The 922,746-nt window shown below is 41.8% G+C and carries 764 protein-coding genes, 18 tRNA genes, 14 rRNA genes, 10 pseudogenes and 1 riboswitch (1 of these 807 running past the window's edge); of the genes and pseudogenes, 450 read left to right on the top strand and 356 right to left on the bottom strand.

Features of this window, described 5'->3' with window-relative positions:
- Positions 1-222 precede the first annotated feature (222 nt).
- The gene (locus tag GUY17_RS20550; protein WP_162024193.1) at positions 223-858 is read left to right on the top strand and encodes a TetR/AcrR family transcriptional regulator; all 636 of its coding nucleotides are present in this window, start codon (positions 223-225) and stop codon (positions 856-858) included.
- 113 nt (positions 859-971) lie between these two features.
- Here the strand turns inward: GUY17_RS20550 and GUY17_RS21315 are convergent.
- Positions 972-1,451, bottom strand: a pseudogene (locus GUY17_RS21315) (type II secretion system protein); the annotation flags it as partial.
- 340 nt (positions 1,452-1,791) lie between these two features.
- On the opposite strand from GUY17_RS21315, the gene mog reads away from it, so the two are divergent.
- From mog to GUY17_RS20530, 3 genes are all read left to right on the top strand, one after another.
- On the top strand, positions 1,792-2,325 hold the full coding sequence (gene mog, locus GUY17_RS20540; protein ID WP_011639389.1) for a molybdopterin adenylyltransferase: 534 nt from the start codon (positions 1,792-1,794) through the stop codon (positions 2,323-2,325).
- Positions 2,326-2,517: 192 nt separating this feature from the next.
- Positions 2,518-3,540, top strand: coding sequence for a hypothetical protein (locus GUY17_RS20535; protein WP_162024192.1), 1,023 nt, complete (start codon positions 2,518-2,520; stop codon positions 3,538-3,540).
- Complete coding sequence (locus tag GUY17_RS20530; protein ID WP_162024191.1) at positions 3,540-3,905, top strand: hypothetical protein; 366 nt, start codon at positions 3,540-3,542, stop codon at positions 3,903-3,905. The genes GUY17_RS20535 and GUY17_RS20530 overlap by 1 nt, the downstream gene beginning before the upstream one ends.
- A 360-nt stretch (positions 3,906-4,265) precedes the next feature.
- On the opposite strand, the gene GUY17_RS20525 is transcribed toward GUY17_RS20530, so the two are convergent.
- The 4 genes from GUY17_RS20525 to GUY17_RS20510 all read right to left on the bottom strand — a co-directional run bounded on the left by GUY17_RS20525 (position 4,266) and on the right by GUY17_RS20510 (position 8,110).
- On the bottom strand, positions 4,266-4,490 hold the full coding sequence (locus tag GUY17_RS20525) for a hypothetical protein (protein WP_101088644.1): 225 nt from the start codon (positions 4,488-4,490) through the stop codon (positions 4,266-4,268).
- 151 nt (positions 4,491-4,641) lie between these two features.
- Positions 4,642-5,775: an ABC transporter permease gene (locus tag GUY17_RS20520; protein ID WP_101088643.1), complete on the bottom strand. Its 1,134-nt coding sequence runs from the start codon at positions 5,773-5,775 to the stop codon at positions 4,642-4,644.
- Positions 5,775-6,509, bottom strand: a complete 735-nt coding sequence (locus GUY17_RS20515; RefSeq protein ID WP_101088642.1) for an ATP-binding cassette domain-containing protein — start codon at positions 6,507-6,509, stop codon at positions 5,775-5,777. The genes GUY17_RS20520 and GUY17_RS20515 overlap by 1 nt, the downstream gene beginning before the upstream one ends.
- 2 nt (positions 6,510-6,511) lie before the next feature.
- A complete protein-coding gene (locus GUY17_RS20510) occupies positions 6,512-8,110 on the bottom strand; it encodes an alpha/beta hydrolase (protein ID WP_162024190.1) in 1,599 nt (532 codons plus the stop codon).
- A gap of 94 nt (positions 8,111-8,204) precedes the next feature.
- Here GUY17_RS20510 and GUY17_RS20505 point away from each other — a divergent pair, with 94 nt between their 5' ends.
- The 7 genes from GUY17_RS20505 to GUY17_RS20475 all read left to right on the top strand — a co-directional run bounded on the left by GUY17_RS20505 (position 8,205) and on the right by GUY17_RS20475 (position 14,899).
- A complete protein-coding gene (locus GUY17_RS20505; RefSeq protein WP_011639383.1) occupies positions 8,205-8,582 on the top strand; it encodes a GntR family transcriptional regulator in 378 nt (125 codons plus the stop codon).
- Between the two features lie 45 nt (positions 8,583-8,627).
- Positions 8,628-9,497: an ABC transporter ATP-binding protein gene (locus GUY17_RS20500; RefSeq protein ID WP_162024189.1), complete on the top strand. Its 870-nt coding sequence runs from the start codon at positions 8,628-8,630 to the stop codon at positions 9,495-9,497.
- The gene (locus tag GUY17_RS20495; RefSeq protein ID WP_162024188.1) at positions 9,494-10,786 is read left to right on the top strand and encodes an ABC transporter permease; all 1,293 of its coding nucleotides are present in this window, start codon (positions 9,494-9,496) and stop codon (positions 10,784-10,786) included. Before GUY17_RS20500 ends, GUY17_RS20495 begins: the two co-directional genes overlap by 4 nt.
- Positions 10,787-10,912: 126 nt before the next feature.
- Positions 10,913-12,706, top strand: a complete 1,794-nt coding sequence (locus GUY17_RS20490; RefSeq protein ID WP_162024187.1) for a long-chain fatty acid--CoA ligase — start codon at positions 10,913-10,915, stop codon at positions 12,704-12,706.
- Between the two features lie 126 nt (positions 12,707-12,832).
- On the top strand, positions 12,833-13,783 hold the full coding sequence (locus GUY17_RS20485; RefSeq protein WP_162024186.1) for a hypothetical protein: 951 nt from the start codon (positions 12,833-12,835) through the stop codon (positions 13,781-13,783).
- Complete coding sequence (locus GUY17_RS20480) at positions 13,780-14,298, top strand: hypothetical protein (RefSeq protein WP_162024185.1); 519 nt, start codon at positions 13,780-13,782, stop codon at positions 14,296-14,298. The genes GUY17_RS20485 and GUY17_RS20480 overlap by 4 nt, the downstream gene beginning before the upstream one ends.
- A 169-nt stretch (positions 14,299-14,467) precedes the next feature.
- On the top strand, positions 14,468-14,899 hold the full coding sequence (locus GUY17_RS20475) for a thioesterase family protein (RefSeq protein WP_162024432.1): 432 nt from the start codon (positions 14,468-14,470) through the stop codon (positions 14,897-14,899).
- Here GUY17_RS20475 and GUY17_RS20470 read toward each other — a convergent pair.
- Complete coding sequence (locus tag GUY17_RS20470; protein WP_162024184.1) at positions 14,896-15,153, bottom strand: GNAT family N-acetyltransferase; 258 nt, start codon at positions 15,151-15,153, stop codon at positions 14,896-14,898. The two genes, GUY17_RS20475 and GUY17_RS20470, sit on opposite strands and share 4 nt — an antisense overlap.
- Positions 15,154-15,219: 66 nt before the next feature.
- On the bottom strand, positions 15,220-15,642 hold the full coding sequence (locus GUY17_RS20465; protein ID WP_011639375.1) for a thioesterase family protein: 423 nt from the start codon (positions 15,640-15,642) through the stop codon (positions 15,220-15,222).
- Positions 15,643-15,780: 138 nt separating this feature from the next.
- Here GUY17_RS20465 and GUY17_RS20460 point away from each other — a divergent pair, with 138 nt between their 5' ends.
- Positions 15,781-16,806: a hypothetical protein gene (locus GUY17_RS20460; protein WP_162024183.1), complete on the top strand. Its 1,026-nt coding sequence runs from the start codon at positions 15,781-15,783 to the stop codon at positions 16,804-16,806.
- Between the two features lie 66 nt (positions 16,807-16,872).
- On the opposite strand, the gene mtnC is transcribed toward GUY17_RS20460, so the two are convergent.
- Complete coding sequence (mtnC, locus tag GUY17_RS20455) at positions 16,873-17,553, bottom strand: acireductone synthase (protein ID WP_162024182.1); 681 nt, start codon at positions 17,551-17,553, stop codon at positions 16,873-16,875.
- Between the two features lie 212 nt (positions 17,554-17,765).
- Between mtnC and GUY17_RS20450 the strand changes: the two genes are divergently transcribed.
- Positions 17,766-18,971, top strand: a complete 1,206-nt coding sequence (locus tag GUY17_RS20450) for an alpha/beta hydrolase-fold protein (RefSeq protein ID WP_101088631.1) — start codon at positions 17,766-17,768, stop codon at positions 18,969-18,971.
- A gap of 142 nt (positions 18,972-19,113) precedes the next feature.
- Here the strand turns inward: GUY17_RS20450 and GUY17_RS20445 are convergent, their stop codons facing one another.
- Complete coding sequence (locus tag GUY17_RS20445; protein WP_162024181.1) at positions 19,114-20,985, bottom strand: DUF885 family protein; 1,872 nt, start codon at positions 20,983-20,985, stop codon at positions 19,114-19,116.
- A gap of 181 nt (positions 20,986-21,166) precedes the next feature.
- Here GUY17_RS20445 and GUY17_RS20440 point away from each other — a divergent pair, with 181 nt between their 5' ends.
- The 3 genes from GUY17_RS20440 to GUY17_RS20430 all read left to right on the top strand — a co-directional run bounded on the left by GUY17_RS20440 (position 21,167) and on the right by GUY17_RS20430 (position 22,805).
- Complete coding sequence (locus GUY17_RS20440; protein ID WP_162024180.1) at positions 21,167-21,406, top strand: YdcH family protein; 240 nt, start codon at positions 21,167-21,169, stop codon at positions 21,404-21,406.
- Positions 21,407-21,999: 593 nt separating this feature from the next.
- On the top strand, positions 22,000-22,284 hold the full coding sequence (locus GUY17_RS20435) for a hypothetical protein (protein ID WP_243638288.1): 285 nt from the start codon (positions 22,000-22,002) through the stop codon (positions 22,282-22,284).
- Positions 22,285-22,421: 137 nt separating this feature from the next.
- Positions 22,422-22,805 (top strand): hypothetical protein, encoded by a 384-nt coding sequence (locus GUY17_RS20430; protein WP_162024179.1) that lies wholly within the window; start codon positions 22,422-22,424, stop codon positions 22,803-22,805.
- A gap of 112 nt (positions 22,806-22,917) precedes the next feature.
- On the opposite strand, the gene GUY17_RS20425 is transcribed toward GUY17_RS20430, so the two are convergent.
- The 3 genes from GUY17_RS20425 to hutI form a co-directional block, all read right to left on the bottom strand.
- Complete coding sequence (locus GUY17_RS20425) at positions 22,918-24,579, bottom strand: amidohydrolase (RefSeq protein ID WP_162024178.1); 1,662 nt, start codon at positions 24,577-24,579, stop codon at positions 22,918-22,920.
- A 180-nt stretch (positions 24,580-24,759) separates the two neighbouring features.
- Complete coding sequence (locus tag GUY17_RS20420) at positions 24,760-25,500, bottom strand: haloacid dehalogenase type II (RefSeq protein WP_208062946.1); 741 nt, start codon at positions 25,498-25,500, stop codon at positions 24,760-24,762.
- A gap of 378 nt (positions 25,501-25,878) precedes the next feature.
- Positions 25,879-27,111, bottom strand: coding sequence for an imidazolonepropionase (gene hutI, locus GUY17_RS20415; protein ID WP_162024176.1), 1,233 nt, complete (start codon positions 27,109-27,111; stop codon positions 25,879-25,881).
- Between the two features lie 133 nt (positions 27,112-27,244).
- On the opposite strand from hutI, the gene hutC reads away from it, so the two are divergent.
- From hutC to GUY17_RS20390, 5 genes are all read left to right on the top strand, one after another.
- Positions 27,245-27,952, top strand: a complete 708-nt coding sequence (gene hutC, locus GUY17_RS20410) for a histidine utilization repressor (protein ID WP_162024175.1) — start codon at positions 27,245-27,247, stop codon at positions 27,950-27,952.
- Between the two features lie 95 nt (positions 27,953-28,047).
- Complete coding sequence (hutU, locus tag GUY17_RS20405; protein ID WP_162024174.1) at positions 28,048-29,718, top strand: urocanate hydratase; 1,671 nt, start codon at positions 28,048-28,050, stop codon at positions 29,716-29,718.
- A gap of 3 nt (positions 29,719-29,721) precedes the next feature.
- Positions 29,722-31,260, top strand: coding sequence for a histidine ammonia-lyase (gene hutH, locus GUY17_RS20400; protein WP_162024173.1), 1,539 nt, complete (start codon positions 29,722-29,724; stop codon positions 31,258-31,260).
- A 345-nt stretch (positions 31,261-31,605) separates the two neighbouring features.
- Entirely contained in the window at positions 31,606-32,874 is a 1,269-nt protein-coding gene (locus GUY17_RS20395) for a mechanosensitive ion channel family protein (protein WP_101088621.1), read from the top strand.
- An 81-nt stretch (positions 32,875-32,955) separates the two neighbouring features.
- The gene (locus GUY17_RS20390; protein WP_162024172.1) at positions 32,956-34,380 is read left to right on the top strand and encodes an alpha/beta fold hydrolase; all 1,425 of its coding nucleotides are present in this window, start codon (positions 32,956-32,958) and stop codon (positions 34,378-34,380) included.
- 98 nt (positions 34,381-34,478) lie between these two features.
- On the opposite strand, the gene GUY17_RS20385 is transcribed toward GUY17_RS20390, so the two are convergent.
- The 5 genes from GUY17_RS20385 to GUY17_RS20365 form a co-directional block, all read right to left on the bottom strand.
- The gene (locus GUY17_RS20385; protein WP_101088619.1) at positions 34,479-35,033 is read right to left on the bottom strand and encodes a lysophospholipid acyltransferase family protein; all 555 of its coding nucleotides are present in this window, start codon (positions 35,031-35,033) and stop codon (positions 34,479-34,481) included.
- Between the two features lie 361 nt (positions 35,034-35,394).
- Positions 35,395-35,862: a DUF2489 domain-containing protein gene (locus GUY17_RS20380; RefSeq protein WP_101088618.1), complete on the bottom strand. Its 468-nt coding sequence runs from the start codon at positions 35,860-35,862 to the stop codon at positions 35,395-35,397.
- A 95-nt stretch (positions 35,863-35,957) separates the two neighbouring features.
- The gene (gene yihI, locus GUY17_RS20375; RefSeq protein ID WP_162024171.1) at positions 35,958-36,506 is read right to left on the bottom strand and encodes a Der GTPase-activating protein YihI; all 549 of its coding nucleotides are present in this window, start codon (positions 36,504-36,506) and stop codon (positions 35,958-35,960) included.
- A 55-nt stretch (positions 36,507-36,561) separates the two neighbouring features.
- Positions 36,562-37,224, bottom strand: coding sequence for a methyltransferase domain-containing protein (locus tag GUY17_RS20370; protein ID WP_101088616.1), 663 nt, complete (start codon positions 37,222-37,224; stop codon positions 36,562-36,564).
- Positions 37,225-38,065: 841 nt separating this feature from the next.
- Positions 38,066-38,689 (bottom strand): cytochrome c, encoded by a 624-nt coding sequence (locus GUY17_RS20365; RefSeq protein WP_101088615.1) that lies wholly within the window; start codon positions 38,687-38,689, stop codon positions 38,066-38,068.
- A gap of 264 nt (positions 38,690-38,953) precedes the next feature.
- On the opposite strand from GUY17_RS20365, the gene yihA reads away from it, so the two are divergent.
- Positions 38,954-39,628 (top strand): ribosome biogenesis GTP-binding protein YihA/YsxC, encoded by a 675-nt coding sequence (gene yihA / locus GUY17_RS20360; RefSeq protein WP_162024170.1) that lies wholly within the window; start codon positions 38,954-38,956, stop codon positions 39,626-39,628.
- 721 nt (positions 39,629-40,349) lie between these two features.
- On the opposite strand, the gene polA is transcribed toward yihA, so the two are convergent.
- Positions 40,350-43,106, bottom strand: a complete 2,757-nt coding sequence (gene polA / locus GUY17_RS20355) for a DNA polymerase I (RefSeq protein ID WP_162024169.1) — start codon at positions 43,104-43,106, stop codon at positions 40,350-40,352.
- Between the two features lie 530 nt (positions 43,107-43,636).
- Here polA and elbB point away from each other — a divergent pair.
- The gene (gene elbB / locus GUY17_RS20350) at positions 43,637-44,290 is read left to right on the top strand and encodes an isoprenoid biosynthesis glyoxalase ElbB (RefSeq protein ID WP_101088612.1); all 654 of its coding nucleotides are present in this window, start codon (positions 43,637-43,639) and stop codon (positions 44,288-44,290) included.
- An 81-nt stretch (positions 44,291-44,371) separates the two neighbouring features.
- Here elbB and glpG read toward each other — a convergent pair whose 3' ends face one another.
- The 5 genes from glpG to GUY17_RS20325 form a co-directional block, all read right to left on the bottom strand.
- Entirely contained in the window at positions 44,372-45,223 is an 852-nt protein-coding gene (glpG, locus tag GUY17_RS20345; RefSeq protein ID WP_162024168.1) for a rhomboid family intramembrane serine protease GlpG, read from the bottom strand.
- On the bottom strand, positions 45,220-45,528 hold the full coding sequence (gene glpE, locus GUY17_RS20340) for a thiosulfate sulfurtransferase GlpE (protein WP_123778174.1): 309 nt from the start codon (positions 45,526-45,528) through the stop codon (positions 45,220-45,222). The genes glpG and glpE overlap by 4 nt, the downstream gene beginning before the upstream one ends.
- A gap of 125 nt (positions 45,529-45,653) precedes the next feature.
- The gene (tdh, locus tag GUY17_RS20335) at positions 45,654-46,679 is read right to left on the bottom strand and encodes an L-threonine 3-dehydrogenase (RefSeq protein ID WP_101088609.1); all 1,026 of its coding nucleotides are present in this window, start codon (positions 46,677-46,679) and stop codon (positions 45,654-45,656) included.
- A gap of 103 nt (positions 46,680-46,782) precedes the next feature.
- Entirely contained in the window at positions 46,783-47,976 is a 1,194-nt protein-coding gene (locus GUY17_RS20330) for a glycine C-acetyltransferase (protein WP_162024167.1), read from the bottom strand.
- Positions 47,977-48,304: 328 nt separating this feature from the next.
- Positions 48,305-48,967, bottom strand: a complete 663-nt coding sequence (locus GUY17_RS20325; RefSeq protein WP_059747035.1) for a TetR/AcrR family transcriptional regulator — start codon at positions 48,965-48,967, stop codon at positions 48,305-48,307.
- A 117-nt stretch (positions 48,968-49,084) separates the two neighbouring features.
- On the opposite strand from GUY17_RS20325, the gene waaA reads away from it, so the two are divergent.
- Positions 49,085-50,347, top strand: coding sequence for a lipid IV(A) 3-deoxy-D-manno-octulosonic acid transferase (gene waaA / locus GUY17_RS20320; RefSeq protein ID WP_162024166.1), 1,263 nt, complete (start codon positions 49,085-49,087; stop codon positions 50,345-50,347).
- Positions 50,348-50,437: 90 nt separating this feature from the next.
- Here the strand turns inward: waaA and GUY17_RS20315 are convergent, their stop codons facing one another.
- Positions 50,438-51,166, bottom strand: coding sequence for a 3-deoxy-D-manno-octulosonic acid kinase (locus GUY17_RS20315; RefSeq protein WP_162024165.1), 729 nt, complete (start codon positions 51,164-51,166; stop codon positions 50,438-50,440).
- Positions 51,167-51,276: 110 nt separating this feature from the next.
- Between GUY17_RS20315 and GUY17_RS20310 the strand changes: the two genes are divergently transcribed.
- Complete coding sequence (locus GUY17_RS20310; protein WP_162024164.1) at positions 51,277-52,308, top strand: glycosyltransferase family 9 protein; 1,032 nt, start codon at positions 51,277-51,279, stop codon at positions 52,306-52,308.
- A 42-nt stretch (positions 52,309-52,350) separates the two neighbouring features.
- Here GUY17_RS20310 and GUY17_RS20305 read toward each other — a convergent pair whose 3' ends face one another.
- Positions 52,351-53,199 (bottom strand): glycosyltransferase, encoded by an 849-nt coding sequence (locus tag GUY17_RS20305; RefSeq protein WP_162024163.1) that lies wholly within the window; start codon positions 53,197-53,199, stop codon positions 52,351-52,353.
- A gap of 41 nt (positions 53,200-53,240) precedes the next feature.
- A complete protein-coding gene (locus GUY17_RS20300) occupies positions 53,241-54,356 on the bottom strand; it encodes a glycosyltransferase family 9 protein (protein WP_162024162.1) in 1,116 nt (371 codons plus the stop codon).
- A 218-nt stretch (positions 54,357-54,574) separates the two neighbouring features.
- On the opposite strand from GUY17_RS20300, the gene GUY17_RS20295 reads away from it, so the two are divergent.
- Complete coding sequence (locus GUY17_RS20295; RefSeq protein ID WP_162024161.1) at positions 54,575-55,633, top strand: CDP-glycerol glycerophosphotransferase family protein; 1,059 nt, start codon at positions 54,575-54,577, stop codon at positions 55,631-55,633.
- Positions 55,634-55,641: 8 nt separating this feature from the next.
- On the top strand, positions 55,642-56,034 hold the full coding sequence (locus tag GUY17_RS20290; protein WP_011639339.1) for an adenylyltransferase/cytidyltransferase family protein: 393 nt from the start codon (positions 55,642-55,644) through the stop codon (positions 56,032-56,034).
- A 99-nt stretch (positions 56,035-56,133) separates the two neighbouring features.
- On the opposite strand, the gene rfaD is transcribed toward GUY17_RS20290, so the two are convergent.
- Positions 56,134-57,087, bottom strand: coding sequence for an ADP-glyceromanno-heptose 6-epimerase (gene rfaD, locus GUY17_RS20285; protein ID WP_162024160.1), 954 nt, complete (start codon positions 57,085-57,087; stop codon positions 56,134-56,136).
- A gap of 56 nt (positions 57,088-57,143) precedes the next feature.
- A complete protein-coding gene (locus tag GUY17_RS20280; RefSeq protein WP_162024159.1) occupies positions 57,144-58,145 on the bottom strand; it encodes a glycosyltransferase family 9 protein in 1,002 nt (333 codons plus the stop codon).
- A 503-nt stretch (positions 58,146-58,648) separates the two neighbouring features.
- Between GUY17_RS20280 and GUY17_RS20275 the strand changes: the two genes are divergently transcribed.
- Entirely contained in the window at positions 58,649-59,410 is a 762-nt protein-coding gene (locus GUY17_RS20275; RefSeq protein WP_162024158.1) for a glycosyltransferase family 25 protein, read from the top strand.
- Positions 59,411-59,711: 301 nt separating this feature from the next.
- Here the strand turns inward: GUY17_RS20275 and GUY17_RS20270 are convergent, their stop codons facing one another.
- The 4 genes from GUY17_RS20270 to GUY17_RS20255 all read right to left on the bottom strand — a co-directional run bounded on the left by GUY17_RS20270 (position 59,712) and on the right by GUY17_RS20255 (position 63,776).
- On the bottom strand, positions 59,712-61,853 hold the full coding sequence (locus GUY17_RS20270) for a YjbH domain-containing protein (protein ID WP_162024431.1): 2,142 nt from the start codon (positions 61,851-61,853) through the stop codon (positions 59,712-59,714).
- A 50-nt stretch (positions 61,854-61,903) separates the two neighbouring features.
- Entirely contained in the window at positions 61,904-62,686 is a 783-nt protein-coding gene (locus tag GUY17_RS20265; RefSeq protein ID WP_162024157.1) for a capsule biosynthesis GfcC family protein, read from the bottom strand.
- Complete coding sequence (locus GUY17_RS20260; protein WP_162024156.1) at positions 62,683-63,399, bottom strand: YjbF family lipoprotein; 717 nt, start codon at positions 63,397-63,399, stop codon at positions 62,683-62,685. Before GUY17_RS20260 ends, GUY17_RS20265 begins: the two co-directional genes overlap by 4 nt.
- A gap of 86 nt (positions 63,400-63,485) precedes the next feature.
- Positions 63,486-63,776, bottom strand: coding sequence for a hypothetical protein (locus GUY17_RS20255; RefSeq protein ID WP_162024155.1), 291 nt, complete (start codon positions 63,774-63,776; stop codon positions 63,486-63,488).
- A gap of 234 nt (positions 63,777-64,010) precedes the next feature.
- Between GUY17_RS20255 and coaD the strand changes: the two genes are divergently transcribed.
- Both coaD and GUY17_RS20245 read left to right on the top strand, forming a co-directional pair.
- Positions 64,011-64,517 carry a pantetheine-phosphate adenylyltransferase gene (gene coaD, locus GUY17_RS20250; protein ID WP_101088596.1) on the top strand — a complete coding sequence of 169 codons (507 nt, stop codon included), beginning with the start codon at positions 64,011-64,013 and terminating at the stop codon, positions 64,515-64,517.
- A gap of 58 nt (positions 64,518-64,575) precedes the next feature.
- Positions 64,576-66,030, top strand: coding sequence for a capsule assembly Wzi family protein (locus tag GUY17_RS20245; RefSeq protein ID WP_254439945.1), 1,455 nt, complete (start codon positions 64,576-64,578; stop codon positions 66,028-66,030).
- Between the two features lie 105 nt (positions 66,031-66,135).
- Here the strand turns inward: GUY17_RS20245 and mutM are convergent, their stop codons facing one another.
- The 8 genes from mutM to GUY17_RS20205 form a co-directional block, all read right to left on the bottom strand.
- Positions 66,136-66,951, bottom strand: coding sequence for a bifunctional DNA-formamidopyrimidine glycosylase/DNA-(apurinic or apyrimidinic site) lyase (gene mutM, locus GUY17_RS20240; protein WP_101088594.1), 816 nt, complete (start codon positions 66,949-66,951; stop codon positions 66,136-66,138).
- 9 nt (positions 66,952-66,960) lie between these two features.
- Positions 66,961-67,419, bottom strand: coding sequence for a hypothetical protein (locus GUY17_RS20235; RefSeq protein WP_162024153.1), 459 nt, complete (start codon positions 67,417-67,419; stop codon positions 66,961-66,963).
- Positions 67,420-67,525: 106 nt separating this feature from the next.
- The gene (moaA, locus tag GUY17_RS20230; RefSeq protein ID WP_162024152.1) at positions 67,526-68,512 is read right to left on the bottom strand and encodes a GTP 3',8-cyclase MoaA; all 987 of its coding nucleotides are present in this window, start codon (positions 68,510-68,512) and stop codon (positions 67,526-67,528) included.
- Positions 68,513-68,520: 8 nt separating this feature from the next.
- Positions 68,521-70,338 (bottom strand): bifunctional molybdopterin-guanine dinucleotide biosynthesis adaptor protein MobB/molybdopterin molybdotransferase MoeA, encoded by a 1,818-nt coding sequence (locus tag GUY17_RS20225; protein WP_162024151.1) that lies wholly within the window; start codon positions 70,336-70,338, stop codon positions 68,521-68,523.
- Positions 70,339-70,355: 17 nt separating this feature from the next.
- Positions 70,356-70,946 (bottom strand): molybdenum cofactor guanylyltransferase MobA, encoded by a 591-nt coding sequence (gene mobA, locus GUY17_RS20220; RefSeq protein ID WP_162024150.1) that lies wholly within the window; start codon positions 70,944-70,946, stop codon positions 70,356-70,358.
- Entirely contained in the window at positions 70,930-71,679 is a 750-nt protein-coding gene (locus tag GUY17_RS20215) for an energy-coupling factor ABC transporter ATP-binding protein (RefSeq protein WP_101088590.1), read from the bottom strand. The genes mobA and GUY17_RS20215 overlap by 17 nt, the downstream gene beginning before the upstream one ends.
- A gap of 1 nt (position 71,680) precedes the next feature.
- Positions 71,681-72,388 (bottom strand): ABC transporter permease, encoded by a 708-nt coding sequence (locus GUY17_RS20210; RefSeq protein WP_101088589.1) that lies wholly within the window; start codon positions 72,386-72,388, stop codon positions 71,681-71,683.
- Positions 72,385-73,209, bottom strand: a complete 825-nt coding sequence (locus GUY17_RS20205) for a substrate-binding domain-containing protein (protein ID WP_162024149.1) — start codon at positions 73,207-73,209, stop codon at positions 72,385-72,387. Before GUY17_RS20205 ends, GUY17_RS20210 begins: the two co-directional genes overlap by 4 nt.
- A gap of 293 nt (positions 73,210-73,502) precedes the next feature.
- Here GUY17_RS20205 and GUY17_RS20200 point away from each other — a divergent pair, with 293 nt between their 5' ends.
- Together GUY17_RS20200 and GUY17_RS20195 are read left to right on the top strand one after the other, a co-directional pair.
- Positions 73,503-74,891 (top strand): sigma-54 dependent transcriptional regulator, encoded by a 1,389-nt coding sequence (locus GUY17_RS20200; protein ID WP_162024148.1) that lies wholly within the window; start codon positions 73,503-73,505, stop codon positions 74,889-74,891.
- A 56-nt stretch (positions 74,892-74,947) separates the two neighbouring features.
- Positions 74,948-77,038, top strand: coding sequence for a HAMP domain-containing sensor histidine kinase (locus tag GUY17_RS20195; protein ID WP_162024430.1), 2,091 nt, complete (start codon positions 74,948-74,950; stop codon positions 77,036-77,038).
- Between the two features lie 714 nt (positions 77,039-77,752).
- Here GUY17_RS20195 and GUY17_RS20190 read toward each other — a convergent pair.
- Complete coding sequence (locus tag GUY17_RS20190) at positions 77,753-78,433, bottom strand: 7-cyano-7-deazaguanine/7-aminomethyl-7-deazaguanine transporter (protein ID WP_162024147.1); 681 nt, start codon at positions 78,431-78,433, stop codon at positions 77,753-77,755.
- Between the two features lie 306 nt (positions 78,434-78,739).
- A complete protein-coding gene (locus GUY17_RS20185) occupies positions 78,740-80,122 on the bottom strand; it encodes an isochorismate synthase MenF (RefSeq protein ID WP_162024146.1) in 1,383 nt (460 codons plus the stop codon).
- Between the two features lie 318 nt (positions 80,123-80,440).
- Here GUY17_RS20185 and GUY17_RS20180 point away from each other — a divergent pair, with 318 nt between their 5' ends.
- Complete coding sequence (locus tag GUY17_RS20180) at positions 80,441-81,634, top strand: HD-GYP domain-containing protein (protein WP_101088584.1); 1,194 nt, start codon at positions 80,441-80,443, stop codon at positions 81,632-81,634.
- 28 nt (positions 81,635-81,662) lie between these two features.
- Here the strand turns inward: GUY17_RS20180 and GUY17_RS20175 are convergent, their stop codons facing one another.
- The 4 genes from GUY17_RS20175 to GUY17_RS20160 are packed head-to-tail and all read right to left on the bottom strand — an operon-like array spanning position 81,663 to position 85,940.
- Positions 81,663-82,094, bottom strand: a complete 432-nt coding sequence (locus tag GUY17_RS20175; RefSeq protein ID WP_101088583.1) for a group 1 truncated hemoglobin — start codon at positions 82,092-82,094, stop codon at positions 81,663-81,665.
- Positions 82,094-82,936 carry a DUF3034 family protein gene (locus GUY17_RS20170; protein WP_162024145.1) on the bottom strand — a complete coding sequence of 281 codons (843 nt, stop codon included), beginning with the start codon at positions 82,934-82,936 and terminating at the stop codon, positions 82,094-82,096. The genes GUY17_RS20175 and GUY17_RS20170 overlap by 1 nt, the downstream gene beginning before the upstream one ends.
- 15 nt (positions 82,937-82,951) lie before the next feature.
- Positions 82,952-85,267, bottom strand: coding sequence for a bifunctional diguanylate cyclase/phosphodiesterase (locus GUY17_RS20165; RefSeq protein ID WP_162024144.1), 2,316 nt, complete (start codon positions 85,265-85,267; stop codon positions 82,952-82,954).
- Between the two features lies 1 nt (position 85,268).
- Positions 85,269-85,940, bottom strand: a complete 672-nt coding sequence (locus tag GUY17_RS20160) for a methylamine utilization protein (RefSeq protein ID WP_162024143.1) — start codon at positions 85,938-85,940, stop codon at positions 85,269-85,271.
- 154 nt (positions 85,941-86,094) lie between these two features.
- Between GUY17_RS20160 and GUY17_RS20155 the strand changes: the two genes are divergently transcribed.
- From GUY17_RS20155 to ccoG, 3 genes are all read left to right on the top strand, one after another.
- Positions 86,095-86,733 carry a paraquat-inducible protein A gene (locus tag GUY17_RS20155; protein ID WP_162024142.1) on the top strand — a complete coding sequence of 213 codons (639 nt, stop codon included), beginning with the start codon at positions 86,095-86,097 and terminating at the stop codon, positions 86,731-86,733.
- Between the two features lie 176 nt (positions 86,734-86,909).
- Positions 86,910-88,352, top strand: a complete 1,443-nt coding sequence (locus tag GUY17_RS20150) for a sigma-54-dependent Fis family transcriptional regulator (protein ID WP_162024141.1) — start codon at positions 86,910-86,912, stop codon at positions 88,350-88,352.
- Positions 88,353-88,524: 172 nt separating this feature from the next.
- Entirely contained in the window at positions 88,525-89,988 is a 1,464-nt protein-coding gene (gene ccoG / locus GUY17_RS20145) for a cytochrome c oxidase accessory protein CcoG (protein WP_162024140.1), read from the top strand.
- A 148-nt stretch (positions 89,989-90,136) separates the two neighbouring features.
- Here the strand turns inward: ccoG and GUY17_RS20140 are convergent, their stop codons facing one another.
- Positions 90,137-90,649, bottom strand: a complete 513-nt coding sequence (locus GUY17_RS20140) for a malate synthase (RefSeq protein WP_254439840.1) — start codon at positions 90,647-90,649, stop codon at positions 90,137-90,139.
- 153 nt (positions 90,650-90,802) lie between these two features.
- On the opposite strand from GUY17_RS20140, the gene GUY17_RS20135 reads away from it, so the two are divergent.
- Positions 90,803-92,338 carry a DUF3612 domain-containing protein gene (locus GUY17_RS20135; protein WP_101088576.1) on the top strand — a complete coding sequence of 512 codons (1,536 nt, stop codon included), beginning with the start codon at positions 90,803-90,805 and terminating at the stop codon, positions 92,336-92,338.
- Between the two features lie 76 nt (positions 92,339-92,414).
- Here the strand turns inward: GUY17_RS20135 and GUY17_RS20130 are convergent, their stop codons facing one another.
- From GUY17_RS20130 to GUY17_RS20105, 6 genes are all read right to left on the bottom strand, one after another.
- Positions 92,415-93,755, bottom strand: a complete 1,341-nt coding sequence (locus GUY17_RS20130) for a HAMP domain-containing sensor histidine kinase (protein ID WP_162024138.1) — start codon at positions 93,753-93,755, stop codon at positions 92,415-92,417.
- Positions 93,719-94,396: a response regulator transcription factor gene (locus tag GUY17_RS20125; RefSeq protein ID WP_162024137.1), complete on the bottom strand. Its 678-nt coding sequence runs from the start codon at positions 94,394-94,396 to the stop codon at positions 93,719-93,721. The genes GUY17_RS20130 and GUY17_RS20125 overlap by 37 nt, the downstream gene beginning before the upstream one ends.
- A 43-nt stretch (positions 94,397-94,439) precedes the next feature.
- Entirely contained in the window at positions 94,440-95,198 is a 759-nt protein-coding gene (locus tag GUY17_RS20120; protein ID WP_162024136.1) for a hypothetical protein, read from the bottom strand.
- A 25-nt stretch (positions 95,199-95,223) separates the two neighbouring features.
- A complete protein-coding gene (locus GUY17_RS20115; RefSeq protein WP_162024135.1) occupies positions 95,224-96,033 on the bottom strand; it encodes a hypothetical protein in 810 nt (269 codons plus the stop codon).
- 275 nt (positions 96,034-96,308) lie between these two features.
- Complete coding sequence (locus GUY17_RS20110; protein ID WP_162024134.1) at positions 96,309-96,941, bottom strand: type 1 glutamine amidotransferase; 633 nt, start codon at positions 96,939-96,941, stop codon at positions 96,309-96,311.
- Complete coding sequence (locus GUY17_RS20105) at positions 96,938-97,795, bottom strand: hypothetical protein (RefSeq protein ID WP_162024133.1); 858 nt, start codon at positions 97,793-97,795, stop codon at positions 96,938-96,940. The genes GUY17_RS20110 and GUY17_RS20105 overlap by 4 nt, the downstream gene beginning before the upstream one ends.
- Positions 97,796-98,126: 331 nt before the next feature.
- Here GUY17_RS20105 and GUY17_RS20100 point away from each other — a divergent pair, with 331 nt between their 5' ends.
- The 5 genes from GUY17_RS20100 to GUY17_RS20080 all read left to right on the top strand — a co-directional run bounded on the left by GUY17_RS20100 (position 98,127) and on the right by GUY17_RS20080 (position 104,343).
- Complete coding sequence (locus GUY17_RS20100) at positions 98,127-99,647, top strand: flavocytochrome c (RefSeq protein WP_162024132.1); 1,521 nt, start codon at positions 98,127-98,129, stop codon at positions 99,645-99,647.
- 28 nt (positions 99,648-99,675) lie between these two features.
- Positions 99,676-100,029, top strand: a complete 354-nt coding sequence (locus tag GUY17_RS20095) for a cytochrome c3 family protein (RefSeq protein ID WP_011639305.1) — start codon at positions 99,676-99,678, stop codon at positions 100,027-100,029.
- A 308-nt stretch (positions 100,030-100,337) separates the two neighbouring features.
- The gene (locus tag GUY17_RS20090) at positions 100,338-101,582 is read left to right on the top strand and encodes a hypothetical protein (RefSeq protein WP_162024131.1); all 1,245 of its coding nucleotides are present in this window, start codon (positions 100,338-100,340) and stop codon (positions 101,580-101,582) included.
- Between the two features lie 40 nt (positions 101,583-101,622).
- Positions 101,623-102,750, top strand: coding sequence for a hypothetical protein (locus GUY17_RS20085; RefSeq protein WP_162024130.1), 1,128 nt, complete (start codon positions 101,623-101,625; stop codon positions 102,748-102,750).
- 291 nt (positions 102,751-103,041) lie between these two features.
- Positions 103,042-104,343 carry an anaerobic C4-dicarboxylate transporter gene (locus GUY17_RS20080; protein ID WP_162024129.1) on the top strand — a complete coding sequence of 434 codons (1,302 nt, stop codon included), beginning with the start codon at positions 103,042-103,044 and terminating at the stop codon, positions 104,341-104,343.
- A gap of 84 nt (positions 104,344-104,427) precedes the next feature.
- On the opposite strand, the gene GUY17_RS20075 is transcribed toward GUY17_RS20080, so the two are convergent.
- The gene (locus GUY17_RS20075) at positions 104,428-105,294 is read right to left on the bottom strand and encodes a LysR family transcriptional regulator (protein ID WP_162024128.1); all 867 of its coding nucleotides are present in this window, start codon (positions 105,292-105,294) and stop codon (positions 104,428-104,430) included.
- 121 nt (positions 105,295-105,415) lie between these two features.
- On the opposite strand from GUY17_RS20075, the gene GUY17_RS20070 reads away from it, so the two are divergent.
- Complete coding sequence (locus tag GUY17_RS20070; protein WP_162024127.1) at positions 105,416-106,048, top strand: TetR/AcrR family transcriptional regulator; 633 nt, start codon at positions 105,416-105,418, stop codon at positions 106,046-106,048.
- 60 nt (positions 106,049-106,108) lie between these two features.
- Here the strand turns inward: GUY17_RS20070 and gorA are convergent, their stop codons facing one another.
- From gorA to GUY17_RS20055, 3 genes are all read right to left on the bottom strand, one after another.
- A complete protein-coding gene (gene gorA / locus GUY17_RS20065; RefSeq protein WP_162024126.1) occupies positions 106,109-107,464 on the bottom strand; it encodes a glutathione-disulfide reductase in 1,356 nt (451 codons plus the stop codon).
- A 76-nt stretch (positions 107,465-107,540) separates the two neighbouring features.
- The gene (locus tag GUY17_RS20060; protein WP_162024125.1) at positions 107,541-108,083 is read right to left on the bottom strand and encodes a hypothetical protein; all 543 of its coding nucleotides are present in this window, start codon (positions 108,081-108,083) and stop codon (positions 107,541-107,543) included.
- Positions 108,084-108,162: 79 nt separating this feature from the next.
- A complete protein-coding gene (locus GUY17_RS20055; RefSeq protein ID WP_254439839.1) occupies positions 108,163-108,927 on the bottom strand; it encodes a hypothetical protein in 765 nt (254 codons plus the stop codon).
- A gap of 368 nt (positions 108,928-109,295) precedes the next feature.
- Here GUY17_RS20055 and prlC point away from each other — a divergent pair, with 368 nt between their 5' ends.
- The 4 genes from prlC (at position 109,296) to GUY17_RS20035 (ending at position 113,280) form a co-directional block, all read left to right on the top strand.
- Positions 109,296-111,335, top strand: coding sequence for an oligopeptidase A (prlC, locus tag GUY17_RS20050; RefSeq protein WP_162024123.1), 2,040 nt, complete (start codon positions 109,296-109,298; stop codon positions 111,333-111,335).
- A 281-nt stretch (positions 111,336-111,616) separates the two neighbouring features.
- Entirely contained in the window at positions 111,617-112,192 is a 576-nt protein-coding gene (locus GUY17_RS20045; RefSeq protein ID WP_242445215.1) for a DUF2975 domain-containing protein, read from the top strand.
- Positions 112,192-112,401 (top strand): helix-turn-helix transcriptional regulator, encoded by a 210-nt coding sequence (locus GUY17_RS20040; protein WP_011639279.1) that lies wholly within the window; start codon positions 112,192-112,194, stop codon positions 112,399-112,401. Before GUY17_RS20045 ends, GUY17_RS20040 begins: the two co-directional genes overlap by 1 nt.
- Positions 112,402-112,416: 15 nt before the next feature.
- A complete protein-coding gene (locus tag GUY17_RS20035; protein WP_162024122.1) occupies positions 112,417-113,280 on the top strand; it encodes an alpha/beta hydrolase in 864 nt (287 codons plus the stop codon).
- Between the two features lie 63 nt (positions 113,281-113,343).
- On the opposite strand, the gene GUY17_RS20030 is transcribed toward GUY17_RS20035, so the two are convergent.
- The 4 genes from GUY17_RS20030 to ribB form a co-directional block, all read right to left on the bottom strand.
- Entirely contained in the window at positions 113,344-113,730 is a 387-nt protein-coding gene (locus GUY17_RS20030; protein WP_162024121.1) for a VOC family protein, read from the bottom strand.
- A 103-nt stretch (positions 113,731-113,833) separates the two neighbouring features.
- Complete coding sequence (locus GUY17_RS20025) at positions 113,834-114,208, bottom strand: DUF3703 domain-containing protein (RefSeq protein WP_162024120.1); 375 nt, start codon at positions 114,206-114,208, stop codon at positions 113,834-113,836.
- 23 nt (positions 114,209-114,231) lie between these two features.
- Positions 114,232-114,474: a hypothetical protein gene (locus GUY17_RS20020; RefSeq protein ID WP_162024119.1), complete on the bottom strand. Its 243-nt coding sequence runs from the start codon at positions 114,472-114,474 to the stop codon at positions 114,232-114,234.
- A gap of 358 nt (positions 114,475-114,832) precedes the next feature.
- Positions 114,833-115,489 carry a 3,4-dihydroxy-2-butanone-4-phosphate synthase gene (ribB, locus tag GUY17_RS20015; protein ID WP_011639277.1) on the bottom strand — a complete coding sequence of 219 codons (657 nt, stop codon included), beginning with the start codon at positions 115,487-115,489 and terminating at the stop codon, positions 114,833-114,835.
- 94 nt (positions 115,490-115,583) lie between these two features.
- A riboswitch (FMN riboswitch) is annotated at positions 115,584-115,753 on the bottom strand.
- 275 nt (positions 115,754-116,028) lie between these two features.
- Between ribB and GUY17_RS20010 the strand changes: the two genes are divergently transcribed.
- Both GUY17_RS20010 and GUY17_RS20005 read left to right on the top strand, forming a co-directional pair.
- Entirely contained in the window at positions 116,029-116,559 is a 531-nt protein-coding gene (locus GUY17_RS20010; RefSeq protein WP_101088556.1) for a thioesterase family protein, read from the top strand.
- A 97-nt stretch (positions 116,560-116,656) separates the two neighbouring features.
- Positions 116,657-117,343 carry a DNA-3-methyladenine glycosylase I gene (locus GUY17_RS20005; protein WP_162024118.1) on the top strand — a complete coding sequence of 229 codons (687 nt, stop codon included), beginning with the start codon at positions 116,657-116,659 and terminating at the stop codon, positions 117,341-117,343.
- A 17-nt stretch (positions 117,344-117,360) separates the two neighbouring features.
- On the opposite strand, the gene GUY17_RS20000 is transcribed toward GUY17_RS20005, so the two are convergent.
- A complete protein-coding gene (locus GUY17_RS20000) occupies positions 117,361-117,978 on the bottom strand; it encodes a TetR/AcrR family transcriptional regulator (protein ID WP_162024117.1) in 618 nt (205 codons plus the stop codon).
- A gap of 96 nt (positions 117,979-118,074) precedes the next feature.
- Between GUY17_RS20000 and GUY17_RS19995 the strand changes: the two genes are divergently transcribed.
- The 6 genes and pseudogenes from GUY17_RS19995 to GUY17_RS19970 all read left to right on the top strand — a co-directional run bounded on the left by GUY17_RS19995 (position 118,075) and on the right by GUY17_RS19970 (position 127,236).
- Positions 118,075-119,184 (top strand): MBL fold metallo-hydrolase, encoded by a 1,110-nt coding sequence (locus tag GUY17_RS19995; protein WP_101088553.1) that lies wholly within the window; start codon positions 118,075-118,077, stop codon positions 119,182-119,184.
- 327 nt (positions 119,185-119,511) lie between these two features.
- Entirely contained in the window at positions 119,512-120,660 is a 1,149-nt protein-coding gene (locus GUY17_RS19990) for an efflux RND transporter periplasmic adaptor subunit (RefSeq protein ID WP_101088552.1), read from the top strand.
- 9 nt (positions 120,661-120,669) lie between these two features.
- Positions 120,670-123,825: an efflux RND transporter permease subunit gene (locus GUY17_RS19985; protein ID WP_101088551.1), complete on the top strand. Its 3,156-nt coding sequence runs from the start codon at positions 120,670-120,672 to the stop codon at positions 123,823-123,825.
- Positions 123,826-124,243: 418 nt separating this feature from the next.
- A complete protein-coding gene (locus tag GUY17_RS19980; RefSeq protein WP_162024116.1) occupies positions 124,244-124,783 on the top strand; it encodes a hypothetical protein in 540 nt (179 codons plus the stop codon).
- Between the two features lie 379 nt (positions 124,784-125,162).
- Positions 125,163-125,783, top strand: a pseudogene (locus tag GUY17_RS21245) (lytic transglycosylase domain-containing protein); the annotation flags it as partial.
- Between the two features lie 16 nt (positions 125,784-125,799).
- Positions 125,800-127,236, top strand: coding sequence for a M28 family peptidase (locus GUY17_RS19970; RefSeq protein ID WP_162024114.1), 1,437 nt, complete (start codon positions 125,800-125,802; stop codon positions 127,234-127,236).
- Positions 127,237-127,386: 150 nt separating this feature from the next.
- On the opposite strand, the gene GUY17_RS19965 is transcribed toward GUY17_RS19970, so the two are convergent.
- Positions 127,387-128,232, bottom strand: coding sequence for a 23S rRNA (adenine(2030)-N(6))-methyltransferase RlmJ (locus tag GUY17_RS19965; RefSeq protein WP_162024113.1), 846 nt, complete (start codon positions 128,230-128,232; stop codon positions 127,387-127,389).
- A gap of 130 nt (positions 128,233-128,362) precedes the next feature.
- On the opposite strand from GUY17_RS19965, the gene GUY17_RS19960 reads away from it, so the two are divergent.
- The 3 genes from GUY17_RS19960 to GUY17_RS19950 all read left to right on the top strand — a co-directional run bounded on the left by GUY17_RS19960 (position 128,363) and on the right by GUY17_RS19950 (position 130,784).
- The gene (locus GUY17_RS19960; RefSeq protein WP_162024429.1) at positions 128,363-129,139 is read left to right on the top strand and encodes a class I SAM-dependent methyltransferase; all 777 of its coding nucleotides are present in this window, start codon (positions 128,363-128,365) and stop codon (positions 129,137-129,139) included.
- Positions 129,140-129,150: 11 nt separating this feature from the next.
- Positions 129,151-130,059: an aromatic amino acid DMT transporter YddG gene (gene yddG / locus GUY17_RS19955; RefSeq protein WP_101088547.1), complete on the top strand. Its 909-nt coding sequence runs from the start codon at positions 129,151-129,153 to the stop codon at positions 130,057-130,059.
- A gap of 176 nt (positions 130,060-130,235) precedes the next feature.
- On the top strand, positions 130,236-130,784 hold the full coding sequence (locus tag GUY17_RS19950) for an HPP family protein (RefSeq protein ID WP_101088546.1): 549 nt from the start codon (positions 130,236-130,238) through the stop codon (positions 130,782-130,784).
- A 184-nt stretch (positions 130,785-130,968) separates the two neighbouring features.
- Here GUY17_RS19950 and GUY17_RS19945 read toward each other — a convergent pair whose 3' ends face one another.
- Complete coding sequence (locus GUY17_RS19945) at positions 130,969-132,177, bottom strand: MFS transporter (RefSeq protein WP_162024112.1); 1,209 nt, start codon at positions 132,175-132,177, stop codon at positions 130,969-130,971.
- Between the two features lie 103 nt (positions 132,178-132,280).
- Here GUY17_RS19945 and GUY17_RS19940 point away from each other — a divergent pair, with 103 nt between their 5' ends.
- Positions 132,281-133,069: a helix-turn-helix domain-containing protein gene (locus GUY17_RS19940; protein ID WP_162024111.1), complete on the top strand. Its 789-nt coding sequence runs from the start codon at positions 132,281-132,283 to the stop codon at positions 133,067-133,069.
- A gap of 359 nt (positions 133,070-133,428) precedes the next feature.
- Positions 133,429-134,832: a methyl-accepting chemotaxis protein gene (locus tag GUY17_RS19935; protein WP_162024110.1), complete on the top strand. Its 1,404-nt coding sequence runs from the start codon at positions 133,429-133,431 to the stop codon at positions 134,830-134,832.
- A 302-nt stretch (positions 134,833-135,134) separates the two neighbouring features.
- On the opposite strand, the gene GUY17_RS19930 is transcribed toward GUY17_RS19935, so the two are convergent.
- Positions 135,135-137,270 (bottom strand): TonB-dependent siderophore receptor, encoded by a 2,136-nt coding sequence (locus GUY17_RS19930; protein WP_162024109.1) that lies wholly within the window; start codon positions 137,268-137,270, stop codon positions 135,135-135,137.
- An 889-nt stretch (positions 137,271-138,159) separates the two neighbouring features.
- On the opposite strand from GUY17_RS19930, the gene GUY17_RS19925 reads away from it, so the two are divergent.
- The 3 genes from GUY17_RS19925 to GUY17_RS19915 all read left to right on the top strand — a co-directional run bounded on the left by GUY17_RS19925 (position 138,160) and on the right by GUY17_RS19915 (position 143,741).
- Positions 138,160-139,839, top strand: coding sequence for a glucan biosynthesis protein G (locus GUY17_RS19925; protein WP_101088541.1), 1,680 nt, complete (start codon positions 138,160-138,162; stop codon positions 139,837-139,839).
- Between the two features lie 11 nt (positions 139,840-139,850).
- Entirely contained in the window at positions 139,851-142,034 is a 2,184-nt protein-coding gene (mdoH, locus tag GUY17_RS19920; RefSeq protein ID WP_162024428.1) for a glucans biosynthesis glucosyltransferase MdoH, read from the top strand.
- A 273-nt stretch (positions 142,035-142,307) separates the two neighbouring features.
- Positions 142,308-143,741 (top strand): MFS transporter, encoded by a 1,434-nt coding sequence (locus GUY17_RS19915; RefSeq protein WP_162024108.1) that lies wholly within the window; start codon positions 142,308-142,310, stop codon positions 143,739-143,741.
- A 19-nt stretch (positions 143,742-143,760) separates the two neighbouring features.
- Here the strand turns inward: GUY17_RS19915 and GUY17_RS19910 are convergent, their stop codons facing one another.
- Positions 143,761-144,546 (bottom strand): sulfotransferase family protein, encoded by a 786-nt coding sequence (locus GUY17_RS19910; RefSeq protein ID WP_162024107.1) that lies wholly within the window; start codon positions 144,544-144,546, stop codon positions 143,761-143,763.
- A 233-nt stretch (positions 144,547-144,779) separates the two neighbouring features.
- Between GUY17_RS19910 and GUY17_RS19905 the strand changes: the two genes are divergently transcribed.
- The 4 genes from GUY17_RS19905 (at position 144,780) to GUY17_RS19890 (ending at position 150,663) form a co-directional block, all read left to right on the top strand.
- A complete protein-coding gene (locus GUY17_RS19905; RefSeq protein ID WP_162024106.1) occupies positions 144,780-145,886 on the top strand; it encodes a Fic family protein in 1,107 nt (368 codons plus the stop codon).
- A 115-nt stretch (positions 145,887-146,001) separates the two neighbouring features.
- Positions 146,002-149,157, top strand: coding sequence for a DUF3427 domain-containing protein (locus GUY17_RS19900; RefSeq protein WP_162024105.1), 3,156 nt, complete (start codon positions 146,002-146,004; stop codon positions 149,155-149,157).
- A 305-nt stretch (positions 149,158-149,462) separates the two neighbouring features.
- Positions 149,463-150,197 carry a hypothetical protein gene (locus tag GUY17_RS19895; RefSeq protein WP_162024104.1) on the top strand — a complete coding sequence of 245 codons (735 nt, stop codon included), beginning with the start codon at positions 149,463-149,465 and terminating at the stop codon, positions 150,195-150,197.
- Positions 150,187-150,663 carry a hypothetical protein gene (locus tag GUY17_RS19890; protein ID WP_162024103.1) on the top strand — a complete coding sequence of 159 codons (477 nt, stop codon included), beginning with the start codon at positions 150,187-150,189 and terminating at the stop codon, positions 150,661-150,663. The genes GUY17_RS19895 and GUY17_RS19890 overlap by 11 nt, the downstream gene beginning before the upstream one ends.
- A gap of 412 nt (positions 150,664-151,075) precedes the next feature.
- Here the strand turns inward: GUY17_RS19890 and GUY17_RS19885 are convergent, their stop codons facing one another.
- The 3 genes from GUY17_RS19885 to GUY17_RS19875 form a co-directional block, all read right to left on the bottom strand.
- Positions 151,076-152,392, bottom strand: coding sequence for an anaerobic C4-dicarboxylate transporter (locus GUY17_RS19885; RefSeq protein WP_011639250.1), 1,317 nt, complete (start codon positions 152,390-152,392; stop codon positions 151,076-151,078).
- Between the two features lie 221 nt (positions 152,393-152,613).
- Entirely contained in the window at positions 152,614-153,822 is a 1,209-nt protein-coding gene (locus GUY17_RS19880; RefSeq protein WP_162024102.1) for a winged helix-turn-helix domain-containing protein, read from the bottom strand.
- 330 nt (positions 153,823-154,152) lie between these two features.
- Positions 154,153-155,016, bottom strand: coding sequence for a YicC/YloC family endoribonuclease (locus GUY17_RS19875; protein WP_162024101.1), 864 nt, complete (start codon positions 155,014-155,016; stop codon positions 154,153-154,155).
- A 177-nt stretch (positions 155,017-155,193) separates the two neighbouring features.
- Between GUY17_RS19875 and rph the strand changes: the two genes are divergently transcribed.
- Together rph and pyrE are read left to right on the top strand one after the other, a co-directional pair.
- Positions 155,194-155,907 carry a ribonuclease PH gene (gene rph / locus GUY17_RS19870; RefSeq protein ID WP_011639245.1) on the top strand — a complete coding sequence of 238 codons (714 nt, stop codon included), beginning with the start codon at positions 155,194-155,196 and terminating at the stop codon, positions 155,905-155,907.
- Positions 155,908-155,979: 72 nt separating this feature from the next.
- Entirely contained in the window at positions 155,980-156,621 is a 642-nt protein-coding gene (gene pyrE, locus GUY17_RS19865; RefSeq protein WP_101088525.1) for an orotate phosphoribosyltransferase, read from the top strand.
- Between the two features lie 84 nt (positions 156,622-156,705).
- On the opposite strand, the gene folE is transcribed toward pyrE, so the two are convergent.
- The 6 genes from folE to coaBC all read right to left on the bottom strand — a co-directional run bounded on the left by folE (position 156,706) and on the right by coaBC (position 164,178).
- A complete protein-coding gene (folE, locus tag GUY17_RS19860; RefSeq protein ID WP_101088524.1) occupies positions 156,706-157,356 on the bottom strand; it encodes a GTP cyclohydrolase I FolE in 651 nt (216 codons plus the stop codon).
- 178 nt (positions 157,357-157,534) lie between these two features.
- Positions 157,535-159,484 carry a S9 family peptidase gene (locus GUY17_RS19855; RefSeq protein WP_162024100.1) on the bottom strand — a complete coding sequence of 650 codons (1,950 nt, stop codon included), beginning with the start codon at positions 159,482-159,484 and terminating at the stop codon, positions 157,535-157,537.
- A gap of 292 nt (positions 159,485-159,776) precedes the next feature.
- Positions 159,777-161,729: a S9 family peptidase gene (locus GUY17_RS19850; protein WP_254439944.1), complete on the bottom strand. Its 1,953-nt coding sequence runs from the start codon at positions 161,727-161,729 to the stop codon at positions 159,777-159,779.
- Positions 161,730-161,897: 168 nt separating this feature from the next.
- Entirely contained in the window at positions 161,898-162,491 is a 594-nt protein-coding gene (gene slmA, locus GUY17_RS19845; RefSeq protein ID WP_011639240.1) for a nucleoid occlusion factor SlmA, read from the bottom strand.
- Positions 162,492-162,526: 35 nt separating this feature from the next.
- Positions 162,527-162,985 (bottom strand): dUTP diphosphatase, encoded by a 459-nt coding sequence (gene dut / locus GUY17_RS19840; protein ID WP_162024098.1) that lies wholly within the window; start codon positions 162,983-162,985, stop codon positions 162,527-162,529.
- The gene (coaBC, locus tag GUY17_RS19835) at positions 162,982-164,178 is read right to left on the bottom strand and encodes a bifunctional phosphopantothenoylcysteine decarboxylase/phosphopantothenate--cysteine ligase CoaBC (RefSeq protein WP_162024427.1); all 1,197 of its coding nucleotides are present in this window, start codon (positions 164,176-164,178) and stop codon (positions 162,982-162,984) included. Before coaBC ends, dut begins: the two co-directional genes overlap by 4 nt.
- A gap of 235 nt (positions 164,179-164,413) precedes the next feature.
- On the opposite strand from coaBC, the gene radC reads away from it, so the two are divergent.
- The 4 genes from radC to argA all read left to right on the top strand — a co-directional run bounded on the left by radC (position 164,414) and on the right by argA (position 167,427).
- Complete coding sequence (radC, locus tag GUY17_RS19830; RefSeq protein WP_101088520.1) at positions 164,414-165,091, top strand: DNA repair protein RadC; 678 nt, start codon at positions 164,414-164,416, stop codon at positions 165,089-165,091.
- Positions 165,092-165,212: 121 nt separating this feature from the next.
- On the top strand, positions 165,213-165,449 hold the full coding sequence (gene rpmB / locus GUY17_RS19825; RefSeq protein WP_011639236.1) for a 50S ribosomal protein L28: 237 nt from the start codon (positions 165,213-165,215) through the stop codon (positions 165,447-165,449).
- A 6-nt stretch (positions 165,450-165,455) separates the two neighbouring features.
- Complete coding sequence (gene rpmG / locus GUY17_RS19820) at positions 165,456-165,629, top strand: 50S ribosomal protein L33 (RefSeq protein ID WP_011494790.1); 174 nt, start codon at positions 165,456-165,458, stop codon at positions 165,627-165,629.
- A gap of 478 nt (positions 165,630-166,107) precedes the next feature.
- Complete coding sequence (argA, locus tag GUY17_RS19815; protein ID WP_011639235.1) at positions 166,108-167,427, top strand: amino-acid N-acetyltransferase; 1,320 nt, start codon at positions 166,108-166,110, stop codon at positions 167,425-167,427.
- A gap of 114 nt (positions 167,428-167,541) precedes the next feature.
- Here argA and rarD read toward each other — a convergent pair whose 3' ends face one another.
- Together rarD and GUY17_RS19805 are read right to left on the bottom strand one after the other, a co-directional pair.
- Positions 167,542-168,450: an EamA family transporter RarD gene (rarD, locus tag GUY17_RS19810; RefSeq protein ID WP_101088519.1), complete on the bottom strand. Its 909-nt coding sequence runs from the start codon at positions 168,448-168,450 to the stop codon at positions 167,542-167,544.
- Between the two features lie 125 nt (positions 168,451-168,575).
- Positions 168,576-169,040, bottom strand: coding sequence for a thioesterase family protein (locus tag GUY17_RS19805; protein WP_162024097.1), 465 nt, complete (start codon positions 169,038-169,040; stop codon positions 168,576-168,578).
- A gap of 200 nt (positions 169,041-169,240) precedes the next feature.
- Here GUY17_RS19805 and recQ point away from each other — a divergent pair, with 200 nt between their 5' ends.
- Positions 169,241-171,088 carry a DNA helicase RecQ gene (gene recQ / locus GUY17_RS19800; protein WP_162024426.1) on the top strand — a complete coding sequence of 616 codons (1,848 nt, stop codon included), beginning with the start codon at positions 169,241-169,243 and terminating at the stop codon, positions 171,086-171,088.
- Positions 171,089-171,092: 4 nt separating this feature from the next.
- Here recQ and GUY17_RS19795 read toward each other — a convergent pair whose 3' ends face one another.
- A complete protein-coding gene (locus GUY17_RS19795) occupies positions 171,093-172,940 on the bottom strand; it encodes a hypothetical protein (RefSeq protein WP_162024096.1) in 1,848 nt (615 codons plus the stop codon).
- A gap of 521 nt (positions 172,941-173,461) precedes the next feature.
- Here GUY17_RS19795 and leuA point away from each other — a divergent pair.
- The 6 genes from leuA (at position 173,462) to glpK (ending at position 181,690) form a co-directional block, all read left to right on the top strand.
- The gene (gene leuA / locus GUY17_RS19790) at positions 173,462-175,030 is read left to right on the top strand and encodes a 2-isopropylmalate synthase (protein WP_162024095.1); all 1,569 of its coding nucleotides are present in this window, start codon (positions 173,462-173,464) and stop codon (positions 175,028-175,030) included.
- Positions 175,027-176,121: a 3-isopropylmalate dehydrogenase gene (gene leuB, locus GUY17_RS19785; protein ID WP_162024094.1), complete on the top strand. Its 1,095-nt coding sequence runs from the start codon at positions 175,027-175,029 to the stop codon at positions 176,119-176,121. The genes leuA and leuB overlap by 4 nt, the downstream gene beginning before the upstream one ends.
- Entirely contained in the window at positions 176,121-177,533 is a 1,413-nt protein-coding gene (gene leuC, locus GUY17_RS19780) for a 3-isopropylmalate dehydratase large subunit (protein WP_162024093.1), read from the top strand. Before leuB ends, leuC begins: the two co-directional genes overlap by 1 nt.
- A 19-nt stretch (positions 177,534-177,552) precedes the next feature.
- Complete coding sequence (gene leuD / locus GUY17_RS19775) at positions 177,553-178,158, top strand: 3-isopropylmalate dehydratase small subunit (RefSeq protein ID WP_162024092.1); 606 nt, start codon at positions 177,553-177,555, stop codon at positions 178,156-178,158.
- A gap of 480 nt (positions 178,159-178,638) precedes the next feature.
- Complete coding sequence (locus tag GUY17_RS19770) at positions 178,639-179,991, top strand: outer membrane protein transport protein (RefSeq protein WP_162024091.1); 1,353 nt, start codon at positions 178,639-178,641, stop codon at positions 179,989-179,991.
- A 202-nt stretch (positions 179,992-180,193) separates the two neighbouring features.
- Positions 180,194-181,690 (top strand): glycerol kinase GlpK, encoded by a 1,497-nt coding sequence (gene glpK / locus GUY17_RS19765; protein WP_101088511.1) that lies wholly within the window; start codon positions 180,194-180,196, stop codon positions 181,688-181,690.
- Positions 181,691-181,702: 12 nt separating this feature from the next.
- Here the strand turns inward: glpK and GUY17_RS19760 are convergent, their stop codons facing one another.
- The gene (locus tag GUY17_RS19760) at positions 181,703-182,023 is read right to left on the bottom strand and encodes a hypothetical protein (protein WP_101088510.1); all 321 of its coding nucleotides are present in this window, start codon (positions 182,021-182,023) and stop codon (positions 181,703-181,705) included.
- Positions 182,024-183,177: 1,154 nt separating this feature from the next.
- On the opposite strand from GUY17_RS19760, the gene mraZ reads away from it, so the two are divergent.
- The 15 genes from mraZ (at position 183,178) to lpxC (ending at position 200,196) form a co-directional block, all read left to right on the top strand.
- Positions 183,178-183,636, top strand: a complete 459-nt coding sequence (gene mraZ / locus GUY17_RS19755; protein ID WP_059746825.1) for a division/cell wall cluster transcriptional repressor MraZ — start codon at positions 183,178-183,180, stop codon at positions 183,634-183,636.
- Between the two features lie 25 nt (positions 183,637-183,661).
- Positions 183,662-184,603: a 16S rRNA (cytosine(1402)-N(4))-methyltransferase RsmH gene (rsmH, locus tag GUY17_RS19750; RefSeq protein WP_101088509.1), complete on the top strand. Its 942-nt coding sequence runs from the start codon at positions 183,662-183,664 to the stop codon at positions 184,601-184,603.
- A gap of 14 nt (positions 184,604-184,617) precedes the next feature.
- The gene (gene ftsL, locus GUY17_RS19745; protein WP_101088508.1) at positions 184,618-184,932 is read left to right on the top strand and encodes a cell division protein FtsL; all 315 of its coding nucleotides are present in this window, start codon (positions 184,618-184,620) and stop codon (positions 184,930-184,932) included.
- Positions 184,933-184,943: 11 nt separating this feature from the next.
- Positions 184,944-186,692: a penicillin-binding transpeptidase domain-containing protein gene (locus GUY17_RS19740; RefSeq protein WP_101088507.1), complete on the top strand. Its 1,749-nt coding sequence runs from the start codon at positions 184,944-184,946 to the stop codon at positions 186,690-186,692.
- Entirely contained in the window at positions 186,676-188,169 is a 1,494-nt protein-coding gene (gene murE / locus GUY17_RS19735) for a UDP-N-acetylmuramoyl-L-alanyl-D-glutamate--2,6-diaminopimelate ligase (RefSeq protein WP_162024425.1), read from the top strand. Before GUY17_RS19740 ends, murE begins: the two co-directional genes overlap by 17 nt.
- Positions 188,166-189,554 carry a UDP-N-acetylmuramoyl-tripeptide--D-alanyl-D-alanine ligase gene (gene murF, locus GUY17_RS19730; RefSeq protein ID WP_162024090.1) on the top strand — a complete coding sequence of 463 codons (1,389 nt, stop codon included), beginning with the start codon at positions 188,166-188,168 and terminating at the stop codon, positions 189,552-189,554. The genes murE and murF overlap by 4 nt, the downstream gene beginning before the upstream one ends.
- On the top strand, positions 189,555-190,637 hold the full coding sequence (gene mraY / locus GUY17_RS19725) for a phospho-N-acetylmuramoyl-pentapeptide-transferase (protein ID WP_011639217.1): 1,083 nt from the start codon (positions 189,555-189,557) through the stop codon (positions 190,635-190,637). It begins immediately after the preceding gene.
- 22 nt (positions 190,638-190,659) lie between these two features.
- Complete coding sequence (gene murD, locus GUY17_RS19720; protein WP_101088504.1) at positions 190,660-191,982, top strand: UDP-N-acetylmuramoyl-L-alanine--D-glutamate ligase; 1,323 nt, start codon at positions 190,660-190,662, stop codon at positions 191,980-191,982.
- Positions 191,972-193,186 (top strand): cell division protein FtsW, encoded by a 1,215-nt coding sequence (gene ftsW, locus GUY17_RS19715; protein WP_162024089.1) that lies wholly within the window; start codon positions 191,972-191,974, stop codon positions 193,184-193,186. The genes murD and ftsW overlap by 11 nt, the downstream gene beginning before the upstream one ends.
- Positions 193,186-194,289: an undecaprenyldiphospho-muramoylpentapeptide beta-N-acetylglucosaminyltransferase gene (gene murG, locus GUY17_RS19710; protein ID WP_162024088.1), complete on the top strand. Its 1,104-nt coding sequence runs from the start codon at positions 193,186-193,188 to the stop codon at positions 194,287-194,289. Before ftsW ends, murG begins: the two co-directional genes overlap by 1 nt.
- Position 194,290: 1 nt before the next feature.
- Positions 194,291-195,748: a UDP-N-acetylmuramate--L-alanine ligase gene (murC, locus tag GUY17_RS19705; RefSeq protein ID WP_101088501.1), complete on the top strand. Its 1,458-nt coding sequence runs from the start codon at positions 194,291-194,293 to the stop codon at positions 195,746-195,748.
- A gap of 121 nt (positions 195,749-195,869) precedes the next feature.
- On the top strand, positions 195,870-196,640 hold the full coding sequence (locus tag GUY17_RS19700; RefSeq protein ID WP_101088500.1) for a cell division protein FtsQ/DivIB: 771 nt from the start codon (positions 195,870-195,872) through the stop codon (positions 196,638-196,640).
- Entirely contained in the window at positions 196,637-197,872 is a 1,236-nt protein-coding gene (gene ftsA, locus GUY17_RS19695) for a cell division protein FtsA (RefSeq protein WP_101088499.1), read from the top strand. The genes GUY17_RS19700 and ftsA overlap by 4 nt, the downstream gene beginning before the upstream one ends.
- 26 nt (positions 197,873-197,898) lie before the next feature.
- Positions 197,899-199,065 (top strand): cell division protein FtsZ, encoded by a 1,167-nt coding sequence (gene ftsZ / locus GUY17_RS19690; protein ID WP_101088498.1) that lies wholly within the window; start codon positions 197,899-197,901, stop codon positions 199,063-199,065.
- Between the two features lie 210 nt (positions 199,066-199,275).
- Positions 199,276-200,196, top strand: a complete 921-nt coding sequence (gene lpxC, locus GUY17_RS19685; RefSeq protein WP_011639209.1) for a UDP-3-O-acyl-N-acetylglucosamine deacetylase — start codon at positions 199,276-199,278, stop codon at positions 200,194-200,196.
- Between the two features lie 4 nt (positions 200,197-200,200).
- Here the strand turns inward: lpxC and GUY17_RS19680 are convergent, their stop codons facing one another.
- The gene (locus GUY17_RS19680) at positions 200,201-200,653 is read right to left on the bottom strand and encodes a DUF721 domain-containing protein (RefSeq protein WP_101088497.1); all 453 of its coding nucleotides are present in this window, start codon (positions 200,651-200,653) and stop codon (positions 200,201-200,203) included.
- Positions 200,654-200,680: 27 nt separating this feature from the next.
- On the opposite strand from GUY17_RS19680, the gene GUY17_RS19675 reads away from it, so the two are divergent.
- The 14 genes from GUY17_RS19675 to rrf (GUY17_RS19610) all read left to right on the top strand — a co-directional run bounded on the left by GUY17_RS19675 (position 200,681) and on the right by rrf (GUY17_RS19610) (position 217,908).
- Positions 200,681-201,580: a M23 family metallopeptidase gene (locus GUY17_RS19675; RefSeq protein ID WP_101088496.1), complete on the top strand. Its 900-nt coding sequence runs from the start codon at positions 200,681-200,683 to the stop codon at positions 201,578-201,580.
- A 58-nt stretch (positions 201,581-201,638) separates the two neighbouring features.
- Positions 201,639-204,359 carry a preprotein translocase subunit SecA gene (secA, locus tag GUY17_RS19670; RefSeq protein WP_162024087.1) on the top strand — a complete coding sequence of 907 codons (2,721 nt, stop codon included), beginning with the start codon at positions 201,639-201,641 and terminating at the stop codon, positions 204,357-204,359.
- 651 nt (positions 204,360-205,010) lie between these two features.
- Positions 205,011-206,553, top strand: a 16S ribosomal RNA gene (locus GUY17_RS19665).
- Positions 206,554-206,640: 87 nt separating this feature from the next.
- A tRNA-Ile gene (locus tag GUY17_RS19660) sits at positions 206,641-206,717 on the top strand.
- Between the two features lie 145 nt (positions 206,718-206,862).
- Positions 206,863-206,938, top strand: a tRNA-Ala gene (locus GUY17_RS19655).
- Positions 206,939-207,286: 348 nt separating this feature from the next.
- Positions 207,287-210,191: ribosomal RNA gene (locus tag GUY17_RS19650) — 23S ribosomal RNA — on the top strand.
- Between the two features lie 202 nt (positions 210,192-210,393).
- Positions 210,394-210,509, top strand: a 5S ribosomal RNA gene (gene rrf, locus GUY17_RS19645).
- Between the two features lie 28 nt (positions 210,510-210,537).
- Positions 210,538-210,613: transfer RNA gene (locus GUY17_RS19640), tRNA-Thr, on the top strand.
- A gap of 36 nt (positions 210,614-210,649) precedes the next feature.
- Positions 210,650-210,765, top strand: a 5S ribosomal RNA gene (gene rrf / locus GUY17_RS19635).
- Between the two features lie 178 nt (positions 210,766-210,943).
- Positions 210,944-211,019 (top strand) — tRNA-Thr (locus GUY17_RS19630).
- Positions 211,020-211,055: 36 nt separating this feature from the next.
- Positions 211,056-211,171: ribosomal RNA gene (gene rrf / locus GUY17_RS19625) — 5S ribosomal RNA — on the top strand.
- A 1,658-nt stretch (positions 211,172-212,829) separates the two neighbouring features.
- Positions 212,830-214,372: ribosomal RNA gene (locus tag GUY17_RS19620) — 16S ribosomal RNA — on the top strand.
- Positions 214,373-214,749: 377 nt separating this feature from the next.
- A 23S ribosomal RNA gene (locus GUY17_RS19615) occupies positions 214,750-217,654 on the top strand.
- 138 nt (positions 217,655-217,792) lie between these two features.
- Positions 217,793-217,908, top strand: a 5S ribosomal RNA gene (rrf, locus tag GUY17_RS19610).
- The 16S, 23S and 5S rRNA genes sit together here with 4 tRNA genes alongside, the layout of an rRNA operon.
- 556 nt (positions 217,909-218,464) lie before the next feature.
- Here rrf (GUY17_RS19610) and mutT read toward each other — a convergent pair.
- From mutT to pilB, 7 genes are all read right to left on the bottom strand, one after another.
- Entirely contained in the window at positions 218,465-218,860 is a 396-nt protein-coding gene (gene mutT, locus GUY17_RS19605; protein ID WP_162024086.1) for an 8-oxo-dGTP diphosphatase MutT, read from the bottom strand.
- Positions 218,861-218,883: 23 nt separating this feature from the next.
- Positions 218,884-219,096, bottom strand: a complete 213-nt coding sequence (gene yacG / locus GUY17_RS19600) for a DNA gyrase inhibitor YacG (protein WP_162024085.1) — start codon at positions 219,094-219,096, stop codon at positions 218,884-218,886.
- A 42-nt stretch (positions 219,097-219,138) separates the two neighbouring features.
- Positions 219,139-219,873 carry a cell division protein ZapD gene (zapD, locus tag GUY17_RS19595; RefSeq protein ID WP_162024084.1) on the bottom strand — a complete coding sequence of 245 codons (735 nt, stop codon included), beginning with the start codon at positions 219,871-219,873 and terminating at the stop codon, positions 219,139-219,141.
- Complete coding sequence (gene coaE / locus GUY17_RS19590) at positions 219,866-220,495, bottom strand: dephospho-CoA kinase (RefSeq protein WP_162024083.1); 630 nt, start codon at positions 220,493-220,495, stop codon at positions 219,866-219,868. Before coaE ends, zapD begins: the two co-directional genes overlap by 8 nt.
- Entirely contained in the window at positions 220,492-221,418 is a 927-nt protein-coding gene (locus tag GUY17_RS19585) for an A24 family peptidase (RefSeq protein ID WP_162024082.1), read from the bottom strand. The genes coaE and GUY17_RS19585 overlap by 4 nt, the downstream gene beginning before the upstream one ends.
- 31 nt (positions 221,419-221,449) lie before the next feature.
- Entirely contained in the window at positions 221,450-222,709 is a 1,260-nt protein-coding gene (locus GUY17_RS19580; RefSeq protein ID WP_162024081.1) for a type II secretion system F family protein, read from the bottom strand.
- 109 nt (positions 222,710-222,818) lie between these two features.
- On the bottom strand, positions 222,819-224,525 hold the full coding sequence (pilB, locus tag GUY17_RS19575; protein ID WP_162024080.1) for a type IV-A pilus assembly ATPase PilB: 1,707 nt from the start codon (positions 224,523-224,525) through the stop codon (positions 222,819-222,821).
- Between the two features lie 197 nt (positions 224,526-224,722).
- Here pilB and GUY17_RS19570 point away from each other — a divergent pair, with 197 nt between their 5' ends.
- The gene (locus GUY17_RS19570) at positions 224,723-226,090 is read left to right on the top strand and encodes an O-antigen ligase (RefSeq protein ID WP_162024079.1); all 1,368 of its coding nucleotides are present in this window, start codon (positions 224,723-224,725) and stop codon (positions 226,088-226,090) included.
- A 470-nt stretch (positions 226,091-226,560) separates the two neighbouring features.
- On the opposite strand, the gene GUY17_RS21310 is transcribed toward GUY17_RS19570, so the two are convergent.
- The gene (locus GUY17_RS21310) at positions 226,561-226,995 is read right to left on the bottom strand and encodes a pilin (protein WP_302476619.1); all 435 of its coding nucleotides are present in this window, start codon (positions 226,993-226,995) and stop codon (positions 226,561-226,563) included.
- 1,069 nt (positions 226,996-228,064) lie between these two features.
- On the bottom strand, positions 228,065-228,943 hold the full coding sequence (gene nadC / locus GUY17_RS19560) for a carboxylating nicotinate-nucleotide diphosphorylase (RefSeq protein WP_162024078.1): 879 nt from the start codon (positions 228,941-228,943) through the stop codon (positions 228,065-228,067).
- A gap of 417 nt (positions 228,944-229,360) precedes the next feature.
- Between nadC and ampD the strand changes: the two genes are divergently transcribed.
- The 8 genes from ampD (at position 229,361) to GUY17_RS19520 (ending at position 245,878) form a co-directional block, all read left to right on the top strand.
- Complete coding sequence (gene ampD / locus GUY17_RS19555; protein ID WP_162024077.1) at positions 229,361-229,915, top strand: 1,6-anhydro-N-acetylmuramyl-L-alanine amidase AmpD; 555 nt, start codon at positions 229,361-229,363, stop codon at positions 229,913-229,915.
- Positions 229,916-230,077: 162 nt separating this feature from the next.
- Positions 230,078-230,929 carry a beta-lactamase regulator AmpE gene (gene ampE, locus GUY17_RS19550; RefSeq protein WP_162024076.1) on the top strand — a complete coding sequence of 284 codons (852 nt, stop codon included), beginning with the start codon at positions 230,078-230,080 and terminating at the stop codon, positions 230,927-230,929.
- A gap of 563 nt (positions 230,930-231,492) precedes the next feature.
- On the top strand, positions 231,493-232,245 hold the full coding sequence (pdhR, locus tag GUY17_RS19545) for a pyruvate dehydrogenase complex transcriptional repressor PdhR (RefSeq protein WP_101087720.1): 753 nt from the start codon (positions 231,493-231,495) through the stop codon (positions 232,243-232,245).
- A gap of 91 nt (positions 232,246-232,336) precedes the next feature.
- Positions 232,337-235,003 (top strand): pyruvate dehydrogenase (acetyl-transferring), homodimeric type, encoded by a 2,667-nt coding sequence (aceE, locus tag GUY17_RS19540; protein WP_101087719.1) that lies wholly within the window; start codon positions 232,337-232,339, stop codon positions 235,001-235,003.
- An 11-nt stretch (positions 235,004-235,014) separates the two neighbouring features.
- Positions 235,015-237,012: a pyruvate dehydrogenase complex dihydrolipoyllysine-residue acetyltransferase gene (gene aceF, locus GUY17_RS19535; protein ID WP_162024075.1), complete on the top strand. Its 1,998-nt coding sequence runs from the start codon at positions 235,015-235,017 to the stop codon at positions 237,010-237,012.
- A gap of 199 nt (positions 237,013-237,211) precedes the next feature.
- Positions 237,212-238,642, top strand: coding sequence for a dihydrolipoyl dehydrogenase (gene lpdA / locus GUY17_RS19530; protein WP_101087717.1), 1,431 nt, complete (start codon positions 237,212-237,214; stop codon positions 238,640-238,642).
- Between the two features lie 399 nt (positions 238,643-239,041).
- Positions 239,042-243,505 (top strand): EAL domain-containing protein, encoded by a 4,464-nt coding sequence (locus GUY17_RS19525; protein WP_162024074.1) that lies wholly within the window; start codon positions 239,042-239,044, stop codon positions 243,503-243,505.
- A gap of 108 nt (positions 243,506-243,613) precedes the next feature.
- Positions 243,614-245,878: a patatin-like phospholipase family protein gene (locus GUY17_RS19520; RefSeq protein ID WP_101087715.1), complete on the top strand. Its 2,265-nt coding sequence runs from the start codon at positions 243,614-243,616 to the stop codon at positions 245,876-245,878.
- 662 nt (positions 245,879-246,540) lie between these two features.
- Here the strand turns inward: GUY17_RS19520 and hxpB are convergent.
- Positions 246,541-247,200, bottom strand: coding sequence for a hexitol phosphatase HxpB (hxpB, locus tag GUY17_RS19515; RefSeq protein WP_162024423.1), 660 nt, complete (start codon positions 247,198-247,200; stop codon positions 246,541-246,543).
- A 402-nt stretch (positions 247,201-247,602) separates the two neighbouring features.
- Here hxpB and acnB point away from each other — a divergent pair, with 402 nt between their 5' ends.
- Both acnB and GUY17_RS19505 read left to right on the top strand, forming a co-directional pair.
- Positions 247,603-250,200: a bifunctional aconitate hydratase 2/2-methylisocitrate dehydratase gene (gene acnB, locus GUY17_RS19510; RefSeq protein WP_162024073.1), complete on the top strand. Its 2,598-nt coding sequence runs from the start codon at positions 247,603-247,605 to the stop codon at positions 250,198-250,200.
- Positions 250,201-250,568: 368 nt separating this feature from the next.
- Positions 250,569-251,710, top strand: a protein-coding gene (locus GUY17_RS19505; protein ID WP_162022578.1) for an IS3 family transposase whose coding sequence is annotated in 2 segments (ribosomal slippage) — positions 250,569-250,821 and positions 250,821-251,710 — 1,143 coding nt in all. Because the reading frame shifts where the segments join, the coding sequence is not laid out codon by codon here.
- A gap of 255 nt (positions 251,711-251,965) precedes the next feature.
- Here the strand turns inward: GUY17_RS19505 and GUY17_RS19500 are convergent.
- From GUY17_RS19500 to priA, 8 genes are all read right to left on the bottom strand, one after another.
- On the bottom strand, positions 251,966-252,913 hold the full coding sequence (locus tag GUY17_RS19500) for a hypothetical protein (protein WP_162024072.1): 948 nt from the start codon (positions 252,911-252,913) through the stop codon (positions 251,966-251,968).
- A gap of 957 nt (positions 252,914-253,870) precedes the next feature.
- Positions 253,871-254,092, bottom strand: coding sequence for a hypothetical protein (locus tag GUY17_RS19495; RefSeq protein WP_162024071.1), 222 nt, complete (start codon positions 254,090-254,092; stop codon positions 253,871-253,873).
- A 127-nt stretch (positions 254,093-254,219) separates the two neighbouring features.
- On the bottom strand, positions 254,220-254,606 hold the full coding sequence (locus tag GUY17_RS19490; protein ID WP_011639181.1) for a gamma-butyrobetaine hydroxylase-like domain-containing protein: 387 nt from the start codon (positions 254,604-254,606) through the stop codon (positions 254,220-254,222).
- 174 nt (positions 254,607-254,780) lie between these two features.
- Positions 254,781-256,106: an HslU--HslV peptidase ATPase subunit gene (gene hslU, locus GUY17_RS19485; RefSeq protein ID WP_101087709.1), complete on the bottom strand. Its 1,326-nt coding sequence runs from the start codon at positions 256,104-256,106 to the stop codon at positions 254,781-254,783.
- Positions 256,107-256,131: 25 nt separating this feature from the next.
- Positions 256,132-256,656: an ATP-dependent protease subunit HslV gene (hslV, locus tag GUY17_RS19480; RefSeq protein ID WP_101087708.1), complete on the bottom strand. Its 525-nt coding sequence runs from the start codon at positions 256,654-256,656 to the stop codon at positions 256,132-256,134.
- 170 nt (positions 256,657-256,826) lie between these two features.
- On the bottom strand, positions 256,827-257,426 hold the full coding sequence (locus tag GUY17_RS19475; RefSeq protein ID WP_101087707.1) for an SPOR domain-containing protein: 600 nt from the start codon (positions 257,424-257,426) through the stop codon (positions 256,827-256,829).
- Between the two features lie 2 nt (positions 257,427-257,428).
- On the bottom strand, positions 257,429-259,174 hold the full coding sequence (gene argS / locus GUY17_RS19470; protein WP_101087706.1) for an arginine--tRNA ligase: 1,746 nt from the start codon (positions 259,172-259,174) through the stop codon (positions 257,429-257,431).
- A gap of 182 nt (positions 259,175-259,356) precedes the next feature.
- Complete coding sequence (gene priA, locus GUY17_RS19465) at positions 259,357-261,552, bottom strand: primosomal protein N' (RefSeq protein ID WP_162024070.1); 2,196 nt, start codon at positions 261,550-261,552, stop codon at positions 259,357-259,359.
- Positions 261,553-261,634: 82 nt separating this feature from the next.
- On the opposite strand from priA, the gene GUY17_RS19460 reads away from it, so the two are divergent.
- The 34 genes from GUY17_RS19460 to GUY17_RS19295 all read left to right on the top strand — a co-directional run bounded on the left by GUY17_RS19460 (position 261,635) and on the right by GUY17_RS19295 (position 303,479).
- Positions 261,635-262,504: a FimV/HubP family polar landmark protein gene (locus GUY17_RS19460; RefSeq protein WP_162024069.1), complete on the top strand. Its 870-nt coding sequence runs from the start codon at positions 261,635-261,637 to the stop codon at positions 262,502-262,504.
- Between the two features lie 288 nt (positions 262,505-262,792).
- Positions 262,793-264,025, top strand: a complete 1,233-nt coding sequence (locus GUY17_RS19455; protein WP_162024068.1) for a FimV/HubP family polar landmark protein — start codon at positions 262,793-262,795, stop codon at positions 264,023-264,025.
- Between the two features lie 139 nt (positions 264,026-264,164).
- Positions 264,165-264,377: a 50S ribosomal protein L31 gene (gene rpmE / locus GUY17_RS19450; protein ID WP_011639173.1), complete on the top strand. Its 213-nt coding sequence runs from the start codon at positions 264,165-264,167 to the stop codon at positions 264,375-264,377.
- A gap of 434 nt (positions 264,378-264,811) precedes the next feature.
- Entirely contained in the window at positions 264,812-266,059 is a 1,248-nt protein-coding gene (locus tag GUY17_RS19445; RefSeq protein ID WP_101087702.1) for a malic enzyme-like NAD(P)-binding protein, read from the top strand.
- 205 nt (positions 266,060-266,264) lie between these two features.
- Positions 266,265-268,175: an RNase E specificity factor CsrD gene (csrD, locus tag GUY17_RS19440; protein ID WP_162024067.1), complete on the top strand. Its 1,911-nt coding sequence runs from the start codon at positions 266,265-266,267 to the stop codon at positions 268,173-268,175.
- 286 nt (positions 268,176-268,461) lie between these two features.
- Complete coding sequence (locus GUY17_RS19435) at positions 268,462-269,343, top strand: biogenesis protein MshI (RefSeq protein ID WP_242445183.1); 882 nt, start codon at positions 268,462-268,464, stop codon at positions 269,341-269,343.
- Entirely contained in the window at positions 269,340-269,960 is a 621-nt protein-coding gene (locus GUY17_RS19430) for a fimbrial assembly protein (RefSeq protein ID WP_101087699.1), read from the top strand. The genes GUY17_RS19435 and GUY17_RS19430 overlap by 4 nt, the downstream gene beginning before the upstream one ends.
- Positions 269,957-270,613, top strand: a complete 657-nt coding sequence (locus GUY17_RS19425) for an MSHA biogenesis protein MshJ (RefSeq protein WP_101087698.1) — start codon at positions 269,957-269,959, stop codon at positions 270,611-270,613. The genes GUY17_RS19430 and GUY17_RS19425 overlap by 4 nt, the downstream gene beginning before the upstream one ends.
- Before the next feature lie 4 nt (positions 270,614-270,617).
- Positions 270,618-270,920: an MSHA biogenesis protein MshK gene (locus GUY17_RS19420; RefSeq protein ID WP_162024421.1), complete on the top strand. Its 303-nt coding sequence runs from the start codon at positions 270,618-270,620 to the stop codon at positions 270,918-270,920.
- Positions 270,921-270,933: 13 nt separating this feature from the next.
- The gene (gene mshL / locus GUY17_RS19415; protein WP_162024066.1) at positions 270,934-272,616 is read left to right on the top strand and encodes a pilus (MSHA type) biogenesis protein MshL; all 1,683 of its coding nucleotides are present in this window, start codon (positions 270,934-270,936) and stop codon (positions 272,614-272,616) included.
- A gap of 69 nt (positions 272,617-272,685) precedes the next feature.
- Complete coding sequence (locus GUY17_RS19410) at positions 272,686-273,630, top strand: ExeA family protein (RefSeq protein WP_162024065.1); 945 nt, start codon at positions 272,686-272,688, stop codon at positions 273,628-273,630.
- A complete protein-coding gene (locus GUY17_RS19405; protein WP_162024064.1) occupies positions 273,627-274,919 on the top strand; it encodes a lipopolysaccharide assembly protein LapB in 1,293 nt (430 codons plus the stop codon). Before GUY17_RS19410 ends, GUY17_RS19405 begins: the two co-directional genes overlap by 4 nt.
- Positions 274,916-276,676, top strand: coding sequence for a GspE/PulE family protein (locus tag GUY17_RS19400; protein WP_162024063.1), 1,761 nt, complete (start codon positions 274,916-274,918; stop codon positions 276,674-276,676). The genes GUY17_RS19405 and GUY17_RS19400 overlap by 4 nt, the downstream gene beginning before the upstream one ends.
- 2 nt (positions 276,677-276,678) lie before the next feature.
- Positions 276,679-277,893: a type II secretion system F family protein gene (locus GUY17_RS19395; protein ID WP_101087692.1), complete on the top strand. Its 1,215-nt coding sequence runs from the start codon at positions 276,679-276,681 to the stop codon at positions 277,891-277,893.
- Between the two features lie 56 nt (positions 277,894-277,949).
- The gene (locus GUY17_RS19390; RefSeq protein WP_162024062.1) at positions 277,950-278,528 is read left to right on the top strand and encodes a hypothetical protein; all 579 of its coding nucleotides are present in this window, start codon (positions 277,950-277,952) and stop codon (positions 278,526-278,528) included.
- Positions 278,529-278,637: 109 nt separating this feature from the next.
- Entirely contained in the window at positions 278,638-279,243 is a 606-nt protein-coding gene (locus GUY17_RS19385) for a prepilin-type N-terminal cleavage/methylation domain-containing protein (RefSeq protein ID WP_162024061.1), read from the top strand.
- A gap of 65 nt (positions 279,244-279,308) precedes the next feature.
- Complete coding sequence (locus GUY17_RS19380) at positions 279,309-279,833, top strand: prepilin-type N-terminal cleavage/methylation domain-containing protein (RefSeq protein WP_162024060.1); 525 nt, start codon at positions 279,309-279,311, stop codon at positions 279,831-279,833.
- Positions 279,834-280,055: 222 nt separating this feature from the next.
- Positions 280,056-280,544: a type II secretion system protein gene (locus GUY17_RS19375; protein WP_254439943.1), complete on the top strand. Its 489-nt coding sequence runs from the start codon at positions 280,056-280,058 to the stop codon at positions 280,542-280,544.
- Complete coding sequence (locus GUY17_RS19370; RefSeq protein WP_162024058.1) at positions 280,534-281,070, top strand: prepilin-type N-terminal cleavage/methylation domain-containing protein; 537 nt, start codon at positions 280,534-280,536, stop codon at positions 281,068-281,070. The genes GUY17_RS19375 and GUY17_RS19370 overlap by 11 nt, the downstream gene beginning before the upstream one ends.
- On the top strand, positions 281,070-281,897 hold the full coding sequence (locus tag GUY17_RS19365; RefSeq protein WP_162024057.1) for a prepilin-type N-terminal cleavage/methylation domain-containing protein: 828 nt from the start codon (positions 281,070-281,072) through the stop codon (positions 281,895-281,897). The genes GUY17_RS19370 and GUY17_RS19365 overlap by 1 nt, the downstream gene beginning before the upstream one ends.
- Positions 281,887-282,342: an MSHA biogenesis protein MshP gene (locus tag GUY17_RS19360; protein ID WP_162024056.1), complete on the top strand. Its 456-nt coding sequence runs from the start codon at positions 281,887-281,889 to the stop codon at positions 282,340-282,342. Before GUY17_RS19365 ends, GUY17_RS19360 begins: the two co-directional genes overlap by 11 nt.
- Entirely contained in the window at positions 282,332-286,978 is a 4,647-nt protein-coding gene (locus GUY17_RS19355; protein ID WP_174839663.1) for a DUF6701 domain-containing protein, read from the top strand. Before GUY17_RS19360 ends, GUY17_RS19355 begins: the two co-directional genes overlap by 11 nt.
- Positions 286,979-287,170: 192 nt before the next feature.
- The gene (locus GUY17_RS19350) at positions 287,171-288,220 is read left to right on the top strand and encodes a rod shape-determining protein (protein WP_011639153.1); all 1,050 of its coding nucleotides are present in this window, start codon (positions 287,171-287,173) and stop codon (positions 288,218-288,220) included.
- A 63-nt stretch (positions 288,221-288,283) separates the two neighbouring features.
- Positions 288,284-289,240 (top strand): rod shape-determining protein MreC, encoded by a 957-nt coding sequence (gene mreC / locus GUY17_RS19345; protein WP_101087684.1) that lies wholly within the window; start codon positions 288,284-288,286, stop codon positions 289,238-289,240.
- On the top strand, positions 289,237-289,728 hold the full coding sequence (gene mreD / locus GUY17_RS19340; RefSeq protein WP_011639151.1) for a rod shape-determining protein MreD: 492 nt from the start codon (positions 289,237-289,239) through the stop codon (positions 289,726-289,728). Before mreC ends, mreD begins: the two co-directional genes overlap by 4 nt.
- A 57-nt stretch (positions 289,729-289,785) precedes the next feature.
- On the top strand, positions 289,786-290,373 hold the full coding sequence (locus GUY17_RS19335) for a nucleoside triphosphate pyrophosphatase (RefSeq protein ID WP_101087683.1): 588 nt from the start codon (positions 289,786-289,788) through the stop codon (positions 290,371-290,373).
- 81 nt (positions 290,374-290,454) lie between these two features.
- Positions 290,455-291,945: a ribonuclease G gene (rng, locus tag GUY17_RS19330; RefSeq protein ID WP_059747760.1), complete on the top strand. Its 1,491-nt coding sequence runs from the start codon at positions 290,455-290,457 to the stop codon at positions 291,943-291,945.
- Positions 291,945-296,261 carry a YhdP family protein gene (locus GUY17_RS19325; RefSeq protein WP_162024055.1) on the top strand — a complete coding sequence of 1,439 codons (4,317 nt, stop codon included), beginning with the start codon at positions 291,945-291,947 and terminating at the stop codon, positions 296,259-296,261. The genes rng and GUY17_RS19325 overlap by 1 nt, the downstream gene beginning before the upstream one ends.
- A complete protein-coding gene (locus tag GUY17_RS19320; protein ID WP_101087681.1) occupies positions 296,185-297,015 on the top strand; it encodes a carbon-nitrogen hydrolase family protein in 831 nt (276 codons plus the stop codon). Before GUY17_RS19325 ends, GUY17_RS19320 begins: the two co-directional genes overlap by 77 nt.
- A 95-nt stretch (positions 297,016-297,110) precedes the next feature.
- On the top strand, positions 297,111-298,559 hold the full coding sequence (gene tldD, locus GUY17_RS19315; protein ID WP_162024054.1) for a metalloprotease TldD: 1,449 nt from the start codon (positions 297,111-297,113) through the stop codon (positions 298,557-298,559).
- 180 nt (positions 298,560-298,739) lie between these two features.
- Positions 298,740-300,173: a TolC family protein gene (locus tag GUY17_RS19310; protein ID WP_101087679.1), complete on the top strand. Its 1,434-nt coding sequence runs from the start codon at positions 298,740-298,742 to the stop codon at positions 300,171-300,173.
- Entirely contained in the window at positions 300,163-301,152 is a 990-nt protein-coding gene (locus tag GUY17_RS19305; protein WP_162024053.1) for an HlyD family secretion protein, read from the top strand. The genes GUY17_RS19310 and GUY17_RS19305 overlap by 11 nt, the downstream gene beginning before the upstream one ends.
- A gap of 12 nt (positions 301,153-301,164) precedes the next feature.
- Positions 301,165-302,337: an ABC transporter permease gene (locus tag GUY17_RS19300; protein WP_162024052.1), complete on the top strand. Its 1,173-nt coding sequence runs from the start codon at positions 301,165-301,167 to the stop codon at positions 302,335-302,337.
- Positions 302,334-303,479: an ABC transporter permease gene (locus tag GUY17_RS19295; RefSeq protein ID WP_162024051.1), complete on the top strand. Its 1,146-nt coding sequence runs from the start codon at positions 302,334-302,336 to the stop codon at positions 303,477-303,479. Before GUY17_RS19300 ends, GUY17_RS19295 begins: the two co-directional genes overlap by 4 nt.
- 178 nt (positions 303,480-303,657) lie before the next feature.
- Here GUY17_RS19295 and GUY17_RS19290 read toward each other — a convergent pair whose 3' ends face one another.
- Positions 303,658-304,170 carry a hypothetical protein gene (locus GUY17_RS19290; RefSeq protein ID WP_101087675.1) on the bottom strand — a complete coding sequence of 171 codons (513 nt, stop codon included), beginning with the start codon at positions 304,168-304,170 and terminating at the stop codon, positions 303,658-303,660.
- Positions 304,171-304,649: 479 nt separating this feature from the next.
- Between GUY17_RS19290 and GUY17_RS19285 the strand changes: the two genes are divergently transcribed.
- Positions 304,650-305,231, top strand: a complete 582-nt coding sequence (locus GUY17_RS19285) for an aspartyl/asparaginyl beta-hydroxylase domain-containing protein (RefSeq protein WP_217351059.1) — start codon at positions 304,650-304,652, stop codon at positions 305,229-305,231.
- A gap of 38 nt (positions 305,232-305,269) precedes the next feature.
- Here GUY17_RS19285 and GUY17_RS19280 read toward each other — a convergent pair whose 3' ends face one another.
- The 4 genes from GUY17_RS19280 to yjgA form a co-directional block, all read right to left on the bottom strand.
- On the bottom strand, positions 305,270-306,160 hold the full coding sequence (locus GUY17_RS19280) for a LysR family transcriptional regulator (RefSeq protein ID WP_217351058.1): 891 nt from the start codon (positions 306,158-306,160) through the stop codon (positions 305,270-305,272).
- Between the two features lie 337 nt (positions 306,161-306,497).
- Positions 306,498-306,899, bottom strand: coding sequence for a hypothetical protein (locus GUY17_RS19275; RefSeq protein ID WP_101087673.1), 402 nt, complete (start codon positions 306,897-306,899; stop codon positions 306,498-306,500).
- Between the two features lie 291 nt (positions 306,900-307,190).
- Positions 307,191-309,671, bottom strand: coding sequence for an Ig-like domain-containing protein (locus GUY17_RS19270; RefSeq protein WP_162024050.1), 2,481 nt, complete (start codon positions 309,669-309,671; stop codon positions 307,191-307,193).
- A 46-nt stretch (positions 309,672-309,717) separates the two neighbouring features.
- Positions 309,718-310,251, bottom strand: coding sequence for a ribosome biogenesis factor YjgA (gene yjgA / locus GUY17_RS19265; RefSeq protein WP_101087732.1), 534 nt, complete (start codon positions 310,249-310,251; stop codon positions 309,718-309,720).
- Positions 310,252-310,410: 159 nt separating this feature from the next.
- On the opposite strand from yjgA, the gene pmbA reads away from it, so the two are divergent.
- Both pmbA and GUY17_RS19255 read left to right on the top strand, forming a co-directional pair.
- Complete coding sequence (pmbA, locus tag GUY17_RS19260) at positions 310,411-311,790, top strand: metalloprotease PmbA (protein WP_174839662.1); 1,380 nt, start codon at positions 310,411-310,413, stop codon at positions 311,788-311,790.
- A gap of 200 nt (positions 311,791-311,990) precedes the next feature.
- Complete coding sequence (locus tag GUY17_RS19255; protein WP_162024049.1) at positions 311,991-313,358, top strand: DUF4397 domain-containing protein; 1,368 nt, start codon at positions 311,991-311,993, stop codon at positions 313,356-313,358.
- 136 nt (positions 313,359-313,494) lie between these two features.
- On the opposite strand, the gene GUY17_RS19250 is transcribed toward GUY17_RS19255, so the two are convergent.
- Complete coding sequence (locus GUY17_RS19250; protein WP_101087669.1) at positions 313,495-314,934, bottom strand: methyl-accepting chemotaxis protein; 1,440 nt, start codon at positions 314,932-314,934, stop codon at positions 313,495-313,497.
- Positions 314,935-315,513: 579 nt separating this feature from the next.
- On the opposite strand from GUY17_RS19250, the gene exeM reads away from it, so the two are divergent.
- On the top strand, positions 315,514-318,129 hold the full coding sequence (gene exeM, locus GUY17_RS19245) for an extracellular exonuclease ExeM (RefSeq protein ID WP_162024048.1): 2,616 nt from the start codon (positions 315,514-315,516) through the stop codon (positions 318,127-318,129).
- A 76-nt stretch (positions 318,130-318,205) separates the two neighbouring features.
- Here the strand turns inward: exeM and GUY17_RS19240 are convergent, their stop codons facing one another.
- On the bottom strand, positions 318,206-319,309 hold the full coding sequence (locus GUY17_RS19240; RefSeq protein ID WP_162024047.1) for a phosphoribosylaminoimidazolesuccinocarboxamide synthase: 1,104 nt from the start codon (positions 319,307-319,309) through the stop codon (positions 318,206-318,208).
- Positions 319,310-319,516: 207 nt separating this feature from the next.
- On the opposite strand from GUY17_RS19240, the gene GUY17_RS19235 reads away from it, so the two are divergent.
- A complete protein-coding gene (locus GUY17_RS19235; RefSeq protein ID WP_162024046.1) occupies positions 319,517-320,485 on the top strand; it encodes a DMT family transporter in 969 nt (322 codons plus the stop codon).
- 14 nt (positions 320,486-320,499) lie between these two features.
- On the opposite strand, the gene GUY17_RS19230 is transcribed toward GUY17_RS19235, so the two are convergent.
- The 4 genes from GUY17_RS19230 to uvrA all read right to left on the bottom strand — a co-directional run bounded on the left by GUY17_RS19230 (position 320,500) and on the right by uvrA (position 326,875).
- Positions 320,500-320,661 (bottom strand): hypothetical protein, encoded by a 162-nt coding sequence (locus GUY17_RS19230; RefSeq protein ID WP_162024045.1) that lies wholly within the window; start codon positions 320,659-320,661, stop codon positions 320,500-320,502.
- Positions 320,662-320,844: 183 nt separating this feature from the next.
- On the bottom strand, positions 320,845-322,737 hold the full coding sequence (locus tag GUY17_RS19225; RefSeq protein WP_101084976.1) for a DEAD/DEAH box helicase: 1,893 nt from the start codon (positions 322,735-322,737) through the stop codon (positions 320,845-320,847).
- A 254-nt stretch (positions 322,738-322,991) separates the two neighbouring features.
- A complete protein-coding gene (locus GUY17_RS19220) occupies positions 322,992-323,963 on the bottom strand; it encodes a M20/M25/M40 family metallo-hydrolase (RefSeq protein ID WP_162024044.1) in 972 nt (323 codons plus the stop codon).
- 50 nt (positions 323,964-324,013) lie between these two features.
- Positions 324,014-326,875: an excinuclease ABC subunit UvrA gene (uvrA, locus tag GUY17_RS19215; RefSeq protein ID WP_162024043.1), complete on the bottom strand. Its 2,862-nt coding sequence runs from the start codon at positions 326,873-326,875 to the stop codon at positions 324,014-324,016.
- Between the two features lie 244 nt (positions 326,876-327,119).
- On the opposite strand from uvrA, the gene GUY17_RS19210 reads away from it, so the two are divergent.
- Both GUY17_RS19210 and GUY17_RS19205 read left to right on the top strand, forming a co-directional pair.
- Positions 327,120-328,487, top strand: coding sequence for an MFS transporter (locus tag GUY17_RS19210; RefSeq protein ID WP_101084979.1), 1,368 nt, complete (start codon positions 327,120-327,122; stop codon positions 328,485-328,487).
- A 65-nt stretch (positions 328,488-328,552) separates the two neighbouring features.
- Positions 328,553-329,281 carry a single-stranded DNA-binding protein gene (locus tag GUY17_RS19205; protein WP_162024042.1) on the top strand — a complete coding sequence of 243 codons (729 nt, stop codon included), beginning with the start codon at positions 328,553-328,555 and terminating at the stop codon, positions 329,279-329,281.
- Positions 329,282-329,444: 163 nt separating this feature from the next.
- Here the strand turns inward: GUY17_RS19205 and GUY17_RS19200 are convergent, their stop codons facing one another.
- Positions 329,445-330,191 carry a phosphatase gene (locus GUY17_RS19200; RefSeq protein WP_162024041.1) on the bottom strand — a complete coding sequence of 249 codons (747 nt, stop codon included), beginning with the start codon at positions 330,189-330,191 and terminating at the stop codon, positions 329,445-329,447.
- Between the two features lie 278 nt (positions 330,192-330,469).
- Between GUY17_RS19200 and GUY17_RS19195 the strand changes: the two genes are divergently transcribed.
- The 9 genes from GUY17_RS19195 (at position 330,470) to GUY17_RS19155 (ending at position 336,289) form a co-directional block, all read left to right on the top strand.
- Positions 330,470-330,688, top strand: a complete 219-nt coding sequence (locus tag GUY17_RS19195) for a DUF6500 family protein (RefSeq protein WP_162024040.1) — start codon at positions 330,470-330,472, stop codon at positions 330,686-330,688.
- 275 nt (positions 330,689-330,963) lie between these two features.
- Complete coding sequence (locus GUY17_RS19190; RefSeq protein WP_162024039.1) at positions 330,964-331,761, top strand: VacJ family lipoprotein; 798 nt, start codon at positions 330,964-330,966, stop codon at positions 331,759-331,761.
- A gap of 3 nt (positions 331,762-331,764) precedes the next feature.
- Complete coding sequence (locus GUY17_RS19185) at positions 331,765-332,166, top strand: ATP-binding protein (protein ID WP_101084984.1); 402 nt, start codon at positions 331,765-331,767, stop codon at positions 332,164-332,166.
- Between the two features lie 6 nt (positions 332,167-332,172).
- The gene (locus GUY17_RS19180) at positions 332,173-332,502 is read left to right on the top strand and encodes an STAS domain-containing protein (RefSeq protein WP_011639120.1); all 330 of its coding nucleotides are present in this window, start codon (positions 332,173-332,175) and stop codon (positions 332,500-332,502) included.
- On the top strand, positions 332,495-333,292 hold the full coding sequence (locus tag GUY17_RS19175; protein WP_101084985.1) for an ABC transporter ATP-binding protein: 798 nt from the start codon (positions 332,495-332,497) through the stop codon (positions 333,290-333,292). Before GUY17_RS19180 ends, GUY17_RS19175 begins: the two co-directional genes overlap by 8 nt.
- Positions 333,292-334,086 (top strand): ABC transporter permease, encoded by a 795-nt coding sequence (locus GUY17_RS19170; RefSeq protein ID WP_162024038.1) that lies wholly within the window; start codon positions 333,292-333,294, stop codon positions 334,084-334,086. Before GUY17_RS19175 ends, GUY17_RS19170 begins: the two co-directional genes overlap by 1 nt.
- A gap of 12 nt (positions 334,087-334,098) precedes the next feature.
- Positions 334,099-334,548, top strand: a complete 450-nt coding sequence (mlaD, locus tag GUY17_RS19165) for an outer membrane lipid asymmetry maintenance protein MlaD (protein ID WP_101084987.1) — start codon at positions 334,099-334,101, stop codon at positions 334,546-334,548.
- Positions 334,548-335,123: a phospholipid-binding protein MlaC gene (locus GUY17_RS19160; RefSeq protein WP_101084988.1), complete on the top strand. Its 576-nt coding sequence runs from the start codon at positions 334,548-334,550 to the stop codon at positions 335,121-335,123. The genes mlaD (GUY17_RS19165) and GUY17_RS19160 overlap by 1 nt, the downstream gene beginning before the upstream one ends.
- Before the next feature lie 8 nt (positions 335,124-335,131).
- Complete coding sequence (locus GUY17_RS19155) at positions 335,132-336,289, top strand: PP2C family protein-serine/threonine phosphatase (protein WP_101084989.1); 1,158 nt, start codon at positions 335,132-335,134, stop codon at positions 336,287-336,289.
- Between the two features lie 157 nt (positions 336,290-336,446).
- Here GUY17_RS19155 and hmpA read toward each other — a convergent pair whose 3' ends face one another.
- Positions 336,447-337,628, bottom strand: a complete 1,182-nt coding sequence (gene hmpA, locus GUY17_RS19150; protein ID WP_162024037.1) for an NO-inducible flavohemoprotein — start codon at positions 337,626-337,628, stop codon at positions 336,447-336,449.
- A gap of 187 nt (positions 337,629-337,815) precedes the next feature.
- On the opposite strand from hmpA, the gene norR (GUY17_RS19145) reads away from it, so the two are divergent.
- The gene (gene norR / locus GUY17_RS19145; RefSeq protein WP_162024036.1) at positions 337,816-339,396 is read left to right on the top strand and encodes a nitric oxide reductase transcriptional regulator NorR; all 1,581 of its coding nucleotides are present in this window, start codon (positions 337,816-337,818) and stop codon (positions 339,394-339,396) included.
- 190 nt (positions 339,397-339,586) lie between these two features.
- The gene (locus GUY17_RS19140) at positions 339,587-340,333 is read left to right on the top strand and encodes a DUF1499 domain-containing protein (protein ID WP_254439837.1); all 747 of its coding nucleotides are present in this window, start codon (positions 339,587-339,589) and stop codon (positions 340,331-340,333) included.
- Between the two features lie 326 nt (positions 340,334-340,659).
- Here the strand turns inward: GUY17_RS19140 and GUY17_RS19135 are convergent, their stop codons facing one another.
- The gene (locus GUY17_RS19135) at positions 340,660-341,085 is read right to left on the bottom strand and encodes a VOC family protein (protein ID WP_162024035.1); all 426 of its coding nucleotides are present in this window, start codon (positions 341,083-341,085) and stop codon (positions 340,660-340,662) included.
- A 403-nt stretch (positions 341,086-341,488) separates the two neighbouring features.
- Entirely contained in the window at positions 341,489-343,279 is a 1,791-nt protein-coding gene (locus GUY17_RS19130) for a flavocytochrome c (protein ID WP_162024034.1), read from the bottom strand.
- Between the two features lie 407 nt (positions 343,280-343,686).
- Here GUY17_RS19130 and GUY17_RS19125 point away from each other — a divergent pair, with 407 nt between their 5' ends.
- Together GUY17_RS19125 and GUY17_RS19120 are read left to right on the top strand one after the other, a co-directional pair.
- Complete coding sequence (locus GUY17_RS19125) at positions 343,687-345,651, top strand: ATP-binding protein (RefSeq protein ID WP_162024033.1); 1,965 nt, start codon at positions 343,687-343,689, stop codon at positions 345,649-345,651.
- Positions 345,652-345,654: 3 nt separating this feature from the next.
- Positions 345,655-347,034: a sigma-54 dependent transcriptional regulator gene (locus tag GUY17_RS19120; protein ID WP_162024032.1), complete on the top strand. Its 1,380-nt coding sequence runs from the start codon at positions 345,655-345,657 to the stop codon at positions 347,032-347,034.
- A gap of 156 nt (positions 347,035-347,190) precedes the next feature.
- Here the strand turns inward: GUY17_RS19120 and GUY17_RS19115 are convergent, their stop codons facing one another.
- Positions 347,191-347,985: a Crp/Fnr family transcriptional regulator gene (locus tag GUY17_RS19115; RefSeq protein ID WP_162024031.1), complete on the bottom strand. Its 795-nt coding sequence runs from the start codon at positions 347,983-347,985 to the stop codon at positions 347,191-347,193.
- A 504-nt stretch (positions 347,986-348,489) separates the two neighbouring features.
- Between GUY17_RS19115 and GUY17_RS19110 the strand changes: the two genes are divergently transcribed.
- From GUY17_RS19110 to GUY17_RS19065, 10 genes are all read left to right on the top strand, one after another.
- Positions 348,490-349,383, top strand: a complete 894-nt coding sequence (locus GUY17_RS19110) for a DmsE family decaheme c-type cytochrome (RefSeq protein ID WP_302476632.1) — start codon at positions 348,490-348,492, stop codon at positions 349,381-349,383.
- 14 nt (positions 349,384-349,397) lie between these two features.
- Positions 349,398-351,407, top strand: coding sequence for an MtrB/PioB family decaheme-associated outer membrane protein (locus tag GUY17_RS19105; RefSeq protein ID WP_162024029.1), 2,010 nt, complete (start codon positions 349,398-349,400; stop codon positions 351,405-351,407).
- Positions 351,408-351,439: 32 nt separating this feature from the next.
- A complete protein-coding gene (locus tag GUY17_RS19100) occupies positions 351,440-353,986 on the top strand; it encodes a DMSO/selenate family reductase complex A subunit (protein ID WP_162024028.1) in 2,547 nt (848 codons plus the stop codon).
- A 15-nt stretch (positions 353,987-354,001) separates the two neighbouring features.
- Complete coding sequence (locus tag GUY17_RS19095; protein WP_162024027.1) at positions 354,002-354,679, top strand: DMSO/selenate family reductase complex B subunit; 678 nt, start codon at positions 354,002-354,004, stop codon at positions 354,677-354,679.
- Positions 354,680-354,745: 66 nt separating this feature from the next.
- Positions 354,746-355,411, top strand: a complete 666-nt coding sequence (locus tag GUY17_RS19090) for a molecular chaperone (protein WP_162024026.1) — start codon at positions 354,746-354,748, stop codon at positions 355,409-355,411.
- A gap of 10 nt (positions 355,412-355,421) precedes the next feature.
- Complete coding sequence (locus GUY17_RS19085; protein ID WP_162024025.1) at positions 355,422-355,874, top strand: hypothetical protein; 453 nt, start codon at positions 355,422-355,424, stop codon at positions 355,872-355,874.
- A 270-nt stretch (positions 355,875-356,144) separates the two neighbouring features.
- Positions 356,145-357,053, top strand: a complete 909-nt coding sequence (locus tag GUY17_RS19080; protein WP_162024024.1) for a haloalkane dehalogenase — start codon at positions 356,145-356,147, stop codon at positions 357,051-357,053.
- Between the two features lie 275 nt (positions 357,054-357,328).
- Positions 357,329-357,523, top strand: coding sequence for a hypothetical protein (locus tag GUY17_RS19075; protein WP_101084999.1), 195 nt, complete (start codon positions 357,329-357,331; stop codon positions 357,521-357,523).
- A 144-nt stretch (positions 357,524-357,667) separates the two neighbouring features.
- The gene (gene dauA / locus GUY17_RS19070) at positions 357,668-359,395 is read left to right on the top strand and encodes a C4-dicarboxylic acid transporter DauA (RefSeq protein ID WP_162024023.1); all 1,728 of its coding nucleotides are present in this window, start codon (positions 357,668-357,670) and stop codon (positions 359,393-359,395) included.
- A gap of 109 nt (positions 359,396-359,504) precedes the next feature.
- Entirely contained in the window at positions 359,505-360,824 is a 1,320-nt protein-coding gene (locus tag GUY17_RS19065; protein ID WP_162022188.1) for an IS4 family transposase, read from the top strand.
- Positions 360,825-360,896: 72 nt separating this feature from the next.
- Here the strand turns inward: GUY17_RS19065 and GUY17_RS19060 are convergent, their stop codons facing one another.
- From GUY17_RS19060 to GUY17_RS19050, 3 genes are all read right to left on the bottom strand, one after another.
- Positions 360,897-361,412: a DUF6702 family protein gene (locus GUY17_RS19060; RefSeq protein ID WP_162024022.1), complete on the bottom strand. Its 516-nt coding sequence runs from the start codon at positions 361,410-361,412 to the stop codon at positions 360,897-360,899.
- Positions 361,412-363,868: a M1 family metallopeptidase gene (locus tag GUY17_RS19055; protein WP_174839661.1), complete on the bottom strand. Its 2,457-nt coding sequence runs from the start codon at positions 363,866-363,868 to the stop codon at positions 361,412-361,414. The genes GUY17_RS19060 and GUY17_RS19055 overlap by 1 nt, the downstream gene beginning before the upstream one ends.
- Before the next feature lie 174 nt (positions 363,869-364,042).
- Complete coding sequence (locus GUY17_RS19050) at positions 364,043-364,834, bottom strand: ABC transporter substrate-binding protein (protein ID WP_162024021.1); 792 nt, start codon at positions 364,832-364,834, stop codon at positions 364,043-364,045.
- Between the two features lie 195 nt (positions 364,835-365,029).
- Here GUY17_RS19050 and GUY17_RS19045 point away from each other — a divergent pair, with 195 nt between their 5' ends.
- A complete protein-coding gene (locus GUY17_RS19045; protein WP_162024020.1) occupies positions 365,030-366,043 on the top strand; it encodes an NAD(P)H-quinone oxidoreductase in 1,014 nt (337 codons plus the stop codon).
- Positions 366,044-366,421: 378 nt separating this feature from the next.
- Complete coding sequence (locus GUY17_RS19040; RefSeq protein ID WP_101085004.1) at positions 366,422-366,859, top strand: hypothetical protein; 438 nt, start codon at positions 366,422-366,424, stop codon at positions 366,857-366,859.
- Positions 366,860-366,978: 119 nt separating this feature from the next.
- Here GUY17_RS19040 and GUY17_RS19035 read toward each other — a convergent pair whose 3' ends face one another.
- The 6 genes from GUY17_RS19035 to cutA all read right to left on the bottom strand — a co-directional run bounded on the left by GUY17_RS19035 (position 366,979) and on the right by cutA (position 373,885).
- Complete coding sequence (locus tag GUY17_RS19035) at positions 366,979-367,392, bottom strand: DUF2391 family protein (RefSeq protein WP_101085005.1); 414 nt, start codon at positions 367,390-367,392, stop codon at positions 366,979-366,981.
- Positions 367,382-368,416 (bottom strand): aldose epimerase family protein, encoded by a 1,035-nt coding sequence (locus GUY17_RS19030; protein ID WP_162024019.1) that lies wholly within the window; start codon positions 368,414-368,416, stop codon positions 367,382-367,384. Before GUY17_RS19030 ends, GUY17_RS19035 begins: the two co-directional genes overlap by 11 nt.
- Positions 368,417-368,441: 25 nt before the next feature.
- Positions 368,442-369,584, bottom strand: coding sequence for a galactokinase (galK, locus tag GUY17_RS19025; protein ID WP_101085007.1), 1,143 nt, complete (start codon positions 369,582-369,584; stop codon positions 368,442-368,444).
- A 171-nt stretch (positions 369,585-369,755) separates the two neighbouring features.
- On the bottom strand, positions 369,756-371,426 hold the full coding sequence (locus tag GUY17_RS19020) for a cation:proton antiporter family protein (protein ID WP_162024018.1): 1,671 nt from the start codon (positions 371,424-371,426) through the stop codon (positions 369,756-369,758).
- Positions 371,427-371,699: 273 nt separating this feature from the next.
- Positions 371,700-373,562, bottom strand: a complete 1,863-nt coding sequence (locus GUY17_RS19015) for a protein-disulfide reductase DsbD (RefSeq protein ID WP_162024416.1) — start codon at positions 373,560-373,562, stop codon at positions 371,700-371,702.
- Complete coding sequence (gene cutA / locus GUY17_RS19010) at positions 373,559-373,885, bottom strand: divalent-cation tolerance protein CutA (RefSeq protein ID WP_162024017.1); 327 nt, start codon at positions 373,883-373,885, stop codon at positions 373,559-373,561. Before cutA ends, GUY17_RS19015 begins: the two co-directional genes overlap by 4 nt.
- Positions 373,886-374,113: 228 nt before the next feature.
- Here cutA and GUY17_RS19005 point away from each other — a divergent pair, with 228 nt between their 5' ends.
- Positions 374,114-374,764: an FxsA family protein gene (locus GUY17_RS19005; RefSeq protein WP_162024016.1), complete on the top strand. Its 651-nt coding sequence runs from the start codon at positions 374,114-374,116 to the stop codon at positions 374,762-374,764.
- A 170-nt stretch (positions 374,765-374,934) separates the two neighbouring features.
- Here GUY17_RS19005 and GUY17_RS19000 read toward each other — a convergent pair whose 3' ends face one another.
- Both GUY17_RS19000 and GUY17_RS18995 read right to left on the bottom strand, forming a co-directional pair.
- Positions 374,935-375,327: a hypothetical protein gene (locus GUY17_RS19000; protein ID WP_162024015.1), complete on the bottom strand. Its 393-nt coding sequence runs from the start codon at positions 375,325-375,327 to the stop codon at positions 374,935-374,937.
- A gap of 90 nt (positions 375,328-375,417) precedes the next feature.
- Positions 375,418-376,848: an MATE family efflux transporter gene (locus tag GUY17_RS18995; RefSeq protein WP_162024014.1), complete on the bottom strand. Its 1,431-nt coding sequence runs from the start codon at positions 376,846-376,848 to the stop codon at positions 375,418-375,420.
- A 214-nt stretch (positions 376,849-377,062) separates the two neighbouring features.
- Here GUY17_RS18995 and GUY17_RS18990 point away from each other — a divergent pair, with 214 nt between their 5' ends.
- The 8 genes from GUY17_RS18990 to GUY17_RS18955 all read left to right on the top strand — a co-directional run bounded on the left by GUY17_RS18990 (position 377,063) and on the right by GUY17_RS18955 (position 384,348).
- On the top strand, positions 377,063-377,353 hold the full coding sequence (locus tag GUY17_RS18990) for a co-chaperone GroES (RefSeq protein ID WP_011639076.1): 291 nt from the start codon (positions 377,063-377,065) through the stop codon (positions 377,351-377,353).
- A 57-nt stretch (positions 377,354-377,410) separates the two neighbouring features.
- Positions 377,411-379,048, top strand: coding sequence for a chaperonin GroEL (gene groL, locus GUY17_RS18985; RefSeq protein WP_011639075.1), 1,638 nt, complete (start codon positions 377,411-377,413; stop codon positions 379,046-379,048).
- A 216-nt stretch (positions 379,049-379,264) separates the two neighbouring features.
- Positions 379,265-380,467, top strand: a complete 1,203-nt coding sequence (locus GUY17_RS18980) for a tyrosine-type recombinase/integrase (RefSeq protein ID WP_162024013.1) — start codon at positions 379,265-379,267, stop codon at positions 380,465-380,467.
- A 252-nt stretch (positions 380,468-380,719) separates the two neighbouring features.
- Positions 380,720-381,718: a hypothetical protein gene (locus GUY17_RS18975; protein ID WP_162024012.1), complete on the top strand. Its 999-nt coding sequence runs from the start codon at positions 380,720-380,722 to the stop codon at positions 381,716-381,718.
- Between the two features lie 130 nt (positions 381,719-381,848).
- Complete coding sequence (locus tag GUY17_RS18970; RefSeq protein ID WP_123883096.1) at positions 381,849-382,046, top strand: AlpA family transcriptional regulator; 198 nt, start codon at positions 381,849-381,851, stop codon at positions 382,044-382,046.
- A 51-nt stretch (positions 382,047-382,097) separates the two neighbouring features.
- Positions 382,098-382,535 carry a helix-turn-helix domain-containing protein gene (locus tag GUY17_RS18965; protein WP_217351057.1) on the top strand — a complete coding sequence of 146 codons (438 nt, stop codon included), beginning with the start codon at positions 382,098-382,100 and terminating at the stop codon, positions 382,533-382,535.
- A complete protein-coding gene (locus GUY17_RS18960) occupies positions 382,519-383,619 on the top strand; it encodes a site-specific integrase (protein WP_217351056.1) in 1,101 nt (366 codons plus the stop codon). The genes GUY17_RS18965 and GUY17_RS18960 overlap by 17 nt, the downstream gene beginning before the upstream one ends.
- 162 nt (positions 383,620-383,781) lie before the next feature.
- The gene (locus GUY17_RS18955) at positions 383,782-384,348 is read left to right on the top strand and encodes a recombinase family protein (protein WP_162024011.1); all 567 of its coding nucleotides are present in this window, start codon (positions 383,782-383,784) and stop codon (positions 384,346-384,348) included.
- 223 nt (positions 384,349-384,571) lie between these two features.
- Here GUY17_RS18955 and GUY17_RS18950 read toward each other — a convergent pair.
- Positions 384,572-385,693: pseudogene (locus GUY17_RS18950) on the bottom strand (ISAs1 family transposase).
- A gap of 293 nt (positions 385,694-385,986) precedes the next feature.
- Between GUY17_RS18950 and GUY17_RS18945 the strand changes: the two are divergent.
- The 5 genes and pseudogenes from GUY17_RS18945 to GUY17_RS18925 all read left to right on the top strand — a co-directional run.
- Positions 385,987-387,627: a diguanylate cyclase gene (locus tag GUY17_RS18945; RefSeq protein WP_162024010.1), complete on the top strand. Its 1,641-nt coding sequence runs from the start codon at positions 385,987-385,989 to the stop codon at positions 387,625-387,627.
- A gap of 485 nt (positions 387,628-388,112) precedes the next feature.
- The gene (locus GUY17_RS18940; protein ID WP_162024009.1) at positions 388,113-389,132 is read left to right on the top strand and encodes a DUF4382 domain-containing protein; all 1,020 of its coding nucleotides are present in this window, start codon (positions 388,113-388,115) and stop codon (positions 389,130-389,132) included.
- A gap of 282 nt (positions 389,133-389,414) precedes the next feature.
- A complete protein-coding gene (locus GUY17_RS18935) occupies positions 389,415-392,129 on the top strand; it encodes an EAL domain-containing protein (RefSeq protein WP_254439836.1) in 2,715 nt (904 codons plus the stop codon).
- Positions 392,130-392,608: 479 nt separating this feature from the next.
- A pseudogene (locus GUY17_RS18930) lies at positions 392,609-392,878 on the top strand (transposase); the annotation flags it as partial.
- Between the two features lie 16 nt (positions 392,879-392,894).
- Positions 392,895-393,131: pseudogene (locus GUY17_RS18925) on the top strand (IS3 family transposase); the annotation flags it as partial.
- A 122-nt stretch (positions 393,132-393,253) separates the two neighbouring features.
- Here the strand turns inward: GUY17_RS18925 and fdxA are convergent.
- Genes fdxA through GUY17_RS18910 form a run of 3 tightly spaced genes read right to left on the bottom strand, consistent with a single transcriptional unit; the run spans position 393,254 to position 396,709 of the window.
- Positions 393,254-393,577: a ferredoxin FdxA gene (gene fdxA / locus GUY17_RS18920; RefSeq protein ID WP_123776730.1), complete on the bottom strand. Its 324-nt coding sequence runs from the start codon at positions 393,575-393,577 to the stop codon at positions 393,254-393,256.
- A 25-nt stretch (positions 393,578-393,602) separates the two neighbouring features.
- On the bottom strand, positions 393,603-394,376 hold the full coding sequence (locus GUY17_RS18915) for a ferredoxin--NADP reductase (RefSeq protein ID WP_162024008.1): 774 nt from the start codon (positions 394,374-394,376) through the stop codon (positions 393,603-393,605).
- Positions 394,377-394,390: 14 nt separating this feature from the next.
- A complete protein-coding gene (locus GUY17_RS18910; RefSeq protein WP_123776728.1) occupies positions 394,391-396,709 on the bottom strand; it encodes a molybdopterin-dependent oxidoreductase in 2,319 nt (772 codons plus the stop codon).
- A 218-nt stretch (positions 396,710-396,927) separates the two neighbouring features.
- Here GUY17_RS18910 and GUY17_RS18905 point away from each other — a divergent pair, with 218 nt between their 5' ends.
- A complete protein-coding gene (locus GUY17_RS18905) occupies positions 396,928-397,455 on the top strand; it encodes a helix-turn-helix domain-containing protein (RefSeq protein ID WP_123776727.1) in 528 nt (175 codons plus the stop codon).
- Between the two features lie 973 nt (positions 397,456-398,428).
- Here GUY17_RS18905 and GUY17_RS18900 read toward each other — a convergent pair.
- Complete coding sequence (locus GUY17_RS18900; RefSeq protein ID WP_123776726.1) at positions 398,429-399,811, bottom strand: PLP-dependent aminotransferase family protein; 1,383 nt, start codon at positions 399,809-399,811, stop codon at positions 398,429-398,431.
- A gap of 116 nt (positions 399,812-399,927) precedes the next feature.
- Here GUY17_RS18900 and GUY17_RS18895 point away from each other — a divergent pair, with 116 nt between their 5' ends.
- The 3 genes from GUY17_RS18895 (at position 399,928) to GUY17_RS18885 (ending at position 403,936) form a co-directional block, all read left to right on the top strand.
- Positions 399,928-400,542 carry an FMN-dependent NADH-azoreductase gene (locus GUY17_RS18895; RefSeq protein ID WP_162024007.1) on the top strand — a complete coding sequence of 205 codons (615 nt, stop codon included), beginning with the start codon at positions 399,928-399,930 and terminating at the stop codon, positions 400,540-400,542.
- 109 nt (positions 400,543-400,651) lie between these two features.
- Entirely contained in the window at positions 400,652-401,716 is a 1,065-nt protein-coding gene (locus tag GUY17_RS18890; RefSeq protein ID WP_123776724.1) for a TlpA disulfide reductase family protein, read from the top strand.
- Positions 401,717-401,851: 135 nt separating this feature from the next.
- On the top strand, positions 401,852-403,936 hold the full coding sequence (locus GUY17_RS18885; protein WP_162024006.1) for a protein-disulfide reductase DsbD: 2,085 nt from the start codon (positions 401,852-401,854) through the stop codon (positions 403,934-403,936).
- Between the two features lie 745 nt (positions 403,937-404,681).
- On the opposite strand, the gene GUY17_RS18880 is transcribed toward GUY17_RS18885, so the two are convergent.
- Positions 404,682-405,677, bottom strand: a complete 996-nt coding sequence (locus GUY17_RS18880; protein ID WP_162024005.1) for a DUF4382 domain-containing protein — start codon at positions 405,675-405,677, stop codon at positions 404,682-404,684.
- A gap of 665 nt (positions 405,678-406,342) precedes the next feature.
- Complete coding sequence (locus GUY17_RS18875; RefSeq protein WP_162024004.1) at positions 406,343-408,193, bottom strand: retron Ec67 family RNA-directed DNA polymerase/endonuclease; 1,851 nt, start codon at positions 408,191-408,193, stop codon at positions 406,343-406,345.
- 428 nt (positions 408,194-408,621) lie between these two features.
- Between GUY17_RS18875 and GUY17_RS18870 the strand changes: the two genes are divergently transcribed.
- From GUY17_RS18870 to GUY17_RS18860, 3 genes are all read left to right on the top strand, one after another.
- Positions 408,622-408,858: a helix-turn-helix domain-containing protein gene (locus GUY17_RS18870; RefSeq protein ID WP_162024003.1), complete on the top strand. Its 237-nt coding sequence runs from the start codon at positions 408,622-408,624 to the stop codon at positions 408,856-408,858.
- Positions 408,859-409,393: 535 nt separating this feature from the next.
- Positions 409,394-410,767 (top strand): type II toxin-antitoxin system HipA family toxin, encoded by a 1,374-nt coding sequence (locus GUY17_RS18865; protein ID WP_162024002.1) that lies wholly within the window; start codon positions 409,394-409,396, stop codon positions 410,765-410,767.
- Positions 410,764-411,381 carry a helix-turn-helix transcriptional regulator gene (locus GUY17_RS18860; RefSeq protein ID WP_162024001.1) on the top strand — a complete coding sequence of 206 codons (618 nt, stop codon included), beginning with the start codon at positions 410,764-410,766 and terminating at the stop codon, positions 411,379-411,381. Before GUY17_RS18865 ends, GUY17_RS18860 begins: the two co-directional genes overlap by 4 nt.
- A 169-nt stretch (positions 411,382-411,550) precedes the next feature.
- On the opposite strand, the gene GUY17_RS18855 is transcribed toward GUY17_RS18860, so the two are convergent.
- The gene (locus GUY17_RS18855) at positions 411,551-412,039 is read right to left on the bottom strand and encodes a TIGR00645 family protein (protein ID WP_162024000.1); all 489 of its coding nucleotides are present in this window, start codon (positions 412,037-412,039) and stop codon (positions 411,551-411,553) included.
- A 319-nt stretch (positions 412,040-412,358) separates the two neighbouring features.
- Between GUY17_RS18855 and GUY17_RS18850 the strand changes: the two genes are divergently transcribed.
- Both GUY17_RS18850 and GUY17_RS18845 read left to right on the top strand, forming a co-directional pair.
- Positions 412,359-412,760, top strand: a complete 402-nt coding sequence (locus GUY17_RS18850; RefSeq protein ID WP_174839660.1) for a hypothetical protein — start codon at positions 412,359-412,361, stop codon at positions 412,758-412,760.
- Positions 412,761-413,282: 522 nt separating this feature from the next.
- A complete protein-coding gene (locus tag GUY17_RS18845; protein ID WP_162023998.1) occupies positions 413,283-414,035 on the top strand; it encodes a class I SAM-dependent methyltransferase in 753 nt (250 codons plus the stop codon).
- A 144-nt stretch (positions 414,036-414,179) separates the two neighbouring features.
- On the opposite strand, the gene GUY17_RS18840 is transcribed toward GUY17_RS18845, so the two are convergent.
- The 5 genes from GUY17_RS18840 to GUY17_RS18820 form a co-directional block, all read right to left on the bottom strand.
- Positions 414,180-415,061, bottom strand: coding sequence for a hypothetical protein (locus tag GUY17_RS18840; protein ID WP_162023997.1), 882 nt, complete (start codon positions 415,059-415,061; stop codon positions 414,180-414,182).
- Positions 415,062-415,423: 362 nt separating this feature from the next.
- The gene (locus GUY17_RS18835; RefSeq protein WP_011639067.1) at positions 415,424-415,702 is read right to left on the bottom strand and encodes a hypothetical protein; all 279 of its coding nucleotides are present in this window, start codon (positions 415,700-415,702) and stop codon (positions 415,424-415,426) included.
- A gap of 196 nt (positions 415,703-415,898) precedes the next feature.
- The gene (locus GUY17_RS18830) at positions 415,899-417,044 is read right to left on the bottom strand and encodes an alpha/beta hydrolase (protein ID WP_162023996.1); all 1,146 of its coding nucleotides are present in this window, start codon (positions 417,042-417,044) and stop codon (positions 415,899-415,901) included.
- A 45-nt stretch (positions 417,045-417,089) separates the two neighbouring features.
- Complete coding sequence (locus GUY17_RS18825; RefSeq protein WP_254439835.1) at positions 417,090-417,863, bottom strand: SDR family oxidoreductase; 774 nt, start codon at positions 417,861-417,863, stop codon at positions 417,090-417,092.
- A gap of 85 nt (positions 417,864-417,948) precedes the next feature.
- Positions 417,949-419,415, bottom strand: a complete 1,467-nt coding sequence (locus GUY17_RS18820; protein WP_162023995.1) for an NAD(P)/FAD-dependent oxidoreductase — start codon at positions 419,413-419,415, stop codon at positions 417,949-417,951.
- A 246-nt stretch (positions 419,416-419,661) separates the two neighbouring features.
- On the opposite strand from GUY17_RS18820, the gene GUY17_RS18815 reads away from it, so the two are divergent.
- Positions 419,662-420,663 carry an AraC family transcriptional regulator gene (locus GUY17_RS18815; protein ID WP_162023994.1) on the top strand — a complete coding sequence of 334 codons (1,002 nt, stop codon included), beginning with the start codon at positions 419,662-419,664 and terminating at the stop codon, positions 420,661-420,663.
- Between the two features lie 160 nt (positions 420,664-420,823).
- Here the strand turns inward: GUY17_RS18815 and GUY17_RS18810 are convergent, their stop codons facing one another.
- Positions 420,824-421,438: an excalibur calcium-binding domain-containing protein gene (locus GUY17_RS18810; RefSeq protein ID WP_174839659.1), complete on the bottom strand. Its 615-nt coding sequence runs from the start codon at positions 421,436-421,438 to the stop codon at positions 420,824-420,826.
- A gap of 508 nt (positions 421,439-421,946) precedes the next feature.
- On the opposite strand from GUY17_RS18810, the gene GUY17_RS18805 reads away from it, so the two are divergent.
- Positions 421,947-422,459 carry a hypothetical protein gene (locus GUY17_RS18805; protein WP_162024411.1) on the top strand — a complete coding sequence of 171 codons (513 nt, stop codon included), beginning with the start codon at positions 421,947-421,949 and terminating at the stop codon, positions 422,457-422,459.
- Positions 422,460-422,491: 32 nt separating this feature from the next.
- Here GUY17_RS18805 and GUY17_RS18800 read toward each other — a convergent pair whose 3' ends face one another.
- Positions 422,492-423,385 carry a DMT family transporter gene (locus GUY17_RS18800; RefSeq protein ID WP_162023993.1) on the bottom strand — a complete coding sequence of 298 codons (894 nt, stop codon included), beginning with the start codon at positions 423,383-423,385 and terminating at the stop codon, positions 422,492-422,494.
- Between the two features lie 146 nt (positions 423,386-423,531).
- Here GUY17_RS18800 and GUY17_RS18795 point away from each other — a divergent pair, with 146 nt between their 5' ends.
- On the top strand, positions 423,532-424,023 hold the full coding sequence (locus GUY17_RS18795; protein WP_162023992.1) for a MarR family winged helix-turn-helix transcriptional regulator: 492 nt from the start codon (positions 423,532-423,534) through the stop codon (positions 424,021-424,023).
- Positions 424,024-424,106: 83 nt separating this feature from the next.
- Here the strand turns inward: GUY17_RS18795 and GUY17_RS18790 are convergent, their stop codons facing one another.
- Positions 424,107-424,358, bottom strand: a complete 252-nt coding sequence (locus GUY17_RS18790; RefSeq protein WP_101085033.1) for a DUF2999 family protein — start codon at positions 424,356-424,358, stop codon at positions 424,107-424,109.
- Positions 424,359-424,794: 436 nt separating this feature from the next.
- Here GUY17_RS18790 and GUY17_RS18785 point away from each other — a divergent pair, with 436 nt between their 5' ends.
- Both GUY17_RS18785 and GUY17_RS18780 read left to right on the top strand, forming a co-directional pair.
- The gene (locus tag GUY17_RS18785; protein WP_162023991.1) at positions 424,795-425,526 is read left to right on the top strand and encodes a hypothetical protein; all 732 of its coding nucleotides are present in this window, start codon (positions 424,795-424,797) and stop codon (positions 425,524-425,526) included.
- Between the two features lie 171 nt (positions 425,527-425,697).
- Positions 425,698-426,423, top strand: a complete 726-nt coding sequence (locus GUY17_RS18780) for an arginine N-succinyltransferase (protein WP_162023990.1) — start codon at positions 425,698-425,700, stop codon at positions 426,421-426,423.
- A 188-nt stretch (positions 426,424-426,611) separates the two neighbouring features.
- On the opposite strand, the gene GUY17_RS18775 is transcribed toward GUY17_RS18780, so the two are convergent.
- Positions 426,612-426,890, bottom strand: a complete 279-nt coding sequence (locus GUY17_RS18775) for a peptidylprolyl isomerase (protein ID WP_011639051.1) — start codon at positions 426,888-426,890, stop codon at positions 426,612-426,614.
- Between the two features lie 226 nt (positions 426,891-427,116).
- Between GUY17_RS18775 and GUY17_RS18770 the strand changes: the two genes are divergently transcribed.
- A complete protein-coding gene (locus GUY17_RS18770; protein ID WP_162023989.1) occupies positions 427,117-429,210 on the top strand; it encodes a prolyl oligopeptidase family protein in 2,094 nt (697 codons plus the stop codon).
- Between the two features lie 249 nt (positions 429,211-429,459).
- On the opposite strand, the gene GUY17_RS18765 is transcribed toward GUY17_RS18770, so the two are convergent.
- Both GUY17_RS18765 and GUY17_RS18760 read right to left on the bottom strand, forming a co-directional pair.
- A complete protein-coding gene (locus GUY17_RS18765) occupies positions 429,460-430,029 on the bottom strand; it encodes a hypothetical protein (protein ID WP_162023988.1) in 570 nt (189 codons plus the stop codon).
- A gap of 10 nt (positions 430,030-430,039) precedes the next feature.
- Positions 430,040-430,861: a cytochrome C gene (locus GUY17_RS18760; protein WP_162023987.1), complete on the bottom strand. Its 822-nt coding sequence runs from the start codon at positions 430,859-430,861 to the stop codon at positions 430,040-430,042.
- A 455-nt stretch (positions 430,862-431,316) separates the two neighbouring features.
- On the opposite strand from GUY17_RS18760, the gene GUY17_RS18755 reads away from it, so the two are divergent.
- Both GUY17_RS18755 and GUY17_RS18750 read left to right on the top strand, forming a co-directional pair.
- Entirely contained in the window at positions 431,317-432,114 is a 798-nt protein-coding gene (locus GUY17_RS18755) for a helix-turn-helix domain-containing protein (RefSeq protein ID WP_162023986.1), read from the top strand.
- Positions 432,115-432,118: 4 nt separating this feature from the next.
- Positions 432,119-432,637 carry a hypothetical protein gene (locus tag GUY17_RS18750; protein ID WP_101085040.1) on the top strand — a complete coding sequence of 173 codons (519 nt, stop codon included), beginning with the start codon at positions 432,119-432,121 and terminating at the stop codon, positions 432,635-432,637.
- Between the two features lie 67 nt (positions 432,638-432,704).
- On the opposite strand, the gene GUY17_RS18745 is transcribed toward GUY17_RS18750, so the two are convergent.
- Positions 432,705-433,334, bottom strand: coding sequence for a GPR1/FUN34/YaaH family transporter (locus tag GUY17_RS18745; RefSeq protein ID WP_162024410.1), 630 nt, complete (start codon positions 433,332-433,334; stop codon positions 432,705-432,707).
- A gap of 693 nt (positions 433,335-434,027) precedes the next feature.
- Between GUY17_RS18745 and GUY17_RS18740 the strand changes: the two genes are divergently transcribed.
- Positions 434,028-434,531 (top strand): glycine cleavage system protein R, encoded by a 504-nt coding sequence (locus GUY17_RS18740; protein ID WP_101085042.1) that lies wholly within the window; start codon positions 434,028-434,030, stop codon positions 434,529-434,531.
- Positions 434,532-434,611: 80 nt separating this feature from the next.
- Here the strand turns inward: GUY17_RS18740 and GUY17_RS18735 are convergent, their stop codons facing one another.
- The 4 genes from GUY17_RS18735 to GUY17_RS18720 all read right to left on the bottom strand — a co-directional run bounded on the left by GUY17_RS18735 (position 434,612) and on the right by GUY17_RS18720 (position 438,555).
- Positions 434,612-435,763 (bottom strand): GGDEF domain-containing protein, encoded by a 1,152-nt coding sequence (locus GUY17_RS18735; RefSeq protein WP_162023985.1) that lies wholly within the window; start codon positions 435,761-435,763, stop codon positions 434,612-434,614.
- A 219-nt stretch (positions 435,764-435,982) separates the two neighbouring features.
- Positions 435,983-436,972 carry a phosphotransferase gene (locus GUY17_RS18730; protein ID WP_162023984.1) on the bottom strand — a complete coding sequence of 330 codons (990 nt, stop codon included), beginning with the start codon at positions 436,970-436,972 and terminating at the stop codon, positions 435,983-435,985.
- An 82-nt stretch (positions 436,973-437,054) separates the two neighbouring features.
- A complete protein-coding gene (locus tag GUY17_RS18725) occupies positions 437,055-437,684 on the bottom strand; it encodes a flavin reductase family protein (RefSeq protein ID WP_162023983.1) in 630 nt (209 codons plus the stop codon).
- 127 nt (positions 437,685-437,811) lie between these two features.
- On the bottom strand, positions 437,812-438,555 hold the full coding sequence (locus GUY17_RS18720) for a sulfite exporter TauE/SafE family protein (RefSeq protein WP_162023982.1): 744 nt from the start codon (positions 438,553-438,555) through the stop codon (positions 437,812-437,814).
- A 537-nt stretch (positions 438,556-439,092) separates the two neighbouring features.
- Between GUY17_RS18720 and GUY17_RS18715 the strand changes: the two genes are divergently transcribed.
- The 4 genes from GUY17_RS18715 to GUY17_RS18700 all read left to right on the top strand — a co-directional run bounded on the left by GUY17_RS18715 (position 439,093) and on the right by GUY17_RS18700 (position 443,888).
- Positions 439,093-439,977 carry an alpha/beta fold hydrolase gene (locus GUY17_RS18715; protein WP_162023981.1) on the top strand — a complete coding sequence of 295 codons (885 nt, stop codon included), beginning with the start codon at positions 439,093-439,095 and terminating at the stop codon, positions 439,975-439,977.
- A gap of 347 nt (positions 439,978-440,324) precedes the next feature.
- Entirely contained in the window at positions 440,325-440,963 is a 639-nt protein-coding gene (locus tag GUY17_RS18710) for an OB-fold-containig protein (RefSeq protein WP_162023980.1), read from the top strand.
- A 95-nt stretch (positions 440,964-441,058) separates the two neighbouring features.
- The gene (locus GUY17_RS18705) at positions 441,059-442,822 is read left to right on the top strand and encodes a flotillin family protein (protein WP_162023979.1); all 1,764 of its coding nucleotides are present in this window, start codon (positions 441,059-441,061) and stop codon (positions 442,820-442,822) included.
- 469 nt (positions 442,823-443,291) lie between these two features.
- On the top strand, positions 443,292-443,888 hold the full coding sequence (locus tag GUY17_RS18700; RefSeq protein WP_162023978.1) for a 2-hydroxychromene-2-carboxylate isomerase: 597 nt from the start codon (positions 443,292-443,294) through the stop codon (positions 443,886-443,888).
- 221 nt (positions 443,889-444,109) lie between these two features.
- Here the strand turns inward: GUY17_RS18700 and GUY17_RS18695 are convergent, their stop codons facing one another.
- The 9 genes from GUY17_RS18695 to GUY17_RS18655 form a co-directional block, all read right to left on the bottom strand.
- A complete protein-coding gene (locus GUY17_RS18695) occupies positions 444,110-444,301 on the bottom strand; it encodes a DUF3185 family protein (RefSeq protein WP_101085056.1) in 192 nt (63 codons plus the stop codon).
- A gap of 244 nt (positions 444,302-444,545) precedes the next feature.
- The gene (locus GUY17_RS18690) at positions 444,546-444,995 is read right to left on the bottom strand and encodes a DUF1499 domain-containing protein (protein WP_162023977.1); all 450 of its coding nucleotides are present in this window, start codon (positions 444,993-444,995) and stop codon (positions 444,546-444,548) included.
- 13 nt (positions 444,996-445,008) lie between these two features.
- A complete protein-coding gene (locus GUY17_RS18685; RefSeq protein WP_162023976.1) occupies positions 445,009-445,467 on the bottom strand; it encodes a nuclear transport factor 2 family protein in 459 nt (152 codons plus the stop codon).
- Between the two features lie 370 nt (positions 445,468-445,837).
- Positions 445,838-446,185 carry a hypothetical protein gene (locus tag GUY17_RS18680; protein ID WP_162023975.1) on the bottom strand — a complete coding sequence of 116 codons (348 nt, stop codon included), beginning with the start codon at positions 446,183-446,185 and terminating at the stop codon, positions 445,838-445,840.
- Positions 446,186-446,216: 31 nt separating this feature from the next.
- The gene (locus tag GUY17_RS18675) at positions 446,217-446,681 is read right to left on the bottom strand and encodes a hypothetical protein (RefSeq protein ID WP_162023974.1); all 465 of its coding nucleotides are present in this window, start codon (positions 446,679-446,681) and stop codon (positions 446,217-446,219) included.
- A 372-nt stretch (positions 446,682-447,053) separates the two neighbouring features.
- Complete coding sequence (locus GUY17_RS18670; RefSeq protein WP_162023973.1) at positions 447,054-447,500, bottom strand: hypothetical protein; 447 nt, start codon at positions 447,498-447,500, stop codon at positions 447,054-447,056.
- A gap of 89 nt (positions 447,501-447,589) precedes the next feature.
- Entirely contained in the window at positions 447,590-447,859 is a 270-nt protein-coding gene (locus GUY17_RS18665; RefSeq protein ID WP_162023972.1) for a hypothetical protein, read from the bottom strand.
- Between the two features lie 822 nt (positions 447,860-448,681).
- Positions 448,682-448,771 (bottom strand) — tRNA-Ser (locus GUY17_RS18660).
- 200 nt (positions 448,772-448,971) lie between these two features.
- Positions 448,972-451,128, bottom strand: a complete 2,157-nt coding sequence (locus GUY17_RS18655) for a M3 family metallopeptidase (RefSeq protein ID WP_162023971.1) — start codon at positions 451,126-451,128, stop codon at positions 448,972-448,974.
- Positions 451,129-451,413: 285 nt separating this feature from the next.
- On the opposite strand from GUY17_RS18655, the gene GUY17_RS18650 reads away from it, so the two are divergent.
- The gene (locus GUY17_RS18650) at positions 451,414-451,674 is read left to right on the top strand and encodes a DUF5062 family protein (protein WP_011639029.1); all 261 of its coding nucleotides are present in this window, start codon (positions 451,414-451,416) and stop codon (positions 451,672-451,674) included.
- A gap of 168 nt (positions 451,675-451,842) precedes the next feature.
- On the opposite strand, the gene GUY17_RS18645 is transcribed toward GUY17_RS18650, so the two are convergent.
- Positions 451,843-452,532, bottom strand: a complete 690-nt coding sequence (locus GUY17_RS18645; protein ID WP_101085062.1) for a DUF3157 family protein — start codon at positions 452,530-452,532, stop codon at positions 451,843-451,845.
- Between the two features lie 287 nt (positions 452,533-452,819).
- Between GUY17_RS18645 and GUY17_RS18640 the strand changes: the two genes are divergently transcribed.
- The 3 genes from GUY17_RS18640 (at position 452,820) to GUY17_RS18630 (ending at position 457,139) form a co-directional block, all read left to right on the top strand.
- Positions 452,820-453,815, top strand: coding sequence for a DUF4382 domain-containing protein (locus tag GUY17_RS18640; protein ID WP_162023970.1), 996 nt, complete (start codon positions 452,820-452,822; stop codon positions 453,813-453,815).
- Between the two features lie 341 nt (positions 453,816-454,156).
- Positions 454,157-455,815, top strand: coding sequence for a hydroxylamine reductase (hcp, locus tag GUY17_RS18635; protein ID WP_162023969.1), 1,659 nt, complete (start codon positions 454,157-454,159; stop codon positions 455,813-455,815).
- 112 nt (positions 455,816-455,927) lie between these two features.
- Positions 455,928-457,139, top strand: a complete 1,212-nt coding sequence (locus GUY17_RS18630) for a hybrid-cluster NAD(P)-dependent oxidoreductase (RefSeq protein ID WP_162023968.1) — start codon at positions 455,928-455,930, stop codon at positions 457,137-457,139.
- 105 nt (positions 457,140-457,244) lie between these two features.
- Here GUY17_RS18630 and GUY17_RS18625 read toward each other — a convergent pair whose 3' ends face one another.
- Both GUY17_RS18625 and GUY17_RS18620 read right to left on the bottom strand, forming a co-directional pair.
- A complete protein-coding gene (locus tag GUY17_RS18625) occupies positions 457,245-459,140 on the bottom strand; it encodes a sensor domain-containing phosphodiesterase (RefSeq protein WP_162023967.1) in 1,896 nt (631 codons plus the stop codon).
- A 713-nt stretch (positions 459,141-459,853) separates the two neighbouring features.
- A complete protein-coding gene (locus GUY17_RS18620; RefSeq protein WP_162023966.1) occupies positions 459,854-460,372 on the bottom strand; it encodes a GNAT family N-acetyltransferase in 519 nt (172 codons plus the stop codon).
- A 158-nt stretch (positions 460,373-460,530) separates the two neighbouring features.
- Between GUY17_RS18620 and GUY17_RS18615 the strand changes: the two genes are divergently transcribed.
- Positions 460,531-461,871, top strand: a complete 1,341-nt coding sequence (locus GUY17_RS18615) for a M20 family metallopeptidase (RefSeq protein WP_174839658.1) — start codon at positions 460,531-460,533, stop codon at positions 461,869-461,871.
- A gap of 584 nt (positions 461,872-462,455) precedes the next feature.
- Positions 462,456-462,965 carry a peptidylprolyl isomerase gene (locus GUY17_RS18610; RefSeq protein WP_162023965.1) on the top strand — a complete coding sequence of 170 codons (510 nt, stop codon included), beginning with the start codon at positions 462,456-462,458 and terminating at the stop codon, positions 462,963-462,965.
- Positions 462,966-463,179: 214 nt separating this feature from the next.
- Here the strand turns inward: GUY17_RS18610 and GUY17_RS18605 are convergent, their stop codons facing one another.
- Positions 463,180-464,388 (bottom strand): porin, encoded by a 1,209-nt coding sequence (locus GUY17_RS18605; protein WP_162023964.1) that lies wholly within the window; start codon positions 464,386-464,388, stop codon positions 463,180-463,182.
- 369 nt (positions 464,389-464,757) lie between these two features.
- Between GUY17_RS18605 and GUY17_RS18600 the strand changes: the two genes are divergently transcribed.
- Complete coding sequence (locus GUY17_RS18600) at positions 464,758-466,230, top strand: MBL fold metallo-hydrolase RNA specificity domain-containing protein (protein ID WP_162023963.1); 1,473 nt, start codon at positions 464,758-464,760, stop codon at positions 466,228-466,230.
- 45 nt (positions 466,231-466,275) lie between these two features.
- Here GUY17_RS18600 and GUY17_RS18595 read toward each other — a convergent pair whose 3' ends face one another.
- Positions 466,276-466,611 carry a helix-turn-helix domain-containing protein gene (locus GUY17_RS18595; protein ID WP_011639018.1) on the bottom strand — a complete coding sequence of 112 codons (336 nt, stop codon included), beginning with the start codon at positions 466,609-466,611 and terminating at the stop codon, positions 466,276-466,278.
- A 105-nt stretch (positions 466,612-466,716) separates the two neighbouring features.
- On the opposite strand from GUY17_RS18595, the gene GUY17_RS18590 reads away from it, so the two are divergent.
- The 4 genes from GUY17_RS18590 (at position 466,717) to GUY17_RS18575 (ending at position 470,711) form a co-directional block, all read left to right on the top strand.
- Positions 466,717-467,484 carry an SDR family NAD(P)-dependent oxidoreductase gene (locus GUY17_RS18590; protein WP_162023962.1) on the top strand — a complete coding sequence of 256 codons (768 nt, stop codon included), beginning with the start codon at positions 466,717-466,719 and terminating at the stop codon, positions 467,482-467,484.
- Between the two features lie 208 nt (positions 467,485-467,692).
- Positions 467,693-468,217 carry a DUF3087 domain-containing protein gene (locus GUY17_RS18585; protein ID WP_162023961.1) on the top strand — a complete coding sequence of 175 codons (525 nt, stop codon included), beginning with the start codon at positions 467,693-467,695 and terminating at the stop codon, positions 468,215-468,217.
- A gap of 88 nt (positions 468,218-468,305) precedes the next feature.
- Positions 468,306-469,316 carry an LLM class flavin-dependent oxidoreductase gene (locus GUY17_RS18580; protein ID WP_162024408.1) on the top strand — a complete coding sequence of 337 codons (1,011 nt, stop codon included), beginning with the start codon at positions 468,306-468,308 and terminating at the stop codon, positions 469,314-469,316.
- 216 nt (positions 469,317-469,532) lie between these two features.
- On the top strand, positions 469,533-470,711 hold the full coding sequence (locus GUY17_RS18575; RefSeq protein WP_162023960.1) for a tetratricopeptide repeat protein: 1,179 nt from the start codon (positions 469,533-469,535) through the stop codon (positions 470,709-470,711).
- A gap of 137 nt (positions 470,712-470,848) precedes the next feature.
- Here GUY17_RS18575 and GUY17_RS18570 read toward each other — a convergent pair whose 3' ends face one another.
- Entirely contained in the window at positions 470,849-471,271 is a 423-nt protein-coding gene (locus tag GUY17_RS18570; RefSeq protein WP_101085075.1) for an organic hydroperoxide resistance protein, read from the bottom strand.
- Positions 471,272-471,593: 322 nt separating this feature from the next.
- On the opposite strand from GUY17_RS18570, the gene GUY17_RS18565 reads away from it, so the two are divergent.
- Positions 471,594-473,357: an alkaline phosphatase gene (locus GUY17_RS18565; RefSeq protein WP_162023959.1), complete on the top strand. Its 1,764-nt coding sequence runs from the start codon at positions 471,594-471,596 to the stop codon at positions 473,355-473,357.
- 136 nt (positions 473,358-473,493) lie between these two features.
- Here the strand turns inward: GUY17_RS18565 and GUY17_RS18560 are convergent, their stop codons facing one another.
- The 4 genes from GUY17_RS18560 to arfB form a co-directional block, all read right to left on the bottom strand.
- Complete coding sequence (locus GUY17_RS18560; protein ID WP_101085077.1) at positions 473,494-474,501, bottom strand: class I SAM-dependent rRNA methyltransferase; 1,008 nt, start codon at positions 474,499-474,501, stop codon at positions 473,494-473,496.
- 91 nt (positions 474,502-474,592) lie between these two features.
- Positions 474,593-474,985, bottom strand: coding sequence for a DUF3859 domain-containing protein (locus GUY17_RS18555; RefSeq protein ID WP_162023958.1), 393 nt, complete (start codon positions 474,983-474,985; stop codon positions 474,593-474,595).
- Positions 474,986-475,010: 25 nt separating this feature from the next.
- Positions 475,011-475,457: a type II 3-dehydroquinate dehydratase gene (aroQ, locus tag GUY17_RS18550; protein ID WP_011639010.1), complete on the bottom strand. Its 447-nt coding sequence runs from the start codon at positions 475,455-475,457 to the stop codon at positions 475,011-475,013.
- A 224-nt stretch (positions 475,458-475,681) separates the two neighbouring features.
- Positions 475,682-476,098 (bottom strand): alternative ribosome rescue aminoacyl-tRNA hydrolase ArfB, encoded by a 417-nt coding sequence (arfB, locus tag GUY17_RS18545; RefSeq protein ID WP_011639009.1) that lies wholly within the window; start codon positions 476,096-476,098, stop codon positions 475,682-475,684.
- 326 nt (positions 476,099-476,424) lie between these two features.
- On the opposite strand from arfB, the gene GUY17_RS18540 reads away from it, so the two are divergent.
- The 7 genes from GUY17_RS18540 (at position 476,425) to GUY17_RS18510 (ending at position 484,069) form a co-directional block, all read left to right on the top strand.
- On the top strand, positions 476,425-476,790 hold the full coding sequence (locus tag GUY17_RS18540; RefSeq protein ID WP_101085080.1) for an STAS/SEC14 domain-containing protein: 366 nt from the start codon (positions 476,425-476,427) through the stop codon (positions 476,788-476,790).
- 176 nt (positions 476,791-476,966) lie between these two features.
- The gene (locus GUY17_RS18535; RefSeq protein ID WP_101085081.1) at positions 476,967-477,143 is read left to right on the top strand and encodes a DUF3012 domain-containing protein; all 177 of its coding nucleotides are present in this window, start codon (positions 476,967-476,969) and stop codon (positions 477,141-477,143) included.
- Positions 477,144-477,163: 20 nt separating this feature from the next.
- On the top strand, positions 477,164-477,598 hold the full coding sequence (locus GUY17_RS18530; protein WP_310734199.1) for a hypothetical protein: 435 nt from the start codon (positions 477,164-477,166) through the stop codon (positions 477,596-477,598).
- A gap of 175 nt (positions 477,599-477,773) precedes the next feature.
- Positions 477,774-479,060 carry an efflux RND transporter periplasmic adaptor subunit gene (locus GUY17_RS18525; protein ID WP_254439834.1) on the top strand — a complete coding sequence of 429 codons (1,287 nt, stop codon included), beginning with the start codon at positions 477,774-477,776 and terminating at the stop codon, positions 479,058-479,060.
- Positions 479,061-479,076: 16 nt separating this feature from the next.
- Positions 479,077-482,289, top strand: a complete 3,213-nt coding sequence (locus GUY17_RS18520) for an efflux RND transporter permease subunit (protein WP_162023957.1) — start codon at positions 479,077-479,079, stop codon at positions 482,287-482,289.
- 188 nt (positions 482,290-482,477) lie between these two features.
- Entirely contained in the window at positions 482,478-482,852 is a 375-nt protein-coding gene (locus GUY17_RS18515; protein WP_101085084.1) for a BlaI/MecI/CopY family transcriptional regulator, read from the top strand.
- Entirely contained in the window at positions 482,852-484,069 is a 1,218-nt protein-coding gene (locus GUY17_RS18510; protein WP_162023956.1) for a M56 family metallopeptidase, read from the top strand. The genes GUY17_RS18515 and GUY17_RS18510 overlap by 1 nt, the downstream gene beginning before the upstream one ends.
- A 61-nt stretch (positions 484,070-484,130) precedes the next feature.
- Here GUY17_RS18510 and GUY17_RS18505 read toward each other — a convergent pair whose 3' ends face one another.
- Positions 484,131-485,339 carry a potassium/proton antiporter gene (locus GUY17_RS18505; RefSeq protein ID WP_162023955.1) on the bottom strand — a complete coding sequence of 403 codons (1,209 nt, stop codon included), beginning with the start codon at positions 485,337-485,339 and terminating at the stop codon, positions 484,131-484,133.
- A gap of 302 nt (positions 485,340-485,641) precedes the next feature.
- Between GUY17_RS18505 and GUY17_RS18500 the strand changes: the two genes are divergently transcribed.
- The 4 genes from GUY17_RS18500 (at position 485,642) to GUY17_RS18485 (ending at position 493,105) form a co-directional block, all read left to right on the top strand.
- Positions 485,642-486,016: a hypothetical protein gene (locus GUY17_RS18500; protein WP_162023954.1), complete on the top strand. Its 375-nt coding sequence runs from the start codon at positions 485,642-485,644 to the stop codon at positions 486,014-486,016.
- A gap of 217 nt (positions 486,017-486,233) precedes the next feature.
- Complete coding sequence (locus tag GUY17_RS18495) at positions 486,234-489,068, top strand: hypothetical protein (protein WP_162023953.1); 2,835 nt, start codon at positions 486,234-486,236, stop codon at positions 489,066-489,068.
- A gap of 84 nt (positions 489,069-489,152) precedes the next feature.
- Positions 489,153-491,837, top strand: coding sequence for a TonB-dependent receptor (locus GUY17_RS18490; RefSeq protein ID WP_162023952.1), 2,685 nt, complete (start codon positions 489,153-489,155; stop codon positions 491,835-491,837).
- A gap of 287 nt (positions 491,838-492,124) precedes the next feature.
- Entirely contained in the window at positions 492,125-493,105 is a 981-nt protein-coding gene (locus GUY17_RS18485) for a hypothetical protein (protein ID WP_162023951.1), read from the top strand.
- Positions 493,106-493,366: 261 nt separating this feature from the next.
- Here the strand turns inward: GUY17_RS18485 and GUY17_RS18480 are convergent, their stop codons facing one another.
- Positions 493,367-494,044 carry a hypothetical protein gene (locus tag GUY17_RS18480; RefSeq protein WP_162023950.1) on the bottom strand — a complete coding sequence of 226 codons (678 nt, stop codon included), beginning with the start codon at positions 494,042-494,044 and terminating at the stop codon, positions 493,367-493,369.
- A gap of 96 nt (positions 494,045-494,140) precedes the next feature.
- Complete coding sequence (locus GUY17_RS18475; protein WP_162023949.1) at positions 494,141-494,749, bottom strand: protein tyrosine phosphatase family protein; 609 nt, start codon at positions 494,747-494,749, stop codon at positions 494,141-494,143.
- Positions 494,750-495,235: 486 nt separating this feature from the next.
- Here GUY17_RS18475 and GUY17_RS18470 point away from each other — a divergent pair.
- Positions 495,236-495,431: pseudogene (locus tag GUY17_RS18470) on the top strand (CPXCG motif-containing cysteine-rich protein).
- A 269-nt stretch (positions 495,432-495,700) separates the two neighbouring features.
- Here GUY17_RS18470 and GUY17_RS21225 read toward each other — a convergent pair.
- Positions 495,701-495,823 (bottom strand): annotated as a pseudogene (locus GUY17_RS21225) (IS91 family transposase); the annotation flags it as partial.
- A gap of 268 nt (positions 495,824-496,091) precedes the next feature.
- Here GUY17_RS21225 and GUY17_RS18465 point away from each other — a divergent pair.
- The 4 genes from GUY17_RS18465 (at position 496,092) to GUY17_RS18450 (ending at position 499,069) form a co-directional block, all read left to right on the top strand.
- Positions 496,092-496,790, top strand: coding sequence for a hypothetical protein (locus GUY17_RS18465; protein WP_162023948.1), 699 nt, complete (start codon positions 496,092-496,094; stop codon positions 496,788-496,790).
- A 110-nt stretch (positions 496,791-496,900) separates the two neighbouring features.
- A complete protein-coding gene (locus GUY17_RS18460; RefSeq protein ID WP_162023947.1) occupies positions 496,901-497,689 on the top strand; it encodes a DUF2071 domain-containing protein in 789 nt (262 codons plus the stop codon).
- Between the two features lie 238 nt (positions 497,690-497,927).
- Entirely contained in the window at positions 497,928-498,470 is a 543-nt protein-coding gene (locus GUY17_RS18455) for a hypothetical protein (RefSeq protein WP_101085098.1), read from the top strand.
- A 188-nt stretch (positions 498,471-498,658) separates the two neighbouring features.
- Positions 498,659-499,069, top strand: a complete 411-nt coding sequence (locus GUY17_RS18450) for a hypothetical protein (protein WP_162023946.1) — start codon at positions 498,659-498,661, stop codon at positions 499,067-499,069.
- Between the two features lie 186 nt (positions 499,070-499,255).
- On the opposite strand, the gene GUY17_RS18445 is transcribed toward GUY17_RS18450, so the two are convergent.
- From GUY17_RS18445 to GUY17_RS18430, 4 genes are all read right to left on the bottom strand, one after another.
- Positions 499,256-499,690, bottom strand: coding sequence for a dCMP deaminase family protein (locus GUY17_RS18445; RefSeq protein WP_101085100.1), 435 nt, complete (start codon positions 499,688-499,690; stop codon positions 499,256-499,258).
- 225 nt (positions 499,691-499,915) lie between these two features.
- On the bottom strand, positions 499,916-501,850 hold the full coding sequence (locus tag GUY17_RS18440) for a radical SAM protein (RefSeq protein WP_162023945.1): 1,935 nt from the start codon (positions 501,848-501,850) through the stop codon (positions 499,916-499,918).
- Between the two features lie 286 nt (positions 501,851-502,136).
- On the bottom strand, positions 502,137-502,817 hold the full coding sequence (gene mtgA, locus GUY17_RS18435) for a monofunctional biosynthetic peptidoglycan transglycosylase (RefSeq protein ID WP_162023944.1): 681 nt from the start codon (positions 502,815-502,817) through the stop codon (positions 502,137-502,139).
- A 191-nt stretch (positions 502,818-503,008) separates the two neighbouring features.
- Positions 503,009-503,650, bottom strand: a complete 642-nt coding sequence (locus tag GUY17_RS18430) for a DsbA family protein (RefSeq protein ID WP_162023943.1) — start codon at positions 503,648-503,650, stop codon at positions 503,009-503,011.
- A 236-nt stretch (positions 503,651-503,886) separates the two neighbouring features.
- Between GUY17_RS18430 and GUY17_RS18425 the strand changes: the two genes are divergently transcribed.
- The 4 genes from GUY17_RS18425 (at position 503,887) to GUY17_RS18410 (ending at position 509,089) form a co-directional block, all read left to right on the top strand.
- The gene (locus GUY17_RS18425; protein ID WP_162023942.1) at positions 503,887-505,161 is read left to right on the top strand and encodes a glycerophosphodiester phosphodiesterase family protein; all 1,275 of its coding nucleotides are present in this window, start codon (positions 503,887-503,889) and stop codon (positions 505,159-505,161) included.
- A 332-nt stretch (positions 505,162-505,493) separates the two neighbouring features.
- Positions 505,494-506,447, top strand: a complete 954-nt coding sequence (locus tag GUY17_RS18420; protein WP_011638983.1) for a TAXI family TRAP transporter solute-binding subunit — start codon at positions 505,494-505,496, stop codon at positions 506,445-506,447.
- Positions 506,448-506,651: 204 nt separating this feature from the next.
- Positions 506,652-508,685 carry a TRAP transporter permease gene (locus tag GUY17_RS18415; RefSeq protein ID WP_162024405.1) on the top strand — a complete coding sequence of 678 codons (2,034 nt, stop codon included), beginning with the start codon at positions 506,652-506,654 and terminating at the stop codon, positions 508,683-508,685.
- Positions 508,685-509,089, top strand: a complete 405-nt coding sequence (locus GUY17_RS18410; protein WP_162023941.1) for a DUF1850 domain-containing protein — start codon at positions 508,685-508,687, stop codon at positions 509,087-509,089. Before GUY17_RS18415 ends, GUY17_RS18410 begins: the two co-directional genes overlap by 1 nt.
- A gap of 89 nt (positions 509,090-509,178) precedes the next feature.
- On the opposite strand, the gene GUY17_RS18405 is transcribed toward GUY17_RS18410, so the two are convergent.
- Together GUY17_RS18405 and GUY17_RS18400 are read right to left on the bottom strand one after the other, a co-directional pair.
- Positions 509,179-510,102, bottom strand: a complete 924-nt coding sequence (locus GUY17_RS18405) for a manganese-dependent inorganic pyrophosphatase (RefSeq protein WP_162023940.1) — start codon at positions 510,100-510,102, stop codon at positions 509,179-509,181.
- A gap of 379 nt (positions 510,103-510,481) precedes the next feature.
- Positions 510,482-510,943 carry a YhcH/YjgK/YiaL family protein gene (locus GUY17_RS18400; RefSeq protein ID WP_102036963.1) on the bottom strand — a complete coding sequence of 154 codons (462 nt, stop codon included), beginning with the start codon at positions 510,941-510,943 and terminating at the stop codon, positions 510,482-510,484.
- A gap of 105 nt (positions 510,944-511,048) precedes the next feature.
- Between GUY17_RS18400 and GUY17_RS18395 the strand changes: the two genes are divergently transcribed.
- The 3 genes from GUY17_RS18395 (at position 511,049) to GUY17_RS18385 (ending at position 513,988) form a co-directional block, all read left to right on the top strand.
- Positions 511,049-512,104, top strand: a complete 1,056-nt coding sequence (locus GUY17_RS18395) for an alpha/beta hydrolase (RefSeq protein ID WP_162023939.1) — start codon at positions 511,049-511,051, stop codon at positions 512,102-512,104.
- A 213-nt stretch (positions 512,105-512,317) separates the two neighbouring features.
- On the top strand, positions 512,318-512,896 hold the full coding sequence (locus GUY17_RS18390; RefSeq protein ID WP_101085107.1) for an LON peptidase substrate-binding domain-containing protein: 579 nt from the start codon (positions 512,318-512,320) through the stop codon (positions 512,894-512,896).
- Between the two features lie 111 nt (positions 512,897-513,007).
- Positions 513,008-513,988 carry a pseudouridine synthase gene (locus tag GUY17_RS18385; RefSeq protein ID WP_162023938.1) on the top strand — a complete coding sequence of 327 codons (981 nt, stop codon included), beginning with the start codon at positions 513,008-513,010 and terminating at the stop codon, positions 513,986-513,988.
- A gap of 94 nt (positions 513,989-514,082) precedes the next feature.
- Here GUY17_RS18385 and GUY17_RS18380 read toward each other — a convergent pair whose 3' ends face one another.
- The 5 genes from GUY17_RS18380 to metJ all read right to left on the bottom strand — a co-directional run bounded on the left by GUY17_RS18380 (position 514,083) and on the right by metJ (position 519,225).
- Positions 514,083-515,477 carry a tetrathionate reductase family octaheme c-type cytochrome gene (locus tag GUY17_RS18380; protein ID WP_162023937.1) on the bottom strand — a complete coding sequence of 465 codons (1,395 nt, stop codon included), beginning with the start codon at positions 515,475-515,477 and terminating at the stop codon, positions 514,083-514,085.
- Positions 515,478-515,539: 62 nt separating this feature from the next.
- The gene (locus GUY17_RS18375) at positions 515,540-517,252 is read right to left on the bottom strand and encodes a DUF3373 domain-containing protein (RefSeq protein WP_162023936.1); all 1,713 of its coding nucleotides are present in this window, start codon (positions 517,250-517,252) and stop codon (positions 515,540-515,542) included.
- A gap of 148 nt (positions 517,253-517,400) precedes the next feature.
- On the bottom strand, positions 517,401-517,730 hold the full coding sequence (locus GUY17_RS18370) for a cytochrome c (protein WP_101085111.1): 330 nt from the start codon (positions 517,728-517,730) through the stop codon (positions 517,401-517,403).
- A 364-nt stretch (positions 517,731-518,094) separates the two neighbouring features.
- Positions 518,095-518,835 (bottom strand): sulfite exporter TauE/SafE family protein, encoded by a 741-nt coding sequence (locus GUY17_RS18365; protein ID WP_101085112.1) that lies wholly within the window; start codon positions 518,833-518,835, stop codon positions 518,095-518,097.
- Positions 518,836-518,910: 75 nt separating this feature from the next.
- Positions 518,911-519,225, bottom strand: coding sequence for a met regulon transcriptional regulator MetJ (gene metJ, locus GUY17_RS18360; RefSeq protein WP_011638970.1), 315 nt, complete (start codon positions 519,223-519,225; stop codon positions 518,911-518,913).
- A 208-nt stretch (positions 519,226-519,433) separates the two neighbouring features.
- Here metJ and metB point away from each other — a divergent pair, with 208 nt between their 5' ends.
- The 3 genes from metB (at position 519,434) to GUY17_RS18345 (ending at position 523,501) form a co-directional block, all read left to right on the top strand.
- Positions 519,434-520,603, top strand: coding sequence for a cystathionine gamma-synthase (gene metB, locus GUY17_RS18355; protein ID WP_162023935.1), 1,170 nt, complete (start codon positions 519,434-519,436; stop codon positions 520,601-520,603).
- 131 nt (positions 520,604-520,734) lie between these two features.
- Positions 520,735-523,128, top strand: a complete 2,394-nt coding sequence (locus tag GUY17_RS18350; protein ID WP_162023934.1) for a bifunctional aspartate kinase/homoserine dehydrogenase II — start codon at positions 520,735-520,737, stop codon at positions 523,126-523,128.
- Between the two features lie 166 nt (positions 523,129-523,294).
- Positions 523,295-523,501, top strand: a complete 207-nt coding sequence (locus GUY17_RS18345; protein WP_162023933.1) for a hypothetical protein — start codon at positions 523,295-523,297, stop codon at positions 523,499-523,501.
- A gap of 299 nt (positions 523,502-523,800) precedes the next feature.
- Here the strand turns inward: GUY17_RS18345 and GUY17_RS18340 are convergent, their stop codons facing one another.
- The gene (locus GUY17_RS18340; protein WP_162023932.1) at positions 523,801-524,292 is read right to left on the bottom strand and encodes a DUF1097 domain-containing protein; all 492 of its coding nucleotides are present in this window, start codon (positions 524,290-524,292) and stop codon (positions 523,801-523,803) included.
- Positions 524,293-524,831: 539 nt separating this feature from the next.
- On the opposite strand from GUY17_RS18340, the gene metF reads away from it, so the two are divergent.
- From metF to GUY17_RS18300, 8 genes are all read left to right on the top strand, one after another.
- A complete protein-coding gene (gene metF, locus GUY17_RS18335) occupies positions 524,832-525,716 on the top strand; it encodes a methylenetetrahydrofolate reductase (RefSeq protein ID WP_011638965.1) in 885 nt (294 codons plus the stop codon).
- Between the two features lie 214 nt (positions 525,717-525,930).
- Entirely contained in the window at positions 525,931-526,518 is a 588-nt protein-coding gene (locus tag GUY17_RS18330) for a c-type cytochrome (RefSeq protein WP_243756329.1), read from the top strand.
- Positions 526,519-526,528: 10 nt separating this feature from the next.
- Positions 526,529-527,647, top strand: a complete 1,119-nt coding sequence (locus GUY17_RS18325; protein ID WP_254439833.1) for a c-type cytochrome — start codon at positions 526,529-526,531, stop codon at positions 527,645-527,647.
- A gap of 179 nt (positions 527,648-527,826) precedes the next feature.
- Entirely contained in the window at positions 527,827-528,123 is a 297-nt protein-coding gene (locus GUY17_RS18320; RefSeq protein WP_162023931.1) for a cysteine-rich CWC family protein, read from the top strand.
- A 66-nt stretch (positions 528,124-528,189) separates the two neighbouring features.
- The gene (locus GUY17_RS18315; protein WP_162023930.1) at positions 528,190-528,555 is read left to right on the top strand and encodes a cupin domain-containing protein; all 366 of its coding nucleotides are present in this window, start codon (positions 528,190-528,192) and stop codon (positions 528,553-528,555) included.
- Positions 528,556-528,783: 228 nt separating this feature from the next.
- On the top strand, positions 528,784-529,317 hold the full coding sequence (locus GUY17_RS18310) for an SRPBCC family protein (RefSeq protein ID WP_162023929.1): 534 nt from the start codon (positions 528,784-528,786) through the stop codon (positions 529,315-529,317).
- Between the two features lie 204 nt (positions 529,318-529,521).
- Entirely contained in the window at positions 529,522-530,886 is a 1,365-nt protein-coding gene (locus tag GUY17_RS18305; RefSeq protein ID WP_162023928.1) for a sodium:alanine symporter family protein, read from the top strand.
- Positions 530,887-531,097: 211 nt separating this feature from the next.
- A complete protein-coding gene (locus GUY17_RS18300; protein WP_254439832.1) occupies positions 531,098-531,496 on the top strand; it encodes a hypothetical protein in 399 nt (132 codons plus the stop codon).
- A 44-nt stretch (positions 531,497-531,540) separates the two neighbouring features.
- Here GUY17_RS18300 and GUY17_RS18295 read toward each other — a convergent pair whose 3' ends face one another.
- The 4 genes from GUY17_RS18295 to GUY17_RS18280 form a co-directional block, all read right to left on the bottom strand.
- Complete coding sequence (locus GUY17_RS18295) at positions 531,541-532,650, bottom strand: ABC transporter permease (RefSeq protein ID WP_101085123.1); 1,110 nt, start codon at positions 532,648-532,650, stop codon at positions 531,541-531,543.
- Positions 532,651-532,661: 11 nt separating this feature from the next.
- A complete protein-coding gene (locus GUY17_RS18290) occupies positions 532,662-533,633 on the bottom strand; it encodes an ABC transporter ATP-binding protein (protein WP_162023927.1) in 972 nt (323 codons plus the stop codon).
- A complete protein-coding gene (locus GUY17_RS18285) occupies positions 533,630-534,601 on the bottom strand; it encodes an HlyD family secretion protein (protein WP_101085125.1) in 972 nt (323 codons plus the stop codon). The genes GUY17_RS18290 and GUY17_RS18285 overlap by 4 nt, the downstream gene beginning before the upstream one ends.
- Before the next feature lie 139 nt (positions 534,602-534,740).
- Positions 534,741-536,093, bottom strand: coding sequence for a flavohemoglobin expression-modulating QEGLA motif protein (locus GUY17_RS18280; protein WP_162023926.1), 1,353 nt, complete (start codon positions 536,091-536,093; stop codon positions 534,741-534,743).
- A 233-nt stretch (positions 536,094-536,326) separates the two neighbouring features.
- Here GUY17_RS18280 and GUY17_RS18275 point away from each other — a divergent pair, with 233 nt between their 5' ends.
- Complete coding sequence (locus GUY17_RS18275; protein ID WP_101085127.1) at positions 536,327-537,304, top strand: PDC sensor domain-containing protein; 978 nt, start codon at positions 536,327-536,329, stop codon at positions 537,302-537,304.
- Positions 537,305-537,388: 84 nt separating this feature from the next.
- Here GUY17_RS18275 and GUY17_RS21120 read toward each other — a convergent pair whose 3' ends face one another.
- The 5 genes from GUY17_RS21120 to GUY17_RS18255 all read right to left on the bottom strand — a co-directional run bounded on the left by GUY17_RS21120 (position 537,389) and on the right by GUY17_RS18255 (position 540,785).
- Complete coding sequence (locus tag GUY17_RS21120) at positions 537,389-537,565, bottom strand: PA3496 family putative envelope integrity protein (RefSeq protein ID WP_011638952.1); 177 nt, start codon at positions 537,563-537,565, stop codon at positions 537,389-537,391.
- 384 nt (positions 537,566-537,949) lie between these two features.
- Positions 537,950-538,636 (bottom strand): TorF family putative porin, encoded by a 687-nt coding sequence (locus GUY17_RS18270; protein WP_059745699.1) that lies wholly within the window; start codon positions 538,634-538,636, stop codon positions 537,950-537,952.
- Between the two features lie 402 nt (positions 538,637-539,038).
- Positions 539,039-539,311, bottom strand: coding sequence for an HU family DNA-binding protein (locus GUY17_RS18265; protein ID WP_011638950.1), 273 nt, complete (start codon positions 539,309-539,311; stop codon positions 539,039-539,041).
- 155 nt (positions 539,312-539,466) lie between these two features.
- Positions 539,467-540,264 (bottom strand): response regulator, encoded by a 798-nt coding sequence (locus GUY17_RS18260; RefSeq protein WP_011638949.1) that lies wholly within the window; start codon positions 540,262-540,264, stop codon positions 539,467-539,469.
- 122 nt (positions 540,265-540,386) lie between these two features.
- The gene (locus GUY17_RS18255) at positions 540,387-540,785 is read right to left on the bottom strand and encodes a hypothetical protein (protein WP_242445080.1); all 399 of its coding nucleotides are present in this window, start codon (positions 540,783-540,785) and stop codon (positions 540,387-540,389) included.
- Between the two features lie 66 nt (positions 540,786-540,851).
- Between GUY17_RS18255 and GUY17_RS18250 the strand changes: the two genes are divergently transcribed.
- Both GUY17_RS18250 and GUY17_RS18245 read left to right on the top strand, forming a co-directional pair.
- The gene (locus tag GUY17_RS18250; protein ID WP_101085130.1) at positions 540,852-541,361 is read left to right on the top strand and encodes a DUF4240 domain-containing protein; all 510 of its coding nucleotides are present in this window, start codon (positions 540,852-540,854) and stop codon (positions 541,359-541,361) included.
- A gap of 221 nt (positions 541,362-541,582) precedes the next feature.
- Positions 541,583-542,107, top strand: coding sequence for a DUF3016 domain-containing protein (locus GUY17_RS18245; RefSeq protein WP_162023925.1), 525 nt, complete (start codon positions 541,583-541,585; stop codon positions 542,105-542,107).
- Here the strand turns inward: GUY17_RS18245 and GUY17_RS18240 are convergent.
- Complete coding sequence (locus tag GUY17_RS18240; protein WP_162023924.1) at positions 542,102-543,847, bottom strand: GGDEF domain-containing protein; 1,746 nt, start codon at positions 543,845-543,847, stop codon at positions 542,102-542,104. The two genes, GUY17_RS18245 and GUY17_RS18240, sit on opposite strands and share 6 nt — an antisense overlap.
- Positions 543,848-544,127: 280 nt before the next feature.
- A complete protein-coding gene (locus GUY17_RS18235) occupies positions 544,128-544,436 on the bottom strand; it encodes a prephenate dehydrogenase (protein WP_101085133.1) in 309 nt (102 codons plus the stop codon).
- A 52-nt stretch (positions 544,437-544,488) separates the two neighbouring features.
- Between GUY17_RS18235 and GUY17_RS18230 the strand changes: the two genes are divergently transcribed.
- Positions 544,489-545,397, top strand: coding sequence for a TraB/GumN family protein (locus GUY17_RS18230; RefSeq protein WP_101085134.1), 909 nt, complete (start codon positions 544,489-544,491; stop codon positions 545,395-545,397).
- A 91-nt stretch (positions 545,398-545,488) separates the two neighbouring features.
- Here the strand turns inward: GUY17_RS18230 and GUY17_RS18225 are convergent, their stop codons facing one another.
- The gene (locus tag GUY17_RS18225; RefSeq protein WP_162023923.1) at positions 545,489-546,262 is read right to left on the bottom strand and encodes a methyltransferase domain-containing protein; all 774 of its coding nucleotides are present in this window, start codon (positions 546,260-546,262) and stop codon (positions 545,489-545,491) included.
- Between the two features lie 268 nt (positions 546,263-546,530).
- Here GUY17_RS18225 and GUY17_RS18220 point away from each other — a divergent pair, with 268 nt between their 5' ends.
- On the top strand, positions 546,531-547,397 hold the full coding sequence (locus tag GUY17_RS18220) for a MaoC/PaaZ C-terminal domain-containing protein (RefSeq protein WP_162023922.1): 867 nt from the start codon (positions 546,531-546,533) through the stop codon (positions 547,395-547,397).
- A gap of 81 nt (positions 547,398-547,478) precedes the next feature.
- Here GUY17_RS18220 and GUY17_RS18215 read toward each other — a convergent pair whose 3' ends face one another.
- On the bottom strand, positions 547,479-549,122 hold the full coding sequence (locus GUY17_RS18215; protein ID WP_101085136.1) for a mechanosensitive ion channel family protein: 1,644 nt from the start codon (positions 549,120-549,122) through the stop codon (positions 547,479-547,481).
- 123 nt (positions 549,123-549,245) lie between these two features.
- On the opposite strand from GUY17_RS18215, the gene GUY17_RS18210 reads away from it, so the two are divergent.
- A complete protein-coding gene (locus tag GUY17_RS18210; RefSeq protein WP_101085137.1) occupies positions 549,246-549,575 on the top strand; it encodes a hypothetical protein in 330 nt (109 codons plus the stop codon).
- Between the two features lie 5 nt (positions 549,576-549,580).
- On the opposite strand, the gene GUY17_RS21305 is transcribed toward GUY17_RS18210, so the two are convergent.
- The gene (locus GUY17_RS21305; RefSeq protein WP_259395501.1) at positions 549,581-549,706 is read right to left on the bottom strand and encodes a hypothetical protein; all 126 of its coding nucleotides are present in this window, start codon (positions 549,704-549,706) and stop codon (positions 549,581-549,583) included.
- 253 nt (positions 549,707-549,959) lie between these two features.
- Here GUY17_RS21305 and GUY17_RS18205 point away from each other — a divergent pair, with 253 nt between their 5' ends.
- The 6 genes from GUY17_RS18205 (at position 549,960) to rraB (ending at position 554,637) form a co-directional block, all read left to right on the top strand.
- Positions 549,960-550,250: an ABC-type zinc uptake system zinc chaperone gene (locus tag GUY17_RS18205; protein ID WP_162023921.1), complete on the top strand. Its 291-nt coding sequence runs from the start codon at positions 549,960-549,962 to the stop codon at positions 550,248-550,250.
- Positions 550,251-550,337: 87 nt separating this feature from the next.
- The gene (locus tag GUY17_RS18200) at positions 550,338-551,534 is read left to right on the top strand and encodes a hypothetical protein (RefSeq protein WP_162023920.1); all 1,197 of its coding nucleotides are present in this window, start codon (positions 550,338-550,340) and stop codon (positions 551,532-551,534) included.
- Positions 551,518-552,423, top strand: a complete 906-nt coding sequence (locus GUY17_RS18195; protein WP_162023919.1) for a metal ABC transporter solute-binding protein, Zn/Mn family — start codon at positions 551,518-551,520, stop codon at positions 552,421-552,423. Before GUY17_RS18200 ends, GUY17_RS18195 begins: the two co-directional genes overlap by 17 nt.
- A 4-nt stretch (positions 552,424-552,427) precedes the next feature.
- Positions 552,428-553,213, top strand: coding sequence for a metal ABC transporter permease (locus GUY17_RS18190; RefSeq protein ID WP_162023918.1), 786 nt, complete (start codon positions 552,428-552,430; stop codon positions 553,211-553,213).
- Between the two features lie 162 nt (positions 553,214-553,375).
- Positions 553,376-554,110: a 1-acylglycerol-3-phosphate O-acyltransferase gene (locus GUY17_RS18185; RefSeq protein WP_101085141.1), complete on the top strand. Its 735-nt coding sequence runs from the start codon at positions 553,376-553,378 to the stop codon at positions 554,108-554,110.
- A 101-nt stretch (positions 554,111-554,211) separates the two neighbouring features.
- Positions 554,212-554,637, top strand: a complete 426-nt coding sequence (rraB, locus tag GUY17_RS18180) for a ribonuclease E inhibitor RraB (protein WP_162023917.1) — start codon at positions 554,212-554,214, stop codon at positions 554,635-554,637.
- An 83-nt stretch (positions 554,638-554,720) separates the two neighbouring features.
- On the opposite strand, the gene GUY17_RS18175 is transcribed toward rraB, so the two are convergent.
- Together GUY17_RS18175 and GUY17_RS18170 are read right to left on the bottom strand one after the other, a co-directional pair.
- On the bottom strand, positions 554,721-555,677 hold the full coding sequence (locus GUY17_RS18175) for a sensor domain-containing diguanylate cyclase (protein WP_162023916.1): 957 nt from the start codon (positions 555,675-555,677) through the stop codon (positions 554,721-554,723).
- Positions 555,678-555,692: 15 nt separating this feature from the next.
- Positions 555,693-556,688 (bottom strand): response regulator, encoded by a 996-nt coding sequence (locus GUY17_RS18170; RefSeq protein ID WP_101085144.1) that lies wholly within the window; start codon positions 556,686-556,688, stop codon positions 555,693-555,695.
- Positions 556,689-557,122: 434 nt separating this feature from the next.
- Between GUY17_RS18170 and GUY17_RS18165 the strand changes: the two genes are divergently transcribed.
- Positions 557,123-557,929: a crotonase/enoyl-CoA hydratase family protein gene (locus GUY17_RS18165; RefSeq protein ID WP_162023915.1), complete on the top strand. Its 807-nt coding sequence runs from the start codon at positions 557,123-557,125 to the stop codon at positions 557,927-557,929.
- 51 nt (positions 557,930-557,980) lie between these two features.
- On the opposite strand, the gene GUY17_RS18160 is transcribed toward GUY17_RS18165, so the two are convergent.
- Both GUY17_RS18160 and rapA read right to left on the bottom strand, forming a co-directional pair.
- The gene (locus GUY17_RS18160; RefSeq protein ID WP_254439831.1) at positions 557,981-558,856 is read right to left on the bottom strand and encodes an alpha/beta hydrolase family protein; all 876 of its coding nucleotides are present in this window, start codon (positions 558,854-558,856) and stop codon (positions 557,981-557,983) included.
- Between the two features lie 129 nt (positions 558,857-558,985).
- Complete coding sequence (rapA, locus tag GUY17_RS18155; protein ID WP_101085147.1) at positions 558,986-561,892, bottom strand: RNA polymerase-associated protein RapA; 2,907 nt, start codon at positions 561,890-561,892, stop codon at positions 558,986-558,988.
- A 331-nt stretch (positions 561,893-562,223) separates the two neighbouring features.
- Between rapA and GUY17_RS18150 the strand changes: the two genes are divergently transcribed.
- From GUY17_RS18150 to GUY17_RS18140, 3 genes are all read left to right on the top strand, one after another.
- Complete coding sequence (locus GUY17_RS18150; RefSeq protein WP_162023913.1) at positions 562,224-563,618, top strand: PhoH family protein; 1,395 nt, start codon at positions 562,224-562,226, stop codon at positions 563,616-563,618.
- A gap of 281 nt (positions 563,619-563,899) precedes the next feature.
- Positions 563,900-567,610, top strand: a complete 3,711-nt coding sequence (locus GUY17_RS18145; RefSeq protein ID WP_162023912.1) for a response regulator — start codon at positions 563,900-563,902, stop codon at positions 567,608-567,610.
- A gap of 40 nt (positions 567,611-567,650) precedes the next feature.
- On the top strand, positions 567,651-570,047 hold the full coding sequence (locus GUY17_RS18140) for a zinc-dependent metalloprotease (RefSeq protein ID WP_162023911.1): 2,397 nt from the start codon (positions 567,651-567,653) through the stop codon (positions 570,045-570,047).
- Positions 570,048-570,187: 140 nt separating this feature from the next.
- On the opposite strand, the gene GUY17_RS18135 is transcribed toward GUY17_RS18140, so the two are convergent.
- Positions 570,188-572,017, bottom strand: a complete 1,830-nt coding sequence (locus tag GUY17_RS18135) for a protein kinase (RefSeq protein ID WP_162023910.1) — start codon at positions 572,015-572,017, stop codon at positions 570,188-570,190.
- A 291-nt stretch (positions 572,018-572,308) separates the two neighbouring features.
- Here GUY17_RS18135 and GUY17_RS18130 point away from each other — a divergent pair, with 291 nt between their 5' ends.
- The 4 genes from GUY17_RS18130 to ovoA all read left to right on the top strand — a co-directional run bounded on the left by GUY17_RS18130 (position 572,309) and on the right by ovoA (position 576,926).
- On the top strand, positions 572,309-572,656 hold the full coding sequence (locus tag GUY17_RS18130) for a hypothetical protein (protein ID WP_101085154.1): 348 nt from the start codon (positions 572,309-572,311) through the stop codon (positions 572,654-572,656).
- Positions 572,657-572,754: 98 nt separating this feature from the next.
- On the top strand, positions 572,755-573,414 hold the full coding sequence (locus GUY17_RS18125) for a thiopurine S-methyltransferase (protein ID WP_162023909.1): 660 nt from the start codon (positions 572,755-572,757) through the stop codon (positions 573,412-573,414).
- 101 nt (positions 573,415-573,515) lie between these two features.
- Positions 573,516-574,649, top strand: a complete 1,134-nt coding sequence (locus tag GUY17_RS18120; protein ID WP_162023908.1) for a MalY/PatB family protein — start codon at positions 573,516-573,518, stop codon at positions 574,647-574,649.
- 114 nt (positions 574,650-574,763) lie between these two features.
- Positions 574,764-576,926: a 5-histidylcysteine sulfoxide synthase gene (gene ovoA, locus GUY17_RS18115; protein ID WP_162023907.1), complete on the top strand. Its 2,163-nt coding sequence runs from the start codon at positions 574,764-574,766 to the stop codon at positions 576,924-576,926.
- Here the strand turns inward: ovoA and GUY17_RS18110 are convergent.
- A complete protein-coding gene (locus GUY17_RS18110) occupies positions 576,898-578,031 on the bottom strand; it encodes an ADP-ribosylglycohydrolase family protein (RefSeq protein WP_162023906.1) in 1,134 nt (377 codons plus the stop codon). The genes ovoA and GUY17_RS18110 overlap by 29 nt on opposite strands.
- A 487-nt stretch (positions 578,032-578,518) precedes the next feature.
- On the opposite strand from GUY17_RS18110, the gene nhaC reads away from it, so the two are divergent.
- Positions 578,519-579,931, top strand: a complete 1,413-nt coding sequence (nhaC, locus tag GUY17_RS18105) for a Na+/H+ antiporter NhaC (RefSeq protein ID WP_174839657.1) — start codon at positions 578,519-578,521, stop codon at positions 579,929-579,931.
- Positions 579,932-580,087: 156 nt separating this feature from the next.
- On the opposite strand, the gene GUY17_RS18100 is transcribed toward nhaC, so the two are convergent.
- Together GUY17_RS18100 and GUY17_RS18095 are read right to left on the bottom strand one after the other, a co-directional pair.
- A complete protein-coding gene (locus GUY17_RS18100) occupies positions 580,088-580,282 on the bottom strand; it encodes a helix-turn-helix transcriptional regulator (RefSeq protein WP_162023905.1) in 195 nt (64 codons plus the stop codon).
- Positions 580,279-580,695: a hypothetical protein gene (locus GUY17_RS18095; protein WP_101085159.1), complete on the bottom strand. Its 417-nt coding sequence runs from the start codon at positions 580,693-580,695 to the stop codon at positions 580,279-580,281. The genes GUY17_RS18100 and GUY17_RS18095 overlap by 4 nt, the downstream gene beginning before the upstream one ends.
- 463 nt (positions 580,696-581,158) lie before the next feature.
- On the opposite strand from GUY17_RS18095, the gene GUY17_RS18090 reads away from it, so the two are divergent.
- Positions 581,159-582,133: a nucleoside hydrolase gene (locus tag GUY17_RS18090; protein ID WP_162023904.1), complete on the top strand. Its 975-nt coding sequence runs from the start codon at positions 581,159-581,161 to the stop codon at positions 582,131-582,133.
- Between the two features lie 128 nt (positions 582,134-582,261).
- Here GUY17_RS18090 and rbsK read toward each other — a convergent pair whose 3' ends face one another.
- Together rbsK and GUY17_RS18080 are read right to left on the bottom strand one after the other, a co-directional pair.
- A complete protein-coding gene (rbsK, locus tag GUY17_RS18085; protein WP_174839656.1) occupies positions 582,262-583,479 on the bottom strand; it encodes a ribokinase in 1,218 nt (405 codons plus the stop codon).
- Positions 583,480-584,095: 616 nt separating this feature from the next.
- A complete protein-coding gene (locus tag GUY17_RS18080) occupies positions 584,096-584,929 on the bottom strand; it encodes a mechanosensitive ion channel family protein (protein WP_101085162.1) in 834 nt (277 codons plus the stop codon).
- 358 nt (positions 584,930-585,287) lie between these two features.
- Here GUY17_RS18080 and GUY17_RS18075 point away from each other — a divergent pair, with 358 nt between their 5' ends.
- Entirely contained in the window at positions 585,288-586,463 is a 1,176-nt protein-coding gene (locus tag GUY17_RS18075; RefSeq protein ID WP_011638842.1) for a type III PLP-dependent enzyme, read from the top strand.
- A 62-nt stretch (positions 586,464-586,525) separates the two neighbouring features.
- On the opposite strand, the gene GUY17_RS18070 is transcribed toward GUY17_RS18075, so the two are convergent.
- Positions 586,526-586,747 carry a YdcH family protein gene (locus tag GUY17_RS18070; protein WP_162023902.1) on the bottom strand — a complete coding sequence of 74 codons (222 nt, stop codon included), beginning with the start codon at positions 586,745-586,747 and terminating at the stop codon, positions 586,526-586,528.
- Positions 586,748-587,186: 439 nt separating this feature from the next.
- On the opposite strand from GUY17_RS18070, the gene udp reads away from it, so the two are divergent.
- A complete protein-coding gene (gene udp, locus GUY17_RS18065; RefSeq protein ID WP_011638840.1) occupies positions 587,187-587,945 on the top strand; it encodes a uridine phosphorylase in 759 nt (252 codons plus the stop codon).
- 171 nt (positions 587,946-588,116) lie between these two features.
- Here udp and GUY17_RS18060 read toward each other — a convergent pair whose 3' ends face one another.
- Positions 588,117-588,869, bottom strand: a complete 753-nt coding sequence (locus GUY17_RS18060; RefSeq protein ID WP_101085164.1) for an outer membrane protein OmpK — start codon at positions 588,867-588,869, stop codon at positions 588,117-588,119.
- Between the two features lie 509 nt (positions 588,870-589,378).
- On the opposite strand from GUY17_RS18060, the gene GUY17_RS18055 reads away from it, so the two are divergent.
- The 3 genes from GUY17_RS18055 to GUY17_RS18045 all read left to right on the top strand — a co-directional run bounded on the left by GUY17_RS18055 (position 589,379) and on the right by GUY17_RS18045 (position 591,965).
- The gene (locus GUY17_RS18055) at positions 589,379-589,840 is read left to right on the top strand and encodes an NfeD family protein (protein ID WP_101085165.1); all 462 of its coding nucleotides are present in this window, start codon (positions 589,379-589,381) and stop codon (positions 589,838-589,840) included.
- A gap of 257 nt (positions 589,841-590,097) precedes the next feature.
- On the top strand, positions 590,098-591,027 hold the full coding sequence (locus tag GUY17_RS18050; RefSeq protein ID WP_101085166.1) for a slipin family protein: 930 nt from the start codon (positions 590,098-590,100) through the stop codon (positions 591,025-591,027).
- A 2-nt stretch (positions 591,028-591,029) separates the two neighbouring features.
- Positions 591,030-591,965, top strand: a complete 936-nt coding sequence (locus tag GUY17_RS18045; RefSeq protein ID WP_162024400.1) for an SPFH domain-containing protein — start codon at positions 591,030-591,032, stop codon at positions 591,963-591,965.
- 161 nt (positions 591,966-592,126) lie between these two features.
- Here the strand turns inward: GUY17_RS18045 and GUY17_RS18040 are convergent, their stop codons facing one another.
- Positions 592,127-593,005: a LysR family transcriptional regulator gene (locus GUY17_RS18040; protein ID WP_101085168.1), complete on the bottom strand. Its 879-nt coding sequence runs from the start codon at positions 593,003-593,005 to the stop codon at positions 592,127-592,129.
- Positions 593,006-593,436: 431 nt separating this feature from the next.
- Here GUY17_RS18040 and uvrD point away from each other — a divergent pair, with 431 nt between their 5' ends.
- From uvrD to GUY17_RS18020, 4 genes are all read left to right on the top strand, one after another.
- On the top strand, positions 593,437-595,620 hold the full coding sequence (gene uvrD / locus GUY17_RS18035) for a DNA helicase II (protein ID WP_011638834.1): 2,184 nt from the start codon (positions 593,437-593,439) through the stop codon (positions 595,618-595,620).
- Between the two features lie 37 nt (positions 595,621-595,657).
- Positions 595,658-596,518 carry a 4-hydroxybenzoate octaprenyltransferase gene (gene ubiA, locus GUY17_RS18030; RefSeq protein WP_162023901.1) on the top strand — a complete coding sequence of 287 codons (861 nt, stop codon included), beginning with the start codon at positions 595,658-595,660 and terminating at the stop codon, positions 596,516-596,518.
- Between the two features lie 33 nt (positions 596,519-596,551).
- A complete protein-coding gene (locus GUY17_RS18025; RefSeq protein ID WP_162023900.1) occupies positions 596,552-597,472 on the top strand; it encodes an alpha/beta hydrolase in 921 nt (306 codons plus the stop codon).
- 154 nt (positions 597,473-597,626) lie between these two features.
- Positions 597,627-598,646 (top strand): hypothetical protein, encoded by a 1,020-nt coding sequence (locus tag GUY17_RS18020; RefSeq protein WP_162023899.1) that lies wholly within the window; start codon positions 597,627-597,629, stop codon positions 598,644-598,646.
- A gap of 124 nt (positions 598,647-598,770) precedes the next feature.
- Here the strand turns inward: GUY17_RS18020 and GUY17_RS18015 are convergent, their stop codons facing one another.
- The 3 genes from GUY17_RS18015 to ubiD form a co-directional block, all read right to left on the bottom strand.
- Complete coding sequence (locus tag GUY17_RS18015) at positions 598,771-599,349, bottom strand: nucleoside triphosphate pyrophosphohydrolase family protein (RefSeq protein WP_101085172.1); 579 nt, start codon at positions 599,347-599,349, stop codon at positions 598,771-598,773.
- 128 nt (positions 599,350-599,477) lie between these two features.
- Positions 599,478-600,176, bottom strand: a complete 699-nt coding sequence (fre, locus tag GUY17_RS18010) for an NAD(P)H-flavin reductase (RefSeq protein WP_101085173.1) — start codon at positions 600,174-600,176, stop codon at positions 599,478-599,480.
- A gap of 80 nt (positions 600,177-600,256) precedes the next feature.
- Entirely contained in the window at positions 600,257-601,738 is a 1,482-nt protein-coding gene (gene ubiD, locus GUY17_RS18005) for a 4-hydroxy-3-polyprenylbenzoate decarboxylase (protein ID WP_101085174.1), read from the bottom strand.
- A 487-nt stretch (positions 601,739-602,225) separates the two neighbouring features.
- Between ubiD and GUY17_RS18000 the strand changes: the two genes are divergently transcribed.
- Complete coding sequence (locus tag GUY17_RS18000; RefSeq protein ID WP_162023898.1) at positions 602,226-602,792, top strand: hypothetical protein; 567 nt, start codon at positions 602,226-602,228, stop codon at positions 602,790-602,792.
- Here GUY17_RS18000 and GUY17_RS17995 read toward each other — a convergent pair.
- The 3 genes from GUY17_RS17995 to GUY17_RS17985 all read right to left on the bottom strand — a co-directional run bounded on the left by GUY17_RS17995 (position 602,762) and on the right by GUY17_RS17985 (position 605,967).
- Positions 602,762-604,090 (bottom strand): diguanylate cyclase, encoded by a 1,329-nt coding sequence (locus GUY17_RS17995; protein ID WP_162023897.1) that lies wholly within the window; start codon positions 604,088-604,090, stop codon positions 602,762-602,764. The two genes, GUY17_RS18000 and GUY17_RS17995, sit on opposite strands and share 31 nt — an antisense overlap.
- Positions 604,091-604,093: 3 nt before the next feature.
- Positions 604,094-605,071, bottom strand: a complete 978-nt coding sequence (locus GUY17_RS17990; RefSeq protein ID WP_157822763.1) for an ABC transporter substrate-binding protein — start codon at positions 605,069-605,071, stop codon at positions 604,094-604,096.
- A gap of 245 nt (positions 605,072-605,316) precedes the next feature.
- Positions 605,317-605,967, bottom strand: a complete 651-nt coding sequence (locus GUY17_RS17985; RefSeq protein ID WP_162023896.1) for a hypothetical protein — start codon at positions 605,965-605,967, stop codon at positions 605,317-605,319.
- Positions 605,968-606,386: 419 nt separating this feature from the next.
- Between GUY17_RS17985 and GUY17_RS17980 the strand changes: the two genes are divergently transcribed.
- Positions 606,387-608,876, top strand: a complete 2,490-nt coding sequence (locus GUY17_RS17980; protein ID WP_162023895.1) for an EAL domain-containing protein — start codon at positions 606,387-606,389, stop codon at positions 608,874-608,876.
- Between the two features lie 1,174 nt (positions 608,877-610,050).
- Here GUY17_RS17980 and GUY17_RS17975 read toward each other — a convergent pair.
- The 14 genes from GUY17_RS17975 to GUY17_RS17910 all read right to left on the bottom strand — a co-directional run bounded on the left by GUY17_RS17975 (position 610,051) and on the right by GUY17_RS17910 (position 620,819).
- Positions 610,051-610,302, bottom strand: a complete 252-nt coding sequence (locus tag GUY17_RS17975; RefSeq protein WP_101085179.1) for a transposase — start codon at positions 610,300-610,302, stop codon at positions 610,051-610,053.
- 19 nt (positions 610,303-610,321) lie between these two features.
- Positions 610,322-610,474: a hypothetical protein gene (locus GUY17_RS17970; protein ID WP_157822764.1), complete on the bottom strand. Its 153-nt coding sequence runs from the start codon at positions 610,472-610,474 to the stop codon at positions 610,322-610,324.
- A 520-nt stretch (positions 610,475-610,994) separates the two neighbouring features.
- Entirely contained in the window at positions 610,995-612,359 is a 1,365-nt protein-coding gene (mgtE, locus tag GUY17_RS17965) for a magnesium transporter (protein ID WP_162023894.1), read from the bottom strand.
- Between the two features lie 511 nt (positions 612,360-612,870).
- Positions 612,871-613,146, bottom strand: coding sequence for an HPr family phosphocarrier protein (locus tag GUY17_RS17960; protein ID WP_101085181.1), 276 nt, complete (start codon positions 613,144-613,146; stop codon positions 612,871-612,873).
- Between the two features lie 20 nt (positions 613,147-613,166).
- A complete protein-coding gene (rapZ, locus tag GUY17_RS17955) occupies positions 613,167-614,030 on the bottom strand; it encodes an RNase adapter RapZ (protein WP_011638817.1) in 864 nt (287 codons plus the stop codon).
- Complete coding sequence (gene ptsN, locus GUY17_RS17950) at positions 614,027-614,470, bottom strand: PTS IIA-like nitrogen regulatory protein PtsN (protein WP_011638816.1); 444 nt, start codon at positions 614,468-614,470, stop codon at positions 614,027-614,029. Before ptsN ends, rapZ begins: the two co-directional genes overlap by 4 nt.
- Positions 614,471-614,472: 2 nt before the next feature.
- A complete protein-coding gene (gene hpf, locus GUY17_RS17945; RefSeq protein ID WP_101085183.1) occupies positions 614,473-614,760 on the bottom strand; it encodes a ribosome hibernation promoting factor in 288 nt (95 codons plus the stop codon).
- A gap of 25 nt (positions 614,761-614,785) precedes the next feature.
- Positions 614,786-616,270: an RNA polymerase factor sigma-54 gene (locus GUY17_RS17940; RefSeq protein ID WP_059744680.1), complete on the bottom strand. Its 1,485-nt coding sequence runs from the start codon at positions 616,268-616,270 to the stop codon at positions 614,786-614,788.
- A 142-nt stretch (positions 616,271-616,412) separates the two neighbouring features.
- Positions 616,413-617,144, bottom strand: coding sequence for an LPS export ABC transporter ATP-binding protein (gene lptB, locus GUY17_RS17935; protein ID WP_011638813.1), 732 nt, complete (start codon positions 617,142-617,144; stop codon positions 616,413-616,415).
- Positions 617,141-617,722, bottom strand: coding sequence for a lipopolysaccharide transport periplasmic protein LptA (gene lptA / locus GUY17_RS17930; protein ID WP_101085184.1), 582 nt, complete (start codon positions 617,720-617,722; stop codon positions 617,141-617,143). The genes lptB and lptA overlap by 4 nt, the downstream gene beginning before the upstream one ends.
- Positions 617,709-618,269 (bottom strand): LPS export ABC transporter periplasmic protein LptC, encoded by a 561-nt coding sequence (lptC, locus tag GUY17_RS17925; RefSeq protein WP_101085185.1) that lies wholly within the window; start codon positions 618,267-618,269, stop codon positions 617,709-617,711. The genes lptA and lptC overlap by 14 nt, the downstream gene beginning before the upstream one ends.
- A complete protein-coding gene (kdsC, locus tag GUY17_RS17920) occupies positions 618,266-618,832 on the bottom strand; it encodes a 3-deoxy-manno-octulosonate-8-phosphatase KdsC (RefSeq protein ID WP_162023893.1) in 567 nt (188 codons plus the stop codon). The genes lptC and kdsC overlap by 4 nt, the downstream gene beginning before the upstream one ends.
- A gap of 2 nt (positions 618,833-618,834) precedes the next feature.
- Positions 618,835-619,812 carry a KpsF/GutQ family sugar-phosphate isomerase gene (locus tag GUY17_RS17915; protein ID WP_101085187.1) on the bottom strand — a complete coding sequence of 326 codons (978 nt, stop codon included), beginning with the start codon at positions 619,810-619,812 and terminating at the stop codon, positions 618,835-618,837.
- Positions 619,813-619,856: 44 nt separating this feature from the next.
- On the bottom strand, positions 619,857-620,819 hold the full coding sequence (locus tag GUY17_RS17910; RefSeq protein ID WP_162023892.1) for a calcium/sodium antiporter: 963 nt from the start codon (positions 620,817-620,819) through the stop codon (positions 619,857-619,859).
- 188 nt (positions 620,820-621,007) lie between these two features.
- On the opposite strand from GUY17_RS17910, the gene GUY17_RS17905 reads away from it, so the two are divergent.
- The 7 genes from GUY17_RS17905 to murA are packed head-to-tail and all read left to right on the top strand — an operon-like array spanning position 621,008 to position 625,648.
- Positions 621,008-621,832: an ATP-binding cassette domain-containing protein gene (locus tag GUY17_RS17905; protein WP_162023891.1), complete on the top strand. Its 825-nt coding sequence runs from the start codon at positions 621,008-621,010 to the stop codon at positions 621,830-621,832.
- Positions 621,819-622,604: a lipid asymmetry maintenance ABC transporter permease subunit MlaE gene (gene mlaE / locus GUY17_RS17900; protein ID WP_101085190.1), complete on the top strand. Its 786-nt coding sequence runs from the start codon at positions 621,819-621,821 to the stop codon at positions 622,602-622,604. The genes GUY17_RS17905 and mlaE overlap by 14 nt, the downstream gene beginning before the upstream one ends.
- Positions 622,605-622,645: 41 nt before the next feature.
- On the top strand, positions 622,646-623,119 hold the full coding sequence (gene mlaD / locus GUY17_RS17895) for an outer membrane lipid asymmetry maintenance protein MlaD (protein ID WP_101085191.1): 474 nt from the start codon (positions 622,646-622,648) through the stop codon (positions 623,117-623,119).
- 10 nt (positions 623,120-623,129) lie between these two features.
- Positions 623,130-623,798 carry a phospholipid-binding protein MlaC gene (locus tag GUY17_RS17890; RefSeq protein ID WP_194956034.1) on the top strand — a complete coding sequence of 223 codons (669 nt, stop codon included), beginning with the start codon at positions 623,130-623,132 and terminating at the stop codon, positions 623,796-623,798.
- A complete protein-coding gene (locus tag GUY17_RS17885; RefSeq protein WP_101085192.1) occupies positions 623,795-624,094 on the top strand; it encodes a lipid asymmetry maintenance protein MlaB in 300 nt (99 codons plus the stop codon). Before GUY17_RS17890 ends, GUY17_RS17885 begins: the two co-directional genes overlap by 4 nt.
- Positions 624,095-624,121: 27 nt before the next feature.
- Complete coding sequence (locus GUY17_RS17880) at positions 624,122-624,373, top strand: BolA family protein (RefSeq protein WP_011638802.1); 252 nt, start codon at positions 624,122-624,124, stop codon at positions 624,371-624,373.
- A 15-nt stretch (positions 624,374-624,388) separates the two neighbouring features.
- The gene (gene murA / locus GUY17_RS17875; protein WP_101085193.1) at positions 624,389-625,648 is read left to right on the top strand and encodes a UDP-N-acetylglucosamine 1-carboxyvinyltransferase; all 1,260 of its coding nucleotides are present in this window, start codon (positions 624,389-624,391) and stop codon (positions 625,646-625,648) included.
- 112 nt (positions 625,649-625,760) lie between these two features.
- On the opposite strand, the gene degS is transcribed toward murA, so the two are convergent.
- Positions 625,761-626,840, bottom strand: a complete 1,080-nt coding sequence (degS, locus tag GUY17_RS17870) for an outer membrane-stress sensor serine endopeptidase DegS (RefSeq protein ID WP_162023890.1) — start codon at positions 626,838-626,840, stop codon at positions 625,761-625,763.
- 156 nt (positions 626,841-626,996) lie between these two features.
- Positions 626,997-628,346, bottom strand: a complete 1,350-nt coding sequence (degQ, locus tag GUY17_RS17865) for a Do family serine endopeptidase DegQ (RefSeq protein ID WP_162023889.1) — start codon at positions 628,344-628,346, stop codon at positions 626,997-626,999.
- 322 nt (positions 628,347-628,668) lie between these two features.
- On the opposite strand from degQ, the gene zapE (GUY17_RS17860) reads away from it, so the two are divergent.
- The 8 genes from zapE (GUY17_RS17860) (at position 628,669) to rlmB (ending at position 636,871) form a co-directional block, all read left to right on the top strand.
- Complete coding sequence (gene zapE / locus GUY17_RS17860; RefSeq protein WP_162023888.1) at positions 628,669-629,781, top strand: cell division protein ZapE; 1,113 nt, start codon at positions 628,669-628,671, stop codon at positions 629,779-629,781.
- A gap of 263 nt (positions 629,782-630,044) precedes the next feature.
- A complete protein-coding gene (rplM, locus tag GUY17_RS17855; protein WP_011638797.1) occupies positions 630,045-630,473 on the top strand; it encodes a 50S ribosomal protein L13 in 429 nt (142 codons plus the stop codon).
- 17 nt (positions 630,474-630,490) lie between these two features.
- Positions 630,491-630,883 (top strand): 30S ribosomal protein S9, encoded by a 393-nt coding sequence (gene rpsI / locus GUY17_RS17850; protein ID WP_011494965.1) that lies wholly within the window; start codon positions 630,491-630,493, stop codon positions 630,881-630,883.
- Positions 630,884-631,275: 392 nt separating this feature from the next.
- Positions 631,276-631,464: a DUF2065 domain-containing protein gene (locus tag GUY17_RS17845; protein ID WP_011638796.1), complete on the top strand. Its 189-nt coding sequence runs from the start codon at positions 631,276-631,278 to the stop codon at positions 631,462-631,464.
- 69 nt (positions 631,465-631,533) lie between these two features.
- A complete protein-coding gene (locus tag GUY17_RS17840) occupies positions 631,534-632,829 on the top strand; it encodes an adenylosuccinate synthase (protein ID WP_101085197.1) in 1,296 nt (431 codons plus the stop codon).
- A gap of 98 nt (positions 632,830-632,927) precedes the next feature.
- Positions 632,928-633,569, top strand: a complete 642-nt coding sequence (locus GUY17_RS17835) for a tetratricopeptide repeat protein (protein ID WP_101085198.1) — start codon at positions 632,928-632,930, stop codon at positions 633,567-633,569.
- Positions 633,570-633,606: 37 nt separating this feature from the next.
- Positions 633,607-636,126, top strand: a complete 2,520-nt coding sequence (gene rnr / locus GUY17_RS17830; protein ID WP_162023887.1) for a ribonuclease R — start codon at positions 633,607-633,609, stop codon at positions 636,124-636,126.
- A gap of 4 nt (positions 636,127-636,130) precedes the next feature.
- Positions 636,131-636,871: a 23S rRNA (guanosine(2251)-2'-O)-methyltransferase RlmB gene (gene rlmB, locus GUY17_RS17825; RefSeq protein ID WP_162023886.1), complete on the top strand. Its 741-nt coding sequence runs from the start codon at positions 636,131-636,133 to the stop codon at positions 636,869-636,871.
- 216 nt (positions 636,872-637,087) lie between these two features.
- On the opposite strand, the gene GUY17_RS17820 is transcribed toward rlmB, so the two are convergent.
- Both GUY17_RS17820 and GUY17_RS17815 read right to left on the bottom strand, forming a co-directional pair.
- The gene (locus GUY17_RS17820; RefSeq protein ID WP_162023885.1) at positions 637,088-638,512 is read right to left on the bottom strand and encodes an MFS transporter; all 1,425 of its coding nucleotides are present in this window, start codon (positions 638,510-638,512) and stop codon (positions 637,088-637,090) included.
- An 81-nt stretch (positions 638,513-638,593) separates the two neighbouring features.
- Positions 638,594-639,346 (bottom strand): DUF481 domain-containing protein, encoded by a 753-nt coding sequence (locus GUY17_RS17815; protein WP_174839655.1) that lies wholly within the window; start codon positions 639,344-639,346, stop codon positions 638,594-638,596.
- A 216-nt stretch (positions 639,347-639,562) separates the two neighbouring features.
- Here GUY17_RS17815 and rpsF point away from each other — a divergent pair, with 216 nt between their 5' ends.
- From rpsF to rplI, 4 genes are read left to right on the top strand one after another with little or no spacing between them, the layout of a single operon-like run.
- Positions 639,563-639,955 carry a 30S ribosomal protein S6 gene (gene rpsF, locus GUY17_RS17810; RefSeq protein WP_011638789.1) on the top strand — a complete coding sequence of 131 codons (393 nt, stop codon included), beginning with the start codon at positions 639,563-639,565 and terminating at the stop codon, positions 639,953-639,955.
- A gap of 21 nt (positions 639,956-639,976) precedes the next feature.
- Positions 639,977-640,264 (top strand): primosomal replication protein N, encoded by a 288-nt coding sequence (gene priB / locus GUY17_RS17805; RefSeq protein ID WP_011638788.1) that lies wholly within the window; start codon positions 639,977-639,979, stop codon positions 640,262-640,264.
- Positions 640,265-640,276: 12 nt separating this feature from the next.
- The gene (gene rpsR, locus GUY17_RS17800) at positions 640,277-640,504 is read left to right on the top strand and encodes a 30S ribosomal protein S18 (protein WP_101085203.1); all 228 of its coding nucleotides are present in this window, start codon (positions 640,277-640,279) and stop codon (positions 640,502-640,504) included.
- A gap of 45 nt (positions 640,505-640,549) precedes the next feature.
- Positions 640,550-641,002 carry a 50S ribosomal protein L9 gene (gene rplI, locus GUY17_RS17795; protein ID WP_162023883.1) on the top strand — a complete coding sequence of 151 codons (453 nt, stop codon included), beginning with the start codon at positions 640,550-640,552 and terminating at the stop codon, positions 641,000-641,002.
- 916 nt (positions 641,003-641,918) lie between these two features.
- Here rplI and GUY17_RS17790 read toward each other — a convergent pair.
- Positions 641,919-644,102: pseudogene (locus GUY17_RS17790) on the bottom strand (S46 family peptidase); the annotation flags it as partial.
- Between the two features lie 130 nt (positions 644,103-644,232).
- Here GUY17_RS17790 and dnaB point away from each other — a divergent pair.
- Both dnaB and alr read left to right on the top strand, forming a co-directional pair.
- A complete protein-coding gene (gene dnaB / locus GUY17_RS17785) occupies positions 644,233-645,639 on the top strand; it encodes a replicative DNA helicase (RefSeq protein WP_101085206.1) in 1,407 nt (468 codons plus the stop codon).
- Between the two features lie 145 nt (positions 645,640-645,784).
- Complete coding sequence (gene alr / locus GUY17_RS17780; protein ID WP_101085207.1) at positions 645,785-646,903, top strand: alanine racemase; 1,119 nt, start codon at positions 645,785-645,787, stop codon at positions 646,901-646,903.
- 167 nt (positions 646,904-647,070) lie between these two features.
- Here the strand turns inward: alr and GUY17_RS17775 are convergent, their stop codons facing one another.
- The gene (locus GUY17_RS17775; protein ID WP_101085209.1) at positions 647,071-647,538 is read right to left on the bottom strand and encodes a chemotaxis protein CheX; all 468 of its coding nucleotides are present in this window, start codon (positions 647,536-647,538) and stop codon (positions 647,071-647,073) included.
- A 698-nt stretch (positions 647,539-648,236) separates the two neighbouring features.
- On the opposite strand from GUY17_RS17775, the gene GUY17_RS17770 reads away from it, so the two are divergent.
- The 5 genes from GUY17_RS17770 (at position 648,237) to GUY17_RS17750 (ending at position 652,296) form a co-directional block, all read left to right on the top strand.
- Positions 648,237-648,638, top strand: a complete 402-nt coding sequence (locus tag GUY17_RS17770) for a cupin domain-containing protein (RefSeq protein ID WP_162023881.1) — start codon at positions 648,237-648,239, stop codon at positions 648,636-648,638.
- 223 nt (positions 648,639-648,861) lie between these two features.
- Positions 648,862-649,317, top strand: coding sequence for a hypothetical protein (locus GUY17_RS17765; RefSeq protein WP_368039259.1), 456 nt, complete (start codon positions 648,862-648,864; stop codon positions 649,315-649,317).
- A gap of 508 nt (positions 649,318-649,825) precedes the next feature.
- The gene (dusA, locus tag GUY17_RS17760; protein ID WP_162023880.1) at positions 649,826-650,875 is read left to right on the top strand and encodes a tRNA dihydrouridine(20/20a) synthase DusA; all 1,050 of its coding nucleotides are present in this window, start codon (positions 649,826-649,828) and stop codon (positions 650,873-650,875) included.
- Positions 650,876-651,608: 733 nt separating this feature from the next.
- Entirely contained in the window at positions 651,609-651,914 is a 306-nt protein-coding gene (locus GUY17_RS17755) for a hypothetical protein (RefSeq protein WP_059744650.1), read from the top strand.
- 181 nt (positions 651,915-652,095) lie between these two features.
- Positions 652,096-652,296 carry a PspC domain-containing protein gene (locus GUY17_RS17750; protein WP_011638776.1) on the top strand — a complete coding sequence of 67 codons (201 nt, stop codon included), beginning with the start codon at positions 652,096-652,098 and terminating at the stop codon, positions 652,294-652,296.
- A 72-nt stretch (positions 652,297-652,368) separates the two neighbouring features.
- Here GUY17_RS17750 and GUY17_RS17745 read toward each other — a convergent pair whose 3' ends face one another.
- The gene (locus GUY17_RS17745; protein ID WP_101085214.1) at positions 652,369-653,106 is read right to left on the bottom strand and encodes an enoyl-CoA hydratase-related protein; all 738 of its coding nucleotides are present in this window, start codon (positions 653,104-653,106) and stop codon (positions 652,369-652,371) included.
- 35 nt (positions 653,107-653,141) lie between these two features.
- Between GUY17_RS17745 and GUY17_RS17740 the strand changes: the two genes are divergently transcribed.
- From GUY17_RS17740 to GUY17_RS17730, 3 genes are read left to right on the top strand one after another with little or no spacing between them, the layout of a single operon-like run.
- Complete coding sequence (locus GUY17_RS17740) at positions 653,142-653,630, top strand: copper chaperone PCu(A)C (RefSeq protein WP_162023879.1); 489 nt, start codon at positions 653,142-653,144, stop codon at positions 653,628-653,630.
- Between the two features lie 12 nt (positions 653,631-653,642).
- A complete protein-coding gene (locus GUY17_RS17735) occupies positions 653,643-654,614 on the top strand; it encodes a DUF2333 family protein (protein WP_101085216.1) in 972 nt (323 codons plus the stop codon).
- 2 nt (positions 654,615-654,616) lie between these two features.
- Positions 654,617-655,351, top strand: coding sequence for a TIGR04219 family outer membrane beta-barrel protein (locus GUY17_RS17730; RefSeq protein WP_101085217.1), 735 nt, complete (start codon positions 654,617-654,619; stop codon positions 655,349-655,351).
- 118 nt (positions 655,352-655,469) lie between these two features.
- Here GUY17_RS17730 and tolC read toward each other — a convergent pair whose 3' ends face one another.
- The gene (tolC, locus tag GUY17_RS17725) at positions 655,470-656,765 is read right to left on the bottom strand and encodes an outer membrane channel protein TolC (RefSeq protein ID WP_162023878.1); all 1,296 of its coding nucleotides are present in this window, start codon (positions 656,763-656,765) and stop codon (positions 655,470-655,472) included.
- Positions 656,766-657,190: 425 nt separating this feature from the next.
- On the opposite strand from tolC, the gene nudF reads away from it, so the two are divergent.
- The 7 genes from nudF to parC all read left to right on the top strand — a co-directional run bounded on the left by nudF (position 657,191) and on the right by parC (position 665,268).
- Positions 657,191-657,817: an ADP-ribose diphosphatase gene (nudF, locus tag GUY17_RS17720; protein ID WP_101085219.1), complete on the top strand. Its 627-nt coding sequence runs from the start codon at positions 657,191-657,193 to the stop codon at positions 657,815-657,817.
- Between the two features lie 39 nt (positions 657,818-657,856).
- The gene (locus tag GUY17_RS17715) at positions 657,857-658,294 is read left to right on the top strand and encodes a DUF1249 domain-containing protein (RefSeq protein ID WP_162023877.1); all 438 of its coding nucleotides are present in this window, start codon (positions 657,857-657,859) and stop codon (positions 658,292-658,294) included.
- 35 nt (positions 658,295-658,329) lie between these two features.
- Positions 658,330-659,169, top strand: a complete 840-nt coding sequence (gene cpdA / locus GUY17_RS17710; RefSeq protein ID WP_101085221.1) for a 3',5'-cyclic-AMP phosphodiesterase — start codon at positions 658,330-658,332, stop codon at positions 659,167-659,169.
- A gap of 64 nt (positions 659,170-659,233) precedes the next feature.
- On the top strand, positions 659,234-659,806 hold the full coding sequence (locus GUY17_RS17705; RefSeq protein WP_162023876.1) for a YqiA/YcfP family alpha/beta fold hydrolase: 573 nt from the start codon (positions 659,234-659,236) through the stop codon (positions 659,804-659,806).
- A gap of 70 nt (positions 659,807-659,876) precedes the next feature.
- Positions 659,877-661,763 carry a DNA topoisomerase IV subunit B gene (gene parE, locus GUY17_RS17700; protein WP_101085223.1) on the top strand — a complete coding sequence of 629 codons (1,887 nt, stop codon included), beginning with the start codon at positions 659,877-659,879 and terminating at the stop codon, positions 661,761-661,763.
- 108 nt (positions 661,764-661,871) lie between these two features.
- Positions 661,872-662,972 carry a sorbosone dehydrogenase family protein gene (locus GUY17_RS17695; protein WP_254439942.1) on the top strand — a complete coding sequence of 367 codons (1,101 nt, stop codon included), beginning with the start codon at positions 661,872-661,874 and terminating at the stop codon, positions 662,970-662,972.
- On the top strand, positions 662,965-665,268 hold the full coding sequence (gene parC, locus GUY17_RS17690) for a DNA topoisomerase IV subunit A (RefSeq protein WP_162023874.1): 2,304 nt from the start codon (positions 662,965-662,967) through the stop codon (positions 665,266-665,268). Before GUY17_RS17695 ends, parC begins: the two co-directional genes overlap by 8 nt.
- 93 nt (positions 665,269-665,361) lie before the next feature.
- On the opposite strand, the gene GUY17_RS17685 is transcribed toward parC, so the two are convergent.
- The 7 genes from GUY17_RS17685 to rsgA form a co-directional block, all read right to left on the bottom strand.
- The gene (locus GUY17_RS17685) at positions 665,362-665,553 is read right to left on the bottom strand and encodes a bacterioferritin-associated ferredoxin (RefSeq protein WP_011638763.1); all 192 of its coding nucleotides are present in this window, start codon (positions 665,551-665,553) and stop codon (positions 665,362-665,364) included.
- A 355-nt stretch (positions 665,554-665,908) separates the two neighbouring features.
- A complete protein-coding gene (locus tag GUY17_RS17680) occupies positions 665,909-666,862 on the bottom strand; it encodes a D-2-hydroxyacid dehydrogenase (protein ID WP_162023873.1) in 954 nt (317 codons plus the stop codon).
- 33 nt (positions 666,863-666,895) lie between these two features.
- A complete protein-coding gene (locus GUY17_RS17675) occupies positions 666,896-667,630 on the bottom strand; it encodes a glycerophosphodiester phosphodiesterase (RefSeq protein WP_162023872.1) in 735 nt (244 codons plus the stop codon).
- A 24-nt stretch (positions 667,631-667,654) separates the two neighbouring features.
- Positions 667,655-670,861 carry a mechanosensitive ion channel domain-containing protein gene (locus tag GUY17_RS17670; RefSeq protein ID WP_162024399.1) on the bottom strand — a complete coding sequence of 1,069 codons (3,207 nt, stop codon included), beginning with the start codon at positions 670,859-670,861 and terminating at the stop codon, positions 667,655-667,657.
- Positions 670,862-670,909: 48 nt separating this feature from the next.
- On the bottom strand, positions 670,910-671,782 hold the full coding sequence (locus GUY17_RS17665; RefSeq protein WP_101085229.1) for a DMT family transporter: 873 nt from the start codon (positions 671,780-671,782) through the stop codon (positions 670,910-670,912).
- Between the two features lie 5 nt (positions 671,783-671,787).
- Positions 671,788-672,654, bottom strand: a complete 867-nt coding sequence (gene asd / locus GUY17_RS17660; RefSeq protein ID WP_101085230.1) for an archaetidylserine decarboxylase — start codon at positions 672,652-672,654, stop codon at positions 671,788-671,790.
- Between the two features lie 55 nt (positions 672,655-672,709).
- On the bottom strand, positions 672,710-673,771 hold the full coding sequence (gene rsgA, locus GUY17_RS17655; protein WP_101085231.1) for a small ribosomal subunit biogenesis GTPase RsgA: 1,062 nt from the start codon (positions 673,769-673,771) through the stop codon (positions 672,710-672,712).
- Positions 673,772-673,883: 112 nt separating this feature from the next.
- Between rsgA and orn the strand changes: the two genes are divergently transcribed.
- The 25 genes from orn (at position 673,884) to GUY17_RS17530 (ending at position 698,899) form a co-directional block, all read left to right on the top strand.
- Positions 673,884-674,429 carry an oligoribonuclease gene (gene orn, locus GUY17_RS17650; protein ID WP_011638756.1) on the top strand — a complete coding sequence of 182 codons (546 nt, stop codon included), beginning with the start codon at positions 673,884-673,886 and terminating at the stop codon, positions 674,427-674,429.
- 268 nt (positions 674,430-674,697) lie between these two features.
- Positions 674,698-674,773, top strand: a tRNA-Gly gene (locus tag GUY17_RS17645).
- A 36-nt stretch (positions 674,774-674,809) separates the two neighbouring features.
- Positions 674,810-674,885 (top strand) — tRNA-Gly (locus GUY17_RS17640).
- A 93-nt stretch (positions 674,886-674,978) separates the two neighbouring features.
- A tRNA-Gly gene (locus GUY17_RS17635) sits at positions 674,979-675,054 on the top strand.
- A gap of 878 nt (positions 675,055-675,932) precedes the next feature.
- Positions 675,933-676,388, top strand: coding sequence for a hypothetical protein (locus GUY17_RS17630; RefSeq protein WP_101085232.1), 456 nt, complete (start codon positions 675,933-675,935; stop codon positions 676,386-676,388).
- A 172-nt stretch (positions 676,389-676,560) separates the two neighbouring features.
- Complete coding sequence (gene tsaE, locus GUY17_RS17625) at positions 676,561-677,019, top strand: tRNA (adenosine(37)-N6)-threonylcarbamoyltransferase complex ATPase subunit type 1 TsaE (RefSeq protein WP_101085233.1); 459 nt, start codon at positions 676,561-676,563, stop codon at positions 677,017-677,019.
- A gap of 41 nt (positions 677,020-677,060) precedes the next feature.
- Positions 677,061-678,365: an N-acetylmuramoyl-L-alanine amidase gene (locus GUY17_RS17620; protein ID WP_242445088.1), complete on the top strand. Its 1,305-nt coding sequence runs from the start codon at positions 677,061-677,063 to the stop codon at positions 678,363-678,365.
- Position 678,366: 1 nt separating this feature from the next.
- Entirely contained in the window at positions 678,367-680,229 is a 1,863-nt protein-coding gene (gene mutL / locus GUY17_RS17615) for a DNA mismatch repair endonuclease MutL (protein ID WP_162023871.1), read from the top strand.
- Between the two features lies 1 nt (position 680,230).
- The gene (miaA, locus tag GUY17_RS17610; RefSeq protein ID WP_101085236.1) at positions 680,231-681,157 is read left to right on the top strand and encodes a tRNA (adenosine(37)-N6)-dimethylallyltransferase MiaA; all 927 of its coding nucleotides are present in this window, start codon (positions 680,231-680,233) and stop codon (positions 681,155-681,157) included.
- Positions 681,158-681,240: 83 nt separating this feature from the next.
- The gene (hfq, locus tag GUY17_RS17605; protein WP_011638750.1) at positions 681,241-681,498 is read left to right on the top strand and encodes an RNA chaperone Hfq; all 258 of its coding nucleotides are present in this window, start codon (positions 681,241-681,243) and stop codon (positions 681,496-681,498) included.
- 20 nt (positions 681,499-681,518) lie between these two features.
- Complete coding sequence (hflX, locus tag GUY17_RS17600; protein WP_101085237.1) at positions 681,519-682,826, top strand: ribosome rescue GTPase HflX; 1,308 nt, start codon at positions 681,519-681,521, stop codon at positions 682,824-682,826.
- A gap of 33 nt (positions 682,827-682,859) precedes the next feature.
- Positions 682,860-684,020 carry an FtsH protease activity modulator HflK gene (hflK, locus tag GUY17_RS17595; protein ID WP_162023870.1) on the top strand — a complete coding sequence of 387 codons (1,161 nt, stop codon included), beginning with the start codon at positions 682,860-682,862 and terminating at the stop codon, positions 684,018-684,020.
- Between the two features lie 2 nt (positions 684,021-684,022).
- On the top strand, positions 684,023-684,901 hold the full coding sequence (gene hflC / locus GUY17_RS17590; protein WP_101085239.1) for a protease modulator HflC: 879 nt from the start codon (positions 684,023-684,025) through the stop codon (positions 684,899-684,901).
- A 703-nt stretch (positions 684,902-685,604) separates the two neighbouring features.
- Positions 685,605-686,195, top strand: a complete 591-nt coding sequence (petA, locus tag GUY17_RS17585; RefSeq protein WP_101085240.1) for a ubiquinol-cytochrome c reductase iron-sulfur subunit — start codon at positions 685,605-685,607, stop codon at positions 686,193-686,195.
- The gene (locus GUY17_RS17580) at positions 686,195-687,409 is read left to right on the top strand and encodes a cytochrome bc complex cytochrome b subunit (protein WP_101085241.1); all 1,215 of its coding nucleotides are present in this window, start codon (positions 686,195-686,197) and stop codon (positions 687,407-687,409) included. Before petA ends, GUY17_RS17580 begins: the two co-directional genes overlap by 1 nt.
- Positions 687,409-688,143 (top strand): cytochrome c1, encoded by a 735-nt coding sequence (locus tag GUY17_RS17575; RefSeq protein WP_101085242.1) that lies wholly within the window; start codon positions 687,409-687,411, stop codon positions 688,141-688,143. The genes GUY17_RS17580 and GUY17_RS17575 overlap by 1 nt, the downstream gene beginning before the upstream one ends.
- A gap of 95 nt (positions 688,144-688,238) precedes the next feature.
- Positions 688,239-688,868: a stringent starvation protein SspA gene (gene sspA / locus GUY17_RS17570; RefSeq protein WP_011638743.1), complete on the top strand. Its 630-nt coding sequence runs from the start codon at positions 688,239-688,241 to the stop codon at positions 688,866-688,868.
- Positions 688,868-689,338: a ClpXP protease specificity-enhancing factor gene (locus tag GUY17_RS17565; protein WP_011638742.1), complete on the top strand. Its 471-nt coding sequence runs from the start codon at positions 688,868-688,870 to the stop codon at positions 689,336-689,338. The genes sspA and GUY17_RS17565 overlap by 1 nt, the downstream gene beginning before the upstream one ends.
- A 97-nt stretch (positions 689,339-689,435) precedes the next feature.
- Positions 689,436-690,005, top strand: coding sequence for an aminodeoxychorismate/anthranilate synthase component II (locus GUY17_RS17560; protein ID WP_101085244.1), 570 nt, complete (start codon positions 689,436-689,438; stop codon positions 690,003-690,005).
- Positions 690,006-690,133: 128 nt separating this feature from the next.
- Entirely contained in the window at positions 690,134-692,623 is a 2,490-nt protein-coding gene (locus tag GUY17_RS17555; RefSeq protein WP_162023869.1) for a prolyl oligopeptidase family serine peptidase, read from the top strand.
- Between the two features lie 102 nt (positions 692,624-692,725).
- Entirely contained in the window at positions 692,726-693,868 is a 1,143-nt protein-coding gene (locus tag GUY17_RS17550; RefSeq protein ID WP_101085246.1) for an HDOD domain-containing protein, read from the top strand.
- A 337-nt stretch (positions 693,869-694,205) separates the two neighbouring features.
- Entirely contained in the window at positions 694,206-695,423 is a 1,218-nt protein-coding gene (locus GUY17_RS17545) for an aspartate aminotransferase family protein (RefSeq protein ID WP_101085247.1), read from the top strand.
- A 116-nt stretch (positions 695,424-695,539) separates the two neighbouring features.
- Positions 695,540-696,559 carry an arginine N-succinyltransferase gene (gene astA / locus GUY17_RS17540; protein ID WP_101085248.1) on the top strand — a complete coding sequence of 340 codons (1,020 nt, stop codon included), beginning with the start codon at positions 695,540-695,542 and terminating at the stop codon, positions 696,557-696,559.
- 9 nt (positions 696,560-696,568) lie between these two features.
- Positions 696,569-698,029 carry a succinylglutamate-semialdehyde dehydrogenase gene (gene astD / locus GUY17_RS17535; protein ID WP_101085249.1) on the top strand — a complete coding sequence of 487 codons (1,461 nt, stop codon included), beginning with the start codon at positions 696,569-696,571 and terminating at the stop codon, positions 698,027-698,029.
- Positions 698,030-698,098: 69 nt separating this feature from the next.
- Complete coding sequence (locus GUY17_RS17530) at positions 698,099-698,899, top strand: DUF1338 domain-containing protein (RefSeq protein ID WP_162023868.1); 801 nt, start codon at positions 698,099-698,101, stop codon at positions 698,897-698,899.
- Positions 698,900-699,003: 104 nt separating this feature from the next.
- On the opposite strand, the gene GUY17_RS17525 is transcribed toward GUY17_RS17530, so the two are convergent.
- The 4 genes from GUY17_RS17525 to crp form a co-directional block, all read right to left on the bottom strand.
- Positions 699,004-700,338 carry an ATP-binding protein gene (locus GUY17_RS17525; protein WP_162023867.1) on the bottom strand — a complete coding sequence of 445 codons (1,335 nt, stop codon included), beginning with the start codon at positions 700,336-700,338 and terminating at the stop codon, positions 699,004-699,006.
- Entirely contained in the window at positions 700,335-701,009 is a 675-nt protein-coding gene (locus GUY17_RS17520) for a response regulator transcription factor (RefSeq protein WP_101085252.1), read from the bottom strand. Before GUY17_RS17520 ends, GUY17_RS17525 begins: the two co-directional genes overlap by 4 nt.
- Positions 700,990-701,340 carry a PepSY domain-containing protein gene (locus GUY17_RS17515; protein WP_242445083.1) on the bottom strand — a complete coding sequence of 117 codons (351 nt, stop codon included), beginning with the start codon at positions 701,338-701,340 and terminating at the stop codon, positions 700,990-700,992. The genes GUY17_RS17520 and GUY17_RS17515 overlap by 20 nt, the downstream gene beginning before the upstream one ends.
- Before the next feature lie 130 nt (positions 701,341-701,470).
- Positions 701,471-702,106 carry a cAMP-activated global transcriptional regulator CRP gene (gene crp / locus GUY17_RS17510; RefSeq protein WP_101085253.1) on the bottom strand — a complete coding sequence of 212 codons (636 nt, stop codon included), beginning with the start codon at positions 702,104-702,106 and terminating at the stop codon, positions 701,471-701,473.
- A gap of 378 nt (positions 702,107-702,484) precedes the next feature.
- Between crp and GUY17_RS17505 the strand changes: the two genes are divergently transcribed.
- Positions 702,485-703,183, top strand: a complete 699-nt coding sequence (locus tag GUY17_RS17505; RefSeq protein ID WP_254439941.1) for a tetratricopeptide repeat protein — start codon at positions 702,485-702,487, stop codon at positions 703,181-703,183.
- 240 nt (positions 703,184-703,423) lie between these two features.
- On the opposite strand, the gene GUY17_RS17500 is transcribed toward GUY17_RS17505, so the two are convergent.
- The 3 genes from GUY17_RS17500 to GUY17_RS17490 all read right to left on the bottom strand — a co-directional run bounded on the left by GUY17_RS17500 (position 703,424) and on the right by GUY17_RS17490 (position 705,728).
- On the bottom strand, positions 703,424-704,320 hold the full coding sequence (locus GUY17_RS17500; RefSeq protein WP_059744602.1) for a phosphoribulokinase: 897 nt from the start codon (positions 704,318-704,320) through the stop codon (positions 703,424-703,426).
- Between the two features lie 132 nt (positions 704,321-704,452).
- Positions 704,453-704,701 carry a YheU family protein gene (locus tag GUY17_RS17495; protein ID WP_101085255.1) on the bottom strand — a complete coding sequence of 83 codons (249 nt, stop codon included), beginning with the start codon at positions 704,699-704,701 and terminating at the stop codon, positions 704,453-704,455.
- Between the two features lie 13 nt (positions 704,702-704,714).
- Positions 704,715-705,728, bottom strand: a complete 1,014-nt coding sequence (locus GUY17_RS17490; RefSeq protein ID WP_162023865.1) for a hydrolase — start codon at positions 705,726-705,728, stop codon at positions 704,715-704,717.
- A gap of 112 nt (positions 705,729-705,840) precedes the next feature.
- Here GUY17_RS17490 and GUY17_RS17485 point away from each other — a divergent pair, with 112 nt between their 5' ends.
- The gene (locus GUY17_RS17485) at positions 705,841-706,353 is read left to right on the top strand and encodes a TAT leader-containing periplasmic protein (RefSeq protein ID WP_101085257.1); all 513 of its coding nucleotides are present in this window, start codon (positions 705,841-705,843) and stop codon (positions 706,351-706,353) included.
- 23 nt (positions 706,354-706,376) lie between these two features.
- Positions 706,377-707,966, top strand: coding sequence for a GMC family oxidoreductase (locus GUY17_RS17480; RefSeq protein WP_101085258.1), 1,590 nt, complete (start codon positions 706,377-706,379; stop codon positions 707,964-707,966).
- Between the two features lie 70 nt (positions 707,967-708,036).
- Here the strand turns inward: GUY17_RS17480 and GUY17_RS17475 are convergent, their stop codons facing one another.
- Together GUY17_RS17475 and GUY17_RS17470 are read right to left on the bottom strand one after the other, a co-directional pair.
- Positions 708,037-708,528: a TIGR02444 family protein gene (locus tag GUY17_RS17475; RefSeq protein ID WP_162023864.1), complete on the bottom strand. Its 492-nt coding sequence runs from the start codon at positions 708,526-708,528 to the stop codon at positions 708,037-708,039.
- Between the two features lie 72 nt (positions 708,529-708,600).
- Complete coding sequence (locus tag GUY17_RS17470) at positions 708,601-710,511, bottom strand: ABC transporter ATP-binding protein (protein ID WP_162023863.1); 1,911 nt, start codon at positions 710,509-710,511, stop codon at positions 708,601-708,603.
- Positions 710,512-710,687: 176 nt separating this feature from the next.
- On the opposite strand from GUY17_RS17470, the gene GUY17_RS17465 reads away from it, so the two are divergent.
- Positions 710,688-710,885 carry a YheV family putative zinc ribbon protein gene (locus tag GUY17_RS17465; RefSeq protein ID WP_162023862.1) on the top strand — a complete coding sequence of 66 codons (198 nt, stop codon included), beginning with the start codon at positions 710,688-710,690 and terminating at the stop codon, positions 710,883-710,885.
- Between the two features lie 36 nt (positions 710,886-710,921).
- Here the strand turns inward: GUY17_RS17465 and GUY17_RS17460 are convergent, their stop codons facing one another.
- The 8 genes from GUY17_RS17460 to sfsA all read right to left on the bottom strand — a co-directional run bounded on the left by GUY17_RS17460 (position 710,922) and on the right by sfsA (position 718,214).
- Positions 710,922-711,440 carry a hypothetical protein gene (locus GUY17_RS17460; protein ID WP_101085262.1) on the bottom strand — a complete coding sequence of 173 codons (519 nt, stop codon included), beginning with the start codon at positions 711,438-711,440 and terminating at the stop codon, positions 710,922-710,924.
- A 491-nt stretch (positions 711,441-711,931) separates the two neighbouring features.
- The gene (panC, locus tag GUY17_RS17455; protein ID WP_162023861.1) at positions 711,932-712,786 is read right to left on the bottom strand and encodes a pantoate--beta-alanine ligase; all 855 of its coding nucleotides are present in this window, start codon (positions 712,784-712,786) and stop codon (positions 711,932-711,934) included.
- Between the two features lie 243 nt (positions 712,787-713,029).
- Positions 713,030-713,824, bottom strand: coding sequence for a 3-methyl-2-oxobutanoate hydroxymethyltransferase (gene panB, locus GUY17_RS17450; protein ID WP_101085264.1), 795 nt, complete (start codon positions 713,822-713,824; stop codon positions 713,030-713,032).
- Positions 713,825-713,892: 68 nt separating this feature from the next.
- On the bottom strand, positions 713,893-714,378 hold the full coding sequence (folK, locus tag GUY17_RS17445; RefSeq protein ID WP_162023860.1) for a 2-amino-4-hydroxy-6-hydroxymethyldihydropteridine diphosphokinase: 486 nt from the start codon (positions 714,376-714,378) through the stop codon (positions 713,893-713,895).
- A gap of 5 nt (positions 714,379-714,383) precedes the next feature.
- Positions 714,384-715,685 carry a polynucleotide adenylyltransferase PcnB gene (pcnB, locus tag GUY17_RS17440; protein WP_162024398.1) on the bottom strand — a complete coding sequence of 434 codons (1,302 nt, stop codon included), beginning with the start codon at positions 715,683-715,685 and terminating at the stop codon, positions 714,384-714,386.
- 241 nt (positions 715,686-715,926) lie between these two features.
- Positions 715,927-716,808, bottom strand: a complete 882-nt coding sequence (gene gluQRS, locus GUY17_RS17435; RefSeq protein WP_101085267.1) for a tRNA glutamyl-Q(34) synthetase GluQRS — start codon at positions 716,806-716,808, stop codon at positions 715,927-715,929.
- A gap of 139 nt (positions 716,809-716,947) precedes the next feature.
- Complete coding sequence (dksA, locus tag GUY17_RS17430; protein ID WP_011638715.1) at positions 716,948-717,391, bottom strand: RNA polymerase-binding protein DksA; 444 nt, start codon at positions 717,389-717,391, stop codon at positions 716,948-716,950.
- A gap of 118 nt (positions 717,392-717,509) precedes the next feature.
- Positions 717,510-718,214 (bottom strand): DNA/RNA nuclease SfsA, encoded by a 705-nt coding sequence (gene sfsA / locus GUY17_RS17425; protein ID WP_162023859.1) that lies wholly within the window; start codon positions 718,212-718,214, stop codon positions 717,510-717,512.
- A gap of 144 nt (positions 718,215-718,358) precedes the next feature.
- On the opposite strand from sfsA, the gene pepB reads away from it, so the two are divergent.
- Complete coding sequence (gene pepB, locus GUY17_RS17420) at positions 718,359-719,633, top strand: aminopeptidase PepB (protein WP_011638713.1); 1,275 nt, start codon at positions 718,359-718,361, stop codon at positions 719,631-719,633.
- A gap of 53 nt (positions 719,634-719,686) precedes the next feature.
- Here pepB and thpR read toward each other — a convergent pair whose 3' ends face one another.
- A complete protein-coding gene (gene thpR, locus GUY17_RS17415; protein WP_162023858.1) occupies positions 719,687-720,232 on the bottom strand; it encodes an RNA 2',3'-cyclic phosphodiesterase in 546 nt (181 codons plus the stop codon).
- Between the two features lie 208 nt (positions 720,233-720,440).
- Here thpR and GUY17_RS17410 point away from each other — a divergent pair, with 208 nt between their 5' ends.
- From GUY17_RS17410 to mrcB, 3 genes are all read left to right on the top strand, one after another.
- Positions 720,441-722,702, top strand: a complete 2,262-nt coding sequence (locus tag GUY17_RS17410; protein ID WP_101085271.1) for a bifunctional diguanylate cyclase/phosphodiesterase — start codon at positions 720,441-720,443, stop codon at positions 722,700-722,702.
- 183 nt (positions 722,703-722,885) lie between these two features.
- Entirely contained in the window at positions 722,886-725,432 is a 2,547-nt protein-coding gene (gene hrpB, locus GUY17_RS17405) for an ATP-dependent helicase HrpB (RefSeq protein WP_162024397.1), read from the top strand.
- Positions 725,433-725,500: 68 nt separating this feature from the next.
- Positions 725,501-727,801, top strand: a complete 2,301-nt coding sequence (gene mrcB, locus GUY17_RS17400; protein ID WP_162023857.1) for a penicillin-binding protein 1B — start codon at positions 725,501-725,503, stop codon at positions 727,799-727,801.
- A 141-nt stretch (positions 727,802-727,942) separates the two neighbouring features.
- On the opposite strand, the gene GUY17_RS17395 is transcribed toward mrcB, so the two are convergent.
- The 8 genes from GUY17_RS17395 to GUY17_RS17360 form a co-directional block, all read right to left on the bottom strand.
- Positions 727,943-728,752 carry an ion transporter gene (locus tag GUY17_RS17395; protein ID WP_162023856.1) on the bottom strand — a complete coding sequence of 270 codons (810 nt, stop codon included), beginning with the start codon at positions 728,750-728,752 and terminating at the stop codon, positions 727,943-727,945.
- Positions 728,753-728,881: 129 nt separating this feature from the next.
- The gene (locus tag GUY17_RS17390; protein WP_101085274.1) at positions 728,882-729,217 is read right to left on the bottom strand and encodes a hypothetical protein; all 336 of its coding nucleotides are present in this window, start codon (positions 729,215-729,217) and stop codon (positions 728,882-728,884) included.
- 23 nt (positions 729,218-729,240) lie between these two features.
- The gene (locus GUY17_RS17385; protein ID WP_162023855.1) at positions 729,241-729,894 is read right to left on the bottom strand and encodes a hypothetical protein; all 654 of its coding nucleotides are present in this window, start codon (positions 729,892-729,894) and stop codon (positions 729,241-729,243) included.
- A 6-nt stretch (positions 729,895-729,900) separates the two neighbouring features.
- Positions 729,901-730,590 carry a PspA/IM30 family protein gene (locus GUY17_RS17380; protein ID WP_162023854.1) on the bottom strand — a complete coding sequence of 230 codons (690 nt, stop codon included), beginning with the start codon at positions 730,588-730,590 and terminating at the stop codon, positions 729,901-729,903.
- Between the two features lie 10 nt (positions 730,591-730,600).
- Positions 730,601-731,014: a YjfI family protein gene (locus GUY17_RS17375; protein ID WP_101085277.1), complete on the bottom strand. Its 414-nt coding sequence runs from the start codon at positions 731,012-731,014 to the stop codon at positions 730,601-730,603.
- Positions 731,015-731,093: 79 nt separating this feature from the next.
- Positions 731,094-732,854: a polyamine aminopropyltransferase gene (locus GUY17_RS17370; protein ID WP_254439830.1), complete on the bottom strand. Its 1,761-nt coding sequence runs from the start codon at positions 732,852-732,854 to the stop codon at positions 731,094-731,096.
- A 3-nt stretch (positions 732,855-732,857) separates the two neighbouring features.
- Positions 732,858-733,757, bottom strand: a complete 900-nt coding sequence (locus GUY17_RS17365; protein ID WP_101085279.1) for a DUF350 domain-containing protein — start codon at positions 733,755-733,757, stop codon at positions 732,858-732,860.
- Positions 733,758-733,770: 13 nt separating this feature from the next.
- A complete protein-coding gene (locus GUY17_RS17360) occupies positions 733,771-734,733 on the bottom strand; it encodes a hypothetical protein (protein ID WP_162023853.1) in 963 nt (320 codons plus the stop codon).
- A 163-nt stretch (positions 734,734-734,896) separates the two neighbouring features.
- Here GUY17_RS17360 and glnE point away from each other — a divergent pair, with 163 nt between their 5' ends.
- Positions 734,897-737,746 (top strand): bifunctional [glutamate--ammonia ligase]-adenylyl-L-tyrosine phosphorylase/[glutamate--ammonia-ligase] adenylyltransferase, encoded by a 2,850-nt coding sequence (gene glnE / locus GUY17_RS17355; RefSeq protein WP_194956035.1) that lies wholly within the window; start codon positions 734,897-734,899, stop codon positions 737,744-737,746.
- 86 nt (positions 737,747-737,832) lie between these two features.
- Positions 737,833-738,816: a sensor domain-containing diguanylate cyclase gene (locus GUY17_RS17350; protein ID WP_162023852.1), complete on the top strand. Its 984-nt coding sequence runs from the start codon at positions 737,833-737,835 to the stop codon at positions 738,814-738,816.
- 241 nt (positions 738,817-739,057) lie between these two features.
- On the opposite strand, the gene GUY17_RS17345 is transcribed toward GUY17_RS17350, so the two are convergent.
- Entirely contained in the window at positions 739,058-740,011 is a 954-nt protein-coding gene (locus GUY17_RS17345; RefSeq protein WP_101085283.1) for a sodium-dependent bicarbonate transport family permease, read from the bottom strand.
- Between the two features lie 227 nt (positions 740,012-740,238).
- Between GUY17_RS17345 and GUY17_RS17340 the strand changes: the two genes are divergently transcribed.
- Positions 740,239-740,523, top strand: a complete 285-nt coding sequence (locus GUY17_RS17340) for a DUF3081 domain-containing protein (protein WP_101085284.1) — start codon at positions 740,239-740,241, stop codon at positions 740,521-740,523.
- 53 nt (positions 740,524-740,576) lie between these two features.
- Here GUY17_RS17340 and zapE (GUY17_RS17335) read toward each other — a convergent pair whose 3' ends face one another.
- The gene (gene zapE / locus GUY17_RS17335; RefSeq protein ID WP_162023851.1) at positions 740,577-741,761 is read right to left on the bottom strand and encodes a cell division protein ZapE; all 1,185 of its coding nucleotides are present in this window, start codon (positions 741,759-741,761) and stop codon (positions 740,577-740,579) included.
- A gap of 176 nt (positions 741,762-741,937) precedes the next feature.
- On the opposite strand from zapE (GUY17_RS17335), the gene GUY17_RS17330 reads away from it, so the two are divergent.
- On the top strand, positions 741,938-742,735 hold the full coding sequence (locus GUY17_RS17330; RefSeq protein WP_162023850.1) for a polymer-forming cytoskeletal protein: 798 nt from the start codon (positions 741,938-741,940) through the stop codon (positions 742,733-742,735).
- A 142-nt stretch (positions 742,736-742,877) separates the two neighbouring features.
- On the opposite strand, the gene GUY17_RS17325 is transcribed toward GUY17_RS17330, so the two are convergent.
- The 3 genes from GUY17_RS17325 to GUY17_RS17315 form a co-directional block, all read right to left on the bottom strand.
- On the bottom strand, positions 742,878-743,792 hold the full coding sequence (locus tag GUY17_RS17325; RefSeq protein WP_162024395.1) for a L,D-transpeptidase family protein: 915 nt from the start codon (positions 743,790-743,792) through the stop codon (positions 742,878-742,880).
- A 167-nt stretch (positions 743,793-743,959) separates the two neighbouring features.
- On the bottom strand, positions 743,960-745,516 hold the full coding sequence (gene norR / locus GUY17_RS17320) for a nitric oxide reductase transcriptional regulator NorR (RefSeq protein ID WP_162023849.1): 1,557 nt from the start codon (positions 745,514-745,516) through the stop codon (positions 743,960-743,962).
- Positions 745,517-745,658: 142 nt separating this feature from the next.
- The gene (locus GUY17_RS17315; RefSeq protein WP_162023848.1) at positions 745,659-747,947 is read right to left on the bottom strand and encodes a nitric-oxide reductase large subunit; all 2,289 of its coding nucleotides are present in this window, start codon (positions 747,945-747,947) and stop codon (positions 745,659-745,661) included.
- Between the two features lie 425 nt (positions 747,948-748,372).
- Here GUY17_RS17315 and slyA point away from each other — a divergent pair, with 425 nt between their 5' ends.
- The 4 genes from slyA (at position 748,373) to GUY17_RS17295 (ending at position 752,209) form a co-directional block, all read left to right on the top strand.
- Complete coding sequence (slyA, locus tag GUY17_RS17310; RefSeq protein ID WP_101085289.1) at positions 748,373-748,858, top strand: transcriptional regulator SlyA; 486 nt, start codon at positions 748,373-748,375, stop codon at positions 748,856-748,858.
- An 8-nt stretch (positions 748,859-748,866) separates the two neighbouring features.
- Positions 748,867-749,925 carry an HlyD family secretion protein gene (locus GUY17_RS17305; protein ID WP_162023847.1) on the top strand — a complete coding sequence of 353 codons (1,059 nt, stop codon included), beginning with the start codon at positions 748,867-748,869 and terminating at the stop codon, positions 749,923-749,925.
- A gap of 120 nt (positions 749,926-750,045) precedes the next feature.
- Positions 750,046-751,071, top strand: coding sequence for a DUF2955 domain-containing protein (locus GUY17_RS17300; protein WP_162023846.1), 1,026 nt, complete (start codon positions 750,046-750,048; stop codon positions 751,069-751,071).
- A 250-nt stretch (positions 751,072-751,321) separates the two neighbouring features.
- Entirely contained in the window at positions 751,322-752,209 is an 888-nt protein-coding gene (locus GUY17_RS17295; protein WP_162023845.1) for a tetratricopeptide repeat protein, read from the top strand.
- Between the two features lie 257 nt (positions 752,210-752,466).
- Here GUY17_RS17295 and GUY17_RS17290 read toward each other — a convergent pair whose 3' ends face one another.
- The 3 genes from GUY17_RS17290 to GUY17_RS17280 are packed head-to-tail and all read right to left on the bottom strand — an operon-like array spanning position 752,467 to position 753,969.
- Positions 752,467-752,682, bottom strand: a complete 216-nt coding sequence (locus GUY17_RS17290; RefSeq protein WP_162024394.1) for a TIGR02450 family Trp-rich protein — start codon at positions 752,680-752,682, stop codon at positions 752,467-752,469.
- A 44-nt stretch (positions 752,683-752,726) separates the two neighbouring features.
- Positions 752,727-753,332: an HAD family hydrolase gene (locus GUY17_RS17285; protein ID WP_162023844.1), complete on the bottom strand. Its 606-nt coding sequence runs from the start codon at positions 753,330-753,332 to the stop codon at positions 752,727-752,729.
- 25 nt (positions 753,333-753,357) lie between these two features.
- Positions 753,358-753,969 carry a CIA30 family protein gene (locus GUY17_RS17280; protein ID WP_162023843.1) on the bottom strand — a complete coding sequence of 204 codons (612 nt, stop codon included), beginning with the start codon at positions 753,967-753,969 and terminating at the stop codon, positions 753,358-753,360.
- A gap of 341 nt (positions 753,970-754,310) precedes the next feature.
- Here GUY17_RS17280 and GUY17_RS17275 point away from each other — a divergent pair, with 341 nt between their 5' ends.
- Positions 754,311-755,444: an endonuclease/exonuclease/phosphatase family protein gene (locus GUY17_RS17275; protein WP_162023842.1), complete on the top strand. Its 1,134-nt coding sequence runs from the start codon at positions 754,311-754,313 to the stop codon at positions 755,442-755,444.
- A gap of 159 nt (positions 755,445-755,603) precedes the next feature.
- On the opposite strand, the gene pepN is transcribed toward GUY17_RS17275, so the two are convergent.
- The 6 genes from pepN to GUY17_RS17245 form a co-directional block, all read right to left on the bottom strand.
- A complete protein-coding gene (gene pepN, locus GUY17_RS17270; protein ID WP_162023841.1) occupies positions 755,604-758,267 on the bottom strand; it encodes an aminopeptidase N in 2,664 nt (887 codons plus the stop codon).
- A gap of 76 nt (positions 758,268-758,343) precedes the next feature.
- The gene (gene lpoB, locus GUY17_RS17265; protein WP_174839654.1) at positions 758,344-758,937 is read right to left on the bottom strand and encodes a penicillin-binding protein activator LpoB; all 594 of its coding nucleotides are present in this window, start codon (positions 758,935-758,937) and stop codon (positions 758,344-758,346) included.
- 49 nt (positions 758,938-758,986) lie between these two features.
- A complete protein-coding gene (locus GUY17_RS17260) occupies positions 758,987-760,357 on the bottom strand; it encodes a COG3014 family protein (RefSeq protein ID WP_162023840.1) in 1,371 nt (456 codons plus the stop codon).
- Positions 760,351-760,863: a peptide deformylase gene (def, locus tag GUY17_RS17255; RefSeq protein ID WP_162023839.1), complete on the bottom strand. Its 513-nt coding sequence runs from the start codon at positions 760,861-760,863 to the stop codon at positions 760,351-760,353. The genes GUY17_RS17260 and def overlap by 7 nt, the downstream gene beginning before the upstream one ends.
- A 222-nt stretch (positions 760,864-761,085) precedes the next feature.
- Positions 761,086-761,298, bottom strand: coding sequence for a SlyX family protein (locus GUY17_RS17250; protein ID WP_011638679.1), 213 nt, complete (start codon positions 761,296-761,298; stop codon positions 761,086-761,088).
- A 35-nt stretch (positions 761,299-761,333) separates the two neighbouring features.
- Positions 761,334-762,302, bottom strand: coding sequence for a WD40 repeat domain-containing protein (locus tag GUY17_RS17245; RefSeq protein ID WP_101085299.1), 969 nt, complete (start codon positions 762,300-762,302; stop codon positions 761,334-761,336).
- Between the two features lie 168 nt (positions 762,303-762,470).
- Here GUY17_RS17245 and fkpA point away from each other — a divergent pair, with 168 nt between their 5' ends.
- Positions 762,471-763,223 carry an FKBP-type peptidyl-prolyl cis-trans isomerase gene (gene fkpA / locus GUY17_RS17240; protein ID WP_101085300.1) on the top strand — a complete coding sequence of 251 codons (753 nt, stop codon included), beginning with the start codon at positions 762,471-762,473 and terminating at the stop codon, positions 763,221-763,223.
- 274 nt (positions 763,224-763,497) lie between these two features.
- Here the strand turns inward: fkpA and GUY17_RS17235 are convergent, their stop codons facing one another.
- Entirely contained in the window at positions 763,498-764,463 is a 966-nt protein-coding gene (locus tag GUY17_RS17235) for a zinc transporter ZntB (RefSeq protein ID WP_162024393.1), read from the bottom strand.
- A gap of 200 nt (positions 764,464-764,663) precedes the next feature.
- On the opposite strand from GUY17_RS17235, the gene GUY17_RS17230 reads away from it, so the two are divergent.
- Entirely contained in the window at positions 764,664-765,035 is a 372-nt protein-coding gene (locus GUY17_RS17230; protein WP_162023838.1) for a YacL family protein, read from the top strand.
- Positions 765,036-765,120: 85 nt separating this feature from the next.
- Here GUY17_RS17230 and GUY17_RS17225 read toward each other — a convergent pair whose 3' ends face one another.
- The gene (locus GUY17_RS17225; protein WP_101085303.1) at positions 765,121-765,750 is read right to left on the bottom strand and encodes a response regulator; all 630 of its coding nucleotides are present in this window, start codon (positions 765,748-765,750) and stop codon (positions 765,121-765,123) included.
- On the bottom strand, positions 765,743-767,458 hold the full coding sequence (gene narQ, locus GUY17_RS17220; RefSeq protein WP_162023837.1) for a nitrate/nitrite two-component system sensor histidine kinase NarQ: 1,716 nt from the start codon (positions 767,456-767,458) through the stop codon (positions 765,743-765,745). The genes GUY17_RS17225 and narQ overlap by 8 nt, the downstream gene beginning before the upstream one ends.
- 283 nt (positions 767,459-767,741) lie before the next feature.
- Between narQ and nrfA the strand changes: the two genes are divergently transcribed.
- The 5 genes from nrfA to GUY17_RS17195 all read left to right on the top strand — a co-directional run bounded on the left by nrfA (position 767,742) and on the right by GUY17_RS17195 (position 772,868).
- Positions 767,742-769,133: an ammonia-forming nitrite reductase cytochrome c552 subunit gene (gene nrfA, locus GUY17_RS17215; RefSeq protein WP_174839653.1), complete on the top strand. Its 1,392-nt coding sequence runs from the start codon at positions 767,742-767,744 to the stop codon at positions 769,131-769,133.
- Positions 769,134-769,465: 332 nt separating this feature from the next.
- Positions 769,466-769,804: a P-II family nitrogen regulator gene (gene glnK, locus GUY17_RS17210; RefSeq protein ID WP_011636110.1), complete on the top strand. Its 339-nt coding sequence runs from the start codon at positions 769,466-769,468 to the stop codon at positions 769,802-769,804.
- Positions 769,805-769,814: 10 nt separating this feature from the next.
- Complete coding sequence (locus GUY17_RS17205) at positions 769,815-771,065, top strand: ammonium transporter (RefSeq protein WP_101085306.1); 1,251 nt, start codon at positions 769,815-769,817, stop codon at positions 771,063-771,065.
- 155 nt (positions 771,066-771,220) lie between these two features.
- On the top strand, positions 771,221-771,550 hold the full coding sequence (locus GUY17_RS17200) for a hypothetical protein (RefSeq protein ID WP_101085307.1): 330 nt from the start codon (positions 771,221-771,223) through the stop codon (positions 771,548-771,550).
- A gap of 97 nt (positions 771,551-771,647) precedes the next feature.
- Entirely contained in the window at positions 771,648-772,868 is a 1,221-nt protein-coding gene (locus GUY17_RS17195) for a tetratricopeptide repeat protein (RefSeq protein ID WP_162023835.1), read from the top strand.
- A 5-nt stretch (positions 772,869-772,873) separates the two neighbouring features.
- Here the strand turns inward: GUY17_RS17195 and GUY17_RS17190 are convergent, their stop codons facing one another.
- On the bottom strand, positions 772,874-773,716 hold the full coding sequence (locus GUY17_RS17190) for an ABC transporter substrate-binding protein (protein ID WP_162023834.1): 843 nt from the start codon (positions 773,714-773,716) through the stop codon (positions 772,874-772,876).
- Between the two features lie 428 nt (positions 773,717-774,144).
- Here GUY17_RS17190 and aroG point away from each other — a divergent pair, with 428 nt between their 5' ends.
- Entirely contained in the window at positions 774,145-775,200 is a 1,056-nt protein-coding gene (gene aroG, locus GUY17_RS17185; protein WP_101085310.1) for a 3-deoxy-7-phosphoheptulonate synthase AroG, read from the top strand.
- 44 nt (positions 775,201-775,244) lie between these two features.
- On the opposite strand, the gene GUY17_RS21115 is transcribed toward aroG, so the two are convergent.
- Positions 775,245-775,421, bottom strand: a complete 177-nt coding sequence (locus GUY17_RS21115) for a hypothetical protein (RefSeq protein WP_011636116.1) — start codon at positions 775,419-775,421, stop codon at positions 775,245-775,247.
- A 351-nt stretch (positions 775,422-775,772) separates the two neighbouring features.
- Between GUY17_RS21115 and GUY17_RS17180 the strand changes: the two genes are divergently transcribed.
- Both GUY17_RS17180 and GUY17_RS17175 read left to right on the top strand, forming a co-directional pair.
- On the top strand, positions 775,773-777,566 hold the full coding sequence (locus GUY17_RS17180) for an ABC transporter ATP-binding protein/permease (RefSeq protein WP_162023833.1): 1,794 nt from the start codon (positions 775,773-775,775) through the stop codon (positions 777,564-777,566).
- A 283-nt stretch (positions 777,567-777,849) separates the two neighbouring features.
- The gene (locus tag GUY17_RS17175) at positions 777,850-778,098 is read left to right on the top strand and encodes a hypothetical protein (protein ID WP_101085312.1); all 249 of its coding nucleotides are present in this window, start codon (positions 777,850-777,852) and stop codon (positions 778,096-778,098) included.
- 205 nt (positions 778,099-778,303) lie between these two features.
- Here the strand turns inward: GUY17_RS17175 and GUY17_RS17170 are convergent, their stop codons facing one another.
- The gene (locus GUY17_RS17170; RefSeq protein WP_162023832.1) at positions 778,304-778,495 is read right to left on the bottom strand and encodes a hypothetical protein; all 192 of its coding nucleotides are present in this window, start codon (positions 778,493-778,495) and stop codon (positions 778,304-778,306) included.
- Between the two features lie 149 nt (positions 778,496-778,644).
- Positions 778,645-780,132 (bottom strand): FMN-binding glutamate synthase family protein, encoded by a 1,488-nt coding sequence (locus tag GUY17_RS17165; RefSeq protein WP_162023831.1) that lies wholly within the window; start codon positions 780,130-780,132, stop codon positions 778,645-778,647.
- Between the two features lie 206 nt (positions 780,133-780,338).
- Here GUY17_RS17165 and GUY17_RS17160 point away from each other — a divergent pair, with 206 nt between their 5' ends.
- From GUY17_RS17160 to GUY17_RS17130, 7 genes are all read left to right on the top strand, one after another.
- Positions 780,339-780,956: a DUF5610 domain-containing protein gene (locus GUY17_RS17160; protein ID WP_162023830.1), complete on the top strand. Its 618-nt coding sequence runs from the start codon at positions 780,339-780,341 to the stop codon at positions 780,954-780,956.
- A 142-nt stretch (positions 780,957-781,098) separates the two neighbouring features.
- A complete protein-coding gene (locus GUY17_RS17155) occupies positions 781,099-781,848 on the top strand; it encodes a ferredoxin--NADP reductase (protein ID WP_162023829.1) in 750 nt (249 codons plus the stop codon).
- Between the two features lie 125 nt (positions 781,849-781,973).
- A protein-coding gene (locus GUY17_RS17150; protein WP_162023828.1) for an IS3-like element ISShfr8 family transposase occupies positions 781,974-783,061 on the top strand; the annotation gives its coding sequence in 2 pieces (ribosomal slippage) (positions 781,974-782,235 and positions 782,235-783,061; 1,089 coding nt in all).
- A gap of 206 nt (positions 783,062-783,267) precedes the next feature.
- Positions 783,268-784,275, top strand: coding sequence for a Fe(3+) ABC transporter substrate-binding protein (locus GUY17_RS17145; RefSeq protein ID WP_162023827.1), 1,008 nt, complete (start codon positions 783,268-783,270; stop codon positions 784,273-784,275).
- A 102-nt stretch (positions 784,276-784,377) separates the two neighbouring features.
- A complete protein-coding gene (locus tag GUY17_RS17140; RefSeq protein WP_162023826.1) occupies positions 784,378-786,009 on the top strand; it encodes an iron ABC transporter permease in 1,632 nt (543 codons plus the stop codon).
- Complete coding sequence (locus GUY17_RS17135) at positions 786,009-787,043, top strand: ABC transporter ATP-binding protein (protein ID WP_174839685.1); 1,035 nt, start codon at positions 786,009-786,011, stop codon at positions 787,041-787,043. The genes GUY17_RS17140 and GUY17_RS17135 overlap by 1 nt, the downstream gene beginning before the upstream one ends.
- A 476-nt stretch (positions 787,044-787,519) precedes the next feature.
- Positions 787,520-788,458, top strand: coding sequence for a Dyp-type peroxidase (locus GUY17_RS17130; RefSeq protein WP_101085318.1), 939 nt, complete (start codon positions 787,520-787,522; stop codon positions 788,456-788,458).
- Positions 788,459-788,520: 62 nt separating this feature from the next.
- On the opposite strand, the gene argR is transcribed toward GUY17_RS17130, so the two are convergent.
- Positions 788,521-788,991: a transcriptional regulator ArgR gene (gene argR, locus GUY17_RS17125; RefSeq protein ID WP_011636127.1), complete on the bottom strand. Its 471-nt coding sequence runs from the start codon at positions 788,989-788,991 to the stop codon at positions 788,521-788,523.
- 166 nt (positions 788,992-789,157) lie between these two features.
- A complete protein-coding gene (locus GUY17_RS17120) occupies positions 789,158-789,583 on the bottom strand; it encodes an META domain-containing protein (protein WP_101085319.1) in 426 nt (141 codons plus the stop codon).
- Positions 789,584-789,705: 122 nt separating this feature from the next.
- On the opposite strand from GUY17_RS17120, the gene GUY17_RS17115 reads away from it, so the two are divergent.
- Genes GUY17_RS17115 through GUY17_RS17105 form a run of 3 tightly spaced genes read left to right on the top strand, consistent with a single transcriptional unit; the run spans position 789,706 to position 790,881 of the window.
- Positions 789,706-789,924: a hypothetical protein gene (locus GUY17_RS17115; protein ID WP_101085320.1), complete on the top strand. Its 219-nt coding sequence runs from the start codon at positions 789,706-789,708 to the stop codon at positions 789,922-789,924.
- Positions 789,925-789,927: 3 nt separating this feature from the next.
- Positions 789,928-790,476 (top strand): GNAT family N-acetyltransferase, encoded by a 549-nt coding sequence (locus tag GUY17_RS17110; RefSeq protein ID WP_101085321.1) that lies wholly within the window; start codon positions 789,928-789,930, stop codon positions 790,474-790,476.
- 48 nt (positions 790,477-790,524) lie between these two features.
- On the top strand, positions 790,525-790,881 hold the full coding sequence (locus GUY17_RS17105) for a hypothetical protein (RefSeq protein ID WP_123777952.1): 357 nt from the start codon (positions 790,525-790,527) through the stop codon (positions 790,879-790,881).
- Between the two features lie 162 nt (positions 790,882-791,043).
- Here the strand turns inward: GUY17_RS17105 and GUY17_RS17100 are convergent, their stop codons facing one another.
- Both GUY17_RS17100 and metK read right to left on the bottom strand, forming a co-directional pair.
- Positions 791,044-791,631 (bottom strand): GNAT family N-acetyltransferase, encoded by a 588-nt coding sequence (locus GUY17_RS17100; protein ID WP_162023824.1) that lies wholly within the window; start codon positions 791,629-791,631, stop codon positions 791,044-791,046.
- 161 nt (positions 791,632-791,792) lie between these two features.
- Complete coding sequence (metK, locus tag GUY17_RS17095) at positions 791,793-792,944, bottom strand: methionine adenosyltransferase (protein ID WP_162023823.1); 1,152 nt, start codon at positions 792,942-792,944, stop codon at positions 791,793-791,795.
- Positions 792,945-793,476: 532 nt separating this feature from the next.
- On the opposite strand from metK, the gene tkt reads away from it, so the two are divergent.
- The 9 genes from tkt to GUY17_RS17050 all read left to right on the top strand — a co-directional run bounded on the left by tkt (position 793,477) and on the right by GUY17_RS17050 (position 804,961).
- Complete coding sequence (gene tkt / locus GUY17_RS17090; protein ID WP_101085325.1) at positions 793,477-795,471, top strand: transketolase; 1,995 nt, start codon at positions 793,477-793,479, stop codon at positions 795,469-795,471.
- A 189-nt stretch (positions 795,472-795,660) separates the two neighbouring features.
- Positions 795,661-796,680, top strand: a complete 1,020-nt coding sequence (epd, locus tag GUY17_RS17085) for an erythrose-4-phosphate dehydrogenase (RefSeq protein WP_101085326.1) — start codon at positions 795,661-795,663, stop codon at positions 796,678-796,680.
- A gap of 79 nt (positions 796,681-796,759) precedes the next feature.
- Positions 796,760-797,935 carry a phosphoglycerate kinase gene (locus GUY17_RS17080; protein WP_101085327.1) on the top strand — a complete coding sequence of 392 codons (1,176 nt, stop codon included), beginning with the start codon at positions 796,760-796,762 and terminating at the stop codon, positions 797,933-797,935.
- A gap of 155 nt (positions 797,936-798,090) precedes the next feature.
- Positions 798,091-799,155 carry a class II fructose-bisphosphate aldolase gene (gene fba / locus GUY17_RS17075; RefSeq protein WP_101085328.1) on the top strand — a complete coding sequence of 355 codons (1,065 nt, stop codon included), beginning with the start codon at positions 798,091-798,093 and terminating at the stop codon, positions 799,153-799,155.
- Between the two features lie 194 nt (positions 799,156-799,349).
- Positions 799,350-800,690 carry an MATE family efflux transporter gene (locus GUY17_RS17070; RefSeq protein ID WP_162023822.1) on the top strand — a complete coding sequence of 447 codons (1,341 nt, stop codon included), beginning with the start codon at positions 799,350-799,352 and terminating at the stop codon, positions 800,688-800,690.
- Positions 800,691-800,806: 116 nt separating this feature from the next.
- On the top strand, positions 800,807-801,547 hold the full coding sequence (locus GUY17_RS17065; protein ID WP_101085330.1) for a DUF481 domain-containing protein: 741 nt from the start codon (positions 800,807-800,809) through the stop codon (positions 801,545-801,547).
- 555 nt (positions 801,548-802,102) lie between these two features.
- Positions 802,103-802,849 (top strand): hypothetical protein, encoded by a 747-nt coding sequence (locus GUY17_RS17060; protein ID WP_162023821.1) that lies wholly within the window; start codon positions 802,103-802,105, stop codon positions 802,847-802,849.
- On the top strand, positions 802,842-803,429 hold the full coding sequence (locus GUY17_RS17055; RefSeq protein WP_162023820.1) for a hypothetical protein: 588 nt from the start codon (positions 802,842-802,844) through the stop codon (positions 803,427-803,429). The genes GUY17_RS17060 and GUY17_RS17055 overlap by 8 nt, the downstream gene beginning before the upstream one ends.
- Positions 803,430-803,518: 89 nt before the next feature.
- Complete coding sequence (locus GUY17_RS17050; protein ID WP_101085333.1) at positions 803,519-804,961, top strand: hypothetical protein; 1,443 nt, start codon at positions 803,519-803,521, stop codon at positions 804,959-804,961.
- Positions 804,962-805,133: 172 nt separating this feature from the next.
- Here GUY17_RS17050 and GUY17_RS17045 read toward each other — a convergent pair whose 3' ends face one another.
- The 6 genes from GUY17_RS17045 to GUY17_RS17020 form a co-directional block, all read right to left on the bottom strand.
- A complete protein-coding gene (locus GUY17_RS17045; protein WP_101085334.1) occupies positions 805,134-807,383 on the bottom strand; it encodes a PAS domain-containing protein in 2,250 nt (749 codons plus the stop codon).
- 90 nt (positions 807,384-807,473) lie between these two features.
- A complete protein-coding gene (locus GUY17_RS17040) occupies positions 807,474-808,106 on the bottom strand; it encodes a TatD family nuclease-associated radical SAM protein (protein WP_101085335.1) in 633 nt (210 codons plus the stop codon).
- A gap of 143 nt (positions 808,107-808,249) precedes the next feature.
- Positions 808,250-811,402 carry an efflux RND transporter permease subunit gene (locus GUY17_RS17035; protein ID WP_162023819.1) on the bottom strand — a complete coding sequence of 1,051 codons (3,153 nt, stop codon included), beginning with the start codon at positions 811,400-811,402 and terminating at the stop codon, positions 808,250-808,252.
- Positions 811,403-811,404: 2 nt separating this feature from the next.
- The gene (locus GUY17_RS17030; RefSeq protein WP_101085337.1) at positions 811,405-812,604 is read right to left on the bottom strand and encodes an efflux RND transporter periplasmic adaptor subunit; all 1,200 of its coding nucleotides are present in this window, start codon (positions 812,602-812,604) and stop codon (positions 811,405-811,407) included.
- A 453-nt stretch (positions 812,605-813,057) separates the two neighbouring features.
- Complete coding sequence (gene srmB / locus GUY17_RS17025) at positions 813,058-814,278, bottom strand: ATP-dependent RNA helicase SrmB (RefSeq protein WP_101085338.1); 1,221 nt, start codon at positions 814,276-814,278, stop codon at positions 813,058-813,060.
- A 53-nt stretch (positions 814,279-814,331) separates the two neighbouring features.
- Positions 814,332-814,670 (bottom strand): hypothetical protein, encoded by a 339-nt coding sequence (locus GUY17_RS17020; protein WP_254439829.1) that lies wholly within the window; start codon positions 814,668-814,670, stop codon positions 814,332-814,334.
- Between the two features lie 9 nt (positions 814,671-814,679).
- Between GUY17_RS17020 and GUY17_RS17015 the strand changes: the two genes are divergently transcribed.
- From GUY17_RS17015 to GUY17_RS16995, 5 genes are all read left to right on the top strand, one after another.
- A complete protein-coding gene (locus GUY17_RS17015; RefSeq protein ID WP_162023818.1) occupies positions 814,680-816,248 on the top strand; it encodes a site-specific integrase in 1,569 nt (522 codons plus the stop codon).
- Positions 816,241-818,091 (top strand): hypothetical protein, encoded by a 1,851-nt coding sequence (locus GUY17_RS17010; RefSeq protein WP_162023817.1) that lies wholly within the window; start codon positions 816,241-816,243, stop codon positions 818,089-818,091. Before GUY17_RS17015 ends, GUY17_RS17010 begins: the two co-directional genes overlap by 8 nt.
- Positions 818,092-820,095, top strand: a complete 2,004-nt coding sequence (locus GUY17_RS17005; protein WP_162023816.1) for a hypothetical protein — start codon at positions 818,092-818,094, stop codon at positions 820,093-820,095.
- Complete coding sequence (locus GUY17_RS17000) at positions 820,095-820,469, top strand: hypothetical protein (protein ID WP_162023815.1); 375 nt, start codon at positions 820,095-820,097, stop codon at positions 820,467-820,469. Before GUY17_RS17005 ends, GUY17_RS17000 begins: the two co-directional genes overlap by 1 nt.
- A 462-nt stretch (positions 820,470-820,931) precedes the next feature.
- Entirely contained in the window at positions 820,932-821,645 is a 714-nt protein-coding gene (locus GUY17_RS16995; RefSeq protein ID WP_217351055.1) for a tRNA1(Val) (adenine(37)-N6)-methyltransferase, read from the top strand.
- A 275-nt stretch (positions 821,646-821,920) separates the two neighbouring features.
- On the opposite strand, the gene GUY17_RS16990 is transcribed toward GUY17_RS16995, so the two are convergent.
- Positions 821,921-823,339 (bottom strand): DEAD/DEAH box helicase, encoded by a 1,419-nt coding sequence (locus GUY17_RS16990; protein WP_162023814.1) that lies wholly within the window; start codon positions 823,337-823,339, stop codon positions 821,921-821,923.
- A 5-nt stretch (positions 823,340-823,344) separates the two neighbouring features.
- A complete protein-coding gene (locus GUY17_RS16985) occupies positions 823,345-823,884 on the bottom strand; it encodes a response regulator (RefSeq protein WP_162023813.1) in 540 nt (179 codons plus the stop codon).
- A gap of 131 nt (positions 823,885-824,015) precedes the next feature.
- Between GUY17_RS16985 and GUY17_RS16980 the strand changes: the two genes are divergently transcribed.
- Positions 824,016-824,222 (top strand): helix-turn-helix domain-containing protein, encoded by a 207-nt coding sequence (locus GUY17_RS16980; RefSeq protein ID WP_162023812.1) that lies wholly within the window; start codon positions 824,016-824,018, stop codon positions 824,220-824,222.
- Between the two features lie 621 nt (positions 824,223-824,843).
- Here the strand turns inward: GUY17_RS16980 and GUY17_RS16975 are convergent.
- From GUY17_RS16975 to GUY17_RS16965, 3 genes are all read right to left on the bottom strand, one after another.
- Positions 824,844-825,932: a hypothetical protein gene (locus GUY17_RS16975; RefSeq protein WP_162023811.1), complete on the bottom strand. Its 1,089-nt coding sequence runs from the start codon at positions 825,930-825,932 to the stop codon at positions 824,844-824,846.
- Positions 825,933-826,227: 295 nt separating this feature from the next.
- Positions 826,228-827,898: an endonuclease NucS domain-containing protein gene (locus GUY17_RS16970; protein WP_162023810.1), complete on the bottom strand. Its 1,671-nt coding sequence runs from the start codon at positions 827,896-827,898 to the stop codon at positions 826,228-826,230.
- A 174-nt stretch (positions 827,899-828,072) separates the two neighbouring features.
- Entirely contained in the window at positions 828,073-829,092 is a 1,020-nt protein-coding gene (locus GUY17_RS16965) for a hypothetical protein (RefSeq protein ID WP_162023809.1), read from the bottom strand.
- 368 nt (positions 829,093-829,460) lie between these two features.
- Between GUY17_RS16965 and GUY17_RS16960 the strand changes: the two genes are divergently transcribed.
- A complete protein-coding gene (locus tag GUY17_RS16960) occupies positions 829,461-829,799 on the top strand; it encodes a cytosolic protein (RefSeq protein ID WP_124018459.1) in 339 nt (112 codons plus the stop codon).
- Between the two features lie 310 nt (positions 829,800-830,109).
- A complete protein-coding gene (locus GUY17_RS21110; protein WP_174839652.1) occupies positions 830,110-830,433 on the top strand; it encodes a hypothetical protein in 324 nt (107 codons plus the stop codon).
- Positions 830,434-830,634: 201 nt separating this feature from the next.
- Here the strand turns inward: GUY17_RS21110 and GUY17_RS16950 are convergent, their stop codons facing one another.
- Positions 830,635-831,576, bottom strand: a complete 942-nt coding sequence (locus GUY17_RS16950) for a DUF2971 domain-containing protein (protein WP_162023808.1) — start codon at positions 831,574-831,576, stop codon at positions 830,635-830,637.
- Positions 831,577-832,109: 533 nt separating this feature from the next.
- On the opposite strand from GUY17_RS16950, the gene GUY17_RS16945 reads away from it, so the two are divergent.
- The 4 genes from GUY17_RS16945 to GUY17_RS16930 all read left to right on the top strand — a co-directional run bounded on the left by GUY17_RS16945 (position 832,110) and on the right by GUY17_RS16930 (position 842,625).
- Positions 832,110-833,567, top strand: a complete 1,458-nt coding sequence (locus GUY17_RS16945; RefSeq protein WP_162023807.1) for a hypothetical protein — start codon at positions 832,110-832,112, stop codon at positions 833,565-833,567.
- Between the two features lie 185 nt (positions 833,568-833,752).
- The gene (locus tag GUY17_RS16940; protein WP_162023806.1) at positions 833,753-835,669 is read left to right on the top strand and encodes an AAA family ATPase; all 1,917 of its coding nucleotides are present in this window, start codon (positions 833,753-833,755) and stop codon (positions 835,667-835,669) included.
- A 444-nt stretch (positions 835,670-836,113) separates the two neighbouring features.
- Complete coding sequence (locus GUY17_RS16935; RefSeq protein WP_162023805.1) at positions 836,114-841,075, top strand: AAA domain-containing protein; 4,962 nt, start codon at positions 836,114-836,116, stop codon at positions 841,073-841,075.
- The gene (locus tag GUY17_RS16930; protein WP_162023804.1) at positions 841,075-842,625 is read left to right on the top strand and encodes a hypothetical protein; all 1,551 of its coding nucleotides are present in this window, start codon (positions 841,075-841,077) and stop codon (positions 842,623-842,625) included. The genes GUY17_RS16935 and GUY17_RS16930 overlap by 1 nt, the downstream gene beginning before the upstream one ends.
- A 337-nt stretch (positions 842,626-842,962) precedes the next feature.
- On the opposite strand, the gene GUY17_RS16925 is transcribed toward GUY17_RS16930, so the two are convergent.
- The 7 genes and pseudogenes from GUY17_RS16925 to GUY17_RS16895 form a co-directional block, all read right to left on the bottom strand.
- The gene (locus tag GUY17_RS16925) at positions 842,963-843,508 is read right to left on the bottom strand and encodes a CFI-box-CTERM domain-containing protein (protein WP_162023803.1); all 546 of its coding nucleotides are present in this window, start codon (positions 843,506-843,508) and stop codon (positions 842,963-842,965) included.
- Position 843,509: 1 nt separating this feature from the next.
- The gene (locus GUY17_RS16920; RefSeq protein ID WP_162023802.1) at positions 843,510-844,250 is read right to left on the bottom strand and encodes a hypothetical protein; all 741 of its coding nucleotides are present in this window, start codon (positions 844,248-844,250) and stop codon (positions 843,510-843,512) included.
- A 386-nt stretch (positions 844,251-844,636) separates the two neighbouring features.
- Entirely contained in the window at positions 844,637-846,526 is a 1,890-nt protein-coding gene (locus tag GUY17_RS16915) for a hypothetical protein (protein WP_162023801.1), read from the bottom strand.
- A complete protein-coding gene (locus GUY17_RS16910; RefSeq protein WP_162023800.1) occupies positions 846,523-847,038 on the bottom strand; it encodes an ABC-three component system middle component 5 in 516 nt (171 codons plus the stop codon). The genes GUY17_RS16915 and GUY17_RS16910 overlap by 4 nt, the downstream gene beginning before the upstream one ends.
- The gene (locus GUY17_RS16905) at positions 847,032-847,565 is read right to left on the bottom strand and encodes an ABC-three component system protein (RefSeq protein WP_162023799.1); all 534 of its coding nucleotides are present in this window, start codon (positions 847,563-847,565) and stop codon (positions 847,032-847,034) included. The genes GUY17_RS16910 and GUY17_RS16905 overlap by 7 nt, the downstream gene beginning before the upstream one ends.
- Before the next feature lie 13 nt (positions 847,566-847,578).
- Positions 847,579-847,899, bottom strand: a complete 321-nt coding sequence (locus GUY17_RS16900; protein WP_162023798.1) for a hypothetical protein — start codon at positions 847,897-847,899, stop codon at positions 847,579-847,581.
- Positions 847,900-848,291: 392 nt separating this feature from the next.
- Positions 848,292-848,645, bottom strand: a pseudogene (locus GUY17_RS16895) (tRNA1(Val) (adenine(37)-N6)-methyltransferase); the annotation flags it as partial.
- 481 nt (positions 848,646-849,126) lie between these two features.
- Here GUY17_RS16895 and brnQ point away from each other — a divergent pair.
- From brnQ to recJ, 4 genes are all read left to right on the top strand, one after another.
- A complete protein-coding gene (brnQ, locus tag GUY17_RS16890) occupies positions 849,127-850,458 on the top strand; it encodes a branched-chain amino acid transport system II carrier protein (protein WP_101085340.1) in 1,332 nt (443 codons plus the stop codon).
- 103 nt (positions 850,459-850,561) lie between these two features.
- Positions 850,562-851,467 (top strand): site-specific tyrosine recombinase XerD, encoded by a 906-nt coding sequence (gene xerD / locus GUY17_RS16885; RefSeq protein ID WP_101085341.1) that lies wholly within the window; start codon positions 850,562-850,564, stop codon positions 851,465-851,467.
- A gap of 144 nt (positions 851,468-851,611) precedes the next feature.
- Positions 851,612-852,340, top strand: coding sequence for a bifunctional protein-disulfide isomerase/oxidoreductase DsbC (gene dsbC, locus GUY17_RS16880; protein WP_101085342.1), 729 nt, complete (start codon positions 851,612-851,614; stop codon positions 852,338-852,340).
- Positions 852,341-852,455: 115 nt separating this feature from the next.
- Positions 852,456-854,180 carry a single-stranded-DNA-specific exonuclease RecJ gene (gene recJ, locus GUY17_RS16875; protein ID WP_162023797.1) on the top strand — a complete coding sequence of 575 codons (1,725 nt, stop codon included), beginning with the start codon at positions 852,456-852,458 and terminating at the stop codon, positions 854,178-854,180.
- 284 nt (positions 854,181-854,464) lie between these two features.
- Here recJ and GUY17_RS16870 read toward each other — a convergent pair.
- The 3 genes from GUY17_RS16870 to GUY17_RS16860 form a co-directional block, all read right to left on the bottom strand.
- Positions 854,465-854,551: transfer RNA gene (locus GUY17_RS16870), tRNA-Leu, on the bottom strand.
- A gap of 59 nt (positions 854,552-854,610) precedes the next feature.
- Positions 854,611-854,686 (bottom strand) — tRNA-Phe (locus tag GUY17_RS16865).
- Between the two features lie 328 nt (positions 854,687-855,014).
- Positions 855,015-855,776 (bottom strand): outer membrane protein assembly factor BamD, encoded by a 762-nt coding sequence (locus tag GUY17_RS16860; RefSeq protein ID WP_162023796.1) that lies wholly within the window; start codon positions 855,774-855,776, stop codon positions 855,015-855,017.
- Positions 855,777-855,899: 123 nt separating this feature from the next.
- On the opposite strand from GUY17_RS16860, the gene rluD reads away from it, so the two are divergent.
- From rluD to clpB, 3 genes are all read left to right on the top strand, one after another.
- Complete coding sequence (gene rluD, locus GUY17_RS16855) at positions 855,900-856,874, top strand: 23S rRNA pseudouridine(1911/1915/1917) synthase RluD (RefSeq protein WP_162023795.1); 975 nt, start codon at positions 855,900-855,902, stop codon at positions 856,872-856,874.
- Entirely contained in the window at positions 856,874-857,602 is a 729-nt protein-coding gene (pgeF, locus tag GUY17_RS16850; protein ID WP_162023794.1) for a peptidoglycan editing factor PgeF, read from the top strand. Before rluD ends, pgeF begins: the two co-directional genes overlap by 1 nt.
- Before the next feature lie 164 nt (positions 857,603-857,766).
- A complete protein-coding gene (gene clpB / locus GUY17_RS16845) occupies positions 857,767-860,340 on the top strand; it encodes an ATP-dependent chaperone ClpB (protein WP_162023793.1) in 2,574 nt (857 codons plus the stop codon).
- 60 nt (positions 860,341-860,400) lie between these two features.
- Here the strand turns inward: clpB and GUY17_RS16840 are convergent, their stop codons facing one another.
- Positions 860,401-860,844: a DUF4124 domain-containing protein gene (locus GUY17_RS16840; RefSeq protein WP_162023792.1), complete on the bottom strand. Its 444-nt coding sequence runs from the start codon at positions 860,842-860,844 to the stop codon at positions 860,401-860,403.
- A gap of 99 nt (positions 860,845-860,943) precedes the next feature.
- On the opposite strand from GUY17_RS16840, the gene pssA reads away from it, so the two are divergent.
- The 7 genes from pssA (at position 860,944) to rrf (GUY17_RS16805) (ending at position 874,392) form a co-directional block, all read left to right on the top strand.
- Complete coding sequence (gene pssA, locus GUY17_RS16835) at positions 860,944-861,777, top strand: CDP-diacylglycerol--serine O-phosphatidyltransferase (protein ID WP_162023791.1); 834 nt, start codon at positions 860,944-860,946, stop codon at positions 861,775-861,777.
- A gap of 776 nt (positions 861,778-862,553) precedes the next feature.
- Positions 862,554-864,096: ribosomal RNA gene (locus GUY17_RS16830) — 16S ribosomal RNA — on the top strand.
- 377 nt (positions 864,097-864,473) lie between these two features.
- Positions 864,474-867,378, top strand: a 23S ribosomal RNA gene (locus tag GUY17_RS16825).
- A gap of 198 nt (positions 867,379-867,576) precedes the next feature.
- Positions 867,577-867,692: ribosomal RNA gene (gene rrf / locus GUY17_RS16820) — 5S ribosomal RNA — on the top strand.
- 1,621 nt (positions 867,693-869,313) lie between these two features.
- Positions 869,314-870,856 (top strand): 16S ribosomal RNA (locus GUY17_RS16815).
- 377 nt (positions 870,857-871,233) lie between these two features.
- Positions 871,234-874,138, top strand: a 23S ribosomal RNA gene (locus GUY17_RS16810).
- Positions 874,139-874,276: 138 nt separating this feature from the next.
- A 5S ribosomal RNA gene (gene rrf, locus GUY17_RS16805) occupies positions 874,277-874,392 on the top strand.
- Positions 874,393-874,636: 244 nt separating this feature from the next.
- On the opposite strand, the pseudogene GUY17_RS16800 reads toward rrf (GUY17_RS16805), so the two are convergent.
- A pseudogene (locus GUY17_RS16800) lies at positions 874,637-874,831 on the bottom strand (IS630 family transposase); the annotation flags it as partial.
- 180 nt (positions 874,832-875,011) lie between these two features.
- A protein-coding gene (locus tag GUY17_RS16795) for an IS3 family transposase (protein WP_162021994.1) occupies positions 875,012-876,171 on the bottom strand; the annotation gives its coding sequence in 2 pieces (ribosomal slippage) (positions 875,012-875,913 and positions 875,913-876,171; 1,161 coding nt in all).
- A gap of 471 nt (positions 876,172-876,642) precedes the next feature.
- Here GUY17_RS16795 and GUY17_RS16790 point away from each other — a divergent pair.
- Positions 876,643-876,719 (top strand) — tRNA-Trp (locus GUY17_RS16790).
- Positions 876,720-877,410: 691 nt separating this feature from the next.
- Here GUY17_RS16790 and GUY17_RS16785 read toward each other — a convergent pair.
- The 6 genes from GUY17_RS16785 to aspA form a co-directional block, all read right to left on the bottom strand.
- Complete coding sequence (locus GUY17_RS16785; protein ID WP_162023790.1) at positions 877,411-878,463, bottom strand: porin; 1,053 nt, start codon at positions 878,461-878,463, stop codon at positions 877,411-877,413.
- Positions 878,464-878,703: 240 nt separating this feature from the next.
- The gene (locus GUY17_RS16780) at positions 878,704-879,435 is read right to left on the bottom strand and encodes a fumarate reductase iron-sulfur subunit (protein ID WP_086019739.1); all 732 of its coding nucleotides are present in this window, start codon (positions 879,433-879,435) and stop codon (positions 878,704-878,706) included.
- Positions 879,426-881,435 (bottom strand): fumarate reductase flavoprotein subunit, encoded by a 2,010-nt coding sequence (locus GUY17_RS16775; RefSeq protein ID WP_162023789.1) that lies wholly within the window; start codon positions 881,433-881,435, stop codon positions 879,426-879,428. The genes GUY17_RS16780 and GUY17_RS16775 overlap by 10 nt, the downstream gene beginning before the upstream one ends.
- Before the next feature lie 202 nt (positions 881,436-881,637).
- Positions 881,638-882,363: a fumarate reductase cytochrome b subunit gene (locus tag GUY17_RS16770; RefSeq protein WP_123883716.1), complete on the bottom strand. Its 726-nt coding sequence runs from the start codon at positions 882,361-882,363 to the stop codon at positions 881,638-881,640.
- 138 nt (positions 882,364-882,501) lie between these two features.
- Positions 882,502-883,803 (bottom strand): anaerobic C4-dicarboxylate transporter, encoded by a 1,302-nt coding sequence (locus tag GUY17_RS16765; RefSeq protein ID WP_162023788.1) that lies wholly within the window; start codon positions 883,801-883,803, stop codon positions 882,502-882,504.
- A gap of 116 nt (positions 883,804-883,919) precedes the next feature.
- Positions 883,920-885,362, bottom strand: coding sequence for an aspartate ammonia-lyase (gene aspA, locus GUY17_RS16760; protein WP_162023787.1), 1,443 nt, complete (start codon positions 885,360-885,362; stop codon positions 883,920-883,922).
- Positions 885,363-885,860: 498 nt separating this feature from the next.
- Between aspA and ansB the strand changes: the two genes are divergently transcribed.
- Positions 885,861-886,919, top strand: coding sequence for an L-asparaginase 2 (ansB, locus tag GUY17_RS16755; protein ID WP_162023786.1), 1,059 nt, complete (start codon positions 885,861-885,863; stop codon positions 886,917-886,919).
- 857 nt (positions 886,920-887,776) lie between these two features.
- Here the strand turns inward: ansB and GUY17_RS16750 are convergent.
- The 3 genes from GUY17_RS16750 to GUY17_RS16740 form a co-directional block, all read right to left on the bottom strand.
- Positions 887,777-889,138 carry an L-serine ammonia-lyase gene (locus tag GUY17_RS16750; RefSeq protein WP_162023785.1) on the bottom strand — a complete coding sequence of 454 codons (1,362 nt, stop codon included), beginning with the start codon at positions 889,136-889,138 and terminating at the stop codon, positions 887,777-887,779.
- Positions 889,139-889,205: 67 nt separating this feature from the next.
- Complete coding sequence (locus GUY17_RS16745) at positions 889,206-890,465, bottom strand: aromatic amino acid transport family protein (RefSeq protein WP_162023784.1); 1,260 nt, start codon at positions 890,463-890,465, stop codon at positions 889,206-889,208.
- 196 nt (positions 890,466-890,661) lie between these two features.
- Entirely contained in the window at positions 890,662-891,339 is a 678-nt protein-coding gene (locus tag GUY17_RS16740) for a transcriptional regulator (protein WP_162023783.1), read from the bottom strand.
- A gap of 520 nt (positions 891,340-891,859) precedes the next feature.
- On the opposite strand from GUY17_RS16740, the gene GUY17_RS16735 reads away from it, so the two are divergent.
- A complete protein-coding gene (locus GUY17_RS16735) occupies positions 891,860-892,234 on the top strand; it encodes a hypothetical protein (protein ID WP_101088692.1) in 375 nt (124 codons plus the stop codon).
- Complete coding sequence (gene rimI / locus GUY17_RS16730) at positions 892,221-892,679, top strand: ribosomal protein S18-alanine N-acetyltransferase (protein ID WP_162023782.1); 459 nt, start codon at positions 892,221-892,223, stop codon at positions 892,677-892,679. Before GUY17_RS16735 ends, rimI begins: the two co-directional genes overlap by 14 nt.
- A gap of 74 nt (positions 892,680-892,753) precedes the next feature.
- Here the strand turns inward: rimI and lipA are convergent, their stop codons facing one another.
- From lipA to leuS, 14 genes are all read right to left on the bottom strand, one after another.
- Positions 892,754-893,719, bottom strand: a complete 966-nt coding sequence (gene lipA / locus GUY17_RS16725; RefSeq protein WP_101088694.1) for a lipoyl synthase — start codon at positions 893,717-893,719, stop codon at positions 892,754-892,756.
- A complete protein-coding gene (gene lipB, locus GUY17_RS16720) occupies positions 893,719-894,369 on the bottom strand; it encodes a lipoyl(octanoyl) transferase LipB (RefSeq protein ID WP_101088695.1) in 651 nt (216 codons plus the stop codon). The genes lipA and lipB overlap by 1 nt, the downstream gene beginning before the upstream one ends.
- 103 nt (positions 894,370-894,472) lie before the next feature.
- Complete coding sequence (gene ybeD / locus GUY17_RS16715) at positions 894,473-894,739, bottom strand: DUF493 family protein YbeD (RefSeq protein ID WP_011636177.1); 267 nt, start codon at positions 894,737-894,739, stop codon at positions 894,473-894,475.
- A gap of 155 nt (positions 894,740-894,894) precedes the next feature.
- On the bottom strand, positions 894,895-896,106 hold the full coding sequence (locus GUY17_RS16710; RefSeq protein ID WP_174839651.1) for a serine hydrolase: 1,212 nt from the start codon (positions 896,104-896,106) through the stop codon (positions 894,895-894,897).
- A gap of 153 nt (positions 896,107-896,259) precedes the next feature.
- Positions 896,260-897,072, bottom strand: a complete 813-nt coding sequence (locus GUY17_RS16705; protein ID WP_101088696.1) for a septal ring lytic transglycosylase RlpA family protein — start codon at positions 897,070-897,072, stop codon at positions 896,260-896,262.
- Positions 897,062-898,033 carry a lytic murein transglycosylase B gene (gene mltB / locus GUY17_RS16700; protein ID WP_243756197.1) on the bottom strand — a complete coding sequence of 324 codons (972 nt, stop codon included), beginning with the start codon at positions 898,031-898,033 and terminating at the stop codon, positions 897,062-897,064. The genes GUY17_RS16705 and mltB overlap by 11 nt, the downstream gene beginning before the upstream one ends.
- A gap of 56 nt (positions 898,034-898,089) precedes the next feature.
- Positions 898,090-899,196 (bottom strand): rod shape-determining protein RodA, encoded by a 1,107-nt coding sequence (gene rodA, locus GUY17_RS16695; RefSeq protein ID WP_041413366.1) that lies wholly within the window; start codon positions 899,194-899,196, stop codon positions 898,090-898,092.
- On the bottom strand, positions 899,193-901,049 hold the full coding sequence (gene mrdA / locus GUY17_RS16690) for a penicillin-binding protein 2 (protein ID WP_101088698.1): 1,857 nt from the start codon (positions 901,047-901,049) through the stop codon (positions 899,193-899,195). Before mrdA ends, rodA begins: the two co-directional genes overlap by 4 nt.
- Positions 901,050-901,178: 129 nt before the next feature.
- Positions 901,179-901,649: a 23S rRNA (pseudouridine(1915)-N(3))-methyltransferase RlmH gene (rlmH, locus tag GUY17_RS16685; RefSeq protein ID WP_101088699.1), complete on the bottom strand. Its 471-nt coding sequence runs from the start codon at positions 901,647-901,649 to the stop codon at positions 901,179-901,181.
- Positions 901,649-901,978 carry a ribosome silencing factor gene (rsfS, locus tag GUY17_RS16680; protein WP_011636184.1) on the bottom strand — a complete coding sequence of 110 codons (330 nt, stop codon included), beginning with the start codon at positions 901,976-901,978 and terminating at the stop codon, positions 901,649-901,651. The genes rlmH and rsfS overlap by 1 nt, the downstream gene beginning before the upstream one ends.
- Positions 901,979-902,139: 161 nt before the next feature.
- Entirely contained in the window at positions 902,140-902,775 is a 636-nt protein-coding gene (gene nadD / locus GUY17_RS16675) for a nicotinate-nucleotide adenylyltransferase (RefSeq protein ID WP_162023780.1), read from the bottom strand.
- A 21-nt stretch (positions 902,776-902,796) separates the two neighbouring features.
- Complete coding sequence (gene holA, locus GUY17_RS16670) at positions 902,797-903,831, bottom strand: DNA polymerase III subunit delta (RefSeq protein WP_162023779.1); 1,035 nt, start codon at positions 903,829-903,831, stop codon at positions 902,797-902,799.
- The gene (gene lptE, locus GUY17_RS16665; protein ID WP_059744816.1) at positions 903,831-904,325 is read right to left on the bottom strand and encodes an LPS assembly lipoprotein LptE; all 495 of its coding nucleotides are present in this window, start codon (positions 904,323-904,325) and stop codon (positions 903,831-903,833) included. The genes holA and lptE overlap by 1 nt, the downstream gene beginning before the upstream one ends.
- Before the next feature lie 140 nt (positions 904,326-904,465).
- The gene (gene leuS, locus GUY17_RS16660; protein ID WP_101088859.1) at positions 904,466-907,057 is read right to left on the bottom strand and encodes a leucine--tRNA ligase; all 2,592 of its coding nucleotides are present in this window, start codon (positions 907,055-907,057) and stop codon (positions 904,466-904,468) included.
- Between the two features lie 120 nt (positions 907,058-907,177).
- Between leuS and GUY17_RS16655 the strand changes: the two genes are divergently transcribed.
- Entirely contained in the window at positions 907,178-907,678 is a 501-nt protein-coding gene (locus tag GUY17_RS16655) for a zinc ribbon-containing protein (RefSeq protein ID WP_101088702.1), read from the top strand.
- Between the two features lie 16 nt (positions 907,679-907,694).
- Here the strand turns inward: GUY17_RS16655 and GUY17_RS16650 are convergent, their stop codons facing one another.
- The 8 genes from GUY17_RS16650 to GUY17_RS16615 all read right to left on the bottom strand — a co-directional run bounded on the left by GUY17_RS16650 (position 907,695) and on the right by GUY17_RS16615 (position 914,734).
- Positions 907,695-907,985, bottom strand: a complete 291-nt coding sequence (locus GUY17_RS16650; RefSeq protein WP_174839650.1) for a DUF6482 family protein — start codon at positions 907,983-907,985, stop codon at positions 907,695-907,697.
- A gap of 111 nt (positions 907,986-908,096) precedes the next feature.
- Complete coding sequence (locus tag GUY17_RS16645; protein ID WP_101088703.1) at positions 908,097-908,609, bottom strand: prepilin-type N-terminal cleavage/methylation domain-containing protein; 513 nt, start codon at positions 908,607-908,609, stop codon at positions 908,097-908,099.
- Between the two features lie 12 nt (positions 908,610-908,621).
- Entirely contained in the window at positions 908,622-910,184 is a 1,563-nt protein-coding gene (lnt, locus tag GUY17_RS16640) for an apolipoprotein N-acyltransferase (RefSeq protein ID WP_101088704.1), read from the bottom strand.
- Between the two features lie 3 nt (positions 910,185-910,187).
- The gene (gene corC, locus GUY17_RS16635; protein ID WP_101088705.1) at positions 910,188-911,066 is read right to left on the bottom strand and encodes a CNNM family magnesium/cobalt transport protein CorC; all 879 of its coding nucleotides are present in this window, start codon (positions 911,064-911,066) and stop codon (positions 910,188-910,190) included.
- A gap of 45 nt (positions 911,067-911,111) precedes the next feature.
- Positions 911,112-911,582, bottom strand: a complete 471-nt coding sequence (gene ybeY / locus GUY17_RS16630; protein ID WP_101088706.1) for an rRNA maturation RNase YbeY — start codon at positions 911,580-911,582, stop codon at positions 911,112-911,114.
- Positions 911,579-912,643, bottom strand: coding sequence for a PhoH family protein (locus tag GUY17_RS16625; RefSeq protein WP_162023778.1), 1,065 nt, complete (start codon positions 912,641-912,643; stop codon positions 911,579-911,581). Before GUY17_RS16625 ends, ybeY begins: the two co-directional genes overlap by 4 nt.
- A gap of 161 nt (positions 912,644-912,804) precedes the next feature.
- The gene (gene miaB, locus GUY17_RS16620; RefSeq protein ID WP_101088708.1) at positions 912,805-914,229 is read right to left on the bottom strand and encodes a tRNA (N6-isopentenyl adenosine(37)-C2)-methylthiotransferase MiaB; all 1,425 of its coding nucleotides are present in this window, start codon (positions 914,227-914,229) and stop codon (positions 912,805-912,807) included.
- Positions 914,230-914,311: 82 nt separating this feature from the next.
- On the bottom strand, positions 914,312-914,734 hold the full coding sequence (locus GUY17_RS16615; RefSeq protein WP_162023777.1) for a hypothetical protein: 423 nt from the start codon (positions 914,732-914,734) through the stop codon (positions 914,312-914,314).
- A gap of 227 nt (positions 914,735-914,961) precedes the next feature.
- On the opposite strand from GUY17_RS16615, the gene GUY17_RS16610 reads away from it, so the two are divergent.
- The 11 genes from GUY17_RS16610 to GUY17_RS16560 all read left to right on the top strand — a co-directional run bounded on the left by GUY17_RS16610 (position 914,962) and on the right by GUY17_RS16560 (position 920,506).
- Positions 914,962-916,185, top strand: a complete 1,224-nt coding sequence (locus GUY17_RS16610) for an FAD-dependent monooxygenase (RefSeq protein ID WP_162023776.1) — start codon at positions 914,962-914,964, stop codon at positions 916,183-916,185.
- A gap of 218 nt (positions 916,186-916,403) precedes the next feature.
- Positions 916,404-916,991, top strand: coding sequence for an aminoacyl-tRNA hydrolase (gene pth / locus GUY17_RS16605; protein ID WP_101088711.1), 588 nt, complete (start codon positions 916,404-916,406; stop codon positions 916,989-916,991).
- A gap of 77 nt (positions 916,992-917,068) precedes the next feature.
- Positions 917,069-918,160: a redox-regulated ATPase YchF gene (gene ychF, locus GUY17_RS16600; RefSeq protein WP_101088712.1), complete on the top strand. Its 1,092-nt coding sequence runs from the start codon at positions 917,069-917,071 to the stop codon at positions 918,158-918,160.
- Positions 918,161-918,373: 213 nt separating this feature from the next.
- Positions 918,374-918,450: transfer RNA gene (locus tag GUY17_RS16595), tRNA-Met, on the top strand.
- 45 nt (positions 918,451-918,495) lie between these two features.
- Positions 918,496-918,580, top strand: a tRNA-Leu gene (locus GUY17_RS16590).
- A 45-nt stretch (positions 918,581-918,625) separates the two neighbouring features.
- Positions 918,626-918,700, top strand: a tRNA-Gln gene (locus GUY17_RS16585).
- Positions 918,701-918,723: 23 nt separating this feature from the next.
- Positions 918,724-918,798: transfer RNA gene (locus tag GUY17_RS16580), tRNA-Gln, on the top strand.
- A gap of 5 nt (positions 918,799-918,803) precedes the next feature.
- Positions 918,804-918,880: transfer RNA gene (locus GUY17_RS16575), tRNA-Met, on the top strand.
- A gap of 93 nt (positions 918,881-918,973) precedes the next feature.
- Positions 918,974-919,058: transfer RNA gene (locus tag GUY17_RS16570), tRNA-Leu, on the top strand.
- Positions 919,059-919,106: 48 nt separating this feature from the next.
- Positions 919,107-919,181: transfer RNA gene (locus tag GUY17_RS16565), tRNA-Gln, on the top strand.
- A 299-nt stretch (positions 919,182-919,480) separates the two neighbouring features.
- Positions 919,481-920,506, top strand: coding sequence for a patatin family protein (locus tag GUY17_RS16560; RefSeq protein WP_101088713.1), 1,026 nt, complete (start codon positions 919,481-919,483; stop codon positions 920,504-920,506).
- Positions 920,507-920,772: 266 nt separating this feature from the next.
- On the opposite strand, the gene GUY17_RS16555 is transcribed toward GUY17_RS16560, so the two are convergent.
- The 3 genes from GUY17_RS16555 to lolB form a co-directional block, all read right to left on the bottom strand.
- Positions 920,773-921,720, bottom strand: a complete 948-nt coding sequence (locus GUY17_RS16555) for a ribose-phosphate pyrophosphokinase (RefSeq protein WP_011636202.1) — start codon at positions 921,718-921,720, stop codon at positions 920,773-920,775.
- A gap of 90 nt (positions 921,721-921,810) precedes the next feature.
- The gene (gene ispE, locus GUY17_RS16550; RefSeq protein ID WP_162023775.1) at positions 921,811-922,683 is read right to left on the bottom strand and encodes a 4-(cytidine 5'-diphospho)-2-C-methyl-D-erythritol kinase; all 873 of its coding nucleotides are present in this window, start codon (positions 922,681-922,683) and stop codon (positions 921,811-921,813) included.
- A gap of 47 nt (positions 922,684-922,730) precedes the next feature.
- A protein-coding gene (gene lolB / locus GUY17_RS16545) for a lipoprotein insertase outer membrane protein LolB (protein WP_162023774.1) crosses the window boundary here: on the bottom strand, positions 922,731-922,746 show its final stretch. It continues 596 nt past the right edge of the window; 16 of the gene's 612 nt are visible here — the last part of the coding sequence; its start codon lies beyond the right edge, outside the window; the stop codon is at positions 922,731-922,733.

The raw sequence follows: 922,746 nt of genomic DNA, 5'->3' as shown, positions 1-922,746 counted from the left end.
AATAATCAACATGATGAAATAGCTTCACGGCATATAACGTGGAGAGTGACGATGAAATAGCGTTAATCAATGCTTGATAAAGATGAAAAAAAGCGCTTAATCTACTTATTATTAACCCTTTCTATGATTTAGTGTTGTGCTAAGATGTACGAATTATCTACCGTAAATTAGTCAGTTAACGTGATGATAAATAATGATTCGTTAATATAAGAGGTACTATTGATGACAATAACTAAAGCTGCTTGCGTCGGACGCCCTCGTGGGTTTGATATCGACTTTGCATTAGAGCAAGCGCTACATGTTTTTTGGCGTAATGGCTATGAAGGTACCTCTATAAGCGAATTAACTGAGGTGATGGGAATTAAAAAACCCAGCCTATATGCTGCATTTGGTAATAAAGAGCAGTTGTTCTTAAAAGCCATTGAGCTTTATGAAAATCGCCCAGATTCACTATTTAATACCGCCTTTAAACATGAGCATATTGCCGATGTTATTCGAGCTTTATTAGTAGGCGCGGCGGCGCAGTTCACCGATTGTAGCCACCCGCAAGGTTGTGCGCTAATCAATAGTGCGTTGTCATGCAATGAAGCAAGCGAAGGGATTAAAGAAGCGGTTCATCTGCTGCAAACTAAACATCAATCTGAATTAATTGATCAGTTTGCTGAGGCTAAACAAAGAGGCGAATTAGCTGATGATTGTCAGCCGAAAGTGTTAGCAACCTTGATCGTGACATTGTTTAAAGGTATGTCTATCCAAGCTGCTGATGGCGCGACACATGATGATTTACGTAATGTTGCAGAAATGGCGGTTACGGGGATTTTAGCTCAACATGTCATAGGGTATTCAGGCGTGAAATAAGCGTCTTTAAAAGACGCTGTCTGACAGTGTTTTTATAACAGGAAGCGTCATCTTTTTTTATTGGTGTTAGCGGCCAAGTTCAAACCAAACCAATTTATGTCTTGCTTCTACAATTAACAGCATGTGGTTAGGGCATAAAATGTTGGATCAGCCGAAACAGATGAACCTGCCAAATAACGTAAGTTACAGTTTGCAAAAGAAGTGAATCCCTTAGGGTAAATAGATACTGATGGATTCGTGCCGGCATTATAAAAAATAGCCCAGTCAGCGGTAATATCCGTTTTACTTGCGTCAACAACTACCTCAAATGAACCATCAAGTGCTTTGGCTATATTGTCAGCCAGAGGCGTTATGTATCCCACAGTAGTGCTAATATTTACACCATTTAGTGTTACCGAACCTGATTCGAGCTTTTCTTGACCCGACAATACCGCTTTTGAATAAACCAAGGTATTCGCTGACTTTAATGCTCCCTGGAATCCCTTCAAACTGGCAATAAGCGCATCACTTTTCAGATTAATAAACTTAGGCGCTGCAACTACGGCTAAAATGCCTAAAATAATGATGACTACCACTAATTCGATAAGGGTAAACCCGCGCTATTTGGTTGCATGCATAGAACTCATTCACTTTATGTTGTTACGCTGTACCGATTGTTATTAGGTAATACATTATGACGAATCTCATGGCGTTCATCGTTTATCGCTGAGCAAATTAAATAGCAGCCAAACCAAAATATTAACCCGTATTACACTATTCAATTTACCCAGTATAAATAACCCACTAACAGAACTCATTGTTTGACTTGGTTAATAGAATCCTAAATCGGTGATCTACCTATCAGTTTAACATTTTGTAAATGCCGCTTTTTTTGGTAGATTGTCGGCATATATTTGCATTACTGCTTTTACCCCAAATAAGGGAAAGATAACCATGAGCAAAGCTAAAATAGGCATCGTTACCGTTAGCGATCGTGCCAGTGCTGGCATATATGAAGATCTGTCTGGTAAGGCGATTATTGATGTATTGAATGAGTATTTAACCTCTGAATGGGAACCTGTTTATAAGGTGATCCCCGATGAGCGTGACGTTATTGAAGCCACATTGATTGATTTAGCTGATAATCAAGACTGCTGTTTAATCGTGACCACTGGTGGCACGGGGCCGGCCAAACGCGACGTAACGCCAGAAGCTACCGAAGCAGTGTGCGATAGAATGATGCCTGGTTTTGGTGAGCTAATGCGTGCCGAATCATTAAAGTTTGTACCAACCGCTATTCTATCCCGTCAAACGGCCGGTCTTCGTGCCGACTCGTTGATTGTTAATCTACCCGGTAAACCTAAGTCTATCCGAGAATGTTTGGATGCTGTATTCCCAGCAATTCCTTATTGCATCGACTTAATGGATGGTCCGTTTTTAGTTTGTGATGAAGCCGTGATAAAGCCGTTTAGACCTAAAGCGAAGTAGTTAAAAACATTCAATTTCTGCCATGTTAAAGCGTGTCGTGAGGATAAAAAAATCCATACGATACGTTTTATAACCATTATGAGGTGGAGGTAAAGGTCTTTATATCCTATTTGATAATAGAAAATTAGAGGCATAGCTGTAAAATATAGATCTAAATATTGAAGGACTAAATCGTGAAAGCAAGGATGTTTTATGAGTAATACTTCTGCAATACCAAGTGATCTTGCTATACATATTGTTGAGAAGCGTATGGCGGTCAATGCATTGATCCTTGTGTTATACAACATGCCAACAAAAGAAACCTTTGAACATTTTAAATTTGTTAACTCTCATCTAATTGATGGTTTTGCTAAGCCTGGTCAAATCGTTTTAATTTCTCCTTTAAATACATTTCAGTGCACAATTGAAGAACAAGAGTTTCAAAAGTATGCGTTGGAGATTGATAAAAATTTGAGGGAACTTGATGAGATTGAAAAAGAAGTTTTGGCTAAGCGGTACGACTTACTCAGTAATGTTGCTAAATATAACGGCTTATTATTAGGCGTAGCTAATAACACTTGGAACTCGCATGTTAGCTTTGTAAAGGAGAACTTAAAAAATTTAGAGCAGATGTATATCAAAACTTATAATGCCAAAGGAAACTTGAGATCACCTGAGTTTCAGCATCGAAGAAAGATTATCTTTTCTAATTTAAATAATGCTTTAAGACGCTTTGGTCAGCCGGCGTTTGGTGAAAACTTAATGCCAGGAAATATTCGAACTCAATTAGGTTTAAGTAGCAAAAGTTTGATTAGGCGTTGGGATAAAATGGGCGGATATGCTCAAAATATTCCTGGTTTTGCTGACCATTATAAAACTTTAGCTAATATGGCAAAAAACTTAAAACGAGTTGGATATGTAGGCGTTGTATTAACGGGTGTTGAGGCAACTGCAAATATCCAGCGAGCTTGTCTTGATGGTACAGACCTTGAGTGTACTAAAGCTAAATATGTTGAAACGGGCAAAGGCGCTGGAGCTATTGCCGGTGGAGCTGGCGGTGGTTTTATTGCAAGTTATGGTTTATGTTCAATTGTTTTTGGTCTTCCTAGTGGCGGAACTAGTTTACTATGGTGTGGAATAGTCGCAGGTGGTGTTGGAGGATATTTTGGGGCAAAGCATGGGAGTCATTATATGCGTGATAAAGCAGAACTTTTGTATGAGGTGATAGAAAAATAATGTCAATAACAGATCTTATAGGACTTTTATTAGGTGGTAGCTTTGTATTTTTAGGTTTATTTATTTTGTTTCCCATGTTGTTATATATATACAATAAACGTATTAAGCTAGTTGAAGATATACTAGAAGATGGGCGTGAGTATTTCTCATTAAATATTTTTTTAACTGGTCATGGAACACTTCATTATGCGAGTGTTTTTATGTTTGATTGGTATGCAAAGCGATATAATTTATTGCACTTAAAAGATAATGTCCCACCTAAAATCACAGGTGTTTTTAAAATTTATTATGTCATTTTCATGATTGATATGCTCTGTTTTGCTGCTATGATTATTTTAGATTACATATATCCAAATATAAAATAATTTTTATGATAAAGACTTAATATTTAGAATAAAGGTTGTCTGAGTGTGATAAGCAGTCAGGTTGTATATAATTTATAAGCTATAAAAATAGTAAATTATTTTATTATGAATATTTTTATCATTTTTATGTCTATTTTCTTATTGCTAATATGCTATCGGAATTACGTATTGACTAATCTTTAATATCATTGAGATTGTAGACGATAAAGATTTTAGTATTTACTTTGAATATATTAACTGATTTAAAATTGGTTAATAGTTTATATATTACTAGTTTATTTATTTCAAACGAATGCGCTTCGTTAACAGGTATAGCAGATCACATTCCTTGTATAAAATGTTGGCATTTTAGCGCAAATACTACAGCTGCTTAAACTGCTGCTTTAAATCAAAATCACTGTCAGTTACTAACTTCTCTAATACTTGTACTCGTTCAATCAATGCTTGGTTTTGTGCTTGCAGATCACTGACACTGCCCGTGTCAGTTTGCTGCTTATGCTTCATATAATACTTAAACATTTCAGATGCAGTGGTGCCAACCACAATAATGAAGACCAACGCGATAATGGCGATATCATTTTCCATAATGACTCCTTATTAATGCTATTTTGTTAATAGATTTTTGACTTTCTTATCTGACTTACTCTTATTAAAAGCGCTAGCTAATCTCTCTTGCTAATTACCTCAGCCTTATCTCTACTCGTTAAGGCTGAGGCTCGTCGTTATAAGCTAACGGTTATAAACCAAAGACGACTTTTTCACTTTTAAGCGACTTTTCTAAGCCCGCGGCTAATGCAATGGCAATGATCAGTGTGGTCACAGATGAAATAATTAATTGCATCATTGGAATCTCACGACCTTTAATAAAGTCCATTAATGCTTGTTGCTGGCCAGATACGGGTAACCACTGCAATACGTCTGGGGCGATGTTGTAACTGGCCGCCATTGACAGTGCTAGTGGTACAAATAACACCATGGTTAAGTATGATTGCGCCTCTTTAAAGGTTTTAGCCATAAACGATACATACAGTTGTAAGGTTGCGGCCATCAAGGCGACTGGAATGCCCACAAGGAACATTAAGCCCATAAAGTCTGGAGTGATATTGACGGTAAAGCCAATTTCTTGCCACGGTACAAAGGGGTAAGCCACTTTTGATACCAGTAAAATCAAGATTAAGCCGAGCAAAGCAAAACAGGTTACGGCAATAATTTTACCGATGACTAATTCGCGGGTGCTCATTGGGTGGCTTAACAATAGTGCTAGTGAGTTACGCTCACGCTCACCTGCGCTGGTGTCGATAGCGAGGTTCATACCGGAAATAAATACCGAGTACATCATGGTGAATATAGCGATGCCTAAAATCATCCCACCTTTAGAGTCTGGTGTGGCTTTGTCTTCGATATTGACCTTTAATGGCTGGGTTATCCGTGGATTAATACCGCGGGCAATTAAGCGAATGCTGCCCATTTCTGCACTATATGCTTGCAGTTGACGCTCTAGTCGACGAATTGATTTTTGCAGCTTCTCATCTGAATTGTCGGCTATTAATATCACTTCAGCTTGTTTAGCTTTGGCCATGTTGGCGGCGTAATCGTCACTAATGGTTAAGATTATTTTGTTCGCTTGTTCATCTTCACCGTGGTTGATGCCGTTATTACTTAAGTAGCGCACTAAATCTGGAGCGTTATCGGCATTGTTGATATTGATGTTTAAATCTTCTGGACTAGACAGCTGGCCAATTAACACCATAAACATGCCGCACATGATCAACGGCGTACCAATGGCATAATATAAACCAGCCATAACCGATCGTTTATCTCGTGCGGCGTCGATGAGTTCTTTGCGCACCATTGCGAGTATCATTTTCATTATGCTGCAATCCCTTCGTCGGTACCGATAAGTTCGATAAATGCATCTTCTAGTGAGTCTTTACCTGTTTGCTGACACAGTTCATCAGGACTACCGATGGCGACTACTTTGCCATTAGCCATCACGATAACGCGATCACACAAGGCGGCGACTTCTTGCATCACGTGGCTTGAAAACAGCACGCAATGACCTTGGTCTTTGAGCTGCAATAAAATGTCGCGCAACAAACGGGTACTCATCACATCAAGCCCGCGAGTAGGTTCGTCTAAAATGATGTTACTTGGCTTATGAACAATGGCTTGCGCTAAAGCTGTTTTCATCCGCTGACCTTGAGAAAAGCCTTTGCAGCGACGGTCACAAATGTCTTCCAGCTTGAGTTGTGCAATCACATCTGCGGTGGCTTTTTTAGCTTGTTTGCGCGACATACCGCTGAGTTCGGCAAAGAAGCTAATGTATTCACGCGGGCTTAAACGTTCATATAAACCAAAAGGGTCGGGGAATAAGCCTAACTGCTTTTTGGCGCCAATTGGATCAACTGCAACATCTATGTTATCAACGGTAGCTGTGCCTGAGTCTGGCTTAAGTAAACCAAATAAGGTGCGTAAACAGGTGGTTTTACCGGCACCATTTGGGCCAAGTAAACCGGTAATTTGGCCATTCTCAGCGCTAAAGCTTAAGTTATCTAAGGCCTGCACATCGCCAATTTTTTTGGTTAAGTTTGCAACAGTAATCATGACTATTCCTTATCCACAGCGGTATTCGCTGGTGCTGTTGTTTCTATGTCAGTGGGCGTGTCGATAACCGGTAGCGCTTCAACGGTATTGGCATTAAGGTAAAAGCTACGACGGACATCTTTTTGTAAGCATTCACCGTTGATGTCTTTTACTGAACCTTGGTCAACTAACTGGGCGACGAGGTCATTGCCACAGCTTTGGCCTGCCACGCCATGTGTTGCGTAAGGTGCAATGAAGTGCTTTGATTTTGTCAGTTTTTCTTGTGCCATTGCGCCCCAGTTTGGCGGTGTTGCCGGGTCGAGTTCGCCAGATAACAGTAAGGTGGGTATATCACTGAGAATTGGCTCACTAAAGTTGTCATCTACTTGTGGTATCGGCCAGGCTTGGCAGGTTTTTTCTAATCCATCTAACATATTACCGCTGATGTACGACTCTTTTGCATCTTTACGCATTTGATCAGTAATGCGGTGAATGTCTTCGCCACACACAACGGATGCGTGCATGCCCATCGCAATACCTGTGCTATCAGCAGTTAATGTGTAAATACCTAATATGGGTTGGTAATTACCTTGTGCCGCTTGATGAATAGCATGCGGGATAAGCGCACGAATATTTGCCATGTACATCGCCATTCTAATAGCGCCGCTAAACTTGCCGCGGGTGAGTAAAAACTCGCTGAGTTCATCTGTTTGTGGGTCACGTACTTGTTGGCTTATCGGAGCGGTGGCGAGCAGTTGGTCGACTTTATTGTATTCGTCAGCCAAGTCAGGAAATTGTTGCTGGCAAGCAGGAGTACTTATACAGTCGCGCCATAATACATTTAAACCACGTTCTATTGAGTCACCAATCGCCACGACACTTTGTTGCATTGGCACCACGCCATCCAGTGTCACGGTTAATAAGGCTTCTGGGTAATGGCGCATATAAAGCTGTGCCATACGTGTTCCGTAGGAAATACCGTATAAATGCAGTTTTTGGTAATCCAAATATTCGCGTACTGCTTCGAAGTCTGTTAACGCGGTATTACTACCGTATTGGCTTACATCGGCATCAATTTGACCTAGGCATTTTTCTGTCATGGCAATGATATCAAGATCGTCATCATTCATACTGAGTAATTCAGTGGTGTCATCGTCGCAAGATAAAATGTTCGATTTACCGGTACCACGCTGATCAATCAGTAAAATATCGCGTTGCTGACGAACTTTGGTCAACATGCGATTAAAGAAAGCGGCATTTTCAATGGCTGACTGGCCTGGTCCGCCTGCGATTGCCAGTAACGCTTCATTTGGGTGAGTGTTTTTAATTGCTGGCAAAATAGCAAAATGAATGTCGATTTGCTTACCGTCAGGTAGCTGAGGGTTTTCCAGCACAGTGATTTTACCGCACTGTAATTGCTCGTCTAAACCATCTAAGTAACAAGCACTGGTTTTAGCGGGTACAGCCACATTGGTTTGCGATGTGTCAGCATAACTATTGTTGGCGAGTAAAATAGCAATAGCGACCGCGAGCCATCGGCTAGTACGTGTTGCCGATTGGCATAACCCAGAGCGGGTTGACCGCTTGGCTAAGACTGTGTTGATAAACTTCCTGTTGATCATCGGAACGTTTCCTTTTTGCATTTCATGACGATTATGATACCTTAGCACTTAGTGTATGAGTGTATCAATGTATTAATACAGTTGTTAAAGGCTAATGTTAGAATTAATAAATGTCAACCCCAGCAGTGGTGAACCCATCTATCGACAGTTGCACGATCAAATCGTGCGCTTAATTGTCGGCGGGCAATTGCACCCTGAAGATGTTCTGCCTTCGGTGCGCCAACTTGCCGAGCATTTAGCGGTAAACCCGATGACGGTATCACGTGCTATGCAGCAACTTGTCGACCAAGGTTGGGTTGAGCGCCGTCGTGGTCAGCCGTCACGCGTAGCTGCTAGAACTGCGGCCAATAATGATTCAGGCAGCAGTTTGTTGGCACCACAATTAACGGCATTAGTTGAGCAGGCACGGCAGCTAGGGGTCGATTATGACCAGTTACAAGTATTGTTGGAACAATTTTGGAATAAAGAATAGCCACAGTTGAGCTAATTTTTAAGGACATTATCTAGGAAGTCGAAAATGGAATCCGAACAACAGCCCGTTTTACGCTTTAATCATGTGAGCAAAACCTTTGCTGCAAAACACAAGTCTGCAGCAGGTCATGCGGTGTTGGTCGATCTATCGATGACACTCTACCCAGGTATGGTGGTCGGGTTATTAGGCCAAAATGGTGCGGGTAAATCGACGTTAATGCGTTGCGCATTAGGCATTGTGGGCATCGAACAAGGCGACATTTCAACCCTTGGCGAACCGCCTACCGCTTTATCTATTCAAGCAAAAGAACGTATTGGTTACGTACCCCAGCAGCCTTTTGGTTATGAAGGCTTTACTATTGATAAAGCATTAGAGTTGCACCGTAGCTTCTATCCAAATTGGGATATGACACTCGAGCAAGATTGGCTTAAACGTTTTGATTTAGATGTTACGCAAGCGGTGCAAAAATTATCAGTGGGCCAGCGTCAATCATTAGCATTGATCATGGCTATGGCGTATCGGCCAACCTTACTATTACTCGACGAACCCGTTGCCAGCTTAGATCCCATTGCCAGGCGTCAGTTTATGAGCGACTTGTTCGATCTCGCGCTCGATTCAGGTTCAGCAGTGTTATTTTCATCGCATATCACCTCAGATTTAGAACGTGTTGCCAGCCATGTTGCCCTGATTAAAAAAGGCCAACTGATACTGTTTAAAGAAATCGACGCCTTGCGTGAAGAGGTTAAATTACTCAACTTAGCCGAAAACGCTCAGTTACCGCCACATTATAAAATATTGAGCCAAACCGGACAAAGTGTGCTGGTGGATACGCAAGGTAACCCATCGAATATTGCGGGTGTGCAGAGTGAAAAATCACTCAACCTAGAACAGTTATTTATGGAGCTGCATCGATGAATCAGTCGTTGCAAAACAGTCAACTTTCAGCATGGCGTAAACCTTACCGTGGCATGCTGCGGTTGTGGTTATATGACTTAGGCAGTGTCAGTTTTATTGGTACCGCAGGATTAGGCCTAGTGTTAGGGTTTCTGTGTTTTATCACGGGTAAAACTGAGGTTGTTAGCCTCGTTTTTTCCATGGCAACACTGTCTACTGCTGCGGCAATTGCTTGGCAGTTAAATCGCTTAGCAGCAGCTGAGATGACCGGTCTAATACCTCATTATCAAAAGCACGTGCTCATACAGGCGGCGACCATCGCAGTGGGTATGTTATTGATACAACTATTCGCCTGTATTGGTTTTGCTGCTTACGATGTCATCCCCAGACTACTGCTAGCCATTGTGGTCAGCTTGCTATTTGTATGGGCCTGTTTATGGCGCAGTAACAGTTTTCATTTATCGTTTTTATTATTCATAACAGTGCCATTTTTAGATAAATTAGCGCTCACGATACCGACGTGGATGATGCTAATACTGATTGCTGGGCTATTGTCTTGGGTGATCCATTTATGTCGCCAACTTAGCTGGAATAACGAGGCGCGTGTGGTGTACCTCAACGCCGTGCAAATGGGCTGGATGTGGCTGCCGAGCATAAAAGGATTCACCTGGATTACTCGTGTTGAGCGGTTGTTTCATCCGATGAACTTTTTTATCGGCCCAGTGCTAACGATGATGCTGCTTTGTTTACCGTTGATCACCCTTGGTTTAATACTGCTGTCGTGGCTATTTGATATTGATGTACCAGCATTATTTTTATTGGTGCAATTTACCGTGATCAGTTGTGCCATTGTTCATTGGAGCCGAATTCAGCGTTGGCGCGCGGCAGAAACGCTGTTTTTATTGCCTTGTTATAGCGGCTTGAGTGGATTGCGCGATGCATTTTACCGCAGCCAGTATCGTTTCATCGCTGTGCTAGTGGCTATGGTCAGCGTGCTAGGTTTTACCAATAGCTTGATTGACCCGCAATATGGCGGATTATTTGTACTGCATTTAGGTCTAAGCACTTTTTGGGGCTGTGCCATTATGCTGGGAATGGGTGCGGCAAGCCGTAATAGCCTGCAAGCCACAGCAGCAATGCTAATAGTGTTACTCCATTCGATATTGGTGTCGTTGAGTTTCGCCGCAGTGCGAGACGGTGACAGCTTATGGGTATGGTTGCTTATGGATGTGCCACTAATTATTGTTGGTGTTGGCGCATTAATTTGGGGTAAAAAACGTTTGTGGCAACATGGCATTTTGGCCCCGTAAATCATCGAGCATAACTGACAAACGTGACCGTAAGCTCAAAAATAGAGCAAAAGCTCTTATGGTTTTTAGCGACTTCAGGTAGAATGCAAAAAGCGGAACACTTGTAAGCTAAAAGGCCACTATCATATGTCATTAGATCAATACCACGTAGTTCGACTCCTGCAACAGCAAGGTCAGTCATTAGGCAATAACATTGCCCTTGAAGGCTTTGATATGCCTGCACCTTGGCATACCGTAACGTGGGGCGCATTTGATACGGTTACAGACTCAGTCGCACAGTTGTTAATTGAGTTTGGCTTACAAGTGCAAGACAAAGTGGTGATTTTAGCGCAAAACTGTCCACAGTGGACCTGTGCAGATATTGGCGCCCTTAAGGCTCGTAATGTTGTGGTACCGGTATATCCAACCAGCACCATAGAGCAAGCTGTATTCATTGTTAACGACTCTCAAGCTAAATTAATTTTTGCGGGTAACCAACAGCAATACGACATGGCTTGCACAGTGGCAGCCCAAGCTGAGTGCGTGCAACACATTGTAGTCTTTGATGCTAACGTTACCCTTAATGCCGATAATCATGTGTATTTTGATCAGGTATTAGCGGCGCAATTTAATCCGCTGATTACCAATGAGCTCAATACTAGACTCGCCAATAGCAACCTAGACGACTTATTCACGCTTATTTATACCTCTGGCACCACCGGCAATCCTAAAGGTGTGATGCTCGACTACCGTAATTTTGCCTCGATGATTAAACAGCATGACAGTGAGTTGCCATTTACTGCGGGTGATGTGTCGCTGGCCTTTTTACCGCTTAGCCATGTATTCGAGCGTGGTTGGAGCATGTATGTATTATGTCGCGGCGGCCACAATGTGTATTTAAACGACACTAATCGCATTAAAGAAGCCCTTATTGCGGTTAAACCACATACCTTGTGTGCCGTGCCGCGATTTTTAGAAAAAATTTACAGCGCAGTGCACGATAAAGTCGGCCAAGCGCCTAAAGCGAGACAAACATTATTTGCTTGGGCGATGCGAGTAGGTAAACGCCAATTTGAAGTTAGCCAGGGCCGTGCTTCAGGAAGTTTGTGGTTAAGTGCACAGTGGAAGCTGGCTAACAAGCTGGTTTACAGCAAGTTACAGCAAGTGTTGGGTGGCCGGTTAAAGTTCATGCCCGTGGGCGGTGCCGCGCTCGATATTAATGTGGCCAGCTTTTTTCACAGTATAGGTGTACCGGTATTGTGTGGTTATGGCATGACAGAAACCTGCGCTACGGTAACCTGTAATACTTTAGATAATCGTGTACCAGGTTCAAACGGTAAGCCGCTAGAGGCTATGCAAATCAAGCTTGGCAACGACGATGAAATCTTAGTGCGTGGCGACACTGTGATGCGCGGTTATTACAACCGCCCACAAGATACCGCAGACGCCTTTGAAGACGGTTGGTTAAAAACGGGTGATGCAGGACGCATCGATGAGCAAGGTAACTTGTATATTACCGATCGCATTAAAGAGTTAATGAAAACTTCAAACGGTAAATACATTGCACCACAGCGGGTTGAAGGTAAGGTAGCTTGTTGCCCGTTTATCGAACAAGTCGCCATAGTTGCCGATGCACGCAATTATGTATCAGCCCTAATTGTGCCAGCATTTGAAGCATTAAATACTTGGGCTAAAGCGCAAGGTATTCATGTTGAAAACCCAATTGAGTTGTTACGTCACTCACAAGTGGTGGCTCATTTCGAGCAGCGATTAATCGAGTTGCAACATGAGTTAGCTGGGTTTGAAAAAATCAAAAAATTCACCTTATTACATGAAGCATTTTCGATGGAATCTGGACTCATTACGCCGACATTAAAGCTGCGTCGTAAAATGATTTACAGCAAATATCACAGTGAAATTAATGCCATGTATGGCAAGTAATTAACCATCAATTCTTATACCAAAGGACGCATTAGCGTCCTTTTTCGTAATACTTAGTGATAATTGCCTGTATTTCCAGAAGCGGTACAATACTCTATTTTAAAATTAGGCAACATAGAGGGAACTATGGACATTATCACGGTAAATGGAAAGCCTGTTTTTAGATCTAGCACTCAGTCGTTTTATGACAATCAATTTAGCCAAAAAGTGTTGGCTAATATCGATACAAAAACTCTTTTTAAAAAAATTGATGCGATACCAGGGCTTGCGGGCGCAGGAATCGTTTATATTGATAGCAAGTACAACATTATTGAATTAAGAAAATTCGAACCTGTTTGCCAACTAAATCCGATTAAAATCGTTCTAAGGGAGCCGCCTCAATTAATGAGTCAGGCTGAGTTTGCCTCCCATTTAAAAGGTAGCCAAGGTAATATCCGTGAATCTAAATTAGTTGGTGAATTGGGAAATGCTGCTTGGAGTTGTGGGACTGCAATGGTTGGTTGGTTTGTAATTGCAACTAGTACCGTATCGATTCCCTTAACTGGTGGATTAAGCACTGCAATTACTTACCTTGCTTCAGCTGCTACAATTGCTGGTACCTTACAATGTATTAATGGTGTTGTTAGGGGCACAAATGAATTTATTGCACCTGAAAGAAATGATTATTTAGATAATCAAGAATGGTATGAAAACGCAACAATGGCAGTAGATTTAGTGTCGTTAGCGGGTGCTTCTGCTTCTGCTTTTGTAACAATCAAAACAATTAAGATTATGCAGGCAAATAGTGGAAGATCGACTTTAGATATGCTTAAGAGTTTGTCAAGACCAGAGCAAAGAAGGTTGAATAACGAAATAATTAGAGCCAATATACCAGGAGTATCCAACAAAATTTTGAAAAGTATAAGAAAAAGACCCGGATATAAATCCTATTCAACAAAACACATAACAGCATCTTTCCGGCTTCAGATAGTCGATGCTGTAGGTGCTTCTATGAGCTTTACTGGTAGTGTTTCGTCCGGAACATTAAGATCTTTAGCAGTAGCCGTAGGTATTTATGAGGAGTTTCCTCCAGAATGAGTAATGATATTACAAAGGATGAATCTGTTGGTCTTTTCTCTTATGCCAAAGGAATGATCATTTTTCTCATGGCGTCTTTATTAATGACAGTTTCAATTGCTTTGATTCTATCATTTTCTATTCACGAGTATTTTTCACTAAGTCCTGAAATAATGCTCGTTATATTATGTTTTGCAACAATATACTTTTTTGTTGTCAATTTTCGAGTTGTGAGAGGTTCATTCCGAGCTGTGAAGATATTAAAATATACATTGTATATTTTAATTGTTTTCTTTTTACCGTCCATGTTTATGCGCAGTTTTGAGATTACTTCCATTGCTGTAAACTTTATTTGTTTAACTTTTCCAATACTATCAATATGGATTATACAAAGTAGTATATATCTCGCTTTTGTTAAAAAGCAGCATGATGCAGTCCAAAATTGGAAGAATATACAGGCTGAGGCTGATATTGTCGTTGCACAACAGCGAAAATCTGCAGAGGTTATCGACGCCAGTAAGGATTCTATAAACTAAAATAATATAGTGGTCTGTCCCCCGGTACTTTCCTCGCATTCCCCATAATTCCTTCGCAATACAGACTTTTTTGATGACCTTTAGTGAGATGTGTCGTTAGAATGGGCTAATGACATTTGTTCATCGAGCAAAACGTCAATGGACTCAAAATAATAATAAAGGATTCTTTGTGACAGACACTCAATTTAGCATGACCCTCAAACCGCGCTTTTGTGAAACCGATGCGTTAGGACACATTAATAACACGGTTATCCCAGTGTGGTTTGAAGCGGCTCGTGAGCCGATTTTTGAAATCGTAAATCCAGGGCAAGATTTAACCAAGTGGAACATGATCATTGCTGGTTTTACTATCGCGTTCACCGCACCAACGTATTATGGCAAAGAAGTTATCGTTAAAACGCACATTAGTCGTTTAGGCAATAGCAGCTTTGATATATTACAAAGCTGTTGGCAGCACGGTAAAAAAACCGCTGAAGCGACCACCACTATGGTGCATTACAATTACCAAACTGAAAAAAGCGAACCACTTGCTGAGCTTGTTCGTCAGCAATTGGCTGCATTAACCGGTGCAGCTCAGGGCCAACACAAAAGAAGGTGTTAACGTAAAAACTTGGCTACGTAACTGCAACTGGCGCTGATGTTAAGTTTTTCTGCTTTCGCCCAAGCCAGTCCAGTACGAACCAATTTTTCGGCAATTCCTTGGCCGCGTAAAGCGGGTGGTACAAAGGTGCGACTAAAATCAATATTTTGACCATCTAAGTGATATTCAAGTACTGCCTCAACACTTTGAGTGATAACCACAAAACGATGTTGGCTAGCTTGGTGTTGCACGGTTACTGCGTCTTGATTACTCATAGTGTGTAGTCCTATTACTTGTAATGCTGCTTATTTATGTGGCTATTGATGTTATGACTCATACTGTTACTCATGTTCCAATAAGGCGCTGAGTAATTCTGGCGTGAGTTTAGCTTTTTTGCCGGTTTTAAAGTTAAACATCACCACTTTTGCCCAGCCGATAGTCGTCACTGCTTGCTGTGCTTTACTGAACACGGTGTAATGCATCACAAAGCGGTCTTCATTGATATCGCTGATCTTTACCCCTACAACAATTGAGTCTGGAAAGGTTACTGGGCGCTTAAAGCGGGCATTGGTTTCGCTTAGTACCGGACCGACACCCGTAGTTTTTAGATCGTCGAGTAGGTTAATTTGGTTAAAGAAATCGAGACGAGCAGTTTCAAAATACTTAAAATACACCGAATTATTTACATGTTGCAGTGCATCCATTTCACCCCATGCTACTTGAATGTCTGTACTGATAGAATGTTGAGCTAAAAAGTCATTCATGGTGGTTCTCTGTTATGAATTAATAAATTAAACGCTTGTTTAAATTTCATCTGTTAATTTAACAGTCTGGACGATGAACAACAAGGGACAGTGGCTATTACTGTGAGTATATCCAGTGAACTTATAAGGATTTTCACCTTGCGAAAAGAGACTTTTTTAACAACATCAAATTTATGGATATCGTCATGTTGGACGGTGTTTAGTAGCCGATTTACTGAATTACAAACCAAACTGAGTTTGCCGCAAAAATTGTATCTGGTGGCGATAGTCTTACTGTTTGCCACAGACTCGGTGGCGTGGGTGGCCATTATCAGCGTGATAGCGATGTCGATTGAGTTCTGGCATTTATTTGAACGTATGTGGCACAGCTTGGCTGGCAAAGCGGTGTTGTTACTGTTTTATGCGATAGTGGCCAATTTTGCCCTGGCTAGCTCAAGTTCAGTGGTTAACGATGTGGTTGGCGTAGCAGCCAGTAGCTTTAATTACACCCATAACTTCGCCATTTTGCTCTACATTCCGGCATGGAGTGTGGTGATGAGCTGTATTGTGCTGTTATTACTACAGCTTATTTTTCCGCTAATGTTTGGTGTGTCTTTTATACTCCGTCCCTTTGGTGTGACCAACTTTCGCTTGATTAATCATGTGCATTTTCATCGTACAACTTTTTGGGTACGAGTTATTCTTGCTGCAGTGGTGTTGTATCACCTTGCCATGCTGATGGACCTTTATGGTCAGGTTGAAAAAGCGTTGGATGATCCACAAGTGGTGCAATTAGTTGAAGCAGAAACCGAAGCGGAAATACTTGCTGATGATGGCTTGTCGATCATTGTCAAAACAGACCCTGTTAAGAAAGAACCACCCAAGTCTGAACCCAAAACAGCGAAACAAGTTGAACGCGAGCAAGAACTGGACGCTATTGATGAAATCGCCAAGCAGCCTTACAGTCATTTGCGTAGCCAGTATTTTACCAGTGTGCGTAAAGCAATTGCGTTGTTTGCGTTTCAGTTGGAGGCGAATGCCAAATCCCGTTGTCAAAAACTACCGTTGTCGCATGTGGTCGAGCTTAATGATTATGAGATCCTTGAGATAACACCCGATATCAATGCGGAATATGGTTATCATTTTGAAGTGAAAAAATGTATTTCACCTGCATTCCCCAGTTAACAGACACTTTGCAGACATAAAAAAAACGACCTAGATGGTCGTTTTTTTATGTCTAATCAGTCAGTGTTAATCGAACGCTAACTCACTAAAGCTGCTTATTTTTTTGCACGTAGCTTGGCGTTGGTCAGCAAAGCGGATCATTTGGCAAGTTGTCATGCCTGCGGCTTCTGCTGCTTTGAGCTCTTCTGCTACGTCCGATACAAATAAAATCTGCTTTGGCTTCAAGCTAATGGTGTTGCAAATATTACAGTAGGCTTGTTTGTCTAACTTATTGCCCGTGCGGGTATCAAAGTGACCATTGAACGAACCGGTTAAATCACCTGCTTCGGTGTGGCTAAATAACAGCTTTTGCGCTTCGACAGAGCCAGAAGAGAAGCTGTAAATACGAATGCCTTTTTCTTTAATGCGCTCAATGCTATCGATAAAGTCAGGGTAAATGTGGCCAGTAAACTCTACGCGGTTATAACCTTGTTTCCAGATTAATCCTTGTAGGGTTTTAAGTGGTGTTAGTTTACGGTCTTCATCGATCCATTGCTGTAAAATCTCAGTGACTCGTTCGAGTGTCGCGTCTGGTTCTAAGGCAATATCTTTAACATCGCTGATACAGTAATCAACCACAACGTTATGTTGGTTTTGCTCAAGAAATTCAGCCATCGCTTTTCTTGAGTAAGGAAATAACACATCCTGAATAAAGTTAAGATCGGTAGTGGTACCGGCGGTATCAACGATAATAGCTCTAATACTCATAAGATTTGTTACTCCAAAACAATAAATTAACGTAATGATGATCCTAAGCTTTATTGGCGATTAAGGCTAGTGCTATTCGTGATATTGCATCCTCGTTAGATGACTTTGAATGCAAGATGTGAGCTAAGTTTAGATATTGCTAAATTGCCTTGTGTGATGTGGTCTGGTAGCTTCGGGTTAACTTAACTGTCACGTTTCACCAGGAAGGTACCATGCTTACAATAGGGAAAAAACGTTATTTCAAATGGCCGAGCTTATGGGCTAAAAGCCTGTCTATATGCGCATTATTACTAAGCTTTTTTCATGCTAGTGTGGTGTTTGCTACTGAAATGTTGCCGCCAACGACCGAAACCTTGAGTGTGAAGTCTGCTTTATTTAGCGAGCAAGCCGATTTTTTGGTGACCTTACCAAACAGTTATACCAAGCAAACCGATAAGCGCTACGTGGTGTTATTTGACTTACATCCTCGTAGCCATTTGTATTTAGCGGGTATGCATGACTGGATGAGTCATAATGGCGGCTGGCCGTGGTTAGAAACCATTATTGTTACAGCACCCGATGGCCATCAAGGCTTGGGAAAATTAAAACAGCGTGCGATAGAGCAGCAGGGCGATCAAGCACTATTGGACTTTTTTGAGCACGATTTACTGCCCGCAATTGATAAACGCTATCGCACCAATGGCTTTCGTATTTTTAACGGCTTCACTGGCAATGCAGGTTTAGTGCTATACAGCTTAATTAATCGCCCTAGCTTATTTAATGCCTATATTGCTGCCAGCCCAGTATTATCAACAGACTTTGCTTATGTGCTCAATGATGCGCCTAAAAATCTCAAAAAAATGGACGGCAAACCAAGATTTCTATTTGTTAGCACCAGTGATAGCGACTTTGAACAAAGGCAGCTGGATTCGTTTGCTAAGCTTGAAGATATTATTCAAACCAATGCCAATGCTAAATTGAACTATCAAATAAAGCGTTTTGACGGCAGCTATTATATGACTCAACCTATTTTGGCGACGGCATTAGGTATCGAGAAGATATTTAACGATGTTCACACTGTTCTAGCGGCGGATTCAGAAGTATCGCAACAAGGGACTAAAGCGATTCTAGCCTACTATAAACGGTTGTCTGATGAGGTTTATGGCTTTGATGTGCCAGCAATTGATTCGCTGTTAGCTTTAGGTAATAGTTTAGTTCAAGCAGCACCACAGCAAGCGATTGGGGTTTATCAAGATACGCTGAAAGCCTACCCTAAAGCGCATTCGGCCTACCATGAGTTAGCCAGTGTTTATGCTGCTACAGGCAAAATAACTCAGGCTATTGAAGCTGAACAACAAGCGTTAGCGAGTACCGACCATCCGTTCTATCAAAACAAATACACTAAGCAATTAGCCGCGTTTCAAAACCAAGCTAAATAAAACTGATTTAAGTTAAACCAAGTTGCAAAACGATAAATGACAATAAAGCCACAGCACGAGTATTCGCCCTGTGGCTTTATTGTCTAACCTGCTCAAACACTATTATTCTGAGCGGAAGCTTATTATTTCGAGCTGAGGTTGATTACGCAGCCGTTTCGCTGGCTAACCACTGATTAATTTTTTGCTCCATTAAATCTAATGGCAATGCGCCATTTTCTAATAAGCGATCGTGGAACACTTTAATATCAAACTTATCACCTAAGACTTGCTTGGCTTTGGTACGTAGTTCGATAATTTTCAGCTCACCTAACTTATAGCCGAGTGCTTGGCCTGGCCAAACGGTATAGCGCTCAATTTCGCCGGTGGCTTCTGATAAATGAATCCCTTCAGTTGCCACCGCGTAGTCAATGGCTTGTTCACGGCTCCAGCCTTTGGCGTGCATGCCTGTATCAACCACCAGGCGAACTGCACGATGTAACTCTGACTGCAAACGGCCAATGTTGTCGATAGGGTCATTAGCATAAATGCCCATTTCGGCCGCTAAACGTTCGGCATATAAAGCCCAACCTTCGCCAGCCGCATTGGAATAAAACACTGTACTTAGCAGCGGTAATTCATCAGATAAGCCAATAATGGTTTGTAAATGATGACCTGGATTAGTCTCGTGGTAGGTCAAGGTCTGTAATGAATAAGATGGCAGTGATGCTGTGTCATACAAGCTTATCCAGAAGGTGCCTTTGCGTGAACCATCTTGCGAAGGGGCATCGTAAAATGCGCCGCTAGTAGAAGCTGCACGGCTGTCTGGTACCGCTTCAATAGCCACATCTTGATTAGGCAAGCGACCAAACCAGTCTGGTAATTTTGCATCAACCAAGGCTAAGTCGGCATCAATATCGGCCATTAGTTGTTGCTTACCTTCAGGGGTATTAGGGTAAAGATATTGTGGGTCGTTGAGTAACACCTGCATGCGCTCACCGACGGTGCCATCAACATAACCGACTTCTTTGAGTAGCCCGTCCATCTCGGCAGTAATCCGGGCGACTTCAGCTAAACCGAGTTGATGAATTTCATCAGCAGTTTTGGTCGAGTTGCCTAAATGCTGGATAAGCGTTTGATATAACTTCGCCCCTTGGGGTAAACGCCCAATGCCTGCTTCATGAGTTGCTTTTGGACGTACCGCTTCTAAAGCTGCAATCAATTGGCGGGTGGCGGCATAGTATTTAGTGTCTACTAACTCAACTGCAGACTTTACCAATGTATCGCTATCGGCCACTTTGGCTGCGTTAAGTTTAGCGTTAAAGCTGGTTACTAAAGGATGGCTGTTTGCAGGGCCGCTGATTTGGGCCTGTAACCCACGCAGTGTGTTATCAATGACAAAGTCCGGTGGAATGACGCCTATGTCGGCATCATGGTTAAGCTTATCGATAAGCGTACCCATCGCTGCAGGGTATATGCTTAAACGGTTTAAATAAGCGTTCGCTTCATCGGTATTGGTAACGGAAAATTTGTCTTCCATGTAACCGGGGAATTCAATTTGCAAACCCGATAAATGGTTTACGGCATAGGGTAAAAACCACACGCCATACTCGCCTAATACCGTGCCATAATTCACTGTTTGAGCAGGTAATAAAGCGCCTTTCACTTCAGACTTTATCGCGTTTAAGCTGATCGTTTCTGAGGGAGTTAAGCTTGTTGCATCAATATCGTTGAGTTGACTCAGTATTGCCTTAAGCCCTTTGCGACGATGGGTTTCACCCGATGGGCTGTAGTCGGTGAGTTTAGACATCACTTTGGCATTGATGCTTGCGTCGCTCACGCCATAATAAGTGGCAATTTCAGGTCTGAGTACAAAATAGTCTTTAGTGATCGACTCTACTTGCTGCTTAAGACTGAGCTTAGTAGCAGACTTTCCCGCTGTTGCGGTGATAGAGTTGGAATTATTTTCAGGTGTTGCTGGATCTGAACATGCGCTGACGAGCAGACTGATGATTAAGACATTGAGAAGTTTTTTCATTGATTACTCATTAAGTTAATAGCGGTATTCAAGTACGAATATAAGCATATCCTAACAGTTATAGCGGTTAAGCTGTTGCAGTTTTTATATGCTTGTTATTGGAAAACATGAGAGTAAGTTTGACGATAAGGTGTAAATATGGTCTAACATTATTAGACATTGACATGAAAAGGAGAGAAGTATGTTAGGTGAAAGCCATGCGTTATTAGTTGATTTCCCTGAGTATCAAGACAAGATTTCATTGTTAACCGCCAATGATACTGAGTTTGCTGAAGATGCGAAGCGGTATCATAAATTAGATACTGAAATTCGTAAGCTGGAGTTACGCAATACTCCAACAAGTGATGACTTTATTGAGCAAGCAAAGCTTGACCGTTTGGTATTAAAAGATAAGTTGTATCAGTTGTTTACCCAAGCTTAATTCGTTTATTCCGCGTTTGTTTTGGCTATGTCAGCATTTAGGTTGTGATGACATGGTCAATTTCTTGCTGCAATCTCAGTAATTCTTATTTGTTTTTATTATCTTTGATTTATGGCCTACGGCCACTAACGTCGTGGCGCTTCGCCCACACCAGACCAAGAGGAAACCAACGGCTGTTCCCTCTTGGAACTCCCAGCCGCCACATCAAAATTATCTGAAAAGCGATAATTTCGCGACGTGGTTGAATCCAGCTTTTAACTTCGTTTTAGTGTTCTTCGGCCTTATTCGAAAATGCTAACGCTTTCGGTGGTACATCCTGTACCTCGAAAGCTAGCCAGACATCCATGTCTGGACTCACGCTATTTTCTTCAACGTCCTCAATGTTATTGAATCCTGGTGGTTTTAGTCTGCTCACATATTCTTTTTGTTTGTAGTCTTAGTAGTCTAAATGTAAAGGCAACATGAATAGATTTAATTGCTTTACACTAAATAGATAGCAAATGTAGGATGTATATTAATCAATAACTTAAATGTCCGACTTTATTTGGCTAGCAGTTCAATAAGTTGTTAACAGTAAAAGGAATCTACATCTCGTGAAGTATGCCATTATACCTTTAGTTCTTGTTTTAGCTGGTTGCGCTCAAAACTCAGGCATCATTCCAATGGGCGGTGAAACTTATATGGTTTCTCGTCAAGCTGCTACAGGTTTTACTGGTATGGGTACGCTAAAAGCAGAGGCTATGACAGAAGCGTATGCACAGTGTCAAAAGTCAAAAAAAATGGTTAAAGTTCTAGAAACTATCGATGCAAAACCGCCATTTATATTTGGTAATTTCCCTAAAACCGAAATTCGTTTTAAGTGTATTGAAGAATCATAATCTAGTAAATTACTGTTAACAATTTGATGAATCAGGACAAATAACAGTTGGATTTTGCTCCTCCGTCGCTTATTTTAGCCAACATATTATTTTCCTCTTAATGAGGTGTTGGTATTTCACTAATAAAGGAATATTTCGTGGAATCAGAATTTCAGAACCAATTTTGTTATGTATCTACGCTAGAACATCAAAGTACATTTTATGGAAAGTATATTTATCTATACACCGACAAAGGTCAGCTTTCACTTACAAATGATGGTTTAGAATACCTCGGTAAAAAAAATAATTATTCCATTACTCGTAGCTCAATAAAAAATATTGAAATATCTCACTATTCTCGGGTTGCAAAACCTTTTAAGTTAAACTGTATTAAGATTAGTTATATAGTTGATTCAGTTGAAAATACTATTTATCTAACACCAACAGGTTCAGGTTTTACTCCTATTTATAAAACCAATCAGTTAGTAAAAAATTGGTTCTCTAAATTAATGGAAATTATGCCTGAGTTACAAAATACCTAACAAATATGAGCTCCCGCCAGTCTTTAGGTATTAGCCTTAACGCGTTTCCCCTTAAAACGCGTTAGACTAATTCTACTTCTCTTACTTATCAATAAACCATACTCAACACAGTTTACTCTTGTGCAAATACCTTGCGGCCATTTACCCAGGTGGCAATGACTTTGTTTTGCCAAATCTGTTGTGGGTCGATTGTAAAATAGTCATCTTCGACTAGGATAAAGTCTGCTTTTTTACCGGGTTCTAATGAGCCTAATAACTGTTCTTGATGGCCTGCGTAGGCGGCGTCGATGGTGAAGCTTTTGAGTGCTTCGATGCGTGATAGTTTTTCAGTAGCGAGCCAGCCGTCTAGTGGTTGGTTAACATGGTCTTGGCGGGTTACGGATGCATGCAATCCAAAAAATGGGTTGGGTGATTCAATAGGGAAGTCTGAACCATTGGCGATGACGGCATTAGCGTTTAACAGCTTGCGCCACGCATAAGCACCGGCCAAGCGGGCTTTACCTAAACGGTTTTCGGCCATATTTTTGTCGCTGGTGGCGTGGGTTGCTTGAATCGATGCGATAACCCCAAGTTGGGCAAAGCGCGGTATGTCGGCTAAATCGAGAATTTGTGCATGTTCAATGCGATGGCGTAATGCTTTTGAGTCGGTTGCTGCAATGGCGGTTTGGTATTTATCGAGTACCACTTGATTGGCGTTGTCGCCAATGGCGTGGGTATTAACCTGAAAGCCTGCTTTCATCGACTGTAAAATCAGTTTGCCGAGTTGATCGTCTGAATACAGCATTAAGCCTTTATGGCCGGGTTGGTCTGAATATTCTTTGATTAACGCCGCACCACGGCTGCCAAGCGCGCCATCGGCTGATATTTTAACGCTGTCGACTTTAAACATGTCATTAGCAGTGGTGATATGGCCTTGCTTTAAGATGGTGGTAAAGCGAGGGTCTTCAACCGATAGCATGCCATTAACCCGCACGCTCATGGCATTGTTCGCTGCTAATTGTTGGTATGCCTTGATGTTGTCGATGTTGATGCCGGCATCGTGCACACTGGTTAGCCCGTATGACGCTAGGCTATCCATCGCTAGGGTTAAGGTTGATTGTAATTGCTGCTGATTGAGATCGGGGACGATGTTAAACACTAAGTTCATCGCATTATCGATTAATACACCAGTAGGATTACCTTGCTCGTCTTTGACAATTTCACCGCCTTCTGGTGCCACTGTGGTTGACGAAATTCCCGCGAGTGCTAACGCTTTGCTGTTAACCCAAATGGCATGACCGTCAACTCGGCCAAATGATACCGGATTAGCTTTAAAGGCTTTATCTAGGCTTTCTTTAGTCGGGAATTGTTTGCTGTCCCATAACTCTTGGTTCCAACCTCGGCCCATTAACCATCCATCAGTCGGGTTGTTTTTACTAAATGCTTGCGCGCGTTCAACGGCTTGTTGTTCGCTACTGGTGTTGGTCAAGTCTGCGGTTAATAAACTCAAACCATACCCTAGCACATGACCGTGGGCGTCGATTAATCCAGGTAATAAGGTTTTACCTTTGCCATCAATTGAGGTGATATCAGTTGCACTCGGTAAGGCTTGGTTTAAGGTAAATAGTCGATCAATTTTGTCGTCAGTAAATTGGATAGCATTGAAGGTTTGCAGTTTTCCGTCGACGAGCGTGTAGCCATTAACATGATGCATCAGTGTGGTTTGTGCCATGGTGTTTGCGCTTAAACTAGCCAAACATAATGCCACTGATAGCGCTAAATATTCCGTTCTCATCTGTTTTCCCTTTTTATGACGACGATTAATCAGCATTCATTAAATGTTAATTAATGGTTAATGGCAAGGGGCAGTGCAAGTCGTCTTAAGGGGGGGGGAGATTGATGGGGCTATATAGAGGAAATACTCATTGCTGTGTAAATTTATCGCCCAGCTAATACTGGGCGATAATCGTTAAGGCTAGTTGAACTTAGCTAGGGTGCTGGCTAATTCGTTTACATCCAGTACGTTGTAGTCTGGTTGTGCTGCTAGTGGGAACAACACTTTACCTTGGCGACGAATAAAGGCGGTTTGTAAGCCTGCTTTATCTGCACCGGCAATATCCCAGCCGTGCGCGGCAACCATTAACGCTTCATTTGCATTAACACCTAAATCTTTAATGGCCCATTGGTACGTTTTTAAATGCGGCTTAAATACTCCAACAGACTCTATGCTTAAGTTGGCATCAAAATACTGGCTTAAATTAGCATTTTTAAGCTGTAAGGTTACGCCTTCCAATGATGAATTGGTTAAGGTGACTAGTTTGTAGCCTTGGGCCTTCAATTTAGCTAAACCTTCCGCAACATCTGGGTGAGCGGGTAATGAACGAAGTGGCGTTAAAATGGCGGTTTTAGCTTGTTCTGGTGTAATGGCAATGCCGTTGATTTCGGCGACCATTTGCAGTGACGCAACGCCAATGCTACCAAACGTTTGGTAATCACCTGTAGCTGAAACTACTAAAGAATGATGCAGCATGGTTGAGAACCATAATGGCAGTAAATCTTCACGGCCATTAAGCGCTTTACCCACAGAGGCGCGCATATTTTCAAGATCTAACAAGGTTTCATTCACATCAAAAATAATCACTTTAGGCTTAACTAATGGTGCTTGCACCGCAGTATCTGCTAGATTTTTAGCAAAAGCGCTACTGGTATTAAGCATAAAAAAAGCTGTCGCAAGCGATATTAAAACACGGATTTTCATAAAACCTCTGGCAATGTGATGTTGGTTGAAAAGAACTTATCGAGTATTCATCTCACTATTGTTGTCTGTGATACTGACTATAACAAGTTGAACGATTGTTCATTAATATAGTCAGCCTAAATGAAACTGACCTTAAAATCACGGTTTTATTGCCCAATAGTTTAATAAATCTGAACTCGGGATTTGAGGTGACGTACATAGCAGCGCCACTGGAGATAGACATTATCGCCAGTGGTACTGCTATTAGTAGTGAGTTTTAGTTGACGTTGTGGCTATTTGATTGAGAAAAGTTGAGCCCAATTGTTTAACTGTTTAACGGTTTAACGGTTTAACGGTTTAATTGGGTAGCGCAACTACCTGACCATTTTTTACAACGGTTTTACACAGGTTCACTCCGTAAGCATAAGCTAATTGTGCTGGAGTGGTGATATCCCACAGACAAAAGTCAGCTTGTTTACCTACGGTAATACTGCCGACATTATTGTCGATACCAAGTGCTTTTGCAGCATTAATGGTTACACCTTGTAAGGCTTCTTCTGGGGTGAGTTTGAATAAGGTGCAAGCCATATTGAGCATCAATAAAGTGGAGCAAATAGGCGATGACCCCGGATTAAAATCGCTGGCAATAACCATTGGCACCTTGTATTGACGCAGTAAGTCGATTGGCGGTAATTGGGTTTCGCGTAAAAAATAAAATGCGCCGGGTAACAAGGTTGCACAGGTACCACTTTCGCTTATGGCTTTAATACCTGCTTCATCTAGAAACTCAATATGATCGACCGATTTAGCCCCAAGCTTGGCTGCTAAGGCGCTGCCGCCCATATTGGTTAATTGCTCAGCATGCAGTTTAATCTGCAGACCTGCCTGTTTAGCCGCAGTTAATACTCGCTCAGTTTGCTCAAGATTAAAGGCGATATTTTCACAAAATACATCGACGGCATCAGCAAGATTTTCGGCGATTACTGCGGGGAGCATGTCATTAATGACGAGGTCGATATAGGCATCTGCATTGTCTTTATATTCTGGCGGAATAGCATGGGCGCCCAAGAAGGTGGTGCTTACATCAATGTGATGATGTTCGCCTAGCTCACGCGCAACGCGCAATAATTTAAGTTCTGTTTCGGTGTTCAAGCCGTAACCAGATTTAATTTCAACCGTGGTGACGCCTTCTCTGGCTAGGGCGTTTAAGCGTTGTCGACCCAGTTCAAATAACTCAGCTTCATCAGCTTCACGACAGGCGTTAACGGTTGAGATAATACCGCCGCCAGCCCGAGCGATATCTTGGTAACTCGCACCTTGTAAGCGTTGTTCAAACTCATTGGCGCGATTACCGGCAAAGACTAAGTGGGTGTGTGCATCGATAAGCCCTGGTGTTATCCAGCCGCCTTTGCCTCTGTAAACTGGGGTTGCCAGTACATCAAATTCAGGTAGTTCACTGCGCGGGCCAACCCAAGCAATTTTGCCATCTTTTATTGCAATAGCCGCTAGAGGTATTACGCCGTAAGCCCCTTGGATATTGGTATCCATGGTGGCCACGTTTACATCAATCCACACTTGATCCCACGACATGAAAATCCCTAAAAATGCATTAATTATTGATTGCTAAACAATACTTGTTTTAGCTTGTATATACAAGGTAGGATGAATGATGTGTTTTTAAACAGCAATGACATTATTGTCTAAAAAACCGAGAGCTGCTGATATGGCCCAAGCAAAGTTTGCCCAGATAAAACAATTCATTTTGAGCCGTATTGAAACGGGCGAATGGCAAGAGAACGATCGTGTCCCGTCTGAAAATCAGTTAACTGAATTGTTTGCCTGTAGTCGGATGACAGCAAGGCGGGCGTTAACTGAACTGGTGGACTCGGGCGTGCTAGAGCGCACTCAAGGAGTGGGCACTTTTGTGGCAGGTTTAAAGTCGCAATCGTCATTACTGGCTATTCGTAATATTGCCGACGAAATAAAAGACCGTGGCCATGGCTACAGTGTTATCCAGCTTGAATTGAGACAAATCGAGGCCAGCACAACAGTGGCTAATGCATTGGGGCTGGAACTGGGCAGCCCTGTATTTTATTCGGTGTTGGTGCATTGCGAGCAAGGCTTGCCATTACAAGTTGAAGAGCGTTATGTAAACCCACAGCTGGTGCCTGATTACCTACAACAAGATTTTAGCTCACATACTCCCCATGAATATTTGTCGGCAGTAGCGCCACTGACAGAGGCCAAGCATACCGTTGAAGCCATTATGGCTAACGAGCTGTTACAACAAAGGTTGTCGATTGCTGCAACGGAACCTTGCTTACAAATTTTACGTCGTACCTGGTCGCGCCAAGGTGTGGTCAGTTTTGCTCGTTTAGTTCATCCGGGTAGCAAATTTAAACTAGGCGGCCATTTAACCTTTGCGCGTTAAAAGGTGGTATCGAAAATGAAAACCGTAAGACATTAAAAATAGACAACAAGACCAATAAAAAACCAAACTGAATAAACTCGGTTGAAGAGGAACATATGGATAAACGACACGACCCAAGCCGTCGCATTATTGCCCCGCACGGTACCCAATTACAGTGTAAAAGTTGGCTAACCGAAGCCGCGATGCGCATGTTAATGAACAACTTACACCCTGATGTTGCCGAACGCCCAGAAGACTTAGTGGTGTACGGCGGCATTGGCCGCGCCGCGCGCGATTGGCAAAGTTACGACAAAATTATTGAGGTGCTTAAACGCCTTGAAGACGATCAAACCTTATTAGTGCAGTCTGGTAAACCTGTTGGGGTGTTTACTACTCATAGCAATGCGCCACGGGTCATTATTGCTAATTCAAACCTAGTGCCACATTGGGCGAATTGGGAACACTTTAACGAGCTGGATAAAAAAGGTTTGGCGATGTATGGCCAAATGACTGCGGGTTCGTGGATTTATATTGGTTCGCAAGGCATTGTTCAAGGCACTTACGAAACGTTTGTCGCCATGGCTAAACAGCACTTTAATGGCTCGTCAGCGGGTAAGTGGATTTTAACCGGCGGTCTAGGCGGCATGGGCGGTGCACAACCACTGGCTGGTACTATGGCGGGTTATTCGGTATTAACCTGTGAAGTAGATGAAACCCGTATCGATTTTCGCATGCGTACTGGTTACGTCGACAAAAAAGCCACTTCATTAGATCAAGCATTAGCGATGATTTACGAAGCAAACCAAAGCGGCAAGCCTGTTTCAGTCGGTTTATTAGCGAATGCCGCCGATGTGTTTACAGAGCTAGTGACCCGCGGCATTGTGCCTGATGTGGTGACAGACCAAACCTCCGCGCACGACCCATTAAACGGTTATTTACCTCAAGGCTGGACTTTAGAATACGCCGCTCAAATGCGTAAAACTAACGAAGCGGCAGTCGTTAAAGCGGCGAAGCAATCAATGGCGGTGCAAGTTAGAGCAATGTTGGCATTGCAGGCAGCCGGTGCCGCAACCACAGATTATGGTAACAATATTCGCCAAATGGCGTTTGAAGAAGGCGTAACGAATGCGTTCGACTTCCCTGGGTTTGTGCCAGCATATGTACGGCCGTTATTTTGTGAAGGCATTGGACCATTCCGTTGGGTAGCCTTGTCTGGCGATCCGGAAGATATTTACAAAACAGATGCCAAAGTCAAAGAGCTGATTCCAGATAATCCGCAGTTACACAATTGGCTCGACATGGCGCGTGAGCGGATTGCGTTTCAAGGTTTACCTGCACGCATTTGTTGGGTCGGACTTAAAGACCGTGCCCGCTTAGCGTTAGCCTTTAATGAAATGGTCAAAAACGGTGAGTTATCGGCACCGATTGTTATTGGCCGTGATCACTTAGATTCTGGCTCAGTTGCCAGCCCAAATCGTGAAACCGAGGCCATGTTAGACGGCTCTGATGCGGTGTCAGATTGGCCATTAATGAACGCCTTACTCAATACGGCTAGTGGTGCAACTTGGGTGTCATTGCATCATGGTGGCGGCGTTGGTATGGGCTTTAGTCAGCATTCTGGGGTGGTGATAGTGGCCGACGGAACTGATGAGGCTGCGGTACGTTTAGGCCGAGTATTGTGGAACGACCCTGCTACAGGGGTAATGCGTCATGCAGATGCTGGCTATGACATTGCAAAAAATTGTGCCAAAGAGCAAGGCTTAGACCTGCCAATGTTAGGAGCTTAATCCATGTCGACTTATTCATTTGAACTTATTCCAGGTACGTTAACATTGGCGCAGACTCGTGCGATCAGCCGTAATAGTGTCAAGCTGACCCTTGCGAAAGAAGCGATTAAAGACATTAATCAAAGTGCTGAAATCGTCCAACAAGTATTACGTGAAGGCCGTACTGTTTACGGTATCAATACTGGCTTTGGCTTGTTAGCCAACACTAAAATTGTTCCAGAAGATCTGCAATTATTGCAACGCTCTATTGTATTGTCCCACGCCGCTGGCATAGGAAAATACATGCAAGATGCTACCGTGCGCTTAATGATGGTGTTAAAAATTAACTCATTAAGCCGCGGTTTTTCAGGTATTCGTTTAGAGGTTATCGAGTTTCTCATCCAGCTAGTGAATGCCGGAGTGTATCCGTGTGTGCCAGAAAAAGGATCAGTCGGGGCATCGGGTGACTTAGCGCCATTAGCTCACATGTGTTTACCTTTGTTAGGTGAAGGCGAAATGAGCTATCAGGGGCTGATTATCTCAGCAGCGGAAGGTCTTGAGATTGCTGGGCTAAAACCTATTGAATTAGCAGCCAAAGAAGGGTTAGCGTTACTGAATGGTACCCAGGCCTCAACAGCGCTGGCGCTTGAAGGTTTGTTTAATGCAGAAGATTTGTTTGCCGCCAGTTCAATTATTGGCGCCATGAGTGTTGAAGCCGCTATGGGCAGCCGTAGTCCATTTGATGCACGCATTCATGCTGCGCGCGGGCAAAAAGGTCAAATTGACTCAGCAGCCATTTTCCGTCATTTGCTCACTAACGAATCGGAAATTAGCCTAAGCCATACCAATTGCGAAAAAGTGCAAGATCCATATTCACTGCGCTGTCAGCCACAGGTATTAGGTGCGTGCTTAACCCAAATCCGTCAAGCAGCAGAAGTGCTTGGCGCTGAGGCAAACGGTGTTACTGATAATCCATTGGTGTTCCAAGATACGGGCGATATTATTTCGGGCGGTAATTTCCATGCCGAACCCGTTGCGATGGCGGCTGATAACCTCGCGATTGCGATTGCTGAAATGGGCTCTATTTCGGAGCGCAGAATGGCGTTGTTGATTGATTCTAGCTTGTCTAAGTTACCACCATTTTTGGTGGATAACGGTGGGGTGAATTCTGGCTTTATGATTGCCCAGGTCACTGCAGCTGCACTCGCATCGGAAAACAAGACCTATGCGCATCCGGCCTCGGTAGACAGTTTACCGACATCGGCAAACCAAGAAGATCACGTGTCGATGGCGACATTTGCTGCACGACGTTTACGCTACATGAGTGAAAATACCCGTGGAGTATTGGCTATTGAGTTGTTAGCTGCAGCACAAGGACTCGACTTTAGAAAGCCTTTGCAACCAAGCGCCGCCGTAGCTCTGGCCAAAGCTGAACTGCGTGAAATAGTGACGTTTTATGATAAAGACCGTTACTTTTCACCTGATATCGAGAACTCGGTCGACTTGTTGTATAGCGCCAGTTTTAACCGATTGCTACCGCAGGGCATGTTACCGAGTTTTTAATTGAGCGAAACTACATGTCATGAACAGGATATGTTTAGAGTAATTTGATAAAGGACCGCAAGGTCCTTTTTTATTATCTTTTATTGCCCACGCGTCAAAGCTAATTTTTGTTTAATCTTGTTTGGGTATACTCACATTCATTGCAACTGTTAACATAATCGTGAAAATAGTAACTTGCATTAAATTTATCATCTTGACCGATAGAGTCGATGTTTCGGTAACGTTATACATCAACACCATGCATAATGAGCACACTGATAAGCCTGTGAATGTTTGCTTGCATTTATGCGGTTTAATTTACGTCTTTTGATTGAGTAAAGGGCAAACGTGGCTAAGGATTTGTTTGTGAATACAGAAGTGCGGATTGAAATTGCGGCTTGGTTAACTCGTTTGGGTATTAATAGCCAACCATCGGATGGTGTCGCGACATCGATATTAATTTTGGCTTGTGTGGTTGTGGCAGGTTTAAGTTATTACATTACCCATCGATTTGTCGTTCACGGTGTGAATGCAGTGATCCGCCGATCCTCGGTGACTTGGGACGATATTTTCATGCGCTTTAATGTGTTTGAACGTCTCGCTATTTTGATCCCTATTTTAATCCTCGATTTATTGATCCCTATTGTGCTCACCGAGCATGAATTGATTAGCGCTTTTATTGACCGTTTCCTTAGCGCGTTGTTAGTGTTTTTTATGATTCGAGCTGTGTATAGCGGGTTGAATGCGATTGATGAAATTGCTGATATTAATCATGTTAATCGCCGTTTACCGGTAAAAAGTTTTGTGCAGCTGACTAAGTTATTCCTATTTTTTATTGGGTTAATTGTTGTCTTTGCTATTTTAGCCGACCAGTCGCCTATTTATTTCTTTAGTGGTTTAGGTGTGGCTACCGGTTTGGTTATGTTGGTGTTCCGAGACACCATTTTGGGCTTCGTTGCTGGGATTCAACTTGCTGCTAACCGCATGGTGAGTAAAGGCGATTGGATCCAAATGGATAAATACGCTGCAGACGGCGCCGTTGAAGATGTAACCTTAACCACAGTGAAAGTACGAAACTGGGACAATACCATTACCATGATCCCAGCCTATGCATTAGTGTCTGATGCATTTAAGAACTGGCGCGGCATGTCCGAGTCGGGCGGTCGACGAATTAAGCGCTCAATCAATATCGACGTCAATAGCATTCAGTTTTTGACCGATGAAGAACGTATTCGCTTAGGCAAAGTCAATTATTTGAAAGAGTATTTACCGCAAGTATTCAGTGAAATCAGTGTTGCTAATGCCAACATAAGTGATATTGAGATGAAGGTGAATGGCCGTCATTTAACCAATATCGGAACATTTAGAGCATACTTACAAGAGTATTTACGTCGTCATGACAAAGTACATAAAGACATGACATTGATGGTAAGGCAGCTTGCTCCAACCACTGAGGGCTTGCCGATAGAATTATATATTTTTACCAATGACATTCGTTGGACCTATTATGAAGCGATTCAGGCAGACATTTTTGATCACATTTTTGCCGTGTTACCTGAGTTTGGTTTACGTGCGTTTCAAAGCCCAACAGGTACTGACATTCGCAGCATAAAGCAATGTACCGAACAGCATTGATAAGCCGCCAGATAAGCGATATTTGCAGTGGTTAAATTCCTGGTATTAATATCATTGCTGTTGCTGTGGTGGGCGATGCCCGTGCAAGCTAATTGGTTTAATGATATCAATAGGCAAGTTCGCTCAATAGGCGCTGTAAAACCACTGACAGCCGAGCCATTAACAACCGCAGAGCTAGCTGATTACCCAACAAACTATCAATTTGAACGAGTGATAGTACCGAGCCATCAAACCCCGCTGTTTGTGCTACAAGCAGGGCTTGAGCACCGTGACACCGTTGTTCTTATTCACGGCTTAGGTGAGCTGGCTTCTAAAGACTGGTTAACGGTGATTCCTGCGTTAGCAAAGCAGTATCATGTAGTTGCTATCGATTTACCTGGTTTTGGTCTATCGCAAGGTGCTGTATTTACCTATTCACCTAAAGAATATGCCAAGGTGATCGATTGGGTTATTAGCCATTATCGCCATCCCAATGCTCAGGTACATCTTGTGGGACACTCGATGGGGGCAGCGATTAGCTTATACTATGCTAGTCAGTACCCCAGCAAAATTGAGCAACTCGTACTGGTCGATGCCGCCGGCATTTTGGACCGGACTGCCTACTTAAAACAGATTTCTAAACGAGGTATGGCTAGTAGCGAATTACCACAAGGCTTACGCCGAGTGTTAGCCCGGGTTGATAACTTTGCCGATAAGATACTAGAGAAAACTGGAACCGGGTTGGATCCAACGAAATGGTTAAGTCACAATGAGTCTATTCGTAATATGACCATTGGCGAACAAACCAATACTAATGCGGCATTAGCATTAATGGAACAAAACTTCTCAGTGCTTAATTACCAACAGATGCCCGCGACGCAGTTAATTTGGGGCGCAGATGATCAAGTTGCGCCACTACGGACCGCTCAAGCACTGCTACATGTATTACCCACAGCACAACTGCAGGTTATTGCTGGTGCAGGGCATGTACCGATGAAATCGCATCCACACATCTTTAATCAAATGTTATTAACGGGTCTAGCATCGACTTCTATTTTTCCTTCTAATGCTAATGTTTTGGCTCGTGAGCAACATTCAGAAAATAGCAGTAAGCGTATTGGCAAATGCTATCAAGAAAGCCAACAATATTTTTCTGGGCATTATGATCAGCTCATTATTGAAGACTGCAAATTGGTGTTCATTGACAATGTTGATGTAAACCAGCTCACGATGAGTGACTCGATTGTAACCATCAAGTCTAGTCGCATAGGTATGCAGCAGAAAAAGATGAAGATCGCCCGCAGTACTATTAGTGCCACAGACACTCACTTTTTGGGTGAGATTAACAGTACTCGCAGTCGGTTTGATTTAGCTGGGGTAACCTTTTGGGGTGAGTCTCCGGTGTTCATCTCGCAAGAGTCGACTCGGCTAGTGCTATCTTTAGTGCGGATCCATACGCCAACGCACGTTATACGTTTAGGCGGCAGCTATGTGCTAGCCGCTGAGAGTTTAGAAAGCGTGTTATAAAAACCGCTGAATGCTGTGTAAGACACTTCTTGTATATCCAACACTGTCGCACTTCTGATTAATCAATATAAGCTAATTGAACGTTAATTATTGCAGTACTATTTCTGCTGATAATCAGGAACCATTTTTGGATGATAGCCTTTGATAGAACGGTAAAAATCCATTAACTGATTTATTTCGCGTTCAATATCTCCCGTCGGTCTTAACGGTTTGGCAATCACAACCGCTTTGCGGCCAAAATCTAATCCGATTGGCACTATATCAACATCCGCTTTGGCTGCAATATGGTAAAAACCACTTTTCCAACGAGTTACAGGGCTACGTGTGCCTTCAGGTGCTAAGGCCAGTTTATAAAGTGGATCTTGTTGGAATAACAGCACCACGCCATCAACTAAATTATTGTATTTACGTCTATCGACAGGGCTACCGCCCATGGCGCGAAATAGCCATCCCCAGGGCGGAATAAACAGCTGATGCTTGCCTAAAAAATGAATTTTGGTGCCTAAGGCGCTGCGGGCGATAATGCCAATGATGAAATCCCAATTACTGGTATGCGGGCCAACAATAATGACGCATGGCTTAGTATTATCGAGTTGGCCATCAAATTCCCAACCCAGTATTTTGAGTAATCCTAAGCAAAGTGAACTGAACATAGTGTGACCCCAATCATTGAGCTTTATTAAGCTTCTTGTTATTTCAATTTGTCAGCCAAACTGGTGTGGTTAATTGACGTTAATTTGTTGCTGGCATCTGCTGATGCGTACTTTAGCTGATGTGTTATCAGCATAGCCTGCAATCGTACTAATTTCATGCTTAACCTCAATTGTGCTAAGGCATGAGATAAATGTGATTAGTTAAGTTGCTGCAAACTTGCCATTGGCTAGCTATTGACGCGTTATTTCATCTTGTTAGCAGAATAAATAACAAGTTTGATAGCGATAGTGACTAAGATTATGTTTTTTATTATGACCTCCTGAACTCTTATCTCGAGTTCAGGTTAACTAATATGCTGCGCTAATGAGTGGTTGGCTTATCAAACTCAGCGATGTGTTTTGCTTCGTCTAGAATAACCTGTTCTAACTCTGCTTCTGATTTCATCCGCTCAAAATCAAACTTCATCCGTTGTTGTTTTGGTAGCTCATTACGCGCTTCCATGATGGGATGGTTTCTAATCAGCTCATAATGGGTAAACAGGTTAGGGAAGTCTGCCACAACTTGTTCTGACAAGGATAATGCATCAAATAATTTACCTATGCGCATAACGCCTTCAGACAGTTCACAACGATCTTCTAGCATTGCTGCGGCAATGTAACGGATATCAGTCAGTATCTGTTGTCTACGTTCTTCAGCTTTAGCCTTACGCTCAGAAAGTGCTTGTTGATTAGCTTGTGTTGTACGTTTAAGCGTTAACAGTAAGTGTGTTGCGTAGGTAGCAAGGGCTACAATGATGAGTAGAGCAATTACGATGGCGGTTGTAGACACAATTTATCCTTTTTTGAATACAAAACTGGCGCGATTTGCGCCAGTTTTTTGATATCAAACCAAGAAATAGCTTGGTATTACTTTCATCGAGCAGATTAATCTTTCTGCTGATAATCTTTAAGCATATCGGCACCTGATTCAAAACGATTTAATAGTTCATCGTCACTCAGTTGCTTTTTAGGACTTTGTGTTGGCGTATCATCGCCTTCAGTTAGGCCTAAGCTCAACATCAGTTGCTCAATTTTGTCTAATTGAATATTCAACCACGTTTGATCAGTGTCAGATAAATCACGACCTTCTTCAAGTTGGTCAAGTAACTGATTTAGTCTTGGATCATCTTCAAGTTTCAGTAACTTCTGTTCGTCAGTCAGTTTAGGCTGTTTAGGCTTAACCACTAATGGCGCGGTAACAGACGTAGGTAAAGTAAGTGCTACCGGCTTTTTGCTGCCATGACGGACATCTTTACTCTTAACCGAAGTGTTACCTGATGCTTGTTTAAGCAACGTTTCATTGTGACGGCTGCCTGATTTACGGCCGGTTTCAGATTTTTTACCATCGACCGCGTTGCGATCAACTTTTTTTACTCTAGGTGCAAACTTAGCGCCGTTTTCGCCGCCTTTGCGAGTTTTTTTACTGCGAGCCATGATGTTCTCGTTAGGTTTTCTAAACACGTCCTTGCAGAGCAATTTCTACAAGGCACTAAATAAGGATGCGCTTTATATCAGATTTTGATGATTTTTGCATCAAAACCAGATCTTTCGATGCAAATAATAGCTCAAAATCACTATTTAATGCTAAATATTCGAATGTCTGCTGCTGGTAAAAGCTTACATGAGTTGGATTGTTTTTGTAATGCCATTTGGCAAAATGGTCTTGATCGGTCAATAAAGGCGTGCCTATTGCTAACCAGCCATTGGGTTTAACCAGTTGATTGAGTAATTTCCATTCACGGTGTGGATGACGAAAGTGTTCGAATACCCGGTAACAACATACAAAATCATAGCTATGTTGCAGTACCGACTGATCTGCAGCAAAGAATGGGTCGTACTGATTAACAAGATGACCAGCATCAACAATGGATTGTCTGCTCTGTTCGTCAAGTAAGCGGCCAAAATTAAGACCAGTTAACGCACCGCTCTGTTGCTGAGATATTTGGGCTAATAGTGGCAGAATAAATTGCGATAATGGTTTCTGACTCGATGACTTTTGCGATCGACCGTAACGCTGACGCTCAACATCTGGCATAAGATGTGATTTTGGGTTAGCAAAGACTAAGCCACACCGTTCGCAGATGTAGAAAGCTCTTTTTTTGTCTTGAACAAAAAAATCAGCACTATGATTACAAAGCGGACATACGTTCATCAAATACAGCATTACCTAAGTATTGACTTAATAAACGATTATATAGCGAATGCGGTTAATTTAAAGTAAGTATTTGAAATGAAGTTGATATTGATGCTATTTGGGCATAAAAAAAAGCGGCAGTATAAACTGCCGCCTCGTAAAATAGTGCCTAACGCACTTTATTCTGATTCCAAGTATCCGTACTTGCTATGTGACTATCCCGGTCAGATCTTTATTTCTTCTGCTTTCCATGCCGTTTTTAATTGTTATTGGTCATCAATGACGCTTTTTTATATTCTGTTGCCGTCCTGACTACAGCTTCCGTAGATGGTCTTCAATGACGCATCATTATCCTAATTGTCTTCAATGACATTAGTTAACCATCCTTGTTACTTTATACCTTCGAGCGATAAAGCTTCCAGCGGGTGCATCCTCAGCAATAAGCTTTGTTTGCCATTATTTGAATCCTTCAAATAATACTCTGGGTTATCAGTCACTCTGTTGTGTAAGGCAGTGCTAAATAGCATGTCGACCAATCGGTCTATTCCTTACAAATTCTGCGACCAGTATTTCAAAATGAAATCTCGACTCATATTATTATTATTAGTGAGTGGTCTTAAATTATTATTATTATGAATTATCTTTATTCTTATATCTTAAATGTATCAGTCCGAAACCTGCTTGATGTTATTAGATTTATGTTACAAACAGTTGGGTTTACCTCGGTACGGGGTGTATTTAACGCTAAAAGTGTGAACACTGTCAAGCAATAATCGATGAAGCTTACGTCAACGTCAACTTGGTGGCATAAAAAAAGGGCTAGAAAGCCCATTTTTTTATTAGTAAATATTCAAGGGTATTAGTGCTTAATACTTGAAATATATTTAGATAATGCTTCGATATCAGCATCAGATAATTTTTTAGCTACATCTTGCATCATGCCATTTAAATCGTTGTGACGAACTCCATCACGAAATTGTGTTAGCTGAATTTTGATATAGTTAGCATGCTGACCACCCACGACAGGGAAGCCTGCAGCAGCTGCGCCTTGGCCTTCAGGACCATGACAGGCAACACATGCTGTAATACCACGAGCGGCGTCACCGCCTTTATACAGTTTTTCACCTGCTGTGGGTACGTCGGCAACATCGGCGACAACTTGTACTTGGCTTGCAAAGAATGCTGAAACATCAGCGATGTCTTCATCACTGAGCCCCATTGCAAAACCGATCATAATTGGGTTCATGCGACCTTCAGCACCACCGGTTTTAGCAGCAAGACGAAATTCTGTTAATTGTTTTTCAAGATAGGCAGGGTGTTGTCCTGCTAATTTAGGATACATATCAATCATGCTATTGCCGTCAGCACCGTGACAGGCAGAACATACGATTGCTTTAGTTTTGCCTGCTTCAGCATTACCTTCAGCCATAACTGATGATGACATAGCGGCGACTACAGACAGCGCAAGAGCTAACTTTTTCATGGCGTTCCAACTTCTAGTTAATTTATTGTCCTGAGCTTACTAGGAAGACCCGCAAGCGTGGTAAAATGTTTTTTCCAAGCGCTCTGATGTAGTTTACGATGCTCGTGAAGAGCTAGATCATTTATGACTACATCACACATATCAGCGTTGCTTGGGTATATAATGTGATCAGGCTAATATTTTACACGAAAATGTGCAAAAGTAAGCAATTGTTAAAAATTTATGGTAATGCGTTTACTAGAAGTAATTTAATTGGAGTTAAGAGTGACAGAATCTCGTATCGATTTCCGTAGGGCTAAGTTTTTAATCAGTGCGCCGGATATTGCGCATTTAGATCAGTATCTTCCTGGGGATATCGGGGTGGAGATTGCGTTCGCTGGGCGCTCTAATGCCGGTAAGTCCAGTGCGCTAAATGCGCTTACTGAACAAAAAAGTTTAGCTCGAACCAGTAAAACGCCAGGTCGAACCCAATTGATCAACGTGTTTCAGCTAGATGATGATCGTCGTTTAGTCGATTTACCTGGCTATGGTTTTGCGCAAGTTCCTTTAGCATTAAAACATAAATGGCAAGAAGCGCTTGGCGAATATCTACAAAAGCGTGCTTGTTTAAGTGGTGTGGTGGTATTGATGGATATCCGTCATCCATTGAAAGATCTCGATATGCAAATGATTGAGTGGGCAGTATTAAGCAACATTCCTGTATTAGCATTGCTAACAAAATCGGATAAATTGACTCAAAGCGTCAAAATGAAAACCGTTAATGATGTGCGTGCAGCCTTAAAAGATTTTGGTGATAAAGTGCAAGTTGAGACACTATCGTCGCTAAAAGGCACCGGTAAGCCCAAAGTGTTGAGCATCTTAAATGATTGGTGTCATCCAGAATGGTTAGCTGAGCAGAAGGCAGAGCAAGCGTCGGAGTCGGAGTTAGAACCAGAGTAGCGGTCGAGTGATATAAAAGATTAGCAAAATTAAGAACCGGCAAATATGTCGGTTTTTTTTCGTCTGAGTTTTCTACGTTGTAACAATGGCGATTTTTAAGCAAAAAAAAACCGATAACCAAACGGCCATCGGTACAAATAAATTAGCTCTTTTGGGGAGAAGCTAAATTCAACAAGACTCAAGTGCCATCAACTCAATTTGATGACTCTCAATAACCCTATAATAACTGTTTTTTAATCAACATTAAAGTATTTACTCTAAATATTTTTAATGATAAAAAAAATCAAAAAAAAGCCCCAGCAACCTAAGTTGCTGGGGCGCCGAATTTGGCTAGTCACTATCGCTAGTGAAATAAAGGTTTGAAAGATTGAACATCTTAACCTCTGTACCCTACAGCGAATATAATAGCTTATTCGCCTTAAAATGAAAAACTGTTTTTCATAAAAAGATACAATAACTGTGACTACAAACTCAAAATAGTCTTTATTTGCCGCTTAGAACGATGAACTAGTCGGTTATATATCATTAAATTGGTCATTGAGGCATAGGTTGAGTAATAGAGGATGCATAGGTGGTGAGGATATTTATTGCGCTAAGCGTTCATTTCGGTTCAGTTTAGCCATAGTTACAATGTCCAAATAAAAATACCGTATTTTAATGAATACGGTATTTTTGTTTTAGCTACAGACGTTTATTTTGCAAACATAACCTAATCCAATGACTAGTGGGCTTCATTCCAGTTGTCGCCAATGCCAGCCTCGGCTAATAATGTCACGTCTAATGACGCTGCTTGCGCCATTAAATCGCACACTTTGGTTTTTAGGGTTTCAGCCTGGGCCTCATCGACTTCAAATACTAATTCATCGTGTACTTGCATTATCAGGGTGATTTCACCTTGAGTGTCTTGGTTAATCCACTGGTGAATGGCTATCATGGCTTTTTTGATGATGTCTGCTGCAGTTCCTTGCATCGGAGCGTTAATCGCTGCACGTTCAGCTGCCTGACGACGCATTGCATTGCGGTCGTTGATTTCAGGCAAGTATAAACGACGTCCGAATAATGTAGATACATAACCTAGCTCAGCGGCGATGGCTCGGGTTTCTTCCATGTATTTGAGTACACCTGGATAGCGAGCAAAATACGTGTCGATATACTTTTGTGCTTCATTGCGTGGAATATCTAGCTGTTTGGCTAAACCAAACGCAGACATTCCATAAATTAAGCCAAAGTTAACCGCTTTGGCGCGGCGACGTTGCTCGGTGGTGACTTCTTCAAAGTGCACTCCAAAGACTTCCGCTGCGGTAGCTTTATGAATGTCTTTGCCTTCTGCGAATGCGGTTAGCAAGCCTGCATCTTGAGATAAATGAGCCATGATCCGCAGTTCTATTTGTGAATAATCGGCAGCTAAAATTTTACGACCGGCAGGGGCAATAAAGGCTTGGCGAATACGACGGCCTTCTTCAGTACGGATCGGAATATTCTGTAAGTTTGGCTCACTTGATGACAAACGACCGGTTGCAGCATTAGCTTGGTGGTAACTAGTATGCACTCTGCCAGTAGCGGCATTAACCATAAGTGGCAGTTTGTCGGTATAAGTGCTCTTTAATTTGGCTAGGCTACGATGTTCAAGAATAACTTTAGGTAAAGGGTAGTCAAGTGCCAGCTCCACTAATACATCTTCTGCTGTTGATGGCGCACCTTTAGGGGTTTTCTTCTTTATTGGATAACCTAGTTTTTCAAAAAATAGCGTTTGTAGTTGCTTTGGTGAAGCGAGGTTAAATTTTTCCTCGGCAATTTCGTAGGCTTTATTTTCCAAATCATCAAGCTTTTTGGCTAACTCACCACTTTGTTGACTAAGTAGCATTGAATCAATCAATACACCTTGGCGCTCTACATCAGACAATACTTGTATTAATGGTAATTCTAGCTCATTAAATACACTGGCCAGTTCTGGTTCTTTTTCAAGCCTTGGCCATAGATGTTGATGTAAACGCAGAGTGATATCGGCATCTTCAGCGGCGTATGGCCCAGCAATATCCAAATGAACTTGATTAAACGTCAGCTGCTTTGCGCCTTTGCCTGCGACTTCTTCAAAACTGATATTTTTATGGCCAAGGTATTTTAACGCTAAACCGTCCATGTCGTGACGCGATGCGATTGAATTAAACACATAGGATTCGAGCATGGTGTCAAAGCGTATACCTTTGAGGGTAATGCCTGCGTTGGCTAAAATACTCATATCATACTTGAGATTTTGACCTACTTTTTGCGGTTTATCGCCTTCAAGGATCGGACGCAACTTTTCAAGCGCGCTGGCTTTATCAATTTGCTGCGGCGCATCAAGGTAATCATGTGCTAACGGTAAATAGGCTGCTTTACCTGCTTCGGTAGCAAATGATAAACCGACAAGTTCCGCTTCCATGTAGTTGAGACTGGTGGTTTCGGTATCAATCGCTATCAGTTCGGCGCTATTAAGTTTTTCAATCCATTTATCAAGCGCTTCTATGGTCAGAATCGTTTCATACTCAGCTTCAATGGTTGGCGATACGGTGATTTCTTCTTCGCTATCTTGGCTGATGGTACCGCGGGGTTGCTTATTATCGAGTACTTCCGCTAACCAACGCTTGAATTCCATTTCACCGAAGCATTTAATGAGTTCATCACGGTCTTGAGGCTTAACCGTCATTTGATGCCAGTCTTGTGCTAACTCGACATCGGTTTTAATGGTCGCCAGTTCATATGATAACTTTAACATGTCGGCATTTTCGATGATTTTAGCCGGCATGGTTTTCGAGCCTCTAAAGCCAACTTCAACGACGCTTTGTGGATCGGCTAAAATATTTTCTACACTTCCTACACCAAGCAGCATCGCCAGCGCGGTTTTCTCACCGACGCCAGGTAAACCTGGAATGTTATCGGACTTGTCGCCCATGAGTGCTAAGAAGTCGATTATTCTATCGGGACTGACACCATATTTCGTTTTGACCTCTTCAGGGCCCATAATGGTATCTGTCATGGTATTGATTAACGTGACATGCTCATTCACTAGCTGTGCCATGTCTTTATCGCCGGTACTGATTAATGTTGCCCGGCCTTCTTTACTCGCTTGAAGAGCGATGGTACCGATCACATCGTCGGCTTCCACACCAGAAATGCTGATCAAAGGTAAACCCATTGCGTGAATGATTCTATGTAATGGTTCTATTTGATTACGCAGATCATCGGGCATAGGTGGGCGCTGGGCTTTGTATTCACTGTACATATCGTTGCGGAAAGTTTTGCCTTTAGCATCAAAAACAACAGCGATATGACTAGGACTGTAACGGCTTAATAAACTACGAAGCATGTTAACAACACCGTAAACCGCGCCTGTTGCTTCACCTTTTGAATTGGTTAAATGAGGCGGCGCATAATAAGCGCGATAAAGATAAGATGAGCCATCAACTAAGATGAGCGGGTTATTGGGAATTGTTGGCATAATTAATATTCGTGTTCAGTATTTTGCGAGACTAATAGGATGACATTATACCCATAGCACCTCAAGATGCTTGTGCGATTGTCAGTTATTTACTCAAGATAGTGTCAATAATCGTAACGTTTGACTCGTTGTGTATCCAGTGAGGTTTTTTGGGCAATTTTATAGAGAAAAGCCAACAATCAGCCACGCCAAAAGACTCTCAGCCTGTGGATAAGTCTGTGAGTGAATTAATCAACGTTGCTGGATAGATTTTCTTACGGCTTGAAATGAAATCAGTAACTAGTTGAGTTATATGTTATTTTTTATTTTTTGTGAGCTAAATATTATTTCTAATAAATATTACTAATTTGTGGACTTTTTTATTGATGTCAGTTAAGTCACAATCGAATTCAGTGATGTTTTATGACTAAAAAAAAGGCATCTAGCAAATTCGACGTTCTAAGTTAGCACGATTTTTAATCAGATCAATCGTTTTGTTGGTTTTTTGTTGTAAATTTTACATTATCAATTAAAAGTTGAAGGAAGATGTCATGAAAAAGATTGCTGTTTTACTGAGTGGCTGTGGTGTATTTGATGGAACTGAAATTCACGAGGCTGTATTAACCCTACTGGCGATAACGCGAGCGGGTGCTCAATATCAATGCTTTGCTCCAGATATTACCCAAATGCATGTGGTGAATCATTTAACCGGTGAGGTCAACACCGACGAAACCCGTAATGTATTAGTTGAGTCTGCACGGATCGCTCGTGGTGAAGTACTTAATGCCAGTACATTAGAGGTAAGTCAATTTGATGGTTTGGTGATCCCTGGCGGTTTTGGTGCGGCTAAAAACTTATCTAATTTTGCAACTACAGGCAGTAATTGCCATATTCAGCCAATTGTAGAAAACTTTATTCGTGAGTTTGCGTTAGCGCATAAACCTGTTGGTTTTGTGTGTATTTCACCGGTGATGATCCCTCATATTTACGGCGCAGGCGCTATAGGCACAATTGGAACTGATTCTGAGACGGCTCATGCATTTACTGAAATGGGCGGTAAGCATAAAAATGTGCAAGTTGAAGATATTGTCGTTGATGAAGTCAATAAAATCGTCAGTACACCTGCGTATATGCTAGCAACGTCGATTTTAGAGGCACATATTGGCATTGAGAAGTTGGTTAATAAAGTACTCGAAATGGCTTAGTGATTTGGGCTGAGATGCATTGTGAATATGAGCGGATTAATGATAAAAGAGTGCCACCTAAAGTGGCATTTTTATTTATGGTTAGCTGGTTTTAGTTGTTGGTGAGGTTCTACTATCAAATAATGCTTGAGCTAACCCAACACAAAGCCCTGCAATGTGGGCGCCATTCGCAATTGGCATGCCTAACACATCAGTAAAGCCGAGAACCAACCAAACGAGCATAAATCCCATATAAGATTGCGGCAAACTAATACCGCAGCTAGGTTTACGAATACCCATTAGCCAAGTGTAACCTACCACAGCGTACACGACGCCAGACAAGCCACCAAAATTAGGCCCTGTCATGTAAAACTGCACAATATTAGGCAAAGTACCCGCGACAACTAATAAAAACAGTAACGGTCTAGTCCCCAAATTGGTTTCAATTTTACCGCCTAAGTACCACCACCACAGCAAATTAAAGATAATATGCATAGCAGAAAAGTGCATTAAGCTTGGGGTGAATACCCGCCACACTTGGTTTACATCACTGTCCGCAACGGCACTAAAAAAAGATAACTTAGTGGAGATGGCATCGGCAAAACCAAGGTTCATGCCCGCGAAAACGGCAACACAAGCAAAAAAGCACACTAATGTCAGTGGGCCTGCACCTGTCATAAACTGTTGAATTAAGCCTTTAGTTCCTGGGCCATAGTCAAATTTGGTATCCGTTGCACCGTTGTCCCAAGAGGCTTGCAAGTATTTACTATCGTATGGGTTTTTAGCAAACTCAATTAACTCGGCGCGAGCTTGGTTTTCGTCGGCGGGGTTAGTGATTATTAGGCCAACACCCTGAGAATGAGTCACTGCATGGCATTGAATATTTAACCCTTTGAGGTAGTCAATAAATGCCTGTGCTGCACGTGCATTAGGTAGTTGGCCGATTTCTATCATGCGTGAGCCAAGCTCCAAGCACTATAACCACCATCTAAACTGTAGATGTCGTCAAAACCTTGTTCGTTTAAATAACTGGCTGCGCTTTGGCTGCTCATTCCATGGTAGCAGACAACGACTACCGGCTTGTCCATATCAGCACCGCCAATGAAGTCAGCTAGATTTTCGTTGGTTAAATGGGTCGCACCTTCAATATGGCCAGCAGCAAAACTCGCTGCGTCGCGAATATCAACAACTTGTATGTCGTTAGATTCAGTCGACATATGGATAAGCTCATTAATAGACAAATGTTTAAAACCAGACATGATATTACCTATAAAAATATACAAATAGCGATGTGCTTAGCGCCAGTTTGCAACAAGGGGTTATATTAATACAACCCCTTGTTGGTGTACTGACTCATTAAGCCACAATACTGAGACAGTAAAGCTTAATCCCAGTTCAATATAACTTTACCTGACTGGCCTGAGCGCATTGCATCGAAGCCTTTCTGGAAATCATCAATACTAAAGTGATGAGTAATGATGGGTGACAAATCTAAGCCTGATTGGATTAAGCTTGCCATTTTGTACCAAGTTTCGAACATTTCACGGCCATAAATGCCTTTGATGATCAAACCTTTAAAAATGATTTTGCTCCAGTCGATGGCCATCTCGCCGCCAGGAATACCTAGCATGGCAATTTTACCGCCGTGGTTCATGGTGTCTAACATCGCGTGGAATGCCGATGGTACGCCTGACATTTCTAAACCGACGTCGAAGCCTTCTGTCATGCCAAGTTCTTTCATAACATCTTTAAGGTTTTCTGTTGCGACGTTAACCGCGCGAGTCGCACCCATTTTTCGGGCAAGATCAAGTCGGTATTCATTTACATCAGTAATCACAACATGACGAGCGCCGACGTGTTTACAAACCGCAGCAGCCATAATACCAATAGGACCCGCACCGGTAATCAACACATCTTCGCCGACTAAATCAAACGATAATGCAGTATGTACAGCATTACCAAATGGATCGAATATAGCCGCTAAATCATCTGGAATATCCGCAGGAATTTTGAATGCGTTAAACGCTGGTAACACTAAATATTCGGCAAACGCACCGTCGCGATTCACACCAACGCCTGAAGTGTTACGGCATAAGTGGGTACGACCAGCACGACAGTTACGACAATAACCACAAGTGATGTGACCTTCTCCAGATACACGATCGCCAATACTAAACCCACGTACTTCCTGGCCAACATCGACCACTTCGCCGACATATTCATGGCCGGCAATCATCGGAACTGGAATGGTTTTTTGTGACCATTCATCCCAGTTGTAGATATGTACGTCAGTACCACAAATCGCTGTTTTACGAATTTTAATTAGCAGGTCGTTGTGACCCATTTCTGGTTTTGGTGCATCGACCATCCAGATGCCTTCTTCAGGCTTTAACTTACTTAATGCTTTCATGTTGATGACCTATTTTTAGTCTGAGCTATCGTTAACCACTGTTACGCGATGCTGTTATTAATCTATGCTTCTATTAACCTATGCTTTTATTAGTCAAGTTAGCTTAGATAATGCCCATATCTTTACCAATACGGGTAAAGGCACCGATAGCATGATCAAGTTGCTCGCGAGTGTGCGCAGCAGACATTTGGGTACGAATACGTGCTTGGCCTTTTGGTACCACTGGGAATGAAAAGCCAACTACGTAAATATGCTCTTGTAATAAACGGTTAGCAAAGTCGCCGGCCAATTTAGCATCGCCAATCATGACTGGAATAATGGCATGGTCTGCACCACCTAAGGTGAACCCAACCGCAGACATTTGCTCACGGAAATAACGACTGTTTTCCGATACTGCTTCACGCAAGTCTTGACCTGTTTTTAGCATTTCAAGCACCCGGATAGACGCACTAACAATAGAAGGCGCTAATGAGTTTGAAAATAGGTAAGGGCGAGAGCGTTGACGTAACCACTCAACGACTTCTTTTTTCGCTGCAGTAAAACCACCCGATGCGCCGCCTAATGCTTTACCTAAGGTACCGGTAATGATATCGACTCTGTCCATCACGTCACAATATTCGTGGGTTCCACGACCATTTTGACCGATAAAGCCTACTGCATGAGAGTCATCGACCATCACCAATGCGCCGTACTTATCTGCGAGATCACACACACCTTGAAGGTTAGCGATTACGCCGTCCATTGAGAACACACCGTCAGTGGCGATCAAAATGTTGCGTGCACCAGCAGCTTGAGCTGCAATGAGCTGAGTTTCTAAGTCGGCCATGTCATTGTTGGCATAACGGAAACGCTTAGCTTTACATAAACGCACACCATCAATAATTGAAGCATGGTTTAGCGCGTCGGACACAATAGCGTCCTCGGCATCTAATAAGGTTTCAAAAAGACCCGCATTAGCGTCGAAGCAAGACGAGTACAAAATGGTGTCTTCCATACCTAAAAAAGCACTTAGGCTAGCTTCTAATTGCTTATGAATGTCTTGAGTACCACAAATGAATCGTACCGATGCCATACCAAAACCGTGACTGTCTAAACCGGCTTTTGCGGCTTTGATAAGTTCAGGATGATTGGCTAAACCTAAATAGTTATTGGCGCAGAAGTTAATCACTTCTTCACTGTTAACTTGAATAGCTGTTTGCTGAGCGGAAGCAATGACGCGCTCACTTTTGTATAAACCATCGGCTTTTACATCGACAATTTGCTGATTAATTCGGTCGTAAAAAGAGGTAGATGCCACCTGTGTTCTCCTAAATATGGTTATTATGCTTATCCAAATCACGCAGTAAAACACCGCGATAAATGACAGGGTGTTTTGGAGTTATTGGCATTCTAACCTTTATTTTTGCCGCTCTACAGCGTTTTTTTTAGTCGTCAGACCAACATGAGTTAGATTAGGGGTATCGACTTATTCACATTAAAAAAACTAATCATTAACATGGTTGGTGACTGGATATAAAAGGTGGGTGATAACCCTAAGTTAATCCGCTAATAACTGATTCAATTGTAGTTGGTTATTGGCGGATTGGAAATTCTGTAATCGATGCGAGGTAAACGAAATACTTAGCTTATGTTTGCGCGACGCTATGGCGTTCTTGGCTGGCTATGTCTAAGTAGTGTTGCTCTAAACGACAAAATGTTGCGCTTGAAGTGGGAGTAGAGTAAGCCTGAAAAATCATCAAGACTCTTAATAGTCCATCGTATAGCGTGGCTTTAGTGATGGTTGATGTACTCGATTGAGTTAATTGGTAGCTAATCCAGAAACTGACCATCATTTTAATGGTGTCGGCAAGCGCGGTTACTTTATTATCATCGACGTCTAGGAAACCGTCTTTTTTGAGTTTGCGCAGTACATCACTTGAGCGAGTCAGTACTTGTTGTTGAGCATGTAAGTAGCGTTTCTTTAGCGCATCATCACGGCTTAAAATATCGGCTAAGTTGGCATACATAAACCTAAACTGCCATAAGGTATAGAACATGGCATCAAAATAACCCATTAATAATTCAATCGTAATAGGCACATCATCATAAGGCTTAAAGCCTGACTCTAAATGACTTTCATATAGACTAAAAATTGAATTAATAATGTCTTCCTTATTGCGAAAGTGGTAGTACAAATTGCCCGGACTAATGCCTAAATGCGCTGCAATATGGTTGGTGGTAATACTACGCTCACCGTGTTCATTGAATAGTTCTAAGCTGGCAAAAATGATTTTATCGCGGGTTTTCATGTGATTTCCATATTCATTATTGACTTATTGTCGCTCAAATAATTCGTTAAGCCGACTTAATATGAGTATGTTAACATTGTGCTTATCTGACAAGCAAAAATCGATGACCCATCTTACATGAACCGTATTGTTTATTCTTTGTTCCTATATTTGTTGTTTCCGCTGGTGATTCTTTATTTAGCATTTCGTGCCATAAAAAGTGTCGACTATCGTAGCCGTTGGTCTGAACGTTTCGGTTTTGCTAAGTTAACCAAAACGGATGTGTTGATCCACAGTGTGTCGATGGGAGAAACGTTAGCGGCGATTCCGTTGATTAAGCAGCTGATGACTGCGCACCCAGATTATGCTTTTACCGTTACTACAACCAGCCCAACAGGGTCTGCTGAAGTGACTAAAGCATTTGGCGATACAGTCCAGCATTGCTATTTACCGTTTGATTTTTCATATGCAATTAAACATTTTTTACGCCAATTACAGCCCAAAGTGTGCATTATCATGGAGACCGAGTTGTGGCCAAACTTAGTCCACTTTGCAGAGCAGCAACAAGTGACTCTGATTTTAGCCAATGCACGCTTATCGCAAAAGTCCGCTGATAAATACGCTAAAAAGCGTCGTTTGGCTGTGCCGATGTTAAACAAACTCAACTTGATTACCGTACAAACTAAAGCTGAAGCCGAACGGTTTATTACCCTGGGAGTGACTCGTCAGCGCATACATGTGTGTGGCAGTTTAAAGTTTGATCTCACTATTGATCCCATCAAAAAACAGCAAGCCAACACGCTTCGAGCCAAGTGGGATCGGGTTAATTCACCTATTTGGGTTGCAGGGAGTGTTCACCCCGGCGAGTTTGAGGCCATTTTGAGCGCCCATAAACAGCTACTAGCTTGTTTCCCGAATGCATTATTGATTATGGCGCCCCGACATCCTGAGCAATTTAATTTAGCGGCTATTACCATTACCCAATCTGGATTGACGTTAGCTAGACGCAGTATGAATGATGAAGTTAACAGCCAGACTCAAGTGTTACTTGGTGACACTATGGGGGAGCTAGTGATGCTATACGGTACAGCGGATCAGGCATTTGTTGGCGGGACACTGATTAATAATGGTGGTCATAACCCGCTTGAACCTGCTGCCATGGGGCTACCTGTATATGTCGGCCCCAACCATTGGGATTTTGCTGAAATCACCCAGTTACTTGCCGATGCTGGTGCATTAATCTGTATTAGCTCTGCAGATGAATTGGCGCAAGAATTACAAAATAAGTTTACCAATAGCCATATGTATCAATCCGCGTCCTTTGCTGGATTAGCAGTCGTTGAGCAAAATCGGGGCGCGCTTTTAAAGCAGTTTACCCTCATTAACGAGCTCATCGTGTAACATTTTTCTGTCAGTCATTTGAACATAAACGTATAAAAATAGACGCTCATTAGCGTCTATTTTTATCACCACCCCATACCAGAGTTAGCTTTAGATTGGGTTGATGCTTTGATAACCGGCAAGTAATTGCTGCCAATGCTGTTGACTAAATTGCAGCGTAGTCAGTTTAGCGTTCTCTTTGTTAAAAGAACGTAGCAAGCGGTCTAAATTGGCCTGTTGCCATGTAGGCTGTGGTGTGCGTAATTCACCTCTATCAAAGTCAATTAAATAGAATTTTCCGTGTGCAAGTAAGATGTTTTTGGCATTTAAATCGGCGTGATATACCCCACGTTGATGAAATTTGGCAATGGTTTCGCCTAGTAAATACCATTGCGATTCTGTCATTGGGTTATGGCTTAAGTAAGCCACTAAATCATTTGCACCAGCAACATGTTCAATAATTATATCGGCTCGATACCATAAACCAAAACGTTCAACATTCGCCGCAATAGGGCGTGGTACCGCAAATCCTTCTTGATACAAAACTTCAAGAATCGCTAACTCTGCTACAGCACGGGTTCGTTGTAGGCCGGTATAGAAGTAGGCATCACGGCTGAATTTTTCCATCATTCCACCGCGCCAATAATGGCGTAACACCCATGTTTGCGGGCTGTCCGAGTTTTCGGTTTTGACAAACCATGTGGTGTAACGGCCTTTGGACTGACCCACCACTGCATTTTTTTCTCGCCAACCATCAACCGCGAAGTCTTGCGGTGCTAAGTGTTGGGCAGTGGTTTCACACCATGCAATATGGCCAAGTTGGGTGTTTTTTATTTGCATCTAATTATCAATAGCATTGGTTAGATTGTGGATCGAAATAACATTATACCTTAAGATCACTAACTTGCCTTCACCGCCTTAATTCTTCACTCAAGCATATTGGATAATCAATGAAAGCTGACTTTAGTGCGATACGTTCATTATGTTTACTGCGTTTGTCTGCCATTGGTGATGTTTGCCACGCAGTAGCAATGGTGCAGGCTATTCAAAAACAGTATCCAGACCTGAGTATTACGTGGATTATTGGTAAGGTTGAATATCAATTACTTAAGCATTTGCCTGGGATCCAGTTTGTTATTTTCGATAAGTCCAAGGGCTGGCATAGCTATGTTCAGTTACGTCGTGATTTACAAGGTCAACGTTTTGATGTGCTGCTGCATATGCAAGTTGCACTTCGTGCGACCATAGCCTCATTAGTGATCAAGGCGCGGGTTCGGGTCGGGTTTGATAAGGCTAGAGCCAAAGAAGGTCAGTGGTTGGTGACCAATCACGCCGTTGAGCCATTGGCGACACCGCATGTGTTAGACGGTTTTATGGGCTTTGCTAAAGCCATTGGTGTAGAAGACTTAACTCCTCGCTGGAATATTCCTGTACCACAAGCCGACACCGACTTTGCCAAACAACTGGTGGGCGATGATAAAGTCATGGTGATTTGCGCAGCAGCCAGTAAGGCCGAACGTAACTGGCTGCCAGAGCGTTACGCTGCCGTTGCTGATTATGCTATTACGCAGGGATTCAGAGTAATGTTGTGCGGTGGCCCAACAGCGTTAGAAAAAAATCTAGCGGATGTGATTCAATCTCATAGCCAACAGCCATTGGACAACCAAGTAGGCAAGACATCTTTGACTCAGCTACTTGCAGTGTTAAAACAAGCCAAGCTAGTGCTCGCACCTGACACCGGACCTTTGCATATGGCTGTTACTCAAGGTACGCCAGTGATTGGTCTATATGCTCACTCAAACCCAGGGCGAACTGGACCTTACCTTTATCGCCAGTACACTGTCAGTGTTTACCCACAAGTGATCGCCAAGCAATTTGATGCACCTGTTAAATGGGGCACGCGTGCTAAAGGTGAGCATTTAATGGTGATGATAGAAGTTGATCAGGTAAAGGCTCAGTTTGATCAATTCATTAACCAGTAAAAAGCTCGCCTTGAAGCGAGCTGTCATTATCTGAATTAGGATTTAATATTTATACTTGCCACGGAATAAACCAAATATCGCACTCAAAAGTGCTACAGGTAACTTTGTTTTTCGATGTTGTTTGAGTATGTACCAATTCCAAGCTTGTTTTTTATACTCAAGAATTTGTTCATTTGTTAATGTATCGTTGAACATATCGCAGAAATCGATGATGTATTTCAATTCTCTCATCGGGATATCTTGGCGATAACCTCTACCTGAATAATGAATGAAATCTGCTTTTTGATAATCATCATGTCCTAAAAGCTGCATACGATTAAAGTTAGCTTCCACACCTATGCTTTTTATATTATCTCTCCTGATGAGATAGTTAATATAGGTTTGGTCGTAAAATTTAACGTTGTTACAAATGGCCTGCATTGCTTCAATATTGGCTTTATCAAATAGTCCGGTTTCTTTAGATAGCAAAAACATCCCAGAGTTGTAATAAACTATTTTATTGTCTTCTTTTGGCCAGTCGACCTCGCCTAAGATATTATTAATTTGCACCGCTTGCTCACCGCGATCGCGATGAGCCCCTTCATTGAACATATAAACCGTATCAAGGTCAGAATATAGTTCAAATATATCTCGTGCCCATGGTGTCACGATAATATCTGCGTCTAGATACAGTACTCGATCATATTCTTTGAGTATCTCTGAAATATATAGCTTTTCAGACCATGCCGGGCTGGAGTCAAATTTAGGGTTACTGACATGGATTTTATAATGCAGTTGATCTGAAACGATGACATCAGCCCCAATTCTTTTACCATAAGCTTTAAAGCTGGCAATGGCAGCGCGATACATTGGGTTATCGCCAATAGCGAGTGTAAAAATAGCCTTCTTCATCCGTTCACCTTGCGTATATTTATGTATTGGGTGTTAAGTCTTTAACCGAGAGAGTTCATTTTTTTATATTGTTGGAATACTCGGTCAACGCTGATGTCTTCAATGTGGCCCCTACCTTCTGTTGCATACATGACATGCGATACCTCACTTTCTGGTGGTGCCCAATAAGGCTTTTTCTCACGCATCATCGCTAATAAAGGGCGTTGAGCTGCAAAAGCAAAGTGCAATATTGCCGTATCGACTGTTATCACAAAATCGGAGTGTGCAATGAGTGATGGTAGTTCAAAAAAATGTTCGTTAACGGTGAAAACAGCCGTTTGCGTATTTGTTCGAGCTGTAAATTCTTCAGTTTCAATACTAACAGAGTCAAAGTTTTCTTGAGTGACATTAATAATGAAACGTTGGCTAGAATCAATTGCCGATATTTTTTCAATGAGGGAGAATAATTGTGATAATTTCCAATCTTTTTTCTCATTGGTTGATAAGTGATTTAAAAATATGAGTTTCCCTTGTTTTTCTGGGTCACTAAATTTGGAGTTTAACCACGACTGAGTAATGGGTTCAATTGCGTCCGGGGTCTTTAACGTCGGCATTAATTGCTCGGAAGTTAAGGTAAGTCCCAAAACTTCACTAAATATCATATTGTATCTGTCAGTAATGTGGTGCGACTTAGGTAAGTTACTCTCATCTAAAATAAAAGTATGGTCTGAATGGCGAAAAAATATCTTGTTTAACCATCCAAATGAAGCACTTTTAGGGATGCTCGACACGATAAACGCTTTGTCGTTTATGCTGCGAGCGATTTGTGAATATTGTCGACTTTTACTGACAGAATGACAAAAAATAATGTCATACTTACGCAGTTTGGCTTGCTCCACATGGCTTTGCATTGCTAATTTTGAATCAGTGCAGCCGTAAGTGAGCTTAAAGGCACCCTCTGTATCCATCCATTGTTGCAAAATTTTGCTTCTAGATAAGCGCCAGCTATCACTATTACAACGAATATCATCTAACCATATGTCGATTTCAATATGAGAATATTGCTTTTTTAAAGCGATAAGAAAGGTTTTTAAGTAAAGAAAGTCACCTAACGCAACTGGCGAAATAAACAGTAAGCGTTGACATGTTTGCAATTGCTTTATAGACACTATTGGCATATGAATAGACAGCTTTGTTGATAGTTATACTTGAAATAATACCTTGAAAAGAGGGCTTTTTGAATCAATACCTTGAGAAAAGCTAATAGATGTATTGATTTCATTTGATATCAGATTGGTCGGTTGAGAGGATTAGATGTAAATTGAGGCGTGTTATCATTTATACTAGTGCTCTTTGCAAATTCTGATGCGGAATTATTAATAGGAATTGACTTGCGATGATTTGTTTTGATGTTTTACATCCCTATTATTTACCACAATACTTTCCTGTCGCTGCAGAGCTACAGAAGCGTTCGGTTCCTGTGACATATGTTATCTACAAGAGTGTTGATCAGCAGTCGGTATTGGAAGCGCTTGTAAGTAAGCATCAGCTAAATGTTGTCTGGGTTAATGATGAATCAGAAGCGCTTGAATTTTATTTGTTGAACAAGCCTCAATGGGTTGTGTTCGGTAATGCATTTGCTTCAGCGTCACGATTAAAAGGGATCAGTCAGACTGCTTTGATGCAGCATGGTGTCGGGCCAAAGTCGGTATATTATACTGTTTCAAAAGGCGATATTGAAGTTCGCTTTGTGGAAGGGCAATATCGTTTAAAGCGATTACAGGAGATGTTTCCTGAAAAAGTGTTCATTGATACTGGTTATGCCAAGCTAGATCCAATTATCCAAGGAGATGAACAGGGTTTAGACTTAGCTTCTTTAGGATTAGATACTAATAAAAAAACCTTGTTATATGCGCCGACATTTTACCCAAGCAGCATTGAAGAAATGGCTAAAAATTGGCCATCTCAATTTTCTGAATATAATATATTGCTCAAACCACATTATTTTTCATTGAGTAAATCAAATTATAAAAAACAAAAAGCGCTGCTAACTCACTGGGCTAGTTTCGACAATGTTTATTTAGCGCCTGCTGAAGAAGCAAATTTATTACCTTTCATGGTCTCTGCTGATGTATTAATTAGCGATGCTTCATCTGCCTTATTTGAATTTGCCGCATTAAATAAACCTGTTGTATGGTGTGATTTTTATCACTTACGTTGGTCTTATCGTGGGATTTTTAAATTCAGGTTTAAGAATCGTGTCGATCAAGATTTATACCGCTACGCAGACATTGCTGCGCACGCCAGAACATATAAAGAATTAAAGCAAGTTGTTGATCAACAGATAGCACATCCAGAGTTGTTTGCGCCTCAACGGACGCAATATACGGCAGAGCTAGTGGGTGTTGTTGATGGCCTTTGTAGCCAACGAATTACTGACTATTTATTAGAATAAGGATTTAGATGAACATTATTACATTCGGTACTTTTGACATGTTTCATATTGGTCATTTAAATATTTTAGAAAGAGCGAAAGAGTTAGGCGGTAAGTTAGTTGTTGGGGTGTCATCTGATGCTCTTAATTTTAGTAAAAAACAACGAAACCCTATTTGCGATGAAATCGATCGAATGAGAATTGTCGCGGCTCTATCCTGTGTAGATCAAGTTTTTCTTGAAGAGTCATTAGAGCTTAAAGCCGAGTACATTCAAAAGTATCAAGCTGATTACTTAGTGATGGGGGATGATTGGGAGGGACGTTTTGATCATCTATCTCATCTATGTAAAGTGGTGTATTTACCAAGAACCCCTGCGATTTCAACAACAATGTTAATTGAGATCGTTAAAGAAATTAGATAGTGAGTTAATCATTTCTATGAAACAGAAACATGCTATGGATAAAAACGCCATAGCATGTTGCTGTTAAGCTAGTTTTCGCTTCATAAGAGCTATAAACCGTTATTGACCAATAAAATGTTGGGTTTTAAGCCAATCTAAATATTCAGGTACGGCTTGCTCAACTGTTTTAAACTCAGCTTGGTAACCAGCCGCTCTTAATTGAGTTAAATCAGCTTGGGTATAACTCTGATAAGCGCCTTTCAATTTGTCTGGGAAAGGAATGTATTCAATATGCCCTTTACCATGATAAGCAATGACAGCATTGGCTACATCATTAAAGCTCTGCGCTTGGCCTGTTCCGCAGTTATATATGCCTGATACGGATGGGTTCTGCCATAGCCATAAATTGACGTTAACCACATCTTCGACAAACACAAAGTCACGAAGTTGCTGACCATTTTCATAACCATCAACACCTTCAAACAAACGACACACGCCATTGGCGTTAATTTGGTTGTTAAAGTGGAATGCCACACTGGCCATGCCGCCTTTGTGTTGTTCACGCGGACCATAGACGTTGAAATAACGTAATCCTGCCACTTGGCCAGTGAGTTTTTGCTGTCTTACATATTGATCAAATAAGAACTTAGAGTAAGCGTAGACATTGAGCGGTTTTTCGAGTTCGCGTTGCTCAATAAACTTTTCGCTGCCACCATAGACAGATGCAGAAGAGGCGTAAATAAATTGGCAGTTATTAGCTTGGCTGTAATGCAATAATGTTTTTGAATACTCGTAGTTATTGGCCATCATAAACTTGCCATCCCACTCGGTGGTCGATGAGCAAGCGCCTTGATGGAAAATGACTTCAAGTTTGTTATCAAAATCGCCCGCTTTGATTTGCTTGATGAAATCATCTTTATCAAGATAATCAGCAATTTCACAATCGGCTAAATTGAACATCTGGGTGCCGTCAGTTAAGTCGTCTACCGCAATAATGTCATTTCGGCCCATGGCATTAAGTTGTTTTACTAAATTACTACCAATAAACCCGGCTGCGCCTGTCACAACTATCATATTCGTATTTCCATTATTGTTGCTCGCGATGAGCTAATTTAACACACTGCGACAATCTAAGATTGTTCGTTCAAAAAGTCGGCTATTTCATTCGATACCTGATCAAAATTGATTAATGCCATATTACGACCCGTTCTTTTTCCTACGGGAGGCGTATAAGCAAATCGTTTGCTTGGTTCAGATAATGTTCCCCACCTAATATGAGGTGTTGAGCGTCTTCCTGCGTAAAATCCAACAGTAGGCACATTATGTAAGCCCGCGATATGCAGAGGCCCTGTTGAGCCGGCAATAAACATGTCTGCTGCTACCAATGATTCGGAAAAATCAATCAAACGGTCTAACGGCTTAGCCAGCGATATTTTAATTGAGGTATTGGCCAGTAACGTTTGAATTTCTTTTGCTAGCTCCAGTTCACTTCCGTTAAATGTTAAAATAAAATGGCATGCTGATTGAGTTTGTTGATCAACATTTATCATTAACTGAACTAGCTTTTCTACAGGTACGCAACCAGAAGAGCCACCGGTACCTGGATGAATAAAAATTAGCTTTTCGTTGGTTAACTTTTGGTAGTGTTGTTGCCAATATTCTTTGCGATCACTCATATCCCAAAATCTATCAGGTAGTTTAGGAATGGCATAACCGTGGTGAGTTAAGAAGTGCTCTACAAGCATACACGCACCTCGCCAGCAGCCTTCACTGTTTAAGTATTCATTGCTTGCTCGATGTTTATATAAATATTGATACCAATTATGTTTAGGTACTAATTTATATGGAATATTGCTTTTGCTAAGAATTTTATAAATTCGAAATTCTGACAACAGAATGATTACAGCATCGTAATGTTGCTTCGCAATTTGCTCAGCAATGTCTGTATCATCTTTTGAGTCGATAATAGTGTTGTCTACATATGGACAGGCTTCAGCAAAGGACTTAACAACCGGTGCGACAAATACATCAATAGTCGCTTCGGGCATTGCTTTTCTGAGTAAATAAAGTGCTGGCCATGTCAGTACAAAATCGCCAATTTTATCGTGTTTGATGACTAAGATTTTTTTCATATGACTGTCTGAAAGATAAAATATTAACTTAATTCCATCAGATGATGGGGCTTATTGTATTGTGACTTTTAACGATTTTCTCAACGACCATGATGATTGGCGCAAGAGCTGTCACAGAGTATATCAACTCAAGACCGTTTGTTCATCGTTTGCATGCGGAATTGTATCAAGGGTTAACAAATATCGGTTGCTATTGTTAACTAATCTAGCCATTGTGATGAATTTTTTGACAACAAGCTAAAGCCAGAATATTAATGATATACTCCCAAACCTCTCACTGTAAAAATGGTGAAATGCATGTGAGTGCAAGGACGCAAAACAACCACGGTTTTCTTAAGGGTTGTTTTCAATTTATTCAATGGATTAAATCAAATGTCACTAGTAAAAGTAACCTAACGGTAGCATCAACCATTTTATTCAGCAGATGTCGCCATTACTGAATATTCTAGGGTTAAATATCAGTAGTTGAACATGATTAAATTGGGTGTTTGGGTTAGTAATATATGAAATGTAAAGTTTTTCTCATTAATTTAGATAACAGTACTGAACGATTTACGTTCATGGATGAGCAGCTAAAACAATTAGGTATCGAATACCAACGTATTTCCGCCGTATACGGTAAGGATTTGCACGATATCGATATTGCGAAAGTGTATGATCCGCAAACAAACCTTCAAAAATACGACAAAAAGCTTAATTTGGGTGAAATTGGCTGCTACCTAAGCCATGTCCAATGTTGGCAAATGATTATTGAACAACAGTTAGATTACGCTTTAATTCTTGAGGATGACTCAATCCTAGATCCTGCGTTAATGACGGTGATACAACACATTAATAATCTTTCTGCTGATTGGGATTACATTAAATTGTGTCACGGGCGTAAGCCCAAAGGTATTGTAAAATCGATTGTGCTTGATGAGCGCTTTAGTTTATCCACATGTTTAAAGTTACCAGCTTCAACCCGCGGCCAATGCGTGTCATTTGCTGGAGCACAAAAATTATTAGCAACGGCATACCCTATTGCCCGTCCTGTTGATATTGATATTCAATTTTGGTTCGAAAAACAATTACGTTGCTTTGTTGTAAGACCTTTTCCTGTGATTGGAACCGATTTAGACAGTGATATTAATCGACAAGGTAGACGTACTCATGTTGAACGTCATCATTTATTGCGTATTTGGCAAAAAGTGAAGTTCGAGCTGAAATTGTTGAAACATAAACAACATCTGCCATCACTTCCTAGATTCAACAGCAATAAACCATAGTGATTTTACAAGGTAAGTAATCTGAACTTTAGATAATTTACCACCATAATTGTGTTTTATACCGCTAGCCTAGTTGGTTCCATTTAATAGTAATTGATTCACTTCTGAGGAGGATGAATTAATTTGCTTTGTTATCAAGGTTTGGACTCACATGCAGGTTTTTCTGGAATACTGAATTTGAAAAAATGCTGAATTTTTTCTTCATTTCTTATTCTGAGTTCTGGTGAAAGAAGGGTAGTGATTGCTTTTTGTATTTTAATGGGGACGATGTGAAGTTATTCATATCGCCCCTCATTGGCATTTATTTTGTTGTAGAAGGCTTATTTAGCCAAGGTGCTCGGGCATCAGTACCGCCATATAATTCAAATTTACGTCCCAACTTTTGGCCACCATCACGAGTTAATGGCTGCCAAGCAAGATTTCCGCGATTAGTTACTGGCGTAGGTAATATGGCATCAAACGGGATCGAGATATAAAATCCTTTGGTGAAACTACCTTCGCCGAATTGATCAGCAGACAAGTTTGTCTTAGAGGCGAATGCACCCACAATTACCCCACTATCAAATTGCTTAGAAAAATCTACAGTAACACCGCGATCTTCTGCTAAGTATTGACCATAGCTAACCTTAAGTAGTACATCATCGAACCAGCTTGGTTGATAATATACGCTAGCATGACCAGTGAATGTACCTGTTTGGGCACGGTAAAAACGTCCTGAGTCAGGATCAAAGTTTATTTCTTGATCAAAGAACCCGAAAAGATTATCTGGGTCGCGTTGTTTCACGTAGTTTACATCTACCCCAAATGCCCATTCACTGTTCATCGGTCTGTATAGTACTTCGCCACCAACACCACCAAACATCATTTCTAGATAACCTACATACGCTTGGGCATAGATATTTTCACTGAGTTTATCTAACCAAGTTAGTTGTAGATTATCAACACGAACTGGATTATCTGATACGTATTGTCGGACCAAAGTTCTGACACGTTTTAAGTCAGTACCATCTGGTGGTGTTTCATATTTAAATTGGTCGTAGTTATCAAACAAGTTGATATAAATAGAGCTACTTACTTCTAAATTGTCTGTTAACCAACGGCCTGCAGATCCGTTGATACCTAAGTTAAAGAGGTAAAAATTTTCTGAACCACCAAAAGATTGAGCTAGTTTTGGCGCAAAGCCATAGTTCCATTGGTCAGGCGTTTCCCAATCGGGTTTTTCAGTAGGTAGAGTGGGTTCGATTACTTTAGTGCTATCTTCAATATTTGCATTAATGTAGTTATACTGAACAGCATCTTTAAATTTCTGAGCATCAATATCTGTTTCAGTTGTAGGTAAATGTGCAGTATTTTCAATAATTTTGAAGGTCTTGGCGCTAGGAAACTGATTCACTAAAATACGTCCAGCCTGATTGTGTGCGTATTTTCTGTCACGATATTTTGTTTGAGTTGCTACTACGGTGACTTCATCATTTTTGATGTAAATCTTGGCGCCTTTGTATCCTGCATCATAAGCCAGTCGTTTATTTAATTCTGGTAAATCAACTTTGCGATCGGCTATATCAGGTTTATCTTTAATAGCTTGCTTTGGTGTGTCACGCCAGTTCGATTTTAAGGAATTAAAATTAGTCGCTAAACTAAAGCCTAATGTCCAGGTGTTACCGCGTTCATAACTCAACTTAAAGTCGCCCCAGTTACTCACTTTATACAATAAACCATAGTTTATTGGGCTACTTTGTTTAAGTTCATTACCAGTACGTAAAGCGGCAAAGTCAGACTTATAATCATTACCATCGTACTCAACCTTTATACGTAAAGGATCCCAAGGCGTTTGATATTCTATACCAGCGAAAACTGCACTACAGCCTTTAAACCAACGTTCAAAGTCAACATTGCCGCCTTTGCCTTTGTAGCCGGTATTTCGATTACAATCGACAGATGACGATTTGTTAGCGTCGGTTAAATTACCGCGGTTACCTATATAACCCCAACCCATACCAATAGTTGCATCGAACGGACCAAATCCTTTGGTCATAGCAATATATTCGCTATCGAATAAGCCGGTACCGCCGATATCTCGTACGCCGATAGACGTTTCAGGTACCCAATAGCTTTCTTCTAGTAAGCGCAGTTTTACGTCGATACCTTTGTCGGTGTAATAAGTATCACCACTAAATTCAGGGTCATTACTGTAAAGCACATCAGGAACTTGAGTGTAACGAATAGTGGTTTCTAACCAAGGGAAAAGTTGGATTGATAATGCACCGTGATAATAATCTTCGTTAAAAGTGGCGTTAACACTAAACTCACCTTCAGCGGCCATTCTACCTGTAGGCATTTGAATCAGACCTACACCGCCAAAGTCATATTGGGAAGGAGTAACTTTCTGTTTAGATAACTCATCACCTAGGGCTTTTTCGGATACAAGTACACTGCTAAACATAAAAGGAATGGCGAAAAGGTAACTAACATTCTGCTTGACATTGCTCATGGTTAACGTATCCAATATTTTAATAATTCAATCACTTGTTGATTTAATACTTGTTCATTTTCTTGAGCACCTTGAAATTCAAGGTAAATAATTGCCCCCGGCGCAATATCAATATGGTGATTATTCCAATAGGCTATTGGGTAATGTTCAACTTTTCCATCAGGTTGAATTAACCATGCAAAACTGTTGTTTGAATCATCTATTGGTAAAGCCCAATCGAGGTATTTCGTTGCATTTTGCCTGACTCGAAACGGTTGTTTGCCATTTTTCTCTACTGCACCTAATACCATTACATATCCAGGTTTGGTTGGTAATGAGAATAAATAGTGTCCTGAAATAAGTGGATTTAGTTCTTCTTTAAGTCTTGCTGAGTCAAAGTCCAAAATAATTGCTTCACGTTTTGCGAATTCATTAACCGTTATCCAATCTGATAATGCTTTTATTGCTTGAATATTTTTTGGCTTATTTTTATTGGAATCTTGGTTACTTAGTAAATGTAAAACTTGTTGTTGCTGGTTTTCTACTGCCGTGGCGGCGGATAGGTCATAAAGTCCGGCAGATGACCAATAGATAGGTTGTGGCTGGATGTCATTTTGAGAAACTAATTTACTAATGTTTGCCAAACTGTCTTCAACAACTTGCACCAATCGTACAGGTTGTGAATATTCAAGCGTTAATGTTCTTGTTGCTGTTGTTGATTGTGTGACGGTAATTGTTGTTTCAGCGCTGACACTCCGAGCAAGAAAAATTAATAAAAACGGTAGTAATCTAATAAACAGCGTCATTTTATATCCTCAAATGTATAAGGCTTTAACAGCGTGATATCAATATAAGGGAGATTGGGAGCAATTTTTTGGTTGCTTTTAAAGACCACTCCAGAAGTGGCATCAATCCAAAACTGGTTGTTGTATTCGATACCTAATTTGGGAATAAATACATGTTCATCAAACCTTTTCAATAGCATGGGACTCTCATTGATGATTACGGTCTCATCAGCAATAAAGGTAAAGGTTGATTGCTGTTTGTAACTAAAATGGTAACCGGGTTGCCAATCAATGGTACTTTGCCATTGCATTGGTGTGCTGGTTAAATGAAGTCCTAATGAAATTGGATCGATTTGTTCGCTGCTAAGAGTGATAAGGTTGCCATCAAACAAATTGACTGTTTTCAGTAAGCGACCGTTGCGAGTAACGAGCATCGCAGCATCAGATGATACCCACTTTAATTCAGCATTTTTTTTTGAAAATGGCGTAGCAGGGATTGTCTGTGGTGCTTCAGCAAAAGCAAGTAATACATAGGCTTGAGAAGACTTATTTACTCTGACGTAGATACTGGCATATGGACTACTTTCAATTTTACTTGCTGAAATGACCGAGTCAGGCGGTCCGATAATACTTTCTTTAACCATATCAGCAATTTGGGATGAAGTGTTACTGCAACCAGATAAGGTGATCAAAGAGATAACAAATAGAGTTTTGCTATTTAAAATAAAAGGCATACTAGCTCAATTCCTTAAGCTTTATAATATTTATGGAAAATAAAAAAAGCACATTAAAAATGTGCTTTTTTATTTTACTAACGACTTTAGTTTGTAACTGAAGTTGTAGTAGTGCCTGTACCAGTGCTCGTTGTTGTTGTACCAGTGCCAGTACCAGTACCTGTGCCATTCTCAGAATTACTATCATTCACAGACACAGCAACTACGCTAACAATAACTCCAGTAGCAACAGCAATACCACCTACAGCTACAGCACCTAAGCCACCAGCACCAGCACCAGCGCCAGCGCCAGTACCAGTACCTGCAGTTTCTTCAGCCGCTTGAGCTGAACTAACCATTAATAAAGCAGTTGTTAACGCTATAGCTAATTTTTTCATATTCAAAGTATTCCCGTAAAATATCCAAACAAACCTATGATAGATTAGCATACAATCAATTCACTTCCATATTAAATTCGATATTATTGGTTAATAAATATTCAATGATGTTGAGATAGTAATTTACTGGATTTCAATTTTTTACAAAAAATGTTTAATTAATTGTTGATGACAAGTGTGTTGAGACATAATAAGCAGATAAAATCACTGAAAACTAATCAAAATGGCATTATTATGCACAGAAGAGCTATTTATCCTGGTACGTTTGACCCAGTGACCAATGGTCATGCCGATTTAATTGAACGTGCAGCACGCTTATTCAAGCACGTGATTATCGGTATAGCGTCAAATCCTTCTAAGCAACCTCGCTTTTCTCTTGAAGAGCGTGTCGCTCAAGTCAATTTAGTTACTGCACATTTAGATAATGTTGAAGTTGTTGGCTTTACTGGTCTATTAGTTGATTTTGCTAAAGAGCAACATGCTAGTGTCTTGGTGCGTGGATTGCGAGCGGTATCTGATTTCGAATACGAGTTTCAGTTGGCAAATATGAATCGCCGTTTGAGCCCTGATCTTGAAAGTGTGTTTTTAACCCCAGCGGAAGAAAATTCATTTATTTCGTCAACGTTAGTCAAGGAGGTCGCATTACATGGGGGGGATGTAAGTCAATTCGTTCATCCACAGATCGCAGCTGCATTGAAACAGAAAGTGGCACAAATTCAAGCCGAAAATAAAGGTAAGTAGTCGTATGATAAAGGGATTTAGTTTGATCAAGGTTGCCGTCACGCTTGGCTTAAGTACTATGATTATCACAGCGGATAGTGCTCAAGCCGCACCATGGGTAGATACCTCCGATATCTATTTGCGTGCAGATATTCAAGCGTTAGCTGATGCCGGAGTGATTAGTGCACCTATTAATACATTCCCATTAATGTGGTCTGGTATTGGGACTGATTTGGCTCAAACTGAACCTGCTTTGTTAACGCCTGATTTAGTTGATGCTTTTGCACGAGTTAATTTTTACTACCAAAATGCTGTTGGTAATCGTGGTAACACCAGTATAAAAGTGGCTGCCGCATCTGATGAGGCACGCTTTCAACATTTTGGCTCAGATTATCGTGAAAAGGGCCAGTTACAAGGCTCACATGAATACACTGGAGAGCGATTTTCTTATAAGATTTCTGCATCGGCAAATTATAACCCTGCGGACGACGAGGAAATCCGTTTAGATGATTCTTATATTGCGGTAGTGCTAGGCAATTGGATTGTCACAGCTGGCAGCGTCGGCCAATGGTGGGGACCTGGATTTGATTCCTCACTCCATAAATCAAATAATGCTCGCCCAATGCCATCTTTAATGGTCAGTCGTAATAATTCTCAAGCATTTGAAACGCCTTGGTTATCATGGTTTGGTGATTGGAATTTAACTGCTGGTGTGAGTATGACGGAGAAAGATCGGTATATTCCTAATGTGCTGCTGTGGAGTCTACGAGGGGCAATTAAGCCACTTAAGCAGTTAGAAATTGGCTTATCGTGGACCACACAGTTTTGCGGTGAAGGCCAAGAATGTAGCTTCAATACCGCAGTTAAATCCATTACTGGTCAGCGTGATTGTCGAGCGGATACAGGTCAAGGTGAAGGTTGTTCAAACTATGGTAACCAGATGGCGGGCTTTGATGTCCGTTATGCAGATACCTGGTTTGACGTACCTGTGGGCTTATATCTGGAACGAACCTGTGAGGATTCGACAGGCCAACCGTGGGAGATAACTGATTGTGCTAAAATGGTCGGTGTAGATACGCGTTTTAATCTTGCCAAACAACAATATAAGTTATTTTTCGAATACAGCGACACTCTGGTTTATTGCCTTAAAAATGAAGCTGATACTAGCTCTAACTGTTTTTATGAACATGACACCTACCTCAGTGGCTCACGTTATTATGGTCGTGCTTTTGGCAGTACCTACGACAGTGACGCTAATGTGTATGTTTTAGGATTAATAGGCCTATTTGATAATAGTCATGGTTTTACCTCTATTCTCCGTTATGCTCAACTGAATAAAGACGGTGTTAATCGCGGTGGTGTTTGGGCTCCACAGCCATTGAAAGAAGATATCATGATGCTGGAATTGTCATATCGTTTGCCTATGTTTAACGGCATGTTGACCTTAGGTGGCAGTGTGGCTAATTCAGAGTTCGAAGTACAAGATGATGATACTCAAGGCACTGTTTTTTCGACTTACGAATATAAGTTTTAAGCCTTATGGTTGATTAACCCGAGTTGAGGTTGATGATATGAGGGAGCCCAATGGCTCCCTTTTTTATGTGTAAATTGACATGCGATTTAGGCGTTATTTATCCGACTAACGCTGTTGGCATAAACCACAAAAAACCGTGGTACGTTGGCCCAGTTTTATCTCACTTAATAAATTGCCACAGGCTGTACAGGTTTTGCCGCCACGGCCATAAACATGCAGCTTTTGGGCAAAATAACCTGGCTTACCGTCTGCATTAGTAAAGTCTTTTAATGTTGTTCCGCCTTGTTCAATGGCGTGTGCCAAAATTTGTTTAACTTCACTGACAAGAATCGTTAACCGTTCTAAATCAATGCTTCCTGCCGCGGCTTCGGGGTGGATCCCGGCAGCAAATAAAGCTTCGTTGGCGTAAATATTACCGGCTCCAACCACGATGTGATTATCCATTAAGCACAGCTTAATCGCCTTTTTCTTGCCAGCAAGTGCTGCTTGTAATTGTAATGGCGTGAAATGAGGACTTAGTGGTTCTGGGCCAAGCTTTGATAGCAGTGGATGGGCTTCTTCTGGTAATTCATACCATAACCAAGCACCAAAGCGACGTGGATCGTTAAATCGCAACATGCGGCCATTTTCGAGTACTAAATCAATATGGTCATGTTTTTCGATTGGGGTATTGCGCGGTAAAATACGTAAGCTACCTGACATGCCTAAATGCACTATTGTCATTCCTGCATTGGTATCAATGAGTAAGTATTTCGCTCGTCTGCGGACATTGGTAATACGCTGACCAACAATGTTTTGAGCAATAGCCGGCACAGGCCAACGAAGCGAGGCATTGCGCACAATCAATTCACTTACCGTTTGTTCAATAAGGTATGGACTGATCCCTAGGCGGGTTACTTCAACTTCTGGTAATTCAGGCATAATGACTCATTATTTTGGTTGAGGAGGTATGGTTAATATAGGTTGTAACCCGGCCCGTAAACTCGGCGGTACTAGATACCAATTTTGACTGGACGATTGTAACAAGCCTTCATTTGGAAAGTAGCGCCATAATTGTGTTGTTTGCATATTATCGATAGCAATAGACAGTGTTTGCTCTTTAAGGCTATGTTCCGGCTGATTTTTTAATGGTGATACACTAATATTTTGCCATGATAAAGCCCATTGCTGACAATTGAGCACCTGCGAATGACACTGCCACTGTCCGTCTTGTTGACTTAACCAAATACCATCAAGTTGTAATTGTTTCAACGGCAGCTGCAGGTCAAATAAAGGCACGGTATCATCCGGGACATTGGCGGTTTTGTCATTGATAAAAGACAACACCGCAATCATAAATACACTGGCACCAATAATAATATAGTTCCAACTTTTACGTGACAGAGCCATAAATCACCTTAATGTGGATAAAAAATATCTCAAACTGGTAATGTAACGCGCAAGTTTGAAGTGGCAAATCATGGCATAAGTGTACCATTGACGATAGCAAAAACAATTAGCCGCCAGTGGCATTCATAAAGCGTAATATTTGTGGCGCAGCGTTGAGGTTAAAGTGGTGAGATTGCGGCTTGTATTGCATTCCATCGGTAATGGCTTGTTTAAGGCGTTCAATATCGGCGGGGAATTGTCGCACAATTGATTTTAAATCAATGGCATTGTCATTACCTAAGCACAAGAGTAATTGCCCTTCAACAGTCACTCTTACGCGATTACATTCATGACAAAAGTCATTGCTGTGTGGCGATATAAATCCGATACGAATCGTGCTGTCGGCCATCTTTACATATCGAGAGGGGCCGCCTGTGCGTTTAGATGAAGCGATTAAGGGATAGCGCGTTTCTATAATGTTTCGGATTTCGTCACTTGAGCAATGACGGTGACGATGGCGATCATCCATGAGTCCAATTGGCATTTCTTCAATAAAAGCAATATCGAGTTGGCGTTGGCGACAGAACTCAACTAAATCTAATACTTCATGATCGTTTTGCCCGCGTAGAATGACCGCATTGATTTTGATGTTACGAAAGCCAGCCGCTATTGCGGCATCAATGCCAGCGATGACACGCTCCAGTTTACCGTTACGTGTTAGCTGCGCAAACACATCGGGGTTTAAGGTATCAAGGCTGATATTCAATCGGCTAAGACCATTATCAAACAGTGGCTGCGCCAACTTAGATAACCGAGACCCATTAGTGGTCATAGAGAGTTCTTCAAGACCAGGCAATTGCTTTAACAATTTGACCAGTTTGTCACAGTCGGATCGCACTAGTGGCTCGCCACCAGTGAGGCGTATTTTTTTTACCCCAAGCTCTGTAAAAGCTTGGGCTATCCACGATAATTCTTCCAAACTAAGAACATGTGATTTAGGTAAAAAAGTCGGATCTTCACTCATGCAATATACACAGCGAAAATCGCAACGATCGGTTACCGATAAGCGTAAATAATCTACTTTTCGCTGAAAGCTGTCGATAAGTTGGCTCATATCAGCACTTACAGTAAATCAGCAAAGGGTTGAATAAACACAGACTCGCCAGCAGGTATGCTGGCAGTATCATCACCAATAACAATTAAACAATTAGCGCTGACCATTGAGCTGAGCATGCCAGACCCTTGCGCACCCGTGGTACTTACCTTGATTCTGCCATCTGACCCAATAGCATAAATACCGCGTAAAAATTCAGTACGCCCCGTTTTACTGCGTAATGCATGCTGTGCAATGGCAGGAATAAACTGAGGTTGCCAGTGAAGTTCGCCAGCTAATTTACGGATAGCAGGTTGCACAAACTGTAAAAATGCCACCATAACCGCCACAGGGTTTCCCGGTAAGCCAAAAAATAGGCTTTGGTCAATATTCCCTACCGCGAGAGGGCGACCTGGTCGCATGTTAATTCGCCAAAATTGAGTGTTGCCCACATTGGCGAGTGCCGTTTTAATGTAATCAGCATTACCCACCGATACGCCGCCAGAGCTGATGACGATATCTGCTTGCTCTGCCGCACTGCGTAACGTCGCGGTGAGTATGTGTTCATCATCTTCAATAATGCCTAAATCGATAACCTGACAACCGAGCTTTTTAGCCATCGATAATACGGTATAGCGATTTGAGTCATAGATGCAGTTTGGTTTGAGTGTTTGTCCTGGTTGGCTGACTTCATCGCCAGTTGAAAATACCGCGACGGTAGGGCGTTTAAATAAAGGTAGTCGATCAAATCCAAGTGATGCTAATAGACCTAGTTCAGCGGCACCTAAACGTTTTCCTGCCGCTAAAGCGACGTCACCGCTAGCAATATCTTCACCTGCTAGACGTACATGCTGACCTTTAACGATGTGCTCATGTTCAAAAAGGGTTAACAGGTTATCTTGTTCGTTTGCTAGCTCTCGTGGCTGAATGGTGTCAGCGCCTTTTGGCACTGTTGCTCCGGTCATAATGCGCACGGCTTCGCCGTCTTGCAGCATATTGGAGTAATGATGTCCTGCTAATACTTCTGCCACGATTTTAAGAGGTTTATTAGATAAGTTACTAAACGCAAAGGCATAACCGTCCATTGCTGAGTTAGTTTGTTGAGGTACGTTTATTTCAGAAATAATATCATGTGCCAGTACGCGATTATCAATATCGAAAAGACTGACTAATTCTGTGTCCACAATGGGGGTCACTTGGCTTAATACCGCCGCAACGCCTTGGGATACACTAATACCGTGTTGACTGTTTGCCGTATCGTCCATTTGTGTCGCTTTGCTCGCATCAATCGGCAAGTTGACCTCTTCTGTCTGCCAATTTTGTTGATAGTGTTGTACAAAATCAGCAATTTGCGCCACGTTGTTTAAATCTAAGCGCGTTAATGAATCTGGTACTGTGGTTTCATCACAACAGGCAATCGCAACGATATTGTCATCATGTATATGAATCAAAGGTTTATTATGTGCTGCACGGTGTAATTCAATTTTAGGTAATGCCAGTTTTTTAAAGCCTTCTACCAGTACGATATCGACTTTGTCTGCTTCAATTTGACGCAGTAAATGTTGTAATTGTGGGTCGTCATCAACAGGATCTTCAGTCATTAATGCCCAGCGTACATGAGACGCTACCAATACTTGCCTTGCCCCAGCTTTGCGCATTTCGAAACTGTCTTTACCCGGAACATCAACATCAAAATTATGATGTGCGTGCTTAATAACGGCTAAACGTAAACCGCGTTCAATTAAGGCCGGAATAAGCTGTTTAAGTAGAGTGGTTTTACCTGTGCCACTGTATGCACAAAATCCCAAAACGGGAATGGACAATGGATTAGAAAATAATGCTGTCATGAAGTACCTCTACTGAATTACTTGGCAATTTGCGTTGCTAACTGCTGTTTTTGTTCTGGTGTATTAATGTTAACGAATGCATTGGGTTGGTCAGAAAAACTTTCTACTGCCACTTTATGTTGGCGATACCAAAAATCAATTTTGCGCTCTCCCGCATCTAAAAAAGCCTGCATCGATGCTGCCAGATGTGGTTTTAGCAATAACACTACGGGTTGTTCATATTCACCATCACTAGCAACAGCAAGGTCGGCTTGTTGTTGCTCTAAAGCAGCTAATAACCTTGCGGTTAAGTCGGTTGGCAGCATAGGACAGTCACAAGGGACCACAAGTAAATAATCAGCTTGAGTCTGTTTTAAGGCGGTAACCATTCCAGCTAAAGGGCCTAAATAACCGCTGTCTTGATCGCTGAAAACGGTGTAACCCCATTGCTCATATTGAGCTTGGTTTCGATTTGCGTTAATCAGGATCTGATCCACTTGAGTCGACAGCTTATTAATGGTATGACAAATCATCGCTTGGCCATTGAGATCCACTAAGCCTTTGTCATTGCCGCCCATTCGTCTTGCCATGCCGCCAGCTAAAATCACCGCATCAATTTGTGGTGCCATAATGTAATTCCGTTGTGTGGGTATCATGTAAATCATCTGTTTGGGGTACATGAATACTGGTATGAATTGTGCGTTGCTTTATATGCCAATGTTGTTGACACAACGCGGTCAGGCCACAAGTTTGATGACTGCTAATTAGCAGTCCTGTGCCGTCTTGTTTGAGTTGATTAATCATCGCGAGCACTAAGCGCTGTGAGTGTTTATCCATATTCGAAATCGGTTCATCAAGCATTAATAGTTTAGGTTGCGCAATCCAAGCTCTGGCAATGGCAAGACGTTGTCTCTCGCCACCCGATAGATCACTAGCATTATGATTCAGTAAATCGGTGAGTTGAGCCATATGAATGGCCTGTTGGATCCGTTTTTTACGTTGTTCAGGCGCTAAAGCCCGCTGATCCAAGGCGTAGGTTAAGTTGTACTTTACTGTGCCTTCAAAAAGATAAGGATGTTGATGTAAATAAACCGCTTTACCTAAAAGAGATGACGGTCGCCACCACGTTTGAGGCGCAAATCCTTGGCTGGTGATCTGGCCTTGGTTTGGTTTAATTAATCCAGCGAGGAGTTTCATTAAGGTCGATTTACCCGAGCCATTGTCACCTTGCAGGTAAATGACATCACCTTGGCTAAAATGTAAATCAGTTGCGCTAAAGAGTCTCTGCTGATTAAAGGTTACCAGTAGGTTAGTTGCATGAATACTGGCCAAAGAGGTGTCTGAGTCATGTGATAATGTCATTTTAATGACTCCTCGGGACGGCTTTGCCTCGCAATGAACCTAAGATGAAGTTTAACACTACCGCTAATATCAATAAGACTAATCCTAGCGCGATAGCTTGTGCAAAATCGCCTTTGCTCGTTTCAAGTGCTATTGCGGTGGGAATATTACGGGTAACATTCATAATATTACCCCCTACCATCATCGAGCAACCTACTTCAGTTAAAATGCGACTAAACGCTGCAATAATGGCGAGTAGTAAGGGGCCCCGCAGTTCACGACATAAGGTCCAAACCGCGCGTAGCCATGAGGCTCCTAATGTACGAGATGTTTCCCACGCTCTACGATCTACACTGGCAAAAGCGGCTTGCGACAATGCGATTAATACTGGAGCACAAATTAACATCTGTCCTAAAATCATTCCTTTTTGGGTGAATAGCCACTTTAAATCGCCTAAGACACCATTGCGAGTTAACAATAAATATACTAATAAACCAATCACGACAGTAGGAATGGATTGCAATGTTTGCACTAAGTTAGTGACGATCCAGCGGCCTTTGAAATGACTAAACGCGAGGATAAAGCCTAACATCATCGACGGAACAATGGTGATCAACAGCGCGGCAAAAGACACCGAAAATGAGATGTTAATAATTGCCCACACATGTGGGTCAAAAGATAGCAGCAAGCTAAATGCTTGCTGCAATAGGGCTAACCAGCCGTCACTCATTTTTTATAAGTTGCCTTAAACAATTGCTCTCCTTGCACTTTATAATTATTGATCATAGTTTGCGTTGCAGGGCTAATAAACCAATCGCTTAATGCTCTTGCCCCTTTATGATTCAAGTCTGGGTATTTTGTAGGGTTGATCAAAATAATTTGGTAAGGGTTAGCTAATTCCGCGCCACCTTCAAAACTAATATTAAGGTCTAGCTTAGCTTTATAAGCAATAAACGTACCGCGATCCGCTAATGTATAAGCCTGAAACTCATTGGCCATTAATAAGGTTTTACCCATGCCTTGCCCAACGGAGGTATAGCCGCTAAATTCAGGTTTAACGCCCGCATCTTTCCAAATGGCTAACTCTTTCATATTAGTACCAGAGTTATCACCACGAGAAATAAATTTACTTGGCTTATGAGCTATTTTGCTAAATGCTTCAGTGGCATCTTTGCTCGACTTGAGCCCAGCCGGATCATTTTTAGGCCCTAATACAATAAAATCATTTTCCATAATTCCGCGAGGCTCAATACCATAACCGTCAGCAACAAACTGTGCTTCGGCTTCTGGAGCATGAGTCATAACGACATCAACATCTCCCTGACTTGCCAGCTTCAATGCTTTACCTGTACCCGTAGCAATCACTTGTACACTATAGCCTGATTCTGCTTCAAATTTAGGTAACAGCGCACCAAGTAATCCTGAGTTTTCAGTACTGGTCGTGGTCGCTAACTTAATCACTTCATTTGCGAGTGCAGTTGTGCTGAACATTGCTCCGCTGAGTACCGATGCCGCCAACAGAATACTAACGCTTGCTTTGAGTTTTAACATTGCCGCTCCTTGATATATTAATAATCATGATGTTCATACTGAAAACTTGTACAAAACATTAAGCCGTTTTGCTTAATTACTAATGCAATAAGCAAGTTAGATGCCAAGCAGTGTTAATGCAATTACAGTTCACGCATAAAATCGAAACTGTGAACTTGCTCCCAAGCTTTAACAATTTATATTAGACAAATTGTCCCACGATCACTTTTCTGTGGTTCATAGTGACCAAGTGATGTGAATTCGATGATACAGTGGTGAAAAGCGCGACAAAATGTCCAAATAAGAGTCCATTTATGAGTCCAGATGAACATATTTCCCCAGTAAGCAAGACCACTATGTCGGTTCTTATCGTTGATGATGAGCCCGGTATGCGTAGTTTTTTGATGAAAGCCTTGGCAAAAAAGTTTGCCTTGGTCGAAACCGCCTCCACAATAGCCCAAGCAGAAGAGTTACGCAGTCATGGCCATTTCGATTTATTGATTGTTGATATTCGATTGCCCGACCGTTCAGGTATCGAGTGGCATGAAGCGCTAGATGATCCAGATCGTCAATCAGATATCATTTTTATGACCGGTTATGCTGATATGGATGTGGCAATCAAAGCATTACGTGCTGGCGCCTCTGATTTCATTATGAAACCGTTTCACTTAGAACAAATGATTACCGCCGTTGACCGCTGTATCGAGAAACGATTGCTAAAGCGTGAAAATTTTATGCTAAGGCGAGAACTATCGCACGGACAGTCATCCACCATTATCGGCAACAGTGAAGCTATCCGTGATGTGAAAGAGGTCATTGAACGCATCGCACCGACTAACGCAGTTGTATTAATAGAGGGCGAATCAGGCACAGGTAAAGAGCTGGTGGCCAGACAATTACATCTACAGAGTGGGCGAAGTGGTGCATTTGTCCCAGTAAACTGTGGTGCCATCGCCCCTGAATTGTTAGCCAGTGAACTCTTTGGCCATACAGCGGGCGCATTTACCGGGGCTAAAGGTAATCGTGAAGGGTTATTTAGTTATGCCTCTGGTGGCACGATATTTTTGGACGAAATTGGCGAAATGCCGATGAACATGCAAACCGCTTTACTCAGAGTGCTTGAGCAACGTGCTATTCGTCCTGTAGGAAGTGAAAAAGAAATCGATATTAATGTGCGCGTTGTCGCGGCCACTAATCGTTTATTAATTGATGAAGTTGAAGCGGGTCGTTTCAGACGTGATTTATTTTATCGTTTGAATGTATTGAACATTGTTATTCCATCTTTGCGCTCTCGGCCAGAAGATGTTGTTGAGCTGACTCATTACTTTACCTTGCAGTTGTCACAAGAGCTGGGTATTAAAGATGTTATTTGGAGTCACGAAGACCTACAAGTACTGCAACAGCATGATTGGCCCGGTAACATTCGTGAACTGCGTAATATGATTGAACGTTGCATCTTATTAGGCAAACCGCCTGCGGAATATTGGAAAAAACCAGTGTCAGTTATGGTGAATGATGCGATGGGCTACCCGTTAAATTGGCCATTAAAAGAAGTTGAAAAACAACATGTGACCAAAGTGGTCGATAGCCATAGTGGTAATAAATCTGCTGCAGCGCGAGATTTAGGCGTGTCACGAAAAACATTAGATAGAAAATTTAAAGATTGGCTAACCCATGAAAAACAAGGCCTTGAGGAAGAATAATAGTGGTGCATTCTACTGGTGTTTTTACACGAATTTTCGGTATTAGTTGGCTGCAAATGCAAGCCAAAGTGCGTTATCGGATTTTGTTTTTGACATCATTACCCATCTTATTAACCTTAATTAGCTTAGTATTTATTACCATTTACTGGAATGTCATATACACAGGTAAGCAATTGTTCATGAAGGTAAAAGCTGACTTGGTTGTCGCTAATAGTACCTTAGTGCAAGTACAGGAACGCCAACAAGACAAGCTCGACTCGATAAGTGAATCATGGGATTTTCAACATGCATTTAGGCTAATAAAACACAGTGAGCAACAACCTAATCCAAGTGCGATAAGTGCATTAAATATTCTTTTGGCACAACAGAAAAAAGAGTTAGGGTTAGACTTTTTACGTTTAATTAGTGTTGCCGATGCCGCTGGAGATCCTGATTTACGTTTGATGTTACATCAAACCAAACAGAAGGTTTTTTCGGGTTTAATGGTATTGCCAGCCAAACGTCTCGAAAGAATTCACTCAGGTTTAGCAAAACAAGCTCAAATTACATTGATCCCGACATTACATGCTAAAAACCCTAAACAAACCATGGAAACCCGAGGTTTATTAAGTCGAACGCTACTGCCAATAGCCGATCAGTCGGGAAATGTATTTTGGTATTTAGATGGTGGGATGTTGTTTAACCACAATACCGACATAGTCGATAATATTCGTGACTTAGTATACGGCAAAGGCACTTTGCCTGAACGTTCAATCGGTACCGTAACCCTTTTTTTGGATAATATTCGCATTAGTACCAACGTGCCTATGGAGTTGTTTCCAAAAGACAGCAATAAATCCAATAGAGCCATGGGGACCTTAGTGTCTGATGAGGTTTATCAGCAAGTACTGATAGAAGGTCAAACGTGGATAAATCGTGCCTTTGTACTTAATGATTGGTATATCTCGGGTTATCTACCTTTACTCGATGTTCGTGGCAAAAGGGTTGGGATGGTGTATGCGGGCTTCTCTGAGTCACCTTTTTTACATAATTATTTACTCAATATTATCGAGCTCGGCACTATTTTAGTTTTCGTGTTATTGATTTCAGGGTTTTTAGTTTATCGCGCTGCTAATAGTTTACTTCAACCTATTGAATATATTCACCAAGTTGTTACCGCAGTACAGTCTGGTCGAAATGTCAGAATTGGTAAATTAGACATCAACGGTGATAACGAGTTGGCGCATTTGGCCGAGCAATTTGACCGAATGTTAGATCAGTTGCAGCGACGTAATACTCAAATTCAAGCGGCAGCAGAGCAGTTGGAAATAAAAGTAGAACAACGTACCCGCAGCTTGCAAGATAAAACAGAAGAGCTCGAACGTAATGTTGCGTTGTTGCATGCCACCAGACAGCAATTAGTGACTAACGAAAAACTCACCGCACTGGGCGAACTGATTGCCGGTATTGCCCACGAAATTAATAATCCTACTGCTGTTATCTTGGGGAACATGGAGCTATTAAAATATGAGCTGGGTGACAATGCAGCGATAGTCGAAGAAGAAATTGAATTGGTTATTCAACAAGTCGGTAGGATAACGACTATCATCCGTAGCCTGCTGCAATATAGCCGTCCTGGTGAATTTAATGCGCCGATAACATTACAACCTGTGACGCCAATCGTTGAAGAAATGCTGTTATTAGCGCGTCACTCTATTGAGCAACAAGAAGTGAAGTTGATCAAGGAGTTTACGGCTACAGGTTCAGTAGAAGTCAATCGACCTCAGCTATTACAAGTGCTGATTAACTTAATGGTTAATGCTGCCCATGCGATTGAGAATAAAGGACGGATTTGGCTACGAACCTACGACTGGCTAGAAGACGGAATCGCTATTGGGGTAAAAATTGAAGTTGAAGATGAAGGGATGGGGATTTCGAAACAAGATTTGAGTCGTATCTTTGATCCATTTTATACCACCCGTAAAGATGGTACTGGTTTAGGGTTATCTCTGAGTTATGGGATTATTAAACGACTTGGCGGAATGATCGAAGTGAATTCGACGGTAGGCACTGGCACTATATTTACCATTGGGCTTTACCATAAAGCCAAAGATGATCAGCAGCTTGGGCCTTATGAAGGCCTACATTTTGGTGACAGTACACAGTAAAATACTTTACTAAATAGGCAAGAAATAGACAAAAAACAGGCAAAAAAAAGCCGGGTGATTAACCCGGCCACAAAGAGTGTGTGAGCAATGTCGTGCTTGCGAACTCTGCAGACTAATTAAAGGTGATGAAGTCTCTATTTAGCAAACCGAGCTTTGGAACGCAAGTTAATAATAATCATTCTCATTTGTATTTGCAAGTGTTTATCGTCATAAATTTCATTTTTATATATAACTTCTTAAAATTATTAGGTTAGCCATTGATTAATAAGGAAAATATTTTCTCTATTAGCCTTTTGCCATTATATTTAGATGGGTTTATTAAATGAAACTATTTTTATGTGGATTTCAGCGTTGTTTAGCGTAATGGCAAATGGGTTTGTGCTGTCGGAATATACTATTAGCCTTACTAGAGCTACTGCGCAGAGATATAGAGTGAAGTTCTGTGTAAATCCGCTTTAATCTACACTATTTAGTTATATAGCCTCAGGTGAGAATTAGAACGGAATGTCGTCATCCCAGCTGTCGAAAACATTGTAAACGCCGCATCAATGTCGCTTACTGTCGGCATAATTAATTAAGCCGACAGTCGCTTTTATTGATTAACTGCTTATGTAAATCAAGCAATCATTTAAATAAACCTGTTATCTAAATTAAACCTATTATCTAAATTAAACCTATCATCTAGATTAAACGTTTACGCAAATACTATGATGCTCACTTACTTACTTGGATAACAACGTTGTCATTATCGTTGCTGTTATTAAGTAGAATCTTGTCTTGCAGCACTTTTAGTAACACACCATAAGCGGGCAAAAACAAACCTAGGCTCACTATCAGCTTAAAGGCGTAATCCACCGTGGCTATTTCTGGCCAGTGTGTTGCCATAAACGCATCGTTTGAGGCATAAAACGCTACACTGAAAAACACTAAGGTATCAACTAAGTTACCAATTAATGTTGATGCAGCAGGTGCGACCCACCAAGCTTTGGCCTGACGTAATTTTGCAAATACAGTGATATCCATGAGCTGACCAATTAAGTAAGCCACAAAGCTGGCAAAAGCGATACGAAATACAAAACTATTCCACTCAGCTAAAGCGCTAAACGCTTGCAATTGACCTTGATGAAACAATACGCCGACTAAATACGACACGACAAGTGCCGGTATCATGGCTTTGAGGATAATGCCTCTAGCGGCTTGCTGACCAAAAACTCTCACGGTTAAATCAGTCGCTAGATATACAAATGGAAAACTAAAAGCACCCCAAGTGGTGTGGTAGCTAAATAGCTGAAATGGCAGTTGGACAAGGTAGTTGCTTGCGCAAATAATTAAGATATGAAAACTGACTAATAGCATCAGTGCTCGGCGATATTTCGCCTGGGTTAACGTCAACATATTGTGGCCTTTTTAATTGGGTTAGCGCGGGGTGAGGGAACCCGCTATGAATTTAGTTAGCAGTAAGTACTTATGCTAACGAGGCTATTTAGCCGCCGTTAAACAGATAAGCTTACGTCTGTTATAGAGATTATTATTATTGTAGTTTATTGGCCGAGTTTACGTTACACACATCCATTAGTTAGGCCATATTGAAGGCAATACCAAGGTGTTGGCAAACGCGGGGGCGGGATAATAGCATGTGCTTTGCACAAGCGAAAGATTTCGTCGAGGATAACGCTATTGGTTTTAGTTCGCTGAGGAAGATTAAAAGTCGATTAAAATAGACAAAACTGTGGCTAACTTATTTTCCAGTTCTTGCCATTCAGCCTCAGGATCTGAGCCTGCAACAATGCCTGCGCCAGCAAATAAATTGATTCTTCTCGGCTCTATCAGTGCACTTCTAATTGCGACTGAAAACTCTGATTCATGATGATTTAAATAACCACAAGCTCCAGCATACCAACCTCTTGCATAACCTTCACGCTGGCGAATAAAGTTCAGTGCAGCCTCGCGTGGCAATCCACCTACGGCGGGAGTTGGGTGCAGTGCGCGTAGTAATTCAAAATCATTAACACCTGGCTTTAACTGCGCTCGAATAGCACGGTGCAAATGTTGAATATGATTAAGCTTGAAAATTTTAGGTTGCTCATCAGCACCTACATATTGGCTTAACGGTGTGAGCACATCGACAATATGTTTTCTGACCAACTGATTTTCATGGCTATTTTTAATGTCATCTAATAATGCCTGTGCCAGTACATTATCTTCTTCTGGATTGAGCCCTCGGACAGTTGTTCCTGCTAATGCTTCGGTAAACAGTTCCTGTTGGCGACGTAAATATAATCGTTCTGGTGAGCAAGAAATAAATGCGCGTTCAGGGCTAAATTGGAATCCAAATTGAAAACTATTCGGATTACGGCCTTGCCAACATGCTAGTACTGTCCACGGGTCAATATTGTCATCTACATCTATTTGGCTGTGGCGTGATAATACGACTTTAGGTGTTGAGTTGATAAAATTTGCTTGAGTGACTTGTTCTACTAACTCTTTCCAACGTGAAAAATTAGGTAAATCACTCCGACCCATTAATGTGAGTTTATTTGGCGGCGACAAAGGACGTGGCTTTTGCACCATTGCGATAGCATTAAGGGCAGATTGTATTTCGTCTTCAGGCTCACCATTTTCAAAATTAAGATTCACTAATACTCTAACGTGATTACCGCTACGGCGTAATTCAATTCTGGGTAATATAAAGTGCGCACGGCCAAATTCAGGCCAACACTCTACGGTGCGATCAAACGCTAAACCGCCATAATAACGGATATCTTGATGATTGGTTTTATTGCGTTGTTGTTGATAAATTTGCGCTAGGGCATTGTCGTCAACTTGGTCGGCAAAATAAAACGTCTTGCACGAGCCGATGGCGGCGACATCTTCGTTTCTATCGCGGCCGTGCCAATAGATTTTTGGGTATAAGGTTTGAGCGCTTAACCAAGATATTAATGGCAGCGCAGCAGTCTCTACAGATAACTGCACGATAGGGTCACAGATCGGCACGTTGCGAAGTTGTTCGAGCTTAGTAATTAACTCGCTAAATTGTGATGAAAAAAAGTGACCAGCCAATCTATACCTCTCGTATAACAACATAAGAGTTAACGTTAATAAACCTATTAAATTGTGTCAATTGGCAAGATGAAAGCGTGTGATCTGAATTGCTAATATAGCGTACTCTTTACCAGCATCTTTGTACTGTAAATGATGCGGCAGCAAGTTGCTCAATATCATCAACAACAGCTTGATTGTTTCTCGTTGAGGCTTTTTACAAAGATCGTGAACCGGAATGTGACCATGCGGTAATATTTCCCTAAAAAAAGTAGGCGAACGAGCTAAAGTAGTTCAAAATATAGCTAGTATTATGTGAGCTAGATCCCGTTATTAAAGTTCTCTTTCGGAGTAATTGTTACAATGAATGATTCTGTGGAATCAAGCAATGTCATTAAAATCCCCATCGATAAACTTGCTTTAGGCATGTTTGTGACGGCAATAGATCATCAGCAAAGTAAGGTGGCTATTCGTAATCCCGGACAAATCAAACATCGTGATGCAATTTTAAAGCTGAAAAAAAATAACATTCTGCTTGTGTGGGTTGATGTTGATCGATCTTCAGATACTTGCGGGCTAAAAACAGCAGGTAAATCGAGCTCTGCTAGCAGTTTATTGGTACGTAAAGCGACTGTCACTCGAGATGGTCAACAAGTGCAGGCAAAAAAGCTACTTGCTGAAGCAAAAGGCTTAATTCAAAAAGTGATGTCGGAAACCTTCAGCGGTAAAGCCATTGAAGTCAGTCAATTTGAAGATGTCGCCGACAAAATGATTGAGTCTGTTATGGACGATGCGGATGCATTTAAGTGTATTTCTGCACTGCGTACCAAAGATGCTTATTTGCTTGAACATTCTATTAATGTTGCCTTTTTATTGGTGACTTTTGGTAAACATCTTAAGCTTGATCGTGAACTGCTAAAGCAGATGGCTGTGGGGGGGATTTTGCATGATATTGGCAAAATCCAGGTCGATAACGAAATTTTGCACAAACCAGGTAAGCTAACCCCAGAAGAATTTGAGCACATGAAATTGCATCAGTTTTATGCAATTGAAATCATGAATGAAACAAAAGGCTTATCGCAAGTGAGTAAAGATGTGTGCTTAATGCATCATGAAAAACTCGATGGCCGTGGTTACCCTAATGGTTTAAAAGATGAACAAATTCCTCAACATGGGCGTATGAGCTGTATTGTTGATATTTTTGATGCATTAACTGCTTCGCGTTGCTACAAAGAAGCCATGAGCCCGGCGGCAGCGTTTAAAATTCTGATAAGCTTGACCCCATTTCATCTTGATCAAAAGCTTGTTTATGAGTTCATTCGCTGTGTGGGAATATATCCAGTCGGTTCATTGGTGCAGCTATCGGATGAACGAGTCGGAATAGTATGGGACTCTAAAGGGCGTGATGCGTTGCATCCTATTGTTAAGTGTTTTTATTCGATTAAACATAAGCGCTACACTGAAGTGACTATGGTTGATTTGCTTAAATCGGAATTGCATATTGAACGTGGCGTATCACCAAGTATGCTTGATGTCGATCCCAGCCAGTTTTACTAATCGGTTATCATCATAAACGGTTGCACAACTAATGTTCGATAATATCTTGATACAGTGGTGCTAATTTAGCCAGTAATGCATTGCGGGTTGCTAGTGGGATATGCTGTTGTTTAAGTGCTTCGATTAAATGACCCACAACGGCATCAAAGTCAGCTTGGCTAATGTGTAATCCAATATGTGCATCAAACATGGATGCACCTTGGTACACGCATTCACCGCCACTGATTACACATAAATGCTCAATAAGCCGTTGGCGGAAAATCTGAATATCAGTTTGTTCAAAATGATGCAGAATGCGTTTGTCTTGGGATAAATGGGCTAGAAAGTCATCGGTAATCATACTGACGCCTTTATCTCCTCCCAGTTGCTGATATAGAGTTGTGGGTTGGCTTGCACAGGCAACAGACAGGAATAACAATGCGCCCAAAACGACGATATGATGTTTAATAATATTAACCATTACAGCGTTCCCTCTACAGATAAATACCACCCTTGCTGTTGCTCAAATCCGGCAATGCTGCCTAAATCAACATAAGCGCCTACAACAGAAAGGTGTTTATTAACAAACCAAGCCATAAAAATATCCTGCCAATCATTTTCTTCTGCAAAACCAAGTTGATCAGGCTTTTGTTTGTATTCATAACCCAGTGCAATATTATCGGTTAATAACACCGCAATAGAGGCTTCAGCTTGCAGTTGGTAATCGTTGTTCGTCGCAGTACCAAAACCAAGCAAACCAGTTTGGTTAGCTTTGGTTGCTCTGAGGGTTAAGTTAGTCACCAGATTACGGCCAGCAATGGCATCAAAATAGACTTTACTGGCAGCTAAATAGATATCAACTCCCCAGTCATCCCTTGCCCCAACAGCTTGCGGTAATGCAAAGTCGTCCACCCGTTTATATTGTAGCCCTAAGCTAATTTGTGGCATGGCGGTGTATAGCACTTCACCGGCTAGTTTGTATTTTACCCCAACAATATCTTGGCCCAGTTTGCCGCCTAGGGTGTCTAGATCAAAAGTTTGCTTAGCAATACTGAGTTCAAAGCGGTTATCAATGCTTAAGGATGCGCCAATAGAATGTAATGTAAAATCGTCAACATAGACTGCAGTATTCATTGCTGTGAAAGACCATTGGTCTGAGCTTGCATAGCCATTAATGACTGCCCAAGACACTATTCCTCCACCGGCACTACCCTCAATAGTTGTGGCGCCACCAGTAGCGATTACTTTACTTGTCTCAGCGTGAGCAGAAGCACTGATGAGGCTTAATAGCACCGATAATAGAATGCACATTAGTTGATACATTAACGTAGCGTATCCTTAACAGGGGGGCTGATTGTTAGATTGATTAAATTGCTGGAACCACATAATAAAATCATCTGCGTTAAGCGGTTTTGAATACACATAACCTTGAATTATATCGCAATTAAGTTCGCGCAAAATATTGATGCCTTCTTCAGATTCTACCCCTTCAGCCACGACGGATAAATTAAGCCCTTTAATTAATCGAATGCTGCTATCCACAATCATTAAATCAGTTGCATCGGTATGAATATCTTTAATAAAACTGCGATCAATCTTCACTTCATTAACGGGCAGTAACTTTAAGTAAGCTAATGAAGAGTGCCCGGTACCAAAGTCGTCGATGGCAATGGCTAAGCCGATATTTCTAAACTGCTGTAAAACAGCAATCACCGTTTGTGCATCTTTCATCACAGCACCTTCGGTCACCTCTATCGACAGAGCGTTAATCGGTAAATTATTGCTAATCAGTAACTGTTCAATGTCTAACGGCAGCTGAGGATTAGTGAGATCATGGGCAGATAAATTAATCGCCACCGTCAGCGAAATACCTTGTTGCTGCCATTTGGCTAGCTGCTTAATGGTAGTATTTAATACCCAGTCGCTGATCATCGAGATATTACCTGAGTTTTCCGCTAAACGAATGAACTCATCCGGCGGGATAAACCCCAGTTCAGGATGCTGCCAGCGGATCAGGGTTTCTGCACCATGGCAATGATTGCTCTGAATATTCACTTTAGGTTGAAACACCAAATGCAACTGCCCTTGTGCTAAGGCAATCGGTAAATCACGGATAATCATTAATTCACGTAAATAGCGTTCATCTTCACCTTGTTGATAAGTGGCTATGCCTAGGGATTCCACTCGGGCTTGATTTAATGCAATTTCAGCATGGCGAATTAAAGTATCAATATCATTACAGTCATAGTCACTGGATAAATCAACAATCCCTACCCGCACATTGACACTTATTTTTGAGCCCTGAATAGAAAATGGATTGGTTAATTGTCGTAGATAGTTATCAAGCTTTTCAAGCGGAATACTCGGTTGGAATAGCAACAAAAACGAGTCGCCATCCAAGCGCGATATTAGTTGGGCCGTTGGGGATAAGCTTTCTAAACGGCTGGCAAACAACACCAATAAATCGTCGGCATTGGCAAATCCAATGATGTTATTTAAATGGCGAAAGTTTTTAATGTCTATCATCACTAAACTGCCATGCATTTTACTCAGCAGCAGGCTGAGTTGTTGTTTAGCGGCCAAGCGATTATATAAACCCGTGAGGTTATCGTGTTGTGATTGATAAACTAAATCGTTTTCGCGCGATTCAATATTTTCACGCATTATCGATAAGGTGTTGGCTAATACTTGTAACTCAGCGGGTGCACCTTTAATCGGCGGAGGGTTTTCACCTTGGCCGACTTTGCGAGCAAAATTAACTAATGCATAAATGGGTTTCGTTAAGCCGCCAGAAAACCAAGCGGCAATCATAAACGCCAGTAAACACGTTATCGCGAATATAATTAACATGTTATTGCGCAGGGCATCGTAATTTTGCTGCCACTTAACATTTGATTGATGCAGTACCGCCCACTGATGGCCACTATTTTTATTTAACGCAATGGTGGTCGATAAGTAGTTTGATGGTATGTCATCACTGACCTTATCCACTGTTTTTGCTAATAGGTTAATACGCGCTAAAACATCTTGTTGTTGAGCTTGGGCTAGGGTCGAGACAATTTCTATTCTGCCAGCGGACTGGTTGATAAAACTGATATCAATTCCGGTAATGGTTTTGGCTTGGTCTGCGACATTCTTGTCCATAGTGAAGCCCATGCCGACCCAAGCTATTAATGTTGGCGCTTTGACGGGTTGCAACACAAATTGGTAACTACTGTGGTCATAATTGAAAATTTCGAACGTGGTTGAGCGATTCTTGGTTAATGCAAATAACTCATCTACATTAGCTGCAGTGAGCCCTTGCAAGCTTGATGACAGTAGTTTTCCCTGTGGAGATAATAAAATAGCAGCGTCAGCATTAATGCGCCTGCCATGGTTGGCTAACACTGACGATATTGTATCTTGCTCGCCAGTGGCAACGGCGCGTTTAAAACCAAAGTCCGCACTGAGTAACGACAAACTTTGATTTAGCTGATCGCTTCGGTTCGATAACATTTCGACAAAAATATTGGAACCAATATTAAGGTTTTGAGTTTGCTGTTGGCGAAAATCTCGCTGAGTTGCGCTTAATACAAACAAGGCAGTGGTTAACTGCATTAAGGTCAGTATTAATAGGAAAGCTATTATCAGTCGGTTGCGAAAACTAGTAGGCATGCTATCCCGTGACATCGCTTGCTTGAGGGTAACTACCAAAGCCGCTAGGTGGCGACGATGGTTTATCTTGGTGTTCAACATCAATGCTAAACGTTAACTGATTATCGTCATTGCTTACAATGACCAAAGATGAAGGTGTTGCCGTTATTTGCCAAGGATGCCAAATGTTGACCTGGTATTCGCCTGCAGGTAAATCTGTTAATTGGAGTTTACCTTGTGTATCACTCACTGAAAAATAAGGACTGCTGGCCACATAAATAAAGGCCTGCATGTAATCATGAATATTGCAGCCTATGGCAACTAAACCAGGTTTATCAAATGTAATCGGGTCTTCAGTTGTGCCTACATACAATTTTAACTCAAATTGTTTGGCTTCAGAAAAAGAATAAACATGGTGCCGAGTGCGATCTAAATTAGGAAAATCAACCTTGGCACCTTGCGGCACTGCCAATACAAAAGGTGAGAATACTCGATTTTGTTGGCGCATTTGGTAAGGCGCTAAGGTCGATGGCGTTGTATTAGATGGTGACATAGAAATTAACTCTACCACGCTATCGCTTAGCATCACGCCTTGCGCATCGGTAACATTAATCGTCAAAGTAGCCGCAGTCACTGCCGCTGAAAAAAAATACGTTAAACACAACAAACATGTCGTAAATGGATTTATTGGCATGTATTGGCCTCATTATTAAGAGTGTAGCAAGAGTGCCGCGTAGTGGTTAATGGTCTACGTAATATGGCATCATAACCTACAAGAATCAAAATACAGCATCATCACAGCTTAATGCGACTATTTGTTTCGGTATACATCAGCAAACGAGGTGTTCATGAAAATGTATGTATCCATCAGTTTAGTACTGATATCGTTAATCCTGCTTATTCCCGGCGTGACAGAACCGATGTTAACGATAACAGGCACCATTGAAAAGTCGCAGTTAGTGAATACGGGTAAGGATATGTTAATCCAAGATTTAACGGAAGACTCTCGTGCTAATACCCGTGGAATATTGGATATTGCCGCCAGTATGTTGGGGCTAGATACGCTAGAAGGCGAAGTGGAGGTTTTTCGTAATAGCCGCAGTATCATTGATACCATTTCAGCACTATACCAATCACATCATTTCGTCGTTGCCATGTTGGTCGGGTTATTCAGTATTGTGATCCCTGCCGTTAAGTTAATCACCATGCTCATATTACTACTGCCAGTGCCGCCCTTAATTAAGCAAAGATTGAGCAAAATGATCAGTGGTATCGGCAAATGGTCTATGGCCGATGTGTTTGTGGTCGCAATTATTGTGACTTACATGGCAGGTAATGCGTCAGCTGGAATGGGCGACATGCTTAAGACTCAATCTCAGTTTGAAATCGGTTTCTATTATTTTTTAGGTTACTGTATTTTTTCAATTGCTAGCCAGATGATGGTCGATATGACACAAACGCAAAGGTCGCAGAATACCGCTCGCTAATATAGACAGTCGAGGCCGCTAGACTTGTGAGCTGACAACATTGAGATTCAACGTTAATGTAAAAAGGGCCTAAATCAGCTTATTATTTTGATGAACCATCGAAGTCGCGATATTTCGCGACTTATGTTTTACAATGGTTATAATGAGTCTATGTACTAGTAACCTTAAGATTGGCTATGACTGACTCTACAACCCCTGAATATATTGGCTCCGATCATTTTTTGCCTAAAAATACTCTGTTGCTTAATGCCATGACAGAGGGCGTGTATGGTTTTGATTTAGCCGGTAATGCGGTGTTCATTAACCCCGCAGCAGAGCAAATGACAGGCTGGAAAAGTGCCGAATTAATTGGCCGAAATATTCACGACTGCCATCATCATAGTCATGCAGATGGTAGTCATTATCCTCAACATGACTGCCCCATTTATCGCACCTTACAAGATGCTATTCCTCGGCAAGTGAACGAAGATGTATTTTGGCGCAAAGATGGCAGCAGCTTTCCGGTGTATTACAGCTCAACCCCAGTATATGATCAGCAACAACTCGTCGGTGTTATCGCGATATTTCGTGATGTAAGCATGCAAAAACATACCGAGCAATCATTGAGACAAGCATTAGCGCAAGTGCAGGCTTTGTCAGAACGGTTAGCATCAGAAAATCAATACTTACTCACTGAGCTACAAGGTCAGCAAGGCGCGTCAGGAATATCGGGTAACAGCCAACCTATCAATCAACTCATGCAACAGATCCACTTGGTCGCTAATACCGACAGTACCGTACTCATTTGCGGTGAAAACGGCACCGGCAAAGAGTTAGTTGCGCGTAACTTACACAGGCTAAGTCATCGTAAAGACCAGCCGATGGTGAGTGTTAACTGCGCCGCATTTTCGACCGCATTGCTGGAAAGTGAGCTGTTTGGTCATGAAAAAGGCGCATTTACTGGTGCTACAGCACGACGCAAAGGCAGATTTGAATTGGCCAATAATGGCACCTTATTTTTAGATGAAATTGCCGAACTGAGTTTATCGGCACAATCTAAATTGTTACGGGTGATTCAAGAGCAAAGCTTCGAGCGCGTTGGCAGTAGTGAAACCATTAAGGTCAATATTCGCTTAGTGGCTGCCACCCATCACGATTTAACCGCGCGAGTAGAGCAAGGCTTGTTTCGCATGGACTTATATTACCGCTTGAACGTATTTCCAATTACCGTGCCGCCGTTACGAGAGCGCCGCGAAGATATTCCGCAATTAGTCAGTGATTTAGTCGCATCACTGAGTAAAAAACTCGGTAAAAAAATTACTAAGGTGAGTGCTAAAGGGCTGAAGAACTTACAGCAATATGCTTGGCCTGGTAACGTGCGTGAGTTGCAAAACCTAATCGAGCGAGAAATGATTTTATCGCAAAGTGGCCATTTACTGTTTAATACTTTACCTGTAGCGGTTGCCACACCGTTAGCTACCAGCACGTTAACCATGGCACAAGCCGAAGCCGCACATATTATTGCGGTATTAAATGCTAGCCACTGGCGTATTTCTGGCCCGTTTGGTGCTGCTGCAATGCTAGATATGCCGGCGAGTACCTTACGATCTCGAATGAAAAAGTTAGCCATTACACGTTAATTTTGATGATTGGTTTTATTAGGTCGCGATATATCGTGTAAAAAGTGATATATCGTGACATTATTCTATAAGTATTTTATTTTAATCTTTTTAAATCAAATAATTACAATTATATCTAAGTTGGCTTAGTCTTTGCTATAACAGGGCAATATTGTGTTATAGGAATACATTTATGCCCAAATCATCATCTCAAACTCCGGCAGCGACTGTGCCAGTTGATAAAGCTGCCGTTTCACAACGGATTCCAGTGGTGCAAATTGCTACGCCGTCGACAAAAATTCAGGTTCGAGAACAGAAGGGTGTATTTCAACGGCTGCGTCAGCACAGTAATACGTTACTGATTGCGATTTTTTTCATGATCCCATTTATCAATTACCAAGGCCGGCAAGCCATTCTGTTTGATGTCACCGAACAGCAATTCTTTTTCTTCAATATCACCCTGTGGCCACAAGATTTTACCGTTTTAGCGTGGTTTTTTATGGCTGCTGCTTTTGCATTGTTTTTTGTCACGGTTTACTGGGGCCGAGTTTGGTGTGGTTTTTTGTGTCCGCAAACCGCGTGGACTTTTATATATATGTGGGTAGAAGCCAAGGTAGAGGGCAATCATCATCATCGAGCGGCATTAGACAAAGCACCATGGTCACTGAGTAAAGTGCGTAAACGAGTGACGAAGCATGCGGTGTGGATGGTGTTTGCCTTGCTAACTGGCTGCGGGTTTATTGGTTATTTTATGCCTGCACGCGAGTTGTATGTTGATATTTTTAGCATGAGTAGTGGTTTTTGGACTGGCACCTGGGTGTGGTTTTTTGCCATATGCACTTATTTAAATGCCGGCTGGATGCGTGAAATGATGTGTTTGCATTGCTGTCCTTACTCGCGTTTTCAAGCGGTGATGTTTGACGCCAACACTAAAACCGTGAGCTATGATGCTGATAGAGGGGAATCTCGCGGGCCACGTAAGCGCTCACAAAAAACGGAGCTAGGTGACTGTGTAGACTGTAATTTATGTGTTGATGTTTGCCCCACTGGGATTGATATTCGTAACGGTTTGCAATACGAATGTATTAACTGCGGTGCCTGTGTTGATGCATGTAATCAAACCATGGAAAAATTTGGCTATGCACCCAATTTAATCAGCTTTACCAGCGAAAATGCCTTAAAAGGACAACCAAAAGCCAGCCTGTTGTCGCTAAAATCGCTTGGTTACGCCAGTGCATTACTGATCATGATTGTGCTGATTATTAGTGATTTAAGTCACTTAAGCCATATACAGCTCAATGTTATCCGCGACCGCCAAACCTTGTATCGTCTAGTGGGCATCGATCAGGTTGAAAACAGTTATCAACTTAAAATTCGCAATAAAACTCAACAAATGGCTTTTTATCAAATCAGTATCAGCAATGACGATCCCCAAAAGCAAACATTGCAAATAGTCACCGACAGCTTGATTGCGATAAAACCTGCAGAACAACTGGATTATCCGTTGACCCTCAGTGGCCGCCTGAGTAACCGCACGAGTGATAGCACGCAACAAACAGTGCAATTTAAAGTGACCCAAATTCAAAGTTTGGAAAATCCAACGCCAACGGAACCTGCTAATGAGATCTCGCAAACATCACGCTTCTTTTGGCCATAATCTCAGTATCTCAGTATGACGGCATAAACGCGTGTCGACATTATTGGATACTACGCAGCAAAATGGTTAAGTAACAAAAAGGCTTGTCGCATTATTAATGGGACAAGCCTTTTTTGCTAAACGTTCGCAGTGTAATCGCGATAAGCCATTAACGCTGATGTAACGCGTAGTCGCTACCATCTTTAGCAGTAAACACTTTACAGTTGCCTTCAGTTGGCTGACAGCCTGAGTGGATTAAGCTAATCCATTGCTTGTATGGCGTCGGCAAATTCTTAATTGGAATCGCAACTTGAATGTCTTCAATATTAGCCTGGTCTGTGGTACCCATTTGTCCTTGGCGGTCGAAACAAATCTCAACATGGGTATCATTATTCTTTAATACAACAGACGTTGGTTCACTTTTGTGACCCGTCAATGCCACAAATTGACATGGATTTTGTAAACCACACTGAGAGCCGTCTTTTAAAAATGCCAATAAGTGAGTGTAGTAAACTACATAGCTGCTGACATCTTGGTGCGAGCCTTCAGTTAATGGAAATTGTGCATCCAAAAAGTCTTTGGCGTTCGTGGTACGATCCTGTTGATTCGTCGTTGCCACAAATTGCTCACCAATGAAGCGGTTAAGGTTTTGGGTGGCTGTTGCGCTTGCTTGAGTAGACATATTCATCGCCTTATTCCTCTTCGTATTGTTGTAGGTCACAAAACCTTTTTCAGTATTGTTTATCATTAAGCCTTGTTCGCAGCTTGATTTTTAGTCTATGCTATTTTTACAAACAATTTCACAATAAAAATTTTACAGTGTGAATTATACAAAATGAGAAATGATAAAAGCTTAATGCGAAAGACCCATTTTTTGGGCACAAAGATAAGAAACTTGCGTAAACGCAATAACTTAACCATGGAAGACTTGTCTGCTCGTTGTATGCGTGTTGACTCAGGTAACTCGCCGTCAGTGTCATACTTGTCAATGATCGAGCGCGGAAAACGTGTTCCAAGCGCTGATATGTTGGCGGTAATTGCAGTGGTTTTTCAAAAAGAAGTGGAATGGTTTCTTGATGATGTGCCAGAAGATGAAGCGATTACGCCTGAAAAAGGCAATAAAGGCGGCATTAGTGGTATGCCGCTTGAGCCGAGTTTTTTGTTCTCCAATGACATTTTGCAAATTGCCATCCCTGAAATGTTGTCGCAAACTGGCACCAGTGGCCGCCAATTTGCTCATTTACTGATCCGCGCGCACCAAGAGCATCATCAAAACCATTTTCCTGATTTAGAGCGTGCCGCCGAAGAAGTCGGCTTAAAACGTATGCCGCTTGCCACCGAAGATATTATCGATATTGCCAAAGGCATGGGCTTAAAAATTAAATGGATCGACCGTGCTCCTAAAGAAGTTATCAACGAAATGGGCTTGAGTTCTAAGCAGTTGGTTACCTCATTTTTTGAGCCACCGGGAACCATTTATATCAGTAATATTCTGAAAAATAGACCCAGCAGATTGAGATATGACTTGGCCGTGCACATAGGTCATTGTGTGTTGCACAATAAAGACGGCTTAAAAAGTGTGATGATGTCTGGTCGCCGTGATGACTTTGATGATGCGCTGGTCCCTCAGTCAAACACCTTGAATGCACAAGATATTTTGCATGCGTGGCGTGATTTTGAATCAAGCTTTTTTGCGGGTGCTTTGTTGTGTCCTAAAGTGCCGTATCGGCAGTTACTTGACCGACATGGCTATGAGATTAGCGTGCATAAACAACTGCAGGTGTCAGCGTCTGTTGCTATGCGCCGCATGACGGTAGTGTCGCCTTATCCGCACTGGCATTACTTTGATGCCTACGCACCGGGTAAGCTAAAAGCGGTTTATCGTGGTAATGGCATTCCTTTGCCTTGGGGTAACATGCGCCTAGTAGAGGATCCTTGTCAGCACTGGGCTGTGTTTAGAATGATTAACGAGCCAGTCGCAGGCACGTCTGCGCAAATATCGATTTTAAATGTCGGTAATGAACCGCGTATTTATTGCTGTGAATCGATTAAGGTTGATGACTCGGCAGGTAATCCGCATGTGTTATGTGCGGGTATTGATTTAAATCCGGCGATTGAAGCGCAAGGCAAAGATGCGCAGTCGATTGCACATGAATTAAAACAAGCTTGCTCAACGGGCGGCGGCTCAATCATTATCCCCAAACATATCCAAAAGGATCTCATCAGTGTGGCAAAAATCCTTAATATTAACTGGATTGAGCGTGGGATTAAAAAAGATGCACAACTAATTTGTTCGCGTGGAGCTGTGTGCCCACGTCAGCCAAGCTGTTATGCCGCAGGGCGTAATTTATGCGAGGGAGATCAAGGCTAATTTGACCTTTGTTGATGCCGCATCTGCATAAATTGATGCGGCTAAACAGGCATTATTAAACGGTACCTCAATCCTGTTAAAGAGCAAATTGCACTGTAATGCAAAGCCCGCAGTTATTGACGGCATCGGTTGGCGCTAAGCTAATTTTTGCGTCCATTTGCTGCACAATACTCGCCACAATCGCTAGTCCCAACCCTGAGCCATATTCGTTACTGCCCAAGACTCGATAAAAGGGTTCAAACACTTTTAGAGCTTCATCTGTGGCGATACCTGGACCTGTGTCTTTGATGGTCATCTCAATGTATTGATCTGTTTTAGTAATGCTTAAATCAATTTTACCGCCATTTGGGGTATAGCGAATCGCATTGTCGATAAGGTTGTGAATTAAGGTTTTTAAACGAACGGGATTGGCATTGAGTTCGGCGTCGTTATCTTGGCTAAAGCCCAAATCAATCTCTTTCGCTTCTGCCAGTGGGTATAGATCTTCAATCACCTCAACGAACACCATTTTTAATGATATTTTTTGAGGTTGTTGGACGCTGTTATCTTGTTGACGCGCCATCGACAATAGTTGTTCTAGTAGGTGAATACTGCGACCTATTCCGGCTTGTAGTGCATTAAGCTTTTGGCGCGCATCGTCCGTTAACTCTGTCTGCTGAAGACGTTGTGCCTGTAACGACAGTGCAGTTATGGGCGATCTTAATTCATGAGCTGCATCGGCAATAAAACGCTTTTGGCTAGCAATAACCTGGCTATTTTTGCTGAGTAAACGATTAATTGCCTCAACAAAGGGCACAATTTCACTCGGCAATTGAGTGGTGGGAATTAGCTGTAGGTCGTGCTCAGTTTGACGGTCAACTTCGTGGGCTAACATACTAATCGGGCCAAGAATTTTACCTAGAATATACCCCAGTAATAACAGTAAAAGCGGAATTAATACTAACAATGGCATCAGAGTATGCAGCGCGGTTTCAAACGCAATATCGTCACGAATAGCAGTATCTTGGGCGATGGCGATACGTTGAGTGGATGACAAGGTGCGTACAAACACCCGCCAAGATTGGGTGGCTAAATTAACCGTATGAAATCCATCGGTTAAATTGCTCGGCAAGGCTAGGGTATTTTGGTCTAAGGCATTACTTGCTGAGTTGCTACCCAATAACTGCACTGAAACCTGAAACTCCAACTGATCTTGGCTTAACGGGGTGAGTGTTCCGTTGTTTAGCGTAAGCGAGTAATGGTCAAACAGCACGGCCATTTGTTGCAATACATCATCTTGGAGCTCATGGGCTTCTTCAAAGGCACTGCTAAAGGTAAAGCTGGCGGCTATGATCGCAACAGACAAAATGGCTGCTGAAATCCAATAAGATAAGCGTGTTTTTAACGAGTTACTGGGGCATTTTTCGACACCATCCATCCTACACCTCTGACATTTTTTATGGTTTCTATACCTAATTTTTTACGTAAACAATGAATTAAAAACTCTACCGCATTACTTTCTACCTCTTCACCCCAGCCATAAATTCGTTCTTCTAAATCACTTTTTGAATGAATCGAGCCGGGTCGAATAAGCAATGTTTGCAGTAAGGCGAACTCGCGGTTAGACAGTAAAATATTATCTTGAGTGAGGGTTTTGGCTTCATGTGTGGCTGGGTTTAGCCAAACAATATTATTGGTTAATTCTGATGTATGTTGGTTGGCATTGCGCCTTGTTACTGCACGAATGCGTGCCAGTAGTTCGGTTATATCGAAGGGCTTAACGAGATAATCATCAGCACCTAAATCGAGCCCTTTGACTCGGTCTTCTAGGCTGTCTCTGGCGGTAATAATGATCACCGCCAGTGCGGGATGCTGAGCTCGAATATATTGCATTACTTGCAAACCATCCAGTTTCGGTAAGCCAAGGTCGAGCAACACCACATCGTATTGCTGGCAACGTAAACTGTGTAAAGCCGCTTCGCCGTCGCATATCCAATCGACCGCGTAGGCGACATCTTTTAAGGCGCTTTGCATGGCATCGCCAATCATTTTATCGTCTTCTACTAATAAAATACGCATAGCACCTCAATCGGACATAATGACATAAAATGAAAAGTCTTTATTAATGATGTGTTGTCGCGGCTTGCTGTTTAAATAGCATTAAACACAACACCATACCAAAGAGTAATGCGGCCGACGCACTAAAGCGACTAAATTCTAATCCACCATGGCTAATGGGTTTATCTAAAAAGTCACCCACTACGGCACCTAAAGGTCTGGTTAAAATAAAGCTTAGCCAAAATAACAGAGTGCGAGATATTGAGCTCCAAAAATAGGCAGCTAATAACACTAATAACAGGCTACCAAAGATTAACGCACTGACATCATAACCAAGGCCAGCACTGTCTACTGTCCAGTCGCCTAGCGCTGTACCTAAGGTTTGTGACAGTAAAATCGTCACCCAATAAAAGCATTCGGTTTTGGTATTGTTTATCGACTGATTAGACAGGCTACCTGCACTGACGTACCAAATTGAAAATGACATACACAACAAGCTCACCAGTAACAATGTGCCGCCGGTATAACCTATGCCTAATGAGCGGTCGGCAAAATCAGCCATGGTTGTGCCAGCCGTTGTTGTAGCGATAATGGTGGCCCAATAAATACTCGAAGAATACTGTTTACTGCGAATTTGTATTGCTACCGCTATCGCGAATAAACCGATAAAAATAACTGAGCTAACTAAGTAGCCGAGGTTAAGCGACATCGATAAAGCATCTCCTGCCGTTTCGCCTAAGGTGGTGGCCAGTATTTTTACCAACCAAAATATTAAGGTGACTTGTGGCACTTTAGTCAGTGCTTGCTTTTGTAGTGTGTTCATATAGATGCTCACTTTTGTTGATAGATTATTGGCTTTTTTGCTGTTTGGCGCGAACGGTTAGGTATGCCACAAGTGCAATAATAATCACTAAAAACACAATGCTGGTGCTGGTGGTACCAAACCCTAGGCCGCCTTTACGAATGGGTTGTGACAGTAAGTCGCCGATAGATGCACCCAGTGGACGAGTTAATATATAAGCTAGCCAAAAGCACAATACGGCATTCGCCTTGAAGCGATAAAAGACTAAGCTTATCAGCGTAATTAACCCACCAAATACGATTGCCGACATGCCATAACCTACATTCATATCTTCCGATACCCAATCGCCCACAGCAGTACCAAGTGCGAAGGTAAATAGAATGGCCAACCAATAAAATAGCTCACGTTTAAGAGTGACAATGGAGTGGATGGATAAGGTGCGTTCTTTACTGAACCAGTATGCAAATGTTGCCGCTAATAATGCGCTAAACACCGCTGTCGATACCGGTAGAGGCACATCGAGTTTGTCTGTGAGAATGTCGGTGACTAAGGTGCCAAAAATACTGATAAGCACCACAACACTCCAATATGCACCTGGGCGATATTGGCTTTGTTTAAGCTGTATCCATAAGGCGAAAAGTAAAAATACTCCCATGATGATGCTGGTATTAATCATGCCTACGTGAAGATGGAAGCTAAGATAATCTGCTGCGGTTTCACCTACGGTAGTTGACATCATTTTTATGACCCAAAAAATTAATGTTATTTCGGGCACTTTATTGAGCCAACCGTGTTGCGGTGCATTGCTACTATTTGGGGTATTGCTGGTTACTGGTGTTATGACTATTGGTTTCATGTGGACTCCTGATCCAGTAGTGAAACATGCTGTAGTCATATAGTGCCGAGCAATACTTAGCCCAAACATAGGGCTAAGTATAGAGCGACTTTTTTCGGTTATTTTTTAGCGATAGCATTTGGCTTGGTTATTAGACTAATACATATAGGTAAACCATTTCGTTAAGCACTTACGGAGGTACTTTCATCAAATACTTTTGTGAACCATTACGGCGCATTGATAATTTTTATGCAGTTCTAGGCGCCATATATTGCGCTATAGATTACACCTAATTTTCAACAAAAGTGCTCAGTAAGTAGCTTAAAAAAGAACGGTTCGAGATTATCTTGCATAGCGTGAGTGTGCGGTGTGTTAGTTACAGGGCACTCATCACCAAAATGACTGACGAGTTGCCCTATTTGCGCGGAATTCCATTCAGGATGAAACTGCAAACCAATAGCCTGTTGGTGGTGATACATTTGCACATTACACTGTGCTGAACGAGCCAGCGACACAATACTGTCAGGTAAGTTGATGGCTTGATAATGCCACTGCGGCACAGCCATTATCGTACCATCAGCAAAGGTTACCTCATGCCAACCCAGTTCAGGATTAGGCATATCAATGACTTGGCCACCAAGTTCAATTGCCAATAACTGCGCGCCCAAACAAATGGCCAATAAAGGGACTTGTTGAGTTAATGCCTGTTTAATTAATCTTGACTCGGTTTGCATCCAAACAGGGTTATCCACCACATTCATCGGCCCACCTAAAATAATTAATCCTCGGTAAGCATCGAGATTTTCGGGCAAAGATTCTGGTGCATAAAAACACTCAAGTTCGATACTGTGTTGTTTAGCCCACAGTGCCATTCTACCGACGCCTTCGGCAGGGTGATGCTGAAATACTGCAATAGTTCTGTGGATCATTTCAGTTCATCCAACTCTATATACACTCTTGAAACCGTAGTCATTGGACGAGTGATGTTTGGCTTTGTGTTTGGGGCCACTAGAGAAGTGTTTTTAGGTGTTGTGTCGGGCAATGCAGCACGAAGTTGGGCTTCATTGTTAAATAAGTTTGCCGTATCAATAGGAATAACAATTTCTGCGGGTAAGCTATTGCCGACATTATCGAGGCGTACAATATGATCGGCATCGGGTCGAGTCGTCAGGCGTTTAACAAGAAACTGCACTTTATCGTCAGGGGTATTATTAACCTTAAGGTAAGTATTATTGTTGGTTTTTTGTTGCTCGAACTGAGTATCTAATTCATTGAATACTAACACCCTAGTCACGGTTAGCCCTTGGTTCTTCCATTGCATTTCACCGCCGCGTTCAAAATGGCCTTTAACAATATCAACGTTTAAATGTTCAATATGACTTGGATGAGCGGGAGATAGCATCGATAGGTCAAATTGTTGCGGCACTATGGTCCAAATCGGATATCCGCTAGCTGCCGATAACGTTAAGCCGTTGATTACCGCTGTGTTGATTTGAGGATCATCAAAGGTTAGCTGCAACACGACTTGGGCATTATGTGGGGGGTGAAACATCGGTAAATGCGAGGCAAATAAACCATATTCACTGCCAAACAATAGCATGCCGTGAAGTCCAACTCGAACTTGCGCAGTTAACGGACTATCTGTTGGAGTATTAACTTGTGTCGCATTAGCGCTGAGTGGCAGTAGCATCAAGATGGCCAGTAAACCCCGATACAAATCATTGTCAAAGCGACGCATGGATAATGAAGAAAATAGTGTGGTGATATAGCGATTCAGTAACATATTAGCGGCTCTTCTGTGTAGATGGCAGATGGGGCCGTCCCCGATGTGAATACCTGTCGATGAAATAAGGTGCATGTCAGGCTGAGGTCGTCCTCAATGGGTTAATCATATCGATTAAATAAAGAATAAACCAGCTGTTATGCGGGGCGGTTCACAATTTGGATTCAATTCCAAAAGCAAGCCTATGCAGTAATTTTCTTGAAAGTCCTACCTACAATTGATTAGTCGATATTCGCTGTTATTTTCACCAAACATTAACAATAGTTCCCGTTTTGGAATTGATTCCATCGATATGATGAAGCGTCAATAATATAAAAAGGGGTGATAACCTATGAGCAATATAGATCTATTAGGGCGCCGTAAGTTTATTGCAGGTCTAGGTATTGCTGCTGGTGCAGCGATGGTAGCACCAGCAATGGCAGTGTCTGAAAAGGCAGATGGTGTTAAATGGGACAAAGAAGTTGAAATCGTCATTATTGGTTCTGGTTTTGCGGGGTTAGCTGCCGCAATCGAAGCCACCAAACATGGTGCAAAAGACGTTCATATATTTGAAAAAATGTCCTATTTTGGTGGTAACTCGGCGATTAACGGTGGGCTTTTTGCCGCACCAGGCACGCCGATGCAAAAGAAAGAAGGTGTTGAAGACTCGGTAGACAGAATGGTTAATGACCAATTATTGTCTGGCCGTGGCATTGCCGATGAAGGGTTATTGCGTCATGTCGCATCTCATGCGGTTGAAGCGTTACAAATGACCTTAGATGCGGGTTCTGAATACCATCCTTACCTACAACAACTAGGTGGTCACTCGGTTGCACGTACTTACCAAACCTCAGTAAGTTGTGGTGCTGGTATCACCCAACCATTGTACAAAGAGTGTAAACGTATTGGTGTAAACACCCACAATCGTTCAAAATTTGAAGGATTCCTCGTTGGTAATAAAGGCGAAGTTGTTGGTGTTAAAATGCGTCAAAATTATCACTTTGGCGAAGACCAGCCTGGTAAAGTCCTCAATATTCGCGCCAAACGTGGTGTGATTATGGCTACCGGTGGCTTTGCGCAAAATGTTGATTTACGTATGGCTCAAGATCCTACTTTAACTGCAGACGTTGGTTGTACCAACGCACCAGGTGCAACAGGCGAGGGCATGTTCGAAATGTTCCGTTTAGGGGCTATCCCTGTGCATTTGGCTCACATTCAATCAGGTCCTTGGGCTTCACCTGATGAAGGTGGCTTTGGTTATGTGTCTAACTATTCAATTTTCAATTTACCTCATTCAATTGCTGTTAGCCGTACAACCGGTAAGCGTTTCATGAATGAAATTGCCGATCGTAAAACACGTGCTGATGCTGAATTAAGCAACCGTGATGAAAAAGGTAATCCTGTACCACCACTGTTGATTTCAAGCTTTAAAGACTCTAAAGCACATCCAAATACCAAAAAAGTGATTAAGTACAATGTCGGTTGGAAGTTTGAAAGCCTTGAAGAGTTGGCAACACACTTTGGTGTCCCTCTAGCTGGGTTAAAAGCACAAATCGCTGAATACAATGGCTATGTAAAATCTGGCGAAGATAAGCAGTTTGGCAAAGATATGACGTTGGCTAAAAACAAAATGATCGAAGCGCCATTTACTGTCGTTCGTTTGTGGCCAAAAGTGCATTACTGCCAAGGTGGTGTAAAAGTTAATACCAAAGCCGAAGTAACAGATAGCTTTACTGGTAAGTCTATTACTGGTCTTTATGCCGCGGGTGAAGTGTGTGGTGGTATTCATGGCGTTAGCCGTTTAGGCAGTTGCTCTATCCCAGAATGTATGGTGATGGGCATGACTGCTGCTAGAAGTCTCATGAACGTTTAACCAGACCAGTGAACAAGAGGAATCATTAATGAAAAACTTTAATATTATACTTGGGCTGGTACTACTTGGATTAACCAGCTTATCAGTACAGTCAGCAGAGATCCGTGACTACCATAAAGAGGTTATCGGTAAAGACTGTAAAACTTGTCATGATAATGGCATCAAGCAGTTTCCATCTGATCAGTCCTGTTTGCAGTGTCATGATGTTGATGACTTAGCAAAGAAAACCGCCAGAAGTGAAGAAGACAAGTGGCAGAACCCACACAATAACCTTCACTATGGTAAAGATGTACCTTGCCAAGAGTGTCACAGCGAACATAAAACCAAACAACCATTATGCAGCAATTGTCATACGTTTAAGTTTGATAAGCATAAAGGGTAAACTAATTTAAATTGATATTAGTTTTAAAAGCCGCATATTAATGTATTAATATGCGGCTTTTATATTATATGTGATTGTTTTTTTCATTATTCATTATTCATTATTAATTATTAATTTAGATTTTAACTTATTAGGTTTTAAGTTATTAGAAATTTAAGGTTGAACGCCTACAGTTTTTTAATCACTTTTTAAGTATTAATTGTATTTTTGTTGTTTATATTTGTTGTAAGTATGTTGAATGTAATTTTTTGGAATTAATTCCAAGGGTAATATCCATCCGTCTTAAATAATAAAGAAAGATGGATGATATGAAATATAATACCTTGTTAGTTATGATGTTGTTATCTAGTTCTGCTATGGCGAGTGAAATACCTAGTTTTTTAGATAAGAACGATGTCGATAATGCTGAGTTCACTTGTTTAGGAGCTGAATCTCAGTACGATAAAAATGATCAAAAATATGTCGATATTTTATGGAATGAAACACTGCAATATTTACAATCTTACGCGGTAGCATTAACCAATAGTGAAAATGGTCCATGTTTAAATTCAGACCAAGCAATGTACGATTCTACCGAAGGTGGTAAGAATATGTGCATCATGGATCGCAGAGACATGAAGCTATTAGTTAAAAACATTTATCAAGTTATTAATAATCCAGATAAAGCGAAAAAGTGTTTTGGTGCGCGCCAAGACGTCGATTGGATTTACAGTCCTGGTGGTCAATTAGCTGAAAAATCCCCAGTAGCTAAATGGCTTAAACGTGCAACATTCGATTCCTTTTTTGACACAAAAGTCACTAATAAAGACGTGCGTAAACTCGGCAAAGAGTTTACTAAAAACTTTACTAAAATGGTAACGGGCGATGAAGTGAAAATGCCCTCAGCTTTCCCAACAGATATTAGTGCCAACGCATTACCTAACTTATGGGCTGCAGCAGGTTGGTACCCAATGTATGCCGAAGAAAGTAAACGCAATGATAAAAACTTCAACAATATTCGTGGTGGTTATGCCTATGCCGAAATTTTTGGTCACTGGGGACTATTACGCATAGACGAAATTAACGGAGAAAAGGTTGGTGCAGAAGTCGGTATGACAGTGCAATCAGTCGATACCTTATATCCCTATCATAACCATGCAATATCTGAAATTTATTACAACATGCGCGTGCCTGCGTGTGCGAATGAGTTTAAGAGCTTTGCCGTGCGTGAAGATTCACCGTTAATTAACACCGTTAAAGACGACGACAACGTTAGACAAGTTCAGTTTGATGCAGGTCAACACAATGGGCAGACTATGTGGCTGTCGAGCAGTGCTGATATCGATCCGCTAATGTATTTTCATCAAAATACTATCCATGCCTTTGAAGTCGATGGCAGCTGCGAAGCTAAGCCAGAAGAGCGCGCTATCGTGTCTGTTTGGGCAAGAAGTAATGCCAACGACAAGCGTAATGACTATGGCACCACATTGCTTTGTGAGTCAGCTAAAAACCCCGGTACACCTGCTCATAAAGATGAAGTTATTCAATGTGACTTAACAAAAATCAAATGGTAACGGCCAAGTTATTAATTATCGAATTGGGAAATACAATAAAATGAAATTATTAAAGTTATCTTTATTATCTACTTTAGTATCGCTATGCATGGTGTCTTTTTACTCTACAGCACAAGATGTTGAAGATGAAATTAACGTATCCGGTACCTTAAGAGCTAATTATTCATATAAGCAATATAGTGATAGTTCTAAAGATAAATCAGGTGATTTAACCTTTGAGATGGCATCCGTTAAATTCAACGGTAAATTAGATAACTGGGGGTTATCATCTGAATATCGTTTTTATGATGGATGGGAAGCACTACGTTATGGTTATGCCTTTTATGATTACTCAGAACAATTGCAAATTCAATTTGGTATAAATCAAGTACCATTTGGTAACCCGGGTTTTATTTCAAATAGTTTTTGGTTTGGCGTACCGTATTATTTAGGTTTTGAAGATGATTATGATGCAGGTATTAAAACGGTTTATTCAAATAATGGTTGGGGAACTGAGTTTGCGTTTTATAAAGGCGCTGAATATGGTGCCAGTCGTAATGAACGATATTCAACAGACTTATATTCTGGCCAAGTCAACGGCACTGACTATTACAATGAAGAAACCAACCAATTAAATTTACGCCAAACCTATGCGATGGAGTATGAAGGCGGTAAAACCGTGGTGGGTGCTTCGGTCGAGGTAGGGCAGATTTATAATAGTAATACTGGCAATAATGGTGACCGATATGCCGTCGCGTTACATCTCGACAGCAGTTATAAAGGTTGGGCGCTGCAGTTACAGGTAATGCAATATGAGTACAATGCTGCTGATGCGTTAGACGATAACAAGCTTGCGGTATCGGCTTACGATTGGCAGTACGAAATTGCGTCTAAAGCGCAAGCTTATAGCATAAACATTGCTAAAACGATCACTACCAGCTGGGGCAGTGCAAAAATCTATAATGACTTCGGCGTGGTAACCCCCGATGTTGACAATGAAGACTATGACAACAGCTATCAAAATGTCACAGGTGTTGCCCTGTCTTCAGGACCAACATACACCATGATTGATTTTATTATGGGTAAAAATATGTATGCCTCTACGCGTGATAATGGCCATGTTGGCTTACCTGAAATCGGCGACAGCTGGGATCATCGTATTAATATCAATTTTGGTTACTATTTCTAATCGCTGGTTTTAATCGTTAGATAGTTACGTTTCACTTTTAACTCCTTTTAAATGCCAATCATTGATTGGCATTTTTCTATTTCAACTTGGAGTAACCGCTGGCTTTTATGACACCTGTAACAACAAAATGGTTAATAAAGCTGCTGATAAAACACATCTTATGCCTTTGCGTAGCGTTAATTGATCCACGTCTACATTCGTAAAATCTCAACAGAGTACTATCACGATCTCTAAAGCAGTAATCCCTGCTATTTCATTCAAGACATTTAGGTTTTAAATAGAGTTAACACTATGATGATATTAGAAATAATTATTGTGCTTGGGGCGATTTACCTCGGCGCAAGAATGGGCAGCATAGGGATAGGTTTTGCTGGAGGTGTAGGGGTATTAATTCTTACTGTTGGATTAGGGTTAACGCCAGGTGCTATCCCAATCGATGTGATGCTGATTATTATGTCGGTGATCACTGCCATCGCTACGATGCAAGAAGCGGGTGGCATGGACTATTTGGTGTCTATTGCAGAAAAATTGCTGCGTAAGCACCCGAAACACATTACTTTTTTAGCACCAATAGTGACTTACACTATGACCTTATTTGCCGGAACTGGTCATACAGCATTTTCGACGCTGCCTGTGATTGCCGAGGTGGCTAAAGAGCAAGGTATTCGTCCATCTCGGCCGTTATCTATAGCGGTTGTCGCCTCACAAGTGGCCATTACAGCATCACCCATTTCTGCTGCTGTGGTATTTTTCTCGGGTATTTTAGAGCCGTTTGGGGTGGATTATTTAGTGTTGTTGGCTGTGTGTATTCCATCGACGCTTATTGCTTGTTTAATCGGTGCTGCAGTTGCGTCGATACTTGGTAAGCCGCTAGCACAAGATCCTATTTATCAGCAGCGTTTAGCCAGCGGATTGGTGAAAACTCGTGGTGAAACTCAAGTGACGTTATTACCGGGTGCTAAGCGATCGGTAGGTATATTCTTAATTGCGATAGTGGCGGTAATGTCTTATGCCACCGCCATTTCTGACAAGGTCGGCTTAATTGTTAACCCTGTGCTGTCGCGCGATGTGGCTATTATGTTGTTTATGCTCTCTGCCGCAGCAGCAATAACGTGGTTTTGCCGTTTAGATGCCAGTAAAATTTCTAACGCATCAACATTTAAGTCTGGCATGTCGGCGTGTATTTGTGTGCTGGGTGTAGCCTGGTTGGGTGACACTTTTGTGTCTAATCATATTGACGAAATTAAAAACGTTGCAGGAACCTTACTTCAAAGTCAGCCTTGGCTGTTATCGGTAGCGTTATTTTTTGCCTCAATGTTGTTGTATTCACAAGGGGCAACCACTAAAGCGTTAATGCCTGCTGCATTGGCGATTGGAGTGAGTCCATTAACGGCGATAGCCTCATTTGCAGCGGTGAGCGCGTTATTTGTATTACCTACTTACCCAACGTTGTTGGCTGCCGTAGAGATGGATGACACAGGCTCAACGCGGATTGGCAAGGCGGTTTTTAACCACCCATTTTTGATTCCTGGCGTGGTGACAATTACATCGAGCGTGTTATTGGCCTTTCTGTTTGGCAGCCTAATGCTGTAAGGCATAGTGGAAACGATAGTAGATATGTAGGTATGTAGGTATGTAGATAGTAGAGCAGGCAGAGCTTGTTGATGTGAGAACTGGCTAGTCGAGTTGATAGCCCTTGTGCTCGACATTGGCTTTAATCAAATTAATCAGCTGTAACGTAGCGTAGGTTTGCGTATCTGGGTTGAGATAAAGCGATTCATTAAACATGGGCAGTATAGGTAATCCATGTTCAATCGGGTCTAGCACCTGCATTTGGTCAGTGATTCTAAATTCGGCTATTGGCGCAATCACTAAGTCATTCTCAACTGCCATGCATAAGGCTTGTGGTGATGGGGTCGACAGCAACACATTAATGGGCCGCATCGAGAGTCGATGGTTAGCAAACACTTGCGCTCTAATCGGGCAATTTTCTGGATACAAACCCATCAGGATCGTCTTGCGCTTATGAGCGTTGCCTTCGACCGCCGCAACCCACTTAAAGCGACGAGTAAAGAGTAATTCGCCGTTAGTCGGTAGTTGCCAATGGGTTGCGACAATGACGTCAAATTCCCCTTGGTGTAAGCGTTTGTATAAGTTACCACTTACGTCAGTGTCGATAACAAGCTCTATGTTAGTAAATTCGCGGATAAATTCTAATAAGCAGCTGCTTAAGTAGCACTTTATAAAGTCGGTGGGTACACCAAGGCGGATCACTTCACGGTTTTGGCAATCTTTTAACTCATCAATAGCTTGTGAATTAAGTTGCATCATTTTATAGGCGTAGTTAAGCAGCGTTTCACCAGACTCGGTCAAGGTCACGCCTTTGTTGTCTCTAATCAGCAAGGTTTGGCCGACACTTTCTTCAAGTTTTTTAACTTGTAGGCTAAGTGTTGATTGGGTTCGGCAAATTTTATCGGCTGCTTTAGACAAGTTGCCACATTCAGCAACAGCAATAAAACTTTCTAATAATTCTATTTTTAACATGGGCCATTGAATAAGTTCATAGTGGCATCAGTATTACTCAATAAAGGGTATCCACAAAGCTTGCTATAGTGTAAATGTGAACTGTTAACGCTTTATTAACCCAAATAAGATGAGGCCCGAAATGAGCAGCTGGGAACAACGTGGCAACTATCTGATAGAAGTATCACAACGTTGTTTAAAAGGGCATAAAACCTTTGATTTATGCCGCTCGCATTTAGTTCAAGCTAGCCAGATATCTAAAGGCACCATCTACAATCACTTTACCTCAGAGGCCGACTTAATTATTGCCGTTGCCTGTGCGGACTACCGTAATTGGCTGATGCAAGCTGAACAAGACACGCAGCAGTATAGCGACCCTTATTTACGGTTTATTTTTCATCATTGCCAACGTTTGTATCGTATTTTGTCTGAGCAAGCATTTGTCATTGCCCGAGTGGTTCCTAACGAGGCCGTTTTATCACAAGCGAGTGATTACTATCGTGAGCGCTTTGATCGCGTGCTTGAACAATATAAACAGTGGAATGCACAAACCTTAACGGAAATTGGTGAGGTCAGTGGCTTTAACCGCAGTGAGTTACTGTGTGACTATTTACGCGGTGCGATGATCAATAGTGATGATGCGCAAAAGCACTATAACGATGCAGAAATGTACTATCAACATAGTTTTGCTATGACGCAACTTATGGGGCATTCACAAAAGCGTCCACCTAATATTAAGGTGTTTGTACAGTGGTTGGCTGACAAGGAGGCATAAAAAAGCCGTGTTTAATAACACGGCTTTTTATTAACTATTAGTAACTTAACGCATAGTAACTTAACGCATGGTAACAAACTCTTCTGCGCCAGTAGGATGTATCGCAACAACTGAGTCAAAGTCTGCTTTGGTTGCGCCCATTTTCATTGCCACGCCAAAACCTTGCAGTATTTCATCCATGCCAAAACCGATACCGTGAATACCGACAACCACTTCATTATCACCCGCACAAACCAGTTTCATTTTGCAGGCTTGGCGATGTGCTGTAACAGCTGAGTACATAGAGGTAAACGTTGAGGCGTAAACCTTAATATTGTCTTGGCCATACTTTTCAGCGGCTTCTGGTTCAGTTAAGCCCATGGTGCCGATGGGTGGATGGCTAAATACCACTGTCGGAATTAAGCTGTAATCCATTTTGGCATCAGGTATGTTGCCGAATAAACGTTCTGACAATAAACGACCCGCTTTAATCGCGACGGGAGTTAATTCAACACCGCCCGCCATAATGTCGCCAACACAATAAATACCTTTCGCGGTGGTATTTTGCTGCTCATCAGTAATGACATAGCCTTTAGCATCTAACTGCACATCGGTATTTTCTAAGCCGATATTGCCCGTTGATGGTGAACGACCAATAGCCCAAATTAGGCAGTCAATCGTTAAGCTTTGGTCATTTTCTAATAGTAACGTCAGACTACCATCAGCATTTTTGGTGACCGATTTAGGTACGCTGTGAGTATGAAGCGTTGGGCCATCGGCGGCCATAGCATCAACTAATGCGTCGGTCAAAATTGGGTCAAAGTTACGTAGTGGTGCATGCTTACGTACTAATAAATGCGTTTCGCTGCCTAGTGCATGTAATACACCCGCCACTTCAACAGCTATATAACCGGCACCCACAACTGCGACACGCTTAGGTTGTTCACGTAATGCGAAGAAACCGTCTGAGTCGATACCGTATTGTGCACCAGGAATGTTAGGAATTGTTGGTGCTCCGCCAGTGGCAACCACAATATGGTCGGCAGTGTAGTGCTCGCCATCAACTTCAATGGTGTTGTTATTAATAAAGCGACCATAGCCATTTAATAAGGTGACCTTATTGCTCGAAAATCCACGGCTATAAGCATCATGAATGCGACTAATGTAGGCTTCACGATTGTCGACTAGTGTACTCCAATCGAATTTATTGACGGTAACATCAAAACCATAGTCTTTGGCGTAGAGGTTCAGCGCTTCAGCGACATGAGCGCCATACCACATGACTTTCTTAGGGACACAGCCGACGTTAACGCAAGTGCCGCCAACGTGTTTTGCTTCAATAATTAATACTTTTGCGCCACGCATTGCTGCACGGTTTGCTGAGGCGATGCCGCCACTGCCTGCGCCAAGCGCGATATAGTCAAAATGTTGAGCCATGATGATCTCCACTAGTTTAATGTATCCATTGTAGGGGGGATTGTGTTTGCAATCTAGTCGTTAAACCAATGCATTGTTAACGTTTATGTTGGCATTCACCACGGTCAACGTTATTAGGGCCGCTGGTTGCGCACTTAAGACAGGTCCACTCGCTTTCCCTAATATCAATTTCATCTTGATAATGACTAAATTGACTGTTTTGGGTCTGACGTTGTTTTTTCTGAAGATGTTTTATGCGGTTATTGAGCCAGCGACAACTTGGATCATTGGCGATTGTTTTACTGGCTATAGCCGTGTTGGTTATGGTGGAGTGCTTTGAGATTGATGAGCGCGTGTTGTTTTGTTTGGTTGGTTTTTTGTGGCTTGGTTTAAGGTAAATATCGTCGGCTCGATATTCTAACGCTGAGCGGTGCTCTGTGGGGATAATAATCACATTACCTTGATGATCGGTCGCGTATTGCGACGGGAGTGAGTTGGCATTGTCATTGGTTAATGGGGGGCGTTTATCGGGCTCTTTGATAATCAGTTTGGTGAGCTCGCTGGCAAGTAATGAGGTACTGAGTAGCACCATCAAAACCGCAAATAATACAAATAGCATATTGATAAGTCGAGTTAACATAAGCTTCCTTGCTTGAGTAAAGGTGGCATCCAGTAGCCCCCTTTAGTCTAGTCTTGGATTGCTAAAATGCTAGCAAAGCTTAAAAACTCAGTTTGAAATGCACCCCTGCATAGGTTTGATCTAAGCTGCCCTGAATATCGTCGGCACTGGCTTGTTGCTTAATGTCCCCCTGGGCAATGCTGTGGCTAATGTGCGCAGACAATGCCATTGAATCATTAAGTTTCTGTTCGGCTTCTAGTCCAAATTGGAAATGGTTAGCACCGTTGTGTTCTTCACTGCTGTATTGAAAATCAAACCCCTGAACAATGTAAGGTGTCAAAGTGAAGTGTTGAGTGATTTCCCATGGACTATGTATGCTCAGTTCAATGAAATAGCCGCCAGCTTCGGTTGCATAAGTGTAGTTAACCGCGGGTACAAACCACGTTAATCCATTAACCGTTAACGCGCCGAAAAATTCATTATCAGAACAGCGCTCATCGCCATAAAATTCTAAGCGCTGATAGCCTACTGTGGCATCAATATTATTAGTGAGATGTAAGGTATATTCTAACCCTAGGTTCCATTCCACATAGTTCACCTGGTCTGCTCGACCTACAATGGCATAAACAGCGAGGTCGTTTTGTTCAATATTGGCCACTGCCCATGCAATACCGCCATGATCTAAATTGTCACGACCTTGAGTGACATAATTATTTTCCCAAGCAACATCAACCCCTGCAGTCGGCTGGTATTCTGCCGTGGCGAATGCTGACGAGGTTGTCAGTAAACACATCATAATAGCCATTGTGCGATAAAAGGCGCGGCTACAATGGTTACGGTTTGATAGGCAAAAATCAAAGGTCATGTTTATTGAACTCATAATAGAAAAATGGAACAGTGCTTTTAATAAAGCGAATGGTAGTCCTTTTAACGTGAAAATAAATGATAATCAGTCTCGTTTGGGATCTGCCTGTCAATATTGATTGTGTAAATGAAGTGTAAAGTTAAATTGGGACCTGAGTCACTCTATTTATTGAATAAACCAGCTAGGTAGTAGAGCTGGTTATACATTAAATCAACGATAATATGGTCAAATTTGGCGATAAGAAGGTCAGATTATCGCCTCGAAACCGAGGTTATATTTATTAGGATAAATTGTTTTTTCGCTTGAAAACGGCAACATTTAACCCAATATAGGCTAAATACTCACGCGACATATTTCGAGGAATCTTTATGAGCAATCCATTGCTAAGTAGCGCAGAATTACCAGAATTTTCAAAAATTAAACCTGAACACATTCAGCCTGCAGTTGAGCAAGCCATTGCCAAATGTCGTGAGACTATTGAAGTACTATTAGCAAAAAATAGCCAATACACTTGGGACAATCTCATTGAGCCTCTTGAAGACGTTGACGATGAGTTAAGTAAAATGTGGTCGCCGGTGTCACACATGAACTCGGTGATCAGTAGTGATGAATTACGTGATGCTCACGATGCTTGTTTGCCGTTGTTGTCAGATTACGGCACCTATGTTGGCCAGCATCAAGGTTTGTACGAGGCGTATAAATCGATTCATGAATCGACAGACTTTGCCCTGTTAACTCAAGCGCAAAAAATGGTGATAGAGCAGAGCTTACGTGATTTTGAATTGTCGGGTATCGGTTTGGATGACAGTCAAAAAGCGCGCTATGGCGAAATGGTTAAACGCTTATCTGAACTCACCAGCAACTTTTCTAATCAACTGTTAGATGCCACCGAAGCGTGGACTAAGCTTATTACCGACGAAGCAGATTTAGCGGGTTTACCTGAGTCAGCCATCGCCGCAGCTAAAGCCATGGCCGACGCTAAAGAGCAAAAAGGTTGGTTATTCACCTTAGACTTTCCGTCTTATTTACCCGTAATGACCTATAGCGAAAACCGTGAGTTACGCGAAGAGTGTTACCGTGCATTTGTGACTCGCGCATCTGACCAGGGCCCGAATGCCGGTGAGTTTGATAACACCAATAACATGAATGAAATTGTGGCATTGCGTCATGAGTTAGCCAATTTACTCGGTTTTGCCAGCTACGCAGATAAATCGTTAGCCACCAAAATGGCAGAAAATCCAGCACAAGTATTGGGCTTTTTAAACGAGTTAGGCGAACGGTCTAAAGACCAAGCGTCAACAGAATTAGCCGAACTGCGTGCCTTTGCCAAAGACCATTACAACGTGACCGAAATGGCCTCATGGGATTTGAGTTTTTACGCTGAAAAACTGCAGCAACACAAGTACGAAGTGTCGCAAGAAATATTGCGTCCGTATTTCCCAGAAGACAAAGTCTTGTCAGGCTTGTTCTATACCGTTAATCGCTTATTTGGTTTAACCATTAGCGAACAAAAAGGCGTAGACACTTGGCATAAAGATGTTCGTTTCTTCCATATTCATGACGCCGATAAAGTACATCGTGGCAGCTTCTACCTAGATTTGTATGCTCGTAGCGGTAAACGTGGCGGCGCATGGATGGACGATTGTCGTGGTCGCCGGGTTACCTCTACTGGTTTGCAAAAGCCGGTAGCGTATTTAACCTGTAACTTTAATGGTCCTGTCGATGGCAAACCGGCATTGTTTACCCATGACGAAGTCACCACCATGTTCCATGAGTTTGGCCACGGCATTCATCACATGTTAACCAAAGTGGATGTGGGCGGAGTGTCGGGTATTAATGGTGTACCTTGGGATGCGGTAGAGCTACCAAGTCAGTTTATGGAAAACTGGTGCTGGCAAGAAGAAGCGTTAGCGGAAATTTCTGGCCACTATGAAACGGGCGAACCATTACCAAAAGTATTGTTAGACAAAATGCTAGCGGCGAAAAACTTCCAGTCGGGCATGATGATGGTGCGCCAACTTGAGTTTTCACTGTTCGATTTTAGAATGCACCACGAGTTTGATCCCGCTAAAGGCGTCGATATTCAAGGCATCTTAGACCAAGTTCGCAGCCAAATTGCGGTATTAACCCCGCCAAGCTTTAACCGTTTTCAACACGGTTTTGCGCACATTTTTGCGGGTGGTTATGCCGCAGGTTATTACAGCTATAAATGGGCCGAAGTATTATCGGCAGATGCGTTCTCGCGTTTTGAAGCCGAAGGTATTTTTAATGCTGAAACAGGTAAAAGCTTCCTAAATAACATTCTTGAAATGGGTGGAAGTGAAGAGCCAATGGAGCTGTTTAAACGCTTCATGGGCCGTGAACCCAATACAGATGCTTTATTGCGTCACTGTGGTATTGCTGTGTAAACCAAGCAAAATACATGGTTAAAAAATTAACAGCATAAACGCGAGTTTATGCTTTTTTTTTGCTGTTCAATCGACAATAAATATACCCATTTCGCACTAAATTCATCACAGCCAGTAAACTACAGCATCTACTTTAGGTATTAAATTCAACAAACTAATCTTGCTGTTCACGTTATATATATCGTTACGACAAACTTAAAAGTATCGTTTATCGATAATTTATTGCTGATAAAAGGTTTGTGTGTTAACTTCAGTTTAACATTAACCAGTTTAGAATGATCATGGATAGAATTGTCTCGTTAAGTAAATGGATTAAATTGCTGATTGTATTTTTAGCTTTATTACAAGTCACTAGTTATAGCGGCACTATGGTGTTCGGAGAATTCCAAGCGGGTGAATATGTGTTAACCATCGATTGGTGGGGTTGGTTTAGCAGCTATCTAGCCGTCGACTTTGGTACACCTTGGCAAGCACTCGCTCAAAGCCTTTATGATGCGGGATTTCATCCTGGGATCATTCTGGGCAGTGTTGAAATTCTACCTTACCTGTTTATTTACTCTTTTCTCTACCAACTTTTTGGTCTGTATCAGCAAGGTCATGTGTTTACTCCACGTAACTTCCGCTGCTTGAGCCGTATTGCCTTAGTATTTTTAGTCTGGATTTTACTCAGCCTTTTCTACCCGATGATCATCGCATTTACATTGCACTTTAGTGGTACATCTAGTGCGGTACCTGTTTATTTTAGCCTTGGCAGCCAAGAATTAAAGTATGCACTTTTCGGAATGATTTTTTACTGTGTGGCATGGGTAATGAAGCATGCAACTGAGCTTCAAGAAGAGGCGGAGTTGACAATTTAATGGCCATAATTATTGAGCTGGATGTGATGTTGGCAAGGCGAAAAATGAAGTCCACTGAACTGGCTGAATTGATAGGTATAACCCCTCAAAATTTGTCGGTGCTTAGAAGTGGCCGCGCAAAAGCGATTCGATTTTCGACACTAGACGCTATTTGCCAGCATTTACAATGCTCGCCAGGTGACATTTTAGTCCACAAGGACGATGAATAAATTAAGGACAATAATATGCAAAATTTGCTTAAAAAAATAACCACAGTAGCAATGTTAGGCACCACAATGCTGGTTACTTCAGGGTGTACTATGCGCCTAAGTGAAAGCACCTTTATTGCCAGCGATGAAGTCCCCGCAGCCTTTACCGCTGAGTTTACTCAACAATTACAGCAGGCGATGCCTAATCATTTGATTACCCCAGTCAGCTTAGAGTCAATTGATCACGTTAAGTTAAATGGTTTTTATATCGATAACCCCAATAGCCTTACAACCTTGGTGTTTTATCAAGGCAACGGCATGAAAATCGAACCACATGGCCTGTCGGTACTGACCACATTATCAACGCTCAATACCGACATTTTAGTAATGGACCGTCGTGGATTAGGGGCAAGTGAAGGCCAACCAAGCATTAACAATATTATTGCAGATGCACAGCAACAACTGGATTATTTACATCAGCAATATCAGCCTGAAAAAGTGATATTGCACGGTTACTCACTAGGCAGTTTTATTGCCGCTGATTTAGCAAAAAATAATAAAATAGATGCGCTGGTTTTACACGGTTCAGCAACTAATGCCGACGACTGGGTTGATGAAAAAACACCGTGGTATATGGCACCGTTTATGACTTTGGAAATGTCAGAAGATTTTCGTAAAACAGATAATAAGCAAGTGGTAGCGCAATATTATCAAGGGCCATTATTGGTGATTGCGGCAGAAGATGATGAAGAAGTCCCGCCTGAACTGTCTGAAACACTGTTTGTCGCTAGTCAGTCAGCCAATAAGCAGTTAATTATGGTGCCCAACGTTGGCCATCAAGGCATGTTAGACGATGCCAGTACCATGAGTCAGTATCAAACGTTTATTACTGCATTGTGATTTAGTTTGTCTCCAAATTAATTTCACATGGATGTGAACAGATTCATTAAGCCACAATAGTTGCTATTGACCTAAAGGCGGCTGCCATAACTCGACTTTATTACCTTCAGGATCGATGACCCACGCAAACTTGCCGTATTCAGATTCATCTATTTTATCGAGGACATTACAGCCTTCTGCTTTGAGGGCTGCGATGACAGCGTGAAGGTCTTCAACGCGATAGTTGATCATAAATGGGGCTTGGCTTGGGGAGAATTGGTCGCTTTTCTCTGAACTCACCGCCCAGATAGTGGTTCCACCTACGGGCTTGTTATTTGAGTCGCTCCAAGAAAAAGCCGCGCCGCCCCATTCTTGAACATCAATGCCGAGATGACGCTTGTACCAAGTCTGCAATGCAGGTGCATCTTTTGCTTTAAAAAATATGCCGCCGATACCCGTGACTCGATTCATGTGAACCTCCATATATCATGTTTAAAGCTGAAAACTAGTGATGGATTTAACATTCTTTAGGTCGTTATACCGGATGATTCAACTAAGGCATCTGTAACTCTTTCTAGCTCGTTGATATATCGTTTTTTACTTTCGCTATAATTACGGCATGCTCTGGCTTAATGGGCATAACTTTTACTGGGCTAACATTGCTACCGCCAGTATTTCCCGTTGGCACGCCTTTTATTGCAGTTAATAAAGCCGCCCCAATGATACGAATAATTTGACCGATGGCTTCGTTAATATCACGCTGTTTTATCGCCCAACGCAGCATTAAATAATGCACTTTTACATGCCAATAGGTTGATTCCTGCCCAAGCACGTGAGCATTCTCAAGGTATACAAATGAATCTGCAACATTACCTAAACGGTCGGATCGATCTGCTTCAGATAACTGCTCTTGCACGTATGGGGTGATGTTTTTGGTAAAATTATTCAATGTTATTTGCCCAACTTATTATCCTAAGTCGAATTTCTGTCGCTATTTTGTTGAACTTCAGGGTACAACCAGTTAAAAAATTGAGCAAAAAAATAATAAAGCGCTGTCATTAGGGCGGCATAAATACCGATATCAACAATACCCGGTAAGTCCGATAAACCAGTGAAGCTATCTTCCAAAGAATATTGCAGAAAACCTGCTACTGCACTGGAGCAAATTAGCGTTAAGTAAAGAGATAGTGTGCTAGTCGTATTCCATTTACTCATAATCGTCCTTTATTTCATGTTGACTAATTCTCAAGGGAATCCGTGAGGCAAATCTATTGCGGTTATTTATCCTGCTTTTTTTAGTCTGTAATGTAAAGTGTTGCATGCCCTAAGCATACTAGTTGAGTTCAAATGAGAGTGGGTGCAGCGATGACTCCTGGAGAGTGACAGGGGCAACAGGGCGGTTATGGATGGCGAATATCGAGTCAAAAAAGTATTAACCCGCATGGTTTTATTGTCTACAACCAGCATGATTTCAAGCATAAAAAAAGAGGTGCTTTGCACCTCTTAATCGTGTTATTTCATATTCATTCACAACAGATAAGTGGCTGGTTATGAATGACGTATTAGTAACATATTACGCCAGCTTTAAATCATACTGGTTACGGTACATCACCATGTCTTCGATGGTGAGTACAGGCATGTTGTGCTTAAGGCCAAAGGCGATAATTTCTGGTGTTTTGGCCATGCTGCCATCTTCGTTGGCCAGTTCGCATAATACGCCAGCTGGCATTAAGCCTGCCATTTGCATTAAGTCGACAGTGCCTTCGGTATGACCGCGACGAGACATCACTCCGCCAGCGCGAGCACGTAATGGGAATACGTGTCCAGGATGAGCCAAGTCAGATGCTTTGGCATCGCGGTTTGCGGCAGTTTTAATGGTGGTCACGCGATCTTGAGCGGAAACGCCAGTGGTAACACCGTGCTTTGCTTCAATGGAGATGGTAAACGCAGTTTGATTGGCGCTGTTGTTATTAATAACCATTGGCGGTAATTGTAATTTGTTGGCGTGTTCGTCAGTTAAGCATAAACACACAATGCCGCTGCATTCGCGGATCATTAATGCCATTTGGGCTGTGGTTAAATGCTCGACAGAATAAATAATGTCGCCTTCATTTTCACGATCTTCATCGTCTAGCAATAATACGCCTCGGCCTTCTCTAAGCGCTGCTAATGCGTTTTCTACACGGGTGATTGGTTCGCCAAATTCGGCAAGTAGTGATAACTGATTCATGGTTGTACTCCTAAAATGACCAGAATCAGGGCTTGTAAAGAGGGATATAAATCCAAAACAAATTGCATCAACAAGCCGAGGCTAATTGATGTATCTCTATTCTCTCTCATCCGGACTATAACCGTCGGCTCTGGACTGTTAGACATTACTCATGAGTAAAACCTAAGTCACCAGATCTGCTGACCTCGACGAATCGAGCGCTCGCGGGCTCACTTTTTCAAGTTTACCGCCGGTGGGGAATTGCGCCCCGCCCTGAGAATTATAAACAATGTGTTTGCGCTGATTTGGCTATAATCGACTCAACGACTACGGCGTTATTGTTAGTAAGTTAGGTGAAACTCAGTTAACTCACTGTCAATTTAATCAAAACGCCTCGCTATGTTAATCAGTTAAGCCACAGATGAAAAGGGGGATAAGTCTCAAAAAGAGTAACAAATAAAGTGTAATGCCAATTTTGTGCTACCAAATACAGCTAAAGCCGCTTGCTCGCTGGTATGACCTTTGTTAGCCTGTCGCGCTTACATTAGGAGTAACCGTGCATGAATCTGTATTTTCGTATTATTTTGTTGTTTTTATGGCGAATAGGTCATTGTAAAAGTATTGGTTTTTTAGGCACTAGCCGAATTGATTATCGTGCTTTACCGTTAGATTGCGATATCAATATGCATTTAACTAACTCGCGTTATCCTGCTTTTATGGATTTAGCGCGCACCTATTTGATTGCCGAAATGGGTTTGATGAAACAGTTTCTAAAAAACAAATGGTTACCGATAGTGAATGCGGCAGAGTTTACTTATATCCGCGATATTAAGCCGTTTGAAAAGTTTACCATTGAAACTAAAATCGTTGGTTGGGACGAAAAATACTTTTATATTGAGCATCGTATGGTTACAGCCCGTGGTTTACATTGCATTGCGCATGTTCGTGGTGTGTTTGTATGTCGAGGTAAACAAGTGCCTATTGAAACCTTAATTGCTGCTGCCGGTTACACAGGTGACACACCTGAAATGCCTGCTGAAGTGGTTAAATGGAAACAGTTTTTACAACTTAAAAAAGAACGTAACATATAGCGTTAGTTGTTTTTGGTATCAATGTTAATGTTTAAAGATCAACAAGCCTTTATCTGCCGTATTGGCAGATTATTGCTTGGGTTAAAGGAGCTACGCGGTGGCATTAGAAAAGTTCAGTGATATTTGGGCGCGAGCCTGTGAGCGTAAAGGCGGGCCTGCGGCAGTTAAGTCATTGCTGCCTGGCACTCTCGATGCCGATGAAATCAGCGAATATACTGATGCGCAGTTATTGTCTGTTATGAGTAAACGCGTGTTTCAAAGTGGCTTTGTGTGGCGAGTGGTTGATAACAAATGGCCAGCTTATGAAAAAGCCTTTTTTGACTTTGAACCAATGAAAGTGCTGATGCTGTCACCCGATCAAATTCAACAGCGGGCAACCGACCCAGTGCTTATTCGGCATCAAAAGAAAACCCAGGCGATTGTTGATAACGCTTATATGATCCAGCAGATTAATGCAGAACACGGCAGTTTTGCGGAATTTATTGCTCATTGGCCAAGCGATGACATTACTGGTTTGTGGCAAGTGCTTAAAAAGCGCGGCACCCGTTTAGGTGGCAATACGGGGCCTTATTTTTTACGTGCAATAGGTAAAGATACCTTTTTATTAAGCCAAGATGTGCAGTCATATTTAACTGCTCATAACGTCGTTGATGCTGGCTTTACATCGCAAACCGCTTTACGCCAAACCCAAGCTGCATTCAATCATTGGCAACAAGAATCTGGCATGAGTTTAGCGCATATCAGCCGTATTATTTCATTCGGTGTGGGTGATAACCGAGTGTAGAGTAGCCAACAATGTGCTTATGCCTGATAACGACATAAAAACATGGTAACGATGCTTGCGGCAATGTCATCTTTTTGTTGTTCGTTTAATGGCTCTTCGACTTGAAATATTAATGGCCAAAAACATTGGCCTTTAATCAAGCTTTGCACTTCTGTTTGGGCCCGTTCCACATTTTTCACTGTTAAGCGTCCGTCCAGCGTTGCTGCTTTTATCCAGCGTAAAATAGCCGTTTCTTCTTTAATTACCTTTTGTAATTCTTCTTGCATTTCGGTGGTATAAAACAGATGGCCAATCACCATTCGCGATACTTCAACGTGCTCTTCTGATTGAATATAATCCATATCAAAACGCACCAACTGTTGCAGTTGTTCAGCCAAAGGTTGATGTGAGTCATATACCACAGAGGGTTGAGATAATGCTTGTTGCCATAAATCAGTCATCAAGGTCATCACCAAAGCTTCTTTGGTGGCAAAGTGGTTGTACACTGTTCGCTTAGACACTCCAGCTACTTCGGCTAATTTATCCATACTCGTTGCCGCAACCCCTAATTCTTTAAAGGTTGTTCTAGCTGCTTCAATAATCGCGGCGCGTTTAATCTGGCTGCGTGTTTGCTTTTCTGTGTTCATTGGTTTCATCTAATCAATCTTATTGTAATATTTTACACTGAGTAGTTTACTTTTCAACAAGGGATTATTAAACTACACCGTGTAGTTTACTTTTGGAAGCGATAGATGAAAATATTAATGAGTCTTTTAGTCGCGCTTGGTGCATTGATTGTGATTATTTTGATCAATAAATATTGGACTGAATTGCGTGGAAATAAGACACAAATCTTCAGCAATACCGAGAAAGTCTATCAAGCGGGTATTAGCAGCTTATGGCCAATTGCCAAAGCCTATTGGTCGACAAAGCGTCAAGCGCCCATTCCCCAAGGTGTGATCCCATTAGAAGCATTAACCCCAGAGATATTGGCTCAATCGACACAAGATACCGTTTATCGTTTAGGTCATTCGACGTTATTGATGCGTCTTGATGGCGAATATTTATTGATTGATCCGGTATTTAGCGAGCGAGCATCACCGGTGCAGTGGGCAGGACCGAAACGTTTTCATCAATCGCCAATCAGTATTGCTGATTTACCGGCAATAAAGGCGGTGATTATTAGCCATGATCATTACGACCACCTCGATAGCGCTGCCATTGAGCAATTGGCTACCAAGGTGCAACATTTTGTTACCCCACTTAAAGTGGGTAAGTACTTAACGGCTTGGGGCGTTGATCCTATTCAAGTGACCGAACTGGAATGGTGGCAGTCTGTTGAATTAAATGGCTTGAGTATTACCGCGACACCAGCGCAACATTTTTCAGGCCGTGGCTTGCTTGATCGGAACCAAACCTTATGGGCGAGTTGGGTTATTCAAGGTTTACAACATAAGGTGTTTTTTAGCGGAGACAGCGGCTATTTTAGTGGATTTAAAGAAATTGGTGAGCGTTATGGGCCATTTGATCTCAGCATGATTGAAACGGGCGCCTATAATGAATTGTGGAGTGATATTCATATGTTGCCAGAGCAAAGCCTACAGGCGCATATTGATGTTAAAGCAAAGGCAATGATGCCAGTACACAATGGCACTTTTGATTTAGCGTTACATGATTGGTTTGAGCCTTTTGAACGTATCAACCTGTTAGCTAAACAGCAAAATGTCACCTTGTTAACGCCAAAATTTGGTCAAGCGGTGATGTTAGCCAATCCGCAAGCTAGCGAGTTGTGGTGGCGTGCCATTATGCTTGACCCACAAAAAACAGATGAATTAAATAAGGTTGTCATCAACAATAACTAAGTTAATGTATTAACAGTGAACGTAGGCATGGATAGTTAATCCATAAATTGACTTTACCAGCATGTTACCAGGTAGTGTATTTAATGACTTAATAGGTAATGTTTGTTTGATTACCTGCGTATCGATTACAGTTTGATAACATATTCAATATATTTAACTGAAACTTATTATTTATTTACAATTTATTCGCATTAGCTTAGTTGTTTGAATTTTATACCTATGCGATAAAGTACACAGAAAATTTAACAGTTTAATTTTAGCTATTTTCAAATGAAATTCCTCAAGACTGAGGTGTCATATTGAAAATAAATTGGAGTAGGAGCACTCATGCACAAAGCATTGAAAGTCGCCGCAGTTATTTCTGCTGCATTATGGATTACCGCATGTGGTCAAGGGGATGAAAATGCCCAGTCACAGCAACCGCGACCACCTACACCCGTTGGCGTGATGACAGTTGAAGCAATTTCGCAAGCGATTAAGGTTGAATTACCGGGTCGAAGCCGTGCCTTTTTAGAAGCTGAAGTGCGTCCACAAGTGTCAGGTATTATCACTAAGCGTGCTTTTACCGAAGGCACCGAAGTTAAACAAGGTCAATCTCTGTATCAAATTGATGCAGCCACTTATAAAGCGGCATTAGTGAGTGCAGAAGCCGATCTTGCTAGCGCAAATGCGGGTTTAGCCTCAGCAAAAGCCAAAGCGGCGCGTTATGCCAAATTAGTCAAAACCAATGCAGTCAGTAAGCAAGATTTTGACGAGACGGAAGCGTTATTTAAAGAAGCACAAGCTTCAGTAGCGGTAGCGAAAGCCGCTATTAATACTGCGACCATCAACACCGAATATACTGAAGTTAAAGCACCGATCTCTGGTCGTATTGGTAAGTCATCTGTTACTGCTGGCGCGTTAGTGACCGCTAATCAAAGTAATACCTTAGCGACAATTCAACAGCTTGATCCGATTAACATCGACATCGTTCAGTCAAGTGCACAATTATTGCGTTTAAAAGCCAATTTACGTTCAGGCCAGTTATTGAAAAGTGACAATGCTAAAGTGACCTTAATTCTTGAAGACGGCAGAACATACGATCAACAAGGTATATTACAATTTGCTGAAGTGAATGTAGACGAAACTACCGGTTCAGTGACGTTACGTGCCGAGTTCCCTAACCCTGACGGTACCTTGTTACCCGGTATGTATGTGCGTGCGCTATTAAATGCTGGCCAAGACCCACAAGCTATTTTAGTGCCTCAACGTGCCATTACCCGTAATTCCAAAGGCCAAGCGGTTGCAATGATAGTAAACCAAGACAGTAATGTTGAAATGCGCGTGGTACAAACCGCTGAAGTGATTGGTCATCAATGGCGTATTGTCGATGGTTTGTCTGTTGGCGATAAGTTAATTGTCGAAGGATTACAAAAAATCCGCCCTGGTGCACCGGTTTCTGCACAGGTGTTAACGGCTGACCAACCACAAAAGTAGGGAATCATTATGGCTCGTTTTTTTATTGATCGCCCTATTTTTGCGTGGGTGATTGCACTATTAATTATGCTTGCAGGTGTGTTAGCCATCAGAGGCTTACCCATTGCGCAGTATCCAAGTATTGCACCGCCAACCGTAGTGATCAGTGCTTTCTATCCTGGTGCGTCGGCCAAAACCATGGAAGACACTGTCACTCAGGTGATTGAGCAGCGCATGACTGGGCTTGATCACTTACGCTATATTTCTTCAACCAGTGACAGTTTTGGTAATGCGAAGATTACCCTAACGTTTAATGCTGAGGCTGATCCAGATATTGCTCAAGTACAAGTTCAGAATAAGCTGCAAGCGGCTACGCCATTGTTGCCTACTGAAGTTCAACAGCAAGGTGTACAAGTTAACAAGTCCAGTTCTGGATTTTTAATGGTACTTGGTTTTGTGTCTTCTGACGGTTCGATGGGCAAAAGCGATATTTCTGATTATGTTGCTGCCAACGTTCAAGACCCAATGAGCCGTGTACCTGGTGTGGGTGAACTCACGCTTTTTGGTGCGCAGTATGCGATGCGTATTTGGTTAGACCCGTTTAAGTTAACTCAATACAAATTAACCAGTATTGATATTATTGCGGCAATACGTGAGCAAAATGCCCAGATATCAGCAGGACAATTAGGTGGTGCCCCTTCGGTTGCAGGTCAAGAACTTAACGCGACCGTATCAGCACAGAGCCGCTTACAAACCCCTGAGCAATTTAAGCAAATTATTGTTAAATCTGACTCATCAGGTGCCAATGTTTATTTAGGCGATGTCGCCAGAGTTGAGTTAGGTGCAGAAAGCTACGCAGTAGACTCATATTACAATGGTAAACCAGCGTCGGGCCTTGCATTCAAGCTGGCTACAGGCGCGAATGCGTTAGACACGGCAGAAGGCATTAAAGCCAAAGTTAATGAGATGAAAGAGTTTTTTCCTCAGGGACTTGAAGTCGTTTATCCCTATGATACAACGCCATTCGTAGAGCAATCGATAGAAGGTGTTGTGCACACATTGATAGAAGCCATTGTGTTGGTATTCTTGATTATGTATCTGTTCTTACAAAATTTTAGAGCAACGCTTATTCCTACCATTGCGGTACCTGTGGTATTGCTAGGTACGTTTGCGGTGTTATCAGCAGCAGGTTTCACCATCAATACCTTAACCATGTTCGCCATGGTATTGGCTATTGGTTTGCTGGTGGACGATGCGATTGTGGTGGTGGAAAACGTCGAACGCGTGATGTCGGAAGAAGGCTTAAGTCCGCTGGAAGCCACCCGTAAATCGATGGACCAAATTACCAGTGCGTTAGTGGGTATTGGTTTGACCCTGTCAGCTGTATTTGTACCAATGGCATTTATGTCTGGGTCGACAGGGGTTATTTATCGTCAGTTCTCGATCACCATTGTATCGGCTATGGCCTTGTCGGTGTTTGTGGCAATTGTACTAACGCCTGCGTTATGTGCCACCATGCTAAAGCCTGTTAAAAAAGGCCATACTCATGCAGATACCGGTTTCTTCGGTTGGTTTAACCGTAAATTTGATGCCATGACATCACGTTATGAATCAAGTGTTGGCAGTATTTTAAAGCGTTCATTCCGTGTCATGTTGATCTACGTTGGTTTGGTTATCGCAGTGGCCTGGATTTTCTTACGCATGCCAACTGCATTTTTACCCGATGAAGACCAAGGTATCTTGTTTACCCAAGCTATTTTGCCAACCAACTCAACCCAAGAAAGCACGGTTAAGGTCTTAAAAGAGGTATCCGACTATTACCTTACCGAAGAGAAAGAACTCGTAAATTCAGTGTTTACTGTGGCGGGCTTTAGTTTTGCGGGTTCTGGTCAAAACATGGGTATTGCGTTTGTGAGCCTAAAAGATTGGTCCACACGTGAAGCGCCGGGTGAAGATGTTAAGTCGTTAGCGGGTCGAGCTATGGGTCGCTTTATGCAAATTAAAGAAGCCTTAGTGTTTGCCTTTGTGCCGCCATCAGTGATTGAACTTGGTACCGCAAATGGTTTTGACGTTTACTTAAAAGACTTAAACGGTCAAGGACATGCCAAGTTAATTGAGGCGCGTAATCAATTATTGGGCATGGCTGCGCAAAACGCTAATCTTGTAGGGGTTCGTCCAAATGGACAAGAAGATGCGCCTATCTATAAAATTAATGTTAATCACGCCAAATTACGTGCTTTAGACATTGATATTAATAGTGTGAACAGTGTCTTGGGTACCGCGTGGGGTGGGTCGTATGTGAATGACTTTATCGACCGTGGCCGAGTTAAGAAAGTTTATGTTCAGGGTGAGGCTAAATACCGTATGCAACCTGGCGACTTAGACTCTTGGTATGTGCGTAACAATAATGGTGAAATGGTGCCGTTTTCGGCATTCGCATCAGGTTCCTGGGAGTTTGGTTCACCTCAGTTGCAACGTTTTAACGGTGTGCCTGCGGTTAACATTCAGGGCGCTACAGTCCCGGGCTACAGTACCGGTGCGGCGATGGATGCACTTGAAAAAATGGCTGAGAAGCTTCCACCTGGCTATGGCTTAGAGTGGAATGGTTTGTCGTACGAAGAGCGTTTGTCGGGTAACCAAGCGCCTAGCTTATATGCGTTATCTATTTTAATCGTATTTTTAGTGTTAGCGGCATTGTATGAAAGCTGGTCGGTACCATTATCGGTCATTTTAGTTGTTCCACTCGGGATTATTGGTGCCTTACTGGCAATGAGTGCTCGTGGTCTGCCTAATGACGTATTTTTCCAAGTAGGCTTGCTAACCACGGTGGGCTTGGCGACTAAAAATGCCATTCTAATTGTCGAGTTTGCTAAGGAATACTACGAGAAAGGCTCAGGCTTAATTGAGGCAACCTTGCATGCTGTTAGAGTACGTTTACGCCCAATTCTAATGACCTCTTTAGCATTTGGTCTAGGTGTTGTGCCATTAGCGATTAGCTCAGGAGTAGGCTCTGGTAGCCAAAATGCCATCGGTACTGCGGTATTGGGCGGTATGATGACCTCCACCTTCTTAGGTATCTTCTTTGTGCCGTTATTCTTTGTGGTGGTTGAACGCATTTTCAGTAAGCGTGAAAAACCGACTGAAGAGGAAAATGAAAAAGTGGATAATGATAGAAAAGATATTTAATTTTTTACATTATTGATTGTCAAAAGCCCAGTTTTGCTGGGCTTTTTTGTGACTATTGTTTCTCGATAGATGCAGCTGCTAATAAATAGCCTTAATGGTGTTAAGTCAGCATTATTAAACGATATTTTGATTATTTGTGCAGGGGAAACTGTAAATGTGTTTAAAAAACACTCTTGTGCGAATGGTTTTAGGTAGTTGATAAAACTAAAGATTAAAATTTTAACTGTATAGTATTCAACCGTGCTAGTACTATTTTTTGTGTTATAGTTAAGATCTGAATCAAAACAGTTTATTAACATCTATTGGTGTTTTGCTTACTCTTTTGTGGTTTATTTTTAGTAAAGGTATCGCCAATAAAGATGAACTTTTGATTAAATAATGATTATGATAGTGAATAACAATAATAAAGGATGTCACCATGCAGGCGCTGTTTATAAGCCTCACTTTAGCCGCTATTCTGGCTTATCTTTGGTATGCCAGTTTACTTAAAAAACGCACTTCAGCCATTGAAGCGCTGAAAGTGATCGACTCAAAAATTGATAAAAGACTGACATTGTTTACCGAGCTATGTCAGGAAAAACCATCTTATCCACGCCCTTTAACAGATGACCAACAAGCCCAGTTGGAGCAACTAAAACTGTTACAGCCCGAACATGATTGGGAACAACCGATTGAAGAGTCAAATATGGCTGGTGGCTCTTTGTCGGTATCGATAGCCGCTTGGCAGCAGATTGATCAAGGTTTAGAAGCGCTATTAGCTACAGTGAATAAAGACAAACTGAGTGCGGATCAGCTCGCTGAATATATACAGCTAGAGCTCGACTTTGTGCACGCAGAAGACTTTTACCGTAAAGCCGTAGATGAGTTAAACAGTGGGGTTAAAATTTTCCCAGGTTCGGCGGTGGCAAAATTCGCCCGTATCGCGCCGATGCCTATATTCGATCAAGTGCAGGAATAGTCACATGACATGGCGTAATCGGCAGACGCTATTGGGTATCGCTACCTTGTTGGTTTGTGTTTGCATACCTGTGCAGGTACAAGCCAAGCAAGTGGTTTACCCTGCCGTGGAAGACGTTGAAAAGCCGCAAATCAAAGCTAAGTATATTCCTCAGCAAGCCGCAGCAAAAAAGCAGTTATCGTTACAGCAATCTCAAACTACCACAGCTGAAAATCACCCAGCGCCGACTATAGAAACATATAACGTGTTGAGTCGCCGCAACACTAAGCCTGCCGATGAGCAATCAATTAATGATCAGCTGTCGTTGAATGCAGGCTATGTAGGAAACAAACAGAAACCGCGTACCTTAACCAATAATTATGCGTTAACGAAAGCGGGCACAGTATCGAGTAAGCCTCGTGTTAAAGCCAGTTACTCCGAAAATGGTATTGTCAGTGATTTAGGCGTTGAAAAGCGTAAAGTGTTTCAATACAAACAAACCAATGGGGTGATGGTGTTTAGCGATCAGCAACCGCTGGATATAGACTATCAAGTGTTATTGTATGAATGTTTTGCATGCCGGGTCGATTCGGTTATCGATTGGTATAAGATACCATTATTTACCTCACATTTCGCCGCCGACGTCGCTTTAGCCGCGCGGCAGTATCAGCTTGACCCTGCACTTATTCGAGCAGTGATCCATGCAGAATCAGCGTTTAAAATTGGCGCATTATCCAAAGCAGGAGCCAAAGGCCTAATGCAATTAATGCCAGGTACTGCTAGCGATATGGACGTCGATGATCCTTTCAATGCTCAACAGAATATTCGTGGTGGCAGTCGTTATCTTGCGCAGCTATTAAGCCAATTTAACGGCGACATTGACCTTGCGTGTGCGGCATACAATGCCGGCCCAACGACGGTGATGCAATACCGCGGTATACCGCCCTATCCTGAAACACAAGCTTATGTGAAGCGCGTAAAAATATTATTAAAACGCTACCAAAAAGCATTAGCCAGTTAATTTAAGGTATTTATTAATGAACCATGTAATTCATAAAGTACAACCTAAGCGGGTCAAACTCAGTCGTAACAACGGTTATTGTTTAGCGGGTATGGCCGGGTTGCTGATATTGGGTGCTGTAACAGTGCCAGCATTTGCTGCCGACAAATCAACGTTTGTTGCCCCATCACAAGAAGATGTGCGTTTATACGACATTGCTACCGCACCACAAGCTAAGCGGATTGAACAAGATATTCGTACTTTAGTTGGCTTCGGGACCCGTCATACCTTGTCGGATACCCAATCTGATACCCAAGGTATTGGTGCCGCTAGGCGCTGGATTGAAGCTGAGTTTAATCGTATATCCAAAGAGTGTGGTGGCTGTTTAGAAGTGGTAACGGTTAGTGACACTGTTCAAGGTAAACGAATCGAAAATCCAACCGAAGTGGTTAACGTTATCGCGATTCAGCGTGGTAAAACGGATCCTAAGCGTGTGGTGATGATGAGTGGCGACATTGATTCTCGCGTTAGCGATGTGTTGGATGCCACCTCAATTTCTCCTGGTGCTAACGACAATGCATCGGGTGTGGCTGGGGCGCTAGAAGCTGCACGAGTATTATCAAAATATCAATTTAACGGCACTATCGTTTATGCTGCATTGTCGGGCGAAGAGCAAGGTTTGTATGGCGGCAATATTTTAGCTGACTATGCCAAAACGCAAAATTGGCAGGTTCAAGCAGTATTAAATAATGACATGATTGGCAATATATCTGGCATTAATGGCGTGGTGAATAACAGCAGTGTACGGGTGTTTTCTGAAGGCGTACGTTTTGCCGAAACCGCAGATGAAGCCAAAGAACGCTATTTTAGTGGCGGCGAAAATGATTCTGCTTCACGCAATTTAGCTCGTAAAATTAAATCGCTAGCCGACCAGTACATGACTAATTTAGAGGTGATGTTGGTGTATCGACTCGATCGTTTTGGTCGTGGTGGGCATCATTTACCGTTTAATCAGGCTGGTTTGCCTGCCGTGCGGATTATGGAAACCAACGAGAACTATAATCGTCAGCATCAAGATATACGGGTAGAAAATGGTATTGCTTATGGTGATGTGATTGAAGGTGTTGATTTTGGATTTACCGCCAAACTGACCGCACTTAATGCGCTAAGTTTAGCGTCACAAGCATGGGCACCCGCGCCACCAACCAAGGTGACCATTGCAGGGCAAGTATCGCCGAGTACCACCTTAAGTTGGGCCAGTAGTGACGACAAAACCGTTGTCGGTTATCGCGTATATTGGCGCTCAACAACGGTAGCGGAATGGACTCATAGCCGCTATGTCGGCAAGGTTAATCAGTTCACGTTAGATAATATGGTTATCGACAACTATTTGTTTGGTGTCGCGAGTGTCGCCGCGAATGGCAATGTTAGCCCGGTGGTGTTTCCGGGTGCAGCAGGTGCATTCTTTAAATAACGCTCTGTAACAGCAATTAAAGATAACCAACAAAAATGCCCAAACCGTTGCAGCGGTTTGGGCATTTTTCGGTTTGGGCATTTTTATATAATCAATAATCAGCAATCATTCTTCACATAGCACAGCAACATAAACCCTGCGGAGGGTAAATTATTCGTCCACTTCCCACTTCACAGTAGTATGACCGTCAGCACGGCCTAATAGTGGCGTCAAATAATCTAACGCCTCTTTAGCCAATACATCCAATTGCCAAGGTGGGTTTATTACCCATAAACCCGCGGCCGTCATACCAAACTCGTCACTGTCAGCACTCACCGCTTGTTCAATACGCAGTTGTCTCTTAATGCCACTATTTTTTAGTAGCGTTAACATTGCTTCTGTTTGCTCACGTTTGACCACTGGATACCATAAAAGAAATGTCCCTGTTGCAAAGCGTTTGTGGGCTTTAATGATGGCTTGAGCAACATCTTGATAGTCAGTTTTCATTTCATAACTTGGGTCGATTAATATCACTCCACGACGTTCTAATGGCGGTACCGCGGCAATTAATCCCTGTAAACCATCACCTTTAATGACTTTGACTTGTTTGTCTTCAACAAAATAATCTGCTAATAACTCATGGTCAGTACCGTGGAGTTCGTGTAACACCATACGATCTTGCGGACGAAGCTCAACATCTACAATAGCGGGTGAGCCAGGGTACACGGTTAACTCGCCATCAAACTCAGTGTTAAAGTGCTGCACAGTTTCAACATAGTTGGCCAATGCAGTGGGTAAATTAGCGTGGTCCCATAGTTTGGCAACACCCTCTAAATACTCTCCGGTTTTTTGGGCGAACTCATCGGTTAATGAGTAAGCACCTGCGCCTGCATGAGTATCGATATACACATAAGGTTTATCTTTTTTCTGCATGGCTTTTAATACTTGAATAAGCATAGAGTGCTTAAGTACATCGGCATAATTGCCTGCATGATAACCGTGGCGATAACTGAGCATGGGCATTTCCATTTACTAAATGAGACAGCAAAAACTGTGTAATAGCGACATTATAAGTTTTCTAGCGCGCGAGGTATAGGTGTTCACTGGTGATGGCTTTTGGCATAATGGCGTAGTTTCTTACATTGGCATGGTAATCATCTTGTTGCAGACACCTATCTTCTTTAATCAGCAGTATCCCTCATTAGTCGATATAGCCCAGCGCTGGCAGTTGGTGTGGGACAAAGACGCCGCTTTTGAATTGCGTTTCGAGCAAAACTGCTTGAGTTTACATAAGCGAGATGAGCCTAAGCTTGACGGCATTAGCGTTGACTTTGTGTCTGGTGCTGTGGCGCATCGACGTAAGTTTGGTGGTGGACGCGGTCAATCGATTGCTAAAGCTGTCGGGCTAAAGCAAGGGGTAACACCCACCGTTGTTGATGGCACCGCAGGGCTTGGTCGAGATGCTTTTGTACTGGCAAGCCTAGGTTGTAAAGTGATTATGGTTGAGCGTCATCCTGTAGTGGCGGCATTGCTTGAAGATGGTTTACGCCGCGCTTATGAAGACGCTGAAATAGGCGAGTGGATGCGCGATTTGATGAGCTTATTTCACGGCTCAAGTATCAGCGCGTTAGCCGACGCCGCGAAGTCGTCTGGCACTGAGATCGATGTTGTTTATCTTGACCCTATGTACCCACACCGTGAAAAATCAGCCCTGGTTAAAAAAGAAATGCGCGTGTTTCAAACTCTGGTCGGCGCAGACTTAGATGCAGATGGACTGTTAGCACCCGCTATGGCACTCGCCACTAAGCGCGTGGTAGTAAAGCGTCCTGATTACGCAGAAGACTTGAATGGTGTTAAACCGAGTATGGTGTTAGCGCAGAAAAAAAACCGCTTTGATGTCTACGTAAAATCCGCGATGAAATAACGGTGGGTTTGGTGTCTTATATTCGCGACAATAAGTATACATTTTATGGCGTTATTGCCATTTTGCTGTGGAGTACCGTCACGGCATTAATCCGCGATTTATCCGAATTATTTAGTCCCATTGCTGGTGCTGCAATGATGTATACCGTCAGTGCGTTATTTCTAATGTCGGTTATGGGAATACCCAAAATAAAAGATTACCCTAAACGATATTTATTTATCGGCGGCGGGTTATTTGTCACTTATGAAATCTGCCTCGCATTATCTTTAGGCATGGCCAATAGCCGACTTCAAGCAATGGAAATGTCGATTATTAACTACTTATGGCCTGCGCTGACGATATTGTTAAGCGTTATTATTAGTCGTAACAAAGTGAATGTTTTGGTTTACCCGAGTATTTTGTTGGCATTTACAGGTGTTGCTTGGTGTATTGCTGGCGACCAGGGTATTTCACTTAGTCTGTTGTTAAGTAATATTTCGGACAACCCATTAACCTATTCTATGGCCTTTTCAGCGGCATTTATTTGGGCGATTTATTGCGTAGTCACTCAAAAAATCAGTAACGGAAAAAATGCCATTACACTGTTTTTTAGTGCGACAGCGACAACGTTATGGATACAATATTTTTTAAGTAATGAACCCAGTTTACACTTCACCTTACCATCAACGTTTACACTATTACTTGCTGGTATGGTAATCGGCACCGGTTATGCTTTGTGGAACCAAGCCATTATTGGTGGAAATATTATATTGTTAGGCACCTTGTCATATTTTACCCCAGTGTTTTCGACCATGTTTGCTTCTGTTTATTTGTCGATTTCGCTCACGGGGTCATTTTGGCAGGGCGTAGCATTGGTCACGTTAGGCTCTCTTATTTGTTTTTTAGTCACTAGAACCAAAAAACCGTCTTTATCTCATTAATATTCACATCATTAGATCATCACGAGATCACTAAAGTAGCATTACCTTATTTCCAAGAGGATTTTGGTTAGGTGTAATTGCAATTGTGTTTCTTTAGCGCTAATTTGCTGCTCGCAACCGTATTCCGCAGATCACACACTAATAACGCATCACTCTATTTCACTCGGATTAACATAATGAGATTCTATTTTACTCGCATGAGATCAAAGGATATTTGTCCTCCCAGGCAACCGCTTAAGAAAATTATTTGGTCATGGATTGGCGCATTTTGTGGTATTTATTTAGTTGCAGGCTTAGCGTTTTATACGGCCGCGAATCCTATGGGGAGCATGTTTGTAATAGGGTCTTTTGGTGCGTCAGCAGTGTTGGTTTACGGTGCCCCCTTAGCGGAGTTTTCTCAGCCCCGTAATTTAATAGGTGGTAGCGTAATATCAGCGTTAATTGGTGTTGCAGTTTATCAAGTTTTTACTGATTATATCGTGCTTGCCTGCGCTTTGGCTGTATCACTATCTATTGCGTTAATGTACTTTACCAGAACCCTTCATCCGCCTGGCGGTGCCACAGCATTGATTGCTGTTATTGGTGGTGAAAACGTGCATCAGCTAGGCTTTCTTTATGCCTTAATGCCAGTTTTTTTAGGTACGGTATTACTCCTGATCGTCGCGTTAGTGGTCAATAACCTTTCCACAGACCCCAAGCGTCACTATCCTGTTTATTGGGTGTAAGCGTCCGGTGCGGTAGATACTCTGTCGTGACCGCAACTCGTTTATCTCAATGATTTATTTTTGAAGTGACCTACAACATTTTCGGCTTGACCTGATGTTGCTCAATATCGTTTTTCTCCAATGAAGTTTGCTTGATCGGGATAGTGATATTAAGTGCATAACTCAGTAATCAAGCCGTGTATTTCTAGTTAACCGACTTATGTAATGTGGTGTTTCTGCCGCCACCTAAACCACATAGTGCACACAGCACACCAGCAATCGCACATAACCATAATGGCGCATCCCAACTGCCTGTTGAAGTGTGCAACGCGCCCGCCACCATAGGCCCAACGGCTGCCAGTAAATAGCCCACACTTTGTGACATACCAGAAAGCGATGCGGCTTGGTGCGGATCATCGGTGCGTAAACTAATAAACGATAGTCCCAAAATAAAACAGGCCCCAGAGCAAAACCCCAGCATTAGTGTCCATACAAAAGCAAAGTGAGGCATGTAAAGCAGCCCAAGTGCACTGCCTGCACTGAGTAGTGCCAAAATAAAACTTAGCGCGCTTTGATCTTTTAATTTAGCCAGTAACGGAATTAATATTAAGCCAGGAAGTGCTGTCGCAATTTGAAAGGCACCATGATACGCCCCCGCTTCAACGGCCGAGTGGCCTGTGTCGGTCAATATGCTTGGTAACCACGTAATGATGATGTAATTCAGAAATGAGTTTAGGCCTAATAACAAGCTAATTTGCCAGGCTAATAGATAGCGCCATACACTTTTCGAGGGTGCCGATTGATGTGCTGAATAAGTTGGTTTCGTGTGTTTACCCAGCTGAGCGGTCCACACAATTAAGCTGGCAACTGTGATGATGGCTGCCGAGCCCAGTGCCAGTTGCCAGCCTAAGCCATTGAGTTGACTAAGCGGAAATACCAGAGCCGAAAACCCACCTGATACCACTCCCATCGTGAGCACGTAGGCTGAGGTCATGAGCGCAATTTTAGTGGCAAAATCTCGTTTTATCAGACTGGGTAGTAACACGTTTGCAATTGCGATACCGACGCCAATAATGGCAGTACCAATGAGTAACATGGCTGATGAGTCGACAAATCGAGCTCCAATACCGAGCAATATCAGTATTAGCGCGGCAAACAAGGCATGTTCTAATCCTTGTTTTCGGGCAAAAAAAGCCGCCATAGGTGAAACAATCGCAAAGGCAATTAGTGGCAGAGTGGTTAAAAATCCAGCTTGAGATCCGCTTAGGCCAAAGTGACTAATAATTTGCTCCAGCACAGGAGCAATGCCGGTAAAAGGCGCGCGTAAATTAGCTGCAATAAGCAAAATTCCTATGACGAGTAATGCGCCAGAGAATCGAGACTGTGGTTTAGTATTGTCAGTTTGTAACGTCATTAGCTGCTTTAGATTTCACTTAATAATGGTTGCTAGTATAAAGATTTGTCGAACGATATAATTTAGAGATAGTGACATTAAATAACGAAAAACTGACAAAATTATGTTTGAAGCAATTGGCTGGGATGAAATAAAGAATTTTGAATATATGCCGCAACCCATTATTGCCAAGATAGAGCACGCCTGTGCCAGCCATGAGATCCCTTTACACACTCACCCTAAAGGCCAGTTAATTTTAGCTTTGCATGGTTATGTTACCTGTGAGGTATCGGCAAAAATGTGGATGGTGCCAACTCATAGCGCTATCTGGATCCCTGCAAATAAAGTTCACAGTAATCGCGCCTCAGATAATGCTGAGCTCTGTCATGTATTTATTGATGGCAGCATGCAAGGAATGCCGCAAAATACCTGTACATTGGCTATTACGCCTTTAGTTAAAGAGTTGATGTGCACGCTTGCTGGTAGCGATCAGCATTATCGTGTAGACAGTAAAACCGCACGGCTTGCACAGGTACTATTTGAGCAACTCATTGAGATGCCTATTCAACATTTAGACTTTGTTCTGTCTAAAAATGTGGTGATTCAAGCGATGAGCCAGCAATTGATAAATCAGCCTAACGATAGAAAAACACTGCCGCAATGGGCCAAACAATTTGCCTTAACAGAGCGTACATTGGCGCGACTGATCACAAAAGAAACCGGGATGACATTTGGAAAATGGCGCACTCAACTGCATATCATTATTTCACTACAAGCGCTTTCAGATAAACAGAGTGTGCAACAGGTGTCTGAGTTATTAGGCTATGAGTCGGTAAGCGCATTTATTACCATGTTTAAAAAAGTAATGAAAATATCACCGATGAAATACATGAACGAGTTAAATGCTTACTGATAATAAGTATGCACAAGTTGGCTAGGTGATTGTTATTTTGTGTTTAGCTATGTCGGTATTTATCTACATCTACATTTACTCCTTAACCAACAACGGTCGTCATACGACAACTTTAGCCGATTTTTTGAGCAAGGTTATCAATGTGTGATTTTTCAGTTGCATTAAGTGTCTTTTTTTCCGTTTTTTGCGTGATCTAGATGCCAGTTTTGTCATTTAGAAATACCTGCTAACGACAGTCATATATTATTTCTGATAATTGACCGAATGACGTCTTCTCTTATATCAATATTACCTGCTGAATAAGATAGGTGATGCGCCACTCTCGGTAATCACTGATCATTTTTATTGGAGATATCATCGTGAAACAAGTTGCATTTCGTTGGATAGATAAGTATTTAATTAACGTAAAATTACATGAAAATTTTCTTGTTCTTTTTTTTACGGCTGTGCTTGCCGTTGTTGTCATGGGCGTTTGTTTCGTCGATGCGGCATCTTCACAAAGAACAGTAGAAGCACAAAAACAAGTGGATGTGATTGCCAAATTGGCATCGGCGACTCAGCTATCTGCATCTGATTTGGCGCCCTTACTGCAAAATACAGCGATTAATATTGGCCGTAATACAGATATATCCGCACAGGTTTCAGGGCTGGACTATTCATTGAGTTATGTTGATGACACTAGTTTTCTGACTGGGTTAGGTTTATGGCACATCACTGCCATTAGCTTGAGTTTATTGTTGATGTTTGTTTGCTCTTATTATGTAAATACCTTCATCGGTGGCAGTCTATTCGATATTTATGGAGCATTGAGAAGGTTAGCCGAGGGTGACCTTGCGTCTCGCATTGGTTACACACCTGCTCGTAATGAATTTAATTTGATTGCAAGAACGGTTGATAGAGTCACAGAACGTGAACATCTGTTGGTGAAAACCACTCAAGAAGCAGTTGCTTTGATCCAACAAATTAGTGCTCAGTTACGTGTTCGTAGTGATGAAAATACTCAGTTAGCCAGCGTGCAGCAAGACCGTATTGATTCGTTAGCGAGCGCAACGGAAGAGATGGCGGTATCGATTCGAGAAGTGGCTAGCCACGCGCAAGAATCATCTACACAAATATCGCGCGCCACTGAGAAAACCACACAAGGCCAAGCTCAGATTAAAAAAACCTTGGTTGAGATTAATCAATTAGCAGGGGAAGTTCGTGGTACCTCAGTTGCTGTTGCAGAGCTTGATTCTAGCGCGACTGAAATTGGTGAGGTAATAGCAACAATTAATGCCATCTCTGATCAAACCAACTTGCTCGCCCTTAATGCCGCGATTGAAGCGGCAAGAGCCGGTGAGCAGGGGCGTGGATTCTCAGTGGTTGCAGATGAAGTAAGAACCTTAGCGGGTAGAACTCAAGCTGCTACGGTTGAAATTCAAAAAATTATTGAAACGCTGCAGACCAATAGTCGTGGTGTGATGAACGTAATGGCTAAAACGGTAAAAGAAGCTGAATCAAGTGAACAGCTAATGACAAGTGCAAGTCAAAATATTAATGAAATAGCAGAGCAAAACCAGCATATTTCGGATAGAAGCTTGGAAATTGCAGCGGCTGCCGAGGAACAAGGGGCTGTGGCTGATAATATTGCCAATGATGTCGACTCTGTTAGAAGTAGCTCTATTCAAGTGATGGAGCTAGTGAATATGACGGCAAAGGAAATCGAGAGTTTGAGCCGTCAGGCAGATGTGCTGGAAGAGTTGATGAAGGATTTGATTGTTTAACGTTTATTGGGCGGTGTTATTTAGATTGGCTGCATGCATGTGTGTTGCTAATCTTACCGTGGCTGTAGTGGCCATCTAAATCTGCTCGGCGGCAATTCCGTTTCTATTTATCATTGATGAAAGAGCTGGATGTCCTCGTTTCGATAACCATTAAGACCATCAATACGACCATCAATACGACCATCAATACGATCATCAATAAAACAAAGCCTCAACATTAATGTTGAGGCTTTGTTGGTTTACAACATGCTGACTATTATTCAGTTAAAGCTAAAGACATCCATCTTAACAACCTTGCTCGATTAGAAGGTGTAACCGACATCTAAGCTCAGTGATCTTCCTGATGCAGGCACTCGTCCTGCAGGAGACACATCTAAGCCTCTAAAGTAGTATTCGTTATCAAATAGATTATTGACGGATAATCCCAATTTTAGGCCGTGATTATCTTGTTTGAAAAACTCAGTCCCAATATTGAAGTTAACCACGGTGTACGCTGGCACTTCACCCGATGTACCAGATACATTCTCTGCAACTGTGTTAGCCAGGTCGGCAAATGATTTGCTGTAATAAAATGCCATTAATCCTAAATCGACATCCTTAATACTGTATAAAGCGCTGGCAGAAAGTTGATGTTTAGACACATAAGCCAATTCGTTACCGGCAAATTCTCCATCAAGTTGTTCAGTATCTAAATAGTTGTAGGCACCCGTTAGAACCAGATCTGGTAGCGACATCGGTGAGTAAGTGCCTTCTAGCTCAATACCTTGATTACGAGTTTGGCCAATATTGACGAACAGACTAACGTCACCGTCGTACTCGATTTTATTTTCAAAATCGATACGGTAAGCGGCAATACTTAAGTTACTGCGTTCTGTTGGGGTAAAGCGTACGCCTGCTTCATAGTTCCAAGATAGCTCTGATTCTAGAGTTTGATCTTTAGGCCATAATTGCGAAATCTGCGGGGTTCTCAATGAGCGTTGAGCATTAGTATACGCAAACCAATTTGAACTGAACTCATAACCCAAGGTGATGCCAGGAAGCCACTCGGTTACGTGATTATCTTGGCTATAATCTTGGCCAACATTGGTGAAGGTCATGCGCACATCTTCATATCTTATGCCAGGGGTAACCGATAGTGTGTCGTCAAAGAATCCTACCTTATTACTCACATAATAGGCCATGGCATTGGTATCCATTTGCCAGTCACGCGGACGAGTTGCTGTTTGAGTCGATTTTTCTATGTGGTTGAGTTGGTAGCTAATGTCTTCATTAATATAACGAGCGCCAGCGATAATGTGCTGACTAATATCACCATCAATAAGCAAGCTTGCTGTTGGCTCAATGCCAAACACGGTAAAGTCGCGTGGAGAGTTACGCAGATGAGTAGCATCCTGGGTGGTATCACTCCAGCTAGTACCTAAATTACCGTCGGTGTCTTTGCTTGAGTCATAAAAATCCCACTGAAAATTACGTGAACTTTTATTACCAAATACTCTGAGATCAATCTCACCATAATCGATAACTTTCGAGTCATCTAGAACATGGCTGTATTTCAATGACACTCGTTTAGTATTGGCATTAAATTCATCATTAGGGCGTAGAGATTGCTCGCGATCAGCTTCATATGCGGCGGTATTTAATGCTCCTGGTAGCTCAGAAAAAGCATCGTAATATTGTAGCGTGGCATCTAAGCTGTTTTGCCCATCGATATTCCATAGGGTCTTTAACATTAGGTTTTTAATGTCGGTTTCGGAGTGTTCACGAAACGATTCCCCTTTGGTGATGTTGCCATCAAAACGCATCGAAAAATCTTCATTTACTGCGCCGCCAGTGCTGATGTTGGTATCAAATAAGGTATTACTGTCACCAAAGAAGGTCATGCGTTCATTAACGCTAGTTTCCCAGTCGGTTGGGATTGACTTTGAAATGAGGTTAATCACGCCGCCAACGTTATTAGGACCGTACTGAATCGATGCTCCGCCGCGTGCTACATCAATTCTATCTATCATGAATAAGGTGGCAGGGAATAATGACTGGCCGGTGTGCCCATATGGCGCAAGTGTCATTGGGATCCCATCGAGTAAGAGCTGGGCGTAGCCGCTGCGGCTGCTGTCTAGGCCTCGTACTGATATATTAGGTAAAACCCCTGTTCCGGTTTCATCTTTAATTTTAATGCCAGGGACTTGCTGTAATGCGGTGTCAATTGACCTCGCTGCAGTACGCTCTATTTGATCAGAGGTAATGATTGAGCGGTTACCGGTATACGTTTTTAAATCTGCAACTTCAGAATTGCCTAATAAGCTCCCCGTCACCACAATGACTTCAGGTTTGGCTTCAGTCTGACTTTTGTCGTCAGCAACTACTGCCGAGCTAGCAAAACTGGCTGCAATGGCCACAGCAATTGTGGTCAAAGTGAATCTGGACTTTTCAGTTAACATGCATATTCCCTATGTTTCGTTTGGTCTGTTTTAAAGTGATAAGTTGGCTGTAAACGTGCTAAAGACTATTCCCCCGATCTTCAGTAATCTCGATCGTCAGCAATCAAAGATGCTTTGGTGTAAACAAGTGCGATGTTTAAGCGTTTTATCGATGGCGCAATATGGGGTGTTTTTGGCGGGGGGGGGGAGAAAGGGCTGAATTTACGATTCCAAAAATAGTGTCTTGGTTACTTGGTGCTAACTTCAATGAGCTGGAGGTAAACATAATGGTCAAAACATATTTTTGGTATTGATTTTGATAATTATTCTCATTTGAGCCGTGGCCGTCAAGGTATACACCAGTACTTATGGTGTTATTACTGTAGAACTCTTTGTTTCAATAAAGTTATTAAGATATATTTTATAATTTAATCAATGTGATAGGGTATTTTCTATTAGTTGCTTTTGTGAGTGTAAACTTTTAGTAAATAGTCAGTCAGTGTGAACTTGCCGTACTAAATATCATTGATAGCAGGGCAATTCACTCATACTTGTTTTTATCCTAAATAGAGGGGATTCTCTTCGGCCTGTGTTTTAATAAATAATTGTATTTAAAGGTTATTAAATATTGAGGCTACAATTATTCTATTTGCTGTGACCTAAATCAATAACCTGTAAATGTAATGTATAACAACACGGTCGTTTTCGCTCTCCTTGTGTACTATTTGGATATATCAATAGATTAAAATGTTATAGCTGCTAATGAGATTTATTGATGAATACTTGTGCAAAATTTTGGCGTTCTGATATCGTTCGCGAAATAGAGCATAGGGTTGTGTACCAAGACATTTTGCCGCAATAACCGCTCTGAAACTTGCATATTAACGCTGTATTTTTTAGGTAGCCTATTATGGTTAGCTTACTGAGTTGTCGTACTTCGGTCTCATCTCACACTGTAAAAAAAGCGCTAACGCGTTTGTCGTTAGCCATGGCCGCAGGGCTTTGTTTTAATCTTGCTGCACAAGAACCCACTCCGCCTATTATTACACCCACATCGCCAAGTGTGACTATACCGCTGCAAACTTATGCTGATGAACAATCGACCGTTAAATCAGCTAATAATCTGAATACAGAAACCAAAGTCCGTTTTGCCAAAACAGCTAACTTTGATTCTGATTCTGTGGTTAAGATTGCCCGCCGATTAGCGCAAAAACCGTATGCGGAACTTAAAGATCCATTACCGCCAGGGTTGGCTAAAATTTCCTACGATGAATACCGCGATATTCGCTTTAAGCCAGAAGCTTCTATTTGGAAAGCTGAAGGTTTGCCGTATCAAATGCAGCTCTTTCATCGGGGTTTTTATTTCCAAGACTTGATTGAAATTGCCCTAGTTGAAGGTAAGCAAGCCAACCATTTAGCCTATAACTCAGAGTTCTTTACTGCAGGTGATGTGTTAAGTCAGCGTTTACCGACCCAAGATATTGGCTATTCTGGTTTACGCATCCATTATCCACTCAATAACCCTGCATATTTTGACGAGCTTATGGTATTCCAAGGAGCGAGTTATTTCCGTGCTTTGGGTAAAGGCAGCGATTACGGCTTGTCTTCAAGGGGCTTAGCATTAAATACCGCTGAACCAGAAGGCGAAGAGTTTCCGATATTTCGTGCCTTTTGGGTTGAACGCCCAAACACCGACAGCAACTTAATTGTGGTGCACGCCTTGCTAGACAGCCCTAGCGTATCAGGAGCATATCGATTTTCTGTTAGACCCGGCGATAACACCCATATCGATGTGGAAGCGACCTTATTTCCACGCGTGGATTTAGTTAAAGTTGGCTTAGCGCCTAGCACCAGTATGTTTTTACATTCAATGAATGGTCGCCAAAACACCGATGATTTTAGACCCGAAGTGCATGATTCTGATGCGCTATTGATCTTAAATGGTCGCGGTGAACGATTATGGCGTCCGCTAGCTAATCCAAAGCAATTGCAAGTCAGTGCCTTTATGGACAACTCGCCTCAAGGGTTTGGCTTAATTCAGCGTGAACGTAGTTTTGATGCGTATCAAGATCTCGAAGCCCATTATGAGCGTCGCCCAAGTTTATGGGTTGAACCGGTCGGAAATTGGGGCGCGGGTGAGGTGGTGTTAACCGAAATTCCAACAGACTCTGAAATTCATGACAACATCGTCAGTTACTGGAAACCTAAACAACCTATCGCAGCCGGTAGCGAGTTTCATTTTACTTATCGGTTAATTTGGGGCAGCGAGCCCGAAGTTGATGATGGCACTGTGATTGTGGCCCGTACCGCCAGTGGCCGGGCTGAGATTGCTAAAGCCACACCGAGACGCTTGTTTGTTATCGACTATCAAGTTAAAGAAGGTAATAACGACGAAATCCCGGTCGCCAAAGTGCAGAGTTCTGCTGGGGCAGTAACCAATGTGGTGGTGTCTCGTCAGCCTAAAACCAATGGCTATCGTTTGGCGTTTGAAATGGATCCACAAGATGCTGAATTGATCGAGCTACGTGCTGAGCTGAAGTTTACTGGCCCACGCGATGTCGAAACTTGGCTTTATCGTTGGACGCTTTAAGCATGAACATGATGCAGCCTGATGCTGATATTAGTGCCGTCGACCCTATGTTGGTCGGTGGTGCAGCAATGCCGTTAGAGCGACCAGGCCCAATGGAACCGCAAAGTTTACGTGCGTTGTCCGAAGGCATGCCACGTAAAAGTATTATTGCCAATGGCGTAAAGTCAGACGGATTACGCCGTCTCTTAGTGGTTGGCAGCGCTTTTATCATGTCGGTTATGGCTATTTACGAGATGGTATCGGTGTTTAATGTCGGTGGAGTCACGCCACTTGAATACATCGTTTTAGTGTTATTTGCGGTTAACTTTTGCTGGATTGCATTGGCATTTAGCGGCGGTATAGCCGGCTTTATTATGCTACTCAAAAAGCCCACGACAGAAACTGCCGAAAGCATAAAGTTGCATACCCGCACCGCGATATTAATGCCGACTTATAACGAATCACCCGATCGCGTTTTTGCCGCGGTCGAAGTGATGGCGATGGCATTGGTTGCATCGGGCGAAAGCCATGCGTTTGACTGGTTTATATTAAGCGACACGACCGATCCCGATATTGCGTTGGCAGAAGAGCAGGCATTTTTAATATTGCGTCACCAAGTGAGCAAAGATGCGCGGGTGTATTACCGCCGTCGGCGTAAAAATGATGCCCGTAAAGCCGGTAATGTGGCCGACTTTTGTAAACGCTGGGGCGCTCGATACGACCATTTGTTGGTGCTAGACGCCGACAGTTTAATGGAAACCCACACTATCGTTAGTTTGGCGAGACGGATGCAGGCAGATCCTGATGCCGGGCTTATCCAAACTATTCCGTATTTAATTAATGGCAATACCTTAATGGCGCGACTACAGCAATTTGCTGCGCGAATTTATGGTCCGGTAATTGGTACAGGTTTATCTTGGTGGACCCACAAAGAAGGTAACTTTTGGGGCCACAATGCCATTATCCGCACCCAAGCTTTTATGAGCGCCGCAGGGTTACCCAACCTTGCAGGTAGACCGCCATTTGGTGGTCATATTATGAGCCACGACTTTGTTGAAGCAGCCTTGATTCGACGTGCTGGTTGGAGCGTGGTCATTGCCGCAGACCTTCCAGGGTCTTATGAAGAATGCCCACCGTCTATTGTCGATTTAGCGGTGCGCGATCGCCGTTGGTGCCAAGGCAATTTACAACACTCACGGGTGTTGTTTAGTAAAGGATTACATTGGGTTAGCCGCTTACATTTACTCACGGGGATAATGGCTTATTTGTCATCGCCTTTTTGGTTAATGTTAATTTTGTCGGGTTTAATGCTGGCATTACAAGCGCACTTTATTCGCCCTGAGTATTTTACCGACCAGTTTTCACTATTTCCCACTTGGCCAGTAATGGACTCAGACCGTGCACTACGGTTGTTTTATATCACCATGGGCATATTGTTTGGTCCTAAAATCCTTGGGATCATATTGTTACTGAAAAATAGCATCATGAGTAAGCAATTAGGTGGCAGAGGCAAAGCCATTATTAGCGTGGTAGTTGAAGTGATATTGTCGGCACTGATTGCGCCAATAATGATGCTTATCCACTGCGGTGCGGTGATGTCTATTTTAGCCGGACGCGACAGCGGTTGGGCGCCACAACGACGTGACGACGGCAGCTTACCTTGGCTAACACTGATTTATCGTCATCGTTGGCACATGTTAATTGGTGCGTTATTAGGTTACGCCGCCGTGCTTGATTCGCTTACCTTGTTGGCGTGGATGAGCCCAGCGCTAATTGGTTTGTGGCTTGCAGTGCCGCTTTCTGCCATGACAGGCTCAGAGCGATTTGGCTTATGGGTAAAAGGCCTAAAAATATTGGCAACCCCGGAAGAGGTGTGTGCGCCGAAGCTTAGCCTAGATTCACAACAACGCCGCAGCGAATACGTTAACGCCATTGCAGAGCCGTGGACCTTATCAAGGCTATTGAAAGACTCAGAGCTAATGGATTTACATTTAGCCATTATTGACAAAAAACCGCATCGTTTGCCAGGTTCAGCGGTTGAATCACTCGAAGCCATTACTCGGGTTAAAGTACAAGAAGCACAATGCCAGCATGACATTGTAAAGCTGTTTACCCGTCAAGAATTGGCGTATTTACTGGGCAATCCTTTACTGCTAAAACAATTACAAAAGCTCCCTGAGGAGTTTGTTATCGAGGGCTTAGTGTCTTTTTGTTAGGTGAGTTGCATTTATTGTAGATGCGCAAAAAGCCCTGCCGGTTTATATCGACAGGGCTTTTGTGTTTAATAAGTTTATACCAGCACAGTGCGCACTTATGCTTACAATCACAATAGCGGATTATGTGATCGTCATAGATTGTTAGCTGGGCACTTATCAGCCATAATTTTAAACACTGACGTTAATTTGAAACGTCAATTTGTGGCGTTAATCCGTGACGTAAACCCATAACCCTAATCTGTTACTTAGCAATGGCGTGCATTCATACCTCTTATGGCTTTAGAACATTCGTCTAGCAGCACTAATTCTTGTTCACGCAGTCGTGATAGATTGTCGTGGCTACGGTGTACCTTGCGCCGCAGCCAGCAAGAGGCGGTTGCATCGTCAACCATGACGGCCACCAGTGATAACTTTTTTAATGCTTATGCCATATTCTTAGGGGCTAGTTTAGGCCAAATGGGTTGGGTAACTGGCTTACCTCAATTGTTTGGCTCACTGGCGCAACTGTTGTCTGTGTGGTTAGCAAGCCACTTTAGCCGTCGGCAATTTATTGTGGCATGTGCAGTGTTACAAGCCGTAGTCGTGTTAGGTATGGGCGCGTTAGCGGCATTTAGACCAGATAATGCAGTGTGGTTATTTATTGGCTTAGCGGTGTTGTATCAAGGGTTTATCAACCTAATCCAACCGCATTGGCGTGCCTGGATGGGCATGATAGTACCGCAACGCCGACGAGGTGCTTTTTTTGCTTCACGTACTCGATTAACCATGATGGCCTCGCTAAGTGTGTTCTTTGTCGGTGGCGGTATTTTAACCTTAACCGACTCAATGCAAATGGCATGGTTGGGCTTTAGTTTACTGTTTTCGATTGCGGCAATGGGCCGGTTTACTTCAGCCTGGTTATTACTGCAAATGCACGACCCCGAGCCTAGGCTCGCCAAAGCGTCTGGGGTGTTTAAACAAACATTTGGTAATTTCCGCGAAGCATGGAAAGACAAAACTTTCCGCCATTACAGTTTATTTGTTGCGGGTATGCAGTGCATGGTTGCCATTTCGGCACCTTTTTTTGCAGTATACATGCTGGAAGAACTGCATTTTACCTATTTTGAATTTGTGCTTTCTAGTGTGGCCTCTATTTTTACGCAGTTTATTACCTTGCGATTCTGGGGCCGATTTAGCGACCTGTACGGCAATAGATTAGTGATGATCATCACCAGCTGCTTAATTCCCAGCTTGCCTTTATTGTGGCTTTTTTCCGACAACTATCTTTATATATTGGCGATTCAAGCCTTTTCCGGTTTAGCCTGGAGTGGCTTTACCTTAAGTACTGCCAATTACCTTTACGATATTCGACCTTTTCGCAGTGACTTTGCTATTTATGCTGCATTACAGGCAGCATTGAGTGCGGGTTTTGTATTTGTCGGCGCGATGGTGGGCGGTGTAATTGCCACGTATGCAGCAGATTTTCTCATCTGGACAGGTTTAAACGCTTGGTTAACCAACCCCATATTTTTGGTGTTTATGGTATCGACCACCATGCGATCGCTGGTGGCATTGTGGTTTATTCCGCGCTCAGTTGAACCCAAAGCGCGTCCAAGGCCGCAATTACTGACACTTATTTTCCGCATCCGTGGTTTTAATGCCATATCGGGGGTCAGTTTAGATTGGTTAACCGTTGCTAAGAAAAAGCGTTCTAAAAATAAAGACTAAGAAAGGATAACTAACAATACTAATCTAGGCGGTAATCAAAAAACTTACGTTTCTCTGGTCCAGAAACATTAGCGCTAATTTTGTTGGGGTGTTTATATTCATCCCAACTGGCCACATTACGGCCCATATTTAACTGTGGAAAGTTTAGTTGCGGAAAGCTTTGCGGCTGAGATTGAAGTTGTGGATATTGAAGCTGCCTAAATTCAGCCGTATCGGGCTTTAGTAAATTGATAAATTGCAGCAATTTAGCAAAGCTTCCTGTCACACTAATATCAATGTCAATAAAGTCATCTCGCCCTGCAAAATAACTGATTACTTGCTGCTGGTGGCGCTGATAACAGGCCGTTAAATGCGCTTCATCAAACACATCTTCAACTTGCCATATATCAAAGCAATGATTAAAGCTGCGCTTCATTACTGGATGAAAGCGGCCCTTATCTTTATCTAAATGTACTAGCATTCTGCCCAGTAACATTTGTATCGACGGCAACCACTTATCTAACGGCCTATCTAAATAGACAAATTTAGCATTGGGAAATAACGCATCTAACTGCTGATAATCACTAAAACATGGCGCATCAGACACCACATCGGCCAACATAAACGCCTGCTTAGTAAAGGCTTGGTGGGCAACCGTTAACCCTTGTTCAAGCAACGCCACACTCACACTCGTGGTGCCCGTACGCGGCAGGCCAATAATAAACACTTTATTTGCCAGCTCATTTGCCAAAGTCGGTTTAGGCAAAGCGGCTTTAGGCTTAGCGGCTTGTGGTGATGTCGATACTTCAGTCAGCTTGGATGTCATTAATTACAGTCGCATAGGGTTATAGAAATTAAAGGTTATAGAGACAGTAAACGATTATACCGAAATGCCTGCCAAGGTGTTATCGAGCTTGCTAATGGGAGCCATGAGGCAATTAATCATTCTATTCGCCTCATTTGGTGAGGCGAATAAATTGCTATTTGCCTCATGTTGTAAGTAGAATAGCTTGGTATGTGCATCAATACAGTATTTTAGTCAGCTAAACAGGGGTTAATATGTGGATTTGGCAACAGCAAGAATGGCCAGAGTTTGTATGGGATAATGCTCGTATAAGTGCACTATTGAGGCAAATTCAATTTAACCAGGGTTTGCTGCTGGGTAAAATAGGTTCTGAATCCGCTAGTCAATGGACACTCGATACCATGCTGGCCAATATCGTTTATTCAAGTGCTATTGAAGGAGAAAAGCTTAACGCATTTTCTGTACGTTCCTCTTTGGCGAATAAGCTTGGCGTGAGTGAAGAAAAACCTTATCCCACCACGACGCAAACTGATGGTTTAGCAGATATCACCTTAGATGCGCTACAAAACTGGCAACATCCGCTGAGTTTAACGCGGATTCTAGGTTGGCATTCAATGTTATTTCCAGAAAACCAAACGGGGTTTAATCCTGTTGTTGGCGGTAAGTTACGTGGTAATGAACCTATGCAAGTAGTATCTGGCCGTTTAGACAAACCTACAGTGCATTTTGAAGCGCCTCCACGCAATACACTAGATCTTAACTTAACGCAGTTTTTTGAGTGGTTTAATCAATCGCGAAATCAACCTAATGTCGACCCGCTCGTGCGCGCAGCCATCACCCATTTGTGGTTTGTCACCTTGCACCCGCTTGATGATGGTAATGGACGTATAACGCGTTTACTCACCGACTTAGCACTCGCGCAAGCTGAGCATCGTTCTATTCATTTTTACACAATGTCAGTTAGTATTCTTGAGCGACGCAAAGCCTATTACGCAATATTAGAGTCTACCCAGCAAGGTGGCTTAGATATCACACCTTGGCTGCTGTGGTTTTTAGACACCTTAAATGACGCTATTCAACACACGCTCAATAGCATTGAGCAAACTACTGCTAAAACCCAATTTTGGCGTCGAGTGGACCAACGCTTACTCACTCCAGCGTTAACCACAGAACAAGTGAAAGTGCTAAATAGATTACTTGATGGTGACTTTAATGATGGGATCAGTAGTAGCCAGTATCAAAAAGTCGCTAAAGTCAGCCGCGCCACCGCCACCCGACATTTAGCTCAACTAGTCGAACAACAGTGTTTAGCCAAAACTGGCGCGGGCGGCAGAAGCACAAGGTATGTGTTGGTGCGCTAATTTAATCGTTGTTCTGTAAGCATTTTATTGATAAATAATATTATTCTTAGTCGTAATATGCTCTTATTGCTATGGTATATTCTTAGCGTTGTCACTTTCAAAAGGCCTATCTGACATGGAACAAGTTGGTATTTATGAAAAGCTTATTACTCAACTAATAGATAAAAGCATCAATCGTGATGTGTTCTATTTAGGTGAGCGGCCATTAGAAAGCGCTGAGGCCAGTGTTTGGCTATCGAGGTTTTTGACCAAGATAATGGAGAGTGCCATTGGTGCAATCCCTAGCGGAGACAATCAACTCACTGAGCAAATCGGTTTGGCAAATAAGTTAGTGTTGTGGTTGAAAGATCATGTTCAAGATGATCAATTGATCACTGAAAACTTACTCGATAGTAAAGGCCGTATATTAACAGCGCTATTTGATAAAAAAAATCCCATATCGACGGACTTTCCTGCGTTTACTAAAGCCATTTATCCGCTAACAGGATTAAGCCAAAGCGAACTTTTTTGTGGTAGCAACGCCGGAATTTCTTTAGACACAGAGTTAAAGCGTGAGATCCGCTCAGCAGATAAAATTTATTGGTTAGTGTCTTTTATTAAGTGGGCTGGCATTCGGATTTTTAAAAATGAGCTTGAAGAATTCACTAGAAGTGGCAAAACCCTGCGGATCATCACGACATCTTATATGGGGGCAACAGATGCTAAAGCGGTCGAGTTTTTAGCGAGCCTACCTAACACCGAAGTTAAATTGAGTTACAACACCAAGCGCGAGCGCCTGCATGCGAAATCTTATTTGTTTTTGCGCAATACAGGATTTCATACCGGTTATATTGGGTCATCGAATTTATCGCATTCTGCGTTGACCAGTGGTCTTGAATGGAATTTAAAAATAACCACTCAAGAAATTCCTCACATAATCGATAAATCCCTCAACACCTTTGAGTCATATTGGCAATCGAGTGAATTTGAATTATTTGATGGCAATATTGAAGCTAAAAACAAACTTCATGAAGCATTGCGTGAGGCTAAAGGTAGCTATAGCGAAAGCAGTACCTTTCATTTTGATATAAAACCTTTTGCACATCAGCGAGAGATTCTTGAGCAGTTAAATGTTGAGCGTAGTATTCATCAGCGGTATAAAAATCTAGTAGTTGCAGCTACGGGCACTGGTAAAACGCTTATTTCAGCGTTTGATTTTGCCCGTTTTTATAAACTGCATCCAGTAGCTAATTTCTTATTCGTGGCTCATCGACAAGAAATTCTTAAGCAAGCATTGTCTGCGTACCGTGGTGTATTGAAGAATAATCAGTTTGGTGAATTGTGGGTTGCTGAGCACAAGCCTAATAGCTACCGGCACTTGTTTGCTTCGATACAAAGCTTAAACCTGCAATTATCAAGCTTATCGCTCACCACTGATTTTTATGATTATATTGTGATAGATGAAGTTCATCACATTGCAGCCAGTAGTTATCGAGGATTATTAGCGCATTTCTCACCCAAGATTTTATTGGGGTTAACAGCCACGCCAGAGCGTCATGATGGGCAAAACATTCTGGATGACTTTTGTGGGGTAATAGCTGCAGAAATTCGTTTGCCCGAAGCAATCAATCAGCGCTATTTATGTCCTTTCCAATACTTTGCTATTGATGATGATACCGACCTTCGCAAAATTAAATGGCATCAAGGGCGATATGATATTGCAGAGCTAAGTCATTTATATACTCATAATGAACAAAGAGTTGAGCGCATTATTAGAAGCCTTAATGACACGGTCACTGACATTGGTCAGATAAAAGCTTTGGCGTTTTGTGTCAGCAAAGAACATGCAGAATACATGGCGAAGAAGTTCAACTTAGCCGGTATTAGTGCGGATGTGCTCACCAGTGATAATAGTCATGAGCGGCAACAAAAACGCCAGAGTTTAATCAGCGGTCATGTACACATTTTGTGTGTGGTGGATATTTTTAATGAAGGTGTCGATATTCCAGACGTTGATACATTATTGTTTTTACGTCCAACCGAAAGCTTAACCATTTTTTTACAGCAGCTAGGGCGAGGACTACGATTAACTGATAACAAACAGTGTTGTACCGTATTGGATTTTGTCGGTAACTCCCGTGATGAATATGACTTTTCACAAAAGTTTCGCGCGCTGGTTGGTAAAACGAATCAATCGATTAAAGATGAGATAACCAATGACTTTCCTCATTTGCCATTAGGTTGTCGAATCGAGTTAGAAGAACAGACTCAGGCAATGATTTTACGAAATATTAGCCGTGCAACCATGAATGTTAGCAGGTTGCGACAGCTGATCAATAATTTCGAGCACCAAAGTACGCTTACCTTAAGCTTGGTTAATTTTTTACGTTTTAACCCAAATGTTAATTTAGAAGATATTTATAAGCTAAAAATGAGTTGGCTAGAACTCGTTGAGAGCGCAAATAGAAATCAAATAAATGAGCCAAATTTAGATACGAGTCTGGCTAAAGCCTACTATCGCGCGATAAATAATCATTTGTTCGCTTGCAGTTCTATCTCATATTTACAGTTTTTAAAGCAGCTAATTATCGATAATTTCAGCTTCGACGATACCAATGCAACTCAGCGCCAATTTGCATTAGCGTGCCATTATAACTTTTGGGATAAGTCGGGTGCCGAGCTAGGTTTTGCCAGCCTTACACAAAGTGTAGCAGCTTTGAGACATGCTAAATTACGAGCTGAACTCCTCGATGTCATATCGTTACTTATTGAGCGTATACATCATAATGAACTTGAAATGCATATCGCTGCAATATCTTCTTTAAAAGTGCATTCAAGATATACCAGGGAGCAAATACTCGCTGCTAGTGGCGCAAGTTCTTTTGACAGAAAATCAACCGCAAGAGAAGGCGTTTTAGTCCTTAAAGCGCTTAATGTTGAATTACTGTTTGTGACCTTGAAAAAGTCAGTCAAACAATTTTCACCAACCACCATGTACCATGATTACGCGATCAATGAGTCGCTATTCCATTGGCAATCTCAAAATAGCGCAAGACCCGAATATGGTAGAGGCTTGGGCTATATAGAGCATGAAAAAGAGGGCCGTAAATTGATTTTGTTTGTGCGCGAGCAAGCAAAAGATGAAAACGGCCGCACCATGGGTTTTGTCAATTTTGGTCTTGTGAAATATGTTAAACACTCCGGTTCACAACCGATGAATATAACCTGGAAGTTAATGACGCCTATGCCGGACGCTATGTGGCATGAAGCAGCAAAATTAGCAGTAGGATAAGCTAACCTTATCGTCCTCTTCTGCCGTTGAAAATAGGATGTTTTCGTCAAGCTCCATGGATGAGTTTACGGTGTATCGTTTTAGGAAACATGTTGATAATTGGGATATTTCGTATTAATAACTTCAATAGTATTTAAGTCGTATTAACTTTAGAGTGAAGATATTTGGGGGTTATTATTTGGGGTGTATTCAGGAATGCTTCGTCATTATTGAAGATTATATACTCAAATGTAATCCTGTCGTATCCTATTTAAATTAAAGTGGGTTTACAAATTATATGTAAATAGTTAGTACAAAAGGAATTGATGATGTCTATATATAAGTCTTCAAATAGAGTTGAAAATCAAACTCTGAGTTTATCGCACCTTAGAGCTATTTGGAAAAGCGAACACAATGTGAGCGATAAACTATTAAGTGAAGTGGCTGAAGAGTTGAATTATAACGTTAATAAGTGTCAACTTAATACAGAATTAAGAATGTGTCACTTTATCGCTCAAGTAATGCATGAAGTTGGAGGTAAATTCAACTTAGAGGAGAATCTTAATTACAACGAAATGGCTTTGATATCTATATTCTCACATTATGGACGAACTCCTTCTGATGCAAAAGATCACGCATATAACAAGGCTACTAATAAAAAAGCGGATATCGAAGCTATTGCAAATCATGCATATGCGAATCGAATGGGTAATGGCAGTGTAGAGTCTGGTGACGGCTGGAAATATAGAGGTAGAGGTATGCTTCAATTAACCGGGAAATCAAATTATATTTCAATGAAAACAAAGCATAATAACTTGTGGAGTGCAAGTGTCGATTTTGTCGCAACCCCCGATTTATTACTACAACCCAAATTTGCAGTAAGATCTGCTCTAATATTCTGGCTGGAACATCAGCTTTATAGAAAAGCAGATATAGGGGAAAGTCGAATGGTTACGGATAGTATTACTAAAGTCATTAATAGTAAGACAACAAGTTACAATAAACGTCATGATAATTTAACTGATTTATTAAGAAGAAAGGTATTTAAAGATGTTTTTTAATAAAGGCTTTTATTTTTTTATAGTATTTTTAACTTCATTTTCACTAAATGCAAATGAGTTCAGATTATCTGAGTGGACTGATCAAGAGTATTTGTTATATTCTCCCTCTGAAGGTGCTGCTGAAGTAATTATAAACCGTCAGGCGTCAAATGACTTACAGTTAATTGCTGTTATACATGCTAGGTGCGAAGGAATAGATTACAGAGTTCCAGTAATTAGGGGGTACTTTGAAACAGGAGTGAGTAGTGCGGAATATTTGGAGTATGTCATCTTCAAATATGAAGATAAGATATATTCACCAATAAAATCAATTAGTTCATATTATGTTATTCCAAGTGATAAAAGTGAGTCTGTAAAACCTCATTTTTTAGAGTTTGAAACACAAAATACGACAGGCGGTTTTTGTAAGTATATAAATAACAAGACCGAATATGACAATCCTATTTATATTCAAAGTGATAAATGACATTTTCAGCGTTTTTGATGCAAACTAATACTCAACGGCTCAACTTTTGTGGGGATGTTTGACATTAAATTCAGTATTGCTTTGAAGCAGACTTGTTCTAGCCTAGATATTTTCGCTTTTGCGATTGATCAGACAAGATCTTTTCTCCAAGTCTCATGGATGGATTTTTGCGTGTTGCAGATGGCGATATGGTGGGCGGATTAACCCATGAACCTGTCGATAACTCATCAGATAATTGTAGTTTTCTAGGTCTTCGTTTTTAGTTCATCGGTCTTTAGGTTCTCAATGATTAAACACAAAAATGGCAGCCACTTTGGCTGCCATTCTTATTGATGCTAGTAACTTATTTGGGTCAATTCACTAGCGGTTTATCACTTTAGTTCTTAGCTCAAAGCCAAAGCGCTAGCTAGGGCTAGTTAATAGCCATCGATATAAAGTAACCCACAAATGTTGCGGTTACTACGCCAATAAAGCCTGGAATAATAAAGCTGTGGTTGAGTACATATTTACCAATGTGGGTGGTGCCGGTTCTATCAAAACTAATTGCCGCTAAATCGCTTGGGTAGAATGGGAAGAAGAAGTAGGCATAACACGCTGGCAGTACACCAATTAATACTGGTGCTGGAATACCGAGTGAATACCCTAATGGCAACATAATGGTTAATACCGCAGCCTGACTTTTTAAGAAGATAGACGACACAAACATCGCGATAGCAAATGTCCATGGATACACGCTGACAATGTCGCTTACCGCACTCACTAAATAGGTTTTATGGTGCTCAATAATGGTGTCACTCATCCATGCAATACCAAAAATGATAATGACCGCAGTCATACCGGCGGTAAACACGTTACTGGTGACAATTTTTTTCGGGGAGATATTGGTGGCGAGTAAAATTACTCCACCGACTGACAGCATCATAAACTGAATCGCTACCGACATGCTGACGCCAGCAGGTAGTATTTGCTTACTAAACATCGCCACCATGATAACGGCAAATATGCCCAGTAAAAATACTGTTAAGCCTTTCTTTGCTGTCGATTCGGCCTGGGGTGTTTGCACCTCATCTGCTTTTGGGTCGGTTAATGCTTCACGAAACTCATCATCTGTTAAACGTGCCTGAAACTCTTCATCTTTATCTAAATCTTTACCGCGCTTTAAGCTCCAGGTACACGCTACTAGTAAGCCTGTTAGTGTGGCGGGAATGGTCACCATGAGTACATCAAGTAAGTTAATATCTAGATTATTATCAACAGCAGTGGCAAGTACAACTGCTGCTGCTGCTGCAATTGGACTGGCAGTAATACCCATTTGTGATGCTACAGTTGCCATGGCTAATGGACGTTCTGGGCGGATGCCTTTTTTGTACGCCACATCGTAAATTACAGGAAGAAGGGGATAAACAGAATGACCCGTACCAACCAGAACGGTTAATGAATAGGTACATAGCGGGCCTAAAAAGACGATATGCTCAGGATGTTTACGTAATAGTTTTTCAGCAAACTTTACTAACAGCTTTAAGCCGCCAGTGGCCTCTAACGTCGCCGAAGCCGCCACTACGGCTAGAATAATTAACATTACACTGATAGGTGGCGCACCTGGTGCAACGCCAAATACAAATGCGAGTACCGAAACACCTAACCCGCCCAATAAACCAAAGGCGATACCGCCATGGCGAATACCAACAAATATCACCGCTAATAACAGCAGCATGTGTATATAAAACATCGTGTTTTCTCCCCGCGTAGGTTTTTATGTAGGTTGTTATTATTTTTAGCCTTTTGAAGGTATCCCACTACATCTTTGGGGTTAGTGACGTAACTCAAGCTATTGAATTGGGTGTGATAATAAATGTTTAAAACGTGAACAACATTACATACCGCTGCATATATTGTGTTGCGTCACTTTTGTAGGGGAAGGGAGCTGTATTCGAAGTACAGAGTATGCAGTTAACTACTCTGTTGACTTGCTTTGAGTAACATTTTGGCAATCGTTTTATCGTTACATTGTATTAGCTGCCAACGCTGGCAGTGGTTGAATGTGCAGTAGTGATCAATGGCCTCGATTAACGCAGCAACAAAATGTGTTTTGTCATTTAATTCATCATGTTGGTTCGTCAATGTGCTCGTTTCAATGTGCAGGTTTTGCAGTAACAAACATTGGTTTTTACGGTCGGCTTTTACATCCACGCGGCCAACAAAACCGTCACGCCATAGAATGGGCAGTGAATAGTAACCGAATTGGCGTTTAGCCTCAGGCACATACACTTCTATTTGGTAATCAAACCCAAACCATTGCCTAAGCTTTTGGCGTTGAATGACTAAATTATCAAACGGATTAAGTAGCCAGACTTTATTGGGAATAGCAGTGGGCAAGGTGAGCGTAGGTTGGTAGAAGTAAACGTGTTGTGTATTGGAACTGGAGTCAGTAAAGCTGGCGATATCACCTTGTTCGCACAGTTGCGCTAAGGTTTGGCTGAGTAGCGGTTTAAGTCCTTTGCGTAAATATTGTATTTGCTGCAAATTACCAAAACCATGCGCCGATAAATAACGCTGAATCAAGTGTTGGGCAAATTCTGTATCGCTAGGCACTGTGGTGTCGGTATGCTTGGGTAGTACTCGCTCGGTTAAGTCGTACACTTTTTGAAACTTGTCGCGCCTAGCAACCATTAACTCGCCTTGCATAAACAACTGCTCAAGCGCTTTTTTAGCTGGTTTCCAATCCCACCAAGTGCCATTTTTAGTGTCTGATTCATGGGTGAACTGACTGGCTTTTAATGGACCTTCGGCACTAATACGGGCTTTAACTTCACGCATGACTTTATGTTCGGGTTCAAACCAATGCTTACCACCTTGTTGTAATTGCTGTTTGCGATACAGGCTAAAACGGTAATCTTCAATAGGCAGATAAGCAGCCGCATGGGACCAGTACTCAAACACGGTTTTATCGCTCATTGCTGCATCTAACATGGTGGCAGAATATTCGGGCAGACGACTGTGTAATACATGATGATGCGCGCGTTCGACCACATTAATAGAGTCAATTTGCACATAACTTAATTGCTGGATAAGCTTTGGCAATGACTCCAAAGGCTGTAATAAACCTTGTTGTTGCATATTGAGTTGGAGCCACTGTTTAGCTGAGTAGGGATTGGTCATTAAGCGCCCTATATTAAATGGGTAAACAAATTAAAACACGAGGATAAGTGCCATTGTAGGTCGAATTTTATAGTAGTGTACATCTCGCTGTTTATGATAGGTCTCTATAAATGACGGCGAGAGAATGTTGATATTTTTCACACGCTTTAACGTGTAAATCTCACCTTAACGGTTATAGCGCATAAATTGTATTTTAACGGTTGCAGCGTGTAAGCCTGAGCTGTTTACTCATTAACATATTCAGTGTTGGCTGAAAAATCCAAACCTAAAATCCAAAAAATTAAGCCCAGCAAATGCTGGGCTTAATGTTACTACATCCAAGCTTTAAGCTTACTCGACGTTTTGGATCTGCTCGCGCATTTGCTCAATCAATACTTTTAATTCAACTGCAGCAGAAGTGATTTCTGCGCTGATTGATTTTGAGGCTAGGGTATTTGATTCGCGGTTAAACTCTTGCATCATAAAGTCTAGACGGCGGCCTTCGCTGCCCCCTTTTTTAAGGATGCGGCGAGCTTCAGCTACGTGAGCTTCAAGGCGGTCCATTTCTTCGGCAACATCTTGCTTTTGCGCTAATAACACCATTTCTTGCTCGATACGGGCAGGGTCTAATTCACCAGCAATATCGGCTAAGCGGTTAGTTAATTTGTCTCGTTGATACTGCATTACCGTTGGCATGTGTTCACGCACAACCTTCACTTGCTCCATTACGCCGTCTAAACGGGTCAGTAGCATGTCTTTAATCGCTTCACCTTCACGGCCGCGAGCTTCGATAAACTGATCGATGGCACTGTCGAACGCGATCATTAAATCGGCACCTACACTATCCATATCTTGCTCTGCTGCGGATAGCACGCCAGGCCAGCGCAGTATATCTGTTAGGCTGAGTTCGCCTTGTCCGGCTTCTTGTTTTAACCAGTTTGCTGCACTTAATAGCTGTTTGGCTAAATCTTGATTCAGTTGTAATTCATTACTGCTGTTGTCGGCGAGTTCATAACGTAAATTAACTTCGATTTTGCCGCGATTAAGGCGTTTACGTAAGCGGTCGCGTAAGACAGGTTCAAAGCTGCGAAACTGCTCAGGTAGGCGCAGGTAGGTTTCTAAGTAGCGCTGGTTGACTGAACGGATTTCCCATGAGGCGGTGCCCCATTGTGCTTTGTGCTCGATACGAGCGTAGGCTGTCATGCTTTGGATCATGAAGTGTCCTGTTATGTTATTTACGCGAATGTGAGTTGATTATAGCCGTTTTAGCGGATGGGATTAAAGGATTAGTCGATAGATTTGTGGCTTATCGCTGCTTACCATGGCATCTAACGGCGTGAAGCTCTATAATATGGGCTCAAATATGATATGAATTCGACTACAGGACTTTTCATGCGCCCAAGTAACCGTACACCAGCTCAAACTCGCCCTATCACTATTACGCGTTCTTTTACTGCACATGCTGAAGGCTCTGTTTTAGTTGAGTTTGGCGACACAAAAGTATTATGTACAGCAAGTTTCACTGAAGGCGTGCCGCGCTTTCTTAAAGGCCAAGGCCAAGGTTGGGTAACTGCTGAATACGGTATGTTACCGCGTTCAACTCACAGCCGCATGGACCGTGAAGCGGCTCGTGGTAAGCAGTCTGGCCGTACTCAAGAAATTCAACGTTTAATTGGCCGTGCATTACGTGCAGCTGTAGACATGAAGTTGTTAGGTGAAAACACTATCGTTATCGATTGTGATGTGATTCAAGCCGATGGCGGTACGCGTACTGCGGCTATTACTGGTGCTTGTGTGGCGTTAGTTGATGCGCTTAACTGGGCTCGCGGTAAAGGCATTATTAAAGCTAACCCACTTAAGTTTTTAATTGCTGCTGTGAGTGTTGGTATTTACAAAGGCGAAGCGATCAGTGATTTAGAATACATTGAAGACAGTGCTGCTGAAACTGACATGAACGTTGTGATGACAGAAACCGGTAAGATTATTGAAATTCAAGGAACTGCAGAAGGCGAACCATTTAGCCATGAAGAGTTGCTTGAGTTGTTAGTGTTAGCTAAAAACAGTATTCGCGAAATTGTCGATGTGCAAAAAGCGGCTTTAAGTTAATATGCTGTTGAAAAATGAGGACCGATTACGGTCCTTTTTTTTAATCTAAAATTTGATGAAAGAGGAATAACCGTGAAAGCCTATCAACGCGAATTTATTGAGTTTGCTTTAGCCCGCCAAGTATTACGTTTTGGTGAGTTTACCCTTAAATCTGGCCGTACGAGCCCGTACTTTTTCAATGCTGGATTGTTCAATACGGGTAAAGACTTAGCGCGTTTAGGTCGCTTTTATGCTGCGGCGTTAATGGACTCGGGTATTGAGTTCGATTTGTTATTTGGCCCAGCGTATAAAGGTATTCCGATTGCGACAACCACAGCTGTTGCCTTGTGCGATCATCACGATGTGGATATTCCTTACTGCTTTAACCGTAAAGAAGCCAAAACCCACGGTGAAGGTGGCAGTTTGGTGGGCAGCGAGTTAAAAGGCAAAGTCATGCTGGTGGACGATGTTATCACCGCTGGTACCGCTATTCGCGAATCGATGGAAATTATTAATGCCCACAATGCTCAACTTGCGGGTGTGTTGATTGCATTAGATCGCCAAGAAAAAGGCAAAGGCGAGTTGTCGGCAATTCAAGAAGTGGAACGCGATTTTGGCTGTCAAATTGTGTCGATTATTAAGCTTGCTGATTTAATCAGTTACTTGTCTGAAAAGCCGGGTATGGAAGCAGAACTTGCTTCAGTTAGCGCGTATCGTGAGCAATACGGCATTTAATCTTATTCAGATTTAAACAAAAATGCAGCCCCTATATTATGAAATTAGGTGGCTGCATTTTTATTTGCGTGTTATTTACACACATTATTTTACTTGGTGTAAAAACTCGGCGCGGGTGGCTGGGTTTGATTTAAAAATACCGCCAAGTGCTGTAGTGGTAGTTGAACTGGTTGAGTCCATGACACCGCGAGATTTAACGCAGTAATGCACCGCATCCATTTTTACCGCAACGTCTTTGGTTTCAAGTAGGGTTTGCAGTGCCACTAACACTTGTTGGGTTAGGCGCTCTTGTACTTGTGGGCGTTGGGAAAAGAAGCGCACGATACGATTGATTTTAGACAAGCCAATAATTTTTGTGCGTGGCAAATAGGCCACCGTTGCGAAGCCATCTATGGTCACTAAATGGTGTTCGCAGGTGCTGGTAAGACTGATGTCTTGTACACGCACCATTTCATCAACACCCATTTTGTTTTCGATAACCGTGATCTTAGGGAAGTTTTCGTAATCAAGCCCTGAGAAGATTTCGTCGACATACATTTTTGCAATGCGGCGTGGAGTATCAGCCAAGCTGTCGTCGGTTAGGTCGAGTGACATTAAGGTCAAAATTTCACGCATATGATGTTCAATTTTGACTTTACGTTGTTCAGGCGTGGAAGTTTTTGGCAACATCGGGGTTTCTAGCCCACGGTCTTTTAGTGCTGCTTGTACTTTTATTGCGGCTTCACTGAGTGCCATATATCCTCCAACTACTCGATATCACTGTTTATATGAGTGTACGTTAATACCCACTTGGGCGCCCGTTAAGGGACGAGGAGAATAACGCGATTTGCGCTAAATTAATACTGTAGGTAACAAAAAAGCCGACCCCGTTAGTCGGGTATCGGCTTTTTGTGGTTAAACGCTTAAGCGATATCTACTTTACGTTTAGGTTCTCTTTGATGAACTTAAGCATGATGTCATAATATTTTGCACGGTTTTCGGCATTAAAGAAGCCATGGCCTTCTTTTCTCCAAATCTCTTTCTGAAATGGATAGTTAGCTTGTTCTAAGGCTTTTTCCATTGCTTCAAACTGTTCAATTGGCGCACGCTCATCTTCTTCACCATGAATTAATAGCACTTTAGCTTTCAGTTTATTAACATTGTGAGTTGGCGACATTGCACGTAGTTGTTGGATATCTGTACCCAATACGTCTTTTAAGTATGCCTCACCACCATAAGAGTCGGGTACATCGCCCGTTTTGTACATTTGCTCTAAATCATAAACACCGGCAACACCAACGGCACATTTGAACATGTCTGGCGCTAACATCGGGCTCATCAATGCTGAGTATCCGCCAAAGCTGCCACCCGAAATACATATTCTATCTTTGTCGGCATAGCCTTGATCGATGACATATTGAGTCGCGTCGATAATATCGTATTGAATTTTACTGCCCCAAGCGAGGTAGCCAGACTCTTCAAACGCTTTACCATATCCACCAGAACCACGGAAGTTAACTTGTAACACGGCGATGCCATTTTGCGCTAACAGTTGGTTTTCTGGGTTAAATACCCATAAGTCGCGCGGGCCATGTGGGCCGCCATGTGGATTAACCACGAGAGGCATATTTTTATGTTCTTTCATGCCGACGGGTAATGTTAAATAGCCATGAATAGTGACGCCATCGCGATTGGTAAAACTGATGGGACGTACTTCTGACATTTCGCTAGGTTCTAGTTTTGCATTCTCAGCAAATAAGAATTTGAGTTTAAGCTTTTTACGGTCAAATAAGTAATAGTCGCCAGAGTTTTTGTCATTCATTGCCATAACAATAAGGGTATTACCGTCAACAGTTTCACTGACAATACGAATACGGTGATCAGGAATCGCAGCCATTAGCTGTTGTAATGCTTTTGCTTTATCGCTTTCAGTATCGACAAAGCGATACTCAGGATAACCATTTTCAAACTCTACCGCGTAGAGAGCGTTTGTTTGGTCGCTCACCCAAGTCATGAATGGATCGACAACATCATGTTGGATGATTTTTTTATGTTTAGCTGTAGCGAGTTCGACTTCGTAAATAGCGCTAGTCGTGCCTTCACCGTGAGCAATAGCATAAATTGATTTGTTGTCTTCGGTGAACGAAATAGGGTAGAAATCGGTTAGCCCGCCCTTAATTCTTTCAGCATCAACCCATTCACCATTTTCATAATAGAAGAGTTGATCATCGTTTTTCTTATCTCTGGCGAAGCTAAAGCGAACGTCTTCTTTATTATCAACAAGGAAGCCTGCATTTGCGATAGGTGAAGTTGTGAGGCGTTTACGTTTACCTGAATAGACGTTGACGCGATATACAAGGGTATATGCATAATTTTGTTTATTCCAAGGAAAGGCCATGACATAAATGTATTTGTCATCATCTTTTAAAGTATCTAAAACAAATGCACTTGCGCGAATAGCTTCATTATTTGAAATACTCGTTCCTGTCGAGCTGCCGCCATTATAACCAAACAGGTATTTAGATTTGCTGCCATCATAATTTACAGCGAGTAACTCACCATAATAATCTGACACTTCACGCTGGGCATGCTTATAGAGTTTTTGTAATACAATCCGCTCATCATTGACCCAATAATAGCGGCCCACTTCTTCATCACCACTAAATTTGACCGCATAAGTCGGTTTCATGGATTCAAGGTTTAGGATGAGCAAGGTGCGCTTTTCATCTTCAATGAGAATAACCGCGAGGTGCTCCCCATCTGGAGATATTTTGACTTCAGAAAACTCTGAATCGGCACTGAAGTCTTTAATTTGCGGAGCCGCAAAAGTGTGGGTGGTAAATAGAACGAGCAAACAACATGTGAGGTATAAAATGCGCAGCATAAATACAGTCCGTGTAATTAATGTTAAAAATGTAACGGTATTGTATTTAATTCAAGTGGTCGGAGCAATACGTACTCATTATTTATTCATTGAGATGAGGTGGAAATATGGACGTATATTACGACTTCCAATTTATGTTGATACCCGTTTGGTTGGCCTCTTTGCGCGGTTGAATTTGCTTGAAAGTCATAACGCAGGTACAAAAAAAGCCGACCCCGTTTGCCGGGTATCGGCTTGTTGATATAATATTTTTTAGCTCATTAGCTCATTAGCTCATTAGCTCATTAGCTCATTACGATTTAATGTTTAGGTTCTTTTTAAGAAATAGAAGCATTTTTTCATAATATTGGGCACGATTGTCATCATTGTAGAAACCATGGCCTTCATCATCCATCACCAGTTTTTCATAGGGATAATCATGTGCTTTAAGGGCTTTTTCTAGTGATTCTAGTTGTTCAATAGGCGCTCGTTCATCGTCACCGCCATGTACTAGAAGCAAGTTTGCTTTAAGCTTATCTACATTTTCTGAGGGAGACATCGCCCTTAGTACTTCACTATTTTGACCTAAAACATTTTTAAGGTAACTAGTACCCGAAGCACTATTTGCAATATCTCCTTCATCGAACATCAGTTCTAAATTATAAATCCCTGCAAAACCGATAGCGCATTTGAACAGATCGGGTTCAAGTATTGCGCTTTGCAATGCACTATAACCACCAAAACTACCACCAGAAATACAGATACGGTTTTTATCTACATAACCTTGCTCAATGACATAATGAGTGGCATCGAGAATGTCATATTGTACTTCTGAACCCCATTTTTGGAATCCAGCTTGTTCAAAGTTTTGTCCAAAGCCACCTGAACCACGGAAATTGACTTGTAATACAGCCATCCCTTGATTTGCTAGCATTTGGTTTTGAGTATTAAAACCCCATTCATCTCTTACTCCATGCGGACCACCATGGGGATTGACTACAAGAGGGAGGTTTTTCGCTTCTTTATCATAAGGTAATGTTAAATAACCGCTAATGACTTTACCGTCACGGCTGGTAAAACTAATTGGCTTCACTTCTGACATTCGCGCTGGGTCGAGCCATTTCTTGGCAGAGGCTAAGTGTTGGAGTGTGATGGCCTTGGTATCAAATATATAATAATCACCGGGATTTCGATCGTTAAATGCCACCACGATGAGTTTTTCTGAATGACGAGTTTCGCTAACAATACGAACTTGATGGCCAGGTAATGATGCGAGCAACTGCTTTAGCAATTTTGAATGACTGTCTTCTGGATTGACGAAAGCGTAAGACGGATAACCATTTTCAAATTCAACTGCATAGAGTTTTTTGGTAGCTTGGTTTATCCAGTAATTACTGGGATCACTTTTGTCATCTTTAATAATTTTCGTTTTTTCACCTGTTTCTAGATTGATTTCATAAATCCCTAAGGTTTCGCCTTTTACCCGAGCCGCTGCATAAATACTGTTTTTATTTTCGGCAAAAGATATTGGGTAGAAATCATCCAAATTGAGTTTGAGGTTATCGGTGTTAAGCCATTCGCGGTCTTGACGATAAAATACTTTTGTTATGTTGTTTTCATCTTCGCCTGCAACAAAGCGTACTTCACCATCGTGATCGGTTAAAAATCGAGAGTAACCTATAGGCGAAGTGGTGACTTTTCTGCGGAACCCTTTGTATAAATCTACACGGTATACAGTCTGTGATAATTCATAGTTTAAAGAATTAGACTCATTCCATGGGATTGCATTGACGAGCATATAGCGGTCGTCATCGGGAAGGGGATCTAAAATAAATGCCGTTGCTCTTATGGGGGTATTTTTCTTCAGATGTGAACCAGTTTGTTGCTCGCCGCTATTAAAACCAAAAAGGTAAGTTGCTCTTGAGCCATCGGCATTAACAGCCATTAGCTCACCATAATACAGCGGTACGTCACTCCAACCTTTTAAATATTCTTTTTGCAGTACGATTCTTTCATTATTGACCCAAGCGTAATTACCAACTTGGGCATTGCCAGGGAAAAATATCGCGTGATGTATTTGTTTTGTTTTTGCATTTAATATTAGTAGCTTGTCTTTACCATTATGTTTGGTTATTGCACTAATATAGTCGCCTGTTGGAGATATTTTTACATTACTAAATTCAGCCCCTCGGCTAAATAGTCGTGCAGTAGAAAGGCTTTCTGCTGCAAATGCATGGGTGAATAGGCCACCACAGACAAGTAACATAATGGTTAGGTATTTGGTGAAAATCATGAGACATCCTTGTTTAATCGTTCGTTCTTACTTCGTTTTTATGTGGTATAAATATTCGATCTGATACGGTTTAAGGGTAAAGGAAGAGTCAGTAGCATTGGCAGCAAAAGGACCGAACTAGCATCCTTTATTGATGCGATATTAACTTCTTAACAATTGCTGTTGAATAAACGTCCACTGTTCATCAAAGTGTTGTGTTGGCTTTTGTTTAAACTCACTGCGGACAAATTGTGAAATACGTCCTTCTGCAAAGGCTAGCAACAAGTTAGCTAAAATAGCTTCATCGATATTAAAGCCTACGCCTTCACGCAAGGTTTTTTCACGTAGAATTTGTTTGATGTGTGTTTCTATTTTGGCAAATAATACGTCAATTCTACTGCGTAAACGCTCGTTTTCACCTAGCAAGGCATCGCCATTAAGCACCCTTGAGATGCCTGGGTTACGTTCAGAAAATACTAATAGCAGGTGTAGTACCAACTGGCAGCGGGTCATGGTGTCTTTTTCTTCGTCCATGATGATGTTTAAGCGTGATAAAATCGCATCTTCAATAAATTCGATTAAGCCTTCGAACATCCGCGCTTTACTGGGGAAGTGTCTATACAGAGCAGCTTCTGACACGCCCACTTCGGCTGCGAGCTTTGCTGTTGTTATACGTTGACCTGGGCTGGTTTCGAGCATTTGTGCTAAGCATTGTAAAATATGCTCACGACGATTTATTTTAGGGCTTTCAGCCATTATCTGTTCCTTGGCTCAGTGACTACTTGAAAAGGTTATTTGGTGCCTGAATGACCAAAACCGCCTTCTCCACGATCTGAGCTATTAAACTCATCCACTACGGTAAACGTTGCCTGTACAACGGGTACAAACATCAATTGGGCTAATCGATCGCCAATTTCGAGAGTAAATGGTTTATCACTTCTGTTCCAACATGACACCATTAACTGTCCTTGGTAATCGGAGTCAATTAAGCCGACTAGATTACCCAAAACAATGCCATGTTTATGGCCCATGCCTGAGCGCGGTAAAATCACAGCGGCAAGGCCTGGGTCTGCCACATGAATGGCGATACCTGTTGGAATCAATACAGTTTGACTTGGCTCAATGACCATTACTGTGTCGATCATGGCACGTAAATCCATGCCTGCGCTACCGGGTGTCGCATAAGCTGGCAATGGGAATTCACTGCCTATACGTGAGTCGATAATTTTTAGTTCAATGGGTGTTTTCATGATTTTTTTAATTGTTTTTCTATCAATGTAAGTAATTGGCGCGCCAGTGTCAGCTTGTCTGTTGCGGGCAGTTGTTGGCTGCCGTCTTGCCAAAATACCTGTAGTGCATTGCTATCGGCATTAAAGCCTAAGCCTTGAATAGAAACATCATTGGCGGCAATCATATCAAGCTTTTTGCGTTGAAGTTTGCCACGGGCGTATTGCTCTACATCGTTGGTTTCTGCTGCAAAGCCTACAGTAAATGGACGAGGAGTGTGCTGAGCTACCGTGGCTAAGATATCAGGATTCCGCACTAGCGCAAGTTGCATTTGTTCAGCCGATTTTTTTATTTTTTGATCCGCAACGTCAGCAATCCGATAATCAGCTACTGCGGCGCAACCAATAAAAATATCATGTTGTTCAACCTGTTCCATCACAGCATCAAGCATTTGTTGTGCTGAACCCACATCAATGCGTATAACACCTGCTGGGGTGGCTAGATTAACCGGACCTGAGACTAATGTGACGGTTGCGCCCATTTCCGCAGCTGCTTGGGCTATAGAGAAACCCATTTTTCCTGAGCTGTGGTTGGAGATATAGCGCACTGGGTCAATCGCTTCACGCGTTGGCCCTGCGGTAATGAGTAACTGATGACCTTGTAATATCTTGGGGCCAAAAAATTGTATCAGTTGTTCTGCCATAACCACGGGTTCTTGCATTCTGCCAGGGCCGACTTCACCGCATGCTTGATTACCTGAGGCGGGTTGCCAAATGGTAAAGCCTTTACGGGCTAAATTAGCCATGTTTTCTTGGGTCGCAATATTTTGGTACATTTGCTGGTTCATTGCAGGGCAAACAATGACGGGGGCGCTGGTCGCTAAACAGGTGGTTGTTAACAAGTCATCTGCCATGCCGGCATTAATACGTGCCACTAAATTTGCCGTAGCAGGTGCAAGCAATACAACATCAGCCCAACGAGCGAGTTCGATATGACCCATAGCCGCCTCTGCTGCGGGATCGAGCAAATCTGAGGCTACTGGATGGCCTGAGAGCGCTTGTATGGTTAATGGGGTGATAAACTCCATCGCGCTCTGAGTCATGATGACACGCACGTCTGCGCCACGCTCTTTTAATCGGCGGATCAAGTCTGCACTTTTATATGCGGCAATACCGCCACCAATTCCGAGTAATACTTTTTTATTTGTCAGCATGATGCACATTATCCGACTCAAACCTAATTGCGGCTAACAATATCACAAACCTATGACAATTTGCGCAGATCCAATCTCAAAAATATCGACCATACTGTGTAATCAATTCGAACTCTATTTTTGAAAAAGACAACAATTCGTTATTGGTACTGTGCTTGCTGATTCTGTGTTGTTTTTGTTATTCAGAGTCGACTTAATGCGTTTAATGGCATCGCCACATTGAATATAAGGGACATTCATGGGAATTAAAGATTGGCCACAAGGAGAAGGACCGCGAGAAAAATTATTGCTCAAAGGTGCAGGGCATCTTTCGGATGCAGAATTGCTTGCGGTGATATTACGTAATGGTCTGGCAGGGCAAAATGCGGTCGATTTAGCCCGAAACATGATTAATCAGTTTGGTGGTTTGCGCAGTTTACTGAGCGCACCTAAAAGCCAAGTATGTAAATTAGCCGGTGTTGGGCCGGTAAAATATGCTCAATTACAGGCTGCAGCGGAAATTTCTAAGCGAATTGCCCATGAAAACCTACAAAGAGGGCAGATTTTGACAAATCCTGATTTAACTCGGGACTATTTAATGAGACAATTGGCAGACCGATCCTATGAAGTGTTCGCCTTACTATTGTTGGATACCCAACATAGAGTCATTCAATTTGTAGAATTATTTCGTGGCACCATCGATTCTGCTTCTGTTTATCCTCGCGAGGTTGTAAGCCTTGTTTTGGAGAAAAAAGCGGCAGCGGTAATCGTGTGTCACAATCACCCGTCTGGCATTGCAGAGCCAAGTCAGGCTGATCGGCGAATAACTGAGCGAATAAAAAATGCATTGGCAACCATAGATGTTTCTTTGTTAGATCATATGGTTGTAGGTGATCAGGAGATAGTCTCCTTTGCCGAGCGTGGGTGGATTGTATAAACACTGCTTGATCTTCTATGGTCAATCGTGTATAAAATGCGCCCTCTTTGTGCCTCGGGCGACGGCCATACGAGGCACATTAATGCTCGAGCGTTAAAAATTTGTTTTGGAGAAGATTGACATGTCAAGAGTATGCCAAGTAACTGGCAAGAAGCCAATGGTTGGTAACAACCGTTCGCACGCAAAAAATTCGACTCGTCGTCGTTTTTTACCTAACCTACAAAACCACCGTTTTTGGTTAGAAGAAGAAAAGCGTTTCGTGCAATTACGTGTATCTACTAAAGGTATCCGTATTATCGACAAGAAAGGTATTGAAGTGATTGTTAAAGAACTTCGTGCCCGTGGCGAGAAGGTATAATAGAAAATGGCTAAATCTAAAGGTAATCGTGAGAAGATCAAATTAGTATCTAGTGCTAAAACTGGTCACTTCTACACTACTGAAAAGAACAAGCGTAACATGCCTGAAAAAATGGAAATCAAGAAATTTGATCCAGTCATTCGTCAGCACGTTATGTACAAAGAAGCTAAAATCAAGTAATTGATTTTTGATTCTTAAAAAAGCCCCTTAATTGGGGCTTTTTTTATGCCTGTTTGAAAATAGTCTATACTGAATCGAACAATAATCAGCTGAGTAAACACCGTTAGTCAGGTTCTGAATTTAGTCTATACAGCAGTTGTTTATGTCACGAGGTACATGGCTAATGTCATTGGATTTTATTGAGCCATTTCCGCATGGTGATATCGCCATTATGTTGAAATATTGCTATACAGATGTGATGCAAATATCATAATTAAATGCGTAAAGTATTATTAACGGCTAAAACAAGCTAACTTTTTGGCTGTAATGATTTTTTCATAATAAATTGAGACACTGTGTTTTACTTAAAGTGAAATAAAATGCTTTAAAAGTGAATTAAAATGCAATACCATTCTTTTTTGATACAGCAAACCGTCATGTGGCATTTATTGTCATCGTCATTAATGAACATCAAACCTATACCGAGGTGAATTTGCCCGTGAGAACCACTGAATTAGTTGATGGATTTCGTCATTCTGCACCCTATGTTAATGCTCATAGAGGTAAAACTTTTGTCGTTATGTTGGGTGGTGAAGCATTAGCGCACCCACAATTCCGCGGTATTTTAAATGATGTGGCTTTGTTGCATTCACTTGGGATTGAGGTGGTATTAGTTTATGGAGCAAGACCACAGATTGACGCAGGTTTAAAGGCGGCTGGAATTGAACCGGCATATCATAATGGTATTCGTATTACCGATGATGAAACCCTGAAGATTATCAAGCAGGTTGCTGGGGCGACTCAATTTGATATTACTGCTAGGTTGTCGATGAGCTTAGGCAATACGCCAATGCAAAATGCGCAAATAAACCTTGTGAGTGGTAATTTTGTTATTGCACAACCATTAGGTGTAGATGACGGTGTCGATTTTTGTTTAAGTGGCAAGGTGCGCCGTATTGATGCGCAAGGCTTACGTCGTCAATTAGATAATAACGGTATTGTATTAATGGGGCCAATTGCCGCTTCTGTTACAGGTGAAAGCTTTAACCTGACCGCTGAAGAAGTTGCGACCCAAGTAGCGATTAAGTTAAAGGCCGATAAGATTATTGGTTTTAGTGATACCAACGGTCTTATCGGTAAAAATGGTGAAGTGATTGCCGAGCTGATGCCGGACGATATTGAAGAAATGCTCAAGACGATGGCTGTAGATGACCATACTTCAGTTGGCACCGTTGCATTCTTAAAAGCCAGTATTGAAGCATGCCGCCGAGGTGTACCTCGTTGCCACTTAGTCAGTTATTTAGAAGATGGTGCGTTACTGCAAGAGTTGTTTTCACGCGAAGGGATTGGTACTCAAATTGTTACCCAAAGCGCCGAACGTTTACGTAGGGCGACTATTAGCGACATAGGCGGTATCTTAAACCTTATTCGCCCATTGGAAGAGCAAGGCATTTTGGTGCGTCGCTCACGCGAGCAACTCGAGATGGAAATTGAACAGTTTATGCTGGTTGAGCGCGACAACTTAGTGATTGGTTGTGCAGCTTTGTATCCGTTTGAAGAAGACAATGCGGGTGAGTTTGCGTGTTTAGTGGTTCATCCTGATTATCGCGATGCTGATCGTGGTAGCATTTTGCTTAATAACATTATTGGCCAAGCTCGCGTGCGGGGTTATTCACGTCTATTTGCGTTAACGACCCGTAGTATCCATTGGTTTTTAGAGCATGGCTTTAATATTGTTGATGTTGAAGAACTGCCTAATAAGAAAAAACAGCTGTATAACTACCAGCGTCGTTCAAAAATTCTTGCGTTAGATTTGTAGAAGTAACAAGGCCGTTAACACATAAAAAAGCCGGATGAGTATAAAATCATTCGGCTTTTTTGTGGGTGAAGCATCAGTGCTTTGAGTGACTTCATTTTCCCATTGTAGAGCTTATTATGCTGACGCTTTGGCTAAGGCGTTACGTCGTTGACGTTGCAATATCATGTCGCCAACAAAGATAACTAACGCGCCCCAAATAAATCCAAAGGTAATGCCTTTTTCTATATCAAACGGTTCATTAAACAGTTTTACCGCCAAGATGAACATGATACTTGGGCCAATATATTGGAAAAAACCTAAAATCGAAAATGGAATTCTGACAGCGGAACCAGCAAAACACAGTAACGGAATCGTTGTGACAATACCCGCAGCGACTAGGAGTAAATTGAGGTCGAGAGTGTTGGTTAGCATGCTCGTTGTCGAACTGTCTAAGGTGATGAATAGATAACCCAGAGCGATAGGTAACAAGATTGCTGTTTCGACTAATAAACCTGATTTTGCGTCAATATTAACTTTTTTGCGCAGTAAACCATAAAACCCAAAGCTGGCTGCCAAGGCTAATGATAAAAGCGGAATAGAGCCAAAAGAGATCAACTGCACTAGTACCCCTATACTGGCCAACGCCACTGCAACCCATTGCAATTTTCGCAAGCGCTCACCCAGAAATACCATTCCTAATAAGACGTTAAACAACGGGTTGATAAAATAGCCTAGGCTAGCATCGAGCATGTGGTCGTTGTTGACTGCCCAAATAAAAATCAGCCAATTAGCGGCAATTAATATTGAGGTGATCAGCAATATTAATAATTGCTTGGGCTGTTTTAAAATCAAACGTAAACGGCTAAATCCACCAATAAATTGCATCAAAATAACCATGAATATAAATGACCAAATGACACGGTGCATTAATATTTCGGTGGCAGGCACATGATGTAATAACTTGAAATAAAGCGGGGCAATACCCCAGATGGTGTAGGCGCAAATGGCGAGAAGCACCCCTTTACGATATTCTAAATCAGGCATAGTAAGTCAACAGTGGGGAGAACTAAAAGAGAGGGCGATTGTAGGTCGCCCCCTAGAATGACACAAGTGCTTAAGCGATTTCTTTTATCGCTAGAGTGTCAGTTATATATTGCGATAATGACCGTTTAGCCCACCATATATGTGCCAGTCCCAAATGCGATGTGAACACCTTGTTCATTGTGTAATTCCATCCGGCAAACGGATACACGATTACCAGAGCGAATAACCGTGCCAGTGCCAGTGAAGATTTCACCCCGACCGGGACGTAAAAAGTCTACCCGCATATCAATAGTGCCTAAGGTGGTTAAGCGTTGTTGTAATTCTTCAAGAGTCCAATCTTCTCTACTGGCAACTAGCCCGGCAAATACTGTCAGTCCGCCGACAACATCAAGTAATGTCGCAGTGACACCACCATGAAGAATATTTTGATGAATATTGCCGATAAGCTCGGGTTTCATTTTTATCACCACTTCAACCCCATTGATGTCGTAGTGTTTGATATCTAAACCGAGTAAATTATGAAATGGAACATGTTGATCAAAAATATCAGCAACTTGCTGTAAAGCTTGAGTTTGAATAGATGTGGTCATGAGCAATCCTTGTCGTTTTATTCTTATTATCGTTGTTATTTATAGGGGGAGACTTACTGCCATAGAGTATTTAATCTAACCCTAAAGTGGCGTCGACTCAATCATCTATCTTGGATGAAAACAACGCAAAGGTGTTTTGGTTCAAGACATCTGTGGCTCAGTGCTTTAAAATGAGTGCCCTTTGAATGATGATGTTGTTAATGGATACTCCGATTTCGACCAATATTGCGTCCTCAGATGTGTTGACGACAGAGCAAGATGTACTTGCAGCGAGCTTGCAGCAAGTTTTTGGTTATCGTGCCTTTCGTGAAGGGCAGCGAGAAGTCATTGAGCAAAGTTTACAGGGCCAAGATACCTTAGTGATTATGCCTACCGGTGGCGGCAAAAGTATGTGCTATCAATTGCCTGCTATTGTGTTGCCTGGTGTGACCGTGGTGGTGTCGCCATTAATTTCGTTAATGAAAGACCAAGTCGACAGTTTACTGCAAAGTGGTGTGTCAGCTGCTTATCTCAATTCATCTTTACCGCGTGAGCAAAGTGCTGAGGTGTTACGTAAATTACATGCTGGTGAGATTAAATTGTTGTATGTCTCTCCAGAGCGACTTTTGCGTCCTGATTTTATTGAGCGTCTGCAATCGGTTGATATTTCAATGTTTGCAGTTGATGAAGCCCATTGTATTAGCCAATGGGGTCATGATTTTAGACCTGAATATGCGGCATTAGGGCAGTTAAAAGAATATTTTCCTTACTTACCTTTAATGGCCTTAACTGCGACTGCAGATCATGCCACGCGTTTGAGTATTTGCGAGCGCTTAGGGGTAACCCCTTATACCTTGTTGTCGAGTTTCGATCGTCCAAATATTCGCTATACCGTGGCTGAAAAGCTTAATGCGGCTAATCAATTACGTCAGTTTCTAACTATTCAAAATGGCACCAGTGGGATTGTGTATTGCAGCAGTCGTCGTCGAGTTGATGAGGTGGCCGAGCGTTTACGCTTACAAGGATTTAATGCTCAAGCATACCATGCCGGTTTGAGCCAAGAAGAGCGTGGTAACGTTCAAGATAAATTTCTAAAAGATCAAATCGATATTGTGGTGGCTACGGTGGCCTTTGGCATGGGGATTAATAAATCTAACGTACGCTTTGTGGTGCATTACGATATTCCTAAAAGCATTGAAGCTTATTACCAAGAAACAGGCCGTGCAGGCCGCGATGGTTTAGATGCAGAAGCTTATATGTTGTTTGACCCTGCCGATATAGGCCGGGTTAGGCATTTGATTGAGCAATCTGAACCTGGGCCTCAACAACAAGTCGAATTTCATAAATTGCATACCATGGCAGCATTTGCTGAAGCGCAAACGTGTCGTCGCCAAGTGTTGTTAAACTACTTTGATGAAGTGGCCTCAAAACCTTGTGGTAACTGTGATATCTGTCTTGATCCACCGAAGCGATATGATGGTACTGAAGATGCGCAAAAAGTACTGTCTTGTATTTATCGTTTACAGCAACGTTTTGGTATCCACCATGTAATTGAAGTATTGCGCGGTTCAAAAGCGGCCAACATAGTGGATAGAGGCCATGATAAGTTATCGACATGGGGCATTGGTAAAGATAAATCAACTGAGTTTTGGCTCAGTGTTATCCGCCAATTAATTCATTTAGGTTTGATGAGTCAGGATATTACCCGCGGCTCTGCAATTAAGCTTAACCCTGCCGCAAGACCAATCCTTAAAGCTGAGTTATCGCTAATGTTAGCGGAACCTCGGATTCAATTGATTGATGTAAAGCGCAAACCCAATGGACGTGCACCGCAACAGTATGATCGTAAGTTGTTTGCTCGGTTAAAATTACTGCGTCGCGAACTAGCTGAGAAAAATGACATTCCACCCTATTTAGTCTTTAACGACGCAACACTCGCAGAGATGTGTGCGATGCTGCCCACAAGCCCTGGCGAGATGCTCGCGGTAAATGGTGTTGGGCAGATTAAGCTTGACCGATTTGGTGGCGAATTTTTAGATGAAATTTCTGATTATTTGACCAAAGGTTAGTGGTTTAGTTTTCATCAGGAGAACTGTTTTTCTCTTGAGATTTTATTTTATTTAATTGATTTAAAACTGCTTTTTTAACGAGTACTTCAAAAGTATCAAGTTGTTGTAAACTCGCCATACCAATATTTACTTTGAGCTCGGATTTCCATTCACCAAGTACTTGCTCTATTTGGGTTATGACTCTTGCCGCCCCCACTGACGATGCGTGTGGCAAGATAATAATGAGTTCATTGGTATTATGCCGAAACAATTGGTCTTGCTCTCTAAGTGTGTTTTTGAGCCGCGGAATAATAAAGGGTATATCCTCAATATTGTTATTACTGATATTAATCAGTAGCATACTTAATTGATAGTGCCCTTGTTTGGCATTATCTAACATATTGTCTATACGGTGCTGCTGGCTTTCTTCTTGAGCATTCACATTATTGAGTCGCTGTGGTTTACGTGCCAAAAATAGGACTAATCCAACAGACAGTAACAAAATCATCAAGGCGGTAATGGTTAAATTTTGATTGATGTTGCTGACAGGTTTCTCTGGTGGTGTACTGGCTTCACTTTGTGCTGTTATTCTGGCTTTATACTGCATAAAGTGGGCATTGTTTAACTTGGCCGCAGCTTGTTTAGCAGCGTCAAAACGCTGCACCTGAAACTGATAAGCTGATTCAAATTGATTTTGTTCAGCGTAGTATTGACTGGTTATCTGGTTAAACTCCTCTGAATCTGAAAATTGTTCAAGTTCAGTGGCTTGCTCAATAATTTCATTTAGCAGTGACAAGGCTTGGTTGTCTTTATGTTGTGCAAAATACACTTTGGCTAATGTACGCTTGATGCGCATGACGTTGATTGGTTCTTGGTATTTTTTGAATAGTTCGATGCTCGATAAAGCGAGTTGTTCAGCAATATCATAATCGCCAACATACAAGTGAACACTTGCCAGTAAGGAATTACTGGTGGTTAAATCTCTTTCTGAGGTGTTTTTACTATTTGCAGCCTCAGCTTTTTTGAGGTAGTAAAGTACTTTTTCTCTATTGTTCAATGTAATACTGATACGAGCTAAATTAATTGCAAATGCAAATTCTAGCTTGCCAAAAGTAGATGAATCTTCATATGTTAATTCAGCAAAGTGTAATGCCTCTTTTAGATCCCCCATTGAAAAAAATACATTTGCAATTTCAGATAACAAGTATGATTTAGGGACCAAATACCAATCCTGAAATTGTGCCTGAGCATCACTAAAAATATCTAATGCTAAACGTAAATCCTCAATCGATTGGTTATAGTTTTCTAGGCTGGTGTTTTGACTACTGCTTAGAAAAAGACTATTTACAATAGCTTGTTTTTCAGAATAACGCTTGGCTAAACGTAGTGCTTCCTCTGTGAGAAGCTGCTCTTGCAGTATATTACCAAGGCTCTGATGTGCAGCGGCTTGGCATTGTATAAAGTAGGGGCGAGCGGTGTCATATTTAAACTGTCTGGCATTGCTCTCACCTTGTTTTGCCAAGACAATAGCTTGATTAAACTCACCAAACTCTAATAAGTTAAAACAATGTAATAGTGTTAAGCGCAGAGCATTTATATTGGTTAGTGGTTGTTTAGCGTGTTGTTGCTCGAGTGAATCAATGAGTATTTTGGCGTCTGCAGATCTTTGAGTATTAATATTGCTGATCACATCGAGTTGTTCTCGAGCGCTCAGTTGTTGAGTTTCGGCAATGATATCGGTGGAAAGTAATAAACGTTGCGATGGTTGAGCCAAAACTGCCGTAGTCGCTAAATATAGTGTGAGGCCAAAGATTAAAGCAAAAATGCGACTAAAGTTATATTCAATACTCTTTTTCGACAACATCATCGTCATATATCTACTTAACATGGGGTGATAGCAGTATACGATTATTTATATCCAGATACATAAAAATATAATCGATGCAGCAACTTAGATTGATGTTTATTTGCACTTTGAGAGGTAAGTTCATTAATTGAAAGCGAATCAATATTGGCTGATAATGTCGCTGGTTAACTGTAATGAAGCACTAGTACGCTATCATCTTTTTCACGTTGACCAAATTAGGGTTGACACAGAAGGCTGGTCGAGTTACATATTAGGCATAGACATATTTTGTACGTCAATCATTTAGCATAATTAGTTATTAAAAGTGAATACTAACGTCATGAATACACAATCAGCTTTACTCGGACTCCTTCTCCTCTCACGCACATCCTGCGCGGAGTCCTTTGTGTTACATGTAAAATAATTCATTAAACATACACAAACCCCGCGCTAATTGTCGCGGGGTTTTTTTTTAGCCCTTTTGAAATGAAGCCGTTGTGTACCTCGCAGCTAATTCAAATAAACATGATGGTCGATGGAGAAATTCGATGTCCAATAGAGTCATAATCTTTGATACTACCTTACGTGATGGTGAGCAAGCATTAGCAGCCAGTTTAACCGTTAAAGAAAAGCTACAAATTGCGTTGGCTCTAGAGCGTTTAGGTGTAGATGTAATGGAAGTGGGTTTTCCTGTTTCTTCTCCGGGCGATTTTAAATCGGTGCAGACCATTGCTAAAACCATTAAAAACAGCCGTGTGTGTGCGCTATCTCGTGCACTTGAAAAAGACATCGATGCTGCAGCCCAGGCTTTGTCGGTTGCCGATCAATTTCGAATTCATACCTTTATCTCTACTTCGACCATTCATGTTGAAAGTAAATTGAAGCGCTCTTTTGATGATGTATTAGAGATGGCCGTTAATGCGGTTAAATACGCCAGACGATTTACAGATGACGTTGAGTTTTCATGTGAAGATGCTGGTCGCACACCAATCGATAATTTATGTCGTATGGTTGAGGCGGCGATTAAAGCCGGTGCTCGTACCATTAATATTCCTGATACCGTAGGTTATACAGTGCCAAGCGAGTTTGGTGGCATTATCCAAACCTTATTTAATCGGGTTCCTAATATCGATCAAGCCGTTATCTCGGTTCATTGTCATGATGATTTAGGCTTGTCGGTGGCCAATTCAATTGCTGCAGTTGAAATGGGCGCCCGCCAAGTTGAATGTACTATTAATGGTATTGGTGAACGTGCCGGTAACTGTTCGTTAGAAGAAATCGCCATGATTCTTGCAACTCGCAAAGATTTGTTAGATTTAGACTGTGGTATTAATGCCAAAGAAATTCACCGCACCTCATCGCTAGTGAGTCAATTATGTAATATGCCGATCCAAGCCAATAAAGCGATTGTGGGAACCAATGCATTCTCTCATTCATCGGGCATTCATCAAGACGGTATGCTTAAAGCCAAAAATACTTACGAGATCATGACACCAGAAAGTATTGGCTTAAACCGTAATAATTTGAACATGACTTCACGCTCTGGTCGCCATGTGATTAAACATCGCATGGAAGAAATGGGTTACCAACAAACTGACTATGACATGGACAGTCTTTACGAGCAGTTTTTGACCTTAGCAGATAAAAAAGGCCAAGTGTTCGATTATGATTTAGAAGCATTGGTATTCATGGAGTCGCAAGCGCAAGATGACGATAAGTACCAGCTTCAGCACATGATGGTGCATTCTGATTCGACTGAAGGTGTCGCCACTGCCACGGTACGTATTGCGGTTGATGGCAACGATATTACTGAGGCTGCTACGGGCAATGGTCCTGTTGATGCGGCTTATAATGCCATTGCACGCGCAACAGAGCGTAAAATTAATATCACTAATTACAAGTTAAGCGCGAAAGGCGAAGGTCAAAATGCGCTTGGGCAAGTTGATATTACCGCAAAATATAATGAACAAATGTTCCACGGCGTTGGCTTAGCCACAGACGTCGTCGAAGCATCAGCTCAAGCGTTAGTACATGTGATGAACTTAGTGTACCGCGCAGATAAAGTGGCTGACTTTAAACAACAGATCCATAAAGAAAGGGAGTTAGGCGGCGTATGAGTTATCAAATAGCAGTTTTGTCGGGTGATGGTATTGGTCCTGAAGTGATGGCTGAAGCGCGTAAAGTGCTCAGTGCTGTTGAGACACGTTTTGGGCTGGATATTCAATACACCGAATTTGATGTCGGCGGTATTGCCATTGATAACCATGGTTGTCCTTTACCTGACGCGACTTTAAAAGGCTGCGAAGCAGCTGATGCGATTTTATTTGGTAGTGTGGGTGGCCCTAAGTGGGAAAACTTACCACCAAACGATCAACCTGAACGCGGCGCATTATTGCCATTGCGCGGACACTTTGAGCTATTTTGTAATTTACGCCCAGCCAAATTACATGACGGCTTAGAGCATATGTCACCGCTTCGCAGCGATATATCAGCCCGTGGTTTTGACGTGTTGTGTGTCCGTGAATTAACTGGTGGTATTTACTTTGGTAAGCCGAAAGGGCGCCAAGGTGAAGGCGACGATGAAGAAGCCTTTGATACCATGCGTTATAGCCGTCGCGAAATTAGTCGTATTGCTCGTATTGCTTTTGAAGCCGCGCGTGGACGTAAAAATAAGGTGACTTCGGTAGACAAGGCAAATGTATTAGCCTGTTCAGTATTATGGCGCCAAGTGGTAGAGGAAGTTGCTAAAGACTTTCCGGATGTCACTTTAGAACACATCTATATTGATAACGCGACTATGCAGCTATTACGTCGTCCTGATGAGTTTGATGTGATGTTATGTTCTAACTTGTTTGGTGATATTTTATCAGACGAAATTGCCATGTTAACTGGCTCTATGGGGCTATTGTCTTCGGCAAGCATGAATAGCTCTGGTTTTGGCTTATTTGAACCAGCCGGTGGCAGTGCGCCAGATATTGCTGGCCAAGGTATTGCTAATCCGGTAGCACAAATTTTATCTGCTGCATTAATGTTACGTCACAGCCTAAAGCAAGAAGAGGCGGCAAGCGCTATTGAACGTGCAGTGACAAAAGCATTGGCAAGTGGTTATCTAACCGGTGAATTATTGGCTGCAGACAAACGCAGCGAAGCTAAGTCGACAGCGCAAATGGGTGACTTTATCACCCAGGCAATAAAGGAAGGTGTGTAATGGCCCAAGTGACAGGTAAAACCTTATATGAAAAAGTGTGGGACTCACACATTGTTGCCAGCCCAGAAGGTGAAGCGCCAGTTGTGTATGTTGATCGTCATTTAGTCCATGAAGTCACATCACCACAAGCATTTAGCGGTTTAAAAGTGGCTGGGCGTAAACTCCGCGCGCCACAAAAAACCTTTGCCACAATGGACCACAATACCTCAACGCGCAGCGCCAGTTTAGATGCGTTAAGCCCAATGGCGCGTACTCAAGTTGAAACACTGGCACAGAATTGTAAAGAGTTTGGCGTGCGCTTGTATGACATTCATCATCCTAACCAAGGCATTGTTCATGTAATGGGGCCAGAGCTGGGGATTACCTTACCCGGTACTGTGATTGTGTGTGGTGATTCTCACACCGCGACCCATGGCGCATTTGGCGCGTTAGCATTTGGTATTGGCACATCAGAAGTTGAGCATGTGTTAGCAACCCAGACACTACGTCAGTTAAAAGCCAAGAATATGAAAGTTGAAGTGCGTGGCAAAGTAACCGATGGCGTGACGGCTAAAGATATCGTGTTAGCGATTATCGGTAAGCTCGGCATGGATGGTGGTACAGGATACGTGGTTGAGTTTTGTGGTGAAGCCATTGAAGCATTAACCATGGAAGGTCGCATGACCCTATGTAATATGGCCATTGAAATGGGCGCTAAAGCTGGCATGGTTGCGCCTGATGAAACCACATTTAACTATCTTAAAGGTCGTGAATTTGCGCCTAAAGATGCAATGTGGGAACAAGCTGTTGCAGCATGGTCTGAGCTTAAATCTGACGCAGATGCTGTGTTTGATGTCGAAGTGGTATTAGATGCCAACGATATTGCGCCGCAGTTAACCTGGGGCACTAACCCTGGTCAAGTCGTTGCGATTGATGGTGTAGTACCTAATCCAGAAACTGAAACCAACAGCACCAATCGCACCAGTATGATTAAAGCATTAGAGTATATCGGCCTGACGCCTGGCACTAAGATGACTGATATTAGCATTAATAAAGTGTTTATTGGTTCTTGTACTAACTCGCGTATTGAAGATTTACGATCCGCTGCTGTGCACGCTAAAAACCGTAAAGTTGCAGAGGGTGTTGTGGCGATTGTGGTACCTGGTTCTGGCCAAGTGAAGTTACAGGCAGAGGCAGAAGGTTTAGATAAAATCTTTATTGAAGCTGGTTTTGAATGGCGTTTACCAGGTTGCTCGATGTGTTTAGCGATGAATGATGACCGTTTAGAAGCTGGCGATCGTTGTGCATCAACCAGTAACCGTAACTTTGAAGGCCGCCAAGGCCGTGGTAGTCGTACTCATTTGGTGAGCCCTGCTATGGCAGCCGCTGCAGCAGTAGCTGGTCACTTTGTTGATATTCGCAAACCTTACTAAACCGAGAGAGGAGATAAACATGCAAGCATTTACTGCCCATACCGGTTTAGCGGTAGCCATTGATAGCGCTAATGTCGATACCGATCAGATTATTCCTAAGCAATTTTTGTCTAAAGTCACCCGTGACGGTTTTGGTGTGCACTTATTTCATGATTGGCGTTACTTGGATGATGCAGGCGATAAACCCAATCCTGACTTTGTACTTAATCAGCCACGTTTTAAAGGCGCTTCTATTTTATTAGCACAAGAAAACTTTGGTTGTGGATCGTCGCGCGAGCATGCGCCATGGGCACTAGCTGATTTTGGCTTTAGAGTGATCATCGCGCCGACGTTTGCCGATATTTTTTACGGTAATTCGATTAATAACGGTCTGTTACCCGTTAAATTAACATCGGCACAAGTACAACAATTAATGGATGAAGTGGCAGCCAATGAGGGAGCAAAAATTACCGTTGATTTACAAGCTCTCACAGTTACGTCACCTTCAGGAAGCGTGTTTGATTTCGCTATTGTGGAGTCTGCTAGACATAAGTTATTGAATGGTCTTGATGCGATTGGTTTGACGTTGTCATTTGAACAACAAATCAGTGATTATGAAACTCACATACCTGCCTGGTTCGCATAATCGGCTATTTCGGAATGTTTGAGAGTACCGTTTAAATAGCATGAACTATAAATTAACAGCCTCTTGATGATGTCATCAAGAGGTTTTTTTGTTTTTAATTGTAAACGTTTTTATGTCACTATTTTGTAATATAAGTACTAGGTGGACTTATTTTAGATGAATATCGTTAATTATTTAAGCTCACTAGTGTGCCATGTAAAGTTATTTAACCTAATGTTTTTAAATGATAAAAAATAACTTTTCCTTATGTGCTGTTAAATCGGTTTACAGCTATACCGCTTTTAGTTTCTTTTTTATAGCAGAAAATTAAAAGTTTGATCATGATCACAATTTTAAATTCAATCACTCACTTCTTGTTCCGTCTCTTTACGCAGTTGCAAAGCTTTTTTGGATCAGTACACTGGCGGCTTCATTTAAATCGAGTTTTTGCTCTATAAAAGTCGATTTATGCAGTTTGAAACTAAGACACAGAGAATCATAATGAAAAAAACAGTGTTAACACTGGCGATTAGCGCCATTGTATTTGGGGCAACAACTCAAGTGAACGCGGCAGGTTTTCAACTTGCAGAATATTCAGCGACAGGTTTAGGCCGTGCATTTGCTGGTGAAGCGGCTATTGCAGACAATGCGTCAACTCAAGCGCGTAATCCAGCCATGCTAGCTTATCTAGAAGGCCGCCAAGTATCAGCGGGTGGCATTTATGTCATGCCAAATGTTGATGTGGTTGGTGATGTCGGCATTTCTTCACCGTTATTAGGCTCAGAGCCATTAGTGATTGGTGCTGACGCATATGATGTTGCTGATAATGCATTTGTGCCAAACTTTTATTATTCAAACCAGTTGAATGATCAATGGACTTGGGGTCTAGCGGTTAATTCAAATTATGGTTTAGCAACTGATATTCCGGTAGCGGATGCAGCGGCTATTTTTGGCAGTAAAACCTCAATTACCACAGTCGAGTTTAATCCCAATGTTGCTTTCCGCATTGATGACTCATTCACTGTAGGTGCTGGTTTACGTGTTGTGTACGGTGAAGGTGAAGTTAGTGCAACCGCTCCAGGTTGGATTGATGCGATTAAAGCTAATCCTAATTTACCTGCAAGCATCAATGCACGCTTACCTTCAGGTGGTACAAATTTAAAGTCAATGGAAGGTGATGATGTTGGTTATGGATGGAAAGCGGGCGCGAGCTGGCAAATTAACTCAGCTAACCGTATCGGTTTGGCTTATCACAGTAGTGTCGATCTTAAATTAGACGGTCATGTGTCTGGTGTGGCTTATAACGGTGGTCAAAATATTGAAATCGAAGGCTACTTACCTATTGAGTTACCTGCATTTGCAGAACTTGCTTCTTATCACCAGTTAACCGAAAACTGGGCAATGCATGCCAGTGTTAATTGGACCGAATGGAGTGTGTTTGAGCAACTAGTGGCGTATTTCCCTGGTGATGTTAAGCCAGTAGGTGGCTTAGAGTCAGACGTAGTAAAAGAAGAGAACTTTAAAGATAACTGGCGTTATGCGCTTGGTACCACCTATACCCTTAATGACCAGTGGACATTACGTGCAGGTATGGCATTAGATACAACTGCGGTTGATGATCAGCATCGCACCACGACCATTCCAGATTCTGACCGTTTATGGTTCAGTGTGGGTACCGGTTATCAAGTCTCTAAAAATTTGAATGTTGATGTGGGTGTGACTTACATTCGCACTTATGGTGACGCACCCATTACAGAGACTCAGGGCCTACAGGATCTTGCAGCGATTAGCTTCACTGGTGAAGCCACCGGTGATGTATGGTTAACAGGTGTGCAGTTAAGCTATAAGATGTAATAAGCTCTGCTAGTGTTGATATTTAAGGCCTCGCAGTTGCGAGGCCTTTTTATTTCTGATCTACAGTAAAATGATGAGGTTTTCTGTGAACGGGTGACAATTACTTGCATTAATTTTATATGTCGATGTACGATGTCACATTGGCTTATTAAGCAGATAAATCATATAAAAATAATAATGACAAAATGATATAGGAAATCAGATGGTTGCAAAAAAATACATTGTCGCGTTAGATCAAGGCACTACAAGTTCTCGTGCCATTGTGTTTGATCATCAAGCGAATATTGTCGCCGTGGCACATCGTGAATTTACTCAACATTATCCGCAAGCGGGGTGGGTAGAGCATGATCCGATGGAGATATGGTCTTCACAAAGTTCAGTTTTGGTTGAAGTGCTAACTCGCGCGGGCATTAGCCGTCATGATGTTGCCGCGATAGGGATTACTAATCAACGCGAAACCACGATTGTCTGGAACAAGCACACAGGTAAGCCGGTATGTAATGCAATTGTATGGCAATGTCGCCGCAGCCAGGCAATATGCCAACATCATAAAGCACAAGGTGCTGAAGATATGGTGCGCCAGAAAACTGGGCTGGTACTAGATCCATATTTTTCGGCGTCAAAAGTTGAGTGGATTTTAAACAATGTTGAAGGCGCTCGTGAACAAGCCGAAGCCGGTGATTTATTGTTTGGCACCGTTGACACCTGGTTGGTGTGGAAACTCACACAAGGTGAAGTCCATGTGACCGAACCGACTAATGCATCTCGGACCATGTTATTTAACATTCATGACCAGCAGTGGGACCAAGAGTTGCTTGATCTGTTTAACATCCCTCGGGCAATGTTACCTGACGTGAAACCGTCTTGCGCAATATACGGCTATACCGAATTGGCTGGCAATCATGTTCCTGTGGCGGGCATGGCTGGCGATCAACAATCGGCGTTATTTGGCCAATTGTGCATTGAGCCTGGGATGGCTAAAAATACTTATGGCACAGGGTGTTTTTTGTTAATGAACACGGGTGACAAAGCGGTAGAGTCTACCCATGGGTTATTAACGACCATTGCTATTGGCGCTGATACAAAGGTGAATTATGCCCTAGAAGGCTCGGTATTTATGGGCGGCGCGGTCATTCAGTGGTTGCGTGATGAGTTAGGTCTTATTGCCGATGCTTGTGACACCCAATATTTTGCCGACAAAGTAGACGACACTAATGGCGTTTACTTGGTGCCTGCATTTGTGGGTTTAGGTGCGCCTTATTGGGATGCCGATGCCCGAGGTGCCATTATTGGTTTAACCCGGGGAGCCAATCGGAATCATATTATTCGCGCAGCATTAGAAGCAATTGCATACCAGTCTCGTGATGTGCTTGATGCTATGAGCAAAGACTCTAATGTACCGCTAACACAAATTCGAGTGGATGGTGGTGCGGTAGCGAATGACTTTTTAATGCAATTTCAAGCCGACATTACTGGGGTAACGGTTATTCGTCCGCAAGTAACAGAAACCACTGCGATGGGAGCTGCATTCCTCGCTGGCTTGGCTGTTGGTGTATGGAAGTCGACCGATGAATTAAAAACCATGCTGTCTACCGAGCGGGAGTTTACCTCAACAATGGATATAGAGACTCGTGCAACCTTATATAAGGGCTGGCAGAAAGCTGTATCTCAAGTGAGCCCTAATGGTGACGTTGGGTAAACGAAGTAAATATTACACTTCAATATCAATAAGCTGACTAGCGGTTTCTCCCCGAGTGGAGAATCGCTTATCCGTTTTCATTCGCCTCATTCGACTACCTAGATTTTTTTTCTCATTAACCGTTCTAGGTTTGGCGCGTCTTTCTTGACGTGGCGCTTCCTGCCGTTGAATCGGCATTTTATGAGTAATGCTGGGGGGTAATTGTGACTGAGGTGCCTCGTGGCTGTCTGCACTTATCGCACTGGTATGTTTGACTTGTTCAACAATCCTCTTACGCTCACTCACTGCCTGTACAGGTCTAGCTAGCATGGCATAAATGCTGTCGATACTCATGTTGCTCTCCTGTGACGGTGAAATGAAGTTGGATGTTTATCATCATAACTGTTTATCGGCTTAATTTGATTAAAATTTAATCTTATTTAGATTTTGGATCGTTTAATTACCTCTTTCATACTCTTGGTTGACTGGCTCCCTGTTGGTATGGGTGTTATCAATTATGCTCATTTCATTATTTTTATCAGTTATTCAATGATGTACCAAGGGCAATAGAATAACGTTAACGTCGCGATATTTTCCCATTTACGACCTCTAAAGGCGTATTTCCGCGTCAATAGCTTATCTATTGCCTATTAATGCAACGAAGTTAACAGGACACAGCGTTGAGCAGATCGATATCGCTGTAGCGTAATTTCTTAAGTGATAACACTGCTTTTAACTGTTTATTGTTGAGTCATCATCACCGTACATCCCATTAAGGCATTAAGAAAAATTAACTGTGATTGCGAGATGAATTGATAAAATGCTTGCCCTCAACATGCAGGGTTAATGTTATACATCGTGATGTTCTGCAATCGATTTTTGGTCGTTAATACTTAGCCATTGATGCTTAGTAATCGATGTTTAGCAGTTGAGGTTTAGCAGTTGAGGTTTAGCAGTAATCTAATGATCAAAAGTTGTTTTAGCAGTGTTATTTAGCAGTGTTATTTACCTAAGCAATTTACCTGTGCAATACGATACAGCAAGGTGAATAGAGAGGTGTTTTCGCCTCAATAATACTGATATTGAAGATGCTCGACAGGCATAAGCATAAAATAAAGAGCTTTTTTAAACGTAGAAAATCGACTCAGTCGACTATTTGTTGATTTTTAATGTGCTTAAAATTGAGCTGTTGAGCAATATTACGAGGTAAAGATGGAGCATTCGAACGATTAAATAACATTAATTAAAAAGATCGCGAGTCTATTTTAGCCGATAAAGTGACCGTTATGTCTCTGGTTTAACTCATTTACCCTGATTTTTAGCTGTTTTCCTATGACAGCTCTGTCATTCATCCCGCTTGATATTAATTTGCTGCTAACCCGCTTGGGGTCTGGATTTAATATATCTGTCCATTGCTTGACAACACTTGCATAGAGTCCCTAAACTTAGCATTTGTGGGAAGAAGTGGATCATTGTGGATCAAATGACAACATTAAGGGCTAAATAACGTGTTTCGTGGTGCCAGTGCAATCAACATGGATGCTAAAGGGCGGATCGCTATTCCAGCGAGATACCGTGATGCGTTACGTGTGGAGCATGCCGGTACTGTGATTATGACCGTTGATATTGACGCTGCTTGTTTGTTGATTTATCCGTTACATGAATGGGAGCAGATTGAAGCAAAGCTAAGATTGCTTTCTGATACCGATCCACTTGAGCGTTCCTTTAAACGAAAATTACTAGGTCACGCACAAGATTGTGAACTAGACAGCCACGGACGTATTGTGATTCCGCCGGCATTGCGAAGTTTCGCCAGTTTAGAAAAGAAAACCATGCTGGTGGGCTTACTGAATAAATTTGAATTATGGGAAGAGAGTGCTTGGCAGCAACAAATGGATGATGGCAATGCGCTCATTCAAAGCCAAGATTTAGCCAGCAATGAACGCTTGGCACACTTTTCACTGTAATGACCAAAAAGGTTAGAAGAACCCAATGAGCCAAGAGTTTGCCCATTTATCAGTATTATTGAATGAGACCGTTGATGGTCTCAATATCCAAAGTGATGGCATCTACATTGATGGCACGTTTGGCCGAGGTGGGCATTCGCGTCATGTATTAAGCCATTTAGGCGAAAATGGTCGTTTAATTGCAATTGATCGTGATCCACAAGCCATTGAAGCTGCAAAACAGTTTGCTGATGATCCACGTTTTCAAATCGTACACGGTGGCTTTGGTCAATTAGCTGAGTATGTCGAGGAACTTGGGTTAACCGGTAAAATTAATGGTGTATTGCTTGATCTTGGCGTGTCGTCACCACAATTAGACGATGCTGAACGTGGCTTTAGTTTTTTACGTGATGGCCCGCTCGATATGCGCATGGACAATAGCCAAGGGCAAACAGCGGCGCAGTGGATAGCGCGTGCAGAAATTGAAGATATGGCATGGGTATTTAAAACCTACGGCGAAGAAAAAAATTCGCGCCACATTGCACGTTGTATCGCTGCCGATCGCGAAAAAACACCTTTTTTGCGTACCAAAGATTTAGCCGATTTAATCGCGCGCATCACTAAAAATAAAGAGCGTAATAAGCATCCTGCAACACGGGTGTTCCAGGCTATTCGTATTTATATTAACAGTGAATTAGAACAAATCGATCAAGCACTTGAAGGCGCATTAGCAGTATTAGCACCCCAAGGACGTCTATCGGTGATCAGTTTTCATTCGTTAGAAGATCGTATGGTTAAGCGTTTCATTCGCCGCCATAGCCAAGCTGAAAGCGTGCCATATGGATTGCCTATCATGGAAGCAGAGCTTAATAAATCGCGCAAATTAAAGGCGGTTAGTAAGGCACTAAAGCCTTCTGATGCAGAATTAGAGCAAAATCCACGTGCGCGTAGCTCAGTATTACGAGTTGCCGAACGTCTGGATTATTAACCACTGAGGGTAATGTGAGCCAATCACCATTAAATTTGCCTCGGATTGTGTTACATGACATTTGGCACCACAAGTGGGTATTGCTGTTGAGTATTTTGGTTGTGATGAATGGCGTAGCCGTCGTTTATACCAGCCATGTAACACGTAAGTTGATTACTCAATGGGATCAACTTCTACAAGAGCAAGATCGCTTAGATATTGAATGGCGAAACCTATTATTAGAAGAACAATCGCAATCAGAGCACAGTCGTGTGACTCGGATGGCAACCAAAGAATTAAATATGTCTCGGCCGCTTCCTAAGGAGGAAGTTATCATTCGAGTCCAGTGAGCATAGGGAATATGGCTAGACAAGCAAAGCAAAAATTAGGTCACGAACTTATTCCATGGCGTTTATACGTTGTGGTGGGGTTCGTTTTGTTATTATTTTGCAGTCTAGTTGCGCGTGCGGCCTATATTCAAATTATTGAGCCAGATAAACTGCGTCACGAAAGTGATATGCGCACATTACGCACAACCAGCAATCAAGTTCAGCGAGGCTTAATCACCGATCGCAATGGCGATATGCTCGCGGTTAGTGTTCCTGTGCGGGCTGTGTGGGCTGATCCTAAACATGCTCATGATCAAGATGCATTTAAAGACATGCGACGTTGGCAAGCCCTTGCTGATGTTCTGCAGGAACCTGTCGATGTATTGGTCAGAAAAGTCAAAAACAATCCTAAAAAGCGCTTTGTATATCTTAAACGTCAAGTGACCTCTGCTGTTGCTGACTATATTGAGCAGCTTAAAATTGGTGGTATTTACCTTAAATCAGAATCCCGTCGTTACTATCCTGCTGGTGAAACGGCTGCACAGTTAATTGGTATCACTAATATCGATGATGTGGGCATTGAAGGCATCGAAAATACTTATAATACTTGGTTAACAGGAACACCCTCTAAGCAAAAAGTACGTAAAGCCCGCGATGGCAGTGTGGTTGAACGTTTAGATATCGTGCAAGAAGGCGAAAGCTCTAACGATTTAGTGCTCAGTATCGATCAACGTATTCAGCAGTTGGCATATCGTGAATTGAAACGTGCGACAGAAGTATACCAAGCGACTTCAGGGTCTGTGGTGGTCATCGATGTGACCACTGGCGAAGTGCTAGCGATGGTAAATACGCCTTCATATAATCCCAATGCCCGAGATAATTTACAGCCTCATCGTATGCGTAATCGTGCCTTAACTGACACATTCGAACCAGGGTCTACTATCAAACCTTTTGTTGTTGCCGCGGCTCTAGATTCTGGCACAGTGAAAGTAAATGAATTGATCTCGACATCACCAGGGTGGATGCGGATTGGTGGACGTCAAGTTCGCGATTCGAATAACTATGGTGACATGACGTTAGCCAAAATTTTGGTTAAATCGAGTAACGTGGGTATTAGTAAGCTGTCCTTGTCTATGCCTGTTGAACAATTACTCGGTACATACCAATCCATGGGATTAGGTAATTATTCGGGGATTAATTTAACCGGTGAAAGTGCCGGATTAATTCATAATCGCCATCGTTGGTCTGACTTTGAACGTGCCACCCTGTCTTTTGGTTATGGCTTTACCGCGACACCATTACAAATTGCACGTATGTACGCCACGCTAGGCAGTGGTGGAATACTTTATCCAGTATCGATTTTAAAACTGAGACAGCCACCTAAAGGCGAGCAAGTTATTTCAAATAAAGTCGCCTATGACGTAATGGAAATGCTCGTTGGGGTGACTGAAACGGGAGGCACAGGAACCAAAGCACATATTGATGGTTACCCCGTTGCAGGTAAATCAGGTACAAGCCGTAAAGCCGTTGCTGGGGGGTATGGCGATGATTATGTTGCTTTATTTGCTGGTGTAGCTCCGGTTCATAAACCACGCTTGGCTATTTCAGTTGTGATTAATGAACCCAAAGGCGACAAATATTACGGTGGCGATGTTGCCGGCCCTGCTTTTGCTAAAATTATGTCAGGTGCCTTGCAAATGCTTAATGTAGAACCAATTTCAGAGCAGGAGGCTGTTCATTTGGCCACTGCGCGAGGAGCGCAGAATAATGTTATTAAATGATTTATTAGCGCCGTGGTTCCATTACTCTGGCCGCGAATCCATTAATGGGTTAACACTAGACAGCCGTGACGTAGAACGTGGCGGTTTATTTGTGGCGTTACCTGGTCATAAAGTCGATGGTCGAGTATTCATTCCTCAAGCGATTAACGCTGGAGCAACGGCGATACTGATCCATACCGATAATCCAGATGAACATGGCATCGTCGATCGTCTTCAATATACTGTGCCATTAGTGTTTTTTTGCCAACTAGGCCGCCAATTGTCGGCCGTTGCTGCTCAGTTTTACTTATCCAATAACCAATCGTTATCTTTGATTGGAATAACCGGTACCAATGGCAAAACTTCTGTAAGCCAAATTATTGCTCAAATTGTCCATTTATTTGGCCATCAAGCCGCTGTGATGGGCACATTAGGTAATGGTTTGTGGGGCCAACTTGTGGATAGTGGCAATACGACTGCTGATGCCATAACGGTTATGCGCCAGCTTAGTGAGTTTGCTGCTAAAGGCGCTGAACTGTGTGCTATGGAAGTGTCTAGCCATGGTTTAGTACAAGGACGAGTAGAAGCGGCACCATTTGATATAGCAGTGTTTACTAATTTAAGCCGCGATCATCTAGATTATCACGGTGATATGGATTCTTACGCTGCGGCTAAAAAACGCTTATTTCAATTTCCTAGTGTAAAACATGGTGTGATTAATATTGATGATGCCGTGGGCGAGAAATGGTTGACCCAACTTGCGAATGAAAAGAATAAATCATTCAGCATTCAAGGTAATTCTGCTGCCGACTTTTACTGTGATGCCATTGAATATCATGATGCAGGTGTCACCGCGACATTGCATTTTGTCGAAATTAATAGTGAAAAGTCAGCAAGTGTGCTGCTTAACTCGCCACTATTAGGTGCATTTAACTTGTCTAACCTCGTGGCAGCAATAGCTGTGCTGTATTTACAGGGCAAGCCAATGGCATCTATTTTGGCGGTGCTGCCGTTGTTGGTTCCTGTTGCGGGTCGTATGGAGCGTTTTTCATCTACTAACAGCGCGACTTTGGTTGTTGACTATGCCCATACTCCAGATGCAATTGAGCAAGCGTTAAAAGCATTAAGATTGCACTGCAAAGGAACTCTGTGGTGTGTATTCGGCTGCGGTGGCGATCGTGACAAAGGCAAACGTCCTTTGATGGCACAAGCCGCTGAGCAATATGCAGATAAAGTGATGATCACAAGTGACAATGCCCGTAGTGAAGATCCACAAACCATTATTGACGATATTTTACAGGGTATTAGTCAGCCTCAAAACGTGCTTACTCAAGTAGACCGTATTGAAGCCATTACCCATGTTGTTGCATTGGCAAACGTTGACGATATTGTACTACTTGCTGGCAAGGGGCATGAAACCTATCAAGAAGTGGCAGGACAACGTATTGATTATGATGAACGCGCCTTAGCATTCAAGTTGTCTCAGGAGGCATCATGATTAGTGTCACTATGTCGGTATTAGCCCAGCATCTTAATGGCACCCTACACGGCCAAGACGGAGTGATTACGAGTGTCAGTACTGACACTCGCAACATTCCAGCTCAATGTTTATTTATCGCGTTAAAAGGCGAGCGTTTTGATGGGCATGACTTTGTTGATACTGCGATTAAAAATGGTGCAGTAGCACTGTTGGTCGATCATCTATTAGTCGACCATCCTTTTGCCGCCGATATTGTGCAAATTGTAGTGGCCGATACCCAAAAGGCTATGGGCAAGATGGGAGCGTTTGTGCGCCAAACCGTGGCGCCTATTTGCGTCGCGTTAACGGGGTCAAACGGCAAAACCAGCGTTAAAGAAATGCTGGCCACTATTTTATCTCAACATCACCAAGTGTTATTTACTGCCGGCAATTTTAACAACGAAATTGGTGTGCCGTTAACTTTGCTACGGTTAAGTAAAGGTGATGAATATGGGGTATTTGAACTTGGCGCAAATCATCGTGGTGAGATCGATTACACCTCGTCGTTAGTGCTGCCTCAAGTCGCGTTAGTGAATAATGTCGGCAATGCTCATCTTGAAGGATTTGGTTCGCTGGAAGGTGTTGCTCAGGCTAAATCTGAAATTTTTAATCATCTTGCTCCAGATGGCACGGCGATTATTAATGCTGACGACAAGTTTGCAGACTTTATGCTGCAACAGTCGCAAGGGCACAAACACCTGCGTTTTAGCCGTGAAATGAATGTCGATGCCGATGTTACCGCAACAGACATAGTGGCAGATGCCAATGGTTGTTATCGGTTTACATTAACCTTTGATGGACAGCAAGAAGTGGTGCAATTGCCATTGGCGGGTCTGCATCAAGTGAGTAATGCTCTGGCTGCAGCATCTATGTGTATTGCTTTAGATATATCGCTTTACGACATCGCACAAGGCTTTGCTTTGCTTAAACCGGTAAAGGGTCGTATGCAGCCCCATGAGCTTGGTCGAGTGTTATTAATTGATGATAGCTATAACGCTAATCCAACGTCAGTAAGTGCGGCGATTAATTGGTTGCAGCAACGTGATGGATATCGTTTTTTAGTGCTGGGAGATTTAGGCGAATTAGGCGACAATGCTGCCCCTTTGCACGCCAGCATTGGATTACAGGTTAAAAATGCAGCCATAGAGTCGCTATTTTGTTGCGGCCAGTTGTCGGCAAATACCAGTGAAGCATTTGGCAGTGAACACTTTTGTGCTCAAGAGCCATTAATCGTGGCATTGCAAAAACAGTTAATAAGTACCAAAGGTAATATCACCGTTTTAGTTAAAGGTTCCCGCAGCGCCGCTATGGAGCGAGTTGTGGACAGTTTATTAGATGCCTTTGGGCGTGGGGAGTTAGTGTAGATGCTGGTTTATCTAGCCGAGTATTTAACCCAATTTTATAGCGGGTTTAACGTTTTTTCATATGTAACGTTCCGGGCTATTTTAGGCTTGTTAACTGCATTGGTGTTTAGTTTGTGGTGGGGGCCGATTTTAATTAAGCACCTGCAAACGCTGCAAATTGGTCAAGTCGTTCGTGATGACGGTCCAGAATCGCATTTCAGTAAGCGTGGAACACCGACAATGGGCGGAATTCTTATCCTTGCGGGCATTTTTATCAGTGTGCTGCTGTGGGGCGACTTATCTAATCGTTATGTATTAGTCACTTTATTTGTACTAGCCAGTTTTGGTGTCATTGGTTTTATTGATGATTACCGTAAAGTGGTTAAGAAAGATTCTAAAGGCCTAATTGCACGTTGGAAATACGCGCTGCAGTCAATTGCCGCTTTAGTGGTTGCAGTGTATTTGTATAGCTCATCAACCATGGTTGGCGAAACACAATTAGTTGTGCCGTTTTTTAAAGATATTATGCCGCAACTGGGCTTTATGTTTATTTTATTAGCTTACTTCACCATCGTGGGTGCCAGTAACGCAGTGAACTTAACCGACGGCTTAGATGGTTTGGCGATTATGCCAACCGTAATGGTTGCGGCTGCGTTTGCATTAATCGCTTACTTATCTGGTCATGCACAATTTGCCAGTTATTTGCACCTACCTCATTTACCGTTAGCCGGTGAATTGGTGATTGTGTGTACGGCTATGGTCGGTGCAGGTTTAGGTTTTTTATGGTTCAACACCTACCCAGCACAAGTGTTTATGGGCGATGTAGGCTCATTAGCGTTGGGTGCTGCATTAGGTGTGATTGCTATTTTGGTTCGCCAAGAGATTTTATTAGTGATCATGGGTGGCGTGTTTGTGATGGAAACGGTATCGGTGATATTGCAGGTGGGTTCGTATAAGTTACGTGGTCAACGAATTTTCCGTATGGCACCTATTCATCATCACTATGAGTTAAAAGGGTGGCCAGAGCCGCGTGTAATCGTGCGTTTTTGGATTATCTCGTTGTTTTTAGTGTTACTGGGTCTCGCGACTCTAAAATTACGCTAAGTAATTAATCAAGGTCAGTATTATGCAAACTCAATATACGCACATTGTTTTAGGCTTAGGGGCAACAGGGCTCTCGGTCGTGCGTTTTTTAGTGTCTAAAGGCATTAAACCTTTAGTGATGGACAGTCGTCGTCATCCGCCGGGTGCAGATACGTTGGCACAAGAGTTTGCCGATATTGAATTATTGGCTGGCGGGTTTGATTGTCGTTATTTAGTTCAGTCTAGCCAAATTATCATCAGCCCTGGTGTGCCAATCGATACGCCTGAAGTGCGTGCAGCATTGGACATGGGAATTGAAGTGATTGGTGATGTCGAGTTATTTGCTCGAGAAATAGCAGACAAAAAACCTTGCGTTGTCGGTATCACTGGATCAAATGGTAAATCTACGGTGACGACATTAGTGTACGAAATGCTGTTAGCTGCCGGAAAATCGGTGGCGATTGGCGGTAATATTGGTACACCAGCGCTGGATTTATTACCTCAGAATGCAGACTTTTACGTACTTGAACTATCGAGTTTTCAACTTGAAACAACTCATTCATTAAATTGTATTGCGGCAACGTGTCTCAATGTTAGCGAAGATCATATGGATCGCTATAGTGACTTAAATACTTACCGCGAAGCAAAATTACGCTTATACCCACAAAGTCGCTTTGTGATGTACAACCGTGATGACGAGTTAACTTATCCGTTAGAGCCAATGAATCAAAATAATTTTGGTTTGGATGTGCCAGAAGGCGATGCATGGGGATTAAGTGATGGCAAGATTTTCCATGGTGACAGTGAAATTATTAATTTAATTGATGTGACCTTAATTGGTAGCCATAACCATGCAAACTTATTAGCTGCAATGGCATTAGCCGATGCTTGTGGTGTCGGTAAAGAGGCCATGATAGAAGTGGCTAAAACCTTTGTTGGTTTAAGCCATCGTTGCGAACTGATTGCCGTTAAGCAAGGTGTGTCGTATATCAATGACTCTAAAGCGACCAATGTTGGCGCGACAGTTGCCGCGCTAGAGGGACTTAATTCACACTTAGGTGATTTGTATTTGATCGCCGGTGGAGATGGTAAAGGCAGTGATTTTAGTCCGCTTATAGAACCGTTGAGCAATATTACCCAGCTTATTACCTTGGGGCGAGATGGACGCAAAATTGCCAAATTAAAACCAGGCACTATTGAAGTGACAACGATGGCAGAGGCCGTCGCCAAAGCCGCTGAATTAACATCGTCTGGTGACATAGTATTATTGTCGCCAGCATGTGCCAGTTTAGATATGTATAAGAACTTTATGGCTCGCGGTGATGATTTTAGACAGTGTGTGGAGTCGTTAGCCGATGGCGAATAACGAGCAGCAACTTAGCTTGTTTAAACGGGGCCTTAATTGGACTTTGCCCTCGTTATTATCAGATGACCATACACCGGGTATGCCGTTATACGACCGTAGCTTTCTAGTCGCGATTGTCGGCTTAATGTGTTTTGGTTTTGTTATGGTGATGTCTGCTTCAATGCCTGAAGCGACCAAACTGACTGGCGACCCGTTTTATTTTATGTATCGCCATGTGCTTTACCTTGTTGGCTGCGTAGTGATTGCTTTCGTGGTACTGAAGTTTGAAGTCAGCTATTGGGAAAAAAACAGCGGCATGCTGATGCTAGCGGTGTTGGTATTATTGATAGCAGTACTGTTTATCGGTACTTCGGTTAACGGTGCTCGTCGTTGGTTGTCTATCGGTCCTATTAGGATCCAAGTCGCCGAAATGGCCAAGTTTGTATTTATTGTATACATGGCAGGTTACCTAGTACGTCGTCATGGTGAATTACGCGAAAACCGTAAAGGCTTCTATAAACCGATTGGGGTTTACGGTTTGTTCGCAGTATTGATTTTGTTACAGCCTGACCTAGGCACCGTGGTGGTGTTGTTTGTGTGTACGGTAAGCTTGTTGTTTCTGGCTGGCGCGCGCATTACAGACTTTATGGTGTTGATATTACTTGGCGTAGCGACCTTCGTATTACTGGTGCTATTCGAACCCTACCGTATGCGACGTGTGACCTCGTTTATGGATCCGTGGGAAGACCCATTTGGCAGTGGTTATCAGTTGACGCAGTCCTTAATGGCTTATGGCCGAGGCGATTGGTTTGGTCAGGGTTTAGGTAACAGTATTCAGAAGCTGGCTTATTTACCTGAGGCACACACTGATTTTATCTTTGCTGTTATCGGTGAGGAGCTGGGGTTTACCGGTATTATGGTGGTGTTATGCACATTATTTTTTATTGCTATACGTGCGATTAGATTGGGTAATTTATGTTTAAAAATGCAGCGCCCTTTTGAAAGTTATGTCGCCTATGGTGTCGGTATTTGGATTTGTTTTCAGACCGTAGTTAACGTAGGGGCCAGTATTGGTATGTTACCAACCAAAGGGTTAACCCTACCGTTTATTAGCTATGGTGGCAGTAGTTTGTGGATTATGACCGCTGCGGTGATGTTGCTTGTTAGGATAGATCATGAACGTCGAGTTAGTTTGGTGCAAGCCGTACAAGGGAGAACCAGTTAATGAACAGTAATATTAGTCGTTCTCCTAAGATATTAATTATGGCTGGCGGTACGGGTGGCCATGTTTTTCCTGCACTTGCGGTGGCGAAGTATTTAGCGGAGAAAGGTTGGCAAATACGTTGGTTAGGTACTGCCGACCGAATGGAAGCGCGTTTAGTGCCTCAACACGGATTTGATATTGAATTTATCGATATTAAAGGTGTGCGTGGTAATGGGCTTATGCGTAAGTTAGCGGCACCATTTAAAATTATCCGTTCAATTATTCAAGCCAAAGCGGTAATTGATGATTTTCAACCCGATGTGATTCTAGGCATGGGCGGTTTTGCCAGCGGCCCGGGCGGAGTGGCCGGAAAATTGTCAGGTATTCCTGTCGTGTTGCATGAGCAAAATGCGATTCCAGGATTAACCAATAAGTTGTTATCTAAGATTGCCAAAAAAGTGTTGTGTGCATTCCCCAATACCTTTACCAGTAGCGTCGCTAATGTTGAGGTTGTGGGTAATCCCATCCGCCAAGAGCTGATTGAGTTAGGCGCACAAATTAAAACACCGCAAGCCGATGCGTTAAGAGTATTGGTGGTAGGTGGCAGTTTAGGTGCCAAAGTATTGAATGATGTCATGCCTGCTGTGGTGGCTCATCTGAGTAAATATCATTCTCTGACAGTTTGGCACCAAGTGGGCAAAAATAACCAAACAACAGTAAAGTCGAGTTATCAACAACTTGGCCAATCAGACAGTGTCAATGTTGCAGAATTTATTGATGATATGGAAGCCGCTTATCGTTGGGCCGATGTAGTGGTTTGCCGCTCCGGTGCCCTTACAGTGTCCGAACTGGCAGCCGTGGGTTTACCGAGTATTTTAGTGCCGTATCCTCATGCAGTGGATGATCATCAAACTGTAAATGCATCAGTACTTGTTGATGCTGGCGCAGGATTTTTATTACCACAAACCATTTTAAATGCAGATAACCTTGCTGAAAAATTGCAGTTATTTGCTGAAAATAGACAAGAACTAGCCCAAATGGGTCATAAGGCAAGAGGCGTAGCGGTATTAGATGCGACTCAACGAGTAGCAGATATTTGTGCCTCATTTGCGAGTAAGGGTTGAAATGACTAAGACAGAAAGATACGCACAGCTTCGTAGCATGATCCCTGAAATGAGACGGATTAAGCGCATTCATTTTGTTGGCATCGGTGGTGCCGGCATGGGTGGTATTGCGGAAGTGCTTGTGAACGAAGGTTATCAAATAAGCGGCTCAGATATCGCTATCAATAGCGTAACTGAGCGTTTGGCGAGTCTTGGCGCAAAAATCATTATTGGCCATCAGGCCCAAAGCGTTGAACAGGTTGATGTTGTTGTTGTTTCGACTGCCATTAACCCGCAAAATCCTGAGATTATTGCCGCTAAAGAATTACGTATTCCGATTGTACGCCGTGCAGAAATGCTGGCTGAGTTAATGCGCTATCGTCATGGTGTTGCGATTGCCGGCACTCATGGTAAAACCACCACGACGAGCTTAATTGCCAGTGTCTATGGTCAAGCTGGCCGTGATCCAACATTTGTGATTGGTGGTTTACTTAATAGCGCAGGTACCAATGCACGCCTAGGCACCAGTCGTTACCTTATTGCTGAAGCAGATGAAAGCGATGCAAGCTTTTTGCATTTGCAACCAATGGTCAGTGTGATCACCAATATCGAAGCCGATCACATGGATACATATGGTGGCGACTTTGAGAAACTGAAAACCACTTTTATCGATTTTTTACATAATCTGCCGTTTTATGGCGTCGCAGTAATGTGTATTGATGATGAAGTGATCCGCGAAATTATGCCACGTATTGGCCGCCAAGTTGTGACCTATGGTTTCAGTGAAGAGGCTGATGTCCAGGCGATTAATTTTGCACAAAATGGTCACCAGTCAAGCTTTACGGTTAAGCGTCATGGCAAAGATAATGTTGATATTGTACTTAATTTGCCAGGTGAACATAACGTTCTTAACGCTTTAGCCGCGATTGCTGTCGCCAGTGAAGATGACATCGATGATAGTGCGATTGTACAAGCACTTGCAGAGTTTGAAGGTATAGGTCGTCGTTTTCAGCATTTAGGTGAATTTGAAACACCTAATGGCAGTGTCATGCTCGTGGACGACTACGGCCATCATCCAAGTGAAGTATTAGCAACGATTAAAGCAGCGCGAGCAGGTTGGCCAGACAAACGTTTAGTGATGGCATATCAACCGCATCGTTACAGCCGTACGCGCGACTTATATGAAGACTTTGTCGATGTATTGTCGCAGGTAGATTGTTTATTATTATTAGATGTTTATGCAGCGGGTGAAGCTCCTATCCCGGGTGCCGATGGGCGGGCTTTATGCCGTTCAATTAGATTACGAGGTCAAATAGACCCTATTTTTGTCGCCAGTCCAGATCAACTAGCGGCAGTTTTACCTGATGTGTTGCAACATGGGGATTTATTTATGACCCAGGGTGCGGGTAATATTGGTGCTTTATCGAAAGAATTAGCTCAGAATAATTTGGGTTGTAAAGTGCTTGTAGAAGAGCAATAAAGTGATTGATTTTTCACCAATTATTGTGTGTGAAAATCGAGCTTTAAACCTTATGAATTGGTCTATATAATGACCGATCTTTTGGAGTTAACTCCGGAACAACGTCAGAGGCGGATTTAAGGTGTCGTGGAGCGATAAAGGGCGGCAACTAAAACATAAATTAGCTCGTGTTAATTGGTATTTTTGCACTGGTGTAGTGTTTTTATGCAGTGTGCTTGGCACCGTTGTTTGGGGTTGTGTGCAACTACACGAGTTGTTAAACGATGCTGATGCATTGCCTATTGAAGCGGTTGCTATTAAAGGTGAGCGAATTTATACCACCGATGACGAAATTAAAAATGCATTACAGTCATTAATGCAAAGTAGTTTTTTTAGCGCAGATGTGGTGGATGTACAAAAAGCATTAGAAGCATTGCCGTGGGTTTATCATGCATCAGTAAGACGAGAATGGCCGGCAAAGTTTAAGGTTACCTTACAAGAACAACAAGCTGTAGCGCATTGGAACGAAGTGTCTTGGCTTAATATTAACGGTGAGGTTTTTGATGCGTTTGCGCATTCAGAACATGATGCCTTACCCAAGTTATCTGGCCCTGAAGGGACTGAAATAGAAGTATTGACCAGCTACCAGCAGTTAGATGATTTATTGACAATAAACGAGTTTAAGTTGGTCAGTTTACGCTTAAGTCCTCGCCATGCGTGGCATGCTGTACTGGCTAACGGAATTGAAATAGAGCTTGGGCGAGAAGATAAAATGTCACGGATACAACGCTTTATTAATGTGTATCCAACTTTGAAGCAAAGTGAAAAACCAATTGCGACCGTTGATTTACGTTACGATACCGGGTTCGCCGTAGGTTGGGATGATTCAAAAAAGAGAGTCGACAATAAATGACCAAAAATCAGGAAAGAAACCTCATCGTGGGGTTAGATATAGGGACATCCAAGGTCGCAGTGATCATTGGTGAAGTATTACCTGATGGTGAGATTAGTGTCATTGGTTTAGGTAATCATCCTTCTCGCGGCATGGATAAAGGCGGCGTGAATGATCTCGACTCTATAGTGCGCAGTGTGCAACGGGCGTTAGATCAAGCCGAGTTGATGGCTGATTGCCAGGTTTCATCGGTGTACTTAAGTATTTCGGGTAAACATATTGCCTGCCAAAATGAAAATGGCATGGTGTCGATTAACGACGAAGAAGTCACCCAAGAAGACGTCGATAATGTAATCCATACCGCACGCTCGGTTAAGATCCCGACAGAACGTCGTATTTTGCATGTATTGCCGCAAGAGTATTCAATTGACGTTCAAGACGGCATTAAGAGCCCAATTGGTATGTCGGGCATGCGTATGGAAGCCAAAGCTCATATTGTTACTTGTGCTAATGATATGGCCAAAAACATTACTAAGAGTGTCGAGCGTTGCGGTTTAAAAGTAGATGATTTGGTATTTTCGGGCATCGCTTCTGCAGACTCTGTGCTCACAAATGATGAGAAAGATTTAGGCGTGTGTATTGTTGATATTGGTGGTGGCACAACCGATATTGCTGTATATACCAACGGCGCATTACGTCATTGTGCAGTTATTCCGGTAGCGGGTAACCAAGTCACAAGTGACATCGCCAAGATATTCAGAACACCGTTAACGCATGCTGAACAAATAAAAGTGCAGTTTGCCAGTGCCAGAAGTTCTACGGTAAGCCGTGAAGACAGTATTGAAGTACCGTCAGTGGGTGGTCGTCCTTCACGTAGCATGTCACGCCATACTCTGGCAGAAGTGGTAGAGCCAAGATATCAAGAATTGTTTGAGCTTGTTCTCAAGCAGTTACAAGATAGCGGTCTAGAAGATCAAATTGCAGCAGGGATTGTGCTTACTGGAGGAACGTCCTCGATATCGGGTGCCGTTGATATTGCTGAAGCAACCTTTGGTATGCCAGTTCGTGTCGCATCACCGCTACCAGTAAAAGGGTTATACGAATATGTTGATCAACCTATTTATTCAACAGGAATAGGGTTGCTTCATTATGGCGCAAGACGAGTCATCGAACGACAGTTCGAACGACCTGAGCGCCAAGGGGTTACCAGCTTTTTGAATCGGGTCAAAAGTTGGTTTAAGGGTGAATTTTAATAACGCAGACAAATGGAGATCAGACAATGTTTGAGATCATGGATACACATTCAGACGAAGCGGTGATTAAAGTCATCGGCGTCGGTGGCGGCGGCGGAAACGCGGTCGAACATATGGTAAAACACAGCATCGAAGGTGTTGAATTTATCGTTACCAATACAGATGCACAAGCACTACGTAAATCAAGTGCTGGTTCAACTATTCAGCTTGGCCGCGACGTGACTAAAGGTCTCGGTGCGGGCGCAAACCCAGATGTGGGTCGTCAAGCCGCTGAAGAAGACCGCGAGAATATTCGAGCTGCAATTAAAGGGTCTGACATGATCTTTATCGCTGCCGGCATGGGTGGTGGTACCGGTACTGGTGCTGCTCCTGTTGTGGCAGAAATTGCCCGTGAAGAAGGTATTCTAACCGTTGCAGTTGTGACCAAGCCTTTTCCTTTTGAAGGTAAAAAGCGCATGGCCTATGCAGAACTTGGTATTGCCGAGTTAGCTAAACATGTGGATTCGTTAATTACCATTCCCAATGAAAAGCTATTAAAAGTATTGGGTCGTGGTACTTCATTGCTTGATGCTTTTGCTGCAGCTAACAATGTATTACTTGGTGCTGTTCAAGGTATTGCTGAGCTAATTACTCGTCCTGGTCTAATCAACGTCGATTTCGCCGATGTGAAAACTGTTATGTCCGAAATGGGTAATGCCATGATGGGTACCGGTGTTGCTCGTGGTGATGATCGCGCTGAAGAAGCTGCAGAAGCTGCGGTTGCGAGCCCATTACTTGAAGATATCGACTTAGCCGGTGCTCGCGGTGTGTTAGTCAACATTACTGCAGGTATGGATATTACTATCGAAGAGCTTGAAACCGTGGGTAACCACGTTAAAGCTTATGCATCAGACAATGCCACTGTTGTAGTTGGTGCTGTCATTGATCCTGAAATGAGCGATGAGTTACGTGTAACTGTTGTTGCTACAGGTATCGGCGCAGAGAAAAAGCCAGACATTCAATTAGTGTCTAAGCCTGTTGCTCGTCCAGAACCTGTTGTAATAGAGCCGCGTCCAGAACCTGTTGATGAAGTGATGACACAACAAAGTTACGCTGCGCCAAAAGGTAATGCTGTTCCGCAGCCTCAACCTGTACAGCGTACTGATGCTGACTATCTTGATATTCCGGCATTTTTGCGTAAGCAAGCTGATTAATACACGGATAAAACGTTATGTTTTTGCGTGATTAATGAGCGAAGTGTGCGAAAAAGGTTATTTTGCAAGCAGGTTTATACATTTACTCTGTGTTTGGCGTTTTTTTTGTGAAAAGCTAAATTTATGGTAGCATGTTGTAACAGTTATGCATGATAGCCTAAGGCTATTTTTGCAACTATTTGTTTAATATTGATATTTATGGGCGACTGAATGATTTTTCAAAGAACTGTTCAAAAAATGGTGAAGAGCACTGGGGTCGGATTACATTCCGGCAACAAAGTGACTCTATGCATTATGCCCGCACCAGTGAATACAGGGATTGTACTAAAACGTACCGATCTTAGCCCTGCTGTGTCTATCCCAGCCAAAGCTGATATGGTTCGTGAAACCACAATGTGTACCGCCCTTGTAAACGATGCTGGGATTAGAATATCAACCATTGAGCATTTGTTTGCGGCACTTGCCGGCTTAGGCATCGATAATGCAATTATCGAAGTCGATGCACCAGAAATCCCGATTATGGATGGCAGTGCAAGCCCATTTGTGTTCTTACTGCAAAGTGCAGGAATTAAAGAACAAGCTGCAGCTAAAAAATACCTAAAAATCATCAAACCTGTGCGTGTTGAAGATGGCGATAAATGGGCTGAGTTAAAACCTTTTAAAGGCTTTAGAGTTGATTTTAGAATTGACTTTGATCATCCAGAAATTGCTCGTAGTCAACAACACATGGTGATGGACTTTTCGACATCAGCGTTTGTGAAAGACATTAGTCGTGCCAGAACATTTGGTTTTATGCGAGATATTGAATACCTACGTGCGAATAATCTTGCACTAGGTGGCAGCATGGAAAATGCCGTTGTACTTGACGAATATCGTGTATTAAACCCTGATGGTCTGCGTTATGAAGACGAATTCGTTAAGCATAAAATCCTCGATGCATTTGGTGACTTATATGTTGCTGGTCATGCCATCGTCGGCGAATTTTCAGCTTATAAAACTGGTCATGCGTTAAACAACCAACTTGTGCGTGCATTACTTGCTCAGCAAGATGCGTGGGAGTTGGTAAGCTTTGATAAAGAGGCTGATGTGCCTGTCAGCTTCATGGTTCCAGGTGCGTTAGCGCACGTTTAATCAGTTAAGATTGCCTATTACGGCTGGCTAATGCAGCCAGCCGTTTTAGTTTTTCACCTAAAGAACCATCAACATGTGCAGCTAATGCTTCAATATGTTGTGCTGCAGTGGTGCTGATCACATTTTGATTAGGTTGAGATTGTGGTTTTGCTAAGGCAAGCCCAGGATTGACTTTCACCTCTATAGCGGTAAGCATCGGAAGTGTGTCAGTTTGAAGTTGTTTTAATAGCTTCTGCTTTTGAAAGTTTATTCTTGCAGCCCATGCTGCAGATGTCGTTTCAATAACAAGAACACCCTGGCGGATATTAGCAACTTTTAGCTGCTCTGCCACAGGACCATTTAACGTCTGTTTGACATATCGATTCAGATTATTAAGTAGTTCTGCTTTCTCGGCCAGTTCAGGCAGTCTCCCAGACAAATGAACTAAATTGCTGAGATCTTGAGGGGGCTTTTTCATATGATAATAAGATGGCTGAATTAGGCTATGAGTGTAACAGTTTTTATCCAAGGTCGAAATGGTGTAACGCGCTGGCAACCTAGTAAGCGTTGGTTACTCCTACCTATTATTCTGATGGCCACTGGCACAGGAATATATCAATATAGCACTGAGCGTTTTGCTAACCAACAAGCGAAAGTTGATGAAAATAAACAGCTTCGCCAACAGCAAAAGCAACAAGTGGTAGAACTCAAAACTGCAACAGAAACCCAGCTGGCAACCTTGGTTGCTCACGTGGCAAAAATGCAGGCCAAAATCACCCGACTTGAAGCCCTAGGGCAGCAAGTAGCGCAAAATAACCTCCTTGATGACCAATTTGATTTCTCTACAGAAGTTGGTATCGGCGGGTTAAGCGAAATCGGCAATGGTGTCGAATTAAGCCAGCTTATCGATGAAATGAATAAGTTGGCGTCTAGAATTGATAATAATAACGTTCAGCTATCACTACTTGAAACAGTAGCATCTAATCTCCATATAGATGAAGAGCGTTATATATCAGGGCGGCCAATCGATAAAGGTTGGTTATCTTCGCCCTATGGTTTACGAAATGACCCTTTTAGTGGCCGACGAACAATGCATAAAGGTATTGATTTTGCCGGCAAAGAAGGGGCAGATGTTACAACTACTGCTGCAGGCGTTGTAACATGGTCAGGAAGCATGCTTGGATATGGTGAGTTAGTCGAAATAGATCATGGTAATGGTCTTCGCACTCGCTATGGACATAATAAATCTCTGTCAGTAAACGTAGGTGACGTCGTTGCCAAAGGCGATAAAATTGCCAGTATGGGAAGCACAGGCCGTTCAACCGGCCCCCATGTGCATTACGAAGTGCTGCGTGGTAAACAACAAATAGATCCACAGAAATACGTTTACCGCAAAGCAAGTTAATAATATTAACGGTTAATGCGCTCAAATGAGCCAAACCTACAACAGATAAGTGATTAAGATGTTAGGCAAACTACTGACAAAAGTATTCGGAAGTCGCAACGACCGCACCCTGAAAAATCTTGGAAAAATTGTTATTCAAATTAATGCATTAGAAGCTGATTACGAAAAGCTTTCTGATGAAGAACTCAAAGCAAAAACGACAGAGTTCCGCACACGTTTAGAAAATGGCGAAACCTTAGATAATATCATGGCAGAAGCATTTGCTGTTGTACGTGAAGCATCAAAGCGTGTGTTCGACATGCGTCCGTTTGATGTTCAATTACTCGGCGGCATGGTTTTAGACAGCAATCGTATTGCTGAAATGCGAACCGGTGAAGGTAAAACTCTAACGGCAACTTTGCCAGCTTACCTTAACGGCATAACGGGCAAAGGTGTTCACATCATTACTGTGAACGATTACTTAGCTACACGTGATGCTGAGAATAACCGTCCATTATTTGAGTTTTTAGGTTTAAGTGTCGGAATTAACATTGCTGGCTTAGGTTCATTCGAAAAGAAAGAAGCCTACAATGCAGATATTACCTACGGTACTAATAATGAATTTGGTTTTGACTACCTTCGCGACAACATGGCGTTTTCTCCACAAGAGCGCGTTCAGCGACCATTGCACTATGCCCTTATTGATGAAGTCGATTCAATTCTAATTGATGAAGCCCGTACACCATTGATTATTTCTGGTGCGGCAGAAGACAGCTCTGAATTATACGCCAAAATTAATTTATTGATCCCAAGTCTCATCGCTCAAGACAAAGAAGACACCGAAGACTATGTTGGTGAAGGTGACTATAGTATTGACGAAAAGGGTAAACAGGTTCATTTAACTGAACGTGGTCAAGAAAAAGTTGAACAGCTATTAATTGAAAAAGGCATGTTAGCCGAAGGTGACTCGCTCTATTCTGCGACGAACATTTCGTTATTGCATCATGTTCATGCGGCACTTCGCGCCCATACCTTGTTTGAAAAAGATATCGACTATATTGTACAAGACGATGAAGTTATTATTGTCGACGAACATACAGGCCGTACTATGCCTGGTCGTAGATGGTCAGAAGGCTTGCATCAAGCTGTCGAAGCCAAAGAAGGCGCTAAAATCCAGAATGAAAACCAAACTCTGGCTTCTATCACTTTCCAAAATTATTTCAGACAGTATGAAAAGCTTGCCGGTATGACAGGTACAGCAGATACCGAAGCATTCGAATTTCAACATATCTATGGTTTAGATACCGTTGTTGTTCCTACAAATCGCCCAATGGTTCGTAAAGATATGGCCGACTTGGTCTATCTTACCGCGCCAGAAAAATATGCAGCGATTATTAAAGATATCGAAGGTTGTCGTGAACGTGGCCAACCAGTATTAGTGGGTACTGTCTCTATTGAACAATCAGAACTACTTAACTCATTATTGAAAAAAGCTAACATTCCGCATAGCGTGCTCAATGCTAAGTTTCATGAAAAAGAAGCAGAGATTGTTGCTCAAGCCGGTAGTTTAGGTGCTGTGACTATTGCAACTAACATGGCTGGCCGTGGTACAGATATCGTATTAGGCGGTAACTGGAACATGGAAATTGAAGCGCTAGATAATCCAACGGCAGAACAGAAAGCTAAGATTAAAGCTGACTGGAAAATACGTCATGATGAAGTGCTTGCTGCAGGTGGTTTGCATATCCTAGGTACAGAACGTCACGAATCTCGTCGTATCGATAATCAGTTACGCGGTCGTGCTGGTCGTCAAGGTGATGCGGGTTCTTCACGTTTTTACTTGTCGATGGAAGATAGCTTAATGCGTATCTTCGCTTCAGATCGAGTATCTGGCATGATGAAAAAGCTCGGTATGGAAGAGGGTGAGGCTATTGAGCATCCTTGGGTATCACGTGCTATTGAAAACGCTCAACGTAAAGTTGAAGCTCGTAACTTTGATATCCGTAAGCAATTGCTCGAATATGATGATGTCGCTAACGATCAACGTCAAGTTGTCTATGCACAGCGTAACGAGCTAATGGATGCTGAAAGTATTCAAGACACTATCCAGAATATCGAACAAGATGTGATAAGTGGAATTGTCGATCAATATATTCCACCGCAATCACTTGAAGAACTTTGGGATGTACCGGGGCTTGAACAACGCCTTGGTAATGAATTTGGCCTAAAGCTAACAATTCAAGAATGGTTAGATCAAGATGATAATCTGCATGAAGAAACGTTACGCGAACGGATTCTAACGTCATGGAGTGAATTATATAAAGCTAAAGAAGAGATGGTCGGTGCACAAGTATTACGTCAATTTGAAAAAGCGGTAATGCTGCAAACACTAGATGGACTCTGGAAAGAGCACTTAGCTGCCATGGATCACTTACGCCAAGGTATTCATTTACGCGGTTATGCACAGAAAAATCCAAAGCAAGAATATAAGCGTGAATCGTTTGAATTATTCCAACAATTGCTTGAAACACTGAAAAATGACGTGATAAGCGTACTGTCTAAAGTACAAGTTCAAGCGCAGTCAGATGTTGATGAAATGGAGCAGCGTCGCCGGGATGAAGATGCAAAGATTAAACTGGCTTATCAACACGCAGCAGCAGAAGCATTAAGTGATACAGCAGAGCAACAAATAGAAGCGCCTAAAACAGTCATCCGTGAAGGTGAGAAAATAGGCCGTAACGATCCGTGCCCATGTGGTTCAGGACAAAAGTACAAACAATGTCACGGTAAACTCAGTTAACTCTCTGTTCACTATTGATGTTAGATAAAAAAGGTAGCGATTATTCGCTACCTTTTTTGTTTCTGGGATAATAAAACTGACTGATAAATTCACCCTTTGTGGATAACTTTGGGGGTAAATAGTGGGTATCATGTAGTTAAGTGCTCAAATGAATAAAAGATCATAAAAAGATCATTTTTTTGCACAAAAGCGCTTGCACTAAATCTTAAGCTGCCTATAATGCGCATCCACTGACACGGCATACAGCGAAAGCGAAAACCAGTTAGCGTTATTAACAACTACTTAGTAGTGTTGGTAACAGGCGAAAAGAAGTTTGAAAAAACACTTGACGCAATAAAGGGAATGCGTAGAATACGCAGCCCAAGCCAACGACCTAGCGTCTGACGGCGATGTCTGAAAAATCGACATCAAGCTCTTTAACAATTTATCAAGTAATCTGTGTGGACATTCACAGGTATTGAGTTATTCGAAATTGTCTTCTGTTCTTCGGAATGTTGGCAATCAAAAATTTAAACTCAATGCAACGATGAGTGTTCATAGTAATATGTACAAACATTTAATTGATTCTTCCGAGTCTTTTAAATGAAATCAGAATTCATTGAGCCGAAAGCGTCGTTCTTATTTATAAGAGTGGGGTTTTCAAAAGAACTTTAATTGAAGAGTTTGATCATGGCTCAGATTGAACGCTGGCGGCAGGCCTAACACATGCAAGTCGAGCGGTAACACAAGGGAGCTTGCTTCTGAGGTGACGAGCGGCGGACGGGTGAGTAATGCCTAGGGATCTGCCCAGTCGAGGGGGATAACAGTTGGAAACGACTGCTAATACCGCATACGCCCTACGGGGGAAAGGAGGGGACCTTCGGGCCTTCCGCGATTGGATGAACCTAGGTGGGATTAGCTAGTTGGTGAGGTAATGGCTCACCAAGGCGACGATCCCTAGCTGTTCTGAGAGGATGATCAGCCACACTGGGACTGAGACACGGCCCAGACTCCTACGGGAGGCAGCAGTGGGGAATATTGCACAATGGGGGAAACCCTGATGCAGCCATGCCGCGTGTGTGAAGAAGGCCTTCGGGTTGTAAAGCACTTTCAGTAGGGAGGAAAGGTAATAGTTTAATAAACTATTACTGTGACGTTACCTACAGAAGAAGGACCGGCTAACTCCGTGCCAGCAGCCGCGGTAATACGGAGGGTCCGAGCGTTAATCGGAATTACTGGGCGTAAAGCGTGCGCAGGCGGTTTGTTAAGCCAGATGTGAAATCCCCGGGCTCAACCTGGGAATTGCATTTGGAACTGGCGAACTAGAGTCTTGTAGAGGGGGGTAGAATTCCAGGTGTAGCGGTGAAATGCGTAGATATCTGGAGGAATACCGGTGGCGAAGGCGGCCCCCTGGACAAAGACTGACGCTCATGCACGAAAGCGTGGGGAGCAAACAGGATTAGATACCCTGGTAGTCCACGCCGTAAACGATGTCTACTCGGAGTTTGGTGACTTAGTCACTGGGCTCCCAAGCTAACGCATTAAGTAGACCGCCTGGGGAGTACGGCCGCAAGGTTAAAACTCAAATGAATTGACGGGGGCCCGCACAAGCGGTGGAGCATGTGGTTTAATTCGATGCAACGCGAAGAACCTTACCTACTCTTGACATCCACAGAAGAGACCAGAGATGGACTTGTGCCTTCGGGAACTGTGAGACAGGTGCTGCATGGCTGTCGTCAGCTCGTGTTGTGAAATGTTGGGTTAAGTCCCGCAACGAGCGCAACCCCTATCCTTATTTGCCAGCACGTAATGGTGGGAACTCTAGGGAGACTGCCGGTGATAAACCGGAGGAAGGTGGGGACGACGTCAAGTCATCATGGCCCTTACGAGTAGGGCTACACACGTGCTACAATGGCGTATACAGAGGGTTGCAAAGCCGCGAGGTGGAGCTAATCTCACAAAGTACGTCGTAGTCCGGATCGGAGTCTGCAACTCGACTCCGTGAAGTCGGAATCGCTAGTAATCGTGGATCAGAATGCCACGGTGAATACGTTCCCGGGCCTTGTACACACCGCCCGTCACACCATGGGAGTGGGCTGCAAAAGAAGTGGGTAGTTTAACCTTCGGGAGAACGCTCACCACTTTGTGGTTCATGACTGGGGTGAAGTCGTAACAAGGTAGCCCTAGGGGAACCTGGGGCTGGATCACCTCCTTACCTATACGACTAACTCAATACCTAAAGTGCAGAGATGCATGTGAGTGTTCACACAGATTACTTGATAGAAGAAAGAGAAATTACGTTGGGTCTGTAGCTCAGCTGGTTAGAGCGCACCCCTGATAAGGGTGAGGTCGGTGGTTCAAGTCCACTCTGACCCACCAATCTTTCCTACTCTGCGTTGGATGATAACTCGTTTAGTCAACTAAACGTCGCTATCAACCGCCTTGATTAGAAACGATTGGCAAGCCAATTTTTTTGGTAAGACCTTCATTGAAGGTAAACGTAAAATCTCAACTGCATGTAAATGGGGCTATAGCTCAGCTGGGAGAGCGCCTGCCTTGCACGCAGGAGGTCTGCGGTTCGATCCCGCATAGCTCCACCATTTACACTTATCATGACGATAAGCATATGCATAGGTTAGAGATGCCAAAGATAAACGAGATTTTATCTTTGGCTTTTTTAAGCCCGCTCTTTAACAATTTGGAAAGCTGATAGTACTAACTAAAGGCGCATGAATGACGATTCGTTGTTATTGGTGTGATGATGTTAGTGCGAAAAACGTTAATGCGAAAGCATTAACACTTGAGTTCTCAAAACACTGTTTAAGTGTCTTGAATATTCTAAAAAACTAAGGCGAGTCCACTTCCTGGTCGGAGGTGAGACAAGTAAAAACCAGCTGGTCATGATATGGCCCAGATGTTCACGCAAGTGAAACTCATTTGGGTTGTATGGTTAAGTGACCAAGCGTATACGGTGGATGCCTTGGCAGTCAGAGGCGATGAAGGACGTAATAACTTGCGAAAAGCGTTGGCGAGCTAGTAATAAGCATTTGAGCTAACGATATCCGAATGGGGAAACCCAGCAGCATAAGCTGTTATCACTACATGAATACATAGTGTAGTGAGGCAAACCCGGGGAACTGAAACATCTAAGTACCCGGAGGAAAAGAAATCAACCGAGATTCCCCTAGTAGCGGCGAGCGAACGGGGATTAGCCCTTAAGTCTATGGGGTGTTAGTGGAATGTGTTGGAAAGCACAGCGGCACAGGGTGATAGCCCCGTACATGAAAACTAACCATAGATGAAAACGAGTAAGGCGGGACACGTGACATCCTGTTTGAATATGGGGGGACCATCCTCCAAGGCTAAATACTCCTGACTGACCGATAGTGAACCAGTACCGTGAGGGAAAGGCGAAAAGAACCCCTGTGAGGGGAGTGAAATAGAACCTGAAACCGTATACGTACAAGCAGTGGGAGCGGTTCTTGAGACCGTGACTGCGTACCTTTTGTATAATGGGTCAGCGACTTACATTTTGTAGCGAGGTTAAGCGAATAGCGGAGCCGTAGGGAAACCGAGTGTTAACTGCGCGTTTAGTTGCAAGGTGTAGACCCGAAACCGAGTGATCTAGCCATGGGCAGGTTGAAGGTTGAGTAACATCAACTGGAGGACCGAACCGACTTATGTTGAAAAATGAGCGGATGACTTGTGGCTGGGGGTGAAAGGCCAATCAAACTCGGAGATATCTGGTTCTCCTCGAAAGCTATTTAGGTAGCGCCTCGAGCGAATACCATTGGGGGTAGAGCACTGTTAAGGCTAGGGGGTCATCCCGACTTACCAACCCTTTGCAAACTCCGAATACCAATGAGTACTACTCGGGAGACAGACAGCGGGTGCTAACGTCCGTTGTCAAAAGGGAAACAACCCAGACCGTCAGCTAAGGTCCCAAAGTGTATGTTAAGTGGGAAACGATGTGGGAAGGCTTAGACAGCTAGGATGTTGGCTTAGAAGCAGCCATCATTTAAAGAAAGCGTAATAGCTCACTAGTCGAGTCGGCCTGCGCGGAAGATTTAACGGGGCTAAACATACCACCGAAGCTACGGGTGCATTTCATTAGAGATGCGCGGTAGAGGAGCGTTCTGTAAGCGGTTGAAGGTGAAGGGGTAACCCACACTGGACGTATCAGAAGTGCGAATGCTGACATGAGTAACGATAAAGGGAGTGAAAAACTCCCTCGCCGGAAGACCAAGGGTTCCTGTCCAACGTTAATCGGGGCAGGGTGAGTCGACCCCTAAGGTGAGGCCGAAAGGCGTAATCGATGGGAAACAGATTAATATTTCTGTACTTCCGCTAACTGCGATGGAGAGACGGAGAAGGCTAGGCTAGCGCGGCGTTGGTAGTCCGCGTTTAAGGTGGTAGGTTGATTTCTTAGGCAAATCCGGGAAATCGTACTTTAATGTACAGGCTGAGAGCTGATGACGAGTCACTAAGGTGATGAAGTAGTTGATGCCATGCTTCCAGGAAAATCTTCTAAGCTTCAGGTTAGCGGGAATCGTACCCCAAACCGACACAGGTGGTCGGGTAGAGAATACCAAGGCGCTTGAGAGAACTCGGCTGAAGGAACTAGGCAAAATGGTACCGTAACTTCGGGAGAAGGTACGCTCTTGTTGGTGATGAGACTTGCTCTCTAAGCTGACGGGAGTCGCAGATACCAGGTGGCTGCAACTGTTTATCAAAAACACAGCACTGTGCAAAATCGCAAGATGACGTATACGGTGTGACGCCTGCCCGGTGCCGGAAGGTTAATTGATTGGGTTATCTTCGGAGAAGCTCATGATCGAAGCCCCGGTAAACGGCGGCCGTAACTATAACGGTCCTAAGGTAGCGAAATTCCTTGTCGGGTAAGTTCCGACCTGCACGAATGGCGTAATGATGGCCACGCTGTCTCCAGCCGAGACTCAGTGAAGTTGAAATTGCGGTGAAGATGCCGTATACCCGCGGCTAGACGGAAAGACCCCGTGAACCTTTACTATAGCTTGGCACTGAACATTGAACCTACATGTGTAGGATAGGTGGGAGACTTTGAAGCTTGGACGCTAGTCTGAGTGGAGTCAATCTTGAAATACCACCCTTGTAGTTTTGATGTTCTAACTCTGGCCCCTTATCGGGGTTGAGGACAGTGCCTGGTGGGTAGTTTGACTGGGGCGGTCTCCTCCCAAAGAGTAACGGAGGAGCACGAAGGTTGGCTAAGTACGGTCGGACATCGTACGGTTAGTGCAATGGCATAAGCCAGCTTAACTGCGAGACATACACGTCGAGCAGGTACGAAAGTAGGTCATAGTGATCCGGTGGTTCTGAATGGAAGGGCCATCGCTCAACGGATAAAAGGTACTCCGGGGATAACAGGCTGATACCGCCCAAGAGTTCATATCGACGGCGGTGTTTGGCACCTCGATGTCGGCTCATCACATCCTGGGGCTGAAGTCGGTCCCAAGGGTATGGCTGTTCGCCATTTAAAGTGGTACGCGAGCTGGGTTCAGAACGTCGTGAGACAGTTCGGTCCCTATCTGCCGTGGGCGTTGGATGATTGAAGGGAGCTGCTCCTAGTACGAGAGGACCGGAGTGGACGAACCGCTGGTGTTCGGGTTGTCATGCCAATGGCATTGCCCGGTAGCTACGTTCGGAATCGATAACCGCTGAAAGCATCTAAGCGGGAAGCGAGCCCTAAGATGAGTCATCCCTAGAGCTTTAAGCTCTCTAAAGGGCCGTAGGAGACTACTACGTTGATAGGCAAGGTGTGTAAGCGTTGTGAGGCGTTGAGCTAACTTGTACTAATGACCCGTGAGGCTTAACCATACAACCCAGATGGGTTTTACTGATACGACTTAGTATTAGAATGAGGCGCTTAAACAGTGGTCATAAAATGCTCAATGCGTTTATGACATCAAGTACATTCGTGTACTTGTTGAACTCAAGACTCTTGATAGAGTAAAAGCAATCAGCTTTCCGAATTATTATTTAATGCATCAAGAATAGTGCGTTAGATAAACAAAATTTGTCTGGAAACCATAGAGCTGTGGCACCACCTGATCCCATTCCGAACTCAGAAGTGAAACACAGTATCGCCGATGGTAGTTTGGGGTCTCCCCATGCGAGAGTAGGTCATTTCCAGGCGCCTAATAAGCTTCAAGTAGTAGCTTTTGCTGATATGGCTCAGTTGGTAGAGCGCATCCTTGGTAAGGATGAGGTCCCCAGTTCGATTCTGGGTATCAGCACCAAGAATAATCTAGTGTTACGTCCTAGAGAAGAGTTTGTCTGGAAACCATAGAGCTGTGGCACCACCTGATTCCATTCCGAACTCAGAAGTGAAACACAGTATCGCCGATGGTAGTTTGGGGTCTCCCCATGCGAGAGTAGGTCATTTCCAGGCGCCTAATTGACTTGAGAGAGTCGCGAAACAGCCCGCTATTATGTAGCGGGCTTTTTTTCGTCTGCAATTTATAGTGTAGAGTTTGTTATTGGTCAAAACATGGCAGCAGTTTGTCGAATATGCCCATGTGTGAGTAGGTCATTTCCAGGCGCCTAATAAGCTTCAAGTAGTAGCTTTTGCTGATATGGCTCAGTTGGTAGAGCGCATCCTTGGTAAGGATGAGGTCCCCAGTTCGATTCTGGGTATCAGCACCAAGAATAATCTAGTGTTACGTCCTAGAGAAGAGTTTGTCTGGAAACCATAGAGCTGTGGCACCACCTGATCCCATTCCGAACTCAGAAGTGAAACACAGTATCGCCGATGGTAGTTTGGGGTCTCCCCATGCGAGAGTAGGTCATTTCCAGGCGCCTAATTGACTCGAAAGAGTAGTGATAAGCCCGTTACTAACGTAACGGGCTTTTTTACGTTTATAATTTATAGTATAGAGTTTGTTATTGGCCAAAACATGACAGCAGTTTGTCGAATATGCCCATGCGTCCCCTTCGGGGATAAAAGAGTAGGTCATTTCCAGGCGCCTAATTGGCTGCAATAGTCGCGAAACAGCCCGCTATTATATAGCGGGCTTTTTTGTATCCAAAATTTGTATCGTGCCGGGAGTTAATTCATCAATCTAGTTCACTCCTTAAAACATCAACACTGCAGGCCTTTGAATTTGTGCATATACGTCGTTTACAGATTCATTAAGCTACAATAAAAATCATACTTAGGTATCGATTTTTTTGAGGTTTCCTAAGAAGGGTTCCATTACTGCATTGTGCCAGCAGTTATGTCTTTGACTGATACTCTGTCCTATTTGATACTTTCATGGCTTTCATATTGGCTCAAATCAAATGGGGATTTTGTCTTTCACAACAGGCAACTTACCAATGTCTCACATATAAATTTATTACCACAGCTAAATAGGTCCATTTTGTTCTAGGCCAGATACGTTATAAAATCAGACCAGGTTTATCGCGCCAACATTACACTCTTGTTGTAACAAACTAGGCGTAACTGTAGGTTCATCATTGGCTATCTTGTAGTGATTTTTTCTCTACTGATTAGTTGGTTACCTCTTAATAATTATCGAACTCCCTTTCTAAGTAACAATAAACGTGAATATTCTCATCGATAATACGGTCTAACTTTCATCCATCAATATCGGCAGATGCGGTTATTAGGTTATTAGGTTATTAGGTTATTAGGTTATTAGGTTATTAGGTTATTAGGTTATTAGGTGCCACTTGCCGTTAATTGATGTCATGACGCAATTCTCTAGGGTTTATGTTGGATTGATAACACCAAAGTGTATCAGTACTCATTATTAGCTCGATTATATGATTGGCCAAACGTGATTTATCTACTTTTGGGCAGCATAGAGCACAAATGCAAAGCTCATCATCAAAATCGATAATATGCTTGCCCATCTGACCAGGGGTAAAATATGAATTTAGTTATCCATGATTGTGGGTAAGTCTGTGGGTAAGGTGTGCCTAAGGTGGTGTTAAGTCGAGTATAAGAATTAATTGATAAATATGCTAAAAAAGGCCTTGCGCAAAACCGTGTGGTGCCTATAATGCGCATCCACTGACACGGCAGACAGCGCAAGCGGTTACCGAGTCAGGTTGAATTAAGTGCTTCAAAACACAGAGTTCAAGGCGAAAAGAAAGTTTGAAAAAACACTTGACGCCAACCCGGGAAAGCGTAGAATACGCACCCCAAGCCAACGACCTAGCGTCAACGGCCGCTGAATGAAAAATCGAAAGATGTTCATGTTAGCAACGTTCTTTAACAATCTAAACAAGAAATCTGTGTGGACATTCACAGGTATTGAGTTATTCGAAATTGTCTTCTGTTCTTCGGAATGTTGGCAATCAAAAAATTACAACTCAATGCAACGATGAATGTTCATAGTAATATGTACAAACATTTAATTGATTCTTCCGAGTCTTTTAAATGAAATCAGAATTCATTGAGCCGAAAGCGTCGTTCTTATTTATAAGAGTGGGGTTTTCAAAAGAACTTTAATTGAAGAGTTTGATCATGGCTCAGATTGAACGCTGGCGGCAGGCCTAACACATGCAAGTCGAGCGGTAACACAAGGGAGCTTGCTTCTGAGGTGACGAGCGGCGGACGGGTGAGTAATGCCTAGGGATCTGCCCAGTCGAGGGGGATAACAGTTGGAAACGACTGCTAATACCGCATACGCCCTACGGGGGAAAGGAGGGGACCTTCGGGCCTTCCGCGATTGGATGAACCTAGGTGGGATTAGCTAGTTGGTGAGGTAATGGCTCACCAAGGCGACGATCCCTAGCTGTTCTGAGAGGATGATCAGCCACACTGGGACTGAGACACGGCCCAGACTCCTACGGGAGGCAGCAGTGGGGAATATTGCACAATGGGGGAAACCCTGATGCAGCCATGCCGCGTGTGTGAAGAAGGCCTTCGGGTTGTAAAGCACTTTCAGTAGGGAGGAAAGGTAATAGTTTAATAAACTATTACTGTGACGTTACCTACAGAAGAAGGACCGGCTAACTCCGTGCCAGCAGCCGCGGTAATACGGAGGGTCCGAGCGTTAATCGGAATTACTGGGCGTAAAGCGTGCGCAGGCGGTTTGTTAAGCCAGATGTGAAATCCCCGGGCTCAACCTGGGAATTGCATTTGGAACTGGCGAACTAGAGTCTTGTAGAGGGGGGTAGAATTCCAGGTGTAGCGGTGAAATGCGTAGATATCTGGAGGAATACCGGTGGCGAAGGCGGCCCCCTGGACAAAGACTGACGCTCATGCACGAAAGCGTGGGGAGCAAACAGGATTAGATACCCTGGTAGTCCACGCCGTAAACGATGTCTACTCGGAGTTTGGTGACTTAGTCACTGGGCTCCCAAGCTAACGCATTAAGTAGACCGCCTGGGGAGTACGGCCGCAAGGTTAAAACTCAAATGAATTGACGGGGGCCCGCACAAGCGGTGGAGCATGTGGTTTAATTCGATGCAACGCGAAGAACCTTACCTACTCTTGACATCCACAGAAGAGACCAGAGATGGACTTGTGCCTTCGGGAACTGTGAGACAGGTGCTGCATGGCTGTCGTCAGCTCGTGTTGTGAAATGTTGGGTTAAGTCCCGCAACGAGCGCAACCCCTATCCTTATTTGCCAGCACGTAATGGTGGGAACTCTAGGGAGACTGCCGGTGATAAACCGGAGGAAGGTGGGGACGACGTCAAGTCATCATGGCCCTTACGAGTAGGGCTACACACGTGCTACAATGGCGTATACAGAGGGTTGCAAAGCCGCGAGGTGGAGCTAATCTCACAAAGTACGTCGTAGTCCGGATCGGAGTCTGCAACTCGACTCCGTGAAGTCGGAATCGCTAGTAATCGTGGATCAGAATGCCACGGTGAATACGTTCCCGGGCCTTGTACACACCGCCCGTCACACCATGGGAGTGGGCTGCAAAAGAAGTGGGTAGTTTAACCTTCGGGAGAACGCTCACCACTTTGTGGTTCATGACTGGGGTGAAGTCGTAACAAGGTAGCCCTAGGGGAACCTGGGGCTGGATCACCTCCTTACCTATACGACTAACTCAATACCTAAAGTGCAGAGATGCATGTGAGTGTTCACACAGATTACTTGTTAACTTCTTCGGAAGTAGAGTGAAACACACCGCTTGCCGGTTAAGTGTTGTTCTTTAACAATTTGGAAAGCTGATAGTACTAACTAAAGGCGCATGAATGACGATTCGTTGTTATTGATGTGATTACGTTAGTGCGAAAAACGTTAATGCGAAAGCATTAACACTTGAGTTCTCAAAACACTGTTTAAGTGTCTTGAATATTCTAAAAAACTAAGGCGAGTCCACTTCCTGGTCGGAGGTGAGACAAGTAAAAACCAGCTGGTCATGATATGGCCCAGATGTTCACGCAAGTGAAACTCATTTGGGTTGTATGGTTAAGTGACCAAGCGTATACGGTGGATGCCTTGGCAGTCAGAGGCGATGAAGGACGTAATAACTTGCGAAAAGCGTTGGCGAGCTAGTAATAAGCATTTGAGCTAACGATATCCGAATGGGGAAACCCAGCAGCATAAGCTGTTATCACTACATGAATACATAGTGTAGTGAGGCAAACCCGGGGAACTGAAACATCTAAGTACCCGGAGGAAAAGAAATCAACCGAGATTCCCCTAGTAGCGGCGAGCGAACGGGGATTAGCCCTTAAGTCTATGGGGTGTTAGTGGAATGTGTTGGAAAGCACAGCGGCACAGGGTGATAGCCCCGTACATGAAAACTAACCATAGATGAAAACGAGTAAGGCGGGACACGTGACATCCTGTTTGAATATGGGGGGACCATCCTCCAAGGCTAAATACTCCTGACTGACCGATAGTGAACCAGTACCGTGAGGGAAAGGCGAAAAGAACCCCTGTGAGGGGAGTGAAATAGAACCTGAAACCGTATACGTACAAGCAGTGGGAGCGGTTCTTGAGACCGTGACTGCGTACCTTTTGTATAATGGGTCAGCGACTTACATTTTGTAGCGAGGTTAAGCGAATAGCGGAGCCGTAGGGAAACCGAGTGTTAACTGCGCGTTTAGTTGCAAGGTGTAGACCCGAAACCGAGTGATCTAGCCATGGGCAGGTTGAAGGTTGAGTAACATCAACTGGAGGACCGAACCGACTTATGTTGAAAAATGAGCGGATGACTTGTGGCTGGGGGTGAAAGGCCAATCAAACTCGGAGATATCTGGTTCTCCTCGAAAGCTATTTAGGTAGCGCCTCGAGCGAATACCATTGGGGGTAGAGCACTGTTAAGGCTAGGGGGTCATCCCGACTTACCAACCCTTTGCAAACTCCGAATACCAATGAGTACTACTCGGGAGACAGACAGCGGGTGCTAACGTCCGTTGTCAAAAGGGAAACAACCCAGACCGTCAGCTAAGGTCCCAAAGTGTATGTTAAGTGGGAAACGATGTGGGAAGGCTTAGACAGCTAGGATGTTGGCTTAGAAGCAGCCATCATTTAAAGAAAGCGTAATAGCTCACTAGTCGAGTCGGCCTGCGCGGAAGATTTAACGGGGCTAAACATACCACCGAAGCTACGGGTGCATTTCATTAGAGATGCGCGGTAGAGGAGCGTTCTGTAAGCGGTTGAAGGTGAAGGGGTAACCCACACTGGACGTATCAGAAGTGCGAATGCTGACATGAGTAACGATAAAGGGAGTGAAAAACTCCCTCGCCGGAAGACCAAGGGTTCCTGTCCAACGTTAATCGGGGCAGGGTGAGTCGACCCCTAAGGTGAGGCCGAAAGGCGTAATCGATGGGAAACAGATTAATATTTCTGTACTTCCGCTAACTGCGATGGAGAGACGGAGAAGGCTAGGCTAGCGCGGCGTTGGTAGTCCGCGTTTAAGGTGGTAGGTTGATTTCTTAGGCAAATCCGGGAAATCGTACTTTAATGTACAGGCTGAGAGCTGATGACGAGTCACTACGGTGATGAAGTAGTTGATGCCATGCTTCCAGGAAAATCTTCTAAGCTTCAGGTTAGTGGGAATCGTACCCCAAACCGACACAGGTGGTCGGGTAGAGAATACCAAGGCGCTTGAGAGAACTCGGCTGAAGGAACTAGGCAAAATGGTACCGTAACTTCGGGAGAAGGTACGCTCTTGTTGGTGATGAGACTTGCTCTCTAAGCTGACGGGAGTCGCAGATACCAGGTGGCTGCAACTGTTTATCAAAAACACAGCACTGTGCAAAATCGCAAGATGACGTATACGGTGTGACGCCTGCCCGGTGCCGGAAGGTTAATTGATTGGGTTATCTTCGGAGAAGCTCATGATCGAAGCCCCGGTAAACGGCGGCCGTAACTATAACGGTCCTAAGGTAGCGAAATTCCTTGTCGGGTAAGTTCCGACCTGCACGAATGGCGTAATGATGGCCACGCTGTCTCCAGCCGAGACTCAGTGAAGTTGAAATTGCGGTGAAGATGCCGTATACCCGCGGCTAGACGGAAAGACCCCGTGAACCTTTACTATAGCTTGGCACTGAACATTGAACCTACATGTGTAGGATAGGTGGGAGACTTTGAAGCTTGGACGCTAGTCTGAGTGGAGTCAATCTTGAAATACCACCCTTGTAGTTTTGATGTTCTAACTCTGGCCCCTTATCGGGGTTGAGGACAGTGCCTGGTGGGTAGTTTGACTGGGGCGGTCTCCTCCCAAAGAGTAACGGAGGAGCACGAAGGTTGGCTAAGTACGGTCGGACATCGTACGGTTAGTGCAATGGCATAAGCCAGCTTAACTGCGAGACATACACGTCGAGCAGGTACGAAAGTAGGTCATAGTGATCCGGTGGTTCTGAATGGAAGGGCCATCGCTCAACGGATAAAAGGTACTCCGGGGATAACAGGCTGATACCGCCCAAGAGTTCATATCGACGGCGGTGTTTGGCACCTCGATGTCGGCTCATCACATCCTGGGGCTGAAGTCGGTCCCAAGGGTATGGCTGTTCGCCATTTAAAGTGGTACGCGAGCTGGGTTCAGAACGTCGTGAGACAGTTCGGTCCCTATCTGCCGTGGGCGTTGGATGATTGAAGGGAGCTGCTCCTAGTACGAGAGGACCGGAGTGGACGAACCGCTGGTGTTCGGGTTGTCATGCCAATGGCATTGCCCGGTAGCTACGTTCGGAATCGATAACCGCTGAAAGCATCTAAGCGGGAAGCGAGCCCTAAGATGAGTCATCCCTAGAGCTTTAAGCTCTCTAAAGGGCCGTAGGAGACTACTACGTTGATAGGCAAGGTGTGTAAGCGTTGTGAGGCGTTGAGCTAACTTGTACTAATGACCCGTGAGGCTTAACCATACAACCCAGATGGGTTTTACTGATACGACTTAGTATTAGAATAAAGCGCTTAAGCAGTGCGAGAGACTCAAAAAGCAATCAGCTTTCCGAATTATTATTTAATGCATCAAGAATAGTGCGTTAGATAAACAAAATTTGTCTGGAAACCATAGAGCTGTGGCACCACCTGATCCCATTCCGAACTCAGAAGTGAAACACAGTATCGCCGATGGTAGTTTGGGGTCTCCCCATGCGAGAGTAGGTCATTTCCAGGCGCCTAATTGACTCGAAAGAGTAGTGATAAGCCCGTTACTAACGTAACGGGCTTTTTTACGTCTATAATTTATAGTGTAGAGTTTGTTATTGGCCAAAACATGACAGCAGTTTGTCGAATATGCCCATGCGTGAGTAGGTCATTTCCAGGCGCCTAATTGACTTTAGAGAGTCGCGAAACAGCCCGCTATTATATAGCGGGCTTTTTTGTATCCAAAATTTGAGAATACGGTGGTTGATAGCATCCATCATAGTGCAGACGATATTGATCTGGTCAATTAAATTTGCACTCCAAACAGGGGCACGTGTTTAGGCTGTCATTTCGGCTATTGATGTAGTCAGATAGTCGTTATAACTATGACCACGTTTTTATCGACTTAACGTTTTAAAATGACTAAACAACGGTTAATTACGGCGCTATGTAATGCTCCAATGAATATTGATAGAGAAGGAGTATTTGTGAATTTTTTCAAGGCAGGGAAATATCTTTTTAAGGCCATTACTTTATTAGCAATGGACTTATTTTTTAGATCGGTATTTAAATGGGGAGGGACAATTTCAGAGTTCAGCTAATATCTTTTCTACGATAGGCTGATTGGCTTCTGGGAAGTCGTACTCTGCAATACTATGTATCGGCACCCATTCAATTTGCTGCTGTTCCATACCTTGCGCTTGGTTTGAAAATTCAGTAATTAAATGAATATCAAGTCTGACGTGTTTATCTGGATAATCATGACAGATGTCCATGAAGGGAGTTGAATTAGCTACATCAAGATTAACTTCCTCTTTGAGCTCTCTAATTAACGCTTCAGTAACCGTTTCATTAATTTCCACCTTACCGCCAGGGAATTCCCACTTTCCACCTTGATGAAGGTGTCCGAGCCTTTTAGCCAGTAAAATGTGCCTATCTTGATTAATGATGACACCAACAGCGACATGAATTCTTTTTTGCAAGTGTTGCCCCTTATCATTTCAACTTATTGTTTAAAGAAGTCACCTTCATCAAAACCAATGTCATCAAGCATATCTGGATCGATACTATTCTTCAGCGGAATAGCATGCTTCTCGCTGGCCCAGTCGCCAAGATCGATCAATTTACAACGTTCGCTGCAAAAAGGTTTAAATAGGGATTCATCTTTCCATTCAACTTTGGTTCTGCAAATTGGGCAGTTTACTACTGTTAAAGGCATAATCATTCTTGGTTATTTATATTACTAGTGATGTTAAAGTGTTTATGTGCAGGTTGCTAGTGAGAACTCAACAGTTTCACTGGTATGACGATGTAAATCGAAATCGACAAAATGAATGGCATAACGATTTCGATTGCCGCTGATGGTGGGATAACAGTTTTGATTGGAATTTATTTGTACTCGAATTAATGACAGAGGTTGAACTGAGTTACCTTGGTAGAAACCCACTGGAGCTTGGCATAAACCAAAATCTGCTGTCGTTCGAATCAGTTCCAGAAGTAATGTGATCGGGGCGAGTAGAGGCTGGTATTGAATAAGCCAACTTTTGATATCTTGCTGTCGATGTTGCCAGTCTTTGCCAAGCCAAAAGTGCAGCTGTGGAAAGTCGAAATTACAGTATGCGCCAGTCATGTTGAAGCGCTGTCGTAATGCAGAGATAAATTTGTCTTGTTTAAGGCTACAGCCAATTCTTTCTTGTGCTTGCAGTGGTAATTTTAGCGCGATAAGTCTTTGGGTGAGTTGATCCACTTGAGCATTATCTACATTTGAGTGGGCACGCCAATGAGAAATTATCTGAATCTGTTTTTCAATATCTTTTAAAATATCGGTGCGATAATCACAACGTTCAGTTAGTTCGGCAAGAGCAAATAAAGGGCTAAAACATTGATGTTGGTTATCTTGTTCGGCATGCTGTTTCAACTGTAGGGCAAGGTTTTCTATACGTAAATAACTGCGTATTTTTTCATTTAATGGTTGTTCATAAATTAAATCAGTCATTGACGTTAGTTTCTAAATCGGCTGCCTGTTGTAAGTATTGCTGATGCAGACGAAGTACTTGACTGCGCAACAGCTCATATTCTCCTTGATTATCAATAATGTTATCAGCTTTAGCAAGTCGTTGCTCTCGAGTCATTTGACTCGCCAGAATATGCTCTACCTGTTGTTTACTGACACCATCACGTTGCATCGTCCTTGAAATCTGTAACTCTGGTGCTATATCTACAACCAAAGTAGTATCAACTAAACTATCTAAGTGATTCTCAAATAGCAAGGGTACTACCATTATTACATATGCAGAAGTCGATGCTTGCACTTGGTTGAGCATCTTTTGGCGGATCATTGGATGGAGTAAATTATTAAGCCATAAACGTTGTTGAGGATTATCGAATACCTGTGCTCGTAGAGCTGCTCTATCAAGGCTACCATCGGTTAGAAGTAGCGACTGACCAAAGTGTTGTACTATCGCGTTTAGACCGTCAGAGCCAATAGATACCACCTCTCGGGCGATAACATCGGCATCCACTAAGTCTATGCCATACTCTGCAAATAAGTTAGCCACGGTGGTTTTACCGCTGGCTATGCCGCCTGTTAGCCCTACAACATACTTGTTTAAGCTCATAACGTACTAAGATACCAATTAAGAATGTCATGTCCCCATACTAACGCTATCCAGCCTGCTGCAGCGATATAAGGACCAAAGGGGATTGGGTTACCTTTGTTGAGCTTCTTAGTCATAATCATGGTTATGCCAACTACCGCGCCTACTAGTGAAGACAGTAAAATAATTAATGGCAGCATTTGCCAGCCTAACCAGGCACCGAAAACGGCTAATAGTTTAAAGTCACCGTAGCCCATACCTTCTTTGCCAGTAACTAATTTAAATAACCAGAATACCGACCATAAACTTAAATACCCTGCAGCAGCGCCAATAATCGCGTCTTCCGGACTGGTATAAATGCCTTTAAGGTTAATGATTAATCCTAACCAAAGAATTGGTAACGTTAGCTGATCCGGTAATAGCATTTCATCTAAATCGATGCCAGTTAACGCCACTAACACAAACGTTAGAATGCTGGCATACACAAATTGCCATGTTGGGCCAAAATGCCATGCTAATGCGGCAATTAATACGCCAGTTAACAGTTCAATAATGGGATAACGGCTTGAAATACTGGTTTTGCAATCAGCACACTTACCCTTAAGCATCATCCAACCTAATATTGGCAGATTATGCCAAGGCTTTATATTGGCCTTGCATTTAGGGCAGGCGGAACCTGGCACTACCAGATTGTATTTTTCAGGAAAGGGATCGATGGCTTTCTGTAAACGCTCACTGCCTACTTGTTTAACAATGTCAGGATGATATTCGTTGAGATAAAAGTTACATTCGCTTTGCCATTCACGTTTCATCATCACCGGTAAACGGTGGATCACGACGTTGAGAAAGCTGCCAATGGTGGCAGCAAAAATAAAGCTAATCGCAACAAAGACCCAAGGGTTTTGAATCATTGTTGCAACAAAAGTAGAGATGAATTCAGTCATTTTTTCTTTTTATTTTGAGAATTATTTAATATTAACCGACAATATTACCCATTTCGAAAATAGGTAAATACATGCCGATAATTAAACCGCCAACAACAGTACCAATTACTACCATCATAACGGGTTCAATTAGGCTCGATAGACCATCGACAGCGTCATCAACCTGCATTTCATAAATGTTTGATACTTTATTAAGCATTTCATCTAAGCCGCCAGATTCTTCACCAATCATTACCATTTGAATTAACATGTCTGGAAACAAGCCTGTTGTGAGCATAGCGACATTCATTTGCATGCCTGCCATCACTTCCTGGCGAACTTTTAGTAATGCTTTACGGTATACATAATTACCTGATGCCCCAGCAGCAGACTCTAAACCGTCGATTAATGGCACACCTGCTGCGAATGTTGTTGCTAAAGTACGCGCAAAGCGAGCCATTGAAGCTTTGTGAAGAATATCGCCAATAGCAGGGATTTTTAGAACGGCAACATCCACGCGGTCTCGGAATGCTTGCGAATTTCTATGTGTCCGCTTAAACAGCCAAATACCAGCAATGATAGCAATGGCAAAGTAATACCATGAGGACTGTAGCCAGCGGGATAAGTTTATAATCATTTGTGTAAAGGCTGGTAATTCTGCACCAAACCCTTTAAATATATCTTCAAACTGAGGCACTACAAATAATAGTAGTAGTGCAGTTACGGCAAAAGCAACTACGACCACTGCAGCAGGATAAAACATGGCTTTTTTTATTTTAGATTTTAATTGCTCAGCTTTTTCACGATAGGTTGCTACGCGATCAAATACCGCATCTAGTGAGCCTGAATGTTCACCGGCCGCGACTAAGTCGACATATAAATCATCAAAATATCGTCTGTGCGGTCTTAATGCATCTGAAAGCGGAATACCTGATTGGACGTCGGATAAAATAGTGCCCAGTAATTCACGCATTTTTGCCTTTTCATGACCTCTACCCAATAATTCAATAGTAGTCACAAGCGGGACGCCTGCTGACAACATTGTGGCAATTTGACGAGTCATCATCGCAATGTCCATCGCGGTGATTTTTTTCTCAGACTTCCACAAAGGGGCTGACTTTTTTCGCACGCCCTTAGGCGTGACACCTTGTGCTTTTAACACACTGCGAATTTCAGCAATCGTGGAGCCTTTTAGTTCGCCTGAAGTACGTTGACCATCACGATTCACGCCCTTCCATTGGTAAGTAAAAACCTTAGGTTGGTGCTTGGTGGTTTTCTTCGGCTTAGTCTTTCTTTTTGTTGCTGTGGCCATTTAGCCAATCCTTTTATTGTTTCGTTGCATCCACGCTAAAACATTACTTTTAATAAAGAATAACTAATTAAAGAGTTGATTTACAATAATTGATTTTACTATAGCTGAATTAAAAACTGGTGACACGGTTAATTTCGGCAATACTGGTTACACCGTGAATGACTTTAAGTAGCCCAGATTGACGTAAATCGCGCATGCCTTGCTGCTTTGCTAAGGTAGCAATTTGGAGTGAGTTACCACCTTCCATAATAATACGGGCGATTTCATCGCTCATTTTCATCACTTCATAAATACCGACACGGCCCTTATAACCACCGGAGCATAGCTCGCAACCGACAGGTTTGAATACGCTGAAGCCTTTGGCTATATTGGCTTCACTAAATCCTAGTCGTTGCATTTCAGCAACTGGAATCGTCTCTTCGTGTTTACATGCTGGGCATAAGCGTCTGGCAAGTCGTTGGGCAATAATTAAATTGACTGAGCTGGCAATGTTATAACCAGGTACACCCATATTGATTAAACGGGTTAAGGTTTCCGCGGCAGAATTAGTATGTAGGGTTGATAACACTAAATGGCCTGTTTGCGCCGCTTTTATAGCTATTTCCGCGGTTTCTAAATCGCGAATTTCACCCACCATCACCACATCCGGATCTTGACGTAAGAATGAGCGCAGCGCAGATGCGAAAGTTAAGCCTGCTTTTAAATTAATATGGACCTGATTAACCCCTTCGAGGTTAATTTCGACCGGATCTTCGGCGGTGGAAATATTACGCTCTTCGGTATTAAGAATATTGAGGCCGGTATACAAGGAGACTGTTTTACCCGAACCAGTAGGGCCGGTAACTAAAATCATTCCTTGGGGTTTAGCGAGCATCTCTTCATATAACAAACGTTGATCATCTTCATAGCCGAGCTTTTCAATACCAAGCTGCGCAGAAGATGAATCCAATATACGCATTACGATCTTCTCGCCCCAGATGGTGGGCAAGGTACTGACACGAAAATCGATAGATTTGGTTCGCGACAGTTTCATTTTTATACGGCCATCTTGCGGCACTCGACGCTCAGCAATATCGAGTTTTGACATGACTTTTAAACGGGCGGAAATCCTGTTGGATAGATTGACCGGCGGCTCGGATACTTCATGCAAGATACCGTCGATACGAAAACGAATACGGTAGCGTTTTTCGTAAGGTTCAAAATGTAAATCTGAGGCACCTTTACGTATGGCATCGGTAAGAATTTTATTAATATAAATAACAATTGGTGCATCATCACTGCTATCTACTGAAGGTTCATCGTCTCGGCTTGTATCAGTTACTTCAATATTAGCAAGGGCTTCTTCATCAATACCTTCTAATCCAAGACCACTAATGTCTTCTTCAAGAATTTTTTCAAGTGCTTTATTGAGCTTATCGTCCTCTACAAGAATAGCTTCGGCATGTAAACCTAAACTAAACTGGAAGTCTTCAAGAGCTGCAATATTGGTAGGGTCGGATGTAGCGATGTAGAGACGGTTACCGCGTTTAAATAATGGCAGGCACTTATGTTTTTCGATAAGTTTTTTATTTAAAAGCTCTTCTGATATTTGAGTAATATCAAATTCATTTAAATCGAGTAATGGAGTGCCATATTCTTCATAGCATAATTCAGCTATTTCTCGAGCTGATAGTGCCTTCATAGAGATTAGGCTACTAACTAAAGTCTTCTTACTTTTTCGTGATTCAGATATGGCATCAGTAATCACTTGATCGCTAAGTAGATTCTTTTTAACGAACAAGCTTGAGAGCCCTAAGTTAAGACTTGTTGACGCCATGGAGACTCCAAAATTAATATGATAGTAAATATTAACCGCTTTTCATTACAATGTCATTCAACGAGTACAATCAGATAACTTTTTATGAAATCTTAAATAAATAAAGGTTTGTTAAATGTTTATTTGCTAAAAACAACAATGTGCGATACAGATACAGATACAGAAATTAATATTCATACAATGGTGCTTGGTGTGAAATGCAGTTAAAAACTTACACAACCTTCCAACTTCTTTTTTTGGCTACAGCCCTTATTTTGGGTACTGTTTTATCTAATTTTTTTACGACTCTATTAAACATTAGTACTTTATATGATGCTAAGCGTTTCTTAGTTATAGCTTTTGTTTGGTTTACTGTTATTTTAGCTTGTTTTGCTCAATCTCTAAAGTTCTATTTACCCTCGAAGTTGTCAGTAATATTGTTAATTGGCTTTTTTGTTTTAGCAATAGCTTCTGCTCTACAAAGTAAGCACCCCTATTGGGGGATGATAGAGCTCACAAATATTTCTCTTTTATTTGTTATTATTACACTATTTAGAAGCAGCCTTCATTGGTTACCGAAAGAAAAATTGGCAAGCATTCTATTCTTAACGGTCGCTTTATTTTCTGTATTCCACTTTGTCGTTTATGTTCTTAATCTTAGTTTCTATTATTTTGATTTGAAAAGTTTTCATGCCAATAGTCTGATTGTTGGTTATGACAATATTCGATTCCTAAACCAGTTACAGGTTATGCTTTTGCCAATTTTATTTCTGCCAGTTTTTTATTCAAAACTTGAGATGTACAAATTATATTCATTGATCCTAGTGGCCCTTCACTGGCTAATATTGTTTCAAACGGAAGCCCGAGGGGCAATAATATCACTAGTTATAGCATTTAGTTTGATACTTTTTTACTTACCAACAATAAGGAGAAAGTTGGGGGCGGGATTCTTTCTAAGGTCCTTATTGCTAGGCGCTTTATTATGGTTAGTCTTTGTAATTATTCTCCCGTACCTATTATTTGATAATGATAGCTCACCGATTAGATTGACAAGTTCGGGAAGAATTGATATGTGGATTTATGCTATGCAGAAAATAACGGAACAACCTTGGTTTGGTTTTGGTCCAATGAGCTTTGCATGGGCGGAAGGAAGACCGCTAGCCAATGCTCATCCGCATAACTCTATCGTACAATTAGTTTATGAGTATGGCGCGATTGTTAGCTTACTGGTTGTAGGATTTCTAATGAAGTTTTTTTATAAAGCTTTTGATATAGTTAAACGAGAGAATCACGGGCTAACAATTTGCCTTGTTTTCTCCATCACAGCAATCGCCATTTATTCATTTTTTAGTGGTGTAATCGTAATGCCATTTTCTCAGTTAGTACTAGCTTTTGTACTTGCTGCTTTCTGGGCGTTAATATCTGAGCGGCGACTTGATCATTGGGAGCTAAATACTTCACTTAAGTTCGTATTGGTATTATTCGTTACTTTTGCGTCAATCATTTTGTTGGGGAGTTTTGAGCATGAAGCGCTGCAGGAAACAGGTCACCCTCGATTTTGGCTTAATGGTGCTGTTGGGTTTTAGATGAAAGATAACTTTATATTGCAGATAACAAATTTCATTAACTAAAAACTTTATCTTGAGTGAAAAGATGCTACATCAATGCAACGTAATTTATCTATGAATTTTATGGTTAATTATCATTGCTATATCCCTTTATGTAATAAAACAGTACGCCAATTAATAATAAAAAATCACCATGTATACCGAGATGTGAAAAAGTACTTGATTAGCAGGTTCATTGCTTCGCATTAATCGACCTAAATCTATGCATACTTCAAACTATAACGTTCGCACATTAACCTACATATGCTAAGGCAGCAGTAAGCTGTTGATGAGAATTTGTAGCGAAATGATTACATCAGTGAATATTATGACTAAAATTCAATAAAAATATTTATTTATATAGTAGCTAAAAAAATGCCGTTCACTTTAAAGCGAACGGCATAACTATATTGCTTAGAGAATATTGGGTAAACTGTTTCTAATATAAATTAGCTACAGCTACCTGGTTTGAATTTAGCTTCTAAACTCCCACCCGTAACACATGACCACACACCTTCAGCAGTCCTCTTTAAGGTTAAGCTTTTTCCGGTTGCTTTTGCATTTGAATTCTTGATTGTACATTTAACGCCACCACCATCTGCCTCTAAAGCTAGTGTGCAGTAACGAGCATCACCTTCAGTCTGGCCAATATAGCCAGCATCGGTAGCAGTTAGAGAAGGTGTTTTTCCTTCATTCATAATTACTTCATATTGAGATTTAACTGAACTAACCTCTGAATATGCAGAACCAACCTGTGATTTAACAGTGTAATCTTGATAAGCAGGCAATGCGATTGCTGCAAGAATACCGATGATCGCGACTACGATCATTAATTCAATAAGAGTGAAACCCTTAGCGTTTTTGATTTGGTTAATACCTTTCATTTTTCTCTCCGTAAAATAGGCTGTGGCAGTTTCAATCCTAGATAATTAGTACACTTGTTTATAGTTGAGTGTGCTAAATGGCAATCCATATGCCTAAGGCCTTACAGACACAAATATGTGACATTAATTGTCACGATGTCGTTTATGTCGTCGCTTGTGCATATTACTCATACCATAGTGTGCAATGATTTAAGTTTTATGTGTCCATGATGACAAGGTTTGTTAATTCTTTTTTCTAAAATGTGCTTTTAGAGGGCTAAACCTATGAAACATATTCAGTATAACAAGTTTTACAGTTTAGCCATCGCTATGTTTGTTATCCATTGGACAGTAAATTTCATCACTTATAGATAGCAACAAGCTACTTACTTTATTGTGTCAGTATTGCATTTCGGCTGAGCTGCAATGCTATTGTAAACGCTCGTTTTATTAATCGGTAATATTAATATCACTAACAAGCCGTTGAATCAATGTTACGTGATTGATAAAAAATAGACGCTTTTTGCAACTTTAGTATTGCAGTACATGGCCGAAAGGCCAACTCGCCTACATTAGACGTTAGTATAAACCGCCAAAAAAAGGAATAGTTTTATGATACAAATTAAAAATAAATGTCTAAAAATGCTCTGCTTTCACATTTTCCGCACATTATACCCTATATGTTTTTTGACGTGCTAGGCATAGAGGAGAAATTATTTGACAAAAATGCAACAATGTCGGTTTGTTGGCGCTTTTTCTGATAGCAGATGTGGCAGGTTTATACCCAAATTATTTCAACATCTCTGCTTTAACGTTGTCGCAGGGTAAAAACTAAAAGGCCTAGGTTCTAGAACGCTGCGCTGTTAGATGCTATAAAATCTTAGCAACGAGCGGTGACATACGGTGACGAAAGATAGCAAGCGGGGGCAAGCGCTGACATACGGTGACCAAAGATAGCAAGTGATGGGATACGGTGACGAGAGATAGCAAGCGGGGGCAAGCTGTGACATGCGAGCTAAAAGCCTCAAGTCTAGGTTCTAGTAGCGCTGCGACTCTAGCAGTCCGTTCTAGAACCTAGAAAATGTAAGTTTTAAGCCTTCAATCTCAATGATAAATCTAATGCTTTGACATGCTTAGTCAGGGCGCCTACTGAAATATAATCAACGCCAGTTTGTGCGAAGGTGGCTAGGGTGTCTAACGTGACATTGCCTGAAACCTCTAATTTAGCGCCTTTGCCTTGGTCTTTATAACGATTATTAAGGCTGACTGCGTCGACCATCATGGTGACGTCAAAGTTGTCGAGCATAATGATATCTGCTCCGCCAGCAAGTGCTTGGGTGAGCTCATCAAGAGACTCTACTTCCACTTCTACTGGCTTGTTACCATCTAAAGCGCGCGCTGCTGTAATGGCTTGTGAGATGCCGCCGCACGCCATTATATGGTTTTCTTTGATTAAGAAGGCATCGAATAAACCAATGCGATGGTTTTTGCCGCCACCGCAGGTGACTGCATATTTTTGGGCGGTGCGAAGACCAGGAATAGTTTTACGGGTATCGAGCAATTGAGTATGGGTACCTGCAAGTTTATTAACGTACAATTTTGTTAAGCTGGCTACCCCTGATAAGGTTTGAATGAAGTTCATTGCTGTACGTTCGCCAGTTAAAATCGCGCGTGCAGGGCCAGATAGTTCGCATAACAATTGATTGGCTACAATTAAGTCACCGTCATCAACATGCCAATGCAGCACGACTTCACTACCCAGTTGATTAAATACTTGCTCTGCCCACGCTTTACCGCAAAAAACCCCATCTTCGCGGGTGATTAACGCGCCGGAAACGTGTTTGTCTGCAGGGATAAGCTGAGCGGTAATATCAGCATTGAGCATATCGTGAATGGTATTATGGGCTGTGTGACCTAAGTCTTCATCAAGCGCTGTTTGCACTGCATGACGGATGTCGTTTTCTAACATAAGCAAAATCCTTGCTAAAGAGTGTAATAAGGCTAAACAGTATCTGCATTCAACGGAGTGTTTGTTACAGAATGCATTTGTTAAAGATTACCATAACTTGGCTAGATACTGACACTACCCAGTCGGCAATTTTCAGCATGGGTATGGCCGTTTAATACTGTTAAATTCAGATTGAGAATGGTTAAATAACCTTAGCTTGAGATAATAAACGGTTATCGAACTGTCCTTTGAGCCGCTAACTGTGTTGCATTGACTTACAATAGACCAGCTACTGGCACTGCTAATGATAAGTGGCAGCACCTTGTTAGCTAAGCAAATGACAAGTTTGATATCCAATAGGCCAATTATGCTAGTTTTGGCTTACAATCCTATTGTTAACTCTGGTTGAGGTTATGTCGTTATGTTTAAAGGATGAATATGGCAAAAGGCTTATTAAAACAAGGTTGGTTAGCCAGCGCTAGAAAGTGTATTTCGCCCCATTTTAATTCACGGCCAACAGATGAGGTGAGTTTGTTGGTGATCCACAATATTAGTTTACCGGCGGGGTGTTTTGGCTTACCGCACATTGATGCACTTTTTCAAGGCTGCTTAGATATTAAGGCTGACGACAGTTTTACTGAGTTGGCAGGTTTGCAAGTTTCGGCACACTTTTTAATTCGCCGCGATGGTGAAGTGGTGCAGTATGTGAGTTGTGATGACAGAGCATGGCACGCTGGTATCTCTGAGTTTAACGGGCGTAAGGGCTGTAACGACTTTGCAATTGGTATTGAACTAGAAGGCACCGATAGTAGTGGTTATACCGATGAGCAATATCATCAATTAATGCTGTTAACATTTGAGTTAATGGCGCAGTATCCTATGATTAACGTAAATAATATTGTTGGCCATTGTGATATCGCACCAGGGCGTAAAACAGATCCAGGTTTTAGTTTTGATTGGTCTCGATATAAGCAAGCCATTGCCGTTGCTTAGGCTAGTCTTGTGGACATAACTGTTGTTGGTCGCATTTGTTGGTCGCATTTATTGATCGCATTTATTGATCTCATTTGCTGAGAGCATTTGTAGCCATCGCCCACGTAAAAACGGTTCTTTAATGGCGACAGCAACAACTGAATTGAAGTTAAAAGGATATTCATGGCGTTATTTTCATTATTAGTGGCAATTCTAGTTGAGCGTATGAAGCTTCTGCCGAGCGGTTGGCAGTTCGATAGTGTGATGACGCGTTACCAAAAGCAGTTTTGGGATAGCCAGTCGCTAAAATCACCATTCGGTGTGGTGATTGCCATCGTGTTGCCTGCCTTATTAGTGTTGTTGATCAGTTTTCTGCTTGATGGTATTTTTTTTGATTTATTGAGCTTGTTGTTTTGGGTGCTGATATCGATTATTTGCTTTAGTCACCAAACATTACGAATTGTGTTTAAACAGTATATTCAAGCGGCATGCCGCGGAGATGTACAAGCCTGTTACTGTTACGCTAGCGAGTTGGACTCTACAGAGCATTTGGATGTAGTGGACGAACAGGATTTAGGCCGCAAAGTGGGCCAAATGGTGGCGTGGATTAATTACCGCTATTACGGTGCTGTGGCGTTGTATTTGATATTTTTAGGCCCAGTAGGTGCAGTTTTATATTGTACAGTGCGTTTTTATAGTGAGTACAACAGCAAGAATAAACTTGAAATGCCATTGGTCGACCGTTTACAAATGATATTTGATTGGCTGCCAAGCAGAGTGTTTAGTTTTGGTTATGTGTTAAGTGGCCAGTTTAGTTCAGGGTTAAGCGTTTGGCGACAATATGGTTTAAGTGTCAATACCGATGCTAAAACGATAGTGACCCATACTGCTGTTGCGGCAGAGTCTTTACCTGAAGTTGGAGATGCGCCGTTGAGTGTGCAATCTACCCTGGCATTACTGGCATTAAGTAAGCGTAACTTTGTATTACTGCTAACCATGGTTTCGGTATTAACCATTTTTGGATTTGTTAGTTAGACTCTAGGGTGCTAAGCGGATAGGGCGCTACGCTTCTAGGGCGGACAACGTCCTGCTAGGACAGCTTCGCTGCTGAGATTCTAGGACAGCTTCGCTGCTGAGATTCTAGGGCAGCTTTGCTGCTAGGATTCTAGGACAGCTTTGCTGCTAAGATTCTAGGACAGCTTTGCTGCTAAGATTCTAGGACAGCTTTGCTGCTAGGATTCTAGGACAGCTTTGCTGCTAAGATTCTAGGACAGCTTCGCTGCTGAGATTCTAGGACCGCTTCGCTGCTAAGATTCTATTACAGCTTCGCTGCTAAGATTCTAGGACAGCTTCGCTGCTGAGATTTTATAGCCTCTAGAAGCGTAGCGCTCTAGTTTCTAGGACTTCCGGATAAATGGTCTGACCCCTTAAGCATAAATATCGGTTATGCTCTGGGCTTGAGCGTTTTAAACAAAGCGGTGTTCTTTTGTCGGTTTGCTGATAACTAGACACGGCTTGTATGATTTGATAAAGTGCGCTCTCTCATATTAATTGGTAAGACCAATTGACAATTGCTTGTTTAGGGAGCAGAGCGCTACATGGCTTATATTAAGATTAACCAGCCAAAAATTTCTGATGTGATCATGGAGCAATTAGAGCGGATGATCCTAGAAGGCAGTTTGCAGCCTGGTCAGAAACTACCTCCTGAACGCGAACTCGCGGTGCAATTTGAAGTGTCTCGTCCTTCTTTACGTGAAGCGATTCAAAAATTAGAAGCTAAAGGGTTGCTCATGCGTCGTCAAGGCGGTGGCACCTATGTTAAAGAACAACTGTGGCAAAGCCTTGCCGATCCTATCGTTGAATTAATGCATAACGACTCTGAAAGTCAGTATGACTTACTCGAATTCCGTCACGCCACAGAAGGCATGATGGCGTATTATGCTGCGCTGCGTGGCACCGATTCGGATATGCAGAATATTCAAAAACGAATTATTGAAGTAGAAGCTGCGACGAATATTGAGGCTAAAGCTGCTGCCATTGTACGTTTTTATCGTGCGGTTGCAGAAGCATCACACAATGTTGCTATGTTGCATTTAGTATTAAGTTTAACCCCTGTGCTGCACAAAAATGTCGCACAAAATCTGGAGCTTTTAAGCATACGCGAAGAAGCTTCCACCATGGCAAATGATCACAGACGCGCGTTACTGGCTGCGATTATACGCCGGGACCCAGACGCTGCACGTGAAGCTTCGAATGAGCACTTAAGCTACATCGAAGAAGTCATGTTGTCAGTAAGGGAAGAAGACAGTCGGTTGCAACGTAGTTTGCGCCGTTTAAAGAGCGGCGTGTAGCACTTGTCACTTTGAATAAGAATACACTTTTGCTGTGTCAACAAGCAGCAAAAAGCCGAAATATAATCCGTATATAGAGAAGGACTGCGAGATGTCTGAAGATATGCTTCAAGATTTAGACCCATCAGAAACCCAAGAATGGGTTGATGCTCTACAAGCTGTGTTAGAGCAAGAAGGGCCTGAACGTGCACACTTTTTACTCGAAAAATTAATCGACAAAGCTCGCCGTAACGGTACTCACTTACCGTATAACGCGACAACTGCGTATTTAAACACTATTCCAGCAGGCCAAGAACCAAACATGCCTGGCAACCAAGAAATGGAACGCCGTATTCGGGCGATTATTCGTTGGAATGCTTTGGCTATGGTGTTACGTGGTTCTAAGAAAGATTTAGAGCTGGGTGGCCATATTTCAAGTTTCGCGTCTAGTGCGACAATTTACGATGTGTGTTTTAACCATTTCTTCCGTGCGCCTAATGAGCATGACGGTGGTGATTTGGTGTATTTCCAAGGTCATATTGCACCTGGTATTTATGCGCGTTCGTTCCTTGAAGGCCGTATTACTGAAGAACAAATGGCTAACTTCCGTCAAGAAGTTGATGGCAAAGGACTTTCTTCGTACCCACACCCTAAGTTAATGCCTACTTATTGGCAGTTCCCGACGGTATCGATGGGTCTAGGTCCTATTCAAGCGATTTACCAAGCGCGTTATTTAAAGTATTTAACTGACCGTGGTTTAAAAGATTGTTCTAAGCAGACGGTTTACTGTTTCTTAGGCGACGGTGAGTGTGACGAGCCAGAAGCATTAGGTGCTATTGGTTTAGCTGCCCGTGAAGAATTAGATAACTTAGTCTTTATTGTTAACTGTAACTTACAGCGTCTTGATGGTCCTGTACGTGGTAACGGTAAAATCATCCAAGAACTTGAAGGCGAATTCCGCGGCGCAGGCTGGGAAGTGGTTAAAGTGATTTGGGGACGCTATTGGGATCCGTTATTGGCTCGTGATACTAGCGGTAAATTATTGCAGTTAATGGAAGAAACCGTAGACGGTGAATACCAAAACTGTAAAGCCAAAGGCGGCGCGTATACGCGTGAGCATTTCTTTGGTAAGTACCCTGAAACTGCCGAAATGGTTGCTAACATGTCAGATGATGACATTTGGCGTTTAAACCGTGGTGGTCATGATCCTGTTAAAGTTTACGCTGCACTTGAACATGCACAGAAAACTAAAGGTCGCCCAACCGTTATCTTAGCTAAAACCGTTAAAGGTTACGGTTTAGGTGATGCAGGCGAAGGTAAAAACATCGCTCACAACGTGAAGAAGATGGGTGCTGAATCTATTCGCTACTTCCGCGATCGTTTCAATATCCCGATCCCTGATGACCAGCTAGAAGATCTGCCTTTCTATCATCCAGGTCCAGACTCTGAAGAAGTGAAATACTTGAAGAGTCGCCGTGAAGCATTATTAGGTTATTTACCGCAACGTCGTGAAAAGTTCACTGAAGAGTTAGAAATTCCTTCATTGAAAATTTTTGATTCGATTTTGAAAGGCTCTAATGGCCGTGAAATTTCGTCAACCATGGCGTTTGTACGGGTATTAACCGCGTTATTGAAAGACAAGGGTATTGGTAAGCGTATTGTGCCGATTATTCCTGATGAAGCGCGTACTTTTGGTATGGAAGGTTTATTCCGTCAAGTGGGTATTTATGCTCACGAAGGCCAAAAATATATCCCACAAGATTCTGATCAAGTGGCGTACTACCGTGAAGATAAAACCGGTCAGGTTTTACAAGAAGGTATTAACGAATTAGGTGCAATGTCATCTTGGGTATCAGCTGCAACTAGCTACTCAGTCAATAACATGCCAACGATTCCGTTTTATATCTACTACTCTATGTTTGGTTTCCAACGTATTGGCGACATGGCATGGGCTGCTGGCGACATGCGCGCTCGTGGTTTCTTAGTCGGTGGTACTTCAGGTCGTACAACATTGAACGGCGAAGGTTTACAGCATCAAGATGGTCACAGCCACGTATTGGCTAACACTATTCCAAACTGTATTTCTTACGATCCAACTTACGGTTATGAAATTGCAGTTGTAGTACAAGATGGTATTCGTCGTATGTATGGCGAAAATCAAGAAGATATCTTCTTCTACCTAACCACAATGAACGAAAACTATGTTCAGCCAGAAATGCCAGCCGGTGCCGAAGAAGGTATTGTCAAAGGTATTTACAAGCTTGAAACAGTTGCCGGTAGTGGTAAAGGTAAAGTGCAGTTAATGGGTTGCGGTACGATACTTGAAGAAGTGCGTAAAGCTGCACAAGCATTAGCAAAAGACTTTGGCGTAAGCGCTGACGTATTCAGTGTAACTAGCTTTAACGAGTTAACTCGTGACGGCCAGGCTGCTGAGCGTTGGAACATGTTGCACCCAACAGCAAAACCTAAGCAAGCATATATTAGCCAAGTATTATCTGCAGACGCGCCAGCGATTGTGGCTACTGACTACATGAAGATATACGGCGAGCAATTACGTGCTTTCGTACCGACAGACTATAAAGTACTTGGTACTGATGGTTTTGGTCGTAGCGATAGCCGCGCAAACTTACGTCATCACTTTGAAGTAGACGCTAAGTTTATTGTTATTGCGGCACTGAAGTCTCTTGTTGATCGTAATGAAATGCCTGTTGATGTGTTGACTAAAGCCATCGCTGAATATGGTATTGATGCTGACAAGATTAACCCACAGTTCGCGTAAGGGGATACAAAGTGGCTGAATTAAAAGAAGTTTTGGTTCCTAACATCGATACTGATGCAGTACAGGTTATTGAAATTTGTGCTGCGGTTGGTGATTATCTTGAAAAAGAAGCATCAATCATTACAGTTGAAAGTGATAAAGCGACCATGGACATTCCAGCACCTTTTGCTGGTACGTTAGCAGAATTAAAAATCGCTGTCGGTGATACCGTTTCTGAAGGTACCTTGATTGCGATGATGAGTGCAGCTAACGCTGCACCGGCTAAAGCCGAAGCAGCTGCGCCAGCACCTAAAGCTGAAGCGCCAGTGGCACAAGCAGCAGCTCCTGCACCAGTGACGCCAGTTGCCGCACCAAGTGTTGGTAGCTCAGAAGTGATTGAAGTAAAAGTACCTGATATCGGCGGAGACACTGACGTGTCGGTCATCGAAGTATTAGTTGCTGTTGGTGATAGCATTGACGTTGATACGGGCTTAATTACCTTAGAAACCGATAAAGCAACCATGGACGTACCGTCACCTAAAGCGGGCGTGGTTAAATCAGTAACAGTGGCCGTTGGCGACAAAGTGTCTGAAGGTTCATTGGTTATCACGCTAGAAGTTGCCGGTTCTGCGCCTGTTGCAGCTGCACCTACTGCATCTGCGCCACAAGCCGCTGCACCGGTTGCTCAAGCGGCTCAGGCTCCTGCAGCACAAGCCGCAACGACAACTCAAGTACAAGAAATTCATGTGCCTGATATTGGCGACGCCAATGATGTTGATATTATCGAAGTGTTGGTTGCTGTTGGTGATGAAATCACTGCAGATCAAGGGTTAATTACCCTTGAAACAGACAAAGCTACGATGGAAGTGCCAGCACCGTTTGCCGGTAAATTAGTGTCGTTAACGGTTAAAGTGGGCGATAAAGTGTCTCAAGGTAGCTTAATTGCGACCATTGAAACCACTAGCTCTGCACCAGTAGCGCAAGCTGCTCCTGCTCAAGCAGAGCCCGCTCCAGCGGCAGCCGCGCCAACTATGGCGGCTAATCGTCCATCCACTCCACCAGTGCCGTTTCACCCAAGTGCTGCAGTGACTGCGTCAACCGGCGTTGTTCATGCTTCGCCTGCGGTACGTCGCTTAGCGCGTGAGTTTGGTGTTGATTTAACCAAGGTTTCTGGTACTGGCCGTAAAGCGCGTATTTTGAAAGAAGACGTGCAAGCGTTTGTGAAATACGAATTATCACGCCCTAAAGCAACTGCTGCTACAGCGGTTTCTGGTGGTGCTGGTGGCTTAAACGTGATTGCAGCGCCTAAAGTTGATTTCAGTAAGTTTGGTGAAGTGGAAGAAATACCACTAAGCCGTATCCAGAAAATCTCTGGTCCTAATTTGCATCGCAACTGGGTAACTATTCCACATGTCACCCAGTTTGACGAAGCTGATATCACTGAGATGGAAGCATTCCGTAAGCAGCAGAACGACCTTGCCGCGAAGAAGAAAGCGGATTACAAGATCACTCCACTAGTGTTCATGATGAAAGCTGTCGCCAAAGCATTAGCTGAGTTCCCTGTGTTTAACTCTAGTTTGAGCCCTGATGGTGAGTCGCTTATTCAGAAGAAGTACTTCCACATTGGTGTTGCTGTTGATACGCCAAATGGCCTAATGGTTCCGGTGGTACGTGACGTTGATAAGAAAGGCATTGTTGAATTGTCGCGTGAGTTAACCGACATTTCTATCCGTGCTCGTGACGGCAAACTTAAGTCTGCTGACATGCAAGGTAGCTGTTTTACCATTTCAAGTTTAGGTGGTATTGGCGGTACGGCGTTTACGCCGATTGTTAACTACCCAGACGTGGCTATTTTAGGTGTTTCAAAATCTGAAATTAAGCCAAAGTGGAATGGTAAAGAGTTTGAACCTAAATTAATGTTGCCGTTATCGTTGTCATATGACCATCGCGTTATTGATGGCGCAATGGCTGCACGCTTTAGTGTGACCTTGTCTGCGATACTATCAGACATTCGTACATTGATTTTATAACCACAAAGGTCGCTCATATGAGCGACCTTTTTATTGTGATCGGTTTCAAACAAATTGATTTGAGTATAAAATGCGCCCATCCCAATTTTTTAGTCCACAATTGAAAGAAATTGGAAGTGAAACGTAAGTTTCAAGCTGGCGACATCGACATTTGGGCCGATCCGTCTTTCACACGGAATGAACAAGATTAGAGGAAATCATGAGTAACGAAATCAAAACTCAAGTAGTCGTACTAGGAGCAGGCCCAGCAGGTTATTCTGCGGCGTTTCGTGCTGCTGACTTAGGCTTAGACACCATAATTGTTGAGCGTTTCAGTACCCTTGGTGGTGTGTGTCTAAACGTTGGTTGTATTCCTTCAAAAGCACTATTGCACGTAGCAAAAGTCATTGAAGAAGCCAAAATTGTTGCTGACCATGGTGTTGTTTTTGGTGAGCCAAAGATTGATTTAGACAAATTACGTAGCTTTAAAAATAAAGTCATTGGCCAATTAACAGGCGGTTTAGGCGGAATGTCTAAAATGCGTAAAGTTGATGTGGTTAATGGTTTTGGTAAGTTCACTGGCCCTAATAGCTTAGAAGTTACTGCTGAAGATGGCACTGTGACTGTTGTTCAGTTTGAACAAGCCATTATTGCAGCGGGTTCACGTCCAATTAAATTACCGTTTATTCCACATGACGACCCACGTATTTGGGACTCAACTGATGCACTTGAACTGAAAGAAGTGCCTGGTAAGTTATTAGTGATGGGTGGCGGTATTATTGGTCTAGAAATGGGTACTGTGTATTCATCTTTAGGCAGTAAAATTGACGTGGTTGAAATGTTTGACCAAGTTATTCCTGCTGCAGATAAAGACGTTGTCCGTGTATTCACTAAGCAAATCAAGAAGAAGTTTAACCTTATTCTTGAAACTAAAGTGACCGCAGTTGAAGCAAAAGACGACGGTATTTACGTAACAATGGAAGGCAAGAATGCACCTGCCGAACCTGTTCGTTACGATGCTGTTTTAGTCGCAATTGGTCGTTCACCTAATGGTAAGTCTTTAGCTGCTGAAAAAGCAGGTGTGAATGTTGATGAACGTGGCTTTATTAACGTTGATAAGCAGTTACGTACTAACGTACCGCATATTTATGCTATCGGTGATATCGTTGGTCAGCCTATGTTGGCTCATAAAGGTGTGCATGAAGGTCATGTTGCAGCGGAAGTGATTTCGGGCATGAAGCACTACTTCGATCCTAAAGTGATTCCATCAATTGCTTATACTAATCCTGAAGTAGCATGGGTCGGTTTAACTGAGAAAGAAGCGAAAGAGCAAGGTATTGCTTACGAAACCGCAACTTTCCCTTGGGCTGCAAGCGGCCGTGCAATCGCTTCTGATTGCAGTGAAGGTATGACTAAGTTAATTTTCGACAAAGAGACTCATCGCGTGATCGGTGGTGCTATTGTTGGATCTAACGGCGGTGAATTATTAGGTGAAATTGGCCTAGCAATTGAAATGGGTTGTGATGCTGAAGATATCGCATTAACGATTCATGCTCACCCAACATTACATGAGTCTGTAGGCTTAGCGGCTGAAATGTATGAAGGTTCAATTACTGACTTACCTAACCCTAAAGCGGTTAAGAAGAAGTAATTAACACTGACTAAATAGCCTTAAAAAAAGCATTCCATTTTGGGGTGCTTTTTTTTGTCTTTTTTCTGATATTTTAGGCTAGTCTTAATGATTAATATGTGTGAGTTATATTACGTTATAGGGCATTTCACAACATGTTGATTTAGCAGAATAGAAAGCGAATCGAATAATGATTCAATCGGGGGTGACTTTCCTACGAAAATAATGTTAAAACATTAATATTACTTATAAAAATCGCATTCAAGTCGTTAACAATAAAAATAAGTGATATTAACTTTTTTGGCTAGTAACCGATCCATCACAACACCAAGATGATTAATGTGTCGATGATGATAAGCCTGTTTTTTACTACGTGTGGGGCTTGCCTGCATTTGATCACGTAAAGGATAAACTGAATTTATGACCAGAGCAGTATTGGTGAGCCTAGGCTGTTTTATATTGTCTTTATTTACTGTATTGCCTGCGTGCAGTGCAGACATTGTTCAGCGAGTCTTTAACGCCAAAGATGGCTTAGCTAATGCGACGATTCAAGACATTAGTTTTGACCGTTATGGTTATGTTTGGCTGGCGACTCAGCAAGGTCTTTATCGCGTTAGTAATAGTAAAGTAAGGCGTATTGATAAAGTGGGTTTTGATTCGGTACTTGATGACGAACTGATTACAACAGTAGTTAATTCTGGCCAAGACCATTTACTTGTTGGCACCAATTCCTCGCTATATCTTTACAGTATTTTAGATAATCACTTCAGTTTATTGCTTAAACCTGAAGATAATGATGCGACTAATATCAATAACAGTATTCGCGTGGCGGCAACTCAGCGTCAGCTTGATGGACGATTGCTGATACTCGCTTATTCTGGTCAAGTGTATTATTTTGATGATGCTTCTCAGCAATTGTCTTTATCTCCAAGTCATTCTTTAGACCATAATTTACCTTGGCGCAATGCGCTTGAATTGCACAATTCCCAGTATTTGTTTTCAACTAATCACGAGCTTCAACTTCACCAAGCCGATGGTAGCTTCATTGGTCTATTTTCGTTGTCTGATAAAAATGATTCCATCAGGAAGTTGTTTCAAGATAGACAACAACGAGTGTGGATGCTGACATCGAAAGGTTTATTTAAGGTCAATACCGAAACGCTTACGGTGCAATCTGTGCCTGAGATTCCCTATTATGTTGACCAAATGGAGCAAGATCTTAATGGTGACTTGTGGATTTCAAGCCGAGCAGGATTGATTTTTTGGAGTCCAGAAAACAACAAGTTAACCGTATACCATGACGAGCTTAAACAGCGAGCTAATATTGATTACATTCATGATATGGCTGTGGATTCTGAAGGTTTACTGTGGGTTGGTGGCTCTGGTGATGGGTTAGCGGTGATAGCGGGTAAACCTCATTTTTTAATTGAAGATTATTCTAAAAAGCCGCCTTATCAACTTGATAATGAAATGGTGTGGTCGGTATACAGCGAAGGCGATAAGGTGTGGCTAGGCACCGATGGTGGTTTGTCTGTCGTTAACACTCAGAGCCAAACCTCAACCATGGTAATCCCCAAAGGATTTGAACTGAGTGACAGTATTTATCGAATTGAGTCTTTAAACGCACATCATCTTGTGTTGGCCACGACCAGTGGCTTATATGTTGTTAATAAATTGACTAATGCCAGTACCGACTTTGCGACATGGAGTGGTGGTAAAGAGTCACTGGACGATAGAATCGTCATTGGGATTTATCGTGACGAGTTACTGAGTGATGTGATTTGGTTTACCACCACTAAAGGATTGTATTATTGGCAAGATGGTAATACTGATTTGACGTTACAAGTTTTATCAGATGGCCAGCAGTCATTAAGTCATACGCTATATAAAGCCTTATTAAGGGATGATGCTGATCATTTATGGATTAGTGGCAGTAAACATTTTGGCTATTTAACCACTGTGGGTGAGTATATTTCTAAAGTGGATGTATTTGCTGATTTTACAAATGTCCCAACCATGAATAGTCTTATGCAAGTGGCGCCGGGGGTTATATGGCTAGGCACGTCCCAGCAAGGTATATATCAATTCAATACTCAAACCGATGAGCTTATTTCGCTGGATCAACAGTGGAAGATCGATTGTAAAGTGGTGTTCTTTTTACAGGACACTGAAACAGACCATATTGTTGGCTGTGCCAGTGCCATTATTAAGGTTAATAAGGCGACAGGTAAAGTCAGTTCGTTTAGCCATAAAGACGGTTTTATTTCCGATGAATTTAATGAGTCGGCAAAGTTTTATGACCCTGCAAAAGGCTTTTTTGTGGGTACGCCAGACGGAGCGATGTTAATCGACCTCGATAAACTGGCGCCGCGGACTGTAAATGACAAAGTGATACTTGAATCTGTGTCGGTGTTTTATGAAAACAATACCGAGGTTTATCTCATTCCAAGTCAATTGTCGCAAGTCGAACCGGGTGCCAGCTTAATTAGCTTTCAAATTGCCGTGCTCGATTACCTTGATGATAAGCCAATGACTATACAGTATCGTTTGGTCAAAGATGGCGCAGACTCTGGCAATTACGTGTTATTAGAAGGCCAGTCACAGATTAATATTACCGGTTTAAGTGCTGGGTCGTATGCACTTGAGCTTTTATATAAAAGAAATGGCGTGTGGTCGAATGAGCCATTTCAATATCGATTTACTGTAAAGCAGTTTTGGTGGCGCTCACAACAATTTAAAGGCGCATTGATTTTTAGTATTTTACTGATAGCCGCCATTATATTGTTATATAGACAGCGGCAAATTCATCGGTTTAAGCAAATGAATCATGCTTTGGTTGAAAGTGATGAACGCCTACGTCAATCGTTAAAAGGCAGCGATTCGGACCTATGGGAGTGGCATAAATCAACACAAGTGCTGTCACTCGATAATCGCGGTGGTGTATTAGGACCAGAGCAGCAGATTGACGTTAAACTAGAAGAGATCCCAATTCATCAAGACGATGTTGAGAGAATCACATCGGTTTGGCAGGACCTTGTTAACGGTAACGTCGAGATGATTGATGCCGAGTATCGATATCGTAATCAGCATGATCATCAGTGGCATTGGTTACGAATTAAAGGCCGTGCTATTGAGGTAGATCTTAACAATGGAAGATTAATTTATGCTGCAGGGATGTATACCGACATCACTCAACAAAAAACCCTTGAAAGTGAGGTTAATTTATTAGCCCAAGCATTTGAAAATACTTCCGAAGGCATGTTGATATTAGACATGAAAAAGAACATCAAAATTAGCAATGCTGCGGCTAATTTAATTCTAGCGGCTAAAAAGAGTGATTTGGCCGGCACGCCTTTTTCCGACTTAGTGTTTGAGACCGTAGAACCTTTTGATATGGACGATGTGTTCGATAAGGAGCGCTTTTGGACCGGAGAATGTGAATTTAATTGTAGTGATGGTAGCCGATGCCCTGTTTGGATCAATGTATCGACCATGTTCAATATGAATGGTTCGGCATTACATTATGTGGTGGTGTTTTCTGATATCACTGAACGTAAGCATAATGAGTTACATCTGCGCCGTTTAGCAAACAATGACATGTTAACCGGCTTAGCTAATCGAGCGATGTTTTCGCGCCGATTGGGCCAGGTTATTGAAATAGCAAAACAGCATAAAGAAACCTTAGCACTATTGTTTTTAGACCTCGACAGATTTAAACATGTTAACGACTCATACGGTCACAGTATGGGTGATGCATTACTCGTTGAAGCTGCAAGTCGACTACAGTCTTGTTTGTCTGAAGAACATTTATTGTGTCGTTTTGGTGGTGATGAGTTTGTTATTTTGCTGCGTGATGCAAAAGACGTCGACACCATTAACCACATTGCCAAACAGTTATTAAAACAAATCGAAACGCCTTTTAAATTATACGGTCGAGAATTTTTTATTTCGACCAGCATTGGTATTAGCATTTGGTCTGGCGATGATCAAACGCCTGAAACCTTAATTAAAAACGCCGATTTAGCCATGTACCATGCTAAAGAGGAGGGCCGTGGTAATTTTCAATATTATTCAGCAGAACGGAATGCAGAAGCCTTATATCACTTACGCATAGAGGCTGATTTGCATCGAGCGATACTGTGCAATGAATTTGAATTGTATTACCAGCCTCAGATAGATGTTAACCAACAAAACAGTATTGTTGGCGTTGAAGCGTTAATTCGTTGGAAACACCCAAAAGATGGCATGGTTAACCCCGATGTGTTTATAGGTATTGCAGAATCCTGTGGTTTGATTGTTGAGATTGATCGTTGGGTGCTAACTCAAGCTTGTCTCGACGGTGCAGATTGGCATCAGCGATACCAAAGCGACATAAAAGTGTCGGTTAATGTGTCTGCAATGCATTTCAGACAGCCAGACTTTATCGACTTTTTAACCGCAACATTACATCAAACTGGCATGCCTGCTAAATGTTTGTCGGTAGAAATTACCGAAGGCGTATTGATGAAAGAAATTGCTATCGCCAGCCAGCATTTACTCGCGTTAGAGCAGTTAGGTATTGATGTTGCTATAGATGATTTTGGTACAGGTTATTCGTCGCTTGCGTATTTACGTTCATTCCAAGTCAATATTCTGAAAATAGATCGCTCGTTTTTAATTCATATTGACAACCATCAAGCCGATCAAGCCATTGTGAGCAGTATTATTGAATTAGCACGTAACCTATCGCTTGAAGTCGTGGCTGAAGGTGTTGAAACATCTGAGCAACTTGCACAAGTCGTTAAGCGTGGTTGTCATATTATTCAGGGATATTATTTTGCCAAGCCGATGCCCAAAGCCGAACTTGAGCTCGATATTAAGCGACAAATGGGGATTAATGAATGATGAGTTCATTAGTGATGGCAGGGTAATCTTGTTACTGCTATCCATTAGTATGGGTATTGATTAAATTTTGTTAGAATAAGTTGTTTTTACTTACTTTCGGAATGATTTATGCAACAAATTTTGCGCCTTAACTTACCTACCTGGTTTTTGGCTAGCTGTATTTGCTTTAGCCTAGTAGTGCAACCTGTCTATGCTGCAAAAAAAGCCGCTAAAGAAAGGCCCACTATTGGCTTAGTGCTGAGTGGCGGCGGGGCAAAAGGTGCTGCTCATATTGGTGTGTTGAAAGTACTTGAAAAATATCATATTCCTGTTGATTACATTGCGGGTACCAGTATTGGTGCTTATGTTGCTGGCATGTACGCGTTAGGCTATAACGCCGATCAAATAGAAGAAATAATGCTTAGTGGTGAGTGGTCTAAAGGCTACTCAGACACCATTCCGCGCGATAAATTAAGCTACCGTGATAAACAGCAACGTGATCAGTTTAATATTCCACTGACCGTGGGTTATAACAATAATAGCTTAACCTCACCTAGTGGCTTGTTACGTGGCCAAAGCATGTCTCAATTACTGCGCCACTCCACGGGTTTGGTTGAACAGTTTGGTGACTTTGATGAACTCGCGATTCCGTACCGAGCGGTGGCGACGGATTTAGCAACCAGTGAAGCCGTGGTGTTATCCAGCGGCAGTGTAGTACAAGCCATGCAAGCATCTGCCACCGTTCCAGGTGCATTGCAGCCAGCATTGATTAACGGTCGTTTACTGGTTGATGGCGGAATTGCCAATAATATGCCTATCGATGTGGTAAAAGCCATGGGGGCAGATATCATCATTGCCGTCGATATTGGTTCCGCACTGACCAAACAAGAACATTTAGACAGTACCATTGCGGTTTTAGAGCAACTTTCAACTATTTTGACTCAAGCGAGCACTGCTCGCCAAAAAACCTTACTGACGTCTAGCGATATCCTCATTCGTCCCGCCATTGATAGCCTTAGCACCACTGATTTTTCAATCATGCCATTAGCGCTCAAATTAGGTGAAAATGCCGCCAATTTAGAGTTAGTGAAGTTGGAAGCGCTTGGTATAAGTGAGCAAGACTATTTAGCTTATCAAGCGGATAAATTACAACAAAGTTTACTGTGGATCGATCCGCTTAAAAAACCCATTTATAAAATTGCTTTCGACAATCAATCAAAAGTCAGTGAAAAATTACTGCGTGAGCGTTTAGGGATTACCGAAGGCGTTGTACTGACCAAAGAAGAGTTAAATTTAGCCTTAAATCGAGTGTATTCACTGAATAAATTCGAGCGTGTCGATGCCGAGTTTGAAGATGTTGAACAGGGCCGAATTTTAACCATTACCACCAGAGCCAAATCATGGGGGCCGAATTACTTTCAAGCAGGCTTTAACTGGGAAGATGATTTCACCTTAGATTCGGCTATTACACTCAGTTTGGCTTACACCATGACCGACTTAACTGAAAATGGTGGTGAGTGGCGTAACGAATTAGAACTGGGGTATAAAAAGTTAGTCGGCACTGAGTTTTATCAACCATTAGACCGTGATCAAACATTTTATAGCCTAGCGCGATTCCAGTATGAAATGAAAGATTGGGATTTAATTGATCAAGATAGCCGTTATGTAGAACTCGAAAATAATGTTGCTCAAATCGTTTTAGGTATCGGCTATAACTTTGATTCAGATGGTATTATCGAATTAGGTTTTGTCGGCGAAGATGGTCGGGTTAGCAGTGAATTTGGCTCGGTTGATTCACTAGATTATCATTCCACGGGTGGCTATTTAAAAGTGGCCTACGACAGCCTAAACAGCATTAGCTTCCCGACGGAAGGTAATCGAATTACCTTTGTCAGCTACTTAAGAGATGAATCCTACAATGGACTAAGCAATGTCGATACGACTTTTAGTGATGACTTAGCATGGCAATTTGAAGCAGATTGGAAAGGTGCGTTGAAACTCGGAAATCACGCCATTGTAGGTAAGATGGAACTGGCAACTGTTGAGAATGACGGTAACTTTACCTTGCATGTGGCAGATTTAGGCGGCTTCTTGAATTTGTCGGGTTTCCGTAAAGACACCTTAATTGGTGCACATAAAGTGTTTGGGGCAGTGATTTATCAATACGATCTCGGCCGTGATGTACTGATCACTGACTTGCCTTTGTATTTAGGTACCAGTCTTGAAGCTGGTAATGTGTGGTTTGATCGTGATGATGTCGATTTAGATGATTTGATTTACGCCAGTAGTTTGTATTTAGGTACTGATACCGACTGGGGCCCGGCAGCATTAGGTTTTGGTTTTACCGATCGCGGTGAAACAGCATTCTATTTGTTTGTCGGTAAAAACTTTTAGGCCGTCTATCTAAGCCAAAAGCCTAGAGCGCTTCGCTGCTAGGACGCTACGCGGCTAGAGGCTATAAAATCTTGGTGACGAGCGGTGGCAAGCGATGACGAGAGATAACAATCGAGCTAAAAGCCTAGAGGCTAGGACGCTGCGCTGCTAGAGGCTATAAAATCTTGGTGACGAGCGGTTGCAAGCTATGACGAGAGATAACAATCGAGCTAAAAGCTAAAAGCTAAAAGCTAAAAGCTAAAAGCCTAGAGGCTAGGACGCTTCGCTGCTAGAGGCTATAAAATCTTGGTGACGAGCGGTGGCAAGCGATGACGAGAGATAACAATCGAGCTAAAAGCCTAGAGGCTAGGACGCTGCGCTGCTAGAGGCTATAAAATCTTGGTGACGAGCGGTTGCAAGCTATGACGAGAGATAACAATCGAGCTAAAAGCTAAAAGCTAAAAGCCTAGAGGCTAGGACGCTTCGCTGCTAGAGGCTATAAAATCTTGGTGACGAGCGGGTGGCAAGCGATGACGAGAGATAACAATCGAGCCAAAAGCCTAGAGTGCCCTATCCGTGAGCGCAGCGTTCGCTGTTATCGCTTGTTATCGTCCTCGCAGCGAAGCTGTCCCTAGCAGGACGAAGTCCGCTCTAGAAGCGCAGCGGACTATCCGCGTAGCGGCCTAGGCCTCTAGCAGCGCGGGTAATAATCCTGCGTGAGCTAGCTGATGATGGGCAATCACCCATTTAGCTTGTGTAGCAGTGTGAGGCGCAGGAATTGCCACGGTTTGCATACTGGCTGCCCGCGCGGCGATTAAGCCATTAAACGAATCTTCAATTGCGATACATTGTCTCGGTGCGATGCCCAACCCTTTAGCACAATTTAAATATACCTCAGGATGTGGTTTACCATAATCGAGATTTTCAGCTGACTCAATCGCATCAAAATAATGGCCAATGGCCAGCTTATGCAGCACAGCTTCAATAATTAATGACGATGACGAGGTGGCTAAACCTATTTTAAGCCCTAAACGTTTGCACGCCTCTAGCGACTCAATAACGCCTCGCATCGGTTCACCATTGGCTTTTATTTGGCTTACCACTTCATTAACGATGGTATTCGCTGTAGTTGTATTGTCGTAATTCGGCCAAGGAAAACGTTGGTACCAATAGCTCACAACATGATCAATACGCAAGCCTGTGGTTTGCTCCACTTCTTCAAGGCTGAGGTTAAGCCCAAAGCTATTTAGCACCGTCTGCTCGGCCAGCTGCCAAGCCGGTTCGGAATCAATTAAAATCCCATCCATATCAAAAATAACGGCTTTTATTTGGTTTGACACAATACTGACTCCATAAACGGCACAATGTTAAGTGCTAATTATTACGTTGTTGTTGACTGGACACAATCAAAACACACTTTTTCAAAAATATTTAATCTAAAAAACAGGATATTTTTTTGTATATAGTTTAATCAGTGGGTGCTATATAAGTTAATGTATTTAAATGTTTTTCCGTCTGTTTCAAACTATTGTCTAATTTTATTTTATTGAACTTGGCGCTAAATTGATTTGTAGGTTGATAAATCACGTTGATTTCATACCTCTGAGAGTGTGAGCTGATTCATACTTTTATAAAGCTGTAGTATACTGGAGGTCGGATTTCAAGCCCGAACCAGTGGAATTATCAGCGTAACCATAGTGGCGCTGAGTTTCGCCGTTAGGCGCCAAACAAAGAGGAATGTTGCCGTGCTAGAAGCATATCGTAAACACGTCGCAGAACGTGCTGCAGAGGGTGTAGTCCCTAAGCCATTAAATGCACAACAAGTGGCTGAACTGGTTAAGTTATTTGAAACACCACCAGCAGGTGAAGAGGCATTCATCCTCGACTTGCTCGAAAATCGTATTCCACCAGGAGTAGATGAAGCTGCTTACGTTAAAGCCGCTTTCCTTGATGCAGTCGCTAAAGGCACTGTGTCATCTCCTATCTTAAGCGCAGAACACGCTGTTAAACTGCTTGGCACCATGCAAGGCGGTTACAACATTGAGCCGCTAATTGACCAACTAGATAATGCAGCACTAGCACCTCTATCTGTTAAAGCACTTTCAAATACATTGTTGATGTTTGATTCATACCACGATGTTGTTGAAAAAATGCAAGCGGGTAATGACTTTGCTAAGCAAGTTGTCGACGCTTGGGCCAATGCTGACTGGTTCTTAAACCGTCCAAAATTGGCTGACAAAGTATCATTAACAGTGTTTAAAGTGTCTGGTGAAACCAACACTGATGACTTGTCTCCAGCGCCAGATGCATGGTCTCGTCCAGATATTCCATTACACGCATTAGCAATGCTAAAAAATGCGCGTGACGGTATTGTGCCTGATGAATCAGGTGTTGTTGGCCCAATCAAAGAAATCGAAGCGTTAAAAACTAAAGGTTTTCCTTTAGTTTACGTTGGCGATGTTGTTGGTACGGGTTCTTCACGTAAATCTGCCACTAACTCAGTGTTATGGTTTATGGGTGATGACATCCCTTTTGTGCCTAACAAGCGTGCAGGTGGCTTCTGTCTAGGTAACAAAATTGCGCCTATTTTCTTCAACACCATGGAAGATGCGGGTGCATTACCGATCGAACTCAACGTTGATCAAATGGACACTGGTGATGTGATCGATATCTACCCTTATGAAGGTGTAGTTAAGCGTCACGGCACTGATGAAGTTATCTCTACATTTGAGCTTAAAACCGAAGTATTGTTAGATGAAGTTCGTGCTGGTGGTCGTATTCCGTTGATCATTGGTCGTGGCCTTACTGACCGTGCGCGTGAAACCTTAGGTCTTGAAGCATCGAAAGTATTCGTTCGTCCACAAGATATCGCCGCTTCTGATAAAGGTTATACTTTAGCTCAGAAAATGGTTGGTAAAGCATGTGGCGTATCAGGTGTTCGTCCTGGTCAATACTGCGAACCTAAGATGACCTCTGTAGGTTCACAAGACACTACCGGCCCTATGACACGTGATGAGTTAAAAGACTTAGCATGTTTAGGCTTTAGTGCTGATTTAACCATGCAGTCATTCTGTCACACTGCCGCTTATCCAAAGCCAGTTGATGTAACGACTCACCACACACTACCGGATTTCATTATGAACCGTGGTGGTGTTGCTTTACGTCCAGGTGATGGGGTTATTCACTCGTGGTTAAACCGTATGTTACTACCCGATACCGTAGGTACTGGTGGTGATTCACATACTCGTTTCCCTATTGGTATTTCGTTCCCTGCCGGTTCTGGTTTAGTGGCGTTTGCTGCTGCAACAGGTGTCATGCCTCTTGATATGCCTGAATCAGTGCTAGTGCGCTTTAAAGGCGAAATGCAACCCGGTATTACCTTACGCGATTTAGTCCATGCTATCCCATTAAAAGCAATTGAAATGGGTCTGCTAACGGTTGAGAAGAAAGGCAAAATCAACGCTTTCTCTGGCCGCGTATTAGAAATCGAAGGTCTTGAAAAACTTAAAGTTGAACAAGCATTCGAATTATCTGATGCATCTGCTGAGCGTTCAGCTGCAGGTTGTAGCATTAAGCTAGACAAAGAACCAATCATTGAATATCTAACCTCTAACATCGTGATGTTAAAGTGGATGATTGCTGAAGGTTATGGCGATCGTCGTACGATTGAACGTCGTATTACTGCGATGCAAGAGTGGATTGCCAAGCCAGAGTTGATGGAAGCAGATAAAGATGCAGAATATGCTGAAATTATCGAAATCAACTTAAACGACATCAAAGAACCAATCCTTTGTGCACCAAACGATCCTGATGATGCAGTATTATTATCAAGCGTTGCACAAACTAAGATTGACGAAGTGTTTGTTGGTTCTTGTATGACTAACATCGGTCACTTCCGTGCTACCGGTAAGATGTTAGAAAAGTTTGCTACTACGCTACCAACTCGTTTATGGATTGCACCACCAACTAAGATGGACCGCGATCAATTAACTGAAGAAGGTTACTACTCAATCTTCGGCCGTGTTGGTGCCCGCATCGAGATCCCTGGTTGTTCTCTATGTATGGGTAACCAAGCACGTGTTGCAGAAGGTGCTACTGTAGTATCAACTTCTACACGTAACTTCCCTAACCGTTTAGGTACTGGCGCAAACGTATACTTAGCATCAGCTGAGTTAGCAGCAGTAGCAGCGTTATTGGGTCGTTTACCTTCAGCAGAAGAGTATCAAGAATACGCTAAAGAATTAGATGCAACAGCAGCTGATACTTACCGTTACTTGAACTTCGACCAAATCGATTCTTACACTAAGAAAGCCGACAGCGTGATTTTCCAAGCCGCGCTTTAAGCTTAAACGAGTTAACAATTGATCAAAAATGCCAGCAGAAATGCTGGCATTTTTATTGGTGTTAAATCAGGTAGTTGGTAGCTTATTTTTAGACAAAAGTGTATTTAAGATATGGCCTGCGGCCACTAACGTCGTGGCGCTTCACCCACACCAGACCAAGAGGAAACCAACGGCTGTTCCCTCTTGGAACTCCCAGCCGCCCCGCAACATTTTCAAACAGCGAAAAGGTCGCCATGGGGATTGATCCAGCTTTTAACTTCGTTTGTATACTGCTTCGGCCTTATTCGAAAATGCTAATATTGTGGCTTAATGAATCTGTACACCGATTGAGGTAAACTTCCTTTAAGATAAAACGGTGTAAAAAAGTAATGAAAACTCAACCAACTTACTCAACAGAATTTAAAATAGATGCTGCAAACCTCGTTATTAAACAAGGTTACACTACGAGTGAAGCTTCCAAGGCTACGGGGGCAGGTCCAACAGCGATTAGACGTTGGGTGACTCAACTTAGGCAAGAATTTGAAGGTATTACCCCATCATCTCATGCCATCACTCCTGAGCAAAAACGAATTCAAGAGCTTGAAGCGCAAATTAAGAAGATTGAATGGGAGAAAGACATCCTAAAAAAGGCTACCGCTCTCTTAATGCAAGACAACATCAAACGATAGCGTTAATTGAATCGTTATCGAGAGAGCAGAACATCGTCAAACAGCTTTGCCATTTATTTGAAATACCGCGAAGCAGCTACCATTATCATCTCAAACATCGTGGATTAGTGAAGCCTGAACTAGGAAAACTGCGCCAGCAAGCGATTGCAATCCACCGTGATAGTCGTGGCTCTGCAGGGGCAAGAACGATAGCAGGCCAGCTTAATCAATTAGGTGAAAATGTTGGCCGTTATAAGGCCGCGAGTTTAATGAGAGATGCAGGGCTAATCAGTAACCAACCCAGAAAGCATCGTTACAAGATAGCAAATGATGAATCTAAAATAGCCCCTAATTTGTTAAAGCGGCAGTTTAACGTTGAAGCAATAAATCAGGTTTGGTGTGGTGACGTGACCTATGTTTGGTCTGGAACCAAATGGCTCTATTTAGCGGTGGTAATGGATTTATACGCGAGAAAGATTGTGGGTTGGGCATGCTCTGACAGTCCGAATACTGATTTGACTTGTGCAGCATTAAGAATGGCATTTGAAAGCCGTGGGCGTCCAAGAAACGTAGTGTTTCACTCTGATCAGGGTTGTCACTACAGTAGCCTTCAGTATCGACAAATGCTTTGGAAATATCAGATAACTCAAAGCATGAGCCGACGAGGAAACTGCTGGGATAATGCGGTAATGGAACGTTTTTTTAGAAGCTTTAAAACAGAATGGATGCCTAAGTATGGCTACAACAGTTTTGATGAAGCAAAGCATGATGTGCTGAATTATATATTGAAGCACTACAATATAAAACGGGGTCATAGTTATAACAATTATATGACGCCAACAGCAGCCGAAATGGCAGCGTAAAGACGCAACTCCTGTTGGTGTACAGATTTAGTTGACCACATCATAACGCTTACGATGGGGCGTCCCTTCCCCTCGAAAGCTAGCGGGCCATCCATGGCCAGCTCACGCTATTTTCTTCAACGGCCTCAAGTTTAGAGTTGAATTTGGGCTTTGATAAGCTAGAAAAACTCGACCGTGGACAGGTATGGAACCTTTTTATGGAAGTCCCCATTAGATGGTTAATACTCTGCTCAAAGGTTTTAAGATTCTTAGGTTCTACTCGTTATGAAGTTTATTTATTTGTGAGTTTTGATTCGATAACTTATCAAACTCTGCGAGCTGCCTATCTGAAAAACGTTTCTTAAATGAAGGTTGGTTGTGGTCAACCTTCCAATCTAGAATTGATTCAGGATTACGAAGAACTGGTGCGGTCATAGCTCCAGGCAGCCATGGCCACATTAAATTAGCTTGTGCCTGTTCACTAGTATTTACTTTATTAACGTCATGAAAATAGCAAATAATATTCTCAGCTACGCGTAATACTTTGAAAATACTAGGCTTGAAATACTCATAAAAGAAGCTTGTGCTTTCTATTGCTTTTTGATGAATTATTTTATTTCTATAATCTTCAAGCTGAAGGAATTGTGACCAGAAATTTTGCTTACTAATAGTATTGCAGTCATATATCTGAGGTAATACAGAATCTAATTTATCTTTTAAGCTTAACCAGCGTTCAATAGCTTGTCGCTCAAATTGTTCTTTGATTCCTTTATTATTTCTTTGTGAAATATAAACAAAATCATCAGGAATACTTATATTAGCGAAAGCTTCTAAAGCAGTGTAAGAGAATACTATTGATGTTTGAATTTTCTCTATATAGTTAGATACCAAAAAGCAGTTATGCCAGAGTTCATCGATTTTATCTTCTTTGAACTCATCTTGCTGCTCAAGTAAAAATTCTTTGTACATTTTTTCTGCATCATTTAATGCGGTTCGGCTATTCGATAATAATAGTGAAATGTTATTTGGGACGAAGTATTCTAAAGTCTTTTTTTTAGTCAGCTTTACACTGTCAGAGTGCTGGAAAGCATGATTCATAGGATATTCTGGATGTTCAGAACAGTTTAATAATAACGGTTTTAATACTCTATTATCTTTAAAATCATAGTTGTCTACATCACTTACTATGACCATGCTTTTTGCGTTTGTGCTCTTTTTTTTCATCAGGGTTTACAATGCCTCGACTTACACAACAGATAATGAAACTTTTTAACTGCTAAATATACGTATTTTTATTTAATTATTTATAATCATGTGGTTATAGGCAGTTCGACGATTATTAACGTTAATTTAAATTACTATGACATTAACATTTAAATAATTACAGACAAAATGAGACTAACTCAATATTATTAAAAGTAGTAGTCCAAAGTTACAATCTAACAAATTACCTACAGCAGGTTTATGTGCAGATAATCTCTGCGAGACACCAGTTCTTGATTTATAAATAAGCATCTATGTGGGCTTAACTAAAATATTCCTGCTTTGGATACTCACTAGTTTATTTGCGCCTGTAATTTTGTATCTTCGATTTATTAACATTTCCGGGTTTCATATTATTGAGGACGTTGAAGAAAATAGCGTGAAGCTCACATGGATGTGAGCTTAGCGTTAGAGGGGAAGGGACGCCCCATCTGAAGCGTTAGCATTTTCGAATAAGGCCGAAGCACGATTCAAAAGAGGCCAAAAGCTGGATCTATTTCCGTCGCAATTTTTTCGCTGCTGTTGTTTGGTTAAATAGCGAAAATGTTGCCGGAACGGCAGGGGTGATCCAAGAGGGGATTGCTGTTGATCCCCTTTTGGCCGGTGCAGGGTGGAACCTTGCGATCTTAATTCAAACGAAGTTTGAAAAATCCGGCGTGGGCGAGGCGCTACGACCTTGGTGGCCGTATGTCATCATAAGCATAAAGAAACACCTGGATCCCGGCTCAAAAGCATTGCCGGGATGACGAGGTTAATGAGATTTATTGCCAGAAGTGCAACTTTGGCACTTGGTCTGGTGTGGGCGAAGCGCCACGACGTTAGTGGCTGCAGGCCATTGTTAACACGAGTTAACACGAGTTAACTAAGTTCATCATTCAACAATGCCAGCAAAATAGCTGGCACTTATAGTAGAGTCATTTAACGTTTTCGAATGATAACAACATCCTTTTGATGAACGTTATTAACATTAACGACGCGATATGCCGCTGGTTTAACAACGACCACTTTCGTTACCGTCTTTTTATTAGTAGGCGCTTTTTCGTGTCCATGATGAGCACGTGGTGCACAAGCACTCAAGCTTATAATTGCTAATCCGATCAATAACACTTTAATCATCGGAAATTGAATTGACTGTTTCATACACACCTCGATACGAGTGAAGACTATGACTAAGCATAATCGTTTGAGTGTCAATTGCTGATCGCAATGAGTAAAGTTATGCAAATATAGTGTTGAAATTAACGTCTATCGTTAAAACGTACCGTAATCATGAATACTTAATATTCATCGAAATCAGTGGTTCTCGTGAGCCTTTCTCTGCCCGCAATCGGGCTAAATACTGTTGCCATAATTCAGTTTGATTACTGCACAGGTTATGTAGCACCTGCCAAGAATACAAGCCAGTATCATGACCATCATCAAAGGTAATTTTTACCGCATAATGACCAACAGGTTCGAGCGCTTTGATATTTACAGCTTTCTTATGGGTAACCAATATTGGGTCGCCATGACGTTGCACTTCAGCCGATGGCGAGAATACTCGGAGCATTTCACAACTGATGTTGTAAGTTTGGTCGTTATCAAAGGTCACTTCGAGTAACTTAGATTGACGCTTAAGCTTAATGCCGGTGACGGTAGGCGTTGATTGGGTCATGGGAATACCTATAAAAAAAGGATTAACGCTAAATCGCAGATTATCATCATACGCGATTTTGCTGTTAATCCTATTGTTGTAACCTGCATTCGTGATGTTTATTCATAAACCAAAAAGTCACGAGACCTCCCATTAATAATAACCAAATGGGAGGGCGCTTGATTCAAATAATGGTTATAAAATAAAGCGGCTTAAATCTTCATCTTGTACCAAGGTATCAAGGTGGTCATTGACATATTCAGCGTCAATGACAAATTTAGAACCCGACTTTTCAGAAGCTTCGTATGAAATCTCTTCCATCAATTTTTCCATCACGGTATGTAAACGGCGTGCACCAATGTTTTCGGTGCGCTCATTCACTTGCCATGCCGCTTCTGCAATGCGCTCAATACCTGATTCAGTAAACTCTATGGTTACGCCTTCGGTGTTCATCAGGGCGACATGTTGCTCAGTGAGTGAGGCAAATGGCTCTGTTAGAATGCGTTTAAAATCAGCAGCGGTAAGGGCGTCTAATTCAACACGAATCGGTAAACGGCCTTGAAGCTCTGGAATTAAATCAGACGGTTTAGACATCTGGAATGCACCAGAAGCAATAAACAAAATGTGGTCGGTTTTAACCATGCCGTGTTTAGTAGAAACTGTGCAGCCTTCCACTAATGGCAGTAGGTCACGTTGTACACCTTCACGGGATACATCTGGGCCTGAGCTTTCGCCGCGCTTACAAATTTTGTCGATTTCGTCTAAAAACACAATACCATTTTGCTCAACCAGCTCGATGGCTTGTTCTTTTAAGTCTTCTTGATTGACTAGCTTTGCCGCTTCATCTTCAACCAACTGCTTGTAAGCATCTTTGATTTTAAGCTTTTTGCGTTTAGAGGTGCTTTGGCCAAGATTTTGAAATAAGCCCTGTAACTGATTGGTCATTTCTTCCATGCCTGGAGGGGCCATGATTTCAACACCGACTTGAGGCGCAGCAACATCGATCTCAATTTCTTTGTCGTCTAATTGACCTTCGCGCAGCTTTTTACGGAAAACCTGACGGGTGGTAGAGTCATCTTTTTTGTCGGTATCCCAGTCATCTTTTGGCTTAGGCAATAAGGCATCTAAAATGCGTTCTTCGGCCATTTCTTCGGCGCGATGACGGCATTTTTTCATTTGCTGTTCGCGAGTCATTTTCACTGCTGAGTCGGTTAAATCACGGATGATTTGTTCCACTTCTTTACCGACATAACCCACTTCGGTAAATTTTGTCGCTTCAACTTTGATAAAAGGTGCGTTAGCCAATTTGGCTAAACGACGGGCGATTTCAGTTTTACCGACACCTGTTGGGCCAATCATTAAAATATTTTTTGGCGTGACTTCATGACGAAGTTCTGGCTCAAGTTGCATCCGGCGCCAGCGGTTTCGCAAGGCAACGGCTACTGAGCGTTTGGCATTTTGTTGGCCAATGATATGTGCATCTAGTTCGTGAACAATTTCACGTGGAGTCATTTCAGACATAACTGTTCCTTTATTAACGCTCGAATTAGTAGTCTAACTTTTCGATAGTTTTGAATTGGTTGGTGAATACACAAATATCGCCTGCAATCGTCAGTGATTTTTCTGCTATTTCTTCCGCGCTTAACTCAGTATTTTGCAGTAATGCTAAGGCTGATGCATGAGCATAGTTTCCGCCAGAACCAATGGCAATTAAGTCATATTCTGGCTGAACAACGTCGCCATTACCGGTAATAATTAATGATGTTTCAGTATCCGCTACGACCAGCATAGCTTCGAGCTTACGCAGCATTTTGTCGCTACGCCAATCTTTGGCAAGCTCTACGGCAGATTTTAATAAATGGCCTTGATGCATTTCGAGCTTGGTTTCAAAACGCTCAAAAAGAGTAAATGCATCGGCAGTACCGCCAGCAAAACCGGCTAAGACTTTATTGTGGTATAGGCGGCGCACTTTACGTGCATTACCTTTCATCACGGTATTGCCTAGAGACACTTGGCCATCACCAGCGATGACAACTTGATTATTGCGGCGTACGGATACGATAGTAGTCACGGTAAATCCTCTTCACTAATACATCAACGGGTCATTAGGGTGAATGCAATTGTTGATTGATAAAATGGATATGGGGACAAAATGACAGATATCAAGCGATGGACAACAAAAAGCCCTGTTGCAGAGAACAGGGCTAAAGTGATTTATACAGCAATATCAGAAGAGCAGCGTTATTCCCACAACCAAATGATGCAGCCATTTAACCCTGCGTTCTGCATCTTATGACGATTATGTTCCGCATCGCGCTTGTTCGGATAGGGTCCTAATACCACGCGATACCACACGCCATTGGTACCTTCGCTGCGGCGCACTTGTGCCTCAGCACCTTGGAAGGCAATTCTGGCCTTCATTTCATTTGCTTGCGACTCTTGCCTAAACGATCCGCATTGCATTTGATAGATGCCACTAGACACTACACCTGTTTCAGGTAAGTCTATCTCCACTTGCTTGTTTTCAAGCTCTTCCAGATAAGTCCATTCTTCCTGCGGCTTAGGTGGCAGTGCGTTAGGATCTTTTTTGACCACTTTTTTTGGCGCTTCTACGGTCGCGGTTGATAGCGTTTTCTTTTTAGGTTGTTGAGCTGGCTCAGATACGACCGATGAGTCGGAGCTGCCATTAATGGACCATAAGAAATAACCAAAACCTATGACTAAGGTGAGTATCACAAAAACAGCCAAGTAAGGAAAAGAGCGTTTAGGTGCTTTTTTTCGTTGTGGCGCACGGGCTTTTGCGCCCGCACGAGGTTTGCGATTTGCGTAGTCACGACTCATGATTACATCCGCTCTAGGGTTTCAATGCCAAGTAGCGACAAGCCCGTTTTTAAGGTTTTAGCGGTTAATTGTGCAAGCAATAAACGGCTTTGCTTTTGTGCTTCAGTTTCGGCAGCAAGCACTGGGCAAGCTTCATAAAAACTCGAAAACTCACTCGCTAGCTCATACAGGTAACCACATAATACATGCGGTAAGCCTTTGTCTGTCATGCGAGTTAACACCTCACCAAATTGTGCCAGTTTAGTGCCTAAGTCTTTTTCTTTTTCATGCTCGAGCACAATCTTAGCTTGGCTAAGATCAATATCTGTTGCACGTTTAAAAATACCAGCCACGCGGGTATAGGCATAAAGAAGATAAGGTGCAGTATTACCTTCAAAGCTAAGCATTTGCTCAAAACTGAAAATATAATCACTGGTACGGTTCTTGGAAAGATCGGCATACTTAACTGAGCTGATACCGACTACGCGAGCAATTTCAGTGAGGGTAGCTTCATCCATATCTGGATTTTTACTGCGAACCAGTTCAAGAGCGCGAACATCGGCTTCGTCAAGTAAATCGACTAACTTAACCACCCCGCCTGAACGGGTTTTAAATGGACGACCATCTTCACCATTCATGGTGCCAAAGCCTGTGTGCTCTAGCGACATTTCAGGGCGAACAAATTTAGCCAGTTTGGCAAGGCTAAACACTTGCTGGAAGTGCAGGGCTTGACGTAAATCGACAAAGTACATGGCGCGATCGGCTTTTAATACGTTTGAGCGGTAACGCATGGCGGCAAGATCTGAGGTGGCGTATAAATAGCCACCATCGGCTTTTTGAATAATAACCGGTAAAGGCTCGCCTTCTTTATTACGAAACGCTTCTTGGAATACCACTTTAGCGCCATTGCTTTCGCTTAACAGGCCTTGGGTATCTAAATCTTTAACTACTTGGGCTAGGTCGGCATTATATGCGCTTTCGCCGTGAACATCTGCGCGGGTTAAGCTAACCCCTAAACGCTTATATACATCATGACAATGGCTTAATGAGATGTCGTTAAATTCGCGCCATAGCTTATTGCAGTATTCATCACCTGATTGTAATGCAACGACAAGTTGACGAGCGCGAGTGGCAAATTCTGTAGACTCATCAAAACGTACTTTAGCAGCACGATAAAAACTTTCTAAGTCAGACAATTCCATTTTGGCTTGTTCGCCATTAGCTGCGCGTAACTCTTCCATTAACGCCAGTAGCATACCAAACTGAGTCCCCCAATCGCCGACGTGGTTTTGGCGAATGACCTTATGGCCCAAATACTCGAGTGCGCGCACGACGCTGTCACCAATGATGGTTGAGCGTAAGTGGCCGACGTGCATTTCTTTGGCTAAGTTTGGCGAAGAATAGTCGACAACGATAGTCTGCTTAGTCGGTAAAGCCACTCCTAAATGGTCGCTCGTCAGTGCTTGCTGTAGTTGATTAGCTAATGCATTGTCATCAATGAAAAAGTTAATAAACCCTGGTCCGGCAATTTCTACTTTGGCCACATAAGATGATGCTGGCAAGGTATCAATAATAAGCTGTGCTAATTCGCGCGGGTTCTTTTTAGCAACTTTAGTCAGCATCATTGCAAGGTTAGTCGCTAAGTCACCATGACTTTTATCTTTAGTGCGATCGACCTGAATGCGAGCTTGAAAATCAGCCGGCACAATTCCTTGCTGTTTGAAGGATTCGATGGTTTGTTCTAGTAAAGATTCAATATGTGATTTCATGGGCGTTTGCTTGCACTAATTCGTTAAATGAATGACATGACGGAACCGCATATTTTAGCCGTTTATGGGGGGTGATTGCTATCTGCTTTAACGGAAATATTGGTTTTTTTATGCTGATTATCAACCTAAGCGAAGTTTATGACAGATATAGGGTCCGTTGGCTTAGTAAAAATGCCGCTGTGTTACATTAAATCCTGTGGATCACGATCGATACTCCAACGGCAACGCTTACTTTCAGGTATTTGTTCAATGAGTGCTAATACGCGTTCGAATTCGGTTTGCAAGCGCTGACGACTTTTAGCTTGCAGTATTAATTGGCGTCGATATTTTCCAGCTTTACGATCAAGTGGCGCCGGAATTGGGCCAATAATTTCAAAGTCTTTATCTTGTGGTAATAGCTCGCTGGTGCGGGCTAGAAACGCATCAGCATCTTCGGCTAAATGTGCTTCTGCTCGAATTAATACCATGTGCCAAGCGGGTGGTAATAGTGCCTGTTGGCGCTCTTTCAGCTGAGTACGAGCGAACTCACCATAACCGCGTTTCAATAAATCACGTAAAATGGGGTTATCACTTTGATGGGTTTGCAGTAGCACTTTACCGGGTTTGTCTGCACGGCCAGCACGGCCAGACACTTGGGTGTATAGCTGCCCAAAACGTTCAGGTGCGCGAAAATCTGCACTGAACAATGCACCATCGACGTCCAATAAGCCAACAAGGGTAACATCTGGAAAGTGATGTCCTTTGGCGAGCATCTGTGTGCCGACCAAAATTTTATATTTACCCATGTAAATCCCTTTTAGCTGCTGTTCAAGGGAGCCTTTACGTCTGGTGGTGTCTCGGTCAATGCGGACAACCGGATATTTGGGAAACAGTTTAATCAATTCTTGTTCTAGCTGCTCTGTCCCCAAACCGTGGCCCATTAGCATGGTGCTACCACATTGATGGCATTGGCGCGGGATAGCGTATTGATTGCCACAGTGATGACAACAAATCTCGTTTAAGCCTTGATGAACGGTAAAAAAAGCATCACAACGATCGCATTCATGTAAATGACCACATTCATGACAAAGCAAGGCCGGGGCAAAGCCGCGGCGGTTGAGAAATAGCAGTACCTGATTACCCGCATCAAGGTGCATACGCATTTCATTAATTAATGATGTCGACATGCCCGCTTTTAATGGTTGCGAGGTAATATCGACAATACCTTGCTTAACCTTTTGCGCAGCACCAGCGCGTTCACTCAGTTCCAAGTGATGATAGCGGCCAGATAGCGCATTTTGTAAGGTTTCTAATGATGGCGTTGCGGAGCCTAATACCACTTGAATATCTTCAAGATGCCCACGCATTACTGCCAAGTCACGCGCGTGATAGCGCACACCTTCCTGTTGCTTAAAGCTGCTGTCATGCTCTTCATCGAGAATAATTAACCCTGGGTAGGCCATTGGCGTAAAGAGTGCTGAGCGAGTACCAATAATAATTGCCGCTTCACCGACACGAGCCTGACGCCAAGCTTCTAGGCGTTGGTTGTCGGTTAATCCGGAATGGATCACGGCAACATTGACTTCAAAACGGCGTTTGAAGCGATTAATGGTTTGCGGTGTTAAGCCAATTTCAGGCACGAGGATCAGTGCTTGTTTACCTTGTTTTAAAATTGTCTCAAGCAAGGTGAGGTAGACTTCGGTTTTGCCAGAGCCTGTGATCCCTTCTAATAAGGTGCAATGAAACCCTTGCTGTTGAGTGAGTACTGAAACGGCAACGGCTTGTTGTTTGTTAAGCTTATGAGGTGACTCATTCATAATAAGCTGTTGGCGCCAGCTTAAATCATGGCTGAGTACCTTTTGTTGCCGTTCAATCCATTGTTTTTGTTCTAATGCTTTTAATGCCGCTTTGCTTAATTGTTGGGTGGTGAACTCATCATGGCTTATGGGGTTTGCCAGTAATAACTCGTGCAGCTTTTTCTGTGCCGGGGCACGTTTTAATACGCTAGAATCAGCATTGCGTCCTTCGGGGCTTAAATGATATTCAACTACCGCTTGCGGCGCCGCTTCGAGGCCTTTTCTCAGTGCGACAGGCAGCGCTTGGCTGAGCATTTGTCCTTGGGTAGTAAAGTAATATCGGGCCGCCCAGAGGGTTAATTTATATAGCGAATCAGGTAACAATGGGGCATCATCTAGTACAGCTGTGACTGATTTTATTTGTTGCGGTGCTAAGTCACAGCTGTCAGTAATAGCAGTAATTAAGCCGATGAGTTGTTGAGGGCCAAAAGGGACTTTGACTCGAAGACCGATTTGTAATCCCGCTTGTTGTTCGTCTTTTACACGATAACTAAAGTTTCTGCGTAACGGGACGGGTAAGGCGACTTCAACAAACACGGGCATAAGGCTTCATCATTTTTCAATTCGATAGTGGATTGCGGATCAGTTTACCTCTAAGTGTCATCAAAGAGATAGGGCAACATATATGCGTAAAGGACTTATTGAGGTCATCATTCTAGTATTTGGATTATTGGGCTATATTGCTACGCCAATGGCTCAAGTGAATCATGTCAGTATCAATAGTCGCCAATTTGAATTGAATAATCTCCCGCACTTAAAGATCAACATCGTGGCACAAAATGATGATGCGTCGCGGTTAGGTTTTTATATTCGCCAGTTGGATGACAGCTTGGATGGCAATAAGGTTGTGCAGCAGAAGTTAGCAGTGCAGAGTATTAATCGTTTTTTATTGCAGCTTAAGGGTACTGATATCATCAGTGATGTAAATGCACAGTTAATCGTTACCGAAGATACTGCGAAAGGAGCGGTTACGTTAGCAGTAATGGCCTTATTTGATGCCCCGTACTCAGTTAATAGTGCTACCTTAGTCTCTAATGTTGTTACGTCTCGAGTACTGCCAGTAGCAAAAGACACCATTAGTGGGAAAGCATCCAAAAAACATCAACAAGATGACAGGCGTTTAGAGCAGGCATCATCAGTACCAGAACTATCAGAACTATCAGAACCATCAGAACCATCAGAAACATCAGAAACATCAGAGCCATCCACAGTAGAATCCTCTCTTCAGGCAATCTGTGTAATTGAGCGAGATAATAGTGATACATTATGGCGTATTGCGAACCGTTACAAAGAGCAATGGCATACCAGTGTTTATGGGGCAATGTTAGCTATTTTTGAGGCTAACTTAATGGCATTTTCCAAACAGAAAATTCATTTATTATTAAAAGATGTTCCATTGCATTGCCCATCGAAGGCGATTTTAGCTGAATACAATAATAAAGCGGTAGATAGGAAAGTCTTTGAGGTCATTGAAGCAAAGCATGCGGCTAAATAAGGTTTCTGATCATAATTAGTGATAAAAAGTAGTCCTTAATCGAGTATTTACTTTGGTTTATCAGTAATTAGTTGCAGCTGTTTATGTTAGTTTATATAGTTGCCCGTGTTAATACTTATGATTTAGCTCAAGGATAAGGTTAAAAAAGTAAACAATAATAATAAATTACAGCCTGATGAGCTTTGCGTGAACATTTTATTTGTCAGTGTATACGTGTATTTAACATCATGGTTTTACAGCGTGTTTTACGCTGTGCTGAAGCGGTTTATAATCGAAAGGATTGATTTAATGAAAAGCTTTAAGGTGCTAGCAATATTAGCATTATTGGCGGTTGATAGTATTTCAACTGTGATTGCACAAGTCAGTCATATCAGTATTGATACTATTCCATTTGAAAGCGGACAATCTCCTCAATTCACCGTGAATGTTATAACCGATCACCATGATTTATCGCGGCTGACATTTTATTTACGCCAAATTTATCAAGATAATATTGTGTTAGAAAAGCTTGAGGTTGAACAGCGTGATCGTGATGTCTTTGTATTAAGTGGTACCGAAAAAATCCGCGATAAAGATGCGGCACTCATTGTTTCTGAATACCGTAATGCTAAATGGCTACAATACTCACCGGTACCTTTATTCTCTCAAGCCATTGTTCAGAGCCAATACCAACCAGTAGCAATTAAAACGATGAAGTCAGCTGCGGTATTACCGACTTCAATGCTTACGCCTATAAGTCGTAAAGCCAGCGTTATACCTCAGGTTGTTACAACGCAAAAAAATCTGAATGATTGCCAGATCAATCAGTTACCGAATGATACGTTATGGAAAATAGCGGTTCGCTATCGTAAGCAATGGAATTCAAACATTTATGGCGCCATGCTTGCCCTTTATCAAACGAATCCCTCTGCATTCTATCAAGATAAAATTAGTCTACTGCAATTAGGCCACTCGTTACGCTGCCCATCAATGGAGACGCTTTCGCGCTATCAAAATGTCGCGGTAGATAGGATCACATTCGACAATTTAGTCGCCAGTCAACGCGGTAAGTCTCAAGGACTATTAACGCCAACATTACCTGTGCCTGTTCTCGCCACTCAGTCAGTATCAATGAATGGTTCAGTGAATGATATGGACAGTAAAAAATCTGAAAGTAATGCATTATTGGCCGCTATTCATGAAACGAAAATATCGCCTCAGCCATTGCCAATCAATAATATAGCCAAGTCATCGATACCGACTTATGGGCAAGATAAAACCTGTTTAATGGATAAATTTCCTCAAGATACGTTATGGCGAGTTGCCGATCGTTATTATCGACAATGGCAAATCAGTGTATACGGTGCAATGCTGGCGATTTATGAGGCAAACCCTAATGCATTTGCCAATGGTAAAATTTACTTATTGATGTCTGATAGCCGTTTACAGTGCCCATCAAGTGAGATGTTAAAGCAACATCAAAATTCATCTAAGGCACAAATTACCTATGAGACTCTAGAGCGCACACATCGACAATCGTAGTATCGCTTAGAAATTCTACTTGTTTGTGTATAAGAGACACTGTATTATCTTGCGCCTAAAACATATTGTTATTAACTGCATGTGGTGCTCAACTTCGGGTTGGGAGAGCGACATGGCCTTCAATTTAAGGTAGCCCAAAATGAAAACAGGTATTCACCCAAATTACGCTGAAATTACTGCAACTTGTACTTGTGGTAACATCATCAAAGTGAACTCAACTGCAGGTAAAAACCTACACTTGGACGTATGTGGTGCATGTCACCCATTCTACACTGGTACTCAGAAAGTTGTTGATACTGGTGGTCGTATTGACAAGTTCAACAAGCGTTTTGGTATGCTTGGTAAAAAGTAATTGCATTGCAATTTACTTGAATAAGGCGCCTTTGGCGCCTTTTTTGTTTTTTATATGACAACAGCAGTATTGTGCTGTAACGAAAACTAATTTTTTAGTGGTAAACAATACAAAAAAGTACAAACCTCGCTTTATTGTTATTTAGACAAAATAAACTGCAAATATCGACGTCTATATCCGATTGTTATCGTAAATCTTGTTATTTTCCTACATTTTTAACTTATTGATTTATATATATTCATGTTCGATTAGTTATAATTATAAAACGTAGCCTCTATTCTGACTCACAACACCTCCTATCACTGAGTTTTTGATGTATATAATCCCTGTATTAGCGTATTGTTATTAAAATTTTAGATGGCCTGCAAGTTCACGGTTAAAGTGAACTATGGATCATACTTTCCTCATAGATAGCGCATTTCAGGATGTATAAAATGTCAGATATTCGTCAACAAGCTCTCGATTATCATGAATTCCCAGTACCAGGTAAAACCGCTGTTTGCCTGACAAAACCGGCTCAATCAAGCCACGATCTAGCGTTGGCCTATAGTCCTGGTGTGGCAGAGCCTGTTAGAGAGATCGCTTCTAATCCTGAAAATGCCTATCGGTATACCAATAAAGGCAATTCGGTTGCGGTTATTACCAACGGGACCGCTATTTTAGGTTTAGGCAATTTAGGACCATTAGCGTCAAAACCGGTTATGGAAGGCAAATCACTTCTGTTTAAACGTTTTGCGAATATTGATTCGATTGATATTGAAGTGAAACACCGCACAACTGAAGACTTTATTAATACTGTCGAATCGATTGCTGATACCTTTGGCGGGATTAATTTAGAAGATATTAAGGCGCCTGAATGTTTTGAAATTGAACAAGAACTGATTAAGCGATGCAATATTCCGGTATTTCATGACGATCAACACGGCACTGCTATTGTTACTGCAGCAGGCATGTTGAATGCTCTGGAAATTCAAGGTAAAAAAATTGATGATGCAATATTTGTTTGTTTAGGTGCCGGTGCTGCTGCGATTGCGTGTATGACTATGATCGTTAAATGTGGCGCATTGCGTGAAAATGTTTATATGCTAGACAGGCAAGGGGTGATTCATACGCGCCGTGAAGATCTCAATGAATATAAAGCGTTATTTGCCAACAATACCGATAAACGCACCCTACAAGATGTGATTAAAGATGCCGATGTATTTTTAGGGTTGTCGGGTGCAAATTTATTGGCTGCCGATGATATTGCGTTAATGGCACCTAACCCGGTGATCTTTGCCTGTTCAAATCCTGATCCTGAAATTAAGCCTGAATTAGCTCATAATATCCGTAAAGACTTAATTATGGGTACTGGTCGTAGTGACTATCCAAATCAAGTGAACAATGTATTGTGCTTCCCGTTTATTTTTCGAGGCGCACTCGATGTTCGCGCGGCGGTCATTAACGACGAAATGAAGCTGGCTGCTGTATATGCTATTGCTAACCTCGCTAAAGAGCCTGTGCCAGCCGAGGTGTTAGCGGCTTATCCTAACGTGTCATCATTGAGTTTTGGTTCGCAATATGTGTTGCCTAAACCTATGGACCCAAGATTACTGCCGCTGGTAGCTCGCGCAGTATCGCAAGCGGCAATCGATTCTGGGGTGGCAAAAATCACCACATTACCGACTGAATACAAAGTGTAGAAAGCAAGCATACCTAATCAGGTTTATTCATCCGAACAAGGATAATAAACCTGCTGCCGTTAATAAAAGGGGCTTTTGCCCCTTTTTTATAGGCCTAAGATAAGCGTGATTAAAAACGATTAGTGAAGTTGTAGAGCACAATCGTTATACTGGATAACATTGGAGTCATTAATAAAATAAATAAATCCAGCAGGATAGCGGATAAATGAAACTCACCAAGATCCTTACTAAAAAATTAACCAGTTTTTGGCTGCTTTCATTAGCTGCGGTGGCTTTTGTATTTTTACTGTGTGCGGTGATGGGCTTTACCCAATTGACCTACACTTTTCAGCAACAAAAAGTCGCTGAGTTAGAAACCATGTTAGCCGACGATTATCAACAACACGGTAGTCGTCAATTTTCTACCTGGTTACCCCCTCTATTGACCGCTTACAAAGCGGTTGAATTCTCTCTGTCGCAAGACAACCAATTAGTTTATCAATTTCATCGTGATCAAGCCGATATCGTTAAAAGTAGTTTAACGCTCTATAAGAGCGAATTAAGCCATGGCCAATTATCCATGACATTAATTATGCCGCCGCCATTTTCTTTACATGATCTTGGCTGGCACGAGCTTATTATTCTGGTTATTGGTTTTATCAGCATCGGAATTTTTGTCCGTTTTGGTTATGGATGGTACTCCAGAGAGCTAGATGGCATTGAACAACTTGCTCAACGAAGCAAACTCATTTTAGAAGGACATTTAAAGCAAGCTGCCGATATGCCGACAAATGGCAAACCACGGATGATCAATCGTGCGATCAGCAAATTGCTGGCCGAGTTGGATGATGCTCATAAAGAACGTGGCCGCTTAGATCAATTTATTCGTAAAGACACTTTTCTTGATAAACAAACTCAGATTGGCAACCCGATATTCTTTCAAAATCGTCTCGACGGATTAAGCCATAATCAGAAAATGGTTGCTCATGGTGTATTAATGTTAATTGAGTTTGATGATGTTGACTTAGTGGAAGACCAATACGGTGAAAGCGGCGTTAAGGCAATGCTGTCATTAACAACGGAAGCCATTACAGCCGCACTCGTTCAATACGAGGACAGTATTTTTGCTCGCCGCAGTTACTCACAATTAGTCATCATAGTGCCACAATTATCACTGGCAGAAGCCGACCAGTTAGCGCAACGAATACTCAAAACCTGCCTTGCATTACCTTTTTATGGCATTGGTAATCCCGATAACTTTTTACACTTAGGCTGTGCTTTTTTTAACGCTGGCGATTTACAAGTTCAGCTTATTGAAGAAGCCGAAATGGCACTTCGAGCTGCGCAACTGCAACGTGTTAATAACTGGTTTATGTACGATAAAGGCGCGTTAGATGAGGAAATCGCTAAAGGGTCTGTGCGTTGGCGTAGTTTTATTGAAAATGCATTGGTGTCCAAACGATTTTTTATCTTACAGCAAGCTATTATTGATAGTGATAATCAAATTATGCACTATGAAATATTCAGCCGCGCCCGTGATTTAAAAGGTAATGATGTTCGCGCGACATTGTTTATTCCCATGGCTAACAAGTGTGGATTAATGCCACAGGTTGAGAGGCAAGTGCTGGAACAAGTGCTCTTCAGGTTAATGTCTGATAATGAGTCAACTTACAGCATTAACTTAAGCCTTGATAGTTTGACCAGTAGGGCATTTGTTCGTTGGTTACAATCTACATTATTAGAGCATCGTCCTTTAGCTGCGCGACTTATTTTTGAAGTTTCTGAAGATATTATTGTCAAAAATCAGAAAAATACTTTGGTAGTTAAAACTCTCGATATGTTGAGAAAAATGGGTGCAAAATTGGCGGTAGATAATGTTGGTCAATCAGTTGTGGGTACTCATTATATCCAGGAATATCACTTTGATTTAGTGAAATTACATCGGTCTATCGTGCGCCGAGTAGATCAACGCTCAGAAAATCAATTATTTATACGTAGTCTCATTGGTGGCCTTTATAGAGCCGAAGTGAAAGTGATTGCCGAGGGCGTTGAATGTTTAGAAGAATGGCAAACGTTAAAAATTCTTGGTGTGAGTGCAGCCCAAGGCGATTTTTTGGGGCAAAGATCTGAAGTTTAAGTCATATAATGCTATGTTTGTTTAAGTTAGATCTTGTTTATCAATAGATTGCACTCTATTTTCAATCTATATGCGCTATATTAATGAGCAGTTATAGCGTTAACGTATCAGTAACAAAGCTTCATCGTTTTAGATTTGAGCAATAATACTGAGAAATGACAATGCAGCGTAATCGAATCATGTTGATGTTAAATGCTGGTGCAAGGCTTAAAAATGTCATTTTTACTGATATATTTATCATCAGTAATCTTAAATAATTAATATGTTAGCGAATATGGGCCACGCAATGGACAATGGTTTTTTGAGTAAACTAGCCTTTTGGCAGACATCGCAATTGATGGGTAATGTAGGTGTATTTATCGCCGGAAATTCCCTGTGGGTATGTAAGCCACAGCAAGGTCAATCAGCGCCTGTTATCAGCCAGTTTTTAGTACAAAAAAACAATTGGTCTCAAGCCTTTGAAGCATTAAAGAGTCAGTTTGGCCGAGTTCGGGTGCAATTAGTGCTGTCGCAGCAGTATTATCAATTATTACAAGTTGAAAAACCCAATGTTGAGCCTAGTGAAGTGACTCAAGCGTTGATTTGGTCTGTTAAAGACATGGTGTCCGAGCCCGTTACGAATATTCATCTAGATTATTTCGAATCCAGTTTTATTGCCAGTTCAAAAGTGAATGTGGTGGTCAGTAGTCGTCAATTTTTAATGCAATTGGCCAGTGCTTGTGATGCCAATGGATTAGATATTGTTGGGATCAGTATTGAAGAATTGGCATTAAGCCATGTCTTAGCACACGATAATATGGCACATATGTTAGTCGCTCACTTGCCGCAGCAAGAATTGTTGTTGTTAGTTGTTAAAGCGGGTGAAGTGTTAATGCAGCGTCGCGTTAGAGGATTTAACCACCTGGATAAAGCGACTTTAGAAGAATTAAAGCAAGGCTTAGCCGATAACCTCAGTTTAGAAATCCAACGTTCTATGGATTATTTTGAAAGCCAATTACGTCAAGCTCCAGTTGGGTCAATTAGTATTTTGGTTGAAGGTGATAGTTCATCATTGGCCAATCTCGTTAGTGCTAACTTTAATCAAAAAGTGGTCGCGGTTACTCACGATGGCGTATCGAATTTACTCGCGCAGTTAGCGTTGCAAGAATTAGCTCGAGGTGAAGTGTGATAAAAACCAGTGTTAATTTATATACCACAGATTTGTTGCCGAAAAAGCAAAGGCTAACCTTTGCGAGAATGATGTTGGCATTGGCTTTTTTCACCGGAGGTTGCGCTGTACTTTATGTTGTAGGGCTGTGGCATACCGATGAATTGCAAAAGTTAAATCAACAGGCAAGCAGCACAAAAAGTCGATTAACTGACCAAAAGACACAACTAGAACAACAAATTGCTTTACGTAAACCTAATGCCGATTTGGTAGCAAAGGTTGAACTTGAGCAACAACGTTTAGATCTTAAAAAACTACTAAAAGATGAACTAAGTCAGCGCAAGACCATGATAAGCCAAGGTTACTCGCCAATGTTGACCGACTTGGCTGCTGTGGCTGATAGCAATGTGTGGTTGAGTCATATTACTATTGAGCAACAAAACACTAGCGCTCAGCGAATTGAGTTTGAAGGTTATGGTCGTAATCCTCAAAGTATTCCACTGTGGATAGATAAATTAAAAACCACTTCAACGTTAAAGGGTTATGCATTTTCAGCGATGACAATGGATCGCGGTGAAGCACAGCCGTTGGCGTTTAAATTGATAAGCCAGCCCGTTGCTAAGGAGTTTGCACAATGAAGCAACAATGGCTGGTGTGGTCGTCAAAATTTAATGAGCTAAGTCCACGAGAGCGGATATTGATTACGTTAGCCTTATTCGTTGTCATTGGGATGTTGCTGTTTATGCCATTAGAGTCATTGTGGAAGCAACAGCAAAGTGTTCAGAATCAGCTAAAGGGACTCGAACAAGAAAATTCGATTTCATTACAACAAGTGGCGCTTTATGAAGAGCGTTTACAGCTCGATCCCAATCAAGATTATCAACAACGATTACAGTTGATTACTGAGCAAATGCAATTGATTGATGCTGACCTCAGCAACCAAATGGTTGATATGGTTCCCGCGGATTATATGCCGACAGTATTAGCCAACTTGCTGGGTAATGTGAAAGGCGTCTCGCTCATGTCGTTTGCCTCTATTGCGCCCAAAGCCTTATTGCAAGTGGGTGATGGTAGTAAAGTTAATCTTTACAGCCATGGTATTAAGTTGACGTTACAAGGCGATTACTTTTCTATTTTAGCGTTTATTAAAGCGGTGGAAAGTATGCCCGATAAATTGTATTGGAAGCGTTTAGATTACCGTGTTGAATCTCATCCCGATGCGTTAGTTGAATTAGAACTTTACACACTTAGTGTGAATAAGGACTTTATCAGTGTTGCGAAACAAGATTAATGCTATGGCGTATGCATCCAGCCTAATGATGCTATTAATGTCGGCTGCTAACGCGCAAACATTACGTGATCCAACTTTACCAGGGCAGGGCTTTGTTGCTGTGCAGGCCAAAGCTGATAATCAATCTTTGGTGTTAAACAGTATTGTTAACGGCCAGAATACTTATGCGGTTATTAATAATATTATTCTTTCGGTAGGTGATGCTATTAGCGGTAGTGGATTACGAGTATCAAAGATTAACAAGGACTATGTTACCTTATCAGATGGAAGAAAACTTCAACTATTTCAGTCGATAACAGAGCGATAGGATAAGAATAAAAATGAATGTGATTAGATATGTTACTCCTCTGATGTCGCTGTGCTTAGTTGCTTGCCAAACGACAGATAGGCCCGACCCACAAACAGCGAAAGCAGCCTTGAATGAGTCAAGGCAACAAGCTGAGGCGAGTCAAGCCATTACGCCTCCTCCAGCGGCAATGCCTGAAGATGTTCAGCGTGAGCTTAATGGTAATAATGTGTTGAGCCAATCAGCAAGAGCATTGCCCGCCGAGCGTCGTTTTGATGTATCAGCCAATGAGGTTGACGCCAGAGTTTTTTTCCCCAGCTTAGTAAAAGACACCCCATTGAGTGTCGCGGTACATCCAGATGTACAAGGTAAAATTTCATTATCTTTAAAAGCGGTAACCTTGTCAGAAGCCATTCAAGTTGTTGAAGACATTTATGGTTACGAAGTGAATCGAGAAGGTCGTATTTTACGTGTGTTTCCGTCGGGTATGCGAACCGAAACTTTCCCTTTGAATTATATTTACATGCAACGTGAGGGGTTGTCATTAACCTCCGTTAGCTCAGGACGCATTTCAGACCAAAACAATAATTCAAGTAATGGCAGTAACAATAGTAATAGTAATAGCAACAGCAGTAACAGTAGTAATAGTTCAAATAGTAACAGTAGCAATGGAAATTCGAACAGCAGTGACAATACCAATGGTACGTTTATTCGTTCAACAACCAAGACCGATTTTTGGGGTGAATTACAAGCCACATTAATGTCAATAATGGGTGAAACAGGTGGCGGGCGACAGGTTGTGGTAACCCCTCAAGCAGGGCTTGTTACCGTTCGAGCTTTCCCTGATGAGTTACGTCAAATTCGAAGTTTCTTACAAATAGCCGAAAGCCATCTACAGCGCCAAGTGATTTTGGAAGCGAAAATTATTGAAGTGACCTTATCCGATGGTTACCAGCAAGGTATTCAGTGGGAAAATGTCTTAGGTCATGCTGGCAGTACCAATGTTGATTTCAGTACCTCAGCAGGACAAGGGTTAAGTAATGCGATTACGTCTGCAATTGGCGGTGTAACCTCGATTAATTTCACCGGAAGTGATTTCAGTACCATTATTAACTTGTTAGATACCCAAGGTGATGTTGATGTACTTTCAAGCCCTCGTGTTACCGCTTCTAATAATCAAAAAGCGGTTATTAAAGTCGGCAATGACGAATACTTTGTCACCGATGTATCCTCAACGACCGTAGCGGGTGCCACTCCGGTAACGACGCCGCAGGTTGAGCTGACGCCATTTTTCTCAGGCATTGCCTTAGATGTAACCCCGCAGATTGATGAATATGGCAACGTAATATTGCATGTCCATCCTTCGGTGATTGACGTGACCTCACAAACCAAAGAAATTAAAATCAGTGATTCAACCTTAGAATTACCGTTAGCACAAAGTGAGATCCGTGAATCGGATACCGTTATCCGCGCCGCTTCTGGTGATGTAGTGGTGATTGGTGGCTTGATGAAGAGCGAAAATATTGAAACAGTGTCTAAAGTACCTTTATTAGGTGATATTCCTTTTCTGGGCGAAGCCTTCACCAGTCGCACTAAATCTAAAAAGAAAACTGAATTGATTATTATGTTGAAGCCAACGGTTGTGGGTGGTGACACATGGAAGGATGAATTAAAGCGTTCGCAAGATTTAATCGAACGTTGGTACCCTTCTAAATAGCGACCGTTGACGGTAGAGAATTGACGATTAAAAATAGCGGTTGAAATTGATAAGGGATAGCCAGTAATTATGTATTTGCAGCACTTTGGCTTAAGTCAATTGCCCTTTACGCTTACCCCAAATACGAGTTTCTTTTTTGGGTTGTCGCCGCATGTGGAAGCGTTGCAAGTGCTGCAAACCGCATTACAGACAGGTGAAGGTTTTATTAAAGTCACTGGTGAAGTGGGTACCGGTAAAACCTTAGTGTGTCGTAAGCTGTTGAATGACTTACCGACTCAATATCATTGCGCTTACTTACCTAACCCCTATTTGAATCCTAAAGAATTACGTTTGGCCGTAGCGGGCGAACTCGGTTTAGCGTTACCGAACAAATTAGATCAACAACAATTGACAAGGCTTATCCATGAGCGCTTGTTAACGTTAAATCATCAGGGCTTTCACGTGGTGTTAGTGTTAGATGAAGCGCAATCATTACCGGATGACAGTATTGAGGCATTAAGATTATTTACTAATTTAGAGACCGAAAGTCGTAAATTATTGCAAGTGGTGTTATTTGGCCAACCAGAATTAGATGAGCGTTTAGCTCAACCCAAGTTTAGACAATTACGACAACGCATTACCTTTAGTTATGACTTACGTCCATTAACATGGGATGAGATACAAGCTTATATTGGTTACCGACTTGCTGTAGCGGGTTATCAAGGACCTGAATTGTTTAATACCGCGGATATTAAACGCATTGCCAAAGCTGCTCGAGGTATCCCGCGTTTAGTGAATATATTGGCGCATAAGAGCTTATTGCTATGTTATGGCCAAGGTAAAAAAAAGGTGACATCTCGCCATTGTCTAGCTGCGATAACGGATACAGAAGATATTAATTTACAACATAAAGTAGGGTTTTCCCGTGTCAGCATGCTGATAATTATGTTGCTTGTAACAGTGATGGTGGTTATTGGGTTGAATGGTGATAATTGTTGTGGTGAATGGATGACACAAATAAGCGAGATTAAATGAGTGTGATTATCAAGATGCTGAAAGATTTAGAGCAGCGTCAGCAACCAGGAACAGACAAACCACCAGTGCAACCTGCGGGTGAATTTGTGCGTCCTCAAATTCAGTATCAATCAGTTGCTAAATCTCGCTCACCACTTATTAGCCTTATTGTTGTTGCCGTACTCCTGATCCCTACATTGTGGTTTGGTGTATCTATGTATCGCCAAGCCAATATTCAAATGGTCAATGAGACAACAGCTATCAATACATCGATTACCGAAGATATTCAGTCATCGCTGGCGAGTCAGCCACAAGATAATGTCGTTGCTGAACCTAAGCTTGCTCAAATTTCAACTGAAGCACCAACCCAAGCAGCAGCTCAAATACCAACTCAAGCATCTATTCAAGCGAGCACGCCAGAAATCACTGCTGAGATGATTGAACCAACGGATCGCATATCCGAGCTTGATCCATCCAAAGTGAGCACTGCATCAGCCGTTAATAACGAAAGCGTCAACCAACAAACAGTGCTAGCTTCAACCGTAGACACAGAGAAGCCAAGTGGTTCGGTGGATAATACTTCACAGAATATGGCTTCGCTGATTAATACTGAATCCACTCAAGGCCAAATCGCAGCGCAAACATCTCGCTTCTTACCCGCAGAAGTGCCCGCAGAAGTATCTGCTGCAGCAAAAACTGTTGATATGAGCGTCAATGAAGTGGTGCTTTCCAAGACGCAAATGGCGCAATTGCAATATCGCAAAGCGATGGATGCTGAGCAAGCGCAACGTCTGGACGATGCGGCGGGTTACTATTTAGAAGCCATTATTTTACAACCGAGTTTACATAAAGCCCGTAAGCAATTAGTCGAAATTTATTTTGCGCAAAATAACCCAACGACTGCAATGAGATTACTCGAGAGTGGAATCAGTATGTTTCCACAACAGTGGGAGTTTTATGTGATTTTGTCGCAAATTCAAACTGCAATAAAAGCTTATGATGAAGCGTTAACAACGGTGGCGATGATCCCAGATAGCTCATCGTGGGCTCGTGATAAGTGGATCGCACAAACCGATTTGGCACAAAACTCTAAAAACTTTGTTTTAGCGGAGGAGGCTTACCGAAACTTATTGGTATCTGAGTCAACTCAATCTCGCTGGTGGATGGGATTAGGTTATGCGCTCGATTCACAACAAAAATATCCACAAGCTGCGCAAGCATACCGATCAGCATTAAGCTATGAAGGGCTATCAACTTCAGCTATGACATTTATTGAAAAGCGTTTAGATCAGCTAGGAGAAAACCGATGAAGCCTAAGTTAAAGATGCGGTTAGGAGATCTTCTTGTTCAAGAGCTGATTATTACTGACACCCAATTACAGCAAGCATTAGCAGAGCAGCGCAATTCAGGTAAAAAGCTCGGCCGCACCTTAATTGATTTGAACAGTATTACTGAAGACCAGTTACTTAAATTTTTATCTCATCAGCTTAATTTACCGTACCTCGATATTAGTCGTCGTCCGATTGCCGATGAAGTGGTGAATATTCTCCCCGAAGTACAAGCGAGGCGTTATCGAGCTTTAGTGGTGGAAAGTCATTCCGACCATGTATTAGTTGCTATGAGTGACCCTGCTGACTTGCAGGCTATTGATAATATTGAAGTCTTAGTTGCCCCTAAACAGTTAATGATCGCGGTGGCACCAGAGCAACAATTACTCGACGCGTTTGACAACCTTTATCGTCGTACCGGGCAAATTGCTGAAATTGCCGGTAAGCTTGATGAAGAATATGCCGCAGATGACATGTTCGATTTGGCTAATTTGACTCAAAGCGACAGTGATAACGAAACCACCGTGGTGAAGCTATTACAGTCTATTTTTGAAGATGCGGTGCAAATGCGTGCGTCAGATATTCACATTGAGCCTGGCGAGAAAGTGCTGCGGATCCGTCAGCGTATCGATGGCCAATTACATGAAAACCTTCTCAGTGAAGTTAATATCGCCTCTGCTTTAGTATTACGGCTTAAGTTGATGGCTGGACTGGATATTTCAGAAAAACGTATGCCACAAGATGGCCGTTTTCATATAGAAATAAAAGGTCATAAAATCGATGTGCGGATGTCGACCATGCCGATTTATCATGGTGAGTCGGTGGTGATGCGTTTATTGGATCAGACCACAGGTTTACGTACGTTAGATGAAACCGGTATGCCACCGCATATTGTGGCGCGTATTCGTAAACAGATTAAACGCCCCCACGGTATGTTGCTAGTTACAGGGCCAACCGGTAGTGGTAAAACGACCACCTTGTACGGTATTTTAAGTGAGCTTAACACTGCCGATAGAAAGATTATCACCGTAGAAGACCCGGTTGAGTATCAATTACCGCGCATTAACCAAGTACAAGTTAACCACAAGATTGGTTTAGACTTTTCTAACGTACTGCGTACCACGCTTCGCCAAGATCCTGACATTATCATGGTGGGAGAGATGCGTGACCAAGAAACCGTAGAAATTGGCTTACGCGGTGCATTAACCGGTCACTTTGTATTATCGACTTTGCATACAAATGATGCGGTTACCAGTGCATTGCGATTACTCGATATGGGCGCGGCGAGTTATTTGGTTGCTAGTGCGCTGCGGGTCATTATCGCTCAACGTCTTGTTAGGCGCGTTTGTCACAATTGTGCCGTAGATTATCAACCAACCGCAGCTGAACGCAGCTGGCTTGCGAGTGTGACGAAAAAAGATATTAGCAGCGCTACGTTTAAAGTGGGTAGCGGTTGCCAAACCTGTAATGGTTCGGGCTATCGTGGTCGTATCGGTATTTTTGAAATACTCGAGCTCGACGAAAATATGATTGATGCCATGCGAACGGGTAATCCGCAAGATTTTGCCCGTGCAGCGCTGCGCAGTCCTAACTTTATTCCCCTTGCGCATTCTGCGATGGAGTATTTATTCCTTGGCACCACAACACTGGAAGAGGTGTCAAAACTAGTTGAAGACGTTAGTGAGTCGAAAGTGCCGTTGTCGGAAGATATTGTTAGCCAACAAGATATTGGGTTATAACAATGCCACTATATCAATATCGAGGACGTAATTCACAAGGGCAGGCGGTCAGTGCACAGCTTGAGTCTGCTAATGAAAGCGCGGCGGCCGATGCGTTGCTTTCTCGCGGGATCATTCCGCTAGAATTGCGCGAAGTGAAAACTAAGCAATCTTTTTCGATGAGCTTATTTCAAAGCAAGGTGTCGCTGGAAGAGTTACAAATTTTTAGTCGGCAAATGTATTCGTTAACGCGTTCAGGTATTCCTATTTTAAGGGCCATAGCGGGCTTGTCGGAAACAACCCATTCCGATCGAATGAAAAAAGCTTTGGATGATATTTCTGTTCAACTTACTTCAGGTCGACCGCTATCGTCGGCAATGAATCAACATCAGGATATATTTGATTCGTTGTTTGTCTCGATGATCCATGTTGGGGAGAATACCGGTAAGTTGGAAGATGCTTTTATCCAGTTGTCTGGTTATATCGAGCGAGAACAAGAAACTCGTCGACGGATTAAAGCCGCAATGCGCTATCCGATGTTTGTCTTGATTGCGATTACTATTGCAATGGTTATTTTGAACATTATGGTGATCCCTAAATTTGCCGATATGTTCTCTCGTTTTGGTGCTGAATTACCATGGGCGACAAAAATTTTAATTGGCACGTCTAATCTGTTTGTTAATTTTTGGCCTCACATGATTGTGCTATTAATCGGCATCATAGTCGGGATTCGATATTGGCATCACTCTGAAAAGGGCGAGAAGCAATGGGACTTATGGAAGCTGCACATACCTGTTATTGGATCTATTATTGAGCGCTCAACCTTGTCACGTTATTGTCGCTGTTTTTCGATGATGCTCAGTGCAGGCGTTCCCATGACACAGGCATTAAGCTTGGTCGCAGATGCGGTCGATAACGCTTATATGCATGACAAAATTGTGGGTATGCGCCGTGGTATTGAATCTGGTGAGTCAATGCTAAGGGTATCAAATAGCAGCCAATTGTTTACCCCATTAGTATTGCAAATGGTTGCCGTGGGTGAAGAAACCGGCCAAATAGATCAGCTGCTCAATGATGCCGCTGATTTTTATGAAGGTGAGGTGGATTATGATTTAAAAAACCTCACTGCAAAACTCGAACCTATTTTAATCGCATTTGTTGCTGGCATTGTATTGATATTGGCACTGGGTATTTACCTACCTATGTGGGATATGCTGAATGTGGTAAAAGGCGGTTAGCAAAGAATGCAACAAAGAACGCAACAAAGAATGCAAACAGATCATTGGGTATCGAGATGTTGAGCCAGCAAAAAGCGGATGGCGATCTGCTTAAAGTCTATGGGCGAGTTATTGCGATTGTGGTGGTGTTAACGCTGCTGGCTATTTTTGGCGGACGTTATGTCAATACTACCTCAAACATAGGTGGGCGTGGTTTAGAGTTTGAACATAATCGTTTTTTGAATGTCTTAGCTATGGTGCGTAGTCAGTGGTTAGCTTCTGGCCGACCTCATAAAATGCAGTTGTCCTGGCATCATATGGCATCGAATGTGACATCAAGTAAGATTAGCGATGACAATACAGTATCAAAAGATGCTCCGAGTAAGATGGATGCTATTAATACTGATGCTGATTTGGTTGGCACCGATAATTGGATTGCTATGTCTAATCAAGGTTGGCCAACCATTGACACTAATGATGTCCAAGGTTGTGAACAACTGTGGGGGCATTTATTGGCAACTAATGTTCAAGAGTTAAATATTACGGTAGATTATCAGCCTGATGAGAACATTTGCCGCTACTATTCAGGCAATACAGCTAGTTTAAGTTATCAGCTACGAACGGGTAGAGTTATTTTTTTAATGAGCGATGGATAAAGTTTGTACCATTAGTGTTAAATTTTAAATAAGCTGCTAATATTAGTGAAGTTATAGCTTAATCAGTATTATTTCCTGTTGTAGGCGCTATAGATAAGAGTGAGTTATTATGAAATTGAAACAACAAGGTTTTTCATTGATCGAGTTGGTTATTGTTATTGTCATCCTCGGTTTATTAGCCGCTACAGCGATCCCACGTTTTCTAAATGTGACCGATGATGCTGAAGACGCCAGCGTTGATGGTGTTGCTGGTGGTTTAGCCACAGCAGTGAGTTTTGTTCGCGCACAATGGGAAGTTGATGGTCGTCGTAACAACAATGTTATTTTAGATGGTACTAGTGTATCACTCGATACACGTTTTGGTTTTCCAACTGGCACAACCAATACTGATGTTACCTCAATGACCAACGAAACATGTCAGGAAGTATTTGATTCAGTTTTACAAAATGCTCCTAGAAATGTACTGTTCAATCAGGATGCTCGTAATCATCGTTATACCGTAAGAATGCAAAATGGTGTCGGCGGTTCATCTACCAGTATTGATGGCCAAACTGTTACTGGTCTTGATTTGTGTGTTTATCACCAAGTGGCTACTTTAGCGCTAAATCAAACGTCGGGAGTGGCCGATCCTGCGCCTGATTTAGACACTGCGGGTGCTAACGGTGTAACATATAATGCAGGTACGGGTCAGGTCGTATCATTTACTAACAACTAATTTGATTTACCACTGTTCGCAGTGATGTTGGTTTACCCATTTATTTTCTATAGAGGTTATTTAATATGCAAAAACAACAAGGTTTTACATTAATCGAATTAGTGGTAGTGATCATTATTCTAGGTATTTTAGCGGTTACGGCAGCACCTAAGTTTATTAACTTGCAAGGTGATGCGCGAGTTTCTGCTTTAAGTGGAATGAAAGCAGCAATTCAAAGTGCAAATACATTGGTTTACTCTAAGGCGGCATTAGCTGGACAAGAAAAGTTAGCTAAAGGTGCTTCTCCGGCACCTGCTGTTACTCTTTCAACTGGAGTTGTAGCGGTTACACAATATGGTTACTTGCAAGGTGTGAAATTAGAGCTTGAAAAAGCATTAGATATTACCTTTAACTTAGGTACAAGTGCTACAAATCCTACAATTGCAACAGCTGCAACTGGTGGTTCTGATTGGACCATTTTTGTTAGTTCTGGTGTAGCTACAATTTGGCAAGTCGGCGCACCAGCAACTTGCACCCTTACTTACAAAGAAGCTTCTAGTGCAACTGTCCTACCGACATATGTTGCCATTTCAGATACAACTAAATGTTAATCTGATTGATACTCAAACCTGCTTCGGCAGGTTTTTTTTTGCATTTTTTTGACGTTAATATATAAATCAGTCACGCCCTCAAAAGCGAACAAGTCGAGTATATAAATAAGCAGACAAAATTGGCTGTTTTTGCCATACTGGATCCGCTAGTATAAGTCTCTGACACTGTTGTGATTTAAGTGATTGAAGTGTTCGGATATAGATTGGCAGAACAAAGAGGGCATTATCAAATTGAGTCAACAACGCAATATTCAGCTTGGGTTTACCTTGGTTGAATTAGTTACCACCATGATTGTGATTGGTATTATTGCCGTGGCGGTGTTGCCGCGTTTGATGTCTGATTCATCTTTTAGTGCCTACAGTTTACGCAGTGAATTTATTAGTGAGTTACGCCAGGTCCAACTTAAAGCCATCCAGAATACTGATCAGTGTTATCAAATTGATGTGACATCAAGCGGTTATACGTTACGCCATTTTAGCGGAAGAGCCGCTAGCTTATGTACAAACCAAGTACGTATAGAGCAACAACAAACCTTCAGCGGCAATGCTCATGTCGCCTTAACCAGTAATGCTAGCCAAGTGTTTTCGATTACCTTCGACAGCTTAGGTCGCATGTTATCTCCGGCTTGTTCTGGCCATTGCTTTAATGTGGTGGCAGATGAAACCTTAGCCATTGCGGTAGAGTCTGAGGGGTATATTTATGCTCCGTAACATTCAATTTCATCGTTTATCACAACCTACTCGTGGTTTTACTTTAATCGAACTTGTCATTGGCATGATGGTGATCGGCATTGCGATAGTGATGCTCACTAGCATGCTTTTTCCCCAGGCGGATAGAGCAGCATCAACATTACAAAGAGTGCGTTCGGCAGAATTAGCTCATTCGGTAATGAATGAAATTTGGGGTAAGCGATATGATCAAAATACCAATCCTAATGGCGGAGTACCAGCGTGTAATGCACCTATTGGTATCGCTTGTACTGCAGCATCAGCATTAGGCCTAGACGGTGAAAGCCGAGACATGTTCAACGACGTTGATGATTATAATGGCTTGGATGAAGACGATAACATGCTCGACTCGAGCCAAACTTATGTCCAAGCCTATCCTCGCTATCAGTTGCAAGTCACTGTGGCATATCTCGACTCAGCAACGAAAGCGCAAAAATTAATTACAGTAGATGTAACAACCCCTGCTAATGAAGTGATCACTTACCAAGCGGTAAGGAGTAACTACTAATGCTTTTACGACGAGGATTAAAAGCAGCAGGTTTTACCTTAATTGAAATGGTTACGGTCATTTTAATCTTAGGGATTATTATTGTTGGGATTAGTAGTTTTGTGATTTTTGGTACCCGTATTTTTGTTGAATCAAGTGCGGTAGATCAAGTGCTCAGTCAAAGCCGTTTTGGTATCGAGCGGATGACCCGAGATATTCGCCGTGCAGTGCCCAATAGTATGCGGGTACTTACCGCAACCGATGGCAGTTATCAGTGTTTGGAGTTACTGCCTATTAGCACCAGCACATCGTTTCTTGAAGCACCGTTTGTGCCTCAAATTGCGCAAAATACCATAACCGCGATTAAAAGTATTCGTCCCATTAATGCTGCTCAGTCAGTGCTAATTTATCCTTTAACCAATAGCGAAATTTATAATCCTCAAGCGACTACCGGCAAACGATTTATTGTGCAGAGTGTGGCTGAAATAAGCGATCAACTCACCATTACATTAACTCAAAGTGTGCGTTTTACTGAGGCCTCACCGTTAAAACGCTTGTTTGTTGCCGATAGCCCATTAAGCTACTGTTTTGTTAATACAGCTAGCAATGTTGATCTGCGCCTGTACCAAAACTATGGTTATAAGGTCAATCAGCCTGCACCAGCAGCAATGGGCAATGGCGTATTGATGACACAAAATGTCACTAATACCTTAGCGGTTAATCCCGCGGTGATCTTGACTCCATCGACACTGGTGACTAATGCTATAGTGCATTTGCAGCCACTATTTAGCGTCAATGGTGAAACATTTCAATATCAACATCAAGTACAGGTGATGAATGTTCCCTAAGCTGAAATTAACCCAACATTCTCAACAAGGTAGCGCACTAATTATTGGTGTATTTGTGCTAACGGTGATGTTTTTACTTGCCGCGAGTTTAATTCGTATTGTCGGTGATGCAGATGAATCTGTAAACATGGAGGTGTGGGGCACTCGAGCTTTGTTTAGTGCCAATAGCGGCGCCGATACGGCGTTGGCTGAGTTATTTCCACTGTTAGGTTCAGCAGCTAATTGTACTAATGTTAGCCCTACATGGACGCCGCCAAGCGGATTAAATGGGTTTCATAACTGCACTGTGTCGATTAGCTGCAATACTGCCTCTGTGGGCAGTGTCACGCAATATCGAATTAACAGCTCAGCGGTATGTAAAACCGGTAATTGTGCTGGTAACTCCAGCAGTTCAACGTGTTTGCGAGTGAGTCGCCAAGTGGAGGTAGAAGCGCGTGGGAAATAAAGCTGGGTTACTGAAAGGTAAAGCTTGGGGCTTATTTTTTAAGTTCTTACTCTGTTTTAGTTTCGGCTTAACTGGTTTCCCTTTGATGGCGAGTTGGGACAGTAGCTTTATTGAAGGGCTTAATGCCCACGGTACTGATGCCACCATAGATTTTGCCAGTGGAGCTCGATTATATAATGCACCAACCAATGGTCAGTTGCCCGCGACTCGAGTCGATGAGGTGGATAAGTCCTGCGTGCCAAATAATGACAAGGAAAAAAAATGTAAGGCTTCGTCTCCCATTGCGACTATTCCCAGCGACCGCTTAGCCTTTAGTCAATGTACTTCTACTAGCACTGAACAAATAGGGCCTCCTACATCGGCTGCCCCCAATGTCACTGTTGAACAGGGGGAATATGGCGATATCAATTTAAGCGGCGGCAGTGATAGGACACTGACTTTCAATACGGGAAATGGCATTTACAAAATGAAGTCTCTGACGGCATCATCAGGTAAAATAGTGCTATCGTCTGGGCAATATTGGATTGAAACCTTATCTATAAACAATGGTGTGGAATTTGAGTTTCCAACCACAGGTACAGTGACGTTTTTTATTAAAAATGATTATAGACACTACAATCTAAACTTAATAAATGAGTCTGAAAGATTTATGATTTATACCTATGGCGATTTTGTGCTTAATGGTAATGCTCAACTTAATGCTTATGTCTTTGCTGAGGGGGACGCGACCATTAGTGGTAGTGCCCAGTTGGATGGGGCATTAACGGCAAGCAAAATAAAGTTAGAGGGTAATAGCTGGGTCAATTTTGATAATAAAGTATCTAATATTACCACAGTGCCTAATTGCACTATTAATATACCTCAGGCGGAATTTCATATTCAATATGGTAAATCTACTGTATCTGGCAGCGGCTCAACATATGTAACATTTGACGCAGCATTTCCCACTGCCGTCACACCATTAATTTTCTTAATGCCAACCACCGAAGAAAGTAACAACGATGGTCCTGCATCGGTATTCCTTGGCAGTGTTTCTAATCAAGGTTTTACTTGGTCTAAAAAAGAACCTAGTTCAACCACAAACCGTTATGTGAAATCGACTGAAATGCCTGAAGTACACTGGATAGCCGTCACAGCTGGCACTTATGAACTCCCAGACGACGTAACACTAATTGCAGGTTCAGTTGATTATGATCAGGCTATATTTGGTTCCAGTGCCCCTTATACCTCTGTTACTTTACCTGCTACCCAAGATGTGGTGTTGAATCAGATTCAAACTCAGAATAATGACTGTTGGTTAACGAGTACCTCCGAGTTTACGGGCACAGGAATTCAACTTGCATTAGATGCGTCAGAGGTTTATAGCAATAGTCGATGTCAACCAGATAATTTAAATAACAATTCAATTCAAAATGAAACCATTGGTTATTTATCGTTGAGCACCCCTAGCGGTACAACGGCTAGCGGTACCATGACCTTAAATGGTGTAGAAACCAATTACCACTTTGGTCAAGCGCAAACGTTTACGGATAACGGCACTAAGGATATTACAGATCAATGTGCTGTAACGACCGAATTAAAGGGGTTTACTAATGCTCCTATGTTGGTGGCGGGTAAAAATAGCCGCTTAGGTGGCGATGGCGGCTGGCTTCGTCGTTGTCAGTTGACTAACGACAAAGTGAGTATGGTCGTTGACGAAGATACTTTTAGAGATAACGACCGCAAACATCGTTGGGAGAATTACAGTTTTGTGGCTTTTGAGAAAAAAGTAGACACCTTAGTTTGTTTTCGTGACGAATTTACGCGTTCTGATGTTGGTGATGATTGGGCGCTCAAGGTCTTAGGCTCTTCATTACCGCCCTCAATAAAAGAAGGGCGTCTGCGTTTTACCTCTGCTAGCGGTAATCAAGCGACATCCAGTACTTATCAGCGATTATTCCCTGCTGCGAATAATTTAGTTGAGCTGGAGTTTGACTATTATGCTTGGTCGAGTCTAAGTGGCACAGGGGCTGACGGCATTGCAATTATCTTGTCCGATGCCAGTATTACTCCTCAGCCTGGCAGTTTTGGTGGTGCCTTAGGATATGCCCAGCGTAACAACGGCACTCCCGGTTTTGCTGGTGGTTGGTTAGGTATCGCACTGGATGAGTATGGTAATTTTTCTAGCCCCAATGAAGGTAAAGTGGGTGGACCAGGCTTTAGAAGTCAGGCGGTGGCTATCCGTGGTTCCTCAGGCACAAATTACCAATATCTAACAGGTACTAATGCCAACATTTCCCCCAGAATTGATGTGCGCAATACGGCCAGTGCTCAGCCAAACCATAAATATAAAATCATCATCGATTCGCGAACACCAGGCAAAGCCATGGTGTCTGTGCTGCGTGATACGTTAAATAGAGATAATCCAGCTGACTTCGTGACTTTAATCGCTCCTTTTGATGCATTAAGTTTCTCGGGGCAAGCTCCTGTCCCTAAAGATTTTTACCTATCTATAACTGGCTCTACGGGTGGCTCTAACAATAATCATGAGATGGATAACTTTAAGGTTTGTGCCCTTAAATCCAATCCAGTCGGTCAACAAATTCATCATTTTGAGTTTGACTATACCAGCTCGCCGTTTACCTGTAAGGCCGAAACCATGACGGTCAGAGCCTGTAAAGATGCGGTATGTAATTTGTTTACTGATCCCGTAGAGGCTAATTTGTCGCTTGCTCCTAATTCCAATGGTGCTTGGTATGTCGACGGTAGTAAAACAAATGTAGTGAGGTTTGAAAATGGCAGTGCAACGGTCGCTTTACGCAACAATGTGACTACGCCAACCACTATTGGGGTAACATCTTCCATTCCTTCAACCATAGCAGGCAGTAACACCTTGTGCCGCCGTGGTTCGGGAGGGCTAACTACAGCAAGTTGTACCTTAAGCTTTGCCGAGAGCGGTTTTATTTTTGTTGTGCCAGATAAGCTGGCAAACAAGCCAACTGACAACATTACTATTAGTGCAGTGAAAACCTCAGATATCACTCAACAGTGCGTACCTCTGTTTTCCAAAACCACTAAAAATGTCAATTTTTGGAGCTCTTATATCGACCCCATCAATCCAATTAATGGCCAGTCATTAACAGTAAATAGTACCGTGGTGGGTAAACAGAGTAGCGCAGCAACAACGCTTGCGTTGGCATTTGATGCAACGGGCAAAGCAAATATTAATGTGAACTATCCAGATGCAGGAAAAATACAGCTAGATGCAAAGTATACTGGCACAGGCGATGAGCAGGGGTTGATCATGTTAGGTTCAGATCAGTTTGTTAGTTTCCCTGTAGGCTTATGCGTTACCCCCAAAGATAGTGTTGCAGAGTGCTCTGCAAATATTAGTAGTACTTGTAATCGATATAAAAAAGCTGGCGAGTCATTTGATTTAATTATTCAAGGTAAAGCATGGCAAGCGGATGGGGACACAAATTACTGCGATAATGTAAATACCCCTAATTATTCCCATACTAATATTGTATTAGGTCATCAGTTGGTTGCTCCAGCCGGAGGTGTGTTAGGGGTTGTGGGATCATCGCTATACAATCATGCTGCGCAAACGACTAATAGTAATACCGTATCTCAGTCGGTAACCGAAGTGGGCGTCTTTAGCTTTACCGCTAATCCACCGAGTAGCTATTTAGGGTCGAGTTTTTATGACATTCCATTAGCCGCATCTCCTAATATAGGTCGTTTTATACCAGACCGATTTTTAGTCAGCAGTTCAAGTGTATTGCCATCTTGCGGTAGCTTTACCTACATGGATCAACCGTTTGGTTTGACATTAACATTAAGTGCCTTGAATACCGGTACTTACGTAACCCAAAATTATCAAGGAGCCTTTGCTAAAGGTAGTGCAAGCCTTGTGGGTGAAAACATCAATAATGGTGTAGATTTGAGTGGTAGATTAAGTGCTTTACCAATAAATGCTGGTTCTTGGGCTTTGGGTGAAGCAAACGTCGGATTATCTTATCAAGCAAATTTTCGTCGTACCGTGGCACCGGCTGTGGATGGACCATTTAGTCAGTTAGCTCTTGGCGTACAAGCATTTGATAATGATGGAGCGGTGTCGTTTATTGCCTCACCTGATATGCGTGCAGACAGCAGTGCTATTTGCGCTGACAGTAACACCTGCAATGCGAAACAATTGTCGACTCAAGATTTTCGTCATGGCAGAGTAGTGATGGATAATACTTATGGCCCTGAAAATGAAATTTTACGCATGCCAACGTATGCTCAATATTGGAATGGTAGCGGCTGGATAACTAACGTCAGTGATAGCTGTACTCGAGTAGTCGATCTACTTGATGGTAGCGAAATATACGACCCATTATTAACCTCTGGTGAAACCGTTACCCGTAGTGATGGCAACAGTGCCGTGAACGTTACGATGAACAATGGCCAACTCCCCTTATTATGGCAAAACACTGGTTCTGTCGCATATCGAGGTCAAGTGACCGCACCGCTACAAGCCGAGGATTGGTTTAAGTGGTATTGGAATTGGGACCAAGTAAGTCCGACTCAGCTCTATGAGCCAAGAGCAAGTGCGTACTTTGGTCGCTACCGAGGCCATGATAAGATCATTTATTGGCGTGAGGTTAGTCAATGATCCGAATAAAAAAGCATCTCTTTTACGCTTTTTAGGATTAAATTTGACCGATTAGCATTTTTTTAGATACTTTTACAAAAAAAAACGTCAGATTAGCAATTGTTAACCTGTTCGGTCTTGTAGAATGGGGGTGTCATTGATAAAGTTAGCTGATTTTTCTTCTTCTGATTTCACAGAATACAGGCCTGATACATGTTCAAAAAGCTGCGCGGCATTTTTTCTAACGACCTATCCATCGATTTAGGTACGGCAAATACTCTTATTTATGTTCGCGATGAAGGCATCGTGTTGAACGAACCCTCAGTGGTTGCCATTCGCGGCGAACGCAATAGCAATGGACCAAAGTCAGTTGCTGCAGTCGGTAGAGAGGCAAAACAAATGCTAGGCAGAACGCCTGGTAATATTCAAGCTATTCGTCCAATGAAAGACGGCGTAATTGCCGATTTTTATGTTACCGAAAAAATGCTTCAGCACTTTATCAAACAAGTGCACAACAACAGTTTCTTCCGTCCTAGTCCTCGCGTACTCGTGTGTGTTCCGGTAGGCGCGACTCAAGTTGAACGCCGTGCTATTCGCGAATCAGCGATGGGCGCTGGTGCTCGTGAAGTTTATCTAATCGAAGAGCCAATGGCTGCTGCGATTGGTGCGGGTTTACCAGTATCTGAAGCGACCGGTTCTATGGTTGTCGATATTGGTGGTGGTACGACCGAAGTGGCGATTATTTCATTGAATGGCGTGGTGTATTCTTCATCAGTGCGTATCGGTGGAGATAAGTTTGACGATGCCATTATCAATTATGTTCGCCGTAACTACGGTAGTTTAATTGGTGAAGCAACAGCTGAGCGTATTAAACATACTATTGGTACAGCATACCCTGGTGACGAAGTACTTGAAATTGAAGTGCGCGGTCGTAACCTTGCTGAAGGTGTACCAAGAAGTTTCACCTTAAACAGCAATGAAATCTTAGAAGCATTACAAGAGCCATTATCTGGCATTGTGAGCGCGGTAATGGTTGCCCTTGAGCAATCACCACCGGAGCTAGCGTCAGATATTTCTGAGCGCGGCATGGTATTAACTGGCGGTGGTGCATTACTTCGTGACCTAGACCGTTTATTAATGCAAGAAACCGGTATTCCAGTTATGGTCGCAGACGATCCACTGACCTGTGTTGCTCGTGGTGGTGGTAAAGCTCTTGAAATGATTGATATGCACGGTGGTGATTTGTTCTCTGAAGAGAACTAATTATCAACTGCTGAGCGGCTTTGTTAATGGCATTTTATGGGTTAACAAAGTTGCGAACAATTTATGAAACCAATTTTCGTTCGTGGCGTCTCGAGTCAATTTAGATTGACACTGGCAATTATTTTGTCGGTGGCATTACTTATGACCAATAATCGCCTTGATCCAATACGCCAATCTTTATCCTCAGTATTAAGTCCTCTACAGTATTTAGCCAATGTACCAGGGGTGATGCTCGACTGGTCAGCCGAGGCTTTTGCCACCCGCAATATGCTTGAACTGCAAAACAAAGAACTGTTACGCCAACAACTGGTTATGTCAGAACGTTTACAACGTTTTGAGCATGTTCGCCAAGAAAATGAGCGTTTACGTGCATTACTCGGTTCGCCTGTGCACATGGATTCTCGTAAAATGGTGGCTGAAGTGATGGAAGTGGCCAGTGATCCATTTCGTCAATTTGTGGTGTTAAATCATGGTTCACAAACCGGCATTTATGTTGGTCAACCTGTGGTTGATGCCCAGGGCGTTGTGGGACAGGTGGTGGAGGTTAGTGAGTTTACCAGTCGAGTATTGATGGTGTCCGATACCACTCATGGTATTCCGGTACGTGTTACCCGTAACGATGTGCGGGCCATTGCGAATGGCATGGGTGATATTGATCAAATTGAACTACGTCATGTGGCGAAAAGCACTGACATTATAGTGGGTGATTTATTAGTCACTTCAGGGCTGGGTAATCGTTTTCCTGAAGGGTATCCTGTCGCGCGCGTTATTAGCGTGTCGCGTGATGATGGCCAGAGTTATGCCGTAATTTATGCTCAGCCTTTGGCAGCGCTAGATCGTATTCGATACGTGTTACTGATTTGGCCTGATGAAACCAAACCGTTTACGCTGCCTAATGACGTACAAGAGTTAATAAAAGAAGCGGCAGATAAAGCCGCTGCCACTGCAAATTCTTCAGCGCCCCAACCTCAACCCGTAGAAACAACCACTACACCAGTAACAAGCGAGGTAAACCAATGAGCGCACATATTGCAAATGGTCGCTTAGTGGTATGGCTGACCTTATTCATCGGGATGATGTTTCAGATTATGCCGTTGCCAAAAATGGTAGAAGCCTGGCGACCGGATTGGCTATTGATGGTGATGATGTATTGGGCCATGGCGCTACCGCATCGTTACAGTATTCTCACTGCGTGGTTGTTAGGGGTGATGCTTGATGTGTTGTTAGGCGCTCATCTAGGGATCCGTTCATTAGCATTATCATTAGTGATTTATATTGTGGTGTTGTTGTGCCAACAGTTACGTAACTATCCTCGCTGGCAACAGTCGTTACTGGTTGCTTGTTTTATTTGTATTTATCATGCAGTGATATTTTGGGTGCAGTTTGTTGTTGTAGGCGCAGCCCCATTTAATGTGGACATGTTTTTACCCGCTATTTCGAGTTTATTTATTTGGTGGTGGGTGTTTTGGGTGTTACGCAATATGCGCCGCCATTATAAAGTACGTTAATCCTTACGCACTAAAGTGAGTATGATTTTAATGTACACTAATTAGGGTAAATAACCGATGGCATGGGTACTGGCTTCAACATCACCAAGAAGAAAAGAATTATTGGCGCAAGCGGGATTTAGTCATCTCGATTTTTCGTTTCAGCTTGTCGCACCCAACATTGATGAAACACCTTTGTTGACTGAAACGGCAGAGCAATATGTCTGTCGTCTCGCACTTGAAAAAGCCCAAGCGGGCCTAGTGCTTAGCGGTCATGTGGTTAAGCCTCAAGTTCTGGGTTCAGATACGATAGTGGTGTTAAATGGCCTGATATTAGGTAAACCAACAGATTTAAATGATGCCAAACGTATGCTGGCATTATTATCCGGTCAAACTCACGAAGTGATGACCGCGGTAGCGTTAACAGACGGTGAACACACCTTTAACCGACTATGCCGTACCCAAGTGAGCTTTTGTGAATTGTCTGCAGCAGACATAGATGCTTATGTTGCCTCAGGTGAACCGATGGACAAAGCCGGTGCTTACGGTATACAAGCTCTGGGTGGTTGTTTTGTTAAATCGATTACTGGCAGTTACTCTGCAGTGGTTGGTTTGCCGTTAGTCGAAACACGTGAATTATTAGCCTGCATGATGCAGCAAACTTAACCTTTGCTTTAATCGGTCATCTACGGTGGTACAACTGCTGTCAATATTACGATTGGAGCATGACCCGAATACTGGTGGCTTATGAACATAAAAGCACAACGTAAAAAAGGCACAGAATTACTTATCAATGTCACGCCAACAGAAGCGCGTGTTGCATTAGTCGAGCATGGTGTTTTACAAGAGGTGCATATTGAACGTCGCATGAAGCGAGGTTTGGTCGGCAATATTTACAAAGGTAAAATCAGCCGTGTCCTCCCAGGTATGCAAGCCGCGTTTGTTGATATTGGCTTAGATAAAGCTGCTTTCTTACATGCCTCAGATATTGTTCCTCATACCGAATGTGTTGCCGATGTCGAAAAAGGCAACTTTGTGGTGCGTGATATTGCTGAGCTCGTGCGTCAAGGGCAAGACATTATGGTGCAAGTGGTCAAAGACCCACTCGGTACCAAAGGCGCCCGCCTTACGACTGACATTACCTTACCCTCACGTTATTTAGTCTTTATGCCTGGTTCTAGTCATGTTGGCGTATCGCAACGTATTGAGCTTGAAGATGAACGTCAACGCCTTAAAAATATTACTCTTCCTTATGTTGATGATGACGGCGGCTTTATTATTCGTACCGCGGCTGAAAATGTGGGTGAAGATGAACTTGCTCAAGATGCGGCCTTTTTACGCCGGGTGTGGGCTAAAGTCAGCGAGCGTCGTAAGCGTAAAGGCGTCACTTTACTGTATCAAGACTTAGCCTTACCAGTGCGGATCATTCGTGATTTTGTCGGTACTGAGCTTGACCATATTCAAGTCGATTCGCGTCGAACTTATGCAGAGCTGCAACAGTTTGTGCAAGAGTTTATGCCTGAAATTGCGGATAAAATTGAACATTATGCCGGCCCCGCACCTATCTTTGAATTGTATGATGTTGAAAACGAAGTTCAACGGGCTTTGGGCCGTAAAGTTGAGCTTAAGTCTGGTGGTTATTTAATTATTGACCAAACTGAAGCCATGACTACCGTCGACATCAATACCGGCGCATTTGTTGGCCATCGCAACTTAGAAGAAACCATTTTCAATACTAATCTCGAAGCCACTCAAGCAATTGCAAGGCAACTACGGTTACGCAATTTGGGTGGGATTATCATTATCGACTTTATCGATATGTTAAGTAAGGAACACCAAGCGCGGGTGCTAGAAAGCTTAAATGCTGCATTGGCGTTAGATCGCGTTAAAACCAGTGTCAGTGGTTTTTCGGGCTTAGGTTTAGTGGAAATGACCCGTAAACGTACTCGCGAAAGTTTAGAGCATGTGGTGTGTGGTGAATGCCCTTCCTGTAAAGGCACCGGCACCATGAAAACGATTGAAACCGTGTCTTATGAAATTTTTCGAGAGATTATCCGTTTAGACCGAGCATACAAAGCCGATGAGTTTTTACTGTATTGCTCGCCGGCGGTGTATATGAGCTTTAGTGGTGATGAATCGCATTTGCTGGCAGAATTAGAAGTCTACATTGGTAAGCGTATTCGTTTGCAAAATGAACCGTTATACATTCAAAGTAAATATGATGTGGTGATGATGTAGTGTCGACAACTCAGGCAGTAACTATCAACAGATTATGTTGGCAAATTTTGGCTATCGCGCTGGTGCTTTTTGCACTGGTTGTGAGCCTTATTCGTGGTTTATTGCCCCATATTCCTGAAGTACGTACTGAGTTAATCCATTATCTTGAAAGTGAATACCAACTGCATGTGCAGATGGATAAACTGAGTGCAGAATGGCAAGCTTTTGGGCCAGCACTTACCGTTAATAATTTAGTCTTACCGCCACAAGATAACTTACCGATTACCGTTATCAGCGAAAATGTGCATATCAAACTCGATTTTTGGCAATCGCTTTTCACCTTGAGCCCACAGATTGAAACGGTAGTATTTGATGGCGTTAAAGTCGCGTTAAATCTTGATGAGTTAACGGCTAGTGATGAGCAGGCTACAGTGGGCGATAAAGCTAATCTTGATTGGTTATATGGTCTGTTATTAGAACAGCTGGGACATTTTTCAATTACCGACGCGTCCTTACAACTGGTGAGTAAACAACATGCTTACCAGCCGATTTTTATCGATAATCTGCTATGGCAAAACACGGCTAATCGTCACCAAGCGCAAGGTATTATCCACGTCGATCAGCTTAAGTCGGAGCAAGAGCAATTAACATTACGCATTGACCTTACAGGGGATGGTTATCAACCCGATACTGTAGCAGGCCAGCTTTATGTTACCGCAGACTCATTAGACCTAGGTGAATGGGCGTCAAGGCAGCATACCGCTCAAACAATCACTGATAATATTGAATTTCAAGGCGTGATAAACCTCGATGCGTGGATGACATTTGCTCATCGTCAAATTCGTGATGGCATATTGGTTTTTAAACCCAGCTGGTTACAATGGCACGATGCAGACACCCAGCAAAAATTTGCAATTAACTCAGGTTCATTGCTATGGACTCTACAACCCGATGGTTGGAAAATAGACAGCCACGATTTAGATTTATCGACCAATGATCAAACTTGGCCATCATTAACGCTGGCAATTGGCACTCGCGAGGGTGACTTTTTTGGTTACGCTAACCAGATTATTCCAGCGAACTTAACCCCAATGTTGCCGCTAGTGCCCGATTTGGGTAAGCAGCAAGTGAATATTTGGCAACAACTCAACCCTCAAGGGCTAATTGGGCCGATTAGGCTGTATAAACCGGACGACAAACCCCTTATCGCCAAGGTCGAGTTACAGCAATTACAGTGGCAACCTTATCTGTCAGTACCTGGTATTAGCCCTATTGATGCTCAATTAACCTGGGCCAATAATCAACTCGAGTTTGCCTTACCAGAGCAGGAGTATACGCTCGATTTTAGCGGTGATTTTGGTCAACCAATTGTGCTGCGTGGCAGCCCAATTATGGGGCGTTATAATGTCGAACAACAACGCTTAACAGTACCTAATATTGAATTTATTAATGATGATATTGCCCTGCAAGCAGGTTTGAATCTTGAGTTTTCCCAGCAGACACATATGGGTTTAGCTGCTCATGTCACTATTAATGATGTCTCTCATCTTGGGCGGTATTTTCCATTAATGGCGATGAGCCCCAATTTAATCGACTACCTGAATGACGGTTTAGTGGCTGGGAATATAAACGATGCACAAGTCGTTTGGCATGGTGCATTAGGCGATTATCCTTATCAAGATAGCAGTGGAGTATTTCAAGCTGGCTTTACCCTTGATAGCGGAATCTTTAAATTCCAACCAAATTGGCCTGCCGTTAGCTCGCTCACGCTTTCCGCATTATTTGAAAATGACATGATGGATTTGCATATTGATCAGGGCAAACTCGATAACGTGGTGGTGGACGGTGCGCGAGTTTCTATTCCACATCTTGGTAAAGAATCTTTATTAAGAGTAGAAGCAGATATCACCACCGATGCACAAGCCGCCACCAAAGTGATTAATGCCTCTTCATTGCGGGGTTCTGTTGGGGCAACGTTAGATGTGGTGCAAATTCAGCGAAATATTAATACCACATTAGATCTTTCCATTCCCTTATATAAAGGGGGTGAACAATTGATTAAAGGCCAAGTCACACTTGATAATAACCCAGTGTTTATTAACTCGCCTGGTTTAGATTTACAGGCTGTGTCAGGGCAAGTGAGCTTTGTAAATCAATTGATTGAAGGTAAGAATATTAAGGCCAGATTATTTCAACAGCCGTTAACGTTTAGCGTAAAGACCGGTAAACACAACAGCAATTTAGCATTGAATGTCGATATGCGTGGCAAATGGGATCTTGATGCTCTGCCTGCCAGTTTACATAACCCAATGACGGAAACGTACCATGGGCAGCTAGACTGGAACGGCGGGCTAACCATGATTTTTGACCCCAGTGGTTACAGCTTACAAGTCTCTGCTAATTCCGATCTTATCGGTACGTTATTGGATTTACCGATGCCTTATCAAAAATCTGCAGACGAGCCCAGAAAGCTAAGTGCGGATCTTATTGGCGATAACAAACAATCATCATTGAGCATTAAACTGGGCAATGATCTGGAGTTTTGGGGAGGATTTAATGCTGATAGCGGCAGTCAGCTTGCCTATTATGATGTCATGATTGGTCGCCACTTTAGACTAGGTGACAACTTAAATAAGCAACAAGGACATCTACATTTAGACTTGCCAAAAGTGGATTTAGCGCAGTGGCTCCCGCTCATTAATCGCTTTAGTGCCACCTCAGAACCTGAAGTGATCACCTCATCGGTACGCGACCGCATCTTAACGGCTGCAGAGCTACCTGGCGCTACAGCACAACATAATGCCACCTCTTCGATTGACGCTACAGCCCCCGCATTCCCTAAATTAGTCGGTATTCATGCCAACATCGCTCAATTAAATGTATTGGGGCAATCATTTGATAAATTGCATTTTGATGCTCAACCCACTGAACATGTGTGGCGCGTTGACGCTGATTCGCAGCAGTTTGAGGGACGTATCGATTTTTATCCTAACTGGCGCGATCAAGGCATCAAAGTGGTCGCGAAAAAGCTGCATTTATTCCCGGTAGTGAGTGGCCCTGAAACCGTTGAGTTAGCGCCAACGTCGATGCTAGAGAATCTGCCTACTTTAGCTGTAGATGTTGATGACTTTAGCGTTAATGATTTATCACTAGGTCACTTAGTGCTGCAAGGCTTACCACATAAACAAGGCTACCAATTTCAAACTGTTTCCATCACAAAACCGACGGTAGCATTACAGGCCAACGGTTTATGGTCTGTTGAAAATGGTATCGATAAAACCCTGTTTGAGGTTAATTTACAGGCTGACAAGTTTGATGACTTATCGACGATGTTAAAAATAAACCCGGGATTGCAAGATGCACCACTGGACCTCTCCGGTCAGTTATCTTGGCAAGGCGCACCTTATCACTTCGCCCTCGACACCTTAAACGGCCAACTTAAGTTTGATTTGGGCAAAGGTCATTTATCGGAGATTAGTGATAAAGGTGCCCGAGTGTTTTCGTTATTTAGTTTAGATTCGTTGTTGCGCAAATTATCGTTAGATTTTTCGGACGTGTTTGGCGAAGGTTTATATTTCAATACATTTAACGGAAACTTGACGATTGATAATGGGGTGGTTAAAACCACTGATTCTGAAATGGATGCTATTGCTGGTAATATGCGAGTTAGAGGCTACACCGACTTAACCACCCAAAGCTTAAATTATGACATTCGTTTTGTGCCGCAACTTGCGTCAAGTGTGCCAACCGTGGTGTTATTGAGTACGAGTGCATGGACCCTAGGTTTAGGCGCGTTTGCCCTAACGAAAGTGTTAGAACCGGTTATTGAAGTTATCTCTGAAATTCGATTCCGAGTCACCGGTACCATGGACAACCCGCAGCTAGAAGAGCTTGAGCGTAAGAGTAAAGAAATCGAAATACCTAAAGCAATTTTACCGCAAGCGGACGAGACCAGTGTAGAGACGACTATTGGAGCTAAAGCCAAAGCTAACATAGATACTACAGCTAACGTAGAAACTAAAGCTAACATAGACAGTAAAGCAGAAAATAACGTTGAGGCAGATGTTCAGCGTGGCGATAACGCTCGTGAAGCGGAAGATAAATCGCTACCAAGAAGTTCGCCATCCACGCAACTTATGCCAGATATCGATAATTCATCTGATGCAAATCAACCGTCAGCGACTGACACTGAAGTTGATCGAATGCGCAAAACTTTAGCCGAGCCAGCAACTAATGTCGTTATGCTACCAGGAGTGAGAAATGCAAATCAGCTTATTACAATGTCAAAGCAGTCGCGATGTCAAAGCCAATCTCGCGTTTGTCGACTCGCAGCTTAAAGACTTACCCCGCGAGGCCGATGAAGCGCAATTAGTGGTGTTGCCCGAGTGTTGTTTATTGTTTGGTGGCCATGAAAGCCAGCAACTTGAACATGCTGGCAACGAGCATCAAAGTGAGCTTAAAGATGCATTAGCTGCAATGGCAAAACAATACCAAGTGTATTTTATTGCCGGCACCATTCCCATGCGTGCTGATGATGGTAGAGTCTTTAGCCGCTGTTATTTTTTTGATGATCATGGCGTCACCCTAGGTCATTACGATAAACTGCATTTATTCGATGTTGAGGTGGCAGATGGCACCAAGACTTATCGTGAAAGTGATACCTTTCATCCCGGTGATAGCATTTGTGTTATAGACACCCCTTTTGGCAAAGTCGGCTTAGCCGTTTGTTACGATATCCGTTTTGGCGATATGTTTCGAGCGTTGCGTTTAGCGGGAGCAGACTATATTGCGTTACCTTCTGCTTTTACCAAAGTCACTGGTGAAGCGCATTGGCAGGTGTTATTACAAGCCCGAGCCATTGAAACTCAATGTTATTTGTTGGGGGCGGGCCAATGGGGACAACATAACCAGGGCAGTCGAGAAACATGGGGTCACAGTATGATCGTCGACCCATGGGGCCGAGTGATTGCAGAACAAGCCACTGAATGCGGCTGGGTACAAGCTAAAGTCGATTTAACGGAACTACGGCGTATTCGTCAACAAATGCCAGTGATAGGCCATAATCGATTTATAGAACCGCAGTTGAAATAATACTGGTTTAAATAATACTGGTTGAAATAACACTGAACGAGCCTGACAGAAACCAAATTCGCAGTACGCGTTACCAATTAAAAAAGAGAGTTTTAATGCCATTTTTAACCCAAGTAGAGCAGAGTTTATTGCAAGATGGATTAACCTTAGATGGACTGCAAGGTTACTTAAATACCATTCATCAACACAATATCGATTTTTCAGACCTGTATTTCCAAGCTTGTCGTCATGAGTCTTGGGTATTAGAAGATGGCATTGTAAAAGAAGGCAGCTTTCACATTGAACGTGGAGTAGGTGTGCGCGCTATTACCGGCGAAAAAACCGGTTTTGCTTATGCTGACGAAATCACCCCAACAGCTTTAGATGCAGCAGCAAAAGCTGCCCGCGGAATTGCCAGTGCTGGTGAGCAACATAAAGTACAAGCTTTTAAGCGCCAAACAGCCCATAAATTGTATGACAGTGCTGACCCAATAGCGGCTATGGACGAAGTGAAGAAAATCGATTTGTTAAAGCAAGCCGATGCTTATATTCGTAGTCTCGACAGCCGTATTATTCAAGTCGTCGTAAGTTTATCGGGCGTACATGAAGAAATATTGATAGCCGCCAGTGACGGCACATTAGCAGCAGATATTCGTCCATTAGTACGCTTTAACTGTAGTGTTATCTTAGAAGACAAAGGTAAGCGCGAACGTGGCAGTGCTGGTGGCGGTGGTCGTCACGATTACAGCGCCTTTTTAGCCACCGATGAAGCTGGCTTACCGCAGAGTTTTGAGTTTGCCCGCGAAGCGGTACGCCAAGCTCAAGTTAATGTACACGCTATTGATGCACCTGCCGGTGAAATGACCGTGGTGTTAGGTAATGGTTGGCCTGGTGTTTTATTGCATGAGGCAGTTGGCCATGGCTTAGAAGGCGACTTTAACCGTAAAGGCAGCAGTGCATTTAGCGGTAAAATGGGCCAGCAGGTGGCGTCTACCTTAGTGACCATCGTGGATGACGGCACCTTAGAAAATCGTCGCGGTTCATTGAGCATCGATGATGAAGGCGTGCCAAGCCAAAAAACCACCTTAATTGAGAACGGTATTTTAAAAGGTTACATGCAAGACAAGTTAAATGCCCGCTTAATGGGGCAAGAGCCTACAGGTAACGGTCGCCGTGAATCTTATGCGCATTTACCTATGCCGCGCATGACCAATACCTATATGAATGCAGGTGAGTCAAATCCAGCCGACATTATTAAGTCGGTTAAAAAAGGCATTTACGCGCCTAACTTTGGTGGCGGACAGGTCGACATTACTTCAGGTAAATTTGTGTTCTCGGCTTCTGAAGCCTATTTGATTGAAGACGGTGAAGTGACTCAGGCGATTAAAGGCGCGACCTTAATTGGTAATGGCCCTGAAGCTATGGGACTCATTTCAATGGTAGGTAATGACTTAGCCTTAGATAAAGGTGTTGGCGTGTGCGGTAAAGACGGACAAAGCGTGCCCGTTGGTGTGGGTCAGCCTACTCTAAAAATTGATCGCCTAACAGTTGGTGGTACCGCTTAACACTAACTTTTACTGTGTTGGTCACTCACTGAGTGTTTATGCTCAGTGAGTTATGGTGATCTACACTGTGATCACTATCTTATGTGAGTGAATATGCACGTTATGATCTAGTGGCTGTGATAATAACGGAATTACGTTATAATTCATCAAGGAATTAGAGTATTAACTCTAGAGGTGTTTATGGTTGCACAACGTCATATCAGTACATATTGTCGCAGACGAGTGAACTTTACTCTGTGTTTCAGTGTTTTATTTGTCCATCTTAGTGTTTTTGCTGAACCCGTTACCTTTAGTCATGCTTGGCAGCAATTGGCGCAAGTGAGTGATCAGCTTCAAGCTAAAGCTCAGCTAGTCAACCGCGCCAAAGCGGAAGAGGATGCCGGTGATGCGTTAAATTACCCATCGCTTAATATTGCTGGCAGCTATACTCGCCTCGAAAAACCTATCGAACTTGATTTACGTGACTTAAATCCATTAGCGACTCTCGACACAAGTACATTACCAGCAGCTCTTAGTAGTGCATTAGCTGAAATCCCAGGCTCTCTCTTTGTCACTCCTTTTACCGAACAAGATGTGTTTCGTGCCAGTTTACAAGCCATGTGGCCCATTTATACCGGTGGTAAAATTACTGCAGCCCAAGGAATACATGCTGCCCAAGTTTCAGAGAGAGAACAAGAGTTTGCCCTAGCTCAGCGTGAGTTATTTCTTCAGTTAGTTGATCGCTACTACGCAGTATCGGTGACAAAAACCTTAGTAGATACCCAAAAGCAGCTGGTGGACTCGTTGACTTTGCATGTGAGTCATGCCCAAAAATTAGAACAACAAGGCCAAATAGCCAAAGTTGAACGCTTAAATGCCCAGGTCGCATTAGAAAATGCCAAAGTCAACTGGGGCAAAACCAAGCGTCAATACGAAATGACCGAAATTGCGCTAGCGAGAATGTTACATATACCGTCGGTCGATCCTATTTCGGCACTGTTTTTACTCGAACAACAACCTTCATTGCCCCGCCTTAGCCAGCTGACATTAACTCAGCATCCGGCGTTAAAACTACTCGAAGCTAAAGAAGCTCAAGCTAATGGTTTAGTCGACTTAGAAAAGGGCAGTTACTACCCCACTGTGTATTTATACGGCAACTACACCTTGTATGAAGATGACAGCTTATTTTCTCAAGTAGAGCCGGACTGGATGGTGGGTGTTGGTATGAGCATACCGCTTATTAGCCGTGATGGTCGCAGTGGAAAAGTGCTCGCGGCGAAAAGTGCTTTACTGCAAGCGCGTTACACCAAAGCACAAACCAAACAAGATTTAAGTTTGTTGATTGATCAGAGTTATCGGCAAATGCTGCAAGCTAAAGAAGAAGCGGATGCGCTGGATGTGTCATTAGCATTGGCGACCGAGAATTTACGATTGCGAGAGTTGTCCTTTAACCAAGGCTTATCCACTTCAATTGACCGAATCGATGCCGAGTTGAGCTTAACTGCAGTGAAAACTCAGCAATTAGGTGCAAAATATCGTTATATGCAAGCCTATGCCAAAGTGATGGCCATTAGTGGTCAAGTAGATGAATTTATTAACCGAACTCAACTTCAAGGGGCTGCTTATGCGGGCTAACAAGATTATTGCAGTGGTCGCATTCGTGCTAGTTATATTATTGTTAGGGTACGGTGTCATGCTAGCTTTTACGCCTCAACCGACAGTGTTGCAAGGGCAAATAGAAGCTCGTGAATATAATATCTCGTCTAAAGTTCCTGGCCGAGTTGAGCAAGTTTTGGTTCGCAAAGGCGACCAAGTCAATGTGAATGATATTTTGTTTGCCATCAGCAGCCCAGAATTAGATGCTAAGTTACTGCAGGCTCAAGGCGGCCTTGAAGCGGCAACGGCTATGCAGCAACAAGCTAAAAATGGCGCAAGGCAGCAACAAGTTACCGCAGCTAAAGAGCAGTGGTTAAAAGCCAAGGCTGCAACCGAACTTGGCCTAAAAACTTACCAACGAATTGAAAATTTATTTGATGAAGGTGTTGTCGCACGGCAAAAGCGCGATGAAGCTTATACCCAATGGCAAGCGGCTAAATATACCGAGCAAGCAGCTTACGCTATGTATCAAATGGCAAATGAAGGCGCGCGGGTTGAAACTAAAGCCGCAGCCGCAGGAAAAACTCGTATGGCAGAAGGTGCGGTTAACGAGGTCAATGCCATTTTAGCCGACAGCCAAATGCGCTCACCTAAAAAAGCGGAGGTGAGTGAAGTATTATTACAAGCAGGTGAGCTTGCACCGAGTGGTTTTCCGGTGGTAAGCATTATTGATATGAGTGATGCGTGGGCCGTATTACAAGTTCGAGAAGATTTGTTGAAGCTATTTAAACAAGACCAAACCGTCATGTTAGATATTCCAGCACTACAGCAGCAAGTTGAATTTACCGTTTCGCACGTTAGTGTTATGGGTAATTTTGCCACTTGGCGCTCGACAGAGAGCGGCCATGACTTTGATATGCGTACCTTTGAAGTTGAACTGACACCTAAGCAAAAGATTGTCGATTTACGAGTTGGTATGTCGGTATTGTTTCGTGCCGACAAGCTTGCCGAACATTAATAAGGCTTGCTGATGAGGCATTTATTCAGGCGAGAATGTAAAGCGTTGTGGAATTCACCATGGCAACTTGCCTTGGTGAGCTATATTCCGCTAATTAGCGTGATCGCACTTTGGTGGTTATTTAGTGCGGGGTTGCCAAGGCAGCTCCCTGTTGCCGTGGTTGACTTAGATAACAGCCAAATTAGCCGCATGCTAACAAGGCAATTATCGGCCAATGCCGTAATTGCACCACGTTCATTTGCCAATGAAGCTGCGGCGATTGAAGCTATGCGTCAAGCGCAAGTATACGGGCTAGTTATTTTACCTTACCAGCTCAGAAAAGATTTGCTCACATCAAAACAACCCACTATTGATATTCGCTATAACAGCCAATTTTTGTTAGTAGGTAAGTTATTATCCAGCCAGTTACAACTCAGCTTTGCAGAGGGGTTAACGCAAATTGGCAAGGAGAGCCTATTACTTAAAGGCGCAAATAAAGCCACCGTTGATGTGAGCTTAACGCCTATTAGTAACCAAACGACGGCGTTATTTAACCGAAATAATAACTATGTTGGTTTTTTAGTCCCGCCTATATTGATTGCATTATGGCAATTACTGTCGATGTTGGTATTTGTTAATAGTGTTAATGCGGAGCTTATTCCTCAAGGTGAACGCTATTATTTAGCCCGAAACATTTGGCCAAAAGTGTGGGTTAAAGTGTTATTTTATAGTCCGATCATGCTCGTTCATAGTGGCTTTATTTTAGTGTGGTTATACCACTATTTAGCTTTGCCCGTGTCGGGTTCGCTATGGTTATTGCTATTGGCACAGGCATTCATGCTCATGGCATTGTGGTTGTTAGTGTTGGTTATTTTTATGATTATGCGTGACAGTGCTCGCACGGTCAGTTTCTGTACCGCATTATTTGCTCCAGCATTTGCGTTTATGGGAATAACCTTTCCGGTAAACGATATGCCCTTATTGGCTAAATGGTGGCGATTGGTGATGCCATCGAGTCACTATATAGACTCTCATATCAGCGTCGTCAGTTATGGTGTTGGCTTGCCGCAAGTATTGACTCAAATCAGTTCTTATTGGGGCTTTTTACTGTTATTGCCTTTGCTTTATGTGCTGGGCCGCCACGCGCAGAAAATACCGCCACAGGGTCATGTTAGTCACCCGGTTACTCTGGAGGTCAACCGATGAACTTCTGGCAATTAATCGTAGCAGAATGCAAAGCTATATTGGCTGACAAAGCGATTGTGATGACGCTATTTGGTGGAGTGTTATTTTACTCGGTTCTGTATCCGTTACCGTATTTGAATCAGGTGCCGACAGAGCAAAAGGTCGTGGTGGTAGATCATGATAATTCGTCACTCAGTAGGTTGGTGACTCGCCACGCAGATGCCAGTGCTAAGATAAAAATACTCGCTAAGGTAAGCAGTATTGAGCAAGCACAAATGTGGATCGATCAAGGTAAAGCTCACGGCTTACTGGTTATTCCGACTAACTTTAGACGCGATTTGTTGTTAGGCAAGGGTGCAACATTAAGTTACGGCGGCGATGCGAGTTACTTTCTGATTTATTCAGCCGTAGTAGAAGGCTTAGTGTCAGCAGGTATAGATGCCAGTAAACAAGTGCAGTTAATTGGTTTATTGGCTCGGGGCCAAAACCCCCAACTTGCCCAGCAAGCGGTTAATTCTATTAATATTAATTCAGTTCCAGCGTTTAACCCCAGTTTAGGTTACACACCGTATGTGGTGCCGGGATTATTTTTATTAATTCTGCATCAAACCTTATTAATTGGCACCGGTATTTTGGGCGCAGGCCAATGGCGCAAACCCGGTTATTGGCAGCAAGTACGTCCAGTAACCTTGGTGCTTGCACGGTTAAGTGTGTTTATGATGATTTACGCGCTATTTAGTAGTTTCTATTTAGGTTTTTGTTTTTATTGGTACAAAGTAAGCGTGGTGGCTACGGTGATTGAAGTTGGGCTATTTATGTTGCCCTTTCTATTAGCCACGGGATCGTTAGGTATTTATCTTAGCAGTTTATTTAATCGTCGAGAATTACCTACCCAATTGTATTTACTGGTGTCGATGCCGATTTTATTTGTGTCAGGGTTTGTGTGGCCGATTGCATTAATTCCAGAGCCATTGGTATTAGCATCTCAAGTTATTCCAGCTGTTCCAGCGATTATGGGGATGCTCGAGTTAAATCAATTAGGAGCTGGTTGGTCGGCGGTAATGCCTAAATGGTTACAATTGTGGGGCTTGTTTGCGGTATTCGTCACGATGGCCATAGTCGCTATTGGGCGGAAACAGAAAAATATTGATGTTGCATCATAAAACACCCATAGAAGTTAGCCTGGTTTTATCATATCGAAATAACGTTATAGCTAGGTTTGTCACTGAGAAAAAAAATAGACAGTTATCTTCTCGATAGACCTGTCTATTTCATTTGTTTTATGGGGTTTATTGTTGACTGATAAAGGGCAACCGTGACGGTTTCTTGGTCAGAGTCCAATTACATCATTCCGTTTTGGGCATTGTTTAAAGCTGCCTCTAAACGTTTAACGTTATGTTGGTATATCTCGCTGTGATCGACTTTTGCAGCATATTTAAAATCAGCTAATGCGCCTAAATTGTCATTATTCAGTAATTTCATTACACCACGATTATTATAGGCATAAGCCCGAACCGTCATTGATGGAATCGCCACTTGGGTACGAGCACTTTTCACGGCTGCACTACAGGCTTTTTGGGCTTTTTCCATATCAGCTAATTGCACATATCCAGCGCATAAGTTCACGTTGCGAGAATAGTCATCCACGGCGAACTTACTTGCAGACAAAGTAGCGGTTAAGCCTGCTTCAACATCACCAGACTGCAATGCGTTAACACCAGGCACATCTTCCACTAATACCATTTTGTAGGCATTACTTTTGATCTGTTGACCTTGCTCATCAGCCATTACGCTAGTCGATGCTGTCAGTACTAATGTGGCACAAATTAGGCCATTAACGATGCTCTTTTTCATGATGTAGCTCCTTTAAACGTTTGTGTAGCGCCGCGCTACAGGTGAACTTTAGTCAAAACGACTAGCGTCGACAAACGATAAAAAACGCATTAATGGGTTAAAAAAATTCACTTATGGGGAGGTGTGATAGTTTTGTTTAATTAATGGCCGCGGCAATTAACGTCGATGTGTTTCATGACATGGTCATCCAACGATTTTCTTTAACCTCCACAATTTTCATTGAACCTGAAACCTTAACGACTTACACATTCTTTTATAAACAGTCTTCAACGGTATCAAGGGATTTAATACTGATAGTGTGTAAGCCATATTGATATGATTCAAAGTCTATTTATACTGTCTGCGTCTGCACTGCTTAAGATTTTAATGTCTTTACATCAATAAGATAGGGCATGTAGGATTATAATTGATACTTAATTAAAGACGGCCAGAAACTATTGGCAATGATCACTGATTTTTAGCCCAAAATGTGGCTGATAATGCTAATAGTATATTTAGGACTAATGATGATGTTTATTGAAGCCTCTAAATTTTCTTTTGTGAAAGAGCTTGAAGCTAATTGGGAAATAATTCGAGATGAATTTCTTGCACTACCAAATGACTCGTTTGACCCATGGGTTCAACAACAAATGCATGGTCAAGGCTGGAGTGTCTTCGGCTTGTATGCGCTTGGGAATCGTGTTGAAGGTGCATGCGTTAAATGCCCTCAAACAGCGAAACTCGTTGAAAACATCGGCGGCATTTCTCTCGCTGGTTTTTCGCTACTAGCCCCCCATACGCATATAACACCACATGTCGGTTGGGCCAATAATGTATATCGTTTACATCTTGGATTAGTGGTGCCACCTGACTGCAGGCTTCGTGTTGCCAGCGAAACCCGTTATTGGGAAGAAGGTAAATGTTTAATATTTGATGATACTGCTGAACATGAAGCTTGGAATGATTCTGCTCAATATCGTGCCACATTAATGTTGGATTTTCTTCGGTCGGATATTTATTCCTTCACAGAAGATATGATGCCAGACGACGTTCGGCAATACGCTGAACAGCTATTGAAATGATAATAAACAGTGTAATAAAGTCATTATCACTCTAATTATTAATGACTTTCATCATGGAAACTTTTGAGGATCCAATCGATCAGTAATTGCACTTCTGGTCGCTGTTGTTCATTGGTGTGGCGGATCAAATAATAGCGATCATGGCTATAAAGTGGATGAGGAAATAATGGTAGAAGGGTGCCATTATCGAACCATGCTTGGCTGATGGGTAATGGAATGAGTGCAATGCCTAATCCTTGTTCTGCAGCGCGGGCGACACTGAACATACTGTCTAGTTGAATTATCTGCTTAGGCTGAAATGCATCAAAGCCAACATTTTCGGCCCATTGATGCCAAGCGTAAGGTCGAGCTTTATGCAATATTAATGGCACCTTAGTTAATGCTTTAAAACCTTGTGAAGACAATTCAGCATGCAGTTGTGCATTACACGCAGGGATATAAGTGATTGGAAATAAATCATACACATCGGCATTCGTTTGTTGTTTACCAGAGAGCATAATGGATACATCAGTGTGCTTAATTGTATCGCTGCGCGACTTAATGGTTTCGAGCTTAAGATTGATGGTGGGATATTTAGATGACCAACCAATGAGTTTAGGCATAAACAGTTCACTGGCAAAGAATTCTGGCATTGAAATACTGACTTCGAGCATTCTGTCTGACTGGTTAAATTCACTGACTGTGTTGACTAATTGCTGCATTACCGGCTCGATGGCCTGGTAAAAACGTGCGCCAACTTCGGTCAATGTCACCGCGCGGGTTTGACGAATAAACAAGCTCTGGTTTAGAGATTCTTCTAACTGTTTAATCTGATGACTTACCGCCGAAGGGGTTAGATACAGTCTTTTAGCGGTTTCTTTAAAACTTAAGCATTCAGCAGCGACGCAAAAACAACGTAGGCCGCGCATGGAGGTGTGTAAAGGGATCATTCAATTCTCAACAAGGACAGTTTATCAACTCACTTCCCCTTGATGATAATCAATTATGATGACATCTGTAATGCATGCGGGTCGACTACTGAGTAATAGTTTAGTGAGACTAGGGGCTATTCTTGAAGAGAAAGCAAGGATTAGACCAGTAGTTAAAATATAATTTAAACATAGTGTTAACTAATTTTATAAAAATTGATTGAGTTGCTCTGGTGCTGAATAAACCTTGTTCGCACCAATTTGGTGCTAACTGATGTTACGTTATCTCAACTGAGATAACGAAATGGATTAATAGATAGGTAGGTAAGCAGGGCTAGCGCTTAATTAATATGTCTAATTAGAAGTACAGTGTTTCTTGCTTGGTGCCATCGATAAAAATGTCGCATTTATCTGCAGTGCTCGATTTTGCTGATTGAACAATGCTAGCAACAATACCAAAGCTTCCACCTTGATCTCCGAGTACCGAACCAAAATAACAATCACCTTTAAATTTCATATCTTTAAAGTTTGCATTAAGATTTTGGGTAGGCGTCATTGGCGGGAATCGACCCTGCATGATCGGGTCACCATTAGCGGTCAATAGCAGTTTATTATTTGCTTTATCATATGATCCGCCAAGCACGAAAGTTTGGTCATTGACGACAACCGTTTTGTTTTGAGCCACGATTGGTGGTTTAGCGGCACAAGCGGTGAGTAGTACACCTGCAGTTATAGTAAGAAGTAGAGAAATTTTGCGCATTATTATTCCTTAGTATGCGTCGAGAGTCGTAAATCGGTCCCTCGTAATAGTAAACTAGCCCTGTTTACAGATGCTATTGATGGTATCGAAACGCATAATGTTGAGCACTATTTAAGGCGTGAACATAACGTCAGCTAGCAAAAATAGTTTTTATTTCAACAATATATCAATTAAATACCGTATTGCACGTCTTATTGTATCAACATATTTGTGAATGCCAAGTATAAAAAAGCCTGCTGAAGTAGCAGGCTTGAAGGATCGATAAATATTATAGGAGTGAGAATATTGAGCTTATGACAAGGTCACATCAAATATCAATTTAGTGACCACACCTTTAGGCGTAGTTGCTGTCAGTGTGACTTGGCTTGTGCCTGGTGTACCATTATTTTTCAAGGTAAATGAGGTTGATGTTCCTCCTGCTGAACTCTTGTTAGGTACGGTATAGCCAGAGAACTGCAATTCACCTTCGGTGCTAGTAACGGTTAAGGTTGTACCAGAAGGTAATATTTGATTGGCGCTATCAGTGATTACCACATCAAACTTTGTCGTTTCATCTAGTGCAATAGGTTGAACATCAGTGTCGTAATCATTAATCAAGCTGCCATCTTGGCTAATGACAAAATTAGCATCAGAGCCTGACATTGTTAATACTAATGCTTTACGGATATAAGTACTCATAGCCGTGCTATTACATAATGCACCTTGGCATTGTGGGCCGTTAAATTGACCGTCAGCTAATTGGTATGTGTTGCTCGCTTGAATATTAAAGTACGGTTCAGCTGAATCATGGGTGCGAGATTCGTTGTCATCTCTAAAGGCGTCTGGCAAGTCAACAAAACCACCGCCATGGTAAGTTTCTACATCCATGCCGTTGCCACTGCATGCTACTGACGTTGTGCCGCTTAAGCAGCCGTTAACCACGCCACCATCAGCATCGTCAAATACATTGTTGCCATTGGTATCGAAGAAGGTTTCGTGTCCTAGCGCATAAGCCATAATCGTTACACGATGGTCACTTACCCGTGGTGATGTTGATGTCCAAATGACGGAACATTTTCCGTTTTCCATGGAACACGATGGTTCAATTTGACCACCTTCAGCGGTAAAGTTGATGGTAGTGTCGTCTGGTGCAGGGTTTGCAAAACTGTCAGAGGCATAAGCTGTAATGGTAACTTGTTCGCCGTTGAAGTCGCCCGCTTCAGGGTTGCCATTTGATCTTGAAATACTAAAACCAAGCTGTTGTGGCAAGCCGGTATTGACGGTCAGCTGTTCTGATTGGCTGGTAATGGTTTGGTTAGTGTCGGCGTCTGTGGTTGATGCCACCACTCTTATAGGGGTTGGAATGGTGCCAGCTTGCACTCGCACACTGACTAATCCCTGGGAATTGGTAATACTGCTGTCGGTCACTTCACCATTAGCAAATCGCAGACCGCCAACACTGGTGTCTAAGCTGAAATTAACCGTTTGTTGTGCTGCCGGCTGGCCATTAGCACTGGTGACTAAAAAGGTCACTAACGATGATTCTGTTGAACCGGTACCACCAGAACCTTTGATACGGATTTGGCTTGGGTCAGCTGACACAAAGCTCACATTAGATAATGTTTGACGGGCTAAGGTAAAAGGCAAACTTGCATTTAAACTAGCGCCATTAACCGTTGCTGTCGCAATGATGGTGTCATTACGTTCACTATTGCCACTACAACTGACATCTGAAAAAGTTGAGCTAGCGGAGCCTGATAAGCTAGTGACAGGTGAATCAAGTGTGGCGTTGTCATTGGTAGAGCAGTCAGAACTAAAGCTGATGCTGGTTGGATTTTGCAAGCGTGTTAATGTGCCATCGGTGTTTTCGGTAACTAACGTAGCTGTAATCCCAAATGTGCCACCGGCGCTAATGTTATAACTGCCATCGGTTGTAGCGACTAGCGTTGTCGCCAATTCACTTTCAACAAACTCACCATTAGCATTATACGAGCCCATCTTAACATTACCATTCGTGGCAATATCGTCAGACGCTAACACTTCAAAAGCGCTGCTGCTGGTGAGAGTACTACCTTGATATTCTGTGGTGACGGTTAACAGACTGGCACCTAACTCTGCCTCTGACGGCGTATAGTTGAGCGTAGCAATGCCTGAAGATTTTGTTAGTGCAGTTGCTGGCGCTAACGAAGCACTACCAGCATTGAATGTCACAATTTGGTTAGCAATAGCTTGATTATTACTGTCAGTAAGCAAGGCATTGAGTTGAACTGTTTTATCAATATTAAAGCGAGTAATAGGACCAGTTGCATCACTTATAGAAGTGGTTAATTTAATTGCTTCGACAGGAACACTGGTGTCATATTCTTTAAATTGATAATTGCGAGTCGCACTAACAGCATCTGCATCACTTGGAGAGTAAGTTGCGCTAAGCGTGCCAGCGTCGGTACTACTTGATGTGACCAGAGTTGTCGCAAGACCAGAAGATAAGGTTAACACCGTGGTAGGTGATATTGTTGCATTGGTGGTGCTAAAAGTAATGAGCGCTCCACTAACGTTAGTACTACCAATTTTGAGATGTGCAATGGCACAAAAGCTACCATCAAGATCAAAAATCAGTGAGTCCGTATTCGCATCACATTGGCCATTGACGACATTTTGATAGCTGACGGTAATACTATAATTACCACTCAGTGTGTCAGTATCGGTGCCGTCCGCGGCACCGTTACAACCTGTAAATAACAGCACTGAAGTTAATAATAACAATAGTGTGCGAGTCATCATTTTTAGCCGCATTAGCAACATCCTTATTCTATTAAACAGACTATTTTTGAGATGGACCCTAGTCTTTTATTTCAGATCTTAAATACTTATATAGCTCTTTAGACGATTTTGATTCTGGGTTTTTAGCCAGTTCTTTATTCGCTTGGCGGATCAGTTGACGCATTTTTTGACGATCAAGTTGTGGGTGTAAATCCAGTAATACTTGGACTTCATCGTCGCCATTCGCTAATAAACGTTCACGCATTTTTTCAAAAATCTGTATTTGAGCGGCTTCATTATTGTTTTTGTTCAACACTTTATCCAGTGCTGCTTCAATAGGTTCATGCTCAAAGCCACGCATTAATTTACCAATGTATTGTAAATGGCGGCGATAGGCTTCAGTTTTTTGTTTAATCAGTTTTGTTTTTAGAATCGCATCATATAGAAATTCATCTAAACCCATTTTGTCTAATTGAGTTTTGCTCAGGGCCACTAAACGCATGCCAAGTGCTTGAGCATCCTCACTTTCTTTTTTAACGCCTGTTCTGCTGACATAGTTGTCATCATTATCATAGGGCTGCTGAAATAGCTCAGAATCGCCAACAATTTTCATAGTCATAAACCTCAAGTCAATATGCATTAATGATAGCATTTATTTGGCCTAGAATATGCAGAATTTATTGATGATCAACTGCGATATAAATGCGCGGTTATCAATCGCCAATTGAATTTGATATGCTAGCGTCAATTAGACTAATCAAAGAGTAAATTTGTGGCTTCTCATCCTTCTTCAGCGCCTAGCGCAACTGAACCAACACCTAGAATTGATTCTGAATTATCGGCGTTAAAAGACGCGGTATCTGTCGCATTAGAATATGCGAAAGAGTTAGGCACTTCGGCCGCTGAAGTGGCTATCAGCAAGCAGCAAGGTTTGTCGGTTTCAACCCGTGAAAAAGAAGTTGAAACCGTTGAGTTTAATAAAGACGGTGCGTTGGGCATTACCATTTACCGTGATGGTCGCAAAGGCAGTTCATCGACCTCAGACTTAAGCCCTGAAGCAATTCGCCAAGCGGTAAAAGCGGCCGATGGCATTGCAAAATATACCTCAGAAGATCCTTTTAGTGGCTTGGCTGATCCCGCTTTGATGGCGCAAGATATTCGCGATTTGGAGTTATATCATCCACAAGATATCGATGCTGAAGAGCTCGCCCAGTTGGCCATTCGCGCAGAAGAAGCCAGTTTATCGGTTGATAACCGTATCCGTAACTCAGACGGCGCGAGTGCCAATGCGCATACTGCGGCTAGGGTTTATGGTAACAGCCATGGGTTTCTTAACGGCTATTGCAGCTCTCGCTACAGTTTAAGTTGTGTTGTAATAGGCCAAGAGTCTGATGGCAATATGCAGCGCGACTACGACTATACGGTTGCCCGTAAATATCATGATTTACTGTCACCTGAAGCGGTTGGTTTGCAAGCGGCAAACAAAACCTTAAGCCGTTTGGATGCCCGTAAAATAGCCACGGCGAAAATGCCAGTGTTATTTGCTCCTGAACTTGCCACAGGCTTAATGGGACATTTAATTGGCGCGATTAGTGGCAGTAGTATTTACCGTAAGTCGAGCTTCTTAATGGGAGCTCTGAATACTCAAATATTCCCAGACTGGTTTAGTATTGAAGAACAACCGCATTTAATTGGCGCACTGGCCAGTGCTAACTACGACAGTGAAGGCGTGGCAACCCAAGACCGTCGTATTATTGATCGTGGCCAACTAGAAACTTACTTATTAACCAGTTATTCGGCGCGTAAATTATCGATGACCAATACAGGCCATGCTGGTGGTATTTATAACTGGACCCTAAGCCATTCAAATCAAACCTTTGATGACTTGGTTAAAGCCATGAATACCGGCTTAATTGTTACGGAAGTGATGGGCCAAGGCGTTAATGGCGTTACTGGTGATTATTCACGTGGCGCGGCAGGTTTTTATGTTGAAAATGGCGAAGTGTTGTATCCAGTAGAAGAAATTACTATCGCGGGTAATTTAAAAGACATGTTTATGGGAATACAAGGCGTAGGTAAAGATCGCGATTTACGTTCATCAATCCGCACTGGCGGTATTTTACTGAGCGAGATGAAAATCGCGGGTAATTAACACCTTTTGCTGAAAAATGCATTTATGGTTTAAATGCAAAAAGAATTAAAGCCTCTTATCTAATTGATTAAGAGGCTTTTTTTTAACTTTAACTTGGCTCTTTACGCTTTATATCTTTACTTTACCTTTCTTGACAGTCGTTTACAGGCAAGGGTTGTCATAACTCTTGCAAATGTAACTAGATGGTTAATGGAGTAAATATGTTTAACAAAAAAATAAGTCGATTGATGATGGTGTCTGCAATGGGAGCCTTGTTACTAGGGTGTGGCTCAGACAGTGAAGAAAGCAGTGATGATGTCGCTTATGTGCAGTTTTATAATGCATCACCTAATAGCACATCGACTTCGTTAGTACTGGATGACTATTCATATACGGCGGTTGATTTTGCTGATGCAATGCCGCGCTATGCTTATAGTACAGGGAGCACAGAACTGGAAATTTATGGTCAAGACGAAGATAGTGAAACGGTAACCGTTTACAGCGACACCGTTGATTTAGCGAGCGACTCGAACCATTTGTTTGTACTTTATGGTGATTATCACGATCCAGAACTATTGGATATTAACTATTCACGCGATGAAATGGACGAGTTAAATGCCGACGATGATAATGACTACAGCAAAATGGAAGTGCTAGTGGCTAACGTAGCGACTGATGAAGGTACTTTTGATACCTATATTTCACTTGATACCCAAACCATTGACCAAGCGGTGATGCTGGGTAATGTGCCGTATAGCAGTTACACCAGCGAACAGATATTCGATACTGATGATTATATTGTCTATCTGACCGAAACCGGCACTAAAAATGTGCTCTACACCACAGGTAGCATGAGTTTAACCTCCGAAACCGCCTATAAACTAATTATTCGTAATAGTTTTGGTGCAGGTGATATTAACGTCACTATCGACAGCATTGACTCAACTACAACGCCTGTCACTTACGCCGCGTTAGAGGCAACTGCCGATTACCGGGTGTTTAATGGTTTAGAAACGCAAAGCATTGATGTTGATATTGCCAGTAAGCAAGAAACACAATACTTGTATGGTATTTCACCCTTCACAGTAACGGATTACCAATCAACATCGTTTAATGATTATGGTATCACCACTAAAGATGCGACCAGTAAAGCCAAGTTGTTCGATAACTTGTTGGTAACGTTTAACCAAGATGAAGTGAAGTCTTTACTGATTTATCAGCAAGAAGACAGTTCTGTTAAAGGTATGGTGATCGAGCAAGACTTACGACCTCGAGCTTTTGAATATAAAGTCGATGTGGTGAATTTAGCTTACGATTATGATGACTTAACCGTGTATTTTGTCCGCGCTTCAGAAACCATTGAAACCGCCGAATATACCTTAACGGATTTAGATTTTGTCGAAAAACTCAGCCTGACATTGCCTGAAGATGATTATGAAATTAACATTGTTTACGAAGCCGATAATGGCACGCAAACCTTAGTTTATCAGTCTGATTCAATCAGCTTTGATGGCGACAGTAATTATACTTTTGTGCTGACTCCAGACAGTACAAGCGCTTTAGGTCATAGACTGACGTCATTACAGTAATATTAAGTTGAATTAACCGTGAGTTAAGCCACTGCTTATTAAACATAAAAAAGCCGATATCATCGATATCGGCTTTTCATTTAGCGCTTATATTCAAATAAACATACAAGCTAATAAGTTATAATCTGAGCTGAGATTAATTAGTACGGTATCGACTTAGAATTTTACCCAAATCAGCTGATGCTTTTGCTAGGTCTTTAACACCACTTGAAGACTGTTGCGATAAGCCTCTAATAATATTTGATTTCTGTCTTATGTCCGTCAGCTCTTTTGCAATGTCATTGGCCACTGCACTTTGTTCTTCTGACGATGTAGAAATTTGGAAACTCATGTCCATAATTGAATTCGCAGATTCAGAAATGGCATTAATATCGGTTCCAATATTAGTAATTAGATCGCTACTGGTTTGTGCTTGTTTGACAGTATCTTGAGTAATGCTGTCAATATTGAGTGTTTCACTTTGCAGTAATTCAATCATTTTATGAATTTCAACCGTCGCAGCTTGAGTACGACCCGCAAGGGTTCTTACTTCGTCGGCAACCACCGCAAAACCACGGCCCATTTCACCTGCACGTGCCGCTTCAATTGCTGCGTTTAATGCCAGTAAGTTGGTTTGATCTGAAATAGCATTAATGGTGGTGATCACTTCATTAATATTGGTCGCATTAATTTTTAGGGTATTGACCGAGTTTGATGTTTGTTCAATGTAGGTCGATAACTGCTTAATTTCATTAATCGCACGCTTAGCTCGGTCATAACTCTGACGCGTATACTCTGAATCTTGTTCAACACGTTGAGTTGAATTTCGAGCGATATTAGAGACTTCAGCAGCTGATGCCGTCATTTCTTCCATCGCTGTAGCAACCGAGTCAAGTGAAGCATATTGTAAATCAATTTGTTCAGCGCTTTGCACTGCTTCATTGGCGAATGAGCTCGAGGTTGTTTGCAATGTATCGGCACTTTTCTTCACCGCGACAACGAGATCGGTTAATGTGTCCATGGCTTTATCAAGTGCGCAACCAATGGTGCCAAATTCATCACGACCAGGATGGAAGCCTAAACGAGAGGTTAAATCACCTTTAGCAATTTTTTCCGTGGTATCCCATAACACCCAAAGTGCACCGCCAAGGAACGTGGCCGTCCAATAAATCACTACTACAAAAGGCAATACCCATAAAAATGACATTAACAGTGATATCAAAGCAGCTTGTTTTGCGCTGGCTTCTTGTCCAGAAACAGATTCGCTCAGGGTATAATATTGGCCATCTAATGCATAAACGGCAGTAATAGTATCTCGTTGGCGTGAACTTGTTTGTGAACGTCCTGAGACTTGTAAACCTAATGTTGAAGCTTGTTCTAGTTGGCTCGTGGCATCAAGTGCTTGAACCATAGCTGCTGTTTTTTGCTCTAAAACCAGTAATGATTGCTGTTCTATATTTTCAATTTTATTAACGTAACTACTAATCGATACACTAGATAAAATAATCAGGAACAGTCCGAAAATAGCCCAGAACTTATCGTTAATGGACATTTTGATGAAAAGTTTATCGATATTTCTGAAATCAACTTGTTTCATGGTTTGAGCACCTAAACCGGTAAAGATAATAAATTCAAATACTAGATGAGCTTTTAGTATATTGATATTAAATAGTCAGCTTAATAATATTTTGTTGTGACCAACATGACATCGAGTCATGATCAATATCGACAATAACTCACATACCTTAAGTGATTTATTGGTTTTTATTCATGGTGTATTCAACATACCACGAGTGTTGGTGGTCAATGTTAGCGTAATAATCGGGTAAAAACCTTACATTTTCAAGATGATTTCATGACATGAATTAAAATATCAAACAGTATGTTGTCATTTTTTTATTTTTTTGAACAATAAGTGTTACAAAATCTATATTTTTTAACAACCACCCCGTCAACGCTTGTTTTTACGCTAAATGTTGTTTTAGTTGAGGTATTTTTGATTTTATTTATCATCGTTTTCTAATTAAAACAAAATTACTTGATAATCAATCAGATAGTAAATTTGTTTACCCCATTAATGTGATCAATGTTCTTTTTTCTGTAAACAAACTTTGGGACAATCGCCCCGCATATTACAAAAAAATAGCATTTATATTACAAAATATGGGGTTAAAAAATGAAAGGACTGACTAAACTAACGGCGGTTTCACTCGCAGTAGCCGCTGCAATGCCGATAATGGCAAATGCAGAGGTGTTAATTAGTGAATACGTTGAAGGTAGTTCAAACAACAAAGCGATTGAACTGTATAACAACAGTGACGTTGCAATTGATTTAACAGGCTACAAATTAGTACGTTACAAAGACGGTGACTCTGCAGCGCTTGATATGGTGGAATTAACTGACACTATTGCCGCTAAAAGTGTCAAAGTCATTTTGCATTCAAGTGCAGCGATTACCTTGCCAGCCTCAACCGACTCGATGACCGGTAACTTATACTTTAATGGTGGCGATGCTGTCGGCCTATTAAAAGACGGTGTGTTGGTTGATGTTGTTGGTGACATTCCAACACCAACAGGTTGGGGGTTTGACACCACATTCCAGCGTAAATTAGATGCCTTAACCGCCAGCACCACTTATGATGCTAGCCAATGGGCCACATTAGATAAAGACACCTTTAGTGGTTTGGGCTCGCTTGATGCTGCTGTTACACCAGAACCAACAGTATTTACCTGTAATGGGGCGACACTGACCAACATTTATGATGTGCAAGGTGCAGGTGACTCTAGTCCATTAATTGCCGATGGTAGTTATGAATCGGCTAATGAAGTGACCATAAAAGGGATTGTTACTTCTAGAAGCGACAGTTTATACAAAGGTTTCTTTATTCAAGACATGCAAGGTGACAACTCACCTTATACTTCAGACGGCATTTTCGTCTACTTGAACGAAGCTGCACCAGACACTATTCAGCCAGGCACTGAAGTGTGTGTGCAAGGTAAGGTAAACGAGTATTACGGCTCGACTCAGATTAACCTTAAGGACGATCAAAAAATTGAAGTTGGCGCATTAGGTGAAGTGCCTCTAGCCAGTGCATTTTATGTTGCCGATGGCGAAACCCTAACGCAAGCATTAGAGCGTGTTGAAGGCATGAAAGTAGTATTAGATGCGGGTAGTGAGATGAAAATCACCCGTACCTTTAGCTACGATTATGACGGACGTCGTAACAATATGGTGTTGTCACATAAAGCGCCATTAATGAAACCAACTCAAGTATTTGAGCCAAACTCAGCAGATTCTATTGCACTGGCTCAAGCTAACGCGGTGAACCAGTTATTTGTTGAATCTGATTTCAAAGCGAAAGATGGTGAAGTACCTTATTTCCCAGAGTTTAACGCAGAAACGGGTTACATTCGTGTTGGCGATCAATTGACTAACCTTGAAGGTGTGATCGGTTATAGCTACAACGCATTCCGTATTTTACCGACCAACATAATTACTGCTGGCGATTTTATCCGTGTAAACGATCGTACCGATGCGCCTACAGTGGCAGATATGGGCGACATTCGCGTAGCGAGCTTTAACGTGTTGAACTTCTTTAATGACGTTGTTGGCGGTGATGCTAATCCATCAAACAGCAATCGTGGTGCATTAATCGAAGAAGAAATGGTGTTGCAGCGTACTAAAATAGTGAATGCGCTTGTCGCCATGAATGCTGATGTTGTGGGCTTAATGGAAATCGCTAACAATGGCTTTGGCGAGTTAAGTGCCATTCAAAACCTTGTAGATGCATTGAACGCAGAATTAACTGATGATCAAGCGTATCGCTTTGTTGAAATTGAAGATGCTGATAAGTATGAAGACAAATTCATCGGCAGTGATGCGATTACAGTTGGCATGTTATATCGCCCAGCCCGTATTACATTAGACGGCGCGGCAAAAGTGATTGCGACGCCAGAACAACATGCTGCAGAAGGTGCGCAAACCCGTGAGAAAGATGGCGTTGTTGAGCAAAGCCCGAGTTATGAAAAGTTCCAACGTCATAGCTTAGTGCAAACCTTTAGCATTAACGATGAAAAGTTAACTGTTGTGGTTAACCACTTAAAATCGAAAGGTTCAGGCTGTATTGAAGACTGGGCCGAATTTAACGAAAACGCTGAGCCAGCAGACTTGCAAGGAAAGTGTAATGCATTCCGTGTATCAGCAGCCAAAGTACTCGGTGAGTCACTAAAAGATGTTGCTGGTGATGTACTGGTTATTGGTGATTTAAATGCCTACGGCAAAGAAGATCCGGTAGCAGTATTAACTGATTACAATGCCTCAACTACAGATCATGTTATCCGCACTGCATCGTGGACTACCTTAAACGGTAAAGTGTACGAGCGTGAAGGCAGCGTGATAGATAAAGGTTATGGTTTAATTAACTTAAACACTCAAGCACATGGCGCAGCCACTTATTCATATAGTTACAGTGGTGAATTAGGTAATTTAGACCATGCTTTAGCCAATGAGAGTTTAGCGGCTAAGTTGGTCGGTATTGACGACTGGCACATTAACTCAGTTGAATCTAACCTGTTTGAATATGGTAGCAAGTACACCGGAGATCTGGTTAAAACTGAAAGTCCATTCTCAGCTTCAGACCATGATCCAGTGATTATTGCATTAAGCTATCCTGCGCCAGTAACGCCAACTCCTACGCCAACACCAGAGCCTGTTCAAGACAGTGATGGTGGTAGTTTAGGTTACTTTGCATTGATGTTATTAGGTGCTCTAGGCTTACGCCGTCGCAGTTAATTATTGTTAACTGCTCAAGCACTAATAAAAAAGGATGACTGTTAAGTCATCCTTTTTTTTGAATATAGAGTGAACGTTACACGATCAAATCATACTGCTCACGTAGCACTTTAATAATGTCCGCTTTTGGGTTGGCTGGTAATGGAATACCTGAACCAGTGACTTTTTCTGCAACACCAATATAAGTTCGCGATACATTCATCATCGCGTCTAATGGTAAGTCGTTGTCACGAGCAAGTGCTTCACGCTCTGGCATTCTGTCTTTGTTTAACAAAATATCGGCATCGTCGAAATGGTTTAACAAGAACTGACGAAAACCTTCTTTTGAATTTTCAACAATCTTACCATCGCGATAAGCGGCACCGTCCCAAATACGTGATGAGTCTGGTGTGCCGACTTCATCCATGTAAATCAGTTTTGATTGACCATTTTTGTCATTGACGTAGCCAAACTCAAATTTAGTATCGACAAACACTTGATCAAGCTTTGCTAGCGCATCTGAAATTACTTTAAAGCCTTGCTTTAACAAGGTTTCATACAAGTCGATATCTTGTGGTTTTTCAAATCCAAAGGCTTGGTAGTTAGCTTCAATATCGCTACGGCTAATGTTAACGTCATCTTGCGCAGGCACGCCCGGAATGCCGGTTAAAATACCTTTGGTTGACGGGGTGATCAGTAACTCTGGCAGTTTTTGATCTTTGCTTAACCCTTCTGGCAAGGTGATACCACAAAATACCCGTTCGCCTTTTGAATAAGCACGCCACATTGAGCCGGTAATGTATTGGCGACAAATCGCTTCGACTTTAATTGGGCGAGCTTTTTGCACTATCCATACAAAAGGGTGCGGAATATCTAGAATGTGGCTGTCAGCTAAACCATTTTCGGCGAATAAACCAAACCAATGATTTGAAATCGCATTCAGTGCAGCGCCTTTACCTGGAATACCCTGCAAGTTACCATCGCCATGAAAAATACAATCGAACGCCGAGATCCTGTCGCTGATCACCATAATTGCTAGCGGAGTATCTTCAGGTACATCGTAACCTTTGTCGCGGATTAAGCGGCGACTGTCTGTGTCGGTTAACCAGTAAACACTGCGTACTTTGCCACTGTGGACAGGCTTGTCGGTACGGATAGGTAAATCATTGTTCACGGCAAGAACGGAATCGGCAAGATTCATGCGAGTGTTCCTTAGGTAGTAGGGTACATAGGTTTTTATGGCGGTTATTTTACCTGTAATAGATGCGTTTGCACGATAAAAGGAGGGGTTGAAATAGGCTTTTTTGTTATGCGAACAATCAAGGGTAAGGTTAGCCTTTCTTGATAAAGACTTTATTGGGTTATTCAGGCAGAATTCACGCCTTAATGATGTGATGGATAAACCAACGTGAACAGTGAACAAGAAAGCGCGAATGCCCGTTTAGGACTGATATTTGTTTCTATAGCAGTCTTTTTCTGGGGTATTTTGCCTATAGCATTAAAGCTATCAGGTGGATTCATTACACCAGTTACTCTGACCTGGTTTCGGTTTGTCATGGCGTTAGTCGTGACCTTATTAATTCAATGGCGCTTAGGTGCATTACGTCAATTTGTCGGTTTACCTTCATTAGTATGGTTGAAATTGGTGCTCGCTGGCGTGCTGTTGATGTGCAATTACGTGTCGTTTGTTTATTCGTTGGGATATCTAGCTCCAGGCACTGCACAGCTTAACTTCCAAACTGCGCCTTTTTTCTTGGCATTTGGTGGGGTGTTGTTTTTCAAAGAGCGTTTTAATGCATTTCAGTTAAGTTGTTTTGCCACGCTTGGACTGGGCATGCTGATGTTTTTCCATCCGCAGCTCGATTTAAATCAAGCAAGTGATCATCAAGTGTTGGTTGGGATTATGATTGTGCAGTTTTCGGTGATGTCGTGGACCAGCTATGCTTTGTTACAAAAGTCGGTGAGCCAACGACTGTCACCCAGTAATGTACTGTTATTTATTTACGCATTAGGCATTGTGCTTATGGCGCCATTTAGTGACTTTAGTCAGTTTGAAGCGATGACGCTCGATCAATGGTGGATAGTACTTTTTTGCGGCGCCAATACTTTGATTGCGTATGGCTGTTTTGGTCAAGCAATGCAATATTGGCCCACGGCACAAGTCAGTGCCATGTTGGCATTAACACCGGTATTGAGTTTTACTGCGACAGAAGTAGTGGTCAATCTTGGTTGGTGGAGCGGGGTATTTGCCGGTGCCGATATTGATGTGTTGTCATTTGCTGGCATCGTTATGATTGTGTGTTCGGTGTTTGCCGTGCAAATTGTCCCCTTGTATCAAAAGCGTAAGCAGGCCAAAGCGTTCAGGACTGTATTGTAAATAGTCGCTAGGCATTAACTATGTTGCGCAAGGTAATAGAGCGTTAAGCCAAATGCGCTAAATAGTGTGCCGCCAATTATCATCATCCACAATAAGGTTTTATCTTGTTTAGCTGATTTTGTAGCGTCAAGGAATGGCGAGCCAAATATTTGTGCAACGACGAGTAAAAAATCCATGTAGATTACCTATCGGGTTAATTCATTCGAGAATGATAATATTACCTACATTCTTGCAGTAACCAAATTAATTAGTGTTAATTGGTTTTATCATTTTTAGCTTATAAAGAATTGGTTTAACCAAAAGCGGAAAACAAAAATGGAGCCCTTAGGCTCCATTTTTTGTGTCATTCAACTGAATGATTAACCGTTGTCACGTGGCTTACGTGGACGACGCTCTGCACTTGCAGGGCGGTCACTAGCCGGACGATCACCCGCTGGGCGATCAGTACGTGGACGGTCACTACGAGCACGATCACTACGTGGACGACGTGGAGCGCCTGCGCCGCGAGTCGTGTCAGCAAACACTTCATCACCTGCTTCACGAATGTTTAAAGGACGACCACACACACGCACTTTTCTTAGGTGCGAAAGGATGTCTTTAGGCATTCCGTCTGGTAAATCAACCGTTGTGACTTGATCAAACAATTGGATTTGACCAATGAAACGGCTATCGATGTTTGCTTCGTTAGCAATAGCGCCAACGATGTTACCTACACCAACACCATTTTCACGACCTACATCGATAACATAACGATTCATTTTAACGTCTGGGTTATCTTTTAAGCCTTCTGCATCGCCAAAGCTATTTGGTGCTGGACGGCTACTACGCTCGCCACGGTCACTGCGTTCACGACGTGGACGGTCGCTGCTACTATTGCGATCACCACGGTCACTACCACGATCACTACGTTCGTCACGTGAATCACGTTGACGTTCGGTAATCGTTGGTAACTGTAGTGGACGCTCTTGCTGTACTTGTTGTAACAATGCAGCAGCCAGTAAATCGGTATCAACTTCAAGCTGTTGACATAATTCAGCTACAGCGTTTTTCATGAAATCTAAGTCACCGTTAATGGTTTCTTGGATTTGCTCGCCTAAACGAGACAAACGACGCTCTGCAACTGATTCAGGGCTAGGCACTTTCATTGGCGAAATACGGCTGTTTGTAGCGCGTTCGATAGTGCGTAACATACGCATTTCACGATTGGTTACAAATAGGATTGCCATACCAGTACGACCAGCACGACCTGTACGACCGATACGGTGAACATAGGCTTCTGAATCATAAGGAATATCGTAGTTTACTACGTGTCCAATACGTTCAACGTCAAGACCACGTGCCGCAACGTCAGTCGCGATTAAAATGTCTAACTTGCCGCGCTTAAGCTGCTCAACAGCACGCTCACGAGCTTGTTGATTCATGTCACCATGTAATGGAGATGAAGCATAACCACGGGCTTCTAATTTTTCTGCTAATTCAACACAGCTGTTACGGGTACGAACGAAGATGATAATACCTTCAGTATTTTCAACTTCTAAAACACGTACTAACGCTTCTAGTTTATTGTGTTGTGATACTTGCACATAACGTTGGTCGATAGACTCAACAGTTGTCTGGCTAGACGCTATGCTGATGTTCACTGGGTTTGTTAAGTGCTTAGCTGCAACGCGCTTAATTTGCTCAGGCATAGTGGCAGAGAATAATGCAAGTTGGCTGTCAGTAGGCTTGTGCTCTAATACCCATTCGATATCATCGATGAAGCCCATTTTTAGCATTTCATCGGCTTCGTCTAATACTAAGGCTTTTAGATTATCTAGCTTTAATGTGCCACGACGCATGTGATCCATTACACGACCAGGAGTACCTACAATCACTTGTGGTCCACGCTTAAGGGCGTTTAATTGTTGTTGCATGCTTTGACCACCGTAAATCGGTAGTACGTGGAAGCCTTTCATGAATTTGGCATAACTACCAAATGCTTCGGCAACTTGAACCGCTAATTCGCGGGTTGGTGCTAACACTAAAATCTGTGGAGCATTGATTTTCATGTCGATTTTGTTTAGTAAAGGCAGGGCAAACGCGCCTGTTTTACCGGTACCGGTTTGTGCTTGACCGATAATATCTTTACCAGCCATAAGCGGGTCGATACTAGCAGCTTGAATAGGAGTTGGGTTTTCATAACCTAACTCGTCAAGCGAACGCAACAAAGACTCAGACAGGCCGAGTTCGCGGAAAGTTCTTTCAGATGACATTGAGTTGTAGCCTTGTGGATGCGCACGAAGTTCGGAAGCTCGTGCTAAAGTTTCACAGACAGAAAATCAACCCCGTGTCGATTTCCCGCGCCGATAAGGGGGCGTATTATAGCAGCAACAATGCTAGTTGACCACGTAAAAACTGAAAATAAACATTAAATTGCCTATTCTAGTTTAAGATTGGCCTGATTCTTGATTTTTAAGATTTGTTAATTGGTTGAAAAATGAACATTTGTTGGCGTGAATTAGGCTGTTTATGGGGCCTTGGTCAGCTTATCGATGCTGAGCATTTGATATACTGTTTCAGCAACCGCCACAATAAAGTCGATGTCTAACGTGGCTATTGTGTCGTCGGCCGTATGATATTGCGCATGGGGTGGCACGCCAAAATACACCCAGGAGTAGCCGGCTTTATGAAATGGGTAATGGTCTGACGCTCTGAGCCAATCACTTTTTTTCATCCGGCCACTTAGTAAATTTGTGTGATGAGTGCGAATACATAATTGGGTCTGTTGCATCAACAATGGTTTGATTGACTCAAAATTTGACAGATTTTTTTGCCCTTCCATGTAGATTGCTCTACGACGATCTGGGTGGCCTATCATGTCCAAGTTTACACTTAGCTCAATGTCCATCTGTGGGTATTGCTGCAATAACGTCACTAATTCATAGCTGCCATATAAGCCTGGTTCTTCAGCGTCGGTTGCCACAATCATCAAATTAACATCATCTAACGGCGGATTCTTCTGCCATTGGGCTGCTATTGCCATCATTCCGGCAATGCCTGAGGCATTATCATCAGCACCTGGATACATTTTATTGGCCGTTTGACCTAAGTGATCATAATGAGCGGTAATCACTCGCCATCGGTTTGAGCTATTTCTTGCCGCAATAGTGGCAATAATATTGACCCCAGAGACGGTCGAAAATTGATGTTGAAAACTAAACGGGACGGCAAAATTTGACTGCCAGGGTTGTAAGCCCATCTCTGTAAATCGTGTGATTAAATACGCTTGAGTGAGGCGGGCGCCTTCAGAGTCAGTCTTGCGGCCTTGAAATTCAGTGGAACTCAGTGTGGTGATATCTTCAGTAATTTGGCTATGGGCGCTAGACCAAGAGGTGATAATAGCTGACGAGCATTGTTGAGGTGTTTGGCTGCAGGCATTGAGTAAGCAGCACAATAACATCATAGCCAATACCTTGAGGTGAATTTGAGTAGTAAACATAATGTGCTCTCCTCTTATTCACCTAAGGTTTGGTATTTTATCTCAGCTTGTTATTTGGCTTTTTTAGCCTTTACACGTTTATTGTGAAGCGCCAGCATCGGCTTTAGGAATCTCGCGGTATGAGACTCTGGGTGCTCTGCTACTTCTTCTGGGCTGCCTGCAGCTAAAATCATGCCGCCGCCAGCACCACCTTCAGGGCCTAAATCGATAATCCAGTCTGCGGTTTTAATCACATCTAAATTATGCTCAATCACCACGACAGTGTTGCCATGAGATTTTAAGCGATGCAGTACTTCTAACAATAGTTGAATATCGGCAAAGTGAAGCCCTGTAGTGGGTTCATCTAAAATGTATAAGGTTTTACCTGTATCGCGTTTAGACAGCTCTTTGGCCAGTTTTACGCGCTGAGCTTCACCACCAGATAAGGTGGTCGCGCTTTGCCCTAAGCGAATGTACGACAAGCCGACATCCATTAAGGTTTGCAATTTACGTGAAATAGATGGAATCGCATCAAAATAGCCACGAGCGTCTTCAACCGTCATTTGCAGCACTTCGTGAATGTTTTTGCCTTTGTATTTTACTTCTAAGGTTTCGCGGTTATAACGCTTACCTTTACACGAATCACAAGGCACATAAACATCAGGTAAAAAGTGCATCTCCACTTTAATTAAGCCATCACCTTGGCAGGCTTCACAACGACCGCCTTTGACGTTAAACGAGAAGCGACCCACTTGATAACCACGGGTGCGCGATTCTTGTGTGCCAGCAAACAGTTCACGTATTGGGGTGAAAATACCCGTATAGGTGGCAGGGTTCGAGCGTGGCGTACGGCCAATAGGGCTTTGATCAATATCGACTACTTTGTCGCAATGATCCATGCCTTCAATACTTCTGTAGGGCGCAGGTTCATCCACGGTAGCGCCATTGAGCATCCTATGGGCAATTTTAAAGAAAGTGTCGTTAATCAGTGTCGATTTACCTGAACCCGATACGCCAGTAACACAGGTAAACAATCCAACTGGAATGGTTAAATCAACATCTCTTAGGTTATTACCCGAAGCACCAAATAGCTCAATCACCTGTTTCGGATCGATAGGGGTGCGCTGGTCACTAATGTGTATTTGCTTTTTACCGGAAATATATTGACCCGTAACCGACGCTTCACAGTTAAGAATATCTTCTAGCGTACCGTCACAAATGACTTCACCGCCATGTACGCCGGCACCTGGGCCAATATCGATAATGTGATCCGCTAAGCGAATCGCATCTTCATCGTGTTCAACCACAATCACGGTATTGCCTAAATCACGCAGATGGATCAGGGTTTGTAATAAACGTTCGTTATCGCGTTGATGCAAACCAATTGAAGGCTCATCAAGCACGTACATCACGCCCACTAAACCCGCTCCAATTTGGCTGGCTAGGCGAATACGTTGCGCCTCGCCACCCGATAAGGTTTCAGCTGAGCGCGACAAGCTTAAATAGTTAAGCCCCACATTGACCAAGAAGCCAAGACGTTGACTGATCTCTTTTAATATTTTTTCGGCAATTTGCGCGCGTTGTCCTTCAAACACTACGGTGTCGAAGTATTGTTTAGCTTCGCCAATCGACCAAATGGTCAGTTGCGGTAGGTTTAACTCACCAATAAATACGTTACGGGCTTCTTCACGTAAGCGCGAACCACCACAGCTGTTACACGGCTGCATATTAATAAATTTAGACAGCTCATCGCGCACCGAGTTACTTTCGGTTTCACGGTAACGGCGATCCATATTATTTAAAATGCCCTCAAACGGATGATTACGGATCACTACGTCGCCGCGGTCATTAATGTATTTAAAGGCAATATTTTGTTTGCCTGAACCATATAAGACAATCTTTTTAACTTTGTCGCTTAGTTCGGCATATGGCTTCTCAACATCAAACTTATAATGCTCGGCTAGTGAGCTGAGCATTTGGAAATAGTAAAAGTTGCGTCGGTCCCAGCCTCTAATCGCGCCGCCGGCTAATGAGAGTTCATCATTAGCAATGACTCGTTCAGGGTCAAAAAACTGCTGCACACCTAAACCATCACAAGTTTGGCAAGCTCCGGCCGGATTGTTAAACGAGAAAATACGCGGCTCAAGTTCGGCCATCGAATAGCCACAATGCGGACACGCGAAATTAGCTGAAAATATCAGTTCTTCGGCTTTGCTATCATCCATACTGGCAATTTTTGCAATGCCACCAGATAATTCTAAAGCGGTTTCAAACGACTCAGCCAAGCGCTGTTTCATGTCTTCGCGGACTTTGAAGCGATCGACAACCACTTCAATGGTATGTTTGATGTGTAAATCTAATGTTGGAGGATCGGTTAAGTCACATACTTCACCGTCAATACGGGCGCGGATGTAGCCTTGTGCCGATAAGCTTTCCAGTAACTTAACGTGCTCACCTTTACGGTCGTTAACCACTGGCGCAAGCAGCATTTGGCGGCTGTCTGCCGGCATCGCCAACACTTTATCCACCATTTGACTCACTGTTTGCGCTGACAACGGCTGATTATGCGTTGGGCAGCGAGGCTCGCCCACACGGGCAAACAACAAGCGTAAATAGTCATAGATTTCGGTAATGGTACCGACCGTAGATCGTGGATTGTGCGAGGTTGATTTTTGTTCAATTGAAATGGCAGGGCTAAGGCCTTCAATATGATCTACATCGGGTTTTTCCATTAAGCTCAAGAATTGACGCGCATACGCCGACAGCGATTCGACATAACGACGTTGGCCTTCTGCATACAAAGTATCAAAGGCTAATGATGATTTTCCTGAACCGGATAACCCAGTTATCACAATAAGTTTGTCACGGGGAATGGTTAGATTGATGTTCTTAAGATTGTGGGTTCGGGCACCGCGTATTTCAATTTTATCCATCTATATCACTCTATGACTTATGTAAAACAAAACAGCGATCAGTATCGCATAGTTTGTTGGGGGACTTCATATCAATTTTGACTATGTTGGTTTCATGGTACGCATAAAACTCAGCTAAAGTTTAACATGCGCAGATAAAACACCTTATATCAAAAACTGTGATTTCCTTTTGAGCTAATTTCTGGCGCTGTGATAATATGCGCACCTTATAATATTGTTGAATTACTTATCGAAGGGCAACAGCATGGCCAGTAATGGACTGTCGGGTATGGAGAAAAAGGTCGCATTTTCGTTAGCCAGTGTGTTTGGTTTACGAATGATGGGATTGTTTATGATTATGCCTGTCTTCGCGCTGTATGGTCAGCACCTTGAAGGCTTTTCACCGCTATGGGTGGGTATTGCCATTGGTGCTTACGGATTAACCCAGGCTTTTTTACAGATCCCAATGGGCATTTTGTCCGACAAATACGGACGTAAGCCGATTATTCTAGGTGGCTTGGTATTGTTTGCCATTGGTAGTTTAATTGCCGCATCATCGGATCACATTTACGGGGTAGTGTTTGGTCGCGCAGTCCAAGGTATGGGCGCAATAGCTGCCGCCGTGTTAGCGCTTGCCGCCGATTTAACTCGAGACGAGCAACGCACTAAAGTCATGGCGATTATCGGCATGTGTATTGGCTTTTCATTTGCCTTGTCATTATTGGTTGGGCCTATTGTGGCGCAATACATGGGCTTAACGGGGTTGTTTTTATTAACAGCAGTTCTGGCAGTATTGGGCATGTTAATTGTGCAGTTTTTTGTTCCCAATCCTATTAGCCAAGCGCCTAAAGGCGATACGGTCGCCACTCCGACAAAATTAAAGCGTATGTTGTTAGACCCGCAGTTATTTCGCCTAGATGCAGGTATTTTTATTCTGCACTTAGTGCTAACCGCGGTGTTTGTTGCATTGCCGCTCGATTTGGTGGATGCCGGTTTAGTCAAAGAAAAGCATTGGATGTTGTACTTCCCCGCTTTTGTTGGTGCATTTTTCTTAATGGTGCCGTTAATTATCATTGGGGTGAAACGCAACAACACCAAAACCATGTTCCAGTTGTCGTTAATGATCATGATGGTGTCACTTGCCGCGATGGGGCTGTATGCCGATAACCTTTGGGTGTTAAGTGGGGCTGTAGTACTATTTTTCACCGGCTTTAATTACCTTGAAGCATCATTGCCAAGTTTGATTGCTAAGTTTTGTCCTGTCGGCGATAAAGGTTCGGCTATGGGCGTGTATTCAACTAGTCAATTTTTAGGCGCATTTTGTGGCGGCATGTTAGGCGGCGGAGCTTATCAGCTCGTCGGCGCATCGGGAGTGTTTTTTGTCGCGCTAGGGCTAATGTGTGTGTGGTTATTTTTGACCCTCGGCATGCAAAAGCCTGTGTTATTGAAAAGCTATACTCTTGAAGCTACAGTAAAAGATAGAAGCGATGCACAAGATATGGCCAGTAAATTGTCACAGTTAATCGGTGTTGTAGAGGCCATTGTGGTGCTCGAAGAGAAAGTGGCTTATTTAAAGGTCGATGATAAATTCAATTTAAGCGAAGCGCGAGCTGTGTTAGGCTCTGTGAATTAGATCGTGTAGATCATTCAGCTTAGTATTCAGTTAAAGTAAACAGATAAAAATCTCAGGAGATTTCGATGGCTAGTCGTGGTGTGAATAAAGTGATTTTGGTCGGTAACTTAGGTAAAGACCCTGAGGTTCGTTACATGCCAAACGGCAATGCTGTTGCCAACTTTACTATAGCGACAAGTGAGTCGTGGAAAGACCAACAAGGTCAAATGCAAGAACGTACCGAGTGGCACAACATTGTTATGTATCGTCGTCTTGCGGAAATTGCTGGCGAGTACTTAAAGAAAGGCTCTAAAGTTTATTTAGAAGGCAAATTGCAAACCAGTAAGTGGCAAGATCAGACTACCGGTCAAGACCGTTATAAGACTGAAATCAACGCTATGGAAATGCAAATGTTAGACAGCCGCAACTCAGGTGATAATGCCGGTGGTGGTCAGTATCAAGGGCAAGGTCAAAGCTCTGGGCAAAACGCCGGACAAAATATGGGACAACAACAGTCTCGTCCTGCACCAGCACCTCAAGCTCGTCAGCCACAAGCGCAATACAATCAAACTGCGCCTGCTGCAGGTAATGAAGCTTACCAAGCTCAGCCTAATGCTGGCCAGCAAGGTGGTGGTTACCAGCAACAATCTGCGCCAGCGCAACAAGCTGCACCTGCTTATGCACCAAAGCCAGCCGCTGCACCTCAGGGTAATTTCCAACCACAAAATGCTCCTGCACAGCGTCCAGCACCACAGCCACAACAAAACTTCACTCCAGATTTAGATGAAGGCTGGGATGACGATATTCCGTTCTAATTTTCACTAGAGATTACATAATCCAATGTGTTGATTAAAACTTTTAAGGCCTGCTTTTGCAGGCCTTTTTGTTTTCTACGTTAGAGAAGCAACGAGACTGACTCTGCCAGCAGTATCTTTATGGTGTAAATATCACTGTGGCAGTTTTAGGATATAAAATGTTTTATTCAATTAAAACAGAGTATTCATCAAGTGACTTATGACCTCTTGCCGTCAGAAAGCTCAACAACGCTTCGGGGCTACGGTTCAGTAAGCGTTCAATTGGAAACCCCACTGTTTCAATGACCTCAATGGCTTTTTCAAACTCGCCTAAGCTAAAAGCAACATGCGAGTCAGAACCCATAACGAGCAGTCCACCTGCTACTTTTACTGCATTAGCTATTTCAATACAGTTGCATGTACTGCCTTTTCTCGACGTCAAAAAAGAGGAGTTATTTATCTCTAGCGCCACGTTATGTTTGGCAGCGGCAGCGGCGACGCGCTTAATATCGATTGGATAAGCAGGGTTGCCTGGGTGAGTAATAATGTCGACATTACCACTTTCAATACAGTTGATGAGTGCAGTAGTGTGAGCCTCTTTAGTCGATGGTGGGAAAACGGGTTCATGGAACCCTGCCAACACAATATCGAGCTCTTTTAAATAATCACCAAAAAAATCAATCTCGCCATGTTCATTTTTGATATTCGCTTCAATGCCGCGCAGCACGCCAACACCGTCAACAATTCTAGGTAACACTCTCATATTTACAAAGTGCCAAAAATGGGGCGCATCAGCCATATCTGGGCCATGATCGGTAATGGCGAATAACTTGATACCTTTGGCTTTCGCAACACAAAGGTAATCATGGAAGGTACTATAAGCGTGAGTTGACGCTATAGTATGCGCGTGAATATCAACAAGGAATTTCATGGCGAGTCTCGTTCTCTGAATCAAAAACAGTAGGCATCAAGTCTACGCTGTTAACTGGGCTTTCTCTATGATCACTTTTGTTGATTACTTGCAGCAGGTATTGAGGCATATTGTCGAAGATGCCTTGGCGTTATACATGGCTGTTTTCCGGCATTTGTAGTGAGCCAATCGGCCGCACATGATATTAACGATGTTGTAAGGCATTTGATATGAAATAGGCCGAATGTTGTCACTTTGCCTTACATATTCCACTTCTTAACCCGAGTTGAGGCTGAATAATGAGAGATGAGTTAAGAGCGAAAATTATTGCCGTGTGTGATAAAAAAATTGCGGCGAAAGGCGATAACGTAGGTTTGTCATTTTATGCATTTTTTGCCAACAAAAATGATAATCCTCAATTGCTGATGGAAGCGGCAACATGGTGGATTCAAACACACCAATTGGATCATTTTGTGAAGGCCCACAAAATTAAACAAATGATTCATAATGGCTTGTAATAGTCTGAATAAATTATGTGCGGCGGAGCAATACTGACCAATATTCAATAAGTAACCGATATATAGATTAAGTCATGCCTTAATGATTAAGCTTAATCGCTTAACGGGTTTTTAGATGACACAAGTCGTTTTTGAACGATCAATCAAAATTGTACTAATAGTTTTGACCGTTTTAATGTTATATTTTCACTCTTGAGTGACATTAACGATATTAAATGTCGTGCTTAATACCGATATAGTTAGCAGATATTTTTTGAAAAAAGCCGGAGGAATGAGTGGGAATAATTGGTCGACTGTTAGTTATTGGCGCCACTTTACTATTTTTTAGTGGCTGCGCTAGCACCTCAACAGCGGGTGATCCATTCGAAGCGGTTAATCGAAAAAGCTGGGACTTTAATTACCAGGTCATGGACAAATATGCTTTAAAACCAGCAGCAGAAGGCTATGAAACAGTCCCTCAGCCGATCCGACAAGGTGTGACAAATCTGCTATCAAATCTAAGTGAACCTCTTTATGCAGTAAATAACCTCTTACAATGGAAAGTGACCGACAGCGGTAGCAGTGTTTTACGTTTTGTCGTCAACACCACAATCGGCCTTGTGGGTCTTTTTGATCCTGCTACCGATATGGGACTAGTGAAAAAAGAAGAAACATTTGCGCAAACCTTTGGTGTTTGGGGTATTGGCAATGGGCCTTTCATCATGTGGCCTGTTTATGGCGCCAGTACTGCACGTAATACCGTCGGAGATTTTGTTGATGTTTTTGTGTATCCCTTATCTATTCTGTCGTTTGAACAAAGGGCCGGAAAGTTTGTGTTGGAAGGTTTAGACAGTCGGATTGATTTTCAGCAATATGAACCCATATTAGACGGATCGTTAGATCCTTATGGCTATGTTAAAGATGTCTATTTGCAGCGAGATGCTCACTTGGTCAATGACGGTAAAGTGGCTGAGACTGAATCTGACGAATTTGATCTAGAGTTTGATGACGAACTATTAGATGATGAGCTATTAAATGACGCACCTGCAGACGACAAATCAGACGATCACACTGATTACAAGGTAACGGACTAGCCAATGTCAAACATCAAAACGTTTTCATCTTGTACGAGTGAATTAAAAAATATTCGCGAATTTGTGGTAGATGCATGCCGCGATTTTCCTTTTAGCGAAGGTAAAGTCAATGAAATCGTATTGGCCGTTGATGAGGCTTGTGCCAATGTTATTCGTCATGGTTATCACATGTCGAAAAAGGGCTGTATAGAAATCGTGGTCAGCAGTGATGATGAGCATGCGCTATTTGTGATTAAAGATGTGTGTTCGCAGATTACTGACAAGCAATTAATACCGGCAGAAAACAATTTATGTAAACCAGGTGGGTTAGGCCTTTGTCTTATTCATTATGTGGCTGAAAAAGTAAGACTTATCCCACATAAAGGCAAAGGTAATTGGTTAGAACTGACGGTTAAATTTGAGTGATATAAAATGAATATTGAAATTGAGACACATAACAATTACCAAGTGGTTAAGCTTTATGGCGAGGTCGATCTGAGCAACTCTCGCAGTATCAAACTCGACATCATAAAGTTAATTAAGAGTAAAAATAACATCATTGTCGATTTCACCCACCTGCAATATATCGATAGCTCAGGGATGGCTTCACTGGTTGAGGCCTTCAATGAAGCCAGAGAAAATGACACTGAATTTCATATCGTTGGTGCCAACGGTTCACCGCTTCAAGTACTGCAACTAACCCGTTTAAACACGGTGTTTAACTTAGCTGATTCAGTAAGTGCTGTGAGTAACAATGGTTAACCCTATCATTACTGTAGAGCATTTGTTTGCCCAATATGGCGATACCCATGTACTCAAAGACGTCAATTTAGAGGTCAACCCCGGCGAAATTCTGGTGGTGATGGGCGGATCTGGTTCTGGTAAAAGTACCTTGCTTAACCATATGCTTGGGCTTAAAACCCCTACGTCAGGCACTATCATGATTGATGGTGTGAATATTTTCACGGCTAAAAATAAGCAATTACGTAACTTACGCAAAAAAATGGGCGTGGCTTTCCAAGGCGGCGCACTACTGAGTTCATTAACGGTGGCAGATAATGTCAGGTTACCTTTAGAGCACAACACTTCATTGGATACCCAAACCATTGATATTATGGTGCGGATGAAGCTTGAATTAATGAACATGGCTGGAACAGGCCATCTAATGCCTTCGGAATTATCAGGCGGCATGCTAAAACGAGCAGGACTGGCTAGGGCCGTTATTATGGACCCTAAATTACTGTTTTTTGATGAACCTTCAGCAGGGCTTGATCCCACAACTGCAGTTGAACTTGACGAGCTTATTCTCACTTTGAGAGATGCCATGAACATGACTATCGTGGTGGTCACTCATGAGTTAGAAAGTGTGTTTAAAATTGCCGATCGCGTGGTGGTATTGTTTGCGGGTGAAGTGGTGGCGAATGGCACCGTTGATGAGATTAAAAACTCGCCAGATGAACGCATTCAAAACATGATCAACCGTCAACCGAACACTTACAGAGATGATGGTGAGGTTTATCTCAATCGTTTGTTAAATAAGGATGAAAAATAATGAATGCCTTGTTTAATTCAGTCAGTAACTTAGGTGCCGCAACGCGTAAAAATATTGAAAGTGTTGGCCTAGCAACGTTATTTTTAATGCGTATCGTCAGCAGCCTATTCACTGGGCTGGTGTCATTTAAGCAAGTGATTAAGCAGATATATTTTATTGGTAATCGGTCTTTAATTGTCATTATTGTTGCGGCGCTCTTTACCGGTATGGTTGTGGCACTGCAGTTTTACGATACCTTAGTGCGATTTGGTTCAGTGGATTTATTGGGTTCGGCAGTTGCCTTGAGCCTGATTAAAGAATTAGGTCCGGTGATGACAGCATTAATGGTAATAGCACGAGTTGGCTCTGCGACCTGTTCAGAAATTGGTATTATGCGTAACGAGCAACAATTTGATGCGCTTGATTGCATGGCGATTAACAGTTACCGCTATGTGATGCTGCCAAGACTATTAGCGGCGTTGTTTTGTGTTCCTATGCTGACGGCCGTTTTTGACTTGGTGGGCATTGGCGGTGGCTATATCGTTGGAGTACACATTCAAGGAGAAAGTCCTGGTGCATATATTCAAGGTGTAATGGATACCATTAGCTTTAAAGATGTGCTGGTTGGTCAAATAAAGTCATTGGTATTTGGTTTGTTTATTATGTGGATACCTTTATATTACGGCTTTTATTTACACTTAAATCAAAAAAATATGGGCGCTGAAGGCGTCAGCAATGGCACCACTCAGGCGGTGGTAATGAGTGCAATTATTATGTTATTTAGTGACTATATCGTTAGCTCATTAGCGCTATAACTAGAGGTTTCAATGAAAAACAATTACGTCAATTTTCTCGTCGGCCTGTTTGTATTATTCGGGATTGGGGCCTTGGTATTTATGTCAATTACCATTGGTGGAGCATCGGTCACTAATAGTGGTAACTACACCTTAGTGGCTAAATTTGAAAATTCTTCAGGTTTAAAAGAAGGTGCCTTTGTCGAAATGTCAGGTGTACGTGTTGGATTAATTCAATCGATTAATTACGACCCTAAAGCGTATGAGTCAGTCGTTAAAATATCATTAGATAATGCGATTACCGTACCTGATGATTCGATAGCCTCTATTCGTACATCAGGTATTATTGGCGACAGATTTGTTAAAATATCTACCGGTGGTTCAGAAATAAACATGGCAGATGGTGAAGAGTTTATTGAAACAGAATCATCAATCAGCATCGAAGAGTTAATAAGCAAATATATGTTTAGTCAGGATAAATAATGAAATCAATAATTTTTTTAATCATGATGCTAGTGATGCCGTCTCTAGCTTTGGCGGCACAAGAACCAACAGAACGCGTTAAATTAGGTGTGACAGATATCATTAGTATCGCATCAAATAGCGCCTTGTCAGTCGAACAGAAAAAACAATCACTCAGTGATGTGATTGAAAAACACGTCGACATACAAGCCTCTGCACAACGAGTGTTAGGTAAGTATTGGAGACAGGCAAGCGATACCGAAAAACGTCAATTTATGGTGTTGTTAAAAGGAGTATTAGTCGATACCTATATTGTGTTGCTAGAACAGTATGATAATCAAACGGTTGATTACACCAATGAAACAATCAAGAAAAAGGTTTATGCATCGGTAGATACTGAAATTCATACCAAAGAAAATATCATTCCGGTTTCATATCAGCTTTATCAACGTAATAATGAATGGAAAATTTACGATTTTGTTGCTGAAGGTTTATCGATGATCCGTACCTTTAGTAACGACTATAAAAGTACTTTGAAAAAAAGCGGTGTCACTGGTTTGAATGAAGCCCTTGCTGCTAAATTAGCCCAAAAGTAAGGTTACCCTTGAATATTGATAGAGCATTAGCTAACAGCATTATTGATGAAACCTTATGGTTTAAAACCAATTTGGCAGTCACATTAAGTGAGTTTAATTATTACTTAATTAAAAAAAATGGCCAAGTCAGCTGTAATTTTTCATCCTTGTGTGATGAGCATTACACCCGGCTCTATCAACAATTTAAAGCATTGTCGTTACAACACAGTATTACGGAAATTGTGCCTCTAAAGGACGATGGAAAAATGTGTTGGGTACTGCCTTTTGGTAAAGAATCGAGCTTATTTGACTGTATCATTCTGCTTAATTTACCTGCAGGAACTGAATCGCATCATGTTAGCTCGTTGTATTTTAGGCTTTTGTACCAGCTAAAAAGCTTCCAGTTTTCCGAAGCGTCATCACAACTTAACGCTGCCCAGGTGTGGATCCGCGATGAGATAGAAGAAATTTCGCGCTTGCAGCAATTGATGTTGCCAGACAAAGGTATCGTACTTAGCTCTGTTAAAATGGCTTATACCTATAAAGCGATGAAAGGTGCTGGTGGTGATTATTTAGACATTGTCGACCTTGGTAAAAGTCGCCCGGATGTCCAGGGTGATATCGGAATGATTATTGCTGACGTATCGGGTCACGGCCCCGCCGCGGCAGTAGAAACCGCCATGATAGATGCCATCTTACGCACCTTTGAACCGAAAGATTTAAACAGTAGTTCTTCTGAAGTGCTTAATTATATCAATCAACATTTTTTCACTAAAAAGCCTCGTGGCAGCTTTTTAACCGCTACAGTAATGCGTTATAACTTCCAAGAGAAAGAACTTATTTATGCTAATGCAGGCCATCCTCACGCCTATTTGAAAAAAGCCAACAGGCTGGTTGCCTTAGATCAAGGTGGCATTCCTATAGGGGTACTGCGTGAGCAAAATTGGGATACCTACCGGGTTAGTGTTGATGTAGGTGATATCTTATTTGTGTATACCGATGTGGTCATCGAAACGCAAAATGCCCACAAAGAATTATTTGGTTTCGATCGCTTAGAAAAAGCCATCAGCGCAGCACCCGATGAACCCGAAGCTATGCTGGAGTATCTGGAGCAGCAAATGAAACAGTTTTGCGGTTTTTCAGAGTTTCAGGATGACTTAACCATGTGCGCAATCCAGTTTATCTAAGCTAATTGAGTATTTAATCATTGAGAAGATGAAGATTGGGATGACGATATCCCGTTCTAGGACATCTCCAGTCACAGGTTTAATCGTTTTTATCAATAACTAAAAAGCCCTGAGTTAACGCTCAGGGCTTTTTTTATCTCACTGGTTTGTTGGGCTATTAAGCGGTTAATGCTTCAGCTGGGCCGAAGAATTCATAATGAATTTGGCTTTCTGGTACACCTAAGCTGGTGGCGATGGCCAATGCTGCTTTCATAAAACCGGTAGGGCCAAGCAGGTAAAATTCTACATCACGGTCTGCAGGGAGTTGCTCTGCAATGATTGATGCATCAATAAACCCAGTGGCATGAGGCTGGCAATGTTGTTCTGGCTGGCTGTAAACATACAAAGGCTTGATGTGGTCATGTGTTGAGGCAAGTTGATCAACATGGTGTTTAAACGCATGGACATCACTATTTATGGCCGCATGAATAAAGCGAATATCGCGTCCTGAACCCGCTTCAGTATTGAGCATACTAATCGCAGGAGTAATACCGACACCGCCAGTCAATAATATTAACGGCTTGGTGTTTTTTCGTAAGATGAAATCGCCACTGGGTGCACGTAATTTCACTTTATCGCCTAACTGAATATTGTTATGTAAGTGATTTGAAACCACGCCATTAGGTTCACGCTTGACGCTAATTCTTAAATAATCTTTGCCTGCCGCGTCAGATAGACTGTAGTTACGACGCATTGATACGCCGTCGATATCATCAAATACTAAGGTCAAAAATTGCCCAGCGTCAAAGTTTGGTAAGCCTTTATTATCAAAAGGTTGAAAGTAGAATGAGGTAATCACTGAGCTTTCATCTACACGTTTGACTAAAATAAAGTCACGCTCGCCACGCCAACCACCTTGTTGTTGCTCTTTAGCTGTATAAATTGATTCTTCCGCCGCAATCAATATGTTGGCTAATTGGCCGTAAGCCTTGGTCCAAGCATCAATCACTTCGTCTGTTGCAGCATCACCGAGTACGGCTTTAATGGCTTGTATTAAACAACTGCCAACAGCGTCATATTGTTCAGGTAAAATGCCTAATGCAACATGCTTTTGAACGATTTTACTAACGGCATCACTTAAATTGCCCAATTCATCAATATTGGCACCGTAAGCAATAACCGCATTTGCCAGTGCTTTAGGCTGAGTGCCTTTGGCTTGGTTAGTTTGATTGAAAAATGGTAATACTTCTGGATGCTGTGCAAACAGTAATGGATAAAAATGGCTGGTGATGTCATTAGCGTAAATTTGCAGAGCCGGAACGGTGGCTTTAATAATTTGAACAGTTGCAGTGTCTAACATTAATGATTTCCTTCTAGGGAGTAAAATAGCGATAAGCTTCAATCAATTACCTTGTCTACCCATACATTGCACAGAACACGCCAATATTTATCTAGCTGATTTAGCAGGTATAATTTTCATAAGGGTTAATTTGACCTAGATCAATATATATGTCAAATTAACCGAAATTGGGTTAATTTGACATATTATGAATATTGTTCCCTTTATCGACATTGTAGAAGACTTAAATCGTGACCTGATAAAATCGGAACGATACTTACGACTGATTTTAGCGATTCAGCGCGCTATACCATGTGACGTAGTGGCCTTGTTGAAACTTAAACATGACCATTTAGTCCCTGTGGCTGTTGTAGGGCTAAAGCAACAAGCCCTCGCGAGACAGTTTTCGATCAACCACCATCCACGCTTACAGCAAATTTTAGCTAACCCACATATTACCCGCTTTGATGCCGACTCAACACTGCCCGATCCCTACGACGGTTTAGTCGATGATGGTAGTGAACAATTGCACGTGCATGACTGCATGGGCAGTACCATTTATATCGACGGTAAAGCGTGGGGCGTTTTAACCTTAGATGCCATGAAAGCAGGTAGCTTTGATGCGCTTAACCCAACCGAAACCCGCGCTTATATTGCTGCTGTGGCCGCTGCGATTAGTACCAGTGAACATATTGAAGCATTAGAAGTGCAAGTTGAACGTAATCATCAAGTGGCGCAGTGCATGTTAGCGACTGCTGGACCGTCGAGTATTATTGGAAACAGTGTCGCAATTACGGATTTATTGTCTGAGATAAATACCGTTGCAGCCAGCGATCTATCGGTATTAATCACTGGCGAAACTGGCGTGGGTAAAGAGCTGGTTGCCAAAAGTATTCATCAGCAATCACGTCGCAGCGAGCAACTACTAGTACAAATTAACTGTGCTGCATTGCCAGAAAGCATCGTCGAAAGTGAATTATTTGGTCATGTAAAAGGCGCGTATTCTGGTGCGGTAAGTGACCGTCGCGGCCGCTTTGAATTGGCTGATGGTGGGACATTATTTTTAGATGAAGTGGGTGAGTTACCACTTGCGGTGCAAGCTAAGTTACTACGTGCGTTGCAAAACGGTGAAATTCAACGAGTCGGCAGCGATAATATTATCGTGGTGGATGTCAGAATTGTTGCCGCTACTAACCGTAATTTACAGTTAGAAGTCAAAGAAGGTCGCTTTAGGGCTGACTTATATCATCGCTTGAGTGTGTATCCTTTACCTGTGCCACCATTACGGGATCGTGGTAAAGACGTTATTTTACTGGCTGGCTATTTTTTAGAAAAAAACCAACATCAGCTTGGCGTCGCGAAACTGAGGTTACAGCAAACCGCCATTGATCAGTTAACCCAATACCATTGGCCTGGCAATGTGCGAGAGTTAGAACACTTACTCAGTCGAGCTGCGTTAAGGGCTATTAGCGAGCAAGGGCGTCATGCCAGTATCATTAACATAAGTCGTGTTCATCTCGGTTCAGAGTTTGTTGTGAGCCATACAGTAGCACCAGCAATAGCCGAGGTTGATAATATCAGCGACAGTAATGTCGCAGCCGCATTATCGCAGGTGTTAACCCTTGGACTACGTGATTCAACCGATGAGTACCAACGACAAATAATACAGACGGTATTAGCGACCGAAAGAGGTAATTTAGCCGCTGTTGCCAGAAGTTTACAGCTGGATAGAAGCAATTTAATCCGCACCATGCGTCGTTTAGGGCTTGATCCTAACGCGGCATACTAAGAATGATATCCAAAGAAGCCGTGACGTGTGCGGCTAATTGTCTCGTCTGAAGTCATCTCGTTCTGCAGTAATGACGATTTGAGTTTAATTAGAATATATTTTGTTATTTCAGTAATATATTCCGAAAAATTCTGGTCTATATATACTGAGTGAAGTTGGATTAATTAGAGTTTCCTAAAGGATTAATGTTATGCAAAAAGGTTATGTAGGTCATATTTCGTTGGTGGTTGCCATCGTCGCAGTCGCGATTGCTGCTTTGATGGTTTTTGGCTCGTCACTGGGATTGTGGGACCCGATTGTCGGCTTTATGGCCAGTCGTAATTACAATAACCTGTTGGGTTATTTAGTGGTGGTGGTTGCGGTGCTGGCATTAGTGACCAGCTTTACCATTAAGCAAGACAGTAACGCTAAGGGCAAAGGCATATTAACCTCTACAATAGCGCTATTACTGGGCTTAGCTATATTGTCGCCAAGCATTATGGCGTTGGTTATCAAACCAGTGAAATACCCACCTATTCACGATATTACTACCAACACTCAATCACCACCGCAGTTTGAGTTTTTAACTGACAGCCGGGTTGGCGCTAAAAATAGTTTGGTATATGGCGGAGAAGAGATTGCCGCGCAGCAACTGCAAGCTTTTCCCAATATTCAACCAATTGCGTCAGACTTATCGGTAGAGGCGGCTTATCAAAAAGCATTAACTGTCGCTAAAACCATGGGCTGGACCATTGTCGCTCAAGACCTAAAAGCACTGCGCTTTGAAAGTACGGCAACAACGCCTTTTTTCAATTTTGCAGATGATGTCGTTATCGTTGTGTCTACACTAGAACAGGGCAGTCGTATTGATTTACGCAGCGTGTCGCGGATTGGTATTGGCGATGCTGGTGTGAACGCAAAACGCATTCAAGAATTTAGTCAGCGGTTCTCTGAATAGTCTGAGTCTTGAATAAATTATGCAGTAGGTTTTAACCAATAAAAAGGAGCATAAAATGCTCCTTTTTATTAATGACGACAAAACGGTTAATTAACTTAAATGCTTAATCGAAGATACAGCTGCTAACGATTATTATGCTAAGTTTTGTGATGCGAGATATTTCTGACTTTAAATCAGCTTTTTAAATCAGCTCTTTAGCAGAACTGCCATTGTTTGTAGTCATCAATCAGTCGGTATCGCGCTTGATGGATATGATGCGAAAGTACAAAGCTGTCTCTCTATTTTACTCGCTTAAAAAGCTATCAAAAAATACATAACAAACAGCGCTATATTGATGCTCTAATTGATATAGGATGCTTATCATTTAACTGCAGTAAGTCCCAAAGATTGCCGTACAGATCTTCAAATACCGCCACTGTGCCGTAGTCTTGCTCTTGAGGTGGGCGCACAAACTTAATCCCATCGAGTTGCATGCGGTTATAGTCGCGCCAAAAATTGTCGGTATTCAAAAAAAGAAATACCCGTCCGCCGGCTTGGTTACCAATAAAATCATGCTGCTCTGGTTTTGATGCCCTTGCTAGCAGCAACGACACTCCGTTTGACCCCGGAGGCGACACCACAACCCAGCGTTTGTCTTGTTCTGCTTGATAGGTGTCTTCAATTAAATCAAACTTCAATTTATTGACATAAAAATCGATGGCTTCATCGTAATCATTCACCACTAGCGCGATGTGAACTATAGACTGTTTCATTATTATCCTTTGATAGCGTTGTAAATTAGCCAGTGAATGAGCGTTGTAAATTAACTAGTGAGTTAATGCAAGATTATCTGTGCCGTCGATTATGCATTAATTAACCAGAACTCGGGATAACAAACGCCTCGCAAACTGCCTTTTGCCTTGCTAACTGCGTTATTTTTTACATGAGAAGACTTGCAATAGGCCAGCTATTGACGGGTTAATTCGTTTTGTTAGTAAAACAAATGACAAGTTTGAGAGTGGTTAATGGCTAAGCTTAATATCTTTATCATTCTATTCTCATCTCTACCCCTAGTTGAGGTTAATTCGATAGGTATGGAGATATTCACGCATAAAAAAAGCCACAGCAATGAACTGTGGCTTACTGATACTAGCGAGTCAGTGAATTCTAAATCGATTAGTTCTTTTTAGAATATTTTGCAGCTTCTTCACCCGCTAAGCGACCGAAGGTGATGATGTCTGAAATGGCATTACCACCTAAGCGGTTAGCACCATGAACACCGCCAGTCACCTCACCAGCACCATACAAGCCTGGGATAACCTGCTTCTTAGCATTCATGACTTCAGCTTTAGTGTCGATCATCACGCCACCCATAGTGTGGTGAACACCAGGTGTGACTTCGATTGCGTAGTAGTTACCTTCGTTAAGTGCGCGCGGTAGGTTTGGACGCTCAAAATCAGTGTCTTTACCGCTACTCACTAAGCTGTTGTAACGCGCAACAGTTTCAGTCAGTGCTTTGCCGTCAATACCTTCCATTTTACCTAATTTAACTAGGCTATCTGCCGTTGGTGCAACACCTAAACCAATATACTTATCAATTTTTGACAGTGATTTACGCACTGAATCATCAAAAATCAAATAAGCTGATTTACCGGTTTGCGCTAAAATAGCGGCAGACGCTTTATCACGAGTAGTAATTTCGTTAACGAAACGCTTACCTTCACGGTTAACCAAAATCGCACCATTACCACGTACCGCTTCAGTGACCATTACGCCACCTTTAACAGATAGTGTTGGGTGAGCTTGGATATATTTCATGTCTTTCAATGCGCCACCCGCATTTTCTGCCACATCCAGTCCATCACCTACTGCACCAGGTTGGTTAGTAGAGATAAAGCCTTTTAGCGAAGGATCGAGTTTAGCGACACGTTCGTTATTTTTAGCAAAACCACCCGTTGCTAAGATTACCGCATCGGCTTTCACCCAGTAGTAACCTTTGTACATACCCTTAACCAGAATACCTTTAACAGTGCCTTTATCATCTTTAAGCACTTCAATGCCGCGAGTGTTCATGCGTAAGTCGATATTGCGTTTCACTGCATTATCATAAAGTACTTGAACGACATGGGCACCAACACCAGCACCACCAGTTGGACGGTGTGCACGGTTAACAGATGCACCGCCCATCATGCCAACATCGGTTAAATCGGCGCCCATAGCGGTCATCCAATCAACAGAGTCTTTAGAGTGTGAGCTTAATACTTTAACTAATGCAGGGTCATTTATGTTTTGGCCACCTTTCATGGTGTCTTCGAACATTAACTCTGGGCTATCAGTAATTTTTTTGGCTTTTTGTTGATCAGTCCAAGCAGCGTTCATGCCACCTGCAGCCAACTTAGCATTACCGCCAATAACAGGCTCTTTCTCTATAAGAATGACTTTAGCACCACTATCTGTTGCAGATATTGCAGCAGAGAAACCTGCGCCGCCAGAACCGACAACCACTACGTCAACAGTGTCGTGTGGGGCGCTAGCAAGAGCCGCCTGACGTTCTGATTTGTCTTTGGCCAATTCAGCAATAGTCGGTTCGTCACGTAGCCATTTTTTAGCATAAGGCATGTTGAAATCGAAGCTGTGGCAAGAGTCACAGTACACCATCGATTTTTCGTGGGCGCTGTGGCATGAGGTACAAGCTACTTCGCCTGGGAAATGGGAAGCATGAGCATTGTAATGTTCATGTTTTGTGGTTTCAGCTACTTCAGCAAGTGTGCCATGGCAAGATACACATTGGGCATTTTCATAGGTTAAGCTGTCGTTTGACAGTTCACCGTCTGGTGTATGGCAACTATCACACTCTTGGTTTTGTACATGGAATTCAGCTAAGTTATCAGCGGCAACAGCATTGCCCATTAGGCCTGCTGTGCCCATTAATGTAGCAATACAGACTGCAAGATTGATCTTTTTCATTTTTTGCTCCCCCTTCTAAACCTAATGACGATTAGTTCATTAACGATAGAAGCCCTTTCATTGTTTTAGTTAGGCTGAAGTGAAACTGACTTCACTTCACTTTAAAAATACGGTCCAAATTAGCATCGAGTTGATCAGCTATTATTTTCGCTCAATGTAATCTTTGCCTAAGGGGGCTCAATCAACAACCAGATAACCAGAATAGAGGGCAGAAATGACAACTCAATCACAATCCTAAAAATGCGCTATGCAAACATGCATAGCTATAAAGGGGTATATGCAATTTTGCATAGCTTATGTAGAGGTAGATCACATCGAGTTAACATCATAAGAAAACGTACATAATGATTTGCTAATTCGGGTAATGCTGCACAGTTTCAAGTGGAGAAAATAGGTAACATCGCGGCATGAAAACTCTATTGCTATTACTTATCATCATCACTATGCCTGTGCTCGCGCAAGACAGCATTGTCTTAGGCGTGCATTCAAAAACAGCGCCATTAGAGTGGCGTAATAACGGCGTTGACCAAGGCTTTAATATTGAGTTGATGGATAGAATTGGCCAGCTGACCAATAAGCGCATTATTGTACGTCGAAAGAGTTTTCAACAATTGGTAAAAGATGTTCATGATCCTGACAGCGATATCGATGTGATTACTGTGGTTAGCCCGGTGAACATGGATCGCAAGTTAGCTCAATCTGATCCTATATATGCAACCCATGCTAAAGCTTATACCTTGCAGGGTAAGGCGTTAATAAACAATTGGGCAGATCTTGTTGGTAAGCGGGTAGCTATTAAAAATGGTGCCTTTGTTGATGTGTTTTTATCTGACCATCTGCAAAATTTCGACCGCGTGGATGTTGATTTGTATGAAACCGGTTTTCAATTACTGATAAAAAACCAAGTCGACGTGGTTATTGCCGAGAGTTTTGTTGCGCGGCGCTTACTTCCGCTATATCCATCGGTGCGAAGTTCCAGTGATGCGTTAATTTTCGGGGCATTTAATTTTGTCGCGAATGAGACAAAAACCGAACTGATGTACCAAATTAACGAGGCGCTTAGGCAGTTAAAATTATCGGGCGAATACGACAAACTGGTTAATAAATGGTTTGGCACCGGGCGTGAAAAAGTTGATTTAACCTCTTCCGAAAAGCGCATGTTTGCCCTCGCAATTTTAGTGGCGATTATGTCTGCTATTGGGATGATTTTCACCGGATTTATAAGCGCTAGTTTACGCCGTCATACTAAAGCGCTCGATGCCGAATTAATTCAACGAAAGCGGATTGAAGTTGAAATATCTGAATTGTCGCAACAGTTCCAATCCGTTCTCGATGGGCTTCCTAATGGCGTGACCATAGTAAACCAGGAACTCCAGCATTTATGGAGTAACGATAACAATATTCACCTGTTAGATTCAGATGGATTTTACTATGTCGACAACAATGTTTTTAAGCTTAAAGCAGTATTGGAGGTGTTATCGACCCAAAAATCGCTTACTGCCGACATGCGGTATCAGCAGCAATTTTGGCAATTACAAATTCATCCCATTGCCAACAATCAGGTGGTGATTCTACTTGAAGAATCAACCGAGCAGCATCGATTACGCCAAGCTAATGAAGAAGCCAGTCGTTTAGCTTCATTGGGAGAGTTGTCTGCGGGAATTGCCCATGAAATCAATAATCCAACCGGCCTTATTGTGCATGCTGTATCACTATTTACCGCAGCCATGAAAGATTTAACCCCAGCAGCAAGGCAGTATCAGAAACAAAATCCTTTCTGGTTAATTGCAGGGCTAAATCCAGACATTGCTATTGAAGAGTTACAGTATAGTTGTGGCTCTATAGAAGAGGGTGCTAAACGTATCAGTCGAATTGTTAATGACCTAAAATGTTACGCCATGCCGCATATTGCCGATCAATATACCCGAGTGAGCTTAAATGATGTGGTTCAAGTGGCCCAGCGCCTCACCGCGAATCAAACAAAATCTCATCAGATCAGCACCCTGTTATGTCAACCCAGCCCTAGCATTACAGGCGATGCTCAACAGTTACATCAGGTGTTAATTAACCTCATTCAAAATGCGTGTAATGCTTGCTCAACCCAGCCAGGGAGCATAGTGATAGAAACACATGTTGCAAACAACATGGCCATACTCAGTATCAAAGACAATGGCTGCGGGATGGGCAGTGCCACATTAAAACGTATTACCGAACCCTTTTTTACCACTAGGCGCAACGAAGGTGGTAGCGGCTTAGGGTTATCGGTGTGCAGTAAAATAATTAAAGAACATCAAGGCGAAATGCAGATTCAGTCTACCTTAGGCAAAGGCACGCAAATTCGACTTATTTTTGCATTAGCACAACAGGATTAGCCCATGAAACTAGCCAGAAATATTCTGTTAATCGACGACGAAGCAGCATGGTTACGCACACTCGCGATAACTCTGAACCGTCTAGTTCCCGAAGCTGAAATTGACACTTGTGTCGACAGTCGCCAGGTGAGTAGTCGCTTACAGGTTGGCGACTATGCGCTAGTGCTAGTCGATCTCACCATGCCATTTCACTCCGGTGAAGAGTTATTAGCGATGATCCGCAGTGATTTCCCTAACACTCGAGTCATTATAGTGACAGGGGTAAATGAGGTTGATACAGCAGTTCGTTGCATTAAAAATGGTGCTTATGACTACTTTATCAAAACAGACAATGTCGATGAACTTGCTCGTACAGTTCGCCGCGCACTTGAAGTAGTCGGGCTTGAAAGAAACTACCTTTACATCAAAGAGAAATTTTTAAGCCGAACCTTAGATAATCCGCATGCATTCAATAACATGTTAACTTGCGAGCCACAGCTATTAGATCAGTTTCGTTATCTCGAAGCCGTATCGTGTAGCCCTGAACCCTTGTTAATTTATGGCGCCAGTGGAACCGGTAAAAGCGAGTTTGCTCAATCTTGCCATGCACTTTATAGCCCTAATGAACCCTTCGTTAGTATTAATCTTGCTGGTATTAGTTGCGAGTCATTTGAGCAAAAAATGTGTGGCCAACTGTATCATCACAATAATGGCGAGCTAGAAGCGGTTGCAGGTTTATTGCATCAAGTGGGCAGTGGGGTACTCTATCTTAACGACATTGGCACGCTACCACTGGATGCCCAAATTAAGTTATTAGCGCTGTTAGAAAGCAAACAATATTACCCTTTAGGTAGCGACACTGCCTATCCGGTAAAATGTAAGTTTGTGGTATCAACTCAAGATGATTTACTCAAACTTCATCAAGCAGGTAAGTTTAGGAGCGATCTACTCTATCGTTTACGGGCACATAAAATTAAATTACCGCTGTTAGCTGAGCGGCAGTTAGATATTGCTATGTTGATCAATCATTTCATCGCCCTTGCCGCAGCAGAAATGAATCTGCCTGCGCCGATTCAACCAAGCGACTTAGCGTCAAAACTCGCCAGTTACAACTTTCCCGGTAATCTACATGAACTTAAAGGAATGGTCTTTGATGCTGTAAGCCGCAGCGATGGCATAGCGCTTAACACCTCTGCTTTTATGGAAGCCATTAATGAACACAAGTCATTGACTGCAACGCCGCAAGACCGAATTATCTTTCCCAAACAACTGCCCACCATTGCACAGATGAACCAAGCGTTAATGGACGAAGCCATGAGCCGTACCGCTAATAACCAAACTGCAGCAGCGCAAATACTGGGTATCAGCCAAAGTGCATTAAGTAGGCGGCTTAAAGGACATTAGTGCTGAGCATGATGGAATTTAGTTAATATGTATAAATAGCGGCGACTGAGTGCAGGTCTTGTTAATCTGTTTCTCGCTGAGATTTTCTTGTAACGCTGCATTAGATGTTTCGAATATCTAAGCACTGAATACTAGCTTCTAGTTACTGGCTTCCTGTCACTTGTTATTGATTTCAATCATATTTTTTTCTTTAAATTTTAACATGTTATTCGATTTACATCCTTGTGCATCTTCCCTACCTAAAGGGCAGGGCGAGAGTTCAGTAAATAATGCTGTATTAACACTAAATATGCCTTTCTCTTTGGTTAGCATGCCTTTTTTCTTTAAGCTTCCCAGCATTAAGTCTAACTTTATGACGCTAATATGTAATATATCAGCAATTTCTTCTCGAGTTAGCTTTATATCAATGGTAAGCCACATTGATATAAATGGTGTCTTTAAAGCAACGATAATATCAAATAGAAACTTAATCAGTTTATCTTCCGGTGACGATGTTAATAAGAAAATAGCCAATGCGGTTTGTCTTTCTGTAAAATAGTTGGCATCAAACATAAAACGTGTAAAAAGCTCAATATCATTCTTTATTAAGTTTTTAATCAAAGATTTATCGACAATAATTATCTCACTGTCGCGAGCGACTTTAATACTTTTACAACAAGTACAATTATTCTCTAATAGTAAATGATAATCAGTCAGTCTGTTGGGTATGATGACATTAACAAATTTAGGCTTAGTATAGTTATTGGTTCTTTTTATATAAAATAATAATCCAGTATTTAAATAAATAAAATTATTAAGAAGAATGCTTTTAGGTATTAGTTCACCTTTGCTTAAGGTTTTTATCTCACCATTTTTTTTAATGAAACTCATGATGTCAGGTTTAACTATATCTGGAAAGAATATAGTAGATTTTCCTTTCATTTCAGAACTTAAGGACATAACTAGAGCCATATCAACATACCTTAATGTTTAATTTCATTACGTGATTTACCAATCGAATACTTGACAGTATAAACCCAAAAAGTATTTAACAAGTTTCAATTCTATGCATATTTATATTGTGCGGTATTTATCACATATTTGTTTAAGTTGTGATGGATGGTAAGTAATTTAAATTAGTTTTGTTTTCTGTTAAGTCAATCACACGTTATTTACCATTGTTTATACCCATATATAGGTATTTGGGCGGATGGTTTGATTAAATTAGCTCAAGAAGTTCGCAGATGATAACGGAATGTTAAGTAGGGCCAGCTAGTTAGTGTTGTTTGGTTTAAACCTCGATAACAACAAATAAGCTTTCGATTATATTTTCTACAACAAACATAGTAACTGACGTTAAAAAGTAATTATTTCACAGGTAATGACATGAAAGTAAAAAATTCAGATTTAAGGAGGTATTTAACAATGAGATCTCTCTATCAACTTGCCATGCTCATTGGCTGTGGACTCTTAGTAATGCAAAGTGCTCATGCATTACCGTGGGACGATTTAACAGCAGAAAAATTAGAAACTACGCTGCAACAAAAGTTTGATGAAGGAAAGTATTCTCCTAAAGGGGCCGACTCTTGCCTTATGTGTCATAAAAAAAATGAACAGGTGATGGACTTATTTAAAGGCACTCACGGAAAGGTCATTTCAGAGGCATCTCCAATGGCGGGCTTACAGTGTGAGGCATGCCATGGTCCACAAGGTAATCATAATCGCGGTGGTAAAGAACCGATGATAGCCTTTGGTAAAAACAGCAAACTATCTGCTCCAACCCAAAATACTGTTTGCCAAGGTTGTCATAATGACCCTAAACAAATGGCGTGGCATACCAGTACTCATAACTTAGAAGAAATTGCTTGTAGTGATTGCCATACCATTCATACCGCGAAAGACCCCGCACTAGATAAATTGACCGTAAATAACACATGTACCTCATGCCATACCCAACAAAAAGCGGATATGAACAAGCGCTCATCGCATCCAATGAAGTGGGACCAAATGACCTGTATTGATTGTCATTCCCCTCACGGCTCAATGAGCGAAAGCGCACTCAATAAACCAACGGTAAATGACACTTGTTATAGCTGTCATGCCGAGAAACGCGGGCCTTTCTTATGGGAGCATGCGCCAGTAACAGAAAATTGTATTACTTGTCATAACCCTCATGGCAGTGTCAATGACAATATGCTTGAAAGCCGAGCACCACAATTATGTCAGCAATGTCATGCCAATGACGGTCATGCTAGCCGTGTTGTCCCAGAACCTGGTATTGATTCATTTGGTGGCGGCAAAAGTTGTTTGAATTGTCATAGCAAAATTCATGGTTCTAATCATCCTGCTGGCAGTTTGCTACAACGTTAATGGAGAGCAAGTTTATGTCATTTAAATTGAATCTGATCACCATATCCATGATAGCCATGTCATCACCTGTTATGGCTGCTAATTTTGCAGTTGGTAACGCAAACATGGATTCGGTGAATACAAAAAATTATGAGTGTAATCGTTGTATAAGTTCTGCGGGGTACCAAGGTGAGGTAACGCTTGCTGCGGGTTATAACGACATTAATGATATTCATGCGGCTAATGCCTTAGGTACTGACAATAACGGCGGTATTGCGGCAGTGAGTGGAAATATCAAATACCAAGGTGAGTCAGGCTATGAAGCGAAGATTCAAGCTTATCAGTTAGGTATGGATAATGGTTTTGCTCATCTATCTGGCGGTCAAGCTGGCTTGTATGAATTTAACTTAGATATTGATTCTATCAAAACCTATCAAGCTGGCGATGTTCAAAGTTCGCTTTGGCACAACAACGGTATGTTGACGCCTAGTGACAGTCTTAATGAATTTGACCTAAATCAACAACGTGAAAAAGTCGGTTTAGGGTTTGAATTTGATCAAGATTTCTATGGTGTATTTGTTAAATATAGCCAAGAAGATAAAACGGGTTACAAGTCTAGTAGTCTCGTATCACCCAGCCCAATAAATTTTGGTTTACCGACAGATTCTACCACTCAACAATTGGATGCTGGCATCCACTTGTCGGGTGATAACTGGTTAACTGAACTGAGCTACTTTGGCAGCTATTATGAAAACAACATCGACAATCTAAGCCTTCCATACGTTAATGACGTGTATTCGGCGACACCAGATAATCAAGCTCATCAAGTATCGTTATCAGGTCAATATCAGCTCCACCGCACTGTGATGAATGGACGTATTGTCGCAGGACGTATGATCCAAGATGAAGATCTTATCCAAATGGCGGGTAATCCACTGCAAAATTGGGATGGTCAAATCGATACGCTAGATGGTCGTTTCGCTCTGACCTCAATGATAACTAATCGATTACGTTTAGGTGGCAGTATTGATTACACCAAGCGAGATAATCAAAGCTCTACCGCCGAGTTTGCTCAATATAACTTTAATAGTTTAACCGGCGCTTTTAGACAAAATACCCCTCGTGATTTGGAACGTAATACTTATAAAGTCAACGCAAGCTATCGCATCGCCAGCGGTTATCGCTTGCAAGCTGGTTATGATCGCAAAGACGTTGATCGTACTTTTAGTGACAGAGAACAAACCAATGACGATAACTTATGGATGAAGTTCAATGTTCGCGCACTAGATAACGTTAACGTTAATCTTAAAGTTGAGCATGCCAATCGCAGTGGATCTGAGTATGAAGCAAGCGACCTAACCTCATCTGAAAACAACAGCTTATTGCGTAAATACTACTTAGCAGATCGTGACCGCAATGCACTCGAATTCAAGATTGTGCATAACCCAACTGATTGGATGAATCTGGGTATCACAACTCGTTATGCCAAAGACGAATATGACGATACTAAAATTGGATTAACTGAATCAGAAGATTACGGATATGACGTTAATGTAAATATTCAATTTAATCAGTATATAGATGGTTATTTGTTTGGGAGTCAGCAATGGATTAACTCTAATCAAGCAGGCAGTCAAAGCTTTAGTTCATCTGATTGGCAAGACGATATTGAAGATGAATTTATCAATATAGGTACGGGTTTAAGCTACAGCGGTTTAATGCAAGACCGTCTGATAGTAGGGATCGATTATCTATTCAGTAATTCCATTAGTGACACCCTAGTTCACAGCTACGTTGGCTCTACAGATACGCGTAGCACTTACGGCGATTATTATTCATATAGTCACAGTGCCAGCATGTATGCAGATTATGCCCTAAGTGAGCAAATGGCACTTAAATTAACTTACCGCTATGAACGCTATTTCGATACTGATGCAGCTAACGTAGGGGTCAATGATATTGCAGGGATGATTACCTTGGGTGATATCAATCATAACTACAACGCACACCAAGTGATGTTGTCATTTAGCTATAAATTGCATTAAACGTATCGTAAATACTACGCGAGGATATAGAAATGGAACGTAGAAATTTCTTAAAAATGAGTGCAGCAATTGGCGCTGCAGCAACTATCACTGGGTGTGAAGATAGTGCGAAAGAAATCAATGTAGTACCACCAGAAGTACCAGAGAGTTCGCTTGAACAGCTTAACTGGTCTGCGTGCTTAGTAAACTGTGGTTCAAATTGTCCTATTAAAGTATTCAGTAAAGACGGTGTTATCACCAGAATTGAAACAGACCATGAAACAACTGATGAATATGGTGTAAACCATCAAGCTCGAGCCTGTCCTCGTGGACGTTCACTCCGTCAAAGAACCTATGCAACTGACCGACTACGTTCACCCATGAAACGCGTGGGTAAACGTGGTGAGGCAAAATTTGTCCCTATCAGTTGGGAGCAGGCTTATTCAGAGATAGGCACCAAATTACAAGCCATTAAAGATAACTACGGCCCTGAATCAATTTACATGCATTACGGTACAGGCGCTTACTATGGCTTCTCATCGAATACGGCAACTTGGGGGCGCTTGCTAAATTTAAATGGCGGTTTTTTAGACCACCATTGGGATTATTCATGGGCCGGTGTGTACCCAGCATGTATGGCCACTTATGGCGACCAGTGGGATAGCATTGGTGGTAGTTCGTTAAGCGAAATCGTTAACTCTGATTTATTTATTGGATTTGGTTTTAATCCAAATGAAACTCGCATGAGTGGTAGCGGCGAAGGCTATGATTTTGTTAAGTCTCTAGAGCATAATAACAAAAGTATCAAAGTCTGGATGATTGAACCTAGATACACAGATTCAATGCGTGGTAATGAAGATGAGTGGCTTGCAATTCGCCCAGGTACTGATGCTGCGTTAATTGAAGCTGTTATTTATCAGATGATAAGCAGTGGTTGGGTTGATCAACATGCCAAACCATTTTTAGATAAATATGCTGTGGGTTATGACGAAGCATCGTTAGTGAACACTAAAGCGTCTGTTATGCTAAATGCTGATCCTTTCATTGCTTCACACGCTGAATTTATCGACCCAGCACAAAACTACCATGATTATATTATGGGCCAAGGCATATTTGAGCTTGAAGGTGCAAAAACGCCAGCTTGGGCTGCCGTAGTCTGTGGAGTTCCAGCGAATAAAATTGAACAACTAGCCACCGCTATTATGGCCGCTGAAGCGCCCTATATTTCTGCAGGTGCGGGTATTAGCCGTCATGCAAACGGCGACCAAGCTACCAGAGCCGTTTATACCCTAGCCATTATGACCGGTAAAATTGGCCGCGCTGGTGTCAATAGTGGCGCAATGCCAACAAGTTATAGTTTCGGTGTTGCAGGTATGCCAACAGGCAGTAACCCTGTAGATGTGACCATTCCTGTTTATACATGGTCAGATGCCGTTGTACGTGGTGAAGACTTTAGCGGAACATCTGATGGCGTTCGCTTTACCGCAAGTGGTAGCCAAGAACTATTCGACAATAACCCAGCAAAATTAGGTACCAACATTAAAGCGATTATCAACTGTGCTGGTAATGCTTTAATCAATCAACATTCAGACAGTAACGGTACAGCCCAAATCCTCGAAGATGACAGCATGTGTGAACTGATTATTGTCAGTGATTGTTGGATGACATCTTCTGCTAAGTTTGCCGATTACCTACTGCCAGATAGTACATGGTTAGAATCAGTCGATTATGCCAACGATTCATATGCATCTGGTCAAATGGCCTATGCAACCTTTATGAGTACCTCATTAAAACCGCTAGGCGAATCACAATCTATGTATGAGATTTGTGCTGGTATTGCAAATGCGATGGGTAATGGCGCTGAATACACTGAAGGGCTTAACGGCCAACAATGGTGTGAAAAGCTTTATCAACAAACTAAGGCGATGAATACCGATGTTGATATGCCAGATACTTATGAAGAAGCTCAGAAAGTCGGGGTTTTCCGTAAATACATGTCTGCCTCTGTGGTTGCATTTGAGTCATATATTCAAGATCCAGTTGCGAATCCTAGACCGACAATTTCTGGGAAATTTGAGATTTTTTCAATATCTCTTGCACGTAAAGCGGCCACTTGGTCATTACCTACTGGAGACCAAATTACTCCTCTACCTCAATATGTGGTGACGTGGGACGGCTATCAAGATCAAGATACTATTGATGCTGGCTACCCATTACAGTTATGTGGTTACCATACCAAAGGTCGAACTCACTCAAGCTATCACAATGTGCCATGGCTTAGAGAAGCGGTAGAAGATGCAGTATGGATGAATCCGAAGGATGCCTCTTCTCGCGGTTTAGCTGATGGCGATATGGTTCATGTTTACAACGGTAGAGGAACAATTGAACTGCCTGTTAAACTCACTCCTCGGGTGACTCCTGGGGTCTGTTCTTTAGGGCAAGGTGCTTGGTATAAACCAGATGCGAGTGGAAAAGTAGGTCCATCTGGCCATGTTGTGGATATTGGCGGCTGTATTAATACACTGACAAAATATCATCCTTCCCCTGTATCAAAGGGAAATCCACAGCACACCAATCGTGTTCAGGTAGTCAAGGCTTGATAGGGGTATATTAAAATGACACAAGAAACTCAATTAGGATTTTATTTCGATAGCAGTAAATGCACTGGCTGTAAAACTTGCCATATAGCCTGTAAAGATCGAATGGTTGGCAAAACGCGCAGTAAAGATGATGTGACTAATCAAGGCGTATCAGCAATGCCTGGTATGTTATGGCGCCGGGTTTATGAATACGGTGGTGGTTCATGGGATCAAAATGGCGATGAAAGTTATAATCAAAATGTATTTGCTTATTATGCCTCTGTTGGTTGTAACCATTGTAACGAACCTGTGTGTGTAAAAGCTTGTCCGACTGGTGCTATGCATAAAAGAAAAGAAGACGGACTGGTACTGGTTCAAGAGTCGTTATGTATTGGCTGTGAAAGCTGCTCACGAGCTTGCCCATACGATGCGCCGCAGATTGATATTGAACGTAAAGTCATGACTAAATGTGATGGTTGTTTCGATAGACTAGCAGAAGGTAAAAAACCGATTTGTGTTGAGTCATGCCCTTTACGAGCACTGGACTTTGATACGATGGAAAACCTACGAGCTAAATACGGTAATGGCGATGGTCACTTTGCGCCACTACCTTCTGAATCGATTACCTCGCCTAACCTAATTGTTAAGGCATCAAAGAAGGCCCAACCTGTAGGTGCAAGTACGGGGCGGATCTTAAACGTTCGAGAAGTATAAATTATTGAATAGAGGGTGTAATCAGCGTATTACACCCTTCCATCCCAGTTAAATTTATAAGCAAATATGAACGATATGAACATTGAAAAGCTGCAAGACTTACAAGCCATTGCCAATGTATTGCATTCAGTGCTGACTATTTATCCAGAGTCGGATGTGATCAATACCTTTAAAGATCAAGATATTGTTGAAAATTGGCCTAACTTGTTAGCAACCGATAGCGATCATAAAGGATTAACATACCTAAAAGCTTATCTTGCTCAATGGAGCGGTAATGAGGCTGAGTTGATTAAGCTCAAGCTCGACTACGGCATGCTATTTTACGGTCCAGGTACACCTTTAGCCGCACCGTGGGGGTCTGCTTATACCAGTTCTTCACAGTTACTTAATGATTTTAGTACCGTTACGTTAAAACAGTTTTATGCTACTAACGACATCAATATCGACATGAGAACCAACGAGCCTCTCGATCATATTGGGTTAATATTAGCGGTACTGTCATTTTTATTGACCAAAGCGATGGCAGAACCTCAAAATCCGTACTTTCAAAAAGCGATCAATGAATTACTCGAACAACATTTACTGCCTTGGGCTTATCGATGTTTAGAGCTAGCCTATTCCTATGCTGAAACAGATTATTACAGAGCGTTTGCTATTTTAGCCAAAGAATATCTTTTGTACCTGGAACAAATATTTGATCTTCACCCCAAACGAATCGCAATTTATCGATAGGGTAATCTCTATGGCATTTCTTCAAGCATTAGTACAACAGTGGCACAAAGCCGATTTGGGTTATAGCTTGTTGTTAAATTTTCAGCATTCAGAAGACATAATGCAACTGTTTAATGGCGCGACTGATATCAAGACCGTGGCTAATTTAATCGCTGCGTTAGTCTATAGTGAGGGCGAACCTAGATGGTTAACAAGCGAAAGTCACGATTTTGAAAAACCGCTAAAAAATGAGTTAGTTTTTAGGTGTGTATTAATAAGCTGCCAACTTATATTTATAAAAGTATCTCAAAGAATTAATTTAAACCAAGCGGAAAGACTTATTCTTACCTTATCGAATGTATGGGTTAACCAGAAACGCGATGATCAAAGTAGTAGTGAGTTGATCGAACTGATTAAAAAAATCTACACTCAGGTATATTCTATCGATCTAGCAAGTAGAAGCGTGATTAAAAACATGAAGTAATCTAATTAGCCAGTATTACTATAGATAATTTATTTAACTAATATTTTAACTTTTTTTCTATAAAAATACTGTCTTTATTCAAGTAATACTTAATTTTTTCGCGATGGCAAGATTTACGATTAAAACAAAATTCATAAATTACTCAAACAAACTGAGTTTTAGATCATCTCAATCACTCTTCGTTACTTAATTATTAGCGTTGAAGTGCATGCAATTAGAAGCTGACTCATAGAGTTGATTCATTTTATAAAAAATAGGAAATAGAAAATTATGGAATTTTTACGAACTGATGATAGTTACTTTGTTAATTTACCAGGCTATCAGTTTACACCTAATTACCTATTAGTGGACGATAGTGAAGGAGGCCAGTTACGGATTCATTATCTTGATGAAGGAGACAAAGATGCTGCGCCAATATTATTACTACATGGAGAACCTTCATGGAGTTTTTTATATCGTAAAATGATCCCGATCCTTGTTGCAGCAGGTCATCGAGTTATTGTCCCAGATCTTATTGGATTTGGCCGTTCAGATAAACCAAGTCAACGTTCTGATTATACCTATCAACGTCATGTAGATTGGATAAAATCATTCGTTTTACAACTTGAATTAACCAACATTACTTTGGTATGCCAAGACTGGGGCGGCTTAATCGGGCTGCGTATGGCAGCTGAAGATATTCCGCGCTATACCGGTATTGTTGCAGCAAACACCATGTTACCCACAGGTGATGAAGAAACTAATGATGCATTTATGCAATGGTTTAATTACTCGCAAGAAGTAGTACATTTCCCTACAGGACAGATGATAAATGGTGCATCTGTTTCAAATTTATCAGATGAAGTTATTGCTGCATATGACGCGCCATTCCCTGATGAAACATACAAAGCTGGTGCTCGTGAATTTCCCTTGTTAGTGCCTATTACGCCTGATGATCCAGCAACACTGAAAAACCGTGCAGCATGGAAAGTATTATCTCAATGGGAAAAACCTTTTTTGACAGCGTTTAGCGACTCAGATCCTATCACTGCTGGCGGAGATAAAATGATGCAACAAATAATACCGGGTGCAAAAGGGCAAAAACATACAACGATTATCAATGCTGGTCATTACTTACAAGAAGAGCAAGGTGAGGTGCTAGCCGAGGTTGTGGTTAAGTTTATTGCTGATAATCGTTAACGCGCCCTTTAGCCAAGTTCGATAACTGCTTAGTAATAATAATGGTATCCATTATTAACATGCTTATCTCGATGGCTATATGTTCTGTAGGGGGCATATAGCTGCTATTTATCATGATTAGCTTATGATTTTATTGAACCATATTGATGTTTAATGCTAACGTTTTATCTCTATATTCAATTTCACTATTTATCCCCACCTTAACCTCTCCTTAACCCGTCCATCAGTATGCTTGTTCCAATATGGTGTAATACACACGTTTGGAGATGCAGTTGATGATGGTAAAACCGACTTTACGAAAGGCGATGCTGGCACTGATGGTCATAAGCCTGTTGGGCTGTAGCGCTGTCGATAATGTCAATTACGCCGACCGAGCCAGTCAAGCTGAGGCGGATACGAGTCAGCGTTTGATTGAGCCGTTATTGGCTGCATCAAATACTCAAGATGCGCCGATGCAATCTGTAGTTTGATTAACGGATTTAGATAAACCGTTCATTATAATGTGATGATAATTATATTATCATCAGGTGTTAACTTAATTCGATTGTACTGTAAGGTAATCGGCCTATAATGAGGGGTATCTTGACGCCGTACTAGGTTATGGGATCGCCGCAATGAAATACCGCACACATTTATTTTCTCTTCGTATCGGGCATGCACTCCGAGAGTCTTTAAAAGACGCTCCCTACAATGCCAATGCATTCACTAAAGATTTATTAGCCGGCTTAACCGTTGGCATTATTGCTATTCCATTAGCAATGGCGCTTGCGATTGCCATAGGGGTCGCGCCGCAATACGGGTTATATACTGCCATTATTGCTGGGTTTGTTATTCCGCTCACCGGTGGCTCGCGTTACAGCGTGTCTGGCCCTACCGCCGCGTTTGTGGTGATCCTTTATCCCATAGTGCATCAATATGGTTTGTCAGGGTTATTGCTTGCCAGCCTGTTATCCGGACTAATGTTGATTATCATGGCGTTGTTTCGCTTAGGCCGTTTTATTCAATATATTCCCGAGTCGGTCACGTTGGGTTTTACCGGTGGTATTGCTGTTGTTATCGCAGTATTACAAGTGAAGGATTTTTTTGGTCTAACTATTAGCGAAATGCCAGAAAGTTTTGTCGGTAAGGTGGCTACCTTGGTTCAAGAAATACCAGGGTTTTCTGGGCCAACATTGCTGGTGGGATTAAGCACCTTAGTAGTGTTTATTCTGTGGCCTAAACTCAAGTTGGCGGTACCCGCACATCTTCCTGCCGTGGTTGTTGCGAGCATTGTGGCGCTGGTACTAAATCAACTCGGTTTTCATGTGGCGACAATTGGTTCTACGTTCAGCTTTACCTTAGCCGACGGCTCAATCGGGGCGGGCATTCCCTCTATGCTGCCTGACTTTGAATGGCCTTGGCTTCGCGCGCAATCCGGTGAAGTGCCATTGGTACTAAGCTGGCAATTGGTGAGTGATTTATTGTCTGCGGCCTTTGCGATTGCCATGTTAGGCGCCATTGAATCGCTACTGTGTGCAGTGGTGCTAGACGGCATGTCAGGTAAAAAACACAGCGCCAATAGCGAATTACTTGGCCAAGGTATCGGTAATATTATCGCGCCATTTTTTGGCGGTATTACCGCGACCGCTGCAATCGCACGTTCGGCGGCTAACTATAAGTCGGGTGCGGTAAGCCCAATCGCGGCCATGATCCATGCGGTGGTGGTATTAGTGTCTTTATTATCGCTCAGTACTGTTTTAGCTTATATCCCCATGGCGGGCATGTCGGCGCTGCTTATCATGGTGGCATGGAACATGAGCGAAGCTCCCAAGATTGTCCATCTGGTTAAAAAAGCCCCTGCCAGCGAAGTGTTAGTGTTGATGGTGTGTTTGTTACTGACTATATTCTTCGATATGGTCATTGCGATCAGTGCTGGGATCATTTTGGCGTCGTTATTATTCATGAAACAAGTGGCCGACATGACCAAGGTGCAAGACATTAGCGAGCAGAAAAAGCACGTGCATGTTGAGTTACCGCCGCGTTGGAAAGTGTTTAAAATCAATGGACCATTATTTTTTGCTGCCGCCGACAGTGTCTTTGGCGAGTTGGCGCATTTGAGTGGCGACCAAGATGGGGTGGTGTTGTATTTTGATGGGGTATCGCTTTTAGATTCTGGTGGTGTCTCGGCGCTGTATAAGTTTATTGCTAAATGTAAGCATGATAATACTCGGGTATTGTTGGCCGATTTTCAATTTCAGCCACTTAAAACCTTAGCCAAAGCAGGCTTTAAGCCTGACGGCGTGCAGTGCGTGACGTATTCAACCTTGGCAGGTGCGCTAGACGATGTGGTGGCTGGAGCTTAAAAACACCATAAAGGCTGACAAACCAGTATCAATGCCGATCGTTTAAGGGCACTTGACCGATCTTGCAGATGAAAGATAATCCCTACCAGTATTCTGGTGGGGATTTTTTATGTTTGAGCAAGAGCTTGAATTAGTTCATGAGTCTGTTGAAGAAAGTGGGTCTTATGATTCTGTAATGGAGGCTATTGATTCTGAGTGGATCGAACAATCACTCCTTTCAGCTAACAAGGCGAGTATCCGTAATCGCCGTCTGCCTGCGCAGCAGGCAGTCTGGCTAGTGCTTTGGATGGGATTAATACGTAACCAGTCCATCAAAGAAGTCTGTAGCTCGATGGATATAGCACTTCAATCTGGAGACTCCACCTGGTCTCGTGTAGCACCGAGTGTATTGACGGATTGCCGACGACGCTTAGGTGAAGCCCCAATGTCTTACTTATTTAAATCCACTATATCAGCCTGGCTTGAGCAAGCGTTAGGGGACCAAAATACACTAGGGCTTACCACTCTTGCCGTTGATGGAACGGTGTTTCGTTGCCAAGACTCTGAAGAAAATGCCAATGAGTTTGGTTTTATTTCAAAAACACACAAACCCTATCCTCAACTTCGATTAGTCAGCCTTATATCTACTGAAACCAGAATGGTATTAGGTGCTGCCTTTGATGGTTGTCACGTAGGAGAGATCACACTCGCACAGCGTTTAGTTCAAGATACACCTGATAACTCCTTAACCCTATTTGACCGTTGTTATTTCTCTGCTGACTTATTAGTCAATTGGCAAAGCTCTGGAGTACAGCGACATTGGCTGACACCCGTAAAGTCAAAAATGCGTTACGAGGTGGTCGAAGAGTTTGCGAATAATGATTTGCTCATTGATATGCCAGTCTCTCCCCAAGCGAGAAAGAAAAACCCCGAGCTTCCCGAAACATGGCGTGCCCGTTTTATTGCTTATCAAGAGCCAAAAGGTGAAATAAAAGGCTTCGTCACCTCATTGGTTGATCCCGTTAAGTATCCGCTGGACAAGCTACTTAATATCTACTGGCAACGCTGGGAAATAGAAGAAGGATACGGTGAACTTAAGCAAACCCAGCTACAAAGCAAGGTGACGTTACGAAGCAAATTTGTTGAAGGTGTTAAGCAAGAGTTGTGGGGAGTGCTTATCGCTTATAATCTGGTTCGTTTAGAAATGACAGCGATAGCAAAGGAAGCTAAAGTTGCGCCAACCCGTATCAGTTTTACCGCGGCAATAAGCTTGATAGATACACAATTAAGGTGGCTTGCTTTATCACCAGATGGAAAGCTGCCAGCGAAACTTAAGCAAATGCGAGCCGATATAAAACACTTTATCCTTCCAGATAAAAGAAAGCACCGAACGTATCCACGCTCAGTGCTCTATATACCTAGCCGTTATCCACTTAAATATAAACAGTAATGCTTATCCGAATAGCATTAGACAAACCAGTATGGTGTTTTCGATAAACTAGCTGCGATAACGTTTTGTCAGTTATTGGGCTGGTTTAGCCACTTCAATATAATGCCAGGAGTCTGCAATGTGCAGCCTTGCTGAAGTCACACGTTTATTCCGCTCGACATTAATGTGGTTAGTTTGCTCTGACCACAACTCTTGCAGGGCGGTCATCTTAAGATAAAAACCGTCCATATTAATGGTGATCGGCGTTTCCTGATAAACCCACAAATACTTGCCCTGTAACTCGGTGCCAACATAGGTCAGCGTTAACGGATGTTGCTGCTGATCCTGCATCGAAAACGTCGAAATAGCATAATAAGCAAACGCTTCACGGCCAACGGGATCGCCGATCAGATCGGTACTTTTATCGATCACTTGTTGGGCTGCGTGTTCAGCATCGTGTAAATAAAACCGATGCTGGACTTCTAGCATGCCGCTACGCTGATTAAATACAATACTGGTGTAAGCTTCTTTTTGCTGGTGGGCCGTGACATTGCCCGCCAGCAAACTTAACGCGATAGCCATGAATCCTGCATAAAATGATAGACGCATTATTTTTTCTTCACTTTTATTTCAGGCTCTTTCAGGGCTTCTTTATTGTCATGCATAATGTCGCGATACTTATTGCCCTTACGTTCCTCTTCTTTAAAGGCTTCAATGCGTGAGGGAATAATTTGTCTTGGGTAATAGTTGTTTTCAATATCGACATCGGCTGTTTCGCCGCGACGATCAACCACGGCAGACACTAAGATTTTGTCTTTGTCGGTAACAATGAGCTTACTGACTTCAAACGGTGAACGGCGCCAAATTTCTGCAGGCAGCACCAATGACTCGGTATCACCATTTTCAAACGTGAGTTCGAGTAAAATTGGCATCACTAAGCCACCTAAATTGGCAAAGTTAAACACATAATAGTTTTTATCTTCTTTGAGTGCGCGTGCGAGTGTTTGTTGCTCCCACGGGTCTAGCTCGGCGTGTTTTTTGTTGTACTTGTTGCGCTCTTTATTGGTCACGCTAAATTGATCATATTGGTCATGATAATCAACGTTATCTGAATTAAGTTCTACCCAGGTTTTTATGCCACTTTGTTGGTTACGCTCAACCGAATAAGGCATGGGTTTGTCTTTATAATCTTGGCGACGACGATCAAAATCAATATCAGGATTATTGCTGTCTAAGCGCAGTTTATAAATGCGATCTAGCGAGATATCAACATGATCTGTGGTGTAAAACCAGCCACGGAAAAACCAATCTAAGTCGACGCCAGAGGCTTCTTCCATGGTGCGGAAAAAGTCGCTTGGAGTAGGGCGCTTGTTCATCCAGCGACGGCTGTACTCTTGAAAGGCAAAATCGAATAGCTCACGGCCTAATACCACTTCACGTAAAATGTTGAGTGCCACAGCAGGTTTAATATAGGCGTTTGGACCAAGCTGTAACACGCTGTCTGACTGCGTCATCACCGGCACTTGCACGTTAGACTTCATGTACTCAATCACGTCACTTGGCTCACGCCCCCACGGTAGCGATGGGTCCCATTCGCGAGTGGCTATGCCGTCTAAAAAGCTATTTAAACCTTCGTCCATCCACGTCCATTGACGCTCGTCTGAGTTCACAATCATTGGGAAATAGTTATGGCCGACTTCGTGGATTACTACGCCGATTAAGAATTGTTTTTCCGACAAGGTATAAGTACGGCTTTCATCGTCGTGCCAAATGGTGCGTGGACCATTAAAGCTGATCATCGGGTATTCCATGCCGCCAACAGGGCCGTTTACACTAATGGCCGCAGGGTAGGGATAATCGAAGGTAAAGCGCGAATAGACTTCAAGGGTGTGAATAACCGATGCAGTTGAATAACGCTGCCAAAGTTCTCCACCTTCTTTAGGATAAAACGACATTGCCATCACTTGTGGGTTCTGGCTGCCTTTTTGTTGGTAACCTTGAGCATCCCAAATAAATTTACGTGAAGATGCCCAAGCAAAGTCGCGTACGTTTTCAGCTTTAAAATGCCAGGTTTTATTGCCTTTAGCAGTGCTTGACTCGTTAGTAATTGCTTCGTCTTCTGAGACAATAAATACAGGCTTTTTGGCTGTTTTAGCTTTATCTAAACGGTTGATTTGTTCAGGTGATAACACCTTTTTGCTGTTTTGTAATACGCCAGTGGCTGTGACGATGTGGTCGCTGGGTACGGTCATACTGACATCGTAATTACCAAACTCGAGGGTAAACTCGCCGCTGCCTAAAAACTCTTTATTGTGCCACGCTTCGTAGTCGGAATAGCTGGCAACTCGCGGAAACCACTGCGCCAATAAGAAGATGTCATTACCGCCTTTACGCTTGTCATCTGGGAAGTGCTCATATCCAGAACGTGCACCCACGGCGTCTTCTTCTAAAATGTTATAGCCATAATTAATGCGTAATTGAGTCGATTTATTGTGGCTTAACGGGGTGGGTAAATCGACGCGCATTTGGGCGCCGACAATAGTGTATTTTAAAGGCTTATTATTAGTGTCAGTAACAGCCGCTATTTGATAACCCAAGTTATTGTCAGCTAAAAATTGTTGGCGACGAAGATCACCTAAACTGATTTTGGCAAAGGCATTATCACCGTAAGTGTTGTTAGCACTAACACTACCATCCACGCCATTAAATGCGGCGCTGCGTTCAGATATCGAATCTGATTTAAAACGATTTTGTTCTAGCTGTAACCATAGATATTTGAGCGTATACGGTGAGTTGTTGTGATAAGTAATCACTTGCTCGCCTTGAATGCGACGCTTTTTTTCATCCAGAGTGACATCGATTTTATAATCAACTTGTTGTTGCCAGTAGTCTTTACCTGGTTCGCCAGCAGCATTGCGGTAATCGTTTGGTGTTGGGAGGCTCTCTTCAAGTTGACGAAACTTGTCTACAAAATGACCTTTGCTTTGGACAATTTCAGAAGCCGAACTGGTAATAATAACTGAACTGGTTAATGCCAGTAACAGCAGCTGACGATACACGCGCATAAATACTCCTTTGACGTCAGCAAGCTGATGCCAATAATCCCAAAATGATGATTTGTTATATTTTTTGTAGGCGGAGTGTAACTAAATTGACCCTGTTATGCAGTGATTAGAGTGTTACGAAGTTTTGCACCTTGCTGATGCCAATTCCGTATGGCATAACAACAGCAAGCGAGATTAATTGAAAATAGGCAGGAATTTTTGCAGGTTTTTATGACGGGCCTCGTCAGAGGTCAGTTCAGGTAATATTTTGTATTTACTCATAATCTGCTGATATTCGCCATTGGCTTTTAGCATGTCGATGCCGTTAGCAAAGGTTACTGCATAAGCTTTATTGTGTGGATTAAAGCCAACATATAAAGGTACAGGTTTGCCTACAGTGCCAGCGTAGCGAAGTTGCTTGGTTAAGTTTAATTGACTCGCGGTGTACTCAATGACATTTTTGTTGTCGATGATGACCGAATGACGTCCTTTTACCAGCCGAATAATATTCATCGCTAATGGGTCTCTACCCGAGGCAAAGTAGGTATTAGGATGTGCAGCAAACCAAGCATCGAGCTCAACACCATAGTCATAACCAGTGACGATAGCAGCTTGTTGAGTGCTATTAAGGTCGGTAATCTGCTCAAATGTTTCATTACTATCAACAAGAGTATAAAAGTCATTGCTGTTATAGCCGACAATCACATCTGCATTAATCAATTGGTTTTCGGCAATGGCGTTTGGCGTCAATGCCAGTACAGCATCAATGTTGTTTCTTTGCAGTTCAATCAGTGCGCGTTTATAAGGAAGAATCTGAAATTCAATCGGTTGACCTTGGATTTCAAAAGCGCGACGTGTGAGTTCTACAACGTAGCCTGTTTGGTTGTTGCAGATATAAGGACACCAAATATCAGATGCGATACGGATAGGTGTAGCATGGGCGTGAATACTGAAAATAGACAGTAAAACGAACAGATACTTTAACAAGTATTTTGCTCCATGTGTTGAAGGGGCGGGTATATTAATGGTTTAGAGAGTATAGGCAATCTTTTTTGATTAAAAAAAATACTACTTTATGTTTTGCTAACAAACATGCCGATTTTGTGAACAGGTAACCGGTGCCAGTAACAGGCTATTCATTATAGTTACATTTTAATAACAATTAACCAAGGTGATATTTTTATGGCAATTTTAAACAGAACATTTACTCATGTAGTGGTTGAGCAGCCTGGCGAACCCAGTGCGATGATCATGACTAAATCAACACTTGCGATGCCAACAGAAGGCCAGATGACGATTAAGGTGCATGCCGCTGGAGTTAATGGGCCTGACATTAAACAGCGCGTTGGCGCTTATCCACCGCCAGCAGATGCCAGCCCGATTATCGGGCTAGAAGTGGCTGGTGAAATTGTTGCCGTGGCAGACGATGTTACCCAATGGAAAGTGGGCGATAAAGTGTGTGCCTTAGTGCCTGGTGGCGGCTATGCCGAGTTAGTGAATACTTACGCAGCACATTGTTTACCCATTCCTACCGGTTACAGTTTTGTACAAGCTGCCGCGTTGCCAGAAACCTTTTTTACCGTGTGGGGTAACTTGTTTATTCGTGGTGGACTTAACGCGGGTGAAACGGTGCTTATTCATGGCGGTTCTGGCGGTATCGGTACGACCGCAATTCAAATGGCGAGTCGTTTAGGCGCAACGGTATTTGCGACCTCTGGCAGTGCAGAGAAATGCCAATACTGTCTTGATCAAGGTGCTAGTGTAGCGATTAACTATAACGAGCAGCACTTTGTTGAGCCGATTTTAGAAGCAACAAATGGATTAGGCGTTAATGTCATTATGGATATTGCAGGTGGTGACTTTATTAACGAAAACCTCAAAGCGATTGCAACCGACGGACGTATGGTGTCGGTTGCCATGCAACGTGGTCCACAGGCAAACGTGGATATTTTCCGTATTATGGCTAAGCGAGTGATTTGGACAGGTTCAACGTTACGACCACAAAGCGTGGCGAATAAAGCCCTTATTGCTCAAGGTTTGGCAGAGTTCGTATGGCCGTTATTAAATAGCGGTAAAATGAGCATTCCAATTGATAGTGTGTTCCCATTCTCGCAAGTGGTGCAGGCACATGAACTAATGGAGTCGGGCACACACAAAGGCAAGATAGTGTTAGATCTACAAGCTGATCCTCGTTAAGTAAATGAATACTCTTATCAATACACATATTAATATTGTGGTTTTAATCAGCGATATATTTTGATAAAAAACTTGAAGCTTGATGTTTTTAAGCTAAAGTCGTGATCACAAAGTGATTGGCCTGAAACGGGTTAATCACTTTTGTGAGGCGTTTATTTTGTGAGAAAAATGACGATAAAGTGTTAAAAATTGACGACAACCAACATTTTTATGCGATTACTCGAAAATTTCATCGTTTTAGGCATTGATTCTCAGAAATATTCTGTTTAAATACCCACACAAATACAGAACAGATAATCGTGGCGTAGGATGAAGATGTTATCTTCAATAATCCTGCATCATTTTTAGAATATGTGTTGATTAAGGGCGTTAGCATATATGTATAACACTGCAAAAAAACAACTTTGGTTTGGTGAATTAAGAACATCGAAAGGTAACACTATCGTCGTTCATGATAATCAATTGCCAGAAGCGTCACCAGGGCGCATTTTCATGTACAACACTATCCGTAATACGATTGTGGAGTACGTAGAAGACATCGTTAAAGTTAACTTACACGACTTAGACGAGCAACAAACAAAAGCCGCTATGGCTGAGTTTGGCGATGCTTGGAAGGTGGCACGTAGTGAGTTTATGGCAAAGCATCAGTTACGAATTGATTTATCAAAAGTACCCGATACAGCGCCACCGCGTAAGGCTAAACCGGCTCCAGAGCCAGATGAACCGATTAACGCCGATGATGACATTCCAGAATTTGATGATTCAGATGATGACAATGATAGCTTTGATGACATGGGTGATAGTGTAGACGATTAAACCTGCAGATAACATTGAGTCTCTGGCTCAGTGTATTGCGTGGTCTATGTTATTATCCTGCTTATATCTGCTATAGATTACTGACCATATAAGGAATAATTTATTATTCCTTATATGGTTTATTCTTTGTCGAAACTGTCGACAATAATCGCACCCATGGACGCGGGCATCGCGATTAAAATAATCCGTTTTAACGCTAAAATTGGGTCGGTGATTAATGGCAATTTATCTAATGCCAATAGCACAATGCTGACCACCAATAACGTTAATATATACGCTGCAATTACCCGCAACAAAAATGCTCGTCTACGCTTAACAATATTTGCCTGAAACACACTCTGATAAGCAAACAGAGTAATAAATGCCAGCGACAATACCACCACCAATACCAAATTTAATGCAGGCAAACTGGCCGACAATCTCCATGCTTCTTCAGAAAATGCAATCGGCACTGACAGGGCAAAAGCCCCAACAGCAATTTGACCAATATCTTCGGCATTAAAATTGGATTTTACTGGCTGATTATTCTGCATCAAACTGATATCGAGTGATGTGGTGATAAACCTTGCCAGGTGTTACCCACACATCGCCGGGCAAGTCAGGTTGATTCGGCGAGTCGGGTAGCATTTGCGGTTCAATACACACAGCTTGATGATCGCTTAATACTCGCTGCTTTTTGCCTACAGTGCCCTGCAAAAAGTTTGCGCCGTAAACCTGCACCCCAGGCTGGTTAGTATAAACCGTCATATTACGGCCGCTATTCGGGCTGGCTAAACAACCAAATCGTTGTAAATCTGCACCGGGATTATCTAACACATAGCAATGGTCAAAACCCTTGGTTGCAGCTAATGCTGGGCGCTCGGTTTGTACCGACATCGGCGTGGCTTTTGCCATGTCTAAATCGCTACCTGCGGTAGGTTGCATTGCGGTAGGTACGCCAACATCATTCATTGTGAGGTACTTTTTAGCATCCACTTGTAAGGTATGCTGTGTATTAGTGTCGCTGCGATTACCGTCTAAATTAAAGTAGCTGTGTTGGGTTAAACTAATGGGACAGGCTTTATCTGTGCTGGCCAGCATTTCAATGTACAAGTTATTACCCACTAAACGGTAATCGAGTTGCACAGTACAATTGCCCGGAAATCCCATGTCGCCGTCAGGGCTTGTTAAGGTTAAGCGAACCCCATCACTTAAGGTACCGAGTTGCCACAATTTGCGATTAAAGCCCTCAACACCACCGTGCAAACAATTGCTCGCTTGATTTACGCTAAGTTGATATTGATGGCCATCATATTGGGTTTTACCATTGGCAATTCGATTGCTATAACGTCCTGCTATCGCGCCTAAATAGGCTTGTTGAGCAAGATAGTCTTCGGCACTGTCGCAGCCTAAGACGATATTTTTGCGTTCACCGTTACGATCTGGAGTCCATAATGATCGAATGATGCCGCCTAAACTTAATACTTCAAGTGCGATGATGCCATTATCAATTCTAACCCGTTCAATCTCACCACCACGGGGATCTTGCCAAGGTTCCAGCACACTAAAACGTACCATTTATGCCTCTCTAATCTGTAAATTGTTAACCGATGCGTCCTGCACCGCCACTTGCTGAACATAAGTATATTGTTGCTTCGATGCCAGTTTGCTTAAAATATTGGTTTTCAACCAGGTTAATCACCTCATCGGTGAGGTCATGATTAACCAGCGCCAATACGCAGCCATCGCTCATACGCACGCCGCCTTTCTCACCGATTAAAGTGGCAATCATGCTCACTAAGGTGTCAATGTCGGCAGTGATAATGTCAAAGTCATCGCGCATAGATGCTTGAGACTGTGCCATTAACTGACTAAAACGAGCAATATTGTTTTGTTGCAAAGCTCTGGCGGCATTACTCGTACGTTGATTTTCGGTGATGATATGGCGCGCTCGGCGAAATTGGACATCGCTGAGTAAGTCTTTATCTGCTGTGAGTAAGCTTAATGATAAATCACGCAGAGAATCGAGACCAAGTAACTTGGTTATCTGATTACACTCTTGCTTGCGTTGTTCAAATTGTTGGGTAAAACCATGACGGTCTTGTTTTAAGTCGATTACGATTAAGCTGAGTTCTTCAGGTAATAGCACTGATTCGCTTTCTAATTCTAAGCAATCAATCAATAAGGCGTGATCAGGCTCTGCCATCGCGCTAATGATTTGGTCCATCATGCCGCAATCTAACAGCATAAATTGGCTTTCGCCACGCTGAGCCAATTGGGCAATAGCGATAGGTGATAAGTTTAGCTGGCTGGCATAACTGATTGCAGTACCAAAAGCGATTTCAAGCGCTGCCGACGATGATAAACCTGCTCCCAGCGGCACGTCACCCACAATGGCTAAGTCTAAGCCTTTGGCTCGTAACCCCGATTGGTTCATGGCGGCGGTAACGCCTTTTAGATAGTGGCTCCAATCATCGCCTGCAGCAACGGGGCCTTCTTCACCAAAGTGCCATTGCTTAATTTCCCCAGGAAACGCCGTTGTCACAGCGCGAAATAAATTATCATCGCGATGCTTAACAGCAATAACAGTATGAAAATTAATTGCGGCGGGTAATGCGAGGCCTTCGTTATAGTCAGTATGCTCGCCCATAATGTTAACTCGCCCGGGCGCCTGGTATAAATCATCTGGCTTGGTGCCAAATGTACGAACAAATAATTTAGTCGCGCGTTGAGCAGGGTTTGACATACTTCAAAAAATCCAACAAAGGGTGACATGGAAAGACTTGTTACTTGAGTTATAGCATGACTTAACCGTGTCTGTAACTGAGATTTTTTATCTGAAGCAAAATTGAAAATATGCGGTAGTAAACAAAAACGCCTAGAGAGTTATCTAGGCGTTTGCAATTGTTGATTAGTTTTATGATGGCAACTCAGATGTCGTTTCATTTATTGCCGATTGATTTGGCTTATCACTACTAGCAGCAACTGAACTTGGAACCAGTTCTGGTGGTGAATCGAGTAGCTCTTTAATCACATGGTCTACAAAACCAGCACCTGCAGCTTCATACAAGTTATACACAGTATTAACACCAGATTCTTTTAATGACTCGGCATCTTCAGCGTATTGCACAATCGCGCTGATTTTTCCTTCGTAATTAAGCTTTTGCAGTTGTTGCACTGCAAACAAATTACCCGCGTGATGTGGCATTGCCAATAGTACTAACTCTAAGTGTGGCGCTCGTTCAAGCTTGACCCAAAAGTCAGTATCGCTAGCGTCACCTTGCACAACATTACGGCCTTCATTTCGATGAAAATCAACCAATTCTTGTTTGTGTTCAATCCCTAAAATTTCGCCGGTGTATTTGGCGCGTAATTCATCATATGCCCCAGAACCAATACGGCCCATCCCCAAGATCAAAAAGCGTGGATTACCAATGCGGATTTGTCTGTCTTCTGGGTGTAATGGGTGGCGTTCGAGTTTGGTTAATTTAGACTGGAAACGCTGATAAATATTACTGACGTTATTATTAAACGGCGCTGCAAATAAAAAACTAATACTTAATGCCACAGCAATAATGATCAGCCATTCTGGTGGTAACCAACCTTTGTGTGCCGCGACTGCTGCTACGATTAAACCAAACTCACTGTAGTTACCTAAGTTAAACGAGGCGAGCAGCGAGGTTCGCGACCGCAGCTTAAAGCGAGTTAGCAGATAGACAAACATCAAAATTTTCACTGGAATTAGCGCAACTAAAATCGCCGCTAAACCAATATCGGCTAAGGTCGGCAATCCATTTAACCCAATAGTTAAGAAAAATGCGACTAAGAATAACTCTTTAAAGAAATAAATAGATTTGGCTAATTCAGATGATTTAGCATGCCCAGCGAGTAAAATACCCACAATCAATGCGCCTAAATCGGGTTTTAAACCGACGGCTTCAAATAACCATGCCCCCACCACTAATGCCATAACAAGGCCAAACAATACCAACATTTCGCCGTGGCCGACCCGATCAAATATTTTATAAATAAGCGGTCTTGCAAGCGGTAGTAATAACAATGCAAATGCCCAAACCGACGGGATGTTACCTTTAGAAATGGTTAAAAATATCACCGCGAAGATGTCTTGCATAATCAAGATACCAATCGCGACTCGGCCATAAAGCGACTGCATATCACCGCTATCTTCAAGCACTTTTACCGCAAATACGGTACTGGAAAAACTTAATGCAAAGGAAATTAGCATCAGTTGATTGAAGCTGTATCCGTCGAGCTGTTCAATACCTAAAAAGCCCAATAACTTCAGTACTGGCACAAAAAATAGAATCGAACCAATTAAATGTAAGCTTGAACCCGCCCACACTTCGGCTTTAAACAGGCTTTTAAGGTCAAGTTTGAGACCAATAGAAAACAATAATAAGGTGACACCTAAGTCAGCAAGTTGCTGCAAAATAGGTAAGCTAGTGTCTTCAATGCCTAAGGTGAACAATACAAAACCAGCAGCAAGATAACCAATCAGTGGCGGTAAACCCACTCGGCTGACAAGCATTCCGCAAAGTAGGGTGATAATCAGGATAGCGGGTTCCATAAAGCGCCTTGAATGAGGGATACAAAATCTTATTGTATAAGAAAAAAGTTAACTTTCGATGACTTTAATAGCCTAAAAGCAAAAAACAGCATCTTTAGTAGCTAAAGATGCTGTTTTATATAGTGTATTGCTAAATGATTCTACCAACTGCTTTTACGGTACACAGCACAACATGCGATCATTAATTAAGTTGATTTGATGAATGCTCTCACTTTGCACATTCACTCAGCCCAGTAAGTTAATGTGCTTAGTCTGTTAAGTCGGTCTGTTAACTTACTTTGCTAACAGTATATCTAAATGAGCAGCAAAGTCTTTTGGTCCCATAAAGCCGGTAACCCGCAAGTCTTCACGCTGCTCACCGTCGCTATTAAACATTAACAATGTCGGTAAACCTAACACGCCATAATGTTCTAAAAGGGTGATATCAATGTCATCGCTGGCAGTCACGTCAGCTTGCAATAACACCATTTGGTTCATACGCGTTTCCACGTCGGCATTTTTAAAGGTAATGGCTTCAAATTCTTTACACGCCACACACCAGTCGGCGTATAAATCTAACATCACCGTTTTACCGCTAATACTGGCTTTATCCAATTCAACTTCTAAGTCTTCCAGCGACTTAATACGGATAAAGTGATTGGCTTCGGTGTTGGTTTTGCCATCAATACTGGTTTGGGTCATATTTGAGGATTGATGACCAAAGCTGCTCATTAATGCTTGGAAACCATATGAGAAACTTGCCATTAAAGCCAGTAATAACAACACCCCACGAGTGCTTTGTTTCCAGTTAAATTCTGACAACCTGTTTTGATGCATTAAGTAAGCGATTAAGCTTATTGCCCATACTGACCAAAGTAAATCGGACACTAAACCAGGCCAAATACGACCAATCATTACAATAGAAACTGAAATCAGTAAGAAGCCAAAGATGGTTTTAATAATGTCCATCCACGCTCCTGCGCGCGGTAAAATTTTGCCACCCGAAGTCCCAATCACTAATAACGGTAAACCCATACCCATGCTGAGTACATACAGCGCTAAAAAGCCTTGCAGTAAATCACCAGACTGCGCCACGTAAATCAGCACGCCAGATAACGGCGCCGTGGTACAAGGCGAAGCGACTAAACCTGAAATCACCCCCATCATAAACACACCAATAAGGTTGCCACCTTTTTGGTTGTTCGACATCGAGTTCATTTTTTCTTGCCACTTCGATGGCAGCTTTAAATCGTACATGCCAAACATCGATAAGCTCAGCAGCACAAACATCACCGCCAAGAAAATCAAAATAGCAGGGTGTTGTAATGCCGCTTGAAACTTAAGTCCGGCAGAGGCAACCACTAATCCTAATAATGAATAGGTAATGGCCATGCCTTGCACGTAGGCCATTGATAGGGTGAAGGCTTTAGCGGTAGAGAGCTTCTTGCCTTGACCAACAATAATGCCCGACAAAATAGGGTACATCGGAAACACACACGGTGTTAATGCTAAGCCAATACCTAAACCAAAGAAAATAACTAAAGTCCATAATAGGCTATCGTTTTGGAGCATTTGGTTTAACGTGTCTTGCTGAGTAATCGGTGCCGCTGGTGCATCGGTTGCCGTTGTTGATGCTTGCGCATCATCAGGTGCGCCAATCACTTTTTTACTGCTTAACGTGCCGTCATTTGCTTCAATCGCTGCTAACGTTACATCGTGCTTGGTTGGCGGATAACACAAGGTACCTTCTGCACAACCCATAAAGGTGACATGAAATACCGCATCGGCTTGGGCTTCTTTAAACGCGATAGGGATTTCAACAAACGAGTAAAACACCTCTTGGTCGCCAAAGTATTCGTCATGATGGTTTTTACCATGAGGTAATTCAATATCACCAATCACCGCACCGTCGACCGAAAACTGCAGCTTATCGCGATATAAATAATAGCCCTCTGCAATCACAAAATTGATTTTGAGCTGATTACCTTGTTGTTGGTAATCAAACACAAAAGCATCGTTAACCTTCATTAACTCAGGTTCGCTGCTTAAAAAGCTAAATTTATTACTCAACACATTAGCGCTGTGTGCTGCTGGCGCGAGTATCATTGATGACATCATTAACAATGATGTCAGGCATATGGCGACGAGTTTTTTCATGATGGTGAGTTGTCTTTTATCCATTGTAAATAAGGGCCAAAACCACCGGTAATTGGAGTGGCAATGAATTCTGGTACTTCATAAGGATGCATTGTGATCACGAGCTGTTCAATTGCATGGTAATCAATTGCCATGCATTTTATCTGTATTGGCACTTCGTGTGACTGACAAATGTTATTGTCCCAATAATAAATTGACTCAACGGCTTGGCCTATTTGTACACATGCCGCTAACTTTGCCTCTACTAATGCAGTCGCAATACTGGCTGCAATGTCAGCATCTGGGCAAGTGGTTAATATCAATAGCAGTTCAGGTTTATACATAAGTTGTCTTAAAGTTTACTTAAGCTAATGCTGTTATCATGCACAAGGTCATCACAGTACGCTTTTTTAAACGCATTTTCATTAAACTGAGGTGATATTCGTGACGCGTCTTGAAAAGAGACCCGTTCACCCCCATTTAAGTTTCATCGGCAACAGTTTTTTTACAGGTCGCCACTCTGTTATCTTATAAGTCGTCACTCTATCAAAAAGCGATCCTTAGAGGCCAATATGTTTTTTATTTTATTGTTAATATTTGTTTTAATACCGGTTATTGAACTCAATGTACTCATTGAAGTTGCCAGCTCAATTGGTTCATGGACCACGGTCGCGTTAGTGTTATTTACCGCGGTTGTTGGAGTGTCATTGGTACGCAGCCAAGGCCTTAGTACTTTAATGAGTGTGCAACAAAAATTAGCCCGAGGTGAAGCTCCGGGGCAAGAAATTGTTGAAGGTATGATGTTGGCTGCCGCTGGGGTGTTATTGCTTATTCCTGGTTTTGTCACCGACTTTATTGGCTTAATTTTATTAACCCCATTTACCCGCGCTCCTATCGCGGCGTTTTTATACAAACGTATGCAACTTCGTGTTGTGGCTAATGGTGGTATTCCCCCTGGCTTTGGTGGCGGACAAAGTCCTTTTGGACAGTCCGGTCCATTTGCAGGGCAAAAGCCATTTGATCAACAGGGCAACACTTTCGACGGTGATTTTGAACATAAAAATGATCGTCCACGTAGCCATCAAATTGAAGTAGTTGATCTTGATGATGACATTAACAATGATCGTGATGATGACATTAAAGATAAGCGCCATGACGACAATCGTGACGATATTATAGATGTAGAGCCTATTAAGCCCAAAGATGACGACAAGCCGTCTTAATACGCACCACTTATGACACACCATCTTAATACACATTATGGTAATACCAGCTTATTTAACAAGACCAAGTTTGATCTGTGATTTGCCGTGATGTGTAGAGCGTGTTTTGTTAAGCGCCGCGCTTAGCACTTGATCAAATATAACGTAAACAGCCGACTAGTGCAGATGCATTACTTGGCTGTTTTTGTTTTTGCGCCTGTCTCGGAATCGGCTTGCCGCTGGAGTTGCTTATCTTGCTGAGCACCAAACCAAAATGCACTGATGATACTTAATCCCCAGTTGGCTAAAAATATCCAAGTGAGTATCGGCATGGTTGAGCTACTGTCGATGGCAACGTTGGATACCGCAGCATAAATAGAAGTTAAATCGTTGCCGATATTGCCTGCTAAAATTTGCTCCGCAATCACTTGTGCACGGCTAATAATTTGATCCATTATCACCAAAATACACACCATACTGACACTGATAAATCCCCAGCCGAGTAGCTTTTTACCCAACCAAATCTGGCCACTGCCAGGGCAAACAATGCCAGAGAGCATGGCGGCGTAAATGGATTTTTTCATGTTAAACCAAGATTTATTGCAAGTAATATAGTGTTATTAATCCACTGACACAGATTAAAAAGCAAGTGTGGCTGCCATTATTAACACAGTTTAATATTCGCCCAGGCGAGAGGTTGGTTTATTAGTGTCGTCTTGCTCGCCGTCAGTGGCTATTGAATTATCTGAACAAGGCACCGTGTGCTTAATCTCTTTTGGCTCACTAATTTGAGTAGCCAAGTAATAGCAAGCTATCCCCATCAATGTATTCGCAATGGGTAACGCCAATAAAATACCTTTCACCCCACCAACATACGAGCCTAGCGCCGCCAGCGGTAACATTAATAACATTAAGCGGCACAAGTTAATCACCAGTGAACTCAACGGCCTATGGTAAGCGTTTAAGCTAGTGGCAACCATAATAACAATGGCAAGTGGCCCATAAGAGGCAGGCAATACCATAATATAAAAACTCAGCCACTCTATAACCAGTGGGTCGTGAGTAAACAGTCTTGCGATAGGTTCCGCATAAAAATACAGCGGAATAAACAAGATTGTTTGAAATACAAAAGCAAATCGCAACGACATCAATAAGGCTTTTTTGGCGCGTTCAGGTTGGCTGGCACCTAAGTTTTGGGCAATAAACGGCATTAGACTCGACGACAGCGCCATCACCACAATCAACAGTACCGACTCAAGCCTAATTCCGGCACCAAAGGCAGCCACACCCGCATGATCAATCCGTGCCAACATGGCCATTATAATGCCGTTGGCAATAGGATTTATTACATTCATTAACGCCGCTGGGCGGGCGATATGGGATAAGACTTTCCAATGTAAAATTAATCGACCCACATCAAACTCAGCAAACTGAACCAGTTTACGTTTGACAATAATCAAGTGGCCAGCAAATGACATTGCCACTACCCAAGAGAGTGTGGTCGCAATAGCAGCGCCTTGAATTTCTAAACGCGGAAAAGGGCCAATGCCGAAGATAAGTAACGGGTCGAGAACCAGGTTTATAATGGCGGCCAGCATCATAATTTTAGCCGGTGAGTGAGTGTCACCTGTGGCACGTAATGCTTGATTACCCACCATTAATAGCACTAAGGCAGGCGCGCCTAAATACCAGTACCACATGTAGTCATTAATTAATGGCAAACTGGCACCGTTAGCACCAAGCAAACTAAAAATAGGTTCAATAAACACACAGCCGAGTATCGACAAGCCCCAAATAATCACCAGTGTCATGCACAAGGCATCAAATAAAAACACTCTGGATTCGGGCGCATGCCCAGATCCAATCAAACGACCAAGATTGGTTGACACACCCGCGCCAATGCCAATGCCGATACTGGTAATCACTAAGGTTACCGGAAACGTAAAGCTCACTGCTGCCAGTGCATCTGTACCCAACTGGCTAATAAAAAAAATGTCCACTAGACTGCCACCTAGAATGGTCATAATCCCAATCAGGTTAGGCAAAGTCATGTTAAGCAGTACACGACCAATAGGTGCGCTGAGCAACCCGTGTCTGTCTTTCATCTATTCTCAAACGTTTGATGTTTCAAAGGAGCCGAATTCTATCAGGATTAGCATTGCTTTAATAAAACAGACGTAAAAAAAGTGCAATTATTTTTAAAATTCCCCTTGGATCTGTGACCAGTCACCCCCATATCACATGCATCAAGGGGGAAACCCTTATTTGTTAGTCAATAGCCTCGCTTTTTGGGCATCAAATCATTAGGAGAGTTCATAGATGAATATTCGTCCATTACATGACCGCGTTATCGTTAAACGCTTAGAAGTTGAATCTAAATCTGCAGGCGGTATCGTGCTTACAGGCAGCGCAGCAGAAAAATCAACTCGCGGTAAAATCCTTGCAGTAGGCAACGGTCGTATCTCAGAAAATGGCACAGTTACACCACTTGACGTTAAAGTGGGCGACGTAGTGATCTTCAATGAAGGTTACGGCGTGAAGAAAGAAAAAATTGACGGTGAAGAAGTGTTAATCCTGTCAGAAGCTGACCTGATGGCAGTCGTAGGCTAAGCCTCACGCATCAATCGACTTTCCAATTAATCATTAAATTTAAAGGAACATCAAAAAATGGCAGCAAAAGAAGTCTTATTTGGTAACGACGCACGCGTAAAAATGCTTGCAGGCGTTAACATCCTAGCCAACGCAGTTAAAGTAACCTTAGGCCCTAAAGGTCGTAACGTTGTTTTAGATAAAAGCTTTGGTTCGCCAATGATCACCAAAGATGGTGTGTCAGTTGCTAAAGAAATCGAACTAACAGACAAGTTCGAAAACATGGGCGCACAAATGGTTAAAGAAGTTGCTTCTAAAGCCAATGATGCTGCCGGTGACGGTACCACTACTGCAACAGTATTAGCACAAGCTATTGTTGTTGAAGGCCTAAAAGCAGTTGCAGCGGGTATGAACCCAATGGACCTTAAGCGCGGTATCGACAAAGCAGTTATCGCAGCCGTTGCTGAACTTAAACTACTTTCTCAAGAATGTTCAGACACTAAAGCCATTGCTCAAGTAGGTACAATTTCTGCTAACTCTGACGAGTCAATCGGCGACATCATTGCAACCGCAATGGAAAAAGTCGGTAAAGAAGGCGTTATCACCGTTGAAGAAGGCCAAGCGCTTGAAAACGAATTAGACGTTGTTGAAGGTATGCAGTTTGACCGTGGTTACTTATCACCATACTTCATCAACAAGCCAGAAACTGGCAGCATTGAATTAGACAGCCCATTCATTTTATTAGTAGACAAAAAAGTTTCTAATATCCGTGAATTGTTGCCAATCCTTGAAGGTCTAGCTAAAACAGGTAAGCCATTGCTTATCGTTGCAGAAGACGTTGAAGGCGAAGCTTTAGCGACATTAGTTGTGAACAACATGCGTGGCATCGTTAAAGTAGCTGCTGTTAAAGCACCTGGTTTTGGCGACCGTCGTAAAGCAATGCTTCAAGACGTTGCAATCCTAACTGGCGGTACTGTTATCGCTGAAGAAATCGGTCTAGAACTTGAAAAAGCCACTCTAGAAGATTTAGGTACAGCTAAGCGCGTAATCATCACTAAAGATAACACTACAATCATCGATGGTAGTGGCGACCAAGTGCAAATTTCTGCACGTGTTTCGCAAATCAAACAACAAGTTGAAGATTCAACTTCAGACTACGACAAAGAAAAGCTTCAAGAGCGTATGGCTAAGTTAGCTGGCGGTGTTGCAGTCATCAAAGTTGGCGCAGCAACAGAAGTTGAAATGAAAGAGAAAAAAGCGCGCGTAGAAGATGCATTGCATGCAACTCGCGCAGCGGTTGAAGAAGGTGTGGTCGCCGGTGGTGGTGTTGCCCTTGTTCGCGTAGCAAGCAAAATTAAAGATGTTGAAGTATTGAACGAAGACCAAAAGCACGGTGTTGTAATCGCACTACGTGCTATGGAAGCGCCTTTACGTCAAATAGCAACTAACGCAGGTCAAGAAGCATCAGTTGTGGCTAACACTGTTAAAAACGGTGAAGGTAACTTCGGTTACAACGCGGGTAACGACACTTACGGTGACATGTTAGAAATGGGTATCCTAGACCCAACTAAAGTAACTCGTAGCGCACTACAGTTCGCCGCATCTATTGCTGGTCTTATGATCACAACAGAAGCGATGATTGCTGAAGTACCACAAGATTCTGCGCCAGACATGGGCGGAATGGGTGGTATGGGCGGAATGGGCGGCATGATGTAAACGTATTGCCCAAATACTAGCACTTCCTAGAAAAGCCCGTAAGCTCATAGTTTGCGGGCTTTTTTGTTGACTTAACTTCCTATAAGTCCCCATAATATCTCACTAGTTCTTAGAATTATTAGGTGTTAATGAGGGGTATCACAATTTATAGTTGCCTTAAATTGAGTACTTGAAATATAGATACCCCTCATTTTGTACCCTGCTTAGGATTTTCCAATGGCATTAACAGTACAAGAAGTTAAGAATATATCCTGCCCTGATGATAAGTCGCAGATTAAAAAATCTGATGGTAATAACTTGTTTTTATTGGTTAAAAAAAGTGGATCTAAACTCTGGCGGCTTAGGTTCAGACATGCAGGTAAGTATCAGGAAATGGCTTTAGGAAAATACCCCTCCATACCCCTAAGTGAAGCTCGAAGATTGGCCGAAGAAGCAAGAGCTTCTTTAATTCACGGTATTAACCCGATGGACGAACGACGGGAAAGGAAGCGTACAAAAGAGACGACGAAAGACAAGTTATTTTCAACTATTGCACTAAAGTGGTGGGAACAACAAAAAGGTTCTTGGTCAGAAGATCATGCCAGTAGAATCAAACGCTGGTTGCTGGTGGACTCTAAATGTATAAGTAATCTCCACATTGAAGAGATTGATGCAGGGCATATTACTGAACTCATGTTGGCTATTGAAGCCGCTGGTACACTTAAAAAGGCACCTAATATATTAGCTGTTATAAATCGAGTATTTGGGTATGCACTAGCACATAGGTTAACTCGCAATAACCCCGCTCAAGGATTACCACTAGGCGATATACTAAAGCCACTGCCAAAAGTTAAACATAGGGCTGCTATCGTTAAGCCGAATGAGCTGGCTCAACTAATTAAAGATATTGATACAGCGCAATCTGGTAACTATTGCGCTGTTGAAGCGCTTAAATTAATTCCTAGGGTCTTTTTAAGACCAACGGAGATCAGAAACCTAAAGTGGGAATATGTTGATTTTGAGGATTCTTTGATAAGAATTCCAGCTGAAGAAATGAAGCGTGAGCGAGAACATATAGTGCCGATGTCAAAGCAAGTGGCTCATCATTTAAAAGAGGTTAAAGCTGTAACGGGCTACTCTAAACTAGTGTTTCCAAATCAAAGAGACAGTAGTAAACCGATGAGTAAAAACGTATTAACCAATCGGCTACGAGATTTAGGTTACCCAGCTGATGTAATGTCTGCTCATGGCTTTAGAAGCACCGCATCGACCATCTTGCATGAAAAAGGCTGGAATCATGATGTGATTGAAGTGCAGCTTGCTCATTTGACAGGCACTGCTACATCAAGAGCTTATAACCGTTCGATTTATCTGGCAGAAAGAACAAAATTAATGCAGGAATGGGCAAATTATCTGGATGAATTGTCAGGTATAGAGTAACAAGAGGGCGCCAATAATGAGCATACATTTAAATTAAAAAATGATTAACATTTGATAACGCCTAATTCGTATTTCTACCTCCTATTCTCGCCAAACTTACTACCTATTCACATTAATAAGACGCTTTTTATGCCAGCATAGGGATTGTGGACTACTGCTTGGATCGGATCTTATTTGTAGTCACTTTCCATACATTAGGTTGACAGAGTAAACGACTTACCTGTAAATCGAGTAAAGGGGCTAAAATCGTAAATGAGTAAGTTATTTAAATTAAAAGAGTATTTAACGATTGAAGAAGCTGCTAAACATTTATCAACTTCTATAGATGAGCCTGTATCGTTAGCTGATCTCTACAGGTTGGTACTAGATCAGCACTTAACAATGTCAGTCAGGCTTAACAGCCATGCATATGCTAGGGGGGGGCAATACATTACTCCGCAAAACAGTGATTTAAATAGCTTTCAAGTTGATTATAACCTTGCCACTAACGCAGCCTTAGAGAATCCATATTTTCTCTGTTTAGATGATGAGCTTCAGGTCGGTGAAAACAGGTGGCTTGCTTTCGATAAAAAGGTTCATGTCATTGATGGGGTCTGGGACCTTGCCATGATAGGCATAGAGTCTTATGAAATAGACAAGCTGTATCAAAAAGAGGTTGGTGGACCAGAGCCGACTCTTGACGCAATAAATAACCTTTTCTTGAAGCGTGATGATTTTATTTTCAGAATTCAAACAAGCCTGCAGCTTGAGGGGAACCAATACAATCTCACAGCTTTAGAAGCTAGGCTAGACAACTTGTTGAGAGCAAATGGCTTAAGTATTCTGGACCTGAAACACAGTAATAACAGCTTAGCATTAGACCCTTTAAGCCCTGCTGAACTTGATGAGTTTATGGCACTGAATGGGGCTCTTATACCATATGAAAGTGGTGAGTATGTTGAAAGTGACAACTATTTGGACTTAGGGGATGTCAACTACCAACTTGTCATTAAAACAGGTGAACTGGCGCGTTTTATTCAATCATTGGAAGATCAGCCTACACAGAGTAAAGCATCAGAAACTAATGCCACAAACTCAATCCTGTGTCTGCTAGCCGCAGTGCTTGCAGAGCATAAATACGATTGGAACCAAAGAGGGATTTCAACATCATTCGCTGCGATGACTGATAAGCAATCAACCCCCTTAAGTGATGACACCATCCGCAAGATATTAAAACAAATAGATCCAGCTGTTGAATCTCGTATTAAATAAATACCAGCGTCAATAAGTTAAATTGTAATTGCAAAACCGAATTCGGAATCCTAAAACCGAATTCGGCTTTTATTCAGATCAAATCCAATAACCTTCAAAACGAATTCATTAATGTTTAAAGGTTACTACCATGTCAAAAAAAATAATCCGTTTACCTGAAGTTAAAACCAGAACAGGCTTATCCACTAGCACCATTTATCTGCACATGACTAAAGGTATCTTTCCCAAAGCAATCTCTTTAGGTGAGCGTGCAGTTGGTTGGTTGGAGGCTGACATCGAACAATGGCTTGATGAGCGCATTGCTGCATCTAAGGGGGCTAAACAATGAGTAAGCGAATTAACCCTAATAAGAGTCAAAATCAATCGCAATTATACAGTTATGGATGTCAGTGAGGCTTTGGGAGTTCACCCCAAAACTGTGCGTAATTGGATTCATGCTGGCTTGCAAGTTATCGATGATCGCCGTCCCTTGTTAATTCAAGGTGCAGACTTGAAGCTGTATTTAAAACAGAAGCGCAAAACATATCTGCATAAATGTGAGCTTAATGAAATGTACTGTTTTAAATGCAAACAGCCTCAAAAGCCAATTATTGAATCACTTGAGTTTATAGCTGAACCTGGAGGCATGGTTCAAATGACAGGACGCTGTGCTGAGTGTCAACAGAGGGTAAATAAGTTCGCTTCTTGGCGTGACGTTAACCAAGTTTGGACGGAGCTTGGAGGGAAATTACCGATAGCTGAAAAGCACTTAATCCTAAGAGGTCAAAGGCCCTTAAATTATCCTTTAGCTGAGGGTTTTAATGATGAAAAAAAATAGTGCTAAAAACACCAGAATTCTATACGAATATGCTAAGTTTCTGAAGGAAGCAAAGCAGCTAGATGCATCAACGATTGATGGTGCGTTGAAATCAATTAATCGGTTTGAAGAAGCAACAAATTACCTCGACTTTAAGAAGTTCAGGGCTAAGCATGCAATCGCATTTAAGAAGGAACTTCTTTGTAAAAAGTCACAGATCACTGGTGATATTTTAAGCAAGGCAACGGTGCTGACAATCATGCGACATTTGAAAAGTTTTTTTCAATTTCTGGTAACGCAAAAAGGCTACCGAGCAAAAATAAACTATAGCGATATCGAGTACTTTAACCTATCTGAAAAAGATACCCGTATTGCAAATGCTAAGCGTAAAAGAAGTGTGGCAACGGTTGAGCAAGTTTTGCAGACTTTGGAAGCTATGCCATGTGACACAGCATTAGAAATGCGTGATAGAGCATTATTTGCGTTCGTTCTATTAACTGGTGCAAGAGATGGGGCGGTTGCTTCAGTTAAGATAAAGCATATTGACCTTGTGGAGCAAAGCTTCTATCAAGATGCAAGGGAGGTTAAGACCAAATTCAGTAAAACGTTTATTACTTACTTTTTCCCTGTAGGTGAGTTGCCATCACAGATTTTGAGTGAATGGATTGAGTACTTGGTGAAAGAACTAGGATATGAGCAAAATGCCCCCTTGTTTCCCAAGACTAAGCTTGCGCATAACGAGAACCAACAGTTTACAGCAGTAGGCTTGCTTAAGGAGAGTTGGAGTAATGCAACTCCGATCCGCAAAGTGTTTAAACAAGCCTTTGAAGCAGTTGGTTTGCCTTACTTTAACCCGCACAGCTTTCGTAACACTTTGGTAAGGCTAGGTGAAAAACTTTGTCGAACGCCTGAAGAGTTTAAAGCATGGAGCCAAAACTTAGGGCATGAAAGCGTGCTGACCAGTTTTTATAGTTATGGTGATGTACCAGACTACAAACAAGCCGAGTTGTTGCGCAAGTTATCAAAGCCTGCTGAAAATACTTCGCCAGATATGGAAGACCAAATTAAGCAGTTTATGGAGTTTCAGAAGATGATAGCGAAGTAGCTTACTTAATCTACCGTAAAATCTGGTATCAAAAAACATTCGTATATTGATACCAGCTTTTTCTATCTATTATCGGTATCATAAAATTAGGGTGTAGCTTTAATGGTACTTTAATTATATGATACCCCTATATTTGATACCTTCCACAAAAGTGAGTGACCAATGCGTATCTTTTCCTATTGTCGCGTTTCAACAACTGAGCAAACAACCGAGAATCAAATTATTGCTATTAGACAGAAAGGGTATGAGGTGAATCATGCCCGTACCATCAGTGAAACAATCTCTGGATCTGTTGAAGCTATGAAGCGCGAAAAGTTCAAGATGCTCATCAATCACCAGATGGAAAGTGGTGATATGCTGGTGGTCTTAAAACTAGACCGTTTAGGCCGAGACAACATTGACGTACAAAACACAATTAACCTGCTTACAGATAAAGGTATCAAGGTTGCATGCCTTGATCTCCCCGTAGCAGACCTATCAAGTGCTGAGGGTAAGCTTATGCTGCAAATGTTCTCAGCCTTTGCTGAATTCGAGCGTAACCGGATTAGAGAGCGAACAAAAGAAGGACTAGAGCGAGCTAAGGCCCAAGGCAAAAAGCTTGGTAGACCAGAAGCCCACGCTACAACTCATTCAGTTCAAGCAAAGAAAGCTGAGGGGTTATCTCAATTTAAAGCAGCAGAAGCATTAGGTTTGGGGATTGCTACCGTAAAAAGGCACTGGAATAAGTAATATCTAAATATCTCTATAAAGCAGGGTCAGGATTATCAGATAAACCTATTGGATCAATACCTATAGGCGATAAGCGTATATATAATTGCGATGTTTCTAAATAGTTAGCGGTCACATGAGTATAAAAAAGATAAAATTTATGATTACCTATCATCACGATTTTTTTGGAGATAAATAAGCTTCAATTGAGGGTAGTCCATCAGCAGGGCTACCGCATGAGTGCTTAATTTTTAACCTTACCGCTAAATCCAGCCTTTAATACTGCCTCAAGCATTAATGGATTCATCATGCATCGCTTTTGTTTTCCAACAATGCTTATCTTCGTCGGCTCAGCTCGTAGCATATTCAAACTCATATGACGCAGACATGACAGATTTTCCGCCCCGTGAGCGTTGTATATTTGACATGCATCCTCACTCATACTGACATCAAGCACCCAGTGCATTGATTCTATGCCCCAATGTTCTCGAACGGCTATCGCAGCTTGTTCAGCACTTAGTTCCTTAGAACTGATGTAATAACGGTACTCAAGCTCGATTGGTTTTCCTTTTTCAAGGCGGCAGCTTTCAACCATAATGATATTTTCTAACCCTTTCCACTTTGAAAAGTCACCGATTAAGTTTGTACTGTCAATAACATAGCACTGGCGACACTCTGTACGCCCATGGCCCTGTTCAATTGTGGATTTGTCTGTATTGTTGGCTCGCTTGAAAGAGAAGGCTTTGACTATCGCTTCGCGCAGCTTTCCCTGGTTACTTTTAACAGCAAGCAGATAGTCACCGCCTTGGTCCACAATGGTTTTGGCTATCTTTGTTTGACAAGCCATCGCATCGATAGTCACTAAAGCCCCCTTGATATCTAGCATCTTTATCAATTCAGGAATGGCAGTTATCTCATTGCTTTTTTGTTCTGTTTTAAGTTGGCCAAGCACTAATTTGTTTGATGAAGCATAGGCACTAATCATGTGTATGGTACTGGCTCTGTCTTCACGATTGTATGACCCTCGAAGCGTTTTTCCATCGATAGCAATCACCTGGCCTTCCGTAAGCGTGTGTATCGATGACATCCAGTTGATAAAACACTGGTGGAATTGTTCTGGTTCTATAGTTGATATGATACGAGCTATAGTGTCATCAGCAAGAATGCCACTCACAAATAGGTTATTGGTTTTAAAGCAATTATGATGTCAAAGTATGTATTCTCGAATATCAAACCAGCCTTTAGCTCCTGCGATAACAGCACATAGAGAACCAAACAAAACCTCAAAAAGGCAATAGGTCACTTTAGCCCCTTGGCGTTGGTCAGTTATGGTTTGAAAAGTCTCTTTGAAGCGGTCAATATGCATGATGTGCTCCCGAAAAAAGGGAGTATAAGATTATAGCGAGATGTTAACGTCAAATAGTGTGTTAAATTGATTGAAAAACGTTCACTATCTCGCCCTGGGATCAGCCCCCCCCCGGAAAAGAATAGGTGATACGAATTTATCGATAATGTCAGCATTACTGTCATGTATTTGTTGAATGAATTAAATAATTCCTTTAAAATCAATGTTTATTTTTGTTTGAATGATTTTTCTGATGTAATTGGCAATGATAATGTAATTAAAACTAAATAGCTAAAAATTAGATTGGAAATAGAATGATTAAAATTAAAAAAAACAAAATTAAAAGATTAACTTCCATTGGGCAATTACAAAGCCGAATATTTTTATTGTTGTTATTGTCTTTCTCATTTGCGGTATTCGGTTATAGGGTTTTCATCGAAATACCCCAACTTAAAAGTGCACTAAAGTTAAGTGTTAGCCAACAACTTGCCTCTTTAGCTCTAGCTGGGAATCGTGAAATTGAAAGAATAAATACAATTAATTATGATTATGCTATCTGGGATGATACTTATGCGTTCTCAAAAGATTTTAATGCTGATTTTATAGAAAATAACCTTAATGTTGAAGTGTTCTCAAATTTGAAAATAGATGGATTTATTTTAATCGACGATAACAATACAGTTTTATTTAAATCAGGGTTTAATTCTAAAACAAAGAGTGAAATTGATTTTTTTCTCCCAGATAATAAAGGCATAAAAAACTATCTTAATCTATCACCTTCTGCAATAGAACGATATGACACGCCTAGCTATACTGGCTTGATTGTGACTAATTTTGGTCCAACTTTATTTAGCTCAGTAAAAATAAAAAAAAGCAATAAGACTGGTGATGGCAATATATATTTAATAATATTGAAAATATTCGATCAAGATTTGGTTGATGAAATGGCAAGTTTTACTTTTACGAATATAAATTATGCTCCTTTTAATGGTGGAAGCACGTTATATTCAGGAAGTGATTGGCTAGACGTAAAGCCAGAACCAAAAATATCAAGTGAAACGGAATTGTATTTACACGATGTTTGGAATAATCCAATCGGAAAATTAACAATGCAACACCCTAATAGCGTAAACCCATCATGGTTGGATTGGAAAAGTTTGTTATTTATATTATTATTAATGGGGATGCTGTATATAATTTTTTCAATTTTTAGCTTAAAAATTACTAAACCAATAAATATTCTTGCAAATAAAATTAGAGAAACCTCAAATAATAACCACAAAAATATTAGTTGTACATTAAGTAAAATCGAAAACAAGAACGATATAACAGAAATATATACTGTTTACAGGTATTTCAATGAATTAATTGATAGGGTAAATGCACAAAATAAAACCTTGAATGAAAATACTCTATTAGATCCATTAACTAATATAGCAAATAGAAGAGCATTGTTATTATATTTTGAGAAACAAATACCTTTCTTTACTAGGTTTAATATCGATTTTATGGTAATTATGATAGATGTAGATTATTTTAAGTTCTATAACGATTTTTATGGTCATCAGGCTGGTGACGGGGCTCTAATTAAAGTCTCGACACATTTAGAAAGTTTTTTTAAAAGACAGACAGATATTTGTGTTCGATATGGAGGTGAAGAGTTTTTGATAGTAAGCGCCATAAATGAAAATGAAAGTTGTAATTTTATTGTTTCTGAATTAATTGAATCATTTAAAATGTTAAATATAGAACATAGTAAGTCTCATGTAAAACCATTTATAACAATAAGTGCGGGTGCGTGTTTATTTAAAAATGAAAAAAATTATAATGTGCCATTAAATATTGATAGTGTAATATCAAAAGCTGACACCGCTTTATACCAAGCAAAAAAATATGGAAGAAATCAGGTCGTATTCGTTGATTATGATGAAAATAATAAAAATTCTTTAATGTGACAACTTACGGTTAACTTAATGTTAAATTATATTTTTTATGTTTAAAATCTTATACATTGATAGTTTTTTTAAACGAAGCATCATGGCTGGGGTTGATTACCAGGGCGAGATCGTGAACGTTTTTCATTTAAATTAACAAGCTATTTGACTCGCTAATGCCGTTGTGATTTTACAATCTGTTTAAAAGAGTATTGCATGAATCTTTCTGATTTGGCTGAACACTTTAATCGCACGTCTCATTATGATGGATAATTAATATTGACGGTCCATTGTTATTATTGCGATAAAAAGTTTTCTATCTTGATGACTTTAATTACAATATTAATGTGTCGACCTTCGTTCGATTAAATAGCGCTAATCTATTGACGCTTTTCAAAAAGTTGACGCTTGCAAACGTAATCATACTCGATAGAATGAGCGAAAAATTAAGATAGTAGCTGGTTTTTACGACAACGTTATTCCTCTAATTTAAAAGAAGATTCACCATGAAAATAGTTAATAAACTTGTCGCACTCTCCCTCTCCAGTTTACTTGTCGCCTGTGGTGGTGACGACAGCACAACGGCGCCGAAAATGGGAGTATTCAGCTTAGGCGTCTCAGATAACCCAAGTGACGCTAAAGATGTGACGATCGCTTTTAAACAAGTGGTATTGAAACACGATGCTGGCAGCATTTCATTTGACGTGTCTGACAATGGCGCATTAAAGCAAGTCAACTTACTTGAATTTCAAGGCACCGCAGTTGAAACCTTAGTGAGTGACCAGAGTATCCCTGTCGGCGAATACCAAATGTGTATTTACATGCAAAGAAGTGAAACGCCAAATGCCGATAGCTCTTATGTGAAAACCCTGGATGATAATCTCCATGGTCTGACAACCAACAGCAATGGCTCATGTGGCGGTGTGGGTGCGGATGATACCGATACAGGGCGTTTATTTTTTAATAAAACCTTCACTATCGCTGCCGGTATAAACAGCTTTGTGGCCGAATTTGATCTAAACAGTGGCTTACAAGACCCTCACGGAAATAAAGACTACTGGACCCTAAAGCCAACGTCTGTGCAGTTATATAACAATGCTGAAGTCGGCGCGATTAAAGGCAATATCCCCGCAGACCTGACAACACAATGTCAAACTGCCGCCGGTGGCAGTATCTTTAGCCAGGCAGTCTATTTATATTCCGATGCAACCGCGCTCGACAATATGAGCGATTTCAGAAGTGAGGCCGTTGTAGCCCCAATAACTGCACCGATTGCAGCCGCTAGAGTCAATGACATTGTCGACCAAAACAATCAAGTTATTGGTCAAGGTTATGAATTTGGTTTTGTCGTTGCGGGTAGCTACAGCGTGGGTTACACCTGTGTCGCTCAACATGATGATCCTGATGTCAATAATACTCCAGATGATATTAACCAGCCTTTCTTCATTTATGCAGACAAACAAGCTGTGATAGTGACCAATGGCACTGTCGCCAATGGCGATTTTGCTGACATACTTAACCCATAGATTGAAGAAAGCATTATCACTCATTAAAGCTTTCTCATAGCAAGGTGTCTATAAGAGACGCCTTGCTTAATTAATCACTTACAATGATAGAAAACTTGTTATACCCGTTCGATGGCAGCTAGTTAACATAAAACTGATGGCTCTACACCTACATAATTTGGTACTTAGGTTGGGTGATTAGCTGAAGAATGTAAAATATTCATATCGCCTATTTCTATTATTTATTGATATGAAAATATTAACAAGTCAATTTCATGACCCATAACACATAGTGATATTATTTTGTTACAGCCAATTAAAAATAACTTCCGTATCTACTTTGCTATTACGCTATATGTAATATGGGTAGTCATTTTTTCTGCAGTCAATTATTTCAAAGAAAAACAACACCTGTATTCTGAGCTGGATCAACAGCTAGAAAATGCAACTCTGACGATACCTTCGATTCTTCCCAAGGATTTGCATCGTAAGGATATGAGCAAAAAAGATCTGTCTGAGCAACAAGATCTTGCTATTACCTTAGCGTTATCAGAATATACTCAGCGCACTGATATTGTTTATCTCTATACTCTTATCTTACGAAATAATAAAATTTTCTACACCTCTTCAAGCGCCTCTGATGCTGAGCTAGAATCCAATACGTTTGCGTTTAATTATTTTGAATATTATGACGATGCCGCATCAGATATTCCGGCTATGTTTGAACAACGTCAGAGTCAAATCCATGAAAGTAGAGATAAATGGGGCGATTTTCGTAGTATCCTCATACCTGTTAATGCCGATGATGGTAGCGTATATATTGTTGGTGCTGACATTTCAATTAGCCATATCGACACACTATTAAATGAGGCCTTATATTCCAATTTAATCATCTCGGCTTTATTTTTATTATTTGCCTGCCCCTTAATTATTACTCTTAGCTTAGAGCCTCGTCGGCAAGTTAGGCTTCTGGCAAAAAAAATAGCACGACAAACATCTAAGTTACTCAAAAGTGAAGCAAAGCTAGCATCAATTTTTGAATATTCCCCAATTGGTATTATGCATTACGATATTAAGGGTGTGATAAAAAAAACCAATAAACGTTTTGAAGAAATCCTCCTGACAGAAAGGGATACGCTGATTGGTTTTAACATGCTTGAGCGGCTTGAAAATCCTGAATTACTGAACATGGTGACACAGTCATTGCAAGGTAAAGTGAGTGTTTTTGAAGGCCCTTATACATCAATATCCGGCCAACGGTTTATGTATTTACACGCAAATTTCGCCCCACTTTATTCCAATACTGGAGAGTTAGAAGGCGGTATTGGTGTCTTTAATGACATCACAGAAAAGCAGCAAAGTACTGAGGACTTGAAAAAACTATCTATGGTGGTTGAGTACAGTCCTGAGAGTATATTCATAACAAATGTAAGCGGTATTATTGAACATGTGAACCCTAAGTTTACCGACATAACAGGTTATACCGCAGCCGAAGTTATCGGTAAGAAAGCTAATGTTTTTCGATCAAGTTATACGCCTGATAGTGTTTATCAAAAACTCTGGGCAACGATATTATCAGGTCAACAATGGAGCGGTGAATTACAAAATAGTAAAAAAAATGGTGAACTGTTTTGGGCCCAAGTCTGCGTTGTACCCGTCACCAATGATGGTGCTATAACCCATTTTATTGGCATTCAAGTAGATGTAACTACAGCAAGACTGGCTTCTCAAAAAATAGCCTATCAGGCAACTCACGATATGCTGACAGGATTAATTAATCGCTATGAATTTGAAAACCTACTTGCTCAATGCATATTATCTTCACAACAAGATAAGACTACTCATACATTAATATTTTTAGACCTGGATCAGTTCAAAATCATCAATGATACCTGCGGCCACATGGCCGGAGATGAAATGCTGTGTCAATTAGGTCTGTTGTTAAGTAAACATATTAAACCAAAAGACATATTAGCCCGTTTAGGCGGTGATGAGTTTGCCATTTTAATGATGCAATGCAGTCTCGAACAAGCCCAGAGCGCAGCGCACAATATACTAGAATTAATTGCGAATTATCAGTTTTTGTGGGAAAAGAATATATTTAGCATCAGTGCTAGTATCGGTGTTGCTGAAATTAACAGTCAAACAAAAAATACCAAAGAAATATTAATTTGTGTTGATTCAGCTTGTTATGCCGCTAAAGATTTAGGCCGTAACCGTATCCATCTCTATCAACTTGACGATGAATTATTAGCCAAGCGCGATGGTGAATTCCGTTGGGTTCATGAACTCAAATATGCGTTGAATGAAAATAGATTTGAACTCTATGCCCAACCGATAGTGTCACTTTCAGATCCAACGCAAAAGCGCATTTATGAGGTATTACTCCGATTGCGCACACGAAGCGGTGATATTGCTCCCCCCGGCGCATTTTTGCCTGTAGCAGAACGCTATAACTTGTCAGAAGCGATAGACCGTTGGGTAGTTGACCATACATTAATTTGGATGGAACTACATTTTAAACATTTAGGTGATATTGATCATTTAGCGATCAACTTGTCAGGCGCATCGTTAGGGAGTAGTGCGCTACTCAGCCATATTATGCAGCAGATCACATTGCATCATTTACCACCCAGTATGATCAAGTTTGAAATAACAGAAACGGCTGCGATTAGTAATTTACGGGATGCAACCTTATTTATCAAAACATTGTGTGAGTTTGGTTGTCAATTTGCGCTGGATGATTTTGGCAGTGGTTTGTCCTCATTCGCATATTTGAAAAACTTACCCGTGACTACGTTGAAGATTGATGGGATGTTCGTTAAAGATATTTTGGACGATCCTATCGATGAAGCTATGGTTAAATCAATCAATGATATTGGTCATGTTATGGGTATGAAAACAATTGCTGAATTTGTTGAGAATGATGCTATTAGACAGCGACTAAAGGATATGGGAGTTGATTTCGCCCAAGGTTATGAGATCGGCAGACCTGTTCCCATCGACGATATTCTGTAACGTTAAAGAACTGTGTATCCATTAACCATTCCAACAGCATTAGACACCATATAGTCTAAACGCTTCGATGGCGTTGCAGCTTGTTTTTTTACTTGGATAGTTAGTCACTTCATCGATCAACTCACGCAGTTTTTTTAACTTGTCACTATTCTAAATAAGAGGGTATGCCTGTTTAACCTCTCCACCAAGCAGGTTATGGATTTTATTCACCATAAAATATCTTCCTATCTGGAAGATTCACGAAGTAGCTAAAACATTTTCAATAACAATATTATAGATTAAGTTTCCCATAAACGTCATCTAGGTAATGTCTTGGCGATAGAGGTGAGTACAAGAGCAGATTGCGGATTATGAGGTTTGTAGTGGCGAAGTGAGTATGGCCATTTACTTAGACGTTTTCAATACAAAACCTTATCTGGATAGATATAAACAGAACTAGCGTTCTAAATCGTTTATGTCCATTTTCAATTTAGCGTGGCCGTTATACAGAAAACAGCGAACTTAATATCGACAACAACCGTGCAGAGCGGACTGTGAAACCGTTTGTGATAGGGCGCAAAAACTGGCTGTTTAACCACAACCACCGTGGCGCAGAGGCGAGTGCCATTTTGTACAGTATCATAGAAACGGCCAAAGCGAATGAACTCACCCCGTTCGATTACATCGAACACTGCTTAGAGCAATTATCAAACCCTAATTGTGACCTCAACAGCCTCTTACCCTGGCAGGTTAAACTAGGCAAGGCGTAGTTTGCCGGACGCTTACAGTGAAGGTTTTAAATCGTTAGATGAAGCGCGTAAATGGGTCAATGAATTTGTTTATTGGTACAACAACGAGCATCGCCATAGCAGGATTAAGTTTGTGACACCAAACCAGAGACATGATGGTCTTGATGTTGGAATACTGGCGAAGCGAAAAGCGTTGTATCAGACAAAAAGAAATGAACATCCAGAGCGATGGTCAAAAGAAGAGCCAAACTGGCAGCCAACAGGCGATGCGTAGTTAGATCCAGAGCAACATAAAGAAGCTGCTTAACAATTTAGGCGACAACTGTCTTGAAAAACGCCGCTTGCACAACATCATCTAGAATGAAAAAATCATATACCTTAGTAAGATTAATCTGTTTATTGAATTAAAAATTCAACTTTGTTTGCAACTCCATCCCATTTTTCTGCATCAAGGAGTGGTGACTTTTGTTCTGAAATAACAGGCCATTTTTGGCTTAATTCTTCATTTATTTTTATAAAATGTTTTTGTTTATCAGGTAAACTTTCGCGGCTGTATATCGCGCCCACCGGACATTCAGGTTCACACAGTGCACAATCTATACAGGTATCTGGGTTTATGACCAAAAAGTTTTCACCTTCATGAAAACAATCAACAGGGCACACTGAAACACAATCAGTATGCTTACACTTTATACAGTTATCCGTTACATAAAATGCCATATTACTTCCCCTTATTTATCGTTAATTACTTTTCAACAAAAGAACGTTCAATAACATAATCAGAAACATCACCTGTGTGCGTTGAAGCCCTAAAACCTAAATCGTCTAGAAGTTTGCACGTGTCTTTGAGCATACTAGGACTGCCACAAATCATGGCACGATCAGTTTCTGGGGTTAATAGCGCTAAACCTATGTCTTTACAGAGCTTACCGTTAGTGATCAGATCTGTTAATCGACCTTGGTTTTTAAATGGCTCTCGTGTAACGGTTGGATAATAAATAAGTTTTTCTTTCACCATGTCGCCAATATATTCATCGTCAGTCAGCTCTTTAAGAAGGTAGTCGTGGTAAGCCAGTTCACTAACATAACGTACACCATGAACGAGAATTATTTTGTCAAAGCGTTCATAGGTTTCAAAATCTCTAACGATGCTCATAAAGGGGGCTAACCCTGTTCCTGTAGCAAATAAGTATAAATTTTTCGCAGGGGTTAAGTCATGTATAACCAATGTGCCTACTGGTTTCATACTGACCATCACCGTATCGTTTTTTTGTAGATGTTGTAGCCTAGAGGTTAATGGACCGTCTGGCACTTTTATGCTTAAGAACTCTAAGTGTTCAGCATAATTAGCACTCGCTATGCTGTATGCTCGCATTAAAGGTTTACCTTCAACTTCTAATCCGAGCATGACAAAGTGGCCATTATGAAACTTTAAACTTTCAGGTCTGGTGGTTTTAAAACTAAACAACGTGTCATTCCAGTGCTTTACTTCAAGTACTTTTTGGTAATAAAAAGCCATCTTAATTCCCTATATTAAACTTCTGATAATTTTTCTAATTTGGCAGGAACATATTTATGCCAAGGGGTACCAGCAAAAAAATCTTTTCGGTCTGATGATGTCAATTCATTTGGTGCTATACCTATTTGAACCGTTTCACCTTGTGCATTGGTGTAAATAAGCCCCAAGCCATTGGGTAAGCTAATAAATCCTGGCCGTTGCTGCTCAGTAACGAATGCGTGGGTTTGTCCTGAGCCGGTTTGAGTACTTATTTTTACTTGGTCACCGGATTCAATTTTTAACTTATCTGCATCTTCTGGGTGAATATATAAACTAGGTGATTTATTATTTTTATCCCAAGATGCATCTCGAATGATTGTATTTGCCGTTTCACCTCGTCGTTGTCCAGCGGTCAAAATGAAGGGGAACTCTTTTGGGCAAGCCAGTAAACTAGTGTCTAAATTACAAGTTTGTGGGAACAGTTCTGGTAGATATAGTTGAATTTTTTTATCAGTTCTAGTCATACGATTCCAAGTATCGCTATAGTCAGTTCCTGAATCTGAAAATATAAAGCCTGATGGACTATTTAATAAGGTATCAAACATTTTTTCACCGGCTTCCCATAGCGGGCCTGTAAATCCTGCATTGGCAGCATACTTTCGGTTTTTACGAACAAATTGATGACATAAAGCCCAAAAAGGGGCAGCAGATGCAGCGTTTCCTTGGTCAAGAGTGTGACCCAAAGAACGGTACAATAAAGAAGGTAATACTTTCATCAGCTCTGGTTTAAATTTAAGTAATGCAGTGAAAGTAAGAGCAAAGCTTCGTCGACCTAGTTTTGCAGCTCCACGTAAAATAGCTGTATGAGCAGGTTTTAACGCCCCTAATTCCTCAAGTAATAAAGTATGAATTTCAGCTTCAATTTTGGTGCCTGCCAGCTTATCAACAATTGGATGGCGTAATTGGAAAGTATTCCTAGGAAAATCTATTTGAAAAAAGACACATTCATGTTTTTCATAGGCGCTTGATGCAGGTAAAATATAATCCGCAATGCTGGCTGTTTCTGTCATTGCAACATCAATCACTACAGTGAACTCCAACGCTTTCATTGCTTCGCGCATTCGCCCGCTATCGGCATAGGAATGAACAGGATTGGAGCTTTCAATAATTGCTGCTCTAAATCGATTGGGATGGTCGGTTAATATTTCATCGGGAATTTCATTACACGGCAATAAACCAATAATGACTTTTGAGCCAAGCACTGGGCTTACTTTGTAATTAGTATTTTTTTGGGTGCCCTTTACTGAGACGTCACCCTTGCTTGCATCAGATACTGATAATAAAGAAACACCAATATTGGCAGCTCCTTTTTTTGCAAAGTTTCCAGTAATAACAAATAAAATGCGTTGGAGGTAGCTGACCAATGTTGAATTAATATTTTGCTGCGTACCCAGGTCTTCAAATATTGAGACTGATTTCGCCTTAGCTAATCGACGAGTTGCCAGAGTCACTAAATCAACATCTAATTGAGCTATTTTACAATACTCAGCAATGTTTAAATGGGCAAAGTGAGAACGAATTTGACCAAACCCTTCAGTATGATTTGATATGAATGTTGTATCTTCCAGCTCTTCTTGGATTACAATCGCAATCATTGCTGATAACGCCCAAGCATCTGTTCCAGGTTGAAGTTGAAGGTGATAATCAGCGATTTTAGCGGTATCGGTAACACAGGGGTCTAAAACGATCATGGCCCGTTCAGGGTCTCTTGATATTTCTTTTAATACCGTGCGAGCTTGTGGAAAACCATGTGTGTGCCAAGGATTTTTACCTAAAAACACACTGACCTCAGCATTTTCAAAATCGCCATGAGGGCCGCCACCAAACATTTTACCACTCACCCAGAACTCGCCCGTTTTTTCTTGCGCTAAAGCATTTGTACGGTAGCGCACACCTAAAGCCTTTTGCAGGCCATCGCTGTAAAGGCCACCAAGATGATTACCTTGGCCACCACCGCCAATGAAAAGAATTTTATCTCCACCATGGTTTTGTTTGACCTTATTTAAACCTGACGCGACCTCTTTGATTGCTGTTTCCCATGAGACAGCTTCATAGCTACCGTCACTTTTACGTCGCATAGGAGAATTAATTCTATCTTGCCCCATTTGATAATGATTTAGACGGGCAGCTTTATTACAGAGGTAACCTTGCGATGATGGGTTATCTTTATCACCTTTAATTTTTAAAAGCTCTCTGCCTGTTTCACCGCCAGTTTGAATGTCTAGACCACAATTAACACTGCATAGAATGCAAGATGATTTTTTTAACAGTGCTTTTTGTTTCTCTTGTGACATTTTTGCCTCCGGTTATCTACAAAATTAATATGACAATTACACGATTTTTGAAACTACATCTGATACTCAATCCAAAAAGATGGATCTAAAAAGAGAAAGAACAGTACAAAAAGGTCAGTTGAGTTCTATATTGGAACCTTGATTATAATAGGGTTGCAAAATGGAACTTGTCAAGTATAATTTGGGATAGCATTTCATGGTTTTCAAAGGTTTTATTTATGCGATGGGATCAAGTTAATACTCAAACCTGCTCTATAGCCCGTTCCTTATCTATATTCGGCGATTCATGGACATTATTAATTGTCCGACAAATATTCATGAGAATTCGCCGGTTTTCTGATATACAGCAATCTCTTGGTATTACTAAACACAGGCTATCTGATAGATTAAATAGGTTGGTAGAAGAAGAAATAATTTATAAGCATTTGTATGATGAAAAATACAATAGATTTGAGTATAAGCTCACCGAACGAGGGCTTGAGCTTTATCCAGTGCTACTCAGTATTACTGCTTGGGGAGATAAATGGACTGCCGATGCCGATGGAGCACCAGTCGAATACGTCCATAAAAACTGTGGTGAACATGCTAAGCCCATATTATCTTGTAGCCATTGCCATGAACAAATAGATGCGACTAATACCACAATGCGTGTAGGCCCTGGTTTACAAAAAAAATTGAATCGTGGCGAAGTAAAAGAAACAGATATCAATTTATACAGTAGAGCTTTTCAAGATTTTAATAAATAAAGCTAAAATATTATAGCGTCAATACTTGGTTTGTACTGGGTTAGCAAAATTGTCCACTGATTTGTAGTTGATTTTACATTTGGGATAGAAAAATTTATCGAAAAGTTCAATGATGTACAAAAAATAGTAACCCGAAAATGTCCAAATACTAACTACAATCGTGATGACCAAGCAACAAAAAGGAGGGCATCATGGTCATGTTAAACCGTGGGCAACGAAGTGGCGTCAAAAAGGCTTTTTGGCTTGAAGAAATTTAGCGTATTCACTCCAAACTAGAGATTGAGAACAGCTTGATGACGTTAGTACTGCTAAATTTGGCTATTTATAGCGAGCGACTTACTACCTCTGAGAGTATGCGATGTATCTTCAAAGACCTGATATTTAATCGAGTTAAGCATATACAGCAGAAGACTGGCATTGAAGTTCAGTTTAGAAATAGCGACAAGAACTCAACAAAGTCAGATGAAATGCATCTTGCTTTCATCGTTAAGCGCAAGCTATTTCCTTTTCCCCAGCCCTAGATTGAAGCAACAGCCGATTAACTACTCGTTCTATAGATACATTGCTAGGAAACGGGCATTCAATCTTGGACTAGGTCCAACCTGTATGAAACCCACTCTATCATGCAAATCAAATCGACTTTTGTCTATGCTAAAACAAAGAATACTCGAGCAGTGCAGCTTTTGTTAGGCCATAGAAAGGTAGACAATACGATCAGATATCTTGGTGTTGAGTTAGAGAATGCTCTATTACTTCCAGAAAGTACAGATTGCTAATATTAAATGACACTAGAACCTACGGCTACTTTTTCAGCTACAAGTCAGCGGGATTATTGCTGGCTACCCTTTGCACCAAAGTTTGTTAGAACTAAAGCTCTATTTAAGTGTGCTTACCTTTGTTTTCCATAAAAAATTTATCTTATTTTGCTATTTTACAGAGACTAAAATGAGTTACTACTCATTTAATAACGTATTTAGATACCAATATCCTTTAACTGAGATATTAATTTTAGGCACTCTTCCTCAGTTCTAATATTCGTGAAACTTAGAATTAAACTTGGATGAATAGGTCTAGAAGACCATTGCGATAAGGCTTGGGAGAATAATCCTGCTTTCATCATTTTCTCGGCTATTGCCATATCATCGCTTTTCGGATCGTTCAGTTTTACAATCATGTGCATACCACCGGATTGTGGTTCAATTGAAACCCTATCGCCTAAAATTTGATTAAACAATCTGGCTGCTAATTCTCGACGTTCCCGATAGAGTTTTCTCATCCGTTGAATATGTCGAGCAAGGTGACCTTCTTGCATAAAGGCAAGCACGGAACTTTGTATCAAGCCAGAAACATTACCCGCATATAACTCTGAACATTGCTCAAAATTACTGACTTGCTTTTGTGGTACCACGATATAAGCCATTCTTAGACTTGGAAATAGTACTTTACTGAATGTTCCAGAGTAGATGACTCTGTCTTGAGTATCCAAGCTTTTTAATGCAGGTAATGGAAGCCCTGTATGGCGATATTCACCATCATAATCATCTTCTACTATCCAACTCTGATTAGTTTCAGCCCATTCTAAAAGCATTTGCCGACGATTGAGCGATAAAGACACACAGGTTGGACTTTGATGAGCTGGAGTAACAATTACTGCTGCTATTTTATCGTTGTTTGGAATGTTTATTCCGTCTTCATCAACAGGAACAGGGATAACGTTAAAATGGTTATTTTCAAGTATACGACGTGTTAGTGGGTAACCTGGATCTTCAACACCAATATATGATTCTGGCTGCAAAAGCACCTTGCTAATCCATTTTAGCGAATTAACATATCCAGAAGTAATAAACACTTGAGTCGGCTGGCATTGAACGCCACGAGACAGTTGTAAATATTGAGCAATAGCAACTCTTAATTCTGGTATACCGTAAACAGATGGATAAACGAGATTGTCTATATGTGTATTCCTGGCACATCTTGCAGTCATTCTTGACCAAGTTTGTTTAGGGAATGCGTCTAAAGCGGGAATACCTAATTGAAAAGGCATAATATCAGATACTTGAATTTCAGACATGAAACCCGGTTGACGGGAGGTGGCAATAGCCTTTTTAACGGTAGATGGATCTTGAATATCTTGACTGACTAAAGTTCCTGCTTGGCCTTTTGATTCAATGTATCCCTCAGCTTTAAGTAACGCATAACCTTCTTCAACAGTACCTCGCGCAACCCCCATTTCTTTTGCCAGTGTTCTGGCTGAAGGAATACGGTCCCCAGGCTTTAGTATGCCTTGTAAAATAGCAGAGTGAATTCGTTGGTATACTTGTTTGTAAGCGAATTTTCTATTCGGTCGTTTTTCCATTTCAAATATGGCCCATAAAAAAAGTTAATTTATGGCTCTTATAGTAGGCCATAACTATTTGTATCATGCTTAGCTTATAAAGTGATACCTATTCTTGACGTTATTAGAGAGGTTATATGAACGTGATGCTAGTTAATTGCAGTCCAAAGCAACATCAATCCTGCACGTATTCATTAGCGCAGACCATGATTGAGCAGTTGTCGGCGATAGGTTCTGTTGAACTTAATGAAATTGACGTAACTACACTTGTTCATGTCGATGTGGACTATGCTATTGCACTATGTTCGCAGGAAAAACAGCATGTTCAAGCGGTAGGCAGCTTAGCAACTTCAAATCAGCTAATTACTTCACTTGAACAAGCCGATGTAGTGATTATAGCTTCTCCTATGCATAACTATTCATTACCCTCTGGATTAAAGTGTTGGGTAGACCATGTGGTTAGAGCTGGGCGCACATTTGAAATAACTTCAACAGGTAAGCGTGGTTTATTAAGTGATAAACCGGTTTATATCTTCATTTCTGCTGGCGGCGTGTTTTCTGGCGAAGGTGCTTATCAGACAGATTTCTTCACTCCTTATATGACAGAAGTATTGGCGACGATTGGCTTAATGAACGTGATTTTTTTTACGATTGAAGGAACAGCAGCAACCCCAGTTATTGTACAGAAACAGGTTAAATATGTGCATGAGCAAGTGCGAGAACACGTAATGAGCACGTTTTCAGTGAACTAATAAACATTGTTAAAAACCGTTAAGATTATTATTTTTTAGTGCATGTTAACTCACACCTTTAAAGTAATGATTAACTTTTAGATAGAGAAAGAAAGATAGGAAAATTGTTATGGCGACACGTTTTAGTCAATTCATAAAAGCACCAATGATCACATTTTTATGTCTATTTGCATTTAGCCAACATTTGCAAGCTGAGGAGGATTATTCTGCGGAGGGAGAGCGAAGAGCTAAGTCTGCGGGAGAATCACTAGTGGGGTCACCCGCACCGCAAATGAACATTGTCACCATTGATGGTAACAACATCGATCTTGCTCAGGTATACGGCAAAAAGCCAGTTTATATAAAGTTTTGGGCAACTTGGTGTGTACCATGCCGCGAACAAATGCCGAGCTTTGAAGACATCTATAAGAAGTATGGCGACAAAGTACAAGTGATCGCTGTTAATACCGGAATTAGTGATAATTTAAGATCGGTAAATGCTTTTCGTCAAAAAATGGGGTTAACAATGCCAATCACAATCGATGATGGCAAGCTTGCTCGCGCATTTAATTTACGTGTTACCCCTCAGCATTTGTTGATTGATAAAAAGGGTCAGTTTGCATATTTTGGCCACAAAGATGATAAAGAGTTTCACCAGGCTCTGGATAAAGTGGTTGCTGAAAAAACGACTGATAAACCGATAAACAATCCGATGCTTATCGTTAAAGATTCAGGTTACAAGATGGGGGATTCTGTAGCTGATTTATCGTTCTCCACGATTGACAACAAGTCTGTCAACTTCAACTTCAATACCCCAAAAAGTAAAGCCGTGGGGGTGGTATTTTTTGGTCCTTGGTGTGAATGGTATTTAGAGCAAACAGAACCTAAAACATCAAAAGCTTGTACACAAGTACGTGAGCTATTAGAGCAAAAATCTAAGGCAAGAGACATTGAGTGGGTGACTATATCAACCAACCTATGGTCATCGGTTGCAGAACTTCAAGATTACCGTAAGAGCTATCAAACTACGCTACCGATAGTGTTTGATGAAAAAGGCGAACTGTTTAAACTATTTGGGGTGAATCAAGTACCAACGATTATCCTGATTGATGAAATGGGTAAAGTCAGCCTTAAATCATCGATTCAAGATGAAGATTTTAATCAGTCACTTCGCACTATTTCAAGCGTTAACTAAGTATATTTTAACTTTTTGAAGTCGCTGCAATGACTCTATAGCTCTCATAATAATAGAGAGCTAATTGTGACGATGTTAAAAGTGGTGTGATTCAGTTTCTCATTTAAAAAACAGAGATAAGACAGAATGCGTAGTATGAAAATTTTTGTTGTATTAATGGTTTGGTTGACGGGTTTGGTTTGCTCACTTCAACTCATGGCAAATGAACAAAATAACAGGCAGAGCCTTATTTCCGTTTCTATAATGACCAGTTCGGAGCAACCCGCTGCGGGGGGCACCCAGGATATTGCGTTAAAAATGACGCCAAAAGAGGGCTGGCATGGCTATTGGACTAATCCTGGTGATGCTGGATTTTCCAACACGTTAAATTGGACCTTACCGGAAGGAGTAACAATCGGTGAGTTCGAATATCCTGCGCCAAGCCAGTTAGTCACCAGTGATATTATGAATTATATCTATCACGGCGAATATGCCTTGCTTGCACCGTTAACCATAGATCAGAATATTGTTAACGGTACTCAGCTACCCATAAAGCTCAATATTAGCTACTTGGTATGCAATCCCCAAACTTGTCTACCTGAGCAGCAAATCGTTACCACTATGATTGTTGTCGGTGATGGAAATCGCTCCCGTGAACATCAAAACCAATTTAACCAATGGCGACAAAAGATCCCTAAACCGCTGGATGTCAAAGGTGCGTTTTCAATTGAAAATAGCAAGCTAACGCTTTCCCTTCCATTGCCAAGTTCTATTGATACGGCGGATGCTCATATTTATCCGCTTATTAATAACACCATCATAAACAATGCTTCGCAAGTATTAGTTCATCTTGATGATGTGTTAACCATGCAAACTCAGGTAGGTGACGAAGCAGGTAAGTTATTTAAAGGTGTCTTAGTGTTATCTAATGGTACGGCGTTGAGTTTTGATGCTCATCAAACCGATCATGTTGCGTTTATCCCTGATGCTAATGTAACTGATACCCACTCAGAAAGTAAAAATAGCAGCACTACAAATCAAAGCACCTGGTTGATTGGTTTAACTGCATTCTTTGGAGCTATTTTAGGAGGCTTATTACTTAATATAATGCCTTGTGTTTTTCCGATTTTAAGCTTGAAAATTTTAAGTCTTTCTCATCAAAGTTCAGAGAAACAAGCAAAAATTGGTTCAGTCGCTTATACCTTAGGTGCAGTATTGGTATGCGTAATACTTGGAGGCATAATTTTAGGTTTACGCGCACTTGGACATCAAGTCGGGTGGGCGTTTCAGTTACAAAGTCCAGGGGTAATAGCTGTACTAATTGTCTTGATGAGTGCCATAGGTTTTAACTTGGCAGGCTTGTTTGAAATAGGCACATTAACTTCGGGTTCTAGCTTGCAAGACAAAAAAGGACCTGTCGGCGATTTCTGGACTGGCGTGCTTGCTGCATTTATTGCAACACCTTGCACCGGACCGTTTATGGCTACAGCGTTAGGAGCAGCATTAGTGCTACCAATTGGAATCGCGTTTGTGATTTTTGCAGGCTTAGGTTTCGGTATGGCGTTGCCGTTCTTAATAGTGGGTTTTATTCCTGCGTTGCGCACTCGTTTACCTAAACCTGGTAGTTGGATGGCCACCGCCAGACGAATTCTATCTGTACCAATGTTTATCACGGTACTCGGTTTAGTGTGGGTTTTAATGCGTCAATCAAACAATGATTATGTTTTGTCGGTACTTGCTGCGACGATGTTATCGACATTTGGCTTATGGGTAACTGGTATTTGGCAGTATTCGCAGCGCAAAGGAAAATGGTGGCCAAGTATATTGCTTACCTTAGTGCCACTGTATGCCGTTATCTATTTGATGCCAAGTACACCATCTACAACCCCACAGCATGAAATTAGTTCAAATGTTATCTCTTTCGAGCAAGATAAATTAACTGAACTACGATCTAAACAGGATGTGTTTTTATATTTCACAGCTGACTGGTGTTTAACGTGTAAAGTGAATGAAAAAACATCGATTGATCGTGATGAGGTAAAAGCGGCATTTACACAACACAATGTAGTGACGATGGTTGGCGACTGGACCAATGGTAATACTCTAATTACCCAGTTTTTATCACAACATGGGCGCTCTGGTGTACCTTTGTATTTATGGTATAAAAAAGGTGTTGATAAACCACAAATTCTCCCACAAATATTGTCCCCATCAATATTAATGGAACAAGTAACAAATTAACGGTTAATAAATCGTTAACTTTAATCATTATCGTTCATGAGTGATGTTTAAATATTCTAACGTGGTGGCTAATATCTTTTGTCCACAACGTTAGATGTGAGGATGTAGTTGATTAGCTATTTTGACCAGGACCTTGAGGTTATTCGTAAATCAAAACTTGCGGTCATTGGAAAATTTGGCTAATTCATTTGTAACTAAATTAGTATTTTAACTGACTTATTACTGTCCAATTACGTGTTACGTTTAGATTTTGATAATTGATGTAATGGCACATGTTTCAACTATATAACTTAAATGATGGTACATTTCCTTTAACATCATGTGGAGAGAAATCAGTTAAAAGCTTTATTTCAGATGATAACTTACATAGTTAGGGGCTAGAAATTGATTAACTCGGACGTTTGATTCGTATTTAAACTGACTATATAGTTAATACCAGATTTGATTAAATCTATTAAAGAAATCACTATGGGTCAGGGGAATAAACCATGTATAGGAGAAGATTAAACTCTGTTTTTCAACAAGAAAAATAACAAAATCATTAATACTCTAAAGTTGAGGCGGAACTTGACCTCTTTTGGTTTTAGTCACTTTATATGTAAGGCTTCCGCTCAACCCTTATCATGATGGAGCAGAGTATCTGCTCATATTTCGATTTAATGATAATCATCATTATCGTTAACATGGCTTACTATCTTTTTTGGTCGTGGAGGCTCCCAAGTGAATGGGAGCCTGACTCATTTAGCTAGCCGCCATGGTGTCCGTGATGACCACCATTGCCGTTACCGCACTCATGTACTGTCTGCTGGCCTCCCTGTGTTCCTGCTTCTATAGTGATTGAACCAGAATCTTTAAACATAACAAATTGGCCACTAGTCATATCATCGTTGACAGGGTCATCTAAATGACCTAAGCAGCTGTAGCCGACCCGATAGTTTCCCGCTGGCAAATAACCCATGGCAAAGTGCCAGTTGCCGTCAATATCCTGCATCATAGGACTTACCGCAGTCGGTAGAGTTACCCCCTCAGGAGGATTGTTTCTCATATCCGTCATTTGATCAATATTAGTTACCTCTTCAGGATACAGATAGGCCATGTGACTAAATTGTCCCCCGATCGGAGTCCGGTCGGAATAAGTTGTCTCGCAATCGGCAATCCATTGAGGATCTACTTCACCCAGCAAGTGGCCCATATAGCGATTATCAATGGACCACATCGCTTGATGACCTAAATGGTATTCTCCTTGTTGATATGAAAGGCCACGATACAAGTCAATTTCCATGGTGATAGAAATATGCTGGCCAGCTACTATTTCAAAATCTGAAACTGGAAGTTGTCCATCGGCTACATACAAACCGTGTCGACCCTGGCCATCTTCAACATAGCAGCCGTCATTGCCATCGCCCTGTTGGATGGTGACATAGGCATCATGGTACTGACCTAGGGGTAAGTCGATATTATCGACTACAAGATGGCTGTCCATCCCCTGAAAATCGAGTAGATTAAACGTCATATCCTGTAAATCATGTCTATGGATTACGCCCTCAGCATCAGTCATGACCAGTTCCCCCATGACCATACCAACATGAGAAACTCCAACCATAGGTGAATCAGAAATAGCTAAAGAGAATTGCCCCTGAGGTAATACTTGTTCTGCTACCGTCACAGTAGTATTTGAATCACTCCCGCATGCGCTAAGTAAAAAAATCGAGGATAACAACATTGTTCTACAAATCGTCATAAAGCCGTCCTGAGTATATGAAATTAATCTAATAATACCCACTAAGAGGTGGTTCTGGTGGTTTGTTGGATATAAATGTGACTCAGAACAATGTATAAAATTAAGCCAGTGCTGTTAATGAATGAAAAACGTAATATTTTCATTCAACTACACTGTATTCAAAGACATGGGATTAGGGGATAACGTCTAACAAGTTATATTCAAAGCGAGTTAATGGTAGCAACGACCCGTTCCAAATCTAATCTGCATAATCTTGCTTTTTCTAATCAATTTTCATGATGCAATGGTACGATAATAATGGTTAGCAATTCAGGTGAATTACTCAATCAAATATACTGCGGGTATAATCAGGGGTATCTGAATTACGACTTTGTATTAAGTTTCATAAAATCAACAGTTTGATTTTAAATAGGCAGCATGATGTAATCTAGCTTGTCTAAATCGGTGATAACTGCGTTGCTTCACCACTCGTTTAAGAAAGCTAAACGTCGTGGTAAAGCGCCTTGTTCTAACCCGATTTATCCTGCGCTATATACATTGTTGTTCTAAAGCCTAGAAGCTTAGAGCTAAATTTCTTGTAAGAGAAAAGAGAAAGCCTCGATACTTAACAGTATCGGGGCTTTTTGTTTAGAGTGAGAAGATTTTTATGAAGTTTTTTATCTGAGTTATTTTTTAATTTGATCGTAATGTTCAGTTACTTTAACAATACGATTTAACAGTGGCTTTAAGCGTGTGAAATTAATTGATTTTTTTTGTGCCTTTATTATGTGCATAGCAAAAGCATCCTTGCTGAGATCTACTTCTGGGTTTCTTTTATCAACGGTGTTAAAAAATTTACCATTTGAATGTTTAATCATTCTGGTCTTCTTATGAAAAAAATACTCAATATCAGTGTCTTCTCCAGATTTTCCTAGAGGAGTAAATACTACGTAAAGGTTTTGAAATATATGTATAAAATCTGCTTTTTTTACATCATCTATAGAATTTAAGCTACTAGGGAATAAAGTCACTTTCTTATTAAAACTCTTACCTTTTAATAAATTTGGAATTCGAGCATCATCATTATCTAAAAATATAATGACAGGGTGCTTAGGTTCAGGTGCTGTATAACATTTTGTATTCTTTTCAAAATTATTAATAAAGTCTTTTAAATAATCTACGCCACCAAATAATTCTAATAAAAATCTTGTACGCTTGGAGTATTCGACAAATCTAACTAATAACTTGTAATTGTTGTCTTCTATTCTAGCTAGGGAAGGATATTTAGGCAGAAGTTCACTGATAGCCGATTTTAGGTAAACATTATCAGTTTTACCTTCACATAAAATGGTCGGCTTATCATTTCCATAAAATAAACGATAAAATAGAAAACGGCTAAATGTACTCTCCCTTGCTGAAAGTAAATTTTTAGTATTTTTCCCTATATTGTTTATTGCATACTCTGCCGTTAATGGAGCTTTCTGTCTCATGCGGTTGTAATGATCAACTTGATCTATAAAGTTAAGCTGGCCTTCTAATTCATCAAGATTTCCGTCAATTTCAAATCCATCTTCTATTGAAGTAAATTTTCCTTTTTTGAATAGGTTGTTGCATTTGGCTCTTGCCGTTCTCCAATATTCCTTTTTAGTGTTTGGTTTTTTGTTGACAATAAGTCCTGTGACCTCTTGCCTAGAATCTTTAAATTGGATACGGGTTTTATTATGATTTATTGAAAACCCAGCATGCACTATTTCACCAACCAATTTTTTACCTGGCGTATAACCATCAATATCTTCATTCATAATTTCTTTAGGAAAAGTAGACTTTCTGGTAGAAAAAGTAATGTCGTCAGCATACCTCGAATAAGTGCATTTATATTTTTTAGCTAATTTAGCCAAACGAATATCTAAACTATGAGTAATTAAATTTGTAATGACAGGGGAGCATGGGCTTCCCTGAGGTAACTTATTATCATAGCAAGCTATTTGTGCAATGATAGTAGCAATATGGGGATCTAACTTAAAATTGTTATTCTTAATAAAAAAGCCACGTACTCGACCAAAATTAAAGCTATCAAAAAAATTTTTCAAATCAATATTAAGTACATTTTTCTTGCCTAAGTGCATCATAGCATTGGTAATTATTGAGCGTTCTCTTACAAAGCCATGTGATAAAGAGGGTTGTTTCGATTCAGCTGTTGGTATCTTAATTTTTAAAACTGTAGCTGCATAATCAAGGTCTTTTTTATTCCGCATTTTTGGTTTTGCGAGCTGAGAACTTGGATATTTAGAAATGTTAATTTCATCAATACAATCTAAAAGTAAGTCTGATAATTTTTTCTGTAGACTTTTTAAGTCATCACCAGGCGCATTTATAATGCGTTTACCACCAGATCTTTTTTCTATTGTAAATTGGTGATATTGATTTTCTGGTTTGATTATATAAAGACACCTAGTGAGAAATCTAGGGTCAACACCTAATGCTTTGGCAAAGCTTGGCTTTGTGGAAATTCTTCTTAGATAGTTAAGTTGTGACATTTACAAGTCCATTTGTGGTAGGTGGCTTATGGGCACTCTTATGCACCATTATGCTGACATTTGATACGTGCAAACTTCAATATGGCAATCCTTTCGGACAATTGTTTCACCGCTCGCGAAACGCGAACCAAAAATCTGCCCATAAGCCGATTGCGAATGTGTCATTTGTTTATGGGTAAGTCAATAGTTGATTGTATTAAGAATAAGTGGGGTCAGATCAAAATTTCTGCCTAAATATCCACATATCCCCATTATAAAGGCAGATAACACAGATGTGATGTGGATGAGTAAATACTATATAATTTGTCGTTATCTATATTGATTTCTATCAATCTTAGGGTCAATTTCCCAGTCTGTAGTGATTACATTTAATCAGCAAATCACTAAATAATCGAATAGTGTAATAACTTATACTTTGGACTAACGTTATGGCATCTGCACTCAATCAACAATCCTTGGGCTTACTCATTAAAGAAACCAGAAACAATGCGGCATTGACTCAAGATGTGGCGGCGATGCTGTGTGGCGTGACCAAAAAGACGTTAATTCGTGTCGAAAAAGGTAATGATGTTTATATCTCGACAGTGTTTAAAATTCTTAATGGTCTGGGGATTAGTATTGATGTCGCGCAGAATCATAACGCTGATCCTAAAGTGTGGTACTAATCGATAGTAAATAAAAAGCCCTGATGCTGTTATGTATCGGGGCTTTTTATTTTGTGATGGATTGTTATTTACGGGTAATTTTATCCAAATATCCAATGACGAAGACCGATAAGACTGATATTTATCTCGTATTCATAAGTGTAGGTCGAATTTATTTTTCTTAAATAAGCGTTCAATTTGTTGTTTGGCGTTTTATTTAAGTTTAGTCAGCCAAGCATTTAAAGGATGTTATGTAAACATGCGATTATTGAGTTATATAATGCTCAATACGTAGTGTTATGGCTCATTGCTGAGTATTATACAACTCAATAATAAACCGGCCCGATAGCTTTTGAGTATTATAAGACGTATTAGCTATCAGCGTAGCAATCTTCTAATTATCCAAATTAACGACAAGAACAAACAACTAAATGAGTCTTATAGTACTCAGTAATTGAAGGTGATAACAATTATTGAGTACTATAAGTTACTTTTATTGAGATTTTACATGTTTTTGAGTACAATAGTATTCATTAAGTATAAAAAAGAGTATTCAATGGAAGATATTAATCTTGAAAATTTAAATGAACTAACTGTACAAGCTTTCATTGATAACTCATGGAAGGATATTGCGAAGATTACATTCCCGAATAATGCTGATTACACATTTGACGCTACCGAAGTCGATTATGAACTTGACTATATAATTGCTAATCTTTCTGCGGATGATCACCATGCAGTATCTATAAATCACCCTATTGAATTTTATTTTGATGACAATGGACAACAAGGTTGGTTGAAGTTCATTGACGACATCATCCCTAGTGGCTCAAGCCGAAAGTACTGGCTGACTCAAATAGATACAGATGGGATGTCAGCCAATCAACAAAAGTTCGTGTTGCTAGCATATGGCACTATTTCTCCCATTGGAAATTTGCGTATCAAAGAATCTATAGAAGCAGTTAATAGAGTTCCTAATCAATACTTTGAAGTTTCAGACGTAGCAAGTAGAGGTGCAGACTTTTTGAGTTACGCACAAACTCGGGGGGCCGCTGCTGGTGGAGCTACTGGAGCAGGTGGAGAAGCCCCAAAACTGCTACTAAGACGTAGCAAAAACGATGTCGTGTGGATAGATACCTATCAAGACAATACAAATATTGATGATATGTATTACCTCGTTAAATTCCCAAGAGGGAATAGAAGGGGAGTTAATGATGCGGTGTTAGTTGCCGAATACCACTATTATCATGAGTTAACCGCTATGGGTTTTAGTACTATACCTGTAGCAGACATGAAACTAGAAAAAGGTGAAAACTATCATTCACTTTGGTTGCCAAGGTTCGATATAGAGACTCAAGTAGATGGGACTACCAAACGTTATGGTATGGAATCTGTGTACTCAATGTTAAAAAAACCGCCAGCTACTATTCTAGATCATGGTGAGACAATACGTGAGTTGGTTGACCTGATCACTCAGAGTAATACAGTCAAAGAGAAGCACCTGCATTTTGATGTTGAGGCATTTATTATTGAATGGGTTCGCCGTGACTTATTAAATATTGCGTTTGGTAATAGCGATAACCACGGACGAAATACTTCATTCTATAAAGATGACAAGGGTATAAGGTTAACCCCCATTTATGACTTTGCGCCTATGAAAGCTGATCCAGATGGTATACCAAGAACAACGAAATGGGCTGCTCCAGATCTTGAACTTGGTGGTAAATTTAATTTTATTGAGATTGCTTACTCCTTAAGTGATTTAATTGATCCAGAACTATTGATAAATGAACTAAGGACAACAGCACATCAACTAGTCGGTTTAAAGCAAAGGCTAATCGATCGTGGTGTTCCTGATCAAATAGTGAATATGCCAACATTTGGGTTTGATTTTCTAGATGAAAAATTGAAACAATGGGAATTATTATGAAAAAGAAAAATTTAACGAATACAGTTAACTTCTTAAAAAAACATAATTCTGATAGCAATATGAAATTTAACAGCGAGGGGGAACGTATACAGACTAGAAGCGACCAAATTATAACGAATCGAGTTGATAACAGCGTTGTCCATATGACTGTTGGAGATGCTGGAAAACCCGTTGTTGTTCAGAGAGGCCCGCACCCTAGATTGGAGGGAGCTCCTAGAGGTAAGTCATTTGCAAGCGACGTAACAACTAGTGATAAAACTCAAACTAGGCAACGTTCGTCTACGAAAACGGCTATTAAGGATGCTAAGTTACGTAGGGCAGTTATTAATAATGTTATAACTAAATTACTATTTTCTAACATTACACAAGGAGATGCCTTAATTCAGTTACGCATACAGGTGCTCGGTTTGAACCAAGAAAAATATGCAAAGTTAGTTAACGTTTCTCGTAAAAAGCTTTCTGATATAGAAAATAATAGAAGCAACCCAAGCGTTGTGGTTTTGAATAAAGTGTTTAAGCCTTTTGGTTTAAACGTAGGTTTGATCCCAATCTCACCCACGGTATTGCAAAATGTTCTAGATGATGGTGACTTTGTTAGGTATTTGCCCGAGTAAGGTAAATATTTGCTCCTAAAATAGGTTGATGATTTTTATTAAGCTTGTTGGATCTCCCAACTGGCTATTTTATGCACTTCGTTTGGGGTTTCATTCTAAATCAGTGAGGCAGAGTAAACTTTCTGCCCCACGATATTGTCTATGCCATTTCCACGACGAAATTCTGCTATTACTTGCGGGTAATTTTATCCAGATATCCCATGGCGAAGGCCGATAACACGAAGGTAATGTGGATGAGCAAATACCACATGATTTTGTCATTCGCGATATTTTCGGCATTCATAAAGACTTTAAGTAGGTGAATAGACGAAATCGCCACAATAGACGCTGCTACTTTGTTTTTTAGCGAGCCTGCATCCATCTTGCCAAGCCAGTTGAGTTTTTCACTACCTTCACCCACATCGAGTTGTGAGACGAAGTTTTCGTAACCTGAAAACATCACCATGATGAGTAGACCACCGACTAAAGTGATGTCGATTAACGATAGGGTGATTAGCACCAAATCGACTTCTTTTATCGAGAAAATATTGGGGATAATATGAAAGATCTCTTGAAAGAACTTTATGCCTAAGGCGAATAAGATTAGGCTTAATCCCAAATAAATCGGCGCCATGATCCAGCGTGATGCATACATCAATCTTTCAAACACTTTTTCCATTAAAAATTAATCCTTCAGATAAAATACGTAGAAATAACTCAAGTCACTCATTCTAAAACAATAACAAAATGAACGTTAACTGCGCCGACATGCAGTGGCACACGTGATGATGTGTTGCCTGTACACTTTGCATAATGCACAGTGTATTGCATTATGTTCTTAGTGGTTGATATTTAGTGAGGGCAGAGTAAACGTTATTGCCGTCTAAATCACCTATTGTCTATTCATCCCAGACGTTTTTAATCTAAGCCTCAGGTTTATTGATTATACTGTTTTGCTTGGGTATGTATTTCAACACTTAAAAGAGAGATCTATCATTATGGATAAACCTACCAACGTGCCTCGTAAAATGCCTTGGGTTGCGATAAGTGTCATAGCATCCATAGTATTGCTGTTTGGGCTGTTGTTAATGCTGATGCCCAAGGGGTTTACGTCTAATCTTGAACAAATTGGTACGGGCAAACCTGCGGTAGTATTTGTCTATGATCCTAACCTTGTTTCAAGTATCACCCAAACAGAGCAGATGAATGAAGCTCGATCTCATCTTGGTGATAACGTGTACTTTCTGCTTGCTAGAACAGCAACGCCTGAGGGCGATGCGTTTATCGCCAAGCATAACGCACGAGTAACTGAACTATTCCTCTTTGACTCAGCAGGAAGCCTAATTAAAAGACAGCGTGCGGTGATAGATGCGAATGAGCTGATGCGATGGGTACGTTAGTCATTTTAGCGTGATCGCCATCTGTGATTAGCGTGAGATTAAGTGAGGGAGTCAGTGGAGAGAGTCAGTGGGTCTGCTTAAACGTTTCATCTGACTTAAAGCCGCAATAACTGCGTTGCTTCAACACTATTTTATAAAGCCTCGATATTTAATTGTATTGAGGCTTTTTAATATCTGAATTGGTAAATAGTGTACAAAGCTACACTTTATGGCTGGTTTACGGTTTGGTATTCCAAAAAGTGTATGTAAGTACACTTTTTATGGGATGTGTAGGATCAAAGATAAATGATATTCCAAACTGTTTAGTACAACATCCTGATTAATTGATGATTAAAAAAAATGCTTTGTGACTTAACGGTATAGGGGGTATTTCTAGCATTTTAGTGAGTGAAGACTCGCTAGATTTTAGTCGTTAGCTATTTATCATGTCTCATTGCTTATTTCTCACTCCTTATTCCTCCATTGTGCAATTTGATATATGATGCGCCACCCTAAATTTGCCTATGTCGCTGATCCCTTTTTATGTCTACCAATGCCCTCTATACCGATTTATCCGCTTATTACGATTTAATGTGCTGTGACATTAACTACCAGCAGCAAAGCAATAGCATAGTTCGCTTGCATCAGTTTTTGGGTAACAGTGGTAAACAACATTTAGATTTAGCCTGTGGAACGGGGCCTCATGTAAGGCATTTTATCGACTTAGGGTTTCAAAGTAGTGGCCTCGATATCAATCAGCCTATGCTCGATATTGCTATGCGTCGTTGCCCTGAAGCGCAGTTTAGTTTGCAAAATATGACTGAGTTTTATGTAGAAGAAAAACTCGATCTGATTACCTGCTTTTTGTACTCCATTCACTATTCACAAGGTATCGAGGCACTTAAAGCCTGTATTGCTAGTGTGCATAAGGCATTAAATACCGGCGGCTTGTTTTGTTTTAACAGCGTTGATAAACATAAAATCAATAACAAGGCGTTAGTGAGACACAGTGCCGAATTTGAAGATAGTCAGTTTGTGTTTGAATCTGGTTGGCATTACAGCGGTGAAGGTGAGATGCAATCGCTCAATCTAAGCATTGGCAAAACCCAGTTTGATTCGACGCAGTTATGGCAAGATTCTCATGCGATGGTCGCCACCAGTTTTACTGAACTCGAAGCATTATTAAGTCCGTATTTTGATATTCAAATATTTGAACACGATTACGACAAAATCATCCCTTGGGATTTGGCTTCCGGCAATGCCTTGTTTGTGTGTACGAAACGTGAGATTGATTAGTTAAGGTTTTTAGCTATTATTTTCGGTAATGCTTATAAGCCTATATCCAGTTTTTTTAAGCTCTGATATTGCGTTTGATGGGTGAGAACCTTATGGTGTTTCGCCCCGTCATTTTTAGCATAACGTTGTTGTTAAAATGATGTGTTAGTGACAGATATACTGATAAATGTATTTATCATCAACCTGATTTTCGGACACAGAAAAGGCACAATCGCTGTTGGCAAGTGTCCGGATATATGCTTCAAACTTATCTTTTTCACCCATATCAGCAAAATAAAAAACACCTGTCGCAGACTTGATTGTCATGGGTATTGAGTTGTTAAAACCATCTCGTCCACCTTGAATGAAAAACGAACTAGAGACAATATCAAGCGATACATTCAAGAAGCTATTTTGTGGTTGATTAAATTCCTCGGTTGAATTGAAATCAATCGTTAAGAACACACCCAAATCATTCATGCTAGGGATTTTTATTGCCTTTAATGCCATGGGATTTGCCGCTTTTAACGCTGGAATGTGCTCTTTGAAATAAACATCATGCAGATCATTTCGTAAATAGCTTGCTTGTAGGAAGTCATAAATACTGCCATTACCGTCAATATGACCGGCATAAACAAGGTGCTTGTCTGTATAAGCTATAGGCATTTTAGCGATTGATGTAGGCAGAGTCCTAGCCGGTTGTAATTGATTTTTCTGTTCAGCTTTTTTGATGGTACTGACTAATTCATCTGTATATGAATAAAGTAAATTCACTTCGCGCTGTTCAATAGTCGACATGTCGATGGGATGCAAGATTGGTTTGGTATGATTATTTTGTTCAACTCGATATTTTTGAGCTACCTTATTTTTAATATCAACCACGATGATGTAAGGCAGCGTAAACTCTACAGCCTCTTTTAGGGCAGTTTGACTCATAGATAATTCTGAACAATCGTTACAAACCAATGTCTTAACGCTTGCAAAAACATTTGTAGATAATCCACACGCGAGCAGCGCGATACAAAGCTTAAATAACATCCGTTTCATCTACAAAATCCTTATTTATCTAAAGTATAACTATAATAAAGCAAACAATGAGAGCTGTCGGTCAGAGTCAGTGGGCAGATTAAGCTTTTTAATAATGATTTGGAATGAATAAAGAAGGGGAATAAATTTTTACAACTCGTTCAAGATAAGAGAATTGCTATTTAGTTAACAATATTTGTGCTACTTAAAATGCTTCTTGAAGTGAATTTAGGATTAAATGCTGTAGTGTTTTATGGCAGCAAGCCTGTTCGCTAGCAAACTTCACCAGCTTTCAAATACCGATTTTTATAGGCTAGAATGTATAAAAATAAGTATTTGAATGTGGTCAGCCATCATCATTAACAATGGCTGTTGATGGATTTTTACTGCGCGGTATCAGTAAATTCAGCTTGAACCTTGTCTAATTCTTGCTGATTTTTAAGCTCAACTTGTTGCTGTTTTTTAATGCTGACTTCTTCTACAAGTGCCGCTTGTCTTTCTTTAAGGCTGTGTTTCTCATCTTTGGTCAGAAACTTAAATGCTTTTTCATTGGCAAGTGCATACGCAACAACATCTTCGCCTTTTACTCTGCGTTCATCCACTCGTTTTGAAAAACGATCGTTATCTCGAGCTTTACGCTCTTCGGCATTTAACTTACTCATTGGTGTATCCTCATTAGTTAATCACGGTAGGGGTCACTACGCTCAGTCAAACAAATGAGAATTGCACATTCATAAAGCTGATCGGCGCATTTTAGCATAAGTTGGCTTGTTAGCCTGTAATACATGGCGCCTGAGTAAACTTTATCATCTGTTGGTGGTTTCTAGAGTCGGTTCTGCTGTCGGTTACCTATAACGATCATTCATTAAAGCTGTTTAATGCCATTGCGATGTTATGAGTGGCTTGTTTGGCGCGCGGGCTGAGTTTTGTGATTGAAATAAAGCCATGCATGCAATCATCATAATGTTGGTGTTGTGTGTTTATGCCTGCCGCTTTTAGGCGCTGGGCATACGCAATGCCATCGTCCCTTAATGGATCGAACCCAAGGGTTAATATGTAGCTTTTTGGCGATTCGCTAATGTCTGCTGCTTGTAGTGGACTCACTAATGGCAGAGTGACTTCGTCGAGAGAGTGTAAATATTTTAACCTGAAATAATCCATTAAATCGCGGGTGAGTATTAATTGTTTATTGAAACGGCGATAAGACTCGGTTAAGCCTTGTAAATCTACCATTGGGTAGATCAAAAACTGAAATGCGGGTGTTACTTTTGCCTGTACTGGCAGCGATGTTTGCAGTGAATGTAAACCGATGATACACGCTAGATATCCGCCTGCGCTGTCACCACCCACGCCTACGTGCTGTGGATTAATATTAAGTTGTTGATGGTTGGCATTGATATAGTTCCACGCTTCGATAGCATCACAAATCGGGATGGGGAATTTATGTTCTGGAGCCAGTCGATAATCGACTGAGATAATGTTCATGTTGCCATGTTTAGCCAGATAGCGGCAAAAGTGGTCATGAGTGTTAATACTGCCAATAACGCCGCCGCCACCGTGAAAGTACACTAAGGTTTTTTGCGGTTTGTTGGCGCTAGGATGGTAGATGCGAAGCTTTATTGTGCTATTGCTGCCATTACCGTTATTGCTGTTATTAATAGTACTAGTACCGCAGGCGCTATGTTCGTTCAAAGGAATAGTGCCCATAAAAGGAGTGCCAGTACTCACCGGAACCGTTAAATTAATCACCTTATCCATTTCAATTTTAGTCAGCCCAAGTACTCGGTCCATCGCTAGAAATACATATCTGAATAATGTGACTGGTAACTTGTATAACGGCGCTAATGACAACCACTTGGCGACCATTAATTGTTTCGCTTCAAGCTTGGGCGCTTGTAGACGTTTGCCTTGTAGCGGTTCGTCTTGTGGTAGTTCGTTTTGCGACGGTTTGTCAGATGATGATGTGTCTTGTGGCAATGATGCTGGCTTATTCACGTTGTCCATTTCTATAGCCTTTTTCTTATTGTTAACTGATTAGAACCGCATGTTTTATCGACTTAGCCACTTCATCGCTAGGCGATTGATAAATGTCGGTGATACGTTACTTAATCTATGTAATAGGCCATAAAAAACACTGACCGTTCTATGGGTTTTAGGCTGTTTCACTTGTTTATCTATCACTGCGACTACGTGTTCAGCAGTGATATTCACGCCGAGTCGTTGCATGACTTTGGCGCTGTTTTTCTGTGCCTTCAGCATATTGGTTGCCACAAAGGGCGGCATAACATCGCATACGCTGATGCCATACTTTTTCCACTCAAGTTCCAGCGCCTCGGTCAGTGCTTTTACGGCAAACTTACTGGCCGAATAGCTGGCTAATTCTGGTACACCATAATCGCTGCTGGCTGATGACATATTGATAATAGTACTTGTGCCATTGTTGTGTAGATATGGCCATGCAGCATGGCATAGGTTCATTACTCCAATGACATTGACACTTAATGTGCGCTGATGTTGTTCGATAGGGATTTCTTCAAAGGAGCCTATTTTCAATATGCCGGCATTATTAACTAATATGGCCAGGCAGTTATTATGTTCAGCACAAAATTTAGCCATAGCGTGTTGTACTTGTGAAAAATCACTGACATCCAGTTGAAACAACCTTATTCGAGTTCTATCCCATATATCGGTGGCTTGTGTTAATTGCGCCAAATTGATGTCGGCCATACCGACCCAATAGCCCTTTTTGTGAAAGTGTTTTGCCGTCGCTAAGCCAATGCCGGAAGCTGCGCCGGTAATAAATATAGTGTTTTTATTCATCATAAACCTAGTTGTTTCTAGTATGAGTCAATCAGCACGAGTGAATCAATACGGGTGGATATGTAAGGGTGAAAGGTGGATAAGCCAACTAAAATGATCGGGTATTAAGGTGTTCCATCTGCGGCTGTTTCATTTCATCAACCCATCGTTGCCAGGTGTAGGGCCATAAAATTGGGTCGCCATCGGCATCTAAATACCAACTTTGGCATCCTCCAACCCAGCTAGTGCCTTTTAACCCTTCCTTTACGTAGGCATTAAAGTCGTCAATGGCTTGTTGCTTGGCTTCAAACTCATCAAATTCATGCTCACGCCATTTATCGATCAGTTTAATAACGTAGTTAGTTTGAACCTCGCTCATGGCGATAACGGAGAAGTTACCAATAGGTGTGTTGGGGCCGAGCATTAAAAAAAAGTTAGGGTAGTCGCTGAGTAACATTGATCGATAGGCTTTGATTTTATGAGCCCAGGCTTTATCAATGTGCAAATTGTTGCGCCCAATGAGATTCATTGGGCGCATAAAACTAAATGCATTAAAACCGGTCGATAATACCAATACATCGAGGTCGTGATGTTTACCGTCTTTAGTGATAATGCCTGTTTCAGTTATGCGCTCAATGCCTTCTGTTATTAACTCAGCATTGGGTTTTTGAATGCCTTTATAAAAGGTGGTGTTGATAATGACCCGTTTGCAGCCTACTTGATAATGAGGTCGTAGCTTTTCGCGTAAGGTTTGGTCTTTAATGCTTAATCGTAAGTTGGCTTTACACAAAAAATTTAACGCATGCTTTTGGATAAAGTGTCCCGTGACTGCTTTGGTAAAAAAATGTTCTAGAAAAAACTTGCCCATATTGCGATGAATTTTGGTGATGATGGGAAAGCGAGCCATTAACTTTCTGTTGGTTTTTGAAAAGGTAAAATCGGGCAGGTGCATTAGCCATTGTGGTGTGCGCTGAAAAACTGACACCTTAGCTCCGGTTGTAATCAGTTCGGGTATGGCCTGTGCGGCCGTTGACCCAGTACCGATAACTCCAACCCGGGTTGAGGCGGATATGTCGACGTCATGATTCCATTGGGCAGTATGGAATGTTGTGCCTTTAAAATCTTTTAATCCGGGAATGTCTGGAAATTGTGGATGATGCAAAATGCCGGTGGCGCACACAATAAAATCGGCAATATAGGTTTGCTGTTGGCTGGTTTTTACCGTCCATTTGCCATTGGCATATTGTGCATCGGTAACGGCTTCGTTAAAGCGTATGTCTCGTTTAACATCATATTTATCTGCCACGTTTTCAAAGTATTGTTTAATCTCTGGTCCATGGGCAAAAAAACGGCTCCAATTTGGATTAGGTTCAAATGAATAGGTATACATGTGAGCGGGGACATCGCAGGCAGCTCCAGGGTAGGTATTTTCTCGCCACGTTCCGCCCACGCAGTCTTTTTTCTCCAGTACTACAATATCGGTGATGCCAGCTTGGCGCAGTTTAATGTCCATTAAGATGCCCGTCATACCTGCACCAATGATCACCACAGTAGGATTTCGTTTAACTTGGGTCATGATGCCCTCTATTCTTGTTATGGTTATTTATTAACGTGCTTGGTTGTTGTTAGCTTTTGTTATTAGCTTTTGTTATTCGTCATCGCTATTTTTACTTGTTACGTTGAGCATTAACTATTCGATAACGGTTCATTCAAATGTTGTTAATAAATTGTATTATCTATCCAGCATAGGAAACTATTGTTCATTGATCTACGCGCTAAAGGGACGTATATTTGTGATTTTAAGACATGGTAGCCCTCAGTTATGACATTTCGCAGTATTACCAGTGTGCAAATTATTGTGTCCTATGGCATTGAGCTGGGCATTGAGCAAGATAAACTGCTGCAAGGGTCTGGTTTGACGGGGGGCCAATTAACCGACCACGAGCAACTGGTTGAAGGAAAACAAGAATTACAGGTGTTAAATAACCTAATGCTCAATACTTCATGCCCATTCAAGGTTGGAATGGAGTTAGGTTGCCGTTATCACCTGACCAGTTATGGCATCATGGGTTATGCTCTATTGGCGAGCAGCACTGCGAGAAAGGCGATTGAATTAGGCTTACGTTATCTAGATTTAACCTATGTTTTTTCACAAATAACATTAACTGAGCTTAAAGACGATTTATCTCTAAGGTTCTCATGTGACATTCCTGGAGAGTTAGGCGAGCTGGTGTTAGTTAGAGACATGTTGGGCGCTGCGATGATCCAACGAGAAGTATTTGAAAGTAACGACTTGCCGATACAACTGCAGTTTACGTCGCCTCAGCCCGCAGGCTTGTCACTCGAGGATATAAAGCAAAAACTGGGTGCTGAGATCCAATTCAATGCTAGTTATAACGGTTTTACTGGATTAGCACCGCTATTAGATCTGCCATTATTAAAAGCCAATGAAGCCACCGCCAGACTATGTGAGGCGCAATGCAACCAGCTACTGCAACAAAAGCAAAACTGGAAACCTGTTGCTAAGTTGGTAAAAGACACCTTAGTACACTTAGGCTTAACAGCATCAATGGAAGATATCGCTCAGCATTTAGCTCGAACGACTCGCACTTTGCATCGTCAACTCACACTAGAACAAACCAGTTGGCGCCAGGTGCGTGACGATGTTCGTTTTGGCATAGCCGAAGCGCTATTATTAACGCCGATGCAACTTGATGAAATAGCCGAACGCCTTGGTTTTAGTGATGGGGCTAATTTTAGTCACAGCTTTAAACGCTGCAAAAATATGACCCCAAGCCAGTATCGAAAGCAGGCGAAAAAATAGCGATAGCCGCCTGTGCCAAATAGATAAAGGCTAGCTGGAACCTTATTCCTGAAGCCTAGAATCTAAAGACTCATACCTAAGGTCTAGGATTTAGCACTCTAGTGCCCAAGCAAGCGGCTGTTAGCCAGAACCTGCTTTCTATGACTCCATCACCTCATGTTTAATTACAGAACTGCCTTTCACATGGAACTCCATCGTTATTTCCGTCCATTTGTGTACCTGGGCAGTTACGGATATAAAAGGTTGCTTCTGCACATGAGCGCATTTGACTGCAGTGTGTTTTACCGGCTTCGCATCTGAACTGTGGTTGTAGATTGATTGAGCTTGGTTTTGATACGGTTGGTGTCCACTCCATCTGTTCAATATTCTCATTGGTCAGCACTGGCGTAGCAGTCATTTTTTGATATTGTTTATAACCGAAAATACCAATCCCAAGCAGGATAATAAGCATGATTACGCGACCAAGCACGGGGCTTGAACGGTAGTTTTCGTCATGATGAGATGGGCTGTTTCGATGATGTTGACCAGTGTGAGAAGCTGGACGGGTTGTGTTAGACATAACAGCCACGCCTTCAATACTGGCTTTTACGGCTTTGACTTTGCCATCGGGTTGGTTCTCGCGATGAAATAGTATCTCATCGCCAACAATGGGCTTTCTGGCCATGTGCTTTAGGGTTGAAATATGAATAAACACATCTTGAGTGTTGCCGGTTTCTGGTTTGATAAAACCAAAACCTTTTTCATTGTTCCAGCGAATTAAGATGCCTCTTTCCATGGCGATACTATTCCTTGATAGTCATTAAGTTAATAAAAATCATGATGTAGAATCATGCTTTTAAATCAGCAACATAATACCTATAACTACAGTGTTTTAGCCAGTAATTTGATTGAGTTTTTAGATAGAGTCATAAAATATATTCGCCACGTTTACCTGCTCAGGTAAAAACTGAATTGATATCGACTTGGGCAAATTATCAACTGGCTGCAACAAAAGCGTGGTGTTATTTAAGATTAAGTTTAACGTGTACATAGGCAGGATTATTTTGATGAATTAACCAAAGGTGAAAACAGAGGGGGAGCACGGAGAATAAAGAAGCCATTGAGGAATGGCAGCTAGAGAATAGCTAGCTGAATGACATGTTTATACTTTGGGTAAAAATATGCTGCAACGGTTACATTTGGTTGTAAATGCAGTCAATTTTTATTTGAATTTGGCAACAAGCAATCCTTTTGCCATTTGGCTGCGTATAAAAGAATCGGATATTTATAAACAAGGATTACAGATGCGTTTTTTAATGATTATTGCCGCTTTACTGCTGAGTGCTTGTAGCACCAGTTATCCCAATCAGTCTATTACAGGGCAAGATTTTCCATCGGTAACAGGTCAAACACTTGAAAACGAGTCGATGGCTTTACCTGAGGATTTACAAGGTAAATTGTCGCTGTTGTTGATTGGTTACAAGCAAGATTCACAGTTTGATATTGATCGCTGGTTGATTGGCTTAGACATGACTCAAACTCAAGTGTCGGTATATGAAGTTCCGACTATTCAGGGATTGTTTCCTAGAATGTTCAGCCCTCTGATTAATAATGGCATGCGTGCAGGCATACCCAAGCCATTATGGAAAGGCGTGGTCACCATCTATAAAGATGGCGACCAAGTACAAGCCTTTACCGGTAATGAAAATCCCAATAATACTCGAGTCGTGCTGCTCAATGAGCAAGGTACAGTGATTTACTTTTATGACCAAGGCTTCTCTGTCGATGCACTCAATCAGTTAAGAGCTCTGCTGTAGTTATTAGCTCAATGACTCGCCCATAGGCTCAGTTAATCGCTCGTGGTAGTACTGAGTTTTTTTGGGCGCAGTAGCTGAATTAATGTTGGCGCGATAGAGGCTAAAATCATCCCACTCATTAATAAATATTGGTGTGATGTATATGATTCGCCTATTAATACTAGGCCACAGACGATGCCCGCTATCGGATTGGCAATGCCGCCAAATGTGAAGTCGACCACAGACATACGTTGCAGTAACCACACATACATACTGTAACCGAGTACGGTGTTGAGCAATATTATCCAGCTTATACCGAAGCCATTCGTCAAGCTAAATTGGCTGACCACATTGAGATATTGTTGTGGTGAAAATAGCGCTTGAATACCAGCGACAACGAATAGCAATGTACCGCCGATAATCAATTGCCAGGTGAGTATTGTCCACCAATGAATGCGCGACCCTAACGCTTTGGTCATTGTGCTGCCGATAATTATGCAGCTGATTGCGGCAAACATTGCGACTAATCCTATGGGGTTTAAGCTAATGGAGCTTGGGTCAAACAGCATCCAAGCTAAGCCAATTAACACCGCGCCAGAAAGTGCTTGTAGCAAATTAGGACGTTTTTTACTGACTACCCAATGAAATAACATCGCAAAAACCGGCACTGAAATCATCCCGATACCAGAAATAGCCGATGGCAGCGTCAGTGCCATGATAAAAATCAAACTGAAAAACACCGCAATGTTAATAGAACCGAGTTTAATTAAAATAGACCAGTCGGCTTTGTGCGGTAGGCTCGGTTTAATCGCCAGTAGAATCAGTCCTGCAGGCAGCGCACGAAGGGCACCGAGTAATAATGGTGGCCAGTCTGGCAAAGTAAGCTGGGTCATCGCATAAGTGGTACCCCAAAAAAATGCAGGGATCATGGCCAGTAAAATATTCATAAACTACCTTTGTATTAAATATCTTTATGTAAAGATAAGTGCTAATTCTGGACTGATAAGTTATTTTTGTAAAGTACCTTTTTATGAAGTATCTTTACGTTAAGTTTTTAAGCTATGTTTTGAGTGCAAAATGATAAGGGTGAGGTATGGAGGATATTGATAGAGTCGTAGCGCAATGGGGCGAACAAAAGCCGCATTTAGATACCGAGCCAATGGCGATTCTTGGGCGTTTTTTGCGTTTGCAAAAACATATTGAGGCTGAAATATCAACTTGTCATAAGCAGTTTGACCTGACCATGGGTGAGTTTGATGTGCTGGCGACATTAAGACGTAATGGTAAACCTTACACCTTAACCCCTTCAGCGTTATTATCGTCGATGATGTTAACCTCTGGCGCGATGACAAATCGCTTAGATAAGCTTGAATCTAAAGACTTAATTGCCCGTGTACACAGCACTGAAGACAGGCGCAGTGTATCGGTAGCTTTGACTAACAAAGGTCTTGCCACAATAGATGAAGCGATTGAGGAGCATGTAAAGGTTCAACACCAACTGGTGGCAAATCTTTCTGACATTGAACAGCCCGAGCTTAACCAATTATTCAAAACCTGGTTAGCAGGCTTTGAAGGTAATCAATAGCAGTCGTGATCGGATAAATCAAAAACGGCCAGCATCTTAAGATACTGGCCGTTGTTGTTTGTGCATTTTTAATGGCTTAGTACTTATGGTTGTAGCTGCGCTTTTGCTGCTTCAACTTTAGAAAAATCTAGTCCTAACTCTTCAACTGCTTCTTTGATTAAGGCTGGGTTTTGCATCACCATGCCCATCAACTGTTGTAGCTTTTCTGCAGGAATACCTAATTGACCAATAGTTGCCATTGCTGCGAATGGGTTTTCAGTTAACGTCTGGAACAACTCATTAATTTGTACGTCACTGATATTGTGTTCTTTGAAGATGGCAAGAATCGGGTTCATTGCTATACCTTGTAATGTTAATGGACTAAGTTGTGATTTTATCACGTTTTCACAATACTGGTGCAAGCCTCATTATCTATTCATGATAACTGTCGATATGATTGATGTAATGTTTAAGGCCTCTGAGCAGCCGCCACGATTAACGTCAGTCTAGTGATTCAGTCTCGTCTCTATGCTTCATGACTCTATCTTAATTGCTCTGTCTTATTACTCTACAAAATATCAACTACTTGAAATAACTACATGAATAAAGATCTGTAATAATTCATAGGCTTATTCATGCCTGCTTGGTGTTGAGTTGAGGGATTATAGTGATAGTTCATCATGCCTATATTAACGGCGATGAATTATTGATTGAGTTTACAATATTGGCGTTTATACTAAGCCCGGTATGGCATGGTGCTGTATGTTTTGTTTAACTACACGGATGTTTTATATGGATATTGTTACCCTTTGTATTACCGTTGTTATTTCTCAACCGTTAATTGTGTATTTGGCATTTTATAAAGATACCGGTCTGACAACGAAAAAAAACGAGTTTTATCAATCCTTTTTAGTTATTCCCCCCAGCTTTGCTTTCTTCTATCTAGACCAATATTGGTATGCGTTAAGTTTACTGGCTGCAGTCACGTTATTCGGTCTGCTATTGGCCAAAATGGTTAATCATAAGGCAAGTCATCCTATTGTTCGAGATGATCTCATCTCATTCGGTATTGCGTGGTTGATAATATTCGGCATAGGTCATTTTATTGCAAGTTTGTTTACAGACTCAAGTCCAGACATCGCTGTAACACCAGACGTTACGGCGGTAACAATACAACAAGGAATGTACTCCGCATTATCAATTTCACTGCTTTATTTAGCGATTATGCTGGTGGTATTTTTTGTCCGAGTCTTAGAGAAAAAATATATAACCAAAGAAAAATTTAGCGACTTTTTGCTACTCATTTGTAGTGTTATCGGTGGCGCGCTTCCCGTCATGGGCGACTATTTTATGTTGAGTATGATGCTAAACTTTTTTATCTTGTTTTATATCAGTGGAATAATTATTCGCTTAGATGGGACCGGTCCTTCTAGTGGGGCCGTTGGTTTTATTTTTGGCTATTTATTTATGATGGGTGCAGGGGTTTGTCTGTTGATCAAAGGTGGAGCTTGGTTGTTTGGTTAATACGATATCATCGGCTTAACATAGAGCTATCAACGGGGTATTCCCCTTAAGCTTTCAGCTAAATATTCACTGGAAATGTCAGCTCAAGTTGACTTAATGACGAGTTTTACTGTCCTTTACAGTCAGCCGCCAGTACTATGAAATCATCAAAAACATCTGTGAAGGGATAGAATGCAAGCGTTAATGACAAATATGGCTATACCGCGCAGTCGGCAAACTGGCGCCTCTGGAGCCAAACTGTTACTGATTATTGCAGCAACAATGCTTGTTACAGCAGGGCTGACATTTTTTATTATCCGCACTTATATCTTTCCGTCACCGCTCACCCCGGTTAGCTTAAATGCTAAAGAAGAGCAACAATTGGATCAAAAACTGACTCGGTTAGGTTGGCAAGTTGAACCTCGCTCAACGGTTACAGCATCAAGTGGTGATTCCCGTGCAGCTGATAGTGCTAGTGAAAATAGTGATGAGTTAACCCCTGAAGCGTATCGTGAGTTTGACGCTGATCGGCAAGTGACATTTAGTGAGAAAGAAGTGAATTCGATGATTGGCCGTAATCCTGATTTTGCTCGGCGTGTAGCGATTGATTTTTCTGATAACTTAGCCAGTGCCAAAATGCTTATCCCGATCCCAGACGACTTTCCGATTATGGCTGGGGAGATTTTACGCGTGAATACTGGGCTTGATATTCATCTTGATGCTAATCGTCGTCCAGTTGTTGCGCTAGTTGGCGTGAGCTTAATGGGCGTGCCTATTCCGAATGCGTGGCTAGGAAACATGAAAAACGTCAATTTGGTCGGTGAGTTTGGCGATCGTGGCTTTTGGAATGCTTTTGCTGATGGTGTAGATGATATTCAAATTCGTGATGGAGAGTTGTCGATCAAACTGCGCAAGTAAATATTGTAAGTCGTTGGTGTTTTGAAAAGTGGGCGTTGATATCAAGCCCACTTTCGCCTTGAAATATCACGGATGAAAACCGTTCACCTCTTATCTTATCGCTAGACTGCTCTGGACTCATTCATCTTATGTGTGATTGATTCTAAGCGCGACTATTGTCGACGCGCTATTCCTCAGACCGACTATTGCTAGGTGCGATAAAGTACCTTCACCACATGCCAGCCAAATTTAGTTTTGACGAGGTGTGGCGTAATGAGCTCGCCGTTGAAACAGACTTTATCGAATGGTGGCACCATTTGCCCCTTTTTAAACTCGCCCAAATTACCGCCGCTTTTGGCCGAAGGACAGCTAGAGTGCTTTTTGGCTAATACATCAAATTTAGCACCATTATTAAGCTGCTTGATGATGTCTTCAGCCTGAGTCTGATGTTTAACTAATATATGTAATGCTGCTGCGGTTTTGGCCATGTTGGTGCCTGTATTTATTTGTTTGAATGGGTAGAACAATGTTTAGCGCGACATTATACCTGCTTAGTCGACCAAATTGGCATGATAATCTAGCAATAATTTGCTCTGTTATGGGGCTTGCCTGTTACAGTTTGCTCTCCTTATCGATTGAACATCTACATGGATCCTATAAAGTAGATGCATGCTAGTAAAATGCCGCGAGCAAATAACAAAAAGGAAATTTTTAATGCTTAAGCGAATCATACCCCTATGTATAGCGAGTGCGATGACAATGGCAACACCAGTTAATGCAGAAGAAGACAAATATATTTGGTTAGAAGATGTTGAAGGCGCCAAGCCGCTGGCGTGGGTTAAGCAGCAAAATGCCGTATCTGCAACTCACATTAAGGCTTACTCAGGCTTTGATAACTTGGTGTCAAACAGCCTAGAGATTTTAAACGATAAAGCCCGTATTCCTTATGCCACTCGTATTGGCGATTATTTGTATAATTTTTGGAAAGACGAAACCCACGAGCGTGGGATTTATCGTCGTACCACACTGGCGGAATATGCTAAGGCTGAACCCAACTGGGAAACTGTGCTTGATATCGATGCCCTTGGCAAAGCCGAGGGGGTTAATTGGGTGTTTAAAGGCATTGAATGTCAATACCCACAAAACGAGCGCTGCTTTGTGTCGTTGTCACGTGGGGGGGCAGATGCCGCTGAGGTGCGTGAATTTAATTTAACCGCAAAAGCGTTTGTTGACAGCACCCAAAAGCCATTCGTATTGGCTGAAGCTAAGTCAAGGTTAAGCTGGATTGATAAAGATACCGTGTTTGTCGGAACTGATTTTGGTGATGCACAAAGCATGACGGATTCAGGCTATCCAAGCGTGGTTAAATTGTGGAAACGTGGCACACCGTTGTCTGCAGCCAAATTAGTGTTTAGAGGCGATAAAGCCTCCGTTGCCGTGTCGGGTTATGTGATGTTTGATGATAAAACACCGCTGAATATCGTCACCGAAAGTTTAACCTTCTACACCGCTAAACATTATGTTTATCAAGATAGTAAGTTAGTGTCGCTGCCTATTCCTGAAGATGCCGATTTAAAAGGTTACTTTAAAGGTCAGCTATATATCGAGCTAAAAAGCGATTTAGTTACCCCCAAAGGGACTTTCAAACAAGGCGCCATTGTTTATACACCTGTTGATAAACTCATTGCGCAAAAACCTGAGTTTAGTGAACTGGTATCGCCAACGAAGCATGCTTCTATTTCACAAGTCGCATTTAGCCAGAATGCCATTTTTGTCACTTGGCTAGATGATGTAAAAAGCAAACTTGTACGATACATGCAAAACGATAAAGGTGAGTGGCAAAGCAAACCTGTGCCATTTGAAGCCAATGGCACCTTAAGTGTGTTTGATGTTGAACGTGATAGTGATGATTTTTTTGTTAATTACACCAGCTTTTTAGAACCAGCCAGTTTATATCGCTTAAATGGTGCCAGCTTAAAAGCCGATAAAATTAAAGCCATGCCGCAACAATTTAGCGCCGATAAGTTTGTCACGAAACAGTACTTTGTTACGTCAAAAGACGGCACAAAAGTGCCTTATTTTGTAGTGATGGCTAAAGACATTAAACTCGATAGCAGTAACCCAACATTACTTTATGGTTATGGCGGTTTTGAAGTATCGCGCTTACCAGCCTATTCGGCCACTATTGGTAAAAACTGGTTAGAGCAGGGCGGTGTTTATGTACTGGCTAACATTCGCGGTGGTGGAGAGTACGGCCCAGCTTGGCATCAAGCAGCGTTAAAGCAACATCGTCATAAAGCGTATGAAGACTTTGAAGCCATTGCCGAAGACTTAATTGCGCGCAAAATTACGTCAAGCAAACATCTTGGTATTCAAGGTGGTAGTAACGGTGGTTTGTTAATGGGTGCTGCATTTACTCGTCGTCCTGAACTGTATAACGCTGTAGTGTGCCAGGTGCCATTGTTGGACATGAAGCGCTATAACAAGTTATTGGCTGGTGCCAGTTGGATGGGCGAATACGGTAATCCTGATATCGAAGAAGAGTGGGCATACATTAAAACCTATTCGCCATATCACAATTTAAAACAAGGGGTTAAATACCCTAAAGTGTTCTTTACCACGTCAACTCGTGATGACCGTGTACACCCAGCGCATGCGCGTAAAATGGTGGCGAAAATGGAAGACATGGGCATAGATGTGTTGTATTTTGAGAACATTGAAGGTGGCCATGCTGGCGCGGCAGACAATACCCAGGCCGCCGAGTTAAGTTCAATGGTTTACGCATACTTAATGCAACAGCTTCGTTAAATTTATCAGTAGCCAGTGTTGAATAAAAAAGGGTTTCAGTGCTGCTGAAACCCTTTTTTTGTTTTCAATATTCACAGCTGTACAGCGTTAAACTGTTTATCTAAGCGGTGCATACCCAGTTTTGTATATTCAAGCCGTGCTGCGAAAATGATAAAAAGAGCCGCAGTGTAATACTGCGACAAATAGCCTGAAGCTAATGAGCACAAGTGGTCTTCTCTCGCCATTAGCCGGGGGGAGGCTGAATGATGATTAATTGCTAGGGTCAATCAACTCAATTTCATTACTGGCAAGCGCGCCCTTAATTTGGACCGCAACCTTATAAATCATTTCAGCATTTGCCGATGCTTTACTTTGTAAGTCGAGATCGCTCACATTAAAAGTATATTTTCCCGCAGTATCTGTCGCTTCTAATGTGCCTGTACAGCTGTCAGTGGCTGTACTATCACATTGATAGTTTTGAGTGACATGCCAACGTTTCCAAGCCTTAGGCTTTATGGACGGTGAGGCTGGGTCAGGAAAACCAAAATACACAATATCGTAATCGGCTACGTTAGTCAGCGCTTCACCTTCGCTATTGGCAACGGTGAATGATAGTGCGCCAGTGGTCGAGTCAAATGTGTCGAGTTTAACCACCACAGTGCTGGCATCATCAATACTCACGCCATCAACAACAGGCGGTACAACGACTACTGGTGGCACAACAACAGGGGGAATAACTACCACCGGTGGCTCAGTGACAACTTCGTCATCATTGTCGCTATTACAGCCAAAGATTAACAATGAACTCGCTAATATGGCGCTAAGATATTTAACCTTCATGATGCGCTCCTTAATTGTAATGCCCTGTGTGACAAGTGGTACATTCCATATCTGTTTTCACGCTGGCTGCAGAGCCCATAGTTTCGGTAACGCCATGACAAGACTGACATGCTTGCGCTTCTACAGACGGTTTTGCTTCTGCTAATACTGAAATATCTTCACCGCCATAGGCACGATTGAGTAAATCAACAATATAAAAAGCCATGCTGGCAGAGAGGCGTTTGCAACGTTCACCTTTTAATGCAAAAGGCTTTCCAGATGCCGCAGACCAATTACTAATAGATGAATGGCACAGTGGGCTGTTGGCAATAGAGGTTTTACCTACTTCGAGTGATTTATCGGCTGTAGAACCAATCCCCGCAATGAACTCAGCAGATGATAACGGTAAATCGTTGGTTTCGTAGTAACGGAACGATGCACCAATAATGGCGCTGTTTTGACCATTAATATCGTCAAGGAAATTAATCAACATACCGGCAGCATTAAGGTTGCCACATAATGTTCCCTGGCCAACTACGCCTGCCCAACCATAACCTGCTAATGCGGTAGGGATAGTGGCAAACTTACTGGCGTCTACGCTGCCAGATGCCGCTAGCATAGTCACAATGGCGTGAAATACTTGGTGCATACAACCGCCACCCGTTTCATAGGCAAGTTTTGCTGTTTGCATCGCATCAAGTGGCGCATATTTAAGTTTTTCACCAAGTTCTAAACGGTAGTTGCCATCTGCGTCTGTGGCAGCAAATGCAGATGTGCCTAATAACGTTGCCCCAGCTGCTGCAGTGCTTAAACCAATAATTTGTGTCAATGCTTGACGTCTGTTTATGCTCATAATAATCACCCTTTACTCATCGTTATTTTATTATTCCCAATCTCTAGTGTTGGGGGTTTTGAGTTGCTAGTAAAAATGGGTTAGCAACTTGATGTGGTAACAATAAGCAATGGAGCAATTAAAGATGTGATTCAAGACAGATAAAAATAGCGGCTTGAAATGAGGTTTTTTAGTGATTGTGGCATCGATTTATTGAAGCTGAATGTGCTTAACGTCATAGGATTTTGTGATGTGAGTCTCACTATTTTGCACATTTATGCATTTTTGTAGCCGTTTAGTGTGTTTTTAAAATCATGAAATGACGTGATGTCGCTCGCAAATTTATCAGTTTGCACATTTAAAGACTTACTTTTACTAAGGAATAAAGCGCTTAGGTATAAGGATCACAGATTTCATAAGATTTTATGCATACACTTCAGTATGTCGAAGTTAGGTCAATTATTGAGGCGGTCTACATGCAATTGGGACATTGCAGGTTCAGTGTCGACAAAGGGGAGTTAATTAACCAGGAAACCGGAGTGGTGTGGCATCTTCCCAGAGCCGAGTTACATGTGCTGACATTATTGGTCGAGTATCAAGGGAAAGTTGTTGCTAAACCATTATTAGAGTCGGGTCATGAAGACGATTCACATTTGAGTTCAGCGTCAGTCGCCAGGGCTATTTTTACCTTACGCTCTTTTCTTGGACCACAATACGAAACGCTTATCGAAACAGTAAAAGGCCAAGGTTATTTGCTGAGGCATCATCGTGCCCGTAAAGAATCCAGCAATAAATTAGCCCGCGTAGTCATTCGGCCATTACAAGCTTTGCTGGTGGTCATTGCAGTTGTTAGCGTGTCGCTGGTAAGCCTATGGTGGTTTAATCAAGTCGGCCATTCTATCAATCCAACTATGCCGTTGAGTATAGAAACGGTGAGCTTAAATTCGGGCCAGCAAGTAGATGTGATTCTGTATTCACCTTCAAACACCAATAATGAGTTACTGATTGGTCAAGGACAACTGCTCACACAAAGTTTATTAGGTTGTGCTGAAACGGTATGGAATAAAGCTTTTTTATCGTTATCTCATGACAAGCAAGTACTGAACATTACCCTCAGAGGTGATTATTTGGGCCAGTCTATTATTCGTAATTTAAAAATTAGCGACTTACGCCAACCTAAGCGATTTATCAATTCAGCATGGCTTGAACAAGTGAACATTTGCGACTCATTACCTGTTCGACTCGCTTCATCTCATCGATCTCAGGGGCATTAGTACAATGGCAAGAAAAGGATTATGGGTAATCAATATTGTCATTCTATTGTGTTTGCTGGCCAGTATTGGCGGCATTTACTCGTTAACATCCAAGACTCCGAGTTTTATGCTGAGCTGCAGTTCAGAACTGTTTAATCATGAAGTTGGCGCTGCAGATAGCGATCATTATTTATTGGTCGATCTCGTTTCTAAAGATGGTTTAGCCCAAATTAATTACCGCTATTATGACTTAGAGGGCAATTCAGCTGGCACATTAGCGATGACGGGTAGAGTGAATAGAATTGATGCTCAAAGGCAAATGTACGATATTTCAGTGACCACTAAACAAGAGTATTTAGGCGGGGGCAGTCTCGATATACCGGCACATTATGAATATTTGTCGTATGTTAGCGGAATAAATTTAAACAAGAATGGTATGCACTCATTAAGTCTTCAGGTGTTGGAACGCGATGAAACAAAAGATTATGCAGTGGTTTTATTTCAGCCGAGTAATACCGTGTGTGGCTGTCGTTTGGTGCATTAATTTATGCAAACAAAAAGGTCGATGCAATGCATCGACCTGTTAAGTATTTAACCCGAGCTCGGGTTATTTATGCTTTAACCGAGTGTAAGGTTACTTTTTCCGCTTCAGTTGCTTGGGGCTGAACCTGAGCTTTAGTCTGAGTTAACTCCCCAATAGGTAAAATAGTGCGACCATATTCAGCGTTAAGCACTTGGGCCATGGCAAAGTAAATAGCGCTTGCTCCGCAAAAAATACCTTCAAATCCTGCAATAGTGCCAAGCAGTGCATTACCGGTAAAGTCGCGTGCGGCCAATAAGAAAAACAGGATGGTTAATGAACCAAATATTACTTGTTTTGCTCGTGGATAACGTAACGATCCCACAAACATAAAGGCAGTAAAGGTGCCCCACAGCGTTAAATACCAACCCATAAAGTTTGCTGGACTGGCGGCTACGCCCATATTTGGCATTAAAATAATACCCACTAAGGTTAACCAAAATAAGCCGTATGAAGTAAACGCGGTGGTGCCGAAGGTGTCGCCACGCATAAAGCACATCATGCCGACAATCACTTGGCCAATGCCACCGTAGAAAATCCCCATTGCGAGGATCATCGAATCAATTGGAAAATAGCCAGCATTATGGATATTGAGCAGTATGGTTGTCATGCCAAAGCCCATTAATCCTAATGGTGCAGGATTCGCTAATTTTGTAGACATCATGTTCCCTTAATGGAAAGTTTTAACGCCGATATAACGTCGCTAAAGATTAATTTACACCCCGATTGGGCAAGGCGCGCATTTTAGAGAAAGCGTCTACGGGTAGCAATAAGCAGCAATAGGGATGAATAGCTAATCGTAAAGCAAGTTATTCATTATTAAAAACAATGACTTAATTTATTTTTTGTATTTAATAGTGTAAAGCTAAACTTAATTTTTCCAATAAGTTATTTAAATTCAAACAGATACTGAAAGCACATGCGAGTGAGGTGATATTGTGCAAGTTGTTGCGGTTAGTGCGACAGGTATCAAAAATAGCATTGTTCTGCTATTCACTAGGGCGGTTAAGTTGTGACTGATGCGGAGTATTCTGTGATGTAAGCGATACAAATTCACTAAGTTTGTTGTGGCTTGCAAAAATAACATTTACAGCAAAAATCATCTCTATGGTCAATAATTTATGACTAACTCCGGCTCTCTTCTGCTATAACGTTGGGCATGATACCAACCATTTTCACCTGCTCGATGACATAATCTATTGCTATGTTTGGTCGCTGATGACAACTCATTTGTTTGATTTGTGTGCTAGAACACAGACGTGCTTTCGCGTGATAGCTAGTCTGTAATTAGGCTTTAATTAAAACCACATTAAATATACCAACATCATTGTGGTTTATTGGTATCGGAGGTTATATGCAACATAGGTTTATCACTACTGTATTAGGGACTTTAAAGCCCAATCTTCTGCAATCACTTGCTCAAGTTAGCCGTGAAATAGGCGCAAGTTGGGAAACCAGTAAAGTCATTAAACTCGACGGACAATTTGTGGCCATGATGCGGGTAATGATAGATGTCGATAAGGAAGCGGCGTTAAAACAAGCATTAGAGCAGCAGTTTTCACAATTAACGTTTGTCTATGCTGAGTACGATCGTGAATCTAAACATCTATCGCCAGAATGTAAACTCACTTTAGATTGCAATGATCGCTCGGGCTTAACCCATGACATGAATCAAATTTTAGCGGATCTTGAAGTCAGCGTAGACCACCAAGAATGTTACCGTGTACAAGTCACTAGTTTAGGTAAAACGGTGTACAGCGCTAAGCTGACATTAAGATTACCGGAGAATGTGACTATCGCACTGTTAATTTCCCAGCTTGAAACATTAAGCGATAATATTCGAATAGAAGTTAACTAACCTTCTCTTAATCTGGGCAATCGTTCATCGTTTTAGGCAGTGGCTTCGATTCACAAAGGGTTAGTTATCCTTTACGGAGGTTAGCTAAACACCACTTTGTTTCTGCCACTGCTTTTGGCTTGATATAACGCACTGTCGGCGAGATCGATAGCTTGCTCTATCGTTATGTCTTGGTTACTGAGTTCAACGACCCCAAAACTGGCGGTTACGCTAATTTGCTGGCCGCAATAAACAATAGGTGTTTGGTTAATCATGGCTCTTAATCGCTCGGCAACATTGATAGACTCTTGATAATTGCTGCGCTCGATCAATATAACAAACTCTTCACCGCCCATGCGGCCGATTAAGTCGTCTTTTTTTATATGTTGTTTAATTAACTGGGTAATGCTGATTAATACTTGATCGCCGCCAGCATGGCCGAACTGATCGTTAATGGCTTTAAACTTATCAATATCCCAGTAAATGAGGCATGCATGTTGCGGCTGCTTTTGTAGCTCAAGTAATTTTTGTTTTGCGTGGCTATAAAATCCCCGACGATTAAAGCAATCAGTCAATGAATCTGTCATCGCCAGCAACTTCATTTCTTCGGCCAAATCAGAAGCCAGCATATAAATCACAAATACTGACATACCAACATAAGCCGCAGGTAGGGCGGTAAAGTTAACAATGGCGTAGAGCTTGATAAGTTCCACATCCATCTCTTTACCTTGGAATAGCGCGATACTCGCTGCAACAAATATGCACATGGCAAATATGAAATGCATTAACGACGCACCAATTTCGGCTGGCCGTGATTTGGTGCGATGCTTAATAATCACCACACTAGTGATCATCAACAACAGCACATCAACGTATAAATACAACGACATTCTTAAGCCTAGATGTGGGCTAATATAAGTAAAGTAATAGGTTAGCGCCATCCCACATACGCCTAGGCCAAGCAATGTTGCAGGGTGGATTTTAGTGTTAGTGCGTAAACAATGTCCCCATGTCCCGAGCACCACCGACAGCATGGATACACTGCAGCCGATCATCCAATACAGGTTATGAGAAAGAAATAGGCTTTTAAATAAACTATTAGCCCACAGCACAGTCGAGGCTAAAAAAGACAAAGAAAACATCAACGCATATTTTTGCTTACCCATGGTTTTCCAGGTCATGAAAAAGATTATCGACAGCAGAATGCTAGAAAAAAACAAGGTGATTAAAATATACGTAAACGGACTTTCCATATGGTGACTTCCTAGCTTATGGCTTTGTTTATACAAACCCAAAACGAAGCTATGTTTACTCGAATTAGACAGAGGATTGCAGTGTTTGTTGGTAATAAATAACCGATGGATGACAACAAATACTACAGTGTTTATCAACTGTAGACGGCAATAGCAGCCTTAGCCAATTGGGATAAGATAATAGCCTTTAGGTGGTTAATTAATCAGCAATAATGAGCGTTAGGCTGTGGCTAGTTGTTTTATCGCTTGCTCGGTTAGCGCTTCGGTATATGGGTTGATTTTGAAATGCTCAACACTCCAACCTTTAATAAAACGCTGGAAATCAGCCCAGGCTAAACAATATAAAGGTCGCCATGCCTGTTGTACCTCAAGCGGATTGATTAGCGGATGACACTCAGCTAGGCCTTGGGTTAGCGCGGCAAAATAATGATTAAGATAGCCATTAATTAACGCTTCTGGTTCGTGATAGCTCAATACGCTGCTGAGTAACATGATCACGTCTTTCATGCCGCAACCTTGGCCGATATATTGAAAATCGACAGCTGCAGCATGGTCATCCTGACTAAAACAAAAGTTAGCTAATTTGGCATCTCCATGCACCAAGGTTTGAAATGGACATTGTTTCAAGGCATCGTCGATGAGATGGGCTGCCGACTTAAGCGGGCTGTCGGCTAAAGCGGCTAACTCGTCTGGTCGTGTATCTAGATGCCAGTATGTGCCGACAGGCCAAAGTCCTGTTGGTTCTACGTGCATGTATTTAGCATGAAAATGCCCTAACCACGTTAAACAAGCGAGTACGGTTTCAGATGTGGTGGTTTTTCTTACTTGAGTAAATCCCAGGGTATGCAAGTCTTGTAACACTAACAGGGTTTCATTGGCTTGTTGGTCTACATACAAACAACGCGGCAGAGGACTGAATCTCTGCTGTGTATGAAGATTTGCATAGTGCTGATACCAATTCACTTCCACTTGGTACGACTGCAATTTACGCTGATGCGACAGTGGCGTATTCCAACCTCTAGGATGCGATTCCTGTTGAGGTAAACAGACATATTTCACAATCACTGACGAGTACGATTTACCCGTTACATAAGCCCTAAATAACTGACCATAACCACCCCAAAGCGGTTGAATCACTTCAATATGAGTGATTCTATCTGCCGAAATCGCCTGACTAATTGTTTGTAAAATACTATTTGGAATTTTCAAAGCTATCTCGTTAAGGCTGTTTCTGGCTAATGTGAAGCAAATTGCTCATTATCCATCGTTTAGCATCCATCATTTATTCAACTTATAAAGTCGGGCGATGCAAATCAAAACGTAACTCGTCAGAAATACCATAATAAGCCGATGGTCCACCTGCGCGCAAAACAGGCTCAGCTAATGCTGTTTGATAAATTCCTTCTGGGCTCAGCAAGTGTTTTTCAATGTGTACAGCTACAACCTCACCAAGCACTAACCAAGTATCAATTTTGTCACCATTAGCTGCGGTTAACTGAATGCATTGCGACAGTTTGCATTCGAAGCTGACCGGGCTTTGTGCAATGCGGTCAGCCTTAACAATGTTGCCTGCTATTGGTGTCAATCCGGCAAATTCAAACTCATCAGTGCCACGGGGCAATGCTGCAGAGGTTTGATTCATTTGCGCGGCTAAACTGCGGGTAGTTAAGTTCCATACAAACTCGCCAGTTTCAACAATGTTGGCGACGCTGTCTTTCCAACCTGTACTGGCAAAGCCGATAATTGGCGGATCGTAATTAAAGCAGTTAAAGAAGCTATAAGGCGCTAGATTTCGCTGGCCTTGAGCATTGCGAGAGGCAATCCAACCAATGGGACGTGGGCCTATAATGGCATTAAGTGGGTTATGTGGCAGACCATGACCTTTGCTGGGTTCATAAAAATAGCGATTATCAGCACTCATATTTTACCTTATTTATATTGTTGGGCTTGTTATAGCGGTATCAAATATTACGATGATTTAAATTGGATGGCTCAATTTGATAGCTCAATTTATGAATCAACGCGATACATAAATATTACCACATCAATTATGGTATCAGTGCCGTCCACAATAAGCGTAAACCTACCACGATCATTAAACTGAGGATGATTTTTTTAAACTGTTTTTCATCAAACTTATCTTGAATGCGCAGTCCGAGTTTTACCCCAATCCAGGCAATGGGCGCCAATGATGCAGAGACTAATAAATTACTAAGGTTAATTTGTCCTAGCATGCTGTAGGGAATTAACTTCACAGCATTCACTACTGCAAAAAATACCACCGCAGTGCCTAAGTATTCTGTTTTAACTAAACGCAGCGGGATTAAATAGGCATTTAATGGTGGCCCACCGGCATGAGCAACAAAACTGGTAAAGCCAGCAATTGTGCCGCAAACTCGGCCGATAAAAGAGGATGGTTTTCGTTGTGACCATTCTCCTAATGTCAAACCATAAACACCAAATCCTAACGAAATAACCCCTAATAAGCCGCGTAAATACTGCTCGTTAAGTTGATCAAATAGCAGATAAGCCACCACAATACCGATAATGGCCGCAGGCAACAAAATCCACAGTTGGGTCGTATTTTGTTTTCCCCACCAAGAGCGCACACTTAGAAAGTCCATGTAAACCAATAGCGGTAACATCACTGCCGCGGCTGCTGCTGGGCTAATGGCCAAGGCAAGTAAAGGCACGGTTAATCCGCCTGCACCGCCAGCAAAGCCTGATTTTGACATCCCGGTGATTAATACCGCTGGAATAGCGACTAACCAAAACAATGGATCTGTTAACACTGACGTTCCTCGCGATGTTAATCAGTTAATAACTATTGGGCTAATAGCTGATCATTAATATTTTATTCTTTAAAATAAAAAGCTTAACTTTATGTGTGGTTTAACTGAAGTCGAATAAACTGGAATCATAGCACCAGCGCCCATTAATCAGACAATAAATTAACAGAACATTTAGTTTTATATTAGTAGGTGGTTAAGTGATTGTGAGAGCAGTAATTGCGATACCAGGAATGGCGCTACGGTATAGCAATTTAAGATTATCATGCAGTGTTTGTGGGTCAGCTAGCATTTGCATCAATAAGTTTACCGTCATTACGAGGGAATACTAATAAGTATACGTCCAATGCTTAAAAATACTACTTTCGTGATGATTTAAAGGAACGAAAAATGCTGGCTAATTTAAGTATTTATTTATCATTAATTTAAGTGTAATTAAGTTAATTTTTATGGATTAATTTCCATAAAAACAGACTAGCCAATATGGGGATGATGTGTGATTCTGTTATCTAAACTCATTATTTAGCGGAAAATATCGTCATGATCGAACTGTGCGAGTGGCAACAGCAGGGGCAATTTTTGTCTATTAACGATCAGCAGATCTTTACTCGTCAAGCGGGTGATAGAACGGCACCAGCGTTATTGCTAATTCATGGTTACCCTAGCGCAAGTTGGGATTGGGAAGGTATGTGGCATGAGTTAACTCAACACTATTTTGTGGTAACTCTTGATATGTTGGGTTTTGGATTTTCAGACAAACCCAAAAATGTTGATTATTTAATCAGTCAGCAAGCCGATATTTATGAAGCTGTTTTACAGCAGTTTGGCGTTAGCCATTATCATATTTTAGCCCATGACTATGGTGATACGGTCGCGCAAGAGTTGTTAGCAAGACAACTTGATGGCAACAGTACATTGAGTATTAACAGTGTGTGTTTTCTTAATGGGGGTTTGTTTCCCGAAACCCACAAACCTTTGCTCATTCAAACCTTGTTACTGTCTCCATTAGGGCCTCTGGTGTCTAAGTTAATTAACAAACAAAAGTTTGCTGCTAATTTACAACGTATATTTGGACCATCGACACCGCCTACGCCACAGGTTATCGACGCTTTATGGCAACTGCTTAACCACAATAATGGCTTAGCGGTAATGCATAAATTGATTAACTATATCACCCAGCGTAAACAACACCGCGAACGTTGGGTTGGGGCGATTATCGACAGTACAATACCGATCAAGTTGATCGCAGGGGCTAAAGATCCGATCTCGGGCCAACACATGATCGATCATTATCGTAAATTGATTCCTCATGCAGATGTAACCGAACTGCCTACGTTGGGGCATTACCCACAAGTCGAAGACGCGAATGCCATTATCGCTGCCTACTTACAGTTTAGATTAAGTCGTACTAAGCAAATAACTTAGCAATAAGAGTTGGCATTATGAGATAGCAATAAGAGCTAGCTTACGTACAAATAACACGGCCTCAGATCACTGCATTAGTCTGCAGTATCGTTTGTGTTTACGTCGTGTCGAAGCGCTGAAAATACTCAACTTACGTTTTAGATTGTTCTCAACAATTATGGCATCACTGCTTTATGCGCGCGGTTTTGTTTGAGTATTGTCGAATCAAAATTGTTCCGATTTATCCATAATAGTAGGCTTACATCTCAAAAAGCATCCGGAATTATTATTCGCTCATATCCTCCTGCAAAATAACATGATATTTTACAATCAAATGGAGTTTAACCCGTTAGGTTTATGGAGAAACAATGCAGGCTTTTTTAGTCGCTCAAGCAAATATACCCTTTTCAATTGCGCTCGCTATTGTGGTCATATTGGGGATGTTCGAAATCATCGCCTTGATTGCAGGCTTAAGTGTATTTAGTGCACTTGATAATTGGTTTTCACTCGATGTAGATACAGATGTTGATACCACGGTATCTGTTACCGGGATGACCGGTATATTGGGTTGGCTGTGTCTTAATCGCTTACCGTTACTTATCTGGTTTGTATTAGCGTTAAGTAGTTTTGCGATAGCAGGGTATGTGATTAACTTTGGCTATTCACAACTTTTTGGCAGCTTCTTACCCCAAATCATCACCGTACCTGTTGCGATAGTCATAATGTTTTTTTCAAGCCACTTTATTGGTAATGGTATTGCCAATATTCTCCCTAAAAACGAAACCTCAGCAATATCAATTGATGCGCTTGGCGGTTGTGTCGGCAAGATAACCCAAGGTCGTGCAATAAAAGGCATGCCGACAGAAGCGGTGGTTCGGGACACATTTGGGCAGAAACACTACGTGTTAGTTGAACCAGAACACGACGATGTCGAATTTTTGCCAGGCGTCGATGTTGTACTCATCGCTCATCAAGGCAAAGTCTGGACAGCAACCAGATTCAGTTAACCTAAAAATATCTTATTGAGATATACCCTAAAAATAAAAATGTCATTCCAATGACACTTTTTGATAAAACACAGTTGTATTTAAAAGGAAATTAAATGGAAACGTTAACAAACTTTGATTCAGGAAGCGGCTTTGTCCTCCTTATTGCTGGCATAGCAGTATTAGGATTGATTATTATTGGACTTATTTTTGCCAAACTGTACAAACGAGCCAGTAAAGAAATGGCTTTTGTTCGTACCGGGTTCGGCGGTGAGAAAATCATTAAAGATGGTGGCGCAATTGTGCTGCCAGTGCTGCACGAAACGATTTCGGTCAATATGAATACCTTGCGTATTGAAGTCGAAAAAAATCAAAAAGATGCCCTGATCACCAAAGACAGAATGCGCGTGGATGTAAAAGCCGACTTCTATTTACGTGTTGCGCCAAATGCCGAAGGGATTTCAATGGCAGCGCAAACGTTAGGCACTCGCACTAATCGTGTTGAAGAACTAAAAAAATTAATGGAATCAAAGTTTGTCGACGTATTGCGTACCGTTGCAGCCGAAATGACCATGACCGAAATGCACGAGCAGCGCGCTGACTTTGTCCAGCGAGTGCAGAATAATGTCGCCAATGACCTTGAGAAAAACGGCCTAGAATTAGAATCTGTGTCGCTCACGGGTTTTGATCAAACTGACTTGCAATTTTTTAATGAAAATAACGCATTTGATGCCGAAGGTCGTGCTCGTCTAGCAAAAATCATTGAAGAAAAACGTAAAGAAACCAACGATATTCAGCAAGAAAACCGCATCAAAATTGAACAGCGTAATCTTGAAGCAGAAAAAGAATCGTTAGAAATCGAAAAGTCGGAAGAAGAAGCTCGCCTCGCTCAGCAACAGTCGCTTGAATTTAAACGTGCCGATCAAAAAGCTGAAATCATTAAACAAAAAGAAAATAAAGCCCGCGAAGAGCGTGAAGCCGAAATTGCCAAAGAGCGCGCAATTGAAACGGCTGAAATTGAAAAAACCAAAGACATCGAAACCCGTGAAATTGAAAAGTATAAGTCTATTGAACAGTCACGCATTCAGCAACAACGCGATATTGAAGTATCTGAACAAGACAAACGCATTGCGGTGGCCGCTAAGTCAGAAGAAGAGTCAGCCGCTCGCGCTCGCGCTGCAGAAGCTGAGAAAACCAAGGTAGAAAAAGAAGAAGCGGTTATTACTGCGCGCCAAACTGCTGAAGCTAATCGTCGTAAAGACATTGAAGTTATTGATGCCCGAAAAGAAGCTGAGCGTGAGGCCGTGGGTGTTACGGTTCGAGCTGAATCAGAAAAAGTTGCCGCGGAAGATAGAGCTAGCGCCATTTTAATTGAAGCGCGTGCCAGTGCAGACGCTAAGATGCTAAAAGCCTCAGCCGATGAGAAAATCTATGCAGTCGAAGCTGCGGGTAAGCGGGCACAGTACGAAGCTGAAAACGTACTGAGCAACGAACAAATTGCACTGCAAAGATCATTAGCCATATTAAAAGCCTTACCAGACATTATTGCTCAAGCCGTTAAACCGCTTGAAAAAATTGAAGGTATTAAGATTTTACAAGGCTATGGTACGGGCAATCAAATGAGTAACGGCGAGGGTAACCAATCCCAGGGGGGTATTGCAGAGCAAGTAACCACTGCTGCATTAAACTATCGTGCTAATGCTCCTGTGGTTGACGCTATGCTACGAGAGTTAGGCTTGGTTAATTCAGAGTCTGGTAATTTAAATGACCTACTGACAGGCAATAATGCACTGACATCTGAAGCGATTAATGTCATTCAATCGGCCAAAACAGGCTTTGGTGTGGATGAAGTTATCCCTGGCATTAATCCAGCGCAATAAATGCTAAGTTGCTAAAGAGGTATCTTTCCTCTTTAAAATATAAAAAGTGCCTTTTGGCACTTTTTGTATTTATCAGCATCACTCTATAACAGCGTTATGCCGACTATGTTCAATCTCAGTCACTTAGCGGGAGTGTGAAACACTTTTTAAGCTAAAGAGTGAGTTACAACAATTGATCCTGTAACAGATTCTGTGTTGTTCTGCCTTATGACATTATGGTCTTAATCGTTGAGAGACTTAATATTCTTTAAGGTTTATTGTGAGATTATCATAGACTTTATATTAACTTTCTCAGTGGCCAGAAGGCAGACTTTCAGCCATAGTACTTGGAATTTAACTGTTAGTTATGATTGTATTATGGTCGTTATCAGTTATCAGTTATCTATTAGCAGTTAATGCTAGGTATAAGCTAAATACACGAGTGTGACGACTCAGCCTCTCAAATAAGCCCAAAAAGGTAATGTGAACCATGACAACAGCAATAGATTATTATTTTACGAGTCTTTCTCCTTATGCCTATTTAGGCCATAGCACCTTTACCTCGTTGGCTGAACAGCACAAAGCTGCTATCGACTATAAGCCGATTAAACTGGCAAAATTATTTGCTGAATTAGGTGTGTTACCGGTAAAACAACGCCTGCAAGCTCGACAAGACTATCGCTTAATTGAGTTAGCTCGTTGGTCAACAAAGCGCAAATTGACCCTTAATCTACAGCCTGCTTTTTTCCCTGCAGACCCAAGTCTGGCCGACAGATGCACAATTGTGTTACAACAAGCTGGACAAGCTGTCGGTGAATTTGTTGGTAATGTACTGGCAGCATGTTGGGCAAAAGATCAAAACATTGCTGATGAAGCGGTGATTAAGCAAATATTAACCTCACTCAATGTCGACGCCGACAGTGTTGTGCAGCAAGCATTGTCAGCCGAAATCGAAGTAATATACGAATCTAATACTGTAGATGCTATTGAAAAAGGCTTGTTGGGAGTACCGACCTATGTGTATCAAAATGAGCCATTTTGGGGACAAGATAGACTCGATTTACTTAACGACAAGCTGGCTGGATAACGTTATTTAGGTGAGGTCTAAAATAAGGTTGCAGTGGTTATTTACTGCAACCTTTACCGGTGCCAATAGTAATGAACGTTCAAAGGTAAAAAACCATAATCCTTAGCTGTTTATGCGGTGCTAATTTGCGGTTTTTAGAACCAATAACCATGCCTATAAATAAACATTAATTGATAGCCATTATGGTTGAGTATTTTGATTTCAACGCAAAATCACAACCATTATTTCAACTTTGTAATACCTATTAGAACCGCAATAATACCACCCGCCATTCCAGCCCAGGCTTCAATAGGTGTATCACCACTTATGGCGCGGGTAAGTTGGGAGCTCGCTGCATCATAAATATTGTAGCCCCACAACGCTAAAAAAATACCCGCAATAACAAGCACAATCCCAATAATTTTATTATTCATGCTAACTCCAGACTTTGATGAGCTGATAGTTGATAGTTGATAGTTGATAGCTAATAGTTGATGATATCACCGTTGATGACGTTTAGTTGACCATGTCGCAGTAGATAACCTGAAACTAACCAAACACATAACGGCTCTGTATACGAACGCCTCAGACCAACCTCTGGGTATGATCGCTTCCATCTATTTCATTTTTAGCCAAATGAAATAGACACAAGCAAACCTGTTATTTACCTGGCAGTCACTATAGTTTGACGTTATTTCTAATCTGTTCTATTCGCTCGCGGTTAACCCCAAAGTCAGACTCTCCGATACGAGAAGCGGATCTAACATGGATAGTTATTTTATCGGATGCTGTTGACGGAAAGTAAAACTCAACATCATCGACAAACCGCATTATCTGCGAGGTAAATTCTACTCGGATATAATCATCCTCAACCACGACGATATTCGCTCGTTCAGCAGTCTTTAATACGTGCAACAGTTTTGCCTGCGCCTGCTGGCGTGTGCCGACGAACTCAATCGGTTGTATAGCATGCTCTTCATCTGCAGCTGATTGTTGGCTACTGACACAATTTGGCGATTCAGGACATGGCATTAACTGGCCATCATTAATGCCTAAAGTAGGCACGGTGCCAGAACAACCCATTAACAGCGTCATGCTGAGTGTAATAATTGAAATCTGCTTGTACATTATTAATATCCTTTTATTTATTTTCACGGTGACCATAACTCAATACTCGGGTTATTTGCCATTTGTCGTCTACTTTACGCCAAACCATGACAAAGTCAGCTTTACCTTCACATTGGTTGGTTTTATTTTGACAAAAGATATGTACCCCTTCGGTAATCGCACCAAAATCTTTAATCGAGTGGACGTTAAAAGATCCTTCAACCAGCTTTCGGGTGTAATGACCACATGCATTATTTTTTGTATTGGCAATCATGCTGTCACGGTCCCACGTTACCCCACCATTATCATGATAAAACTCAACATCAGCTGAAAAAAAGCTTGCGTGCTTATCTAGCTCTTGCAGATTTTGGCAATGATTAAATGAGTCAAACACCGCAGTATCAAGCGCTTTCATTGTGTCAGCTAACATCACGTCATCAGCCAATGCAGCTATTGAGAAAAAAGCTAATAAAACCAAGCAGATTTGTTTCATCGTTTCGATTCCTTATGGGTTAGTGACAAGGTCACTGGTTCAGTTACAAAGCGTGTTGTAAATAGGCGGTCAAATACGGTTAATACAGAAACTTTATGAGGGCTAAAGTATAACTACAGAATATAAACGTAAAGTCATCGTTCTGAAAATTCAATATTCAAAGGGGTAGGGATTTGAGCCCTACCTCTTACTTCTAAGACGCCTGTATACACGGGTTGTACGAGTATTGAATGAGTAAATGGTTACACCAAACTGTTGTTTTATTTATCGTCAGAAGAATGATGTTCTGCCTCAAGTGCTAAAGCTTAATCATAGTTATTGAGCCATAGTCTCTTGTTATGTGATTTTATTCTGTTTATGGGCATGAGAATCAATTTTTAAGAGATAGATCGTAAACTAATCTATTTGCAGCAGAATAGAGTTGATCCAATGGGTTTGTGCCACAATAATTTTCGATGTATTTAGTAATTGCCTGAGTATCTAGGCCTTCCAAATAACTATTCACCTTCTCGAAGTGCAAGCTTTCATTTTTTGCCGTTACAAAGCCGAGAACCCACTGATTTGCCATATCATGACCACTTCCATTTTTACTTAGGCTCGAATATTTTCCGCATGAGACAGACCCAAGCCCATATGCCATAAACTCACCTGAAGCGCTGTCGGAAAACGAATAAGACGAAGCTAATAAGGCAACTATAAAAATCACAGCTCTATTCATGATGAACCTCCATTTTTCACATAACTTCTTATTATATGGTAACTGTGAAAAAATACACTTTAATAGCATGCCAAATAAGAAACATTAATGCGCCACCAATAGCACACTTAAATTGAAAGCTATTATATTTACCTGCATTAGATGAGTTACTTTCCAATGCAGAAGTAACACCATTAATTGCTGCTTCAATTTCTAGAGGGTGCAGTGGTTGTTGAGGATGAACCCCTTTTTTTAATTGCAATAAGTTAAAATTTGAAAATGTTGCAGTTTGGCACCATTCAAGATATTTACAGCCAAAATAAAAACTTAACCCCCAAAAGATTACAGATAAACCTAATGGTATGTCTGCATAAGTGACTTTTAAACCAATAGTTTTATTTACAGTAAACGCTATTGCTGATGCAACAATAGCCAATAGAAAATATGCATATTTATCTTGGCCAGTACGATGTTGTTTATATAATTCTAGTAATTCAGGATCCGACAATTGATGCATACTCCTTTGCCTTATAACGTTTAGTATTTATGCGTTGCGCTGTTTGCAAGGCATAAATCGCTTGTTGGATTTGGCCGATGCCTAGTCAAAATTAATTGGCATGCTTTATGCTGTAGGGATTTGCATTTTTTGATGCTGGCTCTGGGCTACAGAGCAGTTTTGAGTCAATTGATATCGAGTTGTGGGTTGGTTTTTCATTGAAATTCCTTTTCATGGTATTTTCCTATAATATATCTTTAAGCTTGGTTGATTCAATGAGGGTTACACACTCAATTGAAGCCTCTGTTGGCTCCGCTCCACGGCTTAGTTCAGCGTCCTGTTAAGGGGCAAATTGTAGTTGGCTAAAATGCGGAGCGGAACCAACCAACTTTATTAAAATACCGTTGGGTTAGTATCTGTTTCTTTTTGATATTGTTTTAATAATTTTGAATTCATAGATTGCTGAACCAGTTTTAATAATACATATCTATTTTCATCAGTACGATGGTGCTTATCAATAGAGTACTTTGCAACTTTTACAGCAATACTCCTATTTTTGTCTGAAATAATCCTAATGGCTAAAAGGTGCAAGTTTTCTAATTGACTGCTCTTTTGCTCACGGTATCGAGCAACTTTAGCTTTGGTATCAAGAGTGTCAGGTTCTGTTTTAAAATGATTTAGTTCAGAATCAAGTCCCCCTATTTCTAGTAGGGATCTCTCAATTTCAAAAAGAAGATTATTTTCTTCTTTTTGTTGCGCGTAATAAAGTTGGACGTGGTGTGTTAATACTCCGCCACCCAAAGCTAATGCTGCACCTAAAATTATATACAATGCTTCCATGTACGATATTCACCTAACGCCCGCATAAATTTTGGAGCAAGTGGACGAGTTTTTGCGCCTTTTGTCTTTTGAAAAAAAACGGTTTATAGCTAAATATTACCACCTTTTAGCTGGATTAATAATTCACCTAAATCTCTTTGGGTGCAACCGTCTTCCCAGTGTTCATCATCTGCTAAGTGAATAATTGAGAACACACTAGACCAAAAAACCTTTTCGTTTGCCGTGGGCTCTTTTGGTGATTCATCAGATAAACTCCAAGCATAAGACTTGATGGCCTCATGACCCACTTTCCCAGACAAATAGGACTCAAGCTTCTCAGCTAGCTCCATTTTATTTATTTGTGATACTTCAATACTCATAAACAGTTAAAGACTTATTGAACGGCTCGCCCGATAATGTCGGCTGTTCAAGTTATTGTTTAAATCATCCTACATTCTCTATGTCTTTGATGTAAAGTGATAAAAAACTCTCAACCTCACAAAAAAACCGAGGTTACGTGTTGGTGTCGTTCAAAAAATTAGCGATAATATTTATTTGCAATATTATCAATCAATTATACTTTTCGAAATAAATCTACATTACGACTTTAGGCTTACCTAATGAGTTGTTCATTTTAATTAAGCTAAATCTATTTATACCTGTATATAAAATCAGTTCATTCGGTTAAACACAATCTAACCAGTAAATAATGGTTTCTATAGAAAAGCACCTCAATACTTCTCAATAAAAAAGCCAGCATGTATACCTCAGTGAATGCACTTCCGCGTGCAGAGACATGCCGCCCGTAGACATAAATGACTACACTAATTCGTCATTGAATGAGTAACCACATGCTGAATACACTTTACAACTCATATATAAGTATCGATCTTATAAATAGGAACCCGTGGGTTCAAAGTCCTATTTTTCACCTAAACGAAAAAGGCTCATCATTTCTGATGAGCCTTTTGTCTTGAATATTGCGGAGGGATAGCTTGCTTGTAATAAAGAGGAACCCTGGGTTTAAAGTCCTATCTTTCGCCCAATAAAAAAGGCCCTGTATTTATCGATTTGGCATTTAGTCTTGAATCTTGCGGAGGGATAGCTTGCTTGTAATAAAGAGGAACCCTTGGGTTCAAAGCCCTATCTTTCGCCCAAACAAAAAGGCCTTATCTTTCGATAAGGCCTTTTTGTTTTTAATGTGGCGGAGGGATAGGGATTTGAACCCTAGAACGGGATAAACCGTTGCCGGTTTTCAAGACCGGTGCATTCGACCACTCTGCCATCCCTCCGAACGCGGTGAATAATAAGGGTATTAGAAAAAATGTAAAGCCTTGATGTGTTCGATGGCACAACAAATGTGCAAAATGACACAAAAAGGCTCACGTTTGCACAATATTTACCCTTTTTAATCTTTAAAGCGCTTTCATTGCAAGCTTGCCTCTCTTGTTGGCGAGTTGCCAATAAGAGAGGCTTATATCAACAATAATACTTAGTGTACTAAACCACGACGCTTTAATAGGGCGTCGGTTGATGGTTTTTTACCGGCAAAGTCGATGTAGCTTTGCATTAGATCTTGGCTATTACCTTTTGACAATACTGCGTCACGATATTTTTGGCCATTCTCTTCGGTCAGTCCACCGTGAGCCATCATGTAAGCAAACGAGTCTGCTGCAAACACTTCGGTCCATAGGTATGCGTAATAACCAGCAGAATAACCGCCGCCGAAGCTGTGGCTAAAGTAGGTTGTTTTGTAGCGTGGTGCAATTGGGCCGTAGTCTAGGCCGTGTTTGGCTAGTGCTTGTTTCTCAAAGGCGGCAACATCGGTAATTTCGGTGCCAGCTGGAATTGAATGCCATTCCATATCAAGCAACGCTGCAGCTAAGTATTCAACTGTGCCAAAACCTTGGTTAAAGGTGTGTGCTTTTAACACTTTAGCTAATAACTCTGCAGGAATTGGCTCACCAGTTTGGTAGTGTTTCGCATAGTTGGCTAACACTTGTGGATCAACACTCCAGTCTTCGTTAGCTTGTGATGGAAACTCAACAAAGTCACGTGCAGTTTTGGTACCGGCTAAGCTTGGATAGTTAACTTGTGAATATAAACCGTGAATGGCATGACCAAATTCGTGGAATAACGTGCTCACTTCATCAAACGTTAACAGAGTAGGTTGACCTTCTGCTGGTTTAGGTACGTTAAGTGCGTTGTACACCACTGGCTTAGTATTTTGTAAGAATGACTGACTAACGTACTCATCCATCCATGCGCCGCCACGCTTACCAGGGCGGGCGTACATATCGAGATAGAACAAACCTAGTGAGCTGCCGTCTTTGTTAAAGATTTCATAACCAGTGACGTCTTTATGCCACACAGGTAAGTCAGTACGAGGTTTTACGGTAATGCCGTACAGTTTTTCCATTGCGAAAAACAAGCCGTCGTTTAATACGGTATTCATTTCAAAATAAGGTTTAACCTGGCCGTCGTCTAAGTCATATTTGGCTTTACGCACTTTTTCTGCGTAGTAAGCCCAGTCCCATGGCTCTAAAGTAAAGTCTTTACCGTCTTTAACGATTTCGGCTTGAATGTCTGCCGCTTCTACTTTGGCTTTAACCAGTGCTTTTGGGGCTAAGTCGTCAAGAATGCCATAAACCGCTTCTGGGTTTTTGGCCATTTGGTCGCCTAGCGAGTATGCCGCCCATGTTGGGTAACCTAATAGTTTGGCTTTTTGTGCACGCAGTTGAGCAATTTTGATGTTTAACGGCGCGTTGGTGTCCATGGCGCGATATGCTGAGGTTTCCCATAGCTGTTTACGTATATCGCGGTTTTTAAGGCTAGAAAGCAATGGTTGAGTGGTGGTGTTCACTAAAGTGATCATGTAACCCGTTTTACCAGCAGCTTTAGCGGCAGCAGCTAATGATGCAATGTCGTTGTCTGATAAGCCGTCAAGTAGGGCTTTATCTTCAATTACGATCACGTCGTCATTAAATGACTTTAATACGTTTTGTGAGAAGCTGGTTTCAAATTTGGCTAGTTCACCGTTTAGCTCACGCATTGTTGTTTTGTCTGCGACTGATAATTCAGCACCGGCACGGACAAAACGGTCGTAATACACTTCAACTAAACGTAAGTCTTCGCCTGTTAATGTGGCTTTATTTTTATAAATCGCTTGGATACGAGCAAACAACTTTTCATCAAGATAGATGTTGTCTTGATGTGCCGTTAGCTTAGGCACAATTTGTTCTTCAACACTGATGAAGTTGTCGTCTGAGATAAGCCCTGACAGGTTGAAAAACACTCGTTGAGTACGGTCTAAAATCGCGCCGGTGTTTTCTAGTGCGACAATGGTATTGTCAAATGTGGCTGCTTCGCTGTTATTGGTGATAGCGGCGATTTCAGCTTTGTGATCTTTCATGCCTTGCTCAAATGCTGGCAAGTAGTCGCTGGCTGTTATTTTGTCGAACTGTGGTGCCATGTATTGTAAAGGGCTTGGTGTTAACAGTACGTTTTCGGCAGTTGCAGGCGCTTTAGTCATAGTTGTTGATGCATCTGTTGTGGTTTTGGCTGCCATGGCGGTGTCTGCTGATTGCTCTGAACACGCGCTGAGCATCAGTGCAGCACTAACTGCAGTCGTGATAAGTGTTTTACGCATTGAAATATCCTTGGGTCTTGGCCCTTTTAGGTGTTTTTATGCCTATTCAAAGTGTGTGGTGCGGCTGAATAGTGACAATAAAAACATAAAGTAATAACCCCAGTACAATACCAAGCCTGCGGCTTGCAGCAAAGGTTAATGGTATTAACTAAGATTAATTATTGTAACTAAAGTTGCCAATAGTGATGTTTGTTAGATTTTGCGGCATTCTGGCCGTAATTGTAGTGGTAATTTGCGGATATTCGCGTAGCTTAATAGCAATAGATAGCACGATGAGGGTGATAGATGAAAGCGGGTAAACACGATACAAAACTGCTCAAGCTCGCGATGGAGATTGGCATGGGATACGCGCAAAAGCGTGGTTTTGAAGATTTTGGCAAAGGCATTTCGCCAAAAGATAAAGTGGAATGTATTTATCGATTATTAGTGCAAGACAATTTAATCCAACCATTAGCCGAAGATAAAGATGATGGTCCGAATCGTAAACATAAATTGATATTGTGGATTAGTAAGCAACTGCCTAAAGAACATGAGTTATTGAACTAAGGTTACCAACCTACACCATAAATTAAGCCCAAATGAAATGGTATTTCATTTGGGCTTTTTGTTATTGATTTTAAAATATATTTCTCGTATTGGGTCTAGTGCTGACGCTTACGTCCGTACCTATTTTCGTACCTATTTCCGTGTCTAGGTTCAGGATTAGATATTGAATTAGCGTGATTCAATTTCAACAATTTTTAAGCTTATCAACTGCTTTTGCCATTGCTGCTTATTCACACCCTCTACCCAAATAGTATCACTTTGGCGATGTTGACCATTACGTAGGTAAGTTTCTGGCATACGGAATATAGCTTCCCAGGCTTCAAGCTTTTCTGTTTTGAGCAATGCACCGTTGTCATTGTAAAAACTCACTTCAACTTCAACAACCGTGACATGTTCGTTACTGGTGCTGTCAAAATCGAACACTAAACCGAGTTTATCGCCTTTCCATTTTGTGTCTGCAAGGGCGATTTTAATGCCGTCTTTAGCCGTACTACCCAATAACTCTGGTTGTGCTAACGCCGCTGCAGTTAAGCGTGTGGTTGATACTTGAGTATTCATTGCTGGTGCAGTTGGCATGGCAACCGTTGGTGCTGCAACAGGTGTTGTTACTGCTGCTATTGATGCTGCAGATGCAATGGTCGGCTGTGTTACTCCGTTTGCTTGCTTTGCGATGTCGGCTTTAGCGGCTTGCACTGGTTGGGTTACTGTTTCGGTAATGATGTATTCCCAAGTGAAGTCGTCTTTTAGACGAACATTGGCGCCATTTTCTAAGGTGATAACAGCAACATTGGCGGCCATAGCGGCTGGAGCAAGTAATAAAAATAGGGCTGATGCGATCGCATTAAGTTTGGTTTTCATCTATTCATCCTGATTGAAAGTCTTTAACACTTTGGCTCATTCTACGGACTTTTATAGTAGAAATGGAAATAAACTGTGGTTCGATATTCATATTTTGCCCCTGTATGTGATGGGGCAATATTTTATGTGTGTGTCGCTATTGTTAGGTGATGCATGAATTCATTTTAGAATGTTAATTTCAGGTTAATAATCATACTCATTTAAACGCTGTTTGTTGATGTCGATCAAATGCTGATACCTCTTTGTGAGTAACACTGAGCATGTTTCGAATACATAGAGGACGTGTGATGAAAATTTATTATTCAGTATTGATGTTATCTTCGGTTTTATTGCTGAGCGCTTGTGGCGGCAGTGATAGTACAACCGATGAAGTTAACCCTTTAGGACAATTCTCTTTAGGGGTGTCAGATGCCCCTATGGCGGGAGTGTCCCGGTTAGGGCTAGTGATGAATGAACTTGTTATGACGGACGCTGCGGGGGAAATACACCGTTATAGTTTACAACATATGGAGTTTAATTTGCTCGATTATCAGGGCATGAATAGGCATCTTGCCATTGATAATCTCGATCTACCTGTTGGCCAATATCATAATGTCCACGTGACAATTGATCAGGGTGATGGCAATCAGGGTTGTTACGTTGAAGATGGCCAAGGCCGTCATAGTTTGCAAGTTGAAAATGGTTATTTGCCAATAGAAGATGTTGAGATTATAGCTAATCAACACCGTGTAATGACATTGGAAATTAACTTGTACCAAGGTCTGCTAATGGATCAAGAACAATACCAATTACGTCATCGTGCAATGTGGTCAGTCGATAATAGTCAAATGGGCCATTTAATTGGAGAAGTTGATCCGCAATGGATTGCCAATTGCGAAACTGAGTATTCGGCTCTCACTCCTGTTGGCGGGGAATTTTATCATTTAGCTTATTTATATCCTGACAGTGTCACTTCTATTGATCAAATGGCCGATATGGGAACAACACCTCCTGCAGGGCTAACGGCTCCACTGTCGGTGAGCCGATTGTTACAAACTACGGATGGAGATTGGTATTTTGCAATGGGCTATTTACCCGAAGGGAACTACCGCGTTGGTTATAGCTGTTTAGGTCATTTAGATGATCCAATCCTTGATGACATTAGCACCGGACCATTTGTCATGTATGAAGATGCAGGCTCTATAGCGATTGAATCTGGCCCTCTTGGTGGACAACAAACGGTACATGAGTGTGGCAACGGCAATGGTGGGCATCATGAAGGCCATGGTGGACATGGTGGCTAGTACTGAGGTCAATTGAATTTATCCACCATTTGATTTGGTCAATCAACTAGAGTCAGTAAGACATACAATCAATGATGTCTTACTGACTCTAGCCACGTTATTTTCCCTGTATCCATGTTTATTATGTCGCGATAGATAATGATTTTAGCGCGCCATAACCTCCGTTTTCTCTCTCGATATTACCCAATAAAAAACCAATCAATATTAGCAATTGCTGAAGGTGATGTAGCTCATAAAATCTAACATTGGTGTCAAAAACGGGTTTTGATTTACAGAGTAAAGAGTAAACTCATCCTTAACATGTAAAATTTATACATGAATAATATTTGAGGAGTAGAGTTATGTTTTGTGTGCAATGTGAGCAAACCATTAGAACACCAGAAGGCAATGGCTGTAGTTACTCGCAAGGTATGTGCGGCAAGTTAGCGTCGACGTCTGATATTCAAGATTTATTAATCTATATGCTGCAAGGCGTGTCGGCTTATGCAGTTAAAGCGCGTGAGTTTGGCATTGTAGACAGCGACATTGACACTTTTGTGCCTAAAGCCTTTTTTGCCACGTTAACTAACGTAAACTTCGACGATGAACGCTTAATTGATTATGCCTACCAGGCACAAACCTATCGCGACCAATTAAAAGCGGCTTACATTGCTGCTTGTAAAGGCCAAGGTGTCGAGCCAGAAATGGTCAGCGGTCAAGGTGAGTTATTACTTGCTACATCAAAACCTGAGATTTTAGCCCAGGCGCCAATTGCACTGCTTAACGGCGGAGACGTAAATGAAGACATTTTAGGCTTACGTTTATTATGCCTATATGGCTTAAAAGGCGCAGCGGCTTATATGGAACATGCTCGCGTATTAGATCAAACTGACGTTGATGTGGCTGCTGAGTTCCATAAAATCATGGCATTTTTAGGTGAAGATTCTGTTGATGCAGACAAGCTGTTTGCTACTGCAATGGAAATTGGCCAATTAAACTACCGCATTATGGCGATGTTAGATTTAGGCGAAACCACCTCTTTTGGCCATCCTGAGCCAACACAAGTGAATACCAAATCTGTTAAAGGTAAAGCGATTTTAGTGTCTGGTCACGACATGAAAGATCTAGAGCTTATTCTTGAGCAAACCGCAGGCAAGGGCATTAATGTCTTTACTCACGGCGAAATGTTACCAGCACTTGCTTACCCAGCATTTAAAAAATACGCGCATTTAGTCGGTAACTATGGCGGCGCTTGGCAAAATCAGCAAAAAGAATTTGCCACTTTCCCTGGTGCAGTTGTGATGACCTCAAACTGTATTATCGACCCTACCGTTGGTGAGTACTCTGACCGTATTTATACCCGCAGTATCGTAGGTTGGCCTGGTGTCACTCACGTTGAAGGTGATGATTTCAGCGAAGTGATTAACAAAGCCCTTGAACTTGAAGGTTTTGCTTATGATGAAATTCCCCACATGATCACCATCGGTTTTGCCCGTAACGCCTTAATGGCAGCAGCACCCACCGTAGTTGAAAACGTTAAAAACGGTTCTATTAAGCACTTCTTCTTAATTGGTGGTTGTGATGGCGACAAATTAGAGCGCAATTACTTTACTGACTTAGCTAAGTCTGTGCCTGATGATTCAATTATTTTGACCTTAGGTTGCGGTAAGTACAAGTTCAATAAATTAGACTTTGGTGACATCAATGGTGTGCCACGTTTACTTGATGTGGGCCAATGTAACGATGCCTATTCTGCTATTCAGTTAGCGTTAGCGTTAAAAGATATTTTTGAGTGTGACCTTAATGATTTACCGCTGAGCCTAGTGTTGTCGTGGTTTGAGCAAAAAGCGATTGTAGTGTTGTTAACCTTGTTATCACTTGGGGTGAAAAACATCCGTACAGGACCTACTGCGCCAGCATTTTTATCTGAAAATCTAATGAATATTTTAGAGCAACAGTTTGGTTTGCGTGGCACTACCGATGTTGAGTCAGACTTAAAAGCAATGATGAACGTGGCGTAATTAGCCATAAAAATCGTGCATTTATGTTACACGTATTTGCACGATAACGATTAAAGGCGATATGAGACTTTCATATCGCTAACTGTATTTTTTACTGCGTTAAGGTATCAAAATGAGTAGTGCTCCCTCAGTCGGTTTTTCATTTTCACAAGCGCTTTCTGCCCAAGTGGCTAAAAAGGTGACTCCTGTTAGCGAGGCCCCCGTTATCGAGACCACGCCAACGGTTGAACCCGCTGCACTGGCAACCCCGAAAGCACTTTTGGCAGCTGATAACTGGCAACGAGGCGAGGTACAGCTTTGCTGTGTTGAAAAATGGAATGAAACCCATGATGTGGTCAGTTTCCGCTTTCAGGGACTCACACCGGTTAAATTTAATTTTAAACCGGGGCAGTTTATTACCTTTAAACTAAATATTAATGGCGACAAGGTTTACCGCAGTTACACTATTTCATCGTCACCTTCACGACCATTTTCATTAGTGGTCACGATTAAAAAAATCGCTGGTGGCGTGGTGTCTAATTACTTAACTGAGTCGCTCAATGTTGGCGATGAAGTGACGGTTACTGGCCCTGATGGGATATTTAACTTGGTCGACATTGAGGCCGATAAGTACTTATTCTTAAGCGCGGGTTGCGGCGTAACACCAATGCATTCTATGTCGCGCTGGCTTTGCGATACCACTACCGACAGCGATATTGCCTTCGTACACAGTGCCAAAACTGTCGATGACATTATGTTTGCTAATTCAATGGCGTCGATGGCATCACGAAGCCAACATTTCAATCTCAATTATGTATTAGAGTCTGACGGCAATAAGCAAAATTTGACTGATAAGCATGCCTCTACAGGTTGTGAAAGTGGTCGCTTAAGTTTAGAAACCTTAGTTAAGTTAGTGCCAGATTATCAACAGCGTACCGTATTTGTGTGCGGACCTGAGCCATACATGGCGGCGGTAAAGTTAATGCTTGAAGCTGCCGAATTTGATATGAGTCAGTTCAACCAAGAAAGCTTTGGTGCAAGTAGTGCCATGGGGTTGAAAGCTGCGTTAGAAAGTAATCCATCAACCGAGCAGTTTATGCTGAGCATTGGTGATAAACAGGTGCAGCTAACTGGCGACCAAAGCCTACTTGATGGCATTGAGTCGGCAAAATTACCGATTATTGCCGCATGTCGTTCAGGCGTATGCGGTGCGTGTAAATGTCAGGTTGTTTCAGGCACCACTGTGTCGTCTAGCAAAATGGCGTTAACGGCTGACGAAATTGCAGCAGGCTTTGTATTGGCGTGTTCAACCAAAATGACCTCAGATGTGCGCTTACAAATGTGATATGTCTTACCGTAGTACATATAAGCCAACTTTGTAACGGTCGGCTTATACGGTACTCGTTGAGTGCGAAACTATTGCGATACCATTTGCGACACATGCAGTAGATTAAAATAGTGGTGTCATTGAGGGGATTAAGTATTGCTGGGCAAACTCATTGGCATCTACCGGTTTTCCCAGATGATAACCCTGCCATATGTCAGCCCCTTGCTTAGCCACAAAATCGGCTTGAAATTGATTTTCCACCCCTTCTGCCACTAACGACAACTGTAAGTTATTTGCCATGGCGATAATGGTGTTAACTAACTGTCGGCTCTGTTCTGAAGTATCAAGATTACGAATAAAGCTGCGATCAATTTTGACTGAGTTAAACGGATAGTATTGCAAGTAACTGAGTGACGAATAACCGGTACCAAAATCATCTAACGACAAACGGATCCCATGCTGATTTAACTTGCTCAATACTTCCTGGGCATATGCTGCATCGTGGATTAACGCATTTTCTGTTAGCTCAATCTCAAGCAAATGGCCGGGTATGTTGTATAACTCAAGCAAGCTAACAATCTTATCGACTAAGTAACTGTCTTTTAGTTGTATGGGTGACATATTGATTGCCAGATAAAAATCGCGATTATATAGCTCACGCCAGTAAGCTAATTGTTTCAGAGCGCTTCTTAATACAAAATAACCTATTTCAATGATTTTGCCTGAATGTTCTGCAATTTCAATAAATTCAGCCGGCGAAACTTGGCCTAAAGTTGGGTTGTTCCATCTTATAAGCACTTCAGCGCCAACAACACTTTTACTTTGAGTGCTTACAAATGGCTGGTAATGCAATGACAATTCATCGCGTTTAAGTGCGCCTCTTAATAATGACTCCATTTGTATACGACTAGACAGTTCGGATTCCATTTTTTGGTTAAAGAACTTATAGCTATTGTTATTACCCATTTCACAATGTGATAGCGCGGCGCTGGATTTTCTTGATAGGTCCATAAATCCACTACCATCGTTGGGGTAAAATGCGACTCCCATAGCAGTGGTAATGGATAGCGGTAATTCATCGACATAAATATCTTGGCTAAAGTGCTGACATAAGCGACTGCAAAAAGTCGCCATCTTATCGCCATATAGTTGTTTCTTGGTGCAGATGACGATACAGAAGGTCGTATCACTGACAATGGCAAGATAAGTATTATTGGGTATAAAATGTTGTAGTTTTTGCGCGACCACATTACGTACTTTTTCAGTGATGTCATAACCTAAACCGTCTTGAATGACTTTTAAGTTGGTGATGCTGAAATGGGTTACCGAAATACAGGTTAAGGCGTCGCTTTTCGTCAGGTTGTTAAACACTGTTTCGAGTTGACTAAATTTAGGCAAGCCAGTGACGCTGTCGAAACGTTGTTGAATATCTAATAGTTTTTCCGCGGCGATGCGTGAATCGATTTCTTGCATTAAATTGCTGTTAAGCTGCTCTAAGTCTGATGTGCGCTGCGCAATACGAGTTTCTAACTGTAAATTGGCTTGAGCCAGCTTTTCTTTTTGGTAGAGTATTTCTAGATTACTTTCAACATTTTGACGAAAACAATCTAACAGCAAAATAAGATCATCGGAGTAGCTATTTGCTTTTTGGTCTAGTATGCAAATGGTGCCAAAGGGCTCTCCATCAGGCCAGTTGAGTGGTACGCCATAATAAGAAACCATACCAAATTCAAGCTCAGGATTTTGACTCCAGCGAGGATCTTCTAGGGCATTTTTGACATGTAATTCTGTTTGCTGCTCAATCACTGATTCGCAATATAAACTATGTCCCAGCATGTCTTTCATCCCGGGGGCATATGGGCTGTTGGCATTATGATTGGCGACAAACACTTCCATTTCATCAGTGTGAAGTTTCATAATTAACGATGCAGGCACTTGAGCGACTTTGGCAATCAGATCAACTGTTTTTTGCCAAGACTTCAGCATTTCAGGGGTTATCGCAATCGTATTATTTTTCAAAAGTGTAATTACCTCTTATTTTATTGTGTTGTTACTCAATAAACAGGCTGTTTGTATGTGAAGAAATACGGTAGCAGGCCACCAGTCTGTAATGGGTGAGTTCGAGATAATTAACATCTAAACTTTATGGCATCTAAATTTATTGCATATAACTAAGTGATATTATTATTCTTTACAAATCAATTCGTTATATTGGCACGGCGTCATGGTGCACTGATGTAACCTGAAGTCTTGAATGAAGGAAAAATACTGGTTGGGTAATTTCAGAGAGTCCATTGTGATACTACATACCGGCTTAAGTGTTGTAGCTGCTCTTTCATCCATGAATATCGTATCGATTTCTTGCAATACACTAATACAACCTAACACATATGCAGTCTCTATGTTGGTCATTAATATTGTTTTGTTATTTGCTCAGCTATAGGCGAGTGATATGGCTTAGTGTTAGCTTTATGGTATTTAATTTTTTATGTAAGCTTTTGATTAAAAATAATTTATATTTTATTGCTAAAAACGTTTAATACTATTCTCAGCGGTACTAATTTTATAAGGTTAATTTGATTTCGGTACATGAAACGAAGCTAATGTTAAGCCAGCACGATAGAGTCAGCTTTAATGAAAAAGCAACATGTTAGTTTTTTGCTTGCTGTTTTTTTAGATTTAGATGTTGAGATAGATTTAGTGCTTAGCGTTAGTACTTAGATAAGTGCTCGTTAGTTGCCGTTCAATAACATGGCATAACGATTAAAAGTAAATTCATCTCGTTGGAATTGAGAATGAAATGTCATGCCTAGTTTAGTGACCACATTGATTGAGCCGCTATTAGCATCGACAACAGTGGCATAGACGATGCCTAAATCCATGTGTTGTTTGGCATATTCGATACAGGCTAGGTTGGCTTCTGTCGCTAAACCAATACCCCAGTAATCAGGGTGCAAGCGATAACCAATATCGACGGCATTAATACGAGTTTCATTTTTAAAACCGCAAAACCCAATCACAGTCTTGGTCTCTTTCAGTACCACAGCCCAACGGCCAAAACCGTATTGCTGATATTCAGCTAACCAAATATTGGTAATGATGTTTTCGGCGTCGGTTAATGTTGTGCACATTCCTGCGTCACCGGTATAGAGGCTGACTTGTTCTGGAGCATTAAAATGCAATACTGCAGGTGCATCTTCAAGGGTAAATTCTCTTATAATTAACCTTGGTGTTTCAGTAATGACTGTCATTGATTTCCTTTATTATTATTTCTCTGACCACAATGACTTAATCACTATGCCACTACTAACATTATCCCTTAACTTGCGGTTACCTAAAACCCATTACAAAGTGGCTTAAGCTTATGGTAGGTTAACATACTCAAATCCCGACAATTAAGAATAATAATATGACCTGCTTACGTGTTGCGTACCCCTTATTGGCGTTAGTGTTTTCAGCTTCGTCGTTGTCTGTTACTGCTAGTGCGAGCGATCTTGATCTCTCTGTAAGTAAAGCATTACCAAAGCTTGAGCAACTATATCTACACCTGCATCAACACCCTGAATTGTCATATCAAGAAAAAGCCACTAGCCAACGTATGGCGCAAGAACTAAAGCAATTAGGCTTTGAGGTTACTGCTAATTTTGGCGGTTATGGTGTGGTCGGTATTGTCAAAAACGGTAAAGGCCCCGTGGTGATGATCCGTGCTGATATTGATGGCTTGCCAATTATTGAACAAACGGGAAAAGAGTACGCATCGACCGTGACAACCCTTAATGCGGACAACAGTACTGTTGGGATTATGCATGGTTGTGGCCACGATATTCACATGACCAGTTTAATTGGTACTGCACAGCAACTGATGCTTCACAAAGCCGACTGGCAAGGTACTTTGATGATGGTGGCTCAACCCGCAGAAGAAGTCGGTGGCGGCGCCAAAGCCATGCTAAAACAGGGGTTGTTTAGCCAGTTCCCAACACCAGACAGCATTATTGGTTTGCATGTGAGTGCGTCAATTCCTGCAGGCAAAGTCGGCACCGTAAGTGGTTATGCCTTGGCGAATGTTGATTCGGTTGATATTACCATTAAGGGCAAAGGTGGCCATGGTGCTTATCCGCACGTCACTATCGATCCAGTGGTACTTGCTGCGCGCACAGTACTTGCACTGCAAACCATTGTTAGCCGAGAAGTCTCGCCGTTAGAGCCTAATGTGGTTACTGTTGGCGCTATTCATGGTGGCTCAAAACACAATATTATTTCAGATGAAGTGAAGCTTCAGCTGACCTTACGCTCGTATAATCCTAAGGTTCGTGAGCAGCAAATCGCGGCGATTAAACGTATTACTACCGGTATCGCGATTAGTGCTGGCTTGCCAGATGACCTTATGCCTGTGGTGTATGTACATGATGATGAAACCATTCCGTCAACCTATAACGATCCCACGTTAGCCGCTAAGGTTAAAGCCAGTATTGAAGCCGAATTAGGCAGCGATAATGTGCTGGTGGCACCACCGGTAATGGCTGGCGAAGATTTTGGTTTATATGGGCTCACTGCAGAGAAACGTCCGATTACTTTATTTTGGCTGGGCGGGGTAGAACCTAGCCAGTATCAAGCGAGTGTTGAGTCTGGCGATACCTTGCCGTCTTTGCATTCTAGTCAGTTTGCGCCAGATTATTCGCTAACTATCCGCACTGGGGTTAGGGCTATGACAAAATCCGCGATGGATTTATTTAATCAACCAGCGCAATAAACTTGAACGTTTACATTCAAGTCAGTTTGCCCCCGGTTATCTATGCCGTTAACCATTCGCACTGGGGTTAGGGCTATGACAAAATCCGCGATGGATTTATTTAATCAACCAGCGCAATAAACTTGAACGTTTACATTCAAGTCAGTTTGCACCCGGTTATCTATGCCATTAACCATTCGCACTGGGGTTAGGGCTATGACAAAATCCGCGATGGATTTATTTAATCAACCAGTGCAATAAACTTGAACGTTTACATTCTAGTCAGTTTGCGCCAGATTATTCGTTAACTATCCGCACTGGGGTTAGGGCTATGACAAAATCTGCGATGGATTTATTTAATCAACCAGCGCAATAAACTTGAACGTTTACATTCAAGTCAGTTTGCACCCGGTTATCTATGCCGTTAACTATTCGCACTGGGGTTAGGGCGATGACAAAATCCGCGATGGATTTATTTAATCAGCCAGCCCAATAAGTGGAAAGTGTTTAAAGGATAGAATTTCATTCAACAATAAGCGCGATAGCCGCCTACGGTTCTATATAATATAATGGCGGCTATTCTCATTTTTGGAACATGGCTGTATATGATTATCTTTAGCACCAACCTTGGCGATTTTACCGTAGAGCTTGAAATGGAACGTGCGCCGGTTTCTTCAAAAAACTTTTTAAAATACTGCCAAGACGGTTTTTATGACGGCACTATTTTTCATCGGGTTATTAAAGGTTTTATGGTGCAGGGCGGTGGCTTAACCGCCAAAATGAAAGAAAAACCTACTCGTGACCCTATTGCCAATGAAGCCAATAAAGGTTTGAACAACGTGTTGGGTACTTTGGCGATGGCTCGAACAGATTCGCCGCATTCAGCTACTGGGCAATTTTTTATTAATGTTGCCGACAATGATTTTCTAGACCACGCAGCAATGACCAATGCGGGTTGGGGTTATGCGGTGTTTGCCAAAGTGACCGCCGGTATGGATGTTATTCAGCAAATGGAGCGAGTTAAAACAACGACGATGGCAGGCCATGAAGATGTACCGCGTGAGCCGATTATTGTTGAGAAAGTGACCATTGTTGACGAGAAACCTGTTGCTTAAATGTGCAGTGCTATTTACACACTCGCTATTAAACATTAGCGAGTAAGTAATAGCTATTAAGCACTTACTATTAAGCACTTACTATTAAGCACTTACTATTAAGCACTTACTATTAAGCACTTACTATTAAGAACTAGCTTAAAACAACGCAATAAAAAAGGTTCGACATCACTGTCGAACCTTTTTTGATCTGTGCTAAACCACAGTAGTCACATTAAAGTGTGAAACGAATACCAATGGCAATGCCGTCATCTTCAGACAGTTCCATTCTGGCTTGTTGTGCTTTGTCTGCGCTGGTGAAATCGCTGTAATCACGGCGAGCTTCAACATATAAAACAGTATCTGGGTCAAATACATAATGTAAACCTACTACGAAAAACTGACGTTTAAAAACGTCATCTTGATCGGCATTGTAGTTAGGTTGGATCACGTAGTTAGATCCAGCATCAAGAATGTTGTACGAAATAAAAGTACGAATGTTGTTATCGAACTTGTACGAGAACAATGATTCAATACCCACAGCGTCGTTAATTAAACGACCGATATTGTCGGTGTCATGATTTTCGTTTTTGTTTACGTTGGCAGCAGCATAAAAACCATTCTGCTCAAAGTTGCCCCAAGTGATACCCATGCCGTAAATAAGATCAACAGCAGTGGATGTTCCACCGTTACCAAAGGTCACATCAAACTCACCACGGTTAACACCGGCAGTTAGCACTAGCTTATCAGTGGCTTGGTAAGTGACAGCACCACCATAGGTATAGTTATACTCAACTTGCTGTGCCGACGTTGAACTTGCTGCCCATAACTCTTCACAGGCATCTTGAGTGATATTTTCTACATCACAAGTATAGAAAGCACTGTTTTTAAGTTGGGCTTGCACGGCAAAACTTATGTCGCCAAAGCTGTTACGATATTGAACTGTTTTGTCACCACGACCGACACCATTTACCGCGCCGTCATCTTTGTTGTAAGTGTAAACACCCGCAGTGTTTCCGTCCCATACAAAGCCATAGTTTGTGCTGTACACCACGTCATACCAAGCACCCCATTGCTTGCCAATTGTGATGCTACCGTATTTGTCATGTGATAAACCGGCATAACCAAGACGATTATAGAAAAACTCGTCTTGAATTGATTCAAAGCGATTATTGTAAACAATATCTGTGCTACCTACTGGATTTACACCCCATTCAAGCAAGGCGTAAGCTTTCCAGTCATTTTGTAGTTGACGACTAAAACCAAAATTAATCCGTGAAGCACCGTTAACAACTTCTGTTTCACCTTGAGTATTGATCACGCGCGCATCGATAAAGCCGCCAATTTTAACCGCATTAACATCATCTTTATAAACTTCGATTGCTGACGCTGCAGGTGCAATAAGAATTGTTGAAATTAATGCTGCAATTAATGTTCTGTTCATTTTAATCTCTTGTCTTGTTGTTTGAGTAAGCACAGCTTAGTCCGTTAATATATCTTTCCATTGAGGCGACGGAGAATATCAAACCTATGAGTGACTCACAAAGTGAAATGTGCTCAAAAAAGGCGATATATCTCATAAAATTCGTTGTTCAATGACTTAGTAAAATCGAGTGTTAATACTGAGTTGTACCGCAGTTAACAATTGTAAGTAAATGTTAATTGGTGGTTACTTACGCACTTAATGTGGTTTTTTATTCGCCTTTAAAATAGCGTGTTTTTTGAGCGTTTATTTGATGTAGATCGCGACTTTATTTTACCAATGGCATACGCTTAATTTAGCACTGTTATCGATTTTATCGGGGGCGACATTATGGACATGACTTTACAGTTTCACGGCGCAACTCAAGAGGTCACTGGATCTTGCCATTTACTCACAGTCAAAGGGCAGCAAGTGCTGCTTGATTGTGGATTAATTCAAGGGAGTAAAGCTGACGCGTTACGTAATCACGATCCTTTTCCATTCGACGCCACACAAATCCATGCAGTGGTATTAAGCCATGCCCATATTGATCATTCCGGCCGTTTGCCTTATTTGATTAATCAGGGGTTTACTGGACCCATTTATACTCAAAAAGCCACCGCACAGTTATGTGATGTCATGTTGCGTGATGCAGCCATGCTGCAAGAAAGAGATACCGACAGGCAAAATAAAAAACGTGCAAAACATGATTTAGAACTGCTTGAACCGCTATTTACCGAAAAAGATGTCGATCAAGTAATGGCGCAGTTTGTGATGGTAGATTATGGCCAGCGAGTGCAGGTTGCCGATGGGGTAGAGGTTTGCTTGTCCGATGCGGGACATATTCTGGGTTCTGCGGTGGTGGAGTTGTGGTTAGGCAATAAACCTCAACAGAAAAAACTGGTTTTTAGTGGTGATTTAGGTCGTGCAGGTATGCCGGTTTTGGATGACCCAACGTTTATTGAACAAGCTGATTTAGTGCTAATGGAAAGTACTTACGGCGATAGGTTGCACCGCAGTTGGCAAGATACCTTGGTTGAACTGAAATCAATTTTCAAACGAACTATTCATGAAAGTAGGGGCAATATTTTGATCCCGGCATTTTCAGTGGGACGTGCTCAAGAGCTTCTTTATCTATTTCATTTATATGCCAAAGAGTGGGACTTATCACGTTGGCGTATTTGTTTAGACAGTCCAATGGCGATAAAAGCAACCGAGGTATATGTTAACAATTATCCGTTGATGGACGATGACTTTAAGCGTTTTACCCGCTTATCGCCTGGGCAACATCCGTTGTTATCCAGTGCTGAATTTGTGTGTAGCACTGAAGAGTCGATAGAGTTGAACGATATTCATAAAGGATTAATCATTATTGCCGGCAGTGGTATGTGTAATGGCGGCCGAATTCGCAATCATTTTGTGCATAACCTATGGCGTAAAGAAGCCGATATTATTATTTGTGGTTTTCAGGCAATGGGAACGCCAGGGCGGATATTAGTCGACGGTGCTGAAGAGCTGACGATTCATGGCCAAAGTATTAAGGTTGCTGCCAGTATTCATACTGTAGGTGGGTTATCAGCCCATGCTGACCAAGCCGAGTTATTGTCTTGGTATCGCCATTTTGAGCAATCACCCGCGGTAATATTGGTACATGGTGAACTAAAAGCACAGCAAGTATTGATTGAAGCGCTTAATCAAGACAGTGTTAAAAAACCGAAAAATAGCGCCATTGCTGAGCGAGGAGATTGTTTAGACTTAAATGCTTTGCCAGAGTTTGTGTGGCTGAATAAGGCGAGTGAATATAATGATCCATCAGCAATTTAATTTGAGTGAAGGGGTTATTAGGTGAACGATTGCTTAGCCTGCGGGCTAAGCATCAATTTCGTGTTGCAGCTTTTCAATATCGTCTAATATGCGCATAAACTTTTGCCCAAATTCGGTCACTTGGTATTCTACTCTCGGTGGAATTTCAGGGTAATTAATTTTATTCAAAATGCCAAATTCGATGTTTTTTTTCAAACATTGATTCAGTACTTTGGTGCTGAGTCCTTCAACTGATTTTACCATTTCACCGGGACGATTAATGTTATTGGCTAATAACTGATACACAGTTAATGACCATTTACAGCCGTAAATGGTTTCGACCATACGGGCACTTTTTTCTGGGGCAGACTTTCGCAAAAATAATTTTTCTTTTGTATTCATTAATATGTACCTAAAAGTACCTATAGGACTTAATTGTACTTACTATTCAATTGGATAGTTTGCCAATAAGCTTAACACACTTACTCTTTTATTAGGTGTGCTCAAATGACGAATTCAACTCAAACAACAGCGCTGATTATTGGCGGCACAAGCGGTATCGGTTTTGAAACCGCCAAGCAACTCGTGTCGCAAGGTGTTGATACCATTATCGTTGGCAATAAAACCGATAAACTCAATGCTGCAGTGGCGCAACTGTCTTCGCTGGGGAATGTCAGTGGGTTTCAAGCCAATTTATATGACCCGCAAGATCTCAGCCGTTTGATCAATATGATCAATTCCATGGATCATAAAATCGATCATTTAGTGAATGCTGCAGGCTATTTTAATCCTAAGCCGTTTTTAGATCATCAAATGAGTGATTACGATATTTACATGGAGCTTAACAAAGCCATTTTTGTGATTTCACAAGCGGTAGCCAGAAACATGATTAAACATCATGGCGGTAGCATAGTGAACATTGGTTCTATGTGGGCTAAACAAGCCATTAAAGCCACACCGTCAAGCGCATATTCTATGGCCAAAGCAGGATTACATGCGTTAACTCAGCACATGGCAATGGAGCTGGCGGGGCATCACATTCGTGTTAATGCGGTATCGCCAGCTGTTGTTAGCACGCCAATTTATCAAGCTTTTATCGAACCGCAAGATATGGCTAGTGTGCTCGACAGTTTCAATCCATTCCATCCCATTGGCCGAGTAGGTAGCCCGACCGATGTAGCAAATAGCATAGTATTTTTGTTATCAGATAAAGCCGCTTGGGTGACTGGCGCGGTATGGGATGTAGATGGTGGCGTGATGGCTGGCCGTAACTAATACTCCGCTTACAATAGAGCATTGCCTATTTGAAATATGAATGTTTGGGGGGCGATCTTGGTCGCTCCTTGTTACTCGCTAACTTACATCCAATAACATTACATCCGATAACTTTAGATTAAATCACACTTAATAAGCGTTAATATTTCATTCTATAAATCGCTCTAACACGTTAAGCTATAGATAAATAAGTGATGTGAGCGGCGTGATGAAGTTAGTTAACATTAATAAAAGCCAGTATCGTTCGGTTAATAATCAAGTGCAGATAGGTTTAGTGGCAACGCTGGCTATTTTGTCAGTAATATTGGGTCAGTTGATGATCTATTTTTTTGGCGTTAAGCCATTACCCGGTGCAGAGGCTACTGGCAATTTTCATCTTAATTTTACTGGGGTGATTTTGGCGTTAATGGTGTGCGTATTTTTAATACGTAACCTGCGTTCAAAACCGAAATTTTATGAAGTGTATTATGTGTGGCAACTGAAACAGTTGCAGAACAAAATTTACCGCAAGCTTAAATCGATTCAACTAGCCGCCAAAGACAATAACCGTGATGCATTAGTCATCCTCAGTTTTTATTATCAAAGCTTAGCGCTAGTGTATGAGTTAGATAACAACACCTTAACTATTTCAAACGTCAATAATGAGTTAGATAAACTACAGAAATGCATTGATGCGGCTGGTATTTCTGTTGATGCTGATGAGTTTACTCCCGACATGCTACAAGCCTTTTAGACCATCATCTGTTGATAACTTTTTTGCTAGCGTTATAGCGTGGTTTTCAGCGGATGCCATCAATTCTTACCTTAAATAAGGAGCCATGATGTCAATATTGGCAGATATTCCTTTTTCATTACTCGAACTCGCTCCGATGCGCGAAGATGCCAACGTCACTGAAACGTTACAAGGTAGCCTGCGTTATGCCCAACATGCCGAAAATGTTGGTATTAATCGTTTTTGGTTGGCTGAACATCACAATATGCCAGGCATTATATGTTCGGCAACCTCGATATTAATTGGCTATATTGCAGGTGGAACTCAACGTATTCGTGTTGGCGCTGGCGGAATCATGTTACCTAATCATGCCCCTTTAGTGGTTGCCGAGCAGTTTGGCACCTTGGCCAGCCTGTATCCCAACCGTATCGATTTAGGCTTAGGTCGCGCACCCGGTAGCGACCAAGTGACGAGTCGCGCATTGAATCGTGATGATAGCCGAGCAGAACACTTCCCAGAAGAAGTGAGCGAACTGCAATCATTATTAGGTCCGCGAGCGCAGCGTCAGCAAGCTGCCTCCGCCCAAGTGAGAGCGATTCCGGGCGAAGACACTAATGTGCCCATTTGGTTATTAGGTTCAAGTTTGTTTAGCGCTCAGTTGGCTGCTAAACGTGGATTGCCGTATGTATTTGCAGGCCACTTTGCGCCGCGTTTTTTACATGATGCAGTAGCGCTTTATCGACGTGAATTTATCCCTTCGGCGGTATTGATCAAACCTTATGTTATGTTGGGATTACCTTTGGTCGCCGCCCCAACAGATGCTGAAGCAGAGCACCTTAGTACTAGCTCGAAACAACGTATTTTGGCGTTAATTCGTGGCAATGAAATGTGGCTTAAACCGCCTGTCGATAGTATGGATGGGTTGTGGAGCGAGCAAGAGAAAAGCTACGTCGATAACTTTTTAAGTTTGTCGGTGTGTGGCGGACCAGCAACGATTAAACATCGACTTGAAGTGATTGTTCAACAGCTAGGTGTTGATGAGCTTATGTTTACCAATGACTTATATGACAGTGAACATCGTTTACGCGCCCTGGATATTTTAATGAGCGTGAAACAATAAGTTTCCATAATAACGGTAACGATAACATCCACAAATATGATTAAGCGTTCACAACTAGTGAGCGTTTTTTTGTGTCATAACAAACCTGTGTTCATTGATATTAATAAAGTGGGCACGGGTGCTCTCTAACATGGGTAGTGGCTATTTGGGTTGCCTTGTAATGTTGAATTAATTGATTCATATTAAGTTAATCAATGACTACACGGAATGTTGCCAATGCCAATGCCTATGCTGAGCGTTAATCGTTTATGCCACCCGAACCTTGTCTTATTACTATGCACTGTTTTACTTAGTGCTTGCTCTGCCAATTCAGAAAATAGCCAAAACGCTTACCATTTACCGCAGTTTAATCAAGCTCTGATTCATTCCACTTCTGCCGAAAATGTGCCTGAGATTGCCAGTCTGACTTATCTCTCCGAAATACAGCGACAAGAATTAGCTGGGTTTACCGCCAGAGATAACATTAAAGCACTGCCCAATCGCTTAAAAGTGTCTGAGTTTATTAACCATAAAATGACTAATTTCAATTATGAAGGGAAAAATTATACCAGTACTGAGTCATGGAGTAATCAGTCTGGCAATTGTATGGCATTGGCATTGCTGACCTATTCAGTCGCAAAAGAATTGAATGTATATCCGGTATTTCAAGTGGTTCATGCCGCGCCAATATTGACCAATATCACCTCCGATATTCTTGTCACATCAGACCATGTACGCACATTTTTGTATGATGAAAAACCGAGTGGGCATTTTCTTAGTGGCGGTATTGCTACTGTGATTGATTATTTTCCAGATCGTTTTGATCGCACCGGTGAAATCGTCTCAGAATCTAAATTTTTAGCGATGTTTTATCGTAATTTAGCGGCCGATGCCATGCTAGAAAAGCAGTATGAATTTGCTTTTATCTTACTTGAGCAAGGGCTAAAGCTAGCGCCAGATTATGATGCTTTGATTAATATGATGGCCATTACTCATCGCCGTTTAGGTGACGAACAGACAGCCGAAAAACTCTACCTATATGCCCTTGATATTAAGCCGAATTCCTTGGCAGTATTAAGTAATTACCGCTTATTACTGGAATTACAAAGCAGAACTGCTGAAGCAAAAAAGATCGACCAATACTTGTTGTCGCTTGAGTCGAGTAACCCATACAGCTACTACAGTTTGGGTATTGAGGCATTGGAATTCAAAGACTATAAAACCACCGTCATCTTCTTAGAAAAGTTTATCGATAACGCGCCTTATTTCCATCCGGCTTATTTTGCGCTAGCCAGAGCTCAATTGGGTCTAGGTAATACAAAAAAGGCTCAGAAAATATTAAAAAAAGCGATTGAACTAACTGATATACCAGACAGTAAAAAGCACTATTTAGCCAAATTAGATATGTTAAAATAAGTGCCTGATTAAGTGTTGATGGTTCATTAAACAGTCGTTGTTCACCACGATGATGACATTTGACATCAACATAGAAAAACCAAGACAGATGTCTTGGTTTTTTGTTTGTAAGTCAGTAAAACTGGTTTACAAAAAGCTTAAATCGCTTGACCGTTTACGGTTAATTTTACATCGATGTTGCCACGTACTGCGTTTGAATATGGGCAAACTTGGTGGGCTGTTTTCACTAACTGTTCAGCTTCTGCTTGGTCGAGTTCAAGTTCAACTGCTAGCGCTACTGTTAATGCAAAACCACCATTGTCATTGGCACCGATACCGACAGTTGCTGTAGTTGGAGCTGCCTTGATAGCGACTTTACTTTGGCTGGCTACATGCAGAATTGCGTTAGAAAAACATGCGGCATAACCGGCAGCAAATAACTGTTCTGGATTAGTAAACTCACCACTGCCACCCATTTCTTTTGGGTAACTTAATTGTAAATCTACTTTTTTATCGTCGGTAGAAACTTGGCCATTACGGCCTGCTAATGCTGTTGCTGAAGTGGTATATAGTGCTTTCATAGTAAACCTCGTGTAAAAGTTAGTTAATTTAAGTTGTGCACAATCTAATTGTGTTTACTATAACTAAGCCGGAAATAATTTGCAACTACATTGTGCGCAATTTAATTTTTTTTGTTGTGTTATTATTTAACAATCACTGTCTAAAAATCACTATCCGATGGTTGTAAACCTTAGCCTTACTTTGGTATCAATATGATTAGCTTGTCATTCTTCTGTCACCTTTATGTCATCATTAGCTCTCACAATAGCCACTCATTAGACCTCTTAGGCAGTGCTAAGCATCGCCACATAATATGCGAACGATAAAAAATAAGGATAGGCTATGAAACGGTTTGTAACTCGTCGTGACTTTTTGGCTATGTCAGCTAAAGGTGCTGGGGCAGTAGTAGTGTCTTATGGACTCATGGGTTGTAGCAGTGATGATGACGATGTTGTGTCAGGTCAATTTTTACAAGGTATTGCCAGTGGCGACCCTGCTGCAGGTGCGGTGATTTTATGGACTCGCGTTACGCCTGATGTTGAAGGTGATATTACGGTGTCATGGGAAGTTGCCACTGACAGCAACTTTAGTCAAGTAGTCACAAACGGCCAAACGGTGACGAATAAAAACCGTGACTATACCGTTAAAGTGGACGCTGTTGGGCTTGAAGCAGGTCAGCAGTATTACTATCGTTTTAAAGCGGGTGAAACGGTATCGGAAATGGGGCAAACACGTACATTACCTGAAGGTAGCGTAGCGTCAGTTAAGTTGGCGGTAATGTCATGCGCTAATTTCCCTGCTGGTTATTTTAATGTGTATGAAATGGCTGCACAGCAAAATGATTTGGACGCTGTAGTGCACTTAGGCGATTATTTATATGAGTATGCTCGTGGTGAATATGCCAGTGAACATGCTGTCGAGCTTGGGCGTGAAGTGTTGCCAGCCGGTGAATTATTTTTATTAGACGACTACCGCACCCGTTACAGTCAATATCGTAGTGATGCGAGCTTACAAAAGCTACATGCCAAAGTACCGTTTATTACCGTGTGGGATGACCATGAAGTGGCCAATGATACCTGGAAAGGCGGTGCTGAAAATCATAATGATGGTGAAGGTGATTTTGATCAACGCAAACAAGCCGCACTACAAGCGTACTTTGAATGGCTGCCAATTCGTCCATGGAGTGAAGGTAATCATGAAGAAATTTACAGAAGCTTTAATTACGGTAACTTGGTTGATTTGCACATGCTCGATACTCGGGTATTGGCTCGCGATAAACAATTAGAATATAGCCAATATATTGATGCGACCACAGGTGCATTTAACAGCAGCACATTTCTCGCGGATGTAACCGATACTAACCGCACCCTGTTAGGCCAGACTCAACTATTGTGGCTACAACAAACTTTGTTGCAGTCTACTGCTAAGTGGCAAGTATTAGGTCAACAGGTGTTAATGGGCAAAATGTTAATGCCTGCTGCTATTGCGACTCAGCAAATGAGTATTCCGCAGTTTGCTGAGCTTGCCGGATTAGCGCAGCTAGCGGGCCGTGCTCAAGCTAGCGATCCAACGTTAACCGCAGAAGAGTTAGCTTACTTACAAGCGAATCAAGCCAAGCTGACGCCAGAGGTGATTGCATTACTACAGCTGCCCGCAATTCCATACAACTTAGATGCGTGGGATGGTTACGCCTACGAGCGCGAAGTGATTTTAGCGACGGCAAAGTCGTTACAACATAACTTGGTGGTGATTGCCGGTGATACCCATAATGCATGGGCCAGCGATTTAACCGATAGTGGCGGTGATATTGTTGGGATAGAATTTGCCACAAGCTCAGTGTCATCCCCAGGTCTTGAGTATTACTTAGGCTTGTCTGATGCTGAAATGCCAGCAACGGAAGCGGCAATAGTCGGTTTGATCGCCGATCTTAAATACGCCAATTTAAAAGATCGCGGCTATTTATTACTGACATTTACTGAAAATGAAGTCCGCAGTGATTGGCAATATGTTGATACGATTTTAGATAAGACATTTGTTCAGTTAGACGCCCGTGGTTACAGTGCCACCAGTACCGCTGGTAGCCCTAAAGTCACGCCGGTGTCGTAATCAGCTGATGTGAATTCGCAGATATAATTCAGCCACCGTGAAGGTGGCTGAATGATTTATATAAGCGGCATATTGCTTAGCTAAACCTATGGTTAATCCATAGTTAATCCATAGTTAATCTATGGTTCATCAATAGCTAATCTATGGTTAGCACGACAATTTTTAACGGATGATTGTCATCAAATGCGGGGAAGTCTGGGTGGCAATCTAACCACTGAGTCGCAGTGACTTTACGGCCTTGCTTTTCTACGCAGCGGACTAGGCTGTCGTACCATGCTTGGCGATCAACTTTAGCGACATTATTACAACATACAATTTTACCGCCGACTTTGGTGGTTAATACTGCTGGTTTAAATAAACCTTGGTAATCATTGACTAAGTCGACAATACCAAAGGCGCTTTTAGCAAACCGTGGTGGATCTAAAAACACTAAGTCGAACTGAGCAACACGCAGTTTAGGGTATTTAGGCAGCTTTTGATTACGACGACCACCAATAGGCAACCCCGCTAATTGACGCAATGCCGGAAACGCATCACTTTGCACAAATTCACACACATCAGTGACATTGTTTAGCTCAGCATTTTTTTGTCCCGCAGCTAATGCAAATGATGAAAAATCGACATTCATGACTTTACGAGCACCGCCCATCGCAGCAGCAGTACCAATACCACAAGTGTATGAAAACAAGTTTAGAACACTCTTACCTTGGCTGTTAGCGCGTACATATTCACGCCCAATACGCATATCTAAAAATAGCAGCGGATCTTGACCTTCATGGCGTAGCTTGGAGGTAAAAGCAATGCCATTTTCATGGATAACTTGCTCTGATTGCGAGAAGTCTTGGGCTTCATTTTCGGCATGATTGACAACACGAGAATGGCTGCCAGAGCGATCGTTGTAAACGATATGGTAGTCCGCGTGAGCAGTCAGTAAGCTTGATATGTCTTCAAGTTGCTGAGCCGATAAGGTTTGGTGAAACGTTTGAATCAGCCATGCATCGCCGTAACGGTCAATGTTAAGGCCATTTTCACCTTCAACGGTGCCGTGAAAAACCCGATAACAATCAGTATTATCTTTGGCAGCTTGCTCAAAAAAAGTGGCACGCTTGGCTAAAGCATCGGCTAAAACAGCTTGAATGGACATGAGGGCTCATTAAATGGTGTGGCTATTGGCGCGGATTATAGCAAACATTCTAACTTAGTGAAGTTGCAGTACAGACTATTAGGCGTCGCAATTAATCTGGTAGATGCACCTTAAAGGTTTTGTCGGCAATAATTTTGCCATTTAACTCCAGCGTCATCCGCCAGTTACCGACCTTATTAGTGATCGGTGCCCAGATGCAATCACCCAGATAAAAGCGCCAATCATTTTCTTTGATAAATATCTCACCATCAAACGGTGGGCTAACATTACCGTCGTCATCGGTAATGTTAGGGTGGTAAATACAATAAGTGAGTACTTGGTTTTTAGCCTTTTTGATGCGCGTGATGAAACCAAATTCGGTGTCGATAATCGCAGGCACATGAACGGTTGCCGCTAAAAATCGCGGTAATTCATCACTATCGCTATTCCATTGGCTAAAGAGTCCGCTATAAATAATGCTTACATCGGCTTTTAACTTACTCAAGGGCTATCCCTTTATAGAATGATATTTAGTGTTTATCGCTCAAGTGCTTAATCGCCGCTTGCAGAGCAAAATCATAACCTTGTGCGCCTAGGCCACAAATTACTCCTAGGGCTTTATCTGAAAAGTACGAATGGTGCCTAAAAGGTTCGCGGGCATGTACGTTAGATAAATGTACTTCAATAAACGGAATCGCTACCCCAAGTATGGCATCACGCAAAGCAACACTGGTGTGCGTAAAGGCTGCTGGATTGATAATAATAAATTGAGCGTCGGTAGCATGAATTGCATCAATCAATTGATACTCGGCATTGGACTGAATATGTTCAAGCGTAACGCCAGCCTGAGTCGCATTGCGAGTTAATTCATCCACAATAGTGGTGAGTGTTTGGTGACCATAATGTCCGGGTTCGCGACGGCCTAATAGATTGAGATTAGGACCGTTGATCAATAAAACTTTTGCTGTTTGGCTCATGATGGTTCCTATAAAAATCGCAAGGTAAGTCGGCTTAATATGCAGCACAAAAGAGGGTTCAACAAGCATTCTTACCGAAGACGGTTATCAGGTAAACCAAAAAATGCTTAACTAGGGTAATACCTTAGTCATTGAGTGATGGCGGATTCACTTTGTTGCTAATAATTTGCTAGCGACTTACTAATGATTTATTAGCAACTGGCTAATTATTTACTAATTACTTATTAATAATCAGATTTATTTTGGCGCATCGCTTTAGTGGCACCGCGTTGTTTTTTGGTTTCAATGCGTCGCTTTTGGCTGCCTTTTGTCGCTTTGGTTGGTATACGGGCTTTTTGTACTATGCCGACGCTTCTTACCAGTTCAATAAATTGTTCCAGTGCGGTTTGGCGGTTAAAGTCTTGGCTGCGTGATTGCTGACATTTTATAATTACTTTGCCACTTTTGGTAATACGGTGATCGGCTTTTTCAAGCAGCTTTTGTTGGTAGAACTCGGGTAAAGAAGATGAGGCAATATCAAAGCTGAGTTGCGCTGCGGTTGATACTTTATTGATGTGCTGGCCACCCGCACCACTTGAACGGACAAACTGCCATTCAATTTCGTTATCTTGCAATATGACGCGCTGAGTTATTTGTATCATTCGGTTGTCGTGTTCCCCTTAATTAACGGTCATAAACCTATAACGCTGCTTACTGTTTTTTAAGCGGCATGTTTATGTGCTGTGGCTTCATTCTACCGCAGTCTGGGAAACTTTTCAGGGTTGTCTGCTGTGGCATGGATTGCGATAAGTGAATTGACCTTAGGGTGGGGATTGAATTAAAAAGCCTGACTGGCCTCAGAGTTATGACATATTTAATGAAATAACCAGAATAGTTTTGTTATCATGAGCGCCATTGTCGCTTTACACGATAACATCACCGTATAAAGTCTGTTCTATGGCCTAGTTAGAGGGCCGGAGTTGCCGTTATGTTATGTCAAATCCCCGATATCACTAAAGGTGTTATTAGCTTATTTGTCAGTGGCCGTTTATCGGCACAAGATTACCGTACCCGTTTACAGCCCGCCATTAAGAGTTATCGTAAAGACTGGAATCAAGTGTGTCTTTATATTGAAGCCGATGTGTTGTTGGAAGGCTGGGAGTTTGGCTCATTAACCGGTAGCGGAGAAGTTCAGTTACCCGCGTTTGATGCGTTAGTGTTTGTAGGCGGCCCAGATTGGGTGGGTAATTCTGTTAGGCTGATGGGACCCTTTATGCAGGGCGAAGTTGCATGGTTTCCATTAGAGCGTAAACAAGAAGCCATTACTTGGATTGCTAAGCGATCTCTGCGCTAGAGTGGCCTGTAAATAATTTTGTGGCACCTTTTTACTCGGTTATCGCTTATTTATGTCGAACAACGACAGATGATAAGTTCTTCCCAGTAGCTAATTGTCACAAATTACTGCAAAATTCATCTACAAAGGTCAACAGGACCTAGTACTGATTTTATTATTTTAGAAAAGGATAGCTTATGTCATTGTCAAAGTTGTTTGCCGTATCAAGTGCGTTATTGTTAACTCTTAGCTTATCGGCATGTGCTCCTGAAGTGGGTAGTGAAGCTTGGTGTAAGCAAATGAAAGAAAAAGAAAGTGGTGATTGGACTGCCAATGAAGCAGCCGATTACGCCAAGCACTGCGTATTTAAATAATATCGTTTAGGAGTGGGTGGTTGAGTCATACCGTTTTGCCTTTTATGGCTAACATAGCCAAATTATTGATTGCTTTAGTGCTACTGCAATTTGTGGGCGCCAATTTAGGTGCGCATCAATTACATGTGGGCAACAGCAACGAAGAGCAAAATAACCATCCACATCTTCAATTTACTACCGAAGTGATCAGCCTTGCTGAATGTGCCGATTGCGCTTGTGCACTCGATGGTTCATCACTGCATTCGGTTAATGATGATCATCAACATTTTGATACTATTACTGATTTTGAGAAAGTTGATGTGTGTTTAGATTGTCAGTGTCATGGTGGTCATGTGGCACTTGCTAAGCTTAACGATAATGTTGTTAGTGAACATTTTCATGACCTTTTTGCCGATACCAAACTGAACTATTTACCTCCTGAGTCTTTCCCTACTTATCGTCCTCCTATCGTTTAATCCCTTTAAAGCCCGTTTTTACTGTTTAGCTTCACCTCTATATTCGCTTTCATTGCGCTAATGAATGCTTTTTTGCATTCCATTATGGCGTGATATCTCGCTTGTAATGACGGTGGCTAAGCCTATTTCCGTTGATATTTATTGTCGACGGTCTAGATTGTTTTTAGGATTAACCATGAAAATCAAATCAGTCCAAGTACTACCTTTATTGGCAGCGTTGAATGCCAACGCTATGTTGAGTCATTCAGTGAATCGTTTTGTGAATCATGCTCAGTTAAATGTTGCGCCAGGCACTCACTCCATCTCTCTGCCAAGCATTCGAAAATCTTACCGCATGAACTCCAGCGTTTCGCGAGCATTATTGTTCAGTGTAGCGCTATTGCTATCATTATTTGCACTGTCTAGTTCGCCTGTGCAAGCCAGCAGTCAGCCAGCAGAGGCTGACCATCAAGAGTCGTTGTTAACCTTAAGTGCAGAGCAGCGCCAACTGGCGGGAGTGGAAGTGGCACAGTTAAGTGCGACCGCGTTTAATTTACAGGCCGTTGCCACCGCTCAGCTGGTTGTAGATAAAGACAAAACTATAACCATAGCGCCGCAATTAGATATGCAGGTGCTTAAGCGCCATGTGGTGCCAGGACAACAGGTGCAAAAAGGCCAACCATTATTGACTATCGGCGGGGCAGATATTGCTGCGGCGCAAGCTGACTACGTTAATGCAGCAACGGAGTGGGATCGCATAAAGCGCATGAGCAAAGGAACGATTAGTGCTAGTCAGCGGATGCAAACTGAGGTCAATGCAGAGCTTAAACGTGCCATTTTACAGTCGGTAATGATGTCCAAACAACAGATAGCCGAGCTAGCAACGTCGCCAAGTTCAATTGGTCAGTTTCAGTTGTTGGCTCCTATAAATGGTCGGGTTCAGCAAGATATTGCCACCGTAGGACAAGTGCTAACCGCGGGCACACCTTTGATGCAACTAACCGATGAATCGTATTTGTGGGTGGAGGCTGAACTGACGCCATTACAAGCAGATCAAGTCAATATGGGCACCGATGTTTTAGTACGAGTGGGAAGCCGTACTCGAGAGGGTGTCATTATTGGGCGTTCACATGAAATTAACTCGCAAACCCGCACAGAGCAAGTGTTAGTGCGGATGGCAAACCCTGGTCATGACTTACATGCTGGCGAGTTTGCCGAATTATACCTAGCAGCAAATCAAGGGGCTGAGCCGCTTGGATTTATTGTGCCAGATGCAGCGCTAACACGCAGCGGTGACGGTGACTGGCAGGTGTTCATAGAACAAGATGGTGGATTTAGTGCAGTAGAAGTTTCTGTGGTGGAGCGCCAACGCGGACTGAGTTTTATTCGTGGTTTAGTTCCACAAACTCGCGTTGTTGTATCTGGTGCGTTTTTCTTAGCATCTGAGCAAGCAAAATCTGGCTTTGATATCCATAACCACTAAGCGCTAAGGCATCATAATGTTATATAAATTAATTGAGATTGCCGTTGAAAAGCGGTTATTGGTGTTACTTGGATTACTGGCCACTGTGGTGGCATCGGTATTCATGTTACCAAAACTAAATTTAGATGCGTTTCCGGATGTTACCAATGTGCAGGTGACCATTAATACTGAAGCGGAAGGGTTGGCGGCAGAAGAGGTCGAGAAGCTGATTAGCTATCCTGTCGAATCGGCAATGTATGCATTACCGGCAGTGACTGAGGTGCGTTCATTATCGCGTACTGGTTTGTCGCTAGTGACCGTGGTGTTTGCCGAAGGTACTGATATTTATTTTGCTCGTCAGCAAGTTTTTGAACAACTGCAAGCTGCAAAAGAGTCGATTCCTGCGGGTGTTGGCACCCCTGAAATCGGCCCAAACACTTCAGGTTTAGGGCAAATTTATCAATACATTTTACGGGCCGAGCCCGAAACCAATATCAGCGCATCTGAGCTGCGTAGCTTAAATGACTATTTAGTGAAGCTGATATTAATGCCTGTGAGTGGCGTGACTGAAGTGCTTTCATTTGGCGGCGAGGTGTTGCAATACCAAGTGCAAGTTGACCCTAATAAACTGCGCAGTTATGGCTTGTCGATGAGCCAAGTTAGCCAAGCATTGGAAAGTAATAACCGTAATGCTGGTGGTTGGTTTATGGACCAAGGCCAGGAGCAATTAGTGGTTCGTGGTTATGGTTTGTTGCCCGCTGGCGACGCAGGCTTACAAGCCATTGCCGACATCCCGTTAACCGAAATCAATGGCACGCCAATACGAGTGGCCGACATTGCTAATGTGGCTTTTGGTAGCGAAATAAGAGTCGGGGCAGTGACCATGTCGCGCAGGCAAGCAGCGGCTAATGGCTCGTCGTCCGATGTACAAGCGCTGGGTGAAGTGGTTGCTGGCGTTGTGCTTAAACGCATGGGCGCCAATACCAAAGCCACCATTGATGACATCAATTCACGTATTAGTTTAATTGAGCAATCCTTGCCAAAAGGAGTGTCATTTGAGGTGTTTTACGACCAAGCGGATTTAGTCGATAAAGCGGTCACGACTGTGGTTGAAGCGCTATTGATGGCCTTTGGATTTATCGTGATTATTTTGGCGCTATTTCTGGTCAATATACGGGCGACATTGTTGGTATTATTGTCGATCCCAGTGTCGATCGGGATCGCACTACTGATCATGTCTTACTACGGCATGTCAGCCAATTTAATGTCTTTAGGTGGCCTTGCTGTTGCGATTGGTATGCTAGTTGATGGTTCAGTGGTGATGGTTGAGAACATCTTTAAGCATGTTAGCGGCGAAACTGGCGTCAACCAATCAGCTGATGTTCATTTTGATAGTGATGTTGATAGTGATGTTGATAGCGAATCTGATGCACAAACCCAAAGTATGGCGATTAGGATCATGCTGGCGGCAAAAGAAGTGTGCAGTCCTATCTTCTTTGCAACAGCGATTATCATCGTAGTATTTATGCCGTTATTTGCCCTAGAAGGTGTAGAGGGTAAATTATTTCAACCTATGGCCGTGAGCATTATTCTCGCCATGATGGCGGCATTAGTGGTGGCGTTATTTGCGGTGCCTGCATTGGCGGTGTTTCTATTTAAACGCGGTATTGTGGTGCATCAAAGCAAGGTGTTGGCCCCCATTGACGCAGTCTATCGACGAGTACTGACACTGGTGCTATCAAGCCCTAAATCAGTGATGTTAGCGGCAGTTGTTTTGTTTGCTGCAAGCATGCTGTTATTGCCAAAGTTGGGCACTGAATTTGTGCCTGAATTAGAAGAGGGCACCATCAACTTACGGGTGACATTGGCGCCTACAGCCAGTTTGGCTACTTCGATTAACGTTGCGCCTAAAATTGAAGCCATGCTGCTGGAGTTTCCTGAGGTGGAATATGCGTTAAGTCGAATCGGGGCTCCCGAACTTGGCGGCGACCCTGAGCCTGTGAGTAATATTGAAATATATATAGGTCTTAAACCGATAGAGCAATGGACATCGGCAAGCAATCGCTTTGAGCTACAGCGCTTGATGGAGAAACGGCTAGCGATATTCCCAGGATTATTGTTAACCTTCTCACAACCGATAGCGACCCGAGTCGATGAGTTGTTATCGGGTGTTAAAGCGCAGTTAGCGATTAAGATATTTGGTCCAGATTTGAGCATCTTGTCGGAAAAAGGTCAGGTGTTAACCGATTTAGTCGCTGCCATTCCTGGGGCGGTTGATGTGTCGCTAGAACAAGTCAGCGGCGAAGCTCAGTTAGTGGTTCGACCTAAACGTGAAGTCCTTGCTCGCTATGGTATTAGCGTCGATGAAGTCATGAGTTTAGTCACTCAAGGTATTGGTGGTGCCAGTGCTGGCCAAGTGATTGATGGTAATGCCCGTTATGACATTAACCTGCGATTAGCTGCGCAATATCGTAATGCGCCAGATGCGATTGAAGACTTGCTACTCAGTGGTGCTAATGGCGCGATTGTACGCTTGGGCGATCTCGCTGATGTGGTGATTGAAATGGCGCCGCCGAATATTCGTCGTGACGATGTACAGCGCCGAGTGGTGGTGCAAGCCAACGTATCGGGGCGTGACATGGGTTCGGTGGTCAACGATATTTATGCCATTGTGCCGCAAGCGGAGTTACCTGCGGGCTATACTGTTGTGGTGGGCGGCCAATATGAAAACCAGCAACGGGCGCAACAAAAGCTAATGTTGGTGGTGCCCATTTCTATCGCACTTATTGGCTTATTGCTGTATTTCTCGTTTGGGTCACTCAAACAAGTGGCATTGATTATGGCTAACGTGCCATTGGCATTAATCGGCGGCGTAGTGGCTTTATATGCCACTGGCACCTATTTGTCGGTGCCCAGTTCAATCGGCTTTATCACCTTGTTTGGTGTTGCGGTGTTGAATGGTGTGGTGCTGGTGGACTCGATTAACCAGCGCAGACAATCAGCAGATGAAAGCCTGTACGACAGTGTTTATCAAGGCACGGTAGGGCGGTTACGTCCGGTGTTAATGACGGCACTCACCTCTGCATTGGGGCTGATCCCTATCTTGTTATCATCTGGTGTGGGCAGTGAAATTCAACAACCATTAGCGGTGGTGATCATTGGCGGCTTGTTTAGCTCAACGGCTTTGACTTTACTGGTGTTGCCGACGGTTTATCAGTGGTTGTATCGAGATAAGTTATCATCGAGATAAAGCCAATTAGCTAAATAACATTTCAATTTTAAGCCTAATTATCTGATTAGGCTTTTTCATTTTTATTCGTAAATTGCTCGAAAATAAACCTTGCTTATTTATGATTACAGTTGTAATTTAAATAAATGGATTACACCTGTAATCCATTTTTAGCCTAACAAGTACTAACAACAAATGAGCGATATCGCATGAAAGAAATCAGCAATAGTGAATTAGTCGTATTGCAGCAGCTTTGGCAGCAGTCGCCATTAACCTCGAGTGAAGTGGTTGATGCATTAGAGCAAAGCCATGACATGCATGAAAAAACGGTTAAAACCTTGCTTAATCGTTTAGTCAAAAAACAAGCCGTCAGTTTTGAAAAACAAGGTCGGGTTTACCATTACTCACCTTTAATTGCTGAGCAGGACTATACCGTTAAAGAATCGCTTTCGTTTGTGGACCGCATGTTTGCTGGCAAGTTAACCCCATTGGTTGCAGGTTTTGCACAAAAGAACAAGCTGTCGGCAGAAGATGTCGCCGAACTGCAAACCTTACTTGATGATTGGCAAAAGGAACAAAAGTGATGATTAATTGGTTTATGGAACAAACCATCTCATTGAGCGTGGTGTGTTTGGCTTTACTGGTATTGCACCGGTTTATATTGTCTAGATTTGGGGCGCACTATACCTATTTTATGTGGATATCAGTGCCACTATTAATCATTGCCGATTTACTGCAAATAATATTACCGCACACCGTTAACTGGTTTGGCAGTAATAATACTGCCTCAATCATCCAGCAATATTATGTGTTTGCTAGCGATACCGCTGCGTTGTCGGCAGGCTTACTTGACCTGTTATACCTGCCTTACCTCTACGGTGCAGTTATCACGTTATTGGTCGCTAATATCGTGATGGAATATGGCTATCTGCAACGGTTAATCCAGCATGGACGTCAGCTAAATATTCCTTCTGTAAAGCTTAACGTATTAGTCCATCCAGATATTGAATCACCTATGCTCGCAGGGTTTATTACCCCCAGTATTTTAGTCCCTAATAGTTTTATGTTACTCGATGAAAGCCAGCAGCAAGCCATTATTCAGCATGAGGTGTATCACTATCAACGTGGTGATTTATGGTCAAATGCCCTGGCTTATGGATTAACCGTATTGTTTTGGTTCAATCCGTTGATGTGGTTGAGTTACCGCCGATTTAGACAAGATCAAGAATTGTCATGTGATGCACAAGTCACTGCCGATATGAAAGCCCAAGCTAAAATTGCCTATAGCAGAACACTATTGGCCTATTCACAGCATGCGCCGTTGAGCATGTTACACACCCATTATGGGGATAAAACCATCTTAAAAGAGAGGATCTTACAGATGAAAAAGCAACATGGAAAAAGCACCTTAGCATTAATTGGAATGACATTGGCTATTGGTGTTAGTGCCTTTATGTTTAATCAGCAGGTATTTGCAGGCAATAATCTCAGCGTTGAAAACAAAACCGACTCTATGGCAATGCCTGTGATAAGAATTGAGCCTAGCTATCCAATTGATGCCGCTAAAGAAGGGCTTAATGGCTATGTGCAAATGTCATTTGATATCAGTCAAAATGGCAGTGTGAACAATGTGAGAGTGACCAAGTCGTCGCCGAAACAAGTGTTTGATGCATCGGCGGTTGCGGCGCTTGAACAATGGAAGTATCAACCCTCTGCAACTGGGTTTAAAGACCTACAAGTACAGTTAGACTATGTGATCCATCAACCTGATAAATCAGTTGAGAGAATCACTGTAAAATAACCTATATCAAAGATACTGAAAATGATTCAATGCCTCATTGTTATGGGGCATTGAATCATTTTTATAGATCAGGATTTTTGGGCTGCAGTTTTAGGCCTAGTTTATTGGCTAGCGGTTCAATTGCGGCGCCTTGAACAATGACCGAAATCAGTACAATGAAAAACACCATGTGGATCATTTCACGCGACCCCTCTACTCCTGCCGCAGCGGGAATAAGCGCAAAGACAATTGGCGTAGCACCTTTTAATCCGATCATAGAAACAAACAAACGTTTGCGCCAATTAGCTTGTTTAAATGGCAAGTAGCACAGCTGTACAGCCAATGGGCGCGCCACGACAATAAGTAATATGGCCGGGAGCAATGATGCCATGAACACCGGCATTAATTGCTGCGGGAATATCTGTAAGCCTAAAATGATGAACATTAATGACTGCGCTAACCACGATATACCATTAAAGAAATGCTTACTGACTTCAGCGCCCTTCTTTAAATAGTTGCCGATGATCACCCCAGCAATATAAACCGCAATAAGTTCGTTACCACCTAAGATTTCAGTACTTGATACTGTAATGGCAAAGCTGGCCAAAATAAAAACAGGAATAAGTCCGAATTCAGGCAGTTTAATGTTATTAAGTGCCCAAACGGCTAATTTACCCATTATTAACCCAACGACAGCCCCAACACCAATTTGCTGGCCGAGACTCGATATCACTGAAAGTGCTGTGGGTGCGCCGTTGGCACTATTGATAATAAAGTCGGTTAACATCACCACCATTAACAAGGCTACAGGGTCGTTGGTAGCTGATTCGAATTCTAAAATGGTGCCCGTACCGTGTTTTAATTTAAGTTTTTTCGACTCTAAAATAGAGAATACGGCCGCAGCATCAGTAGACGACACTACCGCGGCGAACAACATGCAAGTAATAAGGTTAAAGTCGAGTAACGCATTAAGGATAAAGCCAAAAATAATGGTAGTGAATATCACCCCAGCAGTGGATAACATGCCACCTTCTTTCCAAGAAAACTTAATGTGTTTCATTGGGGTATTGAGGCCACCCACAAATACTATGGTGTTTAATGCTAAGGTGCCGATAACTGAAGTCAGTTGCAGGTCGTCGTATACAAAACCAAATTCACCATTGCCAAATGCCAAGCCGACACCCATAAAGATTAATAACGACGGTAAGCCTAATGTTTTAGAAGGGTGATGGAGTAAAATGCCAATCGCAATAAGTATGGAGATCCCTAAAATAATAATATCAGGTGGCATATGGGCAACTCCTTGCGTGGGAAGATTGTATCAAATGGCTATTTTAGCATTAAAATCGCCTAAACTTACTTTATGAGCATTTATTAATATTTTTTTATATTCTTATAATCAATTTGATTAATGTCATTACCGTGTGTTTATTAGACTATATAAGTGTAATAAATAGCCACTCGCATTAACCTTTTTTGTTAACACATCTTGCTTAATCATCTTGTTGATAGTGGATGCGACATTTTTAGTTAACAAATTACCTCATTAGTGAGGTGTTAATATTAGCGTAAGCAGTATCACTCGGAGTTAACATGGCCATATTCATTAGCTTGTGGGGCGTAATCACATTCAGTTTTGGCCTGTTCATGATGCTGGCTCCAGCGCATTTTGCAGACCAAATTGTTCGTTTTAGCCATCAACGCTATTTCCATTACATTGAAATTATATCTCGGTTAGTTATTGGGACGGTCTTACTGCTCGATGCGCATAACACTTCATCACCATTAGTGTTCGAGGTGATAGGTAATTTATTGTTTATTATTGCAATTATTCTTGTTTTTATGACAGAGAAATATCACAAACAGTTTGCCTTATGGTCTGCCTCCTATTGTGTCAAAGCATTTAGACCCGCGGGATTTTGTGCCATCATTTTTGGTTTGTGGACCGTTTATGTTAGCTATTATTAAGTTGATTAGGTCTAAAACGTTATATTTCCGCTTTTTTTGTTAAAAATTTATGCCATTCAAATCTCCTCCTAAGGTGCATAGCCATTGGATTTGCATATTTCTGTCATGTTAATGAAATGTGACTGTCATGTTTACGCAGTCTTTTTGTCATTTTTGCAGGTTAGCTTGTCATCCAGCCAACTAACTCACACGCTTAAATCCGTCTTCGGAGATGACAATGGAACTGAAAAACATTTTTAAACTTACTGCACTTTCTACAGCCCTTGCTGCAACATTAGGGCTCGCTGGTTGTGGTGGTGATATTAATATCAATGCGGGTAGCGATACTGTTACACCTACTACGCCAACAACTCCAACTACACCCACTCAGACAGTTCAAGAAAAATCATACAGTGGCTTTGCAACTAAAAGCACCACAATGACAGCCGTTGATGGTAAAGAAGTTTGGGTATTAAAAGGTACGTTAGCTCCTTCTACTGCAGCATCAACGATTACCACTGGTGGCCAAGATGGCGACAAAATAGTGTTAGGTAATGACGTTGTATGGCAGCTTGATGGCGCAGTGATTGCCGGTGGCGATAATGCTAACGCGGTTGAGTTATCAATATTACCTGGCACCAAAATCTTAGGTGGCAGTGATTCTTATTTAGTGGTTAGCCGCGGTTCAAAAATCATGGCTGACGGTACGGCAACAGCGCCAATCGTATTTACGTCTGTTGAAACGGCTTTAGGCCAAGAAGGTAAAGCGGGTCAGTGGGGTGGTTTAGTTTTATTGGGTAATGCGCCAGTAAACACCTGCCCAGATTTAACCAATTGTTCAGCGTCTTTTGAAGTGGGTAACCACAGCTACGGTGGTAATGATACCGAAGACAATTCAGGTTCAATCAAGTATGTACGCGTTGAGTTTGGTGGTTTCAAAATCAATGACACCCAAGAAATGAACGGTATTAGTTTTGCCGGTGTGGGTGCGGGTACTGAAATTGACCACGTACAAGTTCACATGAATAACGATGATGGTTTTGAATTCTGGGGCGGTAATGTTTCAGTAACAAATATCGTACTGACAGAAAACTTTGATGACTCGTTAGATTGGACAAACGGTTGGCAAGGTAGCGCGCAGCACGTTTATATTCGTCAAGCGGACAATGCTTCTAACCGTGGTATTGAAGCTGACAGTAACAGTGACGCAAGTGCTGTACCTATGTCAAAACCAGTGTTAGCCAACTTTACTATTCAGGTTGCTAATGGCACCAACAGTGGTGGTGACGATGCGGAAGGTATTTTATTCCGTAAAGGTACTGGGGTGAATACTTATAACATTCTTGTTAAAGGTGACGTTGATTCTGGCGAATGTTTAGAGGTTAACGACGACAATACCGTTAACAACGCCAACACCGCTGAATTGACGATGCAAAACAGCTTAATTGATTGTGTTGAACCGTTCAAAAGTGCCAAGGCAGATGCTGCAGAAGGCCGTGCTTTAGCGCTAGATGTAGAAGCTTGGTACAACGGTCAAGACGGTAACTTAGTTGCCGCTTCTGATTTAACTGATTACATGCCTAATTCATCATCTGTTGCATTAACGGCTGGTAAGGCTGATTTGGCTAACCTTGATGCGCGTTTGGTTAATGCCAACTATATTGGTGCATTTGATGGCACTAACGACTGGACTAAAGGCTGGACTACAGCTATTCATGACGATGTGACGCCAACGCCAACTGAATTGCCAGTATTAACTTCTTGTCCTGTAGGCACAACAGCTTCAGCAGCGGCAACAGGGTTATATAAAGATGCATCAATCACGTTAATTTGTACCCTTGAAGGCAATGTCTTAAGCAACACGACGCTTCTCGCTGGCCAAAACGTAATGTACAAAATTGATGGCGGTGCAGTAGTAGTAGGTGGTGATAACACAACACCTGCAACATTAGCCATTCAAGCGGGTACTAAGCTATTCGCGACATCTAACAGTTTTATCGCGGTGAGTCGTGGCTCAAAAATTATGGCTCAAGGTAGTGCAACTCACCCAATTGAAATGACCTCTGAAGAAGATGTTATTGCGGGAGCAAGTGGCGAACGTGGTCAATGGGGTGGTTTGGTTATTCTAGGTAATGGTTTAACCAACACATGTCCTGATCATAATGCTTGTTCAGCGTCGTTTGAAGTCGGTGACTTTCCGTACGGTGGTAACAACAACGCTGATAACAGCGGTCAAATCAGCTACGTAGTGATTAAGTATGCTGGCTTTAAAGTGAATGATACTCAAGAAATGAACGGTATCTCATTTGCAGCAGTGGGCAGCGGAACTCAAGTAGACCATATTCAAATTCACGCTAACGGCGACGACGGTGTTGAGTTTTGGGGTGGTGCAGTTAACTTGAAATATGTTTACTTAACTGCCAACTTCGATGACAGCTTAGATTGGACTAACGGTTGGACGGGTAAAGCGCAGTTTGTGTATATCACTCACGAAGACGGTAATGCTAACCGTGGTATCGAAGGTGATAGCCATAAAGGTGCTACGGATACTCCGGTGTCAGCGCCTAAATTAGCTAACTTCACTATTTTACCGGGTACAGATATTGCTAACGCAAGTGGCGATAAAGGTGAAGGTATCTTACTACGTGTTGCTACTGCAGGTGAGTTATACAACGTGCTAGTACAAGGTCGTAAAGGCACTACTGCTGAAACTGAGTCTGGCGAATGTTTAGAGTTAGATGGCTCTTACGCTGGTTTAGTCGACAACGTAAACAACAGCACTTTGACTATGTCTCATTCAATTATCGACTGTAACGAGCCCTTTAAGTACAGCTCTGATAATGCCGCAACAGCCGACGCTGTGAATGTTGAAACCTGGTTCATGGGCCAAGAAGGTAACTCAACAGCTGCAGTGACTATCACTGACGGTATGCCAGCGGCAACGGATACAACGCTACTTGGCACAGGTAAAGACTTAAGCACAGATGATAGCTTCTTCGAATCAACCAACTTTATTGGTGCATTCGATGGCCAGAATGACTGGCGTCAAGGTTGGGCTTACTTTCCACAGTAATCACCTCGATAACGTTAATTTGTGACCTATTAATAGCCGCCCGCAAGGGCGGCTATCTCTGAACCGCATACAGGATAGTTAAGTATGAAAACCAAGCCGAGTTTTACCGTTAATAAGTTAAGCCTTGCCATTATCTCTGTGATTTCTGCGGCGACACTTTTAACAGCTACCCCCGTATACTCGCAAGAACCAGCGCCTGTTCGTGATCCTGGTGAAGTGATTCCAATTGAACCAATCGAAGTAATTTCAGTTACTGGGCGTCTACGTAGCTCTGCATCAGAAGCAACTGAAGAACGTCGTGAACAAATTGCTGTAGCCGATATTATGGGCTCAGAACAAATTTCAAGAACCGGTGACGGTGATGCAGCCGCAGCGCTTCGTCGTGTGACAGGTTTAACCTTAAAAGATGGCAAATTCATTTATGTTCGTGGCTTAGGTGAGCGTTATTCAAGTACCTCACTGAATGGCGCGACAGTGCCGTCACCGGATCCAACCCGTAACGTAGTGCCTTTAGATATGTTCCCTGCATCGATCATTGAATCGTTATCGGTGCAAAAGTCTGCCTCAGCCAATTCACCTGCCGCATTTGGTGGTGGGCATGTTGATATTCGCACTAAATCAATTCCGGCCGACTTCTTTTTTAAAGCGTCAGTTGGCGGCCGTTATAACACCAATGACTCAAACGACAGCTACACCTACAACGGGGGTGGCGATGATTGGACCGGCCAAGACGATGGCACTCGCAGCATGCCAAGCAACATTAATAACACCATTAATCAATACGGTGGAATTAGCCCGATTGATATCGTGAGTAATTCTAATGGCGCTATAAATTACCCAGCAGCACAACAAGTTAACCGCGAATTGGCACTAGACATGTACCGCGATATGACGGTGCGCAGCCAAAGTACAGACCCTGCAATGCGCGGCGATATCGCCATTGGTGATCGTTGGGACATTACCGACGACATTATCTTTGGTGCATTGTCAGCCGTGTCTTACAAGAAGCAAGCTGAAAACTACACTAAACGTGAAGTTGAGCTTGATGGTGATAGCAGCCAAGTACAAGTTGAAAACCAGAAAGACATCGTCGGTACTGATTCAATAGTCCAAGTGTCTGGCATGCTTAACTTAGGCTTAGAGATTGGCTACAACCATAAAATCGAAACCTTCACCACTTACCTGCAAGACACTTCCGATGACGTGTCTATGGGGATTGAAGAAACCATCGATACTTTGGGTGAGCCAAATGCACTGCAAGTTTACGCCATTGATTACGAAGAACGTTCGCTTATCAGTAACCAAATTAAAGGTCATCATTTTATTGAATATCTGAACGACTCTGAATTTAATTGGAAGTTCTCCGATGCACGTTCTGAGCGTTATGCCCCGAATGAAGTGTCGTATACCTACAACGTGATTTTAGATGAGAGCAATCAATTATTATCACGTAATCTCAATACTCAAGATGCACCCAAGTATGTTTATAGTCGCCTAGAAGATGACAGCCAAAACTATGGTTGGGACTTTATGTACCCCATTAATCTAGACGGTGCAGTGGTTAAACTGACTACCGGCTATGAATACTTTGAGCGTACTCGCGAAAGCTATGCAACTCGCTTAGGTTTTGATGTTGATTTAAGCCCAACTGATGCCAATGGCGCTATTTTAGCGGGTGATTTTGATGAGATTTTCTCTGATAAAAACATTACCGACAATACTTTAGGGCTAGAGCTAAAAGACGCATCAACTGACACTGAAGACTACATTGCCGCCGAGAAAAACGACGCTGCATTTGTGAGCATGGACATCGACTTTGACGATGTTTGGCGCGTATATGCTGGTATTCGTTATGAAGATTTTCGTCGCGTCACTTTGCCTATCGACCCCAATGGTGAAATATCAGATGAAGGTGGTCGTTATCAGTTATCTGACTACGTGATAGCAGAAGACGGTTGGTTCCCATCACTGTCATTAACCTGGAAACAAACCGATACTACTCAATGGCGTTTTGGGGCGAGTAAAACCATTGTACGACCAGATCTACGTGAAGTGTCACCGGTTCGATTCCAAGACCCCGTTACCGGTTTTGACTTCTTCGGTAACCCAGAGTTAAAGAGTTCAGACATTCTTAACTTAGATTTACGTTGGGAATACTATTCTGATTCAGGCAATAATTTCAGCATGGGCGCATTCTATAAAGATGTAGACGCACCGATTGAACCTATTCAACGTATTTCAGAAGCTGGGCGTCAGCTCAAGTTTTATAACGCGCAGTCGGGCTATGTGTACGGCCTTGAAACCGAGTTCTTACAAGAGCTTGAATTTTTGGGTAGCGATGGCAGCATTTGGGAAGACTTCTTTGTTGCGGGTAACTTAACCCTTGGCGACTCAGAAATCGATATCGCTGCTAATGGCGAAATTGACCCAACTAATAAAACCCGCCGCATGACCGGACATTCACAATGGGTGGCTAACTTACAGTTAAGTTACGACTCGTCAGACAGTTATCACAGTGCCACATTAGTGTATAACGTGTTTGGTGAACGTATTGCTTATGGTGGCCGTGGAGGTTTAGACGATGTATTTGAAAAGCCATTCCATAGCCTTGATTTTACGTATAGTTTCTTCCCGACAGATAGTTTTACGGTAAAAGTAAAAGCGAAAAATATCTTAGGTGAAACTACTGAATACGAACAGCAAGATCTGCAAGTGTACGCCAAAGACCCTGGCACAGAGTTCACCTTGCAGTTTAGCTATGAGTATTAATACGTTTAATAGCCATATGTAATCGTCACGTTCATGAGTCACGTTTAAAAGAGTACTTGTTTTTAGCGGTTTTTACTCATCATTTCAATCGCTAAAAATGTGCACGGCCACTTTCTTCGGAACAAAGAAAGTGGCCTTTTTTGTTTAATAACAAGATAACGCTACACAAACTCAGCTTATCTAACGAATAAATAAATTAACCTCAGTGTAAACATTGGCACTTTTCTATTTCAAATTGGGTAGAATACTGGCTTGCTCGTTACTGATATCTCAATGGACCCGTGTTAATGCCCAAAATACTGCCCCTGTTCACCCCGTTAAAGCTGTGTATATATGTGATGTTGGCGTTATCGACCAGTGCATGTGCTATGCCGATAGGCATGACCCAAGCGGGTAGCATTACTGCCCCGACTATTGACGAAGCCAGTGGTTTGGCGGTATCGCGGCTCAACGACAATATATTGTGGGTACATAACGACAGTGGCGACACAGCAAGAATTTTTGCCATCGATACCCAAGGTCATCAGTTGGCGACAGTTAACATTACAGGCGTTAAGAATAACGATTGGGAAGACATCGCCTCGTTCGTTTATCAAGGTGAGTCGTATTTATTGATCGCCGATGTGGGTGATAATCAAGCTAAACGATCGCAATATCAGTTACATCTGATCAAAGAGCCAGATTTAAGCCAGCTTAATGGACAAAAAACACTGGCGGCTAAACCCGTTTGGAGCATGACATTTACCTACCCAGATGGTGCACACGATTGTGAATCTGTGGCCGTTGATGTCGCCAAGCAAAAAATACTGTTACTGAGCAAACGCGATAAACTGCCAATATTATTCGAGCTGCCTTTAATCGCTCCGGTTTTAGGGCAAAGCGCTTCAAGCAATTCATCGGTTCAAATTATTAACAAACAAGCCAAAAGGCTAGGCGAAATCGCGCCATTACCAACAGCCATGCTCGATTACGCCAGTATCTATACCTGGATTGGTTTTGCCGGGAAACCCACAGCCATGGATATATCAGCTGATGGTTTATCGGCGGTGGTATTAACCTACACTCACGCGTTCTATTTTACTCAACCTGAGCCAGGTGATTGGTTAACGCTGTTTTCTACGCCACCACAAGAGATTTCTCTGCCAGCGATAAAACAAGCTGAAGCCGTGGGTTTCAGCCAAGATGGTAACAGTGTTTTTATCACCTCAGAGATGATCCCAGCACCCTTGTATAAGATGGATTTGAAAGGTTTTCATACTCAACAGTAAGTGATTTTCTTTATTTTTTAGATATGGCCTGCGGCCACTAAGGTCGTGGCGCTTCGCTTACACCTGACTTTTCAAACTCCGTTTGAATTAAGATAGCAAGGTTCCACCCTGCACGGGCCAAAACCACCGTTATTCCGGTAATGCTTTTGAGCCGCAATCCAGCTCTATTCTTTTATGTTTTGTACTTATAGCCTCCGACATGCCCAATGGTGTCGTCGGGTGAAGTTCTAGAGGAACTGCTGGTGGCTTAATCTATGACTATTAGTAACTTAGGCTGAGTGTAGATGGATCATCTGATTCAATGTAAACTGCTCTAAATTGTTTAGAACCATTTTCACCTTCAATGATATTGGTAAAGGAATAGTTATCAATAAATTTAGACAATTCACTGGCACTTTCGTCATTACCATCAAAGTTAAAAGACACTAAACAAATTTTTCCAGCGCAAGAGTAACTTTCCGAATAAACGTGAATTCCCTCTAATTTATACAAACTCTCGGATAAAAGGCTTTCCCGCATTGCTGCATCTTCAGACTTTTCAATTGAATTAATACGTTCAATAAAGTTTTCAAAGTCATTCACGCGGAATGTTTCTTCTAAAGCAATTTGAGATACAGCTCCATCTTTATTTATGAAGCCTGATGTTAACTGTTCAGAACTCTGAAAATGACTTTTATTCAAATGGGTAAATTGGTTGAAGAAATCTTCATTATCCTCATCGACTAAATTTGTTGTGAATTCAATATTATTGGTTACTTCTGCGATTATCTCTTTATCTGTATTCGGTATGTGATTATCTGATGAAGTTTGCAGTTCAGAATTCATTGTCGGTGCGATATCAGGCAGAATAATAGGTTCAGTAGCTTGTTGATTAAAATATGAGTAGCAAAAATAAGTAAAAAATAAAACACAAACAAAGGCGATAATCGATTTCAACATAGTTGTTTTTTCCTTAAAACAAACTGTAGGTACATGACGAGCCTTAAATTACTTTATCGTACCATCACAATATTATCGATATATATACTAATCTGTTTATTGAGCTTGTACGTCTTCAATCAGTTTTTTCCACTGAGGATATTCAGCAAAGCTTTGTTGTAAGTCGCCCCAAGGGGTGAGTGCTTCGGCCATCGTCGGTGCTTTGTTTTGGCGGGTTTGGTATAAATAATAAAAGGCTGATGCACGATAATTAGCAGCGCAATGCACTAACACGGGGGCGTCGCCATTCTGTTCCATCAGGCTAAAAAATTGCTGTAGATTTTCTTGTGTAGGCTGCTGCCAGTCCACGCTAATATTGTGATAGTTCATACCGAGTTGAGTCACTATTTGCTGCTCATTTTGTAATGCATGCGGATTGTCATTAGGAATAAGATTAATCACGGTTTTGATACCCGCTTGAGCAAGTTGTGCAAATTGCGGCTCTGTGGGTAAACCTGCGGTAATGACTTGCTGGTTATTAAATTTAATTGCTTTTATGTCGCCAAGTTTGCTGGTATCAATGTTGGCCATGCTGCTTGCGCGGTTCATATCGACACTATTCACTTCCGAGCTATTCACACCCGAACTAAATACTCCCGCACTAAAAAAGAAACAACACATTAATATGCTGGTGGACAGTAGGTTATAACGTTGCAGTATATTCATGTGATCCCTTGGGTTAATTTGATACGTGATGAGTTTTTTACTCTGTTCAAGTTAACGGCGCCATTAATGATAGTCAAATGTGATGACAATTTTGGATTGGTTGCTAACCAATAAAGTTTATTCTGACTCCATTAATTTCAAACGAAAAAAGAACACAAAGCGCTTTGTTGCGTACCACTGGAAGCTCGTCGTTCGTTTGCTAGAAACATAAAAACGTAATCAAAATCGAACTAAAGTAGTACGGTGAGAAAAATAGAATAATTCTAATTTATTGATATTGTTTAATTTAATTTTTTAGCATTTAAATTCGATACTTTTAACGCGCAATTTCAGTTTTATATTTGAGTGTAAGAGTCATTAAATTGCTTTACTTCAATGAGATTGAGAATGTAGGATGATATAAATCAATAACTTAAACGGTCGGCTTTATTGGGCGAGCTGTTCAATAAGCTGTCTGTATTTAGGCAAATAGGGGAACCGTAGAAATTGAATCAATTAGCTGAAAAATCTATTAGGTGTCCTTACTGTGGAGAGGTCATTAAAGTTCTGATTGATCCATCAGATTCGGACCAGCAATATATTGAAGATTGCAGTATGTTGTAAACCTATAAATTTCTTAATTTCTGAAAGTGTTAATGGCGAACTATCAGTTAATGTTTATAGTGACGATGACGCGTTTTAATAAATACATAACTAATAAGGATAGGCCGCGCGAAGCCGCGTCCTTATCCCAAGTGTTGAACAAGCCCGAACACCTGAGAGTGACTCTTTATTATGTAATTAACAGCTCGAGAAAACGCGCTGTTTGATGTGATAGTTATCGTGCTAATTTTCTGTAGTCAGCAAGCTCCCTTAGCCCCTCTGCTAATTTTTAACGCTATACTTTCAGTATCTTAAATTAACTCCTTCATCGTATTGATTAAGCCATTATTCTTATTATCATTTCCCGCGTTAGGTTGTGAGCCGTAAGTTTGTCGGTCGTTTCACTATGCCCATAAAGCGCATTGGTTGCTGACAACAGGGGCAGCTGCGCGTCGCTAATCTGCGCTTTATCTCGGGAATGATTGGAAACACGGTCTTTAACCATGCCACCCATTGTTAAATTATAATCGAACAATGGAAAAAGATGAAAGCCAACAAAATCCACCTTAAAAGGTTAACCAGAACAGACGATTAGCCGAAAGGTTGTACAAAATACCACTACCGTTAAAAAGCAAATTCCTATAGCATAAATCATACCGATTAATTTGGATGTGGCATCGGCCAAGTCCAACAAGCGATTTATGCCTTGCAAACAGCGCAACGCATAAATACTAAAACGTTATGTTTCAAGGAGGGTTCAGTGTATAAAAATATAGAAGAAGCTATGGCTGGTCTCTCTGTATGGAAAGAACATAGACGTGTGATTGTAAGGCCATTGTCGAAGAACCTAGCTTATAAGCCTACATTTGAAGCTGACTATTTACGTGAAGCAGTAATGTATAGATTTATTGAGTTGATCGAATCTGCACATGCCTTGTACAAAGTAGAGTTGCTTGTTGGCTCAGTCGTTTCGGTTCGTTCTGCGTATGAGACCTTGGCCGTAATGTGGTATTTAAATACTAAGTTGTCGCACCTAGTTAAAACTAAAGATTTAAAGCACTTCAGCGAAAGAACACGCAGCTTAATATTGGGGTGGTCTAAAGATGAAGAGTTTCCTGAAAAAACAAACATATTAACTTGCATAAAGTCTGTGGACAAAGAACTCGAAGGGAAGTTTGGCCGGCACTACGATATGTTGTCTGAATATGCACACCCTAACTACTCGGGAACATTTGGTGCTTATGCAAACCCTAATCATGAAACTTTGGAAGTTACTTTTGGTAAATACCCACGTTCAGAAAAAACTCTAAAAAACCACATTGAAAATACAATTATTATTAGTGTTAGCATGCTTGATAACCTTCAAGAAGGGTATGAGAAAGTCATCAATGAAGCATTAGATGTATGCTTAGATTTACATCGATCAGGTAAATTAAAAGAACAGTTAGTTGAAACATAACAAGAACATGATGTTCGCATCCTACGGCTGCTGGGACGGCTTACTCGCCACTCGTTACTCGCTCTGTTACAGCCGCCCCATATGTTGGCGTTAAATTTCAAGGAAGTATCGTGCAAGAGTCCCGGAAGCTAAAAGATTATTTGATTGAGAGGCCTAAGCCACAAGGGATAGATGTTCTGTGTGGTTTAAAGCATTTTGCAATTATCACCTACGCCGTACCGGCGGAGAGGTTCCAAGGTATATTTCCTGAGCGGTTTCAGCTAGATACAGTTGAAGTAAATGGTCAGGAAATGGGACTTATATCCGTAGTTCCGTTTATTGATGTAGATTTCACATCAGCAGTGTTTCCATTCCCAAAATTCACAATGGGGCAAACTAATTATCGTATTTATATTACCGATAAGGAAACGGGTGAGCGTTGCGTATGGTTTCTTGGTACGACGTTGGACTCGTGGACTCTAGCCGTGCCTAGATATCTATGGAATCTTCCTTGGCATTCTGGAAAAGTTAGTTTCGACTGTGTGATAGATGAAACTAGTGGTTTTTATGAAAAGTACCGCATGAAAACGGCATCTGAGTGGGCGGCTGCTTCGGTAGAATTGGTTCAATCTAAATCTGACAAATTTGATTTTCCTGGCTTCCCCGACGTTGAGTCTGCCCTGGTTTACTTAACACATCCTTTAGCTGGCTTTTATTATCGAAGAGACAATAAACTAGGTACTTACCGAGTCTGGCACAAGGAGCTAGAAGTTAAGCCAGCCACGCTTGTATCTGCTACTTTCAACCTTTTATCTGATCTTGGAATTGTAAAAGCAGAAGAGCAAAAGTCACCTTATAGCGTTTTAATAGAGCCCATTAATGAATTTACTATTTACTTGCCGCCAACTGTTGTTGGGTAAAAATTTAACAAGCGGCTCAATCCGACCTCCACTGCGTCGCTTGTTTTGTGCTTTTTCGCTACGCTTGCACAAAACAATCAACTCCGTTTCGGCGGCTTAGCCGGGCGTTGAACTTATGCAAATTATGGGTGGCATGGTTTTGTTGGTTATAGTTTTAGCAAACAATGCTAAAAGCCACGTCTACACATTGAGTGTTAGGCGGGTGCTATCTACTTCACATATATAAAAGGAATTTTCTGTGTATTCTAATATTAAAATAAACTTCACTAACTATTTTCTCATTAGGTTCATCATTTGCATTGCCTTCGTAACATTGTACGGTTGTGGCGGCACTTCTGAAGTGGAAGACGAAAGTATAGCTCCTCCCATTGTTTCTGTGCCTATTGATGAAACATTCGATCTAACTGGTTCATGGTTATCAAATTGTGGCGAAAGGAAAAATTTGGCATATTATACAAATGAATTAGTCATAACTAGTGTCAATTTAGAAATAATTCAACATAAATATGATACCTCTGATTGTGCAGGAACCCCTGTAGAATCTATTTCACAAACAATTAATCCCTACAGCTATCCCGAATCGAATCGTGATACAAATGATAAATTTATTGTTGTCGAAGTTTTTCAAGAGCCTCTATGGGAAATGACTGTAAACGTAGAAATTTATAATAACCTTTTGTATTTATCAAATAACTTATCAATTACCTATGAAGGCTATGCTTTCGAGTCAAATCATACAAGTGAAATTAACTATGTTAATTATCTAACAAAGAAAGAATAATTTTTTGTACAAGAAGTCATTAAAGTAGGACAATAAATAGTTGTTTTTTTGATCATTCACTACTTCTTTTAATCGCTTATAAAAGTGAATTTAAAGGTGAATTTAGTGGGGGCAGGGTAAACTTTGGGCGTTAACCATGCCACCCATTATTAAATTCCCATTATTAAATTTCTGGAGCGAGCTGTATTTTGAGTACTTTTCTAGGCATTTGTTTACTGATGCTGCCATTGATCTTTTTTGGCATTTATTCAAATCATGAATTCGATTTATCGCTTTCGGATAACTTAAAAAAATGGAAATGGGGTAAGTATTTTGCCGTTATTCTTGTACTTGTATACGTAGTCTATTTGCTAATGTATGGGCACAGTTACGTTGTAATGGGTGTCGATGAAACAAGCACGTATTTAGAAGATTGGGTGCTGTATTATCTTGTGCCAGGTTTATGCTTAGCGGCAGTAATATATTCCAAACCAGTAGGTTACTTTTTTGGTGATAATAGCTCAGAGTTTGGCTCATCGATTAAAGAAGATGTCGCTTTTATGCTTGGCCTTCTGTGGTTGTTATTTTTTACTTGGCAAATATTCTTAGAAAGCTTGTAAACGACACGAATTAATCATGGCATCCATTGTTAAATTTTTACCTAGCCTTTTAAAGCCAGCTAGTAAAGTGAAGCTAGACTGTTCACCCTTTACTATGATGAAGTGACACGCAGGCCATAAATGCAAAGAGTAAACAACTGGATTCCGGCTCAACCGCATTGCCGGAACGACGGTGAAAAAGTAAGGTTAATCTACTTGCATCCAATCGACTTGAACGCCAGCTTGCTCAAACATCTCTTCGCTGACTTTAATCTTATCTCCCCAGCGTGACAGGAAATCTTCGTTGGGTTGTGGGCTATGCACAGCGCGCAATCCTGTTTGGATAATCTTGGCGGCGCAGTTTGGGCAGGGGAAGTGGGTTACCCAAATCTCACAGCTACTGAGATCTCGTTTGGCATGCAGAATGGCATTTTCTTCTGCATGGAGCGTTTTTAGCAGTTTCATTTCACGGTTATCGGTTTCAGCGCTATCTGATATTCCGTGAGGATAACCATTAAAGCCTAGCGAGACGATACGATTGTTTTCAGTGATCACCGCGCCAACTCGGGTGGAAGGGTCTTTACTCCAAGATGCTACGAGCTCGGCCATTTGTAAAAAGCGTATTGCCCATTTTGTCATCATCTTATTGCCATTCCTATGCTTTATATATCAATGTATTTGAGTGCTATTCTCTATGCAGAACAGTGATAAATCAACCTTCAATATTCTAACCTTGGACCCACTTACTCTTTCTCTTTCTTATATTAAGTAGGGTTATGGTGCGTCTGTATAGCGGAATTTGACTGCCAATTATTTAGGTCGCGTTTATTTATTCTAATGAAATAGCCCGAATCTACTCTTCATTACCTACTCTTCATGACTCAGAATAAAGTTATTAATCGCTTTTGATATCAGGTCTTTCTTCATTGAAGTGCGGGAAACGGGTTCGTTGAACCAGAAACTCATTGGTTGGTCGAAGCCGATACCGTGCATGTAGTTGTAGATTGCTTTACGCAGTCCTTCGCCCAGCATGTCATGATCCGTTCCGGTCGGGTCGGTGAAATCGACATCGTTTTCAGCAAATAAGATCTCTGGGCGATCAGCAAGGGTGATACCAAATTGCTCTGGGTTCATGCCTATCGGGCTGTGGATGGTGGCGACAAAACGGTGCCAATAGGCTGACTGGAAACAACCTAGTTCCATCATCTGACGCACCATTTCTAGCGAGTCTATGGTTTCTTGCTCGGTTTGTGTTGGGAAACCATACATTAAGTAAGCGTGAACCATAATACCGGCATCACTGAATGCTTTGGTTACATGGGCTACGCGCTCAACGCTGACGCCTTTTTTCATCAGTTTAAGTAGACGATCTGACGCTACTTCAAGGCCGCCGCTGACGGCGATACAACCTGAATCTGCCAGTAATTGACAACGATCTGGGCTAAAAGTCCGCTCAAAACGGATATTGCCCCACCAACTGATCACTACGCCGCGTTCAATGAGACGTTTTGCAAACGCAAATAAGGTTTTTGGTGGTAAGGCTTCATCGACAAAATGGAAACCAGTTTGTCCGGTTTCTTCGACAAGCTCTACGATTCGGTCAACCAGCACATCGGCGCCTGCAGTATCGTAGCGGTCGATATAGTCCAGGCTGACGTCGCAGAAGCTGCATTTACGCCAGTAACAACCATGGGCTATGGTCAGTTTGTTCCAACGTCCATCACTCCATATACGGTGCATTGGATTAAGCATTTCACACAAAGACAAGTAGTCACCTAGTGGCAGGCCATCGTAAATTGGGGCGCCAACTTCGCTTTGTGGAATATCATGCAGCTGTGTGTTTTCATTGAAATGGACATAAGGCTGGCCATTTTCATCTTCTGCGAGAAAATAAGTTCGCACTAAATCGTCTATCTCACGCTTACCTTCAAAGTATTCCAGCAGAGTGATAAGCGGGCGTTCGCCGTCGTCCAGACAGATAAAGTCAATAAACTCAAATACACGAGGATCTTTTAGTGCGCGCAGCTCGGTATTAACAAACCCGCCGCCGATGACGATAGGAATGTCTGGATTAATGGCTTTACAGGTTTGCGCAATACGTAACGCGCCCAGCATATTGCCGGGAAACGGCACGGTTAATGCGACAACACTTGGTTGGGTGTCTTCCAGATACATCTCGACCAGCTGCTCCAAAATTTCAGAGCTGAAACTCGGTTCACCCATGAGGGTGTCATAGAGGTTGTCAAAGCTTGGGTTGGCCGCAGCTAATTTCTCGCCATAACGGCTGACTTCAAAGTAGGGATCAACGCCCTGAGTAATAACGTTTGATAGATCATTAATAAACAGAGTGGCCAGATACTTGGCTTTATCTTGTACGCCTAAATTACCAAAGGCGGCTTGCAACACGTCGCCAGATACCGCTTCCATCTCAGCAATTGCATCAAACGCTGGGCCTTCGGGTAAAAAACGACGCGTGTTAATGCGCATTGCAAGGCTGGGATCTTTGCCTTGTAAAAAGCGAATGGCAGGTTCTACGGTGAGGTGATAACGCTCAAATTCAGCCAAAAAATTAAAGATGACATCTGGCAGTTCGTCGTCTTCAAAGTGTTCGAAGTTTTCTTCTACATGCTGACGAATAATGTCCAGCGCAGGCGCTGTCATCATCTCAAGGAAAAGCTCAATCGCAGGATCTCGCTGAACCGCCTCATAGCCTCGTGAGCGTAAAAAACCGGTTAAATACGCTGTTGCTGGATACGGTGTATTCAGCTGGGTCATCGGTGGAGTCATTAGAAGAACGGTCATAGCCTGCCTTGATCGTAAAAGCGGATAAAAATGAGCTCGCATTCTAACAGTAAAAATAGTTCAAATCCTGTTAATTCCGGCTTTCATCTGGCTTGCTAGTAAGCATCATGTTTTCGCCACATGATGACGATTGGAAGAGAATAGTATTTTTTGAATGATATTAAAGGCTAATGGCTAATGGCTAATGGCTTATCAATGATCAATATTTTGATCTTTTAAATATGGGACCAGTTTGAGTTGTTATTGCTCTTAACAAAGAGCAATAACAACGGGCATGGTATTGCGGTTAATTGGTAAGAATAGGCTTTAAATAGCCAGAGCCAAGTTGGCGCATTTGTTTTTCACCCCAAGCGACTCTTTGGCGCAGGTATGGGGTTAAATTGTTAGGGTTTCGGTTACGCGGACTCGGCAACAACACTGCTAGGCGCGCCGCTTCATTGTTGGATAGATAGCGGGCCGATTTATTAAAATAGTGCTGACTCGCCGCTTCTACGCCATAAATACCTTTACCAAATTCGGCTACGTTTAAGTACACCTCTAAGATACGCTTTTTGCCCCAAATCGCTTCAAGGCTAACGGCCAATATGGCTTCTAACCCTTTGCGAACGAAGCTTCTACCCGGCCAAAGTAATAGGTTTTTGGCGGTTTGCTGGCTGATGGTACTGGCACCACGCAGACTTTGGCCGTCGTCGTACTGGTTAAGGGCTTTAGTGATGGAGGTAAAATCGACCCCGAAGTGCTCTGGAAACAGTTGATCTTCTGCGGCCACTACGGCTAAAGGCATGTGCGCTGGCAGTTCATCAATACTTACCCAGTGCTGACTAACCGGATAATCGCTTTGCAGCATAAATGACGTCGTCGGTGGTGGCACAAATCTAAGCAGCAGTAACAATAGCGCCAGTAATAGCAAAAATCGCCACATGACAAACCATGTCCAACCGAAAAAACCTCGTTTACGATCTGTCATTCACTGCCTCATGTTATGTTTAACAAGCCTGTGTGGGGCGTTGTCGTTTTCGACGTGCAGAGTATAGGATATTGGCCATTAAGGCCAAAGGCTAATCAACGTCGTGCAAACTTTATATCTTAACTGACGTTTACCCCGTGACGGTGCGTAGAGTCATTAAGTCATGCGGTCCTAATGTCCTTATGGGCTAATTAACTCGGTTGGGTTGTTAACAGGATAGTCTGTATGTCTGCCAAGCTGGTTTGCCATTGATGATAATCAAGCCGAATAGGATAGGCATTGTTATCGACCATCAGCACTAATGAGGGAAATCCTTGAATGGGAAGTTGGCGAGCAAAATTGATTTCGCTGAGTAATTTATCTTCTATTTCATCAGCGCTTAATTGCTCTGTGAACAAGTCTGCGGGGATCCCTAATTGAGTCGCAATCGATACCAAAGTATCAACATCAGATGGATTACGCGCATTAAGGTAATAAGCCTGTTGAATGGCGTTGATCATTTGTTGCTCTAGCCCATATTGGCGAGCAATGATGCTAGCTCTGCATGCTGGATACGTTGAACGCCTTGGTTGGCAATGCTGCCAAAAGTCGTGATTAAATTCTGTACCTAATTGTTGGTTAATCTTATGCCAGGTTTGTTGTAACATTTGCGGCATGGGTTGCGGCATGGGTTGGTCGGAGTCGGGCGCTAAACCACCGACTAGATACTGTAGACTCAATTGCTGGCCAAACTGCTGTAGTAGTTGAGCTTGCAGGGCGTCCCATGTGGGGCGATATCCCCAACACCAACTGCACATTGGATCGTGAACATAATAAAGTGTTGTGTTTACCATTGTGGACCTCATTGTTAGCTGTTTACTCACTATCGTTTATTTGCTTGTCTATTTACCGTTACCGCAGTTAGGGTCATGTTTTATATTATTCAATCGGTCGGTAAAACAGTAGAAACTAAGGTTGTCATATTAATTCGATAATTCAGTCATATTCATTGCGTAAGCTGTTCCTGATGATGAATTTTTCAGCAAACCATTACAACTGACATTACCGCATTACAACATGGAGCAAAAAGATGACAAGGAAAAAAAGTGTAACACTGGGTATCATTTCAGTTTTAACCAGTACGTTATGGATTTCGGGGTGTAACAGTAACGATAATAATGACACCACTGCAGAAGTGGATAAAAGTGTTAGCGCTCAAGTAGGCCCTAGGCCGCTATTTTTAGTCGGTCAAATGCAAGACAGTGAGTTAAAAGATCAATTAGCGCAATGTGCTTCAAATTCATTTTACCGTACTGACTTTTCTATTGGTCATCGCGGCGCATCAATGCAATTTCCTGAGCATACCAAAGAAGCTTATCAAGCAGCTATCGATTCGGGCGCAGGTATTGTGGAATGTGACGTGACATTTACCGCAGATAAAGAGTTAGTTTGCCGTCACTCGCAGTGTGATTTAGCCACTACCACCAATATTCTTGCTATCCCGGCCCTAGCCAATAAATGTTCAGTGCCATTTTCACCAGCCGATGCCGTCAATGGCGTGAGTGCAACGGCAACCTGTTGTACCAGCGATATTAGTCTTGCAGAGTTTACAACCTTGCAAGGCAAAATGGACGGCTTTAACCCCAATGCCACCACAGTTGAAGAGTTTATGGATGGCACGCCAAATTGGCGCACCGATTTATATGCCGGTAATGGCACGTTAATGACTCACGCTGAAAGTATTGCCTTATTCAAAGCTGCTGGAGTAAAGATGACTCCCGAGCTTAAGTCGGCCAGTGTCAGCATGCCGTATGATGGATTTACCCAACAAGATTACGCCCAAAAAATGCTAGATGAATATGCCGCAGCAGGCGTTGATGCATCGCAAGTGTTTCCACAATCGTTTAATTTAGACGATGTAAAATATTGGATAGCCAACGCACCTGAATTTGCCGATCAAGCGGTATACCTTGATGGCCGTGACGAGCAAGCTGGATTTGATCCGCAAAACAGTGCCACATGGTCACCGAGTATGGACACCTTAGCGGCAGACGGGGTCAAGATTATTGCACCACCTTTATGGATGCTGGTTACCGTAGGAGACAATAACGCGATAGTGCCATCTGAATATGCCAAAGCAGCAAGTGCCGCTGGCTTGAAGATTATTGCTTGGTCATTAGAGCGTTCGGGGCCACTGAGTCAAGGCGGCGGTGGTTGGTATTATCAGAGTATTGCTGACGTGATTGATAACGAAGGTGATACTTTTGAGCTGTTAGATGTACTGGCAAAAGATGTCGGGGTAATAGGGGTGTTTTCTGACTGGCCTGCCACAGTGACATATTATGCTAACTGTATGAATATGTAAGGCTTAATAACATTCCAGCCTTTCATTTCATTAGGGCTTACACCATAGACTAAAAAGGTGCCGACATTGTTGGCACCTTTTTATTTCAATTAACTATACTCGTGGATGGCAGAGTATTTATTGCTCGCTGCCCAGACAGCCCTAAAGCAAGTTGGTGATGAAAAATGCTAATGTTGCTATTGGTGTCGTATCGAAGTAACTGAAATCGCGGAATAAAGGCGATTTATAATGATGTTATTAGCCTTTAGTCTATATAGATTGCACAGGATGTCAGTGGTAGTGTAACGACATAATAATACTCATAACAATATAAAAAATAAGGATATTGCAGGATGAAATTAACCAAACGTTTTTGCATGATTGGCGCAGCTGCAGCGCTATCTATTAGTACGGCTGTTATGGCCGCGCCGACATTTATCAATATTCTCACCGGCGGAACTAGTGGTGTTTACTATCCTATCGGTGTGGCTTTATCTCAACTTTACAGCAATGGCATTGAGGGCTCTAAAACCTCAGTACAAGCGACTAAAGCGTCGGTTGAAAACCTCAATTTATTACAAGCTGGGCGTGGTGAATTAGCGCTTGCACTAGGTGATTCGGTATCGGCAGCGTGGGAAGGTGATCAGGAAGCCGGTTTTAAAGCACCGCTTAAAAAATTACGCGTTATTGCGGCAACTTATTCTAACTACATCCAAATTGTCGCCAATAAAGATGCCGGTATTAATAGTCTTGCAGATTTAAAAGGCAAACGTATTTCTGTCGGGGCGCCAAAATCAGGTACTGAGCTAAACGCTCGCGCTATTTTTGCTGCTGCAGGACTCAGTTACGACGACATGGGTAAAGTGGAGTTTTTGCCTTATGCCGAATCTGTTGAGCTGATTAAAAACCGCCAATTGGATGCGACTTTACAATCGTCTGGTTTAGGTATGGCTGCCATTCGTGATTTAGCCGCAACAATGGATATCAACTTTGTGGCTATCCCTGCGGATGTTGTCGCTAAAATTAATAATCCTGCTTATCAAGTTGGGGTGATTACGGCCAATACTTACGAAGGCCAAACAGAAGATGTGAGTACGGTTGCGATACAAAACTTATTGGTAAGTCACAGTAAGGTGTCTGATGAGATTGCTTATCAAATGACTAAGCTGATGTTTGAAAACCTAGACCGTTTAGGTACTGCTCACTCAGCTGCTAAGGCGATCAGTTTAGCCACAGCGGCAAAAGATCTGCCTATTCCACTACACCCAGGTGCAGAACGCTATTATAAAGAAGTGAATGCGCTATAAGTAATAGTATTAAGTTAACAGCGCTTGTTTGGTAAACCCAGCAAGCGCTTGTTTATTTCTGTCTTTCAACCATATTTGCTAACTTCCGTTTTAGATCAAGAGTGACTAATTGAGTCAACGTCATTTTTAGTCCACTCATTTTTTTGAGATGAGGTTATTTAGTTGTAGTAAGTGTCGAGGCATACCATGAGCGATCCAACCCAAATTACCGAACCAGAGCAGGGCTTAAGTGCCGATACTCGCAACTGGCCGAAAGCCTTGTTTGCAGTAGCATTAATTTTTTCTATTTTCCAAATTACCACCGCGGCATTTCATCCAGTTTCGACACAAGTATTGCGCGCCGTACACGTGGGCTTTTTATTATTAGTGGTGTTTATTAGTTATCCAGGTATAGGCAAGAGTCAGCCATGGCAACCTTTGGCATGGATACTCGGTTTAGCGGGTATGGCTACCGCAGTTTATCAATGGGTGTTTGAAGCTGACTTAATTCAACGTTCCGGTGACTTAACCCAAAATGACATGATTATTGGTGTAGTGTTAGTAGCTTTAGTGTTTGAAGCCGCCAGACGAGTGATGGGAATAGCCCTGCCGATTATTTGCGGTATGTTTCTTGCGTATGGTTTGTTTGGTGAGTATTTACCCGGTGAATTGATGCATCGAGGTTATGGTTTCGACCAAATAGTTAACCAGTTGGCCTTTGGTACCGAAGGCTTATACGGCACGCCAACCTATGTGTCCGCGACCTATATTTTCTTGTTTATTCTGTTTGGGGCCTTTTTAGAGCAAGCTGGAATGATCCGCTTATTTACCGACTTTGCTATGGGCTTATTTGGCCATAAAGTGGGTGGGCCTGCAAAAGTGTCGGTGGTATCGTCGGCACTCATGGGCACCATTACCGGTTCGGGGGTTGCCAATGTGGTCACCACTGGCCAATTTACGATTCCGCTAATGAAGCGTTTTGGTTATCGGTCTGCTTTTGCGGGGGGTGTAGAAGCCACATCCAGTATGGGCAGCCAAATTATGCCGCCGATTATGGGCGCCGTAGCCTTTATTATGGCTGAAACCATTAATGTGCAATTTATTGAAATAGCTAAAGCGGCAATGATCCCCGCGGTATTGTATTTTTGTTCGGTGTTCTGGATGGTGCATTTAGAAGCTAAACGCGCCAATTTATCTGGTTTACCTAAAGACCAATGTCCAGATCCGTGGGCAGCAATTAAGTTGCGTTGGTACTTACTCATCCCATTATTTATTTTGATTGGCTTGTTGTTTTCAGGTCGTACACCGCTGTTTTCCGGCATGGTTGGCTTAGCACTCACTGCGATTGTGATTTTAGGTTCGGCCATTATTCTCAATCTATCATCAGCTGCTATGCGGTTTGCTTTTTGGATAGCATTAGGGGTGATATGCGCAGGCTTTTTCCAGTTAGGTATTGGGGTGATGTTTGGCGTTATTGCCATGCTGGTGGTGGTTTGTTGGTTTGTTAAAGGTGGTAAAGAAACTCTCACATTATGTTTGCATGCATTAGTTGAAGGTGCTCGCCATGCTGTACCTGTAGGTATTGCTTGTGCGCTAGTGGGCGTGATTATTGGTGTTGTGTCACTAACCGGTATTGCTTCAACGTTTGCCGGCTATATTCTGGCTGTCGGCCAAGATAACTTATTTTTGTCTTTAGTGCTGACGATGGTGACGTGTTTGGTATTAGGTATGGGGATCCCGACCATTCCTAACTACATTATTACCAGCTCAATTGCCGCGCCAGCGTTACTGGATTTAGGCGTGCCGTTAATTGTGTCACACATGTTTGTGTTTTATTTTGGCATTATGGCAGACCTTACACCGCCAGTTGCCCTAGCGTGTTTCGCCGCGGCGCCAATCGCTAAAGAGAAAGGCTTAAAAATCAGTTTATGGGCCATTCGCATTGCCATTGCTGGGTTTATTATTCCGTTTATGGCGGTGTACGACCCTGCGCTAATGCTCCAAAGTGGTGGTGTGCTAGAAACGGTTTATGTGGTCCTTAAAGCGACGGTGGCTATTGGTATTTGGGGCGTGATATTTACCGGCTACTTATTACAGAACCTTTATTGGTGGGAACGTGTTTTAGGCTTTATTGCTGGTGGCTGCTTGATTATGGCGACACCGCTGAGTGATGAGTTAGGTTTTGGTTTGGCACTGGCGTTTATTTTGCACCACGTATGGCGTGCACGTAAGCTAAAACGTTTAGCGCAAGGCGAATAATGCTAGGGCTATGTTTGGGTTTAGCAGGCACGATTTGGGCTCAAGTGCCTGCTGAACAGATGACATTGTCTTGGACTCACACAATTGAGAAAATTCGTTGGGCCGAAGATTATCGATTAACTAATGAAGGTTTTATTTTAGAACAAGCAAGGGTAAAAGGCAGTGGCGCAGGAATGGAGATTCCTGCCGATGCAGTGTTAAAAGATGGCAGTTGGCACTACAAACCGCATTTGCCTATTTTGCCAATGCTAAAGTTGGGCCGCACGCCAGATGCAGGCGATTATCAGTTATGTGTGTTATCGACTCAGGCTGGGCAACAATGCCATTCTATGAGTTATTGGGTGGGTGAGCCTACCACTGAGCAGCCCTCCATTGAGCTATGGGGCTGTGATATACCAAGTTAGTTAATCGACATAATAGATAGGCGTTGAAGCATAAAAAAAGCTGAATCAATTGATTCAGCTTTTTCTTTATTTGAGATGTTTACAACGAGTTACTTTGCAAAGGCATCTTGCAGTGCAGGTACAACTTGTTTTTTACGGCTTAATACGCCGTCTAACCACACGCGACCATCAACGGTAGGTTTACCGTAAGCGCGCTCAGTTAAGTCTGCTGAATCAGAAACAACTAACATTTCTGAACCTTCTTTCATGATATCGGTTAGCAGCAATAATACGCTGTGACGATTGCCTTCAATTTTCAATTTAGCAATATCAGCTTCTAGGTCAGCTTTGATGTCGTCAAATACAGACAAATCGATAACTTCTAATTGGCCAATACCCACTAGGTTACCGTTCATGTTGAAGTCTTTAAAGTCACGCATAACAAGGTCACGCGCTGGCGTGCCTGCAACTGCTGATTTTACTTTAAACATGTCCATGCCGAGTTCTTTAAAGTCTTCTACACCGGCGATTTTTGCTAACGCTTCAACGCAACGGATATCGGCAGTGGTACAGGTTGGAGATTTGAAAATAACCGTGTCACTTAAGATGGCGCACATCATGATACCAGCGATGTTTGCTGGAATTTCTACTTGGTAGAAATCGAACATCATTTTAATGACGGTGTTGCTGCAACCTACTGGACGGATCCAACATTCTAGTGGAGTAGAAGTGGTTAGGTCGCCTAATTTGTGGTGGTCGACAATACCGACGATAGTCGCTTGAGCGATATCATCTGGCGCTTGAGTAATTTCTGAATGGTCAACAATATAGACTTCTTCACCAGCGTAACTGGTTTTATATTCTGGTGCTTCAAAACCAAATTTTTCTAAAATAAATGCGGTTTCTGGTGATAGCTCGCCTAAACGGGCTGCAATTGCCGGTTCATCGATTTGGTTTTTTAAATATGCTAATGCTATAGCACCACAAATTGAATCTGAATCAGGGATCTTGTGACCCACTACATACATTGCCATTGAAAGACTCTCCTATAAAGTTGCCCTGATTTTAACAAGGATTGATCTTCATCGCATTAAAAAATACCACTTCAACGGTTCAACTTACCATATGAGTGTTATCCATAATGATATGCGTGTTTAATTGACAAAAAAAGGCCCCGAGCGGAGAGTCTCGGGGCTTTTTATATTTTACTCAGGGTAGGTGTATATTTGTCTTTAGCTTGGGATAACAACGTTATTGAAGTCTCTTTCAGTATTCTATTGAGACTATCTCAAGTGCTCTGTCGAGGTGCTTCTTGTACTGGAATTAACTTTAGCAGACTTCTCTCAAATAGCGATTTTTTGCTAATAATTCAGCAGTAGGACTGAGTATTCATCATTTGTTAAGGCCATATCGTTATACCCGTACTTTTATCACCACTTTGCGAACTTTTTGTGGTGTAGGGCTGGTGCCCGGCATATGGATGTCACCAGGAAAAAACAATGCAAACATGCCGGCTTTTAGCGGAATAAACGCCGCATCATCTTTGTTAGATTCATAGTCGTATTCAGCATAGTCATGCTTGTCAAAATAAGGCTTAGAAGGCGTTTGATTGGCTAACGGTAAATAGCCAAATTCTTCTTCACCGCTAACCACATACTGCACATCAATATACTGTTGATGAACTTCAAAGGGTTCGATCTCTTTAGGCTTAGTTTCATAGTCATTGACGATAACGAAAATGTCTTTGCCTTCAAGCGGATAGTTGCCCACTTCAAGCTGGCTAAAGTCGGTGTCCGCGAGATGAGCTAATGCTTTGGCTAATCTCGGGCTAAGTTGAGTGTATAGGTGGCGATTTGCTAAAGTATCAACAATCATAAAAATTCCGTAAGATAAGAACCATAAAAATATGCTAGCGTGTTAGCGCTAAAGCATACAGTTTTACCAAGATAACAGCATTACAAATATAAGAAGGATTGTACATTGCCTGCATTACGTTTACTTGCTGGACCAACGGCTTACGAACAACTGGAAGCGAATGGCTTAGATCAATCATTATTTACTCAGCTCTTTGCTGCATCAGGCGGGCCTAAGTGGCTGGCGATAGCAGGCTTAGATAAATATTTATTTAGTGAGTTTTTTCAGGGGCGCCAAGATCCTCTTTATACTATGGGCGCATCGTCGGGTGCGTGGCGTTTAGCTTGTATGGCGCAACAAGATCCATTAGCGGCTTATGAACGTTTAGAGCATTTTTATATTCATCAGAATTACGAAAAAAAGCCGACGCGTGAACAAGTCAGTGCCCAAGTATTGCAAATTGTTGATGGCATTTTAGGTGAACAGCAAGGCGCTGATATTATTGCTAATCCGTTAATTCGTCATCATATGGTGGCCTGCCGTGCCCGTCATTTAAATCGCATTCATGCCAAATTTGGCTTAATGATGGGATTATCGATGGCAGCGGTAAGTAATGTCATCAATCGAAAAAGCTTAGGCTGGCACTTCGAGCGGGTTATTTTAAGCCATAAAGACGCCGCATCACCTTTTAGACGTTTGAAAGATTTGCCCACCAAACATGTCGAGTTAACTCAAGACAATATCCGTCATGGATTACTAGCGACAGGATCGATCCCGCTATTGCTCGATCCGGTAAAAGATCTGCAAGGCTCGCCAAAAGGCCATTATTACGATGGAGGCATAACCGATTATCATTTTGATATGCCATTACCCGCTGCGACAGGGTTAAGTTTGTATCCGCACTTTTATCCGTACATGAGCCCAGGCTGGTTTGATAAATCCTTGTTGTGGCGTAAAGCGAAAGCGAATTATCACAATGGATTAATTTTAGCGCCCAGTAAGCAATTTATTGCAAGCTTGCCGTTTAGTAAAATTCCTGACCGTGAAGACTTTAAAAATTTAGATACTGAAAGTCGAATTGCTTATTGGCAGCAAAGCGTGCAACAAAGCCAGGTATTAGCTGACGAGTTTGCTGAGATTGTCGCTTCCGGCACTATTATGGATCGTATTGAGCGTTTATAAGATTCAATAAATTGAATGTTTTTTGTACTTTTTTTGAAAGATAGTCGTATTGATTAAGGTCTATTGGAGTAGGGCGTAGCGAAAACGGGTGGTTATGTCGGTAGTAAGCATTATATTAGGCTGCTTAAGTTGTTGAATAATTAACCACTGCTACACTTGTTTCATTGATTTGACTTTGGTTCAGTAACTTCACCTATGGTGTAGGAGGCTGTTATGCAAACAAAAGAAGTAGCATTACTGATTCAAGATGCAGTGCTATTACCCGGTGGACGACTTGAAATTAGAGTTGTGGCACCGAGTGATTTAGCCATGGTTGCCGATGTATTAAAAGGTCACTATGGTTTAGCATTTGCGCCATTGAAAGTGAATAGCGAACTGCCTTGTTATATTGCAGCAACCCAATGCAATATTATTGATTTCAACCAGTTAGATGATGATTCTTTAAGCATCGTTGTTGAGGGAACACAGCGTCTTAAAATTTTATCTGCCGCGCAAAAACGAGATGGTTGTTGGATTGCTCGTGCGCTCCCTTGCGCTAATTGGTGCCATGAGCCCATTGCGGGTGAGTTTGAAATTATCAGCGCCGCACTTGAACAATTTTATCAAGTGAATCCAGATTTACTGGAATTGTATTCACAAACTCATTTAGAAGATGCCGCTTGGGTGAGTCAGCGTTGGTTAGAGGTTTTACCTATGTATAACCGTGATAAGCTGATTTTAGTTGAACAACCTAATTGCCACAAAACCATGGATTTTGTGTTGCAATTACTAAAATCTCATGTGGATGTATAAGCACAATATTGTGTTATCGGTATCAAGTAATCAAGATACATTTTAAACCTAGCCTGATAAGATACCTTCTCGTTTGAACCTTATCTTCATCTTTATATAGCCAAGTTGTTTATGCCTAATTCATCAAATTGCACCGCGGATAACCCTCAATCCTCTTCCCAAACACCAAACGCTGCCATTGCCGCTCAGCCTTCGTATATTGTGTTGCCGCGTGCTAATGAATTAGCAGGTAAGCAATACCACACCGTAGTTGAGTTTTTGGTCGATCATTTTAAGCAAATCGATGCCGGTGTGTGGCAGCAACGGATCAAAGATGGCAAAGTGCATTGGCAAAATGGTGAGTTAATTACCGCAGAGAGTGCCTATCAAGCCACTGCCAAAGTGTATTATTACCGCGAAGTGCTGGCCGAAACGAAAGTGCCTTTTGCTGAGCTGGTGTTGTATCAAGATCTTGATACCATTGTGGTTTATAAACCGCATTTTTTACCTGTTACCCCAGGCGGAAATTACGTCAATGAATGTTTAGTGCATCGCTTACGTATCGCCACTCAAATAGATACGGTCGCACCGGCGCACAGGCTCGATAAAGATACGGCTGGGGTGATGTTAATGACGCTCAATCCGCAAACACGCCATGCATATCATCAACTATTTTTAGATGACAAGATCACTAAAGATTATCAGGCCATCGCTAAATTAACGCCTAGGTTGGTGAGTGAATTAGCCGATAATACTTGTACGCTTCCTATTCATTGGACTGTTCAAAATCGTATTGTGGCGGCAAATCCAAGCTTTACCATGCAGGTGGTTGAAGGCGAGGCGAATAGTCATTCTGAAATCAGTTTAGTGGCGGTAAAAAATGGTTTTGGCTTATTTGAGTTAAGTCCGATTACCGGTAAAACTCATCAATTACGTGTACATATGCAAAGTTTAGGCATGCCGATTTTACATGACCGCTTTTATCCAGTGCTACAACCTAAAGGGCCGGACAACTTTGATAAACCATTGCAATTATTGGCTAAACGGTTGCGCTTTACCGATCCAATCAGTGCTATTGAACAAGATTTTCAATGCCAAGGTTTAGATTTTTAGTTGGTTATTTAGCGAATAAAAAAACCGCCATCGTAAAGTCGATAGCGGTTTTTTTGTATCAGCTTATTGCTGTTGCAGTGAGCTTATCTGAGTATTAGTCAGCTTTAGTGTGTTTAATACCTTTACGATTTTTCATTGGGTCGCCATCATAACCAAGGGCTTTCCAGTCTAAACGCTCGCCTTTGTTGTGGCAGTCATTACATTGTAGAGCCTTGTCTTTTGGTGACACCATGTGGTTGATGCGCCACCACATCTCAGTTTCAACAAAACCATGCTGGCCACTGTATTTAAGTCCTTTCTCTATCATGGTTGGGTTAGCTTCCATGCCTAATTTGGCTGCTAAGTCCCAATCAAACTTATCCCAGTAGCCACCTTCACCGTACGTTTTAGGGGTTATTAGAATATTGAGTTTAGTATCATAGATTTGCTTACCCGTGTGCACTTTAAATGGGTAGATTTTAGCTTTAGGGTCGCGAATATCACCTAATGGATAAGCTAATTTAACCGTTTTAGTTGGGTCCATTTTATCGCCAGCCATATACGCATCGGCACGGCCATTAAACCAGGCATATTGTGGTTTAACGTCTTTTTGCCAAATAAAGCTGCCTTTCTTTTTCATAAAGGTGTGCTTGCCATATTGGTCTGTTGTTTCAGGAAGATCTTGACCTGCTTTTGACCAATCCCAACGCATTTTGGTGGGTTCATTTTTAGCAAATGATGGTATGTGACAAGTCTGACACGCTACAGTTGCTGTGTGTGTATTGAGCTTTTTATTTTTGTGAGGCGCAGCATCATGGCAATTTACACAACCAATTTTGTTTTCACCACCAGGTGATACGCCCATCGAGTTACCGGTAATTTGATGGTTTTCAGTAACGTGACAAGTTTGACACTGGAAGTCATTGCCATCGGTATCCATGTGGACATCGGTCGCTTTGTCTGGATAAGACATTGATGAGTCTAAATCGCCGTGTTTAACCGCATCACCGCCGCCACCGTAAAAGTGGCAACTGCCGCAATTGTCACGCACGGGTGCACCTACATTTTGGGCAACATTGGCTAAATTGACTCTTGCTAAGGCCTCGCCTGCGCCCGCAGGATCTTTAATGTAAGTTCCTGTGGTGTCGTGACAGACTAAGCAATCGACTTTGGTCATGTCTTTAAAGTCGAATGTAGAATCTTTCCAACCATAACCGGCATGACAACTGGTACAACGCGGTTCGTTACCCGATATCGATACACAAAAGTTGTTAATACTGTTCTTTTTACCACGCATCACTGTGCGGTCAGGTAGTTTTTGCTCTAACTCCCAAGTCCAATGTGAAGATTTCATAAACTCTTCAGCATGTTCTTTATGGCAGGTTAAGCATTGTGTCGTCACTTCAGGGCCATTAGCAAAAGGCCCTTTCAGCGCCTCTTTGTGGTTAAAGGCAGCCTGTGCGCTACTGCTTAATAACAGTAATACAGCCAGTGCTGATAATAGTTTCATGATATTTGTCCTTACCCCTGAGCTTGTGCTCAGGGGGGCCAAGTTAGAAGGTTAAGTTAGCGTTAGAAGTTAACGGTCAGTGAGGCATTGACGTCATAGGCGGTGTCAACAACGGGCAACATTGAGTACGCGCTACCGGCAATCACATCGTCAACCTTCATCGGTGCACCTACTGGTGAGCCACTTCCGGTATATTCATAGTCGTAATACAAACCGGCTAACTTAATAAACATTTTTGGATTAATATCAAAGATATAATAAGCTTCGGCAACGTGGCCGCGAGTGGCTAACTTACTGCCGATTGGGTCGTCTTGTGCTTGGGTGAAGGGACTCCAGTATTTAGAACCGTAGTTATATTCCAAACCGAATTTGCCGTATGGTGCAGGAATTTGCATGCCCACATAAATGCCGTAACCATCTTTGGTGTCGCTATCAACGGTTTCTTTTGGCACCATAATGATTTCAGTTCCAGTGCTGTTCAACTCTGCTTCAAATACTGCATCGCTTAACATGCCACCGAACAAACCAGCATTGCCGTTAGGTTCAGCACGAGTCCATCCTAATGAGGCAAACATTTTCAGGTCGTCATCGGTTTCATAGGCATAACCTAGGCCACCTAAGTACATATCACCAATGACACCGCTTGGTTGTACGCGGGTGACGAAGTTAAAGTTGTCGAATTTTTGCATGTCTTGATACATGGTTGGGGCAAAGATACCCGCCAGTTGAGTAGGGAATGCCATGGTGCCCGTAAAGCCATCATTGACATCTTTAGCACCGAATAAAGTGAACTGTAAGAAATGGTTACCGTCATTAATCACGTCGATATTAAACCCGCCGAGGTGGGTATCTTTAGTGATGATGTCACCAAACAATTCGCCATTGCCGTACTGTGATTCAAAGCCTTGGCCATAGCAAAAACGTACTGTTTGGCCTTCAATACCGGTAATATCACCCAAGTTGTAACCTAAGGTCAGACCATCGAAGTTGAAATTGACTAAGTGACCTGATGGCGTGCCGCCTCTGAGTTCATTTTCACGATAATGATTTGGTGGACCGTACGTTGAAGGGCGACGTCCAATAGAAAGGTAAGTGCCACTACCATTAATGTCTTTCCAATTAAAATAGGCGCGCTCTACTTTTAACTCATCACCACTGGTGCTACCGCTACTGGTGCCGTCCATGGTGAATGAGTTCCATGAGTCGAATACTTTAACTCCAGCAGAGTCTCCCCAGCTCTTAAACATGGTTAAACGTCCTGCAAAGCTGACGTTATCCCACACTTTAGCGTCAATGTTTAGGCGTAAGCGCGTGGTGTAAAATATATCGTTATCAATGTCCTGTTGGGTTTTTTGGCCCAACAGCATTGGCATAACGCCTTGAAGCATACCGCTTTGAAACGCGCTGGCTAAATCAGGGTTTGCCATCATCATTTGGCCTAACGGTGAGGTAGCACTGTTTGGATCGCCAAATACTCCTGACATGGCTTTAGCGCCAAAGTCAGAAAAGTTAACGTTCATGGCTGGGTTCCAAGTGACGTTTTGATAATGTAATGAATGTGCTTTGGTTCTAAAATCACCCGTAATGGCTATTCTGTCTAAGGCTGTGTGACGCTCGGTTTTGTCAACTCGTGAATTTAAGTAATCAAGATCTTCATTAATAGTAGCCAGTTGTTGTTTAAGATCGGCAATCTTTTGTGCATCGGTATCTGCTGCTAGGCTTGCGCCGCTCATAAAGAGCGCGTTAGCCACTAATATTGAGATGAGAGTTCTCATGGTCTTTCTCCCCTTTATTTGCCAAATAACAAGGTCAATTTGGCAAATTTTTTGTGTCAGGATCCCTGAGGCTAAGCCTCACAGTTTTTTCGTTTGGTTTATTGGCTGATGTTTCGTTTAGAACGAAAAGATACTCAGCATTGATGATTTAGCCGCAAGTAGCTGGTTGGTCTGAATCGGCGGCGTGGTCATATAAAAACTGTTGAATATCTTTTATGTCTTTTTCTGATAAGGCTTCAAAAACGGCAGGTTTAGCTTTGTGCTTATCACGAGTAAAGAAACGATCCCATTGGCTCATGGTTTTGGTCATTGGGGTTAATTCAGGACCTTCACTGTTAGCGCTGTGGCAGGCTTTACATTCTTTTTTGTACAGGTGCTTACCTTTTTTAGGATTACCACCATCTGCGGCCATCACTTGGGTGCCAAGTGATAATGCCATAGCAACTGCGATACCAACTTTAATGTAAGTGTTCATCATTTTGTCCTCTGTCGGGCTTATTAGGGTTGTGCATTAACAGCATTTAATTATTTATTTGCTGTAAACAATGTTACCTAAAAGTGAGTAGTGTTAATTTGAAGTAGATCATATCCATGAGAAAAATCTAATTGAAAAAAAGTTAATTGAAAGAAATCTAATGAACTAGTGTGATGTGGATCTATTGCGCCAAGATGAGGATTTTGCTAGAGGAGATAAAAGTGGTTTTTTTGATACTTATTGATGGCGTTTTTAGGTGAGAAATAGACTGCTTGATAAATAGAAGGGGAAGATTTTAATCATTATTAGCGAACAAGCCCATTGATGGCTGGTTTTGTTTACAGGTACAGAATAGCTGATTAGCTGATTAGCTCATTAACGTGTTGGTCGACATAATCACTAACACAGTGGCACTAATACTACATAACACTAAGGTGACTATGCGGGTTTTATCTTTATCAACGCGGCCAATTAATCTACCTGAGACAAGATAACCAGCAACGACTGAAGGCAATAATAGCAGTGATAGCCATAAATGCTTCACTTCAACTAAGCCGACGATGGTTAGAATAGCTAAGGCAATTAATGAGCTAAACACGAAAAAGGCAGATAATGCCGCTCTAAACTGACCTGGGTCTTGGCCTGCAAGCAAAATGGCCATTGGTGGACCACCGATAGCAGCGATATTGCCAAATATGCCTGAAAATACCCCAGCGATAAATAAACTGAGGCGATTAATAGGGGCGGTAAAGCGAAAGATGCTAAGAATAACAGCAATAAACACAATGCCTGCAATCACTAAGCCTAGTATGGCTTGTGGGGCAAACAGCAATAATCCAGCGCCTAAAAACCCCCCAGGGATCCGCCCGAGTAAGGCATATTGCAAACCATTAAATTGTAGATGACCGCGTTCTCTAAATAAGGTCATTGCAGAAATGGCAAAGCCCATAACAATAATAGGAACAGGAACTAATTGAGGATTAACAATATACAGCAGCGGGCTAGCAACAACGGCTAACCCAAAGCCAATTAAGCTTTGGGTTAGCGCGCCAAAAAACACGATAATCGATGCCAGTATCAAGGTCGTTGGATCGATAAATGACATCATAAGTTCTCTTTAAAAACATGACGACTTCTTATTAGGGTCGTTTCAAAGTCTGTGAGGTATTGACTAATCAGTGAATTATTCGAGCTCTTCCCACTCGATACCCATATCATCCATTAACTTTTTCGCTTCACTTGGAATGCTATCAGGCTGATCTTTTGATAGATCACCGTCATAAGGTAATGGTTGACCTGTGTACGCATGCAAAAATGCTTCGCATAGCAGTTCACTGTTAGTTGCATGGCGCAGATTATTTATCTGGCGACGCGTCCGCTCATCCGTCAGTACTTTTAATACTTTTAAAGGGATAGAAACCGTAATTTTTTTTACTTGTTCATTTTTTTTGCCGTGCTCGGCATATGGGCTGATATATTCGCCATTCCACTCAGTCATTAACTTACCCTTAACGATAAATACGCTGCAGATTTTAAACCGTTACAATCTCTAGTCAAATTATTGCTACTATTTAATCCCGATTGCAAATAGATTTCTTGATGTTTAGACGTCTAAACGTCTATTTAAGTTGACGGATGGGGATCTCTTAGGTAAATTTGGACGTCTAGACATCTCTTTGTGTGTTTGTGAAATTTTAGGAGTCACCATGACTAAGCATCAAAACGCCACATTGGCCGTTCGCCAAGGTATTGAAACAGACACACAACATGGTGCTATCGTGCCACCGATTTATTTATCGACCAATTATTCATTCGATGGCCACAATAATCCGCGCGAGTTTGATTACAGTCGTTCGGGTAATCCTACTCGATGTATTTTAGGTGACGCACTCGCCAAACTCGAGCAAGGTGCTACCGGCGTGGTGACATGTACCGGCATGGCGGCGATTACATTGGTGACTAGCTTACTTGGCCCAGAGGATTTATTGGTTGTGCCGCACGATTGTTATGGTGGCAGTTACCGCTTATTTACTAACTTGGCCAAAAAAGGCCAATTTAAGTTATTGGTTGTTGATCAAACTGATGCGCAAGCGCTGAGCAAAGCGATAGCTCAAAAACCGAAAATGGTGTGGTTAGAAACGCCATCGAATCCTTTATTGCGGGTGGTAGACATTAATGCCATTAGTATCGCTTGCCATGACGTTGGCGCGCTAGTGACAGTCGATAACACCTTTTTATCACCAATATTACAGCAGCCATTATTATTAGGTGCAGACATTGTTATTCACTCAACCACCAAATACATCAATGGTCATAGCGATGTGGTCGGTGGAGCGGTAGTGGCTAAAGATCCTCAAGTGGGTGAGTTGTTACATTGGTGGTCAAATACTCTTGGGCTTACGGGTTCAGCATTTGACAGTTATTTAACCCTCCGAGGCTTACGTACTTTAGCGGTACGAATTCGTGAGCATCAACGTAATGCACAAAAGATTGTTGAGTTACTCAGCGCCAGTGATGTGGTGGCCAAGGTGTATTATCCGGGTTTAAAAGACCATCTAGGTCACGAAATTGCGGCAAAACAACAACAAGGCTTTGGTGCTATGTTAAGTTTTGAGTTAATTGGCGGCGAAGCGGAAGTGGTGGCATTTTTAAAGGCGCTGTCGTTGTTTAGTATTGCCGAAAGTTTAGGCGGAGTGGAAAGTTTAGTCGCCGTTCCGGCCACCATGACCCATAGAGCAATGGACCCACAAGCAAGGCAAGAGGCTGGTATTAAAGAGACTTTATTGAGACTATCTGTCGGTATTGAAGATGCAGATGACCTCTTGGCCGATATTCAAGCAGGCCTAGCAGCTGTTGCCGCGATAAAATCAGCTTAATTCGAGTTTAAGTTAGCTGTGGTTTCGACCAAATTGGGTAAAATAGCAAAACATGCACTTGCAACACTATTGGTTTCAAAATAGAAGTCTAGCAGTCGCAACAAAAGTCGTAGTTGTTTAAGGAGTCAGTAATGACGCGAAGTCATTTACATAAGTTTGGTGGTTCAAGTTTAGCGGATGCAGATTGCTATCGCCGTGTTGCACATATTCTACTTACGCATGGTCAGAGTGATGATTTAGTTGTGGTATCCGCCGCCGGAAAAACGACTAACTTCTTATACAAATTATTGAGCCTGCGCGACAGCGGTCAGTTGTGGCAAGAAGAGCTGCAAATTCTGATCAGTTACCAGCAGACGTTAATTGAACAATTATTATCAAACGAGCAAGCGCGTGATTTACGCGAACGTTTGTCTACCGACAAATCTCAGTTAGTCAGCTTATTATCTTTAGAGCAACGTAACGATTACCAATTAAACCAAGTGGTGAGTTTTGGTGAACGTTGGTCGGCGCGCTTAATGGCCGCTTTGTTACGAGAAATGGGCGTAGCTGCGACTCATGTCGATGCGTGCTCTATTTTGGTAGCCGATGAAGGCGCCGTACCCAATATTTTAGTGGCTGAGTCTCGTGATAAGGTACAGGCCTTATTAGCCTTGCACCCGCAAGAGCGTTTAGTGATCACCGGCTTTATATGCGCTAACCGCCACGGCGATACCTTATTGCTGGGTCGCAATGGTTCTGATTTTAGTGCCACCTTAATTGCCAGCTTAGCTGACATTGAGCGTGTGACCATTTGGACCGACGTTGAAGGGGTATTTAACGCCGACCCGAATAAAATTAATGATGCTAAATTACTCAAGAGTATGTCACTCGCAGAAGCTGACCGCTTAGCGCGCCTGGGCTCTCCTGTACTGCATTCTCGTACCTTACAGCCGTTATTTAATACCGACGTGAGCCTAGCAGTACGCTCGAGCTATGCTTCACACACCGACTTTACTCTAATTGCGCCACTGAGTTCATCAGCAAGTGCGCCAGTAGTGACTAACTTAAATGAAGTGGTGTTGTTTAGTTTTAAAATGAACGCAGATATTGAACCGTTACTGGCCATTTTGGATAAAGCTGGTATCACGCCGTTAGCTTATTGGTCGCTAGCACAACATAAGTTTGAGTTGGCGTTAACGCTTGAAAGCCAAAAACAAGTGCAAGCTTTGCTCACTCAATACAGCAGCGAATTTTTGATTGAAGAGTTGAGTGCCCAAACTGACTTAGGCCTAGTGGCATTAGTCAGTGCCGATGCTCATCACTTTAGACGCAGTTTTGCCCGACTACTCAGCCGTGATGCCAAACCGATTTATCAAGATGCATTAAGTTTGGTCACTTTAGTCCCGCAAGCTCAAGTGAGTTTATTGACCCAAAAAGTACATCGTCGTTGTGCTGGACCAAGAATGCGTATTGGAGTGTTATTGCTGGGAGTGGGTAACATTGGTGAGGCGTGGATTGATTTGTTTAAACGCGCCAGTCCAGCATTAGATCACGAACTTGAAGCCTCTGTTGAGCTTGTTGGTTTAGTCGGTTCGAAAAAAGCATTAATTTCTAACGACGGAATTAACCTTGAACAATGGCAGCAAGATTATCAACAGCAAGGTATTGAATGGGATTATGATCAGCTTTTTGATCAATTAGCGCAGTTATCATGCGATGAAATTGTCGCCTTAGATATCAGTGCGAGTGCTGCTTTAACCTTACAATATCCCGAGCTATTTGCCCGTGGTATTCATGTGGTAAGTGCCAATAAATTAGCCGGCTCAGGGCCATTGCCATTTTATCGTGAATTAAAGCAGCAGCTGAGTAATCGCCGCTTATTTTGGCGTTATAACGCCAGCTGTGGCGCAGGTTTACCTATTCAACATGCGTTAAATGACTTACGTAATAGTGGTGACACTATTGAAGCTGTGGGTGGTATTTTCTCGGGCACGTTATGTTGGCTGTTCGAAAATTATGATGGCAGTAAGCCGTTCTCAGAATTAGTACTGCATGCTCGCAGTTTAGGCATTACTGAACCTGATCCACGCGATGACTTATCTGGCCGCGATATGCAACGTAAGTTGTTAATCTTGGCTCGCGAGATTGGTTTAGCGGTAGAGCTAGACGATATTAGTCTTAACTCATTAGTACCTCAAGCTTTAGCAGAGTTGTCACTAGAAGATTTTTTAACACGCATCAGTGAGTTAGACGATGATTTGTTGCAGCAGTATGTCGCTGCGGCTGAACAGAACAAGGTGCTACGTTATGTGGCTTCGCTGGATAAAGTCGAAGGTAAGTTACAGGCTGAAGTGGGTTTGCAGTGGGTTGATAATAATCATCCTTATGCGAATTTAACCCCAGGGGATAATGTGTTTGTTATTCGCAGTGCGTTTTATCAAGGTAATCCATTGATTATTCGCGGTCCAGGGGCTGGGCGTGAGGTGACTGCTGCGGCTGTGCAGTCGGATTTGGTGCATATTTGCAAAGACCTGTTGCAAGAGTAGTTTTGTTAAAAAAGACCATTATTGATGGTCTTTTTTATGTCCTCTCGGGAATGTTTGTGAGCTGAAATTCAGCTCTTTTCTTTATTTGCCGCAAACCGCTCAACGCATAAATACTAAAATGTTAGATGACAAGTGTTCACATCTTGAAATGGAGTTCAAAATAATTATGAAAATCAAAGTATTTACTAAAGTGTTAAAACCTAAACTAAGCTTTTGGATGAAACCGATAGAACAAGCTGATTGTGGTTTACAAGACGAAATTAATTTATGGTTATCCACACAAACATCTATAGAAATCACCGAAATTAAACAAACTCAAAGCGGTGGGTCATTTATGCCAGCGACATTAAATATTACCATTTGGTATCAGTAATCTAATGAGATTGTTCCATGTAAGCTTAATCATCTCCTCGACATAAACGAACAATAGATAACAAAAATGAATAGGTAGCATAAAGCTGCGTCCTTATTCTAAGTGCTGAAAAAGCTCGATAATAGAAGAGCTTAGACTTTTTATTATATGAATATCCGATCGAGAGTTCGACCAATTTGAAGTGATGTTTATGGATACTATTTTTGCGAGTATTTAAAGATTGGCCCAGTCTTTAGTTATCTTTATTTATTCTCAGGTAACGAATACTCTTAAGGCGACACAATCTAAGTCGCCTGTGCTTAGGCTTCTTCTACTGCGTCATCTTTTAATGATTCAGCTGTTTTATCGGTTAACGTTATTAATAGGCCTGTGAGTAGGCTCATGCTGTAACCGAGTACGGCGCCAATAATAAGTGGTGGAATGATAGCGGCTAGATCAGCATTTAAGGCAAAAGTGATGCAACAACCGATAAAGGTGCCGGGAATAAAGGCGAAGTTTTTATTACTGGCTTGTAAGCACATAAATGCGGTGACAATGCCTGTTAATGCATAGCTGATCATTGGCGAACCTAGAACACCGCTGCCTGCAATAATTAACCAGCCCCAGAATACACCGGAAAGATTGGTCATCATCGCCATCATCATGCCTTTAGCACCTGTTTCTGTTTGAGCGAAAAAGGTACTGCAGCCCAGAAAGCCGACCCATGTCACGAGATGAAATACATCAGCAAGACCAGCCCAAACAGCTGCTAATAAACCAGCAGAAATTGCAATTTGCCAACGATGCGCCATGGTTGCCTCACAAAAGATTAAAATTAGAACGGTGAGTTCTAAATTTAGCACAATAAACTAAATTTAGGCAGTTAGGTTTTACAAAAGTCGATCCAGTTCGCAAATAAAAGCAACTGCTAATAAAACCAAACGTTATGCAACTCGATAATTGTGAGAGAGTCATCATGTCTACCGCACATTAACGCCAGATATAGTCACTAATGCTATTAACTTTGTTAGTACCTAAGTGTTAGCGCACTTTTTAAAAAATAATTTGAACATTATCAAATGACACTGTCTGCAGGCTGATGAACAAAAAGCCTGCAGATAGATGAACAAACGGCTGTTTTCAGCCGTTTTATATTGTCTATGATTTAGGCCTAGCGTTAATGTGATTATTACAAATTGCTTATTGATGGTTTTTTAGCTTGACTTAGTATGCAGTTAAACTAGTATATGGACATATAGACGTCCAAACGGCTAAATGGTTTAGGTTAAGTTAATCATTTTAGCTGATTGGTATAGACTCCTAAGTGTTACAGAAGTTAAAGGAATACATTATGGCTTTTCATCATGCACAACATGCCCAGTCGTTAAATCAGAGCTTGTCTGAGCTGAATGATATTAATGTGTCTTTTGAGTTTTTTCCGCCATCAACGCCAGCAATGGAAGAGATTTTGTGGAATTCTATTCGTCGTTTAGAACCATTGAACCCTAAATTTGTATCAGTAACATACGGTGCCAATTCTGGTGTACGTGACCGTACTCATAGCGTGATTGAACGTATCCAGAAAGAAACCAATTTACTCGCTGCGCCGCATTTAACCTTGGTTGATGCTAGTGATGAAGAATTGGTTGAGCTGGCAAAGCATTATTGGAATTCTGGTATTAGAGACATTGTGGCATTGCGCGGTGATTTACCTGACGGTAGCCCAAAACCAACTCGCTTTGCCAATGACTTAGTGCGTTTACTGCGCTCAGTGGCCGACTTTGATATTTCGGTAGCGGCGTATCCTGAAGTGCATCCTGATGCGCGTAATGCGCAGGCTGATTTAATTAACTTAAAGAAAAAGATTGATGCGGGTGCTAACCGCGCCATTACTCAATTTTTCTTTGATGTTGAATCTTACTTACGTTTTCGCGACCGTTGCGTTACAGCTGGTATAGATGTTGAGATTATTCCAGGGATATTACCTGTGACTAACTTTAAACAGACTAAGCGTTTTGCTGGCATGACCAATGTCGCTATTCCACATTGGTTACATCGTCAATTTGAAGGTTTAGATGACGACCCTGCAACACGTCAGTTAGTGGGTGCCAACGTTGCTATTGATATGGTGAAAGTATTGTCCCGTGAAGGTGTTAAAGATTTCCATTTTTATACCCTTAATCGTGCAGAATTAACGTATGCCATTTGCCATACATTAGGCGTGCGTCCAAAGTAGTACAGTGTAAAATTCACTCAATTTAAACCCCGTTAATGGTTCCATTAACGGGGTTTTTGTTTAAATATTCGACGTTTGCCGTATTCTTTTTTGAATATATTTAGCCTATGGTGGTAAGACAATAACCAATAACCAATAACCAATAACGAATGACTAAAGAGGTGTGATGATGAAAACATCCTTTTACAAGCTCGCTGCATTGGCTGGCATAACGATGCTAACTGTTATGACCGCAGAAGCTGCAGAAACAACTTCCCCACAACTGCCGGTTCCTGCTGCGGCTCAGCTATGTACTTCTTGCCACGGTGCACAAGGTCAAGGTATCGACATTATTGGCCCTCGTTTAGCAGGCTTATCTGCCGATTACATCAGCAATCAACTTGCGTTATTTCATGCAGGTAAACGTCAAAATCCAACCATGTTAGCAATGGCTGCAACGGTGCAAGGTGACAATATTGCTGTGGTAGCGCAATATTTTAGTCAGCAACCTGTTGCTGACATTCCGCTCCAATTTCGCGGTGACAAGGTTGGTATTAGCGATCCGTTCGAAAAATTAGCCTTTCAAGGTGACTGGTCACGTACCATTCCAGCATGTGTTAGTTGCCATGGTCCATCTGCCGTGGGTGGCGGGCAGTTTCCTCGTTTAGCGGGGCAGCAAGCCAGTTACCTTAAAACCCAATTATTAGCCTGGCAAGAGGGCTCTCGTACAGGCGATGCTGATAACATGATGGGCAATATTGCGCTGAAATTAACGGCTGCCGAAATCGATGGGTTATCTCAGTTTTTTGCCAATATAAAATAAGGACATGGCTATGAAATTATTATCGCTATTGACCATTGGCGCTCTGTTTAGCTTGCCTTTACAGGCCGATGAATTATTGACCGAAGTTCCGGCTAAGCCTACTGCGGTAAAATCGTCAGAGTCTTCGACGACACTACCCGATCGCCAAGCTGCATTACCTGCGCTGGAGAAAAAAGTTGATGCTGTTTATCTTCAACCCGCACCATTAACTGCTATTCCCGAGGGGGATTTTGGTGACAAGGTTCGGTTAGGTTATCAATTGTTTGTTAACACCCAACAGCTACGAGACAAGTACGTTGGCAATGAGCTCAATTGTGTTAACTGCCATATGAATTCAGGACGACAAGCTAATTCGTCGCCTTTATGGGCTGCATACTTTGCTTACCCTGCTTATCGTAAGAAAAACGATAAAGTAAACTCTTTTCAAGAGCGCATACAAGGTTGTTTTACCTATTCGATGAACGGTAAAGCTCCGGCGGCAAACTCTCCTGAACTTGTGGCAATATCGGCCTATTCTTACTGGTTGGGCATGAGCGGATTAATGGATCAATACAAGGTTGCAGGCCCAGTGCCTGAGTTGTCTGATGTGGAGTTGGTTAAAGGCGGTAAACGGGATGATTTCCCAATGCCAGCAGCTATTGCTAAACATTTGGATACTGCAGCGTTAAGCCAGCTTCCTGGGCGCGGCTATCCGAAAACACCTCAACCTGAACTGGCTTATTCTCCTGAACGTGGTCAGGTAGTTTATCAAGCACATTGCCAAGTGTGTCATAGTGAAGATGGCCAAGGACAAGTGATTGCTGGTGTTACTGCATTACCACCATTATGGGGAGCTCAAAGCTATAATTGGGGCGCAGGCATGCATAGGGTAAATACAGCTGCTGACTTTATTTATGAAAATATGCCGTTAGGTAAAAGCGTGCAATTAACGGTTCAGCAAGCTTGGGATGTAGCGGCTTACCTTAATTCGTTTGATCGGCCACAAGATCCTCGTTTTAACGGTGATGTGAGTAAGACTCAAGCCACCTATCATAAGCACCAAGGATATTATGGCCAATCCGTTGCCGGCAAGCCTGTTTTGGGCACGGCTTCGTATCCGGTTTTCCCGCTTAAAAATAATATAAAGTAATCATATTTGCTTAGTCTAAACCATTAATCTTTGTCAGTTATACCCATTAAGTTAACGTTTAATGGGTATTTTTATTGGTTGTTAATTCATTTTCAGAAATGTAATACGCAGAGCGCTTATTGAGCATGATGCTAAATGTCAGTATATTCAGTCATCATCATCACCATATAGGCTGGGCAATGACATTATTTACTTCAGCAGCACAATCGTGCCCACTTTGCCAGCAAGCTAACGGTTGTGCGATGGAGCAAGGATTAGCCATTGATGCATGCTGGTGTGCTAAGCAAACGTTAGACATGCCATTGATTATTGAGCAGTACAAAGCCGCATCTACTTTGGTTGATTTGCCGAATGGCCAATGTGTTTGTCAGTCATGTATGACTAAATTGGTGCAACAATTCAACATAGACCCCGTTGAAACTTATTCACCAGAACCAGAACCAGAACCAAAATCTGAATCAGAACTCAAACCATAACTATAGCCATAACTATAACTATAACCATAATCATAATCATAATTACCATTCATTAGGGGCGTTTCTATGCCAACGAAAGTGATTAATTTTAATGACAAGTTCTCTTTGTTCAACCAGCATTGGTCTCCTCGTGTAATTGCAGAAATGAATGACTATCAATTTAAATTGGTTAAAGTCGAGGGTGAGTTTGTTTGGCATGAACATGCCGATACTGACGAAGTGTTTATTGTAATGGAAGGAACGTTGCAGATCGCTTTTCGCGATAAGGACATTACGCTTCAGGCAGGGGAAATGTTTGTTATTCCTAAGGGGGTTGAGCATAAACCCATGGCGAAAAAAGAATGCAAGATCATGATTATCGAACCTCGAGGTGTCGTCAATACGGGTGAGATAGATAGCGATCGAACTGCGTTAAATGATCAGTGGATATAAAGCAGACCCTTTCTGGTTATTTATGACAGGCCTCTGTTCATGCGATCGCATTTCAAGCAATAGCCGCTGGTGTGACGTCAGCACGATGTTTAATGAGAAGTCGTTGTTAACCCAATGTTAATTTTTATTGTTAGCCTGCTGTTAGTCGGTATACTGAGGAGATTACTTTTTGGCAATTAAGCCTTAAAGACGGACATATAACGCTATGTATACTTGAGGATAATAATAATGCTTAGAAAAATTCTCGTTGTTGTCGCCACTATTATTGCGATCCCTTTTGTTGTCGCCCTATTTGTTCAAAAAGACTATTCAGTCACTCGTACTATCACCATAGATAAACCGATCTCCGAGGTTTTTGATTACGTTAAACATCTAAAAAACCAAGATAATTTTAGTAAGTGGGCGCAAATGGATCTCGAGATGGTGAAAGCCTACCGCGGTACCGATGCGACAGTAGGCTTTGTGTCTGCTTGGGCAAGTGAAAACCCAGATGTAGGTGTTGGCGAGCAAGAAATTATTGCCATAGATGAAGGTAAACGTATCGATTTTGAATTACGGTTTATTTCACCCTTTGAAGCGACCGAGCCTGCCTATATGAGCACTACAGCCGTTAATGCTAATCAAACTAAAGTTGATTGGGGTTTTAGTGGCCATTTTGCTTATCCAACTAACTTAATGTTTTTGTTTATCGATTTTGAAACCATGATAGGTACTGATTTACAGCAAGGTCTAGAGTCATTGAAAGTGGTACTCGAAAAATAATTTGTATGTGCATGAGCTAATGAATCATCTTGAAGATGATTCATTAGCTCATGCAGTGACTTGCCATGGTTAACTTAATCGGGGTAATCTAAAAAATGCAATCGTTGCAGTGGAGTTGGGCCACCGTAACCATAATAAAAATAACCAAACATCTAATAATTATAATATTCGACATAAGTCATTACTCATTATGAGGTTTTTTACATGGAAGCAGTCACGCAATTTGTCAGTATGATTAACGGTATAGTATGGGGCGTTCCCATGCTGATTTTGATTTTAGGGGTCGGGCTGTTTCTGTCGATAGGCTTAAAATTTATGCCTATTTTAAAGCTGAATCGAGGTTTTAAATTATTATGGTCGGGTCGTCAGGTTACTGATGAAAGTGAAAAAGGTGATGTCAGTCCGTTTAATGCTCTCATGACTTCATTATCGGCCACCATTGGTACGGGTAACATCGCTGGTGTGGCTACGGCGATTTTTATTGGCGGACCCGGGGCATTATTTTGGATGTGGTGTACGGCGCTCGTGGGTATGGCGACTAAGTTTTCGGAAGCTGTACTGGCGGTAAAATATCGTGAGACCGATGCTAATGGAAACCATGTTGGCGGCCCGATGTATTACATCAAAAATGGTTTAGGCAGTAAATGGGCCTGGTTAGGCACTGCATTTGCTCTGTTTGGATCTATTGCCGGTTTTGGTATTGGTAATACTGTACAAGCTAACTCAGTCGCTGATGCAATGAGCAGTAACTTTGGTGTACCTAATTGGGTTACTGGTGTGGTGTTAATGGTGCTAGTGGGTGCGGTACTCATGGGCGGTATTAAACGTATTGCTGAAGTGGCGGGTAAGTTAGTGCCATTGATGACGGTATTTTATATTACCGCAGGTTTAGCGGTATTGATTGTATATGCAGACGAAGTGCCTGCTGCTTTTATGTTGATTATTGAAAGTGCCTTTAACCCAGTAGCAGCTCAAGGTGGTTTTGCGGGTGCAGCGGTATGGGCTGCGATTCGTTTTGGTGTAGCACGTGGTGTCTTTTCAAATGAAGCGGGGTTAGGGAGTGCGCCAATTGCTCATGCGGCGGCGCAAACTAATAACCCAGTGAAACAAGGTTTAGTGGCCATGTTAGGGACGTTTATTGACACGCTCATTGTGTGTTCAATAACGGGCTTGGCGATTGTAGTTTCTGGTGCGTGGACATCTGGCGAAAACGGCGCTGCATTAACCTCTCTTGCATTTTCACATGCTTTGCCCATGGGTAATTATATTGTGGCCATCGCATTGGCTGTGTTTGCCTTTACCACTATTTTAGGGTGGAGTTTTTACAGTGAAAAATGTATTCAATACTTATTGGGCGACAAAGCGGTTAAGCCATTTCGTCTAATCTGGACCTTGGTTGTGCCTTTGGGTGCAGTAAGTTCGCTAGAGTTTATTTGGTTATTAGCCGACACGTTGAATGCGATGATGGCAATTCCAAACTTAATTGCGTTAGTGCTATTAAGCCCTGTGGTATTTGGCTTAACCCGTGAATACTTTATCAAGCAACGCGCACTAAAAGCCAAAGCATAGAGTGAGTAAATCGTGTGGGTAAATAGTGCAGGTGCATTGTTCGGATAATTTGTTCGGATAATTTGTTCGGATAATTTGTTTGGCTGAATCGCTTGGCTAAATCATTCAGCAATCGCCGGATAATGGCACCGAGCAATATAATTCAACAATAATAATAGCTAAGCATGTTTATCAGTACATTGATAAACATGCTTTTTTAAAAGGATTTTTTATGAAGCACGTTTTTTTTACTGCCTCTGTTGTCGCTATCTTGAGTATGGTATTTGTGTCGGGTTGCTCTAACCTGTCACTGCGAACCAATGCGGGTACAATTGCGCTAGGCAATGCCACAATAGCTGGAGTTGATACCTATACCTCAGCAGAAATGTCTAGGTTCAAAGCACAGTTTCTTGGCGATGTGACCACGTCATATTGTGAAAATTCATCGGATCCTGAAAAGTTAGATGATCTTCCAAGTTTGTCTTCAATGACTAAGTCACTCAAATTACAAGTGACTCAACGAGGCGGTAATGCCATTGTGTTGAAGCAATGTGGCAAAGTTAATTACCCGTCTTGTGCTGTTTATTTAGAGTGTAACGGCGAGGCATATGTCATCGACCGTGGCTTATAACTAGACCCATCTTTCTAGCGCCTATTGGAGTCATGCAATAGGCGCTAATCTAATCGTTTACTGAATCGCATCGCTGCAATCCATAATCCAATGACTGTAAAACCCACCAGCCATAACACATCGCTAATTAACTCACCCAACGTCGCCCCTTTTAACACAATCGCTCGGATCACCCGCATAAAATGGGTCCCTGGTAGTGCTTCAGCAATCCATTTGGCTGCCGTCGGCATGGCTTCTAATGGGGTGATAAATCCAGAGAGTAATATGGTCGGTAATAATACAAAAATGGTCATTTGCATGGCTTGTAGCTGGGTTTTTGCAATAGTGGAAATGATTAACCCTAATGTCAGACTCGCGGTAATAAACAGTAAAGTGCCTAATAATAAATGACTGATAGCGCCATTGATGGGCACTGCAAAAATAATATTGCCCAAGCCCAAAATAATGGTCATTTGCACTAAGCCGATGACGATGTAGGGTAATATTTTTCCAATCATTAGTTCTATTGGTTTAATCGGAGTGGTGATTAATAATTCAAGATTACCGCGTTCACGCTCACGAACGATGGCTGATGAAGTAAACAGTACCATGGTCATGGTCAGAATGACGGCGATTAAACCTGGAACAATATTTACCGCTGATCGCTGCTCCGGATTATAAAACAAGCTAACTTCAAACCGAGATTGGCTGCTGGTTTGCTCCGGTACAATATCGTTGAGCGATAGGTTTCGCAGTTGCTTTATCGCGCCAGCAATCATGGTGTCTGAACCATCGACTATCCATTGGCCAATCGGTTCATTGCGAGCGATTTTTTCGTTCAACGTAGGCGGTAAAATTAATGCCGCTTTAATGTCGCCACGGCGAATAGCAGCCTGAGCTTGCTCGGCAGTGGTGAGATAGGATGTGACTTCCACTACCTGGGTGACTTTTACCGCCTCGACTATCCAGCGCCCTGCTGCTGAGTCACTTTGATCAACAATAGCGACTGGTATTGCCCGTACATCAGTATTGATGGCATAGCCGAATAACAACAGCTGGATCAGCGGGATCATTATCACCATAGCAAAGGTAATTCGATCGCGCATAAGCTGCTTAACTTCTTTAGCGGTAATGGCGTGAATGCGCATGTAGCTATGGCGAATACTGTTCAGCATGTTGTTAGCCCTTATGTTGCTTCATGGGAGGCTGGAACACGCTGTCCAGTATGACTGACAAAAACGTCTTCAAGATTAGCGCTAACCAAGTGAATATCTTGCAGGTTAACGGGGCGATTATGCTGTTGGCACTGATGCAGTAGCCAAGAGATAGGATCTGCCACTTGTTTGCTGACCAAGACCCGTAATCTATGGCCTAACTGCGCCGCAGAGGTTACTTCAACGTGACTGATTAATGCTTGTTTTAACAGCCTTAAATCAGTGGTGTTGATTTCAACCACATGGGCATTGATGTTATCCATTAATGCTTTTGGCGTGTCATCTGCTCTGATCCTGCCTTTTTCCATAATGGCAATTTTATGGCAGCGTTCGGCCTCATCCATATAATGGGTAGTCACTAAAATACTGGTGCCTTGTTCAGATAAATCGAACAGTTGCTCCCAAAAGTCACGCCTGTTTTGTGGATCAACGGCTGAGGTGGGTTCATCTAAAAACAGTAACTTAGGTTGATTTAAACAGGCGCAGGCAAGGGCCAATCGTTGTCTTTGTCCACCGCTGAGGGTGCCAGCCAGTTGATGTTGATACTGGCTTAGCTTGTAAGTGCTTTGCAGCTGATCAATGCGTTTTTTGCAGGTGCTACTGTCGATACCATAGATTCGGCCAATAAATTGCAGGTTCTCTGTAACCGTTAAGTCATCGTAGAGAGAAAACTTTTGGGTCATATAACCAATGTTATGGCGTAATGCTTCAGCCTGCTCCGGGATGGCTAACCCCATGACATTGATGGTGCCTTCGGTGGGAGTGAGTAAACCGGTTAACATTCTAATGGTGGTTGATTTACCACAGCCATTTGGGCCTAAAAACCCATAAATGTTGCCTTTCGGCACCAATAAATCTAATTGCTCGACCGCAGCAAAGTCGCCAAATTTTTTGGTGAGGCCATGAGCTTGAATTACCCATTGTGGGTCTACGGATGGTGTCATTTTTGTGTCGGCAATATAACTTGGGCTGGTATGCCCGTAGGTAGCTCGCTGGCCGAACTGTCTAAATTGACTTCAGCTAGAAAAGCTAATCGTGACCGATCTGATTGATTCAGCGCGTAGTAGGGGGTAAATGCTGGTTCAGTACTTATCCAACGTAGTGTGCCGTTAAATGTGCCGTCGATACCATCTACACTGACCGACAACGTTTGGCCAATGTGAAGTTTGGCAGCATAGGGTTCAGGTATATACACTCTGGCGTAGGGCGCTGCATCAGCTTGAATAACTGCAACGATTGCACTCAGTTGGACGCGTTCGCCTACATTGTAAGGTAAGTTATCTAGCTTACCGCTGCGAGTTGCACGAATGCTTAAGTCGCTGTAAACCTGCTGCTCGTAACGTAGGTTGGCATTGGCAGCATCGAGTGCCGCTTGGGCTTGAAAAATATCTTCTTGGCGAACACCTTTGATTAATATGGTTAGCCGATCGTTGGCGGCGTCATATTCTGCATTGGCTTGATCGCGAAGCGCTAAAGCACGATCGCGTTCTGCTTCACTGACTAGATTTTTTAATAATAAACTCGCGCTGCGTTGATAAGACTTTTGTGCTTCTATTTTGGCGGCGTTAGCACTTTTTAATGCCGAATTGGCACTGGCGATATCTTCAGGGCGCTCGCCATTGGTGAGTTTTAGTAAGTAGGCTTGGGCTTTGACCACTTCGGCTTGCATTACCGCTAAGCGCGCGGCTTGTTTTTGGGTATCAAATTGGACTAATAAATCACCGGCGTTGACTTGCATGCCTTTTTTAATGGGTTGTGCAGTAATGATTTCTGCGGCGGTTGAACGAAGAATGACTCGATCGCGCTCTAAGGTACCTAATGCTTGTGAAGGGGTGGCTGGGGTGCAGCCACTTATTAATATCAAGCTGGAGAATAACGTTGAAAATAACGCTGAAAATAGAATGTGTTTCATAGTAAGTCTCAACCATCGTGGTCATTACACTATAGCAAACTTGTCGTGTAACAATGCATTAGCTTATTTGATGACTGCACTTGTAAAGCCAGCTAAGTGTGACCTATGCCACACTTAGCGAGTTTCCTTTGTTTACTCTTTATTCGAAGTTGTTATCAAATTCTGAATCTTCAAATAAGTCGACAGCAGAAGTCGGGACAACATTTTTGAATTGGCGTGCAAAATGACGTTGCACCCCTTTTAAGTCGATATTGCCGATACCAGACGCAAAACCAAACCAAGCATACAGACCGCTAATGTCTTCAAACATTGGGGGTAAATATTTAGGGTGAGCAATAATGCCTTCTTGGTAAGCTTGATACAGAACAGGAATGTCTTCGATGGCTAATTTACCCAAAAACAGCATTGGGATTAGTTCTGGTAAACCTGTGCTGATGGCGCTACGAATAAAGTTAATGTTTTCAACATAACCGCGTACGTAGGAGATATCTTTAGTGAAAAAGCTGCCACCACCAACCATGCCACCACGAAACACCCGTTGAGTAACACGATAACTGTCTTTTGAACTCAGGTTGAGGTTTCTAAAGTATCGATAGACTTCAATAAAGTCGGCACCTTGTTCTGCCATGTCGACAGCAGATACTCGATCGCTAATTCGACGAGCACGGCCTGGATTTGAGCTTAATGTCAGCATTTCCATCAACACTGCTAAGCCTTCCTGCGACGCTGTCACTCGTGGTGAACCAACACTGAGCCAAGTTGCATGTGGTTGCGCCCGACCATTAAGTGTGGTGCCCACATGCACCCAGCCTTCGTGCACTTCATATACATTGAGATCCGATTCGCTGAACATGGCGCGGGTATTGAGCTTAACGGTATCGCCACCTACTGCCGCATCAGAGACAATACCATCGCTCAATTTAACGTGAATTTCATCGTTATGAAAATACTTCACTAAGCGTTCGCTAAGAATAGTTACCGCTTCTGGGGCGGTCACAATTTTAGGATGACGGCTACTCATGTGACGCGCTGCTGGCAGCGAAAATATATGGCTTAAGCGATCGCCCAGTTGGCGTACCGTATGACGATCGCCATGTAATTTGTCGCTCGCACTGCCGTACAATTCTTGGCTGAGTTTACCAAACATTGGCTTGCCGCGGTTATGCAGCATGTCTATTACTATTCGATATTGGTCAATGTTAGCCAGTAAAATTTTACCTAGCTTATCGCGTTTGCCTAAACCTCGCTCAACGGCACTTTTTAACCCTTGTAGGTCGGTCTGGGTCTGATCTGCGTTAAATGATAAAGGAATCGATTGATAGAAATCATTACTGACGTTGGGTAATTCTTTGCTTTGTTTGGCTAAAAAGTCATCTTCAACTTGTCTTGGCCATTTTATCGAATCCAAAATTTTAATCGGTGCTTGGATGCGAATTAATTCATCAGAAAAACGACGAATATCTTGTTGATAACGCAATAAAGAGTCAGACATTGTCTTTTCCTAATCTTGAGAATGTTGTAAGCAGTATTAGCACTTATATTAGCAGATGTTGATCGCAAAACGGCAATGAAAAAATACCTCAAATGTAGCACTGTTTTGGTGCGACAAATCAGTTTATATCGCAACCCCCTCTAGTCATATTATTTAAGTCTATAAAATTATAGGTTATTTATTTGGCATTAAAACTGCTTTAGCTAAAGTAGTCTTGATTAAAAGGAAAACCTATGGCAGCGATGAGCTATTTAAGTGTGATTGAGCGTTACCATGAATATGAACACTTGGTACACGAATTATTAGAATCGATTTTGATCGGTGTGGGAGACATTAATCTATTCGAACAGCCTATTTCAGCTAAAATTTTTGAAGACATGGCGATTAGTTATCCCTTTGTGGAACTCATTTATTTACTTGATCAGCAAGGGATGCAGATTTGCCCTAATATCAGTGTCATTAATCAGCAAGTTAAGCTAATGGCTTGCGGTCATCATGCTGACCGAAGTCAGCGACCTTATTTTACTCAATTGACTGCCATCGACACCGTTCATATCACTCGACCTTATTTATCTAACTCCGGTGGTGGGCTGTGTTTGTCGGCATCACAAATGATTAAATCGGCCTCTGGGCAAGTGGTTATTGTGGTTATTGATGTCAACCTAACACGATTAATCGAGTTTATGATGGGCGACAGTGCTCGGCGTAAAATGTCACCGTTTTTTAAAAGCATTTATGCTGCAATTGTACTGTGTCTGTTTGTGTTGGTGAGTGTACTTATGTGGACCGTGATCCGCGATATTTATACCTTATTTAGCCAAATATCTGCGACCCATGATCCGCTACAGCCCTTTGGTATTATCATTTTTCTTACATTGGCATTAGCTATTTTTGATTTGGGTAAAACCATTTTGGAAGAAGAAGTGCTTATGCATAAAGATATCTTCCGCCACAGTTCGACCCGAAGAACGATTACGCGGTTTATTTCGACCATTTTGATCGCGATTTCAATTGAAGCTTTGCTGACCATGTTTAAAGCGTCGCTGGGAGAAAAGCAATATATTGAACCAGCCATTCTGATGATGTTGGCGGTCGTTGGGCTATTGGTTGGGTTAGGGATATATGTGTACTTAGGGGCCAAAGCTGAGCTGCTACTCACACAAACACAAGCCGGTAAGCACACTAGGCGCGTACAAACTAAGAGTGAATAGGCGATTAATTAGCGCTTAATAGTGTTTAAGTTCGCTCGCTTAAAATAGACAGGGATAAACGACATTAGCGTTTATCCCTATTTTTTAGAAAAAGTCGTCGTCACCAATCGCTTTACGTAATTGAGCTTGTTCGAGGAAATCTTCTAACCTGCGTTTTACTTGGCGTTTATGTTGTAATGTTTCTGCGGATTTAACGTTTCTAGGCGTTGTCATCGCGTCCATTTCTGTGTCATCAGGCACTCTTTCACTAAGATTAGCCATAACAAAACCCTCATGTTGAATAAAAGCGTGGTATTAATTCAATGAGCATTTTCTAACTAAAAAAACCTAAATAGGGAAGTAAAATATTTTTCCTCAGTTGGACAGCTATTTTTACCTTTCTCTTTGAGCTTAGCAGTAAATGTTTTTCTTGCTAGTAAAACAAATTAGCTTGTGCGAAGAGTATGCTTGTGATCAACTATTCTGGATGTGCTGATGTGCTGATGTGCTGATGTGCTGATGTGCTGATGTGCTGATGTGCTGATGTGCTGATGTGCTGATCGTAGATAATGCTCCGCTTTCAATACAGATAAAAAAACGCCACCTTTAACTAGGTGGCGTCGATATGAACAATACTGCAAAGCGCATATGCGATAGGTTGACTCGTTATAGGCTAAAGCCATATGAGTAGCCTAAAACGACTTTAGCATCATTGTCCGGTAAGTCCGTGTCAGAGGCCATAAATGAGACAGTTCCTAGGTCTGTTTCAGCGCTTAATGTGACATTGTAGTCTGCATAGGTGTCGCCGAATAAATCTTCAACGACATCGCCTTGTGAGTAACCGTAGTGGAACGCAATGCTGAGCTTTTCTGTTAACGGGAAACTGGCATTGGCTTGGATATAGTTCCAATCTGTTTCGTCACTTGCACCTGACACATCAGAATCAGCGTTGATCACTTGAGAATAACCCACATCTAACCATTTCCATCCAAGTACTAAGGCTACTTCACCAAAATCAATACTGCCACCAGCATCTGGGTAAGCATAATAAAGGTAGCTGATGTCGTAAGTTAGGTCTTCAGTAAAGTTACCGCCATAACCACCATAAAGATCTAATTCGTAGCTGGTTTCATCACCGAAATCGACATTCGATACCCAAGTACCAGCATAAAATCCAGAGTCATGAGCATAGTCAATGCCGCCTTGAACGGCCGCTTCATTATTGGTTTGCGTGGTGCCACGCCATAAGTAGTTCGATGTTGCGCCAATATTGCCAGTGACTTCAGCAAGGGCAGAGCCGCTTAGTAATAAGCCTGTTGATAATGCAATAGCTTGATATAGTGATTTTTTCATCTTCATCCCTTAAAGTTTTATTATCACTGAGGCATTTATGTGTCATTAAATGAGCTCAATGTTGGTTTGTCTGAAGATCAATTAGCGAATCGCATGCCAATATTTTTTTATTATTTAAATTAGTGGGTTATATAATACTGGATCATCTTGTTGCATTTTTGTTGCCGCTAAATGATGCACTAATGCACTTTTATTGTGCAATGATACTTTGGGCTTAGGTATTTGCTTATATTGAGTCGTTTAGCGTTTAGCGTTTAGCTGTGCGAAAGAAGGGATTCTGAAGTGATCTATATTGTTCATGTAACTCAGGCATCTGGATAACAGATTAAGCAAAGCTGAAAAATAACCAATAAAAAACCTCCACAGAGGAGGTTTCTATCAAAAAAAGACTGAGCGTAATAATTAATTAACGCTATCTTTTAGTGTTTTACCAGCTTTAAACTTAGGCACAGTAGCTGCGGCGATTTGAATTTCTTTGCCAGTTTGTGGGTTACGGCCTGTACGAGCAGCACGTTGAGTGGTTTCAAAAGAACCAAAACCAACAATAGAAATTTTATCACCATTTTTCATGGCTTCAGTTACCGCTTCTTCGAAAGATTTTAGTGCGCGGCCAGCTTCAGCTTTAGTTAGTTCCGCATTCTCAGCGATTTTTGCAATTAATTCACTTTTGTTCATATTGATATTCTCTGCTTTCCATAGAAGTGTTTTTTAAAACATGAATAACATGCCACAAGCCATGCTGGTTTAAAAGCACTTTATCCCATAAATTCAGTATCTGTAATGGTTTTAGAGCAAAATCAGTACAAATAATGTCTTTTTTGGCTCTGTGGTTATTCTTCTAGCAGTTGGTAAAGAATTTTCTTTACTAACTGTGGTTCGAAAGGCTTATCACATAAGGCGTTAACTCCAGCACTAAATACATTACTTAGGTGGGTGTCATTGGCTTCTGACGATACCATTAGAATGGGGATATGTGATTGTTGACTGTGATTACGGATATATTGCGTTAATGCAAGACCATCCACCGAAGGCATGTTGTAGTCTGTTATCACTAAGTCATACATGTTTTCTTTCATTAGGTTGATAGCCTGCTCACCGTCAACCGCTTCAGTAATCAGTTGCATCCCTAAGTTACCAATAGTGCGTTTAATCACATTACGCGCCATTCGGCTATCATCAACGACTAATACCCTGATGTTATGCACGTCAAAGTGGCTTAAATCCAACTCGTCGTGGCTGAGTAAATCAATGGTCGAATTAAGTGCCGTCGCTAAGTGCTCAGCATTAAATGGCTTAGGCAAAATGGCGACAACACCTGATTGCCTAAAGATTTCGAGCTGTTCACGGCGACACTCACTGGACACCAGCATAAATTGAATATCATTTAACGCTGGAGTGCTTTTGATGTATTGCAGTAGCTCTGTGGCTTCACCATCGACAAAATGCAGTGCACTGGCGATTAAGTCGGGTTTATGGCGTTGAATAATCGTTTTGGCTTCCGCAATCGTTGCGGCAGTTTGAATGCTGCTCACCCCTTCTTGCTGAAGACGCGTAATGATAATTTTACGTTGAGTCTCTGACGGCTCAAGTAATAGGATGGATAATTCACTTGGGGATAAACTAGTCATAATTCACGTTCCACAGATATATTTATTATTATTTTGTTGTTTTAATGTTGCGCGCATGAGCGAATTGTACACTAAAAATGCCCTAAGGATGGCAGTCAAACCAGAGTAATAGTGTCTTATGCTTACTTTTTAACGAGATAGTCTCTCGTCACGTTAGACAATCCAACCCACCATTGAAATACCACCACGCTCAACAGTAACAACCACAGTGGGATCAGTGGTATGTCATAACCTTGAAACACAAGTTTTACGTCATCAGGGGTGATTTGATAGGCAATGATTGCTGTTGTGGTGATAGCTGTAAGTCCGAGAGTTTGTAAGCCTACGTAGCTAATCAACAGTACTTTTGTCCATGCAGCACGTCTGATTAAACCAATGAATACCGGTATCACTCCCAGTGTTAATAAATCATATGCTTGATATGTTGTTGCGCGCCAAATAGCAATAATAGTGAGTACAACATACAGTGAGATAAGAAGCATGACTCTAATTGGCATTCGGGGGGCTGTGTTTTGGTTCATATTGATCATCTAGCTGGAAAATTTGAGGTAGAATATCTCACAAAATAGAGCGATGGATACATTTTGATGACAGAAACACATTTTTGGGCGCTGGTAACACGAGATCAACCAGAGCAGTCTTCTGCTGATCTTGAATTGCGTTTACGCGAACAATTGCAACTCTTGGATGATGAAGCGCTAAAGACATTTGATAAAATGTTAGGCCAGCAATTACGCCGTAGTTATTTATGGTCAGTTTGGGGCGCTGCATACATCATTACTGGTTGCGATTCTGACTATGCCTTTGCTGAGTTTAGATGTTTTTTACTGTCGTTAGGTCAGCAATGGTATGACAAGGTTATTGCTAATCCTGACTGCTTGGGTGAGTTAGCACAATGGCCGTTAGTGGATGATTATGCTTACCCGTTTGTTGAAGACTACGATTTAATTGCAGGTAAAATTTACGAAGACCGTAATGGGGATGAGTTGCCGTTTATGCCATCAGGCCAGAATACACCAGTGGGTAAAAAATTCAGCACCAAGCCAAAAGTGATGCGTCAAACCTATCCTTTATTGAGCGCACGATTTCCTTTTTAGTGGGATGAAACTGTTAAGCGTTGGTTCAGCTTAACAGGTCTATAGTTATTACATATGATGCTGGCTAGATGGCTAACATTCAATTTAATGACGATTATCCGCATTGCAATATGACCACAACAGTTTAGACAAACGTTAAACATGACGTGCTGGATTGATTGTTTAACTTACAGTATGAAGCGGTTGTGTTGTAAGCGCCTTAACCCCTTTGGAGGTCTATTATGAACGTAAAATATTTACTACTTGCTCCGGTATTGGTATGCCAAGTTGCCATGGCCGAAGATGCGCCAGAAGCGAACCCTGTTACCGAAGTGGGGCTGGTTAAAATTGAGTGGCAAAATCCAAAAGATTTTCGTGATATTAAAACCTCAAATGAACTTCAGTCGCGCTTTGAAAACCGTTTATTTGAAACCTTAACCAAAAACATCAATAAACAGGCTGAAAAAATCCTTAAGCCAGGGCAGACTTTGCAAATGCAAGTGACTAACTTTGATTTAGCTGGAGACATGCGACCAACATTTGGGGCTACGCCAGGTGATTTACGTATTGTAAAAGATTTATATCCACCCAGAGCGACGTTTAGCTACAGTGTAAATGAAGGTGACAAAGTCATTATTGTTGGAGATGAAAAAATTATCGACATGAGTTTTATGAACAATACGCGTAATTTCAATAACAGACCGTTTCAATATGAAACCAACTTATTTGATGATTGGTTACAAAAAACGGTAGCTCCCAAATTATAAGCTAAGCATTGTTGATTGTTTTTCATGCAGGTAAAATCCATTTGAAGCGATTTTTGCCTGCTTTTTGGCTTGGGCGCTTAACGTTGATATTTGATACTCTGTTGCTTGTTGGGTCACCAATGGTGGTAAAACCCCAATGGATAATGAAACCAAAGGGTATTGGAATTGCAGCCCCTGTCTGTCTTGGGCTTGCATTGTTTGCGCCAGCCAGTGATCGCTATTATAAAAACTCATTTTCTGTTGCTCAAACCGTTCAATAATTGTTTGGCAGTTGGCTAGCGTGTCGTCTTGCATGCTTATCATAACAAAATCGTCTCCACCAATATGGCCAACAAAACAATGTTCATTTTGATAAGGCAGCAACAAGTTTGCGACTAACTGAATGACTTCATCCCCACGCCAAAAACCATAAATATCGTTGTAGGGCTTAAAGTGACTTAAATCTAAATAGGCAAGATAGTAAGATTTTTTTTGTAGCCTTAAGCGTTTTAGCTCTTCTTGTATTGGCACGTTCCCCGGCAAATTGGTGAGAGGGTTTGCGTGTCGCGCCATTTTTATTCTATGTTCAGTAATACGTTGTAATAAATCTTTAGTATGGCCAATGCCAATCAACTGCTGATTACGCAAAATAATGAACTGTTGCGCTACCGTGTTGACTGAGTCAGAGGTGAGTAATTTGCTGACATGGGTAAGCGGTTCGTTGGCATCAATGTGTAATACCTTGGTGTCCATTGCCATTTTCGCAGGCCGGTTTTCGTGTAATGCACGGCCATAAGGTGTGCTGAATAGCTCGAGTAATGTGCTGCGATTGACGATACCTAATGGCTTGTTATTTTCGGTTACCACAATGGCTTGTAATGCTGGTTGTTCAGAAAAAGTCTGACTGATTTTTTTTAGTTGTGTGCTGGGAGATGCTTTTATGGCGTTGGTGCATAAACTTTCAGCTGTTTCACAATAACGAGAATTAGGTTGAGCCATGGGAGTGCTCAGTTCACTGCTAAATTGCTGGTTTGGATGGAGCGCTGGTCGTCCAAGAAAGTAGCCTTGGCAATAGGTTACCCCTAATTGTTTTAGGGTGGTGAGTTCCTCATTGGTTTCAATGCCTTCTGCGATCACTTTACAGGTCAAGTTCTGGCATAAATCGACAATAGAGCGGACAAACTCTTGTTTTACCGCAGTGGTATCTATTTGATGAATAAAATGGCGGTCAATTTTGACATAATCTGGTGCTAATTCAGACCACAAGCGTAATCCAGAATAACCGGCGCCTAAATCATCAATAGCGGTTAAAAACCCTTGATTGCGATAATGGTTTAAACAGGACTTTAGCAAGTCGATATCGTCGGCAGGATATTGTTCGGACAATTCAATAACCACATCCGCCGGGTTGATCCCCAATTGTTTAATAAGCTGTAATGTCATGCCTTTTGGATGATTGGGATCGAGTAATGCTTTTGGTGAAATATTAATAAATAGCTTGCCATTAAGCTGGCGCGAGTGAAATGCATTAATTGAAATACTGCGACATAAGGTTTCAAGTTCGCTTAATAAGTTTTGTTTTTCGGCGGTAGTAAATAAGGCGAAAGGGGTGTGTAACGGGCTATTTTTAGGACCACGACTGAGCGCTTCATAACCGTGTAATTGATTTGTTGAAACATTGAAAATCGGCTGAAATACAGCATCGATAGATTGCTGTTCGATGATGTTGTCAAGTTCACTTACGAGCTGTAAAGCCGTCATCTGTAGGTCTCATTCAATTAATTACCTAACGGCATCGCGTTCGGTATTGTTACCAATGAGAGACAAGTCTATTGCGAAAATATGACAAGATTATGTCATATGATGGAAAGCTCCTAATAAGAAAGTATTAGTGTCTGTTGATCTTTGTTAGTCATTTCTACTGCGTTATCGGCTCTTTGTGTAGCATAACTACACTACAAAGCCTCTGCCTTATATAAATGACTAACAATTCGCTGCAAAAACAACTTAGAAAGATCAACAGACCCTGCGAGCATAGCGATTACTTGGCGAGTTTAAATACTTGTAGTGTTTGTAGTAAGGCCGCAAGCTTTTTGACAAAGGCTTCAAGTGTCTCTGGTGCAACATGAGTGCTGTTCTGCATCGCATCAAATTCTGCAACCATTTCTTGTACATAAGGTAAGAAACGATTACTACTAGTTGTAAAACCTTGATCTTCCGTAAAAATCGCCACAAACTTACCGTGGCCTTCTTTACGTAACTCATCGAGGCGAGCATCTGAATCAATGGCTTGTCTATAGGCGACTTGCAGGTTTTCTTTTATTTGTAGAAAAACATTGGTGTACGGCATAATTGCCTCATAGTGCATGTGCAAAGAATAACGTTAATTATAAGGAGCTGGTATGCAGGCAACAAGAGAAAGTCGGCTTATTTTCAATATCAATTTGATTTATGGTCGCTTACAACGAAATTGCTACGGTTTAGTTGCATTACTGCTGTGTTTTACATCGACATCGGCAGCTGCGTTGGATTCACCGGTATTCTATAAAATAGAGTATCAGCAACAGCAAGCGTATTTATTGGGCTCCATTCATATTGGTCGGCAAGACTTTTACCCATTAGCACAACATATTGAATCAGCATTTAAACAATCGGATGCGTTGGTCGTTGAAGCTGATATTAGCCAAGGCGATACTGGGGCGTTATTGCAACAATATGGTGGTTTGTCGGCAGATATTGCCGCAGACGTTAATGCGACTCGGCAAGAGTATTGTCAAAGTCATCAAACCTTATGCCAAGCACTGGCTCCGTATGCACCTTGGTTGCAGTCAGCGCAAATTAGCATGGGGCGTTTTGGGCAATTAGGTTACAGCGCAGAACAGGGTGTCGACGCTTATTTTATGGCAAATCGCAGTGGTAAAGCTTTGGTTGAGCTGGAAAGCATTCAGTTTCAATTCGAATTAATTTCATCATTTTCAACTGCGACTCAGCTGCAAATGCTAGATGATTCGATTAACGCTAGCGATGCTGAAATGCTTGATTTAATCTACGCTTGGCGCCAAGGCGATAGTAATGCTCTAGCAAAAATTATGGAATCGCAAGCGGGCGATGCTGATGAATTACTCGAAAAGCTGTTGTGGCAACGTAATCACACGATGGCGCAAAAAATCATCCAGTTGTTACAAAGTAAAACCCACAAACAATTATTTATCGTGGTGGGCGCTGGCCATATTGTCGGACAGCAAGCTATTCCTGACCTACTAAAACAGCAAGGAGCAACGATTACTCGCTGTAGCTTTTTACAGTGTTAATGTCGATGTGGTGCCAGTTATTCGAAAGGTAAGTTATTGAAAGTAAGTTATTGAAAATAAGTTGTTGAAAATAAGATACTAAAGCCTGAGTTTATTGTGAAGTCGATTGGCCTACAAAGTGAATGTAGCGCCCAAGCGACAAATAAGGTTCTTGTTGAGAATAAGCCAACTCCATCTCAATCAGTTGATGTTTATCAAAGCCAGGTGGCAGATTATGTTTCAAGTAGTCATTGATAACTCTTACGCCCGACTGACTCACCATCGACAGTTGCCATTGGCTAAACCAAGTGCGGACATCTTCAATATACAGCGGGTGGGTCGGGGTTAATCCGACCTTCTTTTTGACGTTGAAATCACGGTTAACATAGTCAAAATTACCTGATATTAAGCTATGAAACCGTAAAGCTTCTTTATTAAAAAACATCAGAGAAAATAAACCATTAGGCTTTAATAATGCCAGTAAACCTTGCAAGGTGCTGCGGGCATCAATTAACCATTCAGCTACCGCATGGCAGAGAATGACATCAAATTGACCATACTCTTCAACGGTTAATGCTTGTATTGGGCTGTGGATTAACTGTATCGATAATGCTGTATTTGCCGCTTCAATCTGTTGCTGTGCTAGGGCAAGCATTTGCTCAGAAATATCACATAGCACGACATCATGGCCTAAAGCTGCCAGTTTTTGACTCAAATAACCAAAACCGCCACCGGCATCTAAAATACGTAATCTTGGTTTGCCAAGGCTGGCTAAAGCCGGAACTAAGTCGCGCCATAATACAGCAGCACGGATTTCACCTTTAGTGGTACCGTAAATATTTTGGGCAAATTTTTGGCTGAGTTTATCAAAGTTTTTGTCTTGCACTGTATCGGCTGCGTTAGGTCAGTTAAGTCGGATAATTATCTCATTTTGGATTGAAAAAGGTAAAGGTAAATTAGTTGTAGTAAGCGAGTCGTCACAACCATTGTGTCGAGAGTTTGTGAGTTGATGGCATCAATATATGTTGTCGCGACATACTGTTTTAAACGCAAAAAGTAATTAGCGGTTTAGCAACGGCAGGAGTCTAAGGTATAATCATCTATTAACCGTTTTGCAGCACATGCTTTTTGCTGCCTACCTAGGGTACAACATTTTGAGTCACGACTACGCTATCGAATTAAAAGCGATGCCTTCGCTTTTGTCTTTGTATCGCAAAATCCTGTTTGGACGTAAACCGGGATGGAACCAACAACCGCTTCCGAATATTTATGTACAAGCGTCGAATGTGGTGTTGTCGCAAGATAAAATTAGCCAATATGCTGCTGTGTGCAGTTTTGAATATGACGGTATGACTTTACCGCCAACGTATTTGTATGTTTGGGCGTTTCGTTTACATGCGATGATTTTTACGCATAAAGCGGTGACATTTCCGTTACTTGGCATGCTCCATTTAAAAAATAGTATTAGTGTATTACGCCCAGTGCGAGCAGATGAAACCTTAATCGTACAGTGTGAGTTAGCCACAAGTCGCACGACCGATGCTGGGCTTGAGTTTGATTTGGTGTCTAAAGTGTTTGTCGGTGAAGAGTTAGTTTGGCAAGCGCTATCAACTTACTTATATCGTATAGAGTCTGCAGGTCGTCGTGCTCGTCCACCTAAAGCATCAGGTATGGTATGGGAAAACGTTCAACAATGGCGCTTAACCGATGATTTAGGCCGTCGCTATGCTAAAGCTTCTGGCGATTATAACTTGATCCATTTACATCCATTGTTGTCAAAACGCTTTGGTTTTGAGCGAGTGTTAGCGCATGGAATGTGGTCTAAAGCGCGGGTGATGTCTCAGTTAATGACGTTTGTTGGCGATCGACCATTTCAAGTTGATGTTGAATTTAAACTGCCAGTATTTATGCCGTCTGAAGTGACGTTTGCGTTTGAAAGTATTGAAAATGGTAAACGTTTTGAAATGCGTGATGTTAAAGGCCGCCGACCGCATTTACAGGGCAGCATCACTTATTTATAAGCCCTTTGGTTAGCTAACTTTATCTATTAATAAAAAGGCTCAAGTCGATGACTTGAGCCTTTTTATTGTTAAGCGCAAAGCTTACTTTTGATATATGTGTACATCGCGTTGCGGGAACGGAATACTAATGCCTTCCGCATCAAAGCGTATTTTCACTGCGCGAGTAATGTCCCAGTATACTTCCCAGTAATCATCGGGTTTAACCCAAGGCCTTACAATAAAGTCGACTGACGATTCGCCCAATGTGTGGAGTTTGACTATCGGTTCTGGATGCGCTTGCACCTTAGGATGTTGTTCTACAATACTTTTTAATATGGTTTCTGCATGTTCAACATTGTCGCTGTAGCTAATGCCAAAGGTCATGTCTACCCGACGCTGATGCTCTGCGGTGATGTTGTTAATGGTATCGCCCCAGATTTTATTGTTTGGAACAATAAGACGTTGGTTATCTAGCGTTTTGATTGTTGTTGATACTAGGCTCATGTGGCTGACGCGACCGGTAACATTAGCGGCATTGATTAAGTCGCCGACATCAAATGGGCGGTAGATTAAGATCATCATGCCAGAGGCGAAGTTAGACAGGGTATCTTGCAGTGCAAAACCAATAATGACTCCCGCAATACCAAAACCTGCGAGTAACGGCCCAAGCTCAAATCCGAGCTGTGATAAGGCTATCAATAATCCTAGGGCAAACACTAGTTTACTGGACAAAGATATAAAGAAGTCTTGCAGTAATTGGCTAAATTGTAATTTTGATGCTCGTACCGTTTTAGAGATAATTTGAGTGACAATTTTGGCGACTAAACTTGCGGCAAATAATATGAATAGAAACACTAAAATCTTAAAGGTTAAACTGGGCCCATTATTAATCGTCTGATCTTTAATGACTTTACCCCAACCCTGTAGCAGGTTAGACGCGACGCTAAAATTCAATACATCTTGGGTGATATCACCAGAAACACTAAACAATGTTTGTTTAAATGGTGCCACGTTCTGGCCTAATGTTTCGAGTATTCCCGCTGAAACCGCTAAGCTAGAGCTGCTTTGCTCCAAGCGTTCTTTTAGTGCCACCACATCAGCTTTTTGTTCGCTGGTGATATCTGCACCTGCATCAGCGGCTTCTGCAACGGCTTTTTGTAATTCATCTTGAGTGTAATGCACTAAACTATCGAACTGATCGGCTCTATTGAGCATAAACTCGGTCAATTTTTGCTTTTGGACACTCACATCTATATTCAGTGTTTCTGCCCACTGCAGAGTGGTTAATTGTGCCTTGAGATAATGGTCGCGTTCAAATTCGCGTTGTGAAATGGCTAAGATGCTCTTATTGTCATCATCTTGGCTTAATCCAAGACGCATGGTCATAATGTGGTCGTTTAAGTATGCACTGACATTCTCTAAAAAGGCCATTTGGCTTTGCACTAAAGTGACTAGATATTGCTGGTCAGCGTCGGGTGTTGCAATGAGTTGACCAATTATGTCGCGTAATTCAGACGATTTGTTTTTAATGCGATATTCAGTAAATGCACGTAGTTCACCTTTTGCTTTAAATAGTAACTTGGTATCTTGCTCGATCGTTTGTTGTAAGCGACTTATTTGAGTCTGGGTATCGGTTAGCTGGCTAGTGGCAACAATCGGTACCACTGCATCTTGTTCTGCACGAAGAGATGGCGTCATAAACACTGCCGAGGTGAATAATAATAACGTAAGTAAAATCCGTAGCATGGAAAGTGGTCCTTTGGCTCTGAGTTGCGGCTATGATAGTGGAAAAATCCTATAGGAGCCAAGTACAGTAATTGGTTGGTTAATTTGTTACACTGCCGCCATTATTGAACTGAGGAAATTATCATGTCGCTGCAATGTGCTCATTGCTATAAATCTTTTTCAATTGCGAAGGTGAAAGACAGTCGCGGGAAAGGTTTGTCCGTAGAAGTTCAATGCCCTCATTGTGCAGCATGGCTTGGGCATAATAAATATTTATCAGTTGTTAAAATAGTAGGTTTCTATGGTGGGGTTGTTGCTGCTGCAGTAGGTTATTTTGTTGAGGGTGTAACCGTTATCACTACTCCATTGATTATTTTGGCCGTTATTATGGTTGGTTTGTCGCATATTATGGACCATTTACAGCTGATTGAAGCACCTGAAAATGATCCTAGTGCAGAGACTAGTGCGAAATAAGCTTGTTAATTAACTTCAATAACTTGGCTTTCTAGTGATGCTTCAACATAGTAAATCCCGCCTAACACGACAACCCCAACAATGATCATGACTAAAATGATGCCAATGTTTTCTTTAATAAATTGTGCCATGGTGTTTGTCCTGTAATGATGATGTTTTACACATTCGTTATGGTATGGGTCATAGCTTAAGGCTATCTTAAAAATAACGACTTAGTCACCTATTAGTTGTTATTGGTAGTTGTTATTAGTAGTGGTTAATATTAGTTGCTAATGAGCGTCGTTGTGAATGGGTTGTCATGAATTGTCACAATCTAAGGGTTGCTTTTCAGCTACGGTCTTTTACACTAACGCTCACTTTTATTAACCTGATGGAGTTGTGCTGGTGAGTTCCCGCATCAAAATAAGACAAACTATCGCAATCTGGCTCAGTGCCATTTTGATTGTGTTGTCTGTTGCTGCGTCTGCACACTCAGTTAAACATCTTGATGACGGTGTACAAAATCATTGTACCTTGTGTTTCCATCAGCATCAGCTTAATAAAACGCTTCACTCTTCCAATTTAGTTTTTGCCGTTTCTAAGCAAATGTTCGAACGCCAACACTATACGCTGCCTTTTTTACTTAGCGTATTCCAAGCCTACTATCAAAGTCGTGCCCCACCTGTATCTCGTTAGTCCAACATTGTAATGATTTATTTTCCGTTATCTGTCGGTTTATTCTAAACCCAGATAGGCGGCTACTTGTTGTATTTTGGAGATATTATGTCTGCGTTAAACACACGTGTTTCGTTATTGGCACTGGCTTGTGCTGTGAGTTCGTATTCTGCAATGGCAGAAGATTCTAGTTTAACTAATCCTAGTATTAGTGCGGTGCTCGATGGTTATTACCAAACGGGCGACCGGCCATTAGCTGAGCGTGCTGAAGGTTTTGGTTTAGGCGAAACTGAGTTGGCATTAAGTGCCAATATTGATGAAATGTTTTACGGTAAAGTGACCGCAGTTGTTGAGTCTCATGACGGTGAAACAGAGCTTAATTTAGAAGAAGCCTTTATCCAAACGTTAGCGATGCCTTACGGTTTATCGGTTCGTGCGGGTCGATTTTTATCGGATATTGGTTATTTAAATAATCAACATTTACATACCGATGCATTTTCAGAACGTCCAGCGGCCTATCGTGCATTTTTAGGTGGTCATTATTTTGATGATGGTATTCGTTTAAATTATGTGGCCCCAACAGATCTCTACTGGACCATGGGCGTTGAAGCGTTTAAAGGTGAAAGTTTACGTGCGACAGATGAGCAAGGAGAGCGTGATTTTGATGATGTTGGCGTGTATACCGCATTAACCAAGATTGGTGGTGACATTGGTATCGAGAGTTCTTGGCAACTAGGATTGAGCTATTTGCGCAATCAGAATGGTCAAGCTTATGCCGAAGAGGAGCATGAAGATGAAGTGGTTGATGAGGAAGGACACACTGAACACAGCCATAGTGCATCTTATACTGGCGAAAATACCTACATAGCTGACTTTGTTTATAAGTGGGCACCTAATGGTAATTACAAATATCAAAACTTAACCGTGAGTGGCGAATATTTTAGAGTCACTGACATTTTTGGTATGGATCCTGGACATATTCTTGAGGCAGATCATGAGGACGTTAGTACTGATGACTATCATCAAGGTTGGTACGTGAGTAGTGTGTATCAATTTTCACCAAGTTGGTCTGCTGGGATTCGTTACGGTCAAATTGATACTAATGAAATCCATGAAGACCACCTCGACCCACAGAAATTAAAAGAGTCTGAAGTCAGTCTTGCTTGGCATAGCAGTCATTTTTCGACCGTGCGTTTGCAATACACTCATCAGACTGGAACTAATTTCGATGGTTTCGAAGATGATAATATCTTTACTTTACAATATGTCATGTCATTAGGAGCTCACGGTGCGCATCAATTCTAAATTGCTTTTAGCAGTGGCTTCAATGTCGCTGCTGTTTACCGCGACAGCTAAAGCGGAACTGAACGTGTTTGCATGTGAACCTGAATATGCCGCATTAGTGCAAACTTTAGCGCCCGATGCGAGGGTGTATTCGGCCACCACAGCGATGCAAGATCCACATCAAGTACAAGCAAGACCAAGCTTGATTGCTAAAATGCGCCAAGCTGATTTAGTTGTGTGTGCTGGGGCCGATTTAGAAATTGGTTGGTTGCCAATGTTACAAATGAAGTCTGCTAATCCTCAGGTTAACTCAACAGATAAAGGCTTGTTTTTTGCAGCAGATCAAATTGATACCTTGGATAAGTTAACTCAAGTAGATCGTTCAATGGGTGATGTGCATGCAAAGGGAAATCCTCATTTGCATTTAGATCCCTTGCGGATGTTGACCGTTGCGCAGGCTTTGAGCGCTAAGCTTACTGAAGTTGATCCAGAAAATGCCAGTCAGTATGCCCAGTCATTGAGCGACTTTAGTCAACGTTGGCAGGCTAAAATACCGCAGTGGCAAGAGCAAGCTAAAAACTTAGCCGGTAAAAAGGTCATCGCTTATCATTCGAGCTTCCGTTATTTATTTAATTGGACTGGAATAGAGCAAGTGGCAGATCTTGAGCCTAAACCCGGCTTAGCACCCACCAGCAGCCATTTAGCCTCATTACTTACTCGTGCTGAAAAAGGCGATGTAATGGCGGTAATCGTCGCTTCATATCAAGATGAACGTGGAGCTAAATGGTTAGGTGAACGCGCAAATCTGCCGGTATTGGTGTTACCGATGTCGGTAGGTGGTAACGATGAAAGCAAAGACTTAATCAGTCTATATGATAGTTTGCTGACGTTATTAAATGGAGTGAAATAACACTATGTTTGATGTCGAGCTACTGTCTATTTTGTTGCCTGCGTTAGTGGCAGGGCTATTAGTGTTATCAACTCATGTGTTGTTAGGTCAACAAGTGCTTAAGCGTGGCATTATCTTCATTGATTTGGCTATCGCTCAGGTCGCTGCATTGGGGGCAATCGTATCGCACATAGATCATCGAGTAGAAGCGTTACCGTTTGCTCATGTATGGATGCCAGCGTTGTTTGCATTAGCTGGTGCTGGAGTTATCGCTTGGATGGCAAAACACTTAGTCGGTGAACTCGAGGCATTTATTGGTTGTTTTTATGTGCTCAGTGCGGTGGCGGCAATGTTATTGTTAGCCAATGATCCTCATGGAGCTGAATTATTAAAGCAGTTAATGTCGGGTCAAATATTGTGGGTGAGTTGGTCTCAGTTAGCATTACCTGCAGTAGTCTCTGCAGGTATTCTTGGGGTGATCATCGCTAAACCACGGATATTAGATGGTGCAGGTTTTTACTTTTTATTTGCATTAGTGATTACTTTGTCGGTGGAGTTAGTAGGCGTGTATTTAGTGTTTAGCACGCTTATTTTACCGGCTTTGGCATTAAATAAGTATCAAGGTAAAACCAAGTTAGTGTGGGCTTATGGCGTCGGCATAGTGGGTTATATTGCTGGGCTACTGTTGTCTGCTCGCTATGACTTACCCAGTGGTGCCGCTATTGTTGCGACATTAGCATTAAGTGCATTGTTGTTTAGAATGTTACTTAAACTACGTTCACCAACATCAGTGCATCAACCTGCTAAATAATTATCTGCCATCTAGCTGCCATATAAGCTTCTGTCATATAAGCTAAGTTACTCTGCCCCAGATCACAGGGGCAGAGTATTTCAGCGTACATATGTAAACAAAACGTTGAGTCCCTAGACTAGCATCGTTATACTGACGCCAATTTTATTGCAGGAGTATGCTGTGCTGCTTATCGCTCGTTCAATCATTCTCGTTGTGCTGTTATTTTTAGCCTTTATATTTTCAGTTGTTATTTGCCTTGTGCGGCCAATGCATCGCGACAATGTACATTTGGTTGCCCGTTTTTTTGGTTCGGTTGCACCGGTATTAGGCATTAAGGTCATTAGACGTGCTCATCCAGTCAGTGCAACATCGCAACCGTGTATTTATTTAGCCAATCATCAAAATAATTTTGATTTATTTACTCATACGTCAGTTGTGCCTAAAGGGACTGTCAGCTTAGGTAAAAAGAGCTTGGTGTGGGTACCCTTATTTGGGCAAATATATTGGCTATCAGGCAATATCCTTATCGATCGTAACAATCGTCATAGTGCATTCGATACTATGGCTAAAACGGTAGATAAAATGAAAAATAAACTATTATCAGTGTGGATATTCCCTGAAGGGACTCGTTCACGCGGTCGTGGATTATTACCTTTTAAAGTGGGTGCATTCCATACTGCAGTCGCTGCTCAAGCGCCAATAGTGCCAGTATTAGCTTCTTGTCAGAATCATATTAACCTTAATCGTTGGAACAACGGTGTGGTGATTGTAGAAATGCAGGAGCCGATAGCAACTGCGGGCTTAGATAAGAATGATGTTAAAGCGTTAAACGCTAAGGTGCATCAAGTTATGTCGGCGCGTTTAGTTGAATTAAACAAAGAAGCAGAAGCATTAATGCAGCAAGCCAAAGCTTAACCATGTTATTGGTCGTCAAACATCCGTCATAAGCTCGCAACTTGTGTCAGTTTGGGTATAATTGATTAACATTTTTACGAGTCCTATTTACGGAGTAATCCATGTCTGTTGAGCGTCAGTTAAAAGAGCAATTTGCTGAGAATCTTGAAATTGTTGATGCCTTACTTGCTGATGGTTCAGAGCCTGATGCGGAATATACAATTGAACATCATTTTTCGGCGACTAATTTTGATCGTTTAGAAAAAGCCGCTGTTGATGCATTTAAGCTTGGTTTTGAAGTGAATGATGCCGAAGAAATGGAACTTGAAGATGGCTCGATTATTTTCTGTTTTGACGCTATTGCCAAGCATAAGCTAGAAGTGCCTTTGCTGGATAAAGCATGTGAACAGTTGATTCTCGTTGCGGGCAAGCAAAAAGTAGACTACGACGGTTGGGGTACTTTTTTTGTCGGTGATGAAGTTGAAGGCGATGAAGAAGACGAAGATGACGAAGAAGACTATGAAGATGAAGATGGTACATTTCACTAATAAATCGATGGTCTAATTCCATAAAAAAACGCTCATCAAAGATGGGCGTTTTTTTATGGATAACCAAAAAGTTTGCTAGGCGCTTATTTATGGATGATGCTTTTGTTACGGCCTTCTTGCTTAGCGACATATAAGGCTTTATCTGCACCCGATAACCAGGTTGAGCTATTATCTATTTCAGAATCTAAATCGTTAATGCCCAGACTCACCGTGACTCTAATGAGGCGGTTTTCGAATGCGACTTCTGATGCTTCAATACGCTTTCTTAATCGTTCGGTAAAGTTGAGAGCTTCTTCTGCGGTTGTCTTAGATAGCACCACTCCAAACTCTTCTCCGCCATATCGGCCTGCACAGTCAGTGTCACGTAATGCTTGCTTTAACAAATAGGCAATATGTTGGATCACTTTATCACCGGCAGGGTGACCATATTCATCGTTAATGCGCTTGAAATTATCAATATCAATCATCACCAATGATGCCGCATCGCCATAACGTGAATAACGATCGAATTCTTTTTCCATGCAACTTTGCCAATGGCGACGGTTATGCAAAAGGGTTAAACCATCGGTTTGACTGAGTTGTTCAAGTTGCTCATTAGCGGCTTTAAGTTGCAGTTTATTAACCGCAATATCGGTCACATCATAGATAATAATGCTGATATGAGTGATTTGCCCTGTTAACGAAGCTAATGGCAGTAAGGTAATATTTTGGTACATAAAATCGGCTCGGCCAGTCACTGGACGATAGTTTTTAAACTGAAATACGTATGGACGCTGTTCCCAACTAATAAAGGTGCGATTTTTAAGTAAAAAAACCGACTCCATTTTATGTTTTAGCCACGTGGCGGGTAAGTCGGGAAACTTTTCAAATAGATTACTACCTTTAATGGAATTGGGTGAGACACCGCTGTGGTTTTCCATAAAACCGTTCCAAAGTTGGATGTTATAGTCGCGATCGAGCACAACTAAACCAACCTCAATGGTTTGCACCATATCGATTAGCCAGTGGAGTTCGTTCATCGCACTTTGATCATTTGACATAAAAAGTATCCAACATTAGTCGAGTAAATAGCCAAGTTTGTAATTCAGCGTAGGAATTGAGTCTTCAGTAAATAGCAGCAGAAGATCACATTCAATATTGTAATCTTCTATTCGATAGTTAATTTCCATCGCGAGAGTGCGCTGCCATTTGTCAGAGTTGTCGTGAATGAGCTCGTTGACACTGCAGTGTCTGCCAAGCACTACTGGATGGGTCTGACTGAATTTCATGTCGAGTTGTTCAGAAATACCATTTAAAAAAGCGCCAATGAGCACATTACCAGTGTCCATCATTACTTCTATTTCAGTACCAATATCATTTGGATTTTCTAATCCCATTAACTTGGCCATATCTTCAAAACTAGAATCATGGAACAGTAATAACGCTTCACCTGCGATACCTGCACCAATAAATCCTTGGCAAAGCCCAGAGACTGTTGAGTTTCGTTCGGTGGCTTTTAAGGCCATCGTTAATTCGCTGACTTCAAGCACATTAACGTTAGGAATAGGCAGTAGTACAAATACATCCAGAAGCTTAGCGAGCAAGTCAGCGGCTCTGCCCATGGCGACGTTGGCTATTTCTTGACATGCATCACGCATGTCAACTTTCATCATTGGCGTTTCTTCAGCTTTATTACCCTGGGTAAGAGTCAAAATACCGTACTCTTGCAGAATATGGCTAATAGCCTCTGCACTAACGGGTTTTTGAATAAAGTCGAGGGCACCTAATGCTTTGACTCGTTCATGAGCCTTAATTTGAATATCACCTGACACCACAATAATCAGTGCCGGTAAATCTTGTTGTTGTACCGCTTGAAGTACTTCGTAACCATCCATGACTGGCATGTTGAGATCGAGAAACACAATCTCACCTTTACCTGCGCGAATAACTTCAAGGCCTTCAGCGCCATTGGTGGCGTAGCTAATTTCAACGTCCCAATCTTTGGGGAGAGTTCTTGCCATTTGTTTTCTGGCGAGTGCAGAATCGTCGCATATTAATATTGGAATGGTCATTGTTGCTGGTCTTCCTTATTTCGCCTTTAGGGGAAAAAAACTCGTTAATGCAACTGCGAGTGGTGCGAGGCGGATAGTTATTATTATAAGACTATTTACAGCGATTTTTTGTTCGTTAGATCATTATACTTATTTGCTTACAATATTGATAACTTAGTTTTAACATTTAATTAAGTTTGTAACATTTATGTGGCCGTTGCCACAAAGTCATCAATGTCATATCAATCAGGTGTTACATGTTATGTAAAAACATGAAGATTAGATGGTTATGCTTATATTGATAATATATCAGGCTAACACTCAATGAAATTTTGTTCAAAATAACGTGTGGCAATATTTTGACCAGTGCCGATTATTTGTCATGTTATTACTATTCGCCAGATAGTCCAGATATGTTAGTCTAAAAACTGGACTGACCAGTAACAGGGTGTTTCATGGAAAGAGAGTTGATTAAGTTGACGGTAGATAATGGCATTGCCCATGTTTGCTTAAATAGACCCAGTAAAATTAATGCGCTTAATGTTGAAATGTTTACTGCGATTGATAACGTAATTAAACAACTCCGTGGCGATAAACGAGTTAATGCGGTTATTTTATCGGGTGCGGAAGGTAACTTTTGTTCAGGCTTAGATGTGAAGAGTGTCGCGAGTTCACCGACAAGTGCATTAAAGCTTTTATTCAAGTGGTTGCCTGGTAATGCAAATTTAGCCCAACGTGTGTCGTTGGGATGGCAGCGTTTGCCTGTTCCTGTTATTGCGGTTCTAGAAGGTTGTTGCTACGGCGGTGGGACTCAAATTGCGCTAGGGGCAGATATTCGTATTGCGACGCCAAACTGTAAGTTGTCGATAATGGAAGCAAAGTGGGGGCTTGTGCCAGATATGGCTGGTTTGGTGGCATTAAGGCAAATTATGCCCAAAGACAAAGCGTTGATGTTGACCTATACCGCGGATATTTTAACTGCCGAGCAAGCACTTGAGCTAGGCTTGGTGACTCAAATAAGTGATAACGCTTATGAGTGTGCCACGGCACTAGCCCAAAAAATCATCCGCACTTCCCCGGATGCTAATGCTGCGATTAAACGCAGCATCAATCAAAGTTGGACCGCTTCAGTGCGCAGCCTATTAGCCCGAGAATCACTAAGCCAAATAAGATTGTTGCTGGGTAAAAACCGCGTGATTGCTGCGATTAGACAAACTAAAAATCCTGATAAAGCTTATCGGTCTCGTCAATCTTGGTGGTAATAATCTGTTTTCGCTAATGCTCTATTTTTAGTCATGGCTACGCTGAATTTACTATCTTCCGATAACGGTTCTGGAAAAGCCTTCTATTTGATCGAGGGCTTCTTCCCAGCCACTCGGGCTGCTTAAGTCCAAGCTCATTTGGTATTGGCGATAATACTTAGCAGGTTTCACTTGATTGTAGTTGAGGCGGGTAGGTGCTTGTTCAATTGAATTCGGATGTGCATCGGCGGATTGAATATCAAGGATCGGGATCGACATGGTGACTAATTGTTCGGCGATCGATTTACGCTGATTTTGCGGATCAATTAAATACTCAAATTCGCGATAAGCGTTGACGATGACTAGCACATCAGGGGTGGGAATTTTTTTGTCATAAAGCAGATTCGTGACCATGCCGGCCGTGTCATCAATAACAATTAGAATCTTGCCGCCAGGAAATAAACTGGTGGTTGAGGTTAATTGGTTCAGGGCTTCATTGAGATTACTTTGCTGAAAGTTACGTAATTCAAGCAATTGAGACGACTCATACTTTGGGATACTTTTATTGCTGGTTAATTGCAGTTGTTCGGTGCCTGCTTTAGTGATTTCTTCTGGTTTTGTTGCATAGTTAGGCCGATATAGCCCTTTTGCTGGGGTTAAACTAATACTTGCCCAACCGCGGGCATTAATATTGGTTCGTAAGTAGCTGGCTAAGCCGGCAGCATCAGCATCGGTGTCCGACGCAGCAATAATCATCGCTGAACCAAAGTGTTTTTTACTCTGCCAAGACCTTACAAGCACTTCAGTTTGTTTACCGTCAATAGTGATAAATTTGATTTCATCGGTAGGTAAGTAGCCGTAAGGTTGCTGTGCCTTTGCGCCAGGCGCTGCCAGTAATATGCTTATCGTTACGATTAATAACCGACTAAATTGTCCTAGTTGCACCATAACCTCGAGCGAATAACACCATAATGCGGTTAGCTTAATGTATAACCGCGAATAAAAACAATGCCCTGATATACAGGGCATTGGTTACACGACATGATTAATACAACATTATTTAATGCTAGTTAGCCGTTATACGTGGCTGACAAGTACCATACGTATTGCATCAAGCTGTAATTGACTGTTATCCATGTAGCCCGTTATCTCGGTCATTTGATTACGAATATATTCTAGCTCGTCTTCACGAATGTTCGGATTTACGGCTTTTAGGGCTTCAAGTCTTTCCAGCTCGCCTGTGAGTTGTTGAGTCATTTTAGCTCGAGCATTCACTACTAGCTGCTTAAGCGACTCTTTTGCATACTCTTCACCTTTGGCCAATAGCGGATGTAAAATAGGCTGTGAGGCATTAACAAGCTTGCTAGCGATGTGACGGTTTACCGCACTTAGCTGTTTGTCAAAACTGGCGTAGTCCACTTTATCTGCCATGTTAAGACCATTTTTATCCAATAACACCCGGATAGGTGTCGGTGGTAAATAACGGTATAACTGAGTCGATTTTGGGGCAGAGGCATCAGCCATGTAAATTAATTCTAAAAATAGCGTCCCCGCGGGAAGCGCTTTATTCTTTAGAATTGCCACACTGGTGGTGCCCGTTTCTGAGCCAGTGATTAAATCTAAGCCGGTTTGTACTAAAGGATGCTCTTGGGTGATAAATGCAATGTCATCACGAGACAAAGCGGTTTCACGATCAAACGTCACCGTAATACCGTCTTCATTCAGCCCAGGATAAGTAGGGAACATCATGTGTTCACTAGGGCGCAAGATAATCGAGTTTTCACCACGATCTTCTTGATCAACACCAATAATGTCCCATAAACGGATCACTGAACCGATTAGATGGGTATCATTATCGCTGTCTGATAAGCGCTTAATTAATGCATTGGCACGCTCGCCACCGTGAGAGTTTATCTCTAGCAGTTTATCGCGGCCTTGCTCCATTGCCTGTTTAAGCTCTTTATAACGATGCTGGGTGTGATTCAGCAATTGAGTCATCTGATCTTCATCATCGTCGCAAAGTACGTTAATCAGTTCATCGGCAAATTCGTTAAACAACACATGACCGCTCGGGCAGGTGAGTTCGAATGCATTTAATCCTTGATGATACCAACGCATCAATCTTTCTTGAGCGGTATCGCGCAAGTAAGGCAAATGAATTTGGATATCGTTTTGTTGCCCAATACGATCTAAGCGGCCAATACGTTGCTCTAACAAATCAGGATTAAGCGGCAAATCAAACAAAATCAAATGGCTAGCAAACTGGAAGTTACGCCCTTCGGAGCCTATTTCAGAACAAATTAATGCTTGGGCGCCGCCGTCTTCTTGAGCAAAGTAAGCGCCGGCTTTATCGCGTTCGATAATCGACATATCTTCATGGAATACCGTAGCTTGAATACCTTCGCGGGTTCGCAGCGCTTCTTCAAGGCTTAATGCAGTTTCAGCCTGGCTAGCAATAATCAGTACTTTTTTACTGCGATGCGATTTTAGGAACTCAATTAACCAGTCTACCCGTGGATCAAACTTCCACCAGCTGGCACTGTCATTTTCAAAGGCCTGGTAAAGCTTCTCAGGGCTTAATGCTTGTGCTGCTTTAGCCAGTGGCTGCTTGGCACTGCCCATCATGGCGTTAACGCGTTCAGCGGTCACGTACTGCGCAGGCATCTCATATGGATAAGCATTAAATATACGCTTTGGAAAGCCTTTTACTGATGCGCGACTGTTACGATAAAGTACGCGGCCAGTGCCATGGCGGTCGAGCAATTCTTGGAGCAATTCTTGACGTGCTGCTTGCTGTGATTCTGCATCAACCTCTTTTGACTGGATCAAACGAATGCTTGGCTCGATGTCTTTCTCGCTAAGCAACTCAGTTAAGCTGTTAATGGCACTGTCGGGTAATTTTTTATCCTGACTTAATGCTTCAGCTGCTTCTGCCACATCTTTGTAGCTTGCTTCTTCAGCTAAGAAAGCATCGTAATCATAAAAACGATCTGGATCGAGCAAACGTAAACGAGCAAAGTGGCTTTGATGACCGAGTTGATCAGGGGTCGCGGTAAGGAGTAATACACCAGGGACCACTTCACTTAACGCTTCGACGATTTTATAAGCGCGACTAGGGGCATCTTCTGACCATTCTAAATGGTGAGCTTCATCGACAACCATTAAGTCCCAATCAGCGTCTACAGCTTGTTCAAGACGCTTTTTCTTGCGCAGTAAATCAAGTGAACAAATAATTAACTGCTCGGTATAAAACGGATTGTCATTATCGGCATAAGCTTCTACGCATCGATCTTCATCAAATACTGAAAAGCGTAAATTAAAGCGGCGCAGCATTTCAACTAACCACTGGTGACGAAGTGTGTCCGGGACTATGACTAAAATACGTTCAGCACGACCAGTGAGTAATTGCTGATGAATAATTAAGCCAGCTTCAATGGTTTTACCTAAACCGACTTCATCGGCCAGTAATACGCGTGGAGCGTAACGGCTACCCACTTCATGAGCAATCCACTGCTGATGTGCAATTAAGCCTACGCGTGGGCCTTGTTGACCGAGTAAATCTGAGCTGGCTAATTTGTGGCGCAATAACTGACATTGATAACGCACCCCAAAACGTTCTAGGCGGTCAATTTGTCCGGCGAATAAACGATCTTGTGGTTTATTAAAGCGAATATTATGGCTTAGCATGGTCTCACGAAGACTGACTTTTTCTTGAGTCTCGCTATGAATACCATGATAAATCACCAATTGGTTTTTTTCTTCAAGCTCTTCAATGGTGATACTCCAACCTTCACCGCTTTCGACAGTGTCACCTGGGTTAAAAATAACTCGGGTTAAGGGAGCTTCACTGCGAGAAAACATCCGGTTTTCTCCAGTGGCAGGGAATAGCAGCGTAACCATGCGGCCTTCAACTTGAACGACTGTTCCTAATCCGAGTTCTGACTCGGTATCACTTATCCAGCGTTGACCTAAGGCAAACGGCATCTTTTACTCTCATTTATTGCGTGAAACAAAAAAGGGGGCGTATGTTAAACCAAACCCATCCAGATTGAAATTTTAGCATTGATTTATCGTTTAGATGTTCATTTTTACACCATCTTGACATGTTAGCGTCACATTGACGTCATAGTGTGAAGCAAAGGCGATGATGATGACATTGAGTTTTTACCCGACAAGTGACATATTTTATTAAGGCAGCATTGCTCATGGCAATGACCTGTTTTCAATAGAGACTTTAATTATCCCTTTAATGTTATACGTTTAGTTAAGTTAAGTGATACTGATATCTATTCATTGAGAGCACTCTGGAGGCACCATGCAACGAAACGACAAAAAGTTGTTTGTACTGGATACCAACGTGTTACTGCATGAACCTTTAGCGATATATTCGTTTAAGGAACATGACGTAGTTATTCCCATGACAGTGTTAGAAGAGCTCGACAGTATAAAGGACCGCAAACGAGATGTGAGTCGTGATGCACGAGTGGCTATACGTGCATTAGAAGATATTTTGGGTGGTCCCACGACCCCAGAGCAAATTTTAAAAGGCGTTGCATTGCCTACTCGCGAAGAACATTCTCAAGTTTCTGGTCATTTATCGATTTTCCCAGATCATCAAGTCGAGTTTATTATCGGCTCGCTGCCTGGAGACAATAACGATAACCGCATTATCAACACCGCCCTGCATTTACAAAAAATCCATTTTCCCCGCACTGTCGTGTTAGTCACTAAAGACATTAACATGCGCTTAAAAGCCAAAGGTGCAGGTATTGAGCGCGTAGAAGATTACCGCAGCGATCAGTTGATTGATGATGTGCGCTTTCTCGCCAAAGGCTTTTATCAATTCTCTGGGGATTTTTGGCAAAATGTCGATAAAGTCTCCACCGAACGTAGAGGGTTGCATACGGTTCACCAAGTACCATTGGAACATCTTGGTAATGAAAACTTTTATCTTAACCAGTATTTAATCGATGAAAGCTCGGATTTTTGTGGTCGAGTAATCAGTAAAACCGATAAACATTTACAGATGATCGATCGCGGCCGTGATCGCTTATTACATCATGAAGCATGGGGAATTAATCCTAAAAATATTTACCAAGGTATGGCGCTAGATGCTTTGCTAGATCCTGATATTGAACTGATTATTCTGACGGGGCCAGCGGGTTGCGGTAAGACGCTATTGGCAATGGCGGCGGCATTAGAATTGGTCGTCGAACGTAAGTTATATGACAAAATTATTGTCACCCGTAATACCCCCGAAATTGCTGAGTCGATAGGTTTTCTTCCGGGTAGCGAAGAAGAGAAAATGACCCCTTGGTTGGCTGCGATAACCGATACGCTAGAAGTGCTACATAAAAATGATGTAAACCCAGCAGGTAGTGTTAATTACATAATGGAAAAAGCCAATATTCAGTTTAAGTCGATTAACTTTATGCGTGGCCGCTCTATTCAAAACTCGGTGGTTATTTTAGATGAATGTCAAAACCTAACCGCGTCACAAATTAAAACCATGATCACTCGTATGGGCGAAGGCACTAAACTGATTTGTAGTGGTAATTTAGCCCAAATTGACTCGACGTATTTAACACCGGTTACATCAGGATTAACTTACATAGTCGAACGTTTTAAAGACTTTGAAGGCAGCGCCAATATTTATCTTAATGGTGTCGTACGGTCTCGTTTAGCGGAGTTTGCAGAGGAGCATTTGTAACGGCTTAACTTGCTAAGGAAATCACTTTATTAATCATGGTTATATCCTGTCTATATACATAAGGTTACACAAGATAACCTTATGTATTTTCAATCGCCTACAATATGCCTTAATATTTGTAGTCTGTATTACTTGCAGGTTGGACAAGTATCTCTGGAGCCATTAATACATGTGCTTGAGCTTATCTTCCTGATATCATAATCATTACTGTTATAACTGCCGTTTTTGGTGTTATTCGTTCGACAGCGGGTCTTTTTTTTACGCTGTATCAAGGGTGGTTAATGAAACCGACTGAGCCAGATTTACAACTAAAATCTCCTATTCAACGTAATTATAACCGAGCGGTGTTCTACACCTATATCGGGGTGATTGTGATGGCTTTGCTGACCGCTGGCATTATGTTTGAGCGTCAAAAAGAGCAGCAAATTCAACAGCGAGAAGAACAAGTTGCCCGTCATGTTATGCAAATCGACTTATTGCTTGAGTCGAGCATTCGTGCGGTGAAAAGTTTGCGTGATGTGGCGGTGGACCATTTACGTTTGGGGGAGTTTGTTCGTAAAGAGCGCTTACCAGAGTATGAAAAATTTAACGAAGATGGCCAGTATTTCACCTTAGAACCTAATTATGCCAACAGCGGCGTGCCGTTTACCAATATGGGACGCATTACGGGTGCGGGTTCATTAAATGACCGTAGCGAGAGCTTTTATCAAGAGCTTGAAATGCTGTTTGAACTGTCATTATCCTTCCCAGTCGCGAAAGAAGCAGCGCCTAAAGCTTCGTCGATTTATTATATTTCTAAGCGTCGGATGATGTCATTTTATCCATGGGAAAATAATGACTTACGCTTTAGGGATGAGCTGCTCAATAAGAAACAATTTCAATTAGCGACACCTTCAATGAACCCACAACGGAGTGTGTTTTGGAGTGAGGCATACATCGATTCGGCGCATCAAGGCCTTATTACTACGCTTGGTTTACCGGTATATCTAGAAGATGAGTTTATCGGTTCGATTAACCTCGACATGACGTTATCATCGCTGGATAAACAAATTCGTACCTATTTTAAAATGCCCGGTACGGTGATCTTGCTTGACCAGCAAAATAATATTTTATCTCACAGTGATTTTGACTCCAGTGAAATGAATAAGGTTTACCACATTAGCCAGCGAATTCCGGCAGAGTTACATTCATTATCGGAATCTGAGCTATTTGATGCCCACGAAGGCATATTGCGAAACGGTTATTATATTCATAGTGTGGCACTGCATAACGCGCCATGGCGATTACTGTATTTGCAAGATGAAGATGATTTATTTAAAGATTCTTGGGACAAGCTGCAACTGAGTTTTCTGTTAGTGGTATTGGCTTTGTCGCTGCTGGTTACCATAGTGCATTGGCAAACTCGCCGAGCATTCGTTAGCCCTGCTTCACGCTTATTAACCCATCTAGAAGCATGTTCACAAACGCCTATCCGTCCGCCAGAGAAAATTACCCGTGGTTGGGAGCCATGGTTTGCGCTAGTGAGTCGTATTTTTGAAGAAAACCGTCAGTATACTCATCATCTTGCCGAACAAAACAAACGTCTTGATAACTTAGTTGCTAGGCGCACTCAGCGTTTACGTGAAACAACAGAGCGCCGTGAGCGAGAGTTTGCACTGTTACGATCATTGATCGATTCGATCCCTGAAGCGATCGTGTTTAAAGACAAAGAAGGCAAATACTTAGGCTGTAATAAGTCAGCTGAAAGAATGCTGGGTTATACCGAAAATGAGATTATAGGCTTAACGTCATCAGAAGTGGTGAGCCCAGAGCAAGGCTTGCGCATTGGGGAAGAAGACAACAAAGTGCTGACCCAGCAACATTCCTTGCGTTACCAAGAACGAGTGAATATTGAAGGTAAACCGGTATTACTCGATACCTTTAAATTGCCGTTTTACAATCGCCGTGGCGATCTATTAGGTTTGATCTCTGTTTGGCGCGATATTACCCGTGAATATGAAGCTGCTGAACAGTTACGTATGTCTGAGCAACGTTATCATCTTGCTATGGATGCGGTAGAAGATGGCCTGTGGGATTGGTACATTGATTCTGAACAGATTATTTGTAATCCGGCTTTTTATTCTATGTTGGGTTATCAAGCTAATGAGTTTCCACCGTTACTCGAATCAATCGATGAGTTGTATCATCCTGACGATCGAGAACGGGTCCAAGAGTACCGCTCTCAATATGTGCGCGATCCGGTTGGCACTTATGAAATCGAATTTAGAATGCGCGGTAAAAATGACCAGTACTACTGGGTGTTATCCCGTGGTCGAGCGGTTGAGTTTTCTGAGGATGGTTGTAGTAAGCGGATGCTCGGTACACATAAAGACATTACCCGCCAGAAGAGTAACGAAGTCGCCTTGCTTGAAGCAAAACAAGACGCCGAGTTAGCCAACATGTACAAGAGCGAATTTTTGGCCAACATGAGTCACGAAATTCGGACACCTATGAACGCGATTATTGGGATGTTGCAGTTAGCACAACGCACTAGCTTGACCGTGCAGCAACAAGATTATCTTAATAAAGCCGGTTTTTCTGCCCAATCGTTACTGCGAATTATTAATGACATTTTAGATTTTTCTAAAATTGAAGCAGGCAAATTAGAATTAGAAAGAGTCGCGTTTCCGCTGGATAAAGTGCTTGATCATGTTATTGATATTAATGCGCTTAAAGCGCAAGAAAAAGGCGTTGAATTACTGCTATATGCGCCTGTTACCGCAGGGCTTATTTTGTATGGCGATCCACTGCGTTTAGGCCAGGTCATCGTTAATTTATTGTCTAATGCGGTCAAATTTACCCAAACCGGTGAAGTTGAGCTGGGTTGTGAAGATGTGGGTGAGCGTGACGACCGTATTACCATGAAGTTCTGGGTACGCGATAGCGGTATTGGGATCAGTAAAGATCAACAAGCAATGCTGTTTGATGCATTCTCACAAGCCGATGGTTCAACCACACGTAAATATGGTGGCACAGGCTTAGGGTTATCTATCAGTAAACATTTAGTGTCGATGATGGGTGGTACCATGCAAGTTGAGTCCGAACTGGGCGCCGGCAGTACTTTTAGTTTTACCATTAGCTTTGAAATTGCCGAAGAACAAGTGATCGAGCCGCTGGTAGTGCCAGAACAGTTAAATAACCTGACAACGCTGGTGGTTGACGACAACCCAAGTGCATTACAAATTTATTCTACATTGATGACCGACTTTAGCTTTGGTGTAAACACGGCTGACAGTGGTCAAAAAGCACTGGATATATTGCGTAAAAAACCAGTCGATTTATTGTTGTTGGATTGGATGATGCCTGAAATGAACGGCTGTGATGTTATTAAGGCGATAGATGAAATGGTCGCAGATGGTAGCTTAGCAAAGCGTCCTATTATTATCTTAATGACCGCTTATGCTGCTGAACCGTTAGACCATGAGCTGCAAAAAAATTCTGTTTATGCCGTGTTACAAAAACCGTTTAAGGCCTCGGCGTTATTTGATGAAATTATTAATGCTTTTGCCAAAGAACCCAAGCTAAATGCAATGCCGGTTATTATTGAAGCAGAACCCGCTAAAGCATCTGGCTTAGTATTGTTGGTTGAGGATAACTTTATTAACCAACAAGTGGCATCAGAATTACTCAAAAGTGCTGGTTATGAAGTTGTGATAGCCGACAATGGCCAAGTGGCATTAGATGTGATTGATTCTAAACCATTTGATGCAGTGTTAATGGATATTCAAATGCCGGTAATGGATGGATTAACTGCCACCGCCGAATTACGCAAACGTTATAGCAAACAACAAATGCCCATTATTGCCATGACTGCGCACGCAATGTCGGGTGATAAAGAAAAAAGTTTAGCAGCAGGCATGAATGCGCATATCACTAAGCCGATTGTGCTTACTGAATTATTTGAAACCTTATCTCATTGGATTACATATAAACATAATCATAAAGACGATTAGTATTTTTGAAGATAGGATATAAACGACAGGGAGATTAATTATGGTCCGCCGAAGTATTTCATTGGCGCTGTTGCTGGCAATCACTCCAGCAACATTACTTTCTAACGCAGCAATGGCTGCCAGCGACTCAGCCCAAAAAATAATTAATAATGCTGAAGTGGCAAAAGGCTTTATCAATCTATTTTATGATGCCAAATCCGCACAGCTTTATTTACAAGCGAATAAGCTCAATCAACCCTTTCTATTGCTGACCAGTTTACCTCATGGTGTTGGTTCAAATGATATCGGTTTAGACCGTGGCCAGCTCGGCCAAACCCGAATGGTACAATTTGAACAGCATGGTCCTTATGTTGTGCTCAAGCAGCTGAATACCTATTTTCGCGCCTCCAGTGATAACGTTGCTGAGCGTCAAGCGGTCACACAAGCTTTTGCTGAATCGATTTTATGGCGCGGTAAATTAGTTGAAGGTAAAACGGCATTAGTCGCGATTAATGACCTAGTGATTAATGATTTGCATGGGGTGTCGGATGTATTAACGGCAACTAAGCAAGGTTTGTACAGCTTAGACAGCAGCCGCTCAGTGATATTGCCGCAAGAGATTAAATCGTTTGAACGTAATGCTGATATTGATGTTAATTTAACCTTTAAAGCCAGCAAAGCAGGCAAGCAAGTTGAGCAAGTTACTCCAGACGGTAAATTGTTGTCTGTTCAAGTGCGCTATTCCTTTGTGCAACTCCCTGATGTGGGTTATCAACCTCGTCGTTATCATCCCATGAGCGGTTATTTATCTGATGAATATGCCGATTATTCTACCGCAGTTGATCAACCACTGACTCAACGCCATTTGCTGCGCCACAGATTAGAAAAAGTTACTCCGGGTGATGCTCCCAGTAAAGTGGTTAAACCTATCATTTATTACCTCGACCCAGGTGTACCTGAGCCTATTCGCAGTGCATTATTGGAAGGTGCACGTTGGTGGGAAAGTGCATTTACTGATGCCGGTTTCATTGACGGCTTTAAAGTTGAATTGTTGCCAGAAGGTGCAGACCCTCAAGACGTTCGCTATAACATGATCCAATGGGTGCATCGCGCCACAAGAGGTTGGTCATATGGCGCAGCAGTAACCGACCCTCGTACCGGTGAAATCATTAAAGGTAATGTCACGCTTGGCAGCTTAAGAGTACGCCAAGATCATCTTATTGCTCGAGGGCTAACGGCTGGTTGGCCTGATCGTAAAGCCGCTGCTGATGCCGCCATGGCATTGTCGCTTGCCCGTATTCGCCAGTTAGCAGCGCATGAAGTGGGCCATACCTTAGGGCTTGACCATAACTTTGCTGCATCAACAAACGATAATGCTTCGGTAATGGATTATCCGCATCCGTACGTGAGTATTCAAGGCGATAAAATTAATATTGCCACGCCTTACACCGAAGGAATTGGTGAGTGGGACAAATACACCATCGCTTATGGTTATGGAGGCCTTACGCAGACCGAGTCTTTGTTAACGTCGACCCTAACTAAAGGCTTTCGATATATTGGGGAAGCAGACTCTCGTAGTGCCAGCGCCAGTAATGCATACGCCAGTTTATGGGATCGTGGTAACGATGCGGTAGCAGAGTTAGTACGTTTAGAAACAGTGCGTCGTAAAGCGATGGATGACTTTAACTCAGATGCTTTATTAGCCGGTGAACCTCATGGCGAATTAGCCGATGTATTTGTGCCCATATATTTGCTCACGCGTTATCAAATAGAAGCCGCAGCAAAGTGGATTGGCGGGACGGATTACAGTTATCAGCAAGTAGGTTCTGGCGTACGTTGGAATTATATTCGGCCTAAAATGCAACTTGCTGCGCTCGATGCATTATTGGCGAGTTTGCAAACAGAGAGCTTGTTAGTACCAAGTAATGTGTTGCAAGCGTTAGTGCCAAAAGCCGGTAATTATCGAAAAACTCGTGAAAGCTTTGGATCAAACTTAGGCGTGATAACTGATCCTGTGGCGATGGCAGAAGTGTTGAGCCGTCATATTGTGGCGCAATTATTAACCCCTGAACGTTTAAACCGTGTCAGTCAGGCCTATATGGAAGACAGTCAGCAACTGTCGGTGGTTCAATTAATCGATAAGCTTGCGGGTGCCAGTTTGTATCAAGACTTACCGAGTGGCCAGGGCCTAGCGATGCAAATGCGCGTCAATACAGTGGTGATTGATAGTTTGTTAGCAACGTACCATAGCCCTAAAACAGCGCCCGAAGTCAAAGCACAGTTAGCCGCAAGAGTTGACTATATTATTAAGCAACTTAAACGCCGCAGTAACCGTGGCAGCGATTATCAATCGGCGCATTACGATTGGCTGTTTCAAGGTATAACGAAAGGCATGACCGATCCTACTTATCGATTAATCACCAAGCCGGTGGACCTGCCTCCTGGCTCGCCAATTTAAGTGTTGGCTGATAGTGTTGGCTGATAGTGTTGGGTGATAGTGTTGAGTGATGTATAGCGGATAATACGCGACCTCTATTGGGGTCGCGTATTGCTTTGTATCACCGCAACAGCATGATGATAGTGTTTGGAGTATGGCTATTATGTTTGAGGTAAAGTGGCTTCTGCAACGATGACTTTAGGGTTTCTAGGGTAGAAATCATCTGCTTTACGATCGATATGGCTAAATTGGCGAGTGTTTTTATAGGGCAGTTTCATAAAACCTGAAATACCATGACCTTGAATTTTATTTGCGTGAGTCATAATTCGATCTAAACAGGCTCGAAATGCCGCCTGTTTTCGTGGATTTAATAAACGTAAGTAACTGTGGATTTTTAAATGGTTTGGTAGCGCTTCAAAAATAATACAGCCAGTATGGTGGATTTGATTTAACCACCCCAGTTCGGTCATGATTTCTGCTGGCAGTTCCAAGTTTTCTTCCGGATCTTTACCGTCTTCAAAGTATGAGTGCAGCCGAGATTTATCTTCCAAGGTGGGCACATCACCGACCTCAAACGGCATTTGCAGTTCACCGGTTATTTTATATTGGTGCTCGGTGCTTTTTCGCTCAAGGTGTAAGGTGTCTTTGGCATTAAAGAAGCAAGCCTTGAACACTCCAATCCGCTTAATTCCTCGCGCCATGGTGACCATATTATTTACTGCTAACACTAACGGCGCTTTACTGTCGGGATCGTAAATAGCTAAATTGGAGTCGATAAACACCCCAGACTCTTGCCAATGGATCACCAAACCGCCAACGATTGGATACTGTGCTAAACGGCCTACTGCGGCAATAAAGCCTTTTTCGGTATCGGCCATACCCACCATAAAATTGCGATAGTATTTTTCTAATTGCACATCATCCATTTTGGCAATGGGATCTAGAGTATTGTGCTCTTTCAAAAACGATTTACGCGAGCTGTAACTTACGGTTTCGACGGCTTTAGATCGCGGTTGAGCCCACACCGGAATGTCGGGTGCTAGCGGAGGTGACGATAATATCGGCAAATGCATTCGATGGCTGTGGCGCAGGCTTTTGAGAAAGTAATCACCCGCAAGATTGCGCCGTTCAACATCATCACTGAGCATTGCATCGAGTGTTTTTGCCAGTTCGATAGGTAATCCTATGCTGGTGGCTGGAATGATTTTTGTGCCGAAACGGCTAATTTGTCCTGATGCGAGTGCATATAAGGTTGCAGCAGCGCCTTGCTCGTCGAATCGAGGCGTAGATAACGCACCGCTCAGTTGTTCGTCACCAATAAAATACACATCGCCCATGCGCGCGTTAGTGTGCTGTTGGTCGCTTGATAGTAAGGACATGACATTGTCATCAACCGCGCGGCCGTGTTCATCTCGCTGAGCAAATACCGCAGATCCCCAATCGATTAAGGACAATTTGTCGGTTTCAATATCATAAACCAAGTTAGATGGCTTAATATCGCCATGCACTAAAGGCTTACCCTTACGCAGATAATATAAAATATTGGCTAATTGTCTCGCAATACTGACGATAATTACCGGCGGTAAAGCCCCTAATCTCTGGCAAATTTTGTCGAGATCTTCTCCTTGAGCCCGTTCCATTACTAAAATGCCTTGCTTACCGACCCGTTCGAATTTTATCGCCCCAGGTATATTTGGGTGTTTTACTTGGCTAAGCATATAGGCTTCTTCTTCAAGCCTATCTTGGACGCTTTGGGGTAAATTTACCCTTGAGAATTTAAACACATGTGATTGGCTAAACTCATTGATACCCGCAAATACAAAGCCATAGGCCCCCTTACCAATAAATTCAATTTGCTGATATCCCAATTTACTCAGCTGTTGCTTACACAAGCGGATCCAGGCCTTATGCTTGCGTGCATCATTGGCGCTGAGCAGATAGATGGACTGCTCTTCATTGATATAAAAGTGTTGCAGTTGCGGTGTTTGCAAAGGTAAGCCTCCTTTTTAAGTCCATTAAACCTTGATTAACCTTACTGCGGCAAGTGCTTCTTATTGAAAACAACAGATTGTATCCAAACATCCACGCAGTCTATTTAAACATGGCGGTTCTTTGACTCAATACCGCACAGTATTTTCTGTGAGCAAGGATTTTTAATTGTAAACGGCCGCTTCCTATCTAAAAAATTATGATAAGTAAACCTTGACCTATATCAAATCAAAATCAATCAACACTCGGTACTATGGCTGTACTAGTTAATCAACGTTTTTGTGAGAGGTTATATGCATAATATAAATAAAGCTGATTTAATTCAGCTATTTAATTTTCCTCGGCAGCGAATTTTACAATCAATGGAAGTCACCCATTGTCCCCATGCAGTGTTTTTTAATCAAAGTGATGAGCAATGCATAACCTGTCATCAGGGGGAGGAGTGTTTATGGATTAATCATAACGATGAAATGGTTGCGCTTGAGATGAAGTCGGTTGACCAATTAAAGCAACAATTATTAATAGCGGTCGATTACATTGACTCAAATTTAAGCCCACACCACATGTCGCGCAGAAAGTGCCAATGTGAAAACTGTCGTTGGTTAAGGCAAGTACAAATGACACTAGACGGTAAAGCTTAGGCAGTTGAATGCCAAATCATTAAGGGAGGTTGCATCCTTTTTTTTTAGTCTTTAAAGTAGCCAGCATCTCATTAGCAACTTGACTGAAGAATAGCATCATGGAACCCAGCTTTTGGCATGAAAAATGGCAGTTACAACAAATTGGTTTTCACCAAAACCAAGTGAACCCTTTTTTAGTAAAATATTGGTCGCATATTGGTTTGAATGAAAACACTGAGGTATTCGTTCCTCTATGTGGTAAATCATTGGATATGTTTTATTTGGCCGAGCAGCGCCATACTGTGCTGGGATGTGAACTCAATACCCTCGCAGTTGAACAATTTTTTACCGACAATGATCTTACTTATCAAGTTAATCATACCGACGAACATGTAGTCTTTTCTGCCGATCAAGTCACCTTATATCAAGGGGATATTTTTACTCTACCCAAAAGTGCAACAGCGTCGATTAGTGGTTTTTACGATCGTGCTGCCCTGATTGCGTGGCCAGAAGAAATGCGCCAACAGTATGTTAAAGCACTCGCTGCGCTTATACCGGCGAATGTAAGTGGCTTATTAATTACCCTAGATTACCTACAAGATACTCTGAAAGGGCCGCCATTTGCAGTCAGTCCAGATTGGGTTAAAAGCTATTTAACACCATATTTTGATGTTGAATTATTGGAGTGTGTTGATGTACTGGCTGACAATCCGAGGTTTATGAATAAACACGTGCCTTGGCTTAATGAAGCCGTTTATAAGTTGACCCGAAAATCATAAACAGACCCTAAAACCTACCTATAACATCGGTAGGTTTTTTTATAACAGGCTAAGTCGGCTGTTTTCTGTAGACTAGCAAATGAATAATCAAAGGATCCGCAATGAACTTCAGTGATAAACCTGACCGCACATCGTCAAAAGCCCATAAATGGGAAAAATACAAAGGTACAGATATATTGCCTATGTGGATTGCTGATACTGAGTTTCGCTGTGCTGAGCCTATTTTGTCTGCCTTACATCAGCGCATTGATGATGGCCTGTTCGGTTATACCCTTCCAGCTCACGATACCGATGCCAGTGAGGCCGTTGTGGCGTGGTGTCAACGTCAATATAACTGGAAGATTGATCCTAGTTGGCTAGTGTGGACTCCGGGTGTGGTGCCTGCATTTAATGTGGCTATTCAAGCTTATTGCCAAGCAGGTGATACGGTTATCGTACAAACACCCAATTATCCTCCTATATTGGCTGCACCGGCAATTAATCATCTCAAGCGAACTTGTATCGGCTCGATAGAAGTGGATGGTCGCTGGACACTCGATTTTGATGCCTTGGAAGAGGCTGCTGCGGATCCTAAAGCCAGCTTATTTATTATGTGTAATCCAATGAATCCGCTTGGAACCGTCTTAAACCAAGCAGAACTCGACACAATTGCAGCAATATGCAGAAAACATGGCGTCATGCTGTGCTCGGATGAAATACACTGTGATTTAATTTTAGATGACGTGCCACATTTACCCGCCAGTGCGCACCCAGAATTGGCTGAGCATTCAGTGACATTAATGGCCGCCAGTAAAACCTTCAATATCGCGGGATTAGGTACGTCTTTCGCTATTATTCCAAACGAAAAATTAAGAGTAGCATTCAACCATGCAGCCCGCGGCAGGTTACCATCGGTAACAGTCACAGGTCTTACCGCCACTAATGCAGCCTTCAGGCATTGCGATGAGTGGCATCAACAACAAGTGGCGTATTTAACTGAAAATCGTGATTATCTAGTGACTGAAATCAACAAAATCGACGGTTTAAAAGCTATCTCACCCGCGGCGACTTTTTTACTGTGGGTTGATGCCAGCGGTTTACAAGTCCCCGATACGCAAGCATGGTGTGAAGCCAAAGGTGTCGGCCCATCAGCGGGCAGAGACTTTGGTGATAAAGACTGTTTTCGCTTGAACTTCGGCTGTTCACGAGATTACTTAGTCGAAGCAATTAAAAAACTGCAGGGCAGAGACGTTTAACCACCGGCAAAACTTTTTTTACGGGTAATATCAATATAAAGTAAAAAAATTGACCCTTTATCCAGTAGTTAATCGTATGAATGTAGAATAAGAATTAAAGGAACGTGTTTCACGATGACATTACCTATACAAAACGCTCAAGGAATGGCTAAAAGATCCGCAACATTTGTTGACTCTGGATCATTGCGCCGAACCCCTACACTGGACAGTGGCACCGTGGATGATAAGCGCCAAGAAATAGCGCTTTACTTCACCAACACCTTTGATACCTATACGCAACTGTTTGATTGTTTGCGCGACGATACTGGTTTCTATCAAAAACCTATACCTTTGCGCCACCCGCTTATTTTTTATCTTGGGCATACGGCCACTTTTTTCATCAACAAGCTACTATTGGCAAAACTGATATCCGATCGGATTAATCCTCATATGGAATCTATTTTTGCTGTGGGCGTTGATGAAATGAGCTGGGATGATTTGTCTGAAGACAGTTATGACTGGCCCAGTGTTGCTGCGGTAAAAGACTACCGTGCAAAAGTGCGCGCCACAGTATTAACATTAATTGATACCTTGGACCTTGCCCTACCCATTGATTGGGAAAATACCTGGTGGCCCATCGTCATGGGTATTGAGCACGAGCGTATTCACCTTGAGACATCGTCGGTACTCATTCGCCAACATGAGTTGGCTAAAGTCCAGCCATTACCTCAATGGCCAGCTTGTAAAGATGCTGGCCAGGCGCCAAAAAATAAACTAATAAGCGTCGCCGCTGGCTCAGTTAATCTTGGACAATCATTTGATAATGCATTTTATGGCTGGGACAATGAATATGGCCAACATCAGGCTGAGGTAGCTGAGTTTAAAGCCAGCCAATATTTAGTCAGCAATCAGGAGTTCCTCGAGTTTGTTGAGGACGGTGGTTATGAGCATAATCGTTTTTGGAGTGATGAAGGTCTGGCTTGGCGGCAATTTACTGAGGCAAAACACCCAGCATTTTGGCGTTGGCACAATGGCTGGCGCTTGCGCTTAATGACGGAAGAAATTGATATGGCTTGGGACTGGCCTGCCGAAGTTAACTATCATGAAGCGAAAGCGTTTTGTGAATGGAAGACTGAAGAAACTGGACAGAAAATTCGCATGCCAACTGAAGACGAATGGTATCGATTGTGTGCACAAGCGGGCGTAGAAGAGCTGGGTAGCAGCGCGGCCAATGCAAACTTGCATCTCGACCATTTTGCATCATGCTGCCCGGTAACACGCTATCAACATGGCAATTGGTTTGATGTGGTGGGCAACGTATGGCAATGGACTGAAACGCCTATTTACCCCTTCGATAACTTTAAAGTACATCCGCTGTATGACGATTTCACCACGCCAACTTTTGATGGTAAACACAACTTGATCAAAGGTGGTTCATGGATTTCAAGTGGAAACGAAGCGCGTCTTAGTGCACGTTATGCATTTAGGCGTCACTTTACGCAGCACGCCGGATTTCGTTATATTGCCTCTGAAGTTGATGCAACGTCTCCTAAGGCTTACTACGAAAGTGACCAATTATTGTCAGAATATGCAGAGTTTCACTTTGGTGACACCTGGTATGGCGTAGAGAATTTTCCTAAAGCTTTAGCTGATATTGCACTTGAGGCAATGAAGGGTAAACCCACCGGTAAAGCACTTGACTTAGGTTGTGCCTGTGGCCGAGCAAGTTTTGAGTTGGCCCGCCAGTTCGATGACGTAGACGGTATTGATTTTTCAGCAAACTTTACTCGCCTAGCAGCTAAAATGGCGCAGCAAGGCGCAGTGCGTTACGCCCGTGCCGAAGAAGGCGAATTAGTGAGCTATCATACTCGTACCCTGCAAGAATTAGGGTTGGACACTTATGCAAACCGTGTCGCATTTCATCAAGGCGACGCCTGTAACCTCAAATCCCAATTCACGGCTTATGATTTAGTTTTAGCCGCTAATTTGATTGACCGACTCTACCAGCCGAGTCGTTTTCTGGCGGATATGGCACAGCGCATCAATGATGGCGGCTTGCTTATTATTGCATCGCCTTACACGTGGTTGGAAGAACATACACCTAAGGAAGAGTGGATAGGTGGTTTCAAAAAAGATGGTGAAAACTACAGCACGTTAGATGGCTTGAAAGATCAACTATCAAGCCATTTTAAGTTGGTTGGTGAGCCGCGCAAAGTCCCGTTTGTGATCCGCGAAACTCAGCACAAGTTTCAGCATACTTTGTCTGAACTTACGGTTTGGGAGCGCTTGCCACGCTGATAAGTGTCTCAATTTCTTGAGCAATCAATTTGTGGTCTGCCAGTTGTTCAAACCAGCTGGTGGCCACAGCATCGCTTTGCAATCCCAGTAAGGTTCCCAGCACTATTCCTCGATGTACGTTGTCACCGCCTAAGTTAGTATTCACTCGCAGTGCTTGCCAAGGATCATTTTGGTATTTACAGGCCAGATACAAGACGACAGGCCAAGAATCTGAAATATAACATGCCCTTGAAAATATTTGGCCGACGACCTGATTGTCGGGCACATTACGTTTTAACAGACCGGCTAAATTAGTACTGGTTAGGCCTATGCTTGCTTCAAGTAAAAGAGCCTTAACGCCTACTTCATCCGGCCCATCCATCAGAGCGCACAACAGTTGCACGTAGCTATCACATACCTGCATTAAAGATTCATCAGGATGGGTTAAGGCCAGATGCGCTCGGCAGGTAATCTTTATTTCGGCTTCGCTTATGCCCTTAAGTCGTTCTGAAAAAACCAAAGGTGCTATGGTCACCAATGCACCAATAGATGCCGTGTCGTGAGTTATCATGCCACAGTTTTCAGGCTTGCGTCCCTGCGCCAAGTTAGCAAAAAATCCTCTATGGTAGGACTCTGCATAAGTATCGGGATGAGCGGCGGGAGTCATTGTCATAAAGTCAATGTAGGCATTAACAAATGCTTGTCGGTCATAGGGTTGTGGCGAACTCGCCAGGGTGCGCATCACTACTCGAGCGCAATGGGCGTTGAGGGTGTTTTCACCCGCCTGCATGCCTTGATGATAATGCACATTCGGTTTGTCCCAAAACTGCGCCTTATCTTTTAAAATAATATCGCCTACCACTTGCGGCGACTGATCGTTAGCTGAATGCCCCTTAGACGACCGATCATTGGATTGTCGCCCCCCTTTATGTTTGGAGTGCAAGGACATAATAGATGAAGGGTGAAACTCAGGTGCGGCCTCAAAGCGCTCAATACCACCAATAAAGGCACGCTCGATTTCCATCGGTTGATAATACCAATGCACTGGCATGGCCAAAGCATCAGCAATAAAGCTTGTTTTAAGTGCCCAGGTAACGCGAAGTGGCTGAGAAGGGTTGTGATTCATGATAATACCTCTTTCACATGGTAAAAAAGAATACGTATCTGCATTAGATACAGCAACAATAGGTTGTGAATCGATAACGAATGGATAATTTTTACCATGTGAATATTGATTAAAAACGTATGTGGTCATACTAGATACGTTATTTATACAAAACTAGACGTTTTTTTAAGGCAATAGGCTAAATTTATTTCGCAACCAAAATCTTCAACCCGACAAGCGCAACAGCTTTTTGAGTATGGGGAGGACGAAGAGGATATCGCGGATGTAACCCATTGTGCCTGTAAATGAGCTTGTAAATGAATGTATAAATAATCATGTGCAGCACTCTGTGATGATATATCTTTTGAGTTGGCTTTTACTTGGTTGCTAACCTACTGGTTGTAATAGATAAAATGTTTATTTTTAATATCCTGCTTGTTTGTAGTTTACCCAATTACTTGTGCTGATATACTCAGCTTCATCCCAATTGTTACCATAATGTGTGCCAATGTCTGTAATCACTCCCAACTTACCCCGTAGCCCTAGTTTTTTGCAGTCTCTTATCTGTTTTAGCGTGATTATCATCACCATAGCGGGTGGACTTTTTGGTCTAGGGATCAGCCTGCATACACTGATGTTTCTGTGCTTGTTATGGATAGGACTCAACGCTTTTAGTCTTGGTTACGGCTATATACATATACGTGAGTTGATGACTAGCGCCCTTACCAGAGCCATGCCTGCCATCTATATATTTATATTGATCGGCATGGTGATTGCTAGTTTTATGCACAGTGGCACCATCGCCACGCTTATTTATTATGGTCTTAGTTGGCTGAGTCCGAGTTTGTTTTTGGCGGTTGGTTTATTACTGTGCGCCTTGATGTCGCTAGCAACTGGAACATCTTGGGGTACTGTCGGCACCTTAGGCGTGGTTTTTATTGGCATCGGCTCTGCGATGAATATTCCACTGCCTTTAGTCGCAGGTATGATTGTCTGCGGTGCAACTTTCGGTGATAAAATGTCGCCGATTTCAGATACCACAAACCTCGCCGCTATGAGTGCTGGCACGGATCTCTATCGACACATTTACTCCATGCTGTTCACTACTACGCCGACTTTTATCCTCACTTTTTTAATATTTTTAGTGATCGGATTTAACTATGGTGAGCAAAATCTAGACTTGGCAGAAGTTACCTCAATTCAAACCGCACTTGCCAACAATTACAGCCTTACGCCGCTGATTACGTTATTACCCCTGATTTTACTCGCGGTACTGAGCATTAGAAAAGTGCCCGCAGAAGTGACGATGTCATGCAGCATAATACTCGCCGTGCTAATCGCGATTTTTTATCAGCAACAAAGTGCTATCTCTGTGCTTAATGCGCTGTGGGAAAATACACCGGAATCAACGGGTATCCCCAGTTTAGATGCTTTGCTTGGTCGCGGCGGCATTAGCAGTATGAGCTGGACCTTGCTGCTGGCGTTAATGGCTATCGCGCTAGGCGGCATTTTACACGGTGCGGGATTTCTCACCGCACTATTAGCCGGCATCATAAAAAGAGTGCAGCGCACCGCCACCCTTATTGCGACGACGATTATGTCCGGTTTTTTAGGTAACATTGCTATGGGAGAGGCTTATATTTCGATTATTCTCAGTTGCCAACTGTTTAAGCCCAAATATGAGCAACAAAATTTAGAGGCCGCCATTCTTTCGCGCTCAGTTGAAGAAGGTGCCACTATGACTACAGGCCTTATTCCGTGGACCACAGCTGGTGCCTTTTATACCGCCACTCTAGGGGTAGACGTACTTGACTACGCGCCCTATGCTTTTTTCAACTACCTTAATGCTATCATAGCAGTGGCAATGGCCGCCTTTGGTATTGGTCTTCTCAAACCGAAAACTAAACCAGCTTTGGCGTAAAGGATATTAATCTCTTATCAATCCATAGGGCTGTTAGCGTTAAGACTGTAAATTTAGCCAATGCTTGAGCTGAATCGACCGCCATAGCGTTTAACATTTTTTATAGCATTGTTTTTATAACATAGTATTTATAACATTGATTATAAATACTATTAGCTACACTTCGTCTTCAAAGATACTTTCAATAGGTAGCTTGAATAAACGTGCCGCTTTAAAGGCTAATGGCAAACTAGGATCAAACTTACCAGTTTCGATCGCATTGATCGTCTGCCTGGAAACATTAAGTAAGTCTGCTAGTTGTGCTTGGGTCAGGTCTTGCTCTGCCCTGAGTACTTTTAGGCGATTTTTCATTGGTACTTCCTATGGCCTAAAATAATACCGACTAAATAGGTGAGTCCCATAATGATCACCAAGTGAGAAATTTCCGCGTGACCAGCTATTAAGTTTGTTGTGTCTAAATTTGAGTAGCTCAAGCCAACAATTAGCCCCACCCCCAGACTGAGGCCCATCGCATTTAATTGAATTTTTTGCTGCAATTCATCTAAGCCAAGTAGTTGGCGTCTATTGGCTAAAATCATCCCGATACCCATCATGAAATTAATGCCAATGGCCATTATGGTGATGACATCTTGTTGCCAAATAAATTGTGGACCAAAGTTGGCGACGGCCATACTTATCACCCACGCTAAAGTCCATTTTGCTAAACGAGCTGTATTATGTTTGTTGGTATTTTTCCAGTCTTGATTGTGTGTTAGTGGCGACATTATCAACATTCCCTTGGTCGTGTTTAGTTGTCATTATGTCAACTAAGCTTGACTTTAAGTTATCGCAATCTATTAATACTTGTCAAGTAAGCTTTACTTTTTCGAGGTGTTGTAAATTAACCTCAACTCGGGTTAAAAGGTGGGATATGTAAGGCAAAATATAATATTCGGCCTATTTCATATCAAACTTGTTATAGCCAGTTGCACACGTGTAAGTGAACCATTATGTTCACTTACAGATTAAAGTTTGACGAACAATCACACTTCTGTCGGCACTATTTTTGTATAGTGCCAAGGGATTTAATGAGCCTCAGGACCCTGTAACCGTTCGTTTGTCGCAGTCGTTAATCATCTTCGAATATCTTGTTGGTATGCATTGAAGGGCCTGTGAGTCTCATCGCAGGATATTCAGTAAAACCTTATAGTGTATCTATTCACTTAATAAAGTAGGACAGTGATCCCCATGAAAACTAAAATAATATTAGACACAGATCCCGGTATTGATGATGTATTTGCTATTCTCTTTGCCGAAGCACATCCCGATATCGAACTTAAGGCCATTACTACTATTTATGGCAATGTAACCATTGAGAATGCGACCCGTAACGCGCTTTATCTTAAACAAAAATTTCAGTTGCAAGCCGATATTGTCACTGGCGCGAGTAAACCTATCGTACGTCCTCCAGTTGGCCCAACGGTCGTTGTTCACGGAGAAGGTGGCTTTGGTGATGTGAATGTCCCAGCCGAAGTAGAAGGTCAAGCTGATCCGCGGCCTGCGTATCAATACATCATTGACGCTGTAAAGGCGGAGCCTGGTGAGATTACTTTAGTGGCCATCGGTCCGTTAACTAACCTTGCGCTAGCGCTTCAGGCTGACCCAAGCATTGTCGACTTAGTTAACAAGGTGGTCATTATGGGTGGCGCTTTTGGTGAGAACGGTCATCGTGGCAATGTGACCCCTTTTGCCGAAGCTAATGTACACGATGACCCTCATGCTGCTGATATAGTGTTGACGGCCTCATGGCCTGTGGTTGTGATTGGCTTAGACGTGACTGAACAAAGCTTTTTTACTCGTGATTATCTTGACCAATTACGTGACAATGCAGGCGACGTTGGCCAATTTATTTGGGATGTTAGCCGGTTCTATTTGAGGTTTTATAGTGAAAAAGTGGGCTTAGAAGCTTGCCATGTGCATGACCCCTCTGCCATTGCCTATGTGATTAATCCAGAGTTGTTCACACTTAGAGAAGGGCCAATAAGAGTGGTTGTCGATGGTGTTGCCGAAGGAATGACCATTCAGAAGATTGATGACCGTGTTTACCCGCATGATGAATGGATGAATCAGGCGCCGCAACAGGTTGCAGTCGCGGTCAAAGATGCCGAACTATTGGAGCTATATCGCGACAGTATTATCAATTATGCCGCAAGATTGAAATAGCACTGTCGGCATCTGGCGGACTAATACCGCTTACCTAACACTAGCGCAGTAATCACTGCGCTTTTTTCATGGGAGTTCGACTCTAGTGTTTTACATTAGCGCTTTACATTAGAACTCTGCACTCGCTATTAAGCATTAAGTCTTGCTGCGACAAGTGAGCCGTCTGGCATATTTGCTGCGCCGAGGCGCTCAACAGCGAGTGACGCATAAGCGTTGGCATATTTAGCGGCCTGATGCAGTGTACTGCCTCTAGCAAGCTCAGCGACTAAAGCGCCATTAAAAGCATCGCCTGCACCAGTGGTATCAACAACCGCGCTTTTTAGTGCATCTAGCAGGGTGAAGTGATCATTTTCATAAAGTAATACCCCATCAGATCCGAGAGTGATGACTACCGATGTTACGCCTAAGGCATGTATTGCAATCGCGGCCTGCTTAGCACTGTCTAGATTGGTTACTTCGATTCCTGTCATTAACGAAGCTTCTGTTTCATTAGGGGTGATCATATCAACCAAAGGTAATAACTCGAGAGTTCTCTGATGATACGGCGCCGGATTGAGGATCACTTTTGCGCCATTGTCTTTGGCAATGCTCATCGCGAGCTTGATAGCATCAAAATTGGTTTCAAGCTGGGTTAAAAATAATTGTGCACTAACAATATGGTGTTTGGCTGAGTGTATTTCATCATCGGTCAGCGTCATGTTTGCGCCTTCGTTGACCGCAATCATATTCTCGCCAGCTTGTTCACTAACGTAAATCATCGCGGTACCTGTCGGGCTAGTTGATGACTCGAGGATAATCGTGTTGTCTATGCCGGTACTGTTGAGGTGTTGGCGCGCAAATTGACTAAATTGATCAGTACCAATTTTAGTCATAAAGGTAATATGGGCACCATTTTTAGCCGCAGCATAAGCTTGGTTTGCCCCTTTGCCGCCAGCGCCAATACTACTGCTACTTGAATGCAAGGTTTCACCCGGTTGGGGAAAGCGTGCTAATTTTGCCACAATATCGACATTGAATGAGCCAAGTACAAATACATTATGTTTCATTTTGATTAATCTACCTTGGTTTGAGTCGAGTTCATTGCTGTCATTCAGTATGCTGCGGTCGAGTAATTCTGCCAACATAGCGTCCAAGCTATACTTTTTGATATTCGCGCCTTCAGACTGACAGACTCCGCCATGAATTCGTTTTACTAGACCGTCTTTTTCCAGCTGCACGAGATCACAACGAACCGTTTTAGCGGTTACTGCCAGTAATGTGGATATTTTTTGGTTAGACAGTTTTTTATGCATACTGAGTAACTTGAGAATAACAGCCAGTCTTTCATTTCGACTTAGTTTTTTCATAATGGAATATAGTGCTTCAGCAGAAAATAAATTGTGATAAAGACCAGAGCTTAACATGCAAAGTGAACCAGTTGGTTCGTTTGCTATTGGTTGTTTGGGGGGGAGAATGATTTGGTCGCATTTATTTCAATGAGCCTGCTTAAATGAGTTTAGTCAAATCAGCTTAATTTATTGCGCTTAGTGAAGTGAGTTTCATTAAATGTACTTAGTAAGGAAGACGGGGTTTACTGCATATATTATATTATTCATTCTATTCACAGTGGTTTTTGAGAGTAAATATATAGTGATCGAGTTTGCTCGCCTGTAGTAAGTAGTTGATTGTTATGATTATTTATTGTAGCGTCTGTACTGCTATTCTCATTGCATTCTTTGTGGATCAGCCCACTACTGCGTGATGAATTGCTTTATTCAATATAGTCTCGCGGGAATCTCCATTGGTGGCAATAGTCTGTTGGCCCCAATTCAGTTTGTTAGGGCCAGTTAGATTGAATGGACTAAAAAGTGCAACTGCTTCCACTCAGCCTTATATGCAGCCCTTTCAATAGTGAGACTTTATGCGGTGAAGAGAACCTTCAGCCTTGCGAATACAGAACTGTGAATACTAGTGCTATTAAAACTAGTGCTGTAAATGTATTTCCTTTACCGGGCAAGGTATCTTAATTTTGGCTTGATTGAGTGCTTTGATTATGGCTAGGTTAGTGTGGTACTTCTCTTCGAAATAGCGTGTTGTCGGTACCCAATAACGTACACCAACTTCTATCCCCACAGTATTAAATCCATTGATGCCGACTAATGGTTTCTTGTCTTGATAAATTGCCGGAGCAGCGGCAAGCACGCCATTAATTAATTGGATAACATGATCCGCATCAGCTTGGTAATCAATGTTAATTTTGTTTTCAACCAATTTATAAGCGAATGAATTATGTAGAATTTCACCGACAATGTGCTTGTTGGGAATACTGATTTGTTCGCCTTCTTCGTTGGTTAATATGGTTTGGCCTAGTTTAATGATTTCAACCACACCGCTGACACCTTTAATTTCAATGGTATTGCCAACCACAAAAGGGCGGGTGACAATAATGGTAATGCCGGCAGCATAATTAGATAACATTCCTTGTAATGCCAAGCCTGCTCCGAGTGAAGCGGCACCAATAGCAGCCACCATTGGCGTTACGCTAATCCCTAGTTTGCCTAAACAGATAACAGCAACCATCACAATAATAATGATTTTAACTAAGTTGGAAGCAAAGTTACTGAGGGTGATATCAATATTATGTTTTTTCAGTTGAGCGGCGACAACGTTGGCGGCTTTGTTTGCCACCCAAAGCCCCAATAAGAAAATAATAATCGCACCCGCAATTTGGAAGCTGTACGCAACAACAAACTCAGTGATGACGCTATAGACATTTTGCAGTTGTTGGAGCTCTTGATCTAAACTGGGTTCGTTCATTCTATGTTCCTTATTGAAGCACGTTAAGTTGTTATCAAATTGGATGATAACAACTTTTTACTCTAAGGTGTAAGTCTGTGATGAGTGTTAAATGCCATCACGGCGAAAATATTTTCAACGACTTTATGAGCATTTTTCTGACAAATGTCTATACTTTCTAGACGCAGAAACTAATCAATAACGCAGTGTATTAAGCTAGTAAGGCGTTGCGTGTTATTGATATTTCTCGAAGAATAAAAAAGTATACTTTTTGCATAAAAATTCGTTGCGTATTGATTAAAAATATCGTTTACTGCGCATGTTTTTACAGATTCGTAATGACACTTTTATCGCCCTACTTACAGGAGGCACTGGCCTAATGAGCCAATTTCAATCGATTGATGTTGCAGATTATTATGACAAGGACACGTTTGACCGCATAGAGGCATTTGCTAAAGATAAGCCAACGCCATTTGTAGTTATTGACACCCAAATCGTTGCGAAACAATATGATGATATGGTTAATAATTTTCCTTTCGCTAATATCTATTATGCGGTTAAGGCAAATCCGGCCAAAGAAATTTTAACCTTGTTACGAGACAAAGGTTCAAACTTTGATATCGCGTCCATTTATGAACTTGAAATGGTCACGTCGATAGGTGTTTCTGCTGATCGTATTAGCTACGGTAACACCATTAAGAAACGCGTTGATGTACGATCATTCTTTGAACAAGGCGTACGTATGTTTGCTTCAGATTCTGAAGCCGATTTACGCATGATTGCGGAAGAAGCTCCTGGTTCAAAAGTGTACTTGCGTATTTTAACTGAAGGTACACACACAGCCGACTGGCCTTTATCACGTAAGTTTGGTTGCCAAAATGAAATGGCGTACGACTTATTAGTATTGGCAAAAGAGTTAGGCTTACAACCGCATGGCATTTCTTTCCACGTTGGTTCACAACAACGTGATATCGGTGCGTGGGATTCTGCTATCGGTAAAGTGAAAAGCATTTACGACCGTTTAAAAGAAGAACATGGCATTGTGTTAAAGATGATCAATTTAGGGGGTGGTTTTCCTGCCAACTATATGGATAAAACGAATGAACTAGGTGTTTATGCTCAGCAGATTAAGCATTTCCTAGAAGAAGATTTTGGTGACGAATTACCCGAGATTATTCTAGAGCCTGGCCGTTCATTGCTTTCAAATGCTGGTGTATTGGTATCTGAAGTGGTATTGATTTCGCGTAAATCAAACACTGCATTAGAGCGCTGGGTATTTACAGATGTGGGTAAGTTCTCTGGTTTAATTGAAACCATGGACGAAGCGATTAAATTCCCAATCTATACTGAGCGTAAAGGCGAGTTAGATAAGTGCGTTATTGCCGGCCCAACCTGTGACAGTGCCGATATTATGTATGAGCACTATAGCTATGGTTTACCGGTTGATTTAGCCATTGGTGACCGTATGTACTGGTTAACCGCTGGTGCTTACACTACGACCTATTCAGCAGTATGTTTTAACGGCTTCCCACCACTTAAAGATTATTATCTTTAATTGATGGTGTAGTTTGACGACATCCTAAAGGACGCACTAGCGTCCTTTATTTTTATGTGCGCCTAAACCTCTTGTTGATGATTTTTTAAAATATCTAATATTTGTTCTTTAAGGTGCAATCTCGTGCTTTTCATTAGTTTTAATTCAGCTGTTGCATCACTACTACTGTGCTTTTCTAGTGCGGTAATTTGCTCATCGAGTTGATTGTGGTCATTAAACTTTTTGATAAAGTGCTTATCTGTGACTTTAAGTTTAGATATTAAGTCTCGGTACTCTGGAAACATAAGTTACTCCTTTAAGCTGAGTCAGCGGATTTCGGGTTCATTTCAATTTGCATTCATCAGATGTTATGCCAATAACAATGATGCTTGCTTTAGCAGCAACACAATTTGGAAATGAGATGTGTTGAATCTAATATTGATTAACTTTATGCTCAGTGGTTATGCTTACCTTCAGCCTAAAACCATTTTAGCGAGGTTAACTTGATGTAAATCACGTTAATGATTGTTAAGCGAGATAAGATATTTGTTGTTTCTATCGACCTTCAACTATGCTGAAACGGGTGTATTTGGTGGGATTTGGACATATATTAGTAATAATTTAACGAATGAATATTAACTATTATGAATTTATATGTGATCAAGTTAACCTTATCCCCCTAAAGACTAGGTTAAAGTCTGGGTTATAAGAATTTAATATTCAAAACTGAAAGGGGTTTTCACAATGTCCGATGTATTTCACTTAGGATTAACTAAAAAAATGTTAGATGGCGCTACCTTAGCAATCGTTCCTGGTGATCCAGAACGTGTTAAGCGTATTGCTGAGTTAATGGACAACGCAACGTTCTTAGCGAGCCATCGTGAATACACAAGCTACTTAGCTTATATCGATGGCAAAGCCGTGGTTGTGTGTTCAACCGGTATCGGTGGCCCATCAACTTCTATTGCGGTTGAAGAATTAGCACAATTAGGTGTGAGAACTTTCTTACGCGTAGGTACAACTGGAGCAATTCAGCCGCACGTAAACGTGGGTGATGTGATTGTGACTCAAGCTTCTGTGCGTTTAGATGGCGCAAGCTTACACTTTGCACCGCTTGAGTTCCCAGCAGCAGCAGACTTTGAATGTACAACTGCTATGGTTGCAGCATGTCGTGACGCTGGTCTAGAGCCGCACATTGGTATTACTGCTTCTTCTGATACTTTCTATCCAGGTCAAGAGCGTTACGATACTGTTTCTGGTCGCATTACGCAGCGTTATGTTGGCTCTATGAAAGAGTGGCAGTCAATGGGTGTGCTGAACTATGAAATGGAATCAGCTACGCTATTTACAATGTGTGCAACTCAAGGTTGGCGTGCAGCATGTGTTGCCGGTGTTATTGTAAACCGCACACAGCAAGAGATCCCTGACGAAGCGACAATGAAGAAGACTGAAGTAAGTGCCGTGTCTATTGTTGTAGCAGCAGCGAAAAAATTATTAGCTTAAGCTAACGTTTTAACCATCACGTTATAACAAGAGATTGTGTTAAGGCTGATGACGTTAAAACGGATTACGCAAAACAAATTGTCTCAAATCAATGAGTGTTGAAATGTAATCATTAAAAAAGGTGCCTAGGCACCTTTTTTGTTATCTAATTTATATCAATAGCGGCATCAATTAGAAATGATATTGCGCAATAATTGAGTAGGTATTTTGGTCGATACCCGCAACACCGTATTTGCTTTGCCAGTAATCATATTCAAAACCTACCAACAGTTTGTTTTGCTTGTGATCACCGAACAGTGTTTTACCTAAGTCATACTTTATTTGTGGGTTGATGTGCAGGTTTTCGTCGTAGCCGTTGTTGTCGGCAGAAAATACCCAATCAATGAAGCCATCTATAATAATGTTGGCATTGCCCACTGGCATATCGATTCTAAATACCGGCGTAAACTGCCAACCATCACTAATATTACCACTGCTTATTGCATCTCGGCGGTAAGTGTTCAGTTGTAAATAGCTAAAAAATGGCACGTCAAGGTCTACACCAATACCATAAAGCATGCTGTGAACTGGGCCTTCACCTTCTTCGTAAGTTAATGCTAAAGAGACATCTTTTATCGCACCAAAGCTCACTGGCTGACCCAATATTTTGCTAGCACTGAAGCGCGGAGATATTTCGCCATAAGTCGAACTATCAACACCGTTATTATTACCATTAAAATTAATAAAATCTTGGAATGCAAACCAATCGCCATACTTCCAAGCACCGGCTGTTTCTAGGGTAATGGTTGTTTGTCTTTCTGATGGCGCTAAGTCATAGTTTTCGCCATGCAAGACAGTAGCGCTAACATCCCACCATTGAACTAAATCGTCAGCAAAAACATTTTGTGAGAGTACTAATGTGGCTAAAAGGTAGATTTTTTTCATTTTTCTTCCGGTTAGTAAAATGATCAGAGACGTCAATTTTGACAGTTTAAAGGTAAGTTTTATAGCGATCGAGGTTAAATTTGTGACCTATTATTCCCAATCGTGCACAATGGGGCGCAATATATTCAATATTTTGAAAGAGCACAATTAAAACCGACCAGAATGTACAGATTTCATTGTTTTCATCATCAATATAATCTTATGACAGGTATTAGCACTGTCAATGCGATGTAACGCATAAAGGTGTTTGATTGGCGCTGTTATCTTACTTAAAACGAATACCACCATGGTGACAAATAAAATGTCACTTTGCAGTAATACTGATTTGTATAGGGGGACTTATTATTACAGTTACTCATTACTAGCGATACGTATTCGTGTGGTAATGGTAAGTTGATGAATCGTTTGTCCCGTTTACTGTTCGCAACAACGCTTTGACATAATATGTCGCATTAATAAATAAAGCTGTTATAGTGAATTTACGGACATTCTCATTTATGGGGGAGAATATGGAGCTTGCAAATCCGATCGCAGTCTGGCTAGTGCTTGGGCTGTTATTGATGATCTCGGAGATTATCATTCCGGGTGGTATCGTTATTTTATTAGGTGCGGCTTGCGTTATCGTCGCAGCAGCACAAGCTGTTGGCATTATCGATGGCTTGGTACAAAGTCTGACATTATGGTTTATGGCTTCAATGGTGTTATTACTGAGTTTTCGTCATGTGACCCAGCGTTTAGTGGGCGGCGATTCACATGTCGATAATACCGATGAAGAGGCGGATCTTTATAATCAAGTCGCTATCGTTAAGCAAGCCATCGGCCCTGGTCAAAAGACCGGTCGAATTAGCTGTTTGGGTACTGATTGGACTGCTTTAGGTGATGGTACCGTGATAAAAAAAGGTACCAAAGTCAGGATCATTTGTCGGGATAATATTGCTTTTGTTGTTGAACCTATCATCGATTCTGTATAGCGATTTAGTTGATAACCTTTTGTTGCCGCGAGTTATTACTGCGAGTTGTTACCGCGAGTTGTTACGGGAGTTGAGGTTATTGAGTACTTAACTGTAAAAAATTCAGATTATTGTGATATGAATATTGTTTTGTCATTATTGTTTCGTAAATTTAGTGTCATGAATATTGTTTCGTAAATTAAGTATTGTTTCGAAATCGTCGTGTTGTGATTGCCGTTAAGTGTTATCTAGGAAAGTCAGATCAAAAGGGAGTAGATATGTTTGTGTTAACAATCGTTTTTTTATTTGTAATGTTCATTTTGTTCAAACTCATGTTAATTGTGCCAATGCGTGAAGTGCATGTTATTGAGCGTTTGGGTAAGTTTCGTACCGTGCTCGAGCCAGGGTTCCATTTTCTCGTTCCTTTTGTCGATCGGGTTGCTTATCGCCACGACACTCGTGAAGAAGTATTAGATGTGCCGCCGCAGAGTTGTATTTCAAAAGACAACACCCAGTTGGAAGTTGACGGTTTAGTCTACCTTAAAGTGATGGACGGCAAGCTGGCCAGCTATGGTATTGAAAACTATCGCCGTGCAGCGGTTAACTTAGCGCAAACAACCATGCGTTCAGAAATAGGTAAGCTGACCTTGTCGCAAACGTTTTCTGAACGTGACAGTTTGAATGAATCCATTGTGCGCGAAATTGATAAGGCTTCTGATCCTTGGGGGATCAAAGTATTACGTTACGAGATTAAAAATATCTCCCCTTCAATGAAAGTTATTCACACCCTTGAAAAACAAATGGAAGCAGAGCGTCGCAAGCGTGCCGAGATCACTTTGGCCAATGCTGAAAAAGCAGCAATGATCAATATGTCGCAAGGTGAACGTCAAGAGGCGATTAATTTGTCCGAAGGTCAAAAACAAAAGCGCATTAATGAGGCTTTAGGTACAGGGCAAGAAATTTCTATTATTGCCACTGCGAAGGCAGAAGGCATGGAAATGATCTGCAAGGCCTTAACGGTAAATGGCGGCAATGACGCCATGAACATGTTGCTTAAAGAGCAGTTTATTGGTCAAGTGGGCAAGATTTTATCTGAAGCTCAAGTCTCTGTTGTGCCTGCTGAAATGGCCAAGCTAGAAGGCTTTTTTGAAGGTATGGAGCAAGTAACTCATGCCGTATCAAACTCATCAGCAAAAGGAGCTCGCTAATGTTGATTAACGGAATTGATACTGATTTTATTGTGATGGCTATCTGGGGTGTAATTTTTGCTATTTTTGTGCTAAAACTATTCCAGTCTATCTGTCTTGTGCCGACCAAGTCGGCTTATATTGTTGAACGTTTAGGTAAATATCACAATACCTTAGATGCAGGCTTCCATGCACTGATCCCTTTCGTTGATAAAGTGGCTTATATCCACGACTTAAAGGAAGAAACGATTGATGTACCGCCACAAGAATGTTTCTCCAGTGATGAAGTTAATGTTGAAGTGGATGGAGTGATTTATATTTCGGTTACCGATCCCGTTAAAGCCAGTTATGGTATTACCGACTACCGTTATGCCGCCATTCAACTTGCCCAAACAACTACGCGTTCTGTGATTGGTACCTTAGATTTAGATCGTACTTTTGAAGAGCGTGATGTGATATCAGCCAAAGTGGTTGAAGTTCTCGATGAAGCTGGCTCTATGTGGGGCATTCGAGTGCATCGTTACGAGATTAAAAATATCACCCCACCAGAAACAGTTAAAAACGCCATGGAAATGCAGGTGAATGCCGAGCGTGAACGTCGGGCATTATTAGCTAAAAGTGAAGGTGACAAGCAAAGTAAGATTAATCGTTCAGAAGGTGTGATGGCAGAAACCATTAACCGTTCTGAAGGTGAGATGCAACGCCGCATTAATGAGGCCGAAGGTAAAGCGCAAGAAATTCTCACTTTAGCGAAAGCAACTGCTGAGTCGATAGAACGATTAGCGGTGGTTATTTCATCTGAAGGCGGACAAAGTGCATTGCGTATGCAACTTGGTGAACAGTATATGAAGCAGCTAGATGGTTTAAGCAAACCTGATAGCCGTATTGTGTTACCGGGTAATCTAGTTAATTTTGAATACTGGATGCAAAGTATTGGCTTAAAAGACGATAAAAAATAATCGTTAATACTGCTATGTCACGCCACCGCGTGACGAACATTACATAAAAAAGGTTAGCGATTTCGCTAACCTTTTTTATTGTTTTTACCGCCGCAGTCTATTTAAATTATACCTTTACCGCTGCAGTCTGTTTTAATTATGCTTTTACCGCTTTTACCGCTTTAACTGGGAACCATCTCTCGAAGTAAATGTTCGCAAAAGGCTTTTGCCACAGGCGATTGAGGACTTTTGGTCGAATAGGCCAAGCTGATGTCGGCAAAGCCAATGCTGTGTTGCGGCAGAACATTGATTAATCGTCCCTGATTTACCGCCTCGTGAGCAATAACATGAGGTAATAAAGCGATACCCGCCCCGGCTAAACATAAGTGATATAACGAGTTAAAGTCGCTGCAGATAACTTTATAATGAGTTGGTACATTTGCATGCTGAAAATGCCAAGTCTGCTCTAGTTGCCCATGTGCATCTCTAAAGCCTAGTAATGAATGGTATTGTAAGTCATCGGTATTTTCGATCAGTGATGATTTTTCTAAATAACTTGGGCTAGCATAAATTTTACGCTCAAAAGTCGTCAACTTATGTACAGCAATATTTGCACCGTTTACTTGACCGACATCAATAATCAAGTCGAGCCCTAAACGATTGAGCTCTTTACTGCCACCAGACACAATTAACACCTCTAATTGGACTTGCGGATACGCATGAATGAAGTGAGCGATATATTCATCCATCAACTTGTCGACGAAAGGCAATAAACCAATGCGTAAATTACCTTGTACTTCATCATGACGATGTTTAAACACATATCCGGCATGATTTAATTGATTCACTAAAGGTTCGATTTGAGCAAGATATTGTCGACCTGCAGAGGTTAAGGCCATGACTCTTGTTGTGCGAGTAAATAACGGTGCCCCGAGCTGTTTTTCTATTTCTCCAATCCGGCGGCTGACTAATGCTCTGCGAGTATCAAAAGATTTTGCCGCTTTTGAAAAACTGCCTAACTTTGCTACAGCAATGAATAGCTCTAAATCTTTGATATTCAATATGGCAACCTATACAGCTGAAGCTGTGGACAATAAATCCATTTTAATGGACTTTTTAGTATTAATGGCATTGAACATATCGATCATAAACCGACATGTCACCAGATTTACTCGCCATAAAAAGCAAACTTAATCTAGTTTCTTTAGTCATGAATGTGAGTGTTTAATAGCCTATTAGGCCAATTACTTAACGCTAACATTAATTAATTGTTTATTTTATATAGTAATTTTCGCTTACAGCTTTGTCAATTTAGGTGTGATTTTCGCGGTTAGAACATCACAAGTGAGTGATTTTAGTGACTTTGATATTAATGTCGTCTAAAGGTTCACTCTGCTACCTAAGGTGATAGTGGGCATAAAATAGCTGAAGTATTGCACGCCATTATCTCGCTATTTAAGATATAATGCCTCGCAGATTTCTGGGAGGAAAAATGGACGTATCATCATTATTAGACGGCCTAAACGATAAACAGCGTGAGGCAGTCGGCGCGCCACTTTCAAATATGTTGGTGTTAGCGGGTGCCGGCAGTGGTAAAACCCGTGTATTAACCCATCGTATTGCGTGGTTAATGCAAGTTGAACAACAAAGTCCATATTCTATTTTGGCAGTCACCTTTACCAACAAAGCCGCGGCAGAAATGCGTGAACGGGTGGAAAAGGTTGTGGGCACTAACATGGGGCGGATGTGGATCGGTACCTTCCATGGTTTAGCGCATCGGTTATTGCGAACCCATTATCAAGATGCCAATTTACCGCAAAGTTTCCAGATTATCGATTCTGACGATCAGTTACGTTTACTGAAACGCATTCTTAAAAGCCTTAATTTAGACGAGAAGCAATATCCTCCTCGTCAGGCCCAAGGCTATATTAACGGCAAAAAAGACCAAGGATTACGTCCTAAGCATATCGATGCGGGCGGTTTTCCGATTGAACAAAATTTACTGAATATTTATAAGGTTTACCAAGAGTCTTGCGATCGCGCAGGTTTGGTCGACTTTGCCGAAATCTTACTACGAGCTCATGAATTATGGCTCAATAAACCGCATTTACTGGCACATTACCAAGAACGCTTCCGTCATATTTTAGTGGATGAGTTTCAAGATACCAACGCGATTCAATATGCGTGGATCCGTGTGTTAGCCGGTAACACAGCCAATGTGATGATTGTCGGTGATGACGATCAATCTATTTACGGTTGGCGTGGTGCGCAAATTGAAAACTTACATCGTTTCTTAAAAGACTTCTCGGGTGCAACAACCATTCGTTTAGAACAAAATTATCGTTCAACAGCGAATATTTTGAATGCCTCTAACGCTGTGATTGCCAATAACCCAGATCGTTTGGGCAAAGAGTTATGGACCGAAGATAAAGATGGCGAGCCCATTTCGGTCTATTGCGCCTTTAATGAAATGGATGAAGCCAAATTTATTGTTGGACGCATTAGCGACTGGCATGAAAAGGGCGGCAGTTTGAGCGAGTGCGCCATTTTATATCGTTCAAATGCACAATCGCGAGTATTAGAAGAAGCCTTTTTACACAAAGGGTTAGCGTATCGTATTTACGGTGGTCTGCGCTTCTTTGAGCGACAAGAAATTAAAGATGCTATGGGCTATATGCGTCTGATCAATAACCAAAATGATGATGCGGCATTCGAGCGCGTGGTGAATACGCCAGCTCGTGGTATCGGCGATCGTACTTTGGATATTATCCGCTCAACCGCTAGACAGCATGAACTGACGCTGTGGCAAGCTTGCGTGAGTTTAATCGAAGAGAAAGTCCTTGCCGGGCGTGCGGCTAATGCCATCAATGGCTTTATGGAACTGATTATTGCGATGCGAACGGATACGGCAGATATGTTGCTGTACCGGATGGCTGATGATGTGATTGACCGTTCAGGCTTGCGTACCATGTACGAGGCCGAAAAAGGCGAGAAAGCCCAAGCTCGAATTGAAAACTTAAACGAGTTGGTTACTGCTGCGCGCAGTTTTGAAATGCCTGAAGAGCTTGAAGACATGGGCGAACTTAATGCCTTTTTGTCTCATGCAGCATTAGAAGCTGGCGAAGGTCAGGCTGATGCCTTTACCGATGCCGTGCAGTTGATGACATTGCATTCAGCCAAAGGGCTTGAGTTCCCAATGGTGTTTATGGCGGGCGTTGAAGAAGGATTATTCCCGAGCAAGATGGCACTGGATGAAGGCGATCGTTTAGATGAAGAGCGCCGTTTGTGTTATGTCGGTATGACCCGTGCTATGCAAAAACTGTACATCAGTTATGCTGAGTCTCGTCGTATTTATGGCCGTGAAGATTATGCTAGCCCATCACGGTTTATTAACGAAATTCCTGAAAAGTTTGTTGAGCAAATCCGTATACGTGCTCAGGTTAAGCCGTCAGTTAGTCAGCGTTTTCCTGCGAAGGCTACGGTTGCCACTAAAAAACCTCATGGTTTTAACGACACCGGTCATAAAGTGGGTTCTAAAGTGAAGCACTTTAAGTTTGGTGAAGGGGTCGTGACTAGCTTTGAAGGTTCTGGTGAAAAAGGACGTGTGCAGGTTGAGTTTGTCGATTTTGGCAGTAAATGGCTGTTGGTGTCGTTAGCAAAACTAGAGCGTTGTTAACGTGTTTCGCTTGCTAAATCATGGAGAGATGACGCCAATGACATTGCAAGATAAGCTTCGTGCTTATGCACGATTAATGCGGATAGATAGGCCTATTGGTACCTTGCTGCTGCTATGGCCGTGTTTAATGGCACTGGTGTTAGCGGCTCAAGGGCTGCCAGACATTAAGGTGTTGTTAATCTTTATTGTTGGCGTGGTGATTATGCGCGCCAATGGCTGCATTATTAATGACTTTGCCGATCGTAAACTAGATGCTCATGTCGAGCGTACGAGTATGCGACCGTTGGTGTCGGGGGAAGTGTCTGTTAAAGAGGCACTGACTCTATTTACCCTCTTAGGTTTGGCTGCGTTTTGCTTAGTATTATGGCTTAATCCACTGGTAGTGCAGTTATCTGTGGTGGGGATTATTTTAACGGTGATGTACCCGTTTATGAAACGGGTGACCAACATGCCACAAATGTTTTTGGGCATTGTGTGGAGTTGGTCAATTCCGATGGCCTATGCCGCTCAACTTGGTGAAGTGCCAGTTGAAGCGTGGTGGTTATTTATGGCCAATTGGTGTTGGACGGTAGCGTACGACACCATGTATGCCATCGTCGATCGTGACGATGACTTAAAAGTAGGCATTAAATCAACGGCTATTTTATTCGGTCGCTTTGATCGACAGATTATCGGTTTGTTTCAACTTGCTGCACTAGGGTGTTTTGTGATGGCTGGGCTGGTGGCCGACCGTGGGATTATTTACGGCTTAGGTATTATCAGCTTTATTGGTTTTGCCGTGTATCAGCAACGATTAATTTTTGGTCGTGAACGTGCACCATGTTTTAAAGCCTTTTTAAATAATAACTGGGCCGGAATAGTATTGTTTATCGCACTTGCGTTGGATTATATGATTTAACGTTTGTGGTTTATTACCATAGGGCAGGGATGCATGAAAACAATTTATGGGTTAATCGGTGCGTTAATGTGTTGTGGGCTATCTCTAGCCAGTGCGTCAGCTAACAATGATGCTGTATTGGCTGACTTAACAAGCAACACTGTTGATGTGCATTCCACAGCTGCAACAGTCAATATTCCTCGTACCCGCCAATTTGTGCTTAAAGATGGCGATCGTGACTATCAAGTGATGATCAAGCTCCCCAAAAAATACCAGCAAAATAGTTCACATCAATATCCAGTGATATACATGACTGACTCCATGTATAGCTTGCAAGTAGTGTCTGGTGCGACGCGATTTCCAATGAACAGTAACATGATGCAGCAAGCTATTTTAGTCGCTATAGGCTATCAGAGGCCAAGCAAAGGTTCGGCGAGTCGGATCCGCGACTATACCCCAAGTCACGATGCGAGTTGGAAACTACCCACTGGCGAGGCCAAGCGACACGTTGCTTTTATCAGCCAGATTGTTATGCCTTTCGTTGAAAAAAACTATCGGGTCGACAGCCAACAAAACACCTTTGTGGGTAATTCGCTAGGCGGGTTAATGGGTGCTTATATTTTATTAGAACAGCCAAAGTTATTTAATTATTACGTATTGGGCAGTCCATCTCTGTGGTTTGACAATAAACAATTATTGCAGCAGTTTGCTCAGCGTTTTAGTCAAACACCAGCAATATCTGCCAAAGTGTTTATTGGCATTGGCGAATTAGAAAAACCACCTTATACCGATAATGGTCATCAGATGGTTGCAGATGCGCAGGCTTTATTTCAACGACTCCAATCCCATCCATCGGCGCAATCTGGTGACTTAGCACTCAAGCTGCTAGTCATCCCCGAGGCCGATCATTCGATGGCTTTTCCTACCACAGCTATTCATGGTTTAACTTGGCTGTTCAAGCGCAACTTATCTTGATACCCGTTCACGGCAATTTTTAGTAACAATTTTTGTGCCAATCAATAGCGGTGAAACTAATGTTTGCTGATATGTTAACAACTTGTATCTTCACGTTTATATTAAGAATAATGATATGGCGTGGGTCAGTAACATATACAGGGATAAGTATTCAATGAGAGCCACGGTTAAGTATCGGTTAGTCTTTTTAGTCTTAATGGTGTTGAGCTTTGTGATAGGCGTTCAGTGGACACCAGAGTCGTTAACAAGTGACGCTGACAAGTGGTCGTTATATCTTATTTGCGGATTGTATTTTGTGTTACTGCCACTGAGCTACTGGTATTGCATTATTAAAATGGGTGGCCAGAAACTGTGGAAACTGATTGTTATTTTCAGTTTGAGCAGCTTGGTTGCTCGGTTAAGTTTTCCTGCTGAAGTCGCGCATTATTTTGAGTTTATTGCATGGTTACGCTATCCGATTATTGCGGTGCTGTTGGTCATTGAATTGTATTTGGTGGTGAGTGTTGTTCGTGGCTTGATTAAGGTACGAAAGCTTAAGGGCGATCCTAGAGTCGGGGCGGTAGAAACGTATCGGGATGGCGATGATAAAAGCTTAACTATTGCGCTTATTCTCGCCAGTGAAGCCACTAACTGGTTTTATTCTATCCCATGGTTCTCACGTCATCATCCACCAGTAATTGCCAATATCAATCTTGTTAGCGCGACACGCTGGCATGTGTGGTTAATGCTAATTGGTTGTGTTGGTGCGTCGAGTCTGAGTTACGTATTACTGGCATCGTGGAGTGAGTGGGTGGCGATTATTGTCTCGAGCATTATTGCCTATACCTTAATGTCTATCGTGGCTAACCATCGATTATCACGTTATTACTCTTTGTATTTAATCAGAGATAACTTAGTGATCAATAATTCATTGTGGGGATTTATGGTAGTGAACATTGCCGATATTGCTAGTGCCGCTGATCAACAATCAACTGAATTAAATAAAGATGAGCCAGAAACCATTATGATTGGCCGTGGGCAGAGTAATGTCACTATTACCTTCAACCGTCCGGTCATTTATCATGGTGGTATGGGTCAGTTACCCGAACCGATGAAAACGGTGCATTTGAGTGTGGATGAGCCGCAGCGATTCATTCAGGCGCTTAATAATGCTAAAACCTCGGTGGCTGTGTAACCGGAAACGTCATAAAAAATGCGCTGATAAAAGCGCATTTTTTATGGGTAAATCAGTACTCGCAAGTGAAAGCCCTGTAGTTGATTGGCTGATTAGTCTCGCACTAACTTAATCTCGTACTAACTTAATCTCGTACTAACTTAGTTAAGTCTGCAGGGCGATAATAAACTGATTTTAATACTTTGCCTTGGCGAACCACTTTACCCGCCATATCGACATCTTTAGCGCACTTAGCAATAATAAACTCACCTTTAGTGCTACCGACTATCTCAACACCTTGCTTGGCGTAAAAGGCGATGGTTTCATCCAATTCTTGCTGGTTACGGCATACTTTGCTCATGTTGCTTGAGTGCACTTCATCCCAGCATTGGATAAAGTCTATTTCGCGGTTTTTAGCCACGTTAAGCAATAAATCGATAAGATAGCTGATCTCTAGACGATCGCTTACCTGAGACGCACCTATGTGCACTAAACGACCCATTAACACATAGACAGAGTCAACAATCGCATCAGCTTGTTCCATGCGAGAGTCTGCTTCTGCAAGCTCGGTCATTTCTTCAATAATTAATGAGGTGTGTAAGGTATCAGCTTTGTCGTCTAGGCTAGCACTGTCGTTAACCGGTAAATCAAAAGTACTGCGAAACTCAAAAATATCGCGATATAAATGGTCATAGATAGGCTGAGTGAGTTGACTGAGTTTCATTGGAGTACCTTATTAATAAATGTGCGCTAATTTTAAATAAATGAGCCATGGAATACAAAGGCAATCAGTCGATTTACCGATAAAAAAACCGGCAAGATAGCCGGTTTTAATGGTTTTATTGGGAAAGCCTATTTGATAAATGCAAAAGCATCACCATACAAATGGGCTTCTTCAATGCCAAGCTCACGGAACAATTCTCGTGCAGTGCCAACCATATCAAAACGGCCAGCAATGTAGATATCGTAGCCATTCAAACTGACAAAATCCTGCTTAATCTGCTCGAGTAGATTAGCTTTTTTACCTTCCCAATTACCGTCAGCAAGTTCTACTACTGGAATAAACTCTAACCAAGAATGATCGGCATGCCATTGACGAGCGATGTCTTGATAGTACATGGCTTCTTCGTTACGACAACCCCAATACAGTTTAGTATTAATGGTTTCGCCGTTAGCAATTTGTGCTTCAACGATACTTTTTATATATGAGAAACCGGTACCGCCTGCAATTAGGATGCGTGGTCGATGGCTCTCACTACGTAAAAAAGCTTCGCCAGCAGGTGCTTCAATATCAATATGTGTCGCTGTTTGTAAGCGTTCAACAACTTGCATTGGATAACTTTCGCTAACCGCGGCACCAATGTGCAACTCAATTAACGCTGCATTAGGCGCGGAAGCGATAGAAAAAGGACGTTTGTCTTTTTCACCCATGACCACAGTTAGGTATTGGCCAGCCTTAAAGTCAAAGGCTGCTTCGGGTTTAAGGAACACTTGGTATACAGCGTCATTAAACGGGGTGACTTTTTCTATCTGACAACGAATGGTTTTCATCTAACGTCCTTTAAACCCTTTTATAATTTTTTATCAACGAGTTAATTATAGCTATTTACGCCCTGATCGGATCGCTGTAGTTACAATGTTGGCATATCTTGTATGCCGAGATCATCCCAAATTTGGTCAATTCTCTGTTTTGTCTTTTCATCCATCACGATAGGGGTGCCCCATTCTCGCGTGGTTTCACCAGGCCATTTGTTAGTGGCATCTAAACCCATCTTAGATCCTAAACCAGCAACGGGTGAGGCAAAATCAAGATAATCTATTGGAGTATTATCTACCATCATGGTATCGCGAATAGGATCCATTCGTGTAGTAATGGCCCAAATAACATCTTGCCAATCACGGCAATTGACATCGTCATCAACAACAACGATAAATTTGGTATACATAAACTGGCGCAAGAATGACCAGGCCCCCATCATGACACGCTTAGCATGACCAGGATATTGCTTACGGATTGAAATCACAGCCATACGGTATGAACAACCTTCAGGCGGCAGATAAAAATCAATAATTTCTGGATACTGCTTACGTAAAATGGGGACAAATACTTCGTTCAACGCCACGCCTAACATGGCCGGCTCATCAGGTGGACGACCGGTATAGGTACTATGATAAATGGCGTCTTTACGATGAGTAATGTGAGTTACGGTAAATACTGGGAATGAGTCAGTTTCGTTATAGTAGCCAGTGTGATCTCCATATGGACCTTCTACTGCTGTCTCATCTGGGTCAATATAACCTTCAAGAATAATCTCGCTGGTGGCTGGCACCTCAAGATCGCAGCTAATGGCTTTACAGACTTCAGTTCTTTCGCCGCGCAGTAAACCTGCAAAAGCATATTCACTCATGGAGTCTGGCACAGGCGTTACAGCCCCTAAAATGGTCACCGGATCGCTACCTAATGCCACTACGACAGGATAACGCTCTCCCGGATGAAGCTGTTTAAAGTCTTTAAAATCTAAGGCTCCGCCACGGTGATCAAGCCAGCGCATAATCAGCTTGTTTTTACTTAATAACTGTTGACGATAAATACCTAGGTTTTGTCTTTTTTGACGCGGCCCTTTGGTGATGGTGAGTCCCCAAGTCACTAATGGGGCGACATCTCCAGGCCAGCAATGTTGGATTGGCAACGATGTTAGGTCAACTTCATCACCGGTTTTAACCACTTGCTGACAAGGCGGATTACGCACTGTTTTAGGCGGCATATTTAATGCCTGCTTATACATAGGTATTTTGGCGATGGCATCTTTAAAGCCACTTGGTGGCTCAGGTTCTTTTAAGAATGCTAATAATTCACCGACTTCACGCAAAGCCAAAGGGTCGTCTTTACCCAATGCCATAGCAACACGTTTAGGCGTGCCAAATAAGTTAACCAGTACTGGCATGGTATGGTTGGTCGGATTCTCAAATAACAGTGCGGGGCCTCCAGATCGTAAAACACGATCGGCGATCTCTGTCATTTCTAAATGAGGGTCAACAGGGTAGCTAATGCGCTTTAACTCGCCATTTTTTTCCAAATGATCGATGAAGCTGCGTAAATCTTTAAAACTCATGTTTACCGCCTGTAAATGAAATCCAAACCAATATGGCGCGCACTATAGCATTTTTCTAATATAGGGTTAATACCAATCCATATAAATTGGTATTGCTCTGCGGGGTTCAATACTGGTTAGATTGGATATTAGTTCTTTTCGTTTGAGAGTAAATATCTGAATGTCATTTAATCAGTTCATCAGGTAGTCAGCTATCTAAGGCTATTGTGCCACACCATTAACTGTTATTGATTATTAACTAATCATTTTGAAAGGCTATAAGCGTTAATACCAATAATATAATCACATCAATTGAGGAGGCATCAATTGAGAGTTTATCGAGTGAATGAAATTCTCTAAGTCGTTTGATTATGCTATTGGAGTGAATGATGGTTATAGGTGTGAATAATAATTGAGTAGACCTATCATTTCAGAACCATTACGGATATCGACTTTAACTCGGCTTAGCGTAAACTGGTGGATGTCGATAATGTGCTGGAGGTGATGTATGCCGATTAATAGATTCCCTGTGTTGCTATGGTCTTTTGGGAGTGGAGTTTGTTTACTATGCAGCTTGACTCTGTCTGTGCAGGCGAAAGTGCCATTGGATATTGCTCTAGGCGATAGAGTGTCACATTCGGTAGGTTATCAACATCAAGGTCGACGTCATTCTTCGCATTATCGTGACCCATGGCGCTGGGGATTTGGTTGGAATAGTGTTTGGGGGCCGACGATTGGGCTTAGTCGATATAATGGCTATGGCAGTCGATATGACAATCGATATGACAATCGCTGGGGTATAGACGAATATCGTCGTAGCAACGATAATTTTTACCCTTATCGAACGGTTAATGTTGCACCTCGCCAAAGCTATCAAGTGGTTGAACCTGCAGTGATATCTGCGCCGCAGCGAACGACTACCCAAGTTCAATATGCTTCTGGGTTAAGTCGTTTACCTGAAAATGCCAAAGTGATTCAGCGCGCGAACGGTACCGTTTATGAATGGCAAGGCGTTGAATATTATTTTGACTGGAACACTCAAACCTATGAGATTGCCAAAGTTGATATCCCATAGCTACCTGTATAGAAACAATACTCAATGCTATGGTCTGCTTTAGCCTGGTACATAGCAGTATCGGCTGCAGTGATGAGTTCTCGGCTATTTAAACCATGTTCTGGCAGTATACTAATTCCGATACTGGCGCCAACTTCTAAAGTATGCTTCCCAATAATGATCGGTTGCTTAATATTGGTTAATAGCTGGTTTATTTTATGTTCTATATCGATTGGTTCTGGGAGCATATCAAGCCAAACGATAAATTCATCGCCGCCGAGTCTGCCCACTATATCGGTAGCGCGTAGACTATTAACCAAACGTTTTGCAATGGTCATGATCACTTCATCACCAATACTATGGCCCAGGGTGTCGTTAATATTTTTAAATTTATTAAGGTCAATAAATAATAGTGCCGCTTGATTTTCTCCGCGTAAATCCCTTGCTATAGCAGTATCAATTTTTTTTATGAATGCGCGACGGTTATAAATACCGGTTAGTTCATCATGTTCAGCTAAGAAAATGAGTTGGTCTTGTTGTTCAATTAATTTACGGGTTTGGCTGTCTACTTCTTGCTTTAATTCATCCTTTTTAATGGTGATTTGAGCAAGTGAAAGCTTCATTCTATTGAAGTTATGGGCGAGTGCAGATAACTCATCGGTATCACTGAAATTAATTTGACTCTTTAGGTCTCCAGCCGCAAGTGCTTCCATCCCTTGGTTGAGTGAGGCTAACCCTTTCTTAAATCGAATGAGTGTCATAAATGACCATACGGTGACCAGAATCGCTAATATCAATAGCACCATTCCGACAAGGAATAATAACGTTTGTTGTTTTTGGCTCGCTTGTTTAATCGATAATTGATGAAGATTAAACATTTCTTCAGTCATCTCTTCAATAACCATGCTGTATTTTGCTTTAAATAACCGTTCTGCTGTGAGGGTGGATGACACATCGACTTGTTTACTATGAAAGCTATTTTGAGTATTAATGAGTGCTCTAATATTGGTATTCAGTCTATTCAGGTTTCCAATAATGAGTTTTTGTTGCGTACCCCATTGAATGTCTTCTGAGAGGTTTTTGGCCAGTTCAGCTTGGCGTATATTTAACTCTGATAACCCTTGGTCATCTGTATACTCTTGGTAAAGCCACAGTTGACTACGCAAACTATCAATGTTGATTTGTAACTTCATTGAGTAATTGAGTTGACGGTATATTTGTTGTTGATAATAGTGGACTTGTATCAGTGACAAGCCGACAATCAATGTAAGCAGCGAACAGAGTGTTGCGGTCAGTTTTAGACGTTTAGATAACATCATAAATTACCATCCTGCCTCTAAACTGGTGAACTTTTCAAACAATTTTCGGTCAAGAATCTGCCTAAAATCAACACTATTCTCTTCAGAGACTAATTTATTATCAATTGCCCATTGGCTTTGAGTTTGGATGTTAGAAAAGAGTGCATTACTGAGTGATAACCGAAAAGTATAGTCATTCCAGGAATAACTAAGTTGGGATTGATCGATATCTAATACACGGCTAATTTTCGTCTGAGCAAGATCTGGGTGTGTATGAATATAATCGGTTGCGTCGTTAATTGATTTGAGTAGCGCTAACTTTTCTGTAGTTGATAGCCTTGTCTCTTTAAGCTCGATTAAGTTGAACGATAAGTGGTATAGGCCGCGACTGCTGATGACGTTGGTATTTGAGGGGACTTGTTGTGTTAACAAATAACTTAAGGGCTCCCAAGCTGAAATAATATCAACCTCATTATTTAATAACGCTGGAATAAGCTGCTCCGCAGGTAAATATACTCGCTCGATTGGCTGCTGAGTTTTGTTATACATAATCAATAAACTATCGAAGAAAAACTCACTGGCACTGCTTTTTACTATCCCTATGCGTGCGTGGGCTAAATTATCCAGTTGTTGATATTTTTGCGGTGTTAAACTCAGTAATTTGAGATCATTATCTGATTCGACAAAACTGGCTAATACAGAAAAGTTTGTTTGTTTAAAGCTATTAAACATGACCACAGTTTCTGAGGCCGTGGCGAGGTCAACTTGTTTATTCTTAAGGGCGTCAAAACATTTCACTCCGCTGTCGAATCTCACTAGCTCAACATTAAGCCCATTCGCTCTAAAGTAACCTTGTTGTTGTGCAATAAAAAAAGGTGCAGAAAGAGGTGTGCCAGATACCGCAATTTTAATGGGGTCTTTTAGGGCGGAAGCGGTAAGTGATTTGCTTGTACCAAGGTCACAACTGACAATGCCGATTAATATGAAAGTTAAGATAAACATGTTCAACACTTTGATCATAAAGATACTTCAATAAGGAGTGAATAAGGTTAAGTGTAGCGAATGTATTTTTTTTTGATGTTAAATTTTTGCAAACAAAAGATTTTTTAATAATATCAATCAATAGCGTTAGTACTAAGGTATGAGTGATGACATTAATTTATTTATAGTGAGCAATAGGGAAAGCAAGATTATATTTTATTTGTTTATTAATTTCAATGCATTAAGATTTGTCTGATGAGTCTGTGTCACTGTTGAATATTCAATATGCGGGGATATATCTCAGCTAATATATTTTCTGCTTGTTGAAACTTTAATTGGTTAATTGATTGTGTTAATAATTCAATATGTTGTGGTGCAATGAGGTTAAGTGTGTTGGCTATTTTGGCAAATGTATTAATGGCATTCATATTATAGTGATTAACTTCTTCCATTAGCGTGTCATATATCATAATAAATTCGCTGTTCACTGCTAATATCGGCTTGTTCTCTTGGCTATTTGATGCTTGTAATTCCATTTCTAGCAAGGAGGCTAGCATTATCGCTAGATCTTTATTCGTGGTTAATTTCGCCAATAATATCTTATGAAACTGGCTAAATTCAGTAGGAGAGTAGTGTGCTAGTTTAATTTCATGGTTTCGTGCGTAGCAGGCTAATTCGGTGAAACCTAAAGTAGCAGCAGAACTTTTTAGTGTATGCAGCATAGGTGCAAAGTCTGCCGGAATGTTCGGTGAAGCCATGGTTTGTTGGATATACAAGGTTAAGTCATTAATCAACAGCTGAACAGACTTAAAATAGGTGGCTTTATTGCCGCTAAAACGATTAACAGCCTGATGATATTCAAGCTGATGTTCTGCGCAAAATAGCGTGATACGTCGTTCAGTATTACTCATGTTCATTTCAAACTCATCTAATTAGTCTACCTGTATTGCCTATGAGTGTTTCAACAGCCTCTCAATAACGATAACTCAATTGTCTATCTGAATATGGTCGCGCTAGTATGTAGGCAGATATTAAGATGCACGTTGGATACATGCTGTGCAAATATATTACTTAACGAAACTGTGCACCATTTTTGTGTTTATGTCGTTTTCGCGTATTCATATCTTTTATGATCAAGCACATTTGGTATCGACTAAGTTAACATAATGTACTTATTATGTAGGTGTTGTTTTCATTAAATTAAGGTAGTGGGTTACGTTGCTGCCTATTATTGATAGACGTAAAAAAATTAAGCTATTATAAATGTATGTTGGTTACAGATAACCTTAAGATTAAATGGATGTTATCTAGCTGAAAATAAGGGAGTTATTTTTCTATGTTGTTATCGGGTTTATCCAATACTGTTTATAAAATTCTGATTATTGACGATAATATTCAAAATATATTTATGCTGGAAGATATTTTGTCGCCTCTTGGTAATATCTTTTTTTCAGAGTCTGGCACTAATGCACTCGCGTTAGTAGATAAAATTAAGCCTGATGTCATTTTACTCGATATTGAGATGCCTGACATGGATGGATGGGAAGTGTGTCGTGCACTCAAAGCTAATCCATTATTTAGCGATATTCCAATTATTTTTATTACCGGCCACACCGAGCCTGAATTTGAAAGGTTGGCGCTAGAAAGTGGTGGGGTCGATTTTATTACTAAACCTTTTAACGCTTCTATTTGTTGTTTACGAGTCCATACACAACTTAAATTTAGGCAGCAAAACCAATTAATTATTAAAGCTAAAGAAGAGCTACAACAATTAGTTAATCAAGTCCCAATGCTTATTACCTATTGGGATGATTTAGGTCAGAATTTATTTAGTAATGACAACACTGGTTTGTGGTTTGATAGCTTGGTCGGTGATGTTAAAAACAAGCATATATCGACTATTTTTCCTGAAGCGCTCAGTAATGCAATTTTAAATCATCACCGTCATATTACCTCAGATGCATTAAAGTACATTGTCACAGTCCCTAACCGTGACGGTATGAGCTTTTATGAAGTCTTTCAGTCCAAAATGAAATCAAGTGCTGGAGTCGATGGCTACTTGGTTACTGTTGTTGACGTCTCTGAAGTAAAGCATGCTAAGCAAGCGCTGTACTCTGAAAAGGAGCGTCTTCGAGTAACACTCAATTCTATTGGTGATGCTGTTATTGCGACTGACACAAGAGGGCTTATTACTTTTATGAACCCAATTGCGGAGCGCATGACGGGTTGGCGGTTAAAAGAGGCATTACATCAAAAAATTGAAAATGTGATGCATTTGAAAGATTCTGATACTCAGCAGCCATTATTGAACCCGTTATATTTAGCTCTTCGCGAGCAGCGCATTGTGGCAATGGCGCTAAACAGCCTACTTACGTCACGTGGAGGACATGTTTTTTATGTGGAGGATTCAGCCGCGCCAATCCGTAATGAAAATGGTGAAATGATTGGCGCCATTATGGTGTTTCATGATGTGAGTGAAGCGATGGCGATGGCGATGAAAATGAGCCATTTAGCCAACCATGATCAGTTAACTGATTTACCAAACAGGATATTACTCCAGGACAGACTGAGCGTAGCGTGTTCTACAGCAAGATCTTATGGCACCAAAGCAGCTGCACTATTAATCGATATTGATCATTTTAAATATCTTAATGATTCCTTAGGCCACCAATATGGTGATGAGCTCATTTGTATGATGGCAAGACGAATACGCTCGTTAATACCTGCATCGTATACATTAGCGAGATTAGGTGGTGACGAATTTGTGATTTTAATGAGCGAGACTCGCTCTGTTGAGGCCTCTTCGCAATTAGCATCTACATTAGTTGAAGCGATGCATGAACCTTTTATTCTTGATAATCAGAAGTTTAATGTGTCGATAAGTATTGGTGTTAGTGTGTTCCCAAATGATGCTTTAGATGCCGAAGAATTAATGAGGCATGCGGACGTGGCAATGTACCGTGCCAAACAGGAAGGCCGAAATCGCTTCTGCTTTTTCTCGCATGATTTAGAAAGTTCGCTTATGGAGCGCCATCATTTAGAGACTCGTTTAAGAAAAGCATTAATTAATGATGAACTTTTTGTGCATTATCAACCTAAAATTGATTTACAGACAAACATTATTATTGGTGCTGAGGCTCTCGTTAGACTGGCCAATGATGAGGGTGATCTTATCTCTCCCGCAGAGTTTATTCCATTAGCGGAAGAGTCCGGTTTAATTATTATGCTAGGTAAACAAGTGCTTAATAAGGCCTGTGCTGAAGCTAAACGTTGGTTAGAAATGGGCTATACGATTCCTATTTCGGTAAATGTGGCCGCGGCACAGTTTGCTGATCCCGACTTAGCCGATATGATCAAGAAAGCACTATTGGAGCATAATTTACCGGCACATTTACTTGAATTGGAAATTACCGAAACTGCATTGATGATTGATGCAGCGGACATGCAAAACAAGTTGAGTGAGTTAATATCATTAGGGATTAAGATTGCTATTGACGATTTTGGTACTGGTTATTCCAGTTTGGCCTATTTGAAAAAGTTTAATGTTGATGTAATGAAAATTGATATGTCGTTTGTGAAAGATATGCTCAACAATAAACATGATTATGAAATTGTGAAGACGATTATTTCGTTGGGTAAGTCGATGGGGTTAGTGCTAATTGCCGAAGGTGTTGAAACTGAAGCGCAAAGCCACGCATTAGTTGAATTAGGATGTTTTATGGGTCAAGGTTATTTGTTTAGTCGCCCACTCAATAGCACTGATTTTGAAGCCTTCATATCGCAGAGCAATAAATGTGTTAAAGGTGTAAATTCCGTCGATGAATAAGCGGTGGCTTATTCAGTTAAGCTTAAGCTATTTTTGAGTTAATAGAAATGAAAAAGCCCCATTGCATCCTTTGCGTTGGGGCTTTTGTTTGCATTGTCTGTGGTTATATTTATGCCACTAGGGTATCCAACACTCCAATGCTATCAACCTGTACCCATTGATGCTCCAGAGTGTTATCAAGCTCGTGATTATTATTGTTTTGAGCTTGTCAGCCAGAGGCTGGAATAAAAATGACGTTATTGGATTATAGAGTCTGGGGACCCAATAACGCCTGAACTGTTATGTTAGCTGTCTTCTTGACTACTAACGGTAGAGCGATAAAGCGGCAAGGATGCAAGATATTTTGCGCTTATTATTAGAATGTTTATTGCTGTACGTTATCAACTTGCTTGGGGACGCGTTGTTAACATGGTCAAACATCCTTGCCAAAACGGTTTTGATATTTAGATCCGTAAAACACCTTAATAAAAATGACGTTATTGGATTATAGAGTCTGGGGACCCAATAACGCCTGAACTGTTGTGTTAGCTGTCTTCTTGACGGCTAACGGTAGAGCAATAAAGCGGCAAGGATGCAAGATAGTTTGCGCTTATTTTTATTAGAATGTTTGTTGCTGTGCGTTATCAACTTGCTGGGGGACGAGTTGTTAACACGGTCAAACATCCTTGCCAAAACGGTTTTGATATTTAGTTCCGTAAAACACCTTAATAAAAATGACGTTATTAGATTAATAGAGTCTGGGGACCCAATAACGCCTGAACTGTTATGTTAGCTGCCTTCCTTAACGGCTAACGGTAGAGCAATAAAGCGGCAAGGATGCAAGATAGTTTGCGCTTATTTTTATTAGAATGTTTGTTGCTGTGCGTTATCAACTTGCTGGGGGACGAGTTGTTAACACGGTCAAACATCCTTGCCAAAACGGTTTTGATATTTAGATCCGTAAAACACCTTAATAAAAATGACGTTATTGGATTATAGAGTCTGGGGACCCAATAACGCCTGAACTGTTATGTTAGCTGTCTTCCTTAACGGCTAACGGTAGAGCGATAAAGCGGCAAGGATGCAAGATATTTTGCGCTTATTTTTTATTAGAATGTTTGTTGCTGTGTTATCAACTTGCTGGGGGACGAGTTGTTAATACGATCAAACATCCTTGCCAAAACGGTTAATGTTACTAACTTGCCATTGTTTGTAATTGTTGACTTAACTGGGCAATCTTTTGTTGTAAATAGGCTATTTCTGATACGATCGCGCCCTTGCTTTCAGTTTGGCGACTATCGTTACTTCTCACCCATTGATAAACCGTTTTAGCCGACACGCCATATTGTTTTGCTACGTCGGATAATAATCGATTATGGTTTTTAACCTCATTAATCACTTGTCTTTGTAAGTCGATTGGATACTGTCTTGCATTTGACATATTCATCAAATAATTTCCTTCCGATTTATCTATGTTTACCTGAGCGAGTTTCAACTTCATCCCACTGACTGCAACCGAGATGTGCTAAGAAAAAAATGTTTTGGCGGCATTGTGCAATGACATTATTGACCATGACATTTATCGATATAATGCTACGTGTTACGGTTATTTTATTCATCGCTATCTCCTACAATTACAATGGACTGCTTAAAAAATAAACTACTACTTAGTAGGTACGTATTTCTTATATGGAAAGCTTGTGCCAACTTTGATAAATATTTTTAGTTGTTATTTATCAGTACATTACCTATTACCTGTAGTTTTGTTATTTTTGCGTCGCCAACCAGATTGGTGCAATTGCACTAATGTGGTGAGCATGTGCTGCCGGCAACACATTACGGTTGTGATTGTCGTAGCGCAGTATGGATGACAAATATGGCAAAAAAAGGTCACCTTAATGACAAGATGAAGGCAAGGTTTTCACCGAATGAGTTGTTGCCAGTTGATGGTTTGAAAAACGTTAACAAAGTGAGGCTGCAGACATAGCTGCAAAAGTGATCAGAGTACTAAGCGCTTGGTAAATGAGCTTATGTGTGAAAAAGACTTATGTGTATAGAGACGCCGCCGACGTCCGTAAAATTGCACTAGATAGCGCAATTTCGTTGGACGACATGATATGTACGATTTAAATCAATGATTTAGTGCATTAAAAATAATGTGGCTAGGCCCAAAAATGCAAATAATCCAACGACATCTGTTACCGTCGTTAACACCATACCCCCCGCCAACGCAGGATCGATATTTAGCTTTTTTAACATTATGGGGATAGTGGCGCCAGCAAAGCCTGCTACCGTCATATTAATCAGCATGGCACTGCCAATTAATCCACCTAATGCGATGTCGTCTTTCCAAAGCCATACCGCAAAAAAGACCAATACAGACCACATTAAACCGTTCAATAATCCGATGCTTAATTCCTTACCAATTAACCATCGTGAGTTACTTTGGCCAATATGCCCAAGTGCAATCCCGCGGATGACGAGTGCTAGGGTTTGATTACCCGCAACACCTCCCATACTCGGTACAATGGTCATTAAAATTGCGATGGTGGCGAATTGCTCTAAGGTACCTTCAAACATGTTACTGACAGATGAGGCTAGTAATGCTGCAAATAGATTGATGGTTAGCCATAGAGAGCGTCTTAGAGTGCTTTTGAGCACTGGCCCAAAGGTATCTTCATCATCATCCATACCAGCCATTCCCATCATTGAATGTTCGGCATCCTCGCGGATGACATCAATAACGTCATCGATAGTAATTCGACCAAGCAATTTTGCTTGGCTGTCGACGACTGGGGCAGATATCCAATCCATCCGTTCAAATTTTTGCGCCACATCTTTATCGGACATCTCTACAGGAATACTTTCTAATTCTGTGTCCATAATACTGCGGACCGTTACGCTTGGATCGCATGTGAGTAAATCAGCTAATCTTACTCCGCCTAAAACATGATCATGGCGATCCACAACATATAAAGTATCAGTCGTATCAGGTAAATTTCCCCGTTGACGTAAATAGCGTAATACCACTTCGATATTGACATCTGGTCTTAGGGTGACGGTATCAGTATTCATGATACTGCCGGCAGTATCATCTGGGTAACGCAATGCTTGCTCTACCCTATCCCGGTCTTGGCTTCGCATTGATTTGAGCACTTTCTTGTAAACATCATCGGGTAAACTGCGAAGAATATAGGCCATGTCATCTGTATCCATGCCTATTGTGGCCTGGGCAAGCTTCTCTGGTGTCATGCTGCTAATAAGTGAATCTTTAAGCTCTTCACCTAATTCGTCAAGAATTTCCCCAGCATATTGTTGGTCAATGAGTTGCCATAACACCTGACGATTTTTGGGCGGTGATGATTCGAGAATAAGGGCGACATCGTTAGGTGACATGGTATGTAGCATGTTACGGGCATGGACAAACAGACCACTGTCTAGTGCTTGAACAAGTTGATTGAGACGTTGTTCTGTTATCTCATTGTCTAGGTACTCTTTACCCATATATCTACTTCCTATTCGTCATACTTATATTATTCAGTATGTCATTATTCTGGGTTTCTCAGGTTGTACAGTTCAAGGCGTATAAATGCAGAAATAGCTGTCTTTACGTAAGACAATGAAATGCAGAAATAGAATACTTAAATGACTTCTGCGGTGAAATTCTGCAGCAGCCAATGCTGCTTTACATACTATAGACGAACCACGTCACGGAAACAGAGTTGCACTGGATCCGTTGCTAGAAGCGGTAATGTCTTTATCATGTTAAACGCCAACTCCCGCAGAATGAACTGATACTAATGAGATTGGTATCAACTGCGAGAGATAAACCTAAGGGCTAATATTTTTGAGGGACTGATGTCTACTGGTGATCATCAATGTCGTGACAGTTTGGTTAGTATGGCCTAGTCATTTAGAGGCCGCATAAAATAAGGACGACGGTGGCTTAAAGCATGAGTAACTTGCAGCTATTCACACATTACAGGCTATTTATAAATTCAATGCGATTAAAAAATTAACAAGATTCATCAAATTTAGCATTAATGAGATCACACACTGCGTTTAATGCTACTTCAGCATCTGGGCCTTGAGCTGTCACCGTAATCATTTTACCGATACCACTTTCAAGCATTAATAGCCCAAGTACGCTAGCTGCGCTGGCGTTTTTTTCGCCTTGAGTTAAGGTGATGTTAGCATCAAAATCCGCCGCTAACATCGCGAGTTTTGTGGCGGCACGGGCGTGTAAGCCCAATTTATTTGAAATGGTCACTTGGCGTTCAAGTTTGATCATTGACGCGATCCTATGCTCACTTAGTTATTAGTATCACTGATATTTAATTCTCTGTGGCGAGCATTAACCGTGTGTTTACTGCCTTGTCGAAATCGTTTTGCTAATTGATCTGCAATATATACCGAACGGTGCTGACCACCAGTACAACCAATCGCGATGGTAAGGTAACTGCGATTGTTACGTTCTAAATGCGGCATCCAAGTTTCAAATAGGTTTTCAATTTGCCAAATAAATTTATTAACTAATGGCTGACGACCTAAAAATTCTTGTACGGGCTCGTCTAAACCCGTAAATGGACGCAGTTCTATTTCCCAATGTGGGTTGGGTAAAAAGCGTACATCAAACATAAAATCTGCTTCTGTCGGCATGCCGTGTTTAAAGCCAAAAGATTCAAAGTTAATCACTAACTCTTTATCAACACTGCCTAATAATATTTGCCTAACTTGGTCGCTTAATTCGTAGATATTTAGCGCAGAAGTGTCGATATAGTGATCAACAATTTTTGCGATAGGCTCAAGTAAACGGCCTTCTAGTTTTATCGCTTCTTGCAGTGAAATATGATTTTTAGATAACGGGTGTAATCGACGTGTTTCGCTGTAACGTTTAAGCAATACTTTGTCATTGGAATTTAAAAAGAAACTGATAATTTCAGTGTCATTCTCAAGTAGTGCCAATTGGTCTTGAAGCACTTTACCTTGTTCTGCAATGTTACGAACATCAACGCTAATCGCAACCAAATCATTACTGCCTTTAAGCTGGGCTAATAATGTGCCAATGAGTGGTAAAGGCAAATTATCAACACAATAATATCCTAGGTCTTCTAATACTCTCAGGGCAACGGATTTCCCTGAGCCTGAACGTCCCGATACTATAACTAGTTTCATGCAGTAATAACCTGATAAAGTTCTGTTGCGTCGTGAGTTTTACGAAGCTGTTTCAATATTTGCTTATCGCTTAACTTTTGGGCCATGCTCGATAACGTGCCTAAATGTTGTTGGCACTGGTCTGCAGGTACTAACAAAGCAAATAAAAGATCCACGGGTTGCTTATCGATTGCATCAAAGGCAATGGCTTCTTCACATTTAATAAATATCGCGATAGGGTGATCGATGGTCGTTAATCTACCATGAGGTATCGCAATGCCATTTCCTATACCTGTGCTACCCATTTTCTCTCTCGCTAACAGGCTTTCAAAAACCTCTTGCGAAGACAGGGTTGGGTACTGGGCAGCGACTAAATTGCTGATGAGTTCCAGTACTTTTTTCTTACTGCCCGGTGTGGCACAGGTAGTGCATTCCGGCTGCAGAATGGTACAAAGTTCCATCGTTAGTGTTTTGTATTCTTCTCTTTGTGTTTAATTACCTGACGGTCGAGTTTATCGATCAGGGCGTCTATTGCAGCATACATATCAGTACTTTCTGACATTGCAAAAATTTCTGCGCCATTAATGTTGATTTTGGCTTCTGCTTTTTGTTGTAATTTTTCTACATTGAGCACAACGTGTACATTATGGATCTGATCGAAGTGTCGTTCAAGCTTTGAAAATTTACTGTGGATGTATTCACGTAAAGATTCTGTTATTTCGACATGACGTCCAGTCAGACTTATTTGCATAAAAAATCCTCCATTGCCTAGTAGGTTATAAACTCTTACGTTGGTTTGAGGGCGGGATCATCATTGCTTCACGGTATTTTGCTATCGTACGACGAGCAACGTTTATGCCCTGTTCTGCCAGAAGCTGAGCCATTTTACTGTCACTCAGTGGTTTTTTCTGGTTTTCTGCGGCAACCAGCTTTTTGATAAAAGCACGAATGGCCGTTGATGAGCATTCCCCGCCATCGTCAGTACTGACATGGCTAGAGAAGAAGTATTTTAGTTCAAATAAACCTCGAGGGGTGTGCATATATTTTTGTGTGGTGACTCGTGAAATGGTCGATTCATGCATTTCTACAGCTTCAGCGATATCATTGAGCACCATAGGCTTCATGGCTTCTTCGCCATATTCAAAAAAGCCTTGCTGAAATTGCACAATGCAATTTGCCACTTTAAGTAAAGTATCATTACGGCTTTCAATACTTTTAATAAACCATTTAGCCTCTTGCAGATGGCCTCGAATAAATTGACTATCCGACGGGTTTTTACTGCCTCTAGCCATGGCTGCATATTGCTGATTAACACCAATTTTAGGCATGTTGTCTGGGTTTAACTCTACTACCCAACGGCCATTTTTCTTTAATACTGTGACATCGGGAATCACGTATTCATCATCCATGGGGGTAATTAATAAGCCCGGACGAGGATTGAGTGTCTGGATTAGAGTGATTGCGTCACGTAACTCATTTTCTTTTAGTTTTGTTTTTCGCATCAATAATCTGAAATCACGGCCAGCAATTAACTCTAAATAGCCTTTAATTAACAAACGGGCATTATCGATATGGGGTGTGTCGTTAGAGTATTGCGCTAATTGAATAAATAGGCATTCACTTAAATCACGTGCAGCAACACCCACAGGGTCAAAGTGTTGAACGCGTTTTAATACCGCTTCAACCTCATCGAGTTCCACATTTTCATCACCCATGGCTTCGAGAATATCTTCGGTACTTTGGGTTAGATAACCGCGTTCATCAATGGCATCAATAATGGCGGTGGCAATGGCGAGATCTGTGTCTGAAAATGGAGTGAGATTTTTTTGCCATTCTAAGTGTTCGTACAAACCTTCAGTAGTTTCACCTTGAAAGGGCATGTCGTCATCGCGCATGCTTGCACTGCCTGAACCTGACATAGGTGAGGCTGTGTATACTTCATCCCATGTGGTATCCATGGCTAAATCATCCATGGTTTCTTTGGTCATGGATTCTGCTATGTCGACGGTGGAAGTGTCTTTTTCGACATTAACAATACTGTTGTCACTAAAGTCTGTATCCGCTTGGTCGCGGTTTTCTTTTAAGGAGTCTTTTGCTTCAGAAAACTCATCTTCTATTTCAAGCAATGGATTTGAATCTAATGCTTGTTGGATTTCCTGCTGTAGCTCCAATGACGATAATTGCAGTAAGCGAATGGCTTGCTGCAATTGTGGGGTCATGGTTAAGTGTTGACCCATTTTAAGTTGGAGTGACGCTTTCATTTACCGCTTATCCCTAGATGATTTTCCATAAAAATGACAATCTCGAACTGTAATAGATTGCCATAAACATCAATGACATTTAACGTTGTTTAGGTATCGTTCAATGAAATGAGTTAGCTAGACTAAAAGGCCAGTAAAGTAACTATAGCTTGAATTGTTCACCTAAGTACACAGCTCGAACTTGTTGATTACTTAATATCTCATCTGGTGTGCCTTCGGCAATTAAATTACCCTGGCTAACGATATAGGCTCGCTCACAAACGTCTAGCGTTTCACGTACGTTATGGTCGGTAATTAATACCCCTAAACCGCGGTTTTTAAGTTGTTGGATGATTTTTTTAATGTCGATGACCGAAATAGGATCAACACCAGCAAAGGGCTCATCAAGCAAAATAAATTTTGGATTAGCAGCTAAAGCGCGCGCAATTTCAACACGACGACGTTCACCACCCGATAACGACATGCCTTGGCTGTCGCGTATGTGAGTAATGTGGAACTCTTCGAGTAGGTGCTCAAGCTGTTCAATACGTTGGTCTGTGCTGAGCTCTTTGCGAGTTTGCAGTACGGCCATTATGTTGTCGTAAACGGTGAGCTTGCGGAAAATACTGGCTTCTTGTGGTAAGTAACCTATACCTTTGCGGGCGCGCAAATGCATTGGATCGGCAGTAAGGTCGTCATCGTCAATCAATATTCGGCCTTTATCGCTTTTTACTAAGCCGACAACCATATAAAAGGTGGTGGTTTTGCCTGCACCATTGGGGCCTAAAAGACCGACAATTTGGCCGGTTTTAACCGTTAAACTCACATCTTTAACAACTTGACGAGCTTTATAGCTTTTAGCTAGATTTTCAGCGGTTAAGGTAATTTGGGTCATGGTTTGATCTGCTTGTTAACAGGAATTTCAGGGAGTTTTTGCTTTGGCGCCGACTCGTCTTGGAAATTCTCTGGTTGAATGATGGTGATTACCCGATCTTGCCCTGTACCAGTACTTTCGGCAATCAGCTCTTGAGCACTGATGTTGTACTTGATTTTATTACCGGTAACCTGGCTACCTGATTGATCCAATTTGGCGTTGCCAGTCAATGTGAGTGTAGTGGTGGCAAGGTCATAGCTAATTTCGTTAGCACTTGCGGTACCAATTTTACCGTCATCTAATTCTTGTGAAAATGTAGCCGGGGTGCCAGTAGCAATTAATCTCTTACTGGTGGTGTTTTCAGGGGTAAACGCCCGTAACTGATCTGCATTGATATTAATCGTGCCTTGGACAATCGTTACCGGACCATTAAAAACAATTTGATTATTCTTAATGTCGGCAGACTGACTGACTGAAGCGATTTTCAATTCTTGTTTCAGATCCCCTTGTTTCGCTATGGCAGGCAAACTCAATATACAAAGTATGCTACTTAATAACATAACATTGGCGCGAGTGTGGAGACGATTAATGTGGCTCATATGTTCCTTCTACCTGGCTTAGTAGCGATAATTTTTGCGAATTCAAGTCAGCATGTAGGCCTAAACCTTGAATAATAAACCCTTTACCTTTGATGTACACCATCTCTTGTGAGGATCCTATCATAGTGGTTAAATCCACCGTAATAGCTTGGGTACTCAGTGACTGCAGGGGTTCTTCTATATCAATGGCATCAATAATAACATTATTTTCTAATGTGACTTTGCTGGTATTTTTATTCAATTGCCCACGGTCTGCACTTAATTGCCATTGTGCTTTACCGTTTTCAGGGTAAATGAGGTAAATCGGTTTGGTAAAGTGAGTGATGTCACTTGAGGCGTAATGCTCCATGTGTTCGGCGCTGACTCGACTTTCGACGAAACCTAGTTGATTGAATTCTGTAGTGCGTAGGTTATCTGCAACAAAATCTGGGCGCTCAATACCGCGTATTTGTACCGCGTCCATTTCACTGCGTTTTACTTGTGCTTGCCAGTACAATATAAAAGCAAGCCCAAAAAAAGCAATAATACCTAGCGTGACTCTACTCATATACTCATACCATGAGCACTGGCAAATTTATCTTGGCTTAATAGTAATAAATCGGTGAGTTCACGCAGTGCGCCGTGGCCACCATTGAGGGTGGTTGTCATATGGCACTGTTGTTTGACAAACGGATGACCATCACCGACACAAACGGCTAGTCCTACGGCTTTCATTACAGGTAGGTCTACCATGTCATCGCCAATGTAAGCCACTTCATCAGCAGTCACATTATAGAGCGACAATAATTGCTCAAAAGGCTCAAATTTATTATCAATACCTTGATAAATATGTGTTACACCTAATGCCGTCATGCGGTTTTCAACAATCTTGGATTTACGTCCTGTTATCACGGCAACATGGATACCACTGGTAAGCAAAGAACGCACACCATAACCGTCACGAGTATGGAACGCTTTGAGTTCTTCACCTGCATTACTGAGGTAAATACGTCCATCTGAAAATACTCCATCGACATCACAGATTAACAGTTTGATTTTTTGAGCTCGTTGCCAAATATCATTGCTGACAGGGCCGTAAAATCCTTGGTGAAACGAGGTTGATTCTGACATGATTAAATGACTCCAGCTTTAACCATATCGAGCATGTTTAATGCTCCGATCGGTTGATGTTTTTCATTAACGACAATCAGTCCGTTGATGCTCTTTTCATCCATGATTTGCAGTGCTTGTGCGGCTAAAATCCCTGCAGGGCAGGTCACACAATTTTCGGTCATAACCTGGGCAATAGGAGTGATTCGAAGATTCACGTCTGCATCGATAACCCGGCGTAAATCACCATCGGTAAAAATGCCCACAAGTTTATTGGCATGGTCGACTACTGCCGTCATGCCAAGGCCCTTTTTAGATATTTCATAAAGTGCCTCAGTAATACAAATATCATCATTGACGATCGGTAAATCATCGTCTTTATGCATGACATCGTCGACTTTTAGAAGTAATTTTCTTCCAAGAGAGCCACCAGGGTGTGATAAGGCAAAGTCATCACGAGTAAAACCTTTTGCTTGTAATAAAGCAATGGCTAATGCATCGCCCATAGCAAGTGTTGCAGTGGTGCTGGAAGTGGGTGCTAATCCTAATGGACATGCTTCTTCTTGCACTTGAATGCATAAATGGATTTTGGATAAACGCGCCATATTGGAGTCTGGTTTACCGGTCACCGCAATCACTGGTACACCCATACGCTGGATAACAGGCATTAATGTCAGTATTTCGCTTGATTCACCAGAGTTGGAAATGGCGAGTACAATGTCATTTTTGGCTAATGCGCCCAAATCACCATGACTGGCTTCACCAGGGTGAACAAAAAATGCCGGTGTGCCGGTGCTGGCAAAGGTCGCGGATATTTTGTTACCAATATGACCGGATTTGCCCATCCCCATGACAATCACTTTACCTTTACACTGCATGATCAATTGACATGCTTGGTCAAACTCAACCGAGTCTACATATTGATATAAATTATCTAAGGCAGCTTTTTCTATATCAATGACTTTACGACCCCATTGACGAAATTGAGTGTGATTTACCATGCGACTCTCTCTGTTAGCTTAATACTTTACCTTCATGCTCCAATCTAATGCGACTGAAAGACAACAATTTGGTACGCAATAAAGGTGATTAATAATAGTGCGCCATGCCAGCGAGTAAGTTGTTGCTTAGCGCCACTGGATAATACTAAAACGGCTAATGCTGCACTGGTGCCTAATACCATATAGAAGTCTCTTCCACTGGCTGAAGCATCTATTTCACCAGGGGAGATCAATCCTGGTAGTGCCAGTACCGCAAGAATGTTAAACAAGTTAGACCCAACAATGTTACCAATGACAAGGTCGTGTTCTTTTTTTAATACACCAGCAATACAGGCCGCTAATTCTGGTAGGCTGGTTCCTACTGCGATAATGGTTAAGCCAATCACCAGATCTGACAACCCATAAAACTTTGCAATACCTACAGCGCCATCGACCATCCAACTTGCTGATAGGGGGAGCAATATAATACCGACGACCAGCCAAATGATAGCATGAAAGGTTTGCACATTTTTAGGGATCTCAGATTCAAGTTTATCATCTAAGCTGTCTGGGGTTTTGTCATGAGTAGCTTGCCAAATGAAATATCCCATCAACAACAAAAGTAATGCAATAAGCATGATACCTTCTGTTTGTGTCAACACATTATCATGCAAGGTGTAACCGGCAAATACCGTAGCAGCAAGCATGATAGGTATTTCGCGTTTTAAGGTCTTCGAATCTAAGCTAATGGCACCTAGTAAGGCTGTTAATCCTAAAATTAAGGTAATGTTAGCAATGTTTGAGCCCAATACGTTACCAATGGCGGTATCACGCATGCCATCCATTGATGCGGTGGCCGCAACAAACATTTCAGGTGCAGAGCTACCCATAGCAACAATGGTGAGTCCAATTAACATCGGAGGTAAGCCTAAGTTGCGGGCAAATGCCGCCGCCCCATAGACAAATCTATCCGCACTCCAAACTAAAACAGCAAGGCCAACAACTAACATTAGGATATTAACTAGCATGTGATTCCGATAGTAGTATTTAATTAACGACTATTTTCGCTGGATTTTTATCAAATTGAAAGCATTGCACAGTAATTGCACTGGTAATGAAGCGTGTTGATATGGATATAGTTGTCGCTTAATCGACAATTACAGTACAATTTACTCTTCAACTTAAAGCAAGGAAGGCTGTTATCTCCTCAACGCCAATGTCTGATATGAGCAAATCAATTAATAAACCTTTGGTCGAAGTTAACCATTTAGCGTTTAGCCATGGTTCACACGTGATTTATGAAGATATTTCTTTATCGATTCCCAAAGGTAAAGTAACCGCTATCATGGGGCCCAGCGGTATCGGTAAAACCACCCTATTAAAATTGATTGGCGGACAGTTAACCCCCAACAGTGGGCAAGTTTTATTCGATGGCCATGATATACATAAGCTTAAACGCAAAGATCTGTTTGAGTTGCGTAAGCGCATGAGTATGCTATTTCAAAGTGGTGCAATGTTTACCGACCTTAATGTTTTCGATAATGTCGCGTTTGCATTAAGAGAGCATTCTGGATTACCTGAAGAGATTATCCGCTCCATTGTATTGATGAAGCTGCAAGCTGTCGGACTTCGCGGTGCCGCGTATATGATGCCTAATGAGTTATCTGGTGGTATGCAGCGTCGAGCCGCATTGGCGCGAGCGATTGCACTTGAACCTGAGATGGTGCTGTACGATGAGCCCTTTGCCGGACAAGATCCTATTTCAATGGGCATGCTAGTAAAACTTATTCGTGAGTTGTCGGATTCATTAAAACTCACTTCAGTAGTGGTTTCTCATGATGTAGATGAAGTATTAGGTATTGCAGATTATGTCTATGTGATAGCCGATAAAAAAGTCATTGCACATGGAACACCAGAGCAATTACGTCAATCTGACAATCCACAACTGGTCCAGTTTATCAAAGGCGCGCCAGATGGCCCTGTGCCATTCCATTATCCTGCAGAGGATTATCAAGAGGAGCTACTTCGTGGGCGTAATTGATTATATTGCCGACACCGGCAAATATGCACTGAGATTGGTGCAGGGTTATGGTCGAGCGGGCATCATGTTATGGCGCGCGATTGCGCATTTTCCTAACATCAAAAAAGGTACCCCATTACTGATTAAGCAAGTTTATGTGCTTGGTGTTCGTTCAATGGTCATCATTTTAGTGTCCGGTTTGTTTATTGGCATGGTATTGGCTCTGCAGGGATATAATATTTTAGTTGGGTTTGGCACTGAAGAAAGCTTAGGCCCAATGGTAGCGTTAAGCTTATTACGCGAACTTGGGCCTGTCGTTGCTGCATTATTATTTGCCGGACGAGCAGGTTCAGCGTTAACCGCCGAAATAGGCTTAATGAAATCGACAGAGCAATTGTCGAGTTTAGAGATGATGGCGATAGACCCATTAAGGCAAATCATCGCACCGCGTTTTTGGGCGGGTGTCATTAGCATGCCATTACTGGCGTTAATGTTTAGTCTAGTGGGTATTTTAGGTGGGCACTTAGTCGGTGTTGAATGGAAAGGCATTGATAGTGGTGCGTTTTGGTCTATTCTTCAAGCATCGGTTGAGTGGCGACAAGATATTGTTAACTGTTTGATAAAAAGTGCTATTTTTGGTGTGGTGGTGACATGGATAGCCTTGTACCGAGGTTATGAAGTTCAACCCAATCCAGAAGGCATCAGTCGTGCGACAACCTCAACGGTTGTGCAGGCAAGCTTAGCTGTTTTAGCGCTGGACTTTTTGCTTACGGCAATCATGTTTGGAAATTAAGATTTTTTCATTGTTTAGATTAATTTAAGTGGTTTAATAGTATGTTGACACGGAAAATAGAGTTATTAGTAGGTGTATTTTTATTGTCAGGTTTGTTGGCATTTTGCGTATTAGTATTCAACGTTGCTAATGTGAAAGTAAAATCCAATGCCCAGACTTATACCTTGGTGGCTGAGTTTAATAATATCGGTGGCCTAAAAGTACGTTCGCCGGTAAAAGTTGGCGGAGTCGTTGTCGGACGCGTGACTGATGTTACCCTTGATAGTCATAAATTAGTGCCTGTTGTGACGTTAACAATGGATAAGCGTTTTGATAAATTCCCCGAAACCAGCAGTTTGGCCATTTTGACTTCAGGGTTACTTGGGGAGCAGTTTATTGGTCTAACACCTGGATTTATGGACGATGATATTTCGATGCTTGCCGATGGTGATAAAGTACATGACACGCGTGGTGCATTGATTTTAGAAGATTTAATTGGTCAGCTGTTATACAGCATGTCATCTAAAGATAAATAGGATCCCTATTATGAAAACGTTTTTTAGTCGTGTTATAGCTTTATGCCTAGTGGGCAGTGCTGTTATCAGCCAAGGTGCTACGGCTGCTAATGATGAGGTGAATACTAGTGATCCTTATGAGATGATTAAACAAGTAGCCAATATGACCTTTGATCGGTTTAAATCAGATAAAGAATTAATTAATGCCGATTTAAGTCATTTAAAAGTGATTGTACGTGAAGAGCTTATGCCTTACGTCGATTATAAATACGCTGCGTATAAAGTCATGGGGCAGTATTTAAGTGATACCACCGTAGATCAACGTAATCGTTTTGTTGAGGCTTTCGAAGGCTATTTAGTCGCAACTTATGCTCAAGCATTAACAGAATATACCGATCAAAAAGTGGCCTTTGATCCGCCGAGTGATTTTAGCGACGAAAAAATAGTTGAAGTAAACGTGCAGATTATCGAAAAAGGTCGTCCACCGATTAAAATTCAATTTAAAGCGCGTCGTCTGAAAGACAACACTTGGAAAGCATTTGATTTAGTGGCGGAAGGGGTGAGTTTACTCGCCTCTAAACAGTCTGAAATTTCAAACTTAATCCGTCAGCAAGGTATTGAAGCGGTGATTACAATGTTGAATGATAAAACCCAACAGAATATTGATCGCCAACCAGCAAAAGAAGCAGCCGCTGCGTGATTACCTTTAATCAACAAGAGCAACGTTGCATTGTCAGCGGTCGGTTAACACAAGATGATGTAAAACAATTGTGGCCTAAACGCCATGAATTGTTTACTGCATCTACTCAAGTGGTAGACTTATCAGCATTGGAATACGTCGACAGTGCAGGTGTTGCATTGTTATTAGCGTTTATCAAACTACATGCTTCAAGTAGCCAAGAAACAAGTGTGTCACGTCAATTGGTTAATCCAAGTGATCAGCTCAAGAAAATGATTGAGCTTTATGATTTAGACGCTTTTTTCAGCCAAATATAGTCTCAAATAGTAAAGGTAATTGATTTCATGGAATGCAAGGTTATTGAACAGATTTTAACAGAGGCGTTGTCGCTAACAGAAGCACATGTGACCTCTGATGGCAGCCATTACAAAGTGGTCGCCGTGGGTGAATGCTTCGAAGGCATGAGCCGTGTAAAACAACAGCAGGCGATTTATACTCCTTTAGCTGAGCAAATTGCCAGTGGTGAATTGCACGCGTTAACGATTAAAACTTTTACGCCTACCCAGTGGAAGCGTGAAAAACTTTTCAATATGTAACAACTGAGACTCACAGTGGATAAATTAACTATTAAAGCCAGCAAACCTTTAGCTGGCGAAGTCGTGATCTCTGGTGCAAAAAACGCAGCATTGCCAATTTTAATGGCTGGCGTATTAGCTGAAACAGATTTTATTGTCTCAAATGTGCCTAACTTACGTGACGTGATCACCAGCTGTGAACTACTACGCTGTTTAGGTGCAGAGGTTGAAGACTTAGGCGGTAGCCGCATTCGTATTTCAACCACCAATTTAAATGAATACTGCGCCCCTTATGATTTAGTCAAAACAATGCGCGCTTCTATTCTTATTTTAGGTCCATTGCTTGCCCGTTATGGTACTGCAGATGTTTCTTTGCCTGGCGGTTGTGCTATTGGCGCACGTCCGGTGAATCTGCATTTACATGGTTTAGAGTTAATGGGAGCTAAGATTGAAGTCAAAGAAGGCTACATCAAAGCGCGCGTAGATGGTCGTTTAAAAGGCGCACATATCTTTATGGATATGGTCAGTGTCGGCGCAACTGAAAACTTGCTTATGGCCGCTGCGTTAGCTGATGGCACCACAGTGATTGAAAATGCTGCCCGTGAACCTGAAGTCACTGATTTAGCACATTGCTTAATTGCTATGGGTGCAAAGATTACTGGTGTAGGCACTGCGACCTTAAAGATTGAAGGGGTTGAGCGTTTATCGGGTTGCGAATATCGTGTTATGCCTGATCGCATCGAGACCGGTTCCTTCCTGGTTGCCGCAGCTGTAACGCGTGGCAAAATTCGCTGTGTATCTGCAGACCCTAGTGCATTAGAAGCGGTGTTATCAAAGCTTGAAGATGCCGGTGCTGAGATCACGACCGGCGAGGACTGGATTGAGCTTGATATGAAAGGCCAACGTCCAAAATCAGTCAATATTAAAACTGCACCTTATCCTGCGTTTCCAACCGATATGCAAGCGCAATTTTGTGTGTTGAATGCTCTTGCTGAAGGCACTGGCCGTGTTACAGAGACGATTTTCGAGAATCGTTTTATGCATGTACCAGAGCTGAGCCGCATGGGAGCTAATCTAGAGCTTGAAGGCAACACTTGCATTATTCATGGTATTGAACGGTTAAATGGCGCCCAAGTTATGGCGACAGATTTACGTGCATCTGCCAGCTTAGTCATTGCAGGCTTAATGGCTGAAGGAACGACAACAGTAGATCGTATCTACCATTTAGATCGTGGTTACGAGCACATTGAAGCTAAGTTCCAAGGCTTGGGTGCTGAAGTCGTCAGGGTTAAATAGCTGGTGTGAAATAGATCAAGTGCAGTCGTCATAAACATTACTGCTGACGCATAAAAAAACCATTCATTTGAATGGTTTTTTTGTCGAAATACATTGTGAATATTTGCGTTTGCTACTCTGCTGCAGTGATCTTTTCTGAAATAATCACCGGTAGTGTTTGCTTTTTACCTTCACGAATAATGGTCATGTTGACTTTAGTACCCGGGGTAGTTTCTGCAATTCTGTCCATTAACATTTCAACACCTGGAACATCTTCGTCATTATATTGAGTAATAACATCTCTAGGAGATAAACGTGCACGTGCTGCTGGTCCGCCAGGATCAATACCTGTAACCAACACACCTTTTAAATCAGGTAAGTTGAGTATCTGGGCCATTACGGGATTAAGTGGTTCACCAGAAATGCCTAATGCACCGCGGATAACTCGACCATGCTTAATCAATTTGTCCATGATACTGTGAGCTAACTTTATCGGAATCGCGAAACTAATCCCATTACCCCCATTATCACCACCCACTTGGAATGCGGCAGTATTGATACCAATTAATTCACCACTGGTGTCGATTAAAGCTCCACCAGAATTGCCTGCATTAATGGCGGCATCAGTTTGTAGGAAGTCTAAGTAACCTGAACTTAAGCCGTTACGTCCTGTTGCACTAATAATCCCTTGGGTAATGGTTTGGCCAATATTATAAGGATTGCCAATGGCCAATACCACATCGCCTACTTGGGCGAGCTTATTAAGATTAATCGGTACGATAGGTAAAGTGTCACCTTCAATCTTGAGTACTGCTAAATCAGTTTCGGGATCGGAACCAACCACTTCGGCGGTAAATTTACGCCCATCTTGCAGCGCAATCACAATCTCATCGGCTTTTTTTATCACATGGTAATTGGTTAATACGTAACCTTCTTTACTCATTATTACTCCAGAGCCGAGACCTTGAAGTGAACTTGAATTGAGTGGGTTATGTTGATCAATACTAAGACTATAAATATTAGCAACGGCAGGGGCTGCACGGCGGACCGCTTTAGCAAAAGATAATTCTGAGCCATTATTGCTGACATTCGTTAAGCTATGGTTGAGCGGGGAGTTTTGGAGCAAGGAGGTTATGGCTAAAAAAACTGCTGCCATGATCAGACCAAATACCACAGCTTTAGTTATATAGATGCAAGTGTCTTTTAGGTTCATGGCATGAATAATTGTTAAAAAAAATGGCTGTTATATTAACATAGCTCAAAAAATTAAGCATCGACCAAACGGTTGTCGATGCTTAATTCCTTAACTGAAGTCACACTCAATAAACTCATGGTTGTTATCGAGTGCGATTCTAGTGGTTTGACAATATTAACGTAAAACTAGGTAGAGCAAGTTGTTGTCACGTAATATTTTTAGCGCTACAGAGCTTTGATTGTCTTTCAACATTTCTTTTAATGTTTTAAGACTGGTCACTTTGTTGCGGTTAAGTCCCACAATTAAGTCTCCTTTTTGCAAACCGCTCATTGCAGCTGGTGAGCCTTGAGCAATCTCAGTGATCTGGATGCCTTTCTTGCTGTCTTCTAACGTTGCGCCTTGTAACATAGGGTGGACGTTACCCGCTTCAGCTTCGACTTTATCCGCTTCGCCTAAGGTCGCTTTGATGGTCTTTTTATCACCGTCACGAATAATCCCAAACTCTACTTCTGCACCCGCGCCCATAGTGGCAACTTTTGCGCGCAGTTCTTGGAAAGTCTTAATGCTGCGGCCATTCAGGCTGGTAATAATGTCACCCGCTTTTAGTCCGGCTTTGTCAGCTGAACTTTTTGGCATAACTTCATTCACAAAGCCACCATGCTGAGTGTCTAAACCAAAGGCTTTAGCAAGTTCATTGTCAAGGTCTCGTCCTGATACTCCTAGTACGCCACGTCTTACTTCACCGTGTTCAATAATTTGATCAACAAGGTTATTAACCATATTGGCAGGAATCGCGAAACCAATACCGACGTTACCACCATTAGGGGCCACGATTGCGGTGTTAATTCCGATGAGTTCACCTTTTAAGTTAACTAATGCACCGCCCGAGTTACCACTATTTATAGCGGCATCGGTTTGGATAAAGTTTTCTAACATTTCAATGCCTAAACCACTGCGGCCTAGCGCGCTGACTATCCCTGACGTGACGGTTTGTCCAAGACCAAATGGGTTACCAATGGCCACAGCAAAATCACCGACGCGAATTTCGTCAGAATCAGTTTGTTTAATAGCAATTAAGTTTTTGGCTTCAATTTGAAGCAGGGCAATGTCTGATTCTTTATCTGCACCGATTAGCTTAGCTGTAACTTCACGACCGTCGTGTAAGCCTATTTGAATGTCGTCAGCGCCATTAATGACATGATTATTGGTTATGATGTAGCCTTTGTCGGCATCAATAATAACCCCTGAACCTAAACCTCTAAAAGGACGTTCCTGAACTTGTTCTTGTGGTGCATTTGGACCGAAGAAGTAACGAAACACATCTGGTACGCGTTGCTTGGAAACTTGGGTACCCGATACTGCTACCGACACAACAGCTGGCGTTGTCCGTTCTAACATTGGTGCTAAGCTAGGAATGGCTTGCCCGTCGACAGCTTGTGGAATGGCAGCAAATGATAGCGTGGGTGTCATGGCTAACGATGCAGTTAATAACGCGGCAGAAAGTAAGCTTAATTTGGTTTTCATCTATGGATAGCTCCTGTATGCATTCAAGCTTGATAAAATAAAATATGTGGCTTGATGGCATGATTTCAAAGTTAAATATCGTTAATCATTTTTGTTAGTGTGTTGTCGTGAGCTTGTTTAATGATGTTCTACAATAGCGAGCAAGTCAGCACAATGATAAGCAAACAATTAGCAAATTTACGTTAATCAATCAGAGTAACGGTCATCGTGTTAGTTCCATTTTTATTAACAAAGGTTAATTTGATCCGTTGAAGCCATTACTCGTATTTATTATTTAATGTTATTATTCGCAGCAATTATTTGATGCAAGAGAGTCGTAATCGTGTCGCAGTTAACCCCTTGGCAGCATTATCAGCAAGACCTTACCCGAGATGATTTTTCACATGATGCCGCACAAGAACAAGCGGTTAAGTCACTACAGCGAGTCTATGATGAATTGATTGTCGCTGCTAAACCCGCATCTGGCGTCAGTAAATTGTTTAGCGCAATAGGGATTAAGTCTACACCTCCACCAGTAAAAGGTTTGTATCTTTGGGGGGGGGTTGGCCGGGGTAAAACCTATCTAATGGACACCTTTTTTGATGCATTGCCTACAGAGCTAAAATTACGCGCTCATTTCCATCGATTCATGCATCAAATTCACCATGACTTAGGTGAACTCAAAGGCGTACAAGATCCTCTGCTTACTATCGCTAAAAAGATGGCGTCACAATATCAAATCATCTGTTTCGATGAATTCTTTGTGTCGGATATCACCGATGCCATGCTGTTAGGGACGTTATTTCAAGCATTATTTAAAGAAGGGGTTGCCCTCGTGGCCACCTCAAACATCATTCCTGATGAATTATATAAAAATGGCTTACAACGGGTGCGTTTTTTACCTGCCATTGCCTTGATTAATCAGCACTGTGAAGTCTTAAATGTTGATTCTGGAATTGATTACCGTTTGCGAACTTTAGAGCAGGCGGAGATTTATCATTATCCCCTCGATGAACAAGCTGACATCAATCTAATACATTATTTTGACCAACTGGCGCCGGAATCTGAAAAGCTTACCACTTCTATAGAAGTTGATGGGCGTGCAATTCGTATTCGTCAACAGTCACAAGGAGTACTATTAATAAACTTCCGTGATTTATGTGATGGGCCTCGCTCGCAACGTGACTACATGGAAATGGCTTGCCTCTATCATACCGTGCTGGTGAGTGGTTTAGAGCAAATGGGATCGCAGCAAACGGGTGATGATATTGCCAGACGCTTCTTGGCCATGGTCGATGAATTCTACGAAAGAAATGTCAAATTGATTATTTCAGCCCAAGTCGAATTGGAACATATTTATACCGATGGCCAGCTAAATTTTGAGTTCAGACGCTGCCGTTCAAGGCTGATTGAAATGCAATCAAGAGAGTATCTGGCGCTGGAACATTTACCTTAAGCCTGCAAACGGTACTTTTTGAAAACTCGGGCATATTTTGTTCAGCACTCATTGAGTAGTTTATTTGAAATATTATCAGAAAGCAGGTGATCTTTGCTGTGGCTTTGCGTATAATCTGCGACCTGCCCGCGTTAATCCGCCAATTTGGGCGGAAGTTGTAAGCCAATATTCATGTTCGAAGGGGCAAGAATCGGTAATTTTGTGTTGATTGCAACCTGCAGTCAGCATGTGAGACAGAAAATTAACTTTGGGTTTTTGTAATAATGAAGACTTTTACTGCTACACCAGAAACTGTAACTCGTGACTGGTTTGTTGTTGACGCTGAAGGCAAAACTTTAGGCCGTATCGCAACTGAAATCGCAACTCGCTTACGTGGCAAGCATAAGCCAGAATACACTCCACACGTTGACACTGGTGATTATATCATCGTTATCAATGCTGAAAAAGTGACTGTAACTGGTAATAAAGCTGCTGGTAAGATTTACTACTCTCATTCAGGCTTCATTGGTGGCATTAAGCAAATCAGCTTTGAGAAGCTTCAAGCTCATAAGCCTGAAATGATCATCGAGAAAGCAGTTAAGGGTATGTTACCAAAAGGTCCTTTGGGCCGTGCCATGTTCCGTAAGCTTAAAGTTTACGCTGGCACAGAACATAACCACGCTGCACAACAACCACAAGTTCTTGATATCTAAACGGGAGGAGTAAGCAAATGTCTGCAACTCAGTACTACGGCACTGGCCGTCGCAAAACATCTACAGCTCGCGTTTTCGCTAAAGCAGGTAGTGGCAATATCGTTGTAAACCAACGTCCTTTGGATGTATATTTTGGTCGTGAAACTGCTCGTATGGTTGTTCGTCAACCATTAGAATTAGTTGAAATGACTGATAAGTTAGACATCTATGTAACTGTAAAGGGCGGTGGTACTACTGGCCAAGCTGGTGCAATTCGTCACGGTATTACCCGTGCATTATTGCAACTAGATGAAGCTTTACGTCCTACTCTACGTAGCGCTGGTTTTGTTACCCGTGATGCACGTAAAGTTGAACGTAAGAAAGTTGGTCTACGTAAAGCACGTCGTAAGCCACAGTTCTCTAAGCGTTAATTCGTTTTTTGGATTCAAAAAACCCAGCATTTGCTGGGTTTTTTATTGTCTAAAATTTATCGTGTAAAATGTGCTGTGTGGGTTAATGATGTTGTATAGCATCAATGTGAATAGGCCAGAAACATCGGCCGAAAGGTACATAGCCTGAACTTGAGATAACAAACGCCTCGCAAGCAGTCCTTTGTCTTGCTAACTGCGTTATTCTTTATACAAGCAGGCTTGCAATAGGCCAGCTATTGACGCGTCAATTCGCCTTGTTAGTAAAATAAATGACAAGTTTGATAGTGGCTAATGACTAAGCTTTAATTTTTATAATGATGTAACCTCATTTATATGCCGAGTTGAGGTTACATAATTAATGGAATTGGTATCAGTTAAAAAGAGGCTAAAACATGAATTTACCATTGTTAATGACCGCATTTGGCTTAGTTTTAATTATTGAAGGGCTTGGTCCGTTACTTTTTCCTAACAAGTGGCAAAAATATTTATTAGAGCTTTCTACACAAAAGCAAAATGTTCTCAGACGCTTAGGTGGATGTTTAGTTACTGCAGGAATTGTTTTATTGATCATTTTTCAATAAAACACTTGCCTATAACCCCCTAAAATCTGTTAAAATTCTATTTTATACCACAAGACGTTGCAGCTAATAATGGGCAAAAATGTAGTCGTACTCGGCACTCAATGGGGTGACGAAGGCAAAGGTAAGATTGTCGACCTTTTAACAGAACAGGCAAAATACGTAGTTCGTTACCAAGGCGGTCATAATGCCGGTCATACTTTGGTAATTGATGGTGAAAAAACCGTTCTTCATCTTATTCCGTCAGGCATTTTACGTGATAACGTAAAATGTATTATCGGTAATGGTGTGGTTGTTGCTCCTGATGCGTTGATGAAAGAAATCAACATGCTAAAAGGACGCGGCGTACCTGTCGAAGAGCGTTTATTAATTTCTGAAGCATGTCCGCTTATCCTTCCATTCCATTGTGCATTGGATGTTGCTCGCGAGAAAGCTCGCGGTAATAAAGCCATTGGTACGACGGGTCGTGGTATTGGTCCTGCATATGAAGACAAAGTTTCTCGTCGCGGTTTACGCATCGGTGATTTGTTTAATGCAGAACTTTTTGCGACTAAGTTACAAGAAGTGATGAAATATCATAACTTCATGCTAACTGAGTACTACAAAGTTGAAGCCGTTGATTACCAGCAAACACTTGATGATGCATTAGCGATTGCTGATTATCTAAAAAGCATGTGTACTGATGTTAGCGAAATGCTTGATGTTGCGCGTAAAGCGGGTGAGCCAATTCTTTTTGAAGGCGCTCAAGGCACATTATTGGATATCGACCACGGTACTTATCCATTTGTGACTTCATCAAACACTACAGCTGGTGGTGTTGCGACCGGTTCAGGTTTTGGTCCTCGTCATTTAGACTATGTTTTAGGCATCATGAAAGCTTATACGACTCGTGTCGGTGCTGGTCCTTTCCCAACAGAATTAGCCAATGAAATTGGTGATTATATTGGTGAGAAAGGCCAAGAGTTTGGTGCAACAACTGGTCGTAAGCGTCGTCCAGGTTGGTTAGATGCTGTGGCAATGCGCCGCGCAGTTCAAATCAACAGTGTTAGTGGTTTTTGTTTAACTAAATTAGACGTTTTAGACGGCCTAAAAGAAGTTAAAATTTGTGTTGGCTATCAATATGCTGATGGAACAGTTTCAAAGGTTACGCCTTTGGCTGCAGAAGGTTATGATTTAGTTACCCCAATATACGAAACCATGCCTGGTTGGAGTGAAACCACTTTTGGTGCCACAACAATCGAGCAATTGCCTCCAGCGGCAATAAATTATATCAAGCGTATCGAAGAGTTATTAGAAACGCCTATTGATATTATCTCTACGGGGCCGGACAGAAATGAAACCATGATTTTGGTGAGTCCGTTCAAGTAAACCAAAAAGGCCGCGATAAGCGGCCTTTTTAATGGATGCTATTAACGGTTGTAACAGTTTCTATTCAAGAAATACGCTATACTGCCGATGGATAAGTCATGAAAGTGCCATTGAGAATCCTTATGTTGCGTATCTGTTTATTGTTGTTGAGTGTGGTTTCGATCAATGTATTTGCGGTGACAGAAGCCGTCGATATCTATAGCGATCAACAATTGATTTCGCTCATCCGCTCAAATCAATATTTACAACGCGTAAAAGCAGACGACTGTCAGCTGGTTCAAGACATTGAAGCCCGTGCTGAAGTATTACAGCAACCCATGTACCAATTTTTATGGGCTGAAATGCTTAATAACGGTGTTTGTGTCAAGGCTCATCCTTCTCGCGGCATGGCGCTGCTGCAAACCTCTGCTGAGCAGGGTAGCGCTGAAGCGATGGTAAAATTGGCAGATTATTATTATCGCGGTAAACTAGTGGTTAAAGATCCCAATCGTGCAGTGCAATATGTATTGCCTGCGGCAGCTAATGGGGATTTAACCGCAAGAATGACACTGGTTCATTTATTTGGTGAAGGCTACGGAAGTCCTGCCGATTATGAACTTGGCTATCATTGGTTATATAACAGTATATTTGATGACGACGCCCAACAGAAAAAGGCCTCGTCTTTACTGCAGATGCTCGCTGCAAAAATGCCCGCCAGTATTGTGGCCAGGGCACAGCAGCCTCAGCTGTACACACGTTAAAGGCTCCAAAATATGGAGCGAATTATTTGGAAATTGAATGATCAACGATCCTCATTTTGAGAGAGAACAAGACAAGTACGACAATCCTATTCCTAGCCGTGAGTATATTTTAGAATACTTGCGCGCCCAAAAGTCTCCTGTTTCCCGCGATAAAATAGCTGAAGCATTATCCATTACAGATGAAGTGCCATTAGAAGCCCTCCGCCGTCGTTTACGTGCAATGGAGCGTGATGGCCAGCTAGTCTTTACCCGCGGACAAAGCTATGGCTTACCTGAACGGATGGATTTATTGTCTGGTACCGTTTTAGGCCATCGCGATGGATTCGGCTTTTTTAAGCCAGATGAAGGCGGTGACGATTTATTTATTAATAATCGCGATATGCTGATGTATTTCCATGGCGATAAAGTGCTTGCTCAAAAAGCAGGTACTGATCGTCGTGGTCGTCGCGAAGCACGAATTGTGCGCTTAGTTCATGAGCGAACAGCTGCATTAGTTGGCCGTTATCACGTCGACGGCGGCATGGGTTTTGTTATTGCTGATGACAGACGCATCACCCAAGAAATATTAATTGCCAGCGAAGATACACTAGGCGCGCGCGCCGGTGATGTTGTCGTGGTTGAGTTAACCCGTCGCCCTGGTCGTTTTGTTAAAGCGGCAGCGAAAGTGACCGAAGTCTTGGGTAAGACAATGGCACCGGGTATGGAAATTGAAATTGCGTTACGTAATTATGATTTACCACATACTTGGTCAGCGATTATTGAGAAAAAACTCAAACGTATTCCTGACGAAGTCACCGAAGAAGATAAATTAGGTCGCGTCGATTTACGTCATTTACCGTTAGTCACTATTGATGGCGAAGATGCCCGTGATTTTGATGACGCGGTGTATGCTGAAGCAAAACCAAGTGGTGGCTGGCGTTTATGGGTAGCAATTGCTGATGTGAGTCATTATGTACGCACTGATTCAGCATTAGATACTGAAGCGCGCTCACGTGGTAACTCGGTATATTTCCCATCGCAAGTTATCCCAATGTTGCCTGAGAAAATATCTAATGGCTTGTGTTCATTAAAGCCAAAAGTCGACCGTTTATGTATGGTTGCTGAAATGACCATTTCTGCAGCGGGTAAGTTATCGGGTACTAAGTTTTATCCCGCGGTAATGCACTCTCATGCACGTTTTACCTACACCAAAGTTGCCGACATGCTAGAAGGTGGTGCAATTGCCCCTGAGCATGAAGCATTATTCCCGCATTTATTGTGTTTGCAGTCGTTATATCTGATCTTAGATGAGCGCCGTGCAGAGCGTGGGGCGATTGCTTTTGAAACGCTAGAAACGCAATTCATTTTTAATGAACAACGTAAAATTGATAAAATTGTCCCTAGAGGTCGCAATCAAGCGCATAAAATCATTGAAGAATGTATGATTTTAGCCAACGTGGCGTCGGCGAAATTTGTTAAAAAGCACAAAGGTGAAGTGCTATATCGTGTTCACGAAGCACCATCAGAGCAAAAACTGGCTAATTTTAAAGAGTTTCTTGCTGAGCGTGGTTTAAGCATGGATGGCGGATTAGAGCCGACCCCGACTGACTATCAAAATCTGATGTTAAAAATTGCTGACCGTCCTGACTTTGAGTTAATTCAGGTGATGTTATTGCGCTCAATGCGCCAGGCCGTTTACAGCCCAGACAACGAAGGTCACTTTGGTTTGGCATTAGAAGCTTATTCGCATTTTACGTCGCCAATTCGTCGTTATCCTGACTTAGTTTTGCATCGAGTGATTAAATATTTACTCGCAAAAGAGCAGGACAATGTTAACGATAAATGGACTCAAGATGGTGGTTATCTCTACCAGATTGAAGAGTTAGATGCATTAGGTGAAGAATGTTCCACCACTGAGCGTCGTGCAGATGAAGCAACTCGTGATGTGAGTGATTGGCTTAAATGTGAATATATGCAAGATCACGTCGGCGACACTTTCGATGCGGTTATTGCCTCAGTCACTAGCTTTGGGTTATTTGTCAGATTAAACGAATTATTTATTGATGGGCTGGTACATATTTCAAGTCTTGCCAGTGACTATTATCAATTTGATCCAATGCGCCAACGGTTAATTGGTGAAAATTCTCGCCAAGTATATCAAGTAGGCGATCCTGTGACGGTTAAAGTTGCGGCGGTGAATCTTGATGATCGTCAAATTGATTTATTGATGGTGGGTGACAACACTAAAGGTGCGGGTAAAACAGCGCGTAAAGGCAGTAAGCCAACAACAGCGCGCCAACGAGTGAATGCTGAAGGCGCTAAGTCAGCACGAGGTAAGTCATCTGCAAAGTCTGATAAACCTAAATCAGATAAGCCTAAGTCTGATAAATCAAAGTCTGACAAACCAAAGTCTGATAAGCCTAAAGCCAGCAAGCGTCGTTCAAGCGGAAAAGCTTCATCTCCAGCAGCAAAACCAGCGGCGGTGAAAAAATCTTCTGCAGTTGCACAAAAAACGGATGCAGCAAAACCAGATTCTAGCGTTAAGAAAAACCCTGCCAAGCGCAGCAAGAGAAAGTAATTAAATGAAAAAACAAGATACCATTTTTGGCATTCACGCCGTTCAAGCTTTGTTAGATAACAGCCCTGAACGTGTCATTGAACTTTGGCTACTACAAGGCCGTGATGACGAACGCTTAACCCCGTTAATTGATCTAGCGTCAACCTTTGGTACAACACTACAACGTGCAGCACGTAAAGTGTTAGATGATAAAGCGGGTAGCTCACAACACCAAGGTATTGTGGCTCGCGTTAAGGCTGTTAAGCCGTTGACTGAAAAAGATTTAGATGAGTTACTTGATAAAACTGCAGTGCCTTTCTTATTAATTTTAGACGGTGTAACTGATCCACATAACCTTGGCGCATGTTTACGTAATGCTGATGCTGCTGGGGTACATGCGGTTATCGTACCAAAAGATAACTCAGTAGGGTTAACCTCAACCGTAAGCAAAGTTGCTTGTGGCGCAGCAGAAACCATACCGTTATTTCAAGTGACTAACCTTGCTCGTACTATGCGTCACTTGCAAGATAAAGGTGTTTGGATTGTAGGTACTGCAGGCGAAGCCGAAGGTAATGTATACCAAGCTGACCTCAAAGGGCCGCTAGCGATTGCTATGGGCGCGGAAGATAAAGGTTTACGTCGTTTATCACGCGAAGGTTGTGATTCACTTGTATCAATTCCAATGTCTGGAAGCGTGTCGAGTCTCAACGTGTCTGTTGCCACTGGTGTTTGCTTATTTGAAGCGGTTAGACAGCGTTTAGGTTAATCACCTATCCATTAGCGTTGTTGCTAGCGAAAATAGCAAAGAATGCGATCAAAAAACGGCGATATTAATCGCCGTTTTTTATTATCTCGAGCTCAGGATATTGAGTGTTTTACATACTGCTTTAACGTTTTTATTAATTCAAAACGGCTAATGCGCTCAGTTTAAACAAGTGCACTTTAAATAAATACACTTTATATATGCAATTTATGACATCAATTAACGTCTACCGATCTCATTATCGACATCTTCGTCATCCAATTCCTCATGCCCCAAACTATCATCGTTTACTACGCTAGCATAAGCAGTATTATAACCGGCTTGCTCATCGGCATCCTCAAGCTCATCGTCGGTTGAATCTGGCACGCTATCAAATGCATCCTCGGCAGGATTGATCATTTGCTCGTTGACCATTTCTATATCCACACGTGGATCGAATGATGCTGCCAACGGCGAGCTGACTAAATCACCACCTGCCATTATGTAATCTCCAGTGGCAGTCTGTTCGGCTTTTTGGCGTAAATTAATCCACAGTAGTCTTACTAATAAAGTAAACGAACAGATTGCCATAAACCCATACAGCATTTGGTCACCTAAGACCTGCATTAAACCAGAAGCAACTAAGGGGCCAATACTTGCTCCGATACCGAAGGTCACTAGTATAGTGGCAGACAGTCCAACTCGTTCGTGTTGGTCTACGCGTGAGTTTGCTAAGGCAGTTGCTAATGGGTATAAGGTGAACGCTAAAATACCAAATAAACCGGTTAATATTAATGAATACACTGAATGGAATGGAACGACCGTAATAATTAATACGATAACCCCCAATAACGTACAGTTAATGCGAATTAATAAGCTACGAGAAATAATGTCAGATAATTTACCCATTGGCCATTGGGCTAACAACCCGGCAAAAATGGTACAAGACATGTAGAGTGCAACATGTTCAGGATCAATACCTTTGGCAGTCGCATAAGATGGCGCTAAACCATAAAAACAACCTACAATCATGCTTCCTAACGCTATTGTCGTTAAGGCTTGAGGGGCACGTTTCCAATACAGACCCATTTGTAATGGTGCCGGCGTTAACGGTTCTGGGTGAATTCTTCGAGTGATTGAAATAGGCACAATGCATAATGCAAAACATATGGCGATTAACAGCAGTGGTTCTATGCCCAAATCAGGATATAAGCTAATGGCTCCCTGGCCAGCCATTAACCCTAAATAAGATACAATCATGTAACTGGCAAATACGGTGCCGCGTTGATTATTTTCGGCCTGTTCATTGAGCCAGCTTTCTAACACCATATATTGGCACATCATTCCCATACCAACGGCAAGGCGCAATACTAACCATATGGTTAAGTTGTCGATGAGGGCATGACCCAGTGCTGATGCGGTGACGATTCCAGCACAGGCAACAAAAGCACGAATATGGCCAACTTGAGCGATAAGTTTATGGCCAACTTTGGAACCGCATACAAGACCAATATAGTAGGCAGACATCATACCACCAATCCATATTTGTGGCACTTGCATGGTGGTCAGGCTTAAGCCCAGGTAGGTTGTCAGTAGACCTGCAGCAAGTACCATTAAAAAAGTGGTGCTATATAAGGATGCAAAACTGCGAAGCGGGCTGTCCATAACTGCGCCTTTATTGGTTCAGTAAGGCTACGTTAGCCCTACTGATTGATTGTCTTGTTACGCTTCATTTACGATCAATAATTATTGAAACGTGTACAACAAGTTGAATGTGGTGACTGTATCGGTGTTTTTACTTTCATCAGGCACCACTTCAGTGTACTTGATGTTCATACCGATTTTAAATGCCCAATCTTGAATAAATGTATTTTTATAACTCATATCAAGGGTTAACGTGTTGTTGTCTAAACCTGTTTCGGCTGTTACGTCGGCGTTGAAGCTAGTATATTCTTGCAATTTTACCGTATATTTAGCCGCTGAACGTAATATTACATCACGATTTTCATCAGGGTTTGGTTCAGCAATACTGGCTTGCGGTTGGTCGTAACGATAACCAGGGCCGGCTTCAAGGCTCAATTTGGTTTTATAGTTTTTAATTAAGTCAAAACCGTAACCAGTAGAAATAGTAGAAATACGGGTATAAGAACCAAACTCGTTCCAGGTAAATTCGCCACGACCAAATACATAACCACGCTCTAATTTATAGTTAGACTGTAAAAACAATTCGTACTTTTCCGCAGTAGACTCATTTCCATCAGAGGCATAATAAGCCTTTAATGTCGCTTCTTGTTTGGTGCTCGGCGAGTCGTAAGTTAAATAAGTACGGCCGTTAAAGTTTTTAGTTTCGTTGTTACCACTGTTTAGCTGTAAACCAGCTTCAACTTCAGCATTAAAATTACTAGGCGGTTCTTGATAATCTGGTGGTACTAACGCCCATGCCGGAGCAGACAATAAAAAGAGGCAGCATGTTGTGACTATGTTTTTCATGGTTATCATTAGACTGTTTTATTCTTGACGGCGTAAACGCGGTATTTTGGACTGTCGCCATCATACCTGTATTCAAGATTGCTGAAAAGAGTGAGTTAGTGCTTGAGTTTATAGCGCACTTTATGTATCATCGCGCGCTCAAATCAGTCACTTTAATTCGTTCCTTGCCTCCACATTGGTCTGACTGAGCCAGAAAAGAGGCTACTTAACCGTAAGGAGCAATAAATGCGTCATTATGAAATCGTATTTATGGTTCACCCAGATCAAAGTGAACAAGTCCCTGGTATGATTGAGCGTTACACCGGTGTTATCACCGCTGCTAATGGTACAGTCCACCGTTTAGAAGATTGGGGCCGTCGTCAATTGGCTTACCCGATCCAAGACCTACATAAAGCTCACTATGTTCTTTTGAACGTAGAAGCATCTGCAGAGTCTATCGAAGAACTAGAAACAGCTTTCCGTTTCAACGACGCTGTTCTGCGTAACATGGTAATGCGCACTAAAGCTGCAGTTACTGAAGCTTCTCCTATGGCAAAAGCAAGAGACGAACGTGATTCACGTCGTTCACCTTCTGATGACCGTAATGTAGAAGAAAGCGCTGAAGAAAACGCTGAATAATTTTTTGTGAATAATCACTTAATGTTGTCTGGAACGATAACTCGTTCAAGACGATTAGATAGCCCTAGCGGTATAGCCCATGTGGTCATAACGGTAGAGCATAAATCACAAAGACAAGAAGTAGAAATGTTGAGAAACGTCTACTGTTTGATTCAAGTGGTATTAAGTGGTCCGCGCTTTGATAGCGTAGCAAATAAATTACAAGCAGGTGTGCAAGTTGATGTTGAAGGGTTTCTTTCACTACAACAAGGGCGAAATGGACAAAACCGTTTAGTCTTGCATGCTGAAAATGTCGAATTGAAAACTTAGGAGACTGTCAAAATGGCACGTTATTTCCGTCGTCGCAAGTTCTGTCGCTTCACCGCTGAAGGTGTTGTCGAGATTGATTACAAAGATATCGTTACTTTAAAGAACTACATCACTGAAAGCGGCAAGATTGTTCCTAGCCGTATCACTGGTACCAGTGCTAGATATCAACGCCAACTAGCTCGCGCTATCAAGCGTGCTCGTTATCTTTCTCTACTGCCATATACTGATTTACATCAGTAATATTGCAGTATTAATTATTCCTAACAGAATATTGAGGATTTGATAATGAACGTTATTTTGCTAGATAAAGTTGCAAACTTAGGTAGCTTAGGCGACCAAGTTTCTGTTAAAGCTGGTTATGCTCGTAACTTCCTTTTACCTTATGGTAAAGCCGTTGTAGCAAACACAGCAAACACTGAAGTATTTGAAGCTCGTCGTGCTGAATTAGAAGCTAAATTAGCTGCTGAATTAGCTACTGCGACAGCTCGTGCTGATAAATTAACTGCATTAGAAGCTGTTGTTATTGCTTCTAAAGCAGGTGATGAAGGTAAATTATTCGGATCAATTGGCAACCGTGATATCGCTGATGCAGTTACTGCAGCTGGCGTAGCACTTGCTAAATCTGAAGTTCGTTTACCTTTAGGTGCTTTACGCACTACTGGTAGCTTCGAAATTGAAGTTCAAGTACACGCTGAAGTTAAAGCTGTAGTTAAGATTGCTATTGTAGCAGAAGCTTAATTACTGTTTAGCTCCATAAAAAACACCGCCTCCGGGCGGTGTTTTTTTATGTCTGCGATTTAATCACTAGCCTTGTTAACACCATCTGTTTAGGCCGCATGGCCAGCTGTTTAGGATCTTTCAATGCCAGAGAATATTCCAGTGAACCTCTATTTGATGGTCACTGGAATATTGTTTACCAGGGCTAGTTTGGTTCTTTTTTAGCCGCTGCTTCAGGCGCTACTACAACAGTCGCTTTGGCCGGTGCTTTGGTTGCAACTTCGGCAGCGGCTTCAGGGGCTACTACAACTGCCGTTTTGGCTTGTACTTTGGTTGTAACTTCGGGGGCTTCTGGTACGACTACAACTCCGGCTTTAGCAGATGCTTTGGTTGCAACTTCGGCAGCTGCTTCAGGGGCTACTGCAACTGCTGGTTTGACTTGTACTTTAGTTGCAACTTCTGCAGCGGCTTCTGGTACTACTACAACTGCCGCTTCGGCTTGTACTTTGGTTGTAACTTCTGCAGCGGCTTCTGGTACGACTACAACTCCGGCTTTAGCAGATGCTTTGGTTGTAACTTCGAGGGCTACTTCAGGCGTTACTGCAACTGCTGGTTTGACTGGTATTTCAGTTGTAACTTCGGCAGCTGCTTCTGGTGTTACTGCAACCACTGCATTGGTAGGAACTTCAGTCGCTGCTTTTATTGCAACATCGGGTGCAACATCGGGTGCAACTTCAATTGCCGCTTCTGCAGGTATTTCAGTTGCAGTTTCTATTGCAACATCAGGCGCTACTTTAGTTACCGCTTTGGCTGGTGCCTCAGTTGCCACTTCGGATGTGACGACTGTTACAGCTTCAGTTGCAATTTCAGGCAATATTTCGGTTGTTGCTATGGCAGTAACTTCAGTTGCTACCTTTGCTTCTCCTTCAGTCTTGGTCACTAAGGTTAACTCTTTTATCAAATTATCAGCGTGATCGACCTTGTCCATCATCCACAAAATGTAGCGAATATCGACATGTACGGCACGGGTAATCGTTGGGTTAAAGAACCAGTCTTTAGTGATGGCTTCATAAGTTGAGTCGAAGTTAAGACCAACTAACTCACCTTTACCATTTAACACTGGTGAGCCTGAGTTACCACCAGTAGTGTCAGCACTTGATAAAAAGTTAACCGGTACAGAGTTAAAATCGGCGGGCTTGTCTAAACAAGACATAAATTGACAACTGCTTTGCTGCTTATATACCGATGTGACGCGATGTTTACCTAAGTCGTCAGCTTTAATTGCCGCTAACAGTTTCGCGGGAGCATTATACGGTGCTTCACCGGTGTTTTTGGCTAGGATGCCAGCTAAGCGAGTAAATGGCTGCTTGTATAATGCATCTTTAGATTGATAGCCATCAACCATACCGTAGGTAATACGTAATGTGCGGTTAGCATCAGGGTATACAGGCCAGTTATTTGATTTGTAATAATCAATAATCGCCTTCATGTATTCAGGACGAACAGATGACAATTTACCTGCAAGTAGCTTTTCGCTCTTTTCCAATGCCATATTGGTGTCATGAATGGCCACCGCTAAACGAATAAATGGGTCATCGCTAATCTCAAAATCTTCAGCTCTTTTACTCATCCACGCTAGGCGTTTAGCTTGGTCGGTGAGCTCTGTTAATGCATACAAACCTTCCACTTTAGACTCTAGCTGTTCAAAATTGTCTGAGCTGCTTAAGGCGTTATCAAACACTTCAGTTTTTAACGGTTGTCTTACATAGGCTTGTAAGTCTTGTAACCATAAAATTTTATCGACCACGGGATCGAAGCTGCTATCGATACGTTTAAGTGCTGCTTTAAACATTTTCATATCACGCAGCTGAAACCCTGACTCACGTTGGTCATTGGGTTTCTTCCTTTCTTTAGCTAAACGGTACAGTTTGCTAGCAGCCTGAAGCATTTCGCTTGATTGGGCATTTTTAAAGAAATAATTGGTTTGCATTTGCTGATGTTTTTCAGCAAGTAGTGCTTCAAGATCACTGATGAGATTTTGGTTAGCACCAGGATCTTTTTTAAGCCAAGCGAGAAAGTCATTCTCACGTTGCTGTTTAATACCAACAATATCAGTGGCGTTAAAGCCATCTAATAAGCCATTAAGCTTTTTCATCCGGTTAGCCATTGAGGCCATAGTGCCGGCATATTTAAGCGCGATATCTTTATCTACATCGCCCATTAAGGTAATGGTATCAATTTGCAACTGGTAGCGTTTTGCGTAGGTTGGATATATCCAATCACTAGCAAACTGTAACTCACTGGTTAAGTTGTAACGGCTGGTAGAGCCTGGATAACCGGCCACAAAAATACCATCGCCTGCTTTTACACCGTCTGCGTTCACTTTTAAGTAGCTTTTAGGCTGATATGGCACATTGCCTTTCTTAAACGTTGCAGGCTTACCGTCTTTACCCACATAGGCGCGTAAAAAGGTAAAATCGCCAGAATGACGAGGGTATTCATAATTGTCGATATCGCCGCCAAAGCCGCCAATACTTTTAGGTGGCGCATACACCAAGCGTACATCTCGAATGATTAACTGTTTCGTCAGATAATATTCTAAGCCGTGGTGAAAACTGTTAACTGAGCAACGGTAGTTGTCATCTGATTCGCAGATTTTAATTAATGCTTTTTTATTCGCTTGGATATCTTCAAAGCGTACCAAAGGTTCGGTGCTTAAGTTAGCCATAACGCTATCGGTCACGTTGGTAACTTCCTCGGTAATGTATAAGCGTTCGTTTGGCCCAGCAGAAGGTTCTTCCGCTTGGGTGTTTGCTAAAAAGCCATCTGCGAGGTAATTATGTTCTTTTTTGCTGTTATATTGTATGCCGCGATAAGCACAATGATGGTTTGTGACAACTAGGCCTTGGGGGGATACAAAACTGGCGGTACAATACCCCAAACTGACGACAGCATTCATTGGGTACTGTCCCAAATCTGCCAGTTGTGATGCGGGAATATCAATACCACGTTGCAGGAGTTTGTCGGCAATGGATGGCATTTGATACGGTTGCCACTGCCCTTCATCGGCAAAGGCAAAACCAGATGTCAGCACAAGTGCTGCAACGAGTGCTATACGCATGTATTTTCCTTAAATAATTATTTTATTTCCGTTTGACGGAGCTGTTATTCTAATCGGTAATGACGGCAAATTAAGCTAGACCACGGTGTTATACCATATTTTATAAAGTCGTTGGAAATTGGGAGTGTTAATGTCACAGCAAGGTGCTTTTAAAGCAAGAAACAGGCAAAGAGATGTAGAAGTTAATGCATTAAAATTGCCTCCTCATTCAATAGAAGCAGAACAATCCGTTTTAGGTGGATTGATGCTAGATGCTGAAGCGTGGGATCGTGTTTCTGAAGCGGTTGTGCCAGAAGATTTTTATTCTCGTTCTCATCGAATGATTTTCACGGCTATGCAACGTTTAATGGAATCGGGCCAACCGCTGGATTTAATTACCGTATCCGAACAGCTCGAAATTGAAGATCAATTAGACGATGCTGGCGGCTTTGCTTACTTAGGCGAAATTGCCAAAAATACCCCCAGCGCCGGTAATATTCTATCTTACGCAGACATTGTGCGTGAACGTGCCGTAGTACGTGACATGATTGCCGTTGCCCACGAAATTGCCGATGCGGGTTATAACCCAGAAGGCCGTGATTCAAGTGCATTATTAGACTTGGCTGAAACCAAAGTCTTTAAAATCGCAGAAATGCGTACCAATGCCAATGAAGGCCCGGAAAACATTAAAAGCATTCTTGAAAAAACCGTCGATAGAATTGAGCAGCTTTATAACAATCCCCATAACGGTGTGACAGGTGTTTCAAGTGGTTTTAATGATTTAGATAAAATGACCGCAGGTTTTCAGTCTGGCGACTTAATTATTGTAGCCGCGCGTCCTTCTATGGGTAAAACCACCTTCGCGATGAACTTGTGTGAACAAGCCGCCATGAATGAAGACAAGCCAGTACTTATTTTCAGTCTCGAGATGCCGTCAGAACAGATTATGATGCGTATGTTAGCCTCGCTTGGCCGTGTAGACCAAACCAAAATTCGTACAGGTCAATTAGACGATGAAGATTGGGCGCGCGTGTCTTCAACCATGGGTATCATGCTTGAACAAGGTAAAATGTACATCGATGATGGCTCAGGATTAACCCCAACCGAAGTGCGCAGTCGTGCCAGACGTATTGCGCGTGAGCATGGCGGTTTATCAATGATCATGATCGATTACCTGCAATTAATGCAGGTACCGTCGTTAAAAGATAATCGTACCTTAGAAATTTCAGAGATCTCTCGTTCATTAAAAGCCTTAGCCAAAGAATTAGAAGTACCTGTTATTGCATTGTCGCAGCTTAACCGCTCGCTAGAGCAACGAGCCGATAAACGCCCAATTAACTCTGACTTACGTGAATCGGGTGCGATTGAGCAGGATGCCGATTTAATTATGTTCATCTATCGCGACGAAGTGTATAACGACAGCTCTGAAGATAAAGGCACCGCAGAAATCATTATCGGTAAGCAACGTAACGGACCTATTGGTCGTATTCGTCTGGTATTCCAAGGTCAATTCTCTCGCTTTGATAACTATGCTGGGCCGCAATTTGAAGAAGATTAATCATTGATTAGACTGTATTTGTGTTTTTAGTATCGTTATTTATGATATTAGTTTATCTCTGTTAATGAGGTTGCATTCATGGCCCTAAACCTCTTAACAGACAGCAAGCCGCGCCATGTTATTTATTGTTAATTAAGGCAACCTATTGAAACCTTTTCCTCGTGCAGAAATCAGTCGTTACGCATTGCAAAGTAACTTGGCACAATTGCGCCTTATTGCGCCCAATAGCAAAATTATGGCAGTGGTTAAAGCCAATGGTTATGGCCATGGGTTATTAAATGTGGCTGAAAGTGTCGGCTTATTAAATTATGTAGAAAGTGTCGGCAAGTATCATGGCGGCGCAGATGGGTTTGGTTTGGCAAGGCTTGAAGAAGCATTGCAACTCAGAGAAGGCGGCGTAAAAGGTAAGCTTTTATTATTAGAGGGTTTTTTCCGTCAGTCAGATTTACCCACACTAGTTAGTCATAATATCGATACTGTGGTTCATCATGAATCGCAATTGCAAATGCTTGAAACTATCACGCTAGATAAGCCTGTCACCGTATGGATAAAAATTGATACTGGCATGCATCGTATTGGCTTTAGTCTTGAGCAGTTCGACAGTATTTATCAGCGTTTGCTGGCTTGTCCGCAAGTGGCTAAGCCGATTCATTTAATGACTCACTTTGCCTGCGCCGACGAACCCGATAATATCCTTACTCAAACGCAAATGAATGCCTTTGAGCAATTGATTAGTGGCTTAGAAGGCGATCGCACCTTAGCAAATTCTGCAGGTACCTTATTTTGGCCAACAAGCCAAGCCGACTGGATAAGACCCGGCATTGCGCTTTATGGTGTATCTCCGGTAGTAGGTGATAGGGGCGTTAATCATCGATTAATTCCGGCGATGGAATTAGTATCCAATCTGATAGCTGTGCGCGAACATAAAGCCGGCGATAGTGTCGGCTACGGTGCAACTTGGACCGCTAAAAAAGACACTCGCTTAGGGGTTGTTGCCATTGGTTATGGTGATGGTTACCCACGTAATGCCCCAGAAGGCACACCGGTATGGATTAACGGCCGCCGAGTACCGATAGTTGGTCGAGTGTCTATGGACATGTTAACCGTAGACCTAGGTGCCGATGCACAAGATAACGTCGGCGATAGTGTTCAGCTGTGGGGTAAAGCGCTTGCAGTAGAAGAAGTGGCCGAACACATTGGTACCATTGCTTATGAATTAGTCACTAAGCTTACGCCACGAGTGTTGGTTGAACTGCTCGATTGAGCATGAGATTGATATAAACAATGCCCAATACGTAGATAACGTGTTGGGCATTGTTGTTTTAGATACTGTTGTTTTAGGTCTGTAGTTTTGAGGCTCTGTTGTTTTTAAGAATTGGGTGCCAGCGTTAGATTCAGTTTTTCACTTTGGTGTTAACTTCTAATGTTTGATTAAGAATCCTCAAAGCAAATTTCAATAAAAGCGTTACCGAATTCGTGGCTAAAAGGCATCATGATTTTTTTACCGCGCGCTTTATGAGAAATAGTATGGTTTTTACCAGACACCACAGCCGGTGTTGCCATATCAAAGTCGTAACCTTTTTCGCTGAGTAAGTTTTTGGCACCGCCAGTCACCATGTTAGTTATTTCACCCACTAAATCAGTTACTTCATCATTAATAACCCCCGGTTTTTCACCAAGCATTTTATTCATAATTTCAAGGATAAGTGATTGCTCAAAAGTAATCGACAGCGAACCGCGAGTTTTAGGACCCACCATACCAATCAAGCCAGATACGTCACCTTTTGCAAGGTCATGGTTTTTTAATTGAGGTTTACCAGGCTTAAGATCCATTGTTGCCATGGTAGAGATTACATTGATTAAAGACACAAGAAATGGGTTGATGAATTCAACGTTCATAGGCAAAGCAATCCTTCTACATTTTAAAGGGTGGCATAGTATATAGAGAGGGCATAAAGAGTGCGTAACGCTACACGGCCCTATCATTATAGTAGCTGACTAACACAAATACTGACTATATCAGCAAAGTGAAATACAGGTTTAAGCTTAGAGCACAAAAAGGAAATTGATAGTGGCATTAACGGTAAAAATATTTTTATACAGTTAATTCATGTAACAAAAATCTAGAATGAGCCATTAATTTACTATGGTCGGTCTAACGCTACAAGGGCTGAGCTGAGCATCAATTGATTGCGCTACTGACTAAGGTGGTTTCTAGTTGGAGCTAATATTGATTACCCATGCACTTAAAAGTAATTAACGCGACAGCGAAGACTGCAAACGTTGATTATCCAATGATGATAAATTCGGTTAATACCACATCAAAGCGAGGCTCACCAACGGATAAGCACAGCAATAGTTATGTTCGTGCGCTTCTTTTCCATTATACCGATGTTGGATAGTTCATTATGTTAAGTCGCTGACTGTAATTGTAATGATTCAGCTTGGAATTTCTATTAGCTAGTTCATGTTTTTAACGCTGTGTTGGCTACCTGAAAAGCTAAGATGATTTAATCGCTTTACATCAATAAGATGGCAAATGTAGGATAAATCAATAACGCAATGACTAAACGTCATGTATCACAAGGATCGAGCAAGTGTCGGAATCTGTAGCAATCACAATAAATGATCAATTTTCACGAGTTGATTTTCTGAAACATAGAACGCCAGAAACCACTAATGAACAAGCAAAAAATGCTTTTGCGCTATTATCTGAATATAGAGACGGTGGAATATATATCGCTCATTATTCCGGTTTTAGTGAGTGGGAGAAACACCCAAAAGGTGATGAGTTCGTTCAGATTTTAGGTGGAGAAACGACATTAGTCCTTCTAGTTGATAACGTAGAGCAACGTTACCCTTTATCGACGGGGCAAATGTTGGTTATCCCCCAAGATGTTTGGCACCGTTTTGAATCACCAGAAGGTGTTAAAATTATGACAATAACACCGCAACCAACAGAGCATAGTATCGAGAAGCCAAACGGAACATACAAATAACGATAGGTCGGCTGAAGCCGTATTAAGTACCCATTAGCGCGAGCAGCCCGATTCGGTTAAGCAAAAATGCTGTCGTGAAAAGTGCCGTTGTGAAAGGTAGTAAGAAGATAAACCTTGGATTACTCTGCACATTTAAACTTTAAGCTATTGTTTTAGATTGTTTTTTAATTTCATGAGAAATCATATCGTTGTACAATAAAAATAACTAAATAAGAGGTGTTCTATGGATGGAAAATCATTAATCGTTATTTTAATAATGGTGTCAGCTTCAGCTTCTGCAGAAGTCTATAAGTGTGCAGATGGTAAGTATCAAGCAGACCCGTGCGACGACCAAAGCGAACTGTTAGATTTAAGTAATGTAGGCAGCGTGGTTGCACCATCGAGAGGTTACCCTGAAAGCCTAACTAACGAGACCATAGATGCAAGGCAGCTGGATAGTGCTGTTAATGCGCGTGATAAAAAAGCTGAAATCGCTCAATACTTACGTAAACAAAAAATTGAACGTGACATTAGAAACCTCGAAAAAGAAAGGAAAAAAGCGTTCAAAGATCGTGATGATAAAATCGATCAATTGCGTACCACTGGTAAGCGAGCTAACAATAATTTAGTGGCAGCAAAGTCTAGCGCAAGAAATGACCGCAGTTATGCAACAGGGCAGTACAGAAGTCGAATCAATTGATCGTCAAATATCTGCACTTAGGTCTGAATTAAAACAACTGTAAACCAAATAAACTAATCAATAACCGTGGCTGCCAATAGCGAGTCTCTCTTTACGCGAATTAAGTAACGCTACTGACGTGTATTATCAGCTTTATCACGTTTATGAATGCTATAAGACACCATAATTTGGGTTCCCCACTTTCATTTGCCCAATGCATTATGGTTCCCCTGGCCTCTAAAAACGTGTAAAAACGTCTTAAAATGTGTGAAAAACTCAAAAACGTGAGAGGTGTTAATTCAGTGAATACAACGTCAAAGCTAGCCATACCAACGTATACACTCTATCGCACCGTGATCTTTCCCTAAATCAGTAGACACTTGCTTCTCGATGATGGGTTAATGATATAATTAGCCATTACTTAGGGCAGCCCAGTTGTTTTAGCCTAATTTATGACTTTTTTACTGGCTCCTTGTGCAACAACGATTACCCAAAATGCAGCTAAAAAGGTGCATCAATACCGCAAACTATGAGTATAAAGAATTCAGTGAATACAACACCAAAGCTAGTCATACCAACAGATACGCTTGATCGCACCTTTTCCATAGCGCCGATGCTGGATTGGACTGACCGCCACTATCGTTACTTTGCACGCCTTATGTCGAGCAAAGCCTTGTTGTATACCGAGATGATCACCACGGGTGCTATATTACAAGGTAAGGGCGACTATTTAGCTTATAACGAGCAAGAGCATCCTGTAGCGTTACAGTTGGGTGGCTCTAACGCTGTGGATTTAGCGGCGTGTGCCAAATTGGCTGCTGAGCGCGGTTATGATGAAGTGAACCTCAATGTAGGGTGTCCGTCTGATAGAGTGCAGAATGGCCGCTTTGGTGCGTGTTTAATGGCTGAACCTGCGTTAGTAGCGCAATGTGTTGATGCGATGAAGCAGGTAACCGATATGCCGATCACGGTAAAAACCCGTATTGGGATTGATGAGCAAGACAGTTATCAGTTTTTAACGGATTTTATTGAAACCGTGAGCGCTCAAGGTTGTAGTGCATTTACTATTCATGCGCGTAAAGCCTGGTTACAAGGGTTAAGCCCGAAAGAAAACCGTGAAATTCCGCCGCTAGATTATGATCGGGTTTACCAGTTAAAGCGTGATTATCCACACTTGAACATCAGCATTAACGGTGGCATTAAAACCCTTGAAGAATCTAAGCTGCATCTAACCCAGCTAGATGGAGTGATGGTGGGGCGTGAAGCTTATCAAAACCCCTATATATTGGCGCAAGTTGATCAGCAATTGTGTGGACTCGATACCGTGGTGATTACTCGTCAGCAAGTGATTGAGCAAATGTTGCCGTATATTGAGGCTCATTTAGCCCAAGGCGGTCGGTTAAACCACATTACTCGTCATATGATTGGTTTATTTCAAGGATTGCCGGGTTCACGTGGCTGGCGTCGTCATTTAAGTGAGAATGCTCATAAGCCTAATGCTGATATTGGGGTAGTGCTTAAAGCCGCTGAGTTTGTTGATGCCGAAGCATTGGCCAGTGACGAATCGACTTTGATATAACACTTTATATTAATAGGTTATATCGAGAAGTTATATCGCGAGGTATTTCAATAGAATACGTTGTCAAATAAACGCCCAGACGGTTATATTAACAATAGCCGTTAGCATATCAAAAGCGTCTTTTATTAGGCGCTTTTTGATTTTTAACTCGCTTGTAAAATCAGCTCGAGAATCCATAAAGCCTGCTAGACAAAAGTGGCCAAGACAATTACCTATGATAAGACCTAGAAAGACTAGACCGTCACTGACTATTGTCAGTAACTATTGTCACGAATCCAGTTACTAAACCTGTCACTCACGCAATCATTTTCTCAATTATTAACTCATCCATTATCTCAATCATTAACTCTGTCAGCGTAACCATCACATTCATCAACTATTAATCTCGCCGTTAATTTAACCTCTACTTCAGCCACTCATCTAAGCACTTACTTCGCTGTAGCTTTTCGGTGGGTGGTAATATTGGGCTATTTCTGACGACGTTTTAGTCTTGCTAAGATGCTTAATAAAAATCACTGGTCATTTTCACTAACTATATGGTTAATTTTACTACCTGTTGGTTTTTTGCTCACGACTTTAGTTCAGTTATATAAACTATAATTAATTTATTTGGTTTACAAATTAAGTGGTTAGAGTGGTTTTTGAAAGTTGGCACGCAGCTTGTAATACCTATTGTGTAATCAACTAGACGGGTGTTTAGTTGCCATTAACCAACACAAGAAAGGATGCCATTATGTCTACATTAACTTCAACCAACGTGATTCGCCGTAGTGTTCAACTATCAATTGCTGCAGCATTATTGGTTACCGCCAGTGTTTCGGCACAAGCAGATGAAATTTCAATCTCTAATACAGTCGCTGCGCTAGAACAGAATATGACGCAAGCGAGCCAAGAGATGATTTCAAATGTGAAGCAAGAGTTAATGCTGTCGTTGCAAACTCAAATTGCTGAACAAGTTTTTGAAATTAATTCAGCTTTAGAGTTTGCTAGCTTTGAACAACCACAAGTGAGTACCGCTGTAGCTGCTGAGAATAAGTAATGGATGGGGCGATGAATATAGGCTTGGTGCTGCCATTAATGTCGTTATTGTTATTGCCAGTTATCAGTTTTGCATTGTGTGCGATGTTAGTCAGCTGGCTGTTTTGGCCAAGCATTAATGACCAAGCTTAATCTTAACTCATTGCTTTTAGAATAAACCTTATTAAGTACGAGAGGATAATATGAACCGTTTAATCAATAGATTACAAGATGAAACTCGAATTGTATGTGGCGTATCTGCGAAGTTAGCAAAACAATATGGCTGGTCATTACTTTGGACTCGTATTGTGACAGTAGGATTAGTGCTAACCAATCCAAGTATTAGTTTACTTGCGTACTTTGTGATTGCAGTGGTGATGAGTCAAAAAACATCTCGATTTTAAGGCTTGCCCAGTAATGAGTAAGCGGGGGAAGTTTAATTACCCCGCAGATAGGTTATGCATTGATGTATGTGGTTATTTTTTTAAGAAAGCTTGGAAGCGTTGTTTTGCTTCGTTACTTTGTAAGCGTTCAGCAAACTCAACTAATTCTAATTTCATCTGAGCTTTAACTTCTGCCTGGTTATGACGTAAAAGCCGTTTTGATGCTTGCATAGATAATGGTGGCAGAGCTGCCAATTTTTTTGCTTGCGCTAGACTGAAGCTAATGAGCTCGTCTTGCGCAACCACGCGGTTAATAATGGTTAATTTTTCAGCCGTCTCTGCATCAAAGGCTTCGCCCAGTAAAATCAGTTCAGCCGCTTTTTGTTGGCCAACAATTAAGGGTAACAAGATGCTTGAGGCTGCTTCTGGTACTAGCGCTAAATTGACAAATGGCATTTGGAATTTAGCCTGATTGTCGGCGTACACTAAGTCGCAATGCAATAGTAGAGTTGTTCCTATTCCCACAGCCGCTCCGGTTACCGCTGCAACCACAGGCTTTTTAAGATCTAACAAACAAAACAAGAATTTAACGGTTGGATGATTGTCATCTAAGGCACCACTTTGCAGAAAATCGACGATATCATTGCCAGAGGTAAAACAGTTTTCGGTACCATGGAACAGAAAGGCACGAATATCATTGTCGGCTTCACCTTGGATCAGGTATTCTGTGAATTGCTGATACATTTCTAGATTAAAGGCATTGCGCTTTTCTGGACGATTAAAACTGATGATACGCACGCCTTGATCATCTCTTACCTGAATATGACTCATTCGTAGCTTCCTGTTGTGAACGCGAGTGGGATTACATGGAGTTTAAGACATTGAAAGCAATATTCAAACATCTGTTTAACTTTTTAGTGTTATCATCAATATCATTCGCCGCCACTGCTAACGTTGTCCTGGTCGATGGACATGTTAGAGCTATGCCTGCGAGTGTGCCTAATACCGCCGCTTATTTTACGTTAGAAAATCATGACAACAGCGATGTTAAGTTAGTTGAAGTGAAGACCAGTGCGGCAAAAGTAGCGCAGTTACATACAATTTTAGAAGAAGATGGCATGGTTAAAATGCGTCAAGTCGAAGGGTTTACTATACCGTCTCACGGTTCGTTAACACTTCAACCTACTGGCGACCATGTGATGTTGTTGTCGTTAACCGCGCCATTGGTTATTGATGATAAAGTGCCTTTAGAATTAATTTTTGAAGATGGTCAGCATCTTATGATTGAGCTTACAGTGCTTAAACAGACCGCGGCTCAACATGATGAACATGTCGAGCATCATCACCATCATTAAGGAGCAATATTGATGCAAGTAACAAGGAATAAAATTTTAGCCGTTGTTGGTGTGCTGGGTTTAGTACTTTACTTTGTTAGCGTGTGGTGGAGCGTTGAGCCAGATCCCATTAAGCCGGTCTCGTCGCAAACTGATAACGGTAAGTTAATTGTGGGTTATGCCACAACGACTGCATTAATTGATACCATGGAAACCTTGCTGGATAAACCAGGTGGTTGGCTATCTAATGATATTATGCCTCCGTCGGTAATGATGGATAACATGCCTGCATTTGAATTTGGTGCATTAGAGCAAGTGCGTGATTTAGCACTGACTATGCGTAAAGAGTTTAGTCGTTCGCAGTCGCAGTCGACGGCGGACACTGATTTGTTAGCCGCTCATTCGAAGTTAAACATTGGTCATACTAGTTGGTTAGTGCCAAGTGCTGAAGGTGAGTATCGTGATGCGATCAAATTATTGAAACTTTACCGTGCTAAAATCAATGACGCTGATAACAATAATGCTCAGTTTTATGCTCGTGCAGATAATCTCAATGAATGGTTGAAAGAAGTTCAGAAACGCTTAGGCAGTATGTCGCAACACTTATCTGCCAGTGTGGGCCAAGAACGCTTAAATACTGATTTAGCAGGTGATAAGTCTGCGCGTCAATCTACACCTGGTTTATCGAGTAATGAAATTAAAACCAGCTGGTGGAAAATTGATGATGTATTTTATGAAAGCCGTGGTTCAGCCTGGGCATTATTGAATTTTATGCGGGCTATTGAAGTTGATTTTGCCGATGTGTTAGAAAAGAAAAACGCTGAGGTCAGTTTACGTCAAATTATTCGTGAACTTGAAGCAACTCAGCAAACAGTTTGGAGCCCTTTGGTTCTTAATGGAAATGGTTTTGGTTTAGTGGCTAATCACTCGTTGGTGATGGCTAATTATATTTCGCGTGCAAATGCCGCGGTAATTGATTTAACTAATTTACTCTCACAAGGATAATGATGAAAAAGACTCTTCTTGCCACAGCTGTAGTGGGCCTTTTAAGTGTGTCATCGGCTCATGCGGCAACTGTATTGGGTTTTAAAGTAGGCGCCGATTATTGGCAGGCAGACACCACAAATGCATTTAATGATGATAGTGGTGTTGCTCACAGCTTTAATGATGATTCTTCACAAGGTAGTGTGTGGATTGCTGTTGAGCATCCATTGCCGTTTGTGCCTAATGTTAAAATTCGTGAAAACCGTCTTGAGTCGAGCACGAGTCTTGCTAATGCCGACTTTAACTTTAACGGTCACAATTTTACTGGCGAAACCTCAGTGACTAATGACTTAAGTAATACTGACTTTGTATTGTATTACGAAATTCTTGATAACGACTTAGTGTCTGTTGATTTAGGTGCGGCATACAAGTTAATGAGTGGTTCATTACGTGTTGCTGATGCAGGTCACCCAGAAGAGGTGGATATCGATAGCGGTATCGTGATGGGATACGCCAGTGCACAAGTCGGCATGATTGGTTTAGGTTTGTTTGGCTTTGCTGATGTAATGATCGGTGTAGATGAATCTAATGTATATGACTATGGTGCAGGTTTAGGATGGCAGTTTGACGGATTAGCTGTCGATACTTCTATCCGTGTTGGTTACCGCGAGTTCAATTTTGATGTAAGCAACTTCTCTGGTGTTTCTCAGAATACTGACTTTAGTGGTGCATTTGCTGGTGTTGAATTAGTTTTCTAATTCGGTATCGAGCTTAACGATTATATAAATAATTGTAATGCCTATAAAAAAACCGCCAATTGGCGGTTTTTTTGTGGGAGCTTATTTTTGTGTAAGCTTAGTGCTTAGTGCTTAGTGCTTATTGAGCAATAAGTCCGCTGTTAATCGAGATAACATCATCTTCATTCAACGTACCCGCAGCCTGTTTAAGCGCTAATATAGAGTTAATATAACCATAACGAGCTTCAGATAGTTGACGCTTTGAATCATATAAGTCACGTGTACGGTTTAGCACATCAACAATTGTACGCGTACCCACTTCAAAACCAGCTTGGGTTGCTTTTAGCGCGCTTTCAGATGAAATAACTGATTGCTCATACGCTTTGATTGAACTGATAGACGCATTCACGTTGTTAAAGTTATTACGCACGTTTTTGGTAACGCTACGATGAGTTTGCTCTAATTTCTCGCTAGCTTCCACATATCGGAATTGCGCTTGCTTCACTTGAGAGGTGACTTTAAAGCCTTCAAAAATTGGAATGCTTAACGTGATACCAACATTGCTGTTGTCATAATCTGGACCAGGCGTTTGATCAACGCCTTTGTTGTAACCAGCATTGAAGTTCAATGAAGGCATATGGCCAGCTTTGTACAATTTAATGGTTTCATTGGCGATATCTTTAGCGATACGTTGAGTCATTAAATCGATACTATTGGTTTCGGCCATTTTTAACCAAGCAGCAGACGATGCTGGGGCAGGTGTAACGGCTGAAAAACGGTTAGTATCAAGAATATCAATTGATTTATGATCTATACCAGTAATTTCACGTAATGTTTCGTAGCTATTGTCTAGGGTATTTTGAGCCAAAATTTCTAATGCTGATGCTAAGTCATATTGTGCTTGAGCTTCATGTACATCAGTAATTGCGGTTAGGCCGACTGCAAAACGTTGCTTAGTTTGTTCAAGCTGACGTTCAATGGCGGCTTTTTCTGCACCTTGGAACTCGTAGTTATCTTTAGCCGTTAATACGTCAAAGTACGCTTTAGTTACGCGAGTGATTAACGATTGTAATGACGATGCATAAGTTGAGTCGGCTTGAGATGCTGCCATTTCAGCAAGATCTAAACCAACCCATGCACTATGATCGTATATAACTTGAGTTAAGCTAACACCACCCGTTAAACCGTCGGTGTCTGCTAAAGGATCGTTCCACGCTTTGGCATAACCAACGTTTGCGCTGATGGTTGGTAATAACGGTGCACGGTTTTCTTGAATACTCTCGTATAACGCATCACGTTGTGCTTTGGCTTGTAAAACGATAGGGTCGCTAGTGAGTGCTTGCTGATATATTTGAAGTAAATCGTCAGCTTGTACTGCTGGTGCTGCAATAGCAAATGCTAATGCTGCGTATAATGAACCAATTTTGAATTTCATTTGCTGCCCTTTTTAGACAATTCCTCGGTAATTTGAGGTGTTGATTAACTTATAATTTGGTCATGCTCTTGGTTAAGTGAATGATTTATCATCATTTAATCTTAACTCGGCAATCAGTGTTAACTCACTTGCTTAATGAATATGCACAATAATTTACAGATGATAGCGTCGTTCAATGTCGACATTTCATTGTTGATTACATATTGCTCACAATATATCGATTATGTCATGTCGATTACTACATATTGTGCACTACTTAATAGTAGTGATTTTTTCATTTTCAAGTCAAATTTGAAGTGTAACAGATTTTATTTTAATTAGACCCGTTTTTGCTTTTTTCAAGCTCAAATGCTTAGTTCTTAATTATGTTAATTTAAACTGTTAAAATGACCCGTTAGTTTATGTTTTGATAGACAAGGATAAATATGTCTGAGCAATCGGTGTTAACAACCTTTGACGCAGAGTCAGGTTTTAGTTTGATATCTAAAAAAGTGTTGTATAAAGGTTTCTTCCAGTTGGACGAATACACCTTTAAGCATAAGTTATTTAAAGGTGGCTGGAGTGGTGAGATTACCCGTGAGGTTTTTGAGCGCGGTAATGCGGTGGTTGTACTGCCTTATGACCCCGTTCGTGATGAAATTGTATTAATCGAACAAATTAGGGTACCTGCATTAGCAACTACTAAATCAATCTGGCTTCTTGAGTTAGTGGCAGGTATGATTGAGCCCGGCGAATTTCCAGAACAAGTTGCAGAGCGAGAATTGGCCGAAGAAGCTGGATTAAGTCTATTAGGTTTAACACGCATAAACAGTTACTTAGTCAGTCCTGGTGGCACTTCTGAGCGTTTTCATTTGTTTTGGGGGCAGGTTGATACGACCAAAGCTGGCGGAATACACGGACTTGAACATGAAAATGAAGATATTCGTGTGCATGTTGTTAGCCGTGAACAAGCCTATGAATGGATTAATAATGGTCGCATTGACAATGCATCGACGGTATTAGGCATCCAATGGTTGATGCTAAACTACCAACAGATTCGTGACGCACTTTAGTTTATTGAACATGGTGATAAGCAAGATAGGAATGATTGAGTGGCAGAGTTTAACCAGCGAAACAAGCAAAAATATCAACCCAATATCAGCGCGTTTTTAGCGGTATGTGGTCGAAATTATGCACATATTTTAAAATGGTTACCCGATCAAATTACGGTCAATGTGCCTTGGCAGGTTGAAGGTGAGTTTGGCCAGTTGTCGATCAATCTTCTTGAGAATACTAAATATACTCAGTTAATCGAAATATCGCGCCCTATACCAAATGGACATTTTTTTAAATCTCCAAACGCAATTGTTCGTGTCTATCATGATGCTCAATTAGCAGAAGTGTTAACTAGCCAACAGATTTATCGCTTAAAGCCAGTGTATGATTACCCGAATATACATATGCATCATAGCGATGAAAAATTTCAGGTGAATGCATTCCTTGAGGAGCTGTTGAAGATTGGGTCTCTGAGAGTGACTTGCCAATCGTAGCTTTTTTCTTCTTTTTACCATGTTAGGAATATTTTGTGCTTAAAGACGCAGTGCATTATTCTGTTGCTGAAAATGAGCCTGTGCGATTAGTACAAGTGACGGATCCGCATCTTTTTGCTGATCCCGAAGGTCAATTGCTTGGTGTTAATACGGCACAAAGTCTTCAAGCCGTGTTGAATACGTTTATTGCAACCCAATATCCCGCCAATATTTTATTGGCTACGGGAGATATTAGCCAAGATTATTCACCTGAGTCTTATCAGCACTTTGTGCAGAAGATTGAGATGTTAGATCTGCCTTGTCATTACTTACCCGGAAACCACGATGATCCTCGCTTAATGAGTCTGCGTATGCAGGGTGAAAAAGTGTTTGGTCAACAACGGATAATTATTGGTAACTGGCTAATATTAATGCTTGATTCAACTGTTCGTGGTAAGCCTGGTGGCTATATGGGCGAACAGCAGTTTGCATTGATCGAGGCTTCAATTAAGGCGACACCAGATAAACATGTGTTATTAGTGATGCACCATAATCCTATTTTAATGCAGTGCGCTTGGTTAGATCAGCATTGCATGATGAATGGCGAAGACTTTTTGCAACGAACAAGTCGCTACCCGCAAGTGAAAGGCGTTCTTTGGGGGCACGTACACCAACAAGTCGATAATATTCATCGTGGACCGCATGGTCCTATTCCACTAATGGCGACACCATCGACGTGTATTCAGTTTAAACCATTATCCTCCTATTTCGCCTTAGATCATCGTCAACCGGGTTATCGTTTGCTGGAGTTGGCAGGCGATGGTAGCATTCGTACTAATGTGTATCGCGTGCCTGGAAATCGATTTGCACCCGATAATGAGGCCAGCGGATACTAGTTTAGTGCGTCATCTTATGTTACTAAGGGACGTTAAGTATTGATTAACCGTCTCGCGAGGGAATATGCTGCTTTATATACATGGTTTTAATAGTTCTCCTCAGTCGGATAAGGCCGTTCAAACCGCACACTATATTCAGCAACATTATCCACAAGTCGACTTTCACCAACCACAATTACCTTCATCACCCTCTGCTGCTATGGCTTTATTGTGCAACATCGCTGAGCAAGCGAAACGGCAAGGGCAGATATTGCGCTTTATTGGCTCGTCGTTAGGTGGCTATTTTGCCAGTTATTTAACCGAAACGTATGGTGGCAGAGCTGTTTTGATTAATCCGGCGGTAAAACCGTTCGAATTATTTGAAGAGTTTATCGGGCCTCAATATAATCCTTATACCAATGAGCATTATCAAGTGTTGCCGCAGCATCAAGATGATGTCGCCCTGTATAATACTCACGTGATCCGGCACCCGGATCGTTTTCTGGTGCTGTTGCAAACTGGTGACGAAGTGTTAGATTATCGACAAGCATTACATAAGTACCATAGCTGTGAATTACATTTAGAGCCTAATGGCGATCACAGTTTTGTCGGCTATGAACAACAATTAGACAAAATATGTAAATTTATTCAGTTGTAACTTTCTACCGTTACAAACAACGATCAATTTGAGCTAACTTTGGCTCTATTTAACTCCAAATGTGTGGATTATGAGCAACCAATATACTTCTGACGCTATTGAGGTCCTTAATGGACTTGACCCGGTAAAACGCCGTCCAGGTATGTATACCGACACCTCTAGACCAAATCATCTTGGGCAAGAAGTCATTGATAACAGTGTTGATGAAGCTCTGGCAGGACACGCGACTAAAATTGAAGTTGTACTCCATACTGATAATTCCCTTGAAGTGACCGATGATGGCCGCGGTATGCCGGTGGATATTCACGCTGAAGAAGGCATTCCTGGGGTTGAACTGATCCTAACTAAATTGCACGCTGGCGGTAAGTTTTCCAATAAAAACTACCAATTCTCGGGCGGTTTACACGGGGTTGGTATTTCTGTTGTTAACGCCTTATCCACCCGAGTTGAAATCAGCGTTCGCCGTGATGCACAAATATACGAAATGGCCTTTGAGAATGGTTTTAAGGTCGAAGAGTTGGTGGTGACGGGTACTTGTGGACGTCGCAATACCGGGACCCGAGTGCATTTTTGGCCCGATGTAAGTTATTTTGATTCACCTAATTTCTCGGTCAGTAAATTAATTTATATTCTGCGAGCTAAAGCGGTATTGTGCCCTGGTTTGCGGATTAAATTCACCAATAAACAAAATGGTGATGTGCATGAATGGTTTTATGAAAGTGGCTTAACTGATTACCTCAAAGAAGCGATAAAAGACTCGGTTTTATTACCTGAAGAGCCTTTTGTTGGCAGCTTTAAAGGCAAATTAGAAGCTGCTGAGTGGGCTATTACATGGTTACCAGAAGGTGGCGAAAGTTTAAGTGAAAGCTACGTTAACTTAATTCCGACACCATTAGGTGGTACTCATGTGAATGGGTTTAGACAAGGTTTGCTTGAGTCTATGCGTGAGTTTTGTGAATTTCGCAATCTTGTTCCTCGGGGAATTAAGTTGTCGCCCGAAGACATTTGGGACCGTGCGGCGTTTATTTTATCGATAAAAATGCAAGACCCACAATTTGCTGGGCAAACCAAAGAAAAATTATCGAGCCGTCAAAGCTCTGCATTTGTTTCTGGTATTGCTCGTGATGCCTTTTCGTTGTGGTTAAATTCTAATACTGAGTTAGCAGAGCAGTTGGCAGAATTGTGTATTGGCAATGCATTGCGGCGCTTAAAGGCAGCCAAAAAAGTCGCGCGTAAAAAAGTCACTTCTGGACCTGCGTTACCGGGCAAGTTAACCGATTGTAGCGGCCAAGACCCAATGCGAGGAGAGTTGTTTTTAGTAGAGGGTGATTCTGCTGGTGGTAGCGCCAAACAAGCACGAGACCGCGAGTTTCAAGCGATTATGCCGCTAAGAGGTAAGATTTTAAATACCTGGGAAGTTGATTCCGGACAAGTGTTAGCGTCGCAAGAGGTACATAATATTTCGATTGCGATTGGTTGCGATCCTGACAGTGATGATATTTCAGAATTACGTTATGGTAAAATTTGTATCTTAGCCGATGCTGATTCTGATGGGCTGCATATTGCGACATTGTTGTGTGCGTTGTTTTTAAAGCATTATCGTGTATTAGTTAACAATGGTCATGTGTATATTGCAATGCCACCGTTATTTCGTATTGATATCGGTAAAGAGGTTTTTTACGCTTTGGATGAAGCGGAAAAAACCGGTATTTTAGACCGTATAGCGGCAGAAAATAAAAAAGGTAAAGTGCAAGTGACTCGTTTTAAAGGTCTGGGTGAAATGAACCCGTTGCAGCTACGTGAAACCACTATGGATCCCAATACTAGACGCTTAGTGCAATTAACCATTGATGATGCCGATGAGACCGTGGCATTAATGGATATGTTACTTGCCAAAAAGCGTGCACCGGATCGTAAAAGTTGGTTAGAAACCAAAGGTGACCTAGCGTTACTTTAGCCGTGTTTCTTAGTGCCAATAATAATGTATAACATAAGGCAAAAGATAATTAGCATGCAATATATTAGATTACGATCTTACGTAAATTTGGGCGGTAAATTCGCCTTCATGGGGGTTATGTTTTTAGCCCTGACGCCTATTTTAGCCTCTGCTGCGCAATCGGTGATGATTACCGTTACCAAAGGTTTTGGATTAAGTTTATATGCTTCCGATTTAGGTGATATTAAGCAATTAACTGTAGGCGATGAGGGTACTCTTTTTGTAGGCTCTCAAAAAAGTGGCACTGTTTATGCGCTAGTTGATAGCGATCAAAATGGCCAAGTTGATAAACGTTATCTTATTGCCAGAGGCCTCGATTATCCTGAAGCGTTAGCCTTTCATGATGGTTCATTATACGTCACTGAAGACGATCGCATTATCCGTTTTGAAGAGATTGAGTCTCGCTTGCGTCGCCCTAGCCGTGCGCGTGAAGTGTATTCAAATTTACCAAGCTTAGACAAAAAGTATTCGCGTTCGATGCATTTTGGACCCGACGGACGTTTATACATTGCCATCGGATCGCCTTGTAATGTGTGCGAGGCTGCTTCGCCATTTGGCAGTATATTAGCGATTAATGTCGATACCGGTGCCAGTGAGCAAGTAGCTTCTGGGCTTCGCAGTGTTATTGGCTTTGATTGGTCACCCGATACTAACAAGTTGTGGTTTGCTGATTTAGGCCGAGATTGGATGGGCGATAATATTCCCGCTGATGAGATAAACCGTTTAGACGTTAAAGGCAGCCATTTTGGCTTTCCTTATTTGCACGGTAAAAATGTTATTGAACCCGCCTATGATAAACCGGAAAATTTAAACATCACCCTGCCCGAATTTGAATTACCAGCCCATGTTGCTGCAACGGGATTAAGCTTTTACCGAGGCGAGCAATTTCCTGAACGTTATCGCAAACAGATTTTTGTGGCTGAAAACGGTTCGTGGAACCGTTCAAGTAAAGTCGGTTATCAAATTGTGATGCTTGAAATGGAAGATAACAAAATTATGAAACGTGAAACCGTGGTGAGTTTTCTGGATGGAGAATTTCCGGTAGCACGTCCATTTGATGTGATTAATGCGCCTGATGGTGCAATGTACATTTCAGATGATCTAAAAGGTAATATTTACCGCTTGTTTTATAATGCACCCGAACAATCACAGGAAACGAATAATGAGTGATGCGATTGAATTAAGCCTTGATGGTGTAGAGCAAATGCCGCTGAGGCGCTTTACCGAAGGGGCTTATTTAAATTATTCCATGTACGTGATTATGGATCGCGCCCTACCGCACATTGGTGATGGTCTAAAACCTGTCCAACGCCGCATTATCTATGCAATGAGCGAATTAGGCTTATCAGCGCAATCTAAACACAAAAAATCAGCCCGTACTGTCGGCGACGTGTTAGGTAAATATCACCCGCACGGTGATAGTGCGTGTTACGAAGCTATGGTGTTAATGGCGCAACCATTTTCCTATCGATATCCGCTGGTTGACGGCCAAGGTAACTGGGGTGCGCCAGATGACCCTAAGTCATTTGCTGCAATGCGTTATACCGAAGCTAGATTATCAAAGTTTTCTGAAGTGTTATTGTCGGAATTAGGGCAGGGTACCGTAGATTGGAGCCCTAACTTTGATGGCACCATGAAAGAGCCTGTAACCTTACCAGCACGATTACCGCATATATTATTGAATGGTATTACCGGTATCGCAGTGGGCATGGCAACGGATATTCCGCCGCATAATGTGCGTGAATTAGTAGGCGCCTGTATAGAGCTAATCGATAATCCTAAAGCTGATTTAGCCCGCCTAATGGAGTTTGTTCCTGGTCCTGATTATCCAACAGAAGCCGAAATTATTACTCCTAGAGCTGATATTGAGCGGATTTATGAAACTGGTAAAGGCTCAATCAGAGCGCGTGCAGTTTACAGTGAAGAGCAGGGCGAGATTGTCATTACGTCATTACCGCATCAAGCCAGTAGCGGTAAAATTTTAGAACAAATCGCCAATCAAATGCAGGCCAAAAAGCTGCCGATGGTGTCTGATTTACGTGATGAATCTGATCATGAAAACCCAGTGCGATTAGTGATTGTACCTCGTTCAAATCGCATTGATTGTGATCAGCTAATGACCCATTTATTTGCGACTACAGACCTTGAGAAAAGCTTTCGAGTTAACCTAAATGTGTTGGGACTGGACGGTCGTCCGAAAGTAAAAGGTCTGAAACAACTGTTAACTGAGTGGTTGGAGTTCCGCCTTACAACGGTCACTCGCCGCTTGCAATATCGACTTGATAAAGTATTAGCCCGGTTACATATTTTAGAAGCGTTAATGATTGCGTTTTTAAACATTGATGAAGTGATCGAAATTATTCGTTATAACGACGAACCTAAAGCTGAGTTGATGGCACGCTTTAACTTGTCGGATAAACAAGCTGAATCAATTTTAGAGTTAAAATTACGTCATTTAGCCAAGCTTGAAGAATTTAAAATTAAAGGTGAGCAAGATGAGCTTGCGGCAGAACGTGACAAATTAGAGTTATTGTTAAGTTCAGAACGTCGCATGAAAACCTTAGTGAAAAAAGAATTAATCCAAGATGGTGAGACTTATGGTGATAATCGTCGCTCGCCAATTATTGAGCGTTTAGATGCCAAAGCGCTGACTGAGCAAGAGTTAACGCCAACTGAGTCTGTCACAGTTGTATTGTCTGATAAAGGCTGGGTACGTTGTGCTAAAGGCCATGATGTCGATGTAGAAGGCTTATCGTATAAGTCTGGTGACAGTTATCTTTGTAGCGTGATGGGCAAGAGTAACCAAGCTGCGGTGTTTATAGATTCGACTGGACGTGCATTTGCCACAGACAGTCATACGTTGCCTTCGGCGCGCAGCCAAGGCGAGCCAATTACCACACGCTTTAATATGGCTCCTGGCGCGACAATGCAACATGTACTCATGGGCGAAGATGAACAGTTCTTCTTGTTGGCAACCGATGCTGGTTATGGCTTTATTTGTGCTTACCCAGATTTGGTTAGCCGCAATAAAGCCGGTAAGGCACTACTCAGTCTGCCAACCAATGCGCTTGCTATGCAGCCAAAGTTAATCAATAAAACGGCAGATCAGTCGTTGTTAGCGATTACCTCTGAAGGCCGAATGTTGATGTTTAGTTTAGATGCCTTGCCACAGTTATCAAAAGGTAAAGGCAACAAGATTATCGGTATTCCAACCGATCGCGCTAAAAATCGTGAAGAGTTACTTTTGCACTTAAATGTTGTGCCACATAATACCGCAGTAACCTTGTGGGCTGGTAAGCGCAAGCTAACCTTGAAACCAAGCGATTTAGAGCACTATCGTGGTGAGCGTGGTCGTCGTGGTGCTAAGTTACCAAGAGGATTACAACGCGTAGACAGTGTTGATGTCGAAATGGGACCATTGGCAGAAGACGGCTTGCAAGACGATAATCTGGATATAAACGAGTAAGAATGCTGGATTGTAGAATAAAAAAATGCTGCTCATATGTCATATGAGCAGCATTTTTTTATGGAAGCAGAGTCGACTTATATATTAATGCGACTAGGCAACTTCATAGAAATTAGGTTCGTACTCAAGCTGTGTTTGAATGATTTGACTAGCCATGCGGGCACATTTGCCGCATTGGTCTGCAACGCCAAGACGTTTCTTTACATCAGCTAACGAACTGTCACCTAAGCTAACAGCTGCTTTGATTTGAGTGTCGGTAATGGCATGACAAAGACAAACGAACATAGGGAAAGCCTCTTCATTCAAAAAAATAGGTCTGGGCTAGAAAGTAATCTAATTCTAAATGAAAACGGTTATCATTGGCAATAACTATTTTACTTATGTAGCGATCATTTTTAATACAGTTTGATCTGGCTCACCTTTTTCCGATAAACCAGCACCGCGATATTAGTCCCGGCATAAACCGGTTGTTAATTAACGTATTGATATAAATGAATTTAGTGAGGTGAGTGAAAAGGACTGTGAAAGTGGTTAATGTTAGATGCTAGCTGGATTAGATTAAGTACATGTTTGATGTTATACACCAAAGTGATCAAAACCTCCGCTGGCCTTCCCTGTTAATACTAAGTTGATTGCAGCTTTAGTAACCTTGATTAACGTCGACCACATACTGTAATGGTTTGGATTGTTGCCATAGTTGATAGTTGTGGCTGAAAATTTTTGTTACTTGCTCAGGGAAGCTTGGTGCAGCGATATGCGGTGTGATGGTGACGTTATGGTAATGCCATAGTGGATCATCAGCAGGTAAGGGCTCTTGTTCGAATACATCTAATATGGCTTGACGTTGTGGTTGTAAGGTTAATTCAGCTTGTAACGCATCTAATTCAATGGCGTTACCTCGGCCAATATTAAATAACATGGCATCTGCTTTTAATAACGACAGATTAGCCGCATTTAATATGTGCTTGGTTTGAGGTGTATTGGGCAATACGCTAACAATCACATCTGCTAGAGGCAAATAGTCGGCTAATTTATCAATGGTGTCGATGTTATCAAAGCCACTAACAGGAGCACCTTTTCGATTAAGCCCGCTGACAGTCATACCAAAATGATGGGCTGTTTTTGCAAGGTGCTGTGCGATAGAGCCAGTGCCTAATATTAATAGTTTGACTCCTTGTAAAGTACCATAACTACCCGGTAACCAACGCTGCTGTTGTTGCTGTTGAGTGTACGCATTATGCTGGCGATAATGGCTTAGCAGGTAACCAAAAACATATTCACTCATAAGCGGGCCAAATACACCGCGAATGTTGGTGAGTAAATAATCATGTGGTAACGATGGATGCATTAATGCATCGACACCGGCAAAGGTAGATTGTAACCATTTTGGTGCTGTTGCATGCGGCAATAATGAAGCCGCTAGATGAGGTTCTGCTAACCAAATATCGGCATCGTTAATATTGCCGCCGGTGTAATGGCCAGAATCATCAACCATCAGATCGTCAACAATTTCGAGGTTCGGCAGGCAACGTTTTGTTAATAGTTGCCTATATTGATCGTTTTCTCTGGTGAGTAATAACAGTTTATGTGCCACATTAACCTCATTGTCGAACGTTGGATAACTAGATTATTCAAACCAAGCGCTATAATCGGTTGTTATCGGCATCATTGCAGCAGCGATGGCTTTATCTGGGTAATTACTGAATATACCGTCCACGCCCATCGCTTTTAACGCTTGAATATCTTGTGGGTTATCAACCGTATAAACAAACACTTTGCCGCCTCGCTGGTGGGCATCATCAACAATGGCTTGATTAATAAAACCAACATCAAGGTTGATTGAATAGGCATTAAGTGTGGTCATTATTGTAGCTAGATCGAGCGGAATGCCTGCTAATAATGGTGCGATCACCGCGTGCGGAAAAGACTGTTTTATCTGCGCCAAATAAGGATGGTTAAAGGATGATATTAACAGTTGTTCTGGGGTGAAACTAAGTTGCTCTAAGGCTTGAGGATATAAGGCAATAAACGGTTGTACGCAGCCAATGCCTTTTAATTCGATGTTAATAGTACACGAGCCTTTGCCGCTAACACTGACTCGTTCGAGTACTTGCCACAATGTGGGGATTGCTTGTCCGCCAACCGTAAATTGAGCCAATGCTGCCTTGGTGGTTAAATGGATTAGCCCTGTTCCGGTTGATTTACCTTCTAAGCGGCGATCATGAAACACCACTAATTCACCTTCAACGCAATGCACATCCAGTTCAATGGCATTAACACCCAAGTCGAGCGCTTTGTCCATCGCGGCTAAGGTGTTTTCAGGAGCATAACCGCTGGCGCCGCGGTGAGCAAAAACGAGCATAGGTGTCCTTAATCAATACTTAGCTTAGCCCTTGTATAATCCTGTGGATTCTTTAGGCGCATGATTAATATGAACTTCCATCTGAGGGTAGGCAAGTTCAACATTATTGTCTTTCAATTTTTTACTAATACGCTTATGTAAATTATGGCGCAGCGGCCAACGATCAGACATGTCTTTAGCATACGAACGTACTTCATAATCTTGTGTGTGTTGACCAAAACCCGCAAACCACACTTCGGGTTCTGGGCTAGTTAATGATAAATCACATTCGCGCACCGCTTGATGCAATAACATTTCTACTTTGGTTGGATCTGAATCACGAGACACCGATACCGTGACGATAACGCGGGTAATTGGATCTGATAAAGACCAGTTGACCAATTGCTCGGTAATAAAGGCTTTGTTAGGCACGATAATTTCTTTACGGTCCCAATCGACAATTGTGGTTGCTCGAATCTGGATTTTACTGACAGTACCAGTGAGATCTCTAATGGTGACGGTATCGCCGATACGGATCGGTTTTTCAAATAGAATGATAATACCAGAAATAAAGTTGGCAAAAATTTCCTGGAGGCCAAAACCTAAGCCCACTGATAATGCGGCAACTAACCACTGTAATTTTGACCATTCCATGCCCAAGGTTGAAAAACCGAACAACGTGCCAAAAAATACCACAAGGTAGCTACTTACCGTGGTAATCGCAAAACCTGTGCCTGGTGATAAATCGAGTCTTTGTAAGAGCATTAATTCAAGTAAACCGGGTAGATTCTTTGCAATAACGACTGAGAACCCGACTAACATGATGCCAAATAAAATCGACTTTAATGTAATGGGCACTTGTTGCTCAATACCATTTACATTGCTATTGGTGGTCCATAAGGTAATGCCATCTAAAAATGAGAATACCGCGGTATGCGTTTGCGCCAAAATGCCTAATAAGCTGGCAAAAAAAGCTAAAATTAGGATCGATCTTACTAAGCCTAACGATTGGCTAGAGATGGTTTCTAAATCAACGACGGGTTCTTCGTAGGTTTCTATCGGCTCATTATTCATTTCGCCTCTTTCACGCTGTGCAAGACGCTCTGCACGTTTAGCTTTGGCACGGTCAAAGGCTATTAAGCGACGCTCGATTAACATCCAACGCTTAATGAGCTGATAGGTGAGTAAGAAACCTAAGCCTAACAGTACCGATATTTGTAGCTGTAATAGCAGCTGGAAAGCCGTGAAGTAGTAACCTATTCCCGCTAAGATAGCGCTAAAAATTGGCGTGACAACTAGAAGTGCCCATACCGCTTTTTGAATCAACTCCATGTTAGTGGCGTTAGGCTTATTTTTACGATATTGGCCAATAAGTAACATGATATCTTTATACAACAGGCATAACACAATACAGAAAACGATAAATGCCCCGCGGCCAAGGCTGTTGCGTACTAATGAAGTATCTAGTGCTTCGGTGAAACCCATTAAGCCAATTAATGGTGCCGATACCATGACAAATGAAGCCATGGTTTGTTGTGCTTGTTTAACAATTTTTTTGGGCCGTCTGAAGTGGCTAATCAAAATGCCTTTATCAACGGTTAATAAGTAAAAGAATTGATAAATGAGATAACAGACACCAATGGCTAAGATGCCCACTCCGACGGCATACACCATGTTTTGCTCTGATCGCGAGAATATAAACCCAGCCATGATCACCGGTAAGGGTTTTATTAGGGCATACACTAAGCTGATGATTAAGGTTTTGATGGTGTATTTAAATTTATCTTGAGTCACATTACCGACAAAGATGGCATAGCGCCCAATCGCTTTATTGAACTTAGGTGTCAGCATGTCTTGTGCCATTAAACAGCACAATAATAAAATTCCCCACCAAGCCCAATAATTACTTTGTTCGGACCACGCTTGTTGTAATGACTGCCACTGACTCGGTTGCAGCAACCAAACGCTACTGTGGCTTAAATCAATTAGCCATAACGCGCCAATGCTAGGGGCGTTAGGTACCCAAAACAAATGCTCATTAAGAGTGTTTTTTAATGTGTTATGCAGTTGATTTAACTGTTCATACCCAATGCGCAATTTTGCAAATTCAGCTAAATATCGATCATAGCTTTGCAGTAGCTGTTCTATCAATACTTGCTGTGATTGCAATAATTTGACTTGGGTTTCATTAAACATTTCGCTGTCATCGAGTTGCTGACTATTTAACGCTTGTTGTTGTTCTAATTGGTAGCGCTCTAGCCGTGTGTCAGCTAATTCAGTTTGCAATTTGTCGAGATTGGGCGGTTTCGGCAATGATTGCAGCATTTGTAAAAAACGATCGCCAAATGCAGAATTAGTTTTAACCCAGGTAATTTGCTCAAGCACGTTTGATAGCTGTGCATTTTGCGATTGATAGCGTTTTTCAATGCGTTGCTGTTTCTCTATCGCAGATTTTATATTGCTAGTAAGTTTTTGTAATTGTTCTGCATAGTGTTGATTCAATTTGCTTAAATCTTGAGACAATGGGTCGGCTAGCTCTTGGGCATCAATTAAGTTGTTGGCTATGGTGTCTGCGGTTTGCTGCTGACGATACTCAATATTATGTTTGTTGATAAGCTCGATAAAGGTTTCTTGTTGGCTTAACGATAAGCGATTGAGCTGTTGTTGTAGTTGGGTGATCTCTAATTGCTTAGGGTTAGCTAAACGTTCCGATTCTAAGGTCGCAATATGCTGCGTTAGCAGTTCTGCTTGAAGTTTGTTACGTTGACCTAACGGAGTTTCAATCGGGACTTGGAGGGTTTTATTATGTTGAGTTAAGGCATTTTGTGCCTGAACGATTAAGTCTGGTAATAATGTCTGACGTTGTGAAATTAGGCGCAACTTATCATTAAGGCTCGACTCAGTCTCTTTTAATTCCGATAAGTGAAAGTAGGCCATTGAAGCTTGCTGATCAAGGTCTATATCCGCATCTAGACTCAATGCTATTTGCGCTTCACGTAGCTGCCCTGTAAGTGATAGTTTGGTTTCGTTGTTAGATTGTTCAATATTGGTATAGGTTTGTTGTTCTATTTGCAGCTTTTCAATGCTGCTTTGCAGTTCTGCAATTTGAGATGTGATATCAAGCGGCTGATTTTCGGCTTGGCTATTGAGCCCCAAACGCTTATCTAGGGTTAGGGGAGTATTGGCGAATACAGAAACCGACAGTGTATTAACTATAAGGAAACACAGGAATAAACACGCTAAACGTAACATAATACTTTGCTCAGGTTGGAGTAAGGCCATGGTAGCAAATTTGCGTGATTATGCTCTACTTTTTTGATGACTTTGTTGGGTTTCAAATAAAGCCGTTGCCACAATAATGGTTCCGCCGATAAGGGTTGGTGTTGTGAGTTGTTCGTCTAAAACCAATAATGCGAGCACTGCACCATAAAACGGTTGTAAACACGACACTAACCCCACTGTTTTAGCGCTTAAAAAACGCAGTGCTGTAGTAAATAACGCATGAGGTAAGGCGGTGAACACTATGCCAAGTAACAGAATCAATCCCCAAGTGGTTTGGCTAATGTGCTGTGCAGCGACATCTTGCCAAGGACTCAATAGAATTAACGTTATCAGTGTTTGATAAAACATAGCATGCGGACCGCTATATTGCGAAAATACACGTTTATGAAGCAAATTTCTGCAGGTAAATAAAGCTGCTGAAATAACGCCAACGATAATGCCTATGGTGGTGTCGTTATTCAGATTTGCCTCAGGGATCAGCATTATTACGCCTGCTAATACCGCGATACCGGATATTACATCGACAAGTTTGAGCTGCGTTTTATTGATTAATGGTTCGATTAATACCGTCATGACGGGATAAGTAAAAAATGCAATCATGCCAATGGCGACAGATGACAACTGCATAGCTGCAAAATAGGTTACCCAATGCAGACACACTAAAGTGCCTAGCGCTAAGGCCGCCCAATAATCTTGTTGGCGTTGTAATCTAAGTGGGCGTTTGGTCGTTTTAATCATTGCAGCGAGTACTATTGCGGCGATGATACAGCGCAAAAAGGTAATGTTAAGTGCGCTAAGGGGAATGAGTTTAGAAAATAAAGCCGTACCACCAAAGAGCAGTACGGCTATATGTAACTCAACTAAGCCAGAGTGTGGTTTAGTTGTTGTCATGTTGGTTACTGCTGTGTGAGTTTAGCGAACGGCTGACCCATACGAGTTGTTGCACCTGGTTCAACACCATCTGCAAATGTTTCAATAGCATCTTGGGCAAATAACATCACCACAGTACTGCCTAGTTTAAAGCGGCCCATTTCAGCGCCTTTTTCTAAGGTGACCGCTTCTGGACCCGTGGTTGGATAGTCCCAGCTAAATACTTGCTTACCGCCTGGCGGTGTTACCGTGCCAGACCATATGGTTTCAATACTGGCAACAATGGTTGCACCAACTAGTACCATTGCTAGTGGACCTACTTCGGTTTCAAATATAGCTACAACACGTTCATTACGGGCAAACAGTCCTGGCACGTTTTGAGCGGTAAGTGGATTAACCGAGAATAAATCACCTGGCACGTAAGTCATTTTTGATAATGTACCTGTAATAGGCATATGCAGGCGATGGTAATCTTTTGGGGCCAAATAAATGGTGGCAAAATCCCCACCATCAAAGCGTGCAGCATCGGCCTTATTGCCACCTAACAATGCTTCAGAGGTATAAGTGTGGCCTTTAGCCTGGAAAATATTGCCCGCTTCAATCGGTCCACATTGGCTTACCGCACCGTCAACAGGGTGCGCCATCATATTACTTTCTGTGCAGATAGGTCTGAGTTCAGGCTTTAATGCACGGGTAAAAAATGCATTAAACGTTTTATAGGCTTCGGGCTCAGGTTGCTGTGCTTCAGACATATCAATTTTGTATTGTTTGATAAACCATTTAATTCCTGCCGTGGTGATAGCGCCTGCTTCCGCAGCAGCAAACTTACCCACTAAACGCGACAGAAAATGTTTTGGTAGCATGTATTGCAAAGCAATTTTAATTGAGTCCAATGTATTTTCCTTTTCTCTAATCTGGTTGAACCATAAAATATTATTCTATTGAGTATTATTCATCAATAGCACGAAAATGTCGTGCATGACGTTGCTCGTCTAAACTGGCAATAATACGTTGGTAATTACTAAAGCGGTCTTGAGTTATCTTTCCATCAGCTAAAGCCTGCTGTAAAGCACAACCTGGGTCGTCGCCATGTTTACAATCGCGGAACTTACACGATCCTAAAAAGTCTCTAAACTCAACAAAACACCAGCCCACTCTGATGGCATCCAAATGCCACAAGGCAAATTCGCGAACACCAGGTGAGTCGATTAAATCACCGCCGCTGACAAAGTGCAGTAATTTGGCTGTGGTTGTAGTGTGCTGTCCTAAACCTGAGTTGCCAGAGACATCTCCGATCAACAATTCAGCATCAGGCATTAATGCATTGATTAAAGAAGACTTGCCAACACCAGACTGACCAGCAAAAACACTGACGCTGTTATTGAGTAATTCTTTAAGGTCTTCAACGCCTTCACCGGTGTGACTACTGACGCGGAAAACCTGATAACCAATATTTTGGTAACGCGTTAATGCCGTTTCGATTTCATCACGATTAGTGTCATCCAATAAATCAATTTTATTGAGAATGATGATCGGTGTGATATCTGTATCTTCTGAAGCCACTAAGTATCGGTCAATAATTTGAGTGGTAAAGCTGGGCAATACCGATGACACAATTAAGATTTGATCGATGTTGGCGGCAATAATTTTTACGCCGTCGTATAAATCTGGTCGAGTTAAAGAAGATTTTCGAGGGTGAACGGCGATAACAATGCCACCGATACTGGAGCCAGATTGGACTTCTGTCGCTAATCGGACCACCACTTTATCACCAGTAACTAAACTGGTTACTGCGCGGCGAATATTACACCGCGATACAGTACCGTCAGCCGTTTCGATGTCGGCATGCTGACCAAAGCGCGAAATAACCACTCCAGCTTGCTCAGGGCCTAAGAGATTATCCTGTAACTCAGCTTGTTGAGTGTCATCGTCACCGCGCTTTAATCGCTTGGTTTGATTCGCTCGCATTCGGCGTAATTGGCCTTGGCTTAGGGGTTTCTTTTTACTCACTGGCTTATCTTCATTAAATAGGTGTTTTTTTGTGTGTCAAAAAAACAGTATGATACACACTCTTTTATAAAAATGCCTGAATTTAGGCGACAGATAACATAAGGCGGCATAAATGGCTGTTGATGCGAATAATCTAATTTGGGTTGATTTGGAAATGACAGGCTTAGAACCAGATGTCGATCGAGTCATTGAAATTGCAACCTTAGTGACCGACCAAGAACTCAATATCATTGCTCAAGGCCCTGTTCTAGCCATTTATCAGACCGATGAAGTACTAGCAGGCATGGATGATTGGAACCAAAAACATCACGGAGAGTCTGGATTAGTTGACCGTGTGCGTGCCAGTAAATGTTCTGAACAAGATGCGATAGCACAAACGATTGATTTTTTAGCTCAGTACGTGCCTAAAGGCGCATCGCCAATGTGCGGTAATAGTATTGGTCAAGATCGTCGCTTCTTGAATAAGTACATGTTGGAACTTGAAGAGTTCTTTCATTATCGCAACATTGATGTCAGCACAGTTAAAGAATTGGTTCGTCGTTGGAGTCCTGAAACAATGAATGGCTTCAGCAAGAAAAATACTCACCAAGCATTAGAAGATATCAAGGAATCTATTGCTGAAATGCAGTTTTATCGCAAAGAAGTATTTAAAATTTAACCAATCGAACAATTTTTTTTAAAAAGGGGGTTGCAGCATAGTAAAATTTACCTATAATGCGGCCTCAACTTTCTACAGAGCGCCAAACTCTGAGTCATAGAAAGTTGTAATGAAATTTGAAAGTATGCGACGTTAGCTCAGTTGACATAGGTTGAAAGACGATACCTTGTTGATTGTTACAATGAAGCAACCAGTACGCGACATTAGCTCAGTTGACATAGGTTGAAAGACGATACCTTGTTGATTGTTACAATGAAGCAAATAGTACGCGACATTAGCTCAGTTGGTAGAGCGATACCTTGCCAAGGTATAGGTCATCAGTTCGAACCTGATATGTCGCTCCAAATTTCTGTATGATTTTAAAAGAAAGTGAAATATGTGCGACATTAGCTCAGTTGGTAGAGCGATACCTTGCCAAGGTATAGGTCATCAGTTCGAACCTGATATGTCGCTCCAATTTTCTACATGATTTTGTAATGCGACATTAGCTCAGTTGGCATAGGTTGAAAGACGATACCTTGTTGATTGTTACAATGAAGCAAACAGTACGCGACATTAGCTCAGTTGGTAGAGCGATACCTTGCCAAGGTATAGGTCATCAGTTCGAACCTGATATGTCGCTCCAAATCACTTGCCTAGTTTAAAATACAATATTAGCTCAGTTGCGCTTTTAGAAAATGCGATACCTTTTTTTTGCCAAGGTATAGGTCATCAGTTCGAACCTCTTTTTGTTAAAAGAAACGTCGCTCCAAATCACTTCCCTAGTTTGAAATTCCTAGTTTAAAATACAACATTAGGTCAGTTGCGCTTTTAGAAAATACGATACCTTTTTGTTTGCCAAGCTAGACGTCATAAAGCGGTCATCAGTTCGAACCACTCTTTATTTATAAAGAAACGTCGCTCCAAATCACTTCCCTAGTTTGAAATCCCTAGTTTAAAATACAACATTAGCTCAGTTGCGCTTTTAGAAAATGCGATACCTTTTTGTTTGCCAAGCTAGACGTCATAAAGCGGTCATCAGTTCGAACCCCTCTTTATTTATAAAGAAACGTCGCTCCAAATCACTTCCTTCTTAATCCTATTTGCTCCAAATCTTCTTTGTTCTAAATCTTACGAATAACTACAGCGACATTAGCTCAGTTGCGCTTTTAGACTATGCGCTACCTTTTGATTGCCAAGCTAGACGTCATAAAGCGATCATCCGTTCGAACCATTATTGAGAAACGTATAGCTCGATCTACATTTTTTAATAGCCATCAATCCGAGTCTAATTCAGTCTGAACCTTATTATTTTAATAAATTTGCATCATTTGTGTTTGAGCAAATCTTTTTGCAATCAACAAATAAGTGATCTAGTACTCACTTCTTCATGGATCTCTAAAGTAAGCGCATATTGGTGAAGTAAAACATGATCTGCTTCAAATCATTTACCGTTGTAATCTTTGATAATCAACTCAAGATAGATTTTCCTAAGAAGTTAGGGCTTTAAACGAGGTGAGTTTTATGCGGATCCAACAACTAAGTGAGCTACTTGATTACGTTGCTAATTGCCATCTCGATATGGAGAAATTATATAAGCGCTTAGATCGTAATGCGGATTCCTCTCGAGTTAAGATGATGTTGACTTATTTTCAACAACACCAAAGACATATTTACGAAACGTTAGAAAGCTATATTGAAGATGCACCATCAAGAATATTAAATACTTGGTATAAAGACATTACTTTTGAAGATTTTAGCAAGCGTTGCAATGAAACGTCACTCCCTGCCAATATGAAAGAAGACGAAGTGCTTGAATTGCATTTAGACCTAGAAAACCGCTTAATCGCGTTACTAGAAAAAACAGCTATTAGTAGCCCAACTGATGAAATTAAAAGTGCATTAATGGACTTAGTCCGTGTTGCACAAACTCAACAAAAACGTTTAGTTCATAGCACCATCCGTATGGATGACATTTAAACGAGGCGTTGAAATTTTAATATAACTTCCTGAAGTGTGATTTTGCCAGCTATTCCCAGTAGCTGGTTTTTTTATTAACAAAAAATAACCACTATAACAGTGGGAGTTCCCCGGTAACTTCTGGTATATTTAGCATTCTTGTATCTCTTTTTTATGGAAGCTGACTTTACACATGACATCGCTGTTTAAAACCCTTGAAAATGAACAAGCTACTGTTGCCCTTGGACAACAAATTGCACAGTGGATAAAGCCGCCACTCACTATTTATCTTACGGGGGATTTAGGGGCGGGTAAAACAACGTTTAGTCGAGGCATTATTCAAAGTTTAGGTCATCAAGGCGCGGTGAAAAGTCCGACATACACCTTGGTCGAGCCCTATGAATTTAATGATATGGATGTATTTCATTTTGACCTATATCGATTAGCTGACCCAGAAGAACTCGAGTATATGGGTATCCGTGATTATTTTACTGACAGAAGTGTGTGTCTAGTTGAATGGCCTAATAATGGTCATGGATTACTCCCTGAGGCTGACATCCATTTGCATTTGCGTTATAAAGAATCTCAAAGACAAATTGAATTACAAGGCTTATCCCCTGCTGGGCAGGCAATTATAAATAAAATAAAATAATAATGACTTTAAAAAATACGTTTTTTACCTCTGTAGTATTCATGCTGTTGTTTTTGCAGTCTAATGTGGTTTGGGCTGCCAACCAACTTGATAGCGTGCGCATTTGGGCTGCCCCAGAATCGACGCGAGTGGTGTTCGATTTAACTCAATCACCTAATTATGACAGCTTTACCTTAACCGGTCCTCATCGTTTAGTGGTCGATATTCAAGATACTGGCGCCAAGATTAATTTAGATAAAATAGCTAATAATAGTAAAATTATCAAAAAGATACGCTTTAGCTCTCCACCTAAAAAAGGTGTATTGCGTCTGGTTATGGATTTAACTAAACCGGTAAAGTCCAGTCTGTTTACATTGCCTCCAACCGCTCCTTATGGCAACCGCCTTGTCGTCGATTTAGAAGATTCTAACGGCGAGTCGCCAACGGTGAATACGGTCAGTCGCTCTGCTAATCAGTCATCTAGAGATATTGTGATCGCCATTGATGCTGGACACGGTGGTGAAGATCCTGGCTCAATTGGCCCCTCTGGGACTTACGAAAAGCGTGTGGTGATGGAAATTGCAACGCGTTTAGCCAGCAAAATTAATCAAACAGCAGGAATGCGTGCTGTGATGACGAGGCGTGGTGATTATTATATTCATCCAAATAAACGCTCTGAGCTGGCGCGTAATATTAAAGCAGATTTATTGATTTCAATTCATGCAGATGCATTTACTTCTCCTCAGCCTCAGGGCGCTTCTGTTTGGGTATTATCTATGCGCCGTGCAAATACTGAAATTGGTCGTTGGCTTGAGCAAAAAGAGAAGCACTCTGAGTTATTAGGGGGTGCTGGAGAAATTATTCAAAACTCTGATAGCGAACAATATTTAGCCATGACCCTTTTAGATATGTCGATGAATAGTTCTATGGCAATAAGTAATTCTATTGCTGGCGATGTATTAAAAGATCTCAACAGTGTTACCAAATTACATAAACATAAACCAGAAGCTGCTAGTTTGGCGGTACTAAAATCGCCGGATATTCCTTCAATTCTGGTGGAAACAGGTTTTATTTCTAATCCACAAGAAGAGCGTTTACTAAGAAACCCAGCGCATCAAGAAAAGATAGCCCGCGCCATCCATTCAGGGGTGCAACGTTATTTTGCTAGTAATGCGCCCAGTGATACTTTGATTGCTAAAACACGCTCTGACAGCTCGCAAACACAAAAGCATAAAGTGCAACGTGGTGAGTCATTGTCTGTTATCGCTCAGCGATACCGCGTTTCTATTTCACGTTTAAAGCAGGCTAATAACTTGAAGTCAGACGTGGTTCGTGTTGGTCAACATCTTGTGATCCCAAGGGCTTAATATGGCGATTCAGCTGCTACCACCTCAACTTGCAAACCAAATCGCAGCCGGTGAAGTAGTGGAACGTCCGGCTTCGGTGGTCAAAGAACTGGTTGAAAACAGTTTAGATGCTGGTGCGACTAGAGTTGATATTGATATCGACAAAGGCGGCAGCAAGCTTATTCGTATTCGCGATAATGGTGCGGGTATTCCTAAAGATGAGTTGGCATTGGCGTTATCGCGTCACGCAACCTCAAAAGTACATACGCTCGATGACCTCGAAGCTATTTTAAGCTTTGGTTTTCGGGGCGAGGCCTTGGCCAGTATTAGTTCGGTGTCGCGATTAACATTAACGTCGAAAACTGCAGAGCAATCTGAAGCTTGGCAGGCCTATGCTGAAGGCTCGCAAATGGACGTGAAAGTGACTCCTGCTGCGCATCCTCAAGGCTCGACTATTGATGTGGTCGATTTATTTTTTAATACTCCCGCCAGACGCCGTTTTTTAAAAAGTGATAAAACTGAATTTACTCATATAGATGAGTGGTTAAAGCGCATAGCCATTGTTCGTAGCGATATTCACTTTACCCTGACACACAATGGTAAGTTAGTACGTCAGTATCGTCCTGCTAATACTGACATTCAAACTCAACAACGTTTGGCGCAAATTTGTGGCAGAGCTTTTGCTGAACAGGCATTGAGCATTGCTTGTGAACACGATGATTTATTATTAACGGGTTATCTGCAGTCGCCACAAGACACTGTTATCACCGATACCAACTTTTTTTATGTCAACGGACGCTTAATTAGAGACCGATTGGTTAACCATGCCGTAAAACAAGCATTTGCTGAATATGGTATTGAACATCAGCCGGGCTATGTGTTGATGTTATCACTTGACCCACATCAAGTAGATGTCAATGTTCATCCTGCTAAGCATGAAGTGCGGTTTCATCAATCTCGTTATGTACATGACTTTATTTTACAAGCGGTGCAATCGGCATTAGTCGAAATGCCTTTGTTACCTTTATCAGATGAATTAGAACATCATGATACTGTTGTAACAATGCACACCGAATCAAACATGATGCATGATGCGAAAGTGGCCGATACCACAGAAGACATTTTTACACTTAATCATGGTTCGAGTAAGACGATTAACAGCGTTAGTCAATTTGGTTCGATGCATGTACCTGGTAAGACAAATGGCTCATCTGGTGGCTATTCAGCTGCAATTAAGCCTAGTTATGGTACAAAGCCTTCTGGTGCATCTTCATCTGCCCAGACGAAAACCGCTATTGCTAATTATGGGCAGTTGTTGCATACCCCGATGAATAGCGCGGTATCCTATGTTAACGAGGCTGTACATCAAGTTGCCATGCCGCCGTTATTAGCGGGTGAGCATTGGGTTATCTGTAAAGATGATAAGCTGTCATTACTGTCGATAAAAACCGTGTTATTGGCAGTAAGAAAGAAAGACATAGCAACCAAATTAGCTAACGGTTTAGTGTCGCAACCTTTACTAATGCCTGTGTCTTTAGCCGCAGATTTGGACTGGATAGAAACCTTAGCCGCTCGTGATCAATTACTGCGTCAAATGGGTATTGAATTAACAATTCGCTTCCAACAGTTGATTATTAAAAAAGTGCCCCCATATTTGAGGGAATGCCAACTTGCTATTGTGATCCCAGAGTTACTGCAATGGATACAATTAGAGCAACCTACAGAAAGCGCTATCGTAGGTTGGTTGGCACAACAAAGTTTATCGCAATTTGAGCCAGCTCAAGCTTTATGGCTGCAATTTTGTTCACTTGACGATGAAACGCAACAAACTTGTTATGACCAAGAGCGCATAATGCCTTGGCAAAATTGGATGAAAGATAATTAACGTGAATAGTGTCGATAAGCCGAAAGTGATTTTTTTAATGGGGCCTACCGCCTCAGGCAAAACGGCATTAGCCATTGATATGGCAACTCAATATAATTGTGAAATTATCTCAGTAGATTCTGCGTTGATCTATCGTGATATGAATATAGGGTCTGCTAAACCCAGTGCTGAAGAGCTGGAAATGGCTCCGCATAAATTAATTGATATTCTTGACCCTAGCGAAAGTTATTCCGCGGCAGATTTTCGCCGTGATGCATTATTGGCTATCGAAGACATTATTAGCCGTGGTAAGACCCCTTTACTCGTGGGTGGCACCATGATGTATTTTAAGGCATTGTTAGAAGGCTTATCACCTTTACCCAGTGCTGATGAAGCTATTAGGCAACAAATATTAGCGCAAGCGCAAACCGAGGGTTGGGATGCGCTGCATCAAGAATTGTGTAATATTGACCCTGTTGCTGGAGAAAGAATTCATCCTAACGATCCACAACGATTGTCGCGGGCTTTAGAGGTTTATCGGATCAGTGGCAAAACAATGACTGAATTGACACAAACTAAGTCAGCCGCTTTGCCGTATGATGTAGTGCAATTTGCTATTGCACCAAACGATCGAAAAGTATTACATGAGTTAATCGCAAAGCGTTTTAATATCATGTTAGAGCAAGGTTTTATCGAAGAAGTTGCGCGTTTGAAAGCGCGTGATGATTTGCATTTAGAGCTACCATCTATGCGTTGCGTTGGTTACAGACAGTGCTGGCAGTACCTAGATAATGAATTTGATCATGCGACAATGGTCGAAAAAGCTACCGCAGCCACTAGGCAATTGGCTAAACGTCAATTAACATGGTTGAGGAGCTGGCCAGATTTACAGTGGCTTGAAAGTGGTGTAGAAGGGAATTTAGTTACGCTTATGCGACAAAGCCGCTAGCTTATTAGCTGTTGCTGTATAATACTAAAACTAAACAATAAAACTTAATTCAACATATTTTAAAATAAAAAAGGAAATTGAAAATGGCTAAGGGGCAATCTTTACAAGACCCATTTTTGAACGCATTGCGTCGAGAGCGTGTACCAGTCTCTATCTATTTAGTGAATGGTATTAAATTACAAGGCCAAGTTGAGTCATTCGATCAATTTGTTATCTTGTTGAAAAATACTGTAAGCCAAATGGTTTACAAACACGCTATTTCAACAGTCGTACCAGCACGCCCATTTAATGTTTCTGCTCACCAGGGTACTGCCCATGGTGAAGAAAGCGATGCTGAATAATTTGAAAAGGAATATAATTTTTGTTTGATCGTTATGAAGCGGGTGAAACAGCTGTATTGGTTCATATAGACTTTTCAGACGAAGAGCGTCGAGAAGATCTAATTGAATTACAGTTGTTAGTTGAATCTGCTGGTGCTCGCTCTGTTGGAGTGATTACTGGCAGCAGACGCTCGCCGGACCGAAAGTTTTTTATTGGTTCCGGTAAAGCAGAAGAACTTGCTGCTATGGTCGCTGCTACTGAAGCCAATGTAGTGATTTTTAATCATGCATTGAGTCCAGCTCAAGAGCGTAATCTTGAAGTGGTGTGTCAGTGTCGAGTCTTAGATCGAACTACGTTGATCCTTGATATTTTTGCTCAACGAGCGAGAACTCATGAAGGTAAGATGCAAGTGGAGCTAGCGCAATTGCGCCACATGTCGACACGCCTAATTCGTGGTTGGACTCATTTAGAGCGACAAAAAGGTGGTATCGGGATGCGAGGGCCGGGTGAGACCCAGCTCGAAACAGACCGACGTTTATTACGAGGCCGGATTAAGAATATTAATCGACGCCTCGATAAAGTAGATAAACAACGTGAGCAAAGCCGACGAGCTCGTAAGCGCAGTGATTTAGCGACTGTGTCTTTAGTAGGCTATACAAATGCGGGTAAATCGACATTATTTAATGCGCTAACGTCATCGGATGTTTATGCAGCCGATCAGTTATTCGCAACATTAGATCCGACACTGCGTAAATTATCGTTACCTGATGGTGCGGTGATTTTAGCGGATACTGTTGGCTTTATTCGTCATTTACCTCATGATCTCGTCGCAGCATTTAAAGCCACATTACAAGAAACTCGACAAGCTGAAATTCTTTTACATGTCGTTGATTGTGCTGATGACAATATGACTGAAAATTTTGACCAAGTACAAAGAGTATTGGAAGAAATTGATGCAGATGAAATCACTCAATTGATTGTATGCAATAAGATTGATTTACTTGAAGATTTCGCGCCTCGTATCGATTACGATGAAGATGGTAAACCTGAGAGGGTTTGGGTCTCTGCGCAAAAACGCATTGGATTTGATTTGCTGCTGAAAGCGATAACCGAATTAATCGGTGAAGTGATTTGCGAGCTTACATTGAAAATACCTGCATCAGCAGGACATTATCTTGGCCAGTTTTATCGACTGGATGCAATACAGCAGAAAGAGTATGACAATCTGGGGAACTGTATTTTATCTGTTCGTTTATCGGACGCCAATTGGCGCCGATTAGCTAAACAGAGTCAAGGGGAATTAGAGGCATTTATTTTTGAACCTTCAGAAGTAGACGCCACTTGTTAATCTCATTTATTTCATCCAATTATGGAGTGCTAAATGGCTTGGAATGAGCCCGGTAACAAGGGGAACAAAGACCCTTGGGGAAATAAAGGTGGTAACGATAAAGGGCCACCAGATCTTGACGAAGTATTTCGTAACCTATCAAAACGCTTTGGTGGCAAGGGAGGCGGTAGCGCCACTGGTCAGCCATTTAATTCATCTTTACTGATTATAATAGCAGTGATTGCCTTAATTATTTGGGCATTGTCTGGCTTATACACGGTTAAAGAAGCTGAGCGTGGAGTGTTACTCCGTTTTGGTCAGCACATCGGTGAAGTGAGTTCCGGTTTACATTGGAAAGCCACTTTTATTGACGATGTGACAATGGTTGATGTGGAAACGTTCCGTTCGATTCCAGCGTCTGGCAGAATGCTGACATCTGATGAAAATATCGTGAATGTTGAACTTGTGGTTCAATATAGCGTATCAGATGCTTATTCATACTTGTACAGTGCAGTCGATGCCAATTCGAGTTTACGTGAAGCGACTGATAGTGCGTTGCGCTATGTCATTGGTCATAATCGTATGGATGACATTTTAACCACTGGACGTGATGCTATTCGTCGTGATACTTGGACTGAGTTAGAGCGTATTATTGAGCCGTATAAATTAGGCTTGGAAATTCGTGATGTTAACTTTTTACCCGCTCGTCCTCCAGAAGAAGTAAAAGATGCATTTGATGATGCTATCTCTGCTCAGGAAGATGAACAGCGCTTTATTCGCGAAGCTGAAGCTTATGCTCGTGAAATCGAACCCAAAGCGCGTGGTCAAGTAGAGCGTATGGCACAACAAGCTAGTGCTTATAAAGAGCGTGAAGTTCTTGAAGCTAGAGGTAAAGTCGCTCGATTTGAGAAGTTATTACCTGAGTATAAAGCTGCTCCAGGTGTAACCCGAAATCGTTTATACATAGATGCGATGCAATCTGTGTTGGCTGATACAAATAAAGTTCTTATCGACACTAAGAGTAGCGGTAATCTGATGTATTTACCTTTGGATAAGCTGATGGATTCTTCTAAGAGTCTGCGCAATCAAGTAGAACCTGAGGTAGAACGTCACATCAATTCTGTTTCTAGTAGTGGTGTAGACACACCTATTACTAGCATGCCAACAGATGGTCGTCTCAGCCGCGAAGATCGTAATCGCCAAGGGAGGAACTAACAATGGGTAGATTAGCTCTGATCATTCTAGTGATCATTTTAGGGGTGAGTTTTTCCTCTTTGATGGTGGTAAGCGAAGGTGAACGCGCGATTGTTGCACGTTTCGGTAAGGTGCTTAAAGATGGTGACGTAACAACCGTTTTTGCTCCTGGCCTTCACTTTAAATTACCTTTAGTCGATAAAGTTCGCTATCTGGATGCTCGTATCCAAACATTGGACGGCGCAGCAGATCGTTTTGTTACTTCTGAAAAGAAAGACTTAATGGTCGACTCTTATGTTAAGTGGCGTATTCGTGATTTTGAAAAGTACTATCTTTCTACCAATGGCGGTATTAAAGCCAATGCAGAAAGCTTATTACAAGCCAAAATTAGCAACGATTTACGTACTGAATTTGGTCGTCGCACAATCAAGGAAATTGTTTCAGGTAAGCGTGATGAATTGCAAACTGACGCATTAGAAAATGCTTCTGAAAGTGCACAAAATCTCGGTATTGAAGTAGTTGATGTGCGCGTAAAGCAAATTAATTTACCTGCTAATGTCAGTATTAGTATTTACCAACGTATGCGTGCTGAACGTCAAGCTGTGGCGAAAGAACACCGTGCACAAGGTAAAGAACAAGCTGAAATTATCCGTGCGACTATTGATGCCAATGTGACAGTAAAGATTGCTGAAGCTGAACGTAAAGCCCTTACTATTCGTGGTGAAGGTGATGCATTAGCGGCAAAAATTTATGCTGATACTTACAGTAAAGATGCTGAGTTTTATAGTTTTTTACGTAGCCTAGAAGCATACAAAGAAAGTTTTGCCGGTAAAAATGACATTATGGTGTTAGAACCTGAAGGTGATTTCTTCAAGTACATGAAATCATCTAGCGTTAAATAATACCCGCGTATGTTTTTTGCATTAAAAAGCTCGGTTTTTACCGAGTTTTTTTGTGCCTATTATCTAGGTCTGTAGATCTTTACTGGTTGAATTTTGTTCGAGATAAAAATGTGTTAACCGAGGCGAGTAGATTACAGCCTAGTAATCTAAGCAACTATCACGTCGAGAAGATGCACTCAACAAAGAGTAAAACGTTTTTAGCCGAACCCTTGTGCAGTGTTTGTGAGTTATTTCTACTGCGTTATCAGCTTTCATGTAGAATAACTACGCCACAAAGCCTCTGCCTTGTAGCTCTTGTTTAAGTAATGACCAAAAGTTCGCTGTAAAAATAACCTTGAAAGATCAACCGACCCTAATGTTTTTGCTATGAATTCAGTTTTCCCAAAAGCGGTCATCAATCACAACAGTAGATATTTCTGATGTCTTTTATTATTTATCATTAATAATTTATTGTTTTAAATGCATTTCTCAAGCTTTTTATTGCTAATTAAGTGGCAACTAATTGTTATAAAATGGCTGATTTATAAGCGATTTTGAAAAAAATGTTAATATCCTCATCTTAGATGTGTGTTTTCACTATGATCTGGTTCTAATTTTTCGCTATAATGAGCACCGCCTCAAACTATGATTTTAGCGTTTCACCATTTTGGGTCGCTAAAGTATTGAAATATAAAAATTCCAACACCCTCTGGGAGATAAGTGGATGAGCAATGCGCCAGTCGATACCGGACGTCGCAGATTCCTGACAGCTGCAACCGCCGTAGTAGGTGGTGCTGGTGCCGTCGCTGTAGCGGTTCCTTTCATCAAGTCATGGAATCCGAGCGCCAAAGCGAAAGCTGCAGGTGCGCCGGTCGAAGTAAATATTAGTAAAGTAGAACCAGGTCAGTTAATTCGTGTCGAATGGCGCGGAAAACCGGTTTGGGTCGTTCGTCGTACAGAAGCTGTGCTAAATAATCTTAAAACATTAGACAGTCAATTACGCGATCCTGCTTCAGAAGAAATGCAGCAACCAGAATATGCAACTAACCCTGCGCGTTCTATTAAGCCTGAATTTTTTATTGCAGTCGGTATCTGTACTCACTTAGGTTGTTCACCAACTTATCTGCCTGATTCATTCGGTGAGCAGGTTGAAGGTGTAACTTCTGGTTTCTTCTGTCCTTGTCATGGTTCTAAATTTGACATGGCCGGTCGTGTATTCCAGGGTGTTCCAGCACCACTAAACTTAGTGATCCCACCGCACAAATATGTTGATGATGCTAACGTTATCATCGGTGTAGATACAGGAGCGGCGTAATGGTTAAGAATATTATTGATTGGATTGATGCTCGCATCCCAATGACGGCTACATATAACCGTCATGTGGGACAGTATGCGACACCAAAGAACTTTAACTTTTGGTATTTCTTTGGTTCATTAGCGCTATTAGTTTTGGTTAACCAATTGCTGACAGGTATTTGGCTGACCATGAATTACGTACCGACAGCAGAAGGCGCATTTGCTTCTGTTGAATACATCATGCGTGATGTTGATTACGGTTGGTTGCTACGTTACATGCACTCTACAGGTGCATCGGCATTTTTCTTTGTCATCTACATGCACATGTTCCGTGGATTAATATACGGGTCTTATCAAAAACCAAGAGAGCTATTATGGCTGTTTGGTATGTTGATTTTCCTTGTGTTAATGGCTGAAGCATTTATGGGTTACTTACTACCTTGGGGACAAATGTCTTACTGGGGTGCGCAGGTAATTATCTCTTTGTTTGGTGCCATCCCTATTATTGGTGATGACCTAACATTGTGGATCCGTGGTGATTACGTTATTTCAGGTGCAACACTAAACCGTTTCTTCGCACTGCACGTTATTGCGCTACCACTTGTATTGGTTGTGTTGGTGTTCTTACACCTAATCGCCTTGCATGAAGTGGGCTCAAATAACCCTGATGGTGTTGAGATTAAAAAGAACAAAGATGAGAACGGATGGCCTATTGATGGTATTCCATTCCACCCTTACTACACTGTAAAAGATATTATGGGTGTCGCTGGGTTCTTAATCGTGTTCTGTTATGTGTTGTTCTTCATGCCTGAAGGCGGTGGATATTTCCTAGAAAAGCCAAACTTTGAAGCGGCTAATCCAATGAAAACACCGGAACACATTGCGCCAGTTTGGTACTTCACACCTTTCTATGCCATTTTACGTGCTATCCCTGATAAATTGGTAGGCGTTATTGGTATGGGTCTGTCTATTGCAGTGTTATTCCTACTGCCTTGGCTTGACCGTTGTAAAGTGAAGTCTATTCGCTATCGCAGCATGATCCACAAGATCAACATTGCACAATTTACAGTGTCGTTCATTATTTTAGGATATTTAGGTGTTGTTCCTGCAACTCCTGAGTTAACTATTGCGGCACGTGTATTCACTTTCACTTACTTTGCTTTCTTCGTAGCCTTATGGGTTTACAGTAAGAATGAGAAAACAAAAGAAGTCCCAACGAGGGTGACACACTAATGAAAAAGTTATTAATTGCATTAGTTACATTGCTGCCATCTCTCGCAATGGCCGCCAGTGGACATAGTGTTCACTTAGAAAGTGCTAACGTTGATTTGCATGATAAAGCGTCATTAGAGCGTGGTTTGGATTCATTCCAACATTACTGCTCTGGTTGTCACAGCACTCAATACCAACGCTACGAGCGTGTTGCAACTGATTTAGGCATCTCTAACGATGATATGCGTAACAAGTACATGTTCACCGGTGCAAAAATCGGTGATTTAATGGAAAACGCTATTCCTACTCCAGATGCCGCTAAATGGTTTGGTGCTGCGCCTCCTGATTTAACGTTGGTTGCTCGTGTTCGTGGTGCTGATTGGGTATTTTCATACCTAAAAGGTTTCTACGCAGATGAGACTCGTCCATTTGGTGTGAACAATATAGTGTTCCCAGCAGTGGGTATGCCACACGTATTACAAGACTTACAAGGTCTTGCTACTGTTACGAAAGATGAAGCTGGTAATGTATCTCTTGTAAAAGATAAAGATGGTAATATTGTTACCACGGGTGGCAAATTGACGGCAGAAGAATACGACCAAGTCGTCCGTGATATCACGGGTTTCTTAGTTTATTCTGCCGAACCAGTTCAGCTAGAGCGTGAAGCTTTAGGTTGGTGGGTACTTGGATTCTTGTTTATTTTCTTCATAATTGCGTATTTGTTGAAGAAAGAATACTGGAAAGATGTGCACTAGCCATCAATAACGGTTAATATACATTATCCGCATTTTGTAAACGGGGGGCTTAGCCCCTCGTTTGTTTTGTTTTTTCTAGATTCTGGAGGGTATCAATGGCTGTTGCTGCCAACAAGCGCTCTATCATGACACTTTTTTCTGGTGCCGATGATTTATATAGTCACCAAGTACGTATCGTATTGGCTGAAAAAGGGGTTACCGTTGATGTTTTACAGGTAGACCCAAGTGAGATGCCTGAAGATTTACTTGAAGTAAATCCATACAACTCTGTACCGACTTTGGTTGATCGTGAACTCGTGTTGTACGAATCACGCATTATTATGGAATATTTGGATGAGCGTTTTCCACATCCTCCATTAATGCCTGTATACCCAGTATCTCGCGGCCAAAGCCGTTTAATGATGCACAGAATCGACACCGATTGGTATGCGCTTGTAGAGCGTATCCGTAAAGGTGAAAAGGCTGATGCAGCGCGTAAAGAGTTAATGGAAAGCTTAATTGCTTTAGCGCCAGTATTTGCTGAAATGCCATACTTCATGAGCGAAGAGTTTGGTTTATCTGATTGCTACTTAGGCCCATTATTGTGGCGTCTACCAGTATTAGGCATTCACTTAGATCCGCGTACATCGAAAGATATCAGTGCTTACATGACACGTATTTTTGAACGTGAATCATTTAAGGCATCGCTAACTGAGGCTGAGCGCGAAATGCGCATGGGCATGTAATGAAACCAATAACAGCTAATCGTCCATATTTGTTGCGTGCTTACTATGAGTGGTTGATGGATAACCATTTGACGCCACACGTAGTCGTGGATGCATTTGTTAACGGTACGCAGGTTCCGCAGCAATTTGTCAAAGACGGTCAAATCGTCTTGAATATTGCAACCGGAGCGGTGGCTAATCTTCACATGTCTAATGATGCAGTAGAGTTTAATGCACGTTTTGGTGGTGTACCACAGAATGTGTTTTTGCCTATGGCATCGATCGTGGCCATTTACGCTCGTGAAAACGGTGCGGGTACGGTGTTTGATATGGAAGATGCATATATGATCGAAGGTGAACATGATGAGTTATCATCTGTACCGCCATCAATGAAATCTGTTGATGACACTTCGACATTGCCACCATCGTCTAAATCGACAAAGCCTGATGATAAAACTAAGCGTAAAAACCATTTAACTGTGGTGAAGTAGCGGTTAGTTAACATTACATAAAACCAGTCGCAAGGCTGGTTTTTTTTAAGCTAAAATTGATGTGCTACAAACATTTATAGCGCAACTGGAACCCATAATGTTGTTGATGATTGATAATTATGATTCTTTTACGTTTAACTTAGTTCAGTACTTCCAAGCTCTTGGGCAAGAGATACTGGTTAAACGTAACGATGAAATCAGCATTGAACAAATTGAAGCTTTAGCACCTACACATTTGATAATCTCTCCCGGTCCATGCACTCCTAATGAAGCGGGTATTTCACTTGCAGCTATTAAACATTTTGCCGGTAAAATTCCGATTCTTGGTGTGTGTTTAGGACATCAAGCTATCGCACAAGTGTTTGGCGTTGATGTTGTGCGTGCCAAGCGTGTTATGCACGGTAAAACCAGTTTGATTGAACATAATCAACAGGGATTATTTCGTCAATTAGCATTACCTCTGCAGGTTACTCGTTATCATTCATTGTTGATTAACCATGTACCTCATGGCTTTAGTCTGGATGCGTGGTTTGATGACCCAATTTATGGCCGTGAAATTATGGCGATGAGCCATGACGCGTTACGTATTTACAGCGTCCAGTTTCATCCTGAATCTATTTTGACTCAGCAAGGCCATGAACTTTTGGATAACTTTTTGCATTTATAAAGCATTTTCGAATTTATATCTTCGGGTTCATTATCACGTATTCTGTTACAACTTCTGCAACTAATCTGGCTAAATTCTCGCGTCTATTTGTGCTATAAATAGCGCTTAAAATAATAAAAGGGATAACCATGACAAGCTTTATGCGAAACTTTGCGGTTAGCGCACTTTCTTTGGCAATGATAAGTGGCTGTTCTGCCACGGCTAAACCTGACGATACAATGGTTATCACAACGCCGAGTGCAACGACATTGACCGTGCCATTTGCACAGCCTCCAAAAGCCCAGCAACCGTTGACACTTAATCAAATTATGGCTAATCCAGATTGGATGGGCATATTTGCTCAAGGAGCTTATTGGAGCGATGACAGTCAGTCGGTATATTTCAGTCGCCAAGCACATCAATCTCCGGTCCGTGATTTTTATCAACAAGCTATTGGACAGTCTGAAGCAAATAAACTAGCACTCAATCAGCTACACCTTGCCGATCAACGTAATGGTGTCTTCGATCAGGCAAAGACTCAAAAAGCCTATATTTATCAAGGTAACGTATTTGTAAAAGATTTATCAAACGGTGAAATAAAGCAACTTACCCGTCAAAACGATGCAATTAATGGCGTACGTTTTTTAAAGGGTGGCGACCTTGCATTCTGGCAAGGTAATAATATTTTTCGTGTGCACCAGTCTAGCGGCCTAGTAGAACAAATTGCCGCGATCCAAATGGAAAACGAACCAAAAGCGACGCAAGAGCCAAGTAGCTTTATTGCTAAGCAACAGCATAGACTTATTCAATATGTTGCCATGGAACATGATAACAGCCTGACGCGTGATCAATACCGCGACTCATTGGCTAAAGCCGATCCCACTTTTTCTGCTAAACCTTGGTATTTAGGTGACGCTGAAGTGGTATCAGAAATGAGTTTGTCGCCAGATGGACGCTACGTAGTATTAGCGTTAACCGATAAAAATTATGATTGGCGTGCAGAACACGACATTATGCCTAATTATTTGGGCCAAGAGGGTTATGTTGACCCTGTACCAGCCCGCTCTCGGGTTGCCGAAGATGTCTTTCCTGGTCAACGTTTAGTGTTACTCGACCTTGTTGACCACAGTAAAAAAGACATTACCATTGAAGGCTTAACGGGTTTTGATGAGGATGTACTGGCGAGCGTTAAAGCTGAAAATGCTCAAGCGAAAGGTAAAACCTATAACAGCGAAAAAGCCCCGCGTTTAGTGCAGTTAATGCAAGATTGGGAATGGAGTCAGAGCGCAATTCAGTGGCATGAGTCTGACGATAAATTATTGGTGATGTTGGAAGCCGTTGACAACAAAGATCGCTGGATCGCCAGTGTTGATCTTCAAAAAGGTAAGCTGATAACCGAACACAGATTACATGATGATGCTTGGGTAAATTATAATTTTAATCAATTTGGCTGGATACCAGGTACAGATAGCATGTACTACTTATCTGAAGAAACAGGGTTTTCACAGTTATATATTAAAACCGCAGCAGGTAAGGTATCGGCATTAACCAATGGCAAATTTGTGGTTGATAATGTGACTTTATCACCCGATGCAAAACATCTTTATTATCGTGCCAATAAAGACCACCCAGGTAGCTATAATGTTTACCGTGTTGAGATTGCCAGTGGTAAGTCAGAGCAATTGACCCAGTGGTTAGGTACATTGGATTACAGTTTAAGCCCTGATGGACAATCACTATTATTAACCGCTTCGTCTGCGATTCATCCAGATGAGTTATATATTCAACCTATTGGCGGCGACATAAGCCAATTAACCGATTATACCAGCACAGCATTTAAACAATATCCATGGCAAGTACCACAAGTTGTCGCGCTAGCTTCAACTCATGGCGCTGAGCCAATTTATGCACGAGTTTATTTGCCGCAAGGTTATGATGCTAAGCAAGCTGAAAAATATCCAGCAGTGATGTTTAACCATGGTGCGGGTTATTTACAAAATGCCCATTATGGATTTTCGGGTTACTTCCGTGAATTTATGTTCAATAACTTACTCACACAACAAGGTTACGTGGTAATGGACATGGATTATCGAGGCTCGAAAGGCTATGGACGTGATTGGCGTACGTCCGTTTATCGTAATATGGGCCATCCAGAAGTTGAAGATTTGAAAGATGGTGTGGCTTGGATGGCAAGCAATGTTAATGTAGATCCCCAGCGAGTAGGGACTTATGGCGGTTCATACGGCGGATTCCTTACTTTTATGGCGTTGTTTAATGAACCTGAGTTATTCCAAGCAGGGGCCGCATTGCGCCCTGTAGCTGATTGGGCTCATTATAATGCGCCATATACCTCTAATATTTTAAATACGCCTGACGTTGATCCTATCGCTTATGAGCGTAGTTCTCCGATAGAGCATGCTCAAGGTTTACAAAAACCATTACTGATCATGAGTGGTGTGTTAGATGACAACGTGTTTTTCCAAGACAGTGTGCGCATGGTGCAACGGCTTATTGAATTAGAAAAGCCGATGTTTGAAACCGCAATCTATCCTGTCGAGCCGCATGGATTTAAGCAACCTTCTAGTTGGTTAGATCAGTATCGTCGTATTTATAAACTGTTTGAACAAGAGTTGAAGTAATCGGCTCTGAGTTCAAAAAAACAAATAAATATCTATTAAGGCTTCCTTTGTGAAGCCTTAATTTTTATGATTAAGTGATGAAAACAGTAAAAGGTAATGTGAGTGGCAATATCAATAGCAGGTGGCGTTCGGCCCGGAAAAGTCATTGAGATTGAGCGCCGACTCTATAAACAACTTATTGTGGGTAAGCATAAAGCCAATGCAATGCCTGATGAGTTGAACGAAGAGTTAGAAGAGAGTGCCAATAAGCTTGATATTGAGCGCAAAGCATTGAAAGTGCGCCTTGATAAGCAAGCAAAAGAGAAAAATGTGTATTTAGAGGTGTCCGCGCTGTTAACTAATACGGTTAATAATGCGATAGAGCATCAATTAGCTCATCCTCAAATGATATTAGAAGCATCGGCAATTTGTGAAAATCAAATTTTACTGCTCGACCTATTATTACATCCTGACCTGAATATTAATCGACTTCGACCGATTATCGAAAGTATTAGCTGGTTATCACGTGATTTAATCAATTTAATTAATAGTCCAGCATCTCGTCACCGACGGCCTAAACATGGCGATGTTCAAGTGACCGACATAAAGCTGGTGCTTAACTACATTGGTATTGAAAATTTACGTTTGCTGATCCCTTATTTTTGTTTACGTAACTGGTTACCTTCAGGCAATGCTAATTTATTGTGGATAACCCGCAAGCTTTGGCGTTACAGCATGGTCAGTGCCATTGCGGCGCAAACCTTAGCAGAATTGCATAATGAAAAGCCTGGTTTGGCTTATAGCTGCGCGTTAATGTACCAATTTTCTACCTCGATTATACTGAGCCAAAGTGGACGTATATTTGATAACACTTGGGGGACTTGGTTACGAGAGGCAAGCCATAGTCGAGAAAAACAAGTTTACGATGCCATTATGGCAACGGATTTTCCTGCTGAAGCTGTATTGGGGCAAGTATTACTCCATAGCCATCGATTGAATTGGCAACTGTTGAGTTTACTTAAATTTGATGATTCACCGATCACACAAGTATTAAAAGAGCTCGACCACGATTACCATTTTACAGAGTTGTCTGTCGATGCCGCCATTGTGGCTAAGGCGAGTTGTTATGCCAAAGTGCTTTTGTTAGAAGAGCAACAACAAATCGATCCACAAGAGAAACGCATTATGTTTGATTATTATCAGTTTTCGGCGCAAGAACTGATTCGGCTTAAAGGGCAAAATTTTCGTAAGCTTGATTTACTGTAAATAGCCCTTTTTCTATCAAAAGCGTAAATGTTAAATCTGTGTAATTATTCACTTTTGATGAATAGCTACACAAATTCGAGTCAAATAACTTTTTTTATGACTATTTATGCTTCATAACCCCCCAATAAACGCGTTGTTTAGTCATATTTCTCAATCTTTATGCAGAATGCCAATCAGGCCTGCAGAAGTTAATTGTACTGAACTGGTATTTTGATCACATTTTCGCTAATAATGTCGCATAAATAACACAAACTTCCGCTAATGCACTTACAGAATATAAAGCAGACAGCGGAAACAGCGGCTTTCAAGCCGCTTACAACCTGAAGGATGAAATGCAATGAGTGTAGAAATGAATCTAACCCGTGCCCAATTCGATGAAGTTATGGTGCCTAATTATGCGCCTGCCGCTGTTATTCCTGTTCGTGGAGCGGGTAGCCGAGTATGGGATCAAGAAGGTAATGAATTCATCGATTTTGCCGGTGGTATTGCAGTAAATTGTTTAGGTCATTGTCATCCAGCTTTAGTGTCAGCATTAAAAGAGCAAGGCGAAAAATTATGGCATTTATCAAACGTAATGACCAACGAGCCCGCGCTTGAATTAGCGACAAAGTTAGTTAATGCCACATTTGCTGAGCGCGTCTATTTTGCTAACTCAGGTGCTGAAGCGAACGAAGCTGCATTAAAATTAGCTCGTCGTTATGCATTAGATAACCATGGTGCAGATAAAGACCAAATCATCGCATTCGATAAAGCGTTCCATGGCCGTACATTCTTTACTGTAACGGTTGGCGGACAAGCTGCTTATTCAGACGGTTTTGGTCCTAAGCCACAAAGTATTACCCACGTGCCATTTAATGATATCGCTGCACTTGAAGCGGTAATTTCTGACAAGACTTGTGCCATTATGCTTGAACCTCTTCAAGGTGAAGGCGGGATTATCAATGGTGATCCTGAGTTCTTAAAAGCAGTACGTCGTTTAGCTGATAAGCATGACGCATTAGTGATTTTTGATGAAGTACAAACTGGTGTAGGCCGTACTGGTGAGTTATTTGCTTACATGGGTACAGACATCGTGCCAGATATTTTAACCAGTGCCAAAGCGCTAGGCGGTGGCTTCCCTATTGCTGCAATGCTAACCACGGCAAAAATTGCCGCTCATTTAAAAATTGGTACTCATGGTTCTACTTATGGCGGCAACCCACTGGCTTGTGCTGTAGGTAATGCAGTAATGGACGTGGTTAATACCAAAGAAGTGTTGGACGGAGTTAAACATCGCGAACAGTTATTCCGTGATGGTTTAGCGGCTATTAACGCCAAATACAACGTATTCAGTGAAGTGCGCGGTAAAGGTTTGTTAATTGGTGCGGTATTAAATGAACAGTATGAAGGTCGTAGCCGTGACTTCTTGGTTGCTTCTGTTGCTGAAGGCCTTATGAGTTTGATGGCTGGTGCAAACGTTGTGCGTTTTGCTCCTTCATTAGTGATCCCAGAAGCAGACATCGCAGAAGGCTTGTTGCGTTTTGAACGCGCAGTAGCAAAAGTGGTTGCTGGTTAATTAACAAATCAGTGCGGGCCTAGCTTGCACTGATGTGTTTGGGTACGCCTGTTGGGTGAATACGCGTTGAAATGTATTTCAGCGCGATTCGCTTATGGCGCAATGAGGAGATTAAGATGTTAATCATACGTCCTATCCGTGCAAGTGATTACGATGCACTTTATGGTATCGCAGTTGAGTCAGGCCACGGTTTTACATCTTTACCAGTTAACGAAGAGTTACTGCGTTCGAAGATTGCTAGGGCAGAGGCATCTTTTATCAAGCAAATTGATAAACCTTTTGACGAAGGTTATTTAATGGTACTTGAAGATACAAAGACCAATGAAGTTGTCGGCACCTGTGGTATTGAAGCCGCTGTCGGCATGCAAGATGCTTTTTATCATTACCGTTTAGGTACTGAGGTCTATCATTCTCAGCAAATTTCTGTTCGCAATGAAGTTGAAACCCTCACATTATGCCACGACTACACTGGCGCAGCAGAAGTGTGCACTCTGTTTTTAAAAGACGGATATCGCAAAGGCAATAACGGCCGCATGTTATCACGCTCGCGCTTTTTATTATTAGCACAGCATCCTGAACGCTTTGGCGAAACGGTTATTGCTGAAATGCGTGGTGTCAGTGATGAACATGGCGACTCACCGTTTTATGAATGGCTACAAAATCACTTTTTAGGTATCGATTTTGTTGAAGCAGACTACTTGTCTGGTTTAGGCAAAAAAGCCTTTATGGCCGAAATGATGCCGCGAAATCCCGTTTATGTTTGCATGTTGCCTAAAAAAGCCCAAAAAGTGATTGGTGAAGTGCATAAAAACACTAAGCCAGCATTACGTTTATTACAAGCTGAGGGTTTTAAGTTCCGTAATTATGTCGATATTTTTGATGGCGGCCCAACGGTTGAATGTGCACTAGCTGAGATCCGCTCAGTGAAAAAGAGCCGTTTATTGACCGTTTCAGTTGGCAAGATGCCACATGCCGATCATCATTTTATTATCTCCAACACCTCGCTTGCTGATTATCGTGCGTCAGCAGCTAAATTGTTGGTCTCTGATGAACACGATAATGTTGTGCTCAGCCCTGAAATCGCAGCTGGTTTACTGGTGAGCGATGGTGAGCAAATTCGTGTTTTAGCAATGTAGGAGCAAGAAATGACACAATATATTCAAGGTCAGTGGTTAGCTGGCGAAGGTCATGAGATTAATTCAAAAAACCCTGCCAACGGTGACGTAATTTGGCAAGGTAACACGGCTACTGCTTCTCAAGTTAATGCAGCTGTAGATGCCGCTCGTGCGGCGCAGTTTGATTGGTTTATGCTGGGGTATGAAGCTCGCTTAGCGATAGTAGAAGCGTATCGTGCACAGTTAGAAGCTAATAAAGCCGAGATTGCAGAAACCATCGCTCAAGAAACGGGTAAGCCACAGTGGGAAACGGCTACTGAAGTGGGCGCTATGATTGGCAAGATCGCATTGTCAGCAAAAGCTCATGACAAACGTACTGGTACTGAAACCAACGATTTACCAGCAGGACGTGCCGTATTACGTCACAAACCTCATGGTGTGGTAGCGGTATTTGGCCCTTATAATTTCCCTGGGCATTTGCCAAACGGTCACATAGTGCCAGCATTATTGGCCGGTAACACCGTGGTATTTAAGCCATCAGAATTAACGCCTAAAGTGGCTGAGCTAATGCTGAAGTGTTGGGACAAAGCCGGTTTACCACAAGGTGTGGTTAACTTAGTGCAGGGTGAAGTTGAAACCGGTAAAGCGTTAGCGTCACATCCACAAATTGACGGTTTATTCTTTACCGGTAGTTCACGTACTGGGCATATTTTACATGAACAATATGCTGGCCTGCCTGGTAAGATTTTAGCCTTAGAAATGGGCGGTAATAATCCGCTTATCGTTAAAGGTGTTACCGATACCAAAGCTGCGGTACATGACATTATTCAGTCTGCTTATATTTCGTCTGGCCAACGTTGTACCTGTGCCCGTCGTTTATATATTGAAGAGGGCGCACAAGGTGATGCGTTAATCGCAGAGCTAGTAAAGGCTATTAAACAAATTAAAGTGGGTGCTTGGAACGTTCAACCACAACCTTTTATGGGCTCGATGATTTCTGAAACCGCTGCACGTGGCATGGTTGCCGCACAAGCAACACTTCAGTCATTAGGTGGTGTTTCATTAGTTGAGTTAGTGCAAGTTGAAGCTGGTACTGGTTTAGTCACTCCAGGCTTAATAGATGTCACTAAAGTCGCTGAGTTACCTGATGAAGAATACTTTGGTCCATTATTGCAATTAGTGCGTTACAGCGATTTTGACCAAGCGATTCATTTGGCTAATGCGACTCGTTATGGTTTATCTGCCGGTTTATTAGCCGATAGCCGTGAAGATTACGATTACTTTTTAGCGCGTATTCGTGCTGGGATTGTTAATTGGAATAAGCAGATTACAGGCGCATCAGGTGCAGCACCGTTTGGTGGCGTTGGCGCATCAGGTAATCATCGTGCAAGTGCATTTTATGCTGCTGATTACTGTGCTTACCCTGTCGCTTCAATGGAAGCTGACTCAGTAAGCTTACCTGCTACTTTAAGCCCTGGTTTATCAATTTAACTGATAAATTCATCGCATGATCCGTGCTGGTGACTTTGTTCACCAGCCTTATTTTAGAAGGATTTAACCATGCATACTGACGTTAATGCTTTATTTGCTGCCTTATGGCAAGACTACATTAAGATGACGCCTTCAGCGGCGAAAATTCATCAGCTATTAGGCCATGGCGCGCCAATCATCAATGACCATATCGCTTTGCGCACCTTTAATATCGCCAAGGTGAATTTAAGCGTATTGGCTAAACACTTTACCTCTATCGGTTATGTCGACAGTGGCGATTATCAGTTTGTGCAGAAAAAACTGATTGCCAAGCACTTTGAACATCCGGATCCAAAGCAGCCGAAGGTGTTTATTTCTGAGCTATTAGTAGAAGAATTTAGCCCTGAGTTGCAAAAGAGCATCCATGGTTTAATCGATCAGGTTGATGAAACGGCAACCACTGCAGATAATTTTATTTATTCTGGTCGTCATTGGGATGTAGATAAAGCAACATACCAAGCCTTACTTGCTGAAAGCGAATATGCTGCTTGGGTTGCTGCATTGGGATATCGTGCCAATCACTTTACGGTTTCAATTAACGATCTGCCTGAGTTTGAGCGTATTGAAGATGTAAACCAAGCCTTAAAGCTGGCTGGGTTTGTGTTAAATAGCTCTGGCGGTGAAATTAAAGGATCGCCAGAAGTCTTGTTAGAGCAATCTTCTACCATGGCGGATAAAGTGGTGGTTAACTTTACTGATGGCGATGTGGAAATTCCAAGTTGTTTCTATGAATTTGCCCGCCGTTATCCAATGGATAATGGTCAGCTTTATACTGGCTTTGTTGCGGCATCAGCTGACAAGATTTTCGAAAGTACCAATGCAATGATGTAACGTTTATGCATGGACAAAAAAAGACCTAATTGAGAGATCAATTAGGTCTTTTTTATTGGTTATTTTAGGCAAAAAAGCTTAGTTGCTCATCAATATACTGACGCTTAGTTGCTCATCAAAATACTGACATTAAGTCCTTGTAATGCCTTACTACGACTAAATTGCAATACAAAACCATATTGGTCGCATATCTCTTTAACAATCGATAAGCCCAATCCGTGGCCAATAGTGGCTTCATCTAGTCGTGTGCCACGAGAGGTTAATAATGCAATTTGCTCTTGCTTTACGCCTCGACCATCGTCCTCGATCTGAATTAATATCTCTCCCGAAGGTAATTCTTCGATGCTGACATTAACCTGTGAATTCGCCCATTTAAAGGCATTATCGAGCAGGTTGCCAAACAGCTCCATACCATCTTCGCGATGTATTGGAATACGACTAATATGTTGTGGGTTAACAATGCTGCCATCAATACTCCGCTGATGATGCACTTTATGTAACGTTTGGATTAAACTATCAAAATCTTTTGGTACCGCCAGTTGTGCTGCGGGTAGCATGTCTCCGGTTATCCTCGCTGCAGCCAATTTACGTTCAATCATTTTATGAACTAAATCTAATTGCTGCTGCATGGCTATAGCGGCATCCGGATGGGTGAGCCCGAGCGCTTCAACTTGTTGCTGCATGACCGCTAATGGGGTTTTTAAGCCATGGCTTAAATTACCCAAGTTATTGCGACTACGTTCAATTTGTTTGGCTGTGTAGTCTAATAACTCATTATAGGTTTCGGCTAACGGGCGGATCTCTGCTGGAATTTGTGAAATGGCTAACGAGGCTATTTCCCCTTCGCGCAATTTAGCCAGCGCCCCTTGGATTTGATTCACCGGTTTAAATGATTGGCGTAAAATGATAAAAATACCGGCAATCATCGCTAATAACATGCCGATATTAATTGCCAGTTTAGTGCCAAATACTTCGCTAAAAACACGCCGTCCAATACTGAGATCTTGGGCGACAGTCAAGGTTGCTGTGTTGTGGCTGTTTGGCGCGCCGATGCCGATAGATAACAGCTGCATATCATTGTTTTTTGGCCCTTTAGCCTGCCAAACTCTTTTCTGCTGCGCTTGTAACTGTTCAATCTGTAATTCCGCATCCCACAGTGAACGGGAGCGAATTGTACGGTCGGGCAAATTTAATTGGAAATAACGCCCTGAATAGGCAGGTTTATAAAAACTGGATAGTTGGCTTTGGTCGATAACTATCTCACCATCATCGAGTCTGGTGGCGATAATGATGTGTTCTAAATCTTCTTCAAGACGATTAATAATGGAGTCATGAAAGGCATCTCGCAACATCGACTCAAATAAAAATAAACCTATGAGCGTGGCAATAATGATTAAGCCACTGAGCCATAAGCTTAATTTAAACCGAATTGAAATCATTCAATAATGCCATGGAAGATATAACCCTGACCACGGCGGGTTTCGATAGCGGTTTTACCGAGTTTTTTACGTAAGTGTGTTACGTAAACTTCCACGACATTACTTTCTTTTTCATCATCAAATTGATAAAGCTTGTCTGTAAGCTGCTGTTTCGAAAGAAGCTTCTTTGGTGACATTAAGAAAATTTTCAATAACCTAAATTCCATCGACGTCAGTTCGTATACGTGTCCGCCTACCGTCACTTTTTGCTCATTTTCGTCTAAATTAACCCCGGCATAGCATAGTTGCTTCGACGACGAATTAACCCGCCCATGGGCACGATGGATAAGTGCCTGAATGCGGGCGAGGAGCTCTTGAGTGTGAAAAGGTTTGCCTAAGTAATCATCAGCACCAGCATTAAAACCTTCAACTTTTTCGTGCCACTGACTGCGGGCCGTTAGCATAATGACAGGGGTACTGATGCCACGTTCACGCCATTGAGTCACTAATGACAAGCCATTGCCATCGGGTAAGCCGATATCTAAAATGACACAGTCATAATCTGTTTCTTTCATCAAATAATCGGCTTCAATAGCTTTGTCTGTAACATCCGTAATATAACCAGCTTGCTTGAGTTGTTTTTCAAGTTCAGCAACCAGTAATGGGCTATCTTCAACGAGTAACAGTTTCATGTTTAGTACATTCGCTCGGTAATTGAGTCAATGAGTCCTGCATACCGTTAGCTGCATCTAATTGCAGATTAACAACATGCCCTTGTTTTAGCTTAAATTGTAAATCATAGCGCCACTTATCTTGATGTTGATAAAGCTGGGCGTCGATTAAGTGACCATCACAATACTGCGATAGCCAAGTTAAGTAATCATCTAATGAACGTATATTACCAGAAGATACCAATTTTTGGACGTAGTCATGATCCAGAGGGAGTTCTTTTGCGGGAATATCTTGTTGATTAATGGTGATGGCCATTAAGCTGCTTATTGCTGTAAAGAACAAGCTATTCATGGGCGCTCCAAAATAAAAAAGTGGCGTTCAGAGTATGAACACCACTTTAAGTATCTTGGCTTAAATCAAGCTGAAGCTTATATGATTAAACATAAACATTTTGCTTGATTCGTCGTTAGCCTTTTGTCATTTAGCGTGTACCGTAAACTACGATCGTTTTACCGTGTGCTTGGATCAAGTTTTGTTCTTCAAGCATTTTTAAAATACGACCAACAGTTTCACGTGAACAACCAACAATTTGACCAATCTCTTGACGGGTTATCTTAATCTGCATGCCGTCAGGATGTGTCATAGCATCGGGTTGTTTTGCAAGATGTAATAGCGTTTGTGCAATACGACCAGCAACGTCAAGGAAGGCTAAGTCGCCTACTTTTTGACTAGTACTTTGTAAACGATAGGCCATTTGCGCCGAAAGTTTCATCAAGATTTCAGGATTTACCTGAATCAATTGCTTAAATTTCTTATAAGAAATTTCTGCAATTTCACATGCTTGTTTAGCACGAACCCATGCAGTACGTTCAGATTGCTCTTCAAACAGCCCTAGTTCACCGATAAAATCGCCTTGATTTAGATAAGAAAGGATCATTTCTTTACCTTCTTCATCTTTGATCAATACAGCGACGGAACCTTTGACGATGTAATATAAAGTGTCAGACTCTTCACCTGCGTGAATTAAAGTACTCTTTGCTGGGTACTTATGAATGTGACAATGTGAAAGAAACCATTCTAATGTTGGGTCAGGTTTTGGCTTACCAATCAGAGCCATATGATATTCCTCGATTGATTAAAAATGAAAGTAAGTAATGTCTAATTAAGCATTCTACGCTATTGAAACGGTGAAAACTTTGATAGAGATCGTATTTAGAAGTGTGCGTAGTGTATATTAACTTGTTAAATTTTAGATTAAATTTATCTCGTTTGTGATGGCGGTCGACTTTTTTTGTGAATTTGTCTTAATCATCACTACGATTGAATTGTTGCCAATGTTATTTGTCTATTGTATTGGATCCATGAGTTAGCTAATGTTATTTAATCAGCTTCATAAATAGTTGTCGAGGTATGCGTGAAAAAACTGAGTCAAATTGGGGTTATTGTTTGTGTTGTTTTATTAAGTGGACTTAGTTCATCTGTAAAAGCATTTGTTATCCCGCCCTCTATTGAGTCTCAAGCGGCGAGTAAACTGGTTCATATTCAGATTAAAGCCAAACAAGGTAATGCAGACGCACAATTTCTATTGGGCTTAATGAACCTTTCCGGACGATTTGTTACTCAAGATACCAAGCAAGGATTAAGCTGGGTTAATCTTGCTGCGCAACAGCAAAATATTAAGGCGCAACAAACATTAGCTGACCTAGCTTTTGACGGCAAATTAATTCCGCGGGATTTAGCACTTGCCGAGAAATGGTATTTGCAAATGGTTGCACAGGGGGATAAGTGGGCTCATTTTCGTTTAGGGTTTATTTATTCTGCTGGTGGTGATGGCGTAGTGCGTAATTGTGGTAAAGCAATGGAGCAGTTTAGTGCTGCGGGAGATGCTGTTTCAATGGGCAATATTGCGTGGATATTAGCTACATGCCCTGAAGCGGAATATCGCGATGGTTCACGTGCAGTATCGATGTCGTTAAAGTTACTTGAGCACAATCAGAATGATCCGACGGTATTAGATAATCTTGCGGCCGCGTATGCAGAACAGGGTGATTTTACTGCGGCGATAGATACCCAGAAAAAAGCGATTGATGCGTTGAAAGATAACCCTGAGATTGTGCGCAGCGATGAATTTATTTTACGTTTGAAGCAGTATCAGAATAATCAAGCTTATCGAGAAGTTATCCCACTGATGTAATGCTCTGAGTGAGCAATGTGAGTCATTTACTATTATCAATCAGTCAGTGTATTCACTTGTTTATCAGAAGAGATAAAAGTTGATGTGGGTGCTGGAACATCGACTTTTTTGGGTTTCGTTGATGTGCTTAATGCACTAACAGATCAAAAAGGGGGAATTAGCACTTCAAGCACATCAACTGCCGTTATTTCGCTTGAAATCACGATGCAGCTATCTTAATTGTTCTGACTTAAATCAAACTTAATCGGGTTTGATATCATCAAGGTTTTGCAACTCTATACGCTTATCCATTAAGTCTTTAACTAATGGCGTTAAAATTAATTCCATTGCTAATGACATTTTTCCACCGGGAACAACCAGTGTATTAACGCGTGACATAAATGAGCCTTGGATCATGTTGAGGTAATAAGGGAAATCAACATTGTTAATGCCGCGAAAGCGAATCACTAAAAAGCTTTCATCTAGGCTAGGTATGTCTTTTGCGCTAAAGGGATTTGAGGTGTCTACGGTCGGCACTCGTTGAAAATTAATGTGTGTCCGTGAAAATTGCGGCGTCATGTGCTTGATGTAATCGTCCATACTACGGACTATCGAGCCCATTACTTTTTCACGACTATGACCCCTATCGTTTGTGTCGCGAATAATTTTCTGAATCCACTCTAAATTGACAATCGGCACCATGCCTATCAATAGATCAACATGTTTAGCGACATCGGCATCTTCCGTCACCACACCACCGTGTAGCCCTTCGTAATACAGCATATCGGTATTGGCTGGCAAATCACGCCATTGCGTGAATGTACCAGGCATTTGGTTAAATGGCACCGCTTCATCGAAGGTGTGCAAGTAGCTGCGGGTTTGGCCATTGCCTGTATCACCATAGCTTGTAAAACACTCTTCGAGTTTTTTGAAATTATTGGCTTCGGGGCCAAAATAGCTTAGATTTCGATTTTCAGCCTGTGATTTTCGAATTAACACTTCCATTTCTGCGCGGGTGAAATTATGGAAACTATCACCTTCAACGAATGCAGCATTAATACCCAGCTGTCTAAAAATATGAATGAAGGCCGTCGTGGTTGTCGTTGTGCCAGCACCAGATGAACCGGTTACAGCAATAATAGGATGTTTTGCTGACATGTTATTTGCCTAGGTAAAGTTGTGGACGCGAAAAATCGAGTCACTAGTTATACGGTAATCATCACCCGTGGGTCAATTCTTCGCGGGTAACAATGTGATCATTTTGTGGTAAAACCATTGTTTTTTTTACAACTAATCGAAAGATGAACGTGAAATATGCTCGCGTTGTCTAATGGCGATAGACTCATCATCCTCACTATACTCGACAACTAAGTCGCCTTTTTTTAGTGCTAGCTTACATTGGTCCATTGCACGACTTAATTGTTGCTCGTCTGCGTCACTAAAACTGCCATCTTCAAGTTGTGATAACAGATATTCTTTTATCATACGTTGAAGTACTTCTTGAGGTAATGAAAGTAACGCTTCATAAGGCACAAGCATGGTGTATTTCCTATTAATGACTGACTAAAGAAGCGTGGGCATCGTGTTCGGTTACTGTATCACTCGCCGTTAGTATAAACTCGATGATGCGACGTTCGAGGTAAAAGCGCGGTTTCCAAGGCCAGCCACCTTCAACAAAACCTACATGTCCGCCAAACTGATGCAACTCGTATTCAACCATAGGCGACAATTGAGCTTGGTTTGGGATCACTTCATCAGTCATGAAGGGGTCATCTTTGGCGTGGATGACTAATGTGGGCTTGGTAATATGTTGCAAATAGCCTAGGCCGCTAGATTGTTGATAATAATCATTAACGTCAATAAAACCATGCAAAGGTGCAGTGACTTTATCGTCAAATAAATAAAAGGTATTGAGCATTTTGAGCTGTTCTTTAGTGATCGGCATTTGCTCGGTTAACTCTGCAGTGTTAATTTTTTCGAGCATTTTATCTTGTAAGCGTTTAATTAAAAAGCGTTGATACAGAGTTGAAAAACCATTTTCTAAGCGTTTTGCACATGCGCTTAACGTGAGAGGCGCCGACACAACCACAGCGCGTTCGAGTAAGCTATGCTGTTGTTTGCTGCCTTGGTATTTTGCCAATACATTACCGCCTAAACTGTAGCCAACAGCATACAATGGCGAGTCTGGATAGTAGTGTTTTAGTTGTTCTAAGGTGTAGGCTAAGTCGTTTACATCGCCGCTATGATAACTGCGAGCTAAGCGGTTAGGTTCACCCGAACAACCTCGATGATGATGAACGACAGCAGACATTTTGGCTTTTTTTGCTTCGATGAGCATTCTGCGTGCATAATGCGATTCTGTGTTACCTTCAAGACCATGGATAATCACTAAAATAGGCGCGCCATTTTGTGCTTGGCCTAGCCAATCTAAATCGATAAAGTCGCCGTCGGGTAACTCTTGTCGTTGCCTAAATGTTATTGGTCTGGCCACTTTAAAAATGAATGGTAGAATCGTTTGTACATGCGGGCTAGTAGCCCACCAAGGCGGAGTGAACAAGGTTTTCATAGAAGGAATATTTCTGTAATTGTTTGTGAAAATTTAAACGTATGTTTAAATGTTACTCATGCCACTCTACCACATAAAAAATAGAGACAACAATAAACTCAAGGGGAAGTAAATGAAGCGGCGTGCCTTTCTTACTGGTGCTTTTGCTGGAACTGCGGCAATAGCACTCGGCGTTAATTTATATTCACCTAGCATCACGACCTCTACCGATGATATTCATCATCGAGTGTTGTTCAGTGTGTTGCTGCCAGTGTTCTTAGACGGTGCATTGCCCGAGGTTCCAAGCCATAGAGAAATCGCGATAAATCGCACATTGGATGCGATTTCACAATCAATTACTCATTTGCCTGTAGAACAACAACAAGAGTTAATGGAATTGTTGGAGTTGCTTGAAGGACGCTTCGGCTTATTGTTGCTCAGTGGCAGTATGACACCGTTGTTAATGCGTGAACCAAAGCAATTGATTGACATGTTAGAGTTTTGGCGACACAACTATTTGGACATGTTAACGACCGCTTATAACGGATTACGTGAATTGATAATGGCAAGTTATTACGCCTGTCCGGAACATTGGGGCAATTTACGTTATGTAAAGCCTACTTTCTTGGTGCATAACGCGCATTAATCCCTCATGTAAGGAGCTCTCCCTTGGCCATTATTGATCCTATTATTACCGGATTAAGTTCAGGCTGGCATCATATCGATGCTAGTACCTTAGAAATGGATCGCCACTTTGACGCTGATGTTGTTATTGTTGGCACCGGAGCTGGCGGCGGCACCGCAGCAGAAATACTCACTGAAGCTGGATTAAAAGTGATTATGATTGAAGGCGGATCGCTAAAATCATCAACTCACTTTGATATGGAAGAGCGCCACGCTTATCCTAATTTGTATCAACAAGCAGCCGCAATGAAAACTGCAGATAAAGGTATTGGTATATTTCAAGGTCGAACGGTAGGCGGTTCAACCACGGTCAATTGGACAACCTCAATTAGAACTCCAGAACAAACCTTGGCCTTTTGGGAGCAAGAAAAATCGGTAAAAGGTTTGTCCTCGCAAGATTTACTGCCTTGGTTTGAATTGATGGAGCAGCGGCTCAATATTGAACAGTGGCAGTTTGAGCCCAATAGAAACAATGGTGCACTGCGCGAAGGTTGTGAAAAGCTGGGTTGGGATTACACCGTCATTAAACGTAATGTTAAAGGTTGCTGGAATACCGGTTACTGTGGCATGGGTTGTCCCGTTAATGCCAAACAATCTATGTTAGTGACTACTATTCCAGCGGCTTTGGACAAAGGCGCGACGTTGATTTCTCGCGCCAAGGTCATCAAACTTGAACACAAAGGCGATCAAGTTGTTGGTTTAACGGCGCAGGCATTAACCGAAGGGTTAATGCCGACATCGGTTAACATTACTTTTAGTGCTAAGCATTATATTTTAAGTGCGGGTGCAGTTCATACACCAACGATATTAATGCGTTCTAATACCCCAGATCCACATAAGCAATTAGGCAAAACGTTTTTACATCCGTCATTGTTATCGGGCGGTATTTTTGCAGAACAAATTAATGGTCACAGTGGTGCGCCGCAATCTATCTATTCAGATGAATTTGTTTGGCGTGATGGCGCGACTGGCGATTTAGGTTATAAGCTTGAAGTTGCGCCTGTACATCCCGTGTTGATAGCATCTAAAACCATTGGTTATGGTGTAAGCCACGCACAATTAATGGCTAACTTTAACCAAATGCAGGTGACTATTGCGCTTATTCGTGATGGTTTTAATCAGCAATGTCCTGGTGGTCAGGTAAGATTAACCGATACGAGTTTGGCGTTAGATTATCCTTTAGATAAAGGTTTTTGGGATGGTGCTCGTCGGGCATTTTTGTCGATGGCCGAATTACAATTTGCTGCAGGAGCCAAAAAGGTGTTGCCGATGCATGATGGCTTGTCATTTCTTAATTCGTGGAGTGAAGCAAAGCAGGCTATCAATAATGCCGATTTAGGTTTATTAAAAACCATTGTCGCGTCGGCCCATGTGATGGGCGGTTGTGCAATGGGTGAAGATAAAACCCTATCAATGGTCGATACTTTTGGTTATTCGCATTACCTTGAAAATTTATCGGTGATGGATGGTTCGGTATTCCCAACAAGTTTAGGCGCGAATCCGCAGTTGTCTATTTATGGTCTAGTGGCTCGAAATGCAACGGCATTAGCACAAAAATTGACTCAAACTAGCTAGCTGAACGGCTTGGTATGCCTTAGCATGGCGGTATATCAACGTACGGCAAGTCGCTAAACCAGATGATGCGTTATGAGTGAGCAAGGCCGGTTTGGGTGGTCAACTCAGTCATAATGCTTTCATCTAAGCCAAATAAGCTAAGGTAGTGTTGTATATTGCTCGGCTCAGTATTATCAGGTTCAATATCTAACGTTTTCCCCTGCAGTAAGTTCAATTTGTGTAATAACATGTACTGAGATTTACGTTCCATAATGAGCTCAACATCGAGCATTTTTTGATATTCTTCACCGTCTAAGTATGCTTTAGCAATCCGCCGTAATCGTCGATAAGGTTGCAACACATTTGCTTCCCATTGATCTACAACACCTGTCAATAATTCCCACAGTTGTGGCGTCAACACATATTGCTGTTGATCAAGGTATTGAGCCAATAATAAAATATTCACATTTACTTGGTAAGTGTCTTGTAAGTTTATGTAAAAATTGGGATTAGTTGAGTAATTTTGTTCGCAATCATGCCAAATTAAATAGCTAAATGTTTGCTGGTGAGAAGGCCGCGACATACAGTATCCCTTACAGCCTTAAGTGGTGTGAGTTAACACCACTTAAGGCTTGAATAAAATAAAACTAACTGTTTATTGAAAATCTTGTTCGAAAAGCTCTATCTGCTCTTGAATGTCTAACCAATGCATTTCACTTTCATCCATAGCTTGAGTCAGCGTAGTCCGTTCGTTGAGGACATTGGTCATTTTAGCTTTGTTCTCGGCTTCGTATAAGCTGCCATCGGCTAACTCAATTTCTAATTCGGCTAATCTGGCATTAATTTTTTGCTGTTGATTTTCTAACTTTACTTGTTGTTTTTTCAGCGGCGATACTTTCTGACGTAATTCAGCTTCCATTCTTTTTTGCTGTTTTTTATCAACAGCATCACCGCCAGTGCCAACATCTGTTTTGTTGTTGGCTTGTGCTAGTTTGGCGGCATCGAGCAACCATTGATGATAGTCATCTAAGTCACCGTCAAAAGGTGTTACAACACCTTGGTCAACTAAGTAATAATCACTACAACTTAATCGTAATAGGTGACGATCGTGTGACACGATGACCATTGCACCCTCAAAGGTTTGCAATGCCATGGTGAGTGCGTGACGCATCTCTAAATCTAAATGGTTGGTCGGTTCATCGAGTAATAGTAAATTTGGACGCTGCCAAACCACTAATGCTAATACTAGGCGGGCTTTTTCGCCGCCAGAAAACGGCCGTACTGGCGATAAGGCCATATCACCATTAAAGCCAAACCCGCCTAAAAAGTTGCGTAATTCTTGTTCGCGAACACTTGCTGGTGCAAGTCTTACTAAGTGTTGCATTGGAGAGTCATCAAGCGTTAAAAATTCAACTTGATGCTGAGCAAAATAACCAATATTCAATCCTGGGTTAGGTTGGTATTTACCCGTTTTAGCTTGTAATTGCCCTGATAACAGTTTGATCAGCGTCGATTTACCGGCACCATTTCTACCTAACAAACCAATACGCGCACCAGGGACTAGGTTTAACTCAACCTGTTTCAGGATGGTGTTATCTTCATAACCAATAGAGACATTTTCCATTACCACTAATGGGTTAGGTAGCGCTTCTGGTTCTCTAAAGGCCATTTGAAATGGATTGTCTACTTGCGAGGGCAACAAATCGGCCATGCGTTCGAGGGCTTTTAAGCGGCTTTGTGCTTGTTTAGCTTTACTGGCTTTATAGCGGAAACGATCAACAAATGACTGCATATGTGAGCGTTCTTTTTGTTGACGCTCAAAGGCGACTTGTTGCTGGGCCATGCGTTCGGCGCGTACTCGTTCAAAAGAAGAGTAATTACCTTTGTAGTAATTTAGTTTGTGATTTTCAACATGAACAATTTCACCAACAATGCCATCGATAAAGTCACGATCGTGACTGATCAAAATGAGTGTCCCTTGATAAGATTTTATCCAACCTTCTAACCAATACATGGTATCTAAGTCTAAGTGGTTGGTTGGCTCATCGAGTAACAATAAGTCTGAACGACATAATAGTGCTTGGGCTAAGTTGAGGCGCATACGCCAACCACCAGAGAAGCTTTTTACCGGGTTACTTTGGTCTGCATCCTTAAATCCTAAGCCTGCTAATAGCGCGCCTGCTCGAGCTTTGATGGCATAGCCGCCAATAGCATCAATTTTGCCGTGAATAAGCGCAATGGCATTACCGTTATTGTCGGTTTGGGCTTTCTCTAGTTGGGCTTCTAAATCACGGTATTCAGTGTCACCGTCGAGGACATACTCTAGAGCCGACACATCTAATGCCGGTGTTTCCTGCGCAACAGAGGCAACTTGCCAGCCTGAGGGGAAACTAAATTCACCCTTATCTAGATGTAAATGACCCAAAATCAAGGCAAGCAATGATGATTTACCTGTACCGTTGGCGCCGACAAGGCCAACCTTGTGTCCGGGATAAATCGTCAGTGAGGTTTCATCGAGTAAGGTTTTACTGCCGCGAATTAACTGAGCTTGGCTTATGTTGATCATTAATTACAACTTGATACTTAAGAATAGAATAATGGTGCAGATAATATCGCATCTACGATTTATTTCCCACAATCACGGGACTCATGTGGGCTAATCATGGCAAAATAGGCGTATAAATCAGGTAAAGACCTTATTGAGTTAACCGCTCATTCAGTAAACACTAAGTTGAGTAAATCATGACCAAAATTAAAAAGCGTTTTGTTGCAGGGGCTAAATGCCCTAAATGCAGTGCTAAAGACAGTATTTTATTGTTTAAAGAAAATGGAATTGAAACGGTTGAATGTACTGACTGTGATTATCGTGAGCAACAAACGGATATTAAAGTGCCTCAAAAAACCAGTGGTAGCATGATCGGGGTATTCAAACCTGATTAACGTGGCGTGGCATCTCAACGCAGATGAAGAGTTGAGTTAGTTACTCATATATTCATCTGGTTGTGTTTCAGCAGATATCTTCATTTTATGTTTAGTTAATATCTGGATAACATTAGTATTATTTTTAATTAGGCCGTTGAAGCGTGTAGTAATTTCTTGTAATTCTAGGCCGTAACTTGGGTCGTCTCTAGGTTTAGTTTGCCAGTAACGCTTACGATCCAATTTTTGTATTTCGCTAGCCCGTAAAATTTCAAAATAGCTGTTTTCTTGATTTAAGCGATAAATTTCACCATCAAGTAGCTGCAGTAATTTCTCTTTAGAAATGGTTTGTTTATTGAGTATTGCTTCTAAGGGATCTTGTTTGAGCTCGCGCTTGTCCGAGTCAACCTCAGTGGTTATACCCAATTGGTATTCAATTTTATGTTGGCTATATTCCTGAGGGCAAGCTGTTTGGCTGAAAACGACTTTTTCATCCATCATGCATTTGTAAATAGTATTGGCTTGAGCAGTAAAAGTGCTCATGGCGAGTACGATGAATAACAGTCTTTTTGCCATGCGGCCACACATCCTTTTGTCATCACTATTACGATTTTGATATCACATGTTTACGTTTTCGACACTAGGCCTTGTCGATGATGCATTCAGCCTCACAGTTGACAACCATGTCTAGCTGCTAATGGTAAGCAATCACCGGTTACGTATTTTGGCTAAAGGTATTGTTTTTTACTGTATCTCGCCAACTCACTTATTTAACTAGTGTTTTGATGAGCTTATGTACTTAAACAGATTAGCATGTTTTAACGCTACGCAAGTAAGACATTACCCATACTCGTTACCGGATATTGAATACTCGGCAATCATACCTTGCTAACTATATAACTATAATCACGTCGATAACACTATTCTAACGCTTAAATATGGTTCAATTTTATCGATAAAACCAGTTTTTTGACAATGGAAATATCAATAAAATAAAAAATCTTTGTTTTTTATTTTATTGAGTTAAGCCAAAAAATAATATTTTTTTAGCGAAGCGTGCTATGCGCCTAACTTGAATGACGAGAAAATGACACGTTGTCTATCAAGCGCGCTTTGCCGAGATATGCCGCCCCAATAACCACTAGCTCACTGTCAGCTGCCGTTACTTGGCGTAATGTATTGGCATTTCTCACTTCGAGATAATCAGGAGTAAAACCAACTGTTATAAGTCGTTTTTTGGCAATTGAGATAGCTTGTTGTATTGCTTCACCGCGTTGAATCGCGTTAACAATACTGTCTAATGCTTGTTTTAATGTTGCTGCTGAGTGTTTTTCTTCAATGGTTAAATAGCCATTACGAGAGCTCATCGCAAGACCCGACGCTTCTCGGATAGTTTCCACTCCAATTACATCGATTGGCATCGATAAATCTTCAACCATGGTTTTGATAATCATCAATTGTTGAAAATCTTTACGGCCGAATAAGGCGATATCAGGTTGAACAATATTAAACAGTTTGGAAACTATAGTGGCCACACCACGAAAATGACCTGGGCGGCTTGCACCGCATAATTCATCACCAATTTCTGGTACTTCAATAAATGTTTGCTGTGCCAATCCTTTGGGATAAATAATCTCAGGTGTTGGAGTGAAGAGTAGTTCTGTTCCGGCAAGCATTAGCTTTTCGCTATCTTGTGCGAGTGTGCGTGGGTAACCCTCTAAGTCTTCATTGGCACTAAATTGCATCGGATTAACAAAAATAGATACCACTACATGGTCTGCGCGCTTTTTAGCTTCATTCACTAAGGTAATGTGACCTTGGTGTAAGTTACCCATAGTAGGCACAAAAGCAACCGTTTCGCCTTTGCTGCGCCAAGTCTTAACATGTTCGCGAATGGTTGAGATAGCGGAAGTGGTTATCATTTTCTGTTCGAACCTTAATAAAAACAATGTAGTCATTGATGTAGATTTAATGATTAGCCTCAAGCCGAATAAGAGCTAGGGTAATCGATAACAACGGGTTTATTTCGCATCTGCAAATCAAACTTGCCGTTTGTGTTGCTAACGAAGGTGCATTGACTCATCAACTGTCGATCTATTGTAAGTCAATGCAACGTAGATAGCAGAGCAAAAATGATAATAAATTTATATTATCAAGATGTTATATTAATTAAAGGTATGTTCTTCCGCTGGGAATGTGCCGTTAGCAACTTCATCAATATAAGCTCTGATAGCCGAACGGATTTCGCCGGTTTGTTTGAGGTAGTTTTTTGAAAAACGGGGAATGTAGCCACTCGAAATGCCTAAAACATCGTGCATAACAAGAATTTGGCCATCGGTGTCAGCACCCGCGCCGATACCGATAACTGGAATGGTTAGTGCTTCAGTAATGGCTTTAGCCAGGGAGGCTGGAATACACTCAACCACTAATAATTGCGCACCAGCAGCTTGCAATGCTTTAGCTTCATCTAGAATGCGTTGCGCGTTATCAGCGTCGCGACCTTGCACTTTAAATCCGCCAAAAACGTTCACCGACTGTGGCGTTAACCCTAGGTGAGCACAAACTGGAATACCACGTTCGGTTAACATTTTTACGCTTTCAAGTAACCAATGTCCGCCTTCTAATTTAACCATGCTGGCACCTGCCTGCATTAATATTGCAGCGTTAGTCATGGTCTGTTCTGGGGTGCTATAGCTCATAAACGGCATGTCTGCGATGAGTAATGCGCGCGAAACACCACGTTTGACACAAGCGGTATGGTAAGCAATATCGGCAATGGTTACTGGTAAGGTATCGTTATGGCCTTGAAGCACCATACCGAGTGAATCACCCACTAGAAGTACATCAACACCTTCACTGTCAAATGCGCCGGCAAAGCTAGCGTCATAAGCCGTTAATGCGGTGAACTTTTTACCTTCTTGTTTGAACTTGATTAGGGTCGAACTGGTGACTTTTGACATAGTAGACTCTTAAAACAATATTGAAATACTAAAAGCTGAGCTTAATCTTCTGTCTGTTAAGATCAACTTTAATCGATAAGCTTTTGTAATTCATCACGCATTGCCACACTAATAAGGCTTTCAAGGCTTGTATTACAAGGCAATGTTAGCGCTGGTGCAATGTCTGCTAATGGAACTAACACAAAACTGCGTTGCTTCATGCCGTAATGAGGCACACAAAGTCGAGGTTCGTTGATGTGTTGTTGACCATAGAGTAACAAATCTAAATCTAAGGTACGAGGTCCCCAGTGTTCAAGTCGTACACGCCCTTGTTGTTGCTCGATTTCTTGTAAGGTATCGAGTAACTCAATGGGCAATAGCGAGGTTTCAAACCCCGCGACAGCATTGACATAATCTGGCTGAATAACATCACCCATGGGCTTGGAACCATAATATGCTGACACCGTAAAAGTGTTGTTTATTGCCAATGCCTTTAGCGCCAATACTGCAACATCGAGTTGTTGTATTGGCTCTGCTAAATTAGCGCCTATGGCGACATAAACTTGAACCGCCATGATTGTTATTCTTCCGCTGGTTTGGCTGCTGGTTTACGGCGACGCTTACGCTGTGGTGCATTTCTGTTACGATTATTGCTGCCTTTGATGCTTTTAGCTATGTCGCTACGGTCAGTTTCATCAGCTTCTACAAACGCTTTCCACCACTCAGCTATCTTGGCAATATTACCCATTTCAACTTCACCGCGCAGTAGCAGTAAATCATAAGCTGCTCTGAATTTAGGGTGCTCTAGTAGTTTAAATGCTCGAGTGCCTTGACCGCGTTCTAATCGTAACTGCAATTGCCAAATGTCGCGTGCTGGAGTGCTAAATCGGCGAGGTAAGCTAATTGTTAGACACTGTTTTTCAAGCACATCACCCATTGCAGCAACATATGCATCGTAATGAGTTAAGCCGCTTTCAATGGCAATATCATCAGCTCGTTGCTTAACGGGATACCACAAGATTGCCGCAAAGAAAAATGCCGGAGTCACGGTTTTATCTTCGCTAACACGGATATCGGTATTACGCATAACGACTTGCAGCATTTTAGCGGCATACCCTTTAGGCGACTCTTCAATTAATGCACCGACTTGTGGGAACAAGGGCGCGAATAAACCAAAACGTTGCATCATGTGGTAATTAGCTTCTGCTTTACCGGCAAAAAACAGTTTCAATACTTCTTCATACATGCGCGCAGCAGGAATATCGGCTAGCAATGGAGCAAGGGCTTTGATGGGATCCGCTGTTACTGCATCGATTTGCATATCAAGTTTAGTCGCAAAACGAACAGCACGAAGCATACGCACCGGGTCTTCGCGGTATCGCGTGTCTGGATCGCCAATAAGCTTAATCGTTCTAGCATTGAGATCGTTTATTCCACCACCATAGCTGCGAATAGAATAATCACTAATATCATAGTAGAGCGCGTTAATGGTGAAGTCACGGCGCTCAGCATCTTCATCGATCTCACCGTAGACGTTATCGCGTAACAAACGGCCTTCAGCGTTGGATTTTGATACTTTATCATTGCTTTCACTGTGGTGACCGCGGAAAGTGGCAACCTCAATGACATCACGACCAAAAACGATATGCGCCAGTCTAAAGCGACGGCCGACTAAGCGACAATTGCGGAATAACTTTTTAATGTCATCTGGGGTGGCATTAGTGACGACGTCAAAATCTTTCGGTTCAAGACCTAATAGAATGTCACGTACTCCACCGCCCACTAAATAAGCTTTGTAGCCAGATTTATTAAGACGATAAAGTACTTTTAGTGCATTTTCACTAATTTGACGACGTGAAATTGAGTGACCATCTCTGGAGATAATATCCAGACGTAAGCCATCTTCTTGAATGGGTTCTTCAAGGACTGGAGCTACTTTGTTGTTTTCAAATAGCTGTTTACAGAATTGGCTAATACGGCGAAAAATAATACACCTCGAAATGCTATAATAATTTGATTAAAAATCTGGCGGGTATAATACATTAAATGTGACCGAATGAGTATACGTACAGTTGCGCTAAAAAGGGCTTAATGCAATAACTTATGTCAGTTAATGACGATACCTAGTTGTTTATTGTCGATAAGACAATTTCTTTTTGTGCAGGAATCGTGCTTAGGTCAAATTGTTCAACAGCCTGTTTAAGCATCACTTCTACCGAATCTACATCGACAGCTTTTTGGCCTAAAAAGGTCAGTGCCGCATTAATACTGGCTTGAGGGTGAATGACATCTATGGCTGGAGCATAATTCTGCTTGGATAATTTAAAGCCTTTCTCGGCACAAACTAACGGCAAATGTAGCCAATCAGGTGGCGTAAATTCCAATTGGGTAAACAAACTTATTTGTCGGCAACTGGCTTCAAGTAAATCACAACCTCTGACCACTTCAGTTATGCCTTGATACGCATCGTCGAGTACAACGGCGAGTTGGTAAGCATACAAACCATCACTGCGTTTAATAATAAAGTCTTCTTCGGCGAAAGCTTTATCAACCATCACCGAGCCTTGAAGTTTATCAACAAAATGATCAATTTTAACGTGATTACGAATTCGAATTGCGCCGTGTGTCAGTCTAGGCTGAAGTCGGCCACAACGGCCATCATACACTCCGCCGCTGGTTTGAATTATTTTACGTGTGCATTGGCAATAATAAGCAAGATCACTGGCGATAAACGCTTCAATTTGATCTTGATAAGCCTGATATCGTTGCTGTTGAAATAGTACGGTTCCATGCCAATGTAAGCCGTAGGCATCGAGTGTTCTAAGGATGTTATCGCTTGCACCGGGGACTTCGCGTGGCGGGTCGATATCTTCTATGCGGACAAGCCATTGGCCTTGTTGACTGTGCGCGCGAAGATAACTGCCTAATGCAGCAATGAGTGAGCCAAAATGCAGTGAACCTGATGGTGAGGGCGCAAAACGTCCGATATAGGATGGAGGAATCATGTTATAGCGTTGTTTTTCGTTAACATCGTATTGTTATTATCGTCAGTTAATGCGACAACACAATAGCCTTGTTAATTTGTTAGTGGGTAAATAAAGTCAATAAAAAGGGCGAGATAATCTCGCCCTAATCAATAACGGGTTAACCCGCCATTTGTTTTTCTTTTATTTCAGCTAGCGTTTTACAATCGATACATTGATCGGCTGTAGGGCGAGCTTCAAGTCGACGGATACCAATTTCTACGCCACATGAGAAGCAGAAACCAAAATCGTCTTCTTTGATCAACTGTAAAGTCTTTTCAATCTTTTTGATCAATTTACGTTCTCTGTCACGAGCGCGTAATTCTAAGCTGAATTCTTCTTCTTGTGCTGCACGGTCGACAGGATCAGGAAAGTTTGCAGCTTCATCTTGCATGTGAGTTAACGTACGGTCGACTTCTTCACGCAATTGGTTACGCCATGCTTCGAGGATCAATGTAAAGTGACCACGTTGCTTGGTATTCATATACTCTTCACCAGCCGATTCCTGGTAAGGATCTACTCCAGCGATAGCGAGTACGCCAAGTTTTTTCGTGCCTTGAGGCATAACGCATCTCCTGTAATCATTTGCGTTTTAAGGACGTCTTAAATTTATGGCCGCTATCTATACCAGAAACTCTATAGCGTGGCAAATTTTTTACTTGTTATTTAATTTTTATTTTGATCTACAGCATGACTTTACAAGCTGAAGTGATCAGGCTTCCCTGTGGCGAAAGCGCTGTTTTATAAGCTAGCACTTCAACGCCATTTGCTACGGCTTGTTCAAGTAAGTCTGCATATTGTGGATCTATATGTCGCGCGGGTTTAACACTCGTGATGCCACTGTGCTGCACCACAAATAATAAAACAGCACGATGGCCTAATTCCACCATGTGGATGAGTTCTCGCAGATGCTTTTGTCCACGAGTGGTTACGGCATCGGGGAAGAAACCCATTTTATCTTCTAGTAAAGTACAACTCTTCACTTCAATATAGCACTCTGGCCGGTTTTGGCTAGTGAGCAAGATATCGATGCGGCTATTTTCACTGCCATACTTTACTTCGCGTTTTAAATGCTCGTAACCTAATAGTTCGGTAATCACTTGCCGATTAATCGCTTCTTCTGCAAGAGCATTGGCTCGCCCGGTATTAATCCCGATATAATGCTGCTGATCTGTCTGCATTAATTCCCATGTGTGGGCATATTTTCGTTTTGGATTGTCGGAGCTGGAAAACCACACCTTTTCACCAGGGAATAAGCAATTTTTCATTGAACCAGTATTTGGGCAATGAATCGTGATTTCTTGCCCGTTAGGTAGCATGATATCGGCAAGAAAGCGTTTGTATCGTTTAATTAATACACCGGATTCTAATTCGGGAGTAAATTTCATCGATGACTCATCTAATGAGTTGATTTACAACAATGCTAACAAACTTTAGCTTGGTTTATCGATTATGTTTTGTCTACACTACTGCCATTAGCTCGTGATTAAGCTCGAGCATTGGTGTTATTTGGCTTACTACAAGGGATTATTATGAATATTATGACCGTTACGCTCACCACCGAAGCCCCTGCAGAACATTGGGGTAAAGCTGATGTGACTTACCAAGGTACTAAGGCAACAATCCATCTATCGGGTAGCGATGAACTGCGTCAAGTGCAGATGGCCGCAAGAAAAATCCGCAATCAAGGCATTAATTATGTGCAGCTAGACGGTGGCTTATGGACCCTGAATTCACAGTGGGCATTTGCACAAGGTTTTGCCACGGCTAAAGCAGGATACCAAGTGGACTGGTGTGGTAGTGACGCCGATAAAGAAACGTTGAATCAACGTGCCGTAGCGGCCCAGTTTGCTCGCAAATTGATCAATGATACTCCAGAAGATTTATCGCCTTTATCGTTAGCTAATCAAGCGGCGTCTTGGCTAAAAAATATTGGTGGTGACCATGTCAGTTTTAACATTATTGAAGGCCATGAATTATTAGAAAAAAAATGGGTCGGTATTCATGCTGTGGGTCGTGGTAGTGAACGTCCTCCTGCATTGTTAGAGCTTGATTTTAATCCGTTAGGCGCAGATGCTCCAGTCTCTGTTGCCTTAGTGGGTAAAGGTATTACGTTTGACTCAGGCGGCTATAGCTTGAAGTCGTCAGAAGGTATGTTAGCGATGAAGTGTGACATGGGCGGTGCTGCCACTGTTACTGCTGCATTGGGATTAGCCATGAAGGCTGGTTTGAACAAACGCGTTAAGCTATTTTTGTGTTGTGCAGAAAACTTAGTTAGCGGTAATGCTTTCAAGCTGGGTGATGTTCTAACCTACAAAAACGGCACCACGGTTGAAATTGTTAATACTGATGCTGAAGGACGTTTAGTTCTAGCCGATGGTTTACAAGCTGCATCAGAAACGGGCGCAGGCTTAATTATTGATGCTGCAACGTTAACCGGCGCTGCTGTGATGGCTGTGGGCTCAAATTATAACGCCATTTTTTCACCACAAAAGGCGACATTACAGCTTGCACAGCAATGTGCTGAAGCCGTTTCTGAAAACGTATGGCCATTGCCGTTAGATGCTTGGCATAAAGATATGTGTCCATCAGCTTATGCTGATACTGCAAACAGTCGCCCAGTTAAAGGTGGCGGTGCAGGTGGCGCATCAAACGCGGCCGGTTTCTTATGGCGTTTTGTGTCACCAAAAGCGAATTGGTTACACGTTGATCTCGCAGGTGCTTTTGAATCATCAGCGTCGGCGCTATGGGCCGCTGGTGCGACAACGCATGGCGTATTGACCATTGCTGAGTTATTAAAAGACTAGTCATCAATTGTAATTATCATTAAACCGTTGCTCACATTCTGTGGTGACGGTTTTTATTTTTGCCGTAACGGCCAACTTTCTAATATCGTGTAGTTAACGTTATGGTGGTGGCCAGTCGATTGATATAAATGTAAATGGCTTGGTGCGATGATGAGCTGAGTGTCCTTTACCACGGCTGGTAAAGAAGCTGTTGTCACCCCACGAAATAGACTAATGTGCGGAACATAATCGTATTGACTGATGGCTAGATGGTGAGTTTTTGCAATGTTCTTAATGTCATTCGCCATAGTGTTTAATGATGTACTCGCTTGTCCTTTTAAACAGATTAATTGTGCTGTTTGCCACCAAGCGAAGGTGTCGATAACTTGACTGAAAGTTGTTTTAGGCATCTGATTTATTGCTTCATGGATTTTTGAACAAGTGGTCGGATCTATTTGACCAAAAAAGCCTAATGTTATGTGTAAGTTGTGTGCTAAAGTGGCTACTGAATTTGTATTTATTTTAGTTATAAGTGTTTGTTGTAGATGTAATATTTTATCTATTTGTGGTTTGTCTACGCTAAAGCCGACAAATAATCTTGCTGACGAAGGTGTTTGCATCCGGTTGGCCCTATTATTTATTGAGCTGAAACATAAACGTTGATAGATTAACAATACTACCGATTTTAAAAACATATCGTGGTTTCAGTTAACTACCTAATCAATATAGTGCTTATAGTTAGCGCTTACAGTTAGCGATATGGCATCTACAAGATAACTGATTTTATTCCCAAGCAAATTGAATTGCTAACCTTGAATGAGTTGATGAATGGCCGATAGCACCCAGCAACTATTGAAAAGTGTTTTTACAAATGGACCTATTGAGGGTAGTAATACTTCGGTGTTATCACTGCTTAATCAAGCATTACAGTTAGTCTGTCAAAGGCTAGAATGCAGCGCTGCATTTGTGTTGACGAGTCAATATGATAAATTATTTGCCGTCGATACTGATATTATCGACACTTCAGAGCAACAATGTGTCAGTCATTTTGGTGCTTCACCAGCATCAGAAGCGCTGTTTAACCAGCATTTACAAGATAATTTGTCACTGTGCGAATCATTATTTAACAGCTATCAAGCAATCATTTATCCTCATTCCCCAGAGCAATCATTTACCGCTGACGAAAATCGACTCCTTACACCGCTTTTAGGCATCTTTAATCAACTCGATATTGATTGTAAGCATCTTGCTCTGAGTCCTGTTTTGCATGTTGGCAATGTTAAAGTTGTTTTAGGCACTATGTGTGCATCCGATGCTAACACAGTAGTGAGTCAGCAAGATGATCCTTGTGCGTTTGTGCAAAAGTTACTCGATGATACTGCATATCAATTAGCCTCTTCACTTGAACTTCGTCGTTTATCCGTGCTTTTAGACAGTAAAGATAAACAGTATCAAGAGCTATTTCAGTTACTGCCGATGCCATGTGCGTTGATTGATTTACACAATAATGTTGTATTGCAAAATGATGCGAGTAAACAAAATTTACCCATTACAGTCGGGCAGAGTTTATTTACGTTGCTACGAGAAGATGATCACCCACTATTACTCGATACCTTGCATATCGTTCGAGAAGGTATTTTACGCCAAGCCTGGTGTGAAGTGCCGTTACGAAATGGGGTTCAAATATACTGGTATAAGTTTAGCTTTTGCCATGCACTTAATAAACAGCAACAGTTATTATTAATGATTGAAGATGTCACCGAACGTTATCGACTTGCCGATGAGTTATCGTTTCATTCCAATTATGATGTGCTAACCGGATTACCAAATCGATTACAGTTCGAAAACATGCTTGAAGAGTTATTAAAAGACGACGAACATGCTCCGGCTTGTATTGCCTTTCTCGATCTCGATCAATTTCAAGTGGTAAATGACCTTAGTGGTCATCAAGCGGGTGATGTGTTGCTGCAACAAGTGGCGACTCGCTTAAAACAATTATTACGTAAAGACGATGTGGTTGCGCGTTTAGGCGGCGATGAGTTTGGCTTATTGATGCATTATTCTGATACCGCATCGGCGCAACAAGTGGCAAAACGAATTTGCCAACAGTTGTTTGATCATGAATTTACTTGGAAAGGTATCAAACACAACATTAGTGCCAGCATTGGCATTGCCAAAGTCGATTATGTTGACTCCGATATTTACGGTGTGATGAGCAAAGCTGATGCCGCTTGCCGCTTGGCCAAAGAAGAAGGCCGTAACCGTTGGCATTTTTATAATCCTGACGACCCACAAATGCACATGATGTATAACCAAATGCTGGCATCTGTGGATATTACAGGCGCACTGGCATTAAATCAGTTTGAGCTATTCTATCAATTAATTGAGCCGCTCGATAAACCCGACACTGGCATCCACATGGAAATTCTACTTCGCATGGTGCAGAGTGATGGCCAATATGTATCGCCGGGGGTGTTTTTACCTGCTGCTGAGCGTTATAACTTAGCGCCTCGAGTAGACCGTTGGGTTATCGATAATTTATTGACGTGGGGCGGCAATAATTTAGCTACATGGGAACAGCTTTCTATGGTGTCGGTGAATTTGTCTGCGATGTCACTTGCTGACCAAAAGTTCATGACTTGGCTCGAAATGCGTTTAATGGTCGAACCTGAGCTGGTGAGTAAATTATGTTTTGAAATAACCGAAACTGCAGCGGTAAGCCAATTAGACCAAGCTACCGGATTAATTGAGTTGTTACGACCATTTGGTTGTAAGATTGCATTAGATGATTTTGGTTCTGGTTTTTCTAGCTTTGCATATTTGAAATGTCTTGATGTCGATTACGTTAAAATTGACGGCCAATTTGTAGTGAATTTATGCGAAAACCGCAGTGATAAAGCCATTGTTTCGGCTATTTGTCAGCTCGGAAAAGACATGGGGTTTGAAGTTATCGCAGAGTTTGTTGAAAATACTGATATTGGCGTATATCTTAAAAATATTGGTGTCGATTATGCGCAAGGCTATGCTATTAATAAACCGACACGATTAGCTGAACTACAACACGGTTTACGGACTCCTTGGTTAATCTAAATGAGTAAAATGACTCAATAACTGAGAGCGGTTAATTGCTTTGTTAAAAAGGTAGCCAAATAGGCTTGAAATAGGCAATTAATGACACCTTGATACAATGTGGGTAAAATGAACCGCAGAAAATAGCCGTAAAAGTTAATCGCGTTGACCTCAAAACAAGTATTGCAGCAGCACCCATCATTGATGCCCACGACATTGCCGATTCACGCGGTACTCGACTCGTTGCGTGTGCAGTTTTCGGCCCATTCACACATTATTATCGAAGCGCCAACCGGTGCAGGTAAATCCACAGCATTACCATTAGCGATGTTAGCCTGGCCTGAAATTCATGGCAAAATTCTGATGTTAGAACCCCGTCGAGTCGCGGCCCGCAATGTCGCTAAGTTTATTGCCCAACAATTGGGCCAAAATGTTGGCCAGCAAGTGGGTTATCGTGTCCGTGGCGAATCAAAAGTCAGCGCAGATACTCGATTAGAAATTGTCACCGAAGGTATTCTGACCCGCATGATCCAACAAGACCCAGAGCTTAGTGGGATTGATGTGATTATTTTCGATGAAATACATGAGCGTCATCTTACGACTGATTTAGGCTTGGCTTTAGCACTGGAAGTGCAGCAATCATTACGTGACGATTTACACATTATTGCTATGTCTGCCACCTTGTCTGGCTTACCGCTAGACACGTTAATGCCCGATGCTGCGCAAATACACAGTGATGGTCGCAGTTTTGAGGTTGAGATTGCTTATCAGCCTTGCCCTGGGCAACAGTTGTGGCTAACACACATGTCCCGTGTGATTATCGATACCATTTCCGATCCCAATCTAGCGCAATATCAACAGGGCAGCGTTTTGGCGTTTTTACCCGGGAAAGGTGAAATTCGTAAATTAGCTGGATTATTGCGTGAGCGTTTAGATGCATCATGGCTTATTTGTCCTATGTATGGCGACTTGTCGTCAGCGGAGCAAGATCAAGCCATTCGTGCAGCAGAACCGGGTAAACGTAAAATCGTCCTCGCGACTAACGTGGCTGAATCGAGTTTAACGATTGAAGGCATCACCCTTGTTATAGACAGCGGTTATCGACGTGAAGCGAGTTTTAACCCTAAAACCGGCGTGACACGCTTAGGGCTTAAGCGCATTAGCCAGGCATCGGCTATTCAACGTAGTGGCCGAGCAGGGCGCTTAGCTGCGGGTTATTGCGTGCGGTTATGGAGCCAAGAAGAACAAGGGCGCATGCGCAAAGTCGATGAGCCCGAAATCACGCAAGCAGAACTGACTTCTATGGCACTTGATTGTGCCAGTTGGGGCGCTAAATCATTTGCTGAATTATCATTGCTCACACCACCGCCGCCGATCCATGAACAAGTCGCATGGCGATTACTTATTCAACTTGAATTAATTGATCCACAACGTAAATTAACGTCACTTGGCCGAGAGGCTTATGCATTAGGTTGCCATCCACGCTTAGCGCATATGCTGCTTAAAGCTAAGCAACTTGCCTTGCACGACAATCAGCCGCAACTTTGCCTGCTGGCTTGCGTATTAGCAGGCATTATTGAAGCCCGTGGACTACCGAAAAAAGGCGCTGATATTCATCATTATTTGACCGAGGCTTTGCAGGGGCAAATTAAACAGCAAGTTAGGCAATGGCAACAATCTTTGGCGATATCGGGTCAGGTCAATGAGGCAATACGTAATGCATCGACTCGTGATATAAGCTATTTGTTAGCACTTGCTTACCCTGATCGTATTGCCAAAGCTCGAGGCCATGAAGGCTTTTTATTAAGTAATGGTACGGGTGTGGTGATCAATGCCGAAGACAGTTTGGCTCATGAACCTTGGTTAGTGGTTGCTGACTTTCAAGAGACTCAAGGTCGTAATGCTGGCCAAATTTACCTTGCAGCAAGGTTAGATGAACGCTTGTTTACTGCCGAACTTGCCTCGTTAGTAACTACTCATGTTCACGGTGGTTGGGATGAAGCAAAAGGGCGTTTTTTTGCTGAAAAACATACCAAAATCGGTGAGGTTATCATCAAAATCGACACCGGTATTACACCTGAACGAGCACAAATTACCGCAGCATTATTAGAACAGATCCGTATAAAAGGGTTAACAATCCTTAATCGTGACGAGCTGTTAATCCAGTTACAATATCGGGTTGAATTAGCTCGATACTTTGCGCCAGAGCATGATTGGCCTTGTTTAAGCGATGAGTACTTACTGGCGACGTTAGAAGATTGGCTTGAGCCACATTTGGATAACATTCGTTCATTGGCCGCATTGGCTAAAGTAGCCGCGTATGGATTGGTGAAAAATTTACTCAATTGGCAACAGCAGCAGCTATTAGAGCAACTGGTGCCAACACATTGGCCGATGGCAACTGGCACTCGTGCCCCCATCCGTTACCAGATGCCACTTGATACTGACGGACATTTTTATCATAACAATGACCAACAAGGCCGTGCGTTGCTTAGTGTACGTTTACAAGAAGCATTAGGGATGGCGCAAAGCCCGACAATATTGCACGGCAAAATGACGGTTACTATGGAGTTGTTGTCGCCAGCACAACGACCATTAGCCGCCACGGCAGATTTAGCCAGCTTCTGGCAAGGCCCATATATTGATGTAAAAAAAGAAATGCGTGGTCGTTATCCTAGGCATTTATGGCCTGATGACCCAGTGAATACAGTGGCAACAAAATTTACTAAAAAGAAAACTCCAGGCGTGTAAATAAGTCATCTAGCTTATTAATAACATGCAATTATTTCAGCGTTATATGGAAAACGAAACCATTATTTATGAGTAAAAAACCCAAAAAGTCTTCAGCCAACACAAAAAAAAGTGGCTCATCTTGGTGGCAAAAACTGTGGTCGCTCACATGGAAATTATCAATCGTTGGTATTGCTGTTGTGAGCTTTTACGCTATTTATTTAGACCAAATTATTGCGCAGAAATTTGAAGGGCAAAAGTGGCATTTACCGGCCCAAGTTTTTAGTCGTTCAATGGCATTGTACCCAGGTGCTGCGATAAACCATCCGCAGTTAATGGCTGAGCTTAATTTGTTGGGTTACCGTAAAGTGTCCAATCCGCGGCAAGTTGGCGAGTTTTCTGCTTCAAGTACTCGTATCGAATTATGGCGTCGGCCGTTTTTGCATCCCGAAGGCAACCAAGCCGAGCAGCGAGTGATGATAAGCTTTGACTCTGAAGGCGTTAGCTCAGTTAAGCGGATGTCTGACAAACGTGAATTAGCGGTATTTCATTTAGAACCAGTATTACTTGACCGTATTATTGCCGGCGATGGCGAAGACCGTTTATTTGTGCGAACGCCAGAGATGCCTTCAATGATTATCGATGCGCTTATTTTGGTTGAGGACCGCAGTTTTTATGATCACTTTGGGGTAAACCCATTGGCGATTGCACGCGCTGCGGTGGTCAATATTACTGCCGGTCGTACGGTGCAAGGGGGTTCAACCTTAACTCAGCAGTTAGCCAAAAACTTCTTTTTAAGCAGCGAACGCTCAATTGTGCGTAAAGTGCGTGAAGCCATAATGGCATTGATTATCGATTTTCGTTATAGCAAAGATGAAATTTTAGAAGCTTATCTCAATGAAGTGTACATGGGCCAAGACAAGGCCCGTGGTGTGCATGGTATGGGATTAGCCTCACAATTCTATTTTGGTCGCCCCATTGGTGAATTAACCGTGTCGCAGCAAGCCTTTTTAGTTGCGGTCATTAAAGGACCTTCTTATTACAACCCGTGGCGTTATCCTGAACGAGCCCAAGAGCGCCGTGATTTAGTGTTACGTTTGCTTATGGAAAACGATAAATTAACCGTTGCCCAATATAAAGCTGCAGCAGAGTCGCCAATCGGTCTACGCAGTGCTAAAAAATCGGTACATCAGAAGTTACCAGCGTTTTTTGCTGTGGTTAAACAAGAGTTACGCGACCGTTATGGTGATTCGTTACTGAAGCAGTCGGGCGTAAAAGTGTATACCACGCTCGATCCTATGGCCCAAGAAGCCGCAGAAAAAGCCGTGTTGTCTACCATGGCATCACTGGATAAACGGGCTAAAAACGTTCAAGTCGGCATGGTTGTCACCGACAAATATACTGGCGGCATAGCAGCGATGGTGGGTGATAAACAACCGAGTTATGAAGGATTTAACCGCGCGGTTGAAATTAGACGTCCAATTGGGTCGTTAATAAAACCATTCGTGTATGCCAGCGCATTACGCCAAGCAGATAAATTTACTTTAGCCACTCCCGTAGAAGATAAACCCATCACCCTTAAAAATGAGCAAGGAAAAACGTGGTCACCTAAAAACGTCGATAAAAAGTTCAGTGGCCAAGTGCCTTTATTAAGCGCATTTAAAGATTCAATGAACGTTCCAACGGTTAACGTTGGTTTGGCTGTTGGTGTTGAAAAGGTTGCTGCTACATTGAAAAAATCGGGTTGGGAGGATGATATATCCCCTTATCCATCGATGTTGTTGGGTGCGGTGAATGGCTCACCATTAATGGTGGCTCAAGTTTATCAAACCATTGCTGATGAAGGTCGCTATCGTAAGTTATCATCGATTACAGCGGTATTAGACAGTCAAAACCAAGCGTTGGAAGTGACTCGTGTTCCATCGTCGATGGCGATTGATCCGGCAACCGATTACTTAGTTCAATATGCAATGAACCAGGTAGTGCGAAATGGTACGGCTAAGCGTTTAGGCGCTGCATTTCCTGGGGTTCGTTTAGCGGGTAAAACCGGCACCAGTAATGATAGTCGTGACTCGTGGTTTGCTGGATTTGATGAACGTAACGTAGCGGCTATTTGGGTCGGCCAAGACGATAACAGTAAAACGGGCTTGTATGGTAGTAGTGGCGCAATGGCCGTGTATCAGGCCTTTTTACATCAACGTCCACCGCTTAGTTTACGAATGATGCCCGTTAATGGGGTTATTAATGGTTATTTTGATCGTACAACGGGTGTGGCTAAGAAAGGTAATTGTGACAATATTATCGGTCTACCGGCATTAGACGCAAGCTATCATCCGGTTGCCAATTGTGGCGAGTCATTATCTTGGTGGCAGAAGTTGGTGGGAGAGTAACGCGTTAGCTTAGCCATTATGTCGTTGCCAACAATAAGCCCAAAGTAAGTGATTACTTTGGGCTTATTTTTTGGTCTCGCGCAGGATAATCAACATTTTTAAGCAATCTTTTTTCCTGCTGACGATATTGCAGAGCAGAAGCTATTTACCTTGTCCGAGTTGATTACGTAAGGTGGCAATTTCTTCGATCATTTGCTGCTGATTGTGCTCCATGCGCTCTAGCGCTTGTTCTAGCTTGGTATTGATTTCTGCTTTATGCGCTGCTTGAGCCTCTTGCGCTTCGTTACGTTCTTGCTCATCTGGTGCGACGAAAACAGATGCCATATAACCGGATATCACTCCGAAAAAGCTGACACCACTAATGATCACTAATCCACCGATGATATGGCCTACCGTACTGACGGGATAGAAGTCACCGTAACCGACGGTTGATATGGTCACTAATGCCCACCAAATAGCTTGCTCTGCTGTTTGGATATTGGCGTTAGGTTCAGTGCTTTCTACTAGTAAAATAAGTACAGATGCAGTGGCTAAAATTAATACCATCGCCACCAGTAAACTGGCCAATGTAGATTGTTTTCGCTGACGCAATAATGGGATTAATAATGACCGGCTCATGCGGATTAAACGAATAACTCTTAATATTTGGAATATACGTGCGATACGCAGTGCTTCAATGGCTGGAATGCTGGCAACAAAGTCTATCCAATGGTGCCTAAAGTAAAAGGCTTTATTACGTGCTTTGAACAAACCATGGAAAAACTTGGTCATAAAAATCATGCAGATTGTAGTGTCTATATACAGCAGTACTTTGTTGGTTTCAGCGTCTAACTTACCAAAGGTAATCGTGAGTACTATCACCACAGAGATCAGTGATAACACCATCATTGCGAGTTCGAATGGACTTGGGCCATCGACATTTTTGACCGACCAACGTTTAGATTCGAGCATATAATAAGTCCGTTTGCATTCGTTCGCCGTGAGGCTTTGTTAAGATGTTGAGTTTATCATAACAAAAAACGCACAAGACAAGTGTCTGGTGCGTTGTTTTTAGTTAATGTACTGTGCTGATAACGGTGTTTATTTTGACGATTTAGTATCAACGAAGTGGACCAAATCATCTAATACGCGCTTTTTGATTTCCAGCTGCGACTCAGATTCTAAGCCGTATTTCTGCGCTAAAATCACATAATCTTCAGCATTTAATGACACAGTTAAGCGAGGACGCTTTGGACGTTTGGATACAGAGAGTCCAAGTATGGTCCTGATTTGGTCTGAAGGACTGACGCCTTTATCTAAGGCTTCTTTTCGGATTGAGTATTGAAACTTCTCATCCAGATCAAAAGCCACTTGGGTTGCTTTTGCAGCTTGTTGGTTTTTAAGCCATTTCTCTGGTAACGGTTTGCCTGAACTCATTAGAAAATCGTCTCCTACCTGTATCAGCTTGCTGGCCAATACTCTCTAATATCGGTCAGTGGGCGATATAAAGTCAACATCACTTCAGTGTCTCCACTTTCGTAAACTTCAATATCAACCGCGTGAGAGTCATCAGCATTAGCCAAACTGTAACCTTCAAAACCTTCACCGCGAGCATCATCGTCATTTTGAGGAGGCTTTAGGTCGCGATAATCTTGACGATGGAAGTAACCAAAACCGGCAAATTCAACTTGATGATATTCATCACTGAGCCATTTATCGAACTCAGCGGCTAACTCGGCAGGAAGTGCCTGCAATGTCAGCGTTGCTTTGCCTGGTTCTTCAAATATTTCAGCAAATGCGTCAAGCTCAAACAATTGTTCAACCACAGCGCGGTTGATTTTGATTGAAATACTTAAGTAAGATTCGTCTTCTTGCACGTAGGATAAATAGATTGCGGTGCCGCTATGGCCACGTAATAAGAATTCACAAAGCTGCGAGCGTTGGTATTCATAAGTATGAATAGCTTCAACCTTAAGCTGTTGCCCGCGCAATTGCGTAGGCAAAGCAAAACTGTCATCAAAGGTGATCATATCACCCTTGAGCAGTTTATTTGGATGGTCAAGCTTACGCTTCGGGGCTTCTTTTTTGCCGAATAGGCCACTAAGAAATCCCATAATAGCTTAACCTTTACGTGCTTTAATGCGATCTAGCACAGCATTAGCATTCGACTTTTGCTCACCAATACCTGCTTCAGCTAGCTTGGCATGTAATGACTTATCGCTATTCTCTTCAGCTAATGTTTCTGACGCTTTTAAGCGGTCATCAAACTGTTGTTGACGTGCTTTGATGCGCTCTAGTGAATCTTTAGCGTTAAGCAGTTTTGAATTACTTGACGCAAATGAGTCAGTGATAGTTGCAGTGGCTTTTTGCACGCTTTCAGTGGTTTTAACCATAGTAAGTTGACGTTGATAATCATTTAACTGACGCTCAGTCTTCTTCACTAAATCTTTTAAACGCACTGCATGTGAGCTAAAGCTATCATTGGCTGTTTGTTGTTCAGCTAATTCTTCGTCTAGCTGAGCAATCTTTTCAGCTATTTCAATTGCTAAAGCTTCATTGCCTTTCTCTAGCGCTTGGGTGACATAACCTTCGTGCTCAACAACACTACGCTTTAGGCGATCAATTTCACGACTGGCTTGCATTTCTTTAGCCATAACATCAGTTAATTCACGTTTAGCTCGGGTTAAATGCTTTTCTGCATCACGAATCTCTTGTTCAAAAATTCGGGTTGAGTTTGAGTCAACGATATTTTGGCCAACTTCAGTTGCACCACCACGAAACGCTGTAAGAATCTTGTTTAGAATGCCCATAATTGGCTCCTTAGATTAAAAATTCGACGAGTTCGTCGATGACTTCCAGACAGTTGTCTGACAGTACTGCTAATTCTTGTTCAATTTCTTCCATGCTTGATTGCACAGATAATGCCCCGTAAACCACATATTTATCATCAATTTTAGCAAACGATGATAATGGCATTGGAATGTTGAGCTCTAACATGGTCTCGAACATTTCAGCGCGGCGAGCTTGGTTTACTTCGTTTTCGCCCCATAAGTAACTGATACACAATATTTGGTTGTCAGTTACTGATACAAACACCGGAATTTCTTCTCGGCCGACAATATTGACTTGTAACACTTCAACATCACCGTCAATCGGATAACAATCAAACTGAAAACCGGTTTTGCTGTGATCGCATAGTCCGTTTAGGTGACCTGCAATGGTATGGATGTTCATATTCGTCCTTAATTGACATATTATGTCTGTGAGTAAAGATAGCATCTAGACATAATATGTCAAGCGCTATCTGGTCCAATTAAAAAAGATTAATTACTTCATTTTCTGACCAAGCCGCTAAGTGGTAGTAATACAGCTGTAATGAACCAATTTCGTTTACTTTGATGTTGTCTATATCGGCATAGAAATTCTTTGGGAATTCAAATGAAGCGTGAATAAGTCCTGGGGTTAGCCATTCTTCTGGTACCGGTATATCTGTTAGTGCAGCAAGACGTTGTTGTGGGTTTTTACCCATTTTACTGCCAATGCTCCAACCCCATTCACCAAAGCTAGGGACATTATGGTGATACTGTTTTACATTAAACCCTGCAGCAGTCAGTGTTTTACCAACCGATATAAACGCTTTTGGCGCATGATAAGGTGAGGTTGATTGCACCGTTATTACGCCATCGGCGCTAAGTAATTCATTAAGCTTACGATAAAATAAGTCTGAATACAGTTTGTTTAAATCAGGATGACTTGGGTCGGGTAAGTCAACAATAATGGCATCAAACATTTTGCCATTTTGAATTAGCTTATCAACCCCGTTAAATGCATCGTCGACCATTAATGTTAAGCGTGGATCGTTTAACGCATCGCCGTTTAACGCCAGTAATGCATCCTGTAAGCGTTGTGGCATATCTGCTGGTGGCGATTTAAACAGTGCCAGTAAGTCTTTATCTAAATCCATTAAGGTAACCGCTTTAGGTTGCCATTTGAGTACTTGCTTTAGTCCTAAGCCATCACCACCACCAATAATGAGCACGTTATCGTGCCGTGCGCTGGCAGCCAATGTTGGATGAACCAAAAAGCTATGATAGATGTGCTCGTCGCTGCTTGAAAATTGTAACCGACCATTGATGTATAAATTATAAACGGGAGGTAAACCACCACCGCGCAAACGCTTAGTAAAATTGAGCTGCTGAAAGCGGGTCGCTTTGGCATAAACCACATGATCTTTATACAAAAGATTATTAAAATGCTGTTCCCAGCTCGGGCCTTTAACGGCTAATATGCCAATCACCACACTGGCAATAATATGGCCGATAAGCAGCAATTTTACATGATTTATTTTTGACCAAAAACGCCAAATAAACACCAGTCCAGCGAGTAGGTTAACGCTCGCTGTAAGCGCAGCAGCTAATTGAATATCAATGGCCAGCATAAAACCGACCCAGATTGCGGCGCCTATTCCAGCGCCAATGTAATCGGCACCATATATGGTGCCGGCATTATGCAGTAAGTGCGCTTCAGACAATGATTGTCGAACGCGGGCAATAAGTGGAATTTCCATGCCAATCATTAACCCGAGTAATACACCCCAAACATACGGTAAATATGCACTGAGAGTTTGCAAACTGGCAATAAAGCCACCATTGGGTAAATGATCTGGCGGTAGGCCGAGTGTATTGGCGATGGTTAACGGCAGTTGTTGACCGAATCCGATGACCGCTGCGGTAATGATAATGGCAAAAGAGCCACACAGTGCTACGGTTAATTCAAGCATGGCAAAGCCAGTAAAAGCGCATTTTATTTTACGTGCGGCAAAAGCGCCCACACCCATGGACACAATCATTAGACCAATCATGGTGTAAATGGCGGCTTCTAATGCGCCGAGAATGCGACCAGCATAGTGTGATAATAAGTATTCATAAATAAGACCGCATCCCGCCAACGAGGCCATAATGCCGAGTAACAAGGCATCATCAAACCATGATACTTGACGGGATGGAGGGGAACTTTGCTGCGAGTCCCCCTGTGTAGTGTTAGCGGGAAGATCATCGAGCAAAGGTGTTGTCATAGATTAAGCCATTAACGCCGTGAGAATAAGGGCAACGGCAATACTAATCGCCATTTCAACGGCTGCAATACCGATGTTTTGTTGTTTCTCAACTTCTTCAGCAAGATTGATACCGGCTAACACCATTTTTTTCACTATGGTTATTAATAACGATAATACCACCAGCATGATCAATGAGAATGCGCACCAACCAATAATGTTGCTTACATGGGCTGTTGGGTCATAAGCAATAAAATGACTCGCCGCATTAAAGCTTAGTGCCATGGCAATCATGTAGCCGCTGTGACGCAGTGCTAATGCCGTTTGGCCCTGAGTTAACGCTTGTTGCATTGACGCGCCTTGATTACGTTTGGCATAACGCTTTTCACGTAGTCGGGTGAGTATGACTAACATCAGTTGTGAGATTAAAAAGGCACTAAAAATAGCGATAAAGGTATCTAGAGTAATATCTTCAGCCCACATTAATACCGCGCGGATAATAATGGCAGTGGCTATGGCTGCAGCAGCATCAACCACAGCAACAGAAATATTACCTTTAAGAATCTCATCGTTTTTAGCAAATTCATTTAAGGCGATTTTATCATGTAAAAAACGGCCTAATTTAATCAGTATTAAGCCAAACAAGCCGTATGCCGACATGCCAATCGCTTCAGTTAAATAAGACGGAGCCGCTTCGCCTGTGATAGCGCCAGTTAGCACAATACCTAAAGCCGCCACAGCACCAGCGGTACTGATCCCAAAGGCAAAGTTGTCGCGCTCGGCTAACTCTGCACTGCTGTTGACTTTAACGCTCCACCCCTGCAAATAACGCATTAGCGTCAGCAAAATGATAGCGATGGTTAAATCAATGGCTAAAATAATCGCCAAATGTTGAGTTAAGCCATATTCTTGAAAAAATGTCATGGTGAGTCCTTACCTATTTTCCACGGCTAACACCGCGACTAGTGCGGCTGCTTGAGTTACGGAAACTGCTGTCTTTTGAGTAGCTCGAACGAAATTTTCTACTCGCGCTCTGAGTGGTGCTATTAGCTTTGGGTGCACTGGTACTTTGACGTGACAAGCTAGTAGAGCCTGTTCGAGCTTTTGCATAAGGGCTGTCGAATCGTTTCCCTTGGCTGTTAAAACGTTTCTTGGTTTGTTCAAAGGTTTTGGTTTGCGAAGTTGCTTGTTTTGGTGAAGTGTAACGGTAACGTCCCACATCATTATAATAGCTGTAACCACGGTTACCCGACCAACTACCGTAGCCTATTGGGCGGGAGAAGTTAGAAAACATCGCATACATGCCATACCAAGCCCAAATGGAGGTGCCGCTTGAATTATTTTGCCAGCTACCATATGCAGGATTACCCACAAGTTGGCTGCCTGCACCACTGCCTTCGGTGCCATTTGCTAGGGCTTCAGCCTCACGGCTAATAGCATTAACTCGAGCGAGTTGCCCTTTAGACATATCGGCAACAACATTGACTGGATCAGACAGCATATCGTTATACAAACTGGTGTCAGCGGCTTGATAAATATTCTGTGCTTCAGCTAACTGTTGGTCTAAATCAATAAAATTAGCGCTGTCGTTTAAGTCTTTGTAACGACGCGTTAATGACTTAAACATTGGCCCTTCAGTGCTGGCATCTTTAGCCAATTCTTCTAGTAATGGGGTTAAGTCGGATTGACGCTGAGCGAGAACTCGAGTGTATTGTTTGAGTAACGTCGCATTGCGTAACTGATTGTTATTGAGCGAACTGGCCAACAGATCAAGTCGTTGTTGGGTCAGTTGCTGGTACTTAGCAATTTGTTCCGGTCTATCGTCACCGCAACCGCCAAGGGTTAAGGCAACAAACAATACCGTTATCAATGTGAGTACACGTGGGAGGTGACCTACCATGTTTTCTCCAAAATGTAGATTTTTCATGTGCTAATTCAATATGACACAGGTTATAGTAATCTTAGTGTCAATGATATTAATCTGATCATTTGACTGGCTGATAGATATACCATTCACGACATAATATGTCCAACGTTCATTTTCTTTAGGGATCATTATTGCCATGCAAAACCAAAGTAACAAGGTATTATCTGCAGCGATGCTAGACAGCGCAGATCGTTACTGGTTAAGACTCTGCGACGTTTGGCCAGAAGCTAAAACAGCACTGACAGCCATGCAACAGCAAGAGTTAAAGGCCGTATTTGGCTTAAGTGACTATATGGGTGAGCAACTTTGTCGTCATCCAGAATGGATTGTGCAGTTATTTGATGGCTTATTAAGTGATGTTGTGCGCAGTGAGTTTGATGCGCAGTTACATTCGCTATTAGCTGAGTTAACTCAAGAAGAGCAGGTTAAGTCTGCCTTACGTCGTTATCGTAATCTGCAAATGGTGCGCTTAGCGTGGCGTGACTTTTTAAATTACACCCCAGTTGAAGAGTCATTACTCGATTTATCTGCATTAGCAGAGGCATTGGTAATTGCTGGACGTGATTGGTTATATCAAGAGATGTGTCAACAATACGGCACACCAACAAGTGCTGAAGGTAAGCCACAACCCTTATTGATTTTAGGCATGGGTAAACTGGGTGGTCGTGAACTTAACTTTTCATCAGACATCGACTTAATTTTTACCTTTCCAGAACATGGTGAAACCGTTGGCGGTCGACGAACTCAGGCAAATCAGCAATTTTTTATTCGCATGGGACAACGCTTGGTGAATTTACTCGACCAAGTCACCGTGGATGGATTCGTTTTCCGTGTCGACATGCGTCTACGACCTTATGGTGAAAGTGGTCCTTTGGTGGTCAGTTTTAGCGGTTTAGAAGACTATTACCAAGAGCAAGGCCGTGATTGGGAGCGTTATGCCATGGTCAAAGCGCGCGTACTTGGACCTTGGTCTGGCTATTGCGATGAGTTGCATGACCTACTACGACCATTTGTTTATCGCCGCTATATTGATTTTTCTGCGATTGAATCACTGCGTAAAATGAAGCAATTAATCGCCCAAGAAGTTAGGCGTCGTCAGTTAACCGATAATATTAAGCTTGGCGCCGGCGGGATCCGCGAAGTTGAATTCGTGGTGCAAAGTTTTCAGTTAATCCGTGGTGGCCGCGAGCCTGCATTGCGTCAGCAAAGTTTATTTGGCGCCATTGATACCTTGTACAGCTTAGGGCAATTGGAATACTTAGCGGTTGATGAGCTTAAACACAGTTATATTATATTGCGTCGAGTGGAAAACTTGTTGCAAGCCATTGACGATAAGCAAACGCAAACCCTGCCTAATAATGAGCTCGATTGGCAACGTTTATGTTATCCGCTAGACATGGCCGATGAAGCCGAACTTCGTCAAAAAATTAATCAAGCAATGGTCACCATTCATGGCCATTTTAATGCCACTGTGGGTGGTACTGACAGCCATGAACACAATGATCATTGGACTGCTTTATTTTGGAATGTGCAGCAAGATGAACACGCTAACGCCTTGTTGCAAGAGCAACAAATCGATGATGCCGAATTATGGCCACTATTAAATGAGTGGCATCAAACGGTGTCGAAACGTTCTATCGGACCTCGAGGACGTGAAACGCTAGACAAATTAATGCCTAAGTTGCTTGAAGAGTTAGTGACTCAAACTAAACCGAGCCAAGCGTTTAAACCAGTAGCTAAAGTGCTGGATAAAATTTTAACCCGTACTACCTATCTAGAACTTTTATGTGAAAACCCAGGCGCTAGACAGCAATTAGTGAGTTTGTGTTGTGCAAGCCCTTGGATTGCCCGCGAGCTGGCGAATTTCCCAATGCTGCTCGATGAGTTAATTGATCCGTCGCAGCTGTATGACATTACTTCGATTGATGATTATCCTAGTGAATTACGCCAGTATTTATTACGTGTACCTGAAGATGACATGGAACAGCAAATGGAAGCGTTGCGGCAGTTTAAATTGTCTCAGCAGCTTAAGATTGCGGCCGCAGATGTTACTGGGGTATTACCTGTCATGCAGGTTAGCGATCATTTAACCTTTTTAGCTGAAGCCATTATCGAACAAGTTGTACTACAAGCTTGGCATCAGGTGGCATCTCGCCATGGCATACCTGCAGGAACGAGCCCAAGTAACATGGGTTTTGCCGTCATTGGTTACGGTAAGTTAGGTGGAATTGAGCTGGGTTATGGTTCTGATTTAGATTTGGTGTTTCTACACGGCCACACAGGTGCTGGCACAACTGATGGTAAGCGTCCTATTGATATCGGCCATTTCTACCTCAAGCTTGCCCAACGTATTGTGCATTTATTTGCTACCCGGACAACGTCTGGTGAGTTATATGAAGTGGATATGCGCTTACGTCCGTCAGGTGCTTCTGGTTTGTTGGTGAGTGAGATTGAGCATTTTGGTACCTATTTACAACAAGAAGCGTGGACTTGGGAGCATCAAGCATTAGTGCGATCTCGTTTTGTATTTGGTGATTATTCGCTTGCCGGTCGTTTTAGTGATTTACGTGCGAAAATATTGAAAATAGAGCGTGATAAAGAGGTATTAGCCAAAGCGGTCAAAGACATGCGCATAAAAATGCGTGAGCACTTGTTGCAAGTTGAACCAGGGCAATTTGATCTAAAACAGAGTGCTGGTGGTATTGCAGACATAGAGTTTATCGCTCAGTACTTAGTGTTAGCGAATGCTCATCAATATCAGGAATTAACCATTTGGTCTGATAATGTGCGTATCTTTGAAGTGTTGGCGGAGTTGGAGTTATTACCCATCATGCAAGCCCAACATTTAACCCAAACCTATTGCTGGCTGCGTGACGAGAATCATGAACTGACATTACAACAGTTGCCCGGTAAATTACCCATACAAAGTGTGCAACAAAAAATCGACAGTGTAATTGAAATTTATAATGAAATTCTATCGGTTTAAACATTAATCAAAGTAGATTAGGTTGATATTTAGTCACTTAACTGCTTTGATTATAGAACTATTATTTTGATTGAATAGGTTGTTTAATGCTGCTGGCATCGATACCTGACAATGAATACACTCGACTCGAAACGCTTCGAGGGCTGAACGTGCTCGACACGATCGCTGAAGAACGTTTTGATCGTATCACTCGGTTGGCTAAGCGATTGTTTTCAGTTTCAATTAGTGTGGTGAGTTTAATCGACTCCGATCGCCAATGGTTTAAGTCTGTGCAGGGGGTGGATGTATGCGAAACCCGGCGTGATATTTCATTTTGTGGTCATACTATTAATCAACAACATGTTTTAGTTGTGCCAGATACACTAAAAGATGAACGTTTTGCCGACAATCCGCTTGTATTGGCGGCTCCTAAGATTCGATTTTATGCCGGCTATCCGTTGACTATGCCTAATGGTGTGAGGGTAGGTACCTTGTGTATTATCGATGACAAGCCGAGATCTTTCTCTAAAGATGATGAAGATGCCTTGGAAGACCTTGGCAAAATTGTCGCAGAAGAACTGCTGTCGATTCAGCAAAATACCTTAGATGCGCTAACCGGTATTTCTAATCGTCGTGGCTTTGAATTACTCGCTAATAAGACGCTTGCTTATGGTGATAGGCTTGATTTTGCAACGTGCTTAATTTTCTTTGATTTAGATTATTTTAAAGCAATTAACGACAATTTTGGCCATGAAGAAGGTGATACTGCCTTGAGGACTTTTGCTGGCTTATTGATCGACAGCTTCCGCGAATCGGATATTATTGCCCGCTTTGCTGGTGATGAATTTGTGGTAATGCTGAGCCAAAGCGATGAAATTAGTGTTAATAATGTATTACAACGTTTTCAACAGTGCGTTAATCAACATAATTTGCACAGTGGTAAACCATACCAATTAAAGTACAGTAAGGGCGTGGCGCATCGACAAGCTAGGCAGTCATTATCGTTAAATGATTATTTGGTTAAGGTCGATAAAGCCATGTTTGTCGATAAAGCAATACATCACCAGAGAACACCAACGGATATTAAATAGCGCTTATTAAATTGATGATATTGGTGTTTTTATCTGCGCATGTAACTGATTTGATAAGCTACAAACGTTAAACTCGTTGAGCCGCTGCAAATAATACACTTGGCGCAACTATTATTCATTTGCATATTCGCAGCGAAATAAATCAACGTTATTAACGATTGTTAACAACAATCGTTAATAACGTTCGTTAACAGCAACTGCTAACATCGATTTATCGGCACGGTTATGAGTGTATCAATGCTCAGCTTAGTATCTGTTCTATCCACATTTTATAGATAGGTAAACCAATTAATACGTTTATTGGGAACGTTATTCCGAGTGATGCCAACATCGCTAAACCAATATTAGCGTCTGGTATTGCTGCCTTAATTGCGGCCGGCGCAGCAATATAAGACGCACTTGCACTTAAGCCTGCAAGTACTAATATGCTGCCAGAAGGTAAATCAAGTAACACGCCTAAGCCGATACCCGCCCAAGCTAAAATAAATGGAATTACCGCAGCAAATACCAATAAACGCCATTGTTTGTAAGGAATAGGGAAGCATACTTTGGCGGTACTAATCCCCATTTCTAATAAGAACAGTGCTAATAACGTTTTAAAACCACCCAATAACATTGGTGTAAGTGGTGCCATGCCACTAGTGCCATATATCCAGCCTATGATCACCCCTCCACAGAGTAATACGACTCCGCGGCTTGTCAGCGCTTCATGTAATACGCTGCCTGCCGAAGAGTGTTGGCTATCGCCTGCTACTTTTGCTTGTAAGTAGCGGTGTAGCCAAAGCATGATAATAATTGCAGGCAATTCGAGTAGCACTAGATACAACGTTGTTTCAGGTCGTAAAGGCCACTGAGATTGATCGACCATGGTCATCACCACGGCAAATGTTCCCGCACTCACAGAGCCGTAATGAGCAGCAATACTTATGGCTTCTTTTTGCGGTAATTGAATTAATTTTCGCAGTAGAGGATAAAGGCTAAGTGGGATTATGAATCCAAGTGCAATAACAGACAGTAATTCGGTGATCGCTAAATTGGCAGTTTCTCCATGCAGTGCCATGCCACCTTTTAGTCCTAGCGTAAGCATAAGTAAGATAGATAGGGTTTCGTAGGTTGCTTTAGGGACTTTTAAATCAGACTTTATCAACCCGGCAAGCAAACCGAGGGCAAAAAAGGCAATCACAATATCAGGCATGGTATAGGTTCTGTCTGTTATAAAGTATCGCGATTCTGCCTTGTTGTGTTAACAAAGGGAAATCTTTTCAGCGAAAAAATACTGCTATAGTAAACTGATCCATTTAAGGCTGATCAGTCGTGTTGTACTTTGCGGGTTTATCATGTTTTTCTTCGCTGATCTATTAAGTGCAAATGGCGTATAGTATGCTTAAATGATAATGCAAAACATTAATAGCAGAGCATGATATGAAAAATGAAATTGATATTCACCGCGCGTTGAAAGTGTTTAACAAAGTCACGCAATATGGTGAGAAGCGGGCGCTTGAAGACGGTCATAATGGTCATGATTATTGGTTGTGTGGAATCAGTGCGCAAACGGATCATGATGGTTATACCATTACTTTAGCCGATGCTCAGGTTAGCTTGACAGTATTTTTTCACAATAAATATCAGTTCGATTACCCGACCAATGATGCTCTTGACAACTTTTTACTTCGTTTTAATGATGTTGAAAACTATCAAGCTTCATAATCTACTGCATAGACTCGCCTGTTAAGCGGTTCATTTCAGTGCTGCAGGCTTATTTACACCCATTGTTGCATTTCAATCAGGCGGCTATAAGTGCGTCTAAATTCAAATTGTAATGCCCCGTCGATATATAAATCTTCTAGGTTGCAGTCGCTATTGAGGATTAACATCACTTTTTGATCATACAATTCGTCCACTAAACTAATAAAGCGTCGAGTCGGATCGTCTTCACTGGCATACGCCAGTTGTCGTTCGCCTGTGGTGGTAGCTAATGCGCCATCTTCGGTGCCGCGAGCTTTAATCCAACTACGTACTTCACCGCCTAATGTAGGCACATTACTGAGCAATATATGGCTAAATCGGCTAGCTAATTCAATGTAATCCAATGCCGAACGTGGGCCTTGGCACAAAGCTGAAAATTCAAACCAAGCAAGTTGTCCATATTGAGCCTCAATGGCAATAGTGCGCTGACAAATATCAATTGAGTCAGGTGTATTTATTATGCTGACATTAGCTTGTGGGTATTGTTGACACAAAAGTGTAAACACCGCTTGAGGCGTTATTGCCGACGGTAATGTTAACCAGCGGGCTGATGTTGTAGGCGTTACGGCGCTAAAATGTAAGCGATGATCGATTTGACCGTCTAAGTGGATCGATTGGGTATATTGTAGGAGCAGATCGATTGTGGGTAAAAAACGATCGCGTTGTAAACCATTTTTATACAAGTCGATTATTGGTACATTTGAGGTTGCAACTAAGATGACGCCTGACTGAAATAATGTTTCAAATAATCGACCGAGTAAAATGGCATCACCGATATCAGCGACAAAAAACTCATCAAAACAAATAACAGAATATTTCGCCGCAATCTGCTTGCCTATGTGAGTTAATGGATCACGTATCCCCGAAGTTTGATTTAATTGCTGGTGGACCATGGCCATAAAACGGTGAAAGTGCAGGCGTAATACGGTTTTATCCGTTTTATGTTGTGAGCTATACATGCTCTGGTTGCACTGAATCTGATCGCACTGAATCTGGTCACACAAGCTTTGATAGAATAGGTCCATCAAAAAGGTTTTTCCTCGGCCCACATCGCCCCATAAATATAAGCCTCGGCTGTTTGTATTAACACAGAGACATTGTTGATAAAGCAAATCAAGCGCGAGTATTGCTTGCTGCTGTGCAGGATCATCAACAATATTTTGCTGAAGACGTTGTTGGTAAGCTTGTAATGGCGACATAGCACTTAGGGTAAATTGTTGATCTGGGTATTATACCATTAACGACTTACTTTATTATGAAGTGTATTTCCTTTAAGCTCTTGTGATAAAAATAACAATCTATCAACAAAGACGATTAACCCAGAGTAATAACTAAGAATAATAACCAAGAGTAATAATCCTAACAAGGACCCAAAATGAATAATAAAAATAAGGGCATGACCTATATTGGTGTCGATATGGCGTTGGAAGGTGATATGCATATTCAAGGTCCAGCAATAATCGCGGGCCAAACTAAGGGTAAAATCAGTTCAACCGATCAAATAAAAATAGAACCTAGTGGTGTGGTTGAAGGTGAGGTTTTTTGTCAAGAGCTGCGAGTGTCTGGCTTATTCAAAGGCACGTTACATTGTAATAAACTCATAATTGTCAGTTCGGGTATTGTCGAGGGTGAAGTATCCAGTCATCAAATGGAAATTTATGATGGCGGTCAATTTATCGGCATGCGCACTAAAGGGCCTGAATCGTCTGGGTTACCCCAGGTTGATAGCGAACGTTTTTCCGAACTCAATCAAACTCCTTCAATGCCGGATAAGAAAACGCCAATTTCTATGGGTAAGCTTAGTTTGGTTGCTGTCGCCGCAATCGTGATTATTACCGCTATGGTTATGCAACCGACAATTAACTCCATGCTAAATCGCGGTCAAGCACCGTCAGCTGATAATAATCAAGCAAATGCTCAGCAATACCCACAATCAGCATTAAATATAACAGAAGAAAATGCTGCCGCGCTTCTACAAGAAATGGATCAACAGACTTCATTTGCCGAGCAAACCGAAGAGTTAATTAATGCCGGTCAAAGTGACATTAATGTGGCGATGGAAGATTTACATGCATTAGCACAAACCAGTGAAGCGCTGGGTGATAGTCAGAATGTGAGTGACAGTGATAATGTTGATCAGAATGGGTCGACGATAAGTACACCTGATAAGTAACTCCATTTCTTATCCTGAGTTGGGAGTAACTATCAAGCTGATATAAAAAATGGCTTTGTTAATCACAGTGTTTACTGAATTAACAAAGCCATTTTGTTATGTTTGCAGAAATCCAAACATTTTATGTCTTATGGATTAATGCTTATGGATTAATCCGAGTTGGCATTCCAGTACGTTGCTCAAGTAATCGTTTTAATGTAAATGAGTCAGTGTCTGGGTGAGCAACAAAGCGAGTCATGGCTTTATCGAATGATAGTGCTACTGGTTCTAACGAATCAAATTCAGCTTGAGTTCGTGACAGTGGCTCATGAACTTCTAAATAGCGGTTACCATCAGGTTCTTCAGTGGCTTTAATCGGTTGGTTAATAAACTCAACACGTGTGCCAACTGGTACGCTATTATATAAATGTTCAATGTCTTCATCGCGTAAACGAACACAGCCAGAACTTACCCGTAAACCAATACCAAACGTGGCGTTAGTACCGTGAACCGCATACAAGTTACCGACATAAAGGGCGAATAAACCCATTGGGTTGTCAGCGCCTGCTGGCCATACAGCCGGTAATGTTATCCCTTTAGCCGCGTATGATTTACGAATATTAACCGTAGGTGTCCAAGTTGGATTAGCGCGTTTACGTTGTACTGTTGTTACCCAATTTTCAGGGGTATCTTTACCAATTTGACCAATACCAATAGGCAATACTTCGACGGTATTTTTACCCTTCGGATAATAATACAAACGCATCTCGGCAGAGTTAATGACCACACCTTCTCTTTTAGCGTTAGGTAGAATTAGCTGATGCGGGATCAGTAATGTGCTACCCGGTTTAGGTAAAAATGGGTCAACACCTGGATTAGCTTCTAATAAATTAGTCAACCCTAGCTGAAATTGTGAAGCAATTTGCTCTAAGGTTAGTTTCCCCTCAGGAACAACATAATATTGATTTTCACCTACTAAATTACTGCCTTCAGCCGGTAGACGATATTCAACAGCAGCACTCGAAAAACTTAATACAATGGCAGTCGCTGCAATTAAAGTAGAACGTAACGAATTTATCATAAGGGTTATATCATTCCAAAACAGACGTTATATTAGTCAGACTACAATATTTTGCCAAGTTTGACTATTTAGTACAAATAATTAGTACAGGTCATTTGTACAGATGGTTAGGGCGCATCGTTACTTATTACGGCTAATATTTCAACTGAAATTTTTTACTTTTTTTATTTTAATCCTAAGCGTTTAGCCAGCCTGTGTAAGTTACCTGAATCTATTTGCAATTGGCGTGCGGTTGCAGCCCAATTACTCCCTTGCTGAGTATATATTTGCTGGATAAATTGATTTTGAAACTGATCTGTTGCATCTCGTAAGCTTGTTTGTGGTAAAGATGTTGCCGACTGTTTAAGCGTCAGGTTTTTGTTTGAATGGATAGCATCAGGCGATGACTGTGCAAATTCAAAATGGCTGTTGTTAATGATGCATAAACCATCTTTTTGGCTTTGTGATTTAGCTAAAACAGCGGCTCGATGAATGGAATGCTCAAGTTCACGTATGTTGCCAGGCCAGTCATATTGCTCCAGTAATTGCAATGATGAAGGCTCTAATCTTAAATGGGCCAAGTGTAATTGCTGTCTATAGCGCTCGATAAAGTAGCCCGCTAATAAATGGATATCTTGTTGACGTTCTCTTAGTGGTGGAACCATAACCGGGAACACGCTTAAACGATGGTATAAATCTGCTCTAAATCGTCCGGCCAATACTTCGCTTTTTAGGTCTTTATTGGTTGCGGCAATAATACGAACATCGACTTTTAAGCTACGATCATCACCGACCTTTTGCACGTCGCCAAATTGCAGTACTCGCAGAAGTTTTGCTTGTAAGTTAAGAGGTAGTTCACCAATTTCATCTAAAAATAATGTACCTTTATCGGCTACTTGAAATTTGCCGCTACGATGGCTAATAGCGCCAGTAAACGCGCCTTTTACATGACCAAAGAGTTCGCTTTCGGCAACGGATTCAGCAAGTGCAGCACAGTTTAAATACTCCAGTGGTTTATTGGCTCGTGCAGATTGTTGATGGATCTGCTTGGCTATCAATTCTTTACCGGTACCCGTTTCTCCTAAAATCAACACGTTGAGTTCAGTTTCTGCCACCACATTCACTTCATTAAGCAGCGATAATAGATTATCGGCCTGACCAATTATTTCGGTTTCTGTTTCTGTGTCTAATAGCCTAGAGGGTTGGGTATGGGGGATGGTAAACGTTGACGCTTGTTTTTCAAGTTTATCAATCAGCAATGCGTTGTTTAATGAAGCCGCTGCAATTGCGCTAAAGCTGCGCAGTTCATTATTACTGAATTGATCAAACTTATTGGGATCTAATGCATCAATAGTTAATGCGCCAATGAGTTGCTCGTTAGCGAATAATGGTAAACCGATGCAGGCATGCACTTTTAAGTCACCATCTACATTGGGGATTAAGCCATCGTAAGGGTCGGGTAATTCGCTATTGGAAGGGAAACGGACAATATCACCCGCTCGGGCAATGGTTTCAAGTCGCGGATGCTCACTTAAAATAAAGCGCCGTCCTAATACATCCGCACTCAGTCCATCAATCGCTAATGGCTTGAATTGATGCCCTTGGAACGATAACAGTGCAGCAGCATCACAATCGAGGGTTTCTCTTACTGTGGTTAATAAACGAGAGAATCGATCACGTTTAGATAAATTGGACGTGATATCAAGTGCGATACGGGTTAAGTCAGCTTGTCTCAATGCCATGCTAAACTCCAGAAAGGAACATAATAAGTGTCATTATGACAAGTGTGAATATAACAACAAGGGTAAAGCCCAAATTGTTGAAACTAAAGGGGCCACAAAGGCCCCTGATGATGGTTATCAAAGCGTGTTTATTAATGCATACTTAGTTAATCGTTAATGGACTAGCTTGTTTCGCTTTAACGCCTTTGCTAGCAATGGCTTTCTTGATGATGTCAAATAAGAACGCCGCCATCAATAATCCACCAATACTGAAGATAATGTCACCGAACATTCGTGTCCATACAAGGCTTTCCACTAAATCGCTGTGGATCACCGCAGGTGAACGAGCATACCAATAGCCGTGGTCAATGACCGCAAAGAACTGCACAATTCCGACAGGCAATAATGACATAAACAGCATTGCTGCTAAGCCGATATTTAATGTCCAGAATGCCCCTTTAAGGTATTTTTGGTTCCATTGCATATCGCCTGTTAATCCGCGTAAACAGAATAGCATTAGCCCTATGCCTAACATACCGTACACGCCCATAAATGCACCATGAGAATGTGTCGCAGTAGTATTTAAACCTTGGATAAAATAAAGCGATATTGGTGGGTTAATTAAGAAACCTAATACACCTGCACCAATTAAGTTCCAAAATGAGGTTGCCACAAAGAACATAATGACCCAGTGATAACGTTCCATCCAAGGGCTCGCTTTACGTAAACGATAGGTTCCCACTGCTTCAAAACCAATTAATGCTAACGGCACCACTTCAAGTGCCGAGAATATGGCTCCCCAAGCAATGACTGAAGTTTGAGTACCGGTAAAGTATAAATGATGTAAAGTGCCGATTAAGCCGCCAGTTAAAAACACCACTGTTGTGAATAATACCGCACCGTTGGCACTGCGTGCACGGATAAGGCCTAAGCGAACGAGCATTAATGCGATAACGGCTGTTGCAAATGTTTCAAAGAAGCCTTCTACCCATAAGTGCACCACCCACCAGCGCCAATATTCTGCGATGGCAAGGTTTGAGTGTTTGCCCATAAACAGGCCTGCACCATAAAACAAGCCGATGGCGACACAAGAGGCGTATAGAATCCAAATTGCCGGCAGTATGTCGCTGTTAACTTTTAATGCGGGACGCATAGCTGCAGTGATTAACACGGTCCAAATTAATAAGCCCACAAACAATAATATTTGCCATACGCGTCCTAAATCAATGTACTCATATCCTTGATGTCCGAATAAATAGTTCATGTCTAGGTCAAAGTATTGTTGTACGCCAATCCATTCACCAGCCATAGAGCCCAATACGATAACGACTAACGCGACCCAAAGTACGTTTACCCCTAAGCGTTGATACTTAGGTTCGTATCCTGATAGTGCAGGGGCAATATATAGCCCTGTGCCTAACCATGCTGTGGCAATCCAAAATACTGCGAGTTGAGTATGCCAAGTACGGGTAACAGAATAAGGCAGAATTTCAGATATTGGGAAACCATAAAATTCTTGGCCTTCAACTGCGTAATGCGCGGTAATTCCGCCAACTAATATTTGCAGTAAAAACAGTCCAATTGCAGTAACAAAATACTTTCCGACGGCTTTTTGCGATGGCGTAGGTTTAGTAAAAAATAATGGATCACCTTTGGCTGGTTCTGGCAATGGTTCCTCTTTGCAGGTGGCGTGATGCCAAGCCAGCATGCCAATACCAAGAAGCAATGTCACTAAGCTTAGTACTGACCAAACAATGTTGTCTGAAGTGGGGACGTTGCCAATTTGTGGATCGTATGGCCAGTTATTGGTGTAAGTATAATCATAACCAGGGCGCTCAGTTACCGCAGCCCACGCTCCCCAAAAAAGAAAGCCGTTTAACAACTCTCGGTGGCTGGCATCCGTGATAGTACCTTCTTTCATTGCGTATTGTTCGCGCAATGATGACAGTGCAGGGTCGTCGCCAAAGAGTGATAAATAGTGTTGACTCACTTCATTTATCGCTGCAATTCTGGTATTTGAAAGCGCAACATAGGTTTTATCTTCAGCACTGTCGACAACCGTATTATGCCGTATATCATTTCTGAGGGCTTCTTCTAAACCGGCTTGCTGCTCAGGATTGAGTTCAGAAAAATCACGATTAAAGCGCTCGTTTGCGGTGATAGACAACCAAGCTTGGGCTTCACGATGTAACCAATCTGCAGTCCAATCTGGTGCCACATAAGAACCATGGCCCCAAATTGATCCTAACTGATGCCCGCCCATTGAACGCCATACAAGTTGGCCTTGCTCAATATCATTTTTGGTAAATATGGGTTGGCCACTGGTGTCAGTGAAAGCCGTTGGAATCGGCGGTTTTTCTCGATATATGCCGCTGCCTAAACTGAGTAATACCGTGAAGGAAGCCACTAGCACGATTAGCAGTGCAATGCCGGTGAGTTTATTTTTGCTCATAAGTCCTCTTAGCGCAAAGTCATTTTGATACAGATGACCAGAGCATTACACAAGTCGTGCCAACTTTTTATTGTTATTAAGTTACTGTTATTAATGAATTTTGTTTTTACCTGTCGTTAAGCTGTTGTCAAAGTGACATATTTAATGAGTGTCAAAAAGACTGTTAATGTCAAACTGACACTCTGTTTTGGTGATACTGATCATCTTTGTCTAAATAACACTCATGTTCTCTTTTCCGCGTAATGTCATGTGACTAAAGGCCTAATCTTTCTTGTTCGTGTAATCAACGCTAGTCATTTTTAGTCACAGTTATCAATAAATTAGTTTCAACGCTATAGAAGTTTATGGATTAATTAACATCAGTCATTTACTTAGCATGCTAAGTTGTTATAATGCTTAGCACGCTAACTAAATGGCAATTTATTATGTATAAAGAATTAGAGCGATTAAAAGAACTTTCACTTGCTGAGCACTTAGGGCGATTACATCGTTTATGGCGCACCGCTGCAGACGCGGAGCTCGTACCATTAGGGTTAACTCACCCTCGCTGGACTGCGCTGTGGAAGTTACTGCGCTTGGGCGATAACGTCAGCCAAAAGGTGCTTGCCGATGCTTTAGAGATAGAATTGCCCTCTTTAATGCGCACTTTGAGCCAGTTAGAACAGCAAGGATATATACAGCGCCGCTGCTGCGAGAACGATAAGCGAGCACGAATAGTCAGCTTAACTCCTGAAGGCATCGACATGCTTAAGCAGATGGAAAGCCGCATTATGTTGGTTCGTCGAGATTTACTTGCAGGTATTAGCAGCCAAGAATTAAGTGAATTTGAACGTGTCATTAGTCTTATTAGTGATAATGCTCTTGCTGCGCTGCATAAGAACACTGAACAAGACAACAAAATTCCTGAATGAGAAATAACATGACCCCAGATCAACAATTTGCTCGACTCGTTAAAATCGCTATTTTTATGTTTGTAATGGTGTTTGGTTACTTTATGTTTGCCGATGCAGTAATGCCTATGACGCCGCAAGCCATGGCCACACGAATGGTCACTAAAGTGACGCCACAAGTCAGTGGTAAAATTGCATCTATTGCCGTCGAAAATAACCAACTTGTGGCTAAAGGTGATGTGTTATTTAGCATCGACTCAGCCCCTTACGAGTTAGCGGCTGAGCAAGCTACATTGGCGTTAGAGCAAGCAAAACAAGATAACGCTGAACTTGATGCATCGATACTAGCAGCCAAAGCAGATGTTCAGGCAAATCAAAGTAGTGCACAGCAGAGAAATAGTGAAGCAAAACGCCTTGATGCTCTGTATGCCTCTCGAGGTGTATCGCAGCAGTTAACCGATCAAGCTCAAAGTGAGGCCGTCACGGCGCAGGCCAATTTACTTGCCGCTAAAGCTCGCTTAACTAAGCTAGTGGTAAGTCGTGGACGCAATGGCGAAGATAATTTAAAAGTCCGTCAAGCTCAAAATCGTTTAGCTCAAGCAGAATTAAACCTGTCATACACTCAAATTCGCGCAGACCAAAATGGCGTGGTGACTAACTTACAGTTAGAAGTCGGCAGCTTTGCCACTGTTGGACAGCCGCTATTAGCTGTAGTGTCAGAAAACGTCGATATTATTGCTGATTTTAGAGAAAAAAGTTTACGCGGTATTGAGCCACAATCAACTGCGCTTGTTGCATTTGATGGTCAACCTGGACGTTTATATCATGCCAAAGTGAGTACCGTAGATGCCGGTGTGAGTGCCGGGCAATTTGATGCCAATGGCCGTTTAGCTGATCCGCAAGAATCGGTACGTTGGGTACGTGATGCTCAGCGTTTACGTTTACACCTTGAACTTGACCACCAAGGCGTTAATGCATTACCCGCTGGAGCACGTGCAACGGTGCAATTAGTACCTAATAGCGGTTTACTTGGCTTTCTAGCCAAGGTTCAAATTAAGGTTATCAGCACGCTGCATTATATCTATTAACGCCGCAGTTAAGCCCAATACTGATTGTTAATACTCATTACACCCATTCACACTCAAGGCAATGCTGCAGGTTAATTTATTTGTGTGCAGTATCTTGTATCAATGTCGTAGGTTGTTCATATGTTATTACGCCATAGTCCTTTGACTACAAACGATTTACGCCAATGTTTACGCATAGCAACAGGCGCCACACTAGGATTTGCGATATGTAAATTTTTCGACCTCAGTTATGGTGTATTTTTTACCGTCACTCCAATGTTGTTACTGGGTTTAGTCCCTGTGATGAATGCACATGCGATGAGGCAATTATTGGCATCATCTGTAATGTCTGGGATTGAAGTGGGTATTTTAGGTGGCTTATTTGGCTCTCACGCTGGGGTGATATTACCTATCGTGTTTGTGCTATTTTTGTATCGTTTTGCGGCAATGTCACGCGGTAGTTTGTTTTTATTTGGCGCTAACGGGGTTATCAGCTTAAGCATTATGCTGCACTTTGCCAGTTATCCGAGTGTCGATATTAATAATCTCATTTTCAGTAATTTTTGGGCGACAGCGGCCTCTGTTGTAATCGCTTATGCTATGACGGCTTTATGGCCCGATGTTGAACCAAGAGCACCAGTTGCTGCCGTGGTTAAAGTGCCTAACCGCATGCGACACGAAGCGTTACTCGGTGCATCTATTGCAACTGCATCATTTGTGGTTTTTCAGGTATTTAACTTACGTGATTCTATGTCTGCTCAAGCCACCACCTTGTTATTGTTATTCCCAATGCATTGGAATGGTGCGCTCGGTTATGCCCGCAAACGAGCTATCGGTACCTTGTTTGGCGTGACTTTCGGCTTGGTGGGACAAGGGTTACTCTATGATTGGTCTGGATTATTGATTTTTGTGATACCACTATTGTGGATAGGCTTAATGTTGTTTAGCCAAGTACACGTGAGAGAAGCGAGTGGCTCTGGAGTGGGATTCGGTGCTATGACCACCTTAGGGATATTATTCGGTCAATACTTAACCCCAGATAATGACTTAGTTTTTAGTGCTTTGTACCGAATAAGCAGCATATTAGTCGCTATCGTGGCAACATTATTACTGTGTTATGTGGTGCATCGAATATTGAATCGATTTGAAGCTACTCGATTTGGTTGAACATTGGTGTGTGCGGTAAATAAATCTCATTGGAGTATATGAGTTTACTAATATTCGTCAGTTGTGGATTGATTTTAATGGCAGTAGGGAAGTGGCTATTGTTAGAGTATTAGATTACTTTTGAAGAATAATTAGGTAATCGATTGATAATATTAGATATAACGTACGGTTAGTTTTATAGACATAATTACTATAGACATTTTGCATATAAATGCTAATAGTAATGAATCGTATATAAAAAGGACTTAACATGATGAAACAAAATGCTATTATTTTGAGCTTAATATTAAGCTTTCTCGCTTTCGCTCCATTTAAAAGCCAAGCAAACCAATTACCTGAGTGCAACACGTCTGAATGTATTGAATACTTTAAAGCCTATCGCATTTTAACGAAACGAGGCCACTCCTCAGCAATGGCCATGTTAGCTGAATTCTATTACACCGGTTATGGCACCAATAAAGATTTAGACATGGCGTTAAAATGGTACCGACGTGCAGGTAAATATGGTGTACTGGATGCAAAATATAAAGCGGGTGTCTTGTATTTACAAGATACTCCTCTGAAAGATGTCGACGAAGGTGTTGAGTTTTTACAGTTCGCATCAAAGATGGGCCACTCTCAGTCATCGTATTTATTGGGTAAAATGTATTTAGGTGGTGGCATGGTAGAACAAGATTTGGCACTTGCAGATCAATACCTTGCTATAGCTTATGAAGAAAATAATTTTGCAGCCAGAAATTATGGGCAAATACTTTACTTACATGAATCAACTAAAGATTTACCGCTGAGCAAACTTTACGCTTTAATTTCAAAAGATGTTGTCACGTTAATCCCTGAGAAAACTGTTTCAAACCAGCAGACTGCAGCGATCAATTTTCCTCAAGGTGAAATGGAAACCATTGACGTACAAATGGATACATTTGAAGACATGTTTGGCTCGCATATTACCCAATTGAACCACATGATCCCTGACACTTCAAAAGGCACTGGATCGAATATAGCGGGACAAACATGTGCAAAAATGTGGGGATGTAGTAGTGAAGGTGATGGCCAACGAATCCAGGACGTCATGTTATCTGATTGGGGTTTAGAAACCCTTCAATTTAGGCTCGAAGGTTCAATCTTTATCATAAAATAATAGCCGAGTTAAATAGAATAATGGGTTTCAATGACAAACTGGTTATTTTTGTTGCAAGGCTAATAACGAAGCTATAGTCAGTTGTTGTAGTCAATGCAATAGTAAACAGATCAACAAGCAGTTTGATAACCGTTTATTATCTTGAAACTCGTTAGCTAAGGTTATGCTAATGATAGTACAAAAAAGTGACTCATTGTATTTAAACAAGAGTCACTTTTTTATTATCAAACGGCATAATAAATGTGTTTTGCAGTAGATTATTGCCAACCAATTTTCCACTGTTGCGGATCCTTAAGAACGCGCCAATTAATAGAGCATTCTTCTGCATTCATTTCTGCACGGATAAGACATTCAACCACGTTTTGTTGCTCGTCATACTCAACTTTAGTCACTGTAAAATGCTTCAACTTTTGAACCACGTTAACTTTGGTCCATTTACTATTCAGTAATTTTTTTGGGTGAATTTGATTCATATTCATGTGGTAGTTCTTATTTATTATTAACGTTAGTACTGGCGTTAATCGCTCGGTGAGTTATTGATTATTAATTGCTGGAGTTGACTCAACTCTTCGATAACAATATCGGCTAAATGTTGATAATCACGTTCGATGCCATGATTAATTAAACAGGCTATCATTCCCGCGTTATTAGCTGCTTGAATATCGTATAAGTAATCACCAACATAGATAATATGCTGGGGATGTATTTGCCATTGTGTTGCAATGGCCAGTAACGCATCGGGTGCCGGCTTTGCAGGGAAGTGCTCTCGGGTTAACACATGGTCTATGGCGATATTATTTTGTGTTACCTTCATGGCACTGGCTGCAAGGCTATTACGAGTCACTATGGCTGTGGGTAATTTGGCCGCTTCAATAGCGTTAATCAGTTCGGTCATGCCTTTGATTGGTTTGGCACTCATAGCATCTTGATATTCATGCTCAAGAATAATTTTGTTTGCGTTGGCTTGAGTGGCTTTGCAACTTAACTCGTCGACGTATTTAAGAAGGTCTACGCCATTAGGGCAACCAATTTGTTGGCGAATTAAGTCAAAATCTAAACTGGACTCAACTAAGGTGCCGTCTAAATCAAAAATAATGCCTTTTATGTGTATTGGTAAATTCAATGAATACCCTTATGTATTAACATATTTATCGGTCAAACTGTATTGAGTGTAACTCAATTATAAATGGACCTTGTTGTTTTTGTGCCACGAGAAAACCAACACGATCAATATCTTCAAAGTTTAATGTAGGGGCATTCGTGACCGCTCGCCCTCTAAAGCTGACAGTAAAATCTGCCGGGGTAAAAGTATGTTGAGTGAGTGTATCAGCTTGAGTATTAACGTTAGCCACATAGGCTTCACCATAAGATAAATTCGGTGTTTTTAGGCGGATTTGATATATTTTTCCGTCACCTTTGGCCGTGATAGTGAGTAATGATGCATCGGCAATTTGATGGATAAAGCTGGATTCTGTCGATGCAAATCCGCCATTATTTGCCAAGGAAACCTGTCCAGAGAATAATAACGCTTGTTGCTCATTAAGCTTAATTTGGCTTTGCGAAATACCGCCCATCACAGTGTCATTATTGATGTTCCACGCTGTGAAGTGGCTTGGGTCAGTAAAGTGAAATAGCATGTTGTCCTCACTGGCACTCCAGACGGGTTGGCCAATTAATAATAAAACCCCAACGGCAGTAGCAATGCCTATTTGTATTGTTTGGCAGACATGCCGATTATTTGCATTGAGTGATCCCATCATATACTCCTATTCATTTTAGTTCGATAAGCACATGTGCTATAGAAACAATGCCGTAAAAAAATGGCTTATCAGGGTGAGGGATAAGCCATAAAGGGTCTTACGGAGGATGATTGTCTTAGAACATCGGGTGTTACTTTATCGGATCAGCTGTATCGGGGGATAGTCAATCAGATATCACTTAACGTCTAACTATTATGCATTACGCGTATTTGTGAATGTAGGTTCAGTTTTTTTAGGTTATTTTGTTTATGTTGCATTATTCCTGGTTGAGGGGAGTTAAATTCGACAAATAACAATGTTGTCAGTACCCTTAATATAAGTTTTACAGAGAGCAAAATATTTTGGACGTAAACGATGTATTAACCGCTCCATCACCCGAGCTTACATTTAGTGTCGTAAGCATTAATTTATTTAACTTTATTGAACCGCCTCACGCCTACTATGACTTTGAAAACATCTATAGTGATAAGCAATGGCAAAAAAAATGTGCATGGTTAGGTGAGTTTATTAGCCACAATCAACCTGACATTATTGCTTTTCAGGAAGTGTTTAGTCCTGATGCCTTAGCTAAGTTGACTGAGTCGTTGGGTTATGAATATTTTGTGGCGCTAGATTTACCCGAGGTAGTAAGTGATTATGTGTACCGCAGCCCTGTGGTCGCGATAGCATCAAAGTATCCTATTATTGATTCAGCTAATGTCAGCCCAGATCCGCAATGGGTCAGCCAGTTAGGTTTAGCGGAGTCATTTAGTTTTAGCCGTAAACCGTTACGGGCTACGATACAGTTACCAGTATTTGGTCCATGTGATTGTTATGTCATTCACCTTAAGTCTAAACGCAGTGGCGTGAGTCGTGACGATATCAGTGAAAGTGGCTTACATGGCGGTGCTGATTTTGTTGCACGGCAAGTGCTTGGGCGTTGGGCATCCAGTTTACAGCGCGGCAGTGAATCAGCTCTATTGTGCCATCAAATGCTGATGAGAAGACAGCAAACTCAGCAGCCCTTTATGTTGATGGGTGACTTTAATGACACCATGGGCAGTGAACTCTTAGCGGCATTTAATAATCAATTACGCGTGTATCGCAGTGATATTGAAGACCCTGGGCTGGCTAAACTAGGTGAAACCTCATTAATGGCAGAGTTACAGCAAAGTAGTTTGTTTGACAGCTATGAGCTGTTTATCGCCGCGACTAAGTGTAACGCGACATTGGCCCTGGATGAATTTGAGTCAAGCTCACTAGTGGATGAGCAACCGCATCCTGCTAGGCAGCCGACACATTACTATGGCAACAGTGGCTCAGTACTTGATTACATATTAGTCTCAAGTGAGTTTAATCCGACTCAGCAGCAAAACCTCGCTCATATAATTGATTATAAAACGTTTGATCGTCATCTAGTTCGGCCTGACTATGAACGCGACAGCGACAGTACCGATCATGCACCAGTGATGATGAGCTTTTGCGTGCGCACTTAGTGAGTGGCAATGATGATGTTTATAGATGGACTATTGAAAGTGATCGCCACATAACTTGCTAAGTGTCGGCTCCATTTGGTCAAGATAATAAAAAGCGCTGATAAATATCAGCGCTTTTTTAGATTTAACGTAATTGATTTACCGTTGTAATGGGTAAGCTTACTGTAATTTTTGTTTGATTTTTACGCAGCGTTGTTCTTGTTGACGGGTTTCGAGTAGGGCGCGTCTCACCAATGGTGATAAACCCGTTTGTGTATCTAAAACATGGCTAATAGCTTCTATGTTTGTTGCACTACAATCGGTCGGAATTAATTGCGCCGCAAAACTGCGCATAAATACCGGACCTTTATCGTCCATTAGCGGCAAGTTGGCAAAGCGTTGTTCTGCCGTTGCGGCACTTAACAGTTTTTGTTCAGCCGGATAAATATTGTACATTGCGACGCGAATTTTTGAGAACGCCATGCTGTCATTGTTTTCAATGGTATTTAACCACTGACGCTTAAGCGATGACTGTGGGCGGATAACCTCGGCTGCAATCGCGGCTTTTTCACCAGAGTCAGATTGATCAAGGTGTTTTTCTTGGGCGAGTAGCGCCTGAGCATCACCGTAATCATAACGGTTTAATTGGCGGATCATCGCCCAGCGTAAATCTTGATCTATGCTTAACCCTTTAATATGGCTCTTACTTTGCAGTAATGATTGGATATGTTTTAACGCATCGCCATGGCTAGATAAACTAATATAAGCATCGAACCAACGGCGTTGAAAATCACTATTCCGGTAGCTTTCCATACTCATCCGCAGGCTCATTTGGCTAAGTGCCTTAGATATTTTACTGTTGTAAGCCGCATTAGCTGGCGCCATTAAATCAAGATAGTTCTTAGCACGCTGCAGATTACCAAGTACTTGACCTAGAATGGTGTAGTCTTTTTCGAGTGGCGCATTAATTAACGCGATATTTAAAAACTGATCCAATGATGTCTTACCATCAATCACACTGTCCCACATGCTCTGCCACAACATAGAGCGTAATAGCGGATCGGTTACTTGACCTAGAGACTGTTTGGCGGTGTTAAATGAGCTAGAGTCTAGCGTTACTTTCACAAATCCCCAGTCATCATAGTTTGGATACACTAAATCAGGACAAACCTCGCCAATTAACTGATCAACTTCGGTATAAGCGCCTTTGTATGTCACCGCAACCACTTGTTGTTTTTCTATGCCATATCGATTTTTGTTGAACAACCCTAGTTGTACTCGTTGTTCACGTAACGTTGGATGTTGTTCATCATCAGATGTTTGCACTAACCCAAACGAGTCAATTTGACCTCGCTGACAAGTGTACTGAGCTTTGATGGTATTCACACCCGCCGCGTACAACCATTCTTTGGTCCACAAAGACAAATCACGACCACTAGCCTTAGCTAGACTGTTGATAAAGTCATTAAGCTCAGCATTTTGATAACTGTATTGTTGTAAATATTGGCTCACTCCACGGCGGAAGGTTTCTTCACCGAGTAAATGACGTAATTGCTTGATGGTCGATGCACCTTTTTGATAAGTAATGGCGTCGATATTATCAAAGGCATTTTGGCTGGTGGCCACGGGCACTTCAATTGGGTGAGTCGTGACTAAACTATCTTGATGGTAAGCAGCTTGTTTACCAGAGGCATAAAAAGTGCGCCATGCATGACTAAATTCAGTGGCTTCACTGGTAGCAAGGGTGCCCATAAATGAGGCAAAGCTTTCATTTAACCATAAGCCATTCCACCACTTCATGGTGACTAAGTCGCCAAACCATTGGTGCGCCATTTCGTGCATGATAACGCCTGCTAAACGTTCTTTTTGTTCGGCAGTCATCTTGGCATTAAATAAGAAACGGTCTTCAGAAAAAGTGATCGCTCCTGCGTTTTCCATTGCGCCATAAAGAAAGTCAGGCACTAATACTTGGTCGTATTTTTTAAACGGATAAGCAATACCAAAGTAGCTATCAAAAAAGTCTAAACCTTGCTTGGTATAAGTGAACCAATCTTGAGGGGTAACTTGGTTGGCCACAGACTGACGCGAAAATAAACGCATCGGATAACGGCCTGAATTATCTTCCCAAACATGGTACGGACCTGCGTGCATAGAAAAGTTATATGGGCTTAATTTTGGGGTAGCAGGGAAGGTCCATAAGTTAGTATCGCCTTGGTCAACCACATTGGTTTCACGCATGGCACTGATCACTTGCCAATCTTTGGGTGCATGGACGTTAATCTGATAACTGGCTTTAAGATCCGGTTGATCAAATACTGCAAACATTTGCTGGGCGGCTGCAGGTTCAAAATGTGAATACAAATAAACTTTACTGTCTACTGGGTCGACAAAACGATGTAAGCCTTCGCCATTGGTACTGTGTTCTCGAGTAAATTCAACTTCTACAGTGTTGTGACCATCAACTAATAGACTTTGATTTAACACAATATAAGCGCCATTGTAATTAGGATATACCTTGGTTCCGTTAACAATAAATTGCTTAATATTGGCTTTGTTAAGATCAAGCGTTAGTGATTTTGGCACGCTGCTTAAGTCAAAGTGAACAATCGATTTTGCACTGAATTGGCTGTGCTCACTTAAAAAGAAAGTTAGCTCATATTGTGCATTTGATACCACGTTGGATCTTGCTTGTGCTTGTACTTGGCTTATGTAGGCAGAGCCATCCCGTTGCAAGGATGATGTTGAAAGTGAGCTGCTGCAGCTGACAAGGCTAGCACAACATAATGCGATGAGACTGGTTTTGATGACCCGAGGACTAAACAATTCAGTGGATAACAATTTCACGTTAGTGTTCCTAACTTTTTATTTGATGTATGAAAAAGCCGACAACAATGTCGGCTTTAGTGCTATGAGTAATGATTTATAAGCCTAAAAAAGACTTTGATTTCATTTTACGGATTTCTTTTTCATCTGACCATTCAATTAAGCCCGTTTCAAGATCCATTAACCGCATGGTCATTTTGTAGTAAACATCTTTGGTGCTGCCATCTTGTTTAACGATGCTTGATAAGTTGCCATAAAGCATATATTGCGCGCCAATTTGACGGCCAAATTTAATTGCCGTAGATGGGTCTACCATGCCGGCATTGTTTTGATAATCAAGTTGTTTGCGTACAGTATCAACCTTAGTCATATCAATAAAACGGAACTTACCAGAGCGTAATAGTTTATTGCTAATGGTGTCGGTCACTGATTCTGTATCGATATGTTCAGAGGTTTTGTTTTTAATTTTATCCACAAATACAATCGGGCGGTTGCTCTGTGTCATTACCACAACAGGTGGGAATGCCATCATGCTGTCGACCATTTTTGCTGCGATAACTTGCAGATCAGTTGAACCGAAGTTTTCGTTAACGGTTTCGACTTCCGTCGCGTCACCATACTCTACTTTAGATTGACAGGCGCTCAGCCCCATTACTGCAGCTAATACAAATATCAGTTTCAAATTTTTCATAGTAAATTCCATTGGTGATGAGTGACAGTTGATAAGCAATTATCGTCTATCAGATGATTATCGAATAAAAACGGGTACGATTTCCAGTCTCTATTGCCCAAATTAATGTTGTACGGTTTGGTTTTACGTCAATATTTACATTTTGGCTGCTATTTAAGCGAACATTATAGCTGCCGGCATCGATAAATTGTCGAGCAATTTGAGCCTGACGTGGCAGGGTTAACCAACTTCTACGGTCGGCTTGCTCGGTGATAACATTAAATATTTGCATTACCATCGCAGCAGCATCAACTTGATTATTGGCTCGTTGACTACTGTTTTGTACACTTCGATTCATTTGGTATTTAGCATAAACTCTTGCGGCTTGTCGAAACAACGCAGCGGGTAAATCTTCTTTTAAGGCATTAATGGCTAACGCATCAATGTTAGCAATAGTTTGTGCTGTGAGTGGCGCGTCTAACCCTTGGATTTGGCTGTTATTGACTAACTGACGTTGTGGTTGATAGGTCGCTAATGACGCGGATTGGATATTACCGTTAAGTGGAAAAGGTACCGTAATACTCTGTTTTTCTGGTACAAAATCACGTTCAATAATAAACACAACTTGGCCTTGGTCGGGTTTAGGCATTACCGCCTCTCCCCAGCGACGTTTAAATTCGTCGTATTGAGGCATCCCCAGTTGTTTAGCTAAACGAACTAAATCTTGCTGTAAATACACATTGTCTGGGGTAATTTGTGCTGCTTTGCGATAATCAATAAACGCATCATTAGGCTCGTTAGCAAGTTCGTGCAACAAGCCAGTAGTGTAATAGCTGTAAGCGTTTAGAAACGAGCTGGTGACATTGCCCGCTTCTTTGCTTAATTGGGCTACTTGCGCGTCAATGGTGCCATTGGCCATGTCTTGCACTGATTTTTGTGATTTCTGATAGCGTGCTTGTTCCATACTTTGCAATTCATTACTGCGGCGAACTTCTACTAATGCCCCTTGAGCGTCGCCACTAAATAAATAATTAAGTGCCTGATATTGATGCAACATAATACGCTCATAACCCGGACCTCGATAAGGAATGGCATTATCGTTGAGTAAAAGACTGCTCGCCCCTGCACCTAATTTACTGGCACTCACGATGGCTTTATCATCAAAAACTTGATAATCGTCAATGGCTTGTTGGTAATAGGTTTTACTGCCGCTAAAGTCACCCGCAATTTGCATAATACGCCCAGACTCTTGGGCGTAAAGTAAGCCATCATTGCCGCTAATATTGTCGGCCAAATCAGTGATTTTTGCTGTTGGTGAATCGCTATTGAGTTGTTGCTTGTATGGCGCTATTTGCGATGGATAGTTAACAAATACACTATTAAAGGCACAACCGGATAGGCCAATAATGAGACTCAACCCAATACAGAATGTTCTTAACATTGTGGCACCAGTATCTGAGGTGTCATGAGGTTGACCCGTTCAAGTAAAGTAATACCCTGCAGGTGGTCATATTCATGTTGAAAAATACGCGCAACAAATCCCGTTAATGTTTGTTGATGTAACTGGCCATCAAGCGACTGATACTGAACTTCTATTTCGCTGTGTCGTGCAATAGATAGCCGCTGACCTGGAATGGATAAGCAACCTTCTACATCTGTTTCTGTTGCGGCAGATGCCGATAGAATCTGTGGGTTTATGACTACCGTTGGAGGCATTGATGGCGCATGGGGATAACGTTCGTTAGGATTTGACGCCATGATAAACATTGCTACGTTGCTGAACACTTGCGTTGCCGCAATACCGACGCCATTTGCATTCAGCATAGTGCTGAGGATGTTATCAGCTAAGGTATGTAATGCGTCGTCAAACACCGTCACTGGCTCAGCAATTTGAGTCAGTATCTGTTCGCCTGTGGTAGCAATGCTGAGTAGTGGCTTTAGCTGCATAGGTGACGGCTGTCCTTGTTATTCGCGTTAGATGACGACCTAGGTTAATCTTATTTATGGTTTAAATTGTTATGAGTAAGCAAGGTTATTACTTGCATAGTCTCATTCTATGGTACTGACCATTCACTCGATTTCAATACAGTCTATATCATATTTGCTGAATATCAGCTGACTATGATAGCAGTCAAAGTATCCTAAAATATCTTGTATGGTCGCAAGGCTTTAGTAATGTGGTGGTGGAGTCTCTTCGGCAGAAGACGCCATGTTACTAGGCTCAATAGAATGCAGTTTATTAACCATTAATAGCATTTGCTGTTGCTGTCTGGCAACTAATGCATTGAGTTTTATCACTTCTTGGTTTAACTCTTCAATGGAGATATCTTGAAATGATAATTTCATTTCAAGATCATCAATCTTTTGTAAAACGCTTTCCATGTCGACCTCTTATTACTGAATTATTACATTAGTTATTACTGCCAATATTCAACTAAACCTTGGCTGCTAATACTGACTATCGAGCCAGGTGCTATCATTGCGGCAGAGTATACTACAGCGCCTTTGTTTTGGGTGTTTTTACTCAATTGAACTTGCCAGCGAGAAAGTCGTTTACCTGAGTCTATTTGCCATAAAAAGATTTCTCTTGATGGCGTACCTGTGAGTAATTGCTGGTCATTATTAACAAAGCGAGCACTTGAAAAATTCATTTGGCGTCGATTAATATCGAGATGACTTATTGGTTTACCGGTATCCGACTGCCACAGGGTGGCATTACCGGTGATATCGCTTGCAAAGCTGAGAGTCGCTGAATCGTTAATCGCCACTTTAGTGATGCGGGATGTTAACTGCCATTGTTGTAATGGTTGACCCGTTTGGGCTTGCCAAAGTAATACTTTACCATCATTCCCGCCGCTTAATGCTGTATTGCCATCGGCACTAATAGACACGCTATTCACTTTTTCTTGATGGCCCAAAAATTGAATTAAGCGTGATTTTTCAGGTGACAATGACATCACAGAGCCATCGACTAAGCCCACAAGGGTTTGCCCTGTATTAGCGATGGCGACACTTTGCGCATAAGAAGGCAAAGACCACCATCCGACAGATGAACCATCGGTTAATCGCCATATTGCAAGTGAGTGGCTGCTAATTGTTGCAGCATAAAGGCTATTTGCTGATATCGCAGTATCAATGACGTTACTGGTATTTTGTTGTTGGCCTTGGAGCCACTGGTAAGACAACGTTGAGTCAGTAAGATCCCATACCTGTACGCCATTATGAGCCGTGCTAACCAAGGCTATGGTTGCATCATTTGACAAACTTGCACTATAACTGGCATCAGTAGTGATGACCTTAACTTTCGTCGCTGTTGGTTGGCATGCAGATAATAGGCTTACTAAGACTAGAGTTGGCCAAAAAAACAGCATTGGAACGCGTATCATGAACTTGCTCCTTGAATTATTGTCCTAAACCTTGTCATATAAGGTTTACCCAATGGTATAACCGTTTTAACTAGTATAAAGTGGCAAGAGAACATGACCAATTAAACATCTCATTGATTGAATGTATTAAGGTTATTGTAACCACTATAGGATGCTGAGGAAGCTTTAATGAAATCTATTTACAAATTATCGTTAGTTGCATTAGCCGTTGTTGGCCTTACTGCGTGTAATCAGGAACAAGACGTTGCTCAAAAGAAAGTTGAATTGACAACTGACGTTCAAAAAGAAGCATATAGTGTTGGTGGTTCAATTGGTAAGTACATGTCTGGTCACATTAAAGAGCAAGAAGAATTAGGCTTTGCTGTTGACCGCGCTATGGTGATTAAAGGCTTTAGCGATGGCTTAGGCGAAGAAATGCAGTTAACTGAAGAAGAAATGCAGACTGTATTACAAAACCTAGATAAAAAACTAAACGACAAGCGCTTAGAGCAAGCTGAAACGTTAGCTGCTAAATCAATTGCAGATGGCAAAAAATTCTTAGAAGACAATAAAGCCAAAGAAGGCGTAACCACGACTGAGTCTGGTTTGCAGTACGAAGTATTAGAGGCCGGTAGTGGTGAAAAGCCTGCTGCTGAAGACACTGTTGAAGTTCATTACCGTGGCACGTTAATTGATGGCACCGAATTTGACAGTTCATATGCTCGTGGTGAAACGGCTAAGTTCCCACTAAACCGTGTTATTCCTGGTTGGACTGAAGGCGTACAGTTAATGCCTGTAGGCGCTAAGTATAAGTTTGTTATCCCATCAGAATTAGCTTATGGCGAACGTGATACTGGCACTATTCCTGCTAACTCAACATTGGTTTTTGAAGTTGAATTAATGTCAGTAGAGAAAACACCTGCTGCAGTAGAAACTAAGTAATATCAACATTGTTTCAGTCGTTAAAAGACTGATAAATATAAATTAAAAAGGACGCTTCGGTGTCCTTTTTTGTTTACAGTTAAATTTGCTTAGAATGGCCTTGGATAAGTGATTAACTCCGTCGCTTTATATTGCTCAACGTTAGTAGTTTAACGTTAGGTAATACCAAGTTAACTCCGCTAATCATTTTATTGTCATTACGTGCAAATTAGCCGCTCTTGACGAGTAGTTAACCCTCAGCAGATCAATGTCCATCATGTATATTAGAGGCGGATTATAGCCATTTCAAACGGTAGAATAAGTACATTTGCAAACCTATCAGCGCAAACAATCCGCCACAGAATGCGGCAAAAGCCCAATTTGATTCAGCGCCAGGTATTCCGCCAATATTGACGCCCAATAAACCTGTTAAAAAACCTAATGGTAAAAATACCGCCGAAATCAATGATAAGAAATACAGTCTCTGATTCACTTGTTCCGACTGTTGTGATTGAAGCTCTTCCTGCGTAACGCTGGCTCGATCGCGTATTGCATCAAGATCTTCTATTACTCGAATAAGGGTTTCGTGTATTTCACGTAAGCGGACTTTATCATTGTCGTCAAATAGTTCGCTGGCTTCTTGTAGCATACGAGAAAATGCTTCTCGTTGGGGCGCGAGGTAGCGACGCAATACTACGGTTTGTCTGCGCAGCTCGGCAATGTCAGTACGTAAGGTTTTGTTTACTTGAGTGACAACGCGTTCTTCTAATTCATCGAGCTGCTCTTCCAGTTTGCCAATAAACTCCACTTTACGTTGCGTCAGACGCTCACAAATGGCCATGATAAACGCTGCACTATCAACCGGACCTTTGCCTTGTGTTATCGCATCGGCAACATCAATCACCGATTGTAACTGGCGCTCGCAGGTTGAGATGATCTTGTGCTCTTCAGCGTAGATCCGCACTGCGACCATGTCTTCTGGATCGGAGTTTGGGTTTAAATTAACTCCTCGTAACGCCAGTAAAATTCCTTTGTCGGAACTTAATACTCGTGGACGAGTATCAGTGGCCAACAGAGTATCCATCTCAACCCTCTGTAAGCCGGAGTTGAGAATCCATTTACGAGCTTTAGGTTCACGATATCGCAGATGTAACCACAACAGCCCATCAGCAGGCTGCCATTGTGCTATTTGTTCCGCGGTAAGTGACTGGCCAGCATTGGGGCCGGTAAGCAATAAACTGTATATAAAACCATTATTCATTATTAGAGATTCCATGTGATCACTATTGTAATAATTTACGCTATTTTTTTATCTTGCCCAAGTTTAAAACAACCTTATAAAATGAAATCCTTTATTTATCGTGCATTTAACCATCAAGCGCAATATTTGCTGAACTAACGAGCAGCAGAGTGGCCGTTCATCGGTTAAAATAGAAAAAATGCTAATAAAAGAGTACTAGTATGGAATATCAATTTCGTCGAAATCGCCTAGAAGGCACGGTCTTTGCTGAATTTAGCATGGGTCATGAAGTGTTAGGCAGATGGTTTGCTGAAGAGCTTGGTGACGACAAGAGCAAAGCTAATCATATTCTCACCCAGATTGTGTTAATCAAATCTGGGGCGCTTAACCATTTGCGGGATATCGGTGGAGAGTTAACTATCGACATCGACTTTGAGCAAGTGAGAGTGTTTGCCAGTGTGATTGATTTTGAGGAAGAGCACTTATTAGAAGACTCCATGAGCCTGTATAATGCGGAATCTGAGTGTTATTGTGGTCTGGAAGACTTTGAGTCAGTACTGCAAAGTTGGTTAGCATTTATTAACGATAAATAACCCATCTCTTAATTCTAGTGGATGATAAATAACAACAAAACCACGTTTAAGTGGCCTTGTTGTTAAATATGATTTTGATAGTGGGCTAATTGTTAAGGTAGCGTACGGCCATTTCTGTGCGAGATTTTGCATTTGCTTTACGCAGCAAATTCTTCACATGAACTTTAACAGTGCCTTCGCTGATGTGTAAGTCTTCGGCGATCATTCGATTACTTTTACCTTCCGCCAGCTCCTGCAATATTTGTAATTCACGCGGGGTTAAATTCTCTATCCAGCTGTTGTCGTCAATGGTATTTTTCAACTCATAAAGATAAGCTTCTACTTCATCACTAATGACTCGGTGACCCAGCATGGCTTTTTTGAGTTGCTCTAACAGTAAATCAGGCTCAGTGTCTTTGAGTAAATAGCCGTCAGCACCCGCTCGCAGTAGTCTAATGACATCTTGTTTAGCGTCTGAGACGGTTAAAATCACAATTCTTGCTGTTACACCTTCTTGACGCATAGCATTGAGAGTATCAAGCCCAGACATGCCTTTCATATTCAAATCGAGCAAAATAATATCGGGTTCATCTTCGGCTACGGCGGTAAGAGCTTCTAGTCCCGTGCCCGTTTCACCAAAAAGCGAAAAGTCACCGTCGGAGGTGATTAATTGGCAAATACCACGGCGTAATAATGGATGATCATCGACAACAAGTACGGAATACGGCTTACCCATTTAAAGGCTCCTGTTGAGGTGGAAAACTCAGCGTAACAGTCGTACCGCCGAGCTGGTTACTATTGAACGAAACGATACCATTCAGTTTGTTGGCGCGTTCATGCATGATGCCAATACCGAAATGCTGATCTCGTTCAGCTAAATGTGTCACGCCAATGCCATCATCACATATTGTAATAGTAATCATGCCATTATTTGTTAACTGACAATCTACCACTATATGAGCAGGGTTAGCGTGTTTAATTGCATTTAATGTCGCTTCGCGAATTAATTGTAAAATATGAATGTGTTGTTTAGCTTCAAGTAAATGTGCTGATATCTTGTAATTCAATTGGATATTGATATTCGTTTGATGACGTAATTGATCCAACATAACTTCAATAGCTTGACTTAAATTAGGCTCTTTAATGGTTAATCTAAAGGTTGATAACAGTTCACGTAATTGTACATAAGCAGTACTGACACCTTCATTAATCTCTGTCAATTGACCTTCTACTTCAGGGCTACGACAACTGTGAGCAAGACTTTTACGTAATAAACTCACCTGGATTTTCAGAAAAGATAATAATTGCCCAATTGAATCATGTAATTCTCTAGCGATGACCGCACGTTCTTCCAGTAGCGCCAGTTGCTGCCGTTGTTCAGTAGCATTATGGATAGTAATTGAACGGGTTAACATCATGGCGAAGTTTTCAAACAATAATTTATTCAATGGCTTATTAGATATTACATCTAAATAGCCCATTTGGGTCTTTTCTATTAATAGCGGAAACTGTACCGATTCAGTGGCTAACTCATCAGGCCAGCCGCCTTCAGCTTTAATAACGTCTTTAGAGCCATCATCATGCTCAACGACTAAGCGAAGAAAGGTTAAGTCTTCATAATATTTCAGCTGATTGATTGCAGATTGTAATGCTTTATAGTCGAGTTTATCAGCATGTAACATGAGTAGATTGTCGTATAAAAACTTTAGCTCATTGTTTGCTCGGGTTAATGCCAAGGTTTTTTCGTTCACTTGGTTTTCTAAATCTTCATATAAATGGGCTAATTCCGCTGCCGTCTTTTGCAGTGCATTACCTAGAGCCGTCAGTTCTATATAACCCGTTTTAGGCATCTCAACTTTGAAGTTACCTTTCGAAATAGTTGCTGCGCTATCCATCAACAATTGCAATGGTTTAACAACCCGTTTACGTGTGAATACTACGGCAAAGAAAGCGATAACAAGTAAAATAAATAAGCCGATAATCTGCCCAATAACCAATAACTTTAATTTAAAGGCCGCGAACAATTCCATCTTTAATACCAAGGTATCAATGGTGTCGACAAAGTCGGTTAATGAGGCTGAGTAAAGTCGCGTATTCCCTTCTTCAATATACACTCTCATCACTTGCCACTTATCGATAACCAATAAATATTGGTCTCGCAGCTCTTTGGGGCTATACCACTGAAGAGAGCGTTTAAGTGCTTCTGAACTAAGTGTATTTTCGAAGGCAGAAATTTTTTCATCGGTATTACTACTGCCGGCATTGGTATACAACAACAGCCTATAACTTTGCATTCGCAGTGAACCCGAGGCGTTGATGCCTTTGGCATCGCCTAAGCTGAAGGTTAAATTGACGATAGAAAACACCGCTAAGCTTGATGACAACAAAATTAAAATGAGCATTAAACTTAAAATGGTGGAAGTAAGGCTGCCACGAGTAAACATAAAATCCTGCTGTTGATAGCGATTAGTGATTAAAAATAAGTCAAAAGTACTGTTTTATATGATGTCCAATAGTGTGTTCTACATTAGGTATGGGTTGATAACATTAACAAGTTTACAAAACTGTGAAATACATCCTGTTTACATGTTGATCTGGCGCAAACTTTCATCGCTATACCCCATAAGGGGTATATTTAAAGCGGTGTTAAATCGCTAACTTTGACTTTGGAGATGTCGTGATTATTAAATTAAATATAATGTAACACGGAGATAAAGGGTGATGAAGATGAATATGAAATCAATTGCACTGAGTGCAGTGATGGCAGCCAGTTTTTTAGCTGCTGGCGCAATGGCGAGTGATAAAACGGAGCCTCGAAATGAGGTTTATAAAGATAAATTTTCTAAGCAATATGACAGCTGGCATGCAACTGATGAAAGCAAAGAAGTTGTCGATATGTTGGAAAAAGTACCTAGTCTAGTCGTATTGTGGGCAGGCTACGGCTTTGCTAAAGATTACAATGCACCACGAGGTCATATGTATGCGGTTACTGACGTAACGAATTCATTGCGTACCGGTGCGCCAAAAAATGCTGAAGATGGTCCAATGCCAATGGCGTGTTGGAGCTGTAAAAGTCCTGATGTTCCTCGTGTGATTGAAGAGCAGGGCGAAGATGGTTATTTCAGTGGCAAGTGGGCTAAAGGCGGTCCAGAAATTGTCAATGTTCTTGGTTGTGGCGATTGTCATGAAAAAGGCTCATCTAAGTTACGTATGTCTCGTCCGTTTGCAGAACGCGCAATGACAACATTGAATACTCCATTTGATAAAGCTTCTCGTAAAGACAAGCAGTCAATGGTGTGTGCTCAATGTCACGTAGAATATTATTTCGAGAAAACGGCTGAACGTCCTGGTTTCGTTAAATTCCCTTGGGATATGGGTACCACTGTTGAGCAAATGGAAGTGTATTACGACAACATGGAGTTCTCTGATTGGACTCATGCTGTGTCTAAAACTCCTATGCTAAAAGCACAACACCCTGGTTATGAAACTTGGAAAATGGGTGTTCACGGTCAAAATAACGTGAGTTGTGTTGATTGTCATATGCCTAAAGTGACTAACGACAAAGGCCGCAAATTTACAGACCATAAAGTGGGTAACCCATTTGATCGCTTTGAAGAAACATGTGCAACTTGTCACAGCCAAAGCAAAGAGTTTATGGTTAAGCAAGTTAATGAAAGCAAACAGAAAGCACAAGACTTAAAAGCACGTGTTGAAACTCAATTAGTTAAAGCTCACTTTGAAGCTAAAGCTGCGTGGGATGCTGGTGCAACTGAAGTTGAAATGAAGCCAATCCTAATGGATATTCGTCATTCACAGTGGCGTTGGGATTATGCGACTGCATCTCATGGTGCATCATCTCATGCTCCTGCTGAAGTATTACGTATTTTAGGTACTTCATTGGATAAAGCAGCTGATGCTCGCGTTAAACTTGCTCAGTTACTCGGTGCAAAAGGTGTTAAGCAACCAATTGCTTACCCTGACACTTCAACGAAAGCAAAAGCACAAGCAGCATTAGGCATGGACATGAAAACCATGAATGCTGAAAAAGCTGAGTTTAAGAAAACACTGGTGCCTAAGTGGAAAGAAGAAGCTAAAAAGCGCGAAGCGACTTATAAATAAGTTGTACTTAGCATAAAAAATCTCCTCAGGTGCAAGCCTGAAAAATCTAACAAACAGCCCTCATTTGAGGGCTGTTTTTTTATCTGTGTTATGTAGAGATAGTGCACCGGTTTCTTGCTGCTAGGTAGCATGAAAGGTGGATGATTTGCTGCACCAAAACGATGCGTCGATGTTTCTTGTGCACTTGATTGGTGCCTTAATGTTAATAAATAAAAGAGTAAATAAAATAAAAGCTATATATAACAGCATATTGAAAAAGTGGCCTAATGATTGAATTAACTCATCCAACAAATTAATAACAATTACATTTTTTCACACTTTTGGAGGTCGAGATGAAACTCGTCAGCGCTATCATCAAGCCATTTAAATTGGATGATGTCCGTGAAGCCATTGCAGGCATGGGCATTGAAGGTATGACTGTTACTGAAGTAAAAGGCTTTGGACGCCAAAAAGGTCACACTGAACTTTATCGTGGGGCAGAGTATCAAGTGGACTTTCTTCCTAAAGTAAAATTAGAAATTGCCACCAAAGATGAAAATTTGGACATGCTTATTGAAGCCATTACCAGTGCTGCACATACCGGCAAAATAGGTGATGGAAAAATTTTTGTGACTGATTTAGAACAAGCGATCCGTATTCGTACGGGTGAACTTGATAACGAAGCATTATAAGGTGGCTGCTATGGAAGAATTAACTCAATTAGGCCTGACGGTAACTGAACTACGTTTTGCATTAGACACGTTCTATTTCCTCATTTCAGGTGCGTTAGTTATGTGGATGGCAGCGGGTTTTGCCATGTTAGAAGCCGGCTTAGTTCGCTCAAAAAACACCACTGAAATATTAACTAAAAACGTGTGTTTATATTCAATTGCATGTGTGATGTTTTTATTCGTCGGATACAACATCATGTATGTCGACAATGTAGAAGGTGGTTTTATTCCTTCTTTTGGTTCGTTAATCGGTTCGCAAGCCGATGGTGCAGACCATGCTTTGGAATCAGACTTTTTCTTCCAAGTCGTGTTTGTTGCTACGGCAATGTCGATAGTATCTGGTGCTGTGGCTGAACGGATGAAGTTATGGTCTTTCTTAGCTTTTTCGGTCGTCATGACCGCGGTCATTTATCCTATTGAAGGTTACTGGACATGGGGTGGTGGATTCCTCTCTGAAGCTGGTTTTGTTGACTTTGCTGGTAGTGGCATTGTGCACATGGCTGGTGCTGCAGCTGCAGTATCTGGTGTGCTGCTTCTTGGTGCTCGTAAAGGTAAATATGGTGAAAATGGCCAAGTTCATCCTATTCCAGGCTCTAACTTACCAATGGCTACTTTAGGTATGTTCATTTTATGGATGGGTTGGTTTGGTTTCAACGGTGGTTCACAGCTGTTGGTTTCAGATGCTGAAAACGCCAGTGCTGTCGCTAAAATCTTTGTAAACACTAACTCTGCCGCCGCATTTGGTGCAATCTCAGCGCTTATTGTGTGTAAAGTTGTTTGGGGTAAAGCTGATTTAACCATGATTTTAAACGGTGCGTTAGCGGGTTTAGTGGCAATTACTGCTGATCCTTTATCACCTTCGTTGTTAATGGCCGGTGTAATTGGTTTGGTTGCTGGTGCAGTTGTTATCTTCTCAGTGATTGCATTTGACCGAATTAAAATTGATGATCCAGTCGGTGCCATTTCGGTGCACGGTGTTGCGGGATTCCTTGGACTAATGTTAGTACCATTATCAAATGCCGATGCTAGTTTTGGCAGTCAGCTATACGGTGCTGCGGTTATCTTCATTTGGGTATTTACCACATCGTTACTGGTATGGTTTGTATTAAAAATGACTATGGGTATCCGTGTGACAGAAGAAGAAGAGTACAACGGTATGGATGCTTCTGACTGTGGAGTAGATGCTTACCCTGAGTTTGTGAGTGTGAAAACCGCTGGCTAATGAGTTAATTAGCTAACATAGAAAACAGAACCTTAGGGTTCTGTTTTTTTTTGTAGATTAATAACGTTATTACTGACTCAATTGAGGTAAATAAAGGGCCATGTGCCAGCTTAACGTATACACTATTAGATGATGAAATCTGTGATGAGGTGATGATGAAACCAATACTGATAAATTTATTAATGGGATCTTTGTTATTAAGCGCAGCAAGCTATGCTGGCACCGTTGTGGTGCGCCAGTCATCAACGCCTTTTGATGCTTTTGCTGTTCGCGACAGTGTATTACAACAGCACGAATGGCAAGAGTTGTTAAGACAGCAACAGCAGATAATGATTTTGCAATCACTGCCTATTGGTTGTTTAGCCGTGACGTCACCATTTCATTATTTTAGCTGTGGCAATCAATTTTATCGTCCCTACGAATATCAAGACACACAACTTTTTATCCAAATAGATCCTCCTGTTAGTGTAAATCCTCCTCAGTAGCTAATAAGCCATTACAAACTTGTAGTGGTTGTTTTGGCCTAATGGGCATCTATTGACTATGCTTTTAGATAGCGTATTCCTATCTGAGGGCTGAATAATGTTTACTCATCACCCAAAAAAGACAGAGGTTAATTCCTTTGCCAAGGATGACCACTTACGACTTCAATGGACCCATCTACTGCTTATTGTTTTACTTTTCAGCATGAGCGCTTGTCAATCAACTCAGCCCCAAAACAAAGCAATCAAGATTACTGACCTATTTCATGATGAAATGTTCATGCCTGTTGAGACTGTGGCTATTGATGATATTTATCGTTTACCTGATAAGTTTGTCGCACAATTTAGGCGACAGTTTCAAGCAGATAGTACTCTTCGCAGTCAAAATATTCTGGCTAATGAATGGTTGGCTCAATATATAGGCGCACAAGATGGTGGTTTTGAGTATCGTGATAATGTTACCCGCTCAGCCAGTGAAACGGTGCTTAATCGTCAAGGTAATTGTATGTCTTTGGTTGTGTTATCGGCGGCGTTGGCTGATGCGTTAAATGTGCCCGTGGAGTTTAATGACATAGATGTAGAACCCGTTTGGGATAGGCGAGGTGGTTTTTATTTAGTTAATGGTCACGTTAATTTACGTTTGTTACCTCCAAGGGCTAATAACACTGTGTTATTTAGAGGTACTGATGTTCTAGTGGACTTTTTGCCTGAACGCTCTGTGCGTGCGTATCATAAAAAAACAGTTAATAAGCGCCAGCTAACCGCGATGTTTTATAATAATATTGCAGCAGAAGCGTTAATTAAAACTGATTTTGATGCGGCTTATGCACTGGTTAAAAAAAGCATTCAATTGGATCCGCAATATGTGGCGGCCATCAATACTCTAGCGGTTATTTATCGACATAAGGGCTACGAAGTTGAGGCTGAATATGCATATCGTTTAGCGTTACAAATTGACTCGCAAGATTTAACCACATTATACAATTTGGCGTTGATTTTAGGTGAACAAGGGCGTTTAGATGAATGGGCGCAAATACATAAAGTGCTTGAACTCGCGAGAATAAATAATCCGTTTTACTATTTTGACATGGCTCAACAAGCGTATTTTGATAAGCAATATCAAGATGCACTCATATGGTATAAACGAGCAGTTGATAAAGCGGATTATCGTCATGAATTTTATTTTGGGTTGTCTAGGGCTTATTGGGCAACAGGTGAAGAGCGTCTGGCTGAGAAAAACCTTAAACGTGCGTTAGCCTTAAGTGATAGCAATAATAAGCAACGTTACCAAATTAAGCTGCAAGCGTTTAAACAAAATTAGTACCTTTAAGGTATTTGATACTGCGGTTGATAATTGTTTTGTTCAGCTAGATCGAGTATCTCTTGGTAGCGATATGACTGTTTGAGTGTAGTAATGGCACTATCTACTCGGTTAGTCGTTTTTTGATCATAACAGGCAATTTTACGTTGAGCAGGGTCAAAGAGTGCCACTTCTGTTACTGGTATGCTGGTATCGAGTTTTGATTTGAGTAAATGACGATAATATTCAAATATTCGTCTTTCTAAAACAATGACCTCCACATATCCATTAAATAACATCACCACTTGGCTTTTCTGATTGGTGATTTCACTGTAGTTAGGGTTGGCATTCGCGATGTCTTTAAACTCATCACCTAAGTATTGTTTTGAATTTTGGAATCCTAAAATAGACAATGCGCTAAGATCGGTAATTTGTTCAATCTTAAGGTTATTTCTAGATAAGTAAAACACGCTATTTTGATATTCAAGCAAGCTCTGTGTATAAAATAGTCCTGCCACGTTATCGGGTGCATTGATCATGCAGTCTATTTTATTGGTTTTGACTAGGCGCTGCGCACGCAAATTAGGCGCATGCACAATCTCTTTTATGTCTATATTTTCACTGTCCAGAGCAGCCTTCAGAAGGTCATACTGCACACCAGTGTTTTCATCGGTAAAGAAGTAGGGTGCAATACTGTTACTGGTAGAGAAACTGATGCTATTAATGATCGGAATCAACGTTGTATGGTAATTTTGCGAGTGGAGTTCGACTAATTCGTGCGTATCATCGATGGGATCTACTGACGTGGCAATCGCAGGATTGCAAAGAGTTAACAATGAACCTAATAAATAAATATTAAAATATTTCAATCTGTTATCCTCCTCTGGATAGCTTGCCAAGTATTAAGTTGCTCATCTTCCTTGTGTTGAATTAATGATGTTAATCATTAAAGTAAAGCATATTAATATCATCAGAGTGTCTTTTTTATGAGACAGTTTATGTTAGTGATATTTGGTGCTAAAAAATCAATGTATAAGTGTATTTCATACTCGGTTTACGGGGTAGCCAAGTGAGCTCAGTTGCTATTGCTTCCTATTACGTATTCCCAATCACATACTGATAGTCACTACTATCGGCACTGATGAATAATACTTGATTGATTTGTCGATAGATACTGGTTAAATTGATGATTCATGTTCATTTTTTCGATGGTTTTTTATCATTTTTAATGAATCGTATCAGCTGATTTATTTATTGAATCAGACTCATAAGACGTTTTGCCGGAGTTGTAACCACTATGCATTATCAAAATGACGATATTCGTATCGATGAAATAAAAGAATTGCTTCCACCCATTGCGATTCTAGAACGATTTCCGGCAACCGAACATGCATCATCAACTGTTTTCAATGCGCGTAACAGTATTCATCAAATTCTAGCCCGTAAAGATGATCGCTTATTAGTGGTGATTGGCCCTTGTTCAATTCATGATCCTGTTGCCGCCTTAGAGTATGGTCAACGCTTAGTTAAATTGCGGGAACAGTATAAAAATCAGCTTGAAATTGTCATGCGAGTGTATTTTGAAAAGCCGAGAACGACAGTAGGTTGGAAAGGGTTAATTAATGATCCGTATATGGATAACAGTTTTCAATTAAATGATGGTTTACGGACCGCTCGTAAATTACTCGTTGATTTAAATGACTCTGGTATACCAACAGCAGGTGAGTTTTTAGATATGATCACGCCTCAATATGTTGCTGACATGATGTGTTGGGGCGCTATTGGTGCACGTACTACCGAATCTCAAGTACACCGTGAACTATCATCGGGGCTATCTTGTCCAGTAGGATTTAAAAATGGTACCGATGGAACCATTAAAGTGGCTATTGATGCCATTGGAGCTGCGAGTGCTCCACATCATTTCTTGTCGGTCACTAAGTTTGGTCATTCAGCCATAGTGTCAACCAAAGGGAATCCAGATTGTCATATTATTTTACGTGGAGGTCGGGCGCCTAATTATAGTGCCGAACACGTGTCCGACATTGCCAAGCAGCTGGCTAAATCTGGTTTGACAGATAATATTATGATTGATTTTAGCCATGCTAATAGTAGTAAAGATTACAAGAAGCAGATGATGGTTGCCGATGATGTTGCAGGGCAAATATCTCAAGGTAATCATGCTATTTTTGGTGTGATGGTTGAAAGTCATTTAGTTGAAGGACGCCAAGACCTTATTGAAGGTAGTGCATTGTGTTATGGACAGAGCGTAACAGATGCTTGTATCGGCTGGGATGATACAGAGTCACTTTTAGCAACACTCAATAAGAGTGTACTTGACCGTCGTAAAGCTTGATATTTGATTAGTTACACCTAAAAAAATAAGGCGCACAATGCGCCTTATTTTTTTATATGTTGTACTAAGTATTCATTGGCCTTAGCTAAACTGCCAAACGCTGAAATAAGATTATCACGCCCTTTATCTTGCAGTTCAGGGTTACCTGATTCAATCATCATCCATACCCATGTTTGTATTAATTGTAATGGTGGGTATTGAATTTTCGAGCTATCCAACATAAAGCATCCTTTAAACTAGTAAATCGTTGTTTGTTTATTATCAAACAGGCGTTTATCTGTGCTTGAAGAGTAACAAATTCTGCTGACAGAAATAACTCTATTTAGCTTAAAAAAGCATAAAATGACTAAAAAAATTTAAAAAGTAGTATTTTAGTCTGTGTGATTTTATTCATTGATAGTTCTAAAGTACTATTTACCTGACGCTCAAATAGCCCTTTTATGTTAAACATGAGTGTGGACTTAATCCATAGTAATGTGACCGATGTCTGATTAGAAAATGACATATAATAAGACAATCAATATTAGGTCGTGGCGAACTGCCTATAGCAGTGGTAATTAATTGGAGCATAAATGAGACCTTCTGCGTATTTCGAAGGCCCGGTAGGGAAGTTAAATTGGCATGTTTTAAGATTATTATGGCCATATTTATTAGAATTTAAAGCACGAGTGTTGTTAGCAATGATTTGCTTAATCGTTGCTAAAATTGCGAGTGTTGCACTGCCATTTATTCTGAAAGAATTAGTCGATACGCTTGATAAGCAATCTTCAGCCCAGCTCATCGCAGTTCCTGTTGGATTGGTGCTAGCTTACGGCATGGTACGTTTGCTGAATGTTATAATTGGCGAGATACGAGATACGTTATTTGGCCGTGTTACCGAACGCGCTATTCGCCGCCTTGGAAGAGCCGTTTTTGAACATTTACATCGGCTCGATCTTGATTTTCATTTAGATCGCCGTACTGGCGGCCTGTCTCGTGATATTGAACGCGGCACAAGTGGCGTCAGTTTTTTAATGCGCTTTATGGTATTTAATATTGTGCCAACCCTGCTTGAGATTGCCTTAGTGATCGGTATTTTCTTTTATAACTATGGCGCCAGTTTTGCGCTGATCACTTTATTTTCTGTGGTGGCCTATATTGGTTATTCAATTGTGGCGACAGAGTGGCGCACGGGTTATGTGCGCGATGCTGCGAGAGCTGACTCGCTGGCTAATACGCGTTCAATCGATAGCTTGTTAAATTATGAAACTGTAAAATATTTTAACAATGAAGAATTTGAGTCACAACGGTATGATTCCGCACTTGAACAATGGGAAGTTGCAAAGCGAAAAAACCGTTTATCATTGTTTGCGCTTAACGGTGGACAAGCATTAATTATTGCTGTTGCGATGACGGCTATGATGGCGCTGGCGGCTTATGAAGTGAGCCAAGGCTCGATGACAATTGGTGACTTTGTTCTCATTAATGCTTTTATGATGCAGCTGTTCATTCCATTAAATTTTTTAGGCTTTGTTTACCGTGAGATCCGTGGGGCATTAGCCAATATTGAACGTATGTTTGATATTTTAGACAAACAACCACAAGTGTTAGACCGCGTCGATGCTATTGAAGCCAGTCCAATTGTCGGGGCAATAAAGTTTACTGATGTGAGCTTTCATTACGACCAACGCGCTATTTTAAACAGCGTTAGTTTTGATGTGCCAGCAGGGAAAAAAATTGCCGTAGTGGGCGACAGTGGCGCAGGTAAGTCAACTATCATTAAACTGTTATTCCGCTTTTATGATGTTGACCGTGGGTCTATCACTATTGATGGTATTGATGTGCGTCAACTTAGCCAACAGGCCTTACGAAGAGCCATCGCAGTGGTACCGCAAGATACTGTGTTATTTAATGATTCTATTTATGAAAATATTAGGTATGGTCGCTCAGATGCGACTCACGATGAGATTCTCGCGGCGATTAAATTGGCTCATTTGAGTGACTTTATTGAATCATTGCCGGATAAAGGTAACACCAAGGTCGGTGAGCGAGGATTAAAGCTCTCCGGCGGCGAAAAGCAACGTGTTGCTATTGCACGCGCGGTGTTGAAAGGAGCGCCTATTTTAGTGTTCGATGAAGCCACATCTTCATTAGACTCACGCTCAGAGCAAGCCATTTTGAGCGCCTTGCGAGATGCAGCCAAAGGCCATACAAGTTTAGTGGTCGCCCATCGTTTATCGACCATTATTGATGCTGACCAAATCGTTGTATTGAGTAAAGGTAAGATTGTTGAACATGGAACTCATACCAGTTTGTTAGCTCAACAAGGGCTTTATGCTCGGCTTTGGCATATTCAACATGAACAAAAAGATCTGCCAAATGATTAAGGGTTGGTCAATGGATATCGCGCTATGATGTTGTCGGGTAAAATACTGTCGTTGCCACAAATAAAAATCTCTCTATAGCGTAAACACTCAGTATCTGACTACTTTAACAGCGCTGAGCGGTGTTTAAATCGTCTGGATATATTTAACGCGAATGAATCTTTTGACGACAGTGATCAACGCAGTTAATCTATAGCCTAACTTGTGGGTTATTTATTCCAGATAACTTTATTTTTCAATCAATTGGATTTTATCAAAGGTGCGAATTCGTGTATGGAGGTGACTTGTGCATAATATTGCGTTAATTGCGGCGCTAGAAGGCACCCGACATCAAGTGACAACCGATTGGTTTGCTATTATGGCAATGCTTAAAACGCGTAACATGTCTGATGATGCTATTAAAATAGTTTATAACGACTTATGTGCCGGTTTGAGAGTAACGACTCGAGGACTCACTTTAGCTAAAGCAATGAACAAAGACCTTGATAAAAACATTATTAAACAAAGTGATGATCCGCAGGACATGCTTTCTTAGTTTACATCGCGTTAATCAACTTATGTTGGTTCATTGATTTGCACATTATGCAGATAAAGTGATATCAACGGATGTATTTTGACATGTTCAAATGACTTTAGTCGTTAGTATTTGGCTGGTTTACGGTATCAAATACTTGGAAGAAGATAGGAATTATAGTGAGTTGATTCAATGGTGACGAGTGCTGCTACTAATGATCAAAAGCTTACTTTTTCTGCCAACCAATACAGACCATTTTTATGAGTGCAGCTGGAGAAGGATCTAAAGTTAAGCGTTTGATTTTTCCTTGTTCAAAACACACAAATTCACCTTCGATTTCTGTCATCCGATTACAGTTTCTGCAGCTTAAACTTAAGCTTTTGACATTTAGATCTGCTGCATTCGTTTTTATGTTCAACACGAAATCCCCTGAATTGATGCCTCTTTAAAATCACATTAAGACTACTTACTGTGATCGATATCAAAATATATTGTACACCTATTCTTAACTTCGGCAAAGTAATCCGCTCAGCGCACCCCAGTTATTCACTGGGGTTGAGGTTTAATTTATTGCATATGTCGGTAATGTTTATCGAGAGTGACCGCTACACCCGTTGATTGCACTATTCGGGCATGATGACGGGTTAAGTATCTTGGGTCGGTTACACCACATGAATGTGCGATCATGGTTAAATCGTAATGTAAGAAATGATTGTAGTTTGCGACGCGTGCAGATTTATCTTTTGGATCCAAGCCTTTTTGCAATCGTATATTGTGAGTGGTTATACCGGTTGGGCAGGTGTCTCGGTTGCACTGTAACGATTGAATGCAGCCCAAGGCAAACATATTTCCGCGAGCTGAAGCAATAAAGTCGGCGCCGGTGGCTAATGCCCATGCCACGTATGACGGCATGATCATTTTACCGGTCGCAATCACTTTAATACGTTGTTTAAAGCCGCGTTCATTAAGTAAATCAACCAGTAACGGTAAACTTTGGCGCAATGGTAAGCCGACATTATCCATTAAGGCTTGTGGTGCCGCGCCCGTACCACCATCGGAACTGTCTAAGGTAAAAAAGTCTGGCGCATATTCAATACCACGACGTTCAATTTCATCTAGAAATTCAGTAACCCATGACATGTCACCTAATACCGCTTTAATACCGGTTGGTTTACCGCTGATATCTCTTACTTGATTGATCATATCGACAATGTCAGCAACATTATGTAATTCAATGTGGCCATTGGGGCTTATGGAGTCTTGTCCTGCTGGGATACCGCGAATAGCTGCGATTTCTTCGGTGACTTTTATCGCCGGTAAAATACCACCTTTGCCAGGCTTAGCACCTTGGCTTAATTTAATTTCAAACATTTTTACTTCAGGATGAGCGGCAATATCGGTCAGTTTTTGTGGGTCTAAATGACCATGCTCGTTACGCACACCATATTTAGCGGTACCTATCTGAAACACTAAATCACAATGTCCTTTTAGATGATAAGGACTTAACCCACCTTCGCCAGTATTGAGCCAACAGCCTGCTTTTGCTGCACCATGGGATAGTGCTGTAATGGCTGGGCGAGACAAGGCACCAAAGCTCATGGCCGAGATATGGCAAATTTTATCGGTTGTGTAAGGGTGTTTACATTCAGGACCAATGATTACCGCGATGGTTTGGTGAGTGTCATGATCACTGACAGGGAATGCTGAGTTCATGAACATTACCGCACCCGGTTTATCCAGAACTTGTGTCGACCCAAACGCAATTGTCCTGTCAACATTTTTAGCTGCGCGATATACCCAACTGCGTTCGGCTCGATTAAACGGCAGTTCTTCGCGATCTTGAGAAAAAAAGTATTGTCTAAAAAACTCACCTTGTTTTTCAAATATATATCGAAATCGACCGATAACAGGGTAGTTGTGTCGAATGGCTTGTTTGGTTTGCAATTTATCAGCGATAAACATGTAAATTACAGCGATCAGTAATAACCAAAATAACACTAAGAAAAGACCAGAAAAAATATCTATTCCCCACATGAACCAATGTTGTTGCGGCATGTTGTTATTCCTATTTGGCTATCAATCTGATTACCATATTAGCAGATGTTCATTTGGGCAAGTTAAATTGATGATGTTAATCAACAGGCTATTCTTTAGTAAAATTGATATTAATAAATTTCTCTTAATTGTTTTAATTTATGACTTTAGAAATGAGTTTTTGGGTCGATAATTAAGCTATCGGTCATTGTATGCGAGCTAATATCATGGAAATTAAACAATCAAATAGCAGTAATGCCAGTCCACTGCGTGACAATAAAACAGTTAATACATCGCAAACTTCATCAAGCCACCAAGCTGAGAAAAATTCCCCGGTTGAGCCTAAGTTAACCAGCAATCAGCTAAGTCGACAAATGATGAATAATTCGATTTTAGCGGCGCAAGAAGAAGTCAGTATTGCTGCGGGTGATAAGTCTATGGCATTACTTTACCGTGCCGCGATTGAAGCCATTAATGAAGAGCTTGCGCCAACACTGGGGGAGAACTCAGTCCAAAAAAGTATTGAAAGTGGAGTGGATTACTCTCCTGAAGCGACAGCCGATCGTATTGTCAGCTTTGCGACAAATTTCTTCTCGGTACATCAACAACAAAATAAATCCATGGGGTTTGATGAGCAAGTTAGCAGTTTTATGGTGAAAATTGGTGATGCTATTGATCAAGGTTTTAAAGAGGCTAGCGATATCTTATCTGGGCTCAAAGTATTAGAAGGCGATATTGCAGCAGGAGTCGATCAAACCTATGAGCTCATACAGCAAAAACTTGCTCAGTTTCAACAAGACCGCCTAGATGCCCATTCAGCTAAGCAAGATTCATCAACTACGTAAACTTAGCTCTGTTCTTTTAAGTGAGTTAATCGCGTGTGATTATTCACTATAGATATAAATCGGGGAGGCTTTTAATTAAGCAAATATCTGTATAGATTGGTATTATAGTAAATACATACGCCAGTCTAAAAGGAACAAAGTCATGTGGATTACCGGTACCGTGCTAAAACGCATTGATTGGAATGATAAATTATTCTCGTTGCGTATCAAAGCCGATGTCGAACCTTTTATCGCAGGTCAGTTTATTAAGCTCAGCCAAATGCGTGATGATAAACGTGTCGCGCGTGCGTATTCGCTTGTAAATCCCCCTGGGACTGATTATGTCGAGGTGCTGGCTGTTGCGGTAGAGGATGGTCAGTTATCTCCAGATCTAAAAGCATTAAGCCCAGGTGATACCATTCAAATCACGCCCAAAGCGACCGGTTTTATGACCTTAGATGAGGTGCCTAAAGGGGCATTGCAAGGTAAACACTTATGGCTGTTATCAACAGGCACTGCAGTGGGGCCTTTTATCTCTATGCTTGCAACCGATGAGCCTTGGCAACGCTTTGAAAAAGTCGTGCTAGTTTATGGTGTAAGACTTGGTGAAGATTTAGCTTATTTAGAAACGATTAAACAGTTTATTAGTCAATATCCTCAGCAGTTTGTGTTTATTCCCATTGTGACCCGTGAAGATTATCCCGAAGGCTTATCATGTCGTATTCCTGATGGCATTAGCAGCGGATTAATTGAACAGAAAGCAGGCTTAGGGATTAATGCGGAACATTCTCAAGTGATGATTTGTGGTAACCCAGGAATGATAAATGATGCGCAAACCGCTTTAGTTGAAAAAGGCTTAGTAAAAAATCTTCGACGAGCGCCTGGACAAATTACGGTCGAAAAATACTGGTAATGTTTTGGTCAATCATAATTCCATGATAGTGGCTTAAGCTTGCCATATTGGCTGGTAATCCCCCCTAAAAATAGTAGATTTCAAAAGTAGAATTTTCTCGTAATATATACGCAGGGAGATTCTGCATGAAAACATCAAAATTTAGCGACAGCCAAATCCTAGCAATCCTTAAACAAGCTGAAGCTGGCACCCCAGTTCCGGGGCTTTGCCGTGAGCATGGCATGAGCTCTGCGACCTTCTACAAATGGCGCGCCAAATTCGGTGGCATGGACGCTTCTATGATGGCGCGATTGAAGGAGTTAGAGGCTGAGAATTCACGACTCAAAAAAATGTATGCCGAAGAGCGACTCAAAGCTGAAATACTCAAAGAGGCCATCGAAAAAAAGTGGTAAAGCCGTCGCGGCGGCGGGAGCTGGCGCAAAAGGCGGTGCAAGATAAAGCCATTTCGATCGCATTTGCGTGTGCCTTGTTTGGACTCAGTGAGAGCTGTTATCGCTATCAGGCAAAACTCAGTGATGAAAACGCTGCAATAGCCGACTGGTTACAGCAACTGACATCAACTCATCGGTGTTGGGGGTTTGGGCTATGTTATTACTTTTTACGTAACGTGAAACGCTACCGATGGAACCATAAGCGGGTGTATAGGATTTACCGAGAATTGGAGCTAAATCTACGAATTAAGCCGAGGAAACGCTTGAAGCGTGATAAACCGGACACATTGGCGGTGCCAGAGGCAATCAATGAATGTTGGTCCATGGACTTTATGCACGACCAACTGGAAGATGGTCGCAGCATTAGGTTATTGAACGTGATTGATGATTACAACCGTGAAGGCTTGGCGATAGAAGTCGACTTCTCCTTACCTGCGGAGCGTGTGGTGAGAACATTGGATCAAATCATCGAATGGCGTGGAAAACCAAAACAGATACGCAGTGATAATGGTCCAGAGTATATAAGTGCGGTACTGGCTGCCTGGGCTGAAAAACACAATGTAGAACTGAAATTTATTCAGCCTGGCAATCCACAGCAGAATGCCTATGTAGAACGCTATAATCGGACTGTGCGATACGAATGGCTGAGCCAATATCTTTGGAATAGTATTGCCGAGGTACAGGAACATGCGACACAATGGCTATGGTTTTATAACAATGAAAGACCCAATACAGCAATTGGTGGTGTCCCACCAAAGCAAAAACTGGCACTAGTGGCCTAAGTCTCTACTTTTGATCTCAGCTAAAAATGGGGAGATTACCGGCTTACAGCATAACAATTTGATGTTTTAGCCTTGGCGTTTTAACCGCTGAATGTGAAACAGCACTTGCTCCTTTTGATATGATCACTTACCCTGTTGCAATTGATAACCATTATCAATTGCGCCGGTGGCGGCGGAATATTGATTCAGTTAAGGAGCGTTGATTAATGAAATTGCTAAAAAGTGTCGCATTATTAGGCTTGGCTTGTGTTGCTTCTTCTGTGAGTGCTGCAGATGCATTAACGGTTTATTCTTATCGCCAAGCTTTCCTGATTGAACCTATTCTAGAAAAGTTTACCGAGCAAAGTGGTGTCGACGTAAAGGTTGTTTTTGCTAAAGATGGCATTGCAGAACGTATGGTGCGTGAAGGTCGCCTATCTCCCGCTGACGTGGTGTTAACATCTGACTTCTCTCGCTTAATGGAATTAGTGGAAAAAGATCTTGTTTCTCCCGTCGACAGTGCGGTGATTAATAGCAATATTCCCCCTCAATATCGGTCACAACAGAACAATTGGTATGCGCTGACGATGCGTGTTCGTAATCTGTATTCTTCAAAAGAGCGTAGCGGTAAAATTGACATCGATTACGAAGACTTAGCTTCAGCAGAATACAAAGGTAAAATTTGTACCCGCAGCGGTAAACACCCTTATAACGTCGCATTAGTGGCGTCGATGATTGCCCATGACGGTGAAGCGAAAACGAAAACCTGGTTAGAAGGGGTAAAAGCTAATTTAGCTCGTAAGCCTCAAGGCAATGATCGTGATCAAGTATTAGCAGTTAAAGAAGGCATGTGTGACATTGCTATCGGTAACAGCTACTACTACGGCAACATGCTGATGGATAAAAATCAGAAAAGCTGGGCTGAAGCGGTTGAAATTAACTTTCCTAATCAACAGAACCGTGGTGCTCATGTAAACGTATCAGGTATGGCATTAGCCAAACATTCACCGCATAAAGATAATGCGATTAAGCTAATGGAATTTCTTACTTCAAACGTTGCACAGAAAATGTATGCTGAAGTTAATATGGAATATCCGGTAAAGGCTGATGTCGAACCGTCTGAATTAGTGGCGTCATGGGGTGATTTTAAAGCCGATAGTTTGCCTATCTATAAGTTGGCTGAATATCATCAAGACGCTGTAAAACTGCTTGATGAAGTGAAATTTGATCTTTAATTGAAGCTTGTTTAAACATTATCAGCGCATTATCGATATGATTGATAGATTGATAGATTGATAGATTTATTGATGGTGCGCTAAGTTAACTCGGTATTATTTATGATTTTAGGTTTAACCAGAAGCTGGTCGCTTGCTGGTTATTTTATTACGGCAATATTAATCTTGCCACTGATTGCCTTAATTGTGCAGTCCACTCTTCCTGATCAAGCTGTATTTAGCCATTTATTCAATACAGTGCTACCGACATACATAGTCAATAGTTTATTGCTCATGTTGTTGGTTGGACTCGGAAGCCTACTTTTAGCGATTCCTGCTGCTTGGTTAATTGCCCGTTGTGACTTTCCCTTTCGCCGTTACTTTCAATGGCTACTCCTTCTCCCGTTAGCGATGCCAGCCTACATTGTGGCTTATGTTTATACCGACATGCTTGATTATGCAGGTCCGGTGCAACGTGTATTGAGGGCTTGGTTTGACTGGCAATCTCCCCACGACTATTACTTTCCCGCGATACGCAGTCTTGGCGGAGCAGCGATAATATTATCGTTAGTATTGTTTCCTTATATTTATTTATTAGCGCGTACTGCGTTTATGGAGCAGTCTTCCAGTTTGTTATACGCATCGCGTGTTATGGGATGTAGTCCGTGGCGCAGTTTTTGGCGTCTTGCGCTGCCAATGGCAAGACCCGCTTTGGCTGTCGGCGTTGCACTTGTGGCAATGGAAACCGCAGCAGACTTTGCCACCGTGAGTTATTTTGCTGTACCGACATTAACCACAGCAGTTTACGACACGTGGCTCGGCTATGGCAGTTTAACCGCGGCAGCAAAGCTGTCAGCCATTATGCTGTTAGTGGTATTTTCTATGATTGGGGTTGAGCGTTTTGCCCGTCGGAAACAACAATTATTTCAAAAACAATCTTCTCTTAATGAAGCTGACAGATATGTGTTGTCACCAAAAATGGCTTGGGTCGCATTAGGCTATTGCGCTGTTTTGTTATTTACAGCCTTTTTATTACCTTTCATTGTGTTGTGTGGATATGCTATCGATTATTTCAATGAAAGTTGGGATGTTCGATTTTGGCAGTATAGCCTAAACAGTTTATATATTGCCGCTATTGTCAGTGGTGTGTGCGTAGTCCTATCATTGATATTAATGTTTGTACGCCGTGTGAGTCCGCGACAAAGTGATCAGCTTCCCGCAAGATTGAGCAGTACTGGTTATGCTTTACCGGGAACGGTGTTGGCGATTGGTGTATTAGTACCTCTGACGCTTATCGACTTTGCGATTAACGATATTTACGATTGGTTTGGCGCCCAAGGCCCAGGTTTATTGCTGACTGGCAGCGTGTTTGCACTGATTTTTGCTTTTTGTGTTCGTTTTATTGCTATATCCATCGGCAGTTTAGAAAACAGTTATAAACGTATTTCCCCTTCTTTAGACATGGCGTGTATTACCTTAGGACGAACGCCTACTCAGCTACTATGGCGAGTACATTTGCCTTTATTACGCAAAGGGATTTTTGCCGGTGCTTTGTTAGTGTTTATTGAAAGCATGAAAGAATTACCCGCAGCGTTATTATTGCGTCCTATAGGATTTGAAAACTTGGCGACTTATGTTTTCCAATTTGTCTCAGATGAAAAACTAGAACATGGCGCATTGGCCGCTATTGTGATTGTGTTAGTTGGGCTTGTACCCTTGATTTATCTTAATCGCTCTTTGGAGCAACAAGGCTAATTATGTCAACCTTAACCATTGAAAATGTTTGCAGCGATTATCACGGTCAAGTGGTGTTGCGCCATTTAGATCTTACCTTGGCGCAAGGTGAAATTGTCGCATTATTAGGCCCCAGTGGCTGCGGCAAGACAACACTGCTGCGCGCGATTGCGGGCTTACAAGCCATTAGCCAAGGTTGCATCAGCATCAATGGGCAAACGCTGAGTGGTGATGGTGTGTTTGTTGCGAGCGAGCAACGTGGTGTGGGAATGATTTTTCAAGACTATGCCTTATTTCCGCACTTAACCGTGGCAGACAATATCTTATTTGGGGTTAACGAACTCAATCGTACTGCGCGGTTAGCTCGATTAGAAGAAATGCTCGAGTTGGTTAAATTAACCGGGTTGGCATCGCGTTACCCGCATGAATTATCAGGCGGTCAACAGCAACGAGTGTCGATTGCACGTGCATTGGCATATCAACCAGAATTATTATTGCTAGATGAACCTTTTTCCAATATCGATGCGCAAGTTCGTAACGATATGATGTTAGAAATTCGCGCCATATTGAAACAACGTAATGTCAGTGCCGTGTTTGTGACTCACAGTAAAGATGAAGCATTTGTGTTTGCAGATAAACTGGCTTTATTTAAGGATGGCGCCATTATTCAGCATGGTAAAGCCGAAACCTTATACAGTGCACCAACTGATCGCTACGTTGCCGACTTTTTAGGCGCAGGTAATTATTTACCTGTTACGGTCACCTCCAGCCATCAAGTGCACTATTCTTTGGGCGATCTTAGCAGCACAGAAGCATTGTCTTTACCTGTTGGCAGCCAAGGGCAATTATTATTGAGACCACAGCAAATTGAGTTACATCCTTGTATCAATGGCCGAGGATGCATTGTCGAAAGGCATTTCCTTGGTACGGTATGTCATTATCAGGTCCAAATTGGCGATGATATTTTGGACGTCAGTAGCCAATCAACGACGATAATGCCCGGTCAACGAGTGGACATAAATATTACAGCGCATCCACTGGTGATTTTTAATTAACTATCAATGCTGTAATTTTAATTGTCCAGCCTGTAGTGAACCTTAGTTCGGGGAAAGTGGTTATCAAATTCCCCTTTGTTTGCTAAAAGTGTTGCTAACAGTACGTTATTAACTTGTAATAACGCTGCTTTAAACACCCCAGCAATAAGATACTTACCTCATGCTTGCAAAATAATGGCTAATTTTACGATGACATAGGCTAAATATCTGATTTAGGGCTTACTTTTTGGCCCTTAACTCTAGTGAGTTCGTTAACAATTGTAATGAATGATCAAGCTGTTATCTGCACGAATATGAATACAATATGTATTACAAACGGGCTAAATGTGAGTACACTTCAAGTAATTTAAATTTGATTAAGTTAATCTAATGATTAGCTTAACTGGTAAGAGATGTTAATCGCCGTCGAATAACATCAAAACGTTAAATTATCACCGTTTAGGCCGACATTTAGTATTAAGATGGATGAAGTTAATATGGGTAACCAAGTTATGCCTCGTGAACAGTTAGGAATTTGCGCAGAAGGGAATTTACACAGTGTGTACTTGATGTTTAATGCCAACGATGGTGTTGAAGATCAGTTACGCCCATCTATTGCTAATGTAGCGCAGTATATTTATGAACTCACGGATCAATATGCCGACAGTGCTTTTAATGGCTTTGTGGGTATTGGGGCTAATTTTTGGGATACCTTTTATCCAGAATCTCGCCCTGCATTATTAAAACCTTTTCCGGCCATGAGTGAAGGTAACCGTGATGCACCTGCAATGGAATATGATCTGTTTATTCATATCCGTTGTGATCGCTATGATATTTTGCATCTTGTCGCCAATGAAATTAACCAAATGTTTGAAGATTTGGTCGAGTTAGTCGATGAGGAACGTGGCTTTCGCTTTATGGACAGTCGTGACTTAACTGGTTTTGTTGATGGTACTGAAAACCCTAAAGGACGCCATCGTCAACAAGTTGCACTTGTCGGTGATGAAGATCAAGAATTTGTCTCTGGTAGTTATGTTCATGTCCAAAAATACATGCATAACTTAAGTAAGTGGCATCGTTTACCGCTTAAAAAACAAGAAGATATTTTTGGTCGTACCAAAGTTGATGATATTGAGTATGAATCAGAAGATAAGCCATTAACCAGCCACACAAAACGAGTTAACTTAAAAGATCCACACGGTAACGCATTAGAAATTTTACGTCAAAGCATGCCATATGGTTCGATTAGAGAACAAGGATTGATGTTTATTTCAGTATGTCGTACACCGGATCACTTCGAACAAATGCTCCGCAGTATGGTGCACGGTGATGGTCACGGGAATCATGATCATTTGATGTTGTTTACTAAAGCGCTGACTGGATCGTCTTTCTTTGTGCCATCATTGGATTTTTTAACTCAATTTGATGATGCGTAAACGCCAGTTTTAGGTAATAAAAAAGCAATGCCATGGCATTGCTTTTTTATTGAAATGGTTTTTTATTCACTATAGTTGAATAAAGATCTAACCGTTTCTAATGTCTCATCAATGGTTTTAATACTTGCTGGACAGATGAAAATAGTATCATCACCGGCAATAGTACCTAATATCCCTTCTGGTTTGCCTATTGAGTCGAGCAAACGGGCGATTAATTGCGCAGCACCAGGGCTAGTTCTTACCACGATCATGGCTTGGTTATGATCGACATCCAATACCAAATTTTTAACTGGGCTACCCGCAGTAGGTACGCCTAGCTCGGCAGGGAGGCAATACACCATCTCTTGCTTAGCGTTGCGAGTGCGTACAGCACCAAATTTGCTGAGCATACGTGATACTTTAGATTGATTAATATTACCGAATCCTTCGGCTTGAAGCGCATTAACAATCTCGCTTTGGCTTCCAAAACGTTCTTCTTTGAGAATCGCTTTAAAAGTGCGTACGAGCTCATCCTGATTTCTTGTCGCTGGCATAGTGATAATTCATCTTATAGTTGTTATTCAAAAATCTAGCACATTTTGAATAGATTGACTTATTAAGTCAAGAAAGAATCAGATTTATTGAATAAAAATTCATTTTTTAATGGAACTTTAAACTGACACTAATAACTAATCCGGCGACTCATTTAAACCATAGGCTTTAGGATAAGGGTAACGATTGTTTTGTCAGTACCAATAGCGTATCACCATTTATAGACAATAGATTGAGTTTTCCTTTAGAGAAATCAACTTGTTCTACCAATGAAATCGCTTGCATCAGTTCAGCTTCTTGGGTGATTAAACTATCGATACAGGCTTTCATAGTCGAACCTGATGGTGCAAGTTGAAGCAAGTGACCTTGTTGGGCGTAACGACCAAAAAATTGATTACAGCTATTATTACCTGTCAGTTCACCGTTTGGAGCAAAAACTAAATTTGCTGGGCTATTATTAATGGTAGGAGTGTCGAGGACGACTTCTACATGCCAAGTACCAATTAATTGTTCATTTGAGACAATTTGAGTGTGGCTTTGACAAGCACTAAGGCCTAAAAATATAACAGTGGCGCCGAGAATATGCTTTATCATGTTGAGAGATTTCCATATACCAAAAAATTGCCGTTATTCTACTACTTGAGTGTGAATAAGAGCGTAAATAATTGTAATGTTTTGGATTAATGAACATTATTTAACGTATTAAAGAGTCGCAAATGATCAAATTAGTTAAAGTGTTACATTTCGTCGGTTTAATCATGTTGTTGGTGGGTGTCGGCTTATATTGGCAAAGTGATATCGGTCAACAAGTCAGTGGGATGTTGGTCATTGCTTCACTCATTGGCGTGGGAACACTAATTATGTCTCCGCTGCCCGTTGCGCTAGTGATAGAATGGGCTAAGAAACAATCTCCCAATTCAGGGTCAAAGGAATAATCATTGTCATTTATTATCCGTAAGGCGTTATTAACCGATGTTGCTGCTATTGTGCAGTTAGAACGAGCCCATGTTGATGATGAGTTGGTAGGTTCAAATAGCCAACTTCATGCTCATTCATTTACCAAAGCAGAGGTGAGCCAGTTGATAAATCAACATTGGTTTATCGTAGCTGAAGAGCAAGGGGTGATCATTGGATATGTGATGGCGGCAAAATGGTCATTTTTTTCCTCGCAACCATTGTACCGACATATTATTCAAAAACTTAAGTTTGCCGATTTAAATGGACAAGCTTTATCGACGACTAACACGTGCCAATATGGACCCGTTTGGATACAAGAATCAAAACGCGGCCAGGGAGTTTTTTCGGCGCTGGTTACCGAATTAAAAAAACAAGTGGCAGATACCTTTCCATTTATGGTGACGTATGTTGCCGCTGACAATGCGCGTTCGTTGGCAGCACATCAACAAAAAGCCGCAATGACAGAGATTGATCAATTTCGTTTTGAACAACGTGATTATTGTTTACTGGCCACAGCTAATATTACGTGATCGTTATACTAAGGGGTGTTGATAAAGTGGTTATTTATGAGGAATATTATGAGTACTAACTTTGAAGCACTCTTTTCACCCTATTTGGATTTAAGATTATCTGCATTTGACAATATGAAGCTAATAGCCGCGGTGTTGACTGATGCGACAGAGTTGTATGAGTGTGTTGAAGCCGATTTACAAAATCCAGATGATCCGCAATTGCAGCAATCGGGGTATTTTGTGCGCTGGCAAGACATGTGGCTATTTTGTGGCGTAACCAATAATTATCAAGCAGCGATTACGCTATTTACCGATGTCGAGCGGATTAACTTAGCGTCTATCAGTGTCAAAGTAGTGCCCGTAATGACAATGCAACAAGTGTCGTTTATGTGTATTGAAAGTTCACATTTCGATCATTGTTAACGAGTTCGATCACCTTGTACTTATGCTGACTTAGTTTGATTACGCTTAAGTCTATTTGGGCTAAATTTATTGGTGTGCAATAGCCTTGAGAGGCTTTAATACGATCTAGATTTTGTCTGAGTTTGGCTCATTGATCTTATTGAGTTAGATTATTAATCTAGATTATTTATCGGGATCATTGAGCTGCATCAACACTAGTGGTCGTTGTTCACTGTGATAGCGACGATACAACTGAGTGATGTCTGCTGGTATCGCTGATAAATCATTTTGACCTATCACGACATTTTGATCTATAACGATAAAGTGCTGCTGTTGATATAAGCCAATTAACCACGGATGAGCAAACAAGAAGCAATTTTTAGCGGTTAATTTGGGCGCGATAAATTTCAATAACTGAGTTGAAAGCTGTTGTCCACGGTAGTCAGGGTGAACCAATAATCCATTGATTAATTGATATTGGCCAATAGGTTTAACTCTTACCGCAGCGATTATTTTTTGCTGGCTTATATCAACTTCATCAGTAGCTGGTGGGCTTAGATGATGAATGACAGCCACAGACTCTTTCTGAGCTAATCGAGCATACGGCATATGTTGACGATAGAATAACTTGATTGCAGACCACTGTTTAATGGCTGGCAAGTTAATGGCTGGAATGTTAGTAACAGGGCTGTTTATCGCACAGGGGTTAGTTGCCGTTGATGGCTGGTGGTTTGCTGTTATCTTTGTGTTTAGCCAAGTGGGTTGATACATAATCTGAGCCATTGTTGAGATTAAATGTTGAGATTAAATGTTTAGATCAAATCATTGTATTGCCAATGATAGATAAAATAAAACCGCCAGTTGGCGGTTTTATTTTTTATCGTGTTAGCTTAATACAGACACTAGCTTAAGACGATAATTATGCTGGCTGATTATAAACCTGCATCTGCACGAAGTGCTTCAGCTTTATCAGTCGCTTCCCAAGGGAAGATATCTCGGCCAAAGTGGCCATAAGCAGCAGTTTGCTGATAGATTGGGCGTGCCAAATCTAGCATTGCTGTTAAGCCGTATGGACGTAATTCGAAGTGTTGACGTATTAATTTAATCAATACTTCTTCTGATACTTTACCGGTACCGAATGTTTCAATACTAATAGACGTTGGCTCTGCAACACCAATAGCATATGACACTTGTAGCTCACAACGGTCAGCTAGACCAGCTGCAACGATATTTTTAGCTACATAACGTGCAGCATAAGCCGCGCTACGGTCTACTTTTGATGGGTCTTTACCAGAGAAAGCACCACCACCGTGACGAGCCATACCGCCGTAGGTATCTACAATAATTTTACGACCTGTTAAACCACAATCACCAACAGGGCCACCAATCACAAAGCGACCAGTAGGGTTGATAAAGTATTTAGTGTCTTTGTTTAACCATTGAGCAGGTAATACCGGCTTGATGATAGTTTCCATTACCGCTTCAATTAAATCAGCTTGACTCACGTCTTCACGATGTTGAGTAGATAATACAATCGCATCAATACCGATGATTTTGCCATCATCATAAGCAAACGTTACCTGGCTTTTAGCATCTGGGCGTAACCAAGGTAGTGTGCCGTCTTTGCGTACTTCAGACTGACGCTTAACTAATTTGTGCGCGTAAGTAATCGGTGCAGGCATTAATACATCAGTTTCATTGCTGGCATAACCAAACATTAAACCCTGATCACCAGCACCTTGCTCTGCAGGGTCTGAACGATCAACACCTTGATTGATATCTGGTGACTGTTTACCTATGGCATTAAGTACCGCACATGAATCAGCATCAAAACCCATATCTGAATTGGTGTAACCGATTTCGCGTACGGTTTTACGGGTAATTTCTTCAATGTCTACCCAAGCAGAAGTGGTGACTTCACCGCCCACTAATACCATACCGGTTTTGACATACGTTTCGCACGCAACACGAGCCTTTGGATCTTGCTCAAGTATTGCGTCTAATACCGCATCAGAAATCTGATCGGCGATTTTATCTGGATGACCTTCTGAGACAGACTCAGAGGTAAACAAGTGCTTTGCCATAATAGGAGAATCTCGTTGGTTGCATTTGAATATACGTCTAGACGTCTATTTTAGTCGAAATCTAATTTGATAACACCCCTTTATACGAATTTAACTGGAGAATTGTGCAATGGAGCATAATTTTTTTTGTTAATCATAGATATGTTTATACTGGTGAAAAATCAAGTTTTTGATTCATATGGCTTTATTTAAGTGCTCATCGACTTGCGCGGTGTATTTATCATAAAAATAGACAATGTTTTTGATAGATTAGAGATTATATTGCCTAATCAGAGCCATAGCTCTGCCAATCACGATACTTTTTATTTACAAGTGGCAATAAATAATTACTCTGTATTTATCTCATGTTATGGTCATGCTGACCATTTGATGCTGTATTTACGATGTTTATTTATTGGCATTGTATGAAATCACCGTTTATTTAACGGTTAAAAAGAAACCCGAAAAATTTTAATTTGCGTCACATCGCCTTGTAGGGGAAAATATGGCTTCACAATTGCCCGTTAGACCTTACAAACAAGCAGGAGAGAGCATGTCATCTCGTAAAGTACTCGCTAACGCTATTCGCGCCCTAAGTATGGATGCGGTTCAAAAAGCTAACTCTGGTCATCCAGGTGCCCCAATGGGGATGGCAGATATCGCCGAAGTGCTATGGAATGATTTTCTAAAGCACAATCCAACTAATCCTAACTGGGTCGATCGCGATCGTTTTGTTCTGTCAAACGGTCATGGCTCTATGCTTATATACTCTTTATTGCATTTAACTGGCTATGAATTGCCTATTGAAGAGCTAAAGCAATTCCGTCAGCTGCATTCAAAAACGCCTGGTCATCCTGAATATGGTTATACCCCTGGTGTTGAAACTACAACCGGTCCTTTAGGCGCTGGTTTGAGTAATGCTGTTGGTATGGCTATTGCGGAAAAAACCTTGGCGGCTCAGTTTAACCGTCCAGGCCACGACATCGTCGATCACTTCACCTACTGTTTCTTAGGTGATGGCTGTTTAATGGAAGGTATTTCTCACGAAGTCAGTTCATTAGCCGGAACATTAGGCCTTGGAAAGTTAGTCGCATTTTGGGATGACAACGGTATTTCTATCGATGGTCATGTTGAAGGCTGGTTCACTGATGACACTCCTAAGCGTTTTGAAGCCTATGGCTGGCACGTTATTGCCGATGTAGATGGTCATAATCCAGATGCTATCCGCGCCGCGATTGAACAAGCTAAATCTGTAACAGATAAGCCATCGATGATTTGCTGTAAAACCATTATTGGTTTTGGTTCGCCTAACAAGTCGGGTAGCCATGATTGTCATGGTGCACCATTAGGTGATGCTGAAATTGCAGCAGCTCGTGAGTTCTTAAACTGGCCACACGCTCCTTTTGAAATCCCATCTGATGTGTATGCTGGTTGGGATGCTAAACATAAAGGTGTTGCTAACGAGTCATTATGGAATGACAAGTTTGCTGCTTACCAAGTTGCGTTCCCTGAACTGGCTGCAGAATATGAACGTCGCGTATTAAAAGGTGACTTACCTGCAGATTTTGAAGCAAAAGCACAAGCCTTTATCCAAGAAAGCCAAGATAAAGCCGAAGGTATTGCGAGTCGAAAAGCGTCTCAAAATTCAATTGGTTTCTTTGGTGCTATGTTGCCTGAATTACTTGGCGGTAGCGCTGACTTAGCCGGTTCTAATTTAACGCTTTGGTCTGGTTCAAAAGGTATTCAAGACGATCCTGCCGGTAACTACATCTATTACGGTGTACGTGAATTCGGTATGAGCGGTATTATGAACGGCGCGTCGTTACATGGTGGTTTTATTAACTATGGCGCAACTTTCATGATGTTCATGGAGTACGCACGTAACGCGGTACGTATGTCAGCATTAATGGGCATTCAAAACATTTTCGTTTATACCCATGATTCAATCGGCCAAGGCGAAGATGGCCCAACTCACCAACCGGTTGAGCAATTAGCTAACTTACGTTTAACGCCTAATATGGCTGTTTGGCGTCCATGTGATGCTGCGGAAACGGCAGTATCTTGGAAGGCGGCGATTGAACGTCGTGATGCACCAACTTCATTAATCTTTAGCCGTCAGGGTCTTAAGGCACAAGCGCGTACTGCTGAGCAATTAGCTAACGTAGCTAAAGGTGGTTATGTACTGTCTGATTGCCAAGGCACTGCTGATGTGATTTTGATTGCCACAGGTTCAGAAGTGCAGTTGGCGATGGATTCTGCCGCAGAGCTCACCAAACTAGGTCAAAAAGTGCGGGTAGTTTCTATGCCTTCTACGACTGAGTTTGATAAGCAAGATGCTGCTTACAAAGAATCTGTACTACCAAAAGGTGTCACTAAACGTGTTGCGGTTGAAGCGGCACATACTGACTTCTGGTACAAATATATTGGTTTTGATGGTGCTGTAGTGGGTATGACCACCTTTGGTGAGTCTGCTCCTGGTGGTGATTTACTTAAACATTTCGGCTTCACTGTTGATAATGTAGTAAAAACTGTCCAATCTTTAGGATAATCAACTGAGATTAAACACTTATCTATTAGGTGTTTAATCTGTATAATAACGGCCTGCAATACTATTGTAGGCCGTTTTTTTATCTCTTTAATTCACGTGAAATAATATATGCTAAGTCACTTATTAATAGATGTTTTTATCATAATTTGTTGAATAATAAGTGCTTCGGATAATTACTCTGGACCCTAAATGATTCGAGTTGCAATTAATGGTTATGGCCGGATTGGCCGCTCAATACTTCGTGCATTGTACGAATCTGGAAAACGTCAACAAATCCAAATTGTGGCGATCAATGAGTTGGCAAAGCCAGAAGCCATATGTCATTTAACTCAATATGACACGACTCATGGTCGTTTCAAGCATACCGTTAAGCTAAATGGTGATCAGTTGCTTATTGGTGATGACAGCATTTTGTTACTCAATCAACCCGATGCTAATTTATTGCCTTGGGCTGAACTTGATATCGATATCGTTTATGAAGCCACCGGCAGCTTAATTGATCGCCAAGCTTGCGAAGCACATATTCATGCAGGTGCTAAGCAAGTGCTGATAAGCCATCCTTCTTCTGCAGATGTTGATGAGACCATTGTATATGGTGTTAATCATGATTTGTTGCGCGCAGAGCATACCGTTATTTCTAACGCATCTTGCACTACCAATTGTATTGTTCCGGTTATCGATGTATTGGATAAGCATTTTGAAGTCAAGAGTGGCGCCATTACCACGATTCACTCGGCGATGAACGATCAACAAGTGATCGATGCTTATCATGATGATTTACGTCGAACTCGTGCTGCTGGTCAATCTATTATTCCGGTAGACACAAAATTAGCGCGAGGCATTGAGCGTATTTTGCCGCACATGAAAGATAAGTTTGAAGCGATTTCTGTTAGGGTGCCAACCATAAATGTGACCGCGATCGACCTGTCTGTCACGCTAGAGAAAAAGGTCAATATTGAGCAAATTAACCGTGTGTTACAACTTGCGTCAAACGGCAGTTTTAATGGTATTTTAGGCTATACTGACGAGCCTCTGGTATCGTGTGATTTTAACCACGATCCACGTTCAAGTATTGTAGACGGAACCCAAACGCGTGTCAGTGCTGGCCACTTGGTCAAATTATTATTATGGTGCGACAACGAATGGGGTTTTGCCAACCGCATGCTGGATACTAGCTTAGCGATGATTCAAGCAAAGTTAGATCGATAATATCAACAGATTATGTCGCAATGGGTTAAGCCGGTTGCGCAGCAAGACTTTGTATTAACTTAAAAAGGAACTGCTAATTATGGCAATTATTAACATGACAGATTTAGATCTACAAAATAAGCGTGTGCTTATTCGTGAAGATTTAAACGTACCTGTCAGCGACGGTGTTGTAACAAGTGATGCTCGTTTACGCGCATCATTACCTACCATTCAACTCGCATTAAAAAAAGGCGCTGCCGTAATGGTGATGTCTCATTTAGGCCGCCCAACAGAAGGCGAGTTTAACGCTGAATATTCAATGCAGCCGGTAGTCGATTATTTAGCTAAAGCGTTAGACTGCCCAGTGCGCTTAGTGAGTGATTATCTTGATGGCGTTGACGTGAATGTTGGCGAAGTTGTGGTATTTGAAAACGTTCGCTTTAATATTGGCGAAGGTAAAAACGATGAAGCTCTGTCTAAAAAAATGGCAGCATTATGTGATGTGTATGTAATGGACGCATTTGGTACGGCTCATCGTGCCCAAGCATCTACTCATGGTGTAGGTGTTTATGCTCCTATTGCTTGTGCTGGCCCATTATTGTCGCAAGAATTAGATGCATTAGGCAAAGCGCTTGATAACCCAGCTCGTCCAATGGTGGCGATAGTAGGTGGTTCTAAAGTGTCGACTAAATTAACTGTGCTTGAAAGCCTATCAACTAAGGTTGACCAGCTTGTTGTGGGTGGCGGTATTGCCAATACCTTTATCGCAGCTGCGGGTTATAACGTCGGTAAATCATTGTATGAAGCTGATTTAGTGGAAGAAGCAAAGCGTCTTGTGGCAAATGCTAGAAGCCGTGGTGGTGATATTCCTGTACCAACAGATGTTGTTGTAGCAAGCGAATTTAGCCCAACTGCAACTGCAACATTAAAGTCAGTAGCAGACGTGACCGATAGCGATATGATTTTTGATATCGGCCCAGATAGCGCAGAAGCACTGGCTAAAATTATTGAACAAGCAGGGACGATCGTCTGGAATGGTCCTGTTGGCGTGTTTGAGTTTGATCAATTCGGCGAAGGTACTAAGCGTATTGCCCAAGCCATTGCTAATTCTAAAGCGTTTTCTATTGCTGGCGGTGGTGACACTCTAGCGGCAGTCGATAAGTATAACATTGCTGACAAAGTGTCTTATATTTCAACCGGCGGTGGTGCTTTCCTTGAGTTTTTAGAAGGTAAAGAATTACCCGCTGTAGCAATGCTTGAAAAGCGTGGCGCTTAGATCACATATCAAGTATTTGTACCGTAAAACCTAATAATAATTATTATAAAAAAATGCTCTGTCATAATCTACAGGATGTAGGTTGTGCCAGAGTTTAAAATCCGTCCAAACGATAGCGACCTAGGTGAGTAATCACCCTATTAATGGAGAACAAAATGGCTCTTATCTCTCTACGACAACTGCTTGATCATGCTGCAGAGCATGGTTATGGCGTCCCTGCATTTAACGTGAACAACCTTGAACAAATGCGTGCAATTATGCAAGCGGCTGAAGCAACTGACAGCCCTGTTATTGTGCAAGCATCTGCTGGTGCACGTAAATATGCTCGCCCACAGTTTTTAAAATATCTTATGGCTGCTGCGCTTGAGCAGTATCCAGATATTCCGGTATGTATTCATCAAGATCACGGTACTGATCCTGACATTTGTCAGCGCTCAATCCAGTTAGGCATGTCATCAGTAATGATGGATGGCTCGTTAATGGCCGATGGTAAAACACCCGCGTCATACGAGTATAACGTGGATGTGACTCGTCGTACTGTGGCTTTTGCTCATGCATGTGGTGTGTCAGTTGAAGGTGAAATCGGTTGTTTAGGCAGTTTAGAAACTGGCCAAGCAGGCGAAGAAGATGGTGTGGGTGCTGCGGGTATTCTCAGCATGGACCAAATGCTAACAACTCCTGAAGAAGCAGCGCGTTTTGTTGCCGATACTCATGTTGATGCATTAGCTATTGCGATTGGTACCAGCCATGGAGCTTATAAGTTTAGTCGTAAACCTACTGGTGATGTATTACGTATAGACCGTATTAAAGAAATTCATGCGCGTATCCCTAACACGCATTTAGTGATGCACGGTTCATCTTCTGTACCGCAAGAGTGGCTGAAAATCATCAACCAGTATGGTGGTGAAATTCCAGAAACTTACGGCGTACCATTAGAAGAAATCGTTGAAGGTATTAAGCACGGTGTGCGTAAAGTGAACATTGATACCGATTTACGTTTGGCATCAACGGGTGCAGTGCGTAAATTCTTAGCTGAACATCCTGCAGAATTTGATCCTCGTAAATTCTTAAAAGCATCAATGGAAGCGATGGCTGACATTTGTACGACTCGTTATGAAGCATTTGGTTGTGCGGGTATGGCCTCTAAAATTAAGCCTAAGTCACTACAAGCAATGTATAAAGCTTATCAATCTGGTGAACTTGACCCTAAAATCATGTAAACCTTTTTTACGTTAAAACAGCAAATCAGCTCATTTTTTGAATGAGCTGATTTTTTTGTAAATTAATAACGAAAAACGTTGTTTTTTTAAACGCTATCTAGCATCATCCTCGCCTTAAAAATTGACGCAAAAACGTCATCATTTATTGATATAACCTTATTCCGTTAGCCATCTTTAATAGTTGAACTCATTATATGCTTGTTAAGCCGAATGCACCTTTATCCTTATTTTCACTGACCTGGCCATTGTTCGTCGACTTTGCTTTGCACTTTTTAACGGCAGCAATTAATACTTTTATGATAAGCCATGTGTCGTATCAAGGTGTGGCGGCGCTGTCGGTTGGTAATATGGTGTTTGAACTGGCCATTACGTTATTTAGTTTCGTTAGTATTGGCGCTAGTGTTGTCATTACTCAGTATTTAGGGGCTAATAATAAAGCTGCAGCCAGTGCCGTAGTGTATTCATCTATCGGATTCAATTTTTTAGTTGGTTTGGTCGCAGCGGTAGGTATTTTAACCGGCTCAACCATGATGTTGAATCTAATGAACTTACCTGCGGAGCTTATGGCCGATGGTAAATTGTATTTACAAATTGTCGGTTTGTGTTTAATTCCCGAAGCGATGGCCATGTGCTTAGCGGCCGGAATGCGGGCTCATGGTTTTACCCAGCAAGCTATGTGGGTAACATTATCGATGAATGTGATCACCTTTATTGGCAACTTATTATTGCTCTATGGTTGGTTTGGTTTGCCACAAATGGGTGTAGCAGGGGTTGCGATTAGTACTGTTGTTGGGCGACTAGTGGGTGTGAGCATTATGATGGTGTTGTTTGTACGCTATACCAAAATACCATTACACATTCCGAGTATTTTGCGTCCAGATAAAGTCATGCTAAAAAAAGTGTTTCACATTGGTTTACCTGCCGCCGGCGAAAACGTCTCGTGGATGTTGCAATTTATGGTCGTCACTTCATTTGTTGGCTTAATGGGTGATAAAGCCTTAGCGGCGCAGTCATTATATTTTCAAATTTGTATGTTTATCTTATTGTTCGGGCTATCGATAGGCATAGGTAACGAAATTATTATTGGTCATATGGTGGGGGCTAAGCAATTAAAAGCTGCAGAGCATCAAATGTATCGCGCATTAAAATTGGGTTTGATTGTTACCAGTGTTGTGGCTTTATTCGTTGCAATATGGGGACCTAACCTTGTCGGTCTGTTTACTGATGAACAGGACATTATTGTCCTTGTGGGGCAATTATTTGTACTCACGTTAGTTATGGAGCCCGGTAGAACTTTTAATTTAGTGGTGATTAATGCGTTAAGAGCTAGCGGCGATGCCAAGTTTCCGTTTTTTATGGGCTTATTTTCAATGTGGTGTATCGCGGTACCAGGTGCTTATTATCTCGGGATCCATTTAGAGTATGGTTTATTGGGTATTTGGGCTGCCTTAGCGCTTGATGAGTGGGTTAGAGGGTTGGCGATGTTGTGGCGTTGGCGCAGTGGCCGTTGGCAGGCTAAGAGCCTTGTTGCTTAACGCTTAAGGGGATGACTATTTTTCAATTCTGCGATCAAAGTGTTAGTATGCGTGGGAATTTTAAGCGCATGACCCCCCATTAGATTTTGTAAATCGTAAATAAAGGACGAAATGACATGAAAAAACTGCTACTTACTGCAGCTATTACACTAACCATGCCATTTGCAGCACATGCTGGAAGTGAGTTTGTTGAAGGTGATGCCACTCTTGCTGGTGAAGCAGAATTAGGTGCGACTTTAACCACAGGTAATACCGATACTTCTTCGTTTAAAGCGCGCCTAGCGTTGAAACAAGAATTAGGTGACTGGGAAAACGAGTATGTGTTTGAAGGATTATACAAAGAAGATACCGAAGAAGTGACTGCAAAGCGTTATTTTCTTGGTGTGCAAGGTGACTATCAAATTAATGATTTGAGCTATTTGTTTGCTAACACTAACTATGAAGTTGATCCATTCACTGGTTATGATTTCACTTCAACGACGTCAGCTGGTTATGGTTACCGTTTTATTGATACCGACAGAATGTCTTTAAAAGCGGAGGCGGGTCCTGGTTATATTTACCAACAACTTGATGAAGAATCAGCACTGGCAGAAGGTTATGATAGCGACGACAGCGTTGTTGCTCACGCGGTGATTGATTTCCAAACCAAGATCAGTGATTCATCTAAGTTCCAACAGAAATTTATTGCCGATTGGGGTAGTAAATTAGATGCGCGTTCTGAAACTTCATTAACTGCCAATATCGTAGGTGCTCTAGCGATGAAATTTGCCGTTATTGTGCGTTATAACAGTGAACCGCTTGATGACAAAGAAAGCACTGATACTGAAACAAACATGACATTACTTTACGCATTTTAAGTGACTAATCTAAAGCCTAGTTCACTTGAGTGTAAGTAACAGAAAGCTGGCTTTGCCAGCTTTTTTTATGGGCTGTTAGCTGTAATATTGTCTTACCTATATACCAAAAACACTGACTATTGAGCCATTGTTAAGCCGTAACTTACTTATTCAATCGGTAGTAAACTAAGGCATCCACTCGCTTGTCAATATACATCCAACCGTTATTCATCGCTAATTAGGTTGATTTTACTTTTAATCAGCTTGCTATTGATGGCTCAATTTCTGCTATTGCCAGCGCGATCACCAGCAATAATATTAGCTCTGTATTGACTATGGTCTTAACCTTTCCCATTTTAAACTGGGCGAATCAAGGATAATATGAATCAACAATAATATGAATTAGCAATTTCTATATTCAATATTATGCAATTATACCTTGCGCAAATAATCGCTATATTCGCGGACTGGTTCACGAATTAGCAATATTATCCGGAGGATAGCTGGCTTAACATCCATTAAACTCTCACTTTGAGAGTATACTTTTTGAATCAGTCGATACACTGAGACAGGGCGATGCAAATAGGATGTTGTTGGTTCGACAATACACAACGTTTGTTGGTCGATCAGACCACGGCAGCCCAGTGGCATTTAAATGATCACGAGTATTGGATTCTGAGCCAGTTAGTCCTGCATCGTGGTCAAGTCGTTCCCTTATCTATGCTTGAAACAGTGGCCATTTCAGGCGACTGTCCTCATCAATTATCTCATGCTGAACTACTCGATATTATCGGCAAAATTATTAATTACATGTGTAAGCGCCACACCAACCTTATTGAATATGTACCTGAACAGGGGGTGATTTTATATTCAACTGCAACCGCTAAGCGTACTAAAATCTTGGAATTACCTGAACGGCTATTATCTTTAGGTCAGTATCTGTTTATTATTGTTATTCTACTATGTGTATTATTATTTGTTTACTCTAAGCTTAACCCTCCAGAGTTTGCTCAAGCCGATGTATTGCGACAAGTGCTAAGCCCTGATGGACGTATTGTTCAGTTGTTTGTGTTTGGCAATAATAATCAGCAAGATGCCATTTTGCATGCGGACTGCTTATCATCGCAACTACGGCTTTGTCACAATATTCGCTGGGATTCCATTCACGTTGCTTTGTCGGCCAATCAAGATTATATGAGTTTCACTTTAACCGACTCCAGTGAAGCGACACCATTAATTAATAGTATCAAAGTCAGTATCGATAATATGGGTGCGCCATTTATCACCCAGCAATGGCTGCAAAAGGTACACATTTGTGGCTAGATTAAGAACCCTATTATTACATATTAAAATACGCCGATTACTACAGTCAAAACGCGGCAAACTTTTTTTTGTATTAAGTTTTCTGCTCATTATATTCATTGCTACCAGTGTGCTTAATCGCATTGCAAATACCCATAATGTTTGGTATTTCAATTGCCATGCCGATGGTTATTTCAGTCAACAAGGAGAGTCGTCGTTAACGGTTGATAAAAGCAATTTATGGTTAATGCTAGACATTGATCACCATCAAGCTCAGCTGACTTATAAACTCGAGTCCGCAACAGACGCTACCGAAATTGCTCAACTATTAGGTAAGGTTAAACATGTTGATATTGGCTCATTTACTTATCATTTAGCGTTAACACTGCAACCTATCAGTTGGCAACAAAACAGTCGGCTACAACCATATTTACGAAATGAATATGGTGTTTCTGCTCACCACTTAATGGCTGGTTCTAGTGTATCTCAGCAGATTCAGGTAATTGACTTAGATAATACATTGACGAGAGCAACGTTAAAATTTCTGCCAAGTAATAACATCTGGTCCTGTCAGTTACTATCAGCCAATACTTCCGATTGATTTTGATTGAATAAATTAACTTTTAGCTTAATATTCCCATTGCGGTATAGTAGTTATGTGTCAATTTTAAAAGGTGTGTGAAATATATAGTGGCAAAAGTTAAAGTAAAACAAGAAGAAGCGTTATCAATAAAGTTCAGTCATCAAATGGGCCCTGGTGATCAACGGGTATTTGATCTGTATTTTTATTTGCCAACAGAAATGGGTATTGGTTCGCATACCTTAGATGAAGAAGATTATTATCACAGTAGTATTCTTGGGCGTCGTTCTTATTATTCTAAAGGGCTGCATTTACCCTTAGTTCAGTCCCGTTTCGTCAGTTTAAATAAACGCACCTTAGAAGAGTTTCGTTTATACCTCAATTTATTCGCTTATCAATTTGCTGTCGCCATTGAAACTGACGTTAAAGAGTTGCACCAAAAACTAGAATTAAATGAATTTTATCCTGCTTTAGATGAGCTTTGTGATGTGGTTGCGCAACTATTGAAAAAGTTTCGACGCAATGAACCGAATGATCCTAAGTGGAAATCTTATTTTGAGCATGCCGATAATTACTTGTCTTGGTTTTGTGAGCAGCAGTTATTAAAGACATTGGCACGTAGTCCTAGAAGTGCTGACTATAGTGATGTTAAAGAAAAAGTGCTCAATTTATGCCGTAACGAGAATCACTACCGCGAGCAAGTATGCAAATATAACTCTATGCAAACCCAGCAAGACGCTAACCGTATTTCAAATAAGATGTTGCTATTGCGTCGACTCATTCAACAAGGCGTAGTATTAAAAGAAGAATTAAAACCGCTTGGAGTAGGGTTAAAGAAATTTGTTACTGGCGTCGCCACTGGGTTGGTGATGTTGGTGGTATCGGCATTGATTATAAAAGCGCAAGGTTTCTTTAATGGCTTAACCTTGACCTTGTTGCTGACGTTAGCGGTTATTTATGGTTTCAGGGAAATCTTTAAAGAGGATTTTCGTAATGCGATGTGGCGGCTTATCCAACGCGGTCGTCCAAGATGGAGCCGTATTTTACGGGATACCACGACTCAAACCGTGGTGGCTAAGCAGTTAGTTTGGCTCGAATTCATGCGCAGCCAAGATATTCCCAAAACGGTGGCAGATATTATGAGGCAACGCCACAGCCAGAATAAAGTGGATTCGGAAGTACTGCATTATCGTATTGCGACTAAGGTGGCAAATAAGCCTTTTGAGGCTGATTATTCACAAATTCAAGAGCAAGTGAACTTCAGTTTAGTGCCTTTTGCCCGCCATTTAGAGCGAGGAAAAGCTAAAATATACTCAGAAAGTGAAGGTAATATTAGTAATGAGTCTGTAGAACGTCGTTATCAAGTCAATTTGGTTGCGGTGTTACGTGACGGAAAGCAACAACCTGAATATGCTCGCTTTAAAGTGACCATGAATCGTTCAAGCATTGTTGAAATTACTGAAAGTAAACTACCTGATAATGTTCAGCCTTTCAGGCTCGAATCAGATGAGATCCTTCCTGAAGTGGTGAGTCATCCGAAACCACACGCTTAAGATTAGGTTGGACACCATAATAGTATGTTGATGTTCATCGAGTAGCCCAATGAATGGGCATTATCCATTGATTAAACAACCGTTCAAATTGAATATCACCTGACGTTACACAATACTGCGTCAGGTGATTTAATCTATCAATTTTACGGCGGTTATTACTTTAATTGTTACTTTAAGTGCTACTTTGTTTATTCGTAGGACGAGTAAAGGCTTGGCAAATGTTCTGGTCAACAGATTGTTTAGCTCTTTTTAAGGCTATTTCAGCGTTAGCAAGGTATGTATCCAAACTTTGTGGCTGCAAATAGCTGGCGATACCAATGTTAATCCCTTCACCTAAATTCTTTTCTTCAAGACTTTGAAGCATATTAATCGCATATTGATGTGCAGAGTTTGCATTTGTTTCGGTCAGTAAGATAACGAGTTTTCCGAGCTGCCATTGTGCTATTTGGTAATTAAGCGGTAACTCAATCAATAATTGTAGCTCAATGTCTTTTTGGCGCTTTTCAAGCTGGCTCATGTTACCCATGTTACTGAAAATCCCTTCTGGGTTAATGTCCATTACCAGTAAGCTTGAATGTTCTTTAGTGAGCTCGCTAAGTTTGAAAAAATAATTTTCTAGCTCATTTAAACGTAACACTATGGCACTTCTATGGCCAATGACGTTGCTACTACTTTGGGCCGACACCGTTGGGGTTGTCTGTTCAAATGTGCAAATAAGGTATTCAATATCACCTTCAAATGTCAGCTGGCCTGCTAGCGTCGTTTTTAAACAATGCTCATAACGACTGTGGTTAAATGGCATAATTTGCGCAGTCCACTCTCCTTGCAAGCTAATTTGTGCACTAATATTTTGCCATTGATTTTTCAACTCATCGCCGAGTAATTCAGTGATCGAAATATTGGTGTCTCCGTGTAAAGACATCAGGTTATCAAATTGGTTATTACATTTTACTATTAATCCATTGGCATCGGTGAGTGCCGTAGCAACCGCTCCGCTACTCATTAATTGATAGAGATAGGCTTGGCGCTGGCTTTCAAATAATGCGGTAATGTCTTCAAATGTCACTAACCAATAATGCTCATTACTGTTAGGGCATTTTTTACTGCGAATATGGGTTTGCAACATACTACTATTAAGCGTTTCTAAACTGATCTCACCATGCCATTGCTTATTCTCAATTAACGTCTCTTTAATGTGATTGAAGCGATCATCATCAAGGTGTAACACTCGTTGTAAACTGCGGTCTTTAAGAGCGTCAACTGGCAAAGATAATGCCGCAGCTGCTTTGGCATTAATGCTCTGGATTCGACCGTTATCATTAACGATTAAGCAGCTTAATTCGCTGTTAAACAAACCGTTGCTCAATTGAACGCTATTTTGCTTTGCGCGTCGCTCGAGTACAAATCGATGTCTTAGTATAATCAATAAACTGGCTAACAGTGCGATGAGACATCCAGCGATAATGACTACAATTCGCCATTGTGCATAACGAGTGGCAATGTCGTCATGACGAATATAAGACAATAAAAAGTATTCTCTTTTAGTCTCATATTGACTGGTTAACTCGACTTTTAAATACACGAAAGTGGCATCATGGCTGTGAAACTGGCCAAAGTTATTCATGGCCATCACTCGCCACAATTCTGGGTAAGACTGCTTTAAACTTGCTCCAAGTGCATCGGGCATATTGTCTAGTGGTGCAGGTTGGTTGGCTCCTGCATAGAGGAAGCCTTGAGTATCCAGCATGAGCAATGGTGAATTTTGATTAAAAAAAGCCGGTTTTATAGTTTCAAGTAATTTAACGATCGAATTGTAAGTGACTAAATACCCTTTGATACTTTGGTCTGGATTTTCTATCCATGATAACTGATAAAAATAGGGCTCTAAGATGCCATTAATGGGAGTAAATGCCATGGGTGAAGTGTAAATGTCGTCGCCGCCCATATTTCTGCCCGAGCCTAATAATGCCGCGGGAAGTTGCATGTTATTGAAACTACCGGTGGTGGCAAACTGGAGTTTTCCTTGAGGGTTAAACAATGCCAACCCAAGCAGTTCTGGAATATTGTTAGTTAATGAATCCCAGTTTTCGATGGTTTTTAATTGTAGCTTTTCTGATGGGTTTTGCAGATATTGGCGCAGTAACTCACCTTTGGCGATGATTTGGGTTCTAAACTGCAAAAATGACACTTTGTCAGACGCTAAGGACGCGACAGTTTGTAATTCACTATAGCGTTGGTCTGCCCAATCTTCTTGTAGGCGACGCTCGCCTAAATTGACTACCATACTAGTGACAATAAACACTGCTATTAATAAAATAATCAATTGGCTTAGCAGCGAAAGAATATGCTGTTGCGACCAATGAGTTGCCTGTGAAGAAATTAATAACGAGTTTGAAGAACTCACTGCTTTGTGTTTAGACATGGTGCCACTTTTTTAGCATTCTCTTGATGGCAATACTAGCATGAAGCCGGCAGTGGCGAAAACGTCTAGCTGCGATTAGGCGCTATTTGTTTAACCAATGTTATCGAGTTCCCGTTGTTTAAATACTACGCCATTTTGTTGTGCGATATCGCGGCAGCGGTCAATGTTGACATTTGCGAGTCCGTTAATGGCACTTACTTGAACGAGAGGGATGTAATGAGGTGCAAGCTTAATAAAATCCAGTAATGCAGTGTACGAATTGGCAAGCTTAGGGCGGCAATGCTGTTGGTAGCTTTCAGGTGTATCGGCGTTAAGCGAAATAGACAAACTGTCGATGCATTGACTGAGCTCTGGCAAAATATTGCGTCGATGAAAGTGATTACCCAGGCCATCAGTGTTTAGGCGTACTTTACCGCCTTGTGCTTTTATTGCATGAGCAACTTGCAGTAAGCAGTCAAGGTTTAGAGTTGGTTCACCAAAGCCGCAAAAGACATATTCTTCAACCTCATGAACATCGCCTAACAAGGGCAACAGGTCCTCAGCAGTAATACGTCGGGTGAGTGATAAGTCATAGTCGTGTACTTGATTTGAGCCATTATGTTTGGGGCAAAATTGGCATCTTAAAGTGCACCTGGCGGTAATGTTGAGATAACGGTGCTTGCCGATATCGTAAACTAAGGTTGGTATAGGTGAGGTGGGTATCGGTAAAGTTGTGTCGCTCATGTCAGGCTTTCTTTCATAGAGATTATAGCGGTCATTTTAGCTGAATTTTAATGGTGACTATGTTGCTCAGCTCGCAGATTTTACTGCAAAAAAAACAGAGCTGAGTTAGCTCTGTTTTTTGTTAACAATTGGGATTAATTCGATTAATGGTGCTCGTCAGATCTGAATTCACTTTCAGCAGGTTTAGGTTGCCACCACCAAATAAAAAATCGTTGCCACAAGCGTTTTATATCATCCAAAATGATGTACAAAATTGGCACCAAAATTAACGTCACTACGGTCGAAAATAAAATACCAAATGCGAGCGATGTAGCCATTGGGATAACAATTTTAGCCTGTAAGCTTTTTTCCATAATAATCGGCACTAAGCCAACAAAAGTGGTGAGCGAGGTTAATATAATGGCTCTAAAACGGTAACAACCAGAATCGATAGCCGATTGCATTATCGATTTGCCCTCTTCGCGAGCGCGGTTAACAAAGTCGACCAAAATCAACGAGTCATTTACCACAACCCCCGCTAACGCCACAATTCCGCACAAACTTAGCACGCTCATGGATAAACCAAGAATATAGTGGCCAAACAAGGCGCCAATCATGCCAAACGGAATCACCGACATAATGATTAACGGTTGTGTGTACGATTTTAAAGGGATGGCCATTAGAGCATAAATGGTGAACATGGCAAAAAAGAAGCCTTGGGCTAAACCCAGCATGGCATTTTGCTCATCTAAACTGCCACCATCTAAAGCTGAAGCCACTTTTGGGAAGCGCGCGGTGAGTTCAGGTAAAAAGTCTTCCTGAATTTCGGCAACCACTTTAGATGGCTCAACATTGTTTTTATTCACATTGGCACTAATGGTAATTGCTCGGCGACCATCAACTCGGGTGATCGATGCATATGACTCACCCAGTTCGATATTGGCTACCGTTGAAAACGGTACCGCTGCGCCTGACGGGGTGCGGATAAGCATGTTTTCAAGATCGCCCACAGTGCGGCGCTGCTCAAGTGGGTAACGTACCATGACTTTCACTTCTTCTTTATTACGCAAAATACGTTGGGCTTCATAACCATAAAAGCCGTAACGGACTTGGCGAGCTAAATCTGACAGTGTTAATCCTTGCGCTTCGGCTTCTGGACGAATGTTTAAGCGGATCTCATGTGAACCTGATGAGAAGTTATCGGTAATATCATACACGCCTTCGTAAGTGGCTAGTTTTGCTTTAAGCACTTTGGCCGCTTCAGATAGCTGGTCTAAGTCGGTTGCGGTTAAGCGAAACGATAAATCGCCACCGGCATCGTTGGTACTGGCATTGATGTTAAGCTTTTTAACTGACAATAACTCAGGTAATTGATTACGCCACTCTTCCGCAATTGCGACGCCGTCGATTTCACGGTCTTCGCCTTTAGTCAGTTCAGTAAACACAAACGCACTGCTGCGTGAACTGAGTTCGATATAGCTGTGTTTTACCATTGGGTAACCGTATTGCTCTTCAAGCTTGGCGTTCATCTTATATAACGCATCCTCAACTTGCTGCAGTACTTTTAGGGTGTTCTGCTCAGAGCTACCTTCTTCCATTTCAAGCTGGACTTGAATAAAATCTGATGGAATATCAGGGAAGAAAACCCAGCGTACTTTGCCACTTTGCACTAATGCAAGCGACAAAATTAGTACCCCAATAAACACCGCCACCACGCTATATCGTCGCGTAATACAACGTTCTAAAAAGTGACGATAGGTATTATGAATAAAGTGTTGTAACCATTCATTAAGGGCAAATTTAAAGCGCGAGAAAATGTTAGTCGGTGTAGTGCGTTTTTTGATTTTCATGTGGGCCAAATGCGCAGGTAGAATCAGTTTTGATTCGATCAGCGAAAACGCTAAACACAAAATCACCACCATACCGATGGATTTCCAAATAATCCCCATGGGCCCAGACACCATAATCATCGGGATAAAGGCCGCAATAGTGGTGAGTACCCCAAATGTGGCGGGCATGGCTACTTTTTGCACACCTTTTACGACGTTATCCAACGAGTGGCCGTTTTCTTCTAATTCGGTATAGGCACTTTCGCCGATGACAATGGCATCGTCGACGACTATCCCCAGCACCAGAATAAACGCGAATAAGGTCAACATGTTAATCGACATGTTAAACGGTTCAATTGGCATTAATAACATGGTGCCCAAAAAGCACACCGGTAAGCCCATCATTACCCAAAAAGCGAGTTTAAGGTCTAAGAACAAAGCCAGAATAATAAACACCAGCAGAGCGCCATAAAACATGTTCGACAACATCATGTTTAAACGACCTTGCAAGTAGTGAGTTAAATCACCCCAGGTATCAAGTTGAATATTGCTTGGCAAGCTTTTTTTACGTTCAGCAACGTAGGCTTTAACTTGAGATGAAATATCTAACGCATTTTGATCATCAATACTGGTAATTTCAATGACGGCAGCAGGTTTACCGTTAAAGCGGGTGTACTCTAAACGCTCTTCAAAATCATCATTAATGGTAGCGACTTGCGGTAACATAATTCGGCTGCCATCTGCGCGAGTCTCTACCACAATTTGGGCAAAGTCATCAGCAGTATAAGCTTGGCCTTTAGTACGCAGTAAGATGTCACCGTCTTGGGCCCGAATAGAACCGCCGGGTAAATCAATCGATGAGTTTTGTACCGCTAAAGCGACTTGAGTAAATGTAATGCCATATTCGCGTAACTTGTCTTCAGACAGTTCAATGCCAATTTCATAGTCTCGAACACCAGTGACTTTTGCACGAGTGACGGCAGGTAAATCGGTGATGTCGTCTCTGATCGCTTTAGCCATTTCTTTCATGTCATGTAGCGTCATGTCGCCATAGACAGACACCCAAATGACATTGTTTTCTGGCTTTATTTGATAAATGTTGGGTTTTTCGATGTTATCTGGGAAGGTCGCAATGGCATCAATACGCAGTTTTGCTTCATCTAGTACTTGCTGCACTTCGTAGCCGTCTTCGACTTCAATTGTCACCGAGCCAACACTATCACTGGCAACAGACGTCACTTTTTTAATGCCGCTAATATCTTGAATAGCTTCTTCGATTTTTATATTAATCCCTTCTTCAATTTCTTGTGGCGCAGCGCCAGGATAGGCCACATTGATATTGATGAGATTTAATTCAAACGTTGGAAAAATTTCTTTATTAATAAGCACAGCACTAAACAAACCGCCAATAAGCAAGGCTGCCATCAGTAAGTTGGCGGCGACACTGTTGCGAGCAAACCAGGCGATAATGCCTTTATTAGTATCCATTATTATTCACCTGCAGTCGTAGCGGCTTGGGTGTCAGTATCGACTGGTTCAGTTTTGGTTTCTTCACCAAGTACTTTAATGGCTTGTCCAGAGTTTAAGCTGTTGATGCTAGTGGTTGATACGCGCTCATTCGCTTTGAAACTGCCTTGAATATAAATGGAGTCAACGTCTGAGCGAATAATATTCACTGGGCGTATTTCGATAATATTGTCGGCACTTACTACAGCAACCTGACCATTTCGTACTACATGGCGAGGCAGTTTTACCACATCATTAACGGTTCGACCTGTGATCACGGCATTAACAAAACTGCCATATTTTAGAGGTAGTTGGCCTTCGGTTTTGTTGTTACGCAAATAGGGATCATGAATTTCTGCTACCAAATAGACCATGCGAGTTTGTTCGTCGATGACATTTTCGCTGCGCACTATATTGCCTTGCCAAGAGACTTGTTTACCCGCCAGCAATGCTGTGAGTGTGACTGCTGTTTCAGGATTATCGACCGACTCTAAATAAGCGAGATCTTCATTTGCTAACGGCAATCTGATTTCGGCGATACTGGTGTCGTATAGTTCACCTAAATTTGTGCCTAACGTGACATATTGGCCTAAGTCGACATTGCGGGCCTTAATGATGCCGTCAAATGGTGCGCGAATAACGGTGCGGGCTAAGTTACGTTGTGCACGGGCTAATGCCGCTTCTGCATACTTGACGTTGGCTTGTTCTTTTTTCAGTTGTGGGATACGTAACCCAAGTTCTGGCGGTAAGCCTTTACCAAAATCTTTAAATTCAATTTTAGCCACAACACCGCGGGCTTTCTCTTCATTTAATGCTGCAGTGGCCTGTGCGACAGTCGCTTCAGCCTGAATAAGGTCAGCTTCGTAATCAGATGGTTCGATAATGGCTAGTTGCTCGCCTTTTTTAACTACGCCACCGGCAACAAAATTGGCTGAAATACTTAGCATGCGCCCTTGAACTTCAGTGACAAGTTGAGTTTTATATTTAGGGTTAACCACACCATAGGAGGGTAAGTTAAGCGATAAGGTTTGCGGCGTAACGGTTTGCACATCAATTATCGGTACACTGATGGCTTCATCTTTTTGCTCGGGTGTCTCTTGGGTGCTAATAAGTGCCAGGGCTAGCCCAACAAATACAATAATGATCAAGAGTGGTGACAATCTTCTTAGTATGATTTTTATCATTTCTTTTGCGTATCCATGCTGAAATAATGCTAAAGACAGTTAACTTCGTTGGCTAACATGTTCATTCAGATTCATTTTATTACTCATTGCATCTAAATTAACAGAGTATGACGTTTATCTAAATAGCCTGATGTAAATAAAATGTTTCAAAAAATTGTGTTTTTTATGATTCTACGATTAACGCTTAATAAGTTGGTTTTTTTGATATGTTTTAGCAAGAATAAAATACAGTATGAAAGTATTAATCCATAGCCATTAATGGTTTAGAGTCTATTTTGTTGGTGGGTGTTTTTTGTGCATAAATTGACATATCTTGACACTTTGTGGCGGTATTCGGTCTAGTTAATGATGATATATAGCGCTTTAGGGATAAAAAAAGCGAATCACTGAGTAATTCGCTTTAATACTAGTTGGTCAATGTGTTTTAGGACACTGCAAAAAGCTGCCTAAAAGTTACTTTTTCTTATATTTTTTCGATTTAACTCGAGCATCTTTTGCATTGGCTTTTTTCTTACCAGGCACTTTAGCTTCTTTGTGTTTAGGACGAAGTTCTTCAATCACACGACGTTTCAGTGGGATCTCAATGTATCGTTCAATTTTAGACACAATACGCATATCGTGCGCTTCAACTAGTGATATTGCGGTTCCTTTTGCGCCAGCGCGAGCGGTACGGCCAATTCGATGAACATAGGCGTCAGCAGAACGTGGCATGTCAAAGTTAATCACATGAGTAATGTCATCAACATCGATTCCTCGAGCTGCAACATCTGTCGCCAAAAGTACATTAACTTCGCCTTTAGAAAAACGACCCAATGCTTGGAAACGTTTTTTCTGTTCCATATCGCCGCGCATAAATGCACATGGGATATTGGCTTTTAGTAATAAGCCTTCAAGGCTGGCGACCATTTCGCGAGTTTTAACAAACACAATGGTGCGCGTAACATTTTCTTGTTGAAGAATATGGCATAACAATGCAAATTTATGTGCTTGATCGTCGGCCAAGTGAACCCATTGGTGTACTTTAGCTTTTTCACTGCGTGGCGCTTCAACATCGACCATTACGGGATCGGTTAATAAGTCGCGAGCGAAACGGTTAACCCCATTACCTTCAAGCGTGGCAGAAAACAGCATGTTCTGTTTGCGGCCTTGAGCTTCAATGGCAATTGATTGCACTACTGATGAGAAACCCATATCAAGCATGCGGTCAGCTTCATCAATAATTAAAATTTCAACTTCAGTGGCGTCAAATTTATCTTTATCTAGGTATTCCATTAATCGACCTGGGGTGGCGATTAATAAATCAACATTGTCTGCAAGTGCTTCTTCTTGTGGGCCATATGGAACACCACCAGTAATAATGACGATATTAAGCTCAAGCCCAGTGGCTAAATGACTTGCATAACGATGAATTTGACTGGCTAATTCACGCGTTGGCGTTAGCACCAAAATACGTGCTTGGCCTTCAAAACGACGAGGGAAGTCAATAAGGTGCTGTAAAGCAGGCAGTAAAAAACTGGCCGTCTTACCGGTGCCAGTTGGCGCACGCGCTAAAATATCCCGCTGATCCATGGCCAATGGAATAGTTTGCTGCTGAATGGTGGTAGGGGTGTTGTGTCCCATGGCCTTGAGTGACTCTAATAAGCTAGGGTCGAGCTGGAAATCTTCAAATTGCATGCGCTGGTCTCGCTGAAAAATAGTTGAGTATTATAGCTGACCTATTGAGCAGGCTAAAGCTTTAAGTAGAATGGGCGGCATAAATCTATCATCGTTTCGCTATATCGCTCTTGTTTGTCGCGGATCGTCATTTGATGATACTGAGTTTCAACAGCAGGATGAGTGAGTGTTTGTGGTTCAGTTGTTGTTGGGTAGTGCTGGATTGCCAATATTGATCGGTTAGCGACCTTTCCTTCAATGCTAATGATATCAAGCTGCTTAGCAACGAATAGACCATAAGTGTTAAGTTGTTGAGTAAAACTGGCTAGACTTTGCAGTGGCAAAATAACACTTGCCGTGCCTTGCGGAGCAAGTAATTGGCTAATCACACTCTGCAATTCGGCAAAGGGCAAAGTATTAGTATGCCTGGCGTCAGCTCGTGCGCTATTTTTGGCTTGTGTGCCCTGCTCAAAGTAGGGTGGATACGCGCTAGTTTAGGCTTATTGACAATGCGCGCTAGTTTTTCTAATGTGGACATATTCATGGTGAAAAAAAGAGCGGTTATGAGTTTAAATAGAGCTAGAAAAGTCACTCTTCCTGTTTTTACATTGACAGAAACTTGCGACAAAGAAGTTTCAGAAGCTACTGTTAAGGATAATGAGAGGTACTTCTATAAGCCAATGTTGAGTGATGATGGTGAGGTTCTTAACTTTAACCAAGTAGATATGGTGATTTCTAGAGATGGCTCCCCTTGGCATGATGGTTGTCTATTTATTTGGGATAGGATTATAGATAAATCAGATGACCTCCATGTCATACAGAAGTCCAATGCTGCAGGTGATATAGCCTATTTTCGTGAGTTCATTGAGGACTACTCGATTAACTATTTAGTTTTCCCTAAAAATAAAATGCATCGCCCTACTTATAGGTATAGGGCGTATTTAAAATCTAAAGTTCGCTCTGCGGAGATTGCAAAATCCACTGCCCAGAGGTTTATGCAAACAACAATTGCATTTTACAGATGGATGGAAAAAGTAAGAGGTTTTAAACCTGAGCATCCACCCTGGAGTGAAAGCGAAAGATTTATATCCTTCACTGATAACATCGGATTCAATAGGTTTAAATCAGTAACAACAACTGATATTTCCATTAAAGGCAGATCAGTACTTAAAGAAACGTATAAGATTATTGATGGTGGTCGATTACGCCCACTAGATATGAATGAGCAAAAAGTCCTTATAAGTAGTCTGATAAGGTTAGGCAATGAGTCCATTACTCTAATAATGTTGATGTCGCTTTTCAGTGGAGCAAGAATTCAAACGGTTTTAACCCTTAAAGTAAAGCATTTTAATGCTTTACTTTCTGATGACGTGGACTTAATCAAGCTTTTATGTGGTTCTGGTACGTCTGTTGATACAAAGTCTGAGAAAAATATATCCATTGAATATCCACGCTGGCTACATGATTTTATTATCGATTATATCTTTAGTGATAAAATTACAAAGCGTAGAAAAAAATGGTTAGACAAGACGCTAAGAGACAATGTAAGTCATGATGATGCATATGTTTTCTTAACTAACAGAGGGTCTCCTTATTATGAGGATTCTGTTGAAAGGAACATATTTAATCCAAATCAGAAAACAAGATCCAGACCTGATGGCTCGACCGTTAGAACATTCATAGCAGAAACACTCCTACCGATGATGAGGATAGAACTTGGCCTGACATTTAGTTTTAAGTTTCACGATCTTAGAGCTACATTTGGTATGAACCTCACAGATAGTCTTTTGTTAAAAGTTGAGCTTGGTGAAATGACTTTAACTCAGGTTAGGAACCTTGTACGAGACCGTATGGGACATGATAGTTATACAGTAACTGATGGTTACTTAGATTACAGACAGGACATTGGAATAGTAAACCTAGCTCAATCTGAGTATGAAAAGCATTTAAAAGAGCTTATACAATGCATAAAGGAAGGGGTTCATGGTTAATTCATTGATTCTTCGTGAGCTTGTAATAACTAAACTAGGTGAGCCCTACTCGGTAAATCCTTATGATCTTCATCACTGTGGGTTGGAGGTTGCTAAAGGCATAGTGGTAGATGTAGGGGCACTTTGTTTTATGAAATTAGGGCCTGGGGCAAATAAAAGATTCACATATGCTCCCAACTCTTTGAGAAAGCATCGAGAGACTCTTGTAGAGAAAATACTGGAATATGCTAACTCACAGGTTGGCTCTCTTACTAGAACTTCTATTGCGTCACGAGTGCGTCGTTTCCGCAAATTTGTGTTTTTTTGCAATGAAAAAGAATTACTATCGTCATACGATTATTCAGATTTTCGTTTGGCTTTAGAAGAATATGTCGCTTATTTACGTCAAATAATTCGATTGAAAGTTATTTCCAATAATGCTGCTCAGAGATACCAGTATGATGCAATCATATTTATGAGGGATGGAATAGAACTAGAAAATATCGAACTTGGTTTGAAACTTATTAAGAAAAGCAAGGCTTCAGTTGAACACACCGAAGCCCCTTCAGAAGATGATCTAGGTAAGGCTTTAACAATAGCCGAAGCCCTCTTTAATACGACATCAAATGCCATTATCAATGAAGTGCCTTTTCCCTTGAGTGTGGACTCTCCAGTGTACTTAGGTCGAAAAAATAATAAATGTTGGATATTTCCTGTTAAGCAATGGGCTAATCCAAATGATGAAGATAAGTCAAATTATAAATATTACGATTACAAGTCGGGCGTTATTGTGGGGGTTAAGAGTGCTCTAGCTGAAGGGCGAAAGCTAAACGGGGCTCAAAAGATTGCTCTAGAGTTAATTGAATATCACAATGACTACAGTAATAACGCATGGCATTGGTTGGCTCGAATCGGTATTTACTCATTCGCATTTCTATTTGCATCAATTACAGGGATAAACAAAAAGCAATTGATGGAACTACAATGGCAAAATAGTTATGTTATGAAAAAAGAGTCTCAAGATTTTATAGCTATAAAAAGGCGTGCAAATGACAAAGAAGTCTTATTTACAATCAAGGCAGAATTCAAGAGGATCTTTGACCGTTATATAGAAATGCGTCAAAAAATAACACAAGCATTTGGAAGTACAAACTATCTTTTTTTTTGTTTTACAAAAACTTTGGAGGTGAGGCCGCTTAAGCTTGATTTCTTTAAAGCTTCTTTTATTCAACTCCAAAAAATAGATGCTAATCTTTCTCACATTTACTATATGCAACTGAGAGCCAATAAATCAGAGTGGTTATTATCAAATAAAGATATTCATACCACTGCTGAGTTATTACAAAATGACGTTCGAACAGTGCAAGAGTGCTATTCGAGCGGAACGAAGAGAAATTCAGAGATACAAATGGGAGGCTTCTTTGATAAATTAAGAAATAAGGTTAAATCCCAAAGAGAAAGAGACTTTGTTGAAGTGGGGACTGGAAATTGTAAGGACTATGGTAATCCAACACGTGATATCGATACTAACCATGAGGTTCCATCTGATTGTAAGAAAAGCGAAGGATGCTTAATGTGTGATAACTACTCAGTCTTTGCCGATGAAAAAGATGTTAGAAAGCTACTTAGTTGTCGATTTTGTATAGAGTCAACATCGTATTTGAGTGCATCTTTGACTAATTTTGAAAACTTATACGGTGAGGTACTGGCGAGGATAGAATATTTCCTAAATGCAGTTTCTGATGAATTGCAAGATGATGGTAAATTGGTTGAACAGGTGCGAAAGGAGGTTTACGAAGATGGGATATTGGACTCATATTGGGAATATAAGTATGAGCAATTAATGGAATTGGGGATTGCTTAAATGGTAAATAGCGCGATCACCTACGATTGGTCTGTCGATACTGACAACACTATTCAAGACCTGCTACCAGATAGATATACTTCTACCTCCGGAAGACCTAGCCCAAATTTTGTAGTTGGTAGAAATTTAGAGGCTAAAGCTATATCACACTTTAAGGATAACACTTGGAATTGGAGTTATTACACATCTAGAGGTGTAAGATGTTTTCTTGATTTTAAAATATTGCAAGGAAGCAATAAAAGTATTGACTATAACGATGTTATGGATGAAGCAAAGCTTATCATTTTTTCAATCTCATGGTTATCTCCTGATGAGAACCTTTCCGCAACTACTACTTTGTTTTACCTTCGATTTCTTAAGATTATATCTGATTTTGGTGGTGCTGAATTGGGATTGATAAATGCACTCAATAGTGAATCATTTATAAAAAAGGTATCAAAAGGCATTTCTCCACACTTTATAACTTACCTTGTTTCTCTATATGGCAAGCTGAATAGGATTGTTCATTCAGTAGTAGATGTTAAACCTCCTCGGAAAAGACTCCTAGATAAGCTAAAAAAAATATCATATGACCACTATACAAGTCATGAGCAGCACCCACCTGTACCATCAAGAATTTATCTTTATCTGCTAGCAGAGTTAAACTCCATTATTAGTGAAGCTCTTGACGTAAAGGCTTCTCTCGGAAAAATGATTACAGATTTAGGGGAAAATAAACTTTTAGGTCAGACGAAGAGTACTCAGGATAAAATTTTTATCAAGGATGGTGTACCTTTTGGTAAGCGTTCATATGAACCTATTTGGAAGGTGTATGTTGAAAAGCAAGGCTCTAATATGGTTGAGTTAATAAACAACTATAAAATAAGTGATAGAGTATCTTTCACGCTTTACATTCGTGACCTTCTCGATGCGATTAACTTGTCATTGCTAGCATATACTGGCGCCAGAAAAGTGGAAATATTCAATCTAAAAGAAAAGTGTTTAGTAACAAAAGTTATTAATAACAAGACAGTTTATTTAATTGAGGGGGAAACTTCAAAGTTGAATAAAGGGATCGTAAGGAGAGCTGTATGGGTTACGTCAGAAGATGCCGCTCATGCTTGTGAGTTAGCCAAAGTGATAGCGTTCGGTTTATACAAATTTAGTGGTGAGTCGGGTGAAAATAAAAGGCTAACCCCAATTGGTATATCTCGAATGATTCATCAACATAGAGAGGGGCGGAAAGGTGATATTCCAACTGGTGCTGAAGGAAGGTTGTTTAATCCTAATGGTATATTTGGATGTAAGTTTAGGGCTATGGTTGTTTCGGAAGTTGATATGAAGGAGTTGGCTTTAATAGACCCTTTTCGCGACTGGCCATCTCATAAGAAGATTAAACTGGGTGAACCTTGGCCTTTAACTGCTCATCAATTTAGAAGAAGCTTGGCGCTGTACGCCAGTAAAAGTGGGTTAGTCACTCTTCCAGCGTTAAGGCGACAACTACAACATATAACAGATCGTATGGCTGCGTACTATAGCAATGGCAATTCGAGCGCTATCAATATCATTGGTGGGGGTAATGACTTCATTGATGATTACATTGATGAGCAACCTTTGTCGCAATTTGCCTCTTACGTGAAAAATGTATTAATGAGCGATGAGAGACTGTTTGGTGGGCATGGTAATTGGATTAATAAGGCTGATGGAACTCAAAAACAAATAATTTTAGGTGATAGGCAAAGACTTTTTGAGCAATTTAAGAATCGCGAAAAGGCATATGAAGTCACTTTGCTTGGCGGGTGTACATCTGGTTTGCCCTGTAAGGAAAAGGCAATGAAGAATATTGCAGCTTGCCTTGATTGTACTGGTTCAGTGATTGATCCTGAGCGATTAACACGGGTAATAAATAGTCAAAAAGCCTTAGTAAATAAACTCAATCCAAGCTCTGTCGAGTATCGGACTGAAGGTGCAGACTTAAAGTTAATGGTCCAGTATCAGGATAGAATAAGTGGGAAGGGGGAGTGATGTCGTCAGCATTAAATGATTACTTTTCTGCTTTAGAAAGGCTTAAGAATAACGTGCCGAACGTGCTGCCCAAGAACTCGGTTATAAACAAAGATTCCGTAGCGCTTGAGGCTGGTAGAAAAAGGGGATCATTAAAGAAGTCTAGAACTATTTTCGCAGATTTAATAACAGCGATAGAGGTTGAAGCAGGGAAACAAGTTAAAACTCGAAGACGGTCGGAGCATAGGTTAAATAAGCTAGGTTCAGAGGTAAATGAATATAGGGCTTTGTACGAACAAGGTCTTGCTAGGGAGTTATCATTAATAATTGAAATTAGAAGATTAAAAGAAGAAAATGCAATATTACAGAAAGGAGTATTAACAAGGATAAAATAATACTTTATATGGTGTAAGTGAGTAATAAAGTCTCAAACCAACAGGGTGGTAAATGGTTATCTTGACTGTCTTTCTAAACTAGAAAATCTTAAAAATAACTTAATTCACCTAATGCTTACATAAAAATCAGATCGTATTCGAGAAATGATTTTCGATGATAGCTATAATAGCATAGGGCAAGTGTATGAACCTTTTTATCTAAACCTGTGCAAATTAGAATCAGAGGAAGTTCAGTCGATAACAATTTCTATGGTTAGAATATGAAATGTTGGATATACCTGCCTCGTCTTGTCGGTGTATGAAAAACACTCACCCGTACGGTAGTCTTGTATAATGGCACAGTGAATTATTGTTCAAGGGGGGATTTAGAGTAAATTTAAATGTTAGCTCCATTTGAATTGAATTCATATAAATAATCAATCACTATGAAGCAAAATTATTTCAAATTTAAACGGTTATATTGTGAATCAAAGAGATTTTTCCTTTAAGCAATTCTGTATTTGTGCAGGTGAAACTGGTATGCCAGTAAGTACAGATGGGGTAATGCTAGGTGCTTGGGCAAACATTAGTTCTGCAATGACAATTCTAGATATCGGAACGGGTACAGGCTTGCTCGCATTAATGTGCGCACAAAGAAACCTTCACTCTAGAATTACTGCAATAGATGTAGAATCAACGGCCATTGAAACAGCCATTTACAATACTACTCAATCAAAATGGAAGGAGCGTATTCAAGTTATTAAAACAAACATTCTGTCTTATCACCCAGAAATCTCATTTGACCATATCATATGCAACCCACCATATTTTAACGATGGTGAAAAGTCACAAAATACTCAAAGAGCAATCGCTCGGCATAGCCATTCCCTTCCTCACCTATCGTTAATCAATCAATGTAAAACTCTTTTAAAACCGTCCGGTAGAGCAAGTTTCATTCTTCCTTCAACAGAGGGGGAAACTTTTATTCGACTTGCACAAAATGAAGAATGGTTTGTTTCGAGACGTTGTGATGTTAAAACAACAGAAAATAAAGAAGTTAAGCGTGTTATGTTTGAATTATCATTATATGCAACACAATCAATTCAAACAAAAATAGTCATTCATGATAAAACCCATAAGCTCGGGTATAGTGAGGATTTTATCAAGCTATGCCAACCTTTCTATTTAAAAATGTAGAAATTTTTCATTAAGCCATTACAAAAATATTGGTAAGCCACTGACGTGGTTTAATTGATGCGACTAACCCAGTTAAGACATAATTGATTTAACTGGAGATTGAAATGAAAACACGTAAAACCAATTCAAAAGAATTCGAACTTGATGTCATTGCACTGGTAGAAGATCAAAATTACAGTATTGCTGAAGCCTCTAGAAATTTATAGGTGATTCCTCAACTCGGCTGCGTGATAAAAAAAGCTTACTTATGGTGACACCATAAGTAAGCTTTAGCCTTAAAAAGGCGAATCGAACGTAGATATTACCTTTTCTCTAAATCCCCCTAAAAGCTCAAAAGACTGTGATACAAAATTTATAATATTATTAGATGAAATTGTATCCAGAGAATTAGATTTAATGGGGTTTTGTTGATAGTTGCATCCCAAATCTAGCTTACGAACACTTCGAGATAAATTATGTTCTTCCATAATTTCATTTTTTTCTATTGATAGTACTTCTGATAAACTGACATTTATATGCGTTCTGAATATTACAGGCCTGTCAGGTATTTCTTCTGCTATACGGTTTGCAAACTCTACAAGCTTTGGTTCTGCAAAGGTGTATAGCCAAGCTTGCTGGTTAGCCGAATCATTCCTACGTAAAATACGCCCCAATACTTGCCTAAAATAGAGTTCTGTTTTAACTCTGCTGAGGTGACAGCAAACCTGCAAACGTGGAATATCAGTACCCTCGCTTATCATGCCGACACTGACAATCCAGTTGGTTGAATCGTTTCTAAATTCATTTATCTTAAAGGAAGGGTCATCTTCTTTGTATGTAACGATCTGAGCCGTTTCACTAAACTCGGTTTTTAGCATATTAAATATATATGCTGCGTGCTCAGTTGATGAGGCTACGATGAGTCCTGCTGCATGAGGGTTGTTCTGTTTTATTACTTTAAGCTTGTTCGTTGCTAGTGCTAAGGTATACCGAATTGCTTCATGATTTTTGATGATCGATTGATATGAAATTGATGAGCTTTTAAATAAGTCATCTAAACAACTGTAGGTCTTTGTTTTGTTCTCTTTGTCAGTTACTGAAATTTTGTCATTATCGATTAGTACAATTTGGGGGATACGACATACACCATCGGCAACAGCTTCCTTCAGGCCATAAATATAGTCACATTGAATCATATTATCCGGATCTGTATATCGAGATAGGGTAATCGGTGCTTGATCAGAACGCCAAGGCGTACCAGTCAGGGCTAAGGTGTACTGCGCTTGCTCTTGTATGTTGAGTAAGATTTCCCCCCCCCAAGCATTAGCATCCTCAAGATTACTGCCAGAACAATGATGGATCTCATCAAAGATAACGAATACGCGATTTCTTTTTAGTAACTGCCAGAAGTCCTCTTTAAAAGACAGCATTCCTTGGTAGGTGTAGGAGTAACCTACTGAGCCTATTACTCCATCGAAACGACACTCCAATCTATAAGAGAAAGTTTTTTGAATACCTTGCGAGATATTCACTGAAGGAGAAAAACACAATACAAAATCAATAAGATCTTGCTTGAATAATTCAGCCGCGACCTCTGCCGCCATAATCGTCTTACCTGCGCCTGGAGTCGCCAAACAAAGGAAGTGCCTTTGATTTGATTCAAAGTGCTCTAGAGCGCGATTAACGCACTCTGATTGCCATTGTCTAAGTTGCATTGAGGTTACTTTTTCTGATGAGCAAGAACAGACTTAATCGCTTTGATTTGTCCCAAGAGCTTTGAGCTGTTTTCTCGAGCTAACATGTATTGTGATTCAAGGTGGCCTTTCATTTCAGGGAAAGATTGGTACAGGCGCATATATTCTTCTGACTCACCAATGCTGGTGAGTAGATCAACTTCAGATTGCTTAAGACGTTCTTTTAACTGTTGGATTACATCGTGTTCAATCTTATCTAGCAACTTGGACGGATGCCTAGCATCTTCATTACGCTGATTTATGATGAAACTTGCTTGAGAAAATTGTTCTGTTTTCTGGTAAATAGCCGTTTTTGAATTTTCGCTAATAATTTTCTTTAAAACTCCTTTTTTAATGAGCTTGTTTACCTGCCTATAAATAAATTTATAAGCTTCACTAGCACTTTGATTGCTTGGCGAGGCAGCCCAAAAGGCATCCCGCAGCTCTACAACTTGAAAGTTATTGCAGTTCTCGTCCTGGAGAATAGTATGCAATGTAGCGCATATTTTGATTGAAACTTTTGACATTACTTTCTCACAAGAGGTTAATCATTGGTTCTAATTAGGAGTAGAAGAACATTATAAACTAAATGCGGATTATAATCCGTGGCTTTGTAAGCCGCAACTTTGGATAGTCTTTCTCTTTAACGAGATTTAAAATGAAAGACTTAGCGATCCAATTTGGCTTGAAATTACGGGATAAACGAAAAGAATTGGGAATATCTCAAGATAAACTAGCGCTTTTAGCTGAAATTGATCGCAGCTATGTGGGAAGAATTGAACGCGGGGAAGTCAATATCACCCTTGAAAAGGCATACCAATTGGCTGAAGTTTTAGAGTGTGACATCCGAACGCTTTTGCCCTAGGGGAAGTGCAGATCTATTTCCGTACAGCCATTTAATATTTCTAGCAAGGTTGCTCCCCCTACTCGGCTTAGATTGTTCAAGCATGTATTTGGATCCGCTTTTTTCTAAAAATGTGTCACGGAGCGTAAATCATTTATGTCGGATAGATGACACTTGGTAACAGGTATCGCTTTAACACCATTAGTCAATCGCAAAATGACGAATGAGTGCTCTACAAAATCTCATCTATAGACTCTGCTTTGAGCGCCATATCTGACTGTTTGATTATTCGAAACTGGATAGGTATACAGTCGTATTAAAACCTATTGGGTTTTGAGTATGTTTAAACTCATTAGTATGCGCGTTTTTCCAGATGGTGTACTTAATGAGGTTCTGATAAATTATCTGTAATTGTAAGACAATAATATAGTTTGATAAAAAATTAAGGTTGTCATGAACGGTAATAACTCAATAGTTTGATAAAATATCATAGGACAAATTTAATATTTTGATAATAAAGTTTGATCACTTTCAAACACACTTTTGGACAGAAACTTGTTAGACTTTTCATGTTAATGCGAATAAATCAGATAAAATTAATCTTCAATTATGCGGTGCAGTTTTATTCAATTGTTCAGGTAATTACTCAGCTAACATTAGCTTCGCTTTAAGAAAAGTCAGGTTAATTTCATCAGTATTAGTGAAGTTAAACTTTCCGCCAGTTAAAGCGTTGAACCGTTCTAAGTAGTAGTGTAACAATGGATCGTATCTATCACCGTGTATCCAACTATAAAATTTCCCAAGTTCATAACTCAACTCTCTGCTAAGATCTGACCTAATTCTTAGCTCACAGTCATTTTCCAAATCAACGATATTCATAGATTGAAGATTAGTCTTAATTTCATCAATTAGGGGTATGAGAGAATCTTTGTAGCTATCAGCAATTGGCATAAGGTCAGGATCCGTTACTTCTGCTTCGAAAATCATAATCAGATCATCAATCTCACCGTTATAATAATCGTTGTCTAACCTCTTCACAGACTCTGCTTTAAGAACATAGAGCTGTTCTAGGGGATCGAACTTACTCTCAATTAGCTGCTTTGATAAATTTTTCTGATACTCGATGAACAAACTTTCTATCTTGTCTGCAATTACATCAAGATAGTCATATCGAGTCGTTAGAAATTCCAATAATTCATTTCTGTTTAGATTAAGTGGTAAATCTTCATCATTTATATTTGAACTATATAAATGAACAGTAAGTTCGGCAGTGTTGGAATGACTATCGAACGGCCAACTAGCGAAACGCTTAGTATTAGACTGATTAAGATTAACAGGGTGAGCACCAAAGCAAGCTCTTACCGTTTTAAAGTAGCTATTATCATCTTCATCAGCGAATAGTCGATTAGCAAAGCATTTCTTCTCACCTGTAAAGGGGATCGTTTGGGGGTTGATAAATACACGGTGCAATTGAGTGATTGACTCTGAAATAAGGTCAATTGAAGAGATAAGGGTAAACATTTGCATAACTCTTGTATCAATATTTTTGTCAAAATCAGGCACATTCTCTAAGTGTCGAATTGATACTGTGATCCAGTCCATACAAGAACAGACTAAGTTGAAGAGATTTTTTCCATTTTTATCTTTATAAGTCTGATAGACAAAGCTTGAATTAGAATTTACTAAATCTCTAAATTCTGTGATCTTATCGTCACTAACCACGTTTATCATTCGTTAACTAACCTAATAACTGACTAATAAGTATTAAAATACCATCAATTTAGCATTAGTCTAGAACTCTGAAAATAATTACGAAGCAAAATTAATGGGATAATAATACGACTGTTGATCTAATTTAATAGAAAATGCGCTTTGGAATCTTTTACAAAGAGGCTGAAACACAGAATGGGGCACAACCGAGCTAGAGTATTTGCTTAATTCGATAGAATTCAAATTAATGTAAGTATCAGAAGGCTCGTACACAAACCCTTGAAGTGTATATGAAGGCTAGAAATTAATAACCACCCTAGGTAATAAAAAAACCATTACCAGTATGATCATTGTAAAAAGATACTATCTCTTTACAAAAATTAGTCCGCCTCTTGAAGAAGTTATGTAACCCTTGATGTGGATGAATTGCGTCGGAAGCCATGTATCTAAACCCATCATAATAGAAAGATTCACGCCTCTCTGTAGATTCATTGTATAAACACAGGAAATTAGCATATTTCATCCCATATGTGGTGACCATGTTACAGTCCCGAGATTCAAAACCTCCCGATATATGGGTTAATAGATAACCGGAAATACTTCCTCCATAAAACTCTTCAAACACATCTTGTAGTGAAGGATTTTGAACATTACCTTCATCCTCAACTAAGCATCCATAATACTTACAAAGCAAATCACCAACCACAACGTCTATGTAGTAATGAGGTATCCACTGAGTAGTATTCTCAAATTTGATTGCGGATTGAATAAAAGCATTTATGGTTAGGATTGTATTGCTGGGGTTGAAAATATAAACATCAGCAATGAACTCAGTTTTATCACCAAAGCGCTCTTCTATATCTTCAAATGCTTTTTTGATACCAGATAGCCAAACAGCATTATAATGAAGGCACCTGCTTATATCTTTGAGAGAGTTTTTTAGCTGCTTAAAGGACTGAAATGACTTTTTATAAGCTTGACGGCTTTTGCCATCCAAGCCTTTAAGCTCATCCATAATAACTTCATCTGCTAGTAATTCGTTATTACTTAGTGCCCCCCTTCTTATAATATCCTGAACATCCCAACCGCTCTCTAAAATATCATAAGAAAATTTAGCGGGAGTACCTATTTCAATATGGTCTTTATATGGCCACGGATGAGAGTTAATAACAACTTCAGAGTACAGGTAATTTGTTTTCTCAATATCTTCTAATTCGTTCAGTTCGTCTTCATCAAAGTCCTCGAACAAACCTCTGTTATTCTTGATTATTGCAAGGTAATCCTCATCTTCCAAGCATTGGCTTGTAGTATAAATCATAAACTTTAGAGACTGTTTATCTTTAATGTACTCATCAAAAATATGTGACTCGAACACTGACTCTTGGTTATCTGAGTTACTATCTTGTAAATCAATATTATCAAATATTGTATGTCTCAATATAACCATTACATAATCTTTCACGCCCTTGTTTTCATAACAATCAATAACCGACTTTATTCCTTTACTCAAGTTCTCCTCTGAGTAGTACTGATAACACATATGAAGGTCACTGAGCATTCTCTCATTTCTATAGGTGACAGGAATCACAGGTTTTGCGGAAATTGGAGTGAAATCACTATCTATAGAGAGATTAAAGCCTAATAGCTCTGAGTTGGTTTTACTCACAAATGCAGAGAATGGAATAAACAACTCATGCCATTCGGTAGATACAATGATCGCTGTCATCTCACTATCTTTTAAACTCTTGTTTTCTTTCAATCCTTCTGTATATTTTAGTATTTCATGTATCGCTTCCCTAGCTGATTTATTACTTCTCTTCAACTCAATAATTACATACCGCCCCTCTTCATCTCTTGCTAGAATATCGACAAAGCTTCTAGTCCCCCTAGCATTTGGAAGGTAATACTCAATATCAATAAGCTGCAAACCCATACCAAAAATAGAAAGATTTTTTGCTAATTCATCCCTAATTTTAGCTTCACTCATATACAACATCCTTTTCAAATATTAAGTTAAATTTTGACGGTAAATACTTATTTTGCTAACAGAGCCAACCACAGCAAAAGTAGAGAAATGTGCTCACTAATACCGTAGAAACCACTGAACTTACTAAGTAGAAAGTATTGATTTTATTTCAATAAAATTAGTCTCAAGCAATATTTATTGTATGTCGATGATCCTTGTTCTCTCAATATTTTGTTTCACGCTAGCAGGTAACTCCCCTGTAAAATATTCATGGATTAATGGGTTATGGCTACAAAACAACCCCACAAACTTGCTCCAATCATCGACTGATACCAATTCGTTGATTTTGAATATCTTATGATATTTTCCTTTTACTTGATTGTTTGTATTTCTTTTTTTACTAAAGAAGCAGTTTCTAACTTTGAGGTATTCACCAGAATCAAAAAATTGTATTGCTCCATCAAAATGCGTGAATACATTTAAACTAAAATCAAACTCTGCATGTAGATATTTTGCTGGATGCAATTGTTTGCCATCGACATCAACAAGTGTCTCCTCATCATGAAATTCAATTAGTTGAAAGCTTTTTTTGTGTTCGCTCGTTTCCCACTTAACCTCTATTGAATAAGCCCCATTGAATACAATGAGCTTTTGAGCATGATTAAGATCTAACGGCACAACATGCCTTGTTGTACCATCATTGATAGAAGCAATGTCGCCCGAAAAGTGAGGCCCAAACCAGTAGTCTTTTTCAAAATATATCGACTTGTCATTGGGTAGCCGAATTCTATCTAAGTCCAATGCAATAGAGCATTTTGACGACTCATTACGATAGAACCAAAATTCTTGCAAAAAACCTGAATCCCAATTGGAATCAGGATGGAAACCTCTTCGATAAAAAGGTGAGGCCAACATTGTTAACTTTGAACCGAAAATATAACCCACATTACTAAATGAATATGAATCTTGATTTCTTAGCAAATCAAAATCAACTAGCCCATCTTTATCTATGATTAACTCAGGATTAAGGTGTTGAACGATACCTTTTGATTTGGCTACCAACCCTACTCTATACAAGTAGCTAAAGTCTGCATGAACTAGTTTCAGACCAAAGGGTTTACAATATTGGATAAAGTCATCCACCTCGTCTTGCTTGGTTTCCAATATTCTTTGCATCTCGCGCTCATCCTCAAGTCGCATTTGTTCTAAATCCATCCGAAAGACACTCCTCTTTTCTAGATACATACCGCTAATTAGACGGCGAAAAGCGCTATTTATGCTCATAACAATGACGTCTTTTAGTGCTAACTTCAACTTATAATCATTGGCTTATTAAGACGTGTCGAGGATGACTGTAATGGTAAAGCTTATTTGGCCAATCTATTGAAGGTTGTATTATATTTTTGAAGGGAAATACGACCCGCTTTATTTCAAGAAATATCATTTCAAACTCGTTTTGGGGCAAAGACGTGTTTCAAGCTGGCCTATTGAATGACCGTAAATTGCACCGAATTACTAAATCTCTACTATGTTCTGCCCCTGATAATGTTAAAATCTCCGCATCAGAATTACCGAGAAACTCAATGTTTATCCATCATGTTAACGGCATCGACTGGCTAGTGATCACAGCTTTTGAAGAACTGAAAACTATGTTTATCGAAGAAGCCGGTACGATACCCTCTTGCTTCTCTACCGCCAGCGAATTGAACCTGGTTGATCAAGCAAAGCGAACTTATAGATATTTGCCTACTCTCAGCGGCGTAATCACCGATATCGGCACATATCAAAGACAGGGTAACGAAGAAGATTTGGACCCACAGCTTGCCTGCTTAGTTGAGGGGCGTGGTCGGGTATTTATCTATCACGGCGGCTTTGTCGCTTTTGTGGATGACGAGCAAACCTTTATTACCCGAATAGACTGAAAATTATTCAGTAAGTTGAAATCGGCGAATTGGTATCCCTAGCAAGGAATGGGGCAAACCGAAGTTAATAGAATTTGTGATGTTTGGGAGGAAACCGTTATGATTGAAGTGCATGGAAATAGATACGCTGAGTTCGTTGAGCTGAGTGCTTGATTTGGATATGACTCTCAGGAGGATGGTAATATTTATCACTTCGACTTATGTGAAAAGTGTTTTAAAACAGCCTTTTTTGCTCTAAAAGAACATAAAATAACCAAATAACTCCTTTGATTTTCCTTCAACTTAACCCATAGTTCTAGAGGTTTGCACAGTGGATATTAAAAAAATTAAGTTTCTTGCTAAGGAATTACAGAACGCTTTACCGTTTGGTTACGAAGGGATTGTTACTCCCAAAGAGTACGCCCATGCACTTGCTATAGCTGAAGAACTGACAGACGACTACAAAGACAGCTATGCGATTTTGCTCGATGTGTTGTGGCCTCCCATTCAGCGTTATGAGGATACAGCGCCCGAATTTACTGAATTTAACGAGCGATTTGCTAAATCAGAGGCAGAAGATAAGAAAAGGCAAGTTGAGTTGATCAAATCAAGATTAAACCAACCTAAAATCGACGTTGATATTGATGATCTGTAGTGCTTGCATAATTTTCATTATGTTCAACCATAAACCCTTATATTTACGATGCTTTGCACCCCATTCAGAATGACTTTGGATCGCTTGTAACTCACTTTGGGGCATAAACGTGTCTGCTGCACTTTACTGACACGTACCTGGACAAATGGGCGCGAGAGCATAAGCAATATTCAGTGTTCCTGAGCTGACACATCGATATGCTCAAGGTTCAAATACTGGTTTTGGCTCCATCTTGAACTCTTTGTCTGAAAGCTCCATCCCATAGACTGGAATCTTTTTCATTATAGCGATATTGATTAGTCTCGTTTTGTTTCTGGGTAGCATCTTTGCGCCCAAATAAATTGCTTTGACAGATGGTGATGGTTGATTAGCTGCTGGTTTAGAGAACCCATTCATCAAAATCAAGCGCCATTCTTGTTCGTATTCCCAATCTTTTGCTTTATGCATTGAGGATACAATACCCATCATATTGCTTGCCGTCCCTCCATTTAAACGCTCTTCAAAATAGTTTGATGCGTCAAATAAGCGATCTTCATAAATAACAGGCCAGGCTAACCTACCCAAACCTGATTCTTTATCTAACTCCGAAAAGTCATATTCCATCACAAAACCCTTGTGCTCATTTGTATAGTGTGACCACATCAAGGTTGAATCAACTCGTTCACTCAACGAGCAAATGTTAGGACCATTTTTTATATACTGATTTATCTGCTTAACTTGTTCGATGTTACAATTTTTATCTAAAAGGAAGTCATATACTTTTTCAGGGGCTGGGCGGTTATGAGATTTAGCCGAGATTATTTCTGCGATAGTCATTAATGGCTGTGAAGAGCCTTTTATTCTTGCTATCTCATCATTTGTGTAAAGGCCTTGAGCATAATTCAAGTGATTATTTGCTAATGTATCAGGATGGTATTGGAAGAAAAACGAGCTATCATACGGATCATTGAACTGACTAGCTTTACAGCACCATAGAGTGTTGTTTTTAAGGTTATCTAGCGAGTATTTCCCAAAAGTACGATACTTAAACAACCTTTGGGGTATATGCTTTAGTTTCAAGTCTACAGCACTCGGAACATCTACATCGTAAAGGTTTGGGGAGAAAAATAGCTTTTTAAGTTCATCTATCCATTCTTTACTCATCAAATCATTCCTTTATTTAAAAGTAAGATGCTCATACTAAAGGTTTTTAATAGTTCTGAATAGTCATCGAATCAGTAGATACAAGCCAAAAAAATAATCAATTCAACACATATTTAATTATTAGGAAAATTTGGTCAAACATCGATGATTAAGAACAATGAGAGTAATTGCACTAACGAGGAAAGGGGCGGAAATGTGTTGGTCCTTAACCCGTTTCCTCACCAAAAGTCCCAAAAAATATCAAACTATAATATAAATGATCAAACACTATTAAGAATTATCAAACTTTAATACAAACGCACAGTAATACATATAGTTAACTGTGTTAATTTTCACTGCTTTAATGAGGTGAACACGCATGCGCACTAAAACGTTATGTGTCCGAATTACCCACTCAAAGTAGACATTTCCTCTACTGGCTATCAAAATAAAACTCCAAACGGAGGTTGATATCATTTGAAGGGCAGGTTCACAATACACTATCTAATAAGTGCCAAAATTGATTGTATCTACGTGGTAGTAAGAGAGGTAGGATGTTAGAAAAAAAAGTTGAACTGTCCCCAGAGGATTGGCTCACTTGGAGTGATGAAGAGTTTAATCGTTGGAGAAGGGAGCATGATTTCCCTCGTATTGTGAACTTTCTTTTTGAGACTCTGCCATTCTTTTCTATGTGGCTTTCAGAACAAGCTGGGCTAACAAGGCAAGATTTGATATTCCATGGGCCTGCACGTTTTATAAGGCTCTATGGAGAACCAATGAATTTTATTGAGTATGATGTAAGTCTACGCTTGCATCGTACTCAACCTGACCAACCAATTTTACGTCACTGTTTTACAAACAAAATTGAAAAAAAAACTATAAGGGAAAGGGTGACTAGATCGGTTGAGTTTTCTAGCTACATTGATTGGGCTTATGAAAACAGGAGCTGGATATTTTACAAAAGCCCTTCAAGTATTGAGGATTATGTTAGATGCTTGACTCCATCAGGAAGGTCTTGTGAGACCTCGACGTTCATAAATAGCAATTCAAGTATACAGTTTAACATTCCTGTTTTTATGCCCAGTGTCACCATCGACGAAATTTTTTCTGCTACTAAGCAGAGTGCTCCACCAAGTCTTGAATTGCTAAAGTTAGGAGGTGGAGGTGTGACGGTAGTTGATGGGGTTGTGGGTGAGAAAAACCTTGAATTTACAAATGTCGATAATATCACTTTAATTAATCCGATCATTACTAGCTTTCAGGATATTTCATACTCTACCTTACGGAATCTTAATATACATGGTCAGATTCATGCCGCAAAGTTTCACCAATGCTCAATTGAAATTGATGTTAGTAAAGGAAATTTGTCGGAATGTGAGTTTGAGTATTGTGAGTCAACGATTAGTTTGAGTGACGTAAAGCTATCCCGTTCATCAATTCGAGAAAAGTGTCTAAAATTAAAGCTCAAGAACACTGAAGTTTCAGATTGTTGCTTTGAATACCTAGATATATATGGTGGTTCTGCTAAGGAAAGAGAGAAGTTTAATCAATCTGCAAAAATGACCTACTCTCATCTAGGTTATCCGGATCTTGCTGGCAAGCATTTCTATCTCGAGCAAAAGGAAAAGCGTAAAGGGTTACGCAAATCGATATTAGATAATCGGGATGGAATAGGGAAGCGTATATTATCTTTTTTCAATTTCATATGGATGGCGTTTCAAGAAGTATACTGGGGATACGGTGAGCGGCCTTTCAATATAATCTTATTTTCTTTATTTGCCGTTATAAGCTTTTCTTTATTTGGATATTTTAATGAGTCATCATCTACAACTATGGATTTAGGTGGTTCGTTAATATTTGCATTTCAAGCTTTCACTAACATTACAATAAAGGATGTAAGTCAAGAGTATTATGTAATAAACCTTATAGGATCATTTATGTCATTTTTTGGGGTTATGTCAGTTGGTTTGCTGGTTGCGTCTCTTTCAGCGAAAACTAAAAATTATAACTAGAGGCAATAATATACTTCGTGTATGGGTTGCAAAAAGTAGATTTTGTCAATATTTTATTGAAAAGCATAATAAAAGTATGTGTGGGAATGCAGCTTTGTTACGGCCTATGATGTGGGTATTATAGAGCTTCTACAAAAAATCGTCATTGTGTCAACATTAATATTTGAAATAGAAAATGAGGGATTATGTTTATATTAAAGCAGGTTAAGGTTGATAAATATAAGAGTTACACTACGCCACAGGAAGTCCAACTTGAAAGTGATGTAACCACGCTTGTAGGGAAGAATGAAAGTGGCAAGACAGCTTTCTTGGAGTCATTGGCAAAGTTTAATTACTTTACCGATGATGAGAGTTTTAAATTTGACGAAGTCCAAGACTACCCAAGGAGTGAACTAAAAAAATATCAACGAACAGGGAATGATCAAGAGGTTATTGTCTGTACTTTTCTCATGGACAAAGACACTATTGACAAAATTAATGCAGACCTTGGTGAAGGTGTACTTACGATTGATAGCTTCACTATTGCGTCGAAATATAAATCTGGTCGAGTTTGGTATCAACTTAATTCTAACGAAAATAAATATCTTGAAACGCTACAAAATAAACTTGGCCTTAGCGAGGAAATGAATTCAAAATTAGTTTCACTCGGCACAGTTAAAGCGGTTATAAGTCAAGAAGTTGTTGAAGATGAAGAACTGGCTTTAGTTATTGAGTACTTAAATACTAATATTGTTAGCAAAGCGCATGAGTGGGGTAATCTAATTGATGGATATATCACGAAGAATTACATTAAACCGCGACTACCTCGCTTCTGGTATTTTGATGAATACCACGAGCTACCTTCAAGAGTAAGTATTGATGCAATTCGGAATAATACAGTTACAGGAGAATTTACAAAACAGCAGCTAGACACAGCGAAAGCACTTTTTGAATTGGCTGTAATTAATATTGATGAACTGGCTAACTCTACTAATTTCGAGTCTTTTATTGCAGAGCTGGAAGCCACTTCAAACGAAATAACAGATAAAATTTTTGAATACTGGTCAACAAATAATAATCTAGCAATTGAATTTAAAATTGATCAAATACACCGACAAAATCAACAGCCTGAAAAGATTCTTGATATTCGAGTAAAAAATAATCGCCATAGAATAACGCTTCCATTAAAGAATCGGAGTAAAGGTTTTAATTGGTTCTTTTCTTTTATCGTCTGGTTTAGCAAGATTCAAGACGAAAAAGATAAAAACTTTATCCTTTTATTGGATGAGCCAGGCTTAAACCTTCATGCATCCGCTCAAGCAGACTTGTTGCGTTTTATCAATGATCTTTCTGATAACTACCAGATAGTATACTCAACCCATTCACCATTTATGGTCGAATCCGATGCGTTACATAGAGTAAGAACTGTTTACGACTCTGATGTTGGCAGTATCATTTCAGATGCAATACAGGAAAAAGATCCTGATACGCTATTCCCGCTTCAAGCAGCACTTGGTTATGATATTGCACAAAATCTATTTGTATCGAAAAACAATCTGCTTGTTGAAGGTCCATCCGACCTAAACTATTTGACGTTCATGTCCAACTTATTGGAAAGTGAAGGCCGTGAAGGCTTACGGGATGATGTGACGATAGTTCCTGTGGGTGGTTTAGACAAAGTGGTTTCATTTATTTCTTTGCTTCGTGGTTCAAAGCTGAAAATATCTTGCCTGTTAGATTCGTTCAACAATGCCAAAGGAGCCCAAAGGCTCGATGGCCTAATTCAATCGAAGATAATTAAAGACAAACATGTTAGATTCTTTGATGAATTTGCGGGTGATGACTACGAAAAAGCCGACATTGAAGACCTGTTTGAAAAGTCAGAATATCTTCAGATATTTGGAAAGGCCTTGCCCGCCCATAAAAGTATTTCTGTTGCTGAGTTGGGCGACAAGAAGCAAACTATTTTACTTCAGTTGAAAGCCGTTCTTGGCGGCAAGGATTTTAATCACTACAAGCCTTCACAGATCTTGCTTAGCATGGAGCTTACTACAGATTTTTTCTCAAAAAAAACTTTAGACAGATTTGAGAAGATGTTCATTGAAATCAATAAGCTTTTTTAGGCTGTTCGAGATATGTGGCAAGAACCAAATTAACCCTATAACGTCGCATTCACCTGATTCGCTTCGCTCGCGCGGTGAATGCGACGTTACTCCATAGAAATTTTAATCCGAAACTGACGAGTTAAAGTTAAGAACCTAACTCGGAAATGTCCAGAAATGTGCCTAGGGGCGTAAATTGTTTATGCCCAAAATCAGTTAGTGCAGTTACTCAGTTATTATTAGCCATCAGAATTAGCCATAGGATATCTATTGATAAAGGGATCAAACAGTACGAACGACCGCTACACATTGTGACGTTTGATAGCTACATATTGACCAAGTTTTAGTAATGCACCAGAGTGTCTATAGTGCCTGTTGCTATTCAGGAAACTAATTTTTCTCATAGTCTGGCGAGTATTCCCCCCAACTTAATCATTGGTTTCTTTTGAAACTACAGGAGCAAAATTGAAGTATCAGATAGTTGGTGGTGCAGGCTTGCACCGAAGCGAAACAAAGACGGTCGATATGATGGTCAAGCAGTTTCCAGATAGCTGGTTTGGCTATGCTGGTTTAGTGGTTACTGACAGCCAGGGTTCTATGGAAATCGATACCCTGATTATTACCGCTGATCGATTGTTATTGGTGGAACTAAAAGAGTGGAACGGTAATATCACCTACGAGGGTGGTAAGTGGCTGCAAAATGGCAAGCCTCGTGGTAAAAGCCCCTATCAAATTAAGCGTGACCATGCATTGAGGTTAAAGAAACTGCTTCAAGAGGAGTTATCGCGTAAGCTCGGCTACTTCCTTCATGTTGAAGCTCATGTCGTGCTCTGTGGCAGTGCAGGCCCAGAAAACCTGCCATCGAATGAGCGTCGCTATGTCCATACTCGTGATGAATTTCTCTCGATAGGTAAACCAAAACATTACGATCAATTAGTACAGGATACTAACTTTAGCCATTTGTTTGAGGGGGATACTCCTCGACCTAACTCGCCCAAAATTTTGTCGATCATTAAGTCCTTTTTTGAGGGACCAAAAGTTAAAGCTTTGCCATTAAAAGAAAATGGCTATATAGCTAATGATAAGCCTTTTTTTAGCCATCCCCACAAGATTTACAATGAATTCCGTGCCGCTCATAAAGACAATAATCAACACAGAGGTTTGCTTCGTCAATGGGACTTCGATGCTCTAGGCGTCGCCAATGCTGAACAATCAATTTGGAAAGAGATCGCATTACGTGAAACTCGAGTTGGTCGTCAGGTGCGCAACGGCAGTGCCACGATGCAAGACTATATGTTGCGGGCCGTCAACGAGCTTTCAGAGGAAGATATAACTGATGATGCGCGTGAGCTGTTCGAGCTGCGACGAAGCTTTAAGCGCTTTGATGAGGTTCTTGATAGCGAGGCTGAAGGATGGAGTAAGCCTGAGCGTATCGATCGTGTTCGGGCTTTACTGGCCCCGTTTTCAGAACTTCACAGCTTAGGAGTTGGGCATCGTGATGTTGACCCCCATAATCTGTGGTATGCCGAGGACCAGCGTAGTATTGTTGTTACAGGTTTTGGTGCGGCCTCGATCGATGGACGTGATAATTTAGAAGATTTACGAACAACCCTACAAAGTGCTCCTTATATAATACCGGAAGACGCATTTGAAGAAGTTGCTGAACCATACCGTCAAGATGTATTCATGTTGGCACTTGTGGCTTATCGAGTCTGCTTTGCTGGTGAATCGCTACTGTCAGGTAAACAGATGCCAGAATGGCGCGCACCAATCCAAGACCCATTTGGTGGTGCACTTAACAGCTGGTTTGAACAAGCGCTTAACCTTGAACCAATCAAGCGATTTCCACGTGCCGACATCATGCTTAACGAGTTTAATTCCGCTACTAAAGAACAGATCCAAGGACACGATGAAGCTAATCAGATTCATCTAGAACTGCAGCAAAGTGATTTTTTCCGTGATGGGATGAATAACGTTGGTTTAGTAATGGAATTCCAGCCACTCTCTGCGCTGCTTGCTGAGGTTTATCCCGCACTTGCAGCTATTGCTACCACTGGAAGCATCACCTATCTCTGCAGCAAAGGTGAAAAATCACTGCAGGTTAAGCTATGGGATGGGGTTGCGTTGAATCCGCAACAACCTGGAGTAAATCGGCGAATTTACACCTTTAAGCAGCGGATTGATAAGCTCAAGCAGCTAAATCTGCCAACACAACAGGTACATGCCTGTGGCCTATTAGGTCAAGGCGGATTATATGTGGTTAGTGAACATCTCGAAGGTCTACTGTGGCCGCAATTTATTGCTGAAACTGATCTAGACCAACCACAACGTTTTGCTATAGCAGAGCAACTAATCAATATCGTACTTCGCTTCCATGAAAAGCAGTTGCCCCATGGAGATCTTTGCCCCAACAAGCTGTTGGTGCAAGTAACTGAACATCCAACACTAATTCTGATGGGGTTGCTTGAGTATAGTAATGAGCTAACTGCTGATGCATATTATCAACCTGTAAACCTAGATGCGGCAGATGCGTTTGGGCGTGATTGCTTTGCAATATATCGTATGATGGAGGAGCTGTTTAGTGATGATATGCCTCCTTTACTGTTCGAAGAGCTCGAGCGAGCCAAACAGTCCGTGGATGGTGTCCCAATTGCACTAGATCCATTACTGCAATCGCTCAAAACACCAGAGATACCTGAGGTTAAAAAAGTTATCGAACCTGAACTGGAATTGTCACAAGCGGTTCCTATATGCTGGAGAAGTGACATTTGGCCACTAGAACTTAAGTTACTAGCGCAAATTGATGGTGGTTATCACTTTAACTGTGGCTGGTCGACCAGTTCGCGCTTTGCTCATGAGCTACGCTGTTACATTACTGGTCTTGGTGAACAACTAATGATTAATCTAGTTCCAGAAACTCGAATCATCACGAGGATTAGTTACCACACGGATTTGTCGATTGAACAAACTATCAAGGCAGGTAAGCATTCCCAAACCAAGATTAGTACACCACTATCGGTTCAGCGTGGATCACTAACTGAACGCAACAGTCTCGTTGAGCTGCTAATGAATCTTGAGCCAGTAATCGACGCCATTATCGAACGCACTAATCCAAACCAAGAGATGGATGAGAACGATTTTGATAGTAGTGAATCAAGTCCAGTTGGGCTATGGCAGGCACTTGCAGATACAGAGGGCGAATTGCGTGATCAAGTTAATATCGATTCTGCTGATTATCAGGAATCACCAAGTGGATGTTTGCTATATCCTTATACTACTGAATCTGGAGCGGATCTTAGCTTCGAAGTCGATGATAAAATCCTCGTTTACCTAAAGGAGAAACGCGAATCGATTCAGTTAGGTGAGCTGCGGCTCAGCGAGACGACGCCAAACCTATTAGCTATCCGTTTTGATTTTGATGCAGCTCGAAAAAGGATCAATAACGGTAGTCAACTGCAGTTGGAATCTATTCGTGATAAATCCTCACGTGAATTACGCATGCGGGCACTGCAACGTGTAATTGACAATAAGGCTGAGATCCCAGAATTAGCAAAGTACTTTGACTACAATGAAAAGCCAGAAATGCATCAAATGCAACCACAGCCTAACGGCGCGACGTTACGAGAACTGTACGATCAAGCGGACCAAGGCTTTAACGAACAACAATTGATGGCTTTCCAACAACTAGTAGTACAAGGGCCTGTTGGAGTGCTGCAAGGACCACCTGGCACTGGTAAAACGACCTTTGTGTCAAAGTTTATTCATTACCTTTATCATCACTGTGGTGTTAATAACGTACTGCTAGTTGGTCAGTCACATACTGCTGTCGATAACGTTGCTATAAAGGCTAGGGAACTAAGTCATCAGAAGGGAATGGAGCTAGATACTGTTCGAATCGGTCATGAGCAGATGATCGACGAGGGTATGCTTTGTGTCGAAACAAAAGCTTTACAGCGACAAATTCAGCATAAATTTCATCGAGAGTATGATCTACGGGTTGGAACTCTTGGCAAACGACTTGGTATGGCGCCCTCACTGGTAAAACGGTTGTGTCAGTTGCACCGAAGCCTTAATCCATTGATTGTTTCGTTCGCTCAGTGCCGACGTGAGTTGGTCAAGCTAGAAAAAAATAAAGGGAATGGTCCTTATTATCAGGAGAATTTTACTAAACAGGTCAAGTTGTTTGATCTGATCAAGGGACGTATCCAAACAGTGATATGTTCGATATTTAATAGTGAACTGTCAGAACCATTGGTGTATGACGATACCCTGATGACTCAGTTGGCTAAGCTGATAGCCATTCAGTGTTGCTATAACAACCCTGAAAACTTAGAGCGCTTCTTAAGTTTGTTGGAGATGAGTCAAGAGTGGATGGATGTTCTACAAGGAGGCGAGTCAGGTTTTGACCGCTTTATGCTTAAGAGTAAGCAGTTAGTTTGCGGCACTCTTGTTGGAGTTGGTCGTCGTCGTCTTGAGCTTGCGGAGTTTAGCTTCGATTGGGTAATTGTTGATGAGGCTGGCCGTGCTCAGGCTGCAGAGCTAATGGTTGCGTTGCAATCAGGAAAACGAATATTACTCGTAGGGGATCATAAGCAGCTGCCACCATTCTACCATCAACAACACCTTAAGTTGGCAGCTAAGAAGTTGGAGCTTGGTCGAGGCATATTTTACGAATCTGATTTCGAACGTGCCTTTAAAGCTACCGGTGGTGTTGCACTAGATACCCAGTACCGTATGGTTGAACCTATTGGTGATCTAGTATCTGAATGCTTCTACGCGAAGGATATGGGCAAGTTGCATACAGGCCGTGGTGGTTCCCCAGATTGGTATTCTCAACTGCCCAGCCCTTGGAATAAAGCTGTTAGTTGGATTGATAGTTCTAGCCCCAATCCGCAAGGAGGTGAAGAGGATAAGGGTAATGGTAGGTACAGTAACCCACGTGAAGTACGTTTGTTATTGGATGCGTTGCAAAACCTATCTAGCGATGACAATATTGCTCATCTAAAGCAGACCATTACCGCTGAGCAACCGTACCCTATTGGTATTATCACTATGTATCGCCAGCAGAAAGAGGCAATCACAAACGCCATTAGTCGCGCTGAGTGGGCAGGAGATATACGTAGTTTAATCAAAATCGATACTGTTGACTCCTATCAAGGGCAAGAGAACAAAATCATAATCCTAAGCTTGGTTCGCGATAACGCTCATAAATTACAGGGTTTCTTACGGGATGCTCCGCGAATAAATGTAGCTATTTCTCGAGCTCAGGAACGTCTACTTGTGTTAGGAGCTAGTCGTATGTGGTCGAAGCATAATAATGATTCGGCATTAGGGAGTGTCCATGAATTTATCAGCAATCAGGTTGCTGCCTCTGAACCTAATTATCAAGTGTTAAGTGGGCAGAATTTGCTAGGAGATAACGACTAATGTCAGAACCACGTCTAGGTAATTTGATTACCTTGCTATTACCGGCACGCAGTTACAAGATAAACTGTGCATGGACAACTGAAAAATTGATGCCTGGCATTGAACAATTTGCTTGTCGTTTACTGTTGATTTTTGATCAGCTATACCCAAGTGAACTGCAGAATTATTTTGGATTAAATGATCGTGAGCGTGAAGTACTTCTGGATAGCTTACTTGCTAATCGTTTGATAACCATTAACCCAGATGGACATGTAGAAGCTAGTTCATTTTTGCGTAAACATGCGGCTAGCAACGACGGAAAACCAAGTTTAGTCAAGTACCAAGAGAAAACCGAAGAAGTGGCATTTGACTTGCTCACCCTATCGGTGTGCAAATCACAGCCACATCGTCGACTAACCTCTGGTTTACCAGAGTTATTACCTAGAAATAAAATCGGAGTTGAAACATCTGCGGTTATAGAGGCATTTAGTACCCAGTTTCGTCACCACCTAATGCTGAGTCGCAACAACGAATACGAGCGGCAACGAACTCAGCTTTATAAAGTGATGGGCTGCAGCTCTCATGAGATGGTACAAATTCCTGTAGAAGTTGAAGTAAGTTATATCGCCGTTGCCAACAGTGAGCCGCAGAAGTTCACTCACTCCTATGAACGCATAGGTAACAATCGTTTATCGCTAGCGAATGAGTTGGAAGCGCATATAGCTGATTTTCTTGGAGATCAACATTTAGAAGAATCTGGCCTTGATTGCGCAGACTATTGTGAATTGGTACAAGACCCAGTTCTAAAATTGTTTTCTAACGGTTATAAGTTTGATTATTCAGGTTGGTTAGATGCTCGAGAAAAGCGTCAGACAGGTTATGGTAACCAACAGTCCTCTGGTATTTTAGGAGCGGTTTATCTTCCAGATAATGCCAAACGCTTTATTAGTGAGTTCCATGATGCTCTACGCAGCCACGAAGGAACATTGGCCCCAAAAGCTATTTGGTACAGTAGCAAGGTGCCACTATGGGGAGCCAATAGCATTCAACTAGCTCAGTTTAATCGAGACCTAGGTGAAACTTTGAATAAATATACGGATGATCAGTCAGCTCGTGTAACACTTTTGCACTTAAGTGATAGCAATACTGATAGTCGCCTACACCGTAAGCATCATCTTGGTCGCTTTGCTAATGCTATAGGTCTAACTTCAGATGCTGATTTTGACCGTTTGGAGTTACTGTTAATCCCTGGATTGATTGGTTTAGTTCAGTACCACGGTCAACCTAATGCTGATAGTGCTCTGACCTTACCAATAGGCTATATAACCACTGATCCAGAACGTCTAAAGCATCTTGAATCCTTGCTAGCCAAACGAGTAGCAGGTGCAACAGCTACTATTAATTGGAGTGAATCTAAATCTGAAACTCTAGGTTCTTTATTACCAGATTCCTTATTAGCTAATTTACACAATAAGAGTGGTGATGATGTCGGACTAGCTATCCGTCGCCAGCAAAAGACCTCCGGCAGTATTGCTGCTAGAGCAATTTTATCGCTGCGGAATAAGATTTAATCAATTGATTGTAGTTAAATTAAAAAGGCATCCTCTTAATTTATGCCTTTATTTTTTATTAATCATAAATTTTAACAATTGAATTTAACCATTAAGGTTTAAAAAGCAATTAAATAATTTCAAAATTATTAAAGTGATTTATTAATTGCTAATTCAAGGTGTATTAACTCTCTTCTTTCCAGAAATGAGCCTAGACGAGTAAATCACTTTTGCCTCAAAGTTTGTTCGTATTGATTAAAGTTTGAGTTGAAGCAAATTGCTTTTTCGGGGCATGTAGAAATTGATTCTCTGTAAGTAAACAATAGCGCCATCATAAAAAATGGCGCTTCTATATTTACTATTTCTTTGTTCTTACAACAGCTACAAAAGCAGACAAGGTATTTCGGATATATGGTTTGAGGTTAGGTCTTTTATCGAGCCACAATGCGAGTGACTCTCCATTTTTATAATACCAAGTGATAAACCATTGTCCTGCTTTATGTTTTTTTAAGCTGTCATCACGCCAGAACCTTAACTCATCAACAGTTGGATGGTCAAAATCTTCGAATGCACTTGTAGCGACAAAACACGCACTTTTTGCTGTGGCAGTACCACTTCGACTAGTGATCGTCCTAGTACCCGTTGCAGTAGTACTTTTAGTAATTACTTCGTGAGCAACTTTCCCATCTTTATTAAGTTCGTTAAAAGTATCTACGTGGTCTTCTGCTTCTTTTCGTGATCGGATTTCCAAACTATCACGGTCAACTTCTCTCTTTTGAATATTGAGAGCTTCTTCAGCAGCCTTTACACTTATATTTTTTATTTGTTCTTCGTTCAGGTTTGCGAGTGCATTACCGAGAATGTCGCTAGTAACTAACGCTTTGTTCTCACTTTTATTATTCAATTCAACCTCCGAAAATAGATGACACTAACCTTTTCAAAAACGGTTTGCGCGGTGTATAAGTCGACAATGAAATACTCCCATTTGGAAATTCTATAGTTTGGTTGATTTGTGCTGGCTCCTCTTTCGCGAGAAAACTTTCGACAACCTCCAAATCTCCATATGCGCGCTTTTCAACCCTGTTTGCACTTTCTTGTTCTACTTTAGCAAGCAAAGCGCGAGCGATAGTAACATCATCCTTCGCCAGCCAAGAAATTGCTTGAGTTAGATCTTCAGGCAACTCAATGATTTCTCTAGCCTCATAAAAACTCTGTATAGTATCGTAGACTCGAGCCAACCCTTCTTGAGGTTCGTCAGTATTGATACTGATATGGGCTATTTTTTTATGCCTTTTGCTTTCATAAAACAAACAGATTTCTTTTGCTATATCATATCGTTCATTCGCTTGTAGGCACTCAGGGACGCAACGGACAAGTCGTTCTTTCGTTTGCCCTGAAAGCTTGGTTGCATTTGACTTCCACTTGGGGAGTGTGTTTCGGGCGTATGCTAATGCACTTTGTCCATACTCAAGAGCATAGACTCTGAGAATTAGTTCAATCTCGTTGGAAGTTGCAGTGTAAAACCGTTGAATGATCATGTCTAAAGCGGATGCACCTATAAGCCTTTCTAACTTATATTCTTTCGACTGTGTTGCTCGCCCCCAACTCCTGTATGACCTAGGGCTATAACGATAACGTCTTCTCATTTAATTGTAACTTTCCAAAAAGTAAGTTTAACTAGATAGGGGGCTCGAGACGTTACTTAAAACCCAGTCGAGCAATATCGTTTTCTTGAATTCTACAGTAACAAATAAGCTGCTCAAACCTAAATACAACTTGACCAGTTCATGCGAAAGATCACAGCAATGAGAACACATAATTCCCTGAAGGCATCAAAAGCCTCACATACCCATAAAGCTACTGGCTCATGTATATCCATTTCTGAGTTTGATAGGTGACACATTTCTGCCCCATTATGAGTTCGCGCCATACAAAAATATGTCTTATCTATCCTCGATTGACGCAAATGTTTCAAATGTATGATTATCCGTTTTGTCGACTTCTTTTAAAGATATATGTAATTGCTAGACGCTTAAAACTCTAATGTATGGCTGCCTTTTGAATAAAATGGCCCGACGCACATAGTTGTTCCTTCGAGCTCTTCAGCAATCATTGACGTTGTATATATCAATTGAAAATCATTCTGTATCGTTCCGCACACATCTACCATGTTTCGTTGAAAATTTTGACTGCGCTCTTCTCGCATCCCCTTATCCTCAACGTTATCCATAAGGATTAGATTGGGAAATCGAGCGTATGTGTCGTCAGAGGCGTGAGCAAATATCGAAAAACGGATACTGTTTTTCATGACAACCATTGAGCTAGCAGAAAATTTACTTCTACCATTAACGAACATTTTATCCTTGGCGAAATCAAAAGTTACATCCTCAGGTTCCTCAAAAGCAGTCTCATATCCACCATCTAACATTAGAAGCCCTTTAGCCTTTGATTCAATCGAACCATATACGGACACATATCTATTTTCTTGAAGAATCGATACTCTTTCTAATCTCTCTTGAATTTTAATAATTTGCTCTTGTGCTTTTGCTTTTTTTGCCTGTAATAGTTCAACCTTTGATACCTGTTCTTTTTTATCTTCTAAGGTGAGAACTTGGCTTTGACAGAACCCAATTTCTGTAGACAGGTTTTGCAAAATAGCATCCTTATCATCATTGGATACATAGATTGTATTTAGCTCTGCTTTGGAATGTGACATTGTTTGATTAATTAGCGGGATTTTTGATTCAATTAGTGCTATGTCACCTTGAAAGCTTTCCATTAGTTTTTGACTTTCTTTGATCTGGAAGTTCAATTCGTTAAATAATTGAGAATAAGCAAAGTCTTTATCACTGTCGTTTTTAGGGGATTGACAAAGGCAACATGAATTGACTTCACTAGCTTCTAATTTCTCAAGGCATGATGGACAATATTTAAACGAAATAGCCCCAAGGTTACTATACGTTACTTGAGATTGTGCTAGAGAGTTCTTTCTGTACTCAAGAGACTGTATAAATGCTGAAGTTTCACGAAGTTCTGCTGAAACTGTATCACGACTAGCCTTTAAAGTAGATAATGTGCTTGCTAGGGCACTGATTTCTTTGACTAGCGATTTTACTCGCTTAGCCACATCTTCTGAAACTTGCTCCATAGCAGTACTTTTGACTTCTATGCGTTTTTTTTCTAATTCTGCGATATCGGAATTTACTTTACTAATCTCTGAATTCAGACTCTTTAGGTTTATGAGGGTCTCATCATGTCCGAACATACGATAAATCGCATTTAGTTCTGCATTCAATTTCTCAAAAGTTTTATTAGACTCGATCAAATCTTGTCTTAAGTTGTATGCTTCAAGTGTATCTATGCCTAGCAAGTACTCACCGATTGCACGTCGAGTCGTTACGTTGTCATACCTCACTTCTTCTTTAAGCAGCTTATTTGTAGCTGATAGCTGATCAACATACATCAACCTAAGCATCTGATGCATTGTAAGGTTTTTACTATCATCAGTCTGATGACGAGGTAAGTTTAATAGTTCAAATAGATGTTGTGAAAAGCTATGAGTATCTTGATTACGGCGCATTGGAAATTTAGTCCAACCCTCGTCACTTGATCGGGCTCTAGCTATATCACCATCAAAGAAAAGTACTCGCTCTTGGCCAGTTGCTGTAATATTTCTTTTCAAAGTTACAATATGCTCATTAATGCTTAGTTCAGCAATCACATAGTCACACTTGAGCTGCTCTTGAGTCCAATCTGTAATTTCAGCTCCCAGAACGTAACAGATTAAGTCCATGATTGTTGACTTACCTGTTCCGTTCTCACCCCTGATTATGTTTACCCCAGAGTGGAATTCCTGATCATAAACATACTTACTTAATGCATATACGGAAAAGTGATTTATAAATAACTTAGCACGACTCATTGTGCCTCCAGATCATAACGATATTCCATCAAACCAGTTCTAGCTTTTAGCCCAGTCTTTCCTTCAAATTTGACGTTAGGTAAAGCCTCAATTAGAGCTATAAACCATTCCTCTTGAGCTAAGTTTGAGTTGTTTAGCTCATCTGCAAGTGGTTGCGGTAGTGACAAATCTGTTCGTTTGATAAATCCTTTTTCAAAGCACTCTTTGTCCAAAATGTTTTTAGCCAATAGGTTCTGAATAGCAATTGTTTGTAAGTTTTCGAGTTCGAATAGAATTCTTCGAGTATTTTTTAGTGCCTCGAATGGTTCAGGTATATTAAGAAACTTACTTTTATGTTTATTCAATGGTTTAGGAAGTGGTTTGATTAGTGAGACTAAATACGGAAAAAGAGTATAAAAATCAATCAGACGATAAGTATCAAGTTTGATTTTCTGATGTTCAGTATTTGCCATAATAGAAAGCAAGCGATATACACAGTGGTTGATATCTTGTGCGGGGTGGTAAATTAGCATGATTTCTCCCACACTAAGTGGCATTTCCCTGTAAGAAAATAGAGCATCCCACTGACTAGCTCAGAGGTTGCGAGAGTGTCATAACGAACAACGGCTTTGTGGACTGGCTCTATCAGATCATCAAATATCGCCTTATCTACTGTGTTTTTTGATGCGCCAACATCAATTAAAGGCTTTATCTTTGAATGCCAAATAGAGCTAATTGTTGATAGAATTTGAACATAGATATGTTGTTCAGCTAATGCCATCTGATTCTTTGCCAGTTTTCTTTCAAAACGGTTTTTAAGTAATAGCGCTCTATCAGAAAGGTCTTGACGATCACCATTTATTAGCTTGTTCTCTAAGCCAATGATTTCTCTATTAGGATAATCCGTGATGTAGTCTGCTAGATTTTCAATAATCTCAATTGCACCGTTATTGCTTCCTAGGGTGCGTTTAATTTGTTCGACAGCTTGTTCAAGTGAACTTAATGAAGTAAAAACATTGTCACCATGGTGAGCTGACTCGTCGTTATAATTGACAGTCATTTGAGATTTCATCTTAAAAGAGGTTATTGCCGTTGTGCGTGGATTCCCCAGTATATGTCACTGAAATATCTTTCTTTTCTTTATTATGTTCGGTTGGCTGAGAGTGGTTATTTTTGGCTTTGTTATCGTCACGATGGGGAGGTTTGAGTAAAGCAATTAGAATACATAAAGTGAAAATGGCCAGTAACGCTACAATGATGTAGAAAACTTTCTCAGAACCTAGCAATGCAATAATGCTTTCACTAAACACGTATTCCATAAGTAAAGTAAATAGAAAAGCTATCACCCCTACATATCCAGTAACTTTGATAACTTTTACCCAGAAATTGTCCAAAATAGCTTCTCTCCATAGAGGCAAGCGAGGAACAATAATATTGCCTACCTGCGCTTATATTTACTGTATATTACATATAACATCTAGATATTAATATATTTTATTTCAAAAATGTGCTCTAAATTTTAGAGGTAATTTAAATTGAACTTTGATTTGTAGTTGTTTATCCGATTAGCTATAGAACAAGTTATCTTAAAGCTCAGCATTGAACAACATTTGTAACTCACAAATGTCCAGAAATGTACCCAGGGTCGTAAATCATCTCCTGAATATGGACAAAATCGATTTCAGAGTGTCCATAATTGAGTGTAAATGTATGGACAACTAGAAATACCTGTTAGACGTGATATTAAAAGGGATTTCTAGTTGTCCATATATTAAAACTTGGATGTAGGAGGGTTACAAATAATATGGTCGAATAATGGCTCATCATTCTTTTTGTGCAGTTGTTGAAAGTCTTGAATAGCACCGTGAAAGAGTTGCACCGTCTCTGACCAAGGGCTTTGTTTAATATTAAATTGGCAAGCCTTTGCGGCTGCATTGTCTATTTCTACTGCAATAATACTCGTGTGGCGAGGACTACGTTGTGCTGCCATTAAACTGAGCAAACCGCTTCCTGCACCAATATCCAGAATATGCCTTGATTGAGTTAGCTCAGCCCAAGCACCGAGTAAAACTGCATCAGTACTGACGGCCATACCACACTGTTGATCATCGATATGAAATTGCTTAAACGTAAAAGACATAGATAATTGATTACTCTTTCGATTGTATGAACTACTCGAATAAGATCATAACCGCTTTGATTTTTACTGTCGCGTGTTAATTCCCTCTGACCTGTACCGTTGACTTTTTGTTACGACAAATTAACTTTAAAATCATAGATGTGGTGGATATGTACACAAGTCTTGCCATAAATCGTAACTAAATAGTTTTTTTTAATTGTTTAGGGGGCTGGTGCTTGAGTATTAAGGCGATATTTGATATTAGTTTGCGCGCTTTTTTACTCGTAAAATTGAGTAAAAAGTCTAATTAAGGCTATTTGACAGGGATGTCATGCTGAACACTGAGCTAGCGAGTCATTTTCGTTACTCTCTTAACAAAGTTTACTATTTTCTAAGTGTATTTTTAACTTTACAATTTATTGTTCGTTCAGCTCAGCAGTAGCTAATTATGGCGTAATCAATTAGGTTTGTTAAAAAACATAACAATAAAACGAGGCTAGTAGTGCAAACAACTAAAATGAGTGTGACTGATACGCTAGGGTTAGGGTTTATGACCTTTGCGTTTTTTTTAGGTGCGGGTAACTTAATTTTCCCACCTTTTGCTGGCATGCTTGCTGGCGAGAATATGTCTTTTGCGATGTTCGGTTTCTTAATTACCGCAGTGGGTATGCCACTGATAGGGTTAATTGCCGTTGCGAAAGCTAACGGTAAAGTGATGGCGCTATTACCTGCGTTTGCTGCCACAGCATTAGCCATTGCGATTTATATTATCATTGGCCCAGCATTTGCGGCCCCACGTACTGCGTTGGTGGCGTTCGAAATTGGCGCTAGACCTTTTATTAGTAATCCAGATGCGTTAATGATGCTTGGCGGCAAAGAGTTTAGTATTGCGCAACTTATTTATACTTTGGTGTTTTTCTCCATTGTGATGTTTTTATCTTTATTTCCTGGAAAATTACTCGATAGCGTAGGTAAAATACTTACGCCAGTATTGATTTTACTCTTGGTGGGGTTAGCCAGTTCAGTGATTATTCTTCCTGGCGCAGAGGTGAACCTTCCGGTCGGTGAATATATTAATAGTCCATTAACCAAAGGAATTATTGAAGGTTATAACACCATGGATACCTTGGCATCATTGATGTTTGGTATGTTAATCATCGATTTGTTACGCAAAAAAGGCGTTAACGATGCCGCCGATCAAACTAAGTATTTAGTTCGTGCAGCATTTATTGCTGCTGGTGGTTTAGCGTTTGTGTATGTGTCGTTGTTTTATCTTGGTGCTTCAGCAGGCGATTTTGCTATTGGTGCAGACAATGGCGGCCAAATTTTAACAAACTATGTGACTCATCATTTTGGTAATATTGGTACCTTAATGCTGTCAACGGTTGTAACGCTTGCTTGCTTAACGACGGCCGTTGGCTTAGTTACAGCCTGCTCTGAATTCTTCAATGAATTAATGCCAAAATTATCGTACCAGTTACTAGTGGTTTTATTAAGTGTGATATGTGCCACTGTCGCTAACGTAGGTTTATCGCAATTAATAAGCATCAGTATTCCTGTGTTAATGACTATTTATCCCGTTGCGATAGCATTGGTATTGGTAACTTTTTTGACAGAACGCTTTGCTAGACCTGCTTTTTCGCATCGAGTCGTGCTGAGTGTTGCACTGTTTTTCGGTATCTTTGATGGGTTACAAACGGCAGGCATGGACATGAGCTTCCTTGACTTTATGCCACTGCATGCAGAGGGGATGGCTTGGTTGCTACCTACTGCGTTAACAGCAATTGTGTGTTTGTTTTTACCTCAAAATCAGGCTCAAAAAGCGGATGCTTAATTGTTAAATAGATCATAATTAACAGATCAATATAACGACGTTATGATAGATTATCTAACGTCGTTTTTTATTATTTATTTTTTATTATTTATTGGATACCGCTTTGGCCAAACCTGCTTATCAACCCGATCCCTTAATTAACCAGTTTCTTGATGACTTGTGGTCAACTAACGGGCTAAGTGATAATACCTTGGTATCTTATCGTACAGATTTACAAAATGCTGAACGTTATGTTTTGACCAAAGGTAAGGATTTGCTGCAAGTTGACCAGGCCTTACTGCGTGACTATCTTGCTGAACGTTTTGATAAACAATTTGCTAAAAGTAGCACAGCGAGACTTCTCAGTAGTTTACGACGTTTTTATGCTTACTTATTAGTTAAACAGAAAATAAGCCAAGACCCTACAGCATTAATCAAGTCGCCCAAGTTAGTTCGTCAATTACCGGATACATTGTCTGAGGCGCAAATAGATAATTTATTATCAGAGCCAAATATTGATGATCCTATCGAGTACCGAGATAAAGCCATGTTAGAGCTGTTGTATGCTACAGGGCTGCGGGTAACCGAATTGGTGAGTTTAACGATGGAGCAAATTAGTTTACGCCAAGGTTTGGTGAGGGTGATGGGTAAAGGAGGCAAAGAGCGTTTGGTCCCTTTAGGTGAGCTGGCCATTACAGCTGTTGAACAGTACATCAAGTTTGCTCGTGCCGAGCTATTAAGTATGAAGCAGTCAGATGTATTGTTTCCCTCACGTCGTGGGCAAATGATGACCAGACAAACCTTTTGGCATCGAATTAAATTGTATGCGGCCAGGGCGGGTATTCAATGTCATTTATCACCACATACGTTACGCCATGCTTTTGCTACCCATTTACTTAACCATGGCGCGGATTTGCGTGTGGTACAATTATTACTCGGTCACAGTGATTTATCGACCACTCAAATTTATACACATGTTGCTAAAGTGCGCTTACAGCAACTGCATAGCCAACATCATCCACGCGGTTAGCTTAGTGTGATTTGTATCTGTGTAGGTTTCAAATCCTTACATTTAAGATTATGAGTATTTGTTGCGCTAGCGAAATTAAATCTGTAAGTTTTGCTTACGAAGTCGGGTCTATTGATTATGAACCCGTGTAATATAGGAATTACCATGAAGTTAACTAAAGCATTCGCCCTTGTTGCCAGCCTTATTATTGCCCCTATTGTGTCAGCGGCACCTGCGACCGATGTGTCCAATGAATCAGCGTTAAAGCAAAAACTCACTGAAACCTTGGGTGTCAACGTGATGCTCATTCAACAATCTCCAATCGACGGTTTATATCAAGCACTAACAGACCGCGGTGTATTATACGTCACCAAAGATGGCACAAAACTCATTCATGGCAATTTGTATGACATGGATAAAGGCATGAAAAACTTAACCGAGGCTGCATTGGCTGGACCTCGTATAGAGTTACTTAAGCCATTTGAAGATGAGATGTTGGTTTACAAAGCGAAAAATGAGAAACATGTTGTCACGGTATTTACCGATGTAGACTGTGGTTATTGCCGCAAGCTACACAATCAAATGCAAGGCTATAATGATTTAGGTATCACTATTCGTTATTTAGCTTATCCTCGTGCAGGTATTCCTTCTGCTAATGCAGACGAGATGCAAGCGGTATGGTGTGCTAAAGATCCTTTAAAAGCGATGTCAGAAGCTAAAGCGGGTGGTAATGTTAAAGCGGCAAGTTGTGATATTGATATTGCGGCCCAGTATAAATTAGGTATGTCGTTCGGGATTAACGGTACACCGGCACTGATTTTAGAAAATGGTGTGATGGTACCTGGCTATCAAGCTCCGGCTGATTTATTACGTACGATTGAATCGAATTTATAAATCAGACTAGTAAATCAACGTCGTAAAGTGTGTGCTAAAAACGTAAAATCAAGGTGAGCTTAGGCTCACCTTTTTGTTATGCTCTATTCTCTAATTACCCGTTTAAGGTTGCCTTTTGTCTCATAAAATAGTCCGTCGTCCTCAGGTTGATGATAGTCATTTACCCGCTTCTTTATCGCCATTATTGAAACAGCTCTATGCTCGCCGTGGCGTCAATGAAGATAACTGCGAATTAATGCTAAGTAAGTTATTACGCCCAGATAGTATGAAAGGGCTAGCAGAAGCCGCCGTGATTATTGCGGATGCTATTGCTGCGCAGCAATCAATTTTGATTGTTGGGGATTTTGATGCTGATGGTGCTACGTCGACTAGTGTATGTATGCTGGCGCTGAAAATGATGGGGGCAAAACATGTTGATTACCTTATTCCTAATCGGTTTGATTATGGTTATGGCTTAAGCCCTGAAATTGTTGCGGTGGCTTTTACTAAAAATGCTGATGTACTCATTACCGTTGATAATGGAATATCTTCAATTGAAGGGGTGGCAGCTGCAAAATTGTTAGGAATGACTGTTGTCGTGACAGATCATCATTTACCTGGCAGCACTTTGCCCAATGCTGATGTTATTGTTAATCCAAATCAGCCCGGTTGTCAGTTTGCCAGTAAGTCTATTGCCGGTGTTGGAGTGGCGTTTTATCTAATGTCTGCTTTACGTGCGCAATTAAGGCAGCGTAATTGGTATCAACAACAGCAAATCACTGAGCCTAATCTGGGCATATTGCTTGATATTGTCGCTTTAGGTACTGTCGCTGATGTTGTGTCGTTAGACACTAATAACCGTATTCTCGTTAATGCTGGTTTGCAGCGAGTCAGAAGTGGCCGCTGTCGTGTTGGCATTACTGCATTGCTTGAGGTGGCGAAACGGAGTCCTGAAAAAATTGTTGCTGCTGATTTTGGTTTTGCGGTAGGGCCTCGACTCAATGCAGCTGGGCGTTTAGATGAAATGGCGCTAGGGGTTGAAACCTTACTGTGTGAAGACATCATGTTAGCCAGAAGAATGGCAGCGGAATTAGATGGATTAAACCAAGAGCGCCGCGAACTTGAAACGGGCATGCAACAAGAGGCATTAAAAAGTTTATCGAAAGTGTCACTCAATGAAGCTGATTTACCGTGGGGCATCGCCATTTTTCAGGATGATTGGCATCAAGGTGTTATTGGTATTTTGGCCTCACGGATTAAGGATCGTTATCATCGTCCGGTTATTGCTTTTGCCGATGCGGGTGATGGTGTAATAAAAGGTTCTGCCCGTTCGATTAAAGGCCTGCATATGCGAGATTTACTCGAACGCATTAATGGTCGCTTTCCTGGAATGATAACCAAGTTTGGTGGTCACGCTATGGCAGCAGGACTATCGTTAAAAGCAAATGTGTTTGAGCAGTTTAAGCAAGCTTATGATGATGCGGTAAGAGAAGTATTAGATTATGAACAGCTGACGGGGGAGCTACTCTCTGATGGTGAGTTATCGAGCCAGTTAATGACGCTTGATACTGCCTTTTTATTACGAAATGCAGGGCCATGGGGGCAGTCGTTTGAAGAACCACTATTTGATGGTGTATTCAAGGTAATACAGCAGCGTATAGTGGGTGAAAAACACTTAAAATTATTACTTGAAACGGAATGTGGCAACGCGATGTTAGACGGTATTGCTTTTAATGTGGATTTAGCAATATGGCCTGATGCAACCATTAAACATGCTCGTGTGGTCTATAAGCTTGATGTGAACGAGTTTAGAGGTAATCAAACTGTGCAGTTAATGGTGGATTATATTGAGCCGATGTAATCGCTGTTTTATGTTGTCGCAGATTTTTCTGGCGAGTTGATAGACTCGTCAGTGAACAAACTGTTTGATAGAGCGTAACGAGATAGCGATATTGTAGCGTTAACGTTCAACTGATTTTATAGCCAACGAGCTGAACATTAACTATACAGTAGAGTAATCCAGTTGATAGGCTACCTGAGCCGCTAAATAATATGTGGCTTTAACACTCGTCAAAGTGATACCGGCAACAAAAACAAAAAGGCCTCGCAATGCGAGGCCTTTTTGTTAAAACGGATAAAGTTATTTGGTACAGGTGAGAGGACTTGAACCTCCACGCCCTTACGAGCATCAGCACCTGAAGCTGACGTGTCTACCAATTCCACCACACCTGCAAAACATGTATCGAGAAATAACTTTATTCTATTAGTCGCTGTCGCCACCAATATAAATATGGTGCCCGAACCCGGAATCGAACCAGGGACACGAGGATTTTCAATCCTCTGCTCTACCGACTGAGCTATTCGGGCGACGGACGCAATTTAAAGGATTTTGACCCATTGAGTCAACCTGTTTTTTATATTTATATCAAAAATCGATTTGTTTGGATGTATTTTGGGCGTATCGAATGTTATTCAGCCGAAGTACCATAGTGTAATAAATACTTCACTCCTATGATGGTAACTAGAGTAAATGGTGTTATGGTGCCTCTTTTACTGGTGTGGTTACCATAACAAGTAAAAAATATTGAATATATAGAGACTCAAATTGCCAAGGCAGATAAATCAGGTATAAAAAACGCTCCAAGGAGCGTTTAATGTGAAACAATAATTAACAGTCGTAGAGTATGAATGATGACTAGTTAGATAATATTTCATTAGCTGGAAAGTTTGCTTTCATTACAGTTTTAACGTTTTGCTGTAATTTTTCCTGACCTAATTCGTCATACGCTTTAGCCATAATTTCTAATGCCTGTTCAGTTGAAGGTGTTCCTGGAAACTTCTCCATAACTGATTGAGCACGAACAGCAGCTGCACTCCATGCGTTCATTTTGATATAATATTCTGCAACTTGAATTGAATATTTAGCCAAACGGTTCTTTAAGAACTGCATACGTTGTTGTGCATCAGCAGAATACTTGCTATTTGGATACGATTTAATCAATCGATCAAAATCTTTAAATGCATCTTGAGCATTTTTTGGATCACGATCGGTACGATCAATATTCATTAAATCGTGAAATAAGTAATTATCTGCCTGCATATTGGTTAAACCACGCATATAATAGACGTAATCTATATTAGGATGCGTTGGATTGAGGCGTAAAAAGCGATCAATATTGGCAACTCCTGAGGCAGCATCATCCATTTTGTAATACGCATAAATCAAGTCTAATTGAACTTGAGTTTTGTGCGGACCAAATGGAAAACGAGAGTCCAATGCTTCAAGTGAACGAACGGCTTTAGAGTAATTACCTAATTCCATTGACGTTCTTGCTTGAGAGTACAGGACATCAGGTGATGCTTTACTGGCAACATCATCGTCTTCTGGACTGCTACTACAGGCTGTTATAGCCAGTGAAAGTAATACTAGGGCGGCACCTTGGGCAATTTTATACATACTTGAATTCAATTCTTTTTAAGTTGTTGTTAAGAATTTTTCCATTTCACGGTAAAATAGAAAACATCCGATTGTAACAGATAGCACATTCACTTTGGACCCCTAAACTGGGGTACGGTTCCTATGACACAAGAGATTAATCTAAAAAGCGAGATCACAGCAACACAAACCGGTCTGAGATTAGACCAAGCATTAGCTGGTTTGTTCCCTGACTACTCGCGTACACGCATCAAGGAATGGATCCTATCTGGTGCAATTACTATTGACGGTATCACAGTCGACAAGCCACGGGAAAAGGTTTTCGAGTCTCAGTTGATAGAAGTAACGGCAACACTTGAAGAAGAAGTGAGTGCTAAAGCGCAAAATATCGACTTAAATATTATTTATGAAGACGACCATATTATTGTCATTAACAAGCAAGCTGGTTTAGTTGTTCATCCTGGCGCTGGTAATGCAGACGGTACGTTGATGAATGCTTTATTATACCATTGTCCAGATATTGAACATGTACCAAGAGCAGGTATTGTTCATCGTTTAGATAAAGACACTACAGGGCTAATGGTTGTTGCTAAAACAGTTGAAGCACAAACGCATTTGGTTGCCGCATTACAGGCTCGTGATATTGTTCGCGAGTATGAAGCGATTGTATTAGGCACTATGACGGCAGGTGGCACGGTTGATGAACCTATTGAACGTCACGCAACTAGACGTACTCAAATGGCCGTTATCCATGGTGGTCGCCCATCGGTGACTCATTATCGTGTGTCTGAAAAGTTCCGAGCTCATACGCGTTTACGTTTGCGTCTGGAATCTGGTCGTACTCACCAAATTCGTGTTCATATGGCGCATATTGGTCATGAGTTAGTTGGCGATCCGGTTTATGGTGGTCGTCCTCGTCCGCCTAAATCAGCGAGCCCAGAGTTTTTTGAATTACTCAAAAACTTTAAGCGCCAAGCTTTACATGCAGTGCGTTTAGAACTTGCTCATCCATTTACCTGTGAAATCATGACTTGGCATGCGCCGATCCCTGATGACATGGTTGAGCTGACAAAAGCACTACGAGTCGATACTGAGATTAATCCGATAGTGTATTTATAATGCTTGAGCACGATTGGCCAATACCTGTTAACGTTGCCATAGCGATGACAAATCGTTTTGGTGGCGTCAGTGTTAGCCCGTTTGATAGTTTAAATTTAGGGCTACATGTTGGTGATAAGCCTCAAGATGTATTCGCTAATCGTGCAATATTAACTCAGCAATTATCATTACCTGCTGAGCCAATCTGGCTTGAGCAAGTTCATGGTACTAAGGTTGTTGATGTACAAACATTGATGCCAGGTAGCGCGATAGCATTAGCTGATGGTAGTTACAGTAATCAGTTTGGCCATGTATGTACGGTAATGACGGCCGATTGCTTACCAATATTATTATGTAATCAACAAGGCACTGAAGTTGCCGCAGTTCATGCCGGGTGGCGCGGTTTGTGTGAGGGCATCATCGAGCAAGCATTGGCGATGTTTCATTCTCCACCGTCAGCATTAATCGCATACTTAGGGCCTGCAATAGGTCCTTGTGCATTTGAAGTTGGTAGTGAAGTTCGTGATGCTTTTATCAATAAAAATCCGCAAGCTGCAACTCATTTTGTTCAGAATAATGCTAAATATTTAGCTGATTTAGTCGGCTTAGCTAAGTTGCGTTTGTCTGCAGCAGGCGTTACTCAAACTTATAGCGCAGATGTGTGTACCTTTTCTGAACCTGATTACTTTTCTTATCGTCGTGACAAGCAAACGGGACGAATGGCTTCTCTCATTTGGCTTAAATCTTAAGTTATTATTGGTAACAACTTTCAAGTATAAAAAATCAACAATTTTTTGATCCAGATTAAGTTTTAACCTTGAGTTTACATTAAATGCCCCCATCTTTAAGTTAACAAATTATTCATTTCTGAATTAATTTCCCATTCCACATGTATCAGATCCTAGGAGGTTGTATGAGACTCGATCGTATGACTAATAAGTTTCAAATTGCCATTTCTGATGCCCAATCATTAGCATTGGGACGCGATCATCAATTTATTGAACCTATTCATTTAATGATGGCGCTGTTAAATCAAGATTCTGGTTCTATCCATTCTTTACTTACGCAAGCGGACATTCGTGTTAGCGCGCTTCGTTCCGCGGTTAGCCAAGAGTTAGAGCGTTTACCGCAAGTTGAAGGTACTGGTGGTGATGTTCAGTTATCACAAGGGTTAATTCGTTTACTAAACCTATGCGATAAATTAGCGCAAAAGCGCAAAGACAAATACATTTCATCTGAATTGTTTGTCTTGGCGGCATTAGAAAATAATGACCCCCTTGCCAAAGCATTAAAAGATTCTGGTGCAAGCAAAGAGTTAATGGAAAAAACCATTGAAGACATGCGTGGCGGGCAGAAAGTTGATGATCCCAATGCTGAAGATCAACGCCAAGCATTGAAAAAATTTACCGTAGATTTAACCGAGCGCGCAGAGCAAGGTAAGTTAGACCCTGTTATTGGTCGTGATGAGGAAATTCGTCGCACGATTCAAGTGCTTCAACGCCGTACTAAAAATAATCCGGTATTAATTGGTGAACCTGGTGTCGGTAAAACCGCCATTGTTGAAGGTTTAGCTCAGCGTATTGTGAATGGTGAAGTCCCTGAAGGGATTAAAAATAAACGGGTATTGTCATTAGACATGGGCTCGTTAATTGCGGGAGCCAAATATCGTGGTGAGTTTGAAGAACGGTTAAAAGCAGTATTGAATGAGCTATCCCAAGAGGAAGGTCAGGTCATTCTGTTTATTGATGAGCTGCATACCATGGTCGGCGCAGGTAAGGGCGAGGGCGCAATGGATGCTGGTAATATGCTTAAGCCTGCTTTAGCACGTGGTGATTTGCATTGTGTCGGCGCAACAACACTTGATGAATATCGTCAATATATTGAGAAAGATGCTGCACTTGAACGCCGTTTTCAAAAAGTAATTGTTGATGAACCGAGCGTTGAAGACACCATTGCCATTTTACGTGGTCTAAAAGAGCGTTACGAATTACATCATCATGTTGAAATAACTGATCCTGCAATAGTTGCAGCAGCAACCATGTCGCATCGTTATATTTCAGACCGTAAATTGCCGGACAAAGCTATCGACTTAATCGATGAAGCGGCATCTAGTATCAGAATGCAGATTGATTCTAAGCCAGAAGTACTTGACCGCTTAGAACGCCGCGCTATTCAGCTTAAGCTGGAAGAACAAGCGTTAAGTAAAGAGTCAGACGAGGCCAGTCGTAAACGTCTTGAGTTTTTACAACATGAACTGAGGGATGTCGAAAGTAAAGCTTCTGAGATGAATGAGATTTGGCATACCGAGAAAGCAGCATTAGCAGGCACACAACATATTAAAGCCGATCTCGAACAGGCGAGAATGGATTTAGAAGTAGCTCGTCGTGCGGGTGACTTAACGCGGATGTCTGAATTACAGTATGGGCGTATTCCTGAGCTCGAAAAGCAACTAGATTTAGCATCGCAAGCAGAAATGCAAGATATGACACTGTTACGTAATAAAGTGACTGAGGTCGAGATTGCTGAAGTACTATCAAAAGCCACCGGTATCCCTGTTTCAAAAATGCTCGAAGGTGAGCGTGAAAAACTATTGCATATGGAAGATGCATTGCATGAGCGTGTAATCGGCCAAAATGAGGCTGTAGAGGCAGTATCTAATGCAATTCGTCGTAGTCGGGCAGGTCTTGCCGATCCACAACGTCCAATAGGTTCGTTCTTGTTCCTTGGGCCTACCGGTGTGGGTAAAACTGAGCTGTGTAAATCGCTAGCTAAGTTTTTGTTTGATTCAGAATCAGCTCTTGTGCGCATAGACATGTCTGAATTTATGGAAAAACACACCGTTTCGCGTTTAGTTGGTGCCCCTCCCGGATATGTGGGTTATGAAGAAGGCGGTTACTTAACTGAGGCGGTTCGCCGTAAGCCCTATTCAGTTATCTTGTTAGACGAAGTTGAGAAAGCTCATCCAGATGTATTTAATGTGTTGCTGCAAGTATTAGATGATGGCCGTTTAACTGATGGTCAAGGCAGAACGGTTGATTTTAAAAACACTGTCATCATCATGACCTCTAACCTTGGCTCAGATATTATCCAAGAGGGCTTTGGTCATACGAGTTATGAAGATATGAAAGCTGGAGTCATGAATGTTGTGACGCAAAGCTTCCGTCCAGAGTTTTTAAATCGAATTGATGAGTCTGTGGTATTCCATCCCTTAGACGCCGAAAATATCAAACACATTGCCAGTATTCAATTTGAATTATTGCGCAAACGTTTGATCGAGAAAGAGTTCGATATTGAATTATCTGATGAGGCTTTATCATTAATTGCTGAAGCTGGATTCGATCCTGTTTATGGTGCAAGACCCTTAAAACGAGCATTGCAGCAAGAAGTAGAGAATCCTTTAGCCCAAAAATTACTGCGAGGTCAATTATTGCCAGGTAAAATGATTAAAGTCGTAGTAGAAGATGGCAAGCTAGCCTTCAATCAATAATGTTATCTAGCATTATCAGCTAACGTTTTTGAACAAAGGGAGCATTAGCTCCCTTTGTTATTATTTATTTTGACAAAATAACCTGACCCGTTCGGTATTTTCAGTAATAGCTGCTTGCCTCTGTTCTTCTGTCATTGAGACAGTTTCACCAGTAGTTTTATCTTGTTGATTTAATTTGCTGTGAGTGTTCAATACACTAAGGCTGTGCTTAGCACTTTCACAGATGTCTTTGGCTTGTTGTTTGTCTTTTTCATTAATGATTTTTGCTGATTGTTCTAATTCAGATTCCACGTTAACAGCGGTTTTTTTTTGTGGTGTGTAAGTGCCAATTTTAGCAGGTTCCATATCCTCACTATAAATCTTGCTTGCATCTACATTTAGGGGCTGTTGTTGGCTGTAATGTACAACGCCAGCATCATCCACCCAAGTGTAAATGGTCGCGGCAAATAAACATGTACTAAATGCAAAAGTGGCTAAGCCAAAAACTAAACGCGTAATTCCCATGTGAGTTTCCCAGAGCTAATTGACGTTATGCTTGGATATTTCAAAATATGCTATCTTTGAGTATAAATCCAACAACTAAAACGATAATGTGTAAAGTGTATGCAAAATTCACCTAATCACCCAGTAAAAAATAAAGGTATTTACCTATTACCTAACTTATTTACTACCGCAGGGCTATTTTCTGGTTTTTATGCTGTCATTTCATCAATGAACGGTCATTTTGAGTTAGCGTCAATTGCTATCTTTATCGCTATGATTTGTGACGGACTAGATGGCAGAGTCGCAAGGTTAACCAATACTCAAAGTGATTTTGGGGCTGAATATGATAGTTTGGCCGATATGGTTTCTTTTGGCATGGCTCCAGCGATCCTTGCTTATAATTGGGCATTGCAAGATTTAGGTAAAGTAGGCTGGTTAGCTGCTTTTATCTACTGTGCTTGTGCAGCATTGAGATTAGCTCGTTTCAATACCCAAGTTGGTGTTGCCGATAAACGTTATTTTCAAGGTTTAGCTAGTCCCGCTGCAGCAGCCTTAATCGCTGGAAGTATTTGGAGCGGTTCTAAATATGAGCTTGACCCTACCGATATAAATTACCTTGCCGCATTGATTACTGCATTAACAGGACTACTCATGGTCAGTAACTTTCGCTATCACTCCTTTAAGGAAGTCGATTGGCGAGGGAAAGTAAATTTCGTGGTGATGTTATTGCTCGTAGGTGTGTTCGTTATTATTTCTGTAGAACCAGCCATCATTCTTTGTCTTGGTTTCTACATATATGCACTATCTGGACCTGTTATCACGATTAAAGCGATTAAGAAGTTAAAAGTGGCCCACATCGTTGGCGATGAATTGAATAAAACAGAGACACAACAACACTCAACCATCGATGACATCAATAGTACTGATATTACCAACGAGAAAAATGAAAGTTAACTATAGAGTGATTTTCTTCAATAGCATCTAACAATAGAGTTTACGTAGTTAGTTCCTCTACTATATAGAGAGCTGAGGTCATCGTTGTGACTTGCCAACATATTCATTAAATCATATCTTTTTTATCTAAATCTTAAATATGTACTATAATTCTTATCCAGTTTTATATTAGTTAATCTACTCCTTTGTATTATCTGAAGCTTAATTGAGCAAAATCGAACGCGGTTGTGTATTTTTAGTACCGAGTTGTTTGATTAGTATTCGGTTGGTTGCTTTTTTGCTAAAAGCTTTAAAAAAGGCCTTGCGCAAAACCGTGTGGTGCCTATAATGTGCATCCACTGACACGGCAGACAGCGCAAGCGGTTAGCGAGTCAGGTTGAATTAAGTGCTTCAAAACACAGAGTTCAAGGCGAAAAGAAAGTTTGAAAAAACACTTGACGCCAACCCGGGAAAGCGTAAAATACGCACCCCAAGCCAACGACCTAGCGTCAACGGCCGCTGAATGAAAAATCGAAAGATGTTCATATTAGCAACGTTCTTTAACAATCTAAACAAGAAATCTGTGTGGACATTCACAGGTATTGAGTTATTCGAAATTGTCTTCTGTTCTTCGGAATGTTGGCAATCAAAAAATTACAACTCAATGCAACGATGAATGTTCATAGTAATATGTACAAACATTTAATTGATTCTTCCGAGTCTTTTAAATGAAATCAGAATTCATTGAGCCGAAAGCGTCGTTCTTATTTATAAGAGTGGGGTTTTCAAAAGAACTTTAATTGAAGAGTTTGATCATGGCTCAGATTGAACGCTGGCGGCAGGCCTAACACATGCAAGTCGAGCGGTAACACAAGGGAGCTTGCTTCTGAGGTGACGAGCGGCGGACGGGTGAGTAATGCCTAGGGATCTGCCCAGTCGAGGGGGATAACAGTTGGAAACGACTGCTAATACCGCATACGCCCTACGGGGGAAAGGAGGGGACCTTCGGGCCTTCCGCGATTGGATGAACCTAGGTGGGATTAGCTAGTTGGTGAGGTAATGGCTCACCAAGGCGACGATCCCTAGCTGTTCTGAGAGGATGATCAGCCACACTGGGACTGAGACACGGCCCAGACTCCTACGGGAGGCAGCAGTGGGGAATATTGCACAATGGGGGAAACCCTGATGCAGCCATGCCGCGTGTGTGAAGAAGGCCTTCGGGTTGTAAAGCACTTTCAGTAGGGAGGAAAGGTAATAGTTTAATAAACTATTACTGTGACGTTACCTACAGAAGAAGGACCGGCTAACTCCGTGCCAGCAGCCGCGGTAATACGGAGGGTCCGAGCGTTAATCGGAATTACTGGGCGTAAAGCGTGCGCAGGCGGTTTGTTAAGCCAGATGTGAAATCCCCGGGCTCAACCTGGGAATTGCATTTGGAACTGGCGAACTAGAGTCTTGTAGAGGGGGGTAGAATTCCAGGTGTAGCGGTGAAATGCGTAGATATCTGGAGGAATACCGGTGGCGAAGGCGGCCCCCTGGACAAAGACTGACGCTCATGCACGAAAGCGTGGGGAGCAAACAGGATTAGATACCCTGGTAGTCCACGCCGTAAACGATGTCTACTCGGAGTTTGGTGACTTAGTCACTGGGCTCCCAAGCTAACGCATTAAGTAGACCGCCTGGGGAGTACGGCCGCAAGGTTAAAACTCAAATGAATTGACGGGGGCCCGCACAAGCGGTGGAGCATGTGGTTTAATTCGATGCAACGCGAAGAACCTTACCTACTCTTGACATCCACAGAAGAGACCAGAGATGGACTTGTGCCTTCGGGAACTGTGAGACAGGTGCTGCATGGCTGTCGTCAGCTCGTGTTGTGAAATGTTGGGTTAAGTCCCGCAACGAGCGCAACCCCTATCCTTATTTGCCAGCACGTAATGGTGGGAACTCTAGGGAGACTGCCGGTGATAAACCGGAGGAAGGTGGGGACGACGTCAAGTCATCATGGCCCTTACGAGTAGGGCTACACACGTGCTACAATGGCGTATACAGAGGGTTGCAAAGCCGCGAGGTGGAGCTAATCTCACAAAGTACGTCGTAGTCCGGATCGGAGTCTGCAACTCGACTCCGTGAAGTCGGAATCGCTAGTAATCGTGGATCAGAATGCCACGGTGAATACGTTCCCGGGCCTTGTACACACCGCCCGTCACACCATGGGAGTGGGCTGCAAAAGAAGTGGGTAGTTTAACCTTCGGGAGAACGCTCACCACTTTGTGGTTCATGACTGGGGTGAAGTCGTAACAAGGTAGCCCTAGGGGAACCTGGGGCTGGATCACCTCCTTACCTATACGACTAACTCAATACTTAAAGTGCAGAGATGCATGTGAGTGTTCACACAGATTACTTGTTAACTTCTTCGGAAGTAGAGTGAAACACACCGCTTGCCGGTTAAGTGTTGTTCTTTAACAATTTGGAAAGCTGATAGTACTAACTAAAGGCGCATGAATGACGATTCGTTGTTATTGATGTGATTACGTTAGTGCGAAAAACGTTAATGCGAAAGCATTAACACTTGAGTTCTCAAAACACTGTTTAAGTGTCTTGAATATTCTAAAAAACTAAGGCGAGTCCACTTCCTGGTCGGAGGTGAGACAAGTAAAAACCAGCTGGTCATGATATGGCCCAGATGTTCACGCAAGTGAAACTCATTTGGGTTGTATGGTTAAGTGACCAAGCGTATACGGTGGATGCCTTGGCAGTCAGAGGCGATGAAGGACGTAATAACTTGCGAAAAGCGTTGGCGAGCTAGTAATAAGCATTTGAGCTAACGATATCCGAATGGGGAAACCCAGCAGCATAAGCTGTTATCACTACATGAATACATAGTGTAGTGAGGCAAACCCGGGGAACTGAAACATCTAAGTACCCGGAGGAAAAGAAATCAACCGAGATTCCCCTAGTAGCGGCGAGCGAACGGGGATTAGCCCTTAAGTCTATGGGGTGTTAGTGGAATGTGTTGGAAAGCACAGCGGCACAGGGTGATAGCCCCGTACATGAAAACTAACCATAGATGAAAACGAGTAAGGCGGGACACGTGACATCCTGTTTGAATATGGGGGGACCATCCTCCAAGGCTAAATACTCCTGACTGACCGATAGTGAACCAGTACCGTGAGGGAAAGGCGAAAAGAACCCCTGTGAGGGGAGTGAAATAGAACCTGAAACCGTATACGTACAAGCAGTGGGAGCGGTTCTTGAGACCGTGACTGCGTACCTTTTGTATAATGGGTCAGCGACTTACATTTTGTAGCGAGGTTAAGCGAATAGCGGAGCCGTAGGGAAACCGAGTGTTAACTGCGCGTTTAGTTGCAAGGTGTAGACCCGAAACCGAGTGATCTAGCCATGGGCAGGTTGAAGGTTGAGTAACATCAACTGGAGGACCGAACCGACTTATGTTGAAAAATGAGCGGATGACTTGTGGCTGGGGGTGAAAGGCCAATCAAACTCGGAGATATCTGGTTCTCCTCGAAAGCTATTTAGGTAGCGCCTCGAGCGAATACCATTGGGGGTAGAGCACTGTTAAGGCTAGGGGGTCATCCCGACTTACCAACCCTTTGCAAACTCCGAATACCAATGAGTACTACTCGGGAGACAGACAGCGGGTGCTAACGTCCGTTGTCAAAAGGGAAACAACCCAGACCGTCAGCTAAGGTCCCAAAGTGTATGTTAAGTGGGAAACGATGTGGGAAGGCTTAGACAGCTAGGATGTTGGCTTAGAAGCAGCCATCATTTAAAGAAAGCGTAATAGCTCACTAGTCGAGTCGGCCTGCGCGGAAGATTTAACGGGGCTAAACATACCACCGAAGCTACGGGTGCATTTCATTAGAGATGCGCGGTAGAGGAGCGTTCTGTAAGCGGTTGAAGGTGAAGGGGTAACCCACACTGGACGTATCAGAAGTGCGAATGCTGACATGAGTAACGATAAAGGGAGTGAAAAACTCCCTCGCCGGAAGACCAAGGGTTCCTGTCCAACGTTAATCGGGGCAGGGTGAGTCGACCCCTAAGGTGAGGCCGAAAGGCGTAATCGATGGGAAACAGATTAATATTTCTGTACTTCCGCTAACTGCGATGGAGAGACGGAGAAGGCTAGGCTAGCGCGGCGTTGGTAGTCCGCGTTTAAGGTGGTAGGTTGATTTCTTAGGCAAATCCGGGAAATCGTACTTTAATGTACAGGCTGAGAGCTGATGACGAGTCACTAAGGTGATGAAGTAGTTGATGCCATGCTTCCAGGAAAATCTTCTAAGCTTCAGGTTAGTGGGAATCGTACCCCAAACCGACACAGGTGGTCGGGTAGAGAATACCAAGGCGCTTGAGAGAACTCGGCTGAAGGAACTAGGCAAAATGGTACCGTAACTTCGGGAGAAGGTACGCTCTTGTTGGTGATGAGACTTGCTCTCTAAGCTGACGGGAGTCGCAGATACCAGGTGGCTGCAACTGTTTATCAAAAACACAGCACTGTGCAAAATCGCAAGATGACGTATACGGTGTGACGCCTGCCCGGTGCCGGAAGGTTAATTGATTGGGTTATCTTCGGAGAAGCTCATGATCGAAGCCCCGGTAAACGGCGGCCGTAACTATAACGGTCCTAAGGTAGCGAAATTCCTTGTCGGGTAAGTTCCGACCTGCACGAATGGCGTAATGATGGCCACGCTGTCTCCAGCCGAGACTCAGTGAAGTTGAAATTGCGGTGAAGATGCCGTATACCCGCGGCTAGACGGAAAGACCCCGTGAACCTTTACTATAGCTTGGCACTGAACATTGAACCTACATGTGTAGGATAGGTGGGAGACTTTGAAGCTTGGACGCTAGTCTGAGTGGAGTCAATCTTGAAATACCACCCTTGTAGTTTTGATGTTCTAACTCTGGCCCCTTATCGGGGTTGAGGACAGTGCCTGGTGGGTAGTTTGACTGGGGCGGTCTCCTCCCAAAGAGTAACGGAGGAGCACGAAGGTTGGCTAAGTACGGTCGGACATCGTACGGTTAGTGCAATGGCATAAGCCAGCTTAACTGCGAGACATACACGTCGAGCAGGTACGAAAGTAGGTCATAGTGATCCGGTGGTTCTGAATGGAAGGGCCATCGCTCAACGGATAAAAGGTACTCCGGGGATAACAGGCTGATACCGCCCAAGAGTTCATATCGACGGCGGTGTTTGGCACCTCGATGTCGGCTCATCACATCCTGGGGCTGAAGTCGGTCCCAAGGGTATGGCTGTTCGCCATTTAAAGTGGTACGCGAGCTGGGTTCAGAACGTCGTGAGACAGTTCGGTCCCTATCTGCCGTGGGCGTTGGATGATTGAAGGGAGCTGCTCCTAGTACGAGAGGACCGGAGTGGACGAACCGCTGGTGTTCGGGTTGTCATGCCAATGGCATTGCCCGGTAGCTACGTTCGGAATCGATAACCGCTGAAAGCATCTAAGCGGGAAGCGAGCCCTAAGATGAGTCATCCCTAGAGCTTTAAGCTCTCTGAAGGGCCGTAGGAGACTACTACGTTGATAGGCAAGGTGTGTAAGCGTTGTGAGGCGTTGAGCTAACTTGTACTAATGACCCGTGAGGCTTAACCATACAACCCAGATGGGTTTTACTGACCTTAGTGTTAGAATGAGGCGCTTAAACAGTGGTCATAAAATGCTCCATGCGTTTATGACATCAAGTACATCCGTGTACTTGTCGAACTCAAGACTCTTAATAAGAGTAAAAGCAATCAGCTTTCCGAATTATTATTTAATGCATCAAGAATAGTGCGTTAGATAAACAAATTTGTCTGGAAACCATAGAGCTGTGGCACCACCTGATCCCATTCCGAACTCAGAAGTGAAACACAGTATCGCCGATGGTAGTGTGGGGTCTCCCCATGCGAGAGTAGGTCATTTCCAGGCGCCTAATTGACTCGAAAGAGTAGTGATAAGCCCGTTACTAACGTAACGGGCTTTTTTACGTCTGCAATTTATAGTGTAGAGTTTGTCATTGGCCAAAACATGACAGCAGTTTGTCGAATATGCCCATGTGTGAGTAGGTCATTTCCAGGCGCCTGATGGACTTGCAATAGTCGCGAAAAAGCCCGCTATGATGTAGCGGGCTTTTTGTGTCCAAAATTTGTATCGTGCCGGGAGGTTAATTCATCAATCTAGTTCACTCCTTAAAACATCAACTCTGCAGGCTTTTGGGTTTTGTGCATATACATCGTCTACAGACTCATTAAGCTACAATAGTAGTCATACTTAGGTATCGATTTTGTTTTAAAGTTTACCAAAAATGAGTCCATTACTGCATGTTGCCAGCATTTATGTCTTCGGTTGATATTCTGTCCTATTTTATACTTTCATGGCTTTCATATTGGCTCAAATCAAATGGGGATTTTGTCTTTCACAACAGGCAACTTACCAATGTCTCACATATAAATTTATTACCACAGCTAAATAGGTCCATTTTGTTCTAGGCCAGATACGTTATAAAATCAGACCAGGTTTATCGCGCCAACATTACACTCTTGTTGTAACAAACTAGGCGTAACTGTAGGTTCATCATTGGCTATCTTGTAGTGATTTTTTCTCTACTGATTAGTTGGTTACCTCTTAATAATTATCGAACTCCCTTTCTAAGTAACAATAAACGTGAATATTCTCATCGATAATACGGTCTAACTTTCATCCATCAATATCGGCAGATGCGGTTATTAGGTTATTAGGTTATTAGGTTATTAGGTTATTAGGTGCCACTTGCCGTTAATTGATGTCATGACGCAATTCTCTAGGGTTTATGTTGGATTGATAACACCAAAGTGTATCAGTACTCATTATTAGCTCGATTATATGATTGGCCAAACGTGATTTATCTACTTTTGGGCAGCATAGAGCACAAATGCAAAGCTCATCATCAAAATCGATAATATGCTTGCCCATCTGACCAGGGGTAAAATATGAATTTAGTTATCCATGATTGTGGGTAAGTCTGTGGGTAAGGTGTGCCTAAGGTGGTGTTAAGTCGAGTATAAGAATTAATTGATAAATATGCTAAAAAAGGCCTTGCGCAAAACCGTGTGGTGCCTATAATGCGCATCCACTGACACGGCAGACAGCGCAAGCGGTTACCGAGTCAGGTTGAATTAAGTGCTTCAAAACACAGAGTTCAAGGCGAAAAGAAAGTTTGAAAAAACACTTGACGCCAACCCGGGAAAGCGTAGAATATGCACCCCAAGCCAACGACCTAGCGTCAACGGCCGCTGAATGAAAAATCGAAAGATGTTCATGTTAGCAACGTTCTTTAACAATCTAAACAAGAAATCTGTGTGGACATTCACAGGTATTGAGTTATTCGAAATTGTCTTCTGTTCTTCGGAATGTTGGCAATCAAAAAATTACAACTCAATGCAACGATGAATGTTCATAGTAATATGTACAAACATTTAATTGATTCTTCCGAGTCTTTTAAATGAAATCAGAATTCATTGAGCCGAAAGCGTCGTTCTTATTTATAAGAGTGGGGTTTTCAAAAGAACTTTAATTGAAGAGTTTGATCATGGCTCAGATTGAACGCTGGCGGCAGGCCTAACACATGCAAGTCGAGCGGTAACACAAGGGAGCTTGCTTCTGAGGTGACGAGCGGCGGACGGGTGAGTAATGCCTAGGGATCTGCCCAGTCGAGGGGGATAACAGTTGGAAACGACTGCTAATACCGCATACGCCCTACGGGGGAAAGGAGGGGACCTTCGGGCCTTCCGCGATTGGATGAACCTAGGTGGGATTAGCTAGTTGGTGAGGTAATGGCTCACCAAGGCGACGATCCCTAGCTGTTCTGAGAGGATGATCAGCCACACTGGGACTGAGACACGGCCCAGACTCCTACGGGAGGCAGCAGTGGGGAATATTGCACAATGGGGGAAACCCTGATGCAGCCATGCCGCGTGTGTGAAGAAGGCCTTCGGGTTGTAAAGCACTTTCAGTAGGGAGGAAAGGTAATAGTTTAATAAACTATTACTGTGACGTTACCTACAGAAGAAGGACCGGCTAACTCCGTGCCAGCAGCCGCGGTAATACGGAGGGTCCGAGCGTTAATCGGAATTACTGGGCGTAAAGCGTGCGCAGGCGGTTTGTTAAGCCAGATGTGAAATCCCCGGGCTCAACCTGGGAATTGCATTTGGAACTGGCGAACTAGAGTCTTGTAGAGGGGGGTAGAATTCCAGGTGTAGCGGTGAAATGCGTAGATATCTGGAGGAATACCGGTGGCGAAGGCGGCCCCCTGGACAAAGACTGACGCTCATGCACGAAAGCGTGGGGAGCAAACAGGATTAGATACCCTGGTAGTCCACGCCGTAAACGATGTCTACTCGGAGTTTGGTGACTTAGTCACTGGGCTCCCAAGCTAACGCATTAAGTAGACCGCCTGGGGAGTACGGCCGCAAGGTTAAAACTCAAATGAATTGACGGGGGCCCGCACAAGCGGTGGAGCATGTGGTTTAATTCGATGCAACGCGAAGAACCTTACCTACTCTTGACATCCACAGAAGAGACCAGAGATGGACTTGTGCCTTCGGGAACTGTGAGACAGGTGCTGCATGGCTGTCGTCAGCTCGTGTTGTGAAATGTTGGGTTAAGTCCCGCAACGAGCGCAACCCCTATCCTTATTTGCCAGCACGTAATGGTGGGAACTCTAGGGAGACTGCCGGTGATAAACCGGAGGAAGGTGGGGACGACGTCAAGTCATCATGGCCCTTACGAGTAGGGCTACACACGTGCTACAATGGCGTATACAGAGGGTTGCAAAGCCGCGAGGTGGAGCTAATCTCACAAAGTACGTCGTAGTCCGGATCGGAGTCTGCAACTCGACTCCGTGAAGTCGGAATCGCTAGTAATCGTGGATCAGAATGCCACGGTGAATACGTTCCCGGGCCTTGTACACACCGCCCGTCACACCATGGGAGTGGGCTGCAAAAGAAGTGGGTAGTTTAACCTTCGGGAGAACGCTCACCACTTTGTGGTTCATGACTGGGGTGAAGTCGTAACAAGGTAGCCCTAGGGGAACCTGGGGCTGGATCACCTCCTTACCTATACGACTAACTCAATACCTAAAGTGCAGAGATGCATGTGAGTGTTCACACAGATTACTTGTTAACTTCTTCGGAAGTAGAGTGAAACACACCGCTTGCCGGTTAAGTGTTGTTCTTTAACAATTTGGAAAGCTGATAGTACTAACTAAAGGCGCATGAATGACGATTCGTTGTTATTGATGTGATTACGTTAGTGCGAAAAACGTTAATGCGAAAGCATTAACACTTGAGTTCTCAAAACACTGTTTAAGTGTCTTGAATATTCTAAAAAACTAAGGCGAGTCCACTTCCTGGTCGGAGGTGAGACAAGTAAAAACCAGCTGGTCATGATATGGCCCAGATGTTCACGCAAGTGAAACTCATTTGGGTTGTATGGTTAAGTGACCAAGCGTATACGGTGGATGCCTTGGCAGTCAGAGGCGATGAAGGACGTAATAACTTGCGAAAAGCGTTGGCGAGCTAGTAATAAGCATTTGAGCTAACGATATCCGAATGGGGAAACCCAGCAGCATAAGCTGTTATCACTACATGAATACATAGTGTAGTGAGGCAAACCCGGGGAACTGAAACATCTAAGTACCCGGAGGAAAAGAAATCAACCGAGATTCCCCTAGTAGCGGCGAGCGAACGGGGATTAGCCCTTAAGTCTATGGGGTGTTAGTGGAATGTGTTGGAAAGCACAGCGGCACAGGGTGATAGCCCCGTACATGAAAACTAACCATAGATGAAAACGAGTAAGGCGGGACACGTGACATCCTGTTTGAATATGGGGGGACCATCCTCCAAGGCTAAATACTCCTGACTGACCGATAGTGAACCAGTACCGTGAGGGAAAGGCGAAAAGAACCCCTGTGAGGGGAGTGAAATAGAACCTGAAACCGTATACGTACAAGCAGTGGGAGCGGTTCTTGAGACCGTGACTGCGTACCTTTTGTATAATGGGTCAGCGACTTACATTTTGTAGCGAGGTTAAGCGAATAGCGGAGCCGTAGGGAAACCGAGTGTTAACTGCGCGTTTAGTTGCAAGGTGTAGACCCGAAACCGAGTGATCTAGCCATGGGCAGGTTGAAGGTTGAGTAACATCAACTGGAGGACCGAACCGACTTATGTTGAAAAATGAGCGGATGACTTGTGGCTGGGGGTGAAAGGCCAATCAAACTCGGAGATATCTGGTTCTCCTCGAAAGCTATTTAGGTAGCGCCTCGAGCGAATACCATTGGGGGTAGAGCACTGTTAAGGCTAGGGGGTCATCCCGACTTACCAACCCTTTGCAAACTCCGAATACCAATGAGTACTACTCGGGAGACAGACAGCGGGTGCTAACGTCCGTTGTCAAAAGGGAAACAACCCAGACCGTCAGCTAAGGTCCCAAAGTGTATGTTAAGTGGGAAACGATGTGGGAAGGCTTAGACAGCTAGGATGTTGGCTTAGAAGCAGCCATCATTTAAAGAAAGCGTAATAGCTCACTAGTCGAGTCGGCCTGCGCGGAAGATTTAACGGGGCTAAACATACCACCGAAGCTACGGGTGCATTTCATTAGAGATGCGCGGTAGAGGAGCGTTCTGTAAGCGGTTGAAGGTGAAGGGGTAACCCACACTGGACGTATCAGAAGTGCGAATGCTGACATGAGTAACGATAAAGGGAGTGAAAAACTCCCTCGCCGGAAGACCAAGGGTTCCTGTCCAACGTTAATCGGGGCAGGGTGAGTCGACCCCTAAGGTGAGGCCGAAAGGCGTAATCGATGGGAAACAGATTAATATTTCTGTACTTCCGCTAACTGCGATGGAGAGACGGAGAAGGCTAGGCTAGCGCGGCGTTGGTAGTCCGCGTTTAAGGTGGTAGGTTGATTTCTTAGGCAAATCCGGGAAATCGTACTTTAATGTACAGGCTGAGAGCTGATGACGAGTCACTAAGGTGATGAAGTAGTTGATGCCATGCTTCCAGGAAAATCTTCTAAGCTTCAGGTTAGTGGGAATCGTACCCCAAACCGACACAGGTGGTCGGGTAGAGAATACCAAGGCGCTTGAGAGAACTCGGCTGAAGGAACTAGGCAAAATGGTACCGTAACTTCGGGAGAAGGTACGCTCTTGTTGGTGATGAGACTTGCTCTCTAAGCTGACGGGAGTCGCAGATACCAGGTGGCTGCAACTGTTTATCAAAAACACAGCACTGTGCAAAATCGCAAGATGACGTATACGGTGTGACGCCTGCCCGGTGCCGGAAGGTTAATTGATTGGGTTATCTTCGGAGAAGCTCATGATCGAAGCCCCGGTAAACGGCGGCCGTAACTATAACGGTCCTAAGGTAGCGAAATTCCTTGTCGGGTAAGTTCCGACCTGCACGAATGGCGTAATGATGGCCACGCTGTCTCCAGCCGAGACTCAGTGAAGTTGAAATTGCGGTGAAGATGCCGTATACCCGCGGCTAGACGGAAAGACCCCGTGAACCTTTACTATAGCTTGGCACTGAACATTGAACCTACATGTGTAGGATAGGTGGGAGACTTTGAAGCTTGGACGCTAGTCTGAGTGGAGTCAATCTTGAAATACCACCCTTGTAGTTTTGATGTTCTAACTCTGGCCCCTTATCGGGGTTGAGGACAGTGCCTGGTGGGTAGTTTGACTGGGGCGGTCTCCTCCCAAAGAGTAACGGAGGAGCACGAAGGTTGGCTAAGTACGGTCGGACATCGTACGGTTAGTGCAATGGCATAAGCCAGCTTAACTGCGAGACATACACGTCGAGCAGGTACGAAAGTAGGTCATAGTGATCCGGTGGTTCTGAATGGAAGGGCCATCGCTCAACGGATAAAAGGTACTCCGGGGATAACAGGCTGATACCGCCCAAGAGTTCATATCGACGGCGGTGTTTGGCACCTCGATGTCGGCTCATCACATCCTGGGGCTGAAGTCGGTCCCAAGGGTATGGCTGTTCGCCATTTAAAGTGGTACGCGAGCTGGGTTCAGAACGTCGTGAGACAGTTCGGTCCCTATCTGCCGTGGGCGTTGGATGATTGAAGGGAGCTGCTCCTAGTACGAGAGGACCGGAGTGGACGAACCGCTGGTGTTCGGGTTGTCATGCCAATGGCATTGCCCGGTAGCTACGTTCGGAATCGATAACCGCTGAAAGCATCTAAGCGGGAAGCGAGCCCTAAGATGAGTCATCCCTAGAGCTTTAAGCTCTCTGAAGGGCCGTAGGAGACTACTACGTTGATAGGCAAGGTGTGTAAGCGTTGTGAGGCGTTGAGCTAACTTGTACTAATGACCCGTGAGGCTTAACCATACAACCCAGATGGGTTTTACTGATACGACTTAGTATTAGAATAAAGCGCTTAAGCAGTGCGAGAGACTCAAAAAGCAATCAGCTTTCCGAATTATTATTTAATGCATCAAGAATAGTGCGTTAGATAAACAAAATTTGTCTGGAAACCATAGAGCTGTGGCACCACCTGATCCCATTCCGAACTCAGAAGTGAAACACAGTATCGCCGATGGTAGTTTGGGGTCTCCCCATGCGAGAGTAGGTCATTTCCAGGCGCCTAATTGACTCGAAAGAGTAGTGATAAGCCCGTTACTAACGTAACGGGATTTTTTACGTCTGCAATTTATAGTGTAGAGTTTGTTATTGGCCAAAACATGACAGCAGTTTGATGTGGTCAAGTAAAACTGTACACAAACAGGGGGCGTTTTTATGCTGCCATTTCGGCAGCGGCTGGCGTCATATAATTGTTATAACTATGACCACGTTTTGTATTGTAATGCTTTATACCATTTACATTAATTAATTGGTCAATTCTGTCCACCGTCTAGAACATAGTTGAATCACCCTTTCCGGCTCTGCAATAAATCGATTCCATGCAATGGAACACTGCTCAACAATATCGTCATATCCACTAAAACAACGATTAGCGAGTTCATTCTGACGAAGCCACAATACTTGTTCTATTCTGTGGAATAGGGGGAGCTTAAGTGATAATTGAGCGGGTCTACCTGGATTATGTTTATCATCGAGGCTGCTAATGCCATGAGTTAAATAGCTATCGCGTAGTAGCTAACATTATCATCTCAAACATCGTGGATTAGTAAAGCCTGAACGTGAGAATTTACGTCAGTAACAATTGCAATACTGTAATGGTCAAGTATTTCTGGAGAGATTTTAAGCCGCTTTTTTTAACTCATTATATTTTTGATGTGGCGTCTTATAATCTATTGCTGAATGTCTGCGTTTGTAATTGTAGAACTGGATATATTGCTCAACCACACTGACTACAGAACTGTGATTGATAAAGGCTAAATGGTTCAATCTTTCAGTCTTTAAACTCCTAAAGAATCGTTCCATCACGGCATTATCCCAACAATTTCCTCTACGACTCATACTTTGTTTAATGCTTAAGTGCTTTAGCTTTTCTCTGAACACGTTAGCAGAGTACTGGCAACCCTGGTCTGAGTGAAACATCAACTCCTGTGTATTTGGCCTCTGACGTTGTATCGCGTTATTTAATGCCGCTGTCGCTAACGCGGTATTGGGTTGGCTTGATAAGGCATACCCAACGATTTCTTTCGTTCCTAAATCAAGTACACAGGCTAAATAACTCCATCCTTGATGTGATTTTATGTAGGTAATGTCACCCACCCAATGAGTGTTATAAGTCGTAGGGTTAAACTGCCGTTTAAGCAAATTGGGTGCGTAAACATGTTCGTCACCAGTGTTAGGATAGTAATGCTTTTTCTTTGGCCTAATCGCTTTTAATCCCAAATTTTTCATTACTGTAGCAATGGCGTAAACCCCGACTTTACACTCTAAATCTAATAAGTCGGCCTGTATTCGACGTTTGCCATACGTCGCATTTGAATCAGAGAAGGCTTGCTCTACAAATTGTATCAGAGTCTGTTTTTCAACACTTTGTGGTATCGGTTTGTAATAAAAACTACTGCAACTGATCTCGAATACGCGGCACAACTCACTCATTCTAAAGCCTGGGTTTGCTTTCTTTACTTCGCGCATCATTTTAAGTTTTGATTGTCTCGAATGAAGAAAGCTGCAGCCTTTTTTAAGATATCATTATCCCTCATTGCTTGTTTTAGTTGGGCTTCTAGGAGTTGAATTCTTCGTTGGTCTTCAGTTAATGCTTTGGTATTTTCTGGTGTTTTACCGGCTAATTCAGCTTGGTACTGCACTTTCCATCGAGACACAGCAGATTTACCCGCACCTGACATATCTTCAATTTGCTTGTTCGTGTAACCCTGTTCGACCATCAGCTTGGCATATTCTAATTTTTGAAGAGGGCTGACAGTGATTTTCGTTTTTCTAATCATGATAAATACCTTTAAGATTTTGCTTATTTTAAGCTATAAATCTCTACAGTTTCATTAGACCATTACATACACCGTGATAGCCGAGAGCCTGCAGGAGCGAGAACGATGCTGGCTAGCTTAATCAGTTGGGTAAAAATGTTGGCCGTTATAAGGCTGCTAGATTAATGAGAGATGCAGGACTCATCAGTAGTCAATCCAGGAAGCATCGTTACAAGATAGCGAATGATGAGTCTACAATCGCGTCTAACTTGTTAAAGCGGCTGTTTAACGTTGACGCCATAAACTGGGTTTGGTTTGGCGTGCGGATGTGACGTACGTTTGGTCTGAAGCCAAATGGCTCTACTTAGCTGTATGATCTACACATAAATTGATTAGATTGGCTAACTTGCCTGAAAAAACTGCAATTGAGCACTTTATGATAAAAAGTACTTTACCTTTGGTGGTGGTTTTAGCATAATGCCCCTCGTCAACAGGGGTGTAGTTCCAATTGGTAGAACAGCGGTCTCCAAAACCGATGGTTGCGAGTTCGAGTCTTGCCACCCCTGCCAAATAAAATAACGGCTTGCATAGAAATATGCGAGCCGTTTTCAATTGTGTAGAATATAACTTAGAAACAGAAAGTTTAACATCTGTACTCCTGTTATTACCCCTTTGTCCCTTTTGTAATTTATATTTTTAGACTTATGAGTATAAATTTTTTGTTTCTCTATATATGGGCTTTCTTGTTCCTGTTTCACTTTCATTGTTGCTAAGAGCAGCCTGACGTTTCTGAGTTAGCCTGTTGTTTTTTCATTGGTGATGGAAATGCTTGTCGCTCTTATGTGCATTTTTATTTAGTTGACTACTTCATGTCATCCTCATTATGCCTTTATTTGTTTCTTATCCATTTTCCTTGGAAAACGATTAGTTCAGTAGAACTCTGCAAAGCCTAGGTTTGTAGTTTTCTGGATTTTTTCGACAAATTCTCGAACTACTGTCTGTAGTATTTTCGATTTATGTACTGAATATTCTGATGTTTTATGGATAATTCACTACGGAGAATTAACATTATGCGTTAATCCTCCGTAGCTTTTTCTTAACGGAATATCAGGGGGGGGTAGATTTATACTGTTAGTGTATTTAAAAGTAGTAGTTAACCATGTTAACCATGGTTAGTTTGCTCATGCTTACAGTATCTAATGGCACTCTAATAAGTATAGGGGCCATTACTTTTACTGAATCATGAAGTTCATTTACGGCTTAAAACTTATAATCGAAGTTATAGCGCATACCGATCATAATTTGATCATCAGTCTCTTGGTATTCAAAGTGTTTTTTCTGATATTCGATGAAGGTACTGAATTTCGATGTTTTATGCCATTCAAAGGTGGTGTTATAGGCATTATAATTACCTGAGGTGATATTGTTGCCACCATCATCGTATTTAGATATCCCCAGTTTAATTTTATAGGTTTCATTGATGAAGTAGCTTGCGACTATATCAAGAGTTGAACCATCGGCGATGTCTTTGTCTATGCTTTGATAAGCAGCAGCTAGGTACAGTGACTCAAAGTTTTTAGCTAAGGTGACACCTACGGTATTTTCATCTGTACCGTCTTCTAATTCTTTAGTGTAAAACGCTGCGGCTATGTAGATTAGGTCGGTTTTGTAACGTAAACCGGTGTTAAAAAAATCACTCCCATCACTTCCTTTGTTACCATCGAATTGGGCATCAGCAGAAAACAAAATATCGCCGAATTGCTTTCTATAGGTCACTAGATTGTTAAGTCTAAATGGACTTGCACTGTCATAGGCTATTGGGGTTCCTGAACGATTGAAAATATCGACGGGATCGTAAATGATTTCTTGTGTTACTGCTTGCTTACCAATAGCAAACCGACCTAAAAAACCTTCGATTCCGACATAGGCTTTTCGTGCATCGCCAAAGTCACCATCATTTCTTATATCAACTTTAAACTCGCCTTTAGCAAAGGCCATTAGGCCATCTCCTAATTGGTATTCCGTCGCAAAACCAATCCGTGAGTTAGCATCTCCAACATCCCACACATCGTCTGAATTGGTATGGGTAAGACCGAATGTCGGACGTAAAGAACCATAAAAATTAAACTGGGTATCTGAAAGCAAAGATAACTCACTGTCTTGGGTTTCAAGCGTGGCGAGCCTTTGCTGAATTTGTTGTAGTTCAGCTCGTAACTCCTCATTAGTATCGGTGTTGCTATTAGCTTGAGTTGTGAATATAGGAGCCGCAAAGCTCAGCATAATAATTGCCGACTTTAGTTGGGACGGTTTCATTTATGTTTCCTTACATAACAACTACTAGTGTTCTGCTAATGGTTTGGTTACCGATTAAACAGTACTGCTAGTAGTAAGGATGTGCACTTGTGACAGTGCGTGAGCAGGTGCCTAGCGACAATGCAAAAGCTCCCACATATTTACTGCAAACAGGGACGCCTGTTTGCAAAGTTTTAGTGTTGTATTGCCCTCATCAATCTCGCCAAAGCAGCAAGTTTTTTGATTAAAGGACTTTTTTGACTAGAGAATTGTCGAGGCCATTTTTCGGCGTAAGTAAGCAATTTGCTGCATGTGGGGCAAGTCTTTAGGGCAGTTATCTTGGCAACCTAACAGCGTCATGCAGCCAAAGACTCCATCTTGATTACCGATAACATGGTAGAAGTCATCTGCGCTGCGGTTGTCTCTACTATCCATTTCGAAACGGGCAATTTTCATCATGCCTACTGCGCCCACAAAGGTGTCTCGCATTTGTTTGGTGGCACATGCAGAGACGCAGACACCACATTCGACACAGCGTTCCAATTCATATATCCGCGCGGCTTCTTCTGGTGCCATTGGATTTTCTAGGCGATGCATGTCTTGATCGTCCGGTTTAGGATGTAACCAGAGCTTTAATCGCTCGGCTAATTCACGCATAAATTTCCCGGTGTTTACCGACAGGTCACCAATCAGTTCAAAGCCAGGTAGAGGCATTAAGGTGATTTCACCATCAGGGTAATTTGCCGTTAAGGTACGACAGGCAAGGGTTGGGAAGCCATTAATCACCATGGCGCAACTGCCACAAATACCTGCTCGGCACACAAAGTCGAACTGTAACGAAGTATCTTGTTGTTCACGCAATTGATTTAATGCGATAAATACTGTCATACCATCTGTTTCGGTTAATTCATAACGTTCCATTTTTGGCTTATCTTGGCTATCTTGCGGATCGTAGCGGAAGATATTAAAGGTGATTTTTCGGCTCATAATGATTTATTTCCTACCGGTTGAGATGGTATGACTGCTAATGTATTGCTAAGACGTTCATTAGCTGGTTGTAGATGGCTCGGTAGCGTATATGGCATCAATGCTTGCTGCAGTGCGTGCCTATCTGGGGCGTCGCCAAGTTCTGCCGTTATTTTGTTTATTTCTTGAGTTCGTTTCTCTGTATCGGGATGGGCTATGTTGTTATCGTTGCCGTAACCACGGTATCCAGGAGGTAACTCCATTTTCATTACATCGAGCTTCTCATAATGTAAAACGGGTTCTAATGACTCGTCATTTGGCCAGGTAGCCAATGTACGGTTTAGCCAATCTTTATCATTGCGTTGTGGATAATCTTCTCTAGAGTGGGCTCCACGGCTTTCGGTGCGTGCAGCAGCCCCACAGGCTACCGTTAAGGCTACTTTCAACATTCTGGTGACGCGCAGAGCTTCAACTAATTCAGGATTTGAATGACGTTTTTTACACTTAAGTCCTAGATTTTTTGCGCGTAGAAGTAATGCTTTAAGCTCGGCTATAGCCTTGTCTAGTTCAGGACCATTTCGAAAGATGCCGACGTAATTCATCATGATACGTTGCATTTCTTTTTTTATGTCGAAGGGGTTCTCTGTACCTTTACCGTCGACTAAGTTATCGATTTCATTTTGCAATTTATCGAGAAATTTTTGGGTAAGGGCAGTATCAATTTCTAAGGCATTTTGTTCACAAAAATCGGCTACATACTTACCGATGATCATGCCGCCTACTACGGTTTCTGCCACAGAATTACCACCTAAACGATTAAAACCATGCATATCCCAGCATGCAGCTTCTCCAACACTAAATAGTCCTTTAAGTTGTGGGCTTTCACCGGTGGCATTAGTACGAACGCCGCCCATAGAATAATGCTGGGTAGGTCTTACAGGGATCCACTCTTTGCAGGGATCTATTCCAAGAAAATATTCACAAATTTCTTTAACTTCGCGCAGATTGGTTTCAATATGCTCACGACCTAAAATGGTTATATCTAACCAGAGATGTGGCCCGTAAGGACTGTCATCTCCTTTACCTTTGCGAATATGTTCGGTCATGCGGCGAGATACCACATCACGTGAAGCGAGTTCCTTTTTCTCTGGCTCGTAGTCTGGCATAAAGCGATGACCGTCTTTATCGCGTAGTATGCCGCCGTCACCGCGACAACCTTCAGTGGTAAGAATTCCTGCTGGGACGATGGCTGTCGGATGAAACTGTACCGCTTCCATATTGCCTAATGTCGCGACGCCAGTTTCGAGTGCTAACGCTTGGCCTATACCTTCGCAGATAGTGGCATTAGTCGATATTTCATAAATTTTGCCGTAACCTCCAGTCGCAATCGTAGTTGATTTAGCCACATAGGCGCGCAGTTCTCCGGTCACTAAACAGCGTGCAATGACTCCGTGGCAACGCTTACCATCATGGATCAGTGATAAGGCTTCAATCCTTTCGTGTACCGGAATGCCCATCGATATAGCTTGGTTATCTACCGCATACAATAATGAGTGGCCAGTACCATCGGCGGTATAGCATGTTCGCCATTTTTTGGTGCCGCCAAAATCTCGAGCATTGATGAGGCCATGAGCTTCTTCTGCTTCATGTAACGTCACCTTTTTTGCATTCATTATCACATCGCGTGGACCAGCAGAAATTCTAGACCAAGGCACTCCCCAGTTTGTCAGCTCACGTATGGCTTTGGGGGCACAATGGGCAAACATACGTGCCACATCTTGGTCACAGCCCCAGTCAGAGCCTTTTACCGTATCCTGAAAATGTATGTCTTCGTTGTCACCCATGCCTTTAACTGTGTTGCCAAGGCTTGCTTGCATACCGCCTTGAGCTGCCGCGGAATGTGAACGTTTTGCCGGAATAAGCGATAATACCAGTGTGTCTAGGCCGCGTTCTTTGGTGGCAATGGCTACTCTAAGGCCTGCTAGCCCGGCACCAATGATTAATGAGTCTGTATAAATAAGTTTCAAAATCAGCTCCTTATCTAATAATCTAGATAATGTGTATGAATTTCTATTACGCCCCTGCGATAGATGTAATGCACCTATTCGTCAGAGGAGGATCTGTGTGTTGAGGCTTAGCCTTGCTATTCAGGGGGGGGGCTCATTTTGTTATTCACTCTGGCTGTTTGTTGCCAGGCAATCACACTTAGCGTCCCCCTTAACATGACTATTACTTCGGAATAAACGGCTGAACGGGTAGTGTTAGTTCACTTCCAATAGAGATGTAGGTAATGAGGCTTAATGAACCTAAACAAAGTAAATAGATCATTAACACTTGGGCAATGGTGCGTATGAGAGAACGATTATTGCTCACTCCCCATTTTAATATCACTCGGTATAAGCCAATTAAGCCATGTACTAATACAACCGGAAGGAATACCACATACAAGAGCCAGGCATGTCCGTTATAGACGCGGTCGGCTGAGAGGTGTGGACCAATTTCAGGATCCAAAATCATGGTTGCAAGATGTGCTGAGACTAAGAAAAATAAGATGAATCCAGTAATCATTTGCCAATACCAAGCACGAGTGTCTTTATGCTTTATGTTGGACATAAAGCCACGAAGTGCACGCCACTGGCCAAGTTGTACCGGAAAACGACGTAATGCTAGTGCCGCGTGAACGACGACGATAACTAAAATAAATACCGAAAAGATTTGTGTCACTAGTGGCCAACCGTGACCAGTAGCGCTAAACATGCCACCTTCAAGTACTTGCACGAAGCGATAGAAGGTTTCTTTACCTAATAAAATGCTTGCCTCAAAATGCATATGCACTAATAAGAAAGCGCCCAGTAAAGCACCCGTCAAACTCTGTAAACAGTCGGCTCTAGCTGACCAAGCTTGTCCAAATGGTCCACCATTGATGGCGGTTGGAACACGCGTTTTTTCTGACATTAATTCACCTCTCATAAGGTTTGTTATGATGTAAATGCGTAAGCATTACCCCAAAACAAAGTCTCTATATAAAGATTAAAAGAACAGGGTTAATCCATTTCCTGCATTAGCCCTTCGATTACTTTGTTTAACATTGAGCTACATAATCATGCCGCCAAATAAGAACGCTAACGCGACACTGGTAGCAATTGTCACCACACCAGGGATGAGAAATGGGTGGTTAAATACTGCCTTGCCAATCCGAGTTGAACCGGTATCGTCCATCTCGACAGCTGCCAGCAGTGTTGGATAAGTAGGTAATACAAACAGAGCACTTACAGCAGCAAAAGAGGCAACAGCAGTTAAAGGGCTCACACCAATGGCTAAAGCCGCAGGCATCAGGGCTTTAGTGGTGGCGCCTTGTGAATAGAGCAGCATGGAAGCGAAGAACAGGGTTACCGACAATAGCCAAGGCTGACTTTGCAATAAGGTTCCAGCAAGGTCTTTGATTTCATCAATATGGTTTGCAACAAAAGTATCCCCTAACCACGCAACGCCTAGCACACAGACACAGGCAGACATACCTGACTTAAAAGTGGCAGCATTAGAAATTTCGCTAGCGTCTAATTTACAAAAAATCGTAATTGCTGCAGCAGCAGTTAGCATAATCACCATGATGGCTGAATCGCGAGGCAGTACCGGATTAACAATTAATCCCACTTTGTCGGAAATCGCAGTGGCATAAATCATCACAGCCGCAATAGCCATCAAAAAAATCACCACTGAACGTTTAGCACCATCTTTAATGTTTATTTGGGTAGCACCGCGTTTTTTGATTAATCCTTTGGCCAAACGGTCTTGGTAGATAGGATCTTCTGCGAGCGGTTTACCCATTAAATTGGCTACGACGGCCCCGACCATACAAGCGAGAAAAGTCGAGGGGATACATACAGCTAATAGGACTAAATAGTCCACTCCAAAAGGTTCTAGGATGCCAGAGAAGAACACTACGGCCGCTGAAATAGGTGAGGCGGTAATGGCGACTTGAGATGCTACAACTGCGATAGATAGAGGACGAGATGGACGTATGCCTTGTTCTTTGGCTACTTCAGCAATAACAGGTAAGGTTGAGAATGCTGTGTGGCCCGTTCCAGCAAAGAGTGTCATGAAATAAGTGACGACAGGTGCTAGAAAGGTAATTTGTTTTGGATGTTTACGTAGTAATTTTTCTGCCAGTGAGACGAGATAGTCCATCCCACCCGATACTTGCATGGCCGCAATGGCGGTGATCACCGACATAATGATTAGTATTACATCAATCGGGATCGTCCCTGGTGTAAGTCCAAGTCCAGCAGTCAGTATCAGCACTCCGACACCGCCAGCAAAGCCGATCCCCATGCTGCCCATTCTTGCACCTAGGTAAATAGCCCCAAGCACGATAATTATCTCTAATATAATCATAGTATTAACTCTATTATGTGTTAATTGGCATAGCCTGTATAAATGTCAGTTTTGCACAGGCTTATTGTTGAATAATTGAGTTTGAGTTGGGGGAGGACTCCCCCAACTCCACTGGGCTACACTTTGGCTTTGCTGGTATTTCGTTTAGCCTGATACTTAGGATGCATCAGGTTTTCAACGGAGAGGATTTCATCGAGTTCTTCAACTGTTAGTAAGCCTCGTTCTAGCACCACTTCACGAACATTTTTACCCGTTTGGGCACAAATCTTTCCGATAATGTCGCCTTCATGGTGACCGATGAACGGATTAAGATAGGTAACGATGCCAATTGAATTTAATACATGATTCATACAGACATCAGGATTGGCTGTGATCCCTTCAACACACTTCTCACGCAGTGCGATACAGGCATTCCCGATAAGGCTTAGCGACTCAAACATCGCCTGGCCAATGACAGGTTCCATTACGTTAAGTTGTAACTGGCCGGCTTCTGCAGCCATAGTGATCGTAATATCGTTACCGACAATTTTAAAAGCGACTTGGTTAACCACCTCTGGGATCACAGGGTTGACCTTGGCAGGCATGATTGAAGAACCGGCTTGTAATTGAGGCAAATTGATATCATTGAATCCAGTGCGTGGACCTGATGAAAGCAAGCGTAAATCGTTACAGATTTTGGACATTTTAATGGCCATACGCTTAATTGCGCTGTGCAGCATAACGTAGGCGCCACAATCCGATGTCGCTTCAATCAAATCTTCTGCTGGTACATATTCACGTCCAGTAATTTCAGCCAAATGTTTAATGGCTAATGAGGAGTACCCTATTGGAGTGTTTAGACCAGTACCAATAGCCGTTGCGCCTAAATTCACCTCAAGTAATAATTCTTGGCAACGTTTAATCGATTTAATTTCTTCGCGTAGTGTTACAGCAAAAGCGTGAAACTCCTGTCCTAATGTCATAGGCACTGCGTCTTGTAACTGAGTGCGGCCCATTTTTAATACGGTCTTAAATTCTGTAGCTTTAGTGTCGAAGGCACTGATGAGATCGGTTAATGCCTCTAATAAAGTATCTGTGCTGTTGACCAATGCAATTCTGAAACCTGTAGGATAGGCATCATTAGTGGATTGACACTTATTAACATGGTCATTAGGGTTGATGACATCATAGCGGCCTTTTTCTAGCCCCATGAGTTCCAATGCAACATTGGCTAATACTTCATTGGTGTTCATGTTGACCGAGGTACCAGCACCGCCCTGATAAACATCTACTGGGAATTGATCGACAAATTGACCTGTAGTGAGGATCAAATCGCAGGCTTCAATAATTTTATTCGCAATCTCAGGACTTACAGCCCCTAATTCGCTATTAGCCATGGCCGCCGCTTTTTTTGTTAGCATCATGCCTCGTACTAATTCAGGTGCGTCTGAAATTTTTTGATTACTTAATTTAAAGTTTTCCATTGCACGTAATGTGTGAATGCCATAATAAAATTCATTAGAAACTTCTTTAGTACCCAATAAATCTTCTTCGATACGTGTGCTATTAGTGTTTTTCATTTCTATCCTATTAAATCCTGTTAATAGTAAGATATATTTTCGACCTGGAGCTATGGTATGTGTATATAAGCTTAAATTGCATATCAAAAATAACTCTTCGAAAATATTAAGGAGAACTTTCTCCTTAACTATTGGGAGGGAGGTTACCCCTTAAGTGGTATTTTAATATAGATGAAGATCACTTATTTGTATCTGGTTATAGATTTTGTTTCGTAGTTAGATAAACATCTCAACTGAATTGATTTGTGTGATCTATTACTATTTGATCCAAACTGTATGTTGAATTGTTATTTTTTGTTAACTTATTTTTGATGCTAAAAGTGTTTCCTAATAAAATTACTGCGTCAATTGAAAGTGTATTTAGTTAATTTTTTATTTAATTTTTTATTTAGATTTTCATTTGGTTTTAGTTGTTAAGTTTAGTGATAACTATCACGGTGAGAATTTAATAATAGTGCACACTTGTGAAGTGTTTATTATTAATAAAAGGAAGTTAGTATGATTTTTTCTATACGTAAGCTCTTGCTATCGGTTACCTTAGGGTTATTTATATCCTCTGCGGTGCAAGCGCTTCCACAGGTTCGAATTATTGCCACAGGTGGAACCATTGCTGGTGTGGGCCAATCGGCTACTGAGTCAAATTATCAGTCTGGAGAAGTGGGAGTTGATAGCTTAGTAGCAGCTGTGCCGGAGATAAAGCAGCTTGCCGATATTCAAGGTGAACAACTCGTTAAAATCGGTTCGCAAGATATGAACGATAAAGTTTGGTTAGACTTAGCCAAACGGATTAATATTTTACTGGCGGATAAAAATGTCGATGGAATTGTGATTACCCATGGCACTGATACTTTAGAAGAAACTGCTTATTTTTTGAATCTAACTGTCAAGAGCGATAAGCCTGTAGTGCTGGTTGGTGCAATGCGTCCATCCACTGCTATGAGTGCCGATGGACCTATGAATCTGTATAATGCAGTCGCCATTGCCGCGAATCTAGAGTCTAAAGGCAGAGGTGTTTTAGTCGTAATGAACGATACAGTGCTTAACGCCCGCGATGTAACGAAGACTAATACTACTGGAGTACACACCTTTGCTGCGCCTAATTTTGGCCCGCTTGGTATTATTCATAACAGTAAGGTTGAGTATATGGGCAGAACGGAACGTCAACATACGACTCAAACCCCTTTTAATATCAGCAAGCTCGATATTTTACCAAAGGTAGGTATTGTTTATAACTACGCTAATGCTAGTGATTTACCTGCTAAAGCTATGGTTGAAGCGGAGTTTGATGGCATTATTAGTGCGGGTGTAGGTAACGGCAACATTTATCACTCTGTATTCGATGCACTCATTAAGGCGAGCAAAAAAGGCATATTGGTTGTCCGCTCTAGCCGTGTACCGACCGGTGCCACTACTCTAGATGCTGAAATAGATGATGCCAAATACGGCTTTGTTGCTGCTGGTAATCTTAATCCACAAAAAGCCCGTATTCTGTTGATGTTATCGTTAACTCAAAGTAAAGATCCTCAACAAATCCAGCGCTGGTTCCAGCAGTTTTAGGTACTAGCTGAGGCACAAAACACTAGGTTAAATCTACATTTTATGAAGCCAGTAGTCAGCCCTACTGGCTTTTTTTATGTACTTTATTCTCGTTATAGCGTCTATTATTCCTAATAAAAATCACATAACACTCTCTACAATATGCAATGCCTGTAGTGCAGCAGTCTTAATATTCAGTAACCTAGTTCGTACACCTTGGTTAACGCTATTTATAAATATTTTATTAGGATGCCCCCAAAAAAAATACGAGATAAGCCTAAGTAACAATTAATAAATATTAATCTGAACAGAGTAATCTATTAAAGTACTCGAGGGTAATGCAGGTAGTCAGCGATTATCTGCATATACTCATTGTCTAAATGGGTAAAAAGATGAGAATGTGATTGGTAGTGTTAATCGTGAAATTTATTAGTAGATAAAGCGAAAGTTGTATTTAACTAAGCGTTAACTACTAACTTATGCACGAGTTAAATAAATCATTTAAGTTGTTTTTGATTTTAACCGTCATTACGCGAATTAAGCTTTAATGTTAGAAGTTAAGGGTGTCAATCAGGCGTTGTTAATTAAAAATATGAGTCGGTTACTTCTCATCTTACAAATGCATAAAATAAGCATCCGTAATAATTGCAGCAGCTGTGATAATTTAGATGCTTTTAAATTAACTTAATTCCTTCTCAAACTAAATGAGTTGTGAAAACGAAATGTTTTTACATGGTCTTATTCATGATTTTAAACTCTTAATAAATAATAAATTAAATGTATAGCTGGTTTTTTGATTTTTGATTTTTATTTGTTTTAATTAAAATAAATCCATATGAAGTTACCATAAATAAAAATTGCATCTAATGTTTTTAATATCAGCAAAGAACTTTGATAGCTAATCCACCCAAAGAGGTTTCTCTATATTTAGAGTTCATATCCTTACCTGTTTCCATCATTGTTTCGATGACTTTATCAAGAGATACGAGAGGATCTGAAGAACGACGTAATGCCATACGTGCAGAGTTAATCGCTTTTACTGCGTTAATTCCATTACGTTCAATGCAAGGTATTTGCACCCTTCCAGATACTGGGTCGCAAGTCAGTCCCAAGTTGTGCTCCATACCAATTTCTGCAGCGATACATACTTGTTCAGGACTACCTCCCAATAACTCAACAAGCCCTGCAGCAGCCATTGAGCACGCAACTCCAACCTCTCCTTGGCAGCCAACTTCCGCTCCTGAAATGGAAGCATTCTGTTTAAATAACCCGCCAATAGCTCCAGATGCCGCCAGAAAACGCATATAGTCTTTCTCGGTAACTCTATGGATAAATTTGTCGTAATAAGCAATTACTGCTGGGACAATACCGCAAGCCCCATTGGTAGGTGCTGTGACAACCCTGCCTCCAGATGCATTTTCTTCGCTCACTGCAAAAGCAAACATATTGACCCAATCAATAACAGCCATAGGGTCATTAGAAGTAGATTCAGAAGCCACAAGTTGTTGGCAAAGCGCAGCGGCACGTCGAGGGATCCGCATTGGTCCTGGTAGTACCCCTTGGGTATTCATACCGCGATCCATAGATTCACGCATCGTTTTCCAGATATGAGTAAACTGAGCTTGAATATTACCGTCTGGGCGCAGCGATTTTTCATTTTCTAACACTAAAGAGCTAATCGATAATCCTTCAGCTTTACAATGTTTAATCAATTCTTCAGCTGTAGAATATTCATAAGGAACTTTTACTAACTGTTCCTCTTGTTTGCCGAAATGTTCTTCATCAACAATGAATCCTCCTCCGATAGAATAGTAAGTCTTGGAGAGCACTTTCTCGTTTTCTATCCATGCATGGATCTGCATGCCATTTTCGTGCAGTGCTAAATTTGTATTATGGAAGTGAATGCTTTTATTGTGAGGAAAAGACACCGTATGACAGTGCATGCCTACAGGAAGCCTTTCACTTTTCTCCAGCCGTGCAATAAAACCGGGGATACTTTCAATATCGACGTCTTCCGGTAGATTACCCGCTAGACCCATAATAATGGCTATATCTGTGTTGTGTCCCTTACCTGTGAGTGACAGTGCGCCATATAAATCAACAGTAATTCTAGTGATATCTCGAAGCTTGCCTTTCGAACGTAACTCATCGATAAACTCTTTTCCTGCTTTCATTGGTCCGCCGGTATGAGAGCTTGAAGGTCCAATACCCACTTTATAAATATCAAAAACACTAATCATATTGATTCCTTTGCAAAAGCTTCTATACCTAGAAGCTTTTGTCATAGTTTATGAATGGATAGAGCTGTTAAAATATGTCGTAAAGAACAGAGCTAATAGCAGCTAAGCCGCATATAACCGTAAAAATTTGAACAGGAAGTGATGTTTTATACTTAGCCATTGCAGGAACTTTATGCATCGCAAAAACGGGCATTAAAAATAGAATCGCAGCAATCATAGGAGCGCCCACAGCCTCAATCATGCCTAAAATACTTGGGTTAACGATAGCAACCACCCATGTAGACAGCACAATGAAAGCAAGTGATGCTTTTTCAATGATATTTACTGAAGCAGTCGTCCGGCACTTAATCACCCCTACCAGACCTTCGTGCGCACCAAGGAAGTGGCCAAAATAACTGGAGGTAATTGCTGTAAACGCCACAATAGGGCCCATTAGAGAAATCATTGGAGATTCATGTTCATTGGCCAGGTAAGACAGGATAGAAATATTTTGTTCTTTAGCTAATAGTAGCTGTTCCGGTGACAAAGATAGCACCACTGAAAATACAAAGAACATAACAAATCCCATCAACATCAACGCAGCACCACCTGTAATAGCGTCAGTTTTTTCTACTGCATTTTGGCCATACTTTCGACGTTGCTCTTTCGTGAACTGACTGATGATAGGGCTATGATTGAACGAAAAGACAATAAGAGGAATCGATAGCCAAATAATCGATGGCATAGATGACCATTCAGGCGATACTTCCATCATCGAAGTATTCCAGTCTGGGATTAGATAAATCGATAGTGCCAGCAACAGAAAAACTAATGGATAAACTAGAATAGAAGTGACTTTCAGCATAAGTTCTCTACCAAAAACGACACCGGCCGTCATTGCCAGAATCAATCCTCCAGATAATATCCAGCGTGGAATTGATGCTATACCCATCTGGTTTACCATAAAGGAATCTACGGTATTAGTGATCCCCACCCCGTAAATTAGAACGATAGGAAAGATAGCAAAAAAATAGGCAAAGGAAATCAGGTTGGCACCTGTTTTACCAAAGTGCTCCTCAACTGTGTCGGTAATATTCGATTCTGGTTTCGTTGACGATAGCACAAACCGAGCCAGAGACTTATGGGCGAACCATGTCATAGGAGCAGCAATTAAAGCTAAAATAACGAGAGGCCAAAAACCACCTGCTCCAGCTTTAATAGGAAGAAAAAGAACTCCCGCCCCCACAGCTGTGCCAAAAAGAGAAAGGCACCAAGTAAAATCTTGATAGTTAAATCGACTCTGATCTACAGGTAAGAAGGAGTCATTCGTTAATGTTCTTGAGCTCATATTAATACACTCACAATATTGATAATAATTGATTCGACAACGGTTCTGTCTCAGATTTACCCATAGGGACTGAATCATATGGCTCTTGTTCTGCAAATATTACGGAATCCCGTTCAGTTCAGAATAATGTGCTCTGAATCAACTATCTTTGCATGCCAGTCCAATGTGTAACTTCTAATTTCATTACCACTTTTTGTTAGGTTCTAAACTCGCGAATATACTTATAAATTGCGTGGCGAGTTATTCCTAGCCGTTCTGCAACCGTGTTTGTTGCCTCTTTAAGTTCGAAAATTCCGTTTTCAAACAGCAGTTTGGTTATGGCTTTATTCTTCCCTTTCAAGTTGATTTTTTCGTCGTTTTCAACTTGAATAATTGCATTCTCAAGCGCTTTTTCAATTAATTCAGTTGGAGATGAACTAAAGTTCTCATTAACACCGATTGAAGCGCTTGCCGTCTCGGGCATTAATGTTTTAATGATTTCGGTAAATGGGTAGGATAAGTTGGCATTAACACAAAATAATCCTATTGGTTTTTCATTCTCCCCAGCGAGTACGCATGTTGTCGATTTCAGTAAAGATCCGTCTTTGATTCTAGTGAAATAGCTTTTGGGTGTCGCATCTCCTGTTTTCTCAAAAGCACGAAGCATTTTCAGACCCATATCGGTAATTGGTGAACCTACGGTTCGGCCGGTATGATGTCCGTTGACAATTTTAACGACGGAATGCTCGAAGCTTTCGAAGGAATGGACCACCACTTCACAATGAGGCCCTATAAATTCCGCGACGGTTTCTGCCAATCGGAAATTGGATTTCATAAATTCTTTGTCTTTATCTGTAAACACAATATTGAATGATTTGTATGCGTTCATAGTCATGTAAATACCACTAAAGTTAACTAAAATTGGCCTTAATTGACCATTTATATACTTTTAATGCAATTAATCGTTCGAGCTGATAAGACGTATAAGACAATAATGGCCAGATTGAGTCAATAGGATAGTTACATATAGTTAATTATTGTGATCCAAATTACTATATTGGTTATCTTAGTGCTTATTTTGGTTACATATAGTTAACTTTATAGTTTGTGAACACAAAGATATTAATCTCTAGATATATGATGAATTAAAGTTAAAAAAATTTAACTGTCACCTTTCAGCTTGCATCGAGCCCAAAACAGACAGCAAACTCTGGAAGGCTATTTCTATCGATTTTATTGAGCGGATAAATTTTGATTAGATTTATTGTGAATCTACATCTCTTTAGAGGATCAGCTATCTGGGAGTCAGTAGTTGTCTAAGATGAGTGGAATCTCACCTGTTAGGGCTAAATTACCTTAAACCTTATTTAGTTAACTGTTATGCTGGTTGAAGTATCCTTGTTTTTGAGAGTTCGATGGATAAATCTGCTTTTTTAGATGCGATGAATATTACTCGCTGGCTCAGTGCTGATAAACCGTTAAAGCCTTACTTAGTGTTGCATGATCTCGATGCCGATTTATCTGATCAAACGTTTATCCATGATGTATTGCGTTTATTAAACGTTGATATTGAACAGTGCGAGTTTGATTGTGAAATGATTAAAGGACCACAGGTGATATGGGATATGCGTAAGACAAAAGTTCGTCCTCGTGTTGCTTGGGTTGTAAGTGCGCCGCTAACAGACCTTCATGCACTTGTGGATGAAAAACGTCATTTATGGCAGCAAATTTCTCAACATTTAGACAAAACCCAGCAATTAAGTAAAGGCCTGACCAATGAACAACACTGATGGTCACTTAATTGTCCCCCTTGGCGTTGAGCATGTTACTGCAATGGCGAGTATTGAAAATCAAGCTCATACTCATCCTTGGTCAGAAACTGGCTTAAAGGAGTGTTTTGGGCCTTTATATCGCGTTTTGGGAATTAAGCAGCAAGATGATTTGTTTGCTTTTGCGATAGTGCAGCAGATTATTGATGAGGTGACTTTACTCGATATTTGTGTCGCACCAGATAAACAAGGCTCAGGGTTTGGCTCGTTATTAATGCAGCAATTGATTGATGATGCGAAAGATGCGGGTGCAGTTGTGCTGATGTTAGAAGTTCGTCAGTCAAATGAGGCTGCAAAATATTTATATGAGAAAGTTGGTTTTATTGAGTCAGGCAGGCGTAAAAATTATTACCCTACAGATGATGGTTATGAAGATGCCATTTTAATGGATTTGGCATTGAGTTAATTTTTTGCGTGATTCAATTGAATAAAAAAAAACAGCGCTAATAGAGCGCTGTTTTTTATTCGGGCGAAGTAAGATTACTTAACTTCTTTACCTTGAGCTTGTAAGTCTGCGTGGTAGCTTGAACGAACAAGTGGGCCACAGGCTGCATGAGTGAAACCAAGTTCATCAGCTAAGGCTTTCAATTCATCAAATTCGGCAGGTGGAACATAGCGTTCAACAGGTAGGTGGAATTTAGATGGTTGTAAGTATTGACCAAGCGTGAGCATTTCCACGTTGTGGGCGCGTAAATCTCGTAATACTTCGGCTATTTCTTCGTTAGTTTCACCTAGACCCATCATTAAACCAGACTTAGTCGGGATCGTTGGGTGACGCTCTTTAAAGCGTTTAAGTAGATCTAATGACCACTGATAGTTAGCGCCTGGACGTGCTTTGCGGTAATGAGCTGGAGCCGTCTCAAGGTTGTGATTAAATACATCAGGAGGCTCGGTCGCTAAAATATCTAAAGCGGCATCGATACGACCTCGGAAATCAGGAACCAGAGTTTCAATCTTGATTTCAGGGTTTAATAAACGAATTTCGCGAATACAGTCAGCGAAATGCTGTGCACCACCATCACGTAAATCATCACGGTCAACAGAAGTAATCACCACATACTTTAACTTCATGTCTTTAATCGTTTGAGCCAGTTTTTTAGGCTCGTCAGAATCCGCTTTGAGTGGGCGACCATGGGCCACATCACAAAAAGGGCAACGACGGGTACAGATTGCACCTAAGATCATAAAGGTTGCTGTGCCGTGGTTAAAACATTCTGCTAAGTTTGGGCAAGAGGCTTCTTCACAAACTGAGTGTAATCCGTTTTTACGTAATGCCGCTTTTATCTCGAGAATACGTTGATTTGACGCGGGTAATTTTACTCGTAACCAATCCGGTTTACGCAGCATAGTTTCGCGCTCTGATGGCACGACTTTTACAGGAATTCGTGCGACTTTATCGGCATCACGTAATTTGACACCTGGTTGTAATCTTTCAGGCCTATTCATTATTCTGCTAATCCTTGATGATGTACAAGTTGTTGGTAGCCCATAATTTGGCTAAAGGTTTGGATTAATTTATCGCCAGCTTCAAGCACAGTTTGTGGACCACCTAATGCTTTACATTGCACCATTTCTAAACCCGCATATCCGCAAGGATTGATACGCTGAAACGGGGCTAAGTCCATATCGACATTTAATGCTAAGCCGTGAAAAGAGCAACCTTTACGGATGCGTAATCCTAAAGAGGCAATTTTTCGCTCTGTTACATAAACACCAGGAGCGTCAGCTTTTGCGTAAGCATTAATAGCGTAACAAGCGAGCATGTCAATAATACTTTGCTCAATATTGTTCACTAACTGACGAACGCCTAGTTTATTACGTTTGATGTCGATAAGTGGATAAACCACTAATTGTCCTGGGCCGTGATAAGTAACTTGGCCACCACGATCGACTTGAATAACCGGAATATTACCAGGGTTGAGTATATGCTCGCTTTTACCTGCTTGGCCTTGGGTAAATACTGGTTGATGCTCAACAATCCAAAGTTCATCTTGGCTGTCGCTATCGCGAGTGTCAGTATATTCCTGCATTGCATGCCATGTCGATTCATAGTCTTGCATGCCAAGATGGCGGATGTGCAGTGTTTGTGCTTGCAAGGGCAACGTCTCCCCCAGATAAATTGTGTGTGTCCATCGAGTCAATGGATGAATTCTTGAGTATTATACTCAAGTTTATGAGTAAAGATGACTCTTTAGGCTCTTACAGTACGCGTTTTACACCTTCAATTGCGGCAAGATCAATATACGCTTTTTCAATATGTTCTTTGCTGGTAACAGTAATACGGATGGTCACTGAATAGTAACTGCCTTTACTTGATGCCTTCACGCTTGGAACATAATCACCGGGAGCAAGTTGTTGCGCTACAGCGACAACACGATCGGCTAAGGTATCGTCAGCATCACCAATCACTTTGAAAGGGCACGAATTAGGAAATTCCATCACTTGGTCAAACGTTGTATTTAACATTAACTTACTCGATTCTGTTTTGGTGTTACTAATATGGTGGCAATTATACCCGATTCAAGCCCGGTAGATCTTAAAAAGTTAAAGCCGCTGATTAGGCGGCTTTAATTAGTTGATTCACTAATAGTTTCATTAGTGAATCATGTCAATCTGAATAATTACTCAAACCAACTGGCAAACATTTGTTTAAAGTAATCCATTAACTTACTGAACATACCGCCTTCTTGAACTTCATTCAATGTCACCAGCGGGAATTGAGCAATGTCTTTTCCATCAAGCTGGAAAAAGACGCGACCGACGGTTTCGCCTTTAGCAAGTGGGGCTGTTAGTGGCTTAGTTAATTCAAAGTTAGCTTGTAAATCTTTTGCTTTACCACGGCTAATAGTAATAGGGGTGTCGGTCATCACACCGAGATCAACTGTGTCTCTGTCGCCATACCAAATTTGTTGAGTTACGAAGGTATCGCCAGCTTTGTATGGTGTAATCGTTTCGAAAAAACGGAAACCATAGTTGAGCAGTTTCTTACTCTCAGCTTTACGTGCAGATTCACTCGATGTGCCCATCACAACGCTAATAAGACGCATGCCTTCGCTGGTGCCTGAAGATACTAGGTTGTAGCCTGCACCTGATGTATGACCAGTTTTAATACCATCAACGTTTAAGCTTTTATCCCACAACAAGCCATTACGGTTATATTGCTTAATGCCGTTATAGGTAAAAGACTTCTCTGAATACACTTTATATTCTTCAGGTACATCACGGATCAGCGCGGCACCTAAAATGGCCATATCATAGGCTGTCGTTTTGTGATTTTCTGAATCTAAACCATGAGAGTTTTCAAAGTAGCTGTCTTTCATGCCTAATTGCTTAGCCCATGAATTCATTAAATCAACGAATGCACCTTCTGTCCCGGCAATATGCTCAGCCATAGCAACACAGGCATCATTACCCGATTGAATAATAATACCGCGGTTTAAGTCGTGTACTTTGACGGTTTTACCCACTTCAATGAACATTTTAGAGGAGTCAGGGAAATTCTTTGCCCACGCGTTCTTGGTAATGGCTACATCATCATCTAATGAAATATTACCAACGCGGATTTCATGGCCAATAACATAGCTGGTCATCATTTTTGTCAGACTTGCTGGGTTTAAACTTTCGTAGGCATTTTCTTCAGCAATAACTCTGCCAGAATTATAATCCATTAGCACGTAAGCTTTAGCTGCAACACTAGGCGCGTCTGGTGTCACCATAGGTGCGCGATTGGGGGTAGGACGTATATCTGGTTGTGGCGTTGCTGCGATTGAAGAAAAACAGACAACAGATGCAAAGAGCATCGTTGTTAATTGAGCAGTTTTGGAAGTCATCATGAAGTTAGCACGTCTCTAGTTAGTCGAAGAAAAGACAAAGATCAATTGGTATAATTTTTCGATTATACATTAGTAGGCAACCATTTCGCATTAAGGTTCATTCATCCAATGTAAATGAAGCTTAATGTTACTCTATATCACCAGTATTATTGCTTACGGTACGATAAAGCTTTGTGGATAACCATCTGTTTGCACACGATCGAGCAATTTATTGGTTAGATGAATTTGTCTGATCGGCCCCAACTGTAATCTGTGCATGCCATTTATGGATGTCACGCGAGAATTAACGGCGTATTTGGTTTCTAACTGTTTGGCTAACATATTAATACGCAGTTTATCTTGCGACGCTGCAACTTGAATAAAGTGATTATCATCATCTTTTAAATCGCTTATTACTCGCTCTTCTGGTGAGGGAATGTAAACGGTTTCAATGGCGACTTTTGCGGTTCCTCTGGCCAGCATGCCTAAGTGGTAAGCAGCAGCATAAGATAGATCAATCACTCGACCATGATGAAACGGTCCGCGGTCATTTACCCTAACAATAATTTGTTTATTGTTGTCTAAATTGGTCACTTTGACATAACTGGGTAAGGGCAGGTTTTTATGCGCTGCAGACATAGTGTACATATCATAAGTTTCGCCATTAGAGGTTAAGTGGCCGTGAAACTTTGAACCATACCATGATGCATGACCTTGCTCTTTAAATCCCTTACCGCTGTCGAGCACTTGATAGCTTTTGCCTAATACGGTGTAGTTACGATTACCTTGTCTGCTATAAGGTTCGTATTTAGGTTGTGCATTTTTAACCAAGCTCACATCTGGTGCGTCATCAGGATATCGATCGTTAGCCATTTGATAGCGGCTTTTTTTTCCTGAAGAAGAGTTTTTAGCATCATTTGACGAGCAGCTAATGAGAAAGACACTGCTAAAAATGATTAATAAGATGAAACGGTAATTAATGACCATGTTGATTTACCGATTTATGATGAGCGTTAAGTTGTTGGCTAAACTGATAAACCGCCATGGCATATAATGGGCTGCGATTATAGCGAGTAATCACATAAAAGTTTTTAAGCCCGAGCCAGTATTCAGTGCTTTCAGCTTGATCTAGTTTAATTAACAATGCAGCTTGTGACGCATCAATATCTTGATTATCTGCCAAGCTTAATGATGGGCTAAGAATGTCTGATACCTTATAGTGAAGCTTTTCTTTGGTCCATACCTTCGCTTTAGGGGCCGTGCTTGAGGTGTGATTTAGCAATAACGCTACAGGTTGGCCTTTTTGCCAACCGTGTTGATGAAAATAGTTAGCTACACTGCCAATTGCATCAGCTTTGCTGGTTAATAAATCTCGTCGACCGTCACCATCAAAATCCACAGCGTAATGGCGGTAGCTAGATGGAATGAATTGACCGTAACCCATTGCGCCAGCATATGAGCCTTTTAAGGTGTCATTATCGAGTTTTTCTTCTTTAATCAACGACATTAAATTGGCATATTCACTGCGAAAGAACGTTGCACGTGGTGGGTAATGAAAGCCCAGCGTGTACAGGGCATCTTGCACACGATAATTGCCTAAGTAACCACCATAGAATGTTTCAATGCCAATGATCGCCACTATAATTTGTGGATCGACGTTAAATTGCTTGGCTGCTTTATCGATGGTTTGCTGGTTTTCTTGCCAAAACTCTAGCCCTTTTTGCAACCGTTTGTCGGTCAAAAAAATAGGATAATATTGGTGCCAAGGTTTCGCTTCCCAAGGTTTTGATATCGCGTCAATAATGGTTTGGTCGAAGCTTGACGATGCTAAAAACTGCTCGACTTCTTGTTGCTTAAATCCTTGTTTTACTTGTTCGGCAATAAAGGTTTTCTGTAACGCTTGAGTATCAGTTTCGGTCACTGCATTTGCGTCAAAAACAGCACTCATAAGTAATGCTAAGCTGGCGATTTGAACGGTTATTTTTGTCATGGTTAACGTTAATCCTATCTATCGACAAATCGTCTGTGGGTGTGAATACTCATTAAAATACCAAAACCTGTCATTAAGGTCAGCATTGAGGTTCCACCATAACTGATTAGCGGTAAAGGTACACCAACCACAGGTAGAATGCCTGATACCATGCCGATGTTAACAAAAACATAGACAAAAAACGTTAGGGTGATACTTCCGGCCAATAAGCGTGCAAAACTGGTCTGTGCTCGTGAAGCGATAACCAGACCCCTGCCAATGACAAATAAATACATTGCCAGTAACACTAAACTGCCAATTAATCCGAACTCTTCTCCGATCACTGCAAAGATAAAGTCGGTATGTCGCTCAGGTAAAAACTCTAATTGTGATTGAGTCCCATCAAGCCAACCTTTACCCCAAAGTCCACCAGAACCAATGGCAATTTTCGATTGGATAATATGATAACCCGCGCCGAGAGGATCTTGTTCTGGATTAAACAAGGTTAATACTCGAGTACGCTGATAATCGTGCATCAAGAAAAACCACAATACGGGTAAAAAGATCAAAATCGCAGTAACAAAACCGCCGACAATTAGCCAGCTCATGCCAGATAAAAACAACACAAATACTCCAGAAGCTGCGACCAAAATAGAGGTGCCTAAGTCAGGTTGTTTAGCAATGAGTAATGTTGGAATAAGTAGAATAATAACGCCACCGGCCAGATATCGCTTTTTGGGTGGCAGCGGGAACTTACTGATATACCACGCCATGGTGATGGGGAAGGCTAGTTTGATGAGTTCCGATGGTTGGAATTCCATAAATCCTAAGTTTAGCCAGCGCTGGGCACCTTTATTAATGGTGCCGAACAGTTCAACACCGATGAGTAACGCTACCCCAGCAAGATAAATAGGCAAAGCCCAACGCCTGAGTATTTCAGGATTGATTTGTGCAAAGCAAAACATCACGCCTAACGACAACGCCATACGCACCAGTTGACGCTCCATCATCGCAGGGTCTTCGCCACTGGCAGAATAAATCACAAAAAGGCCAAAGCTCATTAAGATAACGATGCCGATGAGTAATGGCACATCTAAGTGTATTTTTTGCCAAAACGATTTTTGATATGCATGATTATTCACGGTTTTACCGCCCATTCGTCTCGTAAAATATACTCATCGAGCAAGGCTCGAGCTAGCGGGCCAGCATTGGCGCCACCCCAGCCGGCGTTTTCTAATACCACAGCCAAAACAATACGAGGGTTTTCGTAAGGAGCGTAAGCAACAACTAATGCATTATCGCGTAAGTGTTCTGCGATAGTGTTGGCATTATATTTTTGATCTTTAGCTACGCTAAATACCTGTGCAGTCCCCGTTTTCATTGCTGCAGTATAGGTGGCATCGGTAAAGCGAGATTTATCAGCAGTTTGGCGCATAGCTTCATTGATGATGTCCCAATTACGAGGGTCTTTAAGCTCTATTGGTACTTGCTCATCAATCGGCGAATCAATTTTAACGGTACTATTTTTAAATGATTTTAATAGATGAGGCGTAAAGCGCTTGCCTTTATTTGCCATGATAGTCACCGCATTAGCAAGCTGTAGAGGAGTAGTGGTCCAATATCCTTGGCCAATACCGACCGAAATGGTATCGCCGTTATACCAAGGTTGGTTGTAACGCATTCTTTTCCAGTCTCGAGATGGCATTACGCCATCTGATTCTTCAAAAATATCAATGCCAGTACTTTTGCCAAAACCAAAGCGATCCATAAATATGGCCATTCTATCGATGCCAACTTTATAGACGAGGTCATAAAAGAAAATATCACAAGAGTCGACAATGGCATGATAGATATCTACCCAGCCATGGCCCCATTTTTTCCAGTCGCCCCATTTGCGATCGACGCCTGGCATTTGCCAATAGCCTGGATCCCAAATCCGCGTGCGTTCGCTAATGATTTTTTCTTCTAACCCAAGTAATGCCACATGCGGTTTGATGGTTGACGCAGGAGAGTATTGCCCTTGGGTTGAACGATTTATTAATGGCCGCGACTTATCGTTTAACAGCTCATTATAAGCTTTAGAACTAATGCCGTGAACAAAGGGGTTTGGGTCATATGATGGGCTTGAAATCATGGCTAAAACACCGCCATCTCTAGGATCTATAGCCACAACGGAGCCTTTGCGGCCATCTAAAAGCTCCATGGCCTTCTGCTGTAGTTTGAGATCTAACGTGAGATAGATATCTTGTCCTGGTGTTGGCGGAGTCACTTTAAGCGTGCGGATCACTCTGCCACGATTATTGACCTCTTCTTCGAGGTGACCAGGGGTACCATGAAGTAAACTTTCATAAAATTTTTCAATACCTTGCTTACCAATATCTTTGGTTGCAGCATAGTTTTTCCACTGACTGCTTTTTTCAAGTAAGGCTTTATCTCGGCTATTAATTTTGCCGACATAACCCAATACATGAGTCATTAGCGCATTAAAGGGATAATGACGCTTAAGACCTGCTTCAACATAAATACCAGGAAATTTATATTGATTAACACTAAAGATGGCGACTTGTTCGTCGGTTAATTTACTTTTAATGGTTAACGGCTTAAACCGGCGATGAAACTTTAAGGTTTCAGTGATGCTTTCGCGCTCATCTTCTGAGAGTTCAATGAAGGTATTAAGCTCGTCCAAAGTCGCGGTAATGTCATCGACTTTTTCTGGAATAAGTTCTAAAGAATAATAAGGTTGGTTTTCGGCTAATAGTACGCCATGACGGTCATAAATTAACCCTCTGCTAGGCGGAGTAGGAACCACACGGATACGGTTATCATTTGAACGAGTTTCATAGTCTTTGTAAGAGACAACTTGAAGATGATAAAGATTCGAAAATAAGATGCAGAGTAGAAAGAATACGCAAATAAAAGTGAATAATGCACGGCGTTTAAATAGCGCGGCCTCTGCGGCGTGATCATGCATGGTAATGCGCTTATTTGGCGACACTTATGCTATCCCCGTCTTTACCAAATGGAAGGTTGAATTATAGAAGGTCACAGTATCAGCTGATGAACATGAAAAAAAGAGTTGCATGATAATCATTATCGATAAGCTTAGTTATTCATGCGACTGAGTTTATTCTCTGTGATACGGATGATTGTTATTGACGCTCCAAGCTCGATATAGGCTTTCTGCCACAATAACCCTAACCAAAGGGTGAGGTAAGGTCAGGGCAGATAAACACCAGCTTTGGTTAGCCGCCTCTTTACAAGCAGGTGAAAGTCCTTCTGGGCCACCAATAAGTAAGCTGACATCTCTACCATCGAGTTGCCACTTTGTCATTTGCTCGGCAAGTTCTGGTGTTGTCCAGTTTTTACCGGGTAAATCTAGGCTGACAATGTGGTTACCTTTTGCTACTGCCGCTAGCATTAATTCGCCTTCCTTATGTAAAATTCGGGCGATATCAGCATTTTTCCCGCGTTTCCCTGCTGGGATTTCGATGAGTTCCAAAGCCATATCTCTAGGGAAACGGCGTTGGTATTCTTCGAAGCCTCGGGTTACCCAATCGGGCATTTTGGTGCCAACGGCAATAAGCTGTAACTTCATTAGACGCTGTGTTCAGACCAAAGTTTTTCAAGCTCGTAGTAATCACGAGTTTGTTCTTGCATCACATGCAAAATCACTGAGCCTAAATCAACTAATACCCATTCACTGCTGTCACGACCTTCGACCCCAAGAGGTTGCACGCCAGCATTTTTTGCTGACACGATTACGTGCTCACCAATAGATCGAACGTGTGTTTTTGATGTACCAGTACAAATGATCATAGTGTCGGTAATGGTTGACCGTTTAGATACATCTATAACAGTAATATTTTTTGCTTTTAAATCATCGACTTTGTCGATAACGAAATCTTTTAGTTCGGTGCCTTGCACTCGAAGTACCTCATAAGTAAAAATTAACGGAGTATTATACTCAAATTCACTGTTGATGCGCAATTAAGCATGGCTAAACAGCGATAGATTTAATTTTGTGTCCGATGCCGAGTTAACCCATAATCATAAAAATTGAGTTAACTGCTGTGCGGTTTGCAGTGTTAGCGATAGAGCTGATGTTGATGAATGTATTCAGTTGTTGTTTGGGGTAAAACCGTGCTGATATCAATATTTTGAGCTAATTGCTGACGTATTTCAGTTGAGGATATATCAACTAACTGGCTGTTGATGCTGAATATTCTTCCATTTTTCGCATGGGAAGGCAAGTCAAGATAGTCTACGGTTGCTTGTCTGAATAATAATTGCTTGGTCATTTCGCTGTGGGTGTCCATTGCCCAACCAGGGCGTTGACACAACGCAATATGGCACAGATTAAACAATGATTGCCATTGATACCACAATGGTAATTGAACAAATGAGTCCATGCCCATAATGAAAAAGAATTCATCATCAGGATATTGTTGGGTGAGTAATGTGAGCGTAGTGACACTGTAAGAGGGGGTGTCGCGATTGATTTCGATATCACATAGCTTAAATTCTGGGTACTGCTGGCAAACTAACTTCACCATTTCAAGCCGGTGATGAGTACTGACTACGGTAGTATTTTTATGTGGGGGTATATGATTGGGCATTAGCCAAATCTGGTCTAAATGAAGTTGCTGTTTTACATCTAGTGCAGGATTGATATGTCCTAGATGGATAGGGTCGAACGTGCCACCCAAAATACCGATACGCATTCGCTGTCCTTACTTTTTGTCTCAGTCTGTTAATTCAATATGAGCTAAACGGTTATGTGCTCGTGGATCAAATAAAATGCAAAGATGGCTGAGACCAATCCAATCTTCAAGCCCTTTTTGTTTGAGATTTAATTCTAATTTAGACGCAAACGCGAGCATATGTTCGATATGATCTAAATCTAATCGCGTTATTGCTGCTTGATAAAGCGGTTTACGCTTATCCCAAATCCGGTGCTGGCCCCACAGTTTACTGAGTTGCTCGCCATTATGAACGGCCAGTTTCAAGGTGAGCAGCAAATTTATCTCTTTGAATAAAGCCCACATTAAAATGGGCATAGCAGTGCCTTCAGCCTGCAATTGAGCCAGCATGTGCTGTGCATGTTTTTGATGGTTACCTAGAATGGCATCACAGAGTTGAAACACACTGAAACGAGATTGGTCTTCGAAATATTCACTGAGTTGTTCTGGGGCAATATTTTGCTTAGGGCTGAGCAGTTGTAACAATTGCATCGCTTGTTCAGCCGCCAATAAGTTACCTTCAAATAGGGTAAACAACATGGCTTTGGCATCATGGTGAACTGTGAGTTCATAATGAGAAATACGACTGTCTAACCAGCGTTCAAACTGTTTACCTTCAGGCGTGGTGCAGGGTAGGTATATACCTTTGGCATCGAGTGATTTAAACCATTTGCTATTGGTTTGCTCTGCACTGGCTTTGGGGCCTTGAATAATCAATAACATATCAGGATTAGGGTGTTGCAACAGCGTTTGAAATGCTGCAGCGCCTTCCATGCCAGGTTTGCCTTGCGGCAGGGTTAACTCAATAATCCGCCTACTGGAAAATAAGCTCATTGCTTGCCATTCTTGGACTAAATCTCCCCAGTTAAAACCGGTTTCTTGGCTTAACTGTACACGCTCTTCAAAGCCTTGTTTTTTAGCGGCGTTGAGGATCAATTGTTTACTGTTTTCGATTAACCATGGGTCATCACCAAACAGTAAAAAACATTGAGGTAGTGGTTTGAGATGTTGTTTGAGTTGATCAGGATAAACCCGCATTACTCTGCCCCGATTGACGCCAGAGTTTGGATAATATAATCGGCTGCCTGTACGCGCATTTCTTTAACCAACAACTCCATTTCACGGCTTTTTGCTAATGCAGTACGAGGATCGTCTTGATAATCTCGACGGATTTCAGTATCAAAATCTTGTGGCTCTTGTCCTGGTAAAGTGACCGAATAATGCACTAAGTAGATCAGCTCATATTCTGCGACATTTCCAGTGGGATAAAGTGACAATGTGGCACGTTCCAGTGAGTCGTTAATTAACCGTAATGTCGGTGTTTTTTCTGCTGCATCGACAAGGCTTATACGGTTGATCCGTAATCTGTCACGAACTAAGCGAGTTAACTCACTGTATTCATCGCTGCTACTCAAATGTAATTCGGCTAATTCAGCTGGAATGGAATAACTGCGTTGGAGTTTGAAGCCGCATCCTGCAGTGGTCAGTAGCACCAATGTCATTATGGCTAAACAGATTTTTTTGGCTAGCATAGTGAGGGGAGGCATCCTTGTTTATTTGCATGGTTAAATAAATAACTTACCGCGGTGTAACCCGCGGTAAGTTATAACACTGAAGCGTTAACGTTATCACCCTAATTTCGGAGGCTGACGAGCCTCCTCATTAAGACAACTTAGTTAGCAACAATACTTAATAGTTTGCCGGGCACGTAAATGACTTTACGAACCGTTAACCCTTCAGTGTGTTTTTGTACGTGCTCATCACTCATGCCTAATGCTTCTACATCTTCTTTTGATGCATCAGCAGCAACAGTAATTTTTGCGCGAACCTTTCCGTTTACTTGTACCACAATGAGCTTGCTGTCTTCGACTAACGCAGACTCATCGACTTCAGGCCAACGGCTATCTTCAATATCACCTTCGTTACCTAGCTCATTCCATAACGTAAACGTCATATGCGGAACAATAGGGTAAAGCAAACGCGTTACTGCAGACAAAGCTTCAGCAAGTAATGCTCGATCTTGAGCCGTTTCTTGTGAGGCTTTCAGTAAATGGTTCATTAGTTCCATTACTGAGGCTACAGCGGTGTTAAACATTTGACGACGTGCAATGTCATCGCTGACTTTGGCAATGGTCTTATGTAATTCACGACGCAATGCTTTTTGATCGGCATTTAATTTGCTGGTATCTAATGGGTCAGTTTTACCTGCTGCAACATGATCGCTAGCCAATTTCCAGAAACGTTTAATGAAGCGATGTGCTCCTTCAACGCCAGACTCTTGCCATTCCAGGGTTAATTCTGGTGGCGAGGCAAACATCATGAATAAACGTACGGTATCAGCACCGTACTTTTCAACCATAACTTGTGGATCGATACCGTTATTTTTCGATTTAGACATCTTACTCATACCAGTGTAAACCAGTTCATGACCTTGATTGTCTATCGCTTTAATAATGCGGCCTTTGTCGTCTTTTTCTACCACAGTCACTTCTAAAGGTGATACCCAAACTCGGGCACCTTTTTCGTTGGTGTAGTAATAAGCATCTGCTAATACCATGCCTTGAGTCAGTAATTGCTTTGCGGGCTCATCACTGTTGACTAAGCCAGCATCACGTAGCAACTTATGGAAAAAGCGGAAATACAATAAATGCATACAAGCGTGTTCGATACCGCCAATGTACTGATCTACTGGTAACCAGTAGTTAGCTTTAGCAGGATCTAACATTTCGTCTGCGTGAGGGCTACAGTAACGGGCGTAATACCACGATGATTCCATAAAGGTATCAAAGGTATCTGTTTCGCGCATTGCAGGCTGACCATTGACTGTGGTTTCTGCCCAAGCTTTATCAGCTTTGATCGGACTTTGAATACCGTCCATCACCACATCTTCTGGCAAAATAACTGGCAGTTGATCTTCAGGCGTTGGCACAACAGTACCATCTGCGAGGGTCACCATTGGGATAGGAGCACCCCAGTAACGCTGACGAGATACACCCCAGTCACGTAAACGGTAGTTTACTTGACGCTTGCCTTTGCCTTCTGCAGTTAATCGAGCATCAATGGCTTCAAAAGCCGCTTGAAAGTCTAAACCGTCAAGCTCTGGGAAAGTGTCTCCAGAATTAAATACGATACCTTTTTCGGTGTAGGCTTCTTTGCTGACGTCTACTTCGCCATCTACTGGCTTAATGACCGCTTCAATCGCAAGCTTATATTTAAGCGCAAATTCATAATCGCGTTGATCATGAGCAGGTACCGACATTACCGCACCCGTGCCGTAATTCATCAATACAAAGTTAGCTACCCAAATAGGTACTAACTTGCCACTAATAGGATGAATAGCTTGTAAACCGGTTGCTACGCCTTTTTTCTCCATCGAAGCCATCGCAGCTTCAGTGGTATCAGCATTTTTACATTCTTCTAAAAATGCGGCTAACTCAGGGTTATTCAATGCAGACTGTTCAGCTAAAGGATGACCTGCTGCAATAGCTACATAAGTCACGCCCATTAAGGTATCTGGGCGAGTGGTGTAGATGTCAAACGAGGCATCACTGTCAGCAACGGCAAAGGTCATTTCAATACCTTCACTGCGGCCAATCCAGTTGCGTTGCATGGATTTAACCTGCTCAGGCCAGCCATCTAACGTGTCGATGTCGTTAAGTAATTCTTCAGCGTAATCGGTGATTTTAATAAACCACTGAGGAATTTCTTTCTGAATCACTTCAGTATCACAGCGCCAGCAGCAACCATCTTGTACTTGCTCGTTTGCGAGTACGGTTTCATCGTTTGGACACCAGTTTACTGATGAGGTTTTTTTGTACACTAAACCTTTGGCATACAACTGAGTGAAGAACCATTGTTCCCAACGATAGTACTCAGGGGTACAGGTAGCGATTTCACGACTCCAGTCATAACCAAAGCCTAATAGCTTAAGTTGGTTCTTCATGTAGTCGATATTTTCGTATGTCCACGGTGCCGGGGAGGTCTTATTATTGATCGCGGCATTTTCTGCAGGCAGACCAAATGAGTCCCAACCAATCGGTTGCAAAACATTTTTACCTTGCAAACGTTGATATCGTGCCACTACATCGCCTATTGTGTAGTTACGGACGTGGCCCATGTGAAGACGACCTGAAGGATACGGAAACATTGAAAGACAATAGAATTTCTCTTTGCTTTCATCTTCAGTAACTTCAAAGGTTTTATGTTCGTGCCAGTGCTTTTGCACTAAGGCTTCAATTTCTGAGGGATTATATAGCTCTTGCATCAATCTATTTCCGGCCATGCCGCCCATTGTTTGATCTAACGCTCAGCAGCGAGATTTATAACTGCATAGAATAAACCAGAAGTGATCTATTAAAAAGGTGCGTATTAAGGAGTATTACTTATGAGTGGAAAAAGTTCAGCACTATTAGCCTTATATCAGTCACTATTCGAACAGGTGAAAACCTCGTTTGAGCAAGATAACTCATTGACTGCTAAAAGTTTGTTTAAGTCAGTGACCCAGGGTAAAGAGTATTTAAAACTAAAATCTCATGCAGATGAAGAAGAGCTCGCTTTAGTAGAAGAATTTTTAAAGCGTGACATTGCAGCCTTCTTAAATGAGGAAAATGCCGATAATTTGAGTTTTAGTCCGATGGTTATTGGGATTGAGAATACATTATGGCAGTGGTTGAGCGAAATAACTGATCGTAGCCAAGTGGAGTGGCATGAACTTTTACAAGATTTTAAACATCATGGTGTTTATAAGTCTGGGGAAATTATTAACCAAGGTAAACTGACCTGCGATAAATGTGGTCATCAAATGCAAATCGATTTTCCTGGGGTCATCCCCGACTGCCCAAAATGTGATTATAATGAGTTTTCAAGGGAGCCGTTAACACCATAACCAGCTAAGTGAATACTTAAAACTCTACTCGGTAATGGTAGTGACTCGTACTGCTGTTACCGATCATTTCATCATACGCTGTCTGAATTTCTAGCATGGCATAATGAATGCCTTGTTGTTTCAATAACACTTCAGCTTGTTTGATTGAGTTGAAACTCAGCTGTTTCCCTGCTTTATTGCGAACACTGTAAAAATTTCCCAGCAGATCTTTAACACCGAGCAAATAATGATTTGAGTCGGCATAACTAATAATCGTTGGATGTTTAGTTTGTTGGGATATGGCTAATTTTATTTCAAATAGTTGCATCGTAATCTTCACCAATAGTTGTTTACCCAAGACATTACGAAGCAAGCTGAAGCTTAGTTTATATTGATAGCTTATTTTTAACATCTAAATGCATTTAAAGATGGTTGTAGATTAGCAACCACTGACTACAGTTTGATATTGGGGTGCTGTATTTGCATCTGCGGCTTGAGTGTAAGAAAAGTAACAATTGTCATTGATGACCTGGCCATTATCATCTTTATCATATCCGATATAAGTAATAGCAATTCCTTGATATTGAATGGTAAAAGCGTCATCCACAACGATCCATTTTTCGATGTCCGTGTTGTCTAAATAGCCCCATTTCAACCGAGTTTCAAATACTCCGTCGTTGTCGATATCAATATCGATTAAGTCATCGCGGTTTGTGACGGCTTGCACTCGTAAGCTCGTCATTTTTGAACGGGCATACACCAGAGTATTGGCTGTTTTAATGCTGCCCATGAGGCCCGATAGGGTGCGCTGTCTCGCTTCGGTACTCAAGCCAATAAACTTAGGTGCTGCAACCAGCGCTAGAATGCCTAAAATAATGATGACCACAATCAACTCTATTAAGGTAAATCCTTTTGAGAGAACCTGTGTTTGGAGTCGAATCGATTGTGACATCAAATTGTCCTGTTATTTACGTAAGACGTTTCTGACACCAAATAACACTAATAAACCGCACAGTATGAGTAAGGGGAATTGACCTATTTTTCTAAACCAAGTTTCACCTTGATAAAGTGCAATATTGGTTACTAACACCCCAGTTTCAAACTGCGGGATAGCATCGGTAATTCGTCCATGCGGATCAACGACTGCAGTAATGCCATTATTGGTACCACGCAGAAGAGGTTTACCCATTTCAATGGCACGCATTTGGGCTATTTCCATGTGTTGTAATGGCCCGTTAGATGCGCCAAACCAAGCGTCGTTTGATACGGTGAGTAGCATATCTGTTTCATTTGTAACGCTTGCTCTTACTTGCTCTGGAAAGGCAATTTCATAACAAATCGCCGGCGCTACATGATAACCCAGTGCAATTAAATTAGGTTGAGTGTAGTCACCACGTTGGAATGATGACATTGGTAAATTAAAAAACGGTGCAATAGGGCGTAATAAATCCCCTAATGGCACGAACTCACCAATTGGCAGTAAATGATGTTTCTTAAACTCGTTGGTGCCACCGGCAATATAGTCAGCACTTTGTTGCTGTTTCTGATGGTGATTACCTAATACGATTAATGAGTTATAAAAATCATTTTGCTGGTGGCTAATAATGCCTGTAATAATCGCAATGTTATTCATATTGGCGACTTGATTGGCATTCAATAAAAAGTCTTCCACCATGGCTTCTGGTGCAGGAATGGCAGCTTCTGGCCAAATAACGATATCGACACTAGAGGCATCATCAAATTGCTCACGGGTTAGATCCATGTATTTAAGCATGGTTGGCCACAATGCATCTGGCTCCCACTTCATACTTTGGGGAATATTACCCTGCACTAATGCCACTTTAACTGTTTTACCACTGGCTGATATTGGGTTGAGTTGCGGTGCCGCCCAAGCGCTTAATGCCAAGATAGGTAATATGATTAACACTGGGAATACTCGCTTTTGTGTTAACAGCATCAGTGAGCCTGCAACTAAAGCCACCACAAAGCTCAGTCCTAACGCACCAATAAAGCTGGCAAATTCACTAAGAGGCCCTAATGTTTGGCTGTAGCCAGCCCAAATCCAAGGGAAACCTGTCAGTACCCATCCTCTTAACCATTCAGTTAGCACCCATAATGCTGGGAATAATCCTAGATAGGTAAAGTAAGGATTTAAGGAGTGCTTAGCTGTGCGTGATAACTTGCTGAGCAAGTATCCTGTTATTGCGGGATAAATTGCCAGATACAGTGCCAGTAAAGCCATTAAGGTTATCGACACAACAATGGGCATGCCACCAAAGGTATCAATACTGACATGCACCCAACTAATGCCAATGGCAAAGCAGCCAAAACCGAAACTAAGCCAGTAATACAAACTTTGTTTGGCGGTTAATGTATGACTCTGCCATAGGGCAAAACTCAATGCTAAAGGAAATATGGCCCAAATTTCATAAGGCGCAAACGAAAGTGCCGTACTGGCGCCAGCAATAAATGCCGTCACCAGACGAACAATACTCAAAGAAGAGTGTAAAGGTTGAGTTTTTAGCACGATTTAGTCGTCGAATTCTTCACTAATATTAGGGTCAGGGAGTTTAACACGAAGTTGCACCAAGCGGCGGTTATCTGCGTTAATGACTTTGAACTCGATATTGTTGATGATAATGCTTTCATTACGTTCTGGTAAATGGCCAAATGCATGCGACACCATACCACCGACAGTATCGAACTCTTCATCACTGAAGTTGGTACCACAGGCATCGTTGAAATCTTCAATTTCAGTCAGCGCTTTTACCATGAACACCGTGTTACTGAGTTTTTTGATTTCGGTATCTTCAACTGAATTATGGTCAAATTCATCTTCAATTTCCCCGACAATTTCTTCGAGAATATCTTCAATAGTGACTAGGCCTGACACTCCACCATATTCATCGACAACAATCGCCATATGGTAGCGTTGCGAGCGGAATTCTTTGAGCAGTACATCGACTCTTTTACTTTCAGGAACGACCACGGCAGGTCTAATCACTTGGGCAAGAGTAAAAGATTCATCAGATTGTTTAAATCCGTATTTGATCAAATCTTTAGCCAGTAAAATGCCTTCAATATGATCTTTGTCTTCATTAACAACAGGGAAGCGAGAGTGACCTGAATCCATGACGATTTCTAAAAACTCATCGACGGTCGAGTCTATTTGAATGGTAACAATTTGCGATCTTGGGATCATGATGTCGCGCACACGAAGGTCGGAAACCTCTAATACACCTTTAATCATTTCGCGAGTATCTTCGGTGATGAGGTCACGCATTTCTGCACCGGCGATGACATCAACTAAATCTTCGCGATTTTGAGGTTCGCCCTGAAATAATTGGTTAATTTTATCGAACCAGCTCTTCTTGTGGGCGTTTGTACTCGGGGGGATATCGTCACTCATAATATTTACCTAAACAGGGTTATCTATAAGATATACCTTGTTTATTTATGCTTCCTTATAGGGATTGTCAAAACCTAAGCCTTCAACAAGTTGGGTCTCTAATGACTCCATCTCATCGGCTTCTTCGTCGATAATATGGTCATAACCCAGCAAATGCAAGCTACCGTGTATGACCATGTGTGCCCAGTGTGCGATTAGCGGTTTATTTTGCTCAATTGCTTCTTGTTCCACCACTGGTGCACAGATAACGAGGTCACCCAATAATGGCAATTCAACTTCAGGCGGCGCTTCAAATGGAAATGACAATACGTTAGTTGGTTTGTCTTTACCGCGATAAGTTGAATTGAGCTGCTGACTCTCGGCAATATCAACAATACGAATGGTTAACTCGACTACTGGCATTGTTTGGCCAATAGCCGTTCGAACCCAAGTTTCAAACTCAGCTTGAGTCGGTAAATGTGGATTATCGACTGCAATTTGCAGGTCGAGATCTAATGATATCCCTTGCTGGCTCATTGAGCACTTTCCTCTTTATCTATTAGCTGACGTTTCTGCTCACGTTCACGATAAGCTTGTTCTTTGATGGTTTTTTGGATTTGCTCTTGTTGCTCGAATGCTTCATACGCTTCAACGATACGAGCAACAACAGGGTGGCGGACCACATCTTGGGCAATAAAGAAATTAAAGCTGATCTCAGATACTTCACTGAGCACCTCAATGGCGTGACGTAGGCCTGATTTTTGGCTACGAGGTAAATCAATTTGAGTAATGTCGCCAGTGATCACCGCACGAGAATTAAACCCAATACGGGTTAAGAACATTTTCATTTGTTCAACTGTGGTGTTTTGGGCTTCATCTAAAATAATGAAAGCATCATTGAGAGTCCGGCCGCGCATGTAAGCGAGCGGGGCGACTTCAATTACGCCGCGTTCAATCAGTTTTTCAACCTTCTCAAAACCCATCATCTCAAATAAGGCATCATAAAGTGGGCGTAAATATGGATCGACTTTTTGGCTTAAATCGCCCGGTAAAAAACCGAGTTTCTCGCCGGCTTCAACCGCAGGACGAGTTAATAGAATACGACGCACTTCTTGTCGCTCATACGCATCAACCGCCGCTGCAACAGCAAGGTAAGTTTTACCTGTACCAGCAGGGCCAATACCAAAGCTGATGTCGTGACGAGTGATATTATGCATGTACACACTTTGATTTGGTGTACGAGGCTTAATCACACCACGCTTAGTTTTTATATGGATGCTACTGTCGTCGGAGTCTTGCTGTGCTTCAAGGTTAATGGCTTCTTGAATGGCTAAATGCACTACTTCAGGTTCTAAGTCTGGCGTGCTGCCTTTTACGGTTTGGGTTTCAATGTATAACTGACGCAGCAAGTTATTGGCATTGAGCGCATTACGTGGCAGTCCAACAATAGTGAAGTGGTTATCTTTATGAACAATCTCAACACCTAATCGGCGCTCTAGCTGTTTGATGTTGTCATCAAATGGGCCACATAATGACACGAGGCGGCGAGTATCTGAAGGTTCTAGATACAAATTCATGGTAGTGACTTTAGTGGTCAAATAAGGCTCCAGGTTTTGGTATTGGACAACAAAATATATGCCATTTAGTAATAATGACAGTTTACGAGTCTCTGTATCGAATTACCATAATATGACTAATTTTAGGCAAAATTAAAGGCGGACAAGCCGCCTTTAATATCATCTTAAGCAACAAACATGAATTACGGCTTAAAGTGGGTCACACCTAATGCGTCATCTTGCTTGTGTTTAGCCATAATATCAGCTGGTTGTAAACTGCGACGTAAATCCATTTCATCTTCACCACGGACAAATTCGCCGCGTAATGAGTTGGTATAAACATCAACAATTTTCACATCAACGAAACTGCCGATATGAGTGTGGGCGGCTTCAAAGTTAACGACTCGACTGTTTTCAGTACGACCGCGAAGTTCCATTGGATTCTTTACCGATGGACCTTCTACTAAAATACGTTGAACTGAGCCTAACATATGACGGCTATAACGCATTGCTTGTTGCGTAATGCGCTCTTGTAAAATAGCTAAACGCTGCTTCTTTTCTTCGTCGCTAACATCATCAGGCAAATCTGCCGCAGGCGTGCCTGGGCGAGCGCTGTAGATAAAGCTAAAGCTGTGGTCAAAACCAACATCTTCAATCAGTTTCATGGTATCAGCGAAATCTTGTTTAGATTCGCCAGGGAAACCAATAATAAAGTCTGAACTGATTTGAATATCAGGACGAGCTTTACGCAAGCGACGAATAATCGACTTGTATTCAATTGCCATGTGACCGCGTTTCATTTGGGTCAAAATACGATCAGAACCCGATTGCACCGGTAAATGCAGGAAGCTCACCAATTCAGGCGTGTCTTCATACACATCGATAATGTCTTGGGTGAATTCAATTGGGTGGCTAGTGGTAAAACGTAGACGGTCGATACCATCAATTGAGGCCACTAGGCGCAATAATTCCGCAAAGGTACATATCTCATCATCATGAGTTGCACCGCGATATGCGTTAACGTTTTGACCTAATAAATTGACTTCACGTACACCTTGGGCGGCTAATTGAGCCACTTCAAGAATAACGTCATCTAACGGACGGCTGACTTCTTCACCACGGGTATAAGGTACCACGCAGAAAGAACAGTACTTACTGCAACCTTCCATAATTGACACGAACGCGGTTGGACCGTCAGCGCGAGGCTCAGGAAGACGATCGAACTTCTCAATTTCTGGGAAACTGATATCAATCACGGCTTTTTCGCCACGTTGAATTTGTTCAATCATCTCAGGTAAACGATGCAATGTTTGTGGACCAAAGATAATATCAACGCATTGAGCGCGATCTTTAATTGCTTTACCTTCTTGCGAGGCAACGCAACCGCCGACCCCAATAATTAAATTAGGATTTTTATCTTTTAAAGATTTCCAACGCCCTAGCTGATGGAATACCTTCTCCTGTGCTTTTTCACGAATAGAGCAAGTATTAAGCAGCAGAACATCTGCTTCGCTTGCGTCCTCGGTCAAGGTATATCCTTGATAGTCGTCTAATAAATCGGCCATCTTTGATGAGTCATACTCATTCATTTGACAGCCCCAGGTTTTAATATGAAGTTTTTTACTCATCAGTGCTCGCCAGTAAATCACAGTAAAAATAGCGCGACATTTTACCTGTTGTCAGGCGGTCTGGCTAGCACTAGTGCAAGTTTCACTCATTTGAATCTAAACTTTGTAATAGCCTTGAAAATTGTAATGATTTATCGTTGGCGTTAAACGTGATGGATTGAGCGGAGTAAAAACCAAATTCTGCGGCCATTTGGCGACTTTGTTGCTGGACTTGAACGAGATTACTTTGGCTTAAATCGCGATTAAAGCTGAGCAATATTTCCGTGGTTTGTTGATATAGGGCATAATCGAATGCATTACGATATGTCACGGTAATGGTTTCAATGGGACCTATATTTGTTGCGTCCGGAGTGATTAAATTATTTTTGGGGTTATTGGCACTGGCTTTAGTCGACAGTATTAATGCGCAACTTATGATTGTGGTGATCAAAACTGTGGTGATCAAAACTGTGGCAATTAAACCATAGCGAATGTAATGGCGTACAAATTGATGGTGACTGTTCATGATGCCCTCTCTTGATTACGTAAAGTGGATCAATTAATGAGACAGTCACAGTATATAAAATCGTTTATTGATTGATTTTTGTTCATTGTAAGCAGATGTAGGTAAAAGCCGTTATAGCAACATTTGGTCATGCTTTAGCTCTTATAGACATATTTATACATATATTGACCTCTATTCACTGTCATATTAAACAGAAACTCATCTCACTATTTATGGATGCCAACACAATGCAAGATGCTTCATTCACATCAACGAACACCACTGGTCACACTAATCATTATGATGTTGTCGTTGTTGGCGGCGGAATGGTCGGTGCAGCAGCAGCGATTGGATTAGGTCAGTTAGGGCTCAGTGTTGCAGTGATTGAATCTCGCCAACCGCAACCTTATGAACCTGAGCAGCCTCTAGATGTACGAGTTTCGGCAATTAGTGTGGCATCTGAGCAATTGTTAGCGCGACTTGGTGTTATGGATGAGCTGCTAACCATGCGTCATGTGCCATATACTGGTTTAGAAACATGGGAACTTGATGGCTGCCTTACTGCATTTAGCGCCGAACAAGTTGGCCAGCCGCACTTAGGCTATTTTTTTGAAAACCGTTTAATTCAATTAAGCCTATGGCAACAAATTCATCAAATGGACAACATCACCTTACTGTGTCCAGCTAAAGTGATGCAGTTTTCGCGTTTAAGAGATGGTCATCAAGTCGGTGTTTTGCTGGATAATGGCGATATGCTTACTACAAAATTACTTGTTGGTGCCGATGGGGCTAACTCGCAAGTGCGCCAATGGGCGGGTATTGGGGTGACAGGTTGGGATTATGCCCAATCGGCAATGTTAATCAATATAAGTACTCAAACTCCTCAGCAATCAATTACCTGGCAGCAATTTACTCCAGCAGGGCCTAGAAGCTTACTGCCGCTGCCTGGAAATAATGCTTCGTTAGTGTGGTATGACGATGCCAATCGAATTAAACAGTTATCTCAACTGAATGATCTACAACTTGCCGAACAAATCAGACTGCATTTCCCATCGAGATTAGACCCTGATTTTACTGTTGAAAATCGCGGTAGTTTTCCATTAACTCGGCGCCATGCACAACAATATTATCAAGATAATCTGGTTATTATTGGCGATGCAGCTCACACGATTAATCCATTAGCTGGTCAAGGCGTTAATATTGGTTTTAAAGATGTCGATGTGCTGGTGGCTCAAATTGCTAATGCTATTGGTAATGGTAAAACATGGTGGCATGCGAGTGTATTAAAGCATTATCAGCAAGCGCGATATTATGATAATCAATTGATGATGACTGCAATGGATGCTTTTTACGCTGGTTTTAGTAACAATTTATTGCCATTAAAATTACTGCGTAATGGCGCGTTAAAACTGGCCAATATCGACTCACCGCTAAAACGTAAAGTATTGAAGTACGCGCTTGGGCTGAATTAAACTATCGGTTGCCGATATGTGCCATTTGTTAGCTAGGCTTACTACGCAACAAACATGACTTCTGTAAAGAGTCGTCAACCGTAAAGCATGAGTGGCTTTGAATGATTACATTATGAGTGAAATTGGTATAAAATGCCGCGTTTTGCATCATGTGTATTTTGATGTACCCCATGAAGGCATTTAGCAGCATTGTTTGCTATTAAACTGACTAGGTTGTGATGAGTAACATTAAATTGATTGTCGGGTTGGCAAATCCGGGTGCTGAATACGCACAAACTCGCCATAATGCTGGTGCATGGTACGTGCAAGAATTAGCGCGTATATGTAATGTCCCTTTGGTTGCAGAGAGTAAATATTTTGGTGTCACAGCCCGTGCAACGTTGCATGGCAGGGATGTTCGTTTACTGATCCCGACAACTTATATGAACTTAAGTGGTAAGTCGGTTGCAGCGTTAGCCAATTTTTTCCGCATTTTGCCCGAGGAAATCTTAGTCGCCCATGATGAGCTGGATATGGATCCTGGTGTGGCTAAATTCAAGTTGGGCGGTGGCCATGGCGGTCATAATGGTTTAAAAGACATTATTGCCAGTTTAGGTAACGACAAAAACTTTCATCGTTTGCGCATTGGCATTGGCCATCCAGGCGATAAAAATAAAGTCAGCGGCTACGTACTTGGCAGGGCACCAACGATAGAGCAAGAGCGAATAAACGCCGCGATTGATGAAGCGGTTCGTTCAACCGAGATTTTATTTAACCAAGACATGGCGAAAGCCATGCATAGATTACATTCGTTCAAAGCAGAATAAGCCAAGCGAGTTTTGTTTTAACACCCTTTCGACATCATTATCCAATGGGATAACTCTACATATATAAAGGTAAGCATATGGGTTTTAAATGCGGCATTGTTGGTCTGCCAAACGTGGGTAAGTCAACGTTGTTTAATGCGTTAACACAAGCGGGTATTGAAGCGGCAAACTTTCCGTTTTGCACTATTGAGCCAAACACGGGTGTGGTACCGGTACCAGATGCACGTCTTGATGCGTTAGCTGCTATTGTTAAACCTCAACGTATTTTACCTACTTCTATGGAGTTCGTTGATATCGCTGGTCTAGTCGCTGGTGCATCGAAAGGTGAAGGCTTAGGTAACAAGTTTTTAGCTAACATTCGTGAAACTGATGCAATTGGTCATGTAGTACGCTGTTTTGAAGATCCGAACATTGTTCACGTAGCGAATAAAATTGACCCAGCTGGCGATATTGAAGTCATTAATACAGAGTTAGCTCTAGCAGACTTAGACGCATGTGAGCGCGCTATTTTTCGTCAAGCTAAACGTGCTAAAGGCGGCGACGGTGATGCAAAATTTGAAGTCGCTGTACTTGAAAAAATGCGTCCATTGTTAAATGAAGGCCAAATGTTGCGTTCGTTGGAATTAACTAAAGAAGAGTTAGCAGCCGTTGCTTACCTTAACTTCTTAACGATTAAACCAACAATGTACATTGCTAACGTTGCCGATGATGGTTTCGAAAACAACCCTCATTTAGATGTTGTTCGTGCTATTGCCGCTACAGAAAATGCTATCGTTGTGCCTGTATGTGCTGCTATTGAATCTGAATTAGCAGAAATGGAAGCAGATGACCGCGCAGAGTTTATGGCTGACCTTGGTTTAGAAGAGTCTGGCTTAGACCGCGTAATTCGTGCAGGTTACGAATTACTGAATCTGCAAACGTACTTTACTGCAGGTGTAAAAGAAGTTCGCGCATGGACAGTACCTGTTGGTGCTTCTGCCCCACAAGCTGCTGGCGTAATCCATACCGACTTTGAACGTGGCTTTATTCGTGCACAGGTTATGGCATATCAAGATTTTATTACCTACAAAGGTGAAGCTGGCGCCAAAGATGCGGGTAAATTACGTGTTGAAGGTAAAACATACATCGTTAAAGATGGCGATGTAATGCATTTCTTATTTAACGTATAAGTGTCACTTACGTTAATTAGAAATTAAAATGGGCCGTAAAGGTGTTTAAGGTGTGTTAATTGGGTTTATTTTGTCGATTCGGCATTCAGTTTGGTGAAGTTATAGCCGAACAAGTCGAATTGATGAAAATAGCGAAAAAAACCAGTTGACCTAGATAACCTGAATAAGCATAATACGCCCCGTTCCTCACCAAGAGGGATAGCAAGAAATAGTGGCAATATAGCTCAGCTGGTTAGAGCACAGCACTCATAATGCTGGGGTCGCAGGTTCAAGTCCCGCTATTGCTACCATCTATTTCTTACCCATCTGCTCAAGATGTTAAACTAGAGTGTTGTGCGGGAGTGGTGGAATTGGTAGACACGCCAGATTTAGGTTCTGGTGCCGCAAGGTGTGAGAGTTCAAGTCTCTCCTTCCGTACCATTTATTAGAAATATTGGCTTAAGCGAATGTTTCAAAAAGTTTGATTGGGATATCGCCAAGCGGTAAGGCACTGGGTTTTGATCTCAGCATTCCAAGGTTCGAATCCTTGTATCCCAGCCATTTATAAAGTTAGACAAGATTATTGGGATATCGCCAAGCGGTAAGGCACTGGGTTTTGATCTCAGCATTCCAAGGTTCGAATCCTTGTATCCCAGCCATCTTTGGCAATGTAGCTCAGCTGGTTAGAGCACAGCACTCATAATGCTGGGGTCGCAGGTTCAAGTCCCGCCATTGCTACCATATTTACTGGGTAGAGTGAGTTGTACTTACGTTAGCTGGTAAAGCAAAGTTTACTCTGAAATAAAAAGAGTATACTCTAAGTTAAAATTTGATGCGGGAATGGTGGAATTGGTAGACACGCCAGATTTAGGTTCTGGTGCCGCGAGGTGTGAGAGTTCAAGTCTCTCTTTCCGTACCATCAAATTTTAGTCACAATTGTTTTTCATATCTGTTTAAAAAATACTATTGGGATATCGCCAAGCGGTAAGGCACTGGGTTTTGATCTCAGCATTCCAAGGTTCGAATCCTTGTATCCCAGCCAAATTCTAAAAAGCCCGTCTTATAGACGGGCTTTTTGCTGCGTTTTTTCAGCAAAATGTTTTCAGCAAAATGTTTTGAGCATATTGAAGCCTGTTGATGTTAATACTGCTCAAAGAAAATCACCCCTTAGCCTTATCCCATCTGCTATCAACTTACTCTGAATAAGCAGATAATTAATACAATCGGTATTGTTTACCAATAGTATTTTCCTATCAACGCGATTGATTCTATCGGTTATCTATTTTACTTACTGTTGTTTAGACTTGTCTTATGCAGTGAATATTTTTAGAAAGGCTTATCATGAACGTCCTAACACCAACACCACTAACGAACCCTTATGAAGCATCACAACCCAAGATGGCACTGATTGCTGAAGGTGGTGGTCAGCGAGGGATATTCACTGCTGGTGTTTTAGATGCGTGGTTAGATAATGATTTTGATCCCTTTGATTTATTCATAGGCACATCTGCTGGTTCACAAAATCTCACGAGTTTTTTATCTCGCCAAAAAGGCTATGCCAAGCGATTAATCCGTGGGTTATCACGACATAAGCGATTTTACCAACTGGGCCGAGGGTTAGTTGGCGGAAATGTTGTCGATTTGGACTGGTACTTTGATAAAACGACTCAAGGTAGTTTTGCCTTAGACTTTACCGCAGCAGCAAAATCTTTGGGACAACGCGAGTTATTGATCACCGCAACTAATTCACGCGACCGACAAGGTTATTTCTTACGCCCAAATGGTGATAATGACCACTGGCGCGAATTGCTTAAAGCCTCAAGTGCATTACCCTTTCTATATAAACAGGGGGTTAAACTTGCGCCCTGGTTAACCGCCAGTGCAGCTAATCAAGTTCAGACCGACGATGATTACCCTCAAGCGGACTTTTATCTTGATGGTGGACTGGCTGCGCCGTTACCGGTTCGTGAAGCATATCGCCGTGGTGCGAGAAAAATAGTGGTAATTCGTACTGTTAATGCAGATTTTCATGCACAGTCTGCTTGGGTGCATAAATTAAAATCATGGATTTGTGTGTCAGGTTATTGTCCCAAAACCATAGATTACTTGGTTCAGCATGAACATGCTTACGAACAAGAGCTCGCGTTTATCGCCAATCCACCAGATGATGTCGAGATCATTCAAATTTTTGCTGATGATGATCTGCAAAGCAAATTGTTGGGTAGCACAGATATGGGCTTACGCCATGATTATCAAACCGGTATCACTGCGGGCAATACTTTTTTACACACTCAAAAGGCATTCTATTCTGCACATTCTCAGCATCCGCTAGAGTCGAATGCAGTCATGCAAAGCATGACTGCATAGATGAGTCTGGTTTTTGGGTTTGGAAGCGGACGATGAGATGATGCTATTGCTTCAATCAATAAATGCACTTATGAGTTGAATGCTTGAAGGTTGTAGAATGATTTGACGGATAATGTTAGACATCTGCCATTCAATACTGACGAACATCTGGTAATGGTGGTTCGGCTTATTTCTCAAGTAACTTATATAAAGTATTTTTGCGAGGTTTAACCAAACAAAAACGCACTCGTAAGAGTGCGTTTAGTTGTTTCACTCACTAAAGATGATTAGTGGCGAAACATCGCAGAGATTGACTCTTCGTTGCTAACGCGACGAATCGCTTCAGCTAATACTGCAGACATCGTTAGCTGGGTCACTTTAGCCACTTTCAGCATTTCAGGGCTTAATGGCACCGTGTCTGTCACGATAACTTCATCGATAACAGAATTAGCAATATTTTCAGCAGCATTGCCTGAGAATACCGGATGAGTAGCATAAGCGAACACGCGGTTAGCGCCATGTTCTTTTAATGCTTCAGCAGCTTTACATAAGGTGCCACCCGTGTCGATCATGTCATCAACGATGATGCAATCACGGCCTTGAACATCACCAATAATATGCATTACTTGGGCAACGTTAGCTTGTGGACGACGCTTATCGATAATCGCAAGGTCAGAATCATCTAATAGCTTGGCAACTGCACGAGCACGAACTACACCGCCAATATCAGGAGACACAACAACAGGATTTTCTAATTTCTTTGCCAACATGTCTTCAAGTAACACAGGGCTACCGAACACGTTATCAACAGGGACATCAAAGAAGCCTTGAATTTGCTCAGCATGTAAGTCACAAGTCAATACGCGGTCAACACCCACGCTTGACAAGAAATCTGCAACAACTTTTGCGGTAATGGGTACACGTGCACTGCGTACACGGCGGTCTTGACGAGCATAACCAAAGTACGGAATAACGGCAGTAATACGACCCGCTGATGCACGACGTAGCGCGTCAACCATTACAATAAGCTCCATGAGATTATCGTTAGTTGGTGCGCAAGTAGATTGGATGATGAACACATCCGCACCACGTACATTCTCGTTTATTTGAACACTGATTTCACCGTCGCTGAAACGGCCTACAACTGCGTCGCCAAGTTTGCAAAATAAACGGTCGGCTATCTTGGCGGCTAGATTTGGGGTAGCGTTACCAGCAAAGAGCTTGATGTCGGGCACTTTATGAACCTCAGGTGTTTGCTTTACGATTAAAGGCTAGATCAATTTTACGTGTTGTCACTCAAAACTGACCCAGAAGAAATAATGTTGTTAGAGCTGCTCAAGTCGTATTTGTAATGGCGACTTGTTCATCCCTTTTGCGACAAAACCTCGCATATCAGCCGGTAATTTGGCTAAAGCGTCAAGGGCTTGTTGCGAATGTGTAAATTCCCCGAACACGCATGCACCTGTTCCGGTCATTCTCGACGGCGCATATTCTACCAGCCAGCTTAAGGCATTGGCAACTTGAGGGTGCTTAGTTGTGACCAGTTTCTGACAATCATTGCTCCATTGTTGAGTCATTAAACTACTCATATCTAATTTTGGTGTGTTACGTGGCAAATCAGGATGTTGAAAAACATCCTGGGTTGACACATGTACATCAGGGACAATAACTAAATACCATGACTCGGGTGGTTGTACTGTGATTAACTTCTCACCAACACCTTCGGCAAACGCAGATAAACCATTAATAAAAACAGGGACATCCGCACCAAGCGATAAGCCAATTTCAGCCAGTTTACTGGGTGAAATATTGGTTTTCCATAAGGCATTTAGCGCCACTAATGTGGTAGCCGCATCAGATGAACCGCCGCCTAAACCACCACCCATAGGTAATAATTTTTCTAACCAAATATGCGCACCGCCTTGATATTGGGCGTAACGCTTAAGTGATTTTGCGGCCTTAAGAATTAAGTTATCGCTGTTAGCGACAGAATCGGACATCGTAGAATGGAGAATTAAATCTGGTGTGTCTGTGATATGAAAATCAAGGTAGTCACAATGGTCAATAAATTGAAATAGTGTTTGTAATTCGTGATAGCCATCGGCTCGTTGGCCAGTTACATGTAAAAATAAATTCAGTTTTGCAGGAGCAGGCCAACTTTTGGATACCGCTGATTTGCGTGATTTCGTCGATGTCATGTTTTTGTTCACTACCTTGTTGATTAGCCAGCACTGAATATTTAACGTTATTTAGTTTTGGCT

This window comes from Shewanella sp. Arc9-LZ (genome assembly GCF_010092445.1).
GTDB lineage: Bacteria > Pseudomonadota > Gammaproteobacteria > Enterobacterales > Shewanellaceae > Shewanella.
The sequence above is the reverse complement of the archived record's forward strand: the minus strand, read 5'-3'. Positions and strand labels throughout refer to the sequence as shown.

Bases quoted from the DNA above. Each gene is read 5' to 3' on its own strand.
- ribB (WP_011639277.1), bottom strand. From the start codon at position 115,489: ATGAATCAGTTATCACTACTTGCCGAATTTGGCGAACCAATCACCCGT.
- GUY17_RS17045 (WP_101085334.1), bottom strand. From the start codon at position 807,383: ATGTCTAAACACAAAGCAGTGAGTTCTTCAAACTCGTTATTAATTTCT.
- GUY17_RS17820 (WP_162023885.1), bottom strand. From the start codon at position 638,512: ATGGACAGCCCGCTTCGCAGTTTTGCATCCTTATATAGCACCACTTTT.
- GUY17_RS17675 (WP_162023872.1), bottom strand. From the start codon at position 667,630: ATGCTCGTTTTTGCTCACCGCGGCGCCAGCGGTTATGCTCCTGAAAAC.
- hpf (WP_101085183.1), bottom strand. From the start codon at position 614,760: ATGCAAATAAGTCTGACTGGACGTCATGTCGAAATAACAGAATCTTTA.
- GUY17_RS18565 (WP_162023959.1), top strand. From the start codon at position 471,594: ATGAAACGGTTTGTAACTCGTCGTGACTTTTTGGCTATGTCAGCTAAA.
- GUY17_RS18740 (WP_101085042.1), top strand. From the start codon at position 434,028: ATGCAACATAGGTTTATCACTACTGTATTAGGGACTTTAAAGCCCAAT.
- GUY17_RS17205 (WP_101085306.1), top strand. From the start codon at position 769,815: ATGGAAGAATTAACTCAATTAGGCCTGACGGTAACTGAACTACGTTTT.
- mraY (WP_011639217.1), top strand. From the start codon at position 189,555: ATGCTGGTTTATCTAGCCGAGTATTTAACCCAATTTTATAGCGGGTTT.
- GUY17_RS20280 (WP_162024159.1), bottom strand. From the start codon at position 58,145: ATGAAAAAAATCTTAGTCATCAAACACGATAAAATTGGCGATTTTGTA.
- GUY17_RS18830 (WP_162023996.1), bottom strand. From the start codon at position 417,044: ATGGACAACGTGAATAAGCCAGCATCATTGCCACAAGACACATCATCA.
- glpK (WP_101088511.1), top strand. From the start codon at position 180,194: ATGGTTGCAAAAAAATACATTGTCGCGTTAGATCAAGGCACTACAAGT.
- dksA (WP_011638715.1), bottom strand. From the start codon at position 717,391: ATGCCTCAAGGCACGAAAAAACTTGGCGTACTCGCTATCGCTGGAGTA.
- rraB (WP_162023917.1), top strand. From the start codon at position 554,212: ATGTCTGTTGAGCGTCAGTTAAAAGAGCAATTTGCTGAGAATCTTGAA.
- GUY17_RS17730 (WP_101085217.1), top strand. From the start codon at position 654,617: ATGAAAAAGACTCTTCTTGCCACAGCTGTAGTGGGCCTTTTAAGTGTG.
- rpsI (WP_011494965.1), top strand. From the start codon at position 630,491: ATGTCTGCAACTCAGTACTACGGCACTGGCCGTCGCAAAACATCTACA.
- GUY17_RS17525 (WP_162023867.1), bottom strand. From the start codon at position 700,338: ATGATTTCAATTCGGTTTAAATTAAGCTTATGGCTCAGTGGCTTAATC.
- GUY17_RS17835 (WP_101085198.1), top strand. From the start codon at position 632,928: ATGAAAGTGCCATTGAGAATCCTTATGTTGCGTATCTGTTTATTGTTG.
- GUY17_RS16750 (WP_162023785.1), bottom strand. From the start codon at position 889,138: ATGATTAGTGTTTTTGATATTTATAAAGTGGGTATTGGACCTTCAAGC.
- GUY17_RS16990 (WP_162023814.1), bottom strand. From the start codon at position 823,339: ATGCAACTTAGACAATGGCAATCAGAGTGCGTTAATCGCGCTCTAGAG.
- rng (WP_059747760.1), top strand. From the start codon at position 290,455: ATGAACATAAAAGCACAACGTAAAAAAGGCACAGAATTACTTATCAAT.
- pepB (WP_011638713.1), top strand. From the start codon at position 718,359: ATGAATATTATGACCGTTACGCTCACCACCGAAGCCCCTGCAGAACAT.
- GUY17_RS17845 (WP_011638796.1), top strand. From the start codon at position 631,276: ATGAATTTACCATTGTTAATGACCGCATTTGGCTTAGTTTTAATTATT.
- GUY17_RS17755 (WP_059744650.1), top strand. From the start codon at position 651,609: ATGTCTACATTAACTTCAACCAACGTGATTCGCCGTAGTGTTCAACTA.
- GUY17_RS20370 (WP_101088616.1), bottom strand. From the start codon at position 37,224: ATGAACGTATGTCCGCTTTGTAATCATAGTGCTGATTTTTTTGTTCAA.
- GUY17_RS20150 (WP_162024141.1), top strand. From the start codon at position 86,910: ATGACTGACTCTACAACCCCTGAATATATTGGCTCCGATCATTTTTTG.
- udp (WP_011638840.1), top strand. From the start codon at position 587,187: ATGTCCGATGTATTTCACTTAGGATTAACTAAAAAAATGTTAGATGGC.
- GUY17_RS18165 (WP_162023915.1), top strand. From the start codon at position 557,123: ATGGAAAGAGAGTTGATTAAGTTGACGGTAGATAATGGCATTGCCCAT.
- hflC (WP_101085239.1), top strand. From the start codon at position 684,023: ATGGGTAGATTAGCTCTGATCATTCTAGTGATCATTTTAGGGGTGAGT.
- GUY17_RS19205 (WP_162024042.1), top strand. From the start codon at position 328,553: ATGGCTAGTCGTGGTGTGAATAAAGTGATTTTGGTCGGTAACTTAGGT.
- mrcB (WP_162023857.1), top strand. From the start codon at position 725,501: ATGAGTAAAAAACCCAAAAAGTCTTCAGCCAACACAAAAAAAAGTGGC.
- GUY17_RS17340 (WP_101085284.1), top strand. From the start codon at position 740,239: ATGAAAAATGAAATTGATATTCACCGCGCGTTGAAAGTGTTTAACAAA.
- hfq (WP_011638750.1), top strand. From the start codon at position 681,241: ATGGCTAAGGGGCAATCTTTACAAGACCCATTTTTGAACGCATTGCGT.
- GUY17_RS17000 (WP_162023815.1), top strand. From the start codon at position 820,095: ATGTCGTCAGCATTAAATGATTACTTTTCTGCTTTAGAAAGGCTTAAG.
- GUY17_RS19500 (WP_162024072.1), bottom strand. From the start codon at position 252,913: ATGAAAAAAAAGAGCACAAACGCAAAAAGCATGGTCATAGTAAGTGAT.
- dusA (WP_162023880.1), top strand. From the start codon at position 649,826: ATGAGTATAAAGAATTCAGTGAATACAACACCAAAGCTAGTCATACCA.
- GUY17_RS18865 (WP_162024002.1), top strand. From the start codon at position 409,394: ATGGAAGATATTAATCTTGAAAATTTAAATGAACTAACTGTACAAGCT.
- GUY17_RS16985 (WP_162023813.1), bottom strand. From the start codon at position 823,884: ATGTCAAAAGTTTCAATCAAAATATGCGCTACATTGCATACTATTCTC.
- GUY17_RS19350 (WP_011639153.1), top strand. From the start codon at position 287,171: ATGTTCAAAAAGCTGCGCGGCATTTTTTCTAACGACCTATCCATCGAT.
- GUY17_RS18250 (WP_101085130.1), top strand. From the start codon at position 540,852: ATGACAGAAACACATTTTTGGGCGCTGGTAACACGAGATCAACCAGAG.
- GUY17_RS19140 (WP_254439837.1), top strand. From the start codon at position 339,587: ATGCAAAAAGGTTATGTAGGTCATATTTCGTTGGTGGTTGCCATCGTC.
- GUY17_RS20525 (WP_101088644.1), bottom strand. From the start codon at position 4,490: ATGGAAAATGATATCGCCATTATCGCGTTGGTCTTCATTATTGTGGTT.
- orn (WP_011638756.1), top strand. From the start codon at position 673,884: ATGGCTGTTGATGCGAATAATCTAATTTGGGTTGATTTGGAAATGACA.
- GUY17_RS19990 (WP_101088552.1), top strand. From the start codon at position 119,512: ATGCACAAAGCATTGAAAGTCGCCGCAGTTATTTCTGCTGCATTATGG.
- GUY17_RS18670 (WP_162023973.1), bottom strand. From the start codon at position 447,500: ATGGAAGCATTGTATATAATTTTAGGTGCAGCATTAGCTTTGGGTGGC.
- GUY17_RS19490 (WP_011639181.1), bottom strand. From the start codon at position 254,606: ATGACCCAATCAACGCCTACCGTCACCGGCATTAAGCTTAAGCGTCAA.
- GUY17_RS19475 (WP_101087707.1), bottom strand. From the start codon at position 257,426: ATGAGTCGTGACTACGCAAATCGCAAACCTCGTGCGGGCGCAAAAGCC.
- GUY17_RS17515 (WP_242445083.1), bottom strand. From the start codon at position 701,340: ATGAATAGCTTGTTCTTTACAGCAATAAGCAGCTTAATGGCCATCACC.
- yjgA (WP_101087732.1), bottom strand. From the start codon at position 310,251: ATGAAAATTGTTGGCGATTCTGAGCTATTTCAGCAGCCCTATGATAAT.
- lpdA (WP_101087717.1), top strand. From the start codon at position 237,212: ATGAGTAACGAAATCAAAACTCAAGTAGTCGTACTAGGAGCAGGCCCA.
- GUY17_RS20155 (WP_162024142.1), top strand. From the start codon at position 86,095: ATGAAAATGTATGTATCCATCAGTTTAGTACTGATATCGTTAATCCTG.
- prlC (WP_162024123.1), top strand. From the start codon at position 109,296: ATGAGCAATCCATTGCTAAGTAGCGCAGAATTACCAGAATTTTCAAAA.
- GUY17_RS20265 (WP_162024157.1), bottom strand. From the start codon at position 62,686: ATGACGCTGTTTATTAGATTACTACCGTTTTTATTAATTTTTCTTGCT.
- ybeD (WP_011636177.1), bottom strand. From the start codon at position 894,739: ATGTTAAATACAACGTTTGACCAAGTGATGGAATTTCCTAATTCGTGC.
- GUY17_RS19000 (WP_162024015.1), bottom strand. From the start codon at position 375,327: ATGAAAAAATCCATTTACGCCGCCATGCTCTCTGGCATTGTTTGCCCT.
- hutU (WP_162024174.1), top strand. From the start codon at position 28,048: ATGGATAAACGACACGACCCAAGCCGTCGCATTATTGCCCCGCACGGT.
- GUY17_RS17630 (WP_101085232.1), top strand. From the start codon at position 675,933: ATGCGGATCCAACAACTAAGTGAGCTACTTGATTACGTTGCTAATTGC.
- GUY17_RS17495 (WP_101085255.1), bottom strand. From the start codon at position 704,701: ATGCTTGTGCCTTATGAAGCGTTACTTTCATTACCTCAAGAAGTACTT.
- GUY17_RS18390 (WP_101085107.1), top strand. From the start codon at position 512,318: ATGCAAACAAAAGAAGTAGCATTACTGATTCAAGATGCAGTGCTATTA.
- GUY17_RS16950 (WP_162023808.1), bottom strand. From the start codon at position 831,576: ATGAGTAAAGAATGGATAGATGAACTTAAAAAGCTATTTTTCTCCCCA.
- hrpB (WP_162024397.1), top strand. From the start codon at position 722,886: ATGCCCACGACATTGCCGATTCACGCGGTACTCGACTCGTTGCGTGTG.
- ansB (WP_162023786.1), top strand. From the start codon at position 885,861: ATGATTTTTTCTATACGTAAGCTCTTGCTATCGGTTACCTTAGGGTTA.
- GUY17_RS19370 (WP_162024058.1), top strand. From the start codon at position 280,534: ATGCTCCGTAACATTCAATTTCATCGTTTATCACAACCTACTCGTGGT.
- GUY17_RS17685 (WP_011638763.1), bottom strand. From the start codon at position 665,553: ATGTTCGTTTGTCTTTGTCATGCCATTACCGACACTCAAATCAAAGCA.
- tolC (WP_162023878.1), bottom strand. From the start codon at position 656,765: ATGAAATTCAAAATTGGTTCATTATACGCAGCATTAGCATTTGCTATT.
- GUY17_RS16615 (WP_162023777.1), bottom strand. From the start codon at position 914,734: ATGAACAGTCACCATCAATTTGTACGCCATTACATTCGCTATGGTTTA.
- GUY17_RS17015 (WP_162023818.1), top strand. From the start codon at position 814,680: ATGCCTGGCGTCAGCTCGTGCGCTATTTTTGGCTTGTGTGCCCTGCTC.
- GUY17_RS17995 (WP_162023897.1), bottom strand. From the start codon at position 604,090: ATGATGTTATCTAAACGTCTAAAACTGACCGCAACACTCTGTTCGCTG.
- GUY17_RS20275 (WP_162024158.1), top strand. From the start codon at position 58,649: ATGAAATGTAAAGTTTTTCTCATTAATTTAGATAACAGTACTGAACGA.
- GUY17_RS18070 (WP_162023902.1), bottom strand. From the start codon at position 586,747: ATGTTTCCAGAGTACCGAGACTTAATATCTAAACTTAAAGTCACAGAT.
- GUY17_RS21120 (WP_011638952.1), bottom strand. From the start codon at position 537,565: ATGGCTAATCTTAGTGAAAGAGTGCCTGATGACACAGAAATGGACGCG.
- GUY17_RS17620 (WP_242445088.1), top strand. From the start codon at position 677,061: ATGCTGTTGTTTTTGCAGTCTAATGTGGTTTGGGCTGCCAACCAACTT.
- GUY17_RS20510 (WP_162024190.1), bottom strand. From the start codon at position 8,110: ATGATCAACAGGAAGTTTATCAACACAGTCTTAGCCAAGCGGTCAACC.
- folK (WP_162023860.1), bottom strand. From the start codon at position 714,378: ATGGCGGTTCAAGTTTATGTCGCCATAGGCGCTAATTTAGCAGAGCCA.
- GUY17_RS18090 (WP_162023904.1), top strand. From the start codon at position 581,159: ATGAAAACTAAAATAATATTAGACACAGATCCCGGTATTGATGATGTA.
- folE (WP_101088524.1), bottom strand. From the start codon at position 157,356: ATGGCACTCAGTGAAGCCGCAATAAAAGTACAAGCAGCACTAAAAGAC.
- GUY17_RS17745 (WP_101085214.1), bottom strand. From the start codon at position 653,106: ATGAGTCATATTCAGGTAAGAGATGATCAAGGCGTGCGTATCATCAGT.
- GUY17_RS20085 (WP_162024130.1), top strand. From the start codon at position 101,623: ATGAAATTATTAAAGTTATCTTTATTATCTACTTTAGTATCGCTATGC.
- GUY17_RS18940 (WP_162024009.1), top strand. From the start codon at position 388,113: ATGAAAATAGTTAATAAACTTGTCGCACTCTCCCTCTCCAGTTTACTT.
- GUY17_RS18785 (WP_162023991.1), top strand. From the start codon at position 424,795: ATGGATATTGTTACCCTTTGTATTACCGTTGTTATTTCTCAACCGTTA.
- GUY17_RS20225 (WP_162024151.1), bottom strand. From the start codon at position 70,338: ATGACAGCATTATTTTCTAATCCATTGTCCATTCCCGTTTTGGGATTT.
- GUY17_RS20195 (WP_162024430.1), top strand. From the start codon at position 74,948: ATGCAAGCCAAAGTGCGTTATCGGATTTTGTTTTTGACATCATTACCC.
- cutA (WP_162024017.1), bottom strand. From the start codon at position 373,885: ATGTATAAACCTGAACTGCTATTGATATTAACCACTTGCCCAGATGCT.
- leuA (WP_162024095.1), top strand. From the start codon at position 173,462: ATGTCCAATAGAGTCATAATCTTTGATACTACCTTACGTGATGGTGAG.
- GUY17_RS19275 (WP_101087673.1), bottom strand. From the start codon at position 306,899: ATGCGCAAAATTTCTCTACTTCTTACTATAACTGCAGGTGTACTACTC.
- GUY17_RS17180 (WP_162023833.1), top strand. From the start codon at position 775,773: ATGAGACCTTCTGCGTATTTCGAAGGCCCGGTAGGGAAGTTAAATTGG.
- mtgA (WP_162023944.1), bottom strand. From the start codon at position 502,817: ATGACAGATCGTAAACGAGGTTTTTTCGGTTGGACATGGTTTGTCATG.
- GUY17_RS17080 (WP_101085327.1), top strand. From the start codon at position 796,760: ATGGCAATTATTAACATGACAGATTTAGATCTACAAAATAAGCGTGTG.
- GUY17_RS17815 (WP_174839655.1), bottom strand. From the start codon at position 639,346: ATGATAACCATGAAAAACATAGTCACAACATGCTGCCTCTTTTTATTG.
- hflK (WP_162023870.1), top strand. From the start codon at position 682,860: ATGGCTTGGAATGAGCCCGGTAACAAGGGGAACAAAGACCCTTGGGGA.
- rpsR (WP_101085203.1), top strand. From the start codon at position 640,277: ATGGCACGTTATTTCCGTCGTCGCAAGTTCTGTCGCTTCACCGCTGAA.
- GUY17_RS18595 (WP_011639018.1), bottom strand. From the start codon at position 466,611: ATGAATACAAAAGAAAAATTATTTTTGCGAAAGTCTGCCCCAGAAAAA.
- GUY17_RS20245 (WP_254439945.1), top strand. From the start codon at position 64,576: ATGATTATCACAGCGGATAGTGCTCAAGCCGCACCATGGGTAGATACC.
- GUY17_RS18230 (WP_101085134.1), top strand. From the start codon at position 544,489: ATGCAGGCAACAAGAGAAAGTCGGCTTATTTTCAATATCAATTTGATT.
- GUY17_RS17670 (WP_162024399.1), bottom strand. From the start codon at position 670,861: ATGTTACGTTTAGCGTGTTTATTCCTGTGTTTCCTTATAGTTAATACA.
- GUY17_RS17330 (WP_162023850.1), top strand. From the start codon at position 741,938: ATGAATAATAAAAATAAGGGCATGACCTATATTGGTGTCGATATGGCG.
- GUY17_RS19980 (WP_162024116.1), top strand. From the start codon at position 124,244: ATGCAGGCGCTGTTTATAAGCCTCACTTTAGCCGCTATTCTGGCTTAT.
- glnK (WP_011636110.1), top strand. From the start codon at position 769,466: ATGAAACTCGTCAGCGCTATCATCAAGCCATTTAAATTGGATGATGTC.
- moaA (WP_162024152.1), bottom strand. From the start codon at position 68,512: ATGAGCCAACTTATCGACAGCTTTCAGCGAAAAGTAGATTATTTACGC.
- GUY17_RS20420 (WP_208062946.1), bottom strand. From the start codon at position 25,500: ATGCTTAATACCAGTAGCGCTTTTGCTAAAAATCTAGCAGATACTGCG.
- GUY17_RS20010 (WP_101088556.1), top strand. From the start codon at position 116,029: ATGAATCTGTATTTTCGTATTATTTTGTTGTTTTTATGGCGAATAGGT.
- GUY17_RS20075 (WP_162024128.1), bottom strand. From the start codon at position 105,294: ATGTTAAAAATAGAATTATTAGAAAGTTTTATTGCTGTTGCTGAATGT.
- GUY17_RS17130 (WP_101085318.1), top strand. From the start codon at position 787,520: ATGGGTAACCAAGTTATGCCTCGTGAACAGTTAGGAATTTGCGCAGAA.
- GUY17_RS18210 (WP_101085137.1), top strand. From the start codon at position 549,246: ATGTCGCTGCAATGTGCTCATTGCTATAAATCTTTTTCAATTGCGAAG.
- GUY17_RS17070 (WP_162023822.1), top strand. From the start codon at position 799,350: ATGCTTGTTAAGCCGAATGCACCTTTATCCTTATTTTCACTGACCTGG.
- murC (WP_101088501.1), top strand. From the start codon at position 194,291: ATGACTAAGACAGAAAGATACGCACAGCTTCGTAGCATGATCCCTGAA.
- GUY17_RS19065 (WP_162022188.1), top strand. From the start codon at position 359,505: ATGTTTGAGCAAGAGCTTGAATTAGTTCATGAGTCTGTTGAAGAAAGT.
- GUY17_RS18750 (WP_101085040.1), top strand. From the start codon at position 432,119: ATGGCAAGAAAAGGATTATGGGTAATCAATATTGTCATTCTATTGTGT.
- nadD (WP_162023780.1), bottom strand. From the start codon at position 902,775: ATGCGTATCGGTATTTTGGGTGGCACGTTCGACCCTATCCATCTAGGA.
- GUY17_RS21305 (WP_259395501.1), bottom strand. From the start codon at position 549,706: ATGGCACAATTTATTAAAGAAAACATTGGCATCATTTTAGTCATGATC.
- GUY17_RS20070 (WP_162024127.1), top strand. From the start codon at position 105,416: ATGAGCAGCTGGGAACAACGTGGCAACTATCTGATAGAAGTATCACAA.
- GUY17_RS18330 (WP_243756329.1), top strand. From the start codon at position 525,931: ATGCTAACTGTTATGACCGCAGAAGCTGCAGAAACAACTTCCCCACAA.
- GUY17_RS17225 (WP_101085303.1), bottom strand. From the start codon at position 765,750: ATGGGTAAGCCGTATTCCGTACTTGTTGTCGATGATCATCCATTATTA.
- GUY17_RS16975 (WP_162023811.1), bottom strand. From the start codon at position 825,932: ATGATAAACGTGGTTAGTGACGATAAGATCACAGAATTTAGAGATTTA.
- GUY17_RS18695 (WP_101085056.1), bottom strand. From the start codon at position 444,301: ATGAATAATAAAATTATTGGGATTGTGCTTGTTATTGCGGGTATTTTT.
- GUY17_RS16785 (WP_162023790.1), bottom strand. From the start codon at position 878,463: ATGAAACCGTCCCAACTAAAGTCGGCAATTATTATGCTGAGCTTTGCG.
- GUY17_RS18345 (WP_162023933.1), top strand. From the start codon at position 523,295: ATGAAAATCAAAGTATTTACTAAAGTGTTAAAACCTAAACTAAGCTTT.
- narQ (WP_162023837.1), bottom strand. From the start codon at position 767,458: ATGTTTACTCGTGGCAGCCTTACTTCCACCATTTTAAGTTTAATGCTC.
- GUY17_RS19055 (WP_174839661.1), bottom strand. From the start codon at position 363,868: ATGCGCGTGTATCGTCAGCTGCTGTTACTGGCATTAACCAGTTCAGTT.
- tsaE (WP_101085233.1), top strand. From the start codon at position 676,561: ATGACATCGCTGTTTAAAACCCTTGAAAATGAACAAGCTACTGTTGCC.
- GUY17_RS16765 (WP_162023788.1), bottom strand. From the start codon at position 883,803: ATGATTATATTAGAGATAATTATCGTGCTTGGGGCTATTTACCTAGGT.
- GUY17_RS19915 (WP_162024108.1), top strand. From the start codon at position 142,308: ATGGCTTTAGAACATTCGTCTAGCAGCACTAATTCTTGTTCACGCAGT.
- GUY17_RS19995 (WP_101088553.1), top strand. From the start codon at position 118,075: ATGAAAATATTAATGAGTCTTTTAGTCGCGCTTGGTGCATTGATTGTG.
- ybeY (WP_101088706.1), bottom strand. From the start codon at position 911,582: ATGAGCCAGCAAGGGATATCATTAGATCTCGACCTGCAAATTGCAGTC.
- GUY17_RS17560 (WP_101085244.1), top strand. From the start codon at position 689,436: ATGTTGTTGATGATTGATAATTATGATTCTTTTACGTTTAACTTAGTT.
- hutI (WP_162024176.1), bottom strand. From the start codon at position 27,111: ATGTCGTGGGATCAAGTGTGGATTGATGTAAACGTGGCCACCATGGAT.
- GUY17_RS20290 (WP_011639339.1), top strand. From the start codon at position 55,642: ATGAACATTATTACATTCGGTACTTTTGACATGTTTCATATTGGTCAT.
- GUY17_RS19105 (WP_162024029.1), top strand. From the start codon at position 349,398: ATGTCATTTAAATTGAATCTGATCACCATATCCATGATAGCCATGTCA.
- GUY17_RS18980 (WP_162024013.1), top strand. From the start codon at position 379,265: ATGGCATTAACAGTACAAGAAGTTAAGAATATATCCTGCCCTGATGAT.
- holA (WP_162023779.1), bottom strand. From the start codon at position 903,831: ATGCGGGTTTATCCTGATCAACTCAAACAACATCTCAAACCACTACCT.
- GUY17_RS19445 (WP_101087702.1), top strand. From the start codon at position 264,812: ATGTCAGATATTCGTCAACAAGCTCTCGATTATCATGAATTCCCAGTA.
- astD (WP_101085249.1), top strand. From the start codon at position 696,569: ATGACACAATATATTCAAGGTCAGTGGTTAGCTGGCGAAGGTCATGAG.
- dauA (WP_162024023.1), top strand. From the start codon at position 357,668: ATGAAATACCGCACACATTTATTTTCTCTTCGTATCGGGCATGCACTC.
- GUY17_RS18610 (WP_162023965.1), top strand. From the start codon at position 462,456: ATGATTATCTTTAGCACCAACCTTGGCGATTTTACCGTAGAGCTTGAA.
- GUY17_RS17695 (WP_254439942.1), top strand. From the start codon at position 661,872: ATGGGGGTTATGTTTTTAGCCCTGACGCCTATTTTAGCCTCTGCTGCG.
- GUY17_RS18290 (WP_162023927.1), bottom strand. From the start codon at position 533,633: ATGACACCATCCGTAGACCCACAATGGGTAATTCAAGCTCATGGCCTC.
- GUY17_RS18995 (WP_162024014.1), bottom strand. From the start codon at position 376,848: ATGAAAGACAGACACGGGTTGCTCAGCGCACCTATTGGTCGTGTACTG.
- GUY17_RS19905 (WP_162024106.1), top strand. From the start codon at position 144,780: ATGTGGATTTGGCAACAGCAAGAATGGCCAGAGTTTGTATGGGATAAT.
- GUY17_RS18145 (WP_162023912.1), top strand. From the start codon at position 563,900: ATGAAACCGACTGAGCCAGATTTACAACTAAAATCTCCTATTCAACGT.
- GUY17_RS18440 (WP_162023945.1), bottom strand. From the start codon at position 501,850: ATGACCGTTCTTCTAATGACTCCACCGATGACCCAGCTGAATACACCG.
- slyA (WP_101085289.1), top strand. From the start codon at position 748,373: ATGTATAAAGAATTAGAGCGATTAAAAGAACTTTCACTTGCTGAGCAC.
- GUY17_RS18825 (WP_254439835.1), bottom strand. From the start codon at position 417,863: ATGATGAATAAAAACACTATATTTATTACCGGCGCAGCTTCCGGCATT.
- GUY17_RS18025 (WP_162023900.1), top strand. From the start codon at position 596,552: ATGAAAACAATTTATGGGTTAATCGGTGCGTTAATGTGTTGTGGGCTA.
- GUY17_RS17030 (WP_101085337.1), bottom strand. From the start codon at position 812,604: ATGATAAAAATCATACTAAGAAGATTGTCACCACTCTTGATCATTATT.
- GUY17_RS18675 (WP_162023974.1), bottom strand. From the start codon at position 446,681: ATGCATCAATTGTCGGATCCTGAATTACTAGAATTATATAAACAACAT.
- GUY17_RS18970 (WP_123883096.1), top strand. From the start codon at position 381,849: ATGTCAAAAAAAATAATCCGTTTACCTGAAGTTAAAACCAGAACAGGC.
- GUY17_RS18485 (WP_162023951.1), top strand. From the start codon at position 492,125: ATGCCCAAAATACTGCCCCTGTTCACCCCGTTAAAGCTGTGTATATAT.
- GUY17_RS18400 (WP_102036963.1), bottom strand. From the start codon at position 510,943: ATGATTGTTGATACTTTAGCAAATCGCCACCTATACACTCAACTTAGC.
- GUY17_RS20315 (WP_162024165.1), bottom strand. From the start codon at position 51,166: ATGCAAATAAAAAACACCCAACTTGGCCATATTGCATGGTGTGAAACC.
- GUY17_RS19460 (WP_162024069.1), top strand. From the start codon at position 261,635: ATGCGTAAAGGACTTATTGAGGTCATCATTCTAGTATTTGGATTATTG.
- priA (WP_162024070.1), bottom strand. From the start codon at position 261,552: ATGCCCGTGTTTGTTGAAGTCGCCTTACCCGTCCCGTTACGCAGAAAC.
- GUY17_RS20440 (WP_162024180.1), top strand. From the start codon at position 21,167: ATGTTAGGTGAAAGCCATGCGTTATTAGTTGATTTCCCTGAGTATCAA.
- aceE (WP_101087719.1), top strand. From the start codon at position 232,337: ATGTCTGAAGATATGCTTCAAGATTTAGACCCATCAGAAACCCAAGAA.
- GUY17_RS20480 (WP_162024185.1), top strand. From the start codon at position 13,780: ATGAGTAATGATATTACAAAGGATGAATCTGTTGGTCTTTTCTCTTAT.
- GUY17_RS20215 (WP_101088590.1), bottom strand. From the start codon at position 71,679: ATGACATTATCACATGACTCAGACACCTCTTTGGCCAGTATTCATGCA.
- leuD (WP_162024092.1), top strand. From the start codon at position 177,553: ATGCAAGCATTTACTGCCCATACCGGTTTAGCGGTAGCCATTGATAGC.
- fkpA (WP_101085300.1), top strand. From the start codon at position 762,471: ATGAAATCTATTTACAAATTATCGTTAGTTGCATTAGCCGTTGTTGGC.
- kdsC (WP_162023893.1), bottom strand. From the start codon at position 618,832: ATGTCAGAATCAACCTCGTTTCACCAAGGATTTTACGGCCCTGTCAGC.
- GUY17_RS19365 (WP_162024057.1), top strand. From the start codon at position 281,070: ATGCTTTTACGACGAGGATTAAAAGCAGCAGGTTTTACCTTAATTGAA.
- GUY17_RS16560 (WP_101088713.1), top strand. From the start codon at position 919,481: ATGAACGTCCTAACACCAACACCACTAACGAACCCTTATGAAGCATCA.
- GUY17_RS19080 (WP_162024024.1), top strand. From the start codon at position 356,145: ATGGAATTTTTACGAACTGATGATAGTTACTTTGTTAATTTACCAGGC.
- GUY17_RS17115 (WP_101085320.1), top strand. From the start codon at position 789,706: ATGATCAAATTAGTTAAAGTGTTACATTTCGTCGGTTTAATCATGTTG.
- rapZ (WP_011638817.1), bottom strand. From the start codon at position 614,030: ATGAAACTAGTTATAGTATCGGGACGTTCAGGCTCAGGGAAATCCGTT.
- hutC (WP_162024175.1), top strand. From the start codon at position 27,245: ATGGCCCAAGCAAAGTTTGCCCAGATAAAACAATTCATTTTGAGCCGT.
- GUY17_RS16705 (WP_101088696.1), bottom strand. From the start codon at position 897,072: ATGGTCATTAATTACCGTTTCATCTTATTAATCATTTTTAGCAGTGTC.
- GUY17_RS17165 (WP_162023831.1), bottom strand. From the start codon at position 780,132: ATGCCGCAACAACATTGGTTCATGTGGGGAATAGATATTTTTTCTGGT.
- GUY17_RS19380 (WP_162024060.1), top strand. From the start codon at position 279,309: ATGCAAAAACAACAAGGTTTTACATTAATCGAATTAGTGGTAGTGATC.
- GUY17_RS18300 (WP_254439832.1), top strand. From the start codon at position 531,098: ATGAAGCACGTTTTTTTTACTGCCTCTGTTGTCGCTATCTTGAGTATG.
- GUY17_RS16770 (WP_123883716.1), bottom strand. From the start codon at position 882,363: ATGTCAGAAAAAACGCGTGTTCCAACCGCCATCAATGGTGGACCATTT.
- rbsK (WP_174839656.1), bottom strand. From the start codon at position 583,479: ATGAAAAAACTAAGTCGAAATGAAAGACTGGCTGTTATTCTCAAGTTA.
- GUY17_RS18240 (WP_162023924.1), bottom strand. From the start codon at position 543,847: ATGACGGCTTTACAGCTCGTAAGTGAACTTGACAACATCATCGAACAG.
- GUY17_RS17395 (WP_162023856.1), bottom strand. From the start codon at position 728,752: ATGCTCGAATCTAAACGTTGGTCGGTCAAAAATGTCGATGGCCCAAGT.
- GUY17_RS19040 (WP_101085004.1), top strand. From the start codon at position 366,422: ATGTATAACACTGCAAAAAAACAACTTTGGTTTGGTGAATTAAGAACA.
- GUY17_RS17665 (WP_101085229.1), bottom strand. From the start codon at position 671,782: ATGACAACAACTAAACCACACTCTGGCTTAGTTGAGTTACATATAGCC.
- GUY17_RS18860 (WP_162024001.1), top strand. From the start codon at position 410,764: ATGAAAAAGAAAAATTTAACGAATACAGTTAACTTCTTAAAAAAACAT.
- GUY17_RS20140 (WP_254439840.1), bottom strand. From the start codon at position 90,649: ATGTCTACTCAAGCAAGCGCAACAGCCACCCAAAACCTTAACCGCTTC.
- GUY17_RS17705 (WP_162023876.1), top strand. From the start codon at position 659,234: ATGCTGCTTTATATACATGGTTTTAATAGTTCTCCTCAGTCGGATAAG.
- yacG (WP_162024085.1), bottom strand. From the start codon at position 219,096: ATGCCTTTAACAGTAGTAAACTGCCCAATTTGCAGAACCAAAGTTGAA.
- rimI (WP_162023782.1), top strand. From the start codon at position 892,221: ATGAACAACACTGATGGTCACTTAATTGTCCCCCTTGGCGTTGAGCAT.
- GUY17_RS19760 (WP_101088510.1), bottom strand. From the start codon at position 182,023: ATGAGTATCGACAGCATTTATGCCATGCTAGCTAGACCTGTACAGGCA.
- GUY17_RS19090 (WP_162024026.1), top strand. From the start codon at position 354,746: ATGAACGATATGAACATTGAAAAGCTGCAAGACTTACAAGCCATTGCC.
- GUY17_RS18350 (WP_162023934.1), top strand. From the start codon at position 520,735: ATGACGCGAAGTCATTTACATAAGTTTGGTGGTTCAAGTTTAGCGGAT.
- GUY17_RS20040 (WP_011639279.1), top strand. From the start codon at position 112,192: ATGGCCATAATTATTGAGCTGGATGTGATGTTGGCAAGGCGAAAAATG.
- GUY17_RS18990 (WP_011639076.1), top strand. From the start codon at position 377,063: ATGAATATTCGTCCATTACATGACCGCGTTATCGTTAAACGCTTAGAA.
- GUY17_RS18175 (WP_162023916.1), bottom strand. From the start codon at position 555,677: ATGTCAAATGATCAAAGTGCGATGAACGAACTCCACTGGCTAATCGAT.
- GUY17_RS18800 (WP_162023993.1), bottom strand. From the start codon at position 423,385: ATGAATATTTTACTGGCCATGATCCCTGCATTTTTTTGGGGTACCACT.
- GUY17_RS17915 (WP_101085187.1), bottom strand. From the start codon at position 619,812: ATGGTAAATCACACTCAATTTCGTCAATGGGGTCGTAAAGTCATTGAT.
- GUY17_RS20550 (WP_162024193.1), top strand. From the start codon at position 223: ATGACAATAACTAAAGCTGCTTGCGTCGGACGCCCTCGTGGGTTTGAT.
- GUY17_RS18835 (WP_011639067.1), bottom strand. From the start codon at position 415,702: ATGAGTAAGTTAAATGCCGAAGAGCGTAAAGCTCGAGATAACGATCGT.
- GUY17_RS19925 (WP_101088541.1), top strand. From the start codon at position 138,160: ATGGTTAGCTTACTGAGTTGTCGTACTTCGGTCTCATCTCACACTGTA.
- GUY17_RS20120 (WP_162024136.1), bottom strand. From the start codon at position 95,198: ATGAACACACTACAAAAGCAAGCACTGACTAAAGTGCCACAAGTCACC.
- dsbC (WP_101085342.1), top strand. From the start codon at position 851,612: ATGAAGTTAACTAAAGCATTCGCCCTTGTTGCCAGCCTTATTATTGCC.
- GUY17_RS18315 (WP_162023930.1), top strand. From the start codon at position 528,190: ATGCCAACGAAAGTGATTAATTTTAATGACAAGTTCTCTTTGTTCAAC.
- aroQ (WP_011639010.1), bottom strand. From the start codon at position 475,457: ATGAGCCAAACAGCAAAAGTTTTATTGATCAACGGTCCTAATCTCAAT.
- GUY17_RS17145 (WP_162023827.1), top strand. From the start codon at position 783,268: ATGAAATTGCTAAAAAGTGTCGCATTATTAGGCTTGGCTTGTGTTGCT.
- GUY17_RS19405 (WP_162024064.1), top strand. From the start codon at position 273,627: ATGAGTGTGATTATCAAGATGCTGAAAGATTTAGAGCAGCGTCAGCAA.
- lptA (WP_101085184.1), bottom strand. From the start codon at position 617,722: ATGAGCCACATTAATCGTCTCCACACTCGCGCCAATGTTATGTTATTA.
- GUY17_RS20030 (WP_162024121.1), bottom strand. From the start codon at position 113,730: ATGAATCGAGTCACGGGTATCGGCGGCATATTTTTTAAAGCAAAAGAT.
- exeM (WP_162024048.1), top strand. From the start codon at position 315,514: ATGAAAGGACTGACTAAACTAACGGCGGTTTCACTCGCAGTAGCCGCT.
- GUY17_RS19890 (WP_162024103.1), top strand. From the start codon at position 150,187: ATGTTTTTTAATAAAGGCTTTTATTTTTTTATAGTATTTTTAACTTCA.
- GUY17_RS17910 (WP_162023892.1), bottom strand. From the start codon at position 620,819: ATGCTAGTTAATATCCTAATGTTAGTTGTTGGCCTTGCTGTTTTAGTT.
- GUY17_RS19100 (WP_162024028.1), top strand. From the start codon at position 351,440: ATGGAACGTAGAAATTTCTTAAAAATGAGTGCAGCAATTGGCGCTGCA.
- mgtE (WP_162023894.1), bottom strand. From the start codon at position 612,359: ATGGGTAAAGAGTACCTAGACAATGAGATAACAGAACAACGTCTCAAT.
- GUY17_RS16710 (WP_174839651.1), bottom strand. From the start codon at position 896,106: ATGATGACTTCCAAAACTGCTCAATTAACAACGATGCTCTTTGCATCT.
- GUY17_RS17350 (WP_162023852.1), top strand. From the start codon at position 737,833: ATGCTGCTGGCATCGATACCTGACAATGAATACACTCGACTCGAAACG.
- murD (WP_101088504.1), top strand. From the start codon at position 190,660: ATGCAAACTCAATATACGCACATTGTTTTAGGCTTAGGGGCAACAGGG.
- csrD (WP_162024067.1), top strand. From the start codon at position 266,265: ATGAAACTCACCAAGATCCTTACTAAAAAATTAACCAGTTTTTGGCTG.
- zapD (WP_162024084.1), bottom strand. From the start codon at position 219,873: ATGACTGATTTAATTTATGAACAACCATTAAATGAAAAAATACGCAGT.
- GUY17_RS18960 (WP_217351056.1), top strand. From the start codon at position 382,519: ATGATGAAAAAAAATAGTGCTAAAAACACCAGAATTCTATACGAATAT.
- GUY17_RS16840 (WP_162023792.1), bottom strand. From the start codon at position 860,844: ATGGGAATTACGCGTTTAGTTTTTGGCTTAGCCACTTTTGCATTTAGT.
- GUY17_RS19930 (WP_162024109.1), bottom strand. From the start codon at position 137,270: ATGTTAACTGAAAAGTCCAGATTCACTTTGACCACAATTGCTGTGGCC.
- GUY17_RS16645 (WP_101088703.1), bottom strand. From the start codon at position 908,609: ATGTCACAATCGATTCGACTCCAAACACAGGTTCTCTCAAAAGGATTT.
- GUY17_RS18505 (WP_162023955.1), bottom strand. From the start codon at position 485,339: ATGCCACCTGATATTATTATTTTAGGGATCTCCATACTTATTGCGATT.
- GUY17_RS20185 (WP_162024146.1), bottom strand. From the start codon at position 80,122: ATGTTGTTATACGAGAGGTATAGATTGGCTGGTCACTTTTTTTCATCA.
- GUY17_RS19570 (WP_162024079.1), top strand. From the start codon at position 224,723: ATGCAGTTAAAAACTTACACAACCTTCCAACTTCTTTTTTTGGCTACA.
- GUY17_RS18630 (WP_162023968.1), top strand. From the start codon at position 455,928: ATGAGTAGTGCTCCCTCAGTCGGTTTTTCATTTTCACAAGCGCTTTCT.
- GUY17_RS16860 (WP_162023796.1), bottom strand. From the start codon at position 855,776: ATGTATAAAATTGCCCAAGGTGCCGCCCTAGTATTACTTTCACTGGCT.
- GUY17_RS17840 (WP_101085197.1), top strand. From the start codon at position 631,534: ATGGGCAAAAATGTAGTCGTACTCGGCACTCAATGGGGTGACGAAGGC.
- GUY17_RS18880 (WP_162024005.1), bottom strand. From the start codon at position 405,677: ATGACGATTTGTAGAACAATGTTGTTATCCTCGATTTTTTTACTTAGC.
- GUY17_RS19360 (WP_162024056.1), top strand. From the start codon at position 281,887: ATGTTCCCTAAGCTGAAATTAACCCAACATTCTCAACAAGGTAGCGCA.
- GUY17_RS18875 (WP_162024004.1), bottom strand. From the start codon at position 408,193: ATGTCACAACTTAACTATCTAAGAAGAATTTCCACAAAGCCAAGCTTT.
- GUY17_RS20090 (WP_162024131.1), top strand. From the start codon at position 100,338: ATGAAATATAATACCTTGTTAGTTATGATGTTGTTATCTAGTTCTGCT.
- rlmH (WP_101088699.1), bottom strand. From the start codon at position 901,649: ATGAAGTTACAGCTTATTGCCGTTGGCACCAAAATGCCCGATTGGGTA.
- GUY17_RS17940 (WP_059744680.1), bottom strand. From the start codon at position 616,270: ATGAAAGCGTCACTCCAACTTAAAATGGGTCAACACTTAACCATGACC.
- GUY17_RS17155 (WP_162023829.1), top strand. From the start codon at position 781,099: ATGTGGATTACCGGTACCGTGCTAAAACGCATTGATTGGAATGATAAA.
- metJ (WP_011638970.1), bottom strand. From the start codon at position 519,225: ATGACTGAGTGGAATGGCGAATATATCAGCCCATATGCCGAGCACGGC.
- GUY17_RS18080 (WP_101085162.1), bottom strand. From the start codon at position 584,929: ATGAACGAACCCAGTTTAGATCAAGAGCTCCAACAACTGCAAAATGTC.
- fba (WP_101085328.1), top strand. From the start codon at position 798,091: ATGGCTCTTATCTCTCTACGACAACTGCTTGATCATGCTGCAGAGCAT.
- norR (WP_162023849.1), bottom strand. From the start codon at position 745,516: ATGGCATTGAGACAAGCTGACTTAACCCGTATCGCACTTGATATCACG.
- GUY17_RS20115 (WP_162024135.1), bottom strand. From the start codon at position 96,033: ATGAAACCAATAGTCATAACACCAGTAACCAGCAATACCCCAAATAGT.
- GUY17_RS19075 (WP_101084999.1), top strand. From the start codon at position 357,329: ATGATGGTAAAACCGACTTTACGAAAGGCGATGCTGGCACTGATGGTC.
- GUY17_RS19795 (WP_162024096.1), bottom strand. From the start codon at position 172,940: ATGACGATGATGTTGTCGAAAAAGAGTATTGAATATAACTTTAGTCGC.
- GUY17_RS17370 (WP_254439830.1), bottom strand. From the start codon at position 732,854: ATGACAACACCTTTGCTCGATGATCTTCCCGCTAACACTACACAGGGG.
- rpmB (WP_011639236.1), top strand. From the start codon at position 165,213: ATGTCAAGAGTATGCCAAGTAACTGGCAAGAAGCCAATGGTTGGTAAC.
- GUY17_RS19015 (WP_162024416.1), bottom strand. From the start codon at position 373,562: ATGAAAAAACTCGTCGCCATATGCCTGACATCATTGTTAATGATGTCA.
- mutL (WP_162023871.1), top strand. From the start codon at position 678,367: ATGGCGATTCAGCTGCTACCACCTCAACTTGCAAACCAAATCGCAGCC.
- GUY17_RS18255 (WP_242445080.1), bottom strand. From the start codon at position 540,785: ATGAACCAAAACACAGCCCCCCGAATGCCAATTAGAGTCATGCTTCTT.
- GUY17_RS19885 (WP_011639250.1), bottom strand. From the start codon at position 152,392: ATGTTTTATATACACATGCTGCTGTTATTAGCGGTGATATTTGTTGGT.
- GUY17_RS18370 (WP_101085111.1), bottom strand. From the start codon at position 517,730: ATGATGAACACTTACATTAAAGTTGGTATCGCAGTTGCTATGGCATTA.
- GUY17_RS18405 (WP_162023940.1), bottom strand. From the start codon at position 510,102: ATGGCAATGTATGTAGTGGGTCACAAGATCCCTGATTCAGATTCAATT.
- GUY17_RS19195 (WP_162024040.1), top strand. From the start codon at position 330,470: ATGAGAGATGAGTTAAGAGCGAAAATTATTGCCGTGTGTGATAAAAAA.
- epd (WP_101085326.1), top strand. From the start codon at position 795,661: ATGATTCGAGTTGCAATTAATGGTTATGGCCGGATTGGCCGCTCAATA.
- pth (WP_101088711.1), top strand. From the start codon at position 916,404: ATGAGTAACATTAAATTGATTGTCGGGTTGGCAAATCCGGGTGCTGAA.
- GUY17_RS18805 (WP_162024411.1), top strand. From the start codon at position 421,947: ATGCGTTTTTTAATGATTATTGCCGCTTTACTGCTGAGTGCTTGTAGC.
- GUY17_RS19125 (WP_162024033.1), top strand. From the start codon at position 343,687: ATGAAAACTCTATTGCTATTACTTATCATCATCACTATGCCTGTGCTC.
- arfB (WP_011639009.1), bottom strand. From the start codon at position 476,098: ATGATACAAATAACTCAGCGCGTCATATTGCAAGATAACGAAATTGAA.
- GUY17_RS18820 (WP_162023995.1), bottom strand. From the start codon at position 419,415: ATGACCCAAGTTAAACGAAATCCTACTGTGGTGATCATTGGTGCAGGT.
- GUY17_RS16965 (WP_162023809.1), bottom strand. From the start codon at position 829,092: ATGGATTTAGAACAAATGCGACTTGAGGATGAGCGCGAGATGCAAAGA.
- ptsN (WP_011638816.1), bottom strand. From the start codon at position 614,470: ATGGAACTTTGTACCATTCTGCAGCCGGAATGCACTACCTGTGCCACA.
- glnE (WP_194956035.1), top strand. From the start codon at position 734,897: ATGCAAAACCAAAGTAACAAGGTATTATCTGCAGCGATGCTAGACAGC.
- GUY17_RS19045 (WP_162024020.1), top strand. From the start codon at position 365,030: ATGGCAATTTTAAACAGAACATTTACTCATGTAGTGGTTGAGCAGCCT.
- GUY17_RS19110 (WP_302476632.1), top strand. From the start codon at position 348,490: ATGCAAAGTGCTCATGCATTACCGTGGGACGATTTAACAGCAGAAAAA.
- murF (WP_162024090.1), top strand. From the start codon at position 188,166: ATGATTAGTGTCACTATGTCGGTATTAGCCCAGCATCTTAATGGCACC.
- GUY17_RS19200 (WP_162024041.1), bottom strand. From the start codon at position 330,191: ATGAAATTCCTTGTTGATATTCACGCGCATACTATAGCGTCAACTCAC.
- GUY17_RS19335 (WP_101087683.1), top strand. From the start codon at position 289,786: ATGGCATGGGTACTGGCTTCAACATCACCAAGAAGAAAAGAATTATTG.
- GUY17_RS19455 (WP_162024068.1), top strand. From the start codon at position 262,793: ATGAAAAGCTTTAAGGTGCTAGCAATATTAGCATTATTGGCGGTTGAT.
- GUY17_RS17105 (WP_123777952.1), top strand. From the start codon at position 790,525: ATGAGTACTAACTTTGAAGCACTCTTTTCACCCTATTTGGATTTAAGA.
- GUY17_RS20060 (WP_162024125.1), bottom strand. From the start codon at position 108,083: ATGTTAACTCGACTTATCAATATGCTATTTGTATTATTTGCGGTTTTG.
- crp (WP_101085253.1), bottom strand. From the start codon at position 702,106: ATGGCTCTGATTGGTAAGCCAAAACCTGACCCAACATTAGAATGGTTT.
- GUY17_RS18585 (WP_162023961.1), top strand. From the start codon at position 467,693: ATGAAGTTAGTTAACATTAATAAAAGCCAGTATCGTTCGGTTAATAAT.
- ampE (WP_162024076.1), top strand. From the start codon at position 230,078: ATGGCGTTATTTTCATTATTAGTGGCAATTCTAGTTGAGCGTATGAAG.
- GUY17_RS19855 (WP_162024100.1), bottom strand. From the start codon at position 159,484: ATGCTGCGCATTTTATACCTCACATGTTGTTTGCTCGTTCTATTTACC.
- GUY17_RS17960 (WP_101085181.1), bottom strand. From the start codon at position 613,146: ATGATCAAACTTGAACGCCAAGTGACCATTTCAAATAAATTGGGCTTA.
- GUY17_RS18410 (WP_162023941.1), top strand. From the start codon at position 508,685: ATGCTAGGGCTATGTTTGGGTTTAGCAGGCACGATTTGGGCTCAAGTG.
- GUY17_RS17250 (WP_011638679.1), bottom strand. From the start codon at position 761,298: ATGGAAAGCGTTTTACAAAAGATTGATGATCTTGAAATGAAATTATCA.
- miaB (WP_101088708.1), bottom strand. From the start codon at position 914,229: ATGAGTAAAAAACTTCATATTAAAACCTGGGGCTGTCAAATGAATGAG.
- petA (WP_101085240.1), top strand. From the start codon at position 685,605: ATGAGCAATGCGCCAGTCGATACCGGACGTCGCAGATTCCTGACAGCT.
- zapE (WP_162023851.1), bottom strand. From the start codon at position 741,761: ATGTCGCCATTACAAGCTTACCAACAACGTCTTCAGCAAAATATTGTT.
- GUY17_RS17750 (WP_011638776.1), top strand. From the start codon at position 652,096: ATGAACCGTTTAATCAATAGATTACAAGATGAAACTCGAATTGTATGT.
- GUY17_RS17010 (WP_162023817.1), top strand. From the start codon at position 816,241: ATGGTTAATTCATTGATTCTTCGTGAGCTTGTAATAACTAAACTAGGT.
- lpoB (WP_174839654.1), bottom strand. From the start codon at position 758,937: ATGAAAAATTTGAAACTGATATTTGTATTAGCTGCAGTAATGGGGCTG.
- GUY17_RS18650 (WP_011639029.1), top strand. From the start codon at position 451,414: ATGAAAGCGGGTAAACACGATACAAAACTGCTCAAGCTCGCGATGGAG.
- GUY17_RS18575 (WP_162023960.1), top strand. From the start codon at position 469,533: ATGCCAATGCCTATGCTGAGCGTTAATCGTTTATGCCACCCGAACCTT.
- GUY17_RS17120 (WP_101085319.1), bottom strand. From the start codon at position 789,583: ATGATAAAGCATATTCTCGGCGCCACTGTTATATTTTTAGGCCTTAGT.
- GUY17_RS19250 (WP_101087669.1), bottom strand. From the start codon at position 314,934: ATGAAACAAGTTGATTTCAGAAATATCGATAAACTTTTCATCAAAATG.
- GUY17_RS20505 (WP_011639383.1), top strand. From the start codon at position 8,205: ATGTTAGAATTAATAAATGTCAACCCCAGCAGTGGTGAACCCATCTAT.
- GUY17_RS19960 (WP_162024429.1), top strand. From the start codon at position 128,363: ATGGTAATCATCTTGTTGCAGACACCTATCTTCTTTAATCAGCAGTAT.
- mtnC (WP_162024182.1), bottom strand. From the start codon at position 17,553: ATGAGTATTAGAGCTATTATCGTTGATACCGCCGGTACCACTACCGAT.
- GUY17_RS17375 (WP_101085277.1), bottom strand. From the start codon at position 731,014: ATGAACATCCATACCATTGCAGGTCACCTAAACGGACTATGCGATCAC.
- leuB (WP_162024094.1), top strand. From the start codon at position 175,027: ATGAGTTATCAAATAGCAGTTTTGTCGGGTGATGGTATTGGTCCTGAA.
- GUY17_RS20520 (WP_101088643.1), bottom strand. From the start codon at position 5,775: ATGAAAATGATACTCGCAATGGTGCGCAAAGAACTCATCGACGCCGCA.
- GUY17_RS18910 (WP_123776728.1), bottom strand. From the start codon at position 396,709: ATGTCACAAGAGAAACAAAAAGCACTGTTAAAAAAATCATCTTGCATT.
- GUY17_RS16610 (WP_162023776.1), top strand. From the start codon at position 914,962: ATGCAAGATGCTTCATTCACATCAACGAACACCACTGGTCACACTAAT.
- mshL (WP_162024066.1), top strand. From the start codon at position 270,934: ATGAATGTGATTAGATATGTTACTCCTCTGATGTCGCTGTGCTTAGTT.
- GUY17_RS17735 (WP_101085216.1), top strand. From the start codon at position 653,643: ATGCAAGTAACAAGGAATAAAATTTTAGCCGTTGTTGGTGTGCTGGGT.
- GUY17_RS17195 (WP_162023835.1), top strand. From the start codon at position 771,648: ATGTTTACTCATCACCCAAAAAAGACAGAGGTTAATTCCTTTGCCAAG.
- murG (WP_162024088.1), top strand. From the start codon at position 193,186: ATGAACAGTAATATTAGTCGTTCTCCTAAGATATTAATTATGGCTGGC.
- fre (WP_101085173.1), bottom strand. From the start codon at position 600,176: ATGAAAACCATTCGTTGTCAGATAGAAAAAGTCACCCCGTTTAATGAC.
- GUY17_RS18725 (WP_162023983.1), bottom strand. From the start codon at position 437,684: ATGAGTGCTGATAATCGCTATTTTTATGAACCCAGCAAAGGTCATGGT.
- GUY17_RS18975 (WP_162024012.1), top strand. From the start codon at position 380,720: ATGAGTAAGTTATTTAAATTAAAAGAGTATTTAACGATTGAAGAAGCT.
- GUY17_RS18190 (WP_162023918.1), top strand. From the start codon at position 552,428: ATGTTTGATGTCGAGCTACTGTCTATTTTGTTGCCTGCGTTAGTGGCA.
- galK (WP_101085007.1), bottom strand. From the start codon at position 369,584: ATGTCAAACCCTGCTCAACGCGCGACTAAATTATTTGTTCGTACATTT.
- GUY17_RS18515 (WP_101085084.1), top strand. From the start codon at position 482,478: ATGAAAGAAATCAGCAATAGTGAATTAGTCGTATTGCAGCAGCTTTGG.
- sspA (WP_011638743.1), top strand. From the start codon at position 688,239: ATGGCTGTTGCTGCCAACAAGCGCTCTATCATGACACTTTTTTCTGGT.
- ftsA (WP_101088499.1), top strand. From the start codon at position 196,637: ATGACCAAAAATCAGGAAAGAAACCTCATCGTGGGGTTAGATATAGGG.
- GUY17_RS19095 (WP_162024027.1), top strand. From the start codon at position 354,002: ATGACACAAGAAACTCAATTAGGATTTTATTTCGATAGCAGTAAATGC.
- srmB (WP_101085338.1), bottom strand. From the start codon at position 814,278: ATGCAATTTGAAGATTTCCAGCTCGACCCTAGCTTATTAGAGTCACTC.
- GUY17_RS18320 (WP_162023931.1), top strand. From the start codon at position 527,827: ATGACATTATTTACTTCAGCAGCACAATCGTGCCCACTTTGCCAGCAA.
- GUY17_RS18790 (WP_101085033.1), bottom strand. From the start codon at position 424,358: ATGAACCCGATTCTTGCCATCTTCAAAGAACACAATATCAGTGACGTA.
- GUY17_RS20095 (WP_011639305.1), top strand. From the start codon at position 99,676: ATGAAAAACTTTAATATTATACTTGGGCTGGTACTACTTGGATTAACC.
- GUY17_RS17140 (WP_162023826.1), top strand. From the start codon at position 784,378: ATGATTTTAGGTTTAACCAGAAGCTGGTCGCTTGCTGGTTATTTTATT.
- GUY17_RS18570 (WP_101085075.1), bottom strand. From the start codon at position 471,271: ATGAAAGCACTATATACCACTTCAGCAACAGCATTAGCAGGCCGTAAT.
- degS (WP_162023890.1), bottom strand. From the start codon at position 626,840: ATGAACCTAAAAGACACTTGCATCTATATAACTAAAGCTGTGGTATTT.
- elbB (WP_101088612.1), top strand. From the start codon at position 43,637: ATGAAAAAGATTGCTGTTTTACTGAGTGGCTGTGGTGTATTTGATGGA.
- GUY17_RS20235 (WP_162024153.1), bottom strand. From the start codon at position 67,419: ATGGCTCTGTCACGTAAAAGTTGGAACTATATTATTATTGGTGCCAGT.
- GUY17_RS19425 (WP_101087698.1), top strand. From the start codon at position 269,957: ATGAAGCAACAATGGCTGGTGTGGTCGTCAAAATTTAATGAGCTAAGT.
- uvrD (WP_011638834.1), top strand. From the start codon at position 593,437: ATGGACGTATCATCATTATTAGACGGCCTAAACGATAAACAGCGTGAG.
- GUY17_RS16735 (WP_101088692.1), top strand. From the start codon at position 891,860: ATGGATAAATCTGCTTTTTTAGATGCGATGAATATTACTCGCTGGCTC.
- GUY17_RS19965 (WP_162024113.1), bottom strand. From the start codon at position 128,232: ATGCTCAGTTATCGCCACGGTTATCATGCAGGCAATTATGCCGATGTA.
- lptC (WP_101085185.1), bottom strand. From the start codon at position 618,269: ATGAGTAGAGTCACGCTAGGTATTATTGCTTTTTTTGGGCTTGCTTTT.
- GUY17_RS17230 (WP_162023838.1), top strand. From the start codon at position 764,664: ATGGAATATCAATTTCGTCGAAATCGCCTAGAAGGCACGGTCTTTGCT.
- rfaD (WP_162024160.1), bottom strand. From the start codon at position 57,087: ATGATAGTTGTGACAGGCGCAGCCGGGTTTATTGGTAGTAATTTAGTA.
- GUY17_RS17380 (WP_162023854.1), bottom strand. From the start codon at position 730,590: ATGGGCATTCTAAACAAGATTCTTACAGCGTTTCGTGGTGGTGCAACT.
- GUY17_RS17280 (WP_162023843.1), bottom strand. From the start codon at position 753,969: ATGATGGGATCACTCAATGCAAATAATCGGCATGTCTGCCAAACAATA.
- mlaD (WP_101085191.1), top strand. From the start codon at position 622,646: ATGTTGACACGGAAAATAGAGTTATTAGTAGGTGTATTTTTATTGTCA.
- GUY17_RS16655 (WP_101088702.1), top strand. From the start codon at position 907,178: ATGAGTGGAAAAAGTTCAGCACTATTAGCCTTATATCAGTCACTATTC.
- GUY17_RS18955 (WP_162024011.1), top strand. From the start codon at position 383,782: ATGCGTATCTTTTCCTATTGTCGCGTTTCAACAACTGAGCAAACAACC.
- GUY17_RS19420 (WP_162024421.1), top strand. From the start codon at position 270,618: ATGGCGTATGCATCCAGCCTAATGATGCTATTAATGTCGGCTGCTAAC.
- GUY17_RS17975 (WP_101085179.1), bottom strand. From the start codon at position 610,302: ATGAATATGTCAAATGCAAGACAGTATCCAATCGACTTACAAAGACAA.
- GUY17_RS18475 (WP_162023949.1), bottom strand. From the start codon at position 494,749: ATGAATATACTGCAACGTTATAACCTACTGTCCACCAGCATATTAATG.
- lpxC (WP_011639209.1), top strand. From the start codon at position 199,276: ATGATTTTTCAAAGAACTGTTCAAAAAATGGTGAAGAGCACTGGGGTC.
- GUY17_RS20300 (WP_162024162.1), bottom strand. From the start codon at position 54,356: ATGCCAATAGTGTCTATAAAGCAATTGCAAACATGTCAACGCTTACTG.
- GUY17_RS20160 (WP_162024143.1), bottom strand. From the start codon at position 85,940: ATGCCAATAAATCCATTTACGACATGTTTGTTGTGTTTAACGTATTTT.
- GUY17_RS19280 (WP_217351058.1), bottom strand. From the start codon at position 306,160: ATGATCCCTTTACACACCTCCATGCGCGGCCTACGTTGTTTTTGCGTC.
- GUY17_RS19495 (WP_162024071.1), bottom strand. From the start codon at position 254,092: ATGAAACAGTCAATTCAATTTCCGATGATTAAAGTGTTATTGATCGGA.
- GUY17_RS17980 (WP_162023895.1), top strand. From the start codon at position 606,387: ATGTTGTTATCGGGTTTATCCAATACTGTTTATAAAATTCTGATTATT.
- mog (WP_011639389.1), top strand. From the start codon at position 1,792: ATGAGCAAAGCTAAAATAGGCATCGTTACCGTTAGCGATCGTGCCAGT.
- GUY17_RS18265 (WP_011638950.1), bottom strand. From the start codon at position 539,311: ATGAACAAAAGTGAATTAATTGCAAAAATCGCTGAGAATGCGGAACTA.
- rnr (WP_162023887.1), top strand. From the start codon at position 633,607: ATGATCAACGATCCTCATTTTGAGAGAGAACAAGACAAGTACGACAAT.
- yihI (WP_162024171.1), bottom strand. From the start codon at position 36,506: ATGGCTCGCAGTAAAAAAACTCGCAAAGGCGGCGAAAACGGCGCTAAG.
- GUY17_RS20210 (WP_101088589.1), bottom strand. From the start codon at position 72,388: ATGAGTGACGGCTGGTTAGCCCTATTGCAGCAAGCATTTAGCTTGCTG.
- GUY17_RS17485 (WP_101085257.1), top strand. From the start codon at position 705,841: ATGAAGCGGCGTGCCTTTCTTACTGGTGCTTTTGCTGGAACTGCGGCA.
- GUY17_RS20530 (WP_162024191.1), top strand. From the start codon at position 3,540: ATGTCAATAACAGATCTTATAGGACTTTTATTAGGTGGTAGCTTTGTA.
- GUY17_RS20270 (WP_162024431.1), bottom strand. From the start codon at position 61,853: ATGTTTAGCAGTGTACTTGTATCCGAAAAAGCCCTAGGTGATGAGTTA.
- GUY17_RS19130 (WP_162024034.1), bottom strand. From the start codon at position 343,279: ATGAAAAAGATCAATCTTGCAGTCTGTATTGCTACATTAATGGGCACA.
- GUY17_RS18160 (WP_254439831.1), bottom strand. From the start codon at position 558,856: ATGGTGCAACTAGGACAATTTAGTCGGTTATTAATCGTAACGATAAGC.
- norR (WP_162024036.1), top strand. From the start codon at position 337,816: ATGAATATTGTTCCCTTTATCGACATTGTAGAAGACTTAAATCGTGAC.
- GUY17_RS17765 (WP_368039259.1), top strand. From the start codon at position 648,862: ATGGATGGAAAATCATTAATCGTTATTTTAATAATGGTGTCAGCTTCA.
- GUY17_RS18810 (WP_174839659.1), bottom strand. From the start codon at position 421,438: ATGGAAAGAGGCATCTTAATTCGCTGGAACAATGAAAAAGGTTTTGGT.
- rapA (WP_101085147.1), bottom strand. From the start codon at position 561,892: ATGCCGTTTGCCTTAGGTCAACGCTGGATAAGTGATACCGAGTCAGAA.
- waaA (WP_162024166.1), top strand. From the start codon at position 49,085: ATGAACCGTATTGTTTATTCTTTGTTCCTATATTTGTTGTTTCCGCTG.
- GUY17_RS19410 (WP_162024065.1), top strand. From the start codon at position 272,686: ATGTATTTGCAGCACTTTGGCTTAAGTCAATTGCCCTTTACGCTTACC.
- GUY17_RS17390 (WP_101085274.1), bottom strand. From the start codon at position 729,217: ATGAGTTCAGGCAAACCGTTACCAGAGAAATGGCTTAAAAACCAACAA.
- GUY17_RS18445 (WP_101085100.1), bottom strand. From the start codon at position 499,690: ATGATGACAAAATGGGCAATACGCTTTTTACAAATGGCCGAGCTCGTA.
- GUY17_RS18495 (WP_162023953.1), top strand. From the start codon at position 486,234: ATGGAACTGAAAAACATTTTTAAACTTACTGCACTTTCTACAGCCCTT.
- GUY17_RS17500 (WP_059744602.1), bottom strand. From the start codon at position 704,320: ATGTCAGCAAAACATCCTATTATTGCTGTAACCGGTTCATCTGGTGCT.
- GUY17_RS16945 (WP_162023807.1), top strand. From the start codon at position 832,110: ATGTTAGAAAAAAAAGTTGAACTGTCCCCAGAGGATTGGCTCACTTGG.
- GUY17_RS20170 (WP_162024145.1), bottom strand. From the start codon at position 82,936: ATGTATCAACTAATGTGCATTCTATTATCGGTGCTATTAAGCCTCATC.
- dut (WP_162024098.1), bottom strand. From the start codon at position 162,985: ATGAAAACACCCATTGAACTAAAAATTATCGACTCACGTATAGGCAGT.
- GUY17_RS18340 (WP_162023932.1), bottom strand. From the start codon at position 524,292: ATGGCGCATCGTTGGCAAATTGCAATTTCTGCTGGTTTATTAGCAGCT.
- lipA (WP_101088694.1), bottom strand. From the start codon at position 893,719: ATGAATAGGCCTGAAAGATTACAACCAGGTGTCAAATTACGTGATGCC.
- GUY17_RS19525 (WP_162024074.1), top strand. From the start codon at position 239,042: ATGACCAGAGCAGTATTGGTGAGCCTAGGCTGTTTTATATTGTCTTTA.
- GUY17_RS18275 (WP_101085127.1), top strand. From the start codon at position 536,327: ATGGCAGCGATGAGCTATTTAAGTGTGATTGAGCGTTACCATGAATAT.
- ampD (WP_162024077.1), top strand. From the start codon at position 229,361: ATGGCAAAAGGCTTATTAAAACAAGGTTGGTTAGCCAGCGCTAGAAAG.
- thpR (WP_162023858.1), bottom strand. From the start codon at position 720,232: ATGCAAACACCTTCGTCAGCAAGATTATTTGTCGGCTTTAGCGTAGAC.
- GUY17_RS18905 (WP_123776727.1), top strand. From the start codon at position 396,928: ATGCGATGGGATCAAGTTAATACTCAAACCTGCTCTATAGCCCGTTCC.
- GUY17_RS20045 (WP_242445215.1), top strand. From the start codon at position 111,617: ATGGATAGAATTGTCTCGTTAAGTAAATGGATTAAATTGCTGATTGTA.
- aspA (WP_162023787.1), bottom strand. From the start codon at position 885,362: ATGAAAAACACTAATAGCACACGTATCGAAGAAGATTTATTGGGTACT.
- GUY17_RS17575 (WP_101085242.1), top strand. From the start codon at position 687,409: ATGAAAAAGTTATTAATTGCATTAGTTACATTGCTGCCATCTCTCGCA.
- leuC (WP_162024093.1), top strand. From the start codon at position 176,121: ATGGCCCAAGTGACAGGTAAAACCTTATATGAAAAAGTGTGGGACTCA.
- GUY17_RS20495 (WP_162024188.1), top strand. From the start codon at position 9,494: ATGAATCAGTCGTTGCAAAACAGTCAACTTTCAGCATGGCGTAAACCT.
- GUY17_RS17555 (WP_162023869.1), top strand. From the start codon at position 690,134: ATGACAAGCTTTATGCGAAACTTTGCGGTTAGCGCACTTTCTTTGGCA.
- GUY17_RS18870 (WP_162024003.1), top strand. From the start codon at position 408,622: ATGGCATCTGCACTCAATCAACAATCCTTGGGCTTACTCATTAAAGAA.
- glpG (WP_162024168.1), bottom strand. From the start codon at position 45,223: ATGATAGAAATCGGCCAACTACCTAATGCACGTGCAGCACAGGCATTT.
- GUY17_RS19395 (WP_101087692.1), top strand. From the start codon at position 276,679: ATGCCACTATATCAATATCGAGGACGTAATTCACAAGGGCAGGCGGTC.
- GUY17_RS19240 (WP_162024047.1), bottom strand. From the start codon at position 319,309: ATGAATCTTGCCGATTCCGTTCTTGCCGTGAACAATGATTTACCTATC.
- panC (WP_162023861.1), bottom strand. From the start codon at position 712,786: ATGATAACCACTTCCGCTATCTCAACCATTCGCGAACATGTTAAGACT.
- nhaC (WP_174839657.1), top strand. From the start codon at position 578,519: ATGTCTGTAATCACTCCCAACTTACCCCGTAGCCCTAGTTTTTTGCAG.
- GUY17_RS17470 (WP_162023863.1), bottom strand. From the start codon at position 710,511: ATGATCAACATAAGCCAAGCTCAGTTAATTCGCGGCAGTAAAACCTTA.
- GUY17_RS19225 (WP_101084976.1), bottom strand. From the start codon at position 322,737: ATGTCATCTGAAAGAACTTTCCGCGAACTCGGCCTGTCTGAGTCTTTG.
- GUY17_RS17545 (WP_101085247.1), top strand. From the start codon at position 694,206: ATGAGTGTAGAAATGAATCTAACCCGTGCCCAATTCGATGAAGTTATG.
- GUY17_RS19945 (WP_162024112.1), bottom strand. From the start codon at position 132,177: ATGACGTTACAAACTGACAATACTAAACCACAGTCTCGATTCTCTGGC.
- corC (WP_101088705.1), bottom strand. From the start codon at position 911,066: ATGAGTGACGATATCCCCCCGAGTACAAACGCCCACAAGAAGAGCTGG.
- radC (WP_101088520.1), top strand. From the start codon at position 164,414: ATGGGAATTAAAGATTGGCCACAAGGAGAAGGACCGCGAGAAAAATTA.
- GUY17_RS19310 (WP_101087679.1), top strand. From the start codon at position 298,740: ATGGTTGCACAACGTCATATCAGTACATATTGTCGCAGACGAGTGAAC.
- GUY17_RS20485 (WP_162024186.1), top strand. From the start codon at position 12,833: ATGGACATTATCACGGTAAATGGAAAGCCTGTTTTTAGATCTAGCACT.
- argS (WP_101087706.1), bottom strand. From the start codon at position 259,174: ATGAAATCACATATTGAATCTTTACTAGAACAAACCATCGAATCCTTC.
- mltB (WP_243756197.1), bottom strand. From the start codon at position 898,033: ATGAGTGCTGTTTTTGACGCAAATGCAGTGACCGAAACTGATACTCAA.
- nadC (WP_162024078.1), bottom strand. From the start codon at position 228,943: ATGTTAGAAAACGACATCCGTCATGCAGTGCAAACAGCGCTTGATGAA.
- GUY17_RS18760 (WP_162023987.1), bottom strand. From the start codon at position 430,861: ATGAGCATAAACAGACGTCAAGCATTGACACAAATTATTGGTTTAAGC.
- GUY17_RS20165 (WP_162024144.1), bottom strand. From the start codon at position 85,267: ATGCCTACTAGTTTTCGCAACCGACTGATAATAGCTTTCCTATTAATA.
- GUY17_RS20000 (WP_162024117.1), bottom strand. From the start codon at position 117,978: ATGAAACCAATGAACACAGAAAAGCAAACACGCAGCCAGATTAAACGC.
- GUY17_RS18310 (WP_162023929.1), top strand. From the start codon at position 528,784: ATGCTTAGAAAAATTCTCGTTGTTGTCGCCACTATTATTGCGATCCCT.
- GUY17_RS19675 (WP_101088496.1), top strand. From the start codon at position 200,681: ATGAGTGTAACAGTTTTTATCCAAGGTCGAAATGGTGTAACGCGCTGG.
- GUY17_RS16980 (WP_162023812.1), top strand. From the start codon at position 824,016: ATGAAAGACTTAGCGATCCAATTTGGCTTGAAATTACGGGATAAACGA.
- GUY17_RS20490 (WP_162024187.1), top strand. From the start codon at position 10,913: ATGTCATTAGATCAATACCACGTAGTTCGACTCCTGCAACAGCAAGGT.
- ccoG (WP_162024140.1), top strand. From the start codon at position 88,525: ATGCCCAAATCATCATCTCAAACTCCGGCAGCGACTGTGCCAGTTGAT.
- gorA (WP_162024126.1), bottom strand. From the start codon at position 107,464: ATGGCTCAACATTTTGACTATATCGCGCTTGGCGCAGGCAGTGGCGGC.
- GUY17_RS17300 (WP_162023846.1), top strand. From the start codon at position 750,046: ATGTTATTACGCCATAGTCCTTTGACTACAAACGATTTACGCCAATGT.
- GUY17_RS17905 (WP_162023891.1), top strand. From the start codon at position 621,008: ATGTCTGATATGAGCAAATCAATTAATAAACCTTTGGTCGAAGTTAAC.
- GUY17_RS18775 (WP_011639051.1), bottom strand. From the start codon at position 426,890: ATGGCCAAAACCGCAGCAGCATTACATATATTAGTTAAACATCAGACT.
- GUY17_RS19805 (WP_162024097.1), bottom strand. From the start codon at position 169,040: ATGACCACATCTATTCAAACTCAAGCTTTACAGCAAGTTGCTGATATT.
- GUY17_RS19770 (WP_162024091.1), top strand. From the start codon at position 178,639: ATGAAAAAAACAGTGTTAACACTGGCGATTAGCGCCATTGTATTTGGG.
- parC (WP_162023874.1), top strand. From the start codon at position 662,965: ATGAGTGATGCGATTGAATTAAGCCTTGATGGTGTAGAGCAAATGCCG.
- GUY17_RS17740 (WP_162023879.1), top strand. From the start codon at position 653,142: ATGGAGTTTAAGACATTGAAAGCAATATTCAAACATCTGTTTAACTTT.
- GUY17_RS18480 (WP_162023950.1), bottom strand. From the start codon at position 494,044: ATGTTGAAATCGATTATCGCCTTTGTTTGTGTTTTATTTTTTACTTAT.
- GUY17_RS20365 (WP_101088615.1), bottom strand. From the start codon at position 38,689: ATGAAAAAGTTAGCTCTTGCGCTGTCTGTAGTCGCCGCTATGTCATCA.
- GUY17_RS17005 (WP_162023816.1), top strand. From the start codon at position 818,092: ATGGTAAATAGCGCGATCACCTACGATTGGTCTGTCGATACTGACAAC.
- priB (WP_011638788.1), top strand. From the start codon at position 639,977: ATGTTGTCTGGAACGATAACTCGTTCAAGACGATTAGATAGCCCTAGC.
- GUY17_RS19160 (WP_101084988.1), top strand. From the start codon at position 334,548: ATGAAATCAATAATTTTTTTAATCATGATGCTAGTGATGCCGTCTCTA.
- GUY17_RS18245 (WP_162023925.1), top strand. From the start codon at position 541,583: ATGAACGTAAAATATTTACTACTTGCTCCGGTATTGGTATGCCAAGTT.
- ovoA (WP_162023907.1), top strand. From the start codon at position 574,764: ATGACATTACCTATACAAAACGCTCAAGGAATGGCTAAAAGATCCGCA.
- GUY17_RS20325 (WP_059747035.1), bottom strand. From the start codon at position 48,967: ATGAAAACCCGCGATAAAATCATTTTTGCCAGCTTAGAACTATTCAAT.
- mobA (WP_162024150.1), bottom strand. From the start codon at position 70,946: ATGGCACCACAAATTGATGCGGTGATTTTAGCTGGCGGCATGGCAAGA.
- GUY17_RS20200 (WP_162024148.1), top strand. From the start codon at position 73,503: ATGAGTCCAGATGAACATATTTCCCCAGTAAGCAAGACCACTATGTCG.
- GUY17_RS18520 (WP_162023957.1), top strand. From the start codon at position 479,077: ATGTTATATAAATTAATTGAGATTGCCGTTGAAAAGCGGTTATTGGTG.
- GUY17_RS17475 (WP_162023864.1), bottom strand. From the start codon at position 708,528: ATGTCGCGGCCTTCTCACCAGCAAACATTTAGCTATTTAATTTGGCAT.
- rluD (WP_162023795.1), top strand. From the start codon at position 855,900: ATGACACAAGAGATTAATCTAAAAAGCGAGATCACAGCAACACAAACC.
- GUY17_RS16740 (WP_162023783.1), bottom strand. From the start codon at position 891,339: ATGACTATGAACGCATACAAATCATTCAATATTGTGTTTACAGATAAA.
- GUY17_RS18965 (WP_217351057.1), top strand. From the start codon at position 382,098: ATGGATGTCAGTGAGGCTTTGGGAGTTCACCCCAAAACTGTGCGTAAT.
- GUY17_RS18900 (WP_123776726.1), bottom strand. From the start codon at position 399,811: ATGGAAAAACGACCGAATAGAAAATTCGCTTACAAACAAGTATACCAA.
- GUY17_RS18615 (WP_174839658.1), top strand. From the start codon at position 460,531: ATGACCTGCTTACGTGTTGCGTACCCCTTATTGGCGTTAGTGTTTTCA.
- GUY17_RS21115 (WP_011636116.1), bottom strand. From the start codon at position 775,421: ATGTTGGATAGCTCGAAAATTCAATACCCACCATTACAATTAATACAA.
- GUY17_RS19320 (WP_101087681.1), top strand. From the start codon at position 296,185: ATGCAAATCAGCTTATTACAATGTCAAAGCAGTCGCGATGTCAAAGCC.
- rpsF (WP_011638789.1), top strand. From the start codon at position 639,563: ATGCGTCATTATGAAATCGTATTTATGGTTCACCCAGATCAAAGTGAA.
- GUY17_RS18895 (WP_162024007.1), top strand. From the start codon at position 399,928: ATGAACGTGATGCTAGTTAATTGCAGTCCAAAGCAACATCAATCCTGC.
- GUY17_RS19680 (WP_101088497.1), bottom strand. From the start codon at position 200,653: ATGAAAAAGCCCCCTCAAGATCTCAGCAATTTAGTTCATTTGTCTGGG.
- GUY17_RS19085 (WP_162024025.1), top strand. From the start codon at position 355,422: ATGGCATTTCTTCAAGCATTAGTACAACAGTGGCACAAAGCCGATTTG.
- rplM (WP_011638797.1), top strand. From the start codon at position 630,045: ATGAAGACTTTTACTGCTACACCAGAAACTGTAACTCGTGACTGGTTT.
- tldD (WP_162024054.1), top strand. From the start codon at position 297,111: ATGCCATTTTTAACCCAAGTAGAGCAGAGTTTATTGCAAGATGGATTA.
- GUY17_RS18285 (WP_101085125.1), bottom strand. From the start codon at position 534,601: ATGAAACACATTCTATTTTCAGCGTTATTTTCAACGTTATTCTCCAGC.
- GUY17_RS17990 (WP_157822763.1), bottom strand. From the start codon at position 605,071: ATGTTTATCTTAACTTTCATATTAATCGGCATTGTCAGTTGTGACCTT.
- GUY17_RS16910 (WP_162023800.1), bottom strand. From the start codon at position 847,038: ATGCTAATTTACCACCCCGCACAAGATATCAACCACTGTGTATATCGC.
- GUY17_RS19585 (WP_162024082.1), bottom strand. From the start codon at position 221,418: ATGACTGAATTCATCTCTACTTTTGTTGCAACAATGATTCAAAACCCT.
- GUY17_RS18710 (WP_162023980.1), top strand. From the start codon at position 440,325: ATGCAGGCTTTTTTAGTCGCTCAAGCAAATATACCCTTTTCAATTGCG.
- mreC (WP_101087684.1), top strand. From the start codon at position 288,284: ATGAAACCAATTTTCGTTCGTGGCGTCTCGAGTCAATTTAGATTGACA.
- GUY17_RS16960 (WP_124018459.1), top strand. From the start codon at position 829,461: ATGTTTATCCATCATGTTAACGGCATCGACTGGCTAGTGATCACAGCT.
- GUY17_RS18680 (WP_162023975.1), bottom strand. From the start codon at position 446,185: ATGAATAGAGCTGTGATTTTTATAGTTGCCTTATTAGCTTCGTCTTAT.
- lptB (WP_011638813.1), bottom strand. From the start codon at position 617,144: ATGACCCAAATTACCTTAACCGCTGAAAATCTAGCTAAAAGCTATAAA.
- dnaB (WP_101085206.1), top strand. From the start codon at position 644,233: ATGTCACAGCAAGGTGCTTTTAAAGCAAGAAACAGGCAAAGAGATGTA.
- GUY17_RS17490 (WP_162023865.1), bottom strand. From the start codon at position 705,728: ATGAAAACCTTGTTCACTCCGCCTTGGTGGGCTACTAGCCCGCATGTA.
- argR (WP_011636127.1), bottom strand. From the start codon at position 788,991: ATGCCAGCGACAAGAAATCAGGATGAGCTCGTACGCACTTTTAAAGCG.
- GUY17_RS19305 (WP_162024053.1), top strand. From the start codon at position 300,163: ATGCGGGCTAACAAGATTATTGCAGTGGTCGCATTCGTGCTAGTTATA.
- GUY17_RS20425 (WP_162024178.1), bottom strand. From the start codon at position 24,579: ATGAGAACGGAATATTTAGCGCTATCAGTGGCATTATGTTTGGCTAGT.
- GUY17_RS19850 (WP_254439944.1), bottom strand. From the start codon at position 161,729: ATGTTACTTGTCTGTGGTGGCCTATTCACCCATGCATTTGCAGCAGAA.
- GUY17_RS19170 (WP_162024038.1), top strand. From the start codon at position 333,292: ATGAATGCCTTGTTTAATTCAGTCAGTAACTTAGGTGCCGCAACGCGT.
- GUY17_RS19300 (WP_162024052.1), top strand. From the start codon at position 301,165: ATGAGGCATTTATTCAGGCGAGAATGTAAAGCGTTGTGGAATTCACCA.
- GUY17_RS17385 (WP_162023855.1), bottom strand. From the start codon at position 729,894: ATGGGATTTCTTAGTGGCCTATTCGGCAAAAAAGAAGCCCCGAAGCGT.
- rsmH (WP_101088509.1), top strand. From the start codon at position 183,662: ATGAGCCAAGAGTTTGCCCATTTATCAGTATTATTGAATGAGACCGTT.
- pilB (WP_162024080.1), bottom strand. From the start codon at position 224,525: ATGGCGTCAACAAGTCTTAACTTAGGGCTCTCAAGCTTGTTCGTTAAA.
- GUY17_RS20535 (WP_162024192.1), top strand. From the start codon at position 2,518: ATGAGTAATACTTCTGCAATACCAAGTGATCTTGCTATACATATTGTT.
- hcp (WP_162023969.1), top strand. From the start codon at position 454,157: ATGTTTTGTGTGCAATGTGAGCAAACCATTAGAACACCAGAAGGCAAT.
- GUY17_RS17035 (WP_162023819.1), bottom strand. From the start codon at position 811,402: ATGGATACTAATAAAGGCATTATCGCCTGGTTTGCTCGCAACAGTGTC.
- GUY17_RS18260 (WP_011638949.1), bottom strand. From the start codon at position 540,264: ATGACTAGTTTATCCCCAAGTGAATTATCCATCCTATTACTTGAGCCG.
- GUY17_RS17775 (WP_101085209.1), bottom strand. From the start codon at position 647,538: ATGAACGTTGAATTCATCAACCCATTTCTTGTGTCTTTAATCAATGTA.
- GUY17_RS18815 (WP_162023994.1), top strand. From the start codon at position 419,662: ATGACATTTCGCAGTATTACCAGTGTGCAAATTATTGTGTCCTATGGC.
- lptE (WP_059744816.1), bottom strand. From the start codon at position 904,325: ATGCTAGCCAAAAAAATCTGTTTAGCCATAATGACATTGGTGCTACTG.
- GUY17_RS18510 (WP_162023956.1), top strand. From the start codon at position 482,852: ATGATTAATTGGTTTATGGAACAAACCATCTCATTGAGCGTGGTGTGT.
- GUY17_RS20080 (WP_162024129.1), top strand. From the start codon at position 103,042: ATGATGATATTAGAAATAATTATTGTGCTTGGGGCGATTTACCTCGGC.
- GUY17_RS18700 (WP_162023978.1), top strand. From the start codon at position 443,292: ATGACAACAGCAATAGATTATTATTTTACGAGTCTTTCTCCTTATGCC.
- GUY17_RS18705 (WP_162023979.1), top strand. From the start codon at position 441,059: ATGGAAACGTTAACAAACTTTGATTCAGGAAGCGGCTTTGTCCTCCTT.
- GUY17_RS18715 (WP_162023981.1), top strand. From the start codon at position 439,093: ATGATCGAACTGTGCGAGTGGCAACAGCAGGGGCAATTTTTGTCTATT.
- metB (WP_162023935.1), top strand. From the start codon at position 519,434: ATGACTAAGCATCAAAACGCCACATTGGCCGTTCGCCAAGGTATTGAA.
- GUY17_RS18845 (WP_162023998.1), top strand. From the start codon at position 413,283: ATGTCTACCAATGCCCTCTATACCGATTTATCCGCTTATTACGATTTA.
- GUY17_RS18140 (WP_162023911.1), top strand. From the start codon at position 567,651: ATGGTCCGCCGAAGTATTTCATTGGCGCTGTTGCTGGCAATCACTCCA.
- aroG (WP_101085310.1), top strand. From the start codon at position 774,145: ATGCATTATCAAAATGACGATATTCGTATCGATGAAATAAAAGAATTG.
- GUY17_RS16920 (WP_162023802.1), bottom strand. From the start codon at position 844,250: ATGAGAAGACGTTATCGTTATAGCCCTAGGTCATACAGGAGTTGGGGG.
- GUY17_RS19985 (WP_101088551.1), top strand. From the start codon at position 120,670: ATGGCTCGTTTTTTTATTGATCGCCCTATTTTTGCGTGGGTGATTGCA.
- GUY17_RS20470 (WP_162024184.1), bottom strand. From the start codon at position 15,153: ATGAGTAATCAAGACGCAGTAACCGTGCAACACCAAGCTAGCCAACAT.
- GUY17_RS18295 (WP_101085123.1), bottom strand. From the start codon at position 532,650: ATGCTGAACAGTATTCGCCATAGCTACATGCGCATTCACGCCATTACC.
- GUY17_RS20130 (WP_162024138.1), bottom strand. From the start codon at position 93,755: ATGGATGGTGTCGAAAAATGCCCCAGTAACTCGTTAAAAACACGCTTA.
- ychF (WP_101088712.1), top strand. From the start codon at position 917,069: ATGGGTTTTAAATGCGGCATTGTTGGTCTGCCAAACGTGGGTAAGTCA.
- GUY17_RS18170 (WP_101085144.1), bottom strand. From the start codon at position 556,688: ATGACCATTCCAATATTAATATGCGACGATTCTGCACTCGCCAGAAAA.
- mlaD (WP_101084987.1), top strand. From the start codon at position 334,099: ATGAAAAACAATTACGTCAATTTTCTCGTCGGCCTGTTTGTATTATTC.
- GUY17_RS20100 (WP_162024132.1), top strand. From the start codon at position 98,127: ATGAGCAATATAGATCTATTAGGGCGCCGTAAGTTTATTGCAGGTCTA.
- GUY17_RS19020 (WP_162024018.1), bottom strand. From the start codon at position 371,426: ATGGAACCCGCTATCCTGATTATCACCCTACTTTGCGGAATGCTTGTC.
- GUY17_RS17985 (WP_162023896.1), bottom strand. From the start codon at position 605,967: ATGAACATGAGTAATACTGAACGACGTATCACGCTATTTTGCGCAGAA.
- GUY17_RS18110 (WP_162023906.1), bottom strand. From the start codon at position 578,031: ATGAATCACAACCCTTCTCAGCCACTTCGCGTTACCTGGGCACTTAAA.
- GUY17_RS20105 (WP_162024133.1), bottom strand. From the start codon at position 97,795: ATGTTACTGAATCGCTATATCACCACACTATTTTCTTCATTATCCATG.
- GUY17_RS18385 (WP_162023938.1), top strand. From the start codon at position 513,008: ATGCCTAATTCATCAAATTGCACCGCGGATAACCCTCAATCCTCTTCC.
- GUY17_RS19230 (WP_162024045.1), bottom strand. From the start codon at position 320,661: ATGGATTTTTTACTCGTCGTTGCACAAATATTTGGCTCGCCATTCCTT.
- GUY17_RS19005 (WP_162024016.1), top strand. From the start codon at position 374,114: ATGTTTTTTATTTTATTGTTAATATTTGTTTTAATACCGGTTATTGAA.
- GUY17_RS17315 (WP_162023848.1), bottom strand. From the start codon at position 747,947: ATGAGCAAAAATAAACTCACCGGCATTGCACTGCTAATCGTGCTAGTG.
- GUY17_RS20035 (WP_162024122.1), top strand. From the start codon at position 112,417: ATGCAAAATTTGCTTAAAAAAATAACCACAGTAGCAATGTTAGGCACC.
- pdhR (WP_101087720.1), top strand. From the start codon at position 231,493: ATGGCTTATATTAAGATTAACCAGCCAAAAATTTCTGATGTGATCATG.
- GUY17_RS18325 (WP_254439833.1), top strand. From the start codon at position 526,529: ATGAAATTATTATCGCTATTGACCATTGGCGCTCTGTTTAGCTTGCCT.
- GUY17_RS20110 (WP_162024134.1), bottom strand. From the start codon at position 96,941: ATGATCCACAGAACTATTGCAGTATTTCAGCATCACCCTGCCGAAGGC.
- coaD (WP_101088596.1), top strand. From the start codon at position 64,011: ATGCACAGAAGAGCTATTTATCCTGGTACGTTTGACCCAGTGACCAAT.
- GUY17_RS20020 (WP_162024119.1), bottom strand. From the start codon at position 114,474: ATGAGTAAATGGAATACGACTAGCACACTATCTCTTTACTTAACGCTA.
- GUY17_RS20260 (WP_162024156.1), bottom strand. From the start codon at position 63,399: ATGCCTTTTATTTTAAATAGCAAAACTCTATTTGTTATCTCTTTGATC.
- GUY17_RS17970 (WP_157822764.1), bottom strand. From the start codon at position 610,474: ATGAATAAAATAACCGTAACACGTAGCATTATATCGATAAATGTCATG.
- GUY17_RS20305 (WP_162024163.1), bottom strand. From the start codon at position 53,199: ATGAAGAAGGCTATTTTTACACTCGCTATTGGCGATAACCCAATGTAT.
- GUY17_RS16930 (WP_162023804.1), top strand. From the start codon at position 841,075: ATGTCAGAACCACGTCTAGGTAATTTGATTACCTTGCTATTACCGGCA.
- GUY17_RS19185 (WP_101084984.1), top strand. From the start codon at position 331,765: ATGTCAAACATCAAAACGTTTTCATCTTGTACGAGTGAATTAAAAAAT.
- GUY17_RS19180 (WP_011639120.1), top strand. From the start codon at position 332,173: ATGAATATTGAAATTGAGACACATAACAATTACCAAGTGGTTAAGCTT.
- GUY17_RS20205 (WP_162024149.1), bottom strand. From the start codon at position 73,209: ATGTTAAAACTCAAAGCAAGCGTTAGTATTCTGTTGGCGGCATCGGTA.
- nudF (WP_101085219.1), top strand. From the start codon at position 657,191: ATGTCTGAGCAATCGGTGTTAACAACCTTTGACGCAGAGTCAGGTTTT.
- GUY17_RS20310 (WP_162024164.1), top strand. From the start codon at position 51,277: ATGAAAGCTGACTTTAGTGCGATACGTTCATTATGTTTACTGCGTTTG.
- GUY17_RS16905 (WP_162023799.1), bottom strand. From the start codon at position 847,565: ATGACTGTCAATTATAACGACGAGTCAGCTCACCATGGTGACAATGTT.
- GUY17_RS17040 (WP_101085335.1), bottom strand. From the start codon at position 808,106: ATGAGCGACACAACTTTACCGATACCCACCTCACCTATACCAACCTTA.
- GUY17_RS19390 (WP_162024062.1), top strand. From the start codon at position 277,950: ATGTTGAGCCAGCAAAAAGCGGATGGCGATCTGCTTAAAGTCTATGGG.
- GUY17_RS19385 (WP_162024061.1), top strand. From the start codon at position 278,638: ATGAAATTGAAACAACAAGGTTTTTCATTGATCGAGTTGGTTATTGTT.
- GUY17_RS18095 (WP_101085159.1), bottom strand. From the start codon at position 580,695: ATGTCGCCACTAACACACAATCAAGACTGGAAAAATACCAACAAACAT.
- GUY17_RS18755 (WP_162023986.1), top strand. From the start codon at position 431,317: ATGCAATTGGGACATTGCAGGTTCAGTGTCGACAAAGGGGAGTTAATT.
- GUY17_RS19880 (WP_162024102.1), bottom strand. From the start codon at position 153,822: ATGACCAATCCCTACTCAGCTAAACAGTGGCTCCAACTCAATATGCAA.
- GUY17_RS18605 (WP_162023964.1), bottom strand. From the start codon at position 464,388: ATGAACAGAACATTAATTGCAGCATTAATTTCAACAATTCTTATTGCA.
- GUY17_RS17295 (WP_162023845.1), top strand. From the start codon at position 751,322: ATGATGAAACAAAATGCTATTATTTTGAGCTTAATATTAAGCTTTCTC.
- GUY17_RS18535 (WP_101085081.1), top strand. From the start codon at position 476,967: ATGTCATTGTCAAAGTTGTTTGCCGTATCAAGTGCGTTATTGTTAACT.
- GUY17_RS16915 (WP_162023801.1), bottom strand. From the start codon at position 846,526: ATGAGTCGTGCTAAGTTATTTATAAATCACTTTTCCGTATATGCATTA.
- nrfA (WP_174839653.1), top strand. From the start codon at position 767,742: ATGAATATGAAATCAATTGCACTGAGTGCAGTGATGGCAGCCAGTTTT.
- GUY17_RS18885 (WP_162024006.1), top strand. From the start codon at position 401,852: ATGAAAATTTTTGTTGTATTAATGGTTTGGTTGACGGGTTTGGTTTGC.
- GUY17_RS18620 (WP_162023966.1), bottom strand. From the start codon at position 460,372: ATGACAGTCATTACTGAAACACCAAGGTTAATTATAAGAGAATTTACC.
- GUY17_RS18490 (WP_162023952.1), top strand. From the start codon at position 489,153: ATGAAAACCAAGCCGAGTTTTACCGTTAATAAGTTAAGCCTTGCCATT.
- GUY17_RS18525 (WP_254439834.1), top strand. From the start codon at position 477,774: ATGAAAATCAAATCAGTCCAAGTACTACCTTTATTGGCAGCGTTGAAT.
- GUY17_RS18075 (WP_011638842.1), top strand. From the start codon at position 585,288: ATGAGCCAATTTCAATCGATTGATGTTGCAGATTATTATGACAAGGAC.
- pssA (WP_162023791.1), top strand. From the start codon at position 860,944: ATGCAAAATTCACCTAATCACCCAGTAAAAAATAAAGGTATTTACCTA.
- GUY17_RS19135 (WP_162024035.1), bottom strand. From the start codon at position 341,085: ATGAAACAGTCTATAGTTCACATCGCGCTAGTGGTGAATGATTACGAT.
- GUY17_RS18735 (WP_162023985.1), bottom strand. From the start codon at position 435,763: ATGGAAAGTCCGTTTACGTATATTTTAATCACCTTGTTTTTTTCTAGC.
- GUY17_RS19400 (WP_162024063.1), top strand. From the start codon at position 274,916: ATGAAGCCTAAGTTAAAGATGCGGTTAGGAGATCTTCTTGTTCAAGAG.
- GUY17_RS18120 (WP_162023908.1), top strand. From the start codon at position 573,516: ATGAACTTCAGTGATAAACCTGACCGCACATCGTCAAAAGCCCATAAA.
- GUY17_RS18015 (WP_101085172.1), bottom strand. From the start codon at position 599,349: ATGAAACTCAGTCAACTCACTCAGCCTATCTATGACCATTTATATCGC.
- def (WP_162023839.1), bottom strand. From the start codon at position 760,863: ATGCAGCTAAAGCCACTACTCAGCATTGCTACCACAGGCGAACAGATA.
- GUY17_RS19285 (WP_217351059.1), top strand. From the start codon at position 304,650: ATGCTAATAGTATATTTAGGACTAATGATGATGTTTATTGAAGCCTCT.
- GUY17_RS17260 (WP_162023840.1), bottom strand. From the start codon at position 760,357: ATGTTAAGAACATTCTGTATTGGGTTGAGTCTCATTATTGGCCTATCC.
- GUY17_RS20125 (WP_162024137.1), bottom strand. From the start codon at position 94,396: ATGCGTATTTTATTAGTAGAAGACGATAAAATGATTGGCGATGCCATG.
- GUY17_RS18795 (WP_162023992.1), top strand. From the start codon at position 423,532: ATGGAGGATATTGATAGAGTCGTAGCGCAATGGGGCGAACAAAAGCCG.
- GUY17_RS19220 (WP_162024044.1), bottom strand. From the start codon at position 323,963: ATGTTTACTACTCAAATTCACCTCAAGGTATTGGCTATGATGTTATTG.
- GUY17_RS20450 (WP_101088631.1), top strand. From the start codon at position 17,766: ATGCTTACAATAGGGAAAAAACGTTATTTCAAATGGCCGAGCTTATGG.
- glpE (WP_123778174.1), bottom strand. From the start codon at position 45,528: ATGTCTGGTTTTAAACATTTGTCTATTAATGAGCTTATCCATATGTCG.
- ubiA (WP_162023901.1), top strand. From the start codon at position 595,658: ATGACATTGCAAGATAAGCTTCGTGCTTATGCACGATTAATGCGGATA.
- metF (WP_011638965.1), top strand. From the start codon at position 524,832: ATGGCTTTTCATCATGCACAACATGCCCAGTCGTTAAATCAGAGCTTG.
- GUY17_RS18580 (WP_162024408.1), top strand. From the start codon at position 468,306: ATGTCAATATTGGCAGATATTCCTTTTTCATTACTCGAACTCGCTCCG.
- GUY17_RS20295 (WP_162024161.1), top strand. From the start codon at position 54,575: ATGATTTGTTTTGATGTTTTACATCCCTATTATTTACCACAATACTTT.
- GUY17_RS17100 (WP_162023824.1), bottom strand. From the start codon at position 791,631: ATGTATCAACCCACTTGGCTAAACACAAAGATAACAGCAAACCACCAG.
- GUY17_RS18430 (WP_162023943.1), bottom strand. From the start codon at position 503,650: ATGGTAAACACAACACTTTATTATGTTCACGATCCAATGTGCAGTTGG.
- GUY17_RS19175 (WP_101084985.1), top strand. From the start codon at position 332,495: ATGGTTAACCCTATCATTACTGTAGAGCATTTGTTTGCCCAATATGGC.
- GUY17_RS17235 (WP_162024393.1), bottom strand. From the start codon at position 764,463: ATGAATAATGGTTTTATATACAGTTTATTGCTTACCGGCCCCAATGCT.
- GUY17_RS19030 (WP_162024019.1), bottom strand. From the start codon at position 368,416: ATGGTACGTTTTAGTGTGCTGGAACCTTGGCAAGATCCCCGTGGTGGT.
- pgeF (WP_162023794.1), top strand. From the start codon at position 856,874: ATGCTTGAGCACGATTGGCCAATACCTGTTAACGTTGCCATAGCGATG.
- GUY17_RS17200 (WP_101085307.1), top strand. From the start codon at position 771,221: ATGAAACCAATACTGATAAATTTATTAATGGGATCTTTGTTATTAAGC.
- GUY17_RS18655 (WP_162023971.1), bottom strand. From the start codon at position 451,128: ATGCGTAAAACACTTATCACGACTGCAGTTAGTGCTGCACTGATGCTC.
- hslU (WP_101087709.1), bottom strand. From the start codon at position 256,106: ATGTCTGAAATGACTCCACGTGAAATTGTTCACGAACTAGATGCACAT.
- GUY17_RS20135 (WP_101088576.1), top strand. From the start codon at position 90,803: ATGAGAAATGATAAAAGCTTAATGCGAAAGACCCATTTTTTGGGCACA.
- recQ (WP_162024426.1), top strand. From the start codon at position 169,241: ATGGATACTCCGATTTCGACCAATATTGCGTCCTCAGATGTGTTGACG.
- GUY17_RS19035 (WP_101085005.1), bottom strand. From the start codon at position 367,392: ATGCAGAATAATCAGCCAGTAAAATCCAATTTTAATGCCGAAGATATT.
- GUY17_RS19950 (WP_101088546.1), top strand. From the start codon at position 130,236: ATGAGATTCTATTTTACTCGCATGAGATCAAAGGATATTTGTCCTCCC.
- GUY17_RS18000 (WP_162023898.1), top strand. From the start codon at position 602,226: ATGCCGATTAATAGATTCCCTGTGTTGCTATGGTCTTTTGGGAGTGGA.
- ftsW (WP_162024089.1), top strand. From the start codon at position 191,972: ATGGCGAATAACGAGCAGCAACTTAGCTTGTTTAAACGGGGCCTTAAT.
- GUY17_RS18235 (WP_101085133.1), bottom strand. From the start codon at position 544,436: ATGCCGTACACCAATGTTTTTCTACAAATAAAAGAAAACCTGCAAGTC.
- GUY17_RS20500 (WP_162024189.1), top strand. From the start codon at position 8,628: ATGGAATCCGAACAACAGCCCGTTTTACGCTTTAATCATGTGAGCAAA.
- GUY17_RS18060 (WP_101085164.1), bottom strand. From the start codon at position 588,869: ATGAAAAAAATCTACCTTTTAGCCACATTAGTACTCTCACAAAATGTT.
- GUY17_RS18890 (WP_123776724.1), top strand. From the start codon at position 400,652: ATGGCGACACGTTTTAGTCAATTCATAAAAGCACCAATGATCACATTT.
- GUY17_RS18200 (WP_162023920.1), top strand. From the start codon at position 550,338: ATGTCTGCGTTAAACACACGTGTTTCGTTATTGGCACTGGCTTGTGCT.
- GUY17_RS17410 (WP_101085271.1), top strand. From the start codon at position 720,441: ATGGCCGATAGCACCCAGCAACTATTGAAAAGTGTTTTTACAAATGGA.
- GUY17_RS18770 (WP_162023989.1), top strand. From the start codon at position 427,117: ATGCTTAAGCGAATCATACCCCTATGTATAGCGAGTGCGATGACAATG.
- ubiD (WP_101085174.1), bottom strand. From the start codon at position 601,738: ATGAGTTTTAAAGATTTACGCAGCTTCATCGATCATTTGGAAAAAAAT.
- GUY17_RS20175 (WP_101088583.1), bottom strand. From the start codon at position 82,094: ATGGTTAATATTATTAAACATCATATCGTCGTTTTGGGCGCATTGTTA.
- hutH (WP_162024173.1), top strand. From the start codon at position 29,722: ATGTCGACTTATTCATTTGAACTTATTCCAGGTACGTTAACATTGGCG.
- GUY17_RS17530 (WP_162023868.1), top strand. From the start codon at position 698,099: ATGCATACTGACGTTAATGCTTTATTTGCTGCCTTATGGCAAGACTAC.
- GUY17_RS18945 (WP_162024010.1), top strand. From the start codon at position 385,987: ATGATTAAAATTAAAAAAAACAAAATTAAAAGATTAACTTCCATTGGG.
- GUY17_RS18055 (WP_101085165.1), top strand. From the start codon at position 589,379: ATGGAGCTTGCAAATCCGATCGCAGTCTGGCTAGTGCTTGGGCTGTTA.
- GUY17_RS20465 (WP_011639375.1), bottom strand. From the start codon at position 15,642: ATGAATGACTTTTTAGCTCAACATTCTATCAGTACAGACATTCAAGTA.
- GUY17_RS18850 (WP_174839660.1), top strand. From the start codon at position 412,359: ATGGATAAACCTACCAACGTGCCTCGTAAAATGCCTTGGGTTGCGATA.
- GUY17_RS19255 (WP_162024049.1), top strand. From the start codon at position 311,991: ATGTTTAACAAAAAAATAAGTCGATTGATGATGGTGTCTGCAATGGGA.
- GUY17_RS20515 (WP_101088642.1), bottom strand. From the start codon at position 6,509: ATGATTACTGTTGCAAACTTAACCAAAAAAATTGGCGATGTGCAGGCC.
- GUY17_RS19295 (WP_162024051.1), top strand. From the start codon at position 302,334: ATGAACTTCTGGCAATTAATCGTAGCAGAATGCAAAGCTATATTGGCT.
- rarD (WP_101088519.1), bottom strand. From the start codon at position 168,450: ATGCCTGATTTAGAATATCGTAAAGGGGTGCTTCTCGCCATTTGCGCC.
- GUY17_RS17580 (WP_101085241.1), top strand. From the start codon at position 686,195: ATGGTTAAGAATATTATTGATTGGATTGATGCTCGCATCCCAATGACG.
- GUY17_RS18745 (WP_162024410.1), bottom strand. From the start codon at position 433,334: ATGTCTACAAAATTAGCGAATCCTGCACCATTAGGATTAATGGGCTTT.
- leuS (WP_101088859.1), bottom strand. From the start codon at position 907,057: ATGCAAGAGCTATATAATCCCTCAGAAATTGAAGCCTTAGTGCAAAAG.
- GUY17_RS18280 (WP_162023926.1), bottom strand. From the start codon at position 536,093: ATGTCTGACTCTTTATTGCGTTATCAACAAGATATTCGTCGTTTTTCT.
- GUY17_RS18100 (WP_162023905.1), bottom strand. From the start codon at position 580,282: ATGAAAAATCGCCTAAAAGTACTCAGGGCAGAGCAAGACCTGACCCAA.
- GUY17_RS17060 (WP_162023821.1), top strand. From the start codon at position 802,103: ATGCAAATAGGATGTTGTTGGTTCGACAATACACAACGTTTGTTGGTC.
- uvrA (WP_162024043.1), bottom strand. From the start codon at position 326,875: ATGGATAAAATTGAAATACGCGGTGCCCGAACCCACAATCTTAAGAAC.
- GUY17_RS18420 (WP_011638983.1), top strand. From the start codon at position 505,494: ATGAAATTAACCAAACGTTTTTGCATGATTGGCGCAGCTGCAGCGCTA.
- GUY17_RS18840 (WP_162023997.1), bottom strand. From the start codon at position 415,061: ATGAAACGGATGTTATTTAAGCTTTGTATCGCGCTGCTCGCGTGTGGA.
- GUY17_RS18540 (WP_101085080.1), top strand. From the start codon at position 476,425: ATGTTATGTCAAATCCCCGATATCACTAAAGGTGTTATTAGCTTATTT.
- GUY17_RS18215 (WP_101085136.1), bottom strand. From the start codon at position 549,122: ATGCTACGGATTTTACTTACGTTATTATTATTCACCTCGGCAGTGTTT.
- GUY17_RS18375 (WP_162023936.1), bottom strand. From the start codon at position 517,252: ATGAGAACTCTCATCTCAATATTAGTGGCTAACGCGCTCTTTATGAGC.
- GUY17_RS18600 (WP_162023963.1), top strand. From the start codon at position 464,758: ATGGACATGACTTTACAGTTTCACGGCGCAACTCAAGAGGTCACTGGA.
- GUY17_RS17880 (WP_011638802.1), top strand. From the start codon at position 624,122: ATGGAATGCAAGGTTATTGAACAGATTTTAACAGAGGCGTTGTCGCTA.
- GUY17_RS21310 (WP_302476619.1), bottom strand. From the start codon at position 226,995: ATGAAAGGTATTAACCAAATCAAAAACGCTAAGGGTTTCACTCTTATT.
- clpB (WP_162023793.1), top strand. From the start codon at position 857,767: ATGAGACTCGATCGTATGACTAATAAGTTTCAAATTGCCATTTCTGAT.
- GUY17_RS17460 (WP_101085262.1), bottom strand. From the start codon at position 711,440: ATGGCAAAAAGACTGTTATTCATCGTACTCGCCATGAGCACTTTTACT.
- GUY17_RS17465 (WP_162023862.1), top strand. From the start codon at position 710,688: ATGACCAAAATTAAAAAGCGTTTTGTTGCAGGGGCTAAATGCCCTAAA.
- GUY17_RS17360 (WP_162023853.1), bottom strand. From the start codon at position 734,733: ATGGTAGGTCACCTCCCACGTGTACTCACATTGATAACGGTATTGTTT.
- slmA (WP_011639240.1), bottom strand. From the start codon at position 162,491: ATGGCTGAAAGCCCTAAAATAAATCGTCGTGAGCATATTTTACAATGC.
- GUY17_RS18590 (WP_162023962.1), top strand. From the start codon at position 466,717: ATGACGAATTCAACTCAAACAACAGCGCTGATTATTGGCGGCACAAGC.
- GUY17_RS19120 (WP_162024032.1), top strand. From the start codon at position 345,655: ATGAAACTAGCCAGAAATATTCTGTTAATCGACGACGAAGCAGCATGG.
- metK (WP_162023823.1), bottom strand. From the start codon at position 792,944: ATGGCAAAGCACTTGTTTACCTCTGAGTCTGTCTCAGAAGGTCATCCA.
- rlmB (WP_162023886.1), top strand. From the start codon at position 636,131: ATGAAAAAACAAGATACCATTTTTGGCATTCACGCCGTTCAAGCTTTG.
- GUY17_RS17290 (WP_162024394.1), bottom strand. From the start codon at position 752,682: ATGAATCAAATTCACCCAAAAAAATTACTGAATAGTAAATGGACCAAA.
- GUY17_RS16650 (WP_174839650.1), bottom strand. From the start codon at position 907,985: ATGCAACTATTTGAAATAAAATTAGCCATATCCCAACAAACTAAACAT.
- GUY17_RS20445 (WP_162024181.1), bottom strand. From the start codon at position 20,985: ATGAAAAAACTTCTCAATGTCTTAATCATCAGTCTGCTCGTCAGCGCA.
- GUY17_RS18645 (WP_101085062.1), bottom strand. From the start codon at position 452,532: ATGAAAACCAAACTTAATGCGATCGCATCAGCCCTATTTTTATTACTT.
- rplI (WP_162023883.1), top strand. From the start codon at position 640,550: ATGAACGTTATTTTGCTAGATAAAGTTGCAAACTTAGGTAGCTTAGGC.
- GUY17_RS17245 (WP_101085299.1), bottom strand. From the start codon at position 762,302: ATGATACGCGTTCCAATGCTGTTTTTTTGGCCAACTCTAGTCTTAGTA.
- GUY17_RS16745 (WP_162023784.1), bottom strand. From the start codon at position 890,465: ATGAGCTCAAGAACATTAACGAATGACTCCTTCTTACCTGTAGATCAG.
- rph (WP_011639245.1), top strand. From the start codon at position 155,194: ATGCGCCCAAGTAACCGTACACCAGCTCAAACTCGCCCTATCACTATT.
- GUY17_RS18305 (WP_162023928.1), top strand. From the start codon at position 529,522: ATGGAAGCAGTCACGCAATTTGTCAGTATGATTAACGGTATAGTATGG.
- GUY17_RS18380 (WP_162023937.1), bottom strand. From the start codon at position 515,477: ATGAAACTATTATCAGCACTGGCTGTATTACTGTTATTAAGCAGTAGC.
- mutM (WP_101088594.1), bottom strand. From the start codon at position 66,951: ATGCCTGAATTACCAGAAGTTGAAGTAACCCGCCTAGGGATCAGTCCA.
- GUY17_RS19580 (WP_162024081.1), bottom strand. From the start codon at position 222,709: ATGGCCACAGCAACAAAAAGAAAGACTAAGCCGAAGAAAACCACCAAG.
- GUY17_RS19900 (WP_162024105.1), top strand. From the start codon at position 146,002: ATGGAACAAGTTGGTATTTATGAAAAGCTTATTACTCAACTAATAGAT.
- GUY17_RS18780 (WP_162023990.1), top strand. From the start codon at position 425,698: ATGCAAGCGTTAATGACAAATATGGCTATACCGCGCAGTCGGCAAACT.
- GUY17_RS19115 (WP_162024031.1), bottom strand. From the start codon at position 347,985: ATGGCTCTAGTTATGTCCTTAAGTTCTGAAATGAAAGGAAAATCTACT.
- GUY17_RS19290 (WP_101087675.1), bottom strand. From the start codon at position 304,170: ATGAAAAAGAGCATCGTTAATGGCCTAATTTGTGCCACATTAGTACTG.
- GUY17_RS18500 (WP_162023954.1), top strand. From the start codon at position 485,642: ATGGCCATATTCATTAGCTTGTGGGGCGTAATCACATTCAGTTTTGGC.
- GUY17_RS19895 (WP_162024104.1), top strand. From the start codon at position 149,463: ATGATGTCTATATATAAGTCTTCAAATAGAGTTGAAAATCAAACTCTG.
- GUY17_RS19940 (WP_162024111.1), top strand. From the start codon at position 132,281: ATGTTTGAAGCAATTGGCTGGGATGAAATAAAGAATTTTGAATATATG.
- GUY17_RS18020 (WP_162023899.1), top strand. From the start codon at position 597,627: ATGAGAGCCACGGTTAAGTATCGGTTAGTCTTTTTAGTCTTAATGGTG.
- GUY17_RS18665 (WP_162023972.1), bottom strand. From the start codon at position 447,859: ATGAGTATTGAAGTATCACAAATAAATAAAATGGAGCTAGCTGAGAAG.
- GUY17_RS19740 (WP_101088507.1), top strand. From the start codon at position 184,944: ATGGCTAGACAAGCAAAGCAAAAATTAGGTCACGAACTTATTCCATGG.
- GUY17_RS17160 (WP_162023830.1), top strand. From the start codon at position 780,339: ATGGAAATTAAACAATCAAATAGCAGTAATGCCAGTCCACTGCGTGAC.
- secA (WP_162024087.1), top strand. From the start codon at position 201,639: ATGTTAGGCAAACTACTGACAAAAGTATTCGGAAGTCGCAACGACCGC.
- GUY17_RS20385 (WP_101088619.1), bottom strand. From the start codon at position 35,033: ATGTTCAGTTCACTTTGCTTAGGATTACTCAAAATACTGGGTTGGGAA.
- GUY17_RS16940 (WP_162023806.1), top strand. From the start codon at position 833,753: ATGTTTATATTAAAGCAGGTTAAGGTTGATAAATATAAGAGTTACACT.
- fdxA (WP_123776730.1), bottom strand. From the start codon at position 393,577: ATGGCATTTTATGTAACGGATAACTGTATAAAGTGTAAGCATACTGAT.
- hmpA (WP_162024037.1), bottom strand. From the start codon at position 337,628: ATGTTAGACACTGCAACTGTTCAAATTATTAAAGCCACCGTTCCGGCT.
- GUY17_RS18150 (WP_162023913.1), top strand. From the start codon at position 562,224: ATGCAACGAAACGACAAAAAGTTGTTTGTACTGGATACCAACGTGTTA.
- rpmG (WP_011494790.1), top strand. From the start codon at position 165,456: ATGGCTAAATCTAAAGGTAATCGTGAGAAGATCAAATTAGTATCTAGT.
- GUY17_RS18690 (WP_162023977.1), bottom strand. From the start codon at position 444,995: ATGTACAAGCAGATTTCAATTATTACACTCAGCATGACGCTGTTAATG.
- astA (WP_101085248.1), top strand. From the start codon at position 695,540: ATGTTAATCATACGTCCTATCCGTGCAAGTGATTACGATGCACTTTAT.
- GUY17_RS19970 (WP_162024114.1), top strand. From the start codon at position 125,800: ATGAACCATGTAATTCATAAAGTACAACCTAAGCGGGTCAAACTCAGT.
- tkt (WP_101085325.1), top strand. From the start codon at position 793,477: ATGTCATCTCGTAAAGTACTCGCTAACGCTATTCGCGCCCTAAGTATG.
- GUY17_RS18640 (WP_162023970.1), top strand. From the start codon at position 452,820: ATGAAAATTTATTATTCAGTATTGATGTTATCTTCGGTTTTATTGCTG.
- GUY17_RS18270 (WP_059745699.1), bottom strand. From the start codon at position 538,636: ATGAAAAAATCACTATATCAAGCTATTGCATTATCAACAGGCTTATTA.
- GUY17_RS18560 (WP_101085077.1), bottom strand. From the start codon at position 474,501: ATGTCCATTCAAGCTGTTTTAGCCGATGCTTTAGCCAAGCGTGCCACT.
- GUY17_RS19435 (WP_242445183.1), top strand. From the start codon at position 268,462: ATGGACAATGGTTTTTTGAGTAAACTAGCCTTTTGGCAGACATCGCAA.
- GUY17_RS16970 (WP_162023810.1), bottom strand. From the start codon at position 827,898: ATGAGTGAAGCTAAAATTAGGGATGAATTAGCAAAAAATCTTTCTATT.
- degQ (WP_162023889.1), bottom strand. From the start codon at position 628,346: ATGAAAACCAAATTAAGCTTACTTTCTGCCGCGTTATTAACTGCATCG.
- sfsA (WP_162023859.1), bottom strand. From the start codon at position 718,214: ATGAAATTTACTCCCGAATTAGAATCCGGTGTATTAATTAAACGATAC.
- GUY17_RS20055 (WP_254439839.1), bottom strand. From the start codon at position 108,927: ATGACCTTTGATTTTTGCCTATCAAACCGTAACCATTGTAGCCGCGCC.
- GUY17_RS17890 (WP_194956034.1), top strand. From the start codon at position 623,130: ATGAAAACGTTTTTTAGTCGTGTTATAGCTTTATGCCTAGTGGGCAGT.
- ftsZ (WP_101088498.1), top strand. From the start codon at position 197,899: ATGTTTGAGATCATGGATACACATTCAGACGAAGCGGTGATTAAAGTC.
- GUY17_RS19875 (WP_162024101.1), bottom strand. From the start codon at position 155,016: ATGATCCAAAGCATGACAGCCTACGCTCGTATCGAGCACAAAGCACAA.
- panB (WP_101085264.1), bottom strand. From the start codon at position 713,824: ATGTCAAAAGTCACCAGTTCGACCCTAATCAAGTTCAAACAAGAAGGT.
- GUY17_RS19270 (WP_162024050.1), bottom strand. From the start codon at position 309,671: ATGCGGCTAAAAATGATGACTCGCACACTATTGTTATTATTAACTTCA.
- GUY17_RS20190 (WP_162024147.1), bottom strand. From the start codon at position 78,433: ATGTTGACGTTAACCCAGGCGAAATATCGCCGAGCACTGATGCTATTA.
- GUY17_RS18425 (WP_162023942.1), top strand. From the start codon at position 503,887: ATGACAAGGAAAAAAAGTGTAACACTGGGTATCATTTCAGTTTTAACC.
- GUY17_RS17520 (WP_101085252.1), bottom strand. From the start codon at position 701,009: ATGAAACTGTTACTCGTTGAAGATAGCCCATTACTGGTTGCTGAACTT.
- mdoH (WP_162024428.1), top strand. From the start codon at position 139,851: ATGCAGCCTGATGCTGATATTAGTGCCGTCGACCCTATGTTGGTCGGT.
- mreD (WP_011639151.1), top strand. From the start codon at position 289,237: ATGAGCGCACATATTGCAAATGGTCGCTTAGTGGTATGGCTGACCTTA.
- GUY17_RS18765 (WP_162023988.1), bottom strand. From the start codon at position 430,029: ATGAAGGTTAAATATCTTAGCGCCATATTAGCGAGTTCATTGTTAATC.
- GUY17_RS20255 (WP_162024155.1), bottom strand. From the start codon at position 63,776: ATGAAAAAATTAGCTATAGCGTTAACAACTGCTTTATTAATGGTTAGT.
- rpmE (WP_011639173.1), top strand. From the start codon at position 264,165: ATGAAAACAGGTATTCACCCAAATTACGCTGAAATTACTGCAACTTGT.
- GUY17_RS19910 (WP_162024107.1), bottom strand. From the start codon at position 144,546: ATGACATCCAAGCTGACTGAAGTATCGACATCACCACAAGCCGCTAAG.
- GUY17_RS19060 (WP_162024022.1), bottom strand. From the start codon at position 361,412: ATGCGTCTATCATTTTATGCAGGATTCATGGCTATCGCGTTAAGTTTG.
- GUY17_RS19520 (WP_101087715.1), top strand. From the start codon at position 243,614: ATGCAACAAATTTTGCGCCTTAACTTACCTACCTGGTTTTTGGCTAGC.
- polA (WP_162024169.1), bottom strand. From the start codon at position 43,106: ATGCCAACAATTCCCAATAACCCGCTCATCTTAGTTGATGGCTCATCT.
- GUY17_RS17365 (WP_101085279.1), bottom strand. From the start codon at position 733,757: ATGACATTTTTTCAAGAATATGGCTTAACTCAACATTTGGCGATTATT.
- groL (WP_011639075.1), top strand. From the start codon at position 377,411: ATGGCAGCAAAAGAAGTCTTATTTGGTAACGACGCACGCGTAAAAATG.
- GUY17_RS18915 (WP_162024008.1), bottom strand. From the start codon at position 394,376: ATGGCTTTTTATTACCAAAAAGTACTTGAAGTAAAGCACTGGAATGAC.
- GUY17_RS20180 (WP_101088584.1), top strand. From the start codon at position 80,441: ATGAATGATTCTGTGGAATCAAGCAATGTCATTAAAATCCCCATCGAT.
- GUY17_RS17345 (WP_101085283.1), bottom strand. From the start codon at position 740,011: ATGCCTGATATTGTGATTGCCTTTTTTGCCCTCGGTTTGCTTGCCGGG.
- GUY17_RS18685 (WP_162023976.1), bottom strand. From the start codon at position 445,467: ATGAAACAAATCTGCTTGGTTTTATTAGCTTTTTTCTCAATAGCTGCA.
- GUY17_RS18050 (WP_101085166.1), top strand. From the start codon at position 590,098: ATGTTTGTGTTAACAATCGTTTTTTTATTTGTAATGTTCATTTTGTTC.
- GUY17_RS18855 (WP_162024000.1), bottom strand. From the start codon at position 412,039: ATGGAAAAAGTGTTTGAAAGATTGATGTATGCATCACGCTGGATCATG.
- coaE (WP_162024083.1), bottom strand. From the start codon at position 220,495: ATGAGCTTAAACAAGTATGTTGTAGGGCTAACAGGCGGCATAGCCAGC.
- ispE (WP_162023775.1), bottom strand. From the start codon at position 922,683: ATGACATCGACGAAATCACGCAAATCAGCGGTATCCAAAAGTTGGCCT.
- GUY17_RS19210 (WP_101084979.1), top strand. From the start codon at position 327,120: ATGGCCAGTAATGGACTGTCGGGTATGGAGAAAAAGGTCGCATTTTCG.
- parE (WP_101085223.1), top strand. From the start codon at position 659,877: ATGAGCAACCAATATACTTCTGACGCTATTGAGGTCCTTAATGGACTT.
- GUY17_RS17065 (WP_101085330.1), top strand. From the start codon at position 800,807: ATGAAAAAACTGCTACTTACTGCAGCTATTACACTAACCATGCCATTT.
- GUY17_RS18130 (WP_101085154.1), top strand. From the start codon at position 572,309: ATGCATAATATAAATAAAGCTGATTTAATTCAGCTATTTAATTTTCCT.
- GUY17_RS18365 (WP_101085112.1), bottom strand. From the start codon at position 518,835: ATGATGTCATTTATCGATCCAACGACCTTGATACTGGCATCGATTATC.
- GUY17_RS17565 (WP_011638742.1), top strand. From the start codon at position 688,868: ATGAAACCAATAACAGCTAATCGTCCATATTTGTTGCGTGCTTACTAT.
- GUY17_RS17305 (WP_162023847.1), top strand. From the start codon at position 748,867: ATGACCCCAGATCAACAATTTGCTCGACTCGTTAAAATCGCTATTTTT.
- tdh (WP_101088609.1), bottom strand. From the start codon at position 46,679: ATGAAAGCATTAAGTAAGTTAAAGCCTGAAGAAGGCATCTGGATGGTC.
- GUY17_RS18125 (WP_162023909.1), top strand. From the start codon at position 572,755: ATGGAACCCAGCTTTTGGCATGAAAAATGGCAGTTACAACAAATTGGT.
- gluQRS (WP_101085267.1), bottom strand. From the start codon at position 716,808: ATGATTCCTCCATCCTATATCGGACGTTTTGCGCCCTCACCATCAGGT.